The sequence below is a fragment of the Ignavibacteriota bacterium genome (genome assembly GCA_016713565.1).
In the GTDB taxonomy this organism is placed as follows: Bacteria; Bacteroidota; Ignavibacteria; order Ignavibacteriales; family Melioribacteraceae.
The window spans coordinates 1,018,528-1,671,533 of the sequence record JADJOX010000007.1; the positions used below are offsets into that span (position 1 = coordinate 1,018,528).

Here is a 653,006-nt window from a genome sequence, read left to right on the forward strand (position 1 = left end):
TTCTAATATTACCATTCCCTCGGCACAGCCTTTTAATACAGCGCCTTGGAACTATTCTGAAACAATTACGGCTAATATTGGAAATGATATTGTTGATTGGGTTTTAGTTGAATTAAGAACCGGGGCTTCACCGGCAACCGCAACAACAATAATTAAACAAAAAGCTGGTTTACTAAAAAACGACGGAACAATTGTTGATGCCGATGGATTTACAAATTTAAATTTTGATGTTGCCGCTGGTGATTATTACATTGTTATTTATCATAGAAACCATTTACCAATAATGTCACCAACGACTATAACTATAGAATAGAAATGCATTTTATCATTTTTAGAAATAAATTGTAATTTTATTAAAATGTATTAAAGCTCTGTTAACTCAGGGCTTTTTTGTTTTAATAAAATGATTTTTATAGTTTATAAAAATCATACATCATGATTTAAATAAAGAAAACTAAATTAATTGTTTACAACACAAAAACGAATTGATAAAATAAGTACGACTTATATCACCGATTAATATTTTTTTTATAAAAATAAAGTAATGGACTATATAGCAATTGGTTAATTAAATAATTTAAAATAATATCCCTTCGATAAAATGAAATTTGAAGCTGAATTAAAAATGTTAATCTTAAGTGACAAAGAATTTGCAGATTTAGTTTTCACAATAAGAAATTTAAGGTGCAAAATATTTTTTAATAGCTATTTATATTTTTCAAATAGTATTTTCACTTTTTGTAATATAGCAATTCAAAATCTTTCCGAAATTATCAATCGAAATAAATCAGAAAAATAGTTTATACTTACCCTCTTTAATTTGCTTTTATAGGCAATAGATTAAATTTTTTCTATCTTTAATAGTGCAGTGTAAAAAAGATATTTTAAGTTCATGTTTTAATAATTGACCTTGATTTTAACTTATAATTTCTTTTTTTTGATTTAATTATTTCGATAATTTTTGTAAAAAGAAAGGATTATGCAGAAATTTAAATACTTCAGCTTTTTCTTGATATTATTTGTTTTTAACAATTTATTTTCTCAAACGGAAATAGGTAAATATTCCGGGGAATTCCTTTCCTTAGGAGTTGGCGGAAGAGCATTGGGAATGGGCGGCGCAAGCGTTGCCGTTGCAAATGATATTACAGCCGGTTACTGGAATCCTGCCGGTTTGGCACATATGAATTATCCTCAGATTTCATTGATGCATGAAGAACATTTCGGAAGTTTAGTAAATTATAATTATGCCGCGGTTGCAATTCCTTACGGTAAAGATATGAGTTTCGGACTAAGCGCAATTCGTTTAAGCATAGATGGAATATACGACACGAGAAAAGCCGGAGTTGATAAAGTAACCGGAGAAATTATTGATTTCAATGACCCAAATTGGCAGCTTCTTCATCCGAATTGGGGATTGGACAGAACTAAAATTACCGAATTCAGTAATACTGATTGGGCTTTCTTTTTAACTTTCGCAAAACGCTATTCCAATAAATTGTATTGGGGAGCCAACGTAAAATTCATCCGAAGAGATATAGCGGAATATTCAGCAACTGGAATTGGTTTTGACATTGGCGCTGTTTATATGCCTTATCAGGATTTTTCAATCGGCGCAAATTTAATGGACGCAACTACTACTTTACTTGCCTGGGATACGGGAAGAAATGAATTGATTTCTCCGACTTTAAAAATAGGTACTGCATATAAATTTTATATTCTTGGCGGCGCTGTTACGCCGGCATTGGATTTTGATTTGAGATTCGAAAATCGTCAAACAGCGTCAACTTTTAATATCGGTCCGGTTAGTTTTGATCCGCGCATAGGCATGGAATATAACTTTAAAGATATTATTGCTCTAAGAGGCGGATATAATGACGTAAAACAATTTACAATCGGAGCCGGAGTAAAACTTCCAAAGTTAAATATTGATTATACCTATGCTACCTTTAACGAAACAAAGTCAAACAGTTTGCCCGAAACTCACAGAATTTCATTAATCTTAACTATTGAGGAACCGAAGTTTCTTAGAAAATCCGAATAATTAATGAATCATTAATTTTCTTTAGACTTAAATCAATTTCTTGCTCATGAAAAAATATTTTCTTTTATTATTACTGATTATTATTTCCGCATGCTCAAGCTCGGAAGAAACACTAAAAGTTGAAATTCCATCGGATCTTGATACGTATTCGGTAAATTCACATTCAAGAAAATTCTCTGTAAACATTCCCGAGAACTGGAAGAATATTTCAGATAACGTAGAAACAATTTTTGATATTTGGCTGATAAGTTCTGATGATAAAACCGTGATTGGATTTATTCCTCTTAACATTGATAATACTATTGATGAAGATGACAAACTTAAATTACTATCCAAATTTGAATTGGAAGCTCTTAAATCAAAAAATGCCGACATAAATACCGAAGATATTTTTACTTTGATTGATATAGACGGAATAACAGCTTCTCCTTTAACTTATGAAATTGACGGAAAGAAATTTAATTTGATAGTTTTTGGTAAGGATAATGTTTATTACAAATCCCTTGCTTATTTTGGCAACGGCTATAAACCGACCGATGATGAAATGGAAGATTTGATTGACTTGCAGGAATTGGTGATTTCTTCAGCAAAATTTAGATAATTATCTAATTTATTTTTAATTACTTTTCAATTTTTGATTTAAATTTGGCAGATTTTACTTTTTCACCGCTTCCCAAATAAAATCAGAATGTAATTCCAACTCCTTTTTAAAACTGTAGAATTGATTTTCAGTACTTATTTTTTTCAATTCTATTAAAAATAACGGACTTAAAAACTGATTGCTTAAAAGCTCCAAATCAATATTTTTGATAAATTTGTGGTTTATCATTTCTTTAAAAATAAATATGCATAATTTTCTGAAATCATTAAGATAATTGTCAATTGTATAGAAATTTATTTCCGATTTTATGCTATTAAGGTTGATCAATATTTTAATGAACATTCGTTCGCGTTCTGAATTCCAAAATTCCAAAATATTTTGTGATAAAAGAAAAAGAAATTTCTGCGGTTTGGAAATATAATTGATTAAAGTATCCGTTAGAATAATTGCCCCAAAATTTCTGCTGCTGAAATTATTTACAATAGCGGAAAGGATTTCTTCTTTTGACTTGAAATGATTGTAAATCGCGCTTTCTCTAATATTTACAGCTTTCGCGATTTCTCTTATTGACGCGCCGTGATAACTTTTTTCAGAGAAAAGTTTAAGTGAAGCGGATAAAATTTGATCTTTTGTATTAACTGGCTGTTCCATACAAACTCCTAGTTGTGAACGCTCGTTAATATAAATAAATTTGATTAAATGTGGAATATTTTTCTTTATCTATATTTTAGATAAGTGTTAATTGAATAAAATATAGAGTAATTAAAAGTTAATTTACTAGATTACATTTAATCTTGAATAGGTAGAATGTTTTTTCTTACATAAAAGGAAGCAAACTTAAAGAAAGATGCCTCCTTATAAAATTTAAGACAAATCGGAAAGTAAAGTTTTTAATTTGCTTAATGAATTTTCCCAATCGCTCTTCTTGGCAAATTCTTTTTCAACAACATCTTTTGGCGCGTTATTTACAAATTTTTCGTTAGAAAGCTTTTTTGTAACTCCGGTCAACGCACCTTCCAATCTTTGAATTTCTTTTAGAAGTCTATCTTTCTCAACATTCAAATCAATAATTCCTTCCAAAGGAATATAAATTTCACAGTTATTAATGATTGAAGAAGCGCTTGCGTTTGGTTTTGTTAAATCCCCGCCAAATTTTAATTCATCAACTTTGCCCAAGGACTTTATGTAAATAATCTGATCTTCTTCTAAATTTACAGTTTTAATGTACGCCGAAATTTTCTTGGATGGAGCAATGTTCATTTCGCCGCGGATATTTCTTATACTTGTAATAATATTCTGTGTAAACTCCATTTTAGCTTCTGCTTTTTCTGAAATTTGCGACAAATTAAATTTGGGGAATTCAATTATTGAAATGCTTTCACCGACTTTTCTATCGGCAATCAAATTCCAAATTTCTTCAGAAATATAAGGCATGAACGGGTGAATCATTTTAAGCATTTCTTCAAATAATTTAATTGCTCTTGTTAAAGCAGCTGATTTTATTTCTTCATTTTGTGAATAAAGTTTGTTCTTTATTAGCTCAACGTACCAATCGCAGAAATCATTCCATACATATCCGTAAAGTATTTTAGATGCCGAATTTATTTCAAATTTTTCGAGTGCCGATTCATAATTTTTCAAAGCATTTTGAAATTTTGATTCAATCCATTCGTCAACAAAATCAACATGTTTATTTAAAAGACTTTCATCCAATTTTATCTGTTGTGAATTCATCAAAAGAAATCTTCCCGCATTCCAAATTTTATTAGCAAAATTTCTTCCAATCTCAACTTTGTCGGTGCTGAATAAAACATCTTGACCAAGAGGAGCAATATAATTTATTGTGAAGCGTAAAGCATCGGCTCCGTATTCCGCTATAACATCAAGCGGATCTGGTGAATTGCCGAGCGATTTGCTCATCTTTCTTCCTTGTGAATCTCTAATAATACTAGTAAAGTAAACATCGCGGAATGGAATCTCATTCATAAATTTCATTCCTGCCATTATCATTCTGGCAACCCAAAAGAAAATTATATCGGGACCAGTAACCAACAAATCGGTAGGATAATAATATTTTTGCTCTGATTCGGTTGTAAAAACGTCCTGCGCCCAAAGCCAGCTGGAGGCCCAAGTATCAAGTACATCTTCATCCTGTTTCCAATTTTCCGTATCATTCGGAGGATTAACGTCGCAGTAAATTTCTTTTGTCGTTTTATTATACCAAACAGGTATTCTATGTCCCCACCACAATTGCCGTGAAATGCACCAATCCCTAATATTTTCCATCCAATGTTCATATGTCTTAACCCAATGATTAGGATGAAATTTAACTTTTTCATCTTTCACAACATTCAGTGCCGATTCCGCAAAAGCGTCCATTTTCAAAAACCATTGCTCGCTTAAATACGGTTCAATTGGAACTCCGCCTCTTTCGGAATAACCAACATTATTTGTGTAGTCTTCAACTTTTTCCAATAAACCGAGTTTTTCTATTTCCGCCGCAACCAATTTTCTTACGGCAAATCTGTCTTTATTTCTAAATTCAACGGGCACATTTTCATTTGTAGTTGCATCTTCATTCAAAATATTTATCATTTCAAGATTGTGCCTCATTGCCATTCCATAGTCATTTACATCGTGCGCTGGCGTAACTTTCACCGCGCCGGTACCGAATTCCATATCAACATATTCATCTGCAAAAATTGGTATTTCCCTGCCTACTATCGGTAATTTTACTTTTTTCCCGATTAAATGTTTAAAACGTTCATCATTGGGATTTACTGCTACTCCTGTATCACCGAGCATTGTTTCGGGTCGCGTTGTCGCGACTATTAAAAATTCACTAGAATCTACAATAGGATATTTGAAATACCAGAGATTTCCATTGCTGCTTTTATAAATTACTTCTTCATCGGAAATTGCGGATTTTGATGCGGGGCACCAGTTAACCATTCTGTAACCGCGATAGATCAATCCTTCTCTGTAAAGTTTAACAAATGCTTCAATCACTTTTTTGTAATAATGATCGTCCATTGTAAAGCGTTCACGCGACCAATCGCAGCTCACTCCAAGTTTTCTGAGCTGTTTTGTAATTATTCCGCCGTATTTATCTTTCCATTCATAACAGTGTTTTAAAAATTCATCGCGTCCTATCTTTTCTTTTTCAATTCCCTGATCTTTTAGATACTTTACAACCTTTGTTTCGGTAGCTATTGATGCATGATCCGTTCCCGGAACCCAAAGTGAGTTAAATCCTTTCATTCTTTTATAGCGAATGTAAACATCTTGAATTGTATTGTTCAAAATGTGACCCATCGTTAACATTCCGGTTATATTGGGCGGCGGAATTACAATTGTGTATGGAGTTTTATTTTCGTCAATGTGTGAAGAAAACAGCGAATTTTCTTCCCAGTATTTGTACCATTTATCTTCTACTTCGCTTGGATTATAAGTCTTTTGAAATTCTCTCATGTATTTCTATAAATTTTTAATAATTAATATAAGTTAAGGTGGAAATATAATTATAATTAACTAAACTTATTTTGTTTGAGTTCAATTCAAAAAAGAATAATGAATTTTTATTTTTGATTCATTTTGAGATTTAAATTGAGACTTTTATTGAGAATTCTCACTTTCAATACATTTTCCATAAAATTTAGCTACCCAAGGACTTAATTATTATCCTAATTGGCCGATAGTTAATTAAAATTTAGGAGAAATAATGAAAGCAAGGGCAATATCAAACGTTTCGGAATTTTACAAAGTTGTTAACGTTGAAGAACTAAAATCGCAATCATTAGAAGAAAGCTTATTACAAGTAAATAAGGTAAAATATAATTTAGGATTGGTTTATTTTGCGGCTTTGGCTGTACTTTTAACAACTTTATTTATTTAAATGAATTAACCAAAAGAGTCAATAAAAATCCAATTGGCAATAAAAACGAAATCAAAGTTAAATTTAAGATGTATTTTTTGTTAATATCAATAACTAATTTATACCAAATGTAAAATACAAAAGACTGAAGCAGGCTAATACTTAAAAAATAATTCAAATCAAATTTCAAAATGTTGTTAACAAGAAATGTTAATAACATAAAAACAATCATAGTAAGATCAATTCCAGTAAAAAATAATTTTCTTGTCATTAATGCTTTCCATCTAAACAAAATTATTAAAGCAAGCAGTGCGGTTAAAACATAAAACGCAATATTTACAATTGAATAAATTATTTGTGTCGTTACTTTATTGCTGAAGACCAAAGGCAAACTTAATTTGGATATAATGAAAAAAATTGAAAAGTTAAGAAAAACATTTATTTCTCCAATTGAAGAAACTTTTTTTGATTGAAAAATAGCTATAAACAAAAGAATGATCGTCATTATCAAAAGAAAGATCAATTCTTGTTGAGTTAAAGTTGTTTTAACGGAAAATGAAAACAGCGAAATAAGTATCATTAGAATTCCCGATAACAGTAAAAGAACTTTAATAACTTTCATTAGATTCTTAATCGGCAGATCATGTGCGTTTATCAAAAACACATTTATTCTTTCGGCAATATCCAGTTTTCTTAAAATTGTTGGAAAAAATATAAGTCCAATTCCCGCAATAAAGAAAATAACTGTCGCTTCCAACCTATAATCTTTCAAATACAAAAGTGAGATTAATATAAAAACCAAAGAAAAGATTTCAATCAAGAAAACCGTTGCTTCATGACTTACAATAGTACTTTTAATAATATGATGCTGATGATTCGTATCGCCGGAAAATGGATCTCTTCTGCGTTTAATTCTAATCAAAAAAACTTTTACTGTATCAATTAACGGGACCGCAAGAAGAATAAGTACGTAAGTCAGATCTAAAACTCCATCATGATAATTTATAGATGTAAGTGAAGCAAGCAAGATTAAGAAAAAACCAAGAATCAGAGAACCTGTATCTCCCAAGAAAATACTTGCTGGAAACGCATTGAATCTTAAAAAACCTAAAGTACTTCCAATTAAACTAACCAAAATAAGCATTAGCAAAACATCTTCTTTTCTTATCGCGAGTATTAGAAGAACTGTAAAAATAAGTAGTGAAAAACCGCTTGCCAATCCATCTAATCCATCCAAAAAATTGATTGAATTTACAACGCCGATTATAAAAACCAATAAAACTAAATATTCGAACGGATGCGGAATAATAATGCCGAAAAGAGTAACTTGCGTATAATGATTTTCTAAATAGAAAATTAAAATAACGCCGGAAATATTTTGAATTATAAATTTTATAAAATTTTCCAATCCCATTACATCATCTACAATCCCCGAAAAGACTAAAAGTGTTGCTGAAAAAAGAATAAGCTTTATACTTTCAAAATCATCGATAAATGCGTTGAGCATAACAAGGACCATTAGGAATATGATCAATCCTCCCATCCTAGGAATTACTTCGGTATGGATCTTTCTTCCCCCGGGAATGTCAACAATTTTTGTCTTTTTCAAGAAATCAATAAAAAAAGGCGTTAAAATAATTGTTGTAATTAAACTTGTAAAAAAGACAAGTAGATAAGTCATATTAAATATTTAGAATTTCTTTTTTAATAATTTATAACTTTGAAAGTTATAAAAAAGACAATATAATAAAATTAAAAGATTTAAACGTTATTTAATATAATATCAAAATTCGCTATTCCGTTTTCGGTAAGCAATATTTTCGTTTCCGATATTTCTGTAAATTTAGTCTTATTTGCTCGAACAATCAAAATTGTTTCATCAACATTTTGACCAATGAAAACGGTTTCTTTTAAAGATGATATTGACGCTGTATCGTAAATAACAAAATCATAACTTTCTTTTACTATATCCATGAAATTTTTCATTCTTTCAGATGTAATTATGACGGATGGATTTTGCGGAAATTCGATACAAGTAATTATATCTAAATTTCTCAAATGAGTGTTTCGTATTATTTCTTCAAGTTCTTTTTTTCTAAACAAATAATGAGCTAAAGAAGGCGTGGATTTTATTTTAAATATTTTGCTCTGATCCGGTTTATTCAAATCAGCATCAACCAATAAAACTTTGTTGTTATTATTTGCTAAAAATACGGCAATGTTTGCTGCTATTATACTCTTTCCCTCTTCGGCATTTTTACTGGTTATCAATATTGTTTTAAGAGGTTTTTCAAGATTTCCATACTTAAAATAAGCTTGTATATTCTCAAGAGAATGCTGCAGTTTAGTTCGTTTAACAGAATTATCTTTCAGGTCAGAAAACTCGACAATTATCGGTTCCGCTATTTCCAAATGATCAAATTGAGCAATTGTCTTATACCCTTCTTTTTCAAGATCTTCAATTGAAGTAACCAAATCAAAATCTTGCTTTGTACTTTTTAACGCGATAATAATTCCACCGATCAACCCGAAAATTAACCCTAAGAAAATATTTCTTGTAATATTAGGACTGTATAATTCTTCCGGAACTTCTGCGTTTCTAATTGATTCAACTTCTGCAAAGTACTGATTTTCAGTTAATTTCAGATTTTCAATTTTAGTTTTTAGCTTAATATCCAAACTTTTTGAGAATCTTTCTGTTCTTAAACTTCTTGCGGTTTCAATAAGTTCGAAAGGTATTGAATTAAATTTATCTTCAAGCGAAGTCATAATTTCAAAAATTAACGATTGTTCTTGTCCAATTGCGTTTAATTTTATCTGGTTTTTATAATAAGCCAATGTCAATTTTTTTAGCAAGTCGCCGTTTTTTAAATCACTTACTTTTACAATTTCATCAACGCTTCGAATAAGAATTGTATTGAAATCGGTTTTATATTTTTCTAAAAGTGCAATATTATTTTCTTTGGGGTTCCATGGATAAGAAAATTCCATTCCTTGTAATTTCTGTATTATTGGATCGAAGTAATTTTGGATTTCGGTTCTTTCAACCCTTTGCTGGGCTTTTGAAAATTGTTCATCTGCAATATTTGTAACATCGGCGGCATTAAGAGCAAATTTTGAATCTAGAATTTGTTTAATTTTATTTTGCTTCATCTGATAAAACTGATTTTCCAGATCGGCGCTTTCTAATTCTGCCTCAAATTCGGAAATACGAGTTACAAGAATATCGTCCGCGGAATTTAATGAGCTTGATTTATTCTGCCCGGGCGTGTTAAAATCATCTTGAAGTTTCTTATCTCTATCAATAAGTGCTTTGAGTAAAAACAAATATGAATTTCTATCGTTAAGCATTGTTTCATCGAAAAAATTTTCAGCAACCGCGTTTGCAATTTTTGCCGAAGTTTCAGCCTCGCCGCTGTATGCGCTTACCGAAATTGTGGATAGATTTTCATCTTCTATATCGATTGAATTCTTTAGTTCGCTTCTGTTTATATTCAATCCTTGTTGAGATAAAGTATTTTGAACATTATCTAATATTAATTCGGAATTTATTAAGTTGATTTCGGAAGTTATTGAACCCGGATTACTCAAAATAGTATTATTAACAGAATTATAATCTAGATTAATAACGGCATTTGATAAGTATTCTTTGGGCATTAATAACGAAAACACCGCCGCCAAAACACCACCGCCAATAAAAAATGCTAAAATATTCCAAATATTATTTTGTAAAAATGATAATCTTTTTTTAAGGTGAAAATTAGAAGAAGTTAAGTTTTGAAATAAATTGATATCCATTTTTCTCAATTAATTTATAAGTATAATAATTTGTAAAGACAAATAGCAAAAAAAAATAATCAATAGCAAAAGTTAATAATTTAAATTCAGTTTAGGTAATATTATAAAATTTCAAAAACTTAAAAATCCTCAAAAAAAATTCGATTATTAAAAAAATAGTCGATTTTTATGAGTCTAATAAATAAAGAAATAGCATTAAAATATAATAATTTCGAAATAAATGATCTTAAAGCTCAAATTGAAGATTTACAGGATGAATTAAAAGAGCAAAATAAAATCATAAACTTATACAGCGAAATTTTAAATTCGTCTTCAATTTCCACCGTAATTACAGACGAAACCGGCAGAATAATTTGGGTAAATAAAGCTTTTTTAGATACAACCGGTTATTCCTATAATGAAGTAATAAACCAAAATCCGCGAATTTTGAAATCGCAGAAGCATAATTCCAAATATTATAAGAAAATGTGGTCAACAATTTCATCAGGTAATGTTTGGAAAGGTGAGTTAATAAATAAGAAAAAAGACGGAACAATTTATCACGAAAATACCGTAATTACTCCTATCATAAATAAGTCAAATAAAATTACGCATTACGTTGCTACAAAGTATGATATTACAACGCAAAAGAAAATTGATTTTGCTTTGCATGAATCATATATAAAATATGAGGAATTGGCTTACATATTTAATCAAAGTCCGGCAATTGGTTTTTTATGGTCGGCTAATGAAGTTAGATCCGTGGAATTCGTAACTGAGAATATTAAGCAATTCGGCTATACTCCATCTGAGTTTTATTCACATAATCTTACATTTTCAGATTTAATTTTTCCCGAAGATAAAGAAAAAGTCAATTTTGAAATTCGTGAAATTTTAAGGAATGGAAAAGAACGAATAAAACAGCATTTCAGAATATTAACTAAATCAGGTGAAATCAGGTGGATTGATTCTTATAGTTATGTAAGATTAGAAGATCAAAATTCAGTTACACATTTGCAGGGCGTAATTTTAGACGTTACCGAAAAAAAATTGGCGGAAGAAGAATCAAAAATCCAGCTTGAGCAATTAATGCAGGCAGATAAAATGATTGCTCTGGGAACATTGGTTTCTGGCGTTGCTCATGAAATCAATAATCCAAATAATTTTGTTCTGCTCAATGTTCCTTTAATTGAAAAAATATGGACCAATGCACTTCCCATATTAGAACAATATTATGAGGAAAACGGTGACTTTCTCTTAGGCGATAATCTTACATTTTCTAAAATAAAAAACAGCATGCCTCTTTTATTGGCAGGAATTAATGACGGTTCTGTTAGAATAAAAAACATAGTTGAAGATTTGAAAAGTTTCGTAAGAAAAGACTTGTCAAAATTTGACCAAAATGTTGAACTAAATGACGTATTGAAAACTTCGGCAAATCTTACTGCAAATTTAATTTCGAAATCCACCGATAATTTTAAAATTCACTTTTCCGATGAGCCAATATATATAAAAGGCAGCAAACAAAAACTTGAACAGGTAATGATAAATCTTATAGAGAATAGCTGCCAATCGCTAATTAATAGAAAACAAGCAGTACAAATTTTTATCAAAAAGGATTCAAAATATGCGATAATAAACGTAAAGGATGAAGGCAAAGGTATTGAGCCTACATTGGTAAAAAAAATTACCGATCCTTTTTATACAACGAAAAGAAATAACGGAGGAACTGGTTTGGGTTTATCCATTACGTCAAAAATTATATTGCAACATAACGGCTCTTTGGAATTTAATTCGGAGCCAAACAAGGGAACTGTTGCGACTATTAAAATTCCTTTAGTAAAAGAATAATTAAAAATGAGTGAATTTAAAAATCCACAGAAGCCGATAGTAATTGTAGATGACGAAGTTCATTTGCTTCATTCAATTGATTTGACTTTAAATGAAGCGGGAATAAACAATACAATTTTATTCGGCGATAGCCGAGTAGTAGAGGAATTTGTAAATAATAATTCTATAACCCTTATGTTATTGGATTTAACAATGCCTCACATAAGAGGTGAAGAATTATTAGAGAAAATCGCTCCTAATTTTCCCGATCTGCCAATTATTGTTGTAACAGGTGATACTGAACTTGAAACCGCAATAAAATGTATGAAACTCGGCGCTTTCGATTATATTGTTAAACCTATAGAAAACACAAAACTTATAAATGTTGTGAACAACGCTTTAAGTATGAAAAAACTTAAAGAAGAAAATGTTTTGTTAAAAAGTAAATTAATTGCAAACACTTTGGAAAATCCCGAAGCATTTGTAGAAATCAAAACCGTAAATTCCAAAATGAAATCCATATTTAATTATATGGAAGCAATTGCCTGCACAACCGAACCAATTTTAATCACAGGCGAAACCGGTGTTGGTAAAGAACTCATTGCAAAAGCTTTGCATAAATTGAGCGGAAGAACCGGTAATTTTGTAACAACAAACATTGCCGGACTCGATGATCAAATGTTTTCCGATACATTGTTCGGTCATAAGCGCGGTTCGTTTACAACCGCAAACGAAGATAGAAAAGGTCAAATAGAAAAAGCTTCCGGCGGAACAATTTTTTTGGATGAAATAGGCGATCTTAATTTTCAATCACAAGTAAAATTATTAAGACTTCTTCAAGAAAAGGAATTTTATCCGCTTGGTTCAGATAATCCAAAGTTCACCGATGCCTTAATAATATTAGCTACAAATAAAAATTTGGCAGAAATGGTTAACGAAGGAAGTTTTAGAAAAGATTTATTTTATAGGTTAAACGTTCACCATATTACTCCAATTCCACTTAGAGAACGTTTAGATGATCTGCCGATTTTGGTAGAATATTTTCTGGAAACGGCGGCAAACAGCTTTAATAAAAAGAAACCAACGGTTCCGCATGAGTTAAATACTTTATTATCAACTTATAATTTTCCCGGAAACATTAGAGAACTGAAATCAATCATATTTGATGCTGTAAGTCGGCATAAATCTAAGATAATGTCTTTGGATTCTTTTAAAGAACATATTTCTCCTGAAAATATCAACATTATTAAAGAAGAAAACTTTAAGGAAAATTCACAAATCATATTCGGCGAAAGACTTCCGACATTAAAAGAAGCTCAGAATGTTTTAGTTCAAGAAGCATTAAAAAGGTCTAATAATAATCAAAGTATTGCTGCAAAATTATTAGGTGTAACCCGACAAGCATTAAATAGAAGAGTTATCCAAGAAAAAAATATAAAATTATAAAAAAATAAATTTTATGTGTCTCAAAATAAGAAATATTATTATTTTATATTGCTTTATTTAATTTTCTTTTACTTTTTGCAAATCCTATTTCTCATAAATATACATTAGTCAAGGATTTTAATGTTAAAAACTTTTTGTCAAATTTTATTTACTGTATTATTAAGTACAAATATTTTTGCTCAAAGCGGATTTGGAGATTATAATCCTTTTTCCAATAAAATTACTTTAAGTATTTATTCTGGTTTGACAAAAGGCGAAACAGATTATCCCAATTCCGATTTGGGATATTTAGGTAAAGGCGAAGTTGCATATTTTTTTGATTCACGGTCGTTATTCTCATTTGGCTTGCACGTTTCTGGGGGAATTTCGGTAATCAATGGAAGCGGTATAAAATCCTTAGCTCCTCCCGATTTTTCAAGCGCATTAATTACATTGGGAGCCGGCGGTTCAGTAAATTATAGTTTAACTAGGGAATTTGTTCCTTTTATTTCTCTGGAAATTCAGCCACTTTGGATAAATGCGGATCAGTACTCAAATAAAGCAAACCCAAATATTAAATTAGTTACAAATCGTTTTACGGTTAATTTTCATTCGGAAATTGGATTCAGATATGTTTTATCGGAACTAATATCTTTAAATGGAAGTATTGGGTTGAATTTTGTTAACGCGGATAATATTGACGGTCTTTCTTACGTTAATTCCAACAATGATTTTTTCACAACCTTTAATATTGGAATTTCTTACGCTATTGACCTTTCGGAATCAAATGATAAAGATAATGATGGAATTATAGACAGCAAGGATATGTGTCCTTATCAAGCCGAAGATTTTGACGGATTTGAAGATGAAGACGGCTGCCCGGAATTTGATAACGATAATGACGGATTAATTGATTCAAAAGATAATTGTCCAAATGAAGCCGAAGATTTTGACGGATTTGAAGATAAAGACGGCTGTCCGGATACTGATAACGATAAGGACGGAATTCTTGATGTTAATGATAAATGTCCTGACAGTAAAGAAGACTTTGACGGATTTGAAGATAATGATGGTTGTCCAGATTTAGATAATGACAATGACGGAATTTTAGACAGTTTAGATAAATGTCCGAATGAACCCGAAACATTTAACAATTTTGAAGATAATGACGGTTGCCCCGATACATTGCCAAAAGTTAAAATTGAAGAACCAAAAGAAGAACCGGTAAAAAAAGAACCCGAGCAAAAAGTTGAAATACCTCAAAACACAACTAAATCCTTAATACCAAGTGAATTTACACTCGATGGAAAAAGTACATTTATAAATGGATCGTCAACTGTAAAGAACGGCGCATTCGGTTACTTAAATCAAATAGCTGAACAAATAAAAAGCAATCCGACTTTACGATGGAGAATTGAAGGACATATGGATAATTCAGGTACTCCGTTTGAAGTAAAAGCTTTATCAACGGCAAGAGCAAGCGCTATTCTAGATTATTTAGTTTCAAAGGGAATTTCGCCAAGTTCTTTGGAAGCTGTTGGATTGGGAGACCAGTTCCCCATTTCATCTAATTCTACAGCATTCGGTAGAGAAAAAAATCGCCGGGTTGTAATTAAAAGGATTAGATAGTATTGGGATTTTTTTTACATAATTAAATTGCAGTCACTAACCTTTCTGTGACTGTAAAACATATCAATGAATTGTAAATACAAACTAAATCATTAATTTGAGATATTTTTGCATTATGCCTAAATGCAAGCTATTTGCAATTAGATTATTTTTATGTAAGTTTGCTGTATGGAAAATTTATTTTCAATTTTAAAAGAAAACGGCGCAAAACTGACTTCTCCCAGAAAAACAATTCTAGAAAAATTGTACTATTCCGTAAAACCTCTTACTCTTAAAGAAATTTATGATGAATGCAATAATATAGATTTTGCAAGCGTCTACAGATCATTAAAATTATTTTATGAAATTGGAATTGTTGAAGAGATTAATTTTGCGGACAATAAAATCCGTTTCGAGCTTAAAAACAGAAAACATCATCATCATGTAATTTGCTCTGAGTGCGGTGAAATTAAAGAATTGCCGGTTTGTTTGCTATCCGAAATTGAAAAAATTACAGATTATAAAATCACCAAGCACAATTTTGAATTTATGGGAATTTGTCCTAAATGCAAAAAATGAAATTATTGATAATTATTATACTTGTTATAACGGCAGTTAATTGTTCTGAAAAAAAATCTTTTAATCAAGATGAAATAAACATCGTTGTATCAATTCCCCCATTTGCGGATTTTGTTAAAAATATTGTTGGCGACCGGGCAAAAATATTTACTCTTGTTCCTCCGGGAACAAATGCTCATTCTTATGAACCGACCCCGGGAGATATTAAAGATCTTCTTAATTCTCAAATTTATTTCAGAGTCGGTAAATCATTTAATCTTGAAGAAACTATCTTTAATAAAATTGAAATAGATACTTCAGAAACAAAAATAGTTGACTGCAGCAGAGGAATTGGAATTATTAATAACGATCCTCATTATTGGCTTTCACCGGAATTGGTTAAAAAAATAACAAATACAATGCTCAACTTTTTGATTAAAAAATATCCTATACACAAAAATTATTTTGCGAATAACGCAAAGAGGTTTTTGCAAAATTTAGACTCAATAGATTCAAACATTCGTATTAAATTGGAAGACAAAAAAGAACGATCATTTTTAGTTTATCATCCGGCATGGACATATTTAGCAAAGCATTTTGATCTTACGCAATTTGCCGTTGAGCATGACGGGAAATCTCCCAAAGCCGATGAGTTGAAAGAATTTATTGATCTTGCTGTTGAGAAAAAAGCCGAAGCAATTTTTTTTGATCCTCACTTTGATAATTCATCGGTTAAAACAATCGCAAATTCACTTAACATTAAAATTGAATCTTTGGATCCGCTGCCCGAAAATTATTTAAGCAATTTAATTGATATCGGGAACAAGTTTGAAACGAGTTTAAAATGAATAGCGCAATTGAATTGCAAAATATAACTGCCGGTTATAAACTAAGTTTGCCAATTATAACCGACATAAATCTTAATATTGAAGAAAAAGAATTTCTTGGAATTATTGGTCCTAACGGCGGCGGCAAAACAACATTGCTTAAGGTAATACTTGGTTTGATAAAGCCGAATAAAGGAAAAATCCTTATTAACGGAAAAGAAAATAATCCCGAGCATAAAATTGGTTATGTACCTCAATATTCAAATTTTGACAAGACTTATCCAATTTCAGTTAAAGATGTTGTTTCAATGGGTATTAAAAAGAAAGCCGATTTTCATTTTGTTGAATCCGCGTTGACGCAAGTTAATCTTCTTCATAAAATATCTTCGCAGATAGGACATTTATCAGGCGGAGAACAGCAAAGAGTATTAATTGCGCGTGCGCTTGCTACAAATCCGAACATACTTCTATTGGATGAGCCAACCGCAAGCATTGATACGCAAACCGGAAATAATATTTATGAATTACTTACAGAATTAAACAAAGAAAAAACAATAATTTTGGTTTCGCATGATATTGGCGCAATTTCCAGATCCGTAAAAAAAATAGCGTGCCTTAATAAAAAATTAGTTTATCATAACTCTAAAGAAGTAACCAAGGAAATGCTGGAAGAAACTTATCAATGTCCGGTTGATTTAATTGCCCACGGTCTTCCGCATAGAGTGTTGGACCATCATCATTAAGGGATATTATGTTTGAAATATTTAACTATGAGTTTATGCAGAACGCAATATTGGCAAGTTTTTTGGCTAGTATTGCGTGCGGAATAATTGGAACTTACATTGTTATTAAAAGATTGGTTTTCCTTAGCGGCGGTATTTCCCATTCCGCATACGGCGGCATAGGATTGGGTTATTTGCTTTCTTTCAATCCAATATTCGGCGCCGTGATTTCTTCGCTGCTCGGTGCGATATTTGTTTCTCAGATGAGAAAAAGCAAAATGGAAAACGAAGACACGTTGATTGGGATAATTTGGGCATTTGGAATGGCGCTTGGTGTTTTGTTCATTGGACTCGCGCCGGGCTACGCGCCCGATCTGATGAGTTATTTATTCGGAAATATTTTAACTGTTTCCAAAAGTGAAATAATTTTAATGGCTTCCGCCGATATAATTATTATTTTAGTGGTTTCATTATTCTTCAAACAATTTCAATCAATTACATTTGATGAAGAATACTCACAGACAATTGGCCTAAACGTTGATTTATTTTATTTAATATTATTCGCGTTAATAGCGTTGACGTTAGTTTTACTTATCAAATTAGTTGGAATTATATTGGTGGTAGCATTGCTTACAATTCCCGCCGCGATAAGCAAAATGCTGTCCAAATCATTAAAATCAATGATGATATTATCAATAATATTCGGATTAGTTTTTACAATTTTTGGTTTATTGATATCGTATTATTTAAATTTACCTTCAGGCTCTGCAATAATTATTATATCCGTAATAGGGTATTTTTTAGTTTTTTTAATAAATAAATATTTGAACAACTAATTAAAGAATTTAAATGATTACATGGGATGTTAATCCGGAAATAATTGCTCTGGGTCCAATTCATATCAGATGGTACGGCGTTCTTTTTGCATCATCATTTTTGGTCGGATTTCAGATAATGACTAAAATTTTTAAAATAGAAAAAAGAAGCGATAAAGATCTTAATGATCTACTCTGGTATATGCTTATTGGAACAGTAGTTGGCGCAAGATTAGGACACTGCTTGTTCTATAATCCGGAATATTATCTTACACATCCGCTTGAGATTTTTATGACGTGGAAAGGCGGGTTGGCAAGTCACGGCGCCGCTATTGGAATTGTATCCGCATTATATATGTACTCCAAAAAGAAAACTGGACAATCATTTTTATGGGTGATGGATAGAGTTGTTATTACCGTTGCTCTTGCCGGTTTTTTTATTCGTACCGGAAACTTAATGAATTCTGAGATTATCGGAAAACCGACAGACGTACCATGGGCATTTAAATTTGTTCACGCTTATGTTTCCGATCCGATGACACCGCGCCATCCGGCACAATTGTATGAAGCAATTGCTTATCTTTTAATTTTTATTTTGCTTTTTTATATTTATTGGACAAAGCATGATAAATTAAAGGATGGAATTTTGTACGGTTTATTTTTGGTACTTGTTTTTACTTCAAGGTTCATAATAGAATTTTTCAAAGAGGTTCAATCACCGTTTGAAGAAACAATGACCCTGAATATGGGACAATTATTAAGCATTCCGTTAATACTTTGGGGAATTTATTTACTTTTCTTTAATAACAAAAAAATCAATTCAAATAATTTGAAAGAAATAGAATGATAAAAAAAATATTTGCAATAAATTTTGCCGCTTTAATATTAATCTCTTGCGGCTCAAAAAGTGTGGATTACAATCCCGCAAACGATATACTGCGTTTTAAAGGCGAACTTCATTTAAGAAATATTAAACAATTAACATTCGGCGGAAATAACGCGGAAGCATATTGGAGTTTTGACGGCAGTAAATTAATATTTCAAAGTGATTGGGATTTAATAAATAGCCAAGGATGCGATCAAATATTTATAATGAATGCTGATGGATCAAAATTAAATTCGGGTGAACAGTATAAGTTAGTATCAACCGGAAAAGGCAGAACCACTTGCTCATATTTTTTAATGGGTGATAAAAAAATAATATACGCTTCTACCCACGAAGCTGATTCTGCGTGTCCCGAATCGCCAATGTTTGTTAATGGAAAATATGTATGGGCAATTTATGACAGTTACGATATTTATTCCGCAAACGAGGATGGAACAGGAATAACAAAATTGATTGGCGGAAAAGGATATGACGCTGAAGCGACCGTTTCACCCGATGGAAAGTATATTGTTTTCACTTCCACAAGAAGCGGTGATTTGGATTTATGGCGTTATGAAATTGAAACGGGAAATTTATTACAGTTGACTAATTTAACTGGGTATGACGGCGGAGCTTTCTTTTCCCACGATTCAAAGAAAATTGTTTGGCGCGCAAGCCGTCCGGTAGGACAAGCGGAAGCGCAATATAAAGAATTGCTGGCTCAAAATTTAGTTGAACCAGTTTCCTTAAATATTTTTACCGCAGATATTGACGGAAAAAACGTTGAGCAAATAACAAATTTACCTGGTGCGAATTGGGCACCGTATTTTCATCCTTCAGATAAGAAAATTTTGTTTTGTTCAAACCATCATTCACAAAAAGAAGGCGGAAGATTGTTCGATATTTTTATGATCGATATTGATACAAAAGAAATTGAACAAATTACAAACAGCGGAACTTTTGATGCTTTCCCGATGTTTTCTCCGGATGGCAAAAAATTAGTATTTGCGTCCAACAGGCAAGCGGATGGGAAACCAACCCGCGCTACAAATATTTTTGTAGCCGATTGGGTTGACGAACCGGCGCAAGCAGATAAAGACTTTAAAACTTTGATCAAATAATCTTATGGTGTTATTAACCATTTTTAGGCTTAAATAAAATTATGTCAATTTCAGAATTTGAAAATAAATGGCTTAATAAAATTAATTCGGAACTGCTTAAAACTTTTCCGGATGATTTTATTTTAGATAATGAATTTGCGGAATTAAATTTGCCTCCAAAATCTTTAACAAAAGGCACCGAAATCTTTGGAGTTTACGAAATAATTGATACCGACGGGAAGACTTTTTATCAATCGGAAAATTTAAACGAAATTAAATATATACTTTACGCATGCAGAAATAATCAGAAGAACGTAAAATTAATAACAAATAAAAATTTATTTGAAAAAATTGTTCAAGAGTATGAAAAGCACATTGACGATTTATTAATTTTAATTGAAAAAGATTATAAAAAAACTTTTCCCGCTTCAAAGGACTTTGTAAATATTTCCAATAGAATTTTTAAACTTTTAAATCTTTCCAGGTATTAAAATATTTTGATAGAACTCAGCAGCAGCATTTCCGATTATATTTTAGAGACTTTCGGCGGTGATTTTTTAGAAAATTACAAACTGTTTGTTGAAAGTAAATATTTACCGGCAATCCGTTTTCCTGTTAACGACAAAACCATTTTATTGACAATTAAAAGTTTAGAAGAACAAGGTATTGAACTTGAGCAAATACCGGAAATACCAAATTCCTTTTTTGTTAAAAAAGGCGAAGACCAAATAGGAAAAACAATTGAATACACTTTGGGCAAATATTATATTCAGAGTTTATCATCAATGATTCCGCCGATGATTTTAAATCCCGGTGAAAAAGATATAGTTCTTGATCTTTGCGCGGCACCGGGCTCAAAATCGACTCAGCTCGCGGAAATTATGAATTACAAAGGAACTTTATTTTCCAATGAACCAAACTTAAATAGAATTAAAGCTCTTATTCATAATTTAGATAAAATGAACATTATAAATATGAGCGTAATTAAAGATAAAGGCGAATTGCTAAGTAAATATTTCAGCAATTATTTTGATAAAATATTGGTCGACGCTCCATGCAGCGCGTTGGGCGTTGTTCAAAAAAAACAGGAAGTAAGCAATTGGTGGAGTGAAAAATCCGCGAACACAATTTCCGATCTGCAGCTAAGACTTTTGATCAGCGGAATAAAAATGGCTAAGCCCGGCGGAGAAATTGTTTACTCAACATGCACATTAACAGTTGAAGAAAATGAATTTATTATTGACAAAGTATTAAAGAAATATCCGGTCGAATTAGTGGAATTTGATTTGAAATTAAAACACATAAACGGATATACTGCAATTAAGGAATTTGTTTTTGACGAAAGTTTGAAATTGACTAAAAGAATAATTCCATGGGAAATTAAATCAGAAGGATTTTTTCTGGCAAAATTGAGAAAAACAGGAACAACTGAATCTTCAAAAGATCATTTTAACAAATACACAAAAAAAGTAATTGTAAATGCCCAAAGTCCAAAAATCAAAAATTATTTAAAGGAAGTTTCCGATCATTTTGGTATTCCAATACATCTGTTTTCAAATTATAAATACTTAATTAACGGGAACGACATAAATTTTATAAATGTAGAAACGCAAGAATTTGACCCGGATTTTTTTCTCAGAGTCGGAACAAAATTCGGAATTATAGATAAAAATAATTCACTTAAATTACACTCGCATGCAATGCAGATTTTGGGAAGTTTTGCCGAAAAAAACATTTATGAAATTACAAACGAAAATGATCTGAAAATTTATATGTCGGGAGGAAATATAAAATCTAATTTTGATGTAAGCGGACAAAAAATCATAAAATACAAAAACATGATTTTGGGTGCCGGAACAGCAAATGAAAACAGCTTAAAAAGTCAATTTCCACGATCAAAACGAACTTCCAACATTAGTATTTTTTAGTTTTATACATAATTTTTAATAATAAATTATCATATAAAAGTTTACAAAAAGTCAATAAATTTAAAACTTTTTCAAATAGTATTTTTTGTTATTTTGTCAGGCAAATTATTTATAATTCTTTATTTAAAACAATACATTTAATTTTATTGATTAAATTTACGTTTGTGATAATTGTAAAATTGGAGACTTAATGAATTTTACTGATGATTTTTCAGATGAAAATTCTCTTTCTTTTTTAGATAACGAAAAGTTAAAATCAAAAGTTCAAAAGTGTAAAGAATATGTATCAAAGGGTCAGACCATTGCGTTTTTAGACAATATAGAAGAAACAATTCAGCTTTGTATAGAGTATGATTTTACCGAAGACGGTATTTTTTTAACTGAAGCGGCTTTAGAAATTTCGCCATATAGTTCAGAACTTTGGCATTCAAGGGGAATTTTCTTCAACAATTTATTTGAGTTTGAAAAAGCTTACGTTTGTTTTAATAAATCACTCTCGCTAAATCCGAGCGACGTTGAAACAATGATAAATAAAGCTATAGCGGAAGATAATCTGGGGCTTTGGGACGAAGCAATAAATACTTTGAATACTGCATTATCTCTTGAACCGAACAACGAAGAGATACTTTTTAACCTTGGAATTTTTTACGAAAGAAACGATTATTTCGAAAAGGCAATTCCTTATTTTATTCAAACCTTGAACTATGATAAAGAATATAGTGAAGCTTGGTATGAATTGGGATTTTGTTACGAATGCACAAATCAATTTGAAAAAGCCAAAGAATCATATAAAAGCTTTTTAGAAATTGATCCTTATAACAGCAACGGTTGGTATAATTTAGGAATTGTAAATCTTAAGACCGAAGATTATTATGAAGCCATAAATAATTTTGAGCTTTCCACCGCTTTGAATGACGATTTTGTTAATTCATGGTTTAACTTGGGCGTTGCTTACACTAAAACCAATCAAATCTCCAAAGCGAAAAAGAGTTTTATTAAAGCTTTTGAGCTAGACCCGTTTGATTATTCCATACCTTTGAATATTGCTCAAACGTGCGAAGCCGATGGCGATTATGAAGACGCATATAAGTATTTTCTTGCTTCAAAAAAATTAAATAAAACATGTACGGAAAATTATGTTGGATTGGGGAATTATTATTCGCGCAAAAATAATTTTCATTTAATGATAGAGTATTTTTCGCAGTTTATAAAATATTCATTGGCGCAGAGAATTGAATATAATGATTCACATAATTATGATATCATTCTTTCGGAAATTTTTATTGAAATGGAAGAACTGGAAAATTTAGAAGAAAAAACATCAGAAGAATTATTTGAATTGGCAGAGATTTATTTTGAAATTGGAAGATGGAGCGATGCCAAAAAAATATATATGAATTTGCTCGAAAGTAAATATAATAGATCAGAAATATTTTATGAATTGGCAATGTGCAATTTTATGCTTCAAAACAATGAAATTGCTTTGTCAAATTTAATAAGCGCTTTTGAATCAAATCCCGGAACTGAAAATATTTTTCTTGAAGAATTTCCACTTTTAGATTCTACACAGTTATATATAAATATCTTTAATTCAATTTACTTTTAAAAAATGAGCTTTTACAAAAATATAGATTATAATACCAAAATAGTTGGTATTATTGGTCATCCGATAAGACATTCGCTTTCGCCGATGATGCATAATTTAAGTTTTGAAACGCAAAAACTAAATTACGTATATCTTCCTTTTGATGTTCCCACAAGCAACTTAAAAGGCGCTTTGAAATCTTTAAGTTTACTCGGCATAAGGGGTTTGAATGTAACACTTCCTCATAAAGAAAAAATTTTACAATATATGGATCATGTTTCCGAAGAAGCTTCTATGGTTGGCGCCGTTAATACGGTTGTTAATGAAGGTAATCAGCTTTTCGGATACAATACGGATATTAATGGAATTGTTGAAACTTTAATGCCGTTTAAAGATAATTTAAACAAAAGTACCGCTACTGTAATTGGCGCAGGCGGTGCCGCGCGCGGCGTTATTTTTTCATTAATTAGACATTTTAAAGTTGATAAGATCAATATTATAAATCGGACAGAAGAAAAATCGGAAGCTATTAAGGATTACTTTAAAGATAAAATGCACTTCACCGCAATTTATTCTCACGAACTTATGGCAAAGGAAAATGTAGAAATTTATCAAGCTTCAAACTTGATAATTAACACAACTTCATTGGGTCTGTTCCCTAATATTGAAGACAGTCCTACGGATATTGCGGAATCTTTTAACTCAAATCAAATTGTTTTTGATTTAATTTATAATCCAATCAAAACCAAATTTCTTCAATTTGCTGAATCGCAGAACGCGACTATTTTAGACGGACTGCAGATGTTTGTTGTTCAAGGAGCAAAATCATACGAATTATGGACGGGAAACGAAATGCAGTATGATTTTATTTATAATGAACTAAGGCAGAAACTTATTTCAACTGAAGAATAAATTTTTTAATTCTTATTACTGCTTCTTTTAATTCTTCCATCGATTTAGCGTATGAAATTCTGATATAATTTTCCATGCCGAATTCAATTCCCGGTACAGCCGCAACATTTTGCATATCAAGAAGCTGTAAACAAAAATCTCTGGAATTTTTTATTGATGAATGTTTATCAATAATTCCGCTGATATCTATGAAATAATAAAATGCTCCTGAGGGTTCTATAAACGATACATCATCTATTTCCAATAATGAATCTTTTATAAAATTTCTTCGTTCTTCAAATATTTTTCTTTGGGCTTCTACAGTATCTTGCGAATTTGTTAACGCAGCCAATGAAGCATATTGAGAAATGGTACATGCGTTAGAAGTACTGTGACTTTGCAATTTACTCATTCCTTCAATAATTTTTTTAGGAGCAACCGCATATCCAATACGCCAACCGGTCATTGAATAGGTTTTGGAAACTCCATTTATAATTATCAAATTATCTTTATATTTTTCACCGAGAGAAGCGGCGCTTACAAATACAGCGTCATTATAAATTAATTTTTCATAAATCTCATCTGCCAAAACAAATATTTTATTTTCATAAGCAAATTCCATTAGCTCATTCAATTCATTTTTTGTAAATATTGTTCCTGTAGGATTATCAGGATTGCAGATTATTAATACTTTACTTTTGGCAGTTAAACAGCTTTTTATTTCAGATAAAGTTGGTTTAAAATTATTGCTTTTTTGAGTTTCAATAAAAACCGGTATACCTCCTGCAAGCTTAACCATGTGCGGATAAGATACATAAAATGGTTTTGCAATTAATACTTCATCACCATTTTCAACTATTGTCTGCAAAGCATTAAAAACAGCTTGCTTAGCGCCGTTTGAAATTATTATTTCACTTTCAGAATAATTTGCGCCATATTCTTTTTGGAATTTTTCTTTTATAGCTGTTCTAAGTTCTTTAATTCCTGTATTTAACGTATATCGGGTTTTATTTTCTTTAATGGCATTTATTGCCGCATTCTTTACATATTCCGGCGTAGGTAAATCGGGCTCGCCCACACATAAATCGATAACATCATTTCCTTTAGATTTTAATTCTATAATTTTAGCGGCAATTTCCATTGTTCCCGAGAACGAAATGCCCTCAATTCTGGATGAAATCATATACTATTATTTATTTTTATTGAATTGGCTAATATAGCATATGTATTTCAAACGCCAAAACAAAATTGAATGTAATTATCTTTTATGTTTTATACTTTGCTGAAAACCTCACTATTTTTGGTTGAACAAGTTTTTCAAAATCAGAATATTTCATTTTAATAAGTTCGGAGTGATTACCCGCGTTAAATAAAATATCCTCATCTTCAACTAAGCTTGCAGCAACAATAGTTTCGCAATTGAATAAGTTTCCGAACGGCGGCATTGCACCAACTTCGCATCCAGGACATCTATCCTTAAATTCCTGCTCATTGGCTAATCTAACGTTTTCATTTCCGATCGTCTTCTTCAGCATTTCAAAATCAATTTTGTAAGATGCAGGTAGAACCGCGAATGCCAATTTGCCGTCAATTTTTAACACAACTGTTTTTGCTAATCTTCTGCCTTCAATGTGCGCAGATGCCGCAATTTCCTGTGAAGTATATGCTCTGGAATGTTTAATTGAGATATACTTGATTTCATTATCATCAAGATATTTTCTAATAATTTGTGCTGGCATTTTTACCTCCTTTTTAATTTTTTAAAATGGAGCACCAGAATTTTTTTGAAGAAAAGTTTAACGTGAAGGGTTTTATGATATTAAAATAGATAAAATCTAATGCAGTATCAACAATAATAAAATTTTGAGTCCCCCTTTACTTTTTGAACTTCCTTATATTTTCTATAACTTTAAAAATTATCAAAAACTATTTATAAACATTATGAATTATTTTATTGGAATTGACGGAGGGGGAACTAAAACATATTGTGTATTATGCGATGAAAATTTGCAAGTATTAAATTCATTGCAGTCCGGTCCGTCAAATTTTTTAACTATCGGTACCGAAATAGTTTCAAAAACTATTTTAGATATGATAATTAACTGCTGTGGTAAAAGTAAAATAAATACCAATGAACTAAGCGGAATTGTTCTTGGAACAACCGGAGCCGGAAGAGAAAATGAAGCAAAAAAACTAGAAACTTCCGTACTTAAATTAACTGAAAATCATAAAATAAAATTACCGTTTTTCAAAGTGTTCAGTGACGCAAGAATTGCTCTTGAAGGCGCATTTTCAGGTAATCCGGGAAGCATATTAATTTCCGGAACGGGTTCAATAATGTTCGGAAAGGATAAAGAAGGTAAAATTCATAGAGTCGGCGGTTTCGGAAGATTGATTGGAGATGAAGGAAGCGGTTATTCAATTGGTAAAAAAGGTCTGAATGCAATTTCTAAATATTTTGACGGAAGAGGCAAAGAAACTCTGTTAACAAAAACTGTTGAGGATAAATTTGGAATAAATGATCAAAGCAAATTAATTACTAAAGTTTATAACAATGAAATTAATATTCAGGATGTTGCGCCGCTTGTAATTGAAGACGCAAGTAATGAGGATGAAATATGCAATAATATTTTGGATGATGAAACTTCCGAATTGCTCCTACATATATTGGCAATGAAAAATAATTTTAAAGATGATATTATGAAATTAGTTTTTATAGGTGGATTAATTTCAAATGAAAATTTATTTTCTAAAATGCTGAAGGAAAAAATTCTTACATTTGTTCCGCGGGTAGAAATTCAAAATGCCGACTTCCCGCCGGAAATCGGCGCGGTTATTATCGCAAAAGAGCTTTCGGAAAAATTATGAAAAAAAACAAATTTAATTCAAACCCTTGGAGCTGGATTCCATCGCTATATTTTGCCGAAGGTATACCTTATGTTATCGTAATGGTTGTTTCCGTAATAATGTATAAACGAATGGGTATTTCGAATACAGATATTGCACTTTACACAAGCTGGCTTTATCTTCCTTGGGTTATAAAACCGTTGTGGTCGCCAATTGTTGATCTGTTAAAAACTAAACGTTTTTGGATAATAACAATGCAGATCATAATAGGTGCTGGTTTAGCAGGTGTAGCGTTTACAATTCCGGTACCTAATTTTTTTCAATATACTTTGGCATTCTTATGGCTGCTTGCCTTTAGTTCCGCAACGCACGATATTGCCGCCGACGGGTTTTATATGCTCGGCTTAACCGAACATCAGCAGGCTTTTTTTGTCGGAATTAGAAGCACATTTTACAGAATCGCGATGATAACCGGACAAGGATTATTGATTATTCTTGCAGGTTACTTGGAAAGTTCGACAGGTTTGGGTCAAGTTGAATTTGAAGTTAAATCTGTCGTTAATTCCATTAAATATGAAAATTCAATACAGATTGAAGATCCCGCAAATAATGACAAATTGAAAATTATACATTCCCCTGAAGTTTTAAATATTTCTTTAGAGCAAATAGAGCAAAGCAAATTTGATTCCGTTCTTCAATATGTTGAAAATGAAAATATATCAAATGGATTTGAACAAAAAGCTGAAGTTAAGAATATTTCAAAAACCGAAACAAATAATAAATCGTGGTGGAATGAATTTATTGTATCTAAATTAGAAAAATTTCTAAAGGATAATTTTGGCAAAAACAAAGCTGTAACTTCCATAAATAATAAAGCCGGCAATTACGGAGTTGTAAAATTATTTCTTTCAAAACAGCCGGAAGAAAAAGAAAGCATTGTGGTAAATATAAGCGAAAGCTCGGGTGATAAAAGTATTGCATTAATAAAAGGTGCAAGGTTCGTATTCACGCAGCAAAATTGGAATAAACCCGCATTGGTACTTTTTCAAATTGATCCAAAACTTAAAACAGAATCTTCGGCAAAATTCAACGCTATCTCGGGCAACATTCCTTTCGCGTGGTCGGTTACTTTTGCTATTCTCGCCATATTATTTGTTGTGTTTTTCATATATCATAAGTTTATTCTTCCATTTCCGCAAAGCGATGTTCCTAAAAATTCAAAAGAGATTAACGTTTTCAAAGAATTTTTCAATACATTCAAATTATTTTTCAAAAAAGATAATATTGTAATTTCAATTTTATTTTTATTGACATACAGATTGGGTGAATCGCAGTTGTTGAAAATGGCTTCGCCGTTTTTACTCGATCCAAAAGAACTTGGCGGTTTAGGTTTAACAACCGGAGAAGTTGGATTTATATATGGTACAGTTGGAATATTGTCGCTTATTGCAGGCGGACTTCTAGGCGGATTTCTTGCCGCAAAACACGGATTAAAATATTGGATATGGTGGATGGCGCTTGCTATAAATATTCCGCATCTGGTTTATGTTTATATGTCTTACGAACTTCCGGAAAATTTTATAACAATACTTACATGTGTTGCTTTTGAGCAGCTCGGATACGGCTTCGGCTTTACGGCATATATGCTTTATATGATCTATATTTCTGATGGCGAACATAAAACCGCACATTTTGCGATAACAACAGGATTTATGGCGCTGGGAATGATGCTACCGGGAATGTTCAGCGGCTGGCTTCAGGAATTAATTGGTTATAAGCATTTTTTTATATGGATATTACTTACGGCAATTCCTTCTTTGTTAATTGTAAGATTGATTAAAATCAATGCAGATTTTGGAAAGAAAACTTAAATCATAAATGTTATGACAAATTTCAAAAATTTCATTTTATTTACCGCCGCTTTTTTATTTATTCTATCTTGCTCAATGAAAGTTGAGAAAAGTTATAATTTTGAAATCATTGATGAAATTATGGAATCCGCTGTTACTGATTCCGTTTTCCCCGGCGCGGCGTTATTATTTGGCATTGACCAGGAAATACTTTACAGCAAAGCATTTGGAAATTTTACTTACGATAAAAATTCGCCTAAAGATCAAACAAATTCAATTTTCGATTTAGCTTCGGTCTCAAAAGTTGTCGGCACTACATCCGCCGCAATGATTTTAATTCAAAATGGGAAATTAAATTTAGATGATAAAGTTATAAAGTACCTACCCGAATTTAACAACAACGGAAAAGGTAATATAATAATTAGGAATTTACTTTTGCATAATTCAGGTTTACCCGCGTTTAAAAAGTATTATGACGTTTATTCAACAGCAAACGAAGTTATTAACGATATTATGAATTTGAGCTTGGAAAATCCTCCAGGGGAAAAATATGTTTACAGCGATTTGGGAATGATTGTTTTGCAAAAAGTAATTGAAAAAATTTCAGGCAAAACTCTTGATGTTTTTTTAAATGACAATTTATTTTCAAGACTTGGAATGAACCAAACGTTTTATAATCCGTCAAATAATTTAAAAAATAAATGCGTTCCAACTGAAATGGATGATTTTTATAGAATGAGACTACTTCAGGGTGAAGTTCACGATGAAAGAGCGTTTTTGCTTAATGGTGTCGCGGGTCATGCGGGTTTGTTTTCAACAACAGAAGACTTATCAAAGTTCGTTATGATGTATTTGAACAATGGGATTTATAATAACGAAGAAATTCTTAACGCAAAATTAATTAAGGAATGGACCACGAAACAATCTGATCAAAGTGACAGAGGTATAGGATGGGATACCAGATCGGCGGAAAATTCTTCATCGGGACATTTTTTTTCTATGAATTCTTTCGGTCATACCGGATACACAGGAACCTCCATTTGGGTGGATAAGGAAACTAAATTATTTGTAATTCTATTAAGTAATAGAGTTAATCCTACAAGAAACAATACAAAGATTTCATATTTTAGACCAATAATTCACGACGCGATTTATAATTCAATATTTAGAATTGGCTATAACTGAGATGCAAAAGAAATTTGTTGATAATGTGATAGCTAAAATTAAAAATGATGAAAATATCCTTGGATTAGCTATTGGCGGTTCTTGGATAACCAACGAAATTGATGAATTTTCCGACGTTGACCTTGTTTTAGTCACAAATAATAAAATTGCGCCCGATAGAAAAAAAATGACTGAATTTGCCGAAAATTTGGGTCATTTATTAAATGCGTTTACGGGCGAACATGTAGGAGAAAAAAGACTTTTGGTCTGCCTTTATGATAATCCTCTTTTACACGTTGACATAAAGTTTATTACTCCGGATGAATTTTACGAGAGAATTGAAAATCCAATAGTCGTTTGGGAAAGAGAAAATATCTTATCGAATATCATTAAAAATACCGAATCAAAATTTCCATATCCCAATTATCAGTGGATTGAAGACAGATTTTGGATTTGGGTACATTACTTAACTTCAAAACTTGGAAGAGGCGAATTATTTGAAATGCTTGATGGTTTAAATTTTCTTAATACAAATGTAATCGCGCCATTTATCCAAATTAAAAACGGTCAGCTCCCACGAGGTTTTAGAAGATTTGAAATCTCAATTAATACTGATGATATTTTAAGAGTTAAACGCGCTCAAGCAATTTGCGAGCGCAATGATTTAATTAAAAGCTTTGAAGAAATAATTTCTTTGTATAAAGAATTGAGAGAAATAATTTTCACCAAAGAAATTTGTTTACAATCTGAAACGGAAAAAAGAGCTTTAGAGTATTTTGAAGAAATTAAAAATCGAAATTAAATAATTATGAATTCCGAAAAAGTTATCGAAATTACTGGTTTAACTAAAAAATTTAAAAACCTTACCGCGGTTAATAACCTTAATCTTAATGTTTATAAAGGTGATGTATTCGGATTTCTTGGACCGAACGGAGCAGGAAAAAGTACAACTATCAGAATGCTTCTAACATTATTTAAACCTACCTCAGGAAAAATAAAAATATTTGGGAAAGATTTAATTCAGCAGAGAAAAGAAATCTTAGCCAAGGTTGGCGCAATTGTAGAAAAACCAGATTTTTATTTATACTTAACCGCATATAAAAATCTTGAAATTTTAGGCAAAATGTCGGGCATAAGCATTTCCAAAAAAAATATTATGGAAATTCTTGAATTGGTCGGTTTAGATAAAAGATATAACAGCAAAGTAAAAACATTTTCTCATGGAATGAAACAGCGTTTAGGTATTGCGCAGACGCTCCTTCACAATCCGGAATTAATAATATTGGATGAACCGACAACCGGCCTTGATCCTCAAGGTATGAAAGAGATCCGCGATTTAATTATTTTCCTAAGCAAAGAAAAAGGTAAAACTATTTTTCTATCTTCTCACATTTTGCGCGAAATTGAATTGATAGCAAATAGAATGGTAATAATTAACAAAGGTCAAAATATTATTGAAGGCGAAGTTAAACAGCTTTTAAATGATAACGAACAAGATGTTGAAATTAAGTTCAAGAGCCAAAATGATGTTAAAGAAATATTAACAAACTCGATTTTTTCGGATAATATTTCAAGCGTTTTAAACACCTTGCTTAAAATTAAAATTACTGAAGAAAAAATTCCTCAGTTAATAAAAACCTTAGTTGAAAGCAATGTAGAAATATATTCTGTAGAAAAGAAAAATTCATTAGAAGATTATTTTTTAAAAATTACCGAAGATAAATAATGTTAATCAATTTAGTAAAAATTGAACTTGTAAAAATTTTCAAAAAGTGGCGTTCTTATATTGGTCACATTGGAATTTTGTTCATGGTTTCAATGTTGCAAATAAACCTTTTCATTTATGGTGAAAATGAAATTCGCCACATTACCAGAAATTTAAGCGATCTATTTATTATTTCCGGCAATATATTAAATGGGAACTTGATCGGGAATTTAATTTTAAACGCGTTTTTTATTTTATTCCCGCTGACAATTGTTTTGGTTGCGGGAGAAATATTTGCGGGCGAAGGCACATGCGGAACATATAGATTGATTATAACTCGACCCGTATCAAGAATGCAAATTATTTTATCAAAATTTTTAGCCGGATGCGTTTATATACTTTCAATTTTAATTTGGATGATTTTTGTAAGTCTTGTAGTTAGCCGCATTATATTCGGCAGCGGTGAATTAATAGTTATTTCTGATGGAATAAATATTTTTGCCGAAGACGATATTTTATGGAGATTTGGTTTAAGTTATATACATATTTTTTTTAGTATGCTGCTGGTTTTTACTTTATCATTTATGTTTTCGTCTTTGGTAGAAAATGCGATTGGACCAATAATAGCGACAATGGCGGTTATCATATTTTTCGTGATATTGTCTCAAATTCCTTTGGACTTTACAAAATATATAAAACCTTATTTATTCACCAATTACTTTATGGATTGGCAGCAGTTCTTCAATTATAATTTCAATTGGATTACTCAATTAAAGTCAATTGGTTTTCTTGCTGCTCATTCAATAGTATTTTTAATTATAACGTCTATAATATTCATTAGAAAAGATATTTTATCATGAGAAAATTTACTTTCAGCTTTGCGCTCTTAATTACAGTTTCCGTTTTTGCGCAGGAAAACAATGCCGAGAAAATAATTACCGGTATAAAGAATAAAATCAATAAGGTAGAAAATTATTCGGCAGAAGTTCAGGTATCGGTTAAATTTGATTTTCTAAAAATGCCCAAATCCAAAGCCGAAATATTCTTTAAAAAACCGGACAAGTTTAAACTTAAATCGCAAAAGCTCGCAATTTTACCCAAAGGCGTAATTGATTTTAATCCTCAAAAAATTCTGGATAAAGATTTTACTTCTGAAATTATTGGTGACACTTTAGTAGATGGTAAAAAGTTGTCGGTTATTAAAATAATTCCTAATGCAGACAGTATAAAATTCGCGTCCGCAAAATTACTTGTGGATAAAAACGAATTTCTAATTAAGCAAATTATTTTATCATTAAAAGAAAATGCGAAAATAATCACTTATTTCAATTATTCTGATCAAAAAGAATATGCTCTTCCTTCGGAAATAAAAATTAATTTAGATTTTTCGCAAGCTGAAGAAGGTGAAAACAATAGAAGAAGAAATATTCCCGATAATTTTAAAGGCGATATATCCATAATCTACAGCAATTATAAAATTAACAAGGGAATTGATGATTCTGTTTTTACTGATGAAAATGATAAAAATTCAAAGTAAAACCAAATGGAAATTTAGAGTGGCCGCCATACTGAATTTTTTCTCCAAAGTTATAATTTTGTTATCTGGACAAGAAACAATTTCTGATTAACTCATTCTTTACTTTTAATTTACATATAACGCTTCAAAATTTTTAATGAAATAATTTTGAATTCAAAATTGGGCAAAATATTTTTTTTAGTTATTATTAAGCTATTGAAATTTTGAGAAAATAAAGTCGCAGGGAATTATGAAAATTCATGAATATCAAGCAAAAGAAATACTAAAAAGATTCAATGTTCCGGTACCGGAAGGCAAAGTTGTTTTTTCACCGGAAGATGCAGTTGTTGCTGCAAAATCTTTACCAGGCGAAGTAAAAGTTGTTAAAGCCCAAATTCACGCCGGCGGCAGAGGAAAAGGCGGCGGTGTTAAAGTCGCAAAAAGCCTTGATGAGGTAAAAAAATACGCCAAAGAAATTTTTGGTATGAATTTAATTACACATCAAACAGGACCTCAAGGCAAAACGGTAAAACGCTTATTAATTGAACAAGGCGTAAATATAGATAAAGAAATGTACGTTGGTATTACATTAGATCGCGCGCAATCCAAAAACGTAGTAATGGTTTCTACTGAAGGCGGAGTTGAAATAGAAAAGGTTGCGGCTGAAACTCCTGAAAAAATTCTTAAAGAAACAATAGATCCTGCTGTTGGAATGCAGCAATATCAAGCAAGAAAATTAGCATTTGGCTTAGGTTTGGAAGGAGTTCAATTTAAAAATGCAGTTAAATTTTTATTGGCGCTTTACAAAGCTTATGATTCAACTGATGCATCAATTGCGGAAATAAACCCTTTAGTTGTTACAAAAGAAGGAGATGTAATTGCGCTTGACGCTAAAATGAATTTTGATGATAATGCGCTTTTCCGTCACAAGGATATTGTTGAATTTAGAGATTTTGATGAAGAAGAACCGCTCGAAATTGAAGCTTCAAAATTTGATTTAAATTATATAAAGTTAGATGGAAATGTTGGATGCATGGTTAATGGTGCCGGACTTGCAATGGGCACTATGGATATTATAAAATTAGCCGGCGGTGAACCCGCAAACTTTTTAGACGTTGGCGGAGGAGCCAATCAAGAAACAGTTGCAAACGGATTCAAAATTATTTTAAGCGATCCTAATGTTAAAGCAATTTTAATAAATATTTTTGGCGGAATTGTACGTTGCGATAGAGTTGCTCAAGGCGTAATAAATGCTGTAAAAGAAATTAAAGTTGAAGTTCCCATTGTAATTAGATTGGAAGGGACTAATGCAAAAGAAGCCGGAGTATTATTGGCAAACTCCAAATTAAATTTTGAGGTTGCAACAACTTTAGAAGATGCCGCAAAAAAAGTTACCGCGGTTCTTAGAAAATAAATATTTTATGTAGAGACGGGATATATCTCGTCTCTATAATTTAGTTTTATTCAATAGGAATTTTAAATGCAAATGTAGAGCCAAATCCTTTCTTACTTTTTACCCAAACTTTACCGTTGTGTTCTTCAACTATTTTTTTTACAATCCACAAACCCAAGCCTGAGCTTGTTTCATCGCCTGTAGGTTTATTGCCAAATTTTGTGCCTTTTTCAAATACATGTAATAATTCATCTTCAGTTAAACCAAATCCGTTGTCCTTAACTTCAACGGTTACATAATTTTTTTCCAGATTCGTTACAACTTCTATTTTACAATTTTCAGGACAATATTTTATTGCGTTACCGACATAATTATCAACTACCTCTTTAATTTTACTTTCATCAACATTAATTAGCAATTCTTCTTTCGGCTGATATAGTCTAATTTCTAAATTTTTCTTGTTTGCTTTTACTCTATTTATCTTTATTACGCTTTCTATTATTTGATAAAAATTTACGCTTGTTTTATTTATTTGCATTGTTGAATATTCTTCAGCAACGGTTTGAGAGAATTCGTCAGCCAGTTTAATAATTCTTGATGAAATTTCAACTAACCCGGATAAAATATCATTTTGCTCTTGAGCCGATAAATCGTAAGATTCCAATAATTCAACAAAATTTTTAATTGCCGATGCGGGATTTTTAATATCATGAGCAACCATCGCTAAAGTCTCATCTTTTCTCTCTCTTAAAATTTTAAGATTTATTTCATTTTTTTCTAATTGATTTTTCTGTTCTTCAAGATGGGAGATAATTTTTTTCAGTTGTTCGATTTTATACTTGAGTTTTTTGTTCTTTTCTTCCAAAAAATTGATTTCTTTATTCAAACTTTCATTTTCTTTTTTCAGTTCGGATAATCTATTACTTTGTTTAGATAATAATTTCTCTTCTTCAATTATTTCTTTGGAATCTTGCGAAGGGAAAATATTTTTCTTAAAAATGAAGATCAGCAATCCGCAAAAAACTAAAAAAAGTGACACCCATTCCAATAATTCCGATTAAAGAATCCATATTTACTTTTCCTTAATGAAAATATTCAATAATCGACAAAAAAAAAGAAATGATTAACAATAATTTTTTATGTATATAATTTCAAAGAAATTGATGCAAACCACATTTTATACCTAATAAATTTAATTTGTCAAAAAATAATTTGCATTATTAAAATATTTCACTAAATTTCATAAAGTAATTTTAATATTTACCTAATAAAATAAGAAAAATTATGTTAGACGCAATAGACATTAAAATATTGGATATACTTCAAAAAGAGGGAAGAACAAAACGCAATGTTATTGCCGAGCAAGTAAATTTATCATTACCTTCATTAAGCGAAAGACTAAAAAAGTTGGAAGAAAAGGGAATTATTGAAGGTTACTATGCTAAATTAAACAAAAAATTTTTTGGATTTGATCTGATGGCTTTTATTACGGTTTATATGAAGTCATCTAAAAAATTTCATGATTTAGAAGAGCATGTTTCTCAAACACCCGAAATTTTAGAGTGTCATGCAATTTTAGGAGAAGGTTCACACTTATTAAAAGTACTTATAAGAGGAACAGAAGACCTTGAGAAATTATTAGCTCAAATTCAATCGTGGCCCGGAGTAAGTAGAACAGTAACGAGTTTTGTATTATCAACAGTTAAAGAAACCACAACAATAAACATATAATTTGGAGTAAAAATGGCTAAATCGAGGTTAGAGTATATTTGGCTTGATGGATATCAACCAACTCAGAAAATGAGAAGTAAAACAAAAATTGTAGATAATTTTGATGGAACAGTTGAAAACGCTCCAATGTGGGCATTCGACGGTTCATCAACAATGCAGGCTCCGGGCGGTTCATCAGATTTAATTTTACAACCGGTTCGTGTATTTGTTGATCCGGCAAGAGCAAATGCATATTTGGTTATTGCTGAAGTATTAAATCCAGATAAAACACCACATCCAACTAACGGTAGAGCAACAATCAATGATGATGATCATGATTTTTGGTTCGGTTTTGAACAAGAATATGTTCTTTGGGATTTAGATCATCATACACCGTATGGTTTTCCGGCTCCAGGATATTATCCTCCGCCTCAAGGACCTTTTTATTGTTCTGTTGGCGCTGAATATAATGTAGGTCGCGATATTGTTGAAGAACACGTTGATCTATGTATTGCGGCTGGACTTAATATCGAAGGTATAAATGCTGAAGTTATGAAAGGTCAATGGGAATATCAAATATTTGCAAAAGGCGCAAAAGAAGCAGGCGATCAACTTTGGGCTGCAAGATATTTAATGGAAAGAATCGGAGAAGCACACAATATCAGAATTAATCTTGATCCTAAACCGGTTACCGGAGATTGGAATGGTTCCGGTATGCATACAAATTTTTCTAATTCTACTTTAAGAACTTGCGGTAATAAAGAAACTTATTCAAAAATTTGTCAAGCTTTCGGTACTCAAGATGCAATTGAAAGGCACATTGCTGTTTATGGTGCGGATAATCATTTAAGATTAACCGGAAAACATGAAACACAATCTATTGATAAATTCAGCTTTGGTGTTTCAGATCGCGGCGCTTCCATTAGAATACCAATCGGAACAGTCGAATCTGGATATAAAGGATGGTTAGAAGATAGAAGACCAGCATCTAACGCAGATCCGTATAAAGTAGCAGCAGAAATTATTAACACTGTTAAAGGTGTAAAATTATAATCTATTTGTTTTTAGAAGACAAAAAACCCTCATAATTTTGAGGGTTTTTTATTTAATTATATCTTAATGCTTTTCAGCAATTTAAGTTTTTTCTCGGAATTTTTCTTCATTTTCAAATTAAGCATTTCAACACCTACGCTAAATGCCATTGAAAAATAAATATATCCTTTGGGAATATGGAAATCTAATCCTTCGCCAACTAGGGAAACACCGACAAGAATCAAAAAGCTTAATGCAAGCATTTTAATTGTTGGATGAGAATCGACAAAATCACCTAACGCTTTAGCGGAAACCATCATTATTATTACCGCAATGATTATTGCTAAAATCATGACTTCTACATCTTTTGCCAAACCAACAGCAGTTATTACGGAATCCAAAGAAAATACTATGTCCAAAACGGCAATTTGTATTATTACACTTATAAAACTTGCAGCAGCTTTACTGCTTTTATGCTCTTCGGTTCCTTCCAAACTATTATGTATTTCGTGAGTGCTTTTGGCAAGTAAAAATAATCCGCCGATAATTAAAATTAAATCTCTTCCGGAAATATCATACTGTAAAATTGTAAACAAATTATTTGTCAATCTCATTACCCACGTAATTGAAAGAAGCAGCAATATTCTTGTAACCATCGCCAAAGCCAATCCTATTGTTCTTGCTTTTCCTCTTTCTTTATCAGGTAATTTACCTACTAAAATAGAAATAAAGATAATATTATCTATACCTAAAACAATTTCTAAAGCGGTAAGTGTCAATAATGCAATCCATGCTTCGGGATTCATCATCCATTCAAACATTTTTTATTCCTTATAAAAATTTTGTAAAAGTGTTAGAAATATCATTATAAATTAAAAAAATTATATGATTAAAATATCGTATTCTTTTTATATTAAATATTATTCTGAATTCCATTTTGTATTTATTGAATATTTGAAATGATTTATATTGTTTTTACAAGGCCAATTAACATTTATATGATAACTTATTGATAATACTTCTTTTCTTTTTTTCGTTTTTATTTTTATTTTGAGTTAACCAATAATGACGGTTTATGGATATTATTAAAAATTTTGATCTACATTTTTGATAAATTCGGTAAAAATGATTTCACAATATCTATTCAAATAAATTTAATTATTCATTCTGTAGAGAAAGTGTTTCATTATCTTATTTTTAAACAAATATTTTTTACTAAAAATACATATTATTTTTCTTCATAATTTTTTGAATACCTTATCAATATGAATTATAAAATAAGATTTATTTTTCTCATAATTCTTATGTCGGCAAACATAATAGTTTCACAAAATGTTTATGTTTGTGAAAAATATACGGAAAACGGAATTCCGATAAATCCTATAAACAAGTTGGAGGCAAAATCTTATGGCAAATCCGCAAACATATTGATTGATAATAAGAAAAGTTTTGAATCTAATATTCTATATTTATTTATTGATAAATTGAACGACGGGAAATACATCCCATTCGATAGTAAAATTTTGAAAATTGAAAAAAATCAAACATGGGCAGCCAGAGAATATGTATTTATTGAAGCCGGAACTTATGAAATCTATTTTTTAAACTCCAACGAAAAGAGAATAGCTTCCACAAAACTTGAAGTTATTAGTGAGATTGAAAGTATTATGTCAAAGGATTTAGGCAATTCCCAATTTGTATTTTGTGATATGATTGTTAACGATAGACCAATGAATCCTATTTCACAATTATCCTTGTCTGCTCAAGGTAATGATATTTATGCATTTATAAATAATTATTCGGCTTTTAATTCCGATAGGATTACGGTAAAAACTTATAAAAGATCGGAAAATTCAGATGAATATAAAGAACTAATTTCCACAAAAAAATTCAAAGTTACTCCAAGATGGTCAATTACTTTTTTCAAACTTAGTTTTTCCGAACCTGGAGATTATAAAATTGATGTTAACGAAAAAAATAATAAATTAATAGTTTCAAAAATATTTACTGTAATAAATTAGGAAAAAAATGAAAGGAATAATTCTTGCCGGAGGTGCCGGAACTCGTCTATTTCCAATAACAAAAGTCTATAGCAAACAGCTAGCGTTATTGTATGATAAGCCGTTAATTTATTATCCGCTATCAATATTAATGTTGGGAGGAATAAAAGATATTTTAATTATTTCCGACGCAGTTACGATACCGCATTATCAAAAGTTATTTGATAACGGAAATTTTATTGGAATGAATATCAGTTATGCAGTTCAAAATGCGCCAAATGGAATTGCAGAATCTTTTATTATTGGTGATAATTTTATTGGTAATGATAGTGTAACATTAATTTTAGGCGATAATATTTTTTATGGAAAATTGGATTTTTTCTATAAAGCAATTGAAAGTCACAATTCCGGAAGTACGATTTTTGCTTATCAAGTAAACGATCCTCAAAGATATGGTATAATTGAATTTGATAAAAACGGCAAAGCCATTTCAATTGAAGAAAAGCCGAAAATACCTAAATCTGATTTTGCAATTCCAGGTTTATATGTTTACGATAATAAAGTGATCAGCATTTCAAAAAATTTGAAACCCTCCAATAGAGGTGAGTTGGAAATAACGGATGTAAATAAAGTTTATTTGGAAAACTCTGAATTGGATGTTGTTAAAATTGGTCGTGGAGTTGCTTGGCTTGATACCGGAACACCCGAAGCACTTTTGCAAGCGTCTAATTTTTTTGGAGTAATTGAAGATAGGCAGGGTTTAAAGGTAGCTTGTATTGAAGAAATTGCATTTAAGAAAAATTTTATTTCAAAAAATGAATTAACAGATTTAGTTAATTCATATCCTAATTCCAGCTATAAAGATTATCTTGTAAAATTCATATCCTCAATTGATAATTAAAATTTAGGCAGTCGGAAAATTTTCTGGGTCACCGGCTGCCATTTTTTTCACAGTTATTTATTTAATCAGATTCATTTTTTTAACTTGAGAGAATTTGCCGTCAATGTTCAATTGGTAAATATATGTACCGCTGGCAAGTCTGGAGCCATCTATATCTATTTCATGTATTCCGCCGCTTAATTCTTCATCCAATACAGCCAATACTTTCTCTCCCAATATATTATATACATCCAACTTTACCACTCCGGTTTCCTTCATCTTCACTTGTACCTTGGTACTCGGGTTAAACGGATTTGGATAATTCTGACTTATTCCATATTCTGCCGGTATTACTTCTTCTTCTCCCTCGTCTACTGCCGATGAACTGTTTGCTCCGTATATCTCCGCTTCCCATACATTGGACCATTGTCCCGGATTATTTTTGTCCCTATTATTTCCAACTCTACATATCTTCCCAATACTTCCTCTCCTATTATTGTCTCACTCCATTCCGTACTATCCGATTCCTTTGAACTTACTATTTCTTCCCAATTCTTCTTATCCTTGGATACCTTTACATTATATGTATATGTTCTACCTTTATCATAGTAAAAAATGAAAATCTTGTCCTTTTTATCTTTTTCTCTTCCCCTAAATCTAATATCAATGTTGAAGGTATTGTCTGTGTTGCCCATCTTCCATTTCCTTCTCCATCATTTTTTCCTTTTCCATCTATTACTCCTCTAGGTGTTGTATTGGTATCTGTTGTTGAACTTGCCTCTACTCCAATTATTGTCAATTTCTCTTCTTTCGTTTCTGTACTTTCAAATTGTACGCTTGTGTGGCTTTCCGGATTGGTGATATTCTCAAAGTTTTTCCCCGTTATTATTGTACTTACTGTGCCTTCAAAATCCCACTTTATTCCCAGCAAACTAACTTTGCTTATGTCTATTTTTCCCTCTAATACAAATCTTCCTACTAATGTCTTTTTAGATATTACATCGTTGCCGATAAACGATACGAATGTCAATTCCGCTGTTCCGTCTATGTTCTCTATGCCTACGTATAGATCCGGTGTGTTCAATAGTTCTGAGCTTCCTTCAACATAACTCAGTTTTAAGCTTGATAATTCTAATTCTTGGTTTATGCTTAACGCGCACTGATAGCTTGTAAGTTCAAATGATTCTCCTACATTCTCTATATATACTTCCGCACTTACTTTGTCTATCCCTTCTATTTTTATATCTTCTATACTCATCTTATATCTTACTTGGCCTATAAGAATTGTTGATAATAATGATAAACTTAAAATTACTTTACAAATATTTTTTATTATGGCTGACATTTTTAAACCCAAGTAAAATTGTTCGGGTTTAATTCACCAATAATGCCAGTTAATACATAATTGTCCTAAATCACATTAATGTTACGAATTTGAAATAATTTCTGAATATTATAAATATTGAGGAAATTTGAAGGAAAATTGAATAGATGAAAAAAATATTGACACCGGAAATTGGATGTTGAAAATAATGGAAATTTCAACGGTTAATATAGGTGCAAAATTATTTTACAACGCAAAAAAAATGGCTATGGTTAATTACTATTGCAAGTAGAATTTATGGGGTAATTTTAGAAATGAACAATAAAATCACAAATAAAATTAAGAAAATTAAAACCCATTTTTGAGCGTTAGTCATTTATTTACCTATTTCATTAATTAGCGAATTTTCATAATATTTTTTATACTTTAACACTGCGTCAAAAATAGAAGCAGCTATATCTTTTTGCCCGGTTTTACTACTCAATATTTTTGCATCATGTTTATTCGAAATAAATCCGGTTTCAATTAAAACGCTTGGCATTGAAGCTCCAACCAAAACCAAAAATCCTGCCTGTTTAATTCCCCTTGAAGTTAGGCTTAGTTGTTTTTTCCATTCGGTATTTAACAAATCAGCAAAAGTTTCAGAATAACGCATGTTTGAAGATTGCGCCATACTTACCAAAATAAAATTTTCATCAGTAAGTTTTTGATATCTTGACGGATCATCTTCCAAACTTATTACGCTGTTTTCAAATGCGGCAATATCAATGGCTTCTTTTGTTCTTCCGGGTCTAAGTAAATATACTTCAATTCCATTTGCATTAGTCGGCTTTTTTGGCGTTGAATTACAATGAATGGAAATAAATAAATTTCCTTTATTTTCATTAGCTATTTTACCTCGCCTATATAACTCAATAAATTGGTCGCTGCTTCTTGTATAAACGACTTTAACTTCTTTTAGATTTCTGTTTATCAATTCACCAAGTTCTTTGGCTATTGCTAAGTTTACGTCTTTTTCTTTTAAACCATTAATACCGATCGCGCCTGGATCTTTGCCACCATGTCCCGCATCAATTACAACCACGTCAAACTGCCATTTTTTTATTTCCTCTGAATCTAAATTTAAATTTTCCTGTTTAAGATATTTATTATGAATAGAAACTAATATTTCGTTAATATCTTCATCGTAAAATACTTCATAATTATCATATCCGTTTTTAAGTTCAATTTCAAATTGCGGATTTCCATTTACATATTTTATTTCTAAATTTTTAACTAATCCGGATTCTTTAAAATGATTTATTAAACTATTATCAACCGTAACATTATTGAAAAACAAATATAATTTATTGTCCTTTATTGAACTGGCAGGTTCTCTGATTGGCCTTTTTGTTCCTAATCTTAATAAAGTTCCGTTTGCTTTGTTTTCTATCTTAATTGAAAAAATATCGTATTTAACATTGCTTGCGTCTAGAAGATTTTCATTCCAATTAACCAAATTTTTTGTGTCCAGGTTTTCATTTTTAACCGATAAAGTATTATCAGATTCGTTGTAAAATAAATCCATTCCGGAAGCATAGCTCAAGTATTTTACAGCATATTTGATTGGTATAACAATTTCGGAGTTTTCAGATTTGACCGATACAGGCATTTGAAATATTTGATGTTGATTACCTTTTTTTGAAGTAAGAATAACAAATTGATTATTAATTGTAAACTTCAACTTGTATTCGGAAAATTTTATTTCAAATTTTTGATGAGATTCGTTTAAGAAAAAATTAGCGGAAAATGCTTCGGCTAATAGTTTTGAAGAAACGTATTCTATCCCTTTTATTTGTATTGAAGGAATTTTGTTTTCATATTTTCCAATTTTTAATGTTAAATCGCTCCCAAATGAAAAACCGGAGAATTCAAAAATTAAAATTATCAGAAAAAAAATGAATCTTTTATTGTTCAATTTTAACCTACAAATGGAAATAAAAATCCTGATTTTTTCTTATAGTTTACAAATTTCTCTTTAAAATGTTTCTCGAGCAATTTATCTTCAAAAAATGCCCTTAGAACAAATAAAGGTATTTCAATAAAAATAACTAAGGGAATTATCACATATCCCATTAATGCGATTCCCAATCCCAAATCACTTAAAATTTGGCTAATATATTGCGGATGCCTTAAAAATTTATAAAATCCACTAGTTATTAATCTATGATTTTTAAAGATTAATATGTCCTGAGAATAAAATTCACCCAATGATTTAAAGCTGCCAACTTGAACCCAAGAAAATACTATGAAAAATAATAATCCAATCAGTCTATATATATAAAATTCTTCTTTTACTTTATCACTAAAAACACCCAAATTAAAGATTGCCGCAATCGATAATATTAAAATAACCGCTGAAATATTGGGAGGAATTTTTTGAAGGTATGTTTTGGGCTTTTCAATTACATTGGAAAGTTTGGATTTCATACCCTTTTTTGCCGCAGACAAATTAGCGCTCATTGATACAAATAAATTAACCGCAGCTATAATATTGATCGCATCCATAGATGTAAAAATTTCCTAATAATTATAAATCAAATATAACAACTTCATTTAAATAATTTCACAAAATTAAAGGCATTTTGTTTAAGTAAAAACCTTTAATTTCTTAAATTATGTGCGATAATAGGTTAAATAAATAAAATTATTATATATGAATTCAGGACAAATATTAATTACTATTGCCGCTATGGCTTTGCTTTCTGCAACGATTTTAAATGTCAATAAAAATTCACTTACGACTTCCCTATCAATGACAGAAACAAAGTATAAAATATTGGCAGTTTCTTTGGCAAATACTTTAATTGAAGAAGCAACCAGTAAAGCTTTTGATGAAGCAACAACAAACAATGTATTAATAACAAACGTAAATAATTTATCAACCAATCTAAAAGCCGACGATAAAGAAATAAAAAGAATTTTATTTGACGATATTGATGACTATAATAATTACTCCGAAACAACTGATGCAGATTCTACATATGATTACGCAACAATGAATATTATTTGCAAAGTAAGATATGTAGATCCTTATAAATCTTTAGATTCAGTTGATTATAAAACATGGCATAAAAGAATAACTGTATCTGTAAATAGTCCTTTTTTTAATGAAGGTTCCGAAAATATTACACTTTCCAAGATTATAAGTCATTATTATTTCCGATAATCTCAATAATTAAGTTTTGTGTTTTATATCACTTTAATATTAAATGTGATATCCGATTATACACTAAATATCATTTTATATGATTCAATTTAAGTCATTAGGTAAAAATTGAAAGAATTTCAAACATTCAAATCTAATTTAATTGGCATACTAATTGAAGTTTTAAGTGAAAAAAAATGAGTGAATGATGAATACTGGTCAAATGTTAATTTCAATGGCGGCAATGATGTTATTATCGCTTGTAATTGTAAATGTTAATAGAAATTCGCTTACAAACACAAATAATATGGATGAAACCAAATATAAAATTTTAGCAACTTCATTAGCTAACACAATAATTGAAGAAGCATTCAGCAAAGCATTCGATGAGCAAACCGCAAACGGATTATTAGTAAACAGCGAAAGTCAACTTTCTCTTAATTTAGGTAAAGATAGTGGAGAATTAAATCGTAAAGATTTTGATGATTATGACGATTATAATAACTATTCAGAGAATACAAAGAGTGATTCGACAATTATTTCCGCAGATTTTACTTTTAATTGTAAAGTATTCTATGTTGATCCATTTGTTTCACTTGATTCGGTTTCTAACAGAACGTATCATAAAAGAATAGAAGTTTGCGTTACGAGTCCATTCCTCAATGAAGGACAAGATACCGTAAAACTTTCAAAAATTAATAGTCACTTTTATTTTAGATAGAGGTAACGATGGGATTTAGCACATTGATCGATATATTGGGCAGCACTTTAATAGGAGGGTTGATTCTGCTTATACTCTTCAGAATGAATGATTCCTCTGTTGAAAATCATTATTTGAACAGCGGTGAAATGATAGTTCAAAGTAATCTTCTTTCCGTAATAGAACTTCTTGAACATGATTTTCGAAAAATTGGGTATTGTGAAGAGTATAATAAAATTCCCAATCCTGCGGTTGCAATAATTGAAGCGACTGATACCAGTATTGCATTTCTTACAGATGTAGCTCAATCAAAATCTGTACAAGTCGGCGATGGTAATGTAGATGTACTAAAATATTGGGTTGGATCGCCTTTAGATGCGGAAGTAATGGGAACTCCAAATCCAAAAGATAGAATTCTTTATCGTCAGGTTAATAGTGATGCGCCCTATTCAGCAAATCTAGGCGTAACGCAATTTAGCTTAAAATATTTTGATGATGATGGTAAGGAAATTAATACAATGCCGATTGCACCTCCATTGGGAATAATTACTTTACAAATAGATGTTACGGTTGAAAATACTGCCTCTTACGGAGATGCCGCTTCCGAGGATGTTTATTCAAAAGATAAAAGTGCTTTTTGGCGTCAAATAAGATTATCTGCGCCAGGATTAAGTATTAGATAAAGGAGAAATTATGGGCGGAAAAGCGATTCTATTGGTTGTTATATCATTCAGTTTAATGTTCGCAATTGTAAATTTTAATTCGCAAAACACTACAACTCGTGCAGTTGAAAATCTTTCTGAATATTATTCGAAAACTAACTTGCAAAATATAGCCACAAGCGGCGCAAATATGGCGGCTAATATTATTTTTAAAGATCCTACTTGGACAGGCAATTTTAACCATCTTCCATTTCAAGGAGGTTATTTAGATATAAACGTTACCAAATTTGCCGTGGACAAAATTAGAATTTCGTCTAAAGGTTATTTAACCGGAATTTATAACGGTGAAATTGGAGAGGATACTTCGCTAGTTAAATTGATATTAGAACCAAGCAGCTTTTCAAAATTTGGTTATTATTCCAATAAGTGGCCTGCTGGCGGTTATTTAGTAACCGGAGATACAATCGATGGACCATTTCATACGCAGGGGCAATTACTTACACTTGGTTCTCCCGTATTTATGGGTAAAACAACAACCAAAGGCGGTATTACCTCAATTGGAAACTCTTATGGCTTCGGCGCAGCTGATCCAAAATTTTTAGGCGGATATGAATCGCCTGTTGATGTACCGTTTACATTAAATACAACCAAAATTAAAGATGCCGGAAATTATGATGGAAAAATTTTTCAAGATGCCGGCGGAAATGCGCTAGATGTAAAATTGGTTTTTACAGATGACGGGAGCGCTACGGGCAAAGTTCAATACAGCACAAGAAAAACCGGAACATCAACTTGGAGCACTGCTGTTACCGCAAAATTAGATACTCTTGCTCCTAATGGTGTAATATGGAATACAAAAGGTAATTTATATGTATCAGGTACCGTAAACGGTAAATATACTGTCGGAACGGGTAAAAGCGGTTCAAATTATGGTTACGTATATTTAGAAGACGATATTGTTTACAGAAAATCGCCGCTAATATCTGACCCTGCACATCCCGGTTACACAATTTCAAATCCGGCTTGCCAAGACATGCTGGGAATTGTTGCCGAAAAACAAGTGGTTGTTAAGGATAATTCCGCAAATAGAAATAATATTAATATTCATGCATCTCTGTTTAACTTTGACGGCGGAATTACAGTAGAAGGAATTACTTCTTCATCACCTAATATGGGAACTATGAAAATTCTTGGAGGCTTAATAGAAAATGAAGCTCAAACAACGGGTTATACAAATGGTGCAGGTTACCATCAAGTAATAAAATTTGATAAACGATTTGAAACTACTACACCGCCATATTTTCCTGCAACCGAAACTTATGAGATAGTTTCTTGGTTTGAATAATGTATTGATTAATTAGAACATTTAAGATAAATCCAACTTAAAATAAGTTGGATTTATTATTTTTAAAATCAAAAATTCTAAGTCATTTTTCTGCTCAATGTTGATTCAATCTGATACATAATAAAACATTTTTGTGATTTGAAACAACTCAGACATTAATTACACCCCATTTTTTTATCCAAATTCGCAACTTTCATATGGCATTATTGTTGTCATTTGTCCTCGTTGAAAACAATTAAGAAATTATATGAACACAGGTCAAATGATGATTACAATGGCTGCTATGATTTTATTGTCGACAGTCATTTTAAGCGTAAATAAAAATGCTTTGAACACAACAACTTCTATGGCGGAAAACAAATATGAAATACTTGGTATTTCGTTAGGTACCGCTTTAATTGAAGAAGCATTCAGTAAATCTTTTGATGCTTACACATCAAGAGACCCGCTTACCGGAAATACAAAACAAGCAGGAAGCCTTTCTGATTTAACAAACTATAATAATTTAGGACCAAATTTTTCTGAAAGGAATAGAAGGCAATTTAATGATTTTGATGATTACAATGGTTTTGTTGACAGCACATCCAACGCTTCACTAGATTCGACATACTCGGATACAAGAGATAATGAGATTTCTGCAATATTCAAAGTTGAAAGTAAGGTTTATTACATTGACCCCTCAATAGATAACCTATTGAGGAAAGTAAATTATAGAACTTGGCATAAAAGAATAGATGTTTCTATTACAAGCAAATATCTAAATGATGGTTTAGATACAATAAAATTATCAAAGATTTACAGCTATTATTTTTATTAGGAGAAGTAATGGGTTTTTCAAGTTTAATTGATATTATTGGTTCTACATTAATTGGCGGCGTAATTCTTATTATTCTTCTAAGAATGAATGATTCAGCGGTTGAAAATCATTACATAAATAGCGGTGAACTAATTGTTCAAACAAATTTAATATCTGTAGTTGAACTACTTGAATATGATTTAAGAAAAATTGGATATTGCAAAAATTGGGAAATTTCACCCGTACCCGGAGAAGCACTTTTAGCCGCATCTGATACGAGCATAACATTTTTAACCGATGTACCAACAACTTCAAATCAATTTGGAGACGGAAATATTGATACCTTAAAATATTGGGTTGGGTCTCCATTTGATGCCGAGGTTATAAATACTCCAAATCCTAAAGATAGAATTCTTTACAGACAAGTCAACGGAGAACCGCCATTATATTCTAATATGGGTGTAACACAGCTTAAAATTGTTTACTTTGACGCATTGGGAAATATAATTCCGACTTACACATTAATTGCAAAATCCGCTTCAAAAAAACCGCTTGGTGTAATTACAATGCAAATAGACATTACAGTTGAAAACATTGCCGCTTACGGTGATGCAACTGAAGAAGATAACGAAGTTTATTCAAAAGATAAAAGTGCATTCTGGCGTCAAATTAGACTTGCTGCACCAAGTTTAAATAATAGATAATTTCCGAAGGAGTATGTTTTAATGGGTGGGAAAGCAATTTTATTAGTGGTCATTTCATTTAGTTTAATGTTTACAGTTGTAAAATATAACTCAACTAATACAACTTCAAATGCTGTAGAACGGTTAACGAGTTATTATATTAAAACTAACGCTCACAATATTGCGTCAAGCGCTGCAAATATTGCCGCTAACGAATTATTCAAGAATCCGAATTGGTCAGGTTATGCTCACGACACTTTATACATGAATGGAGGTTATGCGGTAATTTCTGTAAATAAACCTGCAAATGCCAAAGCAAAATTTGATGCCAAAGCCGTTTATACGGTTTATTATGCGGGTCAGGAAATAAAAGAAGAATCAAGAGTAAATTTTGTACTTAGTGCAACAAATTATTCAAGATTCGGATATTACACTAAAACTTGGGGTTCTGGCTATTTGGTAACAGGAGATACAATCGATGGACCATTTCATACGCAAGATATTTTAAATACTTTGGGTTCTCCGGTCTTTCTCGGTAAAGTTACCACAAAAAACGGTATTAAAATGGAAGGAAATAAATATGGATTCGGCGCCGCAAAACCGGAGTTTACAGGCGGTTATGAAACCCCGGTAGATGTACCCTTTACACTTAATACTTCCGCATTGCAAGGTGTTGCAACAACAGGTGGCAAATTATTCCAAGATCCAAGCGGAAATGATTTGGATATTCGACTAGTTTTTAAATCAAACGGAACCGTTGATTGGAGCAAAAGAAAAACAGGTACTTCATCTTGGTCAACTCCCATAAATGCAAAATTAGATACACTTGCGTCAAATGGTGTAATTTGGAATAAAAAGGGGAATTTATATTTATCAGGCACTGTAAACGGAAAATACACCGTTGGAACAGCCACTGGTGGAAGTTCAACCGGAAATGTTTATTTGGAAAATGATATCGTTTATAGAAACGACCCCTTAAAGTTTCTGTCCGGCGGAAAAACTATCACAAATCCCGATTGTCAGGATATGTTGGGAATAGTTGCTCAAAATCAAGTAGTTGTAAAAGACAATGCTGCAAATAGAAATGATATAAATATACATGCGGCACTTTTTAACTATGGTGGAGGAATTTCCGTTGAAGGTTTAACTTCCTCCAAACCAAATATGGGAATTATGCGTATTCATGGAAGTTTAATTGAAAATACTGCTCAAACTACTGGATACACTAACGGCGCGGGGTACAACCAAGTAATTAAATATGATAAACGATATAGAAATTCTACACCGCCTTCATTCCCTGCTACAACTTCTTATGAAATTGTTTCATGGTTTGAATAATTATAAAAGTGGATTTTTAAAATGAATTCAGGACAAATGTTAATTACAATTGCAGCTATTTCACTAATTGTTTTAACTATTTTAAATTTTAATAAGAGTTCGTTAAACACTCAAGAAAATTTAGATTATAACAAAGAATATATATCAACTGTAACAGCAGCACAATCATTGTTAGACGAGATAAGCGGAAAAGCTTATGATGAAAATATTATTAACGGCGCATCTATTTCTTCGGCTTTGGGTTTTTCATCAACGTTAGCGCCTGAATCGGGCGAAGTTTATCCCAATTTCGATGACATTGATGATTTTAATAATTTTTCAAAGAAAGATTCAATTATGAACTTGGGAATTTTCAATTTCAAAGTAAAAATCAATTATGTAAATGATAATTTGGAAAATTCGTCATCCTGTACTTATCATAAAAAAGTAACAATAAAAGTAACGGATAATACACTAAAAAATCCATTTACAAATAAACTTGACACAATTCAAATATCAACTGTTTTAAGTCAATGGAAAATGTTATAGGATATGGGATTTAGTACTTTAATCGATATACTTGGAGCGATGGTTTTAGGCGGGTTAATGCTCTTAACAATTCGGGCTTTCAACGGGAACGTAAATGAAAACTCAAGTAAATACCATAGTGATTTAATTGTGCAGCAGAACTTAGTTTCAATAGTTGAATTAATTGAATATGATTTTTCAAGATTGGGTTATTGCGAAGATCCCGCAAAAATTCCCAAACAGGAGGATATGATTATTAAAGCCGATTCTAATTCAATAGAATTTTGCACAGATTTAGCCGTAAGCAGTTCAGAATATAGAGGTGATGGAATTTTGGACACATTGCGTTATGAATTAGGAGAAGATATAAATAATACACCAAACCCAAATGATAAACTACTCTACAGATATATTCCTGGTTATGATAAGGATGCGTCAAACTTGGGTATAACTCATTTCTCAATTATTTATTTTGATAATTTTGGTAATTTACTTCCGCATCCAATTAATACACAACTTATTGCATCAATGCAAATTGATATTAAGGTAGAAGATTGTTACGGTTATGATACTGACAATATTGATAAAAGTCATTCTGAAAAATTTCAAACCGCATTATGGCGGCAAATACGTTTGGCAACTAAAAATATAAGCAGGTAATATGGGGGGAAAAGCTGCCCTAATTTTAATATTAGGTTTCAGCGGCATACTTTTAATTATTGGACTAAATTTTAATTCGGTTTCGAGTTCTGCAGTTGATAATTCGGGTAAATATTTTGAGTCCACTATGGCTAAAGAAATTGCAAGAACTGGAATTAATTTAGCTGCAAGTAATATTGCAAAAAATCCGGGCTGGCAGCCGGATGGCAATCCTTATAGCTTTTCCGGCGAACATAATTTAATTATTAGTGTTAAAGATACCGGAGATATTAAAACAATTACGGCTATTGGTGAATACAAAGGAATTTCGAAATTAATTGAAATTAAAGTTAAAGCAGCAAGCTTTTCAGAATTTGCATACTTTTCTGATAAAGAAGCGCCTTTGGGAACAGAAATCTGGTGGACAAAAAAGGATTCTGTTTGGGGACCATTTCATACAAATGATGTTTTGAGAGTATCAAAACATCCGTATTTTAACGGCCCATCAACTTCGCATGGAGGCGCACTAATTTACCAAAGTGATATTTCTACCGATGCCCCTACAATAGCCGGTGATTACAATCCGGGTTTAACAATTTCTCTTCCTACCGACGGAATTTTGGGTTTAGCAACTAAAGCATCGGGAACCGGAGGATATGTTTTTTCCGGACAGCCTGAAGTCTTTCTCGAATTCGCGGGCGACAGCATTCGCTATAAATTCAGTGCTGGTGATTCATACACTACCGTTTTAGGAAGCGATCTTTCACCTTCCGGAATTATTTATGTTGAAAATGGAAATTTAAGACTGCAAGGTACAGTAAAAGGTAAATGGTCCGTCGGCTCAAATCAATCAGTTTATCTTGATGATGATGTTGTTTATAATGACGTTCCTGATTACAGCGATAAAACAGATCCATCAAATGATTTATTGGGCATTCTTGCAAACGACAAAGTTTACATAACGAATAACGCAGAAAATAAAGACAATATAAACATTCATGCGTCAATTTATGTAGAAAATGGTGGATTTGAAGCTGAAAATTATGAGACAAGACCTGTAAGCGGTTATATTAATTTAATTGGCGGAGTTACACAAAAAATAAGACAAGGAGTTGGAACATTCAATTCCGGTTCAGGCGACCCTCAAAGCGGATTTATGAAAAATTATCGTTATGACAGTAGATTACTAAGAATGGTTCCTCCTTATTTTCCAAGTACCAGCACTTTCAAAATTCTTTCTTGGCTAGAATAAGTATAAAATCTCATTTTAATTCAATTCATATAAAACTGCAACTTATTCATATCAATTTTACAACTTTGTCACATAGTGATTGACTTTAAAAAAATTTTTAATGAGTCGATAATTCATCAAATATTAAAAATAAATTATATGAATACCGGACAAACGATGTTAGGAATTGTTGCGATGGCACTAGTAACCATTGTGACTTTAAACTTGAACAGAGGTTCAATGTCTACTCAAGATTCGTTAATTTATAATAAATCGTTTATATTGGCAACAACTGTTGCACAATCAGTTATAGATGAAATTCAAAGCAAAAAGTTTGATGAAGAAATTGTAAAAGGAACAAAAATTTATTCGGCACATGATTTTTCTTCAAAACTTGGAAAAGAATCCGGTGAATCATATCCAAATTTTGATGATATTGATGATTATAACGGATTTAAAAGAAGCGATACAATTCCTCAAATGGGCGTTTTCAATATTTCAGTAAATATCAAATACTTAACTGACGATCTGGTTCAAACAAATTCTCAAACTTATAATAAAAATGTTACTATACAAATTGAAAGTCCGTCGTTTATAAATTTTTATACTAATGCAAAAGATACAGTTGTAATATCTACTTTACTTAGTCATTGGACATTATTATAAATGGGACACAGTACTTTATTAGATATTATTGGTGCAATGATTATTGGAGGTTTTATGATATTAATAATAAACTCCGTAAATCAAACAGCCTCAGAAAATACCAGCCAATATAATAGTGATTTAATTTCACAGCAGAATTTAGTTTCGATTGTAGAATTACTTGAATATGATTTCTCTCGAATCGGTTATTGTGAAAACACGGATAGTATTTTGTCACCGGAAAATATGATCACTTATGCAGATTCTAATAAAATTATTTTTTGGACGGATATTGCTGTATCATCTTCAAATTTTAGAGGCAATGGAACAAAAGAAGAATTAATTTATGAATTGGGTCCGGATGTTAATGAAACTCCAAATCCATTTGATAAGCTTCTGTATAGATATTTGAAAGGTGATAAAAAAGACGCGAGCAATTTGGGGATTACAGAATTTAAGATAACTTATTTTGATAATTTGAATAACAAATTAAGTCATCCGATTAATACAAAATTAATATCTTATATGCAGATAGATTTAAAAGTTGAAGATTGTTACGGTTACGATACGGATAATAATGAAAAATTGCATTCCGAAAAGTTTCCAACCGTATTCTGGAAACAGATTAGATTGGCAACAAAAAATATGAGCAGATGAAATGGGAGGAAAAGCATCAATATTTTTAGTACTTGGTTTTAGCACAATTATATTAATAATTGGGCTAAATATGAATAGAGTTTCTTCTAGCGCCGTAGATAATTCCTCAAATTATTATGAAAATGAAATCGCAAAAGAAATTGCGAGAAGCGGCATAAATTTAGCTGCAAGTAATTTATCAAGAAATCATAGCTGGAATCCGACAGATAAAAAATTTAATTATCTTGGCGATAAAAATTTGGAAATTTCTGTAAAAGAATCTGGTGATATTAAAACAGTTACTGCAATAGGAATTTTTAAAGGAGTTGCAAAAACAATTGAAGTAAAAATAAAATTGGCAAGTTTTTCAGAATATGCCTATTTCTCAAATGTTGAAGGCGATATTTGGTGGACTGGCACCGATTCTGTTTGGGGTCCATTCCATACAAATGACAATATTCAAGTTCAAGGTCATCCATATTTTAATGGTCCTGTTACTTCACATGGCGGAATTATGAAATATTATACCGATAAAGCCACCGATGCTCCAACTATTCAAGGGACATATATTCCTGGAACAACCATTAATATTCCAACAGATGGCATAACAAATCTTTCGGCTTCAGCAAGTAAAGCCGGACACGTTTTTACAGGAACATCACAAGTCTTTTTAAAATTTGCAGGCGATAGTATAAAATATAAATTTAATAGCGGCGATCCTTATGTTACTGTTTTAGGAAGCTCTCTTGCGCCTAACGGTGTTATATATGTAAATAACGGTAATTTGCGAATTGAAGGAACAGTAAAAGGTAATTGGTCCGTTGGAAGCAATAAAAATGTGTATTTAGATAATGATGTTGTATATTCAAAAGTTCCCAATTATAAAGATAAAAACGATGCTTCCCCTGATCTTCTAGGAATAGTTTCTCAAAATGATGTTATAATTACGGATAATACCGCAAATCGTTCAAGTATAAATGTCCATGCCGCAATATATTGCGAGGATGGCGGTTTTACCGCGGAAAATTATACAAGCAGAACATTAAGCGGAACAATTCATTTAATTGGCGGAATTACCCAAAATCAAAGAAAAGGAGTTGGTACCTTTACGGCAGATAAAACAAAAAAAATACCTAAATCAGGTTTCCCTTATAAAGATTACAAATACGATAGTCGCTTATTGAAAAAAGTCCCGCCTTATTTTCCAAGCACAAACACATTTAAAGTTCTTTCTTGGTTAGAATAGTTTAAATTCATTATTAATTTTAATTATAATTGATAAGTTAATTCCCAAACATTTTTAATAATATTTTTCTATTTAATTTTTCAATTATTATGCTAAAAAAAAACTTATATATTCTAATCACTTTAATATTCTACTCTGTAATTATTTCTGCTCAGAAATATACTATAAACGGAAATGTTGCTGATAACCAAACAAAAACCGGATTGGCATACTCAAATATTAAAGTTGAAGGAACGGGATTTGGAACTTCTACAAATATTTCCGGTGAATTTAAATTAAATCTTGCCAAAGGAAATTATTTAATAATTGCGTCCTATCTTGGCTATAAATCCGATTCAGTAAAAGTTGAACTAAACAGTGATAAAATTATAAATTTTTCTCTTGAGTCGGTTCAATTGAAATTGGATGAAGTTACCGTAAGACCCGGAAGAAATCCCGCTTATGATATCATTGAAAAAGCAATTGCGGCAAAGGAAAAAATTAAAAGTAAAATATCCGACTATTCATATTCCGCCTATACAAAAGGTTTGATAAAAACGACGCAGGATTTTCAAAATTCAAGTTATTCAATTTCTTCTAAAGATACCGGCGAGATAAAAATAACCGGAATTATCGAAAATGAAAGTCGAGGATTTTTTAAAACACCGGATTTATCCAAATATTATATAGTCGCAAGAAAACAATCGGCAAATACTCCTCCGTTTGTAAATGTTTTAACGGGCGGCAACATACTTCAAAGTTTTTATGAAGACAAACTTGCATTCCTCGGCAAAATGATACCAAGTCCAATTTCCAAACAAGCGTTAACATATTATTATTTTTATATTGAAAAGGAAACTGCAATTGATAATAAAAAAGTATATCAAATTTATTTTGCACCCGATAATACGGCCGATCCAGGCTTTTATGGAAATATTTTTATTGAGGACGAAACATATAACCTCTTAAAAGTTGATGTCAATTTAAATCGAATGGCAAATCCCGGCGGATTATTTGACAATATAAAAGTGTTTCAGCAATTTTCACTTTTTGATAACGGCATTGTTCTTCCGGTTGATTACAGAATTTTTGCTTACGGAAATTATATCGGAATTGTGAAATTCGGTTTTGAACTAAATACAATTATGAATAATTATGAAATCAACAAAAATATTGAAGACGATTTCTTTGATAATACGCTGATTTCCGTTTTGCCGGAAGCCGATAAAAAAACTGAAGAATATTGGAACTCAATTCAGTCAATTCCTAATACTACGGAAGAAACATTGGCATACGCCAGAATTGACAGTTTAAAAAAAGCCAAGACTGCTTTAGGCGAAGAAATAAATTTCCTTTCAGAAAGAATTAAGTTGAGCGATTATTTTTCTATTTCGGGACCGCTTGCGCTTTACAGTTTTAACAAAGTTGAAGGCAGTACATTAAATTTTGATCTTTATTTTTCTGATTCCGAAGAACAAAGACTTAACGGCAATTTGGATTTCAGTTACGGATTTTCGGATAAGAAATTTAAAAAACAAATTTCCGCACTTTATAAGTTTGGAGATTACCGAACAACTTCATTAAGAATTTCCGCTTATGATAAAATAACCGATCTTTTCGGAGTTTCCGATAATTACAATAAATTTACATCCACTTTTTTAAGTCTATTAACCAAATATGATTTTAGAGATTATTACTATTCTAAAGGATTTGAAACAGAGATTAGTTCGGATATTTTTCCAATTTTAAATCTTGGAATCGGATTTAAGAATAGAACAGATAAGTCGGCAATTAATAATTCAGATTTTTCATTTTTCTACCCGAGTAAAAAGTATAATGAAAATAAAAACATATACAATACAAAGACAAATTCAATTTCAGCAAACTTTTCAATTGATTTCAGAAAATTTATTGAAGATGGCTTTTTCAGAAGGCGGATTCCGCGAAGGACATACATTATTTTAGAAGGTTTCGCAGAATTTAGTGATATTGATTTTTTGAAGAGTCAAAATAATTTTTCGCTATATGAGTTGAACGCGTTTGGTTCATTCCCAACATCAGATAACTGGATGATGGAATTTTATGCAGATAAAATATTTTCAAACGGAGCCGTTCCTTTTCAATTGCTGCATGCGCTTCCAGGAAACATCAGCGCCGCCGGAAAAAACAATTCATTTAGAACATTAAGAATTGGAGAAGTCTTTGGTGATGAAGTAACTGAAGTTTTCTTAAATCATAATTTTGGCGATGAGCTGTTTTCCCTTTTGCAAATTCCGTTAATTCAGGATTTGCAGCTGCAGTTTGCGATTCATTTAAATGCCGCAGTATCAAATATTTCATCCGATAGTAAAAATATTTTGATGCACAATTCAGCGATTTTTAAAAAACCATTTTATGAGCTGGGTTTCAGTGTTGGGCATTTACTCATTCCCTTATCATTTGAGTTTACTTGGAAATTGAATTACTTAGGAAAAAATAATTTCGTTTTCGGAATTAATACTTTTGCTTTATAGCTCAGCTTGGCAGATGTAATACTATTTTAAGAGTGTTGTCCAAATCTTGAAAGAAGTTCAAATCACCGCCGGAAAGTTCCGTAAACTTAATCGCAAAAACTATAGGAAATGAAACATCCGAATTAAGTTTCTCCAATTTCAAATTATTTAAATATGAAAAATCTTCTTCGGAAAAGTTTGTCGTAAATTCTATGGCTGCAATATCGTCGAATTCAGTCGCTATGGATTTTATTGATATAACCGAATTACTTTTTGATATACGGCTGAGAAATAAAAAAATATTATTAAATATTGAGTTGGCAATTTCATAATCAATTAACAAACTTTGAGTGTCACTTATATCAGTTTTAATTTCAATTTTTTTTTCGATACAAATTCTTTTATAGAAATTTTTCGTCTGGAGAATTAAATCAAGCAAATTTAAATTTTCTTTAGTAAGTCCGTAATTATACGTATCAAGTTTAAGCCAATTTATAAAATTTAAAAGAAGTTCATATGATTCACGAGTTTGACTTCCAATTCTGGAAACATACTCTGTTATTTCTTCATAAGTCAGCTTTTCATTAGGGTCATTTAAAATATCGCTGAATCCAAGAATACTGGTAAATGATCCTCTAAGATCATGACTTAATTTTGAAAAAAACTGGTCTCTTTCAGAAAGTTTATCATTGCTCATTTCTTTAGTTCGCTTATTATTGATTTAGCGGATGAAATAGTTAAAAGTTTTTCCACTTCGGTTTTATTATCGAATTTATTCGCGATTTCTGAAAGTAATTTTAATTGCAATTCATTATTATTTTTCGGTGTTAAAAGTAAAATAATTATTCTGCTCAATAATCCGTCTCCGGCTTCAAAATCAATTCCGGTTTTATTAATTGCTATTGCAATCATTGGTTCTTTAATATCAACTTTTGCATGAGGCAATGCTAAGTAATTAGAAATTCCCGTCGGTAAAATATTTTCTCTGGCAATAACATCTTGGTAAATAGAGTCGCTTGGTAATTGAATTTTATCCGCGATAACATCCACCAATTTTTTAATTAATATTCCTTTATCTTTTTCATCGGTAAATAAAATAAATCTTTCGGAAATAATATTCGAAAATTTTGAGATGTCCTTTTTATTCAATAAATAACTCATAATAGGAGCGCTTGATAAAGACGTGATAATTGCCATAATTACCAAGGCAACAAAAACCTGTTCGTTTATTAGACCGGCTTCAAGTGCAATAATTCCAAGTATTATTTCCATCGTACCTCTGGAATTCATTCCGAACCCGATAATCAATGAATCGTTTTTATTCAATCCGCTCCAATAAGCGCCTAATCCGCAGCCAAGCACTTTTCCTGCAAAAGATAAAACTAAAATTATGCTGATAATTAAAAAGTTAAAATTTTCGATAAAATTTACTCTCAAGCCAATCGACACAAAAAATAGCGGAGCAAATATATTTGTAACAAATTGATGAATAATTTCTTTTGTACGCTCGTTTAAATGGGTTGAATCCCCAACTGCAATTCCAATTAGAAAAGATCCAAAAATTGCATGAACGCCAATATACTCCGTAAATGCCGCTCCTAAAAAGCCTAATATCAAAATAAAACTTAAAATTCCGCCGGGAAAAGAAAATTTAGAACTAATTATAGGAATTAATTTATCTATAATTTTTTTACCAATTGTTAAAACAAATAACAAGAAAATTGAAATTGCAATTGTAGTTTCTATAAATGTAAAGCCATGTTTTCCCGTACCTAATAAACCAAGAATAATTGAAAAAATAAGCCAGCCGATTAAGTCATTTAACATGGCGGCCGAAATAATTATTACACCGATCTCGCGTTTAAATATTTTTAGATCCATTAATGTTCTGGCTATTACGGGCAATGCTGATATTGATAATGCTGTTCCCATAAAAAGTGCAAAAATCATTTTAGAACTTCCAGAACCAATTCCTAAAAAATCCGGCATTAAAAACGCTATTCCAAAACCCAGAAAAAATGGAATAAACAACCCCAATAAGCTTGTGTATATTGCTTTTTTACCTTGACTTAAAACAATTGCGAGATCAACTTCCAATCCGGAAATTAACAATAGCAATATTACCGCTATTGTGGTAAAACTTTGCAGCGCTATATTAATTTCATTGTTTTGAGGAAAAAGAAACTCAAATGTATTGGGTGATATCATTCCTAATACTGTGGGACCCAAAACAACTCCGGCAAGAATTTCGCCCATTATTGAAGGTTGTTTTAGTTTAGAAAAAATTTCGCCAAACAATTTTGCAAAGAACAGCATAACACTTATGCTGATTAAAAAAATAGTTATTTGTTCGGCTGAAAGATTCAATTTTTACCTAATAATTAATAAGTTGGAAGGAAGTTTTTCAAAAGTAAATTCTGAATCATGCGGGAATAGCTTATCTAAAAATTTCAATTTTTTGGGCTGGCTGTAAACAACAAAAATATCCGCATTTTTTTGCCGAGCATAATTTCCGGCTTCCCAGCCTTCTCTTCCATAAAGACAAACAATCTTAGGTTCAATTTCTTTTAAATTCAGTTCCCTTACAAACAATTTCATTTTTTCTTCTTCTTCACTGATCCATTGTTTCTTTGCCAGTTGTATTTCATCGGATGTTCCGCCGTCAATAATAGAAGCGCTTATACCAGGCGCGTGAAAATCTCTTACAATAACAAATTCAGACGCATTTTCTCTGAGCGCAAATTTATAGGCTGTCAAAATTGTTTTCTCGCCAAGCAATGAATAATCCGCGGAAACATAAAATCTTTTAAATCCGCTCGGATTTTCGGTTGGTGATTTTAGTATTAAAGTTGAAGAACCAAATTCTCTCATTATTGTTCTGGCAACCGAACCGAAATAAAATTTAAATAAATTTTCTTTTTCCAAAGCTCCGGAAATCAATAAATCCACTTTTGCTTTTGTGCTGTTTTTCAAAATTGCGGAAGCCGGATCACCTTTATCCCAAATTACTTCATAGCTGTTCTCTTTAATTCCGGCACTTTCAATTGTTCCATACAAACGTTCTTCAGCCTCTTTATTTTTTTCACCTATGTGAATTAAAACCAACTGTGAATCAAACAAATTTTGAAGTCGTAACGTTTCTTTTAATAATGCTCTGCCCGTAGGCGAAAAAGTAATTGCTAAACCTATTTTTGCAAACATAATTTCTATTTTTTTATTGAATATTGTTATAATTTATTAAATGCGCAATCTTAAAATTTATATAATCATATTAAAAATTATAGATACGGCGGCGAGCAGCAAGCCAATTCCGATTAACTGTTTTAACGTTTTATCACTAAGTTTGGGATTTATAAAATTTCCGCCAAAAGCTCCAATTGAAAAACCTAAAATTACCGGAATTGCATAGGAAATAATTATATGTCCTAATAATAAATGACTTACACTACCGCTTATGCTAGTAAACAGAATCATAAACAACGCTGTTGCCGAAGCGGTAACCGCCGGCATTGAAAAAATTTCAGTCATAATTGGAACTTTAATAAAACCTCCGCCAATTCCTAAAAATCCCGCTATGGTACCTGAAATAATTCCAAATATTGTACTTACAATCATACTTATTTTATAAACCCCAAGATCTGTTTTTCTAATTATTTTTGGACCAAAATTATTGAACTTATACATTAATGAATTTTTTCCAAAGCTCTGCTTTTTTGATTCAGTTTGGGAAATCATTTTAAAACCGATTATAAATACAATTATTGAAAACAAAATTTCAACCAAGGTAATTGAAAATATTTTGGTAAGATAAGCGCCAATAATTGTCCCTAAAATTGTTGGAATTTCCAGAATAACCGCTGTTTTATAATCTATATTATTTTTATTTAAATTGAACAAAGTTGAAATCAATGCCGAAGGTATAAGTGAAATAACAACCGCTCCTATTGCAATTTTTATCGGATAATGAAAAAAGATAACTAAAATTGGAATCATAAATACACCGCCGCCAAATCCAACTATTGAACCAAAACCGCTTACAATTATTGAAACAAAAACGATAAAAAGAAAATTCATAAATTCTGTTTTTTTTATTGGAATATAGTCAAATTAATAATTTTAAGTTGTACTTTGATTTGTTTTGCTTTTAAGAATTGCGTTACTATTAAATTATGAAAAATGAACGCTGAAAGTTGTGCCGGCATTTTTTTTACTTTTTACAGAAATATCCGCTTTTATCAATTCGCAATAATTTTTTACCAATGCAAGTCCTAAACCATTTCCTTCAAATTTTCTGGAATATCCCTGCTCTTCCTGCGAAAACGGAATAAATAGTTTAGGTAAATATTTTGATGAAATTCCTATTCCGGTATCAATAACACTAACAATTAAATTCCTTTTTTTATCTTTCGAGATTTCAACTTCTACTTTTCCCTTGTTTGTATATTTAATTGCATTATCAATAAGATTGGCAAAAATCTGCATTACCGTATAAGGGTCAAGATTCTTAACTGTATTGTTTGAATTTTTTGTCAATTTAAATTCAAGACCTTTTGCCAACGCAACAGTTTTAAATTCTGAAGCAAGAGGGATTAATATTTCTTCATAAATATCAACTTTTCTTGGAATATATTCATATGTATTTGTCTGAATCTCCGACATATTCAGAATTAAATCAATTGTTCTCGTAATTCTATTTCCGGCTGATTCTATAATTTCAAAACTTGACTTTAACTCCGGATCAATTTTTTCGCGAACTTCTTCTTTAACTAAATTTGTAAAACTTAAAATTGAGTTAATAGGTGATCTGATTTCATGAGAGATTTGCGCGAGAAAATGTGATTTTAATTTTTCGGATTCTTCGGCATTAATTTTTGCTTTAAGTAATTCTTCCTCAAATATTTTTCTTTTAATTGCGACGCCGAAAAGATTACCAGCGGTTTTGATCGCTTCAATTTCTTGATCAAGCCAAATTCTTTTATTATCAAAATCTTCAAAACCCATAAATCCCCATAATAAATTCGATTCAAAAATTGGAATTATTATTATAGATTTTTTGTTCTTTATACCAAGATATTTTTTTTCTTTTGTTCCGATTGCGTCGCTGTTAATTACAAATATTTCATTTTTAAGAAGAGTTGTATAAAGTTCACGTAAATTGTATTTACCGTATGAAAAATTTTGGAATATAGGATCATTTATTTTTGGCGAAATATTGTAATCTACCCATTCATGTTTTAAGCTGAATTTTATATCATCATCTTTCGAAATTATATTTTGGTATATATAACTTCGCTTAACTTTCAAACTTTCACTTAGTCTCTTTAATACTTCATTAATATTTGCCTGCCAATCCAATGTTTTAAGGAAAGTTTCCGTTGAAAAACTAAGTGCGGATAAAATTTGGTCTCTTATTTTGAGATCATTTATAAATTGAATTCTTTGAGTAATATCTTCTGAAATTCCCAATAAATTTGTTTTCCCACTCGTTTTATCTGTTAAAAGGCTTACAGTAATGGCTCCCCAAAAAACTTCTCCATTTTTTTTGATATATTTTTTTTCAATTGTAATCTGCTTCTCCTTTCTCTGAAATAACTCTTTTATTAACATATTACTTGATTTGATAAAATCAGGATGTGTTAAATCCATGAAAGTCATTTTTAGCAATTCTTGTTTGGAGTAACCAAAAATATCACAGAATTTAGGATTTACGTCAATGAATTTTTTATCGCCGCTTACAATACAAATTCCAAATCCGCTTGACTGAAATATTGATCTGAATTTATCTTCACTTTCAATCAATGCATTTTCTATAATTTTTTGGGTTGTTATATCTTCAATTGTTCCTTCGTAGAAAAGAATTTTACCATTTTTTTTATCTTTAATTACCCTTGAACTTTCTCTAATATTTACTATTGTTCCGTCTTTTCTTTTCAGATTTTCCAAATATCCGTAAATAGTATGTTCTTTTTCGAGTATTTGTTTAAATTCTTTTCTGTTTTTATGATTAAGATATAGATTTTTGTTGATATCAATTTTTTGCAAATCTTCAAGAGAATCATAACCTAAAAGACTGATAAATTTAGGATTAGCAAAAACAATTTTTCCTTTGGGAGTTGATCTGTAAATTCCTACGGTCGAATTATCAAATAAACTTTTAAATCTGCTTTCGTTTTCAAGATTACTTTGTTCAGTTGAAATTTTTGATTCTTCTATCGCAAATATCGTGCTTAATATATCAAGAACTTTTAGATCAACATTATCCGGAATAAAATTATTAGTAAAAAAAATACAGATTATTCCCAAATATTTTTCGTCAGTCTTAACAATTTTTCCCAAATAAGTTTTAAATTTATTCAACTTAAAGAATCTATTCGCTTTACCAAAATCTTGTTTGCTTAAGTCGGGTATAAATACTGTAGTACTTGAATTGTTTTTTAATCTTTCTTTACAACTTTTATTTACAAATACGGCAATATCATCTTTGGCATTTTTACCATTCAGCATTGAAAAATTGTAAATAATTTCACCATTGCTTTTTGTAAATAAAATTGATTTTGAATTGAAAATTTTACTCAAAGTTTTAAAAGTATTTTGAACATTTTTTTTTGAATTAGAGTTGAAATTTTGAGAGCATTTGTGAAGTTCTGATATTAAAAGATTGTATTTTTCTTCTTCTGACAAATTATATATTGAAAGCAGAATAATAATATCATTGTCTAAATTTATTTTTACAGAATTTATTTTTACGGGAATTCTAATTTTACCGTTTGTAATTAGTAGTGAATTAAAATTTATATTTTTATTTTTTCCTGAAATAAATTTTAACAGAAGCGATTTGATTCGCGATCTTTCACTAATTGCAAAAAGATTTAAAACTGATTTACCTTCTATATCATATTTTTCAAAACTGAAAAAGGATAAATTGTCGTTGTCTGAATTAATAATTTTTAATGAAGGATTTAACTGAATTGTAAATGATTTTGAAATTTCAAAATTTTCTTTAAAGAAAATTTTACTGTTCATGTATATTGAATAGAATTTAGTATATACTTAGGTTAATGCAAAATTAGTAAAACTAAATTTAATTACAATATTCTTAAAAAGAAATTAGATTGCTAAAGTTCTGACTAATTTTCTTTTTGCAACAGGTAATATTGTTTCAACAAAGGGAAAATCTATTGAAGTTTCAAAATAATAAGTAGCAGGATTTTGAAGCTCTGGAAATTTTTCTATTAAATTATGTTTTATATCTAAAGGATTATATGCTTCTGAAGTTTGAAGACTTATTAAATCGACCAATTTACTTTTTAATGTTCTTAAAGGATTATCGGCGGTAGAAAATAAAGACATTTCGAATTTGTAGATTTTCAATAAATCATGCTTTAAATCTTGAATCATAAAATAACCTTCTGATCTGTTCTTTGGCATAACTCCAACTTCATTCAGTATAATGTTTTCATCTACAAAATCAAAAATTGCCTTTCCTTCGGCAATGGAATTTTTTATTTCAGGAAGAGCCCAACGAATAAAATCAGCAACAATATCCAAATCTGTATCATTAAACTTAGTAGATTGCTCTAACTCAAAATTTTCAAAAAATTCCGCAAAATTGAGATTTAAAATAAATTCTGTATCAAATAGAGACATTTGTTCAATTAAAAGTTCAAGTTCGTTTTTTATTGAAATTAATTCCGCGAGTGCTGGATAAAGTTTGTTCTTATGGAGAAATTCCGAATATTTGCGTAAAATGGCTAAAACCCTATATTTACTCAGTTCTAGATCATCGGCGGCTTTTATAAATGTACTTAAATTTAGGGTTTCCATTAAACTCCGAGATTAAAATTTGTAGTTTTAATTCAAAAATCGAACCAAATTATTTTTGATATATTATCGATAAAAACCTCCCTTTTTTTTAGCGAAAAACAGCGGCTTGTGATTTGAAATATGAGATTAAGGACTATTATTTCTTAAAAAAAATAAATTTTTTAAAAAAGATTCGAATTCAGCTTAAAAACAGCATTATTTTAGATGTGAAAATTTTTCGCATGAAATGAATAATATTGAACAACTGTTAGTTTTTTATATATTTATTAAAGAAAATAAATTGCGATTTATATTTTAATATTTTCGGTAAATTTTACGTGTAAAATGAGGAATAAACATGAAAATAAATGAATTTAAAGTCGAAAACGAAAAAAAATTCAAACTGTCTAAATACGATCCGGATTATATTGGTGAAATGGGCTCAAAGAAAGACGCGGAATCAAAATTACAAAAGAATATAGAAATTATGGCTGATCTTCAAAATAAATTCTATGCATATGATAAATACAGTTTGTTAATAATTTTTCAAGCTATGGATGCTGCCGGAAAGGACAGCGCAATTAAACATGTAATGAGCGGATTAAATCCTCAAGGAACACAAGTCTTCAGCTTTAAGCAGCCTTCAACAGAAGAAATGGATCATGATTATTTATGGAGAACTACAAAATCTTTGCCTGAAAGAGGAAGAATAGGAATTTTTAATCGTTCATATTACGAAGAAGTTTTAGTCGTTAAGGTTCACGATTTGGTAAAAACATCAAGAATACCTCAAGAACTTGTTACAAAAAATATTTGGAAAGATAGATATGAACAAATCCGTAATTTTGAAAAACTTATTTACCAAAATGGAACGGTAATATTAAAATTTTTCTTAAATGTTTCTAAAGATGAACAAAAGAAAAGGTTTTTGGAGCGCTTAGAAAAACCTTCAAAAAATTGGAAATTTTCTTCCGCCGACTTAAAGGAAAGAGAACTTTGGGATGAATACCAAAAATGTTATGAAGAAGCCATTTCCGAAACAAGCACAAAATACGCACCATGGTTCATTATTCCAGCCAACCACAAATGGTTTACCCGTTTAGCAATTTCAGAAATAATTGTAGATACATTGAAAAAGTTAAAAATAGAATATCCAAAATTGGATGAAGAACAATTAAAAAATTTGGAATTGTATAAATCTGAACTTCTGAAATAAATTGATTTCACTTTAAATTTTTGATACTGAAAAAATCAATTGATTTTTTATCGGATAATTTTAACTTATTTAAAGTGAATTATATTATTTGGTGAGATTATGAGAATTATTTTCCTATTATTATTTGTTTTTTTAAATACCGGCATTTTGCACACAAAGGAAAGTGATGATAAAAACTCTATTGGTAAAATAAATGAGAATTACAAGTTTGCAAAATTCAATATAAATAACACATCCACCTTTTTTTTTAATAATGGAATTACAGATCAGAATGAAAATGGAAATACCGGATTTATATTTCCCAATAATGTTTATAATAAAACAACTTGGGGAAATGGGTTTGTTCGTAACGGACTAATTTTTCGCTCCGGTATTTTGTGGGGTGCAAAAAAAGGAGGTATCATTCATGTTGGCGGTTCAACTTACTTACAAGGAATTACAGGTGGAAGAATATTGGAAAACGGAATTCCGCAAGATCCGAATGATCCGAGTGTAAGAGTTTATAGGGTAAGACCGGATTACAAAACTTCCGATTTAACTACCGAAATTAATGATGAACAATTATCCTATCAGGAAATTTTTAATCAATATGAAAAAGATTGGAATGAATGGCCCGCAGAATTTGGAGCTCCCTTTGATGATATAAATAATAATGGCGTTTATGAACCCAGCATAGATATTCCCGGAGTTTCAAATGCGGATCAAACACTTTGGTATGTGGCAAATGATTTAGATACATTAACTTGCAAAAACGCTTTTGGCTCAGATCCTTTAAATATTGAACTGCAAGTAACAATTTGGGGTTATAAAAACTCTTTCCCGCAAAATAATATATTATACAAAAAGTACAAATTTATTAATAAAAGTGACCAAGATTTCAATGAAATGTACATATCTCAATTTGCAGACACTGAAGTTGGAGATGCAGGAAATGATTATATTGGGGTTGATACATTACTTAATCTGGCTTATGGTTATAATGCTGATAATTATGATGGATATGACGATTGGGGTTACGGAACTTTTTCTCCGGCAATAGGATTTCAATTGCTGCAAGGTCCAATTGTTAAAGGAAATGAGAATGATATTGCAATATTCAATGGTAAGCAAAAAATAGGATTTAAAAATTTAGATATGACTTCTGCTTTAAGACTTGTAAAAAATTATAATACATATTTTGATGATCCATGTTATGGAGAGTATGACTGCAGCACATTGTATTACTATAATTTTATGCAAGGATTAGATTTTTTAGGAAATAACCAAATTGATCCTATTACCAATAAAATTTCTAAATTTTCCGTAAACGGTGATCCGGTAACAAATTCCGGATGGATTGAAAGTAAAGATAATTATGTGCCCGGCGACCGCAGACTTATTTTATCTTCCGGACCTTTTACAATAGCTCCCGGTGATACTCAAGAAGTTATTATTGCCGTTATTGCCGCTCAAGGAAATTCAAATTTAAACTCAGTTAAAATTCTTAAAGACTACGCAAAAATAAATTTTACAAATAATATAAAAATTGAAACGCCGGAATTTATAGTTCCGGAAATATCATTCAGTGATATGGGTCCGGCGCATGAAATTTCTTTTACTTTAAACAACAAAGATGAACTATATAACTTTGAGCATAGCGGTTATAAATTCCAAGGTTTGAATTTACGTATTTATACTCAAGATAATTTGCAGGAAATAAACAGCAAGAATTATATTTATGATAAAATAGATGGAATTAAAGAAATAAGCGGAATTATTAGCGAAGGAAATGATTTATTGTTTAATCAAACTCAGTATGGAACAGATTCCGGAATTCCTGAAAAATTTATTTTTGACAAAGATATTTTTGAAAATACGGACATCGTTTCCGGGAAAAAGTACAATTTTGGCATTTCCGCCTATTACTACAATCCTAATTCAATACTACAAATGCAAAATAGTTTTTCTAAAATATTTTCAAAAACTATTGTTTTTGATTCAACTCAAATAATTTATGGCGATACAATATTTTATCAATCTATCTTTGATAATGATATTGGTATTATGATTAATGCTTCAAATCCGAATTTATTAACAGGACATGAATACAAGATTTTATTAAAAGATGACATAAATAAATTATCTTTTGATCTAATAGATAATAATGAAAACAAAAAAATACTAGAAAATTATTCTTTAATTGACACTGAGAACCAATTCCAATTTTCTGATAATATTGACGGCTGTTTCATGCAAATTCAACCAAAGACTTATTTATTGGCTTTTAACGCAGGAAATAATATTCAAGAAATATTTCATCAAGGAGAAGAGAATAAACCACCTATAAATTTATCTACAAATCTAGCAAATTATTCTTATGGAATCCGAATAAATAATATCAGCAGAGATTTATCAAAGTTAATTAAGGATATTAATATTTCGCGTTCAAATGATTATGAAATTCGGTTTAATATTTATAAAAATTACGGCATTCAATTTTTCACAACGAAAAAAGTTGTTTCAGTTCCTTTTGAGTTATGGAATATTGGTAAAACTCCTAATGATAAATCTGATGATATAAGAATGATTCCTTTTATTTTAGAAAATGAAGAAAGAGATAATTGGGACTTTTCTGACAGCTTAATAACATTTTTAAATTATTATGAATACCTTATTCCATACTCTGTTTCCGATCAAATATTTTGGATGTTCCCGAAAGATAAAAATGGTTATGAAAAATTTGCGAATGTCTGTGAACAATCAGGCGTTGGCAGTGAATACAATTTAACCTTAGATACAAGTGATCAAGGTTATTTTGTTGATTTCATGGAGGATACAACTTATGCAATTGGTAATTTAAATTTTATTTATAAACGACAAAATACAAATTATAAAGAAATAATCCCCTCCGGAACTACTGTAAGATTTACATCTACGCCAAATTTAACTGGTAAAGAAATAATATTTACAACTCCGGAAAGACCCGAATACAAATCAAACTTTGATTTTGAATTATTGCAGAATTTTCCAAATCCATTTAATCCAATTACAAAAATTCAATATAATATTCCCCAAGAAGGAAAAGTTAACATATCAATTTATAATGTTCTTGGTCAAAAAGTTGCAGAACTTCTAAATGATAATGTTAAAGCCGGTAAATATGAACTTGCCTTTAACGGCTCAAATTTTGCGAGCGGAATTTATATTTACAGAATTGAAGCAAAAAATTTTATTGAAAGTAAAAAGATGATATTATTGAAATAAAACATAAAATTTGATGGTGAAGCTATGAAGCGTTGCATAATCTCATTGTTTTTATTTACTATATCTTTTACTAAAATATATGCTCAAAAGTGTTTCATTAATGAACTACAAGATTTAAATAAAATCTCTTCTTCAACACATTGGACCAAATTCAACATCAACAATATTTCCACTTTTATTTACAACAATGGAAATGCTGATATTAGTCCGGATGGAAACTCCGGATTTGAATATCCAAAAGGTTCAAATAAAACTACAGTTTTCGAATCCGGGATTATTTGGGGCGGAAAAATTGATGAAAAAATTTATGTCGGCGGTTCGGATTATGCTCAAGGATTATTTGGAGGAAAAATTTTAGAAAACGGTAACACTCAAAATTCAGATGATCCAAGTGTAAGAGTTTACAGAGTTAGACCGGATTACAAAACTTCAGATCTTTCAGCAGAAATTGAAGATGAAAAACTTTCCTATGAAGAAATATTTAGTCAATACGAAAAAGACTGGAATGAATGGCCCGCAGAATTTGGAGCACCTTTTGAAGACAAAAATAATAATGGAATTTATGAATCAACTATTGATATTCCCGGAATTCCATACGCTGACCAGACGCTTTGGTATGTAGCAAATGATTTTGATACTTCAAAGAGCAGAAGTTTATACGGCTCTGATCCAATGAAAATAGAGTTGCAAGTAACTATATGGGGTTATAAAAATTCCGGTTTTTACGATAACGTAATGTTCAAAAAATACAAAATCATAAATAAAAGCGATAAAGATTTTAAGGAAATGTATATTTCTCAATGGTCTGATCAAGATTTAGGTTATGCCGGAGATGACTACATTGGTGTTGATACCACCCTAAATTTAATGTATGCTTTTAACGGTGATATTTATGATGATGAATATATAAGTTATGATTATTTTAAAAAAAATTATCAGCTTCAGCCGCCGGCAGTTGGATTCCAATTTTTACAAGGTCCAATTGTAAAATCTGAAAATAATACAGCAATATACAATGATAAAGAAATTACCGAATCTAAAAACCTTGATATAAACTCATTCTATTTTTATTTGTGCGCTGTTTCACCTTGGAGCGATCCGCCTATGGGTGATTATGATGAAGGAGCAATTGGTAAGTATAATAATTTAAGGGGATTGCATAGTGGAGGATTTCCTATTATTATCCCTGAAGAACTTGGAGGAGGGATTACAACATTTCCTCGATCCGGAGATCCAATAACCGGTGAGGGATGGACAATAGGAACTGATTCATACAATTGCGGTGATGTTAGAGGACTATTATCATCCGGTCCATTTGAAATTGTAAGCGGTGATACTCAAGAAGTTGTTATTGCGCAGACAGCAATTTTAGGCAAAGATAGAATGAATGCCTTTAAGTTATTAAAATTTTATTCCAGTCAAACTAAAGAAGACTATTTAAATTTTGTTAAAGTAAATAATGAAATTTCTGTTCCTCAACCGAATGTTTCATTTTCAGAATATGGTGAATATAATTCCATAAATATTGAAATAGAAAAAAATCCAAACATCGAATCTTTTTGTCAATCTGATTATTCATTTCAAGGATATAATTTATATCAAATTTATTCCGAAATACCAACAAAGGATAATTCAATTAAGATTGCGACTTTTGATAAAATAGACGAAATTAAAAATATTTCTGGAATTGTAATGAATCAAAACAACGGATTACCGATTGAAGGAAATATTCAAGAAGCAAATGACAGCGGTCTGAAATATGAATTTAAAGTTGATAAAGATTTTACAAATAATTCAAAATTGTTAAAAGGCAAAAAATACTATTATGGTTTATCCGCATATTTTGTAAACTCAGAGTACAAAATTATTGAAAGTCTATTAAACAAAATTTATATGGAATTTCAATTAGATTTACCTGGAAATAATTATTTTGATACTCTCGTTGTCTCGAGAAATAATGATATTCATTCGGGGTTTGTAATTCCAATTGTAATAAATCCGGAAATGTTGACAGGCGATGAGTATAAAGTTACATTAACTGAAATAGGTGATTCTATAGTTTGGAATTTAATTGACATTACAAAAAATCAAATTTTACTAACGCAGCAAAAGCTATTAAATAGAAAACCAAGTAATCCGTATGAAGCAGATTATACACCAATTGTTGATGGCTTTATATTATTTGTAGGAACTGAACCACTTTCATTTGCCGGTAATGGTGATGGAATTGTTGAAATAAAATATAATGGAAATGTTTTAACTGAAGGAAAATATGATTTACAAGGTAAACTATATAATGGGAATAAAGTTTGGCATAGTTTAAATTCTACTCAAGATTATTACATTAGTGCCGGAGGCGGCAGCGGAAATTTAGATCGCCTAATTAGGTATAGAAATTATGCGGCTTCAAGAGATTTTGAATTACGGTTTACAGAAACAGGCGGATTTGGAATATATCCGTTTATAGATAATAAAATTTGCAAAGTTCCTTTTGAACTTTGGGATATCGGAATTCAAACTCTCGATGATCCAAGTGATGATATTAGAATGATTCCATTTTTAAGTGAAAATGATTCAACCAAATCAATTTGGGGTTGGGCAACCGGAATAGATCCGTTTATGGGTTATCCAAATTCTGATTGGATAAACTGGATGGATCCAAAAGACAGTACACCTGGAACTAAAGGATATGATCAGTTTGCTAATTCGTGCATTTTATCCGGAGGAGCTGGTGCTACTTATGATTATCAATATGATATCGATCCTATTGCCGACGATTATAATATAAATTTTCATGATGGAAATGGTTATCCAATTGCAAGAATGACAATTTGCGATTATAGCGGAAAAGGAATTCCTCCAGCTGGAACTACAATAAGATTAAATACAACTAAACCTTTAACAACCAATGATATTTTTACATTTAAAAGTGAAATTACTTCAATAAAAATTAATCCAAATATTTATAAAATTTTCCAAAACTACCCCAATCCATTTAACCCAAGTACAAAAATTAGATATTCAATACCTGAAGAAGGTTTGGTAAATATCTCTGTTTATAATATTCTTGGACAAAATGTTGTTGAGTTAGTAAATAAAAGAATGAAACCCGGAAAGTATGAAACAATTTTTAACGGCTCAAATTTTGCGAGCGGAGTTTATATTTACAGAATTGAAGCAAAAAATTTTATTGAAAGTAAAAAAATGATATTGTTGAAATAAAAATAATTTTTTAGAGACGTAAATTTTTACGTCTCTAAAATTTGAATAAACTATTTTCTATAGGCTATCATTCCGCCTAAAACATTTTTAGCTTTATATCCTTTTCCTTGAAGAATTTTTGTAGCCGTAACGGATCTGTTTCCCGATCTGCAAATTACGGCAATATTTTTGTCTTTGTATTTTTCCAATTTATTAATTTCTTGATCTAAAACTTGAACCGGAATATTTATTACTCCGTCTATTTGTCCTAGTTCTCCGGTTAATTCCTGCGAGGTTCTTACATCCAAAATAACCAACGAAGAATCCGATTTCATTTTCTCTTTTAAGTCAGCAATGGTCATATTAAAATCATCTGATTTGCCAGAACTCTGACAGCTAACAGTTGCCGCCGTGATAATAATTAAAACAACTACAATAATTATAAGTACTTTCATTTTTTTCCTTTTTAAATAATTTTATTTTCAAGTTGAGCAATATTTTCAATTGATGATTTTAAAACATCTCCTCTTTCAACTTTGCTTACACCTTCAGGTGTTCCTGTGTATATTAAGTCACCAGGTTCAAGTGTCATTCTTTCAGAAATAAATTTCACGATTTCTTTTGGTGAAAAAATCATTTTATTAATTTTTGAAGTTTGCTGAAGTTTTCCATTAACCATTAATTGAATTTTTTCGTCTCCATTAATCTTATAATCTTCTTTAGAAATAAAATCTGAGACTACCGCGCAAGTGTCAAAACTTTTTGCCAAAGTCCATGGTGTTCCTTCTTTTCTAAATACATTTTGAAGATCTCTCAGAGTCATATCCAATCCAACTCCATAACCAATAATCGCGTTTTCGGCTTCATCTAAAGATGCATTTTTTACTTCTTTACCGATCAATAAAACCAATTCAACTTCATGATGCAATTCATTTGAATAATTCGGATGAACTATTGAATCACCGTTATTAACTAATGTTGACGGAGGTTTTAAAAAAATTATTGGAAATTTAGGAATTTCGTTTCCTAATTCTTTTGCGTGTTCAGCATAATTTCTTCCAACGCAGACAATTTTACCAACCATAAATTCACTATCACTATTTTTAATTTTTACATTTTTCATATTTTATCCGTAAAAGTTAGATTCACTTTTAATGAAATGGTTTCCATTTTTAACTGTTTTTCTTTACTGGAAATTTTTCCCGTAATTTTTAGAATTAAAATCCGCATTTTATAAAGATCAATTAGCAAATCTTTTCAAATTTTTCATAGCAAGAAATGCCATAATTGCCGAAAATGCCAATATCGCGGTTAAAATCAAAAAATATTCATGATGCGCAAAGTCGCTGTAATATTTTCCCAACTGCCCTGAAAGATAACTTCCTATAGACGTTGCCAAATACCAGCCGCCCATCATTAAACCTTGGATTTTGGGAGGGGCTACTTTCGATACATATGATAAACCCATTGGTGAAATTAAAATTTCTGACATTGTAACAACTAAATATGTAGAGATCAACCAGATAGGCGACATATTGTTTGAATCGCTGTTGCCGCCTTGCATTGATGCAAAAACCATTATTAACATTGAGATTCCCATTATAAGCATTCCAGCAAAAATTTTAACCGGCGTGCTTGGTTCTTTGCCAATTTTATTTAATTTTGAAAAATATGCCAATAATATTGGGGTTAATACAAGAATGAAAAACGGATTGAAAAATTGATATGTTTCGGGTCGTAAAAGATCATATACTTTTGTTGATCTTTCTGCAAATAAAGTTAGCGCAAATCCATTTTGATAAAACGCCATCCAAAAAAATATTACAATCGCAAACAAAATACATAACGCAATAACTCTAGATTTTATTTCTGAAGAAGAAATTTCCAAATGCACAATTTTATTTTCTGTTTTTTGCGATTGCTTTACATCAGCCGAAATTAGTTTGTTTTTTCCAATGTAAAAAGTGATTATAGAAATAAACATTCCAACGGCAGCAGCCCAAAACGACATTCTGTAATCATTGAACAAATAACCCAATAATGTTGCTGCCAAAGGAGCTACAGTCGCTCCTACATTTACTCCCATATAAAAAATATTAAATCCTGCATCTTTTAAATGAACTTTTTCTTTATATAAATTTCCAACTAAAACTGCCATATTTACCTTAAAAATTCCTGTTCCGAAAGCGACAAGAAACAAACCGAGATAAAATGAAAATAATTGTTCGGCAGAAGAAAGTGCCAATGCAATATAACCTGAAAGCATAAATACGGAGCCGGTTAAAACCGTGTTTATTTGTCCTAATATTTTATCACCCAAATAACCGCCGAGCAGCGGAACAAAATACACCAATCCCAAAAAAGCGCCGTAATGTTCACCCTTTATTGTATCGCTCCAGCCGAATTCGCTATCCATATATAATACTAAAATTGCCATTAAAATATAAAATCCAAACCGTTCCCACATTTCTGTAGTAAACATTACCATTATTCCTCTTGGGTGATCTTTAATCATATATATACCTTATAAATTTAGGGATTGTCCTATTTTTTGTTTTGCGGCATTGTCCAAAATTATTGAAGCAGCGACTATATCTTGAACCGCGTTACCAACGGATTTGAATATAGTAATTTTATCATTTATTTTCCTATTATCTTTTTCATTATTTATCACTTCTCCAATCTCGGCATAGATATGACTTTCATCAATTTGTTTATTGTTAATAGGATTAATAATATCGCCAGCTTCACTTAAGCACGCTTCTTTGGAATCAACATATAATTTTGCGGCAATTACTGTTTGCGAAGGAATCTCACACATTTCCGGCTTGTAAGATCCTATTCCGTTAATATGAACTTTTTCCTTTAAGTTCTCATGGGCAAAAACCGGAACGGAAGATGACGTGGCGGTACAAATTACGTCAGCTTCTTTTAGAAGACTTTCATTTTTAAGATAAAAAAGTTTTGCAGAAACTTTAGTTTTGCATTTTTCTATAAAATTTATAACCTTGCTTTCATTCGGGTCAAAGATATAAATTCGCTCAAATTTTCTAACGGCGCAAATCCCCTCCAATTGGTTTTCCGCTTGAACTCCGGCGCCAAATATTACCGCAATATTTGTTTCCTCGGCACTTAATAAATTTGTAGCTAGTCCGCTCGCCGCGCCGGTTCTAATTGCGGTTAAATATTCACCGTCCATTATTGCAATTGCTTCTCCGGTTTCGGAATTGAAAACATTGTACATTGCCTGAATCATTGGTAATTTTTTTGAAGGATTTTTTTTATTGATCATAACGGATTTTAATCCCACCAGCTTTTTTGGGGGGAAATAGATCGGCATGAACAAAGCTCCTGAATTTGGGTTGCCTAACTTCATATTTATTCGCAACGGAGCAATTACACTTCCTTTTGATAATTCTGAAAATGCCAATTTCATGCCTTCTATTGCAGAAGGCATATCAATACATTTTTTAATTTCTTCTTGTGAAAGAAATTTTATTTTTTTATTCATATAAGTTTTTCCAATATTATCTGAAAATAAATCCGTCTTTCAGCGGGTCATCGGGATCGATAATAAATTCATGTTTTCCTGTAATGTGTGCTGTCCCTTCAACTTCGGGAATTATTGCATTGTATTTACCGAATTTTGTTTTAGATATTGCTTTGCCGTAAAACTTTGTTCCAAGAATACTTTCAATAATTATTGATTGGTCTAACTTTAAATTTCCTTTCGCAAATTCTAACGCAACCCTTCCGCTTACTCCAGTTCCAGTTGGACTTCGATCCACTTCGCCTTCAGCAAAAATACAAACATTTCTGCTGTTGCAATTTTTCGAATTTGAAATACCGTAAAATATTGTGCCGTATAAAAAACTCAAATCTTTTTCAAAAGGATGTTTGATTTCAAAATTTTCCATTACGGCTTTTTTAATCAACATTCCTTTGTTTATCAATTCGTTAAAATTTTCCGGATACATCTTTATTCTTAAATCGTCCGCATTCACATAAGCATAAAAAGCTCCGCCGTAAGCAATATCAAATTTTATGTTTCCCAATTTAGGAACTATTATTTCTTTTTCGCGCAAATAAAGAAATGAAGGTACATTGTGAAAATAAACGCTTTCAATTTTACTGTTTGCAACCTTGGCGTAAGAAATTATTTGTCCCGCCGGAGCGTCAATTTTTATTGTGGTAACCGGTGATTTCATTTTTATCATTCCAGTTTCAAGAACAACTTTTGTTACTGCAATTATACCGTGTCCGCACATTGAACTGTAACCTTCGTTATGCGTAAAAATAACTCCGAAATCCGAATCGATTTTTTCGGGCTGAGTTATAATACAGCCGTACATATCTGCATGACCGCGTGGCTCCCACATTAAAGCGGTTCTAAGTTGATCATAATTCTCTTTGAAATATTTTCTTTTATCAAGAATTGTATTTCCCTTTAATTTTGGCAATCCGCCGGTAAATATTCTTAATGGTTCGCCTTCAGTATGTGCGTCAATAGAAGTAATTTTCAGCCAATTATGCGGTGTTTTCCAACTGCTCATTTTTATTAAATTTGGTCTCTTCATAATAATTTTTATCCCTAGTGAAACATTAATTTTTCTAACTTTGAACTTAACATAAATAAAAATGTTTTTTGAATTTTATTAAATATTTACAAGTTGTAATACTTTTTTGTCATTTAAATCATCAATAATTTTTAGGGAAATTTTTGGAGTTAAAATGAAGTTTAAAACCTCTTCGGTAATTTTGATTTTAATATTTGTAAACGTACTTTCGCAAACAGCAGATGATGCTAAATTAACATTGGAAAGAATATTTTATTCACGAGATTTTGCATCAGAAAGATTGGGGAGAGTTCAGTGGTTTGAAAATGGAGACAGCTACACCAAGTTGGAATGGAATGGAAAATACCAACAAATAGTAAAATATGAAGCAGCCACCGGTGACACTTCGGTAATTATTAAAAGTGAAAGATTGATTCCAAAGAATGAAACAGAACCATTAAAAATAAATGATTACTCTTTTTCCGATGACTTAAAACTTTTGTTGATTTTTACTAATTCGCAAAGAGTTTGGAGAACAAATACTCGAGGCGATTATTGGGTGTTAAATTTGGAAAATTGGGATTTAAAAAAATTGGGAGGCAATACAATCCCCTCTTCATTAATGTTTGCGACTTTTTCGCCCGATAAAAAATTTGTCGCTTATGTTAATAAAAATAATCTATACGTTGAAAATTTAAGTAACGGAACAATTAATCAGTTGACCACAGACGGTTCGGAAACAATAATTAACGGTACTTTCGATTGGGTTTACGAGGAAGAATTAAGTCTTCAAAACGGATTTAGATGGAGTCCTGACAGCAGACAAATAGCTTATTGGCAGTTAGATGCTTCCGGAGTTGGAAATTTCAACTTGATCAATAACACTGATTCAATTTATTCGCAAATTATTCCAGTTCAATATCCAAAAGCCGGGACACAAAATTCTGCTTGTAGAGTTGGTGTAATTAATCTAGAAAATAAAGAAACTAAATGGATTAATATTCCGGGTGACTCAAGAAACAATTACATTGCTAGAATGGAGTGGGCAGAATCTTCAAATGAATTATTAATTCAACAGCTTAACCGACTGCAAAATCATAATTATGTTTACATTGCTGATTCAAAAACAGGTAAAGCAGATAATATTTATACTGAGCTTGACGAGAATGCTTGGGTAGAAGTTGTAGATGATATTAAATGGTTTAAAGGCGGTAAATATTTCACATGGTTAAGCGATCAAAACGGATGGAACCAAATTTATTTAATTTCGCGCGATGGGAAAGAAATAAAAAATATTATAAATGAAAATTTTGATGTAATTGAAATATCAGGAATTGATCAAAAGAATAATTTAATTTATTACATTGCTTCGCCAAACAATCCAACACAAAAATATCTTTATAAAAAATCAATTTTCGGAAATGAAAAATCTGTGCTTATTACGCCAATTGAAAATACTGGGACAAACAATTATAATATTTCCACAAATTTTAAATGGGCAATACATAATTATTCAACAATTAACGATCCCGGAAAATCTGAAATAATTACATTGCCAAATCATAAAACGATCAGAATTTTAGCGACAAATGAAAATGTTAGAACAAATCTGAGAAAATTGGATATAAATCCTGTTGAATTTTTTACGATAAAAATAGATAACACAACTTCATTAGACGCTTACAAAATATTACCTCCAAATTTTGATGAAAATAAAAAATACCCGGTTTTGTTTTATGTTTACGGCGAACCGGGATCTCAAACAGTAGTTGATGGTTGGAGCAGAAGTTTTCTTTGGCATCAAATGCTGGCGCAGGATGGATTCATAATTATAAGCATTGATAACAGAGGAACTCCAGCACCGAAAGGAAAAGATTTTAGAAAATCAATTTACAAGAAAATTGGAGTAATTTCTTCCTACGATCAAGCAGAAGCAGCAAAGCAAATTTTAAGTTGGAAATTTGTCGATAAAGAAAAAGTCGGCGTTTGGGGATGGAGCGGCGGCGGTTCAATGACTTTGAATATGCTTTTCAGATATCCGGAAATATTTAAATTCGGGGTTTCAGTTGCGCCGGTAACCGATTTAAGGTTTTACGATACAATATATGAAGAAAGATATATGGGATTGCCTTCAATAAATGCGGAAGAATATAGGAATAGTTCACCAATAACTTTTACAAATCAGTTTGAAGGGAAATTACTTTTAATCCATGGAACAGGTGATGATAATGTTCATTATCAAAATAGTGAAAAGCTGATAAATGAATTAATTAAATATAATAAGCAGTTTTCGTTCTTGCCTTATCCAAACAGAACACATGGAATTTATGAAGGTGAGAATACAACAATACATCTTTATAACGCGATGACTAATTTTATTTTAAGTAATAAATAATTTTTAAAATTTAGTTTTTCTATCGACTCGGATATTCTCAATAATTCTTTCGACAACAATTAGAAAAACTTAAAAACCAATTGAGTTGATCTTACGTATTAAAAATATTTTAAATTTAGCTCAGACTTAATTAGAGAATTTTATGCTGATTAAGTTTTCTGAACTTTCTTTTTCGCCGCCGGAAACAGAATATTATTCAAAATTAATCTGTAGCCGGGTGAATTTTTGTACAGACTTAAATCCGTTGGTGGATCATTAACTGCATGACGGTAATCTTCGGGATCGTGCCCGCCGTAAAAGGTAAATGTGCCTCTTCCGAATTTTCCATGAATATATCTTACCTGATCCGTATTTGCTCGCTCGCCTAAAATTGTTACGGAATTTTTTATAAATTTTTTATGGAACATTGTCGTTTGTCCCATAAAGCCATTAATTACATTTACATGATTTTGAGTAAGCATTGTTGGAATAGGATCAAATTTAGCGCTGAATTCAAAAAGTGTAAAATAATCATTTCGTTCATCTCCAATTTCCGTAATATCAACGTCAATATTGCTGTACTCATAAACCATTGGATTCATTTCCAATTTGAAATTCTCGAAAGCTAAGGTATTGTTGAAATCAAGTTTATCTTGTGCATTTGGGTCGGGAGCGTCTCCATCATACATTTTATCAACAATATCAATATTTTCCGCGGCAAGCGCAATATCATAACTATCGGTCGCTGAACACATCGCGAACAGAAATCCGCCTTGACCTATATAATTCTTAATTGTTTTCACAACATCTTTTTCCATTTCAGAGACTTTTTTATAACCCAATTTTTTTGCTTCGTTTTCATAAATTTGCTGATTTTCCTGATACCATCGCGCTCCGGCATAACTAGAATAAAATTTTCCGAATTGTCCGGTAAAATCCTCATGATGAAGATGAAGCCAATCGTAGTTTTCCAATTTTCCGGATAAAATTTCATCTATCCAAATTTTATCATATTTAACTTCAGCATATTCCAATGCCAATGTTACCGCATCATCCCATGGTTGAAATCCGGGCGGAACGTAAACAGCAATTTCAGGCGCTTTTTCCAATCTTACAACATCCATATTTTGATCTTCACTTTGCACGAATGAATATATATCTACTGCCGTGGAATTATCTAATACTTCGTATTTTACATTTCTTATTTGACAATCAAGAATAATATTTTCGGAATAATCTATAACAAATGAACCGCCTTTATAATTTAAAAGCCAATCAGCTTTAAGATTTTTCTTCAATGCGTTAAATGTAATTCCATATGCTTTAAGATGATCTGTTTGTGTAAGATCCATTGGAATTAAAATTTTGGACTGAGCAAAAACGGTTTGAATTGTGAAAAGAATAATTATGGCAAATTTCATATTATCATTAATTTTTCATTTAGATAATTATACATCATTTTAGCTAAAAAGTTTGCAATCAACAAAAAACCCAGCCGTAAAAGCTGGGTTTAAAATATTTTATTTGATCAATTATTAGGCGGATTTTCTATCAACTTCGTAATAAATCGGTGAATCGCCGTTTTCAACAGTATCTTTAGTTATCAGGCATCTTTCAACATTATCCAAATTCGGAAGTTCATACATAATATCCAGTAAAGTAGTTTCTACAATCGATCTTAAAGCTCGCGCGCCGGTTTTTCTTTCCAATGCCTTTTTTACAATGGCGTCAATTGCCAATTTATCAAACTCCAATTCAACGCCTTCCATTAAGAACAATTTTTTGTATTGTTTAAGTATCGCGTTTTTAGGTTCCGTTAAAATATTTTTCAAAGCTTCGGCGTCAAGCGAATGCAATGGCGCAATAATTGGAATTCTTCCTATTAGCTCGGGAATGATTCCATATTTCAACAAATCTTCCGGTTCAACTTTTGTATAAAGTTCATCTTTAATAATTTCTTTTTCTTCATCTTGAGCATTGGAAAAACCCATACTATTCTTATTCAAACGCGAACCTACAATCTGTTCAATTCCATCAAATGCGCCGCCGAGAATGAATAAAATATTTTTTGTATTTATATTTATTAAACTTTGTTCAGGATGTTTTCTTCCGCCTCTTGGAGGAACTCCCGCAACTGTACCTTCTAAAATTTTAAGCAGCGCCTGCTGAACGCCTTCACCTGAAACATCTCTGGTAATTGAAACGCTTTCACTTTTTCTTGCAATCTTATCAATTTCATCAATGTAGATAATACCTTTTTGAGCTTTTTCTAAATTATAATCCGCTGCCTGTAGTAAACGAACAAGAATTGTTTCAACATCATCTCCAACATAACCGGCTTCGGTTAAAGTCGTTGCGTCTGCAATCGCAAAAGGAACGTCTAAAATTCCAGCAAGTGTTTTTCCAATTAATGTTTTTCCAACACCGGTGGCGCCAATAAGCAAAATATTGCTTTTATCAATTTCCACATCGTCAAAATCGAACATTGAAGAACCGGCATTAATTCTTTTGTAATGATTGTAAACCGCGACTGAAATTACTTTTTTAGCTCTATCCTGCCCAATAATATATTCATCAAGACTTTTCTTTATCATATCAGGAATTAAAGTACTGGAAGTTGTTTCTTTATTGTTATATGCGGCTAAATTATTTTTAAGAATATCTACACTAGTTTTAACACAAATATCGCAAATGTAAACATCAGGTCCGGCAACCATACTTTTCACTTCATTTCCATCTCTTCCGCAAAATGAACATTTAACAATTTTATGATCGTGCAAGTCACTCATTTATTACCTTTTACTCCGTTATTAATTTCAGAAATAATTTTTCTGGATTTTCCGGTATAGATTGAATTTGGAAATTCCTCTAACATTTTACTAAAAATCTTTGTTGCCTCAATAGAATTTTTTAACCCATAATAATATGTCGATCCTAATAAGAATAAAAACCTATCCTTAAAGATGTTATCTTCGTCACAATTTAATATTTCATTTAAAAAGATAACTGCTTCTTCGTAATTATTCAATGTTAATAATAATTCTATATAATTTACTGAAGCAAAATCTTTAAGCAATATTAAATTTTTATTTTCGGCCAATTTTTTAAATTCTTCCGATGCCTCGTTAAATTTTTTTTTCTCTATTAGATAATCGGCATTTATATAAGAAAGTAAATTCAAGGAATCTTTTTTAAAGGTATTAAGTAACAGTAAAAGCTGAAGTGCGTCATTTGAATATTCGTCTGCAGAATTTGATTTTACTTCATTCAATTCGGAAATTGCCTCACTGAACTTTCCTGACCACATCTTTATTTTTGCATTAAGGAATTTTAATTCATAAAATAATTTTTGATCATTTACTTTATACTTAAGTGTTTCGGCTAAAATGTTTTCGGCGTGGCTCAAATTCCCATTTTGAATATTTAATCTCGCCAATCTATATTTTACTTCGGGCAAAATTTCATTCCCAAAATTTGATTCTGCAATTTTAAGATATATACTGTCCGCTTTTTTAACATCATTAAATATTTCTTGATAAATTATTCCGGTTCTAAAATCAGCTTCAATTCCAATATTATTCTTGTATTTTTTTGAAATATTCTGATAAGAATTAATTAACTCCTTGAATTTATTTTTATCATAAACGGGATCATAATATTTTTTCCAACTTTCAGTCTTTGAAAATTCACTTTTTAAATTACTTTCAATTTCGCGCGTATAATTGATTTCTGTTTGAGCAAATAAAGGACTTTGTGAATAATTTTCTAAAATATACTTATAAATTTTTTCAGCGTTTACATGATCACCAAGTCGGGAAACTCTAATTGCAATGTTAAATAAATATGACCCGTTGTTTAACGATTCTTTATCGTAAGTAATTGCGCTTTCCAAAACCTTAGAAAAGTTATTAGTCTTCAAATATACTTCAATTAAAAGTTCAAGAATTGACGTATTTTCTTCACTTTTATAGAATTCCTCAAGAACATCAATTGTTGGTTTTTCTGCTCCGGTAGAATTTACATAGCTTAAAATTCTGTTTTTAACTATTGCCGTTTGATTAGGTTTGGATTCTAATATTCTGCAATATTCTTCGGCGGCTTTGTCAAATTTCATGGTTAAAGAATAAATATTTGCGATATCGTATGAGAATATTGTGTTATCTTCCGATTTTGAATTTCCTCTTTTCAGCATATCAACTGCTTGTTCCAATAATCTATTCTCAAACAAATAATTGGCAATTATTCTATAAGAGAATGGATTTTCCGGATCCAAAGCTATTCCTTGTTCCCATGCTTTATTTGCTTCTTTGTCATTTCCTTTAAGATAATATAAAGAGCCAAGGTCTCCATATAAATCTATGTTGCTTGGAGAAGTAATAATTTGTTTTTCAATTAATTTTTGGCATTCATTATAATTTTTTGTTTTAAGAAACAGATCATGAAGATTCCGGTAATAATTAAAATTCTGAGGCTGGCTCAATAGAAGGGTTTTATAGATCTTTTCGGCTTCTTCAAAATTATTCACTTCTTCAAAAGATTTTGCCAAACGAATCTGGTTTTCATCATTTTTTATCTGTGAAAAGCTTATGGAACTAAGTGACAAACAAAATAAAATGATGTAAAAATGAAATTTATATTTATGCAAAAAATCTTTCATCAAATATGTTATTTATATTTAAAATTAAATTTGGATCCAATGACTTTTTTAACTCAGCCATTTGACGAATAATTTTTTCTCCAAACATATCAAGTAAAAAATCTCTTTTGTATTTTCCGATTCCATGCTCGGCAGAAATTGTTCCGCCCAATTCAACTGAATATCTGCAAATTTCACGATAAAGTTTTCGCCCTAAAATCATTTCATTTTCATCTTTAGGAAGAATGTTAAAATGCAAGTGTGAATTTCCAATATGTCCGTATGCTACAAAATCCAAATTATTTACTTTAATAAGATTTCGGGTATAATTATAAAAATCATCAAATTTTTCATCCGGAACTGCGTTGTCTGTCCCGATTTTCTTTAATTTTCTCCCCGAAATTATCTCATTTATTAATAATGAGATTTTGTGTCTGAAATGTTTTAACTTTTCTCTTTCCTTTTCATCAATTGCAAACCAAATGTTTTCTTCGTTTCCGTTATTATTGTTAATTATTTCTACTATATTTTCAAGAATTTCATCTTCATTATCGGCAGCTTCCTGTTCAATCCAAATTGCGGCTTTTGAATTTTTAGGAATATTGGGAAATTCCGGATTCAATAATTTTAACGAATTCTTATCGAAAAATTCAATTTCTCTCAAATCAATAATTGACTCAGAATCTTTACAGCTCAGCTTTATTTCCTTTACAAAAGAAAATGAGTTTTCTTCATTTTCAAAAAATATTATCATTGAAAGAACATTTTTGGGCAAATCAATTAATTTTAGTTTTATACTTGAAATAATTCCTAAAGTTCCTTCAGAGCCGATAAACAGATCAATCAAATCCATATTGTTTTTAACGTAATAACCGGCAGCGTGTTTTACATCGGGCATTTTATAATTTGGAATCGGGATTTCTAAAATTTCACTTTCATTTAATTTAATTTTGCCTGAATAATTTTGTGAAAAATTATCACCTCGTTTTAAATTTATTTCTTCACCATTCGGTAAAATTATCTCAAGCTCCTCAATAAAATTTCTTGTCGGACCATATTTAAAAGTTCTGGCTCCGCTCGCGTTTGTCGCAACATTCCCGCCAATAGAACTATTATTTTCTGTTGGATCAGGAGGATAAAATAGTTTTTTCTCCTCAACAAAATTTTGAATTTCCGATAGAAAAACTCCCGGTTCAACAATTATTGATTTGTTCATTTCATCTAATGAAATTATCTTATTAAGCTTTTCTAATGAAATTAAAATTCCGTTTTCCGGAACACTTCCACCGGTTAATCCGGTTCTCGCAGATGAAATTGTAACTTTTATTTTTTCTTTATTCGCGATTTTTAATAATTCAATAATTTCCGATTTATTTTCAGGTAAATATACTTTTTCACAATCACCTTTAATATTTGCGGCATCCGTCAAATAATTTTCAAATTCAGTTTTATCAGTCTTTAAAATCATATTAAAACGGCCTATTGTGTTTTTTCATTATTTCAGTCCATTCATCAAGGTTTAACTGTTCGGCTTCATCAATCAGCATTATTGGAATATCGTCTTCTATTCTATATTTTCTTCGAGTTGCTTTATCAACTGAAATTAAAAAATTTCCTTCGAGCACCAAATCCGCTTTAGTTTCCGGACAGCATAAAATCTCTAAAAGATCTTTACTTATCATATTATCTCCAAAAAAAGTTTTGTAAATTATATTTTTAAAAATGCTATTTAAATATTTATAATACAAAGTTCGGGAAACAATTGTTGGAAAACCTTTTTTTAAATTTACCAAGTTTAGAAACAGAAAGATTAATACTAAGAAAAATCGAATATTCCGACCGATTTGATATTTTTGAATATTCTAAAAATCCGGAAGTTTCAAAATATGTCTTATGGGATGCTCATAAAAGTGAAATTGACACAATTGCTTTCTTAAATTTAATTTATGAAAACTATAATAAAAACGAACCGGGACCATGGGGAATTGAGTTAAAGGAAAATTCGAAAATTATTGGAACAATTGGAATTGTTAATTTTAATAAAGATGAAAATTTTGCCGAAATTGGTTTTGTTCTATCATATGATTATTGGAATAAAGGTTATACAACTGAAGCTATTTTGGAAACAATAAAGTTTTGTTTCAACGAAATTAAATTAAAAAAAATAATTGCTCGCTGTAAACCCGAAAATTTTAGGTCGGAAAGAGTTTTATTAAAATCCGGTTTTAAATATGTTGGAATCTTAAATGATAATCTTTTTGTAAAAGGAATTTTAAGCGATATGAAACTTTTTGAAATTTATAATCCGGTTAATGTTTTGTGAATATAAAAGTAAAAATTTGCTGTATATCAAGTTTACAGGAAGCGGAATTAGCTATTGAATTGGGTGCTTCCGCAATTGGATTGGTTTCGGAAATGCCCAGTGGTCCTGGTGTAATTTCAGAAAATTTAATTTCAGAAATTGCAACTTCAGTTCCTAAAAATATTGATACTTTTCTTTTAACAAGCAAGCAAAGCTCAAAAGAAATTGTTGAACAATTGAAAAGATGCAAAACAAATACAGTTCAAATAGTAGATAATTTGGTTTCGGGAAGTTATTCAATTATTAGAAATGAAATTCCAAAAATTAAAATTGTGCAGGTACTTCACGTGCAAAATGAAAAGAGTATTGAAGACGCATTAAAAATTGAAAATTCTGTCGACGCAATTTTATTGGATTCGGGAAACCAAAATTTAGAAATAAAAGAATTGGGCGGAACCGGGAAAACTCACAATTGGGAAATTAGCAAAGCAATTGTTGAGCAAATTAAAATACCGCTTTATTTAGCCGGAGGATTGAATTCACAGAATATTATTGAAGCAATAACAACAGTAAAACCATATGGAGTAGATCTTTGTTCAAGTGTTAGAACAAACGGTAAATTGGATAAACAAAAATTAACGGAATTTTTTAAAACACTAAACTAAGTAAATTCATTATGAAAAATATATTATACATCTTTGCCGCTATATCAATTATTTCATTCACAAATTTTTGCCGTTCAAATAACGCCGAAGGTATAAACGGAAAAATAAAACCAATTTCTCAGAAAAAAATAAATGTGCCGGAACCTTCGGGATTATATTTTAATGAAGCTAAAAATACTTTATGGACAGTCAGCGATGAATCGAGCAAAATTTATAATATTGATTTCAATGGAAACGTTTTGAATTCTTTTTCAATTAATGGTTTTGATCTTGAAGGCATTACTTTTCTTAATGACACAACTATCGCAATCATATTAGAAAGAACAAGAGAAGTTGTTTTTCTAAATATTTCCGGCAAAGAAATTTCAAGATTTTCTTTGGATCTATACGGCAAACCAAATTCAGGTATTGAAGGAATTGAATATAATCCTAACAATGAACATTTATTTGTTGTAAATGAAAAAAGTCCGAGTTTGCTTATAGAAACCGATTTAAAAGGAAACATCCTTTCAAAAAAGAAAATCGATTTTGCGAAGGATCTTTCGGGCTTATGTTATGATAAAGAAAAGAATGAACTTTGGATGATAAGTGATGAAAGCAAAGCAATATTTAAATGTTCTACGGACGGAAAAGTAATTCAGAAATATGAGGTGGATATAAAACAAATTGAAGGAATAGCGATTAATTTTTCTCAAAAAAAATTATATATAATTTCCGATCCGGAAGAAACTCTTTACTTATTTGATTTGCCATGAAAAAGTTTGTAATTTCTATTGTTGGAGTACTTTTTATTCTGTTCCTTTTTTTATTTTGGGGCGGAAAGGTTTATACAAAATACAGCATCAAATCGGAAATTGCTGATCTTAAAAGTCAAGTCGATTTTAAAAGAAAGAAATATTTTAATTATTCTTTAATTGAAGTACAGCCGAAAATTATACAAAAATTCTTTAGGGCAGTAATCGATGACAGTTCGCAAACACCTAATTTTATTACGTTAAATCAGTCAGGCAATATTAAAACCGAAGAAAATTCTAATTGGTTAAATATAAAATCCATAGAATATTTTACAGCACAAAAGCCTAATTTACTTTGGGATGCGGAGATTGGCAATTCAAAATTTTTCTGGATTGAAATTGTTGACAGCTACTTAAAGAACAAAGGAAATACTTTAATAAAGATAAATTCAAGTATTACAATTGGTGATTCTTGGGGAATAGAAATCGATAAATCTAATTTGTTTAAATATTTATCGGAAGCTGTTTACTTTCCGACTTCATTGCTTCCAAGCAAAAATTTAATTTGGAATATTCTTGATTCAAACTCAGCCGAAGTAAAATTTACAGACAAAAATACTTCCCTTGTAGCAAAAATCTTTTTCAACACAAACGGCACAATAAAAAAAATTGAAACGTTAGATAAATTCCGCCCAATGAACAACAATTATAAAGAATCGCTTTTTACAATTTATTTTTTTGATTATAAAAAACATAGTTCGTTTTTAATTCCTACATATTGTGAAGTTGAATGGGAATTGGAAAAAGGTAAATTCAAATTTGGAAAGTTTAAAATTGACGGCATAAAATATGAGTAATGAATTTTCAATTGAAGAAATAATCAATATTCTTAAACAAAATAAAAATTCAAAAAATGTTGAGGGAATGGCAAAGTTTGGAATTAATCCAAAATTTGCTTTTGGAATTTCAATGCCTTTTCTAAGAAACTTTGCAAAACAAATCGGTAAAAATCATAGGCTAGCAATTGATCTCTGGGAAACAAAAATTCATGAGGCAAGAATTCTTTCAACTTTAATATCGGATCCAAAGCAGCTTACAAAACAACAAATGAATTCTTGGGTAAAAGATTTTAATTCATGGGATTTATGTGACCAGTGCTGTATAAATTTATTCCGTAAAAGTGAATTTGCGCTTGAGAAATCTCACGAATGGATTGAACGAAATGAAGAATTTGTAAGGCGTGCGGGTTTTGCCTTAGTCGCAACTTTGGCGGTTCATTCAAAAAATTTGACAAATGATGATTTCGAAAATTACCTAAAAAAAATTGTGGAAAAATCTGATGACGAACGTAATTTTGTAAAAAAGGCTGTTAATTGGGCACTACGTCAAATTGGAAAAAGAAATATTCAACTAAATAAAAAAGCTATTGAAGTTTCGGAAAAACTAATAAATTCCTACTCCAAATCGGCAAAATGGATTGGGAAAGACGCATTTAAAGAATTAACTTCTGAAAAGGTTATTTCAAAAATTAGCTAATCAACGCTCAGCTCGACTAATTTCGAACTTACTCCGGGTAAAACGGCGACTTTTCTCGTTAATTCATTTTTTTGTTCTTGTGTTCCGTGTAATTCTAATATCAATAATCCTTCATCGCTGCAATTATCTAAAACTCCATCATGAATTCCCAACCTAGTTTTAATTATGCATCCCCAGCCGGTTAAAATCTGTTGAACTTTTACAGCTGATTCTTTTCTGTTTCCAACTAAAATAACCAATATTGATTTTGCCATTTTTCTACTAAAATTATTTTATAATTATAAAAATAATTAACTATAAAATAATATTTCAAAGTATTTTATTATATATTTTAATGTGTGAAGTTAATTACTTAATTAAGGAGTCAAATTATGATAAAGATAATTGAGACCGAGAGTGAGAACCCAGTTTGTCCGCACTGCAACAACGAGATTAAAAGTATTTTAGCAAAAAGAGTTGAATCCACTTTAGGTGTAAGGTTTATTTATTTTTGTCAGTTTTGCAAAAAGGTTCTGGGCGTTTCACACCGTAAAGGATTTTGGATGGGTTAATTTAAAACTTATAAATTAATAAAACGTCTTAAATAAAACATTTTCTAATAAAAATAGTAATTAATATGAATGCACTTGAAGTTAAAAATCTTACAAAAACATTTAGCGGAATTACAGCCGTTGACAACGCATCTTTCGAAGTTCCCGAAGGATCGATTTTTGGATTAATTGGAAGAAACGGCGCAGGAAAAACTACTACAATTCGTATGATGATGAACATTTATTTGCCTGATTCCGGTGAAGTAGTTTTGCGCGGAACAAAAGTTGGTCAAGATTTCAAAGATAAAGTCGGCTATCTTCCAGAAGAAAGAGGACTTTATAAAAAGATGAAAGTTTTAGACACACTTTTATTCCTGGCTGAAATTAAAGGTAAAATGGGGAAAGAATTAACAAAAAAAGCTCTCGATTATTTGGAACGTTTTGATCTTTTGAATCGTAAAGATGCAAAAGTAGAAGATCTTTCAAAAGGTAATCAGCAGAAAATTCAGTTCATTTCCACAATTTTACACGATCCCGAATTTATTATTCTAGATGAACCATTTTCGGGTTTGGATCCAATTAATACAAATCTATTAAAAGAAATCATCCTTGAAGAAAAGAAAAAAAATAAAGTTATAATTCTTTCAACACATCTAATGGATTTTGCGGAAAAAATGTGTGATCATATTGCAATGATAAATCAGGGAAAAATTATTCTTAACGGATCGCTAAGCGAAATCAAGAAAAAATATTCGCAGAAAAACGTGAGTTTAACTTACGAGGGTAATATTTCATTTCTGCATAATAACCCGATTGTTAATAAGATTTTTGACTACGGAAATACAACCGGAATTAGGGTAAACGATTCTTCGCAAATACAACAGTTATTAAAATTGCTTGTTGAAAATAATATAATAGTAAAGAATTTCAGCGCAAATGAAATTTCATTACAAGAGATTTTTGTTGAGTTAGCCGGTAAAGTTGAAGACGAAATTTTGGAGGTTAAAAATGTTTAATTATAGAATTATCGGATTGCTTAGAAGAGAACTAAAAGAGAAATTACTTTCAAAAGCATTTATTGGAATGACTTTAGCTATTCCCGCGTTGATGATTTTAATTTTAGGCATGCAGATGTTTTTATTTTCATACGAAGGCGATGAAAATACAAAATTAGAATTAATTACTGAATCTCAAAATCTTACCAACAGCTTTAAAAACGAATTTCAAGAAATTCCATTTATAAAAAACAATTACTACCAATTTGAATATTTAACAAAATCTAAAGACGAATTAAAAAAATATTTGGAAGAGAAAAAAACTGATCTGCTTGATGAAAAACTTGCCGCAATTATTTTCATTTCGGATTCTGCACAAAATTCAAAGAAAATTGAATATTATTCTAAAACGCCGAATAATGCCACTATAACAGAAAAGCTTAACAGTTACGTAAATAAAGTGCTTGTAAATAATTATTTTCAGCACAAAAATTTGTCTGAAGCAGATTTGGATTTTGCAAGAACAAGAGTTGATTTTACGGGATTTAAAATTTCCGAAGATCAAAAAATTGAAAAAGAAGGATACGGAAATTTAGTAGTTTCTTATCTTTTCACATTTTTATTATATATCAGTTTAATAATGATGGGACAAATGACAATGCAGTCAGTAATGGAAGAAAAAGGAAGCAGAATTGCTGAAGTTTTACTTTCATCTGTAAGCAGCAAAGAACTAATGACCGGGAAAATTCTCGGTGCATCGATAACCGGTGTTTTTCAAATGGCGGTTTGGCTTATTCCATTAATACTTGTAACTTTTACAACAATTTTTACTTTGCCGCCGGATTTTTCGTTCAGTATTTCATTGGGACAAATAATTTATTTATTATTTAATTACTTTTTAGGGCTTATCACATTTTTAGGTTTATTTGCAATGATCGGCGCTATTTTTGAAAATTCTCAAGACGCTCAATCCGGAATGTGGCCTATTTTGATGTTGATAATGATTCCATTTTTTATCGCGATGTCGTTAGTCAGAAATCCTGCCAGTCCAATTGCTTTAATTGCTTCAATGTTCCCTTTTGCTTCAATAATTGTTATGCCGGCTCGAATGACAATTGTTGATGTTCCAATTTGGCAGTTTGTGTTATCAATAATTATAAGTATAGCAACAATCATTGTTATTTTTCCATTTGCGGGAAAAATATTCAGAGTAGGAATTTTAAGAACGGGAAAGAAACCTTCTTGGGCTGAAGTCATGAAATGGTTAAAGTATAAATATTAATGTATTTATTTTTGGGTGAATTGTGAAAAGTAAAATATCCATAATTGGCTTTTTATCTGTTTGCATTATACTTGCCATTTTATTGCTGACAAAAATAATTTCACCAATGGTTAGTTCAGTAACATTCGCGATATCATTGGTGATTTTCGGATTGTACAATAACAAATTTAAAAAATCAAATTAAGTTTATTTTGAAATGGTTTTAGATCCTTCTTCTAAAACCATTTCCTAAAACTTCATGCACATTGTTTATAATTACAAATGCGTCGGGATCAATGTTATAAATTAATTCTTGTAGTTTACCCAATTCTTTAATTGTAACAACCGTTAAAATTACTTCTCTTTCTATGTTTTGGTATAGTCCTCTTGATTTTATTGCCGTAGCTCCCCGACTTAATGTATTTTGAATCGCATCTTCAATTTCGGTAAACTTATCCGAAATAATATACGCGGCTCTTGCGTAATCAAATCCGTCAATTATTACATCAATAATTCTTGCTGAAACAAAAAGCAGAAAAACAGCATAAAGTGTTAATGAAAAAGCGGGACGGTTTGTCGCAAGATCTTTCATTTCAATAATAAATCCAGCAATTGCAATTACAAAAAGATCAATAAACATTATTGCTTGTCCGGGTTTTACGCCATACTTTTTCTGCATAATTGCGGCAAAAATATCTGAACCGGCAGTTGTTCCTTTGAATTTAAAAATAATTCCAAGTCCAATTCCTAATAACGCGCCGCCGATTAATATTAAAAACAAAAAATCATTTGCCTGTAAATCCTTTATTGTTTGAGTATTTTGAAGTTTGATCCATTCAAGTCCGGGAATATCACCTCTGAAAAGATCAATAAAAATTGAGCTTAATGTAAAACCATAGAAAGTTCTTAATCCAAAACTTTTACCAAGTTCTTTTAATCCCCAGATATATAATGGAACATTTAAAATCCAGATCATTAATCCAATCGGTAATGTATTTCCGCTTAAATAATGAATTGCCATTGCTAATCCGCTTACTCCGCCCGGAACTACTTGAGCATCGACAAGAAAAACACCAATTCCTATTGCCATTAAAGCTGAACCTATTGCTATTGCTACATAATCAATAATTGGATATTTTCCATTTAATATTCTTACCATAATTTCACCTAAACTTTAATTACTTTAAAAGACTAAATATATTTTATATAAAAATGACTGCTTTTTGTACGCATAGTAAATTAAACTGCGAATTCAAATTAAATCATTTGAAATGATCTAACAAAATTTTTGTTTCAAAATTATTCTGAAATAAGACAATCAATTTGATTAAATTTTATTTTACATTCGGCAGATGTTGAATCTTCTTGAGGAACATTTGTAACTTTACTTAGTTTAATTATTTAAATAATTAAGATAAAATACAAGGAACTAATATGAAACAAATAGCATTATTAATTTCAGCTTTAACATTAACTTTACCAATAATTGAGAATGCGCAAGATAACAATCAGAAAGAAATTGCGGTTACTGTTTATAACAATAATTTGGGAGTAATAAAAGATACTAGGAATATCAATCTTAATTCGGGTTTATCAAAAATTTCTATAACAGACGTAGCACAATATATTGATCCCACATCAGTTCATATTAAATTTGACGGCGAAGTATTAGAGCAAAATTATCAGTATGATCTTGTAGATTTAAATAAAATTCTAATGAAATATATTGATAAAAATGTACAGATGATAAATGAAAATAATGAATTGGTTGAAGGTAAATTATTATCAGCTCTTGGCAATCAGATAGTATTGGAAAATAAAGAAGGTGGATTAGTTATGCTGCCAAGTACGGAGAAATACCGATTTAACGTTGGAGCATTACCAGAAGGTTTAATTACTAAACCTACATTAGTTTGGCAGCTGAATTCCAACAAGTCCGGAAATCAAGATGTGGAAATTTCCTACCAAACTCATGGAATGAATTGGCATGCTGAATACGTTGCTGTATTGAATAATGATGACAAAAAATTAGATCTAAACGCGTGGGTAAGCATTGAAAACAATTCGGGTTCAACTTACAAAAACGCAAAATTAAAACTTGTTGCCGGTGATGTAAATATGGTTAGGGATCAGCGACCATTGTATAAAGGACAAGCATTTGAAAGTGTGGCTATGGATGCTGCAGCTCCTCAATTTGCTGAAAAGGATTTTTTTGAATATCACATTTATAATTTACAAAGACCAACAACATTAGCCCAAAACGAATCAAAACAAATTTCACTTTTCGAAGCGCAAAATATAGATGCTTTAAAGAAATATATTTATAATGCCAACGGATACAACTCAAACGGAAAAATAAACGTAATTGTAGAATTTCAAAATAAGGAAAATCAAAAACTTGGAGTTCCAATGCCCAAAGGCAAAGTGCGAGTTTATAAATCTGACGGCGAATCAATTGAATTTATTGGTGAAGATCTAATAGATCATACACCAAAAAATGAAACAATAAAATTAAAAATTGGCGATGCATTTGATCTGTTGGCGGAAGAAACGCAAACCGAACACAAACAAATTACTAATAAAATTTACGAACAGACTTTTGAGATTAAGCTGAAAAATAGAAAGAAGGAAAATGTTGAAATAGAAGTCGAAAGATACTTAGGCTTAAATTGGGAAATATTGAGCAAATCACATGAATTTAAAAAGAAAAACGCTCAAACAATTACTTTCAATATTCCGGTAAAAGCTGATGGCGAAACAACGTTAACGTATAAAGTAAGGTATTCTAATTAATTTTAATTATTCAGGAAAAGCTCACAGATTCGACCGATCAAAAAAGTTATTCGTTTCAATTGGTTTAATCTGTGAGTTTTGTGTTTCTATAAAATAAATCGGAACTCGTTTCTTCCATTTTCTTTTCCGAATTATTATCCAAGAAAAATTCTATTGCTTCTTATTTATCTTTGGTTTTAGGTTTTTAACTCAGCAATTGCTTCATAAAATGTAACTGAATTAAATGTACCTTTCCTTTTAATCGATGGTTTAGTATTCAAAATTACTGAAGCGGCAATCTCACATATAATAAAACTAATAATGTAAAATAATGCGAATGTTTCTGAAACAAATTTTTAATCTAATTTTATAAATTTCCAATTTTCATTATTTATAGAAACACTTAACGTATTATTATCAATTTTAATCGTATTCCCGTTTGTTAAATCCAAAGCAGCGCTAATATTATAAAAATTAGGAAATTGCAGAGAAAGATTTTTAACTGTTTTACTTTTATTTATTATCACTAAAATTCTTTCATTAAAATCTGATCTAACATAAGCGTAAATATTTTCATCAGCTTGTAATGTGTAAAAATCGCCGTAACGCAACGCGGAATTTTCTTTCCTTAGGTGAATAATCTTTGAAACTTCTTTAAGTGTACTTTTTTCATGCTCGTTTAATTGATTTCCGAATCTCATCATTCTTCTGTTATCAGGATCCGAAGCGCCGCTCATTCCAAATTCACTGCCGTAATATATTACCGGTAAACCTGGAATTGAATTTAAATAAGACATATACAAAATCAGTTTCTTATAACTTTCCGGATTATCAACTATGGGCGGATTATTCCAACCTTCTTCAATTGCGCTCCATTGACTTACATCCAAATCTCCATCGGCATAAGCCATAAATCTGTTTTTATCATGGCTGTCCATAATATTTCCCATTAAATTATTTACGCCGTAAACGGAAAATGTTTTACTCATTTCTTTATCTAAAGTATTGAACGATGAATTTTCTTTAATAAATGTCGGCAGGGCGGCGTCATATAAATTAAAATTAAACTGCGATGTAAGCTGTCCGTTATTTACATATGAGCTAATTAGTTCATAACTTCCAAATGTTTCACCGATTTGGTAAACTGAAATTTTTCTTTCTGGTGAAATTTCTTTTCTGATCTTTTCATTCAGCTTTCTCCAAAATTCATTTGGCACATGTTTTACCGCATCATGGCGATATCCATCTGCATTAGTTTCTTTTAGCCACCAAATTGCTACATTGGTCATTTCTTCAAGCGCTTCAGGTGAAGACAAAAAATCAAATGAAGGCAAGTAAGGTTCAAACCAAGTCGTTAATCTATACTCGTCCCAAAACCTAATATTCAATCTACCATCAGGAAGTTCAAGCTGACCAAACCAATTTTTATTTTTTTTGTAATAAGGATGCTGTATATGAACATGATGTGAGACAAAATCCAGTAAGATCTTAATTCCTTTCTTGTGAGCAATTTTTACTATTTCTTTAACTTCTTCAAAGTTTCCGAAATGTTCTTCAGCTTTGTATGAATCTATTGGCCAATATCCGTGGTAACCGGAGTAATATCTGTGCGGAGCTGGAAATTCTTTATATGCCTCACTCGGATTATCAAAAACCGGTGATATCCAAATTGTGTTAATGCCAAGTGAATCAAAATAACCGTCATTTAATTTAGCGATTATACCTTTAAAATCTCCTCCCATATAATTTGCTTTTTGTGAAAGCGAATCATGTTTAATTGGAGAATTGTTATTTGGATCTCCATCATTAAATCGATCAATCATCAGCGAATATATTATCGCGTCATTCCAATTAAAAGTTCCGTTATCTGCCGGTTTACCATTGTGTAATTTAATTGTTTGAATGTTTGATACTCTTCCGCCTTTTGAAACGGCAACTCTCAGTATCTGATCAGCAAGTTCATCATAATTGAAATTAAAACTAATATGATTTCCATCGATGTTAATTTTATTGGAGGTTATTTTTTCATTATCAAGCAGTGCGTAAATATTATCGGTATTAAGTTCCTCGTTTAAGCCGTTTTCCAAGTAAAATGAAAAAGTCGACAATGGACTTTTGGTATAATATTCATCTATGTGTAAATAAAATTTGAATGAATTTATATCTTCAATAACTCTTATGGAATTATAACTTCCCATTCCGTTAGATATTTTATTTGGATTTTCAGGATCTTCAATTTCAACGCCGTCTCCATAAAATTTATATTGATAAATACCCGGTTCCAGCGCCGCTTTTGCTGTAAATATCCCGTCTCCGTCAATATCTGTCATTTGCAATTTTGTTCTGTCCCAACCGTTAAAACTGCCGAACAATGTTAATTTTTCATATTTTTTATCCGGCTTAAAATTAAATTCATAAAATTTTTGTTTTTTACAAATAACAGGTATTTGATATAAATTTTTATCAGCTTCAAACTCTAAAAATGTCATACCTTCAAAAGATGTATCCGCATTTAAGTATAATATATTATTTTGGCTGGTTACTTTAATGTTTATGTTTGGAGTAAATTTCAAATTATAATTGGGATAATAAAAAAGATCGCTGATTAAAACTGAATCTGAATTACCCGATTCTATTTTTATAGGTTGAATAATATCTTGGATTTTGGATTGCTCAGATTGACAACCGATGTAGAACAACGAAAGACAAATAAAACAATAATAAACAAATTTCTTTTTCATACAGAAACCTTAATTTCAAATAGAATTGGTTAAAATTAACAAGTGAAAAATGAAAATAAAAGTTAAATAGCTTTTTAATTTGGGATAACTTTTTTCTTCGGAATTTTGCTCATTGCTCTTTCGGATAACGCTGTAATTGTTAGTGACGGATTCACACCGGGATTTGCGGAAATTGCGGAGCCATCGCAAATGAATAAATTATCATAACCAAATATTTTATTATTTTTATCGATAACACCTTCAGTACTATCTATTCCCATTACAGAGCCGCCTAAAATATGCGCCGTTGTGGGAATTCCCAAAATTGTTTCTGAAGCCAACGCAACAGGCAACCCGCCGACAATCTTTGAATAATCTTTAACTAATTTTCTTGCTTCAGGTATAAACGCGGTTGGAGCAGTTCCTTCCTCCAATTTGGTTTTCATTCTAAACAAACCTTGTTTAAAACTTAGAGTGCTATTTAAAGTCTGCATAAAAAGAAGAATTTGAGTCTGCTTTGCCCAGTCTCTTACAAAATAAACTTTTAACCAATTTATAGGATGAATAATAATTTCAACGAGAATTTTTAAAAAACGAATAGCGAAATTTTTTCCATCAAGCATTGGCATTAGCTGAGTTCTCCAAAAACCTGAACCCGAAGGATATCTTACAGTTTCAATATGACTGAACTTATCCGTATGATATATTGACCCGATCGCAATTCCTTTGGAAAAATCATTTTTTTTATTTGTAGATGTTACTCCAAGAAGGCTTTCTGAATTTGTTCTTATATTTTTCCCAACTTTATTAGATAGATTTGGCAAAGAGGAATTTTTTAACTTTAACAAAAGTGGAATTGTGCCTAAAACACCGCCGGCAAAAACAACACCGTCACATGTAAATTCACCACTCTTCTTAAAAAATTTTACAGAAGATTTCCATTTAATTTTATAAGCATTTTTGTTATTTGCAAGAATTGGAATAACATCACTAACTTCTGCTTCAGTCAAAAAATCAGCGCCTTGCTTTCCTGCTAAGTATAAATAATTTTTATCAAGAGTATTTTTCGCGTTGAATCTGCAGCCAACCATACAGCCGCCGCAAAAAGTACAGCCAGATCTTTCCGGACCTTCACCATTAAAAAAAGGATCGGGAATATTTTTATTGGGTTCGCCAAAATATACTGCAACTTCGGTCGGTTCAAATTTTTCCTCTTGATTATTTTGTTTCGCTAATTTTTGAAGTGATAATTCGCCAAATTCAAGTCTTGGATTTTTTTCAACTCCAAGCATTTTTCTTGCGATTTGGTAAAAAGGAAGTAGTTCTTCTTCCCAATTATTTAAATGAGACCACGAAACAGATTCGAAAAATTCCTTCTTAGGAATTGGCAGAGTATTTGCGTAAACTAACGATCCTCCGCCGAAACCGACTCCGGATAGAATTCCCACGTGTTTATAAAATGTAATTTTAAAAAACCCGAAAAATCTTAGTGCCGGAATCCACAGCCATTTTTTTACATTCCAATTTGTTTTAGGAAAATCTTCAGTATTAAATTTTTTCCCTTTTTCAATTACAAGAACTTTATAACCTTTTTCACTTAGTCTTAACGCGGAAACTGATCCCCCAAAGCCGCTTCCAATAATTATGAAATCATAATGACCATTAAGTTCTTTCATAAGTTCAGTTAAAGTTCGTCTAAATTTTCAGTATCTGAAAAACTTTGAAATGTATCATTATTTAAAGAATCATTCTTCTCAATTATTTCTTCGGCTAATTGCATATAAGCTTTTGAAGATCTTGCTTTTGGCTCAACGATAATAACAGGATCCTTTTTAAAGGAAGCAACTTCTGCAGCTATATTTTTTGGAATTGCTGTTGTCAGCATATAATTCGGATATAAATTATATAATTCCTTCTTTGCTTCAAATGACGCTTTTGTATTTATTTCGTGCATTGTCAAGAAAATTCCTTCAACGTGAAGATTAGGATTTCCATTTTGACTAACCGCCTTTATTCTGCTTAATAATCTTGGTATGGGCGCAATGGAAAACATACTTGATTTTACCGGAATTAAAACCGAATCACAAATATTTAAAACATTTGTGGTCATACCCACCAAAGTTGGCGGGCAATCAATAATTACGAAATCATATCCGCCGATAAACGGTTTAACTTGGTGCTCAAATAATTTCGTATCATTATTAAATTGACTAAGGAAAAGCTCTTCTTCATATGAAACATTTTTAAACGGCAATATATCAAAATAAGGATTTTCAGTTGTATTGATCGCTTCATCACAGCTTTGGACATAATTTAAAACATTAAACAAATTTCCAATTTCCGGATCATCCGGCAACCCAAAAGCAATTGCGCATTGATTTGAAGGATCAGCATCTATTAATAAAGTTCTTTTTTGTTTGCTGGCTAAAGCGATTGATAAATTTACAGCGGAAGTGGTTTTTGCAACACCGCCTTTGGGCATTGCTAGAGCTATAATTTTTGCCATATTTTTCCCAGTTTTTTGGTTTGAAGTTTATGATTTAACAAACTTACAAAAAATAAATGAATTTACTTGTGAGCTGTTAGTGTTTTTACAATTTTCTTGCTACTACTACAACATCTTTCAAGGATTCAACGACCGAATTTCGCGTATTTACAGCTTCGAACAAAACAACATAAATTCCTATTTTAAGCGGATTTTTTTGATCGTCCAAACCGTTAAACATTATTTCTCCGGAAGAACCGGAAGATAAATTGTTTGCTAGATTTCTTACTATTCTGCCTTTACTGTCGTATATCCGTATTCTAATCTGTGAAATAGGTTCCTTTAAATTATAACTGATTATCGAAAAATCTTCGTGTCCGTCATTATCAGGAGAAAATGGATTTGGAAATATTTTTAATTTTGCTCTTGATACTTCTTTATCAATAAAAATTGAATTTTGCTTGCCCGGAGTTCCGCCAAATTTATTAACACAGCTGCTCCAATTAAAGGATTTTATCCTTTCCATTTCCACATTTATCAGCTCCAACGAAATATTTTTTACATCTAAAAAAGCTGAATTGTGCCAAGTCGATGAATAAAAAACCGAATCAATAATTTTGTTTCTGTTATCTATCAGATAAATATTTTTACCGGTATTTGTCAAGCCCAATGAACTGACATTTTTAATTTTCTTATTTTCAAAATATGGCAGCCATGAATAATTTTGAATTATCAAAGAATCGGCCGATACCACGAAATAAGTTTTATTTCCGAACATAAAACTGTAGTCGGAAATAGTAAATAAATTTTCATCAATTTTAATTTTCCATCCGCCTAATTCTATCGGAATTCCTTTGGTGTTGTATATTTCAATAAATTCCGAATTATTTTCACTTGGATTAAACATTATTTCCGTAATTATAATATCACCGAAATCATTTGGGGTGAGGCTTTCAATCGAATTGCTTTTTCCCGCAGTATTTCCAATTGAATTTAAGCAATTTTGCCAATTTGATTTATTAAAGGATTCATTTTGTAAATTAATTCTCTCCAATGAAATATTTATTTCAGCATCACCCGAATATTCATATTTCATGCTGTCTATCATTACTTTTCTGTAATCGTAAACAGCAACTTCATCTTTTTCATTATTAAAATTCGGAAGATCCGTGTAAATTGGATTAATGTCTTCATCAAAAATTATTTGGGAATTTTGTTCCGCGAGTACGACAAATTCATGCGATGGAATTTTAAAATCATTTTGTGTTATTATTAAGTCTTGACTTCCATTACCAATTAACCAATTTTTTAAATTTATAGTTGAATCGCTGTTGTTGTAAAGTTCAATCCATTGTTCATTTGAGAAATTTGTCCTTACCATAATTTCATTGAGCAATAAAGTAAATTGGTTAAATCCCGCAATAATATTTTTTTCAATTGAATTATTAACAATATCTTCATCGTTTTGCAGTTCTATTTTTGCGGAGACTGCCAAAGTATCACTAATCTTAATTTGATTTTTTGTCATTATAAAAACAGAATCGAAATCTTCAATTTGATTTATTATTATTTCCTCGCACAGCATTTGCTCAACATAAAATTTCACCTTTATGTCTTTTGCCGTTTGTTCGCCGTAGTTTTTTAATAATAATTTGAAATTTACAAGCTGATTCTTAATTGGGTTTTGCGGAAATGAATTTAGACTAATTAAAGCTACATCAATTAACTTAGGGGAAATGCTGTTTACTCTTCCCGGAGTGCTTCCATCAATATCTACAGAATAACTCCAATTATTTACATTTACCGAACTTATATTTTTAGCAATTCTTTCAATTGATTTTCCGTTTCGGCTTATCTCGTTCGTATAAGAAACCGAATCTATCGTAATTCCTCTATTATCTTTAATTACAACACCATCAGCATCGTTATTCAAATTTGCAAAATTACTTATTAATATTTGCGATGGAATAATTTTGTGATAATCAAATATTGAAGAATCTTTTGTTATTACCAAAAATTCTTTGGGTTCTATATAATAATTTACCATGTTTATTAAATTAAATGTCGGTTTGGTTAAAACGTCACCTATCATCCAATTATTTAAGTTAATTGTATAATCCGAATTGTTATAAATTTCAATCCATTCCGGTTCATCATTCTGCGGAATAAACATTATTTCATTAATTAAAATTGCTGATCTGCCATAAGCCGGAAATATAGTTGAATTTAAACTATTATTTGTTGTGTCATCGTCATCAGCATATAATTTAACCAATATATTCTGAACGGAATCTATCACTTTAATTTTACTTTTAAACTCAATAATAACCGAATCGGAAGGCTGAAGTAAACCAGGAATTGACGTTTCAACTAAAGTCTTTGACTGTAAACTATCTTCAAATAAAAACAGCTTATTATAAAACTCTACCTCTTCTTTACCAATGTTTTTTACTCTGCACAATATTTTCACGCTATCATTTATTATATAGTTTTCCGGTAAAATTGAAATTGAATCAATAAGTAAATCTTTTTCTTTTTTTGAAATACTGTTAATAAATCCCGGTGTTGGATATGTACTTTGTCCCCAATTAGATTTTTCTGCAGAACTTTCATTTTGATCTATTCTTTCCAATGAATTTCCGTTCGTTCCTCCCCAATCAGAAAAATATTCAACCGAATCAATTATTCTATTTAACGAATCAGTAATAATTATTTTGTCGCTCGAGTTATTAAGTGACGGAAGATTTATTATCGCGGCATTTTTTACATCCGGATATTTATTGAAAAATGAGCTGTCATCAACAAAAACAAAATATTCATTCGGATTGATAAAAATATTTTCTAAAATTTCTACAGTTGTTGTTTCATCCGAAAATTTATAACCGAATAGACCCAATACATTCCCGCTTTTATTATAAATTTCAACCCATTCGGGTTCGTCATTTGGTGGAGAATGCATTATTTCATTTACTATTATGTATGATCTTTCATATCCCGGATAAATTTTTATCCATTTGAAATTATTAATTGTATCGTCATCAGTAATATTAAGTTTTATTAAAAACTGCTGGGAAGTTTCCTTGAATGTTGCTGCGTAAATAAATTTATGAGCAACGGAATCATTTGTTTCAAGTTCATAAATTTGAGTTTCTTCTAAAAGATTATCCGGCTGATCATCAAGATTAAAATCATCGAACAATTGAATTGTAAAATCACATTTATTAATTCCAACATTTTTAACTTTAACCGTAAAATTAATAGTATCACCAAAATTTGTGCTGCTGAAAGTAAAATTCGCAAAATCAATTTTAACATCTTTTTCTTTTGGCGATACAGAATTTATTGCTCCGGGAGTTCCATCAAATAAAATTGAATTTTTCCAGACTTGATCAATACTGCTTACTTTTTCATCCGAATAACCGGATGAATTATCTGCGGAGTATAAATAAGAATCAATTGTATCATTTGCCGAGTTAAGCAGAAAAATTTTTCTATCACTTGAGTTTGCCATTCCTGTGCTTCCGAATGAATTATCATCCAAAGTGAAAATTAAGGCGTCTTCGGGAATAATACTTTTATAAATTCCGTTTTGAAAATCGTAATCGGCTTCCATAATTAACGCATATTGATTTGGTTTGAGTAAATATTCATTTGAAAGAGAAATTATTCCATCCGGGGCTGAAGTATAATATTTTATCTGAAATCCGCTGAGATCAATATTGTCTGTTTCGGATGTATTTAGAAATTCAACAAACTCAGAATTTCCCGCGGATGGCGCGAACATTATTTCGGTAAGTTTTAATTGACAGATTACAATTTGATTTGAAGAAACAATTAAAAAAGAAAAAATTAAAAATATTTTCAGTGATTGTCTCAAACGCGTCTGATTTTAATTGATAAATTAACTTCACCGCCAGGTTATCCTTAGTTTAACAATTTTATTGTAAATATTCAAATTAATTTATCAATGATATTCAGGTTTTAAATATATTGAATTTTATTTCGCTTTTTCTTAATTCAATAATTTTTGGAATTCTCCTTAAAGAATTTTAATTGCATTTGATATGTGCGTATATAAATAGTATTTTTTATTTAATAAATTTCTCAAACATTAGATGAAAAAAGAACCAAACGTTAATGTTGCAATATTATCTGAAAATTCCATTGAATTTATTCTATATGGCGATTTCTCCGCAAATTTTTCCGAAGATATTTTTAACGGAAAAATTTCAGCGGTTTGTGCCGATAATAAAATAATAATCCGCACAATTTCGAATGAGTATTCAGAAACGGAAGAAATTATTTTTTCTCCAACGGATGAAAACTCCGATACATTTTTACTTAAAAATGTAACAATCGGATTGCATTTTCATTGGGAGCAAAAACAAAATCAGCAGTTTGCGGGAAAATTAAAATTAATAATTAGTGATGGAAAACTTACCGTAATCAATATTGTTCCCGTTGAACAATATCTCAAAAGTGTAATCTCATCAGAGATGAGTCCGACAAGCTCATTGGAATTATTAAAAGCTCACGCAATTATTTCTCGTAGCTGGCTATTGGCGCAGATGGAAAATAGATTAAAAGCTAAAATAAAAAACAAAAATATCATTATTGAGAATAATTCTGAAGATGAAATTATTAAATGGTACGATAGAGAAGATCATAGTTTATTTGATGTATGCGCCGACGATCATTGTCAGAGATATCAAGGAATTACGAAAAATTATGCACATAATGCAGATTCAGCGGTAAAAGCTACAACCGGTTTAGTTCTTTGGTACGGCAATAATATTTGCGATACCCGTTTTTCTAAGTCGTGCGGCGGAATAACTGAAACTTTTGAAAATGTTTGGGAAAATGTTCCCCATCAATATTTAAAATCTTTTGTTGATTATAAATTTGAACCTGATGGTTATAAAACGGATTTGGTTGATGAAGAGACGGCGTTTAAATGGATAAGCAATTCGCCCGTTTCATTCTGCAATACAAATGATCCAAAAATTATTGAACAAGTATTAAATAATTATGATCAAACCACAACGGATTTTTACAGATGGAGCGTGAATTATACGCAAGATGAAATCTCGGAGATTATTAAAAAGAAAAGCGGAATTAATTTCGGTAAAATAATTGATTTGATTCCCTTAATGAGAGGACATTCAGGAAGAATAATAAAATTGAAAATTGTTGGAACATTAAAAACATTAGTTGTTGGTAAGGAATTGGAAATTAGAAAATATCTTTCATTGACTCATTTATACAGTTCCGCATTTATTATTGAGAAAGAAAATATTGAAAATAATATTCCGTCAACTTTTAAACTCATTGGAGCAGGTTGGGGACATGGAGTTGGATTATGTCAAATAGGAGCAGCCGTAATGGGTGAAAAAGGTTACCGTTTTGATGAAATTCTTCTTCATTATTTCCGCGGCGCACAAATTAAAAAAATTTACTAATATTTATTTTCCAACTTAATGAATTATTTAATCGGCATATAAATGATTTTTCTTAACCCTTCAATTCTATTGGGTCTGCTTGCGGCATCAATTCCGCTGATTATACATTTGCTTAATTTTAGAAAACTAAATAAAGTTGAATTTAGTTCGTTAAACTTTTTAAAGGAGCTTCAAAAATCCAAAATAAGAAAGATAAAAATTAAGCAGTGGCTGCTTTTGTTTTTAAGAATATTATTAATCATTTTGCTCGTACTTGCGTTTGCAAGACCAACACTCGAAGGAACAAATATAATCGGCGCGTCATCAGCAAAATCTAGTTCAGTGTTTGTTTTAGATAATTCACCAAGTATGTCCTATGTCGCTGATCAAGGTTCATATTTTAACCAAAGCAAAAAGATAATTAAAGAAATTATCAATAATATTGATGATGGAAACGATTTTTATTTTATTACAACTTCTGATTCAATCAAGAATACTAAAAATAAAACTAATGCCTTAAATATTTTAGATGATTTACAAATAACGCAGTTAACAAAACCTTTATCCAAAGTTATAAATAACGCGAAAACTGAATTATTAAATTCGCAAAACATTAACAAGGAAATATTTATTTTTTCTGATTTTCAAAAGAGTACTTTTCTGAAAAGTGAAAAACGTTCATTTAATTCTTCTATAGATGAAAATATTAAATCTTTTTCATTTGATATGTCTGAAGATGATCCGATAAATACTTCAGTTTCAAACCTAAAATTGAATAATTCAATTATAGAAATAAATAAACCATTGAGTTTTAGCGTAAATGTTTCGAATTTCTCAAATACTCAAAGTAATGATCAGACTGTTTCACTTTTTCTTAATGATCAAAGAGTGGCGCAGCAAACAATTGCGTTGGGTCCATATCAAAAAAAGAATATAGATTTTGAAACGACTATTAATTCAACAGGACTAATTGAAGCTAAAGCCGAAATTGAGGATGATAATATTCTTCAAGATAATCTATGTTATCTAAATTTCGAAGTGTTGGAAAAAATCAATATCCTTTTAATATACAATGAAGTGAATGATATTAACTTTTTGGAAAGCGCCATTAATACTGCCGTTAATTCCGGTCAATTTGAATTAACGGAAAAACCAATTTCAACTCTTTCGTATATTGATTTGAATAATTACAATATGGTTTTTATTGTTACTTCCGGAAATATTGAATTTCAAAACATAAAAAAATATTTAAGCACAGGCGGTAATATTGTTATTTTCCCAAATTCAAATCCCGATTTAGCAAAAATGAATGAATTATATAAAGAAATAAATTTGCCGGGAATTCAAAAAATTATTTCTGTCGATAACAAAAACACAAACTTTGCGGAATTTGAATCCATTGACTTTTCACACCCATTGTTTCAAAATTTATTTTCAGAAAAAAAACAGCAAATTGAATCACCTAATATTTATAAATATCTAAAATTAGAAAGTACTCAAAATGTTAAAAATATTATTAAGTTAAATGATAAATCCATTTTTTTAGGTGAAACAAATTTTAATAAAGGAAGAATAATATTTTTCAACACAGCTCCAAATCTTGAAGGCGGTAATTTTCCTTTAAAAAGTATTTTCGCGCCATTAATTACGAGAACAGTTTTATATTTAACAAAGAACCAAAACGAAAATAATATTTCTGTTGGTGAAAATATTAAATTACCGGTTACAGATTTTAATTTTCCAATTCTTGAAATAATCGCGCCAAATAAAAAAGAGAAAATTAATTTGCAAAACAATGACTCTGAACTTCTAAATTTTTATGAAACCGAAAATGCCGGAAGTTATAAATTTTATAATAACAAAGATCTTGTTGATTTTGCCAGCGTTAATTTAAATCCCATAGAATCTGATTTAAGAAAAATGGATTTAGATAGTTTAAAGGGTTTTTATGAAAATTTATTTGATCAGAATTATACTTTAATAAATAAAAATGAAAAGTATATTGATAAAATAAGAACCGCCAGGTACGGTACCGAATTATGGAAATTATTTTTATTATTAGCATTTTTAACCGCCTTAATAGAAATGTTTGTTGCAAGAAGTTCTAAAAAAGATTTAATGAATTTAAACTAAATTAATATGATTGAAATAACCCAAAAAATAATAGATAGAGCAATTCTTGTCGGACTAAAAACTAGAGAAATTTCCAAAGAAAGAATTGATGAACATTTACTTGAACTTGAAATGTTAACCGAAACAGCCGGCGCGGAAACTATTCTGAAAATTGTGCAGGATAAAACTAAAATGGATTCCGCGTTTTATGTTGGAAAAGGAAAAGCCGAAGAAATAGCCGAACTTGCGGAAATGAATGACATAAGTTTAATTATATTTGACGATGATTTATCTGCAACACAGTTAAGAAATTTGGAAAAATTAATTAACAGAAAAGTTGTTGACCGTTCCGGACTGATTTTGGATATTTTTGCTCAACATGCAAAAACCAACGAGGCCAAAACACAAGTTGAACTCGCGCAGCTGCAATATATACTGCCAAGACTTACAAGAGCGTGGACTCATCTTTCCAAACAATACGGCGGTGTTGGAACAAAAGGACCCGGTGAAACACAAATTGAAACCGATAGAAGAATTATTAGAACCAGAATAAGTTCACTTAAAGAAAAATTACAAAAAATTGAATCGCAGCAAAAAACAAAAAGTCTGGCTCGCGAAGAACTTTTAAAAGTTACAATTGTAGGCTATACAAACGCGGGTAAATCAACTTTGTTGAATTTACTGACTGAAGCAGCCGTTCTTGCTGAAAATAAACTATTTGCGACTTTAGATTCTACAACAAGATCATTGGAATTATCACCAAAGAAAAAAATTTTAATAACTGATACGGTTGGTTTTATTCGTAAACTTCCTCATCATTTGGTCGCTTCATTCAAAAGTACTTTGAATGTTGTAAAAGAAGCCGATCTTATTCTTCACGTAATTGATATTACAAATCCATTTTTTGAAGATCATATAAAAGTAGTTGAAGACACTTTGGAAAGTCTCGATTGTAATGACAAACCAGCCATAAAGATATTTAACAAAATTGACGCATTGGAAGATAAAAGCAAGATAGATTATGTAAAAAATCACTTCCAAAATTGTATTCTAATTTCCGCAGAACGCGGAATCAACATAGGAAGTTTAAAAGAAATATTTGTTAAGTATTATGAACAGAATTTTGTAACAAATAAAATTCGCACTGATCATTCAAAAGGCAATTTAGTAGCAAAAGTTCATTCTCTTGTCGATGATCTGAAAACAACTTATGATGACTTTGGAATTACTTTGGAATATAAAACATCTAAACAAATTCACGAACAAATTTTGAGATTTTTCAATGCCAATAAATAAAAAATTAATAATTGACGGAAATAGTTTAACATTAGAAAAAATTGAATTTTTCCTTAATGAAAATCCCCAAGTTGAGTTAAGTAAAGATTCTAAAAATAAAGTTATTCGAGCAAGAAAATTAATTGATAAATGGATTGAGGAAGAACAGGTAATTTACGGAGTTACAACCGGTTTCGGCGAATTTTCAAATGTTAAAATATCCAAAAAAGATATTGAAAAACTACAGGAGAATTTAATTGTAAGTCATTCTGCCGGAGTTGGAGAAAATCTTCCTCCATTTATTATTAAAATTATGATGCTTCTTAGAGCTAACGCTTTGGCAAAAGGATTTTCCGGCATTAAACTTTCTTCTTTGGAATTACTTTTGAATTTTATCAATAATAATATAATTCCCGTAATTCCATCACAAGGATCAGTTGGTTCAAGCGGTGATCTCGCTCCGCTTTCGCATTTGGTACTTTCATTAATAGGAAAAGGTAAATCTCAGAAATTTGATTTTGTTAACAGTAAGACAACAAGTTTTACTAAGCCGGTTTCGACAAAAAAATTATTAAGGAAACTAAATTTAGCTCCTATAAAATTAGGTGCCAAAGAAGGTTTAGCTTTGGTAAACGGCACTCAAATGATGACGGCTTTCGGCGCGTTCATTTCAATTCAGGCAAAGAAATTAGCATTACAAGCTGATATAAGCGCGGCTTTAAGTCACGAAGCATTACGCGCTACAGATAAAGCTTATGATCTTCGTCTGCATTATCTGAGGCCGTATGAAGGACAATTGAAAACAGCGAAAAATATGCTGTCATTGATTAAAAATAGTGAAATTAGAAAATCTCATTTAATAAATGATACACGAGTTCAAGATTCATATTCACTTAGATGCATACCGCAAATTCACGGTGCTTCAAAAGACGCAATTGATTATGTTTATTCAAAAGTTGAGATTGAGTTGAATTCAGCAAATGATAATCCCATAATTTTTCCTGAAGAAGGAGATCATATTGAAGGTGGAAATTTTCATGGACAGCCGATGGCTTTAGCTATGGATTTTATGGCAATTGCTCTATCGGAAATCGCAAATGTAGCTGAAAGAAGGATTGAAAGATTGGTTAACGGTCAGTTGAGTAATTTGCCAAGATTTTTGACTAAGAAGGGCGGATTAAATTCGGGATTTATGATAGCTCAATATACAGCCGCTTCTTTAGTTTCGGAAAATAAAACTTTGTCACATCCGGCAAGCGTCGATTCAATTCCAACATCCGCAAATCAAGAAGATCACAATTCAATGGGATCAATTGCTTCAAGAAAATGTTATCAAATTTTACAAAATGTTCAAACTGTTATTGCCATTGAAATGCTGACAGCTTCTCAGGGAATTGAATTTTTAAAACCATTAAAATGCGGCAAGGGAACATCGGCAGCATATAAAAAAATTAGAGAAGTAGTTAAACCACTTGAACATGATAGAGAATTACATTTAGATATTCAAAAAGTTTTGAAAATTGTAAAAGATAATTCATTGTTAAATTTTGTTGAGAAAATTGTAAAGTTAAATTAGATTAAGATTATTCATCTTTTAACTTTTTGGAATTTTTTGCAATTGATTGAGCCCTTTCAATTAAGTAAATATTTGCATTTTTCATCGACTCTTCTTTTGTGATTTTTTTACTTTTAATTGGAATTACAAACTCCAAATTCAATTTTTCAAATTCCTTTTTTGTCAAATTTGTATCTCCGCAAATAACACCAACCGGAGTATTAAATTTATTGCATTTATCAACCACACCTTTAACAATTTTTCCTTTTAAAGTCTGGCTGTCAAAAAATCCTTCGCCGGTTATAACAAGATCCGCTTTCGAAATTTTTTTATCTAATTCCAATAATTTTAAAATAGTTTCCGTTCCGCTTACAATTTTCGCGTTACAAAACGCAAACAAACCTGCCGCAATTCCTCCTGCGGCTCCTCCGCCTTTTAATTTGGATATATCTTTATTGAATTCATTTTTAATAACTTTTGAAATATTTTTTAGTCCTTTATCCAATTGATTTATATCTGTTTCATTAGCTCCCTTTTGTTTTGCGTAAACGTGTGCCGCGCCATTTTTTCCAAACAAAACATTCTCTACATCAGTCAGAACAATAAATTTAATTTTACTTAGTAATTTATTTTTTGTGAATTCGATTTTGTTAATATTAATTAAATTCTCGCCGATCGGTTTTAAAACATTTCCTTTTTTATCCTTAAAAATATATCCAAGCGCTGAAGCAATACCAATACCACAATCATTTGTCGCGCTTCCACCGATAAAAAGATATATCCTTTTTGAACCTTTAGAAATCGCGTCCAGAATAACTTCTCCGGTTCCAAATGAACTTGTAAACATTGGATTGCGATCTTTAAAATTTAATAATTGCAAACCGGAAGCCATAGCTAATTCTATAAACGCGGAATTTTTATAAATTCCATAATAAGTTTTAATTGGTTTAAATATTGGATTTGCGGATGTGACATAAATTTTTCGGAAAGGAATTTTATTTTCCAAAGCTGATAATGAACCTTCCCCTCCGTCAGCTAACGGAATCTTTTCTATTTTAATTTTTTTTGAAAAAATCCCAATTCCTTTCTCAATCCCTTCACAAACTTCTTTTGCGGACAGAGAATCTTTAAATTTATCAGGCGCTATTAGTATTTTCATTATATGTCTACCAACAAAGTTAAGATCATACGGTATAAAATAATGAAAACTAATTCTTTAATAAATTTTACTTAATCTCTTTTGTCTTAAAAAACCAGTTGGTAATTCCTTTAACCGTTTTGTCTACAAATTTTTCTTCTTTCATTTTATTTTGTTCGGCTGAATGTAAACTTTCATATCCGACTGCCACATAGTAAGTTGCTTTATCAAAAAAATTATTCAGTTGCTGGTAAAATCCCAAACATTGATGCAGTTCCAAACTCGAGTGAATAATTCCATTACTTATAATGTAACGCCAGAGAACAACCCTTGCTAAAATTAGCGCATAAATTACTTCACTATTCTTAAGATTTTCCGCGGCTCTTTGCCGTCCAAGATCAATGAAGAATTCAGCGGTATATGCATCGGTCGGATCTGCGTTCAAAACCCATTCGCCTAATCTTCTGTAAACATTATGGACTCTTGTTTTTAAAGTATCATCATCCACTTTTTTATAGCCAAGTGTGGCGGGATTGGATTTTACTTCTTTAATCCATTCCTTGGTTATTACTTCTGCGTGATCTTCAACTAATCTGATAAACTTTTCGTATAACATTTTGCACCTCCATTTTTTGAGAAGTACAACATCAATACGAAAACCTTCAGTAATGATGGCTGGTTTTCTTTGCGATAATTAATTTTCTAACGTAAACGGAATTAAAATTGATTTGGTCTGTTTTGAAATTTCATCACTTACATTAAAAACTAAATTATATTCTCCTGAAGTAAAAGTAGAATCCAATTCAATTTGTGCCTCTAATTGCAAATCCATTATATCTTTTTTTTCATTCATTAAAATACTTTTATCGAATATTCCTTTTATCGTATCATTTGCCGGTGTTATTAAATCTACTTTGTAAAATAAATTAATGCCGGGTTTATCATCGGCATCAAATTGTGAAAAACCTTTTGCGTTTACTGTTGCATTTACTTCCCAAGAATTATCAACATCAAAAGCAAAAGCTTCCGGACTAAATAATTCTAAATTAGGCTTGGGCTTGCTTGAACAAGCCCAAACATATATTAAAATAAATAATGAGAAAATAATTTTAACATTCTTCATAATTTTTTTCACAAATTATTAAGAGAATAAATTAGATTATTTGTCATTTCAGCAGCGTAAATCTATTCTGCATTACAAATTTACATTTTGCCAAAGTAACTTTTTAAATATCTTAATTATTTTTCTTAAAATCTTCCATAAATTCAACTAAATCCGCTACACCCTTTTTAGGGAATGCGTTGTAAATTGAAGCTCTTAAACCTCCAACAGATCGATGACCTTTCAATCCGGAAAAACCTTTAGCGGTTGCTTCGGCAATAATTTTCTTTTCCAAATCTTCATTTGGTAATCTGAAAGTAACATTCATTAATGAACGATCTTCTTTAACAGCGGTACCTTTATAATATCCGTCGCTTTCATCCATATAATTATAGAGAATATCGGCTTTTTCCACATTCATTTTATACATTGTTTCAAGTCCGCCAAGATTTAAAATCCATTTAAATACTAATCCCATAATATAAACGCCGAACGTAGCAGGAGTATTGTACATTGATTCATTTTCAACGTGAATTTTATAGTTCATATAAGTATGCAGACTGTCACTGCTTCTTTCAAGCAAATCATTTCTAATTATTACAAGTGTAACTCCGGATGGTCCCATATTTTTTTGAGCGCCGGCATATATTAATCCAAATTTGTTTATGTCAAAATAATTATGCAGCATGTCCGACGACATATCGCAAACCAACGGAACATTTCCTGTTTCGGGTATGTATTTGAATTCAGTACCAAATATTGTATTGTTTGAAGTATAATGCGCATAAGCCGCATCTGGATTGAGTTTTAATTCATTTTGCTTTGGAATTCTATTGAAATTTTCTGTTTCTGTTGAAGCGGCAATTGAAACTTCACCTTCACGTTTTGCTTCTTTTGCGGCTTTTTTTGCCCAAGCGCCAGTTAGTATATAATCCGCTTTTTTAATTGGAGGCATTAAATTTAAAGGAACCATAGAAAATTGCAATGTAGCGCCGCCTTGTAAAAATAAAATCGAATAATTATCTCCAATATTCAATAATTTTCTAAGATCTGATTCCGCCGTTTTGAAAATGTTATCATAAGCTTTGGAGCGGTGACTCATTTCCATTACAGACATACCCAAATTTTTATAGTTCACCAAATCTGCCTGAGCTTCCAATAATACTTCCTCCGGCAAAACTGCCGGTCCGGCGCTAAAATTATAAATTCTTTCACTCATTTTAATTTTCCTTATTGAATTTTTGAATTGTTAAGTACAATATATTTTCTACCAATTAAATTTTATCAAATATAATTTCTCAATATTTGTATTTTACTTAGATACACAAAAACAATATAAAATTAAATACAAATTTACTGTTTAAATAATATGTACAACCAAACCATCACGCAGTTTAGGCTCAAACCAAGTCGATTTAGGAGGCATAATTTCTCCGGCATCCGAAATATTTATCAGATCATTTATTGAAACGGGATACATGGAAAATGCCGCTTTAGCTTTTCCGCTTTTAACCAATTTTTCTAATTCAGATGTTCCTCTAATACCACCAATAAAATCAATTGTTGTATCGGTTCTAATATCTTCAATGCCCAAAACAGGTTTAAGCAGATAATTTTCCAAAATACTTACGTCTAAATTTCCTCCGAAATTATCAGCTTTCTTAACATTTTCATTAGGTTTAAGTAAATACCATTTGTCGGAAATATATAAACAAATATTTTTCACATTTTTTGGTGAAGCTGAATCAGAACTTTCGACTGTAAAATTATTTTTTATTTTATCTAAAAATTGTTCATTCGACATTCCCTTTAAATCAAAAATAACTCTGTTATAAGGCAAAATCTTTAATTGTTCCGCCGGAAATAAAACCGCCATAAAGAAATTATATTCTTCCTTACCGTTATGATTTGGATTACTTTCTTTTTTTACAGCTCTTGCTCTGGCAGCGCTCGCTGCTCTATGATGTCCATCGGCAATGTATAAAAATTTGGTTTTGGCAATTTCATCAATTATTTCTGAATTATATTCTTTGGGAAGAATCCAAATTTTATGAATAATCCCATCATTGGTAGTAAAATTATAAATAGGCTCTACTTCATCCATTGTTTTTTCAATAATCTTATTTACTTTATCTATTCCTTTATACGTTAAAAAAACCGCGCCGGTTTGAGCATCTGTAGTTATAATATGATTTGTTCTATCGTCTTCTTTAGCTTTTCTGGTCTTTTCATGCTTCTTGATAATATCATTTTCATAATCATCAACTGAAAAAGTTGCCGCAATTCCAACTTGCTTTTGTTCGCCCATTGTTAAATGATATATATAAAATCTTTCTTCATTATCTTGAACTAAATATTTTTCCTTAACAAATTTTTGAAAATTATCTCTTGCCTTTTCATAAACGGATTTATCATAAGAATTCGTGTTTTCCGCAAGCTCTATTTCCGATCTTGTAACTCGTAAAAAATTATATGGATTTTCTGCCGCAAGATTTGCCGATTCTTCTCTATTAACAACATCATAAGGTACGCTTGCTACAAGATGAGCAAGTTTTTCCGCAGGACGAAATGCTTTAAAAGGTTTAATAACCGCCATTATTTTAAACTCTCCTAAATAATTATTTTTTTAATTATAAGTTAATAAATTACGACATTAAAGGATATCTAAGTCGAAAATAATTATTGAACCAATGTGATCATCTGATCAAGTTCAGCTAAAATTTCGTCTTCTGTTCCTTCCAATCCAACGCTTTTAAATCTAATATTTCCATTTTTATCAATAATGAATTTAGTAGGAATTCCTTCAACTCCATAGCTATCTATAACTTCATTTTTATCGTCAAGTAAAACATGAAACGGATACTTATTTTTAGCAATAAAATCCGTCGCGTTTTTTAATTTGTCGTCTACTCTTTCCCAAGTGTTAACGAATAAAAATTTAACATTTCTTTCTTTGCCAAATTTATTAACCGCCTTTTCCATAATTGGAAATGATTGCAAACATGGTCCGCACCAAGTTGCCCAAAAATCTACAATTACTGTTTGTCCTTTAAAATCTGCCAAACTTACCGGGTTTCCTTTAAGATCCTTTAAGGTGAATTTTGGAGCAGGTTTATTCATAATAGAGCTTTTTAATTTTTCCTTCATATTTTCATTTGCACTTGCATTAATTTCACCAAGATATTTATCTAAATTATCTTTAGTTCCGCCGGTTTTAATAAAAGCTTCTTTCAAAATTTCTTTCATTTTATTAGTACTTTTTCCCGCAGAAATAAATTGCTCGGCTTTCTGTTTAACCTTTTCAAAATCACCTAATTTAAATAATGCCGAAATATAGCTTTCATTAATTTCTGACATATCAGATTCGGTTATTTGAACAGCTTCTTCAAATGATTTAACCGCCGCATTATTATTGCCCAACTCACTTTGAATATTTCCGTAAGTATCCAATATCATTGCCAAAGAATTCTTTTTAGAAGTTTTCCATTCACTTTCATCAACGTAAGGCGGTTTTTTACCGGTTGGATTTTCAACTTCTTTTCTCGCTAGTTCGATTCCTTTTTCGGAATATTTTAACGCGTCTTTAAGATTTTTTTTGGTTTCAAACAATCTCCAAGCAATACCATTGTATATGTTTGAATTCGTCATATTTGTATAATCAGACAACATCTTTTCGGCATTTGATATTTTATTTTCTTTTACTTGCTGACTAACGATACTCGAAAGCATATATTGAAGTAAATCGCTATCCTTATCAATTTTAACATATTCATTAAATACATTTAACTTTTTTTCAATGGTTAACATATTTCTGAATTTTGTATAATATTTAGATTTAACCAAATTTGATTGAGGATATTCTTTTTCAATTAGTTCAACATATTTTAATGATTTTACATGATCGCCCAAGTTCTTTGTCCAATTTGCCAAAAACTCCAATTCGTTTTGAGATAAATTATCTTTTTCTTCAATTAGCTCAATTTCGGCAGAAGCCGCACTGTCGATTTTGTTCTTAGGAAAAGAACTCACATAACCATTAAGAAAATCACCTTTCAATTCAGGATGTTTGGCGAATTCTTCCTTGAAATATTTATTTGCCAATTCACTGTCTTTTTTCAAACTTATTGCACTTGCCCAACGTTGGTATATGTTACCTAAGCCGGCTTTAAATCCAACAAGTTCATTTTTATCTTTGTCATAAATCGGAATTACATAACCAAGCTGATCATTATCATCAAAAATTTCACCGGATTTAAATTTTGCGATCAATCCTTTTGTTTCATTATCAATTTTAAATTTCCCTGTCCAAGTGTTTTTATCTTTAGTTAAAACTACTTTGCTTGTGTTTAAAAGTTCAACTCCAAAAGAATAAACTAACATTTCCATTTCCGAAACATTTTTTAAATTTTCTTTATCGGGAATAAAATTTATTGTAATTTCATTTCCAGTTTCAGGTTTTTCGGGAACAACTGAAAACTTTTGCTGTTTATCTTGCGAGCAAGCAAAAACAATAATTATAAGTAATATTAATGCGATTAGTTTTTTCATAAATCCTCGATTTACATTTTATAATTCAATTAGTATTACAAAAATACCATTTTCTATTTAATTTTATTGCCTTGCTAATATGAAAGATTTATAACTAATTTTTATAAAAAAGAATAATGAAATGTTTGATCAAGACGTAAAATATTTTACCCCTCAAGAAGCAAATAGAACTTTGCCTTTGGTAAGAAAAATAGTTAAGGATATTTTAGATCACAGTTTCGAATTAAAAACAATTTCGGATTCTGTTGACGGAGATATAAAAAATAATCAAGAAGCACAAAATTTAATTTATGCTATTAACGGATTTATGGAAGAATTGGAAGAAATAGGATGTTTTTATAAAGATTGGAATTTTAATGTTGGCTTGGTTGATTTTCCTGCAGTTGTAAATAATGAAGAAGTTTACTTATGTTGGAAAAGTGATGAAGAAAAAATTATTTATTACCACGGAATTAATGATGGCTACAAAGGAAGGAAATTAATTCCCGAACAATATTTTAAAAATCCTTATTAAAACATTTTTGTAATTATTTCTATGTTGAGTAAAAATAAGTCGAAACTTGAAAACATATCTCATTTTATTACCGGTTTTATTGCTCTTTTAACGGCGTTCGATAATTATGGATTACAAAATCCTTCCTATATTATTTTTGCTGTTCTCGGCTTAATTGTTATTTCTTTAACCATTTTCAAAAATAAACTTTCCGAGAAAATTCCATGGATTGACAGTACCTTTATTTTTATAGATGGAATTATTTCACTGATTATTGCCGTTGATTATTTTTTACACGGCAAAAAAGCTTTGCCGTTTACTATCTTATTCGCGGGAATAATGCAGATTTCGGTCGGTTTTTATAAACTTAAGAAAAAATTAGCTGTAGAGAAATAAAAGTTACGCCGCAAAATTAGAATTGGATTAATTTATTTTAAGTTAAAAATTTTTATTTTCAGCAAATTCTTTTCAAGTTCTTCAATAAAAACATTGAGTGCTCAAGAATCTCATAAACGTCTATCGATCTTTCTAAAGTATCTTGATTTTTCATTCCGCGTTATCATTTTAAAACAATAAATAATTTTAAGGTTCAAATAATGATAAAAATAGTATTTGGCAAATTGAAAGCAATATACTTAAATATCATGAGATTTTATTTTTCTTCTTTAATTGTATATGAATGCGTAATTTCGACAGATTTTTGAAGCATTGCGGTAACGCTGCAATATGTCGTTTGCGATAATTCAATCGCGCGTTGAACATCCGTTTCTTTAATATCTTTTCCTGTAATTACAAATTCCAAGTGAATTTTTGTAAATACTTTTGGATGCGATTCTGCGGATTCCGCGGAAATTTGTATTTCAAAATCGGCTAATTTTATTCTTTTCTTCTCTAAAATGGAAATCACATCTGCGGCTGTACAACCTGCAAGACCAATTAAAATAAGTTCTTTCGGTCTTGTACCTGCATTGTTACCGCCAAAATTTTCGGGACCGTCCATCGCAATCCAATGATTTGAATCAGCTTTGCCAACCATTGAAATCCCTTGTATTTGTTTAACTACCGCTTTGTGCTGTGCCATTTTTTCTCCGATTTTTAACAGGTATGATGAAAATTTTTAATTAGGGTTTCTTAAAAGTGAGTGAAAATTTTTAAAAACTGCTTAAGGCGAAAAATATTTTTGAAAGTAATTATTTATACTCACCATAAACCAAAATACAATGAATAGGGTCTTTCTAATTCATCACTAAACTCCAATAAACTTATGTTTCTTGATTTTCTTAGAAACTCTTTCCCGTCAATGAAAACCAAAATTGTTGGTACCGCAAATATTCTGTTTTGCGCCGCAACTTCTTTCATTGTTTCGCAATCAACATAAGCCATTTTTATTTTGGGGAATTTTTCATTTAAAAGCTCTTGAACTTTTGGTTTTAAAACTTTACAAACATTGCATTGAGGAGTACTGAAGTAAAACAAAGCGGCTCTGTTGGATTCAATGAATTCATCATATTCGATTTGCGATTTAATATCTGTCATACTCTACATTTTATTAATTAAAAAAACCGCAGCTTAAATGCCGCGGTTATAAAATATAAAATATTTTCAACAAAATTAACTAACAAAAGGTATTTTTAATTCTTGACCAACCTTAATTAAATCGGGATTTTTTAACTGATCTTTATTAACATTAAAGATTTCCATATATTTTTTTGCGTCGTCAAAATATTCTTTTGCCATTTTGCTTAAAGAATCGCCGCTTACAACTTTGTGAATATGATAATAATCTTTTGCTTCAACTTTAATATCAGCTTTCATATCTGAAGCCGCCTGTCCGCCAATTTCTTTAATTTTATCCCAGATTTTATTTTTTTCATATTGTGTATGAACCGTTCCAGCTATTTTTAAACTTCCTGCGGCTTCTTCAACTTTTGCATCTTTCATATTAAATTTATTGCAAAGATCTAGTACCGGACCATATTTCATAGTTAGTGCCATATTACCTCCTTTAATTTTTTAATTATAATTTTGGATAAGATAAAGTTTTTATTTCCAAATTTCAATATAATCATTAATAAATTGTTGAAATTTTATCGGTTCTCTATTTAATATTTTTTGTAAATCATTTGTGATAAAATCAATTTTCCCATCTTTTATATGTTCACATAATTGTAAAGTTCCAGCAATTGTTTCTTTTGTCCAATTTGCGTTTTGAAGTAATTTTTCGAACACTCTTTCAGGAATATCTTTATAATCAATTTTTTTATTTAAAGCTTCAGAAAATAAAAAGGAAACAACATGAAAATTTATTGATTGACTTCCGGTAAGTTTGAAAGTTGAATTTTTCAGCTTTTCATCGAGTAGAGAACAAACAGCTACATCGGCAACATCTCTCATATCAACAAAACTAACTTTGGCGTTTGAGGCGGGAATTGCTATTTCCTCTTCCGAAACAATAAAATCCTTAAACAAATACATAAAATTCTGCATATAAACATTGGGATGAATGAAGACGTGCGGAATTTTACTTTTTTTAATGTGATTCTCAATTTCCTTTAAAGGCTTATCTAATTTACTTTCTATACTTATTGCGGAAATATTTACAATCAGTTCAATTCCATTTTCAATTGCGGAATTAATCGCGTTTATAACTTTTTCTTGAATTCCATAATAAGAAGGCGGTGAAACCAGCAGTAATTTTTTTATGTTTTTAAAGGTTAGACTAAATGTTTCAGAATCAAAATAATCAAATTTTACAAATTGAGTATTTCTTAAATTCATTTTTTCCGCTTTATTCGGATCTCTTACGGCAACCCTGACAAATTGATTTTTATCAATGAGTTTTTTTGCTATTTCTAAACCCATTGTTCCGCTTGAACCAATTATTAAAATTTCTTCTTTCATACTTCCTCCAAGTTCTGAATATTTTAAAATCGACAAACTTAATTTTAAGACTTAAAATGTGGATGTAAATTGTGAGAATGCAGAATAGTCTTTATTTGTTCAGTAATATAACTAAGTTTAAGTTAAAATCAAGAAATTTTACTTAGTATTGATTAAGCTTTTCTAAAAATTAAATGTTCAATTTTCATATCTTACAGCACAATAATTTTGAAATATATCTAAATGGAATCGTTTTTTTTCCTTGCAGTAATATTAGGCATAATGTTAATTTTATTGGCATTTGCCGGATGCATAATTCCCGGTTTACCGGGACCTCCATTGGCATATCTGGCATTACTGCTTTTGAAATTTGCCGAAGCTTCAACTTTCAGCGCTTCATTTTTGGTGATTGTCGCTTTTTTGAATATCGCTGTTTATTTTTTAGATTATTTACTTCCTTTTATGGGAGCAAAAAGTTTTAAAGCTTCTAAAAAAGGCATTGTTTTTTCAATAATTGGTATGCTTATCGGAATGTTTTTCTTTCCTCCGTTTGGAATGATGCTAGGATTGCTGTTAGGAGCAATTCTAGGAGAATTGCTCGCCGGAAAAGTAAAATCTGAAGCTGTAAAGATTGGCTTAGTTACTTTTGCATTTAGTATTCTTGGCATTTTAATTAAAATTATTTTAACCGCGGTTATGGCTTTTTATTTTACCAAAGCTGTTTTAGAAAATTTGGCGTGAGAAGAATTTATGATAATAAAATTTTACGTAAAACAATCAATATTATTTCTATTATTTTTTGTTTTGTTAAGTTGTAATGAAAATCCCGAAACAAATGTAAATAAGTCCTTTATTTTGGACGATTTAGGCAAAACATTTGAGCCGAAATCAAAAATTGAAAGAATTGTTTCTTTGGCTCCAAATTTAACGGAATTATTGTTTACGTTAAAGGTCGGGAATAAAATTGTCGGAAATACAAAATACTGCAATTATCCTGATTCAGCAAAAAGTATTGAAAAAGTAGGCGATTTGCTGACTGTTGATGCTGAAAAAATTGTAACATTAAAACCTGATATAATATTTATTACTGTAGAGGGAAATTCTAAGTTTGATTACGATAAATTAAAACAGCTTGGCTTCAATGTTTTTGTTTCTAATCCCAAAAATTTTAAGGGAATAAAAAAAACATTAAAGGATATGAGTAAAATATTAGATCGGGAAAAATACGCGGATTCTTTGATAGAAAATTGGGATTTAAGAATTGCGAAAGTCAAAGAAACTCACAAAGTAATTGTTGCCGAAACCGCTCTTTTTTTAGTATCAACAAATCCAATATTTACAGTTGGGAAAAATTCATTTATAAATGAAATTATTACTTTTGCCGGATTAAAAAATATTGCCGCAGATAAAGATATAAATTACCCTTTGCTTAACCGTGAGGAAATTTTAAAAAGAGACCCCGACTATATTATTCTTTATGAAACTAACACTAATAAATTTGATGAATTGCTGAAAGTTTATCCGGAATGGAATACCTTAAAAGCTGTAGTAAATAAAAGAATATTTTTTATAAATGCAGATTTATATTCTCGTCCCGGACCTCGGTTTGTGGATGCGGTGGAAAATTTAAATAAAATGATCTTAAAAAACTGAAAGATGACATTTTTTGGAATGATGGCAACTTTTTATTTTCGGAATCGATTGATTAATTGATAGAATTTTAGAGATTTTATCTTTATATCATTTTTGTTTATAAAATTAAATTTTTCATTTCGGTTCCCAAGCGGAACCTTCACATGGAATTTCATCTTCTGTGGGATGTTCATCCAACTTTAAACATAAAACGGCCGTTTCATCAAAATATTTGCAGCTTGAACATAAAGTATTGGTTATAACATTTGCGTTATTTTCGCTAAATATATTGAATTGGATAACCGCGGGATGAATAATTACCGCGTAAACGGAAATTGAAACGATTGCCCACCAAAATTTATATTCAATATAATCCAAAAACAGCCAAAGTAAAGGAATTAATATCGCGGTCCTTATTATTCCCCAATAAATTATTGCGCCCATTTTGCTTTAAATGTTATAATCTTGTTAAATTGATTTTAGAGATATATTAAGTTAATTTTAATATTCTATTTTTGCAATTGAAACAAGAAGTTAAAGAATTTTTAATTTGAGGTATTTTTGAGTAACGAAGAAAATATTGGTAATTCGGAATCATCAAATTCAGCTTCCGCAAATGTTAATTCATCGAAAAACAGAACTTCCGAAAAAACCGGCGATGCTGAAAAAAAACAAGTTCAAGAAAAGAGACCAAAACGCAATTTTCAGCCAAGAAAATATTACTATAACCGAAATAGACCGACTGAGAAAAAAAGTGCAGTTTCAGTTGTTTCAAAATTTCAAAAAATTTCTGTGCTGATTCCGCTTTTCAATGAAGAAGAATCATTAACGACATTGACAAGAGAAATTGTTGAACAGTTTGAAAAGATTTCTACTAATTATGAAATTTTTTTTGTTGATGACGGTAGTACTGATAACTCCTTAAATGTAATTAAAAACCTAGCGAAATCTAATAATAGAATTAAGTACATAAGTTTTAGAAAAAATTACGGAAAATCCGCCGCGTTAAATATTGGTTTTCAAAATGTAACAGGCGACGCAATAATAACTATGGACGCGGACCTTCAGGATGATCCAAACGAAATACCAAATTTAATTTCCGAATTGGAAAAAGGTTACGATTTGGTTTCAGGCTGGAAACGTAAACGGCATGATCCTTTTATAAAAAAATATTCTTCGCGCTTTTTCAATTATGTAACAAAAGTAATGACCGGTATTAAAATCCATGATTTCAATTGCGGATTAAAAGCTTATAGAAAAGAAGTAGTAAAAGATGTTGATGTTCACGGAGAATTACACAGATATATTCCGGTATTGGCTGATTGGAAAGGCTATAAAGTTGGTGAAATTCCAGTTAAACATCATCCAAGAAAATATGGAAAGACCAAGTTCGGAGTTTCTAGGTTTTTCAAAGGATTTATTGATTTGGTTACAGTTATTTTTACAACCAGATATATTAGAAGACCGCTTCATTTTTTTGGCTTACTGGGTTTGATTTCTTTTCTTATTGGATTTTTAATTGACGGATATTTGACGATTTTGTGGTTTTTACATAGAGTTAATTTAAGCAACAGACCAATTTTATATTTAGGCACGCTTTTAATTATTGTAGGTGTTCAGTTTTTCTCGCTTGGATTAATTGGAGAAATGCTCGTTCATAATAACAATAAAGAAAATGATTACGGCGTTAAAGAAAAAAAATAATTTTCAAAATTTTTAATAATTAGGTAAAAATGAAATATCATTTAATTTCCGGTGCATGCGGATTTGTAGGGAAAAATTTTATTAAGCATTTTTTGAAAAATTCAAACGATACAATAATTGCGGTTGATGATTTATCAATCGGCACACATCCATCGACTTGGCTTGAAGATAAAACATCAAAAAAAATAAATGATGCGGAAATATTCGGCAGTGATGAAAGAATAATTTTCTTTAAAAAAGATTTTAGAGTTTTTCTTAAATCTATCTTGGAAAATCCAAATATTTTTAAGGAAAACTACAATTTAAATTTCACAAAATTTAATGATGTATTTCACTTTGCCGCAATAGTTGGAGGAAGAGCGAAAATTGACGGTGATCCTCTTGCGGTTGCTTTAGATCTAGCAATTGACGCGGAATTTTTTCATTGGGTTACAAAAGCAAAACCCGAGAGAGTTCTTTATCCCAGTTCAAGCGCGGCTTATCCAAATTCTTTGCAGAAAGAAGAAACCGCAGTTGCATTAAAAGAAACGGATGTAAATGTTAACGGAGATATTTTGGGCAAACCGGATATGACTTACGGCTGGACGAAAATGACCGGCGAATATTTAGCTCATTTAGCCGCAAAACATTATGGAATTTCGGTTGTATGTATTCGTCCGTTTTCCGGTTACGGCGAAGATCAAGATTTATCATATCCCGTTCCGGCAATTGCAGCGCGCGCCGCAAGAAAAGAAAATCCTTTTGAAGTTTGGGGAAGCGGAATGCAAGGCAGAGATTTTGTTCACATTGACGATGTTGTGGAATGCACGCTTTTGGCAATGGATAAAATTCATAATGGCTCAGCAATTAATATCGGCTCCGGAAAACTTACCACATTTATAGATTTAATAAATATTTTTGCAAAATTTGCAGGATATGTTCCAACGATAAAACCGCTTTTGGATAAACCGGTTGGCGTTCATTCCCGATATTGCAACATGGATTATGTAAAAGAAAGACTCGGTTGGGAACCAAAAATTTCTTTGGAAGAAGGAATGAAAAGAGTTTATAATAAAGCTCTTGAGCAAGTTTAGTTAAATGTCTATTTGGAAATTTTCCCAATGAAAAAAATAGTCGTTTTTGGTCCGGGTCCAAAATTCAAGGGCGGAATCGCAAATTATACTTTATCACTCGCAAAAGCATTCGCGGAAATTGAAAATATAGAAGTAACTATTTTTTCTTGGACTCAGCAATATCCTTTTTTTATTCCCAGAGATTTTATTGATAAAAGTTCTAAAAAAAATCCTCTTGATGGAACTAAAATTTCTGAAATTTATCTTACTAATTACAATAATCCATTCTCGTGGAACGATACTGTTGATGAGTTATTAAAAATAAATCCGGATATAATAATAATTCAATGGGCAATCGCAATTCAAGGTTTGCCGCTTGGTTATATTGTAAATAAAATAAAGAAAAATTTTTCCGGCGAAATAATTTTTGATCTTCACGTTGTAGCGCAGAAAGAACCAAGCGCAATTGATAAATTTTTAATTAAATACGGATTAAAAAATTCCGATTCATACATTGTTCATTCTTACAAAACTTTTGATGAATTAAAATCTGTATTTCCTCAAACAAAATTTTACATTGATGAAACCGGAATGCGTGCGGCAGATAAAAGTAAAAGTGTTATAAAACTTTATCATCCTATTTATGATATGTTTAAGCCAAATCCGGATTTTGATATTGAAAAAACTAAAGCCGAATTAAATCTTAAGAAATACGTTTTTTTATTTTTTGGATTTATTAGAGAATATAAAGGTTTGCACAATGTAATTAAGGCTTTCGCGAAACTTCAGAATGTAAGAGATGATGTTTCGCTTTTAATTGTAGGCGAATCTTTTTGGAATACTTTAGCTTCAAATAAATTTTCTACAAAAATAAAAAACGCGATTTTTGATTCGGCAAAAAAAATTGTTCTGCGAAAATCAAAAAATGAAAGAGATTATCAACCGCTGAATTTAATTAAAGAATTGGGAATTGAAAAAAATGTTACGGTAGTAAATGAATATGTACCGAATGACGAAGTTCATAAATATTTTCAAGTGAGTGACTGCAATTTGCTGTTCTACTTAAACGCAACGCCATCTGGAGTTGAATCAATTTCATATAATTTTAAATTGCCGTCGCTTGCTACAAAAGTAGGACATTTCCCCGAAACAATTAAAGACGGATTTAACGGTTATTTAGCTGAACCGGAAAATATTGAATCGATGTTTGAAGTGATGAAAAAATTCATTGCAAATCCAATTCCAAGGGAAAACGTCGCAATTTCAGCTAAAGATTTCAGCTGGAATAATTACGCGAAAGCAATTTTGAATAAATGAAAAAAGTCTTAATAATTACATATTATTGGCCTCCGGCGGGAGGTGCGGGAGTTCAAAGAGTTTTAAAATTTGCAAAATACTTGCCTCAATATGGATGGAAACCGATAATACTTACTGTAGAAAATCCCGATTGCCCGGTAATGGATGAAACTTTGTTGAAAGATATTCCACCGGAATGTAAAGTTTATAAAACCAAAGCAATTGAACCATTTGAACTTTATAAAACTCTTACCCGAAAAGATAAAAATTTCAAAATTCCGAGCGATGTTATTACAAAAAGTACAAATCTTAGTTTGACCGAAAAAATTTCTAAATGGATACGAATCAATGTTTTTATTCCCGACGCGAAAATCGGGTGGAAATATTTTGCCGTTAAAGAAGGATTAAAAGTTATTCGTAAGGAAAAAGTCGATTTAATTTTTTCAACTTCACCGCCGCACACTGTTCAGTTAATCGCAAAAAAATTAGCAAAGTTCACAAAGCTCAAATGGGTGGCTGATTTCCGTGATCCATGGATGGAAATTGTACATTATCAAAATTTAAAGAGAAATTTTTTAACAAAAATAGTTGATAGGAACTTAGAAAAAAAAGTCCTGCTAAACGCCGATTCATTAATTACGATAAGTGATGATATTGTTGATTTGTTTAAATCAAAAATCGGCAACAAAAAGTATTTTGTAATTCCAAACGGTTTTGATGAAAGTGATTTTCATTCAAATGAAAGAGAAAAAAATGATATTTTCACAATTGCTTATACCGGAGTAATTACAAAAACCAGAGTTCCGTATGTATTTTTATCATCAATGAAAAAATTTATACATGATGAAAAAATTGAAAATTTTCGGTTTGTTGTTGCAGGTAAAACTTGCGCAGAATTTGTTAATGAAGTAAAAAAATTAAATCTAGAAAATTATGTTAAGGAAAAAGGATTTCTTCCGCATAGTGAATCCACAAGTATTTTACAGAACTCGGATGTACTTCTTTTAATTATTGACGACGTTCCTAACAATAAAGGCTTTTTAACAGGAAAAATTTTCGAGTATTTGGGCGCGAAAAAACCGATTTTTGCCATTGGTCCGGTTTATGGAAACGCGAATGAAATAATAAAAAAATCTGACTGCGGAAAAATGTTAGATTACAAAGATGAAGAAGGAGCTTATAATCTATTCAAAGAAATGTACAATAATTGGTTAAATAATACTTTTAATTATAAATTTGACGTTGAAGAATATTCAAGAAAAAATCTTACCAAAAAATTATCTCAAATATTTGATGAAGAAATTAAATGAAAATTATTGAAATTATCGGCGCGCGACCTCAATTTGTAAAAGCCGCGGTTGTAAGCAAACAATTAAGAAAAATACCGGAAATTAAAGACTTAATTTTACACACCGGACAGCATTACGATGAAAATATGTCAAAGGTCTTTTTTGACGAACTTAAAATACCGCTTCCCGATTATAACTTAAATGTTGGATCAGGTAATCATGGAAAACAAACCGCGCTTATGCTTGAAGGAATTGAGAAAATTCTAATTGAAGAAAAACCGGATTGGGTTTTGGTTTACGGCGATACGAATTCAACAATTGCGGGTTCTTTAGCCGCAAGCAAACTGCATATTAAAGTCGCGCATGTAGAAGCTGGCCTTAGGAGTTTTAATAGATTAATGCCTGAAGAAATTAATAGAATTACGACTGATCACATTTCCGATATTTTATTTGCCCCGACACAAAACGCGATTCACCTTTTGGAAAAAGAAGGACTAAAAGAAAGATCATATTTTTCGGGTGATGTAATGTTCGATTCGGTTTTATTTTATCAAAAATTAGCTGAAGAAAAATTCAGCCTAAATCAAATTACAGAATTAAACGAATTTTATTTGGCAACTATTCATCGTCAAGAAAATACAGATGACCCGATAAGATTGCAAAATATATTTACAGCATTTTCAAATTTAGATTTACCGGTTTTACTTCCGCTGCATCCGCGGACTCAAAAGTTTCTGCCTAACATTAAATTTTCTGATAACGTAAAAATTATAGATCCAATCAGCTATTTGGAAATGTTAACCCTTTTAAAATATTGCAAAAAAGTATTGACGGATAGCGGTGGTTTGCAAAAAGAAGCTTATTTTTTGCAAAAGCAATGCATAACTTTACGGGATGAAACGGAATGGATTGAAACTTTAGAAAATAATTGGAATTTTATTGCCGGTACCGATGCTCAGAAAATTTCAAATTCAATAAATACTTTACCAACTTCCAAGCAAAATAATTATTTCGGCGATGGAACCGCTGGAGAAAAGATCGCGCAATATTTATTAAAAGTTACACAAAAATAAGTTTTATATTGTTATCTCAACCTTGTTTCATATTAGGTGAAGTTATAAATCAAAAAAATTGATTATATGTAAATAAATCTAATACATATTTCTATATCAAAAATTTATAAATAAAAATTTAAGAAATTATGACAAAGAAAATCAAAAAAATAGAATCTGATAAAATAAGTACAAATTACTTAGAAACTGTTCCTAAAAAGTACAGAGATTTAATTGCGGCAATTTTAATATTAATTCCGCTGTTATATTTCTTTTTACCTTTTGCCGCAAAAAACGTTCAACCTACGGGAACAGACGTTTTGGCAAATTTAGGTCAAACTCACAATTGGGTTCAGTGGAATGAAAAAACCGGAGAAACTGCATTATGGAATCCCGCAATATTTGGCGGAGATCCGCTTTATAATAGACTTACACCTGTTTTAATTCATATTGATTCTCTTTTATCTTTTCTCGGAACATTATTTTACTGGGGATTTTGGTACATCTTTGCAGGTGGTTTGGGTATATATTATTTATTAAAATATAAAAAAATTCCTTGGTACTTGGCAGCTATTGCGGCAGTTGCTTTTGTTTTATTACCAGATTGGCAAGCTCAGATTGGCGAAGGACATAATTCTAAATTAAGAGCTTTAATGATTCTCCCTTGGTTTATACTTTCTTTCTCTTATTTTTTCGAAAATAAAACTTGGCTCAGTACCGGAATATTTGCATTAATTTTTTCATGGCTTGTTCGTACACATCATTTTCAAATTATTTTTTATGCAATTCTTGTTTTGTTCTTTTTGTTTGTTTATCCAACAATATTATTATTCGTAAAAAAGGAATTTAAACAAGCAGGAGATTTAATATTAAAATTTGGAATTGCTTTGGCTCTAACTTTACTAACTACGGCGCAGCCATTATTTACTACAAATGAATACGCGAAATACACAATCAGAGGCGGAAACCCCGTACAAATTGGTGAAGACGCAAAAACAGCTAAAGAGGCAAGCGGCGTTGATTTGGAATACGCCACCGGCTGGTCCTTCTCTCCAAATGAATTATTTGATTTCTTTCTTCCTCATTTTTCTGGTGGAATTTCTGCGGAACTATATAACGGCGATAAATATCCTCAGTTAAAGGGAAGACAAATTCCTGCATATTGGGGACAAAAACCATTCAGCGGTAATTACGCTACAATGGGAATGATTCTTTTTCTTTTCGCGGTTATTGGAGTTATTTATAATAGAAAAGATAAATTTGTAATTGGTCTAGCTGCATTTGCGGTTTTTTCCATTTTGCTTTCTTTCGGTAAACATTTCGAAAGTTTATACAGTTTGTTCTTTTATTATGTACCGTATTTTTCAAAATTCCGCGCTCCTGCAATGATCCTAAATGTCACTTTTCCCGTAATTTTAATTCTTTCAGGTTACGGATTAAAAGCCGTTATTGAAAATAATACACAAAAGGATAAACAAATATTCTTTATTACTTTTTTTATTGGATTAACCTCAATACTAATAATACTTTTCACTTATTCATCCTATGAATTTACAACTTTAAATGAAGCCGGACAATACGACGCAAATACCATAAGTCTTCTTAAAGAAATTCGAATGGAACTTTTATCAAATGACTTACAGAATTTAATAATCATTTTAATTTTGGCAATTGGGATAATTACAGCATTCATTTATAAAAAAATTAACACAACTGTTTTTGTTTTATTGATATTCGTGATTTCTTCCTTCGAACTATTTACAATCTCTAAAAAAGCTTACTCAATAATTCCTCTTAACAATCTGGAACAAATGGAAAAATCGGAATTTAAGTCTTCATCAATTACGCAAGTTTTACAGAATGCCGATAAATCAATGAGGGCAATTGTTTTAGGTAGAGATTTTACAAGCAATCACTACGCTTATTTTTATAATTTGATAAGCGGTTACAGCGCAATTAAACTGCAAATAATTCAGGACGTTATCGCACATAATCTCTATGCCGCTCAATCACAAGATAAAATAAATTGGAATATTATTAATATGATGAACGGGAAATATATAATTGTTCCCGCACAATTAAATTATCCTTTCTTAACCGTTGCGGCTCAAGATAATGAACGAAAAGAAATTATGTACAATAATAGTAATGCCTTACCAAAAGCTTGGTTTGTAAATGAAGTAAAAAAATGAACTCACCGGAAAGCATTGTTTTGTTTATGAACACTAATGAATTCAAGCCGGATTCTATAGCATTGATACTAAACACCGAGAAATTGGAAAACGCAAATTTTAACGGGAAAGGTGAAATAAAGACAGTAGAACAAAATCCAAATTTTATTGAACTTGAATCAAATACTGATACTGAACAGTTTATGGTGTTATCCGAAATTTATTATCCAAAAGGTTGGAAAGCCTTGGTTGACGGGAACGAAACAGAAATATATCAGACAAATCATATTTTAAGAGGTATTCAAGTTCCGGCAGGTAAACATAAAATTACTTTTGAATTTAGACCGCAAACTTACTTTACAAGTCTAACATTTTTGTGGATTGGGAATATTTTAATTTTAGGTTTAATATTGGTCCCGGCATTTTTTTATTATAAAAAAAATTCAAAGTGAATTATTTTTTGGATTTAATAAAGACTGCATTGAATTTATGAACATAGGAATGCTATTAGATAAAGAATTTTACGGCGATTTGAGAGTCGAGAATGAAGTGCAGGCTTTATCTAATTCTGGATTTAATGTATATTTATTCTGCTTTTCATTCGCCAATAATTCAAGCATTGATGACTATTTTGGCGCTAAAATAATTCATATTCCCGTTTCAAAAAAGGTCATTTATAAACTTCGCGGTTTAACAAATACAATTTTAAATCTTTATCCTTATTATCTAAAATCACTAATAGAGAAATTTATAATAGAATATAAAATTGACGTTTTGCATATTCATGATTTATATTTATTTGAAACCGGTTTAATTTTAAGAAAAAAATATCCGAGATTAATTCTTGTCGGCGATCTGCATGAAAATTATGTTGAAGGATTAAAGCATTATAAATTTGCGAACACTTTCCCCGGAAAATTTTTAATATCTATCAATAAATGGGAAAAGAAAGAAATTGAATGGTGCAATAATTTTGATTATTTAATTACGGTAATAGAAGAAGCGGTTGAAAGATATACTTCATTAGGAATTCCCAAAGAAAAATTATATGTCGTTTCCAATTATGTAAATCTAAATACATTTAAAGTCGATACATTTGACGAAGCGATTTTATCAAAATTCAAAGAATTTAAAACTCTTATTTATGTAGGCGGATTTGATATTCACAGAGGTTTGGAAAGTGTAATTGATTCTGTAACTTTTATAATAAAAAAAATAAATGAGTTTAAACTTATACTTGTCGGAGAAGGAGCTAACATTAATTCATTAAAAGCTCAAGCAGAAAGTCTAGGAATTGAAAATTACATTTCATTCGAAGGATGGCAGCATCATTTAAAACTTCCTTCATATATTAAAGCCGCGGATGTTTGTTTAATTCCGCACTTAAAAACACAACACACTGATAATACAATACCGCACAAATTATTTCAATATATGTTTTTAAAAAAGCCAATCATTTCCAGCAACTGTAATCCGATTGTCAGAATACTGAAAGAATCCAATGCCGGAATTATTTACAAATCCGCTGATTCAAAAGATTTGGCTGAAAAAGTCATTTCATTATTTAGTACGGAAAGTTTAATTGACTGTTACGGCAATAATGGATATAAAGCAGTTGCAGAAAAGTATAATTGGGAAGAAACAAGTAAAAATCTTATAAATCTTTATAATCATCTTTATAATTGAATAATGACTAATGGATAATAAAAAGTATTACGAGAATTTTAATTGGGAAACGGCTCATCTTTCTACAAGGCTAAAGGAAAAAATAAATAAGATTATTGACGCAATTCCAAATGATGTTAATTCAATTTTAGACGTTGGCTGTGGTGATGGAACAATATCAGAATCACTAAATATTAAATTTAATGTTATTGCATCTGACAGAAGTATAAATGCTGTTAAACAAGTAAAAACAAAAAAATTAGCAAATTCTGCCGATTTAATTGCACTAAAAAGTAATTCTGTTGATCTTGTTTTCAGCAGTGAAATGATTGAACATTTACCTGATAAGATTTTCGCTTCAGCTATTAAGGAATTTAAAAGAGTTAGTAGAAAATATGTTTTTCTTACTTTCCCCAATAACGAAAACATTGAAAAGCAATTTACTCAATGTTCTCAATGTGATTTTATTTTTAATAAATCTTATCATTTAAGAAGCTTAAATTCAAAAAATATTAAATATCATTTCCCGGAATATAATATTATTAAAGAATTTACGACTGGAATAGATATTAGACAATACAACAAATTTTTAAGCAGAATTAAGCATAAGTTTTCACCTTCAACTTCGTGGATTCCAAACTACTGGACAAAAGGTGATAATGCGCTCAGAGAAACAATGTGTCCGAACTGCGGATATTCATTTATAATTCCGTATAAGTTTAATTTGCTAGCGTCAATTTGCGATGGATTAAATATTTTAATATCAAGAAAAATTCCTTATCAATTATGTATTTTACTTGAGAAAAAATAATGTTTGCCGAATTAAAAAAGACTTTACGTCAAACCGCAATTTACAGTTTAGGAAATTTAACTTCTAAAGTAATAGGATTTATTCTTCTTCCGCTTTATACAGATTATCTATCTGTTTCCGAATATGGAATTTTTGCAATACTTGAAGCCACTTCACAAATTTTAATCGGTATATTCGGATTTAATTTCACAACATCAATGATGCGCTGGTGCGTATCTGAAAAATCTGCTGATGGTCAAAAAAAAATAATTTCATCTACTTTTTTCGCAACATTTATAATTGCAGTTATTTTCAGTCTAATTACAATTCCATTTAAAACAGAATTATCTGAACTAATTTTATCTACACCAAAATTTGAAAATTATATTACCATACTTCTTTTATCCGTTTCATTCGGCATATTAAGCAATGTTCCTCTAGAAGTAATCAGATTTAGAGAAAAACCGAGTTTCTATGTTTTCTTAAATATTTCAAAATTCGTGGTTATTGTATTATTAAATGTTTATTTCATCGTTTACGCAAAATTAGGCGTTGAAGGAATTATATTAAGTCAGTTAATTGGATTTATATATTTAATTATTGCTTCCTTTCCGTTTATGTTAAAAAATATGAATTTTTCTTTTAGCGCAAAAGTTATAGGCGAAATGTTTAGGTTTGGTTTTCCGCTTGTTTTTTCAACATCGGCACTGTTAGCTTTATCATTGGGTGATAGATATATTATTAAATATTTTATGGATGAAGCCAGCGTTGGAGTTTACTCACTGGGAAATAAAATTGCTAGCGTAATTAATGTATTTATTCTGCAATCTTTTCAAGTTGGTTATTTACCGTTAGCTTACAAAAAAATAAATGATGAAAATGCTCCGAGATATTTTTCCAAAGTTACAACTTATCTTGTATTTATATTAATGATTTCCGCGCTTTCGCTTTCAATTTTCGGCAGAGAAATTGTAAAAACTTTCAGCTTAAAAACCGAGTATTGGGATGCTTACAATGTAATCCCGTACATAAGTTTAGCTTTTGTTTTCAGAGGAATGCAATATGTATTTTCTTTACCTTTTCATTTTGTAAAAAAGACGAGCTATATTGCGTACGTCGTTGTTGCCGCGGCAGTATTAAATATTGCGTTTAACATTATTTATATTTCCAAATACGGTTATATTGCGGCTGGTGTTGTTATGCTGGCATCTTATATTTTTATGACAATTGTTTACTACTTTAGCGCAAAGAAACATTTTTTTATTCCATTTGAAATTACCAAACTATTTAAAATGCTTTTGTCGGAATAATACTCTACTACATTTCACTGCTTGTGGATAATGCTCATGTTTTATTAAGATTGCCGGTTAAAGTTATTTTATTCCTTCTTTTTCCTTTCATTTTATATTACATGAATTTTTATGAAAAAGTTGAATTGGAAAGAATAAAAGGCGCCTATTTAAAATGGAAAAATCCATCCCGCTGGAAAGAGAATTTCAAAAAAATGAAATTGCTTTAATCTCTATTTTATAAGCAGCATCTTTTTTGTTTGGGAATAATCTCCGACTTGTAAACGATAAAAGTATGTGCCGCTTGCTAAATTTGAAGCATTAAAGCTAACTTTATATTCTCCTGAAGTTTGAATTTCATTTACTAAAACTGCAACTTCATTTCCAAGAATATCAAATATTAAAAGTTTTACGTTATGCGCTTCGCTTTTTTCATTTCCAGGAATTGAATATTTTATTGTGGTAGCAGGATTAAACGGATTGGGATAATTTTGATATAATGTAAAATTATCCGGAACTTTGTTTTGTTCAATTCTGGTAATTGGCTCAACATAAATTAATCTGAAAGCGTCAGCAATAGCTAATCCGGTAGAATTACCATTTACTTTGATCGATAGGGTTCCTTCATTATTAAGTTCAACAGTTGTTAAATAATTCCATTGCCCGCCGTTTAGCTTCTGTGTTTTTGTAATTTCATAATTGTTAGAGCTCGCGGTAATTTCAAATTTTGTTTCATAGGAATTTGCTTCACTTGTTGCCCACCACGCAGATACGTCATATTTTCCGCTCGGTAAATTTTCGGTTGTGTAATTTGCGCTTGAGCTTTCATCTAAAACAAAAAAATTGTCACCGTAAAATTCATTTGTGATATCATAACTTTCGTAAGTTCCATTAACTTCTGCAGCGTCATTATCTGTAATAAAATGTTTGGGATGTGATATTTCCAAATATTCCGCAATTGCGTAAACTGTTCTTCTGCCCAATTCAAATAAATTTTTGTTGGTGACTTCAATCAATGTATCAGCGGAATTTTTAAAATAATTATCGTATGGAGTTTCATATGTCAACGCCATAATTTGATCACCATAATTATTCCAAAGCCATCCTTCTGGAAACAATGATTGCAAATTTGAAAAACTATAATCTCCTTTTGTAAAATAATTATTGTCGGAAACATTCAAATTACAAAATTGAAATTCTTTTCTATTAAATAATATTGACGTAGAATTTGAAGAATGTATCCAAAATGTACAGTAAGATGCTGCTTGCGAGTGTAAATTTAAAAATACTGAAAATGGTTTTTCATCATTTAGCTGTTTCATTCTCGCGCGTAAAATTTTAACTTCATCACAAGTGGCAATATCCGAATCATTCCAATTTTCTTCTAAATTTATTCCGCCAAAATTTACTCGCGATCTTCCGTAAAAAACTCCATCGGGATTTGTAAATGGTATTAAGTGGAATTCTAGTTTTTGCAGATAAAAATTAATTACTTCGTTATTATTTAACAGCTCTTGAACAATGCCGTCAAAATGCCAAGAACTTGGTGTTTCACTTGGATGAGTTCTTGCGTGTATCCAAATTATTTGTTTTTCTTCATGCGGAATTGTGTTATCCGTAATTATCATTTCTTGAATTGGTAATCCTTTTGGAGAAAATCCCAAGGTATCTAAAGTTACAAATTGATTTTTTTTCCATTCGTTTAATCTGCGTTGAAGATATGAATAATTATAAGGCGTATAATAAGCGAAGTAAACCGTATCTTGATCAAATTTTTTTATAAAAACACCGGAACCAAAAGTTTCTTGATCATTAAATCTTTCAAAATTTACGTTATCATAAGAATACATTGCTTTGGTAACGTCTGTATTTATGAACCTTAAACTTATTTGCTTATCCTTAACATTTTTCATTCTAAAATAAAACCAACGTGTACTTCCGCCGTCAATTCCTTCGTCGGCTTTTGTCGTAATATAAAAATTTATGTTATCAGATGACTGAATTGAAGCTAAATTTCCGCTTTCGAAATCCGAATCATACGTTATTTGTGAAAAGTTATTGATAGTAAATAATATCATTAAAAGAAAAGTAAATTTTGCCAAAATTTGATCCACGGTTTTTGTTTTTTGTGATCTAATATAAGTAAATCAAATGATCAATAAAATAATTTTCGCAGGTTTCTCAAATTGACATATTTTTTTGAATCAATCGGTAAATTGTTTGAGTCAGATCACAATTCCCGCTGAATGTTTTTTACTTATTTGAATTAAATATTTTTAGGGGAAGAAATGGATAGCACAACACAAAATCAAACAAATGAAATTTACACCGAAACAATTGGCGAAAATAATTTATCAAAAAATTTAAAAATTTATTTATTAAATCCGCTCTCAATGGGTTTGGTTGGATTTGCAGCTTTTTTTTGGATTGATAATATTCACAAATTTATTCAGTTATATATTTGGATTGTCAGATACCTTTTCACTTGAAATAAATGATGTTATTTTGTCTTTAACCGGATTTGTATTTGCTGCCGGAGCAAAATTCTTAGAATTCTTTTCGAAAGATGAAAATTAAGCTTTTAGCTTTTCGGTTCTATCCGCAATTTTCATTTTTTCAATAAGTTCGAAAAGTTCTCCTTCCATAATTGACGATAGATCATAGAGTGTTAATCCAATTCTATGATCTGTAACTCTATTCTGAGGATAATTATAAGTTCTAATCTTTTCGCTTCTATCACCTTTTTTTACAACAGATTTTCGCTGAGCTGAAATCTCATCGGTTTGTTCTTGAAGCTTTAAGTCAAATAATCTGGTTTTTAAAACTTTTAACGCTTTTTGTCTATTTTTTAATTGTGATCTTTCATCTTGGCATTGAACCACAATTCCTGTTGGAATATGCGTCATTCTAATTGCGGTTTCAACTTTGTTTACATTTTGTCCGCCGGCGCCTCCGGATCTGTAAACATCAATCTTTACATCATTCATATCAAGATCAATTTCAACATCTTCAGCTTCAGGCATAACAACAACCGAAGCTGCGGAAGTATGTACTCTTCCACTTCCTTCCGTAAGCGGAACTCTCTGAACGCGGTGAACCCCGCTTTCAAATTTCATATCACCGTAAATATCAGTTCCCGAAAGACTGAAAACCACTTCTTTAATTCCGTTCATCGTCGATTCGTTTAAATCAATTATTTCAATCTTCCAGCCTTTTAATTCGGCAAAACGTGAATACATTCTAAAAAGATCATTTGCAAAAATTCCCGCTTCGTCACCTCCGGTTCCGGCTCTGACTTCAACAATTACGTTTTTTGTATCATTTGGATCTTTGGGAATTAAAAGTAATTTTATTTCTTCTTCCAGCTCTTCTTTTTTTATCTCTAAATCTTCAAGTTCGTTTTCGGCTATTTCTATAATCTCGCTTTCGTCGGACGATTCAATTAATTCTTTATTTCCTTCAATATCTTTCAACAATTTGGAATATCTATCATAAGCGTCAACAATTTCGGTCAGTTCGCTTCTTTTTTTGCTTAATTCAATAACTTTCTGCTGATTTGACAATACTTCAGGATTCATCAAATCTTTATCTATTTCATCAAATTTTTCTTTTATTTGCTTTAATTTTACTAAATAATCCATCTAGAATGCCTTAAAATTGAGCGGTAAATATACCAAAGAAAGATGTTAAAAACTACGAATCTTTGTTAAGTAAGTTCTCTAAGCCGTGTTAAAAATCCCATTTGTTTTTCAAAATCAAAATTAATATTTGATGAAAATTCAATTGTTTTTGATCCTGATAAACTGAATAACTCATTTACCGATTCAAACATTTTTTCATTTGGATAAGCGGAATCTCTCAAGTGATGAATAAGTTTTAATGTTCTAAATCCATCCATCCAATTTTTTATATTTTGAGATAATTGCTTTTCCGAACTTGAATTTTGAAGAATATTCTGCCAATTATTTATAAAATTTTGCGAAATTAAAAAGTTATACAATTCATGATGAATTGATTTTGATTTTAACAACATGTCAAATGTAATTTCTTCAATCAATTTTTTATCTTTTCCAACATTTTTACAAATATTTTTGCTTTCGTTTAAAATTTCATTCCACTTTTTTAAAATAAAGAAAGACCTTGTGGAATAAACAAAATATTCATTCACTTGATTTTCCAAAAACCGTTTTATTCTTGGTCCGGTTCCAAACGGAACTCTCCACGAGACTCTCGATGAAGGAAAAACTTTTGCATTTTCAATTTTTTTAACATCCGAAATTTTTCCGGCTTTCTGAAGAAAATAAAAGTCCTCACCGCCCTTTCTTTTATTCATTCCTCCAACTTTAACGTAAATTTCCGGATCAACCGCAAAAGCAGAACCAATTGTATGAAACGCAAATGCTGAGTTTGCGTATTTCAAACCAAGGATATAATGTCGTAAAAAGATTTCGTAATTTATAATACCTAAATTTTGAATTGTATTTTCGGACAACTGATGTTCGAAATTAATTACCGCGGTATTAATTTTTTCATTGATAAAAGATTTTTGTATTTCCTGAATATAATTTTGTGTTATGAGACAATCAGCGTCTAAAGAAATAATAATTTTTTGTGTTTTAATTTGATAATCAAATAAAGTAAGTGCGGAATCCATTCCTATTTTTCTTGCTAACCCAGCACCGGCATCTTTTTCCGGCGGCTCGTTTCCTTCGGTTGAACAATCAATAAATCCGAATTTTAAGTTTTCATTAGATTTATTTATTAACTTATTAAGGTATTGAATTGAATGAAAATTATTTGTTTTTATTTCATTACTATCGTTTTTTTTATTATTAATAACAAAAAGTGCCAGTGTCTTATTAATTTTATCTAAATTATTTAATAGAATTGAATCGGTGAGTTTAATTATATTTTCAAATTCAGAAATAGCCGGTATTACAATAATGTTTGAGAATTTTTCATTTTCATTTCTTTGAACGACTTTCCATTTAGGAAGATCGAATTTGGTGAGGTATTTATCAATATTTTTATAATAAGACATTATAGCTTATATTATCATTTTATGAACTCGGAAATTAAACTTTGCGCCTTTATTAAATCAGTGGAATTCATCCAATTTATGATTATACCTTCTTTCTCCATTTTTCTAAACCACGTCATTTGACGCTTGGAAAATTGAATGATCGCGCTCGCTAATTTTTGGTACATATCGTTATAGTTCAGTTCACCTGTTAAATACTGACTAACAAATTTATATTCTAAGCCAAAAAATCTAAGCTTATCATGTGAAATTCCAATACTAAGAAGATTTTGCACTTCTTCTATCATACCGGATTTAAGTCTTAATTTTAATCTTTCTCTGATCATTTTCTTATGAATTTCGCGATCTTCAAAAATTCCAATAATTAAAAACTCAATATTTTCATCCGGAGTTTCACTTTGTTCATTCGATTCCGCGATTAAAATTGCTTTTATTATTCTGTTTTTATCTTTTAAATCTGTTGAATTATGAAGTTTTGGATTGGTGTCCAATAGAATTTCAACTAATTTTTCATTAGAATAATTATTTAGGACCTTAGATCTTTCAGAATTGAAATCAACTTTTGTAATAGAATATTTTTGAATAACCGAACTAAGATATAATCCGGTACCGCCGACTAAAATCGGTAATTTTTTATCTTCGCAAATATCTTTTAATGATTGATAAAATAAATTCTGAAAAAGATATAAATTAAATTCACATTCGGGTTTTACAACGTCAATTAAATGATGTTTAATAGTGGAGTTCTGAAATTTGTAATCGCTTAAGTCCTTGCCGGTGCCTATATCCATTCCGATATAAACTTGGCGTGAATCTGCGGAAATAATTTCCCCGCTGAACTTGTAAGCTAAATCAACGGCAAATTTGGTTTTACCAACAGCAGTTGGACCAAGAATTACAATTACTTTTTTAGATTTGTTCACATAACAAAATTAGTGAATTGGAAGACTAATAATTACATTAGTACCAACATTTTTCTCACTTTTTATTGTAATGCTTCCATCGTGGTCTTCAATTATTTTTTGACTGATAGAAAGACCTAATCCTGAATTATTAATTTTATTTTTCGTCCAAAGTGGTTCAAAAACATGTTTTAGGTCAATGTTACTAATACCAATTCCATGATCTTCGAAGTTAATTTCAATTCTATCTTCATTTTTTTCGGTAGTAACAAAAATATTTCCGCCTTCAGGTAAAGCTTCGCATGCATTTTTTATAATATTGAAATAACTTTGATAAAATTCCTTTTTATCGATATATACATTTACATCTTCGCCTAATCCATATTCAACTTTGCAATTTTTTGTTCTCACGAAATTATGTATTTCTATTGCGAATTCTTGCAAAGTATCATTAAGACTAATAGGCTGGCGTCTTAAAATTGTTGTTCCTTCTGTGTAATCTGCGGCAGCAACAACTTGACTCGCAACTTGATTTAACTGTTCAAGCATTAGATTTACTACTTGTTTAACATCTATCGGCAAATCTTTTTTATTTAGATGTTCCGCATAACGTTTACTTACAAGTATCGGTTTTTTCAGATCGTAGGCAATAAAGTTACCCATTTTACCAAGCGATTTATTTCTTTCTGTCTTTACTAATTGCTCGACCAATGCGGCATTCTCTAATGCAAAAGCAACATTTAATGAGATTGCGTTTAAGAACATTTTTTCTTGATCTGTAAATTGACCCTTTAAACTATTAAGTAGTTGCAGTACACCAACAATTTTTTCCTGTTTATCTTTAATTGGAAAAACAAGCATATTTTTCGTATTGTATCCAGTTATTTTATCAAATGAACCGTCGAATCTATCGTCAATTTTTACATCATTAATATTTAAAATCTCTCCGGTTTGTGCACAATATCCAGCTAGACCTTCACCTATTTTTAATCTTATTTCTTCAATTTCGTGTGCTACCAAAACCTTCGACCAAATTTCATTTTTTTCAGAATCGACCAAATATAAAGTTCCTCGATCGGCATTTGTCAAGTTAATAGCAACATCAACAATGTTTTTAAGAACATCGTCTTGTTTAACGTTCGCGTTAACAAGCTGCAGAGCTTTCACAATCATTTCAAATTGATCAGCCGTCATAAATTCTTTTTCAGTTTTTATGTCTAAAGTGTCCATTGGTCTCTCTTTTCTTTGGGAATTTTCATTTAACTTAAAACTTTTATTATTATTATCGGAAGTTTCTTTGTGATTTATACCACTTTCCTCATCTTTTTTATCAATTTGAGAAAGATTGTCAATTATTATTTTTTCTTGTTTATCAATTGATTTAATTATTTCATCAATATTATATTGATTAACAAAATCTTCCAACAATTCGGATTCTTCGTCAAATTCATCATCAAAATTGTTTTCAATTAACGGGCTAAATTTCGGACTGTATTCAATATCAAGTTCATTATCTTCAATATTTGACGCAATTTTTTCATCTTGTTTAATCAAATAATCAATTTCTTCTTTGGACAATTCGATTAAATAAGTATCTGTAAGTGAAACTGAAGTTGAACATCTATTAACATTTTTAAATAATTCTTTTGCTCCGAAAAATTCATTATCGGCATAAACAATAGAATTTGATTTTGATTTTTTGTCTTTTTTAAGAAGATTAATTTCACCGTTTACAATTAGAAAAACAGAATTTGCTTTATCTCCTTCTCTATACAAAACCTCACCGCCGTTTATTGTATGGAGTTTTCCGGTAATTTTTTCTAAGTTCAATCTGGAAATATCTGCATTTTTAAGTAAATTATTATTTTGTAAAGCTGATATTGATACTTTATCCATTTTAAACCCATTTTTAACTATTTGATATGAATGAAATTAATGAATATAATTGTGCTGTCAAGCACTTTTTGGCAAAAGATGTTTCAATTTATAACCTAATGAAAAAACATAAGCCAATTTATCTTAAAAAAAGACGAAATTATTTTGTTCAACTTTGCAATTCTATTGTTGGTCAACAGCTTTCTGTAAAATCTGCAAGCGCGATTAGAGGAAGGTTTTTAAATTATTATAATAATCTTCCAACTCCCGAATTGGTAAATGAAACTGATTTTGCGGTTTTACGTTCACTTGGTTTGTCCAATGCGAAAGCAAAATATGTTAAAGATTTAGCAAAGCAAATTATTGACAAAAATATTTCTCTGAAAAATATTGGCGCTAAATCAGATGAAGAAATTATTGATACTTTAACAAAGGTAAAAGGTATTGGGCCTTGGACAACACACATGTTTTTAATGTTTGTACTCGGAAGAAAAAATATTTTACCAACAGGTGATCTTGGCATAAAAAAAGCAATTATGTTAAATTATAACCTTAAAAATTTACCTACTGGTGAAGATATTTCTAAATTATCTAAAAAGAATAATTGGAATCCTTATAATACTTATGCGTGCATGTATTTATGGAAATCAATAGATGGAGAATGAATCTTTTTTATGATCGATACATCAAATAACGTTACGGAAGAACAATTAATTGAAAAAGCAATTAAAGGCGATAAAAATTCACTTTCTCAATTAGTTAAAAATCATGAACAAACGGTTTACAATTTTGCGTTTAAAATTTGCAGAAACAAAGAACGTGCTGAAAATACAATGCAGGAAACCTTTTTGAGCATGATTAAATCTTTAAATCAGTTTTCAGGTAATTCTAAATTATCTACATGGCTTTATACAATTGTCAGCAATCATTGTTTAATGCTTGCAAGGTCTCAAAAAAAATATGATTATGTTAATCTGGAAAATGAAGAAGGATTAATTGAAGATAAAAATATTGCGGATTGGAAATTTTCTCCAGAAAAATTACTGAAAATATTGAGTTAAAAAAATTGCTGGATGATGCGGTTGAAAAACTTCCTCCGGAATACAGAATTGTATTTATGTTAAGAGATGTAGAAGGTTTATCGACAAGTGAAACGAGTGAAATAGTAAATTTATCAGTTCCGGCAATAAAATCCAGATTACATAGAGCCAGAGCATTTTTAAGAAATGAATTAAATAAGACTTTACATATATGAAAAATCAAAATGTTTCCTGCAAAGAAGTAATGAACCACATTTGCGACAGTTTAGGTGAAGATTTAAATTCTCCAAAATGTATAAATATTAAAGTTCATTTGGAAAATTGCCCAAGCTGCCAAAAATATTTTGATTCTGTTGAATCAACAATCAGTTTTTATAAAAAATACAATGTTGAACTTGATAGCGAAGGGCATAACAGATTATTATCAGTATTAGGATTAAAGGAAAACAATGAATAACTCACACTATTATGAAACAACTGTTACTTGGACAGAAGGAAGAAAAGGAATTTTAAGCGAACCGACTTTACACAATATTGAAGTCGCAACTCCGCCGGAATTTCCCAAAGGTGTTCCAAATATTTGGTCACCCGAACATTTGTTTGTAGCTTCGGTAAATATTTGTTTGATGACAACATTTCTCGCAATTGCGGAAAACTCTAAGTTAGAATTTTCCAGTTTTAAATGTAATGCCAAAGGAAAATTAGATAAAGTAGAAAACGGATATATGATCACCGAAATTGAATTATATCCTGAAGTCACCGTAAATTCAGAAAAAGACAAAGAAAGAGCTGAACGAATTGTTCAAAAAGCTGAGCAGCATTGTTTAATTTCAAATTCGATAAAATCCGAAATTAAACTTTTTCCCAATGTTACTTTTATGTAAAAAAAATATTTGATTATTTATTTTGATACAACCTCCGAGGTTTTTAAAACTTTGGAGGTTTCGTTTCCTATTTCATTAAATTAATATTTATATCCTTTTGCTTCTTCTTCCGAAGTTTCAACTCCTAAACCGTTCGCTATCCTAGAAACAAAATTAAAGTAGCTTACAATCAAATTTACGTTTAAAATATCTTCATCGCTTAAATCATGAATTCTTAAATTCTGAACGTCATATTCGTTTACCAAACCGGGAGTTACGGTCAATTTTTCCGCATAATTTAATATGGCGTGAACTCTAATAGGAAATTCAATTGATTTATAATCGCTGATCAGCATATTAATTTTTGATTCGTCATCCCAAAAATTTTTTAATGCTTCGGCATGATGATGAATACAATAACTGCAATTATTTATTGAGGAAACAACAACGGCAATCAACTCTTTTTCTTCTTTTGAAATATTTGATTCACTATAAATAATTGATAAGTATAAATCCAGATGATGTTTCATTGAATCCACATCAATACTATGTATTTTCATTACATTAGAAATTTTACCCCTTGTATTTAAAATTTCATCATAAACTTGCTTTAGTTTACCCGTTGCTTCATTTTCATTAATTTGTTTTATCCAAGCCATTTTTAAAATTCCTATAAATTCACTTAATTATGCAAAAAATAATTATTATGCTAAATGCAAATTAAGTTTTAACAATATTTTATACAACAAGTTTATTTTATAAATTTAAAAACACTAATAAAATATTAGATCGATGAAAAACAACTTTTATACAGAATTTGACTTTGAGAGAATAAAATCAAGTGATCGTCAAGATTACCGGTCACCGTTTCAAATCGATAGAGACAGAATTATACATTCCTCGGAATTCAGAAGACTTCAAGGGAAAACTCAGGTTTTTCTTCCAGGAGAATATGATTATTACAGAACACGATTGACTCATTCAATTGAGGTCGCTCAAATTGGAAGATCCTTATGTAATTATCTTGTAAATTCTCAAAGAAATATTTTGACGGAAAATTTTTACTTGGATTCCGATTTGGTTGAATCAGCCTGCTTGACTCACGATTTGGGCCATCCGCCATTCGGTCATGCCGGAGAAAGAACTTTGCACAAGCTAATGAAAAATTACGGCGGTTTTGAAGGTAACGCTCAAACACTGCGACTCATTACAGAAATTTTTTATAAAAATGAAAATGAAAGACGCGGTATGAATCCCACGCGCGCTTTTTTAGACAGCATTCTAAAATACAAAAGTCTTTACGGCGATTTGCAAAATCCTGAGAATCATTTTATTTATGATTATCAAGTAGATTATATAAATTTCACGTTCGATACAAAATCTCAAAATCTTAATTATAATCTAAATTTAAATCCCGGTGATGAATTAAATTCTATAAGAAGTATTGAATGCCAAATTATGGATTGGGCGGATGATACGGCTTATGCAATAAATGATTTGGTTGATAGTATTTCAGGCGGATTTATAAATATTTACAAATTGCATCATTGGAAAGAAAATCATCAATCTGCCTTATCAGAAAATCAAAATAAATTTATTGATGAAATTATTCATTGGATAAAAAATGACAGATACAAACAAAAATTTGGATCACAGATAGGTGATTTTATTCGTGCCTGCCAATTGGAAGAATCAAATTCCTTCTTATCAAAACTGACGAACCGTTATAAATATAATTTGAAAATTGATACTGAATTCAAAGAAAAAGTTAATCTTTATAAAAAGATTGCCGCTGATTTAGTATTTAAATCGGCTCAAATTCATCAAATGGAATTTAAGGGCGATAAAATGCTTACAAGTATTTTCAAAGCCCTTGAAGATAATTATATTATTTCATTAAAAAGTATGCGTCTTTTACCGGATTTTACGGATAATTTAATTAGAAACGAAAAAGAACCAAATATACGAGCGAGATTGGTTTGCGATTATTTATCAGGAATGACTGATTCTTTTGCAATAAGAAATTTTAAACGGTTATTTGACTCGGATTATAGTTCAATAAATGATATTATTTAATTTTTAATTTGACAAAGAATAAAATATCCATCTTTATTATCGATAATATTTTAAAAATAGATTGAACTATGATAAGCAAATTATTTAAACTTTTGTTTTATATAATATTCTTCGTCGCTATAATTGCGGTGTTCGCTAGGTATTTATTTTCTATATCTTACCTTCCCGTAAAAATTCATTCCAAATATTATAAATCTTCAAATCTTGCCATAGAAGGATACGATATGGTACAGTACTTTAAAGAAAATGATTTCAAAAAAGGTAATGACATGTTTTATGTTAATTGGAATGATTATAATTGGCTGTTTAAATCTTCTACAAATTCCAATTTATTTAAAGCACATCCGTTAAATTATGCGCCTCAGTTCGGAGGATACTGCAGCTATATGATCACAAAAAATATTGCTTATCCTTGCGATCCTAAAGTATTTTATATTTATAAAAGAAAGCTTTATTTATTTTCAAGTGAATCCAAAAAAGACGCTTTTATTGCCGATATCGATAATCAAATTGAAAAAGCATCTTTAAATTGGAATAAATAATTTATCTTTCTGCCAAAATTATTTTCACTTCTTCGGTTTTTCCGTTTCTTTCAATAGTTAAAGTTACTTCATCTCCGGGCTGATGTTCTTTTAATTGATCTGAATACTCTTTTAAGTTTTTGCAATCCTTGCCATTGACTTTTTTAATTATATCTCCAATCAACAATCCGGCTTTAGCGCCGGGGGAATTTTCGGAAACCGCCGCGACTTTAACTCCTTCACCGCTATAAGCAAAATCCGGCATTGTTCCAGTCGAGACTTTTCTTCCTTCTTTCGGTTTATTATTATCATTTTTTGTTTCATTTTTAGCAATGGGCATTTCACCTGTAAAATTCATCGCGTCATCTCTATCAGCTAAATAAACCAAGGTTTCTCTTGCAACCGTTATAACTTTCACCAATCCATCAGCATCAATCTTTTCTATTTTATCTGTTGGTTTATGATAATCTTCATTAGGTCCGCTGAAAAATTGAACCGCGGGAACGCCTTTTTCTATAAAGGCTACTTGATCGCTTGCGTCCAATTCTTGTGTAATTATTTCAGATGAAACTCCGGTTGTGTATTCAGTTCCCATAAAAATAAATTTCCATTCGCGAGCATTGTCTCCGTTTAGAATCATAATTTTCTTTCCGTGTAATCTTCCAACTGTATCAAAATTCAAATTTGCAAAAATTTTATCGGCTGTAAATTTTTTATAATTTCCGATAAAATATTTTGAACCTATTTGTCCGGCTTCTTCACCGCTGAATGCCGCAAAAATTATTGTACGAGCTGGTTTAAGAGTTTTACCTAAAACTTCTGCTAATTCCAATAAAACCGCTACTCCGCTTGCATTATCATCGGCGCCGTTATGTATTTGTCCTTCATTACCTTTTCTTACGTCGGGCCAACCTAATCCCAAATGATCGTAATGCGCCGAAACCACAACCGCTTCTTTTAGATCTGGATTTGTTCCCGCTATAATTCCAATTACATTTGTAATTTTCAAATTACCTTTTCCGTGAAATTCTTTTTCAAAAGTTTGAAAATAATTTCCTTCATCGCTTCCCGGTTGCAGTCCATATTCTTTAAATTTTTCGGCAATATAATTTGCCGCATTTTGTAGCTCACTGCTTCCAAGTTCTCTTCCTTTCATTTCATCGGAAGCAAGATACGCAATATGCTCCATCATTCTTTTGGATGAAAAAACAGGAGCCAATTCTGCTAATGCTTTTCTTGGTTTTAACTTTATTTCGGAAATTTTAGTTTTTGTATTTAAAATTTTTACCAAAGGTGAATTAATAACCGGCCATTGACCTTTATCAATATTTACGGGTTCATCTCCTTCAAAAGTAAGATAACTATATTTACCGTAATGTGGAAGTTTCCTTACTAAGCCGGAATCTGCTTTTTCATTTCCAATAGATAAATACACAACAGCATTATTAATATTTGCGGGATTATTTACAGAAACAATAAAACTATTATTATTTTTCGAATGAGATTTTGATTCAAATTTAATTGAATCAGGTGTGATTCCTGAATTAAAAACATTTAATATATTATTTAACATCGACTGAAACTTATTCTCTCCCAATATCCAAACTGCTTTATCTGAAGGAATTTTATCTATTTCATTTTCATTTTTTATTTCAAACTTTTCTTCATTTCCTTTTATCCATTGTGCTGTAAAATTTTGATAAACTTTTAATTTCTTGTCATTAGTTGACGGTAATATAATTAAAGTTTTTTCCGCACCGAACGCGGTTGATAATGCGGCGGGAATTTCATTAGGATCTAATATTCTGAAGACATCAAATTGAGGATCTACAAATACTTTAAGCGGTTCCGCATTTAATGTTAATGAAATTTTTCCGTTTTTATCATTAAGTTCGCAATTTTCAATTTTGGTTTCATCTTTATAAACAATTGCTACCGGAACAGTAATTTTATAAACATCTTCTTTTTGAATTTGTTTAATGGAAAAACTTAAATTATAAACGTTTCCGAATTGTTCAACTTTCACATTTTCCAAACTTAACTGCGGTGCGCCTGTTCTTCCAATCCATTGATCAAAAAACCATTTAAGGTTTTTTCCCGTTACTTCCTCAAATGAAATTCTTATATCATCGAAAGAAGCCTTTTTAAATTTGTTATTTCTATTAAAAACTTGAAATGCTTTTGTAAAATTCTCATCCCCTACTAAATTTCTCAGCATATGAAAAACCATTGAAGATTTTCCGTAACCTATTGCTTCACTCGCGGCATTGTGACGCGAAATAAATTTATTCAAAGGAAAATCATTATTTGTTTTTACGTAATCAGTAAATTTCTGCAAGGTCGATCTTCTATATTCTTCGGCTTGTCCGCGCTGTTCTTTAATTAAATGATCAGCCATATACGCGGTTAACCCTTCGCACCAATTTCCTTTGTTAAAATCTACGTAAACGCTGTTGCCCCAATAATTATGTAAAAGTTCATGCGGGTAAGAAGAATGCAGAATAAACGGAAAGCGGATAATTTTTTCGCCAAGTAAAGTAAATGAAGGCATTCCGTATCCCGTTTCCCAAAAATTTTCTACAAGCGCAAATTTGGAATACGGAAATGTTCCTATTAATTGACGGTACATTTCTAAATATTGAGCCGTTGTTTCCAAATACTTATTTGCCAAACCTTCATCCGGTGTTCGCAAAAAAGCAAAAGCATCAACTGATCCTGCTGAATATTTGTATTCATTAAATTTTGCCGCGATCAAAAAGATTTCTTCCTGAGGAGTTGGCGAATCCCAAACATCCAAATGAATATTATTCTCGGTTTTGTCTAAAGTTCGTTTACCCTGACTAACAGTTTTCCAGTCTTTAGGAAGTTCTGTAGACAATTCAAAACTCAATAATTCATCTTTTATTGTAGGAATCCAATAAGTAGAACCCGCAAGATAAACGCCCAAATCACTTATTATTCCCGGAGATTCACTGAATCCGCGCTGATAATTTTCTTCGCTTTGTTCAATCGGCGATTCTATTTTTCCAGAATATTTAACTGTGAAATTAAGATCGCTGTTCATATCAAATTCAGAAATGATATATTTATTTATTTTTAATTCTGATTCCTTATCTATATCATCTCTATCCATTCCAAGATCTTCAGCCTTTACGGATTTTGCTAAAAGTGAAATATTGATTCCTTTGCCTTCAAATTTTAAATTCAAATTATGATTTAGCGAAAAGACAATATCATTATTTAGAAATTCTTTCTTGATTAAAATATCATCGGTAACTTCGATAAACGATTTTGCAGGATCAATTTTCACATGAAGTTTATGGTGAATTTTTGTCTCTTGCGCGAAAAGTGAAAATGCACAAATAGTTAAAAGAATAAAGATTTTCTTTAATTTCATTTTATTATCCCAAAATTATAGATCTTATTTTTTGTTATTTTACTAATATCTTAACCGGATTTTCAACCTTAAGATACTTTTTAGCCGCAGCAATTACATCTTCAACTTTTACATTTTTTATATCTTCAATTGATTTTGCATCATAAAATATATCATTATGAAAATATTTAGAATGACCTAAATAATAAGCTTGGTTTATGCTGGAAAGTCTTCTAAACATCATTTTGCCTAAGTACATATTAACGGTTTTGTTTATATCATCTTGGCTTATTTTGCCCAAATATTTTTCCGAAAAGAAATTTGGTAATTGCGGTAAAAGTTTTTCCACATTTTCGGGTCTTGTTCCCAAATTAATATTGAACATAGCCAAGTCATTTTTAATATCTATACCGGCATTCATTCTGTATGCCATTCCCTGTTTTTCACGAACGTCAAAAACTATTTTATCTGATATCAGCATTGACAAAACCTCTAAGGCAGGCTTTTCATTTGTTTTAAAACTTTTTTGAAAACCGTAATAAATAAATGACTGTTCGCCGTTATTTATTTCTTCATTATTAATAGCTTCAGTTATTTTTTTGAATTCTTTTTCTTTACCAACATTATTTATCATTCCATCTAATTTAGGTTTTGAAAACTTTGTAAAATATTTATTTATATTTTCCGGAGTTTCTTTTGATACAACCGAAATTATTATGTTATTTGGATTTAAGTAATATTTGGTAAAGTCCAATAATTTGTCATATGAAAGTTCAGTTTTATTCATATTGGAATTATCATCAACATATAAAATTTGTTCTAACTTTTTATCAAACATTTTTTGTGATGCGTTTGCGTGTCCCATCATCGCGGGCATTTGTGATTTACCGGAAGCTTTCGCAAATTCTTCATTTGTTGGAATAAAGTTTAGCAGTTGATCATTTAAAAAATTTATTGCTTCTTCGATATTGTCCGCCAAGGCTTCAACTCTTATATACCCAAATTGCGGACTTAAATAAATATCATCCATTGGTATAAACGGATTATCATTCACCGTAAATTGAAAACCAAACTTTAAACTTTGTTTTTGTACTTCCGGACTTTTCATTCTTTCGCCGAATGCATCATGCAAAATTTTTGCGGCATCTTTTCCATATTTTTGTTCGTAAGCGGCTTTGTTTTTTATAAGATAATGAATTGCAAGTAAATCACTTCCCGGATTTTGTTTCGCGATAATTTCAGCGCCGTTTTCATTTTCAAATAACTTTGGAACTTGCTTTTCTTTATTTGTGTCGTTTTCACTTTTTATGATCTTATGCTGAATTATGGTAATTGGATCATTATTTAATTTCAATTTCTTTAAATTTTCCGCCGCGTTATTGTAACCTTCACCGGAATAAGAAGATAAAATTGATTCTATTCCATACTGTGACAGCTGATCCGCGTTGTAAATTCCAAACATATGAGGTTTTTCTATGTTTTGCTGGAATGAGGTTTTTGATTTAATTTTTTCGGTTTCAATGGCGCCATCCGGCAATGAATAATTTTCTTTTGTAAGAATATCAATAAGCGAATCCTTAATTTCCCGCAGATGATCTTCCGAATTTAAAATTAATGTAGCTTGAAGATATTTTCTAATTTTAAATTCCCGCGTCTTAAATTCCAAACCATCTAATTGATTCGCAAAAATTGAATTTAGCTTATTTTTTATTTCTTCACTTTTATTTTCTAAAGCTAAATTAAGGCATTCAAAAAACTCATTATTTAGATTGTTGTCGATACAGAAAAAAAACTGTAACTGAGAATTATCGCCGGCAAAAAATCTATGATAAACATTTTCGTTTTCATTAAAAGAAGGAATTAATTCAAATCCCGAATTTAGTTCAAAATTATTTACTTGAGAAACAGTTCCGGGCTTTTGCTTTCCATAAATATCATTAATGTTTTTAAGCATTTCATCTGCGCTGAAATTTCCTACAACACTTATTATCATATTATTTGGCACATAAAAATTTTTATAAAAATTATAAACATCGTTTCTGTTCATATTTTTGATTGTTTCGTATGTTCCAAGCGTTGGTAACGAAAGCGAATGCCCTTTATAAATAATCGAAAGAATATTTCGCTCAATTTGCTCATTAGCGTTTCCTAAACTTTTTGCTATTTCTTCAAGCACAATTCCTTTTTCCTTTTCAAACTTATCTTCAGGAAGATTCGATTCAAATAGCATTGCCGCTTGAAGTTTCATTCCTTCAATAATGTTTTCCGAAGGTGTAACCATCATAAAATTTGTATAATATTCCGATGTATTTGCATTATTATATCCTCCGATTTTATCAGTTGCATCATATAATTCTTTTTGAGACATTTTTGAAGTTCCGTTAAACAGTAAATGTTCAAGCATGTGGCTCATTCCGCTTGTGGCAAAATTTTCATATGCGGATCCAACTTTTACCAAAGTATTTATTCCAATCATCGGCAAGGATGGCTTTTCAATCATCAAAACTTGAATCCCATTATCAAGCTGATAAATGGAAATTCCATTAGGAATATTTTGAATTTTATTCCCCGAAAAAATTAAGTTAGTAAATAAAAATGAAATGATAATAATAGCAGAATTAAAAATCGGTAATGAAATTTTTCGGTACATTTGATCCTCAAATAATAATAATCATATTATAAAAATTAACAAAAGTCTTTCTGTATATCTATATAAGAATATTTACAAAACTCTTTATAATTTGATTATAATTATTATTGAACTTAAATTTACTTTTAATAAATTCGATGAGTTGGAATGAATAAACATAATATAAAATATATCCTTTTATTGCTATTATTTTTTGTAATAACGTGCGATGAAAAAAATGAAGTAATTGTTAAAAAAGATGCCAAGTTAATTTGGACGGGTGACTATGACAATGGCGGATGCGGTTTTTTTATTGAAGCCGACAGTATTTTATATAAACCTGAAAATGAAGGAATAATTTCACCCTCGTTTAAAGTCAGCAGAAATTTAAGTGTTGCCATACAATTTATTGATTTGTTTTATAAAATTGAAACAAACTGCCAAATCGACAGCATTCCGCAGAAAGCAAACGCGATAAAATTGACATATATGGATTTGAATGAAGAATTGAACTGATATTAATTTCCGGACATTTGAATAGCGATTACAATCCAAACAATTCTTGCAATTACAAGCCAAGCAATAAGTGAAACTATACCAATTAATATGCAAGTTTTTTTTATTGGTTTTTCCGGATCCTTCAATTTAACTTGCCTGCAGATGTACATTATAAATGACGAAAAAGTAATAAATAGAAAAATTTGAATGAAAATTTGAAATGCCATAGTTTTATTTTGATTTTGTTATTCTAAAAATACAAAATATTTTTATACAAAATTATTAATGACCCTTAACTAATACCGCAACATTCTCGATGTGGAATGTCTGTGGGAACATATCAACCGGCTTTATTTTAACCAATTTATATTTTTCATCACAAAGCAATTTAATATCACGTGCTTGTGTTGCCGGGTTACAGCTTACATAAACAATTTTTTTCGGATCTAATTCCAAAATATCATTTACCGTTTTGGGATTCATTCCGGCTCTCGGAGGATCAGTAATAATTATATCGGGTTTGGGAATTGAGTTGTTTTCTAAAAACGGAAGCAGTGACTTATTAAGATCAACCTCAAATGATTCTACATTTTCAATTTTGTTAATTTCAAAATTAATTTTGGCATCATTAACCGCAGAAGCAACCGATTCAAAGCCATAAACTTTTTTTACATTCTCCGAAATAAAAATGGCTATTGTACCTGCTCCAGAATATAAATCATAAACGATTTCGTCTCCAGTTAAATCGGCAAAGTCTAAAGCTGTTTGGTAAAGTTTTTCCGCCTGCAAAGTATTTGTCTGGAAAAATGAATTCGCGCTTATTCTGAATTTATAATTTCCGATTTTATCGTGAATTGTTCCATCACCGTAAAATACTTTTTCATAATCACCAAATGCTGTTTGAGATTTTTTAAGATTTATATTATTTACGACGGTTGTAATAAATGGAAATTCTTTTATTAAGTTTTCCGAATATTTTGCAAGTAACTCATCATTTTCTGATGATGTTACTAGATTGACCATAAACTGATTTAACTTATATGATTCTCTTAACACCAAATTCCGCAGAAAACCATCATGAGTAAATGTTGAAAATATTGATGTATTATTTTTCTTAAAAAAATCTCTTGAAAAATTTAATATTTTTGTTGCATTTTCAGATTGCAGAAAACACTCTTCAATATTTATTACTTTGTTAAAAATTCTTGGCAAATGAAATCCCAAAGCAAAATCTTTATCAATTATTTCTTCTTTTTTTATTTCTTCTTCCGTAAGCCAGCGCTGCGGCGTAAATGAAAATTCCATTTTGTTTCTGTAATGAAAAATATTTTCGCAACTAATAATCGGCAGCATTTCAAAATTTTCAAAACCGCCTAAGCGTTCAAAAATATCTTTTACCTGTTCCTGCTTATATTTTAATTGCGCGTCGTACTTTAGATCCTGCTGTTTACATCCGCCGCAAATTTGGTAATGTTTGCATACCGCATTTGTTCTTTCGGAAGAAGGCTTTATTACTTCAACTGTTTTGGCTTCACCGTAACTTTTCTTAAGTTTTAATATTCTTGCCTTTACAATATCGCCGGGGAAAGAATTATGAACAAATATTACATATTTTTTCTCAACGTCATTGCTTACATGGTCAAGCTCAGACTGGTTAATCCTTGCAATGCCTTTTCCTTCAAAAGCATAATTTTCTATTTTTAATTCAACTAAATCGTCTTTCTTCATTTCTTTTTAAGAATTAATGATTTGAAGCCAATAAATCTGTCAGCTCCTAATTTTATATAAGCATGGCTTTCATGTTTTATTTTATTTAAGAATTTTTTGTAATATGATTTTTCATTATCGGACAAATCTTTCATCTTTGATTTCAGCAATTCAGAAACATTTGAATAATATTCAGATAATGTATTCGATAAATTTTTTGAATCGATCAAAGTGAAATTTCTTTCCAAATAATAATTTTCCAATTTCGAAATTTCAAAAGGAACAATATCCGAACTTTCGAAAATATCATTTACAAAAGTCGGGATTTCATTTTCAAGTTTTACTATTTCACCAATACAAAAAATTCCATCCGGTTTTAATATTCTTTTTATTTCTTTAACTATACTTTTTCTGTTAGAACCTGATATAGACGCCTGCGTATATATTAAATCAAATTGCCCGTCATTGAAATCGGTGTGTTCAAAAGACATTATTTTAATGTTAACATTTTTTGTTTTATCCAAAATCAATTTTGTATTTATAAGAGATTCGTAATCTTCAACTATCAGCTCAATTTGACTTGAGTTTTTAGCGCAAAATATTTTTGCAATTTCTCCCGAATTTGATCCAATTATCAAAATTTTACTATCGCCAATATTTATTCGCGATTGCAGAAAAATAATTTGTTCATTTAATCCGGGAAGTAAAATCTTATTCTTAGTATTCATGCGGTAAAGATACGAAGAAAAGTTTTGTTTGTTAAAAATTCTATCTTTTATTGTAGGTTTAGATAAGTTTTTCTTTCCAAATCGGCTAAGGATAAATTATAATCTATCAATGCGTTTAAGCTGTTGTTTTTGGCTTCAGTCAATCTTATTTGCATTTGGGCTAAATCGAAACTGGAGATTGTACCAGCTTTAAATCTTTCCAATGAAATGTTGTAACTTTTTTCGGCAATTTCAACCGTTTTACTTAAAACTTCGACACGCGCTTTAGCTGAATTTAAACTATTAATTGCCGAGATGACTTCGTTTCTAATATTCTTCTTTAAATTTTCATAAACAAGCTGACTTATTTTATAATTTGCTTCGGCGGCTTCTACTTGTTTATTGTTTTGCCCCCAATCCCAAATTGGGATTGACAAATTTAAACCAATGTTAATATCATCCAAAAGATCAGCGTATAGGCTTGAGAATTTTTCGTCATTTTTGCTCAAACCATACCTTGCCACCAGATCTGCTTTTATTTGTCTTCGTGAATCTATTTCTTCAACGTTAAGCTGTGAAAGATATATTTCACTTTGTTGATTTAAAAGATCCGGCCGGTTATTTATTGCGCTCTCAATTGCTTTTTCTTCATCAACTAAAATAGGTAAATACTGAAGATTGGATATTATTTCAATTTTATCGTCTAATTCCAATCCAATAAGCAGCTTAAAATTTGCGAGGTCTTCTTCATATGATCTTTGCGAATTAAGAAGTTCATTTTTACTTGAAGCCAAATCAACTTCCAACTGAAGAGCTTCTACTTCTGCAATTAATCCAGCAATTAATTTATTTTTAGCGGTTAAATACGACTCTTCATTTTGCTTAACTTTTTCTTCAAGTATTTTTACGTTTTCTTTAATTTTATAAAGATTGTAAAAAGCCGATTTAACATTAAAAATTAAATTTTGTTCTGACTCATTAAAATGTCTTTTGGCATTTTCCAAATTTATTTCTGCTCGTTCCAAATTTGCGCTTTGTGTGTTAAAAGTAAATAGCGGCTGCTGAAGTGAAATGCTTACATTTGTAAAATAATCTTTTGTAGTTATAATATTTGTTCCAAATTGTTCTCTTCCAAATAGTCTTCCAGTTAAATTAATATTCCCGTTTGTAAATATTATCGGCTGTGACAAACTTAATCTTCCTTCAACTCTTGTACTTCCCAATTCAAAGAAATCTTCCCTGCTTAATAACGGATTAAATTGGCTTGATAAACTTTTTGAATAGGTAGGAATATCAAATTCCAGATCTAATTGAGAAAATAGTCCGGCTTTAAATGCTTCTAAATTTTTCTGCGAAGAAATCAATGAGTAATTCGCGTTTTGAATTCCAAAGCTTTTCTGCAGCGCAACAGAAATTGATTTCTCAAGGTCATATATTTCCTGCGCAAAATAATTATGAAAAGTTAACGCAATAAAAATTACTGTATAAAATTTTTTCATATTATTCATATCTCAAAGATTCAATTGGATCTTTTTCCGCGGCTTTTTTTGCGGGATACAAACCAAACCCGACTCCAACCGCCATTGAAACGAGAAAGGCAATTATTACCGAATAAGGAGTAATGAGAGTTCTCCATCCGGCATATTTTGTAATTATTGAAGTTAAAATAAATCCTATTATAGTACCGATAATTCCGCCAAGCAAACTAATAATTAATGCTTCGTACATAAACTGATAAAGTATGTTAGACTGCGTAGCACCGACAGCTCTTCTAATTCCAATTTCTTTCGTTCTCTCCATTATATTTGCAAGCATTATGTTCATAATTCCAATGCCTCCAACAAGAAGCGAAATTCCGGCAATAGCTCCCATTACAACATTGAAAATTGACTGTGTTTTCTGTTTTTGCTCCATTATTGCTTCTGGAATAATTATTTTAAAATCTTCAACACCATAATGTTTTCTTAAAAGAATTCTTTTAATTAAAGTTGCTGTTTCAAATATTTGCGTATCATTATAGACTTTTACCGTCAACTGATCCACAGAAACTCTATCCGCGGCATTTGCCACATTATTTCCAGAATTTCTCTGTCCAGCATTGTCGTCTTTATTTACTTTCATTTTATAAAACATTGTTGTAATTGGAATATAAATATCTTCATTAAAATTTCTTATTTCATCAGAAGTACCCCCGCCTTCTTTTTTTGAAGAAATAACTCCAATAACTTTAAACCAAGAACTGCCTATTTTTATTTTTTTGCCCAATGGATTTTCATAATTAAAAATTTTATTATTTATTCCCGAACCTAAAACGCAAACATTTTCATAATTATCAATGTGATATTTGTCAAAAAAGTTACCTTGACTTAGCTTTGAATTAAACGTTAAGTAATAATTTTCTGATGTTCCGACAATTTTTGTTTCTATAACTTTTGATTTATAAGTTACTTTTTCTGTATTCTCTTTTTGCGGTGTAATAGATTTGATAAATGAAATTATTTTAGAAATCGCATATGAGTCTTTTAATGTCAATCCGGGAGAAAAAAACGCTTTTTTATTATCATCTTCCGATATTGAATTTTTTTTTATTATAATATTATTTGAACCAAGCAATTCAATTTGTTCAAGGGTTTCCTGTCTTGCACCTTCTCCAATTGAAACCATAGCAATAACTGAAGCAACTCCGAAAATAACTCCTAGCATTGTAAGAAATGTTCTCAATTTATTTGAGTTCAATCCGTCCAAACTAATTCTTAATAAATCTTTTCTTTCCATCAATTGTTATTCAATTATAATTGTTCGAGCCGATTTTGATTTGGTTTGAGATTTTGTCGTTTCCACTTCAGTCGGTGAATCTCCACTTATCTCTTCATGAATTTCCAATGTAGGATTTCGTAAAGCAACAAAATCACCGTTTTGCAAACCGTCATTTATAACGATAAAATCTTCACTTTTACTTCCGATTTTTACATTTACTTTGTCAAATCCCGAACCGTTTTTTTTATATACGAAAAATTCGTCGCTTTCATTAAATACTGCTTCATGCGGAACAAATAATTTATCCTTTGTTTCATTAACTATTATTTGATTGCTCGTTGTCATTCCGGGTTTTAGAATTTCGGAAACGCCTTCAATATCAACGTGAACATCAAAAACTTTAATATCCGAATCATAATTTTTGTTCTTTCCCAACCGAGCAATACTAGTAATTTTTCCGGTAAAGGTGCTATCTTGAAATGCGTCGAGTTTAACAATTACTTTTTGTCCCATGCTAACTTTACTTACATCAACTTCATTAACATACGTTTCGCTTTCCATTGCTGATAGATCAGGTAAAGTAATTATTACTTGCCCAGGCCAAGGCTGATCTCCAATTTGAAATTTTTGACCGTTATTCGCCCAATTTACGCCATAAACAACCAAACCTTCCGCTGATGCCGAAAGAGTTAAATCATCCAAATCCATTTTTGCTTTTTCCAGATCATTTTTTTTCTGCCTAACTTCAACATTCATGTTATTCATTTCTGACTGTTGAATTATTTTTTTCGATTCATAATCTTTTTGTGTTTGTTCATACTGTAATTCATTTTTTTGATGCTGCAGCGCAGCTTCTCTTTGTTTAGCTTGAGCTTCAAACTTCATTTGTTCCATGCTTAGTTTGGATAATTCAAAACTGAGTTGAGAGCTTTTTAATTGTGATTCCATTTGCGCAATTTCGGACGCTTGATTTGCCATAAGCTTTTCTTTATTAGACATTGCAATTTCAAGCTGTGCTTCGGCTTCTTTTAATTTTGTTAATGCTTCGGTAGGATCAAATTTTGCCACAATATCTCCCGATTTAATGTAAGTTCCTTCGGGCACTAAAAATACAATCTTCAAACTGCTTCTAACTCTTGGCGCCGCAATTGATATAGAATTTTTTGCCTTTATTTCACCGCTTTCCGTTACGGATATTCTAAAAGTATCTCTCTTGATTTTATATAGCGGAATGTTTGAATCAATTTTTGAACTGTTAAAGAAAGTAAAATAAATGAAAACGAACAGAATTATCACTATTGTAAATAATGAATATTTTTTTTGAAAAATTGCTGGAAGTTTATTTTTTTTTACGGTTTGTAAGTATGCTGAATTTAATAGATCAAACTTATTTTGAAAATATTTTAAAATCTTCGATAATTTTTTCTCTTTTTCCATTATTCATTTATTTGTTATTACATGAATAATATTATTAAAAATTCCTTCCAAATAAAAGTCATTTTAATTTAAATTATAAAGAACACTTGGTCTTAATTCATTAAATATAGTTCTCCTTTCTAAAGTTTACAAAATCTAATTTTTCATTCAATGTTCAAAATAAATAAAACTAAGGATTACCAATGCGGCTATTACAGTTATCCACATCAAATTTTTTAAGTTAGTATTTTTTTTATTAGGTACAAATTTCAATTCTTCATCGGCGAACCGTATATAATCATTTTCCAGCTTGTTAGAACTTTTTTCTAAAGGAATATTTAATTCTTCACCATTATTTTCTGGGATTGAATTGGATACTTCAATTTGATTTTCTTCAAAATTTATTTTTTTTTTTGATAATAGCTCAACTGCCGAATACCACTTACCTTCTACTTCAGTTGCTCCAATTCCAATAATTGAATTTTCACTTCTAATCCAATTAAGATCATTTTCCATTTCTTCTTCTGAATTATAATAACAACTTCTTGCAACTTCGTGTTTGTTTCCGGCAATCAAGTAATAATAAAATTTATTATCTGAAGTTTTTGATGATAACCATCTTTCATCCAGAAAGGCGTTTCTATAAACGGAATTTATTCCGTTATCTCGTGCAATTTCTAAAGAATAGCTTTGTGATCTGAGATATGTTTTGCCGCTGAAATTTAAAGCGAAGTAAAATTTGTTCTCTTTTGTAAATTTGAAAAAACCATTATCACCTTTGTAATCATCACATTCTAAAAACTGATCGGCAGAGCATAAAAAATCTTCTGAAAAATCATTTTTCTTTTCCATTTGGGGGATCCTTTAATAAAATATTTAAATTGAATACGGACTGAAACTAATTCGAGTCCAGCGCAGTAATCCCCCTATTAATTCAATTACTTATATTTTGATGATATAAACAATCTCAAAATTAAGTTTCTTGAAAAAATCCAGTAGTAAAAATAATAAAATTCAGAAATAAAAGTATTATTTTAATACGAAAATATGTGACTTTTAAATGGTCCTAATTCAATAAACAAACCGTCATTCAATACTTCATCGGTTTTCCTGAAATAAGTCTTATAGTTTAGAATATCTTTAAGTTTAAATTTGGCTGGATAATTAGTAAGATTTAATTCAATTCTACATTGTGAAACCACTTTAGAGAAATTTACAACAACCAGCCTTTTTCTTTCTTCAAAAGTAATTTTCCAAGCAAGAATGTTGTGATATGTGTTATTTGAAACCCACGCCGGAATTGGATTCAATAATTCCCAGTTTCCGTATTTAAAAACTTCTGATGCCGTTATTCTAAAAAGTTTTTCATAAAATTCCATTAAATTGAAATTATCTTTTTCATTCGGTTCTCTTCCAAGCTGCACAGGTAATTTAATTTTTTTTCCTTCAATTTGTCCATCTTGTATAAAAGTCATTCCGGGAATAGTATAAATTATAATTGCCGCGGCTTTTGATTTTTCTATTCCCAATGAAGTTATTGCTCTTTCTTCATCGTGATTTTCAATAAACCTTACAGATTTTTCCTGGAATTTTTTTTCTGCCATTAAATGAGCTTTTATTTCGCTTACATTTTCAATTCTTAATCTGTCCAGCAGCCTTTTATCATAAGTAAAGTCATAACCCAGTTTTTGGAGTTCCCATTCTAAATCCCAATAAGATTCACCAATGAAAATAAAATTTTCATTTTTTTTCTTAACTTCGTTAATGCAAATTTCCCAAAATTCATTTTTGGGTTTGTGATAATTATTAAATGAAATTACTCCGCCCCAAGTATTTTCAAAAACATTATTTAATGAAAGCATTGCCATATCGCATCTAACACCGTCGCAAACATCCATTAAATCTTTTAATGTTTCAATCATCCAATTTCTTGCGTTGTCATTAAAGTAATTTATTTGAATTGTATCCTGCCAAGCCGGAAAAAAAGGATCTCTTCCGTGAGCGAAAACCAATGAACTTTTTGTTTTGAAAAATGTATGAGGATTTCTTTGCAAAAAATCATCATTTGCCGGAAGAAATAATTCGGGATTTGTTTCAATTAAAGAACTATGCGCGCTGAAATGATTTGTTACAAAGTCTAATATCAACTTAACTCCTAAAGAATTAAGATAATTCTTCAATTCAATAATATCTTCTTTTGTTCCAATTAATGAATTTACTTCGTAGCAATCAATCGCATAAGGCGAACCAATTACATCTTTATCATTCCAATCTTTCAACGCTTTTGTATAATCGCTTATCAATCCCGGCTCAAAGCAATAGTCTTTAATAACCGATTCGTTTGTTTTCCAAATGCCCATTAACCAAATGTAATTAAAACCTTTTAAATACAGATCATACCAATATTCTTTGGGTACATCTTTAATTGTTGCCTTTTGTTCACCTTCATCAAATCTTTTTAACCAGACTCTGGTGTTTATTTCATAGATGTATGATTTTTTATTCATTTTATCAGCTCTTTAATAATAAAGTTTTTTCTTTTCTTAATTCGTCGTTTTCTCTCATTATTTTTATTACTTCAGGATTATTTCCTAATTTTTCAATTTTGATATCATTCAACTTAATTTGCTCATCAATCTTTATCAATTGATATTTTTTAATCGTATCATTTGCATACTTAAGTAAATTTTTTTCAACTTTACCATGACTCGATTTTTCATCCCAAGTACTGCTGATTTGATATTCGCCAAGAGTAACATTTAAAATATAATTTTTTAATTTTTCATCTTCAATCTTTTCAATAACGTCGGCTAAGTTAAAATTACCTCTCATATATGCGTCAAATATTATCAGCGCCAAATTCTTTAATGAATTGTTTGAAAAATCTTCCGGTTGAATAGCATCAAATATTTTACCTATTATTTCTTCATCACCTTCAAACAAAAGGTGAATAAGTTCTTTTTCTAAATTTAACAATTGAGTATTTATTTCTGATTTTATTTGAGAGCCGGGTTTTCCGGTTTTAACAATTCTTTGTTCCGTTTGAAGTTCCGCTCTTTTGTTTTGACTCAGAAATTTATTCAGCTCTGTTTCAATTAATTTTTCCCTTAAATTAAATTTTCTAGAAATTGATCTAATCAACAAACTCCGCTTCAACTCATCATTTACAAATGCGGCAGATTTAACCAATTCGCGTATTGCTTCCGCTTCTGTATTGGGATTCTCAAACATTCCTTCGGCTTCATATTGTGAAGTTTGGAATTCCAAGAAATTCTGCGCAGTTTTTAACAGATCTTCAAAATTTTCTTTTCCGTATTCGGTAATAAATGAATCCGGATCTTCACCTTGCGGCAGACTTAACATTGAAACTTCGAAATCCTGCTTAAGTAAAATTTCTATACTTCTCATCGCGGCTTTTTGTCCGGCTGTATCGGCATCAAAAATAACGGTAACATTTTTTGTATAACGCGAAAGTAATTTTACCTGATCATCAGTCAATGATGTTCCGGATGAAGCAACTACATTTTTAATTCCGTTTTGAAAAAGCGCGATCAAATCCATATAACCTTCTACAAGAATAGCTTTATCCAATTTTCTAATTTCATCTTTGGAATGAAATAAACCGTACAAACTTTTTCTTTTTAGATAAATTGTGGATTCAGGTGAGTTCAAATATTTTGCAATATTTTCTTCACCTTGAAATACTCTACCGCCGAACGCGACAACTCTTCCATTCGGTGAAAAAATCGGGAAAATTATTCTGCCTCTAAACTTATCATAAAATTTTCCGTTTTCTTTTGAATCGATAAGTCCGAGTAATTTTGCGTTTTCTAAATTTATTTTATTTTCAATTGCGTAGTTCACAAAATGATCCCAGCCGTTTGGCGCAAATCCTAATCCGAATATCTTTTGCGTCTGCAGTTTAATTTTTCTTAATTTAAAATAATCTCGGGCAATTTCGCCTGTTTCAGAATTAAGAAGACTGTTGCTGAAATATTTTGCCGCAAAAACATTTATTTCATAAAGTTCTTCTAATTCATTTTGCTCGGATGTAACTTGCTCTTCTTCAAAATTCAGACGAATTCCTACAGATTCGGCTATTTCCTGAACCGCCTCAATGAATGAGATGCTTTTGTAATCCATTAAAAATTTATAGACATTGCCACCGGCGTGACAGCCGAAACAGTGAAAAATTTGTTTGTCTTCGCTGACTGTAAAAGATGGTGTTTTTTCTTGATGGAACGGACAAAGTCCAATGAAATTTTTTCCTCTTTTTCTAAGCGCGACAAATTGTGATATTACATCAACAATATTTGCCGAGCTTCTAATTTCTTCTATTGTATTTTCTGGAATTCGCATATACTAATTTAAAATTAAAAATCAATTTTATAGTATTTATACTTTTAAAATAACACAAAATTATTTCAATTCTAAAATTGTAAATATTCAATTGGACTTTTCAATTTATTATATTTAAAAATTACATTTAGAAAGATTTATTATGAATGAAAATAAATATTGTAATTCACTAACAAAATACAGCAGATTTATTACGCGGGAAGTTAAAGTCGGAGAAATTTCAATCGGAAACGGAAATCCGATTCGCGTTCAATCCATGACGACCACAAACACAATGGATACAATCGCGACTGTTGAGCAATCAATTAGAATGATTAATGCGGGATGCGAATTAGTTAGAATAACCGCGCCAAGTATTAATGAAGCTAAAAATTTAAAAAATATAAAAGAAGAATTGCACAAACGAGGTTATAATGTGCCGCTAATTGCGGATATTCACTTTACTCCAAATGCCGCAGAAGAAGCCGCAAGAATTGTTGAAAAAGTTAGAGTTAATCCCGGAAATTATATAGATAAAAAGAAGTTTCAGCAAATTGATTATACCGATTTGGAATATGAAGAAGAAATTGAAAGAATCAGAGTTAAATTTTCTCCGCTCGTAAAAATCTGCAAAGAATACGGAACCGCTATGCGCATTGGCACAAACCACGGTTCGCTTTCTGATAGAATTATGAGCAGATACGGCGATACTCCACTTGGAATGGTTGAATCCGCGCTTGAGTTTTTAAGAATTTGCGAAGATTTAAATTATCACCAAATTATACTTTCAATGAAAGCAAGTAATCCGCAAGTTATGGTTCAAGCTTATAGATTGCTTGTGAACAAAATGATTGCAGAAAGAATGAACTATCCTCTTCATCTTGGAGTTACTGAAGCAGGAGACGGAGAAGACGGAAGAATTAAATCCGCGTTAGGAATTGGCGCTTTGCTTGAAGACGGCCTCGGAGATACAATTCGCGTTTCTTTAACCGAAGAGCCTGAACATGAAATTCCCGTTGCTTTAGCTTTGGTAAATAGATACGCAAACAGAATTCCGCATAAAGAAATTCCGGAAATAATTAATCTTCCTTACGATCCTTTCAGTTATTTAAAAATTCCTGCTTACCCAATAAATAATTTTGGAGATAAGAATTCACCTCGAGTTATTGCGGAAATATCAAATAAGGAAATCATTAACGAGGATCTTTTAAAACTTGGTTTAACTTATTTATCCGATTTGGATAAATGGAATATCGGCGATCAAGCTCCTGATTATATTTTTGCCGGCGATCAAAATGTAAATACAAATTTACCCGAAAGCTTGGATATCATTCAAAATTATGACACTTGGTTACAAAATCCCAATAAATCTAAATTTCATCCATATTTCGATTTTAATAATTTCTTATCGCTTGAAGAAATTTCTCCAATTTTAAATTTTATTGAAATTAATATTGACAATATTTCTGATGAAAGATTCGCAAGGTTGAAGGATAAGAAGAATTCGGTTTTGGTAATTACAACCGACAATAAACACGCGCTTGCCGAATTGAGAAGAATTTTTATTGAACTAATGAATTTGGGTTTTGGTCATCCAATAGTTATTAAGCGCGAATATAATGTTAATGATTTTGAGAATTTACAGTTATACGCCGCAACCGATTTGGGAAGTTTATTTATTGAAGGATTCGGAGACGGAGTTTGGTTAACGAATAAAAAAATCGATTTTTTACCCGAAGAAATTAACAGAACTTTATTCGGCATTCTTCAGGCTGCACGAGTAAGAATTTCTAAAACAGAATATATCGCTTGTCCTTCTTGCGGAAGAACGCTTTTTGATTTGGTTGAAGTAACAAATAAAATAAGAGAAAGAACCGGACACTTAAAAGGCGTTAAAATTGGAATAATGGGCTGCATTGTAAATGGTCCCGGAGAAATGGCGGATGCAGATTACGGTTATGTTGGTTCCGGTCCGGGAAAAATTACACTTTACAGAGGGAAAGAAGTAATTAAAAAAAGCATTTCTTCGGAGTTGGCGGTTGATGGATTAATAGATTTAATTAAAGAAGATGGTAATTGGGTCGAGCCAATAAATTAGCTTTATTAAAAGATTAAAACAAAAAAGCTCAACTATAAAGTTGAGCTTTATAAACTTTTAGCCCTTTTTAACTTCTACAGCAACATTCGGAGAAACCAAAAGTCTGCCGCATGATTCGCATGTAAATAATCTGCTGCTCGTTCTAATTTCTATTTGTCTTTGTGGAGGAACAACATTATGGCATCCAGTGCAGGCGCCTCTGTTAATTGTCGCAACTGCTTTTCCGCCCAAGGCTTTTCTAATTCTTGTATAAGTATTATAATCCGATTTTCTTACTTTTTCGGCAACTTCAGTTCTTTTTACGTTCAGCTTTGTTTCTTCGCGTTCGTTTGCCTTAATAATTGTTTTAAGCTCTTCCTCTTTTATCTTAACTTCATCAGACAGATCTTTTAACTGAGGTTCAACTTCATTGATTTCATTTTTAAGTTTCTGTACCTTATTTTCAAGTTCGGAATTCTCCGTTTCTAAAGTTTTTATTTTTTCTTCGGAATGTTCAATTTCTTTAGTAAGCGCGTCATATTCTTTATTATTACGGACTTGATACAGTTGAGTTTTAAATTTTTTCAGATTTGTATTTAATCTTTCAAGCTCGTCCTCGTTTAATTTAATTGTTTCTAAAGCAGAATTTTTTTCATTCTCCTGCACGCTTATTGTTTCTTTAATATTCTGAATCTGTGAGTTCAAACTATTGACTTCAATTGGTAAATCACCCCTCAGTTCTTGAAGTGTATCAAGTTCATCGTCAATTAATTGAAGCTCAAAAAGTGTTGATAATCGATTAATCAATTTATTTAGCTCCTTTCGTTATTAAAATATTTAACCGGATTGGTAGATCCGTTGTAACTATAAATTTTTATTTTTTCTGATTTTTCAGAAATGAATTTTTCTAATTTTCTTTTTACAGCATTAAGAGAATGAATTTCTGTTTCATAATGCCCGGCATCAACGAATAAAATTTTATTTTCGGCATCATGAAATGTGTGATACTTAACATCAGCGGTTACAAAAGCGTCGGCTTTATTTTGAATCGCGGAATTAAGAAGCTCTGATCCGCTTCCTCCGCAAACAGCGACTTTATTAATTTTTTTATTTTGTTCAATATCGGAATATCTAAGACTATTGATTTTCAATTTTTTTGAGACGTGTTTTAGGAATTCGGTTTTATTCATACCGTGTTTCAAATTTCCTATTGCGCCAAATCCGTAATTTACATTTTCATTTTTAAGACTATATATATCGTAAGCCGGCTGTTCATAAGGGTGATTATTTTTTAACGCTGCAATCACATTTTTCAACTTCCAGGAATCTACCAATAATTCCAGCCTAACTTCATTTACATTTTCAAATTTCTGCTTTTTTCCCATAGCCGGATTTGTTTTTTCATTACCTAAAAAAGTCCCTTTTCCGTCTAATTTAAAACTGCATTTTTCATATTCGCCAATAATTCCCGCACCGGCATCAAACAAGGATTCGGATAATTTATCGATATTATCTTGCGGAACAAAAACAACAACTTTGTACTGATTTGAATTTTGATTTTCCAAAAAAACTATATTCTCTAATTCTAAAACTTTTGCGAGTTCAAAACTTACGCCGTCTTTTGTAAAATCTAAATTTGTATGAGCCGAATAAATCGTAATGTTTTTCTTAATAAGAGTTTCAATCAGTTTGGATTTTGGATCGGACGAAAAGTCTATTTTTTTTAAAGGTTTGAACAAAAAAGGATGATGGGTAAAAATTAAATTGCAATTTTTTTGAAGGGCTTGCTTTAAGGCATTTTCGGTTAATTCCAAACAAAGAAAAATATTTTTTATTTTTATTTTCTTTGAGCCAATCTGCAAACCGACATTATCTTTATCCCAAGAAATTGCCGGCGGCGCCCAATTTTCAATATGTTCAATAATGTGTTTTGTTAGCATACAAAAAAAATGCACTCCTAAAATTAGAAGTGCATTTTAATTTTAAATATCTTCAGAAGTTTTTATAATTAAAAATTTCTTTTTCCTAAATTTAATATAGTATTGAAGTACTCTCATAATCTAAGAAGTAAATATAATGTTTTTAAATTTTATTAACAAACCTCGCAATTATCTATTTTATTTACTCAAGCCTTTTAAGGAATCTTTTATTAAGTCTTCCAATGAAATTTGCGGATTTTGCGAAATTAAATCTCTAACAATCTTATCAGCAATTTTTTGATTATAACCTAATCCGGTTAGAGCGGCAACCGCGTCATCTTTAGTGGTAAAAGATAAACCGCCTTTCTCATATGATTGATCTGAAACTTTTTCCATTTTTTCTCTTAATTCAATCAACATTCTTTCTGCAGTTTTTCTGCCAATTCCGGGAATTGAAACCAAACGGGCTAGATTTTTTGTGAGAATCGCGCTTTTTAATTCTTCCACTGAAATTCCCGACAATATATTTTGCGCAAGTTTTGGTCCAATGCCATTCATACTTATCAAGGCTTCAAAAAGCTCTTTTTCCGAAATTGAGTAAAATCCAAACAAAGTTAGTGAATCTTCTTTTACGGATAAGTATGTATACAATGAAATTTTTCCCTCGGTTTCAGAAATTTTTTCAAATGTATTAAGTGAAATGTTTACTAAAAACCCTACGTCATTTACGTCAAGTAAAATTTGAGTCGGTTTTTTAGAAATTATTTTTCCTGTTAAATATCCAATCATATTAGTTATTTAGTATTCTATCCGGATTTTGTAAAATAAAATTTTTCCAACTTTTATGTTTTGAATCAAATGAACTTATTTTAATTGAGTGACATACTGCTGCTGCCAAAGCATCGGTTTCATCAAATTTAAATTTTGTTTTATTAAAAGTAGTTAAATTTTTTATCATGTATTGTACTTGTTCTTTAGATGCGGAACCGTTTCCCACAACGGCTTTTTTAATTTCCCTTGGAGAATACTCAACAAAAGTAATTTTATTATTGGAGGCGGCAAGCATGGCGATTCCGCGTACATAACCAATTTTTAATACAGATTGAACATTTTTGTCGTAAAAAGCGGTTTCCAAACAAAAAATATCTGGTGAAAAATCTTTAATTAGTTTGTTTAATTCTTGAAAAATGAAATTTAATTTTTGAGGTAATTCGTCTTTGGGATTTGGTTTAATGATCCCGGAGTGTAAATATTCAATTTGGTTTTTGTGTGATTTAATTATCCCGAAACCGGTTAAAATGGTTCCGGGATCAACACCTATTATTATCATTATAATTTTACTCAGAATCTAAAAAGTCGGCATTGGTATAAACATTTTGAACGTCATCGTTATCTTCAATCATTTCAAGTAATTTCATTAATTTTTCTGAAGTTTCGCCGCTTACGGAAACGTTGTTTTTCGGTTTCCATTGAATTGAAGCATTTTCAACTTCTAAATTGGAATCACTGATTGTTTTTCTAACTTTTTCAAAATCTTCTACCGCGGTTGTAATTTCAAAAAACTCTTCATCCAAAAGAAGATTTTCAGCTCCAGCTTCTAAAATTAATTCCATCAAATCATCTTCACTTTTTCCTTGCTGAGGTAAAGAAATTACGCCTTTTCTTTCAAACATCCACGCAACTGAATTTGATTCGCCGAGAGCACCGCCATATTTACTGAATAAATGTCTGATTTCCGCAACTGTTCTATTTTTATTATCGGTAACACTTTCTACTAGAACAGCAACTCCGCCGGGTCCATATCCTTCATAAGTAATTTCAAGATAATTTGCGCCTTCAACTGCTCCGCTTGCTTTTTTAATCGCTCTTTCAATATTATCCATCGGCATATTTGCTGCTTTTGCATTATCAACAACCAACCTTAATCTAGGATTTCCATCGGGATCCGGACCGCCCGATCTAACCGCAACTGAAATTTCTTTTATAAGTTTTGTAAAAATTTTCCCTCTTTTTGCGTCAATTACTGCTTTTTTTCTTTTAGTGGTAGCCCATTTTGAGTGACCGGACATCGGTAATCTCCTTATAAATATGTGTTCTGTTAATTCTTTAAAATTATATCTTTAACTCTAATTTGCGGATATGTTCTTCCATCGCGGACAATTTTTTCAATAGTAAAAACAATATCTACAAGATTATTATTATTATTTTCAAAATCACTTACAAATTTACCTAAATTAAATCCAATTGCATCAAAAACTTTATCTGTTCCGTTTTGACAAAATGTAGTAACAAAATGATTACTGCCAACAATTTTTGGAGCAGTAACGATTTTAACATTTTCAGAAAGGAAAACGGGTCGCATATTACCCGGTCCAAAAGGCGCAAATTGTTCAAGAACACGAACAAATTTGGGTGTTATTTCACTTAATGAAATTTTTGCGTCAATTTTTATTTCGGGAATAATATCTTCTTCGTTTAAACTTCTGCTTAAAAAGCTGTTAAATCTAATTCTAAATTCATCAATTTTATCAATAGGAAGTTCCAATCCTGCAGCTGCTTTATGTCCGCCAAACTGAATTAAAAGGTCTTTACATTCTTCCAAAGCTTCGTAAATATCAAAACCGGTAATGCTTCTTGCCGAACCTTTTGCAACTCCATCAATTGTTGTTAGCATTATAGCGGGGCGATAAAATTTTTCAACTAATCTTGAAGCAACAATTCCAACAACGCCAGGATGCCAATTATCATGATGAAGAACAATGCCCAAACTATTATTAAAATCTTTAATGTGGTCAATTAATTCAAGCGCGTGTGAAAAAGTAACTTCATCAATTTTTCTTCTTTCAAGATTTTCATGCTCAAGTACTTTAGCCAATCTTTCAGCATCTTCATAGTTATCGGCATTAAATAATTCAACTGCTCTGTAGGCATCTCCCAATCTGCCTACGGCATTAATTCTTGGTGCTATTGTAAAAACAATTTGTCCCGCCGATAAATTGCCTAATTCCATTTTAGCGGTTTTAATTAAAGCTTTTATTCCAGGCCTTGGATTCTCGTTAATTTGTTCAATACCGGCTCTAACTAAAATTCTGTTTTCATCAACTAATGGAACTATGTCTGCGGCACCAGCCAAGGCAACTAAATCCAAATATTTAAAGACCATTTCCTTTTTGCCGAATCTATCAGCAACGGCACGAGCTAATTTAAAAGCAACTCCCGCCCCTGAAAGATATTTAAATGGATAATTGCAGCCTGGTTTTAAAGGATCCAGAATAGCATATGCATTTGGTAATTGTTCCTTAGGCTGATGATGATCACAAATAATTGTATCGATTCCATAAGTATTTGCGTATGCAACTTCATCAACAGCGGTAATTCCGCAATCAACAGTAATAATTAAATTAACATTATCATTTTTTACATTGTCAATTCCGTCCCTAGATAAACCGTAACCTTCTGTCAATCTATTTGGAATATATACATAAACATTTGCGCCTAATTCTTTAAGAAATAAATACATCAATGAGGCAGAGCAGGTTCCGTCAACATCATAATCGCCGTAAACACAGATCCTTTCATTATTTGTTAACGCACTTATAACTCGGTTTGCCGCTTTTTCCATATCCGACATTAAATACGGATCATGTATTGTATCAAGATCGGGCCTGAAATAAACTTTTGCTTCAAAGAAATTTGTTACGCCTCTTTGAATTAATAAGTTAGCCAATATCGTTGAAATGTTTAGGCTATCGGCCAATGCAAGTATTTTGCTTTTTTCCGGTGGGTCTTTAAGTGTCCATTTCTTTTTCATTATCTTCACAATATTGAAGATAATCTGATAATTCAAGTCTATAAGCCGAATTTTGTTTCCAAATTAATGGACGGCAATTATTTATCTAGACTTTAGATTACTCTAAAATTCAAGCGGTTTACCCGAAAGCAAAGGGAGAACACCCTTCTTACAAATAATTTTGTAAAGCTTTCTACTTAACCTTGCACCAAGTGGGGTTTGCCATGATCCCAAATATTTGGGATTCTCATTCGAGACCCCCAATATTGCTATTGGAGCGGTAGGCTCTTACCCTGCCATTTCACCCTTATTCTGCCAAAGCGGAACGGTATCTTTTCTGTGGTACTTTCCGTAACTAAATATTTGCATAATTAGTCCCCGGGCGTTACCCGGCACTCTGTTCTCGGTGTTCGGACTTTCCTCTATTCTCGCTTACAAAGCTCGAACAGCAATTGCCCAACATGAATCATCAGAATCTCTTCTTTTTTATTTTATAAATTATTTTTCTAAAACTAAGTGAATATAATAAAAAAGATATTGTCTTTCATTATAAAAATATTATTGTAACATATTTTATTATAATTATTTAGCGAAATGTGCATAAAAAAGCCCGATTTCAAATCGGGCTCCATAAATTTATTTGAAATCTTAATTTTTTAATAAATTACCTTGCCTAACTTTTGCCTCTTTATCCCATTCAACAGCGGTTGTTTTTAAAAATTCTTCCTTATCTTTTCTTAAAGCTTCCATATCCAGATCAATAACTTTCTGCGCTTTTTCTTTTGTTGAAATATCAGGTAGTTCAATTGGATATTTAACACCCAATTTAACTAGAATTATTGCAAGTTCTTTTCTAGCGTCTTTTGCTTTTTCAATTGATGTACCCAAAACTCTCATTGCTTCAACAGGAGAATGAAAACCTAATCCATTTGCGGCGGCTACCCAATCCCATCTCCATTGTGCATGGCGAATTAACTTTAAAGCCGGTTTCATTTCTTCTTCTTTTGCACCGTTATCCCATGCTGCTTTTGCTTCTAAATGTGCCGCGGCCAAATTTCTTTCCGCAATTCTTCTTAATTCTTCAATTTTATCCTGTCTTTCATAAACATCCCGCAAAAGCGTTTCTGTTTCTTCACGGTGACAAACTTGGCAAGAGTTTGCTATATTTGCCAAAGGACTTTGTGCATGATGATCAGTAAACTTAACTCCCCCTTCACTTTTATACGGCATATGACAATCGGCGCAAGAGACCCCTCTTTTGGCATGAATCCCGGTTTTAAACAATTCATAATCAGGGTGTTGCGCTTTTAACATTGGCGCTTTACTGAGTTTATGCGTCCAATCAACAAATTCAATTTCATCATAATATTTTTCCATGTCATCAGCTGAAAATCCTTTATCCCATGGAAATGTTAGATAGTTTGTTTCTTTTTTGAAATAGTATTCAACATGGCATTGTGCGCAGACAAGCGATCTCATTTCCTGCCTGCTGAAATCCTTCATTTTTTTCCCTTGTCTTTCAAATGCTTCAACCAATGCGGGTCTTGAAATTTTTAGCGCCATTGTTTTATTATCATGACAATCCATACAGCCAATTGAATTAACAATTTCAGCTCCTTTTTCTTTCCATGTGCCTTTATAAAATTCGGCAATACCGATTTTTTCCATAACTCTCGGAACATCCGGACTTTTACACGTCCAACATGTTGAGGGCATCGGATCAGTATTTGCTCCGCCAGTTCTTAGAGTATTTCTAATATCTGTAACCGCATAAGCATGGCCTCTGCCTTGATTATAGTCTTTTGAAAAACCGTATCCCGCCCACATAATAACCAATTCAGGATATTGCTGTAAATAGTCTCTTTTAACAGATCCGCCATGTTTACTTGCAAATCCTGTTTCTAAAGTTTTTCTATATGTTTCATATTCTCTTGGAAAACTCTCTCCCCAAACTTCATTTCTTGATTCTCCATCAGGTATTGGTTTTACCATTTGTAATGTATAATATGCTTCGTTCTTTCTTTCAAATATTGACGTAGCAAAAAATGCAATTATTAAAACTATAATCACTGTTACTAAAAAAAGTATCCAACCAAATTTTGGTTTTTCATTTACTTTGTCGCTTATTGGTTTCATATTTAACCTTTTATTTAGTTTATTTCTTATTCATGTTTTTAAATATCCATTCGGAAACAACAGGTTTGTATTCCGGTTTAATTATATTTTGCGCTGATGCCAAACTGTGAACTCTTCCGTGCGGAGTTTCTCTATGGCAATCCCAACATACGCCGTCAATTCCATCATAAATGCTTTGCGCGTTAATTGATCTTAAAGAAATAGGATGCAGATAATTTGAATGACACCTGATACAGTTTTCCTGCACAACAGCTCTGCCGGCATTTTTTATTCTTATTACCTGCGGCTCAAGTCGAAATGTAAACATAGAAGCATGCCTTAATCCGTCACTAGCTTTAAATAAATATTTTCTAATTATGTTATCCTGAGGCACATGACAATCGTTGCAGCCGGCAACTCGTCCATGACTTCCCCTTTCCCAGCTTGCATATTCCGGATACATAACATGACAATTAACGCATGTTTCCGGTTTGTCTGATAAATATGAAACCGCGTTTGATATATTGAGTACGTATATTATCAATCCTACAAATATTCCCATTAAAATTGCAACAGGGAGTTTCCAGCTAGGTGGAGGAATGATATACTGAATAATTTTATTTATTTTATCAGTCATTTTAAACCTCCTAAAGATTTACAATAGCCATTAGGTATGTCCAAGTTGAAATATCTTTTCCTTTCACTTGTTTGAAGATATCGCCTGGAAAAAAGAGAGAAAAACCACCGGTAAAGTTTACTGCTGAATTATAATTATAAGAAATTGTAAAATCAATTTCTGATCCAAAATTTTTAAGCTTTGAGTTATTGGATAATTTATATTCTGCGGCGGAATTAAATATATGCAATGCCAAATTTGTTTTAAGTTTTTCAATAGGAGAAATTTCTCCTTTAAGATGAAAATCGACTAAACCCAAGCCCATTGTGTTAGAAGGTATGTTTACAAAATAATCCATGAATCCGTAATATTTATGGTTTGTCGCATACAAAGTATTAAACACTTTTGTCGTATTAATATCATTCCCATCATCACCGCTTAGAAAATCAATTCCTCCTCCAATTGACGGTTTCAGTTGACTTTCTATTTTGTAATTTAAGTTTAAAGCTAACATATAAGCGGAAATTTCAATTTCATTGGAAAGAGATCCAAATTGATACGCCGCTTCAACTTCGTGTGAGAAATTATTAATATTTCCATTTATATAAGCTCCGAATGTTGTTCTGTTACCGTCTTCTTTCATAACATTTTCATTAATTAAAAACGGCTGAATTTTATAGTTCTCTACAATTTTCAAATCTGCATAAAAACCAATTAAATTATTATCTAATGAATCTGCCGGATTGAATTTTTCATTCAATTTTGCAGTGAATAAATCAATGTCTACTTTTTCAGAACTGAATTGAACTAAACCGCCGTCAAAACTTCTGCCGATATTGCTCCAGTCGACTGCACCTATTAAACGCTGTGGTCCGTATGATAATTCCATTCTTCCAATTTTAAGATTTATAGGAAGAGAGAATATTTTATTTAATGTAAAATATGCTTGATGTAAATCGATATTATCAATTGGATCAAGCGTGCTCGGTTCGGTTCCAAAAATTCTGGAATCTTGAATTTGAACAAATCCGGAAAGATTTTCTATAGGAGATATTTTAATTCCCAAGCGTGTTCTTAATTCCGTAAAATTACTTGAAGGAATTTTACCGTTAAAATTTTTATTATCCATTTGAAATCTTGGTCTAATTTGTCCCGTAATTTCATAATTGGATTGTGCTAAAATCAACCCGTAACCTGCTAATAAAAAGGAAATTATTAAAAGTATTTTTTTCATATAATGAACCTCTATAATAAGAATAAAATATCTGATTAAATATTATGTGTTTTTAATGAAAATTGATTCTATTGTTTATTTTACTTCTTGTGCATCTTTATTCAGCTTTTGAACATCGCCGCTGCTGCGAATGTGTCCGATAGAATTTTTCTGCTTATATAGTTCTATATATTTTTCTTTTGGAATATTATTTTGCCAGTTTCCGGAGATCATCCCGATCGCAATTATTGCGAAATAAATTGCAACAACTCCCGCGGCAATAATTTTTTTTGAAACTTTTTTATTTGAATAAACTAATTTAAGTTCAAGTGTATCTTTAACGGGACAAACATCGACGCAGCTCATGCAGGTTGTGCACTCATCTGAAATTACAGTTTTTACTTTATCAACTTTTATAAAAGAAGGACATGCTTTCGCGCATAAGTTGCAGTCAATACAGCTTTGCGTATTTCTTCTAATTTTATTTGGACTGAAAAGTGAAATAAATCCTAGAAACGCTCCATAGGGACATAAATATCTGCACCAAAAATTTCTGAATATTATTGAAAGCAAAAAAAGAATTCCAATTACAATTAAAGAAAACTGAGAAATTTGAGCAAAGAAATAATACATTTTCACGTCGGATATTACATTGTAAGGCGAATCAAGAAAAAACTTTAGAGCTTCCGCGGTCATTGAAAAAAATATTGCATTGGCAAAGAAACCCAATATCAAATATTTTAAGCTTCGCAACGGATAATCTAAAAACTTTGGCATTTGAATTCTTCTTTTAAATAACTTTTTCTGAATTTTTTCTCCAAAATCTCCGAGTGATTCTGAAATAAAACCTACTGGACAAATCCAGCTGCAGAATGATTTTCCGAAAATAAACGAAACCGTAAGGATCCCTAAAAATATTATAAGACCGGCCGGATGCGCTTGGTGAATTTCACCCGAAATTATAAAATAATATAAACTCATTAATGAACTAATAGGAAGAAATGCTTCAACACCGGGTGGTCTCTCATAGTAAGTTGTAGTACCGCCGCTTTCAAGAAAAGTTGTGAACAAGTAAAATTCTACTCCAATCCAAAGGATTATAGCAATAAAAAAAAGCTGAACAAATAATCTATATTTTTGAATAGGTTTTTCTAAGTTTTTATCTATTTTTGCCATTTTATTAAATTTTATAATCAGATTTTTAATTCTGTTATTCAATATATTAGAAAAAGATATATTTGTCAACTTTATTCATATTCAATAAAAATTTATTTCAATAAATTATAATTCTTATTATTGAACATTTTTTTAAATGCTATGGAAATGACAAGAAAGGTGAAGTTAATTTATAAATATGAAATCGATTTAGTTTTTATTTTTGTTTTTCTTCCAATCACTTTTTAATATTCCCATTACGTAAAAATCTATATAGTGATCATCAAAATACATTGCATGCCTTAAAGTTCCTTCTTTAATAAAGCCCGCATTTTCATAAACACTTATCGCGCTTAAATTTTCAACGCTTACATGAAGCTGAATTCTATTAAGATTTAAAGTAGCAAAAGCATAATCAATCATTAATTGAGTTGTTTCTTTTCCAAAACCTTTATTCCGGTTTTCTTTTTCTGCAATTGCTAAATAAAATATTGCCATTCTTCCAACCCAATCGATTCTGAAAAATGCAGTCGATCCAATTGATTTATTATTTTCTTTTTTACATATTGTGAAATAAATTGTTGAATGATCTTTTTGTCTTTGCTTTATTCTGTCAATATGCTCTTCAATGTTTGTCGGTATTGCATAGTATAAACTTGCTCTTGCTTCGGGATGGTTTTCCGAAACTGAAATAATTTCCGCGTCGTTTTCCTGAGCAGCGCGCAGATAAATTTTTTTACCGAATAAAAATGGATTTTCCATTATCGAACTCATTTAATAATTATTGTTTCATAAAAGTATCAAGTTTAAAAATAAAAAGTCAATAAATGGAAAACGCGAAATTCTTTAATATACTTTCATCAAGCTATGATTTGATGATAAATTTTGAAAATTCTCTGAAGAATAAATCAGAAAATTTTAAAAAATTTATTGAGCCCAATTATAAAAACGCACTTGATTTAGGTTGCGGAACCGGTGTTGATTCTATTGCTCTTTGTCAACTTGGATTAAATGTCACGGCTATTGATCATTCCGAAGAAATGATTAAACTTGCCATGATAAATGCGGAAAATAAAAAAGTTAAAATTAAATTTACCGCGGTTGATCTTTTAAAATTTGATTTTATAATAGGTTACGATATTATTGTTTCGCTGGGTAACACTTTATCAAACATTGACAAGAAAAAATTAAACAGCATAATAAAAATCGCTTCAAAGAATTTAAATTCGAACGGCAAAATATTAATTCAAATTATCAATTATTCAGTTATTCCCAAAGATAAAGATTATGTTCTCAACACTTTCGAAAACGAAAATATGATAATTGTAAGAAAATATTCCTTTAAAGATGATAAAATGTTTTTCATAATTGAATTAACAGATAAAGAACGGCAAACATCCGAGCAAATAATTACAAAAATCCATCCTCACTCATTTGAAGATTTTAAAAAAGCCGCTAATCAAAATAATCTCAAAATAAAAATTTATGGCAGTTTATCTCAAGACATTTTTAAGCAAGATGCAAAAGATTTAGTAATTAGCTTAACTAAATAAAAGGCTGCCTTATTATCGTTTTCCAATTTTTCGGATCGGCTTTTCGAATATCACTTAAATAAATTTCATGATGTTTGCCGGAAAGTTTAAATCCTTTTTCCTCAATGAATTTATGAAGTTTACTTATAACCGGTCCTTCTTCAGAAAATGGTCCAATGTGTAAAACTTGAACGGCTTTCCCTTCAGTAAATTTTTCAAACTTTATTTTGTCAACCGCACCTGTGTTTTTTTTCTTTTTAAATTCCGATATTCCTTTTTCAACTAATTCAATAGTTATAAACTCCGGCTGCATAATCATTGCATTCCATTTCCATTCATCTTTTTTATCTATGCTGAAATTTTCCATATCGTTTATCCACCATAAACCTTCAAGCGGCATAACGGCATAATCAATTTGTAATGATTTTTTAATCATAAATTTAATTATGTACGACAAACCAAATAAAACTTCAACCGCGTTTTTGTAATCTTGTGAAGTATTTGGATTTCCTTTTCCCTCAATTATTAAAAACGTAATTCCGGAACTTCAATAATTTCCGCATTCGGTTTTGCTTTATACAAATTTTTAAATGTTTTTTTAAAATCAATTTTTTCCATTTATTCACCGAAGAAAAATTTATAGTAATTCTAATTTTTTATTATTGAAGTAAAATCTGAATTTCAGTTAAATAATTATTCGGATTTCCCTTAAATATCATTCCCGGACCTTTAATATAAACTTCTCTACTCGGCAAAATGGTTTTATAATTTTTTTCATTTAAATAAGAGAAAAGTTTTTTATAAGAATCAGATAAATATTCATATGGACCTTTGTGAATTAAACTAATGCATGTTCCGCCTTTTAATTCTCTCACGGAAATATTTTCAATATCTTTGCCGTTTCTAATCGGTACGCATGCTTCAAAATCAGCGTCGTTTTCTTTATATTCATTATCATAATAAAGTGTTAATGGCTTACCATTAATTTTACTTCCAAAGTTTTTACCTAAAACTTTAAAACCTTCTCCAACTTCGGAATATTTTCCATTCATTCTGAAACCCGCAATTAAAATGGTTTCAAGTTCCTTTTCCTCAATTTCAAATTCATTATTATTTTTCATTTTTATCTCGCTTTCATTTACTAAAATATTTTCTATCGCTCTTGAAATCTCATTATATCTATTTACTTTTTTTTCGATTTCCAAAAGTTTTACTTTAAGCTGACCGACTAAATCCGACTCAGAGTTGCAGCTTGATAAAATTTCTTTAATCTCTTGAATTGAAAAATCCAATTCACGCAAAATCTTAATTGATTTAGCTTTTTCATAATCTTTTTCCGAAAAGTATCTGTAATTAGTAAATTCATCAATTTCCGATGGAATAAGTAATTCCTTTTCATGATAAAATCGCAATGTCTTTATTGGAATCTGCGTTATTTTTGATAACTCGCCAATTGAAAATCTCATCTCAACCTATATTGATTAATTTACATTTTAAAAATAAGCACTCCACCAAGTGGAGAGTCAATATTTATTTAACATATTTTCAAAATATTAATAATTTATTTTGGCGGTTTATTTTACTATCTTGTAAAGAATTTTTGTCTGCAATAACACGAAAGTTTTTACAAATTTGAAAAAAATCATTCCAATTTTTTTAATAACAATCATTTCACTGAATTCATTCGGGTTTGATTTTATTGCCGAATATTTAATTTACAAGTGCAGGGAAACTTTTGAAGAATCATTGATAGAACAAATTGATAAATCTGAAATTATAGTGTTTGATTATAATTCAATTGAGAAATGCAAATTTGTGCTATATGATGATGAAATTGAATACGATGGACAAATGTACGATATTGTTAGGAAGGAAGAAAAAAATAACAGCATATATTTTTACTGTATAAATGACAAAATTGAAAGCAGTATTAAAAGGAGATTAAACAAAGAAACCGAAGATCAAAAATTGCCTTCACATGCATATTTTATTCAAAAAAATATTGTTAAAATTTTTATAGCCCCATCTAGTTATACAAACATTTTCGTTAAGCGCAAATTAATATTCCCTGAAATAAAAATTAGTTTTTACAAATCAGTTAATAGTGATGTAATTTCTCCGCCGCCGAATTTTACCGTTTGATGTTGAATCAATAAGCGTAAATACTTAAAAATATTTAACCAAAACGTAATTTTTTAAAGGAGAAGTATGAAAAAATCTGCTTTCATACTGATTTTTCTTTTCCTTTTTTCCCTTGCCAATTTATTCGGACAATCAATGATTTCCGGTGTAATTACAAGTAAAGAAAACGGAGAAAAATTAGTAGGTGTAAACATTTATATAAATGAACTTCAAAAAAGTACAATTTCAAATTCAAACGGTGAATACAAATTTGGCAATATTCCATTAGGCAAATATCAAATTCAGTTTAGTTTTTTGGGATTCAAGCCGGAAATAGTGACGGTGAATGTTTCTGAAAATTTATTTGTTCAAAATGTAAGTTTAAGTCGTGCAAATATAAATCTTGGAGAAGTTTTAGTTCTCGGAAATTCCGCAAGAGCGAAAGAAAAAATTCCATACAAAGTAGAAACTGTATCCAAAGAAAAATTGGAAAATAACGGATATATAAATATTACAAATTCTTTATCGCTTTTACCCGGAATTTCAGAACTTACAAACGGATCTGGAATTTCAAAACCGGTTGTTAGAGGTTTGTTCGGTTATAGAATAGCGCCGATTGTAAACGGACTTAGAATAGATAATCAGCAATGGCAAGATGAACATGATTTCGGATTAACAGATCTCGGAGCTGAAAGTATTGAAATAATAGAAGGTCCAGCTTCGCTGTTATTCGGTTCTCAAGCTTTGGGAGGAATAATCAGAATCAATAATGAAAAAAATGCTCCGCAAAATGAAATTATTGGAAATTATAACCTGAAGATTTTTTCCAATACGCTTGGAGCAAACACCGAACTTGGATTAAAAGGAACAAAAGATGTATTAAGCTGGCAATTTCACTTAAACGGTAAAAGTCATGCCGATTATTTAGCCGGCGGAAGTGAAAAAATTCCAAATACAAGATTTGCGGAAATTGGCGCATCAACAATGTTAAGCTATAATCCTTCATGGGGAATTAGTTCATTGAACTATAATTTTTCTCGTCAAATAAACGGAATTGTTGAAGAAGCTGATTTAACCAATATTAAAGATTTGGAAGAAGAACATTTTGAACGTGAGTTTGAGGGACCGCATCATACTGTTGATTTTCATATCGCTTCGCTGCGGAATACTATTCTACTAAATAGTTCGTTAATAAAATTAAATCTAGGTTTTCAAAATAATCACAGGATAGAAGATGAAGGTACGGAAAACATGTCAGTCGAAACCGAGGAAAATGAACTTGACGTAATATTAAATACTTTTTCACTCGATGCTCAATGGATAAAACCTTTCAGTGAAAAAACCGAACTAACTTTAGGCGCTCAGGGAGTTTTACAAAACAATCAAAATGACGGCAAAAGAATTTTAATACCCAATGCAGAAACCAATGAAATTTCATTTTTTACATACCTTAAGCAGAATGTCGGATTAGTGGATTTAGACGCCGGATTAAGATATGATATAAAGAATATTCACACTGAAGAAATGGGAATTATTAATACAGCAAACTATTTTAAAACAATTGAAAACGATTATAAAACAATTAACGGCGCTTTAGGCGCGTCATTTACGGCAACCGAAAATTTAATAATTAAAGCTAATATTGCAACCGGATACAGAGCGCCTAATCTTGCCGAACTTTCTTCTAATGGAGTTCACGAAGGAACAACAAGATATGAACTTGGAAACGAAAATATGAAAAGCGAACAAAGTCTGCAAACTGATTTCGGTATAAACTTTCACAATAATGATTTAAATGCAAATGTGAATCTGTTTTATAATCATATAAATAATTTTATTTTTCTTCAACCGACAAATATGTTTATTGATATTAACAGAGTCTATCAATTTATGCAGAATGACGCAAACCTAAAAGGAGGCGAAATTAGTATTGATTGGAGTTTAACAAATTGTTTTGATTTAGGCGGTTCTTATTCAACGGTTATTGGTCAAAAGAGCGATGATTCATATCTTCCTTTTATGCCCGCCGATAAAATTATAGGAAGCATAAAATATCATTTGAGAGAATTAAGCTCCTTAAAGAATTTTTATATATTAGTTACGCTTAGAAATTATCTAAAACAAAATAAAGTAGCTGAGGAAGAACTTCCGACACCGGCTTACACGTTGGTCGATTTAAGCTTAGGTTCTGCAGTAAATATTTTCGATCTTGATTTTGACCTTGCAATAAACGCCACAAATTTATTGGATAAAAAATTTTTTGATCATTTAAGTTTATTAAAACCGCTTGGCATACTTAATATGGGAAGAAATATTTCGTTGGTCTTAAACGTTCCATTTTCACTATAATAAATTCATTAGCCGGTTCGGTTTTATCAATTCCGGATCGGCTTATATTACAATCTCCTTTTAAAAATAATTATTCTCTTATTATATTTAAGATTCATTTACCATTTACTTATTTAAATAAGAAAGGACAGTTTCTTGAATATTTTATTGGTATATCCGGAAATGCCTGATACTTTTTGGTCAATGAAATACGCAACAAAGGTTTTCGGTAAAAAAGCGATGTATCCGCCGCTTGGATTGATAACCATTTCAAACTTGCTTCCGTCTACTTGGAAAAAAAAATTAGTTGATCTAAATGTAACAGCACTTACAAAAGAAAATATTCTATGGGCCGATTATATTTTTATTAGCGCTATGAATGTACAGGAAGAATCAGCGAGAATAATAATTTCCGAATGCAAAAAACTTAACAAGAAAATTGTTGCCGGCGGAACATTATTTACGCATGAGTTTGATAAATTCAGTGAAGTCGATCATTTTGTATTAAATGAAGCTGAAATCACTTTACCATTATTTTTAAATGACCTAACACACAACACACTGAAAAAAATATATAGTACCGAACAATTTGCAAATGTTGAAGAAAGTCCTTTACCCGATTGGAGTCTGGTAGACGTTAAAAACTATCATTACGCTATAGTTCAATATTCGCGAGGCTGTCCATATAATTGCGATTTTTGTGATGTAACTTCTTTATTCGGCAGAAAACCAAGAACAAAAACTTCAGTACAAATCATTAATGAACTGAATGAAATTGCCAAGTATGAAAATTTTCCATTCATTCTTTTTGCTGATGACAATTTAATTGGCAATAGAAGAATATTAATGAGTGATCTTCTTCCGGCATTAATTGAATGGCGTAAGAAAAATAATCCATCTGTTTATTTTGCGACACAAGTTACTATAAATTTATCGGATGATGAAAAACTGATGAAACTTATGCTTGAAGCCGGCTTCAGACATATTTTTGTCGGTATTGAAACTCCTGATGAAACAAGTCTTTTGGAAAGCAGAAAAACTCAAAATCTTAAAAGAAATTTGCTCGATTCAATTAAGAAATTGAATGAAAATGGATTTATTGTTGTCGGAGGATTCATTGTTGGTTTCGATACTGATGACGAAGGAATTTTTCAGCGGCAAATAGATTTTATACAAGAAAGCGGAATAGTTTTAGCAACTGTAAATGTGTTAAAAGCTCCTCCCGGAACCGAACTTTACGAAAGAATGAAAAATGAAAATAGGCTAATTGATGGTTTCTCATTTCATGAAGGCGAAAGCAATTTTATTCCAAAAATGAACAAAGAGATTCTGAGTAAAGGATTTGATAAATTAATCTCAACCGTATATTCACCAAATGCTATTTTTGAAAGAAATAAAAAATTTATTTCTACATATCAATTTCCAAAAACAGAAACTAAAATCCCAAATCCTTCCATAAAGATATATTTAGTTCCGTTTTTAAGAAGCGTTTATTTAATTGGAATTAAAAGTAAATTAAGACTGCATTATTGGAAAACGATTATCTGGACTTTTATCAACAACAAAAATTTTATTGATCACGGCGTTTTCAACGGCGTTATGATTTACCAATTGCAAAAACTTTATGATAAATATAATTTTACAAAAAATAATGATTCCTTATACAGTTAATGAAAAATAAATCACCTCATTTAATTTCAGTTTTACAAGCATTACTTGTAACATTCTTGTGGTCAACATCTTTTGTTTTAATAAAGTGGGGTTTATCGGAAATTCCGCCTATTACATTTGCCGGATTAAGATATACTTTGGCGTTTTTGTGTTTTTTTCCATTCATTTTTTTCAATAAAAAATATCAAAATGAAATTAAGAAGTTAAATTCCTCTCAATGGAAAAAATTGTTTTGGCTTGGAATTTTATTTTACGCATTTACACAAGGAACGCAGTATTTGGGTTTATCTTTGCTTCCATCCGTAACTGTTAGTTTAATGCTTAACTTCACTCCAATTATTGTCGCAATATCAGGCATATTTTTATTGAAGGAAATACCAACTAACCTACAGTGGCTTGGTTCAATTTTATTTCTCTTGGGAATTTTTGTCTACTTTTTTCCAATTTCATTTATGCAAAGTGAACTTATCGGTTTAGGCGTAATGTTTATTGGAGTTTTGGCAAATTCAGCTTCAGCCGTTCTTGGAAGAGACATTAACAGAAATAAAGATATTAGTCCGCTAGTTATAACTTTTATTAGTATGGGAATCGGCGCAATTATAATGTTAATAGTTGGACTAATGAAAGACGGTTTTCCAACAATAAGCACGAATAATATTTATTATTTAATTTGGCTTGCTGTTATTAATACGGCGTTCGCATTTACATTATGGAATTTGACTTTACGACATTTATCGGCAATGGAATCAAGTATAATTAATGGAACTATGCTGATCCAAATTGCAATTTTAGCTTGGATTTTTCTTGGAGAAAAAATTACGATTCAAGAAGGAGCCGGAATGCTGATTGCGGCTGTAGGAGCATTATTTGTTCAGTTAAAAAAGAAAAGTTAAAAAATACAAACTATAAATTGGAATACCGCATTTACAAACTATGCCCTAGATTAAACAAGAAGTTTTGCTGTTTATAATTTTTTATACAATTCTTGACTTCAATTTCAATTCATTATGAATTTTTGATACTCAACAAATTATTACTGCGCGTTAAGCTTGTAAATTTTTTGATCGATCAAAAATTTTTTATTCAGCAATATTAAAATTTTGTTAAAACGTTTTTATGTAGCCAGAGTGATAATAGCAAAATGTATATTGTACTTTCTGATTTTTACTAATTTAGTGATAAAAAATTATTAAAGATATTTGTTACTTTTCATAGGAAGTCAAATTGTACAAAGGTTAAGTTTTCTGAACTTAAGCATTTATTATTTTTTTTGCATATTGAATTAGTTCTAAATTACTTTTTACCATTTCGCCATTTTCAAGATAAATTGTATCTTCCATTCCTATTCTACTGTCATATCCCCGCAATTTGGCTTCTTTTAAAATTTCCCAAGTTACCATATTAAATCCGTGTAATAATCTTCGACATTCTACATTATGATTATTCAAAACTTGTTCAATTTCATTAATTACTTGTATCGCTGAATTAATTTCTTCCGGTTCCGGTTCAATTAGAATTCTATAACAATTATTAATTAACTCACTTTCCACAAATATTTCCGCGGCTTTCTTTTCATTTAATCCGGCCTCTATTTTTATACCTTTTGATATCAACAGTTTAGATATTTCAATTGAATTATCTTCTATCATATTAACAGAAATAAAATCCGGAATATTTTCCCAATCTTTTATGTGACTTTTTCTTTTTTCAAGATCCGGTTCAATCCAATCTCCGGAACTTATTCCAATTTGTATTTCAGGAGAAATATTTTTAACCAATTCTACTAATTTATTAACATCTTTTGGCTTTAAACTTTCATTGCCATTTTCATCATAACAGTGAATATGAAAAACATTATTTCCGTTTTCAAATAAAAGTTTTACTTCGTTTTCAATTTCAATTAATGATTGAGGAATATATTGATTTTGTTTTTTTGGTCGCGCTCCATTTAGCGCAATTTTAATTAACATATTTACCTTTTATTATTTTATTATATCGCAAAATTCTGGAATTAGCCTAATAATTTCTATCCCAAAATTTAAACCTGAAGCACAGCAATATTATTTAATAACGATATGTCCAAGTTGGAGCGGTTTAATTGACAAATTTAGCGCGCATAAAGAAATATTAATTCATTTTCATTTACCAAAACGGAGCAATGAAAATTTTAACTGAATAAAATTACTATTGTATGTTCATCAAACTGTGATTTTATTTTGCGTAAATTATTTTTCAGTACCAAACCTTTTCAATTTCTTCCAGAGGTTTATTTTTTGTTTCCGGAACAAATTTCCAAGTCACCCAAATTGCCGGAAAACTTGTTAACGCAAAAATCCAAAATGTACCATGTGCTTTAATAGTTTCCAATAAAAACGGGGTGAACTGACCGACAATCCAATTAGCAACCCATAAAGATAATGTCGCGATTGCCATTGCTCTTCCTCTTATTTTTGTCGGATATATTTCCGCTAAAATTACCCAAACAACCGGTCCGAATGAAAACGCAAAACACGCAATAAAAAGTAAAATGAATATCAGCAACAAGAAACTTGAAGTAATATTCATGATAAATAAAATTCCAACAGCAATTAAAGAAACAACAGCTCCGGAAACGCCCCAAATTAACAAAGGCTTTCTGCCGAATTTATCAATTGTGTAAATTGCAACTACAGTAAAAATCACGTTCACAATTCCAATTGTAACTTGCGACCAAAAAGCATCATTTGCGCCTATACCGGCTTCACCAAGAATTTTAATTCCATAATACATTATTGCGTTTATTCCGCTGAACTGTGAAAACATCGCAAGCGAAATTCCGATTAAAAGCGGCTTTAACATTTTCTTATGAAATAAATCATTAAAATTAACTGAAGTTGTTTCGAAACTTTTTGTAATCTCAGAAATCTCCGACGCGACTTTTTTTTCACCAATGATTTTAGAAAGAATTATTTGAGCTTTATTTATTTCTTTTTTCATCAATAAATATCTTGGCGATTCGGGTACGGCAAACAAAAGCGCTAAAAATAAAATTGCGGGAAAAGTTTCAACTCCAAACATTCCGCGCCAAATTTCTTTATATAAAACCCAATTTAAAAACGAACCGTCCGCGAAAACCGAATTGGATGAACTTTCCAAAATAAAATAATTTGAAATATATGCGGCTAATATTCCAATTGTAATTGCAAGTTGATAGAGTGTAATGAGTTTTCCGCGCATGCTCGGTATTGAAATTTCCGAAATGTACATCGGGGAAATTATTGAAGCAACTCCAATTCCAATTCCGCCTACCAATCTATAAATTATTAATTCTGTATAATTTCCGCTAACCGCGCAACCAATTGCTGAAATTGAAAATAAAATTGCGGAAAGAATTAAAACTAATTTTCTTCCGAACTTATCGCTTAAGTATCCGGCAATTACAACACCAAAAATACAGCCAAGCAAAGCAATGCTTACAAACCATCCTTCAGATAACGCGTCAAGAATAAATTGACTTTTCACAAAACCGATTGTTCCTGAAATTACAGCGGTATCAAATCCGAAAAGAAATCCGCCTAATGCCGCAATAAAAGCTAAAATTGATAAATATAATTTGTTTTCACCCGACTGAATTTGCCCGTTCATAATTATCCTTATTTCAAAAATGCCTTCACTACTTTTGCTTCTTTTTTACTTTCGTTAATTAATTTATACGAATTTGCGGCGGCGGGTATTACGAAAGTTTCGGCATAATTAAATATTGTTTTCATACCGTTTTCTGTTTCAACAATAACTGATTCTCCTTCCACAAGCATGCAAACGTGAAACCGATCATCATTTTTGATTTTTACTGAACTAAAAAATTCAATTCTTTCAACATCATAAATATGAACATTATGAGTTGTAAGGTGAATAATTTTCCAATCGTTTCCTTCCGAAATTACTACCGGTTTTGCAATTAGTTCATCCTTTACTTTTTCACCTTTTCTGTTGAAATATAAATTATTATAAGCGTGCTCGATGTTTATTGGTCTTGGTTTACCATTTAAATCCAACCTAAGCCAATCATACATTTTAAAAGTGAAAATATACGGTGTATTGGAAATTTCTAAAACCAAATTGTCTTTTCCCGAACCGTGAATTGTTCCCTGAGGTATTAAGAACAGATCGTGCTTTTTAACTTCGTGAGTTTGAACGTAATTCTCAATATTTACCGGATTTGAATTTCTATAACTTTCCTCAAGTTCTTTTCTGAATTCTTCGGAATTAATTTCCTCTTGAAATCCCAAATAAACTTTAGCTTCGTTCTTTGTATCTAAAATGTAATATGATTCGTCCTGCGTAATAATTTCACCAAAATTACTTTTCATATATTCCAATCGCGGATGACACTGAACGGACAAGTTTCCTCCGTCGAATGTGTCGAGAAAATCAAAACGAATAGGAAATTCATAATTATAAATTTTACAATGTCTGCCCAGTATATTTTCATTTTCCTGAAACATTAAAAAATCAAACGATACTTCAAGAAGAAAGTTTTCGCTTTGAATTAGTATTCCGTTTTCGGGAACTATTAATTCAAATGACCAAGCATAATTTGGAACATCTTCTGCCAATCCTTTAATATTTTCTTTTATCCAATTTCCGCCCCAAGGTCCCGGCTCAAACCATGGACGAACTCTAAAATAATTTTTTGACATTTTATTTAATGAATCTCTAAAATCACTTCCTTTTATGCTCAGCAGATTATTCGGTCTTTGTGAGTCTACAATAAAATCTATTTTGGAAATAATATTTTTTTTATGTTCGTTAAGCACAAACCAATCGATAAAATAAAATCTTTTATACATTTTAGTAGGATCGAATGGAATTTCCGCTCCTAAATTCGTTATGCTTTGAGCGCGCATTCTAAATTGCAGTTCATTTTTAGGAAGATCGAGATAAACTAAAATTCCTTTCCATTTTGCCAATTCCGATCCGCAGCCGAAAATAATATTTACATTATATTTTTTTGAAGGAATAATTTTTTTGATTTTTTCATGGTTAAAAAAATCGGAAAGCATTAAATTGGTGCGTTTTCCAAAAATTGAATTTGAATCTCCAAGATCATTTTTAATCAATTCATCGATTTCATTTTCACTTTTAAGCGCCATTCTAATATCAAAAATGCCGACAGATATTTTCCTTTTTTCAAATTCAATTAAAAGATCTGAACAGAAATTTTCCCAGAATACACCAATATATCCATCAATTGTGATAGTATCGTATTTTGAAATTTCATCAACTAATGCCGCAATGCCGTCTAATATTTTTCCATCATCTATTTTGAAGGAAGGGTAAATATCATAATTTCCGGTTTCGGTTTTATTTTTATACAGAGGCAGTAAATACTGCTGTGTTTTTCTCCAGCTTGTACTTTGTAAATTTCCATCAATTTGATTCTCATCACTAGGTATTTCTGCGCTAAACGATAAATTATTTTGCATATAAAAAGAATATTAAGTTGGTATTTAAAATAAGTTAGGGAAAATAATAAAAATTAATTTGGCGAAAATAAGTTTAAAAATTAATATTTCTATAACGTTTGAATTTTTCTTAAAGTCTTTTCCTTCAACTGTTCTAAAGTTTCTTCACTAAGCATTTTGTAGGCTTCGTCTCTTATTTTCCCCCATTTATCATGAACCGGACACGGATGTTCACTGCTGCATTTAGGAAATCCTAAAACACAACTTTTAAAAACAGAATCACCGTCAATAGCTTTTACAATTTCTATTAGCTTGATATTACTGGGTCTTCGTGCTAAATAAAACCCTCCGTTTTTTCCTTTTTTAGAGCCAATAATTCCGCTTTCGGTCAATGTTTGCAGCATTTTTGAGACAAATTCTTTAGGCACTTTCAGTTCATCGGAAATATCTTTTGCATTAAAAATCAATTGGTCTTTTTTAATCGATAAAAACAAAACCGCTTGAAGAGCAAGTTCACATTTTTTTGAGAATATAACAGTCATATTAAATTCGGAAAATTATTTTTTATATAGTTAAGTTTGGGTTAAATTAAAAATAACATTTTTATTTTTAATTTTTTATATAAACATATAAAAATAATTTAATATTAAGACGTGACTTATATATATGAAAAAATCTGAAAAATTAACCAGAAAAATTGGAATGCCGCCGGGCGAAATTATATATATAGGAAATGCTGACCCCGAAAAAACAAAAATTAAACTTTATAAATATGATAAGATAAGTTTTTTTGAAAATGATTTGACAAAACTTGAAAACATAGACGAGATAAGAGATCTGAATAAAATAAATTGGCTGAATATAACCGGATTTGAAAAAATTGAACAAATAAAGAATTTAAGTAAAATTATAAACGTAAGTGAATTGCTTTTAGAAGACGCATTACATTCGGATCATATTCCAAAATATGAAGAAGGTAATGATTATTTGGCAATTATTGTAAAAAATTTCAAAGAAGAAAGTACAGAACCCAGCAATAACTGCATTATTCTTAAAGACGGACTAGTCGTTTCATTAATGGAAAACCCAACCGATATCATAAAAACAAAAATCGAGAGAATTAAAAATGGAACCGCGCGCGCTAGAAATAAAAAGGCGGATTATCTTTTTTATACTTTGCTTGATTCTTGTATAGATTCATATTACATGTATTTTGAAAATATTAGAGAAGAACTTTTTGATTTGGAAAGCTTAATACTTCACAAACGTAATGAAAATCATATAAATAAAATTTATGAATTAAACGCGAAATTTAAAACAATAAGGAAAAATCTTTTCCCGTTGAAAACCGCAATTGTTGATTTAATAGAAAGCGAAATTAATTTATTGGAAAAAAGTAACTATCATTTTTTTAATGATTGTAAAGATCATGTTAATGAACTTATAGAATACTATAACTCTTTTTCGGATAATATTCAAAGTTTGATAAATTTGAATGAAAACAATATTGTGAACAATACTAATAAGGTGATAAAAATTTTAACTATTATCGCCACAATTTTTATTCCGCTTACATTTATTGCCGGAATTTACGGAATGAATTTTAAATATATGCCAGAATTGGAATGGGAGTTTGGATATTATTTTATACTGGGAATTATGCTCGTAATAGGCGTAGGAATTTTACTAGTTATCAAATATAAAAAATGGTATTAACTAGTTGTACATAATTAACTTTTTTTAATTTCTTCCAACATTTCCATTTGTATTTGCTGAATTTCAACCATTCTTTCCCACTGTTGAATTAACAAATGATCTACCTTTTGATGAAGTTGTCTAAGTTCTAATTCAGCTTTTAAATTTATTTTATAATCCTGCTCGGCGCGCTTTCTGTCCCTGGCTTCCTGTCTATTTTGGCTCATCATAATTATCGGCGCTTGAACCGCGGCTAAACATGATAATACAAGATTTAGTAAAATGTAAGGATACGGGTCAAATGTTTTTTGAAATAATGCAATAGAATTAATAAATATCCATGTTAGAATAATTAGCGAAAATAAAATAATAAATTTCCAACTGCCGCCAAACGATGCAATAGAATCCGAAAGTCTTTCTCCAAATGAAAAACTATCGCTGAATTTCTTTTCAATATCTTCCGAAATTGGCTGGTATTCGGATAATTTATTTATTACATCATTTTCTAAATTGCTTAAATCTCCTTTTTCTTCGGTTAATATTTTTTGCAGATATGATTTTCTGAATTTTAGTAAATCTTCCCTGCAAATGAAATTATTTTTATCCCAATTGGGATATTTGGATTTTATTAACTTGGCCACCGATGGTCTAACAATAATTGCTGGTACCAATTCAACTTGAGAATCATTACGATCACAAATCTGGCACACTTTATTCAATTTTTACCTCAAGAATAATTAACGAATTATTTTCTTCAATAAAATGAGAATTGCAATTTTAAAATAAAAAGAGGTGTATTGAAAATACACCTCTGAATTAAATAATTTTATAGATTACTTAAAATAATTTATTATCTACCGCTTTATTAAAAATCCAAGTTAATTCAACCCAAGCAGGGTCACCAACGCCAGAACCTCCGCCATAATTTGAAATTTTTAATTTTGAATAATGTCCGTCTGCATCATAAAGGAAAACATAATTTGCTTCTCTATCGCTCATACTGTTTGTCCAAGTTGCATCTTTTGCAGGTGAATCGGTTCCGTCATTTAAATTTGTTGCTGATGATATTTTAAAATAAGTAGCTCTTTTCGCGCTGTTGTTCGCATTTGCGCTTTGTACTAAATATGTACTTCCATCACTGCTTGAATAATAATAAATATCAATTCCCGCATTAGATGAGCTAATGGCTGTACCGGTTGAAAGTATCAAACCGCTAGGTTGGGAAGAATTTGTTCCTGTTGTTTCATAAATTTTAATAGATTCATATTTTGTATATGTAGGTTTTAAATTAACATTTAAAGTAGCATCTTGATTGTTTACAACTTGCGCATTAATTGTAGTATCCGCATAAGTATCTAATTTTAAAGTTACCGTATATGTTCCGGCAGCTTTACCGGAAAAAGTATAGGGAGTTAAAAATCCTGAATCTGTTCCGTCTAAAAATATTTTTGCTCCGGCAGGAGTTGAGTTTACGATTAAATTTCCCTTTTCTTCAACCGGATCGGTCGTGTTGTCGCTGCATGAAATGAACGAAATTGCAAAAATTGAAAATAACACTAACATTAAAATCTTTTTCATTTATTCTCCTGATTATTTTTTTACTAAATTAAAAGTTGCTGAATTTTTATCAACTAAAGTTGTAAAAGTTCCCGAATATGTTTTTCCGTCTGCCGAAAGTTTGCCAGCATATTTTCCTTTAACTCGGCTATGCAGTTGATCAGCCATTGTTACAGATTTTGTTTCCGGATTATACGTTCCTTTTACTTCCTGATTAATTGGTGTTCGATAGCTTATTGTAATTTTACCGGAAAAATCATTACCATCTTGAGAAGTAATTGTTAAAATTGCTAATCTGCTATCCAACTTTCCCTGCCAAACGCCTACAAATTGTTTTTCATCAACGGCATTTTTTACTTCTTCAGCTGTTTTTTCAACTGCAGTTTTAACTGTGTCCACAACTTTTTCAGTTGCTTCGCCCATTTTTTCAGCGGCTTCTTTTGTCATTTCTGCTGCTTTATCTGTAGTTTCTTCAACCGTCTTTTTTGTTTCTTCCATTGTATCTTTTGCTTTATCGCAGCTTGCCAATAATAAGGCCGCACTAACAACTAAAGATAAAACAATAAATCTGTTACCCTTACTTGTTAACATATTTTTTAACATTTACTTTCCTCCTTTTGATTTTATTTTTTACCTGATGCAAAAATAATTTTTAAATTAGAGAAATCATAAATATTTTAAGTAAAACTTAATTTGACAACGAAGTCTTTTAATATGAATTTTTAAATTGTTATTATGTAGTTTCTTTAAGGTTTGGAGGATTCCAACCGACAATCGAGCCGTTTTTTATAGTTGAAAAATATGGTGAAAGCGTCGCGCCGGGTAAAGTTCTTACATTATCTTCAATTTTAATGGGACCCATTCCGGTTCCCGCGCCTATTTTACAATTGTTTCCAATCTCAATAATTCCATATCTGAATTTTCCCGAACCTTCATAAGCGTGAACCGTCAGCCTTGTAAACGCTCCCATCAGAGTATTTTCACCAATAAATATTAATTCTGGTCTAAAATGATCTAACCAAACCAGCTGCATAATTTCAGCGCCTTTGCCTACATGAATTCCCATACTGCGATACAATTTATTTTTAAGTGGTGTTCCTTTCATTAAAAATGAAACAGCAACTTTAAAAACGAGCATTGTTCTTCTGCCAAATGGAAGATTTAAAACTCTCCAATTTATCGAACCTTTTTCTTCGGGTGAGCCGAGTCCGGAAAATGTGTAATGTCTTCTAACAGGAGTTAAAAAATTTTCTAGATTTATTTTTCCTTCTTCGGTATTTGGGTTCAATGTATTTATGTTAGTTCCCGCTCCTCCCGAAGTTTTAGAAATAAAAATTTCTCTGCCTTTTTTATTTCCCAATTTGATCGCGCGTTCAATTATTTCTATTGTAACAAGTTTAATTACTTCTTCGGGAGTTTTGTTTTCATATTTTTTCACAATTTTCCTCAAAAGAAATTATTAATATCCAACCGCCAAACCGCCGCGCCGCGGATCAGCGGCACCGTAAATTTTATCACCATCAATTAAAATCGATTGAGCCGATCCTAAAACTCTGAACGTTTCATTTCTATCACCAAATTTATATCCTAATTTTTCCAAATTGATCAACACATCTTTATTAACAGCAAACTCTTCCAAATATATAATATCCGGCATCCATTGGTGATGAATTCTCGGGGCGTTTACTGCTTCTTGAATATTCATTCCAAAATCAATTACGTTCATTATAACCTGAAGAACAACTGTTATTATTGTAGAACCGCCGGGTGAGCCAACTATAATAAAAGGTTTATTATCTTTAAGTACAATTGTCGGTGTCATTGAACTGACCATTCTCTTTTCCGGCTGAATTGAATTTGCCTCGCTTCCTAACAGTCCGAACTGATTTGGTTCTCCGGGCTTTGAACTAAAATCATCCATTTCATTGTTAAGTAAAAATCCCGCTCCCTCAACAACAACTTTTGAACCATATCCGGAATTTATTGTTGTAGTTACGCTAACAGCGTTTCCATCTTTATCATAAACCGAATAGTGTGTTGTTTCTGTACTTTCATTTACAAGGGCAGGTATCTGTGTTGTAATTTTCTCCGAAGGAACGGCAAAATCTTTTATTTGGTCAAATATTTTTTTAGCGTATTCCTTTGAAATTAATTTCCCCTTCGGCACGTCATAAAAGTCCTCATCTCCAATGTGATATGTTCTGTCTGCATAAACATATTTCATTGATTCAACGAGTTTATGAATGTAGTCGCTGCTGTTCCAATCTTGTTTTTCAAAATTGAAATTTTCTAAAATATTTAACAACTCTACTAAAGCTATTCCGCCTGAACTTGGCGGACCCATTGATACTATTTTATAATTTCTATAATTTCCCATAATTGGTTCACGCTCAACCGGATAATACTTTTCCAAATCTTCGTGAGTAATAAAACCATTCATTTGTCGTACTTGTTCAATAAATAAATCGGCGACTTTACCTTTGTAGAATCCGTCTTTACCGTTCCGTTTAATTTCTTCAAGTGTATTTGCCAAATCACTTTGGATAAACAAATCCCCTTCCTGATATGGTTTTCCGTTATTTGAAAAGATCTTAAATGAAGATGGATATTTTTTAAATTCATCCAAATGATTCTTAAAAGATCGCGCATCGGATTCATCCAATTTGAAACCGCTTTTAGCTAAATTAATTGCCGGTTGAATAACATCTTTTAATTCCATTGTACCATATTTTTCTAAGGCGAAAATTAAACCCGCTACACTTCCGGGAACACCGGAAGACGTAATACCTTCTTGACTAAGCTCAGGTTTAAATTCTCCGTTTTTACCTAAGAACATATCGCGATGTGCTGAAATAGGCGCTTTTTCTCTAAAGTCTATTGTTATATTTTTTCCGTCTTTTAAATGCATCACAAAAAATCCGCCGCCGCCTAAATTTCCGGCGTATGGATAAGTTACTGCCAATGCAAAGCCGACAGCTACGGCCGCGTCTACTGCATTCCCGCCTTTTTTCAAAATCTCAATTCCGACTTCGGAAGCTAAAGAACTTGCCGAAACAACCATTCCATTTTGGGCTTTGACCGGAAGAGCTGTTTGAGAACTTGTTTTAATATTAAAGACTATTATTAGAATTATTAAAAATATTTGGAGTGTTTTAATTTTATTTTTCACAGTTTTTTACTTAATGTTTTTGAATATGTTAGATATATTAACATAAGAAATTATTTTTTATTTTGCAGAATCCTTAAAGGAGAAAATATGCCTTATAATTTAAGAAACAAAAACTTTTTAAAACTTTTAGATTTTAAAAAAGAGGAACTTACCTTTTTACTCGATTTATCAAAAAATTTAAAAGCCGCAAAATACGGCGGCTATGAAGAGCAAAAATTAAAAGGGAAAAATATTGCCTTAATTTTTGAAAAAACTTCAACCCGAACAAGATGTGCTTTTGAAGTCGCGGCATTTGATCAAGGCGCAAATGTAACATATCTTGGTCCAAGCGGTTCGCAGATAGGTCATAAAGAATCAATGAAAGATACCGCAAGGGTATTGGGCAGAATGTATGACGGAATTGAATATAGAGGATTTGGTCAAAGTATTGTTGAGGAATTAGGCAAATACGCCGGGGTTCCTGTGTGGAACGGATTGACTGATGAATTTCATCCCACTCAAGTTCTTGCTGATTTTATGACAATGCTGGAACATTCAAACAAACCGCTTTCGGAAATTTCTTATTGTTATTTAGGCGATGCAAGAAATAACATGGGCAATTCTTTATTGGTAGGCGGCGCTATTATGGGAATGGATGTTAGACTTTGCGCGCCAAAACAAAATCTTCCGGAAAGTAAATTAGTTGATCAATGCAAAGAAATCGCAAAAAAATCCGGCGCAAAAATTACTTTAACAAGCGATGTAAAAGAAGGCGTAAAAGGCGTAGACTTTTTATACACTGATGTTTGGGTATCGATGGGTGAGGCAAAAGAAGTTTGGGAAGAAAGAATTAAACTTCTAAAACCATATCAGATAAATATGAAGACAATAGAACTGACTGAAAATCCCACAGTAAAATTTATGCACTGTCTTCCAGCATTTCATAATAGAGAAACAAAAATGGGTGAAGAGATTTTTCATAAATTCGGACTTGACGGTATGGAAGTGACCGAAGATGTTTTTGAATCTGAACACTCTATTGTATTTGACGAAGCTGAAAACAGACTGCACACAATTAAAGCAATAATGGTTGCCACATTAGGTTCTTAATAAAATATTAAACCATCCCATTTGAAAATCCTTACTAAAGAAAATATTAGTAAGGATTTTTTGTATAAATATTCATAGAAAGTATTTTACACGATAAAATTATTATTGCGTAAAAAATTTATTTTGTATTTTTTAGCTTAATCTTCTTATCTGTAAAACACCTTTCCTCCTATTTATTTTTAACAAATTTATTAACTCTAAAAGGAGAATTGCATGTCTCAAAAAAACTTGAAAGAATATTGGCGGAGAAATATCAAAATTGTATTGATTCTGTTAAGTATTTGGTTTTTTGTTGCTTATGTGCTGAGTATTTTCATCGTGGATATTTTAAATAGCTTAAATATCGGCGGAGCGAAACTTGGCTTCTGGTTTGCACAGCAGGGCTCAATCTATATTTTTATTTTTTTGATTTTTTTCTATGTGAAGTATATGAACAAATTAGACAAAGAATATGACGTACATGAGTAATTAATTATTTCCGCTATTCAAATTTTCAAATGGGAGAAAATTTATGAGTGTTCAAATTTGGACTTTTATTATTGTAGGAATATCATTTGCGATTTATATTGGTATTGCTTTTTGGTCAAGAGCCGGTTCGACAAAAGATTTTTATGTTGCAGGCAGAGGCGTTCATCCAATAGTAAACGGAATGGCAACTGCCGCCGATTGGATGTCAGCCGCTTCTTTTATTTCCATGGCAGGTTTGATTTCATTTATGGGGTATGACGGTTCTGTTTATTTAATGGGTTGGACAGGCGGATATGTTTTACTTGCTCTTCTTCTTGCACCATATCTAAGAAAATTCGGAAAGTTTACAGTCCCCGATTTTATTGGTGACAGATATTACTCAAACGTTGCAAGAACAGTTGCCGTTATTGCCGCAATTGTAGTATCATTTACTTATGTAGCGGGACAAATGCGTGGTGTAGGTGTTGTTTTTGCAAGATTTTTAGAAGTTCCAATCAATACAGGTGTTTACTTTGGAATGGCAATTGTTTTTGTTTATGCGGTTATGGGCGGTATGAAAGGTATTACTTATACACAAGTTGCGCAATATTGTGTTTTAATTTTTGCATATATGGTACCCGCAATTTTCATTTCATTAGCAATAACGGGAAATATAATTCCCCAATTTGGTTTAGTCAGTACGGAAAGTTCTTCAGGAACTTACCTCTTGCAAAAATTAGATATGTTACAAAGGGATTTAGGATTTCATGAATATACAACGGGCTCAAAACCAATGATTGATGTTTTCGCTATAACTTTTGCGCTTATGGTCGGCACGGCAGGTCTGCCACATGTAATCGTTAGGTTTTTTACAGTTCCAAAAGTTTCTGATGCTCGCAAATCAGCCGGCTGGGCTCTTTTATTTATAGCAATTTTATACACAACCGCTCCGGCAATTGCGGCTTTCGCAAGAACAAATTTAATAAACACGGTTAGTGAAAAAAATTATACCGAAATGCCTGAATGGTTTAAAAGCTGGGAAGACACCGGACTGATTAAATTTGAAGATAAAAACAGCGACGGAAAAATTCAATATATTGCCGATAAAAACGCTAATGAGTTAAACATTGATGCCGATATAATGGTTCTCGCAAATCCGGAAATAGCTAACCTGCCGCCTTGGGTTATTGCGCTTGTAGCAGCCGGAGGTTTGGCAGCAGCTTTATCAACAGCAGCCGGATTGTTATTGGTAATTTCAACTTCAATTTCACATGATTTGATAAAGAAACAATTAAAGCCAAATATTACGGAAAAACAGGAATTAATGTGGGCAAGAATAGGCGCAGTATTTGCAGTAATTGTCGCAGGTTATTTTGGGATCAATCCTCCTGGATTTGTAGCGGCAACCGTTGCATTGGCATTTGGATTTGCGGCATCGTCTTTTTTCCCTGCTATAATTTTGGGCATTTTTGATAAACGAATGAATAAAGAGGGTGCGATATCAGGAATGGTTGTAGGTTTAATTTTAATGTTTATTTATATGTCAGTTTATAAATTAGGTTGGTTTGTTGATGCCATTCCTCCGGCAAGTGAATGGTGGTTTGATATTTCGCCGGAAGGTTTTGGAACGGTTGCTATGTTTATCAATTTATTAATTTCAATTATTGTTTCAAGACTAACTTCACCGCCTCCATTAGAAGTTCAGCAAATTGTTGAAGATATTAGAATTCCGCGTGGCGCAGGATCTGCACAAAGTCACTAATTTATATTAAAAATAGAGACGTAATATTTACGTCTCTATAATAAATTTAAAATAAAATTCCTTTTGATTTTAATAAACTGTCTAACTCCGTAACTCCTCTTATCTTTAAACCTGAGATCAATTTTAAAAATAACAGTGCCGTTATCAATGCATCACCGGCTGCATTGTGTCTATCGCTCTTTATTATTTTATATTCATCACATAGTGAATCTAAAGATAAAGAACTATCAACTTTGTAATCGTTTCCTTTTAATCTTTTGTACAAATTTATTGTATCAATTGACTTATTCAATAGTTTATTACCGCCAAGTTTTCTAAGCGTTTCATTAATAATGGAAATATCAAACGTAATACTGTGACCGACAAGTATATTGTTTTTAATATATTCTAAAAATTTTTCTATTCCTTCATTTTCTGATACTTTTACTTCATTTGTATTCTTTATTATTCCATGCACCAAAGCTGAGTCGGGGTTAAACTCATTTTGACTTAAATATATTTCAAAAGTATTACATACTTCTATTTGATTGTTTTTAATTTTAACGCCGCCTATTGATAGAATCTTGTCCTTCTTAAAATCCAAACCGGTAGATTCAATATCAATAATTACAAATTCGGCATGAGATATAGGAATTTTATAATCACGTTTTGAATCAAAATGTGAAATGTATTTTTTCCAAAATTCGGGGGAATTTATACTTGATTTCTTTTTAAAGTAATTAAGAATCATCTGAACATGTTCAAATTAAATCTTACGGTTAAAATTGTCTGAAGTTCTTTAATTGGACGGAAACAATTTCTAAGCATTAATCTTTGCATTTTATTCAGTTCATCCGGCTTAAAATAACGTCCGGTGTTATTGTGTTTTAAACCTTGCATTGTTCTAAATCGAATAATTATTTCGCAGGCATCGGCAAGTTGTTCAAATAACTCATTGTTCTCTGGCTCAATTTCTGCCAATTTATTAAACCTTTTAATTGTACTGTTTATGCCTCGTAATCCTGCGGCTAATGCCAAAACTCTCGCTCCATCAACAAGCGGCATCATAGCGCGGGCTTTTATATCAAATTCATTTTTATGTTCTCCGTTATTTTCTACCATAAAGTCTCTAAAGAAACTTAAAGGCGGCGGATTTTCAATAGCGTTTTTTGCCAAGAACGACATAAAACTTTCTTGATTATTAATTACTCGAAATATATTTTCCGACATTTTTTCCGAAAGCTCATAATTTCCATACAGTGGATTAAAATCAAAAAAAATTGTTGAGTACATTACTTCTTTATTTCCCGGACTGTAAATCCAACTTTCAAATTGCTTATTCCATTCACTTAATGATAAGCACCAATTAGGATTACTTGCCATAACGTTTGCCGGACAATAATCAAATCCGCAATCTTCAAGGATATCGTTTACACCTTTTGCCAATTGAAGAAAATAATTTTTAGTTTTTTCATAATCAATATTTTCCACATCATCAAAAACCAATGCGTTATCTTGATCGGAACGTAAAAGTTGTTCACCTCTGCCCTGACTTCCTAACGAAAGCCAGCACCATTTTACATTTGGTAATTCTTTATTTTTTTCAGCCAGCTCAGAGATAGTCAGGTCAATTGCTTTAATATTTATAGCGTTATTTATTTCCGTAATAATTCTTGTTATAAAGTCTATTGAAATTTCCTGCTGTAAATAATTTCTCAGCAAAAGTTCGGCATTTGCTCTAATATTCCTTAATTGTTCGGAATTTTTTGCTCTATTAATTTCTCTTATGAGAACCGATGGATTATTTCCATATAAAATTAAAATATCGTGTTCGGATATCATCCCTATCATTTTGGAATTTGTTGTTCCGTCTTCAGTTACACATATATGATGAATATTATTTTTGATCATTAAAATTTGCAGATCGGCGGCAGTTGCATTTCTATCGGAAGTTATTACTGGACTGCTCATTATATCTTCAACAATACAATGCGAAGCAACTTCTCCGGCTACAACTTTATTTCTTAAATCCTTGTCGGTTATAATTCCAATTGGTTTATTAGTTTCATCAACCACAACAATTGAACCAACCTTCTTTTCTTTCATAGCCATTGCGGCATTTCTAATTGTGGATCCCAAAGCACAAGTTATCGGCAAATTGCCGAGCGGGATTTTTTGAATGTCGAAAAAATTAAATTTTTCACTGTGAATATTTTGCGACTCATCGAAATATTTCTGTTTGCTGTATTTTGAATATGGATTTCTAATTCCTCCCGTAAATGAAGAAGAAAAATAATTTTCAACATTTTTATTTAGTTTCATAATTTCTAAAAATGAACCGGTAGGAATTTTATAGATCAATGCTTCTTCGGAAACTTTTGCGGTTAAAGTATAAGGACGGTCTTCTGAAATTAAAGGCCTAATTCCAAATATATCACCTTCATCACAAACATCAATTAAAATATTTTCATTTTTGAATTCGTTAAAAAGTTTAACGGCTCCTTCCCTAACAACATAAAAATAATCCGGAGGTTTATCGCCTTGTTTAAAAATTACATCATTTTTTTCCGAATAAATTATTATGATATCCTGTGAAATTTGCAGTAATATTTCTTTAGAAATAAAATTGAAGGGCGGATGCTCTTTTAGAAAATCATAAATTCTATGCGGAATTGTATTGTTCATTCAAAAAATAATTATAGTTTTTACAATTGAATTTATTTTATCGGAAAATAATATATAATTTTTCTAAGAAATCAATAATCTAAATTGCAAAATTAAATTTTATAGAGTAAATTAAAATCTCATATCCACTACTTTCTGTAATTATAATAATCAATTCAATTTGTAAAAAATAGGAGATTGCTTATGGGGAATAAAATTGAAAAAACCATTAATGATCCTAATGTGTTTTACCCAAGTGATTCAATCGTAGAAAATGCAAATGTAAAAGAATATGAAAAAACTTATAAACGATCAATAAAAGACCGTGAAGGATTTTGGGCTGAACAAGCCGAAACTTTAGATTGGTATAAAAAATGGGATAAAGTTCTTGATGATAAAAACAAACCGTTTTACAAATGGTTCGTTGGCGGTAAAACAAATATAATCCAAAATGCAATTGACAGACACTTAAAGACCTGGCGTAAAAATAAAATAGCAATCGTTTGGGAAGGAGAACCCGGCGATGTTAGAGTTTTCTCATATCATGCACTAAACAGAGAAGTTACAAAATTTGCAAACATATTGAAAAGTATGGGAGCCCAAAAAGGCGAGATTGTAACAATCTATATGCCGCAAATTCCTGAACTCGTTTTTGCAATGCTGGCTTGCGCAAAAATTGGTGCCGCCCATAGTGTTGTATACGGCGGATTTAGTGTTGAAGCTTTGGCTGAAAGAATCGCTGACGCTCAAAGCAGAATTTTGGTAACTGCCGACGGAGGCTGGAGAAGAGGCAAAGTAAATGATCTTAAAGGAATTGTTAACGAAGCAATCGGCAGATCTCCCACTATTGAAGCTTGTATTACGGTAAAAAGAACAGGCCACGAAGTTTATATGGAAAGTGACCGAGATTTCTGGTATCATGATCTCGCTTCTCTTCCAATTTCAAATAATAAATGTGAAACGGAAGTAATGGATGCGGAAGATATGCTTTTCATTTTGTATACTTCTGGAACAACCGGAAAGCCAAAAGGTTTGGTCCATACTCACGGCGGATATTCAGTTTACACATCCACAACGCACAAAATGGTTTTTGATATTAAGGAAGAAGACAGATGGTGGTGTGCCGCAGATCCGGGCTGGATTACCGGTCACAGTTATATTGTCTACGGTCCGCTTATAAACGGATCAACGATAATGATGTATGAAGGCGCGCCAAATCATCCATATCCTAATAGATGGTGGCAAATGATTGAGAAATACGGTGTAACAATACTTTATACATCGCCGACCGCAATTAGAGGTTTAATGAGATTTGGAAATCAATGGTCAAAACGACATGATATAAGCTCATTAAGATTATTGGGTTCAGTTGGAGAACCAATAAATCCCGAAGCATGGAAATGGTATTATACAAATATTGGAAATGAAAAATGTCCTATTATGGATACATGGTGGCAAACTGAAACAGGCGGATTTATGATCACGCCGCTTCCAATCACTCCGTTAAAACCCGGTTCAGCTACAAAACCATTTTTCGGAATTGAAATTGCGGTAGTTGATGAAAAAGGTAAGTCAGTAAAGGCAGGTGAAGAAGGAAAACTTGTTATTAAAAGTCCTTGGCCCGGAATGGCTAGAACAATTCTTGGCGATTCGGATAGATTTAAAGATACATACTGGAAAGATTACGAACAGCAAGGATGGTACAAAGCCGGTGATTCGGCGAGAATTGACGAAGATGGATATGTCTGGATAATTGGCAGGATTGACGACGTAATTAAAGTAAGCGGTTATCGTTTGGGAACCGCGGAAATTGAAAGCGCGTTGGTAAGCCATTCAAAAGTTGCGGAAGCCGCCGCAATTGCACTTCCTCACGAATTAAAAGGAAACGCAATTCATGCTTATGTAATTTTAAAAGCCGGATTCAAAGGCGATGCCGAACTTGAAAGAAATTTAAAAGATCACGTCGGACATGAAATGGGTCCAATTGCAAAACCGGATTCCGTTACATTTGTAGATTCACTTCCGAAAACAAGAAGCGGAAAAATAATGCGAAGAGTTTTGAAAGCGCGCGCTCAAGGTTTGCCGGAAGGTGATTTAACAACAATCGAAGAATAAATCATTCCTTAAATTTATTGAACTTTCCCGCTTTTGCGGGAGAGTTTCAATATTCCCGCATATGAATATTTATATTTATTTTCTATTTTAATCACTATTTTAAATACTTATTCACAATCTAAATTCCAATATATTTTTATAAAGGTACATTATGTATTACAGATCCGAATTATATTTTAAGATTTTTGCCGCTGTTTCAATATTATTCGTCACATCATGCAAAACAATTGAAAATTTTGAAAATAAAGATTTGGTAAACCCTAATTTCCATTATAAAAAATATACCCCAAATGAAAATGATATTGAGATATCTCGCACTGAATATTACGAAAAATTATATGGATTTTGGCTTGGGCAATCAATTGCAAATTGGACGGGTTTAATTACCGAAATGGATAAAATCGGGAATATTGGTGAAATTAAAACGGGACCATTTTATACAAGAGATAATTGGGGTAAACCTGATTTGCCGAATATTTGGAATGATGATATGGATACCAATTCATCAAAAATAATTGATTTTGTTTTTAGAGACGAAAATGAAATTTGGGGCTCCGATGATGATACGGATATAGAGTATATGTATCAATATTTACTTTTTATAAATGAAACCGGAATGTTAACAGGTGAGCAAATAAAAGAAGGCTGGCTAAAACACATTAAATCGGAAGAAGAAAATTTTCTTTGGGTTTCAAACCAAAAAGCATATGATCTAATGAAAGATGGATTTATTCCACCGCAAACCGGCGATCCGTTATATAATTCCGATTACGATATGATAGACGCACAGCTTACGACAGAAATTTTCGGTTTGTTTGCGCCTTCAAACCCGGAAATTGCCTTAAAAATAGCTAACCTTCCCATTCAAACTACAGCAAGGAAAAATGCTGAGTGGATATCCGAATTTTATGTAATAATGCATTCTCTTTCCATTTTATATGATAAGAATAAATCACCAAAAGAAAATATACTATGGATGGCTGATATTGCACGAAAACGCCTGCCGGAAAATTCGTATTCTGCAAAAATGTACGATTATGTTAAAAGCAGATATATGGAAAATATTCCATGGGAACAGGTAAGAGATGAAGTATATCAGCGGTATCAAGTTGATCAAATGGACGGCTATGATATTACGTCAAGAAATATGACATGCAACGGTTGTTTCGCCGCGGGTATAAATTTTGCCTCAAGTATTATAAGTCTTCTTTATGGAGAAGGCGATTATAAGGAAACTATAAAAATTGGAGTTCTTGCTGGCTGGGACGCTGATAATCCGACTTCAACTTGGGGCGGACTTTTAGGATTTATTAATGGAAAAAATGAAATAGAAAGAATTTTCAGCCGTAAATTTTCCGATAAATATAATATTCACAGAACCAGACAAAACTTTCCTAATAATGGAATTGATAACTTTAATAATATGGCAAAAATTGGAATTTTTATTGTTGACCGAGTAATCCAAGATCTAATGAACGGCGGAATTGATTTAGAACATAATGTATGGTATATACCGCAAAACGGTATAAATGTAAATTCCGCTGAATAATGTTATTTTAATGTATAAAAAATTACCCTAAAATCAGTTTAAACCAGTATTATTTATCAAGTGTCAAAGTATTAAATTATGCGGGTAATATATGTCTATTAAAATCATTTTAAAAGTTTTTGTTTTATTCATTTTAGTTTTGATTTTAGTAAAATGTGAAAATAACGAAACTCCAACCGAAACAAACGATTCAGAAATAACTAACAGCTCTGACAGCGGAAACAGCGTTGTGGAAATAATAAGCGAAAATAAAATATCACACGAAGATCCATCGGATTATATTTGGGATGCCGCCTCGGTAAAAAAAATTACCTTAAACGGAAATTCAATTACCAGTGAAACTTCAACCGGAATTTCAATAAATGGAAGTGTTCTAACTATTTCTGCTTTGGGAAATTATGAATTAAGCGGAACATTAAGCAACGGTCAAATTATTATAGATATTGCCGATAGCGATTTAACGGGAATTGAAAAAACTTCCTCAGCAAACTCGGATGAAATTGTAAGATTGATTCTTAATAATGCTAATATAACAAATTCAACGAGTTCGCCGATTTATATTGCGAATTCTTCCAAAACCGTAATTGTTCTTTCGGATAATTCTACTAATACTTTGACGGACGGTACAAATTATACTTATATTAACGCGGAAACCGAAGAACCCAATTCAACAATTTTCAGTAATGATGATTTAACATTTTACGGAAACGGAACTTTAACAGTTAATGCAAATTTTAACGACGCTATTGCAAGTGAAGACGGATTAATTATTAAAAGCGGAAATATAAATATTACTTCCGTCGATGATGCAATAAGAGGAAAGGATTATTTAATTATTAAAGATGGAACGGTTAAAATTACTTCCAACGGAGAAGGATTAAAATCAGATAATACCGAAGACGCAACACGCGGTTATATTTCAATAGAAGGCGGTTCGATTAATATTACTTCATTCGGTGATGGAATTTCGGCAGCAACAGATGTATTGATTTCTGATGGCACACTAAATATAAAGACAACCGGAACCAACACAACCGAAACTTCTTCAAAAGCCGTTAAAGGTTTGGTAAGCGTAGTTATTGATAATGGAGACTTAACTATTAATTCAGCCGACGATGCTGTTCACTCAAATGGTTCGGTAACAATTAATAATGGTACTTTTTCTATTGCCTCAAAAGATGACGGAATTCACGCGGACAATACGGTAATAATTAATGACGGCACTATCTATATTTTAAGTTCGGTCGAAGGTGTTGAAGGTCATTATATTTATGTAAATGGTGGCAATATAACTGTAGTTTCAACTGACGATAGTTTTAATTCTTCTGCAGGTTCGAGAACTGAAACTGACGACAATAGTTGTATTTATATTCATGGAGGTTACATAGTTTTGATTCCAAGTAACGGAGATGGATTAGACAGTAACGGAGATATGCAAATGACCGCCGGTACCGTAATTATTCACGGTCCTTCAAGTCAGCCTGAAGTTATGATTGATTATAACGGTACTTTTATTATTTCCGGTGGATTTTTAACGTCGTCGGGAAGTAATTCAAATATGACACAGGCGCCAAGTTCAAGTTCTACGCAGTATTGCGTAAAAATTATGTTTAATTCTTCAATTTCCGCCTCAACCATAATTCATGTTCAAGACAGCGACGGAAACAATGTTCTTACTTTTCAGCCTACTAAAAAATTTCAGTCGGTTGTATTTTCTTCATCAGATTTGCAGAAGGGAAAAACTTACTCAATTTATAAAGGCGGAAGTTCTACAGGTTCTTCTTCTAACGGATTATATCAATCCGGGACTTATTCCGGCGGAACACTTTATAAAAGTTTTTCTGTTTCAAATACTATAACCAACGTTAATTAAATAAATTGATTTTATTTCCATACTTCCGGTGAAGGTTTTAAGATGGACATCGGAAGTTTTTCTATGCCTTCATTTCATTTTAAAATTATTTAATCCTTATCCAAGCCTAAATATTCTTTGATTTTTTTTATATCGGTTGTATCATCTTTGCTGAAAAAGTCTAATATTTTATCAATCGGAATGCCTGAATTCTGTTCGCCGAATTTAGAAAGCGGAGTTGGGTATTTGTTTTTATAATATTCAATCAAAGATTTCTTCAATCCTTTTATAGCCTTTACAGTATCTGATTCTACAATAGGATTTTTTCTGATCATTTCTTTTAGTAAAGATTTGAATGTGTATAAATCGGGATAATTAACAATAATTGAGTCAATAATATTTGTATATCTTTTAACCGTGTCATTATGAGCAAAAACTGTCGAATCGATAATTACAACGGCATTTTCATCTTCAAATTTTTCTTCTATCAGAATTGGATTTGGGTTCTTTAAAATATTTGTATTATTTCCGAAACTATTTTTTACTTTTGTCAGGTTTACATCTTCTTTATTTTCTTTCTTCACATATTTTTTAAATTCAAGGTATATACTTTTTGACCTTGATTCTTCATTTTCATCAATAATTAAAAAATTAAAAATTATTATAATTGTTATATGGATTAACAGCGCAATTATAAGAGATAACCTGAACGGTGATTTTTTTAACTTTAAATTCAACTTTCTTTCATTTTGTGAAAATATTTATAAATGATTTTGTACTAATTGTTCCAGATAAAAGATACCGATCTAATTTCATTTTATTTTCAAAGTAAATATAAACCAATGTAATTGAACAAACTGTTTCAAGTACATAAAATTTACCAATTCTAATTTCAGTTTAATCGTAAAATTGTTCTTAATATTAAAGAACCGCTTAAAATTATTTTTTATTTTTAAATAATTAAAAATTTCTCTGAGTAACAAATGCAGTTAGAATATCTGGAAAACCAAATTTTCAAAAATATTGATTATTCAAAAGTTAAATTCAAAAAAGGCGAGTACGAAAACTGTTCATTTCAAAATTGTAATTTTTCAAAATCAGATATAAGTCACACAAGTTTTATTAATTGTAAATTTAAAAATTGTGACCTCAGTTCTGTAAAAAACATAGATACATCGTTTAAAAGAGTAGAATTTATCGGTTGTAAATTATTGGGTTTTCACTTTGATAATTGCAATGAATTTTTGCTGTCCTTCAGTTTCGATGATTGTCAGCTGAATTTATCAACGTTTTACAAAATGAAACTTCATAAGACTACTTTTATAAAATGTATAATTCACGAAGCGGATTTTTCAGAAGCGGATTTAACAAACTCTGTATTTGATAACTGCGATTTTAAAGATTCCGTTTTTGATCACACGATTTTGGAAAAATCAGATTTTAGAACATCTTATAATTTTATAATTGATCCCGATTCCAACAGAATTGAAAAAGCAAAATTTTCATCGGATAATGTTTTGGGATTATTAACAAAATACAATATTGAAATTGAATAACCACTAATTAAAGATTATAAATCCATGTCGCCGAAAATTAAAAAATGTTACATACCGAAACCTTACGTAGAACTTAAACATCCCGAATGGAGCAAGAACGCCGTAATTTATGAAGTAAACATCAGGCAGTATACAAAAGAAGGTACCTTTAAGGCTTTTGAAAAACATTTACCGAGATTAAAAAGGTTAGGCGTTGATATACTTTGGTTAATGCCGGTAAATCCAATAGGTGAAGTTAACAGAAAAGGAACTTTGGGAAGTTATTATTCCGTAAAGGATTATTACAGTATCAATCCCGAGTTTGGAAACCTAAACGATTTTAAAAAACTTGTTAGCAAAATTCATAAAATGGGAATGTATGTAATTATTGATTGGGTCGCTAATCATTCAGCTTGGGATAATAAATTGGCTGTTGAACATCCCGATTGGTACACAAAAAATAAATTAGGAAAATTTCAGCCGACGCCTTGGTTTGATTGGGATGATATTATTGATTTTAATTATGATAAGCCCGAACTTAGAAAATATATGACTGAAGCGCTAATTTATTGGGTAAACGAAACTAATATAGACGGCTACAGATGCGATGTGGCGGGATTTCTTCCAAATGAATTTTGGGAAAATGTGAGATATGAATTGGAAAAAATAAAACCCGTTTTTATGCTGGCAGAATGGGAATCGCGCGATTTGCACAAAAAAGCTTTCGATATGACTTACTCGTGGAGTTTATACGATAGGATGAAAGATTCTTTTACAAATAAGACAGGAGCCGATGGAATAGTTGAATATTTAGCTCACGATGTTAATACATTTCCAAATGACGGATACAGAATGACGTTTGTAGAAAATCACGATAAGAATTCATGGTTCGGTAATCAATTTTTAAATTTTGGAAAAGGTCTTAATGCCGCAATTGTACTTACGTGTACTGTAAAAGGTATGCCTTTAATTTACAGCGGACAGGAAGCCGGACTTTCTAAATCACTTAAATTTTTTGATAAAGATCTCATTGATTGGAAAGAACACGAAATTGGAAAATTGTACAAAAAATTATTTGAATTGAAACATAAAAATAGAGCATTGTGGAATGGTAAGTACGGCGGGGAAATGGTTAGAATATTTAATGATAAATCCGATAAAGTAATTTCATTTTATAGAGAAATGAATAATGATAAAATTATATCTATTATTAATTTTAGCAATAAGCCGGTCAAAGTAAAAATTCAATCGGATAATATTGAAGGAAAATATTCGGAATTATTTTCGGATAAAGAGTATATTTTAACTGAGGCAAATTGTTTTAGTTTATCCGCATGGGATTATTTATTATTCACAAAAAGTGAAAGAAAAAACTAATGAAAGTAATGCTTTCAATTATTTTAATAATTTCATTTAACTTGTTATTTATTATAAGCTGCAAAGAAGATGAAAATTTAACTCCGGGAAATATAAATTATCGTCAGGAAATGAGAAATTTTGTTACGGAAATTAGTAAATATGCAAAAGTAAAAATTCGGAATTTAATATTATTCCGCAAAACGGGCAGGAACTTGTAACAACGACCGGAGAACCCGAAGACGAACCAATATTAGAATACCTTGATGTAATTGATGCTGCGGGCAGAGAAGATCTTTATTACGGATACGTTGAAGACAATTTTGAAACTCCCGAAGATGATAAAAATTATTTAATCGATTTATGTAATATTTTTGAAGAAAATAATGTTGAAATACTTGCGATTGATTATTGTTCAACACATTCTAAAATGGATAATTCATATAAACTAAATGAGCAAAACGGATTCATTTCATTTGCCGCCGATAACCGTGAATTAAATAATATTCCGGCTTATCCGGAAAAACCTTACAACGAAAATTCCAATGACATAACAAAAATTTCTCAAGCAAAAAATTTTCTTTATTTAATCAACACAGAAAATTATTCTGCCAAGCAAGATTTTATATCAGCGGTTAATGAAACAAATTACGATTTATTGTTAATGGATTTATTTCACAATGAAATTTCTTTTACCGCTGATGAAATAAATCGGTTAAAAATTAAACAGAATGGCGGAAAGCGTTTAGTAATTTGCTATATGAGCATTGGAGAAGCTGAAGATTATAGATTTTATTGGCAATCAAACTGGAATTCAAATAAACCGGAATGGCTTGATAAAGAAAATCCATCTTGGAAAGGAAACTACAAAGTAAAATATTGGAACTCCGATTGGAAAAATATTATTTACGGAAAACAAAATTCATATTTGGATTTAATTTTAAGCGCTGAATTTGACGGAGTTTACCTAGATATTATTGATGCTTATGAATATTATGAGGAATTATAGAAATGAGTGACAAATATAAAATTCCAAATCAAACCAGAATTGGACACATACATTTAAAAGTTTCGGATATCGACAGATCTTTAAAATTTTACATAGATATTTTAGGATTTGAATTAGTTACAATGTACGGAAACCAAGCAGCTTTTATTTCCGCGGGCGGTTATCATCATCATATTGGCTTAAATACCTGGGAAAGTAAAAATTCTCCGCCTGCATCAAAGTTTGGAGTAGGTTTATATCACGCTGCTATTCTTTATCCTACAAGAAAAGATTTAGCGGAAATTTTCAGCAGACTTATCGAAGTAAAATATCCCATTAGCGGAGCCGCGGATCACGGAGTTTCGGAAGCAATTTATTTGGATGATCCTGATGGAAATGGAATTGAATTATATTGGGATAAACCAAAGGAATTGTGGCCTAAAAATTCCGATGGTTCAATTGAAATGTATACTAAACATCTTGATCTGCAAAATTTAATAGATGAATTGAAACAATGAAAAATATTTCAAAGACCGTTTGGATACTGTCAGTTGTAAGTTTATTTACCGATACCGCCAGCGAAATGCTGTATCCGATTATGCCGATATATCTTAAATCAATTGGATTTTCAATTCTGCTTATCGGAATTCTAGAAGGAATTGCCGAAGCATCCGCGGGATTAAGTAAAGGTTATTTTGGAAAAGCCTCCGATCATTACGGTAAAAGAGTTCCATTCGTTCAATTAGGTTATTCATTAAGCGCAATATCAAAACCATTATTGGCATTTTTTACAAATCCTTTTTGGGTTTTCTTTACAAGAACTTTGGACAGATTAGGAAAAGGAATAAGAACCGGCGCTAGAGACGCAATATTATCTGCCGAAGCGACAAAAGAAACAAAAGGAAAAGTTTTCGGATTTCATAGATCTATGGATACTTTAGGAGCGGTTTTAGGTCCGCTTTTAGCTTTAATATATTTACATTTTTATCCTGAAAATTACTCAACATTATTTTTTCTCGCGTTTATTCCAGGAGTATTAGCAATTATCTCAACACTTTTATTGAAAGAAAAAAAAGTAGTTCAAAACTCTGCTAACAAAAACCTTTCCTTTTTTTCCTTTATAAATTATTGGTCAGACAGTCCCAAAAATTATAAAAAATTAAGTGTTGGATTATTATTTTTTGCCCTTTTTAACAGCTCAGATGTTTTCCTTCTGCTTAAAGTAAAAGAGTCATTAAACAGTGACCAAGCAGTTATAGGCATTTATATTTTTTATAATTTAGTTTACGCGGTTTTTTCATTTCCATTGGGAATTTTAGCAGATAAAATTGGACTTAAAAATATTTTCATGCTCGGAATTGTTTCTTTTTCAATTGTCTATTTTGGAATGGCTTTATATAATAATTTATACTTCTTTTTTTTAATGTTTTTTATATACGGAATTTATGCGGCGGCAACGGAAGGAATTTCAAAAGCATGGATTACTAATATAGTAGATAAAAAAGATGCCGCAACGGCTGTTGGAACTTACTCTGCGTTTCAAAGTATTTGCGCATTGGCAGCAAGTACATTTGCCGGTTTTATTTGGTTTAAATATAATTCTACGGTAACATTTATTATTACCGGCATTATATCAGTTTTAGTATTAGTTTATTTTTTAATCGTATTTAAAAACAATAAAGTAAATAAAACAATTACAGCATAAAATTTGATTATCGGCAATTATGAATCAGCAAAATAAAAACGGCAGAAAGGAATTAATTAAAAATATTTCCGAAGTTATCAGTGAGATCAAATTTGATCACCCTGTAAAAGTTGCAATTGACGGACCTGGAAATGCCGGCAAGACTACTTTTGCAAATGAACTTGCTGAATCAATAATAATGCTAAACAGAAAAGTCATTCGTTCAACAATTGACGGATTTCATCATCCGCCGGAATTTAGAAGAAGGCAGGGTCAATTTTCACCAAAAGGATATCTTGAGGATTCACACGATTATGAATCTTTAAAAAGAAATCTGCTTGATCCTCTTAGTCATAATGGAAATTTGGAATATAAAGAATCGACGTACAATTTTAAAATTAATAAAGCTACAAATGCTGATTCAAAAAAAGCCGACATAGATTCAATTTTAATTTTTGATGGAATATTTTTATTTAAAAATGAACTTTTGCATTATTGGGATTTTAAAATTTATATTGAAGCATCGTTTGAAAATACAATGAGGCGGGCAATAGAAAGAGACAGTAATTTATTTGGAGGAGAAGATAAAGTAATTGAACTTTATAAAAAAAGGTACATTCCGGGGCATGAAATGTACCTATCTATTTATAATCCAATTGAAATTTCAGACGTCGCAATAAATAATGATGATACCCAAAATCCAATTGTTATTAAGTTTTCAAAAAAAACAATTTTAACTATTTAATTTCATCAATTAAAATTCTGAGGCAAGAACCACGCTATTTAATTTCTCAGAAATTTGCTCAAAAACTTTTTGATCATCAAAAATTGTATTTACTTTAACATCTTTAAACAATTCAGGATTCTCAAAATATATTTTTGCCAATTGAGCTTTATAGCTGATTTTTGCGTTATTTGAATTTGATGCCAAATCATTTAATGCATCTACAATTATTTTATTATCTGCTTTCGGATATCTGTTTTTAAATTGTAAACTAACAAATATTGAAGACTCAGCAACGCCTTCACTAGAGCTTTTTAAGTTTTGAGTTACAATTTTAGTTAATTCGCTTAGTGATTTTTTATTTATTGATTGAGCATTAAGATTAAGCGAAAATAATAATACTAAACTGAGCATTATTAAGTTTTTTATTGATTTCATTTTGAATCTCCTTTCGGTTTTTTTTTAACTTTACTCATTCAATTGGTATACCAAAAATAAAATGACGGCGGAAATGTTTTAATTACAATTACTTATACGAAATAAGACGGATTTAAAGGAATTAAAATAGGTGCCACAAATTTGCCGTTACTTTAAAACCCATCGTCTAAAGAATTGTAATACAATTAGTTATGCTTTTAGGAAGAAATGTTGCTTTTACGTTTTTGTGGCATGTAGAATATTATAAAAACAGCTTTATAATTATCATTTGATTTCTATTCAAAAATATCGGTATCCTTTTCTTTTAATCTTTGAATTCGGTTATTAAGCGCGCGTCTTGTAATTCCCAAAAGCTGCGCCGCAATTGTCTGATTATTATCCGATCGTTTAAGTGCTTCTTTGATCATCAGCAATTCCGCGTTTCTAAATGTAGGAAACTGCGACGTGAAAATAATTGAATCTGAAAAATTTTCATTAACGCTTTTAACATTATTTGACGCGATATCATCTTCTGTACCGATTGTTTTATCTCTTATGCTTTCAAGGGACAGAATTCCGGAAGAATGTCGGCTCACGGCATCAAAAATAATTCCTTCCAATTCCCTTACATTTCCAGGGAAAGAATAATTTGTTAAAATTGTGTAAAGCTGTTTTGGCGATGCCGGCCTTTTTTTATTAAGCGTATTTGATGCGGTTGTTAAAAAATGACTTATTAAAATGGGAATATCTTCTTTTCTTTCGCGCAACGGCGGAATATGAACATGATGTGCTTTCAATCTGTAATACAAATCTTTTCTAAAAGTATCATCATCTTTCATTCTGTCTAAATCTTTGTGAGTAGCTACTATAATTCTTGCATTTGAAAGTTTTGCAACGTCTGATCCCAAAGGATAATATTTTCCGTCTTGAAGCAAACGCAAAAGCTTAACTTGCGATTCGATGCTTAGGTCGCCGATTTCATCTAAAAATAAACTTCCGTTTTCCGCGTGTTCTATTAGTCCCTTTCTATCTTTTTCGGCGCCGGTAAACGCGCCTTTTTTATGTCCAAATAAAGTATCCGAAAAAAGATTATCATCAACTCCGGCAACATTAAGCGAAACCATTTCGCCTTCTCTTCCGCTAATTTTATGGATTGCTTTTGCAATTAATTCTTTCCCCACTCCGGTCTCGCCTGTAACTAAAACCGGCAGATTGGTCCTGGATATCGCTTCAATATATTTAAATATCGATATCATTTTTGTACTGTTTGTTATTATCTCTGAAAATGCTTGAGGAAATTCCAATTTGTCTTTGAACAATGATTCTTTTAATCGTAAGTTCTCATTTCTTACATTTGAAAAGTACAGCCCGCGCTTAACTGAAGTAATAAACCTTTCGTCGTCAATTGGCTTTACCAAATAATCAAATGCTCCCAATTTCATACATTCAACGGCACTCTCAACATCATTTATTGCGGTTATTATAATTACAGGAATTTCGGGATAGTTCTCAAGAATTTTAGGAAGAAGCTCTTTGCCCGAAATATTCGGCATATTAATATCAAGCGCAATTAATGAATATTCTTTTAATTTCAGCAAATCCAAAACCTTTGTGCTTTCAACGCAGCTTTCAATATTGGTGAATCTGTTTGAGTTTAAAACTAATTCGGCGGAAGTTAAAAAATGTTCTTCGTCATCAACTAATAAAATTGGTTTTGATGGATTTAACAATGATGTCATAATTTTTCTCCTTCAGCGCTTAAATAAATAGGAAAATAGATTTTAACTTTTGTCCCTTTTCCTTTTCTGCTTTCAATCTTAAATTCACCATTGTGGTTTTTTATAATATTATACGTAATCGATAAACCCAGTCCGGTACCGCCTTTTTCTCTTTTTGTTGTATAAAATGGATCAAAAATATATTTTAAATCTTTCTCACCAATGCCTTCTCCTTCATCAATTACTTCAATAATTACTTTATTAAATTCCTCATACACATTTATAATAATTTTTTGATCTTTATTTGTTAATGATTGGCATGCGTTGTTAATTAAATTTATTACAACCTGCTCAAGTCTGTTTGCGCTTCCCCAAACCAAGGGAAATCCTTTGGAATAATTAATGGTAAAATTGTTTGTTGATTTACTAATAAAATTATTTGTTATACTTACCGCTACGTCCACAACTTCATTTATGCTTATTTTTTTATATTCCATGGAAGGATATTTTGCGTAATTTGTAAGATTATCTATAATTTTTTTTATTCGTTCGGAGCCCGATAAAATAGAATCATAAGATTTATCTATTTTTTCAACAAAATTCTTGTATGACATTCCGCCTAATGCAAAATCTCCATTCTCAATATAATATTGGTTAAGAATAGGTTTAACATCTTCCCAAATCTTTTTAAGCAAATTTATGTTAAGCATTATAAAGTTATTTGGATTGTTAATTTCATGAGCAATTCCGGAAACTAAAATTCCTAATGACGCCATTTTATCAGCGTGTATAAGCTGTTCACTTTTTATTTTGTTCTGCTCTTCCGATTCTTTTAGTTTAGTAATATCGTTGACAATTCCATCATAAGAAATAACGTTGCCTTTTTCATCTTTTTGAAGAACAATGCTGTTTTTAACCCAGCGTGTTGATCCGTCTCTATGAATTATTCTGTGTTCCAAAGGCAGAACATTTTCACCTTTTAAAGCCTTTTGTGATTGCTCCAAGACTTTATGTTTATCTTCATCGTGAACCATATTATACCATAGCTCAGGATCTTTCATATAGTCTGATGATTTGTAACCGGTAACAGCATAACATCCGGGTCCATGAAAGGTTTCAATTACTTCGCCGTTTTCAATCAGAACGTTATAAATGTAATCGGTTAAAAACTTTAATAGTCTTTTACTTCGCTCTTCTTTTAATTCTTGTTTTACGCTGCTCATAAATTCTTTAAAATTATTTTTACAAATTTAAAGAAAGTTAATTCCTAAATGAAATAAGTCATAATGTGAATAATTATTTCCACTTTTGTGATATTAATATTAATTTTAATTTATTAACATTTAAGAGGAGCAGTTATGCACGAAAAAAGCATTGAATTATTAAACAAAGCTATTGCCGATGAGCTTTACGCTATTCATCAATATATGTATTTTCATTTTCATTGCGATGATCAAGGTTATGATCTGTTAGCAGGATTATTTAGAAGAACAGCCATTGAAGAAATGGGACACGTTGAAAAGTGCGCCGATAGAATTTTATTCTTAAAAGGTGATGTTGAAATGAAACCATCAACCGAGGTTCAAAAAATTAAAGAAGTAAAAGATATGTTGAAACATGCTGCAAAAATGGAATTTGAAAGCGCAAGAGATTATAATATTTGGGCTAACGAAAGTTCTAAAAACGCGGATTCTGCGACAAAACAAATTTTTGAATCATTAGTCGCCGATGAAGAAAGACATTATGATCAATACGACACTGAAACTGAAAACTTGGAAAAATTCGGTCAAAATTATTTAGCTCTGCAATCAATTGAAAGAAGCAAAGGCAGACAATCTGGAATACATGCCGAATAAAATAATTTTAATGTAAAATTTGTCATACTGAATTAATTTTAATATCTTAATTTATAAATCTCATTTGGATAACAAATATGTTCAGTATGAGTTATTTTTTTAAAATTAATAATTAAGATAATATCATGACTTCTTTTTCTTGTCCGCATTTAAATACTGAAAACAACTTTTGCTATAAGCTTAATGTTGATTGTGTGCCGGGAAGAAAAGGTTGTGTATTAACACGTAAATTTGAATTTGCAATTCCCGCAGAAGAAAGAATAAAACCCAAAACTACTGATAAAGAATATTTTAAGAATTTAATTGCCAAAACAAATAAAAAAAAATAACATCTCTTTATCAAATTCATATTTCTCAATTCAATGTAATAATTTATTTTTGTAAAATATTTTTTCTTCATCAGGTAATTTTTTTCCCAAAAATTATATGGCTTAATTATGAATAACAAATCATTCATTTTTTTATCTATTTTATTTTTTTCATTAAGCTGTTCACAAAACAAAATTATTGTTAAGAATGTTGATTTACCTGATACAACTTCTGTAAACAAATTTTACGTTAATAATAAAAATCCGTTAATTCCAAATTCTCTGATTAAACTGCCAATTGGTTCGGTTAAACCAAACGGCTGGATCAAAGAAAGTCTTCAGCGGCAAGCAGATGGATTATTAGGCAACCTCAGCGAGATTAGTGCATGGCTTCAAAAAGAAGATAACGCATGGCTTTCAGAAAACGGCAGTGGCGAATGGGGCTGGGAAGAAGTTCCATATTGGCTTAAAGGTTATTCGGCAACAGCATTTATTTTAAATAACGAAAAGATGCTAAGTGAATCACAAATTTGGTTTGAAGCTGTATTTAAAAGTCAAAGAGAGGATGGTAATTTCGGTCCGTATAAAATTTCGGAAAAAGACAGCACGCAAGACTTTTGGCCTAATATGATAATGCTTTACTGCATGCAGTCATATTATGAATTTACCAATGACCAACGTGTAATTGACTTAATGACAAAATATTTCAAATACCAATTTAGTTTACCAGACGAAAAATTTCTTTCGGCAATTCACTATTGGCAGAGAATTAGAGGAGGAGATAATTTAAACAGTATTTTATGGCTTTATAATCATACGGGTGATGAATTTCTTTTAGATCTTGCGGAAAAAAATCATAGAGTTACCGCACCTTGGAACAAACGAGGCAATAGATTGGAAGAAATAAAAAATTGGAAAAGTAAAAGAGACAATATCGATTGGCCAAGCTGGTATGGCGATTTGATTGACTGGCATAATGTAAATATCGCACAATGCTTTAGAGAACCCGCGGAATATTATCTTATCAGTAAGAACAAAAATGATCTTAACGCGGCTTATGATAATTTTAAAATCATTAGAGAACATTTTGGACAAGTACCCGGCGGAATGTACGGCGCCGATGAAAATGCGCGACCAGGTTATGATGACCCGCGTCAAGGAATTGAAACTTGCGGAATTGTTGAACAAATGAATTCAAACGAAAATTTACTCAGAATTACGGGTGATATTTTTTGGGCTGATCATACTGAAGACGTTTTGTTTAATACTTTTCCCGCTGCATTTATGCCCGATTTTAAATCATTAAGATATATAACTAGTCCGAATATGATTTTGAATGATGATAAAAATCATTCTCCCGGAATTCAAAACAGCGGACCATTCTTACTTATGAATCCGTTCAGTTCAAGATGCTGTCAGCATAATCACGGACAAGGATTGCCGTACTTTATTGAAAATATGTGGATGGCAACGCCTGATAATGGAATTGCCGCGGTGCTTTATTCGGCTAATACGGTTACGGCAAAAGTTGGAAACGGAAATGAAATAAAAATAAATTGTGCAACAAATTATCCTTTCGACGAGAATTTAATTTTTGAAATTTCTACTGAAAATAACGTTGAGTTCCCCCTTTATTTTAGAATACCTCAATGGTGCAAAAATCCATCAGTGACTTTAAATGACCAAAAATTACAAGAGATCCCAAAAGCCGGAAAATTTTTACTAATAAATAAAGTTTGGAAAAACGGCGATAAGGTAATTTTAACATTACCAAAAAATTTATCAATCAGAACATGGGAGAAAAATCATAACAGCATTAGTGTTGATTACGGTCCGTTAACCTTCTCGTTAAAAATCGCAGAAAACTATATCCAAAATATTAGCGATAAAACCGCAACATCAGATTCCAAATGGCAGAAAACCGCCGAAGTGGAAAAATGGCCTACTTATGAAATTCATCCGAATTCAGCTTGGAACTATGGATTAATTTTAGATTCAACGAATATTGAAAAATCATTTACTATCGAAAATAGAAATTGGCCTTCCGATAATTTTCCTTTTACAATTGATTCATCTCCAATAATAATCAAAGCTAAAGGAAAAAGAATCCCAGCATGGAAAATAGACGAATACGGTTTAGCGGGTGAATTGCAGAATAGTCCGGTTAAGTCAAGCGAAGCAATTGAAGATATAAAACTTATCCCAATGGGAGCGGCGCGTTTAAGGATAAGCTCGTTTCCGGTAATAGGAAATGATTCAACTGCAAATGTTTGGAAATGAAAATAATTTATAAAATATTATGATAAAGAAAATTTATATACAAGCGATTTTTATCTGGTTGCTTTTCGCAATTATTACTATATTTTTTGGCGCATTCAGAGAGCTTTTTTTCATTCCGTTTACAGGATTGAATGGAAATTTAGCAAGAGCATTGCTTCTGCCGCTGGCTTTCTTTTACTTAATTGGAATTACTTACATTTTTCTTAAAAAAACAAAGGCAGTCTATCAACGATCCGATATGATCAAGATTGGAATTTTTTGGTTTACCGCTACAATTTTATTTGAATTTGGTTTCGGTCATTTTGTAATGGGTCATCAATTTGAAAAACTAATGGCGGATTACAATTTATTTGAAGGTAAAACATGGGCTTTTTTTTTGTTGTGTATTTTTTTGGCGCCGAAAATCACATATAAATATTTACTTAAAAAATAAATTTATTCGTTTTTATTTTCATAAAATGCCTGACGATAATTTTTGGGAGTTAAACTGGTTATCTCTTTAAACTTTCTGTTAAAATTTGAAACATTATTAAAGCCAACTTCATAACATATTTGAGATATTGAATAATCTTGATTGTTCAATAGTTTACATGCTTCACCGACTCTCACCTCATTAACAAATTCCGTAAACGATTTTCTTGTTCTTTCCTTAAAAAATCTGCAGAATGCGGTAACGGAAAGATTTGCAATTTTTGATGCTTCGCTTAAAGTTAAATTTCTGTTGTAATTATTAATTACAAAATCATAAACATCATTTATGCGCTTTCCGTTCTTTTCAGTATTTCTCAATTCATAAAAGGTTTTGCTTAATAATTTAGCCGATCTGTCTTTTGATAACCGCTCCAATATTTTAAGGAAAAGTAGAAACTTTTCCAATCCTTCCGATTCTGAAATTTTTTGAAATTCCGATTTGATCTGATCGCTATCCTTTGGCTTAATACAAATAATTTTTTTTGAGTTTATCAAAAAATCGGTTAATCTTTTTGTCTCCGGTAATTTGAAAAATTTTTCACCAAAAGAAACTTCAGAAAAGTAAATTGAAATTGAATAGGAAATAAGTGAACGCTTCCTGGAGTAATAAATTTTATCGGATTTAAAAATATGCGGAATGCTTGATCCGATAATATAAATTTCATCTTTGTTGAATTTCCCTATACTGTTGCCAATTATCCTTGTTCCGCTTCCTTCAAGAATATAAGAAATTTGTATTTCGGGATGATAATGGAAATTGTCATAAAAATATGGCTGTTTATCAATTTGAACTCGAATTGATTGTTCATCGGACTTTGGAATTTTAAATGATAGCGCTTTCATTGTTTATACTATTCTATCGGAATTTATTAAAATATATTAATATTTTAGATAATATAATATTATTATTCGCTAAAAATGATTGAAATATTTTATTCAATAAATGCTAATTTTTACTATTAAAAAATTGAAGGTGAATAATGCAAGTTAATTGGAATGGAGTTTATCCTGCAATAACGACTAAATTTACAAAAGATGATTCATTGGATTTGGAATTATTTTCCAAAAATTTAGAATTTCAAATTGAAGCCGGAATAGACGGAATTGTTTTGGCGGGAAGCTTGGGAGAAGCATCTACTTTAACAAATGATGAAAAATTTGAACTCGTTAAAGAGACATTAAAAATTACCAAAGATAAAATTCCGGTGATCTTAAATATCGCCGAACAATCAACTAAAGAAGCGATTCGAATAGTAAAAGAAGCCGAAAATAAAGGCGTACACGGATTTATGCTTCTTCCTCCAATGCGTTATACCGCTGACAGTTTTGAAACTGTTGAATATTTTAAATCAATCGCGGGATCAACTTCGCTCCCAATTATGATCTATAATAATCCCATAGATTATAAAATTCCGGTTACTTTAGAAATGTTTGAACAGCTTGAAGAATTTGAAAATATAAATGCCGTAAAAGAATCAACAAGAGATGTAACCAATGTTACGCGAATGATAAATAAATTTGGGAAAAGATTTAAAATATTATGCGGTGTTGATACTATTGCATTGGAATGTCTTGCGCTGGGTGCCGACGGCTGGGTTGCCGGATTGGTTTGTGCTTTTCCCAAGGAAACTGTTGCCATTTACAGATTAGTGAAATCCGGAAGAATTAATGAAGCCGTAGAAATCGCGAGGTGGTTTTTACCTTTACTTGAATTGGATATAAATACAAAATTAGTGCAAAATATTAAATTGGCTGAAACCTATACCGGAATTGGCTCTGAATTTGTAAGAGCACCAAGACTGCCGCTTAATGGAACCGAAAGGGAAAAAGTAAGAAACATTATAGAAAACGCTTTGAAAGATAAACCGGTACTGCCGGATTATTTGAGTATAAAAATAGAGAATTAAAAAATGATAACAGGTAAAAATTATATTGGAAATAAATTATCAAATTTAGGCGGTAAAACTTTTAACGCGTATAATCCAAATAATTTTGAAATGCTTAAAGAAGTTTTTTATTGCGCAACTGAAGAAGAATTAAATTCCGCGGTTGAGCTTGCTAAATACGCATTTCATAAGTACAAAAAAATTCCCGGAGCAAAAAAGGCGGAATTTTTGGAAAGTATTGCTGATGAAATTTTAAATCTAGGTGATGAATTAATTAAAAGAGCATCTTTGGAAACAGCCTTGCCCGAAGCCAGAATAATAGGTGAACGAGGAAGAACTGTAAGTCAGCTTAAAATGTTTGCTCAGCTGCTTAAAGATGGTTCTTGGGTTGAGGCTGCAATAGATACGGCCTTGCCGGATCGTCAGCCATTGCCAAAATCCGATATTAGAAAAATGCGAGAAGCAATTGGACCTGTTGCAGTTTTCGGCGCGAGCAACTTTCCATTGGCATTTTCTACTGCCGGTGGCGACACAGCATCCGCGTTGGCTGCAGGTTGTTCCGTAATTGTTAAGTCGCATCCTTCGCATCCCGGAACAAGTGAGCTTGTAGCGTCCGCAGTTATTAAAGCGGCAGAAAAAAATGAAATCCCAAATGGAGTTTTTTCTTTAATTAATGATTCGGATTTTGAGATTGGGACAAAATTAGTAAATCACAAGGAAATTAAAGCTGTTGCTTTTACAGGATCATTTAACGGAGGTAAATCATTATTTGATATTGCCAATAAACGCGAGGAGCCAATTCCTGTTTTTGCCGAAATGGGAAGCACAAATCCGGTTTTTGTATTACCGAATAAACTAAATACCGATCTAGAAAATGTTGCCGCAAATCTTGCCGCTTCAATAACATTGGGTGCCGGTCAATTTTGTACAAACCCGGGTTTAGTAATTATTCTTGAAAATCCAAACTTAAAATTATTTATTGAAGAATTAGCCAAGAAAATAAATGAAAGTCCCGCAAATAAAATGCTGAATAAGGGAATTGCCCAAAATTACAATTCCAAAAGAAAAAAAATGCTTGAAGAAAAAGGTATAATGATTGAAGCTAATTCCTCAAATGATTCTAAACTTGGAAACCCGACTTTAATTTCAACCGGCGCTGATAATTTTATAAATAATCCAAATTTGCATGAAGAAGTTTTTGGTCCATTTTCTTTAATTGTAATATGTAAAAATATGGATGAAATGAAAGCGGCGGCAAAAAAATTAACCGGTCAGTTAACTTCAACATTCATTGCCGAAAAAAATGAACTTTTGGAAAATATTCATTTGGTTGAAATTATAAAAGATAAAGTAGGACGAATTATTTTCAATGGCGTTCCGACCGGCGTTGAAGTGTGTTCTTCAATGCAGCACGGCGGACCATTTCCGGCAACAACCGATGCCAGATTTACCTCAGTTGGAACCGACGCGATAAAAAGATTTACTCGCCCGGTTTGTTATCAAGATTTTCCAAATGAGTTATTGCCGGATGAGTTGAAAAATGAAAACCCTTTAAATATTTGGCGATTGATAAATAATAATTTTTCACAAAGTAAAATTTAATTATGGCAAAAAATACTTTCTTTTGTATTGACGGACACACTTGTGGAAATCCCGTTCGAATTGTTGCCGGCGGCGGTCCTTTGTTAAACGGTGAAACAATTTTTGAAAAGCGGCTTCACTTTATGAAAGAATTTGATTGGATCAGAAAAGGTTTAATGTTTGAACCGCGAGGTCACGATATGATGTCGGGAAGTATTTTATATCCGCCTTCAAATCCGGAAAATGACATAAGTGTTTTGTTCATTGAGACAAGCGGCTGCTTGCCTATGTGCGGACATGGAACAATTGGGATGATAACTATCGCAATTGAACATGGACTGATAAATCCTAAAGTAAAGGGAAAAGTAAGATTGGAAACTCCGGCTGGATTGGTTCTAGTCGATTACAATCAGGAAGGAGAAAAAGTTAAATCTGTTAAACTTACAAATGTTGCCTCATTTTTAGCAGCTGAAAATCTTTCAATTACAAGTGCCGCGCTTGGCACATTAACATTCGATGTTTCATACGGCGGAAATTTTTACGCAATAATTGATCCGCAGCAAAACTTCAGCGGTTTGGAAAATTATTCCGCGGATCAGCTTATAAACTTCAGCAGGGAAATCAGAAAAGAAATTAATAAAAGATACTCATTCAAACATCCCGAGAATGAATTGATTTCCGGAGTCAGCCATATTCAATGGACCGGAAAAACAATTTCCCCGGAATCAACCGCGCGGAACGCTGTGTTTTACGGAGATAAGGCAATTGACCGTTCGCCATGCGGAACCGGAACTTCGGCAAGAATGGCTCAATGGTATTCCAAAGGTAAACTAAAAGTCGGCGATAAATTTATTCACGAAAGTATTATCGGTTCAACTTTTACCGGAAGAGTTGAAGCCGAAGCAAAGGTTGGAGATTTTAACGCAATAATTCCAAGCATCGCAGGCTGGGCAAAAATAACAGGTTTTAATACTATTATTATTGATGACGATGATCCATATTCACACGGATTTCAAGTAATTTAGGAATATAGAATTATGAAAAAAGTTGTAATTGTCGGCGGCGGTGTTTCGGGACTTTTCTCAGCTTATTATCTTAACAAGTTAAACTTTGATGTAACAATAATCGATGAATATGATTTCGACAATGGCTGCTCGCATGGTAACGCCGGATTTGTTGTTCCAAGTCATATTATACCGCTTGCTTCACCAAGCATGATTCCCAAAGCCGTAAAATGGATGTTCAATTCAAAATCTCCTCTTTCTTTTTACCCAAGGTTGAATAAAGATTTCATTTCTTGGTGTTTTAAATTTTTACGCAGCGCCAATAAAACACACGTTAATAATTCAATAGTTCCATTGAGAGATATTTCTTTTTTGAGCAGCAATTTGTATAAAGAAGTTGCCGAAGAATTGAATAATTCATTTGGTTTAACTTCCAAAGGTTTGCTTATGCTTTATAAAAATGAAAAAACCGCCGAAGAGGAAATCGCGCTCGCTAAACTTTCAAACAAATATGGAATTGAAACAAATATTCTTTCAAAAAGCGATATTCAAAACTTGGATCCGCATTGTAAATATGATGTAAATGGTGGAGTTATTTATTATTGTGATTCTCATTTTACTCCAAATTATCTGATTAAATCTTTAGTGGAAAATCTGAAATCTAAAAATGTTAATTTAGTTTCAAACGAAGTAATTAGAAAAATAAAATTTTCCAGCAAACACATAAGAAGCATTGGCGGAAGTAAAGATACATACGAAGCCGATTCTTTTTTATTTGCTTCCGGCGTTTGGACTGCAGAATTGTTGAAAAAATTAAAGGTCAATATTCCGCTTATGCCCGGCAAAGGCTATAGTTTTAATGTGGAAACGAGAAATAATTTTCCTACATATCCCTCAATTTTGGTTGATGAAAGAGTCGCGGTAACACCGATGAACGGATTTTTAAGAATCGGCGGTAATATGGAAATCGATTTGATTAACCATAAAGTTAGAACGAGCAGAGTAAAAAACATGCTGGATTCGTTTATAAAATATTATCCCGAATTGAAATTTGAAATGCCGGAGGAAGACAATATTTGGCATGGATTAAGACCTTGTTCACCGGACGGTCTTCCATACATTGGCAAAAGTAATAAGTATGGAAATTTATTTATTGCCGCCGGCCATGCTATGCTGGGAATGAGTTTGGGCCCCGCAACCGGAAAATTAATTTCAGAGATAATATCAAATCAAAAAACTTCCATAAATATTGACGATTATAATCCGGAAAGATTTAATTAAGTCCAATTGTGGTCACCAGGTTAAAGGTGACTACATTTAAACAAATTTCATTTAGCATACCAAATAACTTTATAAAAAAGTTAACCAATAACTTAATCTCAATTATTTAAATGCGATAATTAGGTGCTAAAATATTTTTAGAATCTTACATTCTTAATGATCTGAATTATTTGAATCTCTTGGATTAAATATGAAAACTAAAGTCTTAACCTTCCTTAAACTACTTTTAACTGTTTTGTTAATTATTTCAGGCTGCTCGGAAGATGAAAATAGTGTCAGTAGTCCGGTAAGTAAATTTTTAGGGAAATACAAATCAACGAAACCGGTATTGGTTAAAATTAAAACGGATTTCTGCACATTTGAGTTAACCGATGTAGCAACAATAGAATGGGATGTAATTTGGGAAGTAAAAGAAACAAAAGATCCAAATATTGTTGATATTGTAATGACATATAAAAGTCATGATTTTAAGATCATTAATTCAGAATGTACAGATGGAGCGGGTTATCTTCCCGAACCGTCTCCGCTTTATATTAAAGGAAATATTTCGGGAAATAATCTTTCAATTATTTATGACGGACAAGAATTCGGCACCTTTAATTTTGCGAATAATGAATTTGAAGGAAAAATGACATATTCATATTGTGTTGCATTCTGTCAGGAAATTTATACCGATGATTTTGATTTTAGTGTACAGAAATATTAAGAAATTTTAGAATTCAACTCTATCACCGTAATTTCGGGTGGCATACCGACTCTTCCCGGAAAACCAATATATCCAATTCCGGTATTTACATAAAGTTGTTGCTCATTTTCAGAATAAATTCCGCCCCAGCGTTTATAACGCATATTTACCGGACTCCATCTCCATCCGGGAATTTCAATTCCAAATTGTGCACCATGCGTATGTCCAGAAAGTGTAAGATCAATATTTGTATAGCCTAAAACCTGTTCATCCCAATGTGTTGGATCATGCGACATTAATATTTTAAATTTATTCTCATCAACATTTTCCATCGCTTTTTTCAAATTGCCGTATTGAGGAAACGGCGGCAATCCCCAATTTTCAACACCCATCAATTCAATTGATTCACCCAATATTTCAATTTTTCTATTTTCATTCAGCAGTAAATCCAAGCCAATATTTTTCTGCAACTGTTTAAGTCTTTCCAAATTATTAAGTCTATCCATTTCCGATTTCCACTGAAAATATTCGCCGTAATCATGATTTCCCAAGATTGAATACTTGCCATATTTTGCTTTTAATTTGGATAATATTTCTAAAAAACTATCCATTTCTTCAGAGATATTATTTACCATATCTCCCGTAAATAAAAACAGATCTGGGTTTAAAGAATTTACACTTTGGACAATTTCTTCAACGAAATCTTTTTGATTTAACATGCTGCCGATATGAAAATCGGAAAGCTGAACGATTTTCAATCCGTTAAAATTTTTGGGGATTTTTGAGGAAAATATTTTTTCATTTCTAACGGTTATATTAAATCTTCCCCAGCCAATTCCGTAAATCAAAGACACAAACGGTATACCTGCTGTAATTATTCCAACTTGCGTTAAAAACTTACTTCTTGAAATTTTTTGCGAATTGACTTCTTCCGGATTTTGCTTTTTTATTTTGGAAATAAAATTTACCGATAAGCGAAAAATATCATCAATAAAATTAAAGCCGATAAATATTAACTTGGGAATGTAAAACAAAATAAAAGTACCGGATAAAAAATGAAAGTAAATAATAAATTCTGCGGGATTTATCCTTTCCTGAAGAGCCGGCACCAAAAATATTCCGGCAATCAAAATTACCGGAATAACCCAAAAGAGAATTTTAATTATTTTTTTTTGCGATTTGCCTAAATCGATTATTAATTTCTTTACTCCGCGAAACACATAAAAATCAATTGCTAATATTATTGCGCTGAAAATTAGCGCAAAGTATATTGGATTATTTCTCATATTATCTTTTTCTTGTTTTATGTTCTTTTAAAACCGATTTTATCATTTTACCAAACTCTTTATCACGTTTTCTTTTTTCAACATAAGAGCGTTCATAATATTGAGATTCTTTTCTTAACTTCATAAAATTGCCGTATCTTTTTTCTGAAATTTGATTGTTTTTAACCGCTTCAAGAATAGCACAACCCTTTTCAACCGTATGTGTACAATCGGAAAATTGGCATTGTTCCATTAGACTTGTAATTTCATCAAAAGTTTTTTCTATTCCGTCATTCGCTGAAATATTTCCAAGCTCACGCATTCCAGGCGTATCAATTATCATTGCGCCATTTTCTAACATCACAAGCTGACGCGACGTTGTTGTGTGTTTTCCTTTGCTGTCGCTTTTCCTTACTTCATTTGTTTGAAATTTATCTTCGCCCAAAAGTTTGTTTATAAACGTCGTTTTTCCAACTCCCGAAGAACCGATGATGCAGTACGTTTTCTTTGGCTGAAATATTTGGCGTAAATTTTCTATATCATCATTAAAGCTGCTGAACGCGTATGTTAGAATTTCCGGATTATCATTCTTTACTTTATCTGAAATTTTTTCAACTTCATTTGAATTAAGCAAATCAGATTTACTTAAAAGTATAACGGGTTTTATATTAAATTCATTCACCATTATCAAATATCGTTCAAGCCGATTTGTATTAAAATCATTATCTAAAGATTGAATTATTATCGCAAAATCAACATTTGCCGCAATTAATTGAAATTCTATTTTCTTGCCCGGTGATTTTCTTGTTAGCAAGGTCTTTCGTTCCAAAACTTTGTGTATTATCGCAGTCGAATCCTCATCAAAATTTTGAAAATAAACAAAATCTCCTACCGTAGGAAAATCCAAACTGCTTTCTGCCGAAAACATAAGATTGCCTGTCACTTTTGCAAAATATTCTTTTGTTCCGTCGTTGATTATAAAGCTTTCTCTATTTACTGATATAACTCGAGCTAATTTAAATTCCGCATTTTTATATAAATTAAGTTCTTCCTCATTAATGCCAAGCGAGTAAATATTCATTACTGATTTCTCCAAAATTAATAGTTTTCTATTATGATAGTTATTTTTCTATCTAAGTTTTTCGATGTAATTTTATAAGCATTGTGCTTAATAAAATTAATTTTTAGGCAATCATAATTCGGTTTGTTTTCTTGGCTATTTGTTGATTTAAAAATATATTTTTACCAATTTTTATACAAGAATTTTTACAAATAAAGATTTGTAATTATTTGTACTTTTTTAATATTATTTTAAAATATGATAACGAGCTTTATAACATTTTTCGCAACTGGATTAATCTTTATACTTTTATCAATTCCATTGATAAAACGAAAAATTAAGATTAATAATTGGTATGGAATACGACTTCCCCAAACAATGGAAAATGAAGCTGTTTGGTATGAAGTAAATGAAAAAGCCGGAAGATACATGTTTTTATTTGGCTGTTTGCTTTCATCAGTAACTGTATTATTATATTTTTTTCCATTTATCGATGAAGTTTATACCATTTTTATTTTGCTGGCGTTGCTTATCGCCGGGTCCATTTTATTAATCGTTAAATCAATAAGTTACGCGAACAGAATTGAAATTCAATAAAACTGAATTACTTTACTAATAACATTTTCTTGGAAAATACTTTGCCTTCGTTTTGAATTCGATATATATAAGCGCCGGCCGCTAAATTTGAACCGTCAAAAATTATTTTATAAATTCCGTTTTCTTTAACTTCATCAACTAAAGTGAAAATTTTTTGTCCTAATAAATTGAAAACATCAATGGTAACATTTGATTCCCGTGGAATTGAAAAACTAATTATTGTAGTTGGGTTAAACGGATTAGGGTAATTTTGGTAAAGTGTTAATTCGTTTGGAATTTCGTTATTTGAAATATTTGTTGTAATTTTTTCCAAAACCGCCGCTACAATTTTAGTGTTGGTTCCACTTTTTGTGCTGCCCTGCATTCCGGCCAGGTAAAATGAAACATTGCCCGTTCCTTCGGCAGGTGCCGTCCATGTAAATTTAGCCGTATCAATATTGTTGGAACTTGCGTGAATTCCACTTTCTGTACCGTTAATAGAATACAATGATGAATTACTTTTTGCCGTAAATGTTCCTGCAACAACAGTTGAACTGCCTACTCGTGAAGAAAGATTAAAATTCGAAATTTTATTTCCGCTGCTGTATGTTACAACTATATCATAAGTTTTCTGCGGTTCATATTCCGTTGGTAAACCATTGATTATTATTGATCCCTTGCCGCTGCCGTGACATGAAGACGCGCAAGTTCCTTTACTTCCCGGCGCACCTGAATATCCGGTATATGATGGTTTTGCAAATAAAATACCGGAAGCTAATAATAATGTCAATATATATTTCATTTAATTTCCATTTAGGTCAGTTCATATTATTATTTTAATGTTATTGATATTATTTAATTAAAATAGTTCAAAAAAAAATGACTTTTATAATTATACTTTTTTAATCATTTTTAAGACAACATATCTTAACAAAAAGTTTAATTAAAAATAATATATATGACCAACTCTTACATTAAATTTATAAATTCTTTAAAATTTATTTTTTTTAAATTTTTGTCGGAGTTATATTGCCTAAGCTTTTGACTATTGCTGTTTTTTTATTCTTTTCTAATTTAATAATTCATTGCCAAAATAACTCATATACAATTAGCGGCTTTGTATATGACGCTACGAACGGTGAAACTTTAATTGGCGCCAATATTTTTGTAAAAGAAATAAATGCCGGTACCGCTTCAAACTCATACGGATTTTACTCACTTACAATTCCATCCGGAAAATATAATGTTGAGATTAGCTTTGTAGGATTTGAAAAACAAGTACTAAAGTTTGATTTGACTAATAACATTAAACAAAATGTTCAACTTAAAAGATCTGATTTTAATTTGGAAGAAGTTATTGTTTCAGATAAAAAAGCCGATGAAAATATTAAATCCACCAAAATGGGAACTACTGAAATCGCGCCAAGAGAAATAGAAAAAGTTCCCGTAATTTTCGGTGAAAAAGATATTTTAAAAACTATTCAACTTTTACCCGGAGTTTCATCTGCGGGAGAAGGAAACAGCGGATTTATTGTCCGCGGAGGTTCCGCTGATCAGAATTTAATTATTCTTGATGAAGCACCCGTTTATAACGCTTCACATTTAATGGGATTTTTTTCAGTCTTTAATTCAGACGCGATTAAAAGCGCAAAAATTATAAAAGGAATCGGCGGACCTGAATACGGCGGAAGATTAAGTTCCGTACTTGATATTTCAATGAAAGACGGAAGCTTGAAAAATTATTCGGCTTATGGTGGTATTGGATTAATTTCTTCAAGACTTACAGTTGAAGGGCCAATTAAAGAAAATACCGGTTCTTTTATATTTGCCGGAAGAAGAACTTACGCCGATCTGTTTTTTCCGCTCTTTGGTGATGATCAGCTGAAAAAATCCGCATTGTACTTTTATGATTTTAACGGGAAGATTAATTATATGCTTGGCGAATCTGATCGCATTTATCTTTCCGGTTACAATGGAAGAGATATATTTAGCTTTAACAATGAATTTGGTTTTGATTGGGGAAACACTACTGCTACATTAAGATGGAATCATATTTTTAATGAAAAATTATTTTCAAATTCTACTTTAATTTACAGTGATTATAATTATGATATTAACATTGAAGATAGCGATCAATCCACAACTGTAAGTTCCGGTATTAGAGATATAAATTTTCTGCAGGATTTTCAATACTATTTTAACTCAAAAAATACTTTCAAATTCGGATTGAACGCTATTTATCACACTTTTCTTCCCGGTGAAATTTCTGTAACCGGAAATACTAATTTTAATTCAAAAAAAATTGATGACAATTTTGCCTTAGAGTTTAATTTATATTTTGGACATGAATGGAGTTTTTCCGACGTATTAAAATTTAATTATGGAATTCGATATTCAACTTTCAATTTGATAGGCAGCGGAAAAGTATATTCTTTTAACGAAGACGGAAATTTATTAAATACTAAAATCTACAGTGACGGCGAATTGATAAAAACATATAATTTTTTGGAACCAAGATTTTCCGCAAATTATTTGTTGGATGAAACAAGTTCAATCAAATTAGGATACGCAAGAAACACACAAAATATTCACCTGCTTTCTACGGCTTCCACTTCCACTCCTTTGGATATTTGGCAGCCAAGCACTTCAATTATTAAACCTGAAGAATCAAATTTAATTTCGTTGGGATATTTTAAAAACTTCGATAATAACTCATATGAATCTTCAATTGAAATTTATTATAAAGATATGAAGAATTTGATTGAGTATAAAAACGGCGCCGATATTTTCCTAAATGAATTTATAGAATCTCAATTAGTCTTTGGTGAAGGATGGTCATATGGCGCTGAATTTTACATTGGAAAGAAAATCGGAAATTTTACCGGATGGTTAAGTTATACGTTATCGGCAACCGAAAGAAAATTTGATAAAATCAATAACGGAAAAAGTTTTCCGGCAAGGCAGGACAAGACACATGATATTGCTTTAGTTGGAATTTATAATTTAAATGAAAATTGGTCATTATCCGCAAATTGGGTTTATTATACAGGAATCGCTGCGACTTTTCCAAGCGGTAAATATCAAATTGACGGACAAACTATTAATCTCTACACTGAAAGAAATGGTTATAGAATGCCTGATTACCATCGTATGGATTTGGGCGCGACTTATTATTTCAACAGATCAAACGAAAAAGAAATGAGTTTGACATTTTCCGCTTATAATGTTTACGCAAGACAAAATGCATTTCGCATTACATTTAAAGAAGATGAAAATGACCCGAATAAAACTCAAGCCGTTAAATTAGCATTATTCTCAATTGTTCCATCAATAACATTTAATTTTAGATTTTAATATGAAAAAATATATTTCAATTTTAATGGCTGCCCTGTTAATAAGCTGCGAAGAAGTTATAGAACTCGATTTAAATTCAAGTGATCCGCAAGTTGTTATTGAAGCAAATCTTACAAATGATATTTCAAAAAATTTTGTTAAAATTACTGAATCTACGGATTTTTATAATCCGGGAAATTATATAAATATTTCCAATGCCGAAGTAAAAATTGTCGTTAATAACACAGAGGAATATATATTAAATGAAATTTCTCCCGGAAATTATTTTAACGAAAATCTTTTAGCCGTTCCGGAAAATGAATACCGGATTGTTGTTGATTACAGCGGTAAAAATTATGCAGCGGTTTCACAAGTTCCCAAACCAATTTTGATTGATAGCCTTTCATACAAACTGGAAACGAGACCGTTTAATAAAGATAAAAAATATCTCGAACTGCACGTACATTTTAAAGACAACCCGGATAGAAAGGATTTTATAAGATTTGTGATTTACAAAAACAGCGAAAAACTTGACGGGATTTTCCTTTACGATGACAGATTAACTAACGGAAATAATATTGATTTTTTCTTCTTTAATTTTAACGATGAAGAATTTAATTCAGGAGATAAAATTTTAGTGGAATTAAATACAATTGATCAAAAATCACATACATATTTTAAAACTTTAAGAAATGCCAGAGCAAATTCTCGAAGCGGACCTTTTGGGTCAGCCGCTCCAGCAAATCCGGAAACAAACTGGAATAACAACGCGTTCGGTTATTTTTCAGCATTTGCTTATTATTCCAAAGAGATTATACTTCAATAAATTTTGAAAATAATTCAATAAAAAGACATAAAACTCTTGCTTTTTATTGCCAATCTGTTTAATTATTACGTAGAAACAATTTCTTATTCTCCATTTTGAATAAATACTAAGTAGGAGATGAGACGATGAAAACATTAAAAAAACAAATCGTAAATCAATCAAGAAGTATTTCCGCAATAATACTTTCAATTTTGAGTTTTACTATTTTCAATTGTTCAAGTACAGCTGATTTAAGAGTTTCAGAATTTAAATTCAACTATAACGGTGAAAATTACCTATTAAGATCAGCTTATTGCCCAAAAAATCCGCGTTCCTGTAATCAAATTATAGGTCCAAATTTTATTGCATCCGACATGAATCAAGATAGGATAATTGATGAAGTTATAAACGGCAATATTGAAATCTCTAAAGCTCAAGCCATTTATGATTATTGTCTTGATGTTCTGGCAAAGCAGGGAAAAGTCAATGAAATTGATATGGGCAATAAAACTTTTAGTTTTAGCGAGGGAAACAGATCATATGAAATAAAGAGTTTTTCTTCGGTAAAAGGAAACAACTTTAATCAATTTTCCATTAAAGATAATTTTCACTCAGGTATCGGCGAGATCTCCGTATTTATTGATGATAATTCCGATGGAACGCTGGATGAGACATTAAAAGGTAAAGTTGCAATTTCTGAAGCTCAAAATAAATATTCAATGGCAATTGAAAAAGGATTATCTGCTCACAATTTATCTAAAGTTAACGGATATATTTTAACAAAATAGCATTATAATAATTTTCCTTTTGATTTTTGTAATTTTTCAATATATTAACGTTGTTAATAATTTTAACATGGATAATATATTGAACTATGACAACTGAAAACAAAAAAATTCAAGAAGAAAGAATGAAGGGATACTTCATTGATTCTACAAAAAAAATATTAAAAGGTGAAGGATTAAAGGCAGTAAATGTTAGAAATATTGCTCGTGAAGCCGGTTATTCATACGCTACTTTATATAATTATTTTAAAGATATAAAAGATCTTGTTTTTGAATGTATAAAAGATTTCCAATCGGAATGCCAGGAAATAGTTAATTCTGAAACGGAAAATAGCGCACGCGGAATTGAAAAAATTAAAATGGTTACAAGGTCTTATATCAAATACTTTATTCAGTACCCCGGAATATTTGAATTGTTTTATTTAGAAAAAACGGGAGATTTGGGTCATAAAAAACCTACTTTAACAATGATTTATAATTTTCTTGATGTGCTTTATGGAGATGAGTGGAATTACTGCGTTGAAAATAATATTTTCTCAAAAGAATCCATTGAAACTAAAAGTAATATATTGAAAAATTTTTCTGTCGGAATGCTCTTATTTTATTTAAACAGATACAGTCCGGCAGATTATTCCAAATTTATTGAGCTTTCAAATAAGCAAATTGATTACATTCTTTTATAATTACTTTTTAATCGATTTTGGGATGCATCTGATGAAAATCCGTTGCATCTTGAAATTTTTTAGCCACTGAAATAATTGTACCTTCATCAAATAATTTCCCAATAAAAGTAATGCTTGTTGGAGTTCCTTTTTCAGAAAATCCATTTGGGACAACCACACATGGATGTCCGCTTAAATTTGTGAGAAGCGAGCTGTTCCCTTCATCCGAAGGAGCTAAAAATAAATCAACGTTATTCATTAGTTCCGCCATTTTTTGAATCAATAAAAATCTTACTCTGTTCGCGTTAATATATTCAACAGCGGGAATAAACCTGGCAGATCTAAATTCATTCGGCCATGCGTTTTTAATTTGCCTGACTAATAAATCATCTCTATTCGATCTTGTTAATTCATCAAACGCCGCAGCTGCTTCCGCGGAAAGTATAAATGAAATGTTTTCTACCGGAATATCAGGCAATTCAATAGGAATTAATTTTGATCCTAATTTTCTCAATGTATCAAGAGTTAAAGAATCATTTTTATGAAAAGCATATTGTTGATCAAAATCACTTTTTAAATAACCAATTTTTAAGTCTTTCAAATTTACTTTATGATCATAATTAAATGGAAAGTTATAAATTGTTTGATCTATTCCGTCTGATCCATAAATTGCATTAAATACAATTGCTAAATCTTCCGTATTTCTGCAAATTGGACCAATTTTATCCATCGACCAGCATAAAGCCATTGCACCTGTTCTGCTTACTCTTCCATAAGTTGGGCGTAATCCCGAAACTCCGCAAACAGTTGAGGGAGAAACAATTGAACCATACGTTTCAGTACCAATCGCGAATGGTACAAGTCCTGCCGAAGTTGCGGAAGCTGAACCAGCCGATGAGCCGCTTGAGCCGGCTGTTATATCCCATGGATTTTTTGTTTTTCCGCCAAACCAAACATCTCCCCAAGCTAAAGCTCCCATAGATAATTTTGCGACGAGAACCGCTCCAGCATCTTCCAGTTTTTTTATTACAGTTGCGTCTTCATCAATAACTTGATCTTTATAAGGTGAGGCTCCCCATGTAGTTTTGTATCCTTTAACCGCTAAAAGATCTTTTGCCCCGTAAGGAATTCCATGAAGCAATCCTCGGTATCTTCCATCCGCAATTTCTTTGTCGGCAATAGCTGCTTGTTTTAACGCTAAATCTTCTGTTAAAGTAATTATACATTTTAATATCGGATCATACTTTTTCAATCTTGCGATATAAAATTTTGTCAATTCTGTTGAAGTGATTTTTTTTGTCTTTATTAGATATGCCAATTGACCAATGCTGTAAAAAGCCAAATCATCTATGTTTTTTGGCATTACAGTTTTTGAATAATCTTCTAATTTAATTTTTTCTTGCTTTGCATTATTTACATATCCCACCGGAATGGGATTAAATAAAATTGCCGGCGGAATGTTATTTGGTAAATCTATTTTGTGAATTACATCATAACTTTTTATATAAAATTTAAGATTGTCTTGTGCGGAATCTCTTTCAGCGTCGGTAAAATTAAGATCTATTAATTTTTCAGCACTTTCAATATTTAGCTTAAATAAATTAACTGAATCTATTTGAGAAAAAATATTTACTGATAATGAAAATGCCAAAATCAAACTTGTTAAAATATTTTTCATAGTCTTCTCATTTTTTTTATAAAATAAAAACGTAATTGTTTAATAAGAATTTTTACAATTCTAATAAAAATAATTAATCAGCATCTTCGCAAAAATTAAAATTTAGATGTAACTTTTATTTTTAATACTCAGTCTAAAACTAAAAGAAATTACTTAAACAAATTGAGATCTATTTTAGTTAGTATTTATCATTAAAGCTAATTGAAGTTTTAAAATATTACGGAGAATAAAATGTATTTGCCAATTATCTATTTAATAATTTGCATACTTATTAATTGCGCAGCGTTCATTTTAGGATTGGGTTTTTTAGGTCAGATATTAGTTCTTATTATGGGATTGAATGTTTTTATTCTTCAAAAATTTATTCACAGAGATTTATTAAAAAATCTTGGATTTAGAAAATGCGGTTTGGTTAGTCTGGGAAAAGGATTTCTGCTGCCAATTTCAATTTTAGGATTTATCTCAATTATCAATATTTTTTCTGGATTTGTAAAAATTCAATCGTTAAGTGAAATTAAAAATCCTTTTAATAGCGGATTACCAATTTCATCGTTAAATGATTTACTAATTTTTTTATTAATAAATTTTTCAATCTTATTTATACTTGAATTTTTTACAGAAGAATTATTATTCCGCGGTTATTTACTTAACAGATTGTCAATTCGCATGGGCGAAATGAAAGGAATATTCATCAGTTCAATCATTTTTGGACTATGGCATTTGCCAATTTCAATCTGGTTAATTGGGTTTGATCCAATCAGAACATCAATTTACATTTTAAACATGTTTTTGCTTGGGTCTGTTTTTTCATCATTATTTTTAGAATCAAGAAGTTTAATTCCGGTAGCTATCTTTCATGCTTTGTGGAACACACTTGAATATAATTTGTATGGATTTGCAAATCAAACCGGACTCTTAACCGGAACTAACAGAATATTATTTGATCCTGAAGAAGGAATAATTGGAACGGCTGTGTTACTAATTTGGGCTGTAGTTTTATTTTCAAAAAAATTGGAACTTAAAAAAGGGATAACCCAACATGCAACGTAAACTAAATTGAAAGCAAATTTATATAGGTTCTTCATGACTTAAGCAGTGAAGTGTTCCAAGTCCCCAAACTAGATCTACTGCATGAATTCCTATGACTTTTCTTTCCGGGAAAAATTCTTTAATAATATTTAACGCGATTCTATCATTTGGATCATTAAATGTCGGGACTAATACCGCGTAATTAGAAATATAAAAATTCGCATAACTTGCGGGCAATCTCATTCCTTCAAAAATAATTGGTGAAGGCATTGGAAGCCTAACCACATTGGGTTTTGAGCCATCTTGCAATTTTACATCTTCAAGAATTTCCAAATTTTCTTTTAGATGCTTGTAATTTTCATCGTTCACATTTTCTTCATTGCAAATAAGTAAAGTGTTTTCATTTACAAATCTGCAAAGATCATCTACATGACCGTGTGTATCATCTCCGGCAATTCCTTTATTCAACCAAATTATATTTTTAATTCCCAAGTATTTTTTGAAAACTTCTTCATAATCTTTTTTAGTAAAACCCGGATTTCTAGTTTGAATGTTTTCATCAAGCAAACATTCTTCTGTTGTTAGCAAAGTTCCGTTTCCATTTACATCAATTGCGCCGCCCTCTAAAACCACATTTTTATTTTTATAAATTGCGGTAGTAATTTCAATACCTAGTTGTTTAGATAAAATATTTGGAATTTTTTTATCTAATTTATGATTTGAATATTTTGCCCAGCCGTTAAATGTAAACTGAACGGCTTTTGTTTTATTTCCGGTTTTTATAAATGCGGGTGAAGAATCTCTCATCCAGCCGCGGTCAGTTTTTGAAATAATAAAATCAATTTTATTCGATATGATCTCGGCTCTTGATAAATAATTCATTACTTTTTCTTTTTGCTCATTTGACTGAACAATTATTCTTACTATTTCACCGCGCGATAAATATTTTACAATTTCTGTATAAACCCAATGAATCGGCATAAATTTTCCCGGCCAATCCTCTTTTTGATGAGGCCAGCAAATAATTGTTGATTTATGTTCTTCCCATTCAGCCGGATATCTTATATTATTGCTCATAAAATTATTCGTCCAAAAATCTTTTTGTAATTCCATCGTAAGCATCAATTCTTCTATCACGAAGGAAAGGCCAATTTCTTCTAATTGTTTCAATATGATTTAGATCTATTTCAGCGAGTAAAATTTCCTCTTTATCTACTGAAGCCTGTGCTATAAAAACGCCCTGCGGATCACAAATAAAGGATGAGCCCCAGAAAATAATTCCATCTTGTTCCTTCACAGTTTGTTCAAATCCAATTCTATTCACGGACGCAACATAAACACCGTTTGCAATTGCGTGCGAGCGTTGAATCGTTATCCAAGAATCTTGCTGTGCTTTGCCGTATCTATCTTTTTCGGATGGATGCCAGCCAATAGCTGTAGGATAAAATAGAACTTCTGCCCCTTTTAATGCTGTCAATCTTGCGCCTTCTGGAAACCATTGATCCCAGCAGATTAGTGTTCCGATTTTTCCATATTTTGTTTGAAAAGTTTTAAATCCCAAATCACCCGGAGTGAAATAATATTTTTCATAAAACGCGGGATCATCCGGGATATGCATTTTTCTGTAAACGCCAATAACCGTTCCATCATTATCAATTATAACATTGCTGTTATGATAAACTCCCGGTGCACGTTTTTCAAATATTGGAACAACGATCGAAACTTTATTTTTTTTTGCCGCTTTTTGAAAAGCTTTAACTGAAGGTCCGTCTATTGGTTCGGCTAAATTAAAAATTGAGGAATCTTCCTTTTGACAAAAATAATGTGAACGGTATAGTTCAGGCAGACAAATAACTTGTGCGCCTTTTTTTGCGGCTTTTTCAACCCAGCTAATAGTCTTTTTTGTATTATCTTCCAAATTGGCAGAAAATGCTAACTGTAAGAGTCCAATTGAATAATTTCCTTTTTTCATTTTACTCATATTAATACCAAATATTTTTTTGAGAAATATATAAAACTTTACAACTTATAAATAAATATTTTATAATGTTTTTAAATGATAAAAAAAATGGCAAAAACAGATTGCCATTTTAAAATATTGATATTAAGAATACCTTATACAAACAAAATTTCTGCTAATATAAAAATTGGTAAAAGAACAATAATGGAAAATTTAATCATATAACTGAAGAAATCAGGCATTTTAATGTTATTGTCTTCAGCAATTGCCTTTATCATAAAATTAGGACCGTTTCCAATATATGTCATGCTGCCAAATACAACCGCACCAAGGCAAATTGCTCTTAATAAAACTTCGGGTATTCCGGCAATTAAATTTCCTCCGGTTTCGCTTAAACCTAATGCAAGCGAGTGAAATGTTACGGCAGTAGGGGTATTATCCAAAAAACTGCTCAACAAACCGGTGAAATAATAAAATTGAGTACTAGAGGCAATTCCCAAAGATTTAGCGTTTGTTTCAAGATAAAGAAGCGCGGGCACCATAGTAATAAAAATTCCAAAAAATAAATATGCGACTTCTTCTATTGGTCCCCATGTAAAATTGTTAGATTCCCTAAGCAGTTTTGGTGTAAATAAAAGGGAAAGATATGCCATTATTAGAATGAACAATTCGCGTAAAAAACTGAAATAGTGGTTTGTTGATATAAAACTTAAATATTGTTCGTTTATAAAAGCAACTGCCAGTACTACGCCAATCAAAAATATAAAATTTCTTTTACCTTCAATTTTAATTGGCTTCAAAATACTTTTATCTCTGACAAGTGAGGATTCTGGTTCCTTCTTGTAGTAATAGCTGTCAACAAAAAAATAAATTAACAGTAATACTGAATTTATAAACATCCAAGGCAGTATTAATTTTGCAAACCAAACAAATGGAGTTCCTCTCAAATACATCATAAATAAAGGAGGATCACCTAGAGGAGTGAGCAAACCTCCGCAATTTGCAACAATTCCAATAAAGAAAAGAATAGTGTGAACTTTAAATTTCCTTTCACTATTGGTTTTAATCACAGGTCTAATTAAAAGCATTGCGGCACCCGTAGTACCCATAAAAGATGCCAAAACCGCTCCCAATCCCAAAAAGATTGTATTTGTAATTGGCTTAGCTTCCAAATCTCCCGACAGTAAAATTCCGCCGGTAATTGTAAAAAGTGCGCCGAGCAGAATTATAAACGGAACATAGTCAAAAACCATAGTGTGATATAATTCCATTCCAAATGAATTATAAAGCAGATAAAAAATGACCGGCAGACTTAAAATTATCGCTACAATAAGTTTATTTCTGTTCTTTTCCCAAAAATGGTTATAGGCTAAAGGTAATACGGCAATTGCAGCTAACATTAAAAGAAAAGGAATTATGCTAAATATGCTTATTTGACGAGTTAGTTCTTCCATATTAGACTCATATATCTTATTTACGAATGAAAATTACGTTTTTAATTTCACTAAAATATTTGGCAATAATTTTGTAAACATATAAAAAAAAGTAAATTTTACGATGAAAATTATTTTATAAAATAGTAAAAAATCCCTTGACGATTACTAAATTTTATTAAAAATATTTGAAAAATATAATTTCAAACTATTGCTTTTAAAATAAAATCAATCTAATGTTAAAAAGATTTTTTAAATTGTAATTAAAAACCTAAATAAAATAGAAAGGAAACCAATAATGGGAATATTATCATGGATAGTTTTCGGCTTAATTGCCGGTGCGGTCGCTAAATTTATAATGCCTGGTAAAGATCCGGGCGGAATGATTATTACTATTTTGATTGGAATTGCCGGAGCATTTATTGGCGGTTTTATTGGTTCATTTCTCGGAATGGGAGATGTTTCCGGTTTTGATTTTAGAAGTTTTGCAATTGCGGTTGTTGGTTCTATTATTTTACTTTTTATATATCGAAAATTCAAATCAAATTAATTTTTGTGAGAGTACGCTAATTTAAAAAGTGTACTCTCAAATTCTATTTCAATTTTCTACTCTAATTCAATTCTATTTTTCATCTCAATTATTTCTTCAGATTTCTAAAACAATTCTTATTTTTAATAAACAAAAATGACCGGAGATTAAAAATGAGCTCAAAAAAATTTAATTCATTTAATAATTCAAGAAGGGATTTTATTAAGCAGATTTCAATCGGTGCCGGTGCATTATCTTTGGGATTTACCTCTCCAATTTTTAAGAATAAATATTTTGCAGAAAATAATAATGGTAAAATGGGTATTGCCCTTGTGGGACTTGGAAACTACAGCCAAAATCATTTAGCTCCCGCTCTTCAAGAAACTAAAGAATGTTACCTTGCGGGCATAGTCACCGGAACTCCTTCCAAAATTGAGGAATCGTCGAGGAAATATAATATTCGTAAAGAAAATATATATAATTATGAAAATTTTGATAACATAATTAATAATGATGAAATTAAAATTGTTTACGTAGTTCTGCCAAATTCAATGCATGCCGAGTTTACAATTCGTGCCGCAAAAGCAGGAAAACATGTTATCTGCGAAAAACCAATGGCTATGAACGTAAATGAATGTCAATCTATGATAGACGCCTGCAAGAAAAATAATGTTGGTTTATCTATAGGTTACAGAATGCAGTTTGAACAGCATACAATTGAAATTATTCGTATGGCAAGAGAAAAGGAATTTGGAAATTTGGTTACAATAAATGCCGGAGCGGGATTTTATATGGGAAACGCAAATGCGTGGAGAGCTAAAAAAGCTTTGGGCGGCGGCGCGATGGAAGATATTGGTATTTACGCTTTGCAGGCGGCAAGGTATGTTACAGGAGAAGAACCTGTTTCTATTACGGCACAAAGTTATAATTCGAGACCAAATGAATTTACCGAAATAGATGAAACTGTTACCTTTCAACTTTTATTTCCAAGTGGCGTAATCGCAAATTGCATGGGTAGTTTCGGTTTGGGAATTTCCAATCTTTATGTTCAAGCCCAAAAAGGCTGGTTCGGATTAAATCCTTTTTCATCTTATAACGGAATAAAAGGAATAAGTTCAAAGGGACCAATTCAATATCAGGAAAAAAATCAGCAAGCTGTTCAAATGGATGAGATGGCGGTTTCGTTTAGAGATAAGAAACCATTAAGAGTAACTGGAGAAGAAGGTTTAAAAGATGTAAGAATAATAAACGCAGCCTTAGAATCAATTAGAACAAATTCCAAAATTGTATTCTAGTTTATAAGAAATCAAAATTATTTTTGTTTAGTTAATGATCTTTTTTCAACACCGTCAAATGTCATTTTGATTGGAATGATCTTCCCGTTTTCATCGAAATACATTCTATCAATACAAACTTCTCTATGGTTTCCGTTTTCTACTCCTAAAGGTCTTCTATGATAAACAATATACCATTCATCTGTATCGGGCAATTTAAAACATGAATGATGTCCGGCTCCTCTTGCAATATTTAAATCCTGCTGCAGAATTTTTCCAATTCTTTTAAAGGGACCGACGGGTGAATCCCCAATTGCATAGGCAACGCTGTAATCGGGACCTGTCCATCCGCCTTCAGACCACATAAAATAATATTTCCCATTTTTCTTAAAAAGAAATGAACCTTCCACATAGTTTTCCGGAGTAATTTCTTTAAATGTTTCACCATTTTCAAAGGGAATTATTTCATTTAATTCATTGTTGAGTTTAACAACATTGCAATGTTTCCATCCGCCGTAATACATATAAATAGTATTGTCTTCGTCTTTAAATACAAACTGATCGATAGGTTGAGCGCCATTATGAAATTTATTAATTAAAGGCTTTCCCAATAAGTCGTTATACGGTCCTTCAGGCTTATCACTTACTGCCACACCTATCCCGCCAATTTGATCATCATTTTGAATGTCATTAGCGCCAAAGAAAAGATAATATTTATTGTTGTAAAAAAATATTGAAGGCGCCCAAACCGCATAAGCCGCCCATTTAACATTTGTAATATCCAAAACACGCGGATGTTCTTCCCAGGTTAAAAGATCTTCGGATGAAAATGCGTCAAGAAATGTTTGTTTAAGATACTGAGGATTAATTGTGTTTTTGCGTAATTCAATTTGTTCACGCGTAAAATTTAATATGCTGTTCTCTTTATCTTCTTCCCCGGAGTAAGTCGGAAAAATCCAAAATTTATTATTAAAGATTTCAGCTTCAGGATCCGCATACCAGCCTTTGATAATTGGATTGCCAGAAAAATTATTTTTAATTTCAATGGATTTCTTATCTTGAGCTAAAATAGAAATTTGTAATAAAATTATAATTGCGAAAGAGATTGTTTTTTTCATAATTATTAAAAAAATTAAGTGAGATGATTAACTTTTGCAGCTCTAAAAATTTAAACAAATCGTATAAAAATTATTCAATGAACAAGTCGGCAATTTTTTCAGCATAGTTTTTTGCTTCTAAATCTCTAATATTCATAAGTACAATTATTGTTAAATCATCAGATGGAATTTTCATATAGATATTTGAAAATCCGCAAGTGCTGCCTGTGTGATAAATTCTTTTATAATTTTTATACGGATCCAATCTCCAGCCGAATCCATAATCAAATTCTTCACCTTTTGCATTTTTCCCTTTTTCAAAAGATTTGATAAACTTATCCTTAGGTAAAAGTGTTGGGTTTTCAACTTCTTTATTCCATTTGAGTAAATCTATTGCCGAACAGTAAATTCCACCGTCACCAAGTACTGCGCTAGTAGAACTTTGATCTGAAAATTCATAGTTATTATTTACCTTTACGTATCCATAAGCTCTGTTCGGAACCTCGGAAATTCCATTTTCAAAAGCAACGGAATTAAACATTTGCAACGGCTCGAAAATCCTTTCTCTTACAAAACCAGCAAATGATTTCCCGGAAAGTTTTTCAATAATCATTGCTAAAACCGCGTAACCTGAATTTGAATATCTATGCTCATTGCCTGGTTCAAAATATGTGGAATCTTGATCCATTAAAATTCTCAAAACATCTTTATCCAATACTTGACTCGAATCTTCATTTACAAAATCTTCATAATCTAAAAATCCGGATGTATGCTGAAGAATATTTCTAACTTCTATCTTATTACCGTACGCGGGAAATTGAGGAAAAAATTTTGTAAGTGAATCATCAAGCGAAATTTTACCTTCATTTTCCAAAAGAAGTATGGATAATGCGGTAAACTGTTTTGTAATAGACGCCAATCTGAAATTTGTTTTTGGTTCAATTTTTATTTGGTTTTCAAGATCTGCGTAGCCAATTCCCTTTTGGTATATTAACTTATCTTTTATCAGCACTGTAACAGAAGCGCCTGGCACAATACCATTTTGAAATTCTTCAAATATTTGATCTATTTTGTTTTCCATATTGTTTTGTGAATATGCGGTTAAGTTAAAAATTATTATCAAAAGTAATATTTTTATTTTCATTGTACTTACATTCAGTTTGTTTTATTTAGCAATATAAGTAAATATTTGCGCAAGAATAAAACAAGTCTGTTTCTATATTTAAATATTTTTATTGTAATGTAAGTTTCATTCCATCGGAAGTATATCTTTCGCCTTTTACAAGTTCTGAAAGTTTATTCAGTTCATTTAATTCATCTTTGCCAATTTCAATATTAACGGCTTCTATGTTTTCCAATAGATATTTTTCTCGCTTTGTTCCCGGAATTGGAATTACATCTTCACCTTGTGCCAAAACCCATGCTAAAGCCAATTGAGAGGGTTTCACATTTTTGCTTTCTGCTATTTCTTCAATTTTATTTATAACTTTTACATTTGCTTTGAAGTTCTCTTGGCTCATTCTGGGAAGAAAATTTCTAAAATCATTTTTACTGTTAAAATCTAATTTACCCGTTAAAATTCCTCTTCCAAGCGGACTGTAGGCAACCGTCGTAATATTTAATTCGCGGCACTCAGCTAAATTCGCATCTTCAATGTCTCTGGTCCATATAGAATATTCTGATTGAACCGCAGTTATTGGGTGAACTTTATTTGCTCTTTTAATTGTACTGCCTTTTACTTCTGAAAGTCCCAGAAATTTAACTTTTCCTTCTTTTACCAATTCTGACATCGCGCCAACTGTTTCCTCAATCGGAACTTGTGGATCGACTCTATGCAAATAATAAAGATCAATAACATCAATTCCAAGTCTTTTTAAACTTGCTTCGCATGCTTGCTTAACATATTCGGGTCTTCCGCTTACACCCAATCTTTCACCATTTTCTCCGCGCAATATTCCAAATTTTGTTGCAAGTACAATTTTATCAAATTTACCTTTCAATGCTTTCCCAAGTAGAATTTCGTTGTGTCCAGAACCATACATATCGGCGGTATCAAAAAAATTAACTCCTATTTCAATTGCTTTATGTATTGTTGAAATTGACTGGACTTCGTCTGTCGGACCGTAGAATTCCGACATTCCCATCGCGCCTAAACCAATCGGAAAAACTTCCAATCCGCTTTTACCTAATTTTCTAGTTTTCATTACTTCTCCTTTAAAATTTATATGCCTTAAAAATCTTTCCTTACAAAAATATTAAAATATCCAAAATCTTTGGCTTGTTAAACAATCCATTCAATATTTCTCAAAATTTAATTAAACAAGCGGATTATATAAATATCTAACTTTTTATTTTGCAAACTATTTTTCTTATTAAAGAATGTTTTTTGAAAGACGCATATTTTTAATTAATTATTATTGAAATGACAATGCTAAGTTAAAATCCAAATAATTATAAATAGTTTATAAATTTTCTTCAATCGATAATCTTGAAATTATTATTCAAAAATATCAATCGACTAAATATATTCTAAAATTACTCATTCATAAAGTTCCGATAAGATTTTGTATCTTTACAAATAAAGAATTAAAAAATATATGGAATTAACAAAATCATTAGTAGCTTTTTTTCAGTCATCAATTTCACCTCTTGTTTTAATTTCCGGTGTTGGACTTATATTACTTTCACTCACAAACAGATTGGCAAGAACAATTGATAGATCGCGCGGATTAGTTGCGGATATTGAAAAGTCAAACTTAACACAAAAAGAAATTGATAACAAAAAAGTTCAATTAAAAATTTTGGTAAAACGCAGTTATATATTAAAATATTCAATTGGATCAATATCATTCAGCATTTTAAGCAGCAGTTTAATTATTCCTGTTTTACTTATTATGAATTTATTTCAAATAAATTTGGAAGCCTTAGGGATTACATTTTTTATACTAAGTATTTCAGGAATAATAACATCGGCATTGTTTTTATTTGCCGACGTAAATTTAACGTTAAAAGCGCTTGAATATGAAGTTGCGGATCATATAAAATAAAGGAAATACTTATGCACTTTGTTGTTATTGCAAATGACTATAAAGATGAAAATGCTTTGCAAAGAAGATTGGCTGTTCGTGAACAGCATTTGAAATATGCCGATGAAATGTTCAAAGCGGGAAAATGGCTTTTTGCATCCGCATTGCTTGATGAAAATGAAAAAATGAGTGGCTCAGTAATTTTTTGTGATTATGAAAATGAAGATGATTTAAGAAAAAATTGGCTTGATAATGAAATTTATGTAACCGGAAAAGTTTGGGAAGAAATAACTGTAAAAAAAGCAAAAATTGCTCCGCACAGCTTTAAAAAATAATTTTATATTTTAACAATATTCGGATATCTTATCGAATAAGAAATTTAAACATTAGTTATCAAAAATACGAAAGGAGATATACAAATGGGTAAACATCACGCAAAAGCAAAATGGGAAGGTACTTTAAAGGACGGATACGGAAATATGAATTTTACCGGATATGACGGACCTTTTAATTTTCGCTCAAGATTCGAAGACGGACCGGAAACTAGTCCTGAAGAATTAGTAGGCGCCGCAAATGCAGGCTGTTTCTCTATGTTTTTATCGGCATTGATTTCAAAAAAGGAATTAACGCCAACTAAAATTGAAACAAAAGCTACTGTTGAGTTGGGACAAGACAACGGACCAAAAATAACCTCAATTTTATTGGAATGTGAAGCTGTTGTTCCCGGTTTAAGCGAAGAAGATTTTCAAGCTTTGGCAAAAGAAGCTAAAGAGAAATGTCCAATTTCAAGATTGTTCACAGGAACTGATATTACTCTTAATGCAAAATTAGTTTCTTAAAGTTATTTTACACTAATAAATAGTTTTTGAAATGCCGGAATTAATCCGGCATTTTTTATTTTTAGATAATTGAGATTGCTTTAAAAAAATTTAATTTTATAGTATAATTTTTTTAAAGTATGTCAGAAAACTCCAATTCAACTCAAAGAAAATATTACCTTGATTGGCTTCGCGTTATTGCCTTCTATATTTTGATTTTTTATCACGTTGGAATGATTTTCGTTCCTTGGACCTTTCATATCAAAAATAATATTACATTAGAATGGTTTGAAACATGGATGGCTTTTTTAAATCAATGGCGACTTCCATTATTGTTTATGATTTCGGGAATGGTAATTTATTATTCGTTTGGAAAAAGAAGTGCCGCCGGAATTTTAGCGGAAAGATCAAAACGGCTGTTAATACCCTTGATATTCGGAATGCTTGTAATTGTTCCGCCGCAAATTTATTATGAACGAATTTCTAATGGTATTCATTTTAATAATTACTTTGAATTTTGGAAAACCGTTTTCGATTTTGTGCCTTATCCGGAAGGCGGCAGTTTAAGCTGGCATCACTTGTGGTATATTCTTTACATTTTTGTTTATTCAATAATTGGGCTGCCGTTATTTTTGTTTTTAAAAAGCAGTAAATCAGATAAATTAAAGACAAAAGTAAATTATCTACTCGGCAAAAAACCGAGCTTAATTTATTCTGCAATTTTGCCACTGCTTATATTTTACTATTCATTAGCACCAATATTTCCTACTACGCACGCGCTAATAAATGATTGGTACAATCACAGCGTATCGTTTACCTTTTTCATTTTGGGTTTTTGTATCTCGGCTTTTACAGGAATTTGGGACGCTATTGTAGAAAAAAGAAAACATTCATTTAATATTGCTCTAATTCCCGGATTGTTTTTAATACTTTTTGTTTGGGGACCAACATTCGAAATTATGAACGAGGATACAATTTTCTTTGAAATATTTTACGGATTATTAAAATGGGTTTTTACTGTAAGCTGGCTTTTTACGATTTTAGGCTACAGTAAATTTTTGCTTAATAATTCAAGTAAACTGCTATCTTATGCAAATGAATCGGTTTACCCGCTTTACATTTTACATCAAACAATTATGATAATTTTTGGTTACTATATAATTAATTTTGATTGGAATGTTTACTTAAAATTTGGTGTGATTGTTATAATAACATTCGGCGGAAGTATTCTTTTTTACGAATTATTCATTAAAAGATTTAATATTATGCGATTATTATTTGGAATGAAATCCAAAGTTCAAGAATAAATTTTAAATATAATATTGATTAAATAAAAAATATCATAACTAATTCTTCGCCGTTCGTCTTATATCTTCATTTTCCAATACATTTTTTGCATATCCGTTTATTGTAACATTTATCATTGAGTTTGCAAGTTCATCCAGACTAATTACATATTTAGGAAATAAGCTTTCAAATATTGAATAAAACGGTGTAAGGAATTTATATATCTTATAAGTATTTTTCATTCCTTTAATCGGTTGAATATATCCCGGTCTGTACATAAAAGCATTTTTAAATCCTAATTTCAATAAATCATTTTCCGTTTTTCCTTTTACTCTTGCCCACATTAATTTTCCCTTTTCAGAACTGTCAGTTCCGCTGCCAGAAACATATGTTAAAATCATTTCATCATTAAGTAATGTTTTCGCAAAATTTAAAGTTAAATCATATGTTAATTTTATGTATTCTTCCTCATTTTTTCCGACAGATGAAACTCCGGCACAAAAGTAACATGCGTTATATCCGGCGAACTGTTCTTTAATTTCGGAGAGATTCATAAAATCTTTATGAATTATTTCTTTCAATTTTGGATGAACAACTCCGCATGGTTTTCTGTTAATCACCAAAACCGACTCGACATTTTCATTATTTAAACAAACGTGTAAAACGCCTTCGCCAACCATTCCGGTTGAACCTGTTATAATTGCTTTTATTTTCATGTTAAATTTCTATATTAGTTTTAATTTGAATGCGACTTAAATTAAAATAATTATTTTTTTTATCATTTACTTATAATGATGCTTTACAAAACATTTTTTGAAATTTCTTTTCATTCAATCATTTCAAAGTACACAATTCGCAATACTTATCTATATTTGTTTTTTTATTTGGAAAAATTAATTGCCGGTCAGCATAAAAAATATTTGGAAACCTTTAGTTTCGGTTGTCTTTTGGGGCGCGTCTTTCGTAGCTACAAAAAGTTTGTTGGATTCACTAACTCCATTGAACATAATTTATCTTCGTTTAATTTTCGGCATACTAACCGCTTTAACAATTGCGTTAATACGTAAAAGAAATTTTTCTTTGGAAAGAAAGGATATAAAAGGAATTTTAATTTTATCCGTAATATCTACAACTCATTTATGGATTCAAGTAACGGGTATGCAATTTACATCGGCTTCAAATACGGGCTGGATCATTGGAATTGTTCCCGTTATTATGGCAATAATGGGGTTTGTTTTCTATAAAGAAAAAATGAATTACATTCAATTAACCGGCGCGGCAATCGCATTTATAGGTTTAATTTCATTAATAAGCAGAGGAAATTTAAGTTCACTAAATTTTATTTCTAATTTCGGAGATTTATTGGTTTTAGGCAGCGCTTTTACATGGAGCGTTTATTCTTTCTGGGGCAGAAAGGTTACGCTGAATTATCCGCCGTCATTAACAATTCTTTATCTGTTCGCCGCAATGCTAATTTTACTAACACCATTTTCAATTTCAAATGATTTTATCAACAAACTTCCAAATTTAAATTTTACCGATTGGAGTGCAATAATATTTTTGGGAGTATTCTGTTCCGGAATTGCTTATGTTCTTTGGGCTGAAGCAATGAAAGAAATGCCGGCAAACAGAGTCGGCGCATTTCTTTATTTAGAGCCTTTTGTTACAGTTTTTGCCGCTTGGTTATTATTGAACGAAGAAATTACTTTATTAACTATTTTAAGCGGAGTGGTTATTATTTTCGGCGTGGCATTGGTAAATAGAAAATAAAATATTCTATAACCGTTAGTTGATCAAAAGATCTGCTTTAATGGCTAAATGATCAGAAATACTTTTGTTGTTTTCGGTTTTAACATCCAAAACTCCAATAGAATTTACTTTTACTTTCTTTAATTCAAAATCACCTATTTTATCATAAGAAAAAATATAATCGTAGCGTCTGGTTCTATTTCCAAATGTGTATTCTTCATTTTTGCCGTGAAATTCTTTGTGCAGATCTCTTGGATATTTTAAAGCTTTGATCATACTTTCAAACCTGTCTTCCGAATAAGCGTTGCTGTTAAAATCTCCGGCAAGTATCACGGTTAAATTAACATTTGATGAAACGATTTTTTCTGAAATTATTTTTAATACAGCTTTTTCTATAAAATTTCCTATTTGCTCAAGCTGAAAAAGTTTGTGTTCCAAAGTTCCTGCCGCTTGAACATGAGCCGTAAAAAGAAATATTTTGTTTTTTTCGTCAATGTTAAACAAACTTCCGGCAACCGATTTATTTGCGAGAAAATCATTTGTACCCGATATTTCTTTTTCCAATATTGTGAAAATTACTCCTTCGGAATTATTTATATCGCGCCCAAAATCAATTTTTGACAAATCCATTTTTTGATATCTGCTCATCATAAACAATCCCGCATCTTGAAAAATAAATTCAGGAAATGAGTTATAGTCAATGCGGGCAATCGCGTTGCAAAATATATTTTTATCTGTTTTTTCAAGAATCTTTTCTCTTGTGCTTTCGTCAAACAATTCTTGGAAAACAATAAAATCAATTTTACCGTTATTTATAGTTTTCATAAGCGCGTCAATTTCCGGTTCTTCTTTTTCGTAAATTGCTTTTATATTATAAGTCATAATCCCTATTTCGTTTTTAGAATTCCCGTTATTCGAACTTAAAATTACAAAATCAACTGAATTGCAAGCACTAATGAGAATCACAACAATTATTATTTGAATTAGTTCGGCGCCAAAACAATGTATTTGTTTGATCATTTTTTATAATCATCTTTCTTTAATTATAGTTAAGCTTTGCTGATTTTCGATTAAATCAAGAAATTCTTTTTCAATTTTTTGAATTGCTTTCAAAAATCTGAAAAATAATCATAAGTTTATTTCTAAAATTATTAATAAAAAAGGTTTTTTTGAATGGTATGAATTTTGAACAATGCGTTGAAAATTCGAGGAAGGATAATGAAAATAAAAACAATATTTCTGTTTATAATTTTAATTTCCAATTTAAGTTTCGCGCAATATTGGCAAGAACGAACAACCGAACATAATTTCGAAAGCTCTTCGTTATTTTTTACCAGTCATTTTTTAAATCCCTATGGAATGAAAGACATCAAACAGCTTTCGGTAAATTTGATAGATGATCCGTTTCTAAACGCTTATTTAAATCCAGCAATTTTACCGAATATAGAAAACGGCTCCACAAAAATTTATTTGGATTTCAGAGGCGACAGAACCGAAGAATCAATTGTAAGCAACTACGTTGTTCCAATGTATTATGAATCCGCATCTTATTCAAGGGTTCAGTATCCCGATTACAGATATATTACAACTACAAGAGGGGAACCGGAACCGATTGTATCACTTGGAATTATTACATATCCAATAGAATCCTTAAAAAATAAATTTTATGTGGGCGGGACTTTTCAATATATAAAAAGCAAAGACGATTTTTATTCAACCCAATTCAGTATATACAGCAGTAATTATTATTATGATTCTTTTGGAGCTGCGGTTAAAAATACACAAGAAAACGCTATGCCGATAATCGATAGATATTCCGGAAGCGATGAAATGATTTTCACAGGAAAACTTTTAACATTATTTACCGGAATTAATTTGATGGATAATTTAAACGCCGGAATTTTTTTCAATACTATCGCTTATGATAGAAACGGTTCTTATTTATATGACTATAAAGACGATTACGGCAATTTGGATAATTATATCAGTGAAAGTAAAGATTTAAAATCCCGCGAACAAAATTATTCACATACTGACGCGGCTTTAGGTCTGCAGTATAGTTTTGAAGATTTTACGGTTGGAATTAAAGGCGGTTATTTAAGCGGTGATGTTGATCAGCTGCACAATAATGAAAGTAAATACATTTATCAATATCAAACTCCTAATGTAAGTGAAAATTGGAGCAGCAGTTATTCTATTTCATCTACTTTGCAAAATTGGAATCAAAACGGAAATACAAAATATATTGGTCTTAACTTTTCCAAAAATTATGAAAGTCATAAAATAAAAGGATATTATAAATATTCAAAAAGTAGCGTCAATTCAAATACAACTTCCGCGATATTCGATACATCAAATTATTCAAGCAGATGGGTAAATACTTATAATTCTATTCAAGAAATTTATCTGTATAACTCAACTTCATTTACCAAAGATAATCGAACCGGAAGCGCGGTTAGAGATAATTATGTTCATGAATTTATGGCAAACATAGATTGGAATTTAACCGACTATATTAAATTTCTTTCGGGAATTTATATTAGTAATTCAAAATCAACAGTTACAACTACCGAAAACGCGGTTTCTGACAGAGCAAGTTACTACAGCAGTCAAAATTCAAATTATAATTATCAAAACAATTATGAAGAAAATGCTGATAAACAGTTAACGTGGAACTATGAAAACAAATATTTTACTTTTCAAATTCCCATAATTTTTAATTTTCAATTCGGTGATAAATTTGGTTTAATGCTTGGTTTGGCAAGAGTATTTAAAGATTGGGAAATAACAAGCGTTACAGACGTTTATTTTAGAAATAGAGAAGTTAATGATAACGGAACTGTTAAAAACGCGCAAAACTTCATTGAAAGATATACTTCGCCAAAAGATACTTATACTGAAGATGATACAAATTTCTTTACAAAATTCAATGTCGCGATTACAAAACAAATGAAAGTCGGCTTATTGTTGGATCCTGAATTTGATAGTACATTAAGAGTCGCACAATGGTGGTTAAGCTTTGACGCGGAATTATAATAAGGAGCGATGATGATAAAAATGAAATCATTAAAAATTATTTTGGGATTCTTGTTCTTACCTTTAATTCTAATTTCTTGTGATTCCGTTGAACCAAAAGATTCCAAAACTTTGGATAAATACGGAAGCGATACTGATTACGTAATTTATTCGGTGGTTTTAGATTCGGTTAAATTACTTGATAAAAAATTAGTATTAATGGATTCAACACAATTTGAAAGCACTGTAAGTTTTAATAATAATTACTATAAAACCAACCTTCCCGAAGCTGAAGATGAAACTTTCAATAATTATATTTCTCGAAATCAAACAAATGTAAAATTGGAAAAAATTGAAGGAGTAAATTCTGTTTATTATAGTGAAGTTGAAAATCCTTTTCAAAACGGAACTATTGTTTCTTTATCAAAAGTAGGATATAATGAAAATAAAACTCAAGCAATTTTAACAATCGGAATTACTTACGCTCCGCTTGCCGGATACGGCTCTTTATTTTTGCTAAAATTTGAAAATGGTAAATGGAAAGTCGTTGGTTCAATTATGACTTGGATTTCCTGATCATTATTCTTGATAATAATTTTATGAAAACATTTACACATAAGTTTTTAATAGTTGCACAGATATTATTCTTAATTTCTTGTTCTAAAAGCAACTTAACCGATAATGAAGAAAAAGTTAATTTCAAATCTTATCAGGTTGCCGGATGCAATCATTCGGCATCTTTGGAAAAAACAACTTTTGCCGATTCTTGTTTTGATTATTCTTTCAATGATACGTTAAAAATTGATTTCTGCATTTTTGGAAATTGCTGTCCGGATTCAAATAGATTTGCTGTTGATTATAATTTAAATTCGGACACAATTTCCGTTTCGGTTGTTGATACAGCGGCAAATTTGTGTAACTGTTTGTGCAATTATAAAATTCATTTGGAGTTAACGGGACTTTTAAATAATAAATACATTTTCAGCTGCAAATACGACAGCATTATGAATTACAATGAATTATTGGAAAAATAAAATTCATGTCAATTTATAATCCCATTATTTTATCTGTTTTCAATTTTTAGAAAATGAATTAACTTTCATTTGATTCTTCTAAAAAATGCGCAATGAAATTATCAAAATTCAATAAATCATATTACAGATATAAAATAATATTAACTTTTTCCATTGTTACGTTTTTATTAATAATTGTTCTTTCTCAAATAAGTTATAGTTTTATAAAAAGTTTATATACGACTCAAATTTCCGAAAATCTGAAAAATAATCTTGTACTTACATTTGAACAGATCGATAAAATTCAGCTTGATATACTGCAGTCGGAAATTACCACCAATTCAACAGTAAAATATTTTTCCGATTTGTTTAATAGAAATTATTTCAAAAAAATCTTTTCCGAAATTTTTATTTTCGATAAGGAACTGAAAATCGCCGTTCATTCAAATAAAAATTATCTTGTAGGAAAAGTTGAATCTCGATTATTATTGAACGAAGTTGAAATAAATACTTTAAAACAGAACCAAACTTTTATAACTCTGCCTTTTCAAGGCAATGATAACAATTGGTATTTATGGGGATTTTACAGATTATCTGATAATCATTGGCTTGCGGTTAAAGATAATGTAAATAATTTCGCGAAGCTCGAAGAACTTTCAAACATTTTTCTTTATTTCGGAATATTCGGAATTATAATTTCAATTTTATTGGGATTTTGGGTTTCCAAATCCTTGACGGATCCAATTCACAAATTAGTTTATTTCAGTTCAGAAATCGGAAAGGAAAATTACAGTTCAAATATTCCCGAAAACTTAAAAGGCGAGCTTAAAATTTTATCCGACGCGTTAGTAAAAATGCGCGATAATATTAAAGATAATCAAAATGAAAAAGAAAAAATTCTTGCTCAAATCGCGCACGAAATCAGAAATCCTTTGGGAGGAATTGAACTGCTTGCGAATTTAATTAATGAATCGCCGACAAATGAACATAAAAACCAAGAATACACGACAAGAATAATTGGAGAAATAAATAATCTAAAAAAATTAATTACATCGTATTTAAATTTCAGCAGACCGACTCCTGCAAATTTTGAACTAATTAGCATTAACGAATTAGTAAATGAATCATTAGAAATTCTTAAATACGAATTAGACAAAAAAAACATTACAGTAAATTATATAAATGAATATGATACAATCAATTTCGACCGGCATCATTTTAGAAACATTTTATTAAATTTAATTAAAAACAGTATTGAATCAATTGCACAAAACGGTGAAATAAATATTTATTCAACTTGCGCCGATAACAAAGTAAGTATTAAAATAGAAGACAACGGTTCGGGAATTGAAGAAAAAGATTTACCAAAACTTTTTGAACCGTTCTTTACAACAAAATCAAATGGAACAGGTTTGGGTTTGGCGACTTGTAAAAAATATTGCTTAGAAAACAAAGCTGAAATTTCAGTTGAAATAAAAAATAAGAGAACCACTTTCACAATTATAAAGAATATTCAATGAACAATATTTTAGTTGTTGAAGATAACGATACAATGCGTTTAGGAATTTTGGAAAGTTTAAATCGACAAAATTATAATGTTTTTCCTTTTTCAAACGGACCAGAAGCTTTAAAATTTTTAGAATTGAATTCTGTCGATCTCGCTATTCTTGATTTAAAAATGGAGCCAATTTCGGGTTTGGAATTGCTTTCAATTATTAAAAAAGATCATAAAAATATTGATGTGTTATTAATTTCCGCATACGGAAATGTTCAAACCGCGGTTGAAGCAATTAAAAACGGCGCTTCGGATTTTTTAACAAAACCGTTTTCACCCGATGAATTAAGAATAAGAGTTAAGAAAATTTTATCCGAAAAACAAAAAGAAGAGAAACTTCATAATCTTCTTGAACAAAACGAATATTTGCAAAGCGAATTATTAGCGCAGCAAAATGAACTGATTGGAAATTCCCCGGCTTTTTCCGGCATTTTAAAACTTGTCGATCAAATTGCGGCAAAGGAAAGTCCTATTTTATTAAGCGGTGAAAGCGGAACGGGAAAAGAACTTATTGCAAAATTAATACATAAGAAAAGTTTAAGAGCTGACAAAGTTTTTATAAAAGTGAATTGCGCAGCGTTAAATGAAAACTTGCTCGAAAGCGAGCTTTTCGGTCATGAAAAAGGTTCGTTTACCGGCGCCATAAAATCGAAAAAGGGAAGATTTGAATTGGCAAATAACGGCACGCTGTTTTTAGATGAAATCGGCGAAATTTCTCCGGCAATGCAGGTAAAACTTCTTCGCGTAATTCAAGAAGGTGAATTTGAAAGAGTTGGCGGCGAAGTTACATTACATACAAACGTTAGAATAATTAGCGCGACTAATAAAGATCTTCAGCGGCAAATGATTGAAAACAAATTTAGAGAAGATCTGTTTTACCGTTTGAACGTAATTCCAATTCATCTGCCTTCTTTACGTGAAAGAAAATCCGATATAAAAATTTTAACCGAATATTTCTTGCAGAAGTCGGCATTGAAAAATCATCAAGCAAAAAAAACAATTACCGAAATAGGACTGAATTTATTGGAGAGTTATTCTTTTCCGGGAAATATTAGAGAGTTGGAAAATTTAATTGAACGGCTTTCTGTGGTTTCGGAATCTCAGATCATTGATGATAAGTTGATATCGTATCATATAAACCCCAAACCGCAAATGACAAATATTTATTCAAATTTACCTTTGGATGAAGCATTGTTCAATTTTGAAAAAAACTTAATTATGCAGGCTTTAAAAGATACTAACGGAAAAAGACACAAAGCCGCGCAATTATTGGGAATAAATACTAGCACGCTTTATTATAAATTAGAAAAATTTGATCTGCTGGATTTAAATGAAAATTAGTATAACAAAAATATTATTTTTGATAATATCATTGGGCTTTATAAAAATAAACGCACAGTCAAAATTAGAAAATGATTTTTACAAATCACTTAATTCATTGAACGTAAAGGATCACCAAATCGATTCGCTTAAAACTGTTCTTTCACAAAAGATTAATCAATTAAATAAGGAAAAAACAAAAGCGCCTTCAAATAAAAGTGTTATTGAAAAATTACTTGCGGGAACATCTAACATTACAAATAATATTGAAAGATTGGAAAACGAAAAAGTAAATTTGGAAAATCAAATTGCGAATCGTAAAAAAGAGCTAGGAAATTATTATTCGTTACAAATTGATTCGTTGAAGAAAAGCAGCGCTGATAAAAACTTTTTAAAATTCTTGAGCTAAGCGAAAAGCGGTTATTGGTCGCCGAAAATATTGAGCCGTTTTCATTTGATCCGCAAAAAATTGAATATATAAAGTCGGTTCATGATTCAAAAAAGAGGGAAATATATACCGAGTTTTTAGTTTCGGTTAAGGATGAAGTTGAGAAAAAACTTTTGGAAGTGGGAAACTTAAAATCTGAAATTGACAATGTAATTAAACTCAACGAAGAAAAAGAAGCATTTTTAGACGACATTTCCTTCAATAGCAGAACAATGAAATCATCCAATTCAAAAACCGCGGCAAACGCTGAGGCAAATTACGGAAATGAAACTTCCGCTTCAAAGGATTTAATTACCAATTATTCTTCTGCACTAAATGGAATATTAAATCAACTTGAATTCAATAAAATAAATGACAGCAAATCGGTTTCCGCACAAAAATATATCGGCAGATCCGACAATGCCGCGAGCATGAAAGAATTATTAAAACTTATAGAACAAGCGGAAAAAGAATTAACAGAATATAAAAACGCCGTTAATGCTAAACTTAAAAAACTATAATTATGTTTTTTAAATTTTTCTATTTTATAATTTTTTTTGAACTAATAACTTATAAATTAACATTCACTCAAGTCGATGCAAAAATAAATGCGGAATCCGGTATTTATTCCGATTCATTAGGTAATGTTAAAAATACAATTAAATCATTAAGCCGCTTAAACGGATCAATAAAATACTCATATTTTCAAGATTCAACCGAATCTTCAATTCTTATAAGAGCCGGAACTGATTTTTACACGAGTGAAATGTATACATGGAAACTTAATTTAGCCGGAAGTTATTTATTCAGATCGGAAAATATTATTTGGAAGGGACTGCTAAATTACAGTAATAATTCATATTTATATAATTCCATTAATTCATCATATAACATCTTCACTTTTCTTGCCGGCGCTGAATTTGCTATTTCCGGTTTCCCATTAAATTTATTAGCCGGTTATTCCAGTCAAGATATTCAGTTGATGGAAAATTCTTATTTTGATCTTTTTTCAATTGATGTAACTTCGAGCAAAATATTCAGCGATAATTTTTATTTAGATTATGGTTTTTTGATTCAGGACTTTTCATTAAATGACGCTTTAAGCAATGTTAAAAATATTTCAGTAAACGGCTGGAATTTTGGACCTCAAATTAAGGTGGGTTTTGTAAAAAGTTTTTTACTGAATTTAGACTATAAATTTTTATTTTATCAATCGAACAGTACATCTTATCCATCTACGGAGCATCAAATTGAATTTATCGGCGGATTATTTTTAAGCAATAATTTATCGCTATTTCTTTTAGTTGATTACAATATCAGAAAGTTACATTTCACAAATACATTTAAGAAAGAAAATTTGGTCTTTTTTATTCCTTCAAAAAGCGAGAATCAATTTGCGATTAAATTAACTTATTCAATAAGCAAATCAATTAAACCGTATTTAAAAATTGGTTATTTTGATGATAATTTGATTGTGAGGAATTATAAGTTCCGGGGTCTTAATACTTTAATTGGAATGGAAGCCAGAATAATAAATTAATATCCGGCTTCCTTTAAAAGTCCATTATGAAAAAATTAATGCCACAATATTAATCGGAAATTTTTAATTTCAACAAAAATGGACCAGTTTTAATAAAAACAATTGGAAACCGTTTAAATATATTCTTGTACTTTGCGGAATTAAATACATTATATTGAAATTAACTTCTGCAAAGCTCCCCCAGCCAAGGTCTTATTTAAACGTTTTTCCAAATGTTCTATTCCTAAAAATTTACTCCGCTTAACAGTTTTTGAAGATCAAGAAGAATTATGATTTTATCTTCAATATTTGCAATTGATTTTATATAATCCGTATTCATCTTTGTACTTACCATATCAGGCACATCATTTAGAGTTTTTTTAGATATTCTCAAAACCTCTGTCACTTCATCTACAATAAATCCAATTGGCTTTTTATTAAATTCTAAAATTATAATTCTAGTTTCGTTATCAAATTCCTTAGGATAAGTACCAAGTTTTAATCTAGTATCAACAACCGCAATTATTTTACCTCTAATATTCACAATGCCTAAAATATCTGACGGCGCGTTTGGAATTGAGGTAATTTTCTGCATTTTAATTATTTCATTTACGTTTATTATATCGATTCCAAATTCTTCTTCACCGAGCTTAAACCCGACTAATTCCAATAATTCTGTATCTTCTCTAACTAATGTTTCTTCGTTCATGTTCAATGTTCACCTTAAATTTTTATTTTACCAAAACAGGTCTTTTCTTAAAAGTTGATTTTTTAATTTGAACTGTTTCTTGTGTTCTTCTTTCGTCAAGTTTAAATGACTGTACCAAATCCTGAAGTTTTTCAGCTAACTGACTCAAATCATTTGCGGCGCCCGCAACCTGTTGAATTCCAATTGCCGATTCTTGCGCAACTGTATTTATTCCATTTATACTCTTGCTGATTTGTTCAGCTGTTGCTGATTGTTCTTCGCTGGCGGTTGCAACTTGACTTGAAATATCCAGCACTTCATTTGATGATTTTACTATTTGTTCCATTGAACTGCCTGCTTTGACCGCTTCGCCCATACCTTTACTAACTTCATCATTACCTTTGCTGATTGCTTCAACGGCATTTTGGCTATTTTTTTGAATTTTTGTAACCATTTCTTCAATTTCATTTGTTGCGGAAGTTGTTCTTTCTGCCAATTTTCTTACTTCATCGGCAACAACCGCAAATCCTCTTCCTTGTTCACCTGCTCTTGCAGCTTCAATTGCAGCATTTAGTGCAAGCAAATTGGTCTGGTCGGCAATATCATTTATGACTTGAATAATTTCACCGATTTGTCCGCTGCTTTCGCCAAGTTCAAGAATAATGTTTGACGATTCACCAACAACTTCTTCAATTCGCTTCATAACATTAATTGTATCTTCAATAACTTGTTTACCCGAATTTGCCAATGTTCCGGCTGTTTTGGCTGCATCATTTGTTCCAACAACGTGCTGTGAAGTTTGTGTAATTGTAGCAACCATTTGTTCAACTGCAGTAGCGACTTCAGAAGTCTGTGAACTTTGTTCCTGCGATCCGGCTGCCAGTTCTTCCGCGCTGGATGAAATTTGATTTGCCGCACTAGCCGTAGCCGCAACCGCGTCGCTAATTTCCGTCAATACATGTTCAAGTGATTCGCCGAGCATATTGATGCTGTCTTTAATTCTTTGATGATCACCTTTATATTCTTTAAGAACTCGAGATGTTAGATCCCCCCCTGCCATTTTTTCCAGTACTTCAGTTCCCTCTTTTACTGGCAAAATGACAGCATCTAACACCTCATTAAATCCAGATATAATTTCTTTGTAAGATCCTTGAAATTTATCCGCTTCACCTCTATTATCCAATTTACCGTTCTTTGCATCTTCAATTAATTTTACAGCTTCTTTGGAAAGATCATCTATTTTACCTCTAACTATTTCATAAGCATCAATACCGGCATGAGCTTTAGCCAGCATGGAATTGAATACGTGTGCCATTTGTCCAATTTCATCTTTGGAATCAACATTAACCGGTTTGGTAGCTTTATCGACTTTTATTGTCAAATCTCCTCTTGACAAACCCATTAATCCGTTGCCAAGATTTGTAATACAAACAGATTCTAATTTTGTTAAACCTTCTTTAACTTGAGCAACCGGCTTAATGATACCTCTAGTTAAAAACCAAGCGAAAACAAGAACAAACAATAAGGCTGAAGAACCCAAAATTGTTAATAAAAGAATTGACGAATCATATTCGTTATGTACATTTTCCGCACCTTCTTCAACTAAATCATTTTGGTAATTAATTAATTCGGTCAAAGCATTAAAATAAGCTGTCTGCGCAATTCTAAATTCACCATAAAGCATTTTTAACGCTTCATCATAATTACCAGCTTCGTAATAATTAAGTAATTTTTCTCTTTCGGGAAAATATTGATTCTGACGAATATCGTTTATCTTGGCTAATATTTCTCTGCCTTTTTCTGTTGTTATTGTTTTATCAAGAACTGCCATAACTTTATCTACAACTTCTTTTGCGTGCTGGAATCGTTTATAGGATTCCTGCTTCATTTCTTCATCTCGTCTTAACAATAAATTTCTAATTGCGCGCGCGTTGTCATTTACAACACCAATCATTTCGTTTGCTTGTACAGTTTTGGGAAAACGATCTTCAACTATTAAAGTTACGTTTTTATTAACGCTTGATAAACTGCTTAAACCCGCAAAAATTATTACTCCCATTAAAAAAACAGTTACCCCAAATCCTAGTCCAAGTCTTAAACCAATTTTTAGATTATTCAACATTTTGCATCTCCATATTTTTTTTAATTCAACAGTAAATTAATTCATAGGTTATTTCAGAAGAATCATTGCCATACTGAAATAAGTTGAATTCTTATTCAATTTTCGGCATAGAAATACTACTTTTAAGAATTAATGTTGTGAGAGGTAAAAAATTGATGTGGGATGGATAAATTATTAATTAACAATAATTTTGGGGAATTTCAAATTTACATAAACGTGATTATTCCCCGATTTAATTTCTAATTGCACGTTGTTTTGTTTTGCAATCATATCCACAATTGACAAACCTAATCCGTTTTCTTTTCTATTATAATTTGAATTGGCGGTAGAAAATTCGTGTACATTCTGAATTGACAAACCTTCTCCAACGTTTTTTACACTTATAACATAAAATTGATTTTCATAATATCCGTCTATTTCAATTGGTGTTCCTGATACAGAATATTTACAAGCATTTTCAATCAATTCCTGCATCATTATTTCATAATCTTTTTCGTTTATCTTTAATTGGGTTGATTGAAATTTTATGTGAATGTCTTTCTTTCTTTCTCTACAGTCGAAACATCTTTCAATTTTTTCTATGCAATTGTGCTCAAATGGATTTATATATGCTGTTTCCAACAAAGAGCTTATTTGATTTGTGCCCAATTTATATTCTGTGTAGTTGACAAATTTCTCAATTCTATTGTGAATTCTCAAGCCCGAATTATATATGGATTTTATCATGTCTTTTTTGTCTTCTTCCGAAATGGTTTCAAAATCGTCAATTAATAATTGTGTATAACCTAAAATCGCGATAAGAGGCGTTCTCAATTCATGCGGTACATAAAGCGAAATACTCGTCTTAAGCTTATCATAATTATCATCAATTAATTTTTGTTTCCACAATCTTGTTTTAATTCTTTCGGTCAGCTCATCCGCTTTATATGGTTTAACAATATAATCATCCGCTCCAAGCTGCATTGCGTAATGCATTGATTCAATATCTGTTCTAGCAGTTAAAAATATAAATGGAATATTCTTTTCCAAGCCCATGGATTTTAACATTTTAAAAAATTCAAAACCATTAATTTTGGGCATTATTAAATCGGTAAGTATTAAATCCGGAAGTTCAGTTTTTAAAATGGAAAGCGCGTTCAAGCCGTCGGTTGCCTCTAAACATTTATAGCCTTCATATGTTAGAAGTTCAATAATATTTTGTCTTACATGAACTTCGTCTTCAACAACTAATATAGTTTCCATAAAAAAAATATAATTTTATTTGTTAATATCGAGAAGAAAAATGGCCATTCTATAATATTTGTTGCGAATGGCTAAAAAACGTTTTTATTGGAAATCAAAATTTTAACCATTAAAACTTTGTTTTTAGATTAGTAGTATTTCTTCTGCTGCTGATATAGGGTTCGTCGTTATTATCTAAATATATTTTAAGAAGATTGCTCTTAAACTTTTCAATCTTAACAATAAAATCGGAGTTTATGATTGTTGCTCTGTGAATGCGCAAAAAGGTTTTCTGCGGAAGTAATTTTTCCCATTCGCTTAACGATTTTCTGACGAGAATTGTTTTACCGTTCTTTAGTAAAATATTGCTGTATTGGTTGCTGGCAAGAATTGCCTTAATAGAAGAAAATTTGATTACTTTAAATTCCGTACCGATGTTTATCCATATTGTATTTTTTTCATGCGGTTCCGGAAAATTATTATCAATTATTTTAGCTATGATTTTCTTTTTCTTATCGATTCTAAGATTTATAATGCTTAACAATTCATCGGCTTTATACGGCTTGAATAAATAATCTTCCGCGCCTAGATCCATTCCTTTTCTTAATTCAGATATTTCCGCCTTCGCGGTTAAAAATATCAAAGGGATATCAAATGTTTTTTCATTTTTGTTAAGAACTTTTTTTACTTCAAATCCGTCTATGCCGGTCATCATAATATCACAAATAATTAAATCCGGCTGGTCATTAATAGCTTTAATAATTCCACACTCTCCGTTTTCGGCAAGTAAAACCTCAAATCCTTCTTCTGTTAAAAGTGTATTCAGATTATTCGATAAGATTATGTCGTCTTCAATAATTAAAATCTTTGAGCTCATAATTAAATATTGATTTTATTTTTCGGTTTTTTTGGGAATTAAAAGTGTAAATGTCGTACCTTTATTCAATTTGCTTTCAACTTCTATTGTTCCTTTATGAATTTCCACATAACTTTTTGCAATAGCCAATCCCAAACCGCTTCCGGCAATTGTAGAAACTTTACTTGACCTATAAAAAGGATTGAATATTTTTTCAATATCGACTTCCGAAATTCCAATACCTTTGTCTCTTATAATAAATTTTATTTTATTAGGAATTTGGGAAACGCAAAAGTCAATTTCTCCGTTATGCGATGAAAATTTAATCGCGTTTGAAATTAAATTACTCAAAATTATTTTCAACAAATTCCTATCTATCAAATAATCAATTTCGCTAAGTTGAAATTCAAAATTCAATTTTTGGTCTTTTATCAGCAGCGGTTCAAAATCTTTTATTATATTTTTACAGAAAGCTTCCAGATTTGTATTTTCCGGGTTGAACGTAATTTTGCTCTGTTCACTTCTGTTTAATTGAAGCACTTCTTCCAGCATTTGAGTTAAATGATCAATTGATTCTTTAATTCTTTGATAATGCTCTATTGTTTTATTTTTTTCCCATTTATCAGAATAACGTTCAATAAGCTCAACGGAAGAATAAATTGAAGTCAAAGGAGTTCTAAATTCATGAGAAACGGTTGACATAAAAGTTGACTTTAGTTGATTTAGCTCTCTTTCTTTTTCTAATGCCGATTTAGCTTTTGACTCGGCTTTAATTCTGCGTGTTATTTCTTTTTCCAACAGTTCTGTTCTTTTCTTAACCAAATCTTCCAAGTGAACTCTGTATCTTTCGAGCTGTTCTTCAATTAATTTGGAATTTGTAATTTCACGCAAATAACCTTTGTATTGTATCAATGAATTTGTTTTGTCATATTCGCTGATAATATTACCTACTACAAAAATATTTTTCCCGTCCATTCTCTTTAACTTCAACTCATAATTATAAAGATTTTTAATACTTTTTATCGCGCTTAAAAAATCTTCTTTACTTTTTTTTGTTATAAAAAGCACATCATTGTTTGAATTTCGAGCTGCTTCAATCGACTTAAATCCGAACATTTCAATAAATGCCGGATTGCAGTCTAATATTTCTCCACTCGGCGACCACAAAAAATCTGCTGTTATGTCATCTTCAAAAAATTTCTGATATCTCTCCTGACTTTTTCTAAGATCTTCTTCATAATACTTCAGCGCCGTAATATCCGTCGCGTTTGAAAAGATAAATTTTTTACCTTTTATCTCAATTAATTCCGCGGATAAAAGAACATTCAAAGGTCTTTTTGATTTTGTATATAAAATCGTTTCAATATTTTTTAGATATCCGTACTTAATAAAAAGTTCTTCATAAGAAGAATCTAAAAACTTCTCATCGAATAAAAATAATTCATTGATATTTTTTCCCAAAACATCTTCCGGCAAATAACCCAGTTTTTCATAAAATGTTTTGTTAACCTCTAGAATTTTTTCCGTTTCAAAATCCAACAACCCTGAAATAGCCGGATTATTATTGAATGCAATTGAAAACTTTTGTTCTGAAACAATCAAATCCGATATATCTTTACTGATTCCGAAAACAGCCGGTTTTCCGTTCCAAATTCCTTCAATAACCTGCGTTTCAACTTCAATAACATGTCCGTCTTTTGTCCACATGGGAATTAGGCAGTCTTTTCTATTTCCATCAATCATTTCATTTATTTTAACAATTAACTCTTTGGATCTGTTGCCCGGATAAATAAAAGTTACAGCTTTATCTATGATTTCATCTCTTGCATAACCCAATCTCTTTTCCACTGTATCATTTATTTCAATAATGTTTTTATTTTCATCTAAAATGAAAATAAATGAATCAACACTATGGAAAAAAGTTTTTAAGTTTTCTTCGCTTGTAATTAAATTTTGCTGAGATTTTTTTAATTCGGTAATATCAACCGCTGTTGTATAATTATATTTTTTGTCTTCAATTTCAACAACTTCAGCAGTCAATAATACATTAAGCGGAGTTCCGTCTTTTTTTTGAATTACGGTTTCAAAATTTTCTATGAAATTATTTTTCTTTAACTTGTCAAGGGTTTTCTCTCTAAAATCATAATCAAGTTTAACAACTTCAGAAGCTTTTTTTCCAATTACTTCTTCAGGTGAATAACCAAGTTTTTCATAAAAAGTTTTGTTTACTTCAATATATTTTCCGGTTTCAAGATCGCTAAAACCGCTTATCGCGGGATTATTATGAAATGCTTTCGCGAATTTATCTTCGGATAATTTCAATTTTGAAATGTCTTTTGATATTCCAAACAATGCGGGTTTTCCGTTCCAAATTCCATGCTTTACAGTTGTTTCAACCGGAATATATTTTCCGGTTTTTGAGATTAAAGGAATAGGACAGGTTTCTCTATAACCACCAAGCATTTCATTAACAATTTGAACAACTTCTTTTTCCTTTTCCGGCGGATGTACAGCGAGAACTGTTTTGTCTAATAATTCCTCTTTTTTATACCCCAATCTACTTTCAACTGTATCATTTATTTCAATTATTTTTCCTTCTTCATTTAAAATAAAAATGAGCATATCTACGCTATTGAAAAAAGTTTTTAAGTTTTCTTCGCTGATTTTAAGTTCATTCTCTGTTTTTTTTCTTTCAGTTATATTTCTGGCAATACTTAAAATTGCCTTTTCACCATGGTATGTTATAATTGTTGATTGTACTTCAACCGGAATAATTTTTTTATCTTTTGTTATATGCTGAGTTTCAAAAAATTGCAACTTTTCTGAAGGTAATCGATCAATTAGTTTCTCAATTTGTTTATTGCTTAATGAGTTATCAAATTTTGTTACATGCATATTTATCAATTCGTCTTTGGAATATCCAAGGGTTAAAATGGCAGAATTATTAGCATCAACTATTTCACCTTTCATGTTTATTACAAAAACCATATCCTGCATACCGTGAATAATTTGCTGGTAGTTTTCTTCGCTGTCTTTTATAATTTTCAGTATTTTTTTTCTTTCGGTAATATCGCGAGTTATTGAAAGTAGACAGTCTGTTCCATCAAGTTGAATAAGTGAAGCCGACATTAATCCATGTATGATTTCACCATTTTTCATTTTAAAATCAGCTTCCAAATTTTCGACAAAACCCTTGGTTTTTAATTCATTTACCAAATTCGTTCTGTCTTGCGGATTATTCCATATATTTAATTCAATTGATGTTTTACCAAGAATCTCTTCTTGGGTGTATCCGGAAAGTTTGAGAAAATTTTCATTAACAGATATATACAAACCGTCGCTTAATCTATTTATATTTATTGAATCTGGACTAGTAAAAAATGCTTTTCTAAACTTTTCTTCGCTCAACTTTAATTCATTTTCATATTTAGTTTTTTCGGTAATGTCTTCAACTGTAAATATTACCCCTTTAATTAAATCATTTTGATCAAATGGTTTTGAGCTTAAAACAACGTTTATTATCTCTCCGTTTTTTTTCTTAAATCTTGTTTTTACCGTTCCAATACCAATTTGACTAATTTGATAATACTTTTCTTCCCCCACTAAATTATATTCTTCATCTGAGGTATAAAGCAATCTTGAATTCCTGCCAATTAACTCATCTCTTTCATATCCAATCATCTTACAGAAAAAATCATTAACTTCTTCGATAACGCGGTTTACAACCAGTCCTATACCAATTGGAGCCGCGGATAATATTAATTTTAATTTTTCTTCGCTTTCGTTTTGTATTGGATTAGCTTTTTCTGAAGGTTCGGCTAAATTAACTGAATGGTTTTCCATTTTAACTACTTATTTTATTTCTTACGATAATAGCTTGCTTATAAAAAAAATTATTTAATAATTTATTATCGGAATTAATGCATATAATACAAATCTAATACTAATAATTTTCCAGATTTTTATTTATTTGTTTCATTACTTTCCGGCTAAGTTTTAAATCTAAATGGTCAATATTTCCAATTGTTTCAAGAAGACTTTTTTCGGCAATTTTAATACTTTCAATCTTCAATGAATTTGATTTATCAGTTAAATATATATAATTATTACGTTTATCATTAGGACTCTGCTTTCTTGAAATAAGCTGATTTCTTTCCATATTGTTCAAAAGGCGTGTCATACTCGTTTTATCTTTTGCAAAAGCGTTAGCAATTTGCTGCTGAGGAATGCCGTCTTCATTCCACAAATATGTTAAAACAGACCACTGCTGAGGTGTGATGTGTAATCCTGCTTTTTCAAAATCAATTTTTAATTTGTTTTCAATTAGTCTTCCGCATCTTACGATTAAAAAGCCAATTGATTCATTGAAATTATATTTCATTGAAAACTTAACAATTATTCTGAAATTGAATTTAAAATATAAAGTTATTGGCTTGTTAAAAAGATAAATTTGAAGTCCTTTAAATATTTTTAAAAGACTTCATTTTATTATGAAAGTACTTTTATATTTGATTTATTTTTGAACGTATTAACAACATTTAATTTTTTAATTTTTTCTTCGCCTAAATCAAACATTTCAACTAATTCTTTCAGTTGTTCGGTAAGTTTATTCAGATCTTCAGTAGCTCTTGCTATATGCTGAACTCCAAGACTTGATTCTCGGCTAACCATATTTATATTATCAACATTTTTGCTAATTATTTCAGAAGCAGCGGCTTGTTCTTCGCTGGCTGAAGCAACTTGATTAATTTGTTCTACAACAATTTCGGTTTTTTTAATAATTGATTCTAATGATTCACTGGCTTGACTTGCATATTGCCTACCTTTAATAACTTCATCTTTACCTTTTCTTATAGAAAATACCGCAACTTGTGTGTCTTCCTGAATTTTTTTAATTGTTTCCGCAATTTCTTTTGTCGCATTAATTGTTCTTTCAGCTAATTTACCAACCTCATCGGCAACAACGGCAAAACCTTTTCCATGTTCTCCGGCACGAGCGGCTTCAATTGCCGCATTTAATGCCAATAGATTTGTTTGTCCGGCTATATCATCAATAACTTCTATTATCTTGCCTATTTTATCGCTGCTTGATCCAAGAAGTTCGACCGCGGAGGCTGCTTCGGAAACAATATTATTAATATTTTCAATTTCTGTTATTGTATTTCTAATTACTTTACCTCCGTTCAAAGCGGTTATTCCCGCTTCTTTAGCGGAATCCGCTGCAAGAGTTATATTTTTTGTTGTTTCAGAAACGGTTATCGCCATTTCTTCAACTGCGCCTGCTACATCTGAAGTCTGAGAACTTTGTTCCTGTGCGCCTACAGATAATTCTTCCACATTGGTAGAAATTTGTGTCGTTGCGTTTGCTGTTTCATTTATCGCCTGATAAAGTCTTAAAATTAGATTTTTAATATTCTCAACGGTTAAATTAAATCCCGAAAATAATCTTCCTATTTCATCGTTTTCCTTTTCGGGTTTTACACTTACGGTTAGATTTCCTTGAGCAAAACTTTCCATTGCACTTAAAATATTTCTTGTGCTTCTTTCAAGATATTTTTCTTTTTCCTTTACTTCCGTTATTTCGGCAATTGATTCAAGCGCGCCTATTATCAAACTAGATTCGTTTTTAATTGGCGCTCCGGTATACATAATTGATCTGTTTTTTTCTAATGAGCTTGAAACAGTTTCTGATGTTACCGATTCTTTATGATTCATCGCAAGCATACACGCACAGTTTTCTGTTTCGCAGTGAGATGTTTTTAACAGCGAGTAACATTTTTTCCCAACCGCATCGTTTTGCGAAACGCCGACAAATTCTGCCGCGGCATGATTTAGATATTGTATATTGAAATTGTTATCAATTATTTGAACCGGAGTAGGAAGATTATCTAAATATTGAAGCTGTGTGTTAATTTTTGACGCCATATTTTGCAGGCTCAATGAAAGTTCGCCGAGTTCATCTTTTGAATTTATGTTGAAATTAAAATTTTTGCTTCCTTCCGAAAATTCAATTGCCGCAGTGCTAAGGTGTTCGACGGGTTTTAAAATTATTTTGTACAATATGTAGCCTAGGATTGAGCCTAAAACTAAAGTGAATCCAAGTATGATTAAAATATTTGTAAACAGTGAAGAATTCATTTCACTTACTTCTAAAGTAATATCTTTATATAAAACAATAAATCCTACTTCATTTTTATTGTAATCAATAATTGGAAATGTGAATGATGCGAATTCTTTATCATCAAAACTTTCTCTTTTTATACTGCTGGTCAATTCTTCGGCGGTTACAAGTTCTTTTGTAAATTCATTGGAATAATCATAAAATATTGTACTGCCATTAATAACATCATTTTTTTCAGCTTCAAATCTTTTTGCTTTTTCAAAAACTTCTTTTTTAATTCCAATGGCATATTCAACATTTAATGCGTGATTCATGCTTGTCAAAATATTCCCAATACCCAATCCAAATTCTACCGTTCCGATGTGTTTTGATTCGTAATTAATTGGATAAACTATTCTTAAACCCGGACCGCCTCTGCCGACTTCAATTCCGGAAATTATTTTTTTATCTCTGTTTGAGATTACGACCGTCTCTCTGAAAGAAGAAAGATCATCGCCAAATTTATTTGGCTGATGGAGCCTTAAGAATGAAGTTGCGGGAGGAGTATGAAATTGAAATTGATCAATGTCAAATTCCTTTTTCAATTTATTATTATAAACATCGTACAGTGCGTCTAAAATTGCTTGCCGATTTCCCGCGGCGAAATTTGAAATTACCGATTTATCATTAACGATAAGTTCCATTGCGATAGAAACATCTTTGGCTTTTGATTCTATTTGGTCGGTAAACAATTTCTCAAATACTTTAAAATTTGTCTCTTGATTCTTTTCAAATTCGGAAGTAGCATTGTTGTATGTAATGAATACCAATATTGCGGTAAGTACAATTGACCCCAGAATAATTGGTACCGGGATTTTAAATTTAATGGAATTGAAAAACTCAATTTTTGATTTTGATCTCATTTTTCCCCCAAAATGATTCAAATTTAATATTATAATAGTCAACTATCGAAAATATATAAATATTTTTAAACAAAATTTTAATATTTAAATTATTATTTTTTTTAATAATTAATAAAATGGGGGAATGATTTATACTAATTATTAAATTAATTAAATATCGTAAGGCTCTATTTTTATTTCCTGTTCTAAGTAGAAAAATCTTTTGTTCGTTTTAAATTTCTTTTGAATTTCATACGGAAAGTCAATTTCCGAACTTGATTTAATTTCCGTTAACGCGTTTGCGCCTTTTTTAATTTTCTTAACAACATCAAGACTAAATCTAAAAGTAACTTCTTTAGATAAAATTGCTTCTCTAATTATATAATATTTACTTTTCGGGTCTTTTATTATTTCTCTAATTTTTCCATCGCTGTATAAAGCATTATCTAGAGTTATTTGCTCGTTATATTCTCTTATCGCGTTAACAATTTTTATTTCAACGGGAATAATTTCCAACCTGTCGAATTCCAAATTCAGCATAGTTAACATTTCATCGGCTGTAAAATACATTCTGCCAACAATATCTCCTTCTTCACTGGTCTTTTCTTTAATATTTACAAGGTCTTGAACAATAAATTTTACACCGTTTTCATTAATTCTATAAATTTCGCCCGGTCTTCCGTTTGTTCTTGGAGTTGCAAAAGGTTTGAAGTTTTTTAAAACAGCATTGCCTGGAAGTGATTGAGCTTCAATTTGAATAGATGATAAAATTAATAAAATAATTCCGACTAATATTTTCATATTACAATTTTTCATAAAAAATTATCGAAAAATTAGTCGGACTTTTAAGTTCATAAGGTAAGTAAAAAATTTATGCTAATAACTAATTAAAACTATAGCTAAATCCTATTAAAGCTTTAAGTTGATAATGAGGTTGATTAATTGCCTTATCTGCATCCGCAAAAGAATATCCGTCTCTTGGATTTATATCTTGACCATCCGGACTGTAAGCGGTGTCGTGTCCATAAAGAGCTTCGGAGATATAATAATCAAATCCAAAGTTCAGCACCAAATCCAAAGATGGCATAATTCTAAAGTAATTTTCAGAGCCGATTCCCATGCCCCATTGATTGCTTGTAACGTCAAAATCTTCATTTCCACCAATGTAATTAAAATTACCTGCAAACAGCACATAACGGGGACCGGCATAAAAGTAATTTCTTTTTAAGCCTAAAAAGGATGACCGATAAAGAAAATCCAAACCGAAACCATAAGTTTTACCACTTTTTTCCGGTGTTCCGTTTGTGTTGTCATTAATAAAAATTCTTCTTGCGTCATAGGCGTTGCCTGCATCTAAGTAACTAACTCCAAAATTTAATTTCAAAGCAAAAGGAAAATCATCCGCAAAATTTTTTACCAAAAAGTTAAAATTAAAAGCGGCTCCGTTAAACATACCGGCTTGTAAACCGCCGTAAAATTGCGTCTGTTTAAAAGCTGAATTACTTTCTTGGGCAAATAAAGCTGAGCTTATAAACAATAAACTTAAAATATACTTTTTCATTCGTTTTTTTCTCCGGTGCGTTGTTTTTCAAAAAAATAATCCAAATCTGTACCAAATAACTTTTTTGTATTTAGCTTAAAATTTGATTTAAATCACAATACGCCCCAAAATCGATATAAATTTTCTGAGAAAAAATGTTATAAAAGCGTAATTATTACATGTAAAAATGTGATACATTATTTAAAATGAATCTTTCGCAATTATGAAAAGATCGGTTAAACTCACTGAATTATAAAAATCAATAACGTTCAAAATTCTTAAAAATTTTTGGGGATTATTAGGTATTTATTAGATTTTCCTTTTTTTCACCAATTCTCGTTTCGACTTAATTTATTATATTTATCGATCAAATTTTAACAATAATTGAAAGAAATTATGACATCACGCGAAATCAGAGATCAATTTTTAGAATTCTTTAAATCGAAACAGCATACTATTGTGCCAAGCGCGCCTGTGGTTCCATATGATGATCCCACTTTACTTTTTACCAATGCTGGAATGAATCAATTTAAAGACGTTTTTTTGGGAAAAGGAAAAAGAGATTACAACCGCGCGGCCGATACACAAAAATGTATACGCGTAAGCGGAAAGCATAATGATTTGGAAGAAGTTGGTCACGATACTTATCATCACACTTTTTTTGAAATGCTGGGAAATTGGAGTTTTGGCGATTATTATAAAAAAGAAGCGATTGTTTGGGCTTGGGAATTATTAACCGAAGTTTGGAAACTTCCAAAAGATAGATTATGGGCTACAGTTTTCGAGACCGACGATGAAGCTTTTGAACTTTGGAAAACAAAAACCGATATAAATCCGAAACATGTTTTAAAGTTTGGCGCAAAAGATAATTTTTGGGAAATGGGCGATACAGGTCCCTGTGGTCCTTGTTCGGAAATTCATATAAATCTTTCTGATGATTTTGATAATCCGAAATATGTAAATGCCGGGGTTCCGGAATGTTTGGAAATTTGGAATTTGGTTTTCATTCAAAATAACAGAGATGAAAACGGTATTCTGCATGAACTTCCTGCAAAACACGTTGATACCGGAATGGGATTTGAAAGAGTGTGTGCAGTTCTTCAAAACAAAAAATCAAATTATGATACCGATGTATTTCAGCCGATGATTCAAGAGATTTCCAAAATTTCAAATGTACCGTATGATACCGAAGAACATCAAATTCCAATGCGTGTTATTGCTGATCATATCCGTACACTAACTTTTGCAATTGGAGATGGAGCGGTTCCCGGAAATGACGGCAGAAGTTATGTTCTGAGAAGAATTTTAAGAAGAGCCGCCCGTTACGGTAGAAAATTAAATCTAAATGAACCTTTCATGTATAAATTGGTTGATGTTTTAGTTAAAACAATGAGCGGCGTATTTCCGGAAATTAAAACAAACCAATCCAATATTGAAAAAATAATTAAAGCGGAAGAAGAAAGTTTTAATGCTACTTTGGATAGAGGAATTACTTTGTTTGAAGAAATTTCTCAAAATATAATTTTGAAAAAAGAAAAAGTTATTCCCGGCGAAGATGTTTTCAAACTTTACGATACTTTCGGCTTTCCGGTAGATTTAACAAATGTTATGGCGCAGGAAAAAGGATTGAGAATTGATGAAGATAAATTTAATGTTTTGATGAATGAGCAAAAAGAACGCGCTAGAAAATCAACAAAAGAAAAACTGGGTTCTGTGAACATCGTTGAAAAATTATCCAACTTTGAAAGTATAAAACCTTCAGATTTCATTGGATATGAAACCCTTGAATCAAAATCAAACATTATTGAAATTACAGATGATTTTCTGATTTTAGATAAAACTCCGTTTTATGCTGAATCGGGCGGTCAAATTGGAGATACGGGAATTATTGAATTGCAGAACCGAGAAATTAAAATTCTAAACACCATAAAAAATAACAATATTTTTGCTCACGAATATGATGGAACTGTTAGTGATAATTTTAGCGGAGAAGTAATTGCAAAAGTTGATAAGAACAGAAGATGGGAAATTATGCGTAATCATAGCGCAACACATTTTCTTCATGCCGCGTTACGACAAATTCTCGGCACGCACGTTAAACAAGCCGGTTCTTATGTTGGTCCGGATAGATTACGTTTTGACTTTGCTCATTTTCAAAAAGTTACTCCGCAAGAATTGCAGGAAATTGAATCGCTTGTAAATTATAAATTGCACGAAAATATTGAACTTCATCATCACAGAAACATTCCTTTTGAAGAAGCAAAAAAAATGGGAGCTTTAATGTTCTTCGGCGATAAATACGGCGACAAAGTAAATGTTGTTCAGTATGGTGATTTTTCATTAGAATTCTGCGGCGGAACTCACGTAAAAAATAGTTCCCAAATCGGATTGTTTAAAATTATCAGCGAATCGTCAATCGCCAGCGGAGTAAGAAGAATAGAAGCCGTTACCGGTTTAGGCGTTGAAAAATATATTCAAAATCAAATTCTTGAATTAAAAAATGCCGATGAAAAAATTGCTCAATTAAATGATGAAAAAAAGAAAATTGAGAAAGAACTTTCAGAATTTAAATTGAAAGAAAAATTAGGCGGAATCGATTCAATAATTAAAAATCCGACTGAAGCAAAAGGTATAAAAATATTTAAAGGAAAAGTTGACGCTAATAATATGGATGAATTAAAATCCATGGGTGATGAATTAAGAGAAAAAATGAAAAGCGGTGTTGGAGTTTTAATTTCAGAAATTGATGAAAAAGTCGGAATTGTTTGCGTTGTTTCGGATGATCTTATTAAAGATAAAAAAATACTTGCGGGAAAAATTGTCGGCGACATCGCAAAAATTGTCGGCGGAGGCGGAGGCGGAAGACCTCATTTGGCTACTGCCGGCGGTAAAGATGTTTCTAAAATTGCCGAAGCGTTAAACAAGGTTGAAGAATTTATATAACAGTTTTTTATAACCTCCGAAGTTTTTAAAACCTCGGAGGTTTGGAAATTATGAAGATTTATTGTTTCTGTTCTTGTCTTTTCTTTTTGTACTCGTCAAAAGCGGCTTCGCCTTCGTCTTTCCAAAATTCGTGATAGTATTTCCAATTCTCAGCTCTTTTCTTAAATGCTTCTTTTCTGTCAAAATTGCCGTTGAATCTTCCAAATGGTCTGGTTCTATGAAAACCATGATGGCATTTATGTCCGAACCCGCCGACCAATAAACGCGCTAAAACTAAAATTCCAACAGCCTGCAAATAATTTATTTCCGGTAAAGCGAATATTGCCGGCATCAGCCAATTCCACAAAAGCATTATAAAAGTTCCAAAAATAAACGCGAATAAAACAGCCAATGATATTCCGCCTAAAATCCATAAAGCAATTTTTAATGGATTCTTTCTTTTACAAACAAATTCGTTCATTTGTTACCTCGTTATTTTTATATATTTAATATTTTCTGAAGATTTGCCATCGCGCGATGTTTTCTGTTAAGTAAAGTACCGATTGGTACATTCCACTCTTCAGATAATTCGGCAAATGACCTGCCTTCAAATTCAGTTTCAATTATTATTTGTTTTTGTTTTTCACTCAGCAATTCCATTGCCTCAAGCAGAAATTGTATTTCTTCATTTTTCTCCAACTCAATGCCCGCATCATAATTTCCGTCTTCCAATTCAAAATAAGTCTCGTCGTTATCCAAAGAAATTGTATTCTTTTTTGATCTGTAATTATCAATAATTTTATTTTTAATTGATCTGTAAACAAACGCCAAAGTGTTTTCAATTCTTGAATCAAAATCCGGTTTTGAAAAAATATTAAGAGCTACATCCTGAATAATATCTTCAGCTTCCAAGGCTCCGTATTCTTTTATGAATTTATTCACATAAGACTTAAGCCTATTGAATTCTTTAGAAAATATCTCTGTTAATGGATTTTGATCACTCAATTTTTTATTTCTTTTATACTTAAGACGGATAAATTAAATAATTATTGCAGTATACTTGGAATAATTTTATTTTTTCTCAATACATTATTTAATGGAATAAAAATGAGTCAAGACTTATTTACTAAAAATGAAATTGAAATAAACGCCGCGGTTTCAAAAGTTTGGGATATTTTAGTAAATCCGGAAAAAACACAATTATATATGTTCGGATGTAAAACCGTTTCTACTTGGGAAGTTGGAAGTCCGCTTACTTGGGAAATGATTTATGAAGGGAAAAAAATTACCGCTGTGAAAGGTGAAATTATCAAAATACAACCGGAGAAATACTTGGCTTATACCACAATTGATCCGAATTCAAATGTACCGGATAATCCTGATAATTATTTAATTGTTACATATAATTTATCTGAATTAAATGGTATAACAAATTTGGAAATTACTCAAGGCGATTATTCTAAAGTAGCGGATGGTAAAAAAAGATATGAAGAAACAATTGAAGCCGGTGGCTGGAATTCTATTTTAATTCAGATTAAAAATTTGGCTGAATCATTGTAACGTTATTAATTTTCAAAACCTTAATTGAGAATAAGATGAAAAAAATAATATTGTTTTGCCTTTTTTGTTCTTTGCATATTTTAGCGCAGCAAAGATCACAAAAAACATTCTGCAATCCGATGGATATAGGTTATAGATATAACTTTGAACAAATTAGTCAAAGAATATCTTACCGATCCGCCGCTGATCCTGTGATTGTAACTTACAAAGGTAAATATTATTTATTCGCCACAATTTCCGGAGGTTGGTGGAAATCCGATGATATGAGTGTTTGGGAATATATAAAACCGAATATGTGGCCAATGGAAGATATTTGCGCTCCCGCCGCATTGGTCGCCAAAGACACTTTATTTCTTTACCAATCAACTTTTGATCAAAGACCAATATTTTATACAACGGAACCCGAAACGGGAAACTTAAAATTTTATAACAGATATATGCCTTGGCGGCCGAAAGAAATCGGTTCATGGGATCCTGCTATTTTTTACGATGAAGATTTGGACAGATGGTTTATGTATTGGAATTCATCAAATGTCTATCCAATATATGGTTGTGAATTGGACCACAGCAGACAATTGGCTTATAAAGATGAAAAAGTTTTTGACTTTATTTATCTGCATCCTTGGCAGCACGGCTGGGAAAGATTTGGATTTAATCACAGTGATGAAATTGACCCGTTTATTGAAGGCGCTTGGATGACAAAACATAACGGAATTTATTATTTGCAGTATGCCGCTCCGGGAACCGAATATAATGTTTACGCAAACGGAACTTATATCGGAAAAGATCCGCTTGGTCCTTTTGAATACGCGCCTTATAATCCCATATCTTATAAACCCGGTGGTTTTATGATGGGCGCCGGACATGGAAATACTTTTCAAGATCTTTACGGAAATTATTGGAATACCGGAACGCCGTGGGTTGCCGTTAATTGGAATTTTGAAAGAAGAATGTCAATGTTCCCGGCGTTTTTTGATAATGACGATCAATTTTTTGCTAATTCACGATTCGGAGATTTTCCTCATTATCTGCCCACGAAAAAACTATCTAGTAAAGATGAGTTGTTTACAGGCTGGATGCTGTTATCATATAAAAAACCTACGACTTGCTCTTCAGTCAGAGACACATTTAATTCTTCCAAAGTTACAGATGAAAACGTTAGATCGTTTTGGGTAGCCGATAAAAATAAAGCCGGCGAATGGCTTATTATTGATCTTCAAAAAGAGTGTAATGTTAAGGCAATTCAAATAAATTATTCGGATTATAAATCCAACATCTTTTTCAATGACTCAACGGTTTATACACAATTTAAGTTTTACGCCTCAAAAGATAAAGTTAATTGGGAATGCGTGGTTGATTTATCGCAAGATAAGCAAGACAGACCGAACGGATATTTCGAATTGGAAACTCCGGTTGACGCCGAATATATAAAATTTGAAAATGTTTACGCGCCGACGCCCAATTTGGCAATAAGTGATATTAGAATTTTCGGAAACAGTAATGATCCGCTTCCGGAAACACCGCAAAATTTTAGCGCGGAAAGACAATGCGATCAAAGGAACGCGGATATAACTTGGAATAAAGTGGAAGGCGCGGTAGGCTACAATATTTTATGGGGAATTGGGAAAGATAAGCTTTACCAAACATATCAAGTATTTAATGATAGTAAAACGGAATTGGAAATTAGAGCCTTGAATGAAGGACAGGATTACTACTTTGCAATTGAAACATTTAACGAAAACGGTGTTTCTAAAGTAAGTGAAGTTGTTTATTGCAAATAATTAATTTTCAAGCAGATATAATTTTCCATTTTTAATATTTACGTCAATATTGCCTTGGAATTTATTTTCTTTCATTACATCATAAAAGATCCTTAGAAAATATCCGTGCGAAACAATTAGGATTTTTTCATAACCGGAACTTTTGATTATTTCATAAAATTCGTCAATTCTTTTTTTTGTTTGATGAAAATCTTCCTTTTGCGAATTGTGCGATTTATACCATGCAATCCTTGCTCCAATGTGCCAAACAAATACCGGAAGTTTAATATTCATTTTTGTAAAAGGAGAAATCGAAACTTCTTTCAGCAAATCCGTTTTAATAATTTTTCCGGTAAATATTTTTTCAGCGGTTGCAACCGCTCTCGGCAAAGCACTGCAGTAGCAGATTTCCCAATCGTTTGAATTTATTGCCAATCCATTTGAGGTTATGGGAGCGGAGTCATAATTTTCCATTGCCCGCGTGAATTCCGAAGAAGAAAGAAAAGTTTTCTCGTTTGTAATTACTTTGAAATGACGTACAAGTCCAAGTCTCATAAATATAAATTATTTTAAAAATGAAAATATATGTACTAAAAATAATTTAAATTTAGTATAATTACGGGAAATAAAACTTTGGTGGCAATTTTGCAGAACCCGAACCGACACAAAAATGATGACATAGAGTTGATATGACAAACGACTTTTTAGACAGTGCAAAAAAACAGTTTGAGTATTACAAAATGCTCGGAGAAAAAACATTTTCGCAAGTACAAGATGACAAATTGTTTTGGCAATACAATGACGAAAGTAACAGTATCGCGACAATCGTAAAACACCTTTGGGGAAATATGCTTTCACGTTGGACAGACTTTTTGACTTCAGACGGAGAAAAGGAATTTAGAGACAGAGATGCAGAATTTAAAAACGACATAAGTAGTAGAGAAGAACTTTTAAGCAAATGGAACGAAGGTTGGTCTTGCTTTTTCAACACAATTAATTCATTGACAGCAAATGACCTTGATAAAATTATTTACATTCGCAATCAGGGACATACCGTGGCCGAAGCCATTAATAGACAACTTGCTCATTATCCATATCATATTGGACAAATTGTTTTTATAGGAAAACTACTGTGTAATGAAAACTGGACTTCCCTTTCTATTCCGAAAGGTAACTCGAAAGAATATAACGCTGACAAGTTTGCACAGCCGAAACATAAACAACATTTTACTGACGAATATATAAACAAAAATAAATAACTGCCACAACATGGGTTTGCCAATAGCGGGGCTGAATTGCAAGCCTTAACATTTTGCATTCTATTGAACATTGTCATAAATTTGAACATTAGTATTTCGAAATCTGCCATTACGCAAAGCCGCAAAACTGTTGGCGGCAATTTTTAGAACTCATAACAAAGTAACAAACAAATGAAAAAATTGAAATACTACTTTATAATAATCTGCATTGTAATACTAGTACTATCAATTATTGTAAATATACCTGAAAATAAGAAGGAGATTAAAACAACACATTTTACTTTCCTCTATAGCAGTAGTATTGACTCTTCAAGTATCATTGGACTTTCAAAAGTATTAGAGGACAATTATTCAAAAATCGCTATTAATTTTAATACAACTCCTGCCGAAAATATTGAAGTGAACATTTATGATCAAAGATGGAGATATATAAAAGCAACTGGACATTGGGGTGCTTCGGGGAATATTGAAGGGGTTTCAAAACTTCACTTTGTAAATAACGCGTGGTTAGAAAGTGAAATCGAGAAAATCGCTGTCCATGAATTTGTTCACGCAGTAGTTCTCAAACTATTAATTGACAGAGAACCAAAGCCATTAAATATCGAAATGTTTGATAATAGGTTTGCGACCTTTCCAATATGGCTCTGGGAAGGACTTAGCGTTTATGAAGCAGTGCAATTTTATGATCCTAAAACGCTAGCCTATTTTAGAAACGGGAAATACCCGCAAATCTCAGAATTAAACAATCGTTCCCAAGGGCAAAAGATATACACTTGCGGATATACCATAATTGAGTACATCCTTAAGGAATATGGAAGGGACAAATTAATTGAACTTATAGAATCATATGGAGATTTAAAAAATGTTCTGAACCTAACTGAAGAACAATTTTCTGGTAATTGGTATAATTTCATAAAGAAAAAGTACAACTTGAAATAAAAACTACCGCCAACACAGGCTATAATTCATTGCTGTTGAATTCCCAATCGGAATTCAACGGATTTTTCCGCAACGAAATCATAGCCCGAAAACGTTGGCGGAATTTGAGAATCACAGCTTACGAGAATATTAAAGTAAATTAATAATAAATAAACATCAAAAACTATGAAAGCATTGATAAGTTTAATTTTACTTCTGGTAATGTTTGTACCGGCAACATTAAAAGCACAACAACTACCAGATTCACTTCTTAATAAATTAATTGGTAATTGGACACTTAATGGTATCATAGATGGGCAAAAGACTATTCATGACATTGATGTACAAAGGGTACTTAATGGACAATACGTTCAATTAAAGGAAGTGTCAAGAGAAAAGGACCAAAAAGGGAATCCACTTTATGAAGCTATAGTTTATATTTGTTGGGAAGAGTCTAAAAAACAGTATTCCTGTCTTTGGTTAGATAATACAAGTAATGGAGGTATTTCTAATGGAATTATTGGACGTGCAAATCAAAATGGTGATAAAATTGAGCTAATATTTAAATATGGAGATACAAATCAATTTCATACGACATTCTTATATGATAAAGGGACAAATACGTGGCAATGGCTTATGGACGGAGAGGAAAATGGTAAATTGCAGTCATTTGCAAGGGTAATTCTAACAAAGAAAATCTAGACAAAGCGAATATCCTTCATGAAATTAATTGAAAGTAATAAATACCGACTAACATGCAATAATGGCAACCCTAAATGACAGTATACACGATGACAAAAAGTATTAAAATATTAGTTATCCTAAATTTTCTGATTATTTTTCTATCTAATCATACTTTCGGGCAAAACACCTCTACAAAGGAAATTCTTTGGACAACAGATTGGAGTCCTAACGGAAAGTTTATTGCAATTGGAGGCAATGTTGACACTTTAAAAATCTATAACGAAGGAAGTCTAACATTACACAAGTCATTTCCAGTAAAGAACACTATTACACGTATTAAATGGCACCCGTCATTGAACATTATTGCAGTTACAACTCAAATGTCTGACGAAAAATCGTTTATTCTCAATTTAGGGATAAATGAGAAAATTGAGCTAAATGGCATCTCACCAGACGGTGCAAGAGGAGTTGATTGGAGCTATACTGGTGAATATTTAGGTGTTGCAGACAATGACGGACAAATATTGATTTATGATATTAAGGGTAAATTGATCAGAAGATTTGTAAATCAAGTTAACTCAACCAAAGGAATTACTGCTCTCGATTGGCATCCAAAAAAAAATATTCTTACAACCGTAACAGACAAGATTCGCTTTTTTGACATTGAAGGAAATTTATTAAAATCAATTAAGCATAGACAGGAAGAAGTAATGTTGTTAAGCATTGCTTGGCACAAAACAGGGAGCTTTTTTGTAACTGGAGATTATGGAGATGAAAAAGACAAATCTTTACTACAATATTGGAACGAACAAGGTGAACTCTTAAAAACTATTGACATCAGCGAAGGGGAATATAGAAATTTGGCTTGGAATCCAAATGGTGACAGACTTGCAACAGCAAGTGACGCGCTAAGAATTTGGGACACAAATGGGAACCTTATTTCAGAAGGAAATTCTAAAGACTATTTATGGGGAGTTTCTTGGAATGAAAAAGGAAACAGAATTATTACTTCAAGTATGGAACAAAGAATAATACTTTGGAATAAAAAAGGAAAAATAATAAAGTCAATAGAATAAAGGGCAGACACTAAAATCGTATAGGCAATAGTAGGGCAGACGGAAGCAACTGAGCATTTGTACTTCTATCAACATATGTGCTATATTTGGACTAACGGTTTTCAATGCTCTATCTTCAGTAAGACCAAAACAGCAAGCGGTAATTAACAGACTGACTTAAATAAGAAAAACTAAATACATAATGAAAACAATTATATTTACATTAACTTTCATTTTTGCGCTGACCAAAACTTTTGGACAGACAGAATATCAAAAACTTAAAATTTCACATTTAACGGGTGACTTTTATATTTATACAACATACAATACTTATGAAGGAAATCAAATTCCGGCAAATGGAATGTATATTGTAACTTATGATGGTGTAGTTTTGTTTGACACTCCTTGGGACACGACACAATTTCAGCCTTTATTAGACAGTATTAAAGCGAAGCATAATAAACCGGTGACAATTTGTATTGCAACGCATTGGCACAGCGACAGAACAGAAGGACTTGAATATTATAAACAGCTTGGAATTAAAACTTACACGACTAAATTTACAGATGAATTAAGCAAAAAGAATAACAAGAAAAGAGCCAAATACTTAATTGAAAACGATACTACTTTTCGGGTTGGACAATATGATTTTGAAACTTATTATCCCGGACAAGGACATACAGCGGATAATATTGTTATTTGGTTTGCTAAAGAAAAAATTCTATATGGCGGCTGTTTAATAAAAGGCGCAGAGGCTGAAAATTTGGGATATTTGGGAGATGGTAATGTTATTGAATACGAAACTACTCTTAAAAATGTGCAAAATAAATTTCCTGACCCTAAATATATAATCGTTTCACATCACGACTGGAATAACATCAACTCGTTGAAACATTCAATAGAATTGGCAAGAAAACTCAAAAAAAACTAGAGTTAAAAGTGATTGCCAAAAGCGAGGCTGAAGTAATTCTATTAATTTTTTTTACTAAATTTGAACAATTGTATTTCCATTGAAGTTCGTCGCAAAAACCCCGGCTTTTGGAAATACTCGAATCACTAGCGGCTATTTTAGTACAGGCAATCATAACAAAGCAAGAAAAAAAAAGTGAATAATAAAATGACAAGACAAATTTTTAAAATCACACTAATACTACTTGTTGGCATATTTTTTATGTCAGTTATTATAAGTTGTAACGCTAACAACAAATCACAAAACAAAGTAAGTTCAGATACAGCTTCTGAAAAAGTAGTAATACCGGATACAGTTGTTCAGTTTTTAATAACCTCAGCTTTCAATGATTTTCAAAATCATCAACCACCGACTCCTATTGATTTTAGGAATGTAAAAATTGGATATATTGAATCATATCCAAATGAGATTACCTACATTTTATGTGGTGAATTTCAATCACGGGAAAATAAAGAGTGGATAGAATTTACTACTATAAAAACTTCAGGATATGAACAATACATTGGGAAATCACAATATTGCAAAGATGCAAAAATAGTTCTGACGGATAACAACTTAACAATTGAATTAAAAAATAAATTGAATAAATAAACCGGCAGAAAACACAACCACAAACATCAATTTGGCACAATGATAACTGAAGTTCAACTTTGAATCATTTAGTAAGGTTCAATAAAATGAATTGAACTTTAGAACTGAAAATCCAAACTCACTTAAAGCGGCAAAATTTTGTATGCATAAAGAATAATAATATTCAGTTACCTCATTCAATTATCACAATAAATTGTATCTTCTATTTTAGTTTTTACCAAACTTAAAAGTTTTACTATAATAAAATTAAATAATATATTATTGTTTCTTAGTAAAGAAAAATATAATGGAATTATTATAAAGTTAATTATATGTTATTATAATTTTAACTTTTTATGAATAATTTACATTTTGTATAATTTTGAAGAACAATTTGTATACGGTAATAGTTTTAAAATCACAAACACGAAAGAAAAATAATATGAATTCAAAATTTAAAATAACCTTATTGGTAATTATTGCTTTTACTTTAGGCTTTCAATTAAATGGAATGATATCGGAAAATAATTCAGATGAAGGCAGAGTTACATCGATTGGGGGAATTTTCTTTAAATCAAAAAATCCAAAAGAATTAAGAAATTGGTACATGGAAAATTTGGGCATAAAAGTAAATGATTACGGCGCCGTATTTGAATGGAGACACGGTTTGGATTCCTCGCAAAAAGGTTTTACTCAATGGAGTCCGTTTAATGAGAAAACAAATTATTTCGAGCCATCTGCAAAAGACTTTATGATAAATTACAGAGTCGCGAACCTAGACAATCTAATTAATAATCTTAAACAAAAAAATGTAACAGTATTAGACTCAATAGAAAGTTATGATTACGGCAGGTTTGTTCATATTATGGATTTAGAAGGAAATAAAATAGAATTGTGGGAGCCTAATGATATCGCTTATGAAAAATTAGGCGAATCTATTAATTGTGAAACCAATAAGTGATCATTAACTAAAATTAAGATTGAAATCCAACCGCGAAATTTTTCGCTTAGTTAATCATTCATATTCAATTTTTAATTTTATACAGAATATTCTCGCAACTCAAACTTTGATCTGTTTCCAGTCAAATAAAAACAATTTCATTCCTAATAGTGATAATTGTAAAAGCAAACAAAATTATAAAAATTTGCTTTTCTACTAATATTATAATCTTTTCAAATTTTAAATAAACACAAAATATTTTTTGTAAAATAAATAATATTTATTGTTTATCAATAAATTTTTATTATCTTTGAGATACAAATAAAATTCAAGAAAATATTATGTCAAAAACAAAAAAATTTATATTTACAATCCTGCACATTGTTGCTTGGGTAATTTTTATAGGCTTGTCTATAGAAGCAGGAGGATTGATAGTCAATTTTATTTTTAGTTTGGTCAATCCTGAATTTGTCGGAAATCTTTATCAAAAATTGGACTTAAGCAAAATGTACGAACAAAGCAAATTGGTCTTTTTTAGTACATACTTTTTGCTGTTGTCTACTTCTATTTTAAAGGCTGTACTTTTCTACATTGTAATAATGCTGCTTATTAAATTAGATTTGTCAAAACCATTCAACAGTTTTGTTACAAAAAAAATACTGCAGATCAGTTATTATACTTTCACCATTGGAATACTTAGCCAGATTGCTTCTCAGTTAGTTAATAATTTTGCTCATTACGGTTATGAAATAGATAAACTAATTCCGTTTTGGGCAGACAGTCAGGCGTTCATTTTAATGGCAGCTGTAATTTATATTATAGCTCAGATTTTTAAAAGCGGTGTTGAACTACAGAATGAAAACGATTTAACAATATAAAATATGGCAATAATAGTAAACTTAGACGTAATGATGGCTAAGCGAAAAATGTCGCTTAATGAGCTTTCGGAAAAAGTGGAATTAACACTTTCCAATTTATCAATCTTAAAAACCGGAAAAGCGAAAGCAATAAGGTTCAGCACTTTAGAAGCTATTTGCAAAGCACTTAATTGTCAGCCGGCAGATATTTTAGAATTTGTTGAGGAACCCGAAAGATAATCAAACGAAGAATATATTTTTGAAAATTCACATTTATTATTTGGTGGAATTAACTGAAAGAATATGTTCAGACAATTATTACTATTTTAGGTAATAATTAAACAATGTTCTCTATAATCACATTTTACTTATATAAGTTTTAACGTTTCAAGAAGCTCGCAAAAATTATTTTCTCTTTAAAATAGCATGCATTTCAAATTAATATATTCATCTTTATATTGCCAATAATTATAAAATTCTATTTTTCATTTATTCTTAAAAGTTAATTTCATGAAAAATATTTTCGGCATACTTTTAGTCTTATCAACTTCAATTTGTCTTGTTGGACAAACATCCTATGATGAACCATTAAATTTAGATTCTATTGATAGCGTTACTTTAGATAAGTGGTCAGAGCCTTACCGTAATTGGGTTTATTATCCCGAGCCAATAATTCCATCAGATTTAAAGATTCCCGGCTTTGAAGATTTTAAAAATTTTGACGTACCTTGCGTGTATCAAATTCCTGATATACCGGATAAATGGTTTATGAGTTTCATTGGATTTAATGGCAAAGGATACAATAGTTTTGTCGTTGAAAGCAGCGATCTTATAAACTGGTCAAATCCGAAACTTGCAATGGGTTTTGGTCGCAAAGGTGAGTTTGATTACGGCGGATGTGTTATAGGAGCGTATTTGTATGATTCATATGATATTAAAGCTTCACGAATGCTGAAGAAAAAAGATGATAAATTTTGGACGCTTTACGGCAGTTATGCGGTTCAAGGACAATATGAAATCGATCCCGGTTATGAAGGAGTTGCAAAAAGTGATGATGGAATTACATGGCTTCGGGCTAAAGATAATTATATCTTATCCGTACATGACGCTGATATTCGTGATTGGGAAAAGGGCTGCATTTATCAGCCTTGGCTTGTAGAATACAACGGACAGTTCTATAATTTTTATAACGCGAAACGAATGCCTGAATGGATAGAGCAAATTGGAATGGCAGAATCAAATGATTTGTTAACTTGGAAAAGATATGCAAATAATCCAATTGTTCGCATTCGTAAAAATGGTTATGATGAAAAATTTTGTTCCGACGGTAAAGTATTTAAAGACGGTGATCATTGGATTATGTTTTATTTCGGCGTAGGAAAAGGCGGCGCTCATATAATGTCGGCATTTTCAAAGGATTTGAAGAATTGGACGCCGCACCCGGAACCGCTCTATAAAGCCGGAGGACATCCAAACGGACTTGATAAACAATATGCTCATAAAATATCATTGGTTTATAATAAAGCGAATGATACTTTCTATATGTATTATTGTGCCGTTGGAAATAAAGGACGCTGTATCGGACTTTTGACAAGTAAAAAATTGTAAACTTATCTATAGATTCAAAATAATTGATTTTAAGAATTTACCTATAGATATCGTTTATCAACATGCCATTCCAACATTTTAGAATTCTGACGATTGCTAACCAATAGTTACATTAAATGTCTAATTCAATTTTTTATTTTATTAAAATATTAAGAACTTAATTTATTTTGCTGAAAATTGGATTTATTGTATTATTTTAGACTAACAAATAGGAGCTTTAAGATGAAAAAAATATTTTCATTTATGGTTATCATAAATATTCTTATGGTTTTTAATGGATGTGAAAAAGCAACTGATAAAAATTTATCCGGTAATTCAAATTCATCTTTTAATGAAGCTATTGAAACAGAAGCAATAATGAAAGTGATTGATGGAGAAACAAAATGTTTTTTTAATGGAAATTACGAATGTTGGAAAAGTTATTGGAGTCATAAAAGCTATGTTGTTCAAGCGTGGAACAATGATGACGGAACTGCAGATGTTGCAACCGGTTGGGATAAAATAAACTCCAGAGGAAAGGCTTGGATTGAAAAATATTACAAAAATGGTGATAATATTATTCATCCAACCGTGAAGCGGGAAAAACCAACCATTAAGTTTTTCAGCGATTCTGCCGCCTATCTTACATGGAAGCAATATAATTCCGACGCGGAAAAAAAATATTTTAGAACAAGTTTCGAAATTAGAATAATGGAAAAAGAATCAACCGGCTGGAAAATTGCAAATGTTTCTGCATTTTGGGATACACAGAAAAATATTCCTTTTGACAGCCTAAAAATAAATTGATTTTTTTACTCTAAAAATTCCACAGAAAATTTGTTATTTATACTTTTGTGAAGTTTATTAAATAACTTGTTTTTCAAATACCGGTTTTAAAATACTTTTCTCCCAAAGTATTTTGGTAAACTATATTTTATTAATAATTGTATCTTACCGAATAAAATTAAATGAATATATTTTTTTGAAATAAAATTGATAGATACTTTTATGAATCATAAAATCCTTGCCTTCTTTCTTCTAACTATTTTTCTCTTTAATTGCGGCAAAGACAATTCAACAGAAAATAAATCCGATATAGACAAAGGACCGTTTTCGTTGACATTTTTTAAAGAAATATTATATTACGATGGTTATGCCGAAACTGTAAATGAACCTGTGCCGGATGGAATAATAAGAATCTCAAATTCCAAATATGTAACAAAAATAACGGACGACCAGCTTGAAAAAATTGGGAGCAAATTATCATTAGAAATTACTGTAAAAGCCGCCTGCGATAATTACGATAGAATTGGAAATGTATTTTTAAGTTTTATGAATAAGGGCGAATCATACACAAAGGAAAATGTTTTAAACAAAATAGAAATCGCGAGATTTATTACTCCGTTTATGGATAAAAATAAAACCCCGAACGAAGTTCCATACAGTTTTGATATTAACAATATCGCAAAAATTTTAACCGATTCGGAATTTAAAAGTAAGTATGATTTTTGGATTGAGTTCGATATTTTCGGTGTTCCTTATGCGGCAAATACTCAAATTTCCGGATGCGCAGGAAAGAATTATACATTTTACGGTACTTTAAAATTCATCTCAACAAAAGAAACTGAAATTGATAAAGACCAAGAGCTTATTTCCCTTGCCAGCTTTTTAGATTTTAATAATTATTCTCAAACCGACGTTGTTGGAAAAACAGTAAAATCATTTAGTTTTAACCTAACATCAAAATTAAATGATGCGAAATTATACGTAATAACCTCAAATCACGGAGCAAACTCTGGCGGTGAAGAATATAATAGACGAAATCATTATATATATTTTGACGGGAACCTGGTAAAAGTTTATATTCCCGGCGGCAAATCATGCGAGCCTTTTAGAAAATACAACACACAATCAAACGGTATTTATAGTTTGCAACCGAGAACCGATGCCGAATGGTCATCTTGGAGCAATTGGTGTCCGGGCGATATAATTCCGATTAGAGTATTTGAGCTTGGAAATTTAGATGCCGGAAATCATACATTTAGAATTGAAGTTCCCGAAGCAAAATTCGTAAATAAAGAAGGAAACATTCCTCTTTCCGTTTATATTCAAGGCGATAAATGAAATTAAATTTTTATTTATTGATCATTTTGTTGGTCATTATAAAAATTCAAATATTTTCACAATCTCATGAAAACAATTCGAATAAATTTATTTCATTGTTCAGCAGTGAAGATAGTTCTCAAATATCATGCTATAGAATTCCCGCAATAATTACGGCTCAAAATGGTGATTTAATTGCCGCAATAGATGAAAGAGTTGAATCATGCAAAGATTTGAATTCAAATAAAGATATAAATATAGTAATCAGGAAAAGTTTTGATAATGGTAATACATGGACACAAATTGAAAGAATTGTTGATTATCCCTTCGGTCAATCAGCATCGGATCCTTCTTTTATTTTGGATAAAATTACCGGCGAAATATTTTTGTTTTTCAATTATATGGATTTGGAAAATGAAAATGGAATTTATTATCATAAATTTGTTTCAAGCAATGATAACGGAAGCAGTTGGAGTTTACCTAAAGATATTTCATCGTTTATTATTAAAAAGGAAAACAGAAAAGATTTCCAATTCATTACTTCTGGAAACGGCATTCAAACATCTTCCGGTCAACTTCTTCATACTTTGGTCAATTTAAATAAAGGACTTTTTATTTTCGGAAGCAATGATCATGGAAAAACTTGGTTTATTATTGATACGCCTTTAAATCCCGCAGATGAATCAAAAATAATTGAATTGAATGACGGAAGCTGGATGGTAAACAGCAGAGTAAATAATTTTGGAAAAAGATTCATTCATATTTCAAAAGATGAAGGAAAAACTTGGCAAAGCTATGCTGATTCAAATTTGATTGACCCCGGCTGCAATGCAAGTTTAATTTCCGCGAAATATAACGGAATAGATATTTTGTTATTCTCAAACGTAAAATCGAAAGATAGTAGAAAGAATATGTCGATTTCCGTCAGCTACGATAATGGAAAAACTTGGAGTTTGGTAAAAACAATTTACGCCGGAAGCGCCGCTTATTCATCAATGACGGTCTTAAAGAATGGCGACATTGGATTGTTTTTTGAAAAAGATGATTACACTAATAATGTGTTTGTAAAATTTCCGATAAATTTCTTCAATAAATAAGTTCAATTTTGCTTAATTTCATTGCCGCAATCTGTAATTAATAATCAATATATAATTTAAATTGTGATAATGAAAAAACTTATTTCAATCTTAGCAATTGCATATTTGCTTTACGGATGTTCCTCTACAAATTCACAAGTTTACATGTTTTCGTTTTTTCAAAACAACGGCGAAGACGGCTTGCACTTGGCATACAGTAAAGATGGCTTTAATTGGTCGGCGTTAAATAATAACAATTCGTTTCTTAAACCAACTGCGGGAAAAGATAAACTTATGCGCGATCCGTGTATTATTTTGGGTAGCGATAATAAATTTCATATGGTTTGGACTGTAAGCTGGAATGAACAAGGAATAGGATATGCGAATTCAACCGATCTAAATAATTGGTCGGAACAAAAATATATTCCGGTTATGGAACACATTCCCAACGCAAGAAATTGTTGGGCTCCGGAATTATTTTACGATGAAATTAAAGATCAGTATATGATATATTGGTCGACAACTATTCCCGGAAAATTTCCCGAAACAGATTCAACCGGCGATACAGGCTATAATCATCGATTATATTTTACAACAACAAAAGATTTTATAAGCTTCAGCGAAACTAAATTATTATTTGATCCCGGATTCAACGTAATTGACGCTACAATTCAAAAGGTTGACGATAATTATTTAATGTTCTTTAAGAACGAAACAAAATATCCAATAGCGGAAAAAAACATTGGTATTGCTCAAAGCAAAAATCTTTATGGAAATTATAAAATAACTGCCCTTCCGATAACGGATAAATGGGTTGAAGGTCCTACGGTAATTAAAAATGAAAGCGGCTGGATTTGTTATTTTGATGAATACACTAGAAAAAAAATGGGAGCTGTTTTTTCAAATGATCTTCAAACATGGCAGAACATTTCAAACAAAGTTAATTTTCCTATTGGTACTAGTCATGGTTCTGTTTTTATAGTTAAACAGGAACTTTTTGATAATTTATTAAAACAAGATAAAACGCATTATGAAAATTAGATTTGCGGCGGTATTACTTTTTAATTTTACAATTCTATTTGCACAAACAAAGAATATTTGTTTTACAATTGATGATTTGCCCGTAGTTTCTTATGGAATGAATGATACAACGTTTCAGAGAAATTTGATGAATGGAATTATTCAATCATTTAAAAAACATAATATTCCGGCAATTGGTTTCGTTAATGAATTTAAACTTTATAAAGATGAGAAAATTAATTCATTCCAAGTTTCGCTGTTAAAAAATTGGGTCGCTAATGATTTGGAATTGGGCAATCATACTTTTTCTCACCCTGATTATAACAAAACAAATTTCAATAATTTCACCGAGGATCTATTAAAAGGCGAGATCATAACAAAAGAAATCCTTTTAGAAAATAACAAATCGATAAAGTATTTCCGTCATCCTTATCTTCACTTGGGCAATACAAAAGCAAAATATGATTCGCTTAATAATTTTTTAAAATCGAAAAATTACGTTACCGCTCCGGTTACAATTGACAATGAAGATTATTTATTTGCACTTGCTTACAAAAGAGCGTTGTCAAATAATGATACCGCGCTATCAAAAAACATTGGCAAAGATTATATAAATTATATGGAAGAAAAACTTCATTATTTTGAAGGTCAATCACAAAAATTATTTGGTAAAAATATTAATCATATTTTATTAATGCACGCTAGCTGGCTTAATTCAAATTTTATCGATTCACTCGCAATAATGTTTAAAAGAAATGGTTATAATTTTATCAGCCTTGAAGAAACATTAAAAGATGTCTTATATAAAACTGAAATTACAAAATTCGGAAATTGGGGAATTTCCTGGTTGGATATTTGGGCTTTATCACAAGATAAAAAAAGCGACTTTTTTAAGGATGATCCGCAAACACCTTTATACATTAAGAAAATGACGGAATAATTTTTTTTCAATAAAATGAGAAATAAAATGAAAACGCTTATATATATTTTTTTTTCAATGATTGTTATTAGTTGTTCATGTTATGATCAAAACAGTACAGAAAACTTGAATAAACAATTTGATGAAGGAGATAATAATATAACAGAAAAATATTGGAAACTTATTGAACTCACCGGTCAACAAATCAAGTTTGATGAAAATCAAAAGAAAGAAATTCATATTATATTGAAGAATGAAGATAATCATTTCATCGGAAACGGCGGATGTAATAATATCTCCGGCAAATACGAAATGATTGAAGGAAATAGAATTAAATTCAGCAAAGTCATATCTACAAAAATGTATTGTAATAATTTAGAAACTGAAGATCGATTCCTTGGCGTACTCGATAAAGTTGATAACTACACAATTCAAAATGATACTCTTTCGCTAAATAAATCAAAAATGGCAACATTGGCAAAGTTTATAGCTGTTTATTTGAAATAATACAGATTAAATTTTTTGAGCGTATATGAAAACATCACTATTAGTAATTTTGTTTTTTTATATAATAACTTGTTTTGCCCAAACCGATAATTCCTCAAATTATTATTCTGAAAAATATCGGCTGCAATTTCATTTCACTCCCAAATCGAAATGGATGAATGATCCAAACGGGTTAGTTTATTTTAATGGAAAATATCATCTTTTTTATCAGTATTATCCTTATGATATTGTTTGGGGACCAATGCATTGGGGACACGCTGAAAGTGCGGACTTACTTCACTGGCAGCATTTGCCGATCGCGCTTTACCCCGATAGCTTGGGAAATATTTTTTCCGGAAGCGCAGTTATTGATAAAAACAATACAGCCGGTTTTGGCAAAAACGCGATGATCGCCATTTTTACTTACCACAACGATTCTATTTGGGCAAGAGGTTTTAAGAATACGGAAAGTCAAGGAATTGCTTACAGCTTGGACGAAGGAATTACTTGGAAAAAATATTCGGGAAATCCGGTTTTAAATAATTCCGGCGAACAAGATTTTCGAGATCCAAAAGTATTTTGGAATGATGAAATAAATTTATGGAATATGGTTTTAGCTGTTGGCGATAGAATTAAAATTTTCACATCACAGAATTTAAAAAACTGGAAATTTGAGAGTGACTTTAAACCGGTAAATGATACGGCGAATTTGGGAGTTTGGGAATGTCCCGATCTTTTCAAAATGAAATTAGGCGAAGAAGAAAAATGGATTATAATAGTAAACCATGGCGGCGGCGCGCCAAACGGAGGTTCCGGTACAAGATATTTTGTTGGAAATTTTGACGGGAAAGTTTTTAAGAATATTCAAGAATCAATATGGCTTGATTACGGAACTGATTTTTATGCCGGAGTGACTTTTTCAAACATTCCCAATAATAAAAATGTCTTGATCGCGTGGATGAGCAATTGGCAATATGCAACTAAAACTCCAACAGAAGTTTGGAGAAGCGCAATGACGCTTCCGCGTGAATTAACTCTGCTTAAAACGAATGGTCATTATGTAATTGCTCAAAAAATTGTGAATCAATTTTCATCCTTAGAAGAAAATATTTCTGCATTTGAAAATTGCGGGCTTCCGTTTCATCAAGAAGATTTTGATCTTTCTCAAACTGAAATTTCGTTTCTAAATAACGCTGAAAATTTAGAAATTAGAATTTCAAATAAAATAGGCGAACAAATTAAAATTGAATTGAATGATAATATTTTAACTGTCGATAGAAGTAAATCGGGTAAAATTGATTTTAATGAAAACTTTGCCAATAAAGTTCAAACAATGCCATTAAGCGAACAAATAACTTCCTTCCAGTTAATTCTGGATAAAAGCTCAATTGAAATTTTATTGAATAACGGAAAGTACTCAATGACAAATTTATTCTTTCCTAATGAAAATTTTTCAATTATTGATATAAACAGTAAAGGTTCAAATAAAATCAGCGAATTAAAGTTCAATAAAATAAATAGAGTTTGGAATTAACATCCGGAATTAAAATTATGAAAAACAGTAAAATTTTCTTTACATCTATTGTTGTTGCTTTGGGCGGATTTTTATTTGGATTTGATACAGTTGTAATTTCCGGTGCAGATAAGCAATTGCAGGAATTTTGGCATAGTTCAGATTTATTTCACGGGCTCGTAGTAATGTCAACAGCACTTTGGGGAACTGTATTGGGCGCATTTACGGGTTCAATACCAACAAACAAATTAGGAAGAAAGAAAACATTAATATTTATTGGAGTTTTGTTTTTTGTTTCGGCTATTGGTTCTGCGTTGGTATCAGATCCGTTTAGTTTTGCGTTTTTCAGATTTATTGGTGGAATCGGAATCGGTATTTCAACAATAGTTTCACCTTCTTACATAGCTGAAATTTCTCCGGCAAATAAGCGCGGAAGCCTTGTCGCATTATATCAATTTAATATTGTTTTCGGAATCTTAATGGCTTTTGTATCCAATTATTTTTTGAAAGATATCGGTGAAAATGCTTGGCGGTGGATGATGGGAATGGAAGCGGTTCCGGCTTTCATTTATACGCTGTTGGTAATGGGTGTTCCTGAAAGTCCAAGATGGCTCTTGGAATATAAAAACGACAAAATTAAAGCTGTGCATGTTTTAAAAGAAATGGATCCTAATGCAAATTTTGAAGAGGAAATTTTGGCAATAGAAAGAGAAAAAGGTGAAGAAGCAACAAACGAAAATATTTTTATGAAAAAATACAGAATCCCGTTATTGCTCGCTTTCTTTATTGCTTTCTTTAATCAAACTTCCGGAATTAATGCTTTCCTTTATTACGCGCCAAGAATTTTTGAATTAGCGGGATTGGAAAAATCCGCGTCGTTTCTCAGCAGTATCGGAATTGGTGCCGTCAATTTAATTTTTACTTTAGTTGGAATTACTATGATCGATAAATTCGGCAGAAGAACATTAATGTACATTTGTTCATTTGGTTATATAGTTTCGTTAAGTTTAGTCGCTTTTGCTTTCATGTTAAAATGGCAGGGAATTTTAGTTCCAATTTTCTTTTTTCTATTTATTGCCGCTCACGCTGTTGGTCAAGGCGCTGTAATTTGGGTTTTTATTTCTGAAATTTTTCCAAATAAGTTAAGAGCCTCTGGACAAGCATTCGGTTCTTCCGTTCATTGGATTTTAGCTGCTTTAATCCCGTCATTAATTCCGTTTTTGTTCAATGCAATTGGACCAGCAACGGTATTTATGTTTTTCACTCTAATGATGATAGGTCAGCTTTTATGGGTAAGATTTAAAATGCCCGAAACAAAGGGGCAAACTTTGGAAGACTTGGCGGCAAAGCTTGCAAAATAAAATCGATTGAATATGAAAACTAAATCGAATAAAAATATGAACGCAATTTGTTTCGGTGAAGTTCTTTGGGATATTTTACCAACCGGAAAAGTTGCCGGCGGAGCTCCGATGAACGCTGCTATTCGGCTTCAATCCTTCGGAATTTCCACAAAAATAATTTCAAAAATCGGACAAGATGATAATGGCGGACAATTGCTGAAAATATTGAAGGATAAATTTGTTGATGTATCTCAAATTCAAGTTGATGCAAAAATTAAAACCGGCGAAGTGTTGGTTACATTGGATTCAAATGGAATTGCGACTTATGATATTGTAATACCTTCTGCATGGGATAAAATTGAACTAAATGAAGAAAATATAAACCTAGTTAAAAACTCCGATATATTTGTTTTTGGCTCTCTCGTATGCAGAGATAATATATCTAAAAGTACCTTATATAAATTATTACCTTTTGCAAAACATAAGATCTTTGATGTTAATTTGCGTGCGCCGTTTTATTCTTTTGGCCTGATTGTAGATTTAATGAATAAATCGGATTTCATAAAAATGAATGATGAAGAATTATTAATTATAGCTGTTGAATTGGGCTCAAAATATACTTCAATTGAAGAAAACATAAAATTCATTTCGGATAAAACCAATACGCAAAATATTTGCATAACAAAAGGCAAGGACGGCGCCGTATTATTTATAGAAAACGAGTTTTATCATAATAATGGCTTTAATGTAAAAGTTGAAGATACTGTAGGAGCGGGTGATAGTTTTTTAGCAGCGTTGATATATAAATTGCAGACAACAAATAATTATTACGACAGTTTGGAATTTGCTTGCGCTGTAGGCGCAATGGTAGCATCACACAAAGGCGCGAATCCAATTCTAGACATTAACGAAATTAATAATTTTATAAATACTAAAAATGCTTAATATAAATGGACCGGTTAAAAAAAGTTTTTCCGGTAAAGGAGTTTTTCCTTATCAATATGCATTTACTTTGCTGCTGCCGATAAGAAATATTTTTCTTTCTCCTAAAAAATTAATTGAACGACTTCATTTGACTGATAATAATTTTGTTTTGGAAGTTGGATCCGGACCGGGATATTTCAGTACAAAAATAGCTGAAGAAATCCCTTATGGGAAATTAGTCTTAGCCGATATTCAAACGGAAATGCTGGATATTGCGAAGAAAAGATTGCACAAAAGAAATATTAGCAATGCTGAATATTATTTGTGCGGCGGACGTGCATTTGATTTACAAAGTAATTATTTTGACAGGATTTTTTTAATAAGTGTACTCGGTGAAGTTACAAACAAAGATATTTATCTCTCTGAATTTTACCGAATGTTAAAGCAAAACGGTATTTTATCAATTTCAGAGTTAGCCGGTGATCCTGATAAAATGAGCATTAACGAAATTAAAATATTAGCTGAAAAATACAATTTCAATTTTTCTGAGCTTTTCGGTACCGAAAGAAATTACACAATTAATTTTAAGAAAGATTAATTTCCTATTCTAACATTTATAAAACTTCCGAATTGTAAAATTAAAAACTAACATAAAACAGAGTTTATGGATTACGAAATATCTAAACTAAATAAGGTTATACGCGGCGGACACAAAGCCTCATATGATAAAAAAATTATTCATTCAATTTTGGATTCGTCAGAAATTTGCAACATTGCTTTTTCGATTGAAGGCAAAGCTTATGTTCAACCAATAAATTTTGGAAGAGACGGAGAGACTTTATATCTTCATGGGTCTCAGCAAAATAGAATGACAAGTGCATTAATTGAGGCTGAGGAAGTTTGCTTAAGCGTAATGTATTTGGATTCTATAAAATTAACGCGCTCGGCTTTTCATCATTCTGTAAATTTTAGATCGGTTATTGTTTTTGGAAAAGTGCGTGAGTTAAAAACTAACGAAGAAAAGTTAATTGGTTTAAAAGCTTTAATAAATCATTTTGTACCAAACAGGTGGGATTTTTGCAGACCGCCGAATGAAAATGAATTAAAAGCCACACGAGTTTTAGCGATTGATATTGAATCGGCTTCGGCAAAAATTGCCGACACTCCGCCAAAAGATAATGTTGAAGATTATAAGTTAGATTATTGGTCAGGCGAATTTCCAATAAAAACAATTTGTGAATTTCCAATTCCGGATAAAAATATAAAAGACGGAGTTCCAATCCCTCAGCATGTTTTGGATTTTTATGAAAAAAATAAAAACGGTTTTTGAAAAAATAAGAAATAATATATATGCAAAATTCATTGATAATAAAAGAATTTGAAAAATTTGTAAATAATAAATTCAATGTTTATAACAGTTTGTTTTTAAATCTTCCTTATCCAAATGTTAGTAATATTGGAATATTAATTCCTTTGTTAAGTCATGTCTGCAAAACCGGACTTGAATCCGGTAAAGATCCAATTGAGATTATAGAATTATTTTTTAATACTCATACAGATTTAAAGACGGAAGAAGAAAAAATTGATTTTATGTTCAGGGTAATTCAATATGTTGAAAGACAAGTTGTTCTTTATGATAGTGTGGAAGATGCTGCATATACTGATCTATTAAATTTAGAAAACAATCTTAATTTGAAAGATTATATTCATTTATCGGAAAGTAAAAATAACAAACAAAAGTTAATTGATAAACTTTCTAACTTCAGTACCAGAATTGTGTTTACGGCACACCCAACACAGTTTTATTCGCATTCTGTTTTGGAAATTATTGGTAATTTACGCAAGCTGATTACAAAAAACAGCATAAACGAAATAGACATAACTTTACAGCAGTTGGGATTAACTTCATTAATAAACTCTAAAAAACCGACTCCGCTTGATGAAGCTAAAAATGTAATTTATTTCTTAAGTACAATCTATTATGATGCAGTTATCGAACTTTATTCATCAATAAAAAAAAATCTCCCGGATAATTTTGATAATCCAAATATAATTCAATTCGGATTTTGGCCCGGCGGAGACAGAGACGGTAATCCATTTGTTACTGCAGAAACAACTATGGATGTCGCTGATAATTTACGAATGAGTTTGATGAACTGCTATTATAATGATCTGAAAAAACTTGAACCTAAACTTACATTTAAAAAGGTTGAAGAGATACTTGATCAATTAATAAATAAAGTTTATTCAAATATTTTTGAAAAATCTAATACAATAAAATTTGATGAACTGTTAACGTATCTAATCGAAATAAAAGATTTAGTAATTAAAGAATATAATGGTTTATATTTGGAAGAAATAGAAAATTTAATCGATAAAGTAAAAATATTTAGGACACATTTTGCGTCTTTGGATATTAGGCAAAATCATAAAGTTCACAAACAAACTATTGAAGAAATTCTAAAAAAGGAAAATCTAATTAAAGATACTTTGGATGAATTACGCAAAGATGAACTAATTGAAATTTTGTTGAATAAAAATATTTCTGTCAGCACTGATCAATTTGAAAATGAATTGGTAAAAGATACGATAAAAACTATTTCACGGATTCATTTCATTCAAGAAAAAAATGGAGAAATAGGCTGCAACAGATATGTTATAAGTAATTCAGAAGATATTTATTCCGTACTTTTTGTTTTTGCTTTATTAAAGTGGTGTTATTGGCACAATGAAAATATTCCCATCGATATAATTCCTTTATTTGAATCAATTGAGGGAATGGCAAATTCGGAAAAAATAATGAATGAGCTTTTTTCATTAACTCATTATAGAAAACATATTTTCCAAAGAAATAATTACCAAACCATAATGCTGGGATTTTCTGATGGAACTAAAGACGGCGGATATTTGCAGGCTAATTGGTCCATATTTAAAACCAAAGAGAATTTAACTTCTGTATGCAAAAGTTATAATATTGAACCAATTTTCTTTGACGGACGAGGCGGTCCACCGGCAAGAGGCGGCGGAAAAACTCATCGTTTCTACGCATCGCAAAGCGATAGAATTGCAAATAATGCAATTCAAATTACAATACAGGGACAAACTATTTCCAGCAAGTATGGAACCAAAGATCACTTTATTCATAATTCTGAAATGCTGATCACCGCCGGTTTGTCTCATTATTTATTTGAAAAGGATAATGCAATTTCTGAATCTTCAAGAAATTTAATAGAACGTATTGCAGACGTTAGTTTTGAAAAATATACATCTTTAAAAAATCACATGATGTTTGTACCATATTTGGAAAACAAAAGTACATTAAAATTTTACGGCGATACAAAAATCGGCAGTCGACCTACAAAAAGAGGTAACAATAAAAATTTGGAATTGAAAGATTTGCGGGCTATTCCCTTTGTCGGCTCTTGGAGTCAATTAAAACAAAATGTGCCTGGTTATTTTGGACTTGGAACGGCAATTAAAACTTTGGTTGATGATGGAAAGTTTGAAGAGTTAAAAAACTTATTCAACACGGTGCCATTTTTCAAAACATTGATTCTCAATAGTATGATGTCACTAAAAAAATGTAATTTTGATTTGACCCGCTATATAGCAAAGGATATTGATTACAAAGATTTTTGGGAAATTTTATTAAATGAATTTGAACTGACCAAGGAAATGACATTGTTGATTTCGCAGCATAAGTTTTTAATGGAGGAAGAGCCAATATCAAGAAGTTCTGTTGAAATTAGAGAAAATATTGTACTGCCATTGTTGGTAATTCAGCAAGCCGCCTTACAGAAAATTGAAAGTGGTTCTGAATACAAATCAAACTATGAAAAAATGGTAAGACGATCTTTGTACGGAAATATAAATGCAAGCAGAAATTCTGCTTAATTATAATTGAGAAATTTTAAGATAAGTTATTGATTTCCTCATATCTAAAACAATTTTTTGTGTGGTCATTTATCATTCCCACTGCCTGCATAAATGCATAGCAAATTGTTGAACCCACAAACTTAAATCCGCGTTTTTTCAGATCTTTGCTCATTGCATCAGAAATTTCTGTTTTAGCCGGAACATCTTTTATGCTTTTAAATGAATTATTTATTTGTTTGTAATTTACAAATTGCCAAATGTAATTGTCAAAAGTTCCAAATTCCTGTTTCACTTGCAAGAAAGCTTTTGCGTTTGTAATAACCGAATTAACTTTTAATTTATTTCTAACAATTCCCGGATCCTGTAAAATTTTTTCAATCTTTTTATCTGAATATTTAGAGATCTTTTCCGCGTCAAAATTGTCAAAAACGTTCTTATAATTTTCTCTTTTCTTAAGAATCGTGAACCAGCTTAATCCTGCTTGTGCTCCTTCTAAATTTAACATTTCAAACAATTTTCTGTCATCATGAGAAGGAACTCCCCACTCTTCATCATGATATTTTACATAAAGCGGATCCGTTCCGCACCAAGTACATCTATTTATCATATAATAATCCAATACTATTTTTAGAATTAAAATTTATTTAGTTAGGTAGTTTACCAAGTATTTTCCAAAACCACTTGTGAACTTTATGTATTGAGTCGACTGACTCCGTAAACATTAAAATACATTCTTTATGAATTTCATTTATTCCGTTTTCTTTACAGTAATTAATTGCTTCATCAGATTCACTGCCTTGCTGCATCCAAAAATTTTTAACTCCAATTGAGCTCGCTTCTTTAACTACTTCCAAAGTCTGCTTTGGTGAAACAACATTTACAACTGCTTCAATTTTTCCGTTTAATTCATGCAGATCTTTATAACATTTGTCATTTTCAATTATATCCATATTGGGATTAACACCGTAAACATTATATCCTTTATTCTTGAGTTCTTTATAAATTACATTCCCAAACTTAGAACTCTTTCTTGAAACACCAACAACCGCGATATTTTTGCATTTCATAAAATTATCAACTGTTTCTTTTGATGTCATTTCTGCTCCTGTTCATAACTTAATTTTAATAAATTTATGTAATAAAAATATAGTTCAATTTATAAATAACACAATTATTATTAGAGAAATTAAGTACTTGTATATTTTACTATTCCTTAATTTTGTAAATTAATGCCAAGAAATAATTTTAAGAATTCGGGATATAAAATGTTAATTGGCGTTAGAGCGCACGATTTTGGAAAACTTAGTATTGAAGAACTCGCAAAAAAAATTCAAGAAAAGAATATATCATATATACAACTCGCACTTTCAAAAGCTGTTGCCGGCATTGATAATCCCTCGGGTATTTTAAATCCGGGTTTGGCAAGTTATATTAGGGATATTTTATACAAGCACAATATTAAAATTTCAGTGCTGGGTGTTTACTTAAATTATATACATCCTGATATTGAACAAAGACGTAAGAATATTGAAATATTTAAAGAGCATGTAAGATTTGCCCGTGACTTTGGATGCAGTGTTATTGGAACAGAAACAGGTTCATTAAATGCCAATTATTCATATAATAGTGAAAATGAAAGCGATTACGCTTTTAATCTTCTTTACAATAGCTTAAGTGAACTTGTTGATGAAGCAGAAAAATTTGGCGTGTTCGTCGGTATTGAAGGTGTTACTAGCCATGTTCTTACAACACCGCAGAGAATAAAAGAAATGCTGGATAAAATAAATTCAAATAATCTGCAGGTAATTTTTGATCCGGTAAATTTAATTGATTTTAAAAACTTTAATGAACAAGACAGAATAATTAAACAATCATTTGAATTATTCGGCGATAAAATTGCTGTAATTCACGCAAAAGATTTTATTGTTGAAAATAATAACCTTTCTCAAGTCGCACCGGGAAAGGGAATTTTAAATTATAAACTGTTGTGCGATTTAATCAAAAAACGAAAACCGCACATTGAGATTTTAATGGAAGAAACAACACCATTAAACATTCATGAAAGTATTAATTATATTGAAAAATATTTTAAAGAATAAAAATTAAGTAAAATTCTTAATTATACATCGGCTTTATATATTTTATTAATTCAATTTGAGTGAAAGTCCTCAGTCATATTTATTGTTTTTGGTCGAAGTACCACAAGTTGTAATATTATTGCAACAAGAACAACAACAGTCAGCAAAACAAATACTTGTCCCATTTCGCCATTATCAGCGGCTTTTCCTAAAAACTCTGTTATAATTGCTCCGGCGGAAATTCCGGCTAAATTCATTAAACCATATCCGGTTGCTCTATATCTTGGTGAAACAAATTGACAAAGAATGGGCATATTGTTAGTATCAAATATTCCAAAACCTAAACCAAATAAAATTCCTCCGGCTAATATTACTTCCATGCTCGTTCCTTTTCCAACCAAAAATAGCGCGGGAAGAGTAAGTATCAATCCGATTACGCCGGTATAAATTCTGCCTTTTAAATTTTTCATAACCCATTTATCGGAAACATAACCTCCAATTAAAACTCCGAAAAATGACGCGAACGCAATTGTCATTGTTGAAATTGGTCCTGCTTGAGCCATATCTAATTTAAGTGTTTCAGAAAATAATGTAGGCAGCCAATTTCTTACAGCCCAGCCTGGAAGACTTGGAGCGGAAAAATAAAAAAGCAAAACCCAAAACGCGATATTTCCAAACAATACCCCCAAACCTTTTCCCATTTTTTTTATTTCATTAATGAAACTGCTTTTAACTACATCAGTTTTATATGTTTTCTTCTCTTCAATAAATAATATTAGGATAAGACCATAAATAACTCCTAATAAACCAACAGATTTAAAAGTTAAATGCCAAGAAAAGAAGCTTGCAAATGTTGCCCCAAAACCGCCAAAGGCTTGACCTAAATAAATTCCGGTAGTATGAATTCCAATCGCCATTGAACGCGTATTGCCCTGGTGATAATCCGCAATTAATGATAATGCCGCGGGAATATAAAATGCCTCGCTAACTCCCATTACTGCTCGAAGTAAATAAATTTGATCAAAAGTTGTTGCAAAACCCATGGACATTGTAACCGCTGACCATACGCATAAACTTCCTACAATAAGCCATTTTCTATTTATTCTATCCGCAATTATTCCTGAAATCGGACTCATAAATGCATAAATCCATAAAAATATTGCCATTAGTCTGCCAAAATTTTCAGCTTTTGCCAATTCCGGAATATCCATCATCATGGATGGTTTCATTGTTGAAAGCATTTGTCTGTCTAAATAATTAAGCAATGCAACAAACCACAATAAATAGACAATTAACCATGGATAGAATTTTTTCTCATTAATTTTGGCTATCATAATTTTTTCTGTATTATGTTGATGATAAATTTAAAGTTAATAAAAGGTTTAGTAAAAAAAGCAAAAATTTTACTTTTATCTGTATGAATTACAAATTGAAAAAATGCTGATATTTATTTAACCCAAACCGATTTTATATTTACGAATTCTTTGATTCCGTAGTGTGATAATTCTCTGCCGTATCCTGAAAGTTTAATGCCGCCAAAAGGTAACCGCGGGTCCGATTTTACCATTCCATTTATATAAACCGAACCGGATTCAATTTCCTTAGCAAGTGATTTGGCTTTTTCAATATCGATTGTCCAAAGTGAAGCTCCTAAACCAAAATTTGTATCATTCGCGGTCAAAATTGCTTCTTCTTCATTTTTAACCTTAATTACAATTGCCGCAGGTCCAAATAATTCTTCTTCATAAGCGGCCATCCCCTTTTTTACATTACTAATAATTGTCGGAGCATAATAAAATCCTTTTTTATTTAAACGATTTCCTCCGGTTAAAATTTTTGCGCCGGCAACAACTGATCTCGTTATTTGTTCATGTAGTTCAATCAACAGATCTTCTCTAGCAATTGGTCCCAATTCAGTTTCTTCCTTCATCGGGTCGCCGATAATTGTTTTTTCCATTTGTTCAACAAACATCTGTTCAAACTTTTCCGCAATTTGTTCAACCACAATAAATCTTTTTGCGGCAATACAACTCTGTCCGTTGTTCAGCAGCCTGGCAGTTGCGGCGGTTTTAACGGTGTTCTTTAAATCAGCATCCGCAAAAATTATAAACGGATCGCTTCCACCTAACTCCATTACACTTTTCTTCAACATTTTTCCGCTTTTTGAAGCAACCATACTTCCGGCATATTCGCTGCCCGTTAAAGTAACAGCTTTAACTTTTGGATTTTCAATCACCAAATCAACTTGCTTCGATTCAATTAAAAGTGTGCGAAATATATTTTTAGGAAATCCGGCTTTGTGAAATATTTCTTCAATTGCCAAGGCACTCATTGGAACATTAGAAGCATGTTTTAAAATACCTGCATTCCCAGCCATTAGTGCCGGAGCTGCAAAACGAAATACTTGCCAAAATGGAAAATTCCACGGCATTACTGCAAGTATAATTCCCAATGGATCAAATTGAATATAACTTTCGCTCGCGTCTGTTTTAATGTATTCTTTACTTAAAATTGATTCCGTATTTTCCGCGTAATATTCGCAAACCCACGCGCACTTTTCCACTTCTGCAATTGCTTGTTTTATTGGTTTTCCCATTTCCAAAGTTAAAATTTGGGCATAATGTTTTTTTTCACTTCTCAAAATTTCAGCGGCATTATTCATAAAAGATTTTCTTTCTGAATAGTTTTTATTTTTCCACGCTAAATATTCTTCATGAACATTATCAATAATCTGCAATACTTTATTATTACTAAACGGAGTAAATATTTTTACTAATTCTTCATTAGCCGGATTTATAGTTTCAATTGCCATATAATTACCTAAGTTGTTTCTTAGAAAATTTTATATTTTAAAATAATACTAATAAAATTTATATTCATTGTTCATCAATTTATTATTGTCTTGAAATCAAAAATAAAAAAGTAAGATTTATATGACCAAGCAGAAATCAGTTAAAACTTTTGTGTTGGATACAAATGTTATTCTTCATGATCCAAGCTGCATTCATCAATTCAAGGAAAATAATATTGTAATTCCAATAACCGTTATTGAAGAAATTGACCATTTCAAACGCGGCAGCCAGGTTATAAACTTAAACGCAAGAGAATTTGTTAGAACTTTGGATTCATTAACCGGAAAAAACCTTTTTAACGGCGGCGTTTCATTGGGCAAAGGCAAAGGGAAAGTCAGAATTGTAATTAGCAAATCAATTGCAAAGGAAATTAAAGATTCATTTAAAGAAGATACACCAGATCATAGAATTTTAAATACCGCGATATTATTACATCAGGAAACAAAAGAAAAGGATCGAATAATCTTAGTATCCAAAGATGTAAACTTAAGAATGAAAGCAAAAGCTTTGGGTGTGCTTTCAGAAGATTATACAACCGATAGAGTTGGAAGTATTGAGGAACTTTACAGCGGAAAAGAAGTAATTGAAGATTTTGAAGACGAAATTATTCAAATATTATTTAAAACTCCATTTAGTATAGATGCGGATTTAATTGCAAAACGCATAAATTCGGAAATGGTTCCGAACAAATACTTTATACTAAAAAACGAAAACCGCTCAGTGCTCACATATTTAAATCAGGAAATGAATTTATTTGAACGTATCGATAAAGAAAATGTTTATGGAATAATTCCCCGCAACGCAGAACAAACTTTTGCAACACACGCGCTTTGCAATGCTGACATTCCTTTGGTTTCATTAACCGGAAAAGCCGGTACCGGAAAAACATTATTGGCGCTTGCGAGTTCACTGCAGGTAAGAAAAAACTATAGACAAATATATATAGCCAGACCGATAGTTCCTTTGAGCAATAAAGATATTGGATTTTTACCAGGCGATGTTGAAAGCAAAATTGGTCCTTATATGCAGCCGCTTTGGGATAATTTAAAAGTTATTCAAGATCAGTTTAAAGAAACAGATTCAAAATTTGCTACAATTGAAAACTTGATTAAAGATAATAAATTAGTGATTGAACCTTTGAGCTATATAAGAGGAAGGAGTTTACAGCGAATATTTTTTATTGTTGACGAAGCTCAAAATTTAACTCCGCATGAAATTAAAACAATAATTACACGCGCCGGAGCCGGAGTAAAAATTGTTTTAACCGGAGATATTTACCAAATCGATCACCCATATTTAGACACACAATCCAACGGATTATCATACCTGATCGATCATTTTAAAGGACAAAAATTATACTCGCACATAAATTTGGAAAAAGGTGAAAGATCAGAATTGGCTGAGCTTGCAAGTAATATTTTATAACAGAAAGTTTTAATTCATTTTTATTATACAAATGTCGGGAGAAATTAAAAAACATTTATGAATAAAAATCATTTAATAATATCTTCAGCAATGGGAGCGCTTGGAGTTATTCTCGGCGCGTTTGGCGCTCACAGTTTTAAATCTATTCTTTCTCCGGAAATGCTTGAAACTTACAAAACCGGAATTTTATATCATTTAATTCATTCGGTAGTATTATTGGCGATATCTCTGAATCAAAAATTTAATTTAAAAGTGCCGTTTTATTTTATTTTAACAGGAATAATTCTCTTTTCATTTTCCATATACATCTATTGCTTAACAGGCATTAAAACTGTTGTAATGATTACACCTGTCGGTGGAATGAGTTTAATTATCGGGTGGATTTCAATAATATATTATGCGTCGAAAAAGTAGAGACGCAATTACAAAATATGTTTATTACGTCTCTACATTAAATATTTCTTACAATTTTACATCAAGATTATAAAACATAAACGACCATAAATCAGAATATAACTCAATAGATTTAGAAGTACTTGTTCCTGCACCATGACCAACTTTTGTTTCAATTCTTATCAGTACGGGATTATCACCTTTATATTTTTCTTGAAAAGTAGCCGCATATTTGAAAGAATGTGCCGGAAATACCCTATCATCATGATCAGCTGTTGTTACCATTACAGCCGGATATTTTAAATCGCTTTTAATATTATGAAGCGGAGAATATTTATAAAGATTCATGAATTGAACCGAGTCTTCACTTGAACCGTATTCAGGAACCCATGCCCAGCCAATTGTAAATTTATGAAATCTTAACATATCCATTACTCCAACCTGAGGAAATGCAACTTTACAAATTTCTGGTCTTTGATTTATAACAGCACCAATTAAAGTTCCACCGTTAGAACCGCCGCGCAAAGCAAGCTTATTAGGATTTGTATATTTATTTTCGATTAGATATTCTGCAGCGGCAATAAAATCATCAAAAACATTTTGTTTATTCTGAAGCATCCCGGCTTTATGCCATTCTTCGCCGTATTCGCCGCCGCCGCGAAGACAAGCCATTGCGTAAACTCCGCCATTTTCTAAAATTGGAATTATGGAAATTGCGAACTCCGGAGTTAAGGAAATATTAAAACCGCCATAACCATAAAGCATTGCCGGATTGTTACCATCAAGTTTCAATCCTTTTTTGTGTGTAATAAATAATGGAATTTTCGTACCATCTTTGCTGCTGTAAAAAACCTGTTTTGTTTCATATTCATCGGGATTGAATTTAATATTAATTTTTCTAAAAACTTCAGATTTATCATTTTCAATATCATACTTGAAAATTGTTGGCGGATAATTGAATGAAGTAAAAGTATAAAACAATTCTTTGTAATCTTTTTTTCCGCCAAACCCATATGCGGTTCCAATTCCCGGCAAATGTAATTCACTAAGCTGATTACCTTCTAAATTAAATATCAAAACTTTTGTATTGGCATCTTTTAAATATTCGGCAAAGAGTTTTCCGCCGACATATGTCACGGATTTTAAAACATCTTTACTTTCCGGAATAATCGTTTTCCAATTTTCTTCGCCGGGTTTTAAAGGATCGATTAATACAAGTTTGGAGTGAGGAGCATTTTTGTTTGTTACGGTTAATATATTTGATTCCAAATTATCAACAATTGCGTACTCCGCATCAAATTTTCCAAGTATCAATTTTATTTGAGAATCTGTCTTAAGATTTTTAATATAAACACTGTTTTCACTTGCGGAACCCTGCCATCCATAAATTATTAAATAATTTTCATCGTCAGTTACAGAAGCAGAAAAGCCTAATTGTGGATTTGATTTATCTTCTAAAACTAATTTATCATTTTCCTGCGCATCGCCTAATTTATGATAATATAATTTATGAAATTCATTTTTGGCCTTTAGCAATTCATCATCTTTCGGCTTTTCATAACGACTATAAAAAAATCCGTCTTTAAACCAAGCCAGACTTGAAAATTTTGCCCACATTAAATGATCAGGAAGTAGTTTTTTAGATTCTGTTTCCATAACATAAATTTCGCGCCAGTCCGAACCGCCTCTTGAAATTGAATATGAACAATATTTTCCGTCATTGGAAAAAGTTAAATCGTCCAAACTTACTGATCCGTCATCCGAAAGTTTATTAGGATCAATCAGAACTTCCGGCTGACCATTCAATCCCTTTTGAATATATACAACATATTGTTCCTGCAAACCGTCATTTTTATAGAAAATGTAAAAATCTTTAACTTTTTGCGGCGCAGAATATTTTTCAAAATTCCATAATTCTGTTAGTCTGTTTTTTATTTTTTCTCTAAAAGGAATTTTTGAAAGATAATCTTCCGTAACTTTATTTTCATCCTCAACCCATTTTGCAGTTTCCGGTGATTTATCATCTTCAAGCCAGCGGTAAGGATCATGCACTTTAACACCAAAATAATTATCTATAATATCAACTTTAGCAGTTTGTGGATATTTTAATTTAATTTTGCTTTCTGAACACCCGAAAACCATAACTAAAAACACCAATGCAAATAAAATTTTAAGCATAATTTCACCCCTCTTTTAATAAAAATATTGAATTCAAATATAATTCAAAACGTAATGAAAATAAATCATGATAAAGAGCAATTAGGAAAGAAAAACTCATAGTATCACTTTATTAAAATAGGTAAACGGTCAAAGTAACTTTACCATTTAATTTGTAATTTTATAAAATATCATTATCAATTATCTATTTAATAAATATGAATAAATTAACAGCTATTGCCGTTTTAATATTTATATCAACAACATTTGCTCAAGTTAATATTGAGAAATACAATAATCTAAATACTTCTGTGAAAAGTATAAAAAAGGTTACTTTTAATTTTTCGGCAAAAACCGGAAATACAGATATTCAAGAATTGGGAATTGACGCAAGATTAAATTACAAAGGTGAAAATTATTATTCAATTATTGTTGGGCAAGGCTCTTACGGATGGAAAAACGGAACACAATATTCAAATAATGCGTTATTGCATTTCAGATATTTGCATGAATTATACAAATTTTATTATCCCGAATTTTTCAGTCAAATTAATTATGATAAATCGCGTCTGCTTCAACTAAGGACTTTAGTCGGGGCAGGATTAAGATTTTCGATAATTTCTGATTCTATTTCTAACTTAAACTATGGGGCTTCATACATGTTTGAATATGAAAAACTTGATTTGCCAAAATATTCTGAACATCTAAACAAAACTAATGATCACAGATGGAATAATTATCTTAGTTATTCAAATATTATTTCCAGCAATTCAAGAGTTTCATTCGCCGTTTATTATCAGCCAAGATTCGATAAATTTAATGATTTCCGAATATTATCAGAAAATTATATTGGTGTTGAGATTTCCGAAACGCTTGTTCTTTCTTTAAGTTTCAATTTTAGATATGACAGCCTTCCGCCGGATAAAATTAAAAATCTGGATACCGTTACTATAACCGGAATAACTGTAAATCTTTAAAAATAAATCGGTGATTAAATGTTCAACTTTATGTTAAATTCAAATATTGATTACCATATTTTAATTCTCTTATAACATAAAAACGGTTAGCACAAAACTTAAAAAAAAATACACATGCATTTACGATGCAAATTTATTTAATCAGAATCACCTTTAAAGTCTTAAAGTATTTTCCGCTTTGAACTTTTATAAAATACACACTGCTTGCGTAATCTTTTGCGTTCCATTCGATATTATAATTTCCCGGTTTTTGTTTTGAATTAAATAATGTTGTAATTTCTTTTCCAATATTATTATAAACCGAAATTTTTACATTAGATTCTTCAGAAATTTCATAATTTATTTTTGTAACCGGATTAAATGGATTAGGATATGCGGATAAACTAAATTTGTTTTTAATTAATTCATTTGATTTTATATTTGTTATTATATTAGATGCGCCAGGCGTTGTTGAATTTGTTATATACCATTCGCCTGAATTATTATCTCTTGCGAATGACTCATTTTCCGGAAGTGCAGGAATTGTAACCGAATCAATTATTGTAACTCCATCGGTATCAACAATTGCTGTAAATTCTCCACTTGAACTTAGTTTAAAGTTAGCGTGTAAATCACCTTGACTTCCATCTTCATCGCACCAAACTAATAAATAACTTTTAGGTTCTATTTTAATGTTTTCCCCGAATTGCCATTTTACTAAATTATCTTTTTTATCCGTAAGATATTTACCGGTTAAGTTAATAGCGGTATCTTGAGGATTATATAGTTCCATCCAATCTTCGTTTTCGTCAAAATTATCTTTTATCGAGGATGTGTTTGTACACATTATTTCATTAATTGTTAATTCATTGGATACTTCACCGGCAGAAATAATCTCAAGTCCACCAGAAGGATATTCAATAACTTTTCCGCTGTTATCTTCAACAAAAATGCTTAAAGTACCGGAAAAACCTTTGGGAACATTACTTATAGAACCTTTCCACAAATCGTTTTTTTGTATTTCAATAGATGTAATCTCAGGTAAATAATTTAATTCATTTTTAATTATTTCTACCGCGTTTTTATTTCTCAATACTACATTAACACTTTTAATACCTTTAGTACTAAATGCCGAACAATTTATATTAATAGAATCACTAAAAGATAAATATTGAGGAAAAACATCAAGTGAATAAACAATTGGATCAGAATCAACAAAATTTATTTGGTTTGAAATATTAGTTAATCTTTTATTTAAAAATTCTTGTATAGAATATTTAACATGTAATTTTGAAAAATTTTGTTGAAAGAAGGATTTATCAAAATCATCATAAGTAAAACCATAATCTAATGTTCTATAATTATCATTTTGCGCATATGGTGAAATTTGATTTTTTATCTGCAGAATACTTTGTTCAGATAAAGAAGTTTTTTCTTTGATTTTTGAAAAATGGTCTAAAATGTGTGAATATAAATTTCTAAATTCCGGAATTTGTAAGGTTCTTTCAATTAAAGGTCTATAACCATCAACAACTTTACCAAATACATATGGATTTACTGTAGCCCAATCAATATTACTCCAACTGATGCCAAGTGAATTATCATAATCATATGGAATAATATGAAAATAATTTTTCGATGGTTCAAAATACAGAAAATAATTATTTGAAAGCGACCAATAATCATCCCAATTGCCAAGTAAAACATTTGCCGCAAAATATTGAAGCAATTCCTGAATATTAATTTTTTGAGGAAGTTCATTTTTAAATGTTACATAATCTGAATTATTAAGAAAATCAATAAACTCTGATAATTTTGAATAATCATCTTCTGATTTGTTTGTAACTAAATCATAAATTCTAGAATCCGAAGATTCTATTTTATAACTATTTGGATCATCATTTATATAGTTTAAATTTGCGCCGTAAAGACACTTCCACAAATTTCCGTTATTGTTTTCATAATTATTTTTAACAAAATTTTCATCAATTTTTTCAGTTGAAATATATAAACCGTAATAATTTCCATTAAAATATACTGATGCATAGGATGCTCTTGTAGAAATCATTCCTATTGAGTTAAAAAAATCCCAACAAATTTTACTTCTTGCAATTGAAGGATCATTATGTTCACCATTTAAATTTAGTTCTTCAAGAGAGTAAAATTTCCTTCCTTTTTTAAATTTATTAAAATCAATTTCAAAAGATTTCTTAAATGATTCGCGCGAAGTATTGCCTCTAATACTAATTCCCACAGAATCAACTGAGTCATTTATAAATGCATTTTGGAATTGAAGTGCAGCTGTAAACGCGGTATCAATATTATAATTATTGTACAAAAATTGTAAATCATTAGAGGCTATAGTTATATTGACAATCGCAATTTGAGAATTATCATAAACTTTCCAACTATCATTTTTTTGCGGAAATAAATTACTTACAACAAAAACCAGTAAATAAAAAGTGTATATAATTTTCATAAATTTATGTCATTAATTTTATATTCATTTTGTTATTTTTTTTTTGGTATTTCCTTATTTGGGGATTATGAGGAAATATAAACGATAAATATTTGTTGCTTTTATTTAGAAGCTAAAAATATTCTTCATCATAAAAAAGGTTTACGTTTTGTACGCCTTTAACTTTTCTTAATTTTTGCACAAATTCAGTTGTCTTTTCTTTGCTCTTAAATCCAACATAAAATGAAAGCTCAAGAGTTTCTTCATTTCCAACGGCTTTTGCATTAATCAATTTACTTGTTCTGCAGTATTCGTTTATTAAAGAACTATATGGTGAGGACTCATTTCCAATTGAATTAAATGTAAACTGCAGTAGTAAATCGCTTTTTATTGGAGTTGAAAATTTTGATTTGGAAAGCACCAATGAAATTAGTCCGATAAAAATTGCGCTGAAAATTGCGAGAAAATATAGACCAACGCCAACAGCCATACCAACAGCGAGAGCAAAAAATATAAACATAATATCCATTGTTTCTTTTACTGCGGTTCTGAATCTTATAATTGACATTGCACCAACCAATCCAAATGCCCTTGCCAAATTATTTCCGATAACCATAATTACAATTGACGTAATAATAACAAGAAGAATTAACGAGTTAACATAAGATGCTTGGTAACCGGGGCCACTGTAAGATTTTCTATAAAAAACAGAAATTATAATTCCAGCTATTAAAGCAAAAATCAAATTCATAATTGCATCATGAAGTGTAAACGATACATTCAGGATATTTTTAAAATCTTGAGTCATAATTAAAAAATTCCTTCTTGGGGTTCATCAAAAAAAGAAAAATTGGAAACATGTAAATTCTTTCTTGCTGGATTAATAATTTTAGAAGAATCAATGCATATTGTATACTTTGATACAGATCGCCTTATTAAATTAAATTCAATAATAATATCCTGGAGCCATTTAGGATAACCGTTATTAAATTTAACTTCTAGTACAAAATCATTTGGAATTGCAATTTCCAATTCTTCATCTCTATAAAGATTCTCTATTTTAGGATATTCGAAAAATCTGATATTTTTATCGAACGTAATTCTTAAATTATTGTCGAATTTAGAAAAGAATGCTTCACGATCATATACTATTAAAATAATCGGTTTTAAACCGCTTTTGTAAATATGATGAAAGAATTTCTTTCCATCATTTATCGAATTCGCATATCCATTATTTGTAAGCGTATAAGTTTCTACAGATTTTGTTTCCAAAAGATTTTTCAAATCATGATATAACAATGGCGCACGATTTTTATCTATAAAATTATCGTACTTATTTTTAATTTCTAAAAAAACCAAATTGTTATCGGCTTGGGTGTCGTAACTTCTTATTCTTAATTTTTTCCTAATTTTAATTCCTTCAATTTTTTCATGATAATAATCGTAGTTTGAAGAATCAAAATAAATACTCCTAACAGTATATTCATTATCTGTCGTACCTTTTATAAAAGGGTCCAGTTCAACAAAAGGTAATAATCTATTCCTTAATTTTTCCAACATATTGTTTTTAACCAAAAATTTATATTCTAAACGCATTTCATTGCATGAGATAAAATTTTAAATAATTGATTAAATTTACTTCGTTTCCAGAAACTCTGCATTCAACAATTTCGCCAGCTAAAAACATATCAGGTTCGGCTTTAAATGAAGTTTTGATTATTAAATATTGTTCGCCGCCAATTAATTTAACCGATTTATCCACCGCATTAATACGGCAAGTAACGGTTTTTCCGCTCCTTGACATAATTTCAATTTCATTTCCGAGGCTGAATGAATTGGAAATAACAAGTTTAACGGGAATTAAAGCTGTAAAATTCTCTTCGTCATTTATTATTAAAAGTGTATCCTTGTTGTATGTCGGTACAACTTTTCCGTCGATTGGCGATGTTAGAACAAAATTGTTTGATTTTTTTTGAAGAACGGAAATCTGATTTTCAAAAGATTTAATCTGAGAATTGATAAGCTGAATTTCTTCTTTTTTTGTTCCGGATAAAACTGAATTTAATCTTTCCTCAGCAATACTTACGTTAATTTTATATAACTCTAATCTCGCGTGCTGGGTTTCAAATTCATCTTGAGTTATTAATTGTTTTTCAAATAATTTCTGCTGTCGATCAAAGTATTTTGTTTGTTCTTCAACCTGCTTTTTGGCATAATCCAAATTTTTCTTTTCAAGATCTATTAAAGATTCTTTTTCACCGCTGATATTTACATTTAATGATGCTTTTGCTGATTCTAATTTCCCTTTTAAGTCGGCAATTTCTTGTTCATCTAAACTGGAATAAATAAAACCTATTGTATCATTTGCAAAAACATTTACACCGGGTTTTACATTTTTATTTAAATTAAATTTTACTAAATCACCCCTGTCGAATTGCGTAATTGAATATTCTTCGTTAAAACCATTATTATTATCAACCAGAGTAGTATAAATTAAACCTTCCAACCCTTTTGAAATTATCCATTCTTTGGAAGGAAGTATTTTTGAATTCGAAATTATTGATGTTGTTAATTTAACTGGCAATAACACAATTAATAATAAAACCAAAAGAATTGCTATTGTAATGAGTATGTTTTTTCTTATCATCAGAATATTTATTTTATTTCAAAAAATAATAGCTTGAAAATTTACGTTTTTTAACAATAAAATGGATGACTTTGTGTTATAATAGAATAAATAAATCATTGTAATTATCGATTCATTTTTGACACATTTAAACTAATTTTAGTTTAATTTAATTTTATGTTTAAAATTTATTAATAACTCTCTTGGTACTTATAAAACTAAATAATAGAAAAATTTTAATTTCACTATTGATTATTTTGCTAATTAGCTGCAGTAATGAAAAAAACGTTAAGGTTTCCAAATCGGAACAGATATCCGAAACCGAAAAAATCAAAACGGAAAAAGTAATATTAAACAAAACAGCGGATAGCTTAAATAAAAAAATCGAATCCTTAAATACCCAAAAATCTAAGTTGAACGATTCGTTAATTTTTTACAATAATATAAATTCAATTATTAAAAATTCTTTTGCGGATCATGTAATAATTGGAAATGAAAGCCTTGAGAAAATATCAGATTTTTTTAAAAAACTTGGTTTTTCTATAAAAAAAGGAAAATTACATAAAATTGGCTTAACAAATAATTTTATTGAATTTGCTGATAATTCCGAATTGGAACTTGTTGAAATTAAAAACCCGTCTGAAAATTTCACAAAGGAATATGATAAATTAATATCTGAAAAAAAATACGGTTTACAATTTGCAATTCGTGTAAATGAAATTGAAAAGTTGAAAAACAGTTTTGAAAAATTAAATACAATCTTTACCGAAATTCAGAAATACACCGATTTTTCTACATTATCCGGAAATAAAATAAATACAGAACTGCCTATATTTTTTATACAATTTGAAAAGTTGAATAACTCAATTATAAATCACCCAAACAAAGTAAAAGGAATTTATTCGGTTTGGTTTGAAACAAAAAATATAAAAAAAACCGCAGGTCAGTTAGTTGATTTGGGATTTGAACCGATTGGAAATTATGTTATTCCAACATTTTCAAAAAAAACGGTCGAATTTAAAAATAATAATTTCAGTATTATACTTATAGAATCAGACAAATATGAAATTACCGGATTAAGTTTAATAACCAATAAAAATATAGAATTGATGAAAATAATAGATAAAAATTTTGATAAGACATTTACCAATAAAATTATTACGAAACCAAAAAGTGTTTTTCTTCCAAAGGAAATTACAAAATCCGTATGGTTGGAATTTTCCGAAAAGTAATAATTTTTATAAGAGCGGAATCTGCAATTTATTATTAACTTTTTGCTGCTCTTTTTAATTCTTTAACTAATTCAATTGTTTTAGTAAAATTTTTATCATCGTTTGATAATGTTCTAACAATTGCACTTCCGACAATTACGCCATCGCAAAACGGCGAAAATTTCTTTACATCTTCAGCTGTAGATATTCCAAAGCCTATTTGCATTTTATTGTTCTTTACAATTGAATAAGTTCTTTTAAGATTTTCAAAAACATAGTTGTCAAACTTTTCACGCACACCGGTTGTTCCTACTACGCTTACGCAATAAACAAATCCGCTGCTTTTATTATCAATTGCTGAAATTCTCTTTTGACTTGAAGTAGGCGTTGTTAATAAAATTTTATCAATTTCTTTAAATTCGTTTTTATAAAAATCGTCATATTCCTCAAGAGGTATATCGGGAATAATAATTCCGTCTACTTTTGCATTTATGCAATATTGAACAAATTTCTTTTTTCCGAACGCCAATACAGGATTGCTTGAACTCATAATTACAATTGGAATATCGGATTTTTTTCTGATCTCTGAGATTAAATTGAAAGTTGTTAGCAAATTTACATTGTTCTTTAAAGCAACCGTATACGAAGACTGAATTACCGGACCATCGGCAAGAGAATCTCCGAAAGGTAAACCAATTTCAAGAATATCAGCTCCCGCTTTTTCAATGCTTAGAGCCAATTCAACAAAATTTTCTATATTGGGAAATCCGGCAGTTAAAAATATTGTTAACGCCTTTTCATTTTTTTCATTTAAGGAAGTTATTCTTTCTCTTATTCTGCTCATATAATTTTGTTACCTAATTTATCAATAATTGTATTTAAATCTTTATCGCCTCTGCCGCTTACATTCAAAATAACAATTTCATCTTTTTTCGTTTGCGGCATTAAATATTCCAAATAAGCAAAAGCATGCGCAGTTTCTAAAGCAGGAAGAATTCCTTCCATTTCCGATATTTTCAATGTTGCGGTTAGAGCTTCTTCATCTGTAATTGAATAATATTTAACACGATTTTCATCCTTTAGAAAACTATGTTCAGGACCAACGCCGGGATAATCCAATCCAGCAGAAATTGAATGTACGGGTGAAATTTGACCAAATTCATTTTGCAGCAAATATGTTTTCATTCCGTGAAAAATTCCTTCGCTGCCCAAAGTCAATGTAGCACAGTGTAAATTGGAATTAATTCCATAACCACCGGCTTCAATTCCAATTAATTTTGTTTCAGTATTTTCAATAAATTCATAAAATATTCCCATTGCGTTTGAACCGCCGCCAACACAAGCTAAAACATAATCGGGCAATTTCTTTTCTTTTTCTAAGATTTGCTGTTTTGCTTCTTTTCCAATAATTGACTGAAAATCTCTAACCAGCATTGGATATGGATGAGGACCTACAACTGATCCAATTATATAATGCGTATTTTCAACATTCGCTATCCAGTCTCTTATTGCTTCATTTGTAGCGTCTTTTAAAGTCCTACTCCCTGAAGAAACCGGAATAACTTTTGCGCCCAACATTTTCATTCTAAACACATTTAATTTTTGCCGTTCAATATCTTCTTCGCCCATATAAACACAGCATTCCATTCCAAATTTCGCGCAAACTGTTGCTGTTGCAACTCCATGCTGTCCGGCACCAGTTTCAGCAATAATTCTTTTTTTACCCAAATGTTTCGCAATTAATATTTGACCAAGTGCATTATTAAGTTTATGAGCGCCGGTGTGGCATAAATCTTCTCTCTTTAAATATATTTTTCCTTTACCAAAATGATTTGTTAATCTTTCTGCAAATGTTAAAGGAGTTGGTCTGCCGTTATAATTTTTCTGCAGATCTTCCAGAGCATTTATAAATTCTTCTTCGATTTTCAATTTATTGTAAGTTTGCTCAAGTTCATCTAATGCATAGATCAAAGTTTCTGGCACGTACTTTCCGCCAAAAACACCAAACTTCCCATCGCTGTTCGGGTAATTGTAATTCATAATTTTTTAATAGTTTATTATTTATTTAGTTTGTTATATTTTTTAAAAAAACTTAACATTTTACTTTTATTTTTTTTCCCTGGATACTCTTCAAGTGAAGATGAAACGTCAATAGCATAAGGCAAAATATTTGAAAAAATTTCTTCAAGATTTTCTTCTTTAATTCCACCTGCTAAAATTATTTTACTTTTAATGTCTGAAGGAATTGTGTCCCATTTGAAATTTGTACCTGTTCCGCCGAATTCGTTATTGTTAAAAGTATCCAATAAAATGTTAAAATTTAAATACTGCTTTAAAATATTATAGTCATAATTATTGGAAATTCTCAAGGCTTTAACCACCGGGAAATTAATTTCATTAAGATATTCCACATTTTCATCACCATGCAACTGAGCAATATTTAATTTACAGTCCTGCATTATTTGATTAACAATATCAATCCGCTCATTTACAAACACCCCGACTTTCAAAATAAATGCCGGTAATTTAGAAATAATATTTTTTACTTCTTCTGCGTCAACCGATCTTTTACTTTTTTTATAAAATATAAACCCGATTGCGTCAGCGCCAAGATCACAAGCAAGTTTTGCGTCTTCGTAATTTGTAATACCGCATATTTTAATTTTCATAAAAACAAAGGTCTTTAAATATTCTTAATTCATTCTTTATATCCGCTGCTTTCATAAAATGCTCGCCGACTAATACTGCTTTTGCTTTTGTTGATTTCACAAAATTGATACTATTCTTTGTCGAAATTCCACTTTCAGAAACTAATATGTTTTCCAAAGGAATATGAGCCCCAATATTTTTCGTTGTTTCTAAATCAACTTTAAAAGTATTTAAATCTCTGTTATTTATACCAATAATTTTATTTTGAGAAAAATCGATTTTTTCAATTTCTTCTTTAGAATGCAATTCTAAAAGAACTTCAAGATTATTTTCTTTGGCGGCGAAAGTTAATTCACTAATTTGATTTTTAGATAGCGCTTCGGAGATTAATAAAATTGCGTCCGCACCGTTTGCTTTGGCTTCAAGTATCTGATACTCGTCAATAATAAAATCTTTCCTTAGTAAAGGGACTGTTTTGATTTTCGCAATGTCATTTAAATAGGTAATATTACCTTTAAAGAAATTTTTATCAGTCAGAATTGAAATAGCGTCAACACCAACATTCATATAAATATCCGCAATTTCAAAGTGATCAAAATCTTCTCTAATAATACCTTTTGAAGGACTGGCTTTTTTAATTTCCGCAATAATTGAAATTCTTTCTTTATTATTTAATGAATTAAATAAACTTAAATTGGGTTTACCAAAATGCTCAGAATCTTTAAATCTGCTTAAAGTAAAGTTCTTCTTTAAATTTTTTACTTCATCTTTTTTTACAGAAATTATTTCATTTAAAATTGTCATTTGTGTTTTTCACCGAATTCTTTCAATTGGTTTAACTTCTTTAATGTTTCGCCTGATTTTATTGATTCCTCGGCGATTGATTTACATTCACTCAAATTATCAGATATTCCGGATGTCTTTAACGCCAATGCAGCATTGGCAACTACAACATCGTATGCCGGTCCGTTATTTTTGTTTAAAAATATATTATAAATTATTTCGGCATTTTCTTTTGCATTACCGCCTTGGATTTGAGTCAATTCAATTTTGGGGAAATCAAAATTCTCATTCGTTAACGAATAGAAATACATTGAATTATCTTGATTTACTTCAAAAACTTTTGTCGTATCTGTTAAAGTAATTTCATCATATGAATTTTTTGTGCAGAGAAAAGTAACTTTTTCCATTTCCAAAAGCTTTATTGCTTCGCTCATTAATTGAGCAGTTTTATCACTAAATGTTCCTATCATTTGTCGCTTTACACCGGCTGGATTTGTTAGCGGACCAAGAATATTAAAAATTGATCTGAATTCTAATTCCTTTCTGATCGGTGCAACGTGTTTCATTGCCGGATGATAAAGAGGCGCAAACAAAAAAGCAATTCCTATTTCATTTAATGCTTTTTCAGAAAGTTCAGGATTCAGCTGAACATCTACACCTAATTCATGTAAAACATCTGAACTTCCGCTTTTACTTGAGATTGAACGATTCCCGTGCTTGGCAACACCAACACCGGCTCCTGCAACAACAAAAGAAACAGCCGTCGAAATGTTGAAAGTCCCCGAACTATCGCCGCCGGTACCGCAAACATCTATTACTTTATCATTATTATATTTTATAGGAATAACTTTTTCGCGCATTGCTTTAACAAATCCGGCAACTTCTTCAGAAGTTTCCCCCTTAATTTTAAGTGCAGTAAGTAATGATGCGATTTTCGAATTGTTTTCGTTCCCGCTCATTATTGAATACATAACTTGATGAGCTTCATTAAATGATAAACTTTCTCCAGCTATTACTTTTTCTAATTGTTCTTTCATAACTCCAACCAATTTTTAATTAATTTTTCACCATCGGGTGTTAATATTGATTCGGGATGAAATTGAATTCCTTCAATTGGATATTTTTTATGACGTACACCCATTATTATATCTTCATCTGTAAATGATGTAATTTCCAAGTCATCTGAAATTGACTTTCGGTCAATTACAAGTGAATGATATCTGCCTGCATTAAAATTCTGCGGTACATTTTTATAGATCGTTTTGCCATCATGTAAAACTTTTGAAATTTTTCCATGCATGAGTTTTGGCGCGTTTGTAATTTTTGATCCAAAACAATATCCAATTCCTTGGTGACCGAGACAAACACCTAATACCGGTATGGTTTTTCCAAGTTCACGAATTACATCAAGCGAAACATTGGAATCTTCCGGTCTACCCGGACCAGGTGAAATTATAATTTTATTTGGATTTAATTTTATAATTTCTTCAATAGTAATTTCATCATTTCTTTTAACAATTATATTGTTCGTAAATTTTCCTACAAGCTGAACAAGATTATATGTAAAAGAATCGTAATTATCTATTACTAAGATTTTCATCTATTTCCTCTGCAAATTTTAATGCGCTTACCAAAACAGCCGATTTGTTTTGGATTTCCTTTAGTTCAAGTTCCGCTTTACTGTCGGCAACAATTCCGGCACCGGCCTGCCAATATATTGTGTCTTTATTTGCAAAAAATGTTCTGATGGCAATACACATATCCAAGTTACCGTTAAAATCAATATAACCAACCGAGCCCGCATAAGGTCCTCGTCTAACTTTCTCATATTCATTTATTAATTGAATAGCTCTAATTTTTGGAGCACCGGATACAGTTCCAGCCGGAAAACTTGCCTTTAACGCATCAATACAATTTTTATTTTGCATTAGTTTTCCTTCAACCCTAGAGACAATATGCATTACATGAGAAAATCTATGAACCTTTTTCATTTCACTTACAAATACTGAATTGTGTTCACAAACACGTCCCAAATCATTTCTTGCCAAATCAACGAGCATTGTATGTTCTGCTATTTCTTTTTCGTCGTTCATCAAATCCTCTTCAAGCTGTAAATCCTCTTCTTTTGTTTTTCCGCGTCTTCTTGTTCCCGCTATAGGCAAAATTGTCGCGTTTCCATCTTTTACCTTTAACAAATCTTCTGGCGATGTTCCGATAATTTTTACATCTTCATTAATTTCCATAAAATACATATAAGGTGATGGATTTATTATTCGCAAGGCACGGTATACATTAAGTAAATCTCCTTCAAATTCTTGTTCGAATCTTTCCGAAATCACTAATTGAAAAACGTCACCATTATAAATATTGTCCTTTATTTTTTCAATCTTTGAAGAAAATTCTTCGAAATTAATCTTAGTTCCAATTTCTGATTTTGACTTGAATTTATTTTGATATGAAATTGGCTGAATAATTTTTTTTCTAATTTCCGAAATTCTGAAAATGGCATTTTCATAGGCCTTCTCTGCTTTTTCAAAATCTTCAGAAAAAACATTTGCAATTAAAATTATTCTATGTTTGTAATGATCAAAGGCAATTATTGTATCAAACAATCCCAATATTGAATTTGGGAATTCTTGGGTTAAGTTTTTATTGAAGTGAATTGTATTTTCAATTTTGGAAATTATTTCAAATCCCAAATAACCAATAATTCCTCCAGTAAAATCGGGCAATTCCTCTATTTGAGGATGATTGTATTTTTCAACAAGCGAATGAAGATAATCAAGCAGTTCAATATTAATGCTTTCGGTTTTTCCGTTTTTAGTGATTGTGATATGATTGTTTTCGGATTGAATTATTTCCTTTGGCGATGTTCCAATAAATGAGTAACGAGCTAGCCTTCCAATACCTTCAACGGATTCCAGCAAAAAAGAAAATTTATTTTTTTCTCTAATTTTTAAATAAGCTAAAACAGGAGTTAATAAATCAGCTGTAATAATTTCATAAACCGGAATTACATTATAACTTTTTGAAAGTTCTTCAAATTCTTCAAATTTCATTTTATGCCCATTTAATTTTTTCTTTTCTTCTTTACCGCTTATTTTAGTTTTATAAGATGTTAAAAATTGAGAACATGATTAAAAATTTTATTTTAGCATATAACAAAAAACCCTTCTCAGTGATTTACCAAAGAAGGGTTTTAAATTTCCTAATATATTTCACTGATTACCCGTTATTTGATATACTCCACCACCAGGACCAGTTGTTTAATTTGCCGTATGTTAAATTCATTTTGTTCATCTTGATGTGCAAGATAAATTATTTTATTGTAAAATGTCAATAAGAAAAAGTATTTACGGTAAATTTTATTGAATAAAAATTACTTATATAAAGTTATTAAGTATATTCACACAAAATTTTCGGTAAAAGTATTACTTTGTAAAATTTGAAAATTGATCAATCTGGTGAATGAGGTAAGAATTTAATTAAGGCTAATTTAGCACATAAAAAAAGCGGTCAAGTTTCCCAGACCGCTTTATAAAATACAAATTATTTTTTTTAACCAAGATATACTTTAAGTTTTTTGCTTCTTGATGCGTGACGCAGTTTTCTTAAAGCTTGTTCTTTTATTTGTCTAACTCTTTCACGAGTTAAATTTAGTATTTCACCAATTTCTTCAAGAGTTGCCGTATATTCCGTATTAAATCCAAAATATAATTTAATTACAGTAGCTTCTTTTTCAGATAAAGTAGAAAGTACTCTTTCAATTTCATTTCTTAAAGATTCGCTCATTAAACGATGATCGGGCTGCGGCTGATCTTCGTTTGGCATAATATCCAAAAGACTACTTTTACTATCTTCACTTTGAGAAAAAGGCGCATCAACAGAAACTTGTCTGCCTGAATGACGAAGTGTATAAGCAACGTCATCAACATTCATTTCCAATTCTTGAGCAATTTCTTCAACACTTGGTTTTCTTTCAAGTTCTTGTTCAAGCATACTTGCTGCTTTGGAAATTTTGGACAATTCTCCAACTCTGTTCAATGGTAAACGAACCATTCTTGATTGATCTGCAATAGCTTGCATAATTGATTGACGTATCCACCATACGGCGTAGGATATAAATTTGAATCCTCTCGTTTCGTCAAATTTCTTTGCAGCTTTAATCAAACCAAGATTGCCTTCGTTAATTAAATCGCTTAGTGGTAATCCTTGATGTTGGTATTGTTTAGCAACACTTACCACAAACCTTAAATTAGCTTTTGTAAGCTTATCTAAAGCAGCTTTATCTCCATTTCTTATTTTAATGGCAAGTTCTATTTCCTCGTCTGGAGTAATAAGATCAACTTTGCCAATTTCCTGGAAATATTTGTCCAACGATTGACTTTCTCTGTTGGTTATTTGTTTGGTGATTTTCAATTAAGGTACTCCGTTAATTTATAGTTATTCTCAAATTAAGACACTGTCACTTATTTGTAAAAAAAATCTAAAGTATATAAGGTTTTTAGAATTTAAAGTCAATACTTTTTTAAGCGGTATTCCGTTTTATACATTTTGATGTAAAAGATATAAATATTTAGGGGGGAAAATTTGTTATTTATACTTTTTCGATTTTATCAATATATACAAATTCTTAACTTATCCCCCTATTATCGAAAAAAAAATAAAAAAGTTAAGTATATTTATACTGTGAATTAATTTTACAAATTTTTCCTTCTCTATTATTTGGGTACATAAATAGTTGATTTTTTTTAATTAAGTCAATGATAAAAAAATGCTATTGTCTACCTTTTACAATCAAAATTAACTTTTTACTAATAATATAAAAGATAATTATGCAAATTATAGGAAAACCAAAGATCAAATTGCGATCTGAAGCACATGACTACATAAATCTTTACAAATCTTTAGGCGAAAGAGCCGAAAATTTTATGCCTAATGATACACTTAATCTCCTTAAAAGTTTCGTTAGAACTTGTTTTGAAGAACCTGTCGATCCATCAAAACAGTTTTTAGAAATTGATAAATATTTGTTAGAGTTAAAAGAATCTATTCCCGGTTATTCTGATGTTTCTTTAATGATATTTCCGCATGAAGACTCTAAAGCCTTTCAATATAGAGAAAAAAAGCAAAGTTTTGAGGATAAATTAAAGTATTTTATTGATACTGAAGCAGTTGATTCAAAAACAAAAGAACAAACAACAAATATTCTAAATTCTCATGATTTTTCCATAGGAACACCTCCGGTTACAGAAACTCATTTGGACCTGATGTACAAAATGGTTTTAGGTGATGATGTTACCGAACTAAGAAAATATAGAGATGTAATTGGAATTGTTGGAGATACCGAAGAAGCACAATGGAATTATTTTATGGATGTGCTTGAACAAATGATAATTCAAAGCTCTCATTACACCACTAATGCCGAAAAACAAGACTTTCTAAGCAGAACATTTTTAACGGTAAATTTCAAAGGTTTGGACGGATTTATTAAAACAGTTGTAGGTGGAAGCTGCGATACGGTAATTGAATTATTTTCTGAAGAAATTTTTAACAAAAATGATGTTAAAGTCATTGAATTTAAAAATGCGGATGATCTTTTTAAACAAATTGAATCTGATACAACAAGCATTTTTATAGTTAAAATTGAGAATATGAGAAAAAATATTTTCAACAACATTAAATGGTTCCCCTATTTAACAAGAATTATTTTAATTGATGACTCGCCCGAATCAAAAAGTACAAATACTTCTTTGGTTTTTGCTTTTCATAATAAAATTATAAACACCTTAAATAAGGTACACACAAAAAAATTAGGCGCTTTGGCAAATAGTCAATTGAACCTTAGATTGATATTAGACAAAGTTAATGATGAAAACTTTGAAAAATTCAGAATTTGTGCCGATCAAAAAATTGCGGATTACGAAGAAGAATTACGTCTGTTTAAATTGGAACAATTGGGTGAAACTGAAAATCATCTTAAAAATCTTAACCTATATAAATTCAATAATTTTGTTAAGCAAATTATTAAGGATAAATATTCATTAACAAAATTGCGGGATTTTATTGTTCTAATTCAAAATTGTAAAAATCCAAAATCACTTCAAAAATTCAACAAAGCACTAATTGCCGAGTTTGAATCAAGAACCAAGGCATATTTTTATTCAAATATTGAACAAGTTAATATTGCGACAATAATTGAAGGCGGCGGTAGAGGTCAAATAAGAACTTACGGCAATTATCTTTTGCAGAGAAAATTAAAACCGATAGATCCAAAAATTATTAAAAAGTGCAAGACAATTATTGATATTACTCCTGATAATTATCTGCGAACTTTAAATAATCATTTCCATAAAAACTTTGGATTGAACTTATTTTTAGAAAAGTATAAAGAATACATTACAAAAGTTCAAAATGAATCGGATAACACAGGAAGATTTTACAATTTGTTAATTGATCTTGGAATAAAAGAAGCATATGAAAACAAATCAGAAACAGAAAAAGATATAATTAAAGAATTTATAAGCAACTTAAGTAATTTGGAAATAACTTCGGTTGCCGATGATGTTCAAATGATAATAAGAGATATTTTATCTGATCGTGTTTTAATGCCGTATATTTTATTTAATCAAGAAGCTTCTTGGGAATATAAAGATCTTTTTCCGGAAGACAGATTTGATATAAATCCCTTTGATCTTGAAATCGGTTTGGATGAAAGCGGAAGAATTGATTTTGACAGACTCCACCAACGATTAAACAGAATGAAAAATAACTTCCAGCTTTTTGATGATACCGGAAGTTTATGGGATAGATTTTGCGAAAATTTAACAATAATTATAAACGATCCATCAAATCCAAGCGGTTATACGGATTTTAATAACGTATCGTTAATTAAGTTTTTGAAATTTTTAAATAACAGCAAAATCACATTATTGTTGGATGAAGCTTATAGTGATTCAGTTAAAATTGAAGATCCAAAAGAACCAAAATGGCGAACAATTTCCAGATATATAATGAATAACATCTCCGCCATGGGAAATATTAGTGCGGTTTCGTCTTTATCAACCACAAAAAATTTAGGCGCTACCGGAAGCAGATTAGGTTCCTTAATTGCGACACCGGCAAGAAAAGATGTTATTGATTTTGCAAAAGAACAAAACGGAATAGAAAAAGGAAACACGAATTCGCTTTATATTCTTGTAAACACATTGGAAACCGCACAGCTTGCTAAAAAGATAAAAGACAGAATGGAACGCGAACTTCCGAAAGAAGCTTCTCGCTACAAGATAAAAGCAAGAATTGAAAAATATATTATTGATGAAATTGAAAGTTTTAACGACAGAAAAGAAACTGCAAATCAAAGTAAATCAGTAAAAAGATTTTCTCCTTTTGAAGGAAGTCCGCTGCATCTATTTTTATTAGATGAACTTACTTCATTAGATAAATTGGATGTTCTAGATTTACCCGATGATTTCAAATATAAAGGCGAACCGTTTTTCAGTTATTATCAAAAACATCTTGTTTCGGAAATTAATAAATTCAGAGTAAATAAAAACTTTGGCGCGGAATCTTTAAAAAGATTAAAACTTGCCAAAGAAGTGGCAAACTCAATTTTAAGCGAAACTGATAATCAGTTTGCTGAAGTTCTTCCATCCGACGGTTCTTATTTATTCAACCTAAAACTGAAAGAGAATTTTTTCTATCAAGATCTTGAAAAATTTACGAAACGTTTGGCTCAGGAAAGAGGAATTGCCGTAATACCTTATCAAACCGGATTTTTGAGATTTTCAATCGGTGATTATCTTCACGGCTCAGATAAAAGTTATGACGTTTTCAAAAAGGAATTTGAAAACGCATTGCGAATTGTTTTAAAATATCTGAAAATATTTAGAAGTGAAAAGTCAAAACCTGCTAACTCCGATAAAAGAGCGGATGATATTTTAGATATAATTTTTTCCACATCTACAGATAAAGACTTTATTAAAAATGTTCTTTTAGATTTTGAAATAATTAAGAATATAAAAAAACAAAAAAAGAACAGTTTAACAATAAGCAATATAATGACGCTGTATCATGCTTTTCCGAAAGATTGCGGAGTTACAATAAACTCATTGAATAAATCTCAAAACTCAGTAATTGAATTTTATGACAATATTGGAGAATGCAGAGATTTGGGTAGTTTTATTAAGAGTAAAGCGTTTTCAAAAATTTATGAAAATCTTCTGCCTCAGATCTATAAAACTATTCCGCAGATTAAGAATTTAGACTTCAATACAGTAATAAATAAATTCGGAAAGCCAGCAATTCAAAAATACATTGATAATAAAATGGATTATAAACCTAATTATCATGTGCTTGATGATCCCGAAGAAATTATTATTATGAAAGAAATACTTATTGAATTGGAGAGAATATTGTTCTCCGATTCAAAAGTTAAAATAATGGCATTAAACGCTTCGGATGATTTTTCTGCTGATATAACCAAGCTTGAAGGAACAAATATTGTTTTGCGTAAATATATACGCGAACTTCTGCTTCATTTTAATCTGCCTTTTGAACAGGACGCAATTGAACCAAATTATGAACAGTTAATAAAAACTTCTATTGAAAAATTTGAAGAAGTCGTTGGATTCTCAGTTAATGAATTTAATTTAAAGCAATACGCGAATATATTTATTGATAAAGTCTTTAAGAGTTTAGAACCAAATTTATTTAAAGGAAAGCTGGAAGGAATTGTTCACAAAACTCTTTTGGATAAAGTCCTTTCCGAAAATAATTCTATTTCCGAAAAACTTTTATACTTTTATTTATTAAAGAAAGATGAGAACTTTTCAATTAAACTAAATTCCAAAGTAAAATTATTATCATCAAAACTTTCGGAAAAAGGAAACGGTGAAGTTAAATTATTTACCGAAGAATTTATTTTCGAAATTTTAACTCATGAAATAATTTTGATGATAGATGATATTTACAGATATAAATATGAGAAAGTAACACAGGACAAACTTCATCAGATTGCAAGAGATATAATTTTATTTTTTGTAAAAATAATCAACAAAACACGCTCAACGGAATATTATGATAAGTATACTCATACTTTAATTAAATTCGTTGAAACCCAATATAGACAGCAGAATTCAAGCATTAATGAAATGATACAGCACGGAATTACACTGCACAAAAATTATGAATTCAGTAATAAAACTTTAGATTCATTTGAAGAAGGCTCTTTAAAATGGATTGAAGAAGTTATGAAAAAATGCGGCGTAATTGCTTCCGAGCAGCCGGTTCAAACACATACAAGAATTGTAACCGATGCCAAAAAACGTGAATACGCAATGCACAAAGTCGACCGCGATATAGAAAATGCCGGTGAAAGAAAATATGAAGATTTAAATGAATATATAAAAAATTTAGACACAAAGCCTTCGGCTGTTTTCTTTAAAAATCGTCTTTCAAAGTTTGTTGCAAATATGGACGCGGATGATTACAGATGTAAAATTATTAAACATGGACTTGTAAAAGTTTTGTATGTAATTCAAAAGTCGTACATTAAATATCTAACTGATAACCATCGTTTAATAACAGCAGATGAAGTAAGTTTGGGTGATTTAAAAGATTTTATTCCTGATGTAATTTTATTTTACGGCGCGCCGGAAAAAGTAATTTCATATCCTCAAATTGGTTATTTCAATATTAAGGGACCAAATGGAAATATTAAAACATTAGTAACCCCTTTAAAAATGAAAACCGATTATTTCGGAAATATTAAAAAACCTTGGCTTACAATGATGAACGAAAAAGTTAAGGAAATGGGCGGAATGCCTGTACACGGTTCTCTGTTTGCAGTTGAAGAAGACGACGGAAGTTTATTTGTTATTCAAGTCGATGGCGACAGCGGAGTCGGAAAATCCGAAATGCTTGCTGCTATGATGCTTAAATGGCTTAAGAAAGATTTACCCGGAATTCGTTCTATTAAATTAATTGCCGGCGATATGTTTTATGTTTTTCCGGATGTAGACGGAAATCTTTACGGTATTGGAACCGAACAAGGTGATTTTTCGCGAGTAACAGATTTTGATCCCGATTTTATTAGATATTACAATTCCCTGTTTGAAAGCGCTGCGGACAGCAACGTTGAAGATTTAAATTCAAGAAGCACAATCAGCGGTTTATGCGATATTAAAATGCCATATAAAATTGATATTATGCTAACCGCTAGTAATTTTGGAAGACAAGAAGCCGGAATCACAGTTTATAAAAATCCTGAAAACTTTTTACTTTATAGAGATTCTCATGGTGAACGAAAAGAAAAAGCAACCAGTTCTGACAATCCTAATTTTCAACGAACATTGTTAAGATATACAAATGACAGAAACGTTGTTGAAGTTATGGATAAACATGGCAATTATCTTGATGATGTTCTCGATTGGGAATTCGATGAATTTACCGGAAAGTATTATCTATGTTCATCATACAAATTGATTGAAAAAATTGATATTGAAGAAGTTGTAAATAAAATTTTTAATAACAAAATTTTCAAGCATTCAGATGGTATTAAATATAAGATAGAATCTGCAAAATTCGATATAATCAAAAATAGATTTATTGCAAATTGTATTTCGGAATCTGAAGACGCAAATTCCAAAGAAATTATTTTAGATCGTACAATATTCAGCAGTTTCTTTAATTCACTTGCAAGCACTCCGGCCGGACAACCATTTGTCGCAGAAGAAGGACAATACGAAATGAAAAAACATCTCGTTAATATTTTGAAAGGCGGAGAAAAAGAAAAAGGAGCAGGAAGACAAATTCGTTTTGGAATTTTATCTACCGATCTTGGTCGTAAAGGTAAAGAAATTACAGGTCCGCAAGCTGCTGCTCAAGATATGGTAAAAATGATTCAAGAAGTCAGAATCTCAAAACCGGAAATAAATAAGAATAAAAATTACGTTAGAAATATTGTAAGAGAAAAATACGGACATATAATTTCTGACGAAAAACAAAACGCGGAAGTCAACAGATATAACTTTTTCTTATATCAACTTGAACAAATGCGTAAGGCGGAATTTGTTAGAATTGATAATGAGAAAGTTCATGTTGATTTAACATCGCTTAAGGGCTTTTGTCCGGTTGAGAAGAAAAAAGAGTTCAGTCCGCTTTTAGTAACACCAAATATTAATGTTGAATTAAACGGTTATACAGAAACTTATGAACAATTAATGGATTTACCGAACAATGAAAACTTTGCAAATGAATTTTACAAGGATTGTGATAAACTTTATATTGCCGAAGGATACAGTAAATCGACCGTAGAAAACAATATGATACTGCAGTTATTATTTATAAATGGTTACATTAATTTAGAAGATATTACACGCGGTAGAATTACTGAAAAAGTAAACCGTGAAACTTTGGCAGCGGCAAAATTTGCTGTTGTGAATAAATTAAGTGAAAAGAAAAATTGAAAATCTGTTATGATCCGATCATTTAGGTCGGATCTTTCTTTCTTAATTTAAGTTTATATTAGTCCGTTTTTTTCGATTTATATTGTGTTTAGGATTGCACTCAAGAAAATTAATTTTACAATAAATATTTAAATTTCTCTTGTATCAGTTCCCAAGCATTTAAAATATGTTTTTCTTCTGTTCTAATTCCGCCGATTGTAATTCTTATTGTAAATTTTCCATTAATTTTTGTGTGACTTAAGAACAGCTTTCCCGAACTATTGATTTCATTCATTAAGTTTTTGTTGAATTCGTTTAATTCTTCATCATTCATATTTTTATTTGGAATCGCTCTAAAACAAATTGTACTTAAAGGTGTCGGCGCTAATCTTTCAAAATTTGGATGGCGGTCTATAAAATCGGCAAATAATTCACCGAGCCGTATATGTTCACGAATAATGTTCTGTAATCCTTCAACACCAAAGTAGCGTATTAAAAACCATAATTTTAACGAGCGAAATTTTCTTCCTAATTGAATTCCAAAATCCATATAATTTATAACTTTCGATTCTTCATCAGTTTTTAAATATTCCGGAACAATTGAAAACGCTTTTTTTATTGTTTCAGGTTTTGAAGTAAACAATACGCTTAAATCAATTGGAACAAACAGCCATTTGTGGGGATTTACAACCATCGAATCAGCATCTTCAATTCCGCTTAATATTGGTCTTATTTCGGGAACAATTGCCGCCGAGCCGGCGTGAGCAGCATCTACATGCAGCCATAAATTATATTTTCTCGCAATTTGCGATATTCTGTCGATAGGATCGATACTTGTCATTGAAGTTGTACCAACTGTAGCAACAATGCAGAAAGGCTGAAAATTATTTCTTTTATCTTCATTTATCGCTTCTTCTAATTCAGATGTGAGCATTCTGAATTGATCGTCAGTTTTTATTTTTACTACAGCAGTTATGGGCATTCCCAAAGTAATTACGCCTTTTTCAATTGATGAATGCGCGTGTTCGGAACAATAAATCTTTAATTTAGATATATCAAATTCCGGATTATTAGATTTTGCCTGTTCCCTTGCCGCGGCAATAGCGTGCATTGAACTAACCGACGCTAAATCATAAATAATTCCACAAAATTTTTTTGGTAATTGAAGCATTTGCCTAAACCAATCAAGCACAACTTCTTCTAATTCCGTTGATGCGGGAGATGTTTTCCAAATCATTCCATTGATGTTAAATGCTGAGCTTAAAAAATCACCTAATATTGCCGGAGCAGAGGCGGTTGAATTAAAATATGCCATAAAGTTGGGATGATTCCAATGCGTCATTCCTGGTATAATGATTTTATTTACATCATTTAAAATACTTTCAAAATTCTCACCTTTTTCGGGTGGAGCCTTGGGAATTTTAACTTTTATTTCACCGGGCTCAACTTGTGCTAGAACAGGCTTCTCTTCAATGTTTTCAAAATAATCTGCTATAAAATCTATAAGTTCATGTCCATGTTTTCGAAATTCTTCAATTGGCATATCTTTAGTTTTTAAACTCATTAAATTCTCTTTATTTTTTTATAATTTTTAAATTCGATTTCCAAATTATAAATAATAGAGGAAGTTATGAAATTAAAACTATTTCAAGTCGATGCATTTACAAGTAAAGTGTTTCAAGGAAATCCTGCGGCAGTTGTTCCATTGGAAAATTGGTTGGATGACTTAACAATGCAGAATATTGCAGCAGAAAATAATCTTGCAGAAACTGCTTTTTTTGTAAATGAGAATGACGGATATAGAATTCGCTGGTTTACCCCGGCTAGTGAAGTAGATCTGTGCGGACACGCAACATTAGCTTCTTCTTATGTTCTCTTCAATTTATTAAATTACTCTGATAATATTATTGAATTTAATTCGCGCAGCGGAAAATTAATTGTAACCAAAGAATGTGATTTAATAAGTTTAAATTTCCCATCAAGAAATCCACAGAAAATTAATTTTAATGAAATTTTAACAGATGCATTAGGCAAAAAGCCAACTGAAGTTTTTTTTGATAAATCAACTATTTGTGTTTTTGACGATGAAGAAATAGTGAAAAATCTTTCACCAAGAATAAATGACTTTTTAAAACTCAAAACTCATGGAGTAATTATAACCGCTAAAGGAAATGATGTGGATTTTGTTTCGCGTTTTTTTGCTCCTGATGTTGGTATTGATGAAGATCCAGTAACAGGTTATGCACACACATTGTTAATACCATTATGGTCAAAAAAATTAAATAAGACAATACTTAGCGCAAAACAGGTTTCTAAAAGAGGCGGTGAATTATTTTGTGAATATTTAGGTGATAGAGTAAAAATCAGCGGAAATGCAGTTCTATATTTAGAAGGTGAAATTACAATTTAAAATCTCCATGAAAAATTTGTAAAAATATTGCTGTAACTTGATTTTCCTTCAAATGTTCCTTCAAAGCTTAAAGAAAGTGAAAGATTACTGCTTATCCTTAATGAAAAATCAGCGGCTAGAATGTTTTGCAGCAATTTTGATTTTGAACTAATAAAATTGTAATTGACATTTCTGTAAGATAAATCAGCGTAAACATTTCCATCAAATAGATCTTTTGATATTCGAATTCCAATAATATTTCCGGTCAAATAGTTTGTGCTAAGATTCAAATAGTTCAGATTTGCGCTTAAGTTTAGTAATGGTACATTAGAATGAGTTATAGACGCAGAGTAATTTTTTGATGGTCTGATATCATTATCACTAAATCTGTAACCGGAATTTAAACTGAACATAATATTATTAATTGGACGAACATTTAATCGTAATCTGAAACCTTGCCTTAGCGCCGATTCAATTAATTGATCGGCATAATTTTTAAATGTTTCATAATAAATTACATTTTTGCGTGCGTCGTAACTTGCGGTTGCCGAAATCCATCTTACGGGATTATATCTTGCAGAAACGTAGATACTTGTTAGTCTAAAATCATTATTCGGTTTATCATTTAAATATTTAAATAAATCAATTTCACTAGATAAAAAGAAATTTATTTTGTTTATGATATTGTTGGAATGTTGTAAATATAAAAATCTTCTATCAGTTGTTCCGTTATTCATCTGTTGAAAAACCGAAATTGTATTATTCATTTCTCCGTTCCCCAAAGAATCAGATTTACTTATATAACCACCTAATTGCATAAGATTTAGATTATATCCATAATCTTCAAAATTTGGCCTTGAGCCAATAACTCCGCCGATATAAAAGGATTTAAAATTCGATTCTAATTGTAAACCATCAATTGCTCCAATATTGGAAATTTTAGAATTAATTTTTCTTCCTAAAATTAATTTTGTTTTATCAAAATTATATGAAAGAGCTAAGTCATAAATTTTAGCCGCGTTGTTTAAATGTGTTTTTACAAAATTCCACTCATCAGCTTTGTATTTGAACGTAATATAATTTGAAAATGAAAAACCGGACCGGCCAATACTATCAGCATTTAATGAAAGCGTGTATCTCCAGTTCTGCGAATTGTCGGAACTTAAATTATTAGATAAATTTGAATAACTTGATATATTAAATCTTCCGTAGAAATTTTTATTCTTAGCTTTATTGTAGTTGGATGAAACTGTTTTAATTGGCTTAAATTCTTCAGATTTAGAGTCTTGTATTATAGTTGAATCATTTTTTTCATCAGTATTAATTTTATAAGAAGCGTTTTTTATTAACGCAAATACTTCACTATCCTTTTTAACTTTTTCCTTAATCAATATTGCGGCACATGAGCTTGAAGATTTTTCTTTTACAATCAATTTGGGTATCATACTAGATGATGTTTTAATATAAAGCGTATCACCTATATTGATTCCTATTGTATTTGCAAAACTTATATAAATATATTGAGAAGAGATATAATTAACTTTCCCTGCAATATACTTATCATCAAGATTTTGCGCCGATAAAATTGTGAATGAGAAAATTATGAATATTTTTAAGTATTTTATCATAAGTATTTTCACTCAAATCTAAAAAGTTCTTTTTTATTCAAATTATTCTCTCTACCATTCGGATGGCAATTATAACATGCGCTACTATTATAAGAATAGCCGCTTTGACCGCGATGTTTATTATTCATATCTGTTTGGTTATGTTCATGACAATCAATACATGAAAAAATCGAATAATCGTTTGAATTTTTATGACAATCAGAACATACATTCCACTCTTCTTTATGTTTGCCCGAATAAATTGGAAAATACTGACCATCATGATCAAAGGTTGCTGGCCTCCAAGCAACTTGTGAATGGCAATCTTCACAAGCAAATCCGAATCCGGAACTTGAATGAACAGGATTTGCGGTAGAGTTATAAGCACTGCTATGGCATCCATAACAATTATTTGGTGTATTCGTATAATTTCCATTATGACAACTTGCACAATTATTCGAAATATTAGAATGCGCACCTTCTAAAACGTAGAAATCATTGTGGATTAAAAATGATGCGGGCTGCCAATCGGGATTGGTTGTGTGGCAATCTGCACAATTTGTAGAAAGTCCCAATTGAGTATGACTTGGATTACTTGAATTATTGAATGCACCTATATGACAATCAAAGCAATTTGTTGTCGTACCCGTATATCCGGTTGAATGACAACTGCTGCAATTTGTATTTGTATGAGCGCCTGTAAGTACAAAATTAGTTTTGTTATGATCAAATGATGTTTCGTTCCAATTTGATGTGTTGTGGCAATCTTGACAAGTTTTAGGGTAATTTTGCTGTACATGTCCGGGAGCTGATGAATAATTATCAGCATGGCAAGTATAACATTCTGCGGATGCGTTTGAGGTATTTACTGAATGACAGTTTGAGCATGTTGATATATTATGTCCGCCAACTAATTCAAAACCTGTTGTTGAGTGATTAAAAGTTGAAGGTTTCCATGCTGATGTTGAGTGACAATCTTCGCATGTTGTAGAAATCCCGACTTGAGAATGATTCGGTTCAAGTGAATTATTAAAATTATTTTGATGACAACTAATGCATTCTTTAGACGTATTTGTATACCCCGATTGATGACAACTACTGCAATTTGCATTTATGTGAGCGCCTGTTAAAACAAAATTAGTTTTGTTATGATCAAATGATGTTTCGTTCCAGTTCGATGTGTTGTGGCAATCTTGACAAGTTTTAGGGTAATTCTGCTGTACATGTCCGGGAGCCGATGAATAATTATCAGCATGACAAGTATAGCATTCAGCAGATGCGTTTGAGGTATTTACTGAATGACAATTTGAACATGTTGAAATATTATGCCCGCCAACTAATTCAAAACCTGTTGTTGAGTGATTAAAAGTTGAAGGCTTCCATGCTGATGTTGAGTGACATTCTTCACACGTTATAGAAATTCCTACTTGAGTATGATTAGGCTCAAGTGAATTATTAAAATTATTTTGATGGCAACTAATGCATTCTTTAGACGTATTTGTATACCCCGATTGATGACAATCAGAACAATCTTGATTAATATGTGCACCGGTTAAAGGAAATTCCGATATTGAATGATTAAACGCTCCTTCTTGACTGCCTGTTGGATGACAAGCATAACAATCCGCGCTTAAGTATTGATATCCTTGAATTCCACTATGCTCTTCGTCCATTTTCGATTTTTCATGTTCGTGGCAGTTGATACATTCAAATATTTGAAAATTTGATGTATTCATGTGACAATCCGAGCATTCATTCCATTGATTATTGTGTTTTCCCGAATAAATTGGAAAAAATTGATTATCATGATCAAATGTTGCCGGCTGCCATGAACTTTGCGAATGACATGTTTCACAGTCAGTACCAAATCCCGCAGACTGATGATTTGGGTTGGATGTATTATTATAATTATCCAAATGACATCCTACGCAAGTATTTTTTGTATTTATATAATCTCCCGAGTGACATGAAAAGCAATCATTTGAAATGCTGATATGCGCGCCTTCAAATAAATAAAAATCATTATGAACCGGAAAAGCTGCCGGCTGCCAATCAGGATTGGATGTGTGACATTGTTCGCAATTTTGTTCTAAGCCTAATTGTTGATGGTTAGGATTTATTGAATTTTGAAAATCCGTTAAGTGACATGATTTACATTCTGTAGAAGTTCCTTGATAACCTGCTGAATGACAATCAATACACTGTGTTGAAGTATGAGCTCCGATTAAAGGAAAATTTGTTGCCGCATGATTAAATCCACCTTCTTTATTTCCAGTAGGATGACATGAAAAACATGCTGTACTCTGATATACATAACCATTAACTCCGCTATGTTCATCGTTCATAGAGTTTTGATTATGTTCATGACAATTTATGCATTCAAATACTTGAAAATTAGAACTGTTAGTATGACAATCGGCACATTTATTCCATTCGCCTTTATGTTCACCGGAATATATTGGGAAGAACTGATTATCGTGATCAAAAGTAGAAGGATTCCAAGCTTTAGTATTATGGCATGATTCACAATCGGTTCCAAATCCTGCTGATTGATGAACCGGATCTGCCGCTGAATTATAATCTGTTTTATGACAATCATAACATTGATCCGATGTGTTGGCAAATCCTGAAGTATGACATTTTGAACAATCATTTTCAATTGTTTTATGCATTCCATCCAATACAAAAAACTTATCATGATCTTTGAATGATGCAGGCTGCCAATTTGGATTCGTAGAATGACATTCAGTACAATTTGTTGAAAAGCCGGATGACGAATGATTGGGATTTGTAGTTGAATTATAATCTTTCTGATGGCAACTGAAACATTCCTGAGTCAATCCTTCAAATGTATTTGCTGAATGACAATCAAAGCAATTACTAATTTTATGTCCGCCTACTAATGGAAAAAAATCATGTGAAACATTTCCCTTTTTCCATTCAATATCGCTTACTTGATGGCAATCTTCACATTCACGCGAAAAACCTGCTTCAATATGGTTGGGTGAAACCGTCGATTCATAATCTTTCAAATGACAGTCAATACATTGTGTGCCTATTACGTTAAACATTAATTTGTCAATTGACGTATGACATTCACCGCACTCTTCCATTTTATGAGCTCCAAGCAAAGGAAATCTGCTTAACTCATGAATTTCAGTAATGTTTGACACCACCCAGGAATTTGAAGTATGGCATTGCTCACAATTTTGTTCAACGGTATTTTGGTGAATATTTAAGTGACAATCAAAACAATTACTTTTTGTTTCTGAAAATTTTAAAGTATTATGGCATGATTGGCAATCTAATATTTTATGTCTGCCAATTAATTCAAAATTAGTTTTATTGTGATCAAATTTTATTTTTTTTAAGTCAACCTTCCAGCTATTTGTTGTATGACATACTTCGCAATTAAAATCGAATTTCTCTCCATGAGGAGATTGTGCAATTATTATTGATGTTAAAATTAATGTTAGAATCAAGAATGACAATCTACGCATCTAAAATCCTTTAATTTGTAATTTATAAATGCAATGTCATTTTTAATTACTTGTTTATGACATTTATTGCAGCTAACATTTTTATGAGCGCCTTCTAGCGAAAAATTTGTTTTGGCGTGATCAAACAAAACTGGTTTCCAATTTTCAGATGTGTGGCAATTTTCACAAAGTACTTTTTCATTTATAACGAACTGCCCTTGATGAATATCATTATGACATTCCGTACAATTTGTTTCTAACTCTATAAATCTTTGTTTAACGTTGTTATTTTCATCAGTTTTAAAATGGCAATCGCGGCATGTTGCGGTTTTATGTTTTCCATTCAATTCAAATTCGGTTGTACTATGGTCAAATTCTATAGAATCCCATGAAATGGTTGTATGGCAAAATTCACATTTATTTTTGTCAAAATAAATATCAGAAATCTCATCCCCGTGAACATTGGAATGACATGTTATACATTTACTACCGGTAATTATAAAGTGCCAATTATCATTTTTATAGTGACAAGAATAACATGGTGTGGCTAAATGCGAATTTGCAAGTTTAAATTCTGTTTTGTTGTGCATTTCGGTTGTAAAAAGAGAAGGTGAAAATCCGGCTTCGGAATGACATACTTTGCAGTCTGTTTGAATATTGTTTTTTATAAACTCTCCCTTATGATAATCTTCATGACATTCGTAGCATTTGGAAAACTTTAATTTCTTGGTCAAGTTTTCTTTGTGGCAATTTTCGCATTTTACATTTTGATGCCGGCCTACTAACGGAAAATCTGTTTTGGAATGATCAAATTTGTTACCGATGTTTACATCATTAAATGAATTTGTATTGTGACATTTTTTACAGTCATTGCCAAATTTACCTTGATGAAAATCATTGTGACAAGATTTGCAGCTTGCGAATTCAACATTTGCAAATTTTTGAAATAGTTTATTATTTTTTGTTTCTTTTGCATGACATTGTTCACAGCCTACATTTTTATGTTTTCCGGTTAAATCAAATTTAGTGTTTGAATGCAAGAAATTTACAGCCGGTTTAAACTTATTTTCATTGTGACATTTTAAACAGTTATCACCTAATGAATTTTGATGAAAATCTTCGTGACAATTACTGCATTTTACTTTTAACCCAAGAAATGTTTTTTTCTTTCTTTTAAGTTTTTTATCTGTTATAAATTCTGGTTTATGACATTTACCGCATTCTAAATTTTTATGACTCTCTTTTAATTCAAAACCGGCGTCATTATGATTGAATTTATCTTCATCAAATTTTATTATTTTAAAATTTCTTCCAAAATGATCACTATGACAATTCCAGCAATTTTTTGAAGCGACATTTTTATTAGAATGATATCCTTTATTTTGATTTATTAAATCTGAAATTTCTGTATGGCATCCGAGGCATTTAGCTTTTGAAACCTGTTTACCCAAATCATGGCATTTAGTGCAATTACTCATGCCTTCTAAATTTGCATGGACTTCGGATAATTCACCTGGAGATATTTGAGCTGAATTAGATATATAAAAAAGTAAAAAAAAGAATAATGTATTTGAGACTAATGTTTTAATACAGTTTCTCCATATTTCTTGGTTATCTTAATTCCAATTTTTTCTAAAAATTTATTCGGCAGTTCACCTCCGGCAAAAATGTAAACTAAATCATTAGGAATGGGAATTATTTTTTCATTATTTAGTTTTAATTTTACATCATGGTTACTAATTTCTACAAGGTTGGATTCATATATTACATTGATCTTTTTACTTTTTATTGCCAAATTTATTTTTTCCAAATTCAGTGGTTTTAACCTGTTGAAAACTGCGGAGCGATACGAAAGAGTAACTTGATTTGATCCGTCTTCGGAAAGCAAAAGAGCCGATTCAACAGCAGTATCGCCTCCTCCAATAATTAATACTTTTTGGTTGTTAATTAATTCAGGTTCTAGTAATCTGTAAGCAACTTTCTCAAGATTTTCACCTTTAACACCTAATTTTTTTGGTGAACCTCTTCTACCTATTGAAAGTAAAACCTTCGAACATTTATAATTGTCATGATTTGTAATTACTTCAAAATAATTTTGATAAGCTAGAATTTCTAGAACCTTTTCATTTTCATTAATTGAAATATGATTTTTTTCCAAAATATCTTTCCAAAGTTCGAGTAATTCCGATTTTGAGGTCTCAAATAATTTTACTTTACCGTGTAAGGGTAAATTCATTGGTTTTGTCATTATAATTTTAGATCTTGGAAAACTAAAAACAGTACCGCCCAAACTATCTTGTTCAAGTGTTAAAAATTTAAGTTTGTTGTTCGCCGCTGTTAGTGAAGCCGAAATACCAGCCGGTCCTGCCCCAACAATTATTACATCATATTTTACATCATTTTGCTTCGGAAGAGTTTTAATAATATTTTCCATTGCTTTTGAACCCTGTTCAACTGCATTTTTTATTAAACCCATTCCGCCTAATTCGCCTGCAATGTAAATTCCTTTAATATTGGTTTCATAATTTTGACTTACATGAGGAAGTTCGACACCGCGTTTTTCTGTACCCATAACTAATGAAATTGCTTCAACCGGACATGCATGAAAACATGCGCCATGTCCTACACATTGAGAAGCATTTATCAATTTTCCTCTTCCATGTACAATACCCAAGATATCTTTTTCCGGACAAGCAGCTACACATGCTCCGCTTCCAATGCAAATATCTTCATTTATTACAGGATGTAATGAAATTGGTTCATGGAAACCAAATTCTTTTGCTTTTTCAATTTTAAGTTTATTTATTTTGGTTTGTTTTTTATGACTTCTAAGATAGGCGAATAAAACTATTCCTATTAACAGAATAACAATTACTGATGATAACAAATACTCAATTATTACTTCCAAACCCTTTCCCGCAGTAATTAATTCAAAAAGGATAATATATCAATTAATATGCCAATAAATTTTATTTAATTTATTTATTAAAAATCTATTTTTACATTATTACTGTTAAATTACCTGTAATTTATACATCTTGTACTATTATTTAAAAAATCCAACGATACCCAAATGCAACCGTAACAATAATATGAATAAACATAATGATAAGCATTATTAATGCAAATGGTAAGTGAGCAACATGCCAATATTTAAATAAACTTTGCATCATGCGTAAATAATGAATTTTATTAGAAATTGAAATTTTTTCTTTAGTTGTTTTTATTATTTCTTTTCTTTGATATTTAGAAATGTTGTTTTGTTTTAATTCATTTATAATCAATTTTATTTTTTTCTTATTTTCAAAATAATTTGGAATAATTGATAATAGAAGATTTCCAAAAGATGCTTTGCCCTGCTGTTCTATCTTCGAAAAATTTGTAATTTTTTCCAATGTTGTATTTAATAAGTTATAGTCAGTAGCCAATTTAATGGTCAAATTGTCATTCATAACATTAATTTGCTGAATGTTCATCTCATTTCCTTCAATAGTTCTGGGTATTCTAACATAAATAAATCTTCCGATTACACCACTTAAAAATACGGCAACCATACTCCAAAAACTTACGGAAACAATTCCTCCAAACTTAAATGCAGTATGAAATAATATTAAAATTGGTCCGACGGTACATAAAAATATATGTAATTCAAGCCAATGTTTTAATATTCCCAGATGAACAAAAGTCCTTACTCTTTTTCTTATCATATATATTAAAACGCCGAAAATCATCAGAACTGAACCAATGATACCGAATCCATGTCCCAAAGCACCGCTTGGTTTTAATAGATTGTGCTGCGGCGAAAAGAATTTTTCATCAATTGGCATAAAATAATAACTGAATCCATTGTAAAAAAGCAAGAAAAATACCGAAATTGTTACAATCGAAAAAAGTCCAATATAGAGAGCATGCTGAAGTTTTGTCAAGCTAATACCTAAAAATAATTTAGACTGTAAAGCTATTTTAAACTAAGTAAAAATCTAAAAAAAACCAAAGGTCAAAAAATAATCCATGGCTATTATTAACCATAATTGTAAATATGATTTTTTAAATTGTGACACAAATCAAGCAATGTATCATTATAAAACAGAATTTTTTTATAGTGTATATTTTTATAACGGTTGTGTTTGCAACTATAATTTTTGCTAATTAAACATATTCATTATTTGCGCTATTTTATCAACTTTTTCAGTTAACAAATTTTGATATTTTAACTTTTAATAAAAGATGTAAAAATTACCGATTTTTTCATTTTACGGCATAATATTTGAAAGACATGAAATGTTAGCAAATATTAGATATTAATCTATATTTAATAAATTTTACCCGCTACCGATAATTATTTAATCTTTCACGTTTGAGGACGAGGAAATGCAAAACAATATAACTTCTGCACTTAGGAGTAATGAATTATTTAAAAATACCAATATTTCAAATATTACTCTCGAAGATTTTAATTTTAAAATTATAAACTTAGAAGAAGGCGAAGTACTTTTCAAAAACGGTGATCCTTCTACTTCAATTTTTTTGATTTTGGAAGGGGAAATCAATCTCCTCAAAAAACACAGCTTTTCTAAAACATCGACTTCCATCCTTTCGGCAAATGAATTTTTTGGGCAGGATGAATTCTTTTCAAACTCAAAAAGAAAATCAACATCATTGGCAATTAAGGATTCGAAAATCGCAGAAATCAGCAAAGATAATCTTGATCTTTTACTCGTACAATATAATTCGATTATAACAAATCTTAAAGATTCTATGAGTGATATGGATGAACGAATTCTTGAAAACCTCGAAAATCTGCTAAAAGAAGCAAATTCAAAATACATGGAAAGTCAGAAAAAAGCTCCAATTTTTGATCTTTCTCAAAAAAACAATGATGATTTAGTTTCATTTAATGAAATTAAGCAAAAAGAAAAAGTTATTGGTGAGTTGAATAATAGAATTTTACGGTATAACGATTTAATAAGAAAAAAGGAAGAGCAAATAACTGAACTTTTCGACAGGGTAGATGAATATCAAATTTCCAACAAACAATTGAATTCAGTTATAGATAATCAAAACGAACAATTGTCACGGTTATTGGAATCCGAAAAATCATACAAAAATCAACTTTCTGAATTAAACAACAAAATTTCAAAACTTGAAATTGGAATTGCTGAATTAGAAAAGATTAAAAAAGATGAGGAGTCTAATAATCAAGCAAAGATTGAGCTTGAAAGCAATAAAAAGGAACTTGAGAAGCTGATTTCAAACGAAAAACATTTGACTGAAAAACTCAGTAATGCAAATAATGAAGTTGAGAATCTTAAAATTCAATTAGAAAATTTAAAAAATTCTTCTAAGGAATCTGAAAAAGATGATAAGATGTATGAAGTTGAAATTAATAGATTAAAGTCAGAAATTTCCTCTTTGCGCGAAAAAGAAAAAGAATTCAATAAACTTAAAGAAGATTATGAAAACAACAAAATTGAAATTTTAACACTAAAAGATGCGCTGAATAATTCAAACGAGGAAATTCTTCGCTTTGAAAGCAAAATTAACTTAAGTAAACAGATCGAAGCAGATTTGATTTCAAATAATACAAAACTTGAAAATGAACTTCATTCGCTGCAAAATAAAATAATTTCAAATGAAAATGAACTTGACGAATTAATTTTCTACAAGAAGAATTTCAAAAATTTGGAAGAAGAAAAAAATGCAACAATAGGATTATTAAACCAAAGGATTTCCGAGAATGAAACAAAGTACTCCGATTTTGAAAGACTTCTTAAAATAAAACAAAGTAAAATTGAAGAACAGTCCTATGAGCTGCAGAAGATCAAAATGGAGTTTACTAATTTAAATTCGGCTGATAAATTCAAAAGTGAACTAATTGGTGAACAATCATACAAACTGGCTTTACTTCAGGAAAATAATAAAAATGCAGAAGCTGAATTAATAATATATAAAGATACAATATCTAATTATAATTCAGAAATTCAGAAAATCAAAAGTCAATTTGAAGAAGCATTAATTAATCAAAAATCTTTGGAAAATTCAAATTATGAGATTCGTGCAAAATTAGAGTTAAAAAACGATGAAATTTTAAAACTAAATGAAGACAAAAAATCACTTATAGTTTCTGAATCTAATAAAAATGAACTGATAAATAAACAATCTGTTCAAATAGAAGAACTTAAGGCAAAAGAAAATTATTTTAAAGAAGCTGAAATAAAGAAACACGCAACAATTGAGCGCCAGCTAAATCAGTTAAAGGAAAATGAAAACATTATATTTGAATCAAAAGCTTTAATAGATAGACTTTCCGGCGAAAATGAAATAAATAAGAACAAAATCAGCGAACTTTCAATACAACTTGAAAAGTTATCTAAAGAATTAAGCGAAAGAAATTCCAAAATATCAGTTTTAGAAAATGAACTGCTGCACAATAATTTTACTCTTGATGCCGTTAAAAAATCAAATAATGAATTAAATTCGGAATTAATAAAACTCAACGGAATTGTTTCTGGAAAAGATCAGCTTATTTCTGAGAAAGAAAACATAATAAAGGATGTTGAATCTTATAAATTAAATTTAGAGCATATAGCTAAAGAAAAAGACGAAATAATTATTAAACAAAGTCATAATTTAGCTGAAAAAGAACATCAAGTTTTTCGATTAGAGAAAAACATTGAATCACAGAATGAAAAAGCTAATGAATTATTAAAAAATTTAAATGCGGCTAATTCACAAATCAAGAATTTTGAAAATGCAATAAACGCTCTGTCAAATCAATTGAGCGAAAAGGATGAAATTATTGATTCTAAATCGCAGATAATAGATTCTCTTAATTTACAGTTAAATGAAAACAGTAATAAAATTGAAGAAAATTTACTGCAAATAGAAAAATTAGAAAATAAGATTATTGATTTCAATAATGAAATCACTTCATTTAGAGTTAAAGAAGATGAATTGAAAATTGCAATAAAACAGAATTTTGATACAATTACAGAGCAAAATTTAAATATTTCAAAACTTCAAGAAATCAAACGTGAAAATGAAAAATTAAATTCCGAATTATCTCAGCAAGTTTCAAATAATAAGGAGACAATATCTGAATTAAACGATAAATTATTTGAAACTGAAAATAAATTAACCGAAAGCAGAAATACTTCAGAAGATTTAAACAGAATAATTTCTGAAAATAATGAAAAAATAATTGAACTGAATAAAATCAATTCGGAATTGAGTTCCAGTATTAAAGAAAATGAATTGATCTCCGCTAAATTACGTGCAAATGAAATTCAATTGAATTCTATTTTAAAACAAAAAGATGAAGAATTTAATAGTCTAAAAAATGATTTTGAGAAATCTCAGCTTTCACTTTCAGAAATTACCGGACAATATGAAAAATCTGACTCAATAATCAAGAAGCTTGAAAATGATATTTTAGAAAGAGCAAAATCTGAACAGCGTTTATTACAGCAGCTTGAACAGAAAGATCAAAAATTAGAAGAACTTAATATAAATTTAAGCAGTAAAGAACAAGAAATTGAAAAGCTGAATTTTGAAATTTCCAATTTTGACAATTCTCTGGATTCGTTCAGAAATACTATTTTGGACAAAGAAAATCAAATTGCAGAACTTAATGGTAAAGTACAAGAAATTAAGAATTTAAATAATGAAAAAGATTTACAAATCTCTAAACTTAATTCAGAGGTTAAACTAAGAGATAATACAATTACCGAAATAAGCAATGATTTGGAAGCCAAGCTTGACACAATTGAGCTTCTAAATAAAACTATTTATCAAAAAGATGAATATCTAAATTCAGAAATAAATAAAAAAATTGAAGAAATTAGTGAACTTAAACTTCAGTTAAAGGATCTAAACAAATCTAATTTGGAACAAAAAGAAGCGTTTGAACTTCTTTCAAAATCATTTAGTTCGCTTCAAATTAGTGAAGAGCTGGAAAAAGAAAAGGTTGCTGATCTTAATCTTAAAATAATTGAATTATCCGACGATAAGAGAAATCTTGAAGAATTATTAAAAGATTCCGGGTCAGAAAATAACCATTTAAGAAAACAAATTTCTAATCTTAACGATTGTATAAAGAATAGAGAAAATACTATTATCGAGCTGAATTCAAATCTAAAAATTGAAAGAACCGAAATTGAGCGAAGATTAGCCGACAAAATACATTTGGCAGAAGAATTACAAAAATCGGTCCTATTCTTAGAAGAACAACTTGAAATATTGCAAAAAGGTCATAATGAAGTTTCACAGGTTTTGGAATCTGAAATTAAAAATAATTTGAATGAAATAGAAAAACTTAACAAAAATGAAATTGATCTAAAGGATTCTTTAAACAAAAAGGAAAGTGAAATTAATATACTTTTAATGGACGTTGAATCTAAGACCAAAGAAATAAATAATTATAAATATCAAATTGAAGAAAAATCCAATATTGTAGATTCCTTGACGTATGAGGTAAATGAAGCTAAAAATTTAGTCAGTCAAAAAGTTTCTGTCGAAAATGAACTAAAAAATCAAATTCAAAGTTTGAACTATGAAGTTAATGAGTTAAAAGCTCTAATTGAAGAAAAATCCAACATTGTGGATTCTTTAACCAATGAAGTAAATGAAGCTAAAAATTTAGTTAGTCAGAAAGACTCTGTTGAAAATGAACTGAAAAATCAAATTCAAAATTTGAACGAGAAGAATATTTTAATTAATAATCAGATTGAAGAAAAAACAAGGCAAATTGAAAACCTTAACTATGAATCTGAAAATGTAAATTCTATAATTTCACAAAAAGATAGTTTAATTAAAGAATATGAACAAAATATTTCTGCAATGAATATTCTTGAAAATTCATTAAAATTCCAAATTACTGATCTAAGCGACAGTATTGCAAACCTAAAGTCTGAAATATCAAACAAAGAAGACGTAATTTCAAAAATCTCTTCTGATAAAAACAATTTAAATACTTTACTGGCTGAAAAGGACGGCTTGATTAAAGAATTTGAGCAAAATCTGCAACAAAGGAATGGAGAAGAAGATAATTTACGTATTAACATAGAAAGTCTTCAAAAGAATATTGAAGTATTAAATTCCGATTTAGCGGATAAAGACAAGCAAATTGAACAATTTTCAGAAATTGAAAATCATTTCAAATCAAATTTAGAAAACAAATTAAAGGAAATTCAATATCTTAATTCTGAAATTGAAACACTTAATATTGATTTAAAAGCTTACCAAAATCAAATTTCATCAAAATATTATGAATCAAAGAACCTAATATCTGAAATAGAAAGTCATAAAGTTAAAGTACGAGAAGCCGAGCGCAAAAATTTACTTTTTGAAAATCAAATTTCAGAATTAAACGAGAAATTTGTAAAATTGGAAAATAGCTCAAACGAAAGCAAAAATCATCTTAATGAATTAAACTTAACGATTGAAAATTTTAAAAACTCAATTAATGAAAAGGATGCATTAATTGATTCAAACAATAAATTTATTGAAGAGCAAAATCATCAAATTTCAAATCTTTCTGCTAGATTGCAGACTCAAGAATTAAATGATCAAAAAGTAGAATCCATTTCAAAGAAAATAGAGAATTTAACCTTAGAGCTTTCGATTAAAGCAGAAGAAAACAATTTAATTGTTCAGGAAAATAAAGAACTTAAAAACAAAATTGCTGACCTGCAAAATTTATATGAAACTTACCAAGCCAATGAAAATGATAATGATACCCGTGTTAAAGAAATATCGAATGAGGTAGATGATTTGAAGCAGCAGCTGGAAAATACCAGATCAATTTTAGATTCAAGGAATTCAGAATTTGAACAATTAAATTATAAGATTAATGAATTAAATTCATTACAAAATATTGAAAGTGAAACCAGGGAGTCTTTTGAAAATAAAATCAGAGAACTGGAAGACTTAAAAGCAAATCTTGAAATGGAGATTGAAAACAAAAATGAAATAATTGCAGATCTGCAGTTGAAAAATAGTTTCCCGCAAAATCAGAACGGAGAAGATCATTCACAGGAAATTGAAGAACTTAAACAAGAACTGGAAAAATATTCATTTGTAAAAGAAAATTTTAACACATTGATTGAAGAGAAAAATTCTGTAATTGATGAACAGGGAAAGCGCTTAACACAAGTAAAATTAGAAAGAACCGAAAGAGAAATAGAGTTTATTAAATTAAAAGAACAACTTGAAGACCTAAAAAATCAAATTGAAAAATTGAATGAAGCAAAAAATCATTTTAAGAGCGAAGCAAGCAAAAAATCGGAAGAATTGCAATTATTGGAAAAAAGGTTGGAAGTTTTTAATAATAGCTCATTTGATAAAGACGCAGTGGAAGAAAGGCTTAATTCAATTATAGAGAACCAAGTTGAAAAAATTGCCGAACTCAGCAATAGAATTCACGATCTTGAAAATAAAAATTTGCAGGAGCCGGAAAAACCGAAAGCAAATATAGCAAACGAAAATCGCCAGATATTTATAGAAACAAAAATTGAACATGAACTAAATAAAAATCAAACAACTGAAGATCATTTTGAAAGCTTTATTGAAGATATAAAAGAAGAAAAACCCGCATTTTCATTTGGAAATTTAAATGAAGAAAAAGATGATATAATCGATTTTGAGTCAACTGAAAACAATAGCATAATTGATGATGAGATTATTTTAGAAAACGAAAAGAAAGCAGCCAAAAACGATCTTTTTTCCGCTGATCTAATAAAATCGGAAATTGATTTACCGAATTACTCACAATTCTCTCATCTGCTTTATGGAGATGTTAGCGTTGTAACGTTAAATATTCCACGAGCAACAATGGAAATAGCCGCAAAATTTAAAGACTATTTATCGTCATTGTTTAAAAGTAATAATTCCAAAATAGTAATTGATCTAGCGGAATGCGAATTTGTAGATTCAACAGTTCTCGGTGTAATGGTAAGTTCACTTAAAAAAGCAATGAGTCTTGGCGGCGATTTAAGAATTGTCTGGGGAGATAATACTGAATCATCAATGTTTTACATAACAAGAATGGATAAAGTATTTAAACTTTATGATAATTTGGAAAGCGCAATACAAAGTTATTTAGCATAATTTTTCTCGAACTCATATAAAATCCCAAAGTGCCGGTAAATCCGGCATTTTTATTTTAAATGCATCTTATCTCTCATTTAGATGATTCGTTCAATTTGATTAATTAAATCTTCCTTTAGAAAAAATACTATAATTATCTATAAAGATATCGCATCTTAATAATATTTTCAGATTAAAAATTTCATCAAATATTAATTGTGTAGCAAAATTTTACATATCTTATTTTTTTATTGACTTTCGCTAAAATTTCCTAATAATTGAATTTAATTTTTAAATATTTCTGCCGATTGTATAATTCTAATACAAAACTTGTATTAATTTGATAAATTTTATCTGTAAATTTTGAAAAAAATATGAATGAAATAATAAAGAACACTATTAAAACGCTTAAAAGTATGACTTGTTCTGAGATTATTTATTTTTTCAAAATCTCCGATAATATTTATTCTTTGTTATTTTACGAAGGTGACGCCGAAACTTTAATCGATCTTGAAAAAGACTTCGATTGTTTTTCTGCTGAAATTACAAAAGATTTAACAATTGCATTTAGGTTAAAAGGATTTAATTCGATTTTAGACGAGACTTTCTCAATAAATAATTCGCAATTTTACTTATTCTCAGCCTATAAAAAAGAACCTAATCAAATAGAATTTTACAAAGAAATCCAAAATAAAATAAGTGCCTTAATTTCGAAATTAATTTCTGAAAATGAAACAATTTCACTTGCTTACAAAGATTATTTTCATCTTTTTACAAACTCGACAAACGATATTGTTTTTACTTTAGATGAAAGCGGAACAATAGAATTTGCCAACAAAACATTACTCGATCAGACTCATTACAGATTTGATGACATACTTGAAAAACATTTTTTTGAGTTGTTGAGTGAAAGAAGTAAAGCAATTGTTTCTGAAGGATTTCAAAAATTAATAAATACAAATTCAGCAGTGAAATTTGAAACTGAAATTATTCCAAAAGTTGGAATTGAACAATTATATGAAATAACTTTAACGCCAATATTCAAAGATGAAAAAATTATTTCATTATTTGGCGTAGGTACAAATTTAAGCAAAAGCAAAGCCGAAAAAGGAAAAATAGAAGATCTTTTGTCAAAACTAACTGAAGCAAACAGATTAAACGCAATTGAAAGAGACAGAGCGCAGCAGCAAATTAGCGTATTAAATGAATTAAATAATTTGAAAAACGAATTCATCTCAAATGTTTCGCATGAATTAAGGACGCCACTTGCTTCTATAATTGGTTTTGCAGAAACAATTTCTGAAGATAAAAATTTAACTTTGGATAAGGCCGAAGAGTTCAATCAAGTAATTCTCGAAGAGAGCAAAAGGCTTGCCAAGCTTATAAATGATGTTTTAGATTTTTCCGAACTTGAAAATGAAAAACAAAAGCTGCAAAAATCTTCTCTTAATATTATTGAAATAATTAACGAATGCAGTAATAATATTAAAAAAGAAAGCGATAATAAGCATATAACTTTATCATCGCGTATACCTCAATCAGAAATAATGATTTACGCCGATGAAGAAAGAATAAAAAAAGTTATTTCTTACATACTTTCAAATGCTCTTAAATTCACGAAGGAAAATGGAAGAATTACTATTGTTGTACAAGAATTTTTAAAAGAAGTGGAAATAGTTATAAGCGATACCGGAATTGGAATTCCCGAACAAAATATTCCTTTACTGTTTGATAAATTCAGCAAAGTTAAAAGGACTGGATTTAATTTGACAGGTGCAGGTTTCGGCTTAGTAACAGTTAAACAAATAATTGATTTACATAAAGGTCTTATAAGAGTTAAAAGCGAAGTAAACAAAGGTACCAGTTTTATTATAAGACTTCCAAAATATAGTTTTAATTAAAAACTAACGGGGTTGAAATTGGAAAAAACAATATTCATAGTAGATGATGAACCCGCAATTCTCAAACTAATTACACATTGGGTCAAAAACGAGTGGGAATATAATGTCCGCACATTTACAAATGGAACCGAACTTTTAGAAAATATTTATGAAAATCCGGATCTTATTTTACTAGATATTATGCTGCCGGATTTAAGCGGAACAGAAATTCTGAAAAGGACAAAACGAATGAATAAACATTTGCCGGTTATAATGCTTTCTGCTCAAGGCAATATTGATGTTGCTCTTGAATGCATTAGAGAAGGAGCATATGATTATTTTCCAAAACCGGTAGATAAAAACAGACTTAGACCCGCCATTCAAAACGCAATCAAAAATTATGATCTGCAGCGAAGAGTTGACGAACTTAATACAAATCTACAGCATGAATATAGTTTTGATAATATTGTTTCTGCCGATAAAAAAATGCAGGAAGTTTTCAAAATGGTAACAAAGGTTCTTAACAATGATATTACCGTTTTAATTAACGGAGAAAGTGGAACCGGTAAGGAATTAATTGCACGTGCAATTCATTATAACGGAACTAGAAAAAATGATCCATTTGTTGTTGTAAACTCAGCTTCAATTCCCCGTGAACTTTTAGAAAGCGAATTGTTCGGACATGAACGCGGCGCTTTTACCGGCGCGCATCAAAGAAAAATTGGAAAGTTTGAATTGGCAAACGGCGGAACAATATTTCTTGATGAAATCGGTGATATGGAAATGTCTCTGCAGGCAAAAATATTACGCGTAATTCAGCAGAAAGAATTTGAAAGAGTCGGCGGAAATGAAACAATTAAAACAGATGTTCGAATTATTTCCGCAACAAATGTTAACTTAAAAGAAGCCGTTGCAAATAGAGATTTCAGAGAAGATTTATATTACAGATTAAGTTCATTTCCAATTCAAATTCCTGCGTTAAGAGAAAGAAGAGGAGATGTAGTAATTCTGATAAATCATTTCCTTGCCGAATTCAATAAAAAGATGACAAAAGAAATTTTAACAATTACAAAGCCTGCTCTAAAATTATTATATGATTATGACTGGCCGGGAAATGTTAGAGAACTTGAGAATACTATTGAAAGATGTATGATTTTATCCGAAACCAATAATATTGATGTTGACGTGCTTCCACCGCAAATTTTATCTGCCGACGGAGATGGCTTAACTGATTCGAACGGACCATTGTTTACCGAAGATGCACCAATTATTCCATTTGAAAAACTAAAAGCCGAAGCTATTAAACATGCTTTAAGAATTACAAATGGAAATATTGTTGACGCATCAAAAAAATTAAACGTGGGAAGAGCAACTTTATACAGATTGATGGAAAAGTATGATATTAAAACTCGTCGAAATTAATTCGATAATCGCTTAAAGGATTTAAAGTGAATAGTACAGCCCAAAATACATCCAATAAAATACTTCTTGTTGAAGATGAGGAATCAGTTGCAAAACTTTTTCTTTATAATTTTAAAAAGGCAGGCTATGATTGTCAATGGGCTGAAAATGGATTGGACGGATACCTGAAAGCCCGGGATTTTAAGCCAGACATCATTGTAAGCGATATTATGATGCCCGAAGTTGACGGACATCAATTTAGAAAAAGAGTTCTTGAAGATTCATCTTTAAAATTAATTCCCTTCATTTTTCTCACCGCAAAAGGCGATGAAACAGACATTTTAGAAGGTTATGATCTTCACGTAGAGGATTATATTGTTAAAACTTCCGGACCAAAAATTGTACTCGCAAAAATAAATGCAGTACTAAAAGCTTTTGAAAAAGAAAGAGAAAAAGCAGTAGGTGAAGTCCAAAAAGCCGCATCTGCTATGAGCGCAAAAGTTGTTCCTGATGAATTTCCTCAATTGGAGGGATTAGTTGTAAAACACTGGCATGTTCCTTTTCAAAATGTTCCCGGAGGAGATTTTATTGATTATTTTAAAGTAGATGATGATAATTTGGTTGTGGTTCTTGGCGATATTATGGGTAAAAAATGGGGTGCTTGGTATTTTGCAGTTGCGTATGCGGGTTATGTAAGAAGCGCAATAAGAATGATTTTGGATTCTGATCATGATCTTTCTCCATCAACTATTTTAGATAAAATCAATAAAGCAATTTTTAAAGATGAAAGAATATCTGATGTATTTATTACATTGTCTGTTGTGTGTATAAACAGTAAAAATAAAATTCTTAAATATGCCGGAGCAGGAGACCTTCCGATTATTTATAAATCGGATTCAGTTAAAAGCGTAAAATCAAATGGAATACTTTTAGGTTTTAAGGAAGTCGGGAATTATCAAAATGTTGAACTTCAATTAAATTCCGGAGAAGCGGTATATTTAATTACAGATGGAATTCCTGAAACAAGAATGACAAATGGTGATTTTTTTGGAGAAGCAAAATTAAAACAAACAATTTCAGAAATCCTTCCAAATGCTGATCCGCTTGAAAAAATTATCGATGTTTTTTCAGAATCAACAGCAAATACTTTTGAAGATGATATAAGCATTGTTGCAATAAAGATACTTTAACATTTAAGATTAATTATCTAAACAGCTTCTTAAAATTCTTTCAGTTTTATTTGAATCTAATAATACCTGACCAAAAATATTCGCAATATCCTGTATAGTAATTTTATTAAAATCCTCTTCGCGAGGTGCAATTACTAATCCTCCAAGATCAACAGAAGCGGGACTTATCAATAATTGTTTTTCACCACCTTCATAATATTGTTCCGGTCTATGTTTTTCTCTTAAAAATACAACAACGTTAAAAAAATCATTAACATAAAAACTTAAAATATTTATTAATGGCTCTTCGTTTGTACTCAATATTTTCTTTGCCGCTTCAAGGGTTTTCAAAATAATTTTTTCCAATTCAATTTTATTTTTTGACTCAAATAAAACAAATTTTTGAATTTCACTTTTTATAAATGATATTTTAACTTCCTTTTTATTATAAATTAAATTATCATTTTTAATTGTTGAATTAATGTAGTTGGAATAAATTGGAATTTCATCCTTCAATCCTGCTTGAAAATGTAGATGATCTGGCGCCGATGCTCCGCACTTTGGTCCATTATAAAAAACGAAAAATTTTTCCCGTAAATCATAACTCAACTCTAACATATTTTGAAAATTACTTTCTATGCTTTGAGGAATATGATTTTTATAAGCAACAGTTAAATGCTGATTAAAAATCGGATAGGGATTGCAAAGTATTATAAAATCTTTTTTGAATTTTATTCCGTTTTGTTCATTCGGTAAATTTTCTAAGCACAAAAAACATTTTCTTTTTTCTATTGATTTTTTATCGACCTTTGCGGATGTTGACGTAATTCTCGTTGGATTAAACTGAACTTTTATCAATGAATTATTAAATTCAAAAGATTTGCTTTTTGTGTTTGATAAAGATTCAAAATTATTTTTCAGCAATTCCCAGTTGGCTTTCTGGTGATTTAATAATGATTCCGCTTCTTGAGAAAGATTATCAATATTACCAAATTGGCTCAGTTCTTTATCTGTAAGAAATAATTTTTCCATTTACATATTAAAAAAATTGAAATGGCTTTTATTTTTTATTTGTCTTGCCAAAACTTCAAATGTTCTTAGTTTATCTTTATACAAATTATTGGCATTCGTTTTTTCAATATCCAAATCAGCATCCGAATTTCCTTCCCATCTTCTACATAAATAAAGAGGTTCGTAAATTCTTCCAATTTGATAATCTCTTGAAATGGCTAAACCAACGGCGTAATCTTCACCGTAACTTACATTCGGAATTTTTATATCCCGTAAAACCGGTGTATAAAATGCGCGCGGAGCACCCAATCCGTTTATTCTTAAAGCATTATTTTTTCCGTTATCTGCCGTCCATTCTTTGTGATCTATAATTCCCGGCGGAATTTCTTCCAATTTAAAATTAGTTAATTTATAAGAACCGATTACCATTGCGCATTCTTCCAAATAAAATTTATCTACTATTTTTTGAAGCGTGTTTTCATCAATATAAATATCATCACTATCCAATTGAATTGAAAATTTTCCGCATTTATTATTCATTATTCCTTCATTCCAGCATCCGCCAATTTGAAGATCATTTCTTTCTGGAATAATATGAATAACACGTTCATCTTGTTTTGCAAAATTATTTATTACTTCGGTAGTTCCGTCATTTGAATGATTATCAATAACTATAAGATTAAATTTAAAATTTGTACTCTGATTTAACACGGATTTAATTGCGTCGCCAATTGTTTTAACTCTATTTTTTACCGGAATAATAACAGATGCTTCATTTTCAAAATTTTCATTTTCAAAATTTATCTTTTGAAATTCAGGGGTTAAAAATACGCCTATTTTTTTTAGGTGATTTGTAGATGCGTTTTCCATTTCTATTTGATTCTGCCTGTTTTTTGGATCAACATAATCAAACATTTTTTCACCGCTTTTTCTGTCGTCTTCTTCATAAATTGTGTAGAGAAATTCCGGAATTCTATAAATAGGATATTTTTGCGAGATTTTTAAGCGCATGTCATAAAATCCAGCGGAATAATAATTTTCTGAAAAATCTTTTACAGCTTCAATTAATGCAATTGAATTTATTAACATAACCGGTCCGAAATCAAAATCATCGCGCAGACTTCCAAATTGATAGTCAATTGTGGGGTGCTTTATTAATACTTCATTCTTAATTTCATAAAAATTTGAATAGACAATTCCGGCATTTGTACTTTTTGCAACACTCAGCATTCTATCTAAACTGAATTTTCCAAAATCCAAATTTGTACTTTTATTTCCAAGGAGTACAAAATCTGATTTTAAATTTTTTGATATTAATTTTATTGATTCTGTAGAAAAAATATTACGCACTACCAGCTGATTGAATTCACTAAGATTTGAATTGTTTTTGTTTACAATTGCGTGAATGGCGTTTATTTTTTCAAAATTTCTCAATGACTTTACATTGTTAAGAAATATAGATTCGCTAAACGCTGTAAGAAATACTTCGATATTATTATTCATATTTTACTATTTATTGAAATGATTAAATATTTAAAAGTTAGCAAATTCTCGTTTAATATTTCGAATTAGTTTAAAAGATATTATATGATGTTATTAAAAATGACAATTAAAAGACAATATAATAAGTTTTTAAAAATGTAATGATGTCAATCACAAATATTCATTTCATATCTAATAAGTTTGTATTGTCTGAATATAAAACCAAAATTATAAAATTTGTCGGTTATATATTTTATTATTATTTTGATACATTATTTGTTTTAAAAAAAATACATCAATATCAAACTTACAAGAGGAATTATCTATGAAAAAAACACTTTTAATTGTAGTTATTTTATCTTTTTTAACACTTACAATTAATGCTCAAGAAGGAAAGATACATGTTGGCGGGCAAGTTGGATTATCACTTCCAATGGGTGATTTTGGTGACGCCGCTAATATGGGTTTTGGGTTTTTAGGAAATTTTTATTATGGTATTAACCAAAATATTGATTTAACTGCTTCATTGGGATATATTGCTTGGGGAACCGACGCCGATGGCGCATCATTCAGCAACATTCCAATAGTTGTTGGCGGAAGATATTATTTCCAAAGATCAAATTTTACGCCTTTCCTAGCAGCGGAACTTGGAATAAATAATTTAAGTTTTACTTATGATAGTGAATATTTTGGAGAATATTCAGCAACAAGTTCTGATTTTGGTTTGGGAATTGGCGGTGGATTCCTTTACGCTTTAGGAAATATGGATCTTGATGTTAGCGCTAAAATTAATATTATTAGTGATACAAATAATTTAACCGTATTTGCCGGTTTAAGATTTCCAATAAATTAATTTAATAAATTCTTAAATAAGGAGTAAAAATGAAAAAAATTGCAGCAGTTTTAATTACTTTGGCTTTGTTTTCAAGTGTAAGTTTTGCACAATTTGAAGTAGGTAAAAGCCATGCCGGTCCATCATTAAGTCTTGGTTTTGGCGGATGGGGAATGGGTTTTGGCGCTGATTATGAATATGGAATGAGTTTAAAGGATATCGGCGTAGATGCACCAGGTGCTCTTGGAGTTGGTGGAATTTTCAGATATTACAATTGGAGTGAAGATTTCTTTTATGGTGAATGGAGTTATACTGATATCATAATAGGAGCACAAGCTAATTATCATTTCAAATTGGAAAATGATAAAATTGACCCTTGGTTAGGAGTTGTTTTAGGATTTGACATTGATAATTATTCATATGATAGTAAATTAGGTTATGACGATTATAATTATAATACGACTTCTGGTGGTGGAGTTTTCTTTAATGGTAATGCAGGTGTTAGATATTGGTTTTCACCAAATATGGCTGCTAGAGTAGGTTTTGGATTTGGAAATTTAGTTAGCTCTTTGATAATAGGCGTGGATTTTAAATTTTAATTTTTAATCAACTCTTCTATTTTATGCGGTTAGTTTTTATTAAAATTAACCGCATTTTTTTTCTTCTTTTAAATGACAATTTATTAAATTCTTACCATCTAAAAAAAAACTTTTTCAACTTATTTATAAAGTCTTAGTTTAAATCTTTACTTCAAATTATGGAGAATTAATTATGAAAAAAATATTTGTGATTTTTTTATTAACTCTTTTAGTCTCAAACATTTCGTCAGCACAAACCAGCAATAGTGCTATCGGTTTAAATGGTACGTTGTCAATTCCGGTCGGTGATTTTAATGATGTTGCCAAAATGGGTTATGGTATTTCCGGATCATTTTATTATAGTCTATCAGATTATTTTCAATTTACGGGTACTCTTGGCTATATTGCTTGGGGTGGCGATAAAATTGAAATTGGCAATACAACTTTAGAAGCTACTGATCCGCACGTATCTATTCCTATTTTAGTGGGCGGACGTTTTTTCTTGGATGATAAAGAACTTAATCCATACATTTGCGGCGAATTGGGTTTACACGTTTTTACTACTGCCTCAACGCAGACAAAAATTGCCGGAATCGCACAACCAAAAATAAAAGGTGATACAAATCCATATTTTGGTTTTGGACTTGGCGGCGGCGCTGTTTATGAGTTAAGTAATGATATTAAAGTTGACGGAAATTTACAATATAATATCGTAAGTTCCGAAGAATCAATTGGATTTTTTACTTTAGAAGTTGGATTTATAGTAGGAATATAATTATTTCTATACTACGTGAATTGTAAAAATAAAAAAGATGCCATCTTTTAAGTGATGGCATCTTATACTAAATTTTTATTTTATTAATATCATTTTTCTTGTTTCGGTAAATCCTTCAGTTTCTAATCTATACATATAAATTCCGCTTGCAATACCATTAGCATTGAAGTTAACTTTATATTTTCCGGCGGATTTTTCTCCATCAATTAAGTTACTAATCTCTTTTCCAAGTGCGTCATAAATTTTAAGCTTAATAAATGATTTTTGCGGAAGAGAAAATTCAATTTGCGTATTTGGATTAAAAGGATTTGGATAATTTTGACCCAAGTAAAATTCTTGCGGAACTGAATTACTATTTTGATCTTCCACGGAAACCGGACGCGATCCGACGGCAAACCAATTCGGTAAACGACCCCCGACAACATAATCCTGAGAACTTGAAGCCGCGGTGATTTTGTCATCCATTAAGTTAATTAAACGCAAAGATGGAGTATTAGTATTGTTTAATCTTTGAAATACTATTTTTGTATCATCCGGAGAATATCTCGGATAACCAATTGATGAACCATTTGATTCAACAACATTAGCATTTCCACTGAACAAATCAATTGCATATATATCGTCTGTCCCATTGTTAAAATCAATTAAATCGAGTAATAAAAATCCACTATTGGTCTGACTGAAAGAAGGATTGCCAATGCTAATTCCTTCCTGCTGCGGTGGAAACAGGTTGTAAATATTACCATCGTTCATATCATAAATATTGATAGTCCAAAAATCTATATTTCCACCGGTTGCTTGCGGAACCTCATTATAACAATCATACACAATTATTTCACTGTTTATATCCCAATCAAGAGCATCGGCATATTTTACACTGTTGTCTTCAACTCCATCTTGAGTTGTTGGATTATACAAACTAATAATGAAACTGTTATTTGAATTTTCCAGATCAAAAATGTAAATATTCGGTTCATAATAAATTGATGTAGCGGCTAATTTAGTTCCGTCAGGTGAAATAGCAATTGAGTTCCATTCGCCATATTGACTCAACACACTTTCACCAGATCCATTATTATTAATTCCTCTTATGTAATTGTCGGCATCAATAAATAAAATATACGATCCGTCATCCGTTATAGAAATAGGGTTTCCTGTTCCTGTATAAATTTGTGTAGAGGTAAGCTGTACAATATCGCTATTTGACTGAATAGTTGGTCGGATTAAATATAAACTACTGTCGTTTGTTTCAGCATTTACAGCGGCGATCCATTGTTCACCCTCAACAGCAGGAATATCGCTCGGCGGTTTGGTTCCGCTTCCATCAAATATTCCAACCGTATCAAATGCATTTTTTACGGCATTCACTTCGGCAGAACTTTCACCAAATAAATCTGTTGCCGATCTTATTGCCGCTAACCGCATATCAATAAATTGTGACTGTGAATTAAGGTATCTTGCATCTAAAATTCTATAGTAAATTTTTTCTGTCTTATCTTTACCTATCGCTTCTCCAATTAAAGCACAAGCTCTATTTGGGATACCGCTATTAATGTGAACACCGCCATTATCCTGATCAATGGTTAAATTTAAAAATTCGTTCATGTTTGACGGCTGCCAGCCATTATCATAAATGCTCGTTCCTCCATTATGGGGATCCAACATATTTCTCAAAACACCCGTAGGTATATAACTTGTTTTTGTCACATCTTCGCCCATATACCAATCTTCTTTATCTACCATTGCGCCAAAAACGTCGGCTAAAGATTCATTTAATGCTCCCGACTGATTTTTATATTCCAATCCAACTGTATGCTCTATTACACCGTGAGTCATTTCATGAGCCGCAACGTCTACAGCCGTAGCTAATGGATAAAAAGCACTATTGCCATCACCATAAACCATAAAAGCACCGTTCCAATAAGCGTTATCCATAGGTTGACCATCTTCAGTTGCGTGTATTATTGAAATCATTGTACTTCCGCTTCCATCAATTCCGTCTCTTCCATGTTTTTCCAAATAATATTGATATGTAATTCCGCTATTATAATGTGCGGAAATCGAAGTTGCGTCATTCCAAGAATTATTATTTGAAGTAACGAAATAAATTTGAGAAGTATTCGAGAGATCTTGGTTATTTATGTTTAGCGTTAAAATTCCACCAAGAGGATTGTTAACCGGATCGGTTTGACCCTGCCGCCACATATCTCTTGACGCATCAAGTAAATAATAAGCGCCGGATGATAAGTACACATTTATTGATCTATTTATACCAAGCAAATCTTTAGCCGTTGTAGTTGCGGGACCATCCGCAGCGGCAGCGTTATACTTTTCTAAAATATCACCATTGTTTGCATCTACAAAGTAATACCAATTATCTTTCAAATTAGGTCTAATTGTTACAAACCAAACCAAATGATTTTTATTTGTTTCGTCGGTCCAAATGTATTGTTCTGCGGTCGGTTCATCATACTTTAAGAGTTTTTTTAAATTTTTATCGAGGTTTTCAATTTTAGTAAATTTTAATAAACTTTGTTTTGCAATTTTTACTGCTTCATTATCCTCTATCTTTTTTGAATGTACGTCAATATCTGTAGGAGTTTTAGAGTATCTTGCATTTACGGAATAAATTTCTCCTGCGGAATTTAAATGCACAACCATTTCTTTTCCCCAAATGGGAATTCCTTTATATTTTTGATCAAAAACAATATGATGCATATTTAGATTATCTGTAATTTCTTTGTTCAGAATTAATTCTTCGAATGGATTTTGAAGTTTAAATAATTCTTTATTTTCTTTAATAAATGTTATTGCGTTTTCATAAGCTGAAATTGATAGAATTGCTTTTCCTAAACTTTGACCGCTGAAATTATTATAAAGCGCAATTGGTGTGTTATTTTTTTCATCCCAATTTATTTTAAAATTTTTAGCCGATGATTTTAATTTTATTTTGTTTAGATCAATTGGTTTTCTATCCTTATTTCTAAGAACCGAAGATAAACTGTTTTGTTGGTTTGTTGTTTTTGCTAAAGATTTTGAAGATCTATGATTAATTATATTTTCACTAACTTTTTTTACTTCATTTAAATCAATGGATTTATTTTGTGAAAGTTGCCTATTGGTTTTATTTTTCCAGCCTTTTAATGAAGAATGATTTTTTACGGAACTGGTTTGTGCCGAAGCATTAAGATATAAAATTATTACAATTACATTTATCAAAAGTAATTTTGATCTCATATATTTTCCAATTTAGTTTTTATTATAATTTTCTAATTCTGAACAAAACTTTTTTATGTTTTCAAACAAAGGCTTAATTTCGAGCGGTACATCAGATTCATCGCCTGCTCCTTTCCAACTCCAATTATAAGTAGAATCTTTTGTCTCATATTTTAAACGAGTCGTTATATTTCCGGTTCCATTATAGGTTTTATTCGTTATGCCGCTTGTTTCCAAATCATTTTTAAAATTATATATTTTTGAAGAATCAACTTGAGATATCCAAACTACGCTATCTTTTACCGCAGATAATTGTCTCCATTTTTCCACATTCCCATTTGAAAAAAGAGAATATCCATTGCTTAAACCTGTAAATCCTCCGCCGCTTGAAAGTACAATTTTAAAGATTGGTAAACTTTTTGCTTCTTTATTTAATAACTGATGCTCGTTTTCCTCATCCATTTTGCAAGAACCACATCCTATAAGCAAAGCAACACTTATAAAAATTGAAACTTTGTAGTAAAATTTTAACTTGAGAATTGCCATAATACCTCATAATTGAATTTAAAATTGAACTTTGTGATTCTATATAATTTTTTAAATAAATAATCTTAAATTAATTGTGCAAATAGTTAAAAGATGTTTGGAAAATCAAGCAATTACTTTTCCAAAATTTTATTCATTTATTTTAACAATTTTCCAGTTTAATGAATTTTCTGTTCCCATTCCCGCCGGCATTGAAGCAATTGTAATTAAAAGTTCTTCATCGTTTTCTTCAGCATTTTCTAACCTTTCTTTGAAAACGTCTTTAATTTCAATTTGAATTTCTGTTTCGGCAGATATTGGTCTTGTGGATGGTCCGTAATTTTCAACTGAAATGACTTTTAATGTGCAAAAGGATTTATTCCCGTTTTCTAAAATTTCTTTAACATTGCATTTTATTTCAGCAGATCCGGGTGCGAGAGAAATCATTTGATTTTCTTTTAAATTCGAGGAAGGTTCTTCTTTGGTTTCATTTTTAGATGTACAGCAATTTGTAACGAAAAACAACATTGAAAGCATTGTAAAACTATTAAGCCATTTTATTGAAAACATTAAGTTCTCCAATTTGTCGAAAATTATTTATTATAATTTTGAATTGTTCAATAATGGATTGAGTATCTAAATAAAATTATCGAAAAATAATTATAAAAATAAATTAATAATGATCAACAAATTGCAAAATATTATTTTATGATAAATGTTTTCACAAATTAAATTTATATAAATGAGCCCTCATTTGATTGAGGACTCATTAACTACAGTGAAGGGAAACTTAAAATTTTAGTTTACCTTTTTATCTAACTGTATAATTAGATGTTACATTAAACGTCTGATTATTGTTTGCTAAACTTCCCTCAAATTGAAATGTCCATTGCTGACCATTTTCAACTCCGACATATTCTTCTAATAAAACAGCTTCATTGGCATTATAAACGGTTGTTCCGTCGCCTTGAAGTACATCCGTAAATTGCTGAGCCGGTAAACTGACGGTTACCTTAGTAATTTTTACAGCTGCGCTTGGTGCTGCAGTAAAATAAATTCCGCCTTGGTCGCCTTGTGATGTTCCAATTGTGAAAGTTACACTGCCTGTTCCGCCTCCACTTCCGCCAATTCCTCCAATTCCACCGCCATTTGGATTTGTTACTCCAGAATTGTCATCGCATGAGGTAATTATTAAAAATAGTATTGGTAAAAGATATAATGTTAATTTTTTCATTTTAATTTCCCTTCAATTTTATAAACTAAATTTAACCGACATACCTAATTTTAAAGTCAATGTGCTATTGCTAACCCCTGGAAAATTATAAGTATTGGTAAGCGGGACATAAACCATAAAATCCGAACCTAATGTCACGGTTGGAGAAACTTTAAAATTATAGCCTGTACCAACAGCAATATCGAACTTTACGGATTTTGTATCAAAATTTAAGGGTTGAACAACTGGAGCTTGACCAGTTACAACTTGATTGGACTCACCGCTTGAACTTAATTTAATTGCAATAGAAGGTCCACTGACAAGATAAAATCCGCTGAATTCGGCTTTAAACATCGGATCAATTGATAAATATGAAAGTGATAAGGATGTTTCTTGTGTCGTTGTTCCAACTGTTTGAGAATTTGAGAAATTCTTCATATCGAACAATGTTAAATTTATCAGCATTCCAATATTGTTTGTGAAAGATATATCTATTGCTCCGCCGACTCCAATTCCAACTCCGTTATAAGATCCAACCAAACCGTTTTGATTATAAATATTAAGATTTCCGGTAATTCTTGGTCCTATTTTTACATTTTGTGCAAAAGAAATTGTTGATGCAATAAAAAAGATTAATAGAATTTGTTTAGTTAGTAGATTTTTCATTTTTTTCCTCCGTTTGTAGTTATGTTTTAGAGAGTTTACCTAATGATTTTTTTCCCTCATATATACATGCGTAATCTTTGATCAAAACAGCTCATCTAAATTGTGGAATCGAAAGACGGAAACTAAAAATGTGGAAAGATGTTGCGGATTAACATTTCAGTATGACAATGATTTTTTTTAGAAAAGCAAAATAATCAACCCGTTATCCCGAACATGTTTCGGAAATTAAATAACTTATATGAAGACGAAATAAAAAAATGTGGGTTATGAAAAGGTCAAAGTTAACAGATTTATTTTTTTGAAGTTTCAGAAAGTTTATTGTAATAATTAAATTTTTCTAAATTATTTGTTACTTGATAGAATTTTAAAACATACTCCAACATTCTTATTGTATTAAAATTATCGGCACCTTTTAGTTCTTTAATTTTTTCATAGCCTGTTAATAATAGCTTTTCGGCTTTTAAATAATTTTTTTTCAATAAATAAATTACCCCAAGTTCCGCATTTGCGGAAATTATATTTATATGTTCATGCGGATAATTTTTATAGTAAATTTTCAATGCTTTATTAATATAATTCTCAGCTTCATCCAATTTTGAAAACTCAATCAGATTTTTAGCGTACCAGAAATAAGCCAATCCAAGCCAAATATGATTTTCATTTATAGATGTTTTAAAATTTTCCAATGAATTAAGTAAATTATTATTGGCTGAATCGTACATCTTCATCGTATATTCCAATGCTCCTAAATTCATATAAGCAAAACCGACCATTGAGTGTTTTTCACCCCATGATTTTTTTTTAAGCTCTAAAGATTTGATGAAATGTTCATGTGCGGATTTATAATCTTCTTTTGCGATGAAAATATATGCAAGATTATTATAGATTGTTGACACTTCCGGTCTGTTTGGTCCATATAATTCCAAATACATTTCTAGCGATTTTTCATAATAAATTTTTGCTGAATCAAGTTCTTTTACCCCTTCAAAACTTAATCCCAAATTATTTGCTATACTTGCAATATCTCTATCTTTACTACCAAAATTTTTATATGCAATTTTATATGCTTCTTTAAGTAAAATTAGTGATTCCTGGTATTTATCTTGTTCCTGCTTAACAATTGCATAATCATTAATTGCGCTTGATAAAGATCTTGGCGGTGTTTCTGTATCGCCTCTTAAAACAATAATTGATTTGTGATATAAAGAATCTGCCTTGTTCAAGTCTCCAAGCCAATCATAATATAATGCTAATTCATGCAGACTTTCTCCGGCTTGATAACTTTCTTTACCGTAAACTTTTTCGTTTAATTCTAAAGATTTTTCTAAGTGCGGTTTAGCTTGATCAAATTCACCTAAATTTGTTAATGTCTTTCCTAACGTTTTTCTAACTGCGGCTTCAATTCCAGGTTGATCTTTAAAACCCGCATTAACTTCTTCAGATGCTTTTTTTATAACATCGTAAACTTTTGTATCTTTTCCAATTTCAGTCGGATCTGCAGAAGAAAGCATTTCCTGCAAAAAATTATTTACACTTTCTGTTTTTGCTACTTCAAGATTTGCTTTGTCTCTTTCTTTAGCAGCAATGCTTCCTTGGTAAATTATTGCAGAAATACTTGAAATTAATATAATGTTGAAAAGTATGAACAAAGCTGCACCAACTTTATGTCTTTGTACAAATTTTGAAAATCTATATAAATATGTATCTTCTCTGGCATTTACCGGCATTCCGTTAAAATATCTATCCAAATCGTTTATCAATCCTTGAACCGACGCATATCTTTGATTTGGATCTTTATGCATTGCTTTAAGGATAATATTATCTAAATCACCTTTAAGAAGCTTTATCTTTTTTTGAATTTCGTTTTTGTTTTGCTCAGATCTTAATTCACTATTAGTCGTTTGTCTAATTCTCTCACTTGGTTTAATAATGTTTGTTTCATCAATTGATTTGCTGATTCCAAGCGGAGTTGTGTTTACAAATTTATAAGGCGGTTCACCAGAAATAATTTCATATAACAAAACTCCTAAAGAATAAATATCACTTTGCGTGGTAATTGTTTCGCCTTTAATTTGTTCCGGACTCGCATAATCCGGAGTCAAATTCCACATTTTTGTCTGGGTTAATTTTATATTATCAGATTCAATTGCTTCATCTAATAATTTGGCAATACCAAAATCTAAAAGTTTAACTCTTCCTTCTTTTGTTACTAAAATATTTCCGGGTTTTAAATCACGATGAACAATTAAATTTTGATGGGCGTAATGAACTGCAAAGCAAACTGTTTTGAATAATTCTAATCTTTGTTTTGTGTTTAATTTATTCTCATCGCAATAATCTGTTATTGGTAACCCTTCAATATATTCCATAATTAGATATGGAAGTCCGTCGGAAGTTTTACCGCCGTCAAAAAGTCTCGCAATATTAGGGTGCTGCAGATTTGCTAAAATTTGTCTTTCGTTTTCAAATCTTTTAACAATATATTTTGTAGATAATCCTTGTTTTAAAATTTTTATTGCTACTTTTTGCTCGAATTCATTATCATCTCTTTTGCCGACAAAGACAATTCCCATTCCACCGAATCCAATTTCATCTTCAACTAAATACGGTCCAATATGTTTGCCAATTAATGGATGAGGTTCATCAACTTTTGGAGTGAAAATTTGATTATAATTTGATGCGATTTCTAAAAAATCATCCGTAGCTTCAAAAGATGCTAGTAAAGATTTTACTTCATCCAAGTATTTTTTATGTTCATCGCTTAAACTGCTGAAATATTTTTCTCTTTCAAATTTATTCAGTTCAAGAGCCTGTTCAAAAATAGATTTTAATATTTCGTTAAAAGTATTGCTCACAAATAGTAATTGGAATGTGAAGGAATTAATTAATTTCTCTGTAAAGCCAGGCTTTGGCAAATTGCCAATCACGTTTTACTGTTGCGACAGATATGTTCAACATTTCCGCGGTTTCTTCAATTGATAATCCGGAAAAGAATCTAAGCTCAACAATTTTGCAAGATCTCTCTTCTAATTGTTCTAATTTAGTTAAAGCTTCATTTAAGTTTAATATTTGATCTTCAGAATCAGATAAAATAAAATGTGCATCATCAAGAGAAATTTGGGTTTTGTCTTTCCCGCGTTTATCTGCTTTTTTCTTGCGCGCGTAATCGACCAATATTTGTCTCATCGATCTGGCAGCAATTCCAAAAAAATGTGCTCTGCTTTCCCATGATAAATTTTGATCACCAATCAATTTTATATATGCTTCATGCACCAATTCAGTTGTTTGAAGAGTGTGCTTTTTGTATTCATCTCGCAAGTATTTCGAGGAAATTTTTCTAAGTTCATTATATACTATCGGAAGAATATTATCTAAGGCAAAGCTATCACCTGCAGAAGCAGAATTCAATAATTGAGTAATATTTTGTGAATTTTTATACATTAAAAATAAGTCTTGTTATCTTTTTACAAGATTAAATAATTTTATTCACGTTTGCAACTGTTCAAATCACAAATAAAAAATTTAAATGTTTTTAGAAATGTAAAAGATAAAAAACGGCTACAAAAAATTTATAGCCGTTTAATATATTTTATTAAGGAACGGTATAATTTGAAGTTTTAGTGAATGCTTGATTATTGCTAGCAATTGTTCCCTCAAATTTGAATGTCCATTGCTGCCCTGAATTAACTCCGGTATATTCTTCAATACCAACGGCTTCGTTTGCATTATATACTGTTGTTCCATCACCTTCAACTACATCATTAAAATTTTGTGCCGGAAGACTGCAAGTTACTTGTGTAATTTTAACGGCTACGCTTGGTGAAGCATAAAATAAAATTCCTCCATTTTCCCCTTGCTGAGAGCCGACTGTAAATGTCACGCTTCCAGTTCCGCCTGTTCCGAATGGATCTGTAATACTGCCCGTTGCGTCATCATCACAAGAAATTAATACTAATGTCGCAAGAATTAAAATTGCTGAAAGGATTTTTTTCATTTATTCACCTTTAGTTAATATTAAATTTTACTGATATTCCCAACTTAAGCGCTAATGTGCTATTGTTTGTTCCGGGTGTATTATAAGTGTTTGACAATGGAATATAAGCAATAAAGTCTGATCCAAGAGTTACATCATTTGAGACTTTAAAATTATATCCGGTACCTACAGCAATATCAAATTTAACGGATTTCGTTTCAATATTAATTGGCTGAACATTTGGAGCTTGGCCTGTTACAATTGTATTTGATTCACCGCTGGAACTTAATTTAATTGCCAATGATGGACCACCGACCAAATAAAAACCGCTGAATTCTGCTTTGAACAATGGATCAATTGACAAATATGAAAGTGATAATGATGTTTCTTGTGTGGTTGTACCAACTGTCTGTGAATTTGAAAAATTCTTCATATCAAAAACGGTTAGGTTGAGTAATATTCCAATGGATCTGGTAAAAGATATATCAATCGCACCGCCAATGCCAACACCAATTCCGCTCCAAGTTCCGGTCAGACCGTCTTGATTATAAATATTCATATTTCCAGTAAGTCTTGGTCCAATTTTAATACTTTGCGCGTTAGAAAAATTTGTTAAGGTAATTACAAACATTAAGATTAATAAGACTGTTAATTTTTTCATTTTTTCTCCTTTAGTATGGATTATGGTTATTTATTGATTAGGAAATCTTGCTCTAATATTACTTTTTTTAAAATCCGATCTGTTTACATTTATATCCGAATTCGGATTATAATTTTCATCATTTGAATATATAACGTCCCCGCTTTGGTTTTCCCATCTGTATTTCCATTGATTGGTTCCAATTTCAATTTCCTTTGTAAATGGATTTACATATTCTTCCTGTTCAGTCAATGTTAGGTACATATCATTATTAATCTCGGCATTAGTTCTTTGCTTGTGATCAATAATTTCTTTTTCTATTTGCTGTATTTCGTTTTGTGTATCTATTAAAATTTGTCCTCTCGCTGCTTGTCCTTTTAATTCACCAATCAACCAATCGGTATTTAATTTTACAGAATTATGAATGGTGATAAATATTGGTTCCCAATTATTTAATTTATTTTGCGGTGATCTTACAAGAAAAGTTTCTTTATTTCCCCACATTCCACCTCCAAGCTGACCCCAATTTTCTATTAACGCAAATAAATACTCATCGTAGCTTTTGCCATTTTCGGAATATCTAAATTTTAGACAAGCAGCATCATAACTCATAGTTAAATAAGGCAATGTCCTTTTGATCCATGCTTCATAATTTGCGGCAAATTTATTCATGTTTTTTTTATCCAAAATTTGAACATTTTGGGCTATGGCATGTGCATAAGGAAAGGCGATTTTATAAATAAACTCTTCAGCATCCATAATATTGTAAACCGTCATTCCTTGATAATAACTTCCTTCGGGAAATAATCCCATTTGTCCGGCAGGACTGAATCTTGAATCAAAGAATAAAACATCAGGAAGCAATCTTATCATAACGCTTCCTACATCATCTTTTTTTACTGAAAAATCCAATTTAGCCGCAATTGAATTTCCAGGTCCGTTTTGAATGGCATTTACCCTATAAATTCCGCCTTCAATCATCCAACCTTTTGGAACCAGAATACTGAAAGCATTTTCGTTCGGCTCAGATTTTCTCTCAAAAATAAGTTCCGGTATCTTTTGTTTAGATTGCGAATTATTTTCATCTCCATTAGAATTGAAAAATTTAATTTCATTTGATTCGGACTTTTTATTACACGATAATAACATCAGTACAATCATTAAAAATGATATTGTTTTCTTCATAGCTTCTCTGTGCTAAAATCTTAAAATGCTTAAATTTTATAATCAATAAACGAGTTAAATTTTTCATTATTCCCGTTTAATTTTCCCGTGAATGTAAATCTCCATTTTTGATTTTCTTTTACATTTTCATATCCGGCTAATAACGTCCAATTGTTGTTTTTTATGGAAATAAAATCTAATCCGGATATAATATCTATAAATTCTTCAACTTTAATTACTACCTTAAGATTTGCAATTTTATAATTTGATTTAAACCAAAATTCGGTTACTCCTTTAAATTCACCGCTTTCGCAATGAATTATATCTATTTCGATTTTTTTTTCATTTTTCAAGAAGATCATTGAATATTCTTCCTTAACCGAAAAATTCATGTACAAAATCTTTACTGATTTTTTTAAAATTGACTTGGTATAAAGTACGATTTGAAATTATGGTTGGTCAACACTCATACACCTACAATACCACTCAGAAAGGCTTTCAAAAACACTCAAAAGTAAAATTTGCAAATATTTTGCTCGGAAAACTTTACAAATTATGAATTGCCTGCGTTAAACTTTCTGTGTGATCAATTCCAAGTTTTTTTCTAATTCTTGTTCTTGCCACTTCTACGCTTTTTGTGGTTTGGTTTGTAATTTGAGCTATATCTTTGGTGTTAAGATTCATTTTTAGAAATGCGCATATTTTTTGTTCGCTTTGTGTAAGCAATGTATAATTTTCATTCAGCTTTTTGTAGAATTCAGGATGAACTTCTTCAAAATGCTGCAGAAAATCTTTCCAGCTTTCTTCTTCGGATATACTTTGTAGTTTATTTTTTAATTGTCTGATTTTCTTTTTATCTCCTGTTTCATCACTAATAATTCCATCAATTTCTAATACAATTTCATGCAGAATTTTATTATTGCTTGAAATCATTAATGCCTTTGATGTAAGTTCTCTATTTTTTGTATTCAGCTGCGAATTCAGCAAATCTATTTTTTTTGTCAATTTATTTGCGTTTTCTTTTTCGATTATCTTTTCTTTTCTTTTTTTATAGATAAATGTTCCAAGGATAAAAAGAGATATAACTATTAAAATTATCAAAATTAAAATTAGCAGATTTCTATTCTGGATTTCATTTTTCGAAGTCAATGCCTGGTTTTGAATTCTTAACTTTTCGGTCTCCAACTGCTCAAGTTTGTATTTGGCTTGAATATCTTCCAAAGCTTTAAACTTTTCAATTGTTAAAAGAGAATCTTCTATATTTTTATTAAGTATTAAATAATTGTACGCAAGCTTATAATCATTAAGTTTGTTATGTGTTTCAGATAATATTTTTGCCGCTTCCGATATATGTTTTGGCAGTTCCTTTTTTACTGCAATATTGTACGCTTCTATAGCAAATATTTTGGCTTTTGAATAATTTTTTTCAATTAAATTCAACTCCGCTAAATTATTAAGCGCAGTGATAATACTTACAGTATCACCAATTTCTTTTGAAGTAATTATTGATTTATTCAAATAGTTTTTTGCTTCGATTAGATCATTATTTTTTTTGTAAAAATCTGCCAGCATTATTTGAATTTCACTCAATCTGGCTTTGTCTCCAACGGCTTGTGCAAGTTCTAAAGTTTTGCTGAAATACATTAATGCGTTTTCGTTATTGTTAAGCGAAACAAATGAGGAAGCTAAATTAGCATAGCGCGATAGCAGTCTGTAATTATCATTTAAATTTTCCGCAATGACCGTTGATAGCTTAAAATATTCTATTGCCCTTGGAAATTCTTTCAACTCTTTATAAACGTTGCCAATACTTTCATAACAATCCGAAACAAATTTTTCATCTCCGAATTCAGTAAAGCTTTTTAATGATTTCATCAAATAAGAAAGCGCTGTTTGGTAATTTCCGATTTGTGTATATAAATTTCCGATATTATTGTTGCTCACTGCAATAAAATATTTGTTGTTAAGGTTTTCTCCTATTTCTCTAGATTTTTCATGATGCCTAATTGATAGATCTTTATTTCCCAATTCTCTAAAAACAATTCCCAATCCTACATTTGTCCAAAACAGCCCATCCTGATTTGATTTTTTTTCAAACAATTTCATTGCTTCATTATAAGAAGCAACCGCATTTGCATATTTTCCGTTTTCTAATCCAAGTTCACCGTTATTAAAAAAACATTCTGCTAAAAGTGAATCATTCCCGGTTGTTTTTGCATTTTCGAGCGCCAAGTTATAATATTTTGCGGCAAAAGAATATTTGCTTTGCTGAAAGAAAATGTGTCCAATTTTAGTTTGTATGTCGGTTTTTTGAAGAAGAATTAATTCGGAAGTTTTAATTTTTTTTTCTTCATCCAATAAGGTTAATGCTTTTTGATAATAGAAAATTGCTGAATCAGGAAATAATTTTGTGAGTTTTTTTGCTTTTTCGGAATAATCTTTAAAGTCAGTTATTTCATTAGAATAATTTGTTGTTTGAGAATGAATATTCTGAAATACATTGAAGAAAAGAAAATAAAAAGTTATGAAAATTACTTTGATTTTCATCAAATAATCACCCCTTTATATCCTTTTAATTGGAAAATGTTTACAATAAAAGAATATTTTTATTTATTCTGATGATCTATTTTGATCCAAATTATCAGTATTGCTCATAACTTCGTTTAAAAATTGAAGATTATCCGACTGAGAATTTGAAATAATAATTTTCAAAACTGCTGTAAGTGGAACAGATAAAAACATCCCGGCAATTCCCCAAATATATCCCCAAACCAATAACGATAGTAAAATTACCAGCGGGTTTAAGCCTAGTTTATCGCCCATTATTTTTGGCTCTAAAATATTACCGATTAAATTTTGCGCAAGGGTAATAATTCCAGAAACCAATATTGTATATCCGATTGATTCATATTGTATTAATGTCATTACTGTGGGAAGAATAATTGCGACTATTGAACCAATATTGGGAATAAAATTTAAGAAGAACGATAAAACAGCCCATACAATCAAAAAATCAATATTAAAAATCCATAATATTATTCCGACAACAATGCCTGTTAAAAGACTTATTAAAAATTTTGTTGCAATGTATCTTTGAATTTGTTCTGTAATTTCTCGAAATGCTTTAAGAATTGTCTGTTCTCGTTTTTGCTTAAGTTCATTTATTTTTTTCTCATATTCATTTTTCTCATTTTCTTCATCTTCAATAAGCAATTTTTTCTTTAATGATTTTTTTGATTCGTATGACTGTACTTTTATATATCTGTTTTTAATAGCGTTTATTAAATGCATATGGCTGCTGTTTACAAAAATAAAGAAGAAGAGAACAAAAAATAATGCAGAGAAAAGTGAAATTGTTGATGAAAAAAACCCGCTTGCCAAACCGCTGTAATCCAAATCAGTAAGTATTTTGGAAATATTAAATTCCAAAAAGAACTTATCCGCAATTCCAAAATTTGCGGCAGATGTTCTAACTATATTATTCAGCCTTTGTTCATATTGAGGAAGCTCCTCACCAAAACGGCTGAAAGAGTCAATAATAAATGTTGAAAGAGCCCAAAAAAATCCAATAATAATTAATAAATCAATAATTGTTGTCGCAGATCTGGGAATTTTCTTTTTAATTAAATAATCATTAAGCGGCTCAAATACAAAAACCAAAAGATATGCAATTGTTAATGGAATAAAAATATCCTGCAGCTCTTTAAGAACTCCCAACAAAACAACTAGGCCAATAAATACGATAAAAAATTTTACTGCGGGATCTATATATTGCTTTTTCATTTTATTATTTTATTTTAAGATAATTTAAAATAACTATAAAATTCTTCACTTTTAATATGTCAAAAAAATTTTGGTGCTAAAATGAAAAAATTTATTATGTGGATTATTATTGCTAGTATTCTGTTCTTTAGCTGTAGCGAACAGAAAAAGATTACGGAAAGCAAAAATTTCGTTCATCCTGAATGGAGTTATAATGCTTCAATTTATGAAGTAAACATTCGTCAATTCACAAACGAAGGCACTTTCAATTCATTTTTAAATCATTTGCCGGAATTAAAAAAGCTAGGCGTTGATATTCTTTGGCTTATGCCAATTAATCCAATCGGTGAAAAAAATAGAAAAGGTACATTGGGAAGTTACTACTCGGTAAAAGATTATAAAGCTATTAATCCCAATTTCGGCTCAAAAGAAGATTTTAAAACTCTGGTTGATAGTATTCATTCGCTTGGAATGCACGTTATAATTGATTGGGTTGCCAATCATACTTCTTGGGATAACAAATGGACGAAAACAAATCCCGAATTTTACAATAAAGATTCACTTGGAAATTTTATTCCGCCTGTAGCCGATTGGAGTGACGTTATCGATCTTAATTATGAAAACAAAGAATTAAGAAACGCAATGACAGAGGCATTATTATATTGGGTAAAAGAATTTAATATTGATGGATACAGATGCGACGTTGCGGAAATGGTTCCGTTGGATTTTTGGAAAAATACACGTAAAGAATTAGACAAAATAAAACCGGTTTTTATGCTTGCTGAAGGTGAAAATCCCGAATTGCACAAAAATGGTTTTGATATGACTTACAATTGGAAACTTAAGGATGCTATGAATAATTACGCAAAGGGTTTGATATCAGTTGACAGCATTAAGAATTCCTTTATTGTTAATTCAAAATTATATGCTGATGATGATATAAGAATGAATTTTACTTCTAACCACGACGAGAATACTTGGGCAGGAACTGAATTTGAAAGACTCGGTGATCTTGCCGAACCATTTGCAATTCTTGCGTTAACCGCAAAGGGAATGCCTTTGATTTACAATGGACAAGAAGCGGGAATGAATAAAAGATTACAATTTTTTGAAAAAGACTTTATTCCATGGCATGATTACAAAATGCGAAGTATTTACTCAATTGTTTTAGCGGAGAAAAAAGTAAATTCAGCAATGTGGAACGGAAACAAAGGCGGAAATATGAAATTTATAAATTCGGATAACAATAAAATATTTGCCTTTTCCAGAGAAATGGGAAATGATAAAATTTATGTTTTGATAAATCTTTCAAATAATAAACAAGAATTTAAAGTAACTGATAAAAATGTAAATTTAAGTCTGACAAATTTATTTACAAACGATAAAATTGATTTAGTTTCCGGTGTTCAATTTACACTTGAACCAAACGGTTATTTTGTTTTAGTAAATAAGTAACCGTTCATTTGCGTTGCTTTAAAATTGTCAAAACTTAAATATATTTGAAATCAAAATTAATGAAACAAATTTAAATTCTACTTATCGGTTTTATTTTTCTTATCTGGAATAAATTTAAGTGAAATAGAATTTACACAGTGACGCGTGTTTTTTTCGGTAAACCCTTCACCAAGAAACACGTGTCCTAAATGTCCGCCGCAATTGCTGCAAATTATTTCTGTTCGTCGTCCGTCGGCATCGGGAATTCTTGTTACGGCACCGGGAATTTCATCATCAAAACTCGGCCAGCCGCAGTGTGAATCAAATTTGTCTTTTGATCTGTAAAGCTCAGCATTGCATTGCTTGCAAACATATGTTCCGGATTCTTTATTGTTTGTATATTGTCCGGTATAAGGCATTTCAGTCGCTTTATGCAATATTACCTTTTGTTCTTCGGGAGTTAATTTATTGTATTTCATTTTTTTCTGTGCGCTTATATTTGATAAAAGAATTGTAAATAAAATTAAAAAGATTATTTTGCTCATTTGTAACCTTTCTTATATATATTTGATAATTATAAACATAAATCATTACTTGGTTCCATTAAAATTGAAAAAGCTATGAGAAAAACACTTTATAAAATAATAATCGTAATTTTCCCTTTTTTTCTTCTTTCTTGCAACTCAATTAATTATACTACAACAAAAAAAGATGTTTTAACAAAATACACCGAACTAAAAATTTTTTTTTCTGAAGAAGTTAAAGATTCATTTTACTTATATATCCGTGTTCCCAAAAATTATGAAAAAGAAAATAAATCGTATCCGGTTTTGTATTTGCTTGATGGAGACATCTCTTTCAACATGGCAACAAGCATTGTTAGATATTTGCAGTATGCAAAAGATGTTCCGGAAATAATAATTGTTGGAATTGGTTACGGCTCAATGATGAACGATGATAAAATAAACTACAGAGAGCGCGATTATTCTATTTCAAAAAATGAAATGTTAAAATTATCAGGCGGCGGTGAGAAGTTTTTAAACTTTATTAAAAATGAATTAATTCCTTATATCGATAAAAATTATAAATCTTCCGATAAAAGATATTTAACTGGATATTCACTCGGCGGATTATTTGCAATTTATACTTTGATTAAAAATATAAATTTATTTAACGGTTATATTGCCGGAAGTCCTTATTTGAAAAATGATATTGAACAATTGTTAAGTTCATCAAATAATTTAGATAATTATAGTGGAAAGATTTTTGTCAGCTTCGGTGAACTTGAGAGTGAGCATGATTATAAAATTCCCATACAAAATTTGACGAGAAATATTAAAAGTGTATTAAAAAATGATAAGAAAATTAAATTGCAGATTTTTGAAAATGGGACACATTACAGTTGTCCTCCCGAAGCTTTGACTTACGGATTACAGTTTATATTCAGCGAAAATTAAATTGTAATTTTTATCTAAATAGAAATTAAGTATTATATTGATGGTTGAATTAGATTAATTGCTACCTTCTTTTCACCTTTGACATTTCACTTTTAGCATTTATTTTTTTAGATATAAAACTTTTTTAAAAAACTATTGTAGAACACTCAAAACTTTTTAGAAAGATATTTAATATGAAAAAAATCACTTTATTATTTTTTATTATTACTGTTATCTTATCATTTAATGAAAATATTTTTGCTCAAAATTTGAAGAAAGCTAAAATTATGAATACAAACAATAAATATGAAACCGCGACATTTGGAACCGGTTGTTTTTGGTGTACCGAAACAATTTTCGAAAAATTAAAAGGTGTTGAGTCAGCTGTTTCCGGTTACAGCGGCGGAACAAAGGAAAACCCGACATACAAAGAAGTCTGCACCGGAAATACTGGACATGCCGAAGTTATTCAAGTTACATTCGATCCTTCTATAATTTCATTTAAAGATTTGTTGGAAGTCTTTTGGAAAACGCACGATCCTACAACATTAAATCGTCAAGGTGAAGATGTTGGCACTCAATACAGATCAGTTATTTTTTACCATAATGACGAACAAAAAAAAGTAGCGGAAGAATACAAGACGAAATTAGAATCTGCAAAAGTATTTAAAGATCCAATTGTAACTGAAATTACAAAGTTTAAAAACTTTTTTCCTGCGGAAAATTATCATCAAGATTATTACGAACAAAATAAATCTCAACCTTACTGCAGTTTTGTAATTACTCCAAAAGTGGAAAAGTTCAAGAAAGTTTTTCATGATAAATTAAAATAGAGAAGACATTAGCTAATGATAAACTTTTGGGATGAAAGATATTCTCAGGAAGAATTTGTTTACGGAACAGAACCTAATGAATTTTTAAAAGAAACTTTAACAGAAATTAAACCTGGTAAAATTTTATTTCCTGCAGAAGGAGAGGGTAGAAATTCTGCTTTTGCTGCTCAACTCGGTTGGGATGTTTTTGCTTTCGATTCTTCTAGAATTGCAAAGGAAAAAGCCACAAAGTTATATAAATCAAATAATATAAACGTAAACTATTCTTTATGTTCTTTGGAAAACTATGAATGCCAGTCAAATTTTTTTGACTGTATTGCGTTAATTTTTGTTCATCCCTCTGAAGATATTAGAAAAAAAGTTCACTTAAAATTGCTGAATTATATTAAACCAAATGGAATTTTAATTTTAGAAGCCTTTTCAAAAGATCAGTTGAAATACAGTTCCGGCGGACCAAAGAATAAAGAAATGTTGTTTTCTGAAGAAATAATTAAAAATGATTTCGGGTCTTTGAATATAAAATTACTAAGTTCCATCGAAAAGTTTATTTATGAAGGAGAACATCATAAAGGCAAAGCTGCAATTATTGATTTTATTGCACAAAAACCTTAACAGACCTTGTCTCTTAAATAGAGTTTAATAATTCTATTAAATTCTCAAATGTTTTTGCACCTGTTTTCTTAAGTGTTTCAAAATTCTGATGTCCGCTTGCAATTAATACGCAATTAGCTCCAATTTCTTGCGAGACTTCAAAATCATGAATTGTATCTCCTATCATCAGCACTTCGCCGGGTTTGTTTCCTATAGATTTCATTAGATTTTTTCCCAAATCAATTTTTCCCGCCGCATATATATTATCTAATCCTGTAATATGTGAAAAATATTTAGTTAAATTAAAATGTTCCGCCATTTTAATCAAATTATCTTGTTTATAAGCTGAAAGTAACGATTGCTCTTTTTCCAAAGTATTGAACTTTTCCATTGTCTCGATAATTCCATTGTGAAGCTTACACTCAAATTTTCTTTCTTCATATTCATCCATCCATTCTTTACCGACAATCTCAAAGGATTCTTTAGTAAAATCAAATCCTGCGGCAATGTAATAGTTTATAACCGGTATTGTAAAAATGGATTTATATTTTTCTACAGATATTTCGGGAAGGTTTTTTTTTCTAAATAAATTATTTCCAATATCAACACAGAGTTGAAGATCATTTAAAATTGTCCCGTTCCAATCCCATATTATATGTTTGTAGTTTTTTATATTCATCCAATTTTCTATTTATTTATCAACAAGTCAAATTTAGCTAATTTCAAAATTGTAGAAAATCATAAAAGCATATTTGCTAATTAAATTATTTACTCATCTTTCGATAATACTACATTTACAAAATTTATAAAATATTGAACCTGGTTTCAAAAATATTAGAAAAGCTATTTCATTGGGACAAAATATTTCTATCGGAATTATCTTCAGATCAAAAAATAGAAATTGATGTTAAACTTCATCCAATACTTTTACGGTTTCCAAAACCGCTGGAAAAGTATTATTTAAACTATTTTCAAAGTAATTCTAAACTTCAAATAAAAATTTCGGCAATTGTCGGCGCACTATTCTTTCTCGTTTTTTTTCCTTTTGATATGTACTTTATACCAGAATTCTCAACTAAATTTTTAATCGTTCGTTTTTTAACATCAGTTTTTATAGTTTCTATAGCCTTTTATGCCAGCAATTTAAAAAATTCGACCCATACTCAATTGTTATTATCCGTAGCAACAATTTTAGTTGGTACTGTTGACATTTCTTTTATTGTAATTGCCTCACCAAAGTTAAACGATTCATATTATGTTGGTCTTATTTTAATTTATTTTTGGAGTTACGTTTATCTAAAACAAAGATATCTGTGGTCAATGATTTCCGGATTCTCAATATTTTTTATATATCTTTTCTTTTCAAAGTTTGTAATCGATTTGGATCAGCACATTTCTTTTATAAGTATCTTTTATCTTCTAGCTTCTAATATAGCAGGAGTTGGAATTTCATACTCTTTGGAATATTATTCAAGACGTGAGTATTTTCAACAATTAATGATTAAGAATTCTATTGACTTAAATTTTGACTTAAACGAAAAAATAAGCGAGAGTAAAAAAGTTATATTCCAAGCTCAGGAAAAATTGATGCTTCAAAGTAAAGCAATAGAATCTGCCGCCAATTGTATTGTGATTGTAAATAGAAAAGGAAATATTATTTTCTGCAACTCCGCGGTTTCTCAATCAACGGGATATAGCAGAGACGAACTGCTTGGAAAAAATCCCAGAATTTTCAAATCAGGCAAACACGATATTCTGTTTTACAAAAACATTTGGAATACAGTATTAAATAGAAATGTTTGGAGCGGTGAAATTATAAACAAAAAAAAGAACGGTGAATTAATCTATGAAGAAATGATTATTACTCCAGTCACAGAAAATGGCTCTAATATAATTAGTCACTTTATAGCAATAAAACAGGATATTTCCTCAAGAAAGGAAATGGAAAAAAATCTTCTCGAAAGTGAAAGTCGTTTTAGAAGTTTATTTGAAAATGCAACGCTTGGACTTTACAGAACAAGCGAAAGCGGAAATGTTTTAATGGTGAATAATGCATTATTCAAAATGCTGGGATATAATTCGTCAGAGGAAATGCAAAACTCAAATCTAAATTCTAATGGATATGTAATTCCACAAAGAAGAACAGAATTTATTGATCAGGTAAAAAAACACGGAAGTATTGCCGGATTTGAATCGGAGTGGCGCAAAAAGGATGGATCTATAATTTATATCTCCGAAAGCGCGAGAAAAGATTTTGACGAATCCGGAAACTTAATATTTGAAGGCACTGTTGAGGATATTACAAACAGAAAAATGGCGGAATTTGAACTTCAACATTCACAAGAATTTCTGCAAATGGTTTTTGATAATGTTTACAACGCCATTTTTATTCATGATGAACATGGAAATATATTAACTGTAAATAACAAAGTATTAAGTTTATACAACATTTCATTTTCCGACGCAATTAAACTGAACATTGCCGATTATGCGGATGAAAACAATTCTTTTGAAAATGCAAAAAAAATGTGGGAAAAAGTAATCAATGGCGAAACTTTTCTAACTGAATTGAAAGCAAAAAGACCTTTAGAAAATTACGTTTTTGACGTGGAAGTTTTTCTTTCCAGAATTTTCTTAAATCAAAAAAATTATATTTTGGCTAATGTAAGAGATATTACAGCACAAAAAGAAGCGCACAAAAATCTGTATATAACGCAAAAATCCGTTGAAATGAGCGGAGCTCCAATATTTTGGATAAGTAAAAACGCAGATATAATTTATGTCAATAATGCTGCCGTACAAATGCTGGGTTATTCGTTTGATGAGTTGACAAAAATGAGAATCCCGGATATAGATCCAAATTGGACACAAAATTATTGGGACAATGTTGGTTTTCCCAGATTAGCCAAACATCGTGTTGATCATTTTGAAACTTCACAAATAACAAAATTTGGAGATAAAATTCCTATTGAAGTAAATTCAACAATAATTAATTACGGCAATGAAGAAATAATTGTATCAATTATTACAAATTTAACTGAAAGAAAAAAAGCTGCCGATGAATTAATAATTGCAAAAGAACGGGCAGAAATGTCCAATAAATTAAAATCGGAATTTCTTGCCGGAATGTCTCATGAAATCCGAACACCTGTAAATACAATATTAAACTTTATTTCGCTAATTAAATCAGATTTAGGCGAAAACGTAAACGGGGACATTAAATCTTCTTTTGAGATGATTGACAGCGGAAGCAGAAGATTAATTCGAACAATTGATTCAATCATAAATATGTCACAGTTTCAAGCTGGTTCATATGACATGAAACTTGAAAAAGTCTCGGTGTCCGATTTAATTAAACCAATTTATAATGAGTTTAAGCATTTTGCCAATCAAAAAAACCTGCGTTTTGAGTTAACTCAAGATTCTGAAGATTTTTTTATAATTGCAGATTCATATACATTAACCCAATTATTTATTAATCTGTTTGATAACTCCATTAAATATACAAAATCCGGAAAAATTCAAATCTCCATTTCTTCCGATGACGATTACGCAATTGTTGAAATTTCAGATACGGGCATTGGAATTTCCGAAGAATTTCTTCCTACTTTATTTGAACCTTTTAGGCAAGAGGAAATGGGTTACACAAGATCGTTTGAAGGAAACGGACTCGGCTTGGCTTTAGTTAAAAAATATTTAGAATTAAATAATGGATTGATTTCCGTTAAAAGTCAAAAAGGAATTGGAAGTACTTTCACCGTGAAACTGAAAAAAGAATCGACTGTTTACCACATTTAACCAAATAATTAAAACTAAATATTTATAAAAACAAACTTACAATATTGAAAAAGATTTTCGATAATTGATTACTATTTAAATTATTTGGAATCTTTATGAAAGGAAAATATAAGTTTTACATATTTATTTTATTGTTTTTTATATTCTTGATCAATCATAATTTTGCTCAAGATATCGCTTTTGATAAGGAATTAGATCTTCAAACATGTATAACTTATGCCTTAAAACACCATCCGTTAAATTCTGTTAATAAAAATTCAATAGGAATATCTGAATCGCAATTAAGCCAAGCAAATTCGGCTTATTGGCCTCAAATAAATTTATCGGCTTCTGTTTCCACAATGGACGAAGCTCCAAACTTTATATTTCCCGCGTCAACATTTGAGCTTCCATTGCAAATACCGGGACTTGAACTTGGAGGAATTGAAATTCCCGAACAAAATATAAAGCTAATGGATAAAACTTTAATCATGGGTTCAATTGAATTGGTCTACCCGCTTTATACCGGCGGATATATTTCTTCTTTGGTTGGTCAAGCCGAAAGTGCTTTAGTGCTTGCCCAAGAAGAAGCCAGAAAAAATGAGCTTCAAATTATTGCTGATGTTAAAAAAAGATTTTATTCGGTTTATCTACTTCAAAAGCTTACCGAAATTGGTGATGAATCGCTGGCAAGACTTGAAACTACTTTGGAACTTACTGAAAATCTATATCTTAACGGTTCGGGTACCGTTTCAAAAACGGATTTTCTTAAAAACAAAATTCTTGTAGATAACGTTAGATCAATAAATTTTTATTTTAAACATAATTTAGAATTGGCAAAATCCGCTTTGTTAAATGCTTTGGGCGAAAATTTAAAATATAATATTTCTGTAACGCGTGATAGTTTAGAGCTTAAAAAATCTTTTTATAATTTTGAAGATTTATTAATTACTGCGTATAAAAATAATCCTACTTGGAAAACTTTAGAAATTGCTCAATCTATTTTTGAAGATAAGGTAGACGAAGCTTACAGCGGTTATCTGCCAAAGGTTGGAATAATGGGTTCGCTAAATCTTGTTCAAAATAATTATAAATACGGATTGGTTTCCGACGTTAATAAATTTTCATGGACGGTCGGTCTTGGGGTTCAAATGCCAATTTTTAACGGTTTTAGGGCATCTGCTCAAGTTGATGAGGCAAATTATAGATTTGAAAAAATAAAAAGTCAGAAAAAACTATTAGAAAACGGTTTGGAAATTTTAGTAAAAAAAGCTTTTGTAGAATATTCTTCAGCTTCAGATCAGATGACAACATTAAAATCTGCAATGGTTTCTGCCATAGAAAATTGTGAATTAAACGATAGAGCTTATCAAAGTGAACTTGTTGAGCTTCAAGATTTATTACAGGCTCAGTTGTTTGAAGCGGTAATGAAAGTTCAATATTATAAAGCTCAGTTTACATATTATGAAACTTTGGCAGAATTAGAATTTACCATTGGAAAAAATTTGGATTAGCCTATATGAAAAATCAACCTAAGGCGTTTGTGCTTTTTTTACTTTTTTACAGTTCCGTTTTCGCACAGCAAAAACTTGAAAATAATAATCTTAAACCAATTTATGTTGGCTTCTCAATTTCACTTTTTAATGATGTTGATATTAGAGATGCGGAAGCCGCTATTAAAATGTGGGGAAATGAATTATTAAAAAATATGAACTCCACAATAACTCCGGAAACTTCAATATTTGAAACAAGCGATGAGCTGATTTCTGCAATAAATAATAATAAGGTTGATTTGGTTGCAATTCCAACGCTGGATTTTTTGGCAATAAGAAACAAAGTAAAACTTGAACCGCATTTAATAACTTCCATTAATGGAAAACATGGATATGATTTTATTGTTGTTGTAAAAAAAGATAAAAATTTTCATAAAATAGAAGATCTTAAAAATAAGATAATTAATCTTCCGGCAAAAACTTCGGGTCGTTTGGCAAAAATGTGGTTAACCGTTTTTCTTAATGATAAAGGAATTAAAATTGATAAATTTTTTAAAGAAATGAGAGAATTTGAAAAGCCTTCTCAAGCTTTATTGCCGGTTTTTTTTAATCAAGCAGATGTTTGTGTTATTCCTTCAATGTCTTATAACACAATGTTAGAATTAAATCCGCAATTAAAAAAAGAACTTGTTGTAATTGAGACTAGTCCAATTTTGGTAAACGGATTAATGTGCATTAATAAATTGATTGAGCCCGATCTAAGAAAATCTTTGCTCATCGCAGCATCTAAGCTTGGCAAAACGCCTTCCGGCAAACAAATATTAAATTTATTTAAATCCGAAGATGTAATAGTTTTTGAGGAGAAGTATTTAAAAGAAATTGAAATATTAACAGAGAAATTCAATAAAATAAAAAAATGATTTAATTAAACACATTTTCGCTTATGAAAAAAAAATACGGTAAAAAGGCATTAATTAATATTCTAACTTTATTGATTGTAATGTTAACAATTTACAGCGATTTAATTGCCCAAGACGCTCAAACAAAACACAATTCAAATATTGGAATTACTAATGAAATGTTTAATGATGTAAACATAAGAGACGCAAAAGTAATTATAGATCTTTGGGCTAAAATGATTCATGAAAGATTTATAACAAGTTTGCAAACCTCAACATTCATTTATAAAAATATTGATGATATGATAAAGGATATTAACAGTGAAAAGGTCGATTACTTGTTTCTCAATGTACCTCAATATTTAATGCATAAGTCTTCCTTAAAAATTGAGCCGTATTACGGCACATTATTAAACAAGAAAAAATCTTTTGATCTTTTATTTATTGGAAAAAAGGAAATAACTTTAAAAAGTTTTAATGATTTACGAAACTCAACAATTGTTGTTCAGGGTGGAAGGTATAAAACTCTTAGTGAGCTTTTTCTCGATTATTTGTGTTTATCAAACGGAATAACAAAAAAGGAAAATTTCTTTAAAAAAATCATATTTGAAGAAAATGCATCTAAAACAATTTTGGGTACTTTTTTTGGTAAAAATGATTTTTCCATTATAACTAGCAGTACATTTGATATTATGTCAGAAATGAATCCTCAAATTAAAAAAACGCTAAAAATAATGTATAAAAGAAAAAACTTAGTAAATGATCTTTTTTGCTTTAGAAGTACCTTAGCACAAAAATATAAAGATCTGGCAATTAATTTTGGCAATAATATAGATTCAAATCCTAAAACCTCACAAGTTTATAAAATATTTAAAATTGACGGATCTTATGAAATAAATAACTCTGATCTTGAGCAAACTCTTGAGCTTTGGGAAGATTATAATAAATTAAAAAATCAAAAATAACATGAACGATTGTCTTAAAATATTTCAAAACGTATTTCTTTTTTTCCTTGTTTTTTTAATCTTTTTATTAAACGACGCTGTAGCTCAAAATAAACTAAGAAAATTTTACCGTTTGGGAATGTCTAAAGAATTGCTGGAAGACGTAAATGTTAAAGATGCACAAGCTGTGTTGGAAATATGGACTGAAATTTTAAAAGAAAATTTTAAGGATGTTGATAAAATTAGCGTAAGCCTATTTAACAATGCTGCCGAATTGGTTGAAGCAATTTCAAAAAAAGAAGTTGATATTATTTATACAAGCGGTGTAATTTTTAAAGAAAACAGCTTAGACAAAAAATATGAGCTTGAACCAATTGTAATTTTAAATACAGGAAATAAAAAAGCCTTCGATTTATATTTATTTGCAAATTCTAAAAATAAAATTTCGGGTTTTAACGATTTGAAAGGCAAAACCATAATGGTTCAGGGTGGAAAGTTTAAAATAATAAATGAACTTTGGCTTGATTTGTTATGTCTGCAAAATGGAGCAAAAAATAAATATAATTTTTTTAAGAAAGTTGAGTTTACTGAAAAACCTATGCAAAGCATTCTGCCGGTATTTTTTGAAAAAGCTGATTTCTGCATAATAAGCAGTATTTCATATTTTGCAATTAAAGAACTAAACCCGCAAATCTCTAAAGCATTATATAAAATTTACGAAAGAAAAAATTTGGTAAACGAAGTAATTTGTTTGCCTAAAAGTTTTTCTAAAACAGAAAAGGAAATTATTCATAACGCATCTATAAATTATGAAAATTTGCCCAATATTAAGCAGCTGGGTAAAATTCTTAAGTCCCTTGGTTCTTACACATATAGCGACTCTTCCTTTGCCGGAACAAGCGAACTTTGGAATGATTATCAAAAATTAAAAAATGAAAAATGAAAAAAAGAAGAACCATATTTTTTAGAATTACTTTTCTTTCTTGGATGCTCATAATTGTGACTTTATCAATTTTTATTGTCACCACTATTCCTTTTCAGAAACAAATGCTAATTGAAAGAATGAATTCCGAAGCCAAAGACATTGCTTCGTCTATAAGTCAAGTTACAGCTACCGCGATTATCTCTGAAGACTATAGTTTTGCGCTTGAACATTGTATTAAAGTTGTTGAAGAAAGTAAATCAATTCAATATACTATAATTACAAAAAAAGACGGATTTTCTTTGGTTATTTTAGACAGCGGCTGGACCTTGGATACTTTACGCGGAAAATGGATTGAACAAAATTCAGATGCTTTAAAAGGAGAATTTGTTTATGAACCATTATTAAAGGATGAGGTTTTTTATTATAAATATCCGTTTAGTTATTCTGGAATTGAATGGGGTTGGATTCATATTGGACTTAGTTTAAAGAACTACAACGATGGAATAAGACAAATATATTTTAGAACCATTTCTTCTTCGGTTGTATCAATTTTAATTGGTTTAATAGCTTCAATTCTAATTGCAAGAAAAATAAGCAAACCGATTCATCATTTAAATGAAGTTACAAAAAAAGTGACTCAGGGAAATTTATCCGTACGTTCCGAAATAAAATCCGGCGATGAACTTGAGGGATTGTCTGAATCGTTTAACGCCATGACAGAAGCTCTGGGTGAAGCGCAAATTAACTTAGAAAAAAAGGTAATTGAAAGAACCGCCGAGTTGGCAGAATCCAACATTGCTCTTGAAAACGAAATTACTATAAGAAAAAAAGGCGAAGAACTCTTACAAAATTCTCTTAACGAAAAAGAAGTCTTATTAAAAGAAATTCACCATAGAGTGAAAAATAATTTACAAATAATTTCCAGTTTACTGTATCTTCAAAGTAAAAAGTTTGACAATGAAGAAATTCAAAATATATTCAAAGACAGCCAGACACGTGTTAAATCAATGTCTCTTGTTCACGAAAAACTTTATCAATCTAAAACACTTTCACATATCGATTTTAAAGAGTATATTCAGAATCTGACAAGTTATATTTTTAATTCTTATAAAAATAACAGTCATATTAGAACAATTGTTGATTCTGAAGATGTTAAGTTAAATATAGATACAGCTGTTCCTTGCGGTTTAATAATTAATGAAGTTGTTTCAAACTCGATGAAATATGCCTTTCCGGAAAATTACAAGATTGAAAAACCAAGAATTACTGTATCGTTAAAGAAAATTGAAGATTTAAAATATGAATTATCAATTTCGGATAACGGAGTTGGACTGCCTCAGGATTTTGAAAAAAGAACGACTAAATCTTTGGGATTTCAGTTAATTAATAGTTTGGTTGGGCAAATAGAAGGAACGCTTCAGATAAAGAACAGTGTCGGTACAGAATATAAAATAATTTTTATTGATAGAAATAAGGTAAGAACAAAGGAAGTATGACGCCGCCAAAAATTTTAGTTGTTGAAGATGAGAGTATTGTATCATTAGAAATACAAAGCCGTATTGGAGATTTAGGGTATTTGGTTTCTGATGCAGTATTTAGCGGAGAGCAAGCTTTGCTTTCTGTCGAAAATAATACACCGGATTTGATTTTGATGGATATAAATCTACGCGGTGAAATTGACGGAATAGAAACAGCTAACTTAATAAGTCAAAAATTCAGCATTCCAATTATTTATATGACCGCATATGCAGACAACGAAACTCTGCAAAGAGCAAAAGCTACATCGCCATATGCTTATATTATTAAACCGATTGAAGTAAGAGAACTTCACACTTCTATTGAGATTGCTTTGTTCAAATCTTCTATTGAAAAAAAATTGATTGAAAGTGAAAAGCGATTTAGAAGTTTGTTTGAAAACGCTACTATTGGTTTCTATAAAACATCATTTTCCGGCGAGCTTTTAATGGCAAACAATGCGTTTATTAAAATACTTGGAATTGACGAAGATGATTTGAAGTTTAACAGAAATATTTCTTACGGATATGTTGACATCAATAGAAGAAAAGAATTTATTGAACTATTAAATAATGAAAAAATTCAGCCTTATTTAATTAATAACGGAAATATTCTTGGTTTTGAATCTGAATGGAGAAAAAAAGACGGAAGTATAATTTACATTTCCGAAAGCGCGCGAAAATACATTGATGAAAACGGTAATATTATATTTGAAGGTACGGTTGAAGACATTACAAAAAGAAAAATTGCTGAGCTGGATCTAAAAGAATCTGAGGAAGTTTTATCTACAATATTTAACAGCGGCAATAATGGAATAATTATACATGATGAATATGGAAAAATAATTAAAGTTAATGAAAGAATTTTAGATTTTCACAATATTACAAATGAATATGCGCTAACGTTAAATATCTCCGACTTAGTTAAAGACTCTTATAACCTTGAAAAATTAAAATCCGAATGGGAAAAAGTATTACAAGGGGAAAACAAAGTAATTGAAATTAAAACAAATTCTTTAAAGGATGACAAGCTATACGATATAGAAATTTACTTGTCAAAATTATCGATAAAAGAAAATAATTACGTACTTGCAAACCTTAGAAATGTTACCGAACAAAAACGTGCAAACAGCACCTTAATAAGAACAAAAGAAGTCTTGAGAAAAGTTTTTGATAATGTTTATAACGCTATTTTCATACACGATACAAACGGTGATATAATTGACGTTAATGATAAAGTATTAAGTCTGTACAACGTTTCAAAAAATGAAGCTTTGTCGATGAATATAAGTCAAATATCAAGCAGCGACAGCCCTATGTATAAAGTGAAAGATTATTGGCAGAAAGTGGTTGCGGGCGAAGATCAATTGTTCGAATGGAAAGCAATGAGACCGGGTGATAAATTTGTATTTCCGGTTGAAGTTTTTTTAACAAAGATATCAATCGATAACAACGATTTTATACTTGCAAATGTTAGAGATATAACTGAACAAAAAAGAAATAAAGAAGACCTTATATTTGCAAAAGAAAATGCAGAAAAGTCAAATAGATTGAAAACCGATTTTCTTGCGAGTATGTCTCATGAAATAAGAACTCCTGTAAATACAATTTTAAGCTACAGTTCTTTATTGAAAGATGAACTTCTTGATATGAATTTTACACAGTTTGACGATATTTTTCGCTCTATATCTATTGGCGGACAAAGATTAATTAGAACGGTTGACTCAATTTTAAATATGTCACAGATACAAACCGGAACTTATGAGATTATTAATCAAGAGTTAAATTTGGAAGAAGATGTACTGCGGTCTGTTTATTCGGAATTTAAAATTGATGCGGTAAATAAAGGTTTGGAATTCGGCTTAATCAATGAATCAAAAAATCCATTTGTAAATGTTGATTATTATTCGGTTGGTCAATTGTTTACCAATTTGGTTGATAATGCAATAAAATATACGCAATCGGGAAAAGTCTCAATAAAGTCTTATAATTTGGATAATTATTTACTTGTTGACGTTTCAGATACTGGAATTGGGATTTCGGAAGAATTTTTAAAAGAGATTTTTGACCCTTTTACTCAAGAATCTCAGGGTTATACCAGAAAGTTTGAAGGAAACGGATTAGGTTTGGCTCTGGTAAAAAAATATTGTGCATTAAACAACGCGGAAATTTTTGTAAAAAGCGAAAAGGGATGCGGAAGCACATTTACAGTAAAATTTAACAACATTTAGTGTCCCCCACTATAATTTTTTTCGCCGGCTGTTATTTTAACTTTTAATTTATTTTCTTTTGTAGGTAGCGGGCATGTAGCAAATTTAGTAAAGGCACATGGCGGATTATAACTTTTATTAAAATCAATTATTACATTATTGCTTGAATCAGGTTTATCAATAACTAAAAATCTTCCGGCCCCATATGTTTCATCACCGCTTGTTAGATCTGCAAAAACCAAAAACATTTTATCTCCGGCTGAAGTTGGTTCTAAAGTAAATTCTTTTTTATCAATTAAAAATTTTAATTTTCCAGGAGAGAAATCTTTTTCAATTGTTCCAATAATTGTCGGTATTTCAACTTCTTTTGGAACCTTGTTTGGAATAAATTCGGCTTTAATTTTCCAATCTCCATCAATCGGAAACCTTTCTATGCCTTCAAAATTTTTTAACAGATCGGCGTTCAAGTCTCTTAATCTAATTCCAAATTTTTCTTCGCGTTTAATAACAAACCATCTAAAGGAATCTAACTCAAATATTGTCGGATTTCCCGACATATCATTTTTAACTTCTATTTTGTTTACTCTGTTGCCATTGGAAAAAACATTTACGTTATTGTAGCTTTCAAAAATTAAAGATGAATCCTTTTTTATAACCTTACCAATTTCCGCTGGAGCGTTTTTAGGGAAAACAATTTTATTTTTATCGCTTGATCCAATTGTATTTTCACCTTCCTCAAGCCAGTAAAGCCCGACTAAATTAAGCCATCCGGATTCTTTTTTCAAATTTTCAATTCTTTTATTATGCCAGTCCTCAACTTCTTTCTTGTATTCTGGTGAAACGGGTTTAATTTCTTTTTGCGTTTGACATGAATAAAATAATATTATTAAAAATAAAAAAAATGTGTGTCGTGCGTTCACTAAATCCTCAAAATATATTTAAAATAATAATAAGCGTAATTTGTAATTTTAACAAGTTATAAAATAATATTATGCTAAAATCTTTTGAATTAAATACTAAAATTGCCCGCGGTATTAGTCTTGGCAACGCTTTGGAAGCGCCGAGTGAAGGCGAGTGGGGATTAAAAATCCTTCCTGAGTATTTTAAAATAATTAAAGATGCCGGTTTCACTTCGGTTAGAATTCCAATTCGCTGGTCGTCTCACGTTTCAGATAAAATTTCATTTAAAATTAAAAATGAATTTTTTGCTCGGATTGATGATGTTATAAATCAAGCTCTGGAAAATAATTTAATTGTAATTATTAACATCCATCATTTTAATGAACTATATAAAAATCCATTTAAATATGAAAAAGGTTTTTATCTTTTATGGGAACAAATCGGTGGGCGTTATAAAAATTATTCCCAAAATTTACTTTTCGAAGTATTAAACGAACCACATTATTTTTTAACTCCAAGAATTTGGAATGGATTATTAAAAAACGTAATACCGATAATTCGAAACAAAAACAGAGACCGGGTTCTATTAGTCGGTCCGGCAAAATGGAATAATATTGAAGGGTTTAGAAAATTTATAATTCCCGATAATGTTGATAACATAATTGTAACATTCCACTATTATAAACCTTTCGTTTTTACACACCAAGAAGCAGAGTGGGTAAAATTCAGCAAGTTTTTCAGAGGAAAATTATGGGATGCTTCCGACAAGGAAATCCTTAAAATTGAAAAACATTTTTCCAAAATAAAAAAATGGGGAATTGAAAATAATTTTCCAATTAATCTTGGTGAATTTGGCGCTTATCATAAAGCGGATATGAAATCAAGAATTAAATGGAATCAAACAATTGTTAATACAGCAAAGAAAAATAACTTCAGCTATATTTATTGGGAATTCGGCGCCGGCTTTGGGGTTTTTGATATTGTAAAAAATGAATGGAAATTAGATTTATTAAAGTCAATATTTTAATTCTTTCTATTTGGTATTTTTCATTTTGTCTTTTCTTTCAATATTCACAAAAATGATTTTGTCTTCAGCACAAATGTCTAAGTAATTATTTTGTTACTATTCTTACATCAAAATATTAATGGTGGATATGAAAGAAAGTAAAACAATGTATTAAAATTAATTACTTTCCAATAAACCGAATTGTGTAAAATGATGTGTAAAATGTTTATTGTGAAACATTTTCCATTCTTCAAAATTTAATGGACCAAATGTTGCGTTCAGCATCTTAGCTTCGGGATGCTCTTCAAAATAAATAATAAAATCATTTATTTCATTATTTAACCGTAAAATTGAAGTTTCTAAATTTGGATAAACCAATGGCTGTAATCCTTCGCCAAGAACCGGATTAATAAAATTCTTCGGCAGTGGTTTAGAACTAAGCAATATTCTAATCATTAAAGGATATTTTTCAGGCGGGCTTATACATTTATTAATAATTAACTTTCCATTGCTGGTTTGAACCGCTAAGACCAAATGTTCAATCATATGCTGAGGAGTCATTTTACCCCAAACGGGCACTGTGTCTTCTTTTAAGTTGCTCAATAAATTTAACAAATTATCAAAGGCCATAATTTTCTTTCATTGCTTTATGATAAAAGCAAAGCTAAGAATAATTATGACCTTTTTCCACACCAATCAAGAATGGAGTTCTTGATTTTTTTATAAGCTAATTCTTAGCCCCAAACTGCTGCCCCATCCTACATATCCGTATCCGTCGGTGTACATTCCCAAATCGCCATTAATGAATAACATTGACATTAACGGAACATTAACTCCAACACCCAATCTTGCGTTGATAATATCTTTTGAATTATCCGATTTTTGAATATTATCATTGTATTCAATATTTCTGTGTGTGAAAACAAATCCGCCTGAAAAATATGGCTGTATGCTTTTGAATTCATAGGGATGCAGAAGACCTGTGAAATGAAATCGCAGATCTTTTTCTTTGCCAAATCCATTTTCTAAATTATCATCTAAATATTCACCGGTTAACGCAATTGAAAATTCTTTTGTTAATCCTTTGCTGATTACAAGTCCATAACCATAAGGATTGTTAGATTCACTAATTTTATTTTCATTCGAATCATTATGAAAATGTGAACCAATTACTCCAATAGAATAACCTAATGATTGTGAATAAATATTTGAAACGGAAAACATTACAATTAATACAACAATTATTTTTTTCATTTTAAACCTCTTGTTTAAGTTGTTTTTAAAATCGATTCTTGGGAATGTGTGTTCCCATAAGAATTTTTTATTAAATGATTTATTCTAAAATAAGCGAGCCCATATCCAATTAAAGCAAGAATAACCAAGTGAATCATCTCCGGCAAAACATCGTATATTCCCGCTCCCATTTGTGTTATTCTTGTATATGCGGCGAAATATGGCGTACTGGGAATTAAATTTGAAATTATTTTTAAATAGGCTGGCATTGATTGTCCCAACCAGCTGTATCCGGAAATTAGAAATACCGGGTATGATGTCAATGTTAAAAATTGCAGTGAAATTATTTTTCTTTTAAAAAATGACGAAAGAAAAATTGTAAGGTTAATTACGGAAATTAACATTATTCCGGTAAGAATAAATATCGGAAAAAACTCGCCTCTGTTCGGTATTTTAAATATGTTAAAATTTACGATAACAAAAAAAAGAGAGTACGAACCGAACAAAATCAAATAAAATATTCCTTTGCCGTTTATTATTAAATTTGGTTTCCCATTTGCCAGCCGATTTAATTCTCTAATTGAATTTGACTCTCTTTCTTTTGCCATGCTTTCAGAAAGACCTATCAGTAATGTTTGCTGCAATATGAGAACAAATACTGCTGGAATTAAAAAATCACCATACGACTCGGTAAAGTTGAACATTGGTCTAATGTCCATTTTCACCGGCTGTATATGTTCTTTTGCTTGTTCAAAACCGTTCCCTTTGGTTACAAAATATTTTACACTTATAGACGCGTTTGTAAAACCGATAACTTCATTAATCGCTTTGTTCAAATCATTTGAAACTAAAAATCTTGTTCCGCTTAAATAAATTTTTAATTCTGAAGGTTTTCCATTTTTCAGTTTTGCCTCAAAATTTTTTGGAAAGTAAATGATTCCTTTTATTTCTTCCGATAAAAGTTTTTGATTGCCCTCGTCAATACTTGAAATATTATCTACAATTTTGAGCATTGGATGTGAGTCAAAGAATCTTGTTATTTTATGTGTTGTTGCGGAATTGTCTAAATCCAATATGGCAATTTCAACATTGCTTTCAACTTTGTTATAATAAATTGATCCGTAAAAGAAAGAATAAAACAATGGCGCCAATAAAATAACAGATCTAATATTTATATCTTTCGCAATTAATCTTAGTTCTCTTACAAATATTTTTTTTATTGATTTATAACTTTTCATTTTATCAACCCATACCAACTACAGATTCATAAATTTCTTTTAGTTTGTGCATTTTAAATTGTAACGCTGTGAGAATACCAATTATTGAAATTATACTAAAAAAGCCAAGCACTGCAAGCTCATTGTAAATATCATGATTTTCCGCACCCATTTGATAAACTTTTAAAAATGCGTTTAAGAAATGAGTAAACGGCAGAAGTTGTGCAAACATTCTATGAATTTGGGGCATTGCCCAAATGGGAAATGTAAATCCGCTGAAAATAAATGCCGGTGTATTAATAAAAACCGCGACTTCTGTTGCAAGAAATTGATCATTAAGAATTGCCGAAATGAATAGCCCCATCAAAAATGAAGCGAAAACAAAAACAAACATTAATAATATCAATGAAAGGTAAGATCCATTAATTTTAATATTGTAAATAGGAAAAACGACACCAATAATTAAGATTATTGAGGCAGCATGAATTATTAAATGAGGAATACTTTTTCCAATCAGAATATTATAAGCTTTATTTTCGGCAAACGTCACCAGTTCGTGAAATGTATTGTGGGAAAATTCAGAGCTTATTACAATAACTGCGGAAAGCATAATCATCATTTGTAATGAAAAAGTTAATAAGCCCGGAACTAAATAGTTTTCATAACTGTAATTTGAATTATAAAGTGAGGCTGTTTCAATTTTAATTGGGTTAATTACTGCGAATGCTTTTTCGTTATTCAATCCGGTAGATTTTAATTTTTTGAGTAAAACACCACCGGAAATGGTCTTAATTATTTGTGCGCTTTCTTTATAAATATAGTTGGATACCAAAATGTTGGTCGAGTTTTTGTAAACTATCACCGTTGTACCTTTTCCCGACTTAACATCTTTTTCAAATTTTTTCGGTATTACAAAAGCTGCTTGAATATTTCCTTTTTTAAATTCTAATTTTATATTTTCAATCGAGTACAAATTTTCAACTATATTCATTGTCGGTGACGAGTCAATTAATCTTGTAACTTTTCTTGAAAGACTTGTGTTATCATTATCTAGTATTGCAATTGGAAGATCGTGAACTAATTCTTCTTTATAAATTTCCGCAAATAAAAAGAACACAATCAAAGGTAAGATTATTTCTAAAAGGTAAAGAGTTCTTCTTTCTTTAATCCTTTTAAACTCACGAATAATTATTTTGTTTATCGATTTCAAATTCATTTTATTTTATATTTTAATTCTTACTGTCATTCCCGGTCTAATATTCTCAATCGGAAGTTCACTTTTTAAGTGAACTTCAAAAGTTTTAAGATCAAAATCGCCTTTTTGGTTTGTTGGTTTCCATGATGCAAAATCAGCCATTGGTGAAATAAAATTAATTTTAAAATCCACTGATTTATTTTTTAATGCCGGAACTTCTCCTTTGAACGAATCACCTAATTTCAAATTTCCCAATTCATTTTCTTTAAGTTGTAATACAACGTAATATTCCCTTGGATTTATTATTGTAAAAATTGGATATCCGCTTGCGATCACTTCGCCTTGATCTGCAATTCTATTGGATACTTCGCCGTCAGTCGGAGACTTTAATTCCAATTCCTTATAGTATGCAATTGCTTCATTGTAAGCTCCTTCTGCCTGATGGTATAATCCTTCCGCGCCATTTTTTTCTTCTTCTCTGGCTCCCTTTAAAACCAAATCGTATTTTGCTTTTGCCGCCTCCATCTGATCTTTTGCTGTATTATATTTAAAATTTATTTCGTCATACTCATGAGTGGAAATTACCGAGTCCTTATATAAATTTTCTAAACGATTTTTTGTTATATTCGCAAAATCAAATTGTTCTTTTGCCTGCATGTACAGTTTTTCAACGGCAATTATTTCTTCATACCTTGCGCCTTTATTTGCCATATCTACCTTACTTTTAGCCGCTTCCATCGCGCCTTTTGCCTGTGCTATTTTTGCGTCTATTTCTTTTGATTCCAACTTTGCAAGAATCTGACCTTTCAAAACTTTATCACCCTCTCGAACATAAAGCTCTTCTATTCGTCCAGGAATTTTTGATGCCACATCGATTTCGTCAATTTCAACAATACCAACTATTATATTTTCTTCATCATTTAATCCAGCGGCCCATATAATAACCGCCGATAAAATTATTATTACTGGAATAGCAAAAACCCATTTGCTTTTTATAACTTTCATTACCTCTCCTTAATTATTCCAAATATTTAAAAATTCTTCGCTTTCTCCTGCTGCATTTTCAAGATCCGATAATGAGATATAATAATTGAACAACGCCGCACTTATCTCAATTTCTACTTTTTCTAAGGCTAAACGCGAGTCTATGACTTCCAGGGATGTACCCAATCCGTTGTTAAATCTTTTTGAGTTCTGTCTAAAGTTCTCTTCTGCCAGCTCTAATGTTTTATTAAGTTTTTCAAACTCGGCTTGATTGTTTTTTAAATCCCTGAATGATTTGTTGATCCACAGCTTAATATTTTTTTCTGATCCTTTTAAAATATGATCTACTTCCTCTTCAACCGCTGAGGCATTTTGAAGTTTGAGATAATCTTTAAATCCATTGAAAATATTTAACTTAGCTTGAATTCCAACTGCCCAGCGTGGTTCTAATGCTGATAAATATTGAGGATAAAGTTCATATTTTCCGAAAGCGGCAATTTGAGGAAGAAATTCTGATCTTGCCGCATTGTAATTTTGTTCCGCGGAAATTTTTTTCTGTTCAATCATCTTTAATATCGGCTGATTGTTTTCTGCTTTTGCTAAAAATATTTCTATAGGTTCTTTAATCTCTACAAATTTTAACGAATCCGTTAATTCAATTTTTACGCTGTCATCAAACGAAATCAAACTTTTAATTGCAAGCTCGGATAATTCCAAAATGTTTTGATCGTTAAGCAAATTTCTTTCAGCTTCTGCAACCGCTACCTCTGCGCGCAATAAATTATTTTTTGCTATCAATCCTTGATCCAATAAACACTGCGCATTTTTTTGATGTTGTTTTATTGCCGATAAAACATTTTTTCTCGTCGTTACGATTTCTTTCAATATCAGATTCTGCATATATGCTTTTGTGACTTCCGATATTGTTTCGTTTTTGATTTTTTCAAATTCATATCGCGATGCTTTTTCTTCCGCCGATGAATATTTTTTAGCCGCAATTATTTTTCCGCCGGCGAATAACGGCTGAATTCCAATAATTGATGCGGAATTGTAATCTTGATTTTTCAAAGTCTCCACGAATGGCGGAATTGCCGCGTTTAAAGCGCTGCTTGTTTGATTGAATATATATTGTTTTTGTGCATCGGTAAGCGCAGAGCCGGCATTAATTATATTTGAGATATTTGCTAATTCAGTTTGATTCTTTGCCTGTAGCTGAATAATCACATTTCTAATTGGGGATAAATCAATTTGTAATTTATCTTCTAAGTGATTGTAACTTCCCTGAAAATTTATTGACGGTAAAAAATTACCCCAAGCAGATAGGTTTTCGTATTCTTTGGATTTTAATTTTGATTTATATTGCAGAACTTTTTCGTTATTTCTTAAGGCAAGATCAACCGCTTCCGATAATGTAAGTTGCTGGCAAAAGGCAGATGTCTGTAGAAAAAGCAGCAGTCCAATTATTACTTTATTTTTCATATTCTTTTATTGTTGTTTAATGAATCATTATTCAAAAAATATTTAAAAAATTTTTACTTCTCTATTCCATGTTTAATTAAATATTTTACATTAAATCTTGTTTTGTTGATTGGAAATTTTTTCGGATCTGTTGCCCAGCAGTGAACCAAATGTCTTATTGCACCGAAGACAAAATCCCTAAAAATGGAGATATCAAAATTATCGGAAATAATTCCTTCTTTAATTCCATTATAAATAATTTTTTCGCCTTTATCCAAAAACTGGTTATAATATTTTAACAGATCGTTTTCAGCGGATCTTTCCAAATGATTTTGTTCATTTACAAAAACCATTGCCAAAGACGGGTTTTCTGAAAATGCGTCGAAAATCAAATCAATCATTGCGTCGAGTTTCTCCAGACTGGAAGATGTGGTGTTTTCTACAATAACATCTATTTCGAGGTTTAATTGCGACCAAAGGTCTGAAAATATTTTTACCAAAATATCTTCTTTGTTCTTATAATAAACGTATACGCTTCCGGTCGCTACATTTGCGGTTTCTGCAATTTTAGATATTTTAGAATTGTGAAATCCGTTTTTTGCGAAAACTTCAACCGCGGCTTCAATTATATCTTTTTCTTTATTTCCTTCTTTTACTCTCACTTTAACAATCCATAAATGAACGATGGTTCAAAAATAATATTGAAAAAGAAAATTGTCAAGAAATATTTTACTATTCCGCTTTAAATTCTATTTTTTTATGTGTTCCGTCACAAAAAGGTTTGTTTGATGATTGTCCGCATCTGCAAAGGAAAAATTTTTCGCCGTCTTTAACTGTTTCGCCCGATAATTTAACAATACTTAAATTGCCTTCAACCATAAGCGGACCATTGGGCATTAACGTTATTTTTGTTTTTTCCATTTTTTTAATATCCTCTTTTAATTCTAAATCTATTAATTCATATTTTAACGCTCCGGAAGGACACCTTTCTATTACGCTTATTATTTCGGATTGATCGGCTCCGGCAATATTTATCCAAGGTTTTTTAGATGTATTAAACACACTCGGCAAACCTCTTACACATTCTGCCGCATGAATGCAAACATCCGGCGCAAAACTAACTATAATTTTATCAGATTTATATTTTACTCTTTTCTCTTCCATAATCACTTTCTTTTTTTTACCAAAAAATTTCTTTTTTATCTCTAAAAACTTTTCCGGTTAAATTTTGTGTGGCTTCGTTTGCGAGCCAGACTATTGTTTCCGCACCTTTTTCAACAGATCTCGGGGCGTTTTTTCCTCCCATATCAGTTCTAACCCAACCGGGACAAACCGCGTTTACGCTAATTTTTTTATCCGAAAGATTGTTTGAAAATTGAATAGTAACCGCACTTAACGCTGTTTTAGAAATTGAATATGCAGCAGTTGAATCACCCATTTCACCAAGTAGACCCAAACCACTATGAACATTTATTATTCTTCCGCCGTTTGGCATAAACTGAAGAAAGTTCTGGATAACCAAAAGCGGTCCTAATGAATTTGTGATAAATGTTTTCATAACCGATTCAGAATCTACTGAATCTATTTTCTTTTGATTTGGTAAAATTCCGGCATTGTTAATTAAAACATCTAATTTTGCGTTAAAACTTTTAAATTTTTCAGCTGCTGTTTTTATACTTTTTTCATCAGAAACGTCCAAATCTAAAAAATCAACGTGTTCAAACTTTTCTTTAAGAATTTTAACAGCCTTTTTTCCGTTTTCAATTTTTCTTGATGTTATAAAAACTTTATAATTTAATTTCAATAATTGTCCAGCTACTTCAAATCCAATTCCACGGTTAGAACCTGTTACTAAAGCTGATTTCATTTTTGTTTTATCCGCGCATCTTATCTAACAGTTCGTTTAAAATTTGTATTTCATTTATTGTAAGAGTGCTGAACGTTTTTTCAAACTCATTATCTATTTGATCGAGATCATTTAAAACTTGTAAACCATATTCAGTAATATTTATATCCGATTTTCTTCGGTCTTTTTTACATGTGTTTCTAATAAGAAGTTTTTTTATTCTTAGTCTTTCAACCAATCGCGACGTATCCGACATTTTATCCAACATCCTTTCACGCAACGTATTTACAGAAACCGGATTTGGATGCTGACCTCTTAAAATTCTAAGTATATTATACTGTGTGCCGGTTATTCCATATTGATCAAAAAACTTCTTCTGATAATTCATCAACCAGCCGTGACTATAAATTAAATTCACGGCTAGTTTCTGAAAATCGGACTTAAATTTTTTCTGCTTAATTTCTTCTTCTAATTTCATTACAAATTATTTTTTATTCAACTCAAGATTTATATTAATTGTAACATCTTCACTGACCACTAATCCGCCGGTCTCCAATGCTGCGTTCCATTTCAAACCATAATCAAATCTGTTAATCACTCCCGAAATTTTAAATCCTGCTTTTGTGTTTCCCCACGGATCTTTAACCGTTCCATTATATTTTACATCCAATGTAACTGATTTTGTCACATCTCGTATTGTTAAATCACCGACTAATTTATAATTTTTTTCGCTTACTTTCTTAAATGATTTTCCAATGAAAGTCATTTTAGGAAATTTTTCTGCGTTAAAGAAATCATCTGATTTTAAGTGCTGATCTCTTTTTTCATTGTCTGTGTTAATACTGTTTACATCTGCTGAAAAATTTATTTTGGCATCTTCAAAATTATTGTCGCTTTTTGATTCTACAGAAATGTCAAAATTATCAAACTGACCTTCTGTTTCGGTAATTATCATGTGGGTAACGCTAAAACCGATTTTTGAATGTGACTTGTCAATTGACCATGTTGTTTGAGCAAAATTAACTCCCGCTATTAACAAAAGTATTGCGGCGATTTTTATTGTTTTCATTTTTGTTTCCTTTTTTATGTTAAGATAATTTGTCTTATTTATAATTCAAATATACGTTATAACATTTGATGTTGCAACATATATTTTTGTCTTCTTCCAAAAAAATTCTGTTTCGGCTTTTAGCTAAATGAAGATTGTTATGAAATGCTTCTGATTTTGAATTGTTTTTCTCTTTTTATTTCCTTGTTTTTCTTCTTTAGTGGCAATTACACGAACACGTTATTGAAGCGGATTTGGATTTTTCAATGGCCTCTTTTCCTTCTTTAAATGAAAAATAGGCAATACCAATTGACCCAAGAATGTCTAAATATCCCACTTGAAAAATCTCATAAGCGGCGCTTGAGAAAAGCAGGACAAACGAAAGATAAAAACAGGTTTTCGTACAATTTGCATCGGCAACAATAGCGTCTGAATTTAGCGCCTTTCCCACTTTTAACTTTTTACGCATTAAAAAATACATCGTTAAAATTGATATAATAGAAATTATAATTCCGACAACGGTGCTTTCCGGTTTTTGATTATATATTATCTTTAGAATTGATCCGAGAATCAACCCAGCTGTTAAAATATAAAATGAAATTCCGGTAATTTTAAGGGCGGTTCTTTCAAAATTGTCGCGCTGTTCAACAGAGTTTTTCTGCATTCTCAATATCATGTGAAGAATTCCGATACCGGAAATTACTTCTACAAAACTATCTAAACCAAAACCGAACAACGCCAACGTTTCTTCTTCGGCGCCAAATAAAATAGAAAAAAATCCTTCGGCCAGATTATAAAGAATTGTCAAAATTGCAAGATTCTTTGCTATATATATATTGTTATTCATTATTTTACTTTCAAAAAAATTTTTATAAACTTATTTTTTTAAATGATTTATAATCAACTATTTTGATAAATTTTCTGTTTTGATCTCTTGAAAACAATTTTACTTATTTTTACAATTCTTTTAGGAATCTTTTTACCGGTTACACAATCATTTTCATTTTTAATAAAATATCTTTTAATGATAATGCTTTTCTTTTCATTCTTAAAGATGAATGTAGCGGTTTCCGATCTGACAATAAACCATTTTTATATTTTAATTGCAAATATTTCTATCCCGCTTCTGTTTTATTTTATATTGTATGAATCTGGAAATTCACAACTTGCTCAAATTGCATTTATTACCGGAATTGCTCCAACTGCAATAGCTTCACCAATAATCATAAATCTATTAAATGGAAAAATAGAGTTTACGGTAATTTCAATTTTAATAACAAATTTCATAATTGCTTTTCTTCTTCCGTTTTTAATTCCAATAATGTTAAATGGTTCTTCGTCAATAACTTTTTCCGATGTATTAGTTCCGGTTGCACAAATTTTTTTAATTCCTGTTTTTATTTCATTTATTTTAAAGAAATATTTTAAGAAAATTAAAACCAACCTGGAAGGTTTTAACAAATATGTCTTTTATGTTTTATTGTTGAACATAAATTTGGGAACCGCAAAAGCCAGTTATTATATAAGAGAAAATTTAAGTTTCGCCGATTCAATAATTTATAAAATTGCTTTAGTGTCTTTTTTATTATGCTTTATCTTTTTTTATTTGGGAAAGTTGCTGGCGCCAAAAAACTTGGCGGCTGAAGGTTCTCAATCTCTGGGTCAAAAAAATAATGGTTTTACGGTTTGGGTGGCTCTTTCTTTTATTAGTCCGTTAGCTGTTTTGGGACCCGTTTTTTATATACTTTTCCAAAACTTTTATATTTCTTGGCAATTGCACAAAATAAACAAGAGGCAAGAATAAATTATCTTGCCTTATAAACAATTAAACTAAAATTTCTTCTTTTTGTTTTTCTATATAATCCGCGGCACTCAGCGCAGCTATAGTTCCATCGCTTACAGAAGTTGTAATTTGTCTGTAACGTTTTGCTCTTGAATCTCCGGCTGCGAACACTCCTGAAATATTTGTTTCCATTAAATCATTTGTTATAATTTCGTTTTTGTTATTCAGCTCAATAATGCCTTTTAATGATTCCGTGTTTGGAACATATCCTATTAAAATAAACGCACCGTCTATTTCTTTGGTAGAAATTTCTCCGGTTCGCATATTTTTTATAATCGCTTTTTCAAGTTTTTCATTCCCAATAAACTCTTGAATTTCGGACTCCATAATAAAATTTATTTTGGGATTTGCCTTTGCTTCCGAGACAGCGCTTTCAAAAGCTTGAAAATGATCAAACTGATGAACAACTGTTACGCTTGAGGCAAACTTTGTTAGTGAAACAGCTTCTTCAAGCGCGGAGTTTCCGCCGCCGATAACTATAATGTTTTTGTCTTGAAAAAAATCTCCATCACAAGTAGCACAGTATGAAATCCCTTTCCCTTTAAAAGTTTCTTCACCTTTTGCGCCAATTGTTCTAGATTTGCCGCCGGTTGCCAAGATTATTGATTTTGCAAAAAATGTTTCGCTTCCGTTTATTTCAACTGATTTAACATCGTTACTCAAACTCAAATTAGTAACTTTTATATTTGACTTTACCAAACAGCCAAATTTTTCAGCCTGCTTTCTCATGTTTCTTGAAAGTTGATATCCGCTTATGCTTTCTATTCCGGGATAATTTGCAACTTCATGCGTCAGCACCATTTGTCCGCCTGCTGCTCCTTCATTTAAAATAAGAGTTTTTAATTTTGCTCTCGATAAATATATACCTGAAGTCAATCCTGCCGGACCGCCGCCAATAACAATTACGTCAAAATAGTTTTCCATTTCAGCTATTCAATTCCTTATCTAAAATACTTGTAACTTGATCCATATTTTGAATACTTGACGTAGCTTTTGCAACCTTTCCATTTTTATAATAAACCGTAAATGGTAATCCTGCAAAAGTTTTGCATTCAGGGAGGTTTCTTATAATGTGAGCTTCAGGACTATCGAAAGCCATATCAAAAAATTTTACGTGAGAATATTTATCCTGAATTTCTTCCATAACTTCATAAACTGGAATACACATTGGTCCCATTCTTCCGCAGCAAACCATTACATTTTCGTTTTCATTGACAATTTTTGTTAATTCGTTCGCTGTTGCAATATGATTTAATCCGGTAGATAATGTCATTGCTTTTTTCCTTAATAATTATAATAATTAAGGGTTTGATGCAAAATTTTTATTTTAGATTCTAAAATAAAATCGCGTGTTTATTTTTTATGGATTCTATCATTTAAAATTAAAAGGCAGAGTTTTAAGCTCTGCCGACGATTCTATCTAATTTAGGTTTAGACTATGCTTGTGGTTTGTTATATATAATTTTTCTTATTGAATCAAATTGGAGATATGGATAATCTTCCTGTATTTTTTCAATTGCGTCTCCCGCGCTGACTTCCTTTTCACGTAAATGATCAAACCTTTTTCTTATTATATAATCTCTTACGGATTTCTTATTTATTAACCCGCGACTATCAAGAATGGAATATATTTCATCACTTATTAATTCCGATAACGGATTTTCTAGGTCTTTGGTGTTCATAATAAAACCTTTCTTAATGTTGGTTATTTTTATTATATATAGACTTCCGAAAGGGTAACTTTGTTCCCTAAAATGTATCTTTATGATAATTTGACAAAAACCTAATGATCCCGGTTTAATATTCGGCGGTTTTTCTAAGTTCTTATATTCCCATTTTCTCTTTAATATTTTTTGGAATTGAGTCTTTATTAACAATTATTGCAACGGTTTTTAGTTTAACGTAGTTTTCCGACATATACCAATATCCGTTAAATTTCTTATTTTCGGTTCCCCATGAGTTTTTTGTGTAGTAAAATCTGGTTCCGTTTTGATCTTCGGCGGTTCCAACAATATGCATTAAGTGATCATCTGTTACGTCAAAGTTCTCAAATGCCGCTTGTCTAATTTCTTGTGTAATGTTTTTTTCAACTTCCGGTAGATTAGAATCTGTCTTTATATTTTCATCCGGAATTACGGCGTAGCATTCTTCCCTATAAAAATTATCTCTTCCGCTGTCTCCATCCCAACAAACAGAATAACCATTTTTAATTGACTTTTCAATTATTTCAATTAGTTCATCTAATGGAATATTATAATATTCCGCATTTGCCCAATTATCCGGCAAAGGTAAAATAAATTTTTTATAAAAAGGCTTATCTGTATATGAAGTTATTTCAACATAATCATCCGGATTAAATTTTGTTAATTCTTGAAATGCTTTTGGTGTGTATTCTTTTCCTTTATAAACAAAGGTTTCCGGTATTTTTCCTAAATAAATATCAATTACCGACGCAATTGCTTCTTTCCATCTTGGCGTAAGTTTAGCATTATCATCTTTAATAATTCCATCTAACATTCCCTGCAAAACACTTGACATTTCCGAGTGATTGTGTTTTTCCAAACCAATATTTTTTCCAGAATAAATGTTTTCCGGCGTCATTCCAAATTTTCTTACAACATTTAACAAATCATGAGCTTGTCCTCCTTCACCAAAATTAGCCTTTCCATGATATCTAACATAATTTTCAGCCATTGATAAAAGTTTGTGGTTTACCGTAAACATTTCGGATAAATCGGTTTCTTCAAATCCTTTTCTTAATAATTCAGTTTCAACAAAAGATGTGGTGGCAAAAACCCAGCAAGTGCCGGAATTTCCTTGACTTTTTACAGGTGTTGTTTTTAAAATATTTAAATTTTTAAATTCATGCCTGTCTTGTCCAAAATGTAAACTGAATATAAAAAATATTACAAACAAAAATTTTTTCACTATTTACCTCTTATAAAATTATTTTTCAACCTTTGGAATAATAAATATTTTTATCTTCACATATTAAATTCTGCAATAATTTTTAGGGAATAACAAAATGAAAGATAAATTATTAATACTTTTTGCCATTTCAATTATAATCGTTTCCTGTGTAAAGGAAATTAAAAATAATGATGCTGACGAAACGAAGCAAGAAAAAATTAAATTTGCTTTGGTAATTCATGGCGGTGCCGGAAATATTTATAAAGGAAGGTATTCTCCTGATCAAGAAAAAGAATATAAATCTAAGTTAGAAGAAGCATTAAACCAAGGTTATAAAATTTTAGGAAATGGCGGCAGTTCGGTTGACGCTGTTGAAACCGTAATAAGAATTTTAGAAGATTCTCCACTTTTTAATGCTGGAAAAGGCGCTGTTTTAAATAATGAAGGAAATGTTGAATTAGATGCTTCTATTATGAATGGTGAAAATATTGGCGCCGGCGGTGTAGCAGGAATAAAACATATTAAAAATCCAATTACTTTGGCAAGATTTGTTATGGAACATTCTCCACATGTTTTAATGTTTGGAGATGGCGCGGAAAAATTTGCTGATGAATTTGGATTAGAAAAAGTTGAAAATTCATATTTTAAAACTCAAGAAAAAATTGACGATTTTAATAAAAGTAAGGAAGCCGAAAAATCCAAACATGGAACCGTAGGCTGTGTGGCGCTTGATAAAAAAGGTAATTTAGCGGCAGGAACTTCTACCGGCGGAATCAGTGGAAAAAAATTCGGCAGAGTAGGAGATTCTCCAATTATTGGCGCCGGAACTTACGCAAATAATAAAACTTGTGCAATTTCTTCAACCGGACAAGGTGAATATTTTATTAAAAATGTTGTCGCTTATGATATTGCCGCTTTAATGGAATACAGAAAATTATCGATTGCCGCCGCTGCCGAAGAAGTTATTAACGTAAAGCTAAAAAGTCAAAATGCAAAAGGCGGAGTAATCGGTATTGATAATAACGGAAAAATTATAATGTGCTTCAATACAGATGGAATGTTCAGAGGATATAGAAAAAATGGTGAAAATCCTGTTGTGGAATTATACAAATAATTATAGAATTTCTTCATGTACTAATAATTATGAAAATTTGTTTTATATTTGTTTAAAATTAAGTTTCAAAAAAAATTATACACACACTATATTATTAATTTGTTTAATTAATTTTAAATAATAATAAATAATAACTTTGTTAATATGTGGATAAACAAAAAATAGTTGATAAATTTAATATAATCACAGGAAAAACAAATATATAAATGTTGATAAGTTTTGAATAAAATTTTTATATCAACATATACTGAAATAAGTAGAACTTACTAACAAATTATTACAGAGTTATTAACATTTTTAATCGACTTGTTAACAAATGAGAATTTTTAAGAATTTAACCATTTTAGAACTTTCTTCGGTTTTAGCAGGACCATCTGTCGGAATGTATTTTGCCGAACTTGGTGCAAACGTAGTAAAAATTGAAAACCCAAATACAAACGGTGATGTTACAAGAAGTTGGAAACTTCCGCAGGAAGACAAACAAGATGATCTTTCGAGTTATTTTTGCTCGGTTAATTGGGGTAAAAAATCTATTGCCTTAAATTTAGAAAAGTCAGAAGATTATAAAGTATTCAAAGAGTTGGTAAAAATTTCTGATATAATTACCGTAAGTTATAAATTTGGAGATGATACAAAACTTAAAGTAGATTATAAATCGATTAAAAAAATAAATCCAAAAATAATTTACGCACAAATAACGGGTTTTGGATTAGATGACGAACGTACTGCTTTTGATGCGGTCATTCAAGCTTACTCAGGATTTATGTATATGAACGGGTTGCCGGAAACAGATCCCTTAAAAATGCCAGTTGCTTTAATTGATATATTGGCAGCTCATCAAATTAAAGAAGCTATTCTTTTAGCATACATAGAAAAATTAAAAACCGGTAAAGGAAGTTTTGTTGAATGTTCACTTTTACAGACCGGAATTTCATCTTTGGCAAATCAAGCTTCAAACTTCTTAAATGCCGGAATTATTCCGCAAAGAACCGGTTCGGATCACCCAAATATTTTTCCTTATGGAACAACTTTTTTAACTTCCGATAACAAACATATTTTGCTTGCAATAGGAAATGATAAACAGTTTAAATTATTTTGCCGATATTTTGATTTTGATAACAAAATCGATTTGGAAAAACATTCATCAAATTTTAACAGAGTTAAATTTAGAGAAGAACTAAAAAGAAACATTTCAGAAATTTTATGTAAATATAACTCTAAAAAGTTGATAAAAATTTTAGATACAATTAAAATTCCGTCAGCTATAGTAAAAAATATGAAAGAAGTCTTTGAACAAGAGAAGGCGAGAGAATTATTATTAATTGAAGAAAAAGACGGAAAAAAATATTATGGAGTTAGAACCAATACGGCAATAATTAATGATAAAAAATTTATAAAAATCTCTTCACCGCCGCATTTAGATGAAAATAGAAAAGATATTTTAAAGCTCATTAAAAAGACAAATACGAAAATTTGAAGTAAGGAATGAAAATAATCATTCCTTACAAAGTTTTGCTTTTATGACTTTTTATTTATTCCTTTATGAAAATAATTTTTCCATCTCCGGAATAACTTACTATAACAGTATCTCCTGAAACAAATTTATTCATTAAAATTTCAGTTGAAAGCGGATTTATTAAATGCCTCTGAATAGTTCTTTTCAAAGGTCTTGCTCCGTATGTTATATCAGAACCGATTGAAAGCAGAAAATCTTTTACTTCATTTTTAATAACCAAAGTTATATTTTTTTCTTGTAACAATTTTCCGACTTTCTGCAGCTGAATATCAATAATATTTTTAAGTTCACTTTTAAGCAATGGTTTAAATAGTACAACCTCATCAATTCTATTCAAAAACTCGGGTCGTATTGTTTTTCTTAAAAGATCGCTTAGTTTTAGTCTAAGTTCGCCTAAAATTTCATCATAATTATCTTCATTAAATTCATGCAATTTTTCCTGAAATAAATGAGAACCCAAATTTGATGTCATTATAATTATTGTATTTTTAAAATCAACCGTCCTTCCTTGATTATCAGTTAATCTTCCATCATCCAAAACTTGAAGAAGTATATTAAAAACGTCCGGATGAGCTTTTTCTATTTCGTCTAAAAGCACAACAGAATAAGGTCTTCTTCTTACAGCTTCTGTTAATTGTCCGCCTTCTTCATAACCAACATATCCCGGAGGAGCTCCGACCAAACGGGAAACAGAATGTTTTTCCATATATTCAGACATATCTATTCTAATCATTGCGTGTTCATCATTGAATAAAAATTCAGCAAGAGCACGCGCAAGCTCTGTTTTACCAACACCGGTTGTTCCTATGAAAATAAATGAACCAATTGGTTTTGACGAATCCTGCAAACCTGCACGAGATCTTCTAATCGCATTGGCAACCGCGTAAACGGCGTCATTTTGACCAATAACTCTCAAATGAAGCTCATCTTCCATTCTTATTAATTTGCTTCTTTCGCTTTCCAACATTCTGCTTACGGGAATTCTAGTCCATTTTGCAACAACCTCAGCTACATCTTCTGCATCAACTTCTTCTTTCAACATTTTACTCGATTTTTGAATTTTGGAAAGTTCTTTAGATTCTGCGTTTAGTTTTTTTTCCAAATCGGCAATTACACCATATCTTAATTCCGCAACCTTTCCTAAATTACCCTCACGTTCAAATTTATCGGAAAGAACCTTTGCGCTTTCAACCTCACTCTTTAAACCCTGAATAGTTTTAATTTTATCTTTTTCCAAAGACCAATGAGATCTTAACAAATTTCTTTCTTCTTGAAGACTGCTTAATTCAGAAGATAATTCTTCTAAACGCTGTGCAGAGTCATTGTCTTTTTCTCTTTTTAAGGCTTCTCTTTCTATTTCAAGCTGTTTAACCTTTCTTTCCAGCGCGTCTAATTCTTCCGGCATTGAATCTATCTCAATTCTTAATTTTGACGCTGCTTCATCTATAAGATCAATTGCTTTGTCAGGTAAAAATCTATCGGTTATATATCTGCTTGAAAGCTGAACAGCAGCGACAATAGCGCCATCGGTAATTCTAACACCATGATGAACCTCATACCGCTCTTTTAATCCGCGCAATATGGAAATTGTATCTTCTTCAGATGGTTCTGAAATAATTACCGGTTGAAATCTGCGTTCAAGAGCGGCGTCTTTTTCAATGTGTTTTCTATATTCGTCAAGAGTTGTTGCACCAATAGCATGAAGTTCTCCGCGCGCAAGAGCTGGTTTTAGAATATTAGCGGCATCCATAGCACCGTCGGTTTTACCTGCTCCAACTAGTTGATGTATTTCATCAATAAATAAAATAATTTCACCATTTGAACTTTGAACTTCTTTTATTATAGATTTTAATCTTTCTTCAAACTGTCCGCGGTACTGCGTTCCAGCAACAAGAGCACCCAAATCTAATGCGATAATATTTTTTGTTTTAAGATTTTCGGGAACATCTCCGGAAACAATTCTGTGTGCCAAGCCTTCTGCAATCGCTGTTTTTCCCACGCCGGGTTCACCAATTAGAACAGGGTTGTTTTTTGTTCTTCTGGATAAAACCTGAAGTACTCTTCTTATTTCTTCATCTCTGCCGATAACAGGATCAAGTTTACCCGAACGAGCTAAGTCATTTAAATTTCTTCCAAATTTTTTTAATGACTCGTATGTGTCTTCTGCGTTTTGAGAGGTAACTCTTTGTGTTCCTCTTATATCTTTAAGAGCCGCAAGAATTACATTTTTCGTTATATTATTTTTTTTAAGCAATTCTCCCGCTTTTCCGCCGTCTTCACACAATGCCAAAAGCAGGTGCTCGGTTGAAATATATTCATCCTTAAGATTATTTGCCTCAACAGCAGAACGATCAAAAAGTTTGGCAGTATTTTGAGACAATTGCTGATTGCCAATTCCCGCACCAGTTACTTTTGGCAGTGATTCTAAAAGCTCTGCTATTTTAATTTTCATTTGAGAAACATTCGCACCGGTTTTCTGTATCATTGATTCCGCTACACCGCCATTTTCCTGCAGCATAGAAGCAAGAATATGATCAGGTTCAACAATTTGATTGTTGTAGTTTTGTGCAATTTCAATGGCGTTCTGCACAACCTCCTGAGCTTTTATGGTTAACTTATTTAAATTAAAAGACATTTATTTTCCTCATTATTTCATTTTTTTCATCTAACAAAAAATTTATGCAAAAGTTTCATATCGTTTTGTTAAAGTTTAAAATAAAAAATTTTTACTCAAATAAAAAGGTTCTGTAAGTCTATTAAAAATAAGAAGTTAGTTAACCTTATAAATTGTTATTGACAAATATTAATATTAAGTTTACAGCTTTATATTTAAAATACTATGTTAACATAAATTGTTATTATCAAACGAAGATACAATTGCTGCAATAGCAACACCAATTGGAATAGGCGCAATTTCTGTTATTAGAGTGAGCGGACCAGATAGTATTGAATCTGTTTCAAAAGCATTTGTAGGGAAAAAAAATCTTAATTCTGTAAAAACGCACACAATCCACTATGGAAAAATAGTTGATCAAAACCATACTGTAATTGATGATGTATTGGTTTCGGTTTTTAAAAGCCCACACTCATATACCGGAGAAGATTCAATTGAAATAAGTACACATGGAAGCCCGTTTGTATCAAATAAAATTCTTGAAACTTTATTAAAACAAAATATAAGGTTGGCAGAACCGGGAGAATTCACAAAGAGAGCTTTTTTAAATGGTCGAATAGATCTTTCACAGGCTGAAGCAGTAATTGATATAATAAACAGCAGAACTAACGCTTCGTTAAAAGGAGCGCGCAGCCAGTTTGATGGTTTGTTATCACAAAAAATAGATGCTCTAAGACAAAGTTTAATTAATTCATCTTCCTTAATTGAACTTGAGTTGGATTTTGCCGAAGAAGATTTGCAATTTGTGTCACTTGAAAAAGTTAGGCTCGAAATAAAAAACACCATTTTGGAAATACAAAAACTTGTTGACACATATAAATTCGGTAAAGTTTTAGTCGATGGGGTAAATGCTGTTTTTGTCGGTAGACCAAATGTTGGGAAATCATCTTTGTTAAATTATTTGGTTAAAGAATCAAGAGCAATTGTAAGCCATATTCCGGGAACGACGAGAGATGTTATTCGTGAAGAAATTTCTATTGATGGTGTTTTATTTAAAATATTTGATACTGCTGGAATTAGATTTTCTGATGATGAAATTGAAAAGGAGGGTGTTTTAAGAAGCAGAAAAGCCGTTGAAAATGCCGATATTGTTGTTTTAATTTCCGACGTTTTTTCAGGGTTTCCTTTTGATCTGTATGATGAAATTTTAAAATTAACCAATCCGGAAAAAGTGATTTTTGTAATTAATAAAATTGATTTAAATAATAATTTCAATTTAGAAGACAATTATGGTATCTCCGCAAAAACAGGGGATGGAATTGAAAAGTTTTTAGAAGTATTAAAAAAGAAAAGCTTTATTACGGAAACGTTTAGCGAAAAGAACGCCGTTGTTTCAAATTTGCGACATAAAACTGCATTAGAAAAAACAATAGAGCATTTAGTTAAAACTATTGATTCTATTGATAAAAAGTTAAGCGGAGAGTTTATTTCTGTTGATTTGAGAAATGCAGAAAGTGCGTTGGGCGAAATTATTGGCAAAGTTACATCCGACGATATTTTAAATAATATTTTTTCAAAATTTTGTATTGGAAAGTAATTCAGTATTCTTAATACGGTTTGAATTTTGAAAATAGTTTCACGTGAAACATATTTTTGAAATAGGTAAAAAGTTTCTATTGTTTCACGTGGAACAAGTTAATAGAATTATTAAAATAAGAGTTATTTATTTTATTAAATAATTTTTATTTAGAAAGAAATATATGAATTCATATGATATAGTTGTTATTGGCGGAGGGCATGCTGGAATTGAAGCTGCTGTCGCACCGGCAAAAATGGGACTTGCAGTGGCAATGGTTACTATGGAAAAAAACGCCATTGGCAGAATGTCTTGTAATCCAGCAATAGGTGGAAGCGCTAAAGGTCATTTGGTGCATGAAGTCGATGTTTTAGGCGGTGCAATGGGATTAATTGCGGATAGATCCGGAATTCAGTTTAGAACCTTGAATAAATCAAAAGGGCCTGCAATTTGGGCTGGACGATGTCAATCAGATAGAAAATTATATTCGGAAGCGGCGGTTCAAATAATAGAAACAACACCGAACATTGAAGTAATTGAAGACTCTGTAATAGAAATTATTGTTGAAGATAAAAAAATTATTGGAGTAAAAACACTCTCTGGAAACGAAATTAAATGTAAAGCGGTCATTGTTTCTTCGGGTACATTTTTAAATGGAAAAATGCATACAGGATTTCAGTCAACTATTGGAGGACGTTTTGGTGAACGCGCATCCACAGGTTTAACGGAAAATTTGAATTTGCTTGGATTTAAGTCAGACCGTTTGAAAACAGGTACACCTCCAAGATTATTGTCAAATTCAATAAATTTTGATGTTTTAGAAGAACAGCCTGGTGATGAAAACCCTGAACCGTTTTCATTAAGAACGGAGAAATCAAATTTCCCAAGCCTTCCTCAAGTTAGCTGTCACATTACTTATACGGACGAAAAAGTTCATAAAATTTTAGAAAAAGGGTTTGATAGATCGCCTTTGTTTACAGGTTTAATAAGCGGTGTTGGACCAAGATATTGTCCTTCAATTGAGGATAAAGTTGTTAGATTCAGCGATAAACCCCGACATCAGCTTTTTATTGAACCGGAAGGTTTGGATGATCCATTGGTTTACCTAAACGGATTCTCTTCTTCTTTGCCGGAAGAAATTCAATTTGAAGCTCTTCGTTCAATTAAAGGACTTGAAGAAGTTGTTATGGTTAGACCGGGTTATGCCGTGGAATATGATTATTTTCCACCATATCAAGTAGATTTAACTTTAGAAACAAAGTTGGTTGAAGGATTGTATTTTGCGGGACAGGTAAACGGGACCTCTGGATATGAAGAAGCAGCGGCGCAAGGAATAATAGCTGGAATAAACGCGGCATTGAAAATTCAAAAGAAAGAAGAATTTACTTTAAAAAGAAGTGAGGCTTACACGGGTGTCTTAATTGATGATTTAGTTGGAAAATCCACAAATGAACCTTATAGAATGTTTACATCAAGAGCAGAACACCGACTTTTACTAAGACAGGATAATACAGATAGAAGATTACTAAGATTCGGATATAAATTAGGCTTGGTTGAAAAAGAGTTATTGGAAAAGTTAGAATATAAGGAAGAATTGATTAGAAAAACTATAGATTTGTCTTCGGAAATAAAATTTTCTCCAAAAGAAATAAATAAACTTCTGGAGGTTAAGCAATCTACACCCTTGGATAATGCTGAAAGTTTAAGCAAATTAGTTAAACGACCGGAATTAAAATTAAAAGATATACTTGTAAACGCAGACAATAACAAATATCCAATTATTAACGAATTACTTAATAACGATGAAGCTTTGTTACAAGTTGAAACGGAATTAAAATATGAAGGATATATAATAAGACAACAAGACCTTATTTTGAAAATGGAAAAACTTGAAGATCTTAAAATACCGTTAAATTTTGATTATCTTAAAATGAAAACAATTTCTACAGAAGGAAAAGAAAAACTAAATAAAATTAGACCGCGATCAATTGGGCAGGCTTCCAGAATTTCGGGAGTCTCGCCTTCAGATATTTCGGTTTTATTAGTATATTTAAAAAGTTAATTTTTAGGTGGTTGCTTGAAAACAAGAAAAGATTATATCAAAGAAATTAAAACTCTTCTTTGGGAAAATCAATTGAATGTTAGTGATTACCAAGTTGAGCGACTTGCACATTTTGCAGAACTTGTTGTAAAAAAAAATCAGGACCTAAATTTAATTTCCAGAAAAGATGAAGAAAATATAATTGAAAATCATATTTTCATTTCTTGGTTTGTAACCGAGTTTCTTCCGGAAAACGTAAGCAGCTTTTTAGATATAGGAACGGGCGGAGGTTTTCCAGGCATTCCTTTTGCGATAGCCAAGCCGCTTATGAAAGGAGTATTAGTTGATTCTACGGGCAAGAAAATTGAAGCCGTTAAAGAATTCATTAGCAAATTAAAATTAAGCAACGTTTTGGTTGAAAACTCTAGAGTTGAAAGCGAAGAATTTATTAAACAGTATAAAAATAATTTTGATTTAATAATTAGCCGTGGAACAGTTCCGCTAATAATTTTATTTAGATACGCTATCCCATTAATAAAAGAAAAGGCGTATTTGTTTGCAATTAAAGGCGGAGATATTGAAGAAGAGTTTAATACGGCAATTCTTAAATATAAACCTCATGTAAAAAAATCAACAATATTTGAGCTGGCGTATAAACCGTCTAACTTAAGAAACGTTAAAGATAAAAAACTTGTTCTTTTGGAAATTGTAAAATGAGTTTGGAAAAATCAAACCTTTTTAACGAAATAAGCAATTTAGCAACAGAACAACGAAACCCAAAATCTACCAATATTGATTTTTTATCTTCAAAAGAAATTTTAAAGATCATAAACGAAGAGGATAAATTAGTGCCTCTTGCTGTGGAAAAAGAACTCCCTTATATTGAAATAGCGGTTGAAAAAATTGTTGAGGCTTTGAGAAACGGCGGAAGACTACTTTATTACGGCGCCGGGACAAGTGGAAGATTGGGAGTTGTAGATGCTTCTGAATGTCCTCCGACATTCGGCACTGATCCGGAAAAAATTAAAGGATTTATTGCCGGAGGAAAAGAAGCAATGTTCACAGCTCAAGAAGGAGCGGAAGATCATGAGGAAAACGGAGCAAAAGATATTCTTGAGGCAAGTGTTACGGAAAAAGATATTGTCTGCGGAATAGCGGCAAGCAGAAGAACTCCATACGTAATTGGAGCAGTAAAAAAAGCAAAAGAACTGGGGGCAGTAACAATTTTTATTACTTGTACTCCGAGAGAAACTTTTAATATTAAAGAAGTTGATATTTCAATTTGCCCCTATGTAGGTCCGGAAGTTGTAATGGGTTCAACTCGAATGAAAAGCGGAACAGCACAAAAATTAGTGTTGAATATGCTTACAACAACATCAATGATTAGATTAGGGAAAACCTATGAAAATATGATGATCGATCTGCAAATGACAAATAAAAAATTGGTTGAAAGAGCAAAAAGAATTGTGATGATGATAACCGGATTAAATTATGATGAATCTACTAAGTATTTGGAAAAATCCCATTATCATGTTAAATCGGCTTTGGTAATGATTTTGGCTGATGTTGATTTCAAAGAAGCGCAGGAAAGATTAATTTCTTCAAATGGAATCGTTCGAAAAGCCATAAACCTTGATAAAACAAACTCAATTGATTTTAATTTATAATATTTTTATTTAAGCAAAACCATGCTTTTGGTTATTGAAAACCCCTCAGAAAATAAATTATAAAAATAAACTCCACTTGAGTATTTTCCTGCGTCAAAAACAGTTTCATAATTTCCCGAGGTTAAAGCTTGATTTACCAATGTCGCAACTTCCTTTCCTAATGTATCATAGACTTTTAATTGAACATTATGAAAAGTTTCATATGGCGAAGTACTTTTAGGAATTTCATATTTAATTTTTGTAAGCGGATTAAAAGGATTTGGATAATTTTGAAAAAGAACAAAATTTTCCGGTGATATATTAGAATTGTTTAATCCAATCTTAACGGGATTTTCATCCTCCCAGTTCATTTTCATTTTAATAAATTTTGATAAACTGTCAGCCATTTTTTTATGATGCCGAACGCGCGGATGCTTCTGCCAGCTCTCGTCAAAAGGGAAAAAATATGTTTCAAGATTTAAATCATTTTTCAAACGAAGATTATTAACAGCTTGTATAATATATCCGGGCCAAGGCGATCCTGCTTTTGTCGCATCCATATTTCCAAGAGCACAGATAATTAATGACTTTGGATGAACGGCTCTAATTTGTTTAACAAAATTTTCGTAAGCTTCCACAATTTGAGTAGAATCAGGAACGGGATTTAAATTTTTAATAAGCCAGCTGTCGTTTTGAAATAAATTTATTACAACCACGTCAGGAACAAATTTTTCAAAATCCCAATTACTACTTTCATCATCAGGATTTAAGCGATAATAGTAATTCGGCATTATCAAATCAAACCAGCTTATCAAAATTCCAATTCCGCTTTTTGCCGTGCACATATATTCGGCATTTAATAATCTTGATGTAATTGCGCCGTATGCCAAAAAGTTATTTTCATCTTTCATTTTATCGTCGTTTGCATTATCAGCTGCTTCGTTTCCCATTCCGCAAGTTATTGAGTTTCCGTAAAAAACAATTTTCCTTTTCGGTCTTTCATCGGGAGGAAGAATAGTTTTATTGTCAAGCAGTTGAATTCCTAAAAATTTTGTCGGACCCGTTGATGCTTCGGTTCTTCGGAAAATCAGCAAACTGTGAAGCGTATCCTTTAATGTAGCAGAAACCAAATAACTTTTTTGTCCGGCTTCGCAATCAATAATAATTGGGTCATCATAATTTTCATCAATGAAAACATTATAAAAAGATTCTCCGGTTTTATCATCTAAAACTAGCATTAAATATTTACCTTCGAACTTTGTTTTTATAGATGTGCCAGGCCAGAATAAAATAGGTTTTAATGAATCAGAAAAATCTATTCTTCCGGTAAATTGAAAGCTTGGATTATCGGGTTTAATAGTATTTAAAGAAACGGAATCGCAACGATAAAATATCAACAGAATAAATATCGTTATGACAAAATCAAATTTTTTTGAATTCATATTACACCTAATAATTTTAAAATATTATTTACGAACAATTTTTATAATTATTTATTAATTTGCATCAAAGCTGTTCATTTCTATAACATAATTTATTTTAAATATGATTTTAAAATTAAATAATCATTTTAAAACAATTGGAAATTTTATATGGATAAAAAAATCTTAATACTCTTAATATTAATACTTTTTCCAACATTCATTTTCTCACAAGAAAATGAAAAAAGTAAAGATACAAACAAAGTAAATTTCGATGGATTAAAATGGCGCAGTATAGGTCCGGCGTTTACCTCCGGAAGGATTGCGGATATTAAAGTAAACCCAAAAAATAAAAGTGAATATTATGTTGCCGTAGCAAGTGGAAATATTTGGAAAACAATAAACAGCGGAACAACTTTTGAACCCATATTTGACAAATACGGAGCATATTCAATTGGATGCTTGGCAATAGATCCGGAAAACCCCAATGTGATTTGGGCCGGAACCGGAGAAAACAATCATCAGCGCGCGCTTGGATACGGTGACGGAATTTACAAATCCAGCGATGCCGGAAATTCCTGGCAGAATATGGGACTAAAAGAATCTCGGCAAATTGGACAAATCGCAATCGATCCAAGAAATACAAATATTGTCTTTGTCGCCGCTGAAGGTTCTGTATGGGGACCCGGCGGAGACAGAGGATTATATAAAACTTCCGACGGAGGAAAAACTTGGAAAAAAGTTTTGGAGATAAGTAAAAATACCGGAGTTAACAATGTAATTATTGATTTGAAAAATCCGGATATAATGTACGCAACATCCGAACAGAGAAGAAGACACGTATTTACAAAAATTGGTGGAGGACCAGAGTCAGCCGTTTATAGATCAGTTGATGCAGGTGAAACTTGGGAAAAAACAATGGAAGGATTACCTAAAGTTGATCTTGGCGGAATGGGAATAGATATTTCTCCTGCAAATCCGGATTATATTTATTTAAGCGTTGAGGCAGCCGAAGACCAAGGAGGATTTTTTAGATCGGTAAACCGAGGTGCGACTTGGGAAAAAATGAGCGATCAAAATTCCTCAGGTCAATATTTTAACGAAATTTTCTGCGATCCGATAAATCCGGAAAAAATCTACATGGTTGATGTTTATTCAAAAGTAACGGTTGACGGTGGAAAGACATGGAATAATGTAGGAAACGATAACAGACACGTTGATGATCATGCGTTTTGGATAGACCCAAGCAACAACTCCCATTTTTTAATTGGCGGCGACGGCGGAATTTATGAATCATTTGATAATGGCAAAACATTTGACTTTAAGGAAAATTTACCTGTTACGCAGTATTACAGAGTAAGCCTGGATAATGATTATCCTTTTTATAATGTTTTTGGCGGAACACAGGACAACAACAGTATGGGCGGACCTTCAAGAACAATAAACAGTGATGGAATTATTAACGACGATTGGTTTGTTACAAACGGCGGTGATGGATTTTGGACCGCGGTTGATCCAAATGATCCAAATATTATATATGCGGAAGCGCAGTACGGTAATATGGTTCGCTATAATAAACTTACGCAAGAAGCTGTTGATATTAGACCGGAACCCGGAAAAGATGAGTTAACTTATAAATGGAATTGGGATACACCTCTAATTTTAAGTCCGCACAAATCTACTCGACTTTATTGTGCCGCAAATAAAGTTTTCAAAAGCGATGATAGAGGAAATACATGGGAAACGATTAGCGATGATTTAACCACTAAAACCGATAGAAATTCTTGGCAGGTAATGGATAAATTTTGGAGTTTCGACGCAGTTGCGAAAGATAAATCAACATCGCTTTGGGGAACAATTATTTCACTAAGCGAATCACAAGTAAAAGAAAATTTACTATATGCCGGAACAGATGACGGACTAATTCAAATAAGTGAAGACGCAAAAACTTGGCAAAAATCTTCGCAAGCTCCCGGTGTTCCGGAATTTACTTATGTGAGCGATATTCTTCCATCTAAATTTGATGAAAATATTGTTTTTGCTTCTTTCAATAATACAAAACGCGATGATTTCAAACCGTATCTATTTAAAAGTAATGATAAAGGAAAAACTTGGAAATCTTTAAGCGGTAATCTTCCTAAAAATGGAGCGGTTCAAACCATTGAGCAGGATTTTGTAAATCCGGATTTATTATTTGTCGGAACCGAATTTGGAATATTTTTCAGTAATGATGGCGGAAAAATCTGGAACCAGTTAAAAGGTAATTTACCTACAATTTCAATTAAAGATATCGCAATTCAAAAAAGAGAAAATGATTTGGTTATCGCAACATTCGGCAGAGGTTTTTACATTCTGGATAATTATTCTGTATTAAGAAGTGCGGATGAAAATGCGTTAAAAGCCGAATCAAAATTATTTCCTGTAAAAGATGCTCTTTGGTTTGTTGAAGCTACCGGAAGATACGGACAAGGCGCAACATATTTCAAAGCTAAAAATCCTGAGTTTGGCGCGACCTTCACTTATTACTTAAAAGATGTTCCAAAAACATTAAAGGAAATTCGTAAAGAAAAAGAAAAAAAATTATTTAAAGACGCAAAGAAAATTCCGCAACCAACAAATGATGAAATTCTGATTGAGAAAAATGAAACAGTGCCGTATTTAATATTTTCAATTTTGGATGAAAATAACAACGTAGTAAGAAAAATTACCCAATCGGCTAAAAAAGGAATAAACAGAGAAGTTTGGGATTTGAGATATGAAAGTCCGAACCCGCTGACAGAAAAAGATAAATTTGATCCGGCAGCAAAACCCAGGAGCAGCTCATTGGTTCTTCCCGGTAAATTTAAAGTCGGTCTATCAATTGTTACAAGAGACGGTGAAAAAATACTTTCCGAACCATTGGAATTTAATGTTGTACCGATAAACAAAGATAAAAAAGTTGACGACAAAGAAGAACTGGTTTCATTTCAGAAAAAAGTTAACCAACTTTCAAGAACAATTAATGGAACTGAAAATTATTTGAAAGAAATGATTTCCAAAGTTGATAAAATGAAGCAAGCAATTTTATTAACACCTGGAACGACATTCGAATTATTAAAAGAGGCGGATAAAATTAAAAATGACTTAAACGAAATTTCGCAAAAGTTTAGTCGACAAAGTAATTTTCCGAGCGTAGAAGAAAATCCGCCATCTTCACTTACCATAAATGAAAGACTTGACGTTTTGAGGTATACACATTCCAGATCGACGGAACCGATTACAAATAAAGAGAAAGTCGCTTATGATGTTTTGGCTGATGAATTTCCTAAGGTATACAATCAAATTAAAAAAATATCCGAAACGGATATAGCAAATTTGGAAAATAAATTAAAGAATCTTGGCGCGCCAGCAATTCCGGGAAGCTTGCCGGAATTGAAGTTGAATTAATTAAAAAATTATAGATGACATCTTTTGAAAAGGTGTCATCTATAAACAATCATGTCGAAGTTTATTGAGCAAACATTTAAAGAAATTTAAAACAAAAATACATTAATGATTCTCCTTTTTGTTTTCTCCGGTTCTCTTTTTCACGGCTTCACGCAGAACATACTCAATCTGTGCATTAAGACTTCTAATTTCATCTTTAGCCCAAACATTCAAATCATTCCACAGCTTTGGATCTATTCTTAATATTACTGCTTTTTTTTGCGCCATTAATTTTTACGTTTATAATTTGTATTTGTGAAAATCATATTTTTCTGCGTTCTATTGTTTCTAGTATAAACTTCCAGCATTAATAACCGGTTGAGTTGCCCTATCTGAACATAATACAACCATTAAATTGCTTACCATTGCTGCTTTTCTTTCTTCATCCAAATCAATTACATTTTGTTTTTTCAATCTTTCCAATGCCATTTCAACCATACTTACTGCGCCTTCAACAATTTTTTGTCTTGCCGCAATAATTGCTTCTGCCTGCTGACGCTGCAACATGGCTTGCGCAATTTCGGGAGAATATGCCAAATGATTTATTCTTGCTTCAAGAACCGTAACACCGGCAGCACTTACTCTATTATGAATTTCCTTTTGAAGATGTTCGGAAACTTCATCAATTGAGGAACGCAAACTAAGTTCATTACCCTCGGAATTATCATAAGGATATGATGTAGCCAAATGTCTGATTGCAGATTCCGATTGAACATGTACATAATTTAAATAATCATCAACTTCAAAAACTGCTTCTGCGGTATCAGTAACTTTCCAAACAACTACTGCTGAAATTTCAATAGGGTTTCCTTTTTGATCGTTTACTTTTAATTTTTCGCTGTTAAAATTTCTTACGCGTAAAGAGATTTTCTTTTTTGTGTAAAATGGATTAGCCCAGCGAAAACCAATAGTTTTTTCTGTTCCAACATATTTTCCAAATAAAATTAAAACTATTGCTTCATTAGGTTCAACGGTGAAAAATCCAAAAAATAAAAGAAAAGAAATTAGAAAAAGGATAATTCCCAAAGCTAAAACAAATCCTCCGCCATCCGTATGCCAACGAGATAACATAACAATTCCATAAATAAAAATTGCAATAGAAATTAACATAAATGCAACATTTGAAAATAATATTGTCCAGCCACTTTTTTGAGATTTTGTAATTTCTTTACTCATTTTTTTCCTCCAAAGAAAAAATAAATGTGATATTAAAATGATATCATTATGCTATATAATAAAAATTTTGAAAGTTGTCAACAGTAAAGTGAAAAATAAAAATGATTGATGTTTTATTTAATGGAAAGATCTTATATGCTTTAAAAATTTATTTAATGAAGTTATTGAAGATGGTAATATTTTAAATATAGAGTTAGAAAATCACTTTTGGCATATATAAAAATTAATATCCGCAATTTAGGATTTTTTAATAATTCGTCTTTCGATTTCTTGTAAAATTTTGCTTCTTGAAGAAACGCCGATTCTTACCAATTTCTTTTTGCTTTTAAAACTTAGCTCAACAGCTTCAAATCCTTGAATATTGTAAAGGATGCCGTTATTAAAATAATGAATTCCCCAACCAAGGTACCAAGGATTTTTAACCCTTTTTATTGTAGCGATATCTTCTATTAAAAACTTACTTTTAACAATTCCAATTCCAAACGAAACAACAATATACTTTTCTTCAATAGTGATCTTTAATTTGAAAAACATTAGAAAAACTAAAAGTATAATACCAACGGCAAATAATAGGGAGAAAACACCCAAAGGATTATCTCCTATTTTAAAAAGAAATAGCAATAAAATTAAGAACGTTACTAAAAGCAAAGATCCGTTCATAATCCAGCCGAATTGTTCTTCTACATATTTCATTTATTTACCATTTGGAACAAGTATAAATTAAATTTATGCATAAGATGAAACAAAGAAAAATCATTCTTTAGAATTATAATCCTTTTCCGGTGTTCCAGGGTTTTTATCAATCAGCAAATTTGGTTTATTTTTTTGTTTTACCAAATCAAATTCATCATAAACTTCTCCGGTAACGGTAATTGCTTTGTAATTTAATTTGTCGCCGTCAATGCTAATAATTTGGAACAACTGAGTGTTTTGACCGGCTCTGTCCATCCAGCGGTCATCCGTAAGTTTATACATTTTTGGACCGCTCACAGAAACGACATACATTGTGCCGCCATTATCCTTTAAGTTTACTCCGCTAGTTAAATTTCTGCCGCGCGCATAGGTGTGATCGTGGCCTTGTAAAGCAATATCAACTTTATATTTATCAAATATTGGTTTCCAAAGATCTCTTAATTCTTTATTGTCCCTTCCGCTTCCGCCGGAATATAATGGATGATGGTATGTGACAACAATCCATTTTTGTTTATTGTTTTGCAATAGATCATCAAGCCACTTCATTTGTTCTTCTTGCTTTTCATTTGAATTTAAACTTATTATTCTAACATTTTGATAATCTATAAAATAGTTTGACTCTTCTAAACCGACAACACCATTTTCTGGAAGTGTAAATTGGGGTTTCCAAAATTTACTTAAAAATCTGTTTCCGTTATCATCTTTGGCATATTCATGATTTCCGGGAGTTGGAATGGAAGGAACCATTGCATGAAGCCAATCGCCCGCGTCAAACCATTCTCTCCAGCCAGTATCGTCATTTGCTCTATTATTTAAATCACCCGCGTGCAGCATAAATTTAGCTTTTGGAGCTTCTGAATATGCCGAACGAATAGTGCGTGACCATAACGAAAGTAAATTATTTTGAGCATCTCCAAAGTAAATAAAGCTAAACGGTTCGGGACCTGACGAGGCAGTTTTAAAATGAAACCATTCACTCCAATGATCTTTGCAGCCGACTCTATAAGCGTATAAAGTGTTTTGGGTTAAGTTTTCAAAATTAAGCGCATGATAATATTTTAATCCGTGTTCGGTTGTCAAAGTATCTGTTATGGCTGTATATTTTACGGCAGTTTGAACAAAATCGGGTGAAGCATCTGCAATCGCAATTTCGGCAAAGCCCGAATCTATGCTTGCGTCTGTTCTCCATGTTACGGCTTGTGTCGTTGATGTATTGCCCTTCCATGTCAAGATTATATTTTCCGGCGCGCCGTTATTTGAAAACGAAACTAATGCATCTGTTCGGTTTGGTTTTTGTGCTAAAAGAATAAAGTTAAAAATAATAAAATATACTATGGTAAATTTAGTTTTATTTTTTATGCCCATCGATTGTTCTCGTAAAATTTACAATATTTGTGATTTGTGTAAGAAAATACAAAATTATTTTTTATGATACCTTATAATTTACTTTTCATACAGCTCATTTAAATCAACTTCCGAAAGTTCAATTAATGATTGAGCTATTTTTTGAGCTAGGTCATTTAAAAATTTCTTGCCCTTTTCAGCCGAGGCATTTTTTGGATTTCCAATTCCTGTATCATTTGTAGCTTTGTGCCATAATCTTGGAGCCCAAGCCCAACCGTCTTTAAATCCGGCAACTGTAAATTTATTCAACTTGCCTTCTCCGGCTTCTGTTAATGGTAAAACCAATTCCGGTTTGATTGCCATTAAATTACTTGTTTCCATTTCATCGGCATGTTCGCCAGGCTGACTAAAATATTTTGAATGATCTAAAATTTGAAACCAATTAATTTGACCGATAAAAACATCAGGAAAAATATTCTGCAGTTCTCTTATTGCCGGTTTAAAGTCATTTCCGCCATGACCATTTAGAATAATGAATTTTTGAATTTTGTGTTTTGAAAGAGAATCAACAATATCTTTAAGTATTGCAAATTGAGTTGATGGGTTAAAATTAATCGTAAGATTAATAGCGAGTTGTGAAGTATTTACACCATAAGATATTGCCGGCAAAACAATAACTTTAGCGCCTTTTTCATAAGCTATTTTAGCGGATTCCTCGGCAATGAATTCACTTTGAAAAACATCAGTGCAGTAGGGAAGATGATAATTATGCGCTTCGGTAGCTCCCCAAGGTAAAATTGCAACCATGTATTCAGATTCTTTAATTTCTTTCCAATTTAATTCACTTAAAATATATGGACGTATCGACATTTTTTCCTTCTATGTTTTTATTGTTAATTAATTTCTCTATAACTGATAAAAGCTATTTTTTTGCTATCGGGTGACCACGACGGCACATTTATCGTTCCTTGTCCGCCAAACAGTTTTGTTAAAATTTGAATTTCTCCGTTTTCTAAAGACATAATTCTAAGTATAACATCTTTATTCGCGGGGTGACCTTCTACGTTTCTCTCGTATGTTAGAAAAACAATATACTTTCCATCTGGAGATGGATGAGGAAACCAGTTATTAAAATCATCGTTTGTTATTTGTCTTTGATCACTTCCGTTTGAGTTCATTCTCCATATCTGCATTTTTCCTGTTCTAATGGAATTAAAATAAATATATTTTCCGTCGGGAGAAAATTCGGGACCGTCATCCAAACCATCAGTATTTGTTAATCTCACCTCATCTCCGCCGTTTACAGAAATTGAATAAACATCAAAATTACCACCGCGTTCAGCACAGTAAACTAATGTTTTTCCATCGGGCGACCAACCATGCCAATAGCTTGGCGAATTTGGTGTAATTAATTTTGGTGTTCCGCCTTCAACCGGTAATATATAAATCTGTGATTTGCCGTTATTGGTTTGATCGCTTATTACTATTTGTGAATTATCCGGAGATAAGCCATGATCGTTATTACAATTTACGGCAAAACCAGTATTGATTTTTTCAGACATACTTCCGTCAATTGGAATTTTATAAAGCAAGCCATTGCTGTTGTAAATAAAAAAATTACCGTCAAGAAACCAATTGGGTGCTTCAATGTGGTTTTCAGTACAGAAAATAACTTTTCTGTTTTTAGATTCAATATCAATGATTTCTAAAGAACTTTCTAACATTTTTTCTCCATTTTCATTGCTCAAAATTTCTTTTATCTCCACATTTGAAAAAACAGCGGTTTCAGATTTTGAATTATCGTGTGAGCAAACTCCTAATCCAACATAAAAAGGTTCTTCGATTTTAACCCGGCAACTTCCTCCGGCAGATCTAAGATCATTATTTTCATTTGCTGCAGTCATGTAAAAATAATCGCCAGCTTTTGTCAAAATAATTTTTTGTGGAGCCTTAAAGTTAGATTGAATTTCTTTTGTAAGAGAATTTTCATTTTCTCTGTATTGAAGCGAAGTCAATCCGTCACCGTGAATTACGGCGTCAACATAAACGGAACCGGGTGAAAGATTTTGACGAATAACAATACCGGCTTTTCTATGTGGGTTAACACCGTTTCCAATCCATGATATATCCGCTGAAATTGAAATGTTGCCGGAAACTTTTTTCCACACGTATTGAAATTCATCTTTATCAAACCACATATTCTCTCCTGAACCCGAAATAATATATTTGTTTTCAGTCGAGTTAAAAACGGTTGTACCTTTTAATGCCGTATTGCCGATGTCTGTGTTTAATTCAAAAAATCCGTATTGAGAATTTTTTTTACTTTGCGGAATTAATATTAGTTGTGGAAGGAATAGACAAATGAAAATTAATTGTAATGTTTTGTTCATTTAAAGCACCAAATAAAATTAGATAAAAATTATGATCTGAATTACTATTTATAAATGAATAAGAACAAATTAAATATGTTTTCCATAAATTAACTGACCGACATATTCATTATTTATTTCCGCGACTTTTGGAAGATAACCCCATTTTTCAAAATTAAACTTTTTTAAAATACTAATACTGGGTGAATTTATTTCTAATAGAAGCGCATATAAATTTTTTATACCATTTTTCCGAGATTCTTTAATGGCTCTTTTTATAAGGCGCAAAGCAATTCCTTTATTTCTAAAATTTATATCAATGTAATAACTAATTTCAGCCGTTATTTCCAAGGCTTTTCGTCCGGGTCGGTGAGGACTTACACTGCACCAGCCAATTACTTGACGATCTGATTCAGCAACAAAAAGCGGATATCTTTTTTGCTCGTGAAGTTTAAGCCAGTCAGCTCTTTGTTCTAACGTAACAGGTTCCGTATCGGCGGTTTTTCCACCTTCCAAAACCGCTTGGTTATAAATATCTATTATGCTTTGCCATTCTTTTGAATTTGCAATCCTTATTTTAATTTTATTTGCGTTCATTCTTAATATTACCGTTACACTATATGCATGATTTTTCAATATTATAATTACAGTAAAAATAAAGCCGATAAACTTGTGCTGATCAAAATAAAATATCTATAATATTTTTCTGAAAAATATTTAACTAAATGTATTCCAATAAAAACACCCAGTAATATAGAAGGAATTGCGATTAAATCGACTGTTAAAGTTTTTAATGAAATAGTATTCCAAATAAATAAATGGAAAGGGACTTTAATTACATTTATTATTAAAAAAAACCAAGCGGATGTGCCGATATAATTGTTTTTAGGCAAGCGCATGGAAAGAAGATATAGCGAAGCAATTGGTCCCGCGGCGTTTCCAATCATTGTCGCGAATCCCCCAGCCAAACCAAGTATTGCGGCAAACCACCAATTATCTAGCAGTTTTGTTGAAGGTTTATAAAAGTCTAATAAAAGCATTACAGCAATAGCTGTTAAAATTACAATTGCTAAAATATTTTTAAACTGAGCGTCATTAATTTCATTTCCAATTATTGCCGCTATAATTACCCCAACCAAAGCCCACGGAATTGATAAAATAATATATCGCCAGTTTGCGTGCCGATGATAATAATAAACCGCGAATAAATCGGCAAAAATTAACATGGGTAAAACAATTCCAACTGAAAGTTTCCCGCCGAATATTTGCGCCATTATTGGCACGAACATTAATCCCGCACCCGAAATGCCGGTTTTCGACATTCCGACAAATGATCCGCAAAGTAGAAATAGCAGCCAGAGATATGGAGTATTTAGGAAGTCGTGAATATATTCCAATACATACTCAAACTTAGATTAGAGAATAAAAAATCATTTAATAAATAATTCATGATACTGAAATAATATAAAAATTCTGATTATCACTTTACACTTCAATTTCTTCGGGATCTTTTTCGTCGGCTACATTAAACCACTGGTCAACCGTAAAATCTACATCGGTAATTTTACTTACATGCATTTTAAAGTATTTGCCATCAGCGGTAACGGCAACATCTCCGTTTGCCAAAACTATTCTGCCTTCACCCTCAAAAGTACGCGAAGTTTCATTTGTAATTTTACAAATCACTTTTAACTCTTCATTATATGGAACCGGCTTTTTAAATTTTACATTAAGCTCTAAAGTTACGCCCCACATATTTTCATCTTTCATTAAAATTGCGCGACCAATTGCTTCGTCTAAAATTGTTGAAGCGATTTCACCATGCAAACGACCCGGATAACTTTGATGAATACTTTTTGGAGTGAATGTAGCAACCAATTCTCCATTTTCCATTTCATAGAAATATGCTTTTAATCCAAGCTTGTTTTCCATACCGCAGACAAAGCACATTTTCGAATTGTTCTGTTTGTTAACAACTTTTTGTTTCATTATAATTTCTCAAAAAAAGCACAATATCTTCTTACCGAATGAAAAGTTAAATTATGAAATTGTTTTATTCAGGGTATGACCCAAAATGAAAATATCGACTAAATAAAAATTTACGCAATTGTAAACTTAATAATTTTTGCGGGACAATTCTTAGATGCGATTTCTAATTTGCGCAATTCTTCTTTTCCGAATTGAGCCGTAAAAATTCCTTTTTTTTCCTTTCCGCCGATAAGATTGCATTTTCCATCTTTCTTGGAAACCCGCCATCTGTCCGGATCGGCTTCTACACAGGCATTACAGCCAATACATTTATTTCTGAAATATGAAACGGTTATCATTTTTATTATAATCTTTTCCTTATTGTATAAGTTTTCCGCAATGCATTTAGGTAAACAAAATTGATTTTAAAAATCAATTATACAATAGTTTAACTTGCAACAACCTTATACAATCTATCGGAGGGTCTTATTGTTTCGTCAATTTTAATTGAGAAATTTATTCCTTGAGAAACCTCATCCACAATTCCGTCATCAACCCTAATTTCGTTAACGGTTGTTTCGATAACACCGGTTGTTGGTCCGGTAATAATAATTTTATCGCCCTTTTTAAGCGCATGAGCCTCTAGTAAAAATTCACCGACCTTAATTTTAGAAAAATATTTAACACCTTTTGCCACATATATTTTTTTTGTGGTTGCTTTGGAACCATATACATCACTCCACTCACCCATTTTTCTTCCGAGATAATATCCATCCCAAAATCCTCGGTTGTAAACCGTAGACAATCTTGTTTTCCAATTTTCAATTTTCTCTTTTGTATAGGTTCCTTCTAAAATGGAATCAACAGCTTCCCGGTAACATTTTACTGTTGTGTAAACATAATCAGCTGCGCGTCCTCGACCCTCAATTTTTAATACTTTCACTCCGGCATTTAAAACCTTATCGAGAAAATCTATTGTTGCCAGATCTTTCGCGCTCATTATATATTCATTATCAATGTCTAATTCAATTCCTTCTTCTTTATCAATAACCGTGTATTCTCTTCTGCAATTTTGAATACACGCTCCGCGGTTTGCCGAAGAGTTGTGTGAATGTAAACTTAAATAACATTTTCCGGAAACCGCCATACACAAAGCTCCATGAGCAAAAACTTCAACTTCTACCAAGTTGCCAGAAGGACCTTTAATTTCACGCCGTTCGATTTCGCTGGCAATAATTCCGACTTGCTGGAGACTTAATTCTCGAGCCATAACCATAACATCGGCATATTCCGAATAAAATTCTACGGTATCGATATTACTAATATTGCATTGCGTTGAAATATGTACGGGGTAATCAATTTTTTTCGCGTAATTCATTGCAGCATGATCAGAAACGATAACCGAATCAATTCCATTTTGTTTTGCGGCGTTAATAATGTTTTTCATCAAAGTTATGTCATGATCATACAAAGTTGTGTTTAGTGTAATGTATGATTTTATTTTATTATTCTTACATATTTCAGCAACTTTTGCCAAATCTTCAACCGTAAAATTTATAGATGACCGGGCGCGCATATTTAATTGTTCTACTCCAAAATAAATTGAGTCGCAACCGGCTTTTATTGCGGCGCTTAAAGCTTCCCAAGAACCAACGGGAGCCATTACTTCTATTTGATTATATAACATTGTTTTCTTTCTTTTGAATTTTGCTTTTCAAAAATAATTATTGACAGACAAAAAAGCCGATTCTTTTGCTTAAATCGGCTTAGTAAAAATAAGACAATTTGTTTATTTATGTAATGCAAAACTTTAACATCCAAATTGTAATCTAATTTTAATAAAGTAATATAAATTTATATTTATTCTTATTTCCATTAAAAAAAATCTAATAAATTGAAATGCTATAATCTAACTTTACTTGGCAATTATCGCTTCCCAACGTTATACTTTGTGAACTGGTTGAAGGCAATACTGCGCCGGTGCCGGCAACTCCCCATCCTCCGGAGGAATTGAATTCGTAAGTAGTAGCACCATATCTGCCATTCATTCTATCGTCAGAATAAACTACACCAAAAATGCTTTTATCTGTTTCTGTGCAAACAAACTTAATTGTAAATTTTTGACCGAGTGCTTTTTCCATTTTAATTTGATACGTTGCATTAATTGAATTTGCATACTCGCCGCTTACTAAAGTTTTGGCATAATGGTGCAAGTTACCACCACCTCTGTTTTGAATGTAAACGTCAAAATTAAACTCTCCGTCACCTTCAATGCCATCACAATCTTTAATGGGAGTAAATTTATTTAAGAAAATGTCAATTGTATTGTACTTTTGAGTTGTTACACATTCTTTCGCGGTATATTCTGTTGTATAACCTAATTTTGCCAATGAATTATCTTTTAAATAAAAAACCGAATAAGCAATTGGCACCCCAGGATTGCTTTTTGAATAAACCGCGTTTTCACCAGAGATTATACCTCGAACTTTGTCTAATATTGAACTTGCGCTACTTGAATTTGCTGAAGATATTGGTTCAGTTGCTACTGCGGCATTGCCTCCAATTGTAACCAAATCTATCGTGGACTGCTGTAAAATTTCATTATAAGTTGTAGTTAAACTTCCGTCAACCGAATAACCTGCCGCATATTTAAAAGCAGCCTCAACATCCGCAGAAGTATAAGCGCTTATCGCTTCCATCCTAAACATAATAATTCTGCCGTATGTAACAGATTTTATGTAAGCCGGAGCCGCGTCATTGTTAACTATATTTTTAACCCTGTCTAATGAAGCTTGTTCGCCAAACACTTTTTCTGGTGAAGCGGGGTATCAAAAATAACATCATAAAAAGCTTGTTTGAATACCGCCATTACTACTTTTTTGGATTCATCGCTATAATAATTAAACTGTGAACTTACGTTTCCCGAAGACCATTCTGCATTTAAATCAACATCTAAGGCTAATTGTTTTGAACTGTATGATGTACTTAAATGGAAAGAGGAATTTGCCGCATTTACATAACCATCAATATAGGCATTATTATTCCACCACCCAAGAGAAGAATCAATTGCTGCTTGAACATTCGATGCAGCCGGATTCGAAATTGTACGTATTCCATTGGCACCAATTCCAGGCAAATTTATACTAATAGTAATTGGCGCGCGTTCAATTCCAATTGGTTCTGGTACACCATCCATCAATGATTGATTTCCTTTAACCAACGCTCCAGCCCATACAATTCCGTTAGTGGGTCTTAGTATTGCAACTTGATCAAAATTCTTCTTCAAATTATAGGTGGTATTTTTACAAACCGTAGTATAATTTCCATCCGAAGTGGTTTCTGAAGAATCAGTAACTATATCTTTTTTAGATTCTTCACCTCCCGTATCCTGATAATTCAACATTTCTTCAGGATTATATGCTAATTTCGATATGTAATCTTGAATATCAGCAGCATTTTTTTCCGGATCTACATTTGTCGGTCCATCTTCAGCACATGATGAAGTTAAAAATAAGGTAATAATTAGTAAAGTTATTAAATATATTATTTTTGATTTCATTTTTCCCTCAATTGATTCGTTTTTAAAAACTTCTTATATTGTTTTTCATAATAAGATATTTCATCATATTTTTATCTTACATACCATATACGCAAGGAAAAACTACTAAAGTGATAATTTTTCTTATAAAAAAATGAATGATGTTAAAGAAATAACAGAAATGCTTATAAAAGTGACCAACGGAAATAAAGAAGCCGTTAATTCATTGCTTCCCGTTGTTTACAAAGAACTTAAGCAAATGGCTCAAAATCAATTAAGAAATGAGAGAAAGGGACACACTTTAAATGCAACGGCTTTGGTTCATGAAGCATATTTTAAATTAATTGATCAAAGAAAAGTACAATGGCAGAATAAAGCACATTTTTTTGGAATTGCATCTCAAGCAATGCGAAGGATTTTAATTAATTATGCAAACAGCAAGTCAGCGCAAAAAAGAGGGAGCGGAGCTGCAAATCTTACCTTAATTGATGGCGCGGAAGAAAAAGCAATAAACACAGAAGAACTTATTGATTTAGATAAAGCTTTACAAAAATTAGAGAATTTAAATGAGAGACAAAGTAAAATAATTGAATATTGGTTTTTTGTTGGTTTAACTCATGAAGAAATAGCGGAAATTATTGGTATGTCGCTTCCAACAGTTAGAAAAGATTGGAGATTGGCAAGAGCTTGGTTAAGCAGAGAATTAAAAAATAAATCCATCTAAAAATACCTATGAACGGCTTTTGGGAAAAGGTTGATAAACTATTTGCCTTAGCTATTGAACTTGAAGCTTCTAAAAGGTTAGAATTTCTAAAATCAAAATGCGGTGAGGATATAAAACTTCTAAATGAGATTCTGTCTCTTCTAAATGAAGAACAGACTATCCATCCATTGTTAAACAAAAAAGCAAGCGAATTTATAAATGTTGACGAAAAGTTAAATTTTGTCGGTCAGCAAATAGGTAATTATAAACTTGTTGAAGAAATTGCCAGTGGCGGAATGGGAACAGTGTTTCTTGCGGAAAGATGCGATGGAATTTTTGAACAAAAAGTTGCGCTAAAAATTATTAAACCCGGATTAAGTACAATTCCGATAATAAGAAGATTTCAACATGAACGGCAAATTTTAGCAAAATTGCAGCATCCGAATATTGCAAAACTTTTTGATGGCGGAGTAACAGAAGATAGAAGACCTTTTTTTACAATGGAATTTGTGGAAGGTGTTCCAATTGATGAGTTTTGCGATCAGAAAAAATTAAATATTAAACAACGGCTAAAACTTTTTATTAAGGTTTGTGAAACAGTTCAATACGCACATAATAATTTAGTTATCCATAGAGATTTAAAACCAAGCAATATACTTATCCAAAAAGACGGTTCGATAAAATTATTGGATTTTGGGATTTCAAAAGTATTAAGCGCCGAAAGCGCAAACATCGATTTGCCGACAATAACTCAAACGGAAATAAATTTATTAACACCCGAATATTCTTCTCCTGAGCAAATTAAAAACAGCAGTATTTCGGTCTCTACGGATGTTTATTCATTAGGTTTGATTTTATTTAAACTTCTAACAGGTAAAAACGCGCATGAGTTTAAGTCAAGAACATACAATGAATTTGAAAAAGTAATTTGTGAAACAACAATCGCAAAACCAAGTACGGTTTTGGTCAATTCGGCAAAAGCGATTTTTGAAAATCGTAATGCAAATGAAAAAAAATTAAGAAAGATCCTAAGTGGTGATTTAGAAAATATCTGTTTAATGGCATTACGCAAAGAACCGGAAAGAAGATATGCCTCGGTGGAAATGCTGGCTTACGATATTGAAAGATACTTAGACGATCTGCCGATTTTAGCAAGAAAAGAGTCGTTTACTTATATATCAAAAAAATTTTTAATTCGACATAAAGCCGCGGCAATTACTGCAATTTCATTGTTTTTTATTATTAACAGTGTGATTTTATTCTATACTATCCAATTAAAGGAAGAGAGAGATAAAGCAAATTTAGAAGCCATGAAATCTGAAAAAATAGCAACATTTCTTAAGGAATTATTTTTAGTTTCAGACCCCGATGAATCAAAAGGAGAAACAATAACCGCAAGGGAATTATTGGATGAAGGTGCGGCAAAATTAAGTGCAGGATTGGATGATGAATTGGTAATTAAATCTCAATTGCTAAATACAATTGGAAATGTGTATTCTAATTTAGGATTATATAATTCCGCAGAAGAAATTTTTAAAAAGTTAAAAGAAAATAAATTATTAAATAATGTTGATAAAGAAACATATATTGAAACATTAATAAGTTTAGGCAATGTTTATAGATATAAAGGGAATTTTAATTTAGCAGGAAGCCTTTTAAATCAAGCATTAAGAGAATGTATAAAAAATTTAAGCGACAACAATTCATTATTGGGAGAATGTTATTCAAGTTTAGGAGGCTATTATTATGAAATAGGAGATTTTAAAAAATCTTCCGAAAATTATTTTAAAGCCGAAAAAGCTATCAAATCAAATTTTGGTGAAGAAAATTCAAAATTTGCCGATTTACTAATTGGAAGGGCAAATCTAGAATTTGACGAAGGTAATTTAGATAAAAGTGACTCATTATATAGAAAAGCACTAAAAATTTGCATTGCAATAAATGGAGAAATTAATGCTAATACCGCAAATGCCGAAAACGGATTAGCAAGTGTGCTTAGACATAAAGGTGAATTTAAAGAAGCGGCGGTTTTTTATGAAAAAGCTTTACAAACCAGAATTAAAATCTTTGGAAACAACCATCCGGATGTAGCCCATACACTAAATCATCTGTCGCGGTTATATTATAATCAAGAACAATACAATAAGGCGGAACCATTAGCAAGAAAAGCATTGGAGATAAGAAAAAATTTATATGATGAGGACCATCCGGAAGTTTCAGCAAGCAAAAGTAGTTTAGCAGGAACACTAATGGGCTTAAATAAATTTAAGGAAGCTGAAAAATTATATAGAGCTGCATATAAATCTACAATCAAAAAATTAGGTGAGAATCATCCATATACACCGGCATTATTGGGCAATATTGGAATCGCTTTAATGAAACAACAAAAATATGATGAAGCAGAAAAAGATATTTTGCAATCAATAAAAATGCTAGAAAAAATTTCAAATATTAGAACATCTTATATTTCAACTCGAGTAGTAAATTTGGCGGAGCTATATAATAAAACAAAGAAATACGAATTATCAGAACAAATTCTTAGAAAAGAAATAAATAAAATTAAAAATAAAAAAACAGATGATAAGTGGTTAATTGGATTGGCTGAAAGTGAATTAGGCTTAAGTCTCTTCAAACAATCAAAAAATCTAGAAGCTGAAGGGTTTCTTATAAATGGTTATAACACTTTAAAAAAACTTAAAGGTGAAGAAAGTTCTATAACAAAAAACGCACTAAAAAAAATTATAGAATTTTATAAATCACTTGGAAGAAATGATAAGGTAAAATTCTACACTTCTTTAAATTAATTTATCAAATCACATTTTATTTTGAAACTCTAAAGCTGTACTACACTTAATTTTTTCTTAAATTTATAAATTGAACAAAAATTATTATTAGTTAAATACTAAATTTCTTTTAGGGTAAATCATGATAAAGTCATTCCAACTTTTATTTGTTATTTTATTACTAATTTTTTCTAAAAACCTTGTTGCGCAAATCCCAACCAGTAAAGGGCAGTGGAAATTCGAAAACCAAAATAATCTAATCGAAGCAACGCTAGGAAATAATTTATCTGTAACCGGATCAATAAACTCCGTTACAGGGCCAACAGAAGATAATAAAGCAATTAAAATTGACGTAGGAAGTTATTTAACCGCAGAGCATGGTATTTCGGCGAATGGCGGCGGAAATAAAGTTAACGAATACACGATTCAAATTGATTTTAAAATTCCTATAGTTAATGTATGGCATACTTTTTTTCAGCTGAATGAACTTAACAATGATGACGGCGATTGTTTCATAAATCCAAGCGGAAACATAGGCGTTGCCGCAACCGGATATTCGCAATATGCAGTTAAAGCAAATGAGTGGTACAGGCTTGTAATTTCTGTAAAAAATGGAGTGCAGTATAAATATTTTCTCGATGGAAATTTAATGAACGTAGGAACCTTCCAAGCTGTTGACGATAGATTTAGTTTAGCTGATAAAATTTTATTCTTTGGTGATAATGATGCTGAAGATAATGAAATTTATTGCGCGGAAATCGCAATTTGGGATAAAGCTTTTTCTGATTATGAAGCAGCAAGTCTGGGAGGATTTGGACATAAACTAAATTATAACGCTCCGCAGCAATTAATTTTAGTTCCTTATTTGCAGACACCTCAGCCAAACTCAATATACGTTTGCTGGCATGATTCGCTGAGCAATATTACACAAGTAAATTACGGTACAACACAGGCTTTGGGACAAACAACAAACGGAACCAGTGAAATAATTACGGCTCCTTATAGATGGCATACCGTTAAATTAACAGATCTAATTCCAAATACTGAATATTTTTATAAAGCAATAAGCGGAAGCGGCGAATCTAAAATATATTCATTTAAAACACTTCCCGATGAAAATTATAAAGGTAAAATAAGATTTCTTATGTTCAGCGACACGCATGCCTCCGATACTACAATGGCTATGAAGGTTTTGAAGGAATCGCGTAAAAAAATAGAAGAACTATACGGAGAAGATGTACAGAACAATATAAATTTTGTTTTACATTGCGGGGATCTTGTTGTAAGCGGAAATAGTATTACACAATATACCGAAGAATATTTTGCGCCAATGTCTCAACTTTCATCTAACATTCCATTTGTAACTGTAACCGGGAACCATGAAGGCGAAAATCAAATTTATTATAATTATATGAAATATGATGATATTTCAGCGTATCCCACAATTGCCGGAATAAATGAAAGATTTTGGTCATTTAAGGCAGGCGGCACATTGTTCATTGGCTTAAACACAAATATTGTTCCAACATTAGGGGGAACGCAAAAAAGCTGGCTGGAAAATCAATTAAAAGCTGCCGAAAATGATTCTACAATAAATTTTGTTTTCATAATTTCGCATCATTTTGCTATAACCGAATTATGGGGCGAAGGTGAAAATTTTGATGCAGGTCCCGGATATATTAAAACGCAAATTTATCCGCTTCTTAAAAAATATTCAAAAGTTATTCAGCATTCTTACGGACATACTCATGGTTTTGAAAGAGGAACTTATGAATCGAACAATGAACAGGGAGATTTTAGAGTTATATGCAGCGGCGGCGGCGGCGGACCAACCGATAGATGGGGAGTTTATGTAAACAACGATTATCCGAATATTCATATTACTCATGATCATTACTTTTTCCAATTAATGGAAATTGATGTAGAAAATAAAACTTATGAAGCTTCATTATATAGCTTGGGAAATTCAAGCAAACCATTAAACACTGTAAAGCTTGATCATTGGTACAAGAAAAAGAATCAGCCTGAACCGGCTAAACCTATTGCAAATTTACCGAATTCTAATGAAGAAAATATAATTTTTAATACCTCTCAATACGAAGGAATCGATTCTTTAATGACAGCGCGAATTCAAATTGCAGAAGATGAGAACTTCAGTTTAATTAATCTCGATTCTATGGTAAATTGGAAAGACATCTATGAAGTTGATGAATTTTTTAATCCTATTGACAGAAATAAAAATATCGATCTGACAAAAATTTCAATAAGAACTTCGGCACTAGATCAAAATAAAAATTATTACTACAGAGTAAAATATAGAGACCATAATCTTAAATGGAGTGAATGGTCAAACTCAATTATGTTTAACCCGATAACAAATATCGTATCTGAAAAAGAATTACCGTCAATATTTAAATTGGAACAGAATTATCCTAATCCGTTCAATCCGGTTACGGTTATAAAATATCAAATTCCATTTGTCCAAAAACTTAATGCTGTAAACGTAAGCTTAAAAATTTATGATATTCTTGGAAGAGAAGTAAAAGCTTTAGTAAACAGAGTTCAGAAACCCGGAAATTATGAAATTGTGTTCAATGCGGAAAATTTGCCGAGCGGAACATATTTTTATAAAATATCCGCGGGAAATTTTAGTGATGTAAAAAAAATGATTTTGCTGAAATAGCATTTAAATTTTGAACAAAGTTTACAAATAGTAATTGCAAACAAATCATTTTTAAATTATATTCGTGTACGTAAACGTATAGGTTTGTTTAATAATAACGTTAAGGTACAATGAATAGTATATTCTTTAGAAAAGATTTTATTAAAGAAACCGGCATAACGGATAAAGTTCTTCATGAATTTGAGACGAACAATTTATTAAAACCGGCCGGATTTACAGAAGACAAAACCGCTTTCTACACAAAAGTTTCGGTAGAACAAGTTAACATGCTTAAATCTTTAACGGATTTAGGTTATGCTATACCGGAACTGCAAAAAATCGTAAAAAAAATCGGACTCCCCAACAATTCCAAACTTCAGCAAGAAGAAAAGAACATGGAGAAATTTATTACCATCAGCAGCCTTGCCGATCAAGCTGGTGTTAGTCCCAGAACAATTAAACATTGGGAAGAAAAAGGAATTATCGAATCTGAAATGAGAAGTTCAGGCGGATTCAGACTTTACTCGCAGACGTATATCTATATGTGTAAATTGATAAAAGATCTTCAGCTGTTTAATTATTCATTAGAAGAAATAAAAACAATATCAGATTATTTTAGAGATTTTCTATTAATTAGCAACGATTTAAATCATTATACTCAAAAAGAAACACAAGAACGCCTTGATGCCATGAGCGGTGCGATCGTTCAGCTTTTTTCCAAAATGAACATGCTTAAAGAGGGAATTTCCAGATGGGAAAATTTGCTCAAAACAAAGCAGAAAGAAATTCAGTCAATTAAAGTGAAAAACACAAAACGTAAAATTTCAAACGATAAAATTGAGATATAGTTGGACTATTTTGAACAAAATATTTATCTGAAAAATTTATTCAATATTAATAATTCTGAAATAAAATTGAGTGAGTTTTTTGCGACACTTTATAACCAGCCTTTTTTATCAAATGTCAGCAATGAGTTTAACTTTGCCAATAATAATATTTCGGATGAAAATGATTTTGTAAACGAAATGTTCAAATATTCGGACGATAGAAAGATTGAAGAAAATAATAAATTTAATTACATAATTATTAAAAACAATTCGATTAAAAGAGCCAAAGACGTAATATTTTTATTTCACGGTTTAAATGAAAGAATTTGGGATAAATATCTTCCTTGGGCGCTTAACTTAAATAAACAAACCGGAAAAGCAGTAATTCTTTTTCCAATTGCGTTTCATATGAACAGGGCTCCGTTGAGCTGGAGCAATCCCAGACTAATGAAAAAAATGTCGGACATTAGAATAAAAAAATTCAATGGAATTCAAAACTCAACGTTTGCAAATGCCGCATTAAGTACAAGGCTTCACAGCAATCCTTCAAGATTTTTTACCTCTGGTTTTCAAACTTTTTCTGATGTAACAAAATTAATTGAGGAAATTAGAAACGGCGAAAACAAATATATTTATGATGATTGCTCTATTGATTTTTTCGGGTATTCAATTGGAGCATTATTAGCAGAAGTTTTGTTAATGTCAAACCCGAATAAATTTTTTGAAAAATCTAAGCTGTTTATGTTCTGCGGGGGACCGACTTTCGATATTATGTTTCCGGTGGCAAAAGCAATTTTAGACAGTGAAGCATACAATTCAATGAGCATTTTCTTTAAAGTTTTTGATGATTATTTGAATAACGGAAAAATTGAAAGAACATCGCTGCCCGAAATAAAATATTTCAAAAGTCTATTATCACAATATGGATTAAGAAATATAAGAGAAGAAAGATTGCTGGAGTTGAAAGACAGGATATTTGCGGTTTCATTAATAAAAGATAAAGTCGTACCCCCGGAATCCGTTATAAATACTTTAAATGGTTCAAACAAAAAAATCCCAATAAGAACAATGATCACGGATTTTCCATATTCATATTCACATGAAATTCCCTTCCCGGCAGATAAAGAACAAAGAGAAATTGTAAATATCAACTTTAATAATATTTTTGAACTAGCATCAAATTATCTGAATTAACTATAAATAAAACTTTGTGCCTTAGCGACTTATCGGTAATTCTCTTTCTTCACCACACTGACACAAAACCTCGATTGAAACAATTAAATCTTGAAAATAATTTGAACTAAAATTTCAATTCTATACCGACAGGACAGTGGTCTGAACCCATAACATCCGGCAACACGAATGCATTTTTTAAATTTTTCTTTAAATTTTCACTGATGTAAAAATAATCAATTCTCCAGCCGACATTACGTTCGCGCGCTCTTGTTACTTGATCCCACCAAGTATAAACTTCCGGCTTGTCATTAAACATACGTAGCGAATCAATAAATCCTTCTCCCAAAAATCTATCAATCCAAGCTCTTTCTTCCGGCAAGAATCCTGAAACATTTGAATTTTCTTTTGGTCTGGCTAAGTCAATTTCTTTATGCGCGGTATTTACATCGCCGCAGATTATAATTTTTTTTCCTTTTTTCAATAGATCAACGGCATGTGATTGAAATGCTTCATAAAAATCCATTTTATATTTCAAGCGTACAGCGTCTTTTTTTCCATTTGGATAATAGATATTATAAAGCGTAAAATCTTTGTATTCGGCAATTAAAATCCTTCCTTCACAGTCAAACTCGGGAATTCCGAATCCTCTTTCAACGCTAATAGGTTTTACTTTTGTATAAATTGCAGTGCCGCTGTATCCCTTTTTAACACCTTGACAAAAAAATGACTCATATCCATTAATTTTGGTTAAAGAATCATCAAGCTGTTCTTCCCAGGCTTTCGTTTCTTGTATGCAAAGTATATCGGGATTTTCATTTAATAACCATTCATGGAATCCTTTTTTTGCAACAGCACGAATTCCGTTTACATTCCACGATAATAATTTTAAGCCTTTCATAAAATTCCTTTCTTGTTTTAGAATTATATTGAAGTCAATTTACTAAATAATGAAAAATGTTTTTGATCAATTATTTAATATATAGAGACCAATAATTATACAGAATTTTGCTGTGATGACCTTTGAGCAAAATTAAATGATTGCCAAGCGGATTGCTTAAAAGGTCAGCAACTTTACCTCTTGATAATTTTATTTCCACTTGAGTTCTGCACAAATGTTCAGAATTTCCGGACTGAATGATCTTACCTTCGGCAATCCATATTTTTTCCATTCTTTTTCCGCCGATACGAAGCAGAGTCACTTTTTCGTTTTCCAAAGTTCCTTGAATCCCCACTCCAATTCCGGATTCAAAATGTGATCTCAAATTATAATTTTTTACTATGCTTCTTGGAACCGTACAATGCGCGAGCCACAATGAATTTTGCTCTTCATCCAATTGAACGGGGTTTGCCATCCAAGGGATTTGGTTTAATAATTTATTTGTCCATAACATCGCGACAGTACTAACCAAATCGCCTTCACATCCGGCAATATAACCGTCATCATTTAATTGAGATAATCCAAAACAGCCGGTTGTTTTTATATTAAGAACTAAATCAAAACAGCGAATTGTTAGCGCGTCTAATTTATATTTTTCCACAAGAGCTTTTAATACCAAATAAATCTTAACATTATTTTGAATATCAATTTTTGTTGGTTCGGCGATTGATTGTGCATTTTCCGAAAGAGAGTTAAAATAATTATTTAAATCCGATTCAGAAATATTCTCAAGTGAATCTGTTACTTCTTCCATTGTTATTGGGATAACTTTAGGTCCCCAACTATTTTTCACTATATTTTCACTTGGACTACTGGCAATAAGCCAATCTGAAGGTTTTCCAATTAATCCAATTTTTGCGTTTGATAAATAATCATTTACATGTAAGTGTTTTACCGATTTAATTAATTTTTTTAAGCTCTTTTTATCGTTATGATCATTAAAATAAAAAATCCTTCCGGTTAATCCATTTTGCTGAAGTTTAGCTAAAATTTCTAAACAAGCAGGTAGTGAATTATGTGTTGGATGAGCGACTAAAAATATGGGTTCGTTTTTAATAAAAGTCTTTTTTTTCTTTAACAAGTTTAAAAACAATTTTTCTGTGCCGCCGGTAATTATAAAATAAACCAAAGGGATTTTATCGTTTATATTTTTTGCTGTTGATCTTATGCCTCCCAATTTTTCAAGAGATGAAAAAAATTTACCGCCGATTTTTAAAAGTTCTTCATCAGTTTTAATAAATTCTGAGTTTAAAGGGATAAATCTAAATTCATCTGACATTTTTCCTCGAGTATAATATTTATTTGGAGTTGAGTTTATTTAAAATATCAGGAAAATCTTCGAGAGAGTCAATAACAAATGCCGCTGAATTCAATACTTCTTTTGGAACTTCAACTTCTTTGCTTGGAACAGCAATTACGTTTGCGCCGGATGATACACCAGATCTTATTCCATCGCGCGAATCTTCCAATATTACGGTTTCTTTCGGCTCGGCATTTAATCTTTTCATTACTTCAATATAAATATCCGGAAAAGGCTTTCCCCTTTGCAGATCGTCACTTGATAAAATAACTTCGAAATATTTTTCCCAATTATTTACTTCAAGAATTATTTCCATTAATTCTTTATAAGAGCCGGTCGCCAATCCGACTTTATATTTTTGTTTTGCGATATTTAACGCGTCCAAAGCGCCGGGCATAAGTTCAATTTCACCATTTCGATATAAATTTTTCATTCTATCTGTCACGCCGTGAAGAATTTCTTCTTTTGATAATACGCCGTTTACTTTATTGAATATATAATCGATCCAAAATTTTGTCGGTACACCCATAGTTGAAGTTTGGTCTTCGTGAGTCCATTCAAGATTTATTGATTTCATCAGATTTACTTTTGCTTTAAACCAAACCGGTTCGGAATTTATTAATAGACCGTCCATATCAAAAATTATTGCTTTTATCATTATTTGCCTGGTAAAAATTTTCGGAGTTATTTTTAGTTTAAAGGTAAATATAAATATAAATCGTAATTTAAAATAATTGGTTACGGATATTTAAATCTCGTTTATCACCAATATAATTATTATTTCTATGCAATTTTTCTTGAGATTTGTATTTCAATCTTTTTGGATTCTTCGAAAAAATAATTTACAGCAGTTATAGATAAAACAAAATTTTGCGACTTGCTTTCAACTATAACAGAATTATTTGTTCCGTCCGATTCCGATATTTTATAACCATTGCAAAAAATTTTATAATACCAAATATTTTTACTTTTAGAAGGATCCCAAGTTAATTTAATTAAATCATTGTCTACAAATTCATGTTCAATATTTTTTGGTGGTTTTGGAATACATAAATTATGATTTTTTCTTTGGACTAAAAGCCAATTTAGAATAGTAGATTCATTCCATGCGTTAATCCACGAATCATGACCGACATTTGGATATTCCGTGTATCTTACTTTAGTACCGCCCGCAAGTAAAATTGCATTATATATGTTTCTAGATTGTTCAACTGAAATTATCGGATCGGCATCTCCGTGAAATATCCACAATGGAGTTTCCTTTAAAATATTTGCCGTGGATGGCAAACCGCCGCCGCAAACGGCAATTGCGGCAGTAAACATTTTAGGTTCTTTTACAAGTAAATTAAATACACCAAATCCGCCCATTGAAGCACCGTGAACATAAAATCTGTTTTCGTCAATGTTAAATTCTTTACGCAATAAATTTAGAATTTCAAAAACGTTTAACATTTCAGTTGTGTGCTTTTCATTATTGCTGTTTCCCCAAGCCATATTTGGATTTGTTGTTTTTGGAGTAACAACTATGCATGGATCAATAGAAATAATCGGCTCATTATACCAAGGTAAATTCCATGAGGTAGTGTCTAGTTTTCCATGTAAAACCAAAATAAGCGGATATTTAGTTTTTGTGCTGTAGTTTGGCGGAACGAACAATCCAAAACGCATATTATTATGGAGTCTTTCTTCGTAACCCAATGGTAAATTAGTTTCATTTACAAAAAAGATTTTCTGCATATTTAGTTAATTCACATTTATCTTTATAAAAATATTATTGAATGTTTAGAAATTGTAAGAATTAGAAACCAATTTATGCAGCCTGTCAATTTTTAACTATTGCGATTAATTTTATGAATTATATTTACATTTACTGAAACTGAATTAGTTTTTATAGTGTAGCATGCCAAATTTACTCTATAATTATCATTGCTTTCATAACTCCGTCTCTGTAATTTGATACTAATTCAAATGCTTCATTTGTTTCTTCCATTTTAAAATGATGCGTCACTAATTTATCCATATTTATTCTACCGGATGATAAAAGATCAATTGCTTTTTGAGTACAGTTTAATTGGCGGCGTATATTTAAAATTGTAATTTCTTTTCTTCTTAATTCGTGAATCGGTAAAGCAATTTCATCTACTTCGGGAATTCCTAATATTACAAAAAGCCCGCCCGGTTTTAACAATTCAATTGCGTGTTTATAAGCTTCCGGATCACCGCTGCATTCATATACAACATCCATTTCTAAAGGCTGCAGAAGTTTAATTTCTTCAACAACATTTGCTTTACTTGGATTTCCGGTATATTTTGGATTCAGCTGTTTTGAAAATTCTAATCGTTCATTTATTCTATCTGTAACAAAGACATCACCAATTTCTTTTGTTCTAAGATAATGAAATACTGACATTCCAATTGGACCAACGCCAAGAATCGCAATATTATCTTTCGGATTTGGTTTTGATTTATTAACTGCATAAATTCCAATTGCCAAGGGTTCTGTAATTACCGCTTGTTCAAAAGTCATATTATCATTAATTGGAAAACAATTATGTTCCTTTAAAATCACATAATTGCACATTGCCCCTTCTTTTTGTTTTGGAGCGCCCATAAAAACAAGTTTTCTACAAGTATTTTCTCTGCCTGAAAGACATTGATCACAATTGCCGCAGTATACCGCAGGATCAATCGCGATTCTTTGTCCATGTTTTAATTTCTTTACTTTGCTTCCAACTTTTTCAACAATTCCGGCGGCTTCATGTCCGGTTATAAATGGGAACTCAACAATTTGTGAGCCTATTCTTCCGGTTTTATAATAATGAATATCAGAACCGCAAACGCCGACCATTTTTATTTTTATCAGAACATCGTCATCGTTTATCAGCACAGGCATGGAAATTTCTTGCGTTTCAAATTTTTTAATATCTGTAAGAAAAACCGCTTTCATTTTGATTTGTCCCGATAACCAAGGAAAATATTAATAATAATTTTCTTATTGATAAATATATAAATCCTTTTAAAAATTTAGGTTGATTATTTGCAAACGCATTTAAATGAATTATTGTAAAAACTTTAATAGGATGTTAAATTTTTAATTAGTTTTATATCGATTAAAAACCTGATATATAATAATTTTTGGAAAATAGAAAAAACTAAATGAAATTATCTTAGCGATATTTAAATACAAAACTTAATGAGAATTAAATGCCGAATTCAAAATTTATTATCTTTTTTCTATTTGCTACATTTCCTCAAATATATTCACAAGAAGCAAAATTAAAAATCAATGAGCTTGAATATTACGAAATACCAAGTTTGAACATCATGATGTTTAGCGATTTTTATCCCGAAGGGCACCAAGGCGGATTGTCAATTGTTCAGTTTGGAAATAGAATCGCGGCAAATGGAGATATAAGGTTAGAACCGACACCGGGACAATGGTCACCCGTTCCAAAATTAGGTAAAAGAATTGTTGATAAAGAAAATGGAATCATAAGCGCCGAATTATGGTATCCAGATTCAACCAAAGATAAAAAAGGATTTAATCCCGTTAATTATCCCGATCTGCAATTCAAATATTTTGTACGAACGGAAGCGATCGGAGATCAAATTAAATTAACTGTAGATTTAGAAAAACCATTGCCAAAAGAATGGGTAGGAAAAGTAGGTTTTAATTTAGAACTTTTTCCGGGAATTTATTTTGGCGAACATTTTATAATTGATAAAACAACCGGAATATTTCCGCAGCAGCCGAACGGACCATTTAATTTTGATGGCAATGATAATTTACAAATTGATAAAATGGCAGAAGGAATTGAACTTTTAATTGCGCCCGGTATAAATGAGAAACAATTAAAAATTAAAAGTGATAAAAATAAAATTCAACTTTTTGACGGCAGAGGTTTGCATAACAACGGATGGTTCATTATTAGATCGGTTATTGCGCCAAATGAAACTGAAAACGTAATTGAGTGGTTGATTACGCCAAGTTATGATTTAAATTGGAAATACAAACCTGTTATTCAAATATCACAAGTTGGATATCACCCAAATCAAGTAAAGTTCGCCGTTGTTGAATTGGATAAGCAGACAGAGAATACAGAAAACATTCAATTGATAAAGGTTGATATTGATGGGGAAAAGGTAATAAAGCAAGTTGAAAAACCAAATATTTGGGGAAATTTTCTAAGATATAAATACCTGCGATTTGATTTCAGCGATGTAAAAGAAGAAGGAATCTATATAATTAAATACGGAAATGTTTCTTCAAATAGATTTGAAATTAAACACGATGTTTTTTCTAAATATATATGGCAGCCTACAATAGAATATTTTTTGCCCGTACAAATGTGTCATATGAAAATTATTGAAAAGTATCGAACATGGCACGGCTTATGTCATATGGACGACGCAAGAATGGCTCCGATTAACCTAAATCATTTTGACGGATATCTTCAAGGTAATTCTACATTAACAGAATTTCATTCCGGAGAAAACGTTCCCGGTTTAAACATCGGCGGCTGGCATGATGCCGGAGATTATGATCTTAGAGTCGAATCGCAATCAGAAACAGTGTATGGACTTGCACTAATATACGAACTATTTAAAAGCAACATTGATGAAACAACAATAGATCAAACTACCAGAACAGTTGAAATTCATAAACCGGATGGAAAGCCCGATATACTTCAGCAAATTGAGCATGGAGTTTTATCAATAATCGGAGGATATGAATCACTTGGAAGATTATACAGGGGAATTATTTGTCCAACACTACAGCAATATGTATTGCTTGGTGACGGATCGACAATGACGGATAATATTAAATATGCAGAAGATAAAAATGATCCTATCTTGAATCTTCCGTTAAAGGAAGATGACCGCTGGATATTTACCGAAGAAAATCCATATAGAGAACTGCAGGTTGCACAGCATCTTGCGGCGGCCAGCAGAGCATTAAAAGATTATAATTCTGAACTTAGCAAAAAATGTATAAAAATTGCCGAAACTTTGTTTGATGTTAACAAAGATTTCAAACCGGAATTTAAAATAAACGCAGCCGCAGAAATTTTTCTTACGACTCAAAATAAAAAATATTCAGATTTTATTTTTAGCAATTCCAATATAGTTGCAAATGGACTTGGAGCTTATGGCATGGTTTTGGGTCGTTTTGTAAAAGCTTCAAACAATTATGAATTCAATGAGAAAATTAAAATTTCTGTTAAAAAAAGCTTTGATCAAGTTGTTGAAATGCAGAAACAAAATCCGTATGGAGTTCCTTACCAACCGTATATTTGGGGAGCCGGCTGGGGAATTCAAGAATTTGGAGTTAACTTACTAATGATGCATATTGGCTTTCCCGAAATTATTGACAACGAATATGTATTCAATGCGCTGAATTTTATTCTTGGTTGTCATCCGGGAGAAAATACAGCTTCTTTTATTTCCGGAGTTGGATCAAAATCTCTTATTGTTGCTTATGGAGTAAATAGAGCCGATTGGTCATATATTCCCGGCGGTTCCGCTAGCGGAACGGCTTTAATTAGACCAGATTTACCCGAGTTAAAAACTTGGCCGTTTTTTTGGCAGCAAACTGAATACGTTATGGGCGGCGGAACAACTGATTTTATAATGCTTGCTATGGCGGCTGACAATTTGTTAAATAAAAATTAATATCTTTTAATCACAAAGCTTAATTCAATGCTAGAATATAAAAACATTATAACATATATATTTGCGATCGGGGTTTCTCAAGCAATTTTTCTTTTTTTTATTCTGTGGAAGAAAAAAGAAAATAAATTTGCCAATAAATTTTTAGCCGCTACTATGTTGGTTTTTGCTGTTGATCTTTTAGGCGGAATTTTTTATCTAACCGGATACATCAAATATTTACCGTGGTTTATGGGATTAAACAACTCGTTTCCTTATTTGTATGGTCCTTTAATTTATCTTTATGTAATTTTTTTAATCCATAAACAAGAACAATTCAAGTGGAAAAATATTATTCATTTCATTCCGTTTATTTTAACACAAATTTATGGACTTTTATTTTTCTATTTTGAAAGTCCCGAATACCAAATGAGTATGTTGGATTTTTCAAAGAAACCTCCTTGGCATATTGCTATAGTCGGCTCTTTAATCCCGTTTGTTGGAATTTTTTATATGGTATTAACAGTAATTGTAACCGTTGACTATAACAAAAATTTAAGGAATAAATTTTCCAATATTGAAAAAATAGATTTAAGCTGGCTCTTGTACTTGGTTTATGGAACAGTTGTAATTTGGACAATAGTTATTTTTACTTATTTGCTTGGAATTATATACGGCGATTCTTTTCAGTCAAATTTGCTGATCTATATAACTATTTCTATATTCTTATATACCTTTGCGATCAAAAGCTATAGACAACCGGAAACTATTACGATAAACGATGAATCTGATCAATATAAAAAATCGGGACTTACGGAGCTTAAAGCCGATGAATACTTAAAGAAGTTGATTGATATTATGCAAAATGAAAAACCGTATTTGGATACAAGACTTAGTCTATATAATCTTGCGGAAAAAGTCGGAATCTCAACTCACAATCTTTCCGAAATTATTAACATGAAATTAGAAAAAAACTTTTATGATTTTATAAACAGTTATAGAGTGGAAGAAGTAAAAAAAATAATTGATGAAGACAAAGAAAATAAATTTAATTTACTTGCGCATGGTTTAAATGCCGGATTTTCTTCAAAGTCGGCGTATTATTCCGCATTTAAAAAATTCACCGGAATAACTCCATTACAGTATAAAAATAAACCAAACTAAAACTAAATCTGGATTTTAATAATATCCATTAAAATAAAATTTTAATTTTTGTTCAACCGGCTTTGCAATTTTAAACCATTTTTATTCAATGGATTTATTTGCAAACATTTTTTAACAAATTCATTTGCGGAGTTATAGTTTTTAATTTCGGCATAAGCAAATGCCAAATTATATAATACCTCGTCATCAATTGGATTTAGCTTAAGACTTTCATTTAAATATTGAATTGCTTTTTCATATTCTTTATTAAGAATTGAGATTTTACCCAATCTTTTATTTGTATAATCTTTTGGATCGACTTTTCGCTGTTCGTAAAAATATTTTATTGCGGTTTTAATATCTTTCAATCCTGGATATTTATAGATCAGAATGTTCATATACTTTAAATATTCTTCAATATTATCCCTGCGCAAATTAATTGTAGCGGCTTCAAGATAAGCATCCGCGTAAGAAATTTTGTTTTCGATATATTGTAAAGAAATTGAATCGACATAATTTTTTGGATTTAAAATTTCTTCATTTGATTTTGCCGTTTTAATTTTTGTGAATGGCCAATCGTTTTTAAGCAGCTCTACAATATTGTTTCCTATTATTGAATCAAGTTTTGTAAAAACAAAATTTGCTCTTGTTGTACTATCCTGCTTTGCAAATTGGATTTGCGGATTTTCATTTTTCGGAAGATAATTCATTTTCTGCATTGTTTCATAAAATGCTTTTCCAATCAGCATGTAACCTTCAACATTCGGATGTAAATGATCCACCATTAAGTTATTTCCAATAATTCGGTTTTCACTATTGAAAGAAAATAATGAATCGACAGGAGCTATAGCTGTATTATACTGTTTAGCAATTGAATTTATTACTTGGTTGAATTTTTCCGGCGCTCTAAATCTTAAAGCGTCCAAATCTTTCGCAAGTTTAAAAAGTGAATCGGCTTTACTATAATTGGAATTTTCGTATTCCTTTTGCGCGGCTTTATAAACCTCAATAGCAGTTTCTGAATTTTCGGATTTCGCGGATTCAAACGGTACTTGATCTTTTAAATTGCTAACAAGTCTGCCGACAATTACCGGTACATTTTTACCTTTTACCTTATCTAAAATTTCAGATAAATTATTAGAAAATTGCTCTACGCCTTTATTAAAGTTTTCGGAATTTAATGGAATTGATTTTTCTTTCGCCATTTTTGACATCAAAGTGTGCGATTTTTCAAGAGTTTCTTTTTGGGAGAAAATTGATAAAATTCCAGAAAGTGAGTTTTTTATGAGTTGAGTAATTTTATAATTATTAAGATACAATATCATTTTCTTTAACAATTCGGAAGAACCTAACGACTCGACAGAACCTACTCCCAAAGCTCCGTAAAATTCATTATGACCGGCATAAATTAAAATTAAATCGGGATCTTTATCTAAAACTCCGGGAATGAGATCAAGCAGTGTATAAGTATTAACGGCGGTCATACTTATGTTTATTACTTCAATTGTACTTGAGGGATAAACCAATTCCAATCTTTTTTTAATATATTTTGAAAATGCACCCATCGGCATATAAGGAAAACCAGCGGCGCTGCTGGCGCCCAAAACAAAAACTCTAAATGAATTGCTTTTTTTTACTTTATCAAAGTAGTCGTCGGAAGTTTGAGGAACAAAGTTAATATTATTAAAATATCTTTTACCAAAATCGGGATTAATTACCAGTTTATCATTTCCAATTTCAATCCATTGAGATTGATCATAGCCATAATTAAAAATTCTTAATGAAAATTCTATAAGTACAAAAAACAAAATTGGAATTAAAATCAAAATTACATAAAACCAATTCTTCGATTTATTGATTTTCAAATTTGACTTTGTTTTAATCTCGGTTTTGTTCTGAATCAAATTTTTCTTTTGTTTAGAAAAATCGGATTTGTTTTTATTAGTTTTTTTCAATTATCCCTCTGAAAAGAAAAAATTCAATTTAAAAATTATGGAATAATTTAATTACTATTAGAAAAAAAACACATGATATTAAATATTATAAAACATAAAAATTTTGTTCAGTTAATATTAAGATAGGTTTTAAGATTGTTTTTTATGTAAAAAGAGACGGTTTTTAGCCGTCTCTTAAGTTTTAGTTAGAATTTATAATCAATTCCGACAACCGGTAAGGTGCTCCATTGTTTTTGAGCGGTAACTTTTTTCGTTTGTTCGTTCCAATCGTAAAACGCAATATTTTCTCTACCGTAAGCGTTCCATACGCTAAGGTAAACAATTAAACTTGAACCGGAAAAATAAAATCTTTTATCTACCCTGATATTCAATGAATGATAATCCGGCAATCTTTTTCCGTTTATATTTTCAGTATCCCAAATTCCTCTGTTTAATTGAGCAGATCTTTCGAGATCAAATGGTGTATAAGGAGCGCCGCCGGCAAAAATCCATCGTAATTTAAATTCCCATTCGTCATTTGGAATGTAACCGCCTTCAATATTAAAATTAAAAACATTATCATAAATTCTATCGCGCCAAACATTTTCTAAATCTTTATATTTTGTTTTGGAGTATGAAACACTTGTCATTCCGTAAATATCTTGCGCCAATTTCTTTTGTATCATTATTTCAATTCCTCTGGAAAATGCTTTCCCTTCATCTACCAATTTTTCGTGGTTTAAGAAAATTCCGTCAATCATCGATTGATCGAACAAAAACATATTCGGTTGATTGGGATCAATAGGAAAATTACTATATGATTTATAATAGGCTTCAATACTTAACTTTGCAGATTCACCAAGCAATTTGCTGATACCTAAAATTAAATGATCCGAGATCGGGGTTTGCAAATTTTTAAATTCTTCATTTTGTACTAGAAAATTTTCAGGTATCTCTTGTGTAAATATTCCCGCACTCGCGGAAAGCTTGATCCCGTTATTAAAGTTATATTCTAAAGATAATCGAGGTGAAAAATTTAAATGGTCGTTATATTCAAAGTAATCGACTCTTGCACCGTAGTTTAAATTTATTTGTTTGGAAATATTAAATTGATGCTGAGCAAACATAGCTATTTTACTTGTGCCAAGATCTTTATTAACATAAAGCCTTGGAGTGGGATTTCCGTAATTATCTTCCCAAGGTTCGTATAGAACGTCAAATTTGCTGAAATTATATTTGGCTTCAAAACCAAACTCAAAATTATTGGAATTGTTCTGCTTTAAGAAATTTACATTTCTTATACGAATGTTGTTTTCGGAAGAATTATTTGTAAATAAATGATTTTTTGATTTTGTTTCGGAATAATCTCTGTTATAGCCAAAGTAAGTGTGGGAAATGGAAGTGTTTGAATATCCGGATTTTCCCCAAATCATTTGCCAATTTATACCCGAAGCATTTGTAATCCCATCCGTTTTTCCATAGATGTTTGTCAAATCTGTTCCAAGCGCATTTTCATATTTCAAATTTATTTGATCCCAAGAAAAAACATCGAGCAATGTAAGTTTATTATTTTCATTCAGATTATAAACAATTTTTGTTTGCGCGTCTCCGTAATGAGGAATTGCTCCGCCTGTTTCACTTTCATCTAGAATTAAATCCAAATATGAAATACTGCCGGAAAACATGTAAGACCCCTTGTCAAAAATTGGACCTTCCATTCCGCCGCCAACTCCCTGCATGCTTAAATTTAATTGCGATTGAATTTTATCCTTTGCGCCTTCTTTAAATGAAATTTCCATAATTGAAGATAATTTATCGCCATAAATTGGAGAAAATCCGCCTGAATAAAAGTTTACATCTTCAATAAAATCGACATTTAAAATTCCAATTGGTCCATCTGAAGAACCTTCTACCGGAAAATGATTTATATTGGGAATTTCAATATTATCTATATAAAAGCTGTTTTCTATCGGACTTCCGCCGCGGACAATTAAACTGTTTCGGGAATCGTTTACTTTAGCCAAAGAAGGCAATCCGTAAATTATTCTGCTAACATCTCCGGCAGAACCCGGCGCTCTTCTAATTTCTTCTGAAGAGAAATTAATTGTGCCAATTGGTTTGTTTTCGGTTTCAGTAAAAAATCCGCTTTCCACAAGCACATCATTCAGCTCGACCGATAATGTCTGCATTTCTATATTAAGATACGTGGTTCTTTTTGGGTGAATAATAACATCCGTTTTAGTTATTTTTTTATATCCTACATAAGTGAAATATACTGTATAAGTTCCCGCAGGTAGGTTTACTAATTTGTATTTTCCTTCCGGATTTGTTATAGTGCCCAATTCAGATTCCGGAATAAAAATATTTACGCCAATTAATGCTGATTTATTACTTTGATCAAGAACCTTCCCTTCCAAATTTCCGGAGTGTTGATTTTGTGACAATAGAGAAATTGAAGTTAATAATATCAGAAATATCAATTTGTACATCTTTACCTCATAATTATTGAAAAATTTGAAGTAAAATTACATTTCAATAAAAATTAAATCGACCGATCTAACGGGATAGCACAAAGATTGGCTGAATTTGAAGTACTATTTTATGGGATAGGACAAACTAATTTAAATTTTGTTGTATAATTAAGTTCTTTAACTGAAATTCATGCCTTATCGGATGCATTACCGCATGTTCTAACATTGCGTCAATACAGTATTCAACTCCCCAACGTGATTTATAAACGGGGTTGTGAAAATTAACTTCTTCAATTTCAGTTAAAGGTAAACACCATCTTTCAAATAAATGATTTAAATATTTTTCAGAATTATTTTCAATTTCATTAATTTCTGGCGGATTATTTATCTCTGGATCAGGCAGATTCAACTTTTCACAGATCCACGTCATATATCCTCTCGCCGATCTTAAAACGTGAAAAAGAAGGCTTTCCAAAGATTGGTAATCCGGATCATCGGTCCTTGGTAATTTAATGCTTAGACTTTTAGCTTTCTGCCAAGTTCTAAGAAAATTTGTTAAATGTTCTTCATGTAATAAAACAAGCGAACGTGCGCCATTGTATTTATATTTTTTTATTTCTCTGTTCATCTTTTACTTTTCATGTGTTGTTAATTTTGACCGGTATTTATAAACCGCGTTTCCGGATGTAATATATAACGATTTTCCGTCTTCATCGCCAAACGCGCAATTAGTTGTTTGTCCCGGAACTTCAAAAGATTCCAATAAAGATCCGTTATTTTCATAAATCCAAATTCCTTTGGTAGCGGCAATAAACAATCTTCCCATTTTATCAACCTTCATTCCGTCGCCAAAACCGTCCGGTTCCATTTTTGCAAAAATTCTTTTATTTGTAATTGTAGAATCTTTTACGTCCCAAACATAAATATCATTGGTCTCCGAATTGGTTACGTAAAGTAATTTTTCATCTGGAGAAAACGCAATTCCGTTCGGCCTTCGTAATGAATTATCCAAAACATAAATTTTGCCCGAGCTGCTCAATCTGAAAATTCCATAATAGCCCAATTCTTCTTCTTTTGGATCAATTCCGTAAGGCGGATCGGTAAAGAAAATTGAGCCGTCGGATTTTACGGCAAGATCGTTAGGTGAGTTAAATTTATTACCGTAAAAATTATCTGCCAATGAAATTTCTTTTCCATCTTTCAATAATTTAGCTAATCTTCTTTTTCCATGTTGTGCCATAAGCAGACTGCCGTCTTTACAATTTGCCAAACCGTTAGAATTTCCTGAAGGTTCAAGAAAAACCGAAAGTCCGTCTTTCGTGTTCCATTTATAAATTTTATTGGCAGGAATATCGCTGAATAAAATAGAACCGTCTTTCCAAACCGGTCCTTCCGTAAATTGAAATCCTTCAGTTACTTTTTCTAATTGCGAAAACAGAATTGTAGGAAGAAATAAGAAAGAAATACACAAATAAAATTTTCTTAATTTCATTTTCTTTTCCCTTTTTTAATTTCAAATTTATTTATTTCTTTAGCTGAAATTTAATTTCATTTGGGCTAAATTTATAATTAAATAATCTTTACTAATATAAAGCGAATTTTGATATGAAGAAAATAGAAAAACTAATTTTACCGATTTTTGTTTTATTTATAATTGGAATTTTATACTTCACTTATTTTGCAACTGGCGATGAGCTTGGCGATTTCAACAATTTTGATCCAAACAGCAATGCCTCGCTTCCTATTGCCGTAAAATTTGTTAAGGAAAAAGGCGCTCAACGGACACAAGATGGTTCCTATATTTTTTATGTTATTGATAAAAACAGTAAGGAAATGTTAGTTTCTGGTATCGAGAATCTGCCTCCGGGAATAGATGATTCTAAATCGATGGTTATTACCGGACATTTATCCGGCAAGGATGCGTTTCATGCTCATGGAATTGAGTTGAGAAATTAAATATCACTTTTTATTAAGAAATGGAAGCTTGTTCATTAAGGTCTCAAATTTAATTTGGAACCTGCTTTTTTCTTTTTGTGATAAAAATTCATAAATAATTTCCGAAAATTTTGACGCGCGTAAATAACCGTAAGACTTATGTGGATTGCGGCTTCCATTTAATTCGTAATTATTTGTGATAACAAAAAATTTCGGTATTACGCCAAGTTTATTTGTTCCGTAAATATCCGAGAAATTATATTTCATCGCAATTTTATCTTCTTCATCTGCAAAGTTTATCCAATCATTTACACCTTCCGGTGTTTTAATATTTCCCGAAATACTAGATTTAATTTTTTCAATTATTACCGGAAGTCCAAGCGGAGAGCCGATTGTAAGAAATTTATTGATTTTAAATTTTGGTTCAATCAAAGTTAAAATATCATAGGCAATAATTGAACCCATTGAATGTGCAATCAGTAAAATATCTTTATTTTCAAATTTTTTTAATTCTGCCAATACTTTGTAAATAATAATATTTCTATAGTCCTTATATTTTTCATCCACGGAATAATAAATTCCCAACTCTTTAAAATATTTTTTAACAATAAATTCAGAAATTAATTCGTGATTTTTCGAAAAGTCCGGATCAAGAAAAATTTTATCAAACTGATCATATAAAAATTGGTCGACTAAGGAATTAAGTTCAATTTTCTTTGGAACAAAATTTTTATTTCCGGGAAAATACTTTTCAGCAATAAAATTTTTGCTGCTTGGATTATTTTCCTTTTCATCTAATGGATTTTTATTAAATATATCAGCCCAATAAATAAGGTGAAACTCATAATCTAAATTTATTTTACCTATATTAAGCAAGCCTTCGTCAATTGCGGATTTCCACCATTTTGTAAGAAGTTCTTTGGCTGGTTTGTTTCCTAGCCCGTGAATTCCAAGAATAACTTTTGACATTTAATAGAAGCTATGATTAAGTAAATGAGAAATATTACTAATAAATTTAGCAGAAAGAATGGTTGATTCAAATCAATAAATAAATCTAATTTACACATTTGAACGATTTATTTTTTTATTTATAAAATTTGTTAAGTATTGCGGATGTGCTTTTTGTAATAAATTTATTTTACAATTTCGTAAAATAAAAATTCATTATTTTTATGTTAAATTAAAAAAGTAATAATGAAAAATTGCGAACAAAAATATCTTAATTATTTACCGCAAAGAGATGTAGTTTTTGTATTTGGAGCCGGCGCTTCACAGCCTGATGGTGTGCCTTTGCAAAAAGATATTCTTCCAATGATACTTTCCGATAAACAAAAAGATATAATAGAATCAAAAATTGGAAGTACTGTTTTAGAATTTATTAATGATAATTTTAAATACGACCATAAAATAAAACAATATCCGCAGTTAGAAGCTGTTTTTGGATTTTTGGATTATTTCATTCAGCAGAATGAAAGTTTGAATGCAAAATATACACACAATAAAATTGTTGAGATAAAAGAATATCTTATTAAGCTGATTCATTACATTGTAAACTTAAAAACACACAATCAAAGCAAGCATTATAATTTATTTTGGCAGGCTGTAGATAAATACAACAAAAATATTTCTATCATTACTTTAAATTATGATACTCTTCTCGAACAATCATTCGACATTTTGTTTAAAAAATCCGGATATATAGATTATTCAATTCATTTAATGAATTATGACAAAATATCCGAGCTTAAAGATTACAATTTTTGGATTAACCCGCGTGAACCAGTAATGGTTGAAAAAGATTTAAATCCATTTGCAATTAAAATTTTAAAACTTCACGGCAGCCTGAACTGGAAATACTGCAATTGCTGCAATCAAGTTTTATTAACACCTTGGGATAGAACAATTGATCTTCACGGCGGAAAATTTTTAGGATACAAATATCCCAATAATGAAAAATACGAATATTTCTGTCCGTTAGATCAAACAGAATTCCAAACTTTAATAATGCCGCCCTCATATCTTAAATCATTAAATCAGCCAGTAATTTCGCAGTTATTCAGTGAAGCGTCTCGCGAAATTAGAGATGCAAAGAAAATTGTTTTTGTCGGTTATTCCTTATCCGATGCGGATATTCATATAAAAGCACTTTTCAAAAAACAACTCAGGAAAACGACTAAAGTAATTGTTATCAACAGTAAAAAAGCGGCAATTTTAGAAAATAAATATTTAGCAATTGCAGAAAATATTCAATTTGAAAATCTCGCTTTTGAAGAATTTGTTTCTGATGATAAACTATTAAAAGAGACAATATCCTAATAACTTCTATAATTTCATAGTAATTTAAAAAAATACTATCAGAATAGTATTTTATTTTATAATTTTAAAGAATTAGGAGAGGCAAAATGTTATCTAAGATTTCCACATTAATATTAGGAGTTCTTTTTGAAAAAGAAAGAAATCCTTACGAAATTACTAAAATGCTAAATAATCTCAATTTACGTAAATGGTTCAATATTGCTGATTCGACTGTATATGCAACAATTAATACACTTAAAAGACAAGGGCTCATTAAAGGCGAAACTATTAAGGAGGGAAATTTTCCCGAAAAAACCATTTATTCCATAACCGCGGAAGGAGAATTTGAGCTTAATAATACCATTTCCAATTATTTGGAAGAAAATGATCCTGACGGTTCTAAGTTTGATATTGCATTAATTCTTCTTCATCATTTAAGTAAGGATGAAGTTCTGCAAAAGCTGAAAATAAAATTAGAAAATTTAGAGAGTTCAACTTATGAAATTAAAACCCAAATTATAAATTTGGAACGGGAACGAACAATTGCATTTACTGGTCTTCTTTTACTGAAGCATAGATTATACATGGCGGAAACGGAAATCAGAACAATTAAAGAGATTATTCGCGAGTTTAACATAAAAGAAGAAATAAAGGGACCCTCGGTTTTTGACGTAAGTTTGGTTTAACTCTAACCACACTCTTCTGTTAAAACAAAAACAATTCATCTATAACTTGTTTCCGGTTAATAAAGAACAGAGGCTGAATAGAAACAATTCAGCATGACAAAAAATCAAACATTGTAAAAGTGAACGAAGTGAAGTAACTCAAACACTTCGTTCTATATATGAATTAGTTCTTTATAATTTCAGTAGTATTTTCAGCACCAAACAAATCATGCGGCTGTTTACTAAAATTATCATTGAATAAAAATACAGCAGCAACAATGTATAAAATAAATCCCAAAACAATTGTCCAATGCACATAATTTAATTTTTGAATTTCATGCCGATCTTTAATTTCGCAAACTTCACCCGGGCAATATTGAACCTTGTCTTTAAAGAACATAGGATAGAATTTACAGCCAAGACAAATTCCAAATGCGGATTCAAAAAAAAGAAAAATTAAACAAATAAAACAAATTAAACCTGTAATTGGGCTGAAAGAATTTACAATAACCTGAAGAACTAACATTATTATTCCCAAGCCAATTCCAATTTTCCAAGCAAATTTTTTCTGTACAGCACCGACATATTCAGGAGTTTGATTATTTACTACCCATCTTCCGAGAATTAATGTTGGAGAATATTTTGGATTTATAAAAACACGGATTATCATATCGGTAAGAAAAATTACTATTGCGTATTTCAGTAAAATAAAATTAGCGGTAAAGATAACTTTTAAAATTGCAACAAACATAAGAACAAAAAGTATTCCCGCGGCGGCTCTTATTTCTCTTTCATTCAAAACGCGGATATTGTAACCCTTTATGTCTTCACCAAATTGAATAATTTTACTCATAAATTCCCTTTAAAATAATTAAAGATATTGTGTTTAATTTGACGTCAATTTAAATTAAAAATTTTAAAATAAAAAAACCCAATTTCGAGTGGAAATTGGGTTAAAGAAAATAATATATTTTTATTTGCCTAAAGTTGTTCCTTCGCCGCGAAGATCTTTTACTGCTTCAATAACTCTATTTTTCATAGATTCTTCTGCTTTCTTCAAATAACTTCTTGGATCATAGTGTTTTTTATTTCCAACTTCGCCGTCAACTTTTAATACGCCGTCATAATTTCTGAACATATGTTCTACAATCGGACGAGTAAATGCGTATTGTGTATCGGTATCAACGTTCATTTTAATAACGCCGTATTCCAAAGTTTCTCTAATTTCTTCAAGAGAAGAACCGCTGCCGCCGTGGAAAACCAAATCAAATGATGCGGCTTCGCCGTATTTTGCGATAACAGCATCTTGACCTTGTTTTAAAATAACAGGTTTTAATTTTACGTTACCCGGTTTATAAACACCATGAACATTACCAAATGTTGCGGCAAACATGTAACGCGCGCCTTTAACTTGAGATAATCTTTCATAAACGTATAACATATCTTCCGGAGTTGTATAAAGTTTAGAAGCCGGAGCGCCTTCGTTGTTAACTCCATCTTCTTCACCGCCAACAACGCCTGCTTCAACTTCCAATATTATTCCTAATTCATGACATTCTTTTAACAAACCAACGGCAATATCCATATTTTCTTTTAATGGAAGCTCAGAACCGTCGAACATGTGAGAATTAAATAAAGGTTTTTCTCCATTCGCTACTCTTTTTCTGGATTCTTCAATAAGTGGTTTTAAGAATGAGTCAACTTTTTTTGCCTGGCAATGATCAGTATGAAGCGCTACGTTAATATCATATTGATCGGCAATAAAATGTACGTGACGCGCAATTGAAATTGCGCCTAAAGCGGCATTTTTAACGGCTAAACCGGAAGCAAACTCACCGCCGCCTGTGCTAATTTGAATTATTCCGTCAGATTTAGTTTCAGCCAAAGCTTGTAAAACTGAATTTGCGGAAGATTCGGAAACAACATTAATTGCCGGATACGCAAATTTATTTTTTTTAGCATTATCGAGCATTTGGCAATATTTCTTATAATCGACAACTGGCATTTCTATTCTCCAAATATTTATTATATAAAATTTTTATACAATCGTAAATTTAAATAAAAATTCATTCATCTTTGCGTTTCATTTTAAATAAAAGCTAAATTGTATTATCTTTTGCTGGATAATTATTTACTGAGGTGAATAAATGAGCGAATGGAATTTACAAGGTAAAAAGGCTCTCATTTCCGGAGGTACAAAAGGTATTGGTTTAGCTATTGCAGATGAATTTTTAAAGCTTGGCGCAGATATTTTTATTGTGGCAAGGAATAAAAATTTATTGAAAGAAAAACAATTTCAATGGAATAAAAAAGGTTACGTTGCATTAAGTTCAGCAAAAGATTTAAGTAATGCGGATGACAGAAACGAATTGGTAAACGAAGTAAAAGATAATTGGGAAAATATTGATTTTTTAATCAATAATGTTGGAACAAATATTCGAAAAAAAACGATAGAATTTACCGTTGACGAATATGAAAAAGTAATTGATACAAATTTAATTTCCGCTTTTGAACTTTCCAGGCTTTTTTATCCATTGCTTAGAAAATCTGAATATGCAAGCGTTGTAAATATTACGTCGGTTGCCGGATTAACACACTTGCGCACCGGTTCACCTTATGCAATGACTAAAGCCGCAATGGTTCAACTTACAAGAAATTTGGCGGTCGAATGGGCTGAAGAAAATATACGCGTTAACGCTATTGCGCCTTGGTATATTGATACACCGCTAGTTGAAAATTTAATGAAGGATGAAGATTATCTTAAAGCCGTAATTGAAAGAACACCGATGAAAAGAATCGGTAAACCCGAAGAAGTAGCTTCGCTGGCAGCATTTTTATGTATGGAAAAGTCTTCTTATATAACCGGACAAACAATAGCAGTTGACGGCGGATTTACAATTTATGGATTTTAAGTTTCAGTAAAATTTATAGTTATTTACAAAATGTAGGTTAATAAAAATATTATATAAAGGCAGCAATGATAGAATGCGTTGTATTTGATTTAGACGGAACGCTCGTCAATTCACATGAAAATATTTATAAGGCGGCAGTTAAAACTTTAGAAAAGTTAAATCTTTCTACAAATGTAGATAAAGAAATATTTTACAATTTATTGGGTCATCACTTCAAAGTTATTTTTGACGGCTGTAATGTATATGTTCCTGATGTTGAGCAATTTATTGACGAATACAAAAAACTTTACTTTGATTTTATTGATGAATCAAGCTTATATAAAAATTCTAAACAATTGCTGGAATTCTTGCATTCAAAAAATGTTAAAACCGGATTACTAACTACAAAAGCTCAAGATCAAGCAGAAAATATTTGTGCGCATTTTGGACTTACAAAATATTTAGACGTGATTGAAGGAAGAAAAATAGGAATACCCATAAAACCAGCTCCGGACCAATTCTTTAAAATTTGTAAAGAAGTAAACGCCGATCCGGTAAATTCTTTAATGGTTGGAGATACTGAATTGGATATTCTTTGCGGAAAAAGCGCCGGTGCAAAAACCGCGGTTGTTGCATACGGTTATAGAAAATTGGAAGAACTTAAAACCTATGATCCGGATTATTATATAAATGATCTAATAGAAATTAAAGAAATTATTTAATTCTGTTTGTCAATTAAAATTAATTTTATGGGAATTTAATTAAATGAAAATCGAATGCCGGTTAGTTTTGTAGTTATTGAAATTATTTTTTTAGGCAAAATATGAATAAAGGTTTTGTAAAATTAGAAGTTAAAAACAAAATTGCTGAAATCACCTTTTATCATCCCAAAAGCAATTCACTGCCGTCAAGTTTGATTAAACAAATAATAGAAAAATTCAATCAACTCTCTGAAGACGAAAATGTTAATGTAATAATTCTGCAAAGTGAGGGCGAAAAAACATTTTGTGCCGGCGCTTCTTTTGATGAACTAATTGAGATAAATAATTTTGACGACGGGAAAAAATTCTTTTTAAACTTTGCAAACCTTATAAATTCTATTAGAAAATGTAGAAAGATTGTTATTGGAAAAATAGTAGGAAAAGTTGTCGGCGGCGGAGTTGGTTTGGTTTCTGTTTGCGATTATAATTTTGCTACAAAAGATTCGTCACTCAAATTAAGTGAACTGGCTTTAGGTTTGGGTCCTTTTGTTGTTGGTCCACCAATAGAGAGAAAAATTGGCAAAGAAGCTTTTGTTGAAATGTCGCTTGATTGCGAATGGCGCTCTGCCGAATGGGCAAAACAGCATGGATTTTACAATGAAGTTTTTGATTCCATTGATGAGCTGAATAAAAAGTTGAATGATTTTACTTTACAATTATGCGAACGAAGTCCGGTTGCTTTATCTCAATTAAAATTAATGTATTGGGAAGGAACCGAGCATTGGGATAAATTGTTAGAGCAAAGAGCAGAAAATAGCGGTAAGTTAGTTTTATCGGATTTTACAAAAAAGTTTATACAAAAATTTAAAGATGGATCTAATTAGAAAACTATGCCGTTTGCCGTTAAAGTAATACTCGTTTTACTTTCAGTCATTCTTTTAGAAATTTACTTTGTTAAAAGAGTGGTAAATTCCATAAAGTTTATTTTTCCAAAATTTTCAGATAGGAAAATAAAAGTTGGCAAATGGATTTTTCTTACACTTGTCAATATTTATCCAATAATAGCTATAACTGCGTGGATTTACGTACTTTTAAATAATATCGGATATTTTCAGCCGCCGGAAAATATTTTCTTTGATTATTTTGTTCTTTATCCATTTTGGGTCGGTACAATTATAATTGTGCAATCAACATTATTTTTTCTTCTTCTAGAAATTTTACATTTAACAATTCTTCCATTTATAAAAAATGTTAAGCCCAAAATTAATCGCATAAAATCCGCATTATTTTTCGTCATATTTATTTGCGCGTTTATTTATGTGCCCTTCAGAATAATTTATGATTATAAATCGGTAGAAATAAATGAGGTTTCATTTTATAAGGAAGAAATTCCGGAAAGCTTAAATGGATTTAAAATAGCGTTTATTTCGGATATTCAAGCAGATAGATATACGGATGAAAAAAGACTTACCAATTTTATTGAAAAAGTAAATTCTACAAATCCAGATTTAATTTTAATGGCCGGGGATATGATTACAAGCACTCCGGATTATATTGAGTTTTCAGCACATCAATTAAGTAAGCTTAAACCGAAATATGGAATTTTTACTTGCGTCGGCGATCATGATAATTGGGCTTATAGAGGAGATAATAAAAGGAGCTTAAAAGAAGTCACCATAGCCTTAAACAAAGTAAATATTCCAATGATTGATAATAATAAACTGCATTTAGGTATTGATGGCGCAAACATTGAAGTAAGTTTTATAACTAACACATATGTTGAAAAAGCCAGTGAAAATATTTTAGATTCATTGACTAAAAATAATACTAAAGCAGATTTACGGATATTTCTCACACATCAGCCAATGGAATTTTTGATTAAAAAAGCCGAAGAAAAAAACTTTGATTTATTTTTAGCGGGACATACTCACGGCGGACAAATTACGTTTTTATTTCCGTTCATCAACCTTTCGCCTACACAAATTGAAACACCATATATGCGAGGAGAATTTAAATTCGGTAAAACTTTAATGGTTGTAACTCGTGGATTGGGCATGTCGCTTGCTCCGGTAAGATATAATTCAACTCCGGAAATAACTATTATTAAAATTAAAAGTAAATCATAAAACGAAATGAAAATAATAAAGAATTCTATATTGTTTAGTTTTCTTTTAACTCAACTTAATTTTACCCAAAGTTTAACCGGTCTCTACAGAAATTTTATTTCCGATAGTGTATTTTCAAACAAGAATATCTTGAATTCATTGGAAATAAATCTTCAAAGAAATTCTAAATTAAATCCGGACTTAATATACTCTACAATCGAAAGTTACAATAATTATAATGATACATTGCTATTGCCAAAATTGTTGGATGATCTAAAAAGTAATGAAAGATTTTGGTTAATTAAAAGAAGTGATTGGGCAAAACATACATTATCAAAAATTAATGAAATCGGCAGCGATGAATTGACATTTCTTTCTTCCGGTTTATTTAAAAAACTATTTATTCAAATTATACCAAAACAAAATGACGCGGATATTGTTTCGTCCATGCGTGAATTTGAACAGCGAAGTTTTTATTCAATGATATTTTACAATAACGATTCTACGATGTTGTTTGATAAAAATATGAATTATGAAAATTTGAAAACACAAACTCGAAATAAAATTAAAAATAGAATTGAAAATTTTTCATTTTTTGAAAATCATAATTTTACAAATGAAGAGTTTTTACTGTCAATTATAAATAATTGGTATTTATTATATGAAGATCAAGATTTGGCATATGAAATAATTGCCGAATATTTTAACAATAAAAAACTAAATGAAAACCGAAAAAGATTATCAATATATTTTAATTCTGTTTATGCAAATAATGGAATAGGAAGTATACCGGATCTGAAAAATACTTGGGGAAGTGAAAAATCTGTTATGGATGAAAGTGAAAGTATTTATCAGCTTAGTCTTGGAGTTGGTTACAAAATTTATTTTAATAAAAGAACATTTCCATTTTCTTATTTAGATGTGATAGGATTTTATGCATTTGGAATCAGCGATGCGATATTAAATAGTTATGGAATAAAATTATCATTTCCAATTTTTCATCATGATGTATTTAATGTTGAGCTTTCTTCCATTTTTTCTCAAAACGAATATTCTTATAAGCCATTTAAAATAAAATATACAAAGGAAAAATTTTATGTAATTCCAATGTTGGATGCTTCGATTGATATATATAAAGGATTTGGCGCCGAATTTTCTTTTGGATTTAATTATGGGTCAATTAATATATATTACAACACTTCCTTTTTGTAAAATATAAAGGAAATTAAATTGATTTTAATGAGAATTAAAGTAATTTTTAACCACAATACTTTTTAGGAGTTTTATATGAAGAAAATATTTTATTTAGTACCAGTTGTTATAGCATTTTTATTAAGCGCAAATATTTATGCTCAGAAAGAAAAAGTTGAAGGACTTTGGAAAACAATTGATGATGAAACAGGTCAGCCTAAATCCATTGTTAAAATTTATGTAAAAGATGGAAAAGTTTATGGAGACGTTGTAAAATTATTTAGAAAAGCCGGAGAAGATCCGGATCCCGTTTGCGATAAATGTGATGATGAAGACGCACGAAAAAATAAAAAAATATTGGGAATGACAATTATCACCGATATGAAAAAAGGAGATGACGGAGTTTGGGAAGATGGAGAAATTCTCGATCCTAAAAAGGGAAAAGTTTATGATTGCAAACTTTGGGTCGAAAATGGAAAACTTCAGGTTCGCGGATACGTTTTGTTTTTCCATAGAACACAAGAATGGCTTAAATACGAAGGTGAAATTTAAATTTTATTTATAATGTAAAGATCACATCTCTTTTTTTAGAGATGGGATCTTTAATAATTAAAAGCACATAAGTAAAAACAAAGATGTCATCTCAAAAGCAGAGATGCAATTGTGTTGTTAAGAAAGGTAAAAAACCAATGCTTAAAGATAATTTGATAAAAATATTCGATAGAGATATTGAGAAATTGCGTAACGAAATTTCTTTGTTTGAAAACGAAGAAAATTTGTGGAAAGTTTTTGGCGATATAAAAAATTCCTCGGGAAATTTGGCTTTGCATTTATGCGGAAATTTAAAACATTATATCGGTTACATGCTCGGTGGTTTTGAATATAAAAGAGAAAGAGATAAAGAATTTTCGGCAAAAAATATCCCCCAAAATGAAATTATTCAAAATATAGAGGAAGCAAAAATAATAGTACTGAAAACATTAACTAATTTTGACGAATCAAGATATTCAGAAATATTCAAAGAAAAAATTTCTCTCGGCGAAGTTGAAATTGGGCAGTTTTTACTTCACTTACTAACTCATCTTAATTATCATTTGGGACAAATAAATTATTTGCGAAGAATGCAAATTAATTAGTACTTTGGATGTAATTATTACTGCGGTCATTTTTAAATATCGGAAACATTTTAAGATTTTATGTCTAACTATAAATTAACACAGATAAACATATTTCCCGTAAAATCATTATCCGGAATTTCACTTCGAGAATCAAAAGTTGAAGAAAGAGGTTTGTGTTATGATAGAAGATGGATGCTCGTAGATCTTGAAAATATGTTTCTCACTCAAAGACTTTTACCCAAAATGATTTTCATTGATGTAAAAATTGAGAATGATCATTTGGTCATTATCCATAAAAGAAAAAAAATTGAATCGATAAAAATCTCACTTTCTGAATTCCCAGTTAAAAAAACTAAAGTTCAAATTTGGGAAGATTTTTGCGACTCACTTGAATATGATAATTTTATAAATGAATGGTTTAGCGAAGCATTGGACTTTAAGTGTAAATTGGTTTATATGCCCGATTTATTTGAACGAAAAACCAGTACAAAATATTATCCCGAAAGTAAAAATGTAAGTTTTGCGGATGGTTATCCTTTTTTAATTATTGGAGAAGAATCGTTAAATTTATTAAACGGCAAACTCGTCAATCAAATTTCAATGGATCAGTTCAGACCTAATTTTGTTTTTGCCGGCGGGAATGCTCATGATGAAGATGATTGGAAAGATATAAAGATTGGGAATTTGCGATTCACAATTGTTAAACCTTGTGCAAGATGTGTAATTACAACAATCGATCAGCGGAGCGGAAATAAAAACAAAGAACCATTATCAACATTAAGCACTTATAGAAATTTTGATAATAAAATACTGTTTGGTCAAAATGTAATTGCCCATTATGAAGGGATTATTAAGGTTGGTGATCAAATTATTTTAAAATAAATCGATTAAACAATTTTAAAAACTCATCTTTCATCAGCTTTCAAAATAACCTCAATAAATCTCACGGCTTAATAATGATATGAAAATTCAATATTTATATTTATTAATCAAACATTCTTAATGAATATTCTTTCATTAAAGCTGATAAACTCATCTGAATTTAAGCAAAAAATGTAAAAAAAATTAGTTTTCACGTTGCATCAATAAAAATATAGTAATATTTTCCATGCTAATTATTCCTTCAGTTAACAAATAAATTAATTACAAAACAGGATAATTATGGATAAGCAAAAAAAATACCTTTTAGATGAAAAAGATATACCGACACAATGGTACAATGTTCAAGCAGATATGCCAAACCCAATGCTGCCGCCGTTACACCCTGGAACAAAACAGCCGGTAGGACCGGAAGATTTGGCTCCGATTTTTCCGATGGAATTAATTAAACAAGAAGTAACAAAAGAAAGATGGATTGATATTCCCGATGAAGTAAGAGAAATTTATAAGGAATGGCGTGTAACTCCATTAATTAGAGCATTCGGTTTGGAAAAACTTTTAGATACACCTGCAAAAATTTACTATAAATATGAAGGAGTTAGTCCGGCGGGTTCACATAAACTCAATACAGCGCTTGCGCAAGCTTATTATAATAAAATGGAAGGCGTTAAAAAAATTACAACCGAAACCGGAGCTGGTCAATGGGGAAGCGCATTAGCATACGCGTGTCAGAAATTTGGCATTGATTTGGAAATATTTATGGTTAAGGTTAGTTATAATCAAAAACCGTATAGAAAATTAATGATGAACACTTGGGGCGCAAATGTTTTTGCGTCACCGACAGAATTAACAGATTCCGGAAAGAAAATTTTAGCCGAAGATCCTAATTCACCGGGCAGTTTAGGCATTGCAATTTCTGAAGCGGTTGAACGAGCAGTTAAAGATCCATTGGCAAAATATTCTTTGGGAAGCGTATTAAATCATGTTCTTCTTCATCAAACCGTAATTGGATTAGAAGCAATAAAGCAGATGGAATTAGCGGGAGATTTTCCTGATGTTGTAATTGCTCCTTTAGGCGGCGGATCAAATTTTGCTGGAATTTCATTTCCATTTTTAAGATATAAATTAGCCGAAGGTAAAAACGTAAGATGCGTTGCCGTTGAACCCGCTTCATGTCCAAAACTTACTAAAGGTGAATTCCGATATGACTTTGGAGATTCGGTTGGATTAACCCCGCTCATTCCAATGTATACATTAGGACATAATTTTGTTCCGGCTCCTATTCATGCCGGTGGATTAAGATATCATGGAGCTAGCGCTTTGGCAAGTCAGCTTCTTAAAGACAAATTAATAGAAGCGGTCGCTCTCCAGCAATTAGAATGTTTTGATGCCGGAGTAAAATTCGCGAATGCTGAAGGAATTATTCCAGCACCTGAATCAACGCATGGAATTGCCGCAGTAGTTAGGGAAGCCAACAATGCAAAAGAAGAAGGAAAATCAAAAACAATATTATTTAATTTAAGCGGTCATGGTCATTTTGATATGGGCGCATATCAGGATTATTTTGAAGGAAAACTTCACGACTATCATTTGACAGAAGAGGAATTACATTCCGGCTTAAAAAAATTAGATACTCCCAAAATTTGAACAAAGGTGAGGTAAAATATGAAAATACTTAAAATTCTTTTAAAAGTTATAATTGTTATCATTGTTCTTTTTTTAGTAGTCGCTCTTTTTCTTCCTTCAGAATATAAAGTTGAGCGAAGTATTGAAATAAATCAACCCGTAGAAGTTGTGTATAATTATGTCGCCGACTTTAACAATTTCTATAAGTGGAATCCTTGGACGCCATTCGAACCCGGTCATAAAGTTGTTGTAACAGGTGACTCGGCGGCGGTAGGACAAAAATATTTTTGGGAAGGAAAAACCATTGGTTCCGGAGAAATGGTTTTCACCGAATTAAAACCTTACAGTTTAATTAAAGCGGATATTGAGTTTTTAACTCCACAGCATGGAACCGGAAAAGTCGACTTTGTATTTGTGCCAAATGGAAATTCCACAAAATTCAGTTGGTCAATTAGTGGCGACGCGGATTATTTAGTTGGAAGGTATATGGGTTTAATGATGGACATGATTTTAGGCAAAAATTTTGAAGACGGCGCAAAAACGCTTAAAGAAAAATGCGAAGCAATGTAAATTTGGTTTTTAATTTATTACTCAACAACTTTATTAAATTTCTATATTAAAATAACCTTCGAGGTTATAAAAACCTCGGAGGTTTCTTCAAGTAAAAGGTAATTATATTCCATACAATTCTAAAATTAGTCGAGATTTTTATTCAATAAAAAATTATCTTCAAAGTTTTAATTGAAAAAATTACGTCTATAAAATTATGCTCAAAAAATACGCTGCTCTGTTCATCGGTTTAATATCTGTAATATTTGTTTTTCTATATAAATTTTATTCGACGGATGAAACAATAATTTCCAATGAAAATAAAATCGCGTTAACAAAGGAACAAGTTTTAAAATCAAATGAAATAAATAAATATTTTAAGCATAAAAGCAAGGTTAATGGTTTTAACGGAAATGTGCTTTTTGCCGAAAACGGAAATATAATTTATGAAAATTCTTTTGGTTATTCAGACCTCGGATCAAAAACAAAAAATGATTTAAATACAAAATTCCAATTAGCTTCAGTGTCAAAACCATTTACCGCTTATGCTATATTACTGCTTAAACAAAGAAACGAACTAAATTTGGATGATTCCGTGCAACAATATTTTCCTGATTTTCCATATAATGGAATAACAATTAAACTGCTGTTGATTCATAAATCAGGCTTGCCCGAGTATTTCTATTTTACCGAGAAACTTTGGAATGAAAAAGATAAAGAAATTACAAACTCGGATGTAATCAATTTAATGATAGATAAATTTCCCAACAGATATTTTTTGCCGGATAAAAAATATAATTACATAAATACCAATTATTGTATTCTTGCAGCTATTGTTGAAAAAATAACCGGAGATAGTTTTAATGAATTTATGAAGGAAGAAATATTTGAAGAATTAGGCATGAAAAATACATTTATATATAATCAGGAAAATATAAGCTCATACAAAGATATTGCGGTTGGGTACGAAAGAGAAAAAATAAAAGCGCAGGATACATTTTTAAATGGCGTTGTTGGCGATAAAGGAGTTTATACGACCGTTGAAGATATGTTAAAATTCGATCAGGCATTATACAAAGGAGAACCTGTACAATCCGAAATATTGGAAGAAGCATTTAAGCCTATGCACGAAAAACTTTTAATAAATGACAATTACGGATTGGGCTGGAGAATAAATGCGGAAGATTCAACAAATAAAATAGTCTATCATACAGGATGGTGGAAAGGTTTTAGAACTTATTTTATTAGAGAGTTGGGAAAGAAAAAAACTATTATTATTTTAAGCAACCTCTCAAATAAGGCAAAATTTGGAACAAAAGAATTGATAGAGTTATTTAATTGAGTATGATAAATTTTGAAACAATAATTAGTGTATTTTTAGGAATCAGTCTTGCCGCAGCAGTGGGCTTTAGAATTTTTGTGCCGCTATTGGTCATGAGCATTGCTTCATTTTTCGGTTATTTAAACCTTTCCTCGGGATTTGAATGGATTAGCACTTTGCCTGCTTTAATAATATTTGGCGCAGCGACACTTTTTGAAATCGCGGGTTATTATATTCCTTTTATAGATAATTTTTTAGACGCTATCGCTTCACCAACCGCGGTTATAGCCGGATCAATTGTAATGGCTTCATCAATTGTTGAATTAGATCCTTTAGTTAAATGGGTTCTCGCAATTGTTGCCGGCGGCGGCGCAGCTGGTTTGGTTCAAAGTTTAACTACCATAACACGCGGAACTTCATCTTTAACAACCGGCGGATTAGGAAATCATGTGGTTTCCACTACCGAAGCCGGAGCTTCATTTGGTATTTCAATTCTCGCAATTTTATTTCCAATTTTTATCGGAATTCTTGTTATTCTTTTTCTAACTTGGACAGTTAAAAAAGTATATAACAAATTGCTTAAATCATCATCAAAATAATTTAGAAAGTACATTAACATCAGAAAAATTTAACAGGTGACTATGAATAAGTTATTATATCTCTTAATATTCATTTTTATAAGTAACATTTTATACTGCCAAACAATTTCAGGAAAGGTATCAGATTCTTCTATTGGAATAACATTTAACGTTCCTAATAATTGGAAAGGTCAGCAAATTCCGCAAGGTTATATTTTTGTCTCCGATATTGAAAAAGGATTTATTTTAGTTACACCGCATAATTTTAAAACAATTGATGAGATTGTTGAAAATGCAAATATGGGAATAAATGAAAATAATGGAACAGTTTTATCTTTGAGCGATAAATTGGAAATTAATGAAAATTCTGTTGCGGGTATATTTAAAGGTTTTTTAGAGGGACAAGCAGCGATATCCTTTGCCAAGAGTTTAATGTCGCCGTTTGGCGGCGGAGTTGCCGTATTTGTGTTTGTCGAATCTGAAAATTATTCCGAAAAGTATAAAGAATTTGTAAACGAAATTTGCAACAGCTTAAAATTTTCAGAGCCGGTAAGATCATCATTAGAAAATGAATTAGAGCAAATTTTAAATAACTGCAGATTGACATATATGAATAATTATAACAGCGGCTACGGAAGCGGTGGGATTCAAGATAAAATAATAATTGATTTATGCGAACAAGGATATTTTAATTATTATGACGAAAGTCAAGTTGTTATGAATGCGGACGATGTAAGCGGATATTCTTCCGGCAACAAAAATAACACCGGAAATTGGAATGTAATTGCAAGAGGTGATCAAGGTACACTTATTTTAAATTTTGACGATGGAAATATTGCCGAATATAATTTGACTTTTGAAGGCGAGAAAACATTTTTAAATGGCAATAGATTTTTTAGAACTTATAAAGACAGTAATGTTGAAGGAACTCAGCCGGATTGTTTTTGAAATTATAAAAAGAACGCGGATTGTTATGAAATAATTAAAACATATTCACTAATTATCCGCGTTCAGAATAAAATATACTATTTATTATTCATCGCTTCAACAGCCGCAATTGCAGATAAATTAATAATATCATCAACTGAAACATCTCTTTGCAGAACATGAACAGGTTTTTTCATTCCCATTAATATTGGTCCAATAACTGTAGCTTCGGTCAATCTATTTAAAAGTTTATAAGCAATATTACCGGCATCAAGATTTGGGAATATAAGTACATTCGCCCCGCCTCTAATTTTTGCAAAAGGAAACTCATGTTCTATAATTTCGGGCACAACAGCAGTGTCTGCCTGCATTTCACCGTCAATAATAATATCGGGACGTAATTCATTTACAATTTTTACGGCATCTCTAACTTTGTTAGATTCCGGGTAATTAGTGCTTCCGAAATTACTGAAAGAAAGCATCGCAACAACGGGTTGAATATCAAATTGTTTTGCGGTATCCGCGGCGCTTATCGCTATTTCAGCAAGTTGCTCGGCATTTGGATTTACGTTAACGGTAGTATCAGCTAAAAAATATACTTTTCTATTTATGATAACTATGTATAATCCGGAAACAATTTTAAATCCTTTTTTAACGCCGATTGTTTCCAAAGCAGGTTTTATTGTTGTTGGATAACTATGACCTAAACCGCCTATTAATGCGTGAGCATCGCCCATTAAAACAAGCATAGAACCCAAATAATTAGGAAGTTTCATCAGTTCTTTCGCTTCGTTTAATGTTAATCCTTTTCTTTGTCGCAGTTTATAAAATTCCTGTGCAAATTCATTATGCTTAGCAAAATTATTAGGATCAACAATTTCGAATTTCGTTTTTTCATAACCAAGCTCATCCAATTTCTTTTCAATTATTTCACGGTTACCTATTAAAATAGGGATGCTTATATTATCGTTCAACGCGGAATTTGCGGCTCTAATTATTTTTTCTTCTTCTCCTTCGGCATAAACAATTTTTCTTGGGTTTTTCTGGGCTTTATGTATCATCATTCTAATAATTTCCGTAGAATAGCCCAGACGTTCTTTTAGCTGCTCTTCATATTTAACCCAATCATTTATTTGAATTCGAGCAACGCCTGTTTCCATTGCGGCTTTTGCGACAGCGGGTGCAACTTTCCACAAAACCCTGCCGTCAAACGGTTTTGGAATAATATAATTTGTACCAAATTCAAAATCAGTTCCTCCGTAAGCACGAATTACAGCGTCCGGAACTTTTTCTTTAGCCAAATTTGCCAAAGCTTTTGTCGCGGCCATTTTCATTTCTTCATTAATCGCGCTTGCTCTAACATCCAAAGCTCCTCTAAAAATAAAAGGAAAACCCAAAACATTGTTTACTTGATTTGGATAATCGCTTCTGCCTGTGGCCATAATTATATCTGTTCTAACAGAAGTAGCTTCTTCATATGTTATTTCAGGATCAGGATTTGCCATTGCGAATACAATTGGATTAGGCGCCATAGATATTACCATTTCTTTGGAAACAACATTTGCTTTCGATAATCCAATAAAAACGTCCGCATCTTTCATTCCATCTTCTAATGTTGGATAATGAATATCTTGAGCAAATTCCATTTTCTGCGAATTTAAATCCGTTCTTCCTTTATGAATATGACCTTTTGAATCGAACATTGCAATATTTTTTACGTTCACACCGGCGCTAATGTAAAGTTTACAGCAAGATACCGCAGCGGCTCCGGCTCCGGACACCACCAATCTTAAATCAGAAAGTTTTTTATTTGCCAATTCTGCAGCATTAATTAAAGCCGCGCATGAAATAATTGCTGTTCCATGCTGATCGTCATGAAAAACAGGAATATTCATAGTTCGTTTTAATTCTTCTTCAATTTCAAAGCACTCTGGCGCCTTAATATCTTCTAAATTTATTCCGCCAAATGTGGGTTCCAATAATTGAACGGCTCTAATTACTTCTTTTGGATCTTTGGTTTTTAGTTCGATATCAAAAACATCAATATCTGCAAAACGTTTAAATAAAACTCCTTTTCCTTCCATTACAGGTTTGCCTGCTTCGGGACCAATATCACCTAATCCCAATACTGCTGTGCCATTACTCACAACCGCAACTAAATTTCCTTTAGCGGTATATTGATAAACATCTTCCGGCTTTTTTTCTATTTCTCTGCATGGCTCGGCAACGCCGGGAGTGTAAGCTAATGATAAATCTCTTGCTGTAAAGCAAGGCTTAGAAGCGATAACTTCTACTTTTCCTTTTCTGCCCTCCGAGTGATATTTAAGGGCTTCTTCTTTGGTAACGCTCATAATTAATAATCCTCTTATTAATATCTTGAATATATTTTAAAATTGTTCTGCCAAATAAAAATTTCGTTCTCTCAAATATTTTTTGGAAAAATAAATATAAGTCTTAATTTTTGATTTATAGTATAAAATTTTTTGTAATATTTTTGAATTTGATATTGATCTTCTTTGGATTTGCTAAGGTAAAATTTTAGTATGTAGAGAATATTTTTCGTAACTGCTCTGAGAAATGAAAATCTAAATATTCATTACTAAAATACGGACTTTTTTAATTCATTACTATAAAAATTATTTTTGAATTTATTTGATTTTTTATCGTGAGTAATAATTATTTTTTCATTATGTGTAAAATTTTTTAAGAAAGGAAAAACAAGTATGAACTTTTTTTCAAAAGATTTTATTGAGTTTATGAGCGAATTGGAAAAAAATAACAATCGCGATTGGTTTACTGCCAATAAATCAAGATATGAAAAATTTGTAAAAGTTCCATTTGAAAATTTTGTTCAGCATATGATTTATAAATTTCAAGAAATAGATGAAAATTTAATGATAACCCCGAACGAAGCAATTTTTAGAATTTACCGTGATATAAGATTTAGTAAAGATAAAACTCCGTATAAAACACATGTATCGGCGATAATTGCCAACGGCGGAAGAAAAAATTTTAGAGATCCCGGAGTTTATATTGAAATCAAATACGACAAATTGAATTTTTACAGCGGAATTTATGAAATGAGCAAAGAACAAATTTATAACACAAGAAAATATATAGTTTCGCATTTAAAAGAATTTGATAAATTATTGAACGAAAAAGATTTTAAAAAATATTTCAAAACTATTCAGGGTGAGCAAAACAAAGTAATTCCCGCGGAATTTAAAGAAGCGGTTCAAAGTCAGCCGTTAATTGCGAACAAGCAATTTTACTATTTTCATACGTTACCGCAAAATAAAATTTTAAGCAAAAATTTAACCGATGACTTAGTGAAACTTTATTTGTGCGCAAAACCTATGAATAATTTTTTAACAAATGCCGTTAAGTAAAAATTGAAATTTTGAAGGGGAAAAATTGAAATCACAAAATAAAATAAATACGTTAATTCTCATCCTAATTTCCTTTACCGCCGTGTTTTCTCAAATTGAAAAAGGAAATTTAAATTCATATAATTATGTGAAATCGAATTTGGAGTTTCTTGCTTCCGATGAATTGGAAGGAAGAGAAATTGGTTCAAGAGGAGAAAAAATCGCGTCGCTGTTCATATCCGAAGAGCTGGAAAAATATGGAGTAAAACCATTTGGAGAAAATGGAACCTATTTCCAGAATTTCAATATTTTTGCCGAAGGATTTGATGAGGGCGCTAATGTAGCGTTTCAATTTGAAGACAGTTCAAAAATAGTTTATGAAAACGGGACCGATGTTTGTTTTTTATCAAGAAATCTTCCATCTGAAAAAAGCGCAAATAAATTATTTAATATTGTATTTGTCGGTTATGGAATAGAATCCGATGAAGATAATTATAACAGCTATAAAGATATTGATGTAAATGGAAAAGTTGTAATTTGCTTGAACGGAAGTCCGAAAAAAGACGGAAAAGAAATTTTAAGCGAAAATACAGTAAGAAAATATAAACGGTCAAACGCAAAGAATGAAACGGCAAAAGAAAAAGGCGCCGCGGCATTAATTGTTATTGCGGATGACGGGATACTAAATTTCTGGAATTATATTCAACAGATGGCAACATCGAAAAAATATTTTCTTGAAAGTGAATTAAAAACGGAAGATCAAAATGATATTCCATCAGTTGTGCTGAATGAAAATGCGGCTAAAACTTTATTGGCTAACGAAAAATACAATTTGGATTACATAAATAATAATTTATCAGATCCAGCAAACTTTGAATTGAAGACAAAAATTAAACTTAATTATAAAATTTTAAGTGAAAAAAAAGTAGCGCGGAATGTTATCGGAGTGATTGAAGGAAATGATACTAATCTAAAAAATGAATTTGTGGCAATAGGCGCGCATTATGACCATGAAGGAATTAAAGGAAATCAAATTTATAATGGCGCTGATGATAATGGATCCGGTACCGTAACAATTTTAGAAACGGCTAGAAGATTGGCACTCGAAAAAAATAATAAAAGATCAATTCTTGTAATTTTTCACACCGGTGAAGAAAAAGGATTGTTGGGTGCTGAGTATCTTACAAAGAACAGCAATTTTATAGATAAAATTATTTCCTATACAAACATTGATATGGTCGGAAGAGAAAGCGAAGATTCAATTTATTGTATTGGCGCCAGCAAATTGAGTAAGGAATTGGGGAAATTGGTAGAAGACGCAAATCAAAGCTCGGCTAAATTCTATTTGAATTATAAATTTGATGATCCCAACGATCCGAATAGATTTTATTATAGAAGCGATCATATTCATTATGCTGAAAAAGGAATTCCAATTGCTTTTTTTTACGATTATATGAACGAAGATTATCATAAACCGACCGACGATGTTGAGAAAATTAATTTTAATAAAATTTTAAAAACTGTTGATCTATTGGAAAATTTGACGATCAGTATTTCTAATCTTGATCATAAATTAAAATTGGATTGAAACAATAATTAAATTTAGTTATTCAATTTATTCTTAATAAACGAAGTCATTTAATGCCTTCGAGAAATGAGAGTCTTAAAGTAAAATAATTTAAATGCCGCTAAATATTGAGAATAGAAAAACATAATTGTCTTGATGGCAATGTTTTAATAAATATTATACAAAAACATTTACTGAATTATTTAAGGAACAATTTTCAATGAAGTTTTTATTTCTATTCACAATATTTTTTATTTCACAAATTCACTCTCAGCAAATCTCAATTTATACTCCTTTCGAAATTCAAAACGCTATAAAAAATGAGACCAGAACATTGACCGGCATACCGGGAAAAAATTATTGGCAGAATAAAAGCAATTATAATATTTGTGTAGAAGTTAATACGGAAACCGGTTTGCTTACCGGTGAAGAAAAAATTAAATATTTTAATAATAGTCCTGATTCATTAGATAGAATTGTAATCAGACTTTATCAGGATATTGCCAAAACAAACGCTTCGAGAAATTGGTTTGTAAACGCAAAATATTTAAATGAAGGTGTAGAACTTAAAGAATTAAAAATAAACAATAAAAATTATGATCTAAGCGATACCAGTAAAAGTGTATTTAGAGGTTCAACAAATTTAAGCGTAAAATTAGATAAAATTCTCTATTCAAAATCTGAATTGAACATTGAAGTGAAGTGGCAGTTTGTTATTCCAAAAGATTTTAAACTCAGAATGGGAAATTACGGAAACGGTAATTTCTTTGTCGCTTATTGGTATCCGCAAATTGCTGTTTATGATGACATTGATGGCTGGGATACTCATGATTATCAAGGTACGGTGGAATTTTATAATGATTTCAATAATTACAACGTACAGCTGAAAATTCCGGCAGGATATATCGCTTGGGCAACCGGAGAATTGCAAAACGCGGATAAAGTTTTAAGGAAAGATATTTTTGAGAAATATCAAAAGGCAAAAATATCTGACGAAACAATAAGAATTATTACTCCGGAAGATTATAATAAAGGTTTGGTAACTTCTGATAACGTAATAAACATTTGGAATTTTAAGGCTGATAATGTAACCGATTTTTCATTCGCGCTGAGTAATAGTTATAATTGGGATGGCGCAAGCGTAGTTGTGGATGATAAAACCGGTAGAAGAGCGTTGTCCGATGTTGTTTATAATAATGGAACAATTCATTATGATAAAGCTGCGGAATATTCGCGAGAATCTTTAAAATATTTGTCACATCAAATACCGGGATTTTCTTATCCGTATTCTCATGTAACTTCTTTTTGTAATGGCGGCAAAAGCGGCGGTATGGAAACCCCGATGATGGCAAATGACGGCGCTCCTGAAAAATTAGAAAATCATATCGGATTAATTTTTCATGAAATAGCGCACAATTATTTTCCTTTTATGATGGGAACAAACGAAAGAAAATATGCTTGGATGGATGAAGGCTGGGCATCGTTTCTTCCGAAAGATGTTGTTGATAAATATGTCCCGGAATATGATTATTTAAAAAACAGAGTAAATGGATTTGAAAGGACCGCGGGTTATGAATCCGAACTTCCACCCATGGTTGTTTCATATTCTTATTTAACGGATTATTCAAGAACCGGATTTTATGATAGACCTTCTGTCGCGTATTATCAACTAAAAGAATTACTCGGTAATGAACTCTTTAAAGACGCAATTTATGAATATATTGACAAATGGAACGGAAAACATCCTGTTCCGTTGGATTTTTTTAATATAATAAATGAAGCCGCAAAAGAAGATCTATCATGGTTTTGGAAACCTTGGTTTTATGAATTCGGTTATCCGGATTTGGCAATAGAAAATGTGGAAATTCTTAATGGAAAAATTTCCACAAAAGTTGCAAAAAAAGGAAACATTCCTACAAACGTAAAAGTGATATTTGAATTTGAAGATGGAACAAACGAAACTGTGGAAAAATCAGCATGCGTTTGGAAAGGCGGAAATAATTCAATAAATGTAAATATTGAAAGTAATAAAAAATTGAGTAAAGTAACAGTTGGCGATAAACACATTCCCGATTCTGTTAAAGGAAATGATGTTTATAAAGTTTCCAACTAGTATATAAAAATTTAAAGACACGATATTTTAAAAATCGCAATTACAATAAAATTTATCTTAAATATAAATTAGGCTTTTATCAAAACCGGTAAAAGCCTTTTTTATTTTAAACTTTACTTTAAAATCGAATTAAGTTGAAAGATTTTAATAATTTTAAAATGTAAATTTTTTTTGATTGAGGAAATTATGACCAGATTTAAATCGTTTATTACTACAACTTTCATCGGTGGATTTCTAATTTTTCTTCCGCTTGTAATTTTAGCAATTACAATAAATTGGATTTTTGAGGTTGTTTCAGATAACCTAAATCCCATTTCTTCTTTATTGGTGCAGACTACAAAAGTTCACGAATATTTGGCGTTTTTAATTTCCGTTATAATTTTTCTTGGAGTTTGTTTTTTGCTCGGATTGTTTGTAAGAACTCGTTACGGAAACGTAGCTTACAATTTGTTTGAAGAAAATATCCTTAAAAAAGTTCCGGGTTACAGAATAATAAAAGAAACAATCGTTCAGCTTTTCGGAAGTCAAAAAAATCTTTTTTCAGGAGTTGCATTAATAAATTTATTTGGAAATGAAACTTTAACAACGGCATTTATCACCGATGAACATTCAAACGGATGGTTTACGGTTTTTATTCCTTCAGGTCCGGCTCCAACTGCGGGATTTACATATCATCTTCCGCCGAAATATGTTCATAAAATTAATTACCCAATTGATTTGGCAATGAAGACAATTATTAGTCTTGGCGCGGGATCAAAAAACATACTTGAAATGTATAATGTAGAAAATAAGTAAAAATTGTAAATTGTTTATTTAGATAACCGGAACTTATTTGGAGCTGTAAATAAATATTATTTAATTAAATTTTTGCTGAAATCATGAAAATAAAGAAAGTATTTTTAAGTGTTTTATTACTTGGCATTTCCTCAATAATCTCTGTTGCCCAAGATAACCCGACCCAAGATTCAACAAAAATCAATTCCGAATTCAAACTGAGATTAAATGACAATTCTATGTATATCTCACCGTTACGTTCATTTCAAATACCCGAGTTTGAAGATCCGTATACTCAATTAATTTTACCGGATTTATATGAACAAAATCCCCAAACAGAAGCGGTTTCTTTAATGCAGTTAAGGAATAATATAAATCAAAGTATGCAGGTTTACCATCAAGGAATGATAAAAAATGATCTTGGAGTTGTTGGTAAAATTCTTGGGTATACAAATGCCGCCGCCGCTATTGGTCTAGCGGCATATCATGTTTATAAGTATAAAGAACATTACGGATTTAAGAAAAAGTAACTTTAAAGAACTTACATAATTTTTATAGATTTCTTTTCATGTCCATTTTATAAAACAGTAACTATATTAAATTAGACAAATCCATCTCATCTTAATTAATTTCAAATCAAATTCAATTATTTTTTTGGCACTTTTATTGAACTTTCAGTTGATACTAAATTTTTAACGGTGACCTATGAAAACTTCAAAACTACTAATTTTTACAACTATCCTTTTACTTGGATTAACAAATTGCTCATCAACTTATTATTCGCTTTTTCCGGATGAAGAATCAAAATTTGAAATGGGAAGAAAGATAATTGAAAAAGAAGATAGTGTGGCTTATTCATCTTTAACTTTTGAGGAAAGTACTGATCGTGAATACATTTTGGATCTTTATGTATTTAACAAAAGCGGTGAAAAAATTACAGTTGATCCGAAATTGGCTTATTTTAAGGTCTATAATGAAGACAGAAAACCAATAAACAAAGAAAATTATTTCGCGCTCGATCCGGAAAACCAAATAAGTAAAATAAATTCGGATATAAAAAATCGCGAAACAGATCATAATGTCGCTACAGGACTTAATATCGCGTTTTCGCTTTTAAGTACAATTGTAGATTTAGCAGATGATGATGATAACGACGTTGAAGAAGTTGCGGGAAATGTAGCGGTATTTGCGGATAATCAAATAAACGAAGAAATTTCTTACAGTAATGATACCGAATATCTTGAAAGCAGAAAAGATTTTTGGAAAAATGATGTTCTAAGAATAACCGATCTTGATTCAGAAGAATCGGTACAAGGTACTTTACTTATTCCAATTTTTAATTTCGCCAAATATGTAAAATTATTTATTCCTATCGGAAATACGACTCACATTTATAAATTTAAGCAAGAAGAAAAATAATAACTTTCAATTAGCCCCAACTTTAAAATGCCTAATTACTTTTAATTAGGTATTTTAAAAAACTCAAATCATTATACAATTAATTTCCTTTTCTTTCGTTTACATTACTAGAAAGATGAAAATTTTATGCTTGAAAATGAACTTTTAGAAAAGTGTTCAAATGGTGACGGAATTGCCTTTAAGCGGTTGATAAATATCTATAGAATTCAACTGTTCGGTTATTTGTGGCGGTTCAGCAGTTCAAGATTCGAAGCTGAAGAAATGTTTCAGGAAACTTTAATAAAAGTTTGGAAAGGATTTAAAAAGTATGATCATCGGCAGAAATTTTCATCATGGCTTTTTACAATTGCGCACAATGTAGCAATGGATCAATTAAGGAAAAGGAAAACAGATACTGCCGCAATATCAATACAAGAAAATCTAGAAATAGAGAATGATAAAAGACCGGATGAAGAGTTAATAAATAAAGAAAAAATTGAAATTATTAATCGAACGGTGGAAAATTTACCGGAAAAACAAAAATCGGTTTTTTTACTTAGACAACATGGAGAGTTAACTTTTAAGGATATAGCGGAAATATTGAATGAACCGTTGAATACTGTTATTAGTCATATGCATTATGCGGTAAAAAAAATTAAAAAACAATTGGCGTACGAAAATGAATCTCAGCGAAGATCAGTTATATAAAGATTTTGAAAAAGAAGTTTGGTTATATCTTGATAACCAGCTTGATGAAAAACGAAAATTATTTTGGGATAATAAAATTGAAAAATATCCTTTGCTGAAAGAATATATTGATGAATATACAGCAATCTCAAATGAATATAAATCCAAAAATTTAATTGATATTGACGATGAAAGATTCAATTTAATGATAGATAACGCGGTTGAAAAAAGATCAGTTATTGCAAAAATTAAAGATTTCATCCTAAATAATTTTAACACAGAAACAAAAATCAGCTTTGGTAAAATCGCGTTCGCAAGTTTCTTAATTATTGCGTCAATAATCATTTCAATAATTTCAAATAAACCAAACCCGATAAATAAATTAAATAAAACTATAAACAGCGAATTGCTTGAATGGAACCCGAAATATTTTGAAAAGCAAATTAACAAAGTTGAAACAATGCTTAAATTAACAAAAGACGACGATTATAAAAAATATTCCAAGTATGGACTAACATCAGAAAATGTTGATAAAAACTTGAATTACATTGGAAACAATATTGACGAACTTAAAAAAGAAATTAACAGTAAGGAATTATAAACGAGGTATAATATGAATAATAACAAATTTAAATATTTATTTTTTGCGGCAGTTTTTTTTATTTCCGTTAATTTATCGGCGCAGGAAAAACCAATTGCACCGGTACCGCCGGAAGCTGCAACTTTTGATTTCGATTTTCAAGATTTTAATAACTTGAGTGATAAAGAAGAACAAGAAATTTTGAAAAATGTTAAAGAGGAAATAAAAAGAGAATTAAAGCAAATTAAAAGTGTTAATAAAAACAGATATTATGATTTGTTGAGAGAATCACAATTTAAAAATATGGAATTCCCATTTGTAAGTAAACTTGAAAAAGATGCAAGAGAAAGAGAAAAAAAAATATTTGAGTTGGAAGTTAAAACAGAATCGCTCGCGGCAAAATATGACGCTGCAAATAAAGCTGAAAAGGAAAAAATTAAAAGCGAGCTTAAACAACAGTTATCAGATCTTTTCAATCAAAAAGAAGAGGTAAGAAAACAAGATGTTGCCCGGCTTGAACAAGAACTAAAGGAATTAAAACAGTCGCTGCAAGTAAGAATGCAGAACAAAAACGAAATTATAAATAGAAGAATGCAGGAACTTTTAAATGAAGATGAATATTTAGATTGGGAATGATTTTCAAAAATTTAAAAATTAAAAAGACTCAATAAAAATTGAGTCTTTTTTTTTTATTAAAGCTGAGCGAAAATTTTCTCTTCCGGATTTTCAATATTATAAAAACTTAGTAGTTTTAACATAACGGCTTCAACAACGGAATCAGGACAAGAAGCGCCGCTTGTAATAATTATCTTTACAGACTCTTTATTAGGTAGATAATTTTCACTAGAGACTTCTGTTTTTGTTGAATATTCAAAATGATTGATTGAATTTTTAGAAATTAATTTTGATTGATCCGAAATGAAATATGTTACAAATTTTTCTTCCAAAAGCTCAACAATATGCGAAGTATTTGAACTATTGTAACCGCCTACAACAATTGCAAGATCAACATTTTCTTTTAATAAATCAATTGTCGCCGGCTGATTATCATTTGTAGCATAACAAAGTGTATCTCTAGTATCGGCAAAGTGGGCATCAATGTTTTTGTTTCCATATTTCTTAATCATCGTTTCTTTTAGGCAATCGGCAATATCCTGTGTTTCCGAAGCGAGCATTGTTGTTTGGTTTACTACGCCGATTTGCTTTAGATCTTTTTCCACATCAAATCCTTCGGAATATTTCCCGGCGAAATATTTGTAAAATTCATTTTTATCAATTTCACCCAAAATAATTTTTGAAAGGATTTTTGTTTCGTCAATATTTCTTATTATCACACTTGGCGTATTGGCTTTTGCGTGAGAAAAAGTCGCTTTTGTTTCTTCGTGTTTTGCTTTTCCGTGAATTATAACTGTATAATTTTCTTTACCAAGATGATAGGATTTTTTCCATACTTTTTCTACAAACGGACAGGTAGTGTTATATTTTAATGCGTCTATTTTTCTTTTTCGCAAAATTTCTTCGGTTTCCAGGGTAGTTCCGAAAGCTGGAATAATCACAATGTCATTTTCAAAAATTTCTTCCCACGCAATAATTTGATTTCCGTATGTATCTAAAATAAATTCAATACCGTTTGCCTGCAAATCCGCGTTTACACCGGGGTTGTGAATCATTTCACTTAAAAGAAAAATTCTTTTACCGGGGTTTTCTTCCAATGTTTTATACGCAATTTCAATCGCGTTCTCAACGCCGTAGCAAAATCCGAAGTGGCGCGCTAAGTAAATTTGAATATTGCCGAAATTTAAAACAGTTGGAGTAAAATCTTTTTTATAATGATCTTTGTTTTTTCTCAGTTCTTTAATTTTTTGAATGATAGAACTTTTATAATAAATCGGAATTTCGAAATTCTTCATTATTTTTTTATTTCCGTATTTATTTCAAATGAAACTTTGATCTTCTCCCATTCTATATTTACTTCTGTAATATAAGGCGCCTTGTAATCAAAATTGAATTGAAGTCTTTCCATAAAACTGTTTTGTTTCGGTGTAACTTTAAATCTGTAAAGATCTTCTTTTTGGTTGTACTTAAAAGCTCCCCATTGATCATAAACTTTGTTAAGAATTATGGTCCATTCTTTTTCGGTTGGAATAGTAAATAGCGAATAAATTCCGGCAGGGATTTTTTTATTCTTAATTATTACGTCTTTTTCAAATTCAATAGTAGTAGCTTCATCGGCGCCGGTTCTCCATACTTTATTATATGGAACCAACTCTCCCCAAATTTTACGATTCTTAACTCCCGGAGAACCATATTTAACTTCAACATTTGTATAGCCGATTGTTTGTCCAACATAGCTTCTCGGACTTAATCTTGGAGGATTATTCTGCGCTAAAATTATTAGTGAAAAAAATATTAGTAATAAGGCAATTGATTTATAGAATAATTTCATAGCTTGTTCTCGATTTAAATTAATATTAAAAATTATTATACAAAGGTATTCATTTTTTTTGACATTCCTGTTTTACCCTGCATACCGCCGGTATGCAATGCAACAATTGTTGAATTTTCGGGAATCTCATTATTTTCAATTAATGATCTAACGGCAAACAGCATTTTTGCAATATATATCGGTTCAATTTTAATTTGATTTAATGTTTCAAACTCACGCATAAATCTGAATAAAGTCAAGTCAATTTTAGCATAACCGCCAAAGTGATAATCAAGTTTTAATTCCCAGTTATTAAAATTTTTTCCCGTAAAATTATAAACATAACCTTCAATTTCATTTTTTAAAAAATCGGCGCCTTTTAAAACCGGAACACCCAAAACTTTTTTATTACCGTTTAATCCGCAGATCAAACCGGATAAAGTTCCACCGGTTCCGCACGCGGAAACCACATAGTCAAAATCTATATCTATATTATTAACAATTTCAGTGCAGCCTTTAATTGCCAAATTATTTGTTCCGCCTTCAGGAACTAAATAAAAATTACCAAATTTATTATTTAATTCTTCAATGAAATCTTTTTCCCTTTTCTTTCTGTACTCACTTCTGCTTACATATTCAATTTGCATTCCATATCCTTTTGCCTCTGAAAGCGTATAGTTCAAAGGCAGAGTTTCTTCGCCTCTTATAACTCCAATTGTATTGAAGCCGAACATTTTTCCAGCGCCAGAAAACGCGTGAATATGATTTGAATAAGCGCCGCCGAATGAAAGCAAAGTTTTATATCCGTTTTCCTTTGCGTAGATTAAGTTATATTTTAATTTCCGCCATTTGTTTCCGGATATCACCGGATGAGTTAAATCCTCTCGCTTTAAAAATACATTTACTTTTTTATTTAGATTCGGGAATTCAATTTTCTGTAAAACGGTCGCGTTTTCCGCAATATTTTTTTCGATTATTTCATAAATGTCATTTTCTTTCATATAAAATTTTACCGCCGACAATAGTGTAAATAATTTCTGTATTTAAAATTTCTTCATCAGAAATGTTTAATAAATCTTTTGATAAAACGGTAATATCTGCGAGCTTTCCTTTTTCCAAACTTCCTTTAATATTTTCTTCAAAGGCGGCATAAGCTCCATTAATTGTGTAAGAACGTAAGGCTTCAGCTCTGCTCATTTTTTGATTTCCATAGAATACACTTCCGTCATTTGTTTTTCTTGTAACAGTCGCGTAAAAATTCTTAATGGGATTTAACTTCTCAACTGGCGAATCTGTTCCATTACAAATTATTGCTCCGCTTTTTATTAACGATTTCCAGACATAAGCGCCGGACTCCGCACGGCTTTTACCTAATCTTTTTTCAACAAACGGCGCGTCGGATGTGCAGTGAATTCCCTGCATCGCGGCAATTACGCCGAGTTTATTAAAACGGGGAATATCATTTGGATCAATATGCTGAGCGTGTTCTATTCTCCATCTATAATCTTTATCGGAATTTTCCTTAAAAATCTGATCATAAATATCTAAAGTAATTCTATTTGCTTTATCGCCAATCGCATGCGTACAAATTTGAAAATCATTATTTACAGCAAGCTTACAAATTAATTTTATTTCATTCAGATCGGTAGTGTTTAAACCGCTTTGATTCGGCATATCGGAATATGGTTCAATCAGCCAAGCTCCGCGAGAACCAAGCGCGCCGTCCATATATAATTTTATTGATCTAACGGTTAAATGATTATTTCCGTAACCAATTGTAAAATATTTTCGTAATGAATCTTTTAACGCATTATAATTTTCACCAAGCATAACATATAGACGTATATCAATTTCATTATTTTCAACCATGTTTTTTATAATGCTTAGACTTTCAAAATTTTCTCCGGCATCATGAAATGTCGTAATTCCATTTTTCAAACATTCATCATTCGCTAATTTTATCGCCTTTCTAATTTGGTTGTTTACTTCTTTGCGGGATTTCTTATTTATGTCTTCATTGAACTTTTTTGTAATTAATTTTTCGGCATCTTCCAAAAATATTCCCGTGGGCAAACCATTTTTGTCTTTTATTATTTTTCCGCCTTTCGGGTTTTGTGTAACATTTGTTATACCGCAAATTTCCATTGCTTTTGCGTTCGCGAAAATTGCGTGTCCGCTCGCGTGAGAAAATATTATTGGATTATTTGGAATAGCTTCACTCAGTGTTTTATGCGAAGGAAATCCTTCTACGGCATTTTCTGGAACTTCATTAAATTTTTCCTGATGCCAGCCTCTTCCGAATATCCATTCGCCGCTTTGTGATTTTTCAGCGGCGTTTTTCGCAAGGGTAATTATTTCATCCCAATTTTGAGCAGTTGATAAATCCAGTTCCATCAGCGCTTCGCCTGTTGAAATAAAATGCGCGTGACTTTCAATAAATCCGGGAATCGCGGTTTGTCCTTTTAAATCAATTACTTTTGTTGAATTGCCAATTAAATTTTTGATTTCTTCATTCTTTCCGACGGCTATAATTGAATCGTCGGAAATCGCAATTGCTTGAGTTACAGAATTTGAGGAATCGACAGTGATAATATTTCCGTTAAGCAAAACTAATTCAGCTGGGTTATTATTTCCCGAACAGTTTGTAATTAGGAGTGAGAGGATTACTAACAAAAAATACTTTATAATTCTTTTCATATTTTTCTCAAATTTTAAATAGTAAGATAATCAAAACAAATAATATGCTAAATACAAATACTATTTATAACTTTAAAACATTAAAAGGAGAAATTATGGAATATCAAAGAATAAGCTGCAATTTGTATGATAAACTTGAAAATATTACTGTATCTAAATCTAAAGTTAAAATAAAATATCTTACCGATAATAAATCTTCCGAAGAAATTGAAGGAACTATTGAAAATATTTTTTCGGAAAACTCCGCTGAATACTTAACCATAAACAATTTTAAAATCAGACTTGATAAAATTCAATCAATCATAAATTTGTAGAAAATTTAATGGATCCCAAAATCAAAAATTTCTTTTACCCCAAATCAATTTGTATTGCCGGAGCTTCATCAAAAGAAAAAAATATTGGTTATGAAATTCTTCGATCAATAAAAGAATTTAATTTTACGGGAAAAGTCTTTCCGGTAAATCCCAAATCAGAAAATATTTTAGGATTTAAATGCTTTAAATCAATTACAGAAATCCCGGAGAAAATAGATCTCGCAATTATTGTAGTTCCCAAACAATTTGTGGAAAATTCAATTGATGAATTAATTCGGAAAAATGTTAAATCAATAATTTTAATTACAGCGGGTTTTAAGGAAACCGGTGAAGAAGGAAAAATTAGAGAAGATGCAATTCTGAAAAAAGTAAAAGATAATGATATTAGATTGATTGGTCCAAACTGCATGGGAATAATCAATTCTTTAGAAAGCATAAGATTAAACGCCACGTTTGTAGCTGAAAAACCTGAAAACGGAAGTACTGCGTTTCTTTCGCAAAGCGGCGCGCTTGGCGCGGCTGTTTTAAATTCATTACGAGTAACAAATATTAAGTTTGCGCATTTTATTAGTGTCGGCAACAAAGCTGATATTTCAGAAAATGATATTCTTCAATTCTGGTTGGATGATAATAACATAAAAGTTATTACAATGTATTTGGAAAGTTTTGAAAACGGTTTGGAATTTTTAAATATCATAAATTCCTCGGAAAATAAAAAACCGATAATAATTATAAAAGCAGGTAAAACAAATTCCGGAATGAAAGCCGCAAGTTCACACACCGGAGCGTTAAGCAGTAATGATAAAATTGTCGATTCATTATTAAATCAGTTTGGAATCATAAGAACAAATGATCTAAATGAATTATTCAATACCGCAAAAGGATTTGAAAATTTTCCGATTCCAAAAGGAAGAAATATAGCGGTAGTAACAAATGCCGGCGGACCCGCAATTTTGGCAGTTGATAAAATTGAAGAGGAAAATTTAAATCTTGCGCAAATTTCCGAAATCACAAAAAGTAAATTAAAAGAAATAGTTCATCCGGAAGGAAGTATAAATAATCCAATTGATCTTTTGCCCGGTGCTACTTCTGATATTTATAAAAAAGTAAATGAAATAATTTTACATGATGAAAACGTTGACGCGGTAATATCAATATTTGTAGAACCAGTTATGGTAAACGCATTTGATGTAATTGAATCGGTAAATTCCATAATATCAGACAAACCGATTTACCAAGTCTGCATGCCGTTGCCGGAATTTTGGGAAAAGTATAAATCAGAATCAAAATATAGATTGCCTATTTTTAGGAAGCCAGAAGATCCCGCGGAAATAATCTCAAATATTTTATTATTTGAAGAAAAGAAAAAAAATAAAATTAATTTTATATGGGAAAGAAATAATTTCAAAAATAATTCGATTAAAAAGAGATTTATCGATCAAAATCAAACTTTTGAACTTTGCAGAAAATATGATATTCCAATTGCTGAACAAATATTATTATCAGAAATAGAAATACAAAACATAGAAATTAATTTTCCAATAGTTGTAAAAGGCATATCGGATAAGGCAATTCACAAATCGGAATTAAATGCGGTAAAACTAAATATTAAAAATTATGGTGAATTGAAAACAGCGGCCGATGAAATAAAATCATCTTTTATGATTAATAATTTAGAAGTGCAAAAATTTTTAATTCAGCCTTATATTAAATCAAAGCATGAAATTTTAGTCGGAGGATTTAGAGATAATTCGTTCGGACCAATAATAATGTTTGGACTTGGCGGAAAGTATGTCGAGGTTTTTGAAGATACTCAAATTAGGTCAGCATATTTAACAAATAATGATTTATCGGAAATAGTTGAGAAAACAAAAATAGGTAAAATTCTAAAAGGTGTTAGAGGTGAAAATAGCATTGATCTTGAAAAGCTGAAAAACATAATTTCTTCATCTGCAAAAATGCTAATTGAAAATGAAAATATTATCGAGTTCGATCTTAATCCAATAATTGTAGATGAACGAAACAATTTATTTGCCGTTGACGCGAGAATTGCTTGTATGGATTAAATAAATTATCAAAGTAATTTACTTGTGATACAAAATCCATGAGTGAAAATTTTTTCGACAAATGAATATAAATCTTTCATTATTATAAAAGACATAATTCGTTCGGCTCAGTATGAAGCTTTAAAATAATGCTTACAAGGAACAGATAAATCTGAATTAGGATATTGGTAAAATGATAGTTGAGCGGCAGGAAAAGCATAGCTTAGGTAAATCTATAGTACGAAAATCTGTCAATTGGAATAATAATTTGTAAACAAAGGAAAAGAGTAATTATCGATTGTGCTTTGAAAGACAGCAGCCAGCCGATCGGCATTTTCGAGTACAAAATTACAAACCGGCTTCCACAAGATTTAAAGGAATATTTGCCGTCTACTATTGAAATATGGATAAACTAAAAGGACTTGACATATTATAACTGAAACAAAAAATATTTTATATAATTGTAAATTTCAAACTTTGTGAAATTTTAGTTTTTCTAAGATTTCAAATCGTTATTTTTGCATAAATCAAAATAAGAAAAACTATGAAAATTGCATTTGCGTCAAGCGAGATAATTCCGTTTGCGAAAACCGGCGGACTTGGAGAAGTAAGCGGAACGTTGCCAATTGAATTAGCAAAATTAGGGCATGAAGTAAAAGTGTTTATGCCGAAATATTATCAGGTGAATGAGCATGAATATGGTCATCACTATGATAGTTTGATAGGTGAAATGAAAATTTCAACCGGAGGTTATGAGCATAAAGTTCATGTTTTTTACGGTAAACTTCCTCATTCAAATGTTGACGCGTATTTTGTGCATTATCCTAACTTTTTCCACAGAAGTAAAATTTATACAGAAGATTGGGATGAAGATGAAAGATTCATTTTATTCTCAAAAGCCGTAATTCAAATAATGCAGAAACTCGGCTGGTCGCCCGATATTGTTCACGCAAATGATTGGCAGACCGGATTACTTCCCGTATTGTTAAGAGAAAATTATAGTTGGGATAGTTTGTTTCACAAAACAAAAACAGTTTTTACAATTCATAATATTGGTTATCAGGGAAGGTTTTCTTTGGAATCATACAAACGTGCCGGAATTCCGCCGATTCTGTATGAAAACAATGGAATTTTAGTCCACGAAAATGATTCGAACTTTTTAAAAGCCGCAATTTTATATTCGGATGTAATAAACACCGTTAGCGAAACTTACGCAAAGGAATTACTTACTCCGGAATACGGAGCCGGAATGTATAATTATCTTCTGCAAAGATATAATGATTATTACGGAATTTTAAATGGTGTTGATTATGAAGTTTGGAATCCCGAGGTAGATAGATATATTCCTCATAAGTATTCAATGAACGATTTGAGCGGAAAAATTAAAAACAAAGAATTTTTGTTAAATAAATTAGGTATGCCGTTTAGTGAAAATGTCCCTTTAATGGGAATTGTATCAAGATTGGTTTCGCAGAAAGGCGTTGATATAATTGTAGAAGCGCTTCCGCAATTGCTTTCTCTTGACGCGCAAATTGTAATTCTTGGAACCGGTACAAAACATTATGAAGATATTTTCAGAGACGCGATTCAATATTATCCTCACAAAATCGGCGCATATTTTGGCTACAGTGAAGAAGCCGCACATCAAATAGAAGCAAGCGCGGATATTTTCCTAATGCCTTCACAATATGAACCGTGCGGATTGAATCAAATTTATTCGTTAAAATACGGCACTGTTCCCGTTGTTAGAAAAACAGGTGGACTTGCGGATACGGTTCAAGATTGGAATGAATATAACGAATACGGACAGCCTATTGGCAACGGATTTTCATTTTATGAATACTCTGCAAACGCGTTTCTGCACGCGGTAAAAAGAGCAATAAATGATTTTCACAATAAACCGGTTTGGCATCAAATTCAAATGAACGGAATGATCAAGGATTATTCATGGGAGTCATCCGCAAAGAAATATGTTGAATTATATAAGCGGGCGTTGGCAAAATAAATTACTCAATTAATTTGAACGAATAACCTTTTCCCTTAAGCGTTTCTATCAATTCATTCATCTTGAAATAAAATTTATCCGTTCTTGATGGATGTGTTCCAATGTGAAATAATAAAATTGCTCCGTTTAAACCGCTTGCTGATTTTTTTTCAAAATCCAGAATCTTATTAAATATTTGTTCGCTTGATAAATATTTATCATTCATATCGGGAGTTGTATAATCCGCATTTGAAAATGTACCCGGGGTAAAATTAATTAATTTAAGTCCAAGTTCATTTGTCCACTTGCTTATTTGGGAATTGTACCATTCGTAAGGCGGTAAAAACAATTTTGAATTATCTTTAGTTATGCCAAATTTTTCCATTTCAGAATAATTATTTTTTAAGTCGGAAATAAATTCATCTTTTGTAACTAATAAAGAATCTCTGTTTTGCCAATCCGCGTATAACAAATGCTTATCGGAATGAGCGCCGATATAATTTCCATTTTGTTTTAAATTTGATATCAGATTTGCGTTTTGCGGATCTCTGAAAAAATCTCCGGTAAAAAAGAAATGCGCATTTACAGAATTTTCATATAGTAAATTTGAAATAAAATTTCCGCCGTCATTATAATCTCCGCCGGTAAAAACCAAATAAATATTTTTCTTAGATGTATCTAATCTAATTATTCCGCCTTCGTCATAAGTATTATTTTTTAACTCATCTGAATTTTCCATTGATGACAAATAATAAGCCAAACTCGCGGTTCCGTCCATTGTAGGTTCGTTTGTTGAATAATCACCGTAATCGTCATGGTAAACAACTAAGTCTGATTGAAATTCGGAATACTCATCTTCGGAATATAATTTTAATCCACGCAGCTTATTAAATATTGAAGAGTAAACGGGACCATCAACCAAACCGCCGTCAATTTTAAAATTAAAAGCTGCTGTAAAAGCCGAATGAGGATCAATTGGAAAATCAGAATGTTCCGGAAAACCAACAATCATACTTGTTCCCCATGGATTGCATCCGAATAACCAATCTCTCAAGGAAGCTTCCATTTCATCAAATGTATTATCACCCGTTAATTCATTATAAAGCCTAATTTGAGTTAATATAGCGGCAACCAAATTATTTGAACACCAGATGAAGGGAACTCCAAAAAAGTATGGATTGGAAATTCCCTTTTTATAAACTTTTTCAATTCCTTTTTTCATATAATTGATGAAATTATTTCTTGAAACGCTGTCTTGCAATTCAGCATTAAGGAAATGGCCTAAATTAACAAACGGATACCATTGATAATGTCTTGCGGTATCGGCTCCCATCCAAGGTGTAATCTGCTCAATTTCACCCCAATATTTTGCTTCGTTCAGGTAATTATTATCATTAAACGATTTTGCCAATTGAACCGCCGCCAATTCCATATCATCCGTGTAATTATCTTCTTCATAAAAGTAAGGAGAAACATTTGAGGCTGTTTGACAAACACCGAGATCGGTTTTTGCAAAGCTAAAAGCTTCTGCCGATTTTTGTCTTATTTTCTTTGAAAATTCAGGGTAATAATTTTTTAACAGATCCGAACCAAGCGCAAACGCGTAAGCAAATTTTGCGGCTGTAGAAGAAACACCGGTAGTTCTGTTTTTGTAATTTGCCAAACCTTGAGATTTTCCCGTTACAAAATAAACAGGTCTTTCCAATCCCTTTCCGTAACTTACGGAATCCAAAGTCGGTAAAGTAAATTTCCTATGATCTCTATCATCCGCAATTTGGTTATACATTATTCCTCTTTCGGGATTCATTTTATCTAACCAATACAAGCCCCATTTTGCTTCATCCAAAATATCTGGAATTCCATTTTTTCCCGGATCGCCGTTCTTGTCAAAGAAATCACCAAATACATTAGGATTTTGCTGATATGCAAATAACATTTGATATATTGCGTTTGCGGAAGTAGTAACGTATTGAAGATAATCCGACGCATCATGCCAGCCGCCGGTTACGTTAATATGTATTGAATCAAAACCCGGACGATCGACAATAAATCCATCATGAACATGGCAAGAATCTTTTAAGAATGGATTGTATCCGCATCTTTGCTGTCTCATATATTTCAATATAAAATCCGCCGAACCGCTGTAAATGCTTTCATCAATAACAAAAGCGGGAGAAATAACATCTTTAACTTTTATGAAATATTTACCCGAAGTTCGAAAATCACTAAAATATAATCTGAAATTTTTCTTAAACGACGAATATGTTCCAAATTCCTTAAACTGTTTTCCGGTATAAACAGTTTTATTTGAAATCGCATCTATAATTTCGAATTCATCTATTTTTATCTCAATTTTAGACGATAAAACGGCAATTTTTGTCGAGTTTGGTTTATAGCCAAGTTGATTTATTCTAATCCAGCTTTGCGAATATGCGCTTGTTAAACAAATAAAAAATATTAAAATTGATTGGATTCTTTTCATATCTGAATACATTTTATTACTGAAAATTTAATTGTGATGTTATCTTATGATCTAAAATTATTGAATGACTTTCTTGTAACTTAATAATCCCTCAGAAATTTATTGATTATTTCTTAATTTAATTACATTAAAAAAAATAATTTAACATTTTCTGGAGCAAAAATGCTTTTTGGGAGAATTATGGTCTTAATTGGCTCTTTACTTTTAATTACAGCTTGCGGTCAAAATACAAATACGGAAAAGGAAGAAAATCCCTTGTTGAGCGAATGGCAAACTCCTTTTGAAACTCCTCCATTTGATAAAATTAAAAACGAACATTATTTGCCGGCTTATAAAGAAGCTTTGAAGATTCATGAAGAAGAAATACAGAAAATTATAAATAATTCAGAAGCACCCAATTTTGAAAACACAATAGTAGCATTGGATAATTCCGGTGAATTGCTGAAAAGAGTAAATAAAGTTTTCTCAGCGATGGAAGGCTCAATGAACGATGAGAAAATTCAAGCAATATCCAATGAGATTGCCCCCATTTTAACCCAGCATGAAGACAATATTAATCTTAACGAAAAATTATTTGAAAGAGTAAAAGAAGTTTACGGCAATAAAGAAAACTTTAACTTGAATACAGAACAATTAAAATTGTTGGAGCTGTATTATAAAGATTTTATCCGCGGCGGAGCGAATCTTGATGAAAAGCAAAAAGCCGAATTTAGAAAAGTAAATGAAGAATTGGCTTTATTAAACCTTAAATATGGTGAGAACGTTTTAAAAGAAACAAATAAGTTTGAACTTATCATTGATAATGAAAAAGATTTGGAAGGATTGCCGGAAAGCGTAATTTCTGCAGCGGCAGAAACCGCAAAAGAAAAAGGTATGGATGATAAATGGATTTTCACAATTCAAAAACCAAGCATGATACCATTTCTTCAATATTCAAAAAATAGAAATTTGAGAGAAAAAATTTACAAAGCATATTTTATGCAGGGCGATAACAACGATTCGCTTGATAATAAAAATTTAATTACAAAAATTGTTAAATTAAGATTGCAGCGCGCCAATATTCTTGGATATAAAAATCATGCGGAATATGTGCTCGAAGAACAAATGGCAAAAAATCCCGCAAATGTTTACGAACTGCTAAATAAACTTTGGAAACCCGCGCTTAAAAGAGCTTCAGCAGAAAGAGATGAAATGCAAAAATTAATTTATGCCGAAGGAAATAAATTTAAATTGGAATCGTGGGATTGGTGGTACTACGCCGAAAAAGTCAAAAAAGCAAAATATGATTTGGATGAAGAACAGCTGCGCCCTTATTTTCAAGTAGAAAATGTTATTAACGGAGTTTTCGGATTGGCAACAAAGTTATGGGGAATTCAATTCGTGGAAAGAAATGATATTGCCAAATATCATCCCGAGGTGAAAGTTTTTGAAGTTAAGGAAAATGACGGAAAGCATATTGGTATTTTATATACAGATTATTATCCAAGAGCAAGCAAGCGTGGCGGCGCGTGGATGGATGAATTCCGAAGACAACATAAAATAAACGGAAAAATGATAACACCTTTAATTTATAACGTAGGAAATTTTTCAAAACCTACCGCGGATAAACCGGCGCTTTTAAGTTTGGATGAAGTAAATACACTGTTTCATGAATTTGGACACGCGCTTCACGGTTTGCTATCAAACTGCACATATGAATCTGTTGCCGCAACAGAAACGCCGAGAGATTTTGTTGAATTTCCATCGCAGGTTATGGAAAACTGGGCATTGCATCCTGATGTTTTAAAAACTTACGCAAAACACTATAAAACCGGCGAAGTAATTCCAGATGAATTAGTTAAAAAATTGGAAAATGCTAAATTATTCAATCAAGGATTTGAAACCGTAGAATATTTAGCGGCTTCATTTTTAGATATGGACTGGCATACAATTTCAGAAGATGTAAATATTAATGTAGATCAGTTTGAAAAAGAATCAATGGGTAAAATTGGATTAATAAACGAGATTATTCCTCGATATAGAAGTACATATTTCAGACATATATTTTCCGGAGATTATTCATCCGGATATTACAGCTACATTTGGTCGGCGGTATTGGATTCGGATGCATTTGACGCGTTTGAAAAGACCGGTAATGTTTTTGATCCGGAACTTGCGAAAAAATATCGTCAATTTATTTTATCAGCCGGCGGATCGGATGATTCAATGGTATTGTACAGAAAGTTCAGAGGCTCTGATCCATCAATTGAACCTTTGCTAATTAAAAGAGGTTTGAATTAAAATTTTATGCTGAAATTTGCTGATTTATATGATAGATTTACCCATAAGTTCAGTCCACAGGCATTTTTAGTATTTTCATTTTTTGCTGTAATTATGACTGGGGCAATTCTTTTGATGCAGCCTTTTTCATTAAGAGGTCATGAAATTTCATTTATTGATTCTCTTTTTACGGCTACTTCGGCTACTTGCGTTACCGGATTGACTGTTGTTGATACCGCAACCAAATTTTCACTTATTGGAAAAATTATTCTCTTAGCATTAATGCAATTAGGCGGAATTGGAGTTATGTCATTTTCCGTACTTTTTCTTTTTTTTCTTAAAGGAAAATTCGGCATTGGCAGCAGGGAAATTATTCAAGAGACAATTTCATTCTTTAATACGCAGGACCTTAAATCATTATTAAAATCGGTTTTCATCTACACAATAGTTATAGAGTCTATCGGGGCAATTTTACTTACTGCAAGATTTTGTTTTTATTTTTCGTTTTGGGACGCTCTTTTTGCCGGAATTTTTCATTCAATTTCCGCTTTTTGCAATGCCGGATTCAGCAATTTTGCAACAAACTTGGTTAATTTTCAAACGGATTATTATATCAATATTATTGTTTCTATTCTAATATTTTTGGGAGGTATTGGATTCATTGTTCTATATGAACTGAAACAGTCATTTGCAAAAAAGAATGGATTGAGAAAATTATCATTGCACACAAAGGTTGTTCTGCAAGTTTCTGTATTTTTAATTTTTATTGGTGCAATTTTAATTTTTGTTTTTGATAATAACGTTGCGTTAAAAGGTATGGATCTGCAAACTAAAATTATAGCATCAATATTTCACTCGGTTTCCTCAAGAACCGCAGGTTTTAATACAATTGATATATATAATTTATCAATGCCTTCAATTTTTACGATTATTACTTTAATGTTTATTGGAGCTTCTCCGGCTTCAACCGGGGGCGGAGTTAAAACTACAACGGTTGCCGTAATAATCGCTTTCATTCGTTCCAGAGTAAAAGATTCACGAAATGTTAATTTGAAATATACAACGCTGCCTTTTCAAGTTATTTCAAAAACAGTTATAATTTTGGCATTTGCTATAACAATAATTGTAATTTCTTCCTTTATACTCACAATTACAGAAATGGAGCACATTCCTTTCAATTCTAATAGTGATGAATTCATGCAATTATTTTTTGAAACTGTTTCAGCTTTCGGTACAGTAGGTTTATCAACGGGAATAACAGCGGCTTTGTCAGTATATGGAAAAATTGTTTTGGTAATTTTAATGTTTGCCGGCAGAGTCGGACCATTAACAATGGCATCGCTTGTCGGTTCTAAAGAAATAGTAGATATCAGATATGCAGAAGATAATATTTTAGTAGGGTAAAAAATGAAAAACATAGCAATAATTGGATTGAGCAGTTTTGGTTATTATTTATGTGAAGCGCTCAACGAACACGGGTTCAATCTTATGGCAATTGATATTAAGCCTGATTTGGTAAACCAAGTAAAACCATTTGTAAGAAAAGCTGTAATTGGAGACGCACGTGATAAAAATTTTTTAATTCAGCTTGGCATTGCTGATTTTGATACTGTAATTATTTCCGTTGGAAGCAAAATGGATACAAGCATTTTAATTACTTTATACATGAAGGAATTAAAAATAAGCGAAATTATTGCAAAAGCAATTAATGAAGATCATGCAAAAATTTTGGAAAGAATTGGCGCAACAAGAATTATTTTTCCGGAAAGAGATATGGGAATTAGAATGGCGCACACAATTGCGTCTCCTAATTTTTTGGAATTTATTCCGCTAACCGAAGGATTTAGCTTGATAGAAGTAAGTCCGACTAGAGATTGGATTGGTAAAAAATTAAAAGATATTGATATAAGAAGAAAATATAAAGTACAAATTTCGATGGTGAGAGAAATCATTCCGCCAAGAGTCGTTATTCCGGATGGAGAATTCGTTTTAAAGGACAGCGATATTCTCTACATAATTGGCGATAACGAAAGTATTAACGCGCTTCAGGAAGATATAACGTAAAAAATATCTTTGAAAATGTTAATGTGAAATATTATTTCAATTCATTAACATTTTCAAATAGTATTATTTATTTAAAGTTTTTTATTTCAAAAGAATATTTACCTGATCCGATTTTTAAAACCGTTTTTCCATTCGAAGTTGTTATAGAATTAATTTCTTTAACATTTTTAATTTTATTTCCATTTTCTAATATGTTATCCGCAATATTGGTTGGGAGAAAAACATCTGCTGTTGTGTTTGCGGGAATTTCGACATCGAAATAAAATACATTGTTTTCAACTTTCCATGCTGTTGAAATTTTTCCCATAATTGAATTGTAATCTGCTTTGGCAAAACTCAATTCCTTTGGCACATTAGGATTTATAATAATATTTTTATAACCGGGATTTTTAGGATCAAAATCAATTCCCGCAATAAAGCTATAAATCCATTTTCCTACTGCTCCATATGCATAATGATTAAAAGAATTCATTCCTTCACTTTGGAATGATCCGTCTCGTTTTATTCCATCCCATCTTTCCCAAATTGTTGTTGCGCCTTTTGTTACGGGGTATAACCAAGAAGGATAATTTTTATTGAACAATAGCATATAAGCTAAATCTTCATAACCAAAATCAGTAAGTATTTTTGTTAGTCGTGAAGCGCCCAAAAAACCGGTTGTAATATGTTCAAACTTATCAACGTCATCGGCTAATCTTTTTGCAGCAACCGCTCGTTGATTTTCAGGTACTAAATCAAAATCCAAAGCTAGTACATAAGCGGTTTGAGTGTTTGATGCAACTCTGCCGGTTTGTGTAATAAATTCTTTTTGAAAAGCGTTTTTAATATTTTTCATTAATTCCAAATATTTTTCAGCGTCTTTATCTTTACCTAAAACAACCGCGATTTTTTGAAGCAAAGAGACTGAATGATAAAAATAAGCGGTTCCAATAAGATCTTTATCTGTTGTCGCACCGGGATAATCTGAATTGTTTGTCGCGAAGGCAAGCCAATCTCCAAAACCAACCGATTTATTCCAGAGATATTCATTGCCGCTTAAATTTTGTAAATAGTCAATCCATTTTTTCATTGATTCATATTGTGCTTCTAAAATTCTTGTATCACCGTAATTTTCGTAGATAGTCCAAGGAATAATAACTGCGGCATCAGCCCAGCCGGCGGCACCGCCGTCATCGCCCAATATGTTAGGTAATACATGAGGAATTCTGCCGTCGCTTAATTGATCGACAGAAAAATCTTTCATCCATTTTGTGTAAAATGAAGCTGCGTCCATATTGAAACATGCTGTTGGAGCAAAGACCTGCGCGTCGCCTGTCCAGCCGAGTCTTTCATCTCTTTGAGGACAGTCGGTTGGAACATCGACAAAATTTCCGCGTAATCCCCATTGAATATTTTTCTGAAGCTGGTTAATTAAAGGATCGGAACATTCAAAATTTCCTGCCGGCGTCATATCCGAATGGATTACTTTACCCGTTATGTTTTCTAAATTTATTTCACCTTTAAAATTAGTTACGGCTACATATCTAAATCCCTGGAATGTAAAATGAGGTTCAAAAGTTTCTTTCTTCCCGCCTTTGAAAGTATATTCAACTTGCTGTTTTGCACGTCGCAAATTATCTAAATAAATATTTCCTTGTTGATCCAAAACTTCTGCATGCCTGAGTATGATTTTTTCTCCTTCTTTTCCCAATAAGGAAAAGTGTATCCAGCCAACCATATTTTGACCCATATCGAAAACCAAATCACCATTTGGCGCAATAAATTTATTGATGGGTTTTATAGTAACGGTATTTTTAACTTCAGGTCCTTCAGACGCAATTAATATATTTTGGGGATATTGTTTCTCTATTGTTCCGTTCCAATTTTTATCGTTGTAATTGATTTCATCCCATCCAGATTTTTCCAAACGCGCATCATAGATTTCACCATCGTAAATTCCCGACATTAAAATTGGACCGGTGGAAGATTTCCAGCTATAATCCGACTTAACTATTTCCGATGTTCCATCTTCATATTCAATATTAATTTGAAGTAAAAGACCAAGCTTTTCACCGTAGTTATTTCTTTTCATATCCCATTTTAATGGACCGCGATACCAGCCGTCAGCCAATATAACACCAATCGCGTTTTTACCCGAGTTTATTTTTTCAGTTATATCGTATACTTGATATTGCAACCGGTAATTATAACTTGTCCAACCTGGAGTAAACAGCTGATCCGAAACTTTTTTGCCATTTAAATGAAATTCATAAAGTCCATGACTTGTTACATATGCCCGAGCGAATTTCACTTTTTTACTATTATTAAATTCTTTTCTTAAATAAGGAGAAGGATTATATTCGGAAGTATTTTCGTTTAAATCCGGTTCAATCCAAATTGCCTGCCAGTCTGAAGGATTTAATAATCCCATTTCCCAAAATGCAGGTTTACTCCAATCAGATTCGCTGCCATCATTTCCCCATATTTTAACTTGCCAATAAACTCGTTGTTTTGACTTTAGTTCTTTCCCATTATAAATGATCTGGTTAGAATTGCCCGACTTAATTTTTCCGCTGTCCCAAATCAAATTTTTACTATTATGTAAATCATTTAAAGTCTCAGAAACCTTAATTTGGTATGAGCTTTGCATAAAATTTCTTGCGGAAGAAATTATTTCCCAGCTTAATCTCGGTTGTAAAGTGCCTATTCCTAAAGGATTGCTTTTATATTCTACTCTAAGATTTTGTACATCCGGTTGATTGCCAGCAAATGATTTGATTGGCAAAGTACCAATAATTAAGAAGCTTAAAACAATAATTGCGGTATGGAAAATTTTGAAAGAAAAAGTTCTAAACTTTTGCATAATGTTTCCTAATATTAATAAGTGAGTTTAGTTATTAAAATAAGCGAAAGCAATTGTATTTATCTTGTAAAATAAAAAAAAGAGATAATAATTTTAAAATTATCATCATATAGTTAAAATAATTATTTTATTTATTAATTGGACATTAATATATTTTTCAATTTGCTATGTTTACAATTATAATTCAGCTTTAAATTGAACGGAGAAAAAATGAAGAGAATGCTTTTACTGTTTTTTATACTAACTAATTTTGCTATTACGGGCGGAATTAAAGATGATACAAAAATTAAAAAAGAATATGCCGATCTTGTAAATCCTTTAGTCGGAACCGATTCGGAGCATAAACTTTCTACAGGTAATACATATCCGGCAATTGCGCTTCCTTGGGGAATGAATTTTTGGACACCGCAAACCGGAAAAATGGGTGACGGCTGGCAATATACTTATGACGCATATAAAATTGTTGGATTCAAACAAACTCATCAACCTTCTCCGTGGATAAATGATTACGGCGCCTTTTCAATAATGCCAGTTACCGGTAAATTAAAAATAAACGAAGAAGAAAGAGCCTCGTGGTACACTCACAAAAGAGAAATAGCCAAACCTTATTATTATCAAACATATCTTGGAGATTATAACGTCTGGGTTGAAATTACACCAACAGAAAGATCGGCACAATTTAATATAAAATATCCTAAAGAAGATAACTCATATTTGCTTATAGATGCGTTTCACGAAGGTTCATATGTGAAAATATTTCCGAAGGAAAAAAAAGTAGTTGGTTATTGCAGAAATAATAGCGACGGAGTTCCGGAAAATTTTCACAACTATTTTGTAATATACTTTGATAAAGAAATTGATTCCGCATTTACGTGGAATGATTCTAAGATACAGAAAAATAAATTAGAAGATTCCGGTGATCATGTTGGAGCTGTATTGAAATTTAAAACATCGGAAAACGAAATCGTAAATTTTAAAATTGCATCATCATTTATAAGTTATGAACAAGCAGAATTAAATCTTAAACGCGAAATAGGAAATGATTCTTTTGAACAAACATGTGCTAAAGCTAAAGATGTTTGGAATGAAGGTTTAGGAAAAATTGAAATTGAGGGCGGAACCGAAGACCAAATAAAAACATTTTATACAGCGCTTTATAGAACTATGCTTTTTCCGCGTGGTTTTTATGAATACGATAAAAATAATAACGTTGTGCATTACAGTCCTTATAACGGTAAAGTATTGCCGGGTTATATGTTTACCGATGCCGGATTTTGGGATGTTTTTCGAGCGGCATTTCCGCTTATTACAATTATGCATCCCAGCTTAAGTAAAAATATTATGGAAGGCTTAGTTAATACTTACAAAGAAAGCGGCTGGCTTCCGGAATGGGCAAGTCCTGGTCACAGAAACTGCATGATAGGTTCAAACTCGGCATCAATTATCGCGGATGCTTATTTAAAAGGAATTAGGGGATATGATATAAATACTCTTTATGAAGCAATTTTAAAAAATACAGCTTCTGAAGGACCTATGGCATCAGTTGGACGACTGGGTGCAGAATATTACAATTCACTAGGATACATTCCCTACGATGTTCATATAAATGAAAATGCCGCAAGAACTCTGGAATATAGCTACGATGATTTTACAATATTGAAATTAGCCGAAGAATTGAATAGACCCAAGAATGAAATTGAACTATTTACAAAACGAGCTCAAAATTATAAAAACATTTTTGATACCTCCACGAATTTTATGAGAGGAAGAAACAAGGATGGAAATTTTCAATCTCCGTTTAGACCCGATAAATGGGGAGACGCATTTACCGAAGGCTGTGCATGGCATTATACATGGTCCGTATTTCATGATCCTCAAGGATTGATCGATTTAATGGGAGGAAATAAAAAGTTTATCGAAAAGTTGGATTCTGTTTTTTCGGCGCCTCCAACATTTGATTATTCTTATTATAGTTCGCAAATTCATGAAATTACAGAAATGGTGATTGCGGGTATGGGACAATATGCACACGGAAATCAACCGATTCAGCATGTTATTTATTTATATAATTATGCCGGAGAACCATGGAAAGCTCAAGAACATGTTAGAGAAACAATGGACTTATTATATAATCCGTTCCCGGATGGACTTTGCGGTGATGAAGATAACGGACAAACTTCGGCTTGGTATGTTATGTCGGCTGCCGGATTTTATTCTGTTTGCCCCGGAACAAATCAATATGTATTAGGCTCGCCGTTATTCAATAAAGTTACTTTGCATTTGGAAAATGGAAATAAATTTGTTGTTTCGGCAGAAAATAATTCAAAAGAAAAAATTTACGTGAAAAACGCAAAATTGAATGAAATGGATTATTCAAAAAACTTTATTACTCATGATCAAATTATGAAAGGCGGAAATTTAAATTTTGAAATGAGCGAAACGCCGAACTTAAAAAGAGGAATTAATAAAGAAGATTTTCCATACTCATTTTCAAATGAATTATCTAATAAAAAATAAAGAACTATGAAAAAATATAATTTATTCAACTACTCTATTTTAATAATTCTTAGTGTTATAAATTCTTGCACAACTCAGGATATTACGCAATTTGTTGATCCAAACATAGGCAGTGTGGCGACATTGTTAACAACAAAAGTGCCGACCGTTCACAGACCGAACTCAATGGTTAGAGTATTTCCAATAACTAAACCAAGGCTGAACGATCGCTATTTGAGCGATAAAATATATGGATTTGCGGTTAATATGCCCGCTTATAGAAACGGATATGTTACGGAGCTTATGCCTACAGCGGGAAAACTTATTCTAAATCGAAATGAATACGCTTCCGTTTATGATCATGATCTTGAAGAAGTGCATCCATGGCATCATAAAATTATTTTGGAAGATTATAATATTTCCGCTGATTGGACTACTACAGAACGAACCGCAATATATAGATTTAATTTTGATTCCAATAAAGAGAAGAATATAATTTTTCGTTCAAACCAAAACGCAAAAGCACATTTCCAATTTTTAAGCAAAAATACACTTAGAGGATGGGAAGAATCCAAAGAATCCAAACAGTACTTTTATGCGGAAATAAATTTGCCTTTTGATAATTATGGTCTTTTTGATAAAGATGAAAAAATTATAAATGCGGATTCTGTTACAAATACCGGGATTGGCGCCTTTTTCAATTTTAACAATATCGGCTCAGCTATAGAAATTAGAATTGGCATTTCTTTTATTGATGAGAATCAAGCGAAAGAAAATCTTTATAAAGAAACATCCAATAAAACTTTTGAAGAAATTAAAAATGAAAGTTACAAGATCTGGGAAAATCAATTAAGTAAAATTAAAGTTGAAGGCGGAACCGAAAGACAAAAAAGAATTTTCTATACATCTTTATATAGAAGTATGGAAAGGATGATAAATATTTCTGAATACGGAAGATATTACAGCGGATTCGACAAAAAAATTCATAATGATGAAGGTCGTCCTTTTTACGTTGATGACTGGCTTTGGGATACATATAGAAGTTTACATCCGTTAATGTTAATTCTTAATCCTTCTCAGCAAGCGGATATGATACAATCTTATGTTAGAATGTATGAACAAAGCGGATGGCTGCCGGGATTCCCGCAATTTTCCGGCGAGTTTTCCGCCATGATCGGTTTTCATTCCGCGCCATTATTTTGGGATTCATTCAACAAAGGGATTAGAAATTTTGATATTGAAAAAGCATATGAAGGTTTGATAAAAAACGCTACTAAAGCAACAATGGTTCCGTGGAGAAGCGGATCAATGTGTTCCTTGGATAGTTTTTATGTAAAAAACGGTTGGTTCCCCGCAATAGGTGAAAACGAAATTGAAACAGAACCGCTTGTTGATAATTTTGAGAAACGTCAGGCTGTTTCCGTTACTCTTGAACATTCCTTTGACGATTGGTGTTTGGCACAATTTGCTAAGTCATTGAATAAGAATTCGGATTATGAATATTTCTTAAAGCGTTCGGAAAATTACCTTAACTTATTTAATAAGGAAAACGGATTTTTTGCACCTAAAGATAAAAATGGAAAATGGATCGAACCGTTTGATCCGCAACTGTCCAGCGGTTACGGCGGAAGAATGTATTATACTGAAAATAACGCCTGGACTTGGAACTTTAGCGTTCAGCAAGATATTCCCAAATTAATTGAATTGTTGGGAGGTGAAGATAAATTTGTAAATAGACTAGATGCGTTATTTAATGAAACGCCCAGATCAAAATGGATGTTCATGGGCCAATTTCCCGATGCTACCGGATTAAACGGAATGTTTGTTGCCGGAAACGAACCTTCGATGCACATTCCTTATTTATATAACTATGCAGGAAAAGCTTGGAAAACACAACGCAGAGTTAGAGAAGTTTTTGATATGTGGTTTGACGATAAACCGCTTGGAATTCCCGGCGATGAAGACGGCGGCGGACTTTGCTCGTGGTATGTTTTCTCCGCGATGGGATTTTTTCCGGTTACTCCTGGAAGTGATGAATACGCAATCGGAAGCCCTTTCTTTGAAAATATTGAAATTGAACTGCCCAACGGAAAATCATTTTCAATTATTGCCAAGGATTGTTCAAAGAAAAATAAATATATTCAATCGGCTGAATTGAACGGAAAGGAATTAAATAAAGCATTCTTAAAACATTCGGATATTGTAAATGGCGGCGTATTAAAACTTTATATGGGAGACCGCCCGAATAAAAATTGGGGCAGCGGTAATTGATTTTTTAATATATAAATTTCATGCGGAAAAATTAGTCATCTTGGTTCTAATAAAATTATTGGAGTTAAAATGGAAACACCGGAAAAAAAGGGAAATAATCTTAAAATAGCATTTGCGTTAATGACATCTCTTTTTTTTATATGGGGCGCAATTGTATCGTTAAATGATATTTTAATTCCGCATTTCAAAGGATTGTTTCATATGAATTATACGGAAACAATGCTTATACAGTTTAGCTTTTTCGGTGCATATTTTTTAATGTCGGTTCCGGCAAGTATTATTATTGGAAAAATCGGTTATAAATATGGTATTGTGTCGGGACTAATTATAGTTGGTTTTGGCTGTTTAATATTTATACCGGCTTCGTGGATAATTTCTTATCCGTTATTTCTTTTGGGTTTATTTACAATGGCAACGGGTAATGTTTTTTTGCAAGTAGTTGCAAATCCTTATGTTTCAATACTGGGACCATCACAAACTGCTTCAAGCAGACTTAATTTAGCGCAAGGGATTAATTCACTTGCAACAACATTGTCTCCATACATAGGTGCATTTTTAATTTTAGGAAATTATTCTACAATAGTGGAAGAAGCTGCTGCCGTTCAAACTCCATATATAGGCTTAGCACTTTTTTCATTTTTAGTTGCGGGAATATTTTCCTTTGTTAAACTGCCAACGGTTATAAAAGATAAGGGAAATGTTGTAAAAGGGAATGTCCTTAAATTCAGACAATTACGTTTAGGCGTTATTGCTCTTGCATTATATGTTGGTGCTGAAGTTTCAATAGGTAGTTTTATTGTTAATTTTTTGGGTGAACCATATATCGCGGGATTAGAAGAAAAGACCGCAGCTACATATATTCCATTTTATTGGGGCGGACTTATGGTTGGCAGGTTTGTAGGTTCGGCAATTCTGCAAAAGATAAGCGCACAAAGAGTTTTACTGGTTGCCGCTGTAATGTCATTTATTTTGGTTGGTGTTACAATAATGACCGATGGTTTTGTTTCAATGTGGGCAATGCTGGCGGTCGGTCTTTTTAATTCAATTATGTGGTCTAATATATTTGCCATGGCAATTGATGGTTTAGGAGAATATACGACAAAAGCTTCGGGAATTTTGGTAATGGCTCCCGTTGGCGGAGCAATATTCCCTTTGCTTCAAGGTGTTCTTGCCGATATGCCTGGTGTCGGTATTCATCTTTCTTATATTCTTCCGCTGATGTGTTATTTATTCATAATCTTTTACGCGGTCAATGGATATAAAGCCGGAAAGAATGAGATTCTAATAGTTAAAAATCAAATAGTTTAATTAATAATATTATATATTAAATAATAATTTATTGCTAAGTAATATCAAAATTATATATGACTTAAAATGATTTATTAGTTAATAACTTTATATATATTTTTAATAATATTTAAATTGCTTCTGATCACCGCAAGATTATGTATTTTCAATTATTGAAATTATCATTTCAAAAACTATTTGTTAATAATTATTATAACCTTTCATTTTTGAATATTTTGATATGTTATTTTAGTTAATAACTTATAAATCTAAAATATTTGTTAAGTTAGATTTAACTTGGTAAATTAAATTAAAAATGTAATTTATAATGAAATTTGTTTTCACGTCAAAAGATTCTAACGTTTTGGGTAAAACAAACAGTAATATTCCTAACTGGTTAATATATTTTTTAATTTTTCATGCGCAGGAAGAATATATGCCGCAACTCCTAATAAAACAAAAGGAATCATGGCGTCAACGGACAACCATTCTTCTAAAATATAATGTCCAACTTCCAGAAAAATAAAATAAAAAACCCAGATAACAATAAAAACGAGTCTATATTTTGTTAAAAATAAACCCATACCAATTAATATTTCTATGTATGGAATTATTGTAAGAGCAATATTATAAATTATTGAAGGTAATTGAATTCTAAGACTATCTTTTGTAAATAACAGTAAATAGTAATCGTGAAAAGAACCGTGGCTACAAAATTTACTAATGCCTGCTATAATCAATGTAACCATCATACAAAATCGTAACAAAAGCTCAGCATTTTTTAACGTTTTTAATTCAATATAATTTTGCACAACATTCCTTTATTTACAAAACTACAAATTATTATCTAAAATAACTTAAATAAATAAATTTAATAATTTATTTTTTAAAATATTCAGGTACAATACCTAAGTAGAAAGCCTGCAAATATTGTGGCATACAGTAGTATCTCTTATGTCCCATAAGAACACATCATTTTAATTCTGTTGTTTTAATGTTCACAACTTCAAATTAAAAAGATATGTATAAAGTGTCAATAAATAATTATAAAATTATATATTTTTTTAACATAAAGTTAATTTTATAGTTTTAAATATAAATCAGTAATTTTGTAGTTAATGATTAATGATGAATTAAATAAAAGGTATTTCTTTATTGATGAAAGTGGTGACCCCAATTTCTTTGCGAAAAGAAAAAAATTATTAGTTGGTACCACTGGTTACCAACCTTTACTTTTAATTGGTATGATAGCTGCTGAACAAAGGAAAACTCTTAGAAAGTCAATTTTAACTCTCAAAGAAGAAATTGAAGCTGATCCGCTTTATAACACTTTGCATTCTATAAAGCCTGGTTGGTTTTTTCATGCAATTGAAGATCATCCAGATATTAGATCAAAATTTATAAATCATATTAGAAATCTTGAAAACTTTAAAACATATATTGTAATTGGTCGCAAAGATTTAAATCGTTTCCAAACTTCACATCATTCAAATCCTTCAGAATTTTATTTTGATTTGTTATATCACCTAGTTAAAGATCGCTTAAATAATAGAGAATTTCACTATCAGATCTTTCTTGCAAAAAGACAAGAAACCAAAATGGCAAATTTTTCTCAAGCCGTTGCTCGTGCAATTGAACGTGATAATGCGCGCAGAAATGTTTCAATTGATATTTCATACCAATGCGATATAGTGCTTTCAAATCATTATCCCGAAATGAGCATTATTGACTATATGTTATGGGCACTGCAGAGATATATTAGGTTTGATGAGAAACGTTTTTATAATGCTTTAATAGATAAATATAATTTAATTATTGATCTCTATGATACTGCAAATTATACAACACGTGGCGGTGGAAGAACCAATTATTATTCTAAAAGAAATATTTTTGATAAGGATAAAGCTTCTGATTTTGGTTTAAACTAAAAATTCCAAAAATTCTCTTACACCCGTGTTTTTTCAAACAACCTCCGCCATTGGGCGAGTTATGGTAATAAGACAACTTTTGGAACTGTTTCAAATATAGGAAATAATTCTTGTTATGCCAAATTTCATTGATGAAATGATAAAAATATATTTCATCTTCCAGATCAATTTATACAAACTCTTTTAAGTATTTCGTTATCTACCACTCGTGGAATTCTTGCGGCTAAAACAGAAGGTACAATTCTGAAGAATGTTTATCTTCCAGTATTAAATCCAACACAATTTAAATCTACATAGCTGCTGAGAGAAACGTAAATTGACTTAATTATCTAATCATTGCAAAATAAGTCTCATATTTAACCATAGGTTAAAATTTCTCCATATGGTAATGTTCTTTTTCATTACCAAATATTTTAAATAATATTTTACATAGCCAATATTTATTTATTCAATTCATCATTAAAGCAAGTTCCGCAATTTGTCTTGTTACTTGTGTAGGCGAATTACAATCACAATTCGTTAAACCAATTACATAAATATCTTCACTTGGAATATATACACTCATTGATTTGAATCCAAAAATACTTCCGCCATGTTCGTTTGTCGGAACACCATTAATTTCCTTAATATGCCACGCATAACCGTAATTTATCTTTTCAACGTTGTTTAAGTTATAATTCTTAAATATTTTTTCAGTCGTTTGTTTTGAGATTAAAAGATTATTCCTTATTGCTTGCTGCCACTTAAACATATCTTCGGCATTTGACATTAATGATCCCGAGGAATAAGGAATGGTAAAACTAATGTAAGTACAATTTATATATCCGTTTTTGTCTTGATATCCGGAGGCTCTGTTTTTAATAATCTTTTTATGACTGGCACAAATTGAAGATTCCATTCCAATCTTTTGAAATATATTCTGTTCAATATAATCACCATAAGATTTGCCCGTTAACAATTCAATTATATACCCCAATATTACATAACCGGAATTGTTATACTTAAATTGCTCTCCCGGTTTAAAATCCATCGGCTCATTTTTAAAGAAATCTATTAACTCAACGGGAGTCAGATCTTTTTTTGATATTTCGTTAATTGATTTCATATCGGTAAAACTGCAAATGCCCGAAGTATGAGTAAGCAAATGATGAATAGTAATTTTGTTACCGTTTGTAGGATAATCAGGAATGAATTTAGTGATTTCATCATCCAATTTTAATTTACCTTGTTCATATAACATCAAAATTGCCATTGCGGTAAATTGCTTAGTAATAGATCCTATTTCAAAAACACTTTCCACTTTCATTGACGAGTTTATTTCAATATCAGCTAAACCGAAAGCCTTTTGATAAATTATCTTTCCTTTTTTAGAAATTAAAAAAACGGCGCCGGGATCATTTGGTTTATACTTTTCTTCAAGCAGGCTATCGATTTTCGAATTAAGAGTTTGTGAATAAGTAAGTGTATTTAACCGAACGAAAAACAAAAATATAACAATCATTTGTAAATATATTTTCTTCATTTTTTTCCTTTCCCAAAATAAATCATGATTCAATATAATGTAAACTAAAGTGAAATTGTCTTTCAAAAGTTAAGACTGTAAAGAATAGAAAAGGTTACAAAGATTTAAAAAAGTTTTTAATAGAAAACGAACACTATATATATTTTTATATAAAATAAACAATTTAAATTCACAATTTTTGATTTTTAATATGCAATTTTTTTATACCCTCGGTCAACTATATTATTTATTTAATTAAAAAGTGTCAAGGATTTGGTCAAACATTTTTTGAATCGACTGATTTAAATATATACTATAAGCATTGATCAATTAATTATAATAGTAATAGTTTCAATAATTTGTTAATTTAATAATATATTCATGCTTTTAATAAAAATCAGTTATTGACTCTATTGGGAACCCGAATGAAAAATTGTGTTTTAAAAATAATATTCATTTCATGTAACATAAGCAATGGTGATATGATAAAAATTAGAATGGAGCTAAAATGTTTAAATATAATTTCATTTATCCAATTTTATATAAATTATTTGACACAAATTCATTAACAAGAAAAAGTTACAGATATTTAGGCAATAAAATAGGGGAAAGGACAAAAACAAATTTAGGATTAACAAAAAATTATTTAAGTCAAGGCCGCAAAATAAACTTTTTATTTCATAAATATTGTAAAGTTGAAGAGAATGATAATTTACTTGAATTGGGAACAGGATGGCTGCATTGGTACGCGACATTTTTCAGAATATTTAATAATGTTAAAATTGATTTATTTGACGTTTGGGATAATAGAAAAATAAATACATTTAAAAAAGTGATGAAACAATTAACATTTGAATTAACAACAGAGGAAAATGAAAAATTAGTTAATAAAAATATTCTCAATATTCTTTCTGAAGTAAATTCATTTGATGAAGTATATAATATTTTGGACTATAATTATATTATCAATCCGAATGGTTCCTTAAGAGGTCTAAAAAATGATTATTACAAAATCATATTTAGTTGTGCTGTTTTTGAACATATTGATAGAAAAATATTGAAAGAATATTTCAAACAGATGAATAGAATTTTAATACCGGGTGGGTACTTAGTACATATTATAGATATGGGAGATCACTATCATTATAAAGATAAGAATAAAACTCATTTTAAAAATTATTTAAATATTTCAAATGTATTTTGGAAAAACTACTATGAAAATTCAATATTTTATATAAACAGAGTGCAGGTTTCAGAATGGAAAAAGTATTTTTTTGATTCAGGTTTTGACTTGGTTTGTGAAGAAATGTTTTATGTTAATATTGATAATTTAGAAATACATAAAGACTTTATAAATTATGATAAAGACGATCTTAGTTGTCATCAATATGTTTCTGTTTTTAAAAAATATAAAAATTTAAAATAATTTATTTATCTAAAAATCAATAATTGTGATGTTATATTAAGTAATTTTTAAATTTTTCGAATAAAATTCAATAAAATAACTTCCACATGAATAATTAGTTTAAGTACAAAGTTTTATTCATAGGTCAATTTTTTTTGAGACTTTAAAATATTCAAGAACAACTTTTATTTTAATACTTTTTGATCGAATATTATGAATTTTATAAGACTTAAAACACTCGGTATATATTTTGAATTTTGATACCAATTTTATGATAATATAGAGTGAATGGGGTATATAATATTACAACCAAGTATGTAAAGTAAAAAAATAGTTTTGTTATCAAATAAAACATTTTTACATTTTTTTTTGATTTGAATCACATTGATATTATCTTAAAACTGCTACATTTGACTATTTAATAAGATTTCAAGTCTAATTTATATTTGTTATATAACATTTTTTATTTGTTTTAAGTATTATATAATATTAAATTAGACAATATGTCTTATAAAAGATTTTTATATCTTTTATATCGATATAAAAAATTAAATACATTTAAATTTTAAATGTATTATTTAAGGGGGAAATTGAATAGCTTCAATTCGAATAATTATGATGTTAAAAGCCTAATTTTAATTGGACCCAAAAACTCCGGGAAGACTAGAGAAACAATAAATTATGCTCTTAAAAATATAAAAGAAGAAAGATGTATTTACTACACTTCATCAAATAAAAATAATTTAATAGAAAGAATTTCATCTATTGGTACAAGCGAAAATTGGCAGCAACTAAATAATCTTTTCATATATGAAGCCCCTAAAATAAATTACAATTCAAGCAGTATTGAAGATAAAAACTTGATGCATATTTTGTTAGGTATTTTTAAGCCAATTGAAAATATTAAACCAAATAAAATTGTTCTTGACGAAATAACGCCTTTTTTAAATTTTTCAGATTTAGATTTATTAGAAAAGGTATCAAAAAAAATATCTTTATTCCTGAATTATTATAAAATAAAAGCTCTTTTTACATTAAGCGAGCCAGTATCACAAAGAGCAAAATTAATAAGCGAAATTGTTAAAAAAGAATTTTCTGAATCATATTATTTAACTTAAAAATTTCTTCTTTCTAAATTATAAATTAATCACTGGTTAGATGAGACTCTTAGTGGAAAGAATTATCATTTATGACAAAAGCACATTATTTTGGGCTTTATAAAATAGCAGCAATTATCTGTATTTCATATTCTAGTTTATTTGGGCAACAATCTTCAGAACTACTTCAGAAAGAAGCTGAGAGGCATTTCCAAGCAGGAAGATTTGGGGAAGCCATTAATATGTTGAATGAAATTATTGAGCAAAATTCCCAATCATTTGATGCCTATGTGCTTCGTGCACATTGTTATGAAAAAAGGTCGCAATTAAAATTTTCCGTTGAAGATTTACGAAAAGCTGTAAAGATTAAGCCAAGTGAATATAGTGTAAATAATGAATTAATTGAGATTGAAAAAAAATGGAATTTAGAAATAGATAATGATATTAGTAAACTTGAAAAAGAATTATCGGTAAGACCAAACAACTTTAATAAGTTGCCAATTTTAGCAGAACTATATGTTGATAAAGGCAATATTGAAAAATCTCTCTTATTATATAGAAAGTATATTGATTCATCTGAACCTTCTACACAAATAATAATCAGATATGGTGAATTATTAGCCCAATCAAATAAAATAAAATTAGGTGAAAAAGAATTTGAGGAGTTTTCTAAAAAATATCCTTATGATGAAAAGATCAATCTTAAGTATGGATATTTCAATCTTTGGCTAGGCAATTTTAATAAAGCCGAAACAATATTTACCCAAATATTAAAAAATAATCCAAATCTAAAAGATGCACAAGATGGTTTCAAACAATCCAAATCGAAAGGCTACTTTGGATCTCAAAATATTTCATCTCAACAAATTGCTAAAACAAAGAATGTTAATGTAACTGATAATAAAATTGAAAATTATAAATCCAAATTAATAGCTAATTCGAAAGACTATAAAACGCGATTAGAAATGGCAGATGAATTAATTAAAGTAAAAAGATATGAAGAGGCATTTGATCAATTTCAAATTGTCGTAAGTGATACGATTGCAATTCCCAAATTCAGTATTTATAGAAAAGCACTTATTGAAAAAAGAGATAGTGTTTTTAGCCTCATTACTGAAGATTATAAATCAAAACTAAGCATAAATCCAAGGCAAAAAGAATTAACTTCACGGTTAGCAGATTATTATGCGATGATGAATGATTATAAGAATGCTAGACAGGTACTTTCAAATTATTTTAACTTATCGGATGTTGAGGATGGTGATGATCTTAGATTTAGATATGCCAAATATTCTTCCTGGCAAGGAGAATTTGAAGAAGCTTCTAATCAATTAGATTATCTATTACTCCAAGATCCAGCTAATCTGAAGTATCAAGAATTTAAAGCTCAAATACTCGTTTGGAGTAATTCTCATTTGGATTTGGCAGAACGATATTTAGAAAATAATATTAAAGCAGGTAATCAAAGTATTGAAGTAATTTTATCAATGGCAACACTATACATACAAAATAATCATATTACTAACGCAGAAAAATATATTGAGTGGGCAAAATCAATTGATCCGCAAAATAAAGAGTTGAAAAATGTAGAGAAACTTTATATTGAATATCAAAAGACCTTAAATGAAAAAATAATATATTCTTTAATTGAAGATGGAAGAAAATTTGCTCAAAAAGGTGAATTTGAAAATGCTATTCTAAAGTTTGAGGAATATTTTTCAGCGACAAATCCCACAGAATCTGAATTGCTTGAATATGCAGATCTTCAATTTAGAGTCAATAATATTAAAAAATCAATTGAAGTGTATGATAATATTCTAAAAGATCATTATAGTTATGATGTTGCCAAATTGAAAGCTAAAAATATTTTATGGAATAAAAACTACAAAGAAGCTATCTCAGATTTTCAAAAATTATCAATTCAAAATCCAGATGATTATGAGTGTAAAGTATTGCTCGGAGACGCGTATCAAAACTTAAAACAGTTTAATATGGCAAATTCTATTTATACTGAAGTGCTGCAAAATACTAACGAAGAAAAAATACTTAAAATGATAAGTGATAGAATGGAATTTATGCCACAGACAGGTTTTACAAGTTTATTTTCAGATTTTCCGAGTCCAATTGGTTTCGCGCCATCAGTCATTCATTACTCTGATAATCAAGATTTTAGTCTGAATAATATTGGCGGTAGACTTGAAGTTGGAATAGCAAAAATACTTTACGGCGGAGTATCATACTCTGATATAAATCTTTTTTCTTCAATACTAAAGAGAAAGTTTGTAACCTTTAAGGGTAATTTGTTTTTAAAAATATTTGAGGAATTACAATTAAGTGGAAGCATAGGAGCAATAAATTCACTATATCAACCCCGAAGAAGCACAAGTACAGCAATGTTGACATTTGGGGATAATATTATTTATTCGACCCAAATTAATTTTGAACATTCAGACGCGGCATTAGTATTGAACTCACCATATTTGCTCGAAATTCGTAAAAATGTAAATATTTATAAATTTTCCGGTTTTTTTGAACCTAGTAAAAAATTAAGGCTATCCGGATATTTTCAATACATCACTATTACGGATGGTAATGTTGGTAATGATTTCAAGCTACGAGTTGGAAGTCAATTACTAGACGAAACATTTTTTGGATATGAGTCACGTTATACAAATTATAAATATGATTCACCGTTTGTTCCATATAGCAATATGACTCAAAGGCTCTATTATTCACCGCAAAATTTGGATACTCATAGTTTATGGGCGGAATGGAAACATGATCAAACAAATAATTTGAAAATAACACTTGGAGCTGAAATTGGATATATACCTAACTATAATACAATACTTCGTGAGATAGAGGGAAAAATAGATTATAATCCTTATAGCAGATTAATTCTAAATTTAGAAGTTACAGTCGGTAGTTCATACAGATATTCATCTAGTTACAACTATTTTTCAGGCGCTTTAACTTTATTTTGGCGAGTTTACTAAGCGTTACTTGAATTCATTTTATTTTTTAATTGGACAATTAGTCCCAAAACAATTCAAATTATGATTGATAAAAAAAGTAAAAAAAATATTGTGTTTTCCAACATTGGAATAACAAATCAAAACGTTAATAGAGCAGAAGGAATGCTTAGGTTATCATACAGGACATTTTTTATTTCCATGTTGCTGACATTAATTATTTATTATACATTTCCGTATGTTAAAATGTCAGCTGGTGGTTTTTTAGTTTACTCTTCTATTGTTGCGTTAGTGGGCTTTCTTTCAATCCTTCTTATTAGATATTTCGGAATTTTAATTACAAGTTTTCTTTTTGTAACAAAATATACATTGACGCAAACCAAAGATTATAATCCATTTGTTTCTATAATAGTTCCCGTATATAACGAGGCTACGATCATACAGGATTCAATTAAATCACTTCTTCAGCTTAATTATAATAATTATGAAATAATAATTGTAAATGACGGTTCAAGTGATGATACTATTGAAAAGTGTAATCAATTAGTAGGAGTGCATTCCGGAATAAATTCAAAAGTGATGGTAAGTTTAATAAATAAACCAAACGGTGGAAAAGCAAGCGCGCTTAATACTGGGATACAGTTTTCAAAAGCTGATTTTGTTTTGTGTATGGATGGAGATACTCATATCGATCCAAATACATTAAAAGTCAGTATGAGGCACTTTAAAAATGAAAAGTTAGGTGCAGTTGCGGGTAATGTAAAAATATTAAACCGAAATAAAATTTTAACCGATTTGCAGTCGCTTGAATACATTGAAGGTTTGAATATGCTTCGAAGTTCACAAAGTTACTTAGGCATAATAAATATTATACCAGGCCCAGTAGGAATTTTTAGAAAATCAGCTATCATACAAGCCGGGTGGTATTCTAATGATACATTTGCGGAAGATGCAGATTTGACCTTAAAATTAAGAATTGCCGGATGGGAAGTTATATATGAGATGAATGCCATTGGTTATACTGAGGCTCCTGAAAGTATTTATCAATTACTTAAACAAAGATATCGATGGACCAGAGGCATACTTCAATCAATAAGAAAATATAAAAGATTTCTATATAATCCTTTCCTAAATTTTAGCAGTTCTGTAATACTATGGTCTATGTTTTATGAAGCTATAGTTTGGCCTACAATGAATATTTTTGCACATTTATTTTTCATGTCAGTGGCAATAATTTTCGGCATGTCTAGCTTAATACCACTTTGGTGGGCAATAATAGCGGTTCTAGATATTATTTCGGCAATTTATTGTATTGCCGTTGAAGCTGAAGAGCTAAGGCTGATTCCCTATGCTATAATTTATAGAATATTTTTCATTTTTCTAATTGATATAACAAAAGCTGCCGCGACAATTGAAGAATTTCTAGGCATGCGTATGACATGGAGTAAACTTGATAGAATTGGTACTTTAAAATCTAACTAAAAGGAAAACTTATGGAATTAATACCGGTATTTGCATTTATTGTGCTTGTTGCATCAATTGCAACATTTATTTTTTCAATTGCAGCATACATTCTCTATAAAATTAGAGAAAGAAAGGGAAGGTTTAATATGCAAACTCACCCCAAAGCGTTTCAAGCTGAATTAGTAGCACCAAATTATTTTTATCTTCCGGAAAATGGAGACTTTGATAATAAGAAATTTACGTCAAACAATCCCGGAGGAAATAGTAATAAAGAACATATTAATGCTGAATCTAAAAGCTTTGATCAAAACAATGGGAATGAATTAGTTTGGAGATAACAGCTAAAAAGAATATTCGTATAAATTTAATCTCACTAATTTTTATTGGCTCGGGATCCATATTTATTTTGATTTTTTCTATCTATTTGCTTTTGTTAAATATTTATGGACGTTTTGAACTTTTGGATATTATTGATTCAGTTAAACGAATGGATTTTTTCAAAGCGATTCAAATTATTCAGCTGCAATTTTACTTTCTGAGTATAGTAAATCATTGCTTAATGATGAAAGTAACTGGTATGAAAATAATATTAAAACATGGCAAAAGTTTGCAGAATCGTCCGGGATTATCTTAGATGTAATTGGAGATGAAACAATTGAAAATGGAGATTTTAAAAAATACAACTTGATTATATTATCATCGGCAAAAGCTTTAAGCAATACTGAAATAATTAGAATAAAACAATATTTAGAAAATGGCGGGAATATTTTTGCGACTAATTCTACCGCAACATTTGATAGAGAAGGTAAATGGAGAGGCTGGAAATTTTTCAATGAAGTTTTTGGTATAAAATTTATAAACGAATTTTCTTCTATTGAAAAAACAAGAAAGCAAACATTTAGAGGTAATATTCCTATAACCGCAGGAATTCCTTCCGGATTTTCTTTAAGAATTGCCACTTGGGACAACCCAATGGCTTGTAAAGTTCTGGAACCTAGAACTCAGCCGATTAGTTTTTGGAATAATTTTAGGTCAGATAATCATTTTGTTACTGAAAACACAGAAGAGATGGCAGGTTCAGTTTTTGGCAATTATGGTAAAGGCAGATTTGTTTGGATGGGATTCGATATAAATTCAGTTCATGGTGAACAAGAAGAATATATAATGTTTGACAAATTTTTTAATAACATAATTAGCTGGCTTAATAAAAAACCAATAATTTTTGTAAAAGATTGGCCGGGAAATTATAAAGCAGCGTCAGTCATTAACGTAAATGTAAATAGCGATCTATCAAATAAAGATAATATATTAAAATACATAGACAAAGAATCTTTGCCAATGACTTTTTATATTGATTCTGAAATCGCAAAGCAAAATGTCCTTCAAGTAAAAATGTTATCCCAAAATGGAGAACTAGGAGCTTTAGTCCCGCTTGGGAATTTAGTTTCTGCCAACAATATTGTTTATCACCTAGATGATTATAATAAACAATATGAACAATTAAAAAATTCAAAAGCTATTTTAGAAAAAATAATAGAACGTCCTATAAATAACGCAATGCCTTTATATGGAATGTATGATGAGAATACAGTACATGCGCTAATTGCGGCTGGTTATAAAACTTTGGTGAGTGATTCTTTATTTAATAAGTCAGTTCCGAATTCTCTAATTAAAGGTAACAAGCAAATAATAACATTTAATAAAACAGCTTACACATCCAGTGAAATAAATTCTAATTTTGGAATTAATAATCTTGAATATCAATTATCTACATATAAAGATGATATTGATAGAGTTATATTTGAAGGGGGATTATACAATCTGAATATACAATCCAATATATTATCAACTAATGATTATTCGGTAATTTTAAATGATTTGTTTAAATATTTAAAAAGTAAAAATATTTGGTTAGCCAAAAGTGATGAAATAAGAAATTGGTGGATTGCTAAAAACTCAATTGAAGTAGGAATTAATGAAATAAGTAAACGTAGAATTTCATTTTTAATTACCAATCCCAGTGATTTTGTTATAAATGACCTTATAATTCAAATAGACATTAATAAATCAATAAAGAATCTTGAAATAACTTCAGAAATAATCGGCACAAAAATTCCCGAATTCGTTTTTGATAAAGATAATAAAAGAATTCACCTTAAATTAAAAGACCTAAAAGCAGGTGAATCAAATTCATATTTTATTGATTTTGATGAGCTTGCGATTTAATTAATTTTTGCAAAGACAAAAAAATGAATATAAAAAATAAACTTGTTTACTTTTTTTTAGCTTTTATAATTAGCAAATGTGTTAATCCGGTTGACGGTCCTCCGCCTGATGAAACTAAACCGATTATTACAATTTTTTCACCAACTTCAAATGATACGATTTTTGTTGGACAAACACCAATATACTATGAAGCTATTGATGATAATGGTGTAGAATATTATGAGCTATTCGTAAATGATTCTTTAGTTAAAACATATGAACAAATACCCAATGCGCCAAACACAAGTATTTTTTTAGAGCTTGATAAAAACAAAATTAGCGAAAGAATATCATATTATATAAAAGTTATTGATATATCCGGTAACGAAACAACAACCGAAAAAGAAACAAATATTTTAATTAGTGAAGAAAGGTTACCGCCCAAACCGCCAACTAATTTAATTTTGAATAGATTATCAAATAGAATTTACAATCTATATTGGGTTGATCAATCAAATAACGAATTGTTTTTTGAACTTTGGCGTAAAGCAGATACAAGTTCCTTTATTCATATTAAAGATTTACCGAAAAATTCTGTCAGTACAAATGATACAATTGAATCGTCACTTTTAACATATACTTATATTGTGAAAGCTACAAATACTTCCGGAAGTACCGAATCAAACGTAGTCTCAACAATACCAGATGCAGCTAGTGAAATAAATCATCCTACCAATCTCAGAGCGACTGCTTATGGTACGTCCAGGATTAAATTGATTTGGAAAGATAATTCAAATAATGAGCTTGCCTTTAAAATTGAAAGAAAAATTTCAAGTAGTACTCAATATGTAGAAGTTGGTTTGGCAAATGCCAATGATACAATATTTGTTGATACTGCAGGATTATTTCCTTCAACCGAATACACATATCGTATTTTAGCAATTAGCCAATTTGGATTATCAAATTACTCTAATACTGTTACAGTCGCTACGTTAATTCATGATATAAATCCTCCTGCAAATTTTACATCAAACTATAATAGTGATGATAATACCGTTAAATTAAATTGGATTGATAATAGCATCTTTGATATAGAAACAAGAATTGAAAGAAGCGGCATTGATAAGAAATTTGTAGAGATAGGGATTGCGGGAGCAAATAAAACAAGCTATCAAGATTCAGCAGTGACACGTGGTACTATATATTTTTACAGAATCAGGTCATATACAATAGATGGATATTATTCTGAGTATACTGAAGAAGTTAAAGTTGAATTATAATTTTATTTATCGGTTTGAATAAAAAGCGAAAACAAAAACAGCTGTGGCGTTTGCCGTAATTGTGGGTTCATTTGTAATATAATCCATTCTATCGTCTTGATAAATGACTTCATCAGTCTGAAATGCTTCATACGGATCATTAGAATTCTCCAATATAATATTATATTGGGATAATTTAACTTTACTTATCGGCCCTGCCGAAAGCGCTCCGGGTAATTTCCCATTATTGAAGTATGCAATTTGTGAATGAAAATGTTTTGTAAATTTACTTCCGATATTATAAATAAAACTTATTCCCCATGGATTTTTACCTAAAATATAATCCCGCTGTTTAATTGCAAGATCGTTAAAAGTGAAATCATTTGTAATGTTTTGCCAAAGTATTGTTTGAAGAGCTACGCCTAAATTTGTGTTATTCGTGCCCCAAGCATCGTTAATGACCTCTCCCAAAATATTTTTATTGGATAATTCTCTAAAATGTTTAAGATTTGAAAAAATATATTTCTTAAAAGACGAATCAATTTTTGCTAAACGGAAATGAGCAAATGAATTTATATCACCCCAGCTCCACCAAAAATCAGAGGCTGCTTCATTAGCATATTTTTTTGCATCTACAAGATAATTATTTTTATGAGTCGACAAATAAAGTTCAATAGCGGATAGTGATAATTTTCCAAGATATTTAGAATCCTCATAATGTCCTGTTGGAGTCCGATAAATATCTGGCGATTTGGGGTTTAAAGAATAGAATTTTTCCGCAATATCTAAACAAGTATTCGCAAAATCATTTTCATCCGGAAATTCGTTGAAAATTCTATACGCTAATGCTAAAGCGGAGGAATATATTCCAATTAAATTTTTTCCAATTCCTAAATAGGCAGGGCGGTTATTAATTAAGGGGTCGTTTTCAGGTAGTCTCCATCCTACACGTTGATCTTGTAAATCCTGGACCTGTGTTACTAGATATTGATCATTATAGTTTGCCTTAATTAACCAATTAATTCCTATTTTAGCTTCATCTAATATATCCGGTAATCCATTATTATTTTGATCTTTACTAAATTTAGAGTTATCAAAATCATAAGAAAACAGCAATGTATAAGATGTATAAGCAATTGTATTTAAGAATTTTAAATAGTCTCCAGCATCATGCCATCCTCCAGTAAGGTCATTCTTTCCATCTAATTCAATTCCGTTTAATATTAATTTTGTTGCGTCATAATAATGGCAAAATTCATGGAGATAAGGCTCATTAAAGCCGCATCGCTGTATTTTGAAAAATGTCAATAATGAATCAACTAAATTATTATAAATATAATTGTTAATCGAAAAAGTGTATGATTTTGTTCCATTTATTTCAATATAATATTTACCCGCTGATTTAATTTTTGAAAAATCAATTTTATAACAATTTTTAAATTTTCCATATGATCCGATTGGCGATTTTAAATTATCAGTTATAATATTATCGCCTGTGTAAAAATTATTTACCGTAAATTTGGTATTATCAATTTTGCTGTTTGTGAATATTATTGCTTGCTTTTTATCGGAAGGCAAATAACCCAATTGGTTTGCACGGATATAAATTTCTTGCGCAAATAGTGAATAATCAATAACCAGAATAAAAATTAGAAAGAATATTTTAATAAAATTATTATATTCATTTTGAGTAATATTAACTAAAAAATGTACGTATTTCATTAAGAAAGTTCTTTCTAAAAAAAACATTATATGAAACCAAATATAATATTAAAATCTACATTTTTTTAAATAATTAAAATTATGAAATTAAACATTAATTATTTCTTATGATATTTATTGGAAGGTAAACTAAAATATTCTGAACCAAAGAATATTTAATCAATTTCATAATTGCTCATTATGGCAAGGTGATTTCTATGTTTAACGACTAGATAATATCTTATATTTGGTGTATCAAAAGTAACCGGACTTGTTCCATCAAGATCAACAATAGTTCCATCTTTTAACAAAAATGCTGACCTGCTTGAAATAATTCTGCTTTTATCTTCGGCACTTCTTAATTCCAAAAGTACCCAATCTACAACATCAACTCCAATTGATGAAACACTTTGTGGATCTTGGCTATAAGGAGAATTTAAGGGAACGCTTAACGCTTGGTTCATGTAAAAATCAGATGAAGAATATGGACCCTCCAAAAAAATTTTAGCCGAAATTAAAATTGAACCGCAGTTTTCAATAATTTCATGAATCGTAGGATTTTGATCATTCCCTAAAACCGTGTAAATTCCAGTTAAACCATTAGAATTAAGTAAATTATAAAGTCCGCAAAAATTTGATAGCTCAGGATTTGTTGTAATCGAAAGATCAGCTCCAACTGATAAAATATTGTTAAGCCCATCTAAATTCGTAATTATTGTATTGCTGGCAATAGTAAGATAGCCGCCAATTGAAGTTATTCCACCCAACCCATCTAAATTTAATAGTGCATTGTTGTAGGACAATTCTAGGTATCCATTTATTGAAGAAATATTTAATAATCCGAGTAAACTTGAAAGGGCGGAATTATTATTGATATAAAGATACCCGTTTACAGATGTAATGCCGGTTAATCCATCTAAATCAGTTAATGCTGCATTATTATTTATTTTAAGATTTCCATTTATTGTAACAATTCCATTTAACCCGTTCAAATTTGAAAGTAAACTATTATCACTTATAAATAAATCTCCGCCAATAAAATTAAGTGTTGAAAGTGAGGATATATCATTAATATCTAATCCTGATATTTTAAGATTACCGGATATGTTTACATAATTTTCTGAACCAAAACTGTTGACTTCTGATTGTGTGGTTAGTATTACATTACCATTAAAGGTTTGAGCAATGATACTTTTAAGACATAAAATATTAATAAGGATGATTAGCAACAATAAAAATGAAATATCTTTTTTCAAAATTTTCTCCCTAAATAAATAATGCCGCTAAATATTTGAATTTATTTGTAAAAGTTTGCAAATACAAATAAATGGACAATTCGTCCTTTATTGAAAAATACAAAATTAAATGAGATTTTATGTGATTTAAAATACATACTGTAAATTATATTTAAGAAATTCTTTAAAAATTAAATAATTTAAATTATTTTCTTATCTGTATATTATTTTATTCTTCTTATTGTTTATTCAATGAAAGTGGAATAATTAGATACCTTACTTAGTTGAATCCATAAACAAAATCGATTTTAAATACCAAGAGTGAGTTAGAAATATTAATTGTTAAAAAAAATTCAATTGCTTCGGTTTTTTATTTACTGTATGATTTTATTTTTGTTTCAGTAAAATTCATCTTATGAAAATGAATAGAAAGAAAATTAAGATCAATTGCCAAAAAAATTCTTGCATGAGAAATTAACAACATTTATATACCCCAAATTAGGGAATTGCTATAATTAATTTAAGATTATCATTTTCCTCGCTTTGTAATAATTGCCAATCTGTAATTTATAAACATATACTCCACTCGAAAGATTTAAATCAAGTTGTGAAGTATTAAAAACTACTTGATGTCTTCCAGGCGCTTGAAAATCATTTATCAAAATATTTACTTCTCGTCCTAAAATATCGTATACCTTTAGTGTTACAAGCATTTTGCCGGATAACTTTGCTAAATTCTCTGGTACAGAGTAATTTATTACTGTTGAAGAATTAAACGGATTGGGATAATTTTGCTCCATTGATAATGTGTACTTATTACTGTTTAATTGATCAACATTAACGGGTTTACTAAAATATTCCATTATCTTCAACATTAAATTATTTCTTTCTTGTGCATTGTAAATTGTTTCGAATGGAACAGAAAGATAAATCAACTTACCTTCTAAATTACTTCCTCCAAAAGCTCCAGAATAAGCTATTCCAGCAGCACCTGAAGCAAAGTTAATATTAACAAATTGCATAATGTTTGAAGCTCCGCTATTAGCAGCAATAGCATCCGGATCATTGACATCAATCGTTCCATGATTTCCGTCATCAAACGCAATCATTTCCAACCCATCAAAAACTTCGCCCGTTACCGGCTCAATAGAATAATAAGTACTACTTTGGTTTAATGGTGAATTTGCTATATAAATGGATTTAAGATAATTTGAATAAAAATCTACATCCTCACCATTTCCGTTTTGTACTAAGTCAAATCCAATTTCAGATCCAGATATGAATAATTTGCCGCCATTTTCAAGAAATAATTTAACTTTTTGCTGTTCCAAATGATTAAATGTCTCATTAGCAGTACTTTCATCTAACAGCATCCAAAACACAATATCAAAATCGTTTAAATTTACTTTCCCATTGTAAACAGCATCATTAGAGCATGAAGAGAAACCAAATTTTAAATTTAATAACGGTTCCACGTAATTTTTTATATAATCAAAATTACTGTCAGTACTATCTATCTTTTCATATCCATTAATTATAAGTATTTTAGATTCTGAGGGAATTCCACATAATATTTTACTGAACAAGGACTGACCGGATGAATTTTTTGCTCTAACTTTAAAAAAGTACGGCTTTAAAAATTCTAAACTGTCAATAATAAAAGAATTCACAGTTATTTCAGTATAGAGGTTAAATTCCATACTGTCTTCGCTTGAGAAGATTTCATAAGATTCTGCATAATCTGATGGAGAAAAGCTTATTTTCAAACTATTGTTATTTAAAGTCGATACAGAAAAGTTTTTGGGAATGGACGGCAATGGCAATTTACCGGAACCGAACTTAATATCAATTAAATTCCATAATTCAGACCTGTCACCGTCATAACCCAAAGCCCATATACCAACACCTTTTAAGTTTCGAGATTTAGCCAGGTTATATTTCAAAGCTAAACTTGAATCATTATCAAACCATATCTGTCTATAATTTTTACCGTCCGAATAACTATACCAAGAATTTTTAAAATTTTCTGACCATTTAAGTCCAAAAATTTCAGAGTTTGGCTCTGCATCTCTGAATTTTTCTGAATCAACGAATGAAATTATTCCAGATCCTTCATTATCTCCTTGTGCTATCCAATGTGGGCCATAATAAGGTACACCTAGTATCAATTTTTCAGGATTATTTCTAGTTATATTTTTATACTGAATATCAATAGTATTTGTGATATTATAATTACTAACGTTGCTAACAATAGGTGCAGTTGGACCTGTATAATCACTCCAGCTGCCATAGAAATCATAACCCATAACAAATAAATAATCACAACTTTTAGCCAATCCTTCAAAATCCCAATAATTATCCCAATTAACAGGTGGTGAAGAAAACGATACTTCGAGATTTGATGAAAATCCATGTAATGAATCGGTCAGTGCCTTCATAAATTTATTTATTTTTTCGGACCTATCAGAGATAGATATATTACTAGCTTCAAAGTCAATATTTATACCATCTAAACTATAAGTACTGATTATTGTTTTAGCATCATTTATAAAATTTAATGTTAAAGTTGGATTAGTGAGAATATTATTCATTTCTGACTGAGTAATATCAAAATTCACAACTGTCATAATTACTTTTGTGCCGTTTTGGTGCGCTTCATTTATAATGTCGATCCATGGCCAAGATTCACCAATCGGATTGATTATATAACCATTCGAATTAATGCTATAACTAAATAGTGCTATATGAGTAAGTAAATCATACCTAATATATGATTTAGCGTTATAATATTCCCAATAAGGCAAATAGCCAAATATGGTTTTTGATACTGTCTTCTTTTTAAAATTATTCAATGGAATTATATTAACCTGGTTGTCCGTATGAGCTTCATTTTTAATGGATGACAATTTTTGTTTGTGATACTCCCAATTGTGAACTCCAATATTGTTTTGGCCTTTAACAAAAAATGAAGTAGTTATTAGAAGAAAAAGTACAAGGGAAAATTTATTCATGATTTATGATAATATTTAATATTGATTAGAGAAATTTACTATTATATTAACAGAAGACTCAAAGTCTTATATTTAGTTATAGCACTTAATTAAGTATAAATTTGATTAAAATTATGGAAGTTCTAATTCATAATCAATGTTTAGAAATCATTAATAGTAAATACAATTTGGTTAATAAGTTTAAATTGTAATAAATTTATGATTAAGAAGTACTGACTTGGAGAACAATTATTTAGGTAAGATATAAAAGAAAAAATTTTAAATATATTTTTCTCCAAAGAGTAAAATCTTTTTAAAAATTTCGTTTGTTTAATGTAAATAACTTTAGAAATTTTCAAAATGAATGCTTATTTAAAAAGAGTTTAACTGTTTATTAAATCTTATCCAAGTCCTTATCTTTTTTGTAAACTAACTGAATAAAAATGGTAAGCAAAATACAAACTTTGTCTTAACACAAAATTACTTTTTTATCTTGATAATAAGTACTATGAAAAAAAAACCTTCTAAGTTATTATCTTAAAAGGCTTTTTGTTGTGCACCCTGGGGGACTCGAACCCCCGACCAATTGATTAAGAGTCAACTGCTCTACCAGCTGAGCTAAGGGTGCGGTGCAAAAATACGGAAATTCTTCATATCATAAAAATGAAAGTTTGGAAAATATTCGCTAAATAAGCTCATTTTCGCAATTCCTTAATTCATGAATATTTGTAAAATTTTTTGCTGAGGATTTAAAATTGCAGATTGGTTTTTTATATAAGAAATGATGCAATGTTGGATTTAGAGTTCTAAAATGCAGTAATGTGAAATAACTAAAAAAGTGAAATAGGAAGATTCACTTTTAACAAAACATTTTTGATAGTGCGAATTTTTAAATTTGTTTTAAGTTAACAATAATGCGATGTATTTTTGGGACATTCTTTATCTTAAAATTTCTCATTCTTTTAATTAATGAAAAGGTGGTTGTAGATTTAAACTCCGGAATTTATTTATCCGGAGTTTAATAATTCTGTAAATCAGGATCTTTTCTAAAGCTTACTTAATTTAAAATATCTTGTTCTGCTTTACTTTTTTTTGCGGTTGATTTTTATAGTACATAATCAAGGTTAAGGCGAATAAAATTTGAACAAGAAAATTTACGCCGCTATAAATACTTAATGGAAATGTATAATCGGTCTGGTAAATTAAAAAGTAAGAATAACCGAAGGCTTTCACGAATATTGTAATATTTAAGATCGTAAACGGATCTTTAATTAATTCATCGCTTTTATCAAGCTCAATACTGTTAATTGAAAGTTGAAAATATATTATTGCAATAAATAACATTGCTGATGAATGTATGGTATCCAATTTATCAATTAAGTGTAAAACCAATCCAATTACAACTATAATACTCCACAGCTTAAAATTTACTTTTTTTTCCGAATGAATTTTTCTTTACTAAAAGAAGAATAACTACGAAAAGTATAAATTCGATCATCAAATAAAAATTCATAATCGGTAAATTTGATCTGCTCAAATGAACTCGGAAATAAGTCATAAAAAATTGAGTAATTACAGCAATTGGAAGCCAAACATAAAAAACCAAAATCAACTCTCTGTTTTTTATTCTTCCTTTAAATAAAGTAATTATCAAAACCAGGATAAGCAGAGCATAAATTGAATTTACACTTAATTCACGGAGTAATGATAAATATTCCGGCATAAACTTCTACTCACATTTGGGCGGCGGACAAGGATCGCCGGTCTGCAAACCTTTGCCTACCATAACTCCATTTGAATTATACGCCGCGAGCATGGAAATTTTTTGACCATTTTCGTCAACGCCTTGTACAACTCCCAACCTAACAACGCTTTTCTTGGAAATCATTTCCAAAACCTGTTCAACATCAAATGTTTCAATTGGAAAATGATTTTTGAACCTTTTTCCTTTTGCTTTTAGATTTTTTCTGTATTTATCAAATTGATCATTTTCGATTTTGTGTTTGTGGACTTCTTTAAATACGGATTCTTTCATCTTTCTTCCCCTATTTATTGGTTGTTTAAGATGCAACTTTTTTTGCAATTTTTAAAGTACAAAATTTCATTTTTATTAAAGAATTCCTTATTTAAAGATTTGGGTAAATTATATTTAAATTTATGTAAAATATAATTTACATTTTATAATAATATGAATTTACAATAACTGTTTTAATATTTTTTAACAAAAATTGAATTTTGAAAAAAATATATAAAACTTCAATTACTAAGTATATTGTCATCAAATTTGAGTTATCAAAATAAATTCTTAAGAAAATAATTTTTAATATAAACAAAATGGAAATTGTTGCTTAATATAAATTTTAAAAATATATTTGTAAAATATAATTTACAATAATGAGTAATTATGTCGAATATTAACTCAATTAAAGATGAAATTGCATTGATAATTTTTATCGCTCGTAAAACAATAAATTATAATCATGAAGATTTACTCAGAATTACAAAAATAACAAGACCTGTTCTTTCAACCATAGAAAGCGGAACCGCAAACCCGACTTTAGATTCTTTACTAAAACTTAAATCAGCATTGTTAATTTGTGATGATTTTTTTTTGATGAACAAATTAAGATTTTACTCATTAAAAAATTTGATGAAAACAAACTATTCAAATTATTTGATGAATAACGGGAAATTATTAATAAGTGAAAAGGATTGGAAAATTTTAGGCAAACTTTCCGATGATTACACAAAACCTTCTTATTCAAAAATTGCGAAAATCTGCAGAAAAATTATTGAAACAAATTTAAATTCAAGCGACGATTTTTTAATTCAAAATGCAGCAATTGGCGCGGCACTTGGCGTAATTTATCAAGTTGACGGATTTGAAGATAGTTTAAATTTTGGATTTTGGCTTGGGAAGACACTTCAAAATTAATTTATAATTTTATAATTGACAAAATTATAAATTACATTTATATTTCGGTAAACAACGAAATATAAAATGAAAGACAATACAAAAATTTTCAAAGCGCTCTCCGATATAAACAGATTAAGAATTCTAAAAGCACTTCAGTCAAAAATTCTTTGTGTTTGTGAAATTAGAGAATTATTGAAATTAGCAAATTCCACAGTTTCTCAACATCTTAAAATTCTTAAAGAATCCGGCTTTATTATTGAACAGAAAGATGGGAAATGGGTAAATTATCAAATTAATTTTAAATCTGAAGATGTAAGAATAAATGCAATTTTATCTCAACTTGACTTTTGGATAAACGATGAGAAAATAATTATTGAGGATAAAAATCAAATTTCTTGTTTAGATAGAAATATAATTTGCTGTAATTGATTTATCATATCGTTATTAAACGAAATAAAATGAAAGCTAAATTAAAAATAATTGACAGATATTTAACATTGTGGATTTTTTCCGCAATGCTTATGGGAATAATTGTCGGTTATTTATTTCCAACCATGGCGGAATTTTGGAATTCTCTTCAATCCGGAACTACAAATATTCCAATTGCAATTGGTCTAATTTTGATGATGTATCCGCCATTAGCTAAAGTTAAATATGAAAAACTTTTTACAACTTTTAAAGATTATAAAGTACTTTCACTATCATTAATTCAAAATTGGTTAATTGGACCAATTCTAATGTTTGTTTTAGCTATAATATTTTTACAAGATTATCCGGAATATATGGCGGGTTTAATTTTAATTGGTCTTGCAAGATGCATTGCAATGGTAATTGTATGGAACGATTTAGCAAATGGCGATACGGAATATGCGGCGGGGCTTGTAGCATTTAATTCCGTTTTTCAAATTTTATTTTTTTCACTTTATGCATACATATTTTTAACAGTTTTGCCAAAATGGTTTGGAGTTCAAAATTTTAAAGTAAATATCACAATTTATCAAATTGCGGAAAGTGTTTTAATTTATTTAGGAATTCCATTTTTTGCCGGAATGCTAACAAGATACTTTTTTATCAAATTTAAAAATATAGATTGGTACGAGCGAAAATTTATTCCAAGAATTAGCCCATTAACCTTGCTGGCATTGCTTTTTACAATTTTTGTAATGTTTACATTAAAAGGAGAGTATATAATTAAAATTCCCTTGGATGTAATTAGAATAGCTATTCCACTTATAATTTATTTTGTAATAATGTTTGTAATTTCATTTTTTATAAGCAAAAAACTTGGTGCAAATTATAAAATTTCCGCAACACTTTCGTTCACTGCCGCAAGTAATAATTTTGAATTAGCTATCGCTGTTGCAATTGCTGTATTCGGAATTAATTCCGGCGAAGCATTTGCCGCGGTTGTTGGTCCGCTTGTCGAAGTTCCGGTTTTAATATCATTGGTAAATTTATCGTTCTATTTTAAGAAAAAATATTTTCTAGAAACAACATAACTATGAGAAATTTATGAATTCCATTTACACTATTGTTTTACTAACTGTTTCAAATACATTTATGACATTTGCGTGGTACGGACATTTAAAATTTAAAGAGATAGATGGATTTAAAAGTCTCGGGCTATTTGCGGTAATTTTAATCAGCTGGGGAATTGCGTTTTTTGAATATTGTTTTCAAGTTCCGGCAAATAGAATCGGGTACAATGGAAACGGCGGATCTTTTAGCCTTGTTGAATTAAAAGTCTTGCAGGAAGTTATTACACTTTTGGTTTTTACGTTGTTTTCGCTTGTTTTATTTAAAACGGAAACATTCAGATCAAACCACATTATTGGGTTCATATTTTTAGTTTTGGCGGTGTATTTCATTTTTAAAAAATAAATTTTAGGAGAAATTTCATTATGAATAACGAAACGGAAATCAAAGAATCCGTAAAAAACAAATATGCTGAAATTGCAGTCGCGACTTCCGGATGCTGCTGTGGTGGAAAAAAATCTAAGGTTGTGGATTACAGCATGATGAAAGAAGATTATTCAAATCTTAACGGCTATGTAAAAGACGCGGATATGGGCTTGGGATGCGGAGTTCCAACGGAATTTGCTGGAATTAAAAACGGAGATACTGTTGTTGATTTAGGCTGCGGTGCCGGAAATGATATTTTTGTCGCGCGTCCTTTTGCCGGAAACGCTGGTAAATTAATCGGAATTGATTTTACCCGGGAAATGCTTGCAAAAGCTAATGCTAATAAGGAAAAATTGGGATTTGAAAATGTTGAATTCAAACTTGGTGAAATTGAAAATCTTCCGCTTGAAAATAATTCCGTAAATGTAATAATTAGTAATTGCGTGTTAAACTTAGTTCCGAACAAACAAAAAGCATTTTCTGAAATTTATAGAGTTCTAAAAGCAGGCGGACATTTTTGCGTTTCGGATATTGTAATAAAAGGAAATCTTCCCGAAAAATTAAAAAAGTCTGCTGAAATGTATGCGGGCTGTGTTGCCGGTGCAATTCAGCAGGAAGATTATCTAGGAATAATTTTACAAACGGGTTTTGAAAATATTGAAATTAAGAAAACAAAAGTAATAGAACTTCCGGATAATGTTTTGCAAAATTATTTGAATAACGAAGAAATTGCGGACTTTAGAAATAAGAAAATTGGAATTTTCAGCATAACTGTTGTTGGTTATAAAAACTAATTTATATTAAAGATGCGGACTTTTTAAAAGATCGCATCTTTGGACATCATATTTAACTAAATCGCAGCATTAAAATGCAAATGTAATTCTAAAAACTCAAAGAATCTATAAATAATATGTTGCCTAAAATTGAAAGTTACATAAAATCTTTAATTAAAGAATTTCATCAAATTTCTGATGAAAGAAAAGAGTTATTGAAACCTTTTGTAAATTATATTTTACAAAAATATAAATCGAATGAAATAATTAATTTAATTTTTATTTGTACTCATAATTCAAGAAGAAGTCAGTTTGCGCAAATTTGGGCAAAAGTAGCTTCAGAATTTTATGGAATTAAAAATATTAATTGTTATTCAGGCGGAACTGAGGTTACTGCGTTTAATCCAAGAGCGATAAAAACCCTTCAAAAAATAGGATTTCAAATTAAGAAAAACGGTATAATGGAAAATATAATTTACAATTTAAAATTTATTCAAAACTCTGATTCAATTACTTGTTTTTCTAAATTATATAATGATAAAATAAATCCTCAAAAGGATTTTGCGGCAATCATGACATGTTCAGATGCCGATGAAAATTGTCCGGTAATATTTGGCGCTGAAAGAAGATTTCAAATTCGTTATGAAGACCCTAAAAAATTTGATAATTCGGAATTGGAAGAATCAAAATATTTGGAAAGAAATAACGAAATTGCAAGAGAAATGCTTTATGTTTTTTGCAAAGTTTCTCAAAAATTTTGAAATTTATATGTTGTGATTTGAAACACAATCTTCATTTTAACACATCAAAATAAAACATATTCTACGAAATTAGCTCATTTTCAAACATTTTCAAATGGTATGGCTATTGCACATGTAATATAAAAAATGAAAAGCCATGAAAACAATTAATTCTAATTTCGATAAATTAAAATTATTAACCGCATTTTTACTTTTAACCTCATTTAACATATTTGCGCAAACACAGGTTTTTACGGATAATTTTAATACAGATACGGCAAAGTGGACATTGACAGGAAGCTGGGGATTAACAACGGCTAGTTACAAATCATCTGCAAAATCATTGACCGACAGTCCCGGCGGTAATTATTCGAATATGCAGTCAAACTCGGCATCCTCAATAAATATTGATTTAAGCGGTTATCTTGGTGCGGAATTCAACTTTTGGGCCAAATATAATTTAGAAAATGCTTTTGATTTTGTTTATGTAGAAATTTCTAAGGATGGCGGCGCAAATTATTCAAAGTTAAAAGAATTTACCGGCGTATCATCGACTTGGCAGAAATATACATTTAATATTGGTGGATACGCAGGATTATCAAATGTAAAAATCAGGTTCAGATTTTCCAGTGATCAATACGTTGTTGCTGATGGAATTTATATTGACGATGTTGAAATATTAGGTCTAAATACAGATAATTCAGCTCCGCTAATTGTTCATAACGGACCCGAATTTTACGAAAGCACTCAAAACGAGCAAAATGTAATTGCGGAAATTTCGGATATATCGGGAATAAATTCGACTATTCTTTATTACAATGTTGACGGCATTGGACCAAACAGTGTGGCGGGAACAAATACAACGGGTAATAATTATTCATTTACAATTCCGGCTCAAGCACCGGGTTCAAAAATTACTTATAAAATTAAAGCTGTGGATAATGCGCCAATCCCAAACCAATCAGATACATCTGCATCTCAAAAGTATCAATATATTTCAGGTAAATATTTATCATATGAAAATGGAATTGTTGATGCTGTTGCGACAACAACAGGATCCGCAGCGGTTGCGGTTAAAATATCAGTTGGCGCAAATATGTATGGAAAATTAGTGACGGTATTAATAAGAAATTACAGAGATACTAATCTTTCAAATTCCAATATGCTGTTTCATGTTTGGAGTAATAATAATGGAGTTCCGGGAAATGACCTAATAACTCCATTTACTGTGGTTCCTGAAGCAACTTTGGATAATCCGTTTCCTTTTACTGTGATTGATTTAAGAAATTATTCGGAACAGCTTCATGATTTAACCGGTGATTTTTTTGTAGGTTACACAGTTCCTTCAAATTCTGTTTATATGGTAATAAGCAATACTTCAAATAGCAGATCATATTATTTTAACGGCAGCAGTTGGAACGTTTTTAATGGTTCTTATGAAATGAGAGCAATAATACAAGAAAGCTCATCCCCGCTTCCAGTGGAATTGACGACTTTCTCCGCAAATGTTAATGAAAGCAAAGTAATGCTGAATTGGGAGACCGCGACGGAAGTAAATAATTATGGCTTTGAAGTTGAAAGAAAAGAAAATTTAGCCGCAAGTTCTGAGGCGCAATGGCAAAAAATTGCATTTATAAACGGTCATGGAAACAGCAACTCACCCAAATATTATAATTATGAAGACGGCTCGGTTAATTCTGCGGGAAAATATTTATACAGATTAAAGCAAATAGATATTGACGGTATGTACGAATATTCGGAGGAAATTGAGGTTTATATTTCCGGACCTGAAGAATTCAGTTTAGCGCAAAATTATCCTAATCCTTTCAATCCCGTAACAAAGATTAAATTTTCAGTCCCGCAGAATGAAAACGGTATAACATCAAATGTAAAATTATTAATTTTTGATGTTCTGGGAAAGGAAATCGCATCTTTAGTTAATGATAAATTAGTTTCCGGAAATTATGAAATGAACTTTGACGGAAGCAATTTACCAAGTGGAATTTATTTCTATACACTTCAGGTTGATAGATTTAGTAAAACACAGAAAATGATATTGATGAAGTAGGATAAATTAGAGATAAATATTATATAAGTAAATTGAAGAGTTAATGAAGCTAAATGTCAAACTGAAATATAATTTGTAAAGCTTAAATAAAGATAACGGTAACCTTAAAATTAAAAACTCTATTTACGATTTGTTATATAAATCTGCAAATTTCAGTAATTTTATAGAAATTCAATTAATAAAAAGATAATAAGATAAAGAAAAATTTAAAATGTCATTTTATGAAATATTGATACTCGCGTAGAATTATAAAATACCATTGGTATTTTAATAGCTAAACCCGCATTCAAAAGCGGGTTTTTTGCTTTAAATCTCCTATTAACTTATTCGATAATTAAGTGAATATTATTAATAATTAATTGTTAATGTAAGTTAATGTCAATTTATAATGGAAAAATATTTTTACTGATTTCATTTTTACTTATTGAATTCGTTCAAATATATTCCGGACAGAAAAAATTAGACAACCGGTTTGCAGTTTCAAAAATTGACAGCCTAAAGTATCTATTATCCCAAGAAGCAACAGATACTTCTAAAGTTAATCTGCTTAATGAAATTTCGTGGAATTTAACAACATCTGATTTTGATGAGAGTTTAAAATATGCAAACCTTGCTCTAAAATATTCAAGCGAAATTGAATTTGAAAAAGGTAAAGGAGACGCATATAATATACTGGGTGAAATTTACAGATATAAAGGCGATATAAAATTATCAATTGAAAATCATAATTATGCCTTGGATATTTTTGAAAAACTAAAAGATAACCATAAAATAGCCGACACAAAATCAAAACTTGGAATTTCATTTTTCAACATTTCCGATTTCAATAACTCCCTTGAAAATTTTAACAGTGCGTTATATTTATATCAGGAATTAAATTACAAAAAAGGAATAGCAGATATTTATGGGAAAATTGGTATTCTGCTAAGTACCGCACGAAAATATAACAGCGCTTTGGAATATTTCAAGAAAGCGGTAATGATATACGAAAATTTAAATTTTAAATCGAGTTTGGCAATACAATACGGCAATATTGGCTTAACATATTCTGAATTAAATAGACTAAACCAGGCAATTACTTATTATAAAAAAGCGCTGGAAATCTTTAAGAAAATAGATGATAAATACAATTTTGCAATATACTTAGGTAATATAGGCTTAGTTTATGCTGAACAAAATAAATTTTCCGAGGCGCTTTCTTATTTTATAAATTCACTTAAATATTCACAAAAAATTAATGATAATTATGGAATAGCTTATCAATATGGAAGTATTGGAAAACTTAAATTAAAGATTTATGATTTCAATAAAAAAATAAGCAGTCAAATAAAATTAAATGAAATTTTAAATGAAGCCGAATTAAACTTAACAAAAGCCGTTGAAGGATTTAAAAATCTCGGAATGCTAGAGGAAGAAAAAAATTATTTATTGCTTTTAGCGCAAACAAATAAACTACGTGGAAATTATAGCTTGGCGATTGAGAACTATTCAGATGTAATGAAAATTATTGATAGCCTAAACTATTATACAAATAAAAAAGTACTTGCCGAATTGGAAGTTAAACAACATATAGAAAAAAAAGAAAATCAAATCAAGCTATTAAACGAAGAAAATGCGAATAAAACATTAATGGCATTCGGTTTGTTCGGATTTATTTTTATTGGATTTTGCACATCAATTTTAATTTATTTTTTTTATAGAAAGAAAAGAAAGCAGAATATTTTATTGATCGAAACAGAAAAAAAATTAAGATCGAAAAAAATTCAGCTGGAAATATATCAAGGACAATTGGAGCAGCTGGTATATGAAAGAACGCAGGAACTTGAAAATGAAATTAATGAGAGAAAGAAAATAGAAAAGGATTTGGTAATTGCAAAAGAAAATGCAGAAGCCGCGAGCAATTCGAAATCAACATTTCTTGCAAATATGAGCCACGAACTTCGAACTCCTCTAGTTGGAATTTTAGGGTATTCCGATTTAATGAGAAGTATGCTTGATGATCCGGAACTAAAAGAAATGGCCGAAGGAATAAATAGAACTGGCAAAAGGCTACTTTCAACTTTAAGCTTGATATTGGATTTAGCAAGATTGGAATCTAATTTAGTTGAAGTTAACGCTCATCCAATCGACATTATTCAAGAAATTAGAGAAACGTGTACAAGTTTTAAAGGAGCCCTATCCAATAAAAAACTTGGTTTTGAAATTAACGTTCACGCGGAAACTTTTATGATTGATATGGATTCTTCAATGTTTAGAGTTATTCTTGAAAATCTTATTAACAATGCTTTTAAATTTACTTCAAAAGGCGAAATTAAAATTATTACATCAATAGAAAATGATACTTTTAATTCAAACTTTGTGCTTAAAGTTCAAGATTCGGGAATAGGAATTAGTAAAAATCAAATTCCTATGATTTTTAAGGAATTCAAGCAGTTGAGCGAAGGTTTTACCAAAGATTTTCAAGGAAGTGGTTTAGGTTTGGCAATTACAAAAAAATATATAGAGCTGCTTGGCGGAAAAATTGAAGTGGAAAGTGAATTAGGAAAAGGAACAACTTTTATTATCAGTTTCCCAATAAAAATACAATCAGCCGCATAAACACAATTTTAAATAAAAAATCTGTTAGTTACGTTTTAAGGCTCCTAACAGATCTCTTTGGTTTCCCCCCTTGAACCGCAGAAACTATTTATATAGATTTTTGGTCTATCGACATTTTTAAATATCAGATAAAGATTATATTTTCTTATAAATTGTCGGCACTTTATATTTATATTATAGTGATTCAAATTACATTCGGGAGCTCTTGAATTACGAAAGAAGGGAGAATAGAGTGTTTAATGTTAAAAAAAAATCTGCTGTTTTAGGCGGCAGATTTTCAATAATAGAGAATATATGAAAGGTTATATACTATTTTGTTCTAGTCCATCCGTATCTTGAAAAATGCGGAATTTCCACGCCGGTAATTTCAAGCAATCCTTTTTCAAAATCGTATTTTAATTTATCAAATTTTAAGTGCTCGGAATCGCCGTCTAGATAATCAAAATTAAACTCCTTCAATTCAAATTCCTTTAAATCCGCATTCATAAACTTTAGGTCAAGAATAACAGGCTTATCAAATTTAAAGGGAGAAGGATATAATTCAACTCCAAGAGTTTCTAAATCAAAAATTATATCAAATGTAAGATCGCCTTTATACGCGCTGTCTGGAATTGTCAAAACGGCATCAAGTTTTAGAATTTTGTTTCTTTTATTCTTAAATAAATGCTTAATAAATATTTTTCCGCCTTTATCACCGTTTACTATTAAACTTTGAGATATTTTTTGCTTAAAAAAAGTTGTATCAACAGTAACAATGGAAGTATCGCCATTAATTTTCGTAAAAGTATTATTTTGCGAATCCAAATTAAGATTAGGATTTAAAATAGAATTGTCTTCACCGCATGCAAAAAAGGAAATTGTCAATATACTTATAAACAGTAATTTGATTTTCATTTATTTTTTCCCGATAAAATTTTCGATTTTTGTTTGAATAAATAAGTAATAATTTCTAACTTAGTTTCGGCAGTATGATAATAAATTTAAGTGATTTATATCATATTTGATTTTTTAATAAGTCAGATTTTTTATTTCTTCTTATAATTTTAATGCTTGAATGAGTAAAGAATAGCAGGAAGCAAATTAATATAATGTTTGAAATAGCCAAATTAAATTTCTGTTTTGTTAATTGATTTTCGATTTTTATAAAATATTATTTAGTGATATAAATCACTTTATGAAAAAAATGAATAAATTTATAAAAGTACATTTAACATTTTCACTAATAAAAATTCCAGAGGTTCAATTGAATAATCTAACTTATTTATTATTTATAATTTGGGGTGGCTTAATGAATTTAAACGCCGGAAATGATCAGAAAATTGATACCGATCTTTTTAATAAAGCTGTAGAACTAAGCAATAAAATATTAATAATTGATACGCACATTGATCTTCCTTTACGACTAAAAAGTAATTGGGAAGATGTTTCAAAGGAGACGGCAGACGGACATTTCGATTTTGTTAGGGCAAAAAACGGCGGATTGGATGCAGCGTTTATGTCAATTTACACCGAAGCGGATTTGGGTGAATCAGAAGAAGCGTTCAAAAACGCCGATGCATTAATAAATATAGTTGAAAAGCTTGCAAAAATTTATCCGGATAAATTTGAGATTGCGCTTTCAACCGAAGACGTAAAAAATCAATTTGGAAAAGGAATTATATCGTTACCGATGGGAATGGAAAACGGCAGTCCGATAAACGGAAGTTTTGAAAGACTCAAATATTTTTATGATAGAGGAATAAGGTATATAACATTGACTCATTCCAAATCAAACCATATATGCGATTCATCTTACGATCCTAACAAAAGATGGAAAGGATTAAGTCCGTTTGGAAAATCATTAATTCCAGAAATGAATAAACTGGGAATTATGGTAGACATATCCCATGTTTCGGATGACGCGTTTTATCAAGCAATAGAAATTTCAAAAGTTCCGGTAATTGCTACACATTCTTCATGCAGATATTTCACTCCGGATTTTGAAAGAAATATGAGTGATGATATGATAAAAAAATTAGCCGAAAAAGACGGAGTTATTCAAATTACATTTGGTTCTTATTTTATAAGCGGTGATTTTAATAGAAAATCTGAAGAAATGGATAAATATTTAACAGATAATCATCTTTCACGTAGTTCGGGTGAAGGTAAAATATATGTTGATAATTATTTAAAGAATAATACGATGGATCCCGGAACTGTTAGCGATGTTGCTGATCATATTGATCACGTAGTAAAATTAGTAGGAGTTGATTACGTTGGATTAGGATCCGATTTTGAAGGCGTGAATACTTTACCGAAAAATTTAACGGATGTTTCATATCTACCATATTTAATTTATGAATTACTTAAAAGAAATTATTCAGAAAGTGATATTGAGAAGATCTGTTCCGGAAATATGTTAAGAGTATGGAAACAAGTTGAAGATTACGCAAATTCTTTTAAATAAAGATCCGGAAAGAATATATAAAATTCCGGATTTTTAAATTGGTATAATAATTTTGTTTGTCAACTTTTCGTTATATGCCATAGAAATTATTTCATTGAGTGAAGTGCAACTCTGTTTCCTTCGGTATCAATAAAATGTGCCATAAAACCATTTTCTCCAATTGAAGTTTTAGGTATTATTATTTTTCCGCCGGCTTGTTCAACTTTATTTAAAGATAAATTCAAATCTTCTCCGCCATTTAAGTAAACGATGGTTCCTTTTTCTGAAGGTTCAAAACCTTCGCCTTGTGCAAGTCCGCCGCCAACTCCGTTTTGCATATCTGCCGGCAGCATTCCGTATTTCCCGCCCGGGAAAGGCATTTCTATTATTTCTGCGCCTAAAATTGTTTCATAAAATTTTTTCGCTCTTGTGAAATCTGCTACTGGGATTTCAAACCAATTAATTGCGTTTGTCATACTTTTATTTTCTTTATTTTAAGTTTATAATTAATAATTAATTAGAAATTTTATATCCACAAACTAACTTTTACATTTTTTTCTATTTCAATGTTTTCTTTTTTTCTAACCTCCTTTTTCAAAGGTAATAAATATGTGTTCATTTTTGTATCAAACCAAATAGCCGTTTGCCATAAAGTGTTTCCAATTTTTGCAGTTACATTTAGTCTTCCCCAACCTTTTTCTTCGGATATAAAATTATCTCTAATTTCTCTTGATATTTTGCGGGGTAACGAAATAAAAGTCCAACTACTTTGACCATTATATCTCCAAGGTTTTTCATTAAAATCGTATTTAATTCCGGAATGTAGCATCATTTTATCTATATCAATAATTAATTACAGCACACTTTTTACTGCTTACCCATTTGTTCCCAAGGATTTAAATCTGTATTCCATGTATCGGCTTTCATTAACAAAGAACCATTTTTTTGAATTTCAAAAAGTGTTAAATATTTACCATGGTCTTTCATTTCTGTCTTATTTGAATCGGGCAGTTCTAATGTCATGCTGTAAGTTCCAATATCAACAACAAAATTTCCGCTTACCCAAACATCCGTTGATGTTATAACAAACTCTTTCATTTTGCCCTGCATATCCGTCTGGGAATTTGAATTAGACTTAATTGCTTCCAACCCTTTTAACATTGGTTGGTAACTTGGTAATGATATTGCGTCTTGAGTATACAATTTTAAGAGATTATCATAATTGTTAGATATAATAGCTTCTTCCATCATATCATTAATGGAGTTAACTTCGGTCTTAAGAGCGGTAATATCAGGTTGTTTTTCACATCCTATAAAAAAAAGAATATATAGAATTAAAAAAGGCAAGAAAACATTTTTTGAAATTTTCATTGTACCTCCGATTAGTTTATTAAATTGAATTTCTTCGTAAAAGGAATGTACATCAAATTATAAAGGAATTTATATTTTAGCAAATTATTTTATATTTATAAAATATAGTTGACAGGAAGGTATGATTATAAATTATTAATTTCTATTATCTACCAGGAGAACAAATTCACCTTTTAAATTATTCTCTGTAGCAATTTTTAAGATAACGGAAGCAGAATTTCTATAGATTCTCTCGTCTTTCATTGAAATATTAAATGCCAAAGAAATTTTTTGATGTGGCCCAAAAAAAGTTACAACATCTGTTAGTAATCTTTTTAATCTATATGGGGTTTCTAAAATTACAATAAGCTCTTTTATTTTTTTTAATTTTAAAAGCTCATTTTTTCTAATTTCATTTTTGGGCGAAAGCCAGCCGTAAAAGTAAAATTTCTCAATATTAAAACCCGATGAAACTAAAGCGGGAATTAAAGAATTTGCGCCGGGAAGAGGAACTATATTAATTTTATTTGTAATGCATTGTTCAACTAAATAATGTCCGGGATCTGAAAATAACGGAGTTCCGCCATCCGAAATCAACGCCGCGGTTCTGCTTTCTTCTTTTAACTTGCCAATTATTTCATCAACAATCTCTTTTTCGTTGTGTTCATTCAAGGGAATTAGTTGTTTGGAAATTTTAAGATGTGCAAGTAAACGATTTGCCGGTTTTATTTCTTCACAGAAAATGAAATCCGCTTCACTTAACATTTTTATCGCTCGTAAAGTTATGTCCTCATAATTCCCGATTGGGGTTGGTGTTATGTAAAGTGTGGATTGCATTTTGATGTAATTATATTTGTTTTCTTAATTCATACTTCAATTTTGCTAAGTATGAATTTATAACTTAATGTGACATTTGTATAAAATTTAATATCAATTTAAAATAATATTAAACTTTGTTTTAGTGTTAAAAAAAGTAAAACTAATTTTTTATTTCAACAACACTTAGTACAGATATTTTATTTAAGCAGATCTTTAACTTTTGTCAATAATTCATCTAACTTAACGTTTAGTCTTTCACCTGTTTCGCGGATTTTTACTTCAACCATGTTTTCTTTTAATCCACGTTCACCGACAATTATCTGAAGAGGAACACCGATCAAATCGGCATCACTGAATTTGAATCCCGCCTGCACATTATTTCTGTCATCGAAAATTATATCAATACCATTCGCGCTGAATTCTTTATAAAGTTTTTCACACGCATTTATAACTTCATCTTTTTTCATGTTTAATCCAATCAAATGTACGTCAAAAGGATTAAGCGGTTTTTTCCAAATAATTCCTTTATCGTCATTGTTCTGTTCAATATAACATGCTAGTACTCTATCCAAACCAATTCCGTAGCTTCCCATAATTATAGGGTTTTCTTTTCCGTTTTCATCCAAGAACATCGCGTCCAAACCGACAGAATATTTTGTGCCCAGTTTGAAAATATGACCAAGTTCAATTGCTTTAAAAACTTCTATCGGCTCGGAACATTTTGGACAAGGTTCACCGGATTCAACTAATCGAAGATCGAAATATTCCAAATTTGGAACGTCGCGATTAAGATCAATTCCGCCCAAGTGATAATTATTTTTATTTGCGCCGCTGATTAAATTATTTCCGTCTTTTAATCTTAAATCGGCAATAATTCTATGTCTAAAATTAATTGGACCAATTGAACCGGCATCAGCTCCGGTTATTTCTTTTAATTCATCGGGATGCCCTGGGCGAACATCTCCGCCTAAAATTGTTTGTAGTTTGGTTTCATTTACTTCATCATTTCCACTCATTAAAATCAAAATCGGAACATTATTATGAAAATAAATTCTTGATTTTGCCGTTTCTCTTTCATCTATTTTAAGGAATTCGCAAAGTTCGTTAATCGATTTAATATTCGGTGTGCTGATTTCATATACCTCTTTGCTTTCAACATTTCTTATTACGGAACCTATTGTTGAAGTAGAAACCTCGGCATTAGCAGCGTAGCCGCACTTACCGCAATACGCAACATAATCTTCACCGGCATCCGATTTAACCATAAACTCTTCCGATTTACTTCCGCCCATAGCACCGCTTGAAGCGCCTACAACAAAATATTTTAATCCGCATCTGTCAAATATTTTTCTGTAAGCTTTATCATGCAATTCATATGAAACATCCAAACCTTCACTGCTTGAATCAAACGAATAAGCATCCTTCATTAAAAATTGTCTTCCTCTAATAACTCCGCTTCTTGGTCTGGCTTCATTTCTAAACTTAGTTTGAATTTGATACCAAATTTGCGGCAAGTCTTTATATGATTTCAAAACCCCTTTTGCGTGGTAAGTCATAATTTCTTCATGAGTCGGCGCAAGTACATAATCTCTGTTTTTAATGTGAAAAAGCGTATCACCGAATGCTTCAACTCTATTAGTGGCTTCCCAAATTTCTTTTGGATTTAATGCGGGAAGATGAAATTCCTGACCGCCGATAGCGTCCATTTCTTCACGAATAATTTCAGCAATTTTTTTCATTACTTTATAGCCGAGAGGCAGATAAGAATAAATTCCTGCGGAAAGCATTCTAACCATTCCGCTTCTTACTAATAAAATGTGGCTTGTTATAACCGCGTCACTTGGATTTTCTTTTAATGTTGGAATAAATGCGTTGCTAAGTCTCATGTTTTTCACAGTTTGTTGAATAATAAGTTGTAAAAATAAGAAATGAAGTCTGCAATTTAAATAGGTAAGTTTAATGGTTTAAAATACTGCACTATTTCCTGCAAAATTAAAATCTAATTAGATCAAAAAAAATTATTGTTTAAAATATAAATTTTCATGTTGGAAGGGAACAAGCGCGCTTATTAAACCGGGAATGTATAATTCTTTCCTATCCATTCTGCCGTTTGTGAAATAAGAAATTGCTCCGCCTTTTTGTTTGGTATTTTCCTGTTCCATTAATTCATCCATTACATGACCAAGTTCTTTTCTTTCCAATAATTGTTTTGTAACAATATCCGGAAGTTCAAAATGGGCAGAAGTTCCAAATGATGTTTTTCCGCTTTTATGAACTAAACACATACAGCCGAACGCAAACCATTTGTTAAATGTTTTTTGAATTCCACCCTCAATTCCAACAGAATATTCGGCATTAAGATTTTGATCAAAATTAATTTTATGCAATTCAGTTGCTCTATTTTGCGCGCCTTGATATGTTTCTTCATTTATCGGCTGATCCGGCACAAATGAAGGTACAGAAATTCCAACCACTTCAACATTATCAAAATATAATGAGAATGCTTCTCTTGCGGCAGATATTTTAACGGGATTTTTTGAACCGACAAGTATTTTCATATGATTATATTACTTAAGGAAAAATTTAATTATTTGAGTAACCGTTTGGCAATTTGGAAAGTTCCATAATTTTTTCTGGAAATTTAGGCGATGTAAATCCAAACTTTTTATATAGTTCGTGGGCATCGGTTGTTTTTAACATCCATCCTCTTAAACTTTGGAGTTCGGGAAAATCAATAATGGTTTTCATAAGCCATTTTGATAAGCCTTTTCCTCTAAATTCTTCAAGAATGAAAACGTCCGCCAAATATGCAAAAGAAGTAAAATCAGTAATTAATCGGGCAAAACCAACTTGATCTGATTTATAATAAACTCCAAAGCAAAAAGAGTTTTCAACAGAATTTTTTACAATTGAAAATGGAATATTTTTGGACCAATAAGCATTTTTTAAAAAATTATGTATCACATCAATTTGTAATTTCACCGGATCCGTTGATATTGTAAATTCATCTTGATGATATTCTCTAATTGGTTGTTTCATATTTATTTAATTTCCGCAATCAATAAAAGGTATACAAGGTTTTTCACCAACAACTTCTTTAAGTAAATTAAAGTTTTGATCAAATGCCTTTATTCGAGTCTGAAAATCAAAATAGTCATAAACCAATATTGGAGCAATAAAATCAACTTTAGTAATTGAGCCGGTTGTATCTGTAGGTATTTGAAGAAATTTAAAATTTTCATCTCTGTAAATTTCAATTCGTACGCGGCTTAATTCATCATAAACGTATTCAATTGAAGCGTAGCCAAATTTCTTATCCGCCAGCGGCTTTAATTTTTCATCAAAATTTTTAACAAACTTTGTATTTCCGTTATTATAATATTCAAAAACCGTTACCGCCGGCGCAAATAATTCATCGGTTAATTTTCCGGTTTTACCGCAGCGTTCAATTTTTAAAGGCTTGTCGTTTTGTAAAGTTATTTTTTCAAAGAAATTATTCTTAATTTCATTTTCATCAACGTCATTTTTTACTATTTCATAAATATTATTTTTTGGTTCAACTAAATTATATTTAACAGTATATTTTTCTTTCAATAATCCGCATGAAGAAATTAAAGCGGCAGTGCTGATGAACAGAGACAATTTCAATATTTTCATTTGTTTCCCATAATGGTTTACAAAATTAGCAAATTCAATTGGTTAACGTAACAAAATCATTTTTTTAATTGATGAAAAACTTCCGGAAGTCAATTTATAAAAATAAACTCCTGAAGTTAAATTTAAAGCGTCAAAATTAATTTCATAAATACCCGGATTTTGTTTTTGGTTAACAAGAGTTTTAATTTCCTTTCCTAAAATATCATAAACTTTAAGCGTAACTGTATTTCTATTCGGATCAAGCTTATTTGATTTGATATATTCATTTGAATTGGCTGGAACTGTATATTTAATTTTTGTAGTTGGATTAAATGGATTAGGATAATTTTGAAACAGTTCGAAATTTTCAGGGATAATTTCATTACTATAACTTATTGTAGTTAAAACATCATTATATTTTTGTTTTGCTGTTATCACTGTCTGCGTTAACTTTTCCAGGTCATCTCCCGCGGCAATAAGAAAATCAAAATTCTTCTTTATGTTGGGATAAAGAGTTGCAGGTCCCGCCGAAATTACAAGTGAAATATCATTTGGACCTGTTGAACTGAACGTTTTTCCGGAAGTTAATGAAGTCCATTTTTCAGTATCGGTAAAACCATCCCAAGATATTGTAGGATTTCCTTGACCTTTATCGTTCATCGCAAAAAAGTTTTTTGTATCTTCGGATAAAACCGCGAGTCCTATGTGTGTGCTAAGTGGATCACCGTCATTATCATAAGCATAGCCAAAATCTTTTTCAATATTGTAAGCTACCATATCATCGTCATAACTTGTATCGTCAATATCAAAATCCCAATATTGACCGATATAGAAATTTTCAATATTAACATTTGTTTTATTTGTTAACGCGTAACGTACTATCATGTAATCCGAATTATCTGAAAAAGAATATGTGAAAAATTCTGTTTCAATTCCCAAACTTTTGGGTGAAGCGATCGCGTCATTAAATACCGCATAACCTTCCTTATCCGCAATATCACCATTTTTATTTACCTTAATTGGTGTAACAACCGAAAAATCAAGATCTTTATCGCCGTCTGCATTTCTTGCGCAATTTTCAATTGAGGATAAGGATGTTCCATAAATCAAAGAGCTTTCAAAAAGTATGTTTGGACCATCTTTATAACGTAAACCATTTCCCTTTAAATTTGTCGGATAATCATCAAAGCCGATTGAACCGCTGCTTGTAAATGTAATTGATAGATTTTCGGTTGTTTGAATTTCGTATGTGGGATTAATAGAAATTGTAATCCATTCAAAGTCTTGGTAATCATTATCGGAATAAACTAATTTTAAATTGATATCAACATTTTCCTGTGCATTTTCATTTACCGCTATTGAAAAAAAATCCGCGGATGTATTGAAATTCTGTAATGTGAAAAGCGAGCCGACATTGCCGCCATTTTTTAAAAATTGCAGATTCTGATTTTCGGTTTCAATTGTTACATTAAGATTTGAAATTGCGGATAAATAATTTGAAAAAATCGGACTGATATTTATAGTTTCGCCTGATTCATAAATTCCATCGCCGTCTCCAATTTCCGTAAATTCAATATCGGTAATTCTAACGGATTTTGAATTTGTATTTGTTAATGCTTTGAAAGCGTTTATTCTTCCGGCACCAAGTAAATTTTTATAAAGTAAATTATTATTATCAATATTATCCGAGTTCACTCTAATTTGTTCGGCAATTTGCAATGGTGAAAAAGCCGGAAATTGATTTGCGACAAGCGCCGCAAGTCCTGCTGTAATTGGCGAAGAAAGCGACGTTCCATCCGCCGAAATATAAAACGGATCATTTTGCCAAGTTGAATAAACACTAACACCCGGAGCGCAAACATCAACTTTGGTTCCGTAATTTGACCAGCTTGCTTTAATATCAGAATTATTTGTTCCAGCAACCGATAAAACTCCATTATAATTTGCGGGATAAAAACCAGCACCGCTGTTGTCGTTTCCCGCCGCGGCAACTACTAACGCGCCTTTAGAAATAGCGTAATCAATTACGGCTTGAGCAGCATTTGAAAAATTACTACTTCCCCAACTGCAATTAATTATTTTTGCACCGTTATCTGAGGCGTACACAATTCCTTCATATCCATAAGCAACCAATGCTAAACCGGATTCACTTCTAATATTATCTTGTGCAGTTTTAACAGCCATCAATTTACTTTTGTAGCCAATTGATGCAATTCCAATTTCGTTATTTGTAACGGCGCTTGCTAATCCGGCGACTAAAGTTCCGTGATCTGCTCGATCTTCTTTAGGATTATTATCGGCAGTTCCATCAACACCGCCAAAATCCCAACCGTGAATATCATCAATAAATCCGTTATTATCATCATCAATTCCATTACCCGAAATCTCATTTGAGTTATTCCAAATATTTGCAGCTAAATCCGGATGTTCCCAATCAACGCCAGTATCAACTATTGCAATAATAATTTCTTCATTTCCGGTATTAATATCCCATGCCTCTTGCGCTTGAATCACATTTAAATATTGCTGTGAAGTTTGAAAAGACGGATCGTTTGGAGTGAAATCTATTTTATTTAAATAATGCGGATCAACCCAATCAATTTCGGGAAGTCTTGATATTTCTTGAATTACATAATTTATTTCAAACGGTGATTTTATTTTAAGAGTGTAAATGTTATTCAAAATTTTATTTGATGAATTAATTTCTTCAGAAATTTTAAAAGTTTTCGTGAGTTCAGAATCGCTGAATTTATTAACAGCAGAATTTGAAATTTTTGAGAGAGATGAATTACCTTTGAACTTTATAATTACTCTATCTGAAAAATAAAATTTATTATCTTTTTCAACAATGTTAGTATTCGCGAAAATTTGAATTGAGCTTACTATGTAAAAGAGTAAAAATAATTTTCTCATAAAATACCTAAAGAAAAGTTTCACAATAATATTGGCTGAAAAATATAAAAGAATTTATTAAGAAATATGATGATCATTTTTATATAAAAAACTTGTAAATATTAATTTTGAAAGTAGTAATATTTCAGTAAGTTAATTAAAAACAATTGACATTTAAATAAAAAATTTAGAAATTGAACACGTTCTTTTAAAAAGAAAGGAAAATATTTTTGAAAAGTTAAGGAGTAATAATGATATTAAAATCCCCAAAAAACCAAACAAATCTTGAAACACATAATCAATTAACCAAACAAAAATACGTCGGGCAAGTCAATCAATCAATCAATCAATCAATTGAGATTTAGCTTAAACCTCTTTTTTAGCTTTTTCGTTTTACGTCCTTCTTTTTTCGTCTCAGCATTTATTATTTTCACTTTTTCGTTTTCACTTTTTACTTTTAATTACGGACAAGTAAAAATAAAAGAGAAAGTTGAATTGAATGAGCAAACAGAAACTATAAATGATAATATTGTGTTATATAAAGGTGCAAACTCTCTCGAAATAAGAATTGCATTTCCAACTGATGGGTCTTATTCATTACAGTGTACACTTTATACAGCAAGCAATTCTGGATGCTCTAAACTAACATTTGTTTCACCATGGGATAATTCAGGTAATTTAAGTTTTACTATAACTGCTCCAAGACCAACGGTTTATGGAGTTGGCGTTAAAAGTAAAACGGAAAGGCCTGGGCGCTCAACTATTACGGGAACACCAGATGTAAGTTATAATGTTTACGTTGACGGGGAATATTATACTACAAAATGGACAATTTCGCATCCTAGTGTTGGAATACCAATTGATCCTTGGTTTGGAAAAGTTTATTTAAATAGCGGGCATACGCCTACAGAAAGAGTAAGTTTAAATAATGCCGTTTCGGCAAGTGCAAAAAAAGGTGATGAAAATTTATGCACGGCAATTATTGGTAATTTAGAAAAAGACTATTTAACAACAACAATAACAAAAGGGAGTGAGTATTTGTCTTTTTATGATGCTGTTAATGGGACAACACTTATTGGAGATTCTTTTAATGAAAGTATAAATGGCTTATACGCTACATTAAAAATATGATACACCGTATTATGGTACCGAAGACTACCAAACTGAAATAACCACTGAAGTAAATGGTTATACAAAATCTGCAGCATTTAAACTTATTCCGGAAGAGTGCGGCACTGGCACACCGGAATGTGATGTGGAAACTGAAGCCCCAGAATTAAAAGTAACAACACATCCAGTTGGTACGTTTAACCAAAACAAATGCATATTAGTTAGAGATTCCAATAATCCAGCAATAATTATAAAGCATACTCTTGGTGTTACTTCCCCCGTACAAGGAAGTAAAATGTTTAATCCATACATTCCAGATGTCTGTTTCAATGTGTCAGCTAACTCTTGGCATTTTAACGTTAAAACGTTTGAAATGAATATTATAATGGGATTATGTAATGATAATATTGATTTACTTGATTATAAAGTTATAAATTCATTTTATGACCTTGAACAAATTCCCACAGAAAATATTTGCAATGCATTAAAAGCCTTATACGGACATTATGTATATCCATATGATGTTTATCCAGGTGATTATATTTTTACAGAGATAATTCTTAAACACGAACAAACACATGTGAATGAAATAAAAGAAATTTTTAGTATGTATTTACCCAATTTTAAAAATGACTTCAAAAAAATAATTTTAACATGTAGTGATGTACAAAATGAGACCGATGCAAGAAATCAAGGTAGGCAAGAAATATCTAAAATATTTAACAAGTATATGCAACAATCACTTGATATTTATAATTATAAAGGTAAATCAGATGATGAGAAAGATGAACTTAAATTAAGGAATGAGATAAAAACCAACATGAATGAAGAAGTTTTTAATCTTCAAGTTGCTTACTCATTATGGCTTGAACAAAAAGCATTAAATTTAGGTTTAAATTGTAATTAAAAAATGAGGAAAAAATGAACAAATATATATACATGATTCTTGTTACAATTTTATTATCAAATAAAATTAGTTTTTCTCAAGAATTAACACTAATAGAAAAAGAAGAAATAATATCTGAATTAGATTCTACAGATTTTTGGATAAAATCAGGTGCTTTAGATAAAATTAAGGATTATAAAATTGTTGAGGCTATTCCAAAATTATTGGAGAAAATTTGGGTCGAAGCACCAAATGGATTGGGTTTCTCTTTTCTTCAAGCTTTATATATGTTAGATTACCCTAATTTTATTGAAATTGCCCATACTTTTATAGATTCTGCAGAGAGCTTTAATTATCAATATTCGCCAAATAATCCATTAAGTATGAAAATGATGGCTACGAGTTTATTATTTAAAGTAGATGATTTTTCCACAAAAAATTATTTGTTTGAATCAATTGAAGCAGATACTCTTAACAAAGTAGCAGCTTTCCATATAGGTATGTTAGAAGATTTGGCGTTAAATGTACCTGAATATAAAGACTATTCAATAACTGAACTATTAAAACTTGTATCAGAAGAAAATAAAACTTATTTAACTAAAAATGATAAGTTTTTTGCACTTTATGTACTTCAAGAAATTAGCGGTAGTAATATTATTAATTTAGCACAAGATATTATACAAAACAGACCGGATTTTTCTTTAAAAGCCCTATCATTAAAAATATTAGAAGAGAAAAAATTTAATAATCTTGAAAATTTTATTAAAGAAAGAATAGTTAGTGACACAAGTAATTCATTTAAGCTACTATTGACATCTAGTTTAACAAAGAATTTTTCAGATCCGTCAACTTATGTCTTTTTACATGAACAAATGAATTTGGAAAATGATCCAACTTTAAAACAACTTATAGAAATAAAAATAATAAAATTTATCCCTGTAATTCCAGACAGCACGATATCAGCCACAACAATGTTAGATACTTTAATCTCCTACACAAACCAATGCTATGGTTATGAATGGCTGAAAGATGAAAATTATAAAAATGAGTTATTAACAAAACTTACGAATGCAGAAAATTATTTGAATGCCGGTGACTCATTAAACTGTAAAACAGAAATTACTGCTTTTCAAAATAGTGTGGATTTGGTTTATCAAAACCCGGAGCAAAATTATCCAAAATATGTAAGCGATGAAGGGTATAAATTTCTGTATTATTATTCCGGGTATATAATAGAAAGATTATGATTTTTTGAAAAGTGAAGGGCAAAAGTGAAAAATTAATATTCAACTCGAATACACAGAAATTCGTGAATTCGTGGCAAAATAAATGAGGAGAAGAAAAATGAAGATTTTAATGATTTTAATTTTGCTTGCCATTAAATTATTGGCACAAACAGTATATGAAATTCCATTTGCGGCAAAAGGAAATGAAATTGAATTGTCTGTCTATAACGATTCTGAAAATGACTTAGGTAATGTTCAAATATCCGCAATAGATTTTCCAAACTGGATAAATTTCGTAAGTATTGAAACAGAAATCAATTCTTTAAATCCTAAATCAGAAGAGATTGTTTCTTTTACTTTTGATGTTGATAATGAAGCGGCTGTTATGGAAGAAAGTGTATTGAAATTTGCAATAACAAGTAATGCTCAAAATTGGAGTAAGGAAATAAAAATAGTAATTCTTCCGCCGGAAAAATTTGAGTTAAATCAAAATTATCCAAATCCTTTCAACCCAACAACCACTATAAGTTATGCAATTCCGGCAAGCAATATTCGCTCAACATCAGAAGTTCTTTTGTTTATTTATGATATTTTGGGAAGGCAAGTTTCAAAATTAGTTGATGATAATCAAAGACCGGGTTTTTACAAAGTAGAATGGAACGCATCGAATTTAGCAAGCGGAATGTATATTTATCAATTAAGTATGAAAAATGGAGACAAAACAGAATTGTTAAGAAAGAAAATGATTTTAATGAAGTAGTGAAAAGCAATATCAAAATTTAATCCCATCAATTTCGATGGGATTTTTTATATAAGCTCTAAAGCATTTGAAATATCCGCAATTATATCATCAACATTTTCAATTCCAACAGAAAGGCGAACTAAGCCATCTGTAATTCCGGCTGATTCTCTCGCTTCTTTTCCCATCGTTAAATGCGTCATACTTGCAGGATGCTGAATTAATGTTTCAACTCCGCCCAGACTAACAGCAAGCTGACAAAGTTTAACGGAATTCATTAATTTTTTTCCGGCAATAACTCCGCCTTTTAATTCAAAGGATATCATTCCACCCGGAGCTTTGTGCTGCTTTTGCGCGACTTCATAATTTGGAAAGGATTTTAATCCCGGAAAACGAACCCATTCAACTTTTGGATGCGCTTCTAAAAATTCCGCAATTTTAATAGCATTCTCGGAATGTTTTTGCATTCTGATAGACAATGTTTTTAATCCGCGGTGAACAAGAAATGAATTGAACGGATCAATAACTCCGCCAAGCTGATTTAAAGTTTTTCTGAAATGTTTATATGTTTCTTCATCTTTAACAATTATTACTCCCGCAACAACATCAGCGTGTCCGTTTAAGAATTTAGTCATGCTGTGCAAAACAATATCAACATCAAACATAAAAGGCTGCTGCAAAACTGGACTCATAAAAGTATTATCAACAACAACTAAAGCATTTATTTTGTGGGCTAATTCTGAAACAGCTTTTAAATCTGTTACTTCAAGAGTTGGATTTCCGGGAGTTTCAATATAAATAAGTCTTGTATTAGGTTTAATTGATTTTTCGATATTTTGAATATTGGATGTATTAACAAATGTGGATTCAACATTGAATTTACTAAACACCGTTGCCAGCAATGTTGAAGTGGGACCATAAACAGATTTTGAGCAAATTACATGGTCTCCGGATTTAAGTAAAGCAGAAAAAACAGTATTGACCGCCGCCATTCCGCTTGCGCAGCCTAAAGCTTTATAACCTCCTTCAAGTTCCGCAATTGCGTCTTCCATTGCTTCTATTGTAGGATTTAGCATTCTTGTATATATGTAGCCTTTTTGTTCTCCGGCAAATAAAGAACCGCCGTGATCAGCCGACTCAAACTTAAACGTAGAAGTTTGATAAATCGGCGGAATTACAGGTCCGTGTTCATATTCTTTAATTCCCGCATGAACACATTTTGTTTCGATGTTTAAATTATTGTTATTCTTCACTTATATCCAATTGATCGTTATTTTCAATTTGTTCTGCTCCATCATCTTCGTCTTCACTTATTACTCGGGCAACATCTGCAATTGAGTCACCATCTTTAAGATTAATTAATCTAACACCTTGTGTTGCTCTTCCCATTACTCTAAGATTTTTAACAGCTTGTCTAATTACCATTCCGCCATTTGTAATAATTACTAATTCATCATTATCGTTAACTTCTTTGATAGAAATAAGATTTCCGGTTTTTTCGCCTGTTCGTACGGTAATAATTCCTTTACCGCCACGCTTTGTAATTCTGTAATCATCTATATCACTGCGTTTGCCAAAACCATTTTCGGTTACTACGAGCAATGTAGTTTTAGCTCTTACAACAATTACACCAATCACCTGATCGCCGGAACCCAATTTAATTCCTCTAACTCCGGTAGCGGTTCTTCCCATATCTCTTACTTCAGATTCATTAAATCTTATTGCTAAACCTTTTTTGGTTCCCATAACCAAATCATTATTGCCGTCGGTTAATTTAACTTCAATTAATTCATCGCCCTTAACAATATTAATAGCATTAATTCCGCCTTTACGGACATTTGAATAAGCCGCAAGGACGGTCTTTTTAATTGTACCTTGTTTTGTAACCATAACAACAAATTTTTCTTCAGAAAAATCTTTAACAGTTACAAATGCGGTGATCTTTTCACTATTTTCTTTTTCAACTAAATTCTGCAGCGATCTTCCGCGCGAAGCTCTTCCGCCCTCAGGAATTTCATGTACTTTCTTCCAATAACATTTTCCTTGGTCTGTAAAAAACATTATGTAATGATGAGTTGATGCAATGAACATATGTTCTATAAAATCTTCATCTTTTGTTCCGGCACCCGTTACGCCTCTTCCGCCTCTGCCTTGTTTGCGGTAACCGCTTACAGGAAATCTTTTAATGAATCCGGTATGTGAAATTGTTACAACAACATCTTCTTCGGCAATTATATCTTCAAGTGAAAATTCCTTAAAGTCATGAATTATTTCGGTTCTTCGTTTATCACCATATTTTTCTTTAAGCGCAAGCAATTCTTCTTTAATAATAATATTTCTCTTTCTTTCGCTATCCAAAATTCCTTGAAGTTTTTCAATTAATTTTAAAGTTTCTTTATATTCGTCCTCAATTTTCTTTCTTTCCAGACCGGTCAATCTTTGCAAACGCATATCCAAAATCGCTTTTGCTTGGATGTCACTTAATTTGAATTTCTTCATCAAATTATTTTTGGCGGTCTCAACGTCTTTTGACTTTTTAATTGTGTCAATAACTTCGTCAATATTATCAAGAGCAATAATGTAACCTTCCAAAATATGAGCTCTTTTTTCCGCGGCTTCCAATTCAAACTTAGTTCTTCTTATTAAAACTTCCATTCTGTGCGCTAAAAAATGTACCATAGTTTCGCGGAGAGTCAATACCTTTGGAGATCCATTTACCAACGCAAGCATTATAACGCCAAAAGTAACCTGCATTTGAGTATGCTTGAATAATTGATTTATAATTACTTCGGGCTGAGAACCTCTTTTTGTTTCAATTACAATTCTCATTCCGTCTCTATCAGATTCGTCCCTTATGTTTGAAATATCATTAAGTTTTTCTTCACGAACCAATTCGGCAATTTTTTCAATTAAGTTAGCTTTATTAACTTGATAGGGAAGTTCCGTAATTATAATATTTTCCCTTTCATTCTTATGCGATTCTATATTTGCTTTGGCTCTAAGAATTATTCTTCCTCTTCCGGTTGTAAAAGCTTCTCTTACGCCTTCATAACCGAAAATAATTCCGCCGGTTGGAAAATCCGGAGCAATTACATATTTAATTAATTCTTCATTTGTAATAGATGGTTTTTCGATCATTGCGATCAAACCGTCAATTACTTCGGTTAAATTATGAGGGGGAATATTTGTTGCCATTCCAACCGCAATTCCACTTGCGCCATTTATCAGCAATGTTGGAAGATATGAAGGCATAACTACAGGCTCTTGTAATGATTCGTCGAAGTTAGAAGTAAAATCAACGGTGTTCTTATCCAAGTCGCGTAAAATTTCTTCAGAAATTCTTGACAATCTTGCTTCTGTATAACGCATAGCTGCGGGAGAATCTCCGTCAACTGAGCCATAGTTCCCTTGTCCATCTACCAACGGATAACGTAATGAAAAATCTTGAACCATTCTCACCATACTATCATAAACAGCGGAATCACCATGAGGATGATATTTACCTAACACTTCTCCAACAATTCTTGCGGATTTTTTATAAGGTTTATTATATGCAACACCCAATTCATGCATACCATATAATACACGTCTGTGAACGGGTTTTAATCCGTCTCTTACATCCGGCAAAGCTCTAGCCACAATAACAGACATTGCGTAATCAATGTATGATGATTTCATTTCATCTTCTAAAGCAACGGGTAAAACTTTCTCAAAAATTGTAGTCATTTTCCAACACTTTTTATTTTAAAATTAATTTTATTAAATGTCTAAGTTTGCATACTTAGCATGTTTTTCAATAAATGCTCTTCTCGGTTCAACAACATCGCCCATTAGAGTTTCAAATATTTTATCGGCGGCTGCGGCACTTTCCAAATTCACTTGTAAAATTGTTCTTGTTTCAGGATTCATGGTTGTTGACCAAAGTTGATCGGGATTCATTTCTCCCAAACCTTTATACCTTGAAATTGTAACTCCTTTAGGTAAATTGCCTTCAGTTTCATGTTCTTCTTCTTCATGTTTTTTGTTCATTCCCGTTCCGCCCATTCTTGTAAGTATTTTATCTCTTTCTTCATCATCATAAGCATAAATTTCTTCTTTACCTTTTTTAATTTTATAAAGAGGAGGTTGGGCAATATATACTTTTCCCGAAGTTATCAATTCTTTCATTTGACGATAGAAAAATGTTAATAACAATGTACGGATGTGGCTTCCGTCAACATCGGCATCAGTCATTATTATAACTTTTCCATATCTTGATTTTTCTGCATCGAATTCCGCGCCGATACCCGCGCCAATTGCGGCAATCATTGATTTGATTTCGGTGTTTTCCAAAACTTTATTGATCTTAGCTTTTTCAACATTTAATATTTTTCCTTTAATTGGAAGAATGGCTTGAAATCTTCTGTCTCTTCCTTGTTTTGCGGATCCGCCAGCGGAGTCGCCTTCCACAACATAAATTTCGCAATGTTCGGGGTCTTTAATTGAACAATCCGCCAATTTACCCGGCAAATGCATAGAATCGAGCGCACTTTTTCTTCTAACCAAATCTCTAGCTTTTCTCGCGGCTTCACGCGCTTCGGCGGCCCTTAAACATTTGTCAATTATTTTTCTTCCAATAGCGGGATTTTCTTCAAGATAATCCGCAAGTTTTTCACCAACAATAGATTCAACAATTGACTTTACTTCACTATTCCCTAATTTAGTTTTCGTTTGACCTTCGAACTGAGGTTCCATAACTTTTACGGAAATAACAGCGGTCAAACCTTCCCTAAAATCATCGCCGGTCAATGTTACTTTACTATTTTCTTTTATTAATTTATTCTTTGCGGCATAGTTATTAAAAGTTCTTGTAAGCGCGGTTTTGAATCCAACTAAATGCGTTCCGCCTTCATGTGTATTGATGTTATTTACATAGGTATGAATATTATCGGAATAAGCGTCACTGTATTCAAAAGCAATTTCAACGGGAGTGTTTTCTTTTTCACCTTCAATGTAAACTGGTTTGTGAAGCACTTCTCTTGTTTCATCTAAATATTTTACAAATTCAATAATTCCGCCTTTGTAATGATAAGTTTCTTCTTCGCCTTCACCTACATCTGAAATTTTTATCGATACGTTTTTATTTAAGAAAGCAAGTTCGCGCATTCTTTCTGTAAGAATTTCAAACTGGAATTTTGTCGATTTGAAAATTTCATTATCAGGCATGAATGTAGTTTTAGTACCGGATTCTTTTTTTCCGCTTTTTCCTATTTCCTTTACTTCGGCAATTGGAATTCCTCTTCTGTATTCCTGAAAGTAGACTTTACCGTCACGTCTTACTTCTACTTTTAACCACTCGGAAAGAGCATTAACTACCGAAACGCCTACACCGTGTAAACCACCGGATACTTTATAACTATCTTTATCAAATTTACCTCCGGCATGCAAAACCGTCATTACAACTTCCAGAGCAGATTTCTTTTCTATAGGATGTAAATCTACCGGAATACCTCTTCCGTTATCTTCAACGGTTACACTTCCGTCTTTATTAATTGTAACAATTATCGTATCATTATAACCGGCTAAAGCTTCGTCAATACTGTTATCAACAACCTCGTTAACCAAATGGTGTAAGCCTCTAACGCCAATGTCGCCAATATACATTGCCGGCCTTTTTCTTACTGCCTCCAAACCTTTTAAAACATTAATATTACTGGCAGTATAATTTTTTTGTGCTGTTTCTTTTGTCACGTATTACCTTTTCATTATTAAAATTTTATATCCGTTATAATTTTCTCTTTAAAATGATTATTGATCTTTTCAACGATAAGTTTTCTATTTAAAAAAAGTTCATTCTTCAAAACAGAATTCTCAGCAGATAAAAATAAAATTCCTTTTTTAACATATTTTGGTTTCACAGTTTTTTTTAGATCAGGAAATACTGCATGAAAACCTTCCAATACATCTATTTCCTTCACAGATTTTCTAAACTTTTCAAATGTATTTTCATTATTAAAAACTTCGGTTAAGCTTCTAAAAGAATTAAGCATAAGTCGCGGTTCCTCTGTTTACGTTTATGATTAAATCTTTGTCCTCGATATTTAGTTTTTCAAGATTGGAAAAATCAGTCATTGTAATAAAAGCTTGCCCAATAATTTTCAAATAACTACTAATCTTTTCCGCTCTATATGAATCGAGTTCACCGAAAACATCATCCATCAAAAAGATGGGAGTAATTTTTAATTTATCTTTTAAATAAAAAAACTGACTAAACCTTAAGGCTATTTGAAATGTTTTATGCTGACCTTGGGAACCGTATTTTTTTAATTCAAGTTCATCAATAAAAAAATCAAAATCATCAATATGCGGACCTACCAAATTCCGAGCTTTTCTCAATTCTTCCTTTTTCAGTTCATTTATTTTTTGTTTAAAAATATTTTCCACATTTTCCGTTTCTGATAATAATGAAACATATTTTATTACCGGGAATTCATTTTTTCCCATAATAAATTCATAAGGCTGTTTTATGTATTCATTAAATTCAATCAAGAATCTTATTCGATGTTTTATAATTTCCGAACCCATAGCAACAAGTGAGTGAGTCCACGCTTCCAACTCATCAAACAATACCGGTGAATTAAATTCTTTGATTTTAGACAGTAATGCGGATCTGTTGCGGAGAATTTTATTATAATCCAGTAAGAGTTTTAAATATGTTTCACTTGATTGAGCAATAATGGAATCTACAAACCTCCTTCTTTCTGACGGAGCACCTTGTGTAATTGCATGATCAGATTGTAAAAGAGCAACAACCGGAAATTTTCCAATTAAGTTTGATGCTCTGTAAATTTGTTTATCATCTAAAAAAACATTTTTTTTCTTGGAGGAATCGTCAAAAAAAATTCTAACTTTATTGGTTGAATATTCTTTAAAGCTTCCGGTAATCTCAAAAAAACTTTCGTTAAAACTCAGCGCATCAATATCAGAATTTTGATTCAAATTTTTACTCGTACACAAATAGTAAATAGCTTCTAATAATGATGTTTTCCCTTGTCCGTTTCCGCCAACAATATAGTTAAGGTTATTTGAAAATTCTAAATTCGTTTTTTTATGTAATCTAAAATTTTTTAATTCAATAAAATTCAAAATCATAAGTTAATTATTAAGTCGAACCGGCATCAGCAGCATCATAAGCTCATAATTTTCTTTTTCTTCAATAGGCAGAATTATTACGGCTTTTGTTGCGGAATGCAATTTGAAAATAATTTTCTTTTCAGAACCCAAATGATTTAAAACGTCATTTACATAAGATGAATTAAAACCGATTTCAATATTATCACCTTTGTATTTGCATAAAATATTTTCTGTTCCGGAAGCGCCCAAATCCAAGTCTTCCGCGGAAACTTCCAAATTATTTTCCTTAATCGAAAATTTTACTCTTCTTGTGTTTGAAGTAGAAAACAACATCATTCTTTTAATTACGTTGTGCAGTTCTTTAGTTTCAATTTCGAGAAGAAATTCATTTTCTAAAGGAATAACGCTTGAATAATCAGGGTATTTTTGTTTTATCAATCGCGAAATCAATTCATATTCATTCAGCTTAAACGACATATGACTTTTGCTGAAATAAATCTTTACGTCTTTTTCATCCAATATTTTCAAGAGCACAGATACGGCTCTTTCAGGAAGAACATACTGCGAATCAATCGGTATCTTAACATTTTTATAAAGCAGATTTACAAGACGGTGACCATCGGTTGTTACAAATCTTAATCCTTCGCCGGTAAATTGAAATAACGTTCCCATCATAGCGGGACGCATTTCTTCTTTGCTCATCGCGAACGAGGTTTTTTCAAACGCAAATCTAAGATCGCTTCCGTTAACATTAATTTCGTTAAGCTCTTCTTTATCCAATGTATCATTGGGAAAATCCGGAATTTCTGGAAATTCATCGTGACTTAAATAACTCAGATTATACTTTCCCAGATCGGTTAATAAATTTACTTTTCCATTTGGCAGAATTTCAAAACGAATTGTTGTATCGCTTAAAGATTTTACAACGTCATACAAAAGTTTAGCCGGTAAAAGTAATTTTGCGTTTTCAACCGAAACAATTTTAAGCGAAGACTTTAATGAAATTTCGAGATCGGTAGCGTAAACCGTAAGCAGACCGTCTTTAATTTCGAAAAGAAAATTCTCTAAAATTGGCATTGGTGTTCTTGTTGGAACAGCAGGAATTATTTTTGAAAGCAGCTTTTCCAATTCTTTACTATTTACCTTAAACTCCATAAAATTCCTCAAATTTGAAAAGATTTTTAATATAGAAATATACCAAGTTTATGCATAATTTACAATTTATCACTTTAAGTAAAATTAGCTAAATGTTTAATTTTTATTACAAATTTACGGATGGAATTTTAAAAATAAATCAAATGCTTTATGATTATTAAAATTTCTTTTTTGTAACGTATTAAATAACAACCGGTTAAGATAAATTGTCAATAATTTAAAAAATTGTTTATTTATTTGAATTTATTTAATTTTGTGTTCTTTGTAATTTAGAGGTGAAAAACGATGAAAAGAACATATCAACCAAGTAATACAAAACGCAAAAACAAGCATGGTTTTAGAGCAAGAATGGCTTCTAAAAATGGCAGAAAAGTTCTTGCGAGCAGAAGAGCAAAAGGCAGAAAAAAATTAACTGTTAGTGATGAATTTTAGTTTTGAAAAAGTATTCTTTTTCTAAAGAAGAAAGATTAAGACAAAAAAAAGATTTTCAAAAAGTTTACTCAAACGGAAAAGTACTTAGTTCAATAAATAATAAGCTTAAGGTTAATTACTATTTTGAAAGCAGCGTTAATGAAAGTGGTGTTAAAGCTGCTTTTGTAGTATCTAAGAAGAATGGAAACGCGGTTTGGAGAAATAGACTAAAAAGAATTTTAAGAGCCGCGTACAGAATTAGTAAGCCGCAATTTTTTGAATATTGTGTTAATAATAATTTTTTACTGTACTTAATTTTCTCTCCTAAAACTTTGAACCAAAAGTTAAATAAGAATATTGATCAAAAATTTATTTTGGATGATTTGGTAGATTTATTGCAAAAAGTAAAGATAAAAATAGAAAAACATGCGTAAGGCATTTATTTTTTTAATTAGATTATATCAAAAAGTGATTTCACCCATGTTTCCGCCGTCTTGCAGATTTTATCCCACTTGCTCAAATTATGCAATTGATTCTTTGAATAAATATGGTGTTTTAAAAGGCGGAATAAAATCAGTTTGGAGAATTTTAAGGTGCAATCCCTTTAATAAAGGCGGTTATGATCCCGCTTAATTTTTAATTTTTTGGTGCAAATTTTATGGATAAACAATCAACCTTAGCATTTATATTAATTGGAATTATTTTAGTTTTTTGGCTATATCTTAATTCACCTCAGCCGCCGGTAGATCAGCCGCATAAAGAAGACACTACAAAGGTTGTTGTTAACAGCGATACTTTAAAACTTGAGGACAAAGCTCAAACTGAAGTCGCTGAAAAAGAAAGTACCGAAGTTCAAACTACTTTTAACAAATCAGAAAAAAAAGAAGAAACAATAACAATTGAAACTGATTTGGCTTTGATCGAACTTACTTCCAAAGGTGGCAGATTAAAGAAATTTTATTTGAAGAAATATGAAACTTGGTATCACGACAATATTGATTCGACTGATATTTATAATAGATATGTTCAATTGATAAATTATACCAAAGAGGGCGGAGACTTTAATATAGTTTTTGTTACCAAAGAGGGACAGTTTGTTAATACTAAAAATATAGATTTTAACTCCGATAAAAAAGAAAGTTATTACAGAGTAAAAGAAAATGACTCGTTATCGTTAAGTTATACATATAATGTTGAAGAGAATAAAAGCTTAACAAAACAATTTACTTTTTTTGCAAATGATTACAATTCAAAAGTTCAAATAGTCCTTAACAATCTTGATGATGTTATTAGCAGTTACAGATATGATTTGGAATGGTCGAATGGAATTAATTTTGTTGAGCAAAATTCAGTTGATGAAGCAAATTATTCAAGCGCAGCCGCATTTTCCGGCGATGAAAAAGTTGTTATAGATGCAACATCTGTAGATGAACCGGTTGAAAAAGTTATTAATGGTAAAATAGATTGGGTTGGCGTAAAGAATAAATATTTTACGGTAATACTTGCGCCGGTAAACCCAAGTGATGAAGGCGGAGCTGATTTTAAAGGTGAGCATGTTTTAAACCAATTTGGAAACCGTGAATATTATTCCACAAGTTTAAGAATTCCGTTTAATAATCAAAAACTGCAGAAAGATAATTTTAGGCTGTATGTTGGTCCGCTTGATTACGATATTCTTAAAGCTCAAAATCATAATTACCAGGCAATTTATGATTTCGGCAGTTTCTTTGGATTGGCATTTATAACCAGACCAATTTCAGAATACATATTACATCCGTTATTTATTTTCCTTCATAAATTTATTCCTAATTACGGCTGGGTTATAATTGTTTTTACAATTATTCTTAAAATCGCATTATCGCCATTAACCCGCCAAAGCTATAAATCGATGAAGAAAATGTCTCAGCTTCAGCCCAAAATAGCCGAGTTGAAAGAAAAGTTTAAAGGCGATCAGCAGAAAATTCAAAAAGAGACGATGAAGCTTTATTCCACGTATGGAATAAATCCTGCCGGCGGATGTTTGCCGATGCTGCTTCAAATGCCGATTTTATTTGCGCTGTTTACTTTTTTTAATGTTGCTATAGAAATTAGACACGAACCTTTTTTATGGTGGATTACCAATTTATCATCCCCCGATGTTATATATAAACTGCCTTTTAAAATCCCGCTGTTTGGAGTTGATATTATAACCGGACTAGCACCGCTTTTAGGATTAACAATGTTTTTTACACAAAAAATGACGGTTAAAGATCCTTCACAAAAAGCAATGGTTTATATAATGCCGTTTATGATGACTTTCATCTTTATGAATTTATCATCCGGCTTGAACCTATATTATTTTATGTTCAATTTACTTTCAATAGGTCAGCAGTATTATATAAATCACAAACAAGGTGAAGAATTAGTTCCGGTTGAAAATCCCAAAAAGAAAACTGGCTTTATGCAAAGAATGATGGAAGCGGCCGAGCAGCAACAAAAAGCTCAAAAACAAATGGGTAAAAAGAAGTAAAATTATTAATTTATCCAATAATATTTTTTAAGTGTTTTAATGAAAGCTTTTTTCAGTAAGCTGATCTTAATTTTTGTTTTTTTTTCGAAAATTGTTTTTCCTCAAAATATATTTGAACTTAAACTTTCATTTAAAGAAAAAATATTACCATTCGGAATTACAAAATTAGTTCCAATAGATAAACCGGAAGTAAGTTTAGTTTTAAGCGGTGGTGGCTCTAGAGGAATTTCTCACGTTGGTGTTCTAAAAGCTATTGAAGAACTTAAAATTCCCCTCGACCAAATTATTGGAACCAGCATGGGAAGTGTTATCGGAGGATTATATTCCGCTGGATATTCCATCAAAGAAATTGACTCAATTGTTAAATCAACAAACTGGGATGAGTTTTTTTCTTTAACCAACGATGATAGAAGAAATCTTTTTGTTGATCAAAAGATTACGGAAGATAAATCTTTATTGACGTTAAGATTAAATGGATTAAAACCATCAATACCTTCCGCCATAAATACCGGTAAAAAAATTAGTAATTTTTTAACAAGTCTTGCATTAAACGCGCCGATAAACAATCCAGATTCTTTTGATAATTTATTGTATAAGTTTAGAGCGGTTTGTACAGATCTGGTTAGCGGTAAAAGAACCGTACTAAAAAATGGTTTACTAGGTGAAGCAATGCGCGCAAGTTCAAGTGTTTCATTTTTTTTACCTCCGGTTAGAATTGATTCACTTATTTTAGTGGATGGCGGATTGGTTGATAATCTTCCCATAAAAACTGCGGAGGAATTAAATCCTGATTTTATAATTGCTTCAGACGCTACAAGCGGCTTAAGAAATAAAAATGAACTTGAATATCCGTGGGAAATTGCCGATCAAATTGTAACAATTCCATCAAGAATAATTTGGGAAGAAAACATTTCCAAAGCAAATATTCTTATTAAACAGAATCTTAAAAAAAGAAGAAACGATAATTTTGAAAATTTAGAAGAAATAATTAATTCCGGCTATGATTCGGCCAAATATCTTTTGCTTAACGTAAATTATGAACTGTCACAATTATTTAAAAAGAAATTGGTGAATGATGAAAAATATTTTCATAACATCGGCTTGCCGGAAAATGCAAACATTTTAGAAAAAGAAATTTTTGAAAAATATAAAAACCTATATACTTTCAGCAAATCGGAAATACTATTTGATTTATATAAAATATATGATCGCGGAATTTACAATAATCTATCCGCAACCGCGACAATTTCTGATTCCTCTACATTTATTAACATTAATTTTCAGCTAAATAATAAAATCAAAAATGTTGAACTAATTGGTGTAACACAAATACCAATTGAAGTTGCGTTAAAACATTTTGATAATATTTTAAATAAACCTTATTCCGCGGAAGGTGTTTTAAGTTCAAACTTAAACCTGATAAAAAATTATAGAAAACTCGGCTATTCACTTGCGACAATAGATTTAGTGTATTTTAGCGAAGATTTGGAAAAATTATATGTTACAATAAACGAAGGTCAAATTACTGATATTGAAGTGGAAGGCAACGAAACAACTCTTAATTCGGTTATAACAAGAGAATTTGCAACTGACGTGGGCGATTATATAAAAAAAGAAAATTTAGATGAGGGACTAAATAACATTTCGGCAACCGACCTTTTTGAAAATGTTAAACTTAGTTTTTCGAATAACGGTTTGGGTAAAAAAGTTAAAATTGAACTTCAAGAAAAACTTCCGAATGTATTGAGGTTAGGATTAAGGATTGATAATGAAAACTTTACACAATTTGCGGTTGACTTAAGGAATGAAAATTTATTTGGAACAGGATCAGAACTTGGTTTTTCACTCGCGGGTGGAATAAGAAACAGAACGTTTTTAATTGAACATAAAACCAATAGAATTTTTAATACATATTTAACTTACAAAGCTCAGCTTTTTTATAACTTTAATGATGTTAAAGTTTACGCTGATGATAATATTCCTAACAATTATAAATTCAGCAGATCTGAAATTGGCGAGTATAGACAAATATTTTTCGGGGGTTTTATTGGTGTCGGCGCACATTTGCAAAAAATTGGAACTCTGACTACAGAAGGAAAATATGAAGTTGACGAGATTAAAAGTATTGATTCAATTGCAGATGAGCAAACATATAAGATCAATATTTCAAGCCTAAAATTCCGATTGCAAATCGATTCACAAAATAAATATCCGTTTCCTACCAAGGGTTTGTACATTGATACTTACTATGAAACGGCTCAAAAAATTCTAGGCGGTGATATAAGTTTTGCAAAGTTCAGTTTTGATTATTCCGGATATGTTTCATTTAATAACCATACTATAAAGCCAAGAGTAATTTTTGGATTTGCTGATGAAACTCTCCCCTTAAGTCAGCAATTTGACTTTGGCGGACAAAAGAATTTTTTCGGTTACAGAGATTATGAATTTAGGGGAAGACAAATTTTTATTGCATCAATGGAATACAGATATAAACTACCTATTCAAATTTATGTCGATACTTATTTAAAATTAAGATATGATTTGGGTTCATCATGGAATAAACAAGAGCAAATAAAATTTGAAAACTTAAAACATGGCGTCGGTTTCTCAATTGCATTGGATACTCCGGTTGGACCGGCAGAATTTTCAGTGGGCAGAAGTTTATATTTGAAAGATACTTCTCCGGAAAGAATTATAAGCCGAGGTCCGTTTATGTTTTATTTTATTATTGGTTATTATTATTAGTGCTTTGTGTTAAAAAATGAATTAAGTTTTTCTTTGTAAATACCGGCAAATCAATTTCAAATTTTACAACATCGTTTTTATCCCAAGCCTTATTTCCAGCAATTTCAAATTTATGTTTTTTTATTACGGCAAATCTTCTATCTGTAAGCTGTTGATTCTTATCAAACAAGAAAAAACAAATAATAATTGGTATATTAAATTTTTCCGACCAGTTAATGTAAGATTCAATTGCACGTTTGTTAACCCAATAAGCCTCCTTTGTTTTTCCTTTCCAATCCAGTAAAAATCGGTGTCCGATATATTCACCAACGATATCCGGTTTATCATCACCTTTTTCCCAAACCTTTTCATAACGCCTATCGTTACCAAAGTCGTTAAAATCTATTCCCCATTGCAGAAGTAAATTTTTACCGTGGAATTCTGCCATGTCATGTACTTCATAATTTTTCCTAAAATCTTCTCTTGACTTAACCGGCTGAAAGTTTAATTCTTTCATAATTTATTTTTTCTGTAAAATATTTTACAAAGTCTTACTTTTTGGATTTTGTGTTTTTCTCGAAATTTAAGAAAGCTAAAAATAAATTCAGCCAATTATAAATTGGAGTTAATTTCGTTCTTTAACTTTAAGAAATTTTCCTTAACAATTTTTACCTTCTCAAACAAAGGTTCCAAGCGTTTCTTTTCACTTTCGGTATATTCATAGAATGGAATAAATGTACGATTTATATCTTCATAAATAAAACTTAATTTAGAGTTTAATTTTGTTGTTAACTCACTCTCAAATTTTGTTTTTCCGGAATCCAACCCTTCTTTAAATTCTTTAACTATTTTAGATTTTTTAAATATTAAAACGCCGCCGGCAATTATCAAACCGGCTCCCGTTAAAATTCCGCCCGTAATATCCATAAACGCAACTTGAGTTGTTGATAAAATTATAGCGCCGACTATTGCTAAAATACCTCCGCCCATTGCGGTTGGAGCCAAATTAGAAGGACGTGAATTTAAAAATGTTGTAAATGAATCATTTGCCATTAAATCAGTTACTTTTGATTTTACATCTTGAATTACGTGGAGTCGTTCTTCGCCAATTTTAACATAAAGTTCATCTTTTTTAATTCTTTGCTGTTCTTTCATGTCGAGTTCATCAATCAACGTTTGTAGCAGTTGTTTAATTCCGCTAAGAAAATGTTTTGCTCCGTCATCGGCAATTTCCTCAAATGAAGAATGTAATTTATTTTCAAATTTCTTCTGAAGCTCCTTGATCCAATTATTTATTGAGCTGTCTTTATTGAATATTGCGCCGAATGTTCTTTTAAATAATGAAAACACGGATAAACCTTCTTCAAATTCTTCTTTCACTTCGTATGAGACTTTATCGTAATTTGAAACCAATCTATCAACCAAACTTTTAATTTCGTAAGTTGAATGTTTTTCCCCGGTTTCCAATCGTAATTTAATTTTTACCGCAAAAGCCAGATCTTTTTCTAAAGTCAGTTTCAATTGATCTAAGCTTGAATTGGTTTTTTCAATTACTTGCTGAGATGTATCTAAAATGGACTGCAGTTTTAATTTTAAATGTTTTCCGCCTGTAATTGTATTATGAATAAATTCTCTAACTAAATTAAAACCCGAATTTTCTTTTTCTTCCAATTCCAAAACAGCGGAAGTTGGAAATACAATTGGAGAAGTAATTCCTCTTTTAATCGCATACTCTTTTACTTTTTCAATATTTGTGGAAAGTTCATCAGGTCTGGCCAAATCAGCCTGCTGCAAAATAAACACGACTTGTTTTTTCCATTCATCACTAACATAATCGAGCAAATCCCAAGCAGATTGCGTATGCGGATTTTTTGCGGGGAATATGAATAAAACCAAATCGCTGTTAGGTACAAATTTTTGCGTAATTTCCTGATGATTCTTAATAATAGTATTAGTTCCCGGAGTGTCAACAATTGCAATAGTTTTTAATATTTCAGATGGAACACCGATTCTTTTATAAAATTCACTTAATTGAATTTCATTTCTTGATTCAGAATATTCCAATTTTTGAACAACATCCGTACATGGAGCCGCGTCAACTTTACAAATATCATCCTTTAAAAGCGCGTTAATAAAACTGCTTTTTCCGGATTTTACTTCGCCAACAACTACAAATAAAAAGGGTTCGTTAATATTGGATCTTAAATCGCTTATAATTTTTTGAAAATCCGGGTTTCCGACTTCAATTGTAAACTGGTGAAGATCTTTTAAGAAATCCGCCAATTTAAATTTGTAAATTGAAAAGTTTTCATTAATGAGTTCAGTTTTCATATAAATTCCACTTTTAGGCAAAATGACAAAAGAAATATAAGAAATGCAAAAAAGATTTTAATCTAAATTTTTAATATTTGTCATTAGTATTTGGAGGAATAAAATTATGAATTAATAAAATTTCAAATTTTCTTTCCAACGAATTTAATTACAATTGCATCTTGAGGAACTCCCAATTTTATTCTTGATATTTTTTCTTTTTTTAGAAGTTCAAAATCCAAATCAATAAACTCTTCAACAATTTGGTCAAGCGAGTATAAAAGTTCTATAGCGGAAGGTCCGTTTGTGTTTAATTTGATATGTTCCTTTTCATAAACAAGGAATATTAAAACACCGTTTGTTTTTAGCGCGTTTATAATTTTTTTATGAATATTTTCTCTGAGTTCTTCTTCAATGTGAAAGTAAATTATAACAATAGAATCATAAGTTTCTTTTGGAAAATCGTATTCAAGAACATCTTCGACTATATAATTAATTTCAACGTTATTTTCTTTAGCCAAATTGAGAGCCTTTTCTTTTCCTATTTCGCTAATATCAATACAATCGACGTTCCACCCGAGTTTAGCGGCATATACGGAATTCCTTCCTTCTCCTTCACCAATAAATAAGGCCTTTCCGGGTTGTAGTTTTGATATCTCTTCTTTAAAGAATTCATTCGGCTCTTTTCCGAAGTAATATTCTTCAGAACTGTATCTATTATTCCATTTTTCTTTCATGCTAAATTCATAAATTGTTTTAAAAAAATAATGCCGGAATAAACCGGCATCAAAAATTAAAAAAATATTTTTAATAAGAAAATTATAAAGTAGCTTGTCCCGGTTCCCAATTGCAAGGAGTTAATGCACCGGTTTGCAATGCGCTTAAAGCTCTAATCACTTCGTCAACGTTTCTGCCTACAGATAAATCATTCGCGTTTACCCATCTTATAATTCCTTCAGAATCAACAATAAAAGTTACTCGGTATGCGACTTTTTCGTTTGATTCAAGTATTCCCAAATTTTCTGCCAAAGATTTTGAAGTATCGGCAATTAGAGGAAATTTTAGACCGCGTAAATCATTGTGATTGTTTCTCCAAGCTAAATGTACAAACTCAGAATCTGTTGAAGCTCCGTATAATGTGGTATTTCTACTTTCAAATTCCGCAAATTTTTTGTTGAATTCTGAAATTTCTGTTGGACATACGAATGTAAAATCTTTTGGATACCAAAACATAACCATCCATTTACCATCTTTCTTATGATCTTCAGAAGTTACTTCTCCAAATTCTTTTCCTAGTTCAATTGAAACGCAAGCTAATTTATTGAATTCTGGAAATTTTTGACCAATTGATAACATTTTTTCTCCGTTATTAATAAATAAAATTAACATTGTAAATTTAAGACATTTAACTTTTTTTTACAAACAAACGGAATAACTTTACAATTCATTTTGATCAAAAAAATAAACCCCAAATAATTTGGGGTTTTTGAAAAAAATATTATTTTGTGAAAAGTTTACTTATAATTTGTTTCGGTTGTACTATCAATTAGTTCAGAAAATGATTTGGATGACCATTTTGCTAATTTAATATTTCCCAAACCAATTGCTTTTGCTACACCTTCGCCATATTTTTTATCCGCTTTATAAAAGTGTACAAGTTGACGAACCTTAATTCTTTCCGGAACTCCTTCCATAGCGCTTTTTACATTATTGAATAATTGCTTTTTTTGATCGCTATTCATTATATTAAAAAGTTTTCCGGGCTGTGAATAATAATCATCATCTTCTCTGTGATCATATCTATCGGCATTGCCGGAAATTTTTAATGGCGGTTCGCTATATGCTGAATTTTGTTTTGGTCCGCCCATACTATTCGGTTCATAATTTACAGCTCCTCCGCTGTTTCCGTCAAATCTCATATTACCATCGCGATGATAAGTATTTACTTCCGATTTTGGTTTATTTACGGGAAGCGCAGCGTAATTTACTCCAATTCTGTAACGGTGCGCGTCGGCATATGACATAATTCTTGCCTGCAGCATTTTATCCGGTGAAAAACCAATTCCATTTACAATATTGGAAGGTTCAAAAGAAGCTTGCTCAATTTCAGCAAAATAATTTTCGGGATTTCTGTTCAATTCTACCACGCCGACATCAATTAAAGGAAAATCTTTATGAGGCCAAACTTTAGTAAGATCAAAAGGATTAAAATGATATGTTTCTGCTTCAGATTCTTTCATAATTTGAATTTTGAAATTCCATTTCGGAAAATCGCCGTTTTCAATTGCGTTAAATAAATCTCTTTGAGAACTTTCTCTATCTTTTCCTATTATTTCCGCGGATTCTTGATTTGTCCATGTTTTAATTCCTTGAGCGGTTTTAAAATGGAATTTCACCCAAAATCTTTCATCCTTGGAATTTATAAAACTGTAAGTATGACTTCCATACCCGTTAACATATCTGTAACTTTGTGGTAATCCTCGGTCGCTGAATAAAATTGTTACTTGATGCAGACTTTCAGGTGAGAGAGACCAAAAATCCCACATTGCAGTATTTGATCTTAAATTTGATTTAGGGTCTCTTTTCTGCGTATGAATAAAATCACTGAATTTATACGGATCGCGAACAAAAAATACCGGAGTATTATTACCAACTAAATCCCAATTTCCATCTTCTGTATAAAATTTTATCGCAAATCCGCGGACATCTCTTTCTGCGTCAGCCGCGCCGTGTTCACCCGCAACAGTAGAAAAACGAATTAACAGATCTGTTTTCTTTCCAACTTTAGAAAACACTTTTGCTTTTGTATATTTTGAAATATCGTTTGTGATTGTCAAAGTTCCAAATGCGCCGGAGCCTTTTGCGTGTACAATTCTTTCCGGAACTCTTTCACGATTAAATGTCGCCATTTTTTCTAAGAGTTGATGATCCTGCAATAATAATGGACCACGTTTACCTGCAGTTAAAGAATTTTGATTATCTCCAACCGGCTGACCGGCTGCTGTGGTTAATTTTTTTTCTTTCATTGTATTCTCCTCTTAGTTATTTTGTTAAATTTTGATCGCTAATTGTTTTAAGATTTAGATTTTTTATTGTAGAAATATGAACAGTTACTCCGATCGCAACAAAAAATAAAATGATCCTTATATAAATATTGTCTGTAAGAAGAAATGCGGAAATTATAATTGAAGTCCATAGTAAACAAATTGAGGTGACCTTTGAACTAAATGGAATTCCCTTTTTATCTTTATAATTTTTAAGGTACACTCCCAAATATTTATTGTTAATTAATTTATCATTCAACTTAGGCGAACTTTTCATGAAAAAGTATGAGGCAATAATTAGAAATATTGTAGTTGGCAATAGAGGTATGAATATTCCCAAAACACCAATGCCTACAAATAAAAATCCAAGAATTTTAAATATTATAATTTTCATTATTTTCCAAATAGCGATTATTTGTGTTATAAATTATAACTTGGTATTTAATAAATCAAATTGATAATTTTGATATATCCATAGATAAAATTTATAGATGACTTTAACACAATTTTCATACATAATAGCAATTGATAATCATAAAAGTTTTGCCGAAGCTGCAAATAATTGTTTTGTTACTCAGCCTACACTAAGCATGCAAGTTAAAAAATTGGAAGAAGAACTTGGAGTTAGAATTTTTGACAGAAGTAAACAGCCGGTTAAAGCAACTGAAATTGGGAAAAAAATAATTGAACAGGCAAGAGTTGTTTTATGTGAAAATGAAAGGATTCATAATTTAATAGACGTAGAAAAGGGTGAGTTTAGCGGTAAATTTAAAGTGGGAATTATTCCCACAATCGCTCCGTATTTAATTCCGCTTTTTCTTAAAAACTTTATAAAAAAGTATCCTAAAGTCGAATTGACATTTGATGAATTACAAACAGATCAAATAATAAATAAATTAGTTAAAGACGAACTTGATACGGCAATAATTGCAACCCCGACAAATAGAAAAGAATTGATTGAGAAAAATTTATATTATGAACCATTTGTAGCTTATGTTTCCGAAAGTCACAAATTATTTAAACAAAGAAAAGTAAACTCAAAAGAGCTGAACATTAAAGATATTTGGCTTTTAAAAGACGGACATTGTTTGAGAGATCATGTAATTCAAGTCTGCAGTTCACTTAATGTTGCAAAAAAGGAGAGTATTGTTCAGCTCAGTTTTGAAGGCGGAACACTTGACACATTGATGAAATTGGTTGATAATAATTTTGGGATGACATTGCTGCCTTATTTGGCTACATTAGATATAAATAAAACGGCAAAAGTAAAACACTTGAGGGAATTTAATAAACCAATACCTGGAAGAACGGTATCAATTATTTATCATAGAGCTTACGTAAAAGAAAAGTTAATAAATGCTTTTGAAAAAGAAATTCTCTCAGCCATTAGCAAGAATTTATTGTTTAAGGAATTGAGGTAATTAATCAATAATTTTATAAAAATTAGAATCTTTAGTATTTTTAAATAAAAAAAATGGAAATATGATTGACACGACAAAAATTATTATTGTAGGAGATAGAGTTTTAATTAAACCCGAAGATGATCTTGAAAAAACAAACAGCGGACTTTATCTTCCGCCGGGAGTTAAAGAAAAGGAAAAAGTACAAGGCGGATATATAATTAAAGCAGGTCCCGGTTACCCGGTTGCCGCGGCAATTGATGAAGATGAAACGTGGAAAAAAAATAAAGAAACCAAGTATATTCCTCTGCAGGCAAAAGAAGGAGATTTTGCAATTTTTGTACGTAAAGAAGCAATTGATATAGAACTTGATAAACAAAAACTTGTAATTGTTCCGCAATCCGCAATTCTTCTTTTAATGCGCGATGAAGATCTGTTTAATTAAATTAATTTATTTTCTGTTTTATTTAATTTGAGTGATGTGGTAGATAAATAAAATGTCACCCCTTTTTTACTCTAAACAATTTTAAATTTTACTGTTTTATGATTGTTACCTTATAAGTAAAAATCTAATTACATAACAAAAGGAATTTATTTTGGAAAAAGAATTTTTTGATTTTATAAAATCATTTGAAAATAAAGTTGTAAATCTAAGTAAAGAGTTAAGTCTTGCTAATTTTAACGCCACAATTTCAGGCAAGCCGGAAGATTATGTGAAAACCGCACAACTTGAGCTTAAGCTAAAAAAAATATTTTCAAATAAGGAAGATTTTGAAAAAATTAAAGAGTTTAAAAATTCTGCTGAATTTACAGATGGAGTAAATATAAGAGAAATTGAAGTATTGTATAATTCCTATGCGAGTTATCAAATAGATGAAGAGTTACTTACCAAAACCGTCGAATTATCAAATAAGATTGAGCAAAAATTTGCGACATACAGAGCCGAGGTTGACGGTAAAAAATTAACCGATAACGAAATTGATAAAATTCTTGAGAAATCAAAAAATTCCGAAGAACTTGAAGAAACTTGGAAAGCCAGTAAACAAATTGGAAAGTTGGTTAATGAAGATATAATTAAATTGGTGAAATTGAGAAATGAAGCCGCGACAAATTTAGGATTTAAAAATTATCATCAAATGAGTTTAAAATTAAATGAGCTTGAACCGGAATTTTTGGATGATCTTTTTGATAAGCTTGATGCACTAACCGACAAAAAATTTAAAGAAATTAAAAATGATATTGATAATTATTTATCAAATTATTTTTCTATAAATAAAACGGAACTAATGCCTTGGCATTATCAAGATAAATTTTTCCAGCAGGGTCCAAGCATTTATAATATAGATTATGATAAATATTTTGAAAATAAAAATATAGAAGAAATAACCGATGAGTATTATTCGGGAATTGGAATGGATATTAAAGATATGCTTTCAAAAAGCGATCTTTATGAGAAGGAAGGAAAATATCAGCATGCATATTGCACTCAAATTGATAAAGAAGGAGATATAAGGGTTCTTTGCAACATAAAACCAAATTATAAGTGGATGTCTACAATGCTCCATGAATTCGGTCATGCTGTTTACGATAAATATGTCAGTAAAAGTTTGCCATGGGTTTTGCGTGAACACGCTCATATTTTTACAACCGAAGCAATAGCAATGTTATTCGGAAGATTTGCGTCAAATCCCAATTGGCTTAGAGAAATGATTGGAATTTCTGAAAATGAAAAAAATGAAATTTCGAATAAAAGTTTTAAAACACTTCAGTTAGAACAAATAATTTTTTCCCGCTGGGTTCAAGTAATCTACAGATTTGAAAAAGCAATGTTTGAAAATCCAGATTGTGATTTGAATTCACTTTGGTGGCAATTAGTTGAAAAGTATCAGGGATTAAAAAAACCTGAAAATAGAAATGAAGCTGATTGGGCTTCAAAAATACACATCGCGCTTTATCCCGTTTATTATCAAAATTACATGCTGGGTGAATTATTAGCTTCACAGCTTTACTTTTTTATTAAAGAGAAAGTCTTAATAAATAATTCTTCAGAAAATATTTCTTTCGTTGGAAAACAAGAAGTAGGAGAATACTTAATAAACTTATTCTTTTCATATGGAGCTTTGTATAAGTGGGATAAATTAGTTAAAAATTCCACAGGTGAAGAATTAAATCCAAATTATTGGATTAAACAATTTGTAAATTGAAATATTGTTTTAAATGGTTTATATTTAAATATATGAACAGAAAATTATTATATTTTGCTTGCGTGATATTTGTTTTATTAGTAAGCTGTAAAGATCAACCTACATCTCCAGACATCACACATAAAGCCGGATTTTGTCTTACTTTTGATGATACTTATGTAAAGCAATGGCAAAAAATTATTCCTTTGCTAGATTCAAATAATGTAAAAGTCACTTTTTTCTTAACACAAATTTATTCGCTTTCGGATGATGAAATAAATTCATTACACAATTTTAAAACAAAAGGACATGAAATTGGAAGTCATGGTTGGAAACATATTGATGCTGTTAACTTTTTAAAAAATCATTCTGTCTCAGATTATATCAAACAAGAAATTACGCCAGCAATTGATTTTATGAATAATCACAATTTAATTCCAAAAAGCTTTTCCTACCCATACGGTTATAACTGTGATTCACTAGACAACAAATTATTACAAACTTTTATTGCTTTAAGAGACGTTGAAGAAATTCAAAGGACAATTATAGTAACTGATATAAGTGAAATTGATGATATTTATTATAAGTTTGATAATAAGAAAGTTATTCCTGCATTAGGCATTGATGCAAACTTCAAAATTTCTATAAATATGATCGAGCAAGGATTTATTCGTGCATCTGCAAATAATGAGGTAATAATATTTTATGCTCATCAAACGGTTGAAAAAGCAGATGGAGCTTATCAAACTGAATTTTCTTATCTAAAAAAATTGTTTACACTTGCTAGAAAATACAATCTCAAATGCTATACATTTTCAGAATTGGTGCAATAAAATTCTAAATATCCAGCCAATAAGAAAACTTAGCAAGAAAAATATTGTTTGATTCGGCTTTGATCAAATTCCTAAAATCTCTTCCGAATTGTAAATCACCGGGATTATTATTATCATCTCTGTCTTGCGACCAAACCAAGTATAATATTGAGCCGGGTAAAACTTCCCAGCGAAATACAAAAGTACCTCTGATTGATTTAAAATTAAAATTAGGATTGTCAAATGAAAATTGATCTGCGGGACCATCTTTATCCGGATCAATTATATATACTTGATTTTCCACATCATAATTTACATTGCCGGCGAGTGAATAATTATTGTAATCCAAAGATCTTGTTCGCGCCAATTCTTTAAAGTTATCGTAATTCCCAACAGAAATTAACGGTTGTAAAAATAGTTGGAAGCTCATTTGCGGAGTTAAAATCCAATTTAGTCTTATATTTGCAGAAATTGTTTTTTGGTTCATTTCACCGAAGACATATCTTTTAGCGAATGTTTTATCAGCATATATATCATCAAAACTACCAATCCATTGTCTTTGTTCAGTATTAAAACTATAACTTGGACCAATGCTGAAATTTACTTGCGTACTCGGTTTCCATTCCATATTCAACTCAAAATCATAATAATTGCTTCCTATTTTATCTCCAAAATAATTTGAGTTTAAGCTAACGATTAAATTATTTCTTGAGTCGGATGAAAAAGTAACATTCATTGAACTTTGAGAAGGATTTTTAGCTAAAGGTCCGCCGCGTGTCAATCCTCTTGAAAATTCTTCAAAATTATAAAATCCTTGTAAAGCTAAGTTATAGTAATTATTAAACTGGAATGCAGTATATAGCATAAGTCCGTTATTCAAAATATTTCCTTCAAAATCATAATCTCTAAAATGTGCTAAATACAGCCACTTTCTTCTGAAAATATTATCCGGTTCAAACCAGCGGTAACCTAGAACCAAATGACCGTTTATCTTATCTGCCATCCATTGAAATCCCAAATCGCTGTTTTCAAATCCGGGAGAAACAACACCAAAAGCGGAGTTAATATAAAAGTTACCTTCCTGCTTATTAAGCATAACTCTACTGTAATAACCACCGATGCTGGTTTTATTTGAATCTAACTTATTATAAGTTGCGTCAGGTCTTTGAAAATATCTGTAAGGTTGTTCTTGAAGTTTTACCATATAATCTTTGGAACCGCTTGTGTATGATCCGACGAGAAAACTTGTCAATACATATTGTTTTGCGGAATCTAAAAATGTCCATCCATCCAAACCAAAAGTATAAGCTTCATTACTGAGCGAAGATTTTAGATCAAAAGTATTTAAATCTCTGTTAACGGAAGTAAACATTGCGCCTATTGACTGACGGTTATCATTAAATTGTTTTTGTGTTCTGAATACCCCGTAATTTGTAAAAGGTTCAACTTCAATTTCCGACTTTTTATTTGATACAGATATTGTTGCATATGTTCTTTCCGTTGCGGCGTTCAAAGCGCCAACCGACCATGTTTCATCAATTTTTCCGGTTAATTTTGCGGCGCCTAAAATTCTTGTTTCATTTGGATAATTCACATAATCATAATCCGGTAAATTACCTTGAGGTGACCTTCCAATTCTTCTAGTATAAAATAATTCCGGATTACCAAAATTAAAACCCCAGTTATTATTTGCTCCTCCAATACCAAAATAAAAGAGTTCCTGCCCTTCAATAAAAAAGGGTCTTTTTTCTTGAAAATAAGTTTCAAAAGCCGAAAGATTTACTACCGCAGGGTCAACTTCTACCTGACCGAAATCTGGATTTATTGTTGCGTCCAAATTAAAACTGCTTCCGATTCCAACCTTAAAATCTGCGCCCAATGAAGATTTGTATTGGTTACCTTTGTAAAACGGATCACCATTTTCATGTTTTAAGTACTGTGCTTTTTGAACAAAGTAGGGAAGCACTTCAAAACGCTGTTTTAATTTAATTCCATCCAATCCAACAAGGTCGGCAAATTTGGAAACAAACCCGCTTTCGTTTTTAGGAACCATTACATAAAAAGAATTTTCACCGTTTCTTTTGATATCTCTATTAAAATTTATTCCCCAAATCATATTTTCAGTTTGATTAAATCTAAGCTGAGAAAAAGGGATTTTCATTTCTAAAACCCAGCCGTCCTTTGTAATTTTTGTTTTTGATTCCCAAACTCCATCCCATGTATTATCATCCCAACTGTCATTAAATAAAATCCCATCTGATATTGAACCTCCGGCGTTTACTGCAAAATAATAACCTGTTCTGTCATCATTATATGGATCCAAATATAAAAAAAACCAATCGGAAGGAACGAGATTATCCCTTCTCATTAAGTTATTGTCAATTGAATCAGGATGGGTATCGTAAAACATTCCGCCCACATATAAATTTTCATTATCGAATGCTACTCGAATTTCCGAATTTTGTGTTGCTGGTTTTCCCTCATTAGGTTCTTTCTGAACAAAGTATGTAGTTGGATTTTGTTTCCATATATTTTCATTTAATTTGCCGTCAAGGATTATTGCTTCCGAAGTTTTATATGCTGTAACTTGATTGGATAAAGGCAATTTTTGCGTAAATGTTTTTGAGGAAATAAAAGTTAAAATGAGTAAAAGAAGAAGACATTTCTGCATAAAAATTTCCTTTTAATTTTGTTAACGTTGATTCGTTTTTTTTATTGTAATTAGACTTGACAATTGTAAAATAGTTGTGAAATTAAGTAAAGATTTTTGACCTAAATTATTCGAAAAATTATTTCTAAGTTTGCTCAAATTTAAATCGGACATAAAATGAAATTATTGAAAGGAATTCAAATATTTATTTTCAGTGCGGCAGTTTTTATCTCTTGTACATCTTCAACAGAACCTACAAACAATTCAAATACTCCAACCGGACATACAGTAAATAAAAACGGCATTATGCATAAAACCGGTTTAAATTCACCAACTACAAATTGCGTTGAATGCCACGGTACGGATTTACGCGGCGGTTCAGTTGGTGTTTCTTGTTACAGCTGTCATGGAAAAAAATGGTAAACAATTAATTATTTCCTGCAATTTTTATGTTATGACCGTAATCTCTAATTATTATATCCATTACCGCACCAAGATTACCTTGTAATTTAACTAAAACAAGCTCTTCGTTTGTTAATGAAATAATAACAAGCTCATTAATATCTTCATTGAAGTTTTCTTTTAGAAAAACGCCGGTCAGTTCATTTTCTTGAGTTGTTTTAACAATTGGTTTCCAGGTTTCTCCGTTAAACGACTTTGAAATATTGTTAAGTAATTTAAAAGACGGATGAGAATAATTACTCAATCTGTTATAAACTCCAATTTGGATATTTCTAATTTTCGAAAGCATTTCATCAACATTTTCTTCAGTATCTGAAAATTTAACAAATTGACTTGCAAGGAAAAACCCAACCGGACCGACAGAAAATTCAATTTCTCTATCAAAATCGTCATTTAAACTTTCGAGAATTTGCGAACGGATATTTTTAAAATCTCTATTAACGCCAATACAACCCGAATTTAATATTGCAAATCCAAAAATCAAAATTAAGGATCTAAACTTAATGTCTTTCATAATTTTCTCACGGGCTATTTAAGTTATTTCACAAATTTTAGTTTTTTTCTTACGCCTTCTCTTTAATTAAATAAAATAAATGAAATCGGGATTATTGATAATTACATTTATAACAATTCAATTAAGAACTAGCGTAAGAAAAATTACTTACTCAAAAAAATTAATTTTCTTTCTTTATTCCATCCAAGCCGGGTATATCGAATTTTTTACCTAATTTACCCAAAGCATCCATGTTAATATTTCCTACAATATTTACAAAAGCTGCTTCGCCGCCTTCATCAACCGTAACTACGGTCAATCCGACAAAATCATCATCACCGGCAGTTTTTAAGTAAACGTTCGCTACATTTCCCTTTGATTTTGTTTTGACAATTCTATCCCATTTCTTGCTCATTAAATCTTTGTCAATTGCCTGTGCTCTTTTCATTAAATCGCTTGAATTGGTTTGCGTTACGGCAAATGTATTTACTTTGATAAGTTTTAATCCGCCGACTAATTCGGAAAGTTCGGGATCATCATCAGTAAACTTTGAAACCATTTTTAATAATTTTTCTTCAATTAATATCTCAGTAACTTCTTCATCATTTTGTAAAGAGGCTAAATCCCCAAAATTTACAAAACCCGGATATTTTGAGTAATCACCTTCCTGTGCAAAAGTATTTAATGAAATTAAAAAGAATAAAAATATTGCGTATTTAATTGATGTTTTCATTTTTATTTTCTCCATTTATATAATCGTTTATAATAAATAAACTTTCTTTTATTGGTTTGTTAACTTTTTCTTGAAGAACGTCATTTTCAATTGTACTTTTTGTTTTATTAAGCACGTTTGCAACTAATGACAATGAATATTTAACTTCTGCGTCGGCTTGTTCAATTTGCTGCTTTGTATATTGCTGTTTAATTTCCGGTCTATTAAAAATAAATGTAGATAAGACTGCCAAAATAAAAACAGCTGCTAAAGTTCCCGAAAGAATAGGGCGGTTAAATAGTATATTATAAATATCAGAAAGTAATGAATGTGAATTTATGTTTTCTGATTTTATAGTTTTGGAAATATTATTAATTAAATGATCGGGACAATTTTCAATGCCTAAATTCTTTACCTTATCCGCTGTTGCTTTATAATCCATTAAAACTTTTTTCACTTCCGAATTTTTATAAGCCAGAAAATAAATCTTTATTTTATTGGCAAATGAAGCATTGCCGTAAGCCGTTTCAATAATTTTATTTAATAATTCTTCATTCACTTAAGCCACCTCATGCAATTTTGATTTATTCAATTCTTCCTGCAATTGTTTACGAGCCCGGAGCAAATAAACCTTTACAGAATTTATTGGAATATCTAATGCTTTACTGATCTCTTTGTATTTCAAACCTTGTATTTCATAAAGAGCAAAAACGCTTTTCAAATTTTCAGGAAGTTCTTGTATCTTCATTTTAATTTTTTCTTCAATAATTTTATTTTCTAATTTTTTTATTGGATTTTCATCATCTTTATTTTCAATTATATCACTAATATCATCAACAGAATAAGGGTTTTTAGAAAAATCATTTTTCCTTTTTCTCAAGTAATCTAAACACAAATTATGAGTCGTTTTCATTATCCAAGTTTTTGCCGCAAGAATATTAAAGTTCTCAAGGTTTTTCCAAATCCTAATCAAAACTTCTTGAGTCACATCTTCAGCATCCATTTTATTTTTTAACATTAAAACAGAATAATTGTAAATTCTGTTCTTGTATTGCTGAACTAAAAAATTGTATTTTGTATTAGTTAACATAGTTTCTATACATAAAGACGAAATAGAATAACAATTTGTTACAAAAAACTAGAAAAATTTCAGGAGTTTTTATGAGTACCGCCGATATAAAAGAATTTATTAGAAAAGTTGAATTGTTCAACAATTTGACCGATGAAGAACTAAATGTTGTTGCTGAAAAAATGAAAATTGAATCTTATGAAAAAGAATCAATCTTGTTCAGTGAAAACAATCCGCATGAAGTTCTTTTCATAATTTACGAAGGAGAAGTGGAATTATTTAAAAGAACGCCTTTCGGACAAGAAAAAAGACTTGCATTTTTTTCAAAGTATGATTTTCTTGGTGAAGGCTCCTTAGTTGATGATTCGCCGCACTCAACTTCTGCAAGAACATTGTTGAATACAAAAGTTATTATTATAGATAAATTTGAATTAACTAACCTTTCCAACAAGCATGGTGAAATTGCGGTTAAACTATATTCAACAATCTCGCGAGTAATTTCGCGTAGAATGAAACGAACAAATATTAATGCCGTAAATATAGGCGATCAGTATGAATCGGGAAGAACCAGAAAAGAACACGATCTTTTAGGCAATAGAAATGTTCCACAGGAAAGATATTATGGAATTCAAACTTTAAGAGCATTGGAAAATTTTAACATAAGTGGACAAAGTATAAATACATTCCCTAATTTAGTTTCTGCATTGGGAATTGTAAAAATGGCTGCAGCAAAAGCCAATTATGATCTTGGACTATTATCAAAGCCTGTTGCCGATGCAATTATTGAAGCTTGCAATGAAATTATTAATGGTAAACTTCATACAAATTTTGTTGTTGATATGATTCAAGGCGGAGCGGGAACTTCAACAAATATGAACGCAAATGAGGTAATCGCAAACAGAGCTTTGGAATTATTGGATAGAGAAAAAGGTGATTATAAATACTGCCATCCGAATAATCATGTAAATTTATCGCAATCAACCAACGATGCTTATCCCACCGCGGTTAAAATTGCGATTATTAAATCTAACGAAAGTTTGATTTTTGTATTGGAAGAGTTAATTGAATCCTTTAGAAAGAAAGGGAAAGAATTTGCAAGTATAATTAAAATGGGAAGAACACAGCTTCAAGATGCTGTGCCGATGACGTTGGGACAAGAATTTGAAGCATACGCAGTTACATTAGGTGAAGAAATTCAAAGACTTGAACAAAACGCAAAATTATTTTTAGAAGTTAATATGGGCGCAACGGCAATTGGAACAGGAATAAACGCTCCGTCCGGATATCGTGAAAAATGTATAGAATATTTAAGAGAAATTACAAATTTGGAAATTGTAAGCGCAACGAATTTAGTTGAAGCTACCCAAGATACCGGAGCTTTTGTAATTTATTCATCGGCAATAAAAAGATTGGCAGTAAAACTATCTAAAATTTCCAATGATCTTAGATTACTTTCTTCCGGACCAAGAACAGGTATAAACGAAATAAATTTACCGCCTATGCAACCGGGTTCATCAATTATGCCTGGAAAAGTAAATCCCGTAATTCCCGAAGTTATGAATCAAATTGCATTTAAAGTTATTGGGAATGATTTAACTGTAACATTAGGGGCTGAAGCCGGACAGCTTGAACTTAATGTAATGGAACCAATAATTACGCAAAGTATTTTTGAATCTATTTCAATGTTAATTAATGGAATGACAACCTTAAAATATAAGTGTATTGACGGTATTACTGCAAACGCCGAGCATTGCGCGAATTTAGTTAAAAATAGCATTGGATTGATAACGGCATTAAATCCTGTTTTGGGCTATGAAACAAGTACACAGCTTGCAAAAGAAGCGCTTGAAAATAACCGCGGAGTTTACGAATTGGTTTTGGAAAAAGGTTTGTTATCAGTTGAGGAATTAGATAAATTACTTGCTCCGGAAAATATGGTGGGAAAAATTTAAAGCATTTTGACTAAATGAATTTTATATGTCTAAGTTTAGGTTTATGTGTTTTTCTTCGTCAGGTAATAATGGAACGAGTAATGCAGCTATTAAACTAATTATTGCAAGTGTAATAAAACAATAACCTACAATTTGATCATACTGTAAAATATTCATTTTGCTTAGTAAAAAATGCCAATCATGATAAACTTTGTTACCACCAAGTAAAGGAAGTTTTCTTGCTTGCGCATCTGCCGCATATTTGGAAATGTTAAATAAATTTTCAGATAGAAAAATTAAAGAGAATTGAACTCCGAGCATTTTTTTATTTATATAAAAATAAAAAATAAAAAGTCCCGCCATCAATATTTGCATCAGCGAACCGCCGAGAGTATAAATAAAACTTCCAAAAATTTTAAAAATACCGTGACCGCCTTCATGAATTAATAATGTAAAATGATCAATCAGTGGAATAAAGTTGCCATTATTGTTAATAAGCCAAATTGCGATTGGCAAAATAATAATTGATCCAAGCCATTTTTTAATATTTTCCAATTTTAAACTTCAAAAATTTTATGAAGTTGTTCTATATTATAATTCCCACCCAAAGCGAGCATTAATTTTATTCTGGCTTTCTGACCATTTAAATAATCTGAAAAGATAACCCCGGCTTTTTTCAACCATTTTCCGGCGCCTTCATAACTGTAAATATCCAAAGTTTCTCCTGCAGGGCAACGTGAAACCAACACAACGGGAATATTTTTACTCAGCACATATTTAATTCCTTCAAATGCCGGAGGAGGAACATTTCCAACACCCAAAGCTTCTACAACCAATCCTTCAATTTTTGTGTCGGCTATTAACTTGAATATATTTTCCTTAATTCCTGCGTATACTTTTATAATATCAACATTTGAATTTATTTTTTTCGTTTTAATTTTTTCTAATTTTCTTGGCAGCCTGTTGAACCAAACTTTACTTTTTTCAACATATCCCAATGCGCCAAAATCTAAACTGTGAAAAGTTTCAATATCTTCGGTATGAGTTTTTGTAACTTCGCTTGCGGCATTAATTTCACCATTTAAACAAACTAAAACTCCCAAACCTCTACTGTTATCATTTTTACAGATGTTAATTGCGTCAAGTAAATTTTTTGGTCCGTCCCAATCTGGTTCTGTGCTTGTTTTCATTGCCCCAATTACAACAATTGGTTTTTCGGTCTTTATTGTCAAATCGAGTAAATAAGCTGTTTCTTCCAAAGTATCAGTGCCGTGCGTTACAATTACTCCGTCAATACTCTTTTTGCTAATTTGCGTTTGAATTTCTTTGGAGAGATTTAACATCAATTCCGGAGTCATGTGCGGACCTGGGAAATTTCCAAAATTATATATTGAAATATTTGCCAATCCTTTTGCTTCAGGAATCATTTCAATTAATTCTTCACCATGAAAATGCGGAATTGCCCCGCCGGTAGCTTTATCTATTTTCATAGAAAAAGTACCGCCAGTAAAGACCACTAAAATATTTTTCTTTTTCATTTTATTAAACTTTCAAAGTATTTAATAGTTGTTTCCAAAGATGACGTTAAATTATGCGAAGGATTGAATTTTAAATTTTCTCTTGTTTCTTTAATTGAAGCCAAACTATGTTTAATATCGCCGGGGCGAGTAGGCTGATAAATAATTTCGCTTTTTGAATTTGTTGTTTTAATTATAAGTTTTGCCAAGTCATTGATTGTAATTGCGTTTTCATTTTCCACATTAAATACTCCTGTCACATTTTTTGAAGTCGCAGCTAAAACATTTGCGGCAACAACATCTTTAACATAAACAAAATCTCTTGTTTGTTCACCATCGCCAAAAATGGTAATTGGCTCATTTTTAAGAGCTTTATAAACAAAAATTGGAATTGCAGCGGCATATTGGCTTTTTGGATCCTGGCGCGGACCAAAAACGTTAAAATATCTTAAAGAAGTTGTCGGCAGGCCGTATTGTTCAAAATACATTTGAAGATAATATTCACCGTCTAATTTAGTAATACCGTAAGGTGTCTGCGGTTTTGGTTTCATTGAAATATCTTTCGGCAAACGCGGATCATCTCCGTAAATTGCAGCGGAGCTTGAGTGAACAACTTTTTCAATTCCGTGGTTTTTAGCCGCATCTAAAACATTAAGCAATCCCTTTACATTTATATTCAAACATTCATCGGGTTTTTCTAAAGATTCAGGTACAGAAATCAATGCAGCAAGATGAAAAACGTATTTTGCCTTTTCTAAAACTTTATTAACAAAATTTTTATCGGTAATTGAACCTTTTTGAAAAGTTACATTTTTAAATCCTTGTAAATTTTTTTCAAATCCACTGCGTAAATTATCTAAAACTTGTACATCCGCATTTTGGTTTGACCAATATTCTACAATATGACTTCCAATAAATCCCGCACCGCCCGTTACAACAACTTTCATAAAAATTCCTTTATTTGCTTAGTTTTTCTAAAATATTTTCAAATTTAATTGTTTTTCAAATTTTAAATTAGTTGAAAGTTTCGATCAAAATCCAATAAAAACGTCATGCCGTGTTTTCTTGATAAATATAATAAAAACAATAAGTTAGTAAATATTTTTTCAACTGTCGAATTAAATAATAATAAACAACGGCTTTATATCATCGAAATCTTGCAAATTTTATTTTATTATAAAATAATGTTTTACGGTCTTAGAAAATAATTAATTTGTAAGGAAAAATTAATTCCAATAACTTGAACTTATCGAAGAAGCAAGTTTATAATTTTTATGGCTATAAAATAACTTAAATAAAAATTTTTATTCCTTTTAATTATCAATATTTCTGACTTCTTTCAACTCACAACATTAAATAAAAATTTTATTTTGTTATAAAACAATACATTATAAAATTGTTGAAAAATTAATTTGTTCAGTATGGTTTTTTAACATATTTTGAATTAAAGCTGAACCCCAAAACGAATGTTGATAACTTGTTGATAATTTTGAATTGTGAAACGTTTCATGGAAAAAACTGATTTGAACGATTTATTGATTTATGGAATTTAATTGTTAAAAAATATTAGATTAAATCCATAATTCATTGTTTTTTAATAAGTTGCAAAGGTTGTTTGATTGTTGATAATTTGTGAATAAGTAAAATTGTTTAATTAAAATAAAACCCAAAATGTATTTTTTATCATCTTTTATATTGTAAAAAAACTGTGGATAACTTAAAAATTTCAATTAATTCTTTTGTTAAAACTCAAGATAATAATTCTTCGAACATTTGGAAAGAATGTTTAAAATTGATCAAGCAAAATGTATCAAATATAACTTATAATACTTGGTTTTTACCTATAAAACCATATGATTTTGATGGAAATACTCTGCGCATTTCTGTGCCTAATAATTTCTTTATTGAATGGATTGAAGAACATTATAATACATTAATCAATAAAACGATTAGCCAGGTTGTTGGTCCGGATGCAAAATTGGTTTACATTATAAATGAAGAAGAAAAGGAAGATATTCAATTATTTGATTCTCCTATCGTAGAAACAAAAAAAACTTCTCCAAAAGCCATTGAATTGGAATTTGAAACTAATATTAGTCCACGCTATACATTTGATAATTTTATAAAAGGAGAATCAAACCAGCTTGCAAGAGCCGCCGCAATAGCAATTTCAGATAATCCCGGAGAAACTTCTTTTAATCCTTTATTTATTTATGGCGGTGTTGGTTTAGGAAAAACTCACCTTATTCAAGCTATTGGAAACAATATTTTGGGAAAATACCCAAATAAGAAAGTAATATATCTTTCGGCCGATATTTTTACAACGCAATTTGTTGAATCAATACAGTCAAATAATGTAGCAGAATTTTCGAGTTTCTACAATAATATGGATGTTTTAATTATTGACGATATTCAATTTTTAACAGGAAGAGAAAAGACACAGGATCTTTTTTTTCATATATTCAATAATCTTCATCAATCAAGAAAACAAATTATTCTTTCAAGCGATAGACCGCCCAAAGATTTAAAAGGAATGAACGATAGATTGATCTCAAGATTTCAATGGGGATTAACGGCAGATGTGCAGGCTCCTGATTTTGAAACTAGAATTGCAATTTTAAAAAATAAAGGCGATAGCTTTGGTATTACGCTTTCAAATGAAATTTTAGATTATATAGCCTATAATATTACTTCAAATATTCGAGAATTAGAAGGCTGTTTAATTAAATTGCTTGCAAATTCGTCTTTAAGCGGCAGAGAAATTGATTTTGAACTGACAAGAAAAACGGTTAACGAAATATCTACTAAAAAAGAAGTAAATATTTCAATTGACAGCATTACAAAAATTGTCTGTCAAGAGTTTAAAGTAGATGAAAATAAAGTTAGAGAAAAAAATAGAAAAAAAGAGGTTGTTTTAGCTCGACAAATTGCTATGTATTTATCAAAAAAATTGACAAAAGCATCATTAAAGACCATAGGTCTGCATTTTGGCGGAAGAGATCATTCTACCGTTATTCATGCATATACAAATATTGAAAAATTAACTTCTGAAGATATATCGCTAAACGAAGTAATAGGCAGCTTAAGAAATAAACTTGAGTTGGGGGTATAGACTTCTGTTAGTTAATGAATGCGAGATAATATGACCGGAGAAAGTCTCCGGTCATTTATCTAAAAATTATTTAATTCTTTCTTTTCCTTTAAAGTAAGCTTTTCAAAAACCAGCTCGTAAGATTTATCGATCAAATCAAAAATAAATTTATTTGTAAGCTTTCCTTCTAATTTTAAAGTTATCCAATATTTTTTGTTCATATGGTAGCCGGGTAAAATCTCTTCATATTCTTCAATTAGATCCGGGATTTCTTCCGGATTGCATTTTATGTTAATGCTGATTGGAGCAATTAAATTAACAAGACAAAACATTTTGCTTCCAACTTTAAATACAAGAGTATCTTCATCAAATGGAAATTCTTCTTTAACCCATTTCTTTTTAAGGCAAAATTCTCTTAAATTATCCAATTCCATTTCATTACCATATTTTTTTTGAAAGTAATTTTCTTATATTTCCAAACTTATCCATGAAACATTAATTACTTTTGATTGTTACAACAAAAGCTTAAAAATAGGATTATTTTAATGAAAAAATATATAATTCTTATCCTCACATATTTATTTATAAGTAATTGTCAAAAAAATATTACAGAAGATTTACACGCGCAAAATCAAGTTTTAGATACAAACAAAGTTGTTGAGCCATTAGATTACTATTCGGATATTGATAGAATGGTAACAACAATATTATCCAGATACCATTACAAAAAATTCATTCTTGATGATTCGCTTTCCTCTGTAATTTTCGATAATTATATAAATTCACTTGATTACAATAAATCATATTTCCTGAAATCTGATATTGACGATTTTGAAAAATATAGATATTCTATCGATGAAAATTTACAATCCGGTAATTTAGATCCAGCTTACAAAATATTCAACACATACAAGAATAGAATGAATGAAAGAATGAAATTTGTGTTGAGCATTTTAGACAAGGAATTTGATTTTACTGTTGACGAAGCGTTTAAAATCGATAGAGAAAAAGAACCATGGCCAAATTCCTTAGACGAATTAAATGAAATTTGGAGAAAGAAATTAAAAAATGAAGCATTGAATTTGAAGTTAAGCGGTAAAGAATGGGACAAAACCAAAGAAACTTTAATACAGCGATATAAAAATTATCATAAAGCAATTCTGCAATTTAAGTCTGAAGATGTTTTACAGCTTTACTTAAATTCATTTGCCGATGCTATCGATCCGCATTCAAATTATTTGGCACCAAGAACTTCAGAAAATTTTAATATTAGAATGAAACTTTCACTGGAAGGAATTGGCGCTACTTTGCAGACAGATAATGATTATACAAAAGTTGTAAATATTGTTCCCGGCGGACCAGCTTTCAAAGCAGATAATATTCACGCCGATGATTATATTATTGCAGTTGGACAAGGCGACGAAGAATTGGTAGACGTTATCGGCTGGAGAATTGATGACGTTGTTGATTTGATCCGCGGTGATAAAGGAACAAAAGTTAGACTTTCGGTTTTAAGAGCAAGCAAAGGAATTGATTCAAAACCGGATACAATTTCCATTATTAGGGATAAAGTAAAATTAGAAGAACAAGCGGCACAGAAAAGGATTATTACAATAAATGAAGATAATGTTGATTATAAATTGGGAGTTATAGAAATTCCAAGTTTTTACGTTGACTTTGAAGCGAAACGAAATGGCGATCCTGATTTTAGAAGTACTACAAGAGACGTTAAAAAAATTATTAATGATCTTAAAAAGGAAAATGTTGATGGTATCATTATTGATTTAAGAAATAATGGCGGCGGCGCTCTCGATGAAGCTGTTGAATTGACAGGCTTATTTATTAAAGACGGACCTGTTGTTCAAGTCAGGCAATCCAATGGAAATATTTCAGTGGAAAAAGATCCCGATCCTTCAATTATATATGATGGTCCTCTCGCGGTTGTAATAAATAGATATAGTGCGTCTGCTTCAGAAATATTTTCCGCGGCAATTCAAGATTACGAAAGAGGAATTGTTCTTGGCGAACAATCATATGGCAAAGGAACTGTACAGAATTTGATTAGTTTAGATAGATTTATTCCATCAGCCGGTGATCAAAGTGGAGAATTAAAAATTACTATTGCCAAATATTATAGAGTAACGGGAAGCAGTACTCAAAATTTAGGAGTTATTCCCGACGTTCAATTTCCAACAGCTGTTGATCCAAGCGAATATGGAGAAAGTTCTATTCCAAGCGCTCTTAAATGGGATCAGATACAGACAAGCCAATTTAAAAAATACAGTGATTTAACAAATATTCTTCCTATATTAATTGATAAACATAGAAAAAGAATATTAAAAGAACCCGAGTTCAATTATATACTTGAAGATATTGAAGAATACAAAGAAAATAAAGATAAAGTGGAATTTTCATTAAATGAAGAAGTCAGGAAAAAAGAACGAGACGAAAGAGAACTAAAAAGAAAACTGCGTGATGAAGAAAGACAAAAAGAAAGTAAAATAGAAATAATTGATAAAAAAGAAGTAACCAAAAAAAGTCTTAAAGTTGAAGATCCGTATTTGGAAGAAAGCGGACATATTTTAGTGGATTTACTACAAAATCAAAGTTAAAAATGGGATAAGTATTAACATTTCAATTTTGGCTTTTTTTTATTAATTTTAAAAGTAAAATAAGAAGGAGATAATAAAAATGGCAAAAAAGCAAACATTTGCTGATAAAGCAAAAAATGTTGGTAAAAAAGCTGATATTAATGTTAAAGTTGTAAAAACTATGAAATCCGATAAAGGAAGCTATAAATTTCAAGAAAGTTTTGTTAAAGTAGACGACATCAGCAAAGTTAATACTATTAAATAATGTAAGCGGCTTTTGCCGCTTCATTCTTTTTTTCAAATCTCAAGGTTCGTTTTATTTTCCTTTTTTAATTCAAGCCTGTTATAAAGATTTATAAATAAATTATTTTAAGTAAGGAGGTAATATGGACACTCCAAAACTGAAAATATTCCAGCTAAAGGATTTACACGAAATCCCGCAGATTAAATCACTTTCTCAAGATGAAATCTTTAATATGGAAGTTGTGGCAAATGTTCTTCCTTTTCGAGTGAATAATTATGTAATTGAAGAGTTAATTGATTGGTCCAATATTCCAAAGGACCCAATCTTTCAATTAACTTTCATGAACAAAGAAATGTTAAATTCAATACACTTCAATAAAATGGCTAGTGCAATTAAAAATCAATTACCAAATAACCTGGTGAAACAAATTTCGGATGAAATAAGAATGGAATTAAATCCGCATCCAGCCGGACAATTAATTGCAAATGTTCCATTTCACGAAAATGTTCCGATAGGTGGCTTGCAGCATAAATATAAAGAAACGGTTTTAATATTTCCTACAGGAGGCCAAACTTGCCATGCTTATTGTTCATTCTGCTTTAGATGGGCTCAGTTTGTTGGCATCGATGACTTACAATTTGCAACAGATGAATCGGAAAAATTTCAAGACTATATTCATCAACATAAGGAAATTTCGGATATTCTTTTTACCGGCGGTGATCCAATGATAATGAAATATCAAAAATTAAAAGTTTATATTGAGCCTTTTCTTTCGCATAAATTTGAACATATTCAAAATATTAGAATAGGAACAAAGTCTCTTGCATATTGGCCATATAGATTTGTTACTGATAATGACGCAGATGAAATATTAAAATTATTTGAAAGAATAATTAAATCAGGAAAACACTTAACAATAATGGCACATTTCAGTCATTTCAATGAACTTAAAACAAAAATTGTTGTTGATGCAATTAATCGTCTCAGAAATATTGGCGTTGAAATCAGAACTCAGTCACCGGTGATTAAGCACGTAAACGATGATTCGGAAATTTGGAAAAGAATGTGGAAAGAGCAAGTCAGACTTGGCCTTATTCCATATTATATGTTTGTTGAAAGAAATACCGGAGCAAAAAAATATTTTGAGGTACCGCTTAAACAGGTCTTCAATATTTATAAAAATGCCTTTAACAAATTATCTGGCTTATCAAGAACAGCTCGAGGTCCTGTAATGTCTGCTTTCCCCGGAAAAGTAAAAATTGAGGGAATAGCCGACATAAACAATCAAAAAGTATTTGTACTGAATCTGCTTCAAGCTAGAAATCCGGATTGGGTTAAACGTCCATTTTTTGCAAAATATGATTCAACGGCAACTTGGTATACTCATTTAACACCCGCATTTGGAGAGGAAGAATTTTTCTTTGACAGAGAATTGACAAATTTCTTAGAAGAAAAGAAAGAAATGTATTCAAACAGTTTAATAAATTAGAAAAACTTTTATAAATCCCGACAAGAATCTACCGGGATTTATAAAAATAAATTTAGCCGCTTACAACTTCCATAAAAGGATCTATTTCGCGCTTTAAAAGATTTTCAATGGCAACCAATGTTCCTTGAATAGCGCTCGGACAAGTTCCGCAAGCACCTTGATATCTAATTGTTAAAGTTTTATCGTGCAGATCTAATACTTGTAATCCGCCGCCGTCTCCAGCAAGCGCTGGACGAACTCTTTTATCCAATAGATCATTAATTTGCTTAAGAAGTTCAGTTTCATTTTCAAAAGAATTAGAACTTTCGGATTCTTGAGGAATTAAATCTTTGTTAAATTCCTTTATAAGATTAACAAAAGGCATTTGAATTTTGCCCCAGCTTGTATTTGGCTCTTTTTCAATGGTTATAAATCTATCCATATAGAACACAGAAACAATTCCGGGCAAATCAAAAATTGCCTTTGCAAGTGGGTCGTGTTCTGCTTCTTGTTTGTTTTTAAAACTTCTTGTTTCTCTATTTAATAACTTTTCACTCAATACAAATTTTAAAGCTTGAGGATTAGGTGTTAAATCAACATCTTTTACCATTAACATGGTTTACTTCCTTATTTTTTTCCATTTAACACATAATTGTATTAAAAAAGAAATAACTTTTCAAGAGCATTTCTTAACACAAACAATCTAAATGTATTTTAAAAGTATTAAATTAAATGAAACAATTTAACAATGACATTGTAAAATTTTAACAAAATAAATAGATAATTTGAATCTAAATAAACAATAAATTTATATTTGAATAAAATTTTTACTTAAATTCAAAATTTGATATATTATTTCTTACAAAAATTGTTTAAATTGTTAAAAACTATAATAAAATGGTTTATTTATGCAAAGTAACTTTAGAACTTTTTTACTGATGATGGGATTAACCCTTCTCTTTATTTGGATTGGGGGAATGATTGGAGGAAAAAGCGGAACAATTATAGCTTTAATTATTGCAGCCGGTATGAATTTTTACAGTTATTGGTTTAGTGATAAAATGGTGTTAAGCAGATATAAAGCTAATGAGATAGGTCCTGAAGATCCCAGCGGACTTTATCAAATTATTGAAAAGCTGACAGAAAATGCCGGTTTACCAATGCCGAAGGTTTATATTACTCCAGAACAAACGCCAAATGCTTTTGCAACGGGTAGAAATCCGCAGCATGCCGCTGTGGCGGCAACACAAGGAATTTTAAGAATTTTATCTAAAGATGAACTTGAAGGAGTAATGGCGCACGAACTTGCTCACGTTAAACACCGCGATATTTTAACAAGTGCTGTTGCCGCTACTTTTGCCGGTGCTTTGGCAACATTGGGGCAAATAGCCCATTTTAGTTCAGATAGAAGAGAAAATCCGCTAACTGGTTTATTTATGATGATTTTAGCACCAATTGCGGGAATGGTAATTAGAATGGCAATTTCGAGAGTGAGAGAATTTGCTGCTGATAAAGGCGGTGCGGAAATATCGGGAAAACCACTTAGTTTGGCCACAGCTCTTTATAAACTTCAAAATGGAGTTCAGCAAATTCCGATGAGAAATGGACGTGAATCTGATTCTCATATGTTCATTATAAATCCATTTTTTGGAGGAATGCAGAAATTATTTTCTACACATCCATCTACTGAAGAACGAATAAAAAGATTGGAAGAAATAGCAGGACAAAAAATCTTTAATTAAACATAGGAGGAAAGCATGACAAATATAAATGCAGGTGCTATTAAGGTTATTGAAATTATTGGAATTTCTGAAAAAAGTTTTGATGATGCGGTAAATCAAGCCGTATTAAAAGCATCTAAATCAATTAAAGGAATTAGCGGAGTTGAAGTTATTAAACACAGTGCTAAAGTTGAAGAAGGCAAAATCACTCAATTTAAAGCAAATGTAAAGTTGGCATTTGCTGTAGAGTAAATATATAATATATAAATTGCTGACACTTTAAATACAGTGGCGGCAATTTTTTTTAAATTCAAATTTACAACAATTCTTTATCTCGTCTTAAAAATTTTAAAAATCAGCGTATTTCCACCCTAAAAAAAATCATATAATAAGTCTATTCTATAATTTAAAGTATTTATTTAGGCTTATTGGTATTTATTACATAATAATTAAGTTATTACATCACAATACCAAAAATAATTAAGAAATTATCTTGACAAAATAAATTTTTATTATATTTTTGTACTCAATGTTCTAAATAATTAAGGTATCAAAATTATTTTAACGTATTTTTTTATGTAATATCTATAAAATAGGAGAATAAAATGAAGAAAGTGGAAGCAATAATTCGACCGGGAAAATTGGATATTTTGCACAATGCGCTGCAGGAAGAAGGTTTTGCCGGAATTACCGTAACTGAAGTTAGAGGATATGGCAGGCAAAAAGGTCACAAAGAAATTTACAGAGGTTCTGAATATAATTTGGAATTTGTACCTAAAGTTAAAGTTGAGCTAATCTGCTCTGATGATGCAGTTGAAAAGGCAATTCAAATTATAATTGAAAAAAGCAAAACAGGAAAAATTGGAGACGGTAAAATTTTTGTTATTCCAATTGAAGATGCAATAAGAATAAGAACCGAAGAATCTGGTGAATCGGCTTTATAAAAAAATTTTAGAACAAAAATATTTAATTAAAACGAGGTTTAAATTATGGAAAATAAAGTAATATTTGATACGATCTGGGTTCTTATAACAGGCATGCTGATCTTCTTTATGAATTTGGGTTTTGCAATGGTTGAATCCGGATTTGCCAGAAGTAAAAATGCGGTAAACATACTTTCGAAAAATTTTATAGTATTTGCCGTTTCTTCACTTGCTTTCTGGGCAATTGGCTGGGGATTAATGTTTGGAGACGGCTCAGGACTTTTTGGGTTAAATGGTATTTTTGGTTTAAGCGGTGCGGATAACAGTCCGGCTACCGGAGACGCATATCAAGGCGTTTATTCGGCATTAAGTTGGGCAACTGTTCCACTTTTAGCGAAATTCTTTTTCCAACTTGTTTTTGCCGGAACAGCAGCTACAATTGTTTCTGGCGCAGTTGCCGAAAGAATAAAATATCTTTCATTTATAATATTTTCTTTTGTTTTGGTTGCAATTATGTATCCAATTACCGGACACTGGATTTGGGGAGGCGGTTGGTTAGCTAATTTAGGATTTTGGGATTTTGCCGGTTCCACAGTTGTCCATTCAGTAGGAGGCTGGGCAGCTTTAGCCGGTGTTATAGTTTTAGGTCCGCGAATTGGCAAATATAACGGCAAAAAAATTAATGCGATTCCCGGCCACAACATGACATCCGCAACAATTGGTGTAATGGTACTTTGGCTAGGATGGTTTGGTTTTAATCCCGGCAGTACAATGGCCGCTGACCCGGAAGCTATTTCACGAATAGTTATTACAACAAATAGTGCGGCAATTGCTGGAATTTTAGTTTCTACAGCAGTTGCATGGATATTGCTTGGAAAACCCGATTTAAGTATGACGATAAATGGCTGTTTGGCAGGATTGGTTGCTATTACCGCACCTTGCGCATATGTAAGTGTTGAAAGTTCTTTAATAATTGGAGCAATTTCAGGAGCAATTGTTGTTTATGCGGTAATATTTTTTGATAAAATGAAACTTGATGATCCGGTTGGTGCTTTAGCAGTACATTTGGCAAATGGTGTTTTTGGTACTTTAGCTTTAGGGTTGTTTGCAGAAGATAGATTTATGCCTAATACCACCGGAAATGGATTACTCTTTGGCGGCGGTTTTTCACTTTTAGGAAGCCAAATAATAGGCGTTCTTTCAGTTGGCGCTTTTACATTTATTATATCATTTGTCATATGGCATATTATTAAAGCTACTATGGGAATTAGAGTTAGTGAAGTTGAAGAATTAGAAGGTTTGGATATTGGTGAACATGGAATAGAAGCTTATCCTGATTTTGAAAAAGTAGTTTAGTACAAAATATTTAAGTAAACATATTTACAAAGGCAAAATTTGATTTTCAATTCAATTAAAAAATTTTGGAGAAATTATGAAAAGCAGTATAAATAAATTATTGGCGCTTGCAATATTTTTAATATTTACGAGCAGCCTCTTAGCCCAAACCACATTATCTGGAGGTGCGGATTTTGTCAGTAGATATGTTTGGAGAGGATTGGATTTTGGAAATTCCGGAAGCATTCAACCGTCGTTATCATTAGCTGCAGGAAATTTTGAAGTAGGTTTTTGGGGTTCCTATCCATTTACTAACGATGCTTCAGGTGCAGAAGAAATGGATTTATATATGTCGTATTCTATTTCGGATTTTTCATTAATTGTAACAGATTATTATTATCCAAATAGTGCATATAAATATGGAAATTATAAAGACGATCAAGAAGGCGGCCATATAATTGAAGCCGGGTTAAGTTTTGCGGGAAATGAAAAATTTCCAATTTCTTTGGCAGCATATATGAACTTATATAATGATAATGACCATTCTGTTTATTTTGAAGTAGGCTATTCAACGGAAATTGAAACTGTGGGATTGGATCTATTCGTCGGCGGAACTCCAGGCGGTGAAAAACTAATGTGGTACAAAACTGATAAATTTAATCTTATAAACGTCGGAGTAAAAGTATCAAAGGACATTAAAATTACGGATGATTTTGCTCTGCCAATTTTCACTAGCTACGTATTAAACCCAAATCAAGAAGTTAGTTATTTAATATTTGGTGCAAGCTTAAGTATGTAATTCATAAATTTTGCCAATCAATAATATCCCGGAAATTAAGCAGTATTACTCAATTATTTTCGGGATTTTTATTTAATTAAAACAAAAAATTTATCTTAATAAGTGAAGTAAAACTTATATATGTTTTAATAAAATTAGGCATTACACTGAAATTGCATACAGTTTGAATGGATAAATTTTAATTTTTCATTCGTTTTTTTGATTTTTTGAAATTAATTTGTTGTATTTATTCAAAATTATTTTATCTTTTTGGGTCAATAAAACTTCATTTATCTAAAGAGGCAGATCCCTCATACATTTGAAGTATTCGGATTCTTTCAATCTAATGATCTTAGCTTTGAAAAGATGAGTATAACTACCAATCGATTACCGATTATTTTAAGATAAATTTTAGGAAATAAAATGAGCGGACAAAATATTTTGCCCAACAAGTTTGGATTATATAACCCGGATTTTGAACATGAAAGCTGCGGTGTTGGATTTGTTGCAAACGTAAAAGGCGAAAAAACTCACGAAATTGTTACAAGCGGAATTGAAATTCTTGAAAAATTAAAACACAGAGGAGCAGTAGGAGGAGATTCCAAAACCGGAGACGGAGCAGGAATTATGACTCAAATTCCGGATGCTTTTTTACGCCGTGTTTGTTTAAATATTGATATTGAACTTCCAAACGAAGGTGACTACGGAGTTGGGCTGGTCTTTCTTCCAACAATTGCCGAAGATCGTCATAAAGTAGAAGGTTTTATTGAAAAAATTACTTTAGATGAAAATCAATTTTTCTTGGGGTTACGAGACGTTCCTTATAATGATTCTGAAATAGGTAAGGTAGCGCTTTCCGTTATGCCCGTTATGAAACAGATTTTAATTGGAAGAGGTGAAAATACTCCTAAAGAAGAATTTGAAAAAAGACTTTTGATTATACGAAAAAGAATCGGCTTGAAAATTAGAGGTATGGACCTTTCTCAAAAAAATTATTTTTATATATGCAGCTTATCGTCTAAAACACTTATTTATAAAGGTCAGTTAATGGCTGAACAGTTGAGGGAATTTTTTCCTGACCTTTCAGAACCCGATTTCATTTCTGCTCTTGCGTTGGTTCATTCACGATACAGCACTAATACATTTCCAACATGGGCATTAGCGCATCCCTACAGATTAATTGCTCATAATGGAGAGATCAATACCTTAAAAGGAAATAAAAATTGGTTTAATACAAGAGAAAAACAATTTCAAAGTAAAATTTTTGGCGATGAATTAGAAAAAATAATGCCTCTCCTAGCGCCAAGTAAAAGTGATTCGGCAGCTTTTGATAATGTGCTTGAAGTTCTTGTTGCTTCAGGCAGATCTTTGCCTCACGCAATTATGATGATGATTCCAGAAGCTTTCTCAGGCGATAAAAATATGCCTGAATTTAAAAAAGCATTTTATGAATATCATTCGGCACTTATTGAACCGTGGGATGGTCCGGCGGCGATTTCATTTACAGACGGAAGATATATTGGTTCTGTTTTGGATAGAAACGGATTAAGACCTTTAAGATATTGGATTACAAAAGATTATAAAGTCATTATGGCTTCAGAATCAGGAACATTAAAAATAAATCCTGAAGATGTAATTAGAAAAGGCAGACTTCAACCAGGTAAGTTATTTTTGGTTGATACACAAGAAGGAAAAATTTTAAGAAATAAAGAAATTAAAAATCAAATTTGCAATCAGCAGAATTATTCGCAATGGTTAAAAGATAATTTAGTTCATATTGATGATTTACCGGAATTAAAGAATAAATTTGTTCCAAGCAATGTTTCAATTAAAACAAAGCAGAAAATTTTCGGCTATACATTAGAAGATTTAAAATATATTATAAAGCCTATGGCAATTGAAGGAAAGGAAGCTCTTGGTTCAATGGGAGCAGATACTCCAATTGCATTATTAAGTAAAAAACCACAGTTATTGTTTAATTATTTTAAACAGCTTTTTGCACAAGTTACAAATCCTCCAATCGACGCAATTCGCGAAGAAATAATTATGAGCGAACAAGTAATGCTTGGTCCGGAGAAAAATTTATTGGAAGAAACTCCTGAACATTGCAGAAGATTAAAGATCGATAAACCAATTTTATTAAACGAGCAGCTTTGGAAAATCAAGGAATTGGATAGAGTCGATTTGCGGGCTGAAACATTTCCAACAATTTATCCTAAAGGTAAAGTGGGCGGATTGGAACGAGCTTTATCAGATGTATTTATTAAAGCAGATAAAGCAATAGAAAATGGAAAAACAATTATTATTCTATCAGATAGATATTCAGATGAAAATAATATTCCTATTCCTAGTTTACTGGTTTGTTCTGGACTTCATCATCATTTAATTAAAAAAGGTACAAGAACAAAAGTAAGTATCATTATTGAAACCGGTGAAGCAAGAGAAGTACATCATTTTGCTACATTAATTGGTTTCGGGGCAAACGCAATCAATCCATATTTGGTATTTGAAAGTCTTGAAGAATTAATTAGTAAAAATGAACTTAACGGAATTAGCTTTGAAAAAGCGCAGGAAAATTATTTAAAAGCAGTTTCAAAGGGATTGTATAAAGTAATTTCGAAAATGGGAATTTCTACCATCCAATCATACTGCGGCGCACAAATATTTGAAGCAGTTGGATTACAAGACGAATTAATTGAAAAGTATTTTACCGGAACAACATCACGACTTGGCGGCTTAGGCATTGATATGATAGAGAAAGAAGTAAATTTAAGGCACGCTGCGGCATTAAAAGTTTGTGAAAATGATACAGAAGATGTTTTGGACGAAGGCGGTTTTTACAGCTGGAGATCCGATGGCGAAAACCATCAATGGAATCCTGAAACAATTTCACTTTTGCAGCATGCGGTAAGAAGCAATGATTACGCTATTTATAAAAAATATTCAGAAATTGTTAATGATACCGAAAAGAATTATGGACTTATACGTTCATATCTAAAATTTAAAGAAAGAAAAAGTATTCCAATAGAAGAAGTTGAACCGGCTGAAAATATTGTAAAAAGATTTGCGACAGGTGCAATGAGCTACGGTTCAATTTCTAAAGAGGCACATGAAACTTTGGCAATTGCAATGAATAGACTCGGAGGATTTTCTAACACTGGCGAAGGCGGTGAAGATCCCGAAAGATATACGGTTGACCAAAATGGAAATTTAAAACGCAGCAGGATTAAGCAAATTGCACAAGGCAGATTTGGAGTTACTATAGAATATTTGGTTAATGCCGATCAGCTTCAAATTAAAATGGCGCAGGGAGCAAAACCCGGCGAAGGCGGGCAATTACCAGGTGAAAAGGTAAGTGAAGAAATTGCAAAAACGCGTCACACAACGCCAGGCGTTGGCTTAATTTCACCGCCGCCGCATCATGATATTTATTCAATTGAAGATTTAGCACAGCTAATTTATGATTTGAAAAAATCCAATCCGCAAGCTCAAGTAAGCGTTAAACTTGTCTCTGAAGCCGGAGTTGGAACAGTAGCCGCGGGCGTTTCAAAAGGAAAAGCAGATCATTTATTGATCTCAGGATATGAGGGCGGAACCGGTGCTTCACCAATTACTTCAATTAAACACGCCGGATTGCCGATGGAATTAGGCATCGCCGAAACACAGCAAGTTTTGGTTTTAAATGATTTAAGAAGAAGAATTAGAATTCAAGTTGACGGACAATTAAAAAGCGGAAGAGATGTTGTTATTGCCGCAATTCTTGGAGCAGATGAATTTGGTTTCGCAACTTCAGCTTTAATTTCAATGGGCTGTATAATGTTAAGAAAATGTCATTTAAACGCTTGCTCGGTCGGTATTGCGACTCAAGATCAACAGCTAAGAAATGAATTTAAAGGAAAACCGGAACACGTAATAAATTATTTTATGTTCATTGCCCAAGAAGTAAGAGAAATTATGGCTCAATTGGGAATAAAATATTTTGACGATTTAATCGGCAAACCTGAACTTTTAGAAAAGAAACAGAAAATTGATCATTGGAAAGCAAAGTATATTGATTTAAGAAGCGTGCTTCATAAAACCGACGTGCCTATTAAAATGAAGGTTCATCATTCAGACACGCAAAGACACAATCTAGAAAAATCTCTTGATAACAAGCTTATTGAGTCGTGTAAAAAAGCAATTAATAAAAAAATTCCGGTAAGATTCAGCTGCGATATAAATAACGGGAACAGAACTGTTGGAACGATGTTAAGCTCTGTAATTGCAAAAAAATATGGATTGAAAGGTTTACCGGAAGATACAATTCAAATAGACTTTGAAGGAACCGCAGGTCAAAGTTTCGGCGCGTTTCTAAGCAAGGGTATTACTTTCAATTTAGAAGGCGATGCAAATGATTATGTTGGAAAAGGACTTTCAGGCGGAAAAATTATCATTAGACCGCAGGAAGATTCATTATTAATTCCAGAAGAAAATATTATAGTCGGCAACGTTGTAATGTACGGCGCAATTTCCGGAGAAGTGTTTATTAATGGAAAAGCGGGTGAACGATTTGCCGTTAGAAACAGCGGAGCAAATGTTGTTGTTGAAGGAATTGGCGATCACGGATGTGAATATATGACCGGCGGAAGAGTTGTTGTATTAGGAAAAACAGGAAGAAATTTTGCAGCAGGAATGAGCGGCGGAATTGCTTACGTTTGGGATATTGAAAATAATTTTAAGAGTTTATGCAATAATGAAATGGTTGATTTATATCCGGTTGAAACTCAAGAAGATAAAGATGAAGTAAGAAATTTAATAATAAAACATTTTCAATACACAAAAAGTAAAGTAGCAAAAAAAGTATTGGATAACTGGATGGAAGTTCAGCCTCAATTTGTTAAAATATTTCCTAAAGATTACCAAAAAGTCTTGGCAAAATTAAAAAAAGAAAATAAAATTGAAGAAGTTTTAGTTGAAACTAAGGATTAGATATGGGCGAAGTTAAAGGATTTATCAAATATAAAAGAAGTGATTTTCACAAACAAAATATTAGCGAGCGAGTTAATCATTGGAATGAATTTATTATTCCATTAAATGAAGATGAACTTAAATTGCAAGGCGCACGCTGTATGGATTGCGGAATTCCATTTTGTCAATCCGGTTGTCCAATAAATAATATTATTCCCGATTGGAATGATCTTGTTTATAAAAATAATTGGAAGGACGCATATTACAGATTATCGCGTACTAATAATTTTCCCGAATTTACAGGAAGAGTATGTCCCGCACCGTGTGAAAATTCTTGTACTTTGGCTATCAATAGAGATGCTGTAACAATTAAAAATATTGAGCTGTCAATTATTGAAAAAGCTTACAGCGAAGGTTTTGTTAAAGCAAAAAATATAAAAACAAGAAGCGGTAAAAAAGTTGCAGTAGTCGGTTCTGGTCCTGCAGGACTTGCAACCGCCGATCAACTTAATAAATCAGCGCATGAAGTAACTGTTTTTGAGAAAAATGAATTTATAGGCGGTTTATTAACTCTAGGAATTCCAAATTTTAAATTAGATAAATCTGTAGTTCAGCGAAGAGTAAAATTAATGGAAGAAGAAGGTGTGATATTTAAAACAAACATTGAAATCGGAAAGGATATTTTATTATCTGAATTGGTTGAAAAATTTGACGCAGTTGTATTAGCCGGCGGAGCTGAACAACCCAGAAATCTTCCTGTAGAAGGAAGAAATTTAAATGGGATTCATTTTGCTATGGAATTTCTTACCCAGCAGAATAGAACAAATCTTGGTCATTCTTTTAATGGAAATAAAATTAGTGCGGAAGGTAAGAACGTAATTGTAATTGGCGGTGGCGATACAGGTTCCGATTGCGTTGGAACTGCAAGACGTCAAGGTGCAAAATCAATAATTAATCTTGAATTATTACCTCAGCCGCCGGCAGTTAGAAGCGCGGATAATCCTTGGCCTCAGTGGGCATTTATTGAAAGAACTTCATCCTCTCATGAAGAAGGAGCAGAAAAGGTTTATGCGGTAATGACAAAGAAATTTTCTGGTAAAAATAATAAAGTAGAAAAACTTCATTTAATTAAATTGCAGTTTGGAGAAAAAAATCCTCAAACCGGCTTTAGGAATATGAGCGAAATTCCAGGCTCGGAATTTTCATTAGATGCGGATTTAGTACTGCTGGCAATGGGTTTTACCGGACCAATTAAAAATAAATTAATTACCGAACTTGATATTGAATTGGATGAAAGAAGTAATATTAAAACCGATGAACATAGAATGACAAACATTCCCGGAATATTTGCGGCAGGCGATATGAGAAGGGGACAATCATTAGTTGTTTGGGCAATTAATGAAGGCAGAAAAACAGCCGAGTTTGTAGATAAATATATTACGGCGTAATTCAATTTATTATTAAAATATTTTGGTTATAGAATTCCTTAATTCTTTTTAAAGCATTGTTTAATGCAGAATTTTGTTTTGTATTTGGCTTTGAAAAAAAATCAAATTCTATTTCTATGTTTTGCTTTTTTATTGTTCTTTTCCAATATCCAAAAATTTGATTATTAAAAATTATCGCATTTTTGTAAGTCAAATCTATTTTAATGTTTTTGGATTTTGCGTACTCAAATATTGAATCACGATTTTTATAACCATAAATCATTTCATCGAATAATGGCAGTAAAATAAATTTATTTTCTGTTTTTATTTCTATTGATCCGGCAGCAAAATAATATTCTGAATCGTCTAAAATAAAACTCTGCAGAATATTTTTATTTATATCAATTCCCTTTTTACAATCCGTAATTGTTAATCCTGACCAAGTTGAAAAATCATATGCCGTTGCGGGTCCTCGACTTATAAAATATCTTTTCGTCAATTCTGCCAGAGCTTCGTCTTTGTCAAGTTCTATCGAGTCTTTACATCTTTCATCAATAATAGCATATGTTTGATTTTTATCCTTTGGCTTTCCGCTGCATATTATTCCACAAAGTTCGGCATTCATTAAAATATGAGGCAGTCTTTGACCGTCCGTATTTATTTTGCTATGATTTAATTTCCCACGAATTTCATTTCTCGTCAATTCATTTTTATTTGATAAACTTTTCTCAATTATTTTATTGCATTTAACTAAAGTCTTTGCGTCCAGCTCAAGATTCTTATATCTGGTTGAATTAACTTTTTGAATACGCGGCGCGGTTAACATTATCAACCATTTTATATCTTTGGAATTAACCAAATGCCAGGTAGGTCTCAACAAATGTGTTCTTACAATATTTCCCGAGATAAATTCTTCTTCAATATTATTATCATTTAAATGCTGCAGTCTTAATCCAATTCCCCATTTAGTCTGAATATATTCTTGACCTTGAACGGCGGCAAAATATTCAACTAATTTTTCTGCGGTTTTAATTTTTGAAGAAATTAACTGCTGATTGATAATTCTTAATGATGCGATCTCGGCGTGATTCATTCTCAATGATTATTATTCTTTATATATTCGGTAATCGGTATTTCATCAATATAAATATTTTTAATAATTGCATTTCCATTTTTTACGGAAACTAAAGCATAAGTAATTTTGTTTGTATCAATTATGGAATTGTTGTATATAATTTCTGCTTTGCCGGCTTTGGTTTCTTCCATATAATATCTATCAAAAGGGTAAATTACTGTTACTTTATTTTGAAACACCATTGTAATTTTTGACTTAACAAAATCAATAGTTGTTTCCGGCTTTTCCTTTTGTATTGATTTTATTTTAGCGAATCCATTTTCATCATTTTCAAAACTCACAAAAATCGTTTCGCCATTTGCCCAATCATTAGAGTTATTTACATTTATGGAATTTTCTTTGAATTGAAGAAATATATACTTGCCTCTAAATGGATCGATAGGATCTATTGGAGCTGTTCTGAATTTAAACTCTTTCCCATCTGCTAAAATATCTTCGCTGTCATAAATTATTTTAGCCGGAACAAAAAGCTGAACTATGACAACAATTAAAAAAATTACGAATAATATTTTTTTATTTAACATTCGATCTTCTCTTTTTCAACATCCAAAAATTTGAAAGGAAAAATCCAATTCCTACTACAATAAAAATAATTCCACGCGTTACGAATGATAAATCGGTATCAAAAAATCTGCATGCTATTAAAGATGTTACTATCAATAATCCATAATTTAATATTCCCAAATGATTTTGATCTGTTCCTCTTTTAATAGTAATAATTCCGATTGATAATGTTAATAAATTTATAAGAACTACAGATATATGAGTATAAAAACCTATAAAAAATATTAAAATAAAAACTACAAACATTAAGCTGCCCCAATCAAATTCTTTTTGAGATTTGCTTTTAAAGATTTTGATAAAGAAGTAAAATGAAATTGCCGAAATAATAATTGTAGAGATCAGTTCAGGAGAAAAAATCACTGCATTAAATTGGAAACTTTTATTTTGCAAATCATTCCAAAACCATTCGAAACTTAGAATTAAGAGAATTACTATTATGCCAAGTGAACCAAAAAATGTATAACCATTTACTTTTGATTTTGTATTCTTAGCAAAGTTTAAATTCCCTATTATTTGAAATAACGAGAATAAGCTGAAATAAGCTAGGAACATGAATTCTTCAAACTTATTTGCAACAATTCCTAAGGATATTATAATTGATAGTGGAATGAACCAATTATGTAGATTCAAAAAATTACTTTGCGGATCTCTTTTAATTAAAGAATAATAATGGGGCATTAAAATTAAAAGCAAGATCCAATAGTAAATTGATTCACTTGTAGGAAAAGACCAATAACCGTTTTCGCAAGCATAAAATGTTATTCCAATAAGATAAAGAAGTGAACCGGTTGAAGATCTCATTAAATATATAATTGGAAAGAATATAAGCATCCAAGTGATTATAAATAAACTGAGATCACTATGTAGGTTGTATATTTGACCTATTAAAGAAATGTTTGCGCCAATTGCGAAAAATAAAAATGTAGAGCCGCTTTCTTTCCATACAATATTTTCATGTTTTTTGAAAAAAGAATATCCGCAAAGAATTTGTCCGGTAAATAACGGAATAAATGAAACTATAAGTTTTGTGGTTTTGGAAAACAAATCCCAATTATGAGCGACAATTAAAATTATACCAAGACCTATAAGCAACGCGCCAAGAACACCAAAGATCAAAAGAGTTTTACTATAAGTTTTATTTCCTTTTTCTTTATAATAATTTTGAATTTTTTCAGCTGTTTCCTGGGAAATTACATTTGCGTTGACCAACTCTGATATTTCCTTTAGTAAACTCATAGAGTTAATTCATAATTTGAGTTTGAGAGACCGCAGGTGTCGGATCATTTTCTTTAATTCTTTTACGGCAAATTTGTTCAATTTCAAAAACGTTGGGAATGCCCGAAATGTATATTGTATCCGGAACATATCTGCTTCCGCTGTTTTTACTGCTGACCATTTTGCCGGTTCTCATCTGCAGAGAAATATTTCCGCTAAATTCATTGCCGCTGACTTCAATATCACCGGAAAATTGCTCCCAGTCAATTGATCTGATTCTTCCATTTTGAAGCCCAATTAATCTTAATGGCGTACCAACAAAAAAACCACCTTTTTTGAAAAGAGAATAAAAACCGCCGGATAACATACCAATACCAATTAAAACAAAAAATCCAATAACTAATGCCGGAACAAGTACGGGTCCTAAATTATCCGGACTTGCGACTGTCGGTGTACCGTTTGAAGTGAAATGAACTTCTTCGCCTACAAATAAAGGTCCTAAAAACGCTAATACAAAAATACTGGTAAATGCTGTCCATACAGTCCCAAAAATAATTAAACCAATTGAAGATTTAACCGGTTTATCTCGTTTAGCTTTTACGGAAAAATCAATTTGTTCGTTGCCAATATTAGATAATAAATTTTGCGGTAGATCGGGTGAATTTAACATAATTAAATTTCCAAAAATTATGATTATGATATTTAATGGAATTTTATGAATTTGTAAAGAAGTAAATAGATAGGAAAAATAATATTTTTTAACTAATTGCTAAATCCGACATCTGATAATATTCTAAATTTAATTACAGAAATTAATGCAATTAAATATTACTTGAGTATTAAAATCGAATTAAATCATAGATTTTTATTTATTTTCGATTTCAAGTAATTCTTTTTTTCTCCATATTCCGCCCCCATAACCAGTAAGATTTCCATCGCTGCCAATTACTCTATGGCAAGGAATTAAAATTGCAATTTTATTCATTCCGTTTGCATTTGCAACGGCTCTTACTGCCGTTGGTTTATCGATTTGTTCTGCAATTTCTTTGTAACTTTTTGTTTTTCCAAATGGAATTTCCAAGAGTTTATTCCAAACAGTATTTTGAAAAATCGTTCCTGAAGCAGCAAGCGGAATAGTAAATTCTTTTCTATTTCCATCAAAATATTCATGCAGCTGATTTTCCAAATTTATTAAATGATTGCTATTTCCTTGTAATATTTTTGCATTGAAATATTTTGAGATTTGTTTCAATTCTGTTTCAAGCATTTTACGATCGGAAAATTCCAACAAGCAAATTCCGTCTTTTGTTGAACATGCGATCATGGTTCCTAATTTTGTTTCAATTCTTTTAAGTTCAATAACATTTTTAGTTTTGCTATTACCTGGCGAACTTTCAAAAACAGACTTAAAAGAATCATTAAAACCACTTAAAGAATTATAACCGGAATCAAAAGCAGATTCCGTAATACTTTTTCCATTTTGAATTTTTTTAAATGCATTATTTATTCTTAGCATTCTTTGGTATGCGTGAAAGGTAATTCCATGATTTTTTAAAAACCATCTTCTAATCTTATTTGGCTCAATCCCTTTTTTTACCAGATCAAAATCTTTAATTTTTTGCGATGGATTTTCATTTAGTTCGTTTAATATATTTTTAATTTCAATTGGTGTCGTATTTAATTTTTCTAATGGATTGCAAACCTTACAAGGTCTATAACCCCTTAGTATTGCTTCTTTTGATGTTTTATAAAATTCCACATTCTCAATTTTAGGTTTTCTTGCTGTGCATGTCGGTCTGCAAAAAATGCCGGTAGTTTTAACAGCAGTAAAAAATATACCTTCAAACGACGCATCTTTTTCGAATGCAGCTTTGTACATAATTTTGTGTGTTAGTTCCATTTATAAAACCTAAAATATACTTTTAAAATTTTGATCTGTTAATATTTCATTCATTTTATTTTCCATTTGCGAATAGACAAAATCATTAATAAAATTTCCCATACTAATTCTTTTAACACCTATATATGAAAGAATTTTAAAATCCGGCAAATTTGGCATACACATAACGTTAACAGGCAATTTTGTTTAATTAACCAATTCTTCAATTTCTCTAATATTAGTTATACAAGGAATAAAAATTCCATTAATATTGTTACTCTCATACATGTGGATTCTTTTTATTGTCTCGTTAAATTTGTTCTCAAGATTTAGTAAATAAGTGTCAGTTCTAACATTAATAAAAATATTTATATTTTCTTGGTTCAGCATTTTAAAAAGTTGATTTAATCTATCAGTAAATATATCTGCAGATAAAATTGATCTATTTGAATTTACTACAATTGAATCTTCAATATTTATTCCGGCAATTCCAATTTCAGCAAGTCTTTTGATATTAGAAAATATATTATCAATATTAATCCCGAAACCAGCTTCTAAATCGACCGATAAAGGTATGGTTGTATTCTCAGATATTTTCTTAACCAAGTAAAAATATTCATCGAATGAAATATTTTCACCATCAGCATAGCCTAGTGAATTTGCAATTGCCGCACTCGATGTTCCTATTGCATTAAATTTCAGTTTTTCATAAATCTTTGCACTTTGAACATTCCAGACATTTCCAAGCAAAAGAGGTTTGTCGGATTTATGTAGCTGTAAAAAATTATCATATTGCGATATCATTATTTTTCCTTTCATAAATTGTAATAGAAAAAATAACTATGAGTGTTTTTCTAGGCTACCGAAAACTTAACAAGTAATTTTTAAATAATATAAATAAGAGAAGCGATTATTTTTAAAAAAACTATAGTTGTTTAATCCAGCTATTTATTAGCGAAGAAATTTCATTACTTAATTCTTTTGCTTCTTTATTTGATTTTATGGTAATAACACATCTATCAGGTGCAGCCCATTTAATAATTTGATGAGGATCATCGAGATGAAATTTATGAGGATCTCCTTTTAATTTTGAATCAGTATGTAAAACTATTTGAATATTTTTGGGAGGATATAATTTAAATGTAGCAAAGTGATTTTCAAGTTTATAACTTGGCGCGTTCCACTTAATTTCTTCAATAATACTATCATTGCATTTTTTTATAACATTACGTAAAAACTCAATTCCTTCTTTATAAGGATGATCTAAATTATTCATAAAATTATTTACAGCAACTTCATTTTTCATAATTATAATTTTTATTAAAAGTAAAACCGGCTTTATTCAATTCTTCTCTTAATATAGGAATTGCGCTTGGTCCAATTCCATGTAGCTGTAATATCTCTTTTTTAGAATATTTTGATAATTTATTTAAAGTTTTAATATCTTCTCTTTCTAAAGCCCTGCGAGCAGGATTTGAAATTTTTGAAAGAAAACCATCTTTAGGTTTTTGTTCATTTTCACAGATCGGACAAACCGGACAATCGCTGCTTTTGAAATATTTATGTCCTTTTGTACAAACACGCAAGTTCTTTTTAATATTCATTTTAATAGAAATTATATTGATACTTTTTTCCAATTACCTTTTGTAAAAAGCCATAAAGTAAAAACTCCAACGCTTGTTTCGGTAGCGAAAATTGTCCAGAAAATTCCTTCATAACCAAATCCTAAAACTTTTGAACTTAAATAGGATATTGGAATTTGCAGCAACCAAAAAAATACTAAATTAATTTTTGTTGGTGTAATTGTATCTCCAGCGCCGTTAAAAGCCTGTACCGATACCATCCACCAACCATAAACAAAATAAGAATACGAAACTATTTTTAACCAAGTTGCACCAACAGTGATTACATTATTATCATTTGAAAAAATCGAGACCAAATTTTCACTAAACACAAAATATAATATTGATACTCCGATCAAGAAAAACATATTGTAAGTGCCAATTTTCCAAACGGATTTTTCGGCGCGATCGGGAGAATTTGCGCCAAGATTTTGGCCGACTAATGTTGATGCGGCATTTGACAAACCCCAAGCTGGCATCATAGTAAACATCATAATTCTTATTGTAATTGTTGCACCGGCTACAACATGACTTCCAAACTCGGCAAAAATTCTCATTATGAAAATCCATGAAGTCATTGCGATAATATTTTGACCGATTCCGCCTAATGAAGTTTTTATTATTGAATAAATTATTTCAAGTTTTAAAACAATATATGATTTCTCAACTTTAATATGTTTTACGCCATGATACAAATACCATAACTGAATTAAAACGCCTACACCTCTTCCTACATTTGTTGCAATTGCGGCACCTTCAATTCCTAATTGGGGAAAAGGACCATAACCAAAAATTAAAATAGGATCCAAAATGATGTTGATTCCATTTGCAATCCATAAAATGCGCATTGCAATTGCAGCGTCTCCGGCACCTCTAAAAATTGCATTAATTACGAAAAGCAGCATAATTACTAAGTTCCCGCCAAGCATCCATTGTGCATAACCAACTCCATTAGCTAAAATCCAATTATCTGCGCCCATTAATTCCAGCAATTCCCTGCTGTAAAATATGCCTGCAATTGAAAACGGAATAGAAGCGATTATGCCGATTAATATTGACTGAACTGCCGTTATTCCCGCTTTTTCTTTATTCTTTTCACCAACCCTTCTGGCAATTAATGCGGTTACACCCATTGCCAATCCCATGCATATAGAATAAAGTAAAAACATATAAGTTTCGGTTAATCCTACAGTTGCAACTGCAGATGCACCGAGTGAACCGACAAAATAAATATCTGCGACTGCAAATGTCGATTCCATTATTAACTCTAATATCATTGGAACCGCCAAAAGAAAAATGGCTCTACCAAGAGGAATTTGAGTATAATCAGCCTCACTACCGCGAATTGCGTCTTTTAACTCATGCCAAATATTTTTATTCAAGGATGCGCTCTGCAAAAATTATTCTTTCTTTAAATTTAAGGGAAGAATTACTAGTAATAACCGAGAAAGATTATAAGTATATCACAAATATCTTTCTTTTATTACTTTTAAATGATGCTTTGTATGTCCAAGTGAAATATAGCCTAAAGCTCTTGCCGAGATTTTAAATTCGCCGTTATTTCCTAAAAATTTTGATTTTTCTTCTGTGATATTTTTAAGCAAAAAATCAAAACTTTTTCTTATGGTAAGAAATTCCTCCAAGAGGCTTTCCATTGATCTGTTTGTTACGTCAACATTTGCGGCAAAGAGATTTTCATCGGCTCTCTGAAGCAAAGTTTTACCATCTCCTCTCGCGCAAACCAATGTGCGATAAGTAAAAATTCTTTCGGTATCAATTATGTGCATTAGAACATCTTTAATTGTCCATTTATCAGGCGCATATTTGAAATTATGTTTTTCAACGGGAATATTTTTGAAAAAGTTAAATGTTGATTCGGTATCATCATTAAATGCGTCGAAAAAATTTTTCTCTTCAACAAGATCAATGTACTTTTTAAAATAAGGATTGAATTCATTTACTTCCGGTCGGTTCATTTATATTTCCTTAATTATTGTTTATTTTTATTTGGTTTAGAAGAATTTTCTTTTACTCTAAACTTAACAATTTTTGTTATAGTTTTTACGGGCAAAGGTTTATCTATTGGAAATTGAATTGCCCCCTTTGAAGTTTTATATGATTTTAATTCTTCCGCAAAATTAACAATTCCGCTTGGCGTTGGATAAAAACCAACATGATTTTTGTAACCGGCAAAGTGAACCAAATTTCCGTTAAGAAAAAAAGTCGGCATATTATAACTAATTTTCTCTTCGGCATTCGGAGCCGCTAGCAAAATTACTTTTCTAATTTCATTGAGTATTATTTGAATATTTTTCGGAAATGTTTCAATATACTCGTCGATGTTTTTAAATTTTATATTTTCAGCTTTCATATCCTTCCGGTAAAAGATTTTTTAAAATTTATTTACGCTATAATTTTGGCAAGTTGGTAAAACAAATAATTTTGTATATAAGTTAAACACATCAATCATTCAATCCTTTACCCGATAAAATTCGCTCAATATTTTTTTCAATTCTTGATTCACGAGTTTTTGATTGCTTTGGCTGAGAAAAGAATAACAAATAACCGCGCTGACGACCTGGCGTCAAATTTTCAAACGCAATTTTTAAATCATGATTTTTTTCTAATTTTAATTTCAATTCATCCGGCATATTGTATTCATTTGTTTTTTTCATCTCCACCTTTAAGCCGGCTTTTTCAATTTCAATCGCCTCAAATATATATTCTTTGATGGTATTTTCAAGTTTGTCAATTTTTGAAATATCGGTAAATCTTAAATGCCTAGCCGCTTGAACATTTTCTGACTGCTGAACTAAAATATTTTTTTTATCCTTTAATAAAACTCCTTTATGAAAAAGAATTGCGCAATATTCTTTGAATTCATGAATTAAAACAACATTACTTTTTTGAAAAGTATAACACGGATGCATCCATTTATATTCTTCGATCAAACCGCAATCAAGGATTATCTTTCTTAATTTAGTCAATTCTTTCTGCCATTTACCGACTTTACTTAAATATGTATCAACATTTTTATTCATAGGTGTTTACATACTTATCGGCTGTAAAATACTGCATCTGTTTCCTTCAGTATCTATAAACGAAATAAATTCTCCAACGCCTGGAATTGGAATTGGTTCGCCCAATAATTTTCCACCGGCATTTTGTATCTTTACCATATGTTCCTTGATATCATCCACTGAAATTACAATTGACGGATTATTCATCTTTGGATCCTCAAGTTTTTGATAAAATCCGCCATTTATTGCGCCTTTGGTTTGAATCATTCCTTTATCATCGGTTTCTGTAGTTTGAGCCACAATATAATTCCCCATTTCGGGTCCGAACTGAACAGTATTCCATCCAAAAACATTTGTATAAAATTCCGACATTCTTTTGCTGTCTTCGGCAGCCATTTCAAAGTGTACAACCGGATTCATTTTCGACATGATTTTTCTCCTTTATTATCAATTAAAATGATGAAATATTTTTTATTCAGCAGCAATCTATTGTTTCGATACGAATCAACATCAATACTTAATTGCCATTTCCGTGAAAGTGAAAATTCAGTACAATTAAAATAGATTCCCGATAATTATTTTGCAATTTCCGAAATGACAGTTTTAATTAGTGATATACTTTTAAAAAAATAAATGCTCCACTACTTTCAAAATAACTGTAACTAATTAATTTCTTCAACGTGTTTTTTAAAGTTATTTAAAATTTCCTGCCAGCCATTTTTTTGCATTTCAATAGGGTTTGTTTTTTCAGGATCAAACAAAGTTGTTATTTTGGTTTTATTGCCTTGGCTTTCAAAATTCGTAATTGCTTGTCTTCCATCTTCCATAGTGTAAGCAATTTTTTTATGTTCAATTACTTCATTATATATTCCTCCAAAATCAAACCCGAAACTTCCGTCTTTGGCTTCCATTCTTGAATTGAATTTTCCGCCCGTTCTTAAATCATTTTCTGATTTTGGACAATGCCAATCATCAGAAGCAAAATTCCATTTTGTAATATGCTCCGGTTTTGTCCAATAATTCCAAACTTTATTTATATCTGCAGAAACCGAGGTTTCAATTTTTATTTTTTCCATTTCACTACCTTTCTAAATTGAAATTATTCTATGAATAATTATTTTTTATAAAAAAGAATTACTTCACCGCAATCAAATGATTTTGATTCAATCAACTTTAGATTTTGTCTGTCTGAAAGTTTATCAAATATTCTCAAACCATTACCTATTGCAACGGGATTAATTGATATGTACATTTCATCGATTAAATTTTCGGCAATTAAATTTGATACAAACTCAGCACCGCCATATACAATAATATCTTTTCCATCTACCTCTTTTATTTTCTTAATTTCATCAGCAAGATTTCCCTTAACTAATTCAGTATTTTCCCAAACTGATTTTCCCAGAGTTTTGGTAAAGACAAACTTTTTATAGTCAACCATTTTCTTAGCAAAATCATATTCCCCTGAATTTGTGTTGTTATTTACTTGATTTGTCCAATGTTTTATAAAATCGTCTGTCATTTTTCTGCCAAGTAGAATTGTATCAACAGAATCTGTAAGTTGTGTTACATAATTTTTTATATCTTCGGTCCAGTCAAAATTCATCCAATCCAATTCTCCATTTGATCCGGCAACAAATCCATCAATTGTCATCTGCATTTGTAATTTTAATTTACGACTCAATTTTGACAGCCTTTCTTTAATTCATAGACAAATAAATTTATGCCGCAATTAAACATTTTTGATTTGATCAGTTTCAAATGCTTATGCGATTGAATTTTGTTAAATACTGGATCACCTTTACCCAATGCTACAGGATTAACATAAAAATAGAACTCATCAATTAAATTTTCAGCAATTAATGAAGATACAAATGAAGTTCCGCCAACAGCAAAAATATCTTTTCCATTCTGTTTTTTTAATTTGATTACTTCATCATTCAAATTTCCATTAACAACTTCAATGTTTTCCCAAGGTGATTTTTTAATCGAATTGGAAAAAACAATTTTCCTTATAGCCGCCATTCTTTTTGCGACTTCAAACATTGGATCATCGGGTTTTGTAAATACATCCTGCCAATAAGGAATATAATCGACAGCCAATTTTCTACCAATGATGTGAGTATCGCAATCATCTAGCAGTCCAAGCACATCTTCCTTAATTTCATCCCAAGCCCAAGTTACCCAAGTCTGATCGTCATTTGGTCCAGCGGCTACAAATCCATCTAATGATGTTTGCATTTGTAATTTTAATTTACGACTCATAATTGAACTCCTAAATATTATCCTTTAATCTAATCATGCATTTACAATCCGGTCCGTCTGAATACCATTCCAGAGCAACACCTTTAGAATCAATATTGGGATTCTGTCTTAACTCGGCAAAAGCTTCTTTTATTTTTAGAATATTTTGCTCATAGTTTTTTACGGTAATTGAAATGTAATTTCCTTTTTTAACTTCGAATGTTTCTAAATTAAGATTCTTAAATTCTCCTTGTTCTACTTCTTCAACAGCGGCTTTGTAAATAATATCATATTTATTATTCATATAAGAAATGCCGTAGAAATTTCTATTTTGCTTTAGCGGAATTTGTTTATGCAATGTTTGATGAGCTTCAACAATTCCATCCGGAAATGATTTTGCTGTTACACAAAATAGAAGTTTATCATTATCAAATTTTATTCTTTCCATTTTTATTCTTCTGATAATTCTTTAACAATTTTTAATGCTTTTGGAAAAGTTTCAATGAAATAAACTTTGTAATCATCTCCAATGTCCAAATAAACCGAAAGGAAGGTTTGATTTTCTGAATATTCTAAAGCATAAGTTTCCAGCAATCCAGACCATTTTTTTATTTCTTCACTTTCAAGATCTTCTTTTCCATCTTTTATCATTCCTAAATGTTTGAATGACAAAAATTCATTTTCTTTTAATTGATCGATTGTGCTAACCATTCCGTTTCCTTCGCTGCCTAAAAACAAAGTTTTTCCACCGATTTTCCAATCAGATTCCATGTATGAACCTTCGGAAAAAGGAGCTGTCCATTTTCTATATGTTTTATCGTCCCAAAGTATTTTCCAGACTTTTTCACGCGGTGCGTTTATCGAAATGTTAAATTTTAATTTTTCCATTGAACCATTCTTTCTAATTTATTTAAGATTTACTTGAATAAGCTTTTTCCAAAACTTCTAAATCAAGTTTTTTCATTTTTAGAAGTTCATTCATTACGGTAGAAGATTGTTCTTTATTTCCGCTGTTTAATAATTTACCGAGCTTGGAAGGAACAATTTGCCATGAAACGCCAAATTTATCTTTAAGCCAGCCGCATTGCTGTGCTTTGGGATCACCGTCCTTACCAAGTTTTTCCCAAAAGAAGTCTATTTCTTCCTGCGAATCACAATTTACAATGAATGATATTGATTCATTAAAATCAAATTCGTGTTTTCCTTCTCCGCTCATCGCGTTAAAAAAAACTCCACTAAGTGCAAATTGAGCAAACATAATTGTTTCTTCTTTTATTTTATCATTAGCAGGATTTTCAAATTTGAAAATAATCTTTGATTCGGGGAAAATATTGGTATAATGATCAATCGCTTCTTTTACTTTTGTAATTTTGTCATTCACAAATAATAGAGTTGGAACAATTTTTTGAGGTGAATCGGATTTTGTTATATCCAGCTGCCAAGATATTCCAAATTTATCTATAACCCAAGCGTATTTTTCGCTCCAATCATATTTATCCAATTTCATTATAACTTTTCCGTCATTTGACAAACTATTATAAAAGTTTAGAATTTCTGTTTCAGATTCACAATAAATAAAAAACGAAACTGCTTCACTGAATTTGAAAATTGGTCCTCCGTTTAAGGCAAGAAACTTTTGGCCAAATAATTCGAATTCCACTGTCATTAAAGTTCCTTCCGGCATTTGATGAAATTCAAAACCTTCTTTGCCGTATCTTTGAGAATTTCCAATTTTGGAATTTTTAAAAAGTGCTGTGTAAAACTTTACCGCTTCTTCTGCATTTTTATCAAACCACAAATTTGGCATTATTGATTTCATTATTTTTCCTTTCTCATTTTTTCTAATTCAATTTCTAATCGATCAAAATTTTCGTCATTTTTACCAACCGTATAAGTTCTGATTTTGTCGCATAATTCAATCGAGTCAAATAATTGCCTGAAAATTAATTTGGTTTTTGATTGTGAAATTTTTTGAAATTGAACTATCACATAAAATTTAGGATTTGATAAACGATCCCAGATTATCAAATTATTCTTTTCAACAACTATAAAAACACACTCATTAGCATAATTGCCTTTTTCCGGACCGTGCATTATAAAACTCCATTTTCCGCCCGGCTTAAATTCAAATACGTTAAATGTATTAGTAAACCCATTTGGTCCCCACCAATTTTTAAGGTGTTCAGGATTTTCAAAAGCTCCATATACCAAATCAATTGGATAATTAATTTCTCTTATGGTAATGATTTCTTGTTCGGGATTGGTGATTAAGTTTTCCATATCTGCAATCAAATTTACTTTCTGAAATTATTAATTTCTTTTATGTAAAGAATACCAACAATAAATGAATCTCAAAATAAAATTATTTATAAAAGTTATAGTTATACAATTTCGCTTCCGATAAAAAAGCATATGCATCGAAATGACTAATACAATATGATCTAAAGAAAGCCGCGTCTTAAATATTTACTTTACAGCTTTTTTAATTTTATCAATATTTTCTTTTCCAAAATAATTGCATCCGCCTTTAACCAAGTCCGGTTTTAAGTTAAGAGTTTTTATTGTTTTTGAAACAACGGAACCCGAAACACCTAATTGAGCCGCTATTTTACCCGCGGTTAATAATTCCGAATTTTCTTTAGCCATTTTGAATAAACCTTATAATTGTGAATAATTATATTTGTTTTGAAAAATCAATCATCCAATTTATGCCGAATTTATCTGTAAAGTTGCCGAAATAATCACCCCAAAATTGATCAGACATAGGCATTTCAATTTTTCCGCCAACGGAAAGTTTGTTGAATAATTCGTCAGCTTCTTCTTTAGAATCTGTTGTAATCATAATATGCATATTATTGCCAAAATTCAGTTTATGACCCATTTCTTCAATAGCATCTGTTCCCATTAAAATAATTCCATTGCACAACGGCAAAGAAATATGCATAATTTTATCTTTTAAGTTTTCAGGTATTTGGTTTTCGCCGGGAATATCTTTGAATTTAGTAACTCCAAGAAAGTCACCGCCAAATACTGATTTATAAAAATTGAATGCTTCTTCGGTATTGCCTTTGCAATTAATATACGGATGAATATTCTTCATAAATTTTTCCTTAAATGATTTATTTTTTTCATGAATAATGAAAATTCAAATTAACTCTAATTAATAATTATTTATTTTTTTTGAAATGGAAAAATATCTCTTACCGCATTTTTAGTTTTAATAATTAAGAATATTACCAAAAAGAGTTTTCAAAGCTTTATTTACAAATATAACAGATAATTTGTCTTTTTCTTATGAGTAATTACGCCAATATTGTGGGTTGATTACGACATTCACTTTATTTACATTTTCATCATGAAAAACATAATTATATTAGTTCCAGAAACGGCAATTCCCGCCGCAATTTTTGATCCGCAATATATGTTTTTTGCGGTTAATAATTTTTTCAAAGAAGCCGGGCATCAGCCGTTTTTCAATGTTGAGTTAATTGGTTTAACGAATGAAGTAAAATTAAATTTTGGAACTGTAACCGTTCATACAAATAATACAATTGATAAAGCTAAACAGTCAAATTTAATAATTGTTCCTGCTATAAGCGGAAACATAATAAATTCATTAGAAGTTAATAAAAAATTTATCCCGTTCATTATTGAACAATATAATGGCGGCGCGGAAGTGGCAAGTCTTTGCATTGGTGCTTTTTTATTGGCTTCAACTGGTTTGCTCAATGGAAAACAATGTTCTACTCATTGGCTTTTTGCAAATCAATTTAAAGAAATGTTTCCCGAAGTTAAATTTGCGGAAGATAAAATAATAACTGATCAAAATAGAATTTACACTAGCGGCGGCGCTACTTCTTATTGGAACTTACTTTTATATTTAGTGGAAAAATTTACGAACAAAGAAATGGCGGTTATGGCTTCTAAATTTTTCCTATTGGATACCGAAAAAACAACACAGCTTCCGTTTAGGATTTTTAAGGGACAGAAAGAACATAAAGACAGTTTAATTCTCTCCGCGCAGAATTTCATTGAAGAAAATTTTAAAGAAAAAATTACGATTGATGAATTATCCGAAAGATTTAATTTGGGAAGAAGAACTTTTGAAAGGAGATTTAAAGCAGCAACAAAAAATACAATTATTGAATATATTCAACGTGTAAAAATTGAAGCTGCAAAAATTGATTTGGAAAAGGGAAGAAAAACCGTAACAGAAATTATGTATGATGTGGGTTATACAGATAGCAAATCTTTTAGAGATATTTTTAAAAAGTATGCCGGAATTTCTCCGGTTGAGTATAAAAATAAATTTAATAACTGAATTAATATATAATTTTGTTTCTTTTATGATTTTGCTTTATCATTAAATTGCAGACATAAATTCAACCAAAACTTTAAAATATTTTGTTTTAAAACCTTTCGATTCAACATAGCATTAACCATTAAAATCTCTCTATTTGATTATAACGTTTTTGTAACCTTTTCTCTTAGAAATACTTTCTACCAAATTTGGATCAAATCAGCATATTAAATTATCACTGTTAACATTTATACACATTTTATCATTTATCAAAAATGCTAATCCGCCAAACATTTTTTTCTCTACCACATTTGGAATTTCTGAGAGAGCTTCTCTAATTCTATTTGCTAACGTTTCATTATATACCATTTAATTTTTCAACCTTTCAATTGATTTCGCAAACTTAATTATTTTTAATCACGGATTTGTTATAAAACTCAATCATTCTTTATTTACTAAAATATATAACGCAGAAATTCTGTTTTTAAAATGATTTATGTATTTAAGTATATTTATGTATGAAAATTTTAAATAGAAAATATTCTAAATATAATCCCAACAATAAAATATGGAAAAATGGGTTATATACGGCGAGTTTGATTTTATTGATTTTTATACTATTTGAGCCTTTTGGTTTTAGAGATAAAGAAATCAGTCTAAAAATTCTACTATACCCAGGCTATGCTTTTATAGCTTTTATTTATTCGTATCTAAATTTTCAAATTGTTAGACAAATAATCAAAAAAAAGCAAACTTGGAAAATAATTGATGAAATTAAAAATATTCTATTAAGCATAATTCTTATAACATTTGCTGTTCATTTATTTACATATTCAATTTCTGAAGATATGCCAATTACATTAGAATGGTTTTTTAGGCTTTTGTACCATGTTTCAAGTATTTTTCTAATTAAAAATATAATTGAGTTTTTTTATTATAATTATAAATCAACCGCCATAAATAATAAATTACTAAAATCACAGAATGAAATCTCAAATCAAAAATTGAATGATTCAGAAATGCAGAAAAAAGAAATCATTTTAATTTCTTTAGAGAAAGAGCAAATAAAAATTAGTAGAAATAAAATTATTTTTATCCAAGCAGCAAGCAATTACTTAATATTTTATCTTCGTGAAGATGATAAAAAAATAAATAAGATAATAAAACGGGGTCGACTTCATAAGATTGAAAATGATCTTTCTCCATTCTCAGAATTTGTTAGATGCCACCGCGCTTTTATTATTAATCTTAATCAATCAGCACGTTTAAAGGGAAATATGAAAAATTCCAGAATTATTTTTCAGGACGTAGAAACAGAGATCCCTGTCTCAAGAACATTTTACAGAACCTTGAAAGAAAACCTTGAGAAAATAACTTTAAGTTAACTTTCCATTTCGTCACTTTTTAAATCTATCTATCCCTAAGATTTGAAATATCTGTTTACGAATAATATATTTGCCACTGAAAATTAAATATAACAAGCTGATTTTTACTTTCGAACAAGTTCAATAAAATGCCAAAATTTAATTTTAGTAAAATATTGCTTTTCTTCCTTTGTTTAATAATTACAGAAACAAATTTTTCCGCTTTTACTCAGAACACAACTCAAACTGTTCGCGGCAGGGTAATTGACCAAGATTCAAATTTACCACTTCCGGGAGCAAATATTATTATTTTAAACTCCAATCCGATATTAGGAACATCCACAAACGTAGACGGAATATTTGAAATTGAAAATGTACCATTAGGAAGACATTCAATAAAAGTTTCCTTTATTGGTTATGAGCCAAGAATTATTTCCAACTTACTTGTTGGTGCGGGAAAAGAAGTTATTCTAAATGTTGAATTAATTGAATCTTTGGTTTCTACGAAAGAGGTTGTAATTGAAGCCGAAATGGAGAAAGATAAGCCGTTAAATGAAATGGCCTCTATAAGTGCTCGTGCATTCACTGTTGAAGAAACAGGTCGCTATGCAGCAAGTATTAATGATCCGGCAAGAATGGCATTGTCATTTGCAGGAGTATCAATCGGCAGTTCAGACGCACAAAATCTAATTGTCATTCGCGGTAATTCACCAATGGGTATGCTATGGCAAATTGAGGGAATTCCGGTATCAAATCCAAATCATTTTGCTGAAGAAGGAAGTTCCGGCGGTGCAGTTTGTTTAATAAGTAATAACATGCTTGATAATTCTGATTTCTTGATTGGTGCTTGGCCCGCAGGTTTTGGTAATGCAATATCCGGTGTTTTTGATATAAACTTTCGTAACGGCAATTCGGAAAATTTTGAACACTCTTCACAGTTAGGCGGACTTGGTGCAGACATTTCTTCGGAGGGACCTATTCCATTTTTTGATGGGGCTTCTTACTTAATTAATTATCGTTATTCAACTCTATCTCTTTTAGCTGCAGCTGGAATTAATATTGTAGATAAAGATAAAGGCAGACCGGATTATCAAGATTTATCATATAAAATTTATATTCCCTCAAAAACCTTTGGGTTAATTTCAATTTGGGGAATTGGAGGAATAAGTAATAGCGAGTACAAATCTGAAATTAGTCGAGGACTTACTTATGATAACAAAGAATATTTTTTTCTAGACGAAGAAGGAGAGAAAACAAGTTCGGATATTGGGATTTTAGGATTAACACATACATATTTTACAGATAACCAAAGTTTTATCAAATCGGCATTAACGTATAACGGTGAAAAGTTAAATAATAACGAAGACGGAATTATTGAAAGCAAAGTTTGTAAAATCAATACAAATGATTTTACAAAAAGTAAATTTTCATTTTCTTCATTATATAACAGAAAAGTTAACGCAAGTTTTTCATTTAAAACAGGAGTTATAATTGATTACCTTGATTTTAGTACAAAATCTTCAGAGTACAATAATGATGTAGGTAAATTTTATACAAATGTTGATGCAACTGGAAACAGTATTTTTTATCAGGCATATTTTCAATCAAAATATAAAATAAATAATGGTTTAAATATTTTTACAGGTTTACACAGCACACTTTTCAAGCTTAACAACAAGTCAACTATTGAACCAAGATTTTCATTAAACTGGAATATTACAAAGTTTGGATCTCTAACAATTGGCTACGGTTTACATAGTCAAATGCATCCGTTATCATTATATTTAATGAACTTTACGAATGAAAATGGTGAAACTTTTCAGTTTAATAAAAGTCTCGATTTTTCAAAGGCTGAACATTTTGGCATTTCTTATGATAATCTTTTCTTTGATAATTGGCGCGTTAAACTTGAATTATATTTTCAAGATTTATATAATATTCCAATTGCTAAAGATACATCAAACACTAATTATTCTTCTGAATTTCTGAAATCCTTTTCAGCACTAAATATTATTTCAAGCTTGGATTTTGTCGAATTGGTAAATAATGGTACTGGAAAAAATTATGGAACAGAATTAACAATTGAGAAATTTCTTGAAAGTGGATGGTATTTTTTATATACAGTTTCGATTTACCATTCAAAGTATACAGCATTAGATGGAATAGAAAGAAATACTCGATTTAACGGCAATTACACTTTAAATCTTCTAGCAGGAAAAGAAATTATTATTGGAGCAAATAATATATTAGGAATTAACACTCGAATTATTTGGGCTGGAGGAAAGCGAGTTAATCCAGTAAAAAGTCCCGAACCTCAATTTGATGACTTAGGAAATCCAATAATTGATCCAATAACCGGTAATCAAATTTTTGAAATAAAAGATGATTACACCCAAGCATTTTCAAAACAATTAAATTCCTATTTTCGTATAGATCTTGGAATTAGTTATAGATTAAATTATGAAAATACAGCACATATTTTTTCTTTCGATATCCAGAATTTAACAAATAGAAAAAATATTCGTAAAATAGATAAATACGATGTTGTTTCTGGACAGTATATTTATAAATACCAAGCTGGAATAATACCGACAGTAAATTACCGATTCGAATTTTAAATCAAAACTTTGAATAAAACATTAATTTTGAATTTATCAAATTTTCACAAATTCAACTCTTCTGTTTTGTGCTTTACCTTCAGTTGAATCATTGCTTGTAAATGGTTTGCCTTCTCCCAATCCTTTTGAGGTTAATCGATCGGTTGAAATTCCCAATTCAATCATTTTAGTTACAACAGATTTTGCGCGCTCATCGGAAAGTTTAAGATTAGTATCTTCGTTTCCATCGCTATCCGTATGACCTTCAACAGAAAATTTCAATTCGGGATGATCTTGCATCATTTTTACAACATAATTTATTGTCCCCATGCTTTCGGGTTTAATAGTTGATTTATTAACATCAAATTTAATTCCGGTTGTTACAAATTTTCCGTCAGTTAAAAATTTATCATAAAGTGGAACAGCGCCTTTTGCAATTCTAATATTTCTTAAATAACCGACAACTTTACCGCTTGTATTATGTGAAGAAAGTCCAATACCAGTTGGATTAAAATCAACATTTGGAATATTTAACAATCTAGTATCATCCAAATAGACTTTTAATGCTCGTTTGTTAAAAGAAATAGCAACGTGCCGCCAAGTTGGATCATTATCAACATAATTTGTTCCCTGTAAAAATATTTTCTCTATATCTTTTCCGTCAGCAGCATTTTGTTCAACTCTCACAAATTTATTATAAGAATTATTACTAGAATTTTTATAAATATTTTTTTGGTTTTTGTAATCAGCAAAAAACACATAATATTTCAAATGATTATCCGGGAAAAAAGCATCGAATTCAACTGTAAATTCATCCGGAAGATAATCTTCGGAACTATTTTTTATAAGCGGAACAATTCCACCGCCGCCATTTGCATTTGATTTTCTGCAGATTATAATATTATTGCCGTCAACATTTGCATTTTCGTATGATCCTTCAACCAAATCCCACTTTGATGGAAACTCGCCATTCTGTTCATTTTCTTGGTTGTCTTCAAAAATAATTTCAGTTCCGGGAACAAAATCATATTTATTCCAATTTAGCTTAGGCTTTACATTTTCTTTTGGAGTTGATTTGTTATTTTCTTTGGCATGTACATTTTCATCACTATTATTTTGATTTTCATCTGCATCCTCTACATCACCATCGTTTCCTGCTTTATCAATTCCATCTTCAACACCATCCAAAGTTTTATCAACACCTTTATCAATATTATCTTCAATTCGTTTTTCTATTTTCTTTTCAGCTTTATTTTTTGATTTTTTTAAAACTTTGTTCAAATCAATTTGGGCATAATTTATAGAAGAAAAAAATACCAACACAATTGGCAAAAGAAATAATATTTTAAATTTGTAAGTAAATAAATTTATAATTTTCATTTTATAGCTTCCTATTTATAAAATATTGTTCTAAGTATAGTAAACAATGTTTAATTTATCCACTTAGAATTTTAAGAAATTAATTTTTATTATGATAAGAATTGATAGATCAGTCAAAATTTATATTCCCAATGTTGATTTAGAATCCGCAATAAAGGATTTTGATATTATTAACAATAAAACCAAAAGCAAGCCGATATCAGCCGTTATAATTTCGCCGATTGCATATTACTAGGTGACAAATAATTATTTTCTATTGATTAAATACCGAGGATGTATCATTTAATACGGTAGTATTTCATTTACTGCATTGTGGTTTAATTAAAGCAGAATAAATATTTTATGTTTTACCTTTTTGAAGACTTTGCTTTATCATTAAATTTCAGACACAAATCTATCCAAAAATCAAAGTCCTTTTTAGTTTTAAATCCTTCCGGTTTAACGTAACAATATCCTTTAAATAATTTTCCGTTCATAATAACTTTTTCAAATCCTTTTTTCTTTGAAATTACATCTTCCATATTTACATCATATCTGCACATTAAATTATCACTGCTAACATTTATGCACATTTTATCATTTATCAAGAACGCTAATCCTCCGAACATTTTTTTCTCTTCAACATTCGGAATTTCAGAAAGAGCAAATCTTAATTTATCAGCTAATTTTTCATTGTAAGCCATTTGTGTGTAATGCCTTATTTTATTTCGCAAACTTAATTATTTTTAATTCAGATGTAAAATTAAACTCAATAAAATTTTATTTCTACACAATAAATTTTTCTTTATCTCATATATTTGCTTTGCTATCAACTCAGCAGAACAAAAAGCATGTTCAATTGCGAACGATTTCAGTATTACTTTTTTCAGATTGTTAAACTATCTTAAGTGAAACTTCTTGAATTATATTCATACTTTTTTATGCTGTCTTTTATAAAATAATTATAATTTATATTAACAAAATGGTTTAAAGCAGAATTACTAAAAAATTAAAGCAGGCTCGGATAAATTGTATTTTATTTTAAGTAAAAAAATTTTGGCGAAATTATGACATGCAAATAAATTTTAGAAATGAAACTAAATTTAATAAACCATATACCATCAGCACAATAAATTGGCTAATGGTAATTATATTTTTATTATAACTTCAAAAAATATTTTCAGATAAAATTATATAATTAGAATATAAATTATATTACTCACTTTTTTTTCTGATTACTTTCTTTCTTGTCTTTTTTTCAGGTATTGGCATTTCGGATTCTGCTTCAAAATCTTTTTGATAATTGGTGTTATTAAGTCCGGCATTTAAAATGTCAAGAATTTTATCAAGCTTTCCATTTAATTGAGCAATTTCCTTTTTTAAGTGCTCAGAGTTTCCAACGTTTTCACTATTATAATCTTTTTTTCTTAAATCTCCGCCGCCAAATTTTTTATCAGCTCTTTCATAACCGAATTTCTTTTGGTCTCTATTTTGATTTTTATCAAAACAGCTGCTGCAATAAATTGGTTTGCCGCTAGTTGGTTTAAATGGAACTTCACAATCTTTGCCGCAATGATCACAAGTAGCTCTGTGCATTAAAGGTCTTTCAGAAGATCTTTCAAAATCTCTTCCAACTCTTTGACCAAAATTCTTTTTCTATCTGTTCTTTTACTACCGCTAAAATTTTTCATTATTTTTCTCAAGTATTTGTATTAATTAGATTTGTAACTTTACATAAAATTTATCAAATAAATGCATTTTGTAATATCAAATTTTCATTTTTTTAAAATAAATCCATTTGTTTTGCGTGCATAATTGAATCAAATGATTTTCCGAATAACATTAAAACTGAATCGGCAATTGGTTTTAACTGCTTTTCAATATAATGCTGATAATCAAAATCAATTGGATTTAGTTCAACCGGAATAGGTCCGCGTTTTGTAATTATATAATTTACGGTTCCGCGTTCTTGATATATCATTCTTGCCGCTTTAACATGCGGAGGCTGAGATTTAGTGTAATCATCTGAGTTTTTTCTCAATCTTTTTTTATAAATCAAATTGGAATTAAATTTTCCTAATAGAAGATCGTTAACAAAATTTTTTGTCCAAGTTTCATAGTCATCGTCATTAAATATTTTCAGGTAAAGATCATGCTGAAATACTTTAGCTAATTTAGTCCAATCAGAGCGAACGAATTCCATTCCAACGAAATCAATTTTATCCTTTTCGATTAAGCCAGCGTATCGTTTCTTGGCTCCGCCTTCTTTGTTTCGCATAGAAGTTAAAATAAACTTTGAATAATGTTTTTCAAATTCAATTTCTAAGTAGGAGTTTAATTCAAATTCATTCAATAGCCTTTCATTCCAATATTTATTTAATTGTTCTGCAAGATTTTTTCCAAATGCAACTGGATCTTCATCTTCGTTCAAATAGTTAACAAATAAAGAATCTGTATCGCCATAAAGGACTTTAATATTTTCATTTTCCAAAAATATTTTACTTTGCTGTAAAAGCCACTGCCCGATTCCTGTAATAGCGTCTGGTAAATTGGGATGGTAGAATCTGCATCCGTAAGAACCCATTACACCGTAAAAACTATTCATTAAAATCTTTATTGCCTGAGAAAGATTTTTGTCGTTGTTCTTTTTTGCGTTTTCCCTGTGCGACATTAATTCTTCTATAAAATTTGGAAGAATATGCTTTGTTCTGGAAAATTTGATTTTGTTTGGAGTTTGTAAACTATTCACATCGTGTAATAATCTTGAAAGAGGATCAATTTTGAAAGTCTCAATTATTGACGGATATAGACTTTTAAAATCCAAAACAAAAACATTTTTATAAATTCCCGGCAATGGATCAAAAACATAACCGCCCGCGGAATGATGACCAATTTCAATATCTTTTACATTTGGCGCTACAAAACCGTTTTTATGCAGTTTAGGCAGATAAAAATGGTCAAATGCAGCGGTCATTTGTCCCAATTGATCAATGAACAAACCCGATAATTTACTTCTTGTTACCAACTGATCAATAATTCCAACTTTGGCAAAAATTTCCGAGACTAAAATACAGTCGGTTAAATTATAAACCGCTAATTGTAATTTATCATTTTCGAACAGATAATTAATTTCATCAACTTTATTGGAATTACTTTCAATTGTTTTTCCTTTGCCCAATAATTCCTGCGAAACGGTTTCCAATTTGTAATCTTCAAATGTGAAAAAAGCGGAACGCAAAGTTGTCGGACCATCCAAAACAACTCGCCCGGATATTTTGGCAAAATAATTTCCGCTTGTTTTTTGAATGATTTTGGAGATTGAATTATCTCTTCCAATTGTAAATTTTACGTTATTTATTTGTGAACGACTTTCTAAAATTTTTAAATCAAAGCCAAGGACATTCCAGCCTATAATTATATCGGGATCAAATTTATTTATATCCAAAACGAATTTTTCCAACAGCTCCTTTTCCGTTGAATGCTGAAAAATGTAATCACTTAGTTGAGTCTTTTCTTTGCCTAAAATTCTAACTATTCTTTTCTCAACATTGTTTTCGGTTTGATGAATTGCGTACGAAATAATAGAATTGTTTTCAGTTTTTGTTTCTATATCAATTGAAGCAATTTTAAAATTTGGATTAAATTGTGTCGGCGAAATTTTTGGATTTTCAAATATCATTACGTCATTTTGTTTTATAAAATTACCTGAAATATTAACTTGAGCATTTATTCCTTTCTCCATTAAAAATCTTCGTGTTGGAATTACGTCGCTTTCGTAAGTTCTTACATTTTTCGATCGGAAAAATTCCTCAGATTTAAGCAGATCGATTTGCGTATTAAAGTAAATTGCATCTACTTCGCTAAACGCAAAACTTTTCATATCCACTTTTTTTCGCAAATGCGGAAAAGGCAATTCAGTATTAAATGAATTTCGTTCAATAAAAAGAACGGGGCGATTTTTAAATACTAATTTAACGGTTCCGGAATTTGAAGTTCCATAGAAAATAAGAGAATTTTTATTGCTAAAATCATTCCATTCATCGGTAAAAAGAAACGCATTTATCTCAAATGGATTATTATTATTATTGTTCATCAATTGATAGAGTATTTTTTGAATTGGTAAATTTAAAGATAATATTGAATTTACTTTTCTGTAGTAATTTTAATAAAAAGAATAATTACGGATCTCATTTACTTTTAATAAATACGCTTGACCAAAATTTAGATCAAGAATTATTTTAAATAATCGCAAAAGTTGAAAGCTTAAAAAAATCTAAACATTATAAGGACTTATATAATATATTTATGTTAAATAAATTGCTTAAGCCATTCTTCCGCTAATTTATCATCTGTAAAAGATTTAATTGGAATAGGCGGTTTTTGAAATCTAAATAATATATTCATTATAAATTGCGATAAACCCGGTTTTGATACCATTGCCATTGCTATATAAACATTCGGCAATTGTTCAGTCGAAAATTTTCGGGTTGCTTTATCAGGCACCGGTGAATTTGTTAAGTAAATTAAAAGGGGAACTTTTTTGTTCCCCGTTATCTTTTTAACTAACTCAACATTTACGGATATATTTTTAACAGTTCTTTTTATGCTTTTAGAATAGGAAATTAGGATTCCGTCATTATTTAGATAATAATCCGCAATTTCACCTTTTATTAAATTTATGTTTTCGGGAAGTTTCATAATGGTTTATTTTAATTCACAGCTCATCATCCAATTTATTCCGAATTTATCGGTTAACATGCCAAAATAAGCACCCCAAAAAGTATTTTGTAAAGGCATAGAAATATTTCCGCCTTTTGCCAGTTCATTAAATATTTTATCGGCTTCGTCTTTACTTTCTGCACTTACCGAAATAGTAAAATTATTTCCGAAAGTAACTGTGGGTGACCAATCAACCATATCGCTTCCCATTAAAAATGTTTCTTTACTGATTGGCAGAGAAATATGCATTATTTTATTTTTCGCGTTTTCTGGAATTGGCGGCATTCCTTCTTGCGGCGGCATTTCACCAAAAGTGTTTATATTATGAAATTCACCTCCGAAAACTGTTTTATAAAAGTTGAACGCATCTCTGCAGTTCCCGTTGAATGTTATATATAAATTTACTGTTGCCATAAATTTAACCCCATATTTTAATATACAATAAACAAATAATATCACTTATCTTATTATTAACAAGAACAATAATAATAAAAATAAACGCAGTTAAATTATTTATCAATATTTTTTGATTTAAAACATCGAAAATTATGGTGGATTTATAAATAAAATATTTGCTATTTGTTTTTGTATAAAATTATAGAAAGAATTAAGATAATAAGGCTCAAACCAGCAATGGCAGGCTGCATCCAAGAAACAAAACCAATAATTAAAACTTGAACAACAATCCAAATAAGAATTATAACCGCCGAAAACAACGCGGTAAATTTACCAGTTTTAAATTTTTTAAAAACAGAAATTGAGGCGGTCAAACTGGAGCCTCCCACAAGAATAAATAATATAAAACTTGGTATAAAATAATTTTTAAAAGGACTTCTTTCCAGCCATTGAATAGGAATGTCTTTTGCACCCGACATTCCATAGAAACCGCCGCCAAAAGCATTTAGAGCAATAAATAAAAACAAAAAACTAATTAAATATCTTAGAAAATTTCGCCGCATAACAAGGAATTATTTTATGCAAAAATATCAAACAAAACGTCAATAATGATTTTTTTTTCGATCAATTATTATTCAATCCTATTTCACTTTTTGGTCTGCGTATAATTTCTTAATTTTTATGTATAAGTTATTTTATTTAATTAAAAGTTTTAAGGAGATTTATTATGCCAAATGCTCATTTTAAGATAAACCTTCCTGAGAATGAACCGATTAAAAATTATTTACCAGGTTCACCGGAAAAAGCAGCACTTAAAAAAAGAATGGAAGAATTAAAAAGTCAAGTTCTGGAAATACCACTAATAATCGGCGGTAAAGAAGTAAAAACCGGAAATATGGAAGAATGTTTAATACCGCATGATCATAAAACAGTTATTGGAAGATATCATAAAGCCGGAAAAAAAGAAGTTGAAATGGCAATTGATGCGGCACTTAAAGCTAGGGAAACATGGGCAGCAATGGATTGGCATGACAGAGCAGCAATATTCTTAAAAGCCGGTGATTTGCTTGCTTCACCTTATTGGAGAAATACATTAAACGCTTCAACAATGTTATCGCAAAGCAAAAATGCATTTCAGGCAGAAATAGATTCTGCTTGTGAATTAATTGACTTTTTCAAATTCAACGCTTATTACGCTCAGCACATTTATGAACAGCAGCCGCCTCATTCTCCTGCCGGACAATGGAATAAAATGGAGTATAGAGCTTTGGAAGGATTTGTTTTGCCGTAGCTCCATTTAATTTTACATCAATTGCGGGTAATTTACCAACATCACCGGCATTGATGGGAAATGTTGTTTTGATGAAACCTGCTTCCAGCGCAGTTTATACGGGCTATTGGTTAATGAAATTATTTGAAGCAGCCGGATTTCCTCCAGGAGTTATAAATTTTGTGCCGGGCTCCGGAAGACAAGTCGGTGATCCTGTTATGGCTTCTCCTTATTTAGCCGGAATTCATTTTACAGGAAGTACACCGGTATTTCAAAATATGTGGAAAACCGTTGGCGAAAATATAGCGAAGTATAAATCATATCCGAGAATAGTCGGTGAAACCGGCGGTAAAGATTTTATTTTTGTTCATAAAAGTGCAGACGTTATGGAAACAGGAACCGCGTTAATTAGAGGAGCATTTGAATATCAAGGTCAAAAATGTTCTGCCGCTTCAAGAGCATATGTTCCTCAATCAATGTGGAGTTCACTAAAGAAATTTATGATTGATAATTTGAAGACAATAAAAATAGGTTCACCAGAAGATTTTACAAATTTTATGAATGCCGTAATAGATAAAGGCGCATTTGATACCATAACCGAATATATTAATTACGCAAAAAAAGCAAAGGATGCGGAAATTATTTTCGGCGGAAATTTTGATAATTCAACCGGATATTTTATAGAACCAACAGTTATTGTAACAACAAATCCAAAGTTCAAAACAATGGAAGAAGAAATATTTGGTCCTGTACTTACAATTTATGTTTATCCTACAAATAAATATGAACAAACTCTCGAGCTTTGCAATCAAACTTCACCATACGCTTTAACAGGAGCAATTTTTGCAAAAGACAGGGAAGCCATTGTATTAGCGGATAAAATGCTTAAAAATGCAGCGGGAAATTTTTATGTAAACGACAAACCAACCGGTGCGGTTGTTGGTCAACAGCCTTTTGGAGGCGCAAGAGCAAGCGGAACAAACGATAAAGCCGGCAGTTATTTGAATTTAATCCGATGGGTTTCACCTAGAGCAATTAAAGAGAATTTTATTCCGCCAGTAGATTATAAATATCCTTTTATGCAGGAAAAGTAAAAATGTTAAAACAGAAATGTTTATAACGTAAATACATATTTTATCGTAACTCCCGACGTTGACAAATTATATAACAGTTTGAAATATCGGGAGTTTTTTTTCATTTGTACAAATATTTGTAAATCTTTTTTCTTGCGCTTAAGAAATAAATATGATTTAATTATTTTTATTAAATAAAGTCGCTAATAAATTTTAATAACGGAAATCTTAATATGAAAAAATATTTCATGTACTTTTTGTTCATTACAATTTTTATTACAAATAGTAAATATTTATCACAGGAATATTTAACCGAACTAAACAAAAAACTTTTGGAAATTCCCGATATAAAAGTGAATAAACTTCAACCGGATTCGCAATTTTCGGAAATATATGAAATTTTTGTAACTCAACCCTTAGATCATCTGAATTCATTTAACGGCATAAAATTTAGTCAAAGAATTTATCTTCATCATACTGATTTTAATAAACCAATGGTAATGGAAAATGACGGATACGCAATCGACGAAAGTAGAAGAACGGAGTTATCAAAAATATTAAAATGTAATGAAATTATAGTTGAACATAGATATTTTGGTGAATCAGTTCCCGACAGTATGGATTGGAAATATCTTAATACTGCTCAAGCAGCTGCAGATCATAATAGAATTGTTCAAATTCTAAAAAATATATACAAAGAAAAATGGATAAGTACGGGAATTAGCAAGGGCGGACAAACGACTATTTTCTTCAAATATTATTATCCCAATGCTGTTGATGTTTGGGTTCCTTATGTTGCGCCTTTAAATTTAGAGCAGGAAGATAACAGAATTCATACATTTCTTGAAAACGTAGGAACCGATGACTGTCGTAATAAAATTGAAAAATATCAAAGAGCATTATTGAAAAACCGAAATGAAATTTTGCCCATGTTGAATTCATATATGGAAGAACACAATTATACTTTTCCATTAGGTTTGGAAAAAACTTTTGAATACGATGTAATGGAATATTCCTTTTCTTTTTGGCAATGGGGAAATTTAAATTGCGATAATATTCCAGATCAAGACGATACACCTGAAAATTTATTTAAGCATTTATACACCGCATCTCCGTTCGATTATTTTGACGGAAAATCAATGACTTATTTTCAGCCGTTTTTCTATCAGGCTTATACTGAAATTGGTTATTACAATTACGAAACAAGTGATTTTACTGATTTACTGATTGATGTAAAAGATAAATACGCCAGCAATATTTGTTTTGCTCCGCAAAATGCTGAATTAAATTTCAACAAAAAATTAATGGAAAATATAAATAGTTATATATATAACTATGGCAACAATATGCTTTATATTTATGGCGGCAACGATACTTGGTCGGCTACAAGCGTCAATATTGGTCCAAATACAAACGCGGTAAAAATGATTAAGAAAGGCGGAAATCACAGAACCAGAATAAACAGTTTTACAGGTGATGAAAAAGAGAAAATTTATTCGACTTTAGAAAAATGGCTTAACATAAAAATTGAAAGATAATATTGCTGAATAAGTCACAATTAATTTTTTATAATTGCGACTTATTTTAAAACACAGAAAAAAATCTGGTAACTTTATTTTTTAAGCAAAGGAATTCCAATACAATCACTTGGCGGTGTTACTCCGATAAAATCACAAACCGTTGCCGCAATATCTTCAATATAAGCTTCATCATTTCTTGTTTGGGCGGGAACATTTTTCCCATAAATTAAAAATGGTATATGATTATCATAATTGTGTCTCGATCCATGCTGTGTGCCATATTTTTTTTCGTATTCCAAATAAAATGTTTTTAGAGAAAATAATATATCGCCGGATCGCTTCTTATTATAGCCGTTCAAAATGTAATTGTTTGTTGATCGCGAAGCAACCATTTTATCAAGTTCGGATTTCGTAAACACTTCGACAATTTCGGGAAAACTGCTCAACATGTAATTTTTAATTTCTTGCTCAACTTTTATATTATCTAATTTTAGTTTAGAAATTTCTTCATAATTTAAGTAGAGATTTCTTGAAAATCTTGTTTTAATCAAATCTTTACTTCCAAAAACTTTCTCTAAGTGATTTGTTAGTTTTTCATTAAAGTTGGAATTATCTAAAACTCCGGCGTCAAAATGCATATCTTGAAGATACCGAGTATTTTCCATTCCGCCGTGATCAGCTGTAAGGAATAGTAAGTAATTGTCTTTCCCGACTTGGTTATCCAACATTTTCAGTAATTCAGAAAGCTGCTCATCCAATCTTAAATAAGTATCCAATACTTCATAAGACTGTATTCCATAATCATGTCCAATCTTATCAGGAGTTGAAAAACTCACGGCGAGATGATCGGTAAATTCACCTTTGCCTAAATTTTCATTTTTTAATATTTCTTTAACAAAATCAATTAGTATTTGATTTCCAAATGGTGTGTACAAGAGTTTATTAAACTTTTTAGATTGCTCAATATTTTTCAATGAATGCGGGAATGACGTTTTTCCTTCATTAAAAACATCCTCTTCATATTGTGAATTATCGTCGGGTAAATTTTTATATATCTCCGGCGATTTTAATAAATTCCATTCTTTATTCAAATAAGAATCAACAATACCCGAATTATTAAAATTTGTTACCCAATCGGGTAATTTTTTCAGATAATAAAATGAAGAAATAAATTTTCCGGTGTTATCATCAAACCAATATGCCGCATTTGCGCTTCTTCCGGCAGGCAACATTGCCCCGCGGTCTTTTATAGAAAGACTAATTACTTTGGACTTTCCAAAACTATTAAGTTTAATTTGATCTCCGATAGTTGTACTTAAAAGCTGTTCAGGTGAAAGTTCTTTATCAATTCCTTCAACAAGCATTTTGTCTGCTGGACTAACAGCTGTAACACAGTTAACATTTTCAAACGTTGTTCTATCTTTCCAATCATTTGCAATAATTCCGTGAAAGTACGGAATAGTTCCTGTATAAATTGATGCATGTCCCGCGCCAGTTACAGTTGGAATATAATTTATTTTACAATTTGTAAAATTTGTCCCGTTGTTCAGCAATCTTTTAAATCCGTTATTGCCAAATTGATCGTAAAATTTTTCCAAATAATCATAACGCATTTGATCAACAACAATTCCGACAACTAATTTAGGTTTTTCATCTTTTTGGGCATAGCCAATAAATGAAAATATAATTGAGAACAAAACAATATTTTTAATCATAACAACCATTCTTTTTTAATAAAGGAATATAAAATAATAATTTGAATTTAAAAAAAATTATACATTTCATGAGATATAAAAATTTAACAAAAATTTAAAATTGAAAATCACATTATTGAGAAATGCATTATATTGATTTATAAAATTTTGTAAATTCATTTGTACAATAGAGGTTATTATGCCAAAAATAATTAGTTCACCGTCAATAATTGAATCAGCCGGAAATAAACCTAAAATAATTAAGGAATATTTTGGAAGAGTGAATTCACAAAGCGAAGAAGTAAGCATTGCCAAAATGAATAGTCCGCAAGGCTGGATTGAGCCGGGACAGCAGCCGGAATTCAACGAATATACTATTGTGTTAAAAGGAATTCTTAAGGTTGAAACAGAAAATGAAAATTTTGAAGTTAAAGCTGGCGAAGCGATTTTAACGGAAAAAGGAGAATGGATAAGATACAGCACTCCTTTTGAAGATACCGAATATATTGCGGTTTGTCTTCCCGCATTTTCGCCAAAAACGGTTCATCGAGATGGAGAAGTAGAAAAAGATTATAACTATGTTGAAATTTTAAGAACATACAGCCAAGTCGATATTGCAATGATCAAAAGTCTTCTTGATGGAAACGCGGATTATTATTTTCATGGTGAAAATTTTATGTCAATTAGACCATTATTAGAACCGGCTATTTTAATGGTAAATGAAAATGACGTTGATGATGTTAAAGAAATATTGAAAGATTTTGAATTGAATTTTTTGGGCGTGAGTTTAAAGGAAGAGGATGAAAATGAGGATGAATAATTTTAGAAAAATAATTTTTAGTTTGCCAATAATCATATAATGAATTTTGACTTTAACATTTTCATTTGCTAATATTAATCCCACACTTTGTCCCTTTTGAGAATAAATGTCAACCGAACTGCGACCCAGAATAAAGATAATTTCCAAACTTGGTAGAGAACAAGTTATGGATATAATATTGCAAAAAATATATGATCCTAATTCTCAATTTAAAGGATGGATCAAAGAAGGATTTGCGGTAATTTATACACTCCAAAATGATAAGCATATTTGGACACCGCAAATTAATCTTCAGATAGATGAAATTGAAAACGGAACTGAAATACGCGGAACTATTGGTCCAAATGAAAATATTTGGACTGCTTTCGCGTTCACATTTTCTATATTGGGCTTTTTTGCGTTTGCATGCTTATTCTGGGGACTTTCACGACTAAGTTTAGGTTATTCCGCAACTATTCTTTGGGCAGTTCCAATAATTCTGATCATTATTTTGGGTGTTTACATGCTTGCCAAAATTGGTCAGCAACTTAGCAGAAACGAAGTAAGACAATTAAGAAAATTTGTTGAATCCGCTTTTGAGGAATAAATATTTTTCCATTATGTATTTGTAAAATTAATTTAAAGTGCAAATTGCACAGAAAGGAAATTATTTTTGGGGAAAATAATTTTCGAAAAGTTTTTTTATTATTTTCAAATACATTGCTTCTACTGCGCAATTATTTTTTTCCTATTAATAAACATCACCTCCAACTATTCTCAAAATTTAAGTTCAGGCAAAATAGGGCAGTTTTTGTAAAAAATTATAGTCCAAATGAATACAATTCTGGAATTCAAAACTGGTGTATTTTACAAGATCAAAGAGGATTGATGTATTTGGGTAATGATGATGGAATTTTGGAATATGACGGTTCTTCTTGGAGATTAATAAAAACCAGCAACAATTCCATTGTCAGATCAATGTGTATGGATTCAAAAGGAAGAATTTATGTTGCTGCATCATCTGATTTTGGCTATTTAGATGCTGATTCAATTGGACAGCTTCAGTTTGTTTCACTTCGTAAACTTAGTTTAAATATTCCAAATTTTGGAGATGTTTGGGATGTTAACGAAAATTCAAATGGAATTTATTTTAAAACCCAAGATCAAATTTTTCGTTTTCACAATAATAATATTACAATTATTGATTCAGTTTTTTCATACAGATTATATAAAGTTGGAGACGATATATTTGTTAGAAATAACGGAATTGGTTTACAAAAAATAATTGGTAACTCTGTCAAATTAATTCCAGATGGCGAAAGTTTTGCAAGCGTTGGAGTTTATGATATGATTCCTTTTAATGATAAAATTTTAATTACTACAAACACAAACGGATTATTTCTTTATTACGGAAATAATTTTACAAAATTCAAAACCGAAGCTGATCAATTTTTATTTCAAAATAAAATTTATAATGCGTGTAAACTTTTTAATGAAAATATTGCAATTGCAACTCAAAGAGGCGGAATTACTATAATTGATAAAAATGGAAAATTAATTCAGAATATTAATTCTACTAACGGACTTAAAACAGATATTGTGTATGATGTTTATCCGGATTACCAAGGAAGTTTATGGCTTGCAATGACAGATGGACTTGCAAAAATTGAAATTGATTCACCATTTAAAAAGCTTCCAATTGAAAAAACCGGTAAAAACTATTTTTCATCAATTTATAGATTTAATAATAAAATTTATGCCACAAATTCATTCGGACTTCTCCAATATGATGAAACTACTTTAACATTCAAAACATTTAAAGGAATTTCTTCAAGCGGTTATAATTTTTTCTCATTTGGAAATTCACTTTTTGTTCTTACAATGGATGGAATTTCAAAAGTTAATAATGATAATACAATTGAGAAATTATTTGATATGACTGCTTCCGTTGGATGCAAATCAAATATTGATACAAATATTTTTTATGTAAACCATAGAGAAGGAATAAATATTTTAAAATATAAAAATGGCAGATTTCAACTTTTAATAAAACTACCTCAAGTTCCTTTTGAAATTGCAAATATTAGTGAAGACGGAAATGGAAGTTTATGGCTAACAACTTATTACCAAGGCGCAATTCAAATTTCATGCAAGGATGATTATTTATTTAATGCTGTTGATTCAACCAAAATAAATATAGATTATTATGATAATAACAACAAACTTCCGGGAAATTTAGCATCAATATTAATAATTGATGAAAAACCTTTTTTTGCAACAGATAAAGGATTTTTCAATTTTGATGAAAATACAAAAAAATTTCATCCGGATTCAATTTTGGGAACGACTTTTACTAGTTCAACTCATTTGATAAAATTTTATGTAGAAGATTATGATCATAACTTTTGGATTTTGGCAAAAACGGAAAATGGATTAGAATTCGGTAAAGCTATAAAACAAAACTCAGATAATTATTTGTGGACACCATCTCCGGAATTTCAAAGATTAGACTTAAGCAGAATTTTTACAATGTATTCAGATTATAGTCCAATTGAAAAAAAGGAAATTTTATGGATAAGTTCGGATGAAGGTTTAATTCAGTATTCTCCTAAAAATAATAGATTTCTGAAAGAAAAATTTGCAACATTTATAAGAAATGTATTTGTTAATCATGATTCATTAGTTTATGCCGGTACAAAAAATCAAAAAACTTCGAAAAAAAATATTTTCTCTTTTAGAAATAATGATTTGGTGTTTCAATTTACCTCAACAAGTTATGATAAATCTGAACAAAATGAATATCAATTTATACTTGAAGGATATGAAGAAAACTGGTCGCAATGGAGTAATGAAAATATAAAGGAATATACAAATCTTTCAAACGGAGATTATACTTTTCGTGTTAAATCCAAAATATATATGGAAAAATTGGAAGTGAAGATTTTTATACCTTTACAATTCTTGCACCCTGGTATTTAACGTGGTGGTCATATCTTATTTATGCATTTATATTTTTAGGAATATTATATCTTATTAGAGATTATGAGTTAAAACGAATTCACAAAAAACATTCTTTGGAACTTGAATTAGCAGCTTTTGAAAAACTAAAGGAACTCGATCAGTTAAAATCCTATTTTTTTGCAAATATTTCTCATGAATTTAGAACTCCGCTTACATTAGTTTTGGGACAAATTGAAAGTGTTCTTTCATCAAATATTGAAACTAAGGAAAAAGGAAAACTTCACGTTGCAAATAGGAATGCACGAAGGCTTTTAGATTTAATTAATCAGCTTTTGGATCTATCAAAAATTGAAGCCGGAAGTATGAAACTTGAAGCTAAACAGCATAATATTGTTTCTTTTCTAAAAAGTTTATTTTATTCATTTGAATCAATTGCAGAAACACACAAAATTAGTTTTAAAATTCAAATCTGATTTTGAAAACATTCCAGTAATTTTTGATCCGGATAAAATGGAAAAAGTTTTCTATAATTTCATTTCAAATTCAATAAAATTTTCAAAATCTGGCGGTGAAGTTTCGGTAAGTTTAAGTTTAAGGGGAGATTCATTTGTTTTAATAAAAATTAAAGATAACGGAAAAGGAATTAGTAAAAGCACTTACCTCATATTTTCGATCGATTTTATCAAGTTGAAGGTTCAAACACTCGCGAATTTGAAGGAACCGGAATTGGATTAGCTTTAGCAAATGAATTAATTCTACTTCATAACGGAAAAATTAATGTTGAAAGTGAAGAAAATTATTGGACGGAATTTACAATTGAACTTCCTATGGGCGATTTAAATTTGGAAAAAGAACAATTGGTCGATTATTCCACAAAATTCACAAATCAAAATGATATTGAAAATTTGAATGAAGAAAAAGTTGAAATAATTGATTCACAGTTGGAAAATAATTCCCGAAATAAAAATTCCGAAATTATTCTAATTGTTGATGATAATACGGATGTGAGATCATATATAAAAGAACAAATTGAAGATGAATATAAAATTTTTGAAGCTTCGAATGGAGAGGAAGGAATTATAAAAGCAGAGGCTGAAATTCCCGATTTAATAATTACAGATGTAATGATGCCTAAAATAGATGGCTATCAATTTTGCAAAGAAATTCGCGGTAATAATAAAACAAGCCATATTCCAATAATTATGCTAACGGCAAAAGCAGCCTTAGATGATAAAATAGAAGGTTTGGAAACCGGAATTGATGCTTATCTAACCAAACCATTTAGTGCTAAAGAATTGATTGTTAGAATAAAAAATTTAATTTATCAGCGTAAACAATTAAGAAAGAAATTTAGTAAATCCACAATTCTAAAGCCTTCAGAAATTACAGAAATTTCTGTAGATCAAAAATTTTTGGAAAATATAATAAAATTTATTGAATCCAATTTTGAAAATGAAAATTTTACAATTGAAGATATTGCATCTAAAGTTAATATGAGTATTTCGCAATTAAATAGAAAATTAAATGCATTAATTGATCAGCCGGCAGGACAATTAATTCGGTCGCTTCGTTTGCAAAGAGCGGCTGATTTATTAAAGCAGAAGGCCGGAAATGTAGCAGAAATTTGTTATATGGTCGGATTTAGCGACCAAGCATATTTTTCCCGTTCATTCAAAAAACAATTTGGAAAAAGTCCATCGGAATATAGAAACACTATAATGTAAATAGACATTTCAAATAAATCACCCTATAATTTCATAAAGTCCAAATTTTTGCATAAATAATACAAGAAATCCATATTCAATCCATCTAATTTTAAAATCAAATTCAAAAGAATAATTGATAAATTATGTGAAAGCTGAACAAAATGATAAAAACATACAATTTAATCTTATTTTTAATATTTATATCAATTATGACTCAAGCTCAATCAATTTTAACCTTTAATCAAAACTCATATACAACACATTGGAAAGAAAACGGAATTGATTGGCATATTTTTAGTTATGATGGTTTCGCAAGTATTAACGAGAATTCTTTGCAAGCTATTAGTAATTCAAATTTGACACTTTCAAGATTTTCATTAGAAACTAATCATAAATTGACAATTTTCAATTTTCAAATTTATGTTTTGGATTTAGAGCTAGATATAAACGGAAATTGGGTTAATATACGCAACAATACATATATCAAAATAATTGGGTATGATGCTATAGGAAACTCGCTAAAATCACAATATTATTACCCGCCCGATAACACAAATCCTCCAAATTTAATTGGTGAACAGCTTAGCCTAAATTCATTTAATAATATTAGTAAAATAGAATTTGAATATGATGGGGATTGTGTAGTCCGTATCCCGGAGACGGAACTTTAGAAAATCCTTTTCTGATTTCAACGCTTGATCATCTTAAATTCTTATCGCAGCATCGTTTGGAATGGGTATATAATTTTAACCAAACTTCAGATATTGATGCTGCAATTACTCAAAATTGGGATAGTGGGCAAGGTTTTTTGCCAATTGGTGATGAAGCAAATAGCTGGTGGTTTAGTGGGGGTTATGATGGACGAGGTTATTCTATTAGCAATTTACATATTAATCGTCCAACAATGGATTACGTCGGATTATTTCGAAATCTAATAGGGGTAGTTGTAAATCTCGGAATTGTTAATGCAAATATAATTGGAGGCAATTACACAGGATCACTTGTTGGTGCTGCTCCACCTAATGGTATCACACGAATTGAAGGTTGTTATAGTTTAAATTGTGAAATTACCGGCAATAGATTTGTTGGGGTTTGATAGGCTATTCTGGTTTATATGTTGAAGAAATAGGTTATCAAAATGTCTATACATTAGTAAATAGCTGCTTTAGCAGTAACTGTATTGTTAAAGGATATTCTGAAGTAGGAGGCTTAATTGGTAAGAATAGAATCTCAGCAGTATATAATAGTTATTGCATGGGTTCAACATCAACGGTTGAACTTCTTGCAAATGGAACAGAAACTAATGCCGGAGGGTTAATAGGATATTTGGATTATTACTCTGAAATTCAAAATTGTTATAGTACAGCTCAGGTTAACTATCCCCAGTTAAATATTTTGGGCAAAACAGGAGGATTAATTGGTTGGAAAAATACAAATACACCGTATATTATAACCAACGGATGTTTTTGGGATAAACAAACTTCCGGACAAACAACAAGTGCAGCAGAGGAAGTTGGCAAAACAACTACTGAAATTAAAACTTTGTCCACATTTACAAGTGCAAGTTGGGATTTTACAAATGTTTGGTTTATGATCGGTACAGATTACCCCAATTTACGTAGTTTTTACAATATAGCACCACCGGTTCAGTTAACAGCTTTTTTAGAAGGTACTTATAATTCAACAAATGGAAATATGAATAATAGTTTAGCAGGAAATATTCCATTGTCATCACCATTTACTGCTGATTCTCAAACTGTAATTGCAATTCCACAAAATGTTGTGGATTGGGTTTCAGTGGAATTAAGAGATAAAAATAATTCTTCTTCAATTAAGGCTACTAGGTCTGCTTTTTTATTAAAAAATGGAAGTATTGTTGATCTAGATGGTGTAACTTCGCTCCAATTTGGAGCTTATACTGATAATTATTTTATTGCTATTAAACACAGAAATCATTTACCAATTATGAGTAAAAATGCTGTAAACGTAACATATAGTGCAACAAATGCATTAACAGAGGCCAATAAATTATTCAAATTACAAAATGGTGAGTTATCAAAAGCAATTAAAATGATATTTACCGAGTAAAATCAAGATAAAATTATTTTAATTCCAAATACCTAAATAATCAAATTTAGATTTTAAATTCTGCTTTCCATTGTTATTCAATTCTAAATAAAATTAACCTATCTATACTAATCTATCTTCGCCAATTATTTAAAATTCACTTGAAAGATTTAGTTTGATCAAAAAGTCTAAACTAATGCGTAAATAATACAAGATATCCGCAATATTTCAAGTTACTTTTGTAATGAATTTTCAAACATTCAAAAATGTTAGAATCGATAGAAAATTGTGAAATCAATTACAATCAATGGAATTTATAGCAATCTCGGAAAAATTAAAATTGATTCTCAAAAATCAATTGAATGGAGAACAATTAGTAATGAAAATCCGCCAATTTTACCTTTTGGCAGTAAAATAGAACTTGCTATCTCATATAATGAAAAAGATTATCTAAACGGAAATAATGGAATTGTTTGGGCGACTTATGATTTAAGACAAGCTGAGATAATTCAAAATACTTTAGTTGCTCAGAATATTAATTGCGAAATGAAAAATGAAAACCTATCTGAATTCGAAATGTTTTTAATCAAAATTATTAATACTGAAGACATTAATGACGCCGTAAATTTTATTTGGAAAAGTAATACCGGTTTAAGACTTCTGCCTGATTGGAGTTATTCTTTTGGTGAAACAAATAAAAGTTTTGAACAGTGGTTAAGCGGTAATTAAAATTTTTAAAATAAATATTCAGAAATAATATGAAAGGAATATTAATGAAATCCGTTAATTCAACTCTGTTTATAATATTTATAATAACCGCTATATTTTCCACTTTATCTGCACAAACCGATGAAAGAAAATTAGCTGAAACTCTAATGTTTGGAAAACCTTTCTTTAAACAAAATACTGAGTTTGAATGGGAATATTATGATGCATTAGCAGAAAAAAATAACTCAATTGAAAAGTTAGAAAACAAAGAATTGAGTTTGACATATCAAAATATAATTGGCAAAGAAATGGTTTTGAATATGATCTATTTACCGTTGAAATAATTATCACAACTGATTCAACACTTTCTTGGAAGGATTCTAAAAGTAAAAAATAAATAATGAAAAAACCAAAACAATTCACATTGATAATAAAACAATATTAAAGTCCTAGGTAGAAGTTGATAATACGCAAGTTGTTATGTTTGCAGATTTCTACCAAGGTGATACACGCTTTTCTATACAATAGTGATGGAAAAATTGAAATAGCTAACGGATCAATTAAACTTAAAGATTAGATTTAAACTTTCAACAAACTTTGTAAAAATCAACAATATAATATAGGAGATCGTTCTATGAAATACATTCTTACAATCATACTTTTTTACTTATTTCAATTTCGAGTAAATCAACATATTGCCCAGCAACGGGTAATGCTTTTATAATTCAAAATCTTGAAGCAGCTTTTCCCCGAAGATGGAAGCGCCGCTGAATTTGATTCACTTACTCATCAATTTCAAATAAAGGTTTGGGATAAAAATCTATATGTAGTTAGTCACAAAACTGTAAGACATTGGTGGGTGATAATAACAAGAGACATCATAGAAATAACAGAAATAAAATCTTGGGAAGATATCCCCAAGCAATGCAGGAAATTAGATGAACTATTTAAAGAGGTTTGGAAAACTAAGGAAGACTGAGAAAAATTTAATAAAGCATATGATAAATATTTTACCGGAAAGCATTCAGATGAAATTTATAGAGAAGTAGTATTTAATAAATAATAATTAATAACAAGAAAATAGGAGTTAGTTACATGAAAAACAGATCAAAGATAATTTTATTAATCGCTTTAACATTTTCAATTTTCACCTCAAACTTATTTGCTCAGCAATGGAGTAGTGAACAGAAGGAAGTTTGGGCTGGAATAGAAAATATTGGGAGTTTCTTCAAAAGGAGATGTACAAGGATTGTGTCGTATTTTGATGAAAGTTATATAGGTGGAGCTATCAAACTGTTGTTCCCCAAAATAAATCTAATACCTCAAAATGGATAACAAATGAATTTAAAAATAATACTACAGTACTATATACTTTAACACCCGTAACTATTTGGGTTAAGGTGATTTTTGCGTTTGCAAACTATTTTATTCACAAATAGAAAAAATAATCAGATCGAAAAGAAGAACAGACAGCAGGAAAATGGACAGATATCTTGATGAAAAAGACGGTAAATGGTTTTTAATTGGTGATCATGGCGGAAGAACATCTAAAACACAATAATGACGAAATAAATTTTGTTAAAAATTCTCAATCGTAAATAAATAAATATTTCATAAAGAGGAAAAAAGAAAAAATAAAAAATAAATATCTTAACTCTACTATCGTTAATCATGGTTCTATTCTCAGTAAAAGCTTATTCGGACAAGAGCATTATACAGAGGGCAATGTACGTGTGGTAAGTTTTTATAGAACAAAACCCGGACAGTTTGATAACTACACGAAGTATCTTCGCACTCACTTTTTACCAGCCAGTGGTTAGAAGCAAAAAAGCAAGGATTACTTGAAGGATATTATATTCTTCTAAATACACCATCAAGTCCTGAAGATTGGGATATTGCATTTGCCACATTGTACAAGAATTTTTGGTGTTGCACCAGATTATAACCAAGCCGACGAGGATAAAATGGATAAAATAAGTGGAAATGCATTATAAAACTTCTGATCAAGAAAAGTGCGGAAATGACAGATATGCGGTTTGATATGAGAACTTATAACGGAACAAAACTATTTCCGTGATATAACTCTTAAACCATTAAATAATTTTGGATAACAAAGTTATTACTTATAAGATGTCATTTTACTTTGAGGTGACATCTTAATTTTCTCTAAAAAACAATTACTTAAAACTTCCGATCAAATTTTAGAAATCTTGAGAAGTAAATGATTTATTAAGAAACGTTATTTACTAAATTTAATACTAATTTTATTCCGTTATTCTTAACATAATTCGGAAATCAATATCAACAAAATGATTAGATTTGGGATGTTGCAGTGCAACTCAGAAGGCATCTTTTTTCAAAACTAAAAAATAAAATTTATATAAATAGTTTAAAATGAAATAATTTTATTTACAACTAAGATTACTTAAATCAACCCTTCATTTTCATTATAACATTTTCCTAGTTCAAATTTTATACTGTCAAATTTTTTAGAAATCAAATTATAAATCGCAGCAACAATAACATTAATTACAGCTCCAATCACAGCATAAAAAATTGGTAGAATGAATATGAATTATCTGCTTATAAATGGTAAAACTCCAGTTTCTAATTCATCGCTATTTGGAATAAAATTAGAAACAAAAGAAAGAATCAATCCAATTGGAAGAAGAATTATAAAAGTAAGTATTAGGTAAAGTATAAATGAATAAAGTGCAACGGAACCAATATGAACTTTTTATTTGATATATGGCAACCCTAATTATATATTGTGAAATTATCGCAAAAAATTTCTTCGTAATCATTAAGGCAATTTTTATCAATTAAATTATTACTTTCTAGTTTAATGATTTTTTCTTTCTAGTTTTTGCTTCAAACCAATTTATTGTTTCCTTTATTCCATTTTAAACGGTAACAGGCTTAAAATCCGGAACAAATTTTTTATTTTCGAGTTATCAAAAATTACGCTGTGAGCTTTATCGCCAAGCAGGCTGCATTTCAAGTGTTCATCATATTTACCAATAAAATCCGATGGAATATGAATTATATTTGGTTCATTATTTATTGCTTCGGCAATTGCTTCATAAATTTGATTCCATGTCAAAATTTCATCATTAGTAATGAAACGATTCTCCAATGGCTTTTATGTTTCCTATTAAACCAATAAAACCTTTTGGCAAAATCTTTGCGGCGTATCGTTCATAGCGATGTTCCATCGCCATGCACGACAATTTTTCTTCCCGTTTTAATTTCTGTCAACAACGGTGTATCTATTCCATCCGCCAATTGGAACCGGAATAACTGTATCATATGTAAGTGAAGGCCTTACAATTGTTACGGGAAACTGTTTTGACTGGAAATTCTATCATTAAAGTTTTTTCACATTCTATTTTGTCTCTCGAATATTGCCAGAAAGGATTTTCAAAGGTGCTGATTCGGCTATAATTGGCGAACTTGGCGGTTTTTGATATGTCAGGTTGAGCTGATAAAAATGTATTGCTTTGTTTTTCCGGTAAATAACGAAATTCCTATCATCGCCATTTTTGTAAACGCAATCCAATTAACAACTACATCCCAATTATGTTTATCCAAAGCAATTGAACAATTATCATAATTGGAATATCACAAATAATTTCCTTTTGCACCGGAAATTTTAACATTTTTATCCCGGTTCAGCAACAAAGCTCATAATTTTTTCAATGCATAATTTACTGACTTCGGTACTAATGTTTCCGGTTCCGCCTATAAATAACATTTTCAATTACTTATCCATTTTTGTTGTTAATAAAATTACAATATTTTATGAAAAATATTTTATTTACTGTAAATATTTTATTATTCATATAATTTTTTGAAAATTTCTTTTATATTTTTTTATCGTACGTAACAAATTTATATTCTTGAAAGGAAAAATGAAGCTGCAATTAATTTATATATATTTCAGTAATACTTTTCGCCGTATTAATTAGCTCGTGCAGTGAAGATAAAACCACAGAGCCTAAAATTGATTTTAGATCCTGCTTTAGTAGGAAC

Annotated in this window: 565 protein-coding genes, 1 tRNA gene, 1 other RNA gene and 8 pseudogenes (1 of these 575 running past the window's edge); 295 read left to right on the top strand and 280 right to left on the bottom strand. The window is 30.8% G+C overall.

Translation table 11 applies throughout. From position 1 onward, the window contains the following. The 3 genes from IPK06_11840 to IPK06_11850 form a co-directional block, all read left to right on the top strand. Nucleotides 1-313, top strand: the 3' portion of a protein-coding gene (locus tag IPK06_11840; protein MBK7980660.1) for a hypothetical protein. It extends 2,501 nt beyond the left edge of the window; only the last 313 of its 2,814 coding nucleotides appear in the window; its start codon lies beyond the left edge, outside the window; its stop codon occupies nucleotides 311-313. Nucleotides 314-979: 666 nt separating this feature from the next. Next, nucleotides 980-2,041 (top strand): PorV/PorQ family protein, encoded by a 1,062-nt coding sequence (locus IPK06_11845; protein MBK7980661.1) that lies wholly within the window; start codon nucleotides 980-982, stop codon nucleotides 2,039-2,041. A 46-nt stretch (nucleotides 2,042-2,087) separates the two neighbouring features. Further along, the gene (locus tag IPK06_11850) at nucleotides 2,088-2,642 is read left to right on the top strand and encodes a hypothetical protein (protein MBK7980662.1); all 555 of its coding nucleotides are present in this window, start codon (nucleotides 2,088-2,090) and stop codon (nucleotides 2,640-2,642) included. Nucleotides 2,643-2,696: 54 nt separating this feature from the next. Here IPK06_11850 and IPK06_11855 read toward each other — a convergent pair whose 3' ends face one another. Beyond that, a complete protein-coding gene (locus tag IPK06_11855) occupies nucleotides 2,697-3,293 on the bottom strand; it encodes a TetR/AcrR family transcriptional regulator (GenBank protein ID MBK7980663.1) in 597 nt (198 codons plus the stop codon). A gap of 213 nt (nucleotides 3,294-3,506) precedes the next feature. Continuing rightward, complete coding sequence (locus IPK06_11860) at nucleotides 3,507-6,113, bottom strand: valine--tRNA ligase (protein ID MBK7980664.1); 2,607 nt, start codon at nucleotides 6,111-6,113, stop codon at nucleotides 3,507-3,509. A gap of 250 nt (nucleotides 6,114-6,363) precedes the next feature. Between IPK06_11860 and IPK06_11865 the strand changes: the two genes are divergently transcribed. Further along, nucleotides 6,364-6,537, top strand: a complete 174-nt coding sequence (locus IPK06_11865) for a hypothetical protein (GenBank protein ID MBK7980665.1) — start codon at nucleotides 6,364-6,366, stop codon at nucleotides 6,535-6,537. On the opposite strand, the gene IPK06_11870 is transcribed toward IPK06_11865, so the two are convergent. Both IPK06_11870 and IPK06_11875 read right to left on the bottom strand, forming a co-directional pair. Then, nucleotides 6,530-8,197 (bottom strand): undecaprenyl/decaprenyl-phosphate alpha-N-acetylglucosaminyl 1-phosphate transferase, encoded by a 1,668-nt coding sequence (locus IPK06_11870; GenBank protein MBK7980666.1) that lies wholly within the window; start codon nucleotides 8,195-8,197, stop codon nucleotides 6,530-6,532. The two genes, IPK06_11865 and IPK06_11870, sit on opposite strands and share 8 nt — an antisense overlap. An 80-nt stretch (nucleotides 8,198-8,277) precedes the next feature. Next, entirely contained in the window at nucleotides 8,278-10,314 is a 2,037-nt protein-coding gene (locus tag IPK06_11875; protein ID MBK7980667.1) for a polysaccharide biosynthesis tyrosine autokinase, read from the bottom strand. Nucleotides 10,315-10,482: 168 nt separating this feature from the next. Between IPK06_11875 and IPK06_11880 the strand changes: the two genes are divergently transcribed. From IPK06_11880 to aroE, 13 genes are all read left to right on the top strand, one after another. Beyond that, a complete protein-coding gene (locus IPK06_11880) occupies nucleotides 10,483-12,144 on the top strand; it encodes a PAS domain S-box protein (protein MBK7980668.1) in 1,662 nt (553 codons plus the stop codon). 6 nt (nucleotides 12,145-12,150) lie between these two features. Beyond that, nucleotides 12,151-13,569, top strand: a complete 1,419-nt coding sequence (locus IPK06_11885; protein ID MBK7980669.1) for a sigma-54-dependent Fis family transcriptional regulator — start codon at nucleotides 12,151-12,153, stop codon at nucleotides 13,567-13,569. 120 nt (nucleotides 13,570-13,689) lie between these two features. Next, the gene (locus IPK06_11890; GenBank protein MBK7980670.1) at nucleotides 13,690-15,177 is read left to right on the top strand and encodes an OmpA family protein; all 1,488 of its coding nucleotides are present in this window, start codon (nucleotides 13,690-13,692) and stop codon (nucleotides 15,175-15,177) included. 168 nt (nucleotides 15,178-15,345) lie between these two features. Continuing rightward, the gene (locus IPK06_11895) at nucleotides 15,346-15,735 is read left to right on the top strand and encodes a transcriptional repressor (protein MBK7980671.1); all 390 of its coding nucleotides are present in this window, start codon (nucleotides 15,346-15,348) and stop codon (nucleotides 15,733-15,735) included. Continuing rightward, the gene (locus tag IPK06_11900) at nucleotides 15,723-16,562 is read left to right on the top strand and encodes a zinc ABC transporter substrate-binding protein (protein MBK7980672.1); all 840 of its coding nucleotides are present in this window, start codon (nucleotides 15,723-15,725) and stop codon (nucleotides 16,560-16,562) included. Before IPK06_11895 ends, IPK06_11900 begins: the two co-directional genes overlap by 13 nt. Next, nucleotides 16,559-17,284, top strand: a complete 726-nt coding sequence (locus IPK06_11905) for an ABC transporter ATP-binding protein (GenBank protein MBK7980673.1) — start codon at nucleotides 16,559-16,561, stop codon at nucleotides 17,282-17,284. The genes IPK06_11900 and IPK06_11905 overlap by 4 nt, the downstream gene beginning before the upstream one ends. Nucleotides 17,285-17,292: 8 nt before the next feature. Then, nucleotides 17,293-18,099, top strand: coding sequence for a metal ABC transporter permease (locus IPK06_11910; GenBank protein MBK7980674.1), 807 nt, complete (start codon nucleotides 17,293-17,295; stop codon nucleotides 18,097-18,099). A gap of 13 nt (nucleotides 18,100-18,112) precedes the next feature. Further along, nucleotides 18,113-18,925, top strand: coding sequence for a prolipoprotein diacylglyceryl transferase (gene lgt, locus IPK06_11915; protein ID MBK7980675.1), 813 nt, complete (start codon nucleotides 18,113-18,115; stop codon nucleotides 18,923-18,925). Beyond that, a complete protein-coding gene (locus IPK06_11920; protein MBK7980676.1) occupies nucleotides 18,922-20,064 on the top strand; it encodes a PD40 domain-containing protein in 1,143 nt (380 codons plus the stop codon). Before lgt ends, IPK06_11920 begins: the two co-directional genes overlap by 4 nt. Before the next feature lie 41 nt (nucleotides 20,065-20,105). Further along, nucleotides 20,106-20,534, top strand: coding sequence for a hypothetical protein (locus IPK06_11925; GenBank protein ID MBK7980677.1), 429 nt, complete (start codon nucleotides 20,106-20,108; stop codon nucleotides 20,532-20,534). A gap of 6 nt (nucleotides 20,535-20,540) precedes the next feature. Further along, nucleotides 20,541-21,971, top strand: a complete 1,431-nt coding sequence (locus IPK06_11930; GenBank protein ID MBK7980678.1) for an NOL1/NOP2/sun family putative RNA methylase — start codon at nucleotides 20,541-20,543, stop codon at nucleotides 21,969-21,971. A gap of 190 nt (nucleotides 21,972-22,161) precedes the next feature. After that, a complete protein-coding gene (locus tag IPK06_11935) occupies nucleotides 22,162-23,577 on the top strand; it encodes a tetratricopeptide repeat protein (protein MBK7980679.1) in 1,416 nt (471 codons plus the stop codon). Nucleotides 23,578-23,580: 3 nt separating this feature from the next. Beyond that, nucleotides 23,581-24,468, top strand: coding sequence for a shikimate dehydrogenase (gene aroE, locus IPK06_11940; protein MBK7980680.1), 888 nt, complete (start codon nucleotides 23,581-23,583; stop codon nucleotides 24,466-24,468). Here aroE and IPK06_11945 read toward each other — a convergent pair. Beyond that, nucleotides 24,449-25,630 carry a pyridoxal phosphate-dependent aminotransferase gene (locus IPK06_11945; GenBank protein MBK7980681.1) on the bottom strand — a complete coding sequence of 394 codons (1,182 nt, stop codon included), beginning with the start codon at nucleotides 25,628-25,630 and terminating at the stop codon, nucleotides 24,449-24,451. The two genes, aroE and IPK06_11945, sit on opposite strands and share 20 nt — an antisense overlap. 82 nt (nucleotides 25,631-25,712) lie before the next feature. Beyond that, nucleotides 25,713-26,186 carry a YbaK/EbsC family protein gene (locus IPK06_11950; GenBank protein ID MBK7980682.1) on the bottom strand — a complete coding sequence of 158 codons (474 nt, stop codon included), beginning with the start codon at nucleotides 26,184-26,186 and terminating at the stop codon, nucleotides 25,713-25,715. 202 nt (nucleotides 26,187-26,388) lie between these two features. On the opposite strand from IPK06_11950, the gene IPK06_11955 reads away from it, so the two are divergent. The 8 genes from IPK06_11955 to sucC all read left to right on the top strand — a co-directional run bounded on the left by IPK06_11955 (nucleotide 26,389) and on the right by sucC (nucleotide 34,943). Continuing rightward, a complete protein-coding gene (locus IPK06_11955) occupies nucleotides 26,389-27,315 on the top strand; it encodes a hypothetical protein (GenBank protein MBK7980683.1) in 927 nt (308 codons plus the stop codon). After that, nucleotides 27,312-29,165, top strand: coding sequence for an MFS transporter (locus IPK06_11960; GenBank protein ID MBK7980684.1), 1,854 nt, complete (start codon nucleotides 27,312-27,314; stop codon nucleotides 29,163-29,165). Before IPK06_11955 ends, IPK06_11960 begins: the two co-directional genes overlap by 4 nt. Nucleotides 29,166-29,177: 12 nt before the next feature. Beyond that, entirely contained in the window at nucleotides 29,178-30,329 is a 1,152-nt protein-coding gene (locus tag IPK06_11965; protein ID MBK7980685.1) for a serine hydrolase, read from the top strand. Between the two features lies 1 nt (nucleotide 30,330). Next, nucleotides 30,331-31,110 (top strand): aminoglycoside 6-adenylyltransferase, encoded by a 780-nt coding sequence (locus tag IPK06_11970; GenBank protein MBK7980686.1) that lies wholly within the window; start codon nucleotides 30,331-30,333, stop codon nucleotides 31,108-31,110. Between the two features lie 6 nt (nucleotides 31,111-31,116). Continuing rightward, nucleotides 31,117-32,034 (top strand): ABC transporter ATP-binding protein, encoded by a 918-nt coding sequence (locus IPK06_11975; protein ID MBK7980687.1) that lies wholly within the window; start codon nucleotides 31,117-31,119, stop codon nucleotides 32,032-32,034. Beyond that, entirely contained in the window at nucleotides 32,034-32,873 is an 840-nt protein-coding gene (locus IPK06_11980; protein MBK7980688.1) for an ABC transporter permease subunit, read from the top strand. The genes IPK06_11975 and IPK06_11980 overlap by 1 nt, the downstream gene beginning before the upstream one ends. After that, nucleotides 32,870-33,550: an outer membrane lipoprotein-sorting protein gene (locus IPK06_11985; GenBank protein ID MBK7980689.1), complete on the top strand. Its 681-nt coding sequence runs from the start codon at nucleotides 32,870-32,872 to the stop codon at nucleotides 33,548-33,550. Before IPK06_11980 ends, IPK06_11985 begins: the two co-directional genes overlap by 4 nt. Before the next feature lie 229 nt (nucleotides 33,551-33,779). Beyond that, the gene (gene sucC / locus IPK06_11990; protein MBK7980690.1) at nucleotides 33,780-34,943 is read left to right on the top strand and encodes an ADP-forming succinate--CoA ligase subunit beta; all 1,164 of its coding nucleotides are present in this window, start codon (nucleotides 33,780-33,782) and stop codon (nucleotides 34,941-34,943) included. A 46-nt stretch (nucleotides 34,944-34,989) separates the two neighbouring features. Here the strand turns inward: sucC and IPK06_11995 are convergent, their stop codons facing one another. Then, complete coding sequence (locus IPK06_11995; GenBank protein ID MBK7980691.1) at nucleotides 34,990-35,961, bottom strand: hypothetical protein; 972 nt, start codon at nucleotides 35,959-35,961, stop codon at nucleotides 34,990-34,992. Nucleotides 35,962-36,206: 245 nt separating this feature from the next. Here IPK06_11995 and IPK06_12000 point away from each other — a divergent pair, with 245 nt between their 5' ends. Together IPK06_12000 and IPK06_12005 are read left to right on the top strand one after the other, a co-directional pair. Next, nucleotides 36,207-36,653: an Lrp/AsnC family transcriptional regulator gene (locus IPK06_12000; protein ID MBK7980692.1), complete on the top strand. Its 447-nt coding sequence runs from the start codon at nucleotides 36,207-36,209 to the stop codon at nucleotides 36,651-36,653. Nucleotides 36,654-36,665: 12 nt separating this feature from the next. After that, nucleotides 36,666-37,685 carry a glutamine synthetase beta-grasp domain-containing protein gene (locus IPK06_12005; protein MBK7980693.1) on the top strand — a complete coding sequence of 340 codons (1,020 nt, stop codon included), beginning with the start codon at nucleotides 36,666-36,668 and terminating at the stop codon, nucleotides 37,683-37,685. Between the two features lie 56 nt (nucleotides 37,686-37,741). Here IPK06_12005 and IPK06_12010 read toward each other — a convergent pair whose 3' ends face one another. Further along, nucleotides 37,742-38,485: a TerC family protein gene (locus IPK06_12010; GenBank protein MBK7980694.1), complete on the bottom strand. Its 744-nt coding sequence runs from the start codon at nucleotides 38,483-38,485 to the stop codon at nucleotides 37,742-37,744. Nucleotides 38,486-38,968: 483 nt separating this feature from the next. Here IPK06_12010 and IPK06_12015 point away from each other — a divergent pair, with 483 nt between their 5' ends. Both IPK06_12015 and rfbA read left to right on the top strand, forming a co-directional pair. Continuing rightward, nucleotides 38,969-39,685, top strand: a complete 717-nt coding sequence (locus IPK06_12015; GenBank protein ID MBK7980695.1) for a hypothetical protein — start codon at nucleotides 38,969-38,971, stop codon at nucleotides 39,683-39,685. Nucleotides 39,686-39,692: 7 nt separating this feature from the next. Next, a complete protein-coding gene (rfbA, locus tag IPK06_12020; protein ID MBK7980696.1) occupies nucleotides 39,693-40,565 on the top strand; it encodes a glucose-1-phosphate thymidylyltransferase RfbA in 873 nt (290 codons plus the stop codon). 57 nt (nucleotides 40,566-40,622) lie between these two features. On the opposite strand, the gene IPK06_12025 is transcribed toward rfbA, so the two are convergent. The 4 genes from IPK06_12025 to IPK06_12040 form a co-directional block, all read right to left on the bottom strand. Beyond that, entirely contained in the window at nucleotides 40,623-40,829 is a 207-nt protein-coding gene (locus IPK06_12025; GenBank protein ID MBK7980697.1) for a T9SS type A sorting domain-containing protein, read from the bottom strand. 289 nt (nucleotides 40,830-41,118) lie between these two features. Next, nucleotides 41,119-41,889, bottom strand: coding sequence for a hypothetical protein (locus IPK06_12030; protein MBK7980698.1), 771 nt, complete (start codon nucleotides 41,887-41,889; stop codon nucleotides 41,119-41,121). 355 nt (nucleotides 41,890-42,244) lie between these two features. After that, a complete protein-coding gene (locus tag IPK06_12035; GenBank protein ID MBK7980699.1) occupies nucleotides 42,245-43,825 on the bottom strand; it encodes an N-acetylmuramoyl-L-alanine amidase in 1,581 nt (526 codons plus the stop codon). A 2-nt stretch (nucleotides 43,826-43,827) separates the two neighbouring features. Continuing rightward, nucleotides 43,828-44,415 (bottom strand): isoprenylcysteine carboxylmethyltransferase family protein, encoded by a 588-nt coding sequence (locus IPK06_12040; GenBank protein MBK7980700.1) that lies wholly within the window; start codon nucleotides 44,413-44,415, stop codon nucleotides 43,828-43,830. Between the two features lie 148 nt (nucleotides 44,416-44,563). On the opposite strand from IPK06_12040, the gene IPK06_12045 reads away from it, so the two are divergent. The 14 genes from IPK06_12045 (at nucleotide 44,564) to IPK06_12110 (ending at nucleotide 57,975) form a co-directional block, all read left to right on the top strand. Beyond that, nucleotides 44,564-45,076, top strand: a complete 513-nt coding sequence (locus IPK06_12045; GenBank protein ID MBK7980701.1) for a hypothetical protein — start codon at nucleotides 44,564-44,566, stop codon at nucleotides 45,074-45,076. A 187-nt stretch (nucleotides 45,077-45,263) separates the two neighbouring features. After that, nucleotides 45,264-45,776: a hypothetical protein gene (locus IPK06_12050; protein ID MBK7980702.1), complete on the top strand. Its 513-nt coding sequence runs from the start codon at nucleotides 45,264-45,266 to the stop codon at nucleotides 45,774-45,776. 8 nt (nucleotides 45,777-45,784) lie between these two features. Continuing rightward, complete coding sequence (locus IPK06_12055; protein ID MBK7980703.1) at nucleotides 45,785-46,438, top strand: hypothetical protein; 654 nt, start codon at nucleotides 45,785-45,787, stop codon at nucleotides 46,436-46,438. Between the two features lie 10 nt (nucleotides 46,439-46,448). Continuing rightward, nucleotides 46,449-47,762 (top strand): hypothetical protein, encoded by a 1,314-nt coding sequence (locus IPK06_12060; GenBank protein ID MBK7980704.1) that lies wholly within the window; start codon nucleotides 46,449-46,451, stop codon nucleotides 47,760-47,762. Between the two features lie 247 nt (nucleotides 47,763-48,009). Then, the gene (locus IPK06_12065; GenBank protein MBK7980705.1) at nucleotides 48,010-48,579 is read left to right on the top strand and encodes a hypothetical protein; all 570 of its coding nucleotides are present in this window, start codon (nucleotides 48,010-48,012) and stop codon (nucleotides 48,577-48,579) included. 8 nt (nucleotides 48,580-48,587) lie between these two features. After that, nucleotides 48,588-49,262 carry a hypothetical protein gene (locus IPK06_12070; protein ID MBK7980706.1) on the top strand — a complete coding sequence of 225 codons (675 nt, stop codon included), beginning with the start codon at nucleotides 48,588-48,590 and terminating at the stop codon, nucleotides 49,260-49,262. A 21-nt stretch (nucleotides 49,263-49,283) separates the two neighbouring features. Further along, on the top strand, nucleotides 49,284-50,579 hold the full coding sequence (locus IPK06_12075) for a hypothetical protein (protein MBK7980707.1): 1,296 nt from the start codon (nucleotides 49,284-49,286) through the stop codon (nucleotides 50,577-50,579). Between the two features lie 21 nt (nucleotides 50,580-50,600). Then, nucleotides 50,601-51,107 carry a hypothetical protein gene (locus IPK06_12080; GenBank protein ID MBK7980708.1) on the top strand — a complete coding sequence of 169 codons (507 nt, stop codon included), beginning with the start codon at nucleotides 50,601-50,603 and terminating at the stop codon, nucleotides 51,105-51,107. Between the two features lie 3 nt (nucleotides 51,108-51,110). Next, nucleotides 51,111-51,746 carry a hypothetical protein gene (locus tag IPK06_12085; GenBank protein ID MBK7980709.1) on the top strand — a complete coding sequence of 212 codons (636 nt, stop codon included), beginning with the start codon at nucleotides 51,111-51,113 and terminating at the stop codon, nucleotides 51,744-51,746. A 1-nt stretch (nucleotide 51,747) separates the two neighbouring features. Next, nucleotides 51,748-52,977 carry a hypothetical protein gene (locus IPK06_12090; protein MBK7980710.1) on the top strand — a complete coding sequence of 410 codons (1,230 nt, stop codon included), beginning with the start codon at nucleotides 51,748-51,750 and terminating at the stop codon, nucleotides 52,975-52,977. Between the two features lie 138 nt (nucleotides 52,978-53,115). After that, nucleotides 53,116-53,622 carry a hypothetical protein gene (locus IPK06_12095; GenBank protein ID MBK7980711.1) on the top strand — a complete coding sequence of 169 codons (507 nt, stop codon included), beginning with the start codon at nucleotides 53,116-53,118 and terminating at the stop codon, nucleotides 53,620-53,622. Nucleotides 53,623-53,676: 54 nt separating this feature from the next. Beyond that, nucleotides 53,677-54,258, top strand: a complete 582-nt coding sequence (locus IPK06_12100; GenBank protein ID MBK7980712.1) for a hypothetical protein — start codon at nucleotides 53,677-53,679, stop codon at nucleotides 54,256-54,258. Between the two features lies 1 nt (nucleotide 54,259). Further along, on the top strand, nucleotides 54,260-55,483 hold the full coding sequence (locus IPK06_12105) for a DUF4900 domain-containing protein (protein MBK7980713.1): 1,224 nt from the start codon (nucleotides 54,260-54,262) through the stop codon (nucleotides 55,481-55,483). 89 nt (nucleotides 55,484-55,572) lie between these two features. Beyond that, a complete protein-coding gene (locus IPK06_12110) occupies nucleotides 55,573-57,975 on the top strand; it encodes a carboxypeptidase-like regulatory domain-containing protein (GenBank protein MBK7980714.1) in 2,403 nt (800 codons plus the stop codon). A gap of 1 nt (nucleotide 57,976) precedes the next feature. Here the strand turns inward: IPK06_12110 and IPK06_12115 are convergent, their stop codons facing one another. The 6 genes from IPK06_12115 to IPK06_12140 form a co-directional block, all read right to left on the bottom strand. Further along, nucleotides 57,977-58,651 carry a HAMP domain-containing histidine kinase gene (locus tag IPK06_12115; protein ID MBK7980715.1) on the bottom strand — a complete coding sequence of 225 codons (675 nt, stop codon included), beginning with the start codon at nucleotides 58,649-58,651 and terminating at the stop codon, nucleotides 57,977-57,979. Beyond that, nucleotides 58,648-60,321 (bottom strand): cation:proton antiporter, encoded by a 1,674-nt coding sequence (locus tag IPK06_12120; protein ID MBK7980716.1) that lies wholly within the window; start codon nucleotides 60,319-60,321, stop codon nucleotides 58,648-58,650. Before IPK06_12120 ends, IPK06_12115 begins: the two co-directional genes overlap by 4 nt. A 3-nt stretch (nucleotides 60,322-60,324) precedes the next feature. Next, nucleotides 60,325-61,155: a universal stress protein gene (locus IPK06_12125; GenBank protein MBK7980717.1), complete on the bottom strand. Its 831-nt coding sequence runs from the start codon at nucleotides 61,153-61,155 to the stop codon at nucleotides 60,325-60,327. Nucleotides 61,156-61,212: 57 nt separating this feature from the next. Then, nucleotides 61,213-62,028, bottom strand: coding sequence for a sulfite exporter TauE/SafE family protein (locus tag IPK06_12130; protein ID MBK7980718.1), 816 nt, complete (start codon nucleotides 62,026-62,028; stop codon nucleotides 61,213-61,215). A gap of 93 nt (nucleotides 62,029-62,121) precedes the next feature. Next, on the bottom strand, nucleotides 62,122-64,977 hold the full coding sequence (locus tag IPK06_12135) for a PAS domain S-box protein (GenBank protein ID MBK7980719.1): 2,856 nt from the start codon (nucleotides 64,975-64,977) through the stop codon (nucleotides 62,122-62,124). Between the two features lie 84 nt (nucleotides 64,978-65,061). Continuing rightward, nucleotides 65,062-65,778: a hypothetical protein gene (locus IPK06_12140; protein MBK7980720.1), complete on the bottom strand. Its 717-nt coding sequence runs from the start codon at nucleotides 65,776-65,778 to the stop codon at nucleotides 65,062-65,064. Between the two features lie 337 nt (nucleotides 65,779-66,115). On the opposite strand from IPK06_12140, the gene IPK06_12145 reads away from it, so the two are divergent. The 3 genes from IPK06_12145 to IPK06_12155 all read left to right on the top strand — a co-directional run bounded on the left by IPK06_12145 (nucleotide 66,116) and on the right by IPK06_12155 (nucleotide 73,438). After that, nucleotides 66,116-66,973 (top strand): polyphosphate kinase 2 family protein, encoded by an 858-nt coding sequence (locus IPK06_12145; protein MBK7980721.1) that lies wholly within the window; start codon nucleotides 66,116-66,118, stop codon nucleotides 66,971-66,973. 99 nt (nucleotides 66,974-67,072) lie between these two features. Continuing rightward, nucleotides 67,073-70,216 (top strand): T9SS type A sorting domain-containing protein, encoded by a 3,144-nt coding sequence (locus IPK06_12150; protein MBK7980722.1) that lies wholly within the window; start codon nucleotides 67,073-67,075, stop codon nucleotides 70,214-70,216. A 24-nt stretch (nucleotides 70,217-70,240) separates the two neighbouring features. Then, nucleotides 70,241-73,438 (top strand): T9SS type A sorting domain-containing protein, encoded by a 3,198-nt coding sequence (locus IPK06_12155; GenBank protein MBK7980723.1) that lies wholly within the window; start codon nucleotides 70,241-70,243, stop codon nucleotides 73,436-73,438. 50 nt (nucleotides 73,439-73,488) lie between these two features. Here IPK06_12155 and IPK06_12160 read toward each other — a convergent pair whose 3' ends face one another. The 5 genes from IPK06_12160 to IPK06_12180 all read right to left on the bottom strand — a co-directional run bounded on the left by IPK06_12160 (nucleotide 73,489) and on the right by IPK06_12180 (nucleotide 77,994). Further along, nucleotides 73,489-73,872: a rhodanese-like domain-containing protein gene (locus tag IPK06_12160; GenBank protein MBK7980724.1), complete on the bottom strand. Its 384-nt coding sequence runs from the start codon at nucleotides 73,870-73,872 to the stop codon at nucleotides 73,489-73,491. An 11-nt stretch (nucleotides 73,873-73,883) separates the two neighbouring features. Then, nucleotides 73,884-74,540: a fumarylacetoacetate hydrolase family protein gene (locus IPK06_12165; GenBank protein ID MBK7980725.1), complete on the bottom strand. Its 657-nt coding sequence runs from the start codon at nucleotides 74,538-74,540 to the stop codon at nucleotides 73,884-73,886. A gap of 117 nt (nucleotides 74,541-74,657) precedes the next feature. Next, nucleotides 74,658-75,932 carry a peptide MFS transporter gene (locus IPK06_12170; protein ID MBK7980726.1) on the bottom strand — a complete coding sequence of 425 codons (1,275 nt, stop codon included), beginning with the start codon at nucleotides 75,930-75,932 and terminating at the stop codon, nucleotides 74,658-74,660. 9 nt (nucleotides 75,933-75,941) lie between these two features. Beyond that, a complete protein-coding gene (locus IPK06_12175; protein ID MBK7980727.1) occupies nucleotides 75,942-76,928 on the bottom strand; it encodes a hypothetical protein in 987 nt (328 codons plus the stop codon). Nucleotides 76,929-76,944: 16 nt separating this feature from the next. Beyond that, on the bottom strand, nucleotides 76,945-77,994 hold the full coding sequence (locus IPK06_12180; protein MBK7980728.1) for a proline racemase family protein: 1,050 nt from the start codon (nucleotides 77,992-77,994) through the stop codon (nucleotides 76,945-76,947). Between the two features lie 154 nt (nucleotides 77,995-78,148). Between IPK06_12180 and IPK06_12185 the strand changes: the two genes are divergently transcribed. Further along, nucleotides 78,149-80,368 (top strand): S9 family peptidase, encoded by a 2,220-nt coding sequence (locus tag IPK06_12185; GenBank protein ID MBK7980729.1) that lies wholly within the window; start codon nucleotides 78,149-78,151, stop codon nucleotides 80,366-80,368. 149 nt (nucleotides 80,369-80,517) lie between these two features. Here IPK06_12185 and IPK06_12190 read toward each other — a convergent pair whose 3' ends face one another. The 5 genes from IPK06_12190 to IPK06_12210 form a co-directional block, all read right to left on the bottom strand. Beyond that, nucleotides 80,518-81,768, bottom strand: a complete 1,251-nt coding sequence (locus tag IPK06_12190) for an asparagine synthetase B (protein MBK7980730.1) — start codon at nucleotides 81,766-81,768, stop codon at nucleotides 80,518-80,520. Between the two features lie 114 nt (nucleotides 81,769-81,882). Beyond that, on the bottom strand, nucleotides 81,883-83,136 hold the full coding sequence (gene clpX, locus IPK06_12195) for an ATP-dependent Clp protease ATP-binding subunit ClpX (GenBank protein ID MBK7980731.1): 1,254 nt from the start codon (nucleotides 83,134-83,136) through the stop codon (nucleotides 81,883-81,885). Continuing rightward, on the bottom strand, nucleotides 83,133-84,893 hold the full coding sequence (locus IPK06_12200) for a hypothetical protein (GenBank protein ID MBK7980732.1): 1,761 nt from the start codon (nucleotides 84,891-84,893) through the stop codon (nucleotides 83,133-83,135). The genes clpX and IPK06_12200 overlap by 4 nt, the downstream gene beginning before the upstream one ends. A gap of 91 nt (nucleotides 84,894-84,984) precedes the next feature. Next, a complete protein-coding gene (locus IPK06_12205) occupies nucleotides 84,985-86,451 on the bottom strand; it encodes an FAD-binding oxidoreductase (protein MBK7980733.1) in 1,467 nt (488 codons plus the stop codon). A gap of 1 nt (nucleotide 86,452) precedes the next feature. Continuing rightward, nucleotides 86,453-86,665, bottom strand: a complete 213-nt coding sequence (locus IPK06_12210) for a hypothetical protein (GenBank protein ID MBK7980734.1) — start codon at nucleotides 86,663-86,665, stop codon at nucleotides 86,453-86,455. An 83-nt stretch (nucleotides 86,666-86,748) separates the two neighbouring features. Between IPK06_12210 and IPK06_12215 the strand changes: the two genes are divergently transcribed. From IPK06_12215 to IPK06_12235, 5 genes are read left to right on the top strand one after another with little or no spacing between them, the layout of a single operon-like run. Continuing rightward, a complete protein-coding gene (locus IPK06_12215; protein ID MBK7980735.1) occupies nucleotides 86,749-87,306 on the top strand; it encodes a GNAT family N-acetyltransferase in 558 nt (185 codons plus the stop codon). Beyond that, on the top strand, nucleotides 87,303-87,950 hold the full coding sequence (locus IPK06_12220) for a phosphoribosylanthranilate isomerase (protein ID MBK7980736.1): 648 nt from the start codon (nucleotides 87,303-87,305) through the stop codon (nucleotides 87,948-87,950). Before IPK06_12215 ends, IPK06_12220 begins: the two co-directional genes overlap by 4 nt. 11 nt (nucleotides 87,951-87,961) lie before the next feature. Then, nucleotides 87,962-88,705, top strand: a complete 744-nt coding sequence (locus IPK06_12225; protein ID MBK7980737.1) for an SdiA-regulated domain-containing protein — start codon at nucleotides 87,962-87,964, stop codon at nucleotides 88,703-88,705. Then, nucleotides 88,702-89,541 (top strand): hypothetical protein, encoded by an 840-nt coding sequence (locus tag IPK06_12230; GenBank protein ID MBK7980738.1) that lies wholly within the window; start codon nucleotides 88,702-88,704, stop codon nucleotides 89,539-89,541. The genes IPK06_12225 and IPK06_12230 overlap by 4 nt, the downstream gene beginning before the upstream one ends. Next, the gene (locus IPK06_12235) at nucleotides 89,534-90,220 is read left to right on the top strand and encodes a DNA alkylation repair protein (protein ID MBK7980739.1); all 687 of its coding nucleotides are present in this window, start codon (nucleotides 89,534-89,536) and stop codon (nucleotides 90,218-90,220) included. Before IPK06_12230 ends, IPK06_12235 begins: the two co-directional genes overlap by 8 nt. On the opposite strand, the gene IPK06_12240 is transcribed toward IPK06_12235, so the two are convergent. Further along, on the bottom strand, nucleotides 90,217-90,474 hold the full coding sequence (locus IPK06_12240) for a hypothetical protein (protein MBK7980740.1): 258 nt from the start codon (nucleotides 90,472-90,474) through the stop codon (nucleotides 90,217-90,219). The two genes, IPK06_12235 and IPK06_12240, sit on opposite strands and share 4 nt — an antisense overlap. A gap of 362 nt (nucleotides 90,475-90,836) precedes the next feature. Here IPK06_12240 and IPK06_12245 point away from each other — a divergent pair, with 362 nt between their 5' ends. From IPK06_12245 to IPK06_12255, 3 genes are read left to right on the top strand one after another with little or no spacing between them, the layout of a single operon-like run. Beyond that, a complete protein-coding gene (locus IPK06_12245; GenBank protein MBK7980741.1) occupies nucleotides 90,837-91,766 on the top strand; it encodes an ATP-binding cassette domain-containing protein in 930 nt (309 codons plus the stop codon). Next, a complete protein-coding gene (locus IPK06_12250) occupies nucleotides 91,759-93,027 on the top strand; it encodes an ABC transporter permease (GenBank protein MBK7980742.1) in 1,269 nt (422 codons plus the stop codon). Before IPK06_12245 ends, IPK06_12250 begins: the two co-directional genes overlap by 8 nt. Nucleotides 93,028-93,049: 22 nt before the next feature. After that, complete coding sequence (locus tag IPK06_12255) at nucleotides 93,050-93,211, top strand: hypothetical protein (protein ID MBK7980743.1); 162 nt, start codon at nucleotides 93,050-93,052, stop codon at nucleotides 93,209-93,211. Between the two features lie 18 nt (nucleotides 93,212-93,229). Here IPK06_12255 and IPK06_12260 read toward each other — a convergent pair whose 3' ends face one another. Then, complete coding sequence (locus IPK06_12260; GenBank protein ID MBK7980744.1) at nucleotides 93,230-94,165, bottom strand: YitT family protein; 936 nt, start codon at nucleotides 94,163-94,165, stop codon at nucleotides 93,230-93,232. A gap of 275 nt (nucleotides 94,166-94,440) precedes the next feature. Between IPK06_12260 and IPK06_12265 the strand changes: the two genes are divergently transcribed. Next, on the top strand, nucleotides 94,441-95,799 hold the full coding sequence (locus tag IPK06_12265; GenBank protein ID MBK7980745.1) for a DUF4139 domain-containing protein: 1,359 nt from the start codon (nucleotides 94,441-94,443) through the stop codon (nucleotides 95,797-95,799). Between the two features lie 335 nt (nucleotides 95,800-96,134). Here the strand turns inward: IPK06_12265 and IPK06_12270 are convergent, their stop codons facing one another. The 4 genes from IPK06_12270 to IPK06_12285 form a co-directional block, all read right to left on the bottom strand. Beyond that, the gene (locus tag IPK06_12270) at nucleotides 96,135-98,519 is read right to left on the bottom strand and encodes an alpha-glucosidase C-terminal domain-containing protein (protein MBK7980746.1); all 2,385 of its coding nucleotides are present in this window, start codon (nucleotides 98,517-98,519) and stop codon (nucleotides 96,135-96,137) included. A 74-nt stretch (nucleotides 98,520-98,593) separates the two neighbouring features. Beyond that, nucleotides 98,594-100,174: a GMC family oxidoreductase gene (locus IPK06_12275; protein ID MBK7980747.1), complete on the bottom strand. Its 1,581-nt coding sequence runs from the start codon at nucleotides 100,172-100,174 to the stop codon at nucleotides 98,594-98,596. Between the two features lie 8 nt (nucleotides 100,175-100,182). Beyond that, nucleotides 100,183-101,004, bottom strand: a complete 822-nt coding sequence (locus tag IPK06_12280; GenBank protein MBK7980748.1) for a ParA family protein — start codon at nucleotides 101,002-101,004, stop codon at nucleotides 100,183-100,185. Nucleotides 101,005-101,089: 85 nt separating this feature from the next. Then, the gene (locus IPK06_12285) at nucleotides 101,090-104,860 is read right to left on the bottom strand and encodes a lamin tail domain-containing protein (protein ID MBK7980749.1); all 3,771 of its coding nucleotides are present in this window, start codon (nucleotides 104,858-104,860) and stop codon (nucleotides 101,090-101,092) included. 238 nt (nucleotides 104,861-105,098) lie between these two features. On the opposite strand from IPK06_12285, the gene IPK06_12290 reads away from it, so the two are divergent. Genes IPK06_12290 through hutH form a run of 4 tightly spaced genes read left to right on the top strand, consistent with a single transcriptional unit; the run spans nucleotide 105,099 to nucleotide 111,384 of the window. Continuing rightward, nucleotides 105,099-106,442, top strand: coding sequence for a SpoIID/LytB domain-containing protein (locus IPK06_12290; GenBank protein ID MBK7980750.1), 1,344 nt, complete (start codon nucleotides 105,099-105,101; stop codon nucleotides 106,440-106,442). A gap of 42 nt (nucleotides 106,443-106,484) precedes the next feature. After that, the gene (locus IPK06_12295) at nucleotides 106,485-108,554 is read left to right on the top strand and encodes a BatA and WFA domain-containing protein (GenBank protein MBK7980751.1); all 2,070 of its coding nucleotides are present in this window, start codon (nucleotides 106,485-106,487) and stop codon (nucleotides 108,552-108,554) included. 6 nt (nucleotides 108,555-108,560) lie between these two features. Next, a complete protein-coding gene (hflX, locus tag IPK06_12300; GenBank protein ID MBK7980752.1) occupies nucleotides 108,561-109,829 on the top strand; it encodes a GTPase HflX in 1,269 nt (422 codons plus the stop codon). Next, the gene (gene hutH / locus IPK06_12305) at nucleotides 109,816-111,384 is read left to right on the top strand and encodes a histidine ammonia-lyase (protein ID MBK7980753.1); all 1,569 of its coding nucleotides are present in this window, start codon (nucleotides 109,816-109,818) and stop codon (nucleotides 111,382-111,384) included. The genes hflX and hutH overlap by 14 nt, the downstream gene beginning before the upstream one ends. A 7-nt stretch (nucleotides 111,385-111,391) precedes the next feature. Here hutH and IPK06_12310 read toward each other — a convergent pair whose 3' ends face one another. The 6 genes from IPK06_12310 to IPK06_12335 form a co-directional block, all read right to left on the bottom strand. After that, nucleotides 111,392-112,522, bottom strand: coding sequence for a glycerate kinase (locus tag IPK06_12310; protein MBK7980754.1), 1,131 nt, complete (start codon nucleotides 112,520-112,522; stop codon nucleotides 111,392-111,394). 67 nt (nucleotides 112,523-112,589) lie between these two features. Beyond that, nucleotides 112,590-113,117 carry a hypothetical protein gene (locus IPK06_12315; protein MBK7980755.1) on the bottom strand — a complete coding sequence of 176 codons (528 nt, stop codon included), beginning with the start codon at nucleotides 113,115-113,117 and terminating at the stop codon, nucleotides 112,590-112,592. A 78-nt stretch (nucleotides 113,118-113,195) separates the two neighbouring features. Next, nucleotides 113,196-113,624, bottom strand: a complete 429-nt coding sequence (locus tag IPK06_12320; protein MBK7980756.1) for a hypothetical protein — start codon at nucleotides 113,622-113,624, stop codon at nucleotides 113,196-113,198. A 112-nt stretch (nucleotides 113,625-113,736) separates the two neighbouring features. Continuing rightward, entirely contained in the window at nucleotides 113,737-114,822 is a 1,086-nt protein-coding gene (gene serC, locus IPK06_12325) for a 3-phosphoserine/phosphohydroxythreonine transaminase (GenBank protein MBK7980757.1), read from the bottom strand. A gap of 141 nt (nucleotides 114,823-114,963) precedes the next feature. Then, a complete protein-coding gene (locus tag IPK06_12330) occupies nucleotides 114,964-116,199 on the bottom strand; it encodes a DUF1015 domain-containing protein (protein MBK7980758.1) in 1,236 nt (411 codons plus the stop codon). An 83-nt stretch (nucleotides 116,200-116,282) separates the two neighbouring features. Next, complete coding sequence (locus IPK06_12335) at nucleotides 116,283-118,151, bottom strand: TlpA family protein disulfide reductase (GenBank protein MBK7980759.1); 1,869 nt, start codon at nucleotides 118,149-118,151, stop codon at nucleotides 116,283-116,285. 121 nt (nucleotides 118,152-118,272) lie between these two features. Here IPK06_12335 and IPK06_12340 point away from each other — a divergent pair, with 121 nt between their 5' ends. Then, nucleotides 118,273-118,665 carry a DUF2203 domain-containing protein gene (locus tag IPK06_12340; GenBank protein ID MBK7980760.1) on the top strand — a complete coding sequence of 131 codons (393 nt, stop codon included), beginning with the start codon at nucleotides 118,273-118,275 and terminating at the stop codon, nucleotides 118,663-118,665. A 21-nt stretch (nucleotides 118,666-118,686) separates the two neighbouring features. Then, on the top strand, nucleotides 118,687-119,040 hold the full coding sequence (locus tag IPK06_12345) for a hypothetical protein (GenBank protein MBK7980761.1): 354 nt from the start codon (nucleotides 118,687-118,689) through the stop codon (nucleotides 119,038-119,040). Nucleotides 119,041-119,296: 256 nt separating this feature from the next. On the opposite strand, the gene IPK06_12350 is transcribed toward IPK06_12345, so the two are convergent. The 4 genes from IPK06_12350 to IPK06_12365 form a co-directional block, all read right to left on the bottom strand. Beyond that, a complete protein-coding gene (locus tag IPK06_12350) occupies nucleotides 119,297-119,725 on the bottom strand; it encodes an OsmC family protein (protein ID MBK7980762.1) in 429 nt (142 codons plus the stop codon). A 119-nt stretch (nucleotides 119,726-119,844) separates the two neighbouring features. Continuing rightward, a complete protein-coding gene (locus IPK06_12355) occupies nucleotides 119,845-120,180 on the bottom strand; it encodes a thioredoxin family protein (protein ID MBK7980763.1) in 336 nt (111 codons plus the stop codon). A 75-nt stretch (nucleotides 120,181-120,255) separates the two neighbouring features. Continuing rightward, nucleotides 120,256-120,639, bottom strand: coding sequence for a LysM peptidoglycan-binding domain-containing protein (locus tag IPK06_12360; GenBank protein ID MBK7980764.1), 384 nt, complete (start codon nucleotides 120,637-120,639; stop codon nucleotides 120,256-120,258). Between the two features lie 48 nt (nucleotides 120,640-120,687). Further along, nucleotides 120,688-121,545, bottom strand: coding sequence for an NmrA family NAD(P)-binding protein (locus tag IPK06_12365; GenBank protein MBK7980765.1), 858 nt, complete (start codon nucleotides 121,543-121,545; stop codon nucleotides 120,688-120,690). Nucleotides 121,546-121,767: 222 nt separating this feature from the next. Here IPK06_12365 and IPK06_12370 point away from each other — a divergent pair, with 222 nt between their 5' ends. Together IPK06_12370 and IPK06_12375 are read left to right on the top strand one after the other, a co-directional pair. Continuing rightward, nucleotides 121,768-122,265 carry a DUF456 domain-containing protein gene (locus tag IPK06_12370; protein MBK7980766.1) on the top strand — a complete coding sequence of 166 codons (498 nt, stop codon included), beginning with the start codon at nucleotides 121,768-121,770 and terminating at the stop codon, nucleotides 122,263-122,265. A 9-nt stretch (nucleotides 122,266-122,274) separates the two neighbouring features. Then, nucleotides 122,275-123,177 (top strand): cobalamin-binding protein, encoded by a 903-nt coding sequence (locus tag IPK06_12375; GenBank protein MBK7980767.1) that lies wholly within the window; start codon nucleotides 122,275-122,277, stop codon nucleotides 123,175-123,177. A 114-nt stretch (nucleotides 123,178-123,291) separates the two neighbouring features. Here IPK06_12375 and IPK06_12380 read toward each other — a convergent pair whose 3' ends face one another. Next, a complete protein-coding gene (locus IPK06_12380; GenBank protein MBK7980768.1) occupies nucleotides 123,292-123,600 on the bottom strand; it encodes a hypothetical protein in 309 nt (102 codons plus the stop codon). A 135-nt stretch (nucleotides 123,601-123,735) separates the two neighbouring features. Between IPK06_12380 and IPK06_12385 the strand changes: the two genes are divergently transcribed. The 10 genes from IPK06_12385 to IPK06_12430 all read left to right on the top strand — a co-directional run bounded on the left by IPK06_12385 (nucleotide 123,736) and on the right by IPK06_12430 (nucleotide 135,485). Next, complete coding sequence (locus IPK06_12385) at nucleotides 123,736-124,860, top strand: glycosyltransferase family 2 protein (GenBank protein MBK7980769.1); 1,125 nt, start codon at nucleotides 123,736-123,738, stop codon at nucleotides 124,858-124,860. Nucleotides 124,861-124,889: 29 nt separating this feature from the next. Then, nucleotides 124,890-125,933, top strand: coding sequence for an NAD-dependent epimerase/dehydratase family protein (locus tag IPK06_12390; GenBank protein ID MBK7980770.1), 1,044 nt, complete (start codon nucleotides 124,890-124,892; stop codon nucleotides 125,931-125,933). A 27-nt stretch (nucleotides 125,934-125,960) separates the two neighbouring features. Then, nucleotides 125,961-127,229 carry a glycosyltransferase gene (locus tag IPK06_12395; protein ID MBK7980771.1) on the top strand — a complete coding sequence of 423 codons (1,269 nt, stop codon included), beginning with the start codon at nucleotides 125,961-125,963 and terminating at the stop codon, nucleotides 127,227-127,229. Further along, a complete protein-coding gene (locus IPK06_12400; GenBank protein ID MBK7980772.1) occupies nucleotides 127,226-128,518 on the top strand; it encodes a glycosyltransferase family 4 protein in 1,293 nt (430 codons plus the stop codon). Before IPK06_12395 ends, IPK06_12400 begins: the two co-directional genes overlap by 4 nt. Then, a complete protein-coding gene (gene wecB / locus IPK06_12405) occupies nucleotides 128,515-129,570 on the top strand; it encodes a UDP-N-acetylglucosamine 2-epimerase (non-hydrolyzing) (GenBank protein ID MBK7980773.1) in 1,056 nt (351 codons plus the stop codon). Before IPK06_12400 ends, wecB begins: the two co-directional genes overlap by 4 nt. Before the next feature lie 128 nt (nucleotides 129,571-129,698). Beyond that, nucleotides 129,699-131,741: a hypothetical protein gene (locus IPK06_12410; GenBank protein ID MBK7980774.1), complete on the top strand. Its 2,043-nt coding sequence runs from the start codon at nucleotides 129,699-129,701 to the stop codon at nucleotides 131,739-131,741. Beyond that, on the top strand, nucleotides 131,738-132,172 hold the full coding sequence (locus IPK06_12415; protein MBK7980775.1) for a YfhO family protein: 435 nt from the start codon (nucleotides 131,738-131,740) through the stop codon (nucleotides 132,170-132,172). Before IPK06_12410 ends, IPK06_12415 begins: the two co-directional genes overlap by 4 nt. A 37-nt stretch (nucleotides 132,173-132,209) precedes the next feature. Continuing rightward, nucleotides 132,210-133,406 carry a glycosyltransferase family 4 protein gene (locus IPK06_12420; GenBank protein MBK7980776.1) on the top strand — a complete coding sequence of 399 codons (1,197 nt, stop codon included), beginning with the start codon at nucleotides 132,210-132,212 and terminating at the stop codon, nucleotides 133,404-133,406. A 10-nt stretch (nucleotides 133,407-133,416) separates the two neighbouring features. Next, nucleotides 133,417-134,196 (top strand): class I SAM-dependent methyltransferase, encoded by a 780-nt coding sequence (locus IPK06_12425; GenBank protein MBK7980777.1) that lies wholly within the window; start codon nucleotides 133,417-133,419, stop codon nucleotides 134,194-134,196. After that, nucleotides 134,196-135,485 carry an oligosaccharide flippase family protein gene (locus IPK06_12430; protein ID MBK7980778.1) on the top strand — a complete coding sequence of 430 codons (1,290 nt, stop codon included), beginning with the start codon at nucleotides 134,196-134,198 and terminating at the stop codon, nucleotides 135,483-135,485. The genes IPK06_12425 and IPK06_12430 overlap by 1 nt, the downstream gene beginning before the upstream one ends. 212 nt (nucleotides 135,486-135,697) lie before the next feature. On the opposite strand, the gene IPK06_12435 is transcribed toward IPK06_12430, so the two are convergent. Beyond that, nucleotides 135,698-137,566: a T9SS type A sorting domain-containing protein gene (locus tag IPK06_12435; GenBank protein MBK7980779.1), complete on the bottom strand. Its 1,869-nt coding sequence runs from the start codon at nucleotides 137,564-137,566 to the stop codon at nucleotides 135,698-135,700. Between the two features lie 186 nt (nucleotides 137,567-137,752). Here IPK06_12435 and IPK06_12440 point away from each other — a divergent pair, with 186 nt between their 5' ends. Further along, on the top strand, nucleotides 137,753-137,953 hold the full coding sequence (locus IPK06_12440; GenBank protein MBK7980780.1) for a hypothetical protein: 201 nt from the start codon (nucleotides 137,753-137,755) through the stop codon (nucleotides 137,951-137,953). A gap of 84 nt (nucleotides 137,954-138,037) precedes the next feature. Here the strand turns inward: IPK06_12440 and prfA are convergent, their stop codons facing one another. The 4 genes from prfA to IPK06_12460 form a co-directional block, all read right to left on the bottom strand. Then, complete coding sequence (prfA, locus tag IPK06_12445) at nucleotides 138,038-139,105, bottom strand: peptide chain release factor 1 (GenBank protein MBK7980781.1); 1,068 nt, start codon at nucleotides 139,103-139,105, stop codon at nucleotides 138,038-138,040. Nucleotides 139,106-139,170: 65 nt separating this feature from the next. Next, nucleotides 139,171-140,505: a hypothetical protein gene (locus IPK06_12450; GenBank protein MBK7980782.1), complete on the bottom strand. Its 1,335-nt coding sequence runs from the start codon at nucleotides 140,503-140,505 to the stop codon at nucleotides 139,171-139,173. Nucleotides 140,506-140,519: 14 nt separating this feature from the next. Continuing rightward, complete coding sequence (gene miaA / locus IPK06_12455) at nucleotides 140,520-141,428, bottom strand: tRNA (adenosine(37)-N6)-dimethylallyltransferase MiaA (GenBank protein MBK7980783.1); 909 nt, start codon at nucleotides 141,426-141,428, stop codon at nucleotides 140,520-140,522. A gap of 9 nt (nucleotides 141,429-141,437) precedes the next feature. Continuing rightward, a complete protein-coding gene (locus tag IPK06_12460; GenBank protein ID MBK7980784.1) occupies nucleotides 141,438-143,303 on the bottom strand; it encodes a GAF domain-containing protein in 1,866 nt (621 codons plus the stop codon). A gap of 26 nt (nucleotides 143,304-143,329) precedes the next feature. On the opposite strand from IPK06_12460, the gene IPK06_12465 reads away from it, so the two are divergent. From IPK06_12465 to IPK06_12480, 4 genes and pseudogenes are all read left to right on the top strand, one after another. After that, a complete protein-coding gene (locus tag IPK06_12465; GenBank protein ID MBK7980785.1) occupies nucleotides 143,330-143,947 on the top strand; it encodes a DNA-3-methyladenine glycosylase 2 family protein in 618 nt (205 codons plus the stop codon). 9 nt (nucleotides 143,948-143,956) lie between these two features. Next, nucleotides 143,957-144,537: pseudogene (locus tag IPK06_12470) on the top strand (sigma-70 family RNA polymerase sigma factor). Continuing rightward, a complete protein-coding gene (locus IPK06_12475) occupies nucleotides 144,534-144,779 on the top strand; it encodes a hypothetical protein (protein ID MBK7980786.1) in 246 nt (81 codons plus the stop codon). Before IPK06_12470 ends, IPK06_12475 begins: the two are co-directional and overlap by 4 nt. Then, nucleotides 144,772-145,206, top strand: a complete 435-nt coding sequence (locus IPK06_12480) for an OsmC family protein (GenBank protein MBK7980787.1) — start codon at nucleotides 144,772-144,774, stop codon at nucleotides 145,204-145,206. Before IPK06_12475 ends, IPK06_12480 begins: the two co-directional genes overlap by 8 nt. A gap of 80 nt (nucleotides 145,207-145,286) precedes the next feature. Here the strand turns inward: IPK06_12480 and IPK06_12485 are convergent, their stop codons facing one another. Continuing rightward, nucleotides 145,287-145,844, bottom strand: coding sequence for a peroxidase-related enzyme (locus IPK06_12485; protein MBK7980788.1), 558 nt, complete (start codon nucleotides 145,842-145,844; stop codon nucleotides 145,287-145,289). A 133-nt stretch (nucleotides 145,845-145,977) separates the two neighbouring features. Here IPK06_12485 and dgt point away from each other — a divergent pair, with 133 nt between their 5' ends. Both dgt and IPK06_12495 read left to right on the top strand, forming a co-directional pair. Beyond that, the gene (dgt, locus tag IPK06_12490; GenBank protein MBK7980789.1) at nucleotides 145,978-147,261 is read left to right on the top strand and encodes a dNTP triphosphohydrolase; all 1,284 of its coding nucleotides are present in this window, start codon (nucleotides 145,978-145,980) and stop codon (nucleotides 147,259-147,261) included. A gap of 68 nt (nucleotides 147,262-147,329) precedes the next feature. Then, nucleotides 147,330-147,803, top strand: a complete 474-nt coding sequence (locus IPK06_12495) for a YHS domain protein (protein MBK7980790.1) — start codon at nucleotides 147,330-147,332, stop codon at nucleotides 147,801-147,803. Nucleotide 147,804: 1 nt separating this feature from the next. On the opposite strand, the gene IPK06_12500 is transcribed toward IPK06_12495, so the two are convergent. Together IPK06_12500 and IPK06_12505 are read right to left on the bottom strand one after the other, a co-directional pair. Continuing rightward, complete coding sequence (locus IPK06_12500) at nucleotides 147,805-151,179, bottom strand: M20/M25/M40 family metallo-hydrolase (GenBank protein ID MBK7980791.1); 3,375 nt, start codon at nucleotides 151,177-151,179, stop codon at nucleotides 147,805-147,807. A 34-nt stretch (nucleotides 151,180-151,213) separates the two neighbouring features. After that, nucleotides 151,214-153,808 (bottom strand): insulinase family protein, encoded by a 2,595-nt coding sequence (locus IPK06_12505; protein ID MBK7980792.1) that lies wholly within the window; start codon nucleotides 153,806-153,808, stop codon nucleotides 151,214-151,216. A 147-nt stretch (nucleotides 153,809-153,955) separates the two neighbouring features. On the opposite strand from IPK06_12505, the gene IPK06_12510 reads away from it, so the two are divergent. Next, nucleotides 153,956-154,303, top strand: a complete 348-nt coding sequence (locus tag IPK06_12510) for a hypothetical protein (protein ID MBK7980793.1) — start codon at nucleotides 153,956-153,958, stop codon at nucleotides 154,301-154,303. A gap of 2 nt (nucleotides 154,304-154,305) precedes the next feature. Here IPK06_12510 and IPK06_12515 read toward each other — a convergent pair whose 3' ends face one another. From IPK06_12515 to IPK06_12555, 9 genes are all read right to left on the bottom strand, one after another. Beyond that, a complete protein-coding gene (locus IPK06_12515) occupies nucleotides 154,306-154,512 on the bottom strand; it encodes a hypothetical protein (protein ID MBK7980794.1) in 207 nt (68 codons plus the stop codon). A 55-nt stretch (nucleotides 154,513-154,567) separates the two neighbouring features. Further along, nucleotides 154,568-156,013 (bottom strand): 23S rRNA (uracil(1939)-C(5))-methyltransferase RlmD, encoded by a 1,446-nt coding sequence (gene rlmD, locus IPK06_12520; protein MBK7980795.1) that lies wholly within the window; start codon nucleotides 156,011-156,013, stop codon nucleotides 154,568-154,570. Next, nucleotides 156,010-156,720 carry a methyltransferase domain-containing protein gene (locus IPK06_12525; protein MBK7980796.1) on the bottom strand — a complete coding sequence of 237 codons (711 nt, stop codon included), beginning with the start codon at nucleotides 156,718-156,720 and terminating at the stop codon, nucleotides 156,010-156,012. Before IPK06_12525 ends, rlmD begins: the two co-directional genes overlap by 4 nt. Nucleotides 156,721-156,767: 47 nt before the next feature. After that, nucleotides 156,768-158,198: a TolC family protein gene (locus IPK06_12530; GenBank protein MBK7980797.1), complete on the bottom strand. Its 1,431-nt coding sequence runs from the start codon at nucleotides 158,196-158,198 to the stop codon at nucleotides 156,768-156,770. A gap of 1 nt (nucleotide 158,199) precedes the next feature. Then, entirely contained in the window at nucleotides 158,200-159,474 is a 1,275-nt protein-coding gene (locus tag IPK06_12535; GenBank protein MBK7980798.1) for an ABC transporter permease, read from the bottom strand. 6 nt (nucleotides 159,475-159,480) lie between these two features. Further along, nucleotides 159,481-160,893 carry an HlyD family efflux transporter periplasmic adaptor subunit gene (locus IPK06_12540; GenBank protein MBK7980799.1) on the bottom strand — a complete coding sequence of 471 codons (1,413 nt, stop codon included), beginning with the start codon at nucleotides 160,891-160,893 and terminating at the stop codon, nucleotides 159,481-159,483. 147 nt (nucleotides 160,894-161,040) lie between these two features. Further along, nucleotides 161,041-161,724 (bottom strand): hypothetical protein, encoded by a 684-nt coding sequence (locus tag IPK06_12545; protein MBK7980800.1) that lies wholly within the window; start codon nucleotides 161,722-161,724, stop codon nucleotides 161,041-161,043. A 182-nt stretch (nucleotides 161,725-161,906) separates the two neighbouring features. Beyond that, complete coding sequence (locus IPK06_12550; protein MBK7980801.1) at nucleotides 161,907-163,379, bottom strand: glycosidase; 1,473 nt, start codon at nucleotides 163,377-163,379, stop codon at nucleotides 161,907-161,909. 4 nt (nucleotides 163,380-163,383) lie between these two features. After that, nucleotides 163,384-165,231, bottom strand: coding sequence for a DNA primase (locus IPK06_12555; GenBank protein ID MBK7980802.1), 1,848 nt, complete (start codon nucleotides 165,229-165,231; stop codon nucleotides 163,384-163,386). Nucleotides 165,232-165,373: 142 nt separating this feature from the next. On the opposite strand from IPK06_12555, the gene ispG reads away from it, so the two are divergent. Next, nucleotides 165,374-167,308, top strand: a complete 1,935-nt coding sequence (gene ispG / locus IPK06_12560; protein ID MBK7980803.1) for a (E)-4-hydroxy-3-methylbut-2-enyl-diphosphate synthase — start codon at nucleotides 165,374-165,376, stop codon at nucleotides 167,306-167,308. 57 nt (nucleotides 167,309-167,365) lie between these two features. On the opposite strand, the gene IPK06_12565 is transcribed toward ispG, so the two are convergent. The 12 genes from IPK06_12565 to IPK06_12620 form a co-directional block, all read right to left on the bottom strand. Then, a complete protein-coding gene (locus IPK06_12565) occupies nucleotides 167,366-168,094 on the bottom strand; it encodes a hypothetical protein (GenBank protein ID MBK7980804.1) in 729 nt (242 codons plus the stop codon). A gap of 5 nt (nucleotides 168,095-168,099) precedes the next feature. After that, a complete protein-coding gene (locus tag IPK06_12570) occupies nucleotides 168,100-169,227 on the bottom strand; it encodes a Nif3-like dinuclear metal center hexameric protein (GenBank protein MBK7980805.1) in 1,128 nt (375 codons plus the stop codon). Nucleotides 169,228-169,404: 177 nt separating this feature from the next. Continuing rightward, complete coding sequence (ruvA, locus tag IPK06_12575) at nucleotides 169,405-169,995, bottom strand: Holliday junction branch migration protein RuvA (GenBank protein MBK7980806.1); 591 nt, start codon at nucleotides 169,993-169,995, stop codon at nucleotides 169,405-169,407. Between the two features lies 1 nt (nucleotide 169,996). Further along, complete coding sequence (gene ruvC / locus IPK06_12580) at nucleotides 169,997-170,536, bottom strand: crossover junction endodeoxyribonuclease RuvC (protein ID MBK7980807.1); 540 nt, start codon at nucleotides 170,534-170,536, stop codon at nucleotides 169,997-169,999. Nucleotides 170,537-170,543: 7 nt separating this feature from the next. After that, entirely contained in the window at nucleotides 170,544-171,275 is a 732-nt protein-coding gene (locus IPK06_12585; GenBank protein ID MBK7980808.1) for a YebC/PmpR family DNA-binding transcriptional regulator, read from the bottom strand. A 29-nt stretch (nucleotides 171,276-171,304) separates the two neighbouring features. Then, nucleotides 171,305-173,020 carry a single-stranded-DNA-specific exonuclease RecJ gene (gene recJ / locus IPK06_12590; protein ID MBK7980809.1) on the bottom strand — a complete coding sequence of 572 codons (1,716 nt, stop codon included), beginning with the start codon at nucleotides 173,018-173,020 and terminating at the stop codon, nucleotides 171,305-171,307. Nucleotides 173,021-173,042: 22 nt separating this feature from the next. Further along, nucleotides 173,043-173,464, bottom strand: an RNA gene (gene rnpB / locus IPK06_12595) — RNase P RNA component class A. Between the two features lie 180 nt (nucleotides 173,465-173,644). Further along, the gene (nrfA, locus tag IPK06_12600) at nucleotides 173,645-175,132 is read right to left on the bottom strand and encodes an ammonia-forming cytochrome c nitrite reductase (GenBank protein ID MBK7980810.1); all 1,488 of its coding nucleotides are present in this window, start codon (nucleotides 175,130-175,132) and stop codon (nucleotides 173,645-173,647) included. 19 nt (nucleotides 175,133-175,151) lie between these two features. Continuing rightward, nucleotides 175,152-175,748 (bottom strand): cytochrome c nitrite reductase small subunit, encoded by a 597-nt coding sequence (nrfH, locus tag IPK06_12605; protein MBK7980811.1) that lies wholly within the window; start codon nucleotides 175,746-175,748, stop codon nucleotides 175,152-175,154. 10 nt (nucleotides 175,749-175,758) lie between these two features. Next, entirely contained in the window at nucleotides 175,759-176,961 is a 1,203-nt protein-coding gene (locus tag IPK06_12610; GenBank protein ID MBK7980812.1) for an alginate export family protein, read from the bottom strand. Nucleotides 176,962-177,036: 75 nt separating this feature from the next. After that, nucleotides 177,037-178,116 (bottom strand): 4Fe-4S binding protein, encoded by a 1,080-nt coding sequence (locus tag IPK06_12615; protein MBK7980813.1) that lies wholly within the window; start codon nucleotides 178,114-178,116, stop codon nucleotides 177,037-177,039. A gap of 189 nt (nucleotides 178,117-178,305) precedes the next feature. Next, a complete protein-coding gene (locus tag IPK06_12620; GenBank protein MBK7980814.1) occupies nucleotides 178,306-178,857 on the bottom strand; it encodes a GNAT family N-acetyltransferase in 552 nt (183 codons plus the stop codon). A 65-nt stretch (nucleotides 178,858-178,922) separates the two neighbouring features. On the opposite strand from IPK06_12620, the gene IPK06_12625 reads away from it, so the two are divergent. Further along, on the top strand, nucleotides 178,923-179,648 hold the full coding sequence (locus IPK06_12625) for a class I SAM-dependent methyltransferase (GenBank protein ID MBK7980815.1): 726 nt from the start codon (nucleotides 178,923-178,925) through the stop codon (nucleotides 179,646-179,648). On the opposite strand, the pseudogene IPK06_12630 reads toward IPK06_12625, so the two are convergent. Together IPK06_12630 and IPK06_12635 are read right to left on the bottom strand one after the other, a co-directional pair. Next, nucleotides 179,641-180,245, bottom strand: a pseudogene (locus IPK06_12630) (GyrI-like domain-containing protein). The gene IPK06_12625 and the pseudogene IPK06_12630 sit on opposite strands and share 8 nt — an antisense overlap. A gap of 41 nt (nucleotides 180,246-180,286) precedes the next feature. Continuing rightward, the gene (locus IPK06_12635; GenBank protein ID MBK7980816.1) at nucleotides 180,287-181,093 is read right to left on the bottom strand and encodes a MerR family transcriptional regulator; all 807 of its coding nucleotides are present in this window, start codon (nucleotides 181,091-181,093) and stop codon (nucleotides 180,287-180,289) included. A 166-nt stretch (nucleotides 181,094-181,259) separates the two neighbouring features. Between IPK06_12635 and IPK06_12640 the strand changes: the two genes are divergently transcribed. From IPK06_12640 to IPK06_12655, 4 genes are all read left to right on the top strand, one after another. Continuing rightward, on the top strand, nucleotides 181,260-181,769 hold the full coding sequence (locus IPK06_12640; GenBank protein ID MBK7980817.1) for a hypothetical protein: 510 nt from the start codon (nucleotides 181,260-181,262) through the stop codon (nucleotides 181,767-181,769). A gap of 66 nt (nucleotides 181,770-181,835) precedes the next feature. Then, nucleotides 181,836-184,097, top strand: coding sequence for a TonB-dependent receptor (locus tag IPK06_12645; GenBank protein MBK7980818.1), 2,262 nt, complete (start codon nucleotides 181,836-181,838; stop codon nucleotides 184,095-184,097). Between the two features lie 135 nt (nucleotides 184,098-184,232). Further along, nucleotides 184,233-185,747, top strand: a complete 1,515-nt coding sequence (locus IPK06_12650; GenBank protein ID MBK7980819.1) for a B12-binding domain-containing radical SAM protein — start codon at nucleotides 184,233-184,235, stop codon at nucleotides 185,745-185,747. Continuing rightward, nucleotides 185,747-186,640 (top strand): DMT family transporter, encoded by an 894-nt coding sequence (locus IPK06_12655; protein MBK7980820.1) that lies wholly within the window; start codon nucleotides 185,747-185,749, stop codon nucleotides 186,638-186,640. The genes IPK06_12650 and IPK06_12655 overlap by 1 nt, the downstream gene beginning before the upstream one ends. Before the next feature lie 357 nt (nucleotides 186,641-186,997). Here IPK06_12655 and IPK06_12660 read toward each other — a convergent pair whose 3' ends face one another. The 4 genes from IPK06_12660 to IPK06_12675 form a co-directional block, all read right to left on the bottom strand. Further along, on the bottom strand, nucleotides 186,998-187,717 hold the full coding sequence (locus tag IPK06_12660) for a 3-keto-5-aminohexanoate cleavage protein (GenBank protein MBK7980821.1): 720 nt from the start codon (nucleotides 187,715-187,717) through the stop codon (nucleotides 186,998-187,000). Nucleotides 187,718-187,979: 262 nt separating this feature from the next. Next, a complete protein-coding gene (locus IPK06_12665) occupies nucleotides 187,980-189,371 on the bottom strand; it encodes a sugar porter family MFS transporter (GenBank protein ID MBK7980822.1) in 1,392 nt (463 codons plus the stop codon). Between the two features lie 8 nt (nucleotides 189,372-189,379). Beyond that, the gene (locus IPK06_12670; protein MBK7980823.1) at nucleotides 189,380-191,161 is read right to left on the bottom strand and encodes a class I mannose-6-phosphate isomerase; all 1,782 of its coding nucleotides are present in this window, start codon (nucleotides 191,159-191,161) and stop codon (nucleotides 189,380-189,382) included. A 140-nt stretch (nucleotides 191,162-191,301) separates the two neighbouring features. After that, on the bottom strand, nucleotides 191,302-191,733 hold the full coding sequence (locus IPK06_12675; protein MBK7980824.1) for an Rrf2 family transcriptional regulator: 432 nt from the start codon (nucleotides 191,731-191,733) through the stop codon (nucleotides 191,302-191,304). A gap of 124 nt (nucleotides 191,734-191,857) precedes the next feature. Here IPK06_12675 and corA point away from each other — a divergent pair, with 124 nt between their 5' ends. Further along, nucleotides 191,858-192,907, top strand: a complete 1,050-nt coding sequence (gene corA, locus IPK06_12680) for a magnesium/cobalt transporter CorA (protein MBK7980825.1) — start codon at nucleotides 191,858-191,860, stop codon at nucleotides 192,905-192,907. A gap of 14 nt (nucleotides 192,908-192,921) precedes the next feature. On the opposite strand, the gene IPK06_12685 is transcribed toward corA, so the two are convergent. From IPK06_12685 to ggt, 5 genes are all read right to left on the bottom strand, one after another. After that, complete coding sequence (locus IPK06_12685; protein MBK7980826.1) at nucleotides 192,922-193,605, bottom strand: DUF1003 domain-containing protein; 684 nt, start codon at nucleotides 193,603-193,605, stop codon at nucleotides 192,922-192,924. 118 nt (nucleotides 193,606-193,723) lie between these two features. Beyond that, nucleotides 193,724-194,464, bottom strand: a complete 741-nt coding sequence (locus IPK06_12690) for a PEGA domain-containing protein (GenBank protein MBK7980827.1) — start codon at nucleotides 194,462-194,464, stop codon at nucleotides 193,724-193,726. Between the two features lie 12 nt (nucleotides 194,465-194,476). Next, on the bottom strand, nucleotides 194,477-195,046 hold the full coding sequence (locus IPK06_12695) for a YtxH domain-containing protein (protein MBK7980828.1): 570 nt from the start codon (nucleotides 195,044-195,046) through the stop codon (nucleotides 194,477-194,479). A 130-nt stretch (nucleotides 195,047-195,176) separates the two neighbouring features. Beyond that, a complete protein-coding gene (locus IPK06_12700; protein MBK7980829.1) occupies nucleotides 195,177-195,881 on the bottom strand; it encodes a hypothetical protein in 705 nt (234 codons plus the stop codon). A 21-nt stretch (nucleotides 195,882-195,902) separates the two neighbouring features. Beyond that, nucleotides 195,903-197,504 carry a gamma-glutamyltransferase gene (gene ggt, locus IPK06_12705; GenBank protein ID MBK7980830.1) on the bottom strand — a complete coding sequence of 534 codons (1,602 nt, stop codon included), beginning with the start codon at nucleotides 197,502-197,504 and terminating at the stop codon, nucleotides 195,903-195,905. Between the two features lie 195 nt (nucleotides 197,505-197,699). Here ggt and IPK06_12710 point away from each other — a divergent pair, with 195 nt between their 5' ends. The 3 genes from IPK06_12710 to IPK06_12720 all read left to right on the top strand — a co-directional run bounded on the left by IPK06_12710 (nucleotide 197,700) and on the right by IPK06_12720 (nucleotide 200,910). Next, on the top strand, nucleotides 197,700-198,701 hold the full coding sequence (locus tag IPK06_12710) for an ornithine carbamoyltransferase (protein ID MBK7980831.1): 1,002 nt from the start codon (nucleotides 197,700-197,702) through the stop codon (nucleotides 198,699-198,701). Nucleotides 198,702-198,914: 213 nt separating this feature from the next. Then, on the top strand, nucleotides 198,915-199,169 hold the full coding sequence (locus IPK06_12715; GenBank protein MBK7980832.1) for a DUF4212 domain-containing protein: 255 nt from the start codon (nucleotides 198,915-198,917) through the stop codon (nucleotides 199,167-199,169). A gap of 43 nt (nucleotides 199,170-199,212) precedes the next feature. Next, nucleotides 199,213-200,910 carry a cation acetate symporter gene (locus IPK06_12720; GenBank protein MBK7980833.1) on the top strand — a complete coding sequence of 566 codons (1,698 nt, stop codon included), beginning with the start codon at nucleotides 199,213-199,215 and terminating at the stop codon, nucleotides 200,908-200,910. Between the two features lie 46 nt (nucleotides 200,911-200,956). Here IPK06_12720 and IPK06_12725 read toward each other — a convergent pair whose 3' ends face one another. Then, nucleotides 200,957-201,640, bottom strand: a complete 684-nt coding sequence (locus IPK06_12725) for a 3'-5' exonuclease (protein ID MBK7980834.1) — start codon at nucleotides 201,638-201,640, stop codon at nucleotides 200,957-200,959. Continuing rightward, a complete protein-coding gene (locus IPK06_12730; protein ID MBK7980835.1) occupies nucleotides 201,637-203,574 on the bottom strand; it encodes a CBS domain-containing protein in 1,938 nt (645 codons plus the stop codon). The genes IPK06_12725 and IPK06_12730 overlap by 4 nt, the downstream gene beginning before the upstream one ends. Nucleotides 203,575-203,757: 183 nt before the next feature. Between IPK06_12730 and acs the strand changes: the two genes are divergently transcribed. The 3 genes from acs to IPK06_12745 all read left to right on the top strand — a co-directional run bounded on the left by acs (nucleotide 203,758) and on the right by IPK06_12745 (nucleotide 209,090). Next, nucleotides 203,758-205,668 carry an acetate--CoA ligase gene (acs, locus tag IPK06_12735; GenBank protein MBK7980836.1) on the top strand — a complete coding sequence of 637 codons (1,911 nt, stop codon included), beginning with the start codon at nucleotides 203,758-203,760 and terminating at the stop codon, nucleotides 205,666-205,668. A 151-nt stretch (nucleotides 205,669-205,819) separates the two neighbouring features. After that, nucleotides 205,820-207,217 (top strand): ADP-ribosylglycohydrolase family protein, encoded by a 1,398-nt coding sequence (locus IPK06_12740; protein ID MBK7980837.1) that lies wholly within the window; start codon nucleotides 205,820-205,822, stop codon nucleotides 207,215-207,217. Between the two features lie 91 nt (nucleotides 207,218-207,308). Continuing rightward, the gene (locus IPK06_12745) at nucleotides 207,309-209,090 is read left to right on the top strand and encodes a carbohydrate-binding domain-containing protein (GenBank protein MBK7980838.1); all 1,782 of its coding nucleotides are present in this window, start codon (nucleotides 207,309-207,311) and stop codon (nucleotides 209,088-209,090) included. An 89-nt stretch (nucleotides 209,091-209,179) separates the two neighbouring features. Here IPK06_12745 and IPK06_12750 read toward each other — a convergent pair whose 3' ends face one another. Beyond that, nucleotides 209,180-209,653: a hypothetical protein gene (locus IPK06_12750; protein ID MBK7980839.1), complete on the bottom strand. Its 474-nt coding sequence runs from the start codon at nucleotides 209,651-209,653 to the stop codon at nucleotides 209,180-209,182. A gap of 399 nt (nucleotides 209,654-210,052) precedes the next feature. Here IPK06_12750 and IPK06_12755 point away from each other — a divergent pair, with 399 nt between their 5' ends. The 6 genes from IPK06_12755 to IPK06_12780 all read left to right on the top strand — a co-directional run bounded on the left by IPK06_12755 (nucleotide 210,053) and on the right by IPK06_12780 (nucleotide 215,377). Beyond that, on the top strand, nucleotides 210,053-210,625 hold the full coding sequence (locus IPK06_12755; protein MBK7980840.1) for a pentapeptide repeat-containing protein: 573 nt from the start codon (nucleotides 210,053-210,055) through the stop codon (nucleotides 210,623-210,625). Nucleotides 210,626-210,649: 24 nt separating this feature from the next. Beyond that, nucleotides 210,650-211,981, top strand: a complete 1,332-nt coding sequence (locus IPK06_12760) for an alpha-amylase (protein ID MBK7980841.1) — start codon at nucleotides 210,650-210,652, stop codon at nucleotides 211,979-211,981. Nucleotides 211,982-212,390: 409 nt separating this feature from the next. Beyond that, entirely contained in the window at nucleotides 212,391-212,969 is a 579-nt protein-coding gene (locus IPK06_12765) for an endo alpha-1,4 polygalactosaminidase (GenBank protein MBK7980842.1), read from the top strand. A gap of 2 nt (nucleotides 212,970-212,971) precedes the next feature. After that, nucleotides 212,972-213,466 (top strand): VOC family protein, encoded by a 495-nt coding sequence (locus tag IPK06_12770; GenBank protein MBK7980843.1) that lies wholly within the window; start codon nucleotides 212,972-212,974, stop codon nucleotides 213,464-213,466. Beyond that, nucleotides 213,463-214,653 carry an MFS transporter gene (locus tag IPK06_12775; protein MBK7980844.1) on the top strand — a complete coding sequence of 397 codons (1,191 nt, stop codon included), beginning with the start codon at nucleotides 213,463-213,465 and terminating at the stop codon, nucleotides 214,651-214,653. Before IPK06_12770 ends, IPK06_12775 begins: the two co-directional genes overlap by 4 nt. 19 nt (nucleotides 214,654-214,672) lie before the next feature. Continuing rightward, a complete protein-coding gene (locus IPK06_12780; protein MBK7980845.1) occupies nucleotides 214,673-215,377 on the top strand; it encodes a hypothetical protein in 705 nt (234 codons plus the stop codon). 9 nt (nucleotides 215,378-215,386) lie between these two features. Here IPK06_12780 and IPK06_12785 read toward each other — a convergent pair whose 3' ends face one another. The 3 genes from IPK06_12785 to IPK06_12795 form a co-directional block, all read right to left on the bottom strand. Beyond that, on the bottom strand, nucleotides 215,387-215,794 hold the full coding sequence (locus IPK06_12785) for a hypothetical protein (protein ID MBK7980846.1): 408 nt from the start codon (nucleotides 215,792-215,794) through the stop codon (nucleotides 215,387-215,389). 275 nt (nucleotides 215,795-216,069) lie between these two features. Continuing rightward, nucleotides 216,070-217,512: a sigma-54-dependent Fis family transcriptional regulator gene (locus IPK06_12790; protein ID MBK7980847.1), complete on the bottom strand. Its 1,443-nt coding sequence runs from the start codon at nucleotides 217,510-217,512 to the stop codon at nucleotides 216,070-216,072. Further along, a complete protein-coding gene (locus tag IPK06_12795) occupies nucleotides 217,509-218,714 on the bottom strand; it encodes a PAS domain-containing sensor histidine kinase (protein MBK7980848.1) in 1,206 nt (401 codons plus the stop codon). The genes IPK06_12790 and IPK06_12795 overlap by 4 nt, the downstream gene beginning before the upstream one ends. A 135-nt stretch (nucleotides 218,715-218,849) precedes the next feature. On the opposite strand from IPK06_12795, the gene IPK06_12800 reads away from it, so the two are divergent. The 4 genes from IPK06_12800 (at nucleotide 218,850) to IPK06_12815 (ending at nucleotide 222,368) form a co-directional block, all read left to right on the top strand. Then, nucleotides 218,850-219,347 carry a manganese catalase family protein gene (locus IPK06_12800; GenBank protein ID MBK7980849.1) on the top strand — a complete coding sequence of 166 codons (498 nt, stop codon included), beginning with the start codon at nucleotides 218,850-218,852 and terminating at the stop codon, nucleotides 219,345-219,347. 125 nt (nucleotides 219,348-219,472) lie between these two features. Further along, on the top strand, nucleotides 219,473-219,676 hold the full coding sequence (locus IPK06_12805) for a hypothetical protein (GenBank protein MBK7980850.1): 204 nt from the start codon (nucleotides 219,473-219,475) through the stop codon (nucleotides 219,674-219,676). Nucleotides 219,677-219,784: 108 nt separating this feature from the next. Next, nucleotides 219,785-221,935: a glycoside hydrolase family 127 protein gene (locus tag IPK06_12810; GenBank protein ID MBK7980851.1), complete on the top strand. Its 2,151-nt coding sequence runs from the start codon at nucleotides 219,785-219,787 to the stop codon at nucleotides 221,933-221,935. Between the two features lie 19 nt (nucleotides 221,936-221,954). Beyond that, complete coding sequence (locus IPK06_12815; protein MBK7980852.1) at nucleotides 221,955-222,368, top strand: hypothetical protein; 414 nt, start codon at nucleotides 221,955-221,957, stop codon at nucleotides 222,366-222,368. 2 nt (nucleotides 222,369-222,370) lie between these two features. Here IPK06_12815 and IPK06_12820 read toward each other — a convergent pair whose 3' ends face one another. Next, a complete protein-coding gene (locus IPK06_12820; protein ID MBK7980853.1) occupies nucleotides 222,371-223,249 on the bottom strand; it encodes a helix-turn-helix domain-containing protein in 879 nt (292 codons plus the stop codon). Between the two features lie 137 nt (nucleotides 223,250-223,386). Between IPK06_12820 and IPK06_12825 the strand changes: the two genes are divergently transcribed. The 5 genes from IPK06_12825 (at nucleotide 223,387) to IPK06_12845 (ending at nucleotide 228,864) form a co-directional block, all read left to right on the top strand. Next, the gene (locus IPK06_12825) at nucleotides 223,387-224,313 is read left to right on the top strand and encodes a dihydrodipicolinate synthase family protein (protein ID MBK7980854.1); all 927 of its coding nucleotides are present in this window, start codon (nucleotides 223,387-223,389) and stop codon (nucleotides 224,311-224,313) included. A gap of 3 nt (nucleotides 224,314-224,316) precedes the next feature. Beyond that, nucleotides 224,317-225,894, top strand: coding sequence for an aldehyde dehydrogenase (NADP(+)) (locus IPK06_12830; protein MBK7980855.1), 1,578 nt, complete (start codon nucleotides 224,317-224,319; stop codon nucleotides 225,892-225,894). Nucleotides 225,895-225,896: 2 nt separating this feature from the next. After that, the gene (locus IPK06_12835) at nucleotides 225,897-226,898 is read left to right on the top strand and encodes a 4-hydroxyproline epimerase (GenBank protein MBK7980856.1); all 1,002 of its coding nucleotides are present in this window, start codon (nucleotides 225,897-225,899) and stop codon (nucleotides 226,896-226,898) included. A 12-nt stretch (nucleotides 226,899-226,910) separates the two neighbouring features. After that, a complete protein-coding gene (locus IPK06_12840) occupies nucleotides 226,911-228,158 on the top strand; it encodes an FAD-dependent oxidoreductase (protein ID MBK7980857.1) in 1,248 nt (415 codons plus the stop codon). A 190-nt stretch (nucleotides 228,159-228,348) separates the two neighbouring features. Further along, nucleotides 228,349-228,864, top strand: coding sequence for a hypothetical protein (locus IPK06_12845; protein ID MBK7980858.1), 516 nt, complete (start codon nucleotides 228,349-228,351; stop codon nucleotides 228,862-228,864). On the opposite strand, the gene IPK06_12850 is transcribed toward IPK06_12845, so the two are convergent. Together IPK06_12850 and rsgA are read right to left on the bottom strand one after the other, a co-directional pair. Next, nucleotides 228,861-230,129 (bottom strand): metallophosphoesterase, encoded by a 1,269-nt coding sequence (locus tag IPK06_12850; protein ID MBK7980859.1) that lies wholly within the window; start codon nucleotides 230,127-230,129, stop codon nucleotides 228,861-228,863. The two genes, IPK06_12845 and IPK06_12850, sit on opposite strands and share 4 nt — an antisense overlap. A gap of 1 nt (nucleotide 230,130) precedes the next feature. Then, nucleotides 230,131-231,189 (bottom strand): ribosome small subunit-dependent GTPase A, encoded by a 1,059-nt coding sequence (gene rsgA, locus IPK06_12855; GenBank protein MBK7980860.1) that lies wholly within the window; start codon nucleotides 231,187-231,189, stop codon nucleotides 230,131-230,133. Between the two features lie 237 nt (nucleotides 231,190-231,426). Between rsgA and IPK06_12860 the strand changes: the two genes are divergently transcribed. Further along, nucleotides 231,427-231,765, top strand: a complete 339-nt coding sequence (locus IPK06_12860) for an SdpI family protein (GenBank protein ID MBK7980861.1) — start codon at nucleotides 231,427-231,429, stop codon at nucleotides 231,763-231,765. A 7-nt stretch (nucleotides 231,766-231,772) separates the two neighbouring features. Here IPK06_12860 and IPK06_12865 read toward each other — a convergent pair whose 3' ends face one another. Continuing rightward, nucleotides 231,773-232,546, bottom strand: a complete 774-nt coding sequence (locus IPK06_12865; protein MBK7980862.1) for a T9SS type A sorting domain-containing protein — start codon at nucleotides 232,544-232,546, stop codon at nucleotides 231,773-231,775. A gap of 224 nt (nucleotides 232,547-232,770) precedes the next feature. Between IPK06_12865 and IPK06_12870 the strand changes: the two genes are divergently transcribed. The 4 genes from IPK06_12870 to IPK06_12885 all read left to right on the top strand — a co-directional run bounded on the left by IPK06_12870 (nucleotide 232,771) and on the right by IPK06_12885 (nucleotide 237,350). Continuing rightward, complete coding sequence (locus IPK06_12870) at nucleotides 232,771-235,098, top strand: TonB-dependent receptor (protein ID MBK7980863.1); 2,328 nt, start codon at nucleotides 232,771-232,773, stop codon at nucleotides 235,096-235,098. Nucleotide 235,099: 1 nt separating this feature from the next. Beyond that, a complete protein-coding gene (locus IPK06_12875) occupies nucleotides 235,100-235,903 on the top strand; it encodes a DUF4249 domain-containing protein (protein ID MBK7980864.1) in 804 nt (267 codons plus the stop codon). Nucleotides 235,904-236,028: 125 nt separating this feature from the next. Continuing rightward, nucleotides 236,029-236,670 (top strand): hypothetical protein, encoded by a 642-nt coding sequence (locus IPK06_12880; GenBank protein MBK7980865.1) that lies wholly within the window; start codon nucleotides 236,029-236,031, stop codon nucleotides 236,668-236,670. An 86-nt stretch (nucleotides 236,671-236,756) separates the two neighbouring features. Then, nucleotides 236,757-237,350 carry a TetR/AcrR family transcriptional regulator gene (locus IPK06_12885; GenBank protein ID MBK7980866.1) on the top strand — a complete coding sequence of 198 codons (594 nt, stop codon included), beginning with the start codon at nucleotides 236,757-236,759 and terminating at the stop codon, nucleotides 237,348-237,350. A 7-nt stretch (nucleotides 237,351-237,357) separates the two neighbouring features. On the opposite strand, the gene IPK06_12890 is transcribed toward IPK06_12885, so the two are convergent. Then, nucleotides 237,358-239,007 carry an amidase gene (locus IPK06_12890; GenBank protein ID MBK7980867.1) on the bottom strand — a complete coding sequence of 550 codons (1,650 nt, stop codon included), beginning with the start codon at nucleotides 239,005-239,007 and terminating at the stop codon, nucleotides 237,358-237,360. Nucleotides 239,008-239,238: 231 nt separating this feature from the next. On the opposite strand from IPK06_12890, the gene IPK06_12895 reads away from it, so the two are divergent. After that, on the top strand, nucleotides 239,239-240,057 hold the full coding sequence (locus IPK06_12895; protein ID MBK7980868.1) for a CPBP family intramembrane metalloprotease: 819 nt from the start codon (nucleotides 239,239-239,241) through the stop codon (nucleotides 240,055-240,057). 18 nt (nucleotides 240,058-240,075) lie between these two features. Here the strand turns inward: IPK06_12895 and IPK06_12900 are convergent, their stop codons facing one another. From IPK06_12900 to IPK06_12910, 3 genes are all read right to left on the bottom strand, one after another. Then, nucleotides 240,076-241,113, bottom strand: coding sequence for an agmatine deiminase family protein (locus IPK06_12900; GenBank protein ID MBK7980869.1), 1,038 nt, complete (start codon nucleotides 241,111-241,113; stop codon nucleotides 240,076-240,078). Between the two features lie 4 nt (nucleotides 241,114-241,117). Beyond that, entirely contained in the window at nucleotides 241,118-242,008 is an 891-nt protein-coding gene (locus IPK06_12905; GenBank protein ID MBK7980870.1) for a carbon-nitrogen hydrolase, read from the bottom strand. A gap of 143 nt (nucleotides 242,009-242,151) precedes the next feature. Next, nucleotides 242,152-243,450, bottom strand: a complete 1,299-nt coding sequence (locus tag IPK06_12910) for a sodium:proton antiporter (protein MBK7980871.1) — start codon at nucleotides 243,448-243,450, stop codon at nucleotides 242,152-242,154. 277 nt (nucleotides 243,451-243,727) lie between these two features. Here IPK06_12910 and IPK06_12915 point away from each other — a divergent pair, with 277 nt between their 5' ends. Then, the gene (locus IPK06_12915; protein ID MBK7980872.1) at nucleotides 243,728-243,979 is read left to right on the top strand and encodes a GlsB/YeaQ/YmgE family stress response membrane protein; all 252 of its coding nucleotides are present in this window, start codon (nucleotides 243,728-243,730) and stop codon (nucleotides 243,977-243,979) included. A 152-nt stretch (nucleotides 243,980-244,131) separates the two neighbouring features. Then, nucleotides 244,132-245,253, top strand: coding sequence for a Gfo/Idh/MocA family oxidoreductase (locus IPK06_12920; GenBank protein MBK7980873.1), 1,122 nt, complete (start codon nucleotides 244,132-244,134; stop codon nucleotides 245,251-245,253). A gap of 17 nt (nucleotides 245,254-245,270) precedes the next feature. Here the strand turns inward: IPK06_12920 and IPK06_12925 are convergent, their stop codons facing one another. The 3 genes from IPK06_12925 to IPK06_12935 form a co-directional block, all read right to left on the bottom strand. Next, nucleotides 245,271-246,350 carry a family 43 glycosylhydrolase gene (locus IPK06_12925; protein ID MBK7980874.1) on the bottom strand — a complete coding sequence of 360 codons (1,080 nt, stop codon included), beginning with the start codon at nucleotides 246,348-246,350 and terminating at the stop codon, nucleotides 245,271-245,273. Nucleotides 246,351-246,420: 70 nt separating this feature from the next. After that, nucleotides 246,421-247,473 (bottom strand): beta-lactamase family protein, encoded by a 1,053-nt coding sequence (locus tag IPK06_12930; protein ID MBK7980875.1) that lies wholly within the window; start codon nucleotides 247,471-247,473, stop codon nucleotides 246,421-246,423. An 88-nt stretch (nucleotides 247,474-247,561) separates the two neighbouring features. After that, the gene (locus tag IPK06_12935) at nucleotides 247,562-248,533 is read right to left on the bottom strand and encodes an aldo/keto reductase (protein MBK7980876.1); all 972 of its coding nucleotides are present in this window, start codon (nucleotides 248,531-248,533) and stop codon (nucleotides 247,562-247,564) included. Between the two features lie 393 nt (nucleotides 248,534-248,926). Here IPK06_12935 and IPK06_12940 point away from each other — a divergent pair, with 393 nt between their 5' ends. The 4 genes from IPK06_12940 to IPK06_12955 all read left to right on the top strand — a co-directional run bounded on the left by IPK06_12940 (nucleotide 248,927) and on the right by IPK06_12955 (nucleotide 251,480). Further along, nucleotides 248,927-249,376, top strand: a complete 450-nt coding sequence (locus tag IPK06_12940) for a DUF2721 domain-containing protein (GenBank protein MBK7980877.1) — start codon at nucleotides 248,927-248,929, stop codon at nucleotides 249,374-249,376. Between the two features lie 11 nt (nucleotides 249,377-249,387). Next, entirely contained in the window at nucleotides 249,388-249,690 is a 303-nt protein-coding gene (locus IPK06_12945; protein ID MBK7980878.1) for a hypothetical protein, read from the top strand. Nucleotides 249,691-249,774: 84 nt separating this feature from the next. Next, on the top strand, nucleotides 249,775-250,194 hold the full coding sequence (locus tag IPK06_12950; protein ID MBK7980879.1) for an OsmC family peroxiredoxin: 420 nt from the start codon (nucleotides 249,775-249,777) through the stop codon (nucleotides 250,192-250,194). Nucleotides 250,195-250,313: 119 nt separating this feature from the next. Then, nucleotides 250,314-251,480 (top strand): acyltransferase family protein, encoded by a 1,167-nt coding sequence (locus IPK06_12955; protein MBK7980880.1) that lies wholly within the window; start codon nucleotides 250,314-250,316, stop codon nucleotides 251,478-251,480. Nucleotides 251,481-251,519: 39 nt separating this feature from the next. On the opposite strand, the gene IPK06_12960 is transcribed toward IPK06_12955, so the two are convergent. Next, entirely contained in the window at nucleotides 251,520-252,176 is a 657-nt protein-coding gene (locus IPK06_12960) for an NAD-dependent epimerase/dehydratase family protein (GenBank protein ID MBK7980881.1), read from the bottom strand. Nucleotides 252,177-252,369: 193 nt separating this feature from the next. Between IPK06_12960 and IPK06_12965 the strand changes: the two genes are divergently transcribed. Further along, complete coding sequence (locus IPK06_12965) at nucleotides 252,370-253,230, top strand: DMT family transporter (GenBank protein ID MBK7980882.1); 861 nt, start codon at nucleotides 252,370-252,372, stop codon at nucleotides 253,228-253,230. A 15-nt stretch (nucleotides 253,231-253,245) separates the two neighbouring features. Here the strand turns inward: IPK06_12965 and IPK06_12970 are convergent, their stop codons facing one another. Continuing rightward, the gene (locus IPK06_12970) at nucleotides 253,246-254,229 is read right to left on the bottom strand and encodes a hypothetical protein (GenBank protein MBK7980883.1); all 984 of its coding nucleotides are present in this window, start codon (nucleotides 254,227-254,229) and stop codon (nucleotides 253,246-253,248) included. Between the two features lie 198 nt (nucleotides 254,230-254,427). On the opposite strand from IPK06_12970, the gene IPK06_12975 reads away from it, so the two are divergent. From IPK06_12975 to IPK06_13010, 8 genes are all read left to right on the top strand, one after another. Continuing rightward, entirely contained in the window at nucleotides 254,428-256,245 is a 1,818-nt protein-coding gene (locus tag IPK06_12975; protein ID MBK7980884.1) for a hypothetical protein, read from the top strand. A 21-nt stretch (nucleotides 256,246-256,266) separates the two neighbouring features. Continuing rightward, a complete protein-coding gene (locus IPK06_12980) occupies nucleotides 256,267-256,800 on the top strand; it encodes a hypothetical protein (GenBank protein MBK7980885.1) in 534 nt (177 codons plus the stop codon). Nucleotides 256,801-256,823: 23 nt separating this feature from the next. Further along, nucleotides 256,824-257,258 carry a hypothetical protein gene (locus IPK06_12985; GenBank protein MBK7980886.1) on the top strand — a complete coding sequence of 145 codons (435 nt, stop codon included), beginning with the start codon at nucleotides 256,824-256,826 and terminating at the stop codon, nucleotides 257,256-257,258. Nucleotides 257,259-257,350: 92 nt separating this feature from the next. After that, nucleotides 257,351-258,757 (top strand): HAMP domain-containing histidine kinase, encoded by a 1,407-nt coding sequence (locus IPK06_12990; protein MBK7980887.1) that lies wholly within the window; start codon nucleotides 257,351-257,353, stop codon nucleotides 258,755-258,757. Further along, nucleotides 258,754-260,133: a sigma-54-dependent Fis family transcriptional regulator gene (locus IPK06_12995; protein ID MBK7980888.1), complete on the top strand. Its 1,380-nt coding sequence runs from the start codon at nucleotides 258,754-258,756 to the stop codon at nucleotides 260,131-260,133. The genes IPK06_12990 and IPK06_12995 overlap by 4 nt, the downstream gene beginning before the upstream one ends. After that, nucleotides 260,123-260,521, top strand: coding sequence for a hypothetical protein (locus tag IPK06_13000; protein MBK7980889.1), 399 nt, complete (start codon nucleotides 260,123-260,125; stop codon nucleotides 260,519-260,521). Before IPK06_12995 ends, IPK06_13000 begins: the two co-directional genes overlap by 11 nt. 14 nt (nucleotides 260,522-260,535) lie before the next feature. Next, nucleotides 260,536-261,060: a hypothetical protein gene (locus IPK06_13005; GenBank protein MBK7980890.1), complete on the top strand. Its 525-nt coding sequence runs from the start codon at nucleotides 260,536-260,538 to the stop codon at nucleotides 261,058-261,060. Nucleotides 261,061-261,062: 2 nt separating this feature from the next. Further along, nucleotides 261,063-262,079, top strand: coding sequence for a hypothetical protein (locus IPK06_13010; protein MBK7980891.1), 1,017 nt, complete (start codon nucleotides 261,063-261,065; stop codon nucleotides 262,077-262,079). Between the two features lie 223 nt (nucleotides 262,080-262,302). On the opposite strand, the gene IPK06_13015 is transcribed toward IPK06_13010, so the two are convergent. The 9 genes from IPK06_13015 to IPK06_13055 all read right to left on the bottom strand — a co-directional run bounded on the left by IPK06_13015 (nucleotide 262,303) and on the right by IPK06_13055 (nucleotide 275,508). Further along, nucleotides 262,303-262,767: a purine-binding chemotaxis protein CheW gene (locus IPK06_13015; GenBank protein ID MBK7980892.1), complete on the bottom strand. Its 465-nt coding sequence runs from the start codon at nucleotides 262,765-262,767 to the stop codon at nucleotides 262,303-262,305. A gap of 22 nt (nucleotides 262,768-262,789) precedes the next feature. Beyond that, complete coding sequence (locus IPK06_13020) at nucleotides 262,790-264,868, bottom strand: MCP four helix bundle domain-containing protein (protein MBK7980893.1); 2,079 nt, start codon at nucleotides 264,866-264,868, stop codon at nucleotides 262,790-262,792. Between the two features lie 174 nt (nucleotides 264,869-265,042). Continuing rightward, the gene (locus IPK06_13025) at nucleotides 265,043-266,110 is read right to left on the bottom strand and encodes a response regulator (protein ID MBK7980894.1); all 1,068 of its coding nucleotides are present in this window, start codon (nucleotides 266,108-266,110) and stop codon (nucleotides 265,043-265,045) included. A 109-nt stretch (nucleotides 266,111-266,219) separates the two neighbouring features. Next, a complete protein-coding gene (locus IPK06_13030; protein ID MBK7980895.1) occupies nucleotides 266,220-266,966 on the bottom strand; it encodes a response regulator transcription factor in 747 nt (248 codons plus the stop codon). Between the two features lie 15 nt (nucleotides 266,967-266,981). After that, the gene (locus tag IPK06_13035) at nucleotides 266,982-270,788 is read right to left on the bottom strand and encodes a PAS domain-containing sensor histidine kinase (GenBank protein ID MBK7980896.1); all 3,807 of its coding nucleotides are present in this window, start codon (nucleotides 270,786-270,788) and stop codon (nucleotides 266,982-266,984) included. Between the two features lie 100 nt (nucleotides 270,789-270,888). Then, nucleotides 270,889-271,326, bottom strand: coding sequence for a MarR family transcriptional regulator (locus IPK06_13040; GenBank protein ID MBK7980897.1), 438 nt, complete (start codon nucleotides 271,324-271,326; stop codon nucleotides 270,889-270,891). A gap of 107 nt (nucleotides 271,327-271,433) precedes the next feature. Continuing rightward, the gene (locus IPK06_13045) at nucleotides 271,434-273,968 is read right to left on the bottom strand and encodes a HAMP domain-containing protein (GenBank protein ID MBK7980898.1); all 2,535 of its coding nucleotides are present in this window, start codon (nucleotides 273,966-273,968) and stop codon (nucleotides 271,434-271,436) included. A gap of 150 nt (nucleotides 273,969-274,118) precedes the next feature. Further along, entirely contained in the window at nucleotides 274,119-274,748 is a 630-nt protein-coding gene (locus IPK06_13050; GenBank protein ID MBK7980899.1) for a hypothetical protein, read from the bottom strand. Between the two features lie 82 nt (nucleotides 274,749-274,830). Further along, complete coding sequence (locus IPK06_13055) at nucleotides 274,831-275,508, bottom strand: hypothetical protein (GenBank protein MBK7980900.1); 678 nt, start codon at nucleotides 275,506-275,508, stop codon at nucleotides 274,831-274,833. A gap of 375 nt (nucleotides 275,509-275,883) precedes the next feature. Here IPK06_13055 and alaS point away from each other — a divergent pair, with 375 nt between their 5' ends. Next, nucleotides 275,884-278,430, top strand: a complete 2,547-nt coding sequence (alaS, locus tag IPK06_13060; protein MBK7980901.1) for an alanine--tRNA ligase — start codon at nucleotides 275,884-275,886, stop codon at nucleotides 278,428-278,430. A 58-nt stretch (nucleotides 278,431-278,488) separates the two neighbouring features. Here alaS and IPK06_13065 read toward each other — a convergent pair whose 3' ends face one another. Both IPK06_13065 and IPK06_13070 read right to left on the bottom strand, forming a co-directional pair. After that, nucleotides 278,489-278,890, bottom strand: a complete 402-nt coding sequence (locus IPK06_13065; GenBank protein ID MBK7980902.1) for a hypothetical protein — start codon at nucleotides 278,888-278,890, stop codon at nucleotides 278,489-278,491. Nucleotides 278,891-278,907: 17 nt separating this feature from the next. Beyond that, nucleotides 278,908-279,414, bottom strand: coding sequence for an RNA polymerase sigma factor (locus IPK06_13070; protein MBK7980903.1), 507 nt, complete (start codon nucleotides 279,412-279,414; stop codon nucleotides 278,908-278,910). A gap of 102 nt (nucleotides 279,415-279,516) precedes the next feature. On the opposite strand from IPK06_13070, the gene IPK06_13075 reads away from it, so the two are divergent. Next, a complete protein-coding gene (locus IPK06_13075; GenBank protein ID MBK7980904.1) occupies nucleotides 279,517-279,969 on the top strand; it encodes an SRPBCC domain-containing protein in 453 nt (150 codons plus the stop codon). A gap of 35 nt (nucleotides 279,970-280,004) precedes the next feature. Continuing rightward, nucleotides 280,005-281,750, top strand: a complete 1,746-nt coding sequence (locus IPK06_13080) for a family 43 glycosylhydrolase (GenBank protein MBK7980905.1) — start codon at nucleotides 280,005-280,007, stop codon at nucleotides 281,748-281,750. Here the strand turns inward: IPK06_13080 and IPK06_13085 are convergent, their stop codons facing one another. Beyond that, nucleotides 281,751-282,284 (bottom strand): histidine phosphatase family protein, encoded by a 534-nt coding sequence (locus IPK06_13085; protein ID MBK7980906.1) that lies wholly within the window; start codon nucleotides 282,282-282,284, stop codon nucleotides 281,751-281,753. A 134-nt stretch (nucleotides 282,285-282,418) separates the two neighbouring features. Between IPK06_13085 and IPK06_13090 the strand changes: the two genes are divergently transcribed. The 22 genes from IPK06_13090 to IPK06_13195 all read left to right on the top strand — a co-directional run bounded on the left by IPK06_13090 (nucleotide 282,419) and on the right by IPK06_13195 (nucleotide 303,844). Then, a complete protein-coding gene (locus tag IPK06_13090; protein MBK7980907.1) occupies nucleotides 282,419-282,988 on the top strand; it encodes a DUF1572 family protein in 570 nt (189 codons plus the stop codon). 171 nt (nucleotides 282,989-283,159) lie between these two features. Beyond that, entirely contained in the window at nucleotides 283,160-283,927 is a 768-nt protein-coding gene (locus IPK06_13095; protein ID MBK7980908.1) for a hypothetical protein, read from the top strand. A 165-nt stretch (nucleotides 283,928-284,092) separates the two neighbouring features. After that, nucleotides 284,093-284,608: a hypothetical protein gene (locus IPK06_13100; protein ID MBK7980909.1), complete on the top strand. Its 516-nt coding sequence runs from the start codon at nucleotides 284,093-284,095 to the stop codon at nucleotides 284,606-284,608. A 74-nt stretch (nucleotides 284,609-284,682) separates the two neighbouring features. Further along, complete coding sequence (locus IPK06_13105; GenBank protein ID MBK7980910.1) at nucleotides 284,683-285,666, top strand: hypothetical protein; 984 nt, start codon at nucleotides 284,683-284,685, stop codon at nucleotides 285,664-285,666. A gap of 181 nt (nucleotides 285,667-285,847) precedes the next feature. Continuing rightward, nucleotides 285,848-286,576, top strand: coding sequence for a BlaB/IND/MUS family subclass B1 metallo-beta-lactamase (gene bla / locus IPK06_13110; protein MBK7980911.1), 729 nt, complete (start codon nucleotides 285,848-285,850; stop codon nucleotides 286,574-286,576). A gap of 186 nt (nucleotides 286,577-286,762) precedes the next feature. Continuing rightward, a complete protein-coding gene (locus IPK06_13115; GenBank protein MBK7980912.1) occupies nucleotides 286,763-287,206 on the top strand; it encodes a hypothetical protein in 444 nt (147 codons plus the stop codon). Nucleotides 287,207-287,696: 490 nt separating this feature from the next. Then, complete coding sequence (locus IPK06_13120) at nucleotides 287,697-288,146, top strand: VOC family protein (GenBank protein ID MBK7980913.1); 450 nt, start codon at nucleotides 287,697-287,699, stop codon at nucleotides 288,144-288,146. 320 nt (nucleotides 288,147-288,466) lie between these two features. Continuing rightward, complete coding sequence (locus tag IPK06_13125; GenBank protein ID MBK7980914.1) at nucleotides 288,467-289,003, top strand: DUF2975 domain-containing protein; 537 nt, start codon at nucleotides 288,467-288,469, stop codon at nucleotides 289,001-289,003. Between the two features lie 3 nt (nucleotides 289,004-289,006). Further along, nucleotides 289,007-289,222 (top strand): helix-turn-helix transcriptional regulator, encoded by a 216-nt coding sequence (locus IPK06_13130; protein ID MBK7980915.1) that lies wholly within the window; start codon nucleotides 289,007-289,009, stop codon nucleotides 289,220-289,222. Between the two features lie 270 nt (nucleotides 289,223-289,492). After that, nucleotides 289,493-290,590 carry a hypothetical protein gene (locus tag IPK06_13135; protein MBK7980916.1) on the top strand — a complete coding sequence of 366 codons (1,098 nt, stop codon included), beginning with the start codon at nucleotides 289,493-289,495 and terminating at the stop codon, nucleotides 290,588-290,590. 222 nt (nucleotides 290,591-290,812) lie between these two features. After that, entirely contained in the window at nucleotides 290,813-291,376 is a 564-nt protein-coding gene (locus IPK06_13140; GenBank protein ID MBK7980917.1) for a hypothetical protein, read from the top strand. 201 nt (nucleotides 291,377-291,577) lie between these two features. Further along, nucleotides 291,578-292,693 carry a hypothetical protein gene (locus tag IPK06_13145; GenBank protein MBK7980918.1) on the top strand — a complete coding sequence of 372 codons (1,116 nt, stop codon included), beginning with the start codon at nucleotides 291,578-291,580 and terminating at the stop codon, nucleotides 292,691-292,693. Next, nucleotides 292,690-293,769 carry an exo-alpha-sialidase gene (locus IPK06_13150; GenBank protein MBK7980919.1) on the top strand — a complete coding sequence of 360 codons (1,080 nt, stop codon included), beginning with the start codon at nucleotides 292,690-292,692 and terminating at the stop codon, nucleotides 293,767-293,769. Before IPK06_13145 ends, IPK06_13150 begins: the two co-directional genes overlap by 4 nt. A gap of 69 nt (nucleotides 293,770-293,838) precedes the next feature. Beyond that, the gene (locus IPK06_13155; GenBank protein MBK7980920.1) at nucleotides 293,839-294,789 is read left to right on the top strand and encodes a glycoside hydrolase family 43 protein; all 951 of its coding nucleotides are present in this window, start codon (nucleotides 293,839-293,841) and stop codon (nucleotides 294,787-294,789) included. After that, nucleotides 294,779-295,708 (top strand): polysaccharide deacetylase family protein, encoded by a 930-nt coding sequence (locus tag IPK06_13160; protein MBK7980921.1) that lies wholly within the window; start codon nucleotides 294,779-294,781, stop codon nucleotides 295,706-295,708. The genes IPK06_13155 and IPK06_13160 overlap by 11 nt, the downstream gene beginning before the upstream one ends. Before the next feature lie 27 nt (nucleotides 295,709-295,735). Further along, nucleotides 295,736-296,194, top strand: coding sequence for an META domain-containing protein (locus IPK06_13165; GenBank protein MBK7980922.1), 459 nt, complete (start codon nucleotides 295,736-295,738; stop codon nucleotides 296,192-296,194). Nucleotides 296,195-296,219: 25 nt separating this feature from the next. Next, a complete protein-coding gene (locus IPK06_13170; GenBank protein MBK7980923.1) occupies nucleotides 296,220-297,707 on the top strand; it encodes a glycoside hydrolase family 32 protein in 1,488 nt (495 codons plus the stop codon). Between the two features lie 17 nt (nucleotides 297,708-297,724). Continuing rightward, nucleotides 297,725-299,047 (top strand): sugar porter family MFS transporter, encoded by a 1,323-nt coding sequence (locus IPK06_13175; GenBank protein MBK7980924.1) that lies wholly within the window; start codon nucleotides 297,725-297,727, stop codon nucleotides 299,045-299,047. Between the two features lie 36 nt (nucleotides 299,048-299,083). After that, nucleotides 299,084-299,971, top strand: a complete 888-nt coding sequence (locus IPK06_13180) for a carbohydrate kinase (GenBank protein ID MBK7980925.1) — start codon at nucleotides 299,084-299,086, stop codon at nucleotides 299,969-299,971. Next, nucleotides 299,964-300,548, top strand: coding sequence for a methyltransferase domain-containing protein (locus tag IPK06_13185; protein ID MBK7980926.1), 585 nt, complete (start codon nucleotides 299,964-299,966; stop codon nucleotides 300,546-300,548). Before IPK06_13180 ends, IPK06_13185 begins: the two co-directional genes overlap by 8 nt. Before the next feature lie 66 nt (nucleotides 300,549-300,614). After that, nucleotides 300,615-301,280: a pyridoxamine 5'-phosphate oxidase family protein gene (locus tag IPK06_13190; protein MBK7980927.1), complete on the top strand. Its 666-nt coding sequence runs from the start codon at nucleotides 300,615-300,617 to the stop codon at nucleotides 301,278-301,280. A 20-nt stretch (nucleotides 301,281-301,300) separates the two neighbouring features. Beyond that, nucleotides 301,301-303,844 (top strand): phosphoenolpyruvate carboxylase, encoded by a 2,544-nt coding sequence (locus IPK06_13195; GenBank protein ID MBK7980928.1) that lies wholly within the window; start codon nucleotides 301,301-301,303, stop codon nucleotides 303,842-303,844. A gap of 16 nt (nucleotides 303,845-303,860) precedes the next feature. Here the strand turns inward: IPK06_13195 and IPK06_13200 are convergent, their stop codons facing one another. Beyond that, entirely contained in the window at nucleotides 303,861-304,433 is a 573-nt protein-coding gene (locus IPK06_13200) for a DNA-3-methyladenine glycosylase I (protein ID MBK7980929.1), read from the bottom strand. A 37-nt stretch (nucleotides 304,434-304,470) separates the two neighbouring features. Continuing rightward, nucleotides 304,471-304,923: a CoA-binding protein gene (locus IPK06_13205; protein MBK7980930.1), complete on the bottom strand. Its 453-nt coding sequence runs from the start codon at nucleotides 304,921-304,923 to the stop codon at nucleotides 304,471-304,473. 168 nt (nucleotides 304,924-305,091) lie between these two features. Here IPK06_13205 and IPK06_13210 point away from each other — a divergent pair, with 168 nt between their 5' ends. Continuing rightward, entirely contained in the window at nucleotides 305,092-305,925 is an 834-nt protein-coding gene (locus IPK06_13210) for a sugar phosphate isomerase/epimerase (GenBank protein MBK7980931.1), read from the top strand. A 50-nt stretch (nucleotides 305,926-305,975) separates the two neighbouring features. Here the strand turns inward: IPK06_13210 and IPK06_13215 are convergent, their stop codons facing one another. Beyond that, nucleotides 305,976-307,238, bottom strand: a complete 1,263-nt coding sequence (locus IPK06_13215) for an MFS transporter (protein MBK7980932.1) — start codon at nucleotides 307,236-307,238, stop codon at nucleotides 305,976-305,978. Between the two features lie 113 nt (nucleotides 307,239-307,351). After that, nucleotides 307,352-308,716, bottom strand: coding sequence for an NAD-dependent succinate-semialdehyde dehydrogenase (locus tag IPK06_13220; GenBank protein ID MBK7980933.1), 1,365 nt, complete (start codon nucleotides 308,714-308,716; stop codon nucleotides 307,352-307,354). A 121-nt stretch (nucleotides 308,717-308,837) separates the two neighbouring features. Between IPK06_13220 and IPK06_13225 the strand changes: the two genes are divergently transcribed. Both IPK06_13225 and IPK06_13230 read left to right on the top strand, forming a co-directional pair. Then, entirely contained in the window at nucleotides 308,838-310,181 is a 1,344-nt protein-coding gene (locus IPK06_13225) for a PhoH family protein (protein ID MBK7980934.1), read from the top strand. A 57-nt stretch (nucleotides 310,182-310,238) separates the two neighbouring features. Further along, nucleotides 310,239-310,595, top strand: a complete 357-nt coding sequence (locus IPK06_13230; GenBank protein ID MBK7980935.1) for a DUF423 domain-containing protein — start codon at nucleotides 310,239-310,241, stop codon at nucleotides 310,593-310,595. A 48-nt stretch (nucleotides 310,596-310,643) separates the two neighbouring features. On the opposite strand, the gene IPK06_13235 is transcribed toward IPK06_13230, so the two are convergent. Continuing rightward, nucleotides 310,644-312,752: a S9 family peptidase gene (locus tag IPK06_13235; GenBank protein MBK7980936.1), complete on the bottom strand. Its 2,109-nt coding sequence runs from the start codon at nucleotides 312,750-312,752 to the stop codon at nucleotides 310,644-310,646. Nucleotides 312,753-312,949: 197 nt separating this feature from the next. Here IPK06_13235 and IPK06_13240 point away from each other — a divergent pair, with 197 nt between their 5' ends. Next, nucleotides 312,950-313,708, top strand: coding sequence for a DUF481 domain-containing protein (locus IPK06_13240; protein MBK7980937.1), 759 nt, complete (start codon nucleotides 312,950-312,952; stop codon nucleotides 313,706-313,708). 133 nt (nucleotides 313,709-313,841) lie between these two features. Here IPK06_13240 and IPK06_13245 read toward each other — a convergent pair whose 3' ends face one another. From IPK06_13245 to IPK06_13260, 4 genes are all read right to left on the bottom strand, one after another. After that, entirely contained in the window at nucleotides 313,842-316,166 is a 2,325-nt protein-coding gene (locus IPK06_13245) for a CotH kinase family protein (protein MBK7980938.1), read from the bottom strand. Between the two features lie 112 nt (nucleotides 316,167-316,278). Next, a complete protein-coding gene (locus IPK06_13250; protein ID MBK7980939.1) occupies nucleotides 316,279-316,953 on the bottom strand; it encodes a DUF4956 domain-containing protein in 675 nt (224 codons plus the stop codon). Nucleotides 316,954-316,955: 2 nt separating this feature from the next. Further along, on the bottom strand, nucleotides 316,956-317,741 hold the full coding sequence (locus tag IPK06_13255) for a polyphosphate polymerase domain-containing protein (GenBank protein MBK7980940.1): 786 nt from the start codon (nucleotides 317,739-317,741) through the stop codon (nucleotides 316,956-316,958). Between the two features lies 1 nt (nucleotide 317,742). Next, nucleotides 317,743-318,792, bottom strand: a complete 1,050-nt coding sequence (locus tag IPK06_13260) for a hypothetical protein (GenBank protein ID MBK7980941.1) — start codon at nucleotides 318,790-318,792, stop codon at nucleotides 317,743-317,745. Between the two features lie 227 nt (nucleotides 318,793-319,019). Here IPK06_13260 and IPK06_13265 point away from each other — a divergent pair, with 227 nt between their 5' ends. Beyond that, nucleotides 319,020-320,003, top strand: coding sequence for a VOC family protein (locus IPK06_13265; GenBank protein MBK7980942.1), 984 nt, complete (start codon nucleotides 319,020-319,022; stop codon nucleotides 320,001-320,003). 34 nt (nucleotides 320,004-320,037) lie between these two features. Here the strand turns inward: IPK06_13265 and IPK06_13270 are convergent, their stop codons facing one another. The 8 genes from IPK06_13270 to IPK06_13305 all read right to left on the bottom strand — a co-directional run bounded on the left by IPK06_13270 (nucleotide 320,038) and on the right by IPK06_13305 (nucleotide 327,833). Next, entirely contained in the window at nucleotides 320,038-320,826 is a 789-nt protein-coding gene (locus tag IPK06_13270; protein MBK7980943.1) for a tryptophan synthase subunit alpha, read from the bottom strand. Continuing rightward, nucleotides 320,823-322,022, bottom strand: a complete 1,200-nt coding sequence (gene trpB / locus IPK06_13275) for a tryptophan synthase subunit beta (GenBank protein MBK7980944.1) — start codon at nucleotides 322,020-322,022, stop codon at nucleotides 320,823-320,825. Before trpB ends, IPK06_13270 begins: the two co-directional genes overlap by 4 nt. A 17-nt stretch (nucleotides 322,023-322,039) precedes the next feature. Then, entirely contained in the window at nucleotides 322,040-322,651 is a 612-nt protein-coding gene (locus IPK06_13280) for a phosphoribosylanthranilate isomerase (GenBank protein MBK7980945.1), read from the bottom strand. Beyond that, nucleotides 322,641-323,435 (bottom strand): indole-3-glycerol phosphate synthase TrpC, encoded by a 795-nt coding sequence (gene trpC, locus IPK06_13285; GenBank protein ID MBK7980946.1) that lies wholly within the window; start codon nucleotides 323,433-323,435, stop codon nucleotides 322,641-322,643. The genes IPK06_13280 and trpC overlap by 11 nt, the downstream gene beginning before the upstream one ends. Then, nucleotides 323,432-324,451, bottom strand: a complete 1,020-nt coding sequence (trpD, locus tag IPK06_13290; protein MBK7980947.1) for an anthranilate phosphoribosyltransferase — start codon at nucleotides 324,449-324,451, stop codon at nucleotides 323,432-323,434. The genes trpC and trpD overlap by 4 nt, the downstream gene beginning before the upstream one ends. After that, nucleotides 324,448-325,014 (bottom strand): aminodeoxychorismate/anthranilate synthase component II, encoded by a 567-nt coding sequence (locus IPK06_13295; GenBank protein MBK7980948.1) that lies wholly within the window; start codon nucleotides 325,012-325,014, stop codon nucleotides 324,448-324,450. Before IPK06_13295 ends, trpD begins: the two co-directional genes overlap by 4 nt. Further along, nucleotides 324,992-326,473, bottom strand: a complete 1,482-nt coding sequence (trpE, locus tag IPK06_13300; protein MBK7980949.1) for an anthranilate synthase component I — start codon at nucleotides 326,471-326,473, stop codon at nucleotides 324,992-324,994. The genes IPK06_13295 and trpE overlap by 23 nt, the downstream gene beginning before the upstream one ends. Before the next feature lie 499 nt (nucleotides 326,474-326,972). Continuing rightward, nucleotides 326,973-327,833, bottom strand: coding sequence for an RNA polymerase sigma factor RpoD/SigA (locus tag IPK06_13305; GenBank protein MBK7980950.1), 861 nt, complete (start codon nucleotides 327,831-327,833; stop codon nucleotides 326,973-326,975). A gap of 416 nt (nucleotides 327,834-328,249) precedes the next feature. On the opposite strand from IPK06_13305, the gene IPK06_13310 reads away from it, so the two are divergent. Beyond that, nucleotides 328,250-334,882, top strand: a complete 6,633-nt coding sequence (locus tag IPK06_13310; GenBank protein MBK7980951.1) for an aminotransferase class I/II-fold pyridoxal phosphate-dependent enzyme — start codon at nucleotides 328,250-328,252, stop codon at nucleotides 334,880-334,882. A gap of 115 nt (nucleotides 334,883-334,997) precedes the next feature. On the opposite strand, the gene IPK06_13315 is transcribed toward IPK06_13310, so the two are convergent. Further along, nucleotides 334,998-336,425, bottom strand: a complete 1,428-nt coding sequence (locus tag IPK06_13315; GenBank protein ID MBK7980952.1) for an aminotransferase class I/II-fold pyridoxal phosphate-dependent enzyme — start codon at nucleotides 336,423-336,425, stop codon at nucleotides 334,998-335,000. 66 nt (nucleotides 336,426-336,491) lie between these two features. Between IPK06_13315 and IPK06_13320 the strand changes: the two genes are divergently transcribed. Further along, entirely contained in the window at nucleotides 336,492-337,271 is a 780-nt protein-coding gene (locus IPK06_13320) for a PhzF family phenazine biosynthesis protein (protein MBK7980953.1), read from the top strand. On the opposite strand, the gene IPK06_13325 is transcribed toward IPK06_13320, so the two are convergent. The 5 genes from IPK06_13325 to IPK06_13345 all read right to left on the bottom strand — a co-directional run bounded on the left by IPK06_13325 (nucleotide 337,268) and on the right by IPK06_13345 (nucleotide 346,220). Further along, nucleotides 337,268-338,878 carry a hypothetical protein gene (locus IPK06_13325; protein ID MBK7980954.1) on the bottom strand — a complete coding sequence of 537 codons (1,611 nt, stop codon included), beginning with the start codon at nucleotides 338,876-338,878 and terminating at the stop codon, nucleotides 337,268-337,270. The two genes, IPK06_13320 and IPK06_13325, sit on opposite strands and share 4 nt — an antisense overlap. 8 nt (nucleotides 338,879-338,886) lie before the next feature. After that, on the bottom strand, nucleotides 338,887-342,357 hold the full coding sequence (locus tag IPK06_13330; protein MBK7980955.1) for a hypothetical protein: 3,471 nt from the start codon (nucleotides 342,355-342,357) through the stop codon (nucleotides 338,887-338,889). Continuing rightward, nucleotides 342,336-343,877, bottom strand: a complete 1,542-nt coding sequence (locus tag IPK06_13335; GenBank protein MBK7980956.1) for a cytochrome C — start codon at nucleotides 343,875-343,877, stop codon at nucleotides 342,336-342,338. Before IPK06_13335 ends, IPK06_13330 begins: the two co-directional genes overlap by 22 nt. A gap of 35 nt (nucleotides 343,878-343,912) precedes the next feature. Continuing rightward, on the bottom strand, nucleotides 343,913-345,244 hold the full coding sequence (locus IPK06_13340) for an NAD(P)-binding domain-containing protein (GenBank protein ID MBK7980957.1): 1,332 nt from the start codon (nucleotides 345,242-345,244) through the stop codon (nucleotides 343,913-343,915). A 142-nt stretch (nucleotides 345,245-345,386) separates the two neighbouring features. Beyond that, nucleotides 345,387-346,220: a hypothetical protein gene (locus IPK06_13345; protein ID MBK7980958.1), complete on the bottom strand. Its 834-nt coding sequence runs from the start codon at nucleotides 346,218-346,220 to the stop codon at nucleotides 345,387-345,389. Between the two features lie 487 nt (nucleotides 346,221-346,707). Here IPK06_13345 and IPK06_13350 point away from each other — a divergent pair, with 487 nt between their 5' ends. The 4 genes from IPK06_13350 to IPK06_13365 all read left to right on the top strand — a co-directional run bounded on the left by IPK06_13350 (nucleotide 346,708) and on the right by IPK06_13365 (nucleotide 357,892). Further along, nucleotides 346,708-353,442: a cyclic nucleotide-binding domain-containing protein gene (locus IPK06_13350; GenBank protein ID MBK7980959.1), complete on the top strand. Its 6,735-nt coding sequence runs from the start codon at nucleotides 346,708-346,710 to the stop codon at nucleotides 353,440-353,442. Between the two features lie 353 nt (nucleotides 353,443-353,795). After that, the gene (locus IPK06_13355) at nucleotides 353,796-355,322 is read left to right on the top strand and encodes a PAS domain-containing sensor histidine kinase (GenBank protein ID MBK7980960.1); all 1,527 of its coding nucleotides are present in this window, start codon (nucleotides 353,796-353,798) and stop codon (nucleotides 355,320-355,322) included. 18 nt (nucleotides 355,323-355,340) lie between these two features. Next, nucleotides 355,341-356,723: a sigma-54-dependent Fis family transcriptional regulator gene (locus IPK06_13360; GenBank protein MBK7980961.1), complete on the top strand. Its 1,383-nt coding sequence runs from the start codon at nucleotides 355,341-355,343 to the stop codon at nucleotides 356,721-356,723. A gap of 26 nt (nucleotides 356,724-356,749) precedes the next feature. Continuing rightward, entirely contained in the window at nucleotides 356,750-357,892 is a 1,143-nt protein-coding gene (locus IPK06_13365) for a fused response regulator/phosphatase (GenBank protein MBK7980962.1), read from the top strand. A 9-nt stretch (nucleotides 357,893-357,901) separates the two neighbouring features. Here IPK06_13365 and IPK06_13370 read toward each other — a convergent pair whose 3' ends face one another. After that, a complete protein-coding gene (locus IPK06_13370; protein ID MBK7980963.1) occupies nucleotides 357,902-358,903 on the bottom strand; it encodes a DUF4922 domain-containing protein in 1,002 nt (333 codons plus the stop codon). Next, nucleotides 358,904-360,385: a glycosyltransferase family 2 protein gene (locus IPK06_13375; protein MBK7980964.1), complete on the bottom strand. Its 1,482-nt coding sequence runs from the start codon at nucleotides 360,383-360,385 to the stop codon at nucleotides 358,904-358,906. Nucleotides 360,386-360,689: 304 nt separating this feature from the next. Here IPK06_13375 and IPK06_13380 point away from each other — a divergent pair, with 304 nt between their 5' ends. From IPK06_13380 to IPK06_13390, 3 genes are all read left to right on the top strand, one after another. Further along, nucleotides 360,690-361,217: a hypothetical protein gene (locus IPK06_13380; GenBank protein MBK7980965.1), complete on the top strand. Its 528-nt coding sequence runs from the start codon at nucleotides 360,690-360,692 to the stop codon at nucleotides 361,215-361,217. 29 nt (nucleotides 361,218-361,246) lie between these two features. Then, on the top strand, nucleotides 361,247-361,795 hold the full coding sequence (locus IPK06_13385) for a hypothetical protein (GenBank protein ID MBK7980966.1): 549 nt from the start codon (nucleotides 361,247-361,249) through the stop codon (nucleotides 361,793-361,795). Nucleotides 361,796-361,967: 172 nt separating this feature from the next. Continuing rightward, entirely contained in the window at nucleotides 361,968-362,549 is a 582-nt protein-coding gene (locus tag IPK06_13390) for an outer membrane beta-barrel protein (GenBank protein ID MBK7980967.1), read from the top strand. Nucleotides 362,550-362,624: 75 nt separating this feature from the next. Here IPK06_13390 and IPK06_13395 read toward each other — a convergent pair whose 3' ends face one another. The 13 genes from IPK06_13395 to IPK06_13455 all read right to left on the bottom strand — a co-directional run bounded on the left by IPK06_13395 (nucleotide 362,625) and on the right by IPK06_13455 (nucleotide 377,729). Next, complete coding sequence (locus IPK06_13395; protein ID MBK7980968.1) at nucleotides 362,625-365,786, bottom strand: M4 family metallopeptidase; 3,162 nt, start codon at nucleotides 365,784-365,786, stop codon at nucleotides 362,625-362,627. Nucleotides 365,787-365,798: 12 nt separating this feature from the next. Continuing rightward, nucleotides 365,799-366,311, bottom strand: coding sequence for a hypothetical protein (locus tag IPK06_13400; protein ID MBK7980969.1), 513 nt, complete (start codon nucleotides 366,309-366,311; stop codon nucleotides 365,799-365,801). Between the two features lie 129 nt (nucleotides 366,312-366,440). Beyond that, nucleotides 366,441-366,860 (bottom strand): hypothetical protein, encoded by a 420-nt coding sequence (locus tag IPK06_13405; GenBank protein MBK7980970.1) that lies wholly within the window; start codon nucleotides 366,858-366,860, stop codon nucleotides 366,441-366,443. Between the two features lie 241 nt (nucleotides 366,861-367,101). Continuing rightward, entirely contained in the window at nucleotides 367,102-367,524 is a 423-nt protein-coding gene (locus tag IPK06_13410) for a hypothetical protein (GenBank protein ID MBK7980971.1), read from the bottom strand. A gap of 18 nt (nucleotides 367,525-367,542) precedes the next feature. After that, on the bottom strand, nucleotides 367,543-368,169 hold the full coding sequence (locus tag IPK06_13415; GenBank protein MBK7980972.1) for a hypothetical protein: 627 nt from the start codon (nucleotides 368,167-368,169) through the stop codon (nucleotides 367,543-367,545). 290 nt (nucleotides 368,170-368,459) lie between these two features. Next, nucleotides 368,460-371,024, bottom strand: a complete 2,565-nt coding sequence (locus IPK06_13420) for a serine/threonine protein kinase (protein MBK7980973.1) — start codon at nucleotides 371,022-371,024, stop codon at nucleotides 368,460-368,462. Nucleotides 371,025-371,049: 25 nt separating this feature from the next. Then, nucleotides 371,050-371,610 (bottom strand): sigma-70 family RNA polymerase sigma factor, encoded by a 561-nt coding sequence (locus tag IPK06_13425; protein MBK7980974.1) that lies wholly within the window; start codon nucleotides 371,608-371,610, stop codon nucleotides 371,050-371,052. 151 nt (nucleotides 371,611-371,761) lie between these two features. Beyond that, the gene (locus tag IPK06_13430; GenBank protein ID MBK7980975.1) at nucleotides 371,762-372,163 is read right to left on the bottom strand and encodes a hypothetical protein; all 402 of its coding nucleotides are present in this window, start codon (nucleotides 372,161-372,163) and stop codon (nucleotides 371,762-371,764) included. A 10-nt stretch (nucleotides 372,164-372,173) separates the two neighbouring features. Further along, the gene (locus IPK06_13435) at nucleotides 372,174-372,803 is read right to left on the bottom strand and encodes a hypothetical protein (GenBank protein MBK7980976.1); all 630 of its coding nucleotides are present in this window, start codon (nucleotides 372,801-372,803) and stop codon (nucleotides 372,174-372,176) included. 30 nt (nucleotides 372,804-372,833) lie between these two features. Beyond that, nucleotides 372,834-373,967 carry a hypothetical protein gene (locus IPK06_13440; GenBank protein MBK7980977.1) on the bottom strand — a complete coding sequence of 378 codons (1,134 nt, stop codon included), beginning with the start codon at nucleotides 373,965-373,967 and terminating at the stop codon, nucleotides 372,834-372,836. Nucleotides 373,968-373,996: 29 nt separating this feature from the next. Beyond that, nucleotides 373,997-374,308, bottom strand: coding sequence for a hypothetical protein (locus IPK06_13445; GenBank protein MBK7980978.1), 312 nt, complete (start codon nucleotides 374,306-374,308; stop codon nucleotides 373,997-373,999). Between the two features lie 184 nt (nucleotides 374,309-374,492). Further along, complete coding sequence (locus IPK06_13450) at nucleotides 374,493-376,493, bottom strand: tetratricopeptide repeat protein (GenBank protein MBK7980979.1); 2,001 nt, start codon at nucleotides 376,491-376,493, stop codon at nucleotides 374,493-374,495. A gap of 63 nt (nucleotides 376,494-376,556) precedes the next feature. After that, nucleotides 376,557-377,729, bottom strand: a complete 1,173-nt coding sequence (locus tag IPK06_13455; GenBank protein ID MBK7980980.1) for an AI-2E family transporter — start codon at nucleotides 377,727-377,729, stop codon at nucleotides 376,557-376,559. 81 nt (nucleotides 377,730-377,810) lie between these two features. On the opposite strand from IPK06_13455, the gene IPK06_13460 reads away from it, so the two are divergent. Then, the gene (locus tag IPK06_13460) at nucleotides 377,811-379,163 is read left to right on the top strand and encodes an alpha-glucosidase C-terminal domain-containing protein (GenBank protein ID MBK7980981.1); all 1,353 of its coding nucleotides are present in this window, start codon (nucleotides 377,811-377,813) and stop codon (nucleotides 379,161-379,163) included. A 77-nt stretch (nucleotides 379,164-379,240) separates the two neighbouring features. Here the strand turns inward: IPK06_13460 and IPK06_13465 are convergent, their stop codons facing one another. Further along, nucleotides 379,241-379,687, bottom strand: a complete 447-nt coding sequence (locus IPK06_13465; protein ID MBK7980982.1) for a methionine-R-sulfoxide reductase — start codon at nucleotides 379,685-379,687, stop codon at nucleotides 379,241-379,243. Between the two features lie 75 nt (nucleotides 379,688-379,762). Here IPK06_13465 and IPK06_13470 point away from each other — a divergent pair, with 75 nt between their 5' ends. The 3 genes from IPK06_13470 to IPK06_13480 all read left to right on the top strand — a co-directional run bounded on the left by IPK06_13470 (nucleotide 379,763) and on the right by IPK06_13480 (nucleotide 382,023). Next, nucleotides 379,763-380,599 carry an alpha/beta hydrolase gene (locus IPK06_13470; GenBank protein ID MBK7980983.1) on the top strand — a complete coding sequence of 279 codons (837 nt, stop codon included), beginning with the start codon at nucleotides 379,763-379,765 and terminating at the stop codon, nucleotides 380,597-380,599. A 173-nt stretch (nucleotides 380,600-380,772) separates the two neighbouring features. Beyond that, nucleotides 380,773-381,411: a peptide-methionine (S)-S-oxide reductase MsrA gene (msrA, locus tag IPK06_13475; GenBank protein MBK7980984.1), complete on the top strand. Its 639-nt coding sequence runs from the start codon at nucleotides 380,773-380,775 to the stop codon at nucleotides 381,409-381,411. 15 nt (nucleotides 381,412-381,426) lie between these two features. Then, on the top strand, nucleotides 381,427-382,023 hold the full coding sequence (locus IPK06_13480; protein ID MBK7980985.1) for a methyltransferase domain-containing protein: 597 nt from the start codon (nucleotides 381,427-381,429) through the stop codon (nucleotides 382,021-382,023). A 13-nt stretch (nucleotides 382,024-382,036) separates the two neighbouring features. On the opposite strand, the gene IPK06_13485 is transcribed toward IPK06_13480, so the two are convergent. Then, on the bottom strand, nucleotides 382,037-382,681 hold the full coding sequence (locus tag IPK06_13485; protein ID MBK7980986.1) for an HAD family hydrolase: 645 nt from the start codon (nucleotides 382,679-382,681) through the stop codon (nucleotides 382,037-382,039). 134 nt (nucleotides 382,682-382,815) lie between these two features. Here IPK06_13485 and IPK06_13490 point away from each other — a divergent pair, with 134 nt between their 5' ends. The 7 genes from IPK06_13490 (at nucleotide 382,816) to IPK06_13520 (ending at nucleotide 393,785) form a co-directional block, all read left to right on the top strand. Beyond that, on the top strand, nucleotides 382,816-385,800 hold the full coding sequence (locus IPK06_13490; GenBank protein ID MBK7980987.1) for a PAS domain S-box protein: 2,985 nt from the start codon (nucleotides 382,816-382,818) through the stop codon (nucleotides 385,798-385,800). A 95-nt stretch (nucleotides 385,801-385,895) separates the two neighbouring features. Beyond that, nucleotides 385,896-387,293: a TolC family protein gene (locus IPK06_13495; protein MBK7980988.1), complete on the top strand. Its 1,398-nt coding sequence runs from the start codon at nucleotides 385,896-385,898 to the stop codon at nucleotides 387,291-387,293. A 5-nt stretch (nucleotides 387,294-387,298) separates the two neighbouring features. Continuing rightward, nucleotides 387,299-388,192, top strand: coding sequence for a PhnD/SsuA/transferrin family substrate-binding protein (locus IPK06_13500; protein ID MBK7980989.1), 894 nt, complete (start codon nucleotides 387,299-387,301; stop codon nucleotides 388,190-388,192). A gap of 23 nt (nucleotides 388,193-388,215) precedes the next feature. Beyond that, a complete protein-coding gene (locus tag IPK06_13505; GenBank protein MBK7980990.1) occupies nucleotides 388,216-389,136 on the top strand; it encodes a PhnD/SsuA/transferrin family substrate-binding protein in 921 nt (306 codons plus the stop codon). 1 nt (nucleotide 389,137) lies between these two features. Continuing rightward, nucleotides 389,138-390,058, top strand: a complete 921-nt coding sequence (locus tag IPK06_13510) for a PhnD/SsuA/transferrin family substrate-binding protein (GenBank protein ID MBK7980991.1) — start codon at nucleotides 389,138-389,140, stop codon at nucleotides 390,056-390,058. Continuing rightward, nucleotides 390,055-391,536, top strand: coding sequence for a HAMP domain-containing protein (locus IPK06_13515; protein MBK7980992.1), 1,482 nt, complete (start codon nucleotides 390,055-390,057; stop codon nucleotides 391,534-391,536). Before IPK06_13510 ends, IPK06_13515 begins: the two co-directional genes overlap by 4 nt. Then, nucleotides 391,533-393,785 (top strand): PAS domain S-box protein, encoded by a 2,253-nt coding sequence (locus IPK06_13520; GenBank protein ID MBK7980993.1) that lies wholly within the window; start codon nucleotides 391,533-391,535, stop codon nucleotides 393,783-393,785. Before IPK06_13515 ends, IPK06_13520 begins: the two co-directional genes overlap by 4 nt. On the opposite strand, the gene IPK06_13525 is transcribed toward IPK06_13520, so the two are convergent. Then, complete coding sequence (locus IPK06_13525) at nucleotides 393,782-394,684, bottom strand: DUF1684 domain-containing protein (GenBank protein ID MBK7980994.1); 903 nt, start codon at nucleotides 394,682-394,684, stop codon at nucleotides 393,782-393,784. The genes IPK06_13520 and IPK06_13525 overlap by 4 nt on opposite strands. A 71-nt stretch (nucleotides 394,685-394,755) precedes the next feature. Here IPK06_13525 and IPK06_13530 point away from each other — a divergent pair, with 71 nt between their 5' ends. Further along, nucleotides 394,756-395,691 carry a glycoside hydrolase family 5 protein gene (locus IPK06_13530; GenBank protein ID MBK7980995.1) on the top strand — a complete coding sequence of 312 codons (936 nt, stop codon included), beginning with the start codon at nucleotides 394,756-394,758 and terminating at the stop codon, nucleotides 395,689-395,691. A gap of 156 nt (nucleotides 395,692-395,847) precedes the next feature. Here the strand turns inward: IPK06_13530 and IPK06_13535 are convergent, their stop codons facing one another. The 12 genes from IPK06_13535 to IPK06_13590 form a co-directional block, all read right to left on the bottom strand. Then, nucleotides 395,848-396,300, bottom strand: a complete 453-nt coding sequence (locus IPK06_13535) for a hypothetical protein (protein ID MBK7980996.1) — start codon at nucleotides 396,298-396,300, stop codon at nucleotides 395,848-395,850. Nucleotides 396,301-396,390: 90 nt separating this feature from the next. After that, nucleotides 396,391-396,924, bottom strand: a complete 534-nt coding sequence (locus tag IPK06_13540; protein MBK7980997.1) for an outer membrane beta-barrel protein — start codon at nucleotides 396,922-396,924, stop codon at nucleotides 396,391-396,393. A gap of 14 nt (nucleotides 396,925-396,938) precedes the next feature. Next, complete coding sequence (locus IPK06_13545) at nucleotides 396,939-398,141, bottom strand: ABC transporter permease (protein MBK7980998.1); 1,203 nt, start codon at nucleotides 398,139-398,141, stop codon at nucleotides 396,939-396,941. Nucleotides 398,142-398,145: 4 nt separating this feature from the next. Beyond that, nucleotides 398,146-399,336, bottom strand: coding sequence for an ABC transporter permease (locus tag IPK06_13550; GenBank protein MBK7980999.1), 1,191 nt, complete (start codon nucleotides 399,334-399,336; stop codon nucleotides 398,146-398,148). Nucleotides 399,337-399,342: 6 nt separating this feature from the next. Next, the gene (locus tag IPK06_13555) at nucleotides 399,343-400,320 is read right to left on the bottom strand and encodes an efflux RND transporter periplasmic adaptor subunit (protein ID MBK7981000.1); all 978 of its coding nucleotides are present in this window, start codon (nucleotides 400,318-400,320) and stop codon (nucleotides 399,343-399,345) included. A 9-nt stretch (nucleotides 400,321-400,329) separates the two neighbouring features. Continuing rightward, nucleotides 400,330-401,778: a TolC family protein gene (locus IPK06_13560; GenBank protein MBK7981001.1), complete on the bottom strand. Its 1,449-nt coding sequence runs from the start codon at nucleotides 401,776-401,778 to the stop codon at nucleotides 400,330-400,332. A gap of 53 nt (nucleotides 401,779-401,831) precedes the next feature. Beyond that, entirely contained in the window at nucleotides 401,832-402,419 is a 588-nt protein-coding gene (locus IPK06_13565) for a TetR/AcrR family transcriptional regulator (GenBank protein ID MBK7981002.1), read from the bottom strand. Nucleotides 402,420-402,489: 70 nt separating this feature from the next. Continuing rightward, nucleotides 402,490-402,921 (bottom strand): (4Fe-4S)-binding protein, encoded by a 432-nt coding sequence (locus IPK06_13570; protein MBK7981003.1) that lies wholly within the window; start codon nucleotides 402,919-402,921, stop codon nucleotides 402,490-402,492. A 16-nt stretch (nucleotides 402,922-402,937) separates the two neighbouring features. Beyond that, nucleotides 402,938-403,624 carry an SDR family NAD(P)-dependent oxidoreductase gene (locus IPK06_13575; GenBank protein ID MBK7981004.1) on the bottom strand — a complete coding sequence of 229 codons (687 nt, stop codon included), beginning with the start codon at nucleotides 403,622-403,624 and terminating at the stop codon, nucleotides 402,938-402,940. Nucleotides 403,625-403,631: 7 nt separating this feature from the next. Then, nucleotides 403,632-404,081 carry a MarR family transcriptional regulator gene (locus IPK06_13580; GenBank protein MBK7981005.1) on the bottom strand — a complete coding sequence of 150 codons (450 nt, stop codon included), beginning with the start codon at nucleotides 404,079-404,081 and terminating at the stop codon, nucleotides 403,632-403,634. A 6-nt stretch (nucleotides 404,082-404,087) separates the two neighbouring features. Continuing rightward, on the bottom strand, nucleotides 404,088-404,672 hold the full coding sequence (locus IPK06_13585; protein MBK7981006.1) for a YceI family protein: 585 nt from the start codon (nucleotides 404,670-404,672) through the stop codon (nucleotides 404,088-404,090). A gap of 196 nt (nucleotides 404,673-404,868) precedes the next feature. Further along, complete coding sequence (locus tag IPK06_13590; GenBank protein ID MBK7981007.1) at nucleotides 404,869-405,498, bottom strand: cation transporter; 630 nt, start codon at nucleotides 405,496-405,498, stop codon at nucleotides 404,869-404,871. An 87-nt stretch (nucleotides 405,499-405,585) separates the two neighbouring features. Here IPK06_13590 and IPK06_13595 point away from each other — a divergent pair, with 87 nt between their 5' ends. Further along, nucleotides 405,586-406,455: a hypothetical protein gene (locus IPK06_13595; GenBank protein ID MBK7981008.1), complete on the top strand. Its 870-nt coding sequence runs from the start codon at nucleotides 405,586-405,588 to the stop codon at nucleotides 406,453-406,455. Nucleotides 406,456-406,476: 21 nt separating this feature from the next. On the opposite strand, the gene IPK06_13600 is transcribed toward IPK06_13595, so the two are convergent. The 4 genes from IPK06_13600 to IPK06_13615 all read right to left on the bottom strand — a co-directional run bounded on the left by IPK06_13600 (nucleotide 406,477) and on the right by IPK06_13615 (nucleotide 409,422). Next, entirely contained in the window at nucleotides 406,477-407,418 is a 942-nt protein-coding gene (locus tag IPK06_13600; GenBank protein ID MBK7981009.1) for an FAD-dependent oxidoreductase, read from the bottom strand. Between the two features lies 1 nt (nucleotide 407,419). Beyond that, the gene (locus IPK06_13605) at nucleotides 407,420-407,767 is read right to left on the bottom strand and encodes a thioredoxin (GenBank protein ID MBK7981010.1); all 348 of its coding nucleotides are present in this window, start codon (nucleotides 407,765-407,767) and stop codon (nucleotides 407,420-407,422) included. 163 nt (nucleotides 407,768-407,930) lie between these two features. Continuing rightward, nucleotides 407,931-408,176, bottom strand: a complete 246-nt coding sequence (locus tag IPK06_13610; GenBank protein ID MBK7981011.1) for a hypothetical protein — start codon at nucleotides 408,174-408,176, stop codon at nucleotides 407,931-407,933. A gap of 142 nt (nucleotides 408,177-408,318) precedes the next feature. Next, nucleotides 408,319-409,422 carry an aminopeptidase gene (locus tag IPK06_13615; protein MBK7981012.1) on the bottom strand — a complete coding sequence of 368 codons (1,104 nt, stop codon included), beginning with the start codon at nucleotides 409,420-409,422 and terminating at the stop codon, nucleotides 408,319-408,321. A 97-nt stretch (nucleotides 409,423-409,519) separates the two neighbouring features. Between IPK06_13615 and IPK06_13620 the strand changes: the two genes are divergently transcribed. Both IPK06_13620 and IPK06_13625 read left to right on the top strand, forming a co-directional pair. Then, on the top strand, nucleotides 409,520-410,518 hold the full coding sequence (locus IPK06_13620; GenBank protein ID MBK7981013.1) for an isoaspartyl peptidase/L-asparaginase: 999 nt from the start codon (nucleotides 409,520-409,522) through the stop codon (nucleotides 410,516-410,518). Between the two features lie 316 nt (nucleotides 410,519-410,834). Further along, a complete protein-coding gene (locus tag IPK06_13625) occupies nucleotides 410,835-411,995 on the top strand; it encodes a CoA transferase (GenBank protein MBK7981014.1) in 1,161 nt (386 codons plus the stop codon). 55 nt (nucleotides 411,996-412,050) lie between these two features. Here IPK06_13625 and clpB read toward each other — a convergent pair whose 3' ends face one another. After that, a complete protein-coding gene (gene clpB / locus IPK06_13630) occupies nucleotides 412,051-414,669 on the bottom strand; it encodes an ATP-dependent chaperone ClpB (GenBank protein MBK7981015.1) in 2,619 nt (872 codons plus the stop codon). Between the two features lie 217 nt (nucleotides 414,670-414,886). Here clpB and mnmE point away from each other — a divergent pair, with 217 nt between their 5' ends. The 4 genes from mnmE (at nucleotide 414,887) to murQ (ending at nucleotide 419,932) form a co-directional block, all read left to right on the top strand. Further along, a complete protein-coding gene (gene mnmE / locus IPK06_13635) occupies nucleotides 414,887-416,245 on the top strand; it encodes a tRNA uridine-5-carboxymethylaminomethyl(34) synthesis GTPase MnmE (protein ID MBK7981016.1) in 1,359 nt (452 codons plus the stop codon). 163 nt (nucleotides 416,246-416,408) lie between these two features. After that, nucleotides 416,409-418,286 carry a tRNA uridine-5-carboxymethylaminomethyl(34) synthesis enzyme MnmG gene (gene mnmG / locus IPK06_13640; protein MBK7981017.1) on the top strand — a complete coding sequence of 626 codons (1,878 nt, stop codon included), beginning with the start codon at nucleotides 416,409-416,411 and terminating at the stop codon, nucleotides 418,284-418,286. A gap of 15 nt (nucleotides 418,287-418,301) precedes the next feature. Then, on the top strand, nucleotides 418,302-418,982 hold the full coding sequence (gene rsmG / locus IPK06_13645; protein MBK7981018.1) for a 16S rRNA (guanine(527)-N(7))-methyltransferase RsmG: 681 nt from the start codon (nucleotides 418,302-418,304) through the stop codon (nucleotides 418,980-418,982). After that, entirely contained in the window at nucleotides 418,979-419,932 is a 954-nt protein-coding gene (gene murQ / locus IPK06_13650; protein MBK7981019.1) for an N-acetylmuramic acid 6-phosphate etherase, read from the top strand. Before rsmG ends, murQ begins: the two co-directional genes overlap by 4 nt. 5 nt (nucleotides 419,933-419,937) lie before the next feature. On the opposite strand, the gene IPK06_13655 is transcribed toward murQ, so the two are convergent. After that, nucleotides 419,938-421,353 (bottom strand): T9SS type A sorting domain-containing protein, encoded by a 1,416-nt coding sequence (locus IPK06_13655; GenBank protein ID MBK7981020.1) that lies wholly within the window; start codon nucleotides 421,351-421,353, stop codon nucleotides 419,938-419,940. A 150-nt stretch (nucleotides 421,354-421,503) separates the two neighbouring features. Here IPK06_13655 and IPK06_13660 point away from each other — a divergent pair, with 150 nt between their 5' ends. Further along, nucleotides 421,504-424,758, top strand: a complete 3,255-nt coding sequence (locus IPK06_13660; protein MBK7981021.1) for a glycosyl hydrolase — start codon at nucleotides 421,504-421,506, stop codon at nucleotides 424,756-424,758. Nucleotides 424,759-424,860: 102 nt separating this feature from the next. Here IPK06_13660 and IPK06_13665 read toward each other — a convergent pair whose 3' ends face one another. The 13 genes from IPK06_13665 to IPK06_13725 form a co-directional block, all read right to left on the bottom strand. Next, nucleotides 424,861-425,025 carry an Arc family DNA binding domain-containing protein gene (locus IPK06_13665; protein MBK7981022.1) on the bottom strand — a complete coding sequence of 55 codons (165 nt, stop codon included), beginning with the start codon at nucleotides 425,023-425,025 and terminating at the stop codon, nucleotides 424,861-424,863. 60 nt (nucleotides 425,026-425,085) lie between these two features. After that, nucleotides 425,086-425,973 carry an SPFH domain-containing protein gene (locus IPK06_13670; protein ID MBK7981023.1) on the bottom strand — a complete coding sequence of 296 codons (888 nt, stop codon included), beginning with the start codon at nucleotides 425,971-425,973 and terminating at the stop codon, nucleotides 425,086-425,088. A gap of 237 nt (nucleotides 425,974-426,210) precedes the next feature. Continuing rightward, complete coding sequence (locus tag IPK06_13675; GenBank protein ID MBK7981024.1) at nucleotides 426,211-426,666, bottom strand: hypothetical protein; 456 nt, start codon at nucleotides 426,664-426,666, stop codon at nucleotides 426,211-426,213. Between the two features lie 60 nt (nucleotides 426,667-426,726). Then, nucleotides 426,727-428,031, bottom strand: coding sequence for a metallophosphoesterase family protein (locus tag IPK06_13680; protein MBK7981025.1), 1,305 nt, complete (start codon nucleotides 428,029-428,031; stop codon nucleotides 426,727-426,729). Between the two features lie 78 nt (nucleotides 428,032-428,109). Continuing rightward, the gene (locus tag IPK06_13685) at nucleotides 428,110-428,874 is read right to left on the bottom strand and encodes a creatininase family protein (protein ID MBK7981026.1); all 765 of its coding nucleotides are present in this window, start codon (nucleotides 428,872-428,874) and stop codon (nucleotides 428,110-428,112) included. A gap of 29 nt (nucleotides 428,875-428,903) precedes the next feature. Next, nucleotides 428,904-430,400: a TolB family protein gene (locus IPK06_13690; protein MBK7981027.1), complete on the bottom strand. Its 1,497-nt coding sequence runs from the start codon at nucleotides 430,398-430,400 to the stop codon at nucleotides 428,904-428,906. Between the two features lie 69 nt (nucleotides 430,401-430,469). Beyond that, the gene (locus IPK06_13695) at nucleotides 430,470-430,976 is read right to left on the bottom strand and encodes an N-acetyltransferase (protein ID MBK7981028.1); all 507 of its coding nucleotides are present in this window, start codon (nucleotides 430,974-430,976) and stop codon (nucleotides 430,470-430,472) included. Between the two features lie 47 nt (nucleotides 430,977-431,023). Continuing rightward, nucleotides 431,024-431,701, bottom strand: coding sequence for a sulfite exporter TauE/SafE family protein (locus IPK06_13700; GenBank protein ID MBK7981029.1), 678 nt, complete (start codon nucleotides 431,699-431,701; stop codon nucleotides 431,024-431,026). Nucleotides 431,702-431,864: 163 nt separating this feature from the next. Beyond that, a complete protein-coding gene (locus IPK06_13705; protein ID MBK7981030.1) occupies nucleotides 431,865-432,368 on the bottom strand; it encodes a PaaI family thioesterase in 504 nt (167 codons plus the stop codon). Nucleotides 432,369-432,478: 110 nt separating this feature from the next. Next, complete coding sequence (locus IPK06_13710) at nucleotides 432,479-432,706, bottom strand: ferredoxin (GenBank protein ID MBK7981031.1); 228 nt, start codon at nucleotides 432,704-432,706, stop codon at nucleotides 432,479-432,481. A gap of 89 nt (nucleotides 432,707-432,795) precedes the next feature. After that, the gene (locus IPK06_13715; protein ID MBK7981032.1) at nucleotides 432,796-434,034 is read right to left on the bottom strand and encodes a U32 family peptidase; all 1,239 of its coding nucleotides are present in this window, start codon (nucleotides 434,032-434,034) and stop codon (nucleotides 432,796-432,798) included. Nucleotides 434,035-434,233: 199 nt separating this feature from the next. Further along, on the bottom strand, nucleotides 434,234-435,154 hold the full coding sequence (locus IPK06_13720; protein MBK7981033.1) for a thiol-activated cytolysin family protein: 921 nt from the start codon (nucleotides 435,152-435,154) through the stop codon (nucleotides 434,234-434,236). Then, nucleotides 435,130-435,906, bottom strand: coding sequence for a thiol-activated cytolysin family protein (locus tag IPK06_13725; protein MBK7981034.1), 777 nt, complete (start codon nucleotides 435,904-435,906; stop codon nucleotides 435,130-435,132). The genes IPK06_13720 and IPK06_13725 overlap by 25 nt, the downstream gene beginning before the upstream one ends. Nucleotides 435,907-436,039: 133 nt before the next feature. Here IPK06_13725 and IPK06_13730 point away from each other — a divergent pair, with 133 nt between their 5' ends. From IPK06_13730 to IPK06_13750, 5 genes are all read left to right on the top strand, one after another. Next, nucleotides 436,040-436,609, top strand: coding sequence for a sigma-70 family RNA polymerase sigma factor (locus IPK06_13730; GenBank protein MBK7981035.1), 570 nt, complete (start codon nucleotides 436,040-436,042; stop codon nucleotides 436,607-436,609). Nucleotides 436,610-436,617: 8 nt separating this feature from the next. Further along, nucleotides 436,618-439,392, top strand: a complete 2,775-nt coding sequence (locus IPK06_13735) for a serine/threonine protein kinase (GenBank protein ID MBK7981036.1) — start codon at nucleotides 436,618-436,620, stop codon at nucleotides 439,390-439,392. A gap of 121 nt (nucleotides 439,393-439,513) precedes the next feature. Next, nucleotides 439,514-442,054: a fibronectin type III domain-containing protein gene (locus IPK06_13740; GenBank protein ID MBK7981037.1), complete on the top strand. Its 2,541-nt coding sequence runs from the start codon at nucleotides 439,514-439,516 to the stop codon at nucleotides 442,052-442,054. Between the two features lie 110 nt (nucleotides 442,055-442,164). Then, nucleotides 442,165-442,881 carry a MerR family transcriptional regulator gene (locus tag IPK06_13745; protein ID MBK7981038.1) on the top strand — a complete coding sequence of 239 codons (717 nt, stop codon included), beginning with the start codon at nucleotides 442,165-442,167 and terminating at the stop codon, nucleotides 442,879-442,881. A gap of 66 nt (nucleotides 442,882-442,947) precedes the next feature. Then, a complete protein-coding gene (locus tag IPK06_13750; GenBank protein MBK7981039.1) occupies nucleotides 442,948-444,054 on the top strand; it encodes a hypothetical protein in 1,107 nt (368 codons plus the stop codon). A gap of 106 nt (nucleotides 444,055-444,160) precedes the next feature. Here the strand turns inward: IPK06_13750 and xth are convergent, their stop codons facing one another. The 5 genes from xth to IPK06_13775 all read right to left on the bottom strand — a co-directional run bounded on the left by xth (nucleotide 444,161) and on the right by IPK06_13775 (nucleotide 449,220). Further along, complete coding sequence (gene xth, locus IPK06_13755) at nucleotides 444,161-444,934, bottom strand: exodeoxyribonuclease III (protein MBK7981040.1); 774 nt, start codon at nucleotides 444,932-444,934, stop codon at nucleotides 444,161-444,163. 70 nt (nucleotides 444,935-445,004) lie between these two features. Next, entirely contained in the window at nucleotides 445,005-446,252 is a 1,248-nt protein-coding gene (locus IPK06_13760) for a fucose isomerase (GenBank protein MBK7981041.1), read from the bottom strand. Between the two features lie 19 nt (nucleotides 446,253-446,271). Then, entirely contained in the window at nucleotides 446,272-446,931 is a 660-nt protein-coding gene (locus tag IPK06_13765; GenBank protein ID MBK7981042.1) for an HAD family phosphatase, read from the bottom strand. 125 nt (nucleotides 446,932-447,056) lie between these two features. Further along, a complete protein-coding gene (locus IPK06_13770; GenBank protein ID MBK7981043.1) occupies nucleotides 447,057-448,010 on the bottom strand; it encodes a prolyl oligopeptidase family serine peptidase in 954 nt (317 codons plus the stop codon). A 172-nt stretch (nucleotides 448,011-448,182) separates the two neighbouring features. Then, nucleotides 448,183-449,220 (bottom strand): alcohol dehydrogenase catalytic domain-containing protein, encoded by a 1,038-nt coding sequence (locus tag IPK06_13775; protein ID MBK7981044.1) that lies wholly within the window; start codon nucleotides 449,218-449,220, stop codon nucleotides 448,183-448,185. Between the two features lie 257 nt (nucleotides 449,221-449,477). On the opposite strand from IPK06_13775, the gene IPK06_13780 reads away from it, so the two are divergent. Then, complete coding sequence (locus IPK06_13780; GenBank protein ID MBK7981045.1) at nucleotides 449,478-451,946, top strand: glycoside hydrolase family 9 protein; 2,469 nt, start codon at nucleotides 449,478-449,480, stop codon at nucleotides 451,944-451,946. Between the two features lie 27 nt (nucleotides 451,947-451,973). Next, nucleotides 451,974-453,086 (top strand): AraC family transcriptional regulator, encoded by a 1,113-nt coding sequence (locus tag IPK06_13785; GenBank protein ID MBK7981046.1) that lies wholly within the window; start codon nucleotides 451,974-451,976, stop codon nucleotides 453,084-453,086. Between the two features lie 41 nt (nucleotides 453,087-453,127). On the opposite strand, the gene IPK06_13790 is transcribed toward IPK06_13785, so the two are convergent. The 4 genes from IPK06_13790 to IPK06_13805 all read right to left on the bottom strand — a co-directional run bounded on the left by IPK06_13790 (nucleotide 453,128) and on the right by IPK06_13805 (nucleotide 458,962). Continuing rightward, nucleotides 453,128-455,020, bottom strand: a complete 1,893-nt coding sequence (locus IPK06_13790; GenBank protein MBK7981047.1) for a hypothetical protein — start codon at nucleotides 455,018-455,020, stop codon at nucleotides 453,128-453,130. Between the two features lie 185 nt (nucleotides 455,021-455,205). After that, on the bottom strand, nucleotides 455,206-457,488 hold the full coding sequence (locus IPK06_13795; GenBank protein MBK7981048.1) for a TonB-dependent receptor: 2,283 nt from the start codon (nucleotides 457,486-457,488) through the stop codon (nucleotides 455,206-455,208). Between the two features lie 127 nt (nucleotides 457,489-457,615). Next, nucleotides 457,616-458,098 (bottom strand): hypothetical protein, encoded by a 483-nt coding sequence (locus IPK06_13800; protein ID MBK7981049.1) that lies wholly within the window; start codon nucleotides 458,096-458,098, stop codon nucleotides 457,616-457,618. Between the two features lie 3 nt (nucleotides 458,099-458,101). Further along, nucleotides 458,102-458,962, bottom strand: a complete 861-nt coding sequence (locus IPK06_13805; GenBank protein ID MBK7981050.1) for an SMP-30/gluconolactonase/LRE family protein — start codon at nucleotides 458,960-458,962, stop codon at nucleotides 458,102-458,104. A gap of 113 nt (nucleotides 458,963-459,075) precedes the next feature. Here IPK06_13805 and IPK06_13810 point away from each other — a divergent pair, with 113 nt between their 5' ends. Continuing rightward, nucleotides 459,076-459,426: a hypothetical protein gene (locus IPK06_13810; protein ID MBK7981051.1), complete on the top strand. Its 351-nt coding sequence runs from the start codon at nucleotides 459,076-459,078 to the stop codon at nucleotides 459,424-459,426. A gap of 3 nt (nucleotides 459,427-459,429) precedes the next feature. On the opposite strand, the gene IPK06_13815 is transcribed toward IPK06_13810, so the two are convergent. Beyond that, complete coding sequence (locus tag IPK06_13815) at nucleotides 459,430-460,374, bottom strand: hypothetical protein (protein MBK7981052.1); 945 nt, start codon at nucleotides 460,372-460,374, stop codon at nucleotides 459,430-459,432. 225 nt (nucleotides 460,375-460,599) lie between these two features. Here IPK06_13815 and IPK06_13820 point away from each other — a divergent pair, with 225 nt between their 5' ends. Together IPK06_13820 and IPK06_13825 are read left to right on the top strand one after the other, a co-directional pair. Continuing rightward, nucleotides 460,600-461,721: an SIR2 family protein gene (locus IPK06_13820; GenBank protein MBK7981053.1), complete on the top strand. Its 1,122-nt coding sequence runs from the start codon at nucleotides 460,600-460,602 to the stop codon at nucleotides 461,719-461,721. Between the two features lie 86 nt (nucleotides 461,722-461,807). Next, complete coding sequence (locus IPK06_13825; protein ID MBK7981054.1) at nucleotides 461,808-462,386, top strand: PadR family transcriptional regulator; 579 nt, start codon at nucleotides 461,808-461,810, stop codon at nucleotides 462,384-462,386. 163 nt (nucleotides 462,387-462,549) lie between these two features. On the opposite strand, the gene IPK06_13830 is transcribed toward IPK06_13825, so the two are convergent. Together IPK06_13830 and fbaA are read right to left on the bottom strand one after the other, a co-directional pair. Next, a complete protein-coding gene (locus IPK06_13830) occupies nucleotides 462,550-463,218 on the bottom strand; it encodes a DUF4395 domain-containing protein (GenBank protein ID MBK7981055.1) in 669 nt (222 codons plus the stop codon). A 120-nt stretch (nucleotides 463,219-463,338) separates the two neighbouring features. Further along, complete coding sequence (fbaA, locus tag IPK06_13835) at nucleotides 463,339-464,370, bottom strand: class II fructose-bisphosphate aldolase (protein ID MBK7981056.1); 1,032 nt, start codon at nucleotides 464,368-464,370, stop codon at nucleotides 463,339-463,341. 142 nt (nucleotides 464,371-464,512) lie between these two features. On the opposite strand from fbaA, the gene IPK06_13840 reads away from it, so the two are divergent. The 13 genes from IPK06_13840 to IPK06_13900 all read left to right on the top strand — a co-directional run bounded on the left by IPK06_13840 (nucleotide 464,513) and on the right by IPK06_13900 (nucleotide 476,272). Beyond that, nucleotides 464,513-465,277: an SDR family oxidoreductase gene (locus IPK06_13840; GenBank protein ID MBK7981057.1), complete on the top strand. Its 765-nt coding sequence runs from the start codon at nucleotides 464,513-464,515 to the stop codon at nucleotides 465,275-465,277. Nucleotides 465,278-465,342: 65 nt separating this feature from the next. Continuing rightward, complete coding sequence (locus tag IPK06_13845) at nucleotides 465,343-465,978, top strand: HAD family hydrolase (GenBank protein ID MBK7981058.1); 636 nt, start codon at nucleotides 465,343-465,345, stop codon at nucleotides 465,976-465,978. A gap of 101 nt (nucleotides 465,979-466,079) precedes the next feature. Continuing rightward, the gene (locus tag IPK06_13850; GenBank protein MBK7981059.1) at nucleotides 466,080-466,841 is read left to right on the top strand and encodes an enoyl-CoA hydratase/isomerase family protein; all 762 of its coding nucleotides are present in this window, start codon (nucleotides 466,080-466,082) and stop codon (nucleotides 466,839-466,841) included. 6 nt (nucleotides 466,842-466,847) lie between these two features. Beyond that, nucleotides 466,848-468,083 carry a metallophosphoesterase gene (locus IPK06_13855; protein MBK7981060.1) on the top strand — a complete coding sequence of 412 codons (1,236 nt, stop codon included), beginning with the start codon at nucleotides 466,848-466,850 and terminating at the stop codon, nucleotides 468,081-468,083. Between the two features lie 6 nt (nucleotides 468,084-468,089). After that, nucleotides 468,090-469,274, top strand: coding sequence for a hypothetical protein (locus IPK06_13860; protein ID MBK7981061.1), 1,185 nt, complete (start codon nucleotides 468,090-468,092; stop codon nucleotides 469,272-469,274). Between the two features lie 75 nt (nucleotides 469,275-469,349). Further along, complete coding sequence (locus IPK06_13865) at nucleotides 469,350-469,805, top strand: DUF2147 domain-containing protein (protein ID MBK7981062.1); 456 nt, start codon at nucleotides 469,350-469,352, stop codon at nucleotides 469,803-469,805. Nucleotides 469,806-469,888: 83 nt separating this feature from the next. Then, nucleotides 469,889-470,389, top strand: a complete 501-nt coding sequence (locus IPK06_13870) for a DinB family protein (GenBank protein MBK7981063.1) — start codon at nucleotides 469,889-469,891, stop codon at nucleotides 470,387-470,389. Between the two features lie 60 nt (nucleotides 470,390-470,449). Continuing rightward, nucleotides 470,450-471,253: an MOSC domain-containing protein gene (locus IPK06_13875; protein ID MBK7981064.1), complete on the top strand. Its 804-nt coding sequence runs from the start codon at nucleotides 470,450-470,452 to the stop codon at nucleotides 471,251-471,253. Nucleotides 471,254-471,532: 279 nt separating this feature from the next. Then, on the top strand, nucleotides 471,533-472,897 hold the full coding sequence (locus IPK06_13880) for a TrpB-like pyridoxal phosphate-dependent enzyme (GenBank protein MBK7981065.1): 1,365 nt from the start codon (nucleotides 471,533-471,535) through the stop codon (nucleotides 472,895-472,897). A gap of 18 nt (nucleotides 472,898-472,915) precedes the next feature. Then, the gene (locus IPK06_13885; protein MBK7981066.1) at nucleotides 472,916-473,446 is read left to right on the top strand and encodes an SRPBCC family protein; all 531 of its coding nucleotides are present in this window, start codon (nucleotides 472,916-472,918) and stop codon (nucleotides 473,444-473,446) included. Between the two features lie 196 nt (nucleotides 473,447-473,642). Next, nucleotides 473,643-474,767: a beta-lactamase family protein gene (locus IPK06_13890; protein MBK7981067.1), complete on the top strand. Its 1,125-nt coding sequence runs from the start codon at nucleotides 473,643-473,645 to the stop codon at nucleotides 474,765-474,767. A 5-nt stretch (nucleotides 474,768-474,772) separates the two neighbouring features. Beyond that, on the top strand, nucleotides 474,773-475,345 hold the full coding sequence (locus IPK06_13895) for a DUF4126 domain-containing protein (GenBank protein ID MBK7981068.1): 573 nt from the start codon (nucleotides 474,773-474,775) through the stop codon (nucleotides 475,343-475,345). Nucleotides 475,346-475,387: 42 nt separating this feature from the next. Further along, nucleotides 475,388-476,272, top strand: coding sequence for a hypothetical protein (locus IPK06_13900; GenBank protein MBK7981069.1), 885 nt, complete (start codon nucleotides 475,388-475,390; stop codon nucleotides 476,270-476,272). Nucleotides 476,273-476,349: 77 nt separating this feature from the next. Here the strand turns inward: IPK06_13900 and IPK06_13905 are convergent, their stop codons facing one another. Further along, the gene (locus IPK06_13905) at nucleotides 476,350-478,602 is read right to left on the bottom strand and encodes an NADP-dependent malic enzyme (GenBank protein ID MBK7981070.1); all 2,253 of its coding nucleotides are present in this window, start codon (nucleotides 478,600-478,602) and stop codon (nucleotides 476,350-476,352) included. 372 nt (nucleotides 478,603-478,974) lie between these two features. Between IPK06_13905 and IPK06_13910 the strand changes: the two genes are divergently transcribed. The 9 genes from IPK06_13910 (at nucleotide 478,975) to IPK06_13950 (ending at nucleotide 487,374) form a co-directional block, all read left to right on the top strand. After that, nucleotides 478,975-479,640, top strand: coding sequence for a DUF2461 domain-containing protein (locus tag IPK06_13910; GenBank protein ID MBK7981071.1), 666 nt, complete (start codon nucleotides 478,975-478,977; stop codon nucleotides 479,638-479,640). Nucleotides 479,641-479,665: 25 nt separating this feature from the next. Then, nucleotides 479,666-481,207, top strand: coding sequence for a M28 family peptidase (locus tag IPK06_13915; protein MBK7981072.1), 1,542 nt, complete (start codon nucleotides 479,666-479,668; stop codon nucleotides 481,205-481,207). A gap of 199 nt (nucleotides 481,208-481,406) precedes the next feature. Next, nucleotides 481,407-483,299, top strand: a complete 1,893-nt coding sequence (locus IPK06_13920; GenBank protein ID MBK7981073.1) for a M1 family metallopeptidase — start codon at nucleotides 481,407-481,409, stop codon at nucleotides 483,297-483,299. 186 nt (nucleotides 483,300-483,485) lie between these two features. Beyond that, on the top strand, nucleotides 483,486-484,094 hold the full coding sequence (locus tag IPK06_13925; GenBank protein MBK7981074.1) for a DUF502 domain-containing protein: 609 nt from the start codon (nucleotides 483,486-483,488) through the stop codon (nucleotides 484,092-484,094). 83 nt (nucleotides 484,095-484,177) lie between these two features. Then, on the top strand, nucleotides 484,178-484,603 hold the full coding sequence (locus IPK06_13930; protein ID MBK7981075.1) for a hypothetical protein: 426 nt from the start codon (nucleotides 484,178-484,180) through the stop codon (nucleotides 484,601-484,603). Between the two features lie 175 nt (nucleotides 484,604-484,778). Continuing rightward, nucleotides 484,779-485,492 carry a hypothetical protein gene (locus IPK06_13935; GenBank protein MBK7981076.1) on the top strand — a complete coding sequence of 238 codons (714 nt, stop codon included), beginning with the start codon at nucleotides 484,779-484,781 and terminating at the stop codon, nucleotides 485,490-485,492. Nucleotides 485,493-485,618: 126 nt separating this feature from the next. Continuing rightward, the gene (locus IPK06_13940) at nucleotides 485,619-486,179 is read left to right on the top strand and encodes an RNA polymerase sigma factor (protein MBK7981077.1); all 561 of its coding nucleotides are present in this window, start codon (nucleotides 485,619-485,621) and stop codon (nucleotides 486,177-486,179) included. Then, a complete protein-coding gene (locus IPK06_13945) occupies nucleotides 486,151-486,759 on the top strand; it encodes a hypothetical protein (protein ID MBK7981078.1) in 609 nt (202 codons plus the stop codon). Before IPK06_13940 ends, IPK06_13945 begins: the two co-directional genes overlap by 29 nt. Before the next feature lie 12 nt (nucleotides 486,760-486,771). Beyond that, nucleotides 486,772-487,374, top strand: coding sequence for a hypothetical protein (locus IPK06_13950; GenBank protein MBK7981079.1), 603 nt, complete (start codon nucleotides 486,772-486,774; stop codon nucleotides 487,372-487,374). 56 nt (nucleotides 487,375-487,430) lie between these two features. Here the strand turns inward: IPK06_13950 and IPK06_13955 are convergent, their stop codons facing one another. Genes IPK06_13955 through IPK06_13970 form a run of 4 tightly spaced genes read right to left on the bottom strand, consistent with a single transcriptional unit; the run spans nucleotide 487,431 to nucleotide 491,860 of the window. After that, complete coding sequence (locus IPK06_13955; protein MBK7981080.1) at nucleotides 487,431-488,648, bottom strand: 4-hydroxy-3-methylbut-2-enyl diphosphate reductase; 1,218 nt, start codon at nucleotides 488,646-488,648, stop codon at nucleotides 487,431-487,433. After that, nucleotides 488,648-489,184, bottom strand: coding sequence for a DUF2911 domain-containing protein (locus IPK06_13960; protein MBK7981081.1), 537 nt, complete (start codon nucleotides 489,182-489,184; stop codon nucleotides 488,648-488,650). Before IPK06_13960 ends, IPK06_13955 begins: the two co-directional genes overlap by 1 nt. A 35-nt stretch (nucleotides 489,185-489,219) precedes the next feature. Continuing rightward, nucleotides 489,220-490,164 (bottom strand): 1-aminocyclopropane-1-carboxylate deaminase/D-cysteine desulfhydrase, encoded by a 945-nt coding sequence (locus IPK06_13965; GenBank protein MBK7981082.1) that lies wholly within the window; start codon nucleotides 490,162-490,164, stop codon nucleotides 489,220-489,222. Next, the gene (locus tag IPK06_13970; GenBank protein ID MBK7981083.1) at nucleotides 490,151-491,860 is read right to left on the bottom strand and encodes an amidohydrolase; all 1,710 of its coding nucleotides are present in this window, start codon (nucleotides 491,858-491,860) and stop codon (nucleotides 490,151-490,153) included. Before IPK06_13970 ends, IPK06_13965 begins: the two co-directional genes overlap by 14 nt. Nucleotides 491,861-491,955: 95 nt before the next feature. Between IPK06_13970 and IPK06_13975 the strand changes: the two genes are divergently transcribed. The 4 genes from IPK06_13975 (at nucleotide 491,956) to glgA (ending at nucleotide 496,224) form a co-directional block, all read left to right on the top strand. Further along, nucleotides 491,956-492,174 carry a hypothetical protein gene (locus IPK06_13975; GenBank protein ID MBK7981084.1) on the top strand — a complete coding sequence of 73 codons (219 nt, stop codon included), beginning with the start codon at nucleotides 491,956-491,958 and terminating at the stop codon, nucleotides 492,172-492,174. Nucleotides 492,175-492,182: 8 nt separating this feature from the next. Beyond that, the gene (locus tag IPK06_13980; protein ID MBK7981085.1) at nucleotides 492,183-494,240 is read left to right on the top strand and encodes an acetate--CoA ligase family protein; all 2,058 of its coding nucleotides are present in this window, start codon (nucleotides 492,183-492,185) and stop codon (nucleotides 494,238-494,240) included. A gap of 227 nt (nucleotides 494,241-494,467) precedes the next feature. Further along, entirely contained in the window at nucleotides 494,468-494,635 is a 168-nt protein-coding gene (locus IPK06_13985) for a DUF1016 family protein (protein ID MBK7981086.1), read from the top strand. Between the two features lie 128 nt (nucleotides 494,636-494,763). Further along, a complete protein-coding gene (gene glgA, locus IPK06_13990) occupies nucleotides 494,764-496,224 on the top strand; it encodes a glycogen synthase GlgA (protein MBK7981087.1) in 1,461 nt (486 codons plus the stop codon). A gap of 1 nt (nucleotide 496,225) precedes the next feature. On the opposite strand, the gene IPK06_13995 is transcribed toward glgA, so the two are convergent. Beyond that, the gene (locus IPK06_13995; protein MBK7981088.1) at nucleotides 496,226-498,685 is read right to left on the bottom strand and encodes a glycoside hydrolase family 9 protein; all 2,460 of its coding nucleotides are present in this window, start codon (nucleotides 498,683-498,685) and stop codon (nucleotides 496,226-496,228) included. 162 nt (nucleotides 498,686-498,847) lie between these two features. Between IPK06_13995 and IPK06_14000 the strand changes: the two genes are divergently transcribed. From IPK06_14000 to IPK06_14010, 3 genes are read left to right on the top strand one after another with little or no spacing between them, the layout of a single operon-like run. Then, entirely contained in the window at nucleotides 498,848-500,965 is a 2,118-nt protein-coding gene (locus IPK06_14000) for a M3 family metallopeptidase (protein MBK7981089.1), read from the top strand. 6 nt (nucleotides 500,966-500,971) lie between these two features. After that, nucleotides 500,972-502,348, top strand: coding sequence for a hypothetical protein (locus IPK06_14005; protein ID MBK7981090.1), 1,377 nt, complete (start codon nucleotides 500,972-500,974; stop codon nucleotides 502,346-502,348). A gap of 3 nt (nucleotides 502,349-502,351) precedes the next feature. Next, nucleotides 502,352-503,008, top strand: a complete 657-nt coding sequence (locus tag IPK06_14010; GenBank protein MBK7981091.1) for a TrkA family potassium uptake protein — start codon at nucleotides 502,352-502,354, stop codon at nucleotides 503,006-503,008. A gap of 67 nt (nucleotides 503,009-503,075) precedes the next feature. Here the strand turns inward: IPK06_14010 and IPK06_14015 are convergent, their stop codons facing one another. Continuing rightward, nucleotides 503,076-505,850, bottom strand: coding sequence for a family 78 glycoside hydrolase catalytic domain (locus IPK06_14015; GenBank protein ID MBK7981092.1), 2,775 nt, complete (start codon nucleotides 505,848-505,850; stop codon nucleotides 503,076-503,078). A gap of 210 nt (nucleotides 505,851-506,060) precedes the next feature. On the opposite strand from IPK06_14015, the gene IPK06_14020 reads away from it, so the two are divergent. The 3 genes from IPK06_14020 to IPK06_14030 all read left to right on the top strand — a co-directional run bounded on the left by IPK06_14020 (nucleotide 506,061) and on the right by IPK06_14030 (nucleotide 511,925). Further along, nucleotides 506,061-508,367 (top strand): GH92 family glycosyl hydrolase, encoded by a 2,307-nt coding sequence (locus IPK06_14020; protein ID MBK7981093.1) that lies wholly within the window; start codon nucleotides 506,061-506,063, stop codon nucleotides 508,365-508,367. A gap of 6 nt (nucleotides 508,368-508,373) precedes the next feature. Next, nucleotides 508,374-510,617 (top strand): GH92 family glycosyl hydrolase, encoded by a 2,244-nt coding sequence (locus tag IPK06_14025; GenBank protein MBK7981094.1) that lies wholly within the window; start codon nucleotides 508,374-508,376, stop codon nucleotides 510,615-510,617. 69 nt (nucleotides 510,618-510,686) lie between these two features. After that, entirely contained in the window at nucleotides 510,687-511,925 is a 1,239-nt protein-coding gene (locus IPK06_14030) for a sugar MFS transporter (protein ID MBK7981095.1), read from the top strand. A gap of 368 nt (nucleotides 511,926-512,293) precedes the next feature. On the opposite strand, the gene IPK06_14035 is transcribed toward IPK06_14030, so the two are convergent. Continuing rightward, a complete protein-coding gene (locus IPK06_14035) occupies nucleotides 512,294-512,716 on the bottom strand; it encodes a hypothetical protein (protein MBK7981096.1) in 423 nt (140 codons plus the stop codon). 306 nt (nucleotides 512,717-513,022) lie between these two features. Here IPK06_14035 and IPK06_14040 point away from each other — a divergent pair, with 306 nt between their 5' ends. Further along, nucleotides 513,023-513,832 (top strand): DUF3800 domain-containing protein, encoded by an 810-nt coding sequence (locus tag IPK06_14040; GenBank protein MBK7981097.1) that lies wholly within the window; start codon nucleotides 513,023-513,025, stop codon nucleotides 513,830-513,832. 448 nt (nucleotides 513,833-514,280) lie between these two features. Here IPK06_14040 and IPK06_14045 read toward each other — a convergent pair whose 3' ends face one another. Then, entirely contained in the window at nucleotides 514,281-515,354 is a 1,074-nt protein-coding gene (locus IPK06_14045; GenBank protein MBK7981098.1) for a beta-lactamase family protein, read from the bottom strand. A 487-nt stretch (nucleotides 515,355-515,841) separates the two neighbouring features. On the opposite strand from IPK06_14045, the gene IPK06_14050 reads away from it, so the two are divergent. From IPK06_14050 to IPK06_14080, 7 genes are all read left to right on the top strand, one after another. Continuing rightward, nucleotides 515,842-516,759: a methyltransferase domain-containing protein gene (locus IPK06_14050; GenBank protein MBK7981099.1), complete on the top strand. Its 918-nt coding sequence runs from the start codon at nucleotides 515,842-515,844 to the stop codon at nucleotides 516,757-516,759. Between the two features lie 569 nt (nucleotides 516,760-517,328). After that, nucleotides 517,329-517,856 (top strand): hypothetical protein, encoded by a 528-nt coding sequence (locus tag IPK06_14055; protein MBK7981100.1) that lies wholly within the window; start codon nucleotides 517,329-517,331, stop codon nucleotides 517,854-517,856. Between the two features lie 71 nt (nucleotides 517,857-517,927). Further along, the gene (locus tag IPK06_14060) at nucleotides 517,928-520,831 is read left to right on the top strand and encodes a tetratricopeptide repeat protein (protein ID MBK7981101.1); all 2,904 of its coding nucleotides are present in this window, start codon (nucleotides 517,928-517,930) and stop codon (nucleotides 520,829-520,831) included. Between the two features lie 60 nt (nucleotides 520,832-520,891). Further along, the gene (locus tag IPK06_14065; protein ID MBK7981102.1) at nucleotides 520,892-522,289 is read left to right on the top strand and encodes a glycosyltransferase; all 1,398 of its coding nucleotides are present in this window, start codon (nucleotides 520,892-520,894) and stop codon (nucleotides 522,287-522,289) included. 11 nt (nucleotides 522,290-522,300) lie between these two features. Further along, nucleotides 522,301-522,609: a hypothetical protein gene (locus IPK06_14070; GenBank protein ID MBK7981103.1), complete on the top strand. Its 309-nt coding sequence runs from the start codon at nucleotides 522,301-522,303 to the stop codon at nucleotides 522,607-522,609. Nucleotides 522,610-522,823: 214 nt separating this feature from the next. Then, nucleotides 522,824-524,497 carry a beta-galactosidase trimerization domain-containing protein gene (locus IPK06_14075; GenBank protein ID MBK7981104.1) on the top strand — a complete coding sequence of 558 codons (1,674 nt, stop codon included), beginning with the start codon at nucleotides 522,824-522,826 and terminating at the stop codon, nucleotides 524,495-524,497. Nucleotides 524,498-524,520: 23 nt separating this feature from the next. After that, on the top strand, nucleotides 524,521-525,756 hold the full coding sequence (locus IPK06_14080; GenBank protein ID MBK7981105.1) for a hypothetical protein: 1,236 nt from the start codon (nucleotides 524,521-524,523) through the stop codon (nucleotides 525,754-525,756). Nucleotides 525,757-525,762: 6 nt separating this feature from the next. On the opposite strand, the gene IPK06_14085 is transcribed toward IPK06_14080, so the two are convergent. The 7 genes from IPK06_14085 to IPK06_14115 all read right to left on the bottom strand — a co-directional run bounded on the left by IPK06_14085 (nucleotide 525,763) and on the right by IPK06_14115 (nucleotide 533,696). After that, entirely contained in the window at nucleotides 525,763-527,457 is a 1,695-nt protein-coding gene (locus IPK06_14085) for a glycoside hydrolase family 9 protein (protein ID MBK7981106.1), read from the bottom strand. A 155-nt stretch (nucleotides 527,458-527,612) separates the two neighbouring features. Then, on the bottom strand, nucleotides 527,613-528,692 hold the full coding sequence (locus IPK06_14090) for a hypothetical protein (GenBank protein MBK7981107.1): 1,080 nt from the start codon (nucleotides 528,690-528,692) through the stop codon (nucleotides 527,613-527,615). Between the two features lie 494 nt (nucleotides 528,693-529,186). Next, entirely contained in the window at nucleotides 529,187-531,682 is a 2,496-nt protein-coding gene (locus IPK06_14095; protein ID MBK7981108.1) for a T9SS type A sorting domain-containing protein, read from the bottom strand. A gap of 534 nt (nucleotides 531,683-532,216) precedes the next feature. After that, a tRNA-Lys gene (locus IPK06_14100) sits at nucleotides 532,217-532,289 on the bottom strand. Between the two features lie 434 nt (nucleotides 532,290-532,723). Then, nucleotides 532,724-533,053: a hypothetical protein gene (locus IPK06_14105; protein ID MBK7981109.1), complete on the bottom strand. Its 330-nt coding sequence runs from the start codon at nucleotides 533,051-533,053 to the stop codon at nucleotides 532,724-532,726. Nucleotides 533,054-533,081: 28 nt separating this feature from the next. Beyond that, entirely contained in the window at nucleotides 533,082-533,384 is a 303-nt protein-coding gene (locus IPK06_14110; protein MBK7981110.1) for a hypothetical protein, read from the bottom strand. Nucleotides 533,385-533,390: 6 nt separating this feature from the next. Continuing rightward, nucleotides 533,391-533,696, bottom strand: a complete 306-nt coding sequence (locus IPK06_14115) for a hypothetical protein (GenBank protein ID MBK7981111.1) — start codon at nucleotides 533,694-533,696, stop codon at nucleotides 533,391-533,393. Between the two features lie 369 nt (nucleotides 533,697-534,065). Here IPK06_14115 and IPK06_14120 point away from each other — a divergent pair, with 369 nt between their 5' ends. The 8 genes from IPK06_14120 (at nucleotide 534,066) to IPK06_14155 (ending at nucleotide 542,659) form a co-directional block, all read left to right on the top strand. Next, nucleotides 534,066-534,596: a hypothetical protein gene (locus tag IPK06_14120; protein MBK7981112.1), complete on the top strand. Its 531-nt coding sequence runs from the start codon at nucleotides 534,066-534,068 to the stop codon at nucleotides 534,594-534,596. A gap of 66 nt (nucleotides 534,597-534,662) precedes the next feature. Then, entirely contained in the window at nucleotides 534,663-535,007 is a 345-nt protein-coding gene (locus IPK06_14125; GenBank protein ID MBK7981113.1) for a winged helix-turn-helix transcriptional regulator, read from the top strand. A 29-nt stretch (nucleotides 535,008-535,036) separates the two neighbouring features. Continuing rightward, entirely contained in the window at nucleotides 535,037-536,077 is a 1,041-nt protein-coding gene (gene arsB / locus IPK06_14130) for an ACR3 family arsenite efflux transporter (GenBank protein MBK7981114.1), read from the top strand. Nucleotides 536,078-536,090: 13 nt separating this feature from the next. Next, nucleotides 536,091-536,459, top strand: coding sequence for a DMT family protein (locus tag IPK06_14135; protein MBK7981115.1), 369 nt, complete (start codon nucleotides 536,091-536,093; stop codon nucleotides 536,457-536,459). A 20-nt stretch (nucleotides 536,460-536,479) separates the two neighbouring features. Next, nucleotides 536,480-537,274, top strand: coding sequence for an arsenite methyltransferase (gene arsM / locus IPK06_14140; protein ID MBK7981116.1), 795 nt, complete (start codon nucleotides 536,480-536,482; stop codon nucleotides 537,272-537,274). Between the two features lie 116 nt (nucleotides 537,275-537,390). Continuing rightward, nucleotides 537,391-538,014, top strand: a complete 624-nt coding sequence (locus tag IPK06_14145) for a protein-tyrosine-phosphatase (protein MBK7981117.1) — start codon at nucleotides 537,391-537,393, stop codon at nucleotides 538,012-538,014. A 136-nt stretch (nucleotides 538,015-538,150) separates the two neighbouring features. Further along, nucleotides 538,151-540,061 (top strand): immune inhibitor A, encoded by a 1,911-nt coding sequence (locus IPK06_14150; GenBank protein MBK7981118.1) that lies wholly within the window; start codon nucleotides 538,151-538,153, stop codon nucleotides 540,059-540,061. A gap of 375 nt (nucleotides 540,062-540,436) precedes the next feature. Beyond that, nucleotides 540,437-542,659 (top strand): tetratricopeptide repeat-containing sensor histidine kinase, encoded by a 2,223-nt coding sequence (locus IPK06_14155; GenBank protein ID MBK7981119.1) that lies wholly within the window; start codon nucleotides 540,437-540,439, stop codon nucleotides 542,657-542,659. Nucleotides 542,660-542,968: 309 nt separating this feature from the next. Here IPK06_14155 and IPK06_14160 read toward each other — a convergent pair whose 3' ends face one another. Beyond that, entirely contained in the window at nucleotides 542,969-543,553 is a 585-nt protein-coding gene (locus tag IPK06_14160) for a hypothetical protein (protein MBK7981120.1), read from the bottom strand. 349 nt (nucleotides 543,554-543,902) lie between these two features. Between IPK06_14160 and IPK06_14165 the strand changes: the two genes are divergently transcribed. Then, nucleotides 543,903-545,105, top strand: coding sequence for a dipeptidase (locus IPK06_14165; GenBank protein ID MBK7981121.1), 1,203 nt, complete (start codon nucleotides 543,903-543,905; stop codon nucleotides 545,103-545,105). A gap of 86 nt (nucleotides 545,106-545,191) precedes the next feature. Here IPK06_14165 and IPK06_14170 read toward each other — a convergent pair whose 3' ends face one another. From IPK06_14170 to IPK06_14210, 9 genes are all read right to left on the bottom strand, one after another. Continuing rightward, nucleotides 545,192-545,560: a VOC family protein gene (locus IPK06_14170; protein ID MBK7981122.1), complete on the bottom strand. Its 369-nt coding sequence runs from the start codon at nucleotides 545,558-545,560 to the stop codon at nucleotides 545,192-545,194. A 50-nt stretch (nucleotides 545,561-545,610) separates the two neighbouring features. After that, nucleotides 545,611-545,913 carry a DUF1905 domain-containing protein gene (locus IPK06_14175; GenBank protein ID MBK7981123.1) on the bottom strand — a complete coding sequence of 101 codons (303 nt, stop codon included), beginning with the start codon at nucleotides 545,911-545,913 and terminating at the stop codon, nucleotides 545,611-545,613. A 38-nt stretch (nucleotides 545,914-545,951) separates the two neighbouring features. Further along, nucleotides 545,952-546,455: a hypothetical protein gene (locus IPK06_14180; GenBank protein ID MBK7981124.1), complete on the bottom strand. Its 504-nt coding sequence runs from the start codon at nucleotides 546,453-546,455 to the stop codon at nucleotides 545,952-545,954. A gap of 135 nt (nucleotides 546,456-546,590) precedes the next feature. Beyond that, complete coding sequence (gene rsmI / locus IPK06_14185) at nucleotides 546,591-547,271, bottom strand: 16S rRNA (cytidine(1402)-2'-O)-methyltransferase (GenBank protein MBK7981125.1); 681 nt, start codon at nucleotides 547,269-547,271, stop codon at nucleotides 546,591-546,593. A 179-nt stretch (nucleotides 547,272-547,450) separates the two neighbouring features. Continuing rightward, nucleotides 547,451-549,139, bottom strand: a complete 1,689-nt coding sequence (locus IPK06_14190) for a proline--tRNA ligase (GenBank protein ID MBK7981126.1) — start codon at nucleotides 549,137-549,139, stop codon at nucleotides 547,451-547,453. Nucleotides 549,140-549,271: 132 nt separating this feature from the next. Then, the gene (gene yjjX, locus IPK06_14195; protein MBK7981127.1) at nucleotides 549,272-549,811 is read right to left on the bottom strand and encodes an inosine/xanthosine triphosphatase; all 540 of its coding nucleotides are present in this window, start codon (nucleotides 549,809-549,811) and stop codon (nucleotides 549,272-549,274) included. A gap of 25 nt (nucleotides 549,812-549,836) precedes the next feature. Further along, nucleotides 549,837-550,292 (bottom strand): GNAT family N-acetyltransferase, encoded by a 456-nt coding sequence (locus IPK06_14200; protein MBK7981128.1) that lies wholly within the window; start codon nucleotides 550,290-550,292, stop codon nucleotides 549,837-549,839. Between the two features lie 6 nt (nucleotides 550,293-550,298). Next, entirely contained in the window at nucleotides 550,299-550,910 is a 612-nt protein-coding gene (locus tag IPK06_14205) for a hypothetical protein (GenBank protein MBK7981129.1), read from the bottom strand. Between the two features lie 42 nt (nucleotides 550,911-550,952). After that, nucleotides 550,953-553,802 (bottom strand): S8 family serine peptidase, encoded by a 2,850-nt coding sequence (locus IPK06_14210; protein MBK7981130.1) that lies wholly within the window; start codon nucleotides 553,800-553,802, stop codon nucleotides 550,953-550,955. A 474-nt stretch (nucleotides 553,803-554,276) separates the two neighbouring features. On the opposite strand from IPK06_14210, the gene IPK06_14215 reads away from it, so the two are divergent. The 4 genes from IPK06_14215 (at nucleotide 554,277) to IPK06_14230 (ending at nucleotide 557,763) form a co-directional block, all read left to right on the top strand. Continuing rightward, a complete protein-coding gene (locus IPK06_14215) occupies nucleotides 554,277-554,912 on the top strand; it encodes a hypothetical protein (protein ID MBK7981131.1) in 636 nt (211 codons plus the stop codon). Between the two features lie 124 nt (nucleotides 554,913-555,036). Continuing rightward, nucleotides 555,037-555,798: a hypothetical protein gene (locus IPK06_14220; protein ID MBK7981132.1), complete on the top strand. Its 762-nt coding sequence runs from the start codon at nucleotides 555,037-555,039 to the stop codon at nucleotides 555,796-555,798. A gap of 14 nt (nucleotides 555,799-555,812) precedes the next feature. Next, nucleotides 555,813-557,024, top strand: coding sequence for a hypothetical protein (locus IPK06_14225; protein ID MBK7981133.1), 1,212 nt, complete (start codon nucleotides 555,813-555,815; stop codon nucleotides 557,022-557,024). Between the two features lie 97 nt (nucleotides 557,025-557,121). After that, on the top strand, nucleotides 557,122-557,763 hold the full coding sequence (locus IPK06_14230; GenBank protein ID MBK7981134.1) for a T9SS type A sorting domain-containing protein: 642 nt from the start codon (nucleotides 557,122-557,124) through the stop codon (nucleotides 557,761-557,763). Between the two features lie 47 nt (nucleotides 557,764-557,810). Here the strand turns inward: IPK06_14230 and IPK06_14235 are convergent, their stop codons facing one another. Genes IPK06_14235 through dnaN form a run of 6 tightly spaced genes read right to left on the bottom strand, consistent with a single transcriptional unit; the run spans nucleotide 557,811 to nucleotide 566,010 of the window. After that, the gene (locus tag IPK06_14235) at nucleotides 557,811-558,995 is read right to left on the bottom strand and encodes a PLP-dependent transferase (GenBank protein ID MBK7981135.1); all 1,185 of its coding nucleotides are present in this window, start codon (nucleotides 558,993-558,995) and stop codon (nucleotides 557,811-557,813) included. Further along, nucleotides 558,985-561,468, bottom strand: coding sequence for a DNA gyrase subunit A (gene gyrA / locus IPK06_14240; protein MBK7981136.1), 2,484 nt, complete (start codon nucleotides 561,466-561,468; stop codon nucleotides 558,985-558,987). Before gyrA ends, IPK06_14235 begins: the two co-directional genes overlap by 11 nt. Before the next feature lie 33 nt (nucleotides 561,469-561,501). Beyond that, nucleotides 561,502-563,472, bottom strand: a complete 1,971-nt coding sequence (gene gyrB, locus IPK06_14245) for a DNA topoisomerase (ATP-hydrolyzing) subunit B (GenBank protein MBK7981137.1) — start codon at nucleotides 563,470-563,472, stop codon at nucleotides 561,502-561,504. A 17-nt stretch (nucleotides 563,473-563,489) separates the two neighbouring features. Further along, complete coding sequence (locus IPK06_14250; GenBank protein ID MBK7981138.1) at nucleotides 563,490-563,771, bottom strand: DUF721 domain-containing protein; 282 nt, start codon at nucleotides 563,769-563,771, stop codon at nucleotides 563,490-563,492. Further along, nucleotides 563,764-564,873: a DNA replication and repair protein RecF gene (gene recF, locus IPK06_14255; GenBank protein ID MBK7981139.1), complete on the bottom strand. Its 1,110-nt coding sequence runs from the start codon at nucleotides 564,871-564,873 to the stop codon at nucleotides 563,764-563,766. Before recF ends, IPK06_14250 begins: the two co-directional genes overlap by 8 nt. A gap of 3 nt (nucleotides 564,874-564,876) precedes the next feature. Next, nucleotides 564,877-566,010 carry a DNA polymerase III subunit beta gene (gene dnaN / locus IPK06_14260; protein ID MBK7981140.1) on the bottom strand — a complete coding sequence of 378 codons (1,134 nt, stop codon included), beginning with the start codon at nucleotides 566,008-566,010 and terminating at the stop codon, nucleotides 564,877-564,879. A 285-nt stretch (nucleotides 566,011-566,295) separates the two neighbouring features. Between dnaN and rpmH the strand changes: the two genes are divergently transcribed. The 5 genes from rpmH to IPK06_14285 are packed head-to-tail and all read left to right on the top strand — an operon-like array spanning nucleotide 566,296 to nucleotide 571,675. Further along, a complete protein-coding gene (rpmH, locus tag IPK06_14265; GenBank protein MBK7981141.1) occupies nucleotides 566,296-566,442 on the top strand; it encodes a 50S ribosomal protein L34 in 147 nt (48 codons plus the stop codon). 2 nt (nucleotides 566,443-566,444) lie between these two features. Then, on the top strand, nucleotides 566,445-566,855 hold the full coding sequence (gene rnpA / locus IPK06_14270) for a ribonuclease P protein component (GenBank protein MBK7981142.1): 411 nt from the start codon (nucleotides 566,445-566,447) through the stop codon (nucleotides 566,853-566,855). Continuing rightward, nucleotides 566,848-567,054, top strand: a complete 207-nt coding sequence (yidD, locus tag IPK06_14275; protein ID MBK7981143.1) for a membrane protein insertion efficiency factor YidD — start codon at nucleotides 566,848-566,850, stop codon at nucleotides 567,052-567,054. The genes rnpA and yidD overlap by 8 nt, the downstream gene beginning before the upstream one ends. A 25-nt stretch (nucleotides 567,055-567,079) precedes the next feature. Then, nucleotides 567,080-568,930 (top strand): membrane protein insertase YidC, encoded by a 1,851-nt coding sequence (gene yidC, locus IPK06_14280; protein MBK7981144.1) that lies wholly within the window; start codon nucleotides 567,080-567,082, stop codon nucleotides 568,928-568,930. Nucleotides 568,931-568,969: 39 nt separating this feature from the next. Continuing rightward, a complete protein-coding gene (locus IPK06_14285; GenBank protein ID MBK7981145.1) occupies nucleotides 568,970-571,675 on the top strand; it encodes a BamA/TamA family outer membrane protein in 2,706 nt (901 codons plus the stop codon). Here the strand turns inward: IPK06_14285 and IPK06_14290 are convergent. The 6 genes from IPK06_14290 to IPK06_14315 all read right to left on the bottom strand — a co-directional run bounded on the left by IPK06_14290 (nucleotide 571,656) and on the right by IPK06_14315 (nucleotide 577,402). Next, nucleotides 571,656-572,171, bottom strand: a complete 516-nt coding sequence (locus tag IPK06_14290; GenBank protein ID MBK7981146.1) for a hypothetical protein — start codon at nucleotides 572,169-572,171, stop codon at nucleotides 571,656-571,658. The genes IPK06_14285 and IPK06_14290 overlap by 20 nt on opposite strands. Before the next feature lie 95 nt (nucleotides 572,172-572,266). Continuing rightward, nucleotides 572,267-573,985 carry a dynamin family protein gene (locus tag IPK06_14295; GenBank protein ID MBK7981147.1) on the bottom strand — a complete coding sequence of 573 codons (1,719 nt, stop codon included), beginning with the start codon at nucleotides 573,983-573,985 and terminating at the stop codon, nucleotides 572,267-572,269. Nucleotides 573,986-574,107: 122 nt separating this feature from the next. Then, entirely contained in the window at nucleotides 574,108-574,701 is a 594-nt protein-coding gene (locus tag IPK06_14300; protein ID MBK7981148.1) for a class I SAM-dependent methyltransferase, read from the bottom strand. 82 nt (nucleotides 574,702-574,783) lie between these two features. Further along, nucleotides 574,784-575,320, bottom strand: coding sequence for a peroxiredoxin (locus IPK06_14305; protein ID MBK7981149.1), 537 nt, complete (start codon nucleotides 575,318-575,320; stop codon nucleotides 574,784-574,786). A 158-nt stretch (nucleotides 575,321-575,478) separates the two neighbouring features. Further along, the gene (locus IPK06_14310; protein ID MBK7981150.1) at nucleotides 575,479-576,990 is read right to left on the bottom strand and encodes a catalase; all 1,512 of its coding nucleotides are present in this window, start codon (nucleotides 576,988-576,990) and stop codon (nucleotides 575,479-575,481) included. 16 nt (nucleotides 576,991-577,006) lie between these two features. After that, a complete protein-coding gene (locus IPK06_14315; protein ID MBK7981151.1) occupies nucleotides 577,007-577,402 on the bottom strand; it encodes a YbaN family protein in 396 nt (131 codons plus the stop codon). A 97-nt stretch (nucleotides 577,403-577,499) separates the two neighbouring features. On the opposite strand from IPK06_14315, the gene IPK06_14320 reads away from it, so the two are divergent. The 4 genes from IPK06_14320 to IPK06_14335 all read left to right on the top strand — a co-directional run bounded on the left by IPK06_14320 (nucleotide 577,500) and on the right by IPK06_14335 (nucleotide 581,424). Then, nucleotides 577,500-578,429 carry a LysR family transcriptional regulator gene (locus IPK06_14320; GenBank protein ID MBK7981152.1) on the top strand — a complete coding sequence of 310 codons (930 nt, stop codon included), beginning with the start codon at nucleotides 577,500-577,502 and terminating at the stop codon, nucleotides 578,427-578,429. A 61-nt stretch (nucleotides 578,430-578,490) separates the two neighbouring features. Continuing rightward, entirely contained in the window at nucleotides 578,491-578,853 is a 363-nt protein-coding gene (locus IPK06_14325) for a co-chaperone GroES (protein MBK7981153.1), read from the top strand. Nucleotides 578,854-579,004: 151 nt separating this feature from the next. Further along, nucleotides 579,005-580,612, top strand: a complete 1,608-nt coding sequence (locus IPK06_14330) for a M2 family metallopeptidase (protein MBK7981154.1) — start codon at nucleotides 579,005-579,007, stop codon at nucleotides 580,610-580,612. Nucleotides 580,613-580,644: 32 nt separating this feature from the next. Beyond that, the gene (locus IPK06_14335; GenBank protein ID MBK7981155.1) at nucleotides 580,645-581,424 is read left to right on the top strand and encodes a polysaccharide deacetylase family protein; all 780 of its coding nucleotides are present in this window, start codon (nucleotides 580,645-580,647) and stop codon (nucleotides 581,422-581,424) included. Between the two features lie 4 nt (nucleotides 581,425-581,428). Here the strand turns inward: IPK06_14335 and IPK06_14340 are convergent, their stop codons facing one another. Beyond that, entirely contained in the window at nucleotides 581,429-584,074 is a 2,646-nt protein-coding gene (locus tag IPK06_14340; protein ID MBK7981156.1) for a carbohydrate binding family 9 domain-containing protein, read from the bottom strand. A gap of 156 nt (nucleotides 584,075-584,230) precedes the next feature. Here IPK06_14340 and IPK06_14345 point away from each other — a divergent pair, with 156 nt between their 5' ends. Continuing rightward, a complete protein-coding gene (locus IPK06_14345) occupies nucleotides 584,231-584,476 on the top strand; it encodes a hypothetical protein (protein MBK7981157.1) in 246 nt (81 codons plus the stop codon). Nucleotides 584,477-584,480: 4 nt separating this feature from the next. Here the strand turns inward: IPK06_14345 and IPK06_14350 are convergent, their stop codons facing one another. The 4 genes from IPK06_14350 to IPK06_14365 form a co-directional block, all read right to left on the bottom strand. Beyond that, a complete protein-coding gene (locus IPK06_14350) occupies nucleotides 584,481-585,029 on the bottom strand; it encodes a DUF4252 domain-containing protein (GenBank protein ID MBK7981158.1) in 549 nt (182 codons plus the stop codon). A 160-nt stretch (nucleotides 585,030-585,189) separates the two neighbouring features. Beyond that, nucleotides 585,190-585,741, bottom strand: coding sequence for a DUF4252 domain-containing protein (locus IPK06_14355; protein MBK7981159.1), 552 nt, complete (start codon nucleotides 585,739-585,741; stop codon nucleotides 585,190-585,192). Next, complete coding sequence (locus IPK06_14360; protein MBK7981160.1) at nucleotides 585,725-586,279, bottom strand: hypothetical protein; 555 nt, start codon at nucleotides 586,277-586,279, stop codon at nucleotides 585,725-585,727. The genes IPK06_14355 and IPK06_14360 overlap by 17 nt, the downstream gene beginning before the upstream one ends. Continuing rightward, nucleotides 586,280-586,810, bottom strand: a complete 531-nt coding sequence (locus IPK06_14365; GenBank protein ID MBK7981161.1) for a sigma-70 family RNA polymerase sigma factor — start codon at nucleotides 586,808-586,810, stop codon at nucleotides 586,280-586,282. 71 nt (nucleotides 586,811-586,881) lie between these two features. On the opposite strand from IPK06_14365, the gene aspA reads away from it, so the two are divergent. Continuing rightward, entirely contained in the window at nucleotides 586,882-588,741 is a 1,860-nt protein-coding gene (aspA, locus tag IPK06_14370; protein ID MBK7981162.1) for an aspartate ammonia-lyase, read from the top strand. A gap of 21 nt (nucleotides 588,742-588,762) precedes the next feature. On the opposite strand, the gene IPK06_14375 is transcribed toward aspA, so the two are convergent. Genes IPK06_14375 through IPK06_14385 form a run of 3 tightly spaced genes read right to left on the bottom strand, consistent with a single transcriptional unit; the run spans nucleotide 588,763 to nucleotide 591,184 of the window. Beyond that, complete coding sequence (locus tag IPK06_14375; protein ID MBK7981163.1) at nucleotides 588,763-589,275, bottom strand: hypothetical protein; 513 nt, start codon at nucleotides 589,273-589,275, stop codon at nucleotides 588,763-588,765. Between the two features lie 2 nt (nucleotides 589,276-589,277). Next, a complete protein-coding gene (locus tag IPK06_14380) occupies nucleotides 589,278-590,258 on the bottom strand; it encodes an asparaginase (GenBank protein MBK7981164.1) in 981 nt (326 codons plus the stop codon). Then, entirely contained in the window at nucleotides 590,255-591,184 is a 930-nt protein-coding gene (locus tag IPK06_14385; protein ID MBK7981165.1) for an NAD-dependent epimerase/dehydratase family protein, read from the bottom strand. Before IPK06_14385 ends, IPK06_14380 begins: the two co-directional genes overlap by 4 nt. A 761-nt stretch (nucleotides 591,185-591,945) precedes the next feature. Between IPK06_14385 and dnaA the strand changes: the two genes are divergently transcribed. Continuing rightward, nucleotides 591,946-593,349: a chromosomal replication initiator protein DnaA gene (gene dnaA / locus IPK06_14390; GenBank protein ID MBK7981166.1), complete on the top strand. Its 1,404-nt coding sequence runs from the start codon at nucleotides 591,946-591,948 to the stop codon at nucleotides 593,347-593,349. A 59-nt stretch (nucleotides 593,350-593,408) separates the two neighbouring features. Here dnaA and IPK06_14395 read toward each other — a convergent pair whose 3' ends face one another. Continuing rightward, complete coding sequence (locus IPK06_14395; protein MBK7981167.1) at nucleotides 593,409-593,762, bottom strand: MmcQ/YjbR family DNA-binding protein; 354 nt, start codon at nucleotides 593,760-593,762, stop codon at nucleotides 593,409-593,411. Between the two features lie 111 nt (nucleotides 593,763-593,873). Between IPK06_14395 and IPK06_14400 the strand changes: the two genes are divergently transcribed. The 3 genes from IPK06_14400 (at nucleotide 593,874) to IPK06_14410 (ending at nucleotide 597,652) form a co-directional block, all read left to right on the top strand. Continuing rightward, nucleotides 593,874-595,940 (top strand): carboxy terminal-processing peptidase, encoded by a 2,067-nt coding sequence (locus IPK06_14400; protein ID MBK7981168.1) that lies wholly within the window; start codon nucleotides 593,874-593,876, stop codon nucleotides 595,938-595,940. Nucleotides 595,941-596,019: 79 nt separating this feature from the next. Then, nucleotides 596,020-596,184 carry a hypothetical protein gene (locus IPK06_14405; GenBank protein MBK7981169.1) on the top strand — a complete coding sequence of 55 codons (165 nt, stop codon included), beginning with the start codon at nucleotides 596,020-596,022 and terminating at the stop codon, nucleotides 596,182-596,184. Between the two features lie 121 nt (nucleotides 596,185-596,305). Beyond that, the gene (locus IPK06_14410) at nucleotides 596,306-597,652 is read left to right on the top strand and encodes a lysine 2,3-aminomutase (protein MBK7981170.1); all 1,347 of its coding nucleotides are present in this window, start codon (nucleotides 596,306-596,308) and stop codon (nucleotides 597,650-597,652) included. A 52-nt stretch (nucleotides 597,653-597,704) separates the two neighbouring features. Here IPK06_14410 and IPK06_14415 read toward each other — a convergent pair whose 3' ends face one another. Further along, the gene (locus IPK06_14415; protein ID MBK7981171.1) at nucleotides 597,705-598,247 is read right to left on the bottom strand and encodes a NifU family protein; all 543 of its coding nucleotides are present in this window, start codon (nucleotides 598,245-598,247) and stop codon (nucleotides 597,705-597,707) included. Nucleotides 598,248-598,539: 292 nt separating this feature from the next. On the opposite strand from IPK06_14415, the gene htpX reads away from it, so the two are divergent. From htpX to IPK06_14450, 7 genes are all read left to right on the top strand, one after another. Continuing rightward, nucleotides 598,540-599,373 (top strand): zinc metalloprotease HtpX, encoded by an 834-nt coding sequence (htpX, locus tag IPK06_14420; GenBank protein MBK7981172.1) that lies wholly within the window; start codon nucleotides 598,540-598,542, stop codon nucleotides 599,371-599,373. Between the two features lie 15 nt (nucleotides 599,374-599,388). After that, nucleotides 599,389-599,604, top strand: a complete 216-nt coding sequence (locus IPK06_14425) for a dodecin domain-containing protein (protein MBK7981173.1) — start codon at nucleotides 599,389-599,391, stop codon at nucleotides 599,602-599,604. Between the two features lie 353 nt (nucleotides 599,605-599,957). Continuing rightward, on the top strand, nucleotides 599,958-600,296 hold the full coding sequence (locus tag IPK06_14430) for a P-II family nitrogen regulator (protein ID MBK7981174.1): 339 nt from the start codon (nucleotides 599,958-599,960) through the stop codon (nucleotides 600,294-600,296). A 45-nt stretch (nucleotides 600,297-600,341) separates the two neighbouring features. Then, the gene (gene amt / locus IPK06_14435) at nucleotides 600,342-601,631 is read left to right on the top strand and encodes an ammonium transporter (protein ID MBK7981175.1); all 1,290 of its coding nucleotides are present in this window, start codon (nucleotides 600,342-600,344) and stop codon (nucleotides 601,629-601,631) included. A 76-nt stretch (nucleotides 601,632-601,707) separates the two neighbouring features. Continuing rightward, nucleotides 601,708-602,409: a hypothetical protein gene (locus IPK06_14440; protein ID MBK7981176.1), complete on the top strand. Its 702-nt coding sequence runs from the start codon at nucleotides 601,708-601,710 to the stop codon at nucleotides 602,407-602,409. Between the two features lie 402 nt (nucleotides 602,410-602,811). Then, nucleotides 602,812-607,356, top strand: a complete 4,545-nt coding sequence (gene gltB, locus IPK06_14445) for a glutamate synthase large subunit (GenBank protein MBK7981177.1) — start codon at nucleotides 602,812-602,814, stop codon at nucleotides 607,354-607,356. Nucleotides 607,357-607,358: 2 nt separating this feature from the next. After that, complete coding sequence (locus IPK06_14450; GenBank protein ID MBK7981178.1) at nucleotides 607,359-608,783, top strand: glutamate synthase subunit beta; 1,425 nt, start codon at nucleotides 607,359-607,361, stop codon at nucleotides 608,781-608,783. Nucleotide 608,784: 1 nt separating this feature from the next. Here the strand turns inward: IPK06_14450 and IPK06_14455 are convergent, their stop codons facing one another. The 22 genes and pseudogenes from IPK06_14455 to IPK06_14560 all read right to left on the bottom strand — a co-directional run bounded on the left by IPK06_14455 (nucleotide 608,785) and on the right by IPK06_14560 (nucleotide 623,541). Then, nucleotides 608,785-609,855 carry an AlkZ family DNA glycosylase gene (locus IPK06_14455; GenBank protein ID MBK7981179.1) on the bottom strand — a complete coding sequence of 357 codons (1,071 nt, stop codon included), beginning with the start codon at nucleotides 609,853-609,855 and terminating at the stop codon, nucleotides 608,785-608,787. A gap of 2 nt (nucleotides 609,856-609,857) precedes the next feature. Continuing rightward, entirely contained in the window at nucleotides 609,858-610,421 is a 564-nt protein-coding gene (locus tag IPK06_14460; GenBank protein ID MBK7981180.1) for a GDYXXLXY domain-containing protein, read from the bottom strand. Then, complete coding sequence (locus IPK06_14465; protein MBK7981181.1) at nucleotides 610,411-611,697, bottom strand: DUF2157 domain-containing protein; 1,287 nt, start codon at nucleotides 611,695-611,697, stop codon at nucleotides 610,411-610,413. Before IPK06_14465 ends, IPK06_14460 begins: the two co-directional genes overlap by 11 nt. 4 nt (nucleotides 611,698-611,701) lie before the next feature. Then, nucleotides 611,702-612,346: a hypothetical protein gene (locus IPK06_14470; protein ID MBK7981182.1), complete on the bottom strand. Its 645-nt coding sequence runs from the start codon at nucleotides 612,344-612,346 to the stop codon at nucleotides 611,702-611,704. A 195-nt stretch (nucleotides 612,347-612,541) separates the two neighbouring features. Beyond that, nucleotides 612,542-613,576: a bifunctional transcriptional activator/DNA repair protein Ada gene (locus IPK06_14475; protein ID MBK7981183.1), complete on the bottom strand. Its 1,035-nt coding sequence runs from the start codon at nucleotides 613,574-613,576 to the stop codon at nucleotides 612,542-612,544. A gap of 9 nt (nucleotides 613,577-613,585) precedes the next feature. Further along, nucleotides 613,586-614,359: pseudogene (locus tag IPK06_14480) on the bottom strand (isocitrate lyase/phosphoenolpyruvate mutase family protein). 121 nt (nucleotides 614,360-614,480) lie between these two features. Beyond that, complete coding sequence (locus IPK06_14485; GenBank protein MBK7981184.1) at nucleotides 614,481-614,861, bottom strand: DUF1801 domain-containing protein; 381 nt, start codon at nucleotides 614,859-614,861, stop codon at nucleotides 614,481-614,483. Beyond that, on the bottom strand, nucleotides 614,851-615,159 hold the full coding sequence (locus tag IPK06_14490; GenBank protein MBK7981185.1) for a hypothetical protein: 309 nt from the start codon (nucleotides 615,157-615,159) through the stop codon (nucleotides 614,851-614,853). Before IPK06_14490 ends, IPK06_14485 begins: the two co-directional genes overlap by 11 nt. Nucleotides 615,160-615,170: 11 nt before the next feature. Then, the gene (locus tag IPK06_14495) at nucleotides 615,171-616,574 is read right to left on the bottom strand and encodes an MATE family efflux transporter (GenBank protein ID MBK7981186.1); all 1,404 of its coding nucleotides are present in this window, start codon (nucleotides 616,572-616,574) and stop codon (nucleotides 615,171-615,173) included. Between the two features lie 66 nt (nucleotides 616,575-616,640). Beyond that, entirely contained in the window at nucleotides 616,641-617,153 is a 513-nt protein-coding gene (locus tag IPK06_14500; protein MBK7981187.1) for a DinB family protein, read from the bottom strand. A gap of 14 nt (nucleotides 617,154-617,167) precedes the next feature. Beyond that, nucleotides 617,168-617,548: a DUF1801 domain-containing protein gene (locus IPK06_14505; protein MBK7981188.1), complete on the bottom strand. Its 381-nt coding sequence runs from the start codon at nucleotides 617,546-617,548 to the stop codon at nucleotides 617,168-617,170. A gap of 91 nt (nucleotides 617,549-617,639) precedes the next feature. Next, nucleotides 617,640-618,218, bottom strand: a complete 579-nt coding sequence (locus tag IPK06_14510) for a YdeI/OmpD-associated family protein (GenBank protein MBK7981189.1) — start codon at nucleotides 618,216-618,218, stop codon at nucleotides 617,640-617,642. A 6-nt stretch (nucleotides 618,219-618,224) separates the two neighbouring features. Then, complete coding sequence (locus IPK06_14515) at nucleotides 618,225-618,617, bottom strand: VOC family protein (protein MBK7981190.1); 393 nt, start codon at nucleotides 618,615-618,617, stop codon at nucleotides 618,225-618,227. 242 nt (nucleotides 618,618-618,859) lie between these two features. Next, nucleotides 618,860-619,273, bottom strand: a complete 414-nt coding sequence (locus IPK06_14520) for an SRPBCC family protein (protein MBK7981191.1) — start codon at nucleotides 619,271-619,273, stop codon at nucleotides 618,860-618,862. Nucleotides 619,274-619,311: 38 nt separating this feature from the next. Further along, nucleotides 619,312-619,857 carry a dihydrofolate reductase family protein gene (locus IPK06_14525; protein MBK7981192.1) on the bottom strand — a complete coding sequence of 182 codons (546 nt, stop codon included), beginning with the start codon at nucleotides 619,855-619,857 and terminating at the stop codon, nucleotides 619,312-619,314. Between the two features lie 20 nt (nucleotides 619,858-619,877). Continuing rightward, complete coding sequence (locus IPK06_14530) at nucleotides 619,878-620,462, bottom strand: dihydrofolate reductase family protein (GenBank protein ID MBK7981193.1); 585 nt, start codon at nucleotides 620,460-620,462, stop codon at nucleotides 619,878-619,880. Nucleotides 620,463-620,472: 10 nt separating this feature from the next. Then, a complete protein-coding gene (locus IPK06_14535; protein ID MBK7981194.1) occupies nucleotides 620,473-620,889 on the bottom strand; it encodes a transcriptional regulator in 417 nt (138 codons plus the stop codon). A gap of 2 nt (nucleotides 620,890-620,891) precedes the next feature. Continuing rightward, the gene (locus tag IPK06_14540; GenBank protein ID MBK7981195.1) at nucleotides 620,892-621,329 is read right to left on the bottom strand and encodes an SRPBCC domain-containing protein; all 438 of its coding nucleotides are present in this window, start codon (nucleotides 621,327-621,329) and stop codon (nucleotides 620,892-620,894) included. 22 nt (nucleotides 621,330-621,351) lie between these two features. Further along, a complete protein-coding gene (locus tag IPK06_14545; GenBank protein ID MBK7981196.1) occupies nucleotides 621,352-622,260 on the bottom strand; it encodes a VOC family protein in 909 nt (302 codons plus the stop codon). Then, complete coding sequence (locus tag IPK06_14550; protein ID MBK7981197.1) at nucleotides 622,260-622,721, bottom strand: SRPBCC domain-containing protein; 462 nt, start codon at nucleotides 622,719-622,721, stop codon at nucleotides 622,260-622,262. The genes IPK06_14545 and IPK06_14550 overlap by 1 nt, the downstream gene beginning before the upstream one ends. A 186-nt stretch (nucleotides 622,722-622,907) precedes the next feature. Further along, nucleotides 622,908-623,087 carry an HTH domain-containing protein gene (locus IPK06_14555; protein MBK7981198.1) on the bottom strand — a complete coding sequence of 60 codons (180 nt, stop codon included), beginning with the start codon at nucleotides 623,085-623,087 and terminating at the stop codon, nucleotides 622,908-622,910. A gap of 28 nt (nucleotides 623,088-623,115) precedes the next feature. Then, entirely contained in the window at nucleotides 623,116-623,541 is a 426-nt protein-coding gene (locus IPK06_14560; protein MBK7981199.1) for a VOC family protein, read from the bottom strand. Between the two features lie 255 nt (nucleotides 623,542-623,796). Between IPK06_14560 and IPK06_14565 the strand changes: the two genes are divergently transcribed. Next, nucleotides 623,797-624,762, top strand: coding sequence for a helix-turn-helix domain-containing protein (locus IPK06_14565; GenBank protein ID MBK7981200.1), 966 nt, complete (start codon nucleotides 623,797-623,799; stop codon nucleotides 624,760-624,762). Nucleotides 624,763-624,785: 23 nt separating this feature from the next. Here IPK06_14565 and IPK06_14570 read toward each other — a convergent pair. Next, a pseudogene (locus IPK06_14570) lies at nucleotides 624,786-625,110 on the bottom strand (TfoX/Sxy family protein). A gap of 149 nt (nucleotides 625,111-625,259) precedes the next feature. On the opposite strand from IPK06_14570, the gene IPK06_14575 reads away from it, so the two are divergent. Beyond that, complete coding sequence (locus IPK06_14575) at nucleotides 625,260-626,126, top strand: LytTR family transcriptional regulator (protein MBK7981201.1); 867 nt, start codon at nucleotides 625,260-625,262, stop codon at nucleotides 626,124-626,126. 128 nt (nucleotides 626,127-626,254) lie between these two features. Then, on the top strand, nucleotides 626,255-628,723 hold the full coding sequence (locus IPK06_14580) for a TonB-dependent receptor (GenBank protein ID MBK7981202.1): 2,469 nt from the start codon (nucleotides 626,255-626,257) through the stop codon (nucleotides 628,721-628,723). Between the two features lie 36 nt (nucleotides 628,724-628,759). On the opposite strand, the gene IPK06_14585 is transcribed toward IPK06_14580, so the two are convergent. Further along, on the bottom strand, nucleotides 628,760-630,082 hold the full coding sequence (locus tag IPK06_14585; GenBank protein MBK7981203.1) for an OmpA family protein: 1,323 nt from the start codon (nucleotides 630,080-630,082) through the stop codon (nucleotides 628,760-628,762). 91 nt (nucleotides 630,083-630,173) lie between these two features. On the opposite strand from IPK06_14585, the gene IPK06_14590 reads away from it, so the two are divergent. Continuing rightward, nucleotides 630,174-630,317, top strand: a complete 144-nt coding sequence (locus IPK06_14590; protein MBK7981204.1) for a hypothetical protein — start codon at nucleotides 630,174-630,176, stop codon at nucleotides 630,315-630,317. A 112-nt stretch (nucleotides 630,318-630,429) separates the two neighbouring features. Here the strand turns inward: IPK06_14590 and IPK06_14595 are convergent, their stop codons facing one another. The 6 genes from IPK06_14595 to IPK06_14620 all read right to left on the bottom strand — a co-directional run bounded on the left by IPK06_14595 (nucleotide 630,430) and on the right by IPK06_14620 (nucleotide 635,703). Continuing rightward, nucleotides 630,430-630,765 carry a TfoX/Sxy family protein gene (locus IPK06_14595; protein ID MBK7981205.1) on the bottom strand — a complete coding sequence of 112 codons (336 nt, stop codon included), beginning with the start codon at nucleotides 630,763-630,765 and terminating at the stop codon, nucleotides 630,430-630,432. Between the two features lie 511 nt (nucleotides 630,766-631,276). After that, nucleotides 631,277-631,657: a hypothetical protein gene (locus IPK06_14600; protein ID MBK7981206.1), complete on the bottom strand. Its 381-nt coding sequence runs from the start codon at nucleotides 631,655-631,657 to the stop codon at nucleotides 631,277-631,279. 187 nt (nucleotides 631,658-631,844) lie between these two features. Beyond that, nucleotides 631,845-634,154, bottom strand: coding sequence for a DNA polymerase II (locus tag IPK06_14605; GenBank protein ID MBK7981207.1), 2,310 nt, complete (start codon nucleotides 634,152-634,154; stop codon nucleotides 631,845-631,847). Nucleotides 634,155-634,369: 215 nt separating this feature from the next. Beyond that, nucleotides 634,370-634,759 carry an STAS/SEC14 domain-containing protein gene (locus IPK06_14610; protein ID MBK7981208.1) on the bottom strand — a complete coding sequence of 130 codons (390 nt, stop codon included), beginning with the start codon at nucleotides 634,757-634,759 and terminating at the stop codon, nucleotides 634,370-634,372. 6 nt (nucleotides 634,760-634,765) lie between these two features. Beyond that, nucleotides 634,766-635,194: a VOC family protein gene (locus IPK06_14615; protein MBK7981209.1), complete on the bottom strand. Its 429-nt coding sequence runs from the start codon at nucleotides 635,192-635,194 to the stop codon at nucleotides 634,766-634,768. 161 nt (nucleotides 635,195-635,355) lie between these two features. Continuing rightward, on the bottom strand, nucleotides 635,356-635,703 hold the full coding sequence (locus IPK06_14620) for a hypothetical protein (GenBank protein ID MBK7981210.1): 348 nt from the start codon (nucleotides 635,701-635,703) through the stop codon (nucleotides 635,356-635,358). 200 nt (nucleotides 635,704-635,903) lie between these two features. Between IPK06_14620 and pruA the strand changes: the two are divergent. Together pruA and IPK06_14630 are read left to right on the top strand one after the other, a co-directional pair. Further along, nucleotides 635,904-637,540 (top strand): annotated as a pseudogene (pruA, locus tag IPK06_14625) (L-glutamate gamma-semialdehyde dehydrogenase). 212 nt (nucleotides 637,541-637,752) lie between these two features. After that, a complete protein-coding gene (locus tag IPK06_14630; protein ID MBK7981211.1) occupies nucleotides 637,753-639,057 on the top strand; it encodes a peptidase in 1,305 nt (434 codons plus the stop codon). A 74-nt stretch (nucleotides 639,058-639,131) separates the two neighbouring features. Here the strand turns inward: IPK06_14630 and IPK06_14635 are convergent, their stop codons facing one another. After that, on the bottom strand, nucleotides 639,132-640,754 hold the full coding sequence (locus IPK06_14635) for an alkaline phosphatase family protein (GenBank protein MBK7981212.1): 1,623 nt from the start codon (nucleotides 640,752-640,754) through the stop codon (nucleotides 639,132-639,134). Between the two features lie 178 nt (nucleotides 640,755-640,932). Here IPK06_14635 and IPK06_14640 point away from each other — a divergent pair. From IPK06_14640 to IPK06_14705, 14 genes and pseudogenes are all read left to right on the top strand, one after another. Beyond that, a pseudogene (locus IPK06_14640) lies at nucleotides 640,933-641,286 on the top strand (cupin). A gap of 373 nt (nucleotides 641,287-641,659) precedes the next feature. After that, nucleotides 641,660-642,139, top strand: a complete 480-nt coding sequence (locus IPK06_14645) for a hypothetical protein (protein MBK7981213.1) — start codon at nucleotides 641,660-641,662, stop codon at nucleotides 642,137-642,139. A gap of 281 nt (nucleotides 642,140-642,420) precedes the next feature. Further along, nucleotides 642,421-644,511 carry a hypothetical protein gene (locus IPK06_14650; protein MBK7981214.1) on the top strand — a complete coding sequence of 697 codons (2,091 nt, stop codon included), beginning with the start codon at nucleotides 642,421-642,423 and terminating at the stop codon, nucleotides 644,509-644,511. Between the two features lie 95 nt (nucleotides 644,512-644,606). Beyond that, a complete protein-coding gene (locus IPK06_14655; protein MBK7981215.1) occupies nucleotides 644,607-644,966 on the top strand; it encodes a hypothetical protein in 360 nt (119 codons plus the stop codon). Nucleotides 644,967-645,003: 37 nt separating this feature from the next. Continuing rightward, nucleotides 645,004-645,228, top strand: coding sequence for a sensor histidine kinase (locus tag IPK06_14660; GenBank protein ID MBK7981216.1), 225 nt, complete (start codon nucleotides 645,004-645,006; stop codon nucleotides 645,226-645,228). Beyond that, nucleotides 645,159-645,323: pseudogene (locus IPK06_14665) on the top strand (hypothetical protein). The gene IPK06_14660 and the pseudogene IPK06_14665 overlap by 70 nt, the downstream one beginning before the upstream one ends. Then, nucleotides 645,321-646,217, top strand: a complete 897-nt coding sequence (locus IPK06_14670; GenBank protein MBK7981217.1) for a response regulator — start codon at nucleotides 645,321-645,323, stop codon at nucleotides 646,215-646,217. Before IPK06_14665 ends, IPK06_14670 begins: the two are co-directional and overlap by 3 nt. A gap of 143 nt (nucleotides 646,218-646,360) precedes the next feature. Beyond that, the gene (locus IPK06_14675) at nucleotides 646,361-646,870 is read left to right on the top strand and encodes a hypothetical protein (GenBank protein ID MBK7981218.1); all 510 of its coding nucleotides are present in this window, start codon (nucleotides 646,361-646,363) and stop codon (nucleotides 646,868-646,870) included. After that, entirely contained in the window at nucleotides 646,837-647,295 is a 459-nt protein-coding gene (locus IPK06_14680) for a hypothetical protein (protein MBK7981219.1), read from the top strand. Before IPK06_14675 ends, IPK06_14680 begins: the two co-directional genes overlap by 34 nt. Then, nucleotides 647,292-648,287 (top strand): hypothetical protein, encoded by a 996-nt coding sequence (locus tag IPK06_14685; protein ID MBK7981220.1) that lies wholly within the window; start codon nucleotides 647,292-647,294, stop codon nucleotides 648,285-648,287. Before IPK06_14680 ends, IPK06_14685 begins: the two co-directional genes overlap by 4 nt. Before the next feature lie 267 nt (nucleotides 648,288-648,554). Next, a complete protein-coding gene (locus IPK06_14690) occupies nucleotides 648,555-648,995 on the top strand; it encodes a hypothetical protein (GenBank protein ID MBK7981221.1) in 441 nt (146 codons plus the stop codon). A gap of 29 nt (nucleotides 648,996-649,024) precedes the next feature. After that, nucleotides 649,025-649,318, top strand: a complete 294-nt coding sequence (locus IPK06_14695; GenBank protein ID MBK7981222.1) for a hypothetical protein — start codon at nucleotides 649,025-649,027, stop codon at nucleotides 649,316-649,318. A 389-nt stretch (nucleotides 649,319-649,707) separates the two neighbouring features. Next, a complete protein-coding gene (locus IPK06_14700; GenBank protein MBK7981223.1) occupies nucleotides 649,708-649,953 on the top strand; it encodes a hypothetical protein in 246 nt (81 codons plus the stop codon). A gap of 116 nt (nucleotides 649,954-650,069) precedes the next feature. Then, nucleotides 650,070-650,309, top strand: coding sequence for a hypothetical protein (locus IPK06_14705; protein ID MBK7981224.1), 240 nt, complete (start codon nucleotides 650,070-650,072; stop codon nucleotides 650,307-650,309). Nucleotides 650,310-651,811: 1,502 nt separating this feature from the next. Here the strand turns inward: IPK06_14705 and IPK06_14710 are convergent. Then, nucleotides 651,812-652,734: pseudogene (locus tag IPK06_14710) on the bottom strand (NAD-dependent epimerase/dehydratase family protein). Nucleotides 652,735-653,006: the final 272 nt, after the last annotated feature.

Coding starts and splice junctions, on each gene's coding strand:
- IPK06_11845 (MBK7980661.1), top strand. CDS start 980: ATGCAGAAATTTAAATACTTCAGCTTTTTCTTGATATTATTTGTTTTT.
- IPK06_11850 (MBK7980662.1), top strand. CDS start 2,088: ATGAAAAAATATTTTCTTTTATTATTACTGATTATTATTTCCGCATGC.
- IPK06_11855 (MBK7980663.1), bottom strand. CDS start 3,293: ATGGAACAGCCAGTTAATACAAAAGATCAAATTTTATCCGCTTCACTT.
- IPK06_11860 (MBK7980664.1), bottom strand. CDS start 6,113: ATGAGAGAATTTCAAAAGACTTATAATCCAAGCGAAGTAGAAGATAAA.
- IPK06_11865 (MBK7980665.1), top strand. CDS start 6,364: ATGAAAGCAAGGGCAATATCAAACGTTTCGGAATTTTACAAAGTTGTT.
- IPK06_11870 (MBK7980666.1), bottom strand. CDS start 8,197: ATGACTTATCTACTTGTCTTTTTTACAAGTTTAATTACAACAATTATT.
- IPK06_11875 (MBK7980667.1), bottom strand. CDS start 10,314: ATGGATATCAATTTATTTCAAAACTTAACTTCTTCTAATTTTCACCTT.
- IPK06_11880 (MBK7980668.1), top strand. CDS start 10,483: ATGAGTCTAATAAATAAAGAAATAGCATTAAAATATAATAATTTCGAA.
- IPK06_11885 (MBK7980669.1), top strand. CDS start 12,151: ATGAGTGAATTTAAAAATCCACAGAAGCCGATAGTAATTGTAGATGAC.
- IPK06_11890 (MBK7980670.1), top strand. CDS start 13,690: ATGTTAAAAACTTTTTGTCAAATTTTATTTACTGTATTATTAAGTACA.
- IPK06_11895 (MBK7980671.1), top strand. CDS start 15,346: ATGGAAAATTTATTTTCAATTTTAAAAGAAAACGGCGCAAAACTGACT.
- IPK06_11900 (MBK7980672.1), top strand. CDS start 15,723: ATGCAAAAAATGAAATTATTGATAATTATTATACTTGTTATAACGGCA.
- IPK06_11905 (MBK7980673.1), top strand. CDS start 16,559: ATGAATAGCGCAATTGAATTGCAAAATATAACTGCCGGTTATAAACTA.
- IPK06_11910 (MBK7980674.1), top strand. CDS start 17,293: ATGTTTGAAATATTTAACTATGAGTTTATGCAGAACGCAATATTGGCA.
- lgt (MBK7980675.1), top strand. CDS start 18,113: ATGATTACATGGGATGTTAATCCGGAAATAATTGCTCTGGGTCCAATT.
- IPK06_11920 (MBK7980676.1), top strand. CDS start 18,922: ATGATAAAAAAAATATTTGCAATAAATTTTGCCGCTTTAATATTAATC.
- IPK06_11925 (MBK7980677.1), top strand. CDS start 20,106: ATGTCAATTTCAGAATTTGAAAATAAATGGCTTAATAAAATTAATTCG.
- IPK06_11935 (MBK7980679.1), top strand. CDS start 22,162: ATGAATTTTACTGATGATTTTTCAGATGAAAATTCTCTTTCTTTTTTA.
- aroE (MBK7980680.1), top strand. CDS start 23,581: ATGAGCTTTTACAAAAATATAGATTATAATACCAAAATAGTTGGTATT.
- IPK06_11945 (MBK7980681.1), bottom strand. CDS start 25,630: ATGATTTCATCCAGAATTGAGGGCATTTCGTTCTCGGGAACAATGGAA.
- IPK06_11950 (MBK7980682.1), bottom strand. CDS start 26,186: ATGCCAGCACAAATTATTAGAAAATATCTTGATGATAATGAAATCAAG.
- IPK06_11955 (MBK7980683.1), top strand. CDS start 26,389: ATGAATTATTTTATTGGAATTGACGGAGGGGGAACTAAAACATATTGT.
- IPK06_11960 (MBK7980684.1), top strand. CDS start 27,312: ATGAAAAAAAACAAATTTAATTCAAACCCTTGGAGCTGGATTCCATCG.
- IPK06_11965 (MBK7980685.1), top strand. CDS start 29,178: ATGACAAATTTCAAAAATTTCATTTTATTTACCGCCGCTTTTTTATTT.
- IPK06_11970 (MBK7980686.1), top strand. CDS start 30,331: ATGCAAAAGAAATTTGTTGATAATGTGATAGCTAAAATTAAAAATGAT.
- IPK06_11975 (MBK7980687.1), top strand. CDS start 31,117: ATGAATTCCGAAAAAGTTATCGAAATTACTGGTTTAACTAAAAAATTT.
- IPK06_11980 (MBK7980688.1), top strand. CDS start 32,034: ATGTTAATCAATTTAGTAAAAATTGAACTTGTAAAAATTTTCAAAAAG.
- IPK06_11985 (MBK7980689.1), top strand. CDS start 32,870: ATGAGAAAATTTACTTTCAGCTTTGCGCTCTTAATTACAGTTTCCGTT.
- sucC (MBK7980690.1), top strand. CDS start 33,780: ATGAAAATTCATGAATATCAAGCAAAAGAAATACTAAAAAGATTCAAT.
- IPK06_12000 (MBK7980692.1), top strand. CDS start 36,207: ATGTTAGACGCAATAGACATTAAAATATTGGATATACTTCAAAAAGAG.
- IPK06_12005 (MBK7980693.1), top strand. CDS start 36,666: ATGGCTAAATCGAGGTTAGAGTATATTTGGCTTGATGGATATCAACCA.
- IPK06_12010 (MBK7980694.1), bottom strand. CDS start 38,485: ATGTTTGAATGGATGATGAATCCCGAAGCATGGATTGCATTATTGACA.
- IPK06_12015 (MBK7980695.1), top strand. CDS start 38,969: ATGTCGGCAAACATAATAGTTTCACAAAATGTTTATGTTTGTGAAAAA.
- rfbA (MBK7980696.1), top strand. CDS start 39,693: ATGAAAGGAATAATTCTTGCCGGAGGTGCCGGAACTCGTCTATTTCCA.
- IPK06_12030 (MBK7980698.1), bottom strand. CDS start 41,889: ATGTCAGCCATAATAAAAAATATTTGTAAAGTAATTTTAAGTTTATCA.
- IPK06_12040 (MBK7980700.1), bottom strand. CDS start 44,415: ATGGATGCGATCAATATTATAGCTGCGGTTAATTTATTTGTATCAATG.
- IPK06_12045 (MBK7980701.1), top strand. CDS start 44,564: ATGAATTCAGGACAAATATTAATTACTATTGCCGCTATGGCTTTGCTT.
- IPK06_12050 (MBK7980702.1), top strand. CDS start 45,264: ATGAATACTGGTCAAATGTTAATTTCAATGGCGGCAATGATGTTATTA.
- IPK06_12055 (MBK7980703.1), top strand. CDS start 45,785: ATGGGATTTAGCACATTGATCGATATATTGGGCAGCACTTTAATAGGA.
- IPK06_12060 (MBK7980704.1), top strand. CDS start 46,449: ATGGGCGGAAAAGCGATTCTATTGGTTGTTATATCATTCAGTTTAATG.
- IPK06_12065 (MBK7980705.1), top strand. CDS start 48,010: ATGAACACAGGTCAAATGATGATTACAATGGCTGCTATGATTTTATTG.
- IPK06_12070 (MBK7980706.1), top strand. CDS start 48,588: ATGGGTTTTTCAAGTTTAATTGATATTATTGGTTCTACATTAATTGGC.
- IPK06_12075 (MBK7980707.1), top strand. CDS start 49,284: ATGGGTGGGAAAGCAATTTTATTAGTGGTCATTTCATTTAGTTTAATG.
- IPK06_12080 (MBK7980708.1), top strand. CDS start 50,601: ATGAATTCAGGACAAATGTTAATTACAATTGCAGCTATTTCACTAATT.
- IPK06_12085 (MBK7980709.1), top strand. CDS start 51,111: ATGGGATTTAGTACTTTAATCGATATACTTGGAGCGATGGTTTTAGGC.
- IPK06_12090 (MBK7980710.1), top strand. CDS start 51,748: ATGGGGGGAAAAGCTGCCCTAATTTTAATATTAGGTTTCAGCGGCATA.
- IPK06_12095 (MBK7980711.1), top strand. CDS start 53,116: ATGAATACCGGACAAACGATGTTAGGAATTGTTGCGATGGCACTAGTA.
- IPK06_12100 (MBK7980712.1), top strand. CDS start 53,677: ATGATATTAATAATAAACTCCGTAAATCAAACAGCCTCAGAAAATACC.
- IPK06_12105 (MBK7980713.1), top strand. CDS start 54,260: ATGGGAGGAAAAGCATCAATATTTTTAGTACTTGGTTTTAGCACAATT.
- IPK06_12110 (MBK7980714.1), top strand. CDS start 55,573: ATGCTAAAAAAAAACTTATATATTCTAATCACTTTAATATTCTACTCT.
- IPK06_12115 (MBK7980715.1), bottom strand. CDS start 58,651: ATGAGCAATGATAAACTTTCTGAAAGAGACCAGTTTTTTTCAAAATTA.
- IPK06_12125 (MBK7980717.1), bottom strand. CDS start 61,155: ATGTTTGCAAAAATAGGTTTAGCAATTACTTTTTCGCCTACGGGCAGA.
- IPK06_12130 (MBK7980718.1), bottom strand. CDS start 62,028: ATGAATTTTCTTTTTATCGTTTTTGTTTCAATAATTGTAAGCGGTTTT.
- IPK06_12135 (MBK7980719.1), bottom strand. CDS start 64,977: ATGAACAGTAAAATTTTCTTTAAAGAAAATTTTGAAATTTCAAAATCA.
- IPK06_12140 (MBK7980720.1), bottom strand. CDS start 65,778: ATGGAAACCCTAAATTTAAGTACATTTATAAAAGCCGCCGATGATCTA.
- IPK06_12145 (MBK7980721.1), top strand. CDS start 66,116: ATGAAAATAAATGAATTTAAAGTCGAAAACGAAAAAAAATTCAAACTG.
- IPK06_12150 (MBK7980722.1), top strand. CDS start 67,073: ATGAGAATTATTTTCCTATTATTATTTGTTTTTTTAAATACCGGCATT.
- IPK06_12155 (MBK7980723.1), top strand. CDS start 70,241: ATGAAGCGTTGCATAATCTCATTGTTTTTATTTACTATATCTTTTACT.
- IPK06_12160 (MBK7980724.1), bottom strand. CDS start 73,872: ATGAAAGTACTTATAATTATTGTAGTTGTTTTAATTATTATCACGGCG.
- IPK06_12165 (MBK7980725.1), bottom strand. CDS start 74,540: ATGAAAAATGTAAAAATTAAAAATAGTGATAGTGAATTTATGGTTGGT.
- IPK06_12170 (MBK7980726.1), bottom strand. CDS start 75,932: ATGATTAAAGATCACCCAAGAGGAATAATGGTAATGTTTACTACAGAA.
- IPK06_12175 (MBK7980727.1), bottom strand. CDS start 76,928: ATGAATAAAAAAATAAAATTTCTTTCACAAGAAGAAATTAAAAAATGT.
- IPK06_12180 (MBK7980728.1), bottom strand. CDS start 77,994: ATGAAGAGACCAAATTTAATAAAAATGAGCAGTTGGAAAACACCGCAT.
- IPK06_12185 (MBK7980729.1), top strand. CDS start 78,149: ATGAAGTTTAAAACCTCTTCGGTAATTTTGATTTTAATATTTGTAAAC.
- IPK06_12190 (MBK7980730.1), bottom strand. CDS start 81,768: ATGAAATTTGCCATAATTATTCTTTTCACAATTCAAACCGTTTTTGCT.
- clpX (MBK7980731.1), bottom strand. CDS start 83,136: ATGAGTGACTTGCACGATCATAAAATTGTTAAATGTTCATTTTGCGGA.
- IPK06_12205 (MBK7980733.1), bottom strand. CDS start 86,451: ATGATTTTAAAGACTGATAAAACTGAATTTGAAAATTATTTGACGGAT.
- IPK06_12210 (MBK7980734.1), bottom strand. CDS start 86,665: ATGATAAGTAAAGATCTTTTAGAGATTTTATGCTGTCCGGAAACTAAA.
- IPK06_12225 (MBK7980737.1), top strand. CDS start 87,962: ATGAAAAATATATTATACATCTTTGCCGCTATATCAATTATTTCATTC.
- IPK06_12230 (MBK7980738.1), top strand. CDS start 88,702: ATGAAAAAGTTTGTAATTTCTATTGTTGGAGTACTTTTTATTCTGTTC.
- IPK06_12235 (MBK7980739.1), top strand. CDS start 89,534: ATGAGTAATGAATTTTCAATTGAAGAAATAATCAATATTCTTAAACAA.
- IPK06_12240 (MBK7980740.1), bottom strand. CDS start 90,474: ATGGCAAAATCAATATTGGTTATTTTAGTTGGAAACAGAAAAGAATCA.
- IPK06_12245 (MBK7980741.1), top strand. CDS start 90,837: ATGAATGCACTTGAAGTTAAAAATCTTACAAAAACATTTAGCGGAATT.
- IPK06_12250 (MBK7980742.1), top strand. CDS start 91,759: ATGTTTAATTATAGAATTATCGGATTGCTTAGAAGAGAACTAAAAGAG.
- IPK06_12260 (MBK7980744.1), bottom strand. CDS start 94,165: ATGGTAAGAATATTAAATGGAAAATATCCAATTATTGATTATGTAGCA.
- IPK06_12265 (MBK7980745.1), top strand. CDS start 94,441: ATGAAACAAATAGCATTATTAATTTCAGCTTTAACATTAACTTTACCA.
- IPK06_12270 (MBK7980746.1), bottom strand. CDS start 98,519: ATGAAAAAGAAATTTGTTTATTATTGTTTTATTTGTCTTTCGTTGTTC.
- IPK06_12275 (MBK7980747.1), bottom strand. CDS start 100,174: ATGAAAGAACTTAATGGTCATTATGATTTCATAATTATTGGAAGCGGC.
- IPK06_12280 (MBK7980748.1), bottom strand. CDS start 101,004: ATGGCAAAAATTATAGCTCTAGCAATGCCCAAAGGCGGTGTTGCAAAA.
- IPK06_12290 (MBK7980750.1), top strand. CDS start 105,099: ATGAAAAAAGAACCAAACGTTAATGTTGCAATATTATCTGAAAATTCC.
- IPK06_12295 (MBK7980751.1), top strand. CDS start 106,485: ATGATTTTTCTTAACCCTTCAATTCTATTGGGTCTGCTTGCGGCATCA.
- hflX (MBK7980752.1), top strand. CDS start 108,561: ATGATTGAAATAACCCAAAAAATAATAGATAGAGCAATTCTTGTCGGA.
- hutH (MBK7980753.1), top strand. CDS start 109,816: ATGCCAATAAATAAAAAATTAATAATTGACGGAAATAGTTTAACATTA.
- IPK06_12310 (MBK7980754.1), bottom strand. CDS start 112,522: ATGAAAATACTAATAGCGCCTGATAAATTTAAAGATTCTCTGTCCGCA.
- IPK06_12315 (MBK7980755.1), bottom strand. CDS start 113,117: ATGTTATACGAAAAGTTTATCAGATTAGTTGAAGATCACGCAGAAGTA.
- IPK06_12320 (MBK7980756.1), bottom strand. CDS start 113,624: ATGAAGAATGTTAAAATTATTTTCTCATTATTTATTTTAATATATGTT.
- serC (MBK7980757.1), bottom strand. CDS start 114,822: ATGAGTGAAAGAATTTATAATTTTAGCGCCGGACCGGCAGTTTTGCCG.
- IPK06_12330 (MBK7980758.1), bottom strand. CDS start 116,199: ATGGCGGTTATTAAACCTTTTAAAGCATTTCGTCCTGCGGAAAAACTT.
- IPK06_12335 (MBK7980759.1), bottom strand. CDS start 118,151: ATGAAAAAACTAATCGCATTAATATTACTTATAATTATTGTTTTTGCT.
- IPK06_12340 (MBK7980760.1), top strand. CDS start 118,273: ATGTTTGATCAAGACGTAAAATATTTTACCCCTCAAGAAGCAAATAGA.
- IPK06_12345 (MBK7980761.1), top strand. CDS start 118,687: ATGTTGAGTAAAAATAAGTCGAAACTTGAAAACATATCTCATTTTATT.
- IPK06_12350 (MBK7980762.1), bottom strand. CDS start 119,725: ATGGCACAGCACAAAGCGGTAGTTAAACAAATACAAGGGATTTCAATG.
- IPK06_12355 (MBK7980763.1), bottom strand. CDS start 120,180: ATGACAGATATTAAATCGCAAATCGAATATGATGAATTCATTGAATCC.
- IPK06_12360 (MBK7980764.1), bottom strand. CDS start 120,639: ATGGCACTAACTATGAAATATGGTCCGGTACTAGATCTTTGCAATAAA.
- IPK06_12365 (MBK7980765.1), bottom strand. CDS start 121,545: ATGAAAGAAGAAATTTTAATAATTGGTTCAAGCGGAACAATGGGTTTA.
- IPK06_12370 (MBK7980766.1), top strand. CDS start 121,768: ATGGAATCGTTTTTTTTCCTTGCAGTAATATTAGGCATAATGTTAATT.
- IPK06_12375 (MBK7980767.1), top strand. CDS start 122,275: ATGATAATAAAATTTTACGTAAAACAATCAATATTATTTCTATTATTT.
- IPK06_12380 (MBK7980768.1), bottom strand. CDS start 123,600: ATGGGCGCAATAATTTATTGGGGAATAATAAGGACCGCGATATTAATT.
- IPK06_12390 (MBK7980770.1), top strand. CDS start 124,890: ATGAAATATCATTTAATTTCCGGTGCATGCGGATTTGTAGGGAAAAAT.
- IPK06_12395 (MBK7980771.1), top strand. CDS start 125,961: ATGAAAAAAATAGTCGTTTTTGGTCCGGGTCCAAAATTCAAGGGCGGA.
- IPK06_12400 (MBK7980772.1), top strand. CDS start 127,226: ATGAAAAAAGTCTTAATAATTACATATTATTGGCCTCCGGCGGGAGGT.
- wecB (MBK7980773.1), top strand. CDS start 128,515: ATGAAAATTATTGAAATTATCGGCGCGCGACCTCAATTTGTAAAAGCC.
- IPK06_12410 (MBK7980774.1), top strand. CDS start 129,699: ATGACAAAGAAAATCAAAAAAATAGAATCTGATAAAATAAGTACAAAT.
- IPK06_12415 (MBK7980775.1), top strand. CDS start 131,738: ATGAACTCACCGGAAAGCATTGTTTTGTTTATGAACACTAATGAATTC.
- IPK06_12420 (MBK7980776.1), top strand. CDS start 132,210: ATGAACATAGGAATGCTATTAGATAAAGAATTTTACGGCGATTTGAGA.
- IPK06_12425 (MBK7980777.1), top strand. CDS start 133,417: ATGGATAATAAAAAGTATTACGAGAATTTTAATTGGGAAACGGCTCAT.
- IPK06_12430 (MBK7980778.1), top strand. CDS start 134,196: ATGTTTGCCGAATTAAAAAAGACTTTACGTCAAACCGCAATTTACAGT.
- IPK06_12440 (MBK7980780.1), top strand. CDS start 137,753: ATGGATAGCACAACACAAAATCAAACAAATGAAATTTACACCGAAACA.
- prfA (MBK7980781.1), bottom strand. CDS start 139,105: ATGGATTATTTAGTAAAATTAAAGCAAATAAAAGAAAAATTTGATGAA.
- IPK06_12450 (MBK7980782.1), bottom strand. CDS start 140,505: ATGTCTTATTATAAAAATATTGATAAATACCTCACCAAATTCGATCTT.
- IPK06_12460 (MBK7980784.1), bottom strand. CDS start 143,303: ATGGATAAAGTATCAATATCAGCTTTACAAAATAATAATTTACTTAAA.
- IPK06_12465 (MBK7980785.1), top strand. CDS start 143,330: ATGAATGAAATTAATGAATATAATTGTGCTGTCAAGCACTTTTTGGCA.
- IPK06_12475 (MBK7980786.1), top strand. CDS start 144,534: ATGAAAAATCAAAATGTTTCCTGCAAAGAAGTAATGAACCACATTTGC.
- IPK06_12480 (MBK7980787.1), top strand. CDS start 144,772: ATGAATAACTCACACTATTATGAAACAACTGTTACTTGGACAGAAGGA.
- IPK06_12485 (MBK7980788.1), bottom strand. CDS start 145,844: ATGGCTTGGATAAAACAAATTAATGAAAATGAAGCAACGGGTAAACTA.
- dgt (MBK7980789.1), top strand. CDS start 145,978: ATGAAAAACAACTTTTATACAGAATTTGACTTTGAGAGAATAAAATCA.
- IPK06_12495 (MBK7980790.1), top strand. CDS start 147,330: ATGATAAGCAAATTATTTAAACTTTTGTTTTATATAATATTCTTCGTC.
- IPK06_12500 (MBK7980791.1), bottom strand. CDS start 151,179: ATGAAATTAAAGAAAATCTTTATTCTTTTAACTATTTGTGCATTTTCA.
- IPK06_12505 (MBK7980792.1), bottom strand. CDS start 153,808: ATGTACCGAAAAATTTCATTACCGATTTTTAATTCTGCTATTATTATC.
- IPK06_12510 (MBK7980793.1), top strand. CDS start 153,956: ATGAATAAACATAATATAAAATATATCCTTTTATTGCTATTATTTTTT.
- IPK06_12515 (MBK7980794.1), bottom strand. CDS start 154,512: ATGGCATTTCAAATTTTCATTCAAATTTTTCTATTTATTACTTTTTCG.
- rlmD (MBK7980795.1), bottom strand. CDS start 156,013: ATGAAGAAAGACGATTTAGTTGAATTAAAAATAGAAAATTATGCTTTT.
- IPK06_12525 (MBK7980796.1), bottom strand. CDS start 156,720: ATGAATACTAAGAATAAGATTTTACTTCCCGGATTAAATGAACAAATT.
- IPK06_12530 (MBK7980797.1), bottom strand. CDS start 158,198: ATGAAAAAATTTTATACAGTAATTTTTATTGCGTTAACTTTTCATAAT.
- IPK06_12535 (MBK7980798.1), bottom strand. CDS start 159,474: ATGGAAAGAAAAGATTTATTAAGAATTAGTTTGGACGGATTGAACTCA.
- IPK06_12540 (MBK7980799.1), bottom strand. CDS start 160,893: ATGGAAAAAGAGAAAAAATTATCGAAGATTTTAAAATATTTTCAAAAT.
- IPK06_12545 (MBK7980800.1), bottom strand. CDS start 161,724: ATGGAAAAGAAAAATGATTTTTCAGAAGATTTTTTATGCTCTGCCGAT.
- IPK06_12550 (MBK7980801.1), bottom strand. CDS start 163,379: ATGAATAAAAAATCATACATCTATGAAATAAACACCAGAGTCTGGTTA.
- IPK06_12555 (MBK7980802.1), bottom strand. CDS start 165,231: ATGCGAATTCCAGAAAATACAATAGAAGAAATTAGAAGCTCGGCAAAT.
- ispG (MBK7980803.1), top strand. CDS start 165,374: ATGAATGAAAATAAATATTGTAATTCACTAACAAAATACAGCAGATTT.
- IPK06_12570 (MBK7980805.1), bottom strand. CDS start 169,227: ATGCTAACAAAACACATTATTGAACATATTGAAAATTGGGCGCCGCCG.
- ruvA (MBK7980806.1), bottom strand. CDS start 169,995: ATGATTGGATATTTAACAGGAAAAATAATTTCTAAAAAACCGACTCAA.
- ruvC (MBK7980807.1), bottom strand. CDS start 170,536: ATGATAATAATAGGTGTTGATCCCGGAACCATTTTAACCGGTTTCGGG.
- IPK06_12585 (MBK7980808.1), bottom strand. CDS start 171,275: ATGTCCGGTCACTCAAAATGGGCTACCACTAAAAGAAAAAAAGCAGTA.
- nrfA (MBK7980810.1), bottom strand. CDS start 175,132: ATGAAACCAATAAGCGACAAAGTAAATGAAAAACCAAAATTTGGTTGG.
- nrfH (MBK7980811.1), bottom strand. CDS start 175,748: ATGACTGATAAAATAAATAAAATTATTCAGTATATCATTCCTCCACCT.
- IPK06_12610 (MBK7980812.1), bottom strand. CDS start 176,961: ATGAAAAAAATACTTTTAATAATTTCCTTTTTATTAGCAGGTTACGGG.
- IPK06_12615 (MBK7980813.1), bottom strand. CDS start 178,116: ATGGCAAAAATAGATAAAAACTTAGAAAAACCTATTCAAAAATATAGA.
- IPK06_12620 (MBK7980814.1), bottom strand. CDS start 178,857: ATGGAAAATCCATTTTTATTCGGTAAAAAAATTTATCTGCGCGCTGCT.
- IPK06_12625 (MBK7980815.1), top strand. CDS start 178,923: ATGGAAAACGCGAAATTCTTTAATATACTTTCATCAAGCTATGATTTG.
- IPK06_12635 (MBK7980816.1), bottom strand. CDS start 181,093: ATGAGATTTTCAATTGGCGAGTTATCAAAAATAACGCAGATTCCAATA.
- IPK06_12645 (MBK7980818.1), top strand. CDS start 181,836: ATGAAAAAATCTGCTTTCATACTGATTTTTCTTTTCCTTTTTTCCCTT.
- IPK06_12655 (MBK7980820.1), top strand. CDS start 185,747: ATGAAAAATAAATCACCTCATTTAATTTCAGTTTTACAAGCATTACTT.
- IPK06_12660 (MBK7980821.1), bottom strand. CDS start 187,717: ATGTTAATTAAAATTGCGCTAAATGGAGCGCGACCAAAAAAACAAAAT.
- IPK06_12665 (MBK7980822.1), bottom strand. CDS start 189,371: ATGAACGGGCAAATTCAGTCGGGTGAAAACAAATTATATTTATCAATT.
- IPK06_12675 (MBK7980824.1), bottom strand. CDS start 191,733: ATGACTGTTATATTCTCAAAAAAATGTGAACTTGCTCTTCAAGCGGTT.
- corA (MBK7980825.1), top strand. CDS start 191,858: ATGAAAAAATCTGAAAAATTAACCAGAAAAATTGGAATGCCGCCGGGC.
- IPK06_12690 (MBK7980827.1), bottom strand. CDS start 194,464: ATGAAAAAGATTTTAATGTTAGTGTTATTTTCAATTTTTGCAATTTCG.
- IPK06_12695 (MBK7980828.1), bottom strand. CDS start 195,046: ATGTTAAAAAATATGTTAACAAGTAAGGGTAACAGATTTATTGTTTTA.
- ggt (MBK7980830.1), bottom strand. CDS start 197,504: ATGGTTGTTTCGGCAAGTTCTTTAGCTTCCGAAGTCGGAATTGAGATT.
- IPK06_12710 (MBK7980831.1), top strand. CDS start 197,700: ATGCCTTATAATTTAAGAAACAAAAACTTTTTAAAACTTTTAGATTTT.
- IPK06_12715 (MBK7980832.1), top strand. CDS start 198,915: ATGTCTCAAAAAAACTTGAAAGAATATTGGCGGAGAAATATCAAAATT.
- IPK06_12720 (MBK7980833.1), top strand. CDS start 199,213: ATGAGTGTTCAAATTTGGACTTTTATTATTGTAGGAATATCATTTGCG.
- IPK06_12725 (MBK7980834.1), bottom strand. CDS start 201,640: ATGATTCTTAATTACTTTAAAAAGAAATCAAGTATAAATTCCCCCGAA.
- IPK06_12730 (MBK7980835.1), bottom strand. CDS start 203,574: ATGAACAATACAATTCCGCATAGAATTTATGATTTTCTAAAAGAGCAT.
- acs (MBK7980836.1), top strand. CDS start 203,758: ATGGGGAATAAAATTGAAAAAACCATTAATGATCCTAATGTGTTTTAC.
- IPK06_12740 (MBK7980837.1), top strand. CDS start 205,820: ATGTATTACAGATCCGAATTATATTTTAAGATTTTTGCCGCTGTTTCA.
- IPK06_12745 (MBK7980838.1), top strand. CDS start 207,309: ATGTCTATTAAAATCATTTTAAAAGTTTTTGTTTTATTCATTTTAGTT.
- IPK06_12755 (MBK7980840.1), top strand. CDS start 210,053: ATGCAGTTAGAATATCTGGAAAACCAAATTTTCAAAAATATTGATTAT.
- IPK06_12760 (MBK7980841.1), top strand. CDS start 210,650: ATGTCGCCGAAAATTAAAAAATGTTACATACCGAAACCTTACGTAGAA.
- IPK06_12765 (MBK7980842.1), top strand. CDS start 212,391: ATGGATAATTCATATAAACTAAATGAGCAAAACGGATTCATTTCATTT.
- IPK06_12770 (MBK7980843.1), top strand. CDS start 212,972: ATGAGTGACAAATATAAAATTCCAAATCAAACCAGAATTGGACACATA.
- IPK06_12775 (MBK7980844.1), top strand. CDS start 213,463: ATGAAAAATATTTCAAAGACCGTTTGGATACTGTCAGTTGTAAGTTTA.
- IPK06_12780 (MBK7980845.1), top strand. CDS start 214,673: ATGAATCAGCAAAATAAAAACGGCAGAAAGGAATTAATTAAAAATATT.
- IPK06_12785 (MBK7980846.1), bottom strand. CDS start 215,794: ATGAAATCAATAAAAAACTTAATAATGCTCAGTTTAGTATTATTATTT.
- IPK06_12790 (MBK7980847.1), bottom strand. CDS start 217,512: ATGACATCATTGTTAAATCCATCAAAACCAATTTTATTAGTTGATGAC.
- IPK06_12795 (MBK7980848.1), bottom strand. CDS start 218,714: ATGAGCAGCGTAAAACAAGAATTAAAAGAAGAGCGAAGTAAAAGACTA.
- IPK06_12800 (MBK7980849.1), top strand. CDS start 218,850: ATGCACGAAAAAAGCATTGAATTATTAAACAAAGCTATTGCCGATGAG.
- IPK06_12805 (MBK7980850.1), top strand. CDS start 219,473: ATGACTTCTTTTTCTTGTCCGCATTTAAATACTGAAAACAACTTTTGC.
- IPK06_12810 (MBK7980851.1), top strand. CDS start 219,785: ATGAATAACAAATCATTCATTTTTTTATCTATTTTATTTTTTTCATTA.
- IPK06_12815 (MBK7980852.1), top strand. CDS start 221,955: ATGATAAAGAAAATTTATATACAAGCGATTTTTATCTGGTTGCTTTTC.
- IPK06_12820 (MBK7980853.1), bottom strand. CDS start 223,249: ATGAAAGCGCTATCATTTAAAATTCCAAAGTCCGATGAACAATCAATT.
- IPK06_12825 (MBK7980854.1), top strand. CDS start 223,387: ATGCAAGTTAATTGGAATGGAGTTTATCCTGCAATAACGACTAAATTT.
- IPK06_12830 (MBK7980855.1), top strand. CDS start 224,317: ATGATAACAGGTAAAAATTATATTGGAAATAAATTATCAAATTTAGGC.
- IPK06_12835 (MBK7980856.1), top strand. CDS start 225,897: ATGGCAAAAAATACTTTCTTTTGTATTGACGGACACACTTGTGGAAAT.
- IPK06_12840 (MBK7980857.1), top strand. CDS start 226,911: ATGAAAAAAGTTGTAATTGTCGGCGGCGGTGTTTCGGGACTTTTCTCA.
- IPK06_12845 (MBK7980858.1), top strand. CDS start 228,349: ATGAAAACTAAAGTCTTAACCTTCCTTAAACTACTTTTAACTGTTTTG.
- IPK06_12850 (MBK7980859.1), bottom strand. CDS start 230,129: ATGAGAAATAATCCAATATACTTTGCGCTAATTTTCAGCGCAATAATA.
- rsgA (MBK7980860.1), bottom strand. CDS start 231,189: ATGAATATTTACTCGCTTGGCATTAATGAGGAAGAACTTAATTTATAT.
- IPK06_12860 (MBK7980861.1), top strand. CDS start 231,427: ATGATAACGAGCTTTATAACATTTTTCGCAACTGGATTAATCTTTATA.
- IPK06_12865 (MBK7980862.1), bottom strand. CDS start 232,546: ATGAAATATATATTGACATTATTATTAGCTTCCGGTATTTTATTTGCA.
- IPK06_12875 (MBK7980864.1), top strand. CDS start 235,100: ATGAAAAAATATATTTCAATTTTAATGGCTGCCCTGTTAATAAGCTGC.
- IPK06_12880 (MBK7980865.1), top strand. CDS start 236,029: ATGAAAACATTAAAAAAACAAATCGTAAATCAATCAAGAAGTATTTCC.
- IPK06_12885 (MBK7980866.1), top strand. CDS start 236,757: ATGACAACTGAAAACAAAAAAATTCAAGAAGAAAGAATGAAGGGATAC.
- IPK06_12890 (MBK7980867.1), bottom strand. CDS start 239,007: ATGAAAAATATTTTAACAAGTTTGATTTTGGCATTTTCATTATCAGTA.
- IPK06_12895 (MBK7980868.1), top strand. CDS start 239,239: ATGTATTTGCCAATTATCTATTTAATAATTTGCATACTTATTAATTGC.
- IPK06_12900 (MBK7980869.1), bottom strand. CDS start 241,113: ATGAGCAATAATATAAGATATCCGGCTGAATGGGAAGAACATAAATCA.
- IPK06_12905 (MBK7980870.1), bottom strand. CDS start 242,008: ATGAAAAAAGGAAATTATTCAATTGGACTCTTACAGTTAGCATTTTCT.
- IPK06_12910 (MBK7980871.1), bottom strand. CDS start 243,450: ATGGAAGAACTAACTCGTCAAATAAGCATATTTAGCATAATTCCTTTT.
- IPK06_12915 (MBK7980872.1), top strand. CDS start 243,728: ATGGGAATATTATCATGGATAGTTTTCGGCTTAATTGCCGGTGCGGTC.
- IPK06_12920 (MBK7980873.1), top strand. CDS start 244,132: ATGAGCTCAAAAAAATTTAATTCATTTAATAATTCAAGAAGGGATTTT.
- IPK06_12925 (MBK7980874.1), bottom strand. CDS start 246,350: ATGAAAAAAACAATCTCTTTCGCAATTATAATTTTATTACAAATTTCT.
- IPK06_12930 (MBK7980875.1), bottom strand. CDS start 247,473: ATGAAAATAAAAATATTACTTTTGATAATAATTTTTAACTTAACCGCA.
- IPK06_12935 (MBK7980876.1), bottom strand. CDS start 248,533: ATGAAAACTAGAAAATTAGGTAAAAGCGGATTGGAAGTTTTTCCGATT.
- IPK06_12940 (MBK7980877.1), top strand. CDS start 248,927: ATGGAATTAACAAAATCATTAGTAGCTTTTTTTCAGTCATCAATTTCA.
- IPK06_12945 (MBK7980878.1), top strand. CDS start 249,388: ATGCACTTTGTTGTTATTGCAAATGACTATAAAGATGAAAATGCTTTG.
- IPK06_12950 (MBK7980879.1), top strand. CDS start 249,775: ATGGGTAAACATCACGCAAAAGCAAAATGGGAAGGTACTTTAAAGGAC.
- IPK06_12955 (MBK7980880.1), top strand. CDS start 250,314: ATGTCAGAAAACTCCAATTCAACTCAAAGAAAATATTACCTTGATTGG.
- IPK06_12960 (MBK7980881.1), bottom strand. CDS start 252,176: ATGAAAATAAAAGCAATTATAACAGGTTCAACCGGAATGGTTGGCGAA.
- IPK06_12970 (MBK7980883.1), bottom strand. CDS start 254,229: ATGATCAAACAAATACATTGTTTTGGCGCCGAACTAATTCAAATAATA.
- IPK06_12975 (MBK7980884.1), top strand. CDS start 254,428: ATGAAAATAAAAACAATATTTCTGTTTATAATTTTAATTTCCAATTTA.
- IPK06_12980 (MBK7980885.1), top strand. CDS start 256,267: ATGAAATCATTAAAAATTATTTTGGGATTCTTGTTCTTACCTTTAATT.
- IPK06_12985 (MBK7980886.1), top strand. CDS start 256,824: ATGAAAACATTTACACATAAGTTTTTAATAGTTGCACAGATATTATTC.
- IPK06_12990 (MBK7980887.1), top strand. CDS start 257,351: ATGAAATTATCAAAATTCAATAAATCATATTACAGATATAAAATAATA.
- IPK06_12995 (MBK7980888.1), top strand. CDS start 258,754: ATGAACAATATTTTAGTTGTTGAAGATAACGATACAATGCGTTTAGGA.
- IPK06_13000 (MBK7980889.1), top strand. CDS start 260,123: ATGAAAATTAGTATAACAAAAATATTATTTTTGATAATATCATTGGGC.
- IPK06_13010 (MBK7980891.1), top strand. CDS start 261,063: ATGTTTTTTAAATTTTTCTATTTTATAATTTTTTTTGAACTAATAACT.
- IPK06_13015 (MBK7980892.1), bottom strand. CDS start 262,767: ATGAACGAAGAAACATTAGTTAGAGAAGATACAGAATTATTGGAATTA.
- IPK06_13020 (MBK7980893.1), bottom strand. CDS start 264,868: ATGTTGAATAATCTAAAAATTGGTTTAAGACTTGGACTAGGATTTGGG.
- IPK06_13025 (MBK7980894.1), bottom strand. CDS start 266,110: ATGGAAACTATATTAGTTGTTGAAGACGAAGTTCATGTAAGACAAAAT.
- IPK06_13030 (MBK7980895.1), bottom strand. CDS start 266,966: ATGAGCTCAAAGATTTTAATTATTGAAGACGACATAATCTTATCGAAT.
- IPK06_13035 (MBK7980896.1), bottom strand. CDS start 270,788: ATGGAAAACCATTCAGTTAATTTAGCCGAACCTTCAGAAAAAGCTAAT.
- IPK06_13040 (MBK7980897.1), bottom strand. CDS start 271,326: ATGAAATATAATTTCAATGAATCAATTGGCTTTTTAATCGTAAGATGC.
- IPK06_13045 (MBK7980898.1), bottom strand. CDS start 273,968: ATGAGATCAAAATCAAAAATTGAGTTTTTCAATTCCATTAAATTTAAA.
- IPK06_13050 (MBK7980899.1), bottom strand. CDS start 274,748: ATGAAAATATTAGTCGGAATTATTTTATTAATTTTATCATCTATTCAA.
- IPK06_13055 (MBK7980900.1), bottom strand. CDS start 275,508: ATGAAAAAGTATATTTTAAGTTTATTGTTTATAAGCTCAGCTTTATTT.
- alaS (MBK7980901.1), top strand. CDS start 275,884: ATGACATCACGCGAAATCAGAGATCAATTTTTAGAATTCTTTAAATCG.
- IPK06_13065 (MBK7980902.1), bottom strand. CDS start 278,890: ATGAACGAATTTGTTTGTAAAAGAAAGAATCCATTAAAAATTGCTTTA.
- IPK06_13075 (MBK7980904.1), top strand. CDS start 279,517: ATGAGTCAAGACTTATTTACTAAAAATGAAATTGAAATAAACGCCGCG.
- IPK06_13080 (MBK7980905.1), top strand. CDS start 280,005: ATGAAAAAAATAATATTGTTTTGCCTTTTTTGTTCTTTGCATATTTTA.
- IPK06_13085 (MBK7980906.1), bottom strand. CDS start 282,284: ATGAGACTTGGACTTGTACGTCATTTCAAAGTAATTACAAACGAGAAA.
- IPK06_13090 (MBK7980907.1), top strand. CDS start 282,419: ATGACAAACGACTTTTTAGACAGTGCAAAAAAACAGTTTGAGTATTAC.
- IPK06_13095 (MBK7980908.1), top strand. CDS start 283,160: ATGAAAAAATTGAAATACTACTTTATAATAATCTGCATTGTAATACTA.
- IPK06_13100 (MBK7980909.1), top strand. CDS start 284,093: ATGAAAGCATTGATAAGTTTAATTTTACTTCTGGTAATGTTTGTACCG.
- IPK06_13105 (MBK7980910.1), top strand. CDS start 284,683: ATGACAGTATACACGATGACAAAAAGTATTAAAATATTAGTTATCCTA.
- bla (MBK7980911.1), top strand. CDS start 285,848: ATGAAAACAATTATATTTACATTAACTTTCATTTTTGCGCTGACCAAA.
- IPK06_13115 (MBK7980912.1), top strand. CDS start 286,763: ATGACAAGACAAATTTTTAAAATCACACTAATACTACTTGTTGGCATA.
- IPK06_13120 (MBK7980913.1), top strand. CDS start 287,697: ATGATATCGGAAAATAATTCAGATGAAGGCAGAGTTACATCGATTGGG.
- IPK06_13125 (MBK7980914.1), top strand. CDS start 288,467: ATGTCAAAAACAAAAAAATTTATATTTACAATCCTGCACATTGTTGCT.
- IPK06_13130 (MBK7980915.1), top strand. CDS start 289,007: ATGGCAATAATAGTAAACTTAGACGTAATGATGGCTAAGCGAAAAATG.
- IPK06_13135 (MBK7980916.1), top strand. CDS start 289,493: ATGAAAAATATTTTCGGCATACTTTTAGTCTTATCAACTTCAATTTGT.
- IPK06_13140 (MBK7980917.1), top strand. CDS start 290,813: ATGAAAAAAATATTTTCATTTATGGTTATCATAAATATTCTTATGGTT.
- IPK06_13145 (MBK7980918.1), top strand. CDS start 291,578: ATGAATCATAAAATCCTTGCCTTCTTTCTTCTAACTATTTTTCTCTTT.
- IPK06_13150 (MBK7980919.1), top strand. CDS start 292,690: ATGAAATTAAATTTTTATTTATTGATCATTTTGTTGGTCATTATAAAA.
- IPK06_13155 (MBK7980920.1), top strand. CDS start 293,839: ATGAAAAAACTTATTTCAATCTTAGCAATTGCATATTTGCTTTACGGA.
- IPK06_13160 (MBK7980921.1), top strand. CDS start 294,779: ATGAAAATTAGATTTGCGGCGGTATTACTTTTTAATTTTACAATTCTA.
- IPK06_13165 (MBK7980922.1), top strand. CDS start 295,736: ATGAAAACGCTTATATATATTTTTTTTTCAATGATTGTTATTAGTTGT.
- IPK06_13170 (MBK7980923.1), top strand. CDS start 296,220: ATGAAAACATCACTATTAGTAATTTTGTTTTTTTATATAATAACTTGT.
- IPK06_13175 (MBK7980924.1), top strand. CDS start 297,725: ATGAAAAACAGTAAAATTTTCTTTACATCTATTGTTGTTGCTTTGGGC.
- IPK06_13180 (MBK7980925.1), top strand. CDS start 299,084: ATGAACGCAATTTGTTTCGGTGAAGTTCTTTGGGATATTTTACCAACC.
- IPK06_13185 (MBK7980926.1), top strand. CDS start 299,964: ATGCTTAATATAAATGGACCGGTTAAAAAAAGTTTTTCCGGTAAAGGA.
- IPK06_13190 (MBK7980927.1), top strand. CDS start 300,615: ATGGATTACGAAATATCTAAACTAAATAAGGTTATACGCGGCGGACAC.
- IPK06_13195 (MBK7980928.1), top strand. CDS start 301,301: ATGCAAAATTCATTGATAATAAAAGAATTTGAAAAATTTGTAAATAAT.
- IPK06_13200 (MBK7980929.1), bottom strand. CDS start 304,433: ATGATAAATAGATGTACTTGGTGCGGAACGGATCCGCTTTATGTAAAA.
- IPK06_13205 (MBK7980930.1), bottom strand. CDS start 304,923: ATGACATCAAAAGAAACAGTTGATAATTTTATGAAATGCAAAAATATC.
- IPK06_13210 (MBK7980931.1), top strand. CDS start 305,092: ATGTTAATTGGCGTTAGAGCGCACGATTTTGGAAAACTTAGTATTGAA.
- IPK06_13215 (MBK7980932.1), bottom strand. CDS start 307,238: ATGATAGCCAAAATTAATGAGAAAAAATTCTATCCATGGTTAATTGTC.
- IPK06_13220 (MBK7980933.1), bottom strand. CDS start 308,716: ATGGCAATTGAAACTATAAATCCGGCTAATGAAGAATTAGTAAAAATA.
- IPK06_13225 (MBK7980934.1), top strand. CDS start 308,838: ATGACCAAGCAGAAATCAGTTAAAACTTTTGTGTTGGATACAAATGTT.
- IPK06_13230 (MBK7980935.1), top strand. CDS start 310,239: ATGAATAAAAATCATTTAATAATATCTTCAGCAATGGGAGCGCTTGGA.
- IPK06_13235 (MBK7980936.1), bottom strand. CDS start 312,752: ATGCTTAAAATTTTATTTGCATTGGTGTTTTTAGTTATGGTTTTCGGG.
- IPK06_13240 (MBK7980937.1), top strand. CDS start 312,950: ATGAATAAATTAACAGCTATTGCCGTTTTAATATTTATATCAACAACA.
- IPK06_13245 (MBK7980938.1), bottom strand. CDS start 316,166: ATGAAAATTATATACACTTTTTATTTACTGGTTTTTGTTGTAAGTAAT.
- IPK06_13250 (MBK7980939.1), bottom strand. CDS start 316,953: ATGACTCAAGATTTTAAAAATATCCTGAATGTATCGTTTACACTTCAT.
- IPK06_13255 (MBK7980940.1), bottom strand. CDS start 317,741: ATGCGTTTAGAATATAAATTTTTGGTTAAAAACAATATGTTGGAAAAA.
- IPK06_13260 (MBK7980941.1), bottom strand. CDS start 318,792: ATGATAAGAAAAAACATACTCATTACAATAGCAATTCTTTTGGTTTTA.
- IPK06_13270 (MBK7980943.1), bottom strand. CDS start 320,826: ATGAGCAGAATAAGAGAAAGAATAACTTCCTTAAATGAAAAAAATGAA.
- trpB (MBK7980944.1), bottom strand. CDS start 322,022: ATGAATTACAATTACCCGAACAGCGATGGGAAGTTTGGTGTTTTTGGC.
- IPK06_13280 (MBK7980945.1), bottom strand. CDS start 322,651: ATGAAAATTAAAATATGCGGTATTACAAATTACGAAGACGCAAAACTT.
- trpC (MBK7980946.1), bottom strand. CDS start 323,435: ATGACAATTTTAAATGAAATAATTTCTGTAAAAAAAGATGAAGTAAAA.
- trpD (MBK7980947.1), bottom strand. CDS start 324,451: ATGAAAGAACAATTAGAAAAAGTAATAGCTGGAGAAAGTTTATCATTT.
- IPK06_13295 (MBK7980948.1), bottom strand. CDS start 325,014: ATGAAAATCTTAGTAATAGATAATTACGATTCTTTTACATATAATCTT.
- trpE (MBK7980949.1), bottom strand. CDS start 326,473: ATGAAATTTGAAGAATTTGAAGAACTTTCAAAAAGTTATAATGTAATT.
- IPK06_13310 (MBK7980951.1), top strand. CDS start 328,250: ATGCAAATTATAGGAAAACCAAAGATCAAATTGCGATCTGAAGCACAT.
- IPK06_13315 (MBK7980952.1), bottom strand. CDS start 336,425: ATGAGTTTAAAAACTAAAGATATGCCAATTGAAGAATTTCGAAAACAT.
- IPK06_13320 (MBK7980953.1), top strand. CDS start 336,492: ATGAAATTAAAACTATTTCAAGTCGATGCATTTACAAGTAAAGTGTTT.
- IPK06_13325 (MBK7980954.1), bottom strand. CDS start 338,878: ATGATAAAATACTTAAAAATATTCATAATTTTCTCATTCACAATTTTA.
- IPK06_13330 (MBK7980955.1), bottom strand. CDS start 342,357: ATGCGTAGATTGTCATTCTTGATTCTAACATTAATTTTAACATCAATA.
- IPK06_13350 (MBK7980959.1), top strand. CDS start 346,708: ATGCAAAACAATATAACTTCTGCACTTAGGAGTAATGAATTATTTAAA.
- IPK06_13355 (MBK7980960.1), top strand. CDS start 353,796: ATGAATGAAATAATAAAGAACACTATTAAAACGCTTAAAAGTATGACT.
- IPK06_13370 (MBK7980963.1), bottom strand. CDS start 358,903: ATGGAAAAATTATTTCTTACAGATAAAGAACTGAGCCAATTTGGTAAT.
- IPK06_13375 (MBK7980964.1), bottom strand. CDS start 360,385: ATGAATAATAATATCGAAGTATTTCTTACAGCGTTTAGCGAATCTATA.
- IPK06_13380 (MBK7980965.1), top strand. CDS start 360,690: ATGAAAAAAACACTTTTAATTGTAGTTATTTTATCTTTTTTAACACTT.
- IPK06_13385 (MBK7980966.1), top strand. CDS start 361,247: ATGAAAAAAATTGCAGCAGTTTTAATTACTTTGGCTTTGTTTTCAAGT.
- IPK06_13390 (MBK7980967.1), top strand. CDS start 361,968: ATGAAAAAAATATTTGTGATTTTTTTATTAACTCTTTTAGTCTCAAAC.
- IPK06_13395 (MBK7980968.1), bottom strand. CDS start 365,786: ATGAGATCAAAATTACTTTTGATAAATGTAATTGTAATAATTTTATAT.
- IPK06_13400 (MBK7980969.1), bottom strand. CDS start 366,311: ATGGCAATTCTCAAGTTAAAATTTTACTACAAAGTTTCAATTTTTATA.
- IPK06_13405 (MBK7980970.1), bottom strand. CDS start 366,860: ATGTTTTCAATAAAATGGCTTAATAGTTTTACAATGCTTTCAATGTTG.
- IPK06_13410 (MBK7980971.1), bottom strand. CDS start 367,524: ATGAAAAAATTAACATTATATCTTTTACCAATACTATTTTTAATAATT.
- IPK06_13415 (MBK7980972.1), bottom strand. CDS start 368,169: ATGAAAAATCTACTAACTAAACAAATTCTATTAATCTTTTTTATTGCA.
- IPK06_13425 (MBK7980974.1), bottom strand. CDS start 371,610: ATGTATAAAAATTCACAAAATATTACTCAATTATTGAATTCTGCTTCT.
- IPK06_13430 (MBK7980975.1), bottom strand. CDS start 372,163: ATGAAAAAAATCCTTTCAGCAATTTTAATTCTTGCGACATTAGTATTA.
- IPK06_13435 (MBK7980976.1), bottom strand. CDS start 372,803: ATGAAAAAATTAACAGTCTTATTAATCTTAATGTTTGTAATTACCTTA.
- IPK06_13440 (MBK7980977.1), bottom strand. CDS start 373,967: ATGAAGAAAACAATATCATTTTTAATGATTGTACTGATGTTATTATCG.
- IPK06_13445 (MBK7980978.1), bottom strand. CDS start 374,308: ATGATCTTCTTGAAAAATGAAAAAAAAATCGAAATAGATATAATTCAT.
- IPK06_13450 (MBK7980979.1), bottom strand. CDS start 376,493: ATGAAAATCAAAGTAATTTTCATAACTTTTTATTTTCTTTTCTTCAAT.
- IPK06_13455 (MBK7980980.1), bottom strand. CDS start 377,729: ATGAAAAAGCAATATATAGATCCCGCAGTAAAATTTTTTATCGTATTT.
- IPK06_13460 (MBK7980981.1), top strand. CDS start 377,811: ATGAAAAAATTTATTATGTGGATTATTATTGCTAGTATTCTGTTCTTT.
- IPK06_13465 (MBK7980982.1), bottom strand. CDS start 379,687: ATGAGCAAAATAATCTTTTTAATTTTATTTACAATTCTTTTATCAAAT.
- IPK06_13470 (MBK7980983.1), top strand. CDS start 379,763: ATGAGAAAAACACTTTATAAAATAATAATCGTAATTTTCCCTTTTTTT.
- msrA (MBK7980984.1), top strand. CDS start 380,773: ATGAAAAAAATCACTTTATTATTTTTTATTATTACTGTTATCTTATCA.
- IPK06_13480 (MBK7980985.1), top strand. CDS start 381,427: ATGATAAACTTTTGGGATGAAAGATATTCTCAGGAAGAATTTGTTTAC.
- IPK06_13485 (MBK7980986.1), bottom strand. CDS start 382,681: ATGAATATAAAAAACTACAAACATATAATATGGGATTGGAACGGGACA.
- IPK06_13495 (MBK7980988.1), top strand. CDS start 385,896: ATGAAAGGAAAATATAAGTTTTACATATTTATTTTATTGTTTTTTATA.
- IPK06_13500 (MBK7980989.1), top strand. CDS start 387,299: ATGAAAAATCAACCTAAGGCGTTTGTGCTTTTTTTACTTTTTTACAGT.
- IPK06_13505 (MBK7980990.1), top strand. CDS start 388,216: ATGAAAAAAAAATACGGTAAAAAGGCATTAATTAATATTCTAACTTTA.
- IPK06_13510 (MBK7980991.1), top strand. CDS start 389,138: ATGAACGATTGTCTTAAAATATTTCAAAACGTATTTCTTTTTTTCCTT.
- IPK06_13515 (MBK7980992.1), top strand. CDS start 390,055: ATGAAAAAAAGAAGAACCATATTTTTTAGAATTACTTTTCTTTCTTGG.
- IPK06_13520 (MBK7980993.1), top strand. CDS start 391,533: ATGACGCCGCCAAAAATTTTAGTTGTTGAAGATGAGAGTATTGTATCA.
- IPK06_13530 (MBK7980995.1), top strand. CDS start 394,756: ATGCTAAAATCTTTTGAATTAAATACTAAAATTGCCCGCGGTATTAGT.
- IPK06_13535 (MBK7980996.1), bottom strand. CDS start 396,300: ATGGCCTTTGATAATTTGTTAAATTTATTGAGCAACTTAAAAGAAGAC.
- IPK06_13540 (MBK7980997.1), bottom strand. CDS start 396,924: ATGAAAAAAATAATTGTTGTATTAATTGTAATGTTTTCCGTTTCAAAT.
- IPK06_13545 (MBK7980998.1), bottom strand. CDS start 398,141: ATGAAAAGTTATAAATCAATAAAAAAAATATTTGTAAGAGAACTAAGA.
- IPK06_13550 (MBK7980999.1), bottom strand. CDS start 399,336: ATGAATTTGAAATCGATAAACAAAATAATTATTCGTGAGTTTAAAAGG.
- IPK06_13555 (MBK7981000.1), bottom strand. CDS start 400,320: ATGAAAGTTATAAAAAGCAAATGGGTTTTTGCTATTCCAGTAATAATA.
- IPK06_13560 (MBK7981001.1), bottom strand. CDS start 401,778: ATGAAAAATAAAGTAATAATTGGACTGCTGCTTTTTCTACAGACATCT.
- IPK06_13570 (MBK7981003.1), bottom strand. CDS start 402,921: ATGGAAGAGAAAAGAGTAAAATATAAATCTGATAAAATTATAGTTAGT.
- IPK06_13575 (MBK7981004.1), bottom strand. CDS start 403,624: ATGAAATCAGCTTTAGTAACAGGTTCTAACCGTGGAATTGGATTTGAA.
- IPK06_13580 (MBK7981005.1), bottom strand. CDS start 404,081: ATGAAATTAGAAGAAGAAATTAAGCAGAAAAAATTTAAGTCCGATTTT.
- IPK06_13585 (MBK7981006.1), bottom strand. CDS start 404,672: ATGAAAACAATAAAAATCGCCGCAATACTTTTGTTAATAGCGGGAGTT.
- IPK06_13590 (MBK7981007.1), bottom strand. CDS start 405,498: ATGAATAACAATATATATATAGCAAAGAATCTTGCAATTTTGACAATT.
- IPK06_13600 (MBK7981009.1), bottom strand. CDS start 407,418: ATGGAAAACTATTTTGACGTAATTGTTATTGGCGGCGGTCCGGCAGGA.
- IPK06_13605 (MBK7981010.1), bottom strand. CDS start 407,767: ATGACATTATCTACCGGATTAAATCATATTGCAACAGCGAACGAATTA.
- IPK06_13610 (MBK7981011.1), bottom strand. CDS start 408,176: ATGAACACCAAAGACCTAGAAAATCCGTTATCGGAATTAATAAGTGAT.
- IPK06_13620 (MBK7981013.1), top strand. CDS start 409,520: ATGAAAGATAAATTATTAATACTTTTTGCCATTTCAATTATAATCGTT.
- IPK06_13625 (MBK7981014.1), top strand. CDS start 410,835: ATGAGAATTTTTAAGAATTTAACCATTTTAGAACTTTCTTCGGTTTTA.
- clpB (MBK7981015.1), bottom strand. CDS start 414,669: ATGTCTTTTAATTTAAATAAGTTAACCATAAAAGCTCAGGAGGTTGTG.
- mnmG (MBK7981017.1), top strand. CDS start 416,409: ATGAATTCATATGATATAGTTGTTATTGGCGGAGGGCATGCTGGAATT.
- murQ (MBK7981019.1), top strand. CDS start 418,979: ATGAGTTTGGAAAAATCAAACCTTTTTAACGAAATAAGCAATTTAGCA.
- IPK06_13655 (MBK7981020.1), bottom strand. CDS start 421,353: ATGAATTCAAAAAAATTTGATTTTGTCATAACGATATTTATTCTGTTG.
- IPK06_13660 (MBK7981021.1), top strand. CDS start 421,504: ATGGATAAAAAAATCTTAATACTCTTAATATTAATACTTTTTCCAACA.
- IPK06_13665 (MBK7981022.1), bottom strand. CDS start 425,025: ATGGCGCAAAAAAAAGCAGTAATATTAAGAATAGATCCAAAGCTGTGG.
- IPK06_13670 (MBK7981023.1), bottom strand. CDS start 425,973: ATGAGTAAAGAAATTACAAAATCTCAAAAAAGTGGCTGGACAATATTA.
- IPK06_13675 (MBK7981024.1), bottom strand. CDS start 426,666: ATGAAATATGTAGAAGAACAATTCGGCTGGATTATGAACGGATCTTTG.
- IPK06_13680 (MBK7981025.1), bottom strand. CDS start 428,031: ATGGGCATAAAAAATAAAACTAAATTTACCATAGTATATTTTATTATT.
- IPK06_13690 (MBK7981027.1), bottom strand. CDS start 430,400: ATGAACAAAACATTACAATTAATTTTCATTTGTCTATTCCTTCCACAA.
- IPK06_13695 (MBK7981028.1), bottom strand. CDS start 430,976: ATGAACGCAAATAAAATTAAAATAAGGATTGCAAATTCAAAAGAATGG.
- IPK06_13700 (MBK7981029.1), bottom strand. CDS start 431,701: ATGTCGAAAACCGGCATTTCGGGTGCGGGATTAATGTTCGTGCCAATA.
- IPK06_13705 (MBK7981030.1), bottom strand. CDS start 432,368: ATGAAACAAAAAGTTGTTAACAAACAGAACAATTCGAAAATGTGCTTT.
- IPK06_13710 (MBK7981031.1), bottom strand. CDS start 432,706: ATGATAACCGTTTCATATTTCAGAAATAAATGTATTGGCTGTAATGCC.
- IPK06_13715 (MBK7981032.1), bottom strand. CDS start 434,034: ATGTTATATAATCAAATAGAAGTAATGGCTCCCGTTGGTTCTTGGGAA.
- IPK06_13725 (MBK7981034.1), bottom strand. CDS start 435,906: ATGAAATCAAAAATAATATATTTAATAACTTTACTAATTATTACCTTA.
- IPK06_13730 (MBK7981035.1), top strand. CDS start 436,040: ATGAATGATGTTAAAGAAATAACAGAAATGCTTATAAAAGTGACCAAC.
- IPK06_13735 (MBK7981036.1), top strand. CDS start 436,618: ATGAACGGCTTTTGGGAAAAGGTTGATAAACTATTTGCCTTAGCTATT.
- IPK06_13740 (MBK7981037.1), top strand. CDS start 439,514: ATGATAAAGTCATTCCAACTTTTATTTGTTATTTTATTACTAATTTTT.
- IPK06_13745 (MBK7981038.1), top strand. CDS start 442,165: ATGAATAGTATATTCTTTAGAAAAGATTTTATTAAAGAAACCGGCATA.
- xth (MBK7981040.1), bottom strand. CDS start 444,934: ATGAAAGGCTTAAAATTATTATCGTGGAATGTAAACGGAATTCGTGCT.
- IPK06_13760 (MBK7981041.1), bottom strand. CDS start 446,252: ATGTCAGATGAATTTAGATTTATCCCTTTAAACTCAGAATTTATTAAA.
- IPK06_13765 (MBK7981042.1), bottom strand. CDS start 446,931: ATGATAAAAGCAATAATTTTTGATATGGACGGTCTATTAATAAATTCC.
- IPK06_13770 (MBK7981043.1), bottom strand. CDS start 448,010: ATGCAGAAAATCTTTTTTGTAAATGAAACTAATTTACCATTGGGTTAC.
- IPK06_13775 (MBK7981044.1), bottom strand. CDS start 449,220: ATGAAAGCGGTTTTTCTTACAGATATTAAAAAATTTGAAACGCAAGAA.
- IPK06_13780 (MBK7981045.1), top strand. CDS start 449,478: ATGCCGAATTCAAAATTTATTATCTTTTTTCTATTTGCTACATTTCCT.
- IPK06_13785 (MBK7981046.1), top strand. CDS start 451,974: ATGCTAGAATATAAAAACATTATAACATATATATTTGCGATCGGGGTT.
- IPK06_13795 (MBK7981048.1), bottom strand. CDS start 457,488: ATGTACAAATTGATATTTCTGATATTATTAACTTCAATTTCTCTATTG.
- IPK06_13800 (MBK7981049.1), bottom strand. CDS start 458,098: ATGAACAGAGAAATAAAAAAATATAAATACAATGGCGCACGTTCGCTT.
- IPK06_13805 (MBK7981050.1), bottom strand. CDS start 458,962: ATGAAATTAAGAAAATTTTATTTGTGTATTTCTTTCTTATTTCTTCCT.
- IPK06_13810 (MBK7981051.1), top strand. CDS start 459,076: ATGAAGAAAATAGAAAAACTAATTTTACCGATTTTTGTTTTATTTATA.
- IPK06_13815 (MBK7981052.1), bottom strand. CDS start 460,374: ATGTCAAAAGTTATTCTTGGAATTCACGGGCTAGGAAACAAACCAGCC.
- IPK06_13820 (MBK7981053.1), top strand. CDS start 460,600: ATGAAAAATTGCGAACAAAAATATCTTAATTATTTACCGCAAAGAGAT.
- IPK06_13825 (MBK7981054.1), top strand. CDS start 461,808: ATGTTATCTAAGATTTCCACATTAATATTAGGAGTTCTTTTTGAAAAA.
- IPK06_13830 (MBK7981055.1), bottom strand. CDS start 463,218: ATGAGTAAAATTATTCAATTTGGTGAAGACATAAAGGGTTACAATATC.
- fbaA (MBK7981056.1), bottom strand. CDS start 464,370: ATGCCAGTTGTCGATTATAAGAAATATTGCCAAATGCTCGATAATGCT.
- IPK06_13840 (MBK7981057.1), top strand. CDS start 464,513: ATGAGCGAATGGAATTTACAAGGTAAAAAGGCTCTCATTTCCGGAGGT.
- IPK06_13845 (MBK7981058.1), top strand. CDS start 465,343: ATGATAGAATGCGTTGTATTTGATTTAGACGGAACGCTCGTCAATTCA.
- IPK06_13850 (MBK7981059.1), top strand. CDS start 466,080: ATGAATAAAGGTTTTGTAAAATTAGAAGTTAAAAACAAAATTGCTGAA.
- IPK06_13855 (MBK7981060.1), top strand. CDS start 466,848: ATGCCGTTTGCCGTTAAAGTAATACTCGTTTTACTTTCAGTCATTCTT.
- IPK06_13860 (MBK7981061.1), top strand. CDS start 468,090: ATGAAAATAATAAAGAATTCTATATTGTTTAGTTTTCTTTTAACTCAA.
- IPK06_13865 (MBK7981062.1), top strand. CDS start 469,350: ATGAAGAAAATATTTTATTTAGTACCAGTTGTTATAGCATTTTTATTA.
- IPK06_13870 (MBK7981063.1), top strand. CDS start 469,889: ATGTCATCTCAAAAGCAGAGATGCAATTGTGTTGTTAAGAAAGGTAAA.
- IPK06_13875 (MBK7981064.1), top strand. CDS start 470,450: ATGTCTAACTATAAATTAACACAGATAAACATATTTCCCGTAAAATCA.
- IPK06_13880 (MBK7981065.1), top strand. CDS start 471,533: ATGGATAAGCAAAAAAAATACCTTTTAGATGAAAAAGATATACCGACA.
- IPK06_13885 (MBK7981066.1), top strand. CDS start 472,916: ATGAAAATACTTAAAATTCTTTTAAAAGTTATAATTGTTATCATTGTT.
- IPK06_13890 (MBK7981067.1), top strand. CDS start 473,643: ATGCTCAAAAAATACGCTGCTCTGTTCATCGGTTTAATATCTGTAATA.
- IPK06_13900 (MBK7981069.1), top strand. CDS start 475,388: ATGAATAAGTTATTATATCTCTTAATATTCATTTTTATAAGTAACATT.
- IPK06_13905 (MBK7981070.1), bottom strand. CDS start 478,602: ATGAGCGTTACCAAAGAAGAAGCCCTTAAATATCACTCGGAGGGCAGA.
- IPK06_13910 (MBK7981071.1), top strand. CDS start 478,975: ATGAACTTTTTTTCAAAAGATTTTATTGAGTTTATGAGCGAATTGGAA.
- IPK06_13920 (MBK7981073.1), top strand. CDS start 481,407: ATGAAGTTTTTATTTCTATTCACAATATTTTTTATTTCACAAATTCAC.
- IPK06_13925 (MBK7981074.1), top strand. CDS start 483,486: ATGACCAGATTTAAATCGTTTATTACTACAACTTTCATCGGTGGATTT.
- IPK06_13930 (MBK7981075.1), top strand. CDS start 484,178: ATGAAAATAAAGAAAGTATTTTTAAGTGTTTTATTACTTGGCATTTCC.
- IPK06_13935 (MBK7981076.1), top strand. CDS start 484,779: ATGAAAACTTCAAAACTACTAATTTTTACAACTATCCTTTTACTTGGA.
- IPK06_13940 (MBK7981077.1), top strand. CDS start 485,619: ATGCTTGAAAATGAACTTTTAGAAAAGTGTTCAAATGGTGACGGAATT.
- IPK06_13945 (MBK7981078.1), top strand. CDS start 486,151: ATGAATCTCAGCGAAGATCAGTTATATAAAGATTTTGAAAAAGAAGTT.
- IPK06_13950 (MBK7981079.1), top strand. CDS start 486,772: ATGAATAATAACAAATTTAAATATTTATTTTTTGCGGCAGTTTTTTTT.
- IPK06_13955 (MBK7981080.1), bottom strand. CDS start 488,648: ATGAAGAATTTCGAAATTCCGATTTATTATAAAAGTTCTATCATTCAA.
- IPK06_13960 (MBK7981081.1), bottom strand. CDS start 489,184: ATGAAATTATTCTATAAATCAATTGCCTTATTACTAATATTTTTTTCA.
- IPK06_13965 (MBK7981082.1), bottom strand. CDS start 490,164: ATGAAAGAAAATGACATTTATGAAATAATCGAAAAAAATATTGCGGAA.
- IPK06_13970 (MBK7981083.1), bottom strand. CDS start 491,860: ATGAAAAGAATTATAAAGTATTTTTTGTTAGTAATCCTCTCACTCCTA.
- IPK06_13975 (MBK7981084.1), top strand. CDS start 491,956: ATGGAATATCAAAGAATAAGCTGCAATTTGTATGATAAACTTGAAAAT.
- IPK06_13980 (MBK7981085.1), top strand. CDS start 492,183: ATGGATCCCAAAATCAAAAATTTCTTTTACCCCAAATCAATTTGTATT.
- glgA (MBK7981087.1), top strand. CDS start 494,764: ATGAAAATTGCATTTGCGTCAAGCGAGATAATTCCGTTTGCGAAAACC.
- IPK06_13995 (MBK7981088.1), bottom strand. CDS start 498,685: ATGAAAAGAATCCAATCAATTTTAATATTTTTTATTTGTTTAACAAGC.
- IPK06_14000 (MBK7981089.1), top strand. CDS start 498,848: ATGCTTTTTGGGAGAATTATGGTCTTAATTGGCTCTTTACTTTTAATT.
- IPK06_14005 (MBK7981090.1), top strand. CDS start 500,972: ATGCTGAAATTTGCTGATTTATATGATAGATTTACCCATAAGTTCAGT.
- IPK06_14010 (MBK7981091.1), top strand. CDS start 502,352: ATGAAAAACATAGCAATAATTGGATTGAGCAGTTTTGGTTATTATTTA.
- IPK06_14015 (MBK7981092.1), bottom strand. CDS start 505,850: ATGCAAAAGTTTAGAACTTTTTCTTTCAAAATTTTCCATACCGCAATT.
- IPK06_14020 (MBK7981093.1), top strand. CDS start 506,061: ATGAAGAGAATGCTTTTACTGTTTTTTATACTAACTAATTTTGCTATT.
- IPK06_14025 (MBK7981094.1), top strand. CDS start 508,374: ATGAAAAAATATAATTTATTCAACTACTCTATTTTAATAATTCTTAGT.
- IPK06_14030 (MBK7981095.1), top strand. CDS start 510,687: ATGGAAACACCGGAAAAAAAGGGAAATAATCTTAAAATAGCATTTGCG.
- IPK06_14040 (MBK7981097.1), top strand. CDS start 513,023: ATGATTAATGATGAATTAAATAAAAGGTATTTCTTTATTGATGAAAGT.
- IPK06_14045 (MBK7981098.1), bottom strand. CDS start 515,354: ATGAAGAAAATATATTTACAAATGATTGTTATATTTTTGTTTTTCGTT.
- IPK06_14050 (MBK7981099.1), top strand. CDS start 515,842: ATGTTTAAATATAATTTCATTTATCCAATTTTATATAAATTATTTGAC.
- IPK06_14060 (MBK7981101.1), top strand. CDS start 517,928: ATGACAAAAGCACATTATTTTGGGCTTTATAAAATAGCAGCAATTATC.
- IPK06_14065 (MBK7981102.1), top strand. CDS start 520,892: ATGATTGATAAAAAAAGTAAAAAAAATATTGTGTTTTCCAACATTGGA.
- IPK06_14070 (MBK7981103.1), top strand. CDS start 522,301: ATGGAATTAATACCGGTATTTGCATTTATTGTGCTTGTTGCATCAATT.
- IPK06_14080 (MBK7981105.1), top strand. CDS start 524,521: ATGAATATAAAAAATAAACTTGTTTACTTTTTTTTAGCTTTTATAATT.
- IPK06_14085 (MBK7981106.1), bottom strand. CDS start 527,457: ATGAAATACGTACATTTTTTAGTTAATATTACTCAAAATGAATATAAT.
- IPK06_14095 (MBK7981108.1), bottom strand. CDS start 531,682: ATGAATAAATTTTCCCTTGTACTTTTTCTTCTAATAACTACTTCATTT.
- IPK06_14110 (MBK7981110.1), bottom strand. CDS start 533,384: ATGCCGGAATATTTATCATTACTCCGTGAATTAAGTGTAAATTCAATT.
- IPK06_14115 (MBK7981111.1), bottom strand. CDS start 533,696: ATGAAAGAATCCGTATTTAAAGAAGTCCACAAACACAAAATCGAAAAT.
- IPK06_14120 (MBK7981112.1), top strand. CDS start 534,066: ATGTCGAATATTAACTCAATTAAAGATGAAATTGCATTGATAATTTTT.
- IPK06_14125 (MBK7981113.1), top strand. CDS start 534,663: ATGAAAGACAATACAAAAATTTTCAAAGCGCTCTCCGATATAAACAGA.
- arsB (MBK7981114.1), top strand. CDS start 535,037: ATGAAAGCTAAATTAAAAATAATTGACAGATATTTAACATTGTGGATT.
- IPK06_14135 (MBK7981115.1), top strand. CDS start 536,091: ATGAATTCCATTTACACTATTGTTTTACTAACTGTTTCAAATACATTT.
- arsM (MBK7981116.1), top strand. CDS start 536,480: ATGAATAACGAAACGGAAATCAAAGAATCCGTAAAAAACAAATATGCT.
- IPK06_14145 (MBK7981117.1), top strand. CDS start 537,391: ATGTTGCCTAAAATTGAAAGTTACATAAAATCTTTAATTAAAGAATTT.
- IPK06_14150 (MBK7981118.1), top strand. CDS start 538,151: ATGAAAACAATTAATTCTAATTTCGATAAATTAAAATTATTAACCGCA.
- IPK06_14155 (MBK7981119.1), top strand. CDS start 540,437: ATGTCAATTTATAATGGAAAAATATTTTTACTGATTTCATTTTTACTT.
- IPK06_14160 (MBK7981120.1), bottom strand. CDS start 543,553: ATGAAAATCAAATTACTGTTTATAAGTATATTGACAATTTCCTTTTTT.
- IPK06_14170 (MBK7981122.1), bottom strand. CDS start 545,560: ATGACAAACGCAATTAATTGGTTTGAAATCCCAGTAGCAGATTTCACA.
- IPK06_14175 (MBK7981123.1), bottom strand. CDS start 545,913: ATGCTACATTCCGGAATTAAATACGATTTTAATGAAAAACCTTGGAGA.
- IPK06_14180 (MBK7981124.1), bottom strand. CDS start 546,455: ATGAAAATTTCAAAAAATGTTTTCTTGCCTTTTTTAATTCTATATATT.
- rsmI (MBK7981125.1), bottom strand. CDS start 547,271: ATGCAATCCACACTTTACATAACACCAACCCCAATCGGGAATTATGAG.
- IPK06_14190 (MBK7981126.1), bottom strand. CDS start 549,139: ATGAGACTTAGCAACGCATTTATTCCAACATTAAAAGAAAATCCAAGT.
- yjjX (MBK7981127.1), bottom strand. CDS start 549,811: ATGAAAATACTTGTCGGTTCAAAAAATCCCGTTAAAATATCTGCCGCA.
- IPK06_14200 (MBK7981128.1), bottom strand. CDS start 550,292: ATGAAACAACCAATTAGAGAATATCATCAAGATGAATTTACAATATCA.
- IPK06_14205 (MBK7981129.1), bottom strand. CDS start 550,910: ATGAAAATATTGAAATTGTCTCTGTTCATCAGCACTGCCGCTTTAATT.
- IPK06_14210 (MBK7981130.1), bottom strand. CDS start 553,802: ATGAGAAAATTATTTTTACTCTTTTACATAGTAAGCTCAATTCAAATT.
- IPK06_14225 (MBK7981133.1), top strand. CDS start 555,813: ATGAACAAATATATATACATGATTCTTGTTACAATTTTATTATCAAAT.
- IPK06_14230 (MBK7981134.1), top strand. CDS start 557,122: ATGAAGATTTTAATGATTTTAATTTTGCTTGCCATTAAATTATTGGCA.
- gyrA (MBK7981136.1), bottom strand. CDS start 561,468: ATGACTACAATTTTTGAGAAAGTTTTACCCGTTGCTTTAGAAGATGAA.
- IPK06_14250 (MBK7981138.1), bottom strand. CDS start 563,771: ATGCTTAATTCTTTTAGAAGCTTAACCGAAGTTTTTAATAATGAAAAT.
- recF (MBK7981139.1), bottom strand. CDS start 564,873: ATGATTTTGAATTTTATTGAATTAAAAAATTTTAGATTACATAAAAAA.
- dnaN (MBK7981140.1), bottom strand. CDS start 566,010: ATGGAGTTTAAGGTAAATAGTAAAGAATTGGAAAAGCTGCTTTCAAAA.
- rpmH (MBK7981141.1), top strand. CDS start 566,296: ATGAAAAGAACATATCAACCAAGTAATACAAAACGCAAAAACAAGCAT.
- yidD (MBK7981143.1), top strand. CDS start 566,848: ATGCGTAAGGCATTTATTTTTTTAATTAGATTATATCAAAAAGTGATT.
- yidC (MBK7981144.1), top strand. CDS start 567,080: ATGGATAAACAATCAACCTTAGCATTTATATTAATTGGAATTATTTTA.
- IPK06_14285 (MBK7981145.1), top strand. CDS start 568,970: ATGAAAGCTTTTTTCAGTAAGCTGATCTTAATTTTTGTTTTTTTTTCG.
- IPK06_14290 (MBK7981146.1), bottom strand. CDS start 572,171: ATGAAAGAATTAAACTTTCAGCCGGTTAAGTCAAGAGAAGATTTTAGG.
- IPK06_14295 (MBK7981147.1), bottom strand. CDS start 573,985: ATGAAAACTGAACTCATTAATGAAAACTTTTCAATTTACAAATTTAAA.
- IPK06_14300 (MBK7981148.1), bottom strand. CDS start 574,701: ATGAAAGAAAAATGGAATAATAGATACAGTTCTGAAGAATATTACTTC.
- IPK06_14305 (MBK7981149.1), bottom strand. CDS start 575,320: ATGTTATCAATTGGTCAAAAATTTCCAGAATTCAATAAATTAGCTTGC.
- IPK06_14310 (MBK7981150.1), bottom strand. CDS start 576,990: ATGAAAGAAAAAAAATTAACCACAGCAGCCGGTCAGCCGGTTGGAGAT.
- IPK06_14315 (MBK7981151.1), bottom strand. CDS start 577,402: ATGAAAATTATAATATTTAAAATTCTTGGATTTTTATTTGTAGGCATT.
- IPK06_14320 (MBK7981152.1), top strand. CDS start 577,500: ATGACTTTAACACAATTTTCATACATAATAGCAATTGATAATCATAAA.
- IPK06_14325 (MBK7981153.1), top strand. CDS start 578,491: ATGATTGACACGACAAAAATTATTATTGTAGGAGATAGAGTTTTAATT.
- IPK06_14335 (MBK7981155.1), top strand. CDS start 580,645: ATGAACAGAAAATTATTATATTTTGCTTGCGTGATATTTGTTTTATTA.
- IPK06_14340 (MBK7981156.1), bottom strand. CDS start 584,074: ATGCAGAAATGTCTTCTTCTTTTACTCATTTTAACTTTTATTTCCTCA.
- IPK06_14345 (MBK7981157.1), top strand. CDS start 584,231: ATGAAATTATTGAAAGGAATTCAAATATTTATTTTCAGTGCGGCAGTT.
- IPK06_14350 (MBK7981158.1), bottom strand. CDS start 585,029: ATGAAAGACATTAAGTTTAGATCCTTAATTTTGATTTTTGGATTTGCA.
- IPK06_14355 (MBK7981159.1), bottom strand. CDS start 585,741: ATGAAAACATCAATTAAATACGCAATATTTTTATTCTTTTTAATTTCA.
- IPK06_14365 (MBK7981161.1), bottom strand. CDS start 586,810: ATGTTAACTAATACAAAATACAATTTTTTAGTTCAGCAATACAAGAAC.
- aspA (MBK7981162.1), top strand. CDS start 586,882: ATGAGTACCGCCGATATAAAAGAATTTATTAGAAAAGTTGAATTGTTC.
- IPK06_14380 (MBK7981164.1), bottom strand. CDS start 590,258: ATGAAAAAGAAAAATATTTTAGTGGTCTTTACTGGCGGTACTTTTTCT.
- IPK06_14385 (MBK7981165.1), bottom strand. CDS start 591,184: ATGAAAGTTGTTGTAACGGGCGGTGCGGGATTTATTGGAAGTCATATT.
- IPK06_14395 (MBK7981167.1), bottom strand. CDS start 593,762: ATGGAATTGGATAATTTAAGAGAATTTTGCCTTAAAAAGAAATGGGTT.
- IPK06_14400 (MBK7981168.1), top strand. CDS start 593,874: ATGAAAAAATATATAATTCTTATCCTCACATATTTATTTATAAGTAAT.
- IPK06_14405 (MBK7981169.1), top strand. CDS start 596,020: ATGGCAAAAAAGCAAACATTTGCTGATAAAGCAAAAAATGTTGGTAAA.
- IPK06_14410 (MBK7981170.1), top strand. CDS start 596,306: ATGGACACTCCAAAACTGAAAATATTCCAGCTAAAGGATTTACACGAA.
- IPK06_14415 (MBK7981171.1), bottom strand. CDS start 598,247: ATGTTAATGGTAAAAGATGTTGATTTAACACCTAATCCTCAAGCTTTA.
- htpX (MBK7981172.1), top strand. CDS start 598,540: ATGCAAAGTAACTTTAGAACTTTTTTACTGATGATGGGATTAACCCTT.
- IPK06_14425 (MBK7981173.1), top strand. CDS start 599,389: ATGACAAATATAAATGCAGGTGCTATTAAGGTTATTGAAATTATTGGA.
- IPK06_14430 (MBK7981174.1), top strand. CDS start 599,958: ATGAAGAAAGTGGAAGCAATAATTCGACCGGGAAAATTGGATATTTTG.
- amt (MBK7981175.1), top strand. CDS start 600,342: ATGGAAAATAAAGTAATATTTGATACGATCTGGGTTCTTATAACAGGC.
- IPK06_14440 (MBK7981176.1), top strand. CDS start 601,708: ATGAAAAGCAGTATAAATAAATTATTGGCGCTTGCAATATTTTTAATA.
- gltB (MBK7981177.1), top strand. CDS start 602,812: ATGAGCGGACAAAATATTTTGCCCAACAAGTTTGGATTATATAACCCG.
- IPK06_14450 (MBK7981178.1), top strand. CDS start 607,359: ATGGGCGAAGTTAAAGGATTTATCAAATATAAAAGAAGTGATTTTCAC.
- IPK06_14455 (MBK7981179.1), bottom strand. CDS start 609,855: ATGAATCACGCCGAGATCGCATCATTAAGAATTATCAATCAGCAGTTA.
- IPK06_14460 (MBK7981180.1), bottom strand. CDS start 610,421: ATGTTAAATAAAAAAATATTATTCGTAATTTTTTTAATTGTTGTCATA.
- IPK06_14465 (MBK7981181.1), bottom strand. CDS start 611,697: ATGAGTTTACTAAAGGAAATATCAGAGTTGGTCAACGCAAATGTAATT.
- IPK06_14470 (MBK7981182.1), bottom strand. CDS start 612,346: ATGTTAAATTCACCCGATCTACCGCAAAATTTATTATCTAATATTGGC.
- IPK06_14475 (MBK7981183.1), bottom strand. CDS start 613,576: ATGGAACTAACACACAAAATTATGTACAAAGCTGCATTCGAAAAAGAT.
- IPK06_14485 (MBK7981184.1), bottom strand. CDS start 614,861: ATGAAAAATGAAGTTGCTGTAAATAATTTTATGAATAATTTAGATCAT.
- IPK06_14490 (MBK7981185.1), bottom strand. CDS start 615,159: ATGAATATTAAAAAGAACTTGCGTGTTTGTACAAAAGGACATAAATAT.
- IPK06_14500 (MBK7981187.1), bottom strand. CDS start 617,153: ATGAACCGACCGGAAGTAAATGAATTCAATCCTTATTTTAAAAAGTAC.
- IPK06_14505 (MBK7981188.1), bottom strand. CDS start 617,548: ATGAAAGCTGAAAATATAAAATTTAAAAACATCGACGAGTATATTGAA.
- IPK06_14510 (MBK7981189.1), bottom strand. CDS start 618,218: ATGAATAAAAATGTTGATACATATTTAAGTAAAGTCGGTAAATGGCAG.
- IPK06_14515 (MBK7981190.1), bottom strand. CDS start 618,617: ATGAATCCGGTTGTACACTTTGAAATGGCTGCCGAAGACAGCAAAAGA.
- IPK06_14520 (MBK7981191.1), bottom strand. CDS start 619,273: ATGGAAAAAATAAAAATTGAAACCTCGGTTTCTGCAGATATAAATAAA.
- IPK06_14525 (MBK7981192.1), bottom strand. CDS start 619,857: ATGCAGATGACAATTGATGGATTTGTTGCCGGATCAAATGGAGAATTG.
- IPK06_14530 (MBK7981193.1), bottom strand. CDS start 620,462: ATGAGTCGTAAATTAAAATTACAAATGCAAACATCATTAGATGGATTT.
- IPK06_14535 (MBK7981194.1), bottom strand. CDS start 620,889: ATGGAAAGAATAAAATTTGATAATGATAAACTTCTATTTTGTGTAACA.
- IPK06_14540 (MBK7981195.1), bottom strand. CDS start 621,329: ATGGAAAAATTAAAATTTAACATTTCGATAAACGCACCGCGTGAAAAA.
- IPK06_14545 (MBK7981196.1), bottom strand. CDS start 622,260: ATGAAATCAATAATGCCAAATTTGTGGTTTGATAAAAATGCAGAAGAA.
- IPK06_14550 (MBK7981197.1), bottom strand. CDS start 622,721: ATGGAAAACTTAATCACCAATCCCGAACAAGAAATCATTACCATAAGA.
- IPK06_14555 (MBK7981198.1), bottom strand. CDS start 623,087: ATGGCTAAAGAAAATTCGGAATTATTAACCGCGGGTAAAATAGCGGCT.
- IPK06_14560 (MBK7981199.1), bottom strand. CDS start 623,541: ATGAAGAATATTCATCCGTATATTAATTGCAAAGGCAATACCGAAGAA.
- IPK06_14565 (MBK7981200.1), top strand. CDS start 623,797: ATGAAAAACATAATTATATTAGTTCCAGAAACGGCAATTCCCGCCGCA.
- IPK06_14575 (MBK7981201.1), top strand. CDS start 625,260: ATGAAAATTTTAAATAGAAAATATTCTAAATATAATCCCAACAATAAA.
- IPK06_14580 (MBK7981202.1), top strand. CDS start 626,255: ATGCCAAAATTTAATTTTAGTAAAATATTGCTTTTCTTCCTTTGTTTA.
- IPK06_14585 (MBK7981203.1), bottom strand. CDS start 630,082: ATGAAAATTATAAATTTATTTACTTACAAATTTAAAATATTATTTCTT.
- IPK06_14590 (MBK7981204.1), top strand. CDS start 630,174: ATGATAAGAATTGATAGATCAGTCAAAATTTATATTCCCAATGTTGAT.
- IPK06_14595 (MBK7981205.1), bottom strand. CDS start 630,765: ATGGCTTACAATGAAAAATTAGCTGATAAATTAAGATTTGCTCTTTCT.
- IPK06_14600 (MBK7981206.1), bottom strand. CDS start 631,657: ATGCACAGAGCTACTTGTGATCATTGCGGCAAAGATTGTGAAGTTCCA.
- IPK06_14605 (MBK7981207.1), bottom strand. CDS start 634,154: ATGAACAATAATAATAATAATCCATTTGAGATAAATGCGTTTCTTTTT.
- IPK06_14610 (MBK7981208.1), bottom strand. CDS start 634,759: ATGAAACTTCCCGAAAACATAAATTTAATAAAAGGTGAAATTGCGGAT.
- IPK06_14615 (MBK7981209.1), bottom strand. CDS start 635,194: ATGGCAACAGTAAATTTATATATAACATTCAACGGGAACTGCAGAGAT.
- IPK06_14630 (MBK7981211.1), top strand. CDS start 637,753: ATGAAAAAATATTTCATGTACTTTTTGTTCATTACAATTTTTATTACA.
- IPK06_14635 (MBK7981212.1), bottom strand. CDS start 640,754: ATGATTAAAAATATTGTTTTGTTCTCAATTATATTTTCATTTATTGGC.
- IPK06_14645 (MBK7981213.1), top strand. CDS start 641,660: ATGTCAACCGAACTGCGACCCAGAATAAAGATAATTTCCAAACTTGGT.
- IPK06_14650 (MBK7981214.1), top strand. CDS start 642,421: ATGTATTTGGGTAATGATGATGGAATTTTGGAATATGACGGTTCTTCT.
- IPK06_14660 (MBK7981216.1), top strand. CDS start 645,004: ATGGAAAAAGTTTTCTATAATTTCATTTCAAATTCAATAAAATTTTCA.
- IPK06_14670 (MBK7981217.1), top strand. CDS start 645,321: ATGGGCGATTTAAATTTGGAAAAAGAACAATTGGTCGATTATTCCACA.
- IPK06_14675 (MBK7981218.1), top strand. CDS start 646,361: ATGATAAAAACATACAATTTAATCTTATTTTTAATATTTATATCAATT.
- IPK06_14695 (MBK7981222.1), top strand. CDS start 649,025: ATGAAAGGAATATTAATGAAATCCGTTAATTCAACTCTGTTTATAATA.
- IPK06_14705 (MBK7981224.1), top strand. CDS start 650,070: ATGAAAAACAGATCAAAGATAATTTTATTAATCGCTTTAACATTTTCA.